The 922,746-nt window shown below is 48.7% G+C and carries 769 protein-coding genes, 6 tRNA genes, 3 rRNA genes, 1 other RNA gene and 17 pseudogenes (2 of these 796 running past the window's edge); 454 read left to right on the top strand and 342 right to left on the bottom strand.

Annotation, left to right across the window (positions count from 1 at the left end; translation table 11 throughout):
- Window positions 1-1,783, bottom strand: the 5' portion of a protein-coding gene (locus MJO57_RS24030) for an AAA family ATPase (RefSeq protein WP_252019302.1). Its footprint begins 1,697 nt before the window's first position; the window shows 1,783 of its 3,480 coding nt (coding positions 1-1,783); it begins with the start codon at window positions 1,781-1,783; the stop codon falls past the left edge of the window.
- A 166-nt stretch (window positions 1,784-1,949) separates the two neighbouring features.
- Between MJO57_RS24030 and MJO57_RS24025 the strand changes: the two genes are divergently transcribed.
- The 7 genes from MJO57_RS24025 to waaA all read left to right on the top strand — a co-directional run bounded on the left by MJO57_RS24025 (window position 1,950) and on the right by waaA (window position 5,788).
- Window positions 1,950-2,204, top strand: coding sequence for a hypothetical protein (locus MJO57_RS24025; protein WP_252019300.1), 255 nt, complete (start codon window positions 1,950-1,952; stop codon window positions 2,202-2,204).
- A gap of 198 nt (window positions 2,205-2,402) precedes the next feature.
- On the top strand, window positions 2,403-2,891 hold the full coding sequence (locus MJO57_RS24020) for a transposase (protein WP_252018121.1): 489 nt from the start codon (window positions 2,403-2,405) through the stop codon (window positions 2,889-2,891).
- A complete protein-coding gene (locus tag MJO57_RS24015) occupies window positions 2,860-3,342 on the top strand; it encodes an IS1595 family transposase (protein ID WP_252026893.1) in 483 nt (160 codons plus the stop codon). The genes MJO57_RS24020 and MJO57_RS24015 overlap by 32 nt, the downstream gene beginning before the upstream one ends.
- Before the next feature lie 198 nt (window positions 3,343-3,540).
- Window positions 3,541-3,617: transfer RNA gene (locus MJO57_RS24010), tRNA-Met, on the top strand.
- A 30-nt stretch (window positions 3,618-3,647) separates the two neighbouring features.
- Window positions 3,648-3,722, top strand: a tRNA-Gln gene (locus MJO57_RS24005).
- A gap of 334 nt (window positions 3,723-4,056) precedes the next feature.
- Window positions 4,057-4,377, top strand: a complete 321-nt coding sequence (locus MJO57_RS24000) for a hypothetical protein (protein WP_252019298.1) — start codon at window positions 4,057-4,059, stop codon at window positions 4,375-4,377.
- A 121-nt stretch (window positions 4,378-4,498) separates the two neighbouring features.
- Window positions 4,499-5,788, top strand: coding sequence for a lipid IV(A) 3-deoxy-D-manno-octulosonic acid transferase (gene waaA, locus MJO57_RS23995; protein ID WP_256492147.1), 1,290 nt, complete (start codon window positions 4,499-4,501; stop codon window positions 5,786-5,788).
- A gap of 6 nt (window positions 5,789-5,794) precedes the next feature.
- On the opposite strand, the gene MJO57_RS23990 is transcribed toward waaA, so the two are convergent.
- Together MJO57_RS23990 and MJO57_RS23985 are read right to left on the bottom strand one after the other, a co-directional pair.
- Window positions 5,795-6,085, bottom strand: a complete 291-nt coding sequence (locus MJO57_RS23990; protein WP_252019294.1) for a hypothetical protein — start codon at window positions 6,083-6,085, stop codon at window positions 5,795-5,797.
- 124 nt (window positions 6,086-6,209) lie between these two features.
- Complete coding sequence (locus tag MJO57_RS23985) at window positions 6,210-7,544, bottom strand: TolC family outer membrane protein (RefSeq protein ID WP_252019293.1); 1,335 nt, start codon at window positions 7,542-7,544, stop codon at window positions 6,210-6,212.
- 258 nt (window positions 7,545-7,802) lie between these two features.
- Here MJO57_RS23985 and MJO57_RS33445 point away from each other — a divergent pair, with 258 nt between their 5' ends.
- From MJO57_RS33445 to maiA, 6 genes are all read left to right on the top strand, one after another.
- Window positions 7,803-8,321, top strand: a complete 519-nt coding sequence (locus tag MJO57_RS33445) for a DUF1249 domain-containing protein (RefSeq protein WP_371924678.1) — start codon at window positions 7,803-7,805, stop codon at window positions 8,319-8,321.
- Window positions 8,224-9,054: a 3',5'-cyclic-AMP phosphodiesterase gene (gene cpdA / locus MJO57_RS23980; RefSeq protein ID WP_256493373.1), complete on the top strand. Its 831-nt coding sequence runs from the start codon at window positions 8,224-8,226 to the stop codon at window positions 9,052-9,054. The genes MJO57_RS33445 and cpdA overlap by 98 nt, the downstream gene beginning before the upstream one ends.
- 255 nt (window positions 9,055-9,309) lie before the next feature.
- Window positions 9,310-9,534: a hypothetical protein gene (locus tag MJO57_RS23975; RefSeq protein ID WP_252019290.1), complete on the top strand. Its 225-nt coding sequence runs from the start codon at window positions 9,310-9,312 to the stop codon at window positions 9,532-9,534.
- Between the two features lie 442 nt (window positions 9,535-9,976).
- Window positions 9,977-11,275 (top strand): homogentisate 1,2-dioxygenase, encoded by a 1,299-nt coding sequence (gene hmgA / locus MJO57_RS23970; RefSeq protein ID WP_252019289.1) that lies wholly within the window; start codon window positions 9,977-9,979, stop codon window positions 11,273-11,275.
- Window positions 11,276-11,334: 59 nt separating this feature from the next.
- Entirely contained in the window at window positions 11,335-12,681 is a 1,347-nt protein-coding gene (gene fahA / locus MJO57_RS23965; protein WP_252019288.1) for a fumarylacetoacetase, read from the top strand.
- 5 nt (window positions 12,682-12,686) lie between these two features.
- Window positions 12,687-13,313, top strand: a complete 627-nt coding sequence (maiA, locus tag MJO57_RS23960) for a maleylacetoacetate isomerase (protein WP_252019287.1) — start codon at window positions 12,687-12,689, stop codon at window positions 13,311-13,313.
- Between the two features lie 258 nt (window positions 13,314-13,571).
- On the opposite strand, the gene MJO57_RS23955 is transcribed toward maiA, so the two are convergent.
- Window positions 13,572-14,336 (bottom strand): alpha/beta fold hydrolase, encoded by a 765-nt coding sequence (locus MJO57_RS23955; RefSeq protein ID WP_252019286.1) that lies wholly within the window; start codon window positions 14,334-14,336, stop codon window positions 13,572-13,574.
- A gap of 208 nt (window positions 14,337-14,544) precedes the next feature.
- Between MJO57_RS23955 and MJO57_RS23950 the strand changes: the two genes are divergently transcribed.
- From MJO57_RS23950 to MJO57_RS23940, 3 genes are all read left to right on the top strand, one after another.
- Window positions 14,545-15,744, top strand: a complete 1,200-nt coding sequence (locus tag MJO57_RS23950) for a M20 family metallopeptidase (protein WP_252019285.1) — start codon at window positions 14,545-14,547, stop codon at window positions 15,742-15,744.
- A gap of 233 nt (window positions 15,745-15,977) precedes the next feature.
- Window positions 15,978-16,904: a hypothetical protein gene (locus MJO57_RS23945; protein WP_252019284.1), complete on the top strand. Its 927-nt coding sequence runs from the start codon at window positions 15,978-15,980 to the stop codon at window positions 16,902-16,904.
- 79 nt (window positions 16,905-16,983) lie between these two features.
- On the top strand, window positions 16,984-17,265 hold the full coding sequence (locus MJO57_RS23940; RefSeq protein ID WP_252019283.1) for a hypothetical protein: 282 nt from the start codon (window positions 16,984-16,986) through the stop codon (window positions 17,263-17,265).
- A gap of 3 nt (window positions 17,266-17,268) precedes the next feature.
- Here MJO57_RS23940 and MJO57_RS23935 read toward each other — a convergent pair whose 3' ends face one another.
- The gene (locus MJO57_RS23935; RefSeq protein WP_252019282.1) at window positions 17,269-17,748 is read right to left on the bottom strand and encodes a hypothetical protein; all 480 of its coding nucleotides are present in this window, start codon (window positions 17,746-17,748) and stop codon (window positions 17,269-17,271) included.
- On the opposite strand from MJO57_RS23935, the gene MJO57_RS23930 reads away from it, so the two are divergent.
- From MJO57_RS23930 to MJO57_RS23915, 4 genes are all read left to right on the top strand, one after another.
- Window positions 17,704-19,128: an autotransporter outer membrane beta-barrel domain-containing protein gene (locus MJO57_RS23930; RefSeq protein ID WP_252019281.1), complete on the top strand. Its 1,425-nt coding sequence runs from the start codon at window positions 17,704-17,706 to the stop codon at window positions 19,126-19,128. The genes MJO57_RS23935 and MJO57_RS23930 overlap by 45 nt on opposite strands.
- Window positions 19,129-19,202: 74 nt before the next feature.
- On the top strand, window positions 19,203-22,313 hold the full coding sequence (locus MJO57_RS23925; RefSeq protein WP_252019280.1) for a chondroitinase family polysaccharide lyase: 3,111 nt from the start codon (window positions 19,203-19,205) through the stop codon (window positions 22,311-22,313).
- A gap of 15 nt (window positions 22,314-22,328) precedes the next feature.
- Window positions 22,329-22,577: a hypothetical protein gene (locus tag MJO57_RS23920; protein ID WP_252019279.1), complete on the top strand. Its 249-nt coding sequence runs from the start codon at window positions 22,329-22,331 to the stop codon at window positions 22,575-22,577.
- A 218-nt stretch (window positions 22,578-22,795) separates the two neighbouring features.
- Window positions 22,796-22,981 carry a transposase gene (locus tag MJO57_RS23915; RefSeq protein WP_252019278.1) on the top strand — a complete coding sequence of 62 codons (186 nt, stop codon included), beginning with the start codon at window positions 22,796-22,798 and terminating at the stop codon, window positions 22,979-22,981.
- A gap of 41 nt (window positions 22,982-23,022) precedes the next feature.
- Here the strand turns inward: MJO57_RS23915 and MJO57_RS23910 are convergent, their stop codons facing one another.
- A complete protein-coding gene (locus tag MJO57_RS23910; RefSeq protein WP_371924677.1) occupies window positions 23,023-24,444 on the bottom strand; it encodes an ankyrin repeat domain-containing protein in 1,422 nt (473 codons plus the stop codon).
- Window positions 24,445-24,737: 293 nt separating this feature from the next.
- On the opposite strand from MJO57_RS23910, the pseudogene MJO57_RS33440 reads away from it, so the two are divergent.
- A pseudogene (locus tag MJO57_RS33440) lies at window positions 24,738-24,947 on the top strand (hypothetical protein); the annotation flags it as partial.
- A gap of 30 nt (window positions 24,948-24,977) precedes the next feature.
- Here the strand turns inward: MJO57_RS33440 and yccS are convergent.
- Window positions 24,978-27,143 carry a YccS family putative transporter gene (yccS, locus tag MJO57_RS23905; RefSeq protein WP_252019276.1) on the bottom strand — a complete coding sequence of 722 codons (2,166 nt, stop codon included), beginning with the start codon at window positions 27,141-27,143 and terminating at the stop codon, window positions 24,978-24,980.
- A 393-nt stretch (window positions 27,144-27,536) separates the two neighbouring features.
- Between yccS and MJO57_RS23900 the strand changes: the two genes are divergently transcribed.
- The 3 genes from MJO57_RS23900 (at window position 27,537) to MJO57_RS23890 (ending at window position 30,218) form a co-directional block, all read left to right on the top strand.
- Window positions 27,537-27,785 carry a hypothetical protein gene (locus MJO57_RS23900; protein WP_252019275.1) on the top strand — a complete coding sequence of 83 codons (249 nt, stop codon included), beginning with the start codon at window positions 27,537-27,539 and terminating at the stop codon, window positions 27,783-27,785.
- Window positions 27,786-28,153: 368 nt separating this feature from the next.
- Window positions 28,154-29,056, top strand: a complete 903-nt coding sequence (rimK, locus tag MJO57_RS23895; protein WP_252019274.1) for a 30S ribosomal protein S6--L-glutamate ligase — start codon at window positions 28,154-28,156, stop codon at window positions 29,054-29,056.
- A gap of 106 nt (window positions 29,057-29,162) precedes the next feature.
- Complete coding sequence (locus MJO57_RS23890; RefSeq protein WP_252019273.1) at window positions 29,163-30,218, top strand: succinylglutamate desuccinylase/aspartoacylase family protein; 1,056 nt, start codon at window positions 29,163-29,165, stop codon at window positions 30,216-30,218.
- A 135-nt stretch (window positions 30,219-30,353) separates the two neighbouring features.
- On the opposite strand, the gene MJO57_RS23885 is transcribed toward MJO57_RS23890, so the two are convergent.
- From MJO57_RS23885 to MJO57_RS23875, 3 genes are all read right to left on the bottom strand, one after another.
- Window positions 30,354-31,187, bottom strand: a complete 834-nt coding sequence (locus tag MJO57_RS23885) for a thymidylate synthase (protein ID WP_252019272.1) — start codon at window positions 31,185-31,187, stop codon at window positions 30,354-30,356.
- A complete protein-coding gene (lgt, locus tag MJO57_RS23880; protein WP_371924676.1) occupies window positions 31,184-32,116 on the bottom strand; it encodes a prolipoprotein diacylglyceryl transferase in 933 nt (310 codons plus the stop codon). The genes MJO57_RS23885 and lgt overlap by 4 nt, the downstream gene beginning before the upstream one ends.
- A gap of 127 nt (window positions 32,117-32,243) precedes the next feature.
- Window positions 32,244-33,530 carry a hypothetical protein gene (locus tag MJO57_RS23875; protein WP_252019271.1) on the bottom strand — a complete coding sequence of 429 codons (1,287 nt, stop codon included), beginning with the start codon at window positions 33,528-33,530 and terminating at the stop codon, window positions 32,244-32,246.
- Window positions 33,531-33,973: 443 nt separating this feature from the next.
- On the opposite strand from MJO57_RS23875, the gene MJO57_RS23870 reads away from it, so the two are divergent.
- Together MJO57_RS23870 and MJO57_RS23865 are read left to right on the top strand one after the other, a co-directional pair.
- Window positions 33,974-34,393 carry a hypothetical protein gene (locus MJO57_RS23870; protein WP_252019269.1) on the top strand — a complete coding sequence of 140 codons (420 nt, stop codon included), beginning with the start codon at window positions 33,974-33,976 and terminating at the stop codon, window positions 34,391-34,393.
- Window positions 34,394-34,577: 184 nt separating this feature from the next.
- Complete coding sequence (locus tag MJO57_RS23865; protein WP_252019267.1) at window positions 34,578-35,369, top strand: sporulation protein; 792 nt, start codon at window positions 34,578-34,580, stop codon at window positions 35,367-35,369.
- A gap of 23 nt (window positions 35,370-35,392) precedes the next feature.
- Here the strand turns inward: MJO57_RS23865 and MJO57_RS23860 are convergent, their stop codons facing one another.
- From MJO57_RS23860 to mglB, 4 genes are all read right to left on the bottom strand, one after another.
- A complete protein-coding gene (locus tag MJO57_RS23860; protein WP_252019265.1) occupies window positions 35,393-36,262 on the bottom strand; it encodes a hypothetical protein in 870 nt (289 codons plus the stop codon).
- A gap of 163 nt (window positions 36,263-36,425) precedes the next feature.
- Window positions 36,426-37,454: a galactose/methyl galactoside ABC transporter permease MglC gene (gene mglC, locus MJO57_RS23855; protein WP_252019263.1), complete on the bottom strand. Its 1,029-nt coding sequence runs from the start codon at window positions 37,452-37,454 to the stop codon at window positions 36,426-36,428.
- A 38-nt stretch (window positions 37,455-37,492) separates the two neighbouring features.
- A complete protein-coding gene (mglA, locus tag MJO57_RS23850; protein ID WP_252019262.1) occupies window positions 37,493-39,016 on the bottom strand; it encodes a galactose/methyl galactoside ABC transporter ATP-binding protein MglA in 1,524 nt (507 codons plus the stop codon).
- 162 nt (window positions 39,017-39,178) lie between these two features.
- The gene (gene mglB, locus MJO57_RS23845) at window positions 39,179-40,165 is read right to left on the bottom strand and encodes a galactose/glucose ABC transporter substrate-binding protein MglB (RefSeq protein ID WP_252019260.1); all 987 of its coding nucleotides are present in this window, start codon (window positions 40,163-40,165) and stop codon (window positions 39,179-39,181) included.
- 237 nt (window positions 40,166-40,402) lie between these two features.
- On the opposite strand from mglB, the gene MJO57_RS23840 reads away from it, so the two are divergent.
- Together MJO57_RS23840 and MJO57_RS23835 are read left to right on the top strand one after the other, a co-directional pair.
- Window positions 40,403-41,158 (top strand): response regulator, encoded by a 756-nt coding sequence (locus tag MJO57_RS23840; RefSeq protein ID WP_252027102.1) that lies wholly within the window; start codon window positions 40,403-40,405, stop codon window positions 41,156-41,158.
- Complete coding sequence (locus MJO57_RS23835) at window positions 41,155-42,714, top strand: ATP-binding protein (protein ID WP_252019258.1); 1,560 nt, start codon at window positions 41,155-41,157, stop codon at window positions 42,712-42,714. Before MJO57_RS23840 ends, MJO57_RS23835 begins: the two co-directional genes overlap by 4 nt.
- Window positions 42,715-42,907: 193 nt before the next feature.
- Here MJO57_RS23835 and MJO57_RS23830 read toward each other — a convergent pair whose 3' ends face one another.
- The 5 genes and pseudogenes from MJO57_RS23830 to MJO57_RS23810 all read right to left on the bottom strand — a co-directional run bounded on the left by MJO57_RS23830 (window position 42,908) and on the right by MJO57_RS23810 (window position 49,300).
- The gene (locus MJO57_RS23830) at window positions 42,908-44,656 is read right to left on the bottom strand and encodes a hypothetical protein (RefSeq protein ID WP_252019256.1); all 1,749 of its coding nucleotides are present in this window, start codon (window positions 44,654-44,656) and stop codon (window positions 42,908-42,910) included.
- A gap of 182 nt (window positions 44,657-44,838) precedes the next feature.
- Entirely contained in the window at window positions 44,839-46,200 is a 1,362-nt protein-coding gene (locus tag MJO57_RS23825) for an ISNCY family transposase (protein ID WP_252017318.1), read from the bottom strand.
- A gap of 109 nt (window positions 46,201-46,309) precedes the next feature.
- Window positions 46,310-46,873: a hypothetical protein gene (locus tag MJO57_RS23820; protein WP_252019254.1), complete on the bottom strand. Its 564-nt coding sequence runs from the start codon at window positions 46,871-46,873 to the stop codon at window positions 46,310-46,312.
- A gap of 621 nt (window positions 46,874-47,494) precedes the next feature.
- Window positions 47,495-47,652 (bottom strand): annotated as a pseudogene (locus tag MJO57_RS33435) (IS110 family transposase); the annotation flags it as partial.
- A 133-nt stretch (window positions 47,653-47,785) separates the two neighbouring features.
- Entirely contained in the window at window positions 47,786-49,300 is a 1,515-nt protein-coding gene (locus MJO57_RS23810; protein WP_252017330.1) for an IS66 family transposase, read from the bottom strand.
- Here MJO57_RS23810 and MJO57_RS23805 point away from each other — a divergent pair.
- Window positions 49,299-49,490 (top strand): hypothetical protein, encoded by a 192-nt coding sequence (locus tag MJO57_RS23805; protein ID WP_252019252.1) that lies wholly within the window; start codon window positions 49,299-49,301, stop codon window positions 49,488-49,490. The two genes, MJO57_RS23810 and MJO57_RS23805, sit on opposite strands and share 2 nt — an antisense overlap.
- A 195-nt stretch (window positions 49,491-49,685) precedes the next feature.
- Here the strand turns inward: MJO57_RS23805 and MJO57_RS23800 are convergent, their stop codons facing one another.
- Window positions 49,686-50,252: an IS630 family transposase gene (locus tag MJO57_RS23800; RefSeq protein WP_252019250.1), complete on the bottom strand. Its 567-nt coding sequence runs from the start codon at window positions 50,250-50,252 to the stop codon at window positions 49,686-49,688.
- Here MJO57_RS23800 and MJO57_RS23795 point away from each other — a divergent pair.
- The 4 genes from MJO57_RS23795 to MJO57_RS23780 all read left to right on the top strand — a co-directional run bounded on the left by MJO57_RS23795 (window position 50,247) and on the right by MJO57_RS23780 (window position 53,335).
- Window positions 50,247-51,287 carry an IS1595 family transposase gene (locus MJO57_RS23795; protein WP_252017335.1) on the top strand — a complete coding sequence of 347 codons (1,041 nt, stop codon included), beginning with the start codon at window positions 50,247-50,249 and terminating at the stop codon, window positions 51,285-51,287. The genes MJO57_RS23800 and MJO57_RS23795 overlap by 6 nt on opposite strands.
- Complete coding sequence (locus MJO57_RS23790; RefSeq protein WP_252019248.1) at window positions 51,260-51,607, top strand: hypothetical protein; 348 nt, start codon at window positions 51,260-51,262, stop codon at window positions 51,605-51,607. Before MJO57_RS23795 ends, MJO57_RS23790 begins: the two co-directional genes overlap by 28 nt.
- Before the next feature lie 212 nt (window positions 51,608-51,819).
- Window positions 51,820-52,164, top strand: coding sequence for a DUF6444 domain-containing protein (locus tag MJO57_RS23785; protein ID WP_252019247.1), 345 nt, complete (start codon window positions 51,820-51,822; stop codon window positions 52,162-52,164).
- Window positions 52,112-53,335, top strand: a complete 1,224-nt coding sequence (locus MJO57_RS23780) for an IS66 family transposase (RefSeq protein ID WP_252019246.1) — start codon at window positions 52,112-52,114, stop codon at window positions 53,333-53,335. Before MJO57_RS23785 ends, MJO57_RS23780 begins: the two co-directional genes overlap by 53 nt.
- Here MJO57_RS23780 and MJO57_RS23775 read toward each other — a convergent pair.
- A complete protein-coding gene (locus tag MJO57_RS23775; RefSeq protein ID WP_252019245.1) occupies window positions 53,302-53,652 on the bottom strand; it encodes a helix-turn-helix domain-containing protein in 351 nt (116 codons plus the stop codon). The genes MJO57_RS23780 and MJO57_RS23775 overlap by 34 nt on opposite strands.
- Window positions 53,653-54,038: 386 nt before the next feature.
- Window positions 54,039-56,222, bottom strand: a complete 2,184-nt coding sequence (locus MJO57_RS23770; protein ID WP_252019244.1) for a hypothetical protein — start codon at window positions 56,220-56,222, stop codon at window positions 54,039-54,041.
- Between the two features lie 605 nt (window positions 56,223-56,827).
- Between MJO57_RS23770 and MJO57_RS23765 the strand changes: the two genes are divergently transcribed.
- The 3 genes from MJO57_RS23765 to MJO57_RS23755 all read left to right on the top strand — a co-directional run bounded on the left by MJO57_RS23765 (window position 56,828) and on the right by MJO57_RS23755 (window position 58,883).
- Complete coding sequence (locus MJO57_RS23765; RefSeq protein ID WP_252019243.1) at window positions 56,828-57,259, top strand: helix-turn-helix domain-containing protein; 432 nt, start codon at window positions 56,828-56,830, stop codon at window positions 57,257-57,259.
- 263 nt (window positions 57,260-57,522) lie between these two features.
- Window positions 57,523-58,176: a hypothetical protein gene (locus MJO57_RS23760; RefSeq protein ID WP_252019242.1), complete on the top strand. Its 654-nt coding sequence runs from the start codon at window positions 57,523-57,525 to the stop codon at window positions 58,174-58,176.
- Window positions 58,173-58,883 carry a transposase gene (locus MJO57_RS23755; RefSeq protein ID WP_252019241.1) on the top strand — a complete coding sequence of 237 codons (711 nt, stop codon included), beginning with the start codon at window positions 58,173-58,175 and terminating at the stop codon, window positions 58,881-58,883. The genes MJO57_RS23760 and MJO57_RS23755 overlap by 4 nt, the downstream gene beginning before the upstream one ends.
- Before the next feature lie 137 nt (window positions 58,884-59,020).
- On the opposite strand, the gene MJO57_RS23750 is transcribed toward MJO57_RS23755, so the two are convergent.
- Window positions 59,021-59,530 (bottom strand): IS110 family transposase, encoded by a 510-nt coding sequence (locus MJO57_RS23750; protein ID WP_252019240.1) that lies wholly within the window; start codon window positions 59,528-59,530, stop codon window positions 59,021-59,023.
- A 223-nt stretch (window positions 59,531-59,753) separates the two neighbouring features.
- Between MJO57_RS23750 and MJO57_RS23745 the strand changes: the two genes are divergently transcribed.
- Both MJO57_RS23745 and MJO57_RS23740 read left to right on the top strand, forming a co-directional pair.
- Window positions 59,754-60,242, top strand: a complete 489-nt coding sequence (locus MJO57_RS23745; RefSeq protein ID WP_252018121.1) for a transposase — start codon at window positions 59,754-59,756, stop codon at window positions 60,240-60,242.
- The gene (locus MJO57_RS23740) at window positions 60,211-60,693 is read left to right on the top strand and encodes an IS1595 family transposase (protein ID WP_252026893.1); all 483 of its coding nucleotides are present in this window, start codon (window positions 60,211-60,213) and stop codon (window positions 60,691-60,693) included. The genes MJO57_RS23745 and MJO57_RS23740 overlap by 32 nt, the downstream gene beginning before the upstream one ends.
- Window positions 60,694-60,737: 44 nt before the next feature.
- Here the strand turns inward: MJO57_RS23740 and MJO57_RS23735 are convergent, their stop codons facing one another.
- A complete protein-coding gene (locus tag MJO57_RS23735) occupies window positions 60,738-62,921 on the bottom strand; it encodes a hypothetical protein (protein ID WP_252019239.1) in 2,184 nt (727 codons plus the stop codon).
- Window positions 62,922-64,136: 1,215 nt separating this feature from the next.
- Here MJO57_RS23735 and MJO57_RS23730 point away from each other — a divergent pair.
- A complete protein-coding gene (locus MJO57_RS23730) occupies window positions 64,137-64,637 on the top strand; it encodes a reverse transcriptase domain-containing protein (RefSeq protein ID WP_252019237.1) in 501 nt (166 codons plus the stop codon).
- Window positions 64,634-65,398 (top strand): group II intron maturase-specific domain-containing protein, encoded by a 765-nt coding sequence (locus MJO57_RS23725; RefSeq protein WP_371924908.1) that lies wholly within the window; start codon window positions 64,634-64,636, stop codon window positions 65,396-65,398. The genes MJO57_RS23730 and MJO57_RS23725 overlap by 4 nt, the downstream gene beginning before the upstream one ends.
- A 362-nt stretch (window positions 65,399-65,760) precedes the next feature.
- Here the strand turns inward: MJO57_RS23725 and MJO57_RS23720 are convergent, their stop codons facing one another.
- The 5 genes and pseudogenes from MJO57_RS23720 to MJO57_RS23700 form a co-directional block, all read right to left on the bottom strand.
- A complete protein-coding gene (locus MJO57_RS23720; protein ID WP_252019233.1) occupies window positions 65,761-67,830 on the bottom strand; it encodes a hypothetical protein in 2,070 nt (689 codons plus the stop codon).
- A 760-nt stretch (window positions 67,831-68,590) separates the two neighbouring features.
- A pseudogene (locus tag MJO57_RS23715) lies at window positions 68,591-69,643 on the bottom strand (IS110 family transposase).
- 301 nt (window positions 69,644-69,944) lie between these two features.
- Window positions 69,945-72,698, bottom strand: coding sequence for a hypothetical protein (locus tag MJO57_RS23710; RefSeq protein WP_252019231.1), 2,754 nt, complete (start codon window positions 72,696-72,698; stop codon window positions 69,945-69,947).
- 712 nt (window positions 72,699-73,410) lie between these two features.
- Window positions 73,411-74,151, bottom strand: a complete 741-nt coding sequence (locus MJO57_RS23705) for a hypothetical protein (RefSeq protein ID WP_252019229.1) — start codon at window positions 74,149-74,151, stop codon at window positions 73,411-73,413.
- An 87-nt stretch (window positions 74,152-74,238) separates the two neighbouring features.
- Window positions 74,239-74,661, bottom strand: a complete 423-nt coding sequence (locus MJO57_RS23700; RefSeq protein WP_252019227.1) for a hypothetical protein — start codon at window positions 74,659-74,661, stop codon at window positions 74,239-74,241.
- 127 nt (window positions 74,662-74,788) lie between these two features.
- On the opposite strand from MJO57_RS23700, the gene MJO57_RS23695 reads away from it, so the two are divergent.
- Window positions 74,789-76,066 carry an IS4 family transposase gene (locus MJO57_RS23695; protein ID WP_256491761.1) on the top strand — a complete coding sequence of 426 codons (1,278 nt, stop codon included), beginning with the start codon at window positions 74,789-74,791 and terminating at the stop codon, window positions 76,064-76,066.
- A gap of 242 nt (window positions 76,067-76,308) precedes the next feature.
- On the opposite strand, the gene MJO57_RS32885 is transcribed toward MJO57_RS23695, so the two are convergent.
- The gene (locus MJO57_RS32885; RefSeq protein ID WP_256492097.1) at window positions 76,309-76,434 is read right to left on the bottom strand and encodes a hypothetical protein; all 126 of its coding nucleotides are present in this window, start codon (window positions 76,432-76,434) and stop codon (window positions 76,309-76,311) included.
- On the opposite strand from MJO57_RS32885, the gene MJO57_RS23690 reads away from it, so the two are divergent.
- A complete protein-coding gene (locus MJO57_RS23690; protein WP_252017330.1) occupies window positions 76,433-77,947 on the top strand; it encodes an IS66 family transposase in 1,515 nt (504 codons plus the stop codon). The genes MJO57_RS32885 and MJO57_RS23690 overlap by 2 nt on opposite strands.
- Before the next feature lie 490 nt (window positions 77,948-78,437).
- On the opposite strand, the gene MJO57_RS23685 is transcribed toward MJO57_RS23690, so the two are convergent.
- From MJO57_RS23685 to MJO57_RS23675, 4 genes and pseudogenes are all read right to left on the bottom strand, one after another.
- Complete coding sequence (locus MJO57_RS23685) at window positions 78,438-79,325, bottom strand: ankyrin repeat domain-containing protein (RefSeq protein WP_252019225.1); 888 nt, start codon at window positions 79,323-79,325, stop codon at window positions 78,438-78,440.
- Between the two features lie 9 nt (window positions 79,326-79,334).
- A pseudogene (locus MJO57_RS33430) lies at window positions 79,335-79,628 on the bottom strand (hypothetical protein); the annotation flags it as partial.
- A gap of 283 nt (window positions 79,629-79,911) precedes the next feature.
- Window positions 79,912-82,170 (bottom strand): heavy metal translocating P-type ATPase, encoded by a 2,259-nt coding sequence (locus tag MJO57_RS23680; RefSeq protein ID WP_252019223.1) that lies wholly within the window; start codon window positions 82,168-82,170, stop codon window positions 79,912-79,914.
- A 52-nt stretch (window positions 82,171-82,222) separates the two neighbouring features.
- Entirely contained in the window at window positions 82,223-83,569 is a 1,347-nt protein-coding gene (locus tag MJO57_RS23675; protein ID WP_252019221.1) for a glutamine synthetase family protein, read from the bottom strand.
- A gap of 362 nt (window positions 83,570-83,931) precedes the next feature.
- On the opposite strand from MJO57_RS23675, the gene MJO57_RS23670 reads away from it, so the two are divergent.
- Complete coding sequence (locus tag MJO57_RS23670) at window positions 83,932-85,230, top strand: FAD-binding oxidoreductase (protein ID WP_252019219.1); 1,299 nt, start codon at window positions 83,932-83,934, stop codon at window positions 85,228-85,230.
- Between the two features lie 189 nt (window positions 85,231-85,419).
- Here the strand turns inward: MJO57_RS23670 and cutA are convergent, their stop codons facing one another.
- The 3 genes from cutA to MJO57_RS23655 form a co-directional block, all read right to left on the bottom strand.
- Window positions 85,420-85,758, bottom strand: coding sequence for a divalent-cation tolerance protein CutA (gene cutA / locus MJO57_RS23665; protein WP_252019218.1), 339 nt, complete (start codon window positions 85,756-85,758; stop codon window positions 85,420-85,422).
- A gap of 110 nt (window positions 85,759-85,868) precedes the next feature.
- Window positions 85,869-86,927 carry a methyltransferase domain-containing protein gene (locus MJO57_RS23660; protein WP_252019216.1) on the bottom strand — a complete coding sequence of 353 codons (1,059 nt, stop codon included), beginning with the start codon at window positions 86,925-86,927 and terminating at the stop codon, window positions 85,869-85,871.
- On the bottom strand, window positions 86,920-87,822 hold the full coding sequence (locus MJO57_RS23655) for an MIP/aquaporin family protein (protein WP_252019214.1): 903 nt from the start codon (window positions 87,820-87,822) through the stop codon (window positions 86,920-86,922). The genes MJO57_RS23660 and MJO57_RS23655 overlap by 8 nt, the downstream gene beginning before the upstream one ends.
- Before the next feature lie 1,115 nt (window positions 87,823-88,937).
- Between MJO57_RS23655 and MJO57_RS23650 the strand changes: the two genes are divergently transcribed.
- Window positions 88,938-90,323 carry a DEAD/DEAH box helicase gene (locus MJO57_RS23650; protein ID WP_252019213.1) on the top strand — a complete coding sequence of 462 codons (1,386 nt, stop codon included), beginning with the start codon at window positions 88,938-88,940 and terminating at the stop codon, window positions 90,321-90,323.
- 75 nt (window positions 90,324-90,398) lie between these two features.
- Here the strand turns inward: MJO57_RS23650 and MJO57_RS23645 are convergent, their stop codons facing one another.
- The 5 genes from MJO57_RS23645 to MJO57_RS23625 all read right to left on the bottom strand — a co-directional run bounded on the left by MJO57_RS23645 (window position 90,399) and on the right by MJO57_RS23625 (window position 94,239).
- Window positions 90,399-91,145, bottom strand: coding sequence for an NYN domain-containing protein (locus MJO57_RS23645; protein WP_252019211.1), 747 nt, complete (start codon window positions 91,143-91,145; stop codon window positions 90,399-90,401).
- Between the two features lie 85 nt (window positions 91,146-91,230).
- Window positions 91,231-91,809, bottom strand: a complete 579-nt coding sequence (locus tag MJO57_RS23640; protein ID WP_252019209.1) for a lysophospholipid acyltransferase family protein — start codon at window positions 91,807-91,809, stop codon at window positions 91,231-91,233.
- Window positions 91,810-91,908: 99 nt separating this feature from the next.
- Window positions 91,909-92,946 carry a 2,3,4,5-tetrahydropyridine-2,6-dicarboxylate N-succinyltransferase gene (gene dapD / locus MJO57_RS23635; protein ID WP_252019207.1) on the bottom strand — a complete coding sequence of 346 codons (1,038 nt, stop codon included), beginning with the start codon at window positions 92,944-92,946 and terminating at the stop codon, window positions 91,909-91,911.
- Between the two features lie 26 nt (window positions 92,947-92,972).
- Window positions 92,973-93,320 (bottom strand): ArsC family reductase, encoded by a 348-nt coding sequence (locus MJO57_RS23630; protein WP_252019206.1) that lies wholly within the window; start codon window positions 93,318-93,320, stop codon window positions 92,973-92,975.
- A 478-nt stretch (window positions 93,321-93,798) separates the two neighbouring features.
- A complete protein-coding gene (locus MJO57_RS23625) occupies window positions 93,799-94,239 on the bottom strand; it encodes a DUF1499 domain-containing protein (protein ID WP_252019204.1) in 441 nt (146 codons plus the stop codon).
- A 259-nt stretch (window positions 94,240-94,498) separates the two neighbouring features.
- On the opposite strand from MJO57_RS23625, the gene MJO57_RS23620 reads away from it, so the two are divergent.
- On the top strand, window positions 94,499-95,467 hold the full coding sequence (locus MJO57_RS23620; protein WP_252027101.1) for a pentapeptide repeat-containing protein: 969 nt from the start codon (window positions 94,499-94,501) through the stop codon (window positions 95,465-95,467).
- A gap of 6 nt (window positions 95,468-95,473) precedes the next feature.
- Here the strand turns inward: MJO57_RS23620 and MJO57_RS23615 are convergent, their stop codons facing one another.
- The 8 genes from MJO57_RS23615 to gatC form a co-directional block, all read right to left on the bottom strand.
- The gene (locus MJO57_RS23615) at window positions 95,474-95,974 is read right to left on the bottom strand and encodes an aminoacyl-tRNA deacylase (protein ID WP_252019202.1); all 501 of its coding nucleotides are present in this window, start codon (window positions 95,972-95,974) and stop codon (window positions 95,474-95,476) included.
- A 205-nt stretch (window positions 95,975-96,179) separates the two neighbouring features.
- Complete coding sequence (locus MJO57_RS23610; protein ID WP_252019200.1) at window positions 96,180-96,779, bottom strand: acyloxyacyl hydrolase; 600 nt, start codon at window positions 96,777-96,779, stop codon at window positions 96,180-96,182.
- Between the two features lie 192 nt (window positions 96,780-96,971).
- The gene (locus MJO57_RS23605; RefSeq protein ID WP_252019198.1) at window positions 96,972-98,087 is read right to left on the bottom strand and encodes a hypothetical protein; all 1,116 of its coding nucleotides are present in this window, start codon (window positions 98,085-98,087) and stop codon (window positions 96,972-96,974) included.
- Window positions 98,084-98,542: a CesT family type III secretion system chaperone gene (locus tag MJO57_RS23600; protein ID WP_252019196.1), complete on the bottom strand. Its 459-nt coding sequence runs from the start codon at window positions 98,540-98,542 to the stop codon at window positions 98,084-98,086. Before MJO57_RS23600 ends, MJO57_RS23605 begins: the two co-directional genes overlap by 4 nt.
- A gap of 37 nt (window positions 98,543-98,579) precedes the next feature.
- Complete coding sequence (locus tag MJO57_RS23595; RefSeq protein WP_252019194.1) at window positions 98,580-99,761, bottom strand: hypothetical protein; 1,182 nt, start codon at window positions 99,759-99,761, stop codon at window positions 98,580-98,582.
- A 412-nt stretch (window positions 99,762-100,173) separates the two neighbouring features.
- Complete coding sequence (gene gatB / locus MJO57_RS23590) at window positions 100,174-101,649, bottom strand: Asp-tRNA(Asn)/Glu-tRNA(Gln) amidotransferase subunit GatB (RefSeq protein WP_256493372.1); 1,476 nt, start codon at window positions 101,647-101,649, stop codon at window positions 100,174-100,176.
- Window positions 101,650-101,670: 21 nt separating this feature from the next.
- Window positions 101,671-103,122, bottom strand: a complete 1,452-nt coding sequence (gatA, locus tag MJO57_RS23585) for an Asp-tRNA(Asn)/Glu-tRNA(Gln) amidotransferase subunit GatA (RefSeq protein WP_252019190.1) — start codon at window positions 103,120-103,122, stop codon at window positions 101,671-101,673.
- 107 nt (window positions 103,123-103,229) lie between these two features.
- Window positions 103,230-103,517: an Asp-tRNA(Asn)/Glu-tRNA(Gln) amidotransferase subunit GatC gene (gene gatC / locus MJO57_RS23580; protein WP_252019189.1), complete on the bottom strand. Its 288-nt coding sequence runs from the start codon at window positions 103,515-103,517 to the stop codon at window positions 103,230-103,232.
- A gap of 602 nt (window positions 103,518-104,119) precedes the next feature.
- On the opposite strand from gatC, the gene MJO57_RS23575 reads away from it, so the two are divergent.
- The 3 genes from MJO57_RS23575 to mreD all read left to right on the top strand — a co-directional run bounded on the left by MJO57_RS23575 (window position 104,120) and on the right by mreD (window position 106,692).
- Complete coding sequence (locus MJO57_RS23575; protein WP_252019187.1) at window positions 104,120-105,157, top strand: rod shape-determining protein; 1,038 nt, start codon at window positions 104,120-104,122, stop codon at window positions 105,155-105,157.
- A 120-nt stretch (window positions 105,158-105,277) separates the two neighbouring features.
- Window positions 105,278-106,207 carry a rod shape-determining protein MreC gene (mreC, locus tag MJO57_RS23570; RefSeq protein WP_371924907.1) on the top strand — a complete coding sequence of 310 codons (930 nt, stop codon included), beginning with the start codon at window positions 105,278-105,280 and terminating at the stop codon, window positions 106,205-106,207.
- Window positions 106,207-106,692: a rod shape-determining protein MreD gene (gene mreD, locus MJO57_RS23565; protein ID WP_252019183.1), complete on the top strand. Its 486-nt coding sequence runs from the start codon at window positions 106,207-106,209 to the stop codon at window positions 106,690-106,692. Before mreC ends, mreD begins: the two co-directional genes overlap by 1 nt.
- Here the strand turns inward: mreD and MJO57_RS23560 are convergent.
- Together MJO57_RS23560 and MJO57_RS23555 are read right to left on the bottom strand one after the other, a co-directional pair.
- On the bottom strand, window positions 106,667-107,944 hold the full coding sequence (locus tag MJO57_RS23560; RefSeq protein ID WP_252019181.1) for a hypothetical protein: 1,278 nt from the start codon (window positions 107,942-107,944) through the stop codon (window positions 106,667-106,669). The genes mreD and MJO57_RS23560 overlap by 26 nt on opposite strands.
- A gap of 580 nt (window positions 107,945-108,524) precedes the next feature.
- Window positions 108,525-110,078: a hypothetical protein gene (locus tag MJO57_RS23555; protein ID WP_252019179.1), complete on the bottom strand. Its 1,554-nt coding sequence runs from the start codon at window positions 110,076-110,078 to the stop codon at window positions 108,525-108,527.
- A gap of 141 nt (window positions 110,079-110,219) precedes the next feature.
- On the opposite strand from MJO57_RS23555, the gene MJO57_RS23550 reads away from it, so the two are divergent.
- From MJO57_RS23550 to MJO57_RS23535, 4 genes are all read left to right on the top strand, one after another.
- The gene (locus MJO57_RS23550) at window positions 110,220-110,807 is read left to right on the top strand and encodes a nucleoside triphosphate pyrophosphatase (RefSeq protein WP_305881895.1); all 588 of its coding nucleotides are present in this window, start codon (window positions 110,220-110,222) and stop codon (window positions 110,805-110,807) included.
- A gap of 476 nt (window positions 110,808-111,283) precedes the next feature.
- The gene (gene rng / locus MJO57_RS23545; RefSeq protein WP_252019177.1) at window positions 111,284-112,777 is read left to right on the top strand and encodes a ribonuclease G; all 1,494 of its coding nucleotides are present in this window, start codon (window positions 111,284-111,286) and stop codon (window positions 112,775-112,777) included.
- A gap of 291 nt (window positions 112,778-113,068) precedes the next feature.
- Entirely contained in the window at window positions 113,069-116,995 is a 3,927-nt protein-coding gene (locus MJO57_RS23540) for a YhdP family protein (RefSeq protein ID WP_256493370.1), read from the top strand.
- 206 nt (window positions 116,996-117,201) lie between these two features.
- Entirely contained in the window at window positions 117,202-117,993 is a 792-nt protein-coding gene (locus MJO57_RS23535) for a hypothetical protein (protein ID WP_252019173.1), read from the top strand.
- A gap of 47 nt (window positions 117,994-118,040) precedes the next feature.
- Here the strand turns inward: MJO57_RS23535 and MJO57_RS23530 are convergent, their stop codons facing one another.
- Together MJO57_RS23530 and MJO57_RS23525 are read right to left on the bottom strand one after the other, a co-directional pair.
- Window positions 118,041-119,423 (bottom strand): glutathione synthetase, encoded by a 1,383-nt coding sequence (locus tag MJO57_RS23530; RefSeq protein ID WP_256493369.1) that lies wholly within the window; start codon window positions 119,421-119,423, stop codon window positions 118,041-118,043.
- Window positions 119,420-120,376: an IS66 family transposase gene (locus MJO57_RS23525; RefSeq protein WP_252019171.1), complete on the bottom strand. Its 957-nt coding sequence runs from the start codon at window positions 120,374-120,376 to the stop codon at window positions 119,420-119,422. The genes MJO57_RS23530 and MJO57_RS23525 overlap by 4 nt, the downstream gene beginning before the upstream one ends.
- Between MJO57_RS23525 and MJO57_RS23520 the strand changes: the two genes are divergently transcribed.
- A complete protein-coding gene (locus tag MJO57_RS23520; RefSeq protein WP_252018052.1) occupies window positions 120,375-121,049 on the top strand; it encodes a DUF6444 domain-containing protein in 675 nt (224 codons plus the stop codon). The genes MJO57_RS23525 and MJO57_RS23520 overlap by 2 nt on opposite strands.
- On the opposite strand, the gene MJO57_RS23515 is transcribed toward MJO57_RS23520, so the two are convergent.
- Window positions 121,036-122,550: an IS66 family transposase gene (locus MJO57_RS23515; protein ID WP_252017330.1), complete on the bottom strand. Its 1,515-nt coding sequence runs from the start codon at window positions 122,548-122,550 to the stop codon at window positions 121,036-121,038. The two genes, MJO57_RS23520 and MJO57_RS23515, sit on opposite strands and share 14 nt — an antisense overlap.
- 74 nt (window positions 122,551-122,624) lie before the next feature.
- On the opposite strand from MJO57_RS23515, the gene MJO57_RS23510 reads away from it, so the two are divergent.
- Window positions 122,625-122,876: a hypothetical protein gene (locus MJO57_RS23510; protein WP_252019169.1), complete on the top strand. Its 252-nt coding sequence runs from the start codon at window positions 122,625-122,627 to the stop codon at window positions 122,874-122,876.
- Window positions 122,877-122,998: 122 nt separating this feature from the next.
- The gene (locus MJO57_RS23505) at window positions 122,999-123,625 is read left to right on the top strand and encodes an ankyrin repeat domain-containing protein (protein ID WP_252019168.1); all 627 of its coding nucleotides are present in this window, start codon (window positions 122,999-123,001) and stop codon (window positions 123,623-123,625) included.
- A 243-nt stretch (window positions 123,626-123,868) separates the two neighbouring features.
- Here the strand turns inward: MJO57_RS23505 and MJO57_RS23500 are convergent, their stop codons facing one another.
- The 3 genes from MJO57_RS23500 to MJO57_RS23490 all read right to left on the bottom strand — a co-directional run bounded on the left by MJO57_RS23500 (window position 123,869) and on the right by MJO57_RS23490 (window position 129,757).
- Window positions 123,869-125,230 carry an ISNCY family transposase gene (locus MJO57_RS23500; RefSeq protein WP_252017318.1) on the bottom strand — a complete coding sequence of 454 codons (1,362 nt, stop codon included), beginning with the start codon at window positions 125,228-125,230 and terminating at the stop codon, window positions 123,869-123,871.
- A gap of 363 nt (window positions 125,231-125,593) precedes the next feature.
- Complete coding sequence (locus MJO57_RS23495) at window positions 125,594-128,650, bottom strand: efflux RND transporter permease subunit (protein WP_252019166.1); 3,057 nt, start codon at window positions 128,648-128,650, stop codon at window positions 125,594-125,596.
- A 3-nt stretch (window positions 128,651-128,653) separates the two neighbouring features.
- The gene (locus MJO57_RS23490) at window positions 128,654-129,757 is read right to left on the bottom strand and encodes an efflux RND transporter periplasmic adaptor subunit (protein ID WP_252019164.1); all 1,104 of its coding nucleotides are present in this window, start codon (window positions 129,755-129,757) and stop codon (window positions 128,654-128,656) included.
- Window positions 129,758-129,946: 189 nt separating this feature from the next.
- On the opposite strand from MJO57_RS23490, the gene MJO57_RS23485 reads away from it, so the two are divergent.
- The gene (locus tag MJO57_RS23485) at window positions 129,947-130,543 is read left to right on the top strand and encodes a TetR/AcrR family transcriptional regulator (protein WP_252019163.1); all 597 of its coding nucleotides are present in this window, start codon (window positions 129,947-129,949) and stop codon (window positions 130,541-130,543) included.
- Window positions 130,544-130,672: 129 nt separating this feature from the next.
- Window positions 130,673-132,112 carry a metalloprotease TldD gene (gene tldD, locus MJO57_RS23480; RefSeq protein WP_252019162.1) on the top strand — a complete coding sequence of 480 codons (1,440 nt, stop codon included), beginning with the start codon at window positions 130,673-130,675 and terminating at the stop codon, window positions 132,110-132,112.
- A gap of 14 nt (window positions 132,113-132,126) precedes the next feature.
- Here the strand turns inward: tldD and MJO57_RS23475 are convergent, their stop codons facing one another.
- From MJO57_RS23475 to MJO57_RS23440, 8 genes and pseudogenes are all read right to left on the bottom strand, one after another.
- Window positions 132,127-133,077, bottom strand: coding sequence for a hypothetical protein (locus tag MJO57_RS23475; protein WP_252019161.1), 951 nt, complete (start codon window positions 133,075-133,077; stop codon window positions 132,127-132,129).
- A 126-nt stretch (window positions 133,078-133,203) separates the two neighbouring features.
- Entirely contained in the window at window positions 133,204-133,854 is a 651-nt protein-coding gene (locus tag MJO57_RS23470; RefSeq protein WP_252019160.1) for an NUDIX hydrolase, read from the bottom strand.
- 15 nt (window positions 133,855-133,869) lie between these two features.
- Window positions 133,870-134,943 (bottom strand): annotated as a pseudogene (locus MJO57_RS23465) (AI-2E family transporter).
- A gap of 107 nt (window positions 134,944-135,050) precedes the next feature.
- On the bottom strand, window positions 135,051-136,247 hold the full coding sequence (locus tag MJO57_RS23460; RefSeq protein WP_252019159.1) for a carboxypeptidase M32: 1,197 nt from the start codon (window positions 136,245-136,247) through the stop codon (window positions 135,051-135,053).
- Window positions 136,183-136,557, bottom strand: coding sequence for a hypothetical protein (locus MJO57_RS23455; protein ID WP_252019158.1), 375 nt, complete (start codon window positions 136,555-136,557; stop codon window positions 136,183-136,185). The genes MJO57_RS23460 and MJO57_RS23455 overlap by 65 nt, the downstream gene beginning before the upstream one ends.
- A 48-nt stretch (window positions 136,558-136,605) precedes the next feature.
- On the bottom strand, window positions 136,606-138,957 hold the full coding sequence (locus MJO57_RS23450) for a hypothetical protein (RefSeq protein WP_252019157.1): 2,352 nt from the start codon (window positions 138,955-138,957) through the stop codon (window positions 136,606-136,608).
- Between the two features lie 154 nt (window positions 138,958-139,111).
- Window positions 139,112-142,240: an efflux RND transporter permease subunit gene (locus MJO57_RS23445; protein WP_252019156.1), complete on the bottom strand. Its 3,129-nt coding sequence runs from the start codon at window positions 142,238-142,240 to the stop codon at window positions 139,112-139,114.
- Between the two features lies 1 nt (window position 142,241).
- Window positions 142,242-143,489: an efflux RND transporter periplasmic adaptor subunit gene (locus MJO57_RS23440; protein ID WP_252019155.1), complete on the bottom strand. Its 1,248-nt coding sequence runs from the start codon at window positions 143,487-143,489 to the stop codon at window positions 142,242-142,244.
- Between the two features lie 823 nt (window positions 143,490-144,312).
- Between MJO57_RS23440 and MJO57_RS23435 the strand changes: the two genes are divergently transcribed.
- From MJO57_RS23435 to MJO57_RS23420, 4 genes are all read left to right on the top strand, one after another.
- Window positions 144,313-145,035 carry a response regulator gene (locus MJO57_RS23435; protein WP_371924673.1) on the top strand — a complete coding sequence of 241 codons (723 nt, stop codon included), beginning with the start codon at window positions 144,313-144,315 and terminating at the stop codon, window positions 145,033-145,035.
- Entirely contained in the window at window positions 145,035-146,438 is a 1,404-nt protein-coding gene (locus tag MJO57_RS23430; protein ID WP_252019154.1) for an ATP-binding protein, read from the top strand. Before MJO57_RS23435 ends, MJO57_RS23430 begins: the two co-directional genes overlap by 1 nt.
- A complete protein-coding gene (gene nfi / locus MJO57_RS23425; RefSeq protein WP_256492056.1) occupies window positions 146,431-147,129 on the top strand; it encodes a deoxyribonuclease V in 699 nt (232 codons plus the stop codon). Before MJO57_RS23430 ends, nfi begins: the two co-directional genes overlap by 8 nt.
- 515 nt (window positions 147,130-147,644) lie before the next feature.
- Window positions 147,645-148,451, top strand: a complete 807-nt coding sequence (locus MJO57_RS23420) for a transposase (RefSeq protein WP_252019153.1) — start codon at window positions 147,645-147,647, stop codon at window positions 148,449-148,451.
- Between the two features lie 93 nt (window positions 148,452-148,544).
- Here MJO57_RS23420 and MJO57_RS23415 read toward each other — a convergent pair whose 3' ends face one another.
- The 5 genes from MJO57_RS23415 to MJO57_RS23395 form a co-directional block, all read right to left on the bottom strand.
- The gene (locus MJO57_RS23415) at window positions 148,545-149,882 is read right to left on the bottom strand and encodes a transposase (protein WP_252017304.1); all 1,338 of its coding nucleotides are present in this window, start codon (window positions 149,880-149,882) and stop codon (window positions 148,545-148,547) included.
- Window positions 149,883-149,954: 72 nt separating this feature from the next.
- The gene (locus tag MJO57_RS23410; RefSeq protein WP_252017304.1) at window positions 149,955-151,292 is read right to left on the bottom strand and encodes a transposase; all 1,338 of its coding nucleotides are present in this window, start codon (window positions 151,290-151,292) and stop codon (window positions 149,955-149,957) included.
- Window positions 151,293-151,640: 348 nt separating this feature from the next.
- Window positions 151,641-151,862 (bottom strand): hypothetical protein, encoded by a 222-nt coding sequence (locus MJO57_RS23405; protein WP_252019152.1) that lies wholly within the window; start codon window positions 151,860-151,862, stop codon window positions 151,641-151,643.
- 208 nt (window positions 151,863-152,070) lie between these two features.
- Window positions 152,071-152,988, bottom strand: a complete 918-nt coding sequence (locus MJO57_RS23400; RefSeq protein WP_252019150.1) for an IS1595 family transposase — start codon at window positions 152,986-152,988, stop codon at window positions 152,071-152,073.
- A 37-nt stretch (window positions 152,989-153,025) separates the two neighbouring features.
- Window positions 153,026-154,036 (bottom strand): flavin-dependent monooxygenase, encoded by a 1,011-nt coding sequence (locus MJO57_RS23395; protein ID WP_252019148.1) that lies wholly within the window; start codon window positions 154,034-154,036, stop codon window positions 153,026-153,028.
- 332 nt (window positions 154,037-154,368) lie between these two features.
- On the opposite strand from MJO57_RS23395, the gene MJO57_RS23390 reads away from it, so the two are divergent.
- Window positions 154,369-155,625 carry a BTB/POZ domain-containing protein gene (locus tag MJO57_RS23390; RefSeq protein WP_252019147.1) on the top strand — a complete coding sequence of 419 codons (1,257 nt, stop codon included), beginning with the start codon at window positions 154,369-154,371 and terminating at the stop codon, window positions 155,623-155,625.
- Between the two features lie 121 nt (window positions 155,626-155,746).
- On the top strand, window positions 155,747-156,181 hold the full coding sequence (locus MJO57_RS23385; protein ID WP_252019145.1) for a flavin reductase family protein: 435 nt from the start codon (window positions 155,747-155,749) through the stop codon (window positions 156,179-156,181).
- Window positions 156,182-156,216: 35 nt separating this feature from the next.
- On the opposite strand, the gene MJO57_RS33425 is transcribed toward MJO57_RS23385, so the two are convergent.
- Window positions 156,217-156,462, bottom strand: coding sequence for a transposase (locus tag MJO57_RS33425; protein WP_371924905.1), 246 nt, complete (start codon window positions 156,460-156,462; stop codon window positions 156,217-156,219).
- Between the two features lie 78 nt (window positions 156,463-156,540).
- Here MJO57_RS33425 and MJO57_RS23380 point away from each other — a divergent pair, with 78 nt between their 5' ends.
- Window positions 156,541-157,428 carry an ISAs1 family transposase gene (locus MJO57_RS23380; RefSeq protein ID WP_252019143.1) on the top strand — a complete coding sequence of 296 codons (888 nt, stop codon included), beginning with the start codon at window positions 156,541-156,543 and terminating at the stop codon, window positions 157,426-157,428.
- Window positions 157,429-157,476: 48 nt separating this feature from the next.
- The gene (locus MJO57_RS23375) at window positions 157,477-158,991 is read left to right on the top strand and encodes an IS66 family transposase (RefSeq protein ID WP_252017330.1); all 1,515 of its coding nucleotides are present in this window, start codon (window positions 157,477-157,479) and stop codon (window positions 158,989-158,991) included.
- 97 nt (window positions 158,992-159,088) lie between these two features.
- Here the strand turns inward: MJO57_RS23375 and dcuC are convergent, their stop codons facing one another.
- The 3 genes from dcuC to iadA form a co-directional block, all read right to left on the bottom strand.
- Window positions 159,089-159,769: a C4-dicarboxylate transporter DcuC gene (dcuC, locus tag MJO57_RS23370; RefSeq protein ID WP_252027096.1), complete on the bottom strand. Its 681-nt coding sequence runs from the start codon at window positions 159,767-159,769 to the stop codon at window positions 159,089-159,091.
- The gene (locus MJO57_RS23365) at window positions 159,696-160,190 is read right to left on the bottom strand and encodes a hypothetical protein (protein WP_252019141.1); all 495 of its coding nucleotides are present in this window, start codon (window positions 160,188-160,190) and stop codon (window positions 159,696-159,698) included. Before MJO57_RS23365 ends, dcuC begins: the two co-directional genes overlap by 74 nt.
- Window positions 160,191-160,270: 80 nt before the next feature.
- Window positions 160,271-161,335 carry a beta-aspartyl-peptidase gene (gene iadA / locus MJO57_RS23360; protein ID WP_252019140.1) on the bottom strand — a complete coding sequence of 355 codons (1,065 nt, stop codon included), beginning with the start codon at window positions 161,333-161,335 and terminating at the stop codon, window positions 160,271-160,273.
- A 219-nt stretch (window positions 161,336-161,554) separates the two neighbouring features.
- Between iadA and MJO57_RS23355 the strand changes: the two genes are divergently transcribed.
- Window positions 161,555-162,193, top strand: coding sequence for a LysR family transcriptional regulator (locus MJO57_RS23355; RefSeq protein ID WP_252019138.1), 639 nt, complete (start codon window positions 161,555-161,557; stop codon window positions 162,191-162,193).
- Between the two features lie 895 nt (window positions 162,194-163,088).
- On the opposite strand, the pseudogene MJO57_RS23350 reads toward MJO57_RS23355, so the two are convergent.
- A pseudogene (locus MJO57_RS23350) lies at window positions 163,089-164,526 on the bottom strand (IS4 family transposase).
- 95 nt (window positions 164,527-164,621) lie between these two features.
- Between MJO57_RS23350 and MJO57_RS23345 the strand changes: the two are divergent.
- Both MJO57_RS23345 and MJO57_RS23340 read left to right on the top strand, forming a co-directional pair.
- The gene (locus tag MJO57_RS23345; RefSeq protein WP_252019136.1) at window positions 164,622-165,515 is read left to right on the top strand and encodes a DUF6444 domain-containing protein; all 894 of its coding nucleotides are present in this window, start codon (window positions 164,622-164,624) and stop codon (window positions 165,513-165,515) included.
- On the top strand, window positions 165,398-166,135 hold the full coding sequence (locus tag MJO57_RS23340; RefSeq protein ID WP_252022361.1) for a transposase: 738 nt from the start codon (window positions 165,398-165,400) through the stop codon (window positions 166,133-166,135). Before MJO57_RS23345 ends, MJO57_RS23340 begins: the two co-directional genes overlap by 118 nt.
- Here MJO57_RS23340 and MJO57_RS23335 read toward each other — a convergent pair whose 3' ends face one another.
- Window positions 166,136-166,327: a DUF6444 domain-containing protein gene (locus tag MJO57_RS23335; protein WP_371924672.1), complete on the bottom strand. Its 192-nt coding sequence runs from the start codon at window positions 166,325-166,327 to the stop codon at window positions 166,136-166,138.
- A 74-nt stretch (window positions 166,328-166,401) separates the two neighbouring features.
- On the opposite strand from MJO57_RS23335, the gene MJO57_RS23330 reads away from it, so the two are divergent.
- Window positions 166,402-166,875 carry an HNH endonuclease gene (locus tag MJO57_RS23330; protein ID WP_252019134.1) on the top strand — a complete coding sequence of 158 codons (474 nt, stop codon included), beginning with the start codon at window positions 166,402-166,404 and terminating at the stop codon, window positions 166,873-166,875.
- Window positions 166,876-166,990: 115 nt separating this feature from the next.
- Here MJO57_RS23330 and MJO57_RS23325 read toward each other — a convergent pair whose 3' ends face one another.
- Genes MJO57_RS23325 through MJO57_RS23315 form a run of 3 tightly spaced genes read right to left on the bottom strand, consistent with a single transcriptional unit; the run spans window position 166,991 to window position 170,935 of the window.
- On the bottom strand, window positions 166,991-168,031 hold the full coding sequence (locus MJO57_RS23325) for an IS1595 family transposase (protein WP_252017335.1): 1,041 nt from the start codon (window positions 168,029-168,031) through the stop codon (window positions 166,991-166,993).
- Between the two features lie 49 nt (window positions 168,032-168,080).
- The gene (locus MJO57_RS23320; protein WP_252019132.1) at window positions 168,081-169,130 is read right to left on the bottom strand and encodes a PD-(D/E)XK nuclease family protein; all 1,050 of its coding nucleotides are present in this window, start codon (window positions 169,128-169,130) and stop codon (window positions 168,081-168,083) included.
- Window positions 169,130-170,935: an ATP-binding protein gene (locus MJO57_RS23315; protein WP_252019130.1), complete on the bottom strand. Its 1,806-nt coding sequence runs from the start codon at window positions 170,933-170,935 to the stop codon at window positions 169,130-169,132. The genes MJO57_RS23320 and MJO57_RS23315 overlap by 1 nt, the downstream gene beginning before the upstream one ends.
- A 717-nt stretch (window positions 170,936-171,652) precedes the next feature.
- On the opposite strand from MJO57_RS23315, the gene ltrA (MJO57_RS23310) reads away from it, so the two are divergent.
- Window positions 171,653-172,915, top strand: a complete 1,263-nt coding sequence (gene ltrA / locus MJO57_RS23310; RefSeq protein WP_252017357.1) for a group II intron reverse transcriptase/maturase — start codon at window positions 171,653-171,655, stop codon at window positions 172,913-172,915.
- A gap of 60 nt (window positions 172,916-172,975) precedes the next feature.
- On the opposite strand, the gene MJO57_RS23305 is transcribed toward ltrA (MJO57_RS23310), so the two are convergent.
- The 6 genes from MJO57_RS23305 to MJO57_RS23280 all read right to left on the bottom strand — a co-directional run bounded on the left by MJO57_RS23305 (window position 172,976) and on the right by MJO57_RS23280 (window position 180,067).
- Window positions 172,976-173,956, bottom strand: a complete 981-nt coding sequence (locus MJO57_RS23305) for an SIR2 family protein (RefSeq protein WP_252019128.1) — start codon at window positions 173,954-173,956, stop codon at window positions 172,976-172,978.
- Between the two features lie 13 nt (window positions 173,957-173,969).
- A complete protein-coding gene (locus MJO57_RS23300; protein WP_252019126.1) occupies window positions 173,970-175,199 on the bottom strand; it encodes a restriction endonuclease subunit S in 1,230 nt (409 codons plus the stop codon).
- Entirely contained in the window at window positions 175,189-176,712 is a 1,524-nt protein-coding gene (locus MJO57_RS23295; RefSeq protein ID WP_252019124.1) for a type I restriction-modification system subunit M, read from the bottom strand. Before MJO57_RS23295 ends, MJO57_RS23300 begins: the two co-directional genes overlap by 11 nt.
- 256 nt (window positions 176,713-176,968) lie before the next feature.
- Window positions 176,969-177,808 (bottom strand): hypothetical protein, encoded by an 840-nt coding sequence (locus MJO57_RS23290; RefSeq protein WP_252019122.1) that lies wholly within the window; start codon window positions 177,806-177,808, stop codon window positions 176,969-176,971.
- Window positions 177,762-179,633 (bottom strand): TnsD family Tn7-like transposition protein, encoded by a 1,872-nt coding sequence (locus MJO57_RS23285; protein WP_252019120.1) that lies wholly within the window; start codon window positions 179,631-179,633, stop codon window positions 177,762-177,764. The genes MJO57_RS23290 and MJO57_RS23285 overlap by 47 nt, the downstream gene beginning before the upstream one ends.
- Before the next feature lie 104 nt (window positions 179,634-179,737).
- Window positions 179,738-180,067 carry a hypothetical protein gene (locus tag MJO57_RS23280; protein ID WP_252019118.1) on the bottom strand — a complete coding sequence of 110 codons (330 nt, stop codon included), beginning with the start codon at window positions 180,065-180,067 and terminating at the stop codon, window positions 179,738-179,740.
- Window positions 180,068-180,334: 267 nt separating this feature from the next.
- Between MJO57_RS23280 and MJO57_RS23275 the strand changes: the two genes are divergently transcribed.
- A complete protein-coding gene (locus tag MJO57_RS23275) occupies window positions 180,335-181,849 on the top strand; it encodes an IS66 family transposase (RefSeq protein ID WP_252017330.1) in 1,515 nt (504 codons plus the stop codon).
- On the opposite strand, the gene MJO57_RS23270 is transcribed toward MJO57_RS23275, so the two are convergent.
- Both MJO57_RS23270 and MJO57_RS23265 read right to left on the bottom strand, forming a co-directional pair.
- Entirely contained in the window at window positions 181,816-183,243 is a 1,428-nt protein-coding gene (locus MJO57_RS23270) for a TniB family NTP-binding protein (RefSeq protein WP_252019116.1), read from the bottom strand. The genes MJO57_RS23275 and MJO57_RS23270 overlap by 34 nt on opposite strands.
- Window positions 183,236-185,335: a hypothetical protein gene (locus MJO57_RS23265; protein WP_252019114.1), complete on the bottom strand. Its 2,100-nt coding sequence runs from the start codon at window positions 185,333-185,335 to the stop codon at window positions 183,236-183,238. Before MJO57_RS23265 ends, MJO57_RS23270 begins: the two co-directional genes overlap by 8 nt.
- 580 nt (window positions 185,336-185,915) lie before the next feature.
- Between MJO57_RS23265 and ltrA (MJO57_RS23260) the strand changes: the two genes are divergently transcribed.
- Window positions 185,916-187,178 carry a group II intron reverse transcriptase/maturase gene (ltrA, locus tag MJO57_RS23260; protein WP_252017357.1) on the top strand — a complete coding sequence of 421 codons (1,263 nt, stop codon included), beginning with the start codon at window positions 185,916-185,918 and terminating at the stop codon, window positions 187,176-187,178.
- Here the strand turns inward: ltrA (MJO57_RS23260) and MJO57_RS23255 are convergent.
- The 4 genes from MJO57_RS23255 to MJO57_RS23245 all read right to left on the bottom strand — a co-directional run bounded on the left by MJO57_RS23255 (window position 187,156) and on the right by MJO57_RS23245 (window position 189,629).
- Entirely contained in the window at window positions 187,156-187,557 is a 402-nt protein-coding gene (locus MJO57_RS23255; protein WP_252019112.1) for a hypothetical protein, read from the bottom strand. The two genes, ltrA (MJO57_RS23260) and MJO57_RS23255, sit on opposite strands and share 23 nt — an antisense overlap.
- 151 nt (window positions 187,558-187,708) lie before the next feature.
- On the bottom strand, window positions 187,709-189,046 hold the full coding sequence (locus MJO57_RS23250; RefSeq protein ID WP_252017304.1) for a transposase: 1,338 nt from the start codon (window positions 189,044-189,046) through the stop codon (window positions 187,709-187,711).
- Window positions 189,047-189,093: 47 nt separating this feature from the next.
- The gene (locus MJO57_RS33420; protein WP_371924671.1) at window positions 189,094-189,522 is read right to left on the bottom strand and encodes a TnsA endonuclease C-terminal domain-containing protein; all 429 of its coding nucleotides are present in this window, start codon (window positions 189,520-189,522) and stop codon (window positions 189,094-189,096) included.
- Window positions 189,474-189,629, bottom strand: a complete 156-nt coding sequence (locus MJO57_RS23245; protein ID WP_252019110.1) for a hypothetical protein — start codon at window positions 189,627-189,629, stop codon at window positions 189,474-189,476. Before MJO57_RS23245 ends, MJO57_RS33420 begins: the two co-directional genes overlap by 49 nt.
- Between MJO57_RS23245 and MJO57_RS23240 the strand changes: the two genes are divergently transcribed.
- The 3 genes from MJO57_RS23240 (at window position 189,628) to MJO57_RS23230 (ending at window position 193,073) form a co-directional block, all read left to right on the top strand.
- A complete protein-coding gene (locus MJO57_RS23240; RefSeq protein ID WP_252017356.1) occupies window positions 189,628-189,837 on the top strand; it encodes a DUF6444 domain-containing protein in 210 nt (69 codons plus the stop codon). The two genes, MJO57_RS23245 and MJO57_RS23240, sit on opposite strands and share 2 nt — an antisense overlap.
- Before the next feature lie 565 nt (window positions 189,838-190,402).
- The gene (ltrA, locus tag MJO57_RS23235) at window positions 190,403-191,665 is read left to right on the top strand and encodes a group II intron reverse transcriptase/maturase (RefSeq protein WP_252017357.1); all 1,263 of its coding nucleotides are present in this window, start codon (window positions 190,403-190,405) and stop codon (window positions 191,663-191,665) included.
- Entirely contained in the window at window positions 191,655-193,073 is a 1,419-nt protein-coding gene (locus MJO57_RS23230) for an IS66 family transposase (protein ID WP_371924904.1), read from the top strand. Before ltrA (MJO57_RS23235) ends, MJO57_RS23230 begins: the two co-directional genes overlap by 11 nt.
- Here the strand turns inward: MJO57_RS23230 and MJO57_RS23225 are convergent.
- Both MJO57_RS23225 and sodB read right to left on the bottom strand, forming a co-directional pair.
- Complete coding sequence (locus MJO57_RS23225; protein ID WP_252019108.1) at window positions 193,040-193,492, bottom strand: TnsA endonuclease N-terminal domain-containing protein; 453 nt, start codon at window positions 193,490-193,492, stop codon at window positions 193,040-193,042. The two genes, MJO57_RS23230 and MJO57_RS23225, sit on opposite strands and share 34 nt — an antisense overlap.
- Window positions 193,493-193,651: 159 nt before the next feature.
- Complete coding sequence (gene sodB / locus MJO57_RS23220; protein ID WP_252019106.1) at window positions 193,652-194,230, bottom strand: superoxide dismutase [Fe]; 579 nt, start codon at window positions 194,228-194,230, stop codon at window positions 193,652-193,654.
- 347 nt (window positions 194,231-194,577) lie between these two features.
- Here sodB and MJO57_RS23215 point away from each other — a divergent pair, with 347 nt between their 5' ends.
- From MJO57_RS23215 to MJO57_RS23185, 7 genes are all read left to right on the top strand, one after another.
- Window positions 194,578-195,384, top strand: a complete 807-nt coding sequence (locus MJO57_RS23215; RefSeq protein WP_252019105.1) for a hypothetical protein — start codon at window positions 194,578-194,580, stop codon at window positions 195,382-195,384.
- 415 nt (window positions 195,385-195,799) lie between these two features.
- Window positions 195,800-199,441, top strand: coding sequence for a hypothetical protein (locus MJO57_RS23210; RefSeq protein ID WP_252019103.1), 3,642 nt, complete (start codon window positions 195,800-195,802; stop codon window positions 199,439-199,441).
- Between the two features lie 95 nt (window positions 199,442-199,536).
- Window positions 199,537-199,908, top strand: coding sequence for a hypothetical protein (locus MJO57_RS23205; protein WP_252019101.1), 372 nt, complete (start codon window positions 199,537-199,539; stop codon window positions 199,906-199,908).
- A 26-nt stretch (window positions 199,909-199,934) separates the two neighbouring features.
- Entirely contained in the window at window positions 199,935-200,228 is a 294-nt protein-coding gene (locus MJO57_RS23200; protein ID WP_252019099.1) for a hypothetical protein, read from the top strand.
- A complete protein-coding gene (locus MJO57_RS23195; protein WP_252019098.1) occupies window positions 200,215-203,049 on the top strand; it encodes a hypothetical protein in 2,835 nt (944 codons plus the stop codon). The genes MJO57_RS23200 and MJO57_RS23195 overlap by 14 nt, the downstream gene beginning before the upstream one ends.
- A 123-nt stretch (window positions 203,050-203,172) precedes the next feature.
- Complete coding sequence (locus tag MJO57_RS23190; protein ID WP_252019096.1) at window positions 203,173-203,544, top strand: PilZ domain-containing protein; 372 nt, start codon at window positions 203,173-203,175, stop codon at window positions 203,542-203,544.
- 51 nt (window positions 203,545-203,595) lie between these two features.
- On the top strand, window positions 203,596-204,219 hold the full coding sequence (locus MJO57_RS23185; RefSeq protein ID WP_252019094.1) for a YigZ family protein: 624 nt from the start codon (window positions 203,596-203,598) through the stop codon (window positions 204,217-204,219).
- Between the two features lie 69 nt (window positions 204,220-204,288).
- On the opposite strand, the gene MJO57_RS23180 is transcribed toward MJO57_RS23185, so the two are convergent.
- Window positions 204,289-204,519: a hypothetical protein gene (locus tag MJO57_RS23180; RefSeq protein WP_252019093.1), complete on the bottom strand. Its 231-nt coding sequence runs from the start codon at window positions 204,517-204,519 to the stop codon at window positions 204,289-204,291.
- Between the two features lie 178 nt (window positions 204,520-204,697).
- Here MJO57_RS23180 and sbcB point away from each other — a divergent pair, with 178 nt between their 5' ends.
- Window positions 204,698-206,149, top strand: coding sequence for an exodeoxyribonuclease I (gene sbcB, locus MJO57_RS23175; protein ID WP_252019091.1), 1,452 nt, complete (start codon window positions 204,698-204,700; stop codon window positions 206,147-206,149).
- A gap of 21 nt (window positions 206,150-206,170) precedes the next feature.
- Here sbcB and MJO57_RS23170 read toward each other — a convergent pair whose 3' ends face one another.
- The 3 genes from MJO57_RS23170 to MJO57_RS23160 are packed head-to-tail and all read right to left on the bottom strand — an operon-like array spanning window position 206,171 to window position 207,987.
- Window positions 206,171-206,482, bottom strand: coding sequence for a transposase (locus MJO57_RS23170; RefSeq protein ID WP_252019089.1), 312 nt, complete (start codon window positions 206,480-206,482; stop codon window positions 206,171-206,173).
- Window positions 206,472-207,071: a transposase gene (locus MJO57_RS23165; RefSeq protein ID WP_252019087.1), complete on the bottom strand. Its 600-nt coding sequence runs from the start codon at window positions 207,069-207,071 to the stop codon at window positions 206,472-206,474. The genes MJO57_RS23170 and MJO57_RS23165 overlap by 11 nt, the downstream gene beginning before the upstream one ends.
- A complete protein-coding gene (locus MJO57_RS23160; RefSeq protein ID WP_252019085.1) occupies window positions 206,983-207,987 on the bottom strand; it encodes a transposase in 1,005 nt (334 codons plus the stop codon). Before MJO57_RS23160 ends, MJO57_RS23165 begins: the two co-directional genes overlap by 89 nt.
- On the opposite strand from MJO57_RS23160, the gene MJO57_RS23155 reads away from it, so the two are divergent.
- Complete coding sequence (locus tag MJO57_RS23155) at window positions 207,986-208,177, top strand: hypothetical protein (protein ID WP_252019083.1); 192 nt, start codon at window positions 207,986-207,988, stop codon at window positions 208,175-208,177. The genes MJO57_RS23160 and MJO57_RS23155 overlap by 2 nt on opposite strands.
- On the opposite strand, the gene MJO57_RS33415 is transcribed toward MJO57_RS23155, so the two are convergent.
- The 3 genes and pseudogenes from MJO57_RS33415 to MJO57_RS23145 all read right to left on the bottom strand — a co-directional run.
- On the bottom strand, window positions 208,083-208,376 hold the full coding sequence (locus MJO57_RS33415; protein WP_371924903.1) for a response regulator: 294 nt from the start codon (window positions 208,374-208,376) through the stop codon (window positions 208,083-208,085). The two genes, MJO57_RS23155 and MJO57_RS33415, sit on opposite strands and share 95 nt — an antisense overlap.
- A gap of 700 nt (window positions 208,377-209,076) precedes the next feature.
- Entirely contained in the window at window positions 209,077-209,715 is a 639-nt protein-coding gene (locus MJO57_RS23150) for a response regulator transcription factor (RefSeq protein WP_252019081.1), read from the bottom strand.
- Window positions 209,716-210,305: 590 nt separating this feature from the next.
- A pseudogene (locus tag MJO57_RS23145) lies at window positions 210,306-210,947 on the bottom strand (lyase family protein); the annotation flags it as partial.
- A gap of 48 nt (window positions 210,948-210,995) precedes the next feature.
- Here MJO57_RS23145 and MJO57_RS23140 point away from each other — a divergent pair.
- Window positions 210,996-212,054: a transposase gene (locus tag MJO57_RS23140; protein ID WP_252017920.1), complete on the top strand. Its 1,059-nt coding sequence runs from the start codon at window positions 210,996-210,998 to the stop codon at window positions 212,052-212,054.
- 13 nt (window positions 212,055-212,067) lie between these two features.
- On the opposite strand, the gene MJO57_RS23135 is transcribed toward MJO57_RS23140, so the two are convergent.
- Together MJO57_RS23135 and MJO57_RS23130 are read right to left on the bottom strand one after the other, a co-directional pair.
- Window positions 212,068-213,582: an IS66 family transposase gene (locus tag MJO57_RS23135; protein ID WP_252017330.1), complete on the bottom strand. Its 1,515-nt coding sequence runs from the start codon at window positions 213,580-213,582 to the stop codon at window positions 212,068-212,070.
- 48 nt (window positions 213,583-213,630) lie between these two features.
- Window positions 213,631-214,461: a lyase family protein gene (locus tag MJO57_RS23130; RefSeq protein ID WP_371924670.1), complete on the bottom strand. Its 831-nt coding sequence runs from the start codon at window positions 214,459-214,461 to the stop codon at window positions 213,631-213,633.
- Between the two features lie 126 nt (window positions 214,462-214,587).
- Here MJO57_RS23130 and MJO57_RS23125 point away from each other — a divergent pair, with 126 nt between their 5' ends.
- Window positions 214,588-215,646, top strand: coding sequence for a transposase (locus tag MJO57_RS23125; protein ID WP_252017920.1), 1,059 nt, complete (start codon window positions 214,588-214,590; stop codon window positions 215,644-215,646).
- A 433-nt stretch (window positions 215,647-216,079) separates the two neighbouring features.
- On the opposite strand, the gene MJO57_RS23120 is transcribed toward MJO57_RS23125, so the two are convergent.
- Window positions 216,080-217,738, bottom strand: a complete 1,659-nt coding sequence (locus MJO57_RS23120; protein ID WP_252017470.1) for a transposase — start codon at window positions 217,736-217,738, stop codon at window positions 216,080-216,082.
- Between the two features lie 333 nt (window positions 217,739-218,071).
- On the opposite strand from MJO57_RS23120, the gene MJO57_RS23115 reads away from it, so the two are divergent.
- The 3 genes from MJO57_RS23115 to MJO57_RS23105 all read left to right on the top strand — a co-directional run bounded on the left by MJO57_RS23115 (window position 218,072) and on the right by MJO57_RS23105 (window position 220,615).
- Window positions 218,072-218,602, top strand: a complete 531-nt coding sequence (locus MJO57_RS23115) for a Dyp-type peroxidase (protein ID WP_252019080.1) — start codon at window positions 218,072-218,074, stop codon at window positions 218,600-218,602.
- Window positions 218,603-218,738: 136 nt separating this feature from the next.
- A complete protein-coding gene (locus tag MJO57_RS23110; protein WP_252017318.1) occupies window positions 218,739-220,100 on the top strand; it encodes an ISNCY family transposase in 1,362 nt (453 codons plus the stop codon).
- Window positions 220,037-220,615: a Dyp-type peroxidase domain-containing protein gene (locus tag MJO57_RS23105; RefSeq protein ID WP_252019078.1), complete on the top strand. Its 579-nt coding sequence runs from the start codon at window positions 220,037-220,039 to the stop codon at window positions 220,613-220,615. The genes MJO57_RS23110 and MJO57_RS23105 overlap by 64 nt, the downstream gene beginning before the upstream one ends.
- On the opposite strand, the gene MJO57_RS23100 is transcribed toward MJO57_RS23105, so the two are convergent.
- Window positions 220,612-221,652, bottom strand: coding sequence for an IS1595 family transposase (locus MJO57_RS23100; RefSeq protein WP_252017335.1), 1,041 nt, complete (start codon window positions 221,650-221,652; stop codon window positions 220,612-220,614). The genes MJO57_RS23105 and MJO57_RS23100 overlap by 4 nt on opposite strands.
- Window positions 221,653-222,100: 448 nt before the next feature.
- On the opposite strand from MJO57_RS23100, the gene MJO57_RS23095 reads away from it, so the two are divergent.
- On the top strand, window positions 222,101-222,358 hold the full coding sequence (locus MJO57_RS23095; protein WP_252019076.1) for a hypothetical protein: 258 nt from the start codon (window positions 222,101-222,103) through the stop codon (window positions 222,356-222,358).
- Here MJO57_RS23095 and MJO57_RS23090 read toward each other — a convergent pair.
- Together MJO57_RS23090 and MJO57_RS23085 are read right to left on the bottom strand one after the other, a co-directional pair.
- On the bottom strand, window positions 222,345-222,722 hold the full coding sequence (locus MJO57_RS23090; RefSeq protein WP_252019074.1) for a transposase: 378 nt from the start codon (window positions 222,720-222,722) through the stop codon (window positions 222,345-222,347). The genes MJO57_RS23095 and MJO57_RS23090 overlap by 14 nt on opposite strands.
- Window positions 222,655-223,857: an IS66 family transposase gene (locus MJO57_RS23085; RefSeq protein WP_252019072.1), complete on the bottom strand. Its 1,203-nt coding sequence runs from the start codon at window positions 223,855-223,857 to the stop codon at window positions 222,655-222,657. Before MJO57_RS23085 ends, MJO57_RS23090 begins: the two co-directional genes overlap by 68 nt.
- A gap of 74 nt (window positions 223,858-223,931) precedes the next feature.
- Here MJO57_RS23085 and MJO57_RS23080 point away from each other — a divergent pair, with 74 nt between their 5' ends.
- From MJO57_RS23080 to MJO57_RS23015, 14 genes are all read left to right on the top strand, one after another.
- Entirely contained in the window at window positions 223,932-224,228 is a 297-nt protein-coding gene (locus MJO57_RS23080; protein ID WP_252019070.1) for a hypothetical protein, read from the top strand.
- A gap of 465 nt (window positions 224,229-224,693) precedes the next feature.
- Entirely contained in the window at window positions 224,694-226,166 is a 1,473-nt protein-coding gene (gene ccoN, locus MJO57_RS23075) for a cytochrome-c oxidase, cbb3-type subunit I (RefSeq protein ID WP_252019068.1), read from the top strand.
- A 5-nt stretch (window positions 226,167-226,171) separates the two neighbouring features.
- Window positions 226,172-226,786, top strand: coding sequence for a cytochrome-c oxidase, cbb3-type subunit II (gene ccoO / locus MJO57_RS23070; protein ID WP_252019066.1), 615 nt, complete (start codon window positions 226,172-226,174; stop codon window positions 226,784-226,786).
- Window positions 226,786-227,004: a cbb3-type cytochrome c oxidase subunit 3 gene (locus MJO57_RS23065; RefSeq protein WP_252019064.1), complete on the top strand. Its 219-nt coding sequence runs from the start codon at window positions 226,786-226,788 to the stop codon at window positions 227,002-227,004. Before ccoO ends, MJO57_RS23065 begins: the two co-directional genes overlap by 1 nt.
- Window positions 227,005-227,006: 2 nt before the next feature.
- A complete protein-coding gene (ccoP, locus tag MJO57_RS23060) occupies window positions 227,007-227,903 on the top strand; it encodes a cytochrome-c oxidase, cbb3-type subunit III (RefSeq protein WP_252019062.1) in 897 nt (298 codons plus the stop codon).
- Window positions 227,904-228,208: 305 nt separating this feature from the next.
- Complete coding sequence (ccoG, locus tag MJO57_RS23055) at window positions 228,209-229,600, top strand: cytochrome c oxidase accessory protein CcoG (protein WP_252019060.1); 1,392 nt, start codon at window positions 228,209-228,211, stop codon at window positions 229,598-229,600.
- Between the two features lie 15 nt (window positions 229,601-229,615).
- Window positions 229,616-230,242 carry a FixH family protein gene (locus tag MJO57_RS23050; RefSeq protein WP_252019058.1) on the top strand — a complete coding sequence of 209 codons (627 nt, stop codon included), beginning with the start codon at window positions 229,616-229,618 and terminating at the stop codon, window positions 230,240-230,242.
- The gene (locus MJO57_RS23045) at window positions 230,242-232,788 is read left to right on the top strand and encodes a heavy metal translocating P-type ATPase (protein ID WP_252019057.1); all 2,547 of its coding nucleotides are present in this window, start codon (window positions 230,242-230,244) and stop codon (window positions 232,786-232,788) included. Before MJO57_RS23050 ends, MJO57_RS23045 begins: the two co-directional genes overlap by 1 nt.
- A 2-nt stretch (window positions 232,789-232,790) precedes the next feature.
- Complete coding sequence (gene ccoS / locus MJO57_RS23040) at window positions 232,791-232,979, top strand: cbb3-type cytochrome oxidase assembly protein CcoS (protein ID WP_252019055.1); 189 nt, start codon at window positions 232,791-232,793, stop codon at window positions 232,977-232,979.
- A gap of 126 nt (window positions 232,980-233,105) precedes the next feature.
- A complete protein-coding gene (locus MJO57_RS23035) occupies window positions 233,106-233,813 on the top strand; it encodes a sulfite exporter TauE/SafE family protein (RefSeq protein WP_252019053.1) in 708 nt (235 codons plus the stop codon).
- Window positions 233,814-234,124: 311 nt separating this feature from the next.
- Window positions 234,125-235,522: an oxygen-independent coproporphyrinogen III oxidase gene (gene hemN, locus MJO57_RS23030; RefSeq protein ID WP_252019051.1), complete on the top strand. Its 1,398-nt coding sequence runs from the start codon at window positions 234,125-234,127 to the stop codon at window positions 235,520-235,522.
- 454 nt (window positions 235,523-235,976) lie between these two features.
- Window positions 235,977-236,735 carry a fumarate/nitrate reduction transcriptional regulator Fnr gene (gene fnr / locus MJO57_RS23025; protein WP_252019049.1) on the top strand — a complete coding sequence of 253 codons (759 nt, stop codon included), beginning with the start codon at window positions 235,977-235,979 and terminating at the stop codon, window positions 236,733-236,735.
- Between the two features lie 79 nt (window positions 236,736-236,814).
- A complete protein-coding gene (locus MJO57_RS23020; RefSeq protein WP_252019047.1) occupies window positions 236,815-237,372 on the top strand; it encodes an adenine phosphoribosyltransferase in 558 nt (185 codons plus the stop codon).
- A gap of 84 nt (window positions 237,373-237,456) precedes the next feature.
- Window positions 237,457-238,059: a hypothetical protein gene (locus MJO57_RS23015; protein WP_252019045.1), complete on the top strand. Its 603-nt coding sequence runs from the start codon at window positions 237,457-237,459 to the stop codon at window positions 238,057-238,059.
- A 56-nt stretch (window positions 238,060-238,115) separates the two neighbouring features.
- Here the strand turns inward: MJO57_RS23015 and MJO57_RS23010 are convergent, their stop codons facing one another.
- Window positions 238,116-238,445, bottom strand: a complete 330-nt coding sequence (locus MJO57_RS23010) for a TraR/DksA family transcriptional regulator (protein ID WP_252019043.1) — start codon at window positions 238,443-238,445, stop codon at window positions 238,116-238,118.
- A 234-nt stretch (window positions 238,446-238,679) separates the two neighbouring features.
- Here MJO57_RS23010 and ttcA point away from each other — a divergent pair, with 234 nt between their 5' ends.
- Together ttcA and MJO57_RS23000 are read left to right on the top strand one after the other, a co-directional pair.
- Entirely contained in the window at window positions 238,680-239,594 is a 915-nt protein-coding gene (gene ttcA / locus MJO57_RS23005) for a tRNA 2-thiocytidine(32) synthetase TtcA (protein WP_252019041.1), read from the top strand.
- A 275-nt stretch (window positions 239,595-239,869) separates the two neighbouring features.
- The gene (locus MJO57_RS23000; protein ID WP_252019039.1) at window positions 239,870-240,274 is read left to right on the top strand and encodes a DUF6444 domain-containing protein; all 405 of its coding nucleotides are present in this window, start codon (window positions 239,870-239,872) and stop codon (window positions 240,272-240,274) included.
- 112 nt (window positions 240,275-240,386) lie between these two features.
- Here MJO57_RS23000 and MJO57_RS22995 read toward each other — a convergent pair whose 3' ends face one another.
- The gene (locus MJO57_RS22995) at window positions 240,387-241,724 is read right to left on the bottom strand and encodes a transposase (RefSeq protein WP_252017304.1); all 1,338 of its coding nucleotides are present in this window, start codon (window positions 241,722-241,724) and stop codon (window positions 240,387-240,389) included.
- 104 nt (window positions 241,725-241,828) lie between these two features.
- Here MJO57_RS22995 and MJO57_RS22990 point away from each other — a divergent pair, with 104 nt between their 5' ends.
- Complete coding sequence (locus tag MJO57_RS22990; RefSeq protein ID WP_252019037.1) at window positions 241,829-242,284, top strand: transposase; 456 nt, start codon at window positions 241,829-241,831, stop codon at window positions 242,282-242,284.
- On the opposite strand, the gene MJO57_RS22985 is transcribed toward MJO57_RS22990, so the two are convergent.
- The 4 genes from MJO57_RS22985 to MJO57_RS22970 all read right to left on the bottom strand — a co-directional run bounded on the left by MJO57_RS22985 (window position 242,251) and on the right by MJO57_RS22970 (window position 246,453).
- Window positions 242,251-243,765 carry an IS66 family transposase gene (locus MJO57_RS22985; RefSeq protein WP_252017330.1) on the bottom strand — a complete coding sequence of 505 codons (1,515 nt, stop codon included), beginning with the start codon at window positions 243,763-243,765 and terminating at the stop codon, window positions 242,251-242,253. The two genes, MJO57_RS22990 and MJO57_RS22985, sit on opposite strands and share 34 nt — an antisense overlap.
- Window positions 243,766-243,813: 48 nt before the next feature.
- A complete protein-coding gene (locus tag MJO57_RS22980) occupies window positions 243,814-244,575 on the bottom strand; it encodes a DUF547 domain-containing protein (RefSeq protein ID WP_252019036.1) in 762 nt (253 codons plus the stop codon).
- Window positions 244,576-244,732: 157 nt separating this feature from the next.
- Window positions 244,733-245,596: a DUF547 domain-containing protein gene (locus tag MJO57_RS22975; RefSeq protein WP_252019034.1), complete on the bottom strand. Its 864-nt coding sequence runs from the start codon at window positions 245,594-245,596 to the stop codon at window positions 244,733-244,735.
- A gap of 47 nt (window positions 245,597-245,643) precedes the next feature.
- Window positions 245,644-246,453 (bottom strand): glucosaminidase domain-containing protein, encoded by an 810-nt coding sequence (locus MJO57_RS22970; protein ID WP_252019032.1) that lies wholly within the window; start codon window positions 246,451-246,453, stop codon window positions 245,644-245,646.
- Between the two features lie 279 nt (window positions 246,454-246,732).
- Between MJO57_RS22970 and MJO57_RS22965 the strand changes: the two genes are divergently transcribed.
- The gene (locus MJO57_RS22965) at window positions 246,733-247,344 is read left to right on the top strand and encodes a Yip1 family protein (RefSeq protein WP_252019030.1); all 612 of its coding nucleotides are present in this window, start codon (window positions 246,733-246,735) and stop codon (window positions 247,342-247,344) included.
- Between the two features lie 609 nt (window positions 247,345-247,953).
- Here MJO57_RS22965 and MJO57_RS22960 read toward each other — a convergent pair.
- Window positions 247,954-249,315, bottom strand: coding sequence for an ISNCY family transposase (locus MJO57_RS22960; RefSeq protein ID WP_252017318.1), 1,362 nt, complete (start codon window positions 249,313-249,315; stop codon window positions 247,954-247,956).
- A 276-nt stretch (window positions 249,316-249,591) separates the two neighbouring features.
- Between MJO57_RS22960 and MJO57_RS22955 the strand changes: the two genes are divergently transcribed.
- Together MJO57_RS22955 and MJO57_RS22950 are read left to right on the top strand one after the other, a co-directional pair.
- Entirely contained in the window at window positions 249,592-252,858 is a 3,267-nt protein-coding gene (locus MJO57_RS22955) for a PAS domain-containing sensor histidine kinase (protein ID WP_252019028.1), read from the top strand.
- Between the two features lie 81 nt (window positions 252,859-252,939).
- Window positions 252,940-253,479: a SprT family zinc-dependent metalloprotease gene (locus MJO57_RS22950; RefSeq protein ID WP_252019026.1), complete on the top strand. Its 540-nt coding sequence runs from the start codon at window positions 252,940-252,942 to the stop codon at window positions 253,477-253,479.
- On the opposite strand, the gene recQ is transcribed toward MJO57_RS22950, so the two are convergent.
- Window positions 253,425-255,227 (bottom strand): DNA helicase RecQ, encoded by a 1,803-nt coding sequence (gene recQ / locus MJO57_RS22945; RefSeq protein WP_252019024.1) that lies wholly within the window; start codon window positions 255,225-255,227, stop codon window positions 253,425-253,427. The genes MJO57_RS22950 and recQ overlap by 55 nt on opposite strands.
- A gap of 211 nt (window positions 255,228-255,438) precedes the next feature.
- Here recQ and MJO57_RS22940 point away from each other — a divergent pair, with 211 nt between their 5' ends.
- On the top strand, window positions 255,439-256,038 hold the full coding sequence (locus tag MJO57_RS22940; RefSeq protein WP_252019023.1) for a YecA family protein: 600 nt from the start codon (window positions 255,439-255,441) through the stop codon (window positions 256,036-256,038).
- A 195-nt stretch (window positions 256,039-256,233) separates the two neighbouring features.
- On the opposite strand, the gene MJO57_RS22935 is transcribed toward MJO57_RS22940, so the two are convergent.
- Entirely contained in the window at window positions 256,234-256,962 is a 729-nt protein-coding gene (locus tag MJO57_RS22935) for a hypothetical protein (protein WP_252019021.1), read from the bottom strand.
- Window positions 256,963-257,977: 1,015 nt separating this feature from the next.
- Between MJO57_RS22935 and ovoA the strand changes: the two genes are divergently transcribed.
- Window positions 257,978-260,164, top strand: a complete 2,187-nt coding sequence (gene ovoA, locus MJO57_RS22930) for a 5-histidylcysteine sulfoxide synthase (protein WP_252019019.1) — start codon at window positions 257,978-257,980, stop codon at window positions 260,162-260,164.
- Between the two features lie 177 nt (window positions 260,165-260,341).
- Entirely contained in the window at window positions 260,342-261,484 is a 1,143-nt protein-coding gene (locus MJO57_RS22925; protein ID WP_252019017.1) for a hypothetical protein, read from the top strand.
- A 149-nt stretch (window positions 261,485-261,633) separates the two neighbouring features.
- On the opposite strand, the gene MJO57_RS32880 is transcribed toward MJO57_RS22925, so the two are convergent.
- The 4 genes from MJO57_RS32880 to MJO57_RS22915 all read right to left on the bottom strand — a co-directional run bounded on the left by MJO57_RS32880 (window position 261,634) and on the right by MJO57_RS22915 (window position 264,256).
- Window positions 261,634-261,756, bottom strand: coding sequence for a hypothetical protein (locus MJO57_RS32880; protein WP_256492007.1), 123 nt, complete (start codon window positions 261,754-261,756; stop codon window positions 261,634-261,636).
- A gap of 254 nt (window positions 261,757-262,010) precedes the next feature.
- On the bottom strand, window positions 262,011-262,967 hold the full coding sequence (locus tag MJO57_RS22920; RefSeq protein ID WP_252017306.1) for an IS1595 family transposase: 957 nt from the start codon (window positions 262,965-262,967) through the stop codon (window positions 262,011-262,013).
- A 51-nt stretch (window positions 262,968-263,018) separates the two neighbouring features.
- A complete protein-coding gene (locus MJO57_RS32875; protein ID WP_256492004.1) occupies window positions 263,019-263,141 on the bottom strand; it encodes a hypothetical protein in 123 nt (40 codons plus the stop codon).
- Between the two features lie 98 nt (window positions 263,142-263,239).
- Window positions 263,240-264,256 (bottom strand): hypothetical protein, encoded by a 1,017-nt coding sequence (locus tag MJO57_RS22915; RefSeq protein ID WP_252019016.1) that lies wholly within the window; start codon window positions 264,254-264,256, stop codon window positions 263,240-263,242.
- A 304-nt stretch (window positions 264,257-264,560) separates the two neighbouring features.
- Here MJO57_RS22915 and MJO57_RS22910 point away from each other — a divergent pair, with 304 nt between their 5' ends.
- Window positions 264,561-264,776 carry a transposase gene (locus tag MJO57_RS22910; RefSeq protein WP_252019014.1) on the top strand — a complete coding sequence of 72 codons (216 nt, stop codon included), beginning with the start codon at window positions 264,561-264,563 and terminating at the stop codon, window positions 264,774-264,776.
- A gap of 175 nt (window positions 264,777-264,951) precedes the next feature.
- Here MJO57_RS22910 and tusA read toward each other — a convergent pair whose 3' ends face one another.
- The 4 genes from tusA to MJO57_RS22890 form a co-directional block, all read right to left on the bottom strand.
- A complete protein-coding gene (gene tusA / locus MJO57_RS22905; RefSeq protein ID WP_252019012.1) occupies window positions 264,952-265,227 on the bottom strand; it encodes a sulfurtransferase TusA in 276 nt (91 codons plus the stop codon).
- A gap of 32 nt (window positions 265,228-265,259) precedes the next feature.
- The gene (locus MJO57_RS22900; protein WP_252019010.1) at window positions 265,260-266,600 is read right to left on the bottom strand and encodes an MATE family efflux transporter; all 1,341 of its coding nucleotides are present in this window, start codon (window positions 266,598-266,600) and stop codon (window positions 265,260-265,262) included.
- 185 nt (window positions 266,601-266,785) lie between these two features.
- The gene (locus MJO57_RS22895; protein WP_252020294.1) at window positions 266,786-267,637 is read right to left on the bottom strand and encodes a transposase; all 852 of its coding nucleotides are present in this window, start codon (window positions 267,635-267,637) and stop codon (window positions 266,786-266,788) included.
- Window positions 267,634-268,122 carry a transposase gene (locus MJO57_RS22890; protein WP_252019008.1) on the bottom strand — a complete coding sequence of 163 codons (489 nt, stop codon included), beginning with the start codon at window positions 268,120-268,122 and terminating at the stop codon, window positions 267,634-267,636. The genes MJO57_RS22895 and MJO57_RS22890 overlap by 4 nt, the downstream gene beginning before the upstream one ends.
- A 283-nt stretch (window positions 268,123-268,405) precedes the next feature.
- Between MJO57_RS22890 and MJO57_RS22885 the strand changes: the two genes are divergently transcribed.
- The 12 genes and pseudogenes from MJO57_RS22885 (at window position 268,406) to MJO57_RS22830 (ending at window position 276,119) form a co-directional block, all read left to right on the top strand.
- On the top strand, window positions 268,406-269,395 hold the full coding sequence (locus tag MJO57_RS22885; protein ID WP_252019006.1) for a VOC family protein: 990 nt from the start codon (window positions 268,406-268,408) through the stop codon (window positions 269,393-269,395).
- Window positions 269,396-269,443: 48 nt separating this feature from the next.
- A complete protein-coding gene (locus MJO57_RS22880) occupies window positions 269,444-270,094 on the top strand; it encodes a CoA transferase subunit A (RefSeq protein ID WP_252019004.1) in 651 nt (216 codons plus the stop codon).
- A 19-nt stretch (window positions 270,095-270,113) separates the two neighbouring features.
- Window positions 270,114-270,665 carry a hypothetical protein gene (locus MJO57_RS22875; protein ID WP_252019003.1) on the top strand — a complete coding sequence of 184 codons (552 nt, stop codon included), beginning with the start codon at window positions 270,114-270,116 and terminating at the stop codon, window positions 270,663-270,665.
- On the top strand, window positions 270,628-271,176 hold the full coding sequence (locus MJO57_RS22870) for an enoyl-CoA hydratase-related protein (protein ID WP_252019001.1): 549 nt from the start codon (window positions 270,628-270,630) through the stop codon (window positions 271,174-271,176). Before MJO57_RS22875 ends, MJO57_RS22870 begins: the two co-directional genes overlap by 38 nt.
- A gap of 73 nt (window positions 271,177-271,249) precedes the next feature.
- A complete protein-coding gene (locus MJO57_RS22865; protein WP_252018999.1) occupies window positions 271,250-271,429 on the top strand; it encodes a nitronate monooxygenase in 180 nt (59 codons plus the stop codon).
- Window positions 271,407-272,276 carry a nitronate monooxygenase family protein gene (locus MJO57_RS22860; RefSeq protein ID WP_252018997.1) on the top strand — a complete coding sequence of 290 codons (870 nt, stop codon included), beginning with the start codon at window positions 271,407-271,409 and terminating at the stop codon, window positions 272,274-272,276. The genes MJO57_RS22865 and MJO57_RS22860 overlap by 23 nt, the downstream gene beginning before the upstream one ends.
- Window positions 272,277-272,359: 83 nt before the next feature.
- The gene (locus MJO57_RS22855) at window positions 272,360-272,578 is read left to right on the top strand and encodes a hypothetical protein (RefSeq protein WP_252018995.1); all 219 of its coding nucleotides are present in this window, start codon (window positions 272,360-272,362) and stop codon (window positions 272,576-272,578) included.
- Between the two features lie 62 nt (window positions 272,579-272,640).
- Window positions 272,641-273,787: pseudogene (locus MJO57_RS22850) on the top strand (acetyl-CoA C-acetyltransferase).
- Between the two features lie 26 nt (window positions 273,788-273,813).
- Complete coding sequence (locus tag MJO57_RS22845) at window positions 273,814-273,951, top strand: SDR family NAD(P)-dependent oxidoreductase (protein ID WP_252018993.1); 138 nt, start codon at window positions 273,814-273,816, stop codon at window positions 273,949-273,951.
- Window positions 273,952-273,972: 21 nt separating this feature from the next.
- The gene (locus MJO57_RS22840) at window positions 273,973-275,031 is read left to right on the top strand and encodes a transposase (RefSeq protein WP_252017920.1); all 1,059 of its coding nucleotides are present in this window, start codon (window positions 273,973-273,975) and stop codon (window positions 275,029-275,031) included.
- Window positions 274,926-275,804, top strand: a complete 879-nt coding sequence (locus MJO57_RS22835) for an SDR family oxidoreductase (protein WP_371924902.1) — start codon at window positions 274,926-274,928, stop codon at window positions 275,802-275,804. The genes MJO57_RS22840 and MJO57_RS22835 overlap by 106 nt, the downstream gene beginning before the upstream one ends.
- A gap of 123 nt (window positions 275,805-275,927) precedes the next feature.
- Window positions 275,928-276,119, top strand: a complete 192-nt coding sequence (locus MJO57_RS22830) for a hypothetical protein (protein ID WP_252018990.1) — start codon at window positions 275,928-275,930, stop codon at window positions 276,117-276,119.
- Between the two features lie 44 nt (window positions 276,120-276,163).
- On the opposite strand, the gene MJO57_RS22825 is transcribed toward MJO57_RS22830, so the two are convergent.
- Window positions 276,164-278,542 (bottom strand): hypothetical protein, encoded by a 2,379-nt coding sequence (locus tag MJO57_RS22825; RefSeq protein WP_252018989.1) that lies wholly within the window; start codon window positions 278,540-278,542, stop codon window positions 276,164-276,166.
- An 87-nt stretch (window positions 278,543-278,629) separates the two neighbouring features.
- Entirely contained in the window at window positions 278,630-279,220 is a 591-nt protein-coding gene (gene smrA, locus MJO57_RS22820) for a DNA endonuclease SmrA (protein WP_252018988.1), read from the bottom strand.
- Window positions 279,221-279,480: 260 nt separating this feature from the next.
- Here smrA and pheS point away from each other — a divergent pair, with 260 nt between their 5' ends.
- The 4 genes from pheS to MJO57_RS22800 all read left to right on the top strand — a co-directional run bounded on the left by pheS (window position 279,481) and on the right by MJO57_RS22800 (window position 283,719).
- A complete protein-coding gene (gene pheS, locus MJO57_RS22815) occupies window positions 279,481-280,509 on the top strand; it encodes a phenylalanine--tRNA ligase subunit alpha (RefSeq protein ID WP_252018987.1) in 1,029 nt (342 codons plus the stop codon).
- 66 nt (window positions 280,510-280,575) lie between these two features.
- Window positions 280,576-282,966 carry a phenylalanine--tRNA ligase subunit beta gene (pheT, locus tag MJO57_RS22810; RefSeq protein ID WP_252018986.1) on the top strand — a complete coding sequence of 797 codons (2,391 nt, stop codon included), beginning with the start codon at window positions 280,576-280,578 and terminating at the stop codon, window positions 282,964-282,966.
- Between the two features lie 116 nt (window positions 282,967-283,082).
- Complete coding sequence (gene ihfA, locus MJO57_RS22805) at window positions 283,083-283,394, top strand: integration host factor subunit alpha (RefSeq protein ID WP_252018985.1); 312 nt, start codon at window positions 283,083-283,085, stop codon at window positions 283,392-283,394.
- Window positions 283,375-283,719, top strand: coding sequence for a MerR family transcriptional regulator (locus tag MJO57_RS22800; RefSeq protein ID WP_252018984.1), 345 nt, complete (start codon window positions 283,375-283,377; stop codon window positions 283,717-283,719). Before ihfA ends, MJO57_RS22800 begins: the two co-directional genes overlap by 20 nt.
- 145 nt (window positions 283,720-283,864) lie before the next feature.
- Here MJO57_RS22800 and MJO57_RS22795 read toward each other — a convergent pair whose 3' ends face one another.
- Entirely contained in the window at window positions 283,865-284,938 is a 1,074-nt protein-coding gene (locus MJO57_RS22795) for an ankyrin repeat domain-containing protein (protein ID WP_252018983.1), read from the bottom strand.
- A 252-nt stretch (window positions 284,939-285,190) separates the two neighbouring features.
- Complete coding sequence (locus MJO57_RS22790) at window positions 285,191-285,673, bottom strand: transposase (RefSeq protein ID WP_252018982.1); 483 nt, start codon at window positions 285,671-285,673, stop codon at window positions 285,191-285,193.
- A gap of 80 nt (window positions 285,674-285,753) precedes the next feature.
- Between MJO57_RS22790 and MJO57_RS22785 the strand changes: the two genes are divergently transcribed.
- Window positions 285,754-286,794 (top strand): IS1595 family transposase, encoded by a 1,041-nt coding sequence (locus MJO57_RS22785; RefSeq protein ID WP_252017335.1) that lies wholly within the window; start codon window positions 285,754-285,756, stop codon window positions 286,792-286,794.
- On the opposite strand, the gene MJO57_RS22780 is transcribed toward MJO57_RS22785, so the two are convergent.
- Window positions 286,780-287,373 (bottom strand): helix-turn-helix domain-containing protein, encoded by a 594-nt coding sequence (locus MJO57_RS22780; protein ID WP_252018980.1) that lies wholly within the window; start codon window positions 287,371-287,373, stop codon window positions 286,780-286,782. The genes MJO57_RS22785 and MJO57_RS22780 overlap by 15 nt on opposite strands.
- Before the next feature lie 83 nt (window positions 287,374-287,456).
- Here MJO57_RS22780 and MJO57_RS22775 point away from each other — a divergent pair, with 83 nt between their 5' ends.
- The 3 genes from MJO57_RS22775 (at window position 287,457) to MJO57_RS22765 (ending at window position 290,229) form a co-directional block, all read left to right on the top strand.
- Window positions 287,457-288,860: an FAD-binding oxidoreductase gene (locus MJO57_RS22775; protein ID WP_252018978.1), complete on the top strand. Its 1,404-nt coding sequence runs from the start codon at window positions 287,457-287,459 to the stop codon at window positions 288,858-288,860.
- Window positions 288,861-289,140: 280 nt separating this feature from the next.
- Window positions 289,141-289,770, top strand: coding sequence for a glutathione S-transferase N-terminal domain-containing protein (locus tag MJO57_RS22770; RefSeq protein ID WP_252018977.1), 630 nt, complete (start codon window positions 289,141-289,143; stop codon window positions 289,768-289,770).
- A 42-nt stretch (window positions 289,771-289,812) separates the two neighbouring features.
- Window positions 289,813-290,229: a ClpXP protease specificity-enhancing factor gene (locus MJO57_RS22765; RefSeq protein WP_252027095.1), complete on the top strand. Its 417-nt coding sequence runs from the start codon at window positions 289,813-289,815 to the stop codon at window positions 290,227-290,229.
- A gap of 66 nt (window positions 290,230-290,295) precedes the next feature.
- On the opposite strand, the gene MJO57_RS22760 is transcribed toward MJO57_RS22765, so the two are convergent.
- The 4 genes from MJO57_RS22760 to MJO57_RS22745 all read right to left on the bottom strand — a co-directional run bounded on the left by MJO57_RS22760 (window position 290,296) and on the right by MJO57_RS22745 (window position 299,340).
- On the bottom strand, window positions 290,296-295,767 hold the full coding sequence (locus tag MJO57_RS22760; protein WP_252018975.1) for a hypothetical protein: 5,472 nt from the start codon (window positions 295,765-295,767) through the stop codon (window positions 290,296-290,298).
- A gap of 129 nt (window positions 295,768-295,896) precedes the next feature.
- Window positions 295,897-296,667, bottom strand: a complete 771-nt coding sequence (locus tag MJO57_RS22755) for a hypothetical protein (protein ID WP_252018973.1) — start codon at window positions 296,665-296,667, stop codon at window positions 295,897-295,899.
- A 291-nt stretch (window positions 296,668-296,958) separates the two neighbouring features.
- Window positions 296,959-297,591 (bottom strand): hypothetical protein, encoded by a 633-nt coding sequence (locus tag MJO57_RS22750; protein ID WP_252018971.1) that lies wholly within the window; start codon window positions 297,589-297,591, stop codon window positions 296,959-296,961.
- Between the two features lie 90 nt (window positions 297,592-297,681).
- On the bottom strand, window positions 297,682-299,340 hold the full coding sequence (locus tag MJO57_RS22745; RefSeq protein WP_252017470.1) for a transposase: 1,659 nt from the start codon (window positions 299,338-299,340) through the stop codon (window positions 297,682-297,684).
- Between the two features lie 363 nt (window positions 299,341-299,703).
- Here MJO57_RS22745 and MJO57_RS22740 point away from each other — a divergent pair, with 363 nt between their 5' ends.
- The 3 genes from MJO57_RS22740 to MJO57_RS22730 all read left to right on the top strand — a co-directional run bounded on the left by MJO57_RS22740 (window position 299,704) and on the right by MJO57_RS22730 (window position 304,697).
- Window positions 299,704-303,066: a glycosyltransferase family protein gene (locus tag MJO57_RS22740; RefSeq protein WP_252018969.1), complete on the top strand. Its 3,363-nt coding sequence runs from the start codon at window positions 299,704-299,706 to the stop codon at window positions 303,064-303,066.
- Window positions 303,063-303,974, top strand: coding sequence for a phytanoyl-CoA dioxygenase family protein (locus MJO57_RS22735; protein WP_252018967.1), 912 nt, complete (start codon window positions 303,063-303,065; stop codon window positions 303,972-303,974). The genes MJO57_RS22740 and MJO57_RS22735 overlap by 4 nt, the downstream gene beginning before the upstream one ends.
- Before the next feature lie 120 nt (window positions 303,975-304,094).
- Complete coding sequence (locus tag MJO57_RS22730) at window positions 304,095-304,697, top strand: NADPH-dependent FMN reductase (RefSeq protein WP_252018966.1); 603 nt, start codon at window positions 304,095-304,097, stop codon at window positions 304,695-304,697.
- A 60-nt stretch (window positions 304,698-304,757) separates the two neighbouring features.
- On the opposite strand, the gene MJO57_RS22725 is transcribed toward MJO57_RS22730, so the two are convergent.
- Together MJO57_RS22725 and MJO57_RS33410 are read right to left on the bottom strand one after the other, a co-directional pair.
- A complete protein-coding gene (locus MJO57_RS22725; protein WP_252018964.1) occupies window positions 304,758-305,012 on the bottom strand; it encodes a hypothetical protein in 255 nt (84 codons plus the stop codon).
- Complete coding sequence (locus tag MJO57_RS33410; protein ID WP_252018962.1) at window positions 304,894-305,385, bottom strand: hypothetical protein; 492 nt, start codon at window positions 305,383-305,385, stop codon at window positions 304,894-304,896. Before MJO57_RS33410 ends, MJO57_RS22725 begins: the two co-directional genes overlap by 119 nt.
- Here MJO57_RS33410 and MJO57_RS22715 point away from each other — a divergent pair.
- Complete coding sequence (locus tag MJO57_RS22715) at window positions 305,331-305,498, top strand: hypothetical protein (RefSeq protein ID WP_252027161.1); 168 nt, start codon at window positions 305,331-305,333, stop codon at window positions 305,496-305,498. The two genes, MJO57_RS33410 and MJO57_RS22715, sit on opposite strands and share 55 nt — an antisense overlap.
- Here MJO57_RS22715 and MJO57_RS22710 read toward each other — a convergent pair whose 3' ends face one another.
- A complete protein-coding gene (locus tag MJO57_RS22710; protein WP_252017330.1) occupies window positions 305,499-307,013 on the bottom strand; it encodes an IS66 family transposase in 1,515 nt (504 codons plus the stop codon).
- A 74-nt stretch (window positions 307,014-307,087) separates the two neighbouring features.
- Here MJO57_RS22710 and MJO57_RS22705 point away from each other — a divergent pair, with 74 nt between their 5' ends.
- The 3 genes from MJO57_RS22705 to MJO57_RS22695 are packed head-to-tail and all read left to right on the top strand — an operon-like array spanning window position 307,088 to window position 309,482.
- Window positions 307,088-307,351 carry a hypothetical protein gene (locus MJO57_RS22705; protein WP_252018960.1) on the top strand — a complete coding sequence of 88 codons (264 nt, stop codon included), beginning with the start codon at window positions 307,088-307,090 and terminating at the stop codon, window positions 307,349-307,351.
- Window positions 307,348-309,156, top strand: a complete 1,809-nt coding sequence (gene edd, locus MJO57_RS22700) for a phosphogluconate dehydratase (protein ID WP_252018958.1) — start codon at window positions 307,348-307,350, stop codon at window positions 309,154-309,156. The genes MJO57_RS22705 and edd overlap by 4 nt, the downstream gene beginning before the upstream one ends.
- Entirely contained in the window at window positions 309,153-309,482 is a 330-nt protein-coding gene (locus MJO57_RS22695; RefSeq protein WP_252018956.1) for a hypothetical protein, read from the top strand. Before edd ends, MJO57_RS22695 begins: the two co-directional genes overlap by 4 nt.
- 99 nt (window positions 309,483-309,581) lie before the next feature.
- Here MJO57_RS22695 and MJO57_RS33405 read toward each other — a convergent pair whose 3' ends face one another.
- From MJO57_RS33405 to grcA, 3 genes are all read right to left on the bottom strand, one after another.
- Window positions 309,582-310,067 carry a substrate-binding domain-containing protein gene (locus tag MJO57_RS33405; protein ID WP_371924666.1) on the bottom strand — a complete coding sequence of 162 codons (486 nt, stop codon included), beginning with the start codon at window positions 310,065-310,067 and terminating at the stop codon, window positions 309,582-309,584.
- Window positions 310,064-310,582, bottom strand: a complete 519-nt coding sequence (locus MJO57_RS33400; protein ID WP_371924665.1) for a LacI family DNA-binding transcriptional regulator — start codon at window positions 310,580-310,582, stop codon at window positions 310,064-310,066. Before MJO57_RS33400 ends, MJO57_RS33405 begins: the two co-directional genes overlap by 4 nt.
- Before the next feature lie 234 nt (window positions 310,583-310,816).
- A complete protein-coding gene (gene grcA / locus MJO57_RS22685; protein WP_371924664.1) occupies window positions 310,817-311,269 on the bottom strand; it encodes an autonomous glycyl radical cofactor GrcA in 453 nt (150 codons plus the stop codon).
- Window positions 311,270-311,695: 426 nt separating this feature from the next.
- Here grcA and MJO57_RS22680 point away from each other — a divergent pair, with 426 nt between their 5' ends.
- Window positions 311,696-313,120 (top strand): hypothetical protein, encoded by a 1,425-nt coding sequence (locus MJO57_RS22680; protein ID WP_252018954.1) that lies wholly within the window; start codon window positions 311,696-311,698, stop codon window positions 313,118-313,120.
- A 166-nt stretch (window positions 313,121-313,286) separates the two neighbouring features.
- Here MJO57_RS22680 and MJO57_RS22675 read toward each other — a convergent pair whose 3' ends face one another.
- The 4 genes from MJO57_RS22675 to MJO57_RS22660 all read right to left on the bottom strand — a co-directional run bounded on the left by MJO57_RS22675 (window position 313,287) and on the right by MJO57_RS22660 (window position 316,978).
- The gene (locus MJO57_RS22675) at window positions 313,287-313,982 is read right to left on the bottom strand and encodes a BON domain-containing protein (protein ID WP_252018952.1); all 696 of its coding nucleotides are present in this window, start codon (window positions 313,980-313,982) and stop codon (window positions 313,287-313,289) included.
- Complete coding sequence (locus tag MJO57_RS22670; protein WP_252018950.1) at window positions 313,957-314,541, bottom strand: phosphoheptose isomerase; 585 nt, start codon at window positions 314,539-314,541, stop codon at window positions 313,957-313,959. Before MJO57_RS22670 ends, MJO57_RS22675 begins: the two co-directional genes overlap by 26 nt.
- Before the next feature lie 105 nt (window positions 314,542-314,646).
- On the bottom strand, window positions 314,647-315,021 hold the full coding sequence (locus tag MJO57_RS22665; RefSeq protein WP_252018948.1) for a YraN family protein: 375 nt from the start codon (window positions 315,019-315,021) through the stop codon (window positions 314,647-314,649).
- Window positions 314,996-316,978 carry a penicillin-binding protein activator gene (locus MJO57_RS22660; protein WP_252018947.1) on the bottom strand — a complete coding sequence of 661 codons (1,983 nt, stop codon included), beginning with the start codon at window positions 316,976-316,978 and terminating at the stop codon, window positions 314,996-314,998. The genes MJO57_RS22665 and MJO57_RS22660 overlap by 26 nt, the downstream gene beginning before the upstream one ends.
- Window positions 316,979-317,276: 298 nt before the next feature.
- Here MJO57_RS22660 and MJO57_RS22655 point away from each other — a divergent pair, with 298 nt between their 5' ends.
- The 3 genes from MJO57_RS22655 to rnpB all read left to right on the top strand — a co-directional run bounded on the left by MJO57_RS22655 (window position 317,277) and on the right by rnpB (window position 319,578).
- Complete coding sequence (locus tag MJO57_RS22655; protein WP_252018945.1) at window positions 317,277-318,167, top strand: hypothetical protein; 891 nt, start codon at window positions 317,277-317,279, stop codon at window positions 318,165-318,167.
- Window positions 318,168-318,221: 54 nt separating this feature from the next.
- The gene (rsmI, locus tag MJO57_RS22650; protein WP_252018943.1) at window positions 318,222-319,067 is read left to right on the top strand and encodes a 16S rRNA (cytidine(1402)-2'-O)-methyltransferase; all 846 of its coding nucleotides are present in this window, start codon (window positions 318,222-318,224) and stop codon (window positions 319,065-319,067) included.
- Window positions 319,068-319,176: 109 nt separating this feature from the next.
- Window positions 319,177-319,578: RNase P RNA component class A (gene rnpB / locus MJO57_RS22645), an RNA gene on the top strand.
- 438 nt (window positions 319,579-320,016) lie between these two features.
- On the opposite strand, the gene MJO57_RS22640 is transcribed toward rnpB, so the two are convergent.
- The gene (locus MJO57_RS22640; RefSeq protein WP_252017304.1) at window positions 320,017-321,354 is read right to left on the bottom strand and encodes a transposase; all 1,338 of its coding nucleotides are present in this window, start codon (window positions 321,352-321,354) and stop codon (window positions 320,017-320,019) included.
- 77 nt (window positions 321,355-321,431) lie between these two features.
- On the opposite strand from MJO57_RS22640, the pseudogene MJO57_RS22635 reads away from it, so the two are divergent.
- From MJO57_RS22635 to MJO57_RS22525, 23 genes and pseudogenes are all read left to right on the top strand, one after another.
- Window positions 321,432-322,307, top strand: a pseudogene (locus tag MJO57_RS22635) (IS66 family transposase); the annotation flags it as partial.
- A 275-nt stretch (window positions 322,308-322,582) separates the two neighbouring features.
- A complete protein-coding gene (mraZ, locus tag MJO57_RS22630; protein WP_252018939.1) occupies window positions 322,583-323,038 on the top strand; it encodes a division/cell wall cluster transcriptional repressor MraZ in 456 nt (151 codons plus the stop codon).
- A gap of 47 nt (window positions 323,039-323,085) precedes the next feature.
- Window positions 323,086-324,072, top strand: a complete 987-nt coding sequence (rsmH, locus tag MJO57_RS22625) for a 16S rRNA (cytosine(1402)-N(4))-methyltransferase RsmH (protein ID WP_252018937.1) — start codon at window positions 323,086-323,088, stop codon at window positions 324,070-324,072.
- Complete coding sequence (gene ftsL, locus MJO57_RS22620) at window positions 324,072-324,374, top strand: cell division protein FtsL (protein ID WP_252018935.1); 303 nt, start codon at window positions 324,072-324,074, stop codon at window positions 324,372-324,374. Before rsmH ends, ftsL begins: the two co-directional genes overlap by 1 nt.
- A complete protein-coding gene (locus MJO57_RS22615; RefSeq protein WP_252018933.1) occupies window positions 324,371-326,227 on the top strand; it encodes a penicillin-binding protein 2 in 1,857 nt (618 codons plus the stop codon). Before ftsL ends, MJO57_RS22615 begins: the two co-directional genes overlap by 4 nt.
- Window positions 326,228-326,238: 11 nt before the next feature.
- Entirely contained in the window at window positions 326,239-327,825 is a 1,587-nt protein-coding gene (locus MJO57_RS22610; protein WP_252018931.1) for a UDP-N-acetylmuramoyl-L-alanyl-D-glutamate--2,6-diaminopimelate ligase, read from the top strand.
- Window positions 327,822-329,249 carry a UDP-N-acetylmuramoyl-tripeptide--D-alanyl-D-alanine ligase gene (gene murF, locus MJO57_RS22605; protein WP_252018929.1) on the top strand — a complete coding sequence of 476 codons (1,428 nt, stop codon included), beginning with the start codon at window positions 327,822-327,824 and terminating at the stop codon, window positions 329,247-329,249. The genes MJO57_RS22610 and murF overlap by 4 nt, the downstream gene beginning before the upstream one ends.
- Window positions 329,249-330,331, top strand: coding sequence for a phospho-N-acetylmuramoyl-pentapeptide-transferase (gene mraY / locus MJO57_RS22600; protein WP_252018927.1), 1,083 nt, complete (start codon window positions 329,249-329,251; stop codon window positions 330,329-330,331). Before murF ends, mraY begins: the two co-directional genes overlap by 1 nt.
- 8 nt (window positions 330,332-330,339) lie before the next feature.
- Window positions 330,340-331,794 carry a UDP-N-acetylmuramoyl-L-alanine--D-glutamate ligase gene (gene murD, locus MJO57_RS22595; RefSeq protein ID WP_252018925.1) on the top strand — a complete coding sequence of 485 codons (1,455 nt, stop codon included), beginning with the start codon at window positions 330,340-330,342 and terminating at the stop codon, window positions 331,792-331,794.
- Window positions 331,795-331,850: 56 nt separating this feature from the next.
- Complete coding sequence (gene ftsW / locus MJO57_RS22590) at window positions 331,851-333,032, top strand: putative lipid II flippase FtsW (protein WP_252018924.1); 1,182 nt, start codon at window positions 331,851-331,853, stop codon at window positions 333,030-333,032.
- Complete coding sequence (murG, locus tag MJO57_RS22585; protein ID WP_252018923.1) at window positions 333,025-334,146, top strand: undecaprenyldiphospho-muramoylpentapeptide beta-N-acetylglucosaminyltransferase; 1,122 nt, start codon at window positions 333,025-333,027, stop codon at window positions 334,144-334,146. The genes ftsW and murG overlap by 8 nt, the downstream gene beginning before the upstream one ends.
- On the top strand, window positions 334,139-335,620 hold the full coding sequence (gene murC / locus MJO57_RS22580; protein WP_252018922.1) for a UDP-N-acetylmuramate--L-alanine ligase: 1,482 nt from the start codon (window positions 334,139-334,141) through the stop codon (window positions 335,618-335,620). Before murG ends, murC begins: the two co-directional genes overlap by 8 nt.
- Before the next feature lie 36 nt (window positions 335,621-335,656).
- On the top strand, window positions 335,657-336,592 hold the full coding sequence (locus MJO57_RS22575; RefSeq protein ID WP_252018921.1) for a D-alanine--D-alanine ligase: 936 nt from the start codon (window positions 335,657-335,659) through the stop codon (window positions 336,590-336,592).
- 40 nt (window positions 336,593-336,632) lie between these two features.
- Window positions 336,633-337,391: a cell division protein FtsQ/DivIB gene (locus tag MJO57_RS22570; protein WP_252018920.1), complete on the top strand. Its 759-nt coding sequence runs from the start codon at window positions 336,633-336,635 to the stop codon at window positions 337,389-337,391.
- A 77-nt stretch (window positions 337,392-337,468) separates the two neighbouring features.
- Window positions 337,469-338,704, top strand: a complete 1,236-nt coding sequence (gene ftsA, locus MJO57_RS22565; RefSeq protein WP_252018919.1) for a cell division protein FtsA — start codon at window positions 337,469-337,471, stop codon at window positions 338,702-338,704.
- A gap of 84 nt (window positions 338,705-338,788) precedes the next feature.
- Window positions 338,789-339,976 (top strand): cell division protein FtsZ, encoded by a 1,188-nt coding sequence (gene ftsZ / locus MJO57_RS22560; RefSeq protein ID WP_252018918.1) that lies wholly within the window; start codon window positions 338,789-338,791, stop codon window positions 339,974-339,976.
- Window positions 339,977-340,162: 186 nt separating this feature from the next.
- Window positions 340,163-341,077 carry a UDP-3-O-acyl-N-acetylglucosamine deacetylase gene (gene lpxC, locus MJO57_RS22555; protein WP_252018917.1) on the top strand — a complete coding sequence of 305 codons (915 nt, stop codon included), beginning with the start codon at window positions 340,163-340,165 and terminating at the stop codon, window positions 341,075-341,077.
- A 370-nt stretch (window positions 341,078-341,447) separates the two neighbouring features.
- Window positions 341,448-342,380, top strand: a complete 933-nt coding sequence (locus MJO57_RS22550; RefSeq protein WP_252018916.1) for a M23 family metallopeptidase — start codon at window positions 341,448-341,450, stop codon at window positions 342,378-342,380.
- 116 nt (window positions 342,381-342,496) lie between these two features.
- The gene (locus tag MJO57_RS22545; protein ID WP_252018914.1) at window positions 342,497-343,840 is read left to right on the top strand and encodes a transposase; all 1,344 of its coding nucleotides are present in this window, start codon (window positions 342,497-342,499) and stop codon (window positions 343,838-343,840) included.
- Between the two features lie 238 nt (window positions 343,841-344,078).
- Window positions 344,079-346,814: a preprotein translocase subunit SecA gene (gene secA, locus MJO57_RS22540; protein WP_252018913.1), complete on the top strand. Its 2,736-nt coding sequence runs from the start codon at window positions 344,079-344,081 to the stop codon at window positions 346,812-346,814.
- A gap of 96 nt (window positions 346,815-346,910) precedes the next feature.
- Complete coding sequence (gene argJ, locus MJO57_RS22535; RefSeq protein WP_252018911.1) at window positions 346,911-348,128, top strand: bifunctional glutamate N-acetyltransferase/amino-acid acetyltransferase ArgJ; 1,218 nt, start codon at window positions 346,911-346,913, stop codon at window positions 348,126-348,128.
- Window positions 348,109-349,095, top strand: coding sequence for a Nudix family hydrolase (locus MJO57_RS22530; RefSeq protein WP_305881893.1), 987 nt, complete (start codon window positions 348,109-348,111; stop codon window positions 349,093-349,095). The genes argJ and MJO57_RS22530 overlap by 20 nt, the downstream gene beginning before the upstream one ends.
- 206 nt (window positions 349,096-349,301) lie before the next feature.
- Entirely contained in the window at window positions 349,302-350,633 is a 1,332-nt protein-coding gene (locus MJO57_RS22525) for a hypothetical protein (protein ID WP_252018909.1), read from the top strand.
- A 130-nt stretch (window positions 350,634-350,763) separates the two neighbouring features.
- On the opposite strand, the gene yacG is transcribed toward MJO57_RS22525, so the two are convergent.
- Window positions 350,764-350,964 carry a DNA gyrase inhibitor YacG gene (gene yacG, locus MJO57_RS22520; protein WP_252018907.1) on the bottom strand — a complete coding sequence of 67 codons (201 nt, stop codon included), beginning with the start codon at window positions 350,962-350,964 and terminating at the stop codon, window positions 350,764-350,766.
- Window positions 350,965-351,106: 142 nt separating this feature from the next.
- Window positions 351,107-352,042 carry an outer membrane protein assembly factor BamD gene (locus MJO57_RS22515; protein ID WP_252018905.1) on the bottom strand — a complete coding sequence of 312 codons (936 nt, stop codon included), beginning with the start codon at window positions 352,040-352,042 and terminating at the stop codon, window positions 351,107-351,109.
- A 350-nt stretch (window positions 352,043-352,392) separates the two neighbouring features.
- Between MJO57_RS22515 and rluD the strand changes: the two genes are divergently transcribed.
- On the top strand, window positions 352,393-353,409 hold the full coding sequence (gene rluD, locus MJO57_RS22510; protein WP_371924663.1) for a 23S rRNA pseudouridine(1911/1915/1917) synthase RluD: 1,017 nt from the start codon (window positions 352,393-352,395) through the stop codon (window positions 353,407-353,409).
- Entirely contained in the window at window positions 353,406-354,158 is a 753-nt protein-coding gene (pgeF, locus tag MJO57_RS22505) for a peptidoglycan editing factor PgeF (protein ID WP_252018903.1), read from the top strand. Before rluD ends, pgeF begins: the two co-directional genes overlap by 4 nt.
- Before the next feature lie 944 nt (window positions 354,159-355,102).
- On the opposite strand, the gene MJO57_RS22500 is transcribed toward pgeF, so the two are convergent.
- The gene (locus tag MJO57_RS22500; protein WP_252017318.1) at window positions 355,103-356,464 is read right to left on the bottom strand and encodes an ISNCY family transposase; all 1,362 of its coding nucleotides are present in this window, start codon (window positions 356,462-356,464) and stop codon (window positions 355,103-355,105) included.
- Between the two features lie 187 nt (window positions 356,465-356,651).
- On the opposite strand from MJO57_RS22500, the gene clpB reads away from it, so the two are divergent.
- The 3 genes from clpB to MJO57_RS22485 all read left to right on the top strand — a co-directional run bounded on the left by clpB (window position 356,652) and on the right by MJO57_RS22485 (window position 360,841).
- Entirely contained in the window at window positions 356,652-359,234 is a 2,583-nt protein-coding gene (clpB, locus tag MJO57_RS22495) for an ATP-dependent chaperone ClpB (RefSeq protein ID WP_252018901.1), read from the top strand.
- A 220-nt stretch (window positions 359,235-359,454) separates the two neighbouring features.
- Entirely contained in the window at window positions 359,455-360,258 is an 804-nt protein-coding gene (locus MJO57_RS22490; protein WP_252018899.1) for a Cof-type HAD-IIB family hydrolase, read from the top strand.
- Window positions 360,259-360,286: 28 nt separating this feature from the next.
- Complete coding sequence (locus MJO57_RS22485) at window positions 360,287-360,841, top strand: methylated-DNA--[protein]-cysteine S-methyltransferase (protein WP_371924662.1); 555 nt, start codon at window positions 360,287-360,289, stop codon at window positions 360,839-360,841.
- A gap of 47 nt (window positions 360,842-360,888) precedes the next feature.
- Here MJO57_RS22485 and rnt read toward each other — a convergent pair whose 3' ends face one another.
- Together rnt and pyrC are read right to left on the bottom strand one after the other, a co-directional pair.
- Entirely contained in the window at window positions 360,889-361,488 is a 600-nt protein-coding gene (rnt, locus tag MJO57_RS22480; protein WP_252018897.1) for a ribonuclease T, read from the bottom strand.
- Between the two features lie 277 nt (window positions 361,489-361,765).
- Window positions 361,766-362,803, bottom strand: a complete 1,038-nt coding sequence (pyrC, locus tag MJO57_RS22475) for a dihydroorotase (protein WP_252018895.1) — start codon at window positions 362,801-362,803, stop codon at window positions 361,766-361,768.
- Between the two features lie 297 nt (window positions 362,804-363,100).
- Between pyrC and MJO57_RS22470 the strand changes: the two genes are divergently transcribed.
- Window positions 363,101-364,315: an argininosuccinate synthase gene (locus MJO57_RS22470; protein ID WP_252018893.1), complete on the top strand. Its 1,215-nt coding sequence runs from the start codon at window positions 363,101-363,103 to the stop codon at window positions 364,313-364,315.
- 290 nt (window positions 364,316-364,605) lie between these two features.
- On the opposite strand, the gene MJO57_RS22465 is transcribed toward MJO57_RS22470, so the two are convergent.
- Both MJO57_RS22465 and MJO57_RS22460 read right to left on the bottom strand, forming a co-directional pair.
- A complete protein-coding gene (locus tag MJO57_RS22465; RefSeq protein ID WP_252018892.1) occupies window positions 364,606-365,313 on the bottom strand; it encodes a hypothetical protein in 708 nt (235 codons plus the stop codon).
- Window positions 365,314-365,525: 212 nt separating this feature from the next.
- Window positions 365,526-367,325, bottom strand: a complete 1,800-nt coding sequence (locus MJO57_RS22460) for a hypothetical protein (protein ID WP_252018890.1) — start codon at window positions 367,323-367,325, stop codon at window positions 365,526-365,528.
- Window positions 367,326-367,520: 195 nt separating this feature from the next.
- Here MJO57_RS22460 and MJO57_RS22455 point away from each other — a divergent pair, with 195 nt between their 5' ends.
- The 49 genes from MJO57_RS22455 (at window position 367,521) to MJO57_RS22225 (ending at window position 431,631) form a co-directional block, all read left to right on the top strand.
- Window positions 367,521-368,858: a transposase gene (locus tag MJO57_RS22455; RefSeq protein WP_252017304.1), complete on the top strand. Its 1,338-nt coding sequence runs from the start codon at window positions 367,521-367,523 to the stop codon at window positions 368,856-368,858.
- 310 nt (window positions 368,859-369,168) lie between these two features.
- Window positions 369,169-370,125 carry an IS1595 family transposase gene (locus MJO57_RS22450; protein WP_252017306.1) on the top strand — a complete coding sequence of 319 codons (957 nt, stop codon included), beginning with the start codon at window positions 369,169-369,171 and terminating at the stop codon, window positions 370,123-370,125.
- Window positions 370,126-370,475: 350 nt separating this feature from the next.
- Entirely contained in the window at window positions 370,476-373,688 is a 3,213-nt protein-coding gene (locus MJO57_RS22445) for an SET domain-containing protein-lysine N-methyltransferase (RefSeq protein WP_252018888.1), read from the top strand.
- Window positions 373,689-373,800: 112 nt separating this feature from the next.
- On the top strand, window positions 373,801-374,442 hold the full coding sequence (locus MJO57_RS22440; RefSeq protein ID WP_252018887.1) for a hypothetical protein: 642 nt from the start codon (window positions 373,801-373,803) through the stop codon (window positions 374,440-374,442).
- 5 nt (window positions 374,443-374,447) lie between these two features.
- Window positions 374,448-374,744: a hypothetical protein gene (locus MJO57_RS22435; RefSeq protein ID WP_252018885.1), complete on the top strand. Its 297-nt coding sequence runs from the start codon at window positions 374,448-374,450 to the stop codon at window positions 374,742-374,744.
- Window positions 374,737-375,009: a hypothetical protein gene (locus MJO57_RS22430; protein WP_252018883.1), complete on the top strand. Its 273-nt coding sequence runs from the start codon at window positions 374,737-374,739 to the stop codon at window positions 375,007-375,009. Before MJO57_RS22435 ends, MJO57_RS22430 begins: the two co-directional genes overlap by 8 nt.
- Before the next feature lie 90 nt (window positions 375,010-375,099).
- Entirely contained in the window at window positions 375,100-375,288 is a 189-nt protein-coding gene (locus tag MJO57_RS22425) for a hypothetical protein (protein WP_252018881.1), read from the top strand.
- On the top strand, window positions 375,245-375,556 hold the full coding sequence (locus tag MJO57_RS22420) for a hypothetical protein (protein ID WP_252018879.1): 312 nt from the start codon (window positions 375,245-375,247) through the stop codon (window positions 375,554-375,556). The genes MJO57_RS22425 and MJO57_RS22420 overlap by 44 nt, the downstream gene beginning before the upstream one ends.
- Window positions 375,522-376,181 carry a hypothetical protein gene (locus tag MJO57_RS22415; protein WP_252018878.1) on the top strand — a complete coding sequence of 220 codons (660 nt, stop codon included), beginning with the start codon at window positions 375,522-375,524 and terminating at the stop codon, window positions 376,179-376,181. The genes MJO57_RS22420 and MJO57_RS22415 overlap by 35 nt, the downstream gene beginning before the upstream one ends.
- Entirely contained in the window at window positions 376,099-377,043 is a 945-nt protein-coding gene (locus tag MJO57_RS22410) for an SET domain-containing protein-lysine N-methyltransferase (protein ID WP_252018876.1), read from the top strand. The genes MJO57_RS22415 and MJO57_RS22410 overlap by 83 nt, the downstream gene beginning before the upstream one ends.
- Window positions 377,044-377,275: 232 nt before the next feature.
- On the top strand, window positions 377,276-377,521 hold the full coding sequence (locus tag MJO57_RS22405) for a hypothetical protein (RefSeq protein WP_252018874.1): 246 nt from the start codon (window positions 377,276-377,278) through the stop codon (window positions 377,519-377,521).
- Between the two features lie 339 nt (window positions 377,522-377,860).
- Window positions 377,861-378,466: a hypothetical protein gene (locus MJO57_RS22400; protein WP_252018873.1), complete on the top strand. Its 606-nt coding sequence runs from the start codon at window positions 377,861-377,863 to the stop codon at window positions 378,464-378,466.
- Window positions 378,467-379,075: 609 nt separating this feature from the next.
- Window positions 379,076-379,954 carry a hypothetical protein gene (locus MJO57_RS22395; protein ID WP_252018871.1) on the top strand — a complete coding sequence of 293 codons (879 nt, stop codon included), beginning with the start codon at window positions 379,076-379,078 and terminating at the stop codon, window positions 379,952-379,954.
- Entirely contained in the window at window positions 379,899-380,513 is a 615-nt protein-coding gene (locus tag MJO57_RS22390) for an SET domain-containing protein-lysine N-methyltransferase (protein ID WP_252018869.1), read from the top strand. Before MJO57_RS22395 ends, MJO57_RS22390 begins: the two co-directional genes overlap by 56 nt.
- A 214-nt stretch (window positions 380,514-380,727) precedes the next feature.
- A complete protein-coding gene (locus tag MJO57_RS22385; RefSeq protein ID WP_252018867.1) occupies window positions 380,728-382,635 on the top strand; it encodes a hypothetical protein in 1,908 nt (635 codons plus the stop codon).
- Window positions 382,571-383,398, top strand: a complete 828-nt coding sequence (locus tag MJO57_RS22380) for a hypothetical protein (protein WP_252018866.1) — start codon at window positions 382,571-382,573, stop codon at window positions 383,396-383,398. The genes MJO57_RS22385 and MJO57_RS22380 overlap by 65 nt, the downstream gene beginning before the upstream one ends.
- A gap of 246 nt (window positions 383,399-383,644) precedes the next feature.
- Window positions 383,645-383,836 (top strand): hypothetical protein, encoded by a 192-nt coding sequence (locus MJO57_RS22375; RefSeq protein WP_252018864.1) that lies wholly within the window; start codon window positions 383,645-383,647, stop codon window positions 383,834-383,836.
- Window positions 383,833-384,150, top strand: a complete 318-nt coding sequence (locus MJO57_RS22370; RefSeq protein ID WP_252018862.1) for a hypothetical protein — start codon at window positions 383,833-383,835, stop codon at window positions 384,148-384,150. Before MJO57_RS22375 ends, MJO57_RS22370 begins: the two co-directional genes overlap by 4 nt.
- Window positions 384,151-384,391: 241 nt before the next feature.
- Window positions 384,392-384,766: a hypothetical protein gene (locus MJO57_RS22365; RefSeq protein WP_252018860.1), complete on the top strand. Its 375-nt coding sequence runs from the start codon at window positions 384,392-384,394 to the stop codon at window positions 384,764-384,766.
- Between the two features lie 80 nt (window positions 384,767-384,846).
- The gene (locus MJO57_RS22360; RefSeq protein ID WP_252018858.1) at window positions 384,847-388,068 is read left to right on the top strand and encodes a hypothetical protein; all 3,222 of its coding nucleotides are present in this window, start codon (window positions 384,847-384,849) and stop codon (window positions 388,066-388,068) included.
- Window positions 388,069-388,180: 112 nt separating this feature from the next.
- Entirely contained in the window at window positions 388,181-390,862 is a 2,682-nt protein-coding gene (locus MJO57_RS22355) for a hypothetical protein (protein WP_252018856.1), read from the top strand.
- Between the two features lie 111 nt (window positions 390,863-390,973).
- The gene (locus MJO57_RS22350; RefSeq protein WP_252018854.1) at window positions 390,974-391,159 is read left to right on the top strand and encodes a hypothetical protein; all 186 of its coding nucleotides are present in this window, start codon (window positions 390,974-390,976) and stop codon (window positions 391,157-391,159) included.
- Window positions 391,160-391,491: 332 nt separating this feature from the next.
- Entirely contained in the window at window positions 391,492-391,728 is a 237-nt protein-coding gene (locus MJO57_RS22345) for a hypothetical protein (RefSeq protein ID WP_252018852.1), read from the top strand.
- Between the two features lie 368 nt (window positions 391,729-392,096).
- Window positions 392,097-394,598 (top strand): hypothetical protein, encoded by a 2,502-nt coding sequence (locus MJO57_RS22340; protein ID WP_252018850.1) that lies wholly within the window; start codon window positions 392,097-392,099, stop codon window positions 394,596-394,598.
- A complete protein-coding gene (locus MJO57_RS22335; RefSeq protein ID WP_252018848.1) occupies window positions 394,565-395,335 on the top strand; it encodes a hypothetical protein in 771 nt (256 codons plus the stop codon). Before MJO57_RS22340 ends, MJO57_RS22335 begins: the two co-directional genes overlap by 34 nt.
- Window positions 395,284-395,514, top strand: coding sequence for a hypothetical protein (locus tag MJO57_RS22330; protein ID WP_252018846.1), 231 nt, complete (start codon window positions 395,284-395,286; stop codon window positions 395,512-395,514). Before MJO57_RS22335 ends, MJO57_RS22330 begins: the two co-directional genes overlap by 52 nt.
- Before the next feature lie 70 nt (window positions 395,515-395,584).
- On the top strand, window positions 395,585-396,229 hold the full coding sequence (locus MJO57_RS22325) for an SET domain-containing protein-lysine N-methyltransferase (protein ID WP_252018844.1): 645 nt from the start codon (window positions 395,585-395,587) through the stop codon (window positions 396,227-396,229).
- Between the two features lie 509 nt (window positions 396,230-396,738).
- Window positions 396,739-399,903 carry a hypothetical protein gene (locus MJO57_RS22320; RefSeq protein WP_252018842.1) on the top strand — a complete coding sequence of 1,055 codons (3,165 nt, stop codon included), beginning with the start codon at window positions 396,739-396,741 and terminating at the stop codon, window positions 399,901-399,903.
- A gap of 713 nt (window positions 399,904-400,616) precedes the next feature.
- Complete coding sequence (locus MJO57_RS22315) at window positions 400,617-400,976, top strand: hypothetical protein (RefSeq protein ID WP_252018840.1); 360 nt, start codon at window positions 400,617-400,619, stop codon at window positions 400,974-400,976.
- The gene (locus MJO57_RS22310) at window positions 400,882-401,253 is read left to right on the top strand and encodes a hypothetical protein (protein ID WP_252018838.1); all 372 of its coding nucleotides are present in this window, start codon (window positions 400,882-400,884) and stop codon (window positions 401,251-401,253) included. Before MJO57_RS22315 ends, MJO57_RS22310 begins: the two co-directional genes overlap by 95 nt.
- Window positions 401,254-401,263: 10 nt before the next feature.
- On the top strand, window positions 401,264-402,832 hold the full coding sequence (locus MJO57_RS22305) for an SET domain-containing protein-lysine N-methyltransferase (RefSeq protein WP_252018836.1): 1,569 nt from the start codon (window positions 401,264-401,266) through the stop codon (window positions 402,830-402,832).
- A gap of 310 nt (window positions 402,833-403,142) precedes the next feature.
- Window positions 403,143-406,094 carry a hypothetical protein gene (locus MJO57_RS22300; RefSeq protein ID WP_252018834.1) on the top strand — a complete coding sequence of 984 codons (2,952 nt, stop codon included), beginning with the start codon at window positions 403,143-403,145 and terminating at the stop codon, window positions 406,092-406,094.
- Between the two features lie 64 nt (window positions 406,095-406,158).
- A complete protein-coding gene (locus MJO57_RS22295) occupies window positions 406,159-406,845 on the top strand; it encodes an SET domain-containing protein-lysine N-methyltransferase (RefSeq protein ID WP_252018833.1) in 687 nt (228 codons plus the stop codon).
- A 209-nt stretch (window positions 406,846-407,054) separates the two neighbouring features.
- On the top strand, window positions 407,055-408,140 hold the full coding sequence (locus MJO57_RS22290) for a hypothetical protein (protein ID WP_252018831.1): 1,086 nt from the start codon (window positions 407,055-407,057) through the stop codon (window positions 408,138-408,140).
- A gap of 36 nt (window positions 408,141-408,176) precedes the next feature.
- Window positions 408,177-408,512 carry a hypothetical protein gene (locus MJO57_RS22285; RefSeq protein ID WP_252018830.1) on the top strand — a complete coding sequence of 112 codons (336 nt, stop codon included), beginning with the start codon at window positions 408,177-408,179 and terminating at the stop codon, window positions 408,510-408,512.
- Entirely contained in the window at window positions 408,505-408,657 is a 153-nt protein-coding gene (locus MJO57_RS22280) for a hypothetical protein (RefSeq protein WP_252018828.1), read from the top strand. Before MJO57_RS22285 ends, MJO57_RS22280 begins: the two co-directional genes overlap by 8 nt.
- A 161-nt stretch (window positions 408,658-408,818) precedes the next feature.
- Complete coding sequence (locus MJO57_RS22275) at window positions 408,819-409,448, top strand: hypothetical protein (RefSeq protein WP_252018826.1); 630 nt, start codon at window positions 408,819-408,821, stop codon at window positions 409,446-409,448.
- A complete protein-coding gene (locus tag MJO57_RS22270; protein ID WP_252018824.1) occupies window positions 409,366-409,869 on the top strand; it encodes a hypothetical protein in 504 nt (167 codons plus the stop codon). The genes MJO57_RS22275 and MJO57_RS22270 overlap by 83 nt, the downstream gene beginning before the upstream one ends.
- A 209-nt stretch (window positions 409,870-410,078) precedes the next feature.
- On the top strand, window positions 410,079-410,303 hold the full coding sequence (locus MJO57_RS22265; RefSeq protein WP_252018823.1) for a hypothetical protein: 225 nt from the start codon (window positions 410,079-410,081) through the stop codon (window positions 410,301-410,303).
- Between the two features lie 450 nt (window positions 410,304-410,753).
- Window positions 410,754-412,172: a hypothetical protein gene (locus MJO57_RS33395; protein WP_371924661.1), complete on the top strand. Its 1,419-nt coding sequence runs from the start codon at window positions 410,754-410,756 to the stop codon at window positions 412,170-412,172.
- Window positions 412,121-413,500: an SET domain-containing protein-lysine N-methyltransferase gene (locus MJO57_RS22260; protein ID WP_371924900.1), complete on the top strand. Its 1,380-nt coding sequence runs from the start codon at window positions 412,121-412,123 to the stop codon at window positions 413,498-413,500. Before MJO57_RS33395 ends, MJO57_RS22260 begins: the two co-directional genes overlap by 52 nt.
- Before the next feature lie 213 nt (window positions 413,501-413,713).
- Entirely contained in the window at window positions 413,714-416,956 is a 3,243-nt protein-coding gene (locus MJO57_RS22255) for a hypothetical protein (RefSeq protein ID WP_252018821.1), read from the top strand.
- Window positions 416,957-417,100: 144 nt separating this feature from the next.
- A complete protein-coding gene (locus MJO57_RS22250) occupies window positions 417,101-418,339 on the top strand; it encodes a hypothetical protein (RefSeq protein ID WP_252018820.1) in 1,239 nt (412 codons plus the stop codon).
- Between the two features lie 81 nt (window positions 418,340-418,420).
- Window positions 418,421-418,891, top strand: coding sequence for a hypothetical protein (locus MJO57_RS33390; RefSeq protein WP_371924660.1), 471 nt, complete (start codon window positions 418,421-418,423; stop codon window positions 418,889-418,891).
- On the top strand, window positions 418,852-420,807 hold the full coding sequence (locus MJO57_RS22245; protein WP_371924899.1) for an SET domain-containing protein-lysine N-methyltransferase: 1,956 nt from the start codon (window positions 418,852-418,854) through the stop codon (window positions 420,805-420,807). Before MJO57_RS33390 ends, MJO57_RS22245 begins: the two co-directional genes overlap by 40 nt.
- Window positions 420,808-421,020: 213 nt before the next feature.
- The gene (locus MJO57_RS22240) at window positions 421,021-425,157 is read left to right on the top strand and encodes a hypothetical protein (protein WP_252018818.1); all 4,137 of its coding nucleotides are present in this window, start codon (window positions 421,021-421,023) and stop codon (window positions 425,155-425,157) included.
- A gap of 112 nt (window positions 425,158-425,269) precedes the next feature.
- Window positions 425,270-426,889 (top strand): hypothetical protein, encoded by a 1,620-nt coding sequence (locus MJO57_RS22235; protein ID WP_252018817.1) that lies wholly within the window; start codon window positions 425,270-425,272, stop codon window positions 426,887-426,889.
- Window positions 426,834-428,552 (top strand): SET domain-containing protein-lysine N-methyltransferase, encoded by a 1,719-nt coding sequence (locus tag MJO57_RS22230; protein WP_252018816.1) that lies wholly within the window; start codon window positions 426,834-426,836, stop codon window positions 428,550-428,552. Before MJO57_RS22235 ends, MJO57_RS22230 begins: the two co-directional genes overlap by 56 nt.
- Before the next feature lie 208 nt (window positions 428,553-428,760).
- On the top strand, window positions 428,761-431,631 hold the full coding sequence (locus tag MJO57_RS22225) for a hypothetical protein (RefSeq protein ID WP_252018815.1): 2,871 nt from the start codon (window positions 428,761-428,763) through the stop codon (window positions 431,629-431,631).
- Here the strand turns inward: MJO57_RS22225 and MJO57_RS22220 are convergent.
- On the bottom strand, window positions 431,621-432,655 hold the full coding sequence (locus MJO57_RS22220; RefSeq protein ID WP_252026884.1) for a transposase: 1,035 nt from the start codon (window positions 432,653-432,655) through the stop codon (window positions 431,621-431,623). The two genes, MJO57_RS22225 and MJO57_RS22220, sit on opposite strands and share 11 nt — an antisense overlap.
- Window positions 432,656-432,799: 144 nt before the next feature.
- Between MJO57_RS22220 and MJO57_RS22215 the strand changes: the two genes are divergently transcribed.
- Window positions 432,800-433,444 (top strand): SET domain-containing protein-lysine N-methyltransferase, encoded by a 645-nt coding sequence (locus tag MJO57_RS22215; protein ID WP_252018814.1) that lies wholly within the window; start codon window positions 432,800-432,802, stop codon window positions 433,442-433,444.
- A 252-nt stretch (window positions 433,445-433,696) separates the two neighbouring features.
- On the opposite strand, the gene MJO57_RS22210 is transcribed toward MJO57_RS22215, so the two are convergent.
- Complete coding sequence (locus MJO57_RS22210) at window positions 433,697-433,930, bottom strand: hypothetical protein (RefSeq protein WP_252018813.1); 234 nt, start codon at window positions 433,928-433,930, stop codon at window positions 433,697-433,699.
- Window positions 433,931-434,035: 105 nt separating this feature from the next.
- On the opposite strand from MJO57_RS22210, the gene MJO57_RS22205 reads away from it, so the two are divergent.
- Entirely contained in the window at window positions 434,036-435,379 is a 1,344-nt protein-coding gene (locus tag MJO57_RS22205; protein ID WP_252018811.1) for a hypothetical protein, read from the top strand.
- On the opposite strand, the gene MJO57_RS22200 is transcribed toward MJO57_RS22205, so the two are convergent.
- Complete coding sequence (locus MJO57_RS22200; RefSeq protein ID WP_256491761.1) at window positions 435,270-436,547, bottom strand: IS4 family transposase; 1,278 nt, start codon at window positions 436,545-436,547, stop codon at window positions 435,270-435,272. The two genes, MJO57_RS22205 and MJO57_RS22200, sit on opposite strands and share 110 nt — an antisense overlap.
- 127 nt (window positions 436,548-436,674) lie before the next feature.
- Here MJO57_RS22200 and MJO57_RS22195 point away from each other — a divergent pair, with 127 nt between their 5' ends.
- From MJO57_RS22195 to MJO57_RS22160, 8 genes are all read left to right on the top strand, one after another.
- Entirely contained in the window at window positions 436,675-437,820 is a 1,146-nt protein-coding gene (locus MJO57_RS22195; RefSeq protein WP_252018809.1) for a hypothetical protein, read from the top strand.
- Between the two features lie 56 nt (window positions 437,821-437,876).
- Complete coding sequence (locus MJO57_RS22190; RefSeq protein ID WP_252017470.1) at window positions 437,877-439,535, top strand: transposase; 1,659 nt, start codon at window positions 437,877-437,879, stop codon at window positions 439,533-439,535.
- 392 nt (window positions 439,536-439,927) lie between these two features.
- Window positions 439,928-442,963: a hypothetical protein gene (locus tag MJO57_RS22185; protein WP_252018808.1), complete on the top strand. Its 3,036-nt coding sequence runs from the start codon at window positions 439,928-439,930 to the stop codon at window positions 442,961-442,963.
- A 153-nt stretch (window positions 442,964-443,116) separates the two neighbouring features.
- A complete protein-coding gene (locus MJO57_RS22180; RefSeq protein ID WP_252018806.1) occupies window positions 443,117-443,581 on the top strand; it encodes an SET domain-containing protein-lysine N-methyltransferase in 465 nt (154 codons plus the stop codon).
- Window positions 443,582-444,004: 423 nt separating this feature from the next.
- The gene (locus MJO57_RS22175; protein ID WP_252018804.1) at window positions 444,005-447,256 is read left to right on the top strand and encodes a hypothetical protein; all 3,252 of its coding nucleotides are present in this window, start codon (window positions 444,005-444,007) and stop codon (window positions 447,254-447,256) included.
- Entirely contained in the window at window positions 447,177-447,701 is a 525-nt protein-coding gene (locus tag MJO57_RS22170) for a hypothetical protein (protein ID WP_252018802.1), read from the top strand. Before MJO57_RS22175 ends, MJO57_RS22170 begins: the two co-directional genes overlap by 80 nt.
- A 215-nt stretch (window positions 447,702-447,916) precedes the next feature.
- Window positions 447,917-449,512: an IS1182 family transposase gene (locus MJO57_RS22165; protein WP_252018800.1), complete on the top strand. Its 1,596-nt coding sequence runs from the start codon at window positions 447,917-447,919 to the stop codon at window positions 449,510-449,512.
- A gap of 210 nt (window positions 449,513-449,722) precedes the next feature.
- A complete protein-coding gene (locus MJO57_RS22160; protein ID WP_252018798.1) occupies window positions 449,723-450,781 on the top strand; it encodes a hypothetical protein in 1,059 nt (352 codons plus the stop codon).
- 112 nt (window positions 450,782-450,893) lie between these two features.
- Here the strand turns inward: MJO57_RS22160 and MJO57_RS22155 are convergent, their stop codons facing one another.
- Complete coding sequence (locus MJO57_RS22155; RefSeq protein ID WP_252017304.1) at window positions 450,894-452,231, bottom strand: transposase; 1,338 nt, start codon at window positions 452,229-452,231, stop codon at window positions 450,894-450,896.
- Between the two features lie 25 nt (window positions 452,232-452,256).
- On the opposite strand from MJO57_RS22155, the gene MJO57_RS22150 reads away from it, so the two are divergent.
- From MJO57_RS22150 to MJO57_RS22140, 3 genes are all read left to right on the top strand, one after another.
- Window positions 452,257-454,968 (top strand): SET domain-containing protein-lysine N-methyltransferase, encoded by a 2,712-nt coding sequence (locus tag MJO57_RS22150; RefSeq protein ID WP_252018797.1) that lies wholly within the window; start codon window positions 452,257-452,259, stop codon window positions 454,966-454,968.
- A 214-nt stretch (window positions 454,969-455,182) separates the two neighbouring features.
- Window positions 455,183-458,620 (top strand): hypothetical protein, encoded by a 3,438-nt coding sequence (locus tag MJO57_RS22145; RefSeq protein WP_252018795.1) that lies wholly within the window; start codon window positions 455,183-455,185, stop codon window positions 458,618-458,620.
- Entirely contained in the window at window positions 458,583-458,999 is a 417-nt protein-coding gene (locus MJO57_RS22140) for a hypothetical protein (protein ID WP_371924898.1), read from the top strand. The genes MJO57_RS22145 and MJO57_RS22140 overlap by 38 nt, the downstream gene beginning before the upstream one ends.
- 189 nt (window positions 459,000-459,188) lie before the next feature.
- Here the strand turns inward: MJO57_RS22140 and MJO57_RS22135 are convergent, their stop codons facing one another.
- Both MJO57_RS22135 and MJO57_RS22130 read right to left on the bottom strand, forming a co-directional pair.
- On the bottom strand, window positions 459,189-462,689 hold the full coding sequence (locus MJO57_RS22135; protein ID WP_252018791.1) for a hypothetical protein: 3,501 nt from the start codon (window positions 462,687-462,689) through the stop codon (window positions 459,189-459,191).
- Window positions 462,690-463,001: 312 nt separating this feature from the next.
- Entirely contained in the window at window positions 463,002-464,015 is a 1,014-nt protein-coding gene (locus tag MJO57_RS22130) for an NAD(P)-dependent alcohol dehydrogenase (RefSeq protein WP_252018789.1), read from the bottom strand.
- Between the two features lie 247 nt (window positions 464,016-464,262).
- On the opposite strand from MJO57_RS22130, the gene MJO57_RS22125 reads away from it, so the two are divergent.
- A complete protein-coding gene (locus MJO57_RS22125; RefSeq protein WP_252018787.1) occupies window positions 464,263-466,509 on the top strand; it encodes an ATP-dependent RecD-like DNA helicase in 2,247 nt (748 codons plus the stop codon).
- Window positions 466,510-466,535: 26 nt separating this feature from the next.
- Here MJO57_RS22125 and MJO57_RS22120 read toward each other — a convergent pair whose 3' ends face one another.
- Window positions 466,536-466,919: a hypothetical protein gene (locus tag MJO57_RS22120; RefSeq protein WP_252018786.1), complete on the bottom strand. Its 384-nt coding sequence runs from the start codon at window positions 466,917-466,919 to the stop codon at window positions 466,536-466,538.
- Window positions 466,920-467,109: 190 nt separating this feature from the next.
- Here MJO57_RS22120 and MJO57_RS22115 point away from each other — a divergent pair, with 190 nt between their 5' ends.
- The 4 genes from MJO57_RS22115 to MJO57_RS22100 all read left to right on the top strand — a co-directional run bounded on the left by MJO57_RS22115 (window position 467,110) and on the right by MJO57_RS22100 (window position 473,718).
- Window positions 467,110-468,774, top strand: coding sequence for a hypothetical protein (locus MJO57_RS22115; protein WP_252018784.1), 1,665 nt, complete (start codon window positions 467,110-467,112; stop codon window positions 468,772-468,774).
- Window positions 468,775-468,864: 90 nt separating this feature from the next.
- On the top strand, window positions 468,865-470,472 hold the full coding sequence (locus MJO57_RS22110) for an FAD-binding oxidoreductase (protein WP_252018782.1): 1,608 nt from the start codon (window positions 468,865-468,867) through the stop codon (window positions 470,470-470,472).
- Between the two features lie 36 nt (window positions 470,473-470,508).
- A complete protein-coding gene (locus MJO57_RS22105) occupies window positions 470,509-472,107 on the top strand; it encodes a glycerol-3-phosphate dehydrogenase/oxidase (protein ID WP_252018780.1) in 1,599 nt (532 codons plus the stop codon).
- A gap of 48 nt (window positions 472,108-472,155) precedes the next feature.
- Window positions 472,156-473,718, top strand: a complete 1,563-nt coding sequence (locus MJO57_RS22100) for an FGGY-family carbohydrate kinase (protein ID WP_252018778.1) — start codon at window positions 472,156-472,158, stop codon at window positions 473,716-473,718.
- A 179-nt stretch (window positions 473,719-473,897) separates the two neighbouring features.
- On the opposite strand, the gene MJO57_RS22095 is transcribed toward MJO57_RS22100, so the two are convergent.
- The gene (locus MJO57_RS22095; RefSeq protein WP_252018777.1) at window positions 473,898-474,656 is read right to left on the bottom strand and encodes a GNAT family N-acetyltransferase; all 759 of its coding nucleotides are present in this window, start codon (window positions 474,654-474,656) and stop codon (window positions 473,898-473,900) included.
- A 273-nt stretch (window positions 474,657-474,929) separates the two neighbouring features.
- Here MJO57_RS22095 and MJO57_RS22090 point away from each other — a divergent pair, with 273 nt between their 5' ends.
- The 4 genes from MJO57_RS22090 to MJO57_RS22075 all read left to right on the top strand — a co-directional run bounded on the left by MJO57_RS22090 (window position 474,930) and on the right by MJO57_RS22075 (window position 477,125).
- Window positions 474,930-475,784 (top strand): bile acid:sodium symporter family protein, encoded by an 855-nt coding sequence (locus MJO57_RS22090; RefSeq protein WP_252018776.1) that lies wholly within the window; start codon window positions 474,930-474,932, stop codon window positions 475,782-475,784.
- Window positions 475,785-476,087: 303 nt separating this feature from the next.
- The gene (locus MJO57_RS22085; protein ID WP_252018775.1) at window positions 476,088-476,318 is read left to right on the top strand and encodes a hypothetical protein; all 231 of its coding nucleotides are present in this window, start codon (window positions 476,088-476,090) and stop codon (window positions 476,316-476,318) included.
- Window positions 476,319-476,472: 154 nt separating this feature from the next.
- Window positions 476,473-476,910, top strand: coding sequence for a hypothetical protein (locus MJO57_RS22080; protein WP_252018774.1), 438 nt, complete (start codon window positions 476,473-476,475; stop codon window positions 476,908-476,910).
- A gap of 138 nt (window positions 476,911-477,048) precedes the next feature.
- Window positions 477,049-477,125 (top strand) — tRNA-Pro (locus tag MJO57_RS22075).
- 116 nt (window positions 477,126-477,241) lie between these two features.
- Here MJO57_RS22075 and MJO57_RS22070 read toward each other — a convergent pair.
- Window positions 477,242-478,102, bottom strand: a complete 861-nt coding sequence (locus MJO57_RS22070) for an aldo/keto reductase (protein ID WP_252018773.1) — start codon at window positions 478,100-478,102, stop codon at window positions 477,242-477,244.
- Between the two features lie 196 nt (window positions 478,103-478,298).
- Between MJO57_RS22070 and MJO57_RS22065 the strand changes: the two genes are divergently transcribed.
- The gene (locus MJO57_RS22065) at window positions 478,299-479,177 is read left to right on the top strand and encodes a patatin-like phospholipase family protein (RefSeq protein WP_256491847.1); all 879 of its coding nucleotides are present in this window, start codon (window positions 478,299-478,301) and stop codon (window positions 479,175-479,177) included.
- On the opposite strand, the gene dgt is transcribed toward MJO57_RS22065, so the two are convergent.
- The 6 genes from dgt to MJO57_RS22035 form a co-directional block, all read right to left on the bottom strand.
- The gene (dgt, locus tag MJO57_RS22060; protein ID WP_252018771.1) at window positions 479,146-480,615 is read right to left on the bottom strand and encodes a dGTPase; all 1,470 of its coding nucleotides are present in this window, start codon (window positions 480,613-480,615) and stop codon (window positions 479,146-479,148) included. The genes MJO57_RS22065 and dgt overlap by 32 nt on opposite strands.
- A 159-nt stretch (window positions 480,616-480,774) precedes the next feature.
- Entirely contained in the window at window positions 480,775-481,998 is a 1,224-nt protein-coding gene (locus MJO57_RS22055; RefSeq protein WP_252018770.1) for a hypothetical protein, read from the bottom strand.
- A 333-nt stretch (window positions 481,999-482,331) separates the two neighbouring features.
- Entirely contained in the window at window positions 482,332-482,580 is a 249-nt protein-coding gene (gene hdeA, locus MJO57_RS22050; protein ID WP_252018769.1) for an acid-activated periplasmic chaperone HdeA, read from the bottom strand.
- Entirely contained in the window at window positions 482,553-483,593 is a 1,041-nt protein-coding gene (locus MJO57_RS22045; protein ID WP_252017335.1) for an IS1595 family transposase, read from the bottom strand. The genes hdeA and MJO57_RS22045 overlap by 28 nt, the downstream gene beginning before the upstream one ends.
- A 60-nt stretch (window positions 483,594-483,653) precedes the next feature.
- Window positions 483,654-483,791: a hypothetical protein gene (locus MJO57_RS22040; protein ID WP_252018767.1), complete on the bottom strand. Its 138-nt coding sequence runs from the start codon at window positions 483,789-483,791 to the stop codon at window positions 483,654-483,656.
- A gap of 37 nt (window positions 483,792-483,828) precedes the next feature.
- A complete protein-coding gene (locus MJO57_RS22035) occupies window positions 483,829-485,106 on the bottom strand; it encodes an IS4 family transposase (RefSeq protein WP_256491593.1) in 1,278 nt (425 codons plus the stop codon).
- Window positions 485,107-485,489: 383 nt separating this feature from the next.
- On the opposite strand from MJO57_RS22035, the gene MJO57_RS22030 reads away from it, so the two are divergent.
- Together MJO57_RS22030 and MJO57_RS22025 are read left to right on the top strand one after the other, a co-directional pair.
- Entirely contained in the window at window positions 485,490-486,746 is a 1,257-nt protein-coding gene (locus MJO57_RS22030; protein ID WP_252018765.1) for an SPFH domain-containing protein, read from the top strand.
- Window positions 486,747-486,831: 85 nt separating this feature from the next.
- Window positions 486,832-488,787: a DNA topoisomerase III gene (locus MJO57_RS22025; protein WP_252018763.1), complete on the top strand. Its 1,956-nt coding sequence runs from the start codon at window positions 486,832-486,834 to the stop codon at window positions 488,785-488,787.
- A gap of 122 nt (window positions 488,788-488,909) precedes the next feature.
- On the opposite strand, the gene MJO57_RS22020 is transcribed toward MJO57_RS22025, so the two are convergent.
- The 4 genes from MJO57_RS22020 to MJO57_RS22005 form a co-directional block, all read right to left on the bottom strand.
- Window positions 488,910-489,524, bottom strand: a complete 615-nt coding sequence (locus tag MJO57_RS22020; RefSeq protein WP_252018761.1) for a hypothetical protein — start codon at window positions 489,522-489,524, stop codon at window positions 488,910-488,912.
- A 551-nt stretch (window positions 489,525-490,075) separates the two neighbouring features.
- The gene (locus MJO57_RS22015) at window positions 490,076-491,116 is read right to left on the bottom strand and encodes an IS1595 family transposase (protein WP_252018759.1); all 1,041 of its coding nucleotides are present in this window, start codon (window positions 491,114-491,116) and stop codon (window positions 490,076-490,078) included.
- A 296-nt stretch (window positions 491,117-491,412) separates the two neighbouring features.
- The gene (locus tag MJO57_RS22010) at window positions 491,413-492,474 is read right to left on the bottom strand and encodes a hypothetical protein (RefSeq protein WP_252018757.1); all 1,062 of its coding nucleotides are present in this window, start codon (window positions 492,472-492,474) and stop codon (window positions 491,413-491,415) included.
- A gap of 190 nt (window positions 492,475-492,664) precedes the next feature.
- Window positions 492,665-494,683 carry an NADPH-dependent 2,4-dienoyl-CoA reductase gene (locus MJO57_RS22005; RefSeq protein ID WP_252018755.1) on the bottom strand — a complete coding sequence of 673 codons (2,019 nt, stop codon included), beginning with the start codon at window positions 494,681-494,683 and terminating at the stop codon, window positions 492,665-492,667.
- A gap of 148 nt (window positions 494,684-494,831) precedes the next feature.
- Here MJO57_RS22005 and MJO57_RS22000 point away from each other — a divergent pair, with 148 nt between their 5' ends.
- Complete coding sequence (locus tag MJO57_RS22000; protein WP_256491840.1) at window positions 494,832-495,455, top strand: TetR/AcrR family transcriptional regulator; 624 nt, start codon at window positions 494,832-494,834, stop codon at window positions 495,453-495,455.
- Window positions 495,456-495,500: 45 nt separating this feature from the next.
- Here MJO57_RS22000 and MJO57_RS21995 read toward each other — a convergent pair whose 3' ends face one another.
- Both MJO57_RS21995 and MJO57_RS21990 read right to left on the bottom strand, forming a co-directional pair.
- Window positions 495,501-496,394: a D-hexose-6-phosphate mutarotase gene (locus MJO57_RS21995; protein WP_252018751.1), complete on the bottom strand. Its 894-nt coding sequence runs from the start codon at window positions 496,392-496,394 to the stop codon at window positions 495,501-495,503.
- Window positions 496,395-496,529: 135 nt separating this feature from the next.
- Window positions 496,530-499,529 (bottom strand): hypothetical protein, encoded by a 3,000-nt coding sequence (locus tag MJO57_RS21990; protein WP_252018750.1) that lies wholly within the window; start codon window positions 499,527-499,529, stop codon window positions 496,530-496,532.
- A gap of 552 nt (window positions 499,530-500,081) precedes the next feature.
- Between MJO57_RS21990 and MJO57_RS21985 the strand changes: the two genes are divergently transcribed.
- The gene (locus tag MJO57_RS21985) at window positions 500,082-501,590 is read left to right on the top strand and encodes an NTP/NDP exchange transporter (RefSeq protein ID WP_252018748.1); all 1,509 of its coding nucleotides are present in this window, start codon (window positions 500,082-500,084) and stop codon (window positions 501,588-501,590) included.
- 187 nt (window positions 501,591-501,777) lie between these two features.
- A complete protein-coding gene (locus tag MJO57_RS21980) occupies window positions 501,778-503,166 on the top strand; it encodes an OprD family outer membrane porin (protein WP_252018746.1) in 1,389 nt (462 codons plus the stop codon).
- An 11-nt stretch (window positions 503,167-503,177) separates the two neighbouring features.
- On the opposite strand, the gene MJO57_RS21975 is transcribed toward MJO57_RS21980, so the two are convergent.
- From MJO57_RS21975 to MJO57_RS21950, 6 genes are all read right to left on the bottom strand, one after another.
- Complete coding sequence (locus MJO57_RS21975; protein ID WP_252018744.1) at window positions 503,178-504,353, bottom strand: HD domain-containing protein; 1,176 nt, start codon at window positions 504,351-504,353, stop codon at window positions 503,178-503,180.
- Between the two features lie 270 nt (window positions 504,354-504,623).
- Window positions 504,624-505,094, bottom strand: coding sequence for an ABC transporter permease subunit (locus MJO57_RS21970; protein ID WP_256491833.1), 471 nt, complete (start codon window positions 505,092-505,094; stop codon window positions 504,624-504,626).
- Window positions 505,095-505,099: 5 nt separating this feature from the next.
- A complete protein-coding gene (locus MJO57_RS21965; RefSeq protein WP_252026884.1) occupies window positions 505,100-506,134 on the bottom strand; it encodes a transposase in 1,035 nt (344 codons plus the stop codon).
- A gap of 68 nt (window positions 506,135-506,202) precedes the next feature.
- Window positions 506,203-506,409: a hypothetical protein gene (locus tag MJO57_RS21960; RefSeq protein WP_252018740.1), complete on the bottom strand. Its 207-nt coding sequence runs from the start codon at window positions 506,407-506,409 to the stop codon at window positions 506,203-506,205.
- Window positions 506,406-507,125, bottom strand: a complete 720-nt coding sequence (artQ, locus tag MJO57_RS21955) for an arginine ABC transporter permease ArtQ (RefSeq protein WP_252018738.1) — start codon at window positions 507,123-507,125, stop codon at window positions 506,406-506,408. Before artQ ends, MJO57_RS21960 begins: the two co-directional genes overlap by 4 nt.
- 2 nt (window positions 507,126-507,127) lie before the next feature.
- A complete protein-coding gene (locus MJO57_RS21950) occupies window positions 507,128-507,904 on the bottom strand; it encodes a transporter substrate-binding domain-containing protein (RefSeq protein ID WP_252018736.1) in 777 nt (258 codons plus the stop codon).
- A 214-nt stretch (window positions 507,905-508,118) separates the two neighbouring features.
- Here MJO57_RS21950 and MJO57_RS21945 point away from each other — a divergent pair, with 214 nt between their 5' ends.
- Window positions 508,119-509,702 carry an IS1634 family transposase gene (locus tag MJO57_RS21945; protein ID WP_252018734.1) on the top strand — a complete coding sequence of 528 codons (1,584 nt, stop codon included), beginning with the start codon at window positions 508,119-508,121 and terminating at the stop codon, window positions 509,700-509,702.
- A 60-nt stretch (window positions 509,703-509,762) separates the two neighbouring features.
- Here the strand turns inward: MJO57_RS21945 and ltrA (MJO57_RS21940) are convergent, their stop codons facing one another.
- The gene (gene ltrA, locus MJO57_RS21940) at window positions 509,763-511,025 is read right to left on the bottom strand and encodes a group II intron reverse transcriptase/maturase (protein ID WP_252017357.1); all 1,263 of its coding nucleotides are present in this window, start codon (window positions 511,023-511,025) and stop codon (window positions 509,763-509,765) included.
- A 618-nt stretch (window positions 511,026-511,643) separates the two neighbouring features.
- Window positions 511,644-512,510, bottom strand: a complete 867-nt coding sequence (locus MJO57_RS21935; protein ID WP_256491829.1) for an ATP-binding cassette domain-containing protein — start codon at window positions 512,508-512,510, stop codon at window positions 511,644-511,646.
- 64 nt (window positions 512,511-512,574) lie between these two features.
- Between MJO57_RS21935 and argR the strand changes: the two genes are divergently transcribed.
- Window positions 512,575-513,033 carry a transcriptional regulator ArgR gene (gene argR / locus MJO57_RS21930; RefSeq protein WP_252018731.1) on the top strand — a complete coding sequence of 153 codons (459 nt, stop codon included), beginning with the start codon at window positions 512,575-512,577 and terminating at the stop codon, window positions 513,031-513,033.
- A 46-nt stretch (window positions 513,034-513,079) separates the two neighbouring features.
- On the opposite strand, the gene MJO57_RS21925 is transcribed toward argR, so the two are convergent.
- Window positions 513,080-514,222: a hypothetical protein gene (locus MJO57_RS21925; RefSeq protein ID WP_252018729.1), complete on the bottom strand. Its 1,143-nt coding sequence runs from the start codon at window positions 514,220-514,222 to the stop codon at window positions 513,080-513,082.
- A gap of 411 nt (window positions 514,223-514,633) precedes the next feature.
- Between MJO57_RS21925 and MJO57_RS21920 the strand changes: the two genes are divergently transcribed.
- The 4 genes from MJO57_RS21920 to MJO57_RS21905 are packed head-to-tail and all read left to right on the top strand — an operon-like array spanning window position 514,634 to window position 518,227.
- Entirely contained in the window at window positions 514,634-515,761 is a 1,128-nt protein-coding gene (locus tag MJO57_RS21920) for an ABC transporter permease (protein WP_252018727.1), read from the top strand.
- Between the two features lie 2 nt (window positions 515,762-515,763).
- Complete coding sequence (locus MJO57_RS21915; RefSeq protein ID WP_252018725.1) at window positions 515,764-516,573, top strand: ABC transporter ATP-binding protein; 810 nt, start codon at window positions 515,764-515,766, stop codon at window positions 516,571-516,573.
- A 38-nt stretch (window positions 516,574-516,611) separates the two neighbouring features.
- Window positions 516,612-517,565: an MlaD family protein gene (locus MJO57_RS21910; RefSeq protein WP_252018723.1), complete on the top strand. Its 954-nt coding sequence runs from the start codon at window positions 516,612-516,614 to the stop codon at window positions 517,563-517,565.
- Window positions 517,566-517,582: 17 nt separating this feature from the next.
- Window positions 517,583-518,227, top strand: coding sequence for a membrane integrity-associated transporter subunit PqiC (locus MJO57_RS21905; RefSeq protein ID WP_252018721.1), 645 nt, complete (start codon window positions 517,583-517,585; stop codon window positions 518,225-518,227).
- 36 nt (window positions 518,228-518,263) lie between these two features.
- On the opposite strand, the gene MJO57_RS21900 is transcribed toward MJO57_RS21905, so the two are convergent.
- The 3 genes from MJO57_RS21900 to MJO57_RS21890 all read right to left on the bottom strand — a co-directional run bounded on the left by MJO57_RS21900 (window position 518,264) and on the right by MJO57_RS21890 (window position 520,965).
- Window positions 518,264-519,181, bottom strand: a complete 918-nt coding sequence (locus MJO57_RS21900) for a hypothetical protein (protein ID WP_252018719.1) — start codon at window positions 519,179-519,181, stop codon at window positions 518,264-518,266.
- Between the two features lie 96 nt (window positions 519,182-519,277).
- Window positions 519,278-520,045, bottom strand: coding sequence for a uridine phosphorylase (gene udp / locus MJO57_RS21895; RefSeq protein WP_252018717.1), 768 nt, complete (start codon window positions 520,043-520,045; stop codon window positions 519,278-519,280).
- Window positions 520,046-520,323: 278 nt separating this feature from the next.
- Window positions 520,324-520,965: a hypothetical protein gene (locus MJO57_RS21890; RefSeq protein WP_252018715.1), complete on the bottom strand. Its 642-nt coding sequence runs from the start codon at window positions 520,963-520,965 to the stop codon at window positions 520,324-520,326.
- Between the two features lie 116 nt (window positions 520,966-521,081).
- Between MJO57_RS21890 and MJO57_RS21885 the strand changes: the two genes are divergently transcribed.
- Complete coding sequence (locus MJO57_RS21885) at window positions 521,082-522,116, top strand: transposase (RefSeq protein WP_252026884.1); 1,035 nt, start codon at window positions 521,082-521,084, stop codon at window positions 522,114-522,116.
- A 3-nt stretch (window positions 522,117-522,119) separates the two neighbouring features.
- On the opposite strand, the gene MJO57_RS21880 is transcribed toward MJO57_RS21885, so the two are convergent.
- Window positions 522,120-522,779: a transposase gene (locus MJO57_RS21880; RefSeq protein WP_252018713.1), complete on the bottom strand. Its 660-nt coding sequence runs from the start codon at window positions 522,777-522,779 to the stop codon at window positions 522,120-522,122.
- Window positions 522,780-522,934: 155 nt separating this feature from the next.
- Here MJO57_RS21880 and MJO57_RS21875 point away from each other — a divergent pair, with 155 nt between their 5' ends.
- Window positions 522,935-524,278 carry a sodium-dependent transporter gene (locus MJO57_RS21875; protein ID WP_252018711.1) on the top strand — a complete coding sequence of 448 codons (1,344 nt, stop codon included), beginning with the start codon at window positions 522,935-522,937 and terminating at the stop codon, window positions 524,276-524,278.
- 7 nt (window positions 524,279-524,285) lie between these two features.
- Here the strand turns inward: MJO57_RS21875 and MJO57_RS21870 are convergent, their stop codons facing one another.
- From MJO57_RS21870 to MJO57_RS21855, 4 genes are all read right to left on the bottom strand, one after another.
- Window positions 524,286-524,459 carry a hypothetical protein gene (locus tag MJO57_RS21870; RefSeq protein ID WP_252018710.1) on the bottom strand — a complete coding sequence of 58 codons (174 nt, stop codon included), beginning with the start codon at window positions 524,457-524,459 and terminating at the stop codon, window positions 524,286-524,288.
- Between the two features lie 61 nt (window positions 524,460-524,520).
- Complete coding sequence (gene fkpA / locus MJO57_RS21865; protein WP_252018709.1) at window positions 524,521-525,291, bottom strand: FKBP-type peptidyl-prolyl cis-trans isomerase; 771 nt, start codon at window positions 525,289-525,291, stop codon at window positions 524,521-524,523.
- Between the two features lie 217 nt (window positions 525,292-525,508).
- Window positions 525,509-526,264: a LysM peptidoglycan-binding domain-containing protein gene (locus MJO57_RS21860; protein ID WP_252018708.1), complete on the bottom strand. Its 756-nt coding sequence runs from the start codon at window positions 526,262-526,264 to the stop codon at window positions 525,509-525,511.
- Window positions 526,265-526,303: 39 nt separating this feature from the next.
- Complete coding sequence (locus MJO57_RS21855) at window positions 526,304-527,641, bottom strand: transposase (protein WP_252017304.1); 1,338 nt, start codon at window positions 527,639-527,641, stop codon at window positions 526,304-526,306.
- A 261-nt stretch (window positions 527,642-527,902) separates the two neighbouring features.
- Here MJO57_RS21855 and MJO57_RS21850 point away from each other — a divergent pair, with 261 nt between their 5' ends.
- Both MJO57_RS21850 and MJO57_RS21845 read left to right on the top strand, forming a co-directional pair.
- Window positions 527,903-528,967: an IS630 family transposase gene (locus MJO57_RS21850; protein ID WP_252018707.1), complete on the top strand. Its 1,065-nt coding sequence runs from the start codon at window positions 527,903-527,905 to the stop codon at window positions 528,965-528,967.
- 84 nt (window positions 528,968-529,051) lie between these two features.
- A complete protein-coding gene (locus MJO57_RS21845) occupies window positions 529,052-530,566 on the top strand; it encodes an IS66 family transposase (protein WP_252017330.1) in 1,515 nt (504 codons plus the stop codon).
- Window positions 530,567-530,839: 273 nt separating this feature from the next.
- On the opposite strand, the gene arsJ is transcribed toward MJO57_RS21845, so the two are convergent.
- The 5 genes from arsJ to gadC all read right to left on the bottom strand — a co-directional run bounded on the left by arsJ (window position 530,840) and on the right by gadC (window position 536,081).
- Entirely contained in the window at window positions 530,840-532,081 is a 1,242-nt protein-coding gene (gene arsJ / locus MJO57_RS21840) for an organoarsenical effux MFS transporter ArsJ (protein ID WP_252018706.1), read from the bottom strand.
- Window positions 532,081-533,088 carry an ArsJ-associated glyceraldehyde-3-phosphate dehydrogenase gene (locus tag MJO57_RS21835; RefSeq protein ID WP_252018705.1) on the bottom strand — a complete coding sequence of 336 codons (1,008 nt, stop codon included), beginning with the start codon at window positions 533,086-533,088 and terminating at the stop codon, window positions 532,081-532,083. The genes arsJ and MJO57_RS21835 overlap by 1 nt, the downstream gene beginning before the upstream one ends.
- A 10-nt stretch (window positions 533,089-533,098) precedes the next feature.
- Window positions 533,099-533,410: a metalloregulator ArsR/SmtB family transcription factor gene (locus MJO57_RS21830; RefSeq protein WP_256493366.1), complete on the bottom strand. Its 312-nt coding sequence runs from the start codon at window positions 533,408-533,410 to the stop codon at window positions 533,099-533,101.
- Window positions 533,411-533,625: 215 nt separating this feature from the next.
- The gene (gene glsA / locus MJO57_RS21825; protein ID WP_252018704.1) at window positions 533,626-534,564 is read right to left on the bottom strand and encodes a glutaminase A; all 939 of its coding nucleotides are present in this window, start codon (window positions 534,562-534,564) and stop codon (window positions 533,626-533,628) included.
- Window positions 534,561-536,081: a putative glutamine/gamma-aminobutyrate antiporter GadC gene (gadC, locus tag MJO57_RS21820; RefSeq protein WP_252027090.1), complete on the bottom strand. Its 1,521-nt coding sequence runs from the start codon at window positions 536,079-536,081 to the stop codon at window positions 534,561-534,563. The genes glsA and gadC overlap by 4 nt, the downstream gene beginning before the upstream one ends.
- A gap of 112 nt (window positions 536,082-536,193) precedes the next feature.
- On the opposite strand from gadC, the gene MJO57_RS21815 reads away from it, so the two are divergent.
- Window positions 536,194-537,513, top strand: coding sequence for an ISNCY family transposase (locus MJO57_RS21815; RefSeq protein ID WP_252018703.1), 1,320 nt, complete (start codon window positions 536,194-536,196; stop codon window positions 537,511-537,513).
- Between the two features lie 629 nt (window positions 537,514-538,142).
- Here the strand turns inward: MJO57_RS21815 and MJO57_RS21810 are convergent.
- The 3 genes from MJO57_RS21810 to MJO57_RS21800 form a co-directional block, all read right to left on the bottom strand.
- The gene (locus MJO57_RS21810; protein ID WP_252018702.1) at window positions 538,143-538,343 is read right to left on the bottom strand and encodes a hypothetical protein; all 201 of its coding nucleotides are present in this window, start codon (window positions 538,341-538,343) and stop codon (window positions 538,143-538,145) included.
- A 138-nt stretch (window positions 538,344-538,481) separates the two neighbouring features.
- Window positions 538,482-540,032 carry an AbgT family transporter gene (locus MJO57_RS21805; RefSeq protein ID WP_252018700.1) on the bottom strand — a complete coding sequence of 517 codons (1,551 nt, stop codon included), beginning with the start codon at window positions 540,030-540,032 and terminating at the stop codon, window positions 538,482-538,484.
- Between the two features lie 10 nt (window positions 540,033-540,042).
- Window positions 540,043-540,207 carry a hypothetical protein gene (locus MJO57_RS21800; protein WP_252018699.1) on the bottom strand — a complete coding sequence of 55 codons (165 nt, stop codon included), beginning with the start codon at window positions 540,205-540,207 and terminating at the stop codon, window positions 540,043-540,045.
- On the opposite strand from MJO57_RS21800, the gene MJO57_RS21795 reads away from it, so the two are divergent.
- Window positions 540,206-541,720, top strand: coding sequence for an IS66 family transposase (locus MJO57_RS21795; RefSeq protein ID WP_252017330.1), 1,515 nt, complete (start codon window positions 540,206-540,208; stop codon window positions 541,718-541,720). The two genes, MJO57_RS21800 and MJO57_RS21795, sit on opposite strands and share 2 nt — an antisense overlap.
- A gap of 317 nt (window positions 541,721-542,037) precedes the next feature.
- On the opposite strand, the gene MJO57_RS21790 is transcribed toward MJO57_RS21795, so the two are convergent.
- A protein-coding gene (locus tag MJO57_RS21790; protein WP_252017319.1) for an IS3 family transposase occupies window positions 542,038-543,608 on the bottom strand; the annotation gives its coding sequence in 2 pieces (ribosomal slippage) (window positions 542,038-543,134 and window positions 543,134-543,608; 1,572 coding nt in all).
- A gap of 208 nt (window positions 543,609-543,816) precedes the next feature.
- Here MJO57_RS21790 and MJO57_RS21785 point away from each other — a divergent pair.
- Complete coding sequence (locus MJO57_RS21785) at window positions 543,817-544,110, top strand: hypothetical protein (protein WP_252018697.1); 294 nt, start codon at window positions 543,817-543,819, stop codon at window positions 544,108-544,110.
- 174 nt (window positions 544,111-544,284) lie between these two features.
- On the opposite strand, the gene MJO57_RS21780 is transcribed toward MJO57_RS21785, so the two are convergent.
- Complete coding sequence (locus tag MJO57_RS21780; protein ID WP_252017330.1) at window positions 544,285-545,799, bottom strand: IS66 family transposase; 1,515 nt, start codon at window positions 545,797-545,799, stop codon at window positions 544,285-544,287.
- Between MJO57_RS21780 and MJO57_RS21775 the strand changes: the two genes are divergently transcribed.
- Window positions 545,798-547,135: an IS4 family transposase gene (locus MJO57_RS21775; protein WP_252018695.1), complete on the top strand. Its 1,338-nt coding sequence runs from the start codon at window positions 545,798-545,800 to the stop codon at window positions 547,133-547,135. The two genes, MJO57_RS21780 and MJO57_RS21775, sit on opposite strands and share 2 nt — an antisense overlap.
- 530 nt (window positions 547,136-547,665) lie before the next feature.
- On the opposite strand, the gene MJO57_RS21770 is transcribed toward MJO57_RS21775, so the two are convergent.
- Window positions 547,666-549,027, bottom strand: a complete 1,362-nt coding sequence (locus MJO57_RS21770; protein ID WP_252017318.1) for an ISNCY family transposase — start codon at window positions 549,025-549,027, stop codon at window positions 547,666-547,668.
- A gap of 259 nt (window positions 549,028-549,286) precedes the next feature.
- Here MJO57_RS21770 and MJO57_RS21765 point away from each other — a divergent pair, with 259 nt between their 5' ends.
- From MJO57_RS21765 to rrf, 4 genes are all read left to right on the top strand, one after another.
- Entirely contained in the window at window positions 549,287-549,649 is a 363-nt protein-coding gene (locus MJO57_RS21765; protein WP_252018693.1) for a hypothetical protein, read from the top strand.
- A 558-nt stretch (window positions 549,650-550,207) separates the two neighbouring features.
- A 16S ribosomal RNA gene (locus MJO57_RS21760) occupies window positions 550,208-551,769 on the top strand.
- 346 nt (window positions 551,770-552,115) lie between these two features.
- A 23S ribosomal RNA gene (locus MJO57_RS21755) occupies window positions 552,116-555,877 on the top strand.
- Between the two features lie 155 nt (window positions 555,878-556,032).
- Window positions 556,033-556,148, top strand: a 5S ribosomal RNA gene (rrf, locus tag MJO57_RS21750).
- The 16S, 23S and 5S rRNA genes sit together here, the layout of an rRNA operon.
- 72 nt (window positions 556,149-556,220) lie before the next feature.
- Here rrf and MJO57_RS21745 read toward each other — a convergent pair.
- The 6 genes from MJO57_RS21745 to MJO57_RS21720 form a co-directional block, all read right to left on the bottom strand.
- Complete coding sequence (locus MJO57_RS21745; RefSeq protein ID WP_174783933.1) at window positions 556,221-556,481, bottom strand: AlpA family transcriptional regulator; 261 nt, start codon at window positions 556,479-556,481, stop codon at window positions 556,221-556,223.
- A gap of 117 nt (window positions 556,482-556,598) precedes the next feature.
- Window positions 556,599-557,849, bottom strand: coding sequence for a hypothetical protein (locus tag MJO57_RS21740; protein WP_252018691.1), 1,251 nt, complete (start codon window positions 557,847-557,849; stop codon window positions 556,599-556,601).
- 22 nt (window positions 557,850-557,871) lie between these two features.
- Window positions 557,872-558,207 carry a hypothetical protein gene (locus MJO57_RS21735; RefSeq protein ID WP_252018689.1) on the bottom strand — a complete coding sequence of 112 codons (336 nt, stop codon included), beginning with the start codon at window positions 558,205-558,207 and terminating at the stop codon, window positions 557,872-557,874.
- Between the two features lie 14 nt (window positions 558,208-558,221).
- The gene (locus MJO57_RS21730) at window positions 558,222-558,713 is read right to left on the bottom strand and encodes a single-stranded DNA-binding protein (RefSeq protein WP_252018687.1); all 492 of its coding nucleotides are present in this window, start codon (window positions 558,711-558,713) and stop codon (window positions 558,222-558,224) included.
- Window positions 558,713-559,609: a hypothetical protein gene (locus MJO57_RS21725; protein ID WP_252018686.1), complete on the bottom strand. Its 897-nt coding sequence runs from the start codon at window positions 559,607-559,609 to the stop codon at window positions 558,713-558,715. Before MJO57_RS21725 ends, MJO57_RS21730 begins: the two co-directional genes overlap by 1 nt.
- A gap of 9 nt (window positions 559,610-559,618) precedes the next feature.
- A complete protein-coding gene (locus tag MJO57_RS21720) occupies window positions 559,619-561,133 on the bottom strand; it encodes an IS66 family transposase (RefSeq protein WP_252017330.1) in 1,515 nt (504 codons plus the stop codon).
- Here MJO57_RS21720 and MJO57_RS32870 point away from each other — a divergent pair.
- Window positions 561,132-561,260: a hypothetical protein gene (locus tag MJO57_RS32870; RefSeq protein WP_256491819.1), complete on the top strand. Its 129-nt coding sequence runs from the start codon at window positions 561,132-561,134 to the stop codon at window positions 561,258-561,260. The genes MJO57_RS21720 and MJO57_RS32870 overlap by 2 nt on opposite strands.
- A gap of 32 nt (window positions 561,261-561,292) precedes the next feature.
- Here the strand turns inward: MJO57_RS32870 and MJO57_RS33385 are convergent.
- A pseudogene (locus MJO57_RS33385) lies at window positions 561,293-561,484 on the bottom strand (helix-turn-helix domain-containing protein); the annotation flags it as partial.
- A 268-nt stretch (window positions 561,485-561,752) separates the two neighbouring features.
- Between MJO57_RS33385 and MJO57_RS21715 the strand changes: the two are divergent.
- The 6 genes from MJO57_RS21715 to MJO57_RS21690 all read left to right on the top strand — a co-directional run bounded on the left by MJO57_RS21715 (window position 561,753) and on the right by MJO57_RS21690 (window position 567,308).
- Window positions 561,753-562,070 (top strand): hypothetical protein, encoded by a 318-nt coding sequence (locus MJO57_RS21715; protein ID WP_252018684.1) that lies wholly within the window; start codon window positions 561,753-561,755, stop codon window positions 562,068-562,070.
- Window positions 562,067-563,269 (top strand): hypothetical protein, encoded by a 1,203-nt coding sequence (locus tag MJO57_RS21710; protein WP_252018682.1) that lies wholly within the window; start codon window positions 562,067-562,069, stop codon window positions 563,267-563,269. Before MJO57_RS21715 ends, MJO57_RS21710 begins: the two co-directional genes overlap by 4 nt.
- Window positions 563,220-563,780 carry a hypothetical protein gene (locus MJO57_RS21705; protein WP_252018680.1) on the top strand — a complete coding sequence of 187 codons (561 nt, stop codon included), beginning with the start codon at window positions 563,220-563,222 and terminating at the stop codon, window positions 563,778-563,780. Before MJO57_RS21710 ends, MJO57_RS21705 begins: the two co-directional genes overlap by 50 nt.
- A 19-nt stretch (window positions 563,781-563,799) precedes the next feature.
- The gene (locus MJO57_RS21700) at window positions 563,800-564,348 is read left to right on the top strand and encodes a DUF1367 family protein (protein ID WP_252018678.1); all 549 of its coding nucleotides are present in this window, start codon (window positions 563,800-563,802) and stop codon (window positions 564,346-564,348) included.
- A 15-nt stretch (window positions 564,349-564,363) separates the two neighbouring features.
- Entirely contained in the window at window positions 564,364-565,719 is a 1,356-nt protein-coding gene (locus MJO57_RS21695; RefSeq protein WP_252018676.1) for a DNA cytosine methyltransferase, read from the top strand.
- Window positions 565,720-565,790: 71 nt separating this feature from the next.
- Window positions 565,791-567,308 carry an IS1182 family transposase gene (locus MJO57_RS21690; RefSeq protein WP_252017502.1) on the top strand — a complete coding sequence of 506 codons (1,518 nt, stop codon included), beginning with the start codon at window positions 565,791-565,793 and terminating at the stop codon, window positions 567,306-567,308.
- A 311-nt stretch (window positions 567,309-567,619) separates the two neighbouring features.
- Here MJO57_RS21690 and MJO57_RS21685 read toward each other — a convergent pair whose 3' ends face one another.
- The 4 genes and pseudogenes from MJO57_RS21685 to MJO57_RS21670 form a co-directional block, all read right to left on the bottom strand.
- On the bottom strand, window positions 567,620-568,330 hold the full coding sequence (locus tag MJO57_RS21685) for a transposase (RefSeq protein WP_252018674.1): 711 nt from the start codon (window positions 568,328-568,330) through the stop codon (window positions 567,620-567,622).
- Window positions 568,331-568,751: 421 nt separating this feature from the next.
- Window positions 568,752-569,411: an IS1595 family transposase gene (locus MJO57_RS21680; RefSeq protein ID WP_252026952.1), complete on the bottom strand. Its 660-nt coding sequence runs from the start codon at window positions 569,409-569,411 to the stop codon at window positions 568,752-568,754.
- 12 nt (window positions 569,412-569,423) lie between these two features.
- Window positions 569,424-570,938: an IS66 family transposase gene (locus MJO57_RS21675; protein ID WP_252018670.1), complete on the bottom strand. Its 1,515-nt coding sequence runs from the start codon at window positions 570,936-570,938 to the stop codon at window positions 569,424-569,426.
- An 83-nt stretch (window positions 570,939-571,021) separates the two neighbouring features.
- Window positions 571,022-571,324: pseudogene (locus MJO57_RS21670) on the bottom strand (transposase); the annotation flags it as partial.
- Between the two features lie 67 nt (window positions 571,325-571,391).
- Between MJO57_RS21670 and MJO57_RS21665 the strand changes: the two are divergent.
- The 7 genes from MJO57_RS21665 to MJO57_RS21635 all read left to right on the top strand — a co-directional run bounded on the left by MJO57_RS21665 (window position 571,392) and on the right by MJO57_RS21635 (window position 575,876).
- Window positions 571,392-571,904, top strand: a complete 513-nt coding sequence (locus MJO57_RS21665) for a TonB-dependent receptor domain-containing protein (RefSeq protein WP_252018668.1) — start codon at window positions 571,392-571,394, stop codon at window positions 571,902-571,904.
- A 22-nt stretch (window positions 571,905-571,926) separates the two neighbouring features.
- Window positions 571,927-572,415: a transposase gene (locus MJO57_RS21660; RefSeq protein ID WP_252018121.1), complete on the top strand. Its 489-nt coding sequence runs from the start codon at window positions 571,927-571,929 to the stop codon at window positions 572,413-572,415.
- Window positions 572,384-572,866 (top strand): IS1595 family transposase, encoded by a 483-nt coding sequence (locus MJO57_RS21655; RefSeq protein ID WP_252026893.1) that lies wholly within the window; start codon window positions 572,384-572,386, stop codon window positions 572,864-572,866. The genes MJO57_RS21660 and MJO57_RS21655 overlap by 32 nt, the downstream gene beginning before the upstream one ends.
- A 63-nt stretch (window positions 572,867-572,929) precedes the next feature.
- A complete protein-coding gene (locus MJO57_RS21650) occupies window positions 572,930-573,307 on the top strand; it encodes a TonB-dependent receptor (RefSeq protein WP_252018666.1) in 378 nt (125 codons plus the stop codon).
- 159 nt (window positions 573,308-573,466) lie between these two features.
- The gene (locus MJO57_RS21645) at window positions 573,467-574,267 is read left to right on the top strand and encodes a DUF3450 domain-containing protein (protein WP_252018664.1); all 801 of its coding nucleotides are present in this window, start codon (window positions 573,467-573,469) and stop codon (window positions 574,265-574,267) included.
- Window positions 574,267-575,694 (top strand): MotA/TolQ/ExbB proton channel family protein, encoded by a 1,428-nt coding sequence (locus MJO57_RS21640; RefSeq protein ID WP_252018663.1) that lies wholly within the window; start codon window positions 574,267-574,269, stop codon window positions 575,692-575,694. Before MJO57_RS21645 ends, MJO57_RS21640 begins: the two co-directional genes overlap by 1 nt.
- 11 nt (window positions 575,695-575,705) lie before the next feature.
- Window positions 575,706-575,876 carry a hypothetical protein gene (locus MJO57_RS21635; protein ID WP_252018661.1) on the top strand — a complete coding sequence of 57 codons (171 nt, stop codon included), beginning with the start codon at window positions 575,706-575,708 and terminating at the stop codon, window positions 575,874-575,876.
- On the opposite strand, the gene MJO57_RS21630 is transcribed toward MJO57_RS21635, so the two are convergent.
- Window positions 575,843-577,357: an IS66 family transposase gene (locus tag MJO57_RS21630; protein WP_252017330.1), complete on the bottom strand. Its 1,515-nt coding sequence runs from the start codon at window positions 577,355-577,357 to the stop codon at window positions 575,843-575,845. The two genes, MJO57_RS21635 and MJO57_RS21630, sit on opposite strands and share 34 nt — an antisense overlap.
- Before the next feature lie 114 nt (window positions 577,358-577,471).
- Here MJO57_RS21630 and MJO57_RS21625 point away from each other — a divergent pair, with 114 nt between their 5' ends.
- The 7 genes from MJO57_RS21625 (at window position 577,472) to MJO57_RS21595 (ending at window position 583,361) form a co-directional block, all read left to right on the top strand.
- Entirely contained in the window at window positions 577,472-577,843 is a 372-nt protein-coding gene (locus MJO57_RS21625; RefSeq protein WP_252018659.1) for a MotA/TolQ/ExbB proton channel family protein, read from the top strand.
- A gap of 73 nt (window positions 577,844-577,916) precedes the next feature.
- On the top strand, window positions 577,917-578,321 hold the full coding sequence (locus tag MJO57_RS21620; protein ID WP_252018658.1) for a biopolymer transporter ExbD: 405 nt from the start codon (window positions 577,917-577,919) through the stop codon (window positions 578,319-578,321).
- Window positions 578,322-578,351: 30 nt separating this feature from the next.
- Window positions 578,352-578,963 carry an energy transducer TonB gene (locus MJO57_RS21615; RefSeq protein ID WP_252018656.1) on the top strand — a complete coding sequence of 204 codons (612 nt, stop codon included), beginning with the start codon at window positions 578,352-578,354 and terminating at the stop codon, window positions 578,961-578,963.
- A 15-nt stretch (window positions 578,964-578,978) separates the two neighbouring features.
- Window positions 578,979-580,211 (top strand): tetratricopeptide repeat protein, encoded by a 1,233-nt coding sequence (locus MJO57_RS21610; RefSeq protein WP_252018654.1) that lies wholly within the window; start codon window positions 578,979-578,981, stop codon window positions 580,209-580,211.
- Between the two features lie 686 nt (window positions 580,212-580,897).
- Window positions 580,898-581,059, top strand: a complete 162-nt coding sequence (locus tag MJO57_RS21605; RefSeq protein ID WP_252018652.1) for a hypothetical protein — start codon at window positions 580,898-580,900, stop codon at window positions 581,057-581,059.
- 1 nt (window position 581,060) lies between these two features.
- On the top strand, window positions 581,061-581,222 hold the full coding sequence (locus tag MJO57_RS21600) for a GNAT family N-acetyltransferase (RefSeq protein WP_252018650.1): 162 nt from the start codon (window positions 581,061-581,063) through the stop codon (window positions 581,220-581,222).
- 126 nt (window positions 581,223-581,348) lie between these two features.
- Window positions 581,349-583,361: an efflux RND transporter permease subunit gene (locus MJO57_RS21595; protein ID WP_252018648.1), complete on the top strand. Its 2,013-nt coding sequence runs from the start codon at window positions 581,349-581,351 to the stop codon at window positions 583,359-583,361.
- On the opposite strand, the gene MJO57_RS21590 is transcribed toward MJO57_RS21595, so the two are convergent.
- Complete coding sequence (locus MJO57_RS21590; RefSeq protein ID WP_252017676.1) at window positions 583,362-584,789, bottom strand: IS4 family transposase; 1,428 nt, start codon at window positions 584,787-584,789, stop codon at window positions 583,362-583,364.
- 98 nt (window positions 584,790-584,887) lie between these two features.
- Here MJO57_RS21590 and MJO57_RS21585 point away from each other — a divergent pair, with 98 nt between their 5' ends.
- From MJO57_RS21585 to MJO57_RS21570, 4 genes are all read left to right on the top strand, one after another.
- Entirely contained in the window at window positions 584,888-585,922 is a 1,035-nt protein-coding gene (locus tag MJO57_RS21585) for a transposase (RefSeq protein ID WP_252026884.1), read from the top strand.
- Window positions 585,923-585,946: 24 nt separating this feature from the next.
- Window positions 585,947-587,026 (top strand): efflux RND transporter permease subunit, encoded by a 1,080-nt coding sequence (locus tag MJO57_RS21580; protein ID WP_371924897.1) that lies wholly within the window; start codon window positions 585,947-585,949, stop codon window positions 587,024-587,026.
- Window positions 587,023-588,117, top strand: coding sequence for an efflux RND transporter periplasmic adaptor subunit (locus tag MJO57_RS21575; RefSeq protein WP_252018644.1), 1,095 nt, complete (start codon window positions 587,023-587,025; stop codon window positions 588,115-588,117). The genes MJO57_RS21580 and MJO57_RS21575 overlap by 4 nt, the downstream gene beginning before the upstream one ends.
- Before the next feature lie 234 nt (window positions 588,118-588,351).
- The gene (locus MJO57_RS21570) at window positions 588,352-589,713 is read left to right on the top strand and encodes an ISNCY family transposase (RefSeq protein ID WP_252017318.1); all 1,362 of its coding nucleotides are present in this window, start codon (window positions 588,352-588,354) and stop codon (window positions 589,711-589,713) included.
- A gap of 208 nt (window positions 589,714-589,921) precedes the next feature.
- Here MJO57_RS21570 and MJO57_RS32865 read toward each other — a convergent pair whose 3' ends face one another.
- Window positions 589,922-590,056 (bottom strand): hypothetical protein, encoded by a 135-nt coding sequence (locus tag MJO57_RS32865; RefSeq protein WP_256491812.1) that lies wholly within the window; start codon window positions 590,054-590,056, stop codon window positions 589,922-589,924.
- Between MJO57_RS32865 and MJO57_RS21565 the strand changes: the two genes are divergently transcribed.
- Both MJO57_RS21565 and MJO57_RS21560 read left to right on the top strand, forming a co-directional pair.
- Entirely contained in the window at window positions 590,055-590,696 is a 642-nt protein-coding gene (locus MJO57_RS21565; RefSeq protein WP_252018642.1) for a DUF6444 domain-containing protein, read from the top strand. The genes MJO57_RS32865 and MJO57_RS21565 overlap by 2 nt on opposite strands.
- Window positions 590,663-591,556, top strand: coding sequence for an IS66 family transposase (locus MJO57_RS21560; RefSeq protein ID WP_252018640.1), 894 nt, complete (start codon window positions 590,663-590,665; stop codon window positions 591,554-591,556). Before MJO57_RS21565 ends, MJO57_RS21560 begins: the two co-directional genes overlap by 34 nt.
- Before the next feature lie 47 nt (window positions 591,557-591,603).
- Here the strand turns inward: MJO57_RS21560 and MJO57_RS21555 are convergent, their stop codons facing one another.
- Both MJO57_RS21555 and MJO57_RS21550 read right to left on the bottom strand, forming a co-directional pair.
- Window positions 591,604-592,968, bottom strand: coding sequence for a class II 3-deoxy-7-phosphoheptulonate synthase (locus MJO57_RS21555; RefSeq protein WP_252018638.1), 1,365 nt, complete (start codon window positions 592,966-592,968; stop codon window positions 591,604-591,606).
- A 62-nt stretch (window positions 592,969-593,030) separates the two neighbouring features.
- Entirely contained in the window at window positions 593,031-594,545 is a 1,515-nt protein-coding gene (locus MJO57_RS21550) for an IS66 family transposase (RefSeq protein WP_252017330.1), read from the bottom strand.
- Between MJO57_RS21550 and MJO57_RS21545 the strand changes: the two genes are divergently transcribed.
- Complete coding sequence (locus tag MJO57_RS21545) at window positions 594,544-594,702, top strand: hypothetical protein (protein ID WP_252018636.1); 159 nt, start codon at window positions 594,544-594,546, stop codon at window positions 594,700-594,702. The genes MJO57_RS21550 and MJO57_RS21545 overlap by 2 nt on opposite strands.
- A 25-nt stretch (window positions 594,703-594,727) precedes the next feature.
- On the opposite strand, the gene MJO57_RS21540 is transcribed toward MJO57_RS21545, so the two are convergent.
- The 6 genes from MJO57_RS21540 to MJO57_RS21515 form a co-directional block, all read right to left on the bottom strand.
- A complete protein-coding gene (locus MJO57_RS21540) occupies window positions 594,728-595,576 on the bottom strand; it encodes a sulfurtransferase (protein WP_252018634.1) in 849 nt (282 codons plus the stop codon).
- Window positions 595,577-595,895: 319 nt separating this feature from the next.
- The gene (locus MJO57_RS21535; protein WP_252018632.1) at window positions 595,896-596,216 is read right to left on the bottom strand and encodes a hypothetical protein; all 321 of its coding nucleotides are present in this window, start codon (window positions 596,214-596,216) and stop codon (window positions 595,896-595,898) included.
- Between the two features lie 152 nt (window positions 596,217-596,368).
- A complete protein-coding gene (locus MJO57_RS21530) occupies window positions 596,369-596,776 on the bottom strand; it encodes a glycine zipper 2TM domain-containing protein (RefSeq protein ID WP_252018630.1) in 408 nt (135 codons plus the stop codon).
- A gap of 96 nt (window positions 596,777-596,872) precedes the next feature.
- Complete coding sequence (purL, locus tag MJO57_RS21525) at window positions 596,873-600,805, bottom strand: phosphoribosylformylglycinamidine synthase (protein ID WP_252018628.1); 3,933 nt, start codon at window positions 600,803-600,805, stop codon at window positions 596,873-596,875.
- Between the two features lie 220 nt (window positions 600,806-601,025).
- Complete coding sequence (gene tadA, locus MJO57_RS21520) at window positions 601,026-601,517, bottom strand: tRNA adenosine(34) deaminase TadA (RefSeq protein WP_305881933.1); 492 nt, start codon at window positions 601,515-601,517, stop codon at window positions 601,026-601,028.
- Window positions 601,518-601,640: 123 nt separating this feature from the next.
- Window positions 601,641-602,699, bottom strand: coding sequence for a transposase (locus MJO57_RS21515; RefSeq protein ID WP_252017920.1), 1,059 nt, complete (start codon window positions 602,697-602,699; stop codon window positions 601,641-601,643).
- 387 nt (window positions 602,700-603,086) lie between these two features.
- Here MJO57_RS21515 and MJO57_RS21510 point away from each other — a divergent pair, with 387 nt between their 5' ends.
- The 9 genes from MJO57_RS21510 to sctU all read left to right on the top strand — a co-directional run bounded on the left by MJO57_RS21510 (window position 603,087) and on the right by sctU (window position 610,354).
- Window positions 603,087-603,593, top strand: coding sequence for a type III secretion system chaperone (locus MJO57_RS21510; protein ID WP_252018624.1), 507 nt, complete (start codon window positions 603,087-603,089; stop codon window positions 603,591-603,593).
- Between the two features lie 321 nt (window positions 603,594-603,914).
- Window positions 603,915-605,258, top strand: coding sequence for a type III secretion system ATPase SctN (gene sctN, locus MJO57_RS21505; RefSeq protein WP_252018622.1), 1,344 nt, complete (start codon window positions 603,915-603,917; stop codon window positions 605,256-605,258).
- Window positions 605,259-605,262: 4 nt separating this feature from the next.
- Entirely contained in the window at window positions 605,263-605,766 is a 504-nt protein-coding gene (locus MJO57_RS21500; protein ID WP_252018621.1) for a YscO family type III secretion system apparatus protein, read from the top strand.
- Between the two features lie 12 nt (window positions 605,767-605,778).
- Window positions 605,779-606,525: a type III secretion HpaP family protein gene (locus MJO57_RS21495; protein WP_252018619.1), complete on the top strand. Its 747-nt coding sequence runs from the start codon at window positions 605,779-605,781 to the stop codon at window positions 606,523-606,525.
- An 8-nt stretch (window positions 606,526-606,533) separates the two neighbouring features.
- Complete coding sequence (sctQ, locus tag MJO57_RS21490; protein WP_252018617.1) at window positions 606,534-607,505, top strand: type III secretion system cytoplasmic ring protein SctQ; 972 nt, start codon at window positions 606,534-606,536, stop codon at window positions 607,503-607,505.
- A gap of 63 nt (window positions 607,506-607,568) precedes the next feature.
- Window positions 607,569-608,237 carry a type III secretion system export apparatus subunit SctR gene (sctR, locus tag MJO57_RS21485; protein ID WP_252018615.1) on the top strand — a complete coding sequence of 223 codons (669 nt, stop codon included), beginning with the start codon at window positions 607,569-607,571 and terminating at the stop codon, window positions 608,235-608,237.
- Window positions 608,230-608,493, top strand: coding sequence for a type III secretion system export apparatus subunit SctS (sctS, locus tag MJO57_RS21480; RefSeq protein WP_252018613.1), 264 nt, complete (start codon window positions 608,230-608,232; stop codon window positions 608,491-608,493). The genes sctR and sctS overlap by 8 nt, the downstream gene beginning before the upstream one ends.
- A 2-nt stretch (window positions 608,494-608,495) precedes the next feature.
- The gene (sctT, locus tag MJO57_RS21475; protein WP_252018611.1) at window positions 608,496-609,287 is read left to right on the top strand and encodes a type III secretion system export apparatus subunit SctT; all 792 of its coding nucleotides are present in this window, start codon (window positions 608,496-608,498) and stop codon (window positions 609,285-609,287) included.
- A complete protein-coding gene (gene sctU, locus MJO57_RS21470) occupies window positions 609,284-610,354 on the top strand; it encodes a type III secretion system export apparatus subunit SctU (protein ID WP_252018609.1) in 1,071 nt (356 codons plus the stop codon). Before sctT ends, sctU begins: the two co-directional genes overlap by 4 nt.
- A 51-nt stretch (window positions 610,355-610,405) precedes the next feature.
- Here sctU and dmpG read toward each other — a convergent pair whose 3' ends face one another.
- Both dmpG and MJO57_RS21460 read right to left on the bottom strand, forming a co-directional pair.
- A complete protein-coding gene (gene dmpG, locus MJO57_RS21465; protein ID WP_252018607.1) occupies window positions 610,406-611,434 on the bottom strand; it encodes a 4-hydroxy-2-oxovalerate aldolase in 1,029 nt (342 codons plus the stop codon).
- 27 nt (window positions 611,435-611,461) lie between these two features.
- On the bottom strand, window positions 611,462-612,649 hold the full coding sequence (locus MJO57_RS21460; RefSeq protein WP_252018605.1) for an IS66 family transposase: 1,188 nt from the start codon (window positions 612,647-612,649) through the stop codon (window positions 611,462-611,464).
- Between the two features lie 44 nt (window positions 612,650-612,693).
- Between MJO57_RS21460 and MJO57_RS21455 the strand changes: the two genes are divergently transcribed.
- Window positions 612,694-614,121, top strand: coding sequence for an IS4 family transposase (locus MJO57_RS21455; RefSeq protein WP_252017676.1), 1,428 nt, complete (start codon window positions 612,694-612,696; stop codon window positions 614,119-614,121).
- A gap of 140 nt (window positions 614,122-614,261) precedes the next feature.
- Here MJO57_RS21455 and MJO57_RS32860 read toward each other — a convergent pair.
- Both MJO57_RS32860 and MJO57_RS21445 read right to left on the bottom strand, forming a co-directional pair.
- Window positions 614,262-614,459: pseudogene (locus MJO57_RS32860) on the bottom strand (DUF6444 domain-containing protein); the annotation flags it as partial.
- A 72-nt stretch (window positions 614,460-614,531) separates the two neighbouring features.
- On the bottom strand, window positions 614,532-615,851 hold the full coding sequence (locus MJO57_RS21445; protein ID WP_252018603.1) for an IS1634 family transposase: 1,320 nt from the start codon (window positions 615,849-615,851) through the stop codon (window positions 614,532-614,534).
- 242 nt (window positions 615,852-616,093) lie between these two features.
- Here MJO57_RS21445 and MJO57_RS21440 point away from each other — a divergent pair, with 242 nt between their 5' ends.
- On the top strand, window positions 616,094-617,371 hold the full coding sequence (locus tag MJO57_RS21440) for an IS4 family transposase (protein ID WP_256491761.1): 1,278 nt from the start codon (window positions 616,094-616,096) through the stop codon (window positions 617,369-617,371).
- A gap of 95 nt (window positions 617,372-617,466) precedes the next feature.
- The gene (locus MJO57_RS21435; protein ID WP_252018601.1) at window positions 617,467-617,955 is read left to right on the top strand and encodes an SRPBCC family protein; all 489 of its coding nucleotides are present in this window, start codon (window positions 617,467-617,469) and stop codon (window positions 617,953-617,955) included.
- 28 nt (window positions 617,956-617,983) lie between these two features.
- Here the strand turns inward: MJO57_RS21435 and MJO57_RS21430 are convergent, their stop codons facing one another.
- From MJO57_RS21430 to MJO57_RS21410, 5 genes are all read right to left on the bottom strand, one after another.
- Window positions 617,984-619,186, bottom strand: coding sequence for an acetyl-CoA C-acyltransferase (locus MJO57_RS21430; RefSeq protein ID WP_252018599.1), 1,203 nt, complete (start codon window positions 619,184-619,186; stop codon window positions 617,984-617,986).
- A gap of 65 nt (window positions 619,187-619,251) precedes the next feature.
- Entirely contained in the window at window positions 619,252-619,725 is a 474-nt protein-coding gene (locus MJO57_RS21425) for a MaoC family dehydratase (RefSeq protein ID WP_252018598.1), read from the bottom strand.
- A gap of 5 nt (window positions 619,726-619,730) precedes the next feature.
- Window positions 619,731-620,513 carry an SDR family oxidoreductase gene (locus MJO57_RS21420; RefSeq protein ID WP_252018596.1) on the bottom strand — a complete coding sequence of 261 codons (783 nt, stop codon included), beginning with the start codon at window positions 620,511-620,513 and terminating at the stop codon, window positions 619,731-619,733.
- A gap of 133 nt (window positions 620,514-620,646) precedes the next feature.
- Window positions 620,647-620,871 carry an acyl-CoA dehydrogenase family protein gene (locus MJO57_RS21415; protein ID WP_256493364.1) on the bottom strand — a complete coding sequence of 75 codons (225 nt, stop codon included), beginning with the start codon at window positions 620,869-620,871 and terminating at the stop codon, window positions 620,647-620,649.
- A gap of 42 nt (window positions 620,872-620,913) precedes the next feature.
- Window positions 620,914-622,161 carry an acyl-CoA dehydrogenase family protein gene (locus MJO57_RS21410; RefSeq protein WP_252018592.1) on the bottom strand — a complete coding sequence of 416 codons (1,248 nt, stop codon included), beginning with the start codon at window positions 622,159-622,161 and terminating at the stop codon, window positions 620,914-620,916.
- Between the two features lie 156 nt (window positions 622,162-622,317).
- On the opposite strand from MJO57_RS21410, the gene MJO57_RS21405 reads away from it, so the two are divergent.
- On the top strand, window positions 622,318-623,025 hold the full coding sequence (locus tag MJO57_RS21405; RefSeq protein WP_252018590.1) for a hypothetical protein: 708 nt from the start codon (window positions 622,318-622,320) through the stop codon (window positions 623,023-623,025).
- A 59-nt stretch (window positions 623,026-623,084) separates the two neighbouring features.
- Here MJO57_RS21405 and MJO57_RS21400 read toward each other — a convergent pair whose 3' ends face one another.
- A complete protein-coding gene (locus tag MJO57_RS21400) occupies window positions 623,085-624,059 on the bottom strand; it encodes an AMP-binding protein (RefSeq protein ID WP_371924896.1) in 975 nt (324 codons plus the stop codon).
- The gene (locus tag MJO57_RS21395) at window positions 624,046-625,053 is read right to left on the bottom strand and encodes an IS4 family transposase (protein ID WP_252018588.1); all 1,008 of its coding nucleotides are present in this window, start codon (window positions 625,051-625,053) and stop codon (window positions 624,046-624,048) included. The genes MJO57_RS21400 and MJO57_RS21395 overlap by 14 nt, the downstream gene beginning before the upstream one ends.
- 117 nt (window positions 625,054-625,170) lie before the next feature.
- Between MJO57_RS21395 and MJO57_RS21390 the strand changes: the two genes are divergently transcribed.
- Both MJO57_RS21390 and MJO57_RS21385 read left to right on the top strand, forming a co-directional pair.
- Window positions 625,171-625,908: a hypothetical protein gene (locus MJO57_RS21390; protein WP_252018586.1), complete on the top strand. Its 738-nt coding sequence runs from the start codon at window positions 625,171-625,173 to the stop codon at window positions 625,906-625,908.
- A 25-nt stretch (window positions 625,909-625,933) separates the two neighbouring features.
- Window positions 625,934-626,533, top strand: a complete 600-nt coding sequence (locus MJO57_RS21385) for a transposase (protein WP_252021031.1) — start codon at window positions 625,934-625,936, stop codon at window positions 626,531-626,533.
- A 165-nt stretch (window positions 626,534-626,698) separates the two neighbouring features.
- On the opposite strand, the gene MJO57_RS21380 is transcribed toward MJO57_RS21385, so the two are convergent.
- The 6 genes from MJO57_RS21380 to MJO57_RS21355 all read right to left on the bottom strand — a co-directional run bounded on the left by MJO57_RS21380 (window position 626,699) and on the right by MJO57_RS21355 (window position 632,030).
- Window positions 626,699-627,181, bottom strand: a complete 483-nt coding sequence (locus MJO57_RS21380) for a transposase DNA-binding-containing protein (protein ID WP_252018584.1) — start codon at window positions 627,179-627,181, stop codon at window positions 626,699-626,701.
- A 48-nt stretch (window positions 627,182-627,229) separates the two neighbouring features.
- A complete protein-coding gene (locus MJO57_RS21375; RefSeq protein WP_252018582.1) occupies window positions 627,230-627,880 on the bottom strand; it encodes an AMP-binding protein in 651 nt (216 codons plus the stop codon).
- A gap of 24 nt (window positions 627,881-627,904) precedes the next feature.
- Window positions 627,905-629,014: a ferredoxin--NADP reductase gene (locus MJO57_RS21370; RefSeq protein ID WP_252018580.1), complete on the bottom strand. Its 1,110-nt coding sequence runs from the start codon at window positions 629,012-629,014 to the stop codon at window positions 627,905-627,907.
- A 49-nt stretch (window positions 629,015-629,063) separates the two neighbouring features.
- Complete coding sequence (locus MJO57_RS21365; protein ID WP_252018579.1) at window positions 629,064-630,710, bottom strand: FAD-binding protein; 1,647 nt, start codon at window positions 630,708-630,710, stop codon at window positions 629,064-629,066.
- Between the two features lie 406 nt (window positions 630,711-631,116).
- Entirely contained in the window at window positions 631,117-631,551 is a 435-nt protein-coding gene (locus tag MJO57_RS21360) for an IS630 family transposase (RefSeq protein ID WP_256493363.1), read from the bottom strand.
- A gap of 26 nt (window positions 631,552-631,577) precedes the next feature.
- The gene (locus tag MJO57_RS21355; protein ID WP_256491809.1) at window positions 631,578-632,030 is read right to left on the bottom strand and encodes a winged helix-turn-helix domain-containing protein; all 453 of its coding nucleotides are present in this window, start codon (window positions 632,028-632,030) and stop codon (window positions 631,578-631,580) included.
- Window positions 632,031-632,097: 67 nt separating this feature from the next.
- Between MJO57_RS21355 and MJO57_RS21350 the strand changes: the two are divergent.
- Together MJO57_RS21350 and MJO57_RS21345 are read left to right on the top strand one after the other, a co-directional pair.
- Window positions 632,098-632,406: pseudogene (locus tag MJO57_RS21350) on the top strand (transposase); the annotation flags it as partial.
- Window positions 632,407-632,579: 173 nt separating this feature from the next.
- Window positions 632,580-632,744 (top strand): hypothetical protein, encoded by a 165-nt coding sequence (locus MJO57_RS21345; RefSeq protein WP_252018575.1) that lies wholly within the window; start codon window positions 632,580-632,582, stop codon window positions 632,742-632,744.
- 96 nt (window positions 632,745-632,840) lie between these two features.
- Here the strand turns inward: MJO57_RS21345 and MJO57_RS21340 are convergent, their stop codons facing one another.
- Window positions 632,841-633,800: an ISL3 family transposase gene (locus tag MJO57_RS21340; RefSeq protein WP_252018574.1), complete on the bottom strand. Its 960-nt coding sequence runs from the start codon at window positions 633,798-633,800 to the stop codon at window positions 632,841-632,843.
- Between the two features lie 547 nt (window positions 633,801-634,347).
- Window positions 634,348-634,518, bottom strand: coding sequence for a hypothetical protein (locus MJO57_RS21335; protein WP_252018572.1), 171 nt, complete (start codon window positions 634,516-634,518; stop codon window positions 634,348-634,350).
- 50 nt (window positions 634,519-634,568) lie between these two features.
- Between MJO57_RS21335 and MJO57_RS21330 the strand changes: the two genes are divergently transcribed.
- Entirely contained in the window at window positions 634,569-634,781 is a 213-nt protein-coding gene (locus MJO57_RS21330; protein ID WP_252018570.1) for a hypothetical protein, read from the top strand.
- A gap of 452 nt (window positions 634,782-635,233) precedes the next feature.
- Entirely contained in the window at window positions 635,234-635,563 is a 330-nt protein-coding gene (locus MJO57_RS21325) for a hypothetical protein (protein ID WP_252018568.1), read from the top strand.
- 7 nt (window positions 635,564-635,570) lie between these two features.
- On the opposite strand, the gene MJO57_RS21320 is transcribed toward MJO57_RS21325, so the two are convergent.
- Entirely contained in the window at window positions 635,571-636,998 is a 1,428-nt protein-coding gene (locus MJO57_RS21320; RefSeq protein ID WP_252018566.1) for an IS4 family transposase, read from the bottom strand.
- 75 nt (window positions 636,999-637,073) lie between these two features.
- Here MJO57_RS21320 and MJO57_RS21315 point away from each other — a divergent pair, with 75 nt between their 5' ends.
- Window positions 637,074-637,850, top strand: coding sequence for a hypothetical protein (locus MJO57_RS21315; RefSeq protein ID WP_252018565.1), 777 nt, complete (start codon window positions 637,074-637,076; stop codon window positions 637,848-637,850).
- Here the strand turns inward: MJO57_RS21315 and MJO57_RS21310 are convergent.
- Together MJO57_RS21310 and MJO57_RS21305 are read right to left on the bottom strand one after the other, a co-directional pair.
- Window positions 637,851-638,968, bottom strand: a protein-coding gene (locus MJO57_RS21310) for an IS3 family transposase (protein WP_252027047.1) whose coding sequence is annotated in 2 segments (ribosomal slippage) — window positions 637,851-638,737 and window positions 638,737-638,968 — 1,119 coding nt in all. Because the reading frame shifts where the segments join, the coding sequence is not laid out codon by codon here.
- Between the two features lie 388 nt (window positions 638,969-639,356).
- Window positions 639,357-640,871, bottom strand: a complete 1,515-nt coding sequence (locus MJO57_RS21305; protein ID WP_252017330.1) for an IS66 family transposase — start codon at window positions 640,869-640,871, stop codon at window positions 639,357-639,359.
- On the opposite strand from MJO57_RS21305, the gene MJO57_RS21300 reads away from it, so the two are divergent.
- The 9 genes and pseudogenes from MJO57_RS21300 to MJO57_RS21260 form a co-directional block, all read left to right on the top strand.
- Window positions 640,870-641,025, top strand: a complete 156-nt coding sequence (locus MJO57_RS21300) for a hypothetical protein (protein WP_252018563.1) — start codon at window positions 640,870-640,872, stop codon at window positions 641,023-641,025. The two genes, MJO57_RS21305 and MJO57_RS21300, sit on opposite strands and share 2 nt — an antisense overlap.
- A complete protein-coding gene (locus MJO57_RS21295; RefSeq protein ID WP_252017470.1) occupies window positions 640,991-642,649 on the top strand; it encodes a transposase in 1,659 nt (552 codons plus the stop codon). The genes MJO57_RS21300 and MJO57_RS21295 overlap by 35 nt, the downstream gene beginning before the upstream one ends.
- Before the next feature lie 217 nt (window positions 642,650-642,866).
- Window positions 642,867-643,556, top strand: coding sequence for a transposase (locus tag MJO57_RS21290; RefSeq protein ID WP_252018561.1), 690 nt, complete (start codon window positions 642,867-642,869; stop codon window positions 643,554-643,556).
- Window positions 643,528-644,190, top strand: a complete 663-nt coding sequence (locus MJO57_RS21285; RefSeq protein ID WP_252018559.1) for a hypothetical protein — start codon at window positions 643,528-643,530, stop codon at window positions 644,188-644,190. Before MJO57_RS21290 ends, MJO57_RS21285 begins: the two co-directional genes overlap by 29 nt.
- Before the next feature lie 224 nt (window positions 644,191-644,414).
- Window positions 644,415-644,828, top strand: coding sequence for a transposase (locus MJO57_RS21280; protein ID WP_371924659.1), 414 nt, complete (start codon window positions 644,415-644,417; stop codon window positions 644,826-644,828).
- Window positions 644,829-645,083: 255 nt separating this feature from the next.
- Window positions 645,084-646,613 carry an IS21 family transposase gene (gene istA / locus MJO57_RS21275; protein ID WP_252018557.1) on the top strand — a complete coding sequence of 510 codons (1,530 nt, stop codon included), beginning with the start codon at window positions 645,084-645,086 and terminating at the stop codon, window positions 646,611-646,613.
- Between the two features lie 11 nt (window positions 646,614-646,624).
- Window positions 646,625-647,374: an IS21-like element helper ATPase IstB gene (gene istB / locus MJO57_RS21270; protein WP_252018556.1), complete on the top strand. Its 750-nt coding sequence runs from the start codon at window positions 646,625-646,627 to the stop codon at window positions 647,372-647,374.
- Window positions 647,375-647,442: 68 nt separating this feature from the next.
- A complete protein-coding gene (locus MJO57_RS21265) occupies window positions 647,443-648,336 on the top strand; it encodes an ISAs1 family transposase (protein WP_252018555.1) in 894 nt (297 codons plus the stop codon).
- Window positions 648,330-648,629, top strand: a pseudogene (locus tag MJO57_RS21260) (ISAs1 family transposase); the annotation flags it as partial. The gene MJO57_RS21265 and the pseudogene MJO57_RS21260, both read left to right, overlap by 7 nt.
- Before the next feature lie 554 nt (window positions 648,630-649,183).
- Here MJO57_RS21260 and hrpA read toward each other — a convergent pair.
- On the bottom strand, window positions 649,184-653,080 hold the full coding sequence (gene hrpA / locus MJO57_RS21255) for an ATP-dependent RNA helicase HrpA (RefSeq protein ID WP_252018553.1): 3,897 nt from the start codon (window positions 653,078-653,080) through the stop codon (window positions 649,184-649,186).
- A gap of 201 nt (window positions 653,081-653,281) precedes the next feature.
- Window positions 653,282-654,964: an AMP-binding protein gene (locus MJO57_RS21250; RefSeq protein ID WP_252018552.1), complete on the bottom strand. Its 1,683-nt coding sequence runs from the start codon at window positions 654,962-654,964 to the stop codon at window positions 653,282-653,284.
- Between the two features lie 248 nt (window positions 654,965-655,212).
- Here MJO57_RS21250 and MJO57_RS21245 point away from each other — a divergent pair, with 248 nt between their 5' ends.
- From MJO57_RS21245 to MJO57_RS21225, 5 genes are all read left to right on the top strand, one after another.
- Window positions 655,213-656,157: an alpha/beta hydrolase gene (locus MJO57_RS21245; protein WP_252018551.1), complete on the top strand. Its 945-nt coding sequence runs from the start codon at window positions 655,213-655,215 to the stop codon at window positions 656,155-656,157.
- A gap of 51 nt (window positions 656,158-656,208) precedes the next feature.
- Entirely contained in the window at window positions 656,209-658,038 is a 1,830-nt protein-coding gene (locus MJO57_RS21240) for a hypothetical protein (RefSeq protein WP_252018550.1), read from the top strand.
- A 170-nt stretch (window positions 658,039-658,208) separates the two neighbouring features.
- Window positions 658,209-658,691: a MaoC family dehydratase gene (locus tag MJO57_RS21235; protein ID WP_252018549.1), complete on the top strand. Its 483-nt coding sequence runs from the start codon at window positions 658,209-658,211 to the stop codon at window positions 658,689-658,691.
- A 155-nt stretch (window positions 658,692-658,846) separates the two neighbouring features.
- Window positions 658,847-660,022: an alanine--glyoxylate aminotransferase family protein gene (locus tag MJO57_RS21230; protein ID WP_252018548.1), complete on the top strand. Its 1,176-nt coding sequence runs from the start codon at window positions 658,847-658,849 to the stop codon at window positions 660,020-660,022.
- A gap of 105 nt (window positions 660,023-660,127) precedes the next feature.
- A complete protein-coding gene (locus MJO57_RS21225; RefSeq protein ID WP_252018546.1) occupies window positions 660,128-661,633 on the top strand; it encodes a CoA-acylating methylmalonate-semialdehyde dehydrogenase in 1,506 nt (501 codons plus the stop codon).
- Between the two features lie 89 nt (window positions 661,634-661,722).
- Here the strand turns inward: MJO57_RS21225 and MJO57_RS21220 are convergent, their stop codons facing one another.
- Complete coding sequence (locus tag MJO57_RS21220) at window positions 661,723-661,884, bottom strand: hypothetical protein (RefSeq protein ID WP_252018544.1); 162 nt, start codon at window positions 661,882-661,884, stop codon at window positions 661,723-661,725.
- A 75-nt stretch (window positions 661,885-661,959) separates the two neighbouring features.
- Here MJO57_RS21220 and MJO57_RS21215 point away from each other — a divergent pair, with 75 nt between their 5' ends.
- From MJO57_RS21215 to MJO57_RS21180, 8 genes are all read left to right on the top strand, one after another.
- On the top strand, window positions 661,960-662,373 hold the full coding sequence (locus MJO57_RS21215) for a MerR family DNA-binding transcriptional regulator (protein WP_371924658.1): 414 nt from the start codon (window positions 661,960-661,962) through the stop codon (window positions 662,371-662,373).
- Between the two features lie 44 nt (window positions 662,374-662,417).
- Window positions 662,418-663,587, top strand: coding sequence for an isovaleryl-CoA dehydrogenase (locus MJO57_RS21210; RefSeq protein ID WP_252018542.1), 1,170 nt, complete (start codon window positions 662,418-662,420; stop codon window positions 663,585-663,587).
- A 71-nt stretch (window positions 663,588-663,658) separates the two neighbouring features.
- Window positions 663,659-665,278, top strand: coding sequence for a carboxyl transferase domain-containing protein (locus MJO57_RS21205; RefSeq protein WP_252018540.1), 1,620 nt, complete (start codon window positions 663,659-663,661; stop codon window positions 665,276-665,278).
- Window positions 665,279-665,299: 21 nt separating this feature from the next.
- Entirely contained in the window at window positions 665,300-666,199 is a 900-nt protein-coding gene (locus tag MJO57_RS21200; protein ID WP_252018538.1) for an enoyl-CoA hydratase-related protein, read from the top strand.
- Window positions 666,192-666,659 (top strand): biotin carboxylase N-terminal domain-containing protein, encoded by a 468-nt coding sequence (locus MJO57_RS21195; protein ID WP_252018536.1) that lies wholly within the window; start codon window positions 666,192-666,194, stop codon window positions 666,657-666,659. Before MJO57_RS21200 ends, MJO57_RS21195 begins: the two co-directional genes overlap by 8 nt.
- Window positions 666,641-668,167 carry a biotin/lipoyl-containing protein gene (locus MJO57_RS21190; protein ID WP_252018534.1) on the top strand — a complete coding sequence of 509 codons (1,527 nt, stop codon included), beginning with the start codon at window positions 666,641-666,643 and terminating at the stop codon, window positions 668,165-668,167. Before MJO57_RS21195 ends, MJO57_RS21190 begins: the two co-directional genes overlap by 19 nt.
- A gap of 47 nt (window positions 668,168-668,214) precedes the next feature.
- Window positions 668,215-669,153, top strand: coding sequence for a hydroxymethylglutaryl-CoA lyase (locus tag MJO57_RS21185; RefSeq protein ID WP_252018532.1), 939 nt, complete (start codon window positions 668,215-668,217; stop codon window positions 669,151-669,153).
- Window positions 669,154-669,221: 68 nt separating this feature from the next.
- The gene (locus MJO57_RS21180; protein WP_252018530.1) at window positions 669,222-671,165 is read left to right on the top strand and encodes an acetoacetate--CoA ligase; all 1,944 of its coding nucleotides are present in this window, start codon (window positions 669,222-669,224) and stop codon (window positions 671,163-671,165) included.
- Window positions 671,166-671,775: 610 nt separating this feature from the next.
- Here MJO57_RS21180 and MJO57_RS21175 read toward each other — a convergent pair.
- Together MJO57_RS21175 and MJO57_RS21170 are read right to left on the bottom strand one after the other, a co-directional pair.
- On the bottom strand, window positions 671,776-672,612 hold the full coding sequence (locus MJO57_RS21175) for a sulfite exporter TauE/SafE family protein (protein WP_252018528.1): 837 nt from the start codon (window positions 672,610-672,612) through the stop codon (window positions 671,776-671,778).
- The gene (locus MJO57_RS21170; protein WP_252018526.1) at window positions 672,588-672,725 is read right to left on the bottom strand and encodes a hypothetical protein; all 138 of its coding nucleotides are present in this window, start codon (window positions 672,723-672,725) and stop codon (window positions 672,588-672,590) included. The genes MJO57_RS21175 and MJO57_RS21170 overlap by 25 nt, the downstream gene beginning before the upstream one ends.
- Here MJO57_RS21170 and MJO57_RS21165 point away from each other — a divergent pair.
- From MJO57_RS21165 to MJO57_RS21130, 6 genes and pseudogenes are all read left to right on the top strand, one after another.
- Window positions 672,724-674,238, top strand: coding sequence for an IS66 family transposase (locus MJO57_RS21165; protein WP_252017330.1), 1,515 nt, complete (start codon window positions 672,724-672,726; stop codon window positions 674,236-674,238). The two genes, MJO57_RS21170 and MJO57_RS21165, sit on opposite strands and share 2 nt — an antisense overlap.
- A gap of 106 nt (window positions 674,239-674,344) precedes the next feature.
- Window positions 674,345-674,833, top strand: coding sequence for a transposase (locus MJO57_RS21160; protein WP_252018524.1), 489 nt, complete (start codon window positions 674,345-674,347; stop codon window positions 674,831-674,833).
- The gene (locus tag MJO57_RS21155; RefSeq protein ID WP_252026893.1) at window positions 674,802-675,284 is read left to right on the top strand and encodes an IS1595 family transposase; all 483 of its coding nucleotides are present in this window, start codon (window positions 674,802-674,804) and stop codon (window positions 675,282-675,284) included. The genes MJO57_RS21160 and MJO57_RS21155 overlap by 32 nt, the downstream gene beginning before the upstream one ends.
- 304 nt (window positions 675,285-675,588) lie before the next feature.
- A pseudogene (locus tag MJO57_RS33380) lies at window positions 675,589-677,393 on the top strand (IS1634 family transposase).
- Between the two features lie 68 nt (window positions 677,394-677,461).
- Window positions 677,462-677,538, top strand: a tRNA-Pro gene (locus MJO57_RS21135).
- 85 nt (window positions 677,539-677,623) lie between these two features.
- Window positions 677,624-677,700 (top strand) — tRNA-Pro (locus MJO57_RS21130).
- Between the two features lie 105 nt (window positions 677,701-677,805).
- Here MJO57_RS21130 and MJO57_RS21125 read toward each other — a convergent pair.
- From MJO57_RS21125 to MJO57_RS21065, 13 genes are all read right to left on the bottom strand, one after another.
- Window positions 677,806-678,837: a hypothetical protein gene (locus MJO57_RS21125; RefSeq protein WP_252018519.1), complete on the bottom strand. Its 1,032-nt coding sequence runs from the start codon at window positions 678,835-678,837 to the stop codon at window positions 677,806-677,808.
- A complete protein-coding gene (locus MJO57_RS21120) occupies window positions 678,834-679,046 on the bottom strand; it encodes a hypothetical protein (RefSeq protein ID WP_252018517.1) in 213 nt (70 codons plus the stop codon). Before MJO57_RS21120 ends, MJO57_RS21125 begins: the two co-directional genes overlap by 4 nt.
- A gap of 22 nt (window positions 679,047-679,068) precedes the next feature.
- Window positions 679,069-680,364 carry a DNA cytosine methyltransferase gene (locus MJO57_RS21115; RefSeq protein WP_252018515.1) on the bottom strand — a complete coding sequence of 432 codons (1,296 nt, stop codon included), beginning with the start codon at window positions 680,362-680,364 and terminating at the stop codon, window positions 679,069-679,071.
- 346 nt (window positions 680,365-680,710) lie between these two features.
- A complete protein-coding gene (locus MJO57_RS21110; protein WP_252018513.1) occupies window positions 680,711-680,941 on the bottom strand; it encodes a hypothetical protein in 231 nt (76 codons plus the stop codon).
- A gap of 2 nt (window positions 680,942-680,943) precedes the next feature.
- Window positions 680,944-681,177 (bottom strand): hypothetical protein, encoded by a 234-nt coding sequence (locus MJO57_RS21105; RefSeq protein ID WP_252018512.1) that lies wholly within the window; start codon window positions 681,175-681,177, stop codon window positions 680,944-680,946.
- Between the two features lie 34 nt (window positions 681,178-681,211).
- Window positions 681,212-681,442, bottom strand: a complete 231-nt coding sequence (locus MJO57_RS21100) for a hypothetical protein (protein ID WP_252018510.1) — start codon at window positions 681,440-681,442, stop codon at window positions 681,212-681,214.
- Window positions 681,423-681,608 (bottom strand): hypothetical protein, encoded by a 186-nt coding sequence (locus MJO57_RS21095; RefSeq protein WP_252018508.1) that lies wholly within the window; start codon window positions 681,606-681,608, stop codon window positions 681,423-681,425. The genes MJO57_RS21100 and MJO57_RS21095 overlap by 20 nt, the downstream gene beginning before the upstream one ends.
- A 12-nt stretch (window positions 681,609-681,620) precedes the next feature.
- Window positions 681,621-683,417 (bottom strand): DEAD/DEAH box helicase, encoded by a 1,797-nt coding sequence (locus MJO57_RS21090; protein ID WP_252018506.1) that lies wholly within the window; start codon window positions 683,415-683,417, stop codon window positions 681,621-681,623.
- Between the two features lie 189 nt (window positions 683,418-683,606).
- Window positions 683,607-684,254: an Nmad5 family putative nucleotide modification protein gene (locus tag MJO57_RS21085; RefSeq protein ID WP_252018504.1), complete on the bottom strand. Its 648-nt coding sequence runs from the start codon at window positions 684,252-684,254 to the stop codon at window positions 683,607-683,609.
- 28 nt (window positions 684,255-684,282) lie between these two features.
- Window positions 684,283-685,326, bottom strand: a complete 1,044-nt coding sequence (locus tag MJO57_RS21080; protein WP_252018502.1) for a PD-(D/E)XK nuclease family protein — start codon at window positions 685,324-685,326, stop codon at window positions 684,283-684,285.
- A 97-nt stretch (window positions 685,327-685,423) separates the two neighbouring features.
- Window positions 685,424-686,023, bottom strand: coding sequence for a DUF669 domain-containing protein (locus tag MJO57_RS21075; protein ID WP_252018500.1), 600 nt, complete (start codon window positions 686,021-686,023; stop codon window positions 685,424-685,426).
- A 2-nt stretch (window positions 686,024-686,025) separates the two neighbouring features.
- Window positions 686,026-686,796, bottom strand: coding sequence for an ATP-binding protein (locus MJO57_RS21070; RefSeq protein WP_252018498.1), 771 nt, complete (start codon window positions 686,794-686,796; stop codon window positions 686,026-686,028).
- Window positions 686,796-687,086 (bottom strand): hypothetical protein, encoded by a 291-nt coding sequence (locus MJO57_RS21065; RefSeq protein WP_252018496.1) that lies wholly within the window; start codon window positions 687,084-687,086, stop codon window positions 686,796-686,798. Before MJO57_RS21065 ends, MJO57_RS21070 begins: the two co-directional genes overlap by 1 nt.
- 64 nt (window positions 687,087-687,150) lie before the next feature.
- On the opposite strand from MJO57_RS21065, the gene MJO57_RS21060 reads away from it, so the two are divergent.
- The gene (locus MJO57_RS21060) at window positions 687,151-688,578 is read left to right on the top strand and encodes an IS4 family transposase (RefSeq protein WP_252017676.1); all 1,428 of its coding nucleotides are present in this window, start codon (window positions 687,151-687,153) and stop codon (window positions 688,576-688,578) included.
- Window positions 688,575-688,757, top strand: a complete 183-nt coding sequence (locus tag MJO57_RS21055; protein WP_252018494.1) for a hypothetical protein — start codon at window positions 688,575-688,577, stop codon at window positions 688,755-688,757. The genes MJO57_RS21060 and MJO57_RS21055 overlap by 4 nt, the downstream gene beginning before the upstream one ends.
- Before the next feature lie 45 nt (window positions 688,758-688,802).
- On the opposite strand, the gene MJO57_RS21050 is transcribed toward MJO57_RS21055, so the two are convergent.
- Both MJO57_RS21050 and MJO57_RS21045 read right to left on the bottom strand, forming a co-directional pair.
- On the bottom strand, window positions 688,803-689,630 hold the full coding sequence (locus tag MJO57_RS21050; protein WP_252018493.1) for a DNA translocase FtsK: 828 nt from the start codon (window positions 689,628-689,630) through the stop codon (window positions 688,803-688,805).
- A gap of 52 nt (window positions 689,631-689,682) precedes the next feature.
- Complete coding sequence (locus MJO57_RS21045; RefSeq protein ID WP_252018491.1) at window positions 689,683-690,150, bottom strand: hypothetical protein; 468 nt, start codon at window positions 690,148-690,150, stop codon at window positions 689,683-689,685.
- 161 nt (window positions 690,151-690,311) lie between these two features.
- Between MJO57_RS21045 and MJO57_RS21040 the strand changes: the two genes are divergently transcribed.
- On the top strand, window positions 690,312-690,731 hold the full coding sequence (locus MJO57_RS21040; RefSeq protein ID WP_252018489.1) for a helix-turn-helix domain-containing protein: 420 nt from the start codon (window positions 690,312-690,314) through the stop codon (window positions 690,729-690,731).
- On the opposite strand, the gene MJO57_RS21035 is transcribed toward MJO57_RS21040, so the two are convergent.
- Window positions 690,728-691,399: a LexA family transcriptional regulator gene (locus tag MJO57_RS21035; protein WP_252018487.1), complete on the bottom strand. Its 672-nt coding sequence runs from the start codon at window positions 691,397-691,399 to the stop codon at window positions 690,728-690,730. The genes MJO57_RS21040 and MJO57_RS21035 overlap by 4 nt on opposite strands.
- A 241-nt stretch (window positions 691,400-691,640) precedes the next feature.
- Here MJO57_RS21035 and MJO57_RS21030 point away from each other — a divergent pair, with 241 nt between their 5' ends.
- From MJO57_RS21030 to MJO57_RS20980, 11 genes are all read left to right on the top strand, one after another.
- The gene (locus MJO57_RS21030) at window positions 691,641-691,850 is read left to right on the top strand and encodes a YdaS family helix-turn-helix protein (protein WP_252018486.1); all 210 of its coding nucleotides are present in this window, start codon (window positions 691,641-691,643) and stop codon (window positions 691,848-691,850) included.
- Between the two features lie 103 nt (window positions 691,851-691,953).
- Window positions 691,954-693,954: an AAA family ATPase gene (locus MJO57_RS21025; protein ID WP_252018484.1), complete on the top strand. Its 2,001-nt coding sequence runs from the start codon at window positions 691,954-691,956 to the stop codon at window positions 693,952-693,954.
- A 1-nt stretch (window position 693,955) separates the two neighbouring features.
- Window positions 693,956-694,300, top strand: a complete 345-nt coding sequence (locus MJO57_RS21020; RefSeq protein ID WP_252018482.1) for a hypothetical protein — start codon at window positions 693,956-693,958, stop codon at window positions 694,298-694,300.
- Window positions 694,297-694,701: a RusA family crossover junction endodeoxyribonuclease gene (locus MJO57_RS21015; protein WP_252018480.1), complete on the top strand. Its 405-nt coding sequence runs from the start codon at window positions 694,297-694,299 to the stop codon at window positions 694,699-694,701. The genes MJO57_RS21020 and MJO57_RS21015 overlap by 4 nt, the downstream gene beginning before the upstream one ends.
- Entirely contained in the window at window positions 694,688-694,906 is a 219-nt protein-coding gene (locus tag MJO57_RS21010) for a helix-turn-helix domain-containing protein (protein WP_252018479.1), read from the top strand. The genes MJO57_RS21015 and MJO57_RS21010 overlap by 14 nt, the downstream gene beginning before the upstream one ends.
- Window positions 694,903-695,619, top strand: a complete 717-nt coding sequence (locus tag MJO57_RS21005; protein WP_252018477.1) for a hypothetical protein — start codon at window positions 694,903-694,905, stop codon at window positions 695,617-695,619. Before MJO57_RS21010 ends, MJO57_RS21005 begins: the two co-directional genes overlap by 4 nt.
- Before the next feature lie 129 nt (window positions 695,620-695,748).
- Complete coding sequence (locus MJO57_RS21000; RefSeq protein ID WP_252018475.1) at window positions 695,749-696,204, top strand: terminase small subunit; 456 nt, start codon at window positions 695,749-695,751, stop codon at window positions 696,202-696,204.
- Window positions 696,170-698,068, top strand: coding sequence for a phage terminase large subunit family protein (locus tag MJO57_RS20995; RefSeq protein WP_252018473.1), 1,899 nt, complete (start codon window positions 696,170-696,172; stop codon window positions 698,066-698,068). Before MJO57_RS21000 ends, MJO57_RS20995 begins: the two co-directional genes overlap by 35 nt.
- Window positions 698,053-698,262 carry a phage head-tail joining protein gene (locus tag MJO57_RS20990; RefSeq protein WP_252018471.1) on the top strand — a complete coding sequence of 70 codons (210 nt, stop codon included), beginning with the start codon at window positions 698,053-698,055 and terminating at the stop codon, window positions 698,260-698,262. Before MJO57_RS20995 ends, MJO57_RS20990 begins: the two co-directional genes overlap by 16 nt.
- Window positions 698,262-699,761 (top strand): phage portal protein, encoded by a 1,500-nt coding sequence (locus tag MJO57_RS20985; protein WP_252018470.1) that lies wholly within the window; start codon window positions 698,262-698,264, stop codon window positions 699,759-699,761. Before MJO57_RS20990 ends, MJO57_RS20985 begins: the two co-directional genes overlap by 1 nt.
- A gap of 154 nt (window positions 699,762-699,915) precedes the next feature.
- Window positions 699,916-700,950, top strand: coding sequence for a transposase (locus MJO57_RS20980; RefSeq protein ID WP_252026884.1), 1,035 nt, complete (start codon window positions 699,916-699,918; stop codon window positions 700,948-700,950).
- Here MJO57_RS20980 and MJO57_RS20975 read toward each other — a convergent pair.
- On the bottom strand, window positions 700,911-701,255 hold the full coding sequence (locus MJO57_RS20975; RefSeq protein WP_252018468.1) for a hypothetical protein: 345 nt from the start codon (window positions 701,253-701,255) through the stop codon (window positions 700,911-700,913). The genes MJO57_RS20980 and MJO57_RS20975 overlap by 40 nt on opposite strands.
- A 158-nt stretch (window positions 701,256-701,413) precedes the next feature.
- Here MJO57_RS20975 and MJO57_RS20970 point away from each other — a divergent pair, with 158 nt between their 5' ends.
- Entirely contained in the window at window positions 701,414-702,454 is a 1,041-nt protein-coding gene (locus tag MJO57_RS20970; RefSeq protein ID WP_252017335.1) for an IS1595 family transposase, read from the top strand.
- Here MJO57_RS20970 and MJO57_RS20965 read toward each other — a convergent pair.
- The 5 genes and pseudogenes from MJO57_RS20965 to MJO57_RS20945 form a co-directional block, all read right to left on the bottom strand.
- Window positions 702,440-702,763 carry a hypothetical protein gene (locus MJO57_RS20965; RefSeq protein WP_252018466.1) on the bottom strand — a complete coding sequence of 108 codons (324 nt, stop codon included), beginning with the start codon at window positions 702,761-702,763 and terminating at the stop codon, window positions 702,440-702,442. The two genes, MJO57_RS20970 and MJO57_RS20965, sit on opposite strands and share 15 nt — an antisense overlap.
- 6 nt (window positions 702,764-702,769) lie before the next feature.
- The gene (locus MJO57_RS20960) at window positions 702,770-703,267 is read right to left on the bottom strand and encodes a Pycsar system effector family protein (protein WP_252018464.1); all 498 of its coding nucleotides are present in this window, start codon (window positions 703,265-703,267) and stop codon (window positions 702,770-702,772) included.
- A gap of 220 nt (window positions 703,268-703,487) precedes the next feature.
- On the bottom strand, window positions 703,488-703,688 hold the full coding sequence (locus tag MJO57_RS20955) for a hypothetical protein (RefSeq protein ID WP_252018463.1): 201 nt from the start codon (window positions 703,686-703,688) through the stop codon (window positions 703,488-703,490).
- 7 nt (window positions 703,689-703,695) lie between these two features.
- Window positions 703,696-704,133: a hypothetical protein gene (locus MJO57_RS20950; RefSeq protein WP_252018462.1), complete on the bottom strand. Its 438-nt coding sequence runs from the start codon at window positions 704,131-704,133 to the stop codon at window positions 703,696-703,698.
- A gap of 14 nt (window positions 704,134-704,147) precedes the next feature.
- Window positions 704,148-705,574 (bottom strand): annotated as a pseudogene (locus MJO57_RS20945) (IS4 family transposase).
- Window positions 705,575-705,668: 94 nt separating this feature from the next.
- On the opposite strand from MJO57_RS20945, the gene MJO57_RS20940 reads away from it, so the two are divergent.
- The 6 genes from MJO57_RS20940 to MJO57_RS20915 all read left to right on the top strand — a co-directional run bounded on the left by MJO57_RS20940 (window position 705,669) and on the right by MJO57_RS20915 (window position 731,921).
- The gene (locus tag MJO57_RS20940; protein ID WP_252018461.1) at window positions 705,669-706,640 is read left to right on the top strand and encodes a replication initiation factor domain-containing protein; all 972 of its coding nucleotides are present in this window, start codon (window positions 705,669-705,671) and stop codon (window positions 706,638-706,640) included.
- Window positions 706,641-707,062: 422 nt separating this feature from the next.
- Entirely contained in the window at window positions 707,063-707,641 is a 579-nt protein-coding gene (locus tag MJO57_RS20935; protein WP_252018460.1) for a recombinase family protein, read from the top strand.
- Window positions 707,642-708,721: 1,080 nt separating this feature from the next.
- On the top strand, window positions 708,722-716,275 hold the full coding sequence (locus tag MJO57_RS20930; RefSeq protein WP_252018459.1) for an AAA family ATPase: 7,554 nt from the start codon (window positions 708,722-708,724) through the stop codon (window positions 716,273-716,275).
- A 307-nt stretch (window positions 716,276-716,582) separates the two neighbouring features.
- Window positions 716,583-724,487, top strand: coding sequence for an AAA family ATPase (locus MJO57_RS20925; RefSeq protein ID WP_252018458.1), 7,905 nt, complete (start codon window positions 716,583-716,585; stop codon window positions 724,485-724,487).
- 215 nt (window positions 724,488-724,702) lie between these two features.
- Entirely contained in the window at window positions 724,703-731,161 is a 6,459-nt protein-coding gene (locus MJO57_RS20920) for an AAA family ATPase (RefSeq protein ID WP_252018457.1), read from the top strand.
- Window positions 731,162-731,246: 85 nt separating this feature from the next.
- The gene (locus MJO57_RS20915) at window positions 731,247-731,921 is read left to right on the top strand and encodes a DUF6444 domain-containing protein (RefSeq protein ID WP_252018052.1); all 675 of its coding nucleotides are present in this window, start codon (window positions 731,247-731,249) and stop codon (window positions 731,919-731,921) included.
- On the opposite strand, the gene MJO57_RS20910 is transcribed toward MJO57_RS20915, so the two are convergent.
- Window positions 731,908-733,422 (bottom strand): IS66 family transposase, encoded by a 1,515-nt coding sequence (locus tag MJO57_RS20910; protein WP_252017330.1) that lies wholly within the window; start codon window positions 733,420-733,422, stop codon window positions 731,908-731,910. The two genes, MJO57_RS20915 and MJO57_RS20910, sit on opposite strands and share 14 nt — an antisense overlap.
- 74 nt (window positions 733,423-733,496) lie before the next feature.
- On the opposite strand from MJO57_RS20910, the gene MJO57_RS20905 reads away from it, so the two are divergent.
- Window positions 733,497-734,807, top strand: coding sequence for a hypothetical protein (locus tag MJO57_RS20905; protein ID WP_252018456.1), 1,311 nt, complete (start codon window positions 733,497-733,499; stop codon window positions 734,805-734,807).
- A 67-nt stretch (window positions 734,808-734,874) separates the two neighbouring features.
- Here the strand turns inward: MJO57_RS20905 and ffh are convergent, their stop codons facing one another.
- Window positions 734,875-736,290: a signal recognition particle protein gene (gene ffh / locus MJO57_RS20900; protein WP_252018455.1), complete on the bottom strand. Its 1,416-nt coding sequence runs from the start codon at window positions 736,288-736,290 to the stop codon at window positions 734,875-734,877.
- A 234-nt stretch (window positions 736,291-736,524) separates the two neighbouring features.
- On the opposite strand from ffh, the gene MJO57_RS20895 reads away from it, so the two are divergent.
- Both MJO57_RS20895 and MJO57_RS20890 read left to right on the top strand, forming a co-directional pair.
- Complete coding sequence (locus MJO57_RS20895) at window positions 736,525-737,325, top strand: inner membrane protein YpjD (protein WP_252018454.1); 801 nt, start codon at window positions 736,525-736,527, stop codon at window positions 737,323-737,325.
- Between the two features lie 476 nt (window positions 737,326-737,801).
- A complete protein-coding gene (locus tag MJO57_RS20890) occupies window positions 737,802-740,270 on the top strand; it encodes a hypothetical protein (RefSeq protein ID WP_252018453.1) in 2,469 nt (822 codons plus the stop codon).
- Between the two features lie 90 nt (window positions 740,271-740,360).
- Here the strand turns inward: MJO57_RS20890 and ung are convergent, their stop codons facing one another.
- Window positions 740,361-741,047 (bottom strand): uracil-DNA glycosylase, encoded by a 687-nt coding sequence (ung, locus tag MJO57_RS20885; protein ID WP_252018451.1) that lies wholly within the window; start codon window positions 741,045-741,047, stop codon window positions 740,361-740,363.
- Window positions 741,048-741,212: 165 nt separating this feature from the next.
- Between ung and MJO57_RS20880 the strand changes: the two genes are divergently transcribed.
- Together MJO57_RS20880 and MJO57_RS20875 are read left to right on the top strand one after the other, a co-directional pair.
- A complete protein-coding gene (locus MJO57_RS20880) occupies window positions 741,213-742,214 on the top strand; it encodes a hypothetical protein (protein ID WP_252018449.1) in 1,002 nt (333 codons plus the stop codon).
- A gap of 64 nt (window positions 742,215-742,278) precedes the next feature.
- The gene (locus MJO57_RS20875) at window positions 742,279-742,494 is read left to right on the top strand and encodes a hypothetical protein (RefSeq protein WP_252018448.1); all 216 of its coding nucleotides are present in this window, start codon (window positions 742,279-742,281) and stop codon (window positions 742,492-742,494) included.
- Between the two features lie 39 nt (window positions 742,495-742,533).
- Here MJO57_RS20875 and MJO57_RS20870 read toward each other — a convergent pair whose 3' ends face one another.
- The 4 genes from MJO57_RS20870 to prfB all read right to left on the bottom strand — a co-directional run bounded on the left by MJO57_RS20870 (window position 742,534) and on the right by prfB (window position 746,351).
- Window positions 742,534-743,256: a TetR/AcrR family transcriptional regulator gene (locus MJO57_RS20870; protein ID WP_252018446.1), complete on the bottom strand. Its 723-nt coding sequence runs from the start codon at window positions 743,254-743,256 to the stop codon at window positions 742,534-742,536.
- 24 nt (window positions 743,257-743,280) lie between these two features.
- Window positions 743,281-743,505 carry a hypothetical protein gene (locus MJO57_RS20865; protein WP_252018444.1) on the bottom strand — a complete coding sequence of 75 codons (225 nt, stop codon included), beginning with the start codon at window positions 743,503-743,505 and terminating at the stop codon, window positions 743,281-743,283.
- A gap of 211 nt (window positions 743,506-743,716) precedes the next feature.
- Window positions 743,717-745,237 (bottom strand): lysine--tRNA ligase, encoded by a 1,521-nt coding sequence (lysS, locus tag MJO57_RS20860; protein WP_252018442.1) that lies wholly within the window; start codon window positions 745,235-745,237, stop codon window positions 743,717-743,719.
- 15 nt (window positions 745,238-745,252) lie between these two features.
- Window positions 745,253-746,351 (bottom strand): peptide chain release factor 2 gene (prfB, locus tag MJO57_RS20855; RefSeq protein WP_252018440.1). Its coding sequence is split into 2 segments (ribosomal slippage): window positions 745,253-746,275 and window positions 746,277-746,351, totalling 1,098 coding nucleotides; the frame shifts between segments, so codons are not numbered across the junction.
- A 505-nt stretch (window positions 746,352-746,856) separates the two neighbouring features.
- Between prfB and glk the strand changes: the two genes are divergently transcribed.
- From glk to MJO57_RS20835, 4 genes are all read left to right on the top strand, one after another.
- A complete protein-coding gene (glk, locus tag MJO57_RS20850) occupies window positions 746,857-747,822 on the top strand; it encodes a glucokinase (protein WP_252018439.1) in 966 nt (321 codons plus the stop codon).
- A 290-nt stretch (window positions 747,823-748,112) separates the two neighbouring features.
- A complete protein-coding gene (locus MJO57_RS20845) occupies window positions 748,113-749,264 on the top strand; it encodes an ankyrin repeat domain-containing protein (protein WP_252018437.1) in 1,152 nt (383 codons plus the stop codon).
- Between the two features lie 715 nt (window positions 749,265-749,979).
- Entirely contained in the window at window positions 749,980-750,321 is a 342-nt protein-coding gene (locus tag MJO57_RS20840; RefSeq protein WP_252018435.1) for an ankyrin repeat domain-containing protein, read from the top strand.
- A gap of 29 nt (window positions 750,322-750,350) precedes the next feature.
- Complete coding sequence (locus MJO57_RS20835; RefSeq protein WP_252018433.1) at window positions 750,351-750,500, top strand: hypothetical protein; 150 nt, start codon at window positions 750,351-750,353, stop codon at window positions 750,498-750,500.
- A 20-nt stretch (window positions 750,501-750,520) separates the two neighbouring features.
- On the opposite strand, the gene MJO57_RS20830 is transcribed toward MJO57_RS20835, so the two are convergent.
- Together MJO57_RS20830 and MJO57_RS20825 are read right to left on the bottom strand one after the other, a co-directional pair.
- Complete coding sequence (locus tag MJO57_RS20830; protein WP_252018431.1) at window positions 750,521-751,495, bottom strand: hypothetical protein; 975 nt, start codon at window positions 751,493-751,495, stop codon at window positions 750,521-750,523.
- Window positions 751,496-751,614: 119 nt separating this feature from the next.
- Window positions 751,615-751,953 (bottom strand): hypothetical protein, encoded by a 339-nt coding sequence (locus MJO57_RS20825; RefSeq protein ID WP_252018407.1) that lies wholly within the window; start codon window positions 751,951-751,953, stop codon window positions 751,615-751,617.
- Window positions 751,954-752,217: 264 nt separating this feature from the next.
- On the opposite strand from MJO57_RS20825, the gene MJO57_RS20820 reads away from it, so the two are divergent.
- The 3 genes from MJO57_RS20820 (at window position 752,218) to MJO57_RS20810 (ending at window position 756,066) form a co-directional block, all read left to right on the top strand.
- The gene (locus tag MJO57_RS20820; protein ID WP_252018405.1) at window positions 752,218-752,913 is read left to right on the top strand and encodes a hypothetical protein; all 696 of its coding nucleotides are present in this window, start codon (window positions 752,218-752,220) and stop codon (window positions 752,911-752,913) included.
- A gap of 717 nt (window positions 752,914-753,630) precedes the next feature.
- Window positions 753,631-754,782: an ankyrin repeat domain-containing protein gene (locus tag MJO57_RS20815; RefSeq protein WP_252018403.1), complete on the top strand. Its 1,152-nt coding sequence runs from the start codon at window positions 753,631-753,633 to the stop codon at window positions 754,780-754,782.
- Window positions 754,783-755,229: 447 nt separating this feature from the next.
- Window positions 755,230-756,066 (top strand): ankyrin repeat domain-containing protein, encoded by an 837-nt coding sequence (locus MJO57_RS20810; protein ID WP_252018401.1) that lies wholly within the window; start codon window positions 755,230-755,232, stop codon window positions 756,064-756,066.
- A 137-nt stretch (window positions 756,067-756,203) separates the two neighbouring features.
- Here MJO57_RS20810 and dinG read toward each other — a convergent pair whose 3' ends face one another.
- Entirely contained in the window at window positions 756,204-758,369 is a 2,166-nt protein-coding gene (gene dinG, locus MJO57_RS20805; protein ID WP_252018399.1) for an ATP-dependent DNA helicase DinG, read from the bottom strand.
- An 828-nt stretch (window positions 758,370-759,197) separates the two neighbouring features.
- Here dinG and MJO57_RS20800 point away from each other — a divergent pair.
- Both MJO57_RS20800 and MJO57_RS20795 read left to right on the top strand, forming a co-directional pair.
- On the top strand, window positions 759,198-760,157 hold the full coding sequence (locus MJO57_RS20800) for a TAXI family TRAP transporter solute-binding subunit (RefSeq protein ID WP_256493362.1): 960 nt from the start codon (window positions 759,198-759,200) through the stop codon (window positions 760,155-760,157).
- A gap of 264 nt (window positions 760,158-760,421) precedes the next feature.
- A complete protein-coding gene (locus tag MJO57_RS20795) occupies window positions 760,422-763,022 on the top strand; it encodes a TRAP transporter permease (protein ID WP_252018397.1) in 2,601 nt (866 codons plus the stop codon).
- A gap of 73 nt (window positions 763,023-763,095) precedes the next feature.
- Here MJO57_RS20795 and MJO57_RS20790 read toward each other — a convergent pair whose 3' ends face one another.
- The 3 genes from MJO57_RS20790 to MJO57_RS20780 form a co-directional block, all read right to left on the bottom strand.
- Window positions 763,096-766,404, bottom strand: a complete 3,309-nt coding sequence (locus MJO57_RS20790; RefSeq protein WP_252018395.1) for an ATP-binding protein — start codon at window positions 766,402-766,404, stop codon at window positions 763,096-763,098.
- Between the two features lie 68 nt (window positions 766,405-766,472).
- Window positions 766,473-767,084, bottom strand: coding sequence for an SOS response-associated peptidase (locus MJO57_RS20785; protein WP_252018393.1), 612 nt, complete (start codon window positions 767,082-767,084; stop codon window positions 766,473-766,475).
- A gap of 22 nt (window positions 767,085-767,106) precedes the next feature.
- Window positions 767,107-767,661, bottom strand: coding sequence for a tetratricopeptide repeat protein (locus MJO57_RS20780; protein WP_252018391.1), 555 nt, complete (start codon window positions 767,659-767,661; stop codon window positions 767,107-767,109).
- 302 nt (window positions 767,662-767,963) lie between these two features.
- Here MJO57_RS20780 and MJO57_RS20775 point away from each other — a divergent pair, with 302 nt between their 5' ends.
- The 4 genes from MJO57_RS20775 (at window position 767,964) to MJO57_RS20760 (ending at window position 770,929) form a co-directional block, all read left to right on the top strand.
- Window positions 767,964-768,134: a hypothetical protein gene (locus MJO57_RS20775; protein WP_252018389.1), complete on the top strand. Its 171-nt coding sequence runs from the start codon at window positions 767,964-767,966 to the stop codon at window positions 768,132-768,134.
- A gap of 66 nt (window positions 768,135-768,200) precedes the next feature.
- A complete protein-coding gene (locus MJO57_RS20770) occupies window positions 768,201-769,382 on the top strand; it encodes a 1-acyl-sn-glycerol-3-phosphate acyltransferase (RefSeq protein ID WP_252018388.1) in 1,182 nt (393 codons plus the stop codon).
- Window positions 769,379-770,464 (top strand): acyltransferase, encoded by a 1,086-nt coding sequence (locus MJO57_RS20765; protein ID WP_252018386.1) that lies wholly within the window; start codon window positions 769,379-769,381, stop codon window positions 770,462-770,464. Before MJO57_RS20770 ends, MJO57_RS20765 begins: the two co-directional genes overlap by 4 nt.
- 159 nt (window positions 770,465-770,623) lie before the next feature.
- Window positions 770,624-770,929 (top strand): hypothetical protein, encoded by a 306-nt coding sequence (locus tag MJO57_RS20760; RefSeq protein WP_371924657.1) that lies wholly within the window; start codon window positions 770,624-770,626, stop codon window positions 770,927-770,929.
- Here MJO57_RS20760 and MJO57_RS20755 read toward each other — a convergent pair.
- A complete protein-coding gene (locus tag MJO57_RS20755) occupies window positions 770,904-771,464 on the bottom strand; it encodes an NUDIX hydrolase (protein WP_252027083.1) in 561 nt (186 codons plus the stop codon). The two genes, MJO57_RS20760 and MJO57_RS20755, sit on opposite strands and share 26 nt — an antisense overlap.
- A gap of 135 nt (window positions 771,465-771,599) precedes the next feature.
- Here MJO57_RS20755 and MJO57_RS20750 point away from each other — a divergent pair, with 135 nt between their 5' ends.
- The gene (locus MJO57_RS20750; protein ID WP_252018384.1) at window positions 771,600-772,229 is read left to right on the top strand and encodes a CoA pyrophosphatase; all 630 of its coding nucleotides are present in this window, start codon (window positions 771,600-771,602) and stop codon (window positions 772,227-772,229) included.
- 72 nt (window positions 772,230-772,301) lie between these two features.
- Here MJO57_RS20750 and MJO57_RS20745 read toward each other — a convergent pair whose 3' ends face one another.
- From MJO57_RS20745 to MJO57_RS20735, 3 genes are all read right to left on the bottom strand, one after another.
- Window positions 772,302-773,729, bottom strand: coding sequence for an IS4 family transposase (locus MJO57_RS20745; RefSeq protein WP_252017676.1), 1,428 nt, complete (start codon window positions 773,727-773,729; stop codon window positions 772,302-772,304).
- A 189-nt stretch (window positions 773,730-773,918) separates the two neighbouring features.
- Window positions 773,919-775,760: a hypothetical protein gene (locus tag MJO57_RS20740; protein ID WP_252018382.1), complete on the bottom strand. Its 1,842-nt coding sequence runs from the start codon at window positions 775,758-775,760 to the stop codon at window positions 773,919-773,921.
- On the bottom strand, window positions 775,747-778,248 hold the full coding sequence (locus MJO57_RS20735) for a hypothetical protein (RefSeq protein ID WP_252018380.1): 2,502 nt from the start codon (window positions 778,246-778,248) through the stop codon (window positions 775,747-775,749). The genes MJO57_RS20740 and MJO57_RS20735 overlap by 14 nt, the downstream gene beginning before the upstream one ends.
- Window positions 778,249-778,941: 693 nt before the next feature.
- On the opposite strand from MJO57_RS20735, the gene MJO57_RS20730 reads away from it, so the two are divergent.
- The 10 genes from MJO57_RS20730 (at window position 778,942) to MJO57_RS20685 (ending at window position 807,502) form a co-directional block, all read left to right on the top strand.
- On the top strand, window positions 778,942-782,484 hold the full coding sequence (locus MJO57_RS20730; protein WP_252018378.1) for a hypothetical protein: 3,543 nt from the start codon (window positions 778,942-778,944) through the stop codon (window positions 782,482-782,484).
- A 220-nt stretch (window positions 782,485-782,704) separates the two neighbouring features.
- Entirely contained in the window at window positions 782,705-785,596 is a 2,892-nt protein-coding gene (locus MJO57_RS20725; RefSeq protein WP_252018376.1) for a hypothetical protein, read from the top strand.
- A 39-nt stretch (window positions 785,597-785,635) separates the two neighbouring features.
- The gene (locus MJO57_RS20720; RefSeq protein WP_252018375.1) at window positions 785,636-789,640 is read left to right on the top strand and encodes a hypothetical protein; all 4,005 of its coding nucleotides are present in this window, start codon (window positions 785,636-785,638) and stop codon (window positions 789,638-789,640) included.
- A gap of 563 nt (window positions 789,641-790,203) precedes the next feature.
- A complete protein-coding gene (locus tag MJO57_RS20715; RefSeq protein WP_252018373.1) occupies window positions 790,204-793,335 on the top strand; it encodes a hypothetical protein in 3,132 nt (1,043 codons plus the stop codon).
- A gap of 358 nt (window positions 793,336-793,693) precedes the next feature.
- Window positions 793,694-797,239, top strand: a complete 3,546-nt coding sequence (locus MJO57_RS20710; protein WP_252018371.1) for a hypothetical protein — start codon at window positions 793,694-793,696, stop codon at window positions 797,237-797,239.
- A gap of 142 nt (window positions 797,240-797,381) precedes the next feature.
- Entirely contained in the window at window positions 797,382-800,444 is a 3,063-nt protein-coding gene (locus tag MJO57_RS20705; RefSeq protein WP_252018369.1) for a hypothetical protein, read from the top strand.
- A gap of 202 nt (window positions 800,445-800,646) precedes the next feature.
- Window positions 800,647-800,808 (top strand): hypothetical protein, encoded by a 162-nt coding sequence (locus tag MJO57_RS20700; protein WP_252018367.1) that lies wholly within the window; start codon window positions 800,647-800,649, stop codon window positions 800,806-800,808.
- A 429-nt stretch (window positions 800,809-801,237) separates the two neighbouring features.
- Entirely contained in the window at window positions 801,238-802,326 is a 1,089-nt protein-coding gene (locus tag MJO57_RS20695; RefSeq protein ID WP_252018366.1) for a hypothetical protein, read from the top strand.
- Between the two features lie 11 nt (window positions 802,327-802,337).
- Window positions 802,338-804,386 (top strand): Pur family transcription activator, encoded by a 2,049-nt coding sequence (locus tag MJO57_RS20690; protein WP_252018364.1) that lies wholly within the window; start codon window positions 802,338-802,340, stop codon window positions 804,384-804,386.
- 482 nt (window positions 804,387-804,868) lie between these two features.
- A complete protein-coding gene (locus tag MJO57_RS20685) occupies window positions 804,869-807,502 on the top strand; it encodes a hypothetical protein (protein ID WP_252018362.1) in 2,634 nt (877 codons plus the stop codon).
- Between the two features lie 61 nt (window positions 807,503-807,563).
- Here MJO57_RS20685 and gloA read toward each other — a convergent pair whose 3' ends face one another.
- From gloA to purM, 4 genes are all read right to left on the bottom strand, one after another.
- On the bottom strand, window positions 807,564-807,971 hold the full coding sequence (gene gloA / locus MJO57_RS20680; protein ID WP_252018360.1) for a lactoylglutathione lyase: 408 nt from the start codon (window positions 807,969-807,971) through the stop codon (window positions 807,564-807,566).
- Window positions 807,972-807,999: 28 nt separating this feature from the next.
- Complete coding sequence (locus tag MJO57_RS20675) at window positions 808,000-808,938, bottom strand: DUF3108 domain-containing protein (protein ID WP_252018358.1); 939 nt, start codon at window positions 808,936-808,938, stop codon at window positions 808,000-808,002.
- Entirely contained in the window at window positions 808,935-809,615 is a 681-nt protein-coding gene (gene purN / locus MJO57_RS20670) for a phosphoribosylglycinamide formyltransferase (RefSeq protein ID WP_252018356.1), read from the bottom strand. The genes MJO57_RS20675 and purN overlap by 4 nt, the downstream gene beginning before the upstream one ends.
- A 108-nt stretch (window positions 809,616-809,723) precedes the next feature.
- Entirely contained in the window at window positions 809,724-810,770 is a 1,047-nt protein-coding gene (gene purM, locus MJO57_RS20665; protein WP_252018354.1) for a phosphoribosylformylglycinamidine cyclo-ligase, read from the bottom strand.
- 273 nt (window positions 810,771-811,043) lie between these two features.
- On the opposite strand from purM, the gene MJO57_RS20660 reads away from it, so the two are divergent.
- From MJO57_RS20660 to MJO57_RS20640, 5 genes are all read left to right on the top strand, one after another.
- Window positions 811,044-812,198: a DUF2066 domain-containing protein gene (locus MJO57_RS20660; RefSeq protein ID WP_252018353.1), complete on the top strand. Its 1,155-nt coding sequence runs from the start codon at window positions 811,044-811,046 to the stop codon at window positions 812,196-812,198.
- A gap of 68 nt (window positions 812,199-812,266) precedes the next feature.
- The gene (locus MJO57_RS20655; protein WP_252018351.1) at window positions 812,267-813,739 is read left to right on the top strand and encodes an ankyrin repeat domain-containing protein; all 1,473 of its coding nucleotides are present in this window, start codon (window positions 812,267-812,269) and stop codon (window positions 813,737-813,739) included.
- 176 nt (window positions 813,740-813,915) lie between these two features.
- Entirely contained in the window at window positions 813,916-814,992 is a 1,077-nt protein-coding gene (locus tag MJO57_RS20650) for an AI-2E family transporter (RefSeq protein WP_252018349.1), read from the top strand.
- 259 nt (window positions 814,993-815,251) lie between these two features.
- A complete protein-coding gene (gene hda, locus MJO57_RS20645; protein WP_252018347.1) occupies window positions 815,252-815,968 on the top strand; it encodes a DnaA regulatory inactivator Hda in 717 nt (238 codons plus the stop codon).
- Between the two features lie 41 nt (window positions 815,969-816,009).
- The gene (locus MJO57_RS20640) at window positions 816,010-818,073 is read left to right on the top strand and encodes a hypothetical protein (RefSeq protein ID WP_252018345.1); all 2,064 of its coding nucleotides are present in this window, start codon (window positions 816,010-816,012) and stop codon (window positions 818,071-818,073) included.
- Here the strand turns inward: MJO57_RS20640 and MJO57_RS20635 are convergent.
- A complete protein-coding gene (locus MJO57_RS20635; RefSeq protein ID WP_252018343.1) occupies window positions 818,059-818,433 on the bottom strand; it encodes a DUF2069 domain-containing protein in 375 nt (124 codons plus the stop codon). The two genes, MJO57_RS20640 and MJO57_RS20635, sit on opposite strands and share 15 nt — an antisense overlap.
- Before the next feature lie 2 nt (window positions 818,434-818,435).
- Entirely contained in the window at window positions 818,436-818,783 is a 348-nt protein-coding gene (gene arsC, locus MJO57_RS20630; RefSeq protein ID WP_252018341.1) for an arsenate reductase (glutaredoxin), read from the bottom strand.
- 197 nt (window positions 818,784-818,980) lie between these two features.
- Between arsC and MJO57_RS20625 the strand changes: the two genes are divergently transcribed.
- The 4 genes from MJO57_RS20625 (at window position 818,981) to MJO57_RS20610 (ending at window position 822,567) form a co-directional block, all read left to right on the top strand.
- Window positions 818,981-819,562, top strand: coding sequence for a DUF4136 domain-containing protein (locus MJO57_RS20625; RefSeq protein WP_252018339.1), 582 nt, complete (start codon window positions 818,981-818,983; stop codon window positions 819,560-819,562).
- 58 nt (window positions 819,563-819,620) lie between these two features.
- Window positions 819,621-820,676 carry a glycosyltransferase family 2 protein gene (locus MJO57_RS20620; RefSeq protein ID WP_252018338.1) on the top strand — a complete coding sequence of 352 codons (1,056 nt, stop codon included), beginning with the start codon at window positions 819,621-819,623 and terminating at the stop codon, window positions 820,674-820,676.
- Between the two features lie 119 nt (window positions 820,677-820,795).
- On the top strand, window positions 820,796-822,133 hold the full coding sequence (locus MJO57_RS20615) for a glycosyltransferase family 39 protein (RefSeq protein WP_252018337.1): 1,338 nt from the start codon (window positions 820,796-820,798) through the stop codon (window positions 822,131-822,133).
- Complete coding sequence (locus tag MJO57_RS20610; protein ID WP_252018336.1) at window positions 822,130-822,567, top strand: GtrA family protein; 438 nt, start codon at window positions 822,130-822,132, stop codon at window positions 822,565-822,567. The genes MJO57_RS20615 and MJO57_RS20610 overlap by 4 nt, the downstream gene beginning before the upstream one ends.
- On the opposite strand, the gene MJO57_RS20605 is transcribed toward MJO57_RS20610, so the two are convergent.
- Complete coding sequence (locus MJO57_RS20605) at window positions 822,557-822,808, bottom strand: helix-turn-helix domain-containing protein (protein WP_252018335.1); 252 nt, start codon at window positions 822,806-822,808, stop codon at window positions 822,557-822,559. The two genes, MJO57_RS20610 and MJO57_RS20605, sit on opposite strands and share 11 nt — an antisense overlap.
- A 182-nt stretch (window positions 822,809-822,990) precedes the next feature.
- Between MJO57_RS20605 and MJO57_RS20600 the strand changes: the two genes are divergently transcribed.
- Complete coding sequence (locus MJO57_RS20600) at window positions 822,991-824,226, top strand: YihY family inner membrane protein (protein WP_252018334.1); 1,236 nt, start codon at window positions 822,991-822,993, stop codon at window positions 824,224-824,226.
- A gap of 65 nt (window positions 824,227-824,291) precedes the next feature.
- On the opposite strand, the gene MJO57_RS20595 is transcribed toward MJO57_RS20600, so the two are convergent.
- Window positions 824,292-824,435, bottom strand: coding sequence for a hypothetical protein (locus MJO57_RS20595; protein ID WP_252027160.1), 144 nt, complete (start codon window positions 824,433-824,435; stop codon window positions 824,292-824,294).
- Here MJO57_RS20595 and MJO57_RS20590 point away from each other — a divergent pair.
- Both MJO57_RS20590 and MJO57_RS20585 read left to right on the top strand, forming a co-directional pair.
- On the top strand, window positions 824,386-825,594 hold the full coding sequence (locus tag MJO57_RS20590; RefSeq protein WP_252027082.1) for an HlyC/CorC family transporter: 1,209 nt from the start codon (window positions 824,386-824,388) through the stop codon (window positions 825,592-825,594). The two genes, MJO57_RS20595 and MJO57_RS20590, sit on opposite strands and share 50 nt — an antisense overlap.
- A 241-nt stretch (window positions 825,595-825,835) precedes the next feature.
- Window positions 825,836-826,240, top strand: coding sequence for a chalcone isomerase family protein (locus MJO57_RS20585; RefSeq protein WP_252018333.1), 405 nt, complete (start codon window positions 825,836-825,838; stop codon window positions 826,238-826,240).
- Window positions 826,241-826,323: 83 nt separating this feature from the next.
- Here the strand turns inward: MJO57_RS20585 and MJO57_RS20580 are convergent, their stop codons facing one another.
- The gene (locus MJO57_RS20580; protein ID WP_252018332.1) at window positions 826,324-827,094 is read right to left on the bottom strand and encodes a hypothetical protein; all 771 of its coding nucleotides are present in this window, start codon (window positions 827,092-827,094) and stop codon (window positions 826,324-826,326) included.
- Window positions 827,095-827,490: 396 nt separating this feature from the next.
- Here MJO57_RS20580 and MJO57_RS20575 point away from each other — a divergent pair, with 396 nt between their 5' ends.
- The 3 genes from MJO57_RS20575 to MJO57_RS20565 all read left to right on the top strand — a co-directional run bounded on the left by MJO57_RS20575 (window position 827,491) and on the right by MJO57_RS20565 (window position 829,770).
- A complete protein-coding gene (locus tag MJO57_RS20575; RefSeq protein ID WP_252018331.1) occupies window positions 827,491-828,720 on the top strand; it encodes a hypothetical protein in 1,230 nt (409 codons plus the stop codon).
- A gap of 350 nt (window positions 828,721-829,070) precedes the next feature.
- Window positions 829,071-829,505: a TlpA disulfide reductase family protein gene (locus tag MJO57_RS20570; RefSeq protein WP_252018330.1), complete on the top strand. Its 435-nt coding sequence runs from the start codon at window positions 829,071-829,073 to the stop codon at window positions 829,503-829,505.
- Window positions 829,498-829,770 (top strand): acylphosphatase, encoded by a 273-nt coding sequence (locus tag MJO57_RS20565; RefSeq protein ID WP_252018329.1) that lies wholly within the window; start codon window positions 829,498-829,500, stop codon window positions 829,768-829,770. The genes MJO57_RS20570 and MJO57_RS20565 overlap by 8 nt, the downstream gene beginning before the upstream one ends.
- Here MJO57_RS20565 and MJO57_RS20560 read toward each other — a convergent pair.
- Together MJO57_RS20560 and MJO57_RS20555 are read right to left on the bottom strand one after the other, a co-directional pair.
- On the bottom strand, window positions 829,767-830,396 hold the full coding sequence (locus MJO57_RS20560; protein WP_252018328.1) for a lytic transglycosylase domain-containing protein: 630 nt from the start codon (window positions 830,394-830,396) through the stop codon (window positions 829,767-829,769). The two genes, MJO57_RS20565 and MJO57_RS20560, sit on opposite strands and share 4 nt — an antisense overlap.
- Window positions 830,397-830,406: 10 nt before the next feature.
- Window positions 830,407-832,125 carry a proline--tRNA ligase gene (locus MJO57_RS20555; RefSeq protein ID WP_252018327.1) on the bottom strand — a complete coding sequence of 573 codons (1,719 nt, stop codon included), beginning with the start codon at window positions 832,123-832,125 and terminating at the stop codon, window positions 830,407-830,409.
- A 235-nt stretch (window positions 832,126-832,360) separates the two neighbouring features.
- Here MJO57_RS20555 and MJO57_RS20550 point away from each other — a divergent pair, with 235 nt between their 5' ends.
- The 3 genes from MJO57_RS20550 to MJO57_RS20540 all read left to right on the top strand — a co-directional run bounded on the left by MJO57_RS20550 (window position 832,361) and on the right by MJO57_RS20540 (window position 834,239).
- On the top strand, window positions 832,361-833,401 hold the full coding sequence (locus MJO57_RS20550; RefSeq protein WP_252017335.1) for an IS1595 family transposase: 1,041 nt from the start codon (window positions 832,361-832,363) through the stop codon (window positions 833,399-833,401).
- Between the two features lie 47 nt (window positions 833,402-833,448).
- Complete coding sequence (locus MJO57_RS20545) at window positions 833,449-833,904, top strand: HIT domain-containing protein (RefSeq protein WP_252027081.1); 456 nt, start codon at window positions 833,449-833,451, stop codon at window positions 833,902-833,904.
- Between the two features lie 134 nt (window positions 833,905-834,038).
- Entirely contained in the window at window positions 834,039-834,239 is a 201-nt protein-coding gene (locus MJO57_RS20540) for a SlyX family protein (protein ID WP_252018324.1), read from the top strand.
- 68 nt (window positions 834,240-834,307) lie between these two features.
- Here MJO57_RS20540 and MJO57_RS20535 read toward each other — a convergent pair whose 3' ends face one another.
- The 13 genes from MJO57_RS20535 to MJO57_RS20480 all read right to left on the bottom strand — a co-directional run bounded on the left by MJO57_RS20535 (window position 834,308) and on the right by MJO57_RS20480 (window position 847,637).
- Entirely contained in the window at window positions 834,308-834,538 is a 231-nt protein-coding gene (locus tag MJO57_RS20535; RefSeq protein WP_252027080.1) for a cold-shock protein, read from the bottom strand.
- Between the two features lie 694 nt (window positions 834,539-835,232).
- A complete protein-coding gene (locus tag MJO57_RS20530) occupies window positions 835,233-836,747 on the bottom strand; it encodes an IS66 family transposase (RefSeq protein ID WP_252017330.1) in 1,515 nt (504 codons plus the stop codon).
- Between the two features lie 280 nt (window positions 836,748-837,027).
- Entirely contained in the window at window positions 837,028-837,774 is a 747-nt protein-coding gene (locus MJO57_RS20525) for a YebC/PmpR family DNA-binding transcriptional regulator (protein ID WP_252018322.1), read from the bottom strand.
- Between the two features lie 61 nt (window positions 837,775-837,835).
- Window positions 837,836-839,620: an aspartate--tRNA ligase gene (aspS, locus tag MJO57_RS20520; RefSeq protein ID WP_252018320.1), complete on the bottom strand. Its 1,785-nt coding sequence runs from the start codon at window positions 839,618-839,620 to the stop codon at window positions 837,836-837,838.
- A gap of 67 nt (window positions 839,621-839,687) precedes the next feature.
- Window positions 839,688-839,960, bottom strand: a complete 273-nt coding sequence (locus tag MJO57_RS20515; protein WP_252018318.1) for an FmdB family zinc ribbon protein — start codon at window positions 839,958-839,960, stop codon at window positions 839,688-839,690.
- 214 nt (window positions 839,961-840,174) lie between these two features.
- Window positions 840,175-841,671: a hypothetical protein gene (locus MJO57_RS20510; protein WP_252018316.1), complete on the bottom strand. Its 1,497-nt coding sequence runs from the start codon at window positions 841,669-841,671 to the stop codon at window positions 840,175-840,177.
- Between the two features lie 88 nt (window positions 841,672-841,759).
- Window positions 841,760-842,236 carry a hypothetical protein gene (locus tag MJO57_RS20505; protein ID WP_252018314.1) on the bottom strand — a complete coding sequence of 159 codons (477 nt, stop codon included), beginning with the start codon at window positions 842,234-842,236 and terminating at the stop codon, window positions 841,760-841,762.
- Between the two features lie 233 nt (window positions 842,237-842,469).
- Window positions 842,470-843,795, bottom strand: coding sequence for an OprD family outer membrane porin (locus MJO57_RS20500; protein ID WP_252018312.1), 1,326 nt, complete (start codon window positions 843,793-843,795; stop codon window positions 842,470-842,472).
- Between the two features lie 191 nt (window positions 843,796-843,986).
- The gene (locus tag MJO57_RS20495) at window positions 843,987-844,328 is read right to left on the bottom strand and encodes an HU family DNA-binding protein (protein ID WP_252018310.1); all 342 of its coding nucleotides are present in this window, start codon (window positions 844,326-844,328) and stop codon (window positions 843,987-843,989) included.
- A 572-nt stretch (window positions 844,329-844,900) separates the two neighbouring features.
- Window positions 844,901-845,584 carry an IS630 family transposase gene (locus tag MJO57_RS20490; protein ID WP_252018308.1) on the bottom strand — a complete coding sequence of 228 codons (684 nt, stop codon included), beginning with the start codon at window positions 845,582-845,584 and terminating at the stop codon, window positions 844,901-844,903.
- Window positions 845,502-845,864, bottom strand: coding sequence for a winged helix-turn-helix domain-containing protein (locus tag MJO57_RS33375; RefSeq protein ID WP_371924653.1), 363 nt, complete (start codon window positions 845,862-845,864; stop codon window positions 845,502-845,504). The genes MJO57_RS20490 and MJO57_RS33375 overlap by 83 nt, the downstream gene beginning before the upstream one ends.
- Window positions 845,854-847,368, bottom strand: a complete 1,515-nt coding sequence (locus MJO57_RS20485) for an IS66 family transposase (RefSeq protein ID WP_252017330.1) — start codon at window positions 847,366-847,368, stop codon at window positions 845,854-845,856. The genes MJO57_RS33375 and MJO57_RS20485 overlap by 11 nt, the downstream gene beginning before the upstream one ends.
- Window positions 847,365-847,637: a hypothetical protein gene (locus tag MJO57_RS20480; protein WP_252018307.1), complete on the bottom strand. Its 273-nt coding sequence runs from the start codon at window positions 847,635-847,637 to the stop codon at window positions 847,365-847,367. Before MJO57_RS20480 ends, MJO57_RS20485 begins: the two co-directional genes overlap by 4 nt.
- 104 nt (window positions 847,638-847,741) lie before the next feature.
- Here MJO57_RS20480 and MJO57_RS20475 point away from each other — a divergent pair, with 104 nt between their 5' ends.
- On the top strand, window positions 847,742-849,079 hold the full coding sequence (locus tag MJO57_RS20475) for a transposase (RefSeq protein WP_252017304.1): 1,338 nt from the start codon (window positions 847,742-847,744) through the stop codon (window positions 849,077-849,079).
- A 112-nt stretch (window positions 849,080-849,191) separates the two neighbouring features.
- On the opposite strand, the gene MJO57_RS20470 is transcribed toward MJO57_RS20475, so the two are convergent.
- Window positions 849,192-849,605, bottom strand: a complete 414-nt coding sequence (locus tag MJO57_RS20470; protein WP_252017959.1) for a DUF6444 domain-containing protein — start codon at window positions 849,603-849,605, stop codon at window positions 849,192-849,194.
- Here MJO57_RS20470 and MJO57_RS20465 point away from each other — a divergent pair.
- Window positions 849,604-849,741 carry a hypothetical protein gene (locus MJO57_RS20465; protein WP_252018305.1) on the top strand — a complete coding sequence of 46 codons (138 nt, stop codon included), beginning with the start codon at window positions 849,604-849,606 and terminating at the stop codon, window positions 849,739-849,741. The genes MJO57_RS20470 and MJO57_RS20465 overlap by 2 nt on opposite strands.
- A gap of 125 nt (window positions 849,742-849,866) precedes the next feature.
- Here MJO57_RS20465 and MJO57_RS20460 read toward each other — a convergent pair whose 3' ends face one another.
- Entirely contained in the window at window positions 849,867-850,823 is a 957-nt protein-coding gene (locus MJO57_RS20460) for an IS1595 family transposase (RefSeq protein WP_252017306.1), read from the bottom strand.
- Between the two features lie 431 nt (window positions 850,824-851,254).
- Between MJO57_RS20460 and ruvC the strand changes: the two genes are divergently transcribed.
- From ruvC to nadA, 15 genes are all read left to right on the top strand, one after another.
- The gene (gene ruvC / locus MJO57_RS20455; RefSeq protein WP_252018304.1) at window positions 851,255-851,779 is read left to right on the top strand and encodes a crossover junction endodeoxyribonuclease RuvC; all 525 of its coding nucleotides are present in this window, start codon (window positions 851,255-851,257) and stop codon (window positions 851,777-851,779) included.
- A 14-nt stretch (window positions 851,780-851,793) separates the two neighbouring features.
- Window positions 851,794-852,411: a Holliday junction branch migration protein RuvA gene (ruvA, locus tag MJO57_RS20450; protein WP_252018302.1), complete on the top strand. Its 618-nt coding sequence runs from the start codon at window positions 851,794-851,796 to the stop codon at window positions 852,409-852,411.
- Between the two features lie 166 nt (window positions 852,412-852,577).
- Window positions 852,578-853,579 (top strand): Holliday junction branch migration DNA helicase RuvB, encoded by a 1,002-nt coding sequence (gene ruvB, locus MJO57_RS20445; protein WP_252027079.1) that lies wholly within the window; start codon window positions 852,578-852,580, stop codon window positions 853,577-853,579.
- A 232-nt stretch (window positions 853,580-853,811) separates the two neighbouring features.
- Window positions 853,812-857,714, top strand: coding sequence for a hypothetical protein (locus tag MJO57_RS20440; RefSeq protein ID WP_252018301.1), 3,903 nt, complete (start codon window positions 853,812-853,814; stop codon window positions 857,712-857,714).
- Window positions 857,715-857,794: 80 nt separating this feature from the next.
- Window positions 857,795-861,154: an ATP-binding protein gene (locus MJO57_RS20435; RefSeq protein WP_252018300.1), complete on the top strand. Its 3,360-nt coding sequence runs from the start codon at window positions 857,795-857,797 to the stop codon at window positions 861,152-861,154.
- Between the two features lie 130 nt (window positions 861,155-861,284).
- Window positions 861,285-861,965, top strand: coding sequence for a protein TolQ (gene tolQ, locus MJO57_RS20430; protein WP_252018299.1), 681 nt, complete (start codon window positions 861,285-861,287; stop codon window positions 861,963-861,965).
- 24 nt (window positions 861,966-861,989) lie between these two features.
- A complete protein-coding gene (gene tolR, locus MJO57_RS20425; protein WP_371924652.1) occupies window positions 861,990-862,442 on the top strand; it encodes a protein TolR in 453 nt (150 codons plus the stop codon).
- Window positions 862,443-862,538: 96 nt separating this feature from the next.
- Window positions 862,539-863,309: a cell envelope integrity protein TolA gene (locus MJO57_RS20420; protein ID WP_252018297.1), complete on the top strand. Its 771-nt coding sequence runs from the start codon at window positions 862,539-862,541 to the stop codon at window positions 863,307-863,309.
- On the top strand, window positions 863,306-864,640 hold the full coding sequence (gene tolB / locus MJO57_RS20415) for a Tol-Pal system beta propeller repeat protein TolB (protein WP_252018296.1): 1,335 nt from the start codon (window positions 863,306-863,308) through the stop codon (window positions 864,638-864,640). Before MJO57_RS20420 ends, tolB begins: the two co-directional genes overlap by 4 nt.
- A 476-nt stretch (window positions 864,641-865,116) precedes the next feature.
- On the top strand, window positions 865,117-865,677 hold the full coding sequence (locus tag MJO57_RS20410; RefSeq protein ID WP_252018295.1) for an OmpA family protein: 561 nt from the start codon (window positions 865,117-865,119) through the stop codon (window positions 865,675-865,677).
- Between the two features lie 114 nt (window positions 865,678-865,791).
- Window positions 865,792-866,652, top strand: a complete 861-nt coding sequence (gene ybgF, locus MJO57_RS20405) for a tol-pal system protein YbgF (protein ID WP_252018294.1) — start codon at window positions 865,792-865,794, stop codon at window positions 866,650-866,652.
- A gap of 286 nt (window positions 866,653-866,938) precedes the next feature.
- The gene (gene queE, locus MJO57_RS20400) at window positions 866,939-867,577 is read left to right on the top strand and encodes a 7-carboxy-7-deazaguanine synthase QueE (RefSeq protein WP_252018292.1); all 639 of its coding nucleotides are present in this window, start codon (window positions 866,939-866,941) and stop codon (window positions 867,575-867,577) included.
- Window positions 867,578-867,649: 72 nt separating this feature from the next.
- Window positions 867,650-868,345, top strand: coding sequence for a 7-cyano-7-deazaguanine synthase QueC (queC, locus tag MJO57_RS20395; protein ID WP_252018290.1), 696 nt, complete (start codon window positions 867,650-867,652; stop codon window positions 868,343-868,345).
- Between the two features lie 48 nt (window positions 868,346-868,393).
- Window positions 868,394-868,469: transfer RNA gene (locus tag MJO57_RS20390), tRNA-Lys, on the top strand.
- Between the two features lie 267 nt (window positions 868,470-868,736).
- Window positions 868,737-869,774: a quinolinate synthase NadA gene (gene nadA, locus MJO57_RS20385; RefSeq protein ID WP_252027078.1), complete on the top strand. Its 1,038-nt coding sequence runs from the start codon at window positions 868,737-868,739 to the stop codon at window positions 869,772-869,774.
- A 243-nt stretch (window positions 869,775-870,017) separates the two neighbouring features.
- On the opposite strand, the gene MJO57_RS20380 is transcribed toward nadA, so the two are convergent.
- The gene (locus tag MJO57_RS20380; RefSeq protein ID WP_252018288.1) at window positions 870,018-872,402 is read right to left on the bottom strand and encodes a hypothetical protein; all 2,385 of its coding nucleotides are present in this window, start codon (window positions 872,400-872,402) and stop codon (window positions 870,018-870,020) included.
- A 239-nt stretch (window positions 872,403-872,641) separates the two neighbouring features.
- Here MJO57_RS20380 and putP point away from each other — a divergent pair, with 239 nt between their 5' ends.
- A complete protein-coding gene (putP, locus tag MJO57_RS20375; RefSeq protein WP_252018286.1) occupies window positions 872,642-874,177 on the top strand; it encodes a sodium/proline symporter PutP in 1,536 nt (511 codons plus the stop codon).
- Here putP and MJO57_RS20370 read toward each other — a convergent pair.
- Entirely contained in the window at window positions 874,146-874,694 is a 549-nt protein-coding gene (locus MJO57_RS20370) for a hypothetical protein (RefSeq protein ID WP_252018284.1), read from the bottom strand. The genes putP and MJO57_RS20370 overlap by 32 nt on opposite strands.
- A gap of 163 nt (window positions 874,695-874,857) precedes the next feature.
- On the opposite strand from MJO57_RS20370, the gene MJO57_RS20365 reads away from it, so the two are divergent.
- On the top strand, window positions 874,858-875,082 hold the full coding sequence (locus MJO57_RS20365) for a hypothetical protein (RefSeq protein WP_252018282.1): 225 nt from the start codon (window positions 874,858-874,860) through the stop codon (window positions 875,080-875,082).
- A 74-nt stretch (window positions 875,083-875,156) separates the two neighbouring features.
- Here the strand turns inward: MJO57_RS20365 and MJO57_RS20360 are convergent, their stop codons facing one another.
- The 4 genes from MJO57_RS20360 to MJO57_RS20345 form a co-directional block, all read right to left on the bottom strand.
- Entirely contained in the window at window positions 875,157-875,501 is a 345-nt protein-coding gene (locus tag MJO57_RS20360; protein WP_252018280.1) for a hypothetical protein, read from the bottom strand.
- Between the two features lie 256 nt (window positions 875,502-875,757).
- Window positions 875,758-876,240, bottom strand: a complete 483-nt coding sequence (locus MJO57_RS20355) for an IS1595 family transposase (RefSeq protein ID WP_252027077.1) — start codon at window positions 876,238-876,240, stop codon at window positions 875,758-875,760.
- Window positions 876,209-876,697 (bottom strand): transposase, encoded by a 489-nt coding sequence (locus MJO57_RS20350; protein ID WP_252018278.1) that lies wholly within the window; start codon window positions 876,695-876,697, stop codon window positions 876,209-876,211. Before MJO57_RS20350 ends, MJO57_RS20355 begins: the two co-directional genes overlap by 32 nt.
- 42 nt (window positions 876,698-876,739) lie before the next feature.
- Window positions 876,740-877,168, bottom strand: a complete 429-nt coding sequence (locus MJO57_RS20345) for a hypothetical protein (RefSeq protein ID WP_252018277.1) — start codon at window positions 877,166-877,168, stop codon at window positions 876,740-876,742.
- A 336-nt stretch (window positions 877,169-877,504) separates the two neighbouring features.
- Here MJO57_RS20345 and MJO57_RS20340 point away from each other — a divergent pair, with 336 nt between their 5' ends.
- Together MJO57_RS20340 and MJO57_RS20335 are read left to right on the top strand one after the other, a co-directional pair.
- Complete coding sequence (locus tag MJO57_RS20340; RefSeq protein ID WP_252018275.1) at window positions 877,505-878,686, top strand: hypothetical protein; 1,182 nt, start codon at window positions 877,505-877,507, stop codon at window positions 878,684-878,686.
- A 14-nt stretch (window positions 878,687-878,700) separates the two neighbouring features.
- Window positions 878,701-883,182 (top strand): hypothetical protein, encoded by a 4,482-nt coding sequence (locus MJO57_RS20335; protein ID WP_252018273.1) that lies wholly within the window; start codon window positions 878,701-878,703, stop codon window positions 883,180-883,182.
- A gap of 79 nt (window positions 883,183-883,261) precedes the next feature.
- Here the strand turns inward: MJO57_RS20335 and MJO57_RS20330 are convergent, their stop codons facing one another.
- The 6 genes from MJO57_RS20330 to MJO57_RS32855 all read right to left on the bottom strand — a co-directional run bounded on the left by MJO57_RS20330 (window position 883,262) and on the right by MJO57_RS32855 (window position 887,647).
- On the bottom strand, window positions 883,262-884,338 hold the full coding sequence (locus MJO57_RS20330) for a hypothetical protein (protein ID WP_252018270.1): 1,077 nt from the start codon (window positions 884,336-884,338) through the stop codon (window positions 883,262-883,264).
- Between the two features lie 59 nt (window positions 884,339-884,397).
- Window positions 884,398-885,495: an HBL/NHE enterotoxin family protein gene (locus MJO57_RS20325; RefSeq protein ID WP_252018268.1), complete on the bottom strand. Its 1,098-nt coding sequence runs from the start codon at window positions 885,493-885,495 to the stop codon at window positions 884,398-884,400.
- A gap of 13 nt (window positions 885,496-885,508) precedes the next feature.
- Window positions 885,509-886,375 (bottom strand): hypothetical protein, encoded by an 867-nt coding sequence (locus tag MJO57_RS20320; RefSeq protein WP_252018266.1) that lies wholly within the window; start codon window positions 886,373-886,375, stop codon window positions 885,509-885,511.
- A 220-nt stretch (window positions 886,376-886,595) separates the two neighbouring features.
- On the bottom strand, window positions 886,596-886,991 hold the full coding sequence (locus tag MJO57_RS20315; RefSeq protein WP_252018265.1) for a hypothetical protein: 396 nt from the start codon (window positions 886,989-886,991) through the stop codon (window positions 886,596-886,598).
- Between the two features lie 40 nt (window positions 886,992-887,031).
- Window positions 887,032-887,415, bottom strand: a complete 384-nt coding sequence (locus MJO57_RS20310; protein ID WP_252018263.1) for a hypothetical protein — start codon at window positions 887,413-887,415, stop codon at window positions 887,032-887,034.
- Between the two features lie 109 nt (window positions 887,416-887,524).
- Window positions 887,525-887,647, bottom strand: coding sequence for a hypothetical protein (locus tag MJO57_RS32855; protein ID WP_256491774.1), 123 nt, complete (start codon window positions 887,645-887,647; stop codon window positions 887,525-887,527).
- On the opposite strand from MJO57_RS32855, the gene MJO57_RS20305 reads away from it, so the two are divergent.
- The 4 genes from MJO57_RS20305 (at window position 887,646) to MJO57_RS20290 (ending at window position 892,246) form a co-directional block, all read left to right on the top strand.
- Window positions 887,646-889,160, top strand: coding sequence for an IS66 family transposase (locus tag MJO57_RS20305; RefSeq protein ID WP_252017330.1), 1,515 nt, complete (start codon window positions 887,646-887,648; stop codon window positions 889,158-889,160). The genes MJO57_RS32855 and MJO57_RS20305 overlap by 2 nt on opposite strands.
- A gap of 70 nt (window positions 889,161-889,230) precedes the next feature.
- Window positions 889,231-890,001: a glycoside hydrolase family 25 protein gene (locus MJO57_RS20300; RefSeq protein WP_252018261.1), complete on the top strand. Its 771-nt coding sequence runs from the start codon at window positions 889,231-889,233 to the stop codon at window positions 889,999-890,001.
- Complete coding sequence (locus tag MJO57_RS20295) at window positions 889,998-890,921, top strand: hypothetical protein (protein WP_252018258.1); 924 nt, start codon at window positions 889,998-890,000, stop codon at window positions 890,919-890,921. The genes MJO57_RS20300 and MJO57_RS20295 overlap by 4 nt, the downstream gene beginning before the upstream one ends.
- A 266-nt stretch (window positions 890,922-891,187) precedes the next feature.
- Complete coding sequence (locus MJO57_RS20290) at window positions 891,188-892,246, top strand: transposase (RefSeq protein WP_252018255.1); 1,059 nt, start codon at window positions 891,188-891,190, stop codon at window positions 892,244-892,246.
- Window positions 892,247-892,444: 198 nt separating this feature from the next.
- Here MJO57_RS20290 and MJO57_RS20285 read toward each other — a convergent pair whose 3' ends face one another.
- Window positions 892,445-893,215 (bottom strand): transposase, encoded by a 771-nt coding sequence (locus MJO57_RS20285; RefSeq protein WP_252018253.1) that lies wholly within the window; start codon window positions 893,213-893,215, stop codon window positions 892,445-892,447.
- 315 nt (window positions 893,216-893,530) lie between these two features.
- Here MJO57_RS20285 and MJO57_RS20280 point away from each other — a divergent pair, with 315 nt between their 5' ends.
- The 3 genes and pseudogenes from MJO57_RS20280 (at window position 893,531) to MJO57_RS20270 (ending at window position 895,792) form a co-directional block, all read left to right on the top strand.
- Entirely contained in the window at window positions 893,531-893,920 is a 390-nt protein-coding gene (locus tag MJO57_RS20280; protein WP_252018251.1) for a hypothetical protein, read from the top strand.
- Window positions 893,848-894,900 (top strand): annotated as a pseudogene (locus MJO57_RS20275) (ISNCY family transposase); the annotation flags it as partial. The gene MJO57_RS20280 and the pseudogene MJO57_RS20275, both read left to right, overlap by 73 nt.
- A gap of 406 nt (window positions 894,901-895,306) precedes the next feature.
- Window positions 895,307-895,792, top strand: a complete 486-nt coding sequence (locus MJO57_RS20270; protein WP_252018248.1) for a type I-F CRISPR-associated protein Cas7f/Csy3 — start codon at window positions 895,307-895,309, stop codon at window positions 895,790-895,792.
- 39 nt (window positions 895,793-895,831) lie between these two features.
- Here MJO57_RS20270 and MJO57_RS20265 read toward each other — a convergent pair whose 3' ends face one another.
- Together MJO57_RS20265 and MJO57_RS20260 are read right to left on the bottom strand one after the other, a co-directional pair.
- Entirely contained in the window at window positions 895,832-896,188 is a 357-nt protein-coding gene (locus MJO57_RS20265) for a transposase (protein WP_252018246.1), read from the bottom strand.
- A 41-nt stretch (window positions 896,189-896,229) separates the two neighbouring features.
- Window positions 896,230-896,895: an IS630 family transposase gene (locus tag MJO57_RS20260; RefSeq protein ID WP_252018244.1), complete on the bottom strand. Its 666-nt coding sequence runs from the start codon at window positions 896,893-896,895 to the stop codon at window positions 896,230-896,232.
- Window positions 896,896-896,982: 87 nt separating this feature from the next.
- On the opposite strand from MJO57_RS20260, the gene MJO57_RS20255 reads away from it, so the two are divergent.
- Together MJO57_RS20255 and MJO57_RS20250 are read left to right on the top strand one after the other, a co-directional pair.
- On the top strand, window positions 896,983-897,534 hold the full coding sequence (locus MJO57_RS20255) for a type I-F CRISPR-associated protein Cas7f/Csy3 (RefSeq protein WP_252018242.1): 552 nt from the start codon (window positions 896,983-896,985) through the stop codon (window positions 897,532-897,534).
- A 259-nt stretch (window positions 897,535-897,793) separates the two neighbouring features.
- Window positions 897,794-898,828, top strand: coding sequence for an IS630 family transposase (locus tag MJO57_RS20250; RefSeq protein WP_252018240.1), 1,035 nt, complete (start codon window positions 897,794-897,796; stop codon window positions 898,826-898,828).
- A gap of 405 nt (window positions 898,829-899,233) precedes the next feature.
- Here MJO57_RS20250 and MJO57_RS20245 read toward each other — a convergent pair whose 3' ends face one another.
- Both MJO57_RS20245 and MJO57_RS20240 read right to left on the bottom strand, forming a co-directional pair.
- Window positions 899,234-899,716: an IS1595 family transposase gene (locus MJO57_RS20245; RefSeq protein WP_252026893.1), complete on the bottom strand. Its 483-nt coding sequence runs from the start codon at window positions 899,714-899,716 to the stop codon at window positions 899,234-899,236.
- Between the two features lie 5 nt (window positions 899,717-899,721).
- Window positions 899,722-900,171, bottom strand: a complete 450-nt coding sequence (locus tag MJO57_RS20240) for a transposase (RefSeq protein ID WP_252018238.1) — start codon at window positions 900,169-900,171, stop codon at window positions 899,722-899,724.
- Between the two features lie 103 nt (window positions 900,172-900,274).
- Between MJO57_RS20240 and MJO57_RS20235 the strand changes: the two genes are divergently transcribed.
- Genes MJO57_RS20235 through menE form a run of 6 tightly spaced genes read left to right on the top strand, consistent with a single transcriptional unit; the run spans window position 900,275 to window position 907,578 of the window.
- Window positions 900,275-901,684, top strand: coding sequence for an isochorismate synthase MenF (locus MJO57_RS20235; protein ID WP_252018236.1), 1,410 nt, complete (start codon window positions 900,275-900,277; stop codon window positions 901,682-901,684).
- An 8-nt stretch (window positions 901,685-901,692) separates the two neighbouring features.
- The gene (gene menD / locus MJO57_RS20230; protein ID WP_252018234.1) at window positions 901,693-903,453 is read left to right on the top strand and encodes a 2-succinyl-5-enolpyruvyl-6-hydroxy-3-cyclohexene-1-carboxylic-acid synthase; all 1,761 of its coding nucleotides are present in this window, start codon (window positions 901,693-901,695) and stop codon (window positions 903,451-903,453) included.
- A complete protein-coding gene (gene menH / locus MJO57_RS20225; RefSeq protein ID WP_252018232.1) occupies window positions 903,450-904,277 on the top strand; it encodes a 2-succinyl-6-hydroxy-2,4-cyclohexadiene-1-carboxylate synthase in 828 nt (275 codons plus the stop codon). The genes menD and menH overlap by 4 nt, the downstream gene beginning before the upstream one ends.
- Window positions 904,278-904,297: 20 nt before the next feature.
- Window positions 904,298-905,137, top strand: a complete 840-nt coding sequence (gene menB / locus MJO57_RS20220) for a 1,4-dihydroxy-2-naphthoyl-CoA synthase (RefSeq protein ID WP_252018230.1) — start codon at window positions 904,298-904,300, stop codon at window positions 905,135-905,137.
- 21 nt (window positions 905,138-905,158) lie between these two features.
- Window positions 905,159-906,214, top strand: a complete 1,056-nt coding sequence (gene menC / locus MJO57_RS20215) for an o-succinylbenzoate synthase (protein ID WP_252018228.1) — start codon at window positions 905,159-905,161, stop codon at window positions 906,212-906,214.
- Window positions 906,211-907,578, top strand: a complete 1,368-nt coding sequence (menE, locus tag MJO57_RS20210; protein ID WP_252018226.1) for an o-succinylbenzoate--CoA ligase — start codon at window positions 906,211-906,213, stop codon at window positions 907,576-907,578. The genes menC and menE overlap by 4 nt, the downstream gene beginning before the upstream one ends.
- A gap of 137 nt (window positions 907,579-907,715) precedes the next feature.
- Here the strand turns inward: menE and MJO57_RS20205 are convergent, their stop codons facing one another.
- On the bottom strand, window positions 907,716-909,077 hold the full coding sequence (locus tag MJO57_RS20205; RefSeq protein ID WP_252017318.1) for an ISNCY family transposase: 1,362 nt from the start codon (window positions 909,075-909,077) through the stop codon (window positions 907,716-907,718).
- A gap of 364 nt (window positions 909,078-909,441) precedes the next feature.
- Between MJO57_RS20205 and thpR the strand changes: the two genes are divergently transcribed.
- Entirely contained in the window at window positions 909,442-910,083 is a 642-nt protein-coding gene (gene thpR, locus MJO57_RS20200) for an RNA 2',3'-cyclic phosphodiesterase (protein WP_252018224.1), read from the top strand.
- A gap of 63 nt (window positions 910,084-910,146) precedes the next feature.
- Here the strand turns inward: thpR and MJO57_RS20195 are convergent, their stop codons facing one another.
- Window positions 910,147-911,226 (bottom strand): DUF3080 family protein, encoded by a 1,080-nt coding sequence (locus MJO57_RS20195; RefSeq protein WP_252018222.1) that lies wholly within the window; start codon window positions 911,224-911,226, stop codon window positions 910,147-910,149.
- Window positions 911,227-911,367: 141 nt separating this feature from the next.
- On the opposite strand from MJO57_RS20195, the gene pdxB reads away from it, so the two are divergent.
- Window positions 911,368-912,534 carry a 4-phosphoerythronate dehydrogenase PdxB gene (gene pdxB, locus MJO57_RS20190; RefSeq protein ID WP_252018220.1) on the top strand — a complete coding sequence of 389 codons (1,167 nt, stop codon included), beginning with the start codon at window positions 911,368-911,370 and terminating at the stop codon, window positions 912,532-912,534.
- A 17-nt stretch (window positions 912,535-912,551) separates the two neighbouring features.
- Here the strand turns inward: pdxB and MJO57_RS20185 are convergent, their stop codons facing one another.
- Window positions 912,552-912,917, bottom strand: coding sequence for a YacL family protein (locus tag MJO57_RS20185; protein ID WP_256491770.1), 366 nt, complete (start codon window positions 912,915-912,917; stop codon window positions 912,552-912,554).
- A 263-nt stretch (window positions 912,918-913,180) separates the two neighbouring features.
- Entirely contained in the window at window positions 913,181-913,339 is a 159-nt protein-coding gene (locus tag MJO57_RS20180) for a hypothetical protein (protein ID WP_252018216.1), read from the bottom strand.
- On the opposite strand from MJO57_RS20180, the gene MJO57_RS20175 reads away from it, so the two are divergent.
- Window positions 913,338-914,852 (top strand): IS66 family transposase, encoded by a 1,515-nt coding sequence (locus MJO57_RS20175; protein ID WP_252017330.1) that lies wholly within the window; start codon window positions 913,338-913,340, stop codon window positions 914,850-914,852. The two genes, MJO57_RS20180 and MJO57_RS20175, sit on opposite strands and share 2 nt — an antisense overlap.
- A complete protein-coding gene (locus MJO57_RS20170) occupies window positions 914,842-915,582 on the top strand; it encodes a hypothetical protein (RefSeq protein WP_252018214.1) in 741 nt (246 codons plus the stop codon). Before MJO57_RS20175 ends, MJO57_RS20170 begins: the two co-directional genes overlap by 11 nt.
- A 71-nt stretch (window positions 915,583-915,653) precedes the next feature.
- Here the strand turns inward: MJO57_RS20170 and MJO57_RS20165 are convergent, their stop codons facing one another.
- The 4 genes from MJO57_RS20165 to ddpX (MJO57_RS20150) form a co-directional block, all read right to left on the bottom strand.
- Window positions 915,654-916,547, bottom strand: a complete 894-nt coding sequence (locus tag MJO57_RS20165; protein WP_252018212.1) for a cation transporter — start codon at window positions 916,545-916,547, stop codon at window positions 915,654-915,656.
- A 269-nt stretch (window positions 916,548-916,816) separates the two neighbouring features.
- Window positions 916,817-917,299 carry an IS1595 family transposase gene (locus tag MJO57_RS20160; protein WP_252026893.1) on the bottom strand — a complete coding sequence of 161 codons (483 nt, stop codon included), beginning with the start codon at window positions 917,297-917,299 and terminating at the stop codon, window positions 916,817-916,819.
- Window positions 917,268-917,756 carry a transposase gene (locus MJO57_RS20155; protein ID WP_252018121.1) on the bottom strand — a complete coding sequence of 163 codons (489 nt, stop codon included), beginning with the start codon at window positions 917,754-917,756 and terminating at the stop codon, window positions 917,268-917,270. Before MJO57_RS20155 ends, MJO57_RS20160 begins: the two co-directional genes overlap by 32 nt.
- Window positions 917,757-917,892: 136 nt before the next feature.
- Window positions 917,893-918,465 (bottom strand): D-alanyl-D-alanine dipeptidase, encoded by a 573-nt coding sequence (ddpX, locus tag MJO57_RS20150; protein ID WP_252018210.1) that lies wholly within the window; start codon window positions 918,463-918,465, stop codon window positions 917,893-917,895.
- A gap of 371 nt (window positions 918,466-918,836) precedes the next feature.
- Between ddpX (MJO57_RS20150) and MJO57_RS20145 the strand changes: the two genes are divergently transcribed.
- The gene (locus MJO57_RS20145; protein ID WP_252018208.1) at window positions 918,837-919,766 is read left to right on the top strand and encodes a hypothetical protein; all 930 of its coding nucleotides are present in this window, start codon (window positions 918,837-918,839) and stop codon (window positions 919,764-919,766) included.
- 115 nt (window positions 919,767-919,881) lie between these two features.
- Here the strand turns inward: MJO57_RS20145 and ddpX (MJO57_RS20140) are convergent, their stop codons facing one another.
- The 3 genes from ddpX (MJO57_RS20140) to MJO57_RS20130 all read right to left on the bottom strand — a co-directional run.
- A complete protein-coding gene (ddpX, locus tag MJO57_RS20140) occupies window positions 919,882-920,511 on the bottom strand; it encodes a D-alanyl-D-alanine dipeptidase (RefSeq protein WP_252018207.1) in 630 nt (209 codons plus the stop codon).
- Between the two features lie 214 nt (window positions 920,512-920,725).
- On the bottom strand, window positions 920,726-922,030 hold the full coding sequence (gltA, locus tag MJO57_RS20135) for a citrate synthase (RefSeq protein ID WP_252018205.1): 1,305 nt from the start codon (window positions 922,028-922,030) through the stop codon (window positions 920,726-920,728).
- A 284-nt stretch (window positions 922,031-922,314) separates the two neighbouring features.
- Window positions 922,315-922,746, bottom strand: partial view of an IS4 family transposase gene (locus MJO57_RS20130; RefSeq protein WP_256491693.1) — the end only. Its footprint extends 846 nt past the window's final position; 432 of the gene's 1,278 nt are visible here — the last part of the coding sequence; its start codon lies beyond the right edge, outside the window; its stop codon occupies window positions 922,315-922,317.

Here is a 922,746-nt window from a genome sequence, read left to right as displayed (position 1 = left end):
TAAACAGGTAGGGGTTGGGCAATAACAGGGTTTCCAGGTTTGCCGACAACCTTGGGTTGTGTTCCAGGCCACTGAGAATAAGCGGTGTGCCATTCACCAGCGCTTGCATCAGCGTCGTGTTGGTTAATGAAAACGTCATGTTGTTCTGACTGGTCAGATTGACCTGTTGCAAAAGCTCTATGGTGTCTGTCGGGCTGATTTCATAGGACAAAACAGTGCCTGGAATGGCATTTACACATTGCTGATAACCATCATCTGCCAATTGCCAACGCCTACCTTCTGACGGCAGTAAGACATCGGTTGTCAGCGCTCGGTTTTTACGATTAGCGGTTGGCTCTAATTTTGCCCGTTTCTGTGGTGTCGGATCAGTATCTGAGCTATCAATCAATGGCCTTTTTTGAGGTTGAACTGTATTTCCACTGTTAGCGGAAACAGAGCCGTTAGCGGAAAGAGAGCCGTTAGCCACGCTGGTAAACAGTAATGGGCGTTGCCCATCCGGCAACTGCTGCAGTTCAGTCAGTAGCCATAACCACTGTTTTTCATCCAGCTCTGAGGTAATCACCAGTTGACTACTGCCTTTGAGCAGATTGGCCAGCATATTTGCAGGGACCACCGAAGTGCCTTCAACCCTGATACGATGCTTGAGACTGTCGATGGAGTGTGCATTAATGCAAGCAAATGGCCTTTCAGGACGGAAGGCTTCACATTCCCTGATGGTCTGCTTTTTCCAGGCATTGAGTTCCGTGTCAGTAATTTCCTCTCTGGAGAAACTTATCTGGGTTGGCAAACTGACCCATTGCCGGTTGGCTTCAAACCCGCCCTTTCGCAGAGCCGTAGCCAGCGCTTCTTGAAAACCCGGATTTTTCCACGGCGCATTTTTAAAGACCAGATGGGTGTCATCCTCCAGCCGGGCCAATGCACCTTCAGAAAAAAACAGCTGACCCTGTTCATCCAGGCCGATACTGCCAAACAGGCATGGATACCAGTCGCCGGTCGTGGCGAAATCAATGGTAACCACGGTTTTATTCTCCACAACGGACGCTGTGGTATGTTGAGCCAGCAACGTCTCATCCATGACGGAGTCAGCGACATGATCGGTTTTTGCAACCCGCTTCTCGGGCATTTGCCCTAATCGGCGCCACAGATCGGGGTTGGCGGCCTGGCTACCCTTCAGCATCCCGTCATTAACCAGAAATACCCGCCTGACCTGATCCCCCAGCGGTTTATCATTGCATTGTGGATGGACCTGGAGAATATCGTTAAAGCTGGCGATGTCACCGGGGGACATGGTGGTCAAATCAAAGACCAGGGTAATCGGCTGGTCAGCAAAAAGGCGTCCTTTTGCTTGATGCAACTGGCCGTTTTCTAACCAGAATTGCCTGATAAGGCCATGTTTTTCAAGATCGTCCAGTGAACGGATACAATATATTGAGGGCTGTTCAAGGGCTAATTGATCAATAATCTGCTGTTTGGCTAGAGGGTCATTGGCAAAATAGAACTCTCCGGAGCTTTTGCTTTGATGATCTGAGGTTTTGCTTGTTGAGTCGACTGGAGAGCGTTCGAAATCAGTAGAGAAGGTGGCTTTTGAAGCAATTGGTGATCTTTCGATCAAGGCAACATCTGGAGTCTGTTTTGATTCAGGCAGCTGTTTGTCGAGGGCGGCTTGTGTTGCCGTCCGGTTCAGGTAATTCCGTTTTCCCCCATCAGTAGCAGTGGTAAATTCAGGTTGCTGGGAGTCAGTTGTTTGCTGATTATTGTTATCAATCCTTGTCATTTTACTCATTCCTTAGAGACTGTATGAAAATTACTGAACACTCACTCAGTACTTATTTAGTTCATCCAGTGAAGGAAAAGTTCCCGTTTTATATTTTTTTGCAAGAAGCTACCATTGTCTTTTATTGCCTGATTCGCTGCATTCAAGCAGAAATGACTTCAAAGGAGAGCTTGCTATGGACCGTATTCATCTGGCACAGGTGCCCCGAAATAGCCGGGGACAGATCAGTTACTCATCCATACCCTCTATGGTCGTGCGCGTGATGGTGGCTGAGGAGGAACTGTTGGTTCTTCAGCGACGGGTGAAACGTCACCATGATGTTCGTGATCGTTTACACATTCCTGAAGAGGAGTTGGCCGGACTGGAAGAGCATATTATGGAACTGGAAGCGAACTTACTGGAGTGGCGGGCGTTGTTGGCGGAGGTGTGAAAGGGGCGTGCCCGGCCTGTAGAGTGCCCGGCCAGTAGAAAGTATCAACTGGTTTTTTGGAACCATCACTGAACATTTGAAGTTCATCAGTAATATCAAATCGGGTATGAGAGGACCATAATAAATTAAGGCTCTTTTCGAATTCCGAACTGCTGAACTATCCTTGGTGGATATAATTAGCCATCGCCAGCATTGACCATGAATATAGGCCGAATCTCAGATCTCATCAGTAATGACACCTGCTTTGAGATGATCCGTGAGAACCGCTGGCCAGATGGCACTGTTCTCTGTCCGCACTGTGATTCTGAGAATGTCAAAAAGAATGGACACGACAATGTGCAGGTAGAGTGCCAGCACTATTACTGTAAGTCCTGTAAGCGCTACTTCGATGACCTGACAAATACGGTTTTCGCAGGACACCACCGACCACTCAAAGTCTGGATTGCCTGTCTCTATTTAATGGGGCTGAACGTCTCCAACAGCCAGATAGCTCAGGAACTTGATCTGTGTGTCAGTGATGCACACCATATGACCACAGTCTTACGAAATGGTGTTGTTGACCGAAAGCCTGAAGTGATTCTTGATGGCGAAGTTGAATTCGACGAGGTCTACATTGTAGCTGGTCACAAGGGACACCCTGAAGCATTAAAAAAATCTGGATCGTCCACCGAGAAAAAGAAGGCTTAAAGGCGCTCCGGGCCGTGGGACTCTTGAAAAAGACAAACCGCCGGTATTGGGAATGATTCAAAGGGGAGGTCAGGTCATTATCAACATGCTGTCGAACGTTAAGAAGGCGACAATCGAACCATTTATCAAGAAACACGTAGCCCCACAGAGCCAGATTTATACCGATGAATACAACATCTATGATGACCTTGAAAGCTGGGGCTTCAGACATAAAACGGTCTGTCACGGCAAAGGTGAGTATGCTCGTGATGATGACAAAGACGGTATTTACGAGGTGCATGTTAATACTATGGAGGGGTTTTGGTCACTTCTACGCTCGTGGCTAAGGCCTCACAGGGGAATATCCCAAGAGGCTTTACCCCTTTACCTTGGCTTTTTTGAGTTTTTGCATAATATTGGCCGAAGAGGCAAAAGTCTTCTTCAGCCCTTAGTCAACTTGCTGGTTACATAGCAGTCTGGAATTGGAAAAGAGCCTAAATTAAAATAACTATTGCAAAACCTTACGGAAACATTATTATTCACCGCGTTCAGATTTGAGTCACTTTTTGTTCTGCGTGTAACGTCGTCAGGACATTGCCTTCAGGGTTTACCATTGTTGAAGGACGATGGCTCAGATCTTATGTTGAGATCAACAGTGAACATATTAAGTGGCTAGGTAGCTCAGTTGGTTAGAGCACAGCACTCATAATGCTGGGGTCGGCAGTTCGAATCTGCCCCTAGCTACCACTAATTTGGATAGTATCTTGCCTATTTTACTGGGGTGTCGCCAAGCGGTAAGGCATCAGGTTTTGATCCTGACATGCGGGGGTTCGAATCCCTCCACCCCAGCCATATTAAAACTTCTGAAACATTAGTGAATTCTGCTGCAACTTTGTTTTTCTTCTGATGGATAGATCATTAGAAATCTCCTGAACGTTCTCACCCATCTTTTTGATTTCCTTTTCAGAGATCTCTTTTTTCATCACCAATGCTTTCAAAAAAGCCAGCTTGGACACATTCAGGCTGACTTTTGGGATGACGTTTTTCAGGTGGACTTACTAAAGGTTGGCCATTACAGGCATGATTCTATAGGGGTACTTGCGCTTTTTTGCACTATTGGAAGAACTTCTAATAGATTAAGGAGTCCATACAAATGAACCTGATGCAACCTTGAGTCAGAGATTTTATGGAGACCAGTCCAGCCACTAAAATATTAACACCACAATGGACGGGTTCTCCCACAGATTCCGAAAAAACCATGATAACCCTTCCATCCTATGACTCTGATCGGATAGCTTATTCCCTGGCAATGAAAGCGTATATTCTGGCTGATTACCAACTGTATAATCTGTCTAAAGGAAAACCTGTAGGGGATGTTGATATCTCCAGAATTGATTTCAGTGATCTTGTAGGTAAAAAATCATTGAATCTTTCAGGTATTCATAAATTGAGAGAAGGTTGGATATGTGAATTAAATAGGCATATATCCTCCGGGCATAGGTCATGATTGACATGCCGCTGGTAATCAGTATTTTGCCGGTTTCTTCCCGCAACTCCCAGTCAGTACGCAGGCAGGTAAGAATTTTGTTAACATTCAGCTCCTTGTACCTTTCAACCTGTGTTATCTCATGAGCCGTTTCTTTTATTCGATGCTGTTGTACCTGATATCCCCCCTGATAATGGTTCGCCTCTACCTGCGTTCCAAAAAGGCACCAGAGTATTGGCAGAGAAAGAGGGAACGGTTTGGCTTCTTCAATCTTCCCGCCTCGGATAAGCCGATTATCTGGGTGCACTCGGTATCCATGGGGGAGACGATTGCCAGTGGTCCGCTGGTAAAGCAACTTCAGAAGAGCTACCCAGACTATCGTATTTTAATTACCACCATGACGCCTACCGGCTCAGCCCAGGTTCGTAAAATTCATGGGGACAGTGTGGATCATGTCTACGCCAGCTATGATCTTCCCGGCGCTGTCAGACGCTTTTTGGACAAAGTAAAACCGGTCATGACCATCGTTATCGATACCGAGCTGTGGCCCAATACCATCGCAGCCTGCCACAAACGTTCGATTCCGGTGTTGGTTGCCAATGCCCGACTCTCTGAACGCTCCGCCAAAGGTTATGAGCGTTTCAGTTATCTCACCCGCCCAATGCTGGAACACATTGCAATGGTTGCCGCCCAGAACAGTGAGACGGGGCGGCGATTTCTGGCGCTTGGCCTGCCGAACAAACAACTCGAGGTGACTGGCAGTATCAAGTTTGATCTGGATGTGTCTTCAGAAATCATAACCACAGGTCAGGCACTCCGGCAGACGTGGCAGCAGGGTATGGGCAGTGACATTCGTATTCTGGTGGCTGCCAGTACCCATGAAGGGGAGGATCAGCAGGTACTGGATGCGTTCAAAACCATTCTGGCAGAGTCACCTGAAGTAAGACTGCTGTTAGTACCCAGACACCCTGAGCGATTTGATAGTGTCCACCAGCTGATTCGGGACAACCAGTTCCCGGTGGTCCGTCACAGCCGGGGAACTCAGCCTTCTGAAAAGACCCGGGTTATTCTCGGGGATACCATGGGCGAAATGATGAAACTGTTTGCCGCATCGGATATAGCCTTTGTGGGTGGCAGCCTGGTACCAACGGGTGGACATAATATGTTGGAACCAGCCGCATTAAACCTGCCGGTTTTGTCCGGGCCTCACGTCTTTAATTTTGCAGAGATCAGCGAATCTCTGGTTCAGGCTGGAGGCTTGAAAATTATCAACGATAGTGGAACGTTGGCCCAGAGCATCATCAGACTGGTGCAGGATAAAGCGGAGTATGAAAGCATGAGTCGGCATGCCGGAGCGTTTGTGCGTGATAACCGGGGAGCTTTGAAAAAGACATTAATGCTGGTTGATCATCTATTGCCATCCAGCACATAACAATGGCTACAGTCCAGGGCGTAAATTGGTATTGGAAGACTTGGTTGCCAGCATTGAATCGACAACAGGATCAATATTCAAACGGCTGCCATCCACAAAGTAATAATCGTTTCCGGATTGCAGTCCCTGAATGGACAATTTGCCAAGAATCCGATTCATAACCCTTTTCTGTTCTTGCAGATTTTCATAGGCAAAAGTTTTCAGAAAGGCTTCAGCCAGAGAGCACCCATCATCAACATAAGTTTTCATACGGGTTTCACAGCTCTTGATATGCTCATCCATGACATCATCATCCATAATCGGGTATCTGTTCAGTATAGAAGAGAGGGTTCAGCGTCAGCGGCCACTTTTCTTCTTTCTACACCTATAAAAATGGCTCCTTCAGGAGCCATTTTTACAGAAACATTATGATTATTAGCCATTAACCACGGCATTCATCGGGTACTGAAAGCTCGTCACTGGCATTCGTCATCCACTGGTTCAGCGCTTCCAGATCCGCCGGGCTGAGCGTACCGGCAACCTGCTTAAGCTTCAGCGTATTGACAATAAAGTCATAACGGGTGTTCTGATAGTTACTGATGGAAGAGTAGAGTTGCTGCTGAGCGTCCAGGACATCAGTGATACTGCGGGTACCTACCTCATAGCCACTCTGAGTCGCTTTCAGTGCACTTTCTGACGAGAGGATCACCTGACAGCTGGCATGAACCCGGTCCACATCAGAAGTCGCGGTTCTCAGCAGGCTACGGGTATTGGCATTGGTGTCACGAAGTTGCTGGTCGTAATTTTTCTGGGCTTCTTCCAGTTGATAGCCTGCCTGACGGGTAACCGCTGTGGTGGAACCACCAGAGAAGATCGGTAGGTCAAACTGAACGCCAACGACTGTCTGGTTTCCATCGCCGGAATATGGTGCCTCCCTGGAGGTAACTGAATTGCTGGAGCTGTAGTTATAGCTGGCAAATGCATTAACCGTTGGAGCATAACCGGACTTGCTGACTTTTACTTTGGACTCGGAAGCCGTTAACCCTTCCCGGGTCGCTTTCAACTCCAGGTTGTTGGCCAGTGCCGTATTTACCCACTCTTCAGGGTTCTCAGGAGTTGGGGCAACCACCGGCATCGCCTTTTCCAGGTGAGCAATATCAGTTACATCCTGGTTTACAATGGTACGCAGCTGTTCATAGCTGATAAATACTTGGTTCTCTGCCTGAATACGGGCAACACGGGCATTATCATAAGCTGCCCGGGCATCCAGAACATCGGTTTCGGCAATCAGGCCAACATTGTAACGTTCCTGGGCCTGGTCCATCTGTTGCTTCAATGCTCTTTCCTGGGCTTTGGCCGTCATCAGGCTATCTTCAGATCTGAGCACATTAAAATAAGAGTCGGCCACACGCAGGATCAACTGCTGCTGGGCATTGGCAAATACGACAGATGCCTGATCACCGACAGACTTGGCCTGCTCATAAGTAAACCAGCTGTTCATATTGAACAGGGGTTGAGTCAATGTGGCACCCCAACCGTGTGAGTTGTAATTATCTTTATATTCCCCCCCGCTAACGTAATCACGACCCACTTTGTTGTATTGCGTATTAGCTGACAGTCCAAGCGTTGGCAGCAATGAAGCACGGCTCTGATTAACAGTCTCCTGAGTCGCTTTCATGGATGCCCGGGCAGCCGCCAACTGGGCATCGTTTTTCAGCGCCATATTGTAGACATCAAGCAGGTTGTACTGAGTTGGTGCAGCCTGTACATTCAACACGGTACCCGCCAGGGCGGCAAGCAGAAACCCTCTACGACAATTTCGTGACATAATCTTGTGATCCTTGGAAAGTTCGCCAGTCCTACTTAACCGGTCAACGGTTGCCAGACTGATCCCTGGATGGGAATAAAATCGCTGTATCAATCTCAGATCAAGGAAATCTACACTAATTTACGCAAAAAATGCAGTAGTATGATGAAGTCCTCTATGGATATTGCTTCTTTAGGCTGAAGAGCACAGGGCACTATAATAGACACTATGAAGAGACATTCGCTGAAACCTGATTATTGTGTCAACCTGATTCGCCTGCAACAGGTTTGTGAGGAAAACTATTTGCGTCTTGTGCATCTGCTGCCTGAGTTATCAGGGCAGGAACACTTTCACTTGCCGGTTAAGCACAGAAACAGCCTGGATAACAGCATGGGATGGCTGGTCATTGACGTCCTGGAGCGGGCTCCATTTACCACCTTGTTAAGGTTGCAAATGAATGCTGACTGGGGACCATTATTTAAGATGCCGGAGGCCGAGGTGCGACTTTACCATGACGTTAGGATGGCCGAAATGGTCTCTCGGAGAACAAGCCGGATAATCCAGCCGCGATACGATTATCCCAATACTAAAATGTATCAGCCTGATGAAAAAGAGCAGCATAATCAGTTTCTGGCTCAGTGGCTTGATTATGCAATGCTTGCCTGTCGAACTTATACAGAAAAAACAGACGATGAATACCGCCAGATTTCGAGTCCTGCAGATCACGGACCCCCACCTCTTTGCTAATTCCGGTTCTACACTGATGGGGATTAATACCTCTGTGACCCTGGATGAGGTACTTGCAAAAATACAGAAAGACTACCAGGAACTTGACTGTCTTTTGGTAACAGGAGACCTGACCCACGATGACAGTGAAGCGTCCTATCGACACCTGAAAGAAAAACTGATGGCAATCGATGCTCCCAACTACTGGTTGCCAGGCAATCATGATCAGCCCCATCTTATGGAGGCGATAAACCCATCGGCGATGCAAAAGCAGATTATTCTGGGTAACTGGCAAATAGTTCTGCTGAACACTCAGGTGGCAGGTAAAATACACGGATATCTCAGTGAAACTGAGTTGGAACTGCTGGATAGCTGTTTGCAGCAGAATCCGGACAGACACACACTTCTGGCCTTCCATCATCACCCGGCTCCTATCAATAGTCGCTGGATGGATCAGATCATGCTGGAAAACCCGGATGATCTTGCCCGGATCATCTTCCGTCACAACAATATTCGGGGCATCATTCACGGCCATGTGCATCAGGCCAGGCAGTATCGATTCTGCGATCTTCCCGTGATGGCAACCCCCTCAACCTGTGTCCAGTTTGCTCCCGGGGCTGATGAGTTTCTTGCTGATACCAGACAACCCGGTTTCCGTGTACTTGACTTTTTTCCGAATGGTCAGCTAGAGAGCCACGTTGTAAGAGTCCGTCAGGAACCAATGAACGTTGATAGTAAATCAAACGGATACTGACAGACTGAGTATGTCCACATTAAAGGTCGTCGGTCAGTGTTCTGAAGGGAGGGATCAGCAATTTTCGTTGTAAAACGGCCTGTTCAGTATCTGCTCCTCATCTTTTAACCGGTATAAGGCTTTCTAAGAAACCTTTCAGAATTATCTGTTTACCAATATATGACTATTTATTATTAAACAGCCCCTTATCCTTTTCTAAATTTATCATTAAGAGCAGTAAACATAAGGAAGTATGTTATGACCAGGATAAGGTCCATGCAACAGGATGAATGGGACGATACCTTTTGGAACAGCAATCATGAACACAAAAAAGCCAAAGCACGGAAAGCAAGGCACAAGGGGTTAAAGTCATCAGCCATCCGTGAGGGAATAGAAGACTACTTTGAAAAGAGTAAGTTGAGAAAAGGCATATCAGAACAATATCAAGAACCAGATTTTTATGAAGATTTAGATAACTCCGACTATCAGCCCCGAATCTGAATCATTCTTTCAAACAAGAATGCCACTATTTATAATGTGGCATTCACTATCGATGAAATGACCAGGAAAATTCACACTTACCCTATCTGCATGGAGCTATGGATAGCTCCGTTTCCGGATGGTTATCGATTTCAATCATTAGCAGTGATAAATCCACCGGAAGGCTATTGAGCTTGAAATAGCAGCTACACTCTCATTGCAATTGGCTACTTAGGAGCTGTCCTGAAATAATTTCCACATTTCTGAATATCAAATTCTCACACAGAACTCATTAATTGTTATTATTCAGCAGTGGCTGGCCACTCCTTGGCCATGAGGTTAACTGAATCTGGCTGCAGTAGCCGTGTCATTGGACATAGCCGGTAGAAATAGTTCATAAATAAGACATAACAATAATAAAACCAGTGTCAGAAAGCGATTTTATGATAATGGGTAACGACGAATGACCACACCTCCTGAACTCCAATACCTCCATGGCTTTGGTAACGAACATGAAACCGAAGCCCTGGAAGGCGCACTCCCCATCGGACAGTTCAATCCGCAGCGAGCACCTTTGGGACTCTATGCGGAGCAGTTCTCCACCACCGCGTTCACAGCACCCAGACATCAGAACAGAAGGACCTGGATGTACCGGATTCGCCCTTCAGCAGCCCAGGGCAACTATGAACCCATGGCATCGAACCTGCTCCGCTCTGGTCCGGTTACCGAGGTAACCGCTCCGCCAGACAGGCTGCGTTGGGACGCCCTTGACCTCCCGACAGAACAAACCGATTTTGTCGATGGTCTGGTCACAATGGCGGCCAATGGTGACCTCCACACACAGACCGGCTCTGCTGTGCACATGTACCTGGCCAACCGGGATATGAATGACCGCTTCTTTTACAACGCCGATGGCGAGCTGCTGATCGTCCCTCAGCAGGGCGCTATTCTGGCACGCACCGAGCTGGGCAACCTGCATGTACCTCCCGGCGAGATACTGGTGATTCCCCGGGGCATCAAATTTCAGATTCAGCTACCCAATGGCACGGCCAGAGGCTATATCTGTGAAAATTACGGTGCACCATTTATTCTTCCCGAGCGCGGACCGGTAGGAGCCAATGGTTATGCCAATGACCGGGACTTCCATTACCCACTCGCCTGTTTTGAAGATATCGACGGAGAGTTTGAACTGGTGGCCAAGTTCGGTGGAAATCTGTTCAGCTGCACTCTGGATCACTCGCCCCTGGATGTTGTCGCCTGGGTGGGTACTTCTGCCCCCTATAAATATGACCTGTCCCGTTTCAATGTGATCAACACCGTCAGCTTCGACCACCCTGACCCCTCCATCTTCACCGTATTGACCTCCCAGAGTGATACCCCCGGGGTCGCCAATATCGATTTCGTTATCTTCCCGCCCCGCTGGATGGTGGCTGAAAACACGTTCCGCCCTCCCTGGTATCACCGAAATATCATGAGTGAATTTATGGGCCTGATCCACGGTGTTTATGATGCCAAGGAAAAAGGATTTGTTCCCGGTGGTGCCAGCCTCCATAACTGCATGAGCCCCCACGGCCCCGAGGCGGAAGTGTTTGAAAAAGCCAGTGCTGCAACGTTAGAACCGGTGCGATACCAGGACACAATGGCCTTTATGTTTGAGTCCCGCTTTATCTTTGCGCCAACCCGGTTTGCGCTGGAAAGTAATGCCCGCCAAACCGACTATAGTGATTGCTGGAAAGGACTCAGGAAGCACTTCAGCCGATAAGAATACCAATAAAAAAACTGATCATTTTTCTAACTTACCCCGGAGACATAGAGTCCATCATGCTGACACTTAATGAAACACATGATGTAAGCCTGACCAGCTGGGTTACATCGGCTAATAGCAAAAACACTGATTTCCCTATTCAAAACCTGCCTTTTGCCATTTTCAGACGTAAAGACAATAATGAGTCTTTTCGAGCAGGTGTCGCCATTGGCAACCAGGTTCTCGACCTTGCCGGCGTTTCCCATACCACCATTGCCTCAGGAAGATCCAGAGAGGCTCTGGAAACCTTGTGTGATGACACACTGAACCGATTTATGGGGCTGGGTTTTGAGCACTGGTCGTCCTTGCGACAAGCTTTGTCCAAAGCCCTGCGTTCAGGTGCTCCGGAAGAAGCGGAGCTGTCGGGTTGCCTGATTGCCATGGACGATGTGGAATACCAGCTCCCTTGCCAGATAGGCGATTACACCGACTTTTATACATCCATCTACCATGCCACCAGCATCGGTTCAATGTTCAGACCCGATAATCCATTGCCACCCAACTACAAGTGGATACCCATTGGCTACCATGGCCGGGCATCATCTGTTGCTGTATCTGGCCAGAATTTCCACCGCCCCTGCGGCCAGACCAAAGCACCTGATGCTGACACTCCCTCTTTCGGTCCCTGTAATCGACTGGATTATGAACTGGAAATGGGCATTTTCATTGGCCCCGGCAACGCCTTGGGTGAACCGATTACGCTGGATCAGGCCGATCAACACGTATTCGGTCTCTGCCTGTTTAATGACTGGTCCGCCCGGGATATTCAAGCCTGGGAGTACCAGCCACTGGGGCCATTTTTAGCCAAAAGTTTTGCTTCCACCGTTTCCCCCTGGATTGTCACCCTGGAAGCACTGATACCTTACCTGACCAGCTTTGAACGCCCTCCCGGTGATCCGCAGCCACTGCCTTACCTTGACTCCCGGAAAAACCGCCAGCAGGGCTCCATTGATATACAACTCTCTGCGCATCTGCTGACCAGACAGATGGACCAGGAAGGAAGCTCACCGGCAAAACTGTCACAATCCAGCTTTCGCCATTCTTACTGGACCATTAACCAGATGGTGGCTCACCATACGGTTAATGGCTGCAATCTGAAGCCCGGAGATCTATTTGGTAGTGGTACTCAATCAGGCCCCGAGCCGGAGGCAGCGGGCTCACTGATGGAGCTCTCCCGGGGTGGTAAAAAACCGCTGTCTCTGCCCAACGGTGAAACCAGAACATTCCTCGAAGATGGAGACACGGTCATTTTCAAAGGCTGGTGTGAAAAAGCCGGCCATGCCCGTATCGGCTTTGGCGAAGTGTTGGCGACAATATTACCGGCTCAAACGGTTCTGCCTGCCCGGACGGATATTGGAGAATAAACACCATGAAACTATACGACTACTTCCGCTCATCGGCTGCCTATCGGGTAAGGATCGCCCTGAACCTGAAGGAACTTGATTACCAGCAATCCGCTGTCAACCTTCTGAAGGGAGAGCAGGGCTCGGAGGATTACAAAACAATCAATCCCCAGGAACTGGTCCCCACTTTAACCACCGATCAAGGCGAACTCACCCAATCCCTGGCCATTATTGAGTGGCTGGAAGAGGCCTTCCCGGAGCGCTCAATTATTCCCGGAGATCCCTGGAAAAAGGCCCGGCTGCGCAGTCTCGCTTACCTGGTCAGCTGTGATATCCACCCGATCAATAACCTCAGGGTGCTGAAATACTTGCAACAGAAACTGGCAGTGAGTGATGATGCCAAAACACAGTGGTACAAGCACTGGATTCACACTGGTTTTACCGCACTGGAAGCACAACTGGATGACCAGCCGTTCTGCTGCTCTGAACAACCCTCTATAGCCGATATTTGCCTGGTACCACAGGTATTTAATGCCCTGCGCTTTAAGGTGGAAATGTCAGATTTCTCGAAAATCCAAGAAATCTACAAGCACTGCAATACGCAACCGGCATTTATCGATGCGGCACCGGAAAACCAGCCGGACGCTGTGTAAAGGACCAGTGCAGAAAAACTCTGATACCCATGCAACCTATTCTCGTTCACAGGCTCCGGAGGGTGTCGCAAAACCCTCCGGATACCTCGTTCCCACGCTCCGCGTGGGAATGCATACCGGAGCGTGCTGCATATGAAACAGTCTATTTATGCCCGGAATCATGTGAGTTTGATGAGGCTACATTTGTACAGAGGTTCGGTATGCATTCCCACGGAGGACCGTGGGAACGAGGAACACTCACCAGCGGATCTCGATAACTCACCCAAGAAAGCGCAACAGTGTGCGAGTCACCAGCTCTGGTTTCTGGGCGTGAACCCAGTGCCCCGCTCCCGGTATCACCCGTACAGATGCTGATGGGAAGAGCTCAAGCACCCGCTCTCGATGCTCCGGCAAAATATAGTCCGACTCTCCTCCCTTTATAAACAGGGCGTCCTTGGCAAAACCAATATCAGACTGCTGTCCGACAAGGATCTCCATGTAATGTGTTATGATCGCAGGCAGGTTCATCCGCCAGCGATAGTTACCCTGGTCATCACGATAGAGGTTTTTCAGCAGGAACTGACGCACACCTTGCTCTGGTTCATAGGTTTCCAGAAAACCATCTGCTTCGCTTCGACTTTTCAGCGTATTCAACGGCATCAACGATAACCCCTCAAGAATACTGTCGTGCCGCCTTTCCTGGTAAGTCACCGGTGCAATATCGATCACCGCCAGACGGGTGACACGCTCCGGAGCCATCAGGGCAACCGTCATCGCCACCTTACCGCCCATGGAATGGCCAACCAAATGCACTTTCTCAAGCTGGTTGTCATCCATATATTCCAGAACATCGTCGGCCATGGCCGTATAGTTCATGGCTTCATCATGGGAAGAGCGTCCATGATTTCGCAGATCCAGCCCATGAACACGAAATGATTCAGCAAGACCACGGTTGATCATACCCAGATTCTCCTGAGAGCCAAACAGACCATGCAAGCTGATCACATCAGCCCCTTGCCCCTGCTGCCTTGCGTACAATTTCATCTCTTCACTGCTTCTCTGTAGGTTGCTGACAAACGGTAATTACTGATCAGGAATTTTACCTAAACGTCAGTACAACCGTCTCTGCATTTGGTACAAAGATCATAAATTGAGCATTACCAGAAAAGCCAGCGGCTATTCATGATAATCATCACCGCTGTACCTGTTCCGGTAAGCAGCCTAACCCCAGGGCCTGTTGACGTTTCGTTGCGTGCTCAGCGCAACGAAACGTCAACAGGCCCTACAACAGCAGGAAAAGTTAACCATCATGTGTGATCAACACTTCGATCTGGATCAATATCTGGAAGAACTGAAGCCACTGATTAACGTCGATTGTGGTACCTGGACCCCCGCTGGTGTCAGCAAGGTTGCTGATATCATGACGGAGAAATATCTGGGCATAGGCTGGCAGGTTACCCGTCATACCTTTGATGAGAAAGTAGGCCCGGGCCTGCTGGCGACCAATAAGCCGGAAGCCGAAGCATACGACATCATGCTGATCGGACATCTGGACACCGTTTTCCCGGAAGGCACCGTGGCCGAATGGTCTCTGACCCACGATGGCGAAAAAGCCTATGGCCCGGGGGTTGCTGATATGAAATCCGGCCAGCTCAATATGTTCAGGGCCATCAGCCAGCTGCCAGATGATGTCGCTGATCGCCTGAGCATCTGTGTCTGCATGAATCCGGATGAAGAGATCGGCTCAATCTACTCCGGCGACTGGCTCAAAAGCATCGCCAGCAAGAGCCGTTATGTGCTGGTGGCTGAAGCAGCCCGTGCGGATGGTTCACTGGTTAAAGCCCGTAAAGGCATGGCATCTTACCAGGTCGAGTTCAGAGGCAAGGCAGCTCATGCTGGCAACGAACCTGAAAAAGGTATTTCTGCCATTACCGAACTGGCACACTGGATCACCACACTGAACCGGGAAACCAACGTTGACATTGGTACCACCCTGAACTTCGGTGTTGTTACGGGTGGCTCTGCCGGTAATGTAGTACCTGACTATGCGTCCACTGTCCTGGATATCCGCTTCTGGGATAACGATGACTATGAACGCCTGGAAAAAAAGATCCAGCAGATGCAGGAAGCCCCTTCACTGTGTGGCATTGAAATCAAGCTGACCCGCGAAGCCCACAAACCGGCCTTTACCCCGAATGAAGGCAGTGAAAAACTGATGGCCCTGATTGAAAGGACCGGTCAGGATATGGGACTGAATATTACCTGGCAGGCCGTCGGTGGCGGTTCTGATGCCAACCTGACAGGCTCGCTGGGTGTGCCCACGATTGATGGACTGGGCCCTATTGGCGGTGCCATGCACAGCCGTAACGAGTTTCTGCTACTGGACTCTATCGAGCCCCGGCTGACACTGCTGCGCAATGTGCTGATCAACCTGGCAGAAACCATTGACTGAATAAAAGCAAGATAATGAAACCAGGGCTCATCAATAACCGGTGAGCTCACAAAATAAATAATAAAAAAGCTTTCATATAGGAAGCACATAAAAACAAAACCCTTCAACTCGCTCTCTTTTTAAACATATTCCTTTACTCATCTTGACGCAAATCAACATAAAAAAAGGATTCGTAAGTATTATGGGCTGCGAAATATTTTCAATTTATAACAGGCCATCAAAATAGCATGAAAATGAAATCTGTAATTCAGTCTATTGGTTACAGCGTTCTCGCTGGACTGACTGCCATGACTATGGCCTCCAGTGCCAGTGCTGCCAACGTCAGCTTGAACACCAGCTATGAGGTAGGTGACTACGGTAGCGGAGACCCTTATAACTATGCCGGGCCTCGTATTGATTTAACCCTGAATCCGGACGGCTCCAACTGGTATTTTGACCTGGGGGTGCTTAAGCGTAATCACGACAGTGGCCAGACCTACAGCCGAACCGATCTGGGAGCCAGTTACCGCTACCGTTTTGCCAATGGCTGGGTACAGACTGGCGTTAAAGTACGCCGTGACGAGACACTCTACAATGCTGCTTCTGCCGGTCGTCTGCTCAATGACCAGTACGGTATTGATTTGAACCATATCCTGGCCTTGGGGGGCAATTGGGGCTTATGGGGGGACTGGTCTTTCAGTATGACCAAAGAGACCAACGAGTCAGCAAAAGGCGGCAAACTGGAAACCATGCGCAGCGACGGTTATGGCTGGGAAATTGAGCAGGGTGTTCGTTATTACCTCTCAAACTTCGCTCATATGACCGTATCTCTCTATGACACGGGGGTTCTTCAGGATAAGGGGGAAATGTGGGGTACCGGTGGCAGTAGAGGCAGTACCCAGATCCGTGGTTACTACAGCCATCGTTTTGCTAATGGCCTGATTATTCAACCTTACGTTCGCATACCGGTGGGGTATGGTCACCGGGATAAATGGTATGAAAGCGCAGCAGACCAGGAAAGCAAAACCACCCGTTATGCCCTGCAGATGAACTACCCGATCACCGATGCCATTCGCGTCAACGGTGAGTACTACATCGAACACAGCAAATACACCCCGGAGTCCAAGAAAGACGATGGCCACAGCCAGTACTTCCGCCTTGGCCTGAACTTCATTTTCTGACGCTCCGCAAAGGACCGGTTTAAACACATTTAAAGATTGGGAAATTATTATGTCGTCCAATGCTGTCTTTACGAAAAGTTTGCTGGCTGTTGCAGTAGCCATGGGGTCTACAGTTTTTTCTGCAGGAGCCATCGCCGTTGAAGTTTGTCCGGAAGGAACGGTTTGCTCAACGATCACACCAGGAACCGGAAATTTAACTAACACGAACAATATTCTGGTTGCCAACGGTAATGGCATCACTTATCAAGGCGTGACATCTGGTCATTTATACAGCCGTGGAGATATTACCGTTTCTGGTGCCGGGTCTTACGGCATCTATCTTGCCGCAGACGCCACCACCGGCAACCTGAATATAGAGTAAGGCTCAAGCATCATCAGCGAAGATGATACGGCTATCAAAATTGATGGAAAGTTTGCACACACCAGCGAAACAAACAACAACTACGGCGTATTTATCAAAGACGGAAGTATCGTCAGTGGCAAAGTGAATGCAATCGACTTTGAAAATGCACTCAACGCTGTTCGTATTGATGTCAATGGTACTGTTAAAGGAAATATCATCGGCAATAGCGATAAAGTCCAAGGCGGTAAAATCAACTTCGCTTATGGCGGTGATAAAACCGCCACCTTTGATGGCTACCTCATCAGTAATGCCGGTGCCATTGAGAACCATGGCGAGTTGAGCATTGTCGGTAAAGACAGCACCACTCAATTTATCGTTGGCGACAACACCAACCTTAACGGCCCCCTGCTGGATATCGACGGTAAAGCAACCTTTGGAACAAACAGCACCGTAGGCATGCGCTACACCGGCACGGATATCAACAATATTATTGGCAAGCAAATCACATTGCTGGAAGCCAATGAAATTGCCAATCCAAATAATGTCAACATTGACAAAAAGTTCCAGGAATCCCTGTTCCCCTTACTGAGAAGCGATAGCTGGATCTCTTCCACAACCGGCGTAAATGGTGGCGTTGAGGGCAACAGCATCGTTGTTGAAGTAGGCGTAACCACCGATTCCGAAGCCAGCACAGCTGCCTTTATGGATCAGGTACGCCAAGGCGGCGGCAGCGCACAAGACCAGGCCGCTTCTGAATATATTGTCTCGACAGCTCTCGATAATTACAGTGGCAGCGCACAGGCTGACCAGGCGATGCGGACCAGCGCATCATCGGCAACAGCGGGCCAGCTGGTCGCTCTGCTGGCCAGTACCGGTACTGATGCCCAACTATCAGCCGCACTGAGCGATGAACTCACCCCGGATGCCGAAGGTGGCGAAATCCGCTCTGCCCTGGCCATGGTTCAGCAAATGGAACGCAATCTGGATGTCCGCACGAACTACTTGCGTAACCAAAGCTACCTGCGCAACAGCCATGACGGCTGGAACCTGTGGTTAAACGGTATCTACAGCGATGCCCAGCTGAAAAACGCAGCGGAAAGCAACGGCTATGACCTGAGCATGATGGGTACCTCCGTAGGTCTGGACCGGGTATTTGATGACAACAAGCTGTTCGGTGTTTCCGGTGCTATCGCCTATTCCGATGTAGAAATTGCTGGCAGCAAAAACACCAAGGATGTTCAGTCTTACCAGTTCATGAGCTACGCCGGCTGGTTTAACGACCGGTTCTTTGTGGACGGTAACTTTAATGTGGGCTTCCACAATAACAGCAGTACCCGTTATGTGGGTGCCAGCACCGGCTATCAGGGTAACCAGAAGGCAGAAGCTGACTATAGCAGCCACCAGATCGGCTACCGCATTACTGCCGGTACCAGAATGGACTTCAATAAGGTCATGATTCAGCCGCAGGTGTCCTATGGCTACCAGTGGATCCGCGTGGAGGACTATGCAGAAAACGGTTCTCCGGCAGCACTTAAGTACGACCGGAAGACTTATGTTGCCAATGAGTTCGGTATCGGTGCCATTGCCTCCCAGAGCTTACGCACTGAACACGGCACTTTAACACCATCCCTGACCATGATGGCCTATCGCGATCTCAGTAATGATGAAGTCATTCAGGAAAGTGCCGGCCTGGTGAGCGATACCCTGGATGGACGTTTCATTATGACCGGTGACAGTGTCGGTGATAACAGCTTCTTTACACGACTGGGTGCGGATATGGAGCTGCTCAATGGCGTTAACGTCGGCGGTGGTCTGGCCTTCTACAGCCGTGGCGACTACGAAGACATCGCCCTGTCTGCCAATGCCAACTGGCGCTTCTGATACTTCCGATACCACCTGCCAGCCCGAACCTTTCCGGGCTGGCCCTCCGACAGAATAATTGGCGTACGACATCAATGAAAACACCAGGAAAACTGAAACAACTTTCAGTTGCTGTAGCCATGGTGCTGGGGGTCAGTGCAGTCCATGCACTGGAAATCGCCAGGCCCGTTCCAGAAACTGAAAAAGCGGCACCGTTTAATGTTATGCAATCAAAGATCATCGCGTTTACCGATGATCAGGTTCCTGACTATGTACACGCCGGCTCCGGCTCTGCATTGTCCATCAGTGACAAACGTTATGTGATTGGCGATCAATCCCTGCGCTGGGACTGGAAGAGCGGTTCCACCATGACCGTTATTGACCCGATCCGGCTGGTGACCGATAATGAGGCCTGGAAAACCTGGGGACGCCGGGCAACCCAGGTGCTCTCCTTCTGGGTCTACAATGAAAAACCCGTAGACGATGTGATGATTGTTGACCTGGGCCGTGGCCTGAACGGCCATATGCCCGCCGATGCCGGTTTTGAGGTGAATATGAACTTCTCCGGCTGGCGTACTGTGGGTGTCTCCCTGCAGAACGATATCCAGGGTCGGGAGATGGAAGGTCTGGGCATCATCGACCGGGGTGATGACGAAGGCCTGGGATTGATCTCTCAGCCCGGCGGTATCAAGCCCGATATGGACAGCATTCGCTTCACCGCCCCCAGCGGTGTGGATGCGGGTACGTTCTATATTGACCGAATCATGCTCTCGGTAGACGACGCCCGTTACCAATGGTCTGACGACCATGTAAAAACACGAATTACGGTGCCAGAAATTGATTTCGCACTGCCGGATCAGCTTCCTGAACCGACGGCAGAGGAGCTTGCCGGGGTCAGGGCGATACACCAGGCGCTGACGCAGGTTTTTGCCAGCGAAGCCAATGAAACCGGACTGAAAAAAGTCAACGACCAGGATCAGCTGCGTCAGATGTTTGCCGACCTGAACATTGAAAAAGACGAGGATGGCACACTGCGTGGCCGGCACATTCTCAGCGCCTTCCAGCGTGTTATTTATCAGCAGGAACATCTGACGCCTGACGATAAGGCGCTGGTGGATGAATACGTTCTTCTCGCCGATTATTCGTCGTTGATGCTCAATATTGCCAGACAATGGAATAGCCTTGAGCCCGGGGTAGAGAAGGATGAATTCAAGGCCATGTATCTGAGCATGGTCGAGCATTTAATGGACCAGGGATTTGCTGACGGCAGTGGCCTGGTCACAACGCACCACTGGGGATACGGCTCCCGCTGGTGGTACATCTCGGCCATGATGATGTCGGATATTCTGGAAGAAGCGGGCTATCGCAAGGCGATATACGATGCGCTGGTCTGGTACTCCCGTGAATTTGCTGCCAGCTTCAGTATGGATACCGGCAAAGAAAGCTCCAACCTGGACTACTACAACACACTGGCTCGCCAGCACCTGGCTCTGTTGCTTCTCAACCCTGATCCGGTGGAACGCGTTGCCTTGATGAAAAAATTCGGCAACTTCTTTAACCTGTCGCTGGCACAGACCCCTCCGGGTTATTACGATGGTTTACGTCCGGACGGTACTGCCTGGCGTCATGATGGCAACTACCCTGGCTACTCCTTCCCTGCCTTTAACGGTGCTGCCCAGGTGGTTTACATGCTGAAGGACTCACCGTTTGCCGTCAGCGCTGACGGACGGGCTAACCTGAAGCGGGCCATGATGGCCGCATGGAACTACTCAAACCCATCGATTGGCCTGGGCCTGGCCGGGCGTCATCCGTTCCGTCCATACGGCGTGAAGGATTTCAGCGAATCCTTCAAGTGGCTGGCATTGACCGGGAACCCTGAAACCGGTGACACCCTGGATGAAGAGCTGGCATCGACCTACCTGCAGGTCACTGGTCGTGCAGCTGCAGAAAGCCAGGCTATTTTTGGCAGACAGCTTGAGCCAATGCCATTGCCAGAAGGCCACTGGACTTATAACGGCGGCGCCTTTGGTATTCACCGTTACAACGACAAGATGGTGACGCTGAAGGCTTATAACAAAGATGTCTGGTCTTCCGAAATCTATTACCGGGATAACCGCTACGGTCGTTATCAGAGCCATGGTGCGGTCCAGATCAAACCCTTCGGTGATCAGACTGAGTACGGTTTTGCCCAGGAAGGCTGGGACTGGAATCGTAACCCGGGCGCTACTACTATTCACCTGCCACTGGATCAGTTAAATAGCCCGATTACCCACACCTTAATGCTGCGTGGCAGTGAATCCTTCAGCGGCAGCTCGAACCTGGAAGGCCAGTACGGCCTGTTTGCCTTCAAACACAAGGCACCAGGTCATCTGGATCGGTTCGATGGTTCATTTGTGGCCAGGAAATCGACTATGGCCATTGACAACCGGTTGATTATGCTAGGCAGCGATATCAGCAACCGGACCTCTAAGTACCCGACAGAAACCACGTTGTTCCAACACGGTATCGCAGAGAAATCCGCAGATCTCTGGGTCAATGGCAAAAAAGTTGAGCAGTTACCGTTCTCAGCCACCCTGAAGGCTGGCGACTGGCTGATTGATGGCCATGACAATGGTTACTATGTCATCAAGGGTGATGAGGTGAACGTACGACGTCAGCATCAGACATCCCGTCATGACAAAACCATGAAACCGACAGAAGGCGATTTCTCCGTTGCCTGGATTGACCATGGCAAGGCACCCGGTGATGCCGGTTATGAGTACCTGGTACTGATGGATACCACACCGGAAGCGATGGCCAGACTGGCTGACGATATGAAAGCTGGCAAGAAACCTTACGACGTGCTGCGTAAAGATGCCAATGCCCATGTCATTAAAGACAATGCCACCCAGGTAACCGGCTATGTTGCCTTTAGTGGAGGAAGCTTTAACGAGGGTGTGGTCAGCAGCATCAGCCGTGAGGCCATGGTCATGACTCGTCCGATTTCTGATACGGAAATGACCATCAGTGCGGTCACTACTGACCTTGGACTGACCAAGGAAACCATGCCAGCAACCCTGGATATTGCAGTGACCATCAAAGGTGCCTGGAAGGCGGCTGAAATGAACGACAAGGTGAAGGTTGCCACCAGCGGTGACAGCACCAGCCTGGTCTTCAGCAGTTACTTTGGTATTCCTGCAGAGGTCAAACTGATCAAAGTCCGGTAAGGCTCGGTAAGAAAAGTGAACACAAGTGCTGTCTGTGACTATTTTACCGACAGCATTGTAAAAACACTGACCAATATCAATACCTTTTCGCAAGTTTTGATCAATGATTACACTATATTCGAAAGTTGGAATTACGAAATGAAACAGGCACTTGTTATTTTCTTTGCTGGTATGCTGACCCTGCTGACTGGTTGCGCAAGCAATAGCGGTACTGTCGATCAATCAGTCATCTTGCACGATGACGGTATGATGAGCAGCGATTAACCCATATAATGGCATCAGAGAACTTCTCTGGTGTCATAACTCCCCTCCTTTCTGTTCACACGCCATAAAAACCTCACCTGATTGCACGACGACTGCATTGGTCAGAAAACCCCGGCTATCATAGCATCGCTTCTGGAAGAGCAGGATTGGTCAGAGTTTGCAGCACTTTACAAGAACACTGGTCGCGCCCGCCCTATGCACCTCGCTGCAGGGTCGGATTGATTCTCTATGGCATTATGCAGGGCACTACCTCTTTGCGGGCAATGGAGCGGCTGGCACGAATGGATCTCGGCTGCATGTGGGTCAGCGGTGGAATATTCCCCGACCATGCTAATGTCGGCCGCTTTATTAACCGCCACGCCGAGCAACTGACTGGCTCTTTCTTCCTGATAATGAGGCTTTAGCGACAACCTCGGAACCGTGGGAACGAGGTAATATTACCACGCTATGACTCGCGGGCGGTAACGTAGGTGAGGCCCGCCCCGGCGTCGATCAGGGCTTTCAGGCACTCAGTGTTACCGTTACAGGCAGCGATGTACACCGGGGTGGCGCCGGAAGTCCGGGCGGCGTTGGGGTTTGCCTTGGCGTCGATCAGGACTTTCAGGCACTCAGTGCGACCCTCCTGGGCAGCGATGTACATCGGGGTGGCGCCGGAAGTCCGGGCGGCGTTGGGGTCCGCCCCGGCGTCGATCAGGGCTTTCAGGCACTCAGTGTGACCGTTACAGGCAGCGATGAACGCCGGGGTGGTGCCGTCGGAAGTCAGGGCTGCGTTGAGGTCCGCCTTGGCCTCGATCAGAGCTTTCAGGCACTCAGTGTGACCCTCTTGGGCAGCGATGTACACCGGGGTGGCGCCGTCGGAAGTCCGGGCGGCGTTGGGGTCCGCCTTGGCGTCGATCAGGACTTTCAGGCACTCAGTGTAACCCATCTGGACAGCGATGAACACCGGGGTGGCGCCGTCGGAAGTCAGGGCGGCGTTGGGGTCCGCCTTGGCGTCGATCAGGACTTTCAGGCACTCAGGGTGACCGTTCTGGGTAGCGATGAACGCCGGGGTGATGCCGTCGAAAGGTAGGGCGGCGTTGGGGTCCGCCCCGGCGTCAATCAGGGCTTTCAGGCACTCAGGGTGACCGTTCTGGGCAGCGATGAACGTCGGGGTGCCGCCGTCGGAAGTCTGGGCGGCGTTGGGGTCCGCCCCGGCGTCGAGCAGGACTCTCAGGCACTCAGTGTGACCGTTCTCGGCAGCGATGAGCGCCGGGGTGGCGCCGTCGGAAGTCAGGGCGGCGTTGGGGTCCGCCTTGGCGTCGATCAGGGCTTTCAGGCACTCAGTGTGACCCTCCCGGGCAGCGATGAACGCCGGGGTGGCGCCGTCGGAAGTCAGGGCGGCGTTGGGGTCCGCCCCGGCGTGGATCAGGGCTTTCAGGAACTCGGTGTGACCGTTCTGGACAGCGATGAGCAAAAGATGAGTATGCTCGCCGGACACGGCAGACCGGAACGTCTGGTGGACAATCCCTGGATCAAGTACCAACAATCTCTGCAATGCCTTGAGATCACCTGTACGGGCGGCCTGCAAAGGCAAGGGTTCACAGTAAGGGGAATCTTCATAGAGGCGAGCACCCGTCTCACGTACCAGAGGCAACGCCTCTTGCCGACATAACGCACAACTCCGTGTGGCGACACCCTTCTTTTGCTGTTCGTCGAACCACCTGGAAACACAGCTAAGATCGTAGCGATGGCCGCAGTGGGTTTTGACAACCGTGGGTGCCACAGTACGATCATGAAAAGCCTCAAAACAAATAACACAGGTATTATGCTCTTTAGGCGCATTCGTATCTGCAGGAATGTGAAAAGGTGATCCGCAAACAGTATCCATACTCAAAAAACCAGTATTAATAAATTAGTAATACAGATTGGACTGAAAAAAGGAACAATAGTTCAATAAAACTAACCACCTTCTTCTATGCCGTAACGGGTGGCATCTTCTGTGCAGAAATGATGAACGGCCATACGCACCTCTTACTCATTGAAGTGATCTACTCTTGGGTGGTATGGCAGGCGGCGAGTATTTCCGCTTTTCGGTGATCAGCCTGGGAGCCTGTCGGACTTAAGCGTCCGTAGCGAGGATTGCGAGAAATTGAGGATAAAAATTTCTGATGTCCGGCAGGTCAACAGCCAAGGCTACTCAATAAGCCCGGGAACCCCGAGCGGCCAAGGGCACAATGGGTTTACGGTGGAGCGCCTTGTGATCACTGTTCCCTTCGAAGCCAATGCACAACCAGTAAGACTGGCTGTCGAATCAGGCGTTTCAAAGTAGACGACGCAAGGGGTGCGTTGAAAACAGTCATGGAACATATTGAAAAAGGCTTACGCCAATAAGATCATAAAACGCCATTACCAGTGGCTGAGTCACTGCCGGTCTGGCTTACTTAATTGATGATAAATTTCAGCGGCCAGAAGGTGCATTTCCGGCATGATTTGCAACATCAGCTGTAACTGTTGCAGTAGCAAACGACATTCAGGCCGCTCCTCCTCCAGCCACTCATCGATGGTATCCGGTCCAGAAAGGCTCCCATGAGGCTGGACATTGCTCGCCATCAACTGCTGCTCCAACAACCGTAAATGTTGATCGATAGCTTGATATTGTGCCAGCAGCTCTTCCTGAAAAGCGTTGCCATCCAACAGCATCCGGTGTGCACCCAATGTTGAGATATAACTCAGCAATGCATGGGAAAGGGTCAGGAAACGAAAGCTTTCCTCTTTTGCCCGCTGATAACGGCCAGGCTCAGTCAGCATATTCATAATGGCGGAATTAAGCCGGGCATCCATATCGTGCGCATGGCGACGGGACAAACGATAAGCCAGGGTATCCCGTTTACCCGTCTGATACTGCTCCATGACCTGGGCCAGGTACGCTCTGTGCCTGGCTATGGACAACGCCATAATCCGGTTCAGACGCCTGGATTCCCAGTCAGGCAGAATAAACATAACCGCAGTGACGGCCAGCAGGCAGCCAAGGAGAGTATCCGCCAGGCGGGGCATCATCACAGCAAAGCCCAATCCCTGCTGATTAAAACAAAACAACACCAGCAAGGTGATAAAGGCTGTTGCCAGATCATAGCGTACCGTGCGAAATGCAAAAAACAGAATGCCACTGATCACCATCAGGACCAGTTGACCTTCTTGTCCCGGAAAAAGGTACAAAAGCGGTATGCCGGTCAGAAGGCCGGCAAGGGTTCCAACGACCCGCTGGGTCAGTTTCTGCCTTGTTGCGCTGTAGCTGGGCTGGCAGACAAACAGGATGGTCAGCAGAACCCAGTAACCGGGCTGAAGATTGAACAACAGAATCAGCCCATAGCCCAGTGTTAGTGATGTTGCCAGACGAAGACCATGTCGGAATAAAGGACTATCCAGACGACACTCATTCCAGATACAGAGCAGGTGAGCCTTGATTCCCCTGGGGTTGGAATCAGCCAATACGCTTTCGTCTTCTGATATTGCTGAGCCCGGCTTTCCTACAGATGATATTTGAAAGTCTACTGTCGTCAGGTTTTTCAGCAGATATTCCAGCTGAACCAACAAAGATCGCCACCGAGGATTGCCCTGTTGCTGCAGATATTCCAGCGACTGCCGGAGCTCATCAAGAACCGCTTCATTGTCGCTATCGTGCAGATAATCCCGCCCCGAGGCCAGGGAGTGGGCTATGGCACGGCATGCTCTGGCCTGAACTCGCAACACTTTCTGAAAGCGAAAAAGAATATCACTGCGGGAAAAGTGATCTGCCAGATCCTGATACCGATAATGTGAGGAACTCACCCGCTCATGGATATCCTGGGCAAGAAAGTATATTTTCAGGAAAGGCTGCTCCCTTACACTGACCTGTCGGCGAACTCTCCGGAGCAAAGAGGCCTTGGCCTGGTTCAGGGCATTAACGACACTGGCGTTTTTTTTGGCCACCGCCAAACGCAGAGGCTGAGGGTTCATATTGGCGACGGGATCAAACAACTGACTTTTACTGTCAAGATAACCTGCCAGCTCTTTGAATACATTGGCCAGGGATTGCTGCACCGGCCGGTCAGGCCAGAGGATATGCCAGAGCAGGGACAGCACACCATACCAGAGCGCACCACCGAGAAGCAGCACCGGCTGTGTCCAGAGGCTGGGGCTGTTCCCCGCACCAAGCATGGTGTAAACCGCCAGCAACAGTGAGGCAAAGGCCATACTGCTATACCTTGGCCCCATGGCACCGAGCATGGTAAATCCAAAGGTTGAACAGAAAAGCCCGGCAGCAAAAAGTAATGGATAACCAAATAGCAGCTCAATGGACAGTGATGCCAGCAGAAAACAGGCAAGCATCATGATCAGCGCTTTAATTCTTCCCCAGAGATTGTCATCCACTTCAGCCAGGGCAGCGGCAATAATGCCCAGCACCATGGGCGTAATGTCATCAGGAGATCCCCGGTACCAGGCGGGCAGGGTAACGCCCGCCAGGGCAAAAAAGACTTTGACACTGTAATTAATTCGGTCGTTTGCCCAGTAATTGCGAAATGGTTGAAAAATATCAGGAGAGAGCATGATGGAGAGCTGATTGCCGGGCTAATGGTCTAAAAGCTTATGAGCATACCCGAAAAAAGCGGAGAGACTAAGTGGCGATGGACGCAATTCCAGAGGAACCACTTCCTGAAACCGGTTTAATGGCACTTCATTGACCCGGCATTAAAGAAAAAAACGGGAAAAACCACTCAGCGCCCCAGTCAAAAAAAAGATAAAACACCAAATACAAATCAAAAAAACAAACATAATAGTGGAATAAGCCATCCATTTGCAGACGAATGAAATAACTAATTAGCAAAAAAAAGAAATTAACCCTATTTTGCTATAGCTCTATGTTTTTTTATTGACTGTACCGTGGTTTTACCAGAAATTAGCGCTGCAACGCCAGTTCCGTGCTCTTGTAGACCAGCCCCTGTGAACGATGGTTTGCAGATGGAGGAACGGTTGTTTGCTATTTGTCTTGACCGGCATTCAGAGCAGGCAGAGATGGAAGAGTATCCAGAATTCGAAGAAGAGTTTGAAAAATCGGCCAGAGCTAAAAAGCGTTATCGCACCCGCCAGGCTGACTATGAAAAAAAACGGTCGAAAGCGGAGCTTCACCTTGAACGCAAACGGCTGCGGGAATTACTCGGAGACGAGCACCTGGTCTTTGACCACTGGTAAAATGACTCCCGTTACTGATCAGGATCCCTCTCTACCCAAGGGCTGCAGTTTGTCAGCCCGCTTTGATTTACAGTGCTGTTTACAGCCGATTACCCGGATCCCTTTTGTGACGATAGAATAAGCAGCCATGAGCAGAAAATCTCGCTCATCGCAGACCATAAAATGGCTACAACACCAGAAATAGCCGTATGCTCATAGCAAAAGACGAGTACTACTTTTTAACACGGTTTTACGAATCAGCCGATCTCCGTATATTCAGTAAAAATCGCTCTGGTAAGCCATACTTTTTCTCAGCTTTTTATTATTAATCAGTAATGAACCAGGTTTTCAGCCAGGGCGCAGAATGACCTTTTATCAGGAATCCCCCAATGCGAATTGCGCTACTTTCACGTAACGAGCGGTTGTACTCATCCCGCCGCATTATTGAGGCTGCAGAAGCCAGAGGTCATACGATCGATGTTATTGATATTTTGAGTTGCTATATGAATATCAATGACAAACACCCCAGTATTCATATGAAAGGGGTTGAGCTGCCTAACTATGATGCGGTGATTCCGCGCATTGGTGCCTCCAATACCTTTTACGGAACAGCGGTTCTTCGCCAGTTTGAAATGATGAACTGTTACTCACTGAATGAGTCCCTGGCCATTGCCCGCTCCCGCGACAAGCTACGCTCCATGCAACTGTTATCCCGTAAAGGGGTTGGCTTGCCGGTTACCGGTTTTGCCAGTGGTCCGGGCGATATTCCTGACCTGATCGATATGGTTGGTGGTGCTCCTTTGGTGATCAAATTGCTGGAAGGCACCCAAGGAATTGGTGTCGTCCTGGCAGAAACCCGGAAAGCGGCAGAAAGTGTTCTGGAAGCTTTTATGGGCCTGAAAGCCAATATTATGGTTCAGGAATACATCAAAGAGGCCGGGGGGGCCGACATTCGCTGTTTTGTTATCGGCGACAAAGTCATCGCCGCAATGAAACGTCAGGCACCTGAAGGGGAATTCCGCTCCAACATTCACCGTGGTGGCAGCGCCAGCCTGGTGAAACTGACGAAAGATGAACGTGCTACCGCGGTAAAAGCCGCAAAAGCCATGGGTCTGAGGCTGGCAGGGGTGGATATTCTTCGCTCCAACCGCGGCCCGTTGGTAATGGAGGTCAACTCATCTCCCGGACTGGAAGGTATTGAGCGGGCAACGGCCAACGATGTCGCTAACTGCATTATCGAATACATTGAGAATCACTATCACCGCACCCGTAACACGCGGATTACCGGATAACATCATTTCACCAACCCACCATCACTCTGATTAAAAAAACACCCGAGTGATGCTTTCAATCCCGGCCACTTCCTTTCAGGCTTGATGGTCGGGGCTGGAGTTCTCCATGGAAAGAGCACAACCCCTAGAGCTATTTGGCCATACCATCCAGCCGGGTACACGACAGAAAGTTAATATACCGGTGGTCAAACTCTACACCGATACGCCCATTGATCTTCGTATGGAGGTTATTCACGGTCGCAAAAAAGGCCCATGTCTTTTAGTGACGGCGGCCATTCATGGTGATGAGCTCAATGGCGTAGAAATCTGCCGCCAGATCCTCGGCCATAAAAACCTGTCCAGAATCCATGGCACCCTGATTGTCATTCCTGTTGTTAACCAGCTCGGATTCATCCAGCAAATCCGCTACCTGCCGGATCGCAGGGACCTGAACCGTTGTTTCCCGGGGTCCAGCAAAGGATCTCTCGGCGGAAGGCTTGCCAACCTGATTACGACGGGGGTTTTTCCACACGTTGACTATGCCCTGGACCTCCACACCGGAGCCATTCACAGAACCAACCTGCCACAGCTGAGAACGGACCTGACCAACGAGAAATGTATTGCCCTGGCCAGGGCATTTGGTGCGCCGGTGATCCTCCACTCATCCCTGAGAGATGGTTCCTTCCGTTATGCCGCCAATGAGTACGACATTCCGGCACTGGTTTATGAAGCGGGCGAAGCGTTACGACTGGAACAGGCTTCCATCAAGCTGGGCCTGAAAGGCGTCATGCGGGTAATGCGTCACCTGAATATGCTGCCCAGGAAACCCCTGAAAACACCGGCTATTCAGCCATGGGAGTGCAACCAGAGCCAATGGCTGAGAAGTTCAAGGGACGGGTTGGTGTTACTTCATATCAAACAGGGTCATCTGGTAAAAGAAGGAAACACAATGATGACCATTGTGAACCCGTTTGACGCCAGTGACAGTGAAAGCATCACCGCACCGTTTGATGGTGTTGTTATCGGCCTTAGCCAGCTGCCACTGGCCAACGAAGGCGATGCACTGGTCCATCTTGCCAAAGTCAGCAGTACCCTGGCAGATACCGAGTATGATCAGGAAGTGATTGAAGAAGTGCTTGATCTGGGCGTTGCCCAGCTGCCAGTGCCTGAAAATCAAGATTAACGGTGAACGACCAGGGAGTGTCAATTGTCAACGCTCTCTGGTGCCGCTTCACTTTGATTCGAGTTAACTCTCATTGAGTCTGTTTATCCGCAGGTTGCCCGACGGATAGACATGCAAAGGGTAAAAGGCTCCCGGTTAAACGGATACCGCCGCTTTTATATGTGGGTGGGCTTGATAATCCACCAGCTCAAAATCATCACCGGTAAATGCAAACAGATCACGAATTGCCGGGTTTAACTTCATCTGAGGCCGCTGATAAGGTGTTCGGCTTAACTGCTCTTCTGCCTGTTCAAGATGATTGGCGTACAAGTGTGCATCGCCAAAGGTATGAACAAAGTCACCGGGTTCCAGGTCGCAGACCTGGGCAATCATCAAGGTCAACAACGCATAGGAAGCAATATTAAAAGGTACCCCCAGGAAAATATCGGCGCTGCGTTGATACAGCTGGCAGGACAACTTGCCATCCAGTACATAGAACTGAAAGAGGCAGTGACAGGGTGGTAACGCCTGACGCCCCATAGCGGCATTTTCCTTTGGCGAGTGGGCAACATCCGGAAGTACCGATGGATTCCAGGCGCTGATGACCATTCGTCTTGAGTCCGGGTTGGTTTTGATCTCATTCAAAAGCCACTGAATCTGGTCCACCACTTCACCATTGGCTCCCTCCCAGCTGCGCCACTGTTTGCCATAAACCGGGCCAAGATCACCGTCGTCGGTTGCCCACTCATTCCAGATCCGGACACCATTTTCCTGCAGGTAGCCGATATTGGTATCCCCTTTGAGAAACCACAATAATTCATGAATGATGGAACGCAGGTGACACTTTTTGGTGGTCACCAGTGGAAAGCCTTCACAAAGAGCAAAGCGCATCTGATAGCCAAATACACTGTAGGTACCCGTGCCGGTCCGATCCGCTTTGAAAGTGCCATGGTCTTTCACATGCCGCAGGAGGTCCAGATATTCTTTCATCGTTTTTTCGATCCACGCTTTGTCTGCTTCTGCTTCTGCTTCTGCTTCTGCTTCTGCTTCTGCTCTGTGCTGTTCTTCAGCTCTTGGCAGTTTACTCTGGCCTTTGCCAGCCAGGCAGCATCATCACTGTTCATACCACTAACCAATGGATGGTGACGATATCCCCAAACCATAAACACGATACCCATAACAACCATAGGCAACGATAACAACTGCCCCATGGTTAGCCAGTCAAAGGCAATAAAGCCAAGCTGGGCATCCGGCTCCCGCACAAACTCAACAGAGAATCTTGCCAGCCCATAGATCAGCAGGAACAGTCCGGAAACAGACATTCTCGGTCTGGGCTTTGATGAAAACCACCAAAGCAGGCCAAACAGCACAAGCCCTTCCAGAAAGAACTGATAAAGCTGGGAAGGGTGTCTTGCCATCTGGCCGGGATCGGTGGGAAAAACCATGGCCCATGGCACATCGGAGGCCCTGCCCCAAAGCTCGCCACCAATAAAGTTACCTATTCGACCAAGGCCCAGCCCCAATGGCACCAGCGGGGCAAGAAAGTCGGTTATCTGAAAGAAGCTTTTGCCCTGAGAACGGCCATAAAGCCACATGGCCAACAGAACTCCAAGAAGGCCACCGTGAAAGGACATGCCGCCATCCCACACTTTGAATAACCAGAGCGGGTCTCTGACAAAATAGTCAAAGTGATAGAAGAGGACATATCCGACTCGTCCACCCAGGATAACCCCGATAGCACCATAAAAAATCAGGTCACTGACCTGTTCCGGACGCCATAATCCACCGGATCTCCGGGCGCGAATACCACCAAGCCAGAGTGCCAGGGCAAAGCCAATAAGGTACATCAGGCCATACCAGTGCACACTTAAGGGGCCAAGGCTAAAAGCCACAGGATCTATCTCGGGATACGCAATCACAAAACACTTCCGATCAGTATAATACTGGCCAAGTGTACCAAGGTAGCTGGCTATTGAGCCAGCCAGAAGCAGAATAAATTAAAGCCAAAATAGCTGATAGCAGGCAGCGGTTCGTAGTCTGTTCGTATCACCAATCTGTATCTTGGGTAACCGGTCTTTCTGGTAGCTTTCTATTAAATGAGAGCAGTTCTTCTTTTTTTGCCAAGAGGTTTTTAGCTTCCTGTTTAACATCCTCCGTACCGTGTTTCAGCGCATAATCAAGACGCTCCCATGAATCCTTCAGTGTGTAGTAACTCAATTTGTATTCTCTATCTTCAGAAAAATCGGCTTTGAAACGCTCTACGGCTGCTTTCGACTTTTTCTGAAAATGCTTTCCAAGGTTACTGCGGAGTTCAACGACTTGCTGTTTAAGATCCTCGCTTCCAAGCTGTTCTGCAATATTCAGATGCTTGTTTGCCTCGCGCAGCAAAAAGGGGTCAATGGTATCCTTTTTATAAGTCTTTTTAGCTAAAAAATAGTGGCACTCAGCAAGGAATGGCTGGCCGCTTTGATTTTCCAGTTCCGTTGCTTTTTTCAAGTAATGCAATGCATCATGAATACTGCCGGTAAATCTGCTACCTTGCGGAGGTAGAGCCTTATGCTTATTAAGCAAACCTTGCCCCAATGCTAAATACAAGGATGACTGGGCCTGTTTGACAAATTCATCTTTCCATTCTGACTCAGGTATTGAATCCAGCACACTGAAACAGGTTTTTTGTGAAGAAGGTGCCAGGGTTATTTTATTAGCGAGCATTTCTATAAAGGGCTCACGCGCAGCTGTGATACCTGTTTTACAAGCGATGAATAACGATGCGAAGGTCTGCTCAAAATGATGGTCGTGATGACCGGTTAAATGAGTTTTCAAGTTTAACCCCAGTAAGCAGTGTACTTCACCACGAAGCGTTCTGAATTCCGCAGTTGGATTTTGCCGTTTTTTGTCCAGCAAAACCGCTAACTGTTGCAGTTCAGTGATTTTTTCACCTGGCACAATACCATCTGTGGAGCATTGAAGAATGTCCTGAAATCGCCTTTGTAGTGATGACAGTGTTGATTTCTCATCCTGGTAACCGGCTAGCTGCCTGACGGTTTGTAATTGTGATGCTTCTGGTATCGCGGTTACGTTGCATTTGGAACAGGAAAATGCAGAGTTTTCGTTAATATTTTCGACAATACATTGGGGATGGAACAGGTGTTTTTCATTACAAATATTGACGGATACCCCCCGGTATTGAAAACGGAAATTCTCCCTGGGAACCGGAGGCGGGTCTGTCAAATCACCATTGCACAATCCGCAGATGTCATGATCAGCAAGTTGTTCGATGCTTGCTTCAGAGAATGTAACTGTTGTTGGCAACTTGCTTAATGAAGCATCCATGAAAAAAACACCTATGGGCCTGTCTGAAAAGCCACCATAAACTCTGATTAAATGAACTCTGATTAAGAGAGTGATTGAGAGAGTTATGCCCCTGCAATTAGATTGACTTTGACTAAAAAAGTTCAGTGGTATGTTATGTATCCAAACTTTACTGTCAAAATGGTGCAACTATCCTCTCTGATATCTCTCTGATTCCTGGATCAGATTGCTGTGATCCTTGTGCCCATCTTTATTTTGGCCATTTTTATGGCCATCTATAGTCAGCCCAATTTTTCACAATGGGTTACATCGTCTATGCTCGAAACGCCCACGGGAGAACAACAGAACCTGGCGAACTGGACAGGATCGCCATGAATATTTGCTTCGCACCGAGGTTACATATTTTTGCTACCACACAGTATTGATGGGAGATAGATATGCCCGGGTTGAAACTTGATTGTATCGTGACCCCAGCAGGTAATAAGGTTACCGTAGCCAAGCAGAGCATTTGTGACAAAGAGCTTATGAAGGTGCTGTCAGCCAAGGCAGCCTGCTCAGAGTGTAGTATTTATTTTTTGCGGGGTGCAAAAGTTACCACTTGCGGTCATCGGGTTTGCGGCCTGTGCTGGATTAATAATGAGGAACGTTGTCCCAATCGCCGGTGTGGCGATGACAAGAAACTGGAATACTACGATATTTCCGGCATTGATGAGATCGGAAGATTGTTGGTGAACTGTCCGAAGAGAGGCTGTGCTGAAATACTCCCCTATGTAGAAACTGATTCACATATAGCGTCTCATTACGTACCAGAACCCGTTCAGGAAAATATACCGGTGTCTGATGAATTTCTGGACTATCAATTTCTGGACTATCTGTTGGCGTGATCTTGATGACAAGCGTCCCTGACACTGTTGACTTTATGGCCAATCGGCTTGCCAGGGTCTCTATTTATCGAGCCGGGATACTCGCGGTCTGGCTGAGTCAATGAAGGGAGTTTGACGGGCAGGAAATCAGGTTTATCATGTGCAGTTTCGAATATTTTTTCTGTTCTTTGCTTGTTGTATATCTATGTCATTACTGAAAAAAGCAATGGCGTCGCTGTCCATCGGCGCCGCAAAAGTGGATGCCGTGCTTGAGCAGCCAGAGCTGATTCCCGGCAAACGGGTCGATTTTACCATTCGGGTGAAAGGGGGTGCTGCTGAACAGCAGATTGATAACATCTACCTCAATATCTGCTGTCAGTACTTTGCAGAGCTGGAAAAGCGCAAGGGGGGAGATGAAGGTACCGTCACTGAAAAGGTCAAGCAGACCTGCTCACTGAGCCAGTGGTCATTACCAGAAACCTTTATGATTGCGCCGGATGAAGAGCGAATATTCAATGCCAGTTTTATTTTGCCCTATAACACGCCCATCAGTCTGGGAGAGGGTAAGGTATGGCTGGAAACCGGGCTGGATATTCAGTTTGCCATTGATCCGTCGGATACGGATTTGCTGGTGGTCAGGCCCGATGCTTTGATGGCCGGTCTGTTTGATGGTCTCACCAAAGCAGGTTTGCAGCTGCGTCAGGCTGAGTGTGAAGCAGCCAGGGGCTTTGCACTGCCTTTTGTTCAGGAGTTTGAATTTGTTCCGGTATCAGGGCCGTTTCTTGGGCGCTGGCGGGAGCTGGAAATCGTTGCCTGGCGTGATGAGCAACAGCTTAAGCTCTGGTTTGAAGTCGACCGTCAACAACGGGGTTTAAGCGGCATGCTCTCCGGGCTGCTGGGCAGAGGGGAGTTGAAGCGGCATCTTGAAATTGCAGCAGATTCTGCACCGGAGTCAGTGGTTGAACAAGTGCTGACTTTTCTTGATCAAACGACCTGACGAGATTGATATTCCCCTGCCAGCTACAATGCTTGTCGGCAATTGCTATAGGGAGAGTTCAGGTGAAATTTGATCAGAGCCTGTATGTCACTGTTTTCAGGGTGTTCATTAAACAGCCTCATCAGGTCTTGTGTGAAGTCGGCGCACTGCTTCTGAACGATGCTGGTTTCGCCCAGACGGGATGAATAAATATACAGCGGTAGTATGATGCCTCCGATGATGCCAGACAGATAGGAACTATTGTGCATATAAGCTACTGTCCAAAAGGTGCTGCCTGACACTAAATAAGTCAACCCACCAGTCACCAGGGCAACTGCGAGGTTTGTGCCCAGCATGGTTGCGACCGGGTAGACAAGGTCATGCCAGGTCATTTTCGGGGCATCGGAGCTGATTCTGGCCGACAGGGCGGAAAGTCCTCCGATCGGCAGGCCTACCCACCATGTGGCGATAGTGCCCCACAGCAGAGCATAGAGAACACGTGACTCTGAGTGGTATACCGATGGAAAATACCGGAGGGTGTATGCTCCATGATGCGTAAGGTTCAGATCAGAAAAATAGGCAAAATTGATCTGGGTGGTGATTAGATCATGGATTACCCCATATAAAATCGCAGCGATGACACCCATTCCTACTATTTTCCCGATTTCAATAAGTTCATCACCGGTTGTAAATGCGCTTTCACCTCTTTTCTTGTCTGAGAACGCAATAAACGCCTGGTAATGATTTTGCATGCTGGCCAGAGTCTCAGGGTCAACATACATTGCTTTATCAATAAGTTGTGCCAGTGACGCAGAATCCTGAGCCTTGCTTTCATCAGACCATCCTGCTGAAAGGAGAACAACAAATGAGGCACAACAAGCTCGCAAAAGGTAGCGAAAAGTGTTCATCTTCATGACATACAGACTTTTAATGGGACTCTGATATCAGACAGGAAAAAACAGGATTAGTTCAGAAGAACAAGGTCAGGAAGGCAGTATGAGAAGGGAAATGCAGGAAAGCGTCGCACTGACTGCTGACAGCACGACGCTATTGAATTGATCTGGGCAGATCAGTGAATTACTTTTTATCCGCGTACTTCATGGAGTCGAGGGCTACAGCAAAGATAATAATTCCCCCCTTGATAATAAACTGCCAGTAAGGGTTGATGCCGATATAGGTCATACCGTAGTTGATGATGGTGAAGATCAATACGCCGGTGACCACGCCCATGATACTGCCGACACCACCGGCAAAAGAGACGCCGCCAACCACGCAGGCGGCAATGGCATCCAGCTCGTACAAAAAGCCCAGGTTATTGGTCGCAGAACCAATGCGTCCGGCTTCCAGAAGACCGGCAAAGGCATAAAACACGCCGGAAAGCGCATACACCTTCAGCAGGGTAAGGGGTACGTTGACGCCTGAGACTTTGGCGGCTTCCGGGTTACCACCGATGGCAAAGATGTTTTTGCCAAAGACCGTTTTATTCCAGAGCACCCAGCTCAAAATAATGGCAACTACCGCATAGAAGGTGATGTAAGACAGGCGGAAGTCTCCCAGCCGGATAAACCCCTGGGTAAACTCCGAAAACTGAGTGGCAAAACCGGCAACCGGAGACGCACCGACAAAGTCATAATAGAGCGAGTTTACCCCGTAAACGATGATCATCGTGCCCATTGTCGCGATGAAAGGGGTGACTTTCAGGTAGGCAATCACCAGGCCGTTCACCAGGCCGATCAATGCGCCAATGGCACAGACAATCACAATAACGGCAGGGATTGGCATTGGCCCCATTTCCGGGAAGACTTTGTTTACATTCTCCAGGGCTTGCAGCAGCGTTGCAGAGATTACCGCTGCCAGACCAACCTGACGACCGGCAGAAAGATCCGTCCCCTGGGTGACAATCAGACTGGCGACCCCCAGGGCAATAATGATCCTGACCGATGATTGGGTCAGGATATTGCTGAGGTTTCTCAAGCTTACAAACGACGGTTCCTGGATAATGATGATGGCCAGAAGAATCAGCAGTACCGCATAGATACCACCCTCTTTAACCAAGCGCAGAACGCTGAATTGTTTTCCCGCTGTCAGACTGCTGGCAACACTCATGGCAGTCACTCCCCCTGGTTTGTGTAAATAATAATGCGTTATAGATAGCACGCGGCCAGTTCAAGAATTTCGTTTTGAGTGGTTTCCCGGGTATTGACAATGCCAGCGACCCGGCCATTGCTCATCACCATGATGCGGTCGGTGACACCCAGTAGCTCAGGCATTTCTGATGAAATCATAATGATGCCTTTATCCTTTTTGGCCAGATCCAGGATCAGCTGGTAGATTTCAAATTTGGCACCCACATCAATGCCACGGGTCGGTTCATCCAGCATCAGGATTTCCGGCTGGGTCAACAGCCATCGTCCAATCACCACTTTCTGTTGATTGCCGCCAGAGAGTGAGCCGATTCGGGTCTTGTGGCCGGGTGTTTTCACTTTCATGGAGTCAATCACCCACTGGGTATCAGCGCCCATGGTTCGGTCACTTAATAAGCCAAACCGCTCTTTGTACTTTTCCATATTGGCAATCAGAGAGTTAAAGGTGATATCCAGTGTGGAATAGATCCCCGTGGCACGGCGCTCTTCGGTGACCAGAGAAAAGCCATTCTGAATAGCCTGGTAAGCGTCTTTATTGTCCAGTGTCTTGCCGTGCAGTTTGATCACACCCGCATTTTTATCCCGAATGCCAAAAATGGTTTCCACCACATCAGTACGACGGGCACCCACCAGGCCAGCTATACCGAGAATTTCACCTTTACGAAGTTCAAAGCTGACGTCCTGTATGGAGGGCTGGTTTTTGGCCGTCAGATTTTCTACCTGAAGGATGACTTCTTTTGGTTGATGATCCCGCTGAGGGAATCGCTGGGTCAGCTCCCGTCCCACCATCAGGCTGATGATCTGGTCCATATCCAGGCCTTCCAGTGGGCGGGTGGTTACCCATTGGCCATCCCGCAATATGGTGATGTCATCGCAGATGGAAAAAATTTCTTCCATCTTATGGGAGATATAAACAATTCCGCAGCCACGCTCTTTTAATTTTTTAATGATGGTAAACAGGTGGCGGACTTCTTTTTCCGAAAGGGAGGACGTGGGTTCATCCATAATGACAATTTTGGCGTTGTAGGAAAATGCCTTGGCAATTTCTACCATCTGTCGTTTGGAAACGGAGAGATCTGCGACCTTATCTTTTGGATCAACATCAATATCCAGTTCTTCAAAGATCTTTTTGGTGTCGTCATACATGGTTTTATGATCAACAAAACCGTTTTTTTTCGGATAACGACCCAGCCAGACATTGTCCATAACGTTGGACTGCAAGACCTGGTTTAGTTCCTGATGCACCATGGACACGCCGTGTGTCAGTGCTTCCTTTGATGATGTGAATTCAGTGGGCTGGCCCTGAAAATAAATACTGCCTTCGTCTTTTTCATAAATACCAAAAAGGCATTTTAATAATGTTGATTTGCCTGCACCATTTTCTCCCATCAGGGCATGGACGGAGTGAGGGCGCACTTTTAGATTAACCCGGTCCAGGGCTTTTACTCCGGGAAATGATTTGCTGATCTCGGTCATTTCCAGAAGCCATTCACTGTCGTTGTTAAAATGGTTGCTGGTATCCATAGCATTCTGACTTTTCAGAGATAAAGAGCACCTGGCAAGGAAATTGGAAATACCTCGCTAACTACTCTTTTTAATATGAAACGAAATTGAAAGAACCTTTGTCCTTTCATCCCCTCGTTCCCACGGGGACTGTGGGAACGAGGGTTCAGTCTGACCTGGCTGTTACAGGTCGCCTTTATCGACACCAACGTAAGGCACGCGGACGATTTTATTTTCGATATTCCAGCGGGTGCCTTCACCTGCCGCTTTGCCATTGGCCAGGTTATTGGCCAGCTCAAAAGCAGCCTTGGCCTGGTTATTGGCATCGTTCAGTACGGTTCCCTGCATCTGGCCATCTTTGATCAGTGCCAGTGCTTCGGTCAGGGCATCAACGCCAAACACGGGAATCGAGGATTTATCAGCGGCTTTCAGAGACTCGATAGCGCCCATTGCCATGGCATCATTGTTGGCAATAACCACCTCAATCTTGTCGGCATTAGGGCCAGAGATCCAGGCATCAACCTTGTCTTTAGCCATGGCGGTATCCCACAGGGCGGTATCCATATGGAGTTCTTCGGTGGGATAGCCTTTGTCGTTCAGGGTAGAGACCGAATAAGCGGATCTTGCTTCCGCATCCGGGTGACCGGGCTCACCTTTTAGTAACACATACTGAATCTTGCCATCACCGTTCAGGTCCCAGGCCGGATTTTTGGCCCAGTGCTCAGCAATCAGTTCACCCTGGATAATGCCGGATTCCTTGGAGTCAGTGCCTACATAGTAAGCATGTTCATAGCTGGCCAGGGCTTCAGCGGTGGGTTCTTTATTGTAGAAGACAATAGGAACGTCATCATACTTGGCTTTTTGAATGATGACGGGAGCAGCGGCAGGGTCAACCAGATTAATCGCCAGCGCATCCACCCCTCTGGCCAGCATAACGTCAACCTGATCATTCTGCTTGGACTGGTCGTTCTGTGAGTCGTTCATCAGCAGCCGAACACCGTCCACCTTATCGGCTTCTGCTTCGATAGCCCGGCGGACGGTAGCCATAAAGTTATCGTCGTATTTGTAAACGGTAACACCCAGGGTCGTGCTGGCCTGAGCAGCACTGCCAATGGTCATGGCTGCCATGATGGCAGCTGCTCCGGAAAAAAAGGTGGTGACTTTTTTCATGGTTGTCCTTCTGTGCACGTTATTAATGTTTTGTGTGTTTGGATGATATCAAATGGTTTTCGCTGTTAGGGTAAGACAGCTCAACGAAATGTAACAAAGTCTTAATGTTGGCTGAACACAACGGTAAAAAATAATACGTCGATCGACGCTCATATTGTCAGGAATCAATAGTTTTGCTTAACACGGGTTGCGATAATCCTGCCAGACGGTTTGGTCATGACACGATTAGGGGGAAGGATGGGGGCATCGCAACGGATTTTTGTGGTGGATGATGATGACGGGATTCGTCAGTTACTTGCTGAGTACCTGACCAGGCATGGCTTTTCCGTTGCAACGTCAACCGACGGTGAATCTTTTCTGGAACGGTTTCATTCACTGCCGGAGGACGAAACCCGGCATGCGCTGGTGGTGCTTGATATCATGATGCCGGGTCTTGATGGTTTTGATGTCTGCCGGGAGTTGAGAGCTGTTTCCAAAGTACCGGTAATCATGCTCACGGCAGTATCCGATGAAATGGATCGTATTGTCGGTCTGGAAATCGGGGCAGATGATTACCTTGCCAAACCCTTTAACCCAAGGGAGCTACTGGCTCGAATAAAAGCCATTTTCCGGCGAAGTGACCAGGCCGGTGAGGTGCGACAGCCTTCGCGGTTTTGCTGTTTTCATGGCCTTCGTCTGGATACTGTGACCCGTTCATTGTCTGATACGAATGGGGAACTCCTGCCGCTCTCCGGTGCTGACTATAACCTGTTGATGCTCTTTATTAACAACGCTGGCAGGGTGTTAAGTCGTGAGTATATTGCGGGCGAAACCCGGAAACGCAGCTCAGATCCATTGGACCGCTTTATCGATGTCCATATCAGCCGTCTTCGCCAATGTCTGGGTGATGATGCCAAGTCACCGGACATCATAAAAACCGTGCGTGGTGCGGGATACCTGATGGCGACTGAGGTTTGTTTTACTCATAATATCCCTGAGCCGGTCCGGTTGTGAGCACAAGGATGACAGGCGCTATAAAAGAGTACGGGTTGATTTTCAAACATCAGATTCATGAGTACTCACCAAGGACACTGGCTGGTCGTTTCCTGATGGTGATGTTTGCCCTGGTACTCACTTCCCAGCTTCTGGTGAATCATCTCTGGGAGCGGGAAACGGAGAGTGAGCGGCAAGAAGCGCTGGCCAAGGTATCAACCAATGTGGCGCTTCGTATGTCTGCCACGGTTGAGTATTTTGTCAATCTGCCTGCAGCCATCCGCAAAGCTACCATCAATAAGTTGCGTTACATGGGCGGTGCCCGTTACTTCATTACCCTGAATACGGAGTTTATCAAACTGGCACCTTACCAGAACTCACTGGCCCACCAAACGGTAGTCAATGTCTTTAAGGCCGTACTCAGCAATTCTGACGGTAATGCTGACCATATCAGTGGGCAGGTAGAGGTGGCTTTTTCCAGACCGGAGACGCTAAAGGTGCTGGATAATCAGACATTGCTACAGGAGCTGCCGGATAACTGGGGCCAGGAAACCTTAATGGTTGAGCCGCTGGATCTTCCGGTTCTGGTGATACAGGTTGAACTGGAAAACAGTGAGTGGTTATACCTGGCAACGTTGATGCCGGATTCATCCATGCTATCGGAAGACTATTTATCAGCCGATGGCTTCCACCCGGCACCTTTGCAGACCTCCTATTTAATCTGGATGCTGGTATTGCTGGCATTTGCGACCCTGGCTATCTATTTTATGGTCCGTCCTTTTGAGGCGTTATCCAAAGCAGCAAAAGAGTTCGGGCGGGATCTGGAACCGGTGGCTATTCCTGAATGGGGTTGTCTGGAGTATGAACGAACGGCTCAGGCTTTTAACCAGATGCAGAAGAATATCCGCCATTATATGAACGACCGGAAACAGTTGTTCTCAGGAATATCCCATGACCTGAAAACGCCCATTACCCGACTGCGGCTGCGAGCTGAAATGCTGGATAATGATACCCAGCGGGAAGCGTTTATCAGTGATCTGGAACACCTGGAAATTATGGTCAAGTCGGCGCTTCAGGTGGTCAGCAATACCGATATTCACGAAAATCCCCGGGTGGTTGATCTGGAAAGGATGCTGAATGATATTACGCTGGCTGCCCAATCGGTTGGGCAGAGGGCCTGGCTGCATACGCCGTTCCTGAATCATCGTGAGCATGAAGGACTTTATGAAATCACTGGCAAACCGCTGGCACTCAAACGGTGCCTGGAGAACCTGATTGGCAATGCCATTGTTTATGGTGCTCCGGCCAATATTTATATTGAGAGGGTTAAAGATCAGATTATCATTACGATTCGTGATAATGGACCGGGTATTCCAGAGGGGATGGAAGAAACGATTTTTAAACCGTACTTCAGGTTGGAATACGGTTGCCAGAAGAATCCGGATGGTAATGGTCTTGGTCTGGCAACCGCTCGCCACCTGGCACAGATTCATGGTGGCAGCCTCAGGTTAAGAAATCATCCGGAAGGGGGATTAGTGGTTACCCTTATTCTGCAAACAACTGAATTCGTATCATAAACATGGTGTTGAGTTGGTTGAGGGTTACGCGATGAAGGATCATATCCTCATGTTGCTCATGATTCCTCCGAAATACAGTGTTGCCAATACCATTGGGTTCTTAATGGATTGCGCTTTACGCCCATGACTTTTTACCTTGATCCGGGTTGCTTCGTTTATCCAATCTCCCGTCTTAAATGATTTTTGATAAGAGTCAGATTATTTCATCTAATGAAAGTGACTCCCAAAAGTTTTCATCGATAACAAAATTCTCTGATGAAAGGAGTTCATCAATATATTCTGGTAGTTCCAGATTCTTGAGACCTATAGATTCTATAATTCGTGAAACTAAATTCTCGTTCGGAAAGCCTTTACCATTACAGATGGCAGAAATGGATCTCAGCAGTTGCCGGTCAAGCTGGCCATCCTTCTGGAGGCTCGGTAGCTTCAGCAGCGTGTCCACGTCCCCGGCTTTGGGAAAGCCCCGGCCATTCATCATGGAAGAAATGGAGCTCAGCAGTTGCCGGTCAAGCTGGCCATCCTTCTGGAGGTCTGGTAGCTTCAGCAGCGTGTTTATATCCCCGGCTTTGGGAAAGCCCCGGCTTTTCATCATGGAAGAAATGGAGCTCAGCAGTTGCCGGTCAAGCTGGCCACCCTTCTGGAGGCCCGGTATCTTCAGCAGCGTGTTCACGTCCCCGGCTTTGGGAAAGCCTTTACCATGACAGATGGAAGAAATGGATCTCAGCAGTTGCCGGTCAGGCTGGCCATCCTTCCGAAGGCTCGGTAGCTTCAGCAGCGTATCAACATCCCCGGCTTTGGGAAAGCCCCGGCTACTCATCATGGAAGAAATGGAGCTCAGCAGTTGCCAGTCAAGCTGGCCATCCTTCCGGAGGCTCGGTAGCTTCAGCAGCATGACCACGTCCCCGGCTTTGGGAAGGCCCCGGCTACTCATCATGGAAGAAATGGAGTTCAACAGTTGCCGGTCAAGCTGGCCTTCCTTCCGGAGGCTCGGTAGCCTCAGCAGTGTGTCCACGTCCCCGGCTTTGGGAAAGCCCCGGCTACTCATCATGGAAGAAATGGAGCTCAGTAGTTGCCGGTCAAGCTGGCCATCCTTTTGGAGGCTCGGTAGCTTCAGAAGCGTGTCCACGTCCCCGGCTTTGGGAAAGCCCCTACTACTCATCATGCAAGAAATGGAGCTCAGCACTTGCCGGTCAAGCTGGCCATCCTTCTGGAGGCTCGGTAGCTTCAGCAGCGTGTTCACGTCCACGGCTTTGGGAAAGCCTTTACCATGACAGATGGAAGAAATGGAGCTCAGCAGTTGCCGGTCAAGCTGGCTATCCTTCTGGAGGCCCGGTATCTTCAGCAGCGTGTCCACGTCCCCGGCTTTGGGAAATCCTTTACCATTACAGATGGAAGAAATGGAGCGCAGCAGTTGCCGGTCAAGCTGGCCATCCTTCTGGAGGCTCGGTAGCTTCAGCAGCGCGTCCACGTCTCCGGCTTTGGGAATGCCTTTACCATTACAGATAGAAGAAATGGAACTCAGCAGTTGCTGGTCAAGCTGGCCATCCTTCTGGAGGCTCGGCAGCTTCAGCAGCGTGTCCACGTCCCCGGCTTTGGGAAAGCCCCGGCTACTCATCATGGAAGAAATGGAGCTCAGCAGTTGCCGGTCAAGCTGGCCATCCTTCTGGAGGCTCGGTAGCTTCAGCAGCGTGTCCACGTCTCCGGCTTTGGGAAAGCCTTTACCATGACAGATGGAAGAAATGGAACTCAGCAGTTGCCGGTCGAGTTGGCCATCCTTCTGGATACTCGGTAGCTTCAGCAGCGTGTCCACGTCCCCGGCTTTGGGAAAGCCTTTACCATTACAGATGGAAGAAATGGATGTAATAAATGGATAACATGCTATTGCTTGTACATCACGGTCTTCAATACTCAGAAACTCGTTAGTTCTCGTCCAAAAACGCATCAGGCAATCATAATTAGATTGTACGTGCGTTTTGATATTTCCTGAAATTCCAGAGAGCCGCAAAAACTCTTCCCTTTTTTTCTCTAATCTGGGACGGATATTGGAGAAAAACGCGAAAAGCAGGCAGAAAACATCCTCCCACCATGCTGGAAAGGTACTTTCATGTAGCGTGGAGGTGGCTATCAGGATGGTGCCGGGTGTCTGGCCAGAATCACCAGGTTGTAACAGACCACCGATAACCAGCAATGAGAATCAAAACGCTCAGAACCCTTGCAGTGGCAACGTGATAGCCCAAAACATCTCTTTAGCCACGAAATTCCCGCTTCAATACCTGCCCGGAAGCGAAAGAGCGTTTTATACACATACTGACTTTTAGTCATCTCTTCGACTTCAAGTCCGCGCTTCTTATTAAAAGCTACATCGCTGATTCCCATGGCCTTGGCTTTTTCCAAATTAGCGCGACACGCGTATCCGCCGTCACCGCTTGTCTGGCGAGGTACACGACCATAAATTTCTTTTTGTCTTTCCATCATCGGAATGAATTGGTCCGAATCCGCTGGGTTACCTTCCTCAATAACCAGGTCCAGGATCAATCGACTTTTTCCCTGAACCAGGTTCAGTTTATGGCCATACTGTACTTGCCGCCTGTCTTTTACGATGATATCCGTATGGGGTTCATACAGGCTAACCACTTTTTCCTGGGCTGGCACCTTTTCACCCTTAAAGACCCTGCGCTCTGTCTGGGAGACTATTGCATCCACCAGGGGTAACAGGTGATCCACATCGGCCTGCCACTTGTCGGCATCATCAGCCAGGAGACACTGCCCCTGCTGACGGGCGTTTGCTAGCGTGACAGTAGCTTCGATAAGTACCTTCCGGGATTTTCGGGTCAACTGCAGCAGTTTTTTATAATGCTGATGCCGCTCTTCTTTGCCAGCGTAGATGCATTTTCTGGCCGCATCTTTTACGGCTCGGTTGTGATGGGTATATTCATAAAGCGGTGTCGCTGTCAGTGTTTGTCCCCGTTCCAGCAGCCGACAAATTTCTTTAACGGAACTGGCTAAAAGATCACTGTCGCAAGGAGGTTTGATATCCGATTCGGTGACTGTGCTGTCAATAGCCACAGTGCGCCCTTTTTCAATACCCTGATCTTTAGCGGTCATTAGCTGACAGTTATTAATCCGTTCCCATGTAGATGCAGTAAGAAGGCTGATGAGCCCATGCAAACTGGAGCGACTGGGGCGCTGGTTTGGTTCGAGGCGACAAAAGTCTCGAAAGAGCATGGAGTCCATCAAAACAAACGACAAGTAGTCATAATCACAATTCAAATACTGTTTCAGGAGTGCCGCACGAAGAACGGATTCTGCTGATAGTCCGTTCCGCCCAGTGTTCTGTTTATCACCAGAACTTAAGTCCTCATAAATCCAGTCATTGAACTGTGGATGGGCGTCAAGCCATTGCGAGATACCGGAAAGCTGGGAGCAGATTTCATGAGGTACGTAATGGAGTTCCATACTACACTGCGGGTTGCGTTTTTTGCGCATTTGGAGTCCTCTGTTTTTGGCAATCCCTTATGTTTCTTGCTCTTGGGAAGTTTAGTCGCCAGATAGCAGTAGGGCTCCACTTAATTTTTCAGGATAAAATCTACAGTTTTCAATTGGTTGTGTTTTTGGACGAGAACTCGTTAATGTTTTTCTTTGTTCTTGAGTTTCCTTCGCCCTTGCAGAGCATGCTGGTAATCGTACTCGTGTTTTTAACGGTTCTTTCCACACTACTAAAATAAATACCAAGCTTGGATACCAGTTGGACTCTCGACTCTTTCGGGCACGAATTAACCAGCTTATCCAGCGTTGGTTTGACGGTGATTTTGCGTTCCTGGCAAAGGCCTTTTAATTGATCTAAAGTCGCTATCAATGAATCTTGTTGATACTCATTTTCACGATCCGGTCGTTTTCTTTTTAATTTTTCATCCTGTACTGCATCTTCAATGTGAGAAACATTTCTTTTTAAAGATATTTTTTCTTTAGGGGACTCATAATTATCTATGGTTGGGAGGCTGTTCCCAATGGGTTCTTGTCTTGATACGTGCCGACCTGAATAGAAAGAGCTTGATGGTTTGGATGGTCTGGATGGTGTTGTGTGATCACTACCAGAAGGTAATCCTGTGGAATTCGCTCTCCCCGTCGCCAGACCTGATTCATTATAGAGTGGGATCATTATGTATAAACTTTATTCATTAAACCGTGCCAGCTCAGACACAGGTAACAGCCTTTTAGTTCATTAATGATCGAATTACCGTCACAACTCAGGCCATGACGGTAGCGATGGTCAGGTTTTATCGGGCAGCGACTCCCGACAAATACACGTCAGAAGACCTAACCTGACAACCGGTGTATTCATAATTTCTGATGACGTAAAAAGGCCGCAGCTTGCGCTGCTATGGGAAATAACTAGTATGTACTCAAAAAGTCGTACTTTTCAGTACAAACTGGTGGGGGCATATATGGTCCGCCCTGCATTGTAAGGAAAAGTTTTCCATCATGACTAAAGAGTAATGCTTCCATATATCCAGCCTTAAGGGGGAGGTCTCAATGCCTCTGACACTGATGGAATCCGCTCACTCCCACCTCATCAGGTCTTCGGCCTCTATGGGCCCTGACTCCAGTCAGGTTCAAGGGAGTGCAGGTCTTACCTTTTATGCCATCATTTGAACTTTATCCGCGCAACTCGTTGCAGGCTTCTTACACTGATTAACCGCTTTTGCTTTTCTTATCTAACGACAAATGTTTAATAGTTTGATGCCGATGTACATGCTGATGCCTTGTACGGTTCTTGGCTGCGTATTCTGTGCAGGCTCTGAATATCCTGCTGCTCAGTCGTTTTGGTTGGCATAAAGTGCGTGCTGGCCGTTGCATTGCTTCACAGATAGCCTCAGCATCAGCAGCATCATTCTTGTTTGACTTTACGTAAGGTTTTACGAACTGGGGAGCCATAAGTAGCTAACCATATGAAATCATATATCCTGACTCCTTGTGTCGGCACTCTCGGCAACTGCTCCTGCGTTGCTCTAGCTCCTGCATCCATACAGTCGTGCTTCGTTACAACTCCGGTCACATAGCTACGACGTAACTATTCAGCACTGAGCAAAGGCATATTACAGTAATTCCGAACAGCTCTATGAAGTGATTGATATATGTCCATTCCCTGTTTTCTGGCAGACGACAAATAGCTGCGAATCCGTGCAAACATAGAACCACCGTCTGCACTCCTGAAGCAGCCTGAGATTTTCTGCTTTAACTTGGCCATTCGAACATCCCGCTCACTGCCATTGTTATCGAAGGGAATGGTAAAATCTGACATGAAGCGCAGTGTCTCAGCCTTGAACTCAGTGAGTCGTTTGAAGAGATTGTAAGCTTTAGTATTCTTGACTTTCTTGCGCTTAAGCTCCTCTCGTTGCTTCTCCATATAGACGACTTCTTTCATTAGAGCCCGCTGAAGCAACCGGTCATAAATCTTCTCGATTCGTTCACAGACAACACTTGGCATCTGTAGCATACCTATGGTCTTAAAGCCCTTGCAGTAATGCCAGGAAAGCCTCAGTAGCTTCATCAATCGCAACGCCAGTTGATTGCTGTCCCTATCAACAACACCCAAAAGCTCCCTCAGGTGATGGGCATTGCAAAGTACGTGAGTTGCCGCATATGCAAAATAGGATTTCCAATGATCATGAACCAGAACGCCTGCAAATGTTAGCAGTATGCCCATCGTGTCCATGGCCTCACGACCTCGCTTTTCAGACAAGTAGTAGAGCGTCCATTGTTCATCCCGCATAACGTGTAGCCAGTGCAAAGAGCCCTCGGCCCGCATACCCGTTTCATCGGCTCCGGCAACAGACGATTCCCGCAAGGCGTCACGAATAACCTCTTCAGTAGAAGCCAGATTTTCATAGGTTCTGGCCACAAAATTGGCGACAGTGCCTGCACTTACACTCATTTTATAGAGAGTATTAAAATACTCTGACACGCGCTTAAAAGGCAGGAAATGGTATTGGTTAAGATAGACGGCCATAGCCTGTGTGGCTGAGCCATATTGTGCGGCAGCGGTAACACCTTCCGGGAATTCAGCCTGATTCCGACAACCACAAGTGCAGATTTTTACTTCAGCTCTATGGGCCGTTACTTCAAATTCACCCGGTCTCCCTGGTTCAAACACCTGTCGTTCAATATATTTGACCGGCTCACTATCAAGAAGAGACGCCTGACATTTATTGCATTCTTTAACCGGAAGGTACTCAATATAGTCAGGGATATCGACCTGTTTAAGACAAGTGCCCTGATGCCCTTTCTTTCCACCGGCTTTATTACCAGAAGACTGTCTCAGACTTTTAGGATTGGGTTTTTCATCCGATGGATCGGTACCTTTATCTGCGGAAAGGTCGTCAGAATGATCTGGAGAATTACTGTTTTTACAAGGTTTTTGATAACCATCAGACGATGGCGGCTTGCTGCTGTTTTGACTGTTCTTGCCAACCTTTTCTTCCAATTCTCGACATCGCTCTTCCAGACAGGCAACTCTCATCCGCAGCTCTGCATTCTCTTTCAAGAGAATCTCAGCCGACATAGTTGCGGGTAGTTCTGGAATCATGCTGGCGAATATTGTGGAAAAATGGTGCTTAAGAGGATGGTATAAAAATCAGAAAATTCCAGATTTATGTGGGGGTGCTGAACAGTTACGCTACGACTATGCTCCCTCCATTGTGCCTCGCATAGTACCAGCCCACTGGAAACTCTTTTTGCTCAGATCAATTCCGAGAAAAGCAACCTGGCCTTTTTGATTAGTTCCTGATTTGTCAATCTTGCCCATGGATGGTTCGCTCCGTTTCTTGTTTTGAATGATGTCCTACCAAACTCATTCTATTTTGGCTCATTTGAAGCCGTTTTGGGAGCGGGGCAGACCATTCCATTAGGTCTTTCCTTTTGAAAGTCATTAAGTAGTTGATAATTTGCTTTCGGATAAATTGACTGAACGATTATTTAGTATTTGCAAACGAAATCATATGACTCTCTCCAAATGAAGCGAACACTCGTTCAACTTCCTTTTCAAATTCCGTGAAACTCTTGATTGACAATAGATTGAGCCATTCATACTTTACTTTCCTCCACAGGATCTCAATCAGATTGAGTTCAGGTGAATATGTTGGAAGAAAGCAGATCAGTAACTTTTTCTCAAGAGTCCAGTCAGCGATTCTGTCACGAAACTTTTTGCTGGTATGAATACTGGCATTGTCCACCATAACTACGGTGTAGCGGTCATTTGAACTGTATTTTTCATCCTCCATTTTCTCTGCGAAGTCGTCAAAGGCTGCAATCACTGTATCACTATTCACAGAGCCCACAACAGGGTAATGAAACAGCTCACAGCTCCGATTCATAAAGCCCAGCACGTTGATGCGCTTACTTTTGACTGATGGAATTCTGAGCTGCTTTCCTTTTTCCTGCCAGCCATATGGCACACAAGGTTCTTGGGCTAAGTTACCGTTAATGGTTGAATCAGCTAAACTCCCATAAAATCTACGTTGTAGGGGAGTGATATGCAATCTGAACTCTTCCAGAATTTTATTGATTCCATTTCAACATTAACCAGTGAACAGCGAGACATTCTTAACAACTCGCTCCTTAGTACTCAAATAGAGGTTACCGAGGTAGTAGAAACCACTGACTCTGAACCTGTTTACAGTGAATCTATACCCAATAACGATAATGCAACACCTGACGTAGAAAAGAGCATACTTGCCCAATTTGCCGAAAACCCCAGGTGCCCCAAATGCAAAAGCCATAGCGTTGGTCGCTGGGGCATACGAAATGGCCGACAGCGCTACCACTGCAAGACTTGCGACTCAACGTTTAACGCCTTTAGTGGAACGCCTTTGGCAAGGCTCAGGCACCCTGAAAAATGGAACAAGTACCTCGCAGGTATGACTCACTCTATGGTCTTGCGACCAGCTGCTGCTGAGAATGCCATTGACTTGAAAACTGCGTTCCGCTGGCGTCACCGCTTTCTTGAAGTGATTAATAATGATCAAGCAGAAGAGCTTTGTGGCATTACTGAGCTTGATGAAACATTTTTCCGTGAATCCTTCAAAGGGCAAAGAGAAGGCCTTCCACGGCCAACCCGAAAGCGGGGTAATGATCCCAACAAAGCCCGAAAAGTCCCGGTAATGGTGGCTCGGGACCGTAATCGAAATACCGTTGACGGTGTATTAGAAAACGAAAGTGCTAATGAATTGTGCAGGCATTTAAATGGCCGCATATCGATACAGGCCACGGTCTGTGCGGATGCACACCTCGCTCACGAAAAACTTGCTGACAAGCTTGGATTTGTCTTCAAGGAGCTGGTGACATCAGCAGGTCAACATGTTGTTGAAGGCATCTACCACATCCAGACTGTAAATTCTTATCACAGTCATTTAAAACGCTGGATTGGCGGCGTATTCCAAGGGGTTGCAACTCGTTACCTTCCCCATTATCTGGCCTGGAGGCGAGAACTGACGGCAGCAAAAAAATTAACTGTTGGCCGGTTGATCAGCAGAATTACTGAACATTGGTGCTTCCAACCATTAACGGTAACTTAGCCAGGTTCTTGAGTAAATCCGGACTCATCAAAATAAAACAAGTGGCTCTTTTCGTATTGCAGACTGCTGATTTCATAAATCAGGCTGGAATCCTCCTGTGGCAGGGCTTGGCAATATTTAGCCAGCAGTTTCCTGAAGGCATTGTATATCAAGGCCTTTGGCCAATTTTCATTGCAGAGCAGTCTGTAACCCGAAAAGAGCCAAACAAGTTTATTAACCCTTTGCGCTCAGCTTCCTGGGCGTCTTTCAGTGCAGTTTTACAACGCTGGAAATGCTCTTCGTCCCGTTTATGTTTGCACGATTTACGGAGTCTTTTGTAAACCAGTCCTAACTTTTTTACGATGTTGGCCAGAGTAAGTTTTGATGAGGATTTACCGGTCTCATCCTCAATTTTGGATTTTACATACGATAAACGACGAGGCTCTTCTGCTACTAACTCTTTTGTAACTGTTCAGCACCCCCACATAAATCTGGAATTTTCTGATTTTTATACCATCCTCTTAAGCACCATTTTTCCACAATATTCGCCAGCATGATTCCAGAACTACCCGCAACTATGTCGGCTGAGATTCTCTTGAAAGAGAATGCAGAGCTGCGGATGAGAGTTGCCTGTCTGGAAGAGCGATGTCGAGAATTGGAAGAAAAGGTTGGCAAGAACAGTCAAAACAGCAGCAAGCCGCCATCGTCTGATGGTTATCAAAAACCTTGTAAAAACAGTAATTCTCCAGATCATTCTGACGACCTTTCCGCAGATAAAGGTACCGATCCATCGGATGAAAAACCCAATCCTAAAAGTCTGAGACAGTCTTCTGGTAATAAAGCCGGTGGAAAGAAAGGGCATCAGGGCACTTGTCTTAAACAGGGTCGATATCCCTGACTATATTGAGTACCTTCCGGTTAAAGAATGCAATAAATGTCAGGCGTCTCTTCTTGATAGTGAGCCGGTCAAATATATTGAACGACAGGTGTTTGAACCAGGGAGACCGGGTGAATTTGAAGTAACGGCCCATAGAGCTGAAGTAAAAATCTGCACTTGTGGTTGTCGGAATCAGGCTGAATTCCCGGAAGGTGTTACCGCTGCCGCACAATATGGCTCAGCCACACAGGCTATGGCCGTCTATCTTAACCAATACCATTTCCTGCCTTTTAAGCGCGTGTCAGAGTATTTTAATACTCTCTATAAAATGAGTGTAAGTGCAGGCACTGTCGCCAATTTTGTGGCCAGAACCTATGAAAATCTGCTTCTACTGAAGAGGTTATTCGTGACGCCTTGCGGGAATCGTCTGTTGCCGGAGCCGATGAAACGGGTATGGCGGGCCGAGGGCTCTTTGCACTGGCTACACGTTATGCGGGATGAACAATGGACGCTCTACTACTTGTCTGAAAAGCGAGGTCGTGAGGCCATGGACACGATGGGCATACTGCTAACATTTGCAGGCGTTCTGGTTCATGATCATTGGAAATCCTATTTTGCATATGCGGCAACTCACGTACTTTGCAATGCCCATCACCTGAGGGAGCTTTTGGGTGTTGTTGATAGGGACAGCAATCAACTGGCGTTGCGATTGATGAAGCTACTGAGGCTTTCCTGGCATTACTGCAAGGGCTTTAAGACCATAGGTATGCTACAGATGCCAAGTGTTGTCTGTGAACGAATCGAGAAGATTTATGACCGGTTGCTTCAGCGGGCTCTAATGAAAGAAGTCGTCTATATGGAGAAGCAACGAGAGGAGCTTAAGCGCAAGAAAGTCAAGAATACTAAAGCTTACAATCTCTTCAAACGACTCACTGAGTTCAAGGCTGAGACACTGCGCTTCATGTCAGATTTTACCATTCCCTTCGATAACAATGGCAGTGAGCGGGATGTTCGAATGGCCAAGTTAAAGCAGAAAATCTCAGGCTGCTTCAGGAGTGCAGACGGTGGTTCTATGTTTGCACGGATTCGCAGCTATTTGTCGTCTGCCAGAAAACAGGGAATGGACATATATCAATCACTTCATAGAGCTGTTCGGAATTACTGTAATATGCCTTTGCTCAGTGCTGAATAGTTACACTCTTTTATGCGTTGCACTTCAGATTCATCATATATGCAAGATCTTCCACCACCATGTTTCTTATACAATGCACGAATACCATAGTCCTCCCAATCATCAATCCATTGGGAAACGGTCTGATATTTAATCTCAAGGATTTCTGCAATTTGCTCAAGGGTAAAGCCTCGATTACTCAATAGAAGACCATGAGCTCTTTCCCTGATACACCTCAGAGGGCCGTAGTGCTTGGCGTATTTCAAAGTTAATACAACAGCTTCATCAGTGATATTGACATACTTCATAGGTTGGGGACGTTTTAGTTCAAGACCCACTTATAATAGATTAAGGATCTCTTTCTTTGTCTGCCTGATAGTACGATCAAAATATCCATAAGCAAACTTTTAACTACTTAGACGTTTGAAATTTCATCTGGAGAATCAGGAATTCTTACGTTAAGTCTTGAACCTTGAAATCAACGCCAAAGATCAAGACCTGTCTTGGGCCATGAATCTTGCATATTCAAAAAGAAAGACTTGACCCCAGCTTTTGACCCCAGCTTTGGTGACCCCAGCTTTGGACCCCAGCTTTGTGACCCCAGCTTTGCCAGCTTTTGACCGCAGCTTTGTGTGACCCCAGCTTTGTGACCCCAGCTTCGGACCCCAGCTTCCGGGTTGCTTCGTTTATCCAATCTCCCGTCTTAAATGATTTTTGATAAGAGTCAGATTATTTCATCTATTGAAAGTGACTCCCAAAAGTTTTCATTGAAATCAAGATTCTCTGATGAAAGTAGTTCATCAATATATTCTGGTACTTCCAGATTGTTGAGACCTATAGATTCTATAATTCGTGAAACTAAATTCTCGTTCGGAAAGCCTTTACCATGACAGATGGAAGAAATGGATCTCAGCAGTTGCCGGTCAAGCTGGCCATCCTTCTGGAGGCTCGGTAGCTTCAGCAGCGTGTCCACGTCCCCGGCTTTGGGAAAGCCCCGGCTTCTCATCATGGAAGAAATGGAGCGCAGCAGTTGCCGGTCAAGCTGGCCATCCTTCTGGAGGTCTGGTAGCTTCAGCAGCGTGTTTATATCCCCGGCTTTGGGAAAGCCCCGGCCACTCATCATGGAAGAAATGGAGCTCAGCAGTTGCCGGTCAAGCTGGCCATCCTTCTGGAGGTCTGGTAGCTTCAGCAGCGTGTCCACGTCTCCGGCTTTGGGAAAGCCTTTACCATGACAGATGGAAGAAATGGAACTCAGCAGTTGCCGGTCGAGCTGGCCATCCCTCCGGAGGCTCGGTAGCTTCAGCAGCGTGTCCACGTCCCCGGCTTTGGGAAAGCCCCGGCCACTCATCATGGAAGAAATGGAGATTAGCAGTTGCCGGTCAAGCTGGCCATCCTTCTGGAGGCTCGGTAGCTTCAGCAGCGTGTCCACGTCCCCGGCTTTGGGAAAGCCCCGGCTTCTCATCATGGAAGAAATGGAGCTCAGCAGTTGCCGGTCAAGCTGGCCATCCTTCTGGAGGCTCGGTAACTTCAGCAGCGTGTCCACGTCCCCGGCTTTGGGAAAGCCCCGGCTACTCATCATGCAAGAAATGGAGCTCAGCACTTGCCGGTCAAGCTGGCCATCCTTCTGGAGGCTTGGTTGCTTCAGCAGCGTGTCCACGTCCTCAGCTTTGGGAAAGCCTTTACCATTACAGATGGAAGAAATGGAGCGCAGCAGTTGCCGGTCAAGCTGGCCATCCTTCTGGAGGCTCGGTAGCTTCAGCAGCGTGTCCACGTCCCGGGCTTTGGGAAAGCCATTAGTATGACAGATAGAAGAAATAGAGCTCAGCAGTTGCCGGTCAAGCCGGCCCTCCTTCTGGAGGCTCGGTAGCTTCAGCAGCGTGTCCACGTCCCTGGCTTTGGGAAAGCCTTTACCATGACAGATGGAAGAAATGGAGCTCAGCAGTTGCCGGTCAAGCTGACCATCCCTCTGGAGGCTCGGTAGCTTCAGCAGCGTGTCCACGTCCCCGGCTTTGGGAAAGCCCCGGCCACTCATCATGGAAGAAATGGAACTCAGCAGTCTCCGGTCAAGCTGGCCATCCTTCCGGAGGCTCGGTAGCTTCAGCAGCGTGTCCACGTCCCCGGCTTTGGGAAAGCCTTTTCCATTACAGATGGAAGAAATGGAGCTCAGCAGCTGCCGGTCAAGCCGACCATCCTTCCGGAGACTCGGTAGCTTAAGCAGCGTGTCCACGTCCCCGGCTTTGGGAAAGCCCCGGCCACTCATCATGGAAGAAATGGAGCTCAGCAGTTGCCGGTCAAGCTGGCCATCCTTCTGGAGGCTCGGTAGCTTCAGCAGCGTGTCCACGTCCCCGGCTTTGGGAAAGCCTTTTCCATGACAGATGGAAGAAATGGAACTCAGCAGTTGCCGGTCAAGCTGGCCATCCTTCCGGAGGCTCGGTAGCTTCAGCAGCGTGTCCACGTCCCCGGCTTTGGGAAAGCCTTTTCCATTACAGATGGAAGAAATGGAGCTCAGCAGTTGCCGGTCAAGCTGGCCATCCTTCCGGAGGCTCGGTAGCTTCAGCAGCGTGTCCACGTCCCCGGCTTTGGGAAAGCCTTTACCATTACAGATGGAAGAAATGGATGTAATAAATGGATAACATGCTATTGCTTGTACATCACGGTCTTCAATACTCAGAAAGTCGTTAATGTTTTTCTTTGTTATTGAGCTTCCTTCGCCCTGCAAGAGCATGCTGGTAATCGTACCCGTGTTTTTAACGGTTCTTTCCACACTACTAAAATAAATACCAAGCTTGGATATCAGTTGGACTTTCGACTCATTAGGGCAAGAATTAACCAGCTTATCCAGCGTTGGTTTAACGGTGATTATGCGTTCCTGGCAAAGGCCTTTTAATTGATCTAAAGTCGCTATCAATGAATCTTGTTGATACTCATTTTCACGATCCGGTCGTTTTCTTTTTAATTTTTCATCCTGTACTGCATCTTCAATGTGGGAAACATTTCTCTTTAAAGATATTTTTTCTTTAGGGGACTCATAATTATCTATGGTTGGGAGGCTGTTCCCAATGGGTTCTTGTCTTGATACGTGCCGACCTGAATAGAAAGAGCTTGATGGTTTGGATGGTCTGGATGGTGTTGTGTGATCACTACCAGAAGGTAATCCTGTGGAATTCGCTCTCCCCGTCGCCAGACCTGATTCATTATAGAGTGGGATCATTATGTATAAACTTTATTCATTAAACCGTGCCAGCTCAGACACAGGTAACAGCCTTTTAGTTCATTAATGATCGAATTACCGTCACAACTCAGGCCATGACGTTAGCGATGGTCAGGTTTTTTCGGGCAGCGACTCCCGACGAATACACGTCAGAAGACCTAACCTGACAACCGGTGTATTCATAATTTCTGATGACGTAAAAAACTGGTGGGGTCAAACTGGTGGGGTCATATTGATATGTGCCAAAGCCTCCCACAACAAAGTTGAGTAGACTGTCGCCTCTTTCAGGGGGGCGGCAGTTTATGAGTAGAGTTGATGGACGCAAGCTAAGCCACACTGTTCGCGAGTCTATTCGCATAGAGGCTATTCAAAAGTGGTTGGATGGTGCTGATGTCAAAGAAATTTCAGAGATATACAGTACAGATCACACCTGCGTATATGACTGGATCAACCGTTATAAAGAAGGTGGGTTTGAGGCATTAAAGACCAGACCATTTGGGGGCAGACCTCCCAAACTGTCGGATCTGCAAAGGGCAGAGCTTGCTGAGATACTTCTGATCAAAAATCCTACCGACTTCGGATTCTACAAGGCAATGTGGACTCGTGACATTGTTGCCGCCATCATCAAAAGTGAGTTTGGTATCACCATGCATCCGGCTGCTGTTGGCAAGATGCTTAAGAGGAATGGGCTTTTCTCCTCAGCGTCCGGTACGCAAGGCATGGCAACAATGTAAAAAAAAGTCCATGACTGGCTGACAACTCGTTACCCTGAGCTTCGTAAAATTGCAGAAGAAAATAATGCGCTTATCTACTTTGCTGATGAGAGCAGCGCACGTTCTGACTACCACAGCGGTTACCTAGTTCTCGTCCAAAAACACAACCAATTGAAAACTGTAGATTTTATCCTGAAAAATTAAGTGGAGCCCTACTGCTATCTGGCGACTAAACTTCCCAAGAGCAAGAAACATAAGGGATTGCCAAAAACAGAGGACTCCAAATGCGCAAAAAACGCAACCCGCAGTGTAGTATGGAACTCCATTACGTACCTCATGAAATCTGCTCCCAGCTTTCCGGTATCTCGCAATGGCTTGACGCCCATCCACAGTTCAATGACTGGATTTATGAGGACTTAAGTTCTGGTGATAAACAGAACACTGGGCGGAACGGACTATCAGCAGAATCCGTTCTTCGTGCGGCACTCCTGAAACAGTATTTGAATTGTGATTATGACTACTTGTCGTTTGTTTTGATGGACTCCATGCTCTTTCGAGACTTTTGTCGCCTCGAACCAAACCAGCGCCCCAGTCGCTCCAGTTTGCATGGGCTCATCAGCCTTCTTACTGCATCTACATGGGAACGGATTAATAACTGTCAGCTAATGACCGCTAAAGATCAGGGTATTGAAAAAGGGCGCACTGTGGCTATTGACAGCACAGTCACCGAATCGGATATCAAACCTCCTTGCGACAGTGATCTTTTAGCCAGTTCCGTTAAAGAAATTTGTCGGCTGCTGGAACGGGGACAAACACTGACAGCGACACCGCTTTATGAATATACCCATCACAACCGAGCCGTAAAAGATGCGGCCAGAAATGCATCTACGCTGGCAAAGAAGAGCGGCATCAGCATTATAAAAAACTGCTGCAGTTGACCCGAAAATCCCGGAAGGTACTTATCGAAGCTACTGTCACGCTAGCAAACGCCCGTCAGCAGGGGCAGTGTCTCCTGGCTGATGATGCCGACAAGTGGCAGGCCGATGTGGATCACCTGTTACCCCTGGTGGATGCAATAGTCTCCCAGACAGAGCGCAGGGTCTTTAAGGGTGAAAAGGTGCCAGCCCAGGAAAAAGTGGTTAGCCTGTATGAACCCCATACGGATATCATCGTAAAAGACAGGCGGCAAGTACAGTATGGCCATAAACTGAACCTGGTTCAGGGAAAAAGTCGATTGATCCTGGACCTGGTTATTGAGGAAGGTAACCCAGCGGATTCGGACCAATTCATTCCGATGATGGAAAGACAAAAAGAAATTTATGGTCGTGTACCTCGCCAGACAAGCGGTGACGGCGGATACGCGTGTCGCGCTAATTTGGAAAAAGCCAAGGCCATGGGAATCAGCGATGTAGCTTTTAATAAGAAGCGCGGACTTGAAGTCGAAGAGATGACTAAAAGTCAGTATGTGTATAAAACGCTCTTTCGCTTCCGGGCAGGTATTGAAGCGGGAATTTCGTGGCTAAAGAGATGTTTTGGGCTATCACGTTGCCACTGCAAGGGTTCTGAGCGTTTTGATTCTCATTGCTGGTTATCGGTGGTCTGTTACAACCTGGTGATTCTGGCCAGACACCCGGCACCATCCTGATAGCCACCTCCACGCTACATGAAAGTACCTTTCCAGCATGGTGGGAGGATGTTTTCTGCCTGCTTTTCGCGTTTTTCTCCAATATCCGTCCCAGATTAGAGAAAAAAAGGGAAGAGTTTTTGCGGCTCTCTGGAATTTCAGGAAATATCAAAACGCACGTACAATCTAATTATGATTGCCTGATGCGTTTTTGGACGAGAACTACCTAACGCTGTTCTTCTGGCCACTGCCTGGCTGCGTATTCTATGCAGGCTCTGGATATCCTGCTGCTCAATAGTTTTGGTTGGTACAAACCGCATGCTGGGGCGTTGCATTGCTTCACAGATTGCTTCAGCATCAGCAGCGTCATTCTTGTTTGACTTGACGTATGGCTTCACGAACTGGGGAGCCATAATGTTAACGTCATGCCCCAGCTCGGTAAACTTACGACACCAGTAGTGCGAACCGCCGCAGACTTCAATGCCGACAGCACATTCAGGTAAGTTAGCAATAAAAGGTAAAAGCGCCTTACGGTTAAGTTTCTTTTTGATGACCACATTGCCTTTGGCATCAACGCAGTGCAGCTGGAAACTTTTTTTGCTCAGATCAATTCCGAGAAAAACAACTTGACCTTTCTGGCTCACTCCTGATTTGTTATGCTTGCTCATGGTTCGCTCCGTTTCTTATTCTGAATGATGTTCCGCAAAACTCATTCTATCTTGGCTCATTTGAAGCCGTTTTGGGAGCGGGGCGGACCATTCCATTAGGTCTTTCCTTTTGAAAGTCATTAGACGTTTGAAATTTCAGCTGGATAATCAGGAAGGCTCTTTTCGAATTCCGAACTGCTGAACTATCCTTGGTGGATATAATTAGCCATCGCCAGCATTGACCATGAATATAGGCCGAATCTCAGATCTCATCAGTAATGACACCTGCTTTGAGATGATCCGTGAGAACCGCTGGCCAGATGGCACTGTTCTCTGTCCGCACTGTGATTCTGAGAATGTCAAAAAGAATGGACACGACAATGTGCAGGTAGAGTGCCAGCACTATTACTGTAAGTCCTGTAAGCGCTACTTCGATGACCTGACAAATACGGTTTTCGCAGGACACCACCGACCACTCAAAGTCTGGATTGCCTGTCTCTATTTAATGGGGCTGAACGTCTCCAACAGCCAGATAGCTCAGGAACTTGATCTGTGTGTCAGTGATGCACACCATATGACCACAGTCTTACGAAATGGTGTTGTTGACCGAAAGCCTGAAGTGATTCTTGATGGCGAAGTTGAATTCGACGAGGTCTACATTGTAGCTGGTCACAAGGGACACCCTGAAGCATTAAAAAAATCTGGATCGTCCACCGAGAAAAAGAAGGCTTAAAGGCGCTCCGGGCCGTGGGACTCTTGAAAAAGACAAACCGCCGGTATTGGGAATGATTCAAAGGGGAGGTCAGGTCATTATCAACATGCTGTCGAACGTTAAGAAGGCGACAATCGAACCATTTATCAAGAAACACGTAGCCCCACAGAGCCAGATTTATACCGATGAATACAACATCTATGATGACCTTGAAAGCTGGGGCTTCAGACATAAAACGGTCTGTCACGGCAAAGGTGAGTATGCTCGTGATGATGACAAAGACGGTATTTACGAGGTGCATGTTAATACTATGGAGGGGTTTTGGTCACTTCTACGCTCGTGGCTAAGGCCTCACAGGGGAATATCCCAAGAGGCTTTACCCCTTTACCTTGGCTTTTTTGAGTTTTTGCATAATATTGGCCGAAGAGGCAAAAGTCTTCTTCAGCCCTTAGTCAACTTGCTGGTTACATAGCAGTCTGGAATTGGAAAAGAGCCATAAATGATTTTTGATAAGAATCAGATTATTTCATCTAATGAAAGTGACTCCCAAAAGTTTTCATCGATAACAAAATTCTCTGATGAAAGGAGTTCATCAATATATTCTGGTAGTTCCAGATTCTTGAGACCTATAGATTCTATAATTCGTGAAATTAAATTCTCGTTCGGAAAGCCTTTATCATGACAGATGGAAGAAATGGATCTCAGCAGTTGCCGGTCAAGCTGGCCATCCTTCTGGAGGCTCGGTAGCTTCAGCAGCGTGTCCACGTCCCCGGCTTTGGGAAAGCCCCGGCGACTCATCATGGAAGAAATGGATCTCAGCAGTTGCCGGTCAAGCTGGCCATCCTTCTGGAGGTCTGGTAGCTTCAGCAGCGTGTTTATATCCTCGGCTTTGGGAAAGCCCCGGCCATTCATCATGGAAGAAATGGAGCTCAGCAGTTGCCGGTCAAGCTGGCCATCCTTCTGGAGGCTCGGTAGCTTCAGCAGCGTGTCCACGTCCCCGGCTTTGGGAAAGCCCCTGCGACCCATCATGGAAGAAATGGAGCTCAGCAGTTGCCGGTCAAGCTGGCCATCCTTCTGGAGGCCCGGTATCTTCAGCAGCGTGTTCACGTCTCCGGCTTTGGGAAAGCCTTTACCATGACAGATGGAAGAAATGGATCTCAGCAGTTGCCGGTCAAGCTGGCCATCCTTCTGGAGGTCTGGTAGCTTCAGCAGCGTGTTTATATCCTCGGCTTTGGGAAAGCCCCGGCCATTCATCATGGAAGAAATGGAGCTCAGCAGTTGCCGGTCAAGCTGGCCATCCTTCTGGAGGCTCGGTAGCTTCAGCAGCGTGTCCACATCCCCGGCTTTGGGAAAGCCCCGGCTACTCATCATGGAAGAAATGGAACTCAGCAGTTGCTGGTCAAGCTGGCCATTCTTCTGGAGGCTCGGTAGCTTCAGCAGCGTGTCCAGGTCCCCGGCTTTGGGAAAGCCCCGGCTACTCATCATGCAAGAAATGGAGCTCAGCACTTGCCGGTCAAGCTGGCCATCCTTCTGGAGGCTTGGTTGCTTCAGCAGCGTGTCCACGTCCTCAGCTTTGGGAAAGCCTTTACCATTACAGATGGAAGAAATGGAGCTCAGCAGTTTCCGGTCAAGCTGGCCATCCTTCTGGAGGCTCGGTAGCTTCAGCAGCGTGTCCAAGTCCCCGGCTTTGGGAAAGCCTTTACCATGACAGATGGAAGAAATGGAGCTCAGCAGTTGCCGGTCAAGCTGGCCATCCTTCTGGAGGCTCGGTAGCTTCAGCAGCGTGTCCACGTCCCCGGCTTTGGGAAAGCCTTTACCATTACAGATGGAAGAAATGGAACTCAGCAGTTGCCGGTCAAGCTGGCCATCCTTCTGGAGGCTCGGTAGCTTCAGCAGCGTGTCCACGTCCCCGGCTTTGGGAAAGCCTTTACCATTACAGATGGAAGAAATGGAGCTCAGCAGTTGCCGGTCAAGCTGGCCATCCTTCCGGAGGCTCGGTAGCTTCAGCAGCGCGTCCACGTCCCCGGTTTTGGGAATGCCTTTACCATTACAGATAGAAGAAATGGAACTCAGCAGTTGCCGGTCAAGCTGGCTATCCTTCTGGAGGCTCGGTAGCTTCAGCAGCGTGTCCACGTCCCCGGCTTTGGGAAAGCCCCGGCTTCTCATCATGGAAGAAATGGAGCTCAGCAGTTGCCGGTCAAGTTGGCCATCCTTCTGGAGACTCGGTAACTTCAGCAGCGTGTCCACGTCCCCGGCTTTGGGAAAGCCTTTACCATTACAGATGGAAGAAATGGAGCTCAGCAGTTGCCGGTCAAGTTGACCATCCTTCTGGAGACTCGGTAGCTTCAGCAGCGTGTCCACGTCCCCGGCTTTGGGAAAGCCTTTACCATTACAGATGGAAGAAATGGAGGTAATAAATGGATAACATGCTATTGCTTGTACATCACGGTCTTCAATACTCAGAAACTCGTTAATGTTTTTCTTTGTTCTTGAGTTTCCTTCACCCTTGCAGAGCATGCTGGTAATCGTACCCGTGTTTTTAACAGTTCTTTCCACACTACTAAAATAAATACCAAGCTTGGATACCAGTTGGACTCTCGACTCTTTCGGGCAAGAATTAACCAGTTTATCTAACGTTGGTTTGACGGTGATTTTGCGTTCCTGGCAAAGGCCTTTTAATTGATCTAAAGTCGCTATCAATGAATCTTGTTGATACTCATTTTCACGATCCGGTCGTTTTCTTTTTAATTTTTCATCCTGTACTGCATCTTCAATGTGAGAAACATTTCTCTTTAAAGATATTTTTTCTTTAGGGGACTCATAATTATCTATGGTTGGGAGGCTGTTCCCAATGGGTTCTTGTCTTGATACGTACCGACCTGAATAGAAAGAGCTTGATGGTTTGGATGGTCTGGATGGTGTTGTGTGATCACTACCAGAAGGTAATCCTGTGGAATTCGCACTCCCCGTCGCCAGACTTGATTCATTATAGAGTGGGATCATTATGTATAAACTTTATTCATTAAACCGTGCCAGCTCAGACACAGGAAACAGCCTTTTAGTTCATTAATTATCGAATTACCGTCACAACTCAGGCCATGACGGTAGCGATGGTCAGGTTTTTCGGGCAGCGCTGCGGGCAGCGCTGGTGGGGTCAGGTCTTTCCTTTTGAAAGTCATTAGACGTTTGAAATTTCAGCTGGATAATCAGGAATTCTTACGTTAAGTCTTGAACCTTGAAATCAACGCCAAAGATCAAGACCTGTCTTGTGCCATGAATCTTGCATATTCAAAAAGAAAGACTTGACCCCAGCTTGGTACGCCCGGCATGGGCATGAACTGATGGGGTGAAAGTCCCCTGTGGGAGAACCTACATCTGACTGGCGGTAAAGACGCCTGCTGATGACAACCACTAGCTTAAGGCAAGTGCAGTCCCGCGAGGGGCTGTGCGGAGGCAGTCTGAGTGCAAAGGTGCGAGCCGACGTACAGAAATCGCATATAAGGCTGAGTCTCTGGGCGAGTGAGCCAAGGATCACAAAGCCCTATGGTTCGTGAGACACGGTAAATGCGGCGGTTGTGCACTGAAAGTTCATGTCCTTATCCGGGGAGATCTGTTCAACATGCGATTGGTAATTCCCAGTTCTCAGCCACTGGTTACAACAGGCTCGGCGAACAGGTCTCATCATCCTGTTCGAGCAAACCCGATGGCAACCAATAGCGCCAGCAGAGGTAACTCCGCGTGGTGATTGGACAGAAGTCAGCAGAGGCCATAGTAGCTGTACGACAGAAGCCATTAACGGATGGGAAGTCGTTAGCGAAGGGCCGAACATCGACGACAAAGAGGAGACTGATTCCCTCAAGGCGATGCAGCCGTCCGGCGACTCACCGTACTTGGCGACAGAATCTTTAACCAGCTTTGAACCATGATCTACTAAATTGCGTACTTGAACCGGCTAATCTGGCAAGTGCATGGAAACAGGTCAAAAGCAACAAGGGTGCTCCGGGTATTGATGGAGTCACTATTGAAGCTTATCCAGACTTTGCCAAACAGCATTGGCCTTCAGTGCGTCAAGCCTTATTGGACGGAACCTACCAGCCATCACCCGTGCGCCGACATGTTATAGAAAAGCCGGACGGCGGTGAGCGTTTGCTGGGAATCCCTACCGTGATGGATAGGGTCATACAGCAGGCCATTGTGCAGGTGCTGACCCCTGTCTTTGATCCGGGTTTCTCTCCAAACAGCTTCGGCTACCGACCGGGACGGTCAGCACACGACGGAGTCCGTCAGGTTAAGCAGTTGATCAACCGGGGGCTTCATTACGCTGTTGACGTTGATCTGAGTAAATTCTTTGATACGGTTAATCACGACGTTTTGATGTCGAGGGTCTCCGTAAGGTCCGCGACAAACGCCTTCTGAAACTGATTGGTAGCTACCTGCGCTCCGGTGTCATGATTGAGGGCAATGTCTACCCGACCAGGGTTGGCATGCCACAGGGTGGGCCTTTATCACCCTTGCTGTCTAATGTGGTCCTCGACGAACTCGACAAGGAGCTTGAATATCGGGGTCATTGCTTTGCAAGATACTGTGATGATTTTGTGATTCTCGTCAAAAGTCAGCGTGCAGGGGATCGGGTGATGCACAGCATTACCCAATTCATTGAACGCAAATTGAAACTGAAGATTAACTCCCGGAAAAGTAAAGTTGTGAAAGCAACAGAAAGCGAATTCCTGAGTTTCACCTTCACAGGGAAGAAAGTTCGCTGGGCCCAGAAGTGTCTGGACCGATTCAAATACCGGATACTCAAGTTGACCAGTCGTCGCTGGGGTGTCTCAATGCAACATCGGTTACGCAAATTGGCACAATATATCCGGGGTTGGATGGGGTATTTCCGGTTATCGGAATATCACCGACCAATTCCCCTGCTGGATCAATGGATACGTCGGCGAATCCGTTGCTGCTTTCTGAAGCAATGGCGCAAGCCGAAAACCCGTTTTAAGAATCTGGTCAGGTTAGGCGTTGATAAAATTAACGCCGCCAAGATCGCAGCCAGCAGCAAAGGGTATTACCGTCTGAGTAAAACCTATGCGGTACAACAGGCACTGAATAACAGTTACCTCGCGAAAATTGGGCTTGTTTCATTGAAAGACTTATGGATCAGGTTTCACCATCATCGTTGAACCGCCCGGTGCGGACCCGCATGCCGGGTGCTGTGGGGAGGGCTGGAGAAAGACCGGCCCTTACCCGATTGACCCCAGCTTGTGCCAGCTTTGTTGACCCCAGCTTTGTTGACCCCAGCTTTGTTGACCCCAGCTTTGTTGACCCCAGCTTTGTGACCCCAGCTTTGTTGACCCCAGCTTTGTTGACCCCAGCTTTGTGACCCCAGCTTTGGACCCCAGCTTTGCCAGCTTTTGACCCCAGCTTTGTGACCCCAGCTTTGGACCCCAGCTTTGGACCCCAGCTTTGGACCCCAGCTTCGGACCCCAGCTTCCGGGTTGCTTCGTTTATCCAATCTCCCGTCTTAAATGATTTTTGATAAGAGTCAGATTATTTCATCTAATGAAAGTGACTCCCAAAAGTTTTCATCGAAAACAAAATTCTCTGATGAAAGGAGTTCATCAATATATTCTGGTAGTTCCAGATTATTGAGACCTATAGATTCTATAATTCGTGAAATTAAATTCTCGTTCGGAAAGCCTTTACCATTACAGATGGAAGAAATGGAGCTCAGCAGTTGCCGGTCAAGTTGGCCATCCTTCTGGAGGCTCGGTAGCTTGAGCAGCGTGTCCACGTCCCCGGCTTTGGGAAAGCCCCGTCTACTCTTCATGGAAGAAATGGAGCTCAGCAGTTGCCGGTCAAGCTGGCCATCCTTCTGGAGGTCTGGTAGCTTCAACAGCGTGTTTATATCCCTGGCTTTGGGAAAGCCCCGGCCACTCATCATGGAAGAAATGGAGCTCAGCAGTTGCCGGTCAAGCTGGCCATCCTTCTGGAGGTCTGGTAGCTTCAGCAGCGTGTTTATATCCCCGGCTTTGGGAAAGCCCCGGCCACTCATCATGGAAGAAATGGAGCTCAGCAGTTGCCGGTCAAGCTGGCCATCCTTCTGGAGGTCTGGTAGCTTCAGCAGCGTGATCACGTCCCCGGCTTTGGGAAAGCCTTTACCATTACAGATGGAAGAAATGTAGCTCAGCAGTTGCCGGTCAAGCTGGCCATCCTTCTGGAGGTCTGGTAGCTTCAGCAGCGTGTTCACGTCCCCGGCTTTGGGAAAGCCTTTACCATTACAGATGGAAGAAATGGAGCTCAGCAGTTTCCGGTCAAGCTGGCAATCCTTCTGGAGGCTCGGTAGCTTCAGCAGCGTGTTCACGTCCCCGGCTTTGGGAAAGCCCCGGCCACTCATCATGGAAGAAATGGAGCTCAGCAGTTGCCGGTCAAGCTGGCCATCCTTCTGGAGGCTTGGTAGCTTCAGCAGCGTGTCCACGTCTCCGGCTTTGGGAAAGCCCCGGCTACTCATCATGGAAGAAATGGAGCTCAGCAGTTGCCGGTCAGGCTGGCCATCCTTCTGGAGGCTTGGTAGTTTCAGCAGCGTGTCCACGTCCCCGGCTTTGGGAAAGCCTTTACCATTACAGATGGAAGAAATGGAGCTCAGCAGTTTCCGGTCAAGCTGGCCATCCTTCTGGAGGCTCGGTAGCTTCAGCAGCGTGTCCACGTCCCCGGCTTTGGGAAAGCCCCGGCTACGCATCATGGAAGAAATGGAGCTCAGCAGTTGCCGGTCAGGCTGGCCATCCTTCTGGAGGCTCGGTAACTTCAGCAGCGTGTCCACGTACCCGGCTTTGGGAAAGCCCCGGCTACTCATCATGGAAGAAATGGAGCTCAGCAGTCGCCGGTCAAGCTGGCCATCCTTCTGGATGCTCGGTAGCTTCAGCAGCGCGTCCACGTCCCCGGCTTTGGGAATGCCTTTACCATTACAGATAGAAGAAATGGAACTCAGCAGTTGCCAGTCAAGCTGGCCATCCTTCTGGAGGCTTGGTAGCTTCAGCAGCGTGTCCACGTCCCCGGCTTTGGGAAAGCCCCGACTACTCATCATGGAAGAAATGGAGCTCAGCAGTTGCCGGTCAAGCTGGCCACCCTTCTGGAGGCTCGGTAGTTTCAGCAGCGTATCCACGTCCCCTGCTTTGGGAAAGCCTTTACCATGACAGATGGAAGAAATGGAGCTCAGCAGTTGCCGGTCAGGCTGGCCATCCTTCTGGAGGCCCGGTAGCTTCAGCAGCGTGTTCACGTCCCCGGCTTTGGGAAAGCCTTTACCATTGCAGATGGAAGAAATGGATGTAATAAATGGATAGCATGCTATTGCTTGTACATCACGGTCTTCAATACTCAGAAACTCGTTAATGTTTTTCTTTGTTCTTGAGCTTCCTTCGCCCTTCAAGAGCATGCTGGTAATCGTAGACGTGTTCTTAACTGTTCTTTCCACACTACTAAAATAAATGCCAAGCTTGGATACCAGTTGGACTTTCGACTCATTCGGGCAAGAATTAACTAGCTTATCCAGCGTTGGTTTGACGGTGATTTTGCGTTCCTGGCAAAGGCCCTTTAATTGATCTAAAGTCGCTATCAATGAATCTTGTTGATACCTATTTTCACGATCCGGTCGTTTTCTTTTTAATTTTTCATCCTGTACTGCATCTTCAATGTGAGAAACATTTCTCTTTAAAGATATTTTTTCTTTAGGGGACTCATAATTATCGATGGTTGGGAGGCTGTTCCCAATGGGTTTTTGTCTTGATACGTGCCGACCTGAATAGAAAGAGCTTGATGGTCTGGATGGTGTTGTGTGATCACTACCAGAAGGTAATCCTGTGGAATTCGTACTCCCCGTCGCCAGACTTGATTCATTATAGAGTGGGATCATTATTTATAAACTTTATTCATTAAACCGTGGCAGCTCAGACACAGGAAACAGCCTTTTAGTTCATTAATGATCGAATTACCGTCACAACTCAGGCCATGACGGTAGCGATGGTCAGGTTTTTTCGGGCAGTGACTCCCGACCGAACTGGTGGGGTCATATATGGTCCGCCCCGCATTGCAAGGAAAAGTTTTCCATCATGACGTTAAAGAGTAATGCTTCCATATATCCGGCCTTTGGGGTGAGGTCTCAATGCCTCTGGCCCTGATGGAATCCGCTCACTCCCGCCTCATCAGGTCTTCGGCCTCTATGGGCCCTGACCCCAGTCAGGTTCAAGGGAGTGCAGGTCTTACCTTTTATGCCATCATTTGAACTTTATCTACGCAACTCGTTGCAGGCTTCTTGCACTGATTAACCGCTTTTGCTTTTCCTGTCTAACGACAGATGTTTAATAGTTTAATGGCTATGCTTATGCTGCTGCCTTGTATGGCTCTTTTTTGGTTAACACAGCCCAGGCAATGCGAGCATTTTTATTGGCAACAGCCACCGCTGATATATTCTAGCCCCTGCGCTGGTCAAGCTCTTTAATCCAATTATTACGTCGATCGTCGTGTTTATCGGCTACCCTGACAACGGTTCTGCCTCCGTGTATCAGCAGGGTTCGCAAATAGGTATCGCCCCGTTTACTGATCCCCAGTAAGGTAGGCACTCCACCAGTAGACGCCTGCTTGGGCACTAGTCCCAGCCAGGCCGCCATTTCACGGCCATTTTTAAATGCTGATATATCACCAATCGCAGCAAAAAGCGCCGTAGCACTGAGCAACCCAATGCCGGGTATGGTTAGCAAAAGTTTGCAAGCTTCATTATTGGCTGCAATGGTTTCGAGCTTTTGCTCAAGCTTTCCAATTCGCTTATCCAGATGTGCCATTTCTTCATACAGTTCATTGAGGAGTTCACGAAACAGTACTGTTAAACCGTTTTCAGCATCTTCCAGAACCAGTGGGATCTGTTTACGGATATAGGATATTCCCTTTGGAATAATGACTCCGTACTCCATTAATAAACCCCTGATCTGGTTACCCAACGCTATTCTTCTGGCCACTGCCTGGCTGCGTATTCTATGCAGGCTCTGGATATCCTGCTGCTCAATAGTTTTGGTTGGTACAAACCGCATGCTGGGGCGTTGCATTGCCTCACAGATTGCTTCAGCATCAGCAGCGTCATTCTTGTTTCACTTGACGTATGGCTTCACGAACTGGGGAGCCATAATGTTAACGTCATGCCCCAGCTCGGTAAACTCACGACACCAGTAGTGCGAACCGCCGCAGGCTTCAATGCCGACAGCACATTCAGGTAAGTTAGCAATAAAAGGTAAAAGCGCCTTACGGTTAAGTTTCTTTTTGATGACCACATTGCCTTTGGCATCAACGCCGTGCAGCTGGAAACTTTTTTTGCTCAGATCAATTCCGAGAAAAACAACTTGACCTTTCTGGCTCACTCCTGATTTGTTATGCTTGCTCATGGTTCGCTCCGTTTCTTATTCTGAATGATGTTCCGCAAAACTCATTCTATCTTGGCTCATTTGAAGCCGTTTTGGGAGCGGGGCGGACCATTCCATTAGGTCTTTCCTTTTGAAAGTCATTAGACGTTTGAAATTTCAGCTGGACAATCAGGAATTCTTACGTTGAGTCTTGAACCTTGAAATCAACGCCAAAGATCAAGACCTGTCTTGGGCCATGAATCTTGCATATTCAAAAAGAAAGACTTAATGGACCCAGCTTCCTGACCCCAGCTTCCTATAAATAAATGATTTTTGATAAGAGTCAGATTATTTCATCTAATGAAAGTGACTCCCAAAAGTTTTCATCGATAACAAAATTCTCTGATGAAAGGAGTTCATCAATATATTCTGGTAGTTCCAGATTATTGAGACCTATAGATTCTATAATTCGTGAAATTAAATTCTCGTTCGGAAAGCCTTTACTATAACAGATGGAAGAAATGGATCTCAGCAGTTGCCGGTCAAGCTGGCCATCCTTCTGGAGGCTCGGTAGCTTCAGCAGCGTGTCCACGTCCCCGGCTTCGGGAAAGCCTTTACCATGACAGATGGAAGAAATAGAGCTCAGCAGTTGCCGGTCAAGCTGACCATCCCTCTGGAGGCTCGGTAGCTTCAGCAGCGTGTCCACGTCCCCGGCTTTGGGAAAGCCCCGGCTACTCATCATGGAAGAAATGGAACTCAGCAGTTGCCGGTCAAGCTCGCCATCCTTCTGGAGGCTCGGTAGCTTCAGCAGCGTGTCCACGTCCCCGGCTTTGGGAAAGCCCCGGCTACTCATCATGGAAGAAATGGAGCTCAGCAGTTGCCGGTCAAGCTGGCCATCCTTCTGGAGGCTCGGTAGCTTCAGCAGCGTGTCCACGTCCTCAGCTTTGGGAAAGCCTTTACCATGACAGATGGAAGAAATGGAGCTCAGCAGTTGCCGGTCAAGCTGACCATCCCTCTGGAGGCTCGGTAGCTTCAGCAGCGTGTCCACTTCCCCGGCTTTGGGAAAGCCCCGGCTACTCATCATGGAAGAAATGGAGCTCAGCAATTGCCGGTCAAGCTGGCCATCCTTCCGGAGGCTCGGTAGCTTCAGCAGCGTGTCCACGTCCCCGGCTTTGGGAAAGCCCCGGCTATTCATCATGGAAGAAATGGAGCTCAGCAGTTGCCGGTCAAGCTGGCCATCCTTCTGGAGGCTCGGTAGCTTCAGCAGCGTGTCCACGTCCTCAGCTTTGGGAAAGCCTTTACCATGACAGATGGAAGAAATGGATCTCAGCAGTTGCCGGTCAAGCTGGCCATCCTTCTGGAGGTTCGGTAGCTTCAGCAGCGTATCCACGTCCCCGGCTTTGGGAAAGCCCCGGTAACTCATCATGGAAGAAATGGAGCTCAGCAATTGCCGGTCAAGCTGCCCATCCTTCCGGAGGCTCGATAGCTTCAGCAGCGTGTTCACGTCCCCGGCTTTGGGAAAACCTTTACCATTACAGATGGAAGAAATGGAGCTCAGCAGTTGCCGGTCAAGCTGGCCATCCTTCTGGAGGCTTGGTAGCTTCAGCAGCGTATCCACGTCCCCGGCTTTGGGAAAGCCCCGGCCACTCATCATGCAAGAAATGGAGCTCAGCAGTTGCCAGTCAAGCTGGCCATTCTTCTGGAGGCTCGGTAGCTTCAGCAGCGTGTCCACGTCCCCGGCTTTGGGAAAGCCCCGGCTACTCATCATGGAAGAAATGGAACTCAGCAGTTGCCGGTCAATCTGGCCATCCTTCTGGAGGCTCGGTAGCTTCAGCAGCGTGTCCACGTCCCCGGCTTTGGGAAAGCCTTTACCATTACAGATGGAAGAAATGGATCTCAGCAGTTGCCGGTCAAGCTGCCCATCCTTCCGGAGGCTCGATAGCTTCAGCAGCGTGTCCACGTCCCCGGCTTTGGGAAAGCCTTTACCATGACAGATGGAAGAAATGGAGCTCAGCAGTTGCCGGTCAAGCTGGCCATCCTTCTGGAGGCTCGGTAGCTTCAGCAGCGTGTCCACGTCCCCGACTTTGGGAAAGCCTTTACCATTACAGATGGAAGAAATGGAACTCAGCAGTTGCCGGTCAGGCTGGCCATCCTTCTGGAGGCTAGGTAGCTTCAGCAGCGTGTCCACGTCCCCGGCTTTGGGAAAGCCTTTACCATTACAGATGGAAGAAATGGAGCTCAGCAGTTGCCGGTCAAGCTGGCCATCCTTCTGGAGGCTCAGTAGCTTCAGCAGCGTGTCCACGTCCCCGGCTTTGGGAAAGCCTTTACCATTACAGATAGAAGAAATGGAACTCAGTAGTTGCCGGTCAAGCTGACCATCCTTCTGGAGGCTCGGTAGCTTCAGCAGCGTGTCCACGTCCCCGGCTTTGGGAAAGCCCCGTCTACTCATCATGGAAGAAATGGAGCTCAGCAGTTGCCGGTCAAGCTGGCCATCCTTCTGGAGGCTTGGTAGCTTCAGCAGCGTGTCCACGTCCCCGGCTTTGGGAAAACCTTTACCATTACAGATGGAAGAAATGGAGCTCAGCAGTTGCCGGTCAGGCTGGCCATCCTTCTGGAGGCTCGGTAGCTTCAGTAGCGCGTCCACGTCCCCGGCTTTGGGAAAGCCCCGGCTACTCATCATGGAAGAAATGGAGCTCAGCAGTTGCCGGTCAGGCTGGCCATCCTTCTGGAGGCTCGGTAGCTTCAGCAGCGTGTCCACGTCCCCGGCTTTTGGGAAGCCTTTACCATTACAGATGGAAGAAATGGATGTAATAAATGGATAACATGCTATTGCTTGTACATCACGGTCTTCAATACTCAGAAACTCGTTAATGTTTTTCTTTGTTCTTGAGCTTCCTTCGCCCTTCAAGAGCATGCTGGTAATCGTACCCGTGTTTTTAACGGTTCTTTCCACACTACTAAAATAAATGCCAAGTTTGGATACCAGTTGGACTTTCGACTCATTCGGGCAAGAATTAACCAGCTTATCCAGCGTTGGTTTGACGGTGATTTTGCGTTCCTGGCAAAGGCCCTTTAATTGATCTAAAGTCGCTATCAATGAATCTTGTTGATACCTATTTTCACGATCCGGTCGTTTTCTTTTTAATTTTTCATCCTGTACTGCATCTTCAATGTGAGAAACATTTCTCTTTAAAGATATTTTTTCTTTAGGGGGCTCATAATTATCGATGGTTGGGAGGCTGCTCCCAATGGGTTCTTGTCTTGATACGTACCGACCTGAATAGAAAGAGCTTGATGGTCTGGATGGTCTGGATGGTGTTGTGTGATCACTACCAGAAGGTAATCCTGTGGAATTCGCTCTCCCCGTCGCCAGACCTGATTCATTATAGAGTGGGATCATTATGTATAAACTTTATTCATTAAACCGTGCCAGCTCAGACACAGGTAACAGCCTTTTAGTTCATTAATGATCGAATTACCGTCACAACTCAGGCCATGACGTTAGCGATGGTCAGGTTTTTTCGGGCAGCGACTCCCGACGAATACACGTCAGAAGATCTAACCTGACAACCGGTGTATTCATAATTTCTGATGACGAACTGGTGGGGTCTTTCCTTTTGAAAGTCATTAGACGTTTGAAATTTCAGCTGGACAATCAGGAATTCTTACGTTGAGTCTTGAACCTTGAAATCAACGCCAAAGATCAAAACCTGTCTTGTGCCATGAATCTTGCATATTCAAAAAGAAAGACTTAATGGACCCAGCTTCCTGACCCCAGCTTCCTATAAATAAATGATTTTTGATAAGAGTCAGATTATTTCATCTAATGAAAGTGACTCCCAGAAGTTTTCATCGATAACAAAATTCTCCGATGAAAGGAGTTCATCAATATATTCTGGTAGTTCCAGATTCTTGAGACCTATAGATTCTATAATTCGTGAAATTAAATTCTCGTTCGGAAAGCCTTTACTATAACAGATGGAAGAAATGGAGCTCAGCAGTTGCCGGTCAAGCTGGCCATCCTTCTGGAGGCTCGGTAGCTTCAGCAGCGTGTCCACGTCCCCGGCTTTGGGAAAGCCCCGGCCATTCATCATGGAAGAAATGGAGCTCAGCAGTTGCCGGTCAAGCTGGCCATCCTTCCGGAGGTCTGGTAGCTTCAGCAGCGTGTTTATATCCCCGGTTTTGGGAAAGCCCCGGCTTCTCATCATGGAAGAAATGGAGCTCAGCAGTTGCCGGTCAAGCTGGCCATCCTTCTGGAGGCTTGGTAGCTTCAGCAGCGTGTCCACGTCCCCGGCTTTGGGAAAGCCCCAGCCATTCATCATGGAAGAAATGGAGCTCAGCACTTGCCGGTCAAGCTGGCCATCCTTCTGGAGGCTTGGTAGCTTCAGCAGCGTGTCCACGTCCCCGGCTTTGGGAAAGCCCCGGCTACTCATCATGGAAGAAATGGAGCTCAACAGTTGCCGGTCAAGCTGGCCATCCTTCCGGAGGCTCGGTAGCTTCATCAGCGTGGCCACGTCCCCGGCTTTGGGAAAGCCCTGGCTACTCATCATGGAAGAAATGGAGCTCAGCAGTTGCCGGTCAAGCTGGTCGTCCTTTTGGAGGCTCGGTAGCTTCAGCAGCGTGACTACGTCCCCGGCTTAGGGAAAGCCTTTTCCATTACAGATGGAAGAAATGGAGCTCAGCAGTTGCCGGTCAAGCTGGCCATCCTTCTGGAGGCTCGATAGCTTCAGCAGCGTGTCCACGTCCCCGGTTTTGGGAAAGCCTTTAGTATGACAGATAGAAGAAATAGAGCTCAGCAGTTGCCGGTCAAGCCGGCCCTCCTTCTGGAGGCTCGGTAGCTTCAGCAGCGTGTCCACGTCCCCGGCTTTGGGAAAGCCTTTACCATTACAGATGGCAGAAATGGATGTAATAAATGGATAACATGCTACTGCTTGTACATCACGGTCTTCAATACTCAGAAACTCGTTAATGTTTTTCTTTGTTCTTGAGCTTCCTTCGCCCTTCAAGAGCATGCTGGTAATCGTACCCGTGTTTTTAACGGTTCTTCTTAGGGTAGACATTAAGCTCAAAAAAGGTTCGTTTCCGGCGGCAGAACCCACCTTGAACAGCCACAATAAAGCTTCGAAACCATTATCAATGGCTGAACAAGATGAGTACTGCAAATAGTAGATTAGTTGAAAAAAACTGTTGACCTGTTTCGACCGGTCAGAACTCCTAAGTATGGCGGAACAGCTTGGTTTTACTATACGACAGCGAGATATCCGTCCTTTGGATTTTATCCTCTCACTGATCGATGCCCTCGCTGGTGATGGAAACTGCGATACCCAGGCGGATCTACACCGTAAATTTAACGAGTTGACGGGGCTGAATGTCTCTTATCGTTCTTGGGCAAATCAAGCTAAAAAGGACGCGCTGCCTACTCTTATCCTGTGGCTATGGGTGCAGTGTCTGGAAATATTTTCCCGCAAAGTCATGGCGTTTGATGAAGACAGTCCATTTTCAGAGTTTGAGCACATTCTGATTCAGGACGGTTCGTCACAAGCTGTCTATGATGCCCTGAAAGAAGCATTTCCCGGCAGGTTCTCAACGGTCAGTCCTGCTGCCGTCGAGCTTCATACGACAATGGATCTTCTCACCAACAACCTGGTGCGGGTGCAGCTGACTGAAGATACCCGTTCAGAAAGAGACTGTCTGCCACCACTGCCAACATCCATGGCCTATATCCTGATGCTAATGGATGCCGGTTATTTTGAGCTGGAACTCTTTGCCGCTATTGATGACAGGGAGGGTTCTTTTATCTGCAAGGCACCTCAGAGTATCAACCCGACGATACTCAGCGCGGTACGGGAGGATGGCAAGAATCTCAATCGCTACAAAGGACAAAAACTGAAGGATGTACTGTCTGGCTTCCCCAAAGACCAGTGCCTCGACCTGGATGTAGAATGGCCGGGATTCAAAGCCTGGCCATTCCGCTTGGTTGTCCGCTGGAATGACAAAAAACAGAAGTGGGTTTTCGTTGTGACCAACCTGAACCGGGTGGAGTTCACCTTGAGTGATGTGCTCCAGGCCTATCGTCTACGGTGGCAGATAGAGCTGATTTTCAAAGAGATCAAATCCTATTCAGGGTGGCATCGTTTTAACACCAAATCAGCGACACTGGTGTTTAGCCTGATTCTGATGTCCTTTGTGGTTGTGACGTTGAAAAGGTACCTTGCCCATGCTGCACAGGCGAACCTCTGTGAAAGTGGGAGCATTGAGGAAATCTCGACGCACAAGGTGATGAAAAGTGGGACTCACCTGTTTGGTAATGTGATTTCATCGTTGATGAATGCAGGAAAGTCATTGGTCTCATGCATTAAAAAGCTACTGGACTTCTGGGGAAATAATGCGAAACGAGAACACCCTGCACGGGATGGTTGTTCAGGGCGTACAAGATTAGGCTTCTGTGCAGTGGGTGGAGCTTAATGTCTACCTTAAGAACGGTTCTTTCCACGCTACTAAAATAAATGCCAAGCTTGGATATCAGTTGGACTTTCGACTCATTCGGGCAAGAATTAACCAGTTGATCCAGCGTTGGTTTGACGGTGATTTTGCGTTCTTGGCAAAGGCCCTTTAATTGATCTAAAGTCGCTATCGATGAATCTTGTTGATACTCATTTTCACGATCCGGTCGTTTTCTTTTTAATTTTTCATTCTGTACTGCATCTTCAATGTGAGAAACATTTCTCTTTAAAGATATTTTGTAACTGTTCAGCACCCCCACATAAATCTGGAATTTTCTGATTTTTATACCATCCTCTTAAGCACCATTTTTCCACAATATTCGCCAGCATGATTCCAGAACTACCCGCAACTATGTCGGCTGAGATTCTCTTGAAAGAGAATGCAGAGCTGCGGATGAGAGTTGCCTGTCTGGAAGAGCGATGTCGAGAATTGGAAGAAAAGGTTGGCAAGAACAGTCAAAACAGCAGCAAGCCGCCATCGTCTGATGGTTATCAAAAACCTTGTAAAAACAGTAATTCTCCAGATCATTCTGACGACCTTTCCGCAGATAAAGGTACCGATCCATCGGATGAAAAACCCAATCCTAAAAGTCTGAGACAGTCTTCTGGTAATAAAGCCGGTGGAAAGAAAGGGCATCAGGGCACTTGTCTTAAACAGGTCGATATCCCTGACTATATTGAGTACCTTCCGGTTAAAGAATGCAATAAATGTCAGGCGTCTCTTCTTGATAGTGAGCCGGTCAAATATATTGAACGACAGGTGTTTGAACCAGGGAGACCGGGTGAATTTGAAGTAACGGCCCATAGAGCTGAAGTAAAAATCTGCACTTGTGGTTGTCGGAATCAGGCTGAATTCCCGGAAGGTGTTACCGCTGCCGCACAATATGGCTCAGCCACACAGGCTATGGCCGTCTATCTTAACCAATACCATTTCCTGCCTTTTAAGCGCGTGTCAGAGTATTTTAATACTCTCTATAAAATGAGTGTAAGTGCAGGCACTGTCGCCAATTTTGTGGCCAGAACCTATGAAAATCTGGCTTCTACTGAAGAGGTTATTCGTGACGCCTTGCGGGAATCGTCTGTTGCCGGAGCCGATGAAACGGGTATGCGGGCCGAGGGCTCTTTGCACTGGCTACACGTTATGCGGGATGAACAATGGACGCTCTACTACTTGTCTGAAAAGCGAGGTCGTGAGGCCATGGACACGATGGGCATACTGCTAACATTTGCAGGCGTTCTGGTTCATGATCATTGGAAATCCTATTTTGCATATGCGGCAACTCACGTACTTTGCAATGCCCATCACCTGAGGGAGCTTTTGGGTGTTGTTGATAGGGACAGCAATCAACTGGCGTTGCGATTGATGAAGCTACTGAGGCTTTCCTGGCATTACTGCAAGGGCTTTAAGACCATAGGTATGCTACAGATGCCAAGTGTTGTCTGTGAACGAATCGAGAAGATTTATGACCGGTTGCTTCAGCGGGCTCTAATGAAAGAAGTCGTCTATATGGAGAAGCAACGAGAGGAGCTTAAGCGCAAGAAAGTCAAGAATACTAAAGCTTACAATCTCTTCAAACGACTCACTGAGTTCAAGGCTGAGACACTGCGCTTCATGTCAGATTTTACCATTCCCTTCGATAACAATGGCAGTGAGCGGGATGTTCGAATGGCCAAGTTAAAGCAGAAAATCTCAGGCTGCTTCAGGAGTGCAGACGGTGGTTCTATGTTTGCACGGATTCGCAGCTATTTGTCGTCTGCCAGAAAACAGGGAATGGACATATATCAATCACTTCATAGAGCTGTTCGGAATTACTGTAATATGCCTTTGCTCAGTGCTGAATAGTTACGATATTTTTTTTTAGGGGGCTCATAATTATCGATGGTTGGGAGGCTGTTCCCAATGGGGTCTTGTCTTGATGCGCGCCGACCTGAATAGAAAGAGCTTGATGGTCTTGATGGTGTTGTGTGATCACTACCAGAAGGTAACCCTGTGGAATTCGCACTCCCCGTCGCCAGACTTGATTCATTATAGAGTGGGATCATAATTTATAGATTGTACTCATTAAATAGTGTCAGCTCAGACACAGGAAACAGCCTTTTAGTTCATTAATGATCAAATTACCTTCACAACTCAGGCGATGACGGTAGCGATGGTCAGGTTTTATCAGGCAGCGACCCCCGACGAATACACGTCAGAAGACCTAACCTGACAACCGGTGTATTCATAATTTCTGATCAACCCATTTTTTTGCCCTCATTTTTAATGCAGCAGTCATCACAGCGGCAGGTTCCCGAATAAAAGCGACCAGTTCCATTTGATATGAGTTTGTCGCTCAGACAGCGCATTCGGCATACCGTGCAGGCCCTTCGACTATCTGCCTGGTTATCCTGATCACTTGTGCAAATCGCAGTGCTGCCGCCGGGCAATAGTGGGTCAAGAAAACATGCGCTTTGGCCTCCTGAAGGTAGACCAAAATACTTTTGTTGTGCTCACTCTCATACTCAATATCAGCGCCCAGGTGCAACAGATCTTTTACCACACCTTCGAGCCCTTCGGTGATATTGCTGGCATAAACAAGCTCATTCCACCCTCTTGAGCAGGTCTGGCCAACCCTGATTTCATATTGATCCAACAGAAAACGGGCCACATCACTATGATCATGCTCACAGGCCAGCATAAGTGCTGTTTTTTCATAAGGATTCTGTTGTGAGTTGATGTCTGCCCCGTACTGAAGCAGTAATCGAACCATATCCTGATGGCCGTAATACGCTGACAACGCCAGGGGAGTGTGGCGTCTTAACAAAGGAGGTTCCGGGGTACTGTTCGGGTTTACGCCCTGTTCCAGCAAGTAGTTAACAATGTTGAAGTGTCCGCCTCTTATGGACTCAAGTAGCGGCGTATTTACACTCGTCGTGTTATCAACAGTGGCGCCCTTGTTTCTGAGTTTTTTTACACACGCCAGATCTCCGATTCGGCAGGCAGCTATCATGGCAGTTTCCGAGAATGTATCAGCATTCACATCAATGACATCTGCCAGAAAGTCAACAATGGTGGGCAGACGACACTCCTCAATAGCCTGGATCAACAGGGTGCTGGTTGACTTTGGTTGCAGCGGTGCATAATCATGGAATCCCTTGATGTTGTTTGCTATCAGTTCAGAACCTTCCCGGGAGAATTCAAGGGCATCGCTGGCTGTCGCAGGTATTGGTTGTGAATCCATGGGGCATGCGATAGCTCTGCTGCCGGGGCGGAAGTCAAGCAATTGTAGATAACACGGTTCACACAACGAGTGACGACAGGAGCGAATCAGCATTTGTTTCTGGTGGACATCGTGACAAACAATGCACTCATTATGAGATAATCTGTCAATAAACAGTTGTTGAGGTTTGTTTCGCGGCACAAGATGGCAGGTTCTTCCCGTTGTGGTGACATAATCGATAGCAGGGTGATTGTGTATCTCCCGCTCAAAACCTACTCCGGTTATATCGGCAATGGCAGATAGTTTTGGTGGTGATAATTGCATTGAGATCATTGGTATTGCAACTCACATGTGTATGTGTCTGTACCCGGAAATATTGAGTGTTTTGGAACAATAATATCGAACGACTTTAGCCATGTTCTTAATAATCATCCTCTTCTAAGACAAGCTTTTTCCGGTTTGGTTTAGTTGCTGTCCGGTTTTCTGGCCTTTCATTTGCCAATGGTGGTTATTGGATACCGGCCAAAGAGAAGTGGCCAGCAAGCCGTTATTAAGGCGATCCTGTGTGGCTCAAAATCAGCGGCAGACAATGCGCTGAAGGCGGCGGTCAAAGTGCGGGGTGACCGAAATATCGGTCATGAGCATTTGTGGGTTGGAACCATCGAAGCCTGTTGGCATTGGAAACGACTGTAACGGATGATAGCGCCATGGCACCACCGGCAATGACCGGATTCAGTAGCATGCCGGTCAATGGAAACAGAATACCCGCAGCGATGGGTATTCCCAATGAGTTGTAGATAAAGGCGCCAAACAGGTTCTGCTTGATGTTTCTCAGTGTTGCCTTCGATAGCTCAATGGCATCCACCACGCCATGAAGGGAAGCGCTCATCAGGGTTACATCAGCGGACTCAATGGCAACATCAGTGCCTGTGCCGATGGCAAAGCCAACATCGGACTGGGCCAGGGCCGGTGCATCATTGATGCCATCACCTGCCATGGCCACTTTATGTCCATCCTGTTGCAGCTTTTTTACCTGTCCGGCTTTATCTTCAGGCAGAACTTCCGCATGGAACTCATCGATGCCAGCCTGTCTGGCAATGGCCTGTGCGGTTAACCGGTTATCACCGGTCAGCATAATTACCCTGATACCCAGCTTATGAAGCCGCTTGATAGCTGCCTTTGAATCGGAACGGATTGGGTCTGAAACCGAGATGATGCCTGCAAGATGATGGTCAATAGCCATAAACATCGGGGTTTGCCCCTGTTCTGCCAGTTGTTTCGCTCTACTGGCAAGACGGTCAATGTTGAGGCCATTGCCTGTCATCAGCTTTTCATTGCCCAGCAGCAACGCATGACCATCGACTGTGCCAGATACACCGTGACCGGGAATGGCCTGAAAACCCTCAACGGATTTAAGCGCTATCTGTTTTGACTTACCGGATTCCACAATTGCTTCAGCAAGGGGATGCTCTGAGCCTTGCTCCAGGCTGGCCGCCAGCATTAAGAGTTTGGCTTCTGTATACGGCTCAAGACTGATAATCGCGGTAACGGTGGGACGACCTTCAGTGATGGTTCCCGTTTTATCCAGAACCAGTGTCGTCAGCTTGCTGGCCTGCTGCAAGGCGTCACCTTTACGGATCAAAATACCCAGTTCTGCGGCTTTACCTACTCCCACCATCACTGACATGGGGGTGGCAAGGCCCAGTGCGCAGGGGCAGGCGATGATCAATACTGTGGTGGTGACCACCAGTATGTGAGCCACCTTCGGCTCAGGTCCAACAAAAAACCAGACAGCGGCAGCCAGCAGGGCAATCAGAATAACGGCAGGTACAAAGATGCTTGAGATGTTATCGGCTAATCGAGCGATCGGCATCTTTGTACTCTGGGCTTTTTTTACCAGGGCAATGATCCGGGCGAGAGCCGTTTCGCTGCCCACTTTTTCTGCGACAAACAGCAGTGCACCATTTTTATTCAGTGTACCGGCAGTAATGGTATCACCCACACTTTTTGCGACAGGAACAGGTTCTCCCGTCAGCATGGATTCATCCACAAAACTGTTACCATCCACAATGTTGCCATCCACCGGTATCTTCTCTCCGGGACGTACCCGCAGGGTGTCGCCTTTATGTACCTGTTGCACAGGAATATCCAGCTCTTTCCCGTCACGAATCACACGTGCGGTTTTGGCCTGGAGCCCCAGCAATCGTTTGACTGCTTCGCTGGTTTTACCTCTGGCTCTGAGTTCAAGCGCATGGCCCAGGTTGATCAGGCCGATGATCATTGCAGACGCTTCAAAATAGACATGTCGGGCACTGGCCGGCAGCCACTGTGGAAACAGCACAACAACCATCGAAAACAGCCAGGCAGCGCCAGTGCCCAGTGCCACCAGCGTATCCATATTGGCATTGCGATGCTTCAGGGATTGCCACATACCCGTGAAAAAATGTCCACCGGAAACATACAGAATCAGCCCGGTAAGAACGCCAACCACACCCCAGGCAATCTGCTCCTGAGTGTTGTTGACCCCCATCTCTCCGGTGACCATGCCCCAGATCATCAGGGGGATACCAAGGCACAGGGCGATGGCAGTATGTCTCAGCAGATAGCGATAACGTCGTCTGTCTTCTGCTTCCTGCTGCTCCTGTTGCTTTTCAAATGAGGCAAGTTCAGCGCCAAAACCAACGTTTTCTATAGCGTTGACTAACTCTTCCGAAGAAGCGGTTCCGGCAACCCGTACGGTGCGCTCGGCAAGATTAACACTGGCTTCAGTAACGCCGGCAACCGCAAGCAGTGCCTTTTCTACCTTGCCAACACAGCCGGCACAGCGAAGACCACTCAATCGCAGCTCGGTTTCTCTGGCACTCATGGGTTTTGCTCCTGTGGCCACTCTGCCACTGACTGATTCATTATCCGGGCAATCACACCGTCATCTGCAGGTATTCACGCTCCCAGGAGCTGATAATCTCTTTGAAGTTCTGGTATTCGGCACGCTTCACTTCAACATAGGAACGAACAAACTGGGTTCCCAGAGTCTCTTTAAGTATTACACTCTGTTCCATCAGCTCAAGGGCTTCCTCAAGGTTAAGGGGAAGTCTCTTGTCGTTAGAATCTTCAGAGGCATTTCCGGCGACTGCTGCCGTTGGCTCAGCTTCATTAATCATACCGAGGTAACCACAGAGCAGGGAGGCAGCAAAAGCCAGGTAAGGGTTGGCATCTGCTCCGGCGAGCCGGTTTTCAACGCGGCGGCCTGCTGCCGATGAGTCGGGAATTCTCAGACTTACGGTGCGATTATCGATGCCCCAGGCAAGGTTAACCGGCGCTGAGGTATCCCTGAGAAAACGACGGTAGGAGTTTACATTGGGAGCAAAAAGCGGCATGGCTTCAGAGACATACTGTTGAAGTCCACCAATGTAGTGGTAGATCATCTTGCTGGCTGTGCCATCTTCGTTGCTGAAGATGTTCTTCCCCTTGTTATCCAGAACGTTCTGGTGCAGGTGCATTGAGCTACCAGGCTCGCCACTGATGGGCTTTGCCATAAAGGTGGCATTAATATCATGCTTTAATGCTGCTTCGCGGACGGTTCTTTTGAATACAAATACCTGATCTGCTAAAGACAGTGCGCCACCGTGACGGAAATTGATCTCCATCTGGGCTGCACCTTCCTCATGAATCAGAGTATCTATATCCAGCCCCTGTTCTTCACACCAGTCATAGACGTCCTCAAAGAGTGGGTCATATTCATTGGCGGCATCAATACTGTAAGACTGTCGACCGGATTCAGGGCGACCCGAACGGCCTACGGGAGGCTGAAGGGGATGGTCGGGATTGGCCGTCCTCCTGGTCAGATAAAATTCAAGCTCCGGCGCAACAACCGGCGTCCAGCCTCTGGCTTCATATAGCGCCAGAACATTTTTGAGCACAGTCCTGGGAGCGATGCTGATCAGATTGCCCTGTTTGTCATAGCAGTCATGAATAACCAGTGCGGTTGGCTCCAGTGCCCAGGGCACCATATGGACAGCGGACTCATCCGGCTTGAGAATCATATCGATCTCTGCCGGGCTCATCAGTTCGTTATAAATCTCATCGTCGACGTAATCGCCGGTGACCCCCTGAATCAGCACACTTTCCGGAAGGCGTATCCCTTTCTCAGCAATAAATTTGTTGCTGGGCATGATCTTGCCACGGGCGATGCCGGTAAAGTCAGAGATAACGGCTTCAACTTCGGTGATTTTTCGCTCTTTTAACCAGCTGGCCAGCTTTTTCATAATCGCATTTTTTATCGTTCTGATTGATGACGATGTCACTATCGGTCATGTCTTGTTCGACAGGCTGAGGCAATATTCGTGGTCTTGTGGCCTTATATGGACAATTGCTGTGGGCGTGCTTCGACATATCCCTTACCTTTATTTTTTCGCGCACAGTATTGCAAATAGTGTGCACAATATTTCAAACAATCTGTATTGAATCAAGTACTGCATTTCGTTAATGTGCATTTGGTTCCAACCACCCACCCACCCCCCTGCAAAATAAGAACAGGAGCCGTTATGACGACCTTCTGAAGCCTTCACAGAAGTACACCTGGATTGCACTGGATTAAACCGATAAGCCTCTGAACAGGGTATGGACTATGAAACTCAAAGCACCGGTGCATACCGACGCTCACGCTGACTCCTACTACGCCGCTTCACTGAACTTTGCAACCGATTACCCGGAACTGGAAGGTAACCTGTCCGTCGATATCTGTGTGGTTGGCGGTGGTTTTTCTGGCGTCGCTACAGCCCTGGAGCTGGCTGAACGAGGCTATCGTGTTGCGGTTCTGGAAGCCCGTAAAATCGGTTGGGGGGCGACAGGGCGAAATGGTGGTCAGCTGATTCGCGGGATTGGTACAGAGCCAGAGCAGTTTAGCAGCCAGATCGGCACTGATGGGGTGGAGGCAATCCATCAGATGGGGTTTGAAGCTGTTGAGCTGGTGCGCGAGCGGGTCCGGAAATACGACATTCAGTGTGACTTGAAAATGGGGTATGTCGATGCGGCGATCAAGGCAAAACAGATGGATCACATTACCGAAGATTATCAGTCCCTGAAAAAACGCCATTATGCCCATGAGCTTCGACTGCTGTCGCAGGATGATATCAAACAGTATGTAAATTCTGACCGGTATATGGGCGGCATGCTGGATTCGGGCAGTGGTCACCTGCACCCATTGAATCTTTGTCTGGGTGAGGCGCGTGTTGCAGAAGGGTTAGGGGTTCAGTTTTTTGAAAATTCGCCGGTTGTGAAAATTCACAAGGGCAACCTGCCCGGGGTTGCAACGGCAAAAGGTTCGGTAACCTGTCAGTTTCTGGTGTTGGCAGGAAATGCCTATCTGGGGAACCTGGAGCCAACGATTGGTGGGAAGGTGTTACCGGCGGGCAGTTATATCATTGCTACTGAAAAACTGCAGGAAAAGGTCTGGCAAAACCTGATACCCAACGACTCAGCTATCTGTGATGTCAGTATTGCTCTGGATTACTTCCGTTTATCTGCTGATAAACGACTGTTGTTTGGTGGTATGTGCAATTACTCCGGGCGCGATCCAAACGATATTGTCGCATCACTTCGCCCGAAAATGTTGCGGGTCTTTCCTCAGCTGGAAAACACAACTATTGAGTACCAGTGGGGGGGTATGATCGGGATTGGTGCCAACCGAATGCCGCAGATTGGTCGATTGGGATCAAACATTTACTTTGCCCAGGCTTATTCCGGCCATGGGGTCAATGCCACCCATATGGCGGGGAGGGTGCTGGCAGAGGCTATTTCCGGCCAGGCAGAACGGTTTGATGTGTTTGCCAATATTCGCCATATGACCTTTCCTGGTGGGCGTTATTTCCGTTCGCCGCTATTGGCTCTGGGGATGCTGTGGTATCGGCTGAAAGAGGCTGTTTAGCCTGGGTTTAACTGATATTCATAACGTTGAAAGACTACGTTGGACGATCTTTTCTCAATGATGCCATTGAGTCATGCCAGAACTCAGGCAAGGTGAACGTCCAAGTCAATGAACTATAGTCAATAACACCCTTATACAGCGCACAAGGTCGGTGGCTTCACCATAGAAGTGGTATCCGACCATTTGTTACTATCTGTTGACCGCTGTTTCTTCCCTTACCCAGTCAAGATACTCTGGCAGGCCATTTTCTATTGATATCTGAATAATCTGAGGCACATCATAGCTGTGTTCAGCTTTCAGGTATTGCTCCAGTGCTTGATAACGCTCACCGGTGGTTTTAATACGAAGCAGTACCTCCGGGTCTGATTGAACTTCACCTGCCCACCGGTAATAGCTGTGAATCGGACTGCTCTGAACACAGGCTCCCAGACGTTTTTCGATAATGGCCCTGGCATGGGTATCAGCTTCCTGTTGATTGGGGCAGGTGGTCAGTACCATGCAGAACCCGGTAGATGGTTTTATGGGCATTTGGCAACCGGTCAACAACATTACTAATAGCGGACAGAAAACAGTGTAAGTAACACACTTACCAGCCTGGTAATCTATCAGTTTCATGGAGCGGTGGGTAGGGCTTGCCCTTAACAGCAACCGCCAGTGGTGCGATCAGACCCATTATCACCGGCTGCTGGCAGACAGTTAAAAGGGCCATAATGGGTTTTCCGGTCGCCATGCACGGTAAAGTGTCTGCCATAGCGAGTATTCTGCACCATGGCCGCGGTATTGCCACAGACCAGCATCGGTTTGCCATTGATAAACCGGTGATGGTCGTCCAGTTGGAAAAAGTGAGGCTGTTCCGATACGGTACCGTGGTAAATGGCCACCTGCCCATAGTCTTCACAGATATCTTCAAGGTTATCCAGCTTGAACATCCGAACGGTCAGGGATTGAAAATCGATATTGCCAATTTTCTGCTCAATTTGCCGGTTGGCAATGGTGATCGGGCTGGCAGAGAGCAACCGGTAGTCCGGGTAACCCAGCCCGGTTAACAGGCGACGGAAATCTTCAATATAAAGAGCACCGCTGAGGCATTCCCCCATCAGTACCGGGTCGTCTTTTAACGGGGCTGGTATTCGCTGACCGGCAAACACATCACTGAAAAGCAGTTCGCCACCGGGTTTCAGTACCCGGAAAATTTCCCTGAACACATCTTCCTTATGGGGCGAGAGGTTGATCACGCAGTTGGAAATGACCACATCAATGGAGTTATCTTCAATCCCCGGGGTTTGCAGATCTTCAATATAGCCCTGCCGGAAGTCAATATTTGGTTGCCGGAAACCAAACTTTTCCATCATGGTGGGTACATGCTCGGTGGCTACCGCTAATTGTTCATCAGTCATATCGATACCGATAACATAGCCCTGTTCTCCCACCAGACTGGCAAGAATATAGCTGTCCCTGCCGGTACCGCAGCCAAGATCCAGCACCTTACACCCTTCCGGGGCGGATGGAATCGGTGATCCACAGCCATAAAACCGGTCAGTAATGGCCGGGTCGATCTGGTTCAGAATAGCGCGGATGTGGGCTGGCATGGTAAAGGGATCGGAACAGCAGGCGTTGGTTTTCAGATCCTTTGTTCCGCCAAGAATCTGGCCATAGTACTCTTTAAGGGTCTGATGATTACCGCAGTGGCTACTCATGGTTGTCACCTTGTTTACTATAAACGATAGGGTTGTTATTGGTCCGGGGCTGTTGTTCTGTCGCTGTTGTTCCGTCGCTTATGTCCTGTTCCTCAACATCCGTGATCTTCATCAATGGCTCAACAATACCCATGAAACATAAAGCGGCCATAATCCCTCCGGTAATCGGACCCACAACGTACACCGTTAAAAACCCATAATGCTGATCGGGAAACGCGGCACTCGCCCAGCCGAACAGTGAGGCCAGCAGTCGGGGTGATAAATCTCTGGCCGGGTTGAGTCCTGCCTGGGTCAGTGGTGCAATAATGGAGATAATGGCAACAACGGTTAAACCGATAAACAGGGGGGCCAGGGCCTGGTCCGGTCGCCCGGTATTGCAGCTTTCGGTCAGGACGAGAATCATAAATACCAGGGCAAAGGTACCGGTACATTCAGCAAAAAAGGCATTGACTGTGGAAACGGAAGCGACCTGTCCGGCCATCGGGTTGGGGTAATACTCACCAAACATCATGGCACTGGCAATGGATGATTCGGTACCACGGACAATGTCATGGGTTAATTCATACTGCAGGATTGAGCCGGCGAAGAGCTGGTAAAGCACAGCAGCTGCCACAAAGGCGCCGGCAAACTGGGCAACCAGATAGCAGGGCAACAATGTCATGGACATCCGGCGACTGATCACCATGGCAATGCTCACTGCCGGATTCAGGTGGGCACAGGAAAGACGTCGGGTAGCGTAAATCGCCAGTGTGACTGCCAGCCCCCAGACCATGGCCACCTGAAAGAGCCCGGCATGGGCAGAAAATAACACCGTGACAGCCACTGAACCGCAGCCAAATAACACAAGAATAAACGTGCCTATAAACTCTCCGACAAAACCCTTCAGATAATTCATTCCGGTTATCCTCCAGATGGTTTATGTCTGGTCGCCCGATACGCGGGCAAAAAGGTTCCGTATTTCTGAACCAATCTGCCGAACGCTGTCATTAGCAAAAGAGCCGACCAAAGAGTCAGCAGAACGGGGGGCTGAATGAAAGCAGTGAATTGTTGCATTTGGTCAGTACATACAAACGATCGTATTACTCAAAGAATTCCGAGCATTGCTCATCTGCTTCAATCGGATGTGCATCATGCTAGTTTACTTATTGTCTATCGGGATGATTGATTTGAAATAAAAGACAAAGGTAGAGCTCTTCCAAAAACACAATCAATTGAAAATCATGGGGATTTATCTTGAAAATAATTGAAGAGCTCAACTGCGTAACTTGAGTGGAATAAGTCTGATGACCGCTTTTAATGATGCCACGTATGATCCGGATTGTACGCAGGTGGAGCTTCGGCAATCTCGGAGTATGCTGGTGGTGGTGTATCGGGGTATGGCGGTAGGCATGGAATTTCTGTTTTCCCTGAATATCTCTCTCGTTCCGATTCTAAATAGCAACGTACACTAGAACCTGATTGTCCGTCGTTATAAATACGATATTCACTATTAAGATTGCTATGCATATTTTGGGACGGAGACATTTCACCGGGTTGGATCGTCACGGGAGCATTCTCATTACCGGAAGCTCTGCCCGATGAATCCGGGTCAGGGGCAAGGGCTATTTCACGATCGACGATACGGGGGACGGGGATGGCGCAAGCAGAAACACATAAACCGAACAGACAACCGGCCCCGGCCCCGGCCCCGATTGACCATAGACCCGGGCCAGAGCAATTCGTACAAGAATGATAAAGATACGGGCCAGAGGCTCCGACAATAGTTGATAAACCAATGGTAGTAATGCAATCACACGATGGATTGAAGAGATAGCTATTTGAAGCCGAACAGTTCAATGGATTCATCATAATTCCTCCTTTATTCCTTTATATACTCATCGTTCGACTAGGAAATTTGAAATGAGTTCCACTAGCAAAACAATTTTGCCCTGTAATCTGACAGCCTGTATGCTACAAACCCCTCCAGTCAGGCCATTGTTTTAATCGTGTGGCCCTTAATGAGACATTTACATGACCTTCGCCAACCTCGGTCTTTCCCTGCCGATTCTGCAAGCCATTACTGAACAGGGCTATAAGCAGCCTTCTCCCATTCAGGCGGAAGCAATACCGGCTGTTCTGTCAGGGCAGGATGTCATGGCAGCGGCTCAGACAGGCACAGGCAAAACAGCCGGTTTTACGTTGCCGATACTGGAGTTGCTCAGTCGTGGCGAGAGGGCAAGGCCCAACCAGGTTCGTGCGCTGGTTCTGACACCGACCCGTGAGCTGGCAGCCCAGGTGGCAGACAGTGTTGCCACCTACGGTCGGCACTTGCCAATACGTTCCTCTGTGGTTTTTGGCGGCGTCAAAATCAACCCGCAAATGATGAATCTGAGACGGGGTGCTGACATTCTTGTCGCCACCCCCGGACGACTCCTGGATCTCTACAATCAGAATGCGGTGAAGTTCAAACACCTGGAAGTGCTGGTTCTGGATGAAGCAGACCGTATGCTTGACATGGGATTTATTCACGATATTCGTCGTATTCTGGCGTTGTTGCCCGGGCGAAGACAGAACCTGATGTTTTCGGCAACGTTTTCTGATGAGATTCGGCAGCTGGCTAAAACCATTGTTCAACATCCGGTAGAAATCGATGTTTCTCCCCGAAATACCACGGCCAGAACGGTCAGGCAATGTATTTATCCGGTGGATAAAAGTAAAAAGCCGGCACTGCTGACCCGGTTGATTAAAGAGCATAACTGGCAGCAGGTGTTGGTTTTTACCCGAACCAAACACGGTGCCAACCGGCTAACCCGTCATCTGGAAGGGAAAGGGATTCTGGCGGCAGCAATTCATGGCAATAAGAGTCAGGGAGCCCGTACCAGGGCGCTGGCTGATTTCAAAAACAATGAAATTACGGCGCTGGTGGCAACGGATATCGCTGCCCGGGGGCTTGATATTGACCAGTTGCCTCAGGTGGTGAACTTCGACCTGCCTAATGTACCGGAAGATTATGTGCATCGTATCGGGCGAACAGGGCGTGCAGGGGCGGATGGCCACGCTGTTTCACTGGTCTGTGCTGATGAGAGTAAGCAGCTTCGGGACATTGAACGGTTGATTAATCAGCAGCTGCCCAGAGAGATAATCGTGGGGTTTGAACCGGTTAATGAGATTCCGGTGACTCAGCTATCTGATAAGCCACTGAAGCCCGGAAAGCCGAAGAAGCCAAAGGCTTATGACCGGCCTGTGCAAGCGAATGGAAGAAAAGGCAAGACACCTGAAGGTAAGCAGCAGAGGGGGCAGAGTAATGCAGTGAAGCGATCCGGGAAAATAAGCTCAAGCCGTGTGTTTACAGAAAAAAACAGCAGGCCCCGAAGGCGCAAGACGACCAACCCTCAAGGCACTTCTGCTGCTGTATAAGTCAATCTGAGGTTTTGTTCATTTTCCAGCAGGGGCTAAGTAGCCAGAAATATTCGATTCCATATGGCCAGCTACTTAATGACCACCATTCTGGATATGGTTACCGCGTCGTTTATCACGAACGCACATCTGATTATTATCCATGACCTGAGTTTCAAACAGATCCACAGCCCTGATCAGGTCACCCAGTTTTTTATAACCGTAATTTCTTGGGTCAAAGGAAGTCTGGTTAGCGATAACTGCACCGATGCTGCCAAGATATGCCCAGCCATCATCGTCCTGCTCTGTATCGATGGCATTGCGGATCAGGTTCATCAACCGGGTATCCGCTTTCAATTCATGGCCAGTTTTCTTACTGTTTGAGGTGATTATCTCCGGATCATGTTCGGGTTCATCAAGGTAGAGAAAGCGAGAGCAGGCATTAACGAAAGGCGATGGGGCTTTTCGTTCGCCAAAGCCATAAACCACTTTACCTTCTGACAGAAGGCGCATAATAAGCGGGGTGAAATCACTGTCAGAAGAGACAATGCAGAAAGCGTCCATGTTCTTGGTGTAGAGTGTATCCATGGCATCGATGGTCATGGCCATGTCGGTGGCGTTTTTACCTTTGGTCAAATCAAACTGCTGGATTGGCTGGATCGCGTATTCATGCAGTTGCTCCTCCCACCCTTTGATTGTGTGACTCTTCCAGTTGCCATAGGCTCTTCGGATACTGACGACACCATACTTGGCCATTTCCGAGAGAATTTTCTCAATTTTTCTGGCGGGAGCATTATCGGCATCAATAAAGAGAGCAATCTTCTGCTGGTTGTACTCTGCCATTGGCATTCCCTGTTAGTTATTTTCTTATCTTTTGATAAACCAGTGATCAACCATGTAAAAAGCCAGAGTTACTATAATGCCTGAATCAGGCAAACTGCTGGGGATTTTTACCCGTCACAGCTTGATAAAATGCCTGTATTTTTTTCAGGTCTGACTCATAGTTTCCGCTGGTAAAGAACATGGGGCCAAAGCCACCAACCTTCTTTTTAAAATCCAGAAAACCCAGTGCAATGGGAACCCCGGCACCGTGAGCAACGTAGTAAAAGCCACTTTTCCATTGGCGAACCTTGCTACGTGTGCCTTCAGGGGGAATGGCGACAGCCAGTTCTGTGCAGTTGTGGAAGGTGTCGACCATTTGCTGAACCAGGCCATTGGCCTTGCTGCGGTCTACCGGAATTCCACCAAGCCATTTCATGATGCCGCCAAACGGTCCTTTGAACAGGGTGCTTTTTCCCATCCAGAAGAATTTCATGCGAAAACAGAAGGCAAAGGCAATGGTCAGAACAAAGTCCCAGTTACTGGTATGGGGTGCCGCGATGATAACGTACTTCCGGGCGTTGGGGCGCTGGCCTTGCAGTTTCCAGCCGAACAGCTTCAGACCAAGGCGGGATAAGAAGCGAAAACCGCTGTTAACGATAGGCGTATCAAAAATCGTACGACGCATTATTATTATTTAAACCTGATCTTTATGATAGCTCCGGTATTATGCACCGGGGCTATCAGGATACGCTACCCTTTCTTCAGTGTGCGTTGTTTCAATACCTTAGTTGTGGGAGTGCAGCTCATCATTCAGCTCAATGGCTGATTTGTTGGTGAGACATTCCAGGGCACCGGTCAGGGAGTTTCTGCGGAATAGCAGATCGGATTTGCCTGCCAGGTCTCCCGCTTTAACCACGTTAACGACGTTTTTCTGATCATCAAGCACCTGAACCTTACTGGCAGCCGTCAGATAAAGACCGGCTTCGATAATGCAGCGGTCGCCCAACGGAATGCCCAGACCGGCATTGGCACCGATCAGACAGTTTTCACCGACGGAGATAACGGTGTTATTGCCGCCGGAAAGGGTGCCCATGGTGCTGCATCCACCACCAAGATCAGAGCCTTCGCCAACCATGACACCGGCGGAAACACGACCTTCAATCATGCTCTTGCCTTCGGTACCGGCATTGAAGTTGATAAAGCCTTCGTGCATGACGGTAGTGCCTGCACCAACATAAGCCCCCAGGCGAACCCTGGCAGTATGGGCGATACGGACACCTGCAGGCACAACGTAGTCAGTCATTTTCGGGAATTTATCCACGGAGTTGACACTCAGCACCCGGCCTTCTGTACGGGCTTTGAGCTGGTGTGCTGGCAGTTCTTCCAGGTCAATGGCGCCTTCACTGGTCCAGGCTACGTTAGGCAGCAGTGGGAAAATGCCCTGAAGGTTGGTGTCGTGTGGTTTTACCAGACGATGTGACAGGAGATGCAGTTTGAGATAAGCCTCGGGGGTGCTGGCAGGCGCCTCATCGGTCTCCAGAATGGTGATCACACGGGGTTGTTTACTCTCTTCCAGGCTTCGTGTGATGGTGGCCAGTTCAGTCTGCTCGATATCAACAAACAGATCTTCCAATGCATGCAGGGTTTTGCTGTCCAGCTCAATAAACTCATTACCCCCAGTGTAGTTAACCAGTTTGGTAATACTTTCCAGCAGTTCTGGCGCTGGATTAAGGATAGGCTTTGGATAGAATACTTCCAGCCACTGGTCTTTCCGGTTTTTGCTGCCAACACCAATGGCCAGACTGAAATGCGGCTTACTCATGAACGTTCCTTCAGTTTGATCGTCTGCTATGAAAATAAATTGCGGTATTGTTGCTCAGAAAAGCCCAACAACTTCTGGCTGCCCGTATCCAGCAAGGGACGTTTAATCATGGCGGGTTGCTCCAGCATCAGGGTAATCGCCCGCTCTGCATTAATCGCTGATTTTTCTTCTTCAGGAAGTTTCCGCCAGGTGGTTCCACGGCGATTTAACAGTGCCTCCCAGCCCAGGTCATCCGCCCACTGTTCCAGCAGGTCTTTCGGCAGGCCATCTTTCCTGTAGTCATGAAAACGGTACTCAACACCCGCACCTTCCAGCCAGCGGCGTGCTTTCTTTATGGTGTCGCAGTTTGGTATGCCATATAAGGTGATGGACACTGTGCCTCCTGTGGTAAAGTAAGCCCTGGTTCAAAAGCAATGACTATGCGTTGCGCAAACTGAGGCTAAAGCGCTCAGCAGTGGCTGCAAAAAGTGAGCAAAGCATACACGCATCCGGAGCTGTTTGCCTAGGCGGTTGTTCGGGAATTAGCTATTGAAAAACTCTCTGGCCCATGGACTAAAATGAAAAATTAGCAATGCAGCCTGAAAGTCAAGACTCGTTTCAGTCTCAGCATCGTTGGTTCTTACCAATAGGTGATCAATGGGTATATTCGGGTGATCGCTACCCAGATAAGCCCAGCATTTATGATCCAGACAAGGGGCGTGTCATCATGCTCCCGGTGGAGTGGCAGAACGACAAACCCATTATCAAATGGCAAGAAACCTGGTTTTTAAAAACCAGGTAGTCCTACCTTCTAACACTGACGCTTTCGGAAAGCCTCCAGCGCTGATGGGTTAATTCAATGGGTACAGAGTCTTATTTTGACCCTGTATAAATTTTGTTTTCATCACCAAGTGCTGTTCTTAATCGTTCGATACGACGGCGATTGGTACCGAAATCATAATAGCCAACACGAGAGGAGGAGCGGACATCGACAGTGCTGTTCGGTCGGATAATTAGTATCAGGTCGTCCTTGAATTTCAGCCAGGGGGTGGTGAACACCGTAATAATGATCTGGTCATTGCTGCTGAGGATCTCTGCATTGGGCCAGCTCTGTAAAGTGCCTATCAGTTTTTCCTTGATCTGTGAGGTATCCGATTGATGAAAGGTGAGGGGGGCAATATTTTGTTTGCCGTAAGCGAGGCTGCTGACGCAGTTCGGGCTTTTTGGGCAGGTGAGTTCCGGGATCTCAGCATGTCCCCAAACGCTGGACAGTAATAAAAATAGTGGCAGGATGCAGTGCGCGGATTTATTCACTGTTCTTGGTTCCTTGCAAAAAATGGTGGTGATTTATTTATCACTAAACAAGAAGGACACAACGTTTTCCAGTTGTATTGCCACCTTTTTGCTGTTGCTGAATCCCTATTCATGGAAGCATCCTCTTTGGGCCGGGGTTGTTCAGTGTGTTGAAAAGTGAGCGATCTGTAAAGCCGTTGACAAGGTAAATCCCGTCATAAGCAAGCCGATATATCAAGCAGAATGCGGTGAAAAATACAGGGTTTATGGTTTGAATCAGGTGCAGGGATCAGAGCATCATTGCTCTTTTTTGGGAAAATATGGTCGTTGCCAGGATACGGCGGAGCCAGGAAGCCGGTTTTGCTTCTGGCATGACCCTGATGTGGATAAAACCGGTGATGAGGTAAAAGCCCGGCTGGAAACGAGGGCAGAAACGGGGCGGCCCATGGAGGGGTTCATTCTTCGTAAGGCTAACCTGGATAACATCGACCTGGTGAACCATAGTGGTGGCAACCCCTACCAATTGGTTAATTGTGATTTGAGCAGGGCCAGTCTGTGTAATGGGCATTTTTATCGTGTGGATCTGTCAGGTTCCCGACTGTTAAAAGCAAATCTTGCCAATGCCAACCTGCACAGGGCAAATCTTGAGGGTTGCAATCTGCTGGGTGTGAATCTGAAGAACAGTCTGCTGGACCATGTTCACTGGGGCGATAAGCTTTACCAGGAAAGAGAAGCTGCTGCCAATCCTGACAATGCCGGGGCATTGTTCGAAGAAGCGGAGGAATCCGCCAGAAATATTCGCCGCCATTGTGAAAACCTTGGAATGATGAGGGTAGCCGGTCGTTTTTACTATCAGGAAAGGGTCTTTCACCGGTTGCAGATGCCTAAATACTCACGGCAACGAATGCTTTCCTATCTGGTTGATAAAATCAGTGGTTATGGTGAATCGCCTTTGCGCGTGGTGTTTTTTTCCATGGCTTTAATTCTTTTCTGCTCTTTCATTTATCTGTTCACCGGGATTCAGGATGGCGACAGTGTGGTTCGATTCAGCCAAAATCTTGAGCTGGTACAGAACCTCCGGTATTGGCTTGATTGTCTTTATTTCAGCGTGGTGACATTTACTACCCTGGGCTACGGTGATCTGACCCCATTGGGGCTGTCCCGAATGGTCGCTGCCTGTGAAGCATTCACTGGCAGTTTTTCTCTGGCACTTTTTGTCGTACTGTTCGTCAAGAAGACGATTCGCTAAACGGGTTTAGTTGTTTGTTGAATACGCCTCCGCTTCCTCCGGGTCACAGCTGATGGCAGCATGTGGCTGGCCCTGAAGCAGCTTTTTAAAATGCTCTCTCTGGATATGCACCAGCTCCCGGTGATTACCTCCCTGAAAGTAAAGGTCCTGAACGGCGTTGAGCTCATCATCCCAGCAGGTTTTCATACCATAGGCAATGCCCATGGCAGGCACTGCTCCCATCTCGCAGTCCGGGAAAAGCTCCTCAAGGCGGTGTTCGCTGGCAAGGTGAAGCTGTCGATTCAGTTTTGCGTTTATCCATCGCGGCATTAATTTGTTCATGGAGGGAACGATGGCCATAACGTAACCTTCCTCATCTTCAAGAACGACGGCTTTGGCCATGTTTTTAACAGGAACACAGGCGACATGGGCAATGTTGAGCGCGCGGTCGGAATAAGGGTGACTGACCACTTCATAATCTACCTGGTTATGATTTAAAAAAGCCTGAAGTTTTGGAGCGATAGACATCAGACACACCCTCAAAAATCATTCGCAGAAATATTGAACAGCTGTTTTATAAAGTCTATACGCAAAGTTGTTGAAATATTGTTCAATATGCAGCGGTTTTTAAGCTAAAAAAGTATTAATAACTTTGTTTTAATATCGTTATTTGCCATTCTCGGAATAGACCGTAAAATGAACACCTTCCAGTGGTTATTGATAACACTGACTGTTAAAATAGATACGTCATCTGCAGGGTTTGAAAATCAAGCCCCTCGTTAGCATCATTCAGGTAGGCATTGGAGTAGTGCATCCAGCCATAGCTGACTTCAAATGGCTTACTCTCCCCAAGGTTCAGCCCAACCATTGCCCGGGTTTCAAACTGCCAGTGTCCCCCCATATTGATGCCGGACGGATGTTGCTGCTCAATATCCTCTTTGCTCTGATAACTGACGCTAACACCAAGATCCAGAAAAGGTGAGGTTTCAGCAAATAAAGGGCTGGTGCTGGTGAAGCGAAAAACAGGGCTCAGGCTTATTTGTTTTACCCTGTCAGCGCCAATTCCAGGGATATCGTCAGTGGGATTTAAGCGGCTTCTCCATTGGCTTAAAGCCAGTTCAACATAACTTTGTATAAGAACGTTGTGAGTAGACCAGAGTTCATCCGAAAGTTCCCAGGCCAGACCCAGCCGGTATTGATCGATTTCTGCATGCCGGTTGGTAAAAGGTGAAAAAAACTGCCCATAGGCGAAGCTGGCTCTGTCCGGTAGCAGGGCGGCATGAGTCAATAGTGGCAAGGTTGGGATTACTGCAAGAAGAAATATCTTTTTCATCCGGAAATCCTTTTTAGCAGGTGGTGGCTAAACGCACTAGCGGAACCGCCTGCTGATCGTTTTTATTCTGATTAATGTCTCCTGATTTATATCACGAATTAACAAAATCCTCATCCTGTCTTAAGTCCCGCTTTACGAATTGAACAAGAAAGGCTGAAGGGATTGAAAGCAACGTAATCGCGGTTGCCCCACCTACTGTTTTAGAGGTTTGGTAGATGAAGTGACAAAGTTATTGATGTGACGGGTGAACTTGTCGTGCCGATCTAAAGGGCTATTCCAGCTGTGCTCGGCAGGCAGTGTAGTCACCTTGCCGATATGGCCGAGACCATGGGCTACCCTGCCTATGTTTGGAACAATATCTCCCTGAATGTTGTAATGGGTGATATATCTGGCAGCCTGTGCTTTGGTCTTTTCTGGTATCGAATCTCGCATCTCTTTGCCCAGCTCTGCGCTGGAAAAGCAAATGGCCTTCACCGGTTTATCCAAAGACAGAGCGGCGTAAGCTGCTTCCCCTCCGCCTTTGGAGTGCCCTGAAACTGTGAAGGTAAAACCATTATAAACGGGGTCGCTGGCCACCATCATTTGCACATTTTGGGTTAACTGTCTCGCCTGCTCATAGCTATCAGGGGTTTTTCCTAATACGGCATTTTTAGCATTGGCAATCCACTGATTAAGAGAGAAGATGCCATTCAGTAAAGCGCGCTTGCCGAGTCCTCCAGTACTCTCCCCTGAGGTTGTGCCACCAAATACCAGACGAACCTCTTTTGTTACCGGGTTATGAAGAATATAAGCGGTTAAGCCGGATTTTTTATCATGAATCAGGCCTTCTGAACCTTTCACAGAGAGTCCGGTTACTTTGGCAGCATCTAACGCCAGAGGCCGAGCCGTGTCCCACTGTCCAAAGTTCAGATGTTTTGCTACTTCTGGATCAATACCGGGCTGTGATTTAACCATTTCTGTGGCACTAGCCACTTTCTCCAGTGATCGATGGTAGGGAAAGGCTGCTATTTGAGCATCAATCGCCAGTTGAAATTTTTTTTCTGCACTAACTGGAGGTTCAGATTTAACGGCATAAGATTTAGATGATTTTGCAATCAGAGTCTCCACGGTTTCAGGAGGCTTACCAAAAAGAGATTGAAAGAACCCCCGGACTCTCCCGGGTTGAGCATGAGTTCCTGGTTGAAACTTTCTGAAGCTATCACTTTTTCCACTCTCTACTACATTGCTGTTATCTTTAGGAGATAACCCTGCCGCCGCTGATTGAAACTTTGGTGCCGAGCCTGGTGCCCCATCTACACCGAAACTCATATTGGCACCCCCGGGTGATTTGGTGAAACCTTGGCAAGTTCCTGTTCCTCATCAGCCAGTTCTGATGCCAGAGTATCAGCCAAATGAATAAAATTCATTAAAAGGCTTTCAAACCCATTGGTACTGAGATTATCAATCGGATGACCGGTCATCAGGTAGATACCATAGCCTTCCGGATCAATAGAAAACCAGGCTCCCTGAAGCTTGTCCGGGACTCCATTGAGCGTCAGTAATTGCAATGCTCTGCCGTTTCGGGTCTCTGGGTCGGATGGGAGTCTGGCGACAAGTCTATGAAATAACAACAGGTCGCTGCTTTCTGGCAGCTCAACCACCGCCGCAATCTCATTCTTTTCATTAAACAGCGTACAGGCACTATCTATCATGGGGAACTTCTGACCAGAAAGGTCATTAAGATGTTGTATCAGCAGCTCGAAGTGCTCATGTGAATCTGACATTAGCTTAAACCTGTAAAAACCTACTAAACGGTCGTTTTCAATAGCCCTGTGAAATGTAGTCAGTATAAAGTGATGGCCACGACGTTAACTGATGCCGTTCTGGCAGACTTAACGCTTTCAACCGTTTATGGATCTTCATCACAAAGGCACTGGTTTCTACCATATGCCTTTTTTTCTGTTCATCCTGAAGAAAAGCGTCAACATCACGTTTTATTCTGCTCCACTGTTTTTCGTTTCCTGGCACCGGGGTAGAGATATTGAGCAGATCTTGCAGATCTTGCAGATCTTGCCGAAGGGATTGAGGTCGACCCAGTATCTTCCGGGTGTGTTTTATTCCGGAAATGCCCTGATCCAGAACCCACTGCATTCTGGCCTCCTCTGCCTCCCTGACCGCAGCCGGATTTAATTGGGCAAGCGCATTAATGGGCGATTTGTGCTTAAGGCTTTCCTTAACGAAGGGCCTGATAATAGACCCTTTCAGGTGAAAGATAACGTTATCCTCGGATTTTAGCGGCTTGAGTAATTGAATATCCTCAGCGGAAAAACAACAGTTTGAGTAAAAGTAATCAAGTTGCAAATCACGCGTGAGCTCTTTATTTAAGATGGGTACTCTTCCGGCTTCCGCGATTCTGGAACCGAGATGGTCAATATCATCTTTCAGAGAGGCCAAAACGGCATTAGTCGCATCAGCGTCATGCCCCGAACTGCGGTTGAACTGTTCAATCAGATGCCGGCTCTCAGGTCTGATGAGATCATCTTGATGTTTAACAATCTTTGCAATCAATGGCGATATTGATTCCATGATGTTTTTTTGCCGCCCTATATCCTTCTCAGAGCGTAAAAGAGTAAGTTTTTCCTGCAAGCCATGCAGCTGATTATACAATTCAAGCTCCTGAATAACCCCGGCCAGATCCTTGTTCAGCCAGGACACAAAATCCTCATAAACTATTTTTCCTTTGCGAAGTTCATGAATTTTTGTAATAACCATCGGGGAGCTCTCCCCGGTCTCAGGAACACGCTTGATATTCTCCCGAGCGTTTGGTAATTCTGGTATTCTCCTTGCTCTCTTCAGCTTTTTTTCAATCGTTTGCCCGAGCGTATGCCAATGCCTGAATACCCCTGTGGCAAAAGACGAGGACTCTTTTTTTTCAGAGCAATCATCGGGCTTCGTTACGGAAACAGGCTTTTGACCTGTCCCATCGGACGGTTTTATTGGCATAATTATCCCTGATATATGCCCCTGATGCCGAAGAAAATTCACCATATAAGATCCTTTGCTGATGCTTATATAGTAGGTGGTAAACCGGTCATTGATTACCGAGGCTAAAGGTCTGCTAACGTGCCATCACAAAATCAGTGGGTTGAAACATCAACAGCCCCGGGGGCGTTTTCAACTGTATCGGACAGGGAACCTGTTTTTTTATGGTTTTCTGCAACCTGATGCTCACCTGTCGACAACGCAAAGAGCTTATCGGTACAGCTGAGGGGGCTCAGCTGTCACTTCATAAGCATCAGCGACTTCTCACAGAAACGCTTCTGCTACCACCGCCAATGCACTGTAAAAGCCGCTCTGATCAGCCTCAGCCAACAGTTGCATATTCTGGCCGACCGTGGACACCACACGTTAATGCTTAGCCATCCAACTTCTGTTTCAGAATGTGATTGACCATGCCGGGGTTGGCTTTACCTTTAGACGCTTTCATACACTGACCCACAAAGAAGCCGATCATTTTACCGCGTTTGTCCTCTGGAGCCACACGATAATTCTCAACCTGCTGGGCATTGTTGGCCAGCACTTCATCGATCATGGCTTCAATGGCACCGGTATCGGTTACCTGCTTAAGGCCTTTTTTCTCGATCACTTCATCGGCAGTGCTGCACTCACCTTGCCAGAGCACTTCAAAGACCTCTTTGGCGATCTTGCCGGAGATGGTGTTGTCTTTGATGCGCCTGATCAGGCCGCCGAGCCTGTCGGCAGTCACCGGACTGTCGCTGATGGCCATGCTGTGCTGATTCAGGGATCTGGACAGTTCACCCATGATCCAGTTAGCAGACAGTTTAGCATCATCACTGGCATGGACAGTGGCTTCAAAGTAGATGGCAGTCGCCTGGTCAGCGGAAAGTATTTCGGCATCGTAATCACTCAGGCCAAAATCAGCGATAAATCGTGCTTTTTTGGCATCGGGCATTTCCGGCATTTCAGCCTTCAGTTTTTCAAGACGACTGTCGTCAATAACAACCGGCAGCAGGTCAGGGCAGGGGAAGTAGCGGTAATCGTTTGCTTCTTCTTTGCTGCGCATAGAGCGGGCTTCGCCGGTATCACCGTTATAGAGACGGGTCTCCTGGATAACGGTTCCGCCATCTTCAATCAAGTCGATCTGGCGTTCTACCTCTTTGAGGATGGCGGCCTCCATAAACTTGAAGGAGTTCAGGTTTTTGGTTTCCGTGCGGGTGCCGAACTCTTTTTGTCCTTTCGGACGAACGGAGACGTTAACATCAAACCGCATGGAACCCTGGGACATATCGCCATCGCAGATGCCCAGTGTAGTCACAATAGAATGCAGCTTTTTGGCAAAGGCAACCGCTTCCTCTGCATTGCGGATATCAGGTTCTGTGACAATCTCAATCAGGGGAGTGCCAGCGCGGTTCAGGTCAATCCCTGACATGCCATGCTCTCCATTAAAAGAACCTTCGTGCAGGCTTTTGCCCGCATCTTCCTCAAGGTGAGCGTGGTGGATGCGAATGCTTTTAGTGGAGCCATCCGCCAATGTGATATCCACATGACCAGCGCCCACTATTGGCTTTTCCAGCTGGGTGGTCTGATAGCCTTTAGGCAGATCCGGGTAGAAGTAGTTTTTACGCTCGAAAACATTCACCTTGTTTATTTCGGCATCGATGCACAGGCCAAACTTAATGGCCATATTGATGGCTTCTTCGTTAACCACGGGCAGGATGCCAGGCAGGCCAAGGTCTACCGCACAGGCCTGGGTGTTGGGTGCGGCACCAAAGGCGGTGGATGCACCGGAGAATATCTTGGTTTTAGTGGCGAGCTGGACGTGAATCTCCAGCCCGATAACAGTTTCCCATTGCATATTACTGTGTCCTATACCTTGTCCTGGAGCAGTGACCTAAACCAATGCCGGAGATTTCTGGTGCCAGTCGGTCGCCTGCTGGAAGCGGTGGCCAATATTCAACAGACGGGCTTCGTCAAAGTGCTGGCCAATGATCTGCAGGCCGACAGGGCGCTGGTTTGCCATACCTGCGGGAACGGATAATCCGGGCAGGCCTGCCAGGTTAACCGACAGTGTATAGATATCCGAGAGGTACATGGCGACCGGATCATTGCTCATGGAGCCAATGTCAAAGGCGGATGTCGGGGCGTTAGGGCCCATGATGACATCACACTCTTTGAAGGCGTTGAGGAAGTCATCACGGATCAGGCGACGGATCTGCTGGGCCTTGCGGTAATAAGCGTCGTAGTAACCTGCAGAGAGGGCGTAGGTGCCCACAATAATACGACGTTTGACTTCTTCACCAAAACCTTCGCTGCGACTGCGAATATAGAGATCCATCAAATCCTTTGGATCTTTGCAGCGATAGCCGAAACGGACTCCATCAAAGCGGGACAGGTTAGAAGACGCTTCGGCCGGTGCAATAACGTAATAGGCCGGAATGCACAGTTCGGCATTAGGCAGGCTGATGTCCTTAACCTTTGCCCCCAGCTTTTCGTATTCGGCAATGGCATGTCGAATCTGTTGTTCCACTTCACTGTCCAGACCGGCGGTGAAGTACTCTTTTGGCAAACCGATGGTCAGGCTATCCAGTGAGTCGTTCAGCGTTGCGGTATAGTCTGGAACGTCGTGGTTCAGACAGGTGGAATCGCGTTCGTCAAAGCCGGCCATGGTGTTCAGCATCATGGCGGCATCTTCAGCAGAACGGGCCATCGGGCCAGCCTGGTCAAGGCTGGATGCATAGGCGACCATACCCCAGCGAGAAACCCTGCCATAGGTCGGCTTAAGTCCGGTAATACCGCAGTGCGAGGCTGGCTGGCGAATGGAGCCGCCGGTATCTGTGCCGGTGGCACCAGCTGCCAGCAAGGCTGCTACGGCTGCTGCTGAACCGCCGGAGGAGCCGCCGGGAATTGCAGATTTGTCCCATGGGTTTTTGACCGGGCCATAATGGCTGTTTTCATTGGAAGAGCCCATGGCAAACTCGTCCATATTGGTTTTGCCCAGCATAACGGCACCAGCATCCCTGAATTTGCCAGTGACCGTGGACTCATAAGGCGCAACAAAGTTGTCCAGCATTTTTGAGCCGCAGGAGGTCTTGACGCCCTCTGTGCAGAACAGGTCTTTATGGGCAACGGGAATGCCGGTCATGGCATTGGCATTGCCAGCAGCACGGCGTTTATCGGCGGCGGCTGCCTGTGCCAGGGCCAATGCTTCAGTTACCGTGATAAAGCTGTTGATGTCGCCATCAAATTGCCTGATTCGGTCAAGGTAGGTTTGGGTCAATTCGACACTGGATATTTCGCCGCTGGCTAATGCCCGGCTCTGTTCTGCAATGGTTTTCTTGTACATGGGATTCGGTCGGTTGGATGACGTAGTTCGTAGGGCGGTTCCCGATCAGGGGAGTCGACCACCTGGTTGTTTCGGGTGTCGGCTCGCATGCGAACCGAACGGCTTCCTTACTCAATAACACGGGGAACCAGGAAGAGGCCTTCTTCAACGGCAGGCGCACAGCTCTGTAACGTCTCCCGCTGGTTTTCTTCGGTGACTTCGTCAGGGCGCAGGCGCTGGATGGCATCCAGTGGGTGGGCCAGGGGTTCCACACCTTGTGTATCAACGGCCTGCATCCGATCGACCAGTTCCAGTATGCTGCTGATGGTGGCAGCGGTTGCTTCAACTGTATCTTCGTCAATGGACAGACGAGCAAGTTTTGCAACCTTTTTGACTCCAGAGGCGTCGATGGCCATTGGTAGGGGTTCTCCGTAAATGAATAACAGTGAGCGAGATGCTCGCCCAATAGGAGGCTGTCTATGAAAATGACGGAAATAGACTGACAGGAGCATTTTCACAATAAATTAGGCTCTTGTAGGATTTCAGACTGCTACTGGGTTGAACATTGCTGAAGCCCTTTATCTACAAAGGTTGTCAGCATATTGTCCGGTAATGTTGCCCAATCCTTGTTTTTCGTGACCTACAGTCAGTTTTCACTGTAGAGCAGTTCGTAATCAAAATAGAGCCTAAATTAAATAAGACGCTAATGTATGGGCTGCCTGCTTATTTCTCAAGGGTTTGTCGGGTGATCCATGGGATGTTTACCTGAAATATCTCTGCAGGAATGGTAAATGGGGTGTCGGTTAGGGTAAAAATACCGTAATGTCGTTTTATAAACACAAGGATCTTCACCTGTTTTTTTGGCAAATCCCGGGATAACAACCACCGTTTGAATTCGTTTCCTGACGCAAAAGTTCAGGCGCAGTTCCCTCATTGCACAATTGCTGCTTGCCCTCTGGTGGCAGCATTGTTAGAGTTTCTGGAATTATCCAAGCCTTGAATCAAGGTACACCATAACATGCTGAAAAGGTTACGTGGCCTGTTTTCCAGCGATCTCTCGATCGACCTTGGAACAGCCAATACTCTGGTCTATGTCCGCGAAAAGGGCATAGTGTTAAATGAACCCTCTGTGGTTGCTATCCGCAATCTCGGCAATCAGAAGAGCGTAGTGGCTGTTGGTGCCGATGCCAAGCGGATGCTGGGCCGAACCCCCGGCAATATTACCGCTATTCGTCCCATGAAGGATGGTGTGATAGCAGATTTTGATGTCTGCGAGCGTATGCTGCAGCACTTTATTAACAAAGTGCATGAGAACAGTTTTATTCAGCCCAGTCCCCGTGTGCTGGTCTGCGTACCCTGCAAATCAACCAAGGTTGAAAAGCGGGCGATCCGTGAATCGGTGCTGGGTGCCGGTGCCCGGGAAGTTTATTTGATCGAAGAGCCTATGGCAGCGGCTATTGGTGCCGGACTTCCGGTTGAAGAAGCCAGCGGTTCCATGGTGGTGGATATCGGTGGTGGTACCACGGAGATTGCCATTATCTCCCTCAGTGGTGTTGTCTACTCTGAATCCGTGCGCATTGGCGGTGACCGTTTTGACGATGCAATTGTCACTTATGTCCGCCGCAACTACGGCAGCCTGATCGGTGATGCTACGGCTGAACGCATCAAGCAGGAAATTGCCATTGCCTATCCAAGTGATGAGCTACTGGAAATTGATGTGCGCGGGCGTAACCTGGCAGAAGGTATTCCCCGGAGCTTTACCCTGAACAGTGGCGAGATTCTGGAAGCGCTTCAGGAGTCGCTGACAGCCATTGTCCAAGCCGTCAAGAGTGCTCTGGAACAATCTCCGCCAGAACTGGCTTCTGATATTGCCGAGCGTGGTCTGGTTCTGACCGGTGGTGGAGCACTGCTGCGGGATCTGGATAAACTGATCAGTGAAGAAACCGGCTTACCGGTTCTGGTCGCGGAAGATCCGCTCACCTGTGTGGCTCGTGGCGGTGGCAGGGCCATCGAGATGATGGATAAGCACCGTATGGATCTTTTGTCCACGGATTAACGCCCGGCGTCTCTGTTAGCCAAGCATCTGTTTTGGAATATGATCAGCAATATTTCTCCTGGAAGTATTGCTGATTCGCTATTTTGGTTTCTGATGTGGCATTTTCAAGACAAATAAGTTCTGAGGCCTGGTAAGGAGCAGGTTATTAAACCGATTTTCAGTCAACGCCAGTCACTGGTCACACGCTTTGTTTTGCTGATCATCCTGTCATTGGCGATGTTGTATTTTGATCATAGCTATCGAGCCTTGTCACAAGTTCGCCAGTGGCTGACTGTTGCTGCTACGCCTGTTCTGTTTCTTGCTGACCTTCCCGGGCGTATCTGGGGAACCGCTTCACAGGTGGTGATGTCGCATAACGACTTGTTAAAGGAAAACGCTCGTCTCAAAGCACGCAACCTGATCCTTGAACAGAAAGTCCAGAAGCTTGCCTCATTAACTGCCCAGAATATTCGTCTGCGGGAGTTGCTGAACTCTTCTGAACTGGTGGATGAGCAAGTGCTGGTTGCAGAGGTGGTTGGCATTGACCCTGATCCTTTCCGGCACAGGGTGATCATTAATAAGGGAGCTATTGATAAGGTCTATGAAGGCCAGGCCATTCTTGATGCTCATGGCGTCATGGGGCAGGTTATTGAAGTCAGTCCCGTTAGCAGTCGGGTGTTGATGCTGACCGATATGGCGGCACGAATTCCTGTGCAAAATCACCGAACCAAATATCGAGCTATTGCTGCAGGGACTGGTCGTTCGGATCGTCTTGATCTGCTGCATATTCCTGTTACTGAAGATTTTCAGGAGGGTGATCTGCTGACCAGTTCGGGGCTGGGGGGAACCTATCCTGAAGGATACCCGGTGGGGGTGGTTACCGGGGTTATGCATAATCCCGGCGATGCCTTTGCTTCCATTGCAGTGCAGCCGCTTGCTGAAGTGAATAGAAGCCGGGTTGTGTTGTTGGTTTTTCGGGAGGTCAGCAGCCTGATTGTGCCAACAGATGCTACAGAGGCAGATCCTTCGGAGACAGGAGCGGGAAAGAAGACAGATGAGGTACAGCAATAATGGTGCAGCAGTCTAATGCTCACTGGGTGGTGTGGATGACCCTGCTGGTGGGGGCGGTATTCAGTATTATGCCATTGCCTGAGTGGTTATCACTGGTTCGCCCTGCCTGGCTGCCGCTGGTGGTTATATATTGGGTTCTGGCATTGCCGGAGCGGTTTGGTCTGTTTTTTGCCTTCATCGCCGGTTTGCTTCTGGATGTGTTTCAGGGAAGTCTGTTTGGTCTGAACTCCCTGGGTATGCTGGTGGTCGTTTTTATTGTACTCAGCCTGCATCGGCGACTGAGGTTATTTCCTGTCTGGCAACAGGCTTTCATGGTGTTCCTGATGATTGGTTTTTATCAGCTGTTGCTGCTATGGGCTCGCAGTGCGGTAGGGGGCACAATTCCCTCTGTCTGGTATTTGCTGCCGTCAATATCCAGTGCACTGGTCTGGCCCTGGATGATGTCCGGACTACGGTTTCTCAGGCGCTATTTCCGGGTGGTTTAGCCCCTTGGCGAAGGTATCTTTCGGTAAGGCGATCAACAAGGTCTTTCCACTTACCTGGCAAGAAGATTGCAGCGGCATTAAATTGAACAAAAACAACTTGCTCAATATAATCCTTCAATGTTTTTCTCTCCTCTTCAGTTGTAAGCCGCTTTTTCACAGGAAGCTGATCGTATTGATCGTACTTGTCTGAGAAATCAAATGGAAATGCGCGAGCCTCATAATCAGCTGGACCTCCTGAGTGGAATTGAGTGCCTTTACCGACAAGAATGGCATTGAGGGAATCACCCAGTGTGGAAACGCCATTATCAATGAGGGTTCGGATATCCTTAACCAGTGGGTTTAAGACTTCATCCCAGTGCTCAAGACTGAATGGGTTCTGATCTGCTGGTAACACTTTCTTGTTATTCAGTCGTTCGACAGTCTCACGGTAATTTTTGCGGTCCAATACGAAAGCATTTTGATTCGCGTATGCGCTGAATGATGGCGCAATGTAGGTTGCTATTGTGTATGTGACGCCCTCAAATTTCCATCCAATAACAGCGGGTTTGATTTCATTGGTAGGAATACCCAGTTTTTCCAGGTATCTAAGCATCATTAACTCATCATAGAATTGGTGTGGGGCCTGAATCAACGCCAGAGCCTGGCCATTGCCGATATCGTAGAATGTCTTTGAACCACCGCCTCCCAGCTCTTCCAGGAGTTTTATTGTTGTGACGGAATCTGGAGTGATTAACTCCATGGGAATATCACCACCTCTTGCCTTTTCCAATTGTCGATATGCTTCCTTTGGGATCTCCTCCGGGTGATGTAAGGCGTTATCTGCCAAAAAACGATCGTAACGTTCCATTGTAGTTCTGACATCATCATCATGGATGTATCTTTGCCATTGTACTTTGGCTTCTGGAATAACCGGGAGATTTGTAGCCGGGATTCGTAGACCGCTACTTGGCAACTGGTTTTGAACAGGGGTTTGAGCACCGTTCCCTGGTATCTGGTTTTGAGTCATGGTTTGAGGTTTGGCAATTTTTCTGTCGTGGAGGGGCTTGATTGCATATGCAGGATCAACAGCCAGTGAAGGAGGAAGGATAGCATCAGAAACCACAGCGGAAGCAGCATGCCCAAAAAAGGGGGATGTTTGTCTGGCAACAGTATCAGGAATTTTGTTAAACCCGCTCACACAGGTCCATTCACTATTCTGTGTATTATGTTGGGAATCCGTCACTCCACTAATATCAACAGTCGGTCCGATCATAAAAAACTTCCTCTGTTTCTGATTCCATTATTCAGTAGAAATTAAATGCTGGTATGTGATTAATACTCTTCTTTAAAAATTTTGACCGCTATCTAATGAATAAGTTCCAACGCTCAAAAAAGTGTTGCAATACAGGTTGAATATGATCTATGTGGCTTCCCAATCCCCGCAGCTGTTACAACAAATTGGTATCTCCTTTCATAAACTGGTCTGTGCGATTGATGAAGCCCTATGGAATTGTCCCGAAATAATTTCCACATTTTGAACTCGATTTCCGTTCATCCTGAGCTTGTCGAAGGGTGATTGGCACAATACATGAGGCCGGAGTTCACGCCCTTCGACAGGCTCAGGACGAACGTAGTTTTGATATTCAGAAATGTGGATATTATTTCAGGAAAGCTCCTATGTGGTTTTTAATGATCAGTCTGGTCAGTTATTGATCATTATATTGCCTCCGGAGAGCCCACCGATAAAGCCGGTGCCTAAGGTATCCGGAGTTATGGTTGGGTTTTGGTTGTCAGTGTTTCTGGCAGCTATTCAGGCGTTTTCTGACAGACACTGATTAATATGCAGGATAATGCTAAAACTGCACGATGACATCAAACTCACCCAGTGCAATTTCCCGCCGTATATGGATATTGTGCTCTTTCGATTGTTCATAATCTAATTGTGAATGGACAAAACCTTTCTCTTGGAGGTATGGAATTAGGCATTCATCAATATAAGAAAAATAAGTTCTAATATAGTCTACCGTTCTTCTTTTTTGTGGACGAGACATATTCAGTCTCCATTCCCGACCATGAACAGCACTGCTCCAGTCTCCTTCTTTTTTACTCACTTCATCATTTATGGCTGAAATAATTTTTCTGACAATTTTATTATTAGGTGGGATAATCTCAGCAATTTTTTTATCAGTTGATTGTCTTAACTCATCAGTTTTTTTTAAAATATCTTCGACAATTGACTGAGGTATTGCGGGGGTTCCTGAAACAACTCCATTTCTACTGTGGAATATTTCAATATCTCGCTCCCTATCCATAATCTTGTGTGCCTTATTGACGCAACGGTTTAATGCTTCCTCAATGCATTCAATCTCATTTGCAGGTAAAAAAGTACGGACTATTCCTGCAATTTTATCTGCATATCTGGGGAAATAATTCAATAATCCGTAAGCAGGCTCACCTGGCTGTTGTTCACACCCGAGAATGCCCTCAGCAAATTGTCTGTCAGGAAAAACCTCCAGGTCCACAAGGGCAAAACATATCTCTGATGTTTCTGGATCGTACATCAGTGGCAGATTTTGTGGCTTAATATCAGACAGTTTTGTCATGCAGATAAATTTAGCCATTTGCTCAATGGCACTTTCCAGTTTCACCTCATGATTGGCATAATGCCGTAATAATTCGGTAGAGGTACCGTTCAGAATTGGTAACATGTCTTCAATAATAACAGGTACACAGTCTTTACCAATTGATAACGATACAACTCTTGATTCAGGAATTATCAATCGGTTGAAATGATTTTCCCGAGTCAGGTGGGCTGCGTTATTTTGCGATTGACTGCGACACTCCAGTTGCTTTTGATTGTCAGGAATTTTAATGATGATGCTGGGGAAATCAGGAATTGTTATCACGCAAAAACTACCCATTGGGCTCATGTACTTTACACATTCTCCTGCAGATCGTTGCAACACTTCATTCAACGTGGTTTTTTCACTTAAATATGACGAAATTGCCTCCGCATATAACTTGGCTTCCGGGATAATTGGAAGATTTGGGGGCTGGGTTTGTGAACCGCTATCTGGTATCTGAGTTTGTGATCCGCTCCCTGGCGCCTGATTTTGAACCTGGGTTTGTGAACCGATCCCGGGTGTCTGGTTTTGAACCATAGTTTGAGGTTTGATAATTTTTCTGTTATCCAGGCTCTGGGCTGCACAGACCATATTAACAGTCTGTGAAGTAAAAGAGGCAAATACAGAAACCACAGCGGCGACAGCGCGCCCAAAAAAACGGGATGTTTTACTGGCAATAGCATCAGAAAGTTCTTTAAACCAGCTCACGCAGGTCCATTCAGAATTCTGTGCATTACGGGGGGAATCCGTCGTTCGGCTTATATCAACAGTCGGTCCGATCATAAAAACTTCCTCTGTTTCTTATGTTATTATTTTGTAAAAATTAAATGCTGGTATGTAATTAATATCCTTCTGTAAAATTTTGACCTCATATCTAATGAATAAGTTCCAACTCTCAAAAAAGTGTTGCAATACAGGTTGAATATGATCTATCTGGCTTCCCAGTCCCCGCGTCGAGCTGAGCTGTTACGGCAAATTGGTGTTTCCTTTCATAAACTGGTCTGTGCAATTGATGAAACCCCTTTTTCCGGTGAGGCTCCCGCTGATTATGTGCTTCGAATGGCCCGGGAAAAAGCCACGGCAGGCTGGCAGGAATTATTAGCCAGGGGTTATCCCGAAATGCCGTTGTTGGCTGCCGATACAACGGTGGTTTGTAACGATCAAATTCTTGGCAAACCGCTGAATTCAGACGATGCTCGTCGTATGCTAGCCATGCTGTCCGGAAATATTCATCAGGTTATGACCGCTGTTGCTATCACGAACGGTAGAGAGCTTCAGGCTGAGTTGTCAGTCACGGATGTGGTTTTTAATGACCTGTCTGATCAGTTAATTAATCATTATATTGCCTCCGGAGAGCCCGCTGATAAAGCCGGTGCCTACGGTATCCAGGGTTATGGTGCGGTGTTGGTTGCCAGTATCTCTGGCAGCTATTCAGGGGTAGTAGGGTTGCCGCTTATGGAGACATCACGGCTGCTGACACGTTTTAATGTGCCATTTTGGGAAGCGTGCTGATCTGTGGATTTTACGGGACTACGAATAAGGTAAGGTGTCTCACTCAAGAGACCTGTATTTCCCTGCTGGGCACAGGTATTGCTCAGTTCTTCCATGGTGTTCAACCGTGTCCGAAATAAAACTATTTTTTTATTTGGATCAACTATCGGGATTTTTCCTTTGGAAAGCACCTTCAGGATAGCGTTTCTTTAGATAATCCGGCGCCCTTTCCCCGGGGATAACTTAATCACACTCTAAAAGCATCATGGAACGGTTTTTGGTATAAAGTTTGTCAGGAAGCAAAAACTGAATGCAAATTACTGGTATGATCGATCTTCTTTGCTTCTACCAGTAGGGCAGCTGTTCTCAGACAGCCTCCAATGGAATGGTGGAAAGTGTATTGACCTGTGGTGCCTGAGGTGGCTCTGTAACTGATCTGCAGTAGCGGTATAAAGAGGTACCACAGGTCAATGCATTAAAGGAATTGAGGGACTGGGATGAGTGAAGAAATTCTCATGAATATCACGCCCATGGAATCACGAGTGGCTCTGGTTGAAAATGGGGTACTTCAGGAGATCTATGTAGAGCGTGCCCGAAGTCGCGGAATTGTTGGCAATATATACAAAGGAAAAGTGGTTCGTGTGTTGCCGGGAATGCAGGCCGCTTTTGTTGATATCGGTCTTGAGCGGGCGGCATTTATTCATGCCAGTGAAATTACCCCAAGGCAGGACGGCCGTCATGAAAAAAACAGTGAAGAGACACAGGAACGTCCCATTTATGAGCTGGTATATGAAGGCCAGTCCCTGGTTGTTCAGGTAACGAAAGATCCTCTGGGCACCAAAGGTGCTCGCCTGACCACCCATATCTCCATCCCGGCCCGTTACCTGGTCCATATGCCAAAAAACAACCATGTGGGTATCTCGCTTCGCATCGAAGATGTTGAGGAGCGGGATCGTCTGCGGCAGTTGGTTGAGTCCTGTCTTGGCGGCGATGGTTCATCTGCCGATTCCGGAGCCGGTGGGTTTATCCTGAGGACCGCTGCAGAAGGTATCGGGGAAGATGAGGTGCGTGCAGATATTCTGTTCCTACGCAGACTTTGGGAAACCATCGAAGAAAATATCAGGGAAAGTAAGGCGCCGGCCAATGTATATGAAGACTTGCCACTTCATTTGAGAACCATGCGCGATCTGGTCAATCCCAACATTGAAAAGATCCGCATTGATTCCCGGGAAACCTTTGAAAAAGTGTCCAAATTCGTTAAGAAGCTGGTACCTGAGATTGATGGCCGGGTTGAATATTACCCCGGTGAACGCCCGATTTTTGATCTGTTTGGTGTTGAGGATGAGATCAACAAGGCGCTTGGCCGTAAAGTTCAACTTAAGTCCGGTGGCTATCTGATTATTGATCAGACCGAAGCGATGACCACCATCGATGTCAACACCGGTGCATTTGTTGGTCATCGTAATCTTGAAGAGACTATCTTTAAAACGAACCTCGAAGCGGCCGTTGCCATTGCCCGCCAGCTCCGTTTACGGAATCTGGGAGGGATTATCATTATCGACTTTATTGATATGGAAGATCCGGAGCATCAGCGGCAGGTCCAGCGTGCTTTTGATAAGGCGATGGAACAGGATCATGCCAAGACCAATTTTACCGGAGTCAGTGAGCTGGGCCTGGTAGAAATGACCCGCAAGCGAACCCGTGAGTCACTGGAGAATGTTCTGTGTGAACCCTGCCCTACCTGTGAAGGTCGTGGCATGCTGAAAACGGCAGAGACGGTCTGCTATGAGATTTTTCGGGAAATCCTTCGTGCTGTTCGGGCATACGACGGTGACAGTTACATGGTGCTGGCATCTGAGGCCGTGATAGACCGCCTGCTGGATGAGGAGTCCAATAATGTTGCTGATCTGGAAGAGTTTATCCAGAAGCCTATTCGTTTTCAGGTAGAGCCGATCTATACCCAGGAACAGTTTGATGTTGTTCTGGTTTAATCGGTTTTTTTGCTGCTTATGTCGATGCAGTTTTTCATTTGATCATGAGAAACTGCATTGCCATTTTCGATATGCCATTCATTTTGCAACAACCTTTTCCGGAACGGGTATTTCATTGATCATCACGTTGGTTGTGCTTCGGTTCTATTATGAACTGGCTACTGTTTTGTCAGGGCGGGAATACGGTTGTTGAAGCGGATTGTAAGCAGCCTCAAGCGGAGAGCTCCGTGCATTCAGGGTAGCAATGGTAAAAAAGTACCATCTGGCAGTTTCTGTCTGTTGAATCGGTTGATGAAATGGAGTTGGCGGCTTCTGCTTACCGGGTTAATCCTTCTGGTCATTCTGATGGGGCTCGGGCGGCTGATGTTCAGTGCCTTACCGGTTCTGCAGCCTGAACTTTCCCGTGTTCTCAGCGATCAACTGAATGCTGACCTGCAAATTGAGTCCATGTCGGCCAAATGGAATGGTGGCGAGCCATGGTTATCCCTGCGGGGGTTGACGCTTAAAGGTAAAGATGCCGATGTGACCGGGTTCAGTATCACACAACTGGATATGGAGCTGAGCCTGAGGGGGTCATTATTGCACTGGACGCCAGTATTTTCCTCGTTGGAAATCCATGGTGTGAATGTTGACCTGGTTCAGGGAGATGGTGCCCAGTGGGCACTGGCCGGTATTCAGCAGGTGGCCGGGTCATCATTACCGGCAACTGAATATCGCAAGGGGGCTGCACTGGAATGGCTGGCCCTGCAAAAGATGGTCGATATTCGTAACATCCGCCTGAATATGCAAAAAGCCAATGGAGAGAGCAGCGATATTAATGGCCAGCAATTGACCGTCGTGACGGATGGCGGCCATAAAGACCTCTCAGCCCGTCTTGAGGTTGGCACTGGCTATCTTGAAATTGATGGATCCGGAGTTGTTAGCCGTGGTCAGTTTTCCCAGTGGCAGGGAGCAGCCGTAGCCAGTGAGCTGAATGCCGAGCAACTCTGTGCCCTGTGGTCTGGCTGTTATGATGCTGTGCAGACAGCCGAGATACAATTGGATACCCGTTGGCGTTATGACCGTGGGTTTTGGCAGGTGGAGGGAGAGGTTGCTTCTCCCGATGTGACGTATCTGGATAACGCTGGCGCATTGAACCATCTTTCCGGGCAGACCCGGTTGTTTATCCAGGGCGAGCAGAACTTCCGTTGGCAAGTCTGGCTGAATGGACTCAAGCTGAAAAACCGCTTGCATAATGGGATAACCTATCAATGGGAAAATAGCTGGTATCTGACCGGTGGTCATACCGAAGGCTCTATTGAAGGCTCTACTGAAGAGTATACGGTAACCGTGGCTACCGAAAACCTCGATCTGGATCAGTTTAAACGGTGGTTACTGGATACGGATGCACTCCCGGAGTCGGTAGCTGATCTGGTTAATACCTTGAACCCCATTGGCCAGCTGCATGACCTGGCCATCCGATTTTACCCATCCCGCAAACCGTTTGATTTCGACTTGACTGCCCGGCTTGACAATGTGTCTGTGGATGCCTGGCAAGGGGCGCCTTCAGGGGGTAATGTCAGTGGCCAGTTAAGGATGAACCTTCTGCGGGGTTATTTTGATCTGGATACCCGGAATTTCCAGCTGGGTTTTCCCAAACTGTTCCGGGAAACCTGGACATTTGATACTGCCAAGGCACGCCTTTACTGGGACGTAATCGATGACTTTTATATTTTGAAGTCGGATGACCTTGCCCTGACCGGGCCTGAAGGTGACCTGAAAGGCAAGCTGAGGCTCGATATCCCATTGCAATGGCATGAAGGTGATACCCTCGACATGGCATTGACGGTTGGGATGAGCAATGGTGATGCCCGATATACGGGTAAGTACCTGCCAGCCTTTATGCCGATGGACAGCGACCTGGTTCACTGGCTGGACACCGCTATTCGCAAAGCGGATATTTCGGCGGGTGGGTTTTTGTATAACGGTGCTCTTGTTGGTAATGAGGAAGGCGACATTGGTCCCCGGGATTCCCGCTGGGGACTGTTTTTTGATATCCACAATGGCGAGCTGGACTATGCACCTGACTGGCCGGCGATTACCAGCCTGGCCGGGCAGGTTTATGTTAACGACGACCGGGTGGAAGTCCTTGGGCAAAGCGCAGAGTCAGCGGGTGGCAAGCTGGATGATATTGTGGCGCAAGTACCGCTGGAAGGGGAGTCAATACTCAGGATCAGTAGTCACCTGAATGCCAGTGGCGGGACTCTGAAGCACTTTCTTACCCGGACACCCATTAATGGCTGGATGAAGGGTGAAGCAAAACAATGGACGTTACAGGGGGCGTTGGATGCCGGACTTCATTTGACACTTCCGCTTGATGATCTGGATCGTTCTGAAGTGGATATCCGTGGGGCTGTGCAATCGTTTACGTTCGCGATTCCCAAGGTGGGGGTTGCAGTAAACGGCATTGCCGGTGACCTCTCATACAGCACTGACCGTGGGCTTGTTGCACGACAGTTATCGGGTCAACTGTTTGGTCAACCGGCTCATTTTCGGATACGTTCGACGGTGCAGAATCAACAACCCGTTGCCACCAATATTGACTGGTCAGGCCGAATCTCTGTGACTTCACTGCAGGACTGGCTGAAGCTGGATTGGCTCAGTTTACTCGAGGGGGAAACGGATTATCGCGCCAGTTTATCTCTGGACCTGTTGGAAAATAACACGGAGCTCAGGGTGGGCAGCGAACTGCTCGGCATGGACATTGAGCTGCCAGCGCCCCTCGGTAAAGCAGCGGATACACCGTTACCAATGGAGCTTTCTCTGCAGATAAAAGAAACCCACGAACTACTGCGGGTGACGCTGGCAAAAGTGGGGCGGCTGGACATGAGAATGACACCAGCCTTTGCCCCTGAGTCTGGCCGGATTTCGCTGGGGTTTGATGCTTCCCGCCCGGAGACATTCTCTGCTGTGTGGCCTTCAGGAAATCAGTTTGTCGTGACCGGTACTTTACCGGCGCTTGATCTTGGTCCATGGCAGGCGCGCTTTGAAGGGCAGCCCGGTAAGCCAGGTGAGCGGCAGTTGGCCTCACGCATAGAACTTGACAATGTTCGTTTCGGTTCTCTGAAGTATGGGGATTATATCTGGCCGGATATCGCTATTTCTCTTCAGCAGGCTGTTCGGAAGCAGGGGGCAGCGTCTGACAGAAAAGGGATGGAGCTGGTGGTTGATGGGCGGACACTGAAAGGTAATCTATGGATTCCTGAGCGACGAACGGCGCCATGGGCGCTGAATATTGACCATGCCCATCTGCCAGAGCCTGCTGCTGAAGCATCTTCTAAACACCGTCGTTTAGACGTTGAAGACAGTCTGGCGGATATCAATCCGGCAACGTTGCCTAATGTTGATGTGAACATCAATCATATTCAGGTTGGTAGCCGACCCCCGGGCAGCATCGGTTTTAAACTTCGTCATGCGCCCGATGGCGTCAAAATCGATCATATAACCGGTGAGCTGTCGGGTATGTCGTTACATGGTCTGGCAGACTGGGTGCAGGTGGACACAGAGCAGCGTAGCTGGGTTCAGGGAGAGCTTAAGGGAACGGGAATCAGCGAGTTGCAGGCAGCCCTGGGTTTTTCCGGTTTCCTGGAGGCCAGGGAAAGCCGTTTTGATGCCAGTCTGAACTGGGATGGAACGCCGCTTTGTGGTTCGATTGCAACGATGAAAGGCCGGATTGATTTGCTGCTGAAGAAGGGGCGGTTACGCAAAGTCGATCATGGTTCGTCGGAAGCGCTCAAGTTATTGGGTGTTTTTAATACAGAAGCGCTGGCGAGAAGAATGAAACTGGACTTTTCAGATCTCTACTCATCAGGTATCAGTTTTGATCAAATCAAGGGCAGCCTGAACTTTAACCGGGGACTGATTACGTTCAATTCGCCAATGGTGATTGAAGGGCCTTCTTCCGACTTCAAGCTGGATGGCACTATTGATACCAACACCGAACAGCTGGATCTGAGTCTGGTGGTTACCCTGCCTGTGTCATCCAATCTGCCGATTCTCAGCGTGCTATTGGGAACCGCTCCTCAGGTGGCGGGCATTATTTATATAGCGGATAAGCTGGTGGGCAAACAGGTGGATCAACTGGCCAGCATTCGTTATCGCATTCAGGGCTCATTTGATGATCCGAAAATGACGCTGGACAAGCTGTTTGCCAATAAGCCCAGAAAAACTCGGGGTTAATCAGGTTTATTTGAGGAACTATTTTTAAACACCTTGGTCTTAATAAAGTGAAACAAAAAATTAAGAATGGAGTTTGAAAAAGAGCAATGGATGGTATTCATAATATCGTACCCAGAAATACTCCCTTGATCGCTTGTGAGCCCGGGTTTCCCAGTCAGGATGGGCCTCAGTGCAAGGTGTACGCATTGGCTGTAGTTCACCATATCTTGTGTGCCTGTGGAGAATTCCCACTTTATAAAAATGGTAATGACAAAGTCATTAGTGCCCGAAAAGTAGCAAAATCCTGTGGTTCTCAGGTCGGGGAAATTACCTCCCCCAAATTGTTGGAGACTGTTGCCAGTCAGATGGGGTTGGTGGCTCAGACCATGCCGTTTACTGACTTTTCCTCCATGGTTTCGTTAGTCAGGAAAGCCTTTGATGCAAAATGCTCCGTTATTTTTTTTGTTCAAATGGACAAAAATGACGCCTTTCAACCGGGTTCTGATAACTGTGACGAACAATGGCTTGAGCATGCCCTGCTTGCATCCGGTTGGAGTCCCTTTACCAATAGAATGCTAGGCACATCGTCAGGAAGCCAGGCAGGGCATCTGGATAACGATGTGTTGAGTGTTCTTTGCTTTAATGAGGAGGGGCAGCAGGTAATATTTCAACTTAAACAGATTTTTGAAAGTTCCTGCCGGGTTGCCAAACAAAGGAAAAAAGAGCGTTTTTTCAAGCACCATTCTGTAACCAGTGAAGGTATGATGGCGGCGGGTGAAAACAAGTCACAGTTAACTGTTTGCGAGCATAAAAAATGCCGGTGGCACGATTACGATCAATGGAATCAGCCTTTACTTGAGCGCAAGGCTGCTATGTCTCCCCGGTTTCAAACTTATAATCCGGATTTATTATTCCAGAACATTCAGGCAAAAAAAATTCCCTCTATAACGGCAAGAGAGTCCAGTGCTGAGAATCACAGTTTCCACAAAAAATTGGTGATTGTTCGTCTCGGCAGTTAGGCAACCTCCCCGGAAGGCATCTGAACTTTACTCTACCGTGGCAAATATCAGCGTCCTGACTGGTTTATGCAAGCCAGTGAATCCACTGCCCCCTGACCGCTATGGACTCCACCTTCAGAGGCTGTGGCAGGTTTGCTGCGAATCAGATAACCGGCATATCCCATATCACTGGTCAGGGAGTGGCCATCCAGATGCAGCGTGAACATGCCGATCTCACTGATCAGATTATCCACCGGGGTTGCTTCTCCGTCACGAACCACCAGCGCCTCACGGGTACGGTGTCGTGGGTACAGACGACGCATCAGTGACCAGGCCGAATAAGCCTCGGGTTGCAGGCTGTTCAGGCGTGGCAGGATACCATGGCCAAAAACACAGTGTCCGCCACCTTCCCCCTGGTTTTTGAGTACCCAGTCGTTCGGGTTCTGTTTGGTGAACCAGAGGGCGGACTGATCATCCACCGGTCGCATCTCTCCCAGGAATGGTTTTATCCGGTGTGCCTCTTCCAGGGTCAGGCCAAACCGGCTGAGTTGCTCTTCGTTCATGGCAGAGAGCAGCATTTGCACCCGCTTACTGGAGGCCAGCTGCTGGCTGACAGTAGCATTCACTGCAACCCTGTGTTGCTCTATCAGAGTACGGACCTTGCCCAGTTCGGAGCAGCAGCGGACATCATCCAGGTCATGGGCAACATAATCGTCGTGTTGATAACCCGCTCGCAGGTAGATGGCATCGACACCACCAAGTCCTTCCAGTAGCAAGCGATCTTCATCCCCGGAAGAGAGCTGGTCATAGAGCTGACGGAATGTACGACGAACGGTTTTTACCCCCTCTTTTTGGATGGCTTCTTCCAGCAAGTGTTGGTCATAGACGTTGTCTTCATCAGGCTGCACCACCATTAGAAACAGCGGCTGGCCCTGTTCAGTGGATTGTGAACGTACCATCGTTGCAGCACCGGCAATACCTTTGGCCAGGTTTTCGACACCATGGTTTGGCATCAGTTCAAGCTCATCCGCCTCAGACCAGTATTGAAAAGCCGCAGGCCACTGGTACTGCAGATAATGATGCAGCTCATGGGCCCGTTGGCCAAAAGGTCCCATACCGGCGGCGATGCCATTAAACTCGATGAGTTTCGGGCCAAACTCGGCATCATCCATAAAGTCGGTGCGCATCAGCAGCATGGGAAGACGTCTGGCGGGTGCAGCACTGTTGTGGATGCTCTGATGAAGTTCCAGAAGGCTGGCAAAAAAGGCGTCACCGCTGCACAGCGGTTCAATAGCCTCGATGAGAAACTCATGATCTTCTGAGACTCCGTGAATCAGTTTGCCCATCAGCGGCACAATGGATTTCAGCAGTTCAAAGCGTTCGCGTCGGATCAGGGTGGGGGCAAAACTGAAGGCACAGTGCCGGGCAGAATCTTTTGTGGTTGTAACTATTCAGCACTGAGCAAAGGCATATTACAGTAATTCCGAACAGCTCTATGAAGTGATTGATATATGTCCATTCCCTGTTTTCTGGCAGACGACAAATAGCTGCGAATCCGTGCAAACATAGAACCACCGTCTGCACTCCTGAAGCAGCCTGAGATTTTCTGCTTTAACTTGGCCATTCGAACATCCCGTTCACTGCCATTGTTATCGAAGGGAATGGTAAAATCTGACATGAAGCGCAGTGTCTCAGCCTTGAACTCAGTGAGTCGTTTGAAGAGATTGTAAGCTTTAGTATTCTTGACTTTCTTGCGCTTAAGCTCCTCTCGTTGCTTCTCCATATAGACGACTTCTTTCATTAGAGCCCGCTGAAGCAACCGGTCATAAATCTTCTCGATTCGTTCACAGACAACACTTGGCATCTGTAGCATACCTATGGTCTTAAAGCCCTTGCAGTAATGCCAGGAAAGCCTCAGTAGCTTCATCAATCGCAACGCCAGTTGATTGCTGTCCCTATCAACAACACCCAAAAGCTCCCTCAGGTGATGGGCATTGCAAAGTACGTGAGTTGCCGCATATGCAAAATAGGATTTCCAATGATCATGAACCAGAACGCCTGCAAATGTTAGCAGTATGCCCATCGTGTCCATGGCCTCACGACCTCGCTTTTCAGACAAGTAGTAGAGCGTCCATTGTTCATCCCGCATAACGTGTAGCCAGTGCAAAGAGCCCTCGGCCCGCATACCCGTTTCATCGGCTCCGGCAACAGACGATTCCCGCAAGGCGTCACGAATAACCTCTTCAGTAGAAGCCAGATTTTCATAGGTTCTGGCCACAAAATTGGCGACAGTGCCTGCACTTACACTCATTTGTAACTGTTCAGCACCCCCACATAAATCTGGAATTTTCTGATTTTTATACCATCCTCTTAAGCACCATTTTTCCACAATATTCGCCAGCATGATTCCAGAACTACCCGCAACTATGTCGGCTGAGATTCTCTTGAAAGAGAATGCAGAGCTGCGGATGAGAGTTGCCTGTCTGGAAGAGCGATGTCGAGAATTGGAAGAAAAGGTTGGCAAGAACAGTCAAAACAGCAGCAAGCCGCCATCGTCTGATGGTTATCAAAAACCTTGTAAAAACAGTAATTCTCCAGATCATTCTGACGACCTTTCCGCAGATAAAGGTACCGATCCATCGGATGAAAAACCCAATCCTAAAAGTCTGAGACAGTCTTCTGGTAATAAAGCCGGTGGAAAGAAAGGGCATCAGGGCACTTGTCTTAAACAGGTCGATATCCCTGACTATATTGAGTACCTTCCGGTTAAAGAATGCAATAAATGTCAGGCGTCTCTTCTTGATAGTGAGCCGGTCAAATATATTGAACGACAGGTGTTTGAACCAGGGAGACCGGGTGAATTTGAAGTAACGGCCCATAGAGCTGAAGTAAAAATCTGCACTTGTGGTTGTCGGAATCAGGCTGAATTCCCGGAAGGTGTTACCGCTGCCGCACAATATGGCTCAGCCACACAGGCTATGGCCGTCTATCTTAACCAATACCATTTCCTGCCTTTTAAGCGCGTGTCAGAGTATTTTAATACTCTCTATAAAATGAGTGTAACTATTCAGCACTGAGCAAAGGCATATTACAGTAATTCCGAACAGCTCTATGAAGTGATTGATATATGTCCATTCCCTGTTTTCTGGCAGACGACAAATAGCTGCGAATCCGTGCAAACATAGAACCACCGTCTGCACTCCTGAAGCAGCCTGAGATTTTCTGCTTTAACTTGGCCATTCGAACATCCCGCTCACTGCCATTGTTATCGAAGGGAATGGTAAAATCTGACATGAAGCGCAGTGTCTCAGCCTTGAACTCAGTGAGTCGTTTGAAGAGATTGTAAGCTTTAGTATTCTTGACTTTCTTGCGCTTAAGCTCCTCTCGTTGCTTCTCCATATAGACGACTTCTTTCATTAGAGCCCGCTGAAGCAACCGGTCATAAATCTTCTCGATTCGTTCACAGACAACACTTGGCATCTGTAGCATACCTATGGTCTTAAAGCCCTTGCAGTAATGCCAGGAAAGCCTCAGTAGCTTCATCAATCGCAACGCCAGTTGATTGCTGTCCCTATCAACAACACCCAAAAGCTCCCTCAGGTGATGGGCATTGCAAAGTACGTGAGTTGCCGCATATGCAAAATAGGATTTCCAATGATCATGAACCAGAACGCCTGCAAATGTTAGCAGTATGCCCATCGTGTCCATGGCCTCACGACCTCGCTTTTCAGACAAGTAGTAGAGCGTCCATTGTTCATCCCGCATAACGTGTAGCCAGTGCAAAGAGCCCTCGGCCCGCATACCCGTTTCATCGGCTCCGGCAACAGACGATTCCCGCAAGGCGTCACGAATAACCTCTTCAGTAGAAGCCAGATTTTCATAGGTTCTGGCCACAAAATTGGCGACAGTGCCTGCACTTACACTCATTTTATAGAGAGTATTAAAATACTCTGACACGCGCTTAAAAGGCAGGAAATGGTATTGGTTAAGATAGACGGCCATAGCCTGTGTGGCTGAGCCATATTGTGCGGCAGCGGTAACACCTTCCGGGAATTCAGCCTGATTCCGACAACCACAAGTGCAGATTTTTACTTCAGCTCTATGGGCCGTTACTTCAAATTCACCCGGTCTCCCTGGTTCAAACACCTGTCGTTCAATATATTTGACCGGCTCACTATCAAGAAGAGACGCCTGACATTTATTGCATTCTTTAACCGGAAGGTACTCAATATAGTCAGGGATATCGACCTGTTTAAGACAAGTGCCCTGATGCCCTTTCTTTCCACCGGCTTTATTACCAGAAGACTGTCTCAGACTTTTAGGATTGGGTTTTTCATCCGATGGATCGGTACCTTTATCTGCGGAAAGGTCGTCAGAATGATCTGGAGAATTACTGTTTTTACAAGGTTTTTGATAACCATCAGACGATGGCGGCTTGCTGCTGTTTTGACTGTTCTTGCCAACCTTTTCTTCCAATTCTCGACATCGCTCTTCCAGACAGGCAACTCTCATCCGCAGCTCTGCATTCTCTTTCAAGAGAATCTCAGCCGACATAGTTGCGGGTAGTTCTGGAATCATGCTGGCGAATATTGTGGAAAAATGGTGCTTAAGAGGATGGTATAAAAATCAGAAAATTCCAGATTTATGTGGGGGTGCTGAACAGTTACGATAAATCAATGGTACTTTTACCGGAAAAATGGATCGATTTAACAGGTCTGGAATCAGCACAAATAATAGAACCTATCGATCTTCGTGAATCGATTCTTGACCAGGTGCGTCTGGCATTATCGACACAGATAGGTTTACCAAAATCTGTAGAGGAGAGGTTGAAGGAGGTGGAAGTCTCGCAGCAAATGTTCAATAAATCGTTGCAGAACCTCTGGTGTAGTCATTGCCTGAGATGATTGCCCGTTGGCACCGTTTACTGGTGATGTCTCGACATAGCTCAAGGGAATGGCGCGGGGTGAGGAACTTTCCAGCAAATACACAGTCACAAAGGAACGTTACGAGAGCAAAAGTTTATGAAATGAATGACTCTTTGGCTGAGATGGCCCTTGCGGCTGCCACATACAACTACGTGAAGGTCAACGCCCTACTGGACAACGGTGACCACCCTGACCTTCCATGGTTTGGTTGCTCTGCCCTTAACTTTGCTGCTCAGAATGATGATGCCAAGATGGTCAATACACTGCTGGCTGCCGGGGCTGACCCCGATGGGACTTCACTCATGGTGGGCAAAACTCCGTTGCTTCTGGCCGTTGCCTTCCACAACACCGGAATGATGAACAGCCTGCTGGCCAACGGAGCCCAGCCCAATATCCCTGACATATTTGGTACAACCCCACTGAAATATGCGGCTGCCCAGGGCTATCATGGCATCCTCAAGACCCTGCTGGACTTTGGTGCCCGACCCAGTCAGTCTGATCTGGCGGTCGCAGGTGCCAAGGGCCACCTTGATATCCTCAATACCCTGACCAACCATATCCCTCCACCGCAGCAACCCAGCTCCCTGCTGGGCTTGTGCCGGGCCAGCATCCGTCACCGACTGGTCGAGCTTCTGACTGAGCGGAGGCAACCTCTGAAGTCGGCAGTTGAGTCGTTACCGCTACCTGACTCGATTAAGTCGTATGTGTACCACCCGCTGTCTCTGTAGATCAGGCTGAGCTGCCGGGAACTTCCCTGTTGGTTTAGTTAGTTCTCGTCCAAAAACGCATCAGGCAATCATAATTAGATTGTACGTTCGTTTTGATATTTCCTGAAATTCCAGAGAGCCGCAAAAACTCTTCCCTTTTTTTCTCTAATCTGGGACGGATATTGGAGAAAAACGCGAAAAGCAGGCAGAAAACATCCTCCCACCATGCTGGAAAGGTACTTTCATGTAGCGTGGAGGTGGCTATCAGGATGGTGCCGGGTGTCTGGCCAGAATCACCAGGTTGTAACAGACCACCGATAACCAGCAATGAGAATCAAAACGCTCAGAACCCTTGCAGTGGCAACGTGATAGCCCAAAACATCTCTTTAGCCACGAAATTCCCGCTTCAATACCTGCCCGGAAGCGAAAGAGCGTTTTATACACATACTGACTTTTAGTCATCTCTTCGACTTCAAGTCCGCGCTTCTTATTAAAAGCTACATCGCTGATTCCCATGGCCTTGGCTTTTTCCAAATTAGCGCGACACGCGTATCCGCCGTCACCGCTTGTCTGGCGAGGTACACGACCATAAATTTCTTTTTGTCTTTCCATCATCGGAATGAATTGGTCCGAATCCGCTGGGTTACCTTCCTCAATAACCAGGTCCAGGATCAATCGACTTTTTCCCTGAACCAGGTTCAGTTTATGGCCATACTGTACTTGCCGCCTGTCTTTTACGATGATATCCGTATGGGGTTCATACAGGCTAACCACTTTTTCCTGGGCTGGCACCTTTTCACCCTTAAAGACCCTGCGCTCTGTCTGGGAGACTATTGCATCCACCAGGGGTAACAGGTGATCCACATCGGCCTGCCACTTGTCGGCATCATCAGCCAGGAGACACTGCCCCTGCTGACGGGCGTTTGCTAGCGTGACAGTAGCTTCGATAAGTACCTTCCGGGATTTTCGGGTCAACTGCAGCAGTTTTTTATAATGCTGATGCCGCTCTTCTTTGCCAGCGTAGATGCATTTTCTGGCCGCATCTTTTACGGCTCGGTTGTGATGGGTATATTCATAAAGCGGTGTCGCTGTCAGTGTTTGTCCCCGTTCCAGCAGCCGACAAATTTCTTTAACGGAACTGGCTAAAAGATCACTGTCGCAAGGAGGTTTGATATCCGATTCGGTGACTGTGCTGTCAATAGCCACAGTGCGCCCTTTTTCAATACCCTGATCTTTAGCGGTCATTAGCTGACAGTTATTAATCCGTTCCCATGTAGATGCAGTAAGAAGGCTGATGAGCCCATGCAAACTGGAGCGACTGGGGCGCTGGTTTGGTTCGAGGCGACAAAAGTCTCGAAAGAGCATGGAGTCCATCAAAACAAACGACAAGTAGTCATAATCACAATTCAAATACTGTTTCAGGAGTGCCGCACGAAGAACGGATTCTGCTGATAGTCCGTTCCGCCCAGTGTTCTGTTTATCACCAGAACTTAAGTCCTCATAAATCCAGTCATTGAACTGTGGATGGGCGTCAAGCCATTGCGAGATACCGGAAAGCTGGGAGCAGATTTCATGAGGTACGTAATGGAGTTCCATACTACACTGCGGGTTGCGTTTTTTGCGCATTTGGAGTCCTCTGTTTTTGGCAATCCCTTATGTTTCTTGCTCTTGGGAAGTTTAGTCGCCAGATAGCAGTAGGGCTCCACTTAATTTTTCAGGATAAAATCTACAGTTTTCAATTGGTTGTGTTTTTGGACGAGAACTAGTTAGTTCTCGTCCAAAAACTCTGCAGCCTATGCGTGCCAAGGCTTAGAGGGAAAAAATCAAGTTTTGTTTTGACGCCTTTTTCAACCAGTTTTCGGGGGCTACAGCGGAGTTGATGTGATTTTCCTGTAAATTCAGAGCACGTCAAATCTCTGTAGGCTACGTGGCCCAAGGGCTATAGTTTTTGGATGGGAACTAGTTAAGGTTATTGCCGGTTTTGCATCCTTATTCCATTGTGTCAGCTGCCTGCACGCGGAAGAACACTGCATAAAACAGTGGAATAACCACCAGGGTTAGAATGGTGGCAAACAGCAGGCCAAACATAATGGTCACCGCCATGCTCTTGAAGAACGGGTCAACCAGCAACGGAGCTACGCCCAGTATGGTGGTCAGAGCACCCAGCAACACCGGACGGGCACGGCTGAGGGCGGCATCAATAATGGCATGATAGGCCGGTTTGCCTCCCCTGATTTCCACATCCGCCTGGTCCACCAGGACAATCGCATTCTTCACCATCATGCCAATCAGACTTAAAAAGCCCAGTATCGCCATAAATTCGAAAGGCGTCTGGAAGACTACCAGTCCGATGGTGACGCCCACCAGGGCTAACGGTGCGGTCAGCCAGATGACCAGAGGCTGGCGCAGCGCATTGAACATAAAGATGACCGACAGGATCATGGCGGCAAAACCATAAGGCGCTGAAATCACCAGTCCTTCATTGGCGTCATTTGAAGCCTTGTATTCACCATACCAGATCAGCTCATAGCCGGGAGGTAATTCAATCGCTTCTATTTTACTGCGGATATTGCTGAATGCATCCGCGGTAAAGACACCGGGTGCCGGGTCTGCCTGCACAAGAATGGTGGGCACACGGTCGATACGACGTAAGATCGCATCCTGATAAACGACATCGATCGACTCTATCAACTGACTTACCGGAATAAAGCGCTGTGCCGTCGGGCTGAACACTTCGGTATTTTCGATGGCCCGTTGATGGTTGCGTTCGCTCTCCGGAGAGCGGACCGCGATAGGGATCAGTTCATCACCCTCCCGGTATACCCCGACGTTTCGTCCAGTCAGTGTCTGGACAATGGCCTGATTGATCTCCGGTGTGGTCAGGCCATAACGTTGAGCCTCTTCAGCAGCATATACAGGGCGGAGGACAGGTACCTGTTGACGCCAGTCGTCCTGAACGGCAATCAGGTTGTTATCGTTGAGCATGATCGCCTTGGCCTGCTCAGCCAGCTGACGCAACACCTGACTGTCCGGACCTTTGAAACCGGCTTCGATTTTCTTGCCCCCACCGCGGCCCAGCATAAATTTCCAGACTTTTATGGAGGCGTCAGGGTACCTGGCGTCCAGCTCTGTTTGCAGTTCACTCAATAGCGGCGCAATTCGGGTGTAATCATCAATATCAATCAGCAGCTGACCATAGCTTGGATTTCGTGCTTCTGGCGAATAGGTCAGCATAAAGCGCAGCCCTCCGCCACCGATAAAGCTGGTGATATTGGTGATGCCTTCTTTCGCTTTTACATCCTGCTCGATTTTGGCAACCATTGCCTCGGTACGGGTGATATCAGAACCCTGTGGCAGGTAGACGTCCACAACAAACTGTGGGCGCTGTGAGTCAGGCATAAAGCCGGGAGGTACAAACTGAACACCCCATATAGCTGCCGCTAATGTGCCCAGCAGCAGTGCTGAACTTACCAGACGATGTTTCAGTACCCATACCAGCAGGGCTTTATAGGCCGTAACCATGCGCCCGGGCTTCTGGTCGGCTGTGTTGGCTTTTACTTTCAGGAAGTCATGACAGAGCATTGGGGTAACCGTGACCGCAAATACCCAGCTGAGGAACATGGAGTACAGTATTACCCAGAACAGTGAGCCTGCGTACTCCCCCATATCCGACGGTGACAGACCAATCGCGCTGAAGGCACAGATGCCCACTACGGTTCCGCCCAGCAGTGGCCACTGGGTAGACTTGACGATCTCTGACGCCAGTGCACCGCGGTCTTCCTGAGGGTTTTGCTGCAGCCGTACCAGGATGCCGTCAGTAACCACGATGGCGTTATCCACCAGCATACCCAGCGCGATAATCAGGGCACCCAGTGAGATACGCTGCATGGCGATATCTTCAATCAGCATGATGCACAGCGTACCGGCGACGGTAAGCAGCAGTACAAAACCGATAATGATGCCGGAACGGACACCCATAAACAGCAGCAGGACCACGAAAACGATGGCAACCGCAGCGATCAGGTTATCGATAAAGTTGGCCACTGAGTCACGCACTGAATCGGATTGCATGGAAATTATATGCAGTTCCATACCCAGTGGTCGCTGGTTTTCCAGTTCGGCAATTCGTGCCTTGACTGCATCGCCCATATCCACCACATTGCCACCGGTGACATTGGAGATACCAAACCCGATGGCCCGTTCACCGTTATAGCGCATCAGCATGGATGCCGGTTCCTGGTATCCGCGGATAATATCGGCAATGTCTCCCAGACGGAGTACGGTGTTGTTGTCACCAACGCCCACCTGCAGATTTTTCAGATCAGCAAATGAGTTAACGCCGGGGGCGGGAATGACCGGAATGCGCATGGCGTCAGTTTCAATACTGCCGGCAACGGCAACCAGGTTCTGTTTTTGCAATACCTGGAAGACATTCTCCGCAGACAGACCATACTCGGCCATCCGTTCACTGGATATTTCGATGAAAATCGTTTCCTGCTGTTCCGCCAGCGTGGCTGTTTTGGCAACGCCGGGTACCAGCACCAGCTCACGACGCAGGGTGTCTACGTAATCCTGCAGTTGCCGGTCACTGAACCCTTCACCGGTGACGGCAAAGAAGAGGGCGTATACATCTGAGAAATCATCGTTAACGATGGATGGGCCGGCACCGGGCGGGAGCTGTCGTTGAACGTCACTGATTTTTCGGCGAAGTTTGTCCCAGACCTGCTGTAAATCCGCAGCGCTTTTGGCAAATTCCAGCTGCATTTCAACGGTCACTTCGGACATGCCCTGTTTGGAGACGGACTTGACTTCCTTCAACTCCTGCAGGGATTGAACCGCACCTTCGATAAGATCCGTTACCTCATCAGATACTTCCTGGGCAGTGGCGCCGTTATAAGGCGTATTAATAACCGCCTGGCGAATAACGAATTCCGGGTCTTCGAAGCGACCCAGTTTCAGGTAACTGATATAACCGCCGATCAGGGTCAGGGCGATAATCACCCAGACACTGGTGCGTTTTGCGATGGTATAACGTGCGATATCCATGCATCAGGCTCCAGTGCTTTTCCGGGTGGCTTTTCCAGCGGCGCTATCGGTATAGGGGCGAACCTCCATACCCTCTTTAAGGCTGGAAACACCGGCGATGATCACCTGTTCACCCGTTGTCAGGTGTTGTTTAATCACGATGCGGTTTTTGTTCAGGTTTCCTACTTCGACAAAACGCTTTTCCACTTTATTGTCACTGCCAACTACCCAGACAAACTGGTTACCCTGGTTGTCGGGAACCACCGCTGTCAGCGGGATGGTGATGGTTGCCAGAGCGTCCTCCCCCCGGGCGCTGGATGCTGTGACTTTGACGGCCATGCCCGGAAGCACGCGGAAGCCCTTAAGGTCATCAAATCCCAGTACCACCGGGTAAGTCTGGGATACCGGGTCCGCTTCTGTTGCCCAGGTGCGAAAAACCAGTGGGAATAACTGACCGGGTATGGCAGACAATTCAGCATTGGCTGTTGCCTGATTCTGTCCGGAGAGCATCACTTGATAGGGGAGCTGGATCACCACTTCCAGGTCACTCAGGTCATGGAGCACAAGCACCGGACTGTTGGCCTGAATCTGGATATGGTTGTCCACCAGCTTACGGCCGATGATGCCGTCAAAAGGTGCTCTCAGTTCGGTGTACTCAAACTGTCGTTTTGCTTCTTCAACCTGGTTTTTAGCCAGATTGTATCGAGTGGTGATGGCATCCAGGTCACTTCTGGAAATCGCCCGGCTTTTCTCAAAAATTGCCTTGGCACGGGTATAGTCATCCTCTGCACTTTGCCGCTCAAGTTCGGCGGACTCAAGGGCTGTTTTGGCATCCCGGGCATCCAGTCTGGCCAGCAGGTCCCCCTGTTTGACGTGATCACCCTCTTTTACACGGATCTCTGTCAGCAACCCTCCCACGCGGAAGGCAAGATTGGCTCGTTCAGCGGAACGGACTACGCCGTTAAAGCTGAGTTCATCACTGACATTGCTGCTTACTATTTCTGTCAGGGCCGGTTGGATAAGGACAGTTTTGGTTTGAGTAACGTCTTCTTTACCACACCCGCCAAGCAGGAGTGATGCCAGTGCAATACCAGCGGCCAGTCTGGTGACTTTTATTGATGCCAACATAAATGATCTGTCTCTAAAAAATACTAATCCGATGTGATCAGGGAGAAGAAGGATTTCTGTAAGTCCTTTCTGAGAGGTCAGTTGCTCAAAAGTAAACTTGTGAGTTTATTTTATGCTTGCGCTCATAAAATGTAAACTCTATAGTGTACTTTGTGTGCAAGGCGAGGCGAAAAAAAAGGAGAGAAGGCAGTGACACGCTCTGAGCAAAAACATCGGGCAATCATCGAAGCGGCCAAAGAAGAGTTTATCCAATACGGTTTCCTTGCTGCCAATATGGATAGGATCTGCACGGTAGCCGGGGTTTCCAAGCGCACACTTTATCGTCACTTTGAAAGTAAGGAGCTGTTGTTTGAGTCAGTGCTGACTATTATCCAGGCGTCAGCGTATGAGGCGGTGCGATATCCCCTTGATCCAGAACTCAGCCTTCATGCCCAGTTGACATCCATTAGCTTTAAAGAAGCCGACATCCTCTATCAAACCTATGGTATTCCACTGGCACGCACCATCGTGATGGAGTTTCTCCGCCAACCTGACATGGCACAAAATCTCATCAATACGCTGTACAGCACCAAAGCCGTGACCCAGTGGTTCAGGGAGGCCATGGAAGCTGGTAAGTTGAACGAAACCGATCTCAGCGTGATAACCAATATCTATCTCAGTCTTTTTCAGGGAATGTTATTCTGGCCACAGGTTGTCGGGGGAGAACCGGTGCCTGAAGGGGAAGCGCTGGAGGCGAAAATTGAGATTGTTGTTTCAACGGTGTTAGGTGCCTGTAAAAAGCTATGAATTCCTTTTTAGAAATTTCAAACTACCCTTGAGTTATCCCGCTCTCAGGGAGTACGCTTGCAATAAGAATAAATCAGTGTGACGCTCAGGAGGCTGACACACACTGCTGACAAAAGTGGTGAAAAATCTATGACCGATATTATTTCAACAGCCCGTGACCAACTGCTGACCCCGGCCAATATCGGCGACAGCGAACTCAGCCGGATTCTGGATACCATTCTGGGTCACCATGTGGATGCTGCAGACCTCTATTTTCAATCCATGCGCCATGAGTCCTGGGTGCTGGAAGATGGCATCGTCAAGGAAGGCAGTTTTAATGTCGACAGTGGTGTGGGTGTTCGCGCCATGAGTGGCGAGAAGACCGGTTTTGCCTACTCCAACGAAATTATTCTCCCGGCACTGGAACAGGCTGCCGGAGCAGCCCGGAGTATTGCCCGGGCAGGCCAGCAGAAGCAGGTTAAGGCATGGCAGCGCAGCCAGCCACTCTCCCTCTATGGAACTGCCAATCCCCTGGACTCCTTAACCAGTGAAGATAAGGTTGACCTGCTGAAAAAACTGGACCAGGAAGCCCGCAAGGCAGACCCAGGCATTAAGCAGGTGACAGTGAGTCTGTCCGGTGTGCATGAGGTGGTGCTGGTTGCTGCCTCCGATGGCACGTTGGCGGCTGATATTCGTCCGCTGGTTCGTCTGAATGTCAGTGTCATCGCTGAAAAGGAAGGACGTATTGAGCGCGGATCTGCCGGTGGTGGTGGTCGGGGTGACTACCTTCAGTTCCTGCTGAACGATACCGGCCTGGAATACGCCCGAAAGGCGGTTCGTCAGGCCATGACCAATCTTGAAGCGGTTGCGGCTCCGGCAGGCACCATGCCGGTGGTATTAAGCGCTGGCTGGTCTGGTGTGCTTCTGCACGAAGCGGTAGGTCATGGACTGGAAGGTGACTTTAACCGTAAAGGCTCGTCCGCCTATGCTGGCCGGATTGGTGAACGGGTTGCTTCGCCGCACTGCACCATTGTTGATGACGGTACGCTGGGTGGTCGTCGTGGCTCCATGAATATGGATGATGAGGGCGTGCCCACAGAGAGTACCGTTTTGATTGAGAACGGTATTCTCAAAGGCTATATGCAGGATAAACTGAACGCTCGTTTAATGGGCGTTGCACCCACCGGAAATGGACGTCGTGAGTCGTATTCTCATCTACCCATGCCAAGAATGACCAATACCTATATGCTCGCTGGCAAACATGACCCTGAGGAGATCATCAGTACCGTTAAAAAAGGCATCTATGTGGAAAATATGGGTGGTGGCCAGGTGGATATCACCTCCGGTAAGTTTGTCTTCTCTACCAGTGAGGCCTGGTTGATCGAAAATGGCAAGAAGACGGTGCCAGTCAAGGGGGCAACCCTGATTGGTAACGGCCCTGATGTGATGAACAAGGTATCCATGGTCGGTAACGACCTGGAACTCGATCCTGGTGTGGGTGTCTGTGGTAAAGATGGCCAGTCTGTTCCCGTGGGCGTAGGTCAGCCGACATTGAAGATTGATGAAATTACCGTGGGTGGTACGGCTTAATACTTTCTGCCGGTCTAACTTTCATCCATTGCTACGGAAGACTGTGGAAGCGAGGTGGAATCGCTTCCAGTCAACTCATTCCTGCGTTGGAAAAAAATGACACCGTCAATGATGGCGGCATTAATACCCCGTTCATCATTGGGCAGTTTGAATGAACTGTCCAGATAGAGAACGTCTTTTGCACTGCGTGTTCTTGCCCTGTCGATCAGTTGACCTTCATCAAGGCTGACAACTCCGTGTGTTTTTTGCTGGCAGGCTGGCGTGTGTGCTCTTACCGCAGGGTCATGAATGGTCATTTCATCATTGCCATTACATCCTGCCAGTGTCACCCAATGCCCGGATTTTCGTGTGTATTCACCGGCCTTCTCATCGTAAACGTAAAATCCGATGTTAAGCCAGGCGCCGTCTGATCTCCGGATATTTTCGAATATTAGCTGTTGACTTGGCGGCTGTTTGGACTGTATGTGGTTGAATGATGATTTGGGACAAGCATACTCAGCGCGCCAGCCATAGTAGCGGATCTCTGGCACCTGCTGATCCATTTTTTCCATAAACGAACGCACACCGGCCATCAGTTCTATAGGCCCGGTGCCGTATTCAACCTCCTCATCAATACCACACTCTTCAGCCAGTCCAATGACCAGGGCATGCTGATCTTCAGGGCTGGTCATTCCCAGCAATGGTGCCAGTGTATTGGCAATCGCGGTAGGGCCACAGATATGTTTGGACTGGAAGTTGTTCCCGTCAGTATTGATGTCATTTTGACAGAGATTGGCAGGCAGGCTGGGAAAGTTTACCGTCGTTTTCGCTGATCTAAGGGTGATGGGGGTTTCAGGGCATACTGTATTGTCAGTTTTACGGACAATGTGGTTATTGCTTTTACTGCCAACCACTCCTGAACTGGCCTTTTCCGGAGTAAAATCCGGTTTTGTGTAAGATCCGTCAGTGACGTTTAAACTATTCATTAACAGCACTCCCTTCAGATTGTAGAGATCCATTTGGTACTTAAATTATCTGACCCGACAATCACTCAATAGTTCCCTTCACCTCCCAGAGGCCATGAAATACTCACCGTTTTAGTCAAAGCCTTTTTAGTCAAAAACGGTGGGTATTTCGCAGTTGTTCTTGTGTTCAAGTAATAGCCGGATATCTTCCGGTAATGTTCTTCCTCTGGAAAGCTCTGGCAGATTATCAACATCAAAAAAGCCGATATCTGAAATTTCAATATTCTCTTTAGGGGCTCCCCCTGTCAGCTCGCAGAGAAAAATCAGTTTGTAAATATGGTATGGGCTTTGTGGGCAGTATGGATGACGCCGGGCATCCCGAAGTGCCACCAGTTTTAAGGCTTTAGCAGTATATCCGGACTCTTCCATGACTTCGCGCTCAACGCCGTAGGCGGGGGGCTCACCAACATCTCCCCAGCCGCCGGGCAGAGCCCAGCCACCATCAGAACGCTCTTTGACCAGCAGGATTTTATCATCAAGGAATACGCCGCCACGAAGGTCGATCTTTGGAGTGGCATAGCCGTGGTCAGGGAGAAAATAATGATCAACTCTCTCGGTGGGAGCTCCGGTCAGCAGTGCCGTCATTTCGTGGGCAATCGCCTGCAACTGATGGTATCGCTCAAGATCGAATTCACCCCCGGAGAAGGCGAGTCCGTTCTGGGCAATGGCTCGAATCTTTTCTGTCCAGCCGATCCATGGATTTTTATCCTGGTCATCTATATCAGGTTTATCAATCATCTCTGGTTCCATCTTTCAGTTATATTCATTTGATGTTCCTTTACTGGTGTTGCTCTGTTTTGTTTTGTCATCAGGCCCTAACAGAATAGCCACATTTCGCCAGCGTTTTGAAGATTCCATCATGATCTTGATAAACATGGTGAGTGGCACAGAGAGAATCATTCCTACCGGTCCCAACAGCCAGCCCCAGAAAATCAACGACAGAAAAACAACGAGGGGCGAGAGCCCAAGCCCATGTCCCATCACGTTGGGTTCAATCACATTACCAATAGTGACGTTGATTGCCATATAGCCGGCCATCATCATCAGGGCATCGGCATAGCCAAACTGCAGAAGGGTCAGTAATACGCCGGGGATCGCCGCAACAATGGAGCCAACATTGGGGATGAAGTTGAACATAAAAGCTACCAGCCCCCAAAGCACATAAAAGTGCACCCCTTTCGCCCAGAGCATGACGCCAACCAGAATACCGGTGACCATACTGATCAGGGTTTTCAGGGCCACATAGCGGTTAAAAGACCGGAGAAAGCGGCGAATGCTTTGTAATTCATGGTCCGGGGATGAGAGTGCTATGCGCAGTTTTCCCGGCAGCAGGGGAGCTTCCAGCAGCATAAAGATGGTGGCGATTAAAATTAGCAGGGCAAAGCTCATGGTACTGCCGAGTTTGCCAATCATGTTGGTCAGCAGGCTGACCAGTGCCGAAGGGTCAAAAGAATCCATCAGCGTTTTCAGGTCAATATGGATATTTTTCTGTGCCAGGTAGATCTGTGCGCTTTTAAACGTTTCTGTCAGCTGTTCACGTTAGCCTGGCAGTGCGGCGGTGAACTCCTGAACTGTGCTGGCAACATTGCTCAGGAAAAACAGGGCAAAGATGACAAAGGCCGTTAATGTGCAGACAATCCCGATAATTCGCGGAATCCTGAACCGCGCCAGAAAATCAACCACAGGATTGGCCAGCAAGGCAAGCAGTGCTGAAAGCAGCAGGGGAATGACCAGTGTGCTGCCCAGCTTGATGCCCGTCATGATGATAATCAGTGCTGCCAGCCCCTGAACAATATGACGGACATGTGTCGTTTTGATGCCCCGCATCCAATTAACCTCGATGGAAAGAAGAAAAAATGTCGGCCAGAAGCGTGGATTTCATCATAGATAACCTGAGGCTGCCATGGATATAAATGCTATTTATTAATGACTGTTCAGCCAAGATATCGTTTTTTCAGGTGCTGTTGGAAATAACTGGCCGATAATGGCTCTCCGGTCGCTCTGGTCAGTAGTTCGGCTGTGGAATACTGTCGTCCCTGTGACCAGATGTTGCTTTTCAGCCAGTCAAAAATGGGTGAAAGATGGCCATGTTGAATCAGCTCTTCAATATCAGGCATTGCTTTTTTCTGCGCGGCAAACAGCTGTGCTGCAACCATGGCACCGAGCGTGTAGCTTGGGAAATAACCGAACGAACCCATCGGCCAGTGAATATCCTGCATGCAGCCATTCCTGTGATCACCCGCTACATCCAGACCCAGGTAGTCTTGCATTTTCTGCTGCCATAGCTCGGGAATATCATCTACCTCAATGTTTCCCTCAACCAGGTCACGCTCGATTTCATAGCGCAGAATAATATGAGCCGGGTAGGTGATCTCATCAGCATCAACCCGGATAAAGCCGGGGCGAACCCGGGTGTAGATTTTTTCCAGATTCGCCAGGGCCATGGCGGGCTGTGACGTGCCATTGCAGAGGTGTTTGACGATCAACGGCTGTATCAATGACAGGAATGGTGCACTGCGGCCCAGCTGCATTTCAAAGAACAGGCTCTGCCCTTCATGGATTCCCATGGAGCGATAAAAGGCAATGGGAAGTTCACGGTTCTGCTCTGGCAGATTTTGCTGATAGCGGGCATGGCCGGTCTCATGGATGATCCCCATCAGTGCTTCAACGAAATTACTGTCTTTATAGCGGGTGGTCAGCCGGGTATCTTCGCTGACACCACCACAAAAGGGATGAGTGCTGACATCCAGCCGGCCATGGTCAAAATCAAAGCCAAGCAGTTGCATCACATCCACTCCCAGTGCTTTTTGTTTTTCTGTCGGGAAGGGGCCTTCAGGCTCAATGATGCTGACTGACGACTGGTGGTCCAGGGCATCCTGTATATAGTCTGGCAACCAGGTTTTCAGGTCACCAAAGAGCTGATCAAGCTCTTGGGTGAAGACTCCGGGTTCATATAGTTGCAAAAGGGCATTGTAAGGAGAGATATTACTTTTTTCCGCCCGAACCGTCGCTTCCTGACGACAGAGGTTAACCACTTCTTTCAGGTTTTTGGAGAAACCCTGCCAGTCATTCTCGGGGCGCTGGCTCGGGGCGCTGGCTACGCCAGGCATGTTCGCAGTGGGTGGAGGCAATGGTTTTGGCTTTCACCAGGTCATCAGGCATGGCACTGGCATGGCGCCATTCAACCGCCATCTCTGCAATGGAGCGGATGGTATCCGGGTTGGTTTCCAGACTCTGTGCTTCCTGCAGCCAGGATTCCACTTCAGGTGCCGTCAGCAACTTATGTACCAGGGTGTTCAATTCGGCCAGTGCGGCACCACGGGCCTGATTTCCTCCGGCAGGCATCATGGCAGCCTGGTCCCAGCCAGCGATCGCTCCGAGATGCTGAAGGTGATACATCTGCCGGAATCGGTTAACCAGGTTTTCGTAAGCACTATTCATAGAACCACCAGAGGCAATTGGATCGATGAAAAATGATATCAGACTTTGTTATGGTTTTTGAAAGTGCCTTCTTTGATACCGTAAAATCTCCGACGTTACTGACGGGTCTTCCGGTCGTTTATACCTGGCTTGTTTCGGAACAACCACTTCTTCCCCTTGCTGGCGAAGTGAATCCGGAATGCCTCCGAGCCTTTCAGCTCTTTGAGCCTGCCATTGTGCTTCTGTTGTTGGGAAGTTCCTGAAGTCATCGATCACCATTTGCCGGGTAATATTATTTGCGCCTTTGAGTCCTTCCCGTTCAAGGCGTTTATGTATCCGTTCCCAGCGGATACGATCCAGGGTACCAATGGGTGTGTTGCTTGCGGTATCAATTAAGCGATACATGTTGCCAATGGACACAACGGTGACGCGCTCATGGCCCCGCTGGGTCACCAGGTGATTCTTCTCCGTCAGCTGCCAGCTATTGTTTGCCATGGTTTTCCGGTGTTCTTCTGTTAACGGTTTACCGCCTAACAGCGTAATAATGAGTTGAAAATCCTCATCACTCATATCCAGAAGATGGTTGGTGTCAATGGAAGGGTCTTGCAATGTGTTTATTAATTTGAGGCGTTCCTGAATTTTTTGTGACGTTTCCGTGGCTATTACTCTGTGACCTTTTCTGGAAGCCTCCTCCATTTCAGCTATCTGATGGGGATATTGATGCCCGGACTTAAGACGTTCATAACGATAAATGATCGTACGAAAAAGGGCTATGATTCTATCCAGCTCTTTTGTTATTTTAATGATGTTGGCTTTGGTCTGCTCTCTTTCCTGATCACTGAGTTCGGCCATATTAACGATGAGTGCCTGGCTTTCGAGATCCTGCTTTCGCTGTTGAAACAGAAAGTAAAGTGGCAAATCATCACCGGGGCGTACCTGGTTGGGCATGATTGGTTGATCTGACTGGAGCCACTCCCTTACTCTAAGAAAGTTTTCTCTCGACTGGCTTCTATTGAGCGCATCAGTGAGTTGGTTCCAGATATATTGGCATAAACGATGGGTTTCCTGATCAAAAAAGAGTTCTATCTCGTCAATTGCCGATTCGATTTGAGCTTGCAGCTGCTGAAGCCCTGAAAGGGTTGCCGATCCTTCTGTTGCCAGTGCGTTCATTGCTGCAGAGTGCCAATGTTGAATTTGATGCTTTATTTCCGGGCCATAGTGGCGGTGAAAGGTTTCACTTTTCTGCTTTATCTGTTCATTAAGTCTCTGCAGCTCACTTTCGAGCTTCCTGTATTTTTCCCGGCCATCAGCAGCGTGCTGGTCAATTTTTCCTAAAGAGTTGGCCACGATGCTGCTTGCTTTCATTAGCCTTTCTGTCTCTTGATACAGCGCTTCCCGGGAGGGCCGGTTTGAGATATCGATGCCTCCAATGGCTCCTTGTAGTATGGGTTGTGGTATGGATTGTGGTGTGGATGCAGGAGGAACCTCCGGTCTTTGTGTTAACCGGTGAGGCATGGAGTGGGGTAATTGCCTTGGTTGCAATTCGCTTTGTATCGCGCTGATGGCTTCTCGCCATTTGGTTAAAACCCGGTTGTTTGGATCCAGCTGAATAAGCTCTGCCATTAACCGCTGACATCGCTTTTCGGGGTTTCTATCTGAATGGAGTGTTGTTAAAAGGTTGTAGCATTTTTTGGCAAAACATATTCCCCTGAGAAGGTAAGACAGGTTTCTCAGGTCTTCAGCTGCTGGCATTTGTGGGTTGTTTTGCCAGATTGCATCAGCACGTTGTATCAAGTCATTCAACTGGAGTACATCTTCCTGAGAAATACCACCGCTGCGCAGTAATGAGAATTGGTAGATGCTCCGGTAGGTGATGGATAGAGGGTCTTGACCATTCGTATTGTTTGGCAGGTGTTGAAACAGTCTATAGAGGGCATTATTTAAATTGGGTTGGAATTCACGCCAGTCAGGTAATGCAACTATGGTCTGTTGCGGCAGTCTGAGCCTGAGCGTTGGCTGTGAAGCTGGTCCTGGTAATACTTGAGTAATGGTACTGCTGGCGGGAGAATGCCCTGTCTGTCCTGACACCGGGAAAGCCCATAAATTGGTCAGAGTTGGAGAAGGTGAGAAAAAATCCCAGCTGAATAGATTAGACAGGCAATGTTCGCTCTTAATCCGATATTTGGATAATTTATTCTCTGGTAAACCGGTATCTGAAACTGGTTTTTGGCATTTATGCCCATTTGTACTTAAATTTGCACTACTCGATGCTATTGAGGAGTGGGTTAGGGTATGACTTCCTAACCTTGGGGCGTTGTGTGTTTGCTGACAAAGTTCAGCAAGATGCTGGTTTCCTGTCTCCGGAGGTCGCATGGCACTAGGGGCTGCGGGTAAAAACGAAGGAGGGTTTATTTCTGCCATGGTACATCCAATCCATTTAGTCTTAAGTAAAATTCAAGCCTTTTTTTGATGCTCTGGCTTGGAACGTTTTAGTATTAGACGGTTGAGGCTCTGGATTGGTTCCCTTCATTTAAAAGGCCTCCACTGGGGAGGCCTTGAGCAAGGGCTGGCTTAATTAACAGTTAGCCTTATTGGGATCAAAGTATTCGCGCAGCCGTTGCAGCAGCAGGTAGAACACCGGAATCAGCAGAGTACCGAAGAAGGTGGCGGCAATCATGCCGGAAACCACGGTAATACCGATGATCTGACGACTGGCAGCGCCGGCACCGGTAGCCAGTACCAGCGGCATTACGCCCAGGATAAATGACAGCGCAGTCATCAGAACGGCACGGAAACGCAGACCGGCAGCATTGACCGCAGAATCAAAAATGCTGTGGCCGGCACGGCGCTGATCCATGGCAAACTCGACAATAAGTATCGCGGTTTTTGCTGCAATACCGATCAGCAGTACCATCCCGATCTGGGCATAGATGTCGTTAGCCAGGGCCGGGTACCACTCGCGCATGATATTAATACCGGAAATGGCACCGAAGGCGGCAATGGGCACGGCACTGATAATCGCCAGTGGCATGGTCCAGCTTTCATACTGTGCCACCAGGAACAGGTAGGCAAACAGGAAGCACATGGCAAACAGGATCGGAGCCAGATTGCCTGCTTCAATTTCCTGTAGTGACTGGCCGGACCAGGCATAGGTGTATCCTGAGGGCAGATTGTTGCCCAGCCGGTCCATGGCCTCAATGGCATCACCGGAGCTGAAACCGGAGGCGGCCTGGCCACTGATATTAGCGGATTGGTACAGGTTGTAGTGGTTAATACTGCTGGGGCCAAGCGCTGGTGTCAGGGTAGCGACGGTGTTCAGTGGCACCATTTCATTCTGGCTGTTGCGAATATAGAATTTGCTCAAGTCCGCCGGTTCAGCCCGATCCTGACTCTCTGCCTGCAGGTTTACCTGGTAGTTCTGGCCCAGCAGGGTAAAGTCATTGATGTAGAGGGAACCAAGCTGAGTTTGCAGCGTGTTAAAAATATCGGTCAGTGAAATATCCTGAGCCTTGGCCTTGTTCCGGTCCACATTCAGAAAGTACTGGGGCACATTAGCCTGCCAGGTGGAGAAAACCTGGCTTAGCTCCGGCTGCTGGTTCGCCTGATAGATCAATCCGTTTAATACTTGAGCCAGCTCCTGTGGTGAGCGACCCATGGTGTCCTGCAGACGGAAGTCAAAACCACCGGAACTGCCAAGGCCGGGAATAGGCGGGAAGGCAAAGGCCATAATCTGGGCTTCCTGTACACTCCACATTTTGGCCTGGATTCGCTGCAGAATGGCGTCCTGATGGAGCTCTGGTGTCTGGCGTTCTGACCATGGATCAAGAACGACAATGGCCAGTGCCGCATTACTGCTTGCGCCGCTGAAAATACTGAAGCCGGAGACGGTATTCACAATATCGACCCCATCTTCCGAGAGGATCATATCAGTGATTTCATTCATCAGAGCCTCGGTCCTGTTGAGAGATGCGGCATCTGGCAGCTGGATATTGACGGCAAAAAATCCCTGGTCCTCGTTGGGCACAAAACCGCCCGGAGTGGTGGTAAACAGATAGCCGGCACTGGCAAGCATCACCAACAGTAAACCAACGGCGATCACGGAACGGCGCAGCAACGCTTTTACCCAGCCCTCATAACCACCGGTCAGCTTCTGGATAAAGGTGTCTACCGGCTTCAGCCAGTTGATCTGGCCAAGAGAACCCTGCTTGAGCAGAACGACGCAAAGCGCCGGGCTGAGGGTCAGGGCGTTGATGGAGGATATCAACACAGCCACAGAGATAGTCACTGCGAACTGGGTATACAGCCCGCCAGTGATGCCGGGCATAAAGGCAACCGGGATAAATACTGCCAGCAATACCAGGGTGGTGGCAACGATTGGACCTGATACTTCCTGCATCGCCTTGCTGGTGGCTTCTTTGGGGGACAGTCCCTCTTTGGTGATGAGACGTTCCACGTTCTCAATAACCACGATGGCATCGTCTACCACAATACCGATAGCCAGCACCAGGCCGAACAGGCTGATGGTGTTGATGGAGAAGCCCAGGACTTTCATCACCGCAAAGGTACCGATCAGGGAGACCGGGATGGCGATGGAGGGGATCAGTGTTGCCCGCCAGTTCTGCAGGAACAGGAAGACCACCAGGATAACCAGCAATACCGCTTCAAACAGCGTTTGCACGACCTCGTTGATGGATTCATCGATAAATTCGGTGGTGTCGAATTTGATGGTGTATTCCATGTCCTCCGGGAAGTTTTTCTCCAGCTCTTCCATCAGCGCCTTGACATCTTTGGCTACATTCATGGCGTTGGCATCGGGTTGCTGATAAATGACCAGGAAAGTGGTCGCTGCGTTGTCCAGTTTGGCGACACCACCATAACTCTGCGCGCCCAGTTCCACCCGGGCAACATCCCGAATGCGGATAAAGGAACCGTCCGGATTGGCACGGACGATGATATTACCAAAGGCTTCTGCCGAGTCCAGCTGTCCCTGGGTCCGGATAGTGTAGGTGAACTGCTGGTCGACCTGGTTGGGTGCCTGTCCAAGCTGACCGGCAGCGACAATAGCGTTTTGCTCATTGATCGCACTGGAAATGTCTGTGGTGGTCACCCCCAGTGATGCCATACGGGTGGGATTGAGCCAGACCCGCATGCTATAGGTCATTGCACCCATAACTTCGGCTTTGGCAACCCCGTTAATACGGGTCATTGGGTCAGCCAGATAATTGCTGGCGTAATTACTCAGATAGATGCCATCAAACGTCTTGTCCGGTGAGAGCAGGTTAACACCCAATAGCATATTGGACGACTGTTTACGTACATTGATCCCAAGACGACGCACCTGCTCCGGCAGACTGGGTTCAGCGGCGGAAACCCGGTTCTGTACGTTGACCATGGCTATGTCCTGATCAACACCGGACTCAAAGGTAACGGTAATGGAGACACTGCCATTGTTATAGGCGGTGGAGTCCATGTAGATCATGCCTTCCACCCCGTTGACCTGCTCCTCTATGGGGCGCATGACGGAGGTTTCCAGCGTCTCTGAGTCCGCCCCCGGATAGGAAGCACTGATGGTGATCTGAGGTGGCGTTATCTCCGGGAACATGCTGACGGGCAATGTGTTCAGTGCGATAAGGCCCACAAGGGTAATCACAATCGAGATGACGAATGCGAACTTGGGCCGGTTGATAAAAAACTGGCTGATCATCTCAGTGGCCCTGCTCCTGTTTGGCGCTTTCGGCTGGTGTCGAAGCTTTAGTGGTAATCGTGCCGGTGGTGGTGTTCACATCCACCAGTGTGGGGGCGACTTTGCCGCCGGCACGGACCTTCTGCAGTCCCTGGACAATAATGTGTTCACCTTGCTTGAGGCCTGACTTCACCACCCACATGGCATTGATACGACGGCCCAGTTCCACTGGCCGGCTTTCTACCGTGTTATCAGGCGTGACCACCAGGACAAAATGGCCAGACTGGTCTTGCTGGACGGATGCCTGTGGAATCAATGGCAGCAGGGTTTTGTCAGTACTTTCGGCCTGCAGTGTGACGTACAGGCCAGGCAGGATAATACCCTGTGGGTTCGGGAAGGTGGCTCGCAGGGTCAGGGTGCCCATGGTTTCATCCACCTGGGTGTCAGCAAAACTGAACGTGCCGGGCTGGTCGTATTCAGTACCGTTTGGAAGTTTGAGAGACAGCTTGAACATGCCTTTTTCTTCCAGCGGGGATTCTTCAACGCTGGTCTGCTGGGTAGTTCTGGCTCCCGGGTGTTCTGCCAGATGGCTGATCAGCTGTCGTTCATCCACCTGAAAAGTAACATAGATAGGATCCATGCTGGTCAGCGTCGCCAGAGCTTGGCTTGAGGGCCCCACCAGGTTGCCAACACTGTAGGTTGACTTGCCAATTTCACCCTTGAATGGTGCAGAAATCCGGGTGTAGCCAAGATTCAGCTTAGCCGTTTCCAGGTTGGCTTCTGCTGATTCAACAGCAGCGGCTGCCTGGGCTTCTGAGCTGGTTTGATTATCGAAGTCAGCCTGACTGATCGCTCCCTGTTTTACCAGGTCCCGACTACGCTCCAGGTTTTTCCGGGCATTAATAAGAGCAGCTTTGCTACTGGCCAGCTGGGCCTCGGCACCTTTAAGGGTCGCTTCAAATGGCGCTCTGTCAATTTCGTACAACAGCTGCCCTTTTTCAACCATGCCGCCTTCAGTAAAGTTTCTTTTCACCAGAAAGCCCTCTACACGGGCACGGACGTCTACCTCATGAATGGCTTCTGAGCGGCCAACGTATTCATAATAGTCGCCTACTTCCTGATCGATCACGTTAAAAACCGATACTCCGGGGGGGGGCATCTGATGTGTCGGTTTGTCATCTGAACAACCGGCCAGAAGAACAATAGAAGTGGCTAAAGCGCTAATCGGAAGCCATTTTCCGAGTTTACGATCAGTGATATTAGCGATCATTGATAGCTCCGTAAGGGGGCAGATTCATACAGGACCCGCAAAAGCAGTTTGATGTGCCTGACCTCAGTTTAAGCACATCCCTATACTGGTGGCTGCCAATACCGCTATTAAAGACAGCCTCTTTATACCATTCGCTCAAGACCTTTTTGAGCAAGACATTTGGGATAGATACTTTGACCCGGTACTGCTTGCATCCGGTAGAATGCATTCGGCTTATATCTCTGTAAACGTCATACCCTTTATTCAGGGAGAAGGTTTGAGAGGTATAGTGTATTTCCCTGAATGGTTTTGTGGTGACAGCGTACGTCTTTGGCTTTTTATAGGGATATGCTTCGTAGAAAATATCGGACATCATACAGGGTTATGGGTTGCGACGGATAGTATGCGTTTTATCTATCTATAGCCATATGAAAAACCGAAGTTGGCAGATCATTTACTATTTAAAATGGAATAAGTAAGAGCTTTACACTGCTTTTACCGGATCTATTGACCCGATTGAGATGTAAGTCAATAGACTCGATCCAAGATTTAGCCTGCTGGAGGCCGAAGTGATGTCTGGCAGCGGTTAAACGCTGCCGTTGAACACAGTATTTCTGATTGATGAATGATATGATGTCACGCGCCTCGGGCAAGCTCTGGCCTGCTGCAAAGATGAATTGCCAGATTCAGATTAGCTAATTATTGGCAAGCCTCATTAAAATGAATGAACAGAGGCAGTCAGAAACCCGGGCGGGGGGAATGGCCTAACCATCAGTTATCCCATGAGCTGTACCTTTAACCCCGCTTCCCCCAAGGCGGGGTATTTTTTTTTGGAGCATATTCTATGAGTCCCTCTGTAAGTATGGGCAAAACCAGTGCCAGATTGTTGCTGATTGATGATGATATCGAACTCTGTGAATTGCTGGTGGAATACCTGGCAACGGAGGGATTTACCGTTTCTGCGGTTCATGACGGAGTAGCAGGGGTTGATGCGGCTCTGTCCGGGGTGCATGACCTGGTGCTGTTGGATGTAACCCTGCCTAAACTGAACGGTTTTGATGCACTGAAGCAGATTCGTCAGCAATCGGACATTCCCGTTTTGATGCTGACTGCCCGTGGCGACGATGTCGATCGAATTATCGGGTTGGAAATTGGTGCGGATGACTATTTGCCCAAGCCCTATAACCATCGGGAGCTGGTGGCCAGAATCAAGGCTATTCTGCGTCGTGGCCGTACACCATTGATTCCTGAAGGGACCAGCCGGACCCTGCAGATTGATGATATTGCACTGAATCTGGCTAATCGTGAAGCCGCTATTTCCGGTGAGCCACTGGAGTTGACGGCAACTGAGTTTCTGGTGCTGAAAACCCTGATTGAAAAGGCCGGTGAACTGATTTCCCGGGATGACCTGACCCAGATAGCCCTGAATCGTAAGCTGACACTTTATGACCGTGCCATAGATATGCACGTGAGTAATGTTCGCAAGAAGATCGGTACACGGCCAGATGGCAGTCCGAGAATTAAAACCGTTCGCGGGTCCGGTTACTTTTATATCCTTCCGGGCTGATGGGGTTGCCAGTGCGATTTAAAATTCCCCGCCTGGTGGTCTGGCCATGGCACAGCGTCTTCTGGAAGATTTTTCTGTGGTTCTGGCTGACCATGATTGCCATGCTGGTTACGCTGTTTCTGGCCTTTGCCGTTACCGTAGACCCGTCTGACTTTCTGTCAGAGCGGCGGGCGCTGTTTCGTGAGCTGGAAATAGCGGCCCGTAAAATGGAGCTGCTCTCCCGTACTTCTGTGCATTTACCCATTCCGAGGTTTCCGGGCAGTGGTTACTACCTGTTTGATACCGAGGGAAATATTCTGGGCAGCGCATCGATCTCTGAAGAATTGATTTCTGCCTATAACAAAACCCGCAATCGCAGCGATCCGACCATAACCTTTCGAAGAGGCGTGGTAGTGGTCGGCCCACAGCGAATTACCCTGAACGATGCGCCCTATGAACTGTACCTCACCAAAGAGATGCCGGTACTGGTGCATTGGCGGGTTAAACAGATTATTGCACGGCAGTGGCACCTTATTATTCTGGCCCTGGGTGTCAGCTTCTTTCTCTGTGTTGTTCTGGCCCGCTATCTGGTTGGCCCGATACGAAACTTGCAGCGAGCATCCAGAAAACTGGCACGGGGAGACTTGAGTGCCCGCGTGGATGGCAAGGTGGCCAGGCGTCGGGATGAACTGGGTGAGCTGGCCAGGGATTTTGACCATATGGCCGAGCAGGTAGGGTCTTTGGTGTTCAGTAAGGAACGATTGCTGCGGGATGTATCCCACGAATTAAGATCGCCACTGACCCGACTGCAGATCTCTCTGGCACTGGCCAGACGGAAAACGCCTGATGCTGAGGCAGAGCATGCCCGAATAGAGAGAGAGATAGAACGTCTGGATCAATTGATCGGGCAAATCATCCACTTTTCCCGTATTCAGCATAATATTGCCAACATGGGCTGCGAGAAAATATCGCTGGAAGGTGTGCTGAAAAAACTGGTGGATGACGGCAACTTTGAAGCACAGGCCAAAGATAAGGCGGTGGTGTTCAAGGAAACTGCTAACATTGAGCTGGTGGCCGTTCCCGAGTTCCTCTCCAGTGCGGTGGAAAACATCATCAGAAACGCGATCCGTTTTACCCCGGAAGGTTCAGAAGTTGAGGTAAGATTGTTTCGTGAAAATGATGCCGCGTTTATTCGTATCCGGGATTACGGTCCAGGTGTGCCCGAAGAAGCGTTGGAAGATCTGTTTGAACCCTTCTTTCGGGTGGATGAAACCCGGGGTAAGGAAAATGATGGAACCGGCCTTGGAATGGCCATTGCCAGCACTGCGGTTGCCCAGCATAGCGGTTCCATTGTTGCCCGCAATGCCCATCCGGGCCTTGAGGTTACTATTCGTCTTCCGTTAAGGAATGGGCTGAGTGTCTGAGTTTGGCAACCTTCACTGGGATCTGTCGTTTGCTGAGGCCAAAGCCATGCAAACGACACTGGCCAGTCGGGTGGTTCGAAGGGATGATCTGCCGGAAATCCGGCGAGTTGCCGGTATTGATGTCGGCTTTGAGGATAAGGGCAGGGTGACCCGTGCTGCTGCTGTGCTGGCTTTTCCCGGTCTTGAACTGCTGGATTACACCATTGCCAAAATACCCACGCAAATGCCATATATCCCCGGATTGCTCTCGTTTCGGGAGTGTCCGGCGATTCTGGCAGCCCTCAGCCAGTTGCGGGTAGAGCCTGATCTGCTGCTGTGCGATGGCCAGGGAATTGCCCATCCAAGGCGGTTTGGCGTTGCCTGTCATCTTGGGGTTATCACGGGTCTGCCAGCTATTGGCGTTGCCAAGAGCAGACTTTGTGGCAAGAGCGATACTCTATCAGAAGAGAAAGGTGCCAGGGCTGAACTCCGGGATCATCATGAAGTGATTGGCTGTGTGGTACGCACCCGGACCGCAACCCGCCCCCTGTACATCAGTATTGGTCATAGAATATCGTTGAACACGGCCGTGTATTATGTCGAAGCATGTCTTACACACTACCGGCTGCCAGAAACCACTCGATGGGCAGATGCACTGGCTTCAAACCGGGGTCAGGCTGTTGCCAGGGCCAATCGAATTCTGGCTCGTTGACTTTTTCTGCGATTAAATGATGGTAAATGAATTTTTTCTCTCACCACCGATTCGCAGTCTGGATATACTGCCAGTCATGGTAGTGCTCCTTTGGACACTTCCCGGATTTTTATCCGGGGATGGCAGGATTATTGTGATGGCTATTTCAGCAAAGTAATGTGGGGTAGCTATTTAGCAGTTTCCCTGGTAGTTCATGGTAGATAACATAATTGTTCTGCAGCTGCCTGCTCTTTTCAGGATCAATGCCGGATTCTCCATCATCAAGCTGACTGAATGCCTTGACAATTAGGGTATACGCCTTGATCAGCAGATACAGATTGTCTGTCTTAACTTTCTGAGTCTCTTCGTTTTCCCGGCAAACAATTCTCTGATTTCCGGGCGTTTCTTCTGCGCAATCCCCGGAACGGTTGTTTATTGCTCGTGAGTATTTTTGCAGGTGAGTCTTCATCCTCGACTTTAGAGTTTTAAGAGCACAATAGTTCCGGCGCATAATCTGCTAAAAGCAACCATCCCCAATGACGAAATTCGAGATGGTTGCCATGCTCACTTCAGATCATCAAGTAATCCTCAGGGAGCTCGCTTCATATACAACCTTTCTTGCTGGAGCGCTATCATCAACTGCAGTACCAACGTTCTGCGAACTGCTGTTCGGTTGCATGCTTTCAGCCGACGGCTTTGTTACACAGGCGTTGTTAACAATTGATTTTCATTGTGTGTGGAGCAGCTACCACCACTGGCTATCTCAGGGCAAGTGGCAATGGAAGAACTTGGCACGCCACTTGATCCGTCTGGTCTGCTCCAAAGCTCCTGAGAATCAACCTGTGGTCCTGGGGCTTGATGACTGGGTAATCGAACGGTTTTCCGACAAAGCCCCTGCTTGTCGTACACATCATCAACACAGCAAGAAACGCAATCGGCCGACGTACATCTGGGGGCAGTGTTGGGTTTCCCTGGCCATCATATTTGAGCGGGCTGCAGATGAAGTATTTACCGCCATACCGGTGATCTCATTTCCGACACCAGCTTCAGGTAACACCAGCAAACTGAAAATTGCCGTGGCCATGCTCAGGGTGGTACGCAATGAAGTGAAGGATCGAGTGCTACGCCTGCTAACCGATTGCTGGTATATGAACTGGACACTGATAAAGCCAGCTCTGGAAATGAACATAGAAGTTGTTGGTCAGATACCTTCAAATCGGGCCCTCTATGCTTTGCCGCCAGCACCCACCGTAAAGAAGCGAGGGCGCCCAAAAAAGTACGGCATCAAGATGACGACAGAACAGGTTAAGAAACTCGACTTTAGAGTCTGTATAAAACGATAATTCGGTCAGCTTTTTATAGTGAAGCAAGCCGAAATCAGTGAACTGTTTTTCCAAGTTCGTTATTACTTCCGTTTTTTGCCTAAAAGCCTTTAGTTATGCTGCTTCTGAATTATCCGGTATTAACTGGTCGATCAGATCGCGAAAATTGAACTCATATTTTTGCTTATATCTGTTCCAGCCCTTGCGAATAGAGAACCTCGGAATAATTCCTGAAAGAGCAATTTTCATCATGCCTGCAGTGGTTGTATCCGGGCTTCTCCAGGGTATCCGAGAAATATTCAGACATGCCTGATTTTTACAAACGGTTAATAACTGCAATAATGCATAGCCTGCCATTTTCAAATGCATCCATCGAAGCAGTGTTCGCAATTTCTGCTGCCATAAATGGCAACAGCCAAAAGCATGTTTGAGTTGGTGAAACATTGGCTCTACCGGCCATCTCCGGGAATAGGCACGAAGCACCTCCAGTCCCTCAAGTTCCGGATTGGTCGAGATGAATATTCTGCTTTCGGTCAGACCTTTGTCATTTTCAAAGCGACTCCAGACGACGCGTACTTCACGACCTTTAAGGAATCTGGCGCGACAGATCAGGGTACGATAACGTATTTTGCGAAATTTGCCGTACATCCATACTGTTGCTTTTTCTTCCGGCAGTTTCTTAACCTGTTCTGTCGTCATCTTGATGCCGTACTTTTTTGGGCGCCCTCGCTTCTTTACGGTGGGTGCTGGCGGCAAAGCATAGAGGGCCCGATTTGAAGGTATCTGACCAACAACTTCTATGTTCATTTCCAGAGCTGGCTTTATCAGTGTCCAGTTCATATACCAGCAATCGGTTAGCAGGCGTAGCACTCGATCCTTCACTTCATTGCGTACCACCCTGAGCATGGCCACGGCAATTTTCAGTTTGCTGGTGTTACCTGAAGCTGGTGTCGGAAATGAGATCACCGGTATGGCGGTAAATACTTCATCTGCAGCCCGCTCAAATATGATGGCCAGGGAAACCCAACACTGCCCCCAGATGTACGTCGGCCGATTGCGTTTCTTGCTGTGTTGATGATGTGTACGACAAGCAGGGGCTTTGTCGGAAAACCGTTCGATTACCCAGTCATCAAGCCCCAGGACCACAGGTTGATTCTCAGGAGCTTTGGAGCAGACCAGACGGATCAAGTGGCGTGCCAAGTTCTTCCATTGCCACTTGCCCTGAGATAGCCAGTGGTGGTAGCTGCTCCACACACAATGAAAATCAATTGTTAACAACGCCTGTGTAACAAAGCCGTCGGCTGAAAGCATGCAACCGAACAGCAGTTCGCAGAACGTTGGTACTGCAGTTGATGATAGCGCTCCAGCAAGAAAGGTTGTATATGAAGCGAGCTCCCTGAGGATTACTTGATGATCTGAAGTGAGCATGGCAACCATCTCGAATTTCGTCATTGGGGATGGTTGCTTTTAGCAGATTATGCGCCGGAACTATTGTGCTCTTAAAACTCTAAAGTCGAGCTTTAGTTATGCTGCTTCTGAATTATCCGGTATTAACTGGTCGATCAGATCGCGAAAATTGAACTCATATTTTTGCTTATATCTGTTCCAGCCCTTGCGAATAGAGAACCTCGGAATAATTCCTGAAAGAGCAATTTTCATCATGCCTGCAGTGGTTGTATCCGGGCTTCTCCAGGGTATCCGAGAAATATTCAGACATGCCTGATTTTTACAAACGGTTAATAACTGCAATAATGCATAGCCTGCCATTTTCAAATGCATCCATCGAAGCAGTGTTCGCAATTTCTGCTGCCATAAATGGCAACAGCCAAAAGCATGTTTGAGTTGGTGAAACATTGGCTCTACCGGCCATCTCCGGGAATAGGCACGAAGCACCTCCAGTCCCTCAAGTTCCGGATTGGTCGAGATGAATATTCTGCTTTCGGTCAGACCTTTGTCATTTTCAAAGCGACTCCAGACGACGCGTACTTCACGACCTTTAAGGAATCTGGCGCGACAGATCAGGGTACGATAACGTATTTTGCGAAATTTGCCGTACATCCATACTGTTGCTTTTTCTTCCGGCAGTTTCTTAACCTGTTCTGTCGTCATCTTGATGCCGTACTTTTTTGGGCGCCCTCGCTTCTTTACGGTGGGTGCTGGCGGCAAAGCATAGAGGGCCCGATTTGAAGGTATCTGACCAACAACTTCTATGTTCATTTCCAGAGCTGGCTTTATCAGTGTCCAGTTCATATACCAGCAATCGGTTAGCAGGCGTAGCACTCGATCCTTCACTTCATTGCGTACCACCCTGAGCATGGCCACGGCAATTTTCAGTTTGCTGGTGTTACCTGAAGCTGGTGTCGGAAATGAGATCACCGGTATGGCGGTAAATACTTCATCTGCAGCCCGCTCAAATATGATGGCCAGGGAAACCCAACACTGCCCCCAGATGTACGTCGGCCGATTGCGTTTCTTGCTGTGTTGATGATGTGTACGACAAGCAGGGGCTTTGTCGGAAAACCGTTCGATTACCCAGTCATCAAGCCCCAGGACCACAGGTTGATTCTCAGGAGCTTTGGAGCAGACCAGACGGATCAAGTGGCGTGCCAAGTTCTTCCATTGCCACTTGCCCTGAGATAGCCAGTGGTGGTAGCTGCTCCACACACAATGAAAATCAATTGTTAACAACGCCTGTGTAACAAAGCCGTCGGCTGAAAGCATGCAACCGAACAGCAGTTCGCAGAACGTTGGTACTGCAGTTGATGATAGCGCTCCAGCAAGAAAGGTTGTATATGAAGCGAGCTCCCTGAGGATTACTTGATGATCTGAAGTGAGCATGGCAACCATCTCGAATTTCGTCATTGGGGATGGTTGCTTTTAGCAGATTATGCGCCGGAACTATTGTGCTCTTAAAACTCTAAAGTCGAGGAATCTTTACAGCTCTATTAAAAGAAGTTGCCGGAATCGGAAAGGCCTCCACTAGCTCTGGTATTAAGGCTGAAAAATAGCCGTTTTCACTCTTTACACTACGTAAGCTGTACATATAGCAGTAACTCCTTTTTAACTATTTTTATAATTTTGTGGCTTCCTGATTGGTTGGATCTAAAATAGCCGACGTAGTTATCTAGAGTTTTTTTTAGGTAAAAAGTTCCATTTAATTAAACGCTCTCGGCTTAAAGGGTTACCACAGGTAACCCTTTAAGCTTGTTTTTACAGGAAAAAATCAGTCGTCTCACGGCCCATGATGACACCACCAAAGTTACGTGCATATTTAGCAGGTTGGTTTGCGACGTGAGTCCGACCGGTTTGAATATCACGAAAGACTTGATTCACCTTGTGAGTATTGAAAACACCGGCTGATCCGCAATGCAGGTAGAGTTCGGTAATGGCATCCGCACAGCGTGTAGCCACAATGGCAGAGTCATAACGCATTTCCTGATTACCACTGATCGTACGTCATGACACAGGGAAAGATAATTTAAGAATATACGTGCAGCTTTTCATTCTTTATGTCTATAACCCGGTAAAGAAATAAGGCTCTTTTCGTATTGCAGACTGCTGATTTCATAAATCAGGCTGGAATCCTCCTGTGGCAGGGCTTGGCAATATTTAGCCAGCAGTTTCCTGAAGGCATTGTATATCAAGGCCTTTGGCCAATTTTCATTGCAGAGCAGTCTGTAACCCGAAAAGAGCCTGAAGGCATATCAAAACGCCGGTTAAACCGATAGTTGAACTCTGATAGATAACGGCCCAGATGCTTGGGGTCGAGCTTATGGTAAGTACCGGTAATCGCTGTTTTCACGTTTCCCAGCATGGTATTTACCCAGGTGAACAACTCATTCTCCATGGATGCATGCCCACCACCGGTAATGATGGCTGTGTGCTGGCATCCGGCATCTTCAATACCCCGGAAACAGGACAAGCCATCGCTGACGGCCCGGACACCCTTTTTCAGGGCATGTTCTGCCCACTCCTGAATGGTTTTTCGCCGGAAGTTATCAACGGCATTGAACTTCATGTAGATAGGGTGGTTATCAGCATCTGTCTGAACTGCGGCCACGAAGGGGGCTTTGTTCTCTGAGCCTCTGCCCCGGCGGCCTCCGTGGCGCTCTCCGCCCCAATAGGCGTCATCAATCTGAACAAAACCACTCAACTGCCAGCTGTTATCTCTTTCCATCATGACCTGCATGAGTTTGTGTTTCATGCGCAATGCGGCATTGTAGGAAATGCCAAGTTGTCGATGAAGCGTCAGGCAAGAAATCCCCGCTTTATTCTGGGTGACGAGATAGATACCCAGAAACCAGGTAGCTAGAGGCAGCTTTGTTGAGTCAAAGATAGTGTTACTGGTAAGCGAGGTTTGGCAACGGCAGCAATTGCACTGGAATTCAGCTTTCCGGTGAAGCTTGCAGAAACTGCGGGAGCCACACTTCGGGCATTGGAAGCCATCTGGCCAGCGCCAAGAGGACAGCGCGTTCTCACACTGCTCTTCACTGCCGTAATTAGCCAGAAATTGCATAATGCCAAGGCCTTTTTGGAACTGAATGGTGTTTTTACACATCAGTTTTACCTCCAAAACACATGACTATCGACGTTTATTATAGCAGCTGGCTCACGACGTAGGGTCGGTGGTAATCAGGACGCATTTTGACCCGCTCTTCGATGGCCAGAGGTTCACACCGTTCAGCTCGCTCAGTGAGGATATCAAAATTGTTGAACAGGATGGCTTTCAGATCGCTGACCACCAACATGGCATTGGCAGCAGCAGCCTGGGCACCCGGATCTTCAACCACTGCCTTGCCGTCATGCAGGGCAATACGCTTACGATTGAATTCGACAAAATCATCTACGGCTCCTTTCAGGGCACCGATGGCGGCAGATGATACAGCACGAACAAAAATCTGACCGAAAGGCAATCTGAACAGCGGCGCAGTGTTCACGGCGTTGCCCGGGCTGTTCTGCATAAAGCCGTCCAGGGCGCGGTGTGTGCGATACTCTGGCACAAATTTGTCTTTTACGACGATATCATGGGAGCCGGTAGCCTGCAGACCCATGGTGTCCCAGTTGTGGACGATTTCGTAATCTTCCCGTGGTACCAGAAATGTGCGGTAGTCGGGTGCCTCACCTTCATTTCCGGGGGGAACAATTGCGCCCAGGAATGCCCAATCACAGTGCCCGGAACCGGAAGAGAAGCCCCATTTACCGCTAAGCCTGTAACCCCCTTCAACATGCTCCACTTTACCAACAGGCATATAAGAAGAGGAGATCAGCACACGGGTGTCTTCACCCCAGACATCCTGTGCGGCGCGATCATCAAACAGGGCCAGTTGCCAGTTGTGGATAGCAACGACACCCAGAACCCAGGCTGCAGACATGCAGCCTTCAGCCAGTGTCATCTGGATGTCGAAAAAGTCATGAGGTTTCAGCTCATAGCCGCCCCATCTTGCAGGCTGGAGCATTCGGAAAAAGCCCGCTTGGTGAAAGTCTGCCATGGTTTCGTCGTGCAGTCTGCCCTGCCGATTGGCTGCAACGGTACGCTCTTTCAGCACTGGTACCAGCTCCCGGGCGCGTTCATTGAGTCTTTGACGAATCTGATCTTGATTATTCATTATTATTATCTCCAGTTGTCAATGCTTTGGACGAGGTCTTGCCTGAATTAAATCAGGCTCCTGGCAGTGTTGGCTGGTACCGGGTTAATTCCTGGCAGAGACCAAAGTACTCCGACTTCCCGAAAGCACGCTCCGGTTGGGTTATTAACTGTGAATTGAAACAGTCTGACGGGCTATCCACATACTCTAAATGGACCATCTTATGTTCAGGCATGGGAACTTATAGGGATGATTATTGACTAACTGCTTCAAATACTTTTGGTAGCTTACTGAAAAGAGTCGGTTTTACCTCTGATCAGATGGCTTATCATCAGTTGATTAGTTAACAGGTCTTGAAGATTGGTCTTACAAATTACTGGCATGAGCATAGCCGTGACGGAGTTTTTGATATGATGATAAATGATATGATGATAAACATTGAACTCCCAGTGTTCGAGTATTTTCTACCCCCTCCAGAGAGTTATAAGCAATGCGAGGAATTTGACGTTTCCCCTGCTGTTCAAGATGCACTGCTTAAGAAGGAATATAAAGAAATTATTCAGGATGAAAGCTTGTTTTGGCAAGCGTTCTGTTTGTCTTATTGTGCTTCTGTAGGGAACAGTTTTCAGTCTGAAGATGATCCAAGTTTTTTTCTTAAACTGAGTGATGATAAAAAGAAACTGACGTGTAAGGGGTACAGGCCAGTAATCCAAAGTGTTAAATCTATTGCAGAACAATTTAGATTGTTTTCAATGAATCTTGTGAGTGGAAGAGATGAGGTTGTTAAAGTTTTATACAAAGAAATAGCAAGTCATGTTCATTTTAGAGTTGAGGGCGGAGAAGATTGTATTTTTAAAAACTGGTTGTCAGATCGATCAATTAAAATACATAAAACCTGGTTTAATGATTATGTCCTTCCAAATATACCTTTCTTATTTGACTCTATAGGGCTGGCCTGTACTCAGGGTCAGCAGAGTTCGGAGGTTTTCAGAGAAAACTACGAAGACAGGAACGGTTCTAATTTAAAGCTTGTTGATCTCGATGTACTTACCATTACAATTCCGGATTTTCAACAGTATCCGATTCCTCCATTGATATTTCCAGACAGGGAAAAAAGCAAACTGTTGGATTTTTTTCAATCTCAATACAAAACAAAGAAAGACGGGGATATTGAGTTGCAAACTAAGGGTGGGGGGGTGTTAAAATGTCATACTGCGGTTATTTCTGCTTATGGTGGTGTGTTTCGTGAGATGCTGGATGCTGGCATGAAGGAATCCCAAAGTAAAATAATTAACCTTGACCATTTTTCAGAAAAAACCGTAATGGCTTGTCTTGATTTTCTATACTTTGGTAAGCAAGGTTTGTTGTATGCTTCTGTCATCGAAAATCAAGTTGATCTGCTTGAGTTGTTTTCCATGGCTCATACTTATCAGATTGAAGATTTAATTACATACTGTGGCAACTTAATCACTCGTTGTTATGGTCAGGATTCCAAAGAATGCATCAAGTCTATGGCTGACCTGTATTCAAATAGACATTTGCAGGATTTCTATACATATCTTTGTGCAATGAACAGTCATTCAGCTGATTCTGGCATGCTGGCAGTTTAAGATTCGGTTCGATTGCTTAGTCTTCCTGGACAATGATGCTCTCTGGTCACAGCGACACAATTGAGTTAGCGCTGTTGTAAGTGCTAGTCAATCATTCCCAGCATTGATCCAGGAGCGGATAATGAATAATTCCAAACAGTGCCAGGGGTCGCTGCCTGAAATATTAAAAGCAAAGATGCTTCAGTCCATGCGCCGTCTGGCCAGTTCCGTGACGGTGATTTCATCCGCTAATGGTGAGCAGCGCCATGCGATGGCCGCTACAGCAGTCACCTCTTTGTCTGTTGAACCCCCTTCAGTGCTGGTTTGTGTCAACCAGTCCACGGCCATGCATGCACTTCTGGAAGAGGGTGTGGATTTCTGTGTCAATGTTCTCAGTCGTGAACAGGAGCAAGTTTCTGCCATGTGCGGTGGTAGGGCTCAAGGAGAGGCTCGTTTTCAGACAGGCAACTGGACAAGCAGTGATGAAGGACTTCCTTATTTGAGTGATGCTCAGTCAGTGCTGATCTGTGAGCAGGACGGCAAGTACAGTTATGGTACACATACGATTTATAAGTAGTTGATAATTTGCTTTCGGATAAATTGACTGAACGATTATTTAGTATTTGCAAACGAAATCATATGACTCTCTCCAAATGAAGCGAACACTCGTTCAACTTCCTTTTCAAATTCCGTGAAACTCTTGATTGACAATAGATTGAGCCATTCATACTTTACTTTCCTCCACAGGATCTCAATCAGATTGAGTTCAGGTGAATATGTTGGAAGAAAGCAGATCAGTAACTTTTTCTCAAGAGTCCAGTCAGCGATTCTGTCACGAAACTTTTTGCTGGTATGAATACCACGGCAAAAACATGAGCATTATTTGAACAGACAAACAGGCTAAAAAAGGACAAAATACTCATTTTCTATCAGCCTATGCCTTCAAAAGCCTTATTCTCAAAATTCAGTACACTCACCGATCCTCGTGACCCAAAGAAAACTACTCACATTTTGGCGGAGATTATGTTCATCTCTGTTTGCGCCATCCTTTGTGGTGCCGATGACTGGAACGCCATAAGACTGTTTGCCAAAACCAAAGAACGCTGGTTCCGACAGCATCTGACTTTGCCCGGTGGAATTCCTGTCGCTATCACATTTAATCGAGTCTTTGCCGCGATCGATCCTGATGAGTTTCGCCAGATCTTTATCCAATGGATCCGGGATGTGCTTTCAGGTTTGCAACTTTCTGATAGCAGAATCGTGGCAATCGATGGAAAAACCATCAAAGGTTCTGCCTGGAACAAAGGTAAAGATGCCATTCACATGGTTAATGCCTGGTGCACCAAGGCCGGGCTGTCCCTTGGTCAATATAAGGTAGATGCCAAGTCTAATGAAATTACTGCTATTCCTGAACTGCTCAAACTGCTTGAGTTGGCAGGTAGCCTGGTCACCATCGATGCAATGGGCTGCCAGAAGAAAATCGCCACAGCCATCCTGAAAAAAGAAGCGGACTATCTGCTTGCTGTGAAGGGTAACCAGAAAAAACTTTATGGTGAACTTACTCGCGCTTTTGAACAGCTGTGGCAAGAAAATCCGGAAGATGGTCCATGCCCTGAGTTTGCTGAGCAGGAAGGTAAATCTCATGGTCGTCGTGAACATCGTAGATGCTGGGTAATCAACGATATCGCGGAAGGTTCCAACGCGTCAGGCTGGCAGGCCAAAACGATAGCAGCCGTCCAGTTAGACAGCCAGAAAAAAGGCAAAGGGAGCACATTAATCCGTTGTAACTGTTCAGCACCCCCACATAAATCTGGAATTTTCTGATTTTTATACCATCCTCTTAAGCACCATTTTTCCACAATATTCGCCAGCATGATTCCAGAACTACCCGCAACTATGTCGGCTGAGATTCTCTTGAAAGAGAATGCAGAGCTGCGGATGAGAGTTGCCTGTCTGGAAGAGCGATGTCGAGAATTGGAAGAAAAGGTTGGCAAGAACAGTCAAAACAGCAGCAAGCCGCCATCGTCTGATGGTTATCAAAAACCTTGTAAAAACAGTAATTCTCCAGATCATTCTGACGACCTTTCCGCAGATAAAGGTACCGATCCATCGGATGAAAAACCCAATCCTAAAAGTCTGAGACAGTCTTCTGGTAATAAAGCCGGTGGAAAGAAAGGGCATCAGGGCACTTGTCTTAAACAGGTCGATATCCCTGACTATATTGAGTACCTTCCGGTTAAAGAATGCAATAAATGTCAGGCGTCTCTTCTTGATAGTGAGCCGGTCAAATATATTGAACGACAGGTGTTTGAACCAGGGAGACCGGGTGAATTTGAAGTAACGGCCCATAGAGCTGAAGTAAAAATCTGCACTTGTGGTTGTCGGAATCAGGCTGAATTCCCGGAAGGTGTTACCGCTGCCGCACAATATGGCTCAGCCACACAGGCTATGGCCGTCTATCTTAACCAATACCATTTCCTGCCTTTTAAGCGCGTGTCAGAGTATTTTAATACTCTCTATAAAATGAGTGTAAGTGCAGGCACTGTCGCCAATTTTGTGGCCAGAACCTATGAAAATCTGGCTTCTACTGAAGAGGTTATTCGTGACGCCTTGCGGGAATCGTCTGTTGCCGGAGCCGATGAAACGGGTATGCGGGCCGAGGGCTCTTTGCACTGGCTACACGTTATGCGGGATGAACAATGGACGCTCTACTACTTGTCTGAAAAGCGAGGTCGTGAGGCCATGGACACGATGGGCATACTGCTAACATTTGCAGGCGTTCTGGTTCATGATCATTGGAAATCCTATTTTGCATATGCGGCAACTCACGTACTTTGCAATGCCCATCACCTGAGGGAGCTTTTGGGTGTTGTTGATAGGGACAGCAATCAACTGGCGTTGCGATTGATGAAGCTACTGAGGCTTTCCTGGCATTACTGCAAGGGCTTTAAGACCATAGGTATGCTACAGATGCCAAGTGTTGTCTGTGAACGAATCGAGAAGATTTATGACCGGTTGCTTCAGCGGGCTCTAATGAAAGAAGTCGTCTATATGGAGAAGCAACGAGAGGAGCTTAAGCGCAAGAAAGTCAAGAATACTAAAGCTTACAATCTCTTCAAACGACTCACTGAGTTCAAGGCTGAGACACTGCGCTTCATGTCAGATTTTACCATTCCCTTCGATAACAATGGCAGTGAGCGGGATGTTCGAATGGCCAAGTTAAAGCAGAAAATCTCAGGCTGCTTCAGGAGTGCAGACGGTGGTTCTATGTTTGCACGGATTCGCAGCTATTTGTCGTCTGCCAGAAAACAGGGAATGGACATATATCAATCACTTCATAGAGCTGTTCGGAATTACTGTAATATGCCTTTGCTCAGTGCTGAATAGTTACGTCAAGTCTATGGCGCTGGCCGGATTGCCCTGAGGCAGATGGAATGGAGCGTATTCCGCTACCGCAATTTCCGTGTCTGGTCTGTTGCGCAATTCATCCCGCCGTGCTGAGTTGAACAGTCTTTTTGCGCCTGACTATCATAACGACGGCAACCAATGTGCACACTACCACCAGGAACGGTAGAACTTCCATAAGCTGACCACTGGCGGTGAAGGTAATAACCAACATCAGCAACCAGCCGCTGATCATCGGAATCAGGGTTCTGCGCACGATATCAAAAGGCGACAGACCGGCAATACCCGCTACGGCAATAATAACGCCGGCAATGGGTGAGATTGTGCGCCCCATCCCGGCAGAGAGCTGGATAGGCAGCATCATCTCGGCAACATTCGCCCCGATCCTATGGGCAATATCGGGAACCATGGGAGCGAAAGAGAAGAAAGCCGCATTCCCGGACCCCATCAGGGCTGAGATGGTGAATGTCAGAATGGCCATAAACAGCACAATAATACTGGCCGAGAATCCTGCCTGACTGCCAGCATGCAACAGAGCATCAACAGCACCAATCGACTTGAGGCCCATGGCAAAGGTTTCACCGGCAATAATGAGGGTAACTACCGTGGCAAACACCTTGCCCATATTGTCGAATAGGTCCTGCAGTTTGCTGAACACAATCCTGATATCACGATGTCGAAGATACTCAAAAGTCAGACTGATAAATGCGCTGACCAGGATAGCCGTTGGCAGACCTACCCGGATGGTGCCTACCCCCATTTTGCTGAAGGTCAGCATCAGAAACAGTGGCACTGGAAATAAACAATGACAGTGCCTGTCCCAGTATAAAGGCCATGGTCAGCATCACATAGGGTGAATTAAGTTGCATCAGGGGCCTGGCCGTGATCCGGACCATGACCTGGCTGGCACCAATGGCGGACATTAAAACTGCAAAGCCACCAATCAGCATAATCTGCAGGCCAAGCCCGCCAGCGCGATTGGCAAATGTTTTGCTGATGTATTCAAAAACGTCAAAGCCCACCCAACCCGTTGACGGACTGACAAAGGTGGGGTGGCTGGTCACCATGGCGATGGCCATCATGGCGATGCCGGTTAAAAACAGGACCCCTTGGGGGTTGTAGTTCTTAAGAATCAGACGACCAGCAAACAGCAATCCGATCACTGCAATAATTAAACTCATGTCCATTCCTTACTCGAAATTGCCCGCGATCAGCAGTTCATGGTTCTGCATTAATGACTTCCCACCGGCGATCACGCCATTCAGCGTAAAATCATCATTAAATACACAGATATCGGCATCCTGACCCACCTCAATTCGTCCTTTGTTGATCCCAGTGAGCTGGCCACATTGGCTGTCATCATGGCTATCGCCTGTTCCGGGCAGATGCCCTGATCAATGATCAACGGCAATAAAAGCAGATTGCTGTCCACTGAAGCTGCGCTCAGTCCAATGGTTTCTCCCCGATCATTGAACTTCGGGATACTGCCATTACCGTCTGAACTGATGGTGATTCGGGAAGCCGGCACATCAGATTCCAGGGCCAGTTTGACCACTTGTTCCGGTGGCATAAAACGACTGCCGCCGGAGGTAATATCGATAAATCCGCCTTTGTGAGCAAACCTGATCGCATCGGCAAAAAGCGGCTCTGTACGGGCAACGTGAGTGGGTGAGATGTGCTGGACCGGTATTCCCATGGCCAGCAACTCATCAACCTGGTCAAAAGGCCGTGGTAATCCACCCATATGGATATGAAGCACACCTTTTTTACCGGCCAGCAGGCTGGCAATACGAATATCCGACACAATTCTTGCCAGTTCCTGAGTCGTTGGAAACGAGCTTCGATGGTCAGCCAGGGCTATCTTGACGCCGAGAATGGCCGGAATAAACGTCAGGTCATCACGGATGGAACCGGTAATTGTACGGGTTGGCACCTCGTAAGAGCCGGTATGCATGTAGGCAGTGATGCCCTCGGCAGTCAATGCAGCAGCCTTGGCGTACAGATCTTTGGGTGAGCGTGAAATGCCATCCGTGCCCAGAACACCAATAGCCGTTGTCGTGCCAGCCTTGATCAGGCTGGAAAGCGTTACCTGAGGTGTACGACTGTTGAAGCCTGCCTCACCACCGCCACCGGTAAGATGTAAATGCTGATCAATAAGGCCGGGAGTTACCGTTTTCCCATGGCAGTCAATGACGCTTACATCATTCAGGCCGCTGACATTCAATCCCGTTTCAATTGCCAGAATTTTTCCCTGACCAAGCAGAATATCTGCCTTACCGACATATTCTGGCTTGTATAAATTGGTATTTTTAAGAATGGTAAACATAACGTTTCTCAGCTTAATAAAGTGCCGGCACCACGATTGTTATGCAAAAGTAGAGAGGGAAATTAAAGGTCAAATAAATAACGGGATTGAGCATACCCAGTGCTAGAATAAAAGTATTTTGTTTTCCATTGCTAATTATGAATAATGTTATTCATTGGAAACATAGCAGTAACTGATAGCGGTAACTGATAGCGGTAACTGATAGGCGTAACGGGTCGAATGTCTTCTCTGGAATTTAAATGGCTTGATGATTTCATAAGCCTTAAGGATCTCGGTAACTTCTCAGCGGCAGCCGCTGCAAGGCATGTCACCCAATCGGCTTTCAGTCGACGTATACAGGCCCTGGAGTTCTGGGTAGGGGTACCGTTATTTGACCGAACTTCCTACCCAATAAAATTGACAGAAGATGGCAAAAAATTTGTGCCCTATGTGGAAAAAATGCTTCAGCTCATCCGGGAAACCGCTGATGATTTTTCCCAGGCATCCCTGCGGACTGATAACACCGTTCGGATCGTTTGCCTTCACTCTTTTGCATTAAACCTTCTACCTGAACTGTTCAGCAAGGCAGGAAAGAGACTGGAAGGGCTTAACTTTTCACTCACCCCCTCAATACAGGGGATCGACAACCACTTCCAGGCATTGCTGGACAACGCCTGTGACATTATTTTTGTCTATGACACCCAGGGTATGCGCCCCTCATTTCTGCTGGAGGATAAGGTAGAGCGCATGCTTGTTGCCACTACCCGTATTATCCCGGTCATCGCCCCGCAACTGCTTGACAGCCTTACCGATCAACAGCCCCTGCCCTATCTTGCTTATTCAAAGCAGACCTTCTTGGTACGCCCGGCATGGGCATGAACTGATGGGGTGAAAGTCCCCTGTGGGAGAACCTACATCTGACTGGCGGTAAAGACGCCTGCTGATGACAACCACTAGCTTAAGGCAAGTGCAGTCCCGCGAGGGGCTGTGCGGAGGCAGTCTGAGTGCAAAGGTGCGAGCCGACGTACAGAAATCGCATATAAGGCTGAGTCTCTGGGCGAGTGAGCCAAGGATCACAAAGCCCTATGGTTCGTGAGACACGGTAAATGCGGCGGTTGTGCACTGAAAGTTCATGTCCTTATCCGGGGAGATCTGTTCAACATGCGATTGGTAATTCCCAGTTCTCAGCCACTGGTTACAACAGGCTCGGCGAACAGGTCTCATCATCCTGTTCGAGCAAACCCGATGGCAACCAATAGCGCCAGCAGAGGTAACTCCGCGTGGTGATTGGACAGAAGTCAGCAGAGGCCATAGTAGCTGTACGACAGAAGCCATTAACGGATGGGAAGTCGTTAGCGAAGGGCCGAACATCGACGACAAAGAGGAGACTGATTCCCTCAAGGCGATGCAGCCGTCCGGCGACTCACCGTACTTGGCGACAGAATCTTTAACCAGCTTTGAACCATGATCTACTAAATTGCGTACTTGAACCGGCTAATCTGGCAAGTGCATGGAAACAGGTCAAAAGCAACAAGGGTGCTCCGGGTATTGATGGAGTCACTATTGAAGCTTATCCAGACTTTGCCAAACAGCATTGGCCTTCAGTGCGTCAAGCCTTATTGGACGGAACCTACCAGCCATCATCCGTGCGCCGACATGTTATAGAAAAGCCGGACGGCGGTGAGCGTTTGCTGGGAATCCCTACCGTGATGGATAGGGTCATACAGCAGGCCATTGTGCAGGTGCTGACCCCTGTCTTTGATCTGACTCTTGATCACATCTCTCCAGCGCTGAACTGCCGGGCTATCTGCCAGGTTTTTACCCGATCCTGCAATTTCGCCCAGCCTTCCCATACCACTAACCAGCCGGGCTGCCCTGTATGCTTTGAATCACCCCAACCACCAAGCCGAGCAATCGTTTGAAGCAGCCAAGTGACTGTTGGCGGCTTATCGGGCAACGCTTTTTTTTCATAGGTTAGCCAGAGAACCTGCCATTCATCATCACTGACCACCTCATTCGCGAGTGTTTTTTCACTCCAAAGCTTTCTGTCTTTGTGCTGCCTGTCATTCGGTAACATTAATGCTTCACGGATTTGCATTAGTCTGACAGCGACAAACATTAATATGACCGCAAGTCGTTCAATGTTATCCGGAGATTGCAGACGAAGCCTTTCTACTCCTGCTCCCGATTTCCAAGCCTTATGGAACTCTTCTATTCGCCATCGGAGCTCGTAAAATCGAATGATAGAGCGACAGTCTTCGAATGTTTCAATATCTTCAGTTGTCAATAGTACCCAGTGCAAACGGTCTTCGGAGTCATTGCCAATCTCTTCAGCCGACACAATATTCATAGTTACCGGTTCCGGCCTGCCGCCTGGCCTTTGCGGCGCCTGTATTGTCATCTTCTTTCTTTTGACCTGCAGCGTTGCCTTTCGCTTCTTTCTACCTCCTTTTTGAGGAACCACTATCGTATATTTCCCCAACACTTCAGTCTGAGCTAAGGAATCAAATAATAAGAGTTCGCCATCCACCAGGATTCTGTTTTGTGTAGCTCTTACAACAAACCGCTGTCGGTTATCCAGTTTGTAGTGCATATATTCGTATATATCCGCCTCCCGGTCGCAAACACTGATGATGTCAGGCATTTTACCCCCCATCCTTTGTTCTGTGTTTTCAGAGGCTCTTTGCCACTTAAAGCTTTCCTTTCCCTCGTAAGGTAGCTGACGACGTTGGTTCTTTTTCCCCCGCTGAACGTCCTCTCTAACCCATCGTTCTTGATCAATAAGCCCAATGCTTCGCTCTGTATCCGCATCAACCAAGAAGACAGAGTGGACGTGGAATCCTCTGGTTTTAGAGCCTTCAGGACCTCCAAGATCACCAAGCTCGGATCTGACAGCATGTTTATAACCCAGGGTTGTTGTATCTTCGAGAGCCAGAAGTAGGCGAGACTGTCTCGCTATTTTGGCCTATTTTGGCAGTTGCCTGAAAGCCTGCCTCAGCTATTGCTTCAGGCTTTACGGCCTCATTCTCAATCAGCCGGTAAGCTCCAGTTACCAGTGCGGTATAACCTTCGCATGAAGATGACAAAGAATTACCGGTATGAGCTGAAAGCTCGGCAGCAACTTTGACAAGTCGTTTTGTACGTCGAGTATCGCCCAAATCAGCACATCCAAAAGTTAGTTCTGACCATGGTTTAGGAGAAAGTGGAAGCATGACCTGTTTTATCAGTGAGAAATGATAGAACAAGGTAGCTATTTGTGATCAAGAGACAGCCTCTTAAGCACCATTTTTCCACAATATTCGCCAGCATGATTCCAGAACTACCCGCAACTATGTCGGCTGAGATTCTCTTGAAAGAGAATGCAGAGCTGCGGATGAGAGTTGCCTGTCTGGAAGAGCGATGTCGAGAATTGGAAGAAAAGGTTGGCAAGAACAGTCAAAACAGCAGCAAGCCGCCATCGTCTGATGGTTATCAAAAACCTTGTAAAAACAGTAATTCTCCAGATCATTCTGACGACCTTTCCGCAGATAAAGGTACCGATCCATCGGATGAAAAACCCAATCCTAAAAGTCTGAGACAGTCTTCTGGTAATAAAGCCGGTGGAAAGAAAGGGCATCAGGGCACTTGTCTTAAACAGGTCGATATCCCTGACTATATTGAGTACCTTCCGGTTAAAGAATGCAATAAATGTCAGGCGTCTCTTCTTGATAGTGAGCCGGTCAAATATATTGAACGACAGGTGTTTGAACCAGGGAGACCGGGTGAATTTGAAGTAACGGCCCATAGAGCTGAAGTAAAAATCTGCACTTGTGGTTGTCGGAATCAGGCTGAATTCCCGGAAGGTGTTACCGCTGCCGCACAATATGGCTCAGCCACACAGGCTATGGCCGTCTATCTTAACCAATACCATTTCCTGCCTTTTAAGCGCGTGTCAGAGTATTTTAATACTCTCTATAAAATGAGTGTAAGTGCAGGCACTGTCGCCAATTTTGTGGCCAGAACCTATGAAAATCTGGTTCTACTGAAGAGGTTATTCGTGACGCCTTGCGGGAATCGTCTGTTGCCGGAGCCGATGAAACGGGTATGCGGGCCGAGGGCTCTTTGCACTGGCTACACGTTATGCGGGATGAACAATGGACGCTCTACTACTTGTCTGAAAAGCGAGGTCGTGAGGCCATGGACACGATGGGCATACTGCTAACATTTGCAGGCGTTCTGGTTCATGATCATTGGAAATCCTATTTTGCATATGCGGCAACTCACGTACTTTGCAATGCCCATCACCTGAGGGAGCTTTTGGGTGTTGTTGATAGGGACAGCAATCAACTGGCGTTGCGATTGATGAAGCTACTGAGGCTTTCCTGGCATTACTGCAAGGGCTTTAAGACCATAGGTATGCTACAGATGCCAAGTGTTGTCTGTGAACGAATCGAGAAGATTTATGACCGGTTGCTTCAGCGGGCTCTAATGAAAGAAGTCGTCTATATGGAGAAGCAACGAGAGGAGCTTAAGCGCAAGAAAGTCAAGAATACTAAAGCTTACAATCTCTTCAAACGACTCACTGAGTTCAAGGCTGAGACACTGCGCTTCATGTCAGATTTTACCATTCCCTTCGATAACAATGGCAGTGAGCGGGATGTTCGAATGGCCAAGTTAAAGCAGAAAATCTCAGGCTGCTTCAGGAGTGCAGACGGTGGTTCTATGTTTGCACGGATTCGCAGCTATTTGTCGTCTGCCAGAAAACAGGGAATGGACATATATCAATCACTTCATAGAGCTGTTCGGAATTACTGTAATATGCCTTTGCTCAGTGCTGAATAGTTACTTACTGTTTTTACAAGGTTTTTGATAACCATCAGACGATGGCGGCTTGCTGCTGTTTTGACTGTTCTTGCCAACCTTTTCTTCCAATTCTCGACATCGCTCTTCCAGACAGGCAACTCTCATCCGCAGCTCTGCATTCTCTTTCAAGAGAATCTCAGCCGACATAGTTGCGGGTAGTTCTGGAATCATGCTGGCGAATATTGTGGAAAAATGGTGCTTAAGAGGATGGTATAAAAATCAGAAAATTCCAGATTTATGTGGGGGTGCTGAACAGTTACGAGAAGTTAATTAAATTATCTGATGGAACTGCCTCTAAGCCCAGAACACAGGCTGGCGGATGGAGTTATGTGGAACAACTTCCCGATTGGATTGAGCTACAAAGGTCTGCTCTCCACGAAAAGGTTGAAGAAGATCTGGCGGTTTTGGTGGCCAAGTCATGTAACGATGACCCGGAAAAAAGGGCTGAACGCTTGAAGGTAGCGCCGAAACGACCTGAGAAAGTTCAAACGACTTCTGTAAGTTATTTACGTAACCCTGACGCTATTGCTGAAGTATTAAAAAGAGCCAATGGGAAATGTGAAGATTGTCGTCAAGATGCACCCTTTATAAGGAGAAAAGATAATACTCCATATTTGGAAGTCCATCATAAGAAAAGGCTGGCAGATGATGGTGAGGACTCCGTGGAAAATGCGATGGCATTGTGTCCGAATTGCCATAGGAAAGCCCATTACGGCTGATTACGCCAAAGACTCTTCTGAGCTGTTCAAAATTCCAGCTCAGAAGATGGTGTGGTTATATTTTCAATTTCGATAGAGCTTCTGATAAAGGGCCTCTAATAACATTAGCTTTCGGCTAAGTTACCGTTAATGGTTGGAAGCACCAATGTTCAGTAATTCTGCTGATCAACCGGCCAACAGTTAATTTTTTTGCTGCCGTCAGTTCTCGCCTCCAGGCCAGATAATGGGGAAGGTAACGAGTTGCAACCCCTTGGAATACGCCGCCAATCCAGCGTTTTAAATGACTGTGATAAGAATTTACAGTCTGGATGTGGTAGATGCCTTCAACAACATGTTGACCTGCTGATGTCACCAGCTCCTTGAAGACAAATCCAAGCTTGTCAGCAAGTTTTTCGTGAGCGAGGTGTGCATCCGCACAGACCGTGGCCTGTATCGATATGCGGCCATTTAAATGCCTGCACAATTCATTAGCACTTTCGTTTTCTAATACACCGTCAACGGTATTTCGATTACGGTCCCGAGCCACCATTACCGGGACTTTTCGGGCTTTGTTGGGATCATTACCCCGCTTTCGGGTTGGCCGTGGAAGGCCTTCTCTTTGCCCTTTGAAGGATTCACGGAAAAATGTTTCATCAAGCTCAGTAATGCCACAAAGCTCTTCTGCTTGATCATTATTAATCACTTCAAGAAAGCGGTGACGCCAGCGGAACGCAGTTTTCAAGTCAATGGCATTCTCAGCAGCAGCTGGTCGCAAGACCATAGAGTGAGTCATACCTGCGAGGTACTTGTTCCATTTTTCAGGGTGCCTGAGCCTTGCCAAAGGCGTTCCACTAAAGGCGTTAAACGTTGAGTCGCAAGTCTTGCAGTGGTAGCGCTGTCGGCCATTTCGTATGCCCCAGCGACCAACGCTATGGCTTTTGCATTTGGGGCACCTGGGGTTTTCGGCAAATTGGGCAAGTATGCTCTTTTCTACGTCAGGTGTTGCATTATCGTTATTGGGTATAGATTCACTGTAAACAGGTTCAGAGTCAGTGGTTTCTACTACCTCGGTAACCTCTATTTGAGTACTAAGGAGCGAGTTGTTAAGAATGTCTCGCTGTTCACTGGTTAATGTTGAAATGGAATCAATAAAATTCTGGAAGAGTTCAGATTGCATATCACTCCCCTACAACGTAGATTTTATGGGAGTTTAGCTGATTCAACCATTAACGGTAACTTAGCCTTAGCTTTCCTTTTACAGCGTTAAACATTTCTTCTTTTCTGTAAGATGGTAATGTTGATGTGAAGCATGCAGTAGTGTTAGAACGCTCGAACCAGACTTTAATACAGTCGTTGGATTTGAGCAGTTCTTGTGCAATATTGCGCTGCTCGTCATTTTTTAACCTATGAGCGTAATACTGCAACAGATATTGCTCCCCCTTGCGGCCATTCAAGAACAATACAGCACGGGCAAAGCCTTCCCATTTTTGAAGAGAAAGGCTGATAGCAGGAAAGCCTTCCCAATCCTCAATTTTGGCAACAACATCACTATCCTCAAAATACGGCTGAAGATACCTCAGGCTTTCATCACGCAGGGCAGTAATAACCTGATTTTTGAGATTTTGTGTACGATGGATGTCGTCAAGATGTTCCAGCACAAAATCAGTTACAGCCTCTGGAACTACAGGATTATTCATTAGCGCCTCCAAGTGCAAAATAAACTCTCTCAGCAGAATGACCCATTTGTTCAAGGGCTGAGACATGAAAGTTTCGGCTAGCTTGCCGGAGAGTTTGGATAGCAGATTACTGTAACTTACGCCTGTCCAGCCGCTTGGAGATTGGCCTGAAGGCGACAGTACTATAAACAAGCGAGTATCTTTTTCACCGTAGCGTTGCTTTATGCAGTCTTCGTAGTCATCAAAGGGGTTGTTCTGATCGTGAAAAATTTTATTTTCTATCACCATTACCCAATTTTGAGACTCTAGCAGGATGTCAATCCGATTCCCTTTGTCTGTTGGAATTTCTCGTAAAGGTTCACCTTTTAAGAAAAAGTCACTGACTTGTTGTTCTTCAGGAATGCATTCGGCCAGCGCAGCTAGCGCAAGCTCACCTAACTGATGCGCACCAGCGGGGTTGAGAAAAAAAGCCAGCAGATCTGATGTGGGGTTTTCAAAATGCCCACGGGCACCAACGGTGAAAAGATTTGCTTCAGGAGGTGCGGCAAAGGGGATTTCTTTGACCATTTTGAGTAGATTTTGAAGTTCTTCTATTTCCATCAGACAGATACCTCAGCGGAGCTTTCATTGATGTTGACCCTGTGCTGTTCTGTTTTTGATGTTATATGCTTTCTTCTTTGACTTCTCATGTTTTCAACCGCCAGAGCAAAGTCAGTATTCGTTACATCCTCTTGCCACCGACTCCAGAAGTCGATGGTGGCACTCAGCGGTTTTTCTTCTGGAGGAGTAATTTTAATTCTGCTGGGTAACAAAACTGAGTCACCGACAACCATTGCCTCACCAACATCCATGATGGGTAATGCTTCAAGAAGGCTTTCAAGGCTTTCTGGTAGCAGTTTTCGAACAGTGTTCTGGTCATCTGCATTGGTCAGGCGTAGAGAAATAATGTTATTGCACTGGCTTAATATGGTTGAGCTGACATCAGATGGACGCTGGCTTACGATCATCAGGGCAACACCGTATTTACGGCCTTCTTTAGCAATTTTTTCGAAAGCCTCTACTGCCCTTCGCTCAACAGGATTGCCTTCTTTTTTCGGCAGATAAAGATGGGCCTCGTCACAGATAAAGGCGATTGGTCTGCGATTCTCAGTACTAGTCCAGAACTGAACCTGATATATGATTCGGGCAACCAGACCAATGATCACGGGTAAAATATCAGCGGGCACCTCTGAAAAATCGATAACTTTGATGCTTTTTTTATCCTTGCCATATCCCATCAACTTTTCGGCAATTGCTGCCAAGGAGTCATATTGGTTGTAGGAGTCGGGACTATTGAACAAAAATCCGTATCGTTTGTCGTTTGAGCGGCTAGCCATTCGAACCAATAGCCGTGAGAATTCCCCGTTAAATGGACCATTCTTTAACCCACTTTTGGCACCGGGTACTTTTTCTTCATTCAAAAATTTGAGTTTCTCGATAACTTTATCAAGGGAGAAAGGAATAGGGCTGTCTAAGGTAAATGATTGTAGCAATTCAGGTTTGCTCTCTTGCTCAAGGAATGCCTTTTTCTGCTCAGTAATCGCATTTTGCACGACAACAACCTGATTGTGAGCACTAAACTCGCTGCGATCTACAAACAGAGACTGAATTTCCTCAGAGTTCAGGAGCCAGTAAGGTAAAAATAGTAGCGAATCATCTTTCGAATCCACCTCATCAGGACCGGGGATGCGTAGCTGCTTTGCATAACTGAGATTTTTGTATTCACCATGAAGATCAAATACGACAAGACTCGCTGATGGTAGCTGTGCACTTCGCTCTAAGATAGATGCAACTGTCCATGACTTTCCCGCCCCCGTGCTTCCCAATAACGCTGCATGTCTTTGAAACAGCTTGTTTCCATCGATAAAGGCTTTAGCGCTATCGTCCAGTTTGTAAGTTCCCAGCGGCAACGAGTGTTTGCTTTCACCTCCTTCGGAAATCACAAGCATGAATGACTCAAGGCAGGTGTCCTTTAACACATAGCAAGAAGAATCTATTTCTGGAACATGGTCTAGCGAGCGAGAAAATTTATACTTTTTATCCATGGCATGCCATTTTACCGACCCCATAAGGGTCAGTTTAACGGTGTTTACAACGGACTCTTCCACGAATTCGCCAATCTCTTCCTGTTCCTCATCATAAGAATCAGCAAGAGGTTCCTGAGTAACCACGGCCTTGATCACTTTATCAATCATGCCGATCAGCCAGCATTCGCTTGCACCACTCAAGCGAATGGTGACTAACTGACCTACTCTGGCCTTCCTGAGGTCACGGTCAGTATTAACGAGAATTGAAACCTTTCGTGTATCCACTTCACGCACTTTACCGAGTAGAGAATTAGCGTCATCAAATTCAAATAGTGCCATATCAACCTCCAAGAAATTCTACAGTGAACTGGTCGAAACGCCACAGCTCCTTGTCGTCAAGCTGAAGCCATTCGTTAAATCTTGCGTTGTAAACTCGCGTTTTGTCACAATTGTCTTGGTACGCCCGGCATGGGCATGAACTGATGGGGTGAAAGTCCCCTGTGGGAGAACCTACATCTGACTGGCGGTAAAGACGCCTGCTGATGACAACCACTAGCTTAAGGCAAGTGCAGTCCCGCGAGGGGCTGTGCGGAGGCAGTCTGAGTGCAAAGGTGCGAGCCGACGTACAGAAATCGCATATAAGGCTGAGTCTCTGGGCGAGTGAGCCAAGGATCACAAAGCCCTATGGTTCGTGAGACACGGTAAATGCGGCGGTTGTGCACTGAAAGTTCATGTCCTTATCCGGGGAGATCTGTTCAACATGCGATTGGTAATTCCCAGTTCTCAGCCACTGGTTACAACAGGCTCGGCGAACAGGTCTCATCATCCTGTTCGAGCAAACCCGATGGCAACCAATAGCGCCAGCAGAGGTAACTCCGCGTGGTGATTGGACAGAAGTCAGCAGAGGCCATAGTAGCTGTACGACAGAAGCCATTAACGGATGGGAAGTCGTTAGCGAAGGGCCGAACATCGACGACAAAGAGGAGACTGATTCCCTCAAGGCGATGCAGCCGTCCGGCGACTCACCGTACTTGGCGACAGAATCTTTAACCAGCTTTGAACCATGATCTACTAAATTGCGTACTTGAACCGGCTAATCTGGCAAGTGCATGGAAACAGGTCAAAAGCAACAAGGGTGCTCCGGGTATTGATGGAGTCACTATTGAAGCTTATCCAGACTTTGCCAAACAGCATTGGCCTTCAGTGCGTCAAGCCTTATTGGACGGAACCTACCAGCCATCACCCGTGCGCCGACATGTTATAGAAAAGCCGGACGGCGGTGAGCGTTTGCTGGGAATCCCTACCGTGATGGATAGGGTCATACAGCAGGCCATTGTGCAGGTGCTGACCCCTGTCTTTGATCCGGGTTTCTCTCCAAACAGCTTCGGCTACCGACCGGGACGGTCAGCACACGACGGAGTCCGTCAGGTTAAGCAGTTGATCAACCGGGGGCTTCATTACGCTGTTGACGTTGATCTGAGTAAATTCTTTGATACGGTTAATCACGACGTTTTGATGTCGAGGGTCTCCCGTAAGGTCCGCGACAAACGCCTTCTGAAACTGATTGGTAGCTACCTGCGCTCCGGTGTCATGATTGAGGGCAATGTCTACCCGACCAGGGTTGGCATGCCACAGGGTGGGCCTTTATCACCCTTGCTGTCTAATGTGGTCCTCGACGAACTCGACAAGGAGCTTGAATATCGGGGTCATTGCTTTGCAAGATACTGTGATGATTTTGTGATTCTCGTCAAAAGTCAGCGTGCAGGGGATCGGGTGATGCACAGCATTACCCAATTCATTGAACGCAAATTGAAACTGAAGATTAACTCCCGGAAAAGTAAAGTTGTGAAAGCAACAGAAAGCGAATTCCTGAGTTTCACCTTCACAGGGAAGAAAGTTCGCTGGGCCCAGAAGTGTCTGGACCGATTCAAATACCGGATACTCAAGTTGACCAGTCGTCGCTGGGGTGTCTCAATGCAACATCGGTTACGCAAATTGGCACAATATATCCGGGGTTGGATGGGGTATTTCCGGTTATCGGAATATCACCGACCAATTCCCCTGCTGGATCAATGGATACGTCGGCGAATCCGTTGCTGCTTTCTGAAGCAATGGCGCAAGCCGAAAACCCGTTTTAAGAATCTGGTCAGGTTAGGCGTTGATAAAATTAACGCCGCCAAGATCGCAGCCAGCAGCAAAGGGTATTACCGTCTGAGTAAAACCTATGCGGTACAACAGGCACTGAATAACAGTTACCTCGCGAAAATTGGGCTTGTTTCATTGAAAGACTTATGGATCAGGTTTCACCATCATCGTTGAACCGCCCGGTGCGGACCCGCATGCCGGGTGCTGTGGGGAGGGCTGGAGAAAGACCGGCCCTTACCCGATTTTGCAAATCAGCCACATGTTTGGGCAGCGGCTCAGCCACTCAGTTAATCGCTTATTGGTATCACGAGTGATGACAAGGGCATGACAGTGATCATGTTCAAGTTTCTGTTTGAAGGTGTTATTGACCAGTTGAGAATCATTAAATCCAAATCCAAGGAATAAGAACCGTGAATGATTCTGAACAGCTCGATCATAGTCCCCCAGCTGTGTTCTATCATCATGCAGGCGCTGGTACTTTGATGTTCCGGGGGTAATCATTGAGCGCAAAACGCCAACCGGCGGGTCTTTGATCCATGCATCACACTCGACGACTCTATCACCAATCACAAAGGTATTAAGTGATCCATGAGGTTTATAGAGCCTGATGTGCTTCCGCTCTCGTAAAACGGGTTTTACCCGCTTCCGCGAAGGTGATCGCTCAAGGTATTTTACTGATTTTGAGCATTCATCCCAGTTATATGATTTGCAATAACCCCCATGGAACCCAGTCAGGTATGGCTGTCGTTCGAAGATAAATGAATATTCTGCTAACAAGTCGTAGTTCGGGGTGGCAACATGTAGTTGGCGGTCGGTTTCAGGTAGCGTGTCCACAAGTTTTTTGAAAAGCTTGCCAGCAGGCCAAACGGTAGAGCCAGAGATAATCTGGTGAGAATAATTATGATCATGCTGGGCAACAAAGCTGGCTGTTAACGCAACGATCTTATTGGTCAGCTCATCATCCTTGATAAAATTCATTGCTGACTCAAAGTCGTGTGTTTTTTCAGCCAGAGCGCCAACCACTTGTTGCCACTGCTTGGCCTGCTCCTCATTTAGCCCGGTCGATAGCCTGTCCCTGAGGTGTTTCTCTAATGCAGGCATGCCAAAGTTGAGATCCAGTGCGCAGGATGTACCGGTGGCAAACAATACAAATGGCGTCTCAACGCTAAAAAAATCCGATATGGCCTTGTAGGCAATCTCTCGTGTTAGTTCCAAACCAACCTCCATGTTAGTTAACTTTGACTCGGCGCTTACCCGTCAAAAGCTGCTGCATCAGGGCTTTCTTTTCTTGTTTTAGTGCTGAGAGTTTCTGCTGTAGCTCTTTAATACTCTCAGTTGCGGCATGAAGTACATCTGCGATTTTCTCTTGCTCTTCAAGGGATGGAACTGGAACTTTGGTTGTCATGAACTCTGAGGGCTTGATGTTTAGAAGGCCATTGTTGCGAACGCCGGTATTCACTAGCCTGCCCAGTTGTGGTTTTAAGTAATCAGCCTCAAAGAGGTACTTGAAGTATCGGTGGCTCATTCCTTTCTTCAGCTTAAAACATACATATACATGTGGAACCAGCCCACTATCATAGGTCTCAAGATCAAATATGCAGCCAAATTCGTATGTTTTGGAGTTACCTTTGTTGTAGGCAAACTCACCTTTTTCTAAAAGAATGTAGTTTTTGACACTTTCACCAGCCATGTAGCGGCTGTAGCGTTCATCTTGCCTGACGAAGCCACTTAGCGATGAAATGGTAAGTATTGGGTGCTCATTCCCATCTGATTTTCTTTGGATGCGGTTAGCAACCTCATTGATAGTTTTGAAAATCCACTCATTATTGAATCCACAAAAGCGCTTTTTACTAGAAAATAGCTTCTGCGTCAGAGCTTTTTTTTGCTTCTTGCTATTGGTCAGCAACTGTTCAATTGTAGTTATAGCTTCATCCCAAGTTGTCAGGATTTTTGCTATCTCTGCTTGTTCATTGTAGGGAGGTAGTGCAATTTTGAGTTTTTTAAAGTATGGAATACCAATGGTTTTAATAGTCGAACCCACAGCTTGACGCTCAAACTCTTTTTTATGGAGCTGAAGCCAGTTGTATAAAAACCAGCTATTAGTAGATACTCTGTTATCGCATTTCCATGCAATAAAGTGCTGGCTAACTGCCATTGGTTCCGCCATTACTCCACTTTTTCCAACACTTGCATCTCTTGCTAAAACAACAGTTTCGGACGGATGAATTTCAGCCGAGCTATTCTTTATGCCCTCTAATGAGATCTCTTTATCAGTTTCACGTACATAGCCTTTGTCCAATTTGTTAGCATCTGTAAGTGAAATCCACTTAATTCCTCCGTCCCAGTATTGAGGAAATGATTTACTGGGTGTGTGTCCGCTACAACGCTTGGCAAACTTATCTAGACAGTCGTATTGCCAGCCAGAAGGGATTTCAGTGGGCTTAAGTTCACGCACCATAACCCAACTCCTCCAAATACTTCGCCATCTTATCTTCTAATACTTCCAGTTGGGTCTTGAGCTGCTGCCGTTCAGCCCGAACAGCCATCAAGTCTATCTCTTCCTCCTCTTGGAAAGTGTCTACATAACGGGGAATATTCAGGTTGTAATCGTTCTCACGGATCTCGTCTAGGCTGGCAACATAGGCGTACTTATCCACATCGCCCTGTACCTGATAGGTTTTTACAATCTTGCGAATATTGTCTTCTGTCAGCAGGTTCTGGTTTTTACCGGCCTTGTACTCACGGCTGGCATCAATAAACAGTACATGGTCATCGGCTTTTTGTTTCTTGAAGATCAGAATTGCAGCAGGTATACCGGTTCCGTAAAACAGCTTTTCTGGCAGGCCAATGACCGCATCCAATAGATTTTCTTCAATCAGCTTCTGGCGGATTTTGCCCTCGCTGGAACCTCGGAACAACACGCCATGGGGGACAACAACGCCCATACGTCCGTTCTTGGGAGAAAGGGTCTCAATCATATGAAGGATGAATGCGAAATCACCTTTGGTTGCGGGCGGTATGCCCCGGCGGAAGCGACTGAATTTATCGTGCTCTGCTTCATCGTGACCCCATTTGCTTAACGAAAATGGCGGATTCGCAGTCACGATATCGAACAGTTGTAAATTACCGTTTTTATCCAACAGTTTTGGGTTACGAATGGTGTCGCCCCACTCAATCTTGTGGTTATCTTCACCATGCAAAAACATATTCATTTTTGCCAATGACCAAGTGGAGCCAATGGCTTCTTGCCCATACAGCGCATATTGCTTACTGCTATGGTTACTCACTACTTTGCGACCGCATTTCATCAGCAGAGAACCGGAGCCACAGGCTGGATCACAAATGGTATCGCCCGGTTGTGGATCAAGCAGGTCGGCAATCAGATCAGAGACTTCTGGTGGAGTATAAAATTCACCGGCCTTCTGACCACCACTGGCGGCAAAGTTCTTGATCAGATATTCATAGCCATTACCAATTACATCCAGTGAACCAACACGGCTGGGCTTGAGGTTGAGTTGAGGCTTGGCAAAATCTTCTAGCAAGTGTCGTAAAATTGTGTTTTTCTGTTTCTCTTCGCCGAGGCGGTCTGTATTGAAAGAGATATCTTGGAATACGCTTTTTCCAGAGTCTTTCAGTTTGGTGCCATTAGCCTCTTCGATGGCATGAAGTGACTGATCTATACGCTCGCCATTACCCGGTTCGTGACGACGCTCCCAGAGCGTATAAAAACTGGCCTGTTTGGGCAGGACAAAACGCTCATTTTTCATCATCTCTTCGATCAGCTCTGGCTCATCACCGTATTGAGCGACATAACCTTCATAATGATCCTGCCAGACATCACTGATGTATTTCAGGAACAACATGGTGAGTATGAAGTCTTTGTAGGTATCTGCACTGATTGTACCCCTGAAGGTATCACAGGCAGACCATAGCGCTTTGTTGATGGTGTCCTGATTGATTGTTTCTGTCATGAATTGGTTCCTTGCCCATCGTCATTGCTAATGGCACATCATTATCAATCAATAAATATTATGGCTTTGACGATGATGGTGTAGGGTGCAGTCAGTCGTAGCTGCCATCGGAAATATCTGGATGTTTAGTGGCTTTGTCTGAGCCATAGTGATCCGGACGCAATAAATAAAGCTGTTCAGCACCAAGGTTTCAGGCAGTTTACCCGCTTCAATAGAGCGAGGGTAGTGGTGACTGCCGCAGTCATGGGGGAACACATCAAAGAGTGAAGGTTTGCGCTTTTCTTTTCCCGTGAACGTGAAATGTAAGATGGGTGTAGGGCATTGGTAAGTTAGGTCTGGCTGAGAATACCCGGTAGTAAGGTGCATAGCCCGGTGATTCAGTAACGGTGTAGTCTACCTTTAATTTGAATTGGGGCAGTGGACACCTCCACGGCTTTCCCTCCGGGGATGCCAGTGCCTCCCCAGCATACATAGCCAATGAACGATGCCAGCTCCGGTAATATTCATCACTGGCCAGCCATGCTAACTGGCGTGCTGTTGCTGTGAATTTTGGAATATTGAAGAGCTTGTCCAGCTCAATGTGCAGATGCGTCCCCTCTGTCAAAACATGTAGAAATAAAATGGATTGGGCGCACAACTCAAGAGCGATTTTTGTGAACTCGGCAGCAGGACAAAGGGTTTTCAGCAACAGGTCAGGCAGTAAAATCTGTTTGTTTCGAACACTGATGCTGAGTTGTTGCTGATATCCTCCCTGCAATTTCTCAATTTCACTGTGCCAGAACTTACGTTTTAAAGGCTGGGTGCTGTTTGCTGCGCTGATTAGAACTTTGTAGTGTACCGGAGCTGTACAAGTCATGGTCAGGTAGCCTCGGTCAAAACAGCTACCCAAATGAAATAAAGGGATAATTTCTAAAGGAAGCAGCAACTCACAAAGTTGCTTGTCTTCACCGCAAAACAAACACCAGATATGGGGCTTATTGAGGTAGGTGAGTAAATTGCCATAGGCAATCAGGAAGTGTTTCTGAGGTGGAGAGGTTGGCAGAGAAAGCTTAAGAGGGTGGTTGTTGGAGAGGAGGTAGCTGGAAGGTGTCGTCATTTCCTGCCTCGATCAATTTTTTTAAGGTGGCTTCATGTTCTGGGGATGGAGTATAGCGAATACATGCTTTTCGGATGATGTTGTTGCGAGTGATAGAGTGACCTTTTTTCCTGAGTTCATGTACAGCCCACTCAAAGACACGAGGGACGTATACCTCTCGGCGACAGATTTCTTCGAGATACGCCATGGTTACTGGGATCTTGTCAGGTATCTTGGTAAAGATATTATTTTGCCCCAGAATTTTGCTGATTTTACTGGGGTTGATTGGTTGGGGCTTTCCGGGGCTACTGGCCAGTTCGGCGACAATAGTTTTAACTTGTTGCAGATATTCTTGATCTCGTTTTTTCCAGTCAATACGTTGAGATTCTGATGCTTTTCCTTTTTTGGCAGGGCGATTGTTATCCAGCCAGCCTCTCTCGTAGCGGTATAGAAACTTGATGGTGCTGTTGATTTTTTCTTTTAGTTCTGTGATAGAGAGTTCAGGGTACTTTTTACGGGCTTCTAGGTAGACCTTTTTATGCTTTTTTACTCTACTTTCCATAATATGGCTATTTGGTTTTATTTTAACCTGATTAAGCCAGACAGGGGTTAGATTCAACTCGACTGCTTTTTTCTTGATCACTGGCCTTGTGACCGACATGAGCTGCTCTAATTTGTGGATCGAGTATCCTGCTTGAACGTATTCGGTGAACTTCTGATCCCATGTTTCACCATACTGGAGAACATTGCTTGTATAGACGGGTTGTTGCTCGGTATTACAGGAATACTTAAAACCGCAAGCACAACGAATGATCGCATACAAAGGGCTGGATTTGCTGTGCTTATAAGTTTCTTCGATCACAGGAGAGTTTTCCCCCGTTTGGTTACAGAATGGGTTGGGGCAATCAGGGGGAATGAACTCGTGGTGGCCAACTGGATCTTGGCATAGGGTCGGCTGTTCCTTCAGAAAAACTCGCAGGAGAATATGCTGAATAGGGTGAGCCTGTAGACCGAGTTTTTTTCTTCTGGTCATAAACCTCAGCCAACTGTGTTCGCTACTGAAGTTATGTGGGACTCCAAGTTGCTCAAGCAGGGACTTCGACCAAAAGGATGAGAACGCTTCACTGAGCTTTATTTGATCAATTAGCGTACCTTTACCATAGCCAGCTTGAAGCAGCGATTTTCTATAGTTTGTTGAGGTAATAGGATTTCGATACCGGGTGAGGAGTTGAGCACTTTTGACGGCAATTATTTTGAGCTGTTCATCAGGAACAATCTTTTTTTGAATGAGATTGGGCTCGGCGTGCTTTTCAGCACTGGCAAATAAATTCGCTGGAAGATTCTGCTTATCCACAAGCGAATTCAGTGTAGGTACAAAATGATCAGGGCAGACTAACACCCCCGGTAGTTGGTGGCTACGATGCCAGTAGGAAACACCATACGTTTCTTTATCTTTCTGTAGACACTCCGGGCAATACCTCAGGTATCTGAATTCGCTGATCGTCGATGCCAGCATCCCCAGCAAGCCCTGCGTTCCTTTATTGAAATCATCAAGCATTTTTTGCTTGGCAATTTTGATTTTGTTTTTTGAAAACACAGAAGAGTAGTAAGGCAGGGGCGTGTGGAACTGTATGATATCTTCTGGATTGTATTTGATCAGGGGGAGAAGCTGAGCACAAAAACGTTTCAGTCCTGTGGGCAGGCCAGAAATGGCACAGCCGTGGTGGCAATCAAAAATGGTTCTTACTGTAACCAGAGGGTAGTGGTTAGCTGACTGGTCGTGGTAACGAGCCACCCAGCTATAGAAAGTCTCGTCTGGCAGTGGGCGAGGAAATTTCAAAATCATTTCAGTCCTTTGAATACTTGTTTTAGTTATCGGTTGTTAGTCCTTTTGATTTCACTATTTGTGGATTTTAATTTATAAAGATTGAGGGTTTTCAGTAGTCAGGGTTATAACTCCACATCTCTTTCATAATCAAATCCAAATCCATATTTCTTGAGTAGTTCTGGAACATGGTTTGGGTCATCATTCTGGTTCTGCTCTTCAATAAAATTATTCATAGGTTCCAATTTTTCTATGTCGAGAGTAATATCAGCTCTTGGTATTTCAGGGGATAACTGTATAGGCTTGTCAGGATTTTCTTGCAGTTTTTTCACATATTCGATAGCTTTGCTGAGAAGATCCAGCTTTGGTTGGCGTGTATACTCATTCATGGTCATATCCGTTGCTTTTTTTGCTAAAGCTTCTTCTACTCCTGACTCAATAAGTGAGTTTTTCAACCACTCAGGGATTTCAATTCTTACTTCATATTTTCTGTTTGCATCAATTACATCAGTTTCGGAATCAAAGTTTTTTAGAGATTGGCTGATTCTGAAATTTCCAAAATTAACATCAGGTAGGGTTTGAAGTCGGCGGATGTCACCTGTTCTAATAGCATCTAGGTAGGTTTGACTGATTGTAACTGTTCAGCACCCCCACATAAATCTGGAATTTTCTGATTTTTATACCATCCTCTTAAGCACCATTTTTCCACAATATTCGCCAGCATGATTCCAGAACTACCCGCAACTATGTCGGCTGAGATTCTCTTGAAAGAGAATGCAGAGCTGCGGATGAGAGTTGCCTGTCTGGAAGAGCGATGTCGAGAATTGGAAGAAAAGGTTGGCAAGAACAGTCAAAACAGCAGCAAGCCGCCATCGTCTGATGGTTATCAAAAACCTTGTAAAAACAGTAATTCTCCAGATCATTCTGACGACCTTTCCGCAGATAAAGGTACCGATCCATCGGATGAAAAACCCAATCCTAAAAGTCTGAGACAGTCTTCTGGTAATAAAGCCGGTGGAAAGAAAGGGCATCAGGGCACTTGTCTTAAACAGGTCGATATCCCTGACTATATTGAGTACCTTCCGGTTAAAGAATGCAATAAATGTCAGGCGTCTCTTCTTGATAGTGAGCCGGTCAAATATATTGAACGACAGGTGTTTGAACCAGGGAGACCGGGTGAATTTGAAGTAACGGCCCATAGAGCTGAAGTAAAAATCTGCACTTGTGGTTGTCGGAATCAGGCTGAATTCCCGGAAGGTGTTACCGCTGCCGCACAATATGGCTCAGCCACACAGGCTATGGCCGTCTATCTTAACCAATACCATTTCCTGCCTTTTAAGCGCGTGTCAGAGTATTTTAATACTCTCTATAAAATGAGTGTAAGTGCAGGCACTGTCGCCAATTTTGTGGCCAGAACCTATGAAAATCTGGCTTCTACTGAAGAGGTTATTCGTGACGCCTTGCGGGAATCGTCTGTTGCCGGAGCCGATGAAACGGGTATGCGGGCCGAGGGCTCTTTGCACTGGCTACACGTTATGCGGGATGAACAATGGACGCTCTACTACTTGTCTGAAAAGCGAGGTCGTGAGGCCATGGACACGATGGGCATACTGCTAACATTTGCAGGCGTTCTGGTTCATGATCATTGGAAATCCTATTTTGCATATGCGGCAACTCACGTACTTTGCAATGCCCATCACCTGAGGGAGCTTTTGGGTGTTGTTGATAGGGACAGCAATCAACTGGCGTTGCGATTGATGAAGCTACTGAGGCTTTCCTGGCATTACTGCAAGGGCTTTAAGACCATAGGTATGCTACAGATGCCAAGTGTTGTCTGTGAACGAATCGAGAAGATTTATGACCGGTTGCTTCAGCGGGCTCTAATGAAAGAAGTCGTCTATATGGAGAAGCAACGAGAGGAGCTTAAGCGCAAGAAAGTCAAGAATACTAAAGCTTACAATCTCTTCAAACGACTCACTGAGTTCAAGGCTGAGACACTGCGCTTCATGTCAGATTTTACCATTCCCTTCGATAACAATGGCAGTGAGCGGGATGTTCGAATGGCCAAGTTAAAGCAGAAAATCTCAGGCTGCTTCAGGAGTGCAGACGGTGGTTCTATGTTTGCACGGATTCGCAGCTATTTGTCGTCTGCCAGAAAACAGGGAATGGACATATATCAATCACTTCATAGAGCTGTTCGGAATTACTGTAATATGCCTTTGCTCAGTGCTGAATAGTTACGACTGATTTTAAAATTCTTTTTTGCAAGTTTTGAAATTAGTTTTGGAGAGATTCTAGAGATAGACGAAGATGATTTAATGTCTTTTTTGCTTTTTTCTTCATAAAAAACCTTTAGTTCATCTTCAATAATATACTTTTGAATAGCAATAAATAGTAATATTGTGTACTGCGTAATACCTGCTGTTTCGTAATAAAATTGTTCTATTATCGAAAGTTTTATTTGAATGCTTTCTTTTTTTACGTTTTTTTTGGTAGTCGAATAGTGTTTTTTCAACTCTCCTTCTGTTAATGTTTCTTTTGTTGATTGGTATCTTTCGAAAAGAAATGTGATTAGGTCTTCATACTCTTTTGGGGCGCGATTATCATTGTCCTCTAGATTTTTATTGCCTTTGTTGTTGGTAGGGTTTGGGGGGAATGGTTCAAAATATATGTCACCATGTTTGGTGAATTTAGATTTAAATGAAAAGGATAAATGTTTAAAGGCATTAATAACTTCGAGTGTTCCTACTAGGCAAATTGGAACTTCAAGCTCTTGAATTAATTCAACAAGGAAATTAGCAATCTGTTTTCTGTTTTTTTTATCCTTTTGTGCCAATAATTGAATGTCATCAATGACTAATATTCCAAGGTGTATCTCTCGTATTACTTGTTTAACCCTTCCGATATAAGTCTTTAGGTCGATTTCGGTGTTTCGTCCTAATGATTGTTTGAAGTTTTCTTCATAATTTGATCCAAGTAGATCGTCCACTTTTGCTAGGATATTGTTACAAAGACTCATTTGACCACCTTCTGAAGGGCAAACAACTGATAACCATGTAACCTGAAGTAAATTTTCATGTATCGGTGAAGCAGCTTTTTCGAATTTTTTGGATTGAGATGTGTGAGCAATAATTTGTGGATAATATGAAAGTGCCATGTTGACTGCTGAGGTTTTTCCCTGAGAACTGATTCCGTAGATAGTCATTCCACCTACAGAGTTTCCTGTTTCTCCAGCGTGCATTTTATCGGAATAGCTACTTCTTATCATTTCACTAATATCCCTAAAAACTGTTAATGATGCTGTTGTTACACGATAAAGTTTTTGTATTGATGTTGTTCTGGCGTACTTTAGATGGGAAGGTAATGCTCTATCAGCATCAGTTATTCTTTTAGGGAAGAAGTTGGCAAAAGTTAAAAAATCAGATTCGCTCAAATATGGGGGGAGGGCTTGAGCAAGCTTTGCTCTCAAATAAGGCTCAATGTCAGAGTAATCTGTATATTGAGCTATAGGCACCATTCTTCCTGAGCGTGTTTGAATGTATTCTGGGCTCTCAATTAGACTGTTTTTAATAGCCTTTTTGAATACGGTTTGGTTTTCCCTCAGGGTTTCGAAATGTTGATTTCTATTCATGGTAGTCATCTTCATCATCTTCGAGATTTGCAGATTGTTTGATCAAATTAACATATGAGTGTTCTTCATATGAGTTGGGTTCAACTGGTGTATTGTTAGGTGTTATTTCATCTAACTGACTTGCATAAGCTGATTTAATATCGTTGGCTTCTTCTTGCAAATGTTCTTCATGGATCTGTTTCTTACGTTCATTTGCACCTTTCAGGAATTGATTTTGAGACATATCACCTGTTTCATTATTGGTTTTCTTTGCGGCCTCCTTTTTTCTTTCGCTCATTCGTTTGTCGATTTCTTGCTGAAGTTCGGCACTTTCTTTTTTTAGCTCTTCGCTTTTTTTGTGGTATTCATCTTTATAGTCGTCGTATTCGATCCAGCTTAGCCCTTCCAGTGAAATTCTGGAAAATGTATCGATGCCTTCAGACAAGTCGGCTTGAACTGCAAGTTTACTTTTAGGGAGTAAAGCACATTCAATAGGAGTATTTGAAGAATCTAATGGTAAGTAGATGGCATCTATTATAGATTCGTGTTCAAGAATAGTGATTCTATTATTTTGTACAGTTTTTTGATATTGTGTTTTTATTGAGGATGATAACAGTTCATCAGCGTGTTCCGTCAGTGGCTGATAAAGAAGTCCTTTATATTTTATTCCCTCTTCAGTTATTGTGGCAGTACCCGGTTTTAAAAAGTGTCTCCTGATATGTCCTTCGCTACAAGCAAAAATACTGCCCCCCACTTGTTCAATTCCATGCTGGAATAAATCATATGGGCGTGTGGCAATATTTTCTTCTAGGGATAGATTGGTATGTATACGAGGGTTTCTTATTGTGGAGTGGTTATGCAATAATATTAGATCCAAAAAATCATGATACAGTTCTTTAAAGGTTTTAATAGCGTTTTTTCTTATGTCTGGATCACCATAGCGCTTTTTGGGCATATTCCCATATGAAGGGTCGTATATTTTTTCCCAGCTTTGTAGAGTGTTAAACCTCCTTTCAACTGTTCCTTTCCAATCCGGTCTTTTTGATGCTGTTGTTTCAATGTGTATGTTGAATGTTTTCTGGATGTGCTCTGGTATGTAACCTCTTAACTCACCTTGATCAATGATCAGTTTTTTTGGTATGCCTCCTATGTTAAAGCTTAATTTACCCTTGGTGTATTCTGGCTCTATGTAATTAAGCTTTTTTAGTAAGGTTTTTTTGTCTGTTGCCATATTCACGAGTGCTGCAAGAGCAGTTGTGCCTGATGGTTTTCCTAATGCCATATGCCAACCAATGATAAATCTAGAATATACGTCTATGACTACATAAAAAGTAGGTTGACCTATTAAATTGAATGGTTCTCTGTGAGATTTTATATAGAAGTCTAATATTGTTGCATCTATTTCAAAAGCATGACCCGGATATAGAGCCACTTGAGAACCAGTTTTTGGTGTTCGTGATAGAGTAGTTTGCTGTTCACCTATTCTATTTCTTTCTCTTTCCTCGCGAGTGTAATTCTTGTAGTAAAAATTCTTGAATTGTGCATAGGAAGGTTTATAGTCATCTCTAAGCTCTTTTTTTCTCGTCTCTTTAGCTTTGGTTATGTCATTAATAAATGTTTCGATTGCAATATTTCCATTGCTGTCAAATTCATATTTGTAATAGTTTGATGCTATTAATGCGTCGTAAGATTTTTGAAGGCTTTTTTTGTTATTTAGCTTTTCATGTACTATGAATTTCTTGAAAATGTCTTTGTCTTTCTCTGTTAATGCAATGCCTTTGTTTGGATTCTCTTTGTACTTTCTCCCACGTTTCTTTCCGGGTTTGTCTTTTGGTATTGGCGTTGTCCCGCAGTTACTGTAATCTGGGTAAAGGGAAAATTCGCTTTTTCCTCGCTTCCAATAAATTTTTAGTATTTTTAAGAAAAACTTTGCTGAAAATTTCTCTGTATTATCTTTTGTCTCTACAAATACATGTCGATAACTGTTGTTGTTTCTTGATTTTCTTGTTTCTTCTTTGTATAGACTTGATCTTCCTTCTCTTGTGAATATGCTTGGCTCGTCGTGAACATAATCACAAATCATTCTCCATCTTGGTACGCCCGGCATGGGCATGAACTGATGGGGTGAAAGTCCCCTGTGGGAGAACCTACATCTGACTGGCGGTAAAGACGCCTGCTGATGACAACCACTAGCTTAAGGCAAGTGCAGTCCCGCGAGGGGCTGTGCGGAGGCAGTCTGAGTGCAAAGGTGCGAGCCGACGTACAGAAATCGCATATAAGGCTGAGTCTCTGGGCGAGTGAGCCAAGGATCACAAAGCCCTATGGTTCGTGAGACACGGTAAATGCGGCGGTTGTGCACTGAAAGTTCATGTCCTTATCCGGGGAGATCTGTTCAACATGCGATTGGTAATTCCCAGTTCTCAGCCACTGGTTACAACAGGCTCGGCGAACAGGTCTCATCATCCTGTTCGAGCAAACCCGATGGCAACCAATAGCGCCAGCAGAGGTAACTCCGCGTGGTGATTGGACAGAAGTCAGCAGAGGCCATAGTAGCTGTACGACAGAAGCCATTAACGGATGGGAAGTCGTTAGCGAAGGGCCGAACATCGACGACAAAGAGGAGACTGATTCCCTCAAGGCGATGCAGCCGTCCGGCGACTCACCGTACTTGGCGACAGAATCTTTAACCAGCTTTGAACCATGATCTACTAAATTGCGTACTTGAACCGGCTAATCTGGCAAGTGCATGGAAACAGGTCAAAAGCAACAAGGGTGCTCCGGGTATTGATGGAGTCACTATTGAAGCTTATCCAGACTTTGCCAAACAGCATTGGCCTTCAGTGCGTCAAGCCTTATTGGACGGAACCTACCAGCCATCACCCGTGCGCCGACATGTTATAGAAAAGCCGGACGGCGGTGAGCGTTTGCTGGGAATCCCTACCGTGATGGATAGGGTCATACAGCAGGCCATTGTGCAGGTGCTGACCCCTGTCTTTGATCCGGGTTTCTCTCCAAACAGCTTCGGCTACCGACCGGGACGGTCAGCACACGACGGAGTCCGTCAGGTTAAGCAGTTGATCAACCGGGGGCTTCATTACGCTGTTGACGTTGATCTGAGTAAATTCTTTGATACGGTTAATCACGACGTTTTGATGTCGAGGGTCTCCCGTAAGGTCCGCGACAAACGCCTTCTGAAACTGATTGGTAGCTACCTGCGCTCCGGTGTCATGATTGAGGGCAATGTCTACCCGACCAGGGTTGGCATGCCACAGGGTGGGCCTTTATCACCCTTGCTGTCTAATGTGGTCCTCGACGAACTCGACAAGGAGCTTGAATATCGGGGTCATTGCTTTGCAAGATACTGTGATGATTTTGTGATTCTCGTCAAAAGTCAGCGTGCAGGGGATCGGGTGATGCACAGCATTACCCAATTCATTGAACGCAAATTGAAACTGAAGATTAACTCCCGGAAAAGTAAAGTTGTGAAAGCAACAGAAAGCGAATTCCTGAGTTTCACCTTCACAGGGAAGAAAGTTCGCTGGGCCCAGAAGTGTCTGGACCGATTCAAATACCGGATACTCAAGTTGACCAGTCGTCGCTGGGGTGTCTCAATGCAACATCGGTTACGCAAATTGGCACAATATATCCGGGGTTGGATGGGGTATTTCCGGTTATCGGAATATCACCGACCAATTCCCCTGCTGGATCAATGGATACGTCGGCGAATCCGTTGCTGCTTTCTGAAGCAATGGCGCAAGCCGAAAACCCGTTTTAAGAATCTGGTCAGGTTAGGCGTTGATAAAATTAACGCCGCCAAGATCGCAGCCAGCAGCAAAGGGTATTACCGTCTGAGTAAAACCTATGCGGTACAACAGGCACTGAATAACAGTTACCTCGCGAAAATTGGGCTTGTTTCATTGAAAGACTTATGGATCAGGTTTCACCATCATCGTTGAACCGCCCGGTGCGGACCCGCATGCCGGGTGCTGTGGGGAGGGCTGGAGAAAGACCGGCCCTTACCCGATTATTTTTCTCGAACTCAATCTTCTCTTTCTTCTTGGCAACTTTTACAGTGTCATCAGGGTATATTTGAGTGTCAATAAAGGATGAGAAAGGGTCTTCATCAAGAAAAATTGAGTAAATATTGTTATTAATTTTCTGCTGAATATCTAATAAACTTTTTTCCTCAGGCAGGGCGTCATTGAATATGTGTATCCAGAAAAGAGTATCTTCTCGTGGATTTATATGGAGTACTCTGTACAAGTCAAGGGATTTAACTGCTATCAAATCGACTTCGCTTGTATTTGCCAGTATTAAGGAGTTTTCGTAAATCATTTTTCATTAATAGTGTTAGTTAATGTATCTCGACTTTAGAGTCTGTATAAAACGATAATTCGGTCAGCTTTTTATAGTGAAGCAAGCCGAAATCAGTGAACTGTTTTTCCAAGTTCGTTATTACTTCCGTTTTTTGCCTAAAAGCCTTTAGTTATGCTGCTTCTGAATTATCCGGTATTAACTGGTCGATCAGATCGCGAAAATTGAACTCATATTTTTGCTTATATCTGTTCCAGCCCTTGCGAATAGAGAACCTCGGAATAATTCCTGAAAGAGCAATTTTCATCATGCCTGCAGTGGTTGTATCCGGGCTTCTCCAGGGTATCCGAGAAATATTCAGACATGCCTGATTTTTACAAACGGTTAATAACTGCAATAATGCATAGCCTGCCATTTTCAAATGCATCCATCGAAGCAGTGTTCGCAATTTCTGCTGCCATAAATGGCAACAGCCAAAAGCATGTTTGAGTTGGTGAAACATTGGCTCTACCGGCCATCTCCGGGAATAGGCACGAAGCACCTCCAGTCCCTCAAGTTCCGGATTGGTCGAGATGAATATTCTGCTTTCGGTCAGACCTTTGTCATTTTCAAAGCGACTCCAGACGACGCGTACTTCACGACCTTTAAGGAATCTGGCGCGACAGATCAGGGTACGATAACGTATTTTGCGAAATTTGCCGTACATCCATACTGTTGCTTTTTCTTCCGGCAGTTTCTTAACCTGTTCTGTCGTCATCTTGATGCCGTACTTTTTTGGGCGCCCTCGCTTCTTTACGGTGGGTGCTGGCGGCAAAGCATAGAGGGCCCGATTTGAAGGTATCTGACCAACAACTTCTATGTTCATTTCCAGAGCTGGCTTTATCAGTGTCCAGTTCATATACCAGCAATCGGTTAGCAGGCGTAGCACTCGATCCTTCACTTCATTGCGTACCACCCTGAGCATGGCCACGGCAATTTTCAGTTTGCTGGTGTTACCTGAAGCTGGTGTCGGAAATGAGATCACCGGTATGGCGGTAAATACTTCATCTGCAGCCCGCTCAAATATGATGGCCAGGGAAACCCAACACTGCCCCCAGATGTACGTCGGCCGATTGCGTTTCTTGCTGTGTTGATGATGTGTACGACAAGCAGGGGCTTTGTCGGAAAACCGTTCGATTACCCAGTCATCAAGCCCCAGGACCACAGGTTGATTCTCAGGAGCTTTGGAGCAGACCAGACGGATCAAGTGGCGTGCCAAGTTCTTCCATTGCCACTTGCCCTGAGATAGCCAGTGGTGGTAGCTGCTCCACACACAATGAAAATCAATTGTTAACAACGCCTGTGTAACAAAGCCGTCGGCTGAAAGCATGCAACCGAACAGCAGTTCGCAGAACGTTGGTACTGCAGTTGATGATAGCGCTCCAGCAAGAAAGGTTGTATATGAAGCGAGCTCCCTGAGGATTACTTGATGATCTGAAGTGAGCATGGCAACCATCTCGAATTTCGTCATTGGGGATGGTTGCTTTTAGCAGATTATGCGCCGGAACTATTGTGCTCTTAAAACTCTAAAGTCGAGAATGTATGTTTTCTTAGTTGTGTTGAGTGCGTTATTGGGCCTATGGAAAAATTTCTGAGATCAACGTCGATTTCTCTTATTGCGATCATTTGATAGAACATATTTAGAGACTCGCCTTTATTTAGTTGCATCTTGTCATCAATTTCTCTACAGAGTTCATTAATCTTCCCATCTTTGATGTTTATGGATTGAATAATCATATGTTTAATTTTCTCTGAATGGCTATCAGTCAAATTTATACGAGCGTGGCCTATCACAAATTCAAGGTTATTTATAATATTTTTTGGGAGGCATCTATCTGTTATTATCATAAATTTTATTCCTTTTAATAACCAGTATGCTTGTTCAATGCGTATTTTTTCTAGAGTTCTATCTTTGAGTTGGTTTGCTGGTTTGATATGAATCGCCAATTGCTTTTCTTTCTTAGTAACTGTTCAGCACCCCCACATAAATCTGGAATTTTCTGATTTTTATACCATCCTCTTAAGCACCATTTTTCCACAATATTCGCCAGCATGATTCCAGAACTACCCGCAACTATGTCGGCTGAGATTCTCTTGAAAGAGAATGCAGAGCTGCGGATGAGAGTTGCCTGTCTGGAAGAGCGATGTCGAGAATTGGAAGAAAAGGTTGGCAAGAACAGTCAAAACAGCAGCAAGCCGCCATCGTCTGATGGTTATCAAAAACCTTGGTACGCCCGGCATGGGCATGAACTGATGGGGTGAAAGTCCCCTGTGGGAGAACCTACATCTGACTGGCGGTAAAGACGCCTGCTGATGACAACCACTAGCTTAAGGCAAGTGCAGTCCCGCGAGGGGCTGTGCGGAGGCAGTCTGAGTGCAAAGGTGCGAGCCGACGTACAGAAATCGCATATAAGGCTGAGTCTCTGGGCGAGTGAGCCAAGGATCACAAAGCCCTATGGTTCGTGAGACACGGTAAATGCGGCGGTTGTGCACTGAAAGTTCATGTCCTTATCCGGGGAGATCTGTTCAACATGCGATTGGTAATTCCCAGTTCTCAGCCACTGGTTACAACAGGCTCGGCGAACAGGTCTCATCATCCTGTTCGAGCAAACCCGATGGCAACCAATAGCGCCAGCAGAGGTAACTCCGCGTGGTGATTGGACAGAAGTCAGCAGAGGCCATAGTAGCTGTACGACAGAAGCCATTAACGGATGGGAAGTCGTTAGCGAAGGGCCGAACATCGACGACAAAGAGGAGACTGATTCCCTCAAGGCGATGCAGCCGTCCGGCGACTCACCGTACTTGGCGACAGAATCTTTAACCAGCTTTGAACCATGATCTACTAAATTGCGTACTTGAACCGGCTAATCTGGCAAGTGCATGGAAACAGGTCAAAAGCAACAAGGGTGCTCCGGGTATTGATGGAGTCACTATTGAAGCTTATCCAGACTTTGCCAAACAGCATTGGCCTTCAGTGCGTCAAGCCTTATTGGACGGAACCTACCAGCCATCACCCGTGCGCCGACATGTTATAGAAAAGCCGGACGGCGGTGAGCGTTTGCTGGGAATCCCTACCGTGATGGATAGGGTCATACAGCAGGCCATTGTGCAGGTGCTGACCCCTGTCTTTGATCCGGGTTTCTCTCCAAACAGCTTCGGCTACCGACCGGGACGGTCAGCACACGACGGAGTCCGTCAGGTTAAGCAGTTGATCAACCGGGGGCTTCATTACGCTGTTGACGTTGATCTGAGTAAATTCTTTGATACGGTTAATCACGACGTTTTGATGTCGAGGGTCTCCCGTAAGGTCCGCGACAAACGCCTTCTGAAACTGATTGGTAGCTACCTGCGCTCCGGTGTCATGATTGAGGGCAATGTCTACCCGACCAGGGTTGGCATGCCACAGGGTGGGCCTTTATCACCCTTGCTGTCTAATGTGGTCCTCGACGAACTCGACAAGGAGCTTGAATATCGGGGTCATTGCTTTGCAAGATACTGTGATGATTTTGTGATTCTCGTCAAAAGTCAGCGTGCAGGGGATCGGGTGATGCACAGCATTACCCAATTCATTGAACGCAAATTGAAACTGAAGATTAACTCCCGGAAAAGTAAAGTTGTGAAAGCAACAGAAAGCGAATTCCTGAGTTTCACCTTCACAGGGAAGAAAGTTCGCTGGGCCCAGAAGTGTCTGGACCGATTCAAATACCGGATACTCAAGTTGACCAGTCGTCGCTGGGGTGTCTCAATGCAACATCGGTTACGCAAATTGGCACAATATATCCGGGGTTGGATGGGGTATTTCCGGTTATCGGAATATCACCGACCAATTCCCCTGCTGGATCAATGGATACGTCGGCGAATCCGTTGCTGCTTTCTGAAGCAATGGCGCAAGCCGAAAACCCGTTTTAAGAATCTGGTCAGGTTAGGCGTTGATAAAATTAACGCCGCCAAGATCGCAGCCAGCAGCAAAGGGTATTACCGTCTGAGTAAAACCTATGCGGTACAACAGGCACTGAATAACAGTTACCTCGCGAAAATTGGGCTTGTTTCATTGAAAGACTTATGGATCAGGTTTCACCATCATCGTTGAACCGCCCGGTGCGGACCCGCATGCCGGGTGCTGTGGGGAGGGCTGGAGAAAGACCGGCCCTTACCCGATTAAAAACAGTAATTCTCCAGATCATTCTGACGACCTTTCCGCAGATAAAGGTACCGATCCATCGGATGAAAAACCCAATCCTAAAAGTCTGAGACAGTCTTCTGGTAATAAAGCCGGTGGAAAGAAAGGGCATCAGGGCACTTGTCTTAAACAGGTCGATATCCCTGACTATATTGAGTACCTTCCGGTTAAAGAATGCAATAAATGTCAGGCGTCTCTTCTTGATAGTGAGCCGGTCAAATATATTGAACGACAGGTGTTTGAACCAGGGAGACCGGGTGAATTTGAAGTAACGGCCCATAGAGCTGAAGTAAAAATCTGCACTTGTGGTTGTCGGAATCAGGCTGAATTCCCGGAAGGTGTTACCGCTGCCGCACAATATGGCTCAGCCACACAGGCTATGGCCGTCTATCTTAACCAATACCATTTCCTGCCTTTTAAGCGCGTGTCAGAGTATTTTAATACTCTCTATAAAATGAGTGTAAGTGCAGGCACTGTCGCCAATTTTGTGGCCAGAACCTATGAAAATCTGGCTTCTACTGAAGAGGTTATTCGTGACGCCTTGCGGGAATCGTCTGTTGCCGGAGCCGATGAAACGGGTATGCGGGCCGAGGGCTCTTTGCACTGGCTACACGTTATGCGGGATGAACAATGGACGCTCTACTACTTGTCTGAAAAGCGAGGTCGTGAGGCCATGGACACGATGGGCATACTGCTAACATTTGCAGGCGTTCTGGTTCATGATCATTGGAAATCCTATTTTGCATATGCGGCAACTCACGTACTTTGCAATGCCCATCACCTGAGGGAGCTTTTGGGTGTTGTTGATAGGGACAGCAATCAACTGGCGTTGCGATTGATGAAGCTACTGAGGCTTTCCTGGCATTACTGCAAGGGCTTTAAGACCATAGGTATGCTACAGATGCCAAGTGTTGTCTGTGAACGAATCGAGAAGATTTATGACCGGTTGCTTCAGCGGGCTCTAATGAAAGAAGTCGTCTATATGGAGAAGCAACGAGAGGAGCTTAAGCGCAAGAAAGTCAAGAATACTAAAGCTTACAATCTCTTCAAACGACTCACTGAGTTCAAGGCTGAGACACTGCGCTTCATGTCAGATTTTACCATTCCCTTCGATAACAATGGCAGTGAGCGGGATGTTCGAATGGCCAAGTTAAAGCAGAAAATCTCAGGCTGCTTCAGGAGTGCAGACGGTGGTTCTATGTTTGCACGGATTCGCAGCTATTTGTCGTCTGCCAGAAAACAGGGAATGGACATATATCAATCACTTCATAGAGCTGTTCGGAATTACTGTAATATGCCTTTGCTCAGTGCTGAATAGTTACCTTTCTTATCTTCATCTACATAATCAATGAGAAGGTCTGTTGTCATTCTTATAGCCATTGGTAGCCCTGTATGTGCGTCTATACCTTTAGGGTGTCCAATACCTAGCTTCTCAGCTATAGCAAGCGTAATACTTCTATCCAGTGGAAATTGTTCTCTTATATCTTTTACATTCTTTGAAAGGTCAAAGAACAAAAAAGTATCCCTTTCTAGGTTTGACATCAGTTGGATAAGTCGTCCTGATTTGATACCGGGTATCTTATGTTTCTTATTACCTTTAGATGAAGGCACTCTGATGACATCAAGGCCAGACTTATATTCCACCCCTGAGCCAGCTCCAGCACCTTCTTTATCTTGCTTCTTATAGAGATTCTCAGAAACGGAATAAATGGAACTACTGTTATTCTTTTTTGGCATAGATCTATACTGCCTGTTTAACAATCATACAGCCAGTATAGATCTATTTTTTGGATTGTTACCCAATTAATTGGCTTGTTTTCCAACTAATTGGGCTTGTTTGCCAACTTAATTAGACTGTTTCCCAACTTAATTGGCTATCGGACAATTGAATGTTGCTTAAGCGAAGTTAGCAGCAACGAACTCCCAGTTCACCAGAGCCCAGAAACCTTTCAGGTAGTCTGGACGCAGGTTACGGTAATCGATGTAGTAGGCGTGCTCCCACAGGTCGCAGGTCAGCAATGGCTTCTGGTCGCCAGTGATTGGAGTACCAGCGTTGCTGGTGTTTACAATCTCCAGGGAACCGTCAGTGTTTTTCACCAGCCAGGTCCAGGAAGAACCAAAGTTGTTGACGGCCATGTCAGAGAACTTGGCAACGAACTCATCAAAAGAGCCAAAGGATTTGTCGATAGCAGCTGCCAGCTCATCGGAAGGCTTGCCGCCGCCATCGGGACTCAGGCAGTTCCAGTAGAAGGTGTGGTTCCATACCTGGGCCGCGTTGTTGAAGATGCCACCTTCAGATGTTTTGATGATCTCTTCCAGGCTCTGGTTTTCCAGCTCGGTGCCTTCAACCAGACCGTTCAGTTTGACAACGTAAGTGTTGTGATGTTTGCCGTAATGGTAATCCAGGGTTTCCCTGGAGATATGGGGTTCCAGGGCGTCGCGCTCGTAAGGCAACTCAGGCAGTTGAAAAGCCATTTGTGTTCTCCCGCTGTGGTTGGAATATTATTGGTTTCGCTCAGAGACCTGATTTTTCGCAAAGTGATAGTAGCACTGTGACTACTACGAATCCATGTGGGCTGTATCTTGAGGTTTGTCACAGAAATTTCAAGTCCAATATGATCCTATACGTTGAATAAAAGGTTGGGGGTTGAATTTCTTTCTTCTACAATGTTCCCTCATTTATTTTTGTGAACAGCCAAGGGCTGGGAACACTGCTTCTTACTTAGCCTTAAGATAGTAGCCTTAAGATAGTGGCCTTAAGGTAGTAGCCGAAAGGGTACATAGCTGAAGCGAAGTGGTGTTTTTGATTAAAAGCAGTGTCTATGCAAGAGGATAAAAAGATTCATCAGTCAAATCAGGACCTGTCCATAACCGCTGAACAGCGGCCTTCCAGGCACCGTACAACAGGCACTGGGCCGAAAAGTGTCAGTAAGCCTGCTGCCACCACTAAACGTGGTGGTGCGGGTCACCTGGTTTCCGGTGTCTTGTTTGTGCTGCTGGCCGGAATTAGTGCCGGTGGTTACTGGCAGGTGACTGAGCTGCAAAAGGAGCTCAAGGATACCCGGCAGGAACTTCAGGCAACCCGGGATCAACTGGGTCTGGTGACAGGGCAGGTTTCTCAAACCGGCGAAACCATTAACCAGAGTGACTCCATTTTCCGTTCAGAACTAAAAGTGGTGAACTCCGAAATTCGCAAACTCTGGGATGTTTCTAACAAAAGAAACCGTCAGTGGATTAATGAGAATAAAGAGAAGATTGAACAGGGTGCAAAGACCGTAGACCTTGCTGTCAAACAGTCTGATGCTGCCAAAAGATCTTCAGAGCAGGCGGTCTCAAAGCTGGATGAACTGGACCAGATGATGAAGGCAATAACCACTGAGCAGCTGGTTGCGAATTCGGGTATGATCAACCGTGTTGAAGCACTTAAAGCTGAAGTTGATGGTTTAAAGAACACTTTATCAACACAACAGAGTGTTCAGCAGCAAATTAAGTCATCTGCTCAAACTCAGGAGGAACTCAGCAAAAAGCTGAGTGCTTTCCAGAGTCAGGTCTCCCTGCGGTTGCAGCAGTTGGAAAACACCATGCGGGATCTTGGAAATCCTGAAGACAAAGGGCTGACCATTCAGTAGCCGTTAATGTTTTGGAAAGGAAGCGGCCGGTGGAAATAATTATTTTGGTTTGCCGGTCATGCTGCTTCCCATCGTATCTCTGTAAATCCTGTTTATTTAATTGTTTGATTTTATTGCTTAATTAATGATTGGTTCTAAACAGGTATATTTTGTTGGGCGAGTCAAAAAAACGTCCTGAATAGGATGTTAAAAAATATTGATGTTTGGTTTTGGGGGGAAATTGTTCAGTCTGATTGGTTTTATTGCTAACTAACCTGAGTTTTATCTTAATGGCTTAATAAGGAGCTCAATTCTGCTAGCCTGAAATTAATAGGCGTAATCATGAATTAATCAGGCTCCAGTAGTTTGGTCTGATGTTGTTTCTTCAATTGATTGCCTGCTGATAGTTAAGGACAATAAATAGTCAGGACTGGTTATGAGTAATATCGACGGGCCAAGAGGAAACAGCTTTTCAACACCACCAGAGTTTCCCAGGGGTGAGCTGGAAACCTCTAAGGGTAAAGGTGGTATAAGTTCTAAACGTTACACGCATGTCCAAACGCCTCGGGGTAATTCACACCAAGTTCCCGGGAAACCATTTCATACCAGAAGTATTCGCCCTGTTCCTGTTCTTGATACACAAATCAGTGGATTGCTAAAGTCTAAACATTTTCGTGATATAGAAAATGCATTAAAGAGTGATGGAGATATTAAGGCTAATAATCAAAGCCTACAGTCAGATCAAAATGAAGTTGAGATTATTTTAAGAGATATTCAAGCCAAGGCAGAAAAAACAGAAATAGATCAGACTAATGATTTCTCAAAAAAATTCCAAAATCACTTGGGTGCTATCAAAACAATTGATTTAACTAGTCCAAAAGAACTCGCACAAATTATTGTTTCGACGATGAATGAACTCAGGGAGCTGCACTTTTATGAAGGTTATGACAAAACATTAATCACAGGCAAACAACTTATTAATTATGTGGAAAAGCTTGGAAAGATACTCGACAACTACAGCGTTGGACGTTCGGGAGTAACGGCACAAGAAGTCATCATTCCAGTCAGGGATGAAGATGAGGAATCTGGTTATGGGTCGCGCCCTGTGACTCCCTCTTCAGCGGATGACCAGAGAACACCAGCCGTGCCCGATGACACCACCGTGACTTCGCCGGAAGGGCCGAGAACTCCAGTATCTGATGACACTACCGCAATCACGCCAGACAGGCAGAGAACGCAAGTCGTCCCCGATCACAACACCGAGACCATGCTGAATAGCCAGAGAATGTCTGGAGTGAACGATAGGTCGACACAGACCACGCCAATAAATAGCTTTGATGAGGCAACTTCAGCAGACCCGCAGAGAACTCCGGTTGTGCCCGATAGCAGCAGTCTGACTTCACCGTTTGCTGATAACTCAACAAGTTCGATGCCGGGGGTGATGGTCGCCGATCGTGGAACCAATTTGATTCCTGAGGTGACCGAAGACAGCAATAGTCCAAAACCAATAGCATCAGGCGTGACTGGTGGTAATAGTCTAACGCCAGCAGTGCCAGAAGTGACTGGTGACAACAGCTCAACACTCGTAGCACCAGTAGTGATCGATGGTATAGGTGAAAATACTCAACCATTAGAAGTTGTCGACGATAATGGCCTGACAACCGTGGTGCCAGAAGAGGGTAAGCTTGATTCTCAAGGATTAAGCAATCCGGGTGGATTAGAAAGGCGGGACTCAGGTATCGGATCGTTACCCACAACACCAACTTCATCCCCATCCGCAATGGAATCAACAGGGTTCCCGAAAGTGACCTGGCCTTCAGTACTTACGGAAAGTCATTCGGTACCATCTTCTGATGAAGACATCAGGGAATTGGAGCTGTGGTTAAACAATGTCCCGGTAAATAATGATGACGTCAGTGTTTCCAGGGTGCATCGGAACATGGCAGCCCTCCAGGAAGATGTAAACGGTATGGCTGCTCGGGTGGATGAGTTTAATAAGTGGAAAGAAGCAGAGAAAATAAAAGCAGACACACTTCCCTGGGTAGATGAAAGGACGCTTGAGCCCAGTCATATTGGATTACGAAATGCGATTAAAGGGAAAATTACAACCCTTGCGAGCGAAATAGATAAGACCGTTGAGCTTTTCGAAAATAAATATCCGAAACAGAGTGCAGAAATTGCTGAACTGAAAAGAATAGCCAATGTATATAAAGAGGATCTTAATAATCAGGTATCAAGTATTGAACGATCAAACGCAGTAATCAGTAGTGGCGAGGCGGTTAAGGAGTGGTTTGAAAATCTTCATAAGATCAGTGACAACTATCCCGATACTGATGAATTTATGGCAGAGGTATTTCCATATTTAGCTCGAGAAATTACCTTGAATAGTGGTGAGGGGTGCAGTTATCTTGCTGGGCAAATCATTGATCGAGTCGCTGGGGAATTAGTGAGGAGATGTGCAGAGGAAGTTAAAGCAACTACTGATCATGGTGAGCGTCAATTGCTTTATATGCAGTACGCCCAGAGATTAAAACAGCTCGATCCACAGAGAATCCCTGCCCGTGTTCATCAGGGTAAATTGAGCAGTAGAGGTAAGCAGTTTGCCTCGGAAGCTATCAAGCAGCATGAGTTAGCACTTAATCAGTTATTCGAAGGTAATAAAGAACAACCGGTAGTGGAATTATCTGATAGTCAAAAACAGGCCGCCCGGATGGTAGAAGATGATAACATCAGGCCGATGTTGCTCGCACTGATTAACAGTTTAAAGGAAGATCATGAGGGCATTGTAAATAGAGCAGTACAAGGAAAAGAGAAAGTAAAAGCCGCTTTTATTACCGGACTTCTCGACATCAGGGATCAATTTGATCTTTATCCTGTGCCGAATATGGAAGATGTGCTGAAGGTATGCACAGATGATCTTGCCAAGACCAATTCCAAACTGGCTGTCGAATCTGCCCATCAGCACGGGGACAAGTTACAGGCAAAGGGAACCAAAGATCCAGCAACCGGGCAATACCAGTATGATGGCGAGTATCGATATTTGAAACTGCAAAAACGCTGTGAAAGTCTTCAGAAGAGACTGGAACTGGGTCATGAAGACAAGTTTCCTGAAGCACGTGGTCTTACCGATAAATTTATGAGTGCATTTCATGGTTCAAAAGATATTCTTGATATCGAGACCCTGGAAAACTTTGAAGGCAAAAGAGAGCTGTCTTACACAAAAACAAAGATCAGGGGAGGAAATGGTCCTCTGAATCAGTTTTTTGAAGGGATTTCCGGTGCTTATTACTGCAAATCGGATGAAGGTGCTGAAAGTGTTGTGGTAGAAAGGGGAAATCCGGCAGGCGTTGTCTTTGAAAAAAACAGGAATGGTGAATGGCATGGCATGCTGGGCAACAGGCATTATACTATACACCCTCGCTTTATGTACCAGTTCCCGAACTCTCAACCTGCTTTTGTCGGCAACTGGTTGCCAGTCAGGGCCGATGATGGCAAGACGGGTATTCTGGTGTTGCAAAGAGCAGGAGAGGGGAGCAGATATTTCTTATACGAGCCTGATGGTAAGGGAGATTTAAAGCCAAAGCCGATAGCGGCTACCAATCAGGAAGAAGTGTTTGAAGAAACAGTTGATGCTGAGTTTTTTCTGAGGGCAGCAAGAGGTCCTGGTTTAGTTGATACGAGCCAATACAGTGATGTTAAAGAGGGCTCCAGGGAAAGCGACAAGGCAGAAAAGCTTCTCGGCGCAGTTAGCTGGGTTCGTGATAAATGGAACTCGAAGGGTACCCATCAAGAGTTGGCTGCATTGTATAGCCAAACAGCGCATGATATTGCCACACGTTCGGAGAATCAGCGCCTGGATAAATTGATTAAAACCGAGAAGCAACATCATCTCTTGCAAAACGCGTTCGTGAAGAATAGCCAATACAGTGAGACTCAAAACGTAAAAGAAAACAAGGGCAAAACTGGTACAGCCCTGGGCAGATGCACGATTGGAACCAGAGCTTCAGCGTTACCAAAGACTTTCTATGGATGCCGGTTTCGATTCAGTTGGCAGCAGCTATTTCAAACAATGTCGTGAGCAGTTTGGCAGTAATGAGTTGATCAAGCTTGGTGAGAAGGATCTTGAAGTCTTTAAAGACGATGCCTTTAAAAACATGTCGGTATTTGCCGGCTGTGAAATTAAACCTGAGGCCAAAAAAATGGACTGAAGGCTCTATTCAGCAAGTTGAGTTAAATTTTGCAAAAGTGATCAAAGTGAATCGTGATCGTCAGCTTCGTTTACATATGGGCGCGAATGACCTGACTCGAACACTGGGAGCTGAATTAAGAGGTCATCACCCTCAACCGGAGAAACTGGATATTTACCGGGATGATGAGCTGGTTGATTATGCTATTACGCAGTTTAAAAATGGAAGGCTGCCGGACTGGGTTACTGTGAATGGTGACTCGTTTTGTGAAGAGCTGGTGCAACTGATGCTGGTGAAAAATGAGAGAGACTTTTGCATCAGCATGGGACGGCGTATGGGGGCTCTGAAAACAGGCTGACAACGGTTAGAAGTGAAAGTCAGTTGATGAAAAAAGAAGAGTTTACAGGCGCTTGTCAGGTGTTGAATCTGGATATGGCGCTATTGGCCGGAGAACAGAAAGAGGCCAGTGATCGGATTAAAGACCACTATAGCAAGGCTCTGGATGAACAAAACCGGGTAATGTTGTCATTTGAGCAGGGTGGGCTAATGTTGCGTGGCACCCAGCCCGAGATGGCCGAAAAGGTATTTGATTTTGTCAATGACATGAGGCAGGAAGGGAAAGGTGCCAACAGTCATAGCCTGGTTTTCAAACTGGGTACCGGCTATGGGGAAAAGTAAAACAATTATCCCTCTTGCAGCTGATCAGGCCTACAGAAAAGGGCATCCCGTCCGAATCATTGCGCCACCGAGTAACCAGGCTGAACTGGACCATTCACTTTATCATTATTTTGCGGAACAGGGCATTGAGTACAGAAGACTGAATATTTTTGAAAAATATGTACCTCCAATGGAAGGGGGTGCTCCCGGGAAATGGTGGACAGAAGAAAACCTGAATGAGATTCTGGAAATGGTTCAGCAAAATGAGCCTCTGGGTATTTCAACAAAAGATGTTCAGCTACTGAAAATACTGAAAGAAAAGTTAAATACCAAATTGAAGTCGAAGATGGATGAGTTAAAAACAACCCACCTATCAGGAGACGATAAAGCTAAACTGGAAGAAGAAGTAAATCAGCTAAGAAGAGAAGTCGCCATATCGGAAAAAATAGTGGACTTATTGCAATACAGTGGCCTGAATATTTTTGATGAATACGGCCCTTCAGTTATGCCTGGCAGAATAGATGAGCTGCATGAGCCAGCGACTGAAATGGGATGGGCGTTGAAACCTCTGAATACTCAGCCAACAACTACCAGAGAAATAGTGGAAGTACAGTCCGCTTTTTTGAGTGCCAGCAAGAATAAAATCTGCCTCTCAGCAACCATGGGAACCGGCTTTGCCATGGCCGCATTGACGCAATCAGCGACGGTGGCCGAAGCTGCAGCTAAATGTGTGTCGGATCCGAAGACAACCGATGCCAGATTCTTAAACTGGCTTGCCAAGGCAAGGCCTATTTTATCCAGAGGCACATCAAAGCCAGAAGATAGAATTCGTATTATTGGTCAGGCAATGGAAGGGGCAGGAAAGGATAAACAGATCATTCTGTTTGATGGCAATGATGATGGAAAAAACAGGTTTGAGAACGTCAAGAGTGACCATGAGAATTTAAAAAAGGCCAGAGGGGGAGTGGCGCGCGGTCTGTTGTATTATAACGACCAGAAAAACCTCTGTTTATACCATCCGCAAGATAAAAAATATCAGGGCGAAAATGCCACGGTTACCCCTGAAATGGAGACTTTGATTCGTAACCACCCTGAAGATTATGACGTTCGGTTGGATAGTACACAGGGTGTTGGGACGGATTGTCCTCAAAGCGCTGAAAGTATGGGTATTCATTTTGGCTTTCTTGAAGACGCCAGCGGGCGTAGCAGTGTAACACTGCAGCAGGTGGGGCGTTCCATGCGCAAGTCAGGCAGTCTCAAAATGCAGAATTTGTTTATGGTGATGGATCCATCGACTGATCCGGATAAGGCTTGTGTCAGTGAGGATGTCCGGGAAAAGCACAAGGGTCTGGTTACTGCTTATGAGAGAGCACAGGCTGATAGGGATAAAGCCTGGAAACAGCTTGCATCTGCTCTCAATATTGAATCTGCAGGTGAACTGAGTCTTGAACAGCGACGCGTGATCCATTCAGTACTCCATGTTACGCCACCTGATAAAGACGGTAGCTATGAGGATAATCTTGCCCATGATTTGGACGCTTATATTAATTCATGGGAATGTGATGTCTTTCCTAAAGATAGGCCCATAGTAAAAGCGTTGAAAGATTTTAAAAGCGCCCAGAGACTTGAGCAAGATAGATATCTTGACATGGTCGGGGGAGTCATGGCGCTTCGTGAAAAATCCGAACCAGTCAAAGCACGTGAAGAGGACATTGCCAGTGGCGTTAAGCGCTCAGAAGCCGAAGGCATTTTATTTGGTGCCCATGCCTGGCGTGAGGAAGAGGCAAGGACTGTGCTTGAAAGGGTTAGGCTTGATTCTGTACTTACTCCGGGTGCTGTTCATTCCAGAGCGCAAGAGTACGATCATGACGTGTACGTGGACGAATTTGAAAAACAATTAAGAGCAGCGGTTCACAAAGAGTTAAAAGAAATTGAGAGAGAAAGGTTTGAGGACTTTGATAAAGACGTACCTCTTGAAACATTTGCTAACAGTTCACATATGGATAGTGAAATTAAAGCGTGCATTAGTCGGTTGCAGGAAAGAGGGATTACTCCAGATTCACAGGTTAAAAAGACTGAAATTCCTCCTGAGCTGATGAACTATTGTAACGAATTAAAAAAGACGGCAGATGATGTGTATGAAAATCTTGGGACTCTTTGCAATTATGGTAAGCAGTCAGAAAAAGTAACCAAGTCTGATGGAACACTTGTACTCTCTAAATCCAAAGACTGGAAAAAGATAAAAAAGCTACATGAAGATTTAAATAAAAAGTTCACTGATCTTCAGGCTGGGGATTTGCAAGCTCTGACGGAGTTTTGTAGGGAGAGAGACAGTGCGCTGGAGATTTTCTATCATGGTCTGGCCACTCAACTGTCTGGTATCGAATTTAAATCGGGCAAACTTAATAGCAATGGCCCAAAATTTGGTAAGATGTGTGAAATTTTAGAAAAAGGAATGGGTGGGTTAAACTCCAGAAATTTTGTCAACACTCGAGACAGAATCAACAGATTATATCCATCACCGAATAACAACCCTACTCGAATCAACTTGGTTAAGTCTGGAAAGGCAAATGGTTGGAACTGGAGAATTAATGCTTCTGGGCCAGATGGTCAAGCCAAGGTGGAGTATGATTCCCTTGATAAGATGAGAAATGAGAACAGCGCCAGGCAAATGGCCATAACAGCATTGGGGAATGGGAAAGACCCTCTATTGGTGGCCAGTCTCGAACATATTAAGGGTGAACTTTTAAAGGACAATAGAAAATATAGAGACGATCTGACTGACCTTGCCATTCAGTCTCAGGATAGAATAGATAGAAGGGAAAAAATCAAATTACAATAAATTTTTCCTGTTGACTTTTACAGAAAAACTGAAAGGTTTGGCTTGAAGTATTGAGACTCTGAATTAAAAGTACTCATAAGATGGTGTCTGGTTATCTATGTTTAAGCAAACAAGGCGTGATATATGTCATTAATACCCAGTGGCAAGGAACGCCGCTCGATTAAACGTCATCAGTTGCAGGATTATCTTAAAATTTATAATCGCAATACCATGAGGGGGATGGGGGGTATTGGCAACATCAGTTGTAATGGCTTAATGCTGATCAGTTCTGTCCCTGTTTTGATCGGTGCTGTGTATAATATGCGCATTATTCTTCCCGATGATGACATAGGAGAGCAGTATCTGGATTTTGATGCACGGTGCCATTGGTGCAAGCCTGATGTGGGGCCGGAATATTTTGACTCAGGCTACAGTATCGTAAATGCTGGTCATGATATTATTGATCTGGTTGAAACACTGAAAAATTATTTTACCTTTGCAGAGGTCGCAGACTGACGTTTTCAGGTAGAATTATACGCTACCAAGTGTTTGATGTTCCTGGTCGTCATGTCTGTTGATTACGTTGTCCCTGCAAAAGTTATAACGGTTGAAACCGAAGTCAAAAAAAGCCGTTTTATTACCTCTATTGCTCCGGCCCACTCCCGCCAGGAAGCACTGGCGTTTGTCGAAGCAAAACGTATCGAATACCCGGATGCCACTCATCACTGTTCAGCCTTTGTCGCAGGCGCACCGGATGGCGGTGCAGTGGTTGGTTTTGATGACGATGGAGAACCTTCCGGTACCGCTGGTCGTCCGATGTTGAATGTGCTTCAGCACAAGCGCGTTGGTGATATCGTGGCTGTGGTTGTACGCTACTTTGGTGGAGTGAAACTGGGTGCTGGTGGCCTGGTCAGGGCTTACAGTGCTTCCGTTCAGCAGGCCTGTGAAATCTTGCCTCTGGAGCGGCGGGTTACATTAAGAAGTGGTGTTCTCGTCTGCGACTATGCTCATGAGCAGATGGTTCGCCATCACCTTGACCAGTTTCGTGGAAGTCTTGAACGTTGTGACTATGATCAGTCAGTCCGGATGACGGTTTCAATGCCAGAAACCGGAAGCGACGAGCTTGCCTGCCATTTGTACGATACAAGCCGCGGAAAAATTATTATTCAGTGGCAGGATGATGATGTTTGAGCCTTTCTGTCTCAATAGCGGACGTTTAAACCATCAGCCCGGTGAATAAAAGGGGGCTAGTGCCCCCCTCTAATTATTGCCATCAAACTCAATGGCATCTTCGTAGACCCAGTACCTCTGGTCTTGCAGATGTTTGTTGTCAGTCATGGCCATAAACAGTCCGGTGCCAAGTGGAGGCATGGTGCTATCCCCCATGTATTGCCACTCGATTCTCAGTCCTGCTATCGCTTGCAGACACAGTGGGTAATTTCCCTTGAAAACCGGGTTAAAAGTACCATGGCGCTTATCTCCTTCTTTCATTTTCTCCCTCCTCTTCTCAAAGTGTGATATCGGCAAGGCGATTGCTGACCGAAAGTGTTTTTATTAATTGAGTGAGGGCATCGGTTAAAAGCTCTCTGGCTTCTTTGGCCTGGGCCAGCGATACTGTAATGTCTCAGGACAGAATCAATGAGTAATGCACACCATTGAAGGCTATTAAATGATCTCTTTTTATTTTCACGACTATGAGACTTTCGGTACTGATCCTGCGCTTGACTGGCCAGCCCAGTTTGCGGGTATCCGTACCGATGCAGAGTTGAATGAGGTGGGGGAACCGCTGAATATTTTCTGTAAGTTACCGGAGGATCATCTGCCTAATCCCATGGCCTGCCTGGTAACCGGCTTGACGCCTCAGAAGGTTAATGAGCAGGGAGTAGCGGAACCTGAGTTTATTCATAGCATTCATACTGAGTTAATGGTTCCGGGCACTTGTGCGCTGGGCTATAACACCATTCGTTTTGATGATGAAGTGACCCGGAATATCCTCTACCGTAATTTTTATGATCCCTATGCCCGGGAGTGGCAGAACGGCAACAGTCGCTGGGATTTAATTGACCTGGTCAGGTTGACTGCTGCTTTGAGGCCTGAAGGCATTGAGTGGCCGCTGCGTGAAGATGGTTGCAAAAGCTTCAGGCTGGAAGAGATCACGGCTGCAAATGGTGTGGATCATGGGGCTGCTCATGATGCACTGAGCGATGTGCGGGCAACAATTGCACTGGCAAGATTGATTCGGCAACAGCAGCCCAGAGTCTTCCAGTTCTATCTTTCTCACCGTGGTAAACGTGAAGTATCCGGGCTGTTAAATCTGGTCAGTCAGCAAATGGTCGTACATGTTTCCGGTATGTTTGGAGCACGACGGAATAATCTTGCTGTCGTGATGCCGCTGATTGATCATCCGGTAAATCGCAATGGTGTGGTTGTTTACGATCTATCAGTCGATCCATTACCCTTATTGCATTTATCTGTGGAAGATATACGGCGGAGGCTTTTTACCCCGGTTGATCAATTGGGAGATGGTGAAGACCGAATCCCACTAAAGACCGTCCATATTAATAAATGCCCTGCAGTTGCTCCACTGGGGGTGTTGAGGGCAGAAGATCAGGATCGTCTTGAATTAGACCTTGCCAGGTGTGAAGCACACCGAAACCAGCTGATGGCTGATAACAAACTCGCAGCAAAGCTCAGACAGGTGTTTTCAGAGTCTCCATCTATAAAGGCTACAGACCCGGATCAGATGATTTATTCTGGTGGCTTTTTCTCGCCTGCCGACAGGAATGAAATGAGCCGGATAGTCACATCGAATCCTTCACACCTGTCGCAGCTTGGCCTCTCGTTTTCAGATAAACGACTGGAGGAAATGTTGTTTCGATATCGTGGTCGGCATTATTTTGAAACCATGGATCAAGAGGAACGGTTGCTTTGGAAGCAATATTGCCGGGATCGATTGTCAGGGCAGTTGCACCCGGAAAATAATCAACTTTTAACGTTTGATCATTTCTGGAACGAGTTTAGAGAGGCTCAGGCAATCGCTGAGGGAGATTTGGAAAAGCAACATCTACTGGCACAATTGTCTGATTACGTACAGGGGTGTGTGAAAATCCTGTCTAATTAGATTTTTATTTTTTAGTTGTAACTATTCAGCACTGAGCAAAGGCATATTACAGTAATTCCGAACAGCTCTATGAAGTGATTGATATATGTCCATTCCCTGTTTTCTGGCAGACGACAAATAGCTGCGAATCCGTGCAAACATAGAACCACCGTCTGCACTCCTGAAGCAGCCTGAGATTTTCTGCTTTAACTTGGCCATTCGAACATCCCGCTCACTGCCATTGTTATCGAAGGGAATGGTAAAATCTGACATGAAGCGCAGTGTCTCAGCCTTGAACTCAGTGAGTCGTTTGAAGAGATTGTAAGCTTTAGTATTCTTGTAACTATTCAGCACTGAGCAAAGGCATATTACAGTAATTCCGAACAGCTCTATGAAGTGATTGATATATGTCCATTCCCTGTTTTCTGGCAGACGACAAATAGCTGCGAATCCGTGCAAACATAGAACCACCGTCTGCACTCCTGAAGCAGCCTGAGATTTTCTGCTTTAACTTGGCCATTCGAAACATCCCGCTCACTGCATTGTTATCGAAGGGAATGGTAAAATCTGACATGAAGCGCAGTGTCTCAGCCTTGAACTCAGTGAGTCGTTTGAAGAGATTGTAAGCTTTAGTATTCTTGACTTTCTTGCGCTTAAGCTCCTCTCGTTGCTTCTCCATATAGACGACTTCTTTCATTAGAGCCCGCTGAAGCAACCGGTCATAAATCTTCTCGATTCGTTCACAGACAACACTTGGCATCTGTAGCATACCTATGGTCTTAAAGCCCTTGCAGTAATGCCAGGAAAGCCTCAGTAGCTTCATCAATCGCAACGCCAGTTGATTGCTGTCCCTATCAACAACACCCAAAAGCTCCCTCAGGTGATGGGCATTGCAAAGTACGTGAGTTTGCCGCATATGCAAAATAGGATTTCCAATGATCATGAACCAGAACGCCTGCAAATGTTAGCAGTATGCCCATCGTGTCCATGGCCTCACGACCTCGCTTTTCAGACAAGTAGTAGAGCGTCCATTGTTCATCCCGCATAACGTGTAGCCAGTGCAAAGAGCCCTCGGCCCGCATACCCGTTTCATCGGCTCCGGCAACAGACGATTCCCGCAAGGCGTCACGAATAACCTCTTCAGTAGAAGCCAGATTTTCATAGGTTCTGGCCACAAAATTGGCGACAGTGCCTGCACTTACACTCATTTTATAGAGAGTATTAAAATACTCTGACACGCGCTTAAAAGGCAGGAAATGGTATTGGTTAAGATAGACGGCCATAGCCTGTGTGGCTGAGCCATATTGTGCGGCAGCGGTAACACCTTCCGGGAATTCAGCCTGATTCCGACAACCACAAGTGCAGATTTTTACTTCAGCTCTATGGGCCGTTACTTCAAATTCACCCGGTCTCCCTGGTTCAAACACCTGTCGTTCAATATATTTGACCGGCTCACTATCAAGAAGAGACGCCTGACATTTATTGCATTCTTTAACCGGAAGGTACTCAATATAGTCAGGGATATCGACCTGTTTAAGACAAGTGCCCTGATGCCCTTTCTTTCCACCGGCTTTATTACCAGAAGACTGTCTCAGACTTTTAGGATTGGGTTTTTCATCCGATGGATCGGTACCTTTATCTGCGGAAAGGTCGTCAGAATGATCTGGAGAATTACTGTTTTTACAAGGTTTTTGATAACCATCAGACGATGGCGGCTTGCTGCTGTTTTGACTGTTCTTGCCAACCTTTTCTTCCAATTCTCGACATCGCTCTTCCAGACAGGCAACTCTCATCCGCAGCTCTGCATTCTCTTTCAAGAGAATCTCAGCCGACATAGTTGCGGGTAGTTCTGGAATCATGCTGGCGAATATTGTGGAAAAATGGTGCTTAAGAGGATGGTATAAAAATCAGAAAATTCCAGATTTATGTGGGGGTGCTGAACAGTTACTTTTAGTTATTGAAATGAATGTTTTACGACCAGGTTTAGCTGTTCTGCAAGCCGACCGTATATGGTTGGTTTTTCAATATAATCGACCGCGCCTGCTTTAATGGCTGCAACAGCACTGGAGACATCGTTGTGATGGCCAAGGATGATAACCGGAACCTGGTGATTGCCAGTGGCCAGATCCTGCATTAGACTCAAAGCTTGCCCATGAGGCTGGTCATTAGCAGCAATGATACAGGACGGTTTGTCTGCTTTAAGTGCATTTAGCAGTTCAAAGAGTGAACTAAAACAGATAAGCTCCATGGATTTTTCATGGCATAGGCTGCGGATAGTCTCGGTAGTGCCGGAATCCTGTTCCAATAAGTAGACTGAGCAGTGGGTAGCGAGATTCATAAAGGCAACCTTGCGGTATAAAAGAAACCTGTCGTTTGCAATGTAAGTTGCAATGAAACAGCTGTAAGTCTACTGCTATCGATAACTAGTGGGCATGTTATGCATGCAAATGAACATACACATTATTCCGTCGTTAACAGCAGCTCAAGAAGTAACCTTGAAAATATGAAATACGCACTGATCAAATTAAACCCAAACTGATTGGAAAGTATTTCATCTTCTCTTCTTGCCATTGTCTAATGGTACGACTTCAGTTTAGGTTTAGCTGGCTTATTCCTGAATGGAGGGATGTACTTGACGTTATTCGGCGAGTACCTAAGTATATGACTGTTCGTTCGTTCAACTATTGTATTATTCGTTTAGACCATTTTTTTTGAATTAAACAGAAATGATAATGGGTCATAATTTGGTCAACCCCGTAATGACTTTGGGGTAATTCCATTTTAACACCAGTAAATACTTTTCGTTCCATCAATCACTGTATTGAAACTTTATATCAAGGTTCAAGCTGTCTGTTTCAATAGCCAAAATATGATGAGTCGGTTTGGCTTAAGCAGAGGAGGCTCCGCAACCTTGTATTGATAAGGCATGCGGAGCGAGCAGGAACAGCTTAGATTTTGAAGTTAAATTCGCCATCCAGGTGATCTTTTACCTGCATAACCTGGCGCACGAGATGTGCAAGGGACTTGGTACCCATTTTTTCCATAACACGGGACCTATGGATTTCCACCGTACGCTGGCTCAGGTTGATATCTGCAGCAATGACTTTATTGGCCTTACCCTCAACCACGTGGTGCAGCACTTCACGCTCACGATCAGTGAGCGTGGACAGCCGACGCAGAATCTCTTTGTGCTCCAGTAGTTCTTTTCTCTGCTGGGTGTCCAGTTTCAGGGCATCGTTGATCAAGTCCAAAAGCTCCTGGTCGCGGAAAGGCTTCTGGATAAAGTTCATGGCACCATCTTTGATCGCCTGAACCGCCATAGGCACATCACCGTGACCAGTAATGAAGATGATGGGAAGGATGCAGTGCATCTCATTTAGCTTGTTCTGGAGCTCAAGGCCGCTCATGCCGGGCATACGGATATCCAGCACGATACAGCCAGGGCGGTTTTCGTCGTATACTTCAAGGAACTCAGCAGGTGAAGAAAAAGCTTCTACAGTCTGACCTACCGATCTCATCAACATTTTCAGCGAGTCACGGACTGCCTCGTCATCATCGATGATAAATACGGTTGGTTCTTGCTTCATGTCCTGTTGCTGCATAATGACTCCACTGTGAGAAATTTGCCGTATAATTTGATGTTTTCGCCATCAGGCTGGAAAGAGGTGATGCGGGAAAGCCGTTGTTAACGCTTTTTGAGCATCAACTGTATAAACTGTGTAATCCGGAAGTTCGCCGGAGATAACGCAGGTTGAAAAAGAATGCTTAAGGGCCGTGGAATTCACTCTACATTTTAGCGTCTCTTGGCAAAAAAGTTTAGCAGAGTATGATACTGTTGCTTTATCAGGCAAGCAAAAAAAACAATACTGACTTTTACTGGAAAGCATGATTATTTTGCAGTTTATGCAGAGTAATACTTCCCACAGGCATCGGCTTTTTCTGATTTTGTCGGTCACTCCCGTTGACTGCACAAGCTCACGGGGATGTAACGCAAATAAACGTAAACCTGAGTAGGGCTAATTATATTAGATGATATTTCCTGTATTGTTATCAGGGATAATACGGTTGGTGTTGTGGTTTTGTGCTTATCGGGGATTGTTTGTGAGTTTCCGGGTTAAAGAAAAAGGCCGGTATTTCTACAGGCCTTTAGTCTCAGGTCAGTGAACTGTTAAAACATTCAGTGTGCTGATTGGCTCAGGTTCAAAGGTGCAATCATGTTTTCTGGCTTGAGAATTTCCTTCAGCTGTTCTTCAGTCAGAAGACCTTCTTCGAGGACCAGGTCCACTACACGACGACCACTCTTCAGAGCCGTTTTTGCAATACGGCTGGAGTTTTCGTAGCCCAGATATGGATTCAGTGCCGTTACCAGACCAACACTGTTGTCTACATAGCGCTGGCAAACATCACGGTTTGCGGTAATGCCTTTGATGCACTTCTCTGTCAGCATGTTCATGCCGCTGGCCAATTGCTGGATAGACTCAAGAATCTTGTACACCAGAACAGGCTCAGCGTAGTTCAGCTGAAGCTGAGCGGCTTCAGACGCCAGAGTGACCACATGATCGTTACCAATGACGTGGAAAGCGATCTGGTTCATGGCTTCAGGAATAACCGGGTTTACCTTGCCTGGCATAATGGAAGAACCAGGCTGCATTTCTGGCAGGTTGATTTCATTGAATCCACACAGGGGACCACTGGATAGTAACCGCAGGTCGTTACTGATCTTGGACAGCTTAACAGCCAGGCGCTTCAGGGCGCTGGAGAAAATAACGAAAGCACCCATGTCCGAAGTGGCTTCAACCAGGTCGCCGGCAAGAATCATTGTAACTCAAGTTACGCACCTTGCTGAAAATCAGCCATTATTGGTGGCATGAAAAATGATCTCATAGAACTTTATTCTGACTACCTGTTGTCGTCGTCTGGGAAGACCACTGCAACGGGAGTGTCAGAGCTTTTGGATAATGTCTACAGTCATGACCAATTCACCCGATTGCTTTCAAACAATGAGTTTACCAGTCGTGACTTATGGCTTTACGTTAAACCCGTCGTGCGACAGGTTGAGTGCAGTGATGGGGTTTTGATCTTTGACGATACGATTCAGGAAAAGCAGTTCAGCAAAGAGAATGCCCTGAACACCTGGCATTTTGATCATACAAAAAATCGCACCGTGAAAGGTATAAATCTGCTCAATGCACACTACCATGCCGGAGATGCGTCGATTCCTGTCGCCTATAAATTGATCGAGAAAACCATCCTGTACACCGACTTGAAGACAAAAAAGGTAAGACGATATGCAGAGCAAACCAAAAATGAAATGATGCGGGAGATGCTGATGATTTGCTGCCATAACCAGCTTATGTTCCGCTATGTCCTTGCAGATAGCTGGTTTTGCTCAAACGACAATATGATGTTTATTCGACACGACTGTAATAAACATTTCCTGATGGCGATGAAGTCAAACCGCAAGGTATCCCTCAGTCTGGACGACAAATTACAAGGCCGTTCACAGCGTATAGATACTGTTGATTTTTCAGAAGATAAGCCTGTACAAGGGTGGATAGCAGGTGTCGATTTCCCTGTTCTGCTATACCGTCAGGTCTTTAAAAACAAAGACGGAAGCACAGGCATTCTCTATCTGGTTTGCAGCGATCTTGACTGTGATGCCGAGACTCTCAAGGCAATCTACGAGAAACGGTGGAAAGTCGAGGTCTTCCATAAAACGCTGAAATCGAATGCGTCAATGGCCAAGTCACCGGCGCATACTGTGAGAACACAGAGTAATCATATCTTTCTTTCAATTTACTCAGCCTTCAGGTTGGAAGTATTGTCATTGAAAGTAAATCTGAATCACTTTCAGCTCAGAGCCAAAATCTATATGGCAGGGCTGAAAGCTTCGTTGGGGCAGCTGAGAGAGCTGTTAGCTGCGTAACTTCAGATTGTAACTATTCAGCACTGAGCAAAGGCATATTACAGTAATTCCGAACAGCTCTATGAAGTGATTGATATATGTCCATTCCCTGTTTTCTGGCAGACGACAAATAGCTGCGAATCCGTGCAAACATAGAACCACCGTCTGCACTCCTGAAGCAGCCTGAGATTTTCTGCTTTAACTTGGCCATTCGAACATCCCGCTCACTGCCATTGTTATCGAAGGGAATGGTAAAATCTGACATGAAGCGCAGTGTCTCAGCCTTGAACTCAGTGAGTCGTTTGAAGAGATTGTAAGCTTTAGTATTCTTGACTTTCTTGCGCTTAAGCTCCTCTCGTTGCTTCTCCATATAGACGACTTCTTTCATTAGAGCCCGCTGAAGCAACCGGTCATAAATCTTCTCGATTCGTTCACAGACAACACTTGGCATCTGTAGCATACCTATGGTCTTAAAGCCCTTGCAGTAATGCCAGGAAAGCCTCAGTAGCTTCATCAATCGCAACGCCAGTTGATTGCTGTCCCTATCAACAACACCCAAAAGCTCCCTCAGGTGATGGGCATTGCAAAGTACGTGAGTTGCCGCATATGCAAAATAGGATTTCCAATGATCATGAACCAGAACGCCTGCAAATGTTAGCAGTATGCCCATCGTGTCCATGGCCTCACGACCTCGCTTTTCAGACAAGTAGTAGAGCGTCCATTGTTCATCCCGCATAACGTGTAGCCAGTGCAAAGAGCCCTCGGCCCGCATACCCGTTTCATCGGCTCCGGCAACAGACGATTCCCGCAAGGCGTCACGAATAACCTCTTCAGTAGAAGCCAGATTTTCATAGGTTCTGGCCACAAAATTGGCGACAGTGCCTGCACTTACACTCATTTTATAGAGAGTATTAAAATACTCTGACACGCGCTTAAAAGGCAGGAAATGGTATTGGTTAAGATAGACGGCCATAGCCTGTGTGGCTGAGCCATATTGTGCGGCAGCGGTAACACCTTCCGGGAATTCAGCCTGATTCCGACAACCACAAGTGCAGATTTTTACTTCAGCTCTATGGGCCGTTACTTCAAATTCACCCGGTCTCCCTGGTTCAAACACCTGTCGTTCAATATATTTGACCGGCTCACTATCAAGAAGAGACGCCTGACATTTATTGCATTCTTTAACCGGAAGGTACTCAATATAGTCAGGGATATCGACCTGTTTAAGACAAGTGCCCTGATGCCCTTTCTTTCCACCGGCTTTATTACCAGAAGACTGTCTCAGACTTTTAGGATTGGGTTTTTCATCCGATGGATCGGTACCTTTATCTGCGGAAAGGTCGTCAGAATGATCTGGAGAATTACTGTTTTTACAAGGTTTTTGATAACCATCAGACGATGGCGGCTTGCTGCTGTTTTGACTGTTCTTGCCAACCTTTTCTTCCAATTCTCGACATCGCTCTTCCAGACAGGCAACTCTCATCCGCAGCTCTGCATTCTCTTTCAAGAGAATCTCAGCCGACATAGTTGCGGGTAGTTCTGGAATCATGCTGGCGAATATTGTGGAAAAATGGTGCTTAAGAGGATGGTATAAAAATCAGAAAATTCCAGATTTATGTGGGGGTGCTGAACAGTTACGAATCATTTCTTGTCCTGAAATTTCAGTCAGGTACTTAATGGCCAGTGGCGCATAGCGGCTGTCAGCAGTGATGCCGGTGCCGATTGCTGTACCACCAAGGTTTACTTCGCGTAGCAGGGCAGCCATTTCGCTGATGCGTTGAACATCTTCGCCGATGGTGGTGCTGAATGCACGGAATTCCTGGCCCAGAGTCATAGGTACAGCGTCCTGCAGCTGGGTACGGCCCATCTTCAGTATGTCCTTGAACTCGTTGGCTTTGACGTCCAGGGCATTTTTCAGGGTTTTGATGGCCACCAGCAGGGTCTTGTGTTTGAGTACCATGGCCAGGCGCATAGCGGTTGGGTATACGTCGTTGGTAGACTGTGCCATGTTGACGTGGGTGTTCGGGTGCAGGTACTGGTACTCACCACGACGGTGTCCCATCAGCTCCAGAGCACGGTTACAGATGACTTCGTTGGCGTTCATGTTGGTAGAGGTTCCGGCCCCTCCCTGGATCATGTCAACAACAAACTGATCGTGCAGACGGCCTGCGATGATCTCATCACAGGCATCAGCAATCGCTTCCGCTTTCTGCTCGTCCAGCATGCCCAGATCACGGTTAGCCAATGCACAGGCTTTCTTTACCATCGCCAGAGCGCGTGGCAGGTTGGGATAATGGTTCAGCTGAACACCACTGATCTGAAAGTTTTCAACGGCACGCTGGGTCTGGATGCCGAAATAAACATTTTCCGGAACTGGAGCTTCACCCAGCAGGTCGTGCTCAATTCGGTATTGGGTAAGGTCTGTCATTTTATTGGCCTAAGGTAGCGCCCTACTTGCGCACTGGAAGAAAGTCATATCAGCCTGTGAGATAAGCTTTTTCAGCTTGGTAACTCAAGTTACGCACCTTGCTGAAAATCAGCCATTATTGGTGGCATGAAAAATGATCTCATAGAACTTTATTCTGACTACCTGTTGTCGTCGTCTGGGAAGACCACTGCAACGGGAGTGTCAGAGCTTTTGGATAATGTCTACAGTCATGACCAATTCACCCGATTGCTTTCAAACAATGAGTTTACCAGTCGTGACTTATGGCTTTACGTTAAACCCGTCGTGCGACAGGTTGAGTGCAGTGATGGGGTTTTGATCTTTGACGATACGATTCAGGAAAAGCAGTTCAGCAAAGAGAATGCCCTGAACACCTGGCATTTTGATCATACAAAAAATCGCACCGTGAAAGGTATAAATCTGCTCAATGCACACTACCATGCCGGAGATGCGTCGATTCCTGTCGCCTATAAATTGATCGAGAAAACCATCCTGTACACCGACTTGAAGACAAAAAAGGTAAGACGATATGCAGAGCAAACCAAAAATGAAATGATGCGGGAGATGCTGATGATTTGCTGCCATAACCAGCTTATGTTCCGCTATGTCCTTGCAGATAGCTGGTTTTGCTCAAACGACAATATGATGTTTATTCGACACGACTGTAATAAACATTTCCTGATGGCGATGAAGTCAAACCGCAAGGTATCCCTCAGTCTGGACGACAAATTACAAGGCCGTTCACAGCGTATAGATACTGTTGATTTTTCAGAAGATAAGCCTGTACAAGGGTGGATAGCAGGTGTCGATTTCCCTGTTCTGCTATACCGTCAGGTCTTTAAAAACAAAGACGGAAGCACAGGCATTCTCTATCTGGTTTGCAGCGATCTTGACTGTGATGCCGAGACTCTCAAGGCAATCTACGAGAAACGGTGGAAAGTCGAGGTCTTCCATAAAACGCTGAAATCGAATGCGTCAATGGCCAAGTCACCGGCGCATACTGTGAGAACACAGAGTAATCATATCTTTCTTTCAATTTACTCAGCCTTCAGGTTGGAAGTATTGTCATTGAAAGTAAATCTGAATCACTTTCAGCTCAGAGCCAAAATCTATATGGCAGGGCTGAAAGCTTCGTTGGGGCAGCTGAGAGAGCTGTTAGCTGCGTAACTTCAGTTGGTAATTGCAGGCTGGCTAGGTTTAGTCTGTGCCTGCAAATAATTATTAGCAATAAGTGGTACTACCTAAGGAAACAAAAGTTATCAAAAAAATAAAAAAAGGTGTGATCTGTATCAATATTGATCAGTCCTTCAAAAACCAGGTTCTAAAGTCGATGGACGTTACTTGAGAGATGCATTGCTGATCAGGAAAAGACTGCATTGATCTCTGACAGTAATAAAGATTTGGCAGTGGTAGTATAATGGTAATGGCTCTATTTGATTTCCGAACTGCTCTGCAGTGAAAATTGGATGTGGACCACGCAATGTAAGGCTTGAGGGCAAGCAAATTGCCGAGCAAAGCTCTGAGAGCCTTTAATGATAAGTGCTTCAGCCAGGTTCAATCTGGGAACAGTCTGTAATCCAATAAGAGCCATGGTAATTTCTCAAAAACTGCTGGCAGCACCACACGGAAGATGACGTGAAGCCTCCTCAATCAGGTTACTCAATCTCGGAAATAACCCATCGCCCATTAGTCGGCTTTTCAGATAATCCCAAAAAGAGAGACCATACAGGCGACACGTTTTTTTCAGGCTGGCAAAGGTGTCGCGACATTGCCGCCCCAAATCGCTTCGCGTCCCACTACTGATCTTTCGTCGTTTAACATATTCTCGTATCTGACTCTCGCTCAGGTTGTTGTGCAGCGGTAAGCTCGGGTCATCCAGAACCAGTAATAGCTCTTCCTTGATTACAGCCAACCCTGACAGAGCATCCTGAAGAAGCCCACTGCACGTTTGGGTTTGGATCAGCGCCTGGAACCCCTGTCGTACTTTTATTGCCTTTTTTTCAGTTGGCTCTGTCTTGAAGTCTTTAAGGTCATCGTAAATGGCCCAGAACCATGTCCGAAGCCATTTCTGAGCCATGGCCTGCTGATCATTGACCGGATGAACTTTTGCCAGCCCTCGCTCTGCATGTATCCAGCACTGGCTGTGTTTGAAAACGTCGAACTGCCTTGCCCCATCACTGAAGGTGGTAAGATGTCCTGCTCCATGCTGTATCAGGCTGCCATAAATCATGGCTTCACTGGCCTGCTGGCGCCGTCTACCAGTTAGTCTCAGGTCTTTCATACATTCTTCCCAGGCTTCATGGCTCAGGAAGGTGACGCCTCTGTATGGATTAAGAACGCGTAGCCACTTTTTGGGGTAATCCAGTTTTTCCAGATAGATCAAGGCATCGTCGGTGAACGTGTAAGTTGACCATGGGCGGTGCAGTAGGCTTACGAAATTTTCCCGGCTTTTGCTGTCTGTGCTCTCGAACCAGGCAAAGGACTCGTTATTGATGATGGTGCAGTAACCGTTCTTCCCCTTATGCCTTGTTCCCGTGTCGTCTGTCTGGATATAACTTGAACAGCGAATACCTGTAGTCAACAGCTCATCTTTCTCAGCATGGAACTGCTCGTGTCCTTTCGTCAGAAGCTGGCTGAGTTCCCCGCTGGAAATAGAGATTCCAATGTCCCATAGCCAGTCCAGCAGTTCTGGCTGGGTAACGGAGCAACCATGATACTGGTGCAGAACGTAGGCCTGCAGCATTGGCCCGTAATGATGTCCATGAAGGCTGGCTGGCGGTTTGGCCGTAATGGTTTGTCCATCGGGTGTCACCCATTGCTCTAAAAGATATTCAATACTGGATGTTTGTATTGTCAGTTCCTGAACATGAAAAGGGGTGGTTCCATTCCTGATTGATCCCTCCGGAACATCAGTGGCAGCAATGGGTATGGATTTTTCCGCCGATGGCTTTCGGGGCTGTTTACGCTGCTTTCTGGTTTTCTCGTTGGGCTTCTTAACCTTCTGCTTTGACGAGGTGTCTGGGCTGGCTCCATCGTTACCCTCAGGAGCGGATGGATCTCCATCAGGGCTGCCGGTGTCATCATCGGGAGGTTTGGTGTTTGGTTTGATGTCAGGCTTTGCGGGCAGTTTTTTTAGACGACGAATCTCTGCTTCAAGCAATTCTATCTGCTCTTTGAGCTGAATGATCTGCTCTTGCTGCTGAGTGATGAATCTCAGTAGATCTTCAGGTTGTAACTGCTGGTGTTCTAGAAAAGCCATGGTGAGAGGATAGACGACTGACCGAAATTATCCTGCTTCCAGCACTTTTTGAGAAATTACGTATAATGATCAATCCATCGAAACCGGTGAAGGCTCATCTGGGCCAGCCAGAATTCCCAGAGCGCCAATGTTATTCGCTATTAGACAGGTGAGCTCTCACTGAATACTCACCGGCTTTATTTGATGCATTGCCCTGCCACCCCTGCAGCGCAAGGTTGAGAGGCAGTCTACAGATGCAATCATACGCTGGGAAGCTGGCTTAACAACAAAACGGCCATAACGCTCACAAATGTGACGGACAACTCAAATCATAGACTTTCAAGGTTTAAGATCATGCCAACGCCTCAGTCCGGCATTACTCCGGATGCCAATACCGACGCCCAATTTCTGGTAATGACGATTCAAGATAATACCAGCGGCAGTCTGTCGCAGATTCGCCAGACACTATCGGGTATTCCTGAATTAACCCAAAGCCTGTCCAGCCAGTACCCGGACGCACGACTGTGTTCTACCATCAGTATTGGCAGTGATGCCTGGGAACAGCTTTATTCTGGTGCAAAGCCTGCTTTACTGCGTCCTTTTATGGCGGTAAAAGAGGGAGACCGTGCAGCACCGGCAACCGCTGGTGACCTGCTGCTACACATTCGTTCTGACCGTAAGGATGTCAATTACATTCTGATGAGTCAGGTGCTTTGCCAACTGGGCAATATTGTTCACGTCCAGGAAGACGTCAGTGGCTTCCGGTATCTCGATAGCCGTGACCTGACCGGATTTGTGGATGGCACTGAAAATCCGGAAGGAGATAACCGCGCTGCAGTTGCGTTGGTTGGTGAAGAGGATCATCCGTTTACTGGCGGTAGCTAGTTCTCGTCCAAAAACACAACCAATTGAAAACTGTAGATTTTATCCTGAAAAATTAAGTGGAGCCCTACTGCTATCTGGCGACTAAACTTCCCAAGAGCAAGAAACATAAGGGATTGCCAAAAACAGAGGACTCCAAATGCGCAAAAAACGCAACCCGCAGTGTAGTATGGAACTCCATTACGTACCTCATGAAATCTGCTCCCAGCTTTCCGGTATCTCGCAATGGCTTGACGCCCATCCACAGTTCAATGACTGGATTTATGAGGACTTAAGTTCTGGTGATAAACAGAACACTGGGCGGAACGGACTATCAGCAGAATCCGTTCTTCGTGCGGCACTCCTGAAACAGTATTTGAATTGTGATTATGACTACTTGTCGTTTGTTTTGATGGACTCCATGCTCTTTCGAGACTTTTGTCGCCTCGAACCAAACCAGCGCCCCAGTCGCTCCAGTTTGCATGGGCTCATCAGCCTTCTTACTGCATCTACATGGGAACGGATTAATAACTGTCAGCTAATGACCGCTAAAGATCAGGGTATTGAAAAAGGGCGCACTGTGGCTATTGACAGCACAGTCACCGAATCGGATATCAAACCTCCTTGCGACAGTGATCTTTTAGCCAGTTCCGTTAAAGAAATTTGTCGGCTGCTGGAACGGGGACAAACACTGACAGCGACACCGCTTTATGAATATACCCATCACAACCGAGCCGTAAAAGATGCGGCCAGAAAATGCATCTACGCTGGCAAAGAAGAGCGGCATCAGCATTATAAAAAACTGCTGCAGTTGACCCGAAAATCCCGGAAGGTACTTATCGAAGCTACTGTCACGCTAGCAAACGCCCGTCAGCAGGGGCAGTGTCTCCTGGCTGATGATGCCGACAAGTGGCAGGCCGATGTGGATCACCTGTTACCCCTGGTGGATGCAATAGTCTCCCAGACAGAGCGCAGGGTCTTTAAGGGTGAAAAGGTGCCAGCCCAGGAAAAAGTGGTTAGCCTGTATGAACCCCATACGGATATCATCGTAAAAGACAGGCGGCAAGTACAGTATGGCCATAAACTGAACCTGGTTCAGGGAAAAAGTCGATTGATCCTGGACCTGGTTATTGAGGAAGGTAACCCAGCGGATTCGGACCAATTCATTCCGATGATGGAAAGACAAAAAGAAATTTATGGTCGTGTACCTCGCCAGACAAGCGGTGACGGCGGATACGCGTGTCGCGCTAATTTGGAAAAAGCCAAGGCCATGGGAATCAGCGATGTAGCTTTTAATAAGAAGCGCGGACTTGAAGTCGAAGAGATGACTAAAAGTCAGTATGTGTATAAAACGCTCTTTCGCTTCCGGGCAGGTATTGAAGCGGGAATTTCGTGGCTAAAGAGATGTTTTGGGCTATCACGTTGCCACTGCAAGGGTTCTGAGCGTTTTGATTCTCATTGCTGGTTATCGGTGGTCTGTTACAACCTGGTGATTCTGGCCAGACACCCGGCACCATCCTGATAGCCACCTCCACGCTACATGAAAGTACCTTTCCAGCATGGTGGGAGGATGTTTTCTGCCTGCTTTTCGCGTTTTTCTCCAATATCCGTCCCAGATTAGAGAAAAAAAGGGAAGAGTTTTTGCGGCTCTCTGGAATTTCAGGAAATATCAAAACGAACGTACAATCTAATTATGATTGCCTGATGCGTTTTTGGACGAGAACTAGCTATATCCACACCCAACGCTATGTGCATCATTTGAAAGAGTGGGAACAGTGTTCGCTGCAGGATCAGGAGACCATTATGGGCCGCACCAAGGAGGACAATATTGAGTTCAGTGCTGAACAGAAGGCACCCGTAGCCCATATCAAACGGGTCAATCTCAAAGACGAGCAGGGCAAAAGCATGGAGATCCTCCGCCACAGCATGCCCTATGGGGACGCCAGGGAATCAGGCCTGTTCTTTATTGCCTATGGAAAAACACCGGAACATTTTAATCGGATGCTGCAGGCGATGATTAAAGCGGATGCTGGCTAAGTTACCGTTAATGGTTGGAAGCACCAATGTTCAGTAATTCTGCTGATCAACCGGCCAACAGTTAATTTTTTTGCTGCCGTCAGTTCTCGCCTCCAGGCCAGATAATGGGGAAGGTAACGAGTTGCAACCCCTTGGAATACGCCGCCAATCCAGCGTTTTAAATGACTGTGATAAGAATTTACAGTCTGGATGTGGTAGATGCCTTCAACAACATGTTGACCTGCTGATGTCACCAGCTCCTTGAAGACAAATCCAAGCTTGTCAGCAAGTTTTTCGTGAGCGAGGTGTGCATCCGCACAGACCGTGGCCTGTATCGATATGCGGCCATTTAAATGCCTGCACAATTCATTAGCACTTTCGTTTTCTAATACACCGTCAACGGTATTTCGATTACGGTCCCGAGCCACCATTACCGGGACTTTTCGGGCTTTGTTGGGATCATTACCCCGCTTTCGGGTTGGCCGTGGAAGGCCTTCTCTTTGCCCTTTGAAGGATTCACGGAAAAATGTTTCATCAAGCTCAGTAATGCCACAAAGCTCTTCTGCTTGATCATTATTAATCACTTCAAGAAAGCGGTGACGCCAGCGGAACGCAGTTTTCAAGTCAATGGCATTCTCAGCAGCAGCTGGTCGCAAGACCATAGAGTGAGTCATACCTGCGAGGTACTTGTTCCATTTTTCAGGGTGCCTGAGCCTTGCCAAAGGCGTTCCACTAAAGGCGTTAAACGTTGAGTCGCAAGTCTTGCAGTGGTAGCGCTGTCGGCCATTTCGTATGCCCCAGCGACCAACGCTATGGCTTTTGCATTTGGGGCACCTGGGGTTTTCGGCAAATTGGGCAAGTATGCTCTTTTCTACGTCAGGTGTTGCATTATCGTTATTGGGTATAGATTCACTGTAAACAGGTTCAGAGTCAGTGGTTTCTACTACCTCGGTAACCTCTATTTGAGTACTAAGGAGCGAGTTGTTAAGAATGTCTCGCTGTTCACTGGTTAATGTTGAAATGGAATCAATAAAATTCTGGAAGAGTTCAGATTGCATATCACTCCCCTACAACGTAGATTTTATGGGAGTTTAGCTGATTCAACCATTAACGGTAACTTAGCCGCGGATGCTCATGGACATTATGATCATCTGATGAACTTTTCAACGGCGGTCACAGGCTGTGCTTTCTTTGCGCCCTCTGTTGAGTTTCTGGCATTGAATATTTGACATCAAATTCCCGGGCAAAACTCAATAACCACGGGCAGCACCTCTTATGAGGTGCATTCTGAGAAGCTTTTGCAACTATCTCTTGCTGTAACCCACCTGAACAACCCGCATGACGTATGAAACTAATTCGGCAGGTCAATGGTCTGAGTAGTGTTCAGATTGCCGCATGCCGCAGCGCAGGCAGATGAACATAAAAACCAACTGATTTATACCCAGAACATTGCCAGTTTTGACAATCAGTCATTAACAACAAAACTGCTATGAAACAGGTGTTTTCATGAATATTGATCCTGCAAACGTTCAGCTTCCCCCATCACCCGAACCCTCTGCAAAAAAACATACGACCACCGAAGTGCAATCCGTGACTCAGTTTACCGCTGAAAGCTTCAACAATCTGCCGGGAGCCGATGAGCTGGCAACCCGATTGAATGAACTCAACAAGAATATGCCAGCCAGCCTTGGCACTGAAGATATTGCCCAAATGTGCCAAAACTTCACCAGTGCCTTTAATCTGGATGTAACTATTCAGCACTGAGCAAAGGCATATTACAGTAATTCCGAACAGCTCTATGAAGTGATTGATATATGTCCATTCCCTGTTTTCTGGCAGACGACAAATAGCTGCGAATCCGTGCAAACATAGAACCACCGTCTGCACTCCTGAAGCAGCCTGAGATTTTCTGCTTTAACTTGGCCATTCGAACATCCCGCTCACTGCCATTGTTATCGAAGGGAATGGTAAAATCTGACATGAAGCGCAGTGTCTCAGCCTTGAACTCAGTGAGTCGTTTGAAGAGATTGTAAGCTTTAGTATTCTTGACTTTCTTGCGCTTAAGCTCCTCTCGTTGCTTCTCCATATAGACGACTTCTTTCATTAGAGCCCGGAAGCAACCGGTCATAAATCTTCTCGATTCGTTCACAGACAACACTTGGCATCTGTAGCATACCTATGGTCTTAAAGCCCTTGCAGTAATGCCAGGAAAGCCTCAGTAGCTTCATCAATCGCAACGCCAGTTGATTGCTGTCCCTATCAACAACACCCAAAAGCTCCCTCAGGTGATGGGCATTGCAAAGTACGTGAGTTGCCGCATATGCAAAATAGGATTTCCAATGATCATGAACCAGAACGCCTGCAAATGTTAGCAGTATGCCCATCGTGTCCATGGCCTCACGACCTCGCTTTTCAGACAAGTAGTAGAGCGTCCATTGTTCATCCCGCATAACGTGTAGCCAGTGCAAAGAGCCCTCGGCCCGCATACCCGTTTCATCGGCTCCGGCAACAGACGATTCCCGCAAGGCGTCACGAATAACCTCTTCAGTAGAAGCCAGATTTTCATAGGTTCTGGCCACAAAATTGGCGACAGTGCCTGCACTTACACTCATTTTATAGAGAGTATTAAAATACTCTGACACGCGCTTAAAAGGCAGGAAATGGTATTGGTTAAGATAGACGGCCATAGCCTGTGTGGCTGAGCCATATTGTGCGGCAGCGGTAACACCTTCCGGGAATTCAGCCTGATTCCGACAACCACAAGTGCAGATTTTTACTTCAGCTCTATGGGCCGTTACTTCAAATTCACCCGGTCTCCCTGGTTCAAACACCTGTCGTTCAATATATTTGACCGGCTCACTATCAAGAAGAGACGCCTGACATTTATTGCATTCTTTAACCGGAAGGTACTCAATATAGTCAGGGATATCGACCTGTTTAAGACAAGTGCCCTGATGCCCTTTCTTTCCACCGGCTTTATTACCAGAAGACTGTCTCAGACTTTTAGGATTGGGTTTTTCATCCGATGGATCGGTACCTTTATCTGCGGAAAGGTCGTCAGAATGATCTGGAGAATTACTGTTTTTACAAGGTTTTTGATAACCATCAGACGATGGCGGCTTGCTGCTGTTTTGACTGTTCTTGCCAACCTTTTCTTCCAATTCTCGACATCGCTCTTCCAGACAGGCAACTCTCATCCGCAGCTCTGCATTCTCTTTCAAGAGAATCTCAGCCGACATAGTTGCGGGTAGTTCTGGAATCATGCTGGCGAATATTGTGGAAAAATGGTGCTTAAGAGGATGGTATAAAAATCAGAAAATTCCAGATTTATGTGGGGGTGCTGAACAGTTACCTGGTTTCATTTGCCTCAAGAGAGCCCAATTTGGCAGGCACATTTACCCAACTTGGTATCAATCCCGAGAACCTTACCCATTTAGCCAAAGGACACAGCATACTGAACCATGCCCGGGCCAGTGAAAACAAACAGCTCACCAATGAAATTGCCGCTGACGGCCTGCAAAAAAGTGATGAATTCACCAGAACGTTTTTCAGTAGCCAGACTGCCAGGAAACCAACTTACAAGGATGAGCCAACGTCTGTCAAAATTGCCTTATGGCTGGTGAAGCCCGATTAATCAGGCTTAACCTGTCGTTTATGGATCAGATAGAGAAACTGACCGGCCTGGTTACTCTGACCCGGTAGCAAGTGCCCGATAAAAAGTGCCTTTATATAGGCAATCTTCGGTATCATAAGCCATCACAAAGACCAAGATAACCAATCAGTAAATGCCGAAAAATTATTAGCAGCAACTCTTATATTCCTGTATGATTGCCGCGGGTCAACGGAGCATTGCGATATATGCTCCCGATAACCAGATGAGGACATAAGAAGTCAGGACCGTTGGTGCACCTTAGTTGTTGCAATCAGGAACTGATTATCTCTAACCGCCAAGCGGCTGAGACTGCAAGAAGTCTGCCCAAAGCTGGAGCAACTGGCTCATTTTTTGATCGTATATTGATCCGTATCAATACAACCCCATTTCGGTTTGCCCACAATAACCATCAAATCTCATAAGTATAATCCGAAGGTAGCATGGAGCATGAGCACTGCAACGTTACAGCCGAGCTATAGCGACAAGCTATACAACTACAAAGTAGTTCGGCAGTTTGCCATCATGGCCGTGGTCTGGGGAGTTGTTGGTATGGCGGTAGGCCTGCTGATTGCCTCTCAGATGGTCTTTCCCGAACTCAACCTGGGCTTGCCCTGGACCAGCTTTGGACGCTTGCGGCCACTGCACACCAATGCGGTGATTTTTGCTTTTGGTGGCTGTGTTCTGTTCGCAACGTCCTACTACATTGTCCAGCGAACCTGTCAGGCGACACTGGCCATGCCGGGGCTCGCCGCCTTTACCTTCTGGGGGTGGCAACTGGTGATTGTCGCTGCGGCCATTACGCTCCCCATGGGCATTACCTCATCCAAAGAGTATGCCGAGCTTGAGTGGCCCATTGATATTCTGATCGCCGTTGTCTGGGTCAGTTACGCCCTGGTCTTCTTTGGCACCATCATGAAGCGCAAGAGCAAGCACATCTATGTAGCTAACTGGTTCTTTGGTGCGTTCATTATTACGGTTGCCGTGCTCCATATCGTTAACAGCGCTTCTCTGCCCGTCAGCCTGACCAAGTCCTACTCGGCCTACGCTGGTGCCATGGATGCCATGATCCAGTGGTGGTATGGTCACAACGCGGTAGGCTTCTTCCTCACCGCTGGCTTCCTGGGCATGATGTATTACTTTGTTCCCAAACAGGCAGAGCGTCCGGTTTACTCTTATCGTCTGTCCATCGTGCATTTCTGGGCACTGGTTGCCATCTACATCTGGGCCGGCCCGCACCATCTCCACTACACCGCACTGCCGGACTGGGCCCAGAGTCTGGGCATGGTCATGTCGCTGGTGCTGCTGGCACCGTCCTGGGGTGGCATGATCAACGGTATCATGACCCTATCCGGTGCCTGGCATAAGCTGCGGACCGACCCGATCCTGCGCTTCCTGGTGGTTTCCCTTTCCTTCTATGGCATGTCCACCTTTGAAGGACCGATGATGGCCATCAAGACCGTTAATGCCCTGTCCCACTACACGGACTGGACCATTGGTCATGTTCACTCCGGTGCCCTGGGTTGGGTAGCCATGGTGTCATTCGGTTCCCTGTATCACCTGATTCCAAGACTGTACGGCAAAGAGCAGATGTTCAGCGTTAGCCTGATCAATGCGCACTTTTGGCTGGCTACCATCGGCACCGTGCTTTACATCGTTGCCATGTGGGTGAACGGTATCACCCAGGGCCTGATGTGGCGTGCAGTCAACGAAGACGGCACGTTAACCTACAGCTTCATTGAATCCGTAGAAGCCAGCGGCTTCGGCTACATTGTCCGCGCTATTGGTGGTGCCTTCTTTGTACTTGGCATGCTGATCATGGCTTACAACGTATACCGCACGGCCAGTGAATCAAAGGAGCAATCTACACAGAAAAAATCCCTCGAACTCCACCCGACCACTGCGCCGGTTGAAGGGAGATAATAATAATGGCTAGCAAGCACGATATTGTTGAAAAGAACCTTGGCCTGATGGTGATACTGGTGGTGGTTGCCATCAGCTTTGGCTCCCTGGTTGAGATCGTCCCGCTCTTTTTCCAGAAAGAGACCACTCAGCCCGTTGACGGTCTGAAGCCTTACACAGCGATGCAGCTGGAAGGCCGTGATATCTACATCCGTGAGGGCTGCGCAGGCTGCCACTCCCAGATGATCCGTCCGCTTCGTGCCGAGGTTGAGCGCTATGGTCACTATTCGGTCGCTGGCGAGTCCGTTTATGACTATCCATTCCTCTGGGGCTCCAAACGTACCGGTCCGGACCTTGCCAGGGTTGGTGGTCGTTACTCTGATGACTGGCACCGTGCTCACCTGATTAACCCACGTGACCTGGTGCCTCAGTCCATCATGCCCGCTTACCCATTCCTGGCTGACAACCAACTGGATGGCAAGCTGACCGCAAGAAAGATGGAAGCATTACGGACCCTGGGAGTTCCTTACACCGATGAAGATATTGCCAGCGCCAGGGATGCCGTGAAAGGTCAAACCGAGCTGGACGCCTTGGTGGCTTATCTCCAGGGACTGGGCACCGTTATTTCGAGTAAGCGCTGATGGATATCAATACGATTCGAGGACTGGCGACACTGGTCGCCCTGATCGCATTTCTATCGGTGGTCTTCTGGGCATACAGCAGCAGTCGTAAAGGCGATTTTGAAGAAGCCGCTTCCCTGCCATTTGCTGATGACCAGCAAGAGGATGCTGTCAATACCGATGCCACAGGCAGCCACCGGGAAACCCATAAGAACTCCCGAAAAAGAGGAGTAGCATAACGATGAGTAATTTCTGGCACTGGTGGATCGTGTTACTGACCACCGCCTGCCTTGTACTGGTCACCTGGGTTCTGTTTTCAACACGTAAGGCCCAGCGCAAGGAAATGACGGAAGAGACCACCGGTCATGCCTATGATGGTATCGAAGAGTACGATAACCCTCTGCCCCACTGGTGGTTTATCATGTTTGTGGCCACCCTGGTATTTACCGTGGGTTATTTGATTCTTTACCCGGGCATGGGTAAGTTGAAAGGCGTCCTTGGCTGGACTCAGGTTAACGAGCTGGAACAGGATCAGCTGAAGCATGACCGCAAATATGCGCCAGAATTTGCCCGTTATGCCGCCACCCCCATTGACGAACTGATTAAAAACCCCAGGGCTCTGAAAATGGGTGAGCGGGTATTTATCAACAATTGCGCCCTCTGTCACGGTATGGATGCCGGCGGTAACTTCGGCTTCCCAAATCTTACTGACGGTGACTGGCTTTACGGTGGTACGTCTGATGCTATCAAGGCCAGTATTGCCCACGGCCGTCAGGGGCAGATGCCGGCATGGGGTGCCGTGATCGGTGATATAGGCGTGAAGCAGGTTGCCAGCTATACCCGTGAACTGTCCGGCATCGCTACCGGTGCCAGCGAAGCGGACCTGGATGCGGGCAAAACGATTTTCAGTACGACGTGCGCCGTCTGTCATAACGCCGATGGCACAGGAAACCTTGCCCTGGGCGCGCCAAACCTGACCAACAATATCTGGCTGTATGGCTCCAGTCAGGTCCAGGTGGAATACACCATCCGTCAGGGACGAAATGGCGTTATGCTACCATGGAACGATATTCTTGGTGAAGAGAAGGTTCACCTGGTGACGGCTTACGTTTACAGCCTGACTCATATGGCTGAATGATCTGCTCACCACGCCGGAGGCGCAGAGACACGGAGAGTGCGGAGAGAGAGTGCAGAGAGAGTGCGGAGAAATCCTCTGGTGGCCTCGTTCCCACGCTCCGCGTGGGAATGCATACCGGATTTGCAGAATTAGGAAAAACCTGTATTGCCCGAAATCCAGGGTGCCTGATGGGCATTTTGCATTGGCGGCGAGTTCAGGTATGCATTCCCACGGAGGACCGTGGGAACGAGTCAAAGGGTTTCGAGTGCCCCTCGGGACCGTGGGAGTGAAAATCCATAAAAACCTTACCGGTATATTCGGGCTCTATGAATAAAGACAATGCCAACCAGGAACCGGAACTGATCGACCTCTATCAGAAGCCTGAGAAGATCTATACCAGGAGCTTCTCCGGACACTTTCGAACGCTTCGTCTGGCTGGCGGAACATTCCTTTTCTTACTTTTTTTTGGTACCTGCTGGATCAACCTTGATGGCCGTCAGGCGGTACTTTTTGACCTTCCTGCCCGTCAGTTTCATATTTTCGGCACCACCTTCTGGCCACAGGACTTTATCCTGCTCTCCTGGCTACTGATTATCTGTGCCTTTGGCCTGTTTGCATTAACGGTAGTTGCCGGACGAATCTGGTGTGGCTACACCTGTCCCCAAAGTGTTTTTACCTGGGTGTTCATGTGGGCCGAACGAATCACTGAAGGTGAACGCAACCGCAGAATGAAAATGGACAAAGAGCCCATGTCCATCGGAAAATTTCTGCGCAAAAGTGCTAAACATATCCTCTGGCTCAGTATCGCCTTTGCTACAGCACTCACCTTTGTCGGTTATTTTATTCCCGTCCGACAACTGGTTATGGACATAGCCACCGTCGATGTGGCGCCCTGGGGTGCTTTCTGGCTCGGCTTCTTCACCCTGGCAACCTACGGTAATGCCGGTTACCTGCGAGAGCAGGTTTGCATTTACATGTGTCCCTACGCTCGTTTCCAGAGCGTTATGTTTGATAACGATACCCTGGTGGTTGCTTACGACGAACATCGCGGTGAGCAACGTGGCCCACGCAGGAAAAGCGCTGATCACAAAAGCATGGGGCTGGGAGACTGCGTGGACTGCAGTGTCTGCGTACAGGTCTGTCCTACGGGTATCGACATCCGTGATGGACTTCAATACCAGTGTATAGGCTGTGCCGCCTGTATCGATGCCTGTGACACCATCATGGACAAAATGGGCTATGACAAGGGCCTGATTCGCTACACCACCGACAATGAACTTTCCGGCAAGAAAACCCATTGGCTGCGCCCCCGCCTGATCGGGTATTGTTCAGCATTATTAATCATGATCTGCCTGTTTATCTTCAGCCTTGGCCATCGAATTCCGTTGGAACTGGAAGTACTCAGGGATAGAAATGTTCTTTACCGGGTTATAAATGATGACCAGGTAGAGAATATCTTCACATTGAAAATCGCTAACAAAGACCAGCACCCCCACAACATCAAAATACAGGTGGCTGGTATTGAGAATCTGAAAATAGCGGGCAAAACCGCCATAGTGGTAGAACCAGGCAGTGTGGAACAGGAAATCATCAGAGTTATCGCTCCGTTGATTGATGGCACCCCTGTCACCCAGCCAATTCGCTTCAGTATCAGTTCCAGTCAGCCCGGGCTGGAAGCCATTACCGCTGAAAGCCGATTTATGGTGCCCGGACGATAGAGGAAAACCTGTACCATGACGCAGTCAATAACCGGCAGGGACAACCTGCCAGCCAACCAGCCTTCGACCAACAGGGAACCATTTACCCCCTGGTACCGGGAACCCTGGGCCTGGTACATCGTCGGTATTCTGATGGTCACCTTTGCCTGGGGAGGTTTTCAGGTCTACACTGCCTTCACCCATCAGGACAGTGTTGTGATTGATGACTATTACAAGAACGGCAAAACCATCAACCAGGACATGACCCGGATTGACAATGCCCGAAGCCTGGCCGTTGCAGGCATACTGACCATTGATGAGCTGATCGGTGAAGTCAGGGTGAAGATGCAGGGAAGCCCGGATGCGTGGCCTGAGCAACTTAAACTCAGTTTTCTGTCTCCGGTGTTTAAAGACAAAGATAAGGCCATTACGCTGACCCGCTCCTTCGGCATATCGTCTATAGCCTCTGGCACTGCACAACCAGGGCAAAACCCGGTCTATGTCGGTCAGCTGGAAGCGCTGATTGACGGTCGTTACTACCTGCAACTGGAAACACTGGATGAGCTGATTCCGGAAGTAGGCTATGAGACCGGCTGGAAGATCACCCTGGAGGCAGTCGTCTCACCGGGAACACCCATTACCTTGAAAAACCCGGATGCCTGATGACCGATACCCGTTGCTTTCATTGCACACTGCCGGTCAGCGAGCCGGTGGTATTTTTTGCAGACGTTGAAGGAATACCACAGCCCATGTGCTGCCCGGGCTGCAAGGCAGTGACCGAGGCCATTGTTGCCGGCGGTCTGGAGAATTATTACCGGCACCGGACCGAAAGCGCCAACCAGGTCACGGATCTGACTCAGCGACTGCAGGAAGAGCTGCAGATCTATGACCGTGCAGAGGTGCAGGAGGATTTTGTCAGACCCGCAGGACCAGCTACTTATAGCCAGGAACGGGACAGCCAGGACAACCGCTTAACTGCCAGCCTGTTGATTGACGGCATTACCTGCGCTGCCTGTATCTGGTTACTGGAAAACCATCTGGAAGCACTGGCGGGTGTTGCCCGGGTCAGTGTCAATCTCAGCACCCATGAGGCACAGATCACCTGGGATAACAGCGAGATCCCCTTAAGCACCATTCTGCTGGAAATTCACAAAATCGGTTACAAAGCGTTCCCCTGGCGTGCCGACCAGCAGGAAGCCCTGCTGAAAAATGAAAACCGAATCTTTATACGACGGCTTGCCGTTGCCGGTATTGGTGCCATGCAGGTGATGATGTATGCCATCGCCCTCTATTCCGGTGCGATCAGTGACGATATGCCGGACATTTACCGGGACCTGATCCGGATCTTCAGTGCCGTGATTGCTACGCCTGTGGTTTTGTATTCTGCCGCCCCCTTCTTCAAGGCGGCCTGGCGGGATATCAAAATACGACACCTCGGTATGGATGTTCCGGTATCCATTGCTATTGGCGGCGCCTACCTGGCCAGCCTGTGGGCAACCTTCTCTGTTTACTTCCTTGCGACAGGTTCAAGCGGTGAAGTCTACTACGACTCCGTCTCCATGTTCACCTTCTTCCTGTTGACTGGCCGCTACCTTGAGCTTCGTGCCCGCCATGCAACCGCCAGGGCTGCACGGGCGCTGACCAATCTGCTGCCGCCCAGCTGCCTGAAAGAAGTCAACGGTCAGTATCAGCGTGTCCCGGTGGCCGACTTGCAACCAGACGACAAAGTTAGAATTCTTCCCGGTGATGCCATTCCCGCAGATGGCATTCTGATCAGTGGCTCCACCAGCGTGAATGAAGCCATGTTGACCGGAGAGTACCTGCCCATCGAAAAGCAGCCCGGTGATACACTGCTGTGCAGCAGTATCAACGTGGATCACCCGATTGAGCTGAAGGTAAGCAAAGTGGGCGAAGAGACCCGGGTAGCCGGCATTATCCAGCTGCTGCAGCGGGCACAGCAGGATAAACCCGCCATCGCCAAAATTGCCGATAAGGTGGCCGGCTGGTTTGTTGCCTGTGTTTTGTTGGTTGCCATTGTCGTTTACTGGGGCTGGTCTGGCATTGCTCCGGAAGACGCGTTCTGGATTACCCTTTCAGTTCTGGTGGTGACCTGCCCCTGCGCTCTGTCCCTGGCCACCCCTGCCGCCCTGACTGCGGCTACCGGTTATCTGCACCGTCTGGGTCTGCTGGTGACCCGTGGTCATGTTCTGGAGGGCCTGAAAACCATCGACCATGTGATCTTTGATAAGACCGGCACCCTGACCAAAGGAGAACTCTCTTTAAGCCGGGTCGTTCCTCTTGATAACGGCAACTGCTCAAAAGAGGTGTTGCTGCAACGGGCGGCGGCCCTGGAAGCTCACTCGGAACACCCTATCGCCAAAGCCTTTTTCTACACGGTTGAGTCACTGCATGAGCAGGCTCACGATGTTAAAAACCACCCGGGCCAGGGGATAGAAGGCACCATTGGCAACCGCTTTTATCGTATCGGACGACCAGACTTTGCCTGCCCCTGCGACAACATGGCAACACCAGAACAGGATGGACAGTGGCTGCTGATGTCAGAAAGTACTGACCAGGAACTCTGGCAACCGCTCTGCTGGTTCAGGATTACCGACAGCCTGCGCCCTGAGGCCGCCCACACAATCCAACGGCTGCAACAGATGGGCAAAACCGTAACCTTGCTCAGTGGTGATGCCGAGCTGGTGGTGGCGGCAACCGCTGAATCTCTTGGTATACGACAATGGAAGTCTGAAAGCAGTCCGGATGACAAGCTGCACTATATACAGACGCTGCAGAGTCAGGGCCACAAAGTCTTGATGGTCGGTGATGGCATCAATGATGTTCCTGTTCTGGCAGGGGCGGATATCTCCATGGCCATGGGTAATGCCTCTGACCTGGCACGCACCAGTGCAGATGCGGTATTGATTTGTGGCAACCTTGAGCGACTGGCCGATGCCTTTAACCTGACCATAAGAACCCGGAAAATCATCCGGCAAAACCTGGCATGGTCCCTTGGCTACAACCTGGCCGCACTGCCCCTGGCCGCTGCTGGCATGATTGCTCCCTGGATGGCGGCTACCGGTATGGCGCTCAGCTCCCTGATTGTGGTGGCCAATGCCCTGCGACTGAATCGCCCGGGGAAACCGGTTAATGAACCAGACCGATCAGAAGAAGTATACGCCCACCTTGAACCCGGAGAAGCTGCCTGATTATGGAAAGCCTGATTATCCTGATTCCTCTGGCCCTGATCCTGATCGGTGTAGCGATCAAAGTGTTCTTCTGGGCTGTAGACAATGGACAGTTTGACGACCTTGAAGGGCCGGCACACAGCATTCTTTTTGATGAGCCTCAACGCACACAGATACCAAAGGCTAATTCACAAAAGGATGATAAACCCTGAGCATCATGGAACTTAGAGAGAGTTTGATATGCATGCCCACGGGGGACCGTGGGAACGAGTCCATCTTTTTTGCTCGGAATCCACCACCAGTATTGCGTCAGCAAGGGAAAAACAAGGCAGTAGTGTATGACCATTAATGAAGTCCCCACTTTACTTTCCGCATTAACCCTGGGAATCCTGGGCAGTGCCCACTGCATTGGAATGTGTGGCGGCATTACTTCCGCCCTCAGTCTCTCCCTGGCAGGCAGGTCCCGTGCACAAATCTTCTGGCTGATGCTGGCCTATCATCTTGGACGGATTACCAGCTACAGCATCGCTGCTTTCCTGCTGGGCAGCATTGGCTGGTACCTGGGAGGTATCAGCCCGGAAGTAAAAATGGGACTCCGATATTTTGCAGCTATTATGCTAATCGCCATGGGGCTTTATCTGACCGGTTGGTGGCGGGGTCTGACACATCTGGAAAAGATCGGACATAAACTCTGGCAACATATCCAACCCAAAGCCAAAGCTCTGCTGCCAATAAAAAACGTTGCCAATGCCCTTGCCGTTGGCATGCTCTGGGGGTGGTTACCCTGCGGCCTGGTCTACAGCACACTGGCCTGGAGCGCCACCCAGGGAAACCCTGTACAGGGTGCGCTGTTAATGGCCTCATTCGGTATGGGCACCATACCCTCAGTGTTCCTGCTCGGCGCCTTCTCAAGACAGCTCAGCGGTATCATTCAGGCCCGCATTACCCGTAATCTGGCTGGTTTGCTGATCATCCTGTTCGGGCTATGGTCTATGCCAGGCGCTCACCAGAAGTGGCTGATGTCCGCGCTGCATCATCATATGTGATAAAAAGAAGGCACCGGCCTGTTCAGAATAAAACCACCTGGCGCATTAATTGCTCGATTAATAACCAAAAGGCAGATAAGATCCCTGCCTTTTAAAATTTCACGTCACCTGCGATACAGTCCTCAGGCATAACGGGTTCGGTTCTTACTTATTGACACCAATCAAAGAACGGAACTGAAAATCTTTTTAAACTACCAAAAAGCATCATGACGTAATACAGACTGTTTTGCCTTAAGCTTTCCGGCACCGAAAAAGAGATCTGAAGGCCAAAACATTGACTGACAAGACATGAAGATTACCGTTCGAGAGCAATGATGAATAGTGCACCAGTTTGGGATAAAGACCTGATTCACCGTTACAACCACTCAGGCCCGCGTTATACCTCCTATCCCACAGCGGTGCAGTTTGATGGCAGCTTTGATATTCACAAATATCACGAAAATGCCCAGTCCAGTGCCAGCAGTATCAAACCGCTTTCGCTCTACTTTCACATTCCGTTCTGCTCTCATGTTTGCTATTACTGCGCCTGCAATAAAATTGTGACCAAGCATCGTGAGCGTGCCAATATCTATCTGGAATACCTGTTCCGTGAGATCGAGATGCAATCAGCACTCTATAGCAATGAACAGCGGGTTGAACAGCTCCACTTTGGCGGCGGCACTCCGACCTTTCTGAGCAGAGATCAGATGACTGACCTGATGGGTCATATCAGCCAGCACTTCCAGCTGACCCACAGCGATGGTGCAGACTATTCCATTGAACTGGATCCCAGGGAAGTTGACTGGCCCATGATGGGCACCCTGAGGGACCTCGGGTTCAACCGAATCAGCATCGGTGTTCAGGACCTCAATCCCAGAGTGCAGGAAGCCGTTAACCGGGTACAGCCGGAAAGTATGATTCAATCTGTGCTTGATGCTTCCCGAGTCATGGCATTCCGGTCCGTACATATGGACCTGATTTACGGCCTGCCTTTCCAGAGCGCCAGCAGTTTTATGGAAACCATTGATCGTGTGGTCGATATGGCACCGGACAGGTTATCCCTGTTTAACTACGCCCACCTGCCACACCGCTTTAAGCCACAGCGCCGAATCAATGAACAGGATCTGCCAGTGCCTGAGATGAAGCTGGAAATTCTGCACAAGGCCACGGAAAAGCTGCTGGATCAGGGGTATATCTACATTGGTATGGATCACTTTGCCCTGCCTGACGATGAGCTGGCCGTTGCCCGGGAAGAAGGTACTCTGCACCGGAATTTTCAGGGTTATACCACCCATGGCCACTGCGACCTGATCGGCATGGGTGTGTCTGCCATCAGCCAGGTAGGCGACACCTATATTCAGAACAGCACGGATGAAGCCCAGTATTACGCAATGATCAATGAACAGCAGTTGCCGATGGTACGCGGCCTGAAGATGACAGATGATGACAAAGTCCGCCAGACAGTGATTACCCAGCTGATCTGCCACTTCAAACTGAACTTCAGCGATATTGAAGCGCAGTTTGGCATTCAATTCAGAGATTACTTCCGTGATGAGCTGGCAAGGCTTGAGCCTATGAGGGAAGACGGCCTTGTCAGTTACAATAGTGATGGCTTGCTGGAAGTGTTGCCTAAAGGAACCCTGCTGATCCGTAACATCTGTATGCAGTTCGACCACTATCTCCATCAACCGGAGATGAAAGAAAAGCCGCTCTACTCAAAGGTTATCTGATAAGCAGGCCGCAAGTCGGTTCGCACGCGAACCGACTTGCGGCCTGCTTATCAGAAGAAAACCGAAACTGACTACTCTTTATCACCACTCTCACATTGATTTACTTGAAACATAAGTGCAAAATCTGCCGGGTCAGTCAAACACCACGAACGGAAATTCAATCCTGTGACGCAAGACAACGTCGGATGGACTTTTCCGGGGACAAAGACACACAACCACCAGGTGCAATGACCGGTACTATTATCGATGTCAGCCCTGAGCTGGATAGACGACACAGCAGAGAAATCTCATCGGAACATCGTTTATGACGCCTTACTGAAGCAGTACTAAACTACTTCTTTAGATCTGTCCGGCTGCGTATATACCTGATTTACACTCCGGTAATATTTTTCATAAACTTGGCTTTCCGATAAAACAGTGTCGAATTTCGCAAATACGACTTTGAGGCCTCTCAATGACGTCAAAGCCCAACGTCCGACAGCCGAGCCATGTGGCCTGCAGAGACTGCAGCCTCAGCTCACTGTGCCTGCCACTGGCACTAAGCATTAAGGATATTGATCAGCTGGATCACATTATCAAGCGTGGACGTCCTTTGAAAAAAGGCGAACACCTGTTTCTGGAAGGCGACCCCTTCACCAGTGTCTTTGCTGTTCGCTCCGGGGCTATCAAAACGTACACGGCGACCAATGAAGGTGAGGAACAAATCACCGGATTTTACCTGCCCAGTGAAATTCTTGGCCTGAGTGGCATGGATACGGATACCTACCCGGTTTCTGCCCAGGCTATGGAAACCACCATGATCTGCGAAATTCCTTTCGAGCAGCTGGAAACCCTTTCAGATCAGTTTCCGGAGCTTCGCCGCCATTTGATGCGACTGATGAGCAAGCGCATCCGCGAAGATCAGCAAATGATGATGCTGCTCTCCAAGAAAAACGCAGATGAACGCATTGCCACGTTCCTGATCAATCTGGCCAGCCGTTTTCGTCGCCGTGGTTTTTCTTCCCAGTCGTTCCGACTGTCCATGTCGAGAAATGAGATGGGGAACTACCTGGGCCTGGCGGTAGAAACCGTAAGTCGTGTATTTACCCGATTCCAGAAAAATGGCCTGATCTCAGCGGTGGGCAAGGAAATCGAAATTCGCAACTCTGTTGAGCTATGCACACTGGCCGGCGGAAAAACGCTGGAACCAAACCCGATTGTCACCGGCGCATGACTTTATTCGCTGATGAAGCTACCCTTTGAGGTGGCTTCTTCCATTTGTTCTATTGACTGATAGCGGCATGCTCTCTCCCATGCATACAAACGAAAGCTCATCCGTTCAGGTATATCTGCGATCCCAAATCAGAACCATACCGAACTGGCCTCATGAAGGTATCCTGTTCAGGGATATCACCACGCTGTTTGAAAACCCGGAAGCATGGCGCAAGACCGTAGATGTCATGGTTCAGCGTTATGAGCGTCAGGCTTTTGATCGTATTGGCGCTTTGGATGCCCGTGGTTTCCTGCTTGGCTCGACACTGGCCTATATCCTGAACAAGCCACTGGTACTGTTTCGTAAGAAAGGTAAACTACCCGGTAAAACCCTCTGTGTTGAGTATGACCTTGAGTATGGAAAAGCCGTGCTGGAAATGCATGAAGACACCGTTAAGGCTGGTGAAAAAATCCTGTTGATGGATGATCTTATCGCCACCGGCGGCACTTTGCTGGCAGCAGATCAGTTGATCCGAAATGCCGGGGCCAGCATTCTGGAGGCCGCTGCCATTATCAACCTGCCCGACCTCAAAGGTGCTGATAAACTCAATGCGGCCGGCATTCCAACCTACACCCTGTGCAGTTTTGAAGGCGAATAAGACCATCATCAGTTCAGAATTTCAGGGATGATACGATATCTCTCATAGGGCCGGTGCCAGTATTCCTGAGTCGGCTCCAGAATCTTGTCCGGCAGGCGTGGAAGCATTCAGCCGGAAGGTACTTCCCCGGAAAAAAGGACTTTTCATATGGGAATTTGTGCCAAGGAATTGCGACACTATGTGGTTCGCCCAGCACTTAAGCATCTGGGCATGTGGAGCCCAACCGCTGAAAATCTGCTGCTTGGTACTGCTGCCAGAGAGTCAGGACTCGGCTTTCACCTGAAACTGGCCAATCATCAGGCCCTTGGTATTTATCAAATATCACCGCGTATGCACAGAAATATCTGGGATTTATTTCTTGCTCCAAACCCTGATCTCTCCAGCAAGGTTCGTGGGTTGGCCAGTCAGCGAGAGTTTCTTTCCCATCCCCATCATGAGCTTGCCACCAATCTGGTTTACGCCACGGCCATTGCATGGCTTATCTATCATCGATCGGGCCTGAAAATAGAGAACATCGATCAGGACGATATCGCCGCTTTGGGCAAGTTATGGCAAAAGCAGTTTCACAGCAGAAATCCGGGAACCATCAAGAGTTTCTGTGAAAGCTATCAACAGATGATTATTGAATCAGGTAGCTCCACAGAGGAGTCCGCGTACTTTAACCGGGCTGCAGCCAAGCCCGCCTGAGACTGTTATTCAGCCTCCTGGCGGCACTGATCGTATGCTTCGTGATCTCACACCCACTATAGGCCGCGGGCTTCTGCGCATTTAACGCACAGGTCAGCATAAGGCATAACTTCCAGACGCTGAACCGGAATGTCCTTGCCGCAGGATAAACAAAATCCGTAATCTCCTTCGTTCATGCGATCAAGAGCCCGGTTAATTTTACCGAGCTCAATAACCGCCTCATTCCCAAGCGCATCAATAACTTCATCATTCTCCCGTTCCTGGGCCTGTTCAGACCAGTCTGCGCTGTTTTTACGGGAGGCATCTTTTTTAATTTTGCCCAGACGCGTATTCAGCTCATCCCTGCGAGCCAGCAACCATTTTTGCAACTTATCATGATCTGTCATTTTGCTACCCCTGCACAAAGATACTGGAGAACCTTGCTTTTATTCTTTTCAGAAATTCCGAACTCAAATAGTAGATCATTGCTACCGTCAGCGTAATATTCTCTATCAAGAAAATAGATCTTTTCTGTCCGGCTGTCCTTTGCCACTACAGACTTTCCGTGAAACACTGACTTGGTTGAATGGTAACCGGTAGATATAATCAGTCGATTTACAATGACGGTTAGCACAGCCCCTATGACGACGACCAACCTGACTGGTTCTGAAAAATACAGTTTCAATAAACTACAGAAAAAACTCAGACGCCTGACCGGAAAAGCCATCGAAGACTTTAATATGATCGAAGATGGCGATCGGGTTATGGTTTGCCTGTCGGGTGGTAAAGACAGCTACACCATGCTGCATATCCTCATGAGCCTGCAAAAAAGTGCGCCAATCCATTTTGAACTTATTGCCGTTAATCTGGATCAGAAGCAGCCCGGTTTTCCGGAGCATGTCCTGCCTGACTACCTTGACGGGCTGGGGATACCGTATCACATCATCAATCGGGACACTTATTCGGTCGTCAGGGAAAAAGTGCCTGAGGGTAAAACAACCTGCGGCCTTTGCTCACGCCTGAGAAGGGGGACTCTGTATGCTTTTGCAGAAGATATTGGGGCGACCAGAATTGCCCTTGGTCATCACAAGGATGACATCGTAGAAACCATGTTCCTGAATATGTTTTATGGTTCAAGATTGTCTGCCATGCCGCCAAAGCTGCGCTCTGATGATGGTCGCAACATCTTGATTCGTCCTTTGGCGTATTGTCGCGAAAAAGATATAACCCGCTTCTCAGAGCAGCTGGAGTTCCCGATTATTCCCTGTAACCTGTGTGGCTCCCAGGAAAACCTGCAACGACAAAACATCAAGGCCATGCTGGCTGAATGGGAAAGAAAGCACCCCAGTCGCATTGAGTCCATTTTTACGGCAATGCAGAATATTGCGCCCTCACAAATGGCCGATACAGAACTGTTTGATTTCAAACATCTGGAGCTTGACCGCAATGGCAAGCGAAAGGATTATGAGCATGCTGATAATCAGACCGTCTTCTCAGGCAATATCAATATTCTTGAGAAGGGTAATGGTGTTCAGGTGATCAATTTCGAGCCTTGATCCTCTAACAAGGCTGCCTCAGTGCAGCCTGATGAAGCTTTATTCAGTACTTTTTTTCAGCCTGTATACGATCTGAATTATGGCCTGTACTCATTCAGCTTCCAATTATACCGGTAACTGATACGACCATTGTAGTTCTCTAATTTACGTTTTAACTCATCGCTGGCAAATAACGTTATCTCTTTTGTAACTGTTCAGCACCCCCACATAAATCTGGAATTTTCTGATTTTTATACCATCCTCTTAAGCACCATTTTTCCACAATATTCGCCAGCATGATTCCAGAACTACCCGCAACTATGTCGGCTGAGATTCTCTTGAAAGAGAATGCAGAGCTGCGGATGAGAGTTGCCTGTCTGGAAGAGCGATGTCGAGAATTGGAAGAAAAGGTTGGCAAGAACAGTCAAAACAGCAGCAAGCCGCCATCGTCTGATGGTTATCAAAAACCTTGTAAAAACAGTAATTCTCCAGATCATTCTGACGACCTTTCCGCAGATAAAGGTACCGATCCATCGGATGAAAAACCCAATCCTAAAAGTCTGAGACAGTCTTCTGGTAATAAAGCCGGTGGAAAGAAAGGGCATCAGGGCACTTGTCTTAAACAGGTCGATATCCCTGACTATATTGAGTACCTTCCGGTTAAAGAATGCAATAAATGTCAGGCGTCTCCTCGACTTTAGAGTCTGTATAAAACGATAATTCGGTCAGCTTTTTATAGTGAAGCAAGCCGAAATCAGTGAACTGTTTTTCCAAGTTCGTTATTACTTCCGTTTTTTGCCTAAAAGCCTTTAGTTATGCTGCTTCTGAATTATCCGGTATTAACTGGTCGATCAGATCGCGAAAATTGAACTCATATTTTTGCTTATATCTGTTCCAGCCCTTGCGAATAGAGAACCTCGGAATAATTCCTGAAAGAGCAATTTTCATCATGCCTGCAGTGGTTGTATCCGGGCTTCTCCAGGGTATCCGAGAAATATTCAGACATGCCTGATTTTTACAAACGGTTAATAACTGCAATAATGCATAGCCTGCCATTTTCAAATGCATCCATCGAAGCAGTGTTCGCAATTTCTGCTGCCATAAATGGCAACAGCCAAAAGCATGTTTGAGTTGGTGAAACATTGGCTCTACCGGCCATCTCCGGGAATAGGCACGAAGCACCTCCAGTCCCTCAAGTTCCGGATTGGTCGAGATGAATATTCTGCTTTCGGTCAGACCTTTGTCATTTTCAAAGCGACTCCAGACGACGCGTACTTCACGACCTTTAAGGAATCTGGCGCGACAGATCAGGGTACGATAACGTATTTTGCGAAATTTGCCGTACATCCATACTGTTGCTTTTTCTTCCGGCAGTTTCTTAACCTGTTCTGTCGTCATCTTGATGCCGTACTTTTTTGGGCGCCCTCGCTTCTTTACGGTGGGTGCTGGCGGCAAAGCATAGAGGGCCCGATTTGAAGGTATCTGACCAACAACTTCTATGTTCATTTCCAGAGCTGGCTTTATCAGTGTCCAGTTCATATACCAGCAATCGGTTAGCAGGCGTAGCACTCGATCCTTCACTTCATTGCGTACCACCCTGAGCATGGCCACGGCAATTTTCAGTTTGCTGGTGTTACCTGAAGCTGGTGTCGGAAATGAGATCACCGGTATGGCGGTAAATACTTCATCTGCAGCCCGCTCAAATATGATGGCCAGGGAAACCCAACACTGCCCCCAGATGTACGTCGGCCGATTGCGTTTCTTGCTGTGTTGATGATGTGTACGACAAGCAGGGGCTTTGTCGGAAAACCGTTCGATTACCCAGTCATCAAGCCCCAGGACCACAGGTTGATTCTCAGGAGCTTTGGAGCAGACCAGACGGATCAAGTGGCGTGCCAAGTTCTTCCATTGCCACTTGCCCTGAGATAGCCAGTGGTGGTAGCTGCTCCACACACAATGAAAATCAATTGTTAACAACGCCTGTGTAACAAAGCCGTCGGCTGAAAGCATGCAACCGAACAGCAGTTCGCAGAACGTTGGTACTGCAGTTGATGATAGCGCTCCAGCAAGAAAGGTTGTATATGAAGCGAGCTCCCTGAGGATTACTTGATGATCTGAAGTGAGCATGGCAACCATCTCGAATTTCGTCATTGGGGATGGTTGCTTTTAGCAGATTATGCGCCGGAACTATTGTGCTCTTAAAACTCTAAAGTCGAGTTCTTGATAGTGAGCCGGTCAAATATATTGAACGACAGGTGTTTGAACCAGGGAGACCGGGTGAATTTGAAGTAACGGCCCATAGAGCTGAAGTAAAAATCTGCACTTGTGGTTGTCGGAATCAGGCTGAATTCCCGGAAGGTGTTACCGCTGCCGCACAATATGGCTCAGCCACACAGGCTATGGCCGTCTATCTTAACCAATACCATTTCCTGCCTTTTAAGCGCGTGTCAGAGTATTTTAATACTCTCTATAAAATGAGTGTAAGTGCAGGCACTGTCGCCAATTTTGTGGCCAGAACCTATGAAAATCTGGCTTCTACTGAAGAGGTTATTCGTGACGCCTTGCGGGAATCGTCTGTTGCCGGAGCCGATGAAACGGGTATGCGGGCCGAGGGCTCTTTGCACTGGCTACACGTTATGCGGGATGAACAATGGACGCTCTACTACTTGTCTGGTAACTATTCAGCACTGAGCAAAGGCATATTACAGTAATTCCGAACAGCTCTATGAAGTGATTGATATATGTCCATTCCCTGTTTTCTGGCAGACGACAAATAGCTGCGAATCCGTGCAAACATAGAACCACCGTCTGCACTCCTGAAGCAGCCTGAGATTTTCTGCTTTAACTTGGCCATTCGAACATCCCGCTCACTGCCATTGTTATCGAAGGGAATGGTAAAATCTGACATGAAGCGCAGTGTCTCAGCCTTGAACTCAGTGAGTCGTTTGAAGAGATTGTAAGCTTTAGTATTCTTGACTTTCTTGCGCTTAAGCTCCTCTCGTTGCTTCTCCATATAGACGACTTCTTTCATTAGAGCCCGCTGAAGCAACCGGTCATAAATCTTCTCGATTCGTTCACAGACAACACTTGGCATCTGTAGCATACCTATGGTCTTAAAGCCCTTGCAGTAATGCCAGGAAAGCCTCAGTAGCTTCATCAATCGCAACGCCAGTTGATTGCTGTCCCTATCAACAACACCCAAAAGCTCCCTCAGGTGATGGGCATTGCAAAGTACGTGAGTTGCCGCATATGCAAAATAGGATTTCCAATGATCATGAACCAGAACGCCTGCAAATGTTAGCAGTATGCCCATCGTGTCCATGGCCTCACGACCTCGCTTTTCAGACAAGTAGTAGAGCGTCCATTGTTCATCCCGCATAACGTGTAGCCAGTGCAAAGAGCCCTCGGCCCGCATACCCGTTTCATCGGCTCCGGCAACAGACGATTCCCGCAAGGCGTCACGAATAACCTCTTCAGTAGAAGCCAGATTTTCATAGGTTCTGGCCACAAAATTGGCGACAGTGCCTGCACTTACACTCATTTTATAGAGAGTATTAAAATACTCTGACACGCGCTTAAAAGGCAGGAAATGGTATTGGTTAAGATAGACGGCCATAGCCTGTGTGGCTGAGCCATATTGTGCGGCAGCGGTAACACCTTCCGGGAATTCAGCCTGATTCCGACAACCACAAGTGCAGATTTTTACTTCAGCTCTATGGGCCGTTACTTCAAATTCACCCGGTCTCCCTGGTTCAAACACCTGTCGTTCAATATATTTGACCGGCTCACTATCAAGAAGAGACGCCTGACATTTATTGCATTCTTTAACCGGAAGGTACTCAATATAGTCAGGGATATCGACCTGTTTAAGACAAGTGCCCTGATGCCCTTTCTTTCCACCGGCTTTATTACCAGAAGACTGTCTCAGACTTTTAGGATTGGGTTTTTCATCCGATGGATCGGTACCTTTATCTGCGGAAAGGTCGTCAGAATGATCTGGAGAATTACTGTTTTTACAAGGTTTTTGATAACCATCAGACGATGGCGGCTTGCTGCTGTTTTGACTGTTCTTGCCAACCTTTTCTTCCAATTCTCGACATCGCTCTTCCAGACAGGCAACTCTCATCCGCAGCTCTGCATTCTCTTTCAAGAGAATCTCAGCCGACATAGTTGCGGGTAGTTCTGGAATCATGCTGGCGAATATTGTGGAAAAATGGTGCTTAAGAGGATGGTATAAAAATCAGAAAATTCCAGATTTATGTGGGGGTGCTGAACAGTTACTCTCTTTTAAAACACCATCCTCATCAATAAAGTCATCTTCATACCAATCAAAAATGCTGGAAAGCACAAGACGGCCATTGACAAAAGCAGCTCCTTTTTTCTGATTGATAAACCGCCTGGCAGCGTCTGCCAACTGATCGTCAATCCTTCTCCCCTGAAACGGATCTGGCAATAAATCAGGGCAACCAATACTGGCGCAGTTTAAGGCATAGTGAATTCGGGGATTGTTCCAGATAGGGCGGAGAATCCGATGTTCAATGTCATGCAGGGAGATATTTTGACCGGCAATCTTAATAAGTTCATCCTTCCATGGCCCCATACGGAACCATCCTTTTCCCAGCCGGGTTATGGATTTTACCGGGTAGTAATCAAGGATCAGATCAACGGTTAACGCATTATAGAGGTTTATCCAATAGGCCTGCTGCTCATTGCGGTTAAGCGTTCTGGGGTCCTGTTGCGCTATAGCGTGGAGATAAGTATCTAATCGTTCCTTGTCTGTTTTTGTAACACGACCATACTCAACCATGAACATTCCGGTTGATTCAGAGAGCTTCACATAGCGATCAAGAAATTTTTGCCATTCTGAGTGATCGACAACCTTCTCACTGTTTTTGTCAACCTTATCCCAATATGACCAGCGATCCGGGGATGGAACCGCCTGAACAGCAACGCTGAACAAACTGAACAATAAGAGCAGGGCAGAAACGACGCATCTGGCCATACATGGCACCTTCCTGGCGTTATTTAAGAGCCATCCATTAATAATGCTTCGGGTGCCTCCCGGATTGGTTATCGGTACGATCCGTTAAATCCAACAGGCTCCTGGGCCACTTAAGTCCATTGGACTGATCAAGAAAGGTGATCGGCAGAGAAACTGACTACTTCAGCTCATTCAATCCCCAGTCATACTGATACTGAATAATACCTGTGTATTTTTTGAGTCGTATGGCGTTACTCCGGGAAGCAAACCTGAGCAGGTGTAAAACAACCCCCTCCTGATCAACAAAATCCTTTTCATACCATTCATAGATACGGGATAGTGTCAGCCTGCCATCTACCCAGCTCATGCCTTTTTCCTGTCGGATAAAGCGGCTGGCAAGTTCATCAAGCAAGTGATCGGTATTGGCAGCTGTAAAGACCGTTGCCGACAAATCCGGACAACCCATGCTGGCACAGTTCACCGCATAATGAATCCGGCTATCTTCCCATAGTGGCCTGAGAATCCTGTGCTCAATATCGTTCAAAGTCAGCTGTTGGCCTGCTACACGGGTGACATCCATATCCCACGGACCAAAGCGATACCACGGGCCAATTTTGGTAATGGATTTAACCGGGTAGTGTTCGAGCACCAGATCAACCGTTAATGCGTTGTAGAGATTGATCCAATAAGCTTTCTGCTCTGCCTTTGCGTACGTCCTTGGATCCAGAGAGGATATTTCCATAAGGTATTGCTTGAGCTTGTCACGATCTTCCTGACTGACAGCCCTGTAGCGAAAGCGGTTTCCATCCGGACGAAGTACCAGATAAGCATCCAGTATCTCCTGCCAGAGGTGGTGGTTGATCACCAGGGAAGAATCCGGGTTGCTGTTGTCCCAGATTGCCCAGTACCTGCTGGCAGGGGCTGCCATGGCCAGGTCCGGAACGATGAGTAAGAAGCCAAAAAGCGTAAATGCTTTTACTTGCCTCCATAAATTTGCAAAGCCAAAATGAAGCGAATCAGAATTGATATAAGTTAGGGTCATGGGAATGCCTTCTCCCTGGTTATTATTTTTCACCCACAGTTCACATGCTAACCTGGATCATTTACATCATACTGCAGTAGTTTATTACTGTTGATCATGGAAAGCAGTTCCTCAATATATGCTTTACCCCTTATGGAATATGCCTGCAAACCATGGGCCAGATCAGCTCCGGTGACCGACTCCTGACTGATTCTCCTCTGCTCACGAATCTGTCGCATCGCCTGGTACTGATGATTGGTATTCAGGTTGTGCATATAAGCACGGACCGAAGCCGCAACATCCTCAAACATCTGAACTTCATAGGTTTCTCCTGCTGGGCGAGCCGCTGGCACAATGCCGCAGCCCGGGGTAAAACACCACTGACCAAAGAAGTTATTACCTTGGCGGGCAAACCTTGAAGTCCCCCACGCGCTTTCATTGGCCGACTGAGCCAGGGCAAGCGAAGCAGGAATCGTATCAACACGGCTCAGCAACGCCGCAAAAAACCTTGCATCAAAGGTTGCAATATCAGGTAACCGGTATTTTCTGCCCATATCAGCCAGCCATGACTGGTCTTGTTCCGTCAGCGCTGACAGGGAGGATAACGCAATAATCCTCTGACGATGTTGTAAAATCGTATCATTCTCTTGTTGGACTATGGGCAACAAGAAGCCAAAAAAAGCACGTTTTTTGGCTTTGACATCAACCATGCTGGCAAAATCCGGTATAGCCAAAACAGACAACGTTTCTACCTCGGCAACCGCCACAGGTTCAGATGCTACTGCAGCTTCATCCGCATCCTGGTAATGAATTCCCAACGACACCAGAGGTAATGCCAGCAAAACTCCCAGCATCACTTTATCAATCTTATTGAGCATAAGTTCCTCAGTAAAGCATCCCGGTTAACAGCAGGATAAAGGCTAACCGCCGGAAATGGCAGAATATCCTCAAAATAATGCCCAACTTCTTTACAATTCAGGCGAAATATGACAACACTGGATGTGCGGCTTAACGCGGTTCTGCGGTGGAAACCCCCTGCAGAGAGCCAATAATAATAACAAAGGTTAACCGCCGGTCAGTATCAGTATCCACCACTGCTCATGTCATTTCAGCGGAAGAAACGGCCCGGCTCCGGCAGAATACATGGAGGCACTGTTATGATCCTAAGCCATTTCTGGGGCTTGCTCACTGAGCCCGACAACGAATGGATCAGCATTCGGAAGAATCCGCCCGGGCTGATCCAGCTTTACCTTGGTCAAATCATCTGGCTGGCAGCCTTACCCGCTTTCTGCACTTACATGGGTACGACGCTGGTTGGCTGGAGCCTTCCCGGAAGTATCAATGTGGTCAGACTCACACCGGAAAGTGCCCTGTGGATGGCCATCCTGGCCTGGATGGCAATGATTTGCGGGGTTGCCGTCATGAGCTGGTTTATCCACTGGATGAGTAGTAACTTCAACAGTGATCCTTCACTGACCGATTGCACGGCATTTACCTGCTATACTGCCTACCCACTCTTTCTGATCGGTATCTGCGGCCTCTATCCATCGCTTTGGCTGGCTATTATTGCCGGTACTGTTGCTGTCTCTGCCACAGCCTATCTTCTGTACAGTGGTCTCCATATTTTTATGAAAATTCCTCAAGAGCAGGGCTTTATCTATGCCAGTTCGGTTCTCTGTATTGGATTGGTCGTTCTGGTGTCCATCATGATCACTACCGTTATTTTCTGGGGTATGGGCATTGGGCCTGAATATGTCCAGAGTTATTAAGGCTTCTGCAGCGCCGGGTTAGTTCACGGTATCAATGTGATGAACTCATTCGTACTAAAGGAAGCGAAGTGCGCTGTCAGCATCTATTAGTCTGAGTCAGCGCACCGTCGAAATTCACCGATTTCGTATCATGGATTAAGAGAGGTACACAGTCACTTGCTCAGCTGGAACGTCAGGTCATGCGTATGACAGTCTCAAAGAACAAGTTGCCAAATGCAGCCTGCGCAGGTGAACTTAACACAAGCATTACCAGGCTATCATGGCAACCTCCTGATTCAGCACCTCAGGAATAACAGCGGTTCCATTGGTTCAAATAGTGCTTCCGCCCGAAGATGATATGAGGTTTTCCAGTTCCTGCGACATCCTGCCCATCGGTTTTCTGCACAGCAACTCTCGATTTTTAGCTAGTTCTCGTCCAAAAACGCATCAGGCAATCATAATTAGATTGTACGTGCGTTTTGATATTTCCTGAAATTCCAGAGAGCCGCAAAAACTCTTCCCTTTTTTTCTCTAATCTGGGACGGATATTGGAGAAAAACGCGAAAAGCAGGCAGAAAACATCCTCCCACCATGCTGGAAAGGTACTTTCATGTAGCGTGGAGGTGGCTATCAGGATGGTGCCGGGTGTCTGGCCAGAATCACCAGGTTGTAACAGACCACCGATAACCAGCAATGAGAATCAAAACGCTCAGAACCCTTGCAGTGGCAACGTGATAGCCCAAAACATCTCTTTAGCCACGAAATTCCCGCTTCAATACCTGCCCGGAAGCGAAAGAGCGTTTTATACACATACTGACTTTTAGTCATCTCTTCGACTTCAAGTCCGCGCTTCTTATTAAAAGCTACATCGCTGATTCCCATGGCCTTGGCTTTTTCCAAATTAGCGCGACACGCGTATCCGCCGTCACCGCTTGTCTGGCGAGGTACACGACCATAAATTTCTTTTTGTCTTTCCATCATCGGAATGAATTGGTCCGAATCCGCTGGGTTACCTTCCTCAATAACCAGGTCCAGGATCAATCGACTTTTTCCCTGAACCAGGTTCAGTTTATGGCCATACTGTACTTGCCGCCTGTCTTTTACGATGATATCCGTATGGGGTTCATACAGGCTAACCACTTTTTCCTGGGCTGGCACCTTTTCACCCTTAAAGACCCTGCGCTCTGTCTGGGAGACTATTGCATCCACCAGGGGTAACAGGTGATCCACATCGGCCTGCCACTTGTCGGCATCATCAGCCAGGAGACACTGCCCCTGCTGACGGGCGTTTGCTAGCGTGACAGTAGCTTCGATAAGTACCTTCCGGGATTTTCGGGTCAACTGCAGCAGTTTTTTATAATGCTGATGCCGCTCTTCTTTGCCAGCGTAGATGCATTTTCTGGCCGCATCTTTTACGGCTCGGTTGTGATGGGTATATTCATAAAGCGGTGTCGCTGTCAGTGTTTGTCCCCGTTCCAGCAGCCGACAAATTTCTTTAACGGAACTGGCTAAAAGATCACTGTCGCAAGGAGGTTTGATATCCGATTCGGTGACTGTGCTGTCAATAGCCACAGTGCGCCCTTTTTCAATACCCTGATCTTTAGCGGTCATTAGCTGACAGTTATTAATCCGTTCCCATGTAGATGCAGTAAGAAGGCTGATGAGCCCATGCAAACTGGAGCGACTGGGGCGCTGGTTTGGTTCGAGGCGACAAAAGTCTCGAAAGAGCATGGAGTCCATCAAAACAAACGACAAGTAGTCATAATCACAATTCAAATACTGTTTCAGGAGTGCCGCACGAAGAACGGATTCTGCTGATAGTCCGTTCCGCCCAGTGTTCTGTTTATCACCAGAACTTAAGTCCTCATAAATCCAGTCATTGAACTGTGGATGGGCGTCAAGCCATTGCGAGATACCGGAAAGCTGGGAGCAGATTTCATGAGGTACGTAATGGAGTTCCATACTACACTGCGGGTTGCGTTTTTTGCGCATTTGGAGTCCTCTGTTTTTGGCAATCCCTTATGTTTCTTGCTCTTGGGAAGTTTAGTCGCCAGATAGCAGTAGGGCTCCACTTAATTTTTCAGGATAAAATCTACAGTTTTCAATTGGTTGTGTTTTTGGACGAGAACTAGCTATATCCAATCAAACAGGCATCAGATATTGTTCAGAATAATTCAGGCTGCCGCCTACAAAGTGCCCAGGCAGTTCGGCACAGGATTGTGACCAATATGCCTGCCGTTTATGATTTTGGTCATCCAGAGCCTGCCCGTGTACCTGTCTATTCGAAAAAAAATATTCCTGCTTGCTGTAGTCCCCGCTGCACTGTTCTATAACCTGCTTTTTGTCCTGTTGCAGACGTACGATTTCAACCGTGAACAGAGCTACCTGGAGCACAATCTGGAGATAGCCACTACACAGGTTGTTCGCCAGATCAACACCCATTTTTCCCTCGCCAGGCAACAGGGAGAAAAAGTCAGCCAACAATTGCAGGTACTGGCCTCTGAACCGGGGATATCACCGGCAGAACAACCCTCGGCTACGCTAGCACAACAGGCTCTCAACATTCTGTCCGATCAGCAGGCCCTGCAACCGGGAACGGCCATTATTATCCAGCAGGCCGACCATTCCCTTCAGTGGATTGCCAATAGCAGCGAGGCTGTTCTCTGGCCACCGATGTCTGCCGATTATCGCCAGGATTTGCAGCAGTGGCTGGGCACGGGCATCCGCCAGGGCCATCATAGCGGCATTTATCCTCTCCCCCTGATGCAGGCTGGCCAGCTCTCTGGTGAGCAAGGATTCTTCTACGTCCGCTACACAACTATTGACCATCACCGGGTGGCGGTGCTGAGCTTTGTATCCATGGTAGATTTCCTCAGGGAGCGAGCGGTCCTGATGGGCATGAACGCTTATTTATTCCTGCTCGATAGCGCTCGCGAACCACTGTTTGAACTGGATAGCCTTCAGATCCCTGAAGATCTCAGGCAACAGTATGATGACGCCAGCCACTGCCTGCTCCGGAGTAACAGTAATTCCAATAGCTGCAACAGTAATGGCAGCATGTTCAATGGCAGCACCTTTTTACACATTCACCAACCGTTTGGCGAGGGGGGGCTGGGCTTGTCGTTGCTGCTATCCACCTCCGGCCTTCATGGATTGCTGCCAAAAATTATTACCTTTATTGTTGTACAGTTGCTGGCTGCCATGCTGATCTGGCTAATGGCCGGCCAGCTCAGCAAGCTGTTCAGTTCCATTGGGCAATCACTGGAGAGTATCGCCAGTGGTGAGTCATCCATCGCCGACCCATTGGGCTGCCAGCACGATCTGTTCCATATACGCCAGTTTATCGCCCGCATAACTCACCGACTGCAGCAGCGACAGGAACAGCAATGGGCAGAGCGGGTTTCATCCTTTGACCGCCTGCTTGGAAAGCTGGGTCAGGGTATCTATTACTTCACCCACGACCGGGACGGGTATATGACCCACCTCAGTCCGTGGATGAGGACAGCAGCGGGCATGACTGCCCCCATCGAAACGTACCATTACAGCTGGCTGTACTCCGATGCCCCCGGCAACCAACAGGCACTTGAGGAGACCAGGCGAGTACTGGACAGTGCCGAAACCAGTGTCTACGAGCTGGAAACCTCCGACGAAAACGGCAACCGGTTCCACTTCGAAATCATCAAAATACCGATTTACGATGCCCGGGGCCAGATTATTGGTGCCGAAGGGGTGGGCCGCAACATTACCCGCTGGGTCACTGATGCGGCGCATTTCCGGGGATTGCTGCAGTTTGCTCCTGATGCCATGGTTATTACCAATTGCCGTGGCGTGATAGTGATGGTTAACGCCCGGGCGGAGCTTCTGACTGGCTACCGGGGTAACATGGTGCTGGGTAAACAATTGTGCACACTTATCGGCGATGAGCACCACAATCAGCTCTTCACCGGAGAAAAACTGTCAGCGGTACGCACCAGCCAATCCGAAGTGGAAATCAATATTGTCACCCGGTCCGGGGAACTGGTGCCGGTAGAGTTGACCATGAACGCCATTGAAACACCGGATGGCCTGCACTACTCAATGCTTATGCGTGACATCCGCAAACGCCGGGCAGCAGAAGAGGCACTGTACGCCAGTGAACAACGTTTACGACGCACCATCGATGCGCTGCAACATGAGTACATATTCTATTCTCAACACCTGGACGGCTCTTTTATCAATGTGACTTCGTCGGTTCAGACGATACTTGGCTACAATCTGGAATATTTCATGGCGCACTGGCGACAGTTGTTGCACAGGAACAGTGACCGTACGATGGCAGCAAAGGTATTCAAAATATTGTGCCAGGGTGGGAGCCATCCCAGTTACCAGCTGGAGATCGTCAAGGCCGACGGTACCATTGCCACACTGGAAATCTATGAATCCGCAGCCATGAATGATCAGGGTGAAGTGGTGGCCATTCAGGGACTGGCCCATGACCGGACCCGTGAACGGCGGGCCGCTTCCGCCCTCGCCGATGCCAGGGACAAGGCCCAGGCCGCCAACGATGCCAAGACCCAGTTCCTGTCCAATATGAGCCATGAGCTGCGCACCCCACTAAACGGCATACTTGGCTATGCACAATTGCTGATGACCCAGCCCAATTTTACCCCGGAACAACAGGACCAGCTACAGGGTATTCAGGCCTGTGGCCAGCATCTGCTCACCCTGATCAATGACATTCTTGATTTGAGCAAAGCTGAATCCGGACACCTTATGATTGTTGCCCGGCCATTCAACCTGATGGAGCTGATTGACTCCATTCACCGAATGGTTGCCCAGCAGGCAAAAGCCAAAAAGCTGAACTTCAAGGTGACCGTGGGTCGCGAGGTACCGGCGTTTTTGATTGGTGATGAGACCAAAATACAGCAGATCCTTATTAATCTGCTGAGTAATGCCATCAAGTTTACCGATGCCGGTAGCATTAGCCTGGAAGTTAGTCGTCAGCAGCAGCTGATATTTGTAGTTCAGGATTCCGGTTCAGGGATTGCCGGGGATCAGCTTCAGGCAATATTTTCACCTTTCCGACAGGGTACTTCCGGACTGAAGAAAGGGGGTACGGGACTGGGGCTGGCCATCTGCCAGCGAATTACGACGGCCATGCATGGCACGCTATCAGTTAGCAGTGAACTGAACGTCGGAAGCCGTTTTGTACTGACACTTCCTGTAGCCAGTGCCACAGAGCCTGTCGACTGGTCTGGCCCTGCCGGACTTTCATTGCCACTGGCAGAAGAAGACGGGTGGATCGAAAGCCCTGTCCGACCCGGACTGCCTGTGGTTCAGACTGAGATTCTGGAACGTCAGCTGACTGCCTTTATCGAGATCGGTGATATCGAAGCCATTCGCCATGCTGTGGCCCATTTGTACGACCATGAGTTTGCCCATTGCCATGATACCCAGCTTTGGCTCGACCAATTAATGAGGTGTTGTGATGAGCTTGATATCGATGCCCTGTCGAAACTGGTAGCGAACCTGTCGGGTCAGGATGAATCAGCTTAGCTCAATTGAAGCATTTACGGATTTCACAATTCCGGTCAATCCACTATGCTTCCTGCACAAACACAGGGAGCAGACAAACCATTGCAGAACGACCTTCACCAAATTGAACAGCGGATTCTTGAGCTGTACCAGGAAGCGGAAAGCTTTTTTCAAAAGCCGTTCAGGAAACCTTATATCCGGCTGGATCTAACCGGAGAGACAGCAGGTCAGGCGTGGATCGAAAAACATCAGCTTCGCTTTAATAAGGTACTGCTTCAGGAAAACCGTGAGCACTTTATCCGGCAAACTGTCGCTCATGAGGTGGCACATCTTCTGGCCTATGAACTGTTTGGCCCGAAAATCCGTGCCCACGGGAAAGAATGGCATGGGATAATGGCCAGGGTATTCAGACTTCCCGCGGATCGTTGTCATCGATATGACACGGGAAGAAGCAGCCGGAAGCAGTGGCTGTATCAATGCCATTGCCATGGCAAGACGATTCACCTGAGCACGGTACGTCACAACCGCTCCCAGCGGGGAACGGTTTATCTGTGCACAGCCTGTAAAGGGCCATTAAAATTTCTCGGTCAGCCTCCTAGCACTTCTAACAAGTCGTCACCGTATTTCTCCAGCTTAAATTGACCTATTCCGGTTATTCTTGACAATTCAAGACGGGATTGGGGACGATGCTTTATCAGCTCCATCAGCGTCTTGTCGTTCAGGATGACATAAGCGGGGACATTCTGTTCTTCAGCATGCGTACGTCTCCATTGGCGTAAAGCTTCCCACAACTGCTGGTCATGCTCTTCCACAACCACACGACCGACCTCACGATACTCGCTCTCATACTTTCTCGATGGCTCATAGCGGTCACGACGCAACTGAATGCTTTCATCCCCTTTTAGCAGTGAACGGCAACGCTCGTTCAATTTAAGGGCACCATGACTGTCATGATCCACATTCACGTACCCCCTGGCCACCAGCTGGCGAAAGACCGACCGCCAGGTGCTCTGATCCAGCTCGGTGCCGATGCCGAAGGTGCTAAGACGGTCATGACCAAAGCGGCGGGTTTTATGGGTACTTTTCCCCAGTAGAATATCCACAAGATGGGCCACCCCAAAGCTCTGCCCACTCCGGTAAATACAGGACAACGCCTTGCGGGCAACTTCGGTTCCATCCCATATTTCCGGTGGCTCAAGACACAAGTCACAATAGCCGCAAGGTTTATCCAGAGGCTCATCAAAGTAATTCAACAACACCTGTCGTCTGCATCCGGTCACCTCACAAAGCGCCAGCATGGCTTCCAGCTTTTGCTGCTCTATCTGTTGAATATGCACACTGGCGCTGGAGCGAGCATGCAGCTGCTTGAGTAGCACCACATCCTGCAGGCCATAAACCATCCAGGCGGTAGCGGGCAGACCATCCCGGCCTGCACGTCCGGTCTCCTGATAATAGGCTTCAATACTTCTTGGCAGGTCGAGGTGGGCAACAAACCGGACATCCGGTTTATCAATCCCCATTCCAAAGGCAATGGTTGCGACAATGATGATCCCTTCTTCGACGATAAACCGGTGCTGGTTGGCCCGCCGTTCTTCCGGTGAAAGCCCGGCATGGTAGGGCAGCGCCTTTCGCCCTGACTGCGCCAACCACTGGGCAGTCTGCTCCACTTTCTTACGGGAAAGGCAATAAACAATTCCGGAATCTTCGGGATGCTCTTTATTAAGAAAGTTCAGTAACTGCTGTTTACCCTGCTTCTTCTGGCTGATCCGGTAGAAAATATTGGGCCGGTTAAAGCTGTCCGTAAATACCCGGGCGGTTCCAAGCCCCAGTCGTTCACAGATTTCCCGGCGGGTTCTCTGATCAGCAGTCGCTGTCAGGGCAATTCTGGGAACCCCGGGAAACCGAGTTTGCAAACAGGAGAGCTGCAGGTATTCCGGCCGGAAATCGTGCCCCCACTGAGAAACACAGTGCGCCTCATCAATAGCAAACAAAGCCACCTGAATCTGATCCAGCAGCCGCTGCATAGACTCAGTCAGCAGCCTTTCGGGTGCTACATACAATAAATCAAGGTCACCGATCAGCAGTTCCCGCTCAACCTGAAGCCGGTCTTCCGGAATCATGGCAGAGTGCAGGCAATCAGCACGAATACCCAGTTCCCGGAGGCTGTTGATCTGATCATCCATTAATGCGATCAACGGTGAAACGACAACTGCCGTACCACCTCTTAATAACGCGGGTATCTGGTAACAGAGCGATTTCCCTCCCCCTGTAGGCATCAATACCAGGGCATCACGACCAGCAACGATTTCATGAATCACTTCTTGCTGGAATCCTCGAAAGGATGGGTAACCAAATGTATTTTTTAAAATATCCAGGGCAGGATCAGACATCTAAAGACAAAGTTTCAGGCAAAATTTCGGGTAAAGTGACAGTATAAGGAGTCCGATCATCAATTTCATCATGAGCCCGATACTTTATCCGGGTTTTCACAGCACTGTGCCGGCATGGCACTCACACATCGGTAAAACACCTGAAATTGACGGCTTTTATACCCGGCAAAGCCAGAGTAAAATCCCATTTCACATTTTCAGGATACTCTCTATGTCCAATACCCGTGCTTCTGTGGAAGCGCTGTTACAGCCTTTCACTGAATCTGATGATGGCAGCGAAACCGGAACTCTTGACTACCATGGTCTCCACGGTTTCCTGACAGCCCTGACCATCTGCCCCATAGACCTGACCGAGCAGGTACGGAACGAGAGTATTTTTGATGGTGAGGTTGAGCTTCCGGCAGCCAGTGCCAATGAGTTGAATGAACTTATTGCCAGAATGCAAACGACCATCGACCGGGGATTTAACGACGAAGATGAGGGTTTTTTCCTCTCCTGCGAATCCGAAGAGCTGGAAGACCACGACGATGAAGCCCTTGCCAACTGGTGCACCGGTTTTATGGTGGCTCACTTCCTCGATGAAGACGTCTGGTTCGGAACCAGTGAACAGGAGGTCTGTGAACTCCTGCTGCCGATCATGCTGGCCTCAGGCCTGTTTGATGATGAACAGGAGTTTCAGGATATTCGCAGGGACAGCAAGCTCACAGAGGATATGTGCAGCCAGATTCCCGAAGTGTTGATGGAACTTTACCTGATCTTCAACGCACCGGAAGAGAAAAAGCCCCACCCATCCGGAAAACGCCGTTCATAGTTGGGTCTGGCTGGCAACCGGGAATGCTTCTGGTTGCACCTGGCAACTTCAAGCTGAGTTGCCCGGACTTCTTTCCTGCCATCCCGAATCTGTGAGAGTCTGCCGACTGCTACTTTCCTGGCATTGCGGGGGATCGGTATTGTTCTGTTTCTGACCGTGGTTTGCAATGGATGATGTACGGTGCCGTGATCACTCTTATACGACTGATTCTTTTTCGGAGCCATCACGCATTTTTCTTTTAAGAAAGGCAGCCTGGTCTTCAGAAAGGCCTGAGTGCCCGGGAAGTTTACTATGGTACCACGATAAATGGCTTTCTTTTGCCGCAGCATTGGCAAACATTTCGTACATCCGGGATCCCTTGCGAATCGTATGATCGCTTTCCCGTGAGAGAATGATTGTGTTCACCTTGTGGTATTCCACCAACTGTTTCATGGGGGTGGCTGCGTCAATGTGAGCACCACACAACCAACCCAGGGTGTCGGCAAATTCGGGGAATTGTGGAATGACGACTCTTGAAGTGGTGCTGTAGGAGTCATGGTTAACCAGGGTAAGGCGTTTTTTGGTTCGTATTGCCTCATCTTCACCCAGATTACTGAGATAGCGTTCCAGGGCAACTGTGGCAACGCCGCCACCCAATGAACTTCCCATCAGTGTGATGTTGTCAATGCCGGGTTGGTTCAGTGCCGTGTGCAGGACGGCCATGGCATCCTTGATTACTGTTTCGCCAGTGGCCGCAGGAGCGTAGCGTAAAAGTCCCGCCCTTTTGTTGATTCCGGTGCCCGTGTAATCGTAAAGAAGAACTGGACAGCCCAGAATCCGCTGAATATTGCCCGGTGTTTCTGTCGGTTGGCCATCAGGCAGTCCATGGGATGTGCTGGCAAGTCTGTCTTTGTCAAAGAAGTTTGAGATGGTTGTACCATTCATATTGTTAAAAATGATCAGGTCTGACGATGGTGTGGACTGTCGCCCTGCGGGATAGCAAATGACTGCGCAAAGGGTTGTAGCGTCATGGGAGATGGTAATTTTTTCTGTTCTGAAACCGTCTTCATGGGTGGCGTTACAGGCAGAATCTATAATCGCCTGACTCTTTGCGGGGAAGTGGGCTTTAGCAGAAAACAGGTGGCAGTATTGTGCTGAAATAAGGCGGCAACCCAACAGTCTGGATAGGCCAAGCCGGTTTTCAATCATCCACCCGGCAACTGATGCGCATTGGGATATCGCATAGCTGGACAATGGTGGGGAGGTCGGTTCAGCAGGTGTCAGGTGTCCACTTAAGTTGGGGCTACTCACTAAATGTGATGCCACAGGGCGGTTGCCAACGTGTGCATTCGTGGTGGGTTGTTTTTCTGGCATCTGCCAGCTTGCGGGAAATGGGGGACTGACTGCTTTACTGGTGGATTGTCCGACGGTATTCATCTGGGTGCCTGCAATATTGTAAGTAGTTGATAGTTTGCTCCCATATATTCTGACCATATAATCAGTAGATAGTTCAATCCCTTGTTATCCTGGGCTTTAAACTGACTACATCTTCATGATTTGTTATAAAAAACATCTAAAACAAACTTCCATCTTCTTAATAGATTACTGAAACCCCCTACCCAATGATACTTTGCCGGGGTTACATCCATGACCAGAAAAGAATCAGATGCTCTGTGATAAAGAGATATGACCACCGGGCGACCGACCGAAAACCTCACAGGCATAGTGGATAATGATGCCCCTGCCGGGCTTGAGCTGTTGGCTGCTTGAGGGAGTAGCCAGACAAATTCAGGAAATTTGATCACCTATTGCATTTGCACCGTACACTACCGTCTGATAGCAATAAGTCATGGATGTGTCGTTTCTCTATAATGAAGCACACCATAACCTTTAATGCTGGTTCTGCTGACGGCCTACTGATTGCTCAAAGCCCCACACACCAACACTCAGGAGAGGAAACGTGGCTGAGAATACTGCGAGTCAGATAGACTACAGTGTCACCCCAGACGCTCATCCGAAAACAGTAACCCGAACTCCGGTTCTGAACGAAGGCAACCCTGAGAAAAAACGACAGGAGCTGCTGAATTATTTTCACCAGACGTTTGATCAGTATGAACTGCTGTTTGAAACCCTGGCGCGCGAAGACGCCTGGTATGAAAAAGCCATCCCCCTCCGTCACCCTCTGATCTTCTATTACGGGCACACTGCTGCTTTTTATATCAACAAACTGATCACCGCAAAACTGATCACGGAACGAGTAGACCCTTATATCGAGTCCACCGTTGCCATTGGTGTGGATGAAATGTCCTGGGATGATCTGGACGACAGCAACTACCAATGGCCAACCGTTCAACAGGTTCGTGACTACCGCAACAAGGTCAGGGCACTGGTTTCCGGTTTCATACAAAACATGCCGCTGGAGATACCCATCAACTGGGAAAGTCAGGCCTGGATCATTCTAATGGGGATTGAACATGAACGCATTCATCTTGAAACCTCATCGGTACTGATTCGCCAGCTGCCAATCGCCTGCGTCCGGCCGCACAATTACTGGCAACACTGTATCGAAACAGGGTCAGCACCGGAAAACCGTCTGATTGAGGTGAATGGCCAATCACTTCGCCTGGGCAAAGATAACGACAATTCGCTCTATGGCTGGGACAACGAATATGGACACCTGGACGTTGAGGTCGCTCCATTCAAAGCCAGCGAATACCTGGTCAGCAATCAGGAGTTTAAAACCTTTATTGATGCCGGTGGTTATGACAATGAACGCTGGTGGACGGATGAAGGCTGGGCCTGGACAACGTTCAGCAACCCCCATGGTAAAGCACGCCATCCCAAATTCTGGATCCCCGATGGGGATAGTTATCGCTATCGCACCATGCTGGCAGAGATCGATATGCCCTGGAACTGGCCGGTTGACGTGAATTGTCATGAAGCCCAGGCCTTTTGCCGCTGGAAGTCAGAAGTGACTGGCAAACAGATCCAGCTCCCCAGCGAAGCTGAGTGGTATTGCCTGAGGGAAGCCATTGATACTGACCAGCCCTGGTGGGATAAAGCCCCCGGTAATATCAATCTCGAATACTGGTCCTCATCCTGCCCGGTTGACCACTTCAGAACCGGAGCGCTGTGTGACATTATTGGCAATGCCTGGCAATGGACCAGCACTCCCATTGACGGGTACGAAGGATTCCGGGTTCACCCCTGCTACGATGATTTCTCTACCCCAACCTTTGACGGACGCCACAACCTGATTAAAGGGGGCAGCTGGATCTCAACGGGCAACTACGCCATTAAAGATTCACGCTACGCCTTCCGTCGCCACTTCTTTCAGCATGCCGGTTTTCGTTATGTAGAGTCCAGTGCCATGACCAATACCTCCAACAGTCCTGATGTCGGCAACCCTTATGAAAGCGATGCCCTGGTTGCCCAATACCTGGGGTTCCATTTTGGGGAGTCTTACTTTGATGTACCCAACTACCCTGAAGCCTGTGCCCGCCTCTGTTTCGAGGTCAGTGGTGATACACCCCGAACACGTGCTCTGGACCTGGGCTGTTCAGTTGGGCGTACCAGCTTTGAACTGGCCCGCTGGTTCCAGCATGTGGATGGCATCGACTTCTCTGCCCGATTTATTTCAGCGGCGGCCGAGCTGCAGGAACGGGGAAAAATACGCTACCACCTGCCCACTGAAGGAGAGCTGGGTGATTACTTTATTGCCGATACCGCTGAAATGGGTTTGGATGATACCAATACCAGTCGAATCCGCTTTACTCAGGGCGATGCCTGCAACCTGAAACCCATGTTCAATGACTATGACCTGATCTTTGCCGGTAACCTGATTGACCGCCTCAATAACCCGGGGCAATTCCTGGGGATGATCCATGAGCGCATACGCCCTGGCGGCATCCTCGTGATCACCTCGCCCTATACCTGGCTGGAAGAGTATACGCCCAGGGAGAACTGGCTCGGTGGCGTCCGTGAAAATGGCGAAGCCCTCGACACCTATACCGGACTGCAAAGAGCGTTGAGCAAACATTTTGAGGAGTTACGCTCCCCCTTGAATATTCCATTTGTGATCAGGGAAACCGCGCGGAAATTCCAACATACGGTTGCCCATTGCACGGTATGGCAGCATAAAGCTTAGCTATCAGTCCCCTCTTCAGCCCCTCTTGTATGTTCACCTCACTGAAAGCCAATTGGGTAAAGTGATGGTGAACCTTATTTTATCCTTGACAAATCCTTGAATGATCATCGGTGGAACTAATCAGTGTTTGTTTGGTCGTATATAAGACATTGCTATTAATTTCAAGGAGAGCCAACGATGATTCCATCTTCCACCCAACTCCCACCATCAGCAGAACCCATTTCGCCACCTGTAAGCACCGCAGGAAATGGTCATACTGAAAAAGTCACTGAAAACCCGGAACTTCAAAAACTCCAGGATTCTTTTTCAACCCGGTTAGAACAGGCAAAAAGTGAGTTATCTCAAAATCCTGAGGCGAGAGAAGCGCTCAGTGATGCACTGGTTAATAATTTCTGCCTGTTTCAGGACAATGAAAACAATGACAGCAACATTGAAAATAAAAATAATTTTCTGGCGCTTGCACTGGCTCAATGTAATCTTGCCAACCGGGAGGACATTGATAAACTTCAACAGGTTATTAAAATCCAGGATGACATCATACAAAGAAGAGAAACAGAAGAAGCAGAGCTGCAAAGCAATGAAATGGACCTGAAAGCACTGGAGGGAGAACTGGGAGCAACATCCAGACAGGATAATGCCAACAAGTCCGGATCCTATAGCATGGTTACTGAACGACAGGGCTTTGTAGAAAAGCAGGTTGAATCCTGGTTTCAGGAAGACACAAGGCAACCCGTCAAAGATGCGCTGATGCTGTTAAAGAATCAGATAACATCCGGTGCCGATATAGGCTCTCTCCCGAAAAGCATTACGACGCTGAAGTTTGGAAAAGCAGAGGATTTGGCCAACTTTTCTGCTAATTTCAGATATCCTAATCCTGATATCTTTAGTCAGGCAAGGCATGAACTTCTAAGTAAATCTTCTGAATTAGAGCAACATTTTGCCAATGCCAAAGACTTGGTCAGTGTTTTACAAGGCAAAGTATCTGAAGATAAATTAGGGCAAGTAATACAGGCGTTATCCCGCCCTGTTTCCGAAATGGGCACTGAAGCACTGGTACTGGCAGCCATACTCACGCCGTTCACAGAGAGCGACCTGAAGTCATACCTGAAAGCTGCCCAGATTTTATTACTAAAAACAGAAGCGCAAAAAGAAAACCCCGAACTCGCAGATAACACCGCTATTGCAATCGGACTGGAGCGGAGTGATGCAATGGTTAGAGAGCATTATAAAGCCGATCCAAAACACGCCGCCAGCAGTGCCGCTAACGCGCTGGTTAAAAGTCAGAACCCATTACCCGGAAACTTAACAGCAATCGCTTAACCCGGATATTTTATAAACCAGAGAAAAGGGCTATTTTTTGCAGTACATGTGAAAAATAGCCATTCCCGCTACTAATCTGAACTTCCTGAACGATTGATTTGATTGTTTTCGGCCACGACACGACTGGCGGATCAGTTCGATAAGCCGTTTCAGAACAGCTGCATTTTCTTTACCGGTTGGGTCTTGCCGGGTCGGAGAATAGCGGTGATCAGCTTGCCACTGAGACCGCTCTCCCGTAACAGCAGAACGCCAAAATCAGACCTGATTACCACTGATCGTACGTCATGACACAGGGAAAGATAATTTAAGAATATACGTGCAGCTTTTCATTCTTTATGTCTATAACCCGGTAAAGAAATAATAGAACCTCTCCAGTATTACCGGTGGAGCAGGCATCATGACGGCTTGTTCTCCAGATTATCAACTAAATTCGGTTTCATAACCGCTCCGAACAAGCAAAGACCCACATCATCATTCGAAATAATGATATTAATACGTCAACTGACTTTCAATTATCGGTTGATGGCTAACCCGGTTTCCACTGGACGTCTGGCAGTTTGAGAAGTCGATCCGGCATCGGTGCTGTATTGACTGCAGCCCGACCTAGCCTTGAGATCATTGAAGGCATATCAAAACGCCGGTTAAACCGATAGTTGAACTCTGATAGATAACGGCCCAGATGCTTGGGGTCGAGCTTATGGTAAGTACCGGTAATCGCTGTTTTCACGTTTCCCAGCATGGTATTTACCCAGGTGAACAACTCATTCTCCATGGATGCATGCCCACCACCGGTAATGATGGCTGTGTGCTGGCATCCGGCATCTTCAATACCCCGGAAACAGGACAAGCCATCGCTGACGGCCCGGACACCCTTTTTCAGGGCATGTTCTGCCCACTCCTGAATGGTTTTTCGCCGGAAGTTATCAACGGCATTGAACTTCATGTAGATAGGGTGGTTATCAGCATCTGTCTGAACTGCGGCCACGAAGGGGGCTTTGTTCTCTGAGCCTCTGCCCCGGCGGCCTCCGTGGCGCTCTCCGCCCCAATAGGCGTCATCAATCTGAACAAAACCACTCAACTGCCAGCTGTTATCTCTTTCCATCATGACCTGCATGAGTTTGTGTTTCATGCGCAATGCGGCATTGTAGGAAATGCCAAGTTGTCGATGAAGCGTCAGGCAAGAAATCCCCGCTTTATTCTGGGTGACGAGATAGATACCCAGAAACCAGGTAGCTAGAGGCAGCTTTGTTGAGTCAAAGATAGTGTTACTGGTAAGCGAGGTTTGGCAACGGCAGCAATTGCACTGGAATTCAGCTTTCCGGTGAAGCTTGCAGAAACTGCGGGAGCCACACTTCGGGCATTGGAAGCCATCTGGCCAGCGCCAAGAGGACAGCGCGTTCTCACACTGCTCTTCACTGCCGTAATTAGCCAGAAATTGCATAATGCCAAGGCCTTTTTGGAACTGAATGGTGTTTTTACACATCAGTTTTACCTCCAAAACACATGACTATCGACGTTTATTATAGCAGCTGGCTCACGACGTAGGGTCGGTGGTAATCAGGAAATCAGAAGATAGCTCACCGGCATTGAAATCGGCACGAATAGTTTTTCCTTTTGAAGGATGAAAACACAGTGGTTTTTGTGTAAATTCAGCCATGGCCAGTTACGGTTTGCTTCTTCCGAAGCGTTTTTTTCGCCGACCCAATCATACCAAGTGATTGGGCGGAACTTACCTCCTTTCATGAAATATTCGGGCTAGGAAATAATACACTCCTCCTGTGAACGGGATCTTACTTGATATTCACGCTGTTTAACGTGTTGACGAGATTGTGGATTGTCTCTTATTTGCTTCCATTCCTCATAAATGTCTGCTTGATTTGGAGTTGATATTAACACTGCTGATCCAATATCTTTTCCTATACAAATACTTTCGATTAAATCTAAGTCCTTATGGATAACGAACATTTCGACGAATTGCTCAAGTTTTATAGCTGCTTCCGATCCTTTAAATTCGCCATTCAAAAATTGCTCAACATTTGACTTATTTTGTTCTGTATTGTACCAGTTTAAGACTGGGTTAACTTGTTTAGGAAGCCATGATCCATAACCTCGATATGCACCACTACCATATAATATGCTATCAAGTTGGATAGCAAAACGATTAAAAACTTCTTTACCCATCAGTTTTTCCAGCTGACCATAAGCAGCCCTTTGCTGCTTTGTAGTTAATTCAGTAGATTGAATTTCAGTCCGTTTTTGCAAAGCATCCTCGTAATTTAATTGATGTGCATTTAAGTAAGCATCATAAATGGCTGTTTTTCCAAAGTATTGAATTCGAGGCATTCCAGTATTGTCAATTACTAATCCTCTAATATGGTCACTGTATGATGTTTTCTCTGGCATTATTTTCCAGCCATCCGGGAGAGAAATATCAGCCGACACCTTTGACTTCATTTCTTTGGCAATACCCATGACGATAGCTTCTGATTCAGAATCAAAGCTGGTTGTTTCTGATTCAGCCCCTAAAGATGAATATGACGTAGATGGTGACAAAGAAGCTGAATCGTTTGGTTCAGGATCGTGAGCAACCTTAGGCTCAACAACAGTAATTGTCTCGTGCTCGGCTAGAGTTTTTTGTGTATTTCCACCTAATCTTTCAGGTGAGCTGCTATTAATGTATTTATCTGTCAGGCTATTATTACCTGAATACTCTTCAGCCATTGAATAATTAGTTGACTGAGATAAGTTTGTTGGGGAATTTGCTGGCTGCATAATATAATCTCATAAATTTTCAGTTAATTTACAGGACAACCACTCTTTTTCCGCCTCGAAGATAATAATCCTTGTAGATCAAGAGTATCAGTAATATTCAGATTATTATTAAGAAGTGGTAAACCAGTAGCTTTGTTTGATAATCAAGTCAGCGATAAGTTCAATTTTAAGGTTCATTTGAATTTTGAGTGGGTAAGAGTATATTTACCAATCACAATTTCACCCTGTTAATCCTTGCCGTGGGCAACCTCACCTGAACGATCTTTTTCAAAATGAAGACTTCAGCGACCTGCATACCATTGGCATGGATGAAACCTCATCGGCGTGTGGGTACGATTACATAACCCTGTTCGTTGATCTTGAGGAAAAGCGCACCGTGCTTGTCACGGATGGCAAAGGCAGCGAAACGGTAAAGGCATTTACCGCTGAACTGGAGGAACGCAACGGGAAAACTGAAAATATGAAAGGCTCTTTTCGGGTTACAGACTGCTCTGCAATGAAAATTGGCCAAAGGCCTTGATATACAATGCCTTCAGGAAACTGCTGGCTAAATATTGCCAAGCCCTGCCACAGGAGGATTCCAGCCTGATTTATGAAATCAGCAGTCTGCAATACGAAAAGAGCCATATGAAATATCCGGGTTAACCTTGTCCCATGCTGCGCCCCCTTTGATGTCTTGAAGGGGTGGCCCTCCCTTACCCATTACCACCCCTTTTTCTAATCCAGTAAAAAAAAACAACATCTGTCTCCTGGTGCTCAAGAAGCTGGTGCTCCAGAAAATTACAGAACTTTGGAATATCACGTTTAGTGGAGGGGTCAGTAGCCAATACCCGAACCACTTCACCCGGTGCCATATCCCTGATTTTATTGTGCAGCATCATCACCGGTTCCGGGCAGAACAGACCACAGGTATCCAGCTCATGCTGCACTTCAATAGAGGCAACGCTCTCTTCAGGCAACCTATCTGACATCAAACGTAAACCTGTCTTTCAAAACCAGCTCCTCATAAAAGGTCATGTCGGGCCGCAAACCAGACATCATTCTTGCTAAAATGGCGATAAACCCAGATCAGCCCAAGACCCCGGGTAGCCATAAAAGCAGTGTAAGCAAGCCACAAGCCCTGATTTCCCATATCACGAAATAAGAACCAGACTGGAAGAAAAACCAGAACAGTGGCAATCAACATGGTGTTCTGCATCATATCGGTTCTGACTGCGCCAATAAAGACACCATCCAGCCAGAAACACCAGACTGCAATCAAAGGCATAGCTACCAGCCACGGCAGGTAAACTGACGCTTGTTCTGCAACTTCCGGGATATTGGTCAACCAGCCCAACAAAGGGTTCCCGCCAAGGCTGAGAAACAGGCTGAACAGCCCACCACAAACCAGGGAACACCAGCCGGTCACCCTGACCACCTGATGAAACTGTCGGCGGTCGCCTTTGCCAATCGACTCACCGGTCAACGCTTCAGCTGCGTGCGCGAATCCATCCAGGCCATTGGAAATCAACACCATTAAATTCAGCAGCAAGGCATTGGCAGCCAGAACTTCATCACCCAGCCGGGCACCCCGGGCGGTAAAAAATGCCTGGACCGATAACAAACATAATGTACGGACAAACAGGTGGCGATTCAGCATGATCAATCGACGAAACGCGGCAATATCGAACACCATTTCACGACTGAACTGACTGCCATCACAGGCCAAAATGCGCCTTACCATCAACAACCCGGCAGCCAGCGCCAGATAATCGGCAATCACCGTGGCCATAGCGGCACCCCGGGTTGCCCAACCCAAGCCGAGAACAAACAGTAAATCCAGTACAATATTGACCGAATTACCCAGAACCAGGATGAGCAGAGGCCCCTTCGGCTTTTGCATACCGATCAGCCAACCGATCAGCGCATAATTAACCAGTACGGCTGGCGCCGAAAATATCCGGGTCTGAAAATAGATTTCAGTCTGCCTTGCTACAACATCACTGGCGTCAAAAAAGGGCCACGCAAAACGCAAAATCAAAGGAGAACAGAGTATCAGGAGCATGCCAGTTACAGCTGCAAAAACCACAGACTGTAACAGCCACTTTCTCAGAGCATAACGGTCATTGCGGCCTTTTGCCTGGGCAACAAGCCCGGTGGTTCCCATCCGGAGAAAACCAAAAGCCCAAAAGATCATGCTAAACAGGGTTGCAGCGACAGCGACACCGCCCAGATATTCCGGTGAAGAGAGATGCCCCAGCACAGCGGCATCCACCAGCCCCAGTAGCGGTACAGAAATATTGGAAATAATGGCCGGCCAGGCAAAATGCCATACACGCCGATAGGTCGCCGAAACCGCTAGCAAAGGATCAACTCCTGTTGTGCCTTAACCCGGATATATGAAATATCCGGGTTAAGCAAAATAAGCTCGACTTTAGAGTCTGTATAAAACGATAATTCGGTCAGCTTTTTATAGTGAAGCAAGCCGAAATCAGTGAACTGTTTTTCCAAGTTCGTTATTACTTCCGTTTTTTGCCTAAAAGCCTTTAGTTATGCTGCTTCTGAATTATCCGGTATTAACTGGTCGATCAGATCGCGAAAATTGAACTCATATTTTTGCTTATATCTGTTCCAGCCCTTGCGAATAGAGAACCTCGGAATAATTCCTGAAAGAGCAATTTTCATCATGCCTGCAGTGGTTGTATCCGGGCTTCTCCAGGGTATCCGAGAAATATTCAGACATGCCTGATTTTTACAAACGGTTAATAACTGCAATAATGCATAGCCTGCCATTTTCAAATGCATCCATCGAAGCAGTGTTCGCAATTTCTGCTGCCATAAATGGCAACAGCCAAAAGCATGTTTGAGTTGGTGAAACATTGGCTCTACCGGCCATCTCCGGGAATAGGCACGAAGCACCTCCAGTCCCTCAAGTTCCGGATTGGTCGAGATGAATATTCTGCTTTCGGTCAGACCTTTGTCATTTTCAAAGCGACTCCAGACGACGCGTACTTCACGACCTTTAAGGAATCTGGCGCGACAGATCAGGGTACGATAACGTATTTTGCGAAATTTGCCGTACATCCATACTGTTGCTTTTTCTTCCGGCAGTTTCTTAACCTGTTCTGTCGTCATCTTGATGCCGTACTTTTTTGGGCGCCCTCGCTTCTTTACGGTGGGTGCTGGCGGCAAAGCATAGAGGGCCCGATTTGAAGGTATCTGACCAACAACTTCTATGTTCATTTCCAGAGCTGGCTTTATCAGTGTCCAGTTCATATACCAGCAATCGGTTAGCAGGCGTAGCACTCGATCCTTCACTTCATTGCGTACCACCCTGAGCATGGCCACGGCAATTTTCAGTTTGCTGGTGTTACCTGAAGCTGGTGTCGGAAATGAGATCACCGGTATGGCGGTAAATACTTCATCTGCAGCCCGCTCAAATATGATGGCCAGGGAAACCCAACACTGCCCCAGATGTACGTCGGCCGATTGCGTTTCTTGCTGTGTTGATGATGTGTACGACAAGCAGGGGCTTTGTCGGAAAACCGTTCGATTACCCAGTCATCAAGCCCCAGGACCACAGGTTGATTCTCAGGAGCTTTGGAGCAGACCAGACGGATCAAGTGGCGTGCCAAGTTCTTCCATTGCCACTTGCCCTGAGATAGCCAGTGGTGGTAGCTGCTCCACACACAATGAAAATCAATTGTTAACAACGCCTGTGTAACAAAGCCGTCGGCTGAAAGCATGCAACCGAACAGCAGTTCGCAGAACGTTGGTACTGCAGTTGATGATAGCGCTCCAGCAAGAAAGGTTGTATATGAAGCGAGCTCCCTGAGGATTACTTGATGATCTGAAGTGAGCATGGCAACCATCTCGAATTTCGTCATTGGGGATGGTTGCTTTTAGCAGATTATGCGCCGGAACTATTGTGCTCTTAAAACTCTAAAGTCGAGCAAAATAAGGAGAATTGTATAAAGCATTTCTATTGGCAAAAATAAGTAATCATGCGCGCCAAATCATGTTCAACAGCAGCAATAACACCGGTTAAGTCGTGGGAAAGAGCCCTGTTTTTCATGTTTTTTCCTTCTTTGGGTTAGTCCCATCGGACGATGATTCCCCTTCCCCCAATGGCTTTAATCTGTGGCAGTAACAGTCAGGCCTGAACGCCTGGTGAATAGCAATCAAACAATAAGTAAAAAGCCGTTTAACGTAACTTACCATGAGGCAACCGGCACAAACGGCATTTTTTTCAAGGCAGGTGTTATGGATATTCGCGGGCTTGGCTATGTCACCGCAGAGTCGACTGATCTGGATCAGTGGCGCCAGTATGGAACTCAGGTATTGGGGATGATGCTGACTGAGGATTCTGATGACAATACGCTTTATCTGAAAATGGATGACCGACACTATCGAATGCTTGTGGAAAAGTCTGATCAGGATCGATATGGCGTCAGTGGCTGGGAAGTCGCCGGTCCTGAAGCCTTCCTGAAAGCCATTGATGATCTGAAAAAAGCCGATGTGCAGGTGGTTCATGGCACGTCGAAGGAAGCTAGAGCCCGAAAAGTCCAGGCGCTGATTAAATTTTCTGACCCGGATGGCAACCGTCACGAAATTTTCTGGGGACCTCAACAGGACTTTGTCCGCTTTATTTCTCCTGTTGGGGTAAAAGCGTTTGTTTCTGATGGTCTGGGTCTGGGGCATACCGTGCTGCCGACCCCCTCTTTTGACAAGTGTCGTTCTTTTTATACTGATGTCCTCGGTTTTTGTCTCTCCGATCTGATGACCGTTCGCTTTACCGATGACCCAAATGAGCCGGAAAAGTGCCTGCACTTCATGCACTGTAATAATAAACGTCACCATTCTCTGGCAATTTTGGAAGCCCCGGTCCCTTCTGGCTGTGTACATATGATGCTGGAAGTCGGTGATATGGATGAAGTGGGCCGGGCGATGGACCGTATGGTTGCCAATGGTGTGAAGCTAACCGCAACACTGGGTCGTCATACCAATGATGACATGACCTCTTTCTATATGAAGACGCCTTCCGGCTTTGACATGGAGTATGGCTGCGGTGGCCGTGTTATGGACTGGGATAAGCACACAGCCTTTGAAAGCACTGCTGTCAGCCACTGGGGACACGACTTCAGCGTGGGCTTTAAATAATATCTGAAAACCAGACGGCCAGAATAAATACAACAAAAGGTGTACTTCATGGACAAACGCATGACCGCTGCAGATATTGTTGCCGAACTGCAGGATGGTATGACCATTGGAATCGGGGGCTGGGGACCACGACGTAAGCCAATGGCACTGATTCGCGAGATTCTCCGGTCAGAACTTAAATATTTGACAATAGTCGTATATTATGGCGCAGACGTTAGTATGCTCTGTGCTGCGGGTAAGGTGAAGAAAGTTGTGTTTGCCTTCGTTTCGCTCGATTTAAAGCTGGATGTTTCCCTGCTGCATGTTGACCGTGCTGATCAACGTGGCGTATGCCAGATCAAGGGCTCCGATCAATATATGGACGACTGGTTCGCGCGAGCAGCAAAGAAAACCTTCGTAACCTGTGATGAGCTGGTGGATGCCAATTACTTCAATAATCCCGCGGAGTCCCGCTATGTATTCTGGGAACGCGCCATGACCAGTGGTGTATGCCTGCAGCCAGGTGGTGCTCATCCAACGTCGTGTGCACCGTTGTATGGTTTTGATGTTCCCCACTTCAAGGAGTACAACGCTTCAGCCAAAGAGGATGGATTCGAACCCTACTTTGCCAAGTTTATCAAAAACAGCAGTGAAGAAGAGTACCAGAGCAAAGTGGGTGGTCTGAAAGCGATCAGGCAACTGCCACTGCCGGTTTATTGATTGAGGTGGAGTGTACATTATGACAAATCCGGAGCATGCAGACCCGGTAAAAGAAAGTCCAGCGGCAGCAGAATATTCTCTTGCTGAACTGATGATTTGTGCAGGTGCAGAAGCTTTTCGCAACGACGGTGAAGTGCTGGCAACAGGCATTGGTTTGATTCCCCGTCTGGCTGCCAGCCTGGCCATGAACACAGTTAATCCTGATCTGATGATGACCGACTCGGAGGCCTGGCTGCTTTCTGAGCCAAACCCGGTTGGGCAGCGTGAAGAGGGCTTCGTCCAGAAGAATGAAACCTGGATGGGATTCTCCAGAATTTTTGACAATGTCTGGAGCAGTAAACGTCATGCAATGGTAGGCCCAAGCCAGATTGACCGTTATGGTCAGGCCAACATCTCAGCACTGGGTGTCAACTATGACCAACCGAAAATACAGATGCTGGGGGTTCGTGGCTTTCCCGGTAACTCCATCAGTCACGCCAACAGTTTTTTTGTGCCCAGTCACAACCAGCGTGTCTTTGTAAAAGGTGAATGTTTTGGCCGGTGCTGGCAAGCACTTTTCCGCCGGTCATGATATCGGCACTCCCGACCGGGACGTGGATAAGACATTTGATCGTGCCAGCCTCTGGTACGACCACACCAACAAGGTCGGTGGTGAATTTCTCTATGCCCGTGAGCACGAAGTATACCTGGGCATGTGCCGACGCTGGCGTGAGATTCCCAAGCCGACCATTGCCATGGAGTTTCTCTTCCTGGGTGAAAGGATGTCTGCACAGCGGGCCTATCAGATGGGCATGCTTAACAGGGTAGTCAGTCGGGAAGCGCTGCAAGAAGAAACACTGGCAATCGCCGGCCGCATTGCCAAAATGCCTCGTCTGGGACTGCAGCTCACCAAACAGGCCATCAACAACGCAGAAGACCTGATGGGCAAGCGAACGACCATGGATATGGTATTCGGCCTTCACCACTTCGCCCATGCTCACAATGACCTGGTTTCCGGTGATCGCCTGGCAGGATTTGATGGCAGATCCATGGCGGCATCCCAGCGTGAAACGTCAACCGATAAAAAGAAGGCGCAGGCTTAATGGAGACCCGTCTGACGAAACTACTGGGCTGCCAGTATCCGGTTGTTCAGACTGCCAGGTTGTTCAGACTGCCATGGGCTGGGTTGCTGACCCCAGGCTGGTGGCAGCAACCTGTAATGCCGGGGGTTTTGGTTTTCTGGCCGGCGCCACGATCCCCCCCGAAGCCATGGAAGCAGCCATTCTGGAAACCCGAAGGCTGACGGATAAGCCTTTTGGTGTGAAATTTTCATATGTATCAGGCCAATGCGTCTGAGATTGTCGATATGGTGGTTTATCACGGCGTCAGAGCGGTCAGCTACAGTCGTTCACCCGGCAAAAAAATGGTGACCCGGCTAAAAGATGCTGGTGTCGTCTGTATTCCGACCGTTGGAGCGCTCAAACATGCTATCAAGGCGGCAGCGATGGGGGCTGATGCAGTCACCGTTCAGGGTGGTGAAGGTGGTGGTCACATGGGATCGGTAGCAACCTCTATTCTGTTGCCTCAGGTGATTGATGCTCTGGATGTTCCGGTAGTTGCGGCAGGTGGCTTCAAGGATGGAAAAGGCTTGATTTCAGCCCTTGCCTACGGGGCAGAAGGTATTGCCATGGGTACCCGCTTCCTGATGACCAAAGACTGCCCTGTGCCGACAGCCACGCTGGATCGCTATGTGAAAACCAACAATCCGGCCAGCATCATGGTGAGCAAAGCCATTGATGGTATGCCCCAGCGGATGATCACTAATGAGTTTCTGGTTGAGCTGGAAAAGGCCGGGTCTCTGAAGCAATTGATTTTGGCCATCAAAAACGGTCTGGCTTTCAGAAAATACACAGGCATGTCCATGGCCAGCCTGTTGAAAACTGCCCTGCAAATGAGCGGGGAAGGACAGATGACCGCAGCGCAGACCATCATGGCTGCCAATGCGCCTATGGTGATTCAGAAAGCCATGGTGGATGGACTGCCAAGTGAAGGCGTATTACCGGCCGGGCAAGTGGCCAGGATTATTGACAGTCTGGTCAGCTGTGACGAACTGATTCAGGAAATCATGCAGGAGGCCCGGCAGCAAATAGCCAGGTTGAACAGCCTGAAAATGGGAGATAAGAATAATGAGCAAACCATTTAATGTATCCATCGGCCAGGGAGTTGCCGAACTCATTTTTGATCACCCACCGGTCAATGCATTTACCAGTCAGGGCTGGGCTGATATTGCTGCTGAGATACAGGCACTGGGTAAAAAACGACGAAGTTCGTGCGATTATCATTGCTGCCATGGGCTATACCTGGGAAGTCGATCTGCAGATCTTTATGAAGCGGGCCTGGGCGCTGGCTTCTTCTTACGGAACGCAAGGTTTCCATAAGCAGCGTATCAAGCAGTTTATTCTGGCTGACGAAGCTCAGCTGGGTGCCGGCAGCACATTTATGTAATATCAGAGGCAGGTCCACTCCCGGGGAATCGACCTGCAGGTAGGCTTAAAGGAAGAATAACAATGGCAGAAGCATACATTGTAGACGCAGTACGCTCTCCGACGGGTCGGCGCAACGGTGGCCTGGCTCATGTGCACGCAGCGGATCTTGGAGCCCATGTAATAAAGGCCATCGTTGATCGTAATGGCATCGCGGATCATGAATACGACGATGTTATTTTTGGTTGTGTCGATGCCATTGGTCCTCTGGCGGGTGATATCGCCCGCACCGCCTGGTTGGCTGCCGGCCTTTCTGAAGAGGTTCCCGGAACCACTATTGACCGCCAGTGTGGCTCTTCTCAGCAGGCAGTTCACTTTGCTGCCCAGGCCATTATGAGTGGTACGCAGGATGTGGTGATTGCCGGCGGCGTTCAGACCATGACCCGGATTCCCATCTCATCGACGATGATGGCAGCGGAACCCCTTGGGTTTACTGACCCTTTCTCCGGTTCGAAAGGCTGGGTGGAGCGCTATGGCGCTGAGCCACCCACACAGTTCAAGTCTGCCCAGATGATTGCTGACCATTGGGGGTTCACAAGGGAAGATCTGGAGCGTTTCTCTCTGGAATCCCATCGACGTGCACTTCAGGCGATTGATGAAGGCCGCTTTGACCGGGAGATCATTCCCCTGGAAGGTGTGTCTGTGGATGAAACTCCACGACAGTCCAGCCTGGAAAAAATGGCTGAGCTGGATTATCTGTTTGGTTGTGAAAAAGTGACCGCCGCTGTCTCCAGTCAGACCAGTGATGGCTCTTCTGCCGTTCTGATGGTTTCGGAAGCTGCCTTGAAGATATAACCTCACGCCAAGAGCCCGGATTCACCATATGAGTGTACGCGCGGCTGATCCAATATGGATGCTGACAGCGCCGATTACGGCGACAGGGCACGCTCTGAAAAAGGCAGGGATGACGCTGGACCAGATTGACCTGGTTGAAATTAATGAAGCCTTTGCCTCTGTAGCCATGGCCTGGTTGAAAGAGACCGGGTATGCCCATGAAAAGACCAACGTCAATGGCGGTGCAATAGCCCTGGGGCATCCACTGGGGGCAACGGGGACCAAACTGATGACAACACTGCTGCATGAGCTGGAACGTAGCGGTGGACGATACGGGTTGCAGACCATGTGTGAAGGTGGTGGTCAGGCCAATGTTACTGTTCTTGAGCGGTTGTAAAAATAATCATCACAGGGGATCAGGTTATGGGCATTTGTGAAAACCGTGTTGTGATTGTTACCGGTGCCGGTGGTGGCCTGGGCAGGGCCTATGCATTGGGGTTTGCTGCAGAAGGTGCCAACGTTATTGTTAATGATATTAACTCAAGTTACGCACCTTGCTGAAAATCAGCCATTATTGGTGGCATGAAAAATGATCTCATAGAACTTTATTCTGACTACCTGTTGTCGTCGTCTGGGAAGACCACTGCAACGGGAGTGTCAGAGCTTTTGGATAATGTCTACAGTCATGACCAATTCACCCGATTGCTTTCAAACAATGAGTTTACCAGTCGTGACTTATGGCTTTACGTTAAACCCGTCGTGCGACAGGTTGAGTGCAGTGATGGGGTTTTGATCTTTGACGATACGATTCAGGAAAAGCAGTTCAGCAAAGAGAATGCCCTGAACACCTGGCATTTTGATCATACAAAAAATCGCACCGTGAAAGGTATAAATCTGCTCAATGCACACTACCATGCCGGAGATGCGTCGATTCCTGTCGCCTATAAATTGATCGAGAAAACCATCCTGTACACCGACTTGAAGACAAAAAAGGTAAGACGATATGCAGAGCAAACCAAAAATGAAATGATGCGGGAGATGCTGATGATTTGCTGCCATAACCAGCTTATGTTCCGCTATGTCCTTGCAGATAGCTGGTTTTGCTCAAACGACAATATGATGTTTATTCGACACGACTGTAATAAACATTTCCTGATGGCGATGAAGTCAAACCGCAAGGTATCCCTCAGTCTGGACGACAAATTACAAGGCCGTTCACAGCGTATAGATACTGTTGATTTTTCAGAAGATAAGCCTGTACAAGGGTGGATAGCAGGTGTCGATTTCCCTGTTCTGCTATACCGTCAGGTCTTTAAAAACAAAGACGGAAGCACAGGCATTCTCTATCTGGTTTGCAGCGATCTTGACTGTGATGCCGAGACTCTCAAGGCAATCTACGAGAAACGGTGGAAAGTCGAGGTCTTCCATAAAACGCTGAAATCGAATGCGTCAATGGCCAAGTCACCGGCGCATACTGTGAGAACACAGAGTAATCATATCTTTCTTTCAATTTACTCAGCCTTCAGGTTGGAAGTATTGTCATTGAAAGTAAATCTGAATCACTTTCAGCTCAGAGCCAAAATCTATATGGCAGGGCTGAAAGCTTCGTTGGGGCAGCTGAGAGAGCTGTTAGCTGCGTAACTTCAGATATTAATGAAAAAGCGGCATTGGATGTCGTAGAGACTATCAAGGAATCCGGCGGCAATGCGATAGTTAATACCAATGACATCACCGACTATGAGGAGTCTGCCCTGATTGTTAAACAGGCCATTGATGGGTTTGCTGACCTCCATGTGCTGGTTAACAATGCCGGCATTTGCCGTGACCGCATGTTTGCCAGTTTGTCCGAATCCGACTGGGATGCGGTGATGGCAGTTCACCTGAAGGGGCACTTCTGTATCGCCAGTCATGCAGTTAAATACTGGCGTGAGCAGTCAAAAGGCGGCAAAGCCGTCAGTGCCCGGATAATAAATACCAGCTCCGGTGCCGGTCTGCAGGGTTCCATTGGCCAGTCGAACTATGCCGCAGCAAAAGGCGGTATTGCCTCCCTGACTCTGGTTCAGGCGGCTGAACTGGCCCGTTATGGAATTACCTCAAATGGTCTGACTCCGGCTGCCCGTACCGGGATGACTGAGGACGTTTTTGCTGAGGTGATGAAACAGCCGGAGGATGGCTTTGACTTCTTTGCCCCGGAAAATGTCGCTCCCCTGGTGGTCTGGCTGGGATCAGAACAGAGTGCCAATGTGACCGGCAGGCTTTTTGAAGTAGCAGGCGGCAAGATTTCAATTGCCGATGGCTGGCGTCACGGCCCGGAAAAAGACAAGGGAGCACGTTGGGAACCATCGGAAGTTGGCAGTGCAGTTGCTGAGTTACTGGCTGAAGCGTTGCCAGCAAGGAAGGTGTATGGTACCTGATGGTAGAGTAGCCTGTATTCAGCAGGCATCTTAAAATGCAGGCTGTTCCAGAGTGCAGGTATCGCACAGGATGTATTGGTCTGTCTGCAATAATTTTTAACACTATGGACTATGGATGGTACTATGAAAAAAATATCTCTCTGCGCGTTAGGCGTTACCCTGTCTGTGATGGCTGGTGTTGCTTCAGCAACTGGTGGGATTCCATCAGCAGTCTGTTATGTGGAAGGCAAGATGGTGTCTTCCAATATGCCGGTCAATATCTGCCAGTCAGTATTAAAAGGCGATCCTCAGAAAGCGCAATCCTATAAGCGCTGATCCGGGATAAGGAATCCTTAATTATCCGGTATCACTCTTGCCGGTTATCTGGCAAGAGTCACTTGACGGTAATATTGTTCTCTACTTTCCATATGGCCTTTGGGTTCAGGTTTATAGCCGGGATCAAATGCTGTCTTAGCCTGGAAATACATAAAGGCCAGTTTTTCCAGTTCACTTCTTTTGGTTTCCTCCTGGATAAATCGAAATATATGGCCAAGTCCACTGCCTGCACGACACCGGATATTGTGTCGCATATACTGTTGTAATTGTTGATCGCCGCCAAAGTTGTCAATGTTATCAAGCCATTCACATAGGGCTTCAATGCGTTCGCTAACACGCTGCGTATCGAATACGATCCCAGGTTGTTTAACTGTGTGTTGCAGACAGATGATCATCAACTGCTTTGCCAAATTCAGAGCAGCTAGCCGCTCTTTTTGAGTTGATCTGAAACCACCGCTGTGCGGATCTTCAATACAATGAAGAAGAGTCCATGTCGCTTCTTCGAGCAGGCGTTCGAACTGTAACATGAACATAAATTTCTGGTTTTTGAGAATGTCATAACATCTGACTTCCTCTTCAAGATTATTGAAAACTCTACAGATATGAATATGGCGAAGCAGCTTGTTGATGACAGGGTTGCGGTTTTCAGGCTTCATTGCTTCAAAAGGGGTCAGTTTTTTATCATGACATCCAATGACCGTAAATTCTCTAACCGCTTCACTATTGAAGGAGGTTACATCATGTTGATATTGATATTTCTTAATGAGCGCTTCTGCCAGTGACATCACTGACGACAGATCAGTTAACGGACTTTCTTTCGTCCTTTCTTTCTTCTGTATGGCAGATGAACCTGAAGGTTCGGCTGCAATTAATTCATCCCCCTCTTTTTTTTCAGGATGATTGGTCGGCAATGTATAATTTCTCCCGGATGCTATTTTGTTTTCTTCCTCCAACAATAAAAACTGATTAACCTTTGCATTGCATTGCAGCCATAAAGACCGTTCTGCCTCATGGATTTTTAATTCTGATGTCACTAATAAAGATTTGATGGTTGCAAGTTTTTCAGGACCGGGTGATTGACAATGCTCAAGATAAAACAAAGCCAGATCAAAATTCATCATCTCATCTCTGTTTGCAGCCTCAGTTAATAACTGTTCACACTTCTCTGAGTCAAACTGATGATTAAGAGCAATCGTGGCTTGCAACCAAATAATCATGGGATTTTGGCTATCTAAAGCACAGACTGCTTCTATATTTCCGTCAAGGTAAGCCATCAGAGCGTCAGAAACATCCGATGTCGTGTTTTTTGTTATATGTTGCCTTATTTGCTCTTCACCGCCAAAATCAACCAGACCGTGAAAGTTGACGATATATTTTAAAAATAAAAACCGGTTTTCCTTTGTTGGTGCCATTTCAATAAGATCGGAAATAATCTCCATGGTTTTATTGGATGGAAGGTGAATACCGGACGGGTTTAGTGATTTTAAGTGTATGGTCAGCAACTGTTTTCGCAAGGTAACAAATGCTGGAGTTTTTGAAATTTCAGTATTTTCAAAACGCTCACACAGCAATTTGATTACCGTTGTCAGTCGTGCTCTTGTGTCTCTGGCAACCGATTGATTTATGGAGAGTGTATAAAGTTTTTCCAATGTTTTGGCAAGAAGAACATAAGGTATAAGATCGGGATCGGCTAATTGTCTATTGATCATTATCTGAAAAACATGCAGTGTTTCACCAGCAACTGCCTGGATTATACTATCAGAAGGCTGCTCAATGTCGTTTATTTTGAGCATGCAATGCATGATTGCCCGGAACCAGATGTGAAAGTCATTCTTATCGATTTGGGTAAGGGATTTTTTGCTTTTTCTCTGTAATGTATCTGATAATTCAAGTGCTATTGATTTTAGCGTTTTTAATTGAGCAGACAGTGGCTGGCCTTTTATCTGCTGCAGCTGCTGGTGTATTTTGGGCTTTCCAGGACACTGATTACTTTTTTCTATAACCTTGTCAACGCTATCGGTAATCTCAGTATAAGAACCGCAGATTCCGGAAAATTTATTCAAGTCATCCCTCCGGCCCTCCAGAATCAGCTTCTGTAATTTCTGCAATCCTTCCATCTCAGCCATAAACTGCGGCCGCTGTTCCGGAGGAAGAAGAATCGCTTCTGCTTCCCAATACTTTCTGAGTATTTGCTTTTGAATATGCGCCATAGAGCTGGGGTTCCTGGCAAAGAGAGCACTTGCAACCTTGCTTTTATCTGAGGTAACGGGATGGGGGGGAGTGCTTCTGGCAGGTGGCTTTTGTTTCTTAAGCTTGCGACGAGTTCCTCCGTGTGATCGAGGTTTGGGCTGCATGGGGGTGGCATTATTTTGCTGGCTGGGTGAAGCACCTTGAGCAGCTGAAGCTGACTGATTAACGTCCATTTTTTTAACCTCTCCGAGTCATTCTGTTTATAGGGAGTAGACTCAGATTTGGTATAATAGTTCCATTATTTGCCTGTTTCAGGCGATTTATTTTGAGCGTTTTGCATGCCGCTCACGGTTTTCAAGCTTTTCCCGCTCACTTTTCCTGATCATCACATAAAGTGCTCCAGCGCCGCCATGGACTTGCAAAGCAGTGTGAAAGGCCAATACCGCTTCCATCTGGGGTAGCCAGGTATACAGATAGCTTTTCAACATGGCAGGAGGGTTGCTCTTCTCACCACGTCCATGGGCAATCAATACGGTACGCAGCTCGAGTTCCCGGCAATCATTGATAAACTGAAAAACGCTTTCCCGTGCTTGCCGGGCAGTTTTGTGGTGGAGGTCAAGGCGTGCCTCAATGTCATATTTGCCCAGACGGAGTTTTTTGAAGACGCCTTCCTGCACGCCATCCCGTTTCCAGACCAGAAAATCGTGGGGTTTGACCATTTTCGGATTAAGCAGGGAAAGAAAATTCGGGTCGGTAAACGTATCTTCCGCCGCTGCCTTGCGAATCGCCTGGCCCGGTGTCACCCGCTGGACTTTCTGAATATCAGCGGTTGCTTTCTTTTTTAATGGGTTAACCCCTTCCATCTCGCTCAGAAAAGCGGAGATGTCATCATTGTCTGTTGAGTTGCTCATAGCCGGATATCTGACCAGGTGGACGGAGATAATAGCAGTTTTTACGGCTTTTTGATGCCTGTAATACTGCTGTCCGGTACAAAGTTCAAAGCTCGCAGCGGTTGCCTGTTGTTAACCAAGGATCCGGAGCCGGTTTGATGCGCAAAAAAACCATAGTGGCCATCTTATTCATTATTGGCGGATACAGCCCTACCCAAGGCAGGGTTCAGCCGTTAGAATTGACCGTTTCTTTTCTGTAGCTCATCTGTTTTGGAAACCCCATGGAGAATCTGGATAACACGCTTGATAAGCTAGTGGCCAGCGCACTCAGTGCCGTTGAAGCCGTTGCTGACGCCTCAGGTCTGGACGAGATCCGCGTTCAGTTCCTTGGTAAAAAAGGCGAGCTAACCTCTTTGCTCAAGGCCCTTGGCCAGCTCTCCCCACAAGAGCGACCCAAAGCGGGTGGGCTGATTAACAAGGGTAAGCAGCAGGTTCAGGACGCAATCAACCATAAGAAAGCGTTGCTGGATCAACAGGCCCTGGATGCCAGACTGGCCACTGAAACCATTGATGTATCTCTGGCCGGACGTGGTCAGGCGTTGGGTACTATTCATCCGATCACCCGTACCATGGAACGGATCACTGACTACTTCGGCCGTATCGGCTTTACCGTCGAGCAAGGACCTGAAATCGAAGATGATTACCACAACTTCGAAGCCCTGAATATTCCCGGTCACCATCCGGCCCGTGCCATGCACGATACCTTCTATTTCGACGATACTACCGTACTGAGAACTCATACCTCACCGGTTCAGGTTCGTACCATGGAGCGTTTCGTCAGAAATAATGAAAATCCACCTATCGCTATTGTCTGCCCGGGTAAGGTGTATCGCTGTGACTCTGACCAGACGCACAGCCCGATGTTCCATCAGGTGGAGGGTCTGTATGTTGCCGAGAAAGTCAGCTTTGCGGACCTGAAGAGCGTTCTCATTGACTTCCTGAGAGTCTTCTTTGAGCGGGACGACCTGCAGGTTCGTTTCCGTCCATCCTACTTTCCGTTCACCGAGCCTTCTGCCGAGGTAGACATTGAGTGGGGGCGTAATGACGACGGCTCGGTCAAATGGCTGGAAGTGCTTGGCTGTGGCATGGTGCACCCTGAAGTATTCCGCTACTCCGGCATTGATCCTGAAAAGTACACCGGTTTTGCCTTTGGTATGGGGGTTGAGCGTTTTGCCATGCTGCGTTATGGCGTCAATGACCTGCGCCAGTTCTTTGAGAACGACTTGCGCTTCTTGGATCAGTTCCGTTGAGAAGCGGATGGGACAGCGTCATTTTCAAACGTTTAGGAACGGTTTTAGCAGGATTGAGTAAGTAATATGAAATTCAGTGAAAAGTGGTTGCGGCAGTGGGTCAATATTGAGGTCGATACCCGGGAGCTGGTGGACAAAATCACCATGGCCGGACTGGAAGTTGACGAGGTTGAAGCGGTTGCCGGTGAGTTTACCGGTGTCATCATTGGTAAAATTATTGCCTGTGAGCAACACCCGGACGCCGATAAGCTGCGAGTGACCCAGGTCAGTACCGGCAGTGAGTCTTTCCAGGTGGTGTGTGGTGCCCCCAATGCCCGGGTCGGTATCAAGGTGCCCTTTGCCACTGTTGGTGCTGTATTGCCCGGCAACTTCAAAATCAAAAAGGCAAAATTGCGCGGTGTCGAGTCATTCGGCATGCTGTGTGCCGAAGAAGAGCTCGGCATGGCCGAGTCTTCCGATGGTTTGATGGAGCTGCCTCTGGATGCTCCGGTTGGCCAGAATATTCGTGAATACCTGTCTCTGGACGACAAGATCATCGATGTGGATCTGACCCCTAACCGGGGTGACTGTCTGAGCATCGCCGGTCTGGCCCGTGAAGTCAGCGCAAACTTTCTGGCGGATGTGACGGAAGAACAGATAGTGGAAGTGGCACCCGCCATTGATGATACCTTCCCGGTTCATATTGATGCTCCACAGGGCTGCCCGCGCTATGTTGGCCGGGTTATTCGTAACGTGGACGTTTCCCGTTCTGCGCCATTGTGGCTGACTGAGCATCTGCGTCGTTCCGGTATCCGTTCCATTGACCCGGTGGTGGATGTGACCAATTATGTCATGCTGGAACTGGGTCAGCCGATGCACGGCTTTGATCTGGATACCCTTTCCGGCAGCATTCATGTCCGTATGGCCAAGGCTGAAGAACAACTGACACTACTGGATGGCCAGGAAGTGACGCTGAACGACAATACACTGGTGATTGCCGATGAACAGAAGGTTTTGGCCATTGCCGGGGTTATGGGAGGAGAAGGTTCCGGAGTCAGTGACAAGACCCGTCATATCTTCCTGGAAAGCGCGTTCTTTGATCCGATTACTATTGCGGGCAAGGCCCGCTCCTACGGATTGCATACGGACTCTTCTCACCGTTTTGAGCGGGGTGTGGATTTCCAGCTGCAGAAAAAAGCGGTTGAGCGTGCAACTGCACTGATTGTTGAGATCTGTGGTGGCGAACCGGGCCCGGTTACCGAAGTGGCCAGTGAAGCGCATCTGCCGGCACTGCGTGAAGTGACACTCCGTTCAGAAAAAGTGACTTCACTGCTGGGTATGGCCATTGACAACAGCCATATTGAAGCGCTGCTGTCTCGTCTGGGATTGGGCTTGGTCACTGATGGTGATGGTTGCTGGAAAGTAGCAGTCCCCAGCTGGCGCTTTGATATTTCCATCGAAGAAGACCTGGTGGAAGAGCTTGGCCGTATTTACGGTTATAACAACCTGCCTGAGAGCACGCCGACGGCTCTGTTAAAGATGAAGCAGGTGGACGAATCCCTGATTCAGGAGTCAGAGATTCGTCGTACACTGACGGCCCGTGGTTATCAGGAAGCGGTGTGCTTCAGCTTTATCGCTCCGGAACTGCACCAGCTGTTTGATCCTCAGCATGAGCCCGTTGCCCTGTCGAACCCGATCGCCAGTGATCTGTCCGTCATGCGCACAACACTGCTGCCAGGACTGGTTAAAACCGCCGGCTACAACCTGAATCGTCAGCAAAGCCGTGTTCGTCTGTTTGAAACCGGTCTGACCTTTATTAGAGAAAAAGGCAAAGACGGTGACGAGCTTAAGCAAGAGCCAATGCTGGCCGCACTGATTACCGGCAGCCGTCATCCCGAGAGCTGGCAGGGTAAGGCGGAAGCTGTTGACTTCTTTGACCTGAAAGGTGATTTCGAAGCGCTCTTGGCACTGGGTCAGGCGGGTAATGAATTTGTCTTCCGCAAGGGTGAGCACTCTGCCATGCACCCTGGTCAGTGTGCCGAGATTGTTCGTGCCGGCAAAGTCGTTGGCCATATGGGCGCATTGCACCCATCGCTGGCCAGGACGATGGATATGCCAACAGCGGTTTATCTGGTTGAACTCAGCCTGAAAGCGTTGACTGAAGGCAATGTCACCCGTTTTGTTGCTCTGTCGAAGTATCCTGAAGTTCGCCGTGATCTGGCGCTGGTGGTTAACGCTGCCATTGCCGCTGGTGATATTGAGCAGGCGATTACCATGGAAGCCGGTAAACTACTGCGCCGGGTCAATACTTTTGATGTTTATGTCGGTCAGGGTATTGAAGATGGCTGCAAGAGCCTGGCCATGGGCTTGACCTTACAGCATCCTTCCCGCACTCTAAAGGATGACGAAGTTAATGAGCTGGTTGATCGTGTTGTTGCCCGATTAAAACAGGATTTCAATGCCAGCTTGCGTCAGTAAACGCCAGTCAATGGCCTGAGAGTGAATAATAAGATCATGGTAATAGCCTGTTATCTTTCTTCCGGAAAACCCGATACAGCTATTACCATGGAAAGAACAAAAAAGGGGATTGGTTCATGGGAGCCCTGACGAAAGCTGACATGGCCGAGCGATTGAACGAAGAACTTGGTCTTAACAAGCGTGAAGCCAAAGAGATGGTCGAACTGTTTTTTGAGCAAATTCGCCTGTCTCTCGAAAAAAATCAATCAGTGAAGCTGTCCGGCTTTGGTAACTTTGATTTACGAGATAAAAACCAAAGGCCCGGCCGGAACCCTAAAACGGGAGAGGAAATCCCGATCACCCCACGTCGTGTGGTGACCTTCAAACCCGGTCAGAAACTCAAGGCGAGAGTGGAAACGTATGCAGGACATGGAACTCAGGACGAGTGATCTGCCAGCCATCCCTGGCAAACGTTATTTTACCATTGGCGAGGTAAGCGAACTCTGTTTGGTAAAGTCTCATGTATTACGCTACTGGGAGCAGGAGTTCCCGCAACTGTCACCCGTTCGTCGAGGTAATAGGCGCTATTACCGACATGAAGATGTACATATAGTTAGGCAGATCCGCAGTCTGCTATACGATCAGCGCTTTACGATTGATGGAGCACGTACTCAGCTAAAGCAGAATACAGTTAAACGACAAACGTTTGATTATCGTACTGAAATAGCGCAGGCAATATCGGAATTAGAAGCGGTCGTTGATATTTTGTCCTGAGCTAAATCCTTAACAATTGGCTGCGATTTGCACCAGTACAAAACCGAAGCTTATCGAAGAGCAAATTTTCACGTCCTGTGATACTCCATGGCAATCCATTCTGCCTGCCCAGAAAATACTTCGGAACAGGTAGTAACTAATCACATCATACAAGGGTGCATTGTTGCCACGGCGGAATCCAGGATATAGGCTCCATTAGACCAGTAATGTTTTGCAAGTAGTAACGTTGCCAGGGATTACTGCTGTCACTAAAACGTACTTGCTCTACAAGTTTGGGATTGTCATGTAATTGCTGAACATAGAGCAGACCAACTTTGATTGCGGCAAGATCCTCGGGTGTTTTGCCATTGCTATCTTTATCAGCCATCGTTGTTCTCGGGAGCATCCGGAGCTGGTTATCCTGATCATTCGCCGAACCTGCGATCATTTCTCGGGTTGCGGACATTTGCCGTTCTTGCAGATAGTTGAAAACTTCCGGAACATCCTGATCTACGGCACAATGAAGCAAGGTTCTCTGGTGTTCTGATGTGTGAAACAAATACTCTCGGTAATTTTCACTCGCCTCGAAATGACTGCAAAGCTCACGAACGACCTCAAGACTGCTGTGACTTGCCGCCAGACTGAACAGGCTTTCGCCTTTGTCGTTTATAGTGTTTTTCATTTTATCCTGAACATCAAGCTCTTCAATAAGCGCTAATGCTCCTTTGTCCCAGCCGGTCAGCAGAGCAAAATGCAAAGCCGTGTCGTGATTCGTGGCAATTGGCTGTTGATCACCAACTTCGTTATTGCCCTTTGGTGATGCACTAGCCACATTGGCAGTAGCTTCAATTGCAGTAGCTTCAGTTGCAGAAGCGCCATCATCATTTGCGGTAGCGCCATCAGCAGTAGCCGATGTTTGTTGATCAATGTACTCCCGGCAAAAATCATCCGCAATAGCGAGTCTTAACAGTTCCATATCACCAGCAAGAGAGGCAATATGCAATGGGGTTAAGTTACAAGGGAAATCCCAGTCGTTTAATTCACCGTCAGGATCTTTTAATTGCCCGGCAACCGTCTTAGCCGTTTCGACCAGCGTTCTGGTGTCTGTCAACTTCGGGAAGACTTTAGCCGTTTCACTGCAGGACGGCTCTTTTGCTGGTATGGCTTCCACTCCTTCATGTTTCGTCTCCTGGACTGGTGAAGCCGGAATATGCGGTTGAATTTGAGAAGTGACATTCATAACAAGGTGACCTCGGAAATGGACCTGCTCTGTTTGAACACCTGATCGGGACAAAGTTCCTGACTAAAACCAAAGAAAAACTTTTCATCACCCATTCACCCTGCCTGTAACAAACTGCCATCAGCGCCCCCCACTGAGCTTGGAAATACCAACATCTGTACTACGATACATTCATAACAAATCATCCAGTCACCCGATAAAAATCACTAATAAGTAGTTGATAATTTGCTTTCGGATAAATTGACTGAACGATTATTTAGTATTTGCAAACGAAATCATATGACTCTCTCCAAATGAAGCGAACACTCGTTCAACTTCCTTTTCAAATTCCGTGAAACTCTTGATTGACAATAGATTGAGCCATTCATACTTTACTTTCCTCCACAGGATCTCAATCAGATTGAGTTCAGGTGAATATGTTGGAAGAAAGCAGATCAGTAACTTTTTCTCAAGAGTCCAGTCAGCGATTCTGTCACGAAACTTTTTGCTGGTATGAATACTGGCATTGTCCACCATAACTACGGTGTAGCGGTCATTTGAACTGTATTTTTCATCCTCCATTTTCTCTGCGAAGTCGTCAAAGGCTGCAATCACTGTATCACTATTCACAGAGCCCACAACAGGGTAATGAAACAGCTCACAGCTCCGATTCATAAAGCCCAGCACGTTGATGCGCTTACTTTTGACTGATGGAATTCTGAGCTGCTTTCCTTTTTCCTGCCAGCCATATGGCACACAAGGTTCTTGAGGGCTAAGTTACCGTTAATGGTTGAATCAGCTAAACTCCCATAAAATCTACGTTGTAGGGGAGTGATATGCAATCTGAACTCTTCCAGAATTTTATTGATTCCATTTCAACATTAACCAGTGAACAGCGAGACATTCTTAACAACTCGCTCCTTAGTACTCAAATAGAGGTTACCGAGGTAGTAGAAACCACTGACTCTGAACCTGTTTACAGTGAATCTATACCCAATAACGATAATGCAACACCTGACGTAGAAAAGAGCATACTTGCCCAATTTGCCGAAAACCCCAGGTGCCCCAAATGCAAAAGCCATAGCGTTGGTCGCTGGGGCATACGAAATGGCCGACAGCGCTACCACTGCAAGACTTGCGACTCAACGTTTAACGCCTTTAGTGGAACGCCTTTGGCAAGGCTCAGGCACCCTGAAAAATGGAACAAGTACCTCGCAGGTATGACTCACTCTATGGTCTTGCGACCAGCTGCTGCTGAGAATGCCATTGACTTGAAAACTGCGTTCCGCTGGCGTCACCGCTTTCTTGAAGTGATTAATAATGATCAAGCAGAAGAGCTTTGTGGCATTACTGAGCTTGATGAAACATTTTTCCGTGAATCCTTCAAAGGGCAAAGAGAAGGCCTTCCACGGCCAACCCGAAAGCGGGGTAATGATCCCAACAAAGCCCGAAAAGTCCCGGTAATGGTGGCTCGGGACCGTAATCGAAATACCGTTGACGGTGTATTAGAAAACGAAAGTGCTAATGAATTGTGCAGGCATTTAAATGGCCGCATATCGATACAGGCCACGGTCTGTGCGGATGCACACCTCGCTCACGAAAAACTTGCTGACAAGCTTGGATTTGTCTTCAAGGAGCTGGTGACATCAGCAGGTCAACATGTTGTTGAAGGCATCTACCACATCCAGACTGTAAATTCTTATCACAGTCATTTAAAACGCTGGATTGGCGGCGTATTCCAAGGGGTTGCAACTCGTTACCTTCCCCATTATCTGGCCTGGAGGCGAGAACTGACGGCAGCAAAAAAATTAACTGTTGGCCGGTTGATCAGCAGAATTACTGAACATTGGTGCTTCCAACCATTAACGGTAACTTAGCCGTTCTTGAGTAAATCCGGACTCATCAAAATAAAACAAGTTTATTAACCCTTTGCGCTCAGCTTCCTGGGCGTCTTTCAGTGCAGTTTTACAACGCTGGAAATGCTCTTCGTCCCGTTTATGTTTGCACGATTTACGGAGTCTTTTGTAAACCAGTCCTAACTTTTTTACGATGTTGGCCAGAGTAAGTTTTGATGAGGATTTACCGGTCTCATCCTCAATTTTGGATTTTACATACGATAAACGACGAGGCTCTTCTGCTACTAACTCTTTTATGCGTTGCACTTCAGATTCATCATATATGCAAGATCTTCCACCACCATGTTTCTTATACAATGCACGAATACCATAGTCCTCCCAATCATCAATCCATTGGGAAACGGTCTGATATTTAATCTCAAGGATTTCTGCAATTTGCTCAAGGGTAAAGCCTCGATTACTCAATAGAAGACCATGAGCTCTTTCCCTGATACACCTCAGAGGGCCGTAGTGCTTGGCGTATTTCAAAGTTAATACAACAGCTTCATCAGTGATATTGACATACTTCATAGGTTGGGGACGTTTTAGTTCAAGACCCACTTATAATAGATTAAGGATCTCTTTCTTTGTCTGCCTGATAGTACGATCAAAATATCCATAAGCAAACTTTTAACTACTTAAATATGCAGGAAGCAAGAGCGATTCTTTCCACTGGTTTAACTCTGTTTTTGTTGATACTGACGGGCAAACTATTTGCAAATGAATTTCCAGATAGCCTGGTTTACGAAACCGTCTCTATTCATACCGATGCTGGCGGTATCAATACCTGCAACAATATCAATGAGTTTTTTCCCGAGTCACGACAACAACTTGTCAAACTGGTAAAGCACGCAAAGCAATCAGGCAAAAAAATAATTCTGACCGGTGCAAAACACAGTATGGCAGGGCAGGTAACCTGTCATAAAGGAGACCAGGATAAGCAGTACCTCCTTCTTTCTCTTGAAAAAATGCCGGTCAAATCGTCACTGGATGGACAGTATCTTACTGTATCAGCCCAGGTGACCTGGGATGAGTTAATCAATATTCTGAAACAGGATAATTCCGGTCCTGCGCTGGCACCCGGCGTTATGCAGGATTTCAGCGTTTTTACGATCGGCGGCAGCATGTCTGCCAATGCCATGGGGCGTGACCCCAGGTTTGGTCCCATGATCGACTCAATAAAGTCATTTACCCTGCTGAAGGCAGATGGTGAAGTGATGGAGTGCTCCAGAACACACAATAGCCGATGCTTTGAAGCGGTTATTGGTGGCCACGGGGCCTTTGGGGTTATTCTTGAAGCCACTATTTTGCTGGTTCCGGATGTTGCCATTCAGTTAAGAAATTACCAGCACAGCAACAGTGAGTATGCTGTTTACTTGAAAACACAGGTCAGCCAATCAAAAGAACTGGATAAACACTACGGGCTTTTAGAGTTTGGTACTGGAGAGCTATTGGTTAATATCCATGAGTATTATGAAGTGGCTGACAAAGGGCAGCCTCTCCAGCCGTCCCGAGCCAATAAAACAAAGAATTCTGCTGTTGCTGACCAGACAACAAGACGTGAGTATCTTCACCATCATCGGTTTTCATTTAAATGGGGCGGTCCGAATCAGTCAAGCCAGCTACTGAGCGTGGCAGTTCCACTGCATCACTATGAAGAATTTTCTGAAGCTATACCTGATCTGGTGACTGGCTCTTCAGGATTAAAGTTTCACGAAATCACCACAAAATATATACAGAATCAACAGGCAAAAAATATGCTTCAGTTGATTACTCAGGATTCTATCGTTTTTGTTTTTGTGATTGAGAATCGAAAAGCAATCCAGTCAGACCTTGATTTGTTTAAAAAACGGTTGTATCGGTTGACTCAGAGCGTAGGAGGAAAACCTTACCTGGCATTTGACCTGCCAAAAGATACTGACTGGTTAATTGACGCCTATCCAAGGGCTAAAGAGTGGTTAGCCCTGAAGCAGGAATTTGATCCAAATATGACTTTCTACAGTCAGTTCTTCCATAATTTCAAGCGGCAAATATCACCAGGGGGCTGATTCTGGATGTCTGTGAGCGCCACCGGACTCCTGTTGACACGCTCAGATTCAAGTTGCGGATCTCTCAGGCTGCTGTAAATTTCCGGTATCTTATTGTTGTAGAGTGTATTTGCGTTGTTGGGGCTGTTATGGAAGGTGCAAAGTTTGCTATGATAGTGCGTTATTTCGCGGGCGGCTGTTTTACCCGTTATGCAGTAGCCTGTGGTTATCCTCTGGCTGCTGTCATGACCGGGATTGTTGCCGAACTCTCTCATCCTTTGCATGAAGGCGGGGGTACTTCATGGCTGTAGTTGCCAAAAAGTCATCCATGATTTTTTTCTCGGATCCAGCTGACCATTACTGTCACCGGGTTCGTATTGTACTGGCAGAAAAGGGCGTTGCTGTTGATGTTCAGAATGTTAATCCGGAGAACCTGCCCAGGGAGCTTTCCGATCTGAACCCCTACAACAACGTGCCTACGCTGGTTGACCGGGAACTGGTTCTTTATGAGCCAAACGTCATGATGGAATATCTGGACGAACGTTTTCCTCATCCACCGCTGCTGCCTGTCTATCCTGTCAGCCGCGCCCAGAGCCGACTGATGATACACCGTATTCAGAAAGACTGGTGTGCCCTGGTGGATACCATTCTGGATCCCAGAACCAAGGAGACGCCAGCGGCTCGTGCCCGTAAAGAGCTACGTGAGAGCTTGCTGGCTGTTGAACCGATTTTTTCTGAAATGCCGTTCTTTATGAGTGAAGAGTTCACTCTGGTGGACTGCTGTGTTGCACCAATCCTATGGCGTCTACCGGTGCTGGGCGTTGAACTGCCCAAGCAGGGTAAGTCTATTCTGGACTATGCTGAGCGTTTATTTGAGCGTGAGTCGTTCCAGGAGAGTCTTTCTGAAATCGAAAAGGAAATGCGTGAGTAACCTGGCTGGCGGCGTGGAGTGTTTCCGGAGGCTGTTATGACGATGACCAGTAGCCGTTCGTATATTGCCAGAGCATTGTATGAATGGATTCTTGATAACGATTGCACCCCCTATATTCTGGTGGATGCCCATCGCCGTGGCGTTGAGGTTCCACAAGCGTACGTTAAGGATGGTCAGATTGTTCTGAACATCTCGCCAACAGCGGTACGGGCACTGAATATTGGTAATGATTACATCATGTTTGATGGTCGTTTTGGTGGTCGCGCCCTGACGATTACTGTGCCTGTTCCTGCATTGATGGCTATTTATGCTCAGGAGAATGGTCAGGGAATGGTTTTTGAGGTGGAGCCACTTGATGGACAGGAAGAGGTGGAAGATACTCAGGCAGAAGTGCCGGATGAAGAGCCTCCTCAGCCACCCAAGAAACCGGGTCGTCCTCATTTGAAAGTGGTTAAGTAGCCCGTTCACAGGCAGGCTACTTTTGAGAAAGAGCCGCTATGCGGCTCTTTCTCAAAGTGCTTCTTTTCAAGGTGCTTCGATTAGCCTCTGTACAAAACTGCTCTGCTGCGGCCCGAGCAGGAGCGCTTGGAAATTTTCCATCGCCTGGGCCAGCGTTTTCATCTTTCTGCGGATTTCTGTTTCGGACAGGGCTTCTTCCGGGACTGGATCAAGATTGCTTTTCGTGCCCGATGGTCTGTTTTTCGAGGCAAAAACTCCGGCAGCGGGCAAACAGGACTGACCTGAAATTGATTTTCTGGCAGTTACTTCCCGGATAAGCGCCAGCAGTTGCCTTCGGCAGTCAAGGATTTTTATCATATTTTCACTGGCTGTTTTTATATTCGCTACAAAGCATGAAATACGATCTTGTTCACTCATGATCAGTTCAAGGTCATATTTGATCTCAGATAAATCCTGTGTTTCCTGATCGCCGTCCATGGCGAATAATTGCAGTACATTGATGATCTCTTTTTGCAGCGTAAAAGCATCCTGCAGTATGTGTTGATGTGTTGAGAATGATGTTGCCAGTTCAAAAACTTTATCGCTTAGATTACGTATCTGCTGTTTTTGTAGCGTGATTCGTGTGTTTTTGTCCGATTTTGACAGCTCTTTTTGTTTGCATAGATCAGATTTCATTTTTTTCAGATAATTACTGGAACAAATAGAAATACCCCGGCTCCTCTGCATACCCTGAAGAACCCGATCAAAGAATTGTTTAAACAGTATCTCGGCGCGTAACGATTTTATCTCAACAATCAATAGCGAGTCGTCCGGCGGGTTTTTTAACAGCCCCAATACTATGGTATCTGCCTTTGATAACTGACCATTCCCATAATATTGCCAGGCCATTTTCAGTGAGTCATTAGCTGTCTTCGAAGAAGCGATATCGTTGAGGTCACCAGAATGATCACTGCTGACACTGCAGGGTGGTTGATGAGGTTCCACTGAGGTGGATTCTTCGCTGTCCGATTCAGCGTCATCCTCAGTGTAATGGTTATTTTGCTCAGAGGTTATTGTTGACAGTTTGCCATTGATAATGGATTCAAATTTTTTCTGTTCTCTGGCATTATTCTCCTGCTCTTCCCGGATCAAAATGTCCCAATATTTTTCTGCTTCGGCACTTTTAAGCGCCATCTCCTGATTGGTCATCTTGTAAAGTCGTTCACACTGGGGTGTCCAGATGGACTGGTAAAATTTGATCTGTTCGGTTGAATCGAATTTTCCCAGTATTTTTTCAACGCTTTGATAGAGAATGAGCTGGTCTTCTTTATCAGAATTATCGTCTTGTTTTGCGGTTAAGTACTGAATTTTCAGTAATATTGTATCAATAAGCGGGTTAAATTGTGTATGGAATTCATGGTCACTAAAGCCAAGGGTAATAATCAGCTCCAGTGTCTCCATCAGATTGATTTCATTGTTACAATTAGCGATCCATTGTTTGATAAGCGATGCTATTGAAACAACATTTTTATCGCTTATACAGTTCGAAACAAGGCGTTTACAAGAAACCAGAATCAATACCATGCTTTTCAAGAACGGTTCAGAGCGATCGTTGTATTGCAATGGGTCCAGCAATTCAATGAAGTGGGCTACCCGTTTATCCAACTTTTGCTGGTGTTTCTCAGCGATGGATTCTATTGACTCTTTACTAAGCAGTGTATTGTGAAATAGTATTAATTTTTCCACCAACTCCTGTTTAAACAGGAGATCTTCTTTGATATGCGATAGCGCGGCAAAGCCATATAGTGTGTTGAGCATTAATACTGCTTTTTGCATTTTGGTTTTCTCCAGAACATAGGTTTTTAAACTGTCTCTGGATCCGCTTTCATATTCGCGGGTAATGATGGGGATATCCTGGGTTGCCAGTGCAATGCTTTGGTCAAATAACTCAATGGCTCGGGTATAAATATTGGCTGCGTTTCTTGTTTTATTGGGATTGGCATCCTTGTATAAGTGCAAAAAGTCATTTGATAAACTTTCAACACGCTCTTTCAGGATTTTAACATTCTCTATCGCTTTTCTGTTTTGTTTTTTGGGTGTCTGTTTCTCGCTAATTTTGTACTTTGCCAGCAATACCGGATCGGCTTGCCATTTTTGCTTGCCATTAGCAGAGCTGGCAAGTGTGTATTCCTTGCTGTTGCTGATGGTGAGTGCTGTTGTGGCTATCGTATCGGATTTTTTCCCGGCGGAGCAGGGTGGGGGTGGGGGTTCCTCGACGGGGCTGCCATGATCAAACAGGAATGTTATCTCCTGATCCAGTAAGGACTTGAATGTCTCAAAAGACTCAGGCAATGCATACCCGAGCAGTGTTGCTGTTTTGCTGTAGGCGTAGGTAAACAAGCTGTGAGCCCAGAGTGTTTCAGTCGTTCGTTGAGCCTTGATTGCGTAGAGCAATGTTTTCAGGCTGGCCGTTTCAAGGCGATGTCGGATAAGGTTAATATGAGGCATCCAGCTATGAAGAAAAGGTGCTTCTGACTGCAGGTCGCACTGTGGATCAATACAGGGGATCAGGCGAATCGTCATATAAATAGCTGATAGTCCTGCTGCCTCTTCATAATGACTGATATCTGTCCCGTTATCGGTTGCCATAACGTAGGCAATGGCTGCTTTTAAAAATAACGTCAGGGCGCGTGCCGTGTCACCCCTGTGCAGGGATATATTGCCCTTGTACACACAATGCAGCATGGCCGAGCGCATTGTGGTGATGTCTGTTGTACCGGATTCCGATGTACCTGATTCCCGTGTATCACTGATTAATAGTGTTGGTGTTAATAACGCGTTGAGCTCTTTATCAACAGGGAAATACAGATCTACCTCTTGCCAATCGGGTGCGGAGAAAACCTTTTTTTCTATAAAATACACAACACTATAAATCAGATAGGGATTCATGGTCCGGTAATCAGGATAGAGTGCGTCGAATTCGGCAGGAAGAGTAAAGCTCAGATCATGATATTTCTGCTGGTTGTAGGTCGGAGTACACGGTTGCACAGCAAGATTGAATGCTTCAGGAGATCCGGTTCGGGCAGCCAGTATGGTCAGCACAACCGGGGCTTTAATGTGCTTTGCACGATTGACGGTCCGTAAGTCCCTGAGTATTTCAGTCATGAGCATCGGGTTGTTAACGTCACTGAGATGAATGATCTGGTAAAGTGCCAGAATCAGTATTGATTCTATGTGATTTAACTGCTTTCCTGTTTCCAGTGCTAACAGCGTGGTATCCGAAAGGGCTCTCATGTCAACGGTTATCCGGTCCGTCTGGCCGGGTTCCTGAATAACCTTTAATACCTCATTAAATAAACTATCGCCAAGTTTATGCTTCTTATCCTCACTGAGGCTGTGACAGGTTTCCGGATTGGATATCATGGCTAACACAATTTGAGTTTTTTTCTTAATGAGCGCCTCCCGGTCTACCTCTTTAGTCGTTGTCGGATTGGCTGGCTCAACAACGGTATCTTCTGATGATTTTTTTTTTCCTGTAACGAGGCATCCTGGACTTTCCAGGGCGTGATTTTGGGTTTTCTGTTCGACAGTGTCCGGGCTTTTGTTTGGGGGGGGGAGTGGACTGCCGGATGATGCTATGGTGATTGCCTGCTGATGAACCGGTGGTTGACCAGAGCGATGTTGTGCCTGTTTAAACTGATGTTCTTCAGATTGGGCCGGTGCCATGAGATAACGTTCAGCAAGAATGTAGGGTTTGAAAACGTTAATCAGTCTTGGCGATGGGGAGGCCGCATAATAATGGTCCCCTCCGGAGTGAGCAATAAATAATAAACTGGCTAGTCGTGTATCACCTACAGCGCAATTAAACAGCGCGGGCTGTTTAATTTTTAATGTTTTGATCAGATTCGGCGTTAATTGATTTGCTTCATGAATGCTGTGCTTATGTTTCTCAATGTTTTGTTCCTTGGGGTTTACTTTCAGTAAAATAATGGTTGTGCCAGTGATGATCGCCACTATGTGCAGTAGAGAGCTCCATCCATAGTGAGCGGTATCATTCGGATTACCTGCCGGGTTAGCAATCGTTCGGTTCTCCAGCAGGTCATTAATGGTTTTGCCAGACTCCGGAAGGATCAACGTATTCAGTTCCTCGTATTCAGAAGCACTCAGTCCGGCGGTGTATGCACAGGCTATCCAGTGATGGACTGTGTACCTAATCATTTCAGAACTGATGACCATGTTTTTATTCGCAGGGTTATGTAGTGAGATGCCGCGCAGAAAGTTATGCGTTTTCAGGAAATTGATTGCTGCTGTTCTGTTTTTATTCAGTCCGCTGGCAAGGGATTCGTAAAAGCAATTCCCATCTTTTGCCGTATTTTCCAGATCAAAATCATTTCTCAGCAAAATCATCAGATCATGGAACGAATAGGCAGGTTCATGCCTGAATTTGTCAGATGACAGGATGTTTATTAACGCCCTTTTTTCAGGGGATGGGGAATGTTTTAGTTGATAGGGTGAAGAAAAAAAACAGTGGTATAATCGTTCAACAGGACAAATGTTCCTTATTAAAGCAATGGTTTCATGAAACTGTCTGTTCAGTGCTTTAAATAGTTCTGAGTCGTAAAACGATGGATTGGTTTGCTGACAGTACAGCGTGATAAAATGTTTATCAATTTTTGAAAGGGCAACTGCACTATTGAGGACTCCTGTCAGTTTCTGGTTATTATTTTCATTGACAATCAGCTTCTCATTATTTTTTTTTAAGGAAAAAATATCAAGAGCCAGATAACCATTTGGCGACAAAACAGGAAGGGTACCTCCATACTGTGCTTTTATGTAGATGGGGATTCTGTTGACATAATGATCATGGGTGAAGTCCAGTTCTTTCATCCATGTGGTTTTAACCGAACATTCAATTTTGATCCAGGGTTTTCCTGTAAGAAACAGGGTTAACTGCCCTGATAAAGGTGATGCTTCAAAATTATCTGGATGACTGCCAACAAGGCGCATGTTTGGGCTACAGTCTTTCAACGGGAACGCTTCGGCAAACACAATATGTTGCAGTTTTCGATTGAGATTAATAATCAGTTTGTTGGCAGTTTCTTCATCATTCAACAGGATATCAATATCATTCACATTTTCATTAATACGGGCGTAGAGCAGGTCAACACCACAGGAACCAAAAATAACCAATTGCCCCGGATAGTAATGGTTAAAGTGCATGATGTCAGTGAGTACTTCATAGAAAATAACTCGTTTGAATGCTGGCAGGGAGGGTTCTGTTTTTATCGGAGCGCTGACTGATGGTAGATCTTTTTGAGCTGTTTCCGGGTTTATGAACGATGCAGTGCCTTGCTCGAAAGTCGATTTAATGGGTGATGCAGGACTCCTTTTCTCGATTTTATAGCGAATTAGCGGTTTTTCTTGTGAAGTATTCAATGGCGTAACTTGACGATTCAGCTGTGTATCAAAAGTATCGGTGCGAACAACACCACTGGTGTTGACCTCAGTTAATAATGCTGCTGAAGGTGCTACGTTATATGTATCACTGGATACCTGCATGGTGAGACCTTATCAATTTTATTCATGTGGAAGTCCAAACTGTTTAATCATAGCAGCGCAGGAAGCGGTAATGATGAGGCTGGTCGTTGATACGATAAGGTAATGAAATTAAATCTGTTGCTCCTTCATTTATAATATTATCCCATCATTCTGAGCATTTTTGGATCGCTGTTTCAGGAAGGCTTCCACTTTTCTCTTCTCCGGTAAGCCTTTGCTGGCCGACATGGAGGAAACTCGGTTGACCACTGCCCGATCTAGCGGCTGGTCCTTAACGGCCTCATCAATGCCCTGCCATCCCTTTTTCAAACAGGCCAGCTTCAGGAAGGCTTCCACTTTCGCCTTTTCCGGTAAGCCTCTGCCATTACACATGGTGGAAATGTGGTTGACCAGTTTCTGGTCGAGCGGCTTGCCCCTAACGGCTTCATCGTCACCCTGCCATCCTTTTTTCAGGCAGCCCATCTTCAGGAAGGCTTCCACTTTTGCCTTTTCCGGTAAGCCTTTACCATTACACATGGAGGAGATGCGGGTGATCAGGTCCCGGTCGAGCGGCTGGTCCTTAACGGCCTCGTCGATGCCCTGCCACCCCTGTTTCAGACAGCCGAGCTTCAGGAAAGCTTCCACTTTCGCCTTTTCCGGTATGCCTTTGCTATGACACATCGAGGAAATGTGGGTGGCCAGGGTCCAGTCGAGCGGCTTGTCCTTGACGGCCTCATCAATGCCCTGCCATCCCTCTTTCAGGCAATCAAGTTTCAGGAAGGCTTCTACTTTCGCCTTTTCCGGTAAGCCTTTGCCAGATGACATGGAGGAAATCTGTCTTAACAGGGGGGTGGCTGCAATTGATGCTATATCCCCATCTTCCATGTTCATAAACCAGGTCACAGTGTCCTTGCTCTTTAGCATGCTGGTTAAACAGCCAGTGTTGTTTATTATGTTGCTCGCAGCCGAAAAAAACACATTGGCTTTTTGAAAATACCTTGAACACGCTTGATGTTCTGTAACGATATTGAATCGCTCAAGTTTTGAAAAGAGAGTAGGCCGGGGAGGGGTGCCTCTGCTCATGGATAATTCAATAGGCTCTTGTAGGATTTCAGACTGCTACTGGGTTGAACATTGCTGAAGCCCTTTATCTACAAAGGTTGTCAGCATATTGTCCGGTAATGTTGCTCAATCCTTGTTTTTCGTGACCTACAGTCAGTTTTCACTGTAGAGCAGTTCGTAATCAAAATAGAGCCATTCAATAAACCTCTCATCAAGCGTTTTCAGAAGTGTGCTGGCGCTGGACAGTAGGGTTAAGACGCCCGGATGACTCAGGTATGCCGTTATTTGATGTTGATGTAAGGCGGTGAACTTTGTGATGATTTCCTTGTGATCTGGCTCCCGATCAACACTTAACGATTCACGTTGCTCTGTCGGGTATTTAGCAGTAAAGAAGGAAGTGTGGTCTTCACCCGGATCAAAATTTATTGGTTGTGGATAGACGATAACCGAGGGACGCGAGGTACTGATTTCATGCACTGGCAATGGTAAAGTTGTAGTCCTCTCGGTAGATGTTTGTGTACCAATCTCTCCTTTATTATTAACAAATTGCCAACACCTCCGTTTTTTTCTGGGTTGTTTCGATTCCCAATACTGTTCACTGGAATCCTCTTGAGTTTTCCTGTTTTCCCCATCAACGAGTTGAACCCTGTGTCCGGAGAAGTAGCGCTTTCTGTTGTTGGCATCCGGTAATGGTTCAGTAGTAGCAACGGTAGCGGAAGAAAGGATGGAAGCATGCTGAGGGTAATTTGATACGGGAGTTGACATAGGGGGTGCAATTACTTTCATTTGATCGACCATTTTACACCTTTATGGCACATCAATAATGACCAGATAAATCCGCCATAGTTCAATTGGTAGCGGCAACTACGTAATTTCTCAAAAACTGCTGGCAGCACCACACGGAAGATGACGTGAAGCCTCCTCAATCAGGTTACTCAATCTCGGAAATAACCCATCGCCCATTAGTCGGCTTTTCAGATAATCCCAAAAAGAGAGACCATACAGGCGACACGTTTTTTTCAGGCTGGCAAAGGTGTCGCGACATTGCCGCCCCAAATCGCTTCGCGTCCCACTACTGATCTTTCGTCGTTTAACATATTCTCGTATCTGACTCTCGCTCAGGTTGTTGTGCAGCGGTAAGCTCGGGTCATCCAGAACCAGTAATAGCTCTTCCTTGATTACAGCCAACCCTGACAGAGCATCCTGAAGAAGCCCACTGCACGTTTGGGTTTGGATCAGCGCCTGGAACCCCTGTCGTACTTTTATTGCCTTTTTTTCAGTTGGCTCTGTCTTGAAGTCTTTAAGGTCATCGTAAATGGCCCAGAACCATGTCCGAAGCCATTTCTGAGCCATGGCCTGCTGATCATTGACCGGATGAACTTTTGCCAGCCCTCGCTCTGCATGTATCCAGCACTGGCTGTGTTTGAAAACGTCGAACTGCCTTGCCCCATCACTGAAGGTGGTAAGATGTCCTGCTCCATGCTGTATCAGGCTGCCATAAATCATGGCTTCACTGGCCTGCTGGCGCCGTCTACCAGTTAGTCTCAGGTCTTTCATACATTCTTCCCAGGCTTCATGGCTCAGGAAGGTGACGCCTCTGTATGGATTAAGAACGCGTAGCCACTTTTTGGGGTAATCCAGTTTTTCCAGATAGATCAAGGCATCGTCGGTGAACGTGTAAGTTGACCATGGGCGGTGCAGTAGGCTTACGAAATTTTCCCGGCTTTTGCTGTCTGTGCTCTCGAACCAGGCAAAGGACTCGTTATTGATGATGGTGCAGTAACCGTTCTTCCCCTTATGCCTTGTTCCCGTGTCGTCTGTCTGGATATAACTTGAACAGCGAATACCTGTAGTCAACAGCTCATCTTTCTCAGCATGGAACTGCTCGTGTCCTTTCGTCAGAAGCTGGCTGAGTTCCCCGCTGGAAATAGAGATTCCAATGTCCCATAGCCAGTCCAGCAGTTCTGGCTGGGTAACGGAGCAACCATGATACTGGTGCAGAACGTAGGCCTGCAGCATTGGCCCGTAATGATGTCCATGAAGGCTGGCTGGCGGTTTGGCCGTAATGGTTTGTCCATCGGGTGTCACCCATTGCTCTAAAAGATATTCAATACTGGATGTTTGTATTGTCAGTTCCTGAACATGAAAAGGGGTGGTTCCATTCCTGATTGATCCCTCCGGAACATCAGTGGCAGCAATGGGTATGGATTTTTCCGCCGATGGCTTTCGGGGCTGTTTACGCTGCTTTCTGGTTTTCTCGTTGGGCTTCTTAACCTTCTGCTTTGACGAGGTGTCTGGGCTGGCTCCATCGTTACCCTCAGGAGCGGATGGATCTCCATCAGGGCTGCCGGTGTCATCATCGGGAGGTTTGGTGTTTGGTTTGATGTCAGGCTTTGCGGGCAGTTTTTTTAGACGACGAATCTCTGCTTCAAGCAATTCTATCTGCTCTTTGAGCTGAATGATCTGCTCTTGCTGCTGAGTGATGAATCTCAGTAGATCTTCAGGTTGTAACTGCTGGTGTTCTAGAAAAGCCATGGTGAGAGGATAGACGACTGACCGAAATTATCCTGCTTCCAGCACTTTTTGAGAAATTACGCAACTACGGGTTCATATATATACTTTCGCACAAATAAAAGACTATGAACTTTCTCGTTATCAGACGGTCCAACGAAACAACATTCAAGGCAGATTTTACCCAACAATTCCAAGACCTTTTGCTTCATTGTGAATCTTTTGGCAATTCCGGGTTGCCTCCCAATCAAGCAATAAACGATGAACCCACTACCACCCAATTTACCCGAATTTTCCGAAGGGGTAAGGAGAGGAGTCCTACGCAACGCCCATGGCCATTGCCAGGGTCCTGTCAATACAGCGCCTGGTGGCAGCACTCAAGGCAAGTTGTCCGTTTCATGGCATATCGGACAACAGCACCGTCTCGATTTTACCTCCACCGGAGACATATCACTGACCCAGCGGGATATTCAACACCTGTCAGCCCATTTGCCCGGATTTATGCCGCAACCTGGCGGCAGTGATCAGACCCTGGTCGCCGTGGAGCACATTCAGACCACCAGCCACCCGGTCGTTCTGCAAGATGCCGGAGTCGTTCAGGTTATGGCTCCCGATCACGACATCATGCCAGATACCCTTCCCCACCTTCTTTACGGGGCCTGCCGGGTTGAGTGGTTACGAAGAAAACTGTTCCCGGTCCATGCGGCCTGCATCGCTGATGCCGGAGGGGGGTACCTGCTTGCCGGTCCCTCAGGTTCTGGCAAAACCACACTGGTACTTGAGCATGCAAGGCAGCACCGCAAACTGCCAGAACGGAAAATCATTTCTGCAGACAAAACCCTTGTCAGGTTTACCGATGACGGGCAAATCAAAGCCATAGCGGGCACTAAAACCATTTCGGTGCGTAATCAGGATATGCCCCAATGGGAGCCAGTGATCAGGGCCGGCGTTGCCGGGCCGGGAAAGTCCGGTCAGTCCATCACCAGCGCAGGCGACCGAACACATTTCCAGTTGGCACCAGATTACTATGGTGACCCGGAATCGGAAGTTCCGATACGGGGCATTTTGCTGGTCAGGTTAAACGACCATTTTGTGGAAAAAAAACTGAGCACTGAAGGTGCAAGACATCAACTGTTTCCCCTGTTCCTCGACAAGCAGCGTGAGGATGTTTTGATTGGTGATCACGATGCTGTCCTTGATGGAACCCTGCCCGTGGAGGTCAAGCGCTACTTGGGGAAGAAACTTCGGGAATATCTTGGCAAGGCCGGGCAGACTCGACAGGTCAGTGGGCCGCTGCAGGCGGTTTACCAGTCCATAATGCCCACACTGTCCATAGCGGTGTTGCCACCACCTAAGGGCAAAAAAATAGTGTTTGGCATCTGTGGCATTGGCAATGGCCATTTGAATCGTCAGTTGCCCTGCCTCAATTACCTCAGGGACAGAGATCATCAGATCGTCCTGTTTACGTACGGACAGGCTCTGGAGTATTTCCGCAACCATCAGGCGGCGTATCCGGGGATTCGTGTCTGTGAAGTTAACAACCCGTACATTGTTGGCTGTCCGTCCGGTCTGGATTTTGAGGCCACCAGTGAGCTGCCACAAAACAACAGCTCGAACTTCAACCGCATCAATTTCCAGGCCATGGCAGTAGCGGATCAACAATTGGGTACTCCGGATCTGGTGATCAGTGATTACGAGCAGGTCTCCGCCCAATATGCTTACAGCAAACAGGCTCCGCTGGTCACCAGTGACCAACAAAGCAAGTTTTTAACCGGCGCCTTTATGCCTGATCTGGCAGGTACGTCATTCCGGGATGAACAGGAGCGGCTGTCACTTTTCTTTCCCCGTGCCGACAAGCGCCTGGCCACCTCTTTCTTCTCTGTTCAACCGAATGTCCGATCGCAGCGTGGAGAAACTGCCAATGTGATGCTGCTGCCACCGGTTATTCGTCCGGAAATCATTGCTGCAAAAGCACAATGCCATGGCACAACGGCTTCATTACTGATGTACATTACCGCCCAGTCATGGACCTGTCTGCCTATTGAGCAATGGATACAGGCCGTCCGGGAGAATGTGCCTGACGGTATCACCGTGCATGTATTTTTACCCAAACAGTGTCCGCTTTCTGCTGATAGTGAGCCTATGCGCTTTTATCACCATGGCGACACCCGGTTTGTTTCATTACTGGCGGCCTGTGGCGGGGTCATCTCCACCGCAGGGCACACGCTGCTGTCAGAGGCCATGTACCTGAACAAGCCCGTTTATGCCATGCCCCTGAAAAATCTGTATGAACAGCAGATCAATGCCAAAGTGATTGGTGACAACCAGTTTGGGGTGAGCTCGGGGGAACTGAGTGCTGAAAAACTGAAAACCTTTATTGCCAACCTGGCTTTTTATGCCGACAACATCGGCAAAGATAACACCGTACTTCTGCGAGGCAATGGTAAAGACCAGGTTATCCGGATCATTGAACAGACGCTGCAGGAAAACCATCGTCCTGTTCAGGAGCCCTCCCCTTGCCACGAGATCAAATCTTCCGGCACGGATTCAGGGGCAGAAAAAAAGATACTGTTTAATGCGGAACCCTTCGGTTTTGGCCCTTCTGCTGCCATTGGGGAAATATTTCCTTATGTGCGCCAACACGCGAAGTACCTCTCCTATATCGGAGAAAAGCATACCCTCGATATTCAGTCCGGGTACCCATACAACCACATAATTGACTGCACCCTGACGGAACAGGACCCGGGCACTGAGCGCAAAGAAAAGTACCTCCGCCACCTGCGTGAACACGACCTGTTCATTACCGCCTGTGATCTGGAGGTTGCCGGGTGGGCCAAAGAAGCGGGCCTTGAAGTCATTGTCTATGATCCACTGTCCTGGTACTGGAAAGAGGTGTCTCCAGCCATTACCCATGCCGATCTCTATCTGGTACAGAACTTTCTCACCGTGCAGGAGCGGTTACAGGAAAACAGGAATAAACTGCCGGAAACCATCGTTGTACCGTCCATTGTGTCCGGCCTGCACCGTCAACAGGATAAAAACGCACAAACCCATGCGGCAAGTCTTTTGCTGGTCAATACCGGTGGGCTGATGAATCCGCTGGTTAATTCTTCCATCATGGTGAACTACGCGAAAATCATCATGAATTGCATTAACCAGACCCTTGGCAGTCATTATGACCAGCTCCGTTTTCTCGGCAGCCGAACCCTGGCAGAGGCTACACGGAACCAGTTTGAGGTCAAGACATTGGCACCTGACCAGGTGCAGGATGTTTTGCAACAGTCAACAGTGGCCCTGATGACTCCCGGACTGGGTAACATCTTTGAGGCGGCTGCCCTGGGCAAAAAAATCATCTGGCTGCCTCCGGCCAATGACAGCCAGGGCCAGCAGTTAACACTACTGAAGCAAAACCACATGGTGGATGCCAGCATTGATTGGCATGAGATCTTTCCGGATGCCCCGCCCATTGACTATTTCAAAAGCCAGAGAGAGGTGATGGAAGTCATCACTCATCGTATAGAAAGGTTAACGACAGAACCTGCGGCAATCACAACACTCAGTCATCTCATGACCCTGGCTCACCAGCAATTGACCCATGTCCAGGAGCCATCACTCAGTGAGCTTGACAGACGCTTTTCCCATGGCGGAGGGAAAGTTATTGCTGATGCGATACTGCAGAGACTAAACAAACAACACCAACACCAACACCAACTCGAACAACAAACACTGAAGGAGACAGTAAAACAATGAACCCACTGGCACACCCCGGTTGCAGTGACAATACCTTTATGGATATACGCTATACCCATCACCGCGTTCATGATGGGAAGCTGGCTGACCCGAAAGACCTCAAAAAAGCATTTGTAGAACAGGGTTATATCGTCGTCGGGAATGTGTCCACTGCAACCGATCGAGACAATGCGGTCAGCCTGTTGCAACGTCAGGTCAAGCAATATCCAGAAGCCAGTATCAATGGTTTTTTTGAACTCTACCATGATGATGTCCTGGCCCAGCTAAGGCAGAACCCAACCATGGTCAAGCTATTTGAAGCCCTTTGGGATACCAGGAAATTATGGGTGGTTTTTGACCGTTGTATTTATATGCGTCCAGAAACAGACCAGAACGGTAAACTCCCCCTTCATGTGGATCAAAATCCACATACCCAGCCCGGTTTCAGTTCAGTTCAAGGCTTACTGGCGCTCAGGGATTGTGATAAAACCACCGGAATGCTGGGTATTATTCCCGGCTCCCATCATGACTTCGCGCAATATAAATCGTGGTCAGATGATCAACAGGGCTGGATTGAATATCAGGGCGATGATGTGCCAACCCGATGGCAGGCACTCAGGGCGGTACACCTGAAAGAAGGGGAAATAGTGGTCTGGGACTCCCGCCTGACCCACTCACGATTTAATGCAGATCCTGGCTGCACCGAAAAATGGAACGAACGTATGTTGGCGATGATCAGCTTTCTGCCCGCTTCTGCCAATGAGACGCTGAGGGCAAGAAGGGTGCATGCCATTGAAAGTGGCACTGGCCAATACGATCATCAAGCAGGATTGCGGAAAACGGCAGGCTCTCACATGCCATCATTACGGGTAACCCCGGAAAACCTGACGAAAACAGGCAAGCAAATTTATGGCATTGAACCCTGGTGATGTTTTCCTGACGACTGTGCTTTAATGGCGATTTTGTAAAGTGGCAAAAAATAAACCCGGTGGTGAGCACTCTCTGTTAAAGTTGGGAACAGAATTGTCCAGGGCAGAACAGGAAGAAAAATGAAGCTTGCAATTATCAGTGGCAGTCATCGACTGGAATCCCAGAGTGAGCGGATCAGCCGCGCTTTGGCGGATCGTGTGCTTGAGCTTTCCTTATTTGACTCGGTTGAGATTTTATCGCTGGCGGGTAATCCGCTTCCCCATTGGGATGAGTCCATCTGGAGTGGTGTCGAGGAGTGGAAGGCCAGGTTGGCACCCTGGAAGCAGAAACTCAAAGAGGCAGATGCACTGATTGTCGTGGCACCTGAGTGGAATGGCATGGTGCCGGCAGGGTTGAAAAACTTCTTCCTCTTATTTGGTACGGCTGAGCTGGGCCATAAGCCCGCATTGATTACAGCTATTTCTGCCGGGCAGGGCGGTGCGTATCCTGTGGTGGAGCTTCGTACCAGTAGCTATAAGAACTGCAGAATCTGCTACCTGCCGGATCATTTGATTGTTCGCCATGTTGGCCAGGTCTTAACGGCTGAAGACCCTGAGGGGGATAAGCACTTGCAGGAAAGAGTGGACTATTGTCTCAAGCTACTGAAGGAGTACTCAACAGGGTTAAAGTTGGTCAGGGAGAGTGGCGTGATTGACCACAAAAAGTTCCGCAATGGTATGTGATAGGTTGGCTTAGTGCAAAAAAGCTCCGGCATTTGCCGGAGCTTTTTTTTTGGGGATAACTTAGATAAACAAGCTGAAGATCACAGCCACCGCAGCACCGGTGGTTCCGATGATGGTCTCCATGACCGTCCAGGTTTGCAGGGTTTGCTTTTCGTTCAGTCCAAGGTAGCGGTTGGCCAGCCAGAAGCCAGAGTCGTTAACGTGAGAAAGAACGATCGCACCACCGCCGATGGCAACGGTCACTGCAGCCAGTTGTGCACCAGACAGAGCCAGGGGCTCCAGCATTGGCAGGATCAGGCCGCAGGCAGTCAGCATGGCTACTTTCAGAGCCCTGAATAACACGAACGGCAGCGGCCAGGATGAAGGCCAGGATTACAATGGGGAGGCCTGTGCCAGCCAGCATGTTGCCAAGGGCCTGGCCAACACCGGGATCCACCAGAATCTGCTTGAACATACCGCCGGCACCGGTTACCAGGATGATGACGCCTGCTGGCTGCAGAGCGGATCCGCAGATGTTCATCACTTCATCCTTGGTGTAGCCGCGTTTGATACCCAGCAGGTAGCAGGCAGCAAGACAGGCAACCATGATGGCAGTGAATGGGTGGCCAATAAATGTCAGCCAGCCGTGGACCGTTGAGCCGGCCTCAACAAAACGGGAACCCACTGAATGACGACGATCGTCAGCCATGGCTGGAAAGAATCCGTGATGTCTGCTTCAGTGTGCAGGCAAAAAATGAAACGGCTGTTGTTGTTTGTTCTGCCCTGAAAAAACAGTATCGCGATATTATTCGTGAAGGGTAACTATTCAGCACTGAGCAAAGGCATATTACAGTAATTCCGAACAGCTCTATGAAGTGATTGATATATGTCCATTCCCTGTTTTCTGGCAGACGACAAATAGCTGCGAATCCGTGCAAACATAGAACCACCGTCTGCACTCCTGAAGCAGCCTGAGATTTTCTGCTTTAACTTGGCCATTCGAACATCCCGCTCACTGCCATTGTTATCGAAGGGAATGGTAAAATCTGACATGAAGCGCAGTGTCTCAGCCTTGAACTCAGTGAGTCGTTTGAAGAGATTGTAAGCTTTAGTATTCTTGACTTTCTTGCGCTTAAGCTCCTCTCGTTGCTTCTCCATATAGACGACTTCTTTCATTAGAGCCCGCTGAAGCAACCGGTCATAAATCTTCTCGATTCGTTCACAGACAACACTTGGCATCTGTAGCATACCTATGGTCTTAAAGCCCTTGCAGTAATGCCAGGAAAGCCTCAGTAGCTTCATCAATCGCAACGCCAGTTGATTGCTGTCCCTATCAACAACACCCAAAAGCTCCCTCAGGTGATGGGCATTGCAAAGTACGTGAGTTGCCGCATATGCAAAATAGGATTTCCAATGATCATGAACCAGAACGCCTGCAAATGTTAGCAGTATGCCCATCGTGTCCATGGCCTCACGACCTCGCTTTTCAGACAAGTAGTAGAGCGTCCATTGTTCATCCCGCATAACGTGTAGCCAGTGCAAAGAGCCCTCGGCCCGCATACCCGTTTCATCGGCTCCGGCAACAGACGATTCCCGCAAGGCGTCACGAATAACCTCTTCAGTAGAAGCCAGATTTTCATAGGTTCTGGCCACAAAATTGGCGACAGTGCCTGCACTTACACTCATTTTATAGAGAGTATTAAAATACTCTGACACGCGCTTAAAAGGCAGGAAATGGTATTGGTTAAGATAGACGGCCATAGCCTGTGTGGCTGAGCCATATTGTGCGGCAGCGGTAACACCTTCCGGGAATTCAGCCTGATTCCGACAACCACAAGTGCAGATTTTTACTTCAGCTCTATGGGCCGTTACTTCAAATTCACCCGGTCTCCCTGGTTCAAACACCTGTCGTTCAATATATTTGACCGGCTCACTATCAAGAAGAGACGCCTGACATTTATTGCATTCTTTAACCGGAAGGTACTCAATATAGTCAGGGATATCGACCTGTTTAAGACAAGTGCCCTGATGCCCTTTCTTTCCACCGGCTTTATTACCAGAAGACTGTCTCAGACTTTTAGGATTGGGTTTTTCATCCGATGGATCGGTACCTTTATCTGCGGAAAGGTCGTCAGAATGATCTGGAGAATTACTGTTTTTACAAGGTTTTTGATAACCATCAGACGATGGCGGCTTGCTGCTGTTTTGACTGTTCTTGCCAACCTTTTCTTCCAATTCTCGACATCGCTCTTCCAGACAGGCAACTCTCATCCGCAGCTCTGCATTCTCTTTCAAGAGAATCTCAGCCGACATAGTTGCGGGTAGTTCTGGAATCATGCTGGCGAATATTGTGGAAAAATGGTGCTTAAGAGGATGGTATAAAAATCAGAAAATTCCAGATTTATGTGGGGGTGCTGAACAGTTACCGTGAAGGTAATGATCAGGTCTATTTTATCTTCCTGGATGGCAGTTATGATCTGATCCTTGAAAGAATGAAGGCTCGCCAGGGACACTTTATGAAAGAGACCATGCTGCAGAGCCAGTTTAATACCCTTGAAGTACCCGGCGCTAATGAAATGGGTGTCGCCCGTGTCGATATCGCCAGTGATATTGACCAGGTGGTGGCCAGAGCCGTAGAAGCTTCTGCCAGTTTTACCCAAGAGGTTGCGGCATGAACCCTATTGTGCTTGAGGTGACGCAGAGGATTGCGGAGCGCAGCGCGTCACTTCGTCAGAACTATCTTGACCGCATGGAGCACCAGGCCAGTACCGGCAAAATCCGCAAGTCCCTCAGTTGTGGCAATCTTGCCCATGCCGTGGCGGCCTGTGGTACCCCACAGAAAGACACTATTCTTGATTTTACCCGGGCCAATGTGGCGATTATCTCGGCATACAACGATATGCTGAGTGCTCACCAACCCTACCAGGATTACCCGTTTACCATTAAGGAAACGCTGGCCCGACAGGGGCACAGTGCCCAGGTAGCCGGTTGCGTGCCAGCCATGTGTGATGGTGTAACCCAGGGGCAGGCGGGGATGGATATGTCCCTGTACTCCCGGGATGTCATTGCCCAGAGCGTTGCCATCAGTCTTAGCCATAACACCTTTGATGCAACATTGTTGCTGGGTGTGTGCGACAAGATTGCCCCTGGCCAGCTTATTGGTGCACTGTCGTTTGGTCATCTGCCGACGGCTTTTGTTCCCTCCGGCCCAATGCCTACCGGTATCACCAATGATGAAAAAGTAAAGGTCCGTCAGCAGTATGTAGCCGGTGAAGTGGGTAAAGATGTGCTGCTCACCATGGAGTGCAGTGCTTACCATGCGCCCGGTACCTGTACTTTCTATGGTACGGCCAATACCAATCAGCTGGTATTTGAAGCCATGGGGCTTATGCTGCCAGGCTCCGCCTTTATTCCTCCGGGTACAGAGCTGCGCGATGCGTTGACTCAGGAAATTTCAGCGGATATCGCCAGCAAAATTCACGGTGCGCCTGCTTATCGTCCGCTCTATAAAGTGCTGGACGAAAAGAGCCTGGTCAATGGCCTTGTGGCTTTATTGGCCTCAGGTGGCAGTACCAACCATTCTATCCATATGATTGCTGTAGCCCGTGCCGCCGGTTTTATCCTGACCTGGGATGACTTTGATGCCCTGTCACAGGCGGTACCGCTGCTGACGCGTGTCTATCCCAATGGCCCTGCAGATATTAATCAGTTTCATGCTGCCGGTGGTGTTCCTGTTCTGTTGGCAGCCCTGGCAGAGCGTGGCCTGCTGCATATGGATGCCGTGCCCTGTTATGGCACCATGGCTGACTATCTGAAAATGCCGGAACTGGACAATGGCCAGCTGGTCTGGAATGCCATGTCTGGAACGCTGAATCCGGAAGTGATTGCTGACTCCGGGCAGGTCTTTGCCGTTACCGGGGGGCTGAAAGTGCTTTCCGGAAACCTCGGGCGCGCAGTCATCAAGGTGAGTGCGGTGGCAGAAGAGCATTTTTCGACGACGGCACCGGCTTTGGTCTTTAATTCCCAGTATGAAGTGGAAGCGGCTTATAAAGCGGGCAGGCTGAATCAGGATGCGATCATTGTTGTTCGTTTCAATGGTCCTGCCGCCAATGGTATGCCAGAGCTTCATATGTTGATGCCAATCCTGGGTAATCTGCAGAAAGCAGGCCATAAGGTAGCCCTGTTAACAGACGGACGTCTTTCCGGCGCATCCGGAAAGGTGCCTGCTGCTATTCACGTTACCCCGGAAGCGCAAATGGGTGGTCCCCTGGCTTACTTGCTGGATGGTGACCAGGTGACAGTAAATGCGGTAACGGGTGAAATTGCTGTGCATGCCGATCTCTCTGCCCGGGAAGCGCACTGTCCGGATCTCTCTGATCTGCACCATGGATACGGTCGTGAATTATTCAATGGTTGTCGCCAGTCTGTTTCCAGCGCGGAAGAAGGTGCATCCATCCTGTTTTGTCGAGGTGAAAAATGAGTCAGCGTTCAGCGCCATTGATTCCCGGCTGTGCAACGCCTTCTGAAGTGATGCAGGCACTTTCTCATGGTTACGACCACCTGAAATTCTTTCCTGCTGAGATAAACGGCGGTGTAAAGGCACTTAAGGCAATTTCTGCACCGTTGCCTCAGGTACGTTTCTGTCCAACCGGTGGAATTGGTTCTGACAATATCAGGGATTATCTGGCGCTGAGCTGTGTGGCAACGATCGGTGGCTCCTGGATGTTGCCTGCGGATCTGGTTGCCTCCCGCAATTGGGCGGAGATCTCCCGCCTGGCTGCTGAAGCGGTTGCCATGGCATCCTGATTTTCCGGGCTTTACAGCTTTAAAGGCACTGGTGACACTGAGGTTGATTTTTCTCAGTGCTGCCAGTGCCTTTTTGGTGATTTGGGTTTTGCGAAAGAGCTAAATGCTTTCGCCTTCAAACAGTGTAAAGCCCAGGTCTACAACGGGGTGCTCGGGTGAATTACCTGACAGCTTGTCTAAAAGCATTCTTGCCGCAAGACTGCCAATCTCCCATCTCGGGGTGTCGACACTGGCCAGTTTTGGCGTAATCGACCTGCCAATATCCAATGCATTAAATCCGGCTATCGCCATTTGCCCCGGTATTGCAATCCCTCTTCTCTGGCACTCCATGATGGCGCCGATAGCCAGGTCATCATTACAGCAGAAAACACCATCCAGTTCAGGATGGTTGTCCAGGGCCTCCGCCATCAACTCTGCACCAAGGGTGAATGATGAATTGGCGGGCGTGGAGAGGATAATGGGGGCACAATTGATACTCTTCATCGTGTTGTGATAACCCTGCAGGCGTTGTCTCACCCGGATGTCCATTCGGGCGGCAATGAAAGCGATCTTTTTCTTACCGTTCTTCAGCATACGCCTGATCATGGCCTCACTGGCAGCCCTGTGATCCAGGCCGACAGCAAGATCAATGGGGGGAGGCGGGAGTCCATTACTTCTACCACCGGTATGCCGGCATTTTCAATCATGCGCAGTGATTTTTCGGTATGTTCGCATTCAGAAAGAATCAAACCATCCACCTGATAGGAGAGCATGGATTCGATGCGCTTTTCTTCAACATTTTTGTCGTAACCATAATGGGCGATCATGGTCTGATAACCCGATGGCTCGGTAACGCTTTCGATTCCCTGGATAACTGCGGCGAAGACCTGGTTGGAAATAGAAGGGATCAAAATGCCGATGGCTTTGCTGGTGGCATTGGAGAGGATGTCGGGAACACGGCTGGCAACATAACCAACTTCGTCAATGACGGCGTGAATTTTCTCGCCGGTTGCTTTTGAAACCTGTGTCGGATCCTTGAGGTAACCGCTGACCGTCATTTTGGTAACACCGACCCTGTCGGCGATATCCTGAAGCGCAAGGCGCTTGTTCTTCGGTTTCATTAATGCTTCATTCCAACAATCATCTGGCTCAGCAACATCAGATTCAACAGGTTGGCAATCTGGCGCTGGCAGATGAATTATACGCTCTGCTCCAGGCTGGTGTCTTTAGCTGATTGTGGTTCAGGCAGTATTGAAGGGGGAGAGGAGGCAGGCCGTGATGTTGATGAAAAGTCACGGCCACTGATCGGGTGTTTGATCTGATGATGTTACATTGCTGCGTCAGGCAGCAGGGTATTAAAGATCCTGAGTGAAGGTACGAGTGATCACGTCATGCTGCTGTTCTGGCGTCAGGGAGTTTAAGCGAACTGCGTAGCCGGAAACACGGATGGTCAGCGATGGGTACTTCTCCGGGTTAGCCGCAGCGTCTTCCAGCATCTCGCGGGAGAGAACGTTGACGTTCAGATGCTGACCGCCTTCACGGACGGTGCTTTCCTGAACTTCCAGATCCAGTTCGCGGCATTCGAACTGACCCAGTTTTTCCAGAGCAACCACTTCATCCTGCTGGAATTCATCAGTTTTGGCGCAGATCAGGCGAGCTTCGCCGACAGCTTCGTCCATCAACCAGATTGAGTTAACCAGAGCGTTGTTTTTGCTGGCAGTAATCTGAATGCCTTTCATTTTATTGATCCCTTGATACTCAAGTTCAAACGGTTTTGAGGGCTTACCGGATCGGAATGCGCCGCTCACCTGTCACCATGAATTCTGGAATAATCATACATGGTTCGGACATCCTACCAGTTATGAGAATTTCAATATCTAGGTATTGGCCGAGATCAATAAAGTAAGTGTTTTTTTGTGAAACTATTGATCTGCAGCAATGATTTCCTTAAGTCAGTTAACCCAAGCATCAGAGCCAGATATCAATCAGAGCCAGACATCAGGGCAACTGAGTCTGGAGCGGATATTTATGCTAAACCAAGCATTTTTTTCCAATACTATTATTTCTTTTTATTATGGAACTATATTGGTCAACTTGTAGTCAACTAATCCGGTTAAGGGTTGGTTGACTGTTGCCGTTGTTTTCCGCTTTCTTGCCAAAGCATCCAAGGCCGATCATCAGGCCCTTTACCTGTCAATACCACATATCAATTAATCAGTTTAAGAGGTGCTCAAATGACTATTGGCGGTACTTCCCTGGCTCCCTTGTCCAATGCCTCATTGTCCAATGCCTCATTTCCTGCGAATGATACGGTATCGAGATCATCGGACGTTAAAAAATTTCACTCTAAGTCGGTCGATTCAATCGACTCGAACTTGCGGCTGACGTCAGGGGATGTGGGTAAAGCGAAGCTTTTATCTGAGATAGCAAAAGATGGTGGTAAATCGGTACACGACAGGTTGCTGCAAAAGCTCAACCAGAATGCCACAGGCCCTATGAGAGACCCGGTAGGCGGGCATGGTCACCGCGCTAATGCTGACCAACCGGATGACTCAAGCAAGTATACTTCAGTTCCTGTCATTATTGATTCGCAGCGGCTCATGGGGCCTGAAGACCTTATCGCGGGTGAGTTTATGCGGATAGGTGGCAGTCATAATCCGGATAGCCTAAAGATTAGAACCGGACGGGATAACGAGGTTACATTTCGCATGAGCCATAAAGGCAATACCGCAGCATTTGCAGATAACGATGTTGGTGTCACCCCTTGTGTTGTTAGAAGGGATTGGAACGAACCTGCTAATTCTGATCTGGCCAAAGCCAGGGGGGTATTCCATGATGAATCTTTTGACTGCAGTGATATTACAAGATCATACGGTAAGCTGTCCATTAGGGTGCAAACCGGTGGTGGACCCGTGGAGGGAACGCTTTTTTCACTGGATGAAACGGTTGATTCCAGGCTTTACAAAAGCGCTGGTGACCACCTGTCGCACCTGACACCGGATGCGTCAGTGGCAACCTATGAAGCACTGAAAGCAGAAGGGGTGGCATGGGAAACCGAGAGTGTACCCCTTATCGCCCTGAGGGTGATGAATCATGACGGTAAAAACTACCTGACGCTGCAGGCTGCCGCTTACTACGGTATGTTTAACGATGGTAATAAGGCGTGCATGCCCGCATTTGCAGGAGCGGCAACCCCGCTCAATCAAGCGACATGTTGTGATGGCGTTCAGGATGGTAAGTATATTGCTGTGATGCCTCTGCCCGGGGGGTGGTTCGATATCAAGTATGCAGTTGGAAAGGGTGATTTTGCATCTTCCGGGGCAGCCCGTAAAGGGGATGTGACACTGTGGGTGAACGATGGGTCAAAAGCAAATACCTTTGAGCTAAAAGGAGAAGCCTATGGTCATGTGGGTAATAATAACCATTTTCTTTTTGGTGGCGGTAAACTGCAGCCCAAATTTGGATTATTTGATGTTTCGGCAGACAGGTTGACGGCCAAATTTAAAAGCGCATCGTTTTCTGACTACGCTGATGTTAGTTCGAAGCATGGTGGTCCCAGTGATCCCCGTTATCAACACGTCCAGGGCGAATGTGGCAAACAAGAATCCCGTTATAACTCCAAAAATCCATACAGTTGGTTGAAAAACTGGGAAGGTTGACGTCTGACTTGTTATAAAAAAACTGCATATGATGGTTGGCTCGCAGCTACCCCTCCCCCCTGTTGCAGTCAGGCCTGAATATACCTGAGCAGTTCCTCGTTCCCATGTGGAGCGAGGCTGTTCAAACAGCCAATCTCCAACAACCTCATGGCCAGTGAAATTATCTTTAGTGAATGTACTCAAACACCTTAACGACTCTTGAAACTCCGTAGGTATTGGCGGCGATCGATACGGCTTCCTGTGCCATTCCGGGAGTAATGAGTCCCATAAGATAAACCGTTCCCTGTTCCGTATTGATTTTGATTCTGTCAGCGATCACCGCTTCATTGGTCACCATTGAGGCTTTGATTTTTGAGGTTAACCAACTGTCGTTACTTTGCGCGAGAATATCGGCGTTTGGACCAATTTCCAGCTCATTGTAAACCTGGCGAACCTTTTCCACATTCTGTGCCGTCTGGCCTGCCACTCTTTTCATGTGTTCATTGGGAACCTGGCCAATAAGTAAGACAATACCGTTAAAGCTGATAACCTTGACTCTTGACTCTCTCAGGGCCGGATCTGCCTTGTTAATGTTGACGGCAGTGACGGTTTCAATGGTCTGGTCATCCATCCAGGAGCCCCAGGTCCGTTTGCTGTTATCAATGTTGACAGGCTCTTCGTTAACGGAGTCAACCAGCGCTGCGCAACCACTTAGCAGGGTTAGTAATCCGGTGAGCAGGCAGGTAGACAGTGCAATGCCGATAGGTTTCATGGTTCCCTCCCCCTGAGGTAATGTATCTTGAAAAAACAAGACTTGAAAGGTTAAGGTTTGATGGATACCGGGGCAAGATTCCGGCTTATTCGGCAGAAAACAGGAACTCATCAATCAGATCGCAAAGGCAATGAATGACCAGAGTGTGTACTTCCTGTATGCGCTGAGGGCTGATGTCCGGTACCCTGATTTCGACATCTTCCGGGTGGAGCAGACGCGCCATGTCACCCCCGTCTTTGCCTGTCAGGGCGATCACCGGTATGTTCCTGTCATGGGCGGCCTGTATGGCCTGAACCATATTGGGACAGTTGCCATGGGCTGAAATGGCCAACAGTATGTCACCTTCCTGACCCAGTGCCCGTATTTGTTTGGAGAACACTTCGTTGTAACTGGAATCGTTGGCGATGGAGCTCATGGTCAGGCTGTCTGCGCACAGTGACAGGGCTGGCAGAGCAGGACGTTCACGATCAAACCGATTAAGCAGTTCAGATACAAAGTGCTGTGCGTCGCCGGCTGCACCGCCATTGCCACAGGCCATGATTTTTCCCTCGTTGAGCAGGGATTGGACCATCAGCTCAGCTGCATCGGCAATAAGTGGCGGGAGGGCATCTGCCGATCGAATTTTGGCATCAATGCTGTCGGAAAAATGTTGCGTTATACGTTCATGCATGCCTGAAACCTTGCAATGAAAACCATCTGGTTTTCATTCTTCCTTCTTCTGAAGTCGCTCTTCTGAACAGCGATCAGAAGATTTCTCTGCTGATAAGAATATTTCTTAAAAAGCACTTTTCATCCATTGTAAGCTGTTTTGCCCTGTGGCGTCTTGATTGTCAATGGATATTGCGTCAAATCGACAAATTCTGTGGCTGTGTTGACGGTATTTTTGCAAATAAACGGCTGCCGTCTTGCGAATTTTATGCTGCTTGCTTCTGTCAATCGAGCTGGCTGCATTACCGCATTGAGATGGGCCTCGGTAGCGCACTTCGACAAAAACCAGTGTGGAATGATCCAGCATGATCAGGTCAACTTCACCGGTTTTGCAGGCAAAATTTCTCTGTAAAAGCGTCAGTCCCTGTTGCTGCAGAAACAACAGGGCACTGTTTTCTGCTTCGGCACCTTTTCCGTTAGTCAGGCTGAGTTTCCAGGGCATAGAGTGCGGAAGTATCGGTAGTTAGTGGTTTGATAGCTCTGTTTTGCAGAGAGAGCTCATTTTCGGGCGTTTTCGGCTTCACAATGGGCAGCGGAGTCAGTTGACCATTCCTGAATAGTTGCCATGATAGTTCACGATGGACTTTGCCGTCTGGTGCAATACTCAGTGATCCGGTCATTCCCTGCAGTTGGCTGCCTTGCAGGCTTGAGAGTTGCTGCAGCCTTGGGTAGAGCTTGTAGGCATCGGCGCCCAGTGCGTAAAGCGCTCCCAGCTGGCCTCTGGATTGTTGCCACAGGGTATTGATCTGTTGTTCCAGTGGGCTGGGTGCGCCGGGAATTAACCACGGCATGACAGGAACCCGAATACCATCCCTATCCTGATCCTGAGTGGTATTGGTGATCCCGGAAAAAGCGCTGGATGTTGCGTAAACCGGAACACTGCCCGCGTATTGATAGGCCAGGGCGGGTTTGATTTGCCTGGCGTCCTGAGGGTTGGCACCAATAAATACCATATCAACGTCTTGACGACGGCGGGCCTGGAATCCGAGTTTTTCGCCCAGAACCCGGTTAAGCTGTTTTGCTCTTGCTTCGCTTTGATCGGTGTGTAACAGCCAGCCAGCCAGGCTACTGAACTGTGTTTTGGTATCAAATTCTCCGGAGCCAGCGATTTCACCGCCGAGCTCTTCCCATCTGGCTTTAAAAGTGGTGTTGATTTTCTTTCCCCACTCGGTGTTGGGCGTAATGATGATTGCCGTCCTGTGACCATCCAGCCTGCCGCGTTCAGCTGCCATAATGGCCTCATCTTCTGCTGAGAGTCCAAATTGGTAGAGACCGCCACGATAACTGGTCGGAGTTGCCGGTAATTCATTCACTGGCAGCGGTTTGGCAGCATCATCAATATAGTTCAAAGCCAGAACCGGGATGCGGTGGATGGTATCCGTGTTTAACGCTTTTACCCGGCTTTTGTTCAGGGGGCCTATAATCAGCTGGGCTCCCTCCTCAATAGCCTGAGTGGCCAGATCGTTTATATTGGTGCTCTGGGTATTATAAAACTGAAGTTCCGGGAGAGGTTCCCCTTTGCTCATGGCTTCATAGTGGGAGGCCAGCATGCCATCTCTAACGGCTTCACCGACCTTGCTCAATCTTCCTGATAGCGGGAGTAGTACAGCGATTTTGTCAGGACGCCTGGTTGAGCTGCTCTTTAGTGTTTCGAAGTCCACGGGCAGATATTTGTGTGCCGGATGGTATAACCAGTCCCGCTTCCACTGTTCCAGTCCTGTCAGTTGCTGATCCAGGCTGCGGCCACTTTGATAGATTAATGCCAGGGCCAGCCAGCCTTTCAGTTTTTGTGACTTTTCCTGATTATACAGGCTGTCCAGACGCTCGGCGGGGACATGAAGGAGCGTCTGCCAGAAACTGTCGTAATGGGGTTCGCGCTCTGCTTCTGTGAGGTAGGGGCCAGCCAGCAGCCACTCATCCAGGGACGCCTGATATTCGCCATATCTGGCGTAGGCCAGTGCCTTCAGAATGTGTGCCCGGGAGTTAATGTAGCTGCTGTTACTGATAATAACCGCCTCTCGATCAAGCCAGTCAAAGACTGCCCAGTCCTGATTGTTGATCTGGGCAATCTGAGCCTGCTGAACGGCCAGTTCGGCCTGAATCTGCCTGGGCAGTTGCTCGTAGGGCATCTGATCAAGAATTTTCTGTGTGCGGGCTGGTTCTTTACTGATCAATTCCCTGGTGAGTTCAAGTATCAGGCTGGCTCGTTTCGGGTAACTGAATCTTTCTGCATCGGCCAGCTGCTGGTCGATACTTTTGACGGGTTTTACGATTGGCGCAGGTGTCGGCTTTGGCTGTGATGAGCAGGCAGTAATGAGTACAGGCATAAGTCCAGCCAGGGTGATGGCTGCCAGTTGCCGGGGCAAGGTGTTACGCAGAGCGGTTGTATGGGTCATCATTTGCGGTCGTGGGCCAGCTCTTCTGGAGTGTCTTTGTTAGTACTTTGATTGTACACAGGGCTAAGAATGGACACTATAGGCTATCGCTATGGTATTTTCGAGTATTGCACCCATCGACAGGTTTTAGCTGGAGTGTGTTGGAGTGTGTTGTGGGCAGGCGATTGTTTCGATGTGTCTGATGATGGCGCCCGTCAGTGGTGCTTGCTACCCGGTTATGCCTTAGGTTCTCTCTATCATATAGGATTTACGATCAAGCCCACCGGGAGTTGGGCATTTTTGGCAGTTCAGGGAAGAAAATATGGGCGTTGCTATCAGAGATGGATATGTGCAGTTTTCCGCGCTTGATGCGGTATCTCATTTATACACCACCGGGAAAGGGTTAGGCAGGTTTAAAGGGGTTGCCTATTGGTTATTCTGCTGGAAGGTGACCATCCCCGAATCTGCTTTGATTAAACAGATCTGGTCTTATCGTGATGCCAAGTTTAACAAGTCTTACTTGAAAAGCAGAAGTGTAGCAGTGGTTGGCTCAGACCGTTTTGCTGCCTTGCCAATGCAACAATATAAAAATAGCTGTGCTGCACGATGCCTGCAGCAGGCTGCATATGAACTGGGAGTAAAAAAAATACCCAACAATCAACTCTATGGATTTAATGGTCAATCCATTAGGTACAGAAGTACCGAAGCAGCGATTTATGGAGTCACAGGCAGCCTTCTCTGTGGTAGTGGAGGGTTGAAGCAGAACCTTCGGGGGGATCTGAATAATGGTAGTTATTCCAGTCCGGTTGGTATCAAGAATGCGGCCAGGCTTCTTGGGCTTGATAGTCGCTTTTATTGCTCTTCGCGGGTTACCGATTGGTATTTTGGGCAGAGCGATCCTCATGGCTGGAAAGAGATTAAAAGAAGTTGTCCGGTGCATCGAACGTCACCGCCAGAGCTGTGCCGGAATGAGCGGCTACTTTTGCATGTTTGTAACTACTCAATGTTCGGGTTTGATGATCAATGTCTGAGTGTCAGGCGGGATCATTTTATTATGCAGCGGCCTGATGGAAGTTGTTATGATCCACACAAGGGAATCAACTACCCTTCTGTGCAAGATTACGCTAAAAAAACGGGAATCAAACCAAGTGGCGTTAGTATGCTGATCAGTAGCAAGGATGCCTATGCAAAATTGCCGTTTTTGCGGTCGTGAAGTTATCAAACTGTTAGAATGCCGCCTGAAAAATCACATCGGTTCTTTACAGTCATGTCTGACTCGCTTCTTTATATAGTTTCTACACCCATTGGTAACCTGGGTGATATGACGCCCAGAGCCATAGAGGTGCTTCGTCAGGTCGACGTTATTGCGGCAGAGGATACCCGGCACAGTAAGCGCTTGATGAATCACTTTGGTATTGATACTCCACTGGTTCCCTGTCACGACCACAATGAACGTCATCAGGCCGGGATGATTGTTCAACGCATGAAAGCAGGTGAAACGGTTGCCTTGATCAGTGATGCCGGTACGCCGTTAATTTCTGACCCGGGCTTTTATCTGGTGCGGTTGGTGAGAGATGCTGGATTTCGGGTGGTTCCCATACCCGGGGCCTGCGCATTTGTCGCCGCGCTGTCCGTCAGTGGTTTGCCAACGGACCGTTTTTATTTTGAGGGTTTTCTGCCCGCTAAAGGAGCGGGACGGCGCAAGCGAATAGAAGCGCTGGCGGTTTTTTCCAGTACCTGGGGGGTTTATGAGTCGCCACATCGTATTATGGAACTTCTGGACGATCTGGGAGCTGTGCTCGGTGGTGATCGATATATTGCCCTGGCCCGGGAAATCACTAAAACCTTTGAAACCGTAATGGCCGGGACGGTTGCTGAGATTCAGGTTGCTTTACAGTCGGATGTCAATCAGCAGCGTGGAGAGTTTGTTGTGTTGGTCGAGGGCTACAAGGAGCCAGAGCATGCTGAAATTAGCCCGGAAATTGAAAAAATGCTGCAACGCTTATTGCAGGATTTGCCTATTAAAAAAGCGGCCGCAATAGTCGCTGATCTGACCGGACTCAGGAAAAAAGACCTCTATGATTTGGGTTTGGGGATGAAGAACGGGGAGTAGGGCTGTTTGGGAAAATAACAACACGACACGTTTTTTTACTCGCCCTGAAACCGCGTGGGCTGTTATTACGGTTGATTGTTGAAGGCTTCACAGGTAGTATTCGCCGTCGCGAGCTGGCTGGGCAGTCGCTGTTCATTCTGGTTGTTTGATCAGAGTGGAGGGAGGAAAGTCCGGGCTCCAGAGGGTAGGGCGCCAGGTAATGCCTGGGGGGCGAAAGCCTACGGAAAGTGCAGCAGAGAGTAGACCGCCTAAGCCAGTGTTCTTTTCTTGAAAAAGAAATTGGCCGGTAAGGGTGAAAGGGTGCGGTAAGAGCGCACCGCATGGCTGGTAACAGTCCATGGCACGGTAAACCCCGCCTGGAGCAAGACCAAATAGGAATCCTGTAGGTGTGACCCGCACTGGATTCGGGTAGGTTGCTTGAGGTGTCTGGTGACAGGCATCCCAGATGAATGATTGCCCAGGCCTGCTTTGTCAGGCTGGACAGAACCCGGCTTACAGGCCGGCTCGTTTCTTTTTCCGCTTGAACTTTGACTTTTCCTGATTTTTTTTGTGGCTCTTATGGCGGTTATTGCCACAAGATTTTTCACAAGATCGGTTTCTGGCTTTGTCTGCTTATTTGTGCCATCGATAACTGAAATGCCGTTATCTTGTTGGCGCCGTCTTTGTCATATAAGCGTTTTGTATTCGCTATAGCTGTCTCTTAATACACTGACATGTGGTTCATTAATTCCTCTCTGGATTCGGTTTTGGTGTTGTATACCGGCGTTCGATCGTAACTGTTCAGCACCCCCACATAAATCTGGAATTTTCTGATTTTTATACCATCCTCGACTTTAGAGTCTGTATAAAACGATAATTCGGTCAGCTTTTTATAGTGAAGCAAGCCGAAATCAGTGAACTGTTTTTCCAAGTTCGTTATTACTTCCGTTTTTTGCCTAAAAGCCTTTAGTTATGCTGCTTCTGAATTATCCGGTATTAACTGGTCGATCAGATCGCGAAAATTGAACTCATATTTTTGCTTATATCTGTTCCAGCCCTTGCGAATAGAGAACCTCGGAATAATTCCTGAAAGAGCAATTTTCATCATGCCTGCAGTGGTTGTATCCGGGCTTCTCCAGGGTATCCGAGAAATATTCAGACATGCCTGATTTTTACAAACGGTTAATAACTGCAATAATGCATAGCCTGCCATTTTCAAATGCATCCATCGAAGCAGTGTTCGCAATTTCTGCTGCCATAAATGGCAACAGCCAAAAGCATGTTTGAGTTGGTGAAACATTGGCTCTACCGGCCATCTCCGGGAATAGGCACGAAGCACCTCCAGTCCCTCAAGTTCCGGATTGGTCGAGATGAATATTCTGCTTTCGGTCAGACCTTTGTCATTTTCAAAGCGACTCCAGACGACGCGTACTTCACGACCTTTAAGGAATCTGGCGCGACAGATCAGGGTACGATAACGTATTTTGCGAAATTTGCCGTACATCCATACTGTTGCTTTTTCTTCCGGCAGTTTCTTAACCTGTTCTGTCGTCATCTTGATGCCGTACTTTTTTGGGCGCCCTCGCTTCTTTACGGTGGGTGCTGGCGGCAAAGCATAGAGGGCCCGATTTGAAGGTATCTGACCAACAACTTCTATGTTCATTTCCAGAGCTGGCTTTATCAGTGTCCAGTTCATATACCAGCAATCGGTTAGCAGGCGTAGCACTCGATCCTTCACTTCATTGCGTACCACCCTGAGCATGGCCACGGCAATTTTCAGTTTGCTGGTGTTACCTGAAGCTGGTGTCGGAAATGAGATCACCGGTATGGCGGTAAATACTTCATCTGCAGCCCGCTCAAATATGATGGCCAGGGAAACCCAACACTGCCCCCAGATGTACGTCGGCCGATTGCGTTTCTTGCTGTGTTGATGATGTGTACGACAAGCAGGGGCTTTGTCGGAAAACCGTTCGATTACCCAGTCATCAAGCCCCAGGACCACAGGTTGATTCTCAGGAGCTTTGGAGCAGACCAGACGGATCAAGTGGCGTGCCAAGTTCTTCCATTGCCACTTGCCCTGAGATAGCCAGTGGTGGTAGCTGCTCCACACACAATGAAAATCAATTGTTAACAACGCCTGTGTAACAAAGCCGTCGGCTGAAAGCATGCAACCGAACAGCAGTTCGCAGAACGTTGGTACTGCAGTTGATGATAGCGCTCCAGCAAGAAAGGTTGTATATGAAGCGAGCTCCCTGAGGATTACTTGATGATCTGAAGTGAGCATGGCAACCATCTCGAATTTCGTCATTGGGGATGGTTGCTTTTAGCAGATTATGCGCCGGAACTATTGTGCTCTTAAAACTCTAAAGTCGAGAGTATTTTAATACTCTCTATAAAATGAGTGTAAGTGCAGGCACTGTCGCCAATTTTGTGGCCAGAACCTATGAAAATCTGGCTTCTACTGAAGAGGTTATTCGTGACGCCTTGCGGGAATCGTCTGTTGCCGGAGCCGATGAAACGGGTATGCGGGCCGAGGGCTCTTTGCACTGGCTACACGTTATGCGGGATGAACAATGGACGCTCTACTACTTGTCTGAAAAGCGAGGTCGTGAGGCCATGGACACGATGGGCATACTGCTAACATTTGCAGGCGTTCTGGTTCATGATCATTGGAAATCCTATTTTGCATATGCGGCAACTCACGTACTTTGCAATGCCCATCACCTGAGGGAGCTTTTGGGTGTTGTTGATAGGGACAGCAATCAACTGGCGTTGCGATTGATGAAGCTACTGAGGCTTTCCTGGCATTACTGCAAGGGCTTTAAGACCATAGGTATGCTACAGATGCCAAGTGTTGTCTGTGAACGAATCGAGAAGATTTATGACCGGTTGCTTCAGCGGGCTCTAATGAAAGAAGTCGTCTATATGGAGAAGCAACGAGAGGAGCTTAAGCGCAAGAAAGTCAAGAATACTAAAGCTTACAATCTCTTCAAACGACTCACTGAGTTCAAGGCTGAGACACTGCGCTTCATGTCAGATTTTACCATTCCCTTCGATAACAATGGCAGTGAGCGGGATGTTCGAATGGCCAAGTTAAAGCAGAAAATCTCAGGCTGCTTCAGGAGTGCAGACGGTGGTTCTATGTTTGCACGGATTCGCAGCTATTTGTCGTCTGCCAGAAAACAGGGAATGGACATATATCAATCACTTCATAGAGCTGTTCGGAATTACTGTAATATGCCTTTGCTCAGTGCTGAATAGTTACGTTCGATCTTAACTTTTCAAACGATAATTTTGTTGGGTTGTCCGATATTGAACGGGCAGAGGTAGAACCCCTGCTTGACGTCGGTTTTGCAGATTTCTATAGTGTGCTTTAGTGGTGTAAAGTGGACTATTGTGGGAGTATTATTAGTCAAGTATGGGGCGAGATGGGTGGCTGAATGGCGTTGGCTCTCATTGATGGCTCTCATTGATGATTTTTATGAGTGACAGGTGCCGTAAGGTTTCCAGGACATAGGGGCCAAGGGGAAGGTAGTGTGTTTCGCGGTGTAAATGCCATTAATCTGGATGCCAAAGGGCGTCTTGCTATACCAGTCCGATATCGGCAGGTATTGCGGGATCGCTGTGATGGTGCCCTGGTGGCAACGATTGATACTGACGAACCGTGTTTGCTGATTTATCCTCTGGATGAGTGGGAGCTGATTCAGCAGAAAATTGAATCACTCCCCAGCTTTCATCCAATGACCCGCCGGATTCAGAGGCTCTTGATTGGGCACGCCACCGATGTTGAGCTGGATGGTAATGGTCGTATTCTTATCCCTCCGCTGTTGCGTGAATACGCAGGTCTTGAAAAACGCAGTATTTTGCTGGGTCAGGGCAAGAAGTTCGAACTTTGGGATGAACGTTGCTGGAACGAACGCCGTGACCAATACCTGAAAGAAGCCAGTGAGTCAGAAGCGATTCCGATGGAATTGCAGTCGCTCTCTTTGTAAATCGCTTCTTCGGTATTTTTTAGTTAAGAAAGCTTTGTGAAAGGTTTATGAAATCGTCAGATCGTGTTGGTAGCCAGACCGGTGGCAACAAAATAGCAGCTCCCGAAAATGAGGTGGTAAACCATGTACATAAAACCGTGCTGCTGCATGAAGCTGTCGATGCGTTGCTGACTGATCCTTCCGGGGTATATGTTGATGGTACTTTTGGCAGGGGAGGACACAGTCGCCTGATTTTGAGTTCCCTGACCGAACAGGGTCGGCTGATTGGTATTGACAAAGATCCGGCGGCCATTGCCGCTGGTATCGAACTGAATCGTGAAGATGCACGGTTTTCCATTCATCATGGCTCTTTTACTGATGTTGATTCAGTGACCGATGACCAGTTGGTCGATGGGATTTTGCTGGATCTTGGTGTTTCTTCGCCCCAGCTGGATGATGCTGAAAGAGGTTTCAGTTTCTTGAATGAGGGGCCCCTGGATATGCGAATGAATCACCAGGATGGCGAAAGTGCCGCGGACTGGCTGGCACGGGCAGAAGAACAGGAGATCAGCCGGGTGATCTGGGAATACGGCGAAGATCGCTTTTCCCGGAGGATGGCCAGAGCCATTATCAGGGAAAGGGAAATTGAACCGATTCTGACTACCCGACGACTTGCCGATATTATTGCTGCGGCCTGCCCGACCAGAGAGAAGGGTAAGCATCCGGCTACCCGCGCGTTTCAGGCCATCAGAATCCACATCAACCATGAACTTGATGATCTGGTACTTTGCCTGGATCGGGCTCTGGAAAAATTGCAGCCGGGTGGTCGGCTTGTGGTTATCAGCTTTCACTCATTGGAAGACAGAATTGTAAAACGCTTTATCCGCAAGCATCAAAAGGGTGATGAGCTGCCAAGCTGGTTGCCGGTGACAGAAGATCAATTGAATCGGCGGATGAAAAGTCTGGGCAAGGCAATCAAACCTTCCAGACAGGAAGTGCAGGAAAATCCCAGGGCGCGAAGTGCCGTCATGCGCGTGGCAGAAAAACTGGTCTGATGATGGTGAATAGGCTTCTGGTGCGTATGCATCTCATTCGCTCACATGGGGCAGCCCTTTTGCTGTTGATATTGGTGGTATTGTCGGGACTGTCTGTGGGTTATGTTTCCTACGAGAATCGTCTTCTGCATAACCAGATACAGCAGGAACTTGAGAACAGAAACAGTGCGCAGGTTGAGTGGGGAAAGTTGTTGCTGGAACACAGCACACTGACATCTCCGGGGAAAATTGAAAAGGTTGCCAGGGAGAAACTGGGTATGGATGTGCCAAAGACCAGCCAGATAGAGATGGTTCTGCCATGATTCAGGGGCGGACTCGGGGGCAGAAGGTATCACAGCGAAACCGGCTGGCTGCAGAGAGTAAAGTGGGCAAGGGACGTGTGTTGATTGGCAGTGCTGTTAATCGTCTGATCCGGAAGTGGCGGTTGAAAATGCTGCAATCGGTTCTGCTGATCGCGGGTCTTGCCCTTGGTTACCGAATTATCGATTTGCAATTGCTGGATCGACAGTTTCTGCAAAATGAAGGTGATAAACGCTCAGTTCGCTATGAGTCGATTGCTGCACACAGGGGTGTGATTTTTGACCGGAATGGCGATCCGCTGGCTGTCAGCACCCCTGTCGTGACTATTTGGGCTGACCCTGAAGTGCTGCACCAGGCCAGTGATCGCTGGCAGATGCTGGCCCGGGAGCTGGGGGTTTCATATAAGTGGTTGTCCGATCGGGTGCAAGCTGCCAGGACCAGGGATTTTATCTACCTCAAGCGGCAGCTGACGCCGGAGCAGGGGGCAAAGGTCATGGCATTAAGAGTGCCGGGTGTCCGGGCCATTAATGAGCATCGGCGCTATTACCCTGCTGCCGAGGTGACCGCCCATCTGGTTGGTTTTACCAATATCGATGAGTCTGGTCAGGAAGGTCTGGAGTTGGCCTACAATGAGTGGTTGTCCGGTGAGCCCGGTCAGCGACGAGTGCTTAAGGACCGTAAGGGGCAGCTTGCCCGGCAGGCTGAGCTGATGAAAAGCGCCAGCCCCGGCAAGGAACTGATGCTCAGTATTGATCTGAGGCTTCAGTATATGGCTTACCGTGAGCTGAAAAAGGCGGTTGAGCTAAACAAGGCCAAGGCCGGGTCGTTGATTATGCTCGATGTCAAGACCGGTGAAGTGCTGGCGATGGTGAACCAGCCTGCCTACAACCCGAATAACCGGGCTGATATGCAAGCGCATAAAATGCGCAACCGGGTGGTGACGGATATGGTTGAGCCGGGGTCAACACTGAAACCTTTTGCGGTAGCTGCTGCCCTGGAGTCTGGTCAGTTTCACAAAGGCTCGGTGATTAATACCGCTCCCGGTTATCTGCGACTCGGCAGGGATCAGGTAAAGGATATCCGCAATTATGGCGCTATTGATGTAACCACTGTGCTGAGAAAATCCAGCAATGTCGGGGTATCAAAAATGGCTCTGGCGATTGGTCCGGATAAGGTGCTGGATTTGCTCCAGAGAGTTGGCCTTGGTCAAAGCACTGGAACCGGTTTTCCCGGGGAGAACCCGGGCTATTTACCTTTTCGGGATCGTTGGAGTGATATTGAGATTGCCACATTGTCGTTCGGTTATGGTTTGACGGTGACACCTTTGCAACTGGCTCAGGCTTATACCGTACTTGGTTCAGGTGGCATAATGCGCCCTGTCTCACTGATCAAGAGGGACGTTGTGCCCGATGGTATCCGGGTAATGGATCAGCAGGTTGCAGATGATCTGAGAAAAATGCTTCGTGAGGTCGTTCATGGTGGCACCGGTGGCCGGGCAATGATCGACGCGTTTGAGGTCGGGGGAAAAACCGGAACGGCCAGAAAGGTTGGGCCAAACGGATATATGAAGGATCGCTACACGGGCATGTTTGCCGGTTTGGCGCCGATTGATAATCCGCAGCTGGCGATGGTTGTTATTATTGATGACCCCACTGGAGAGCACTATTACGGCGGTTTGACTGCAGCACCGGTTTTTTCCAGAGTGGCGGCCGGGGCCCTTCGGTTGTTGGGGGTTGAACCGGCTGAGTCGGGAAATCCGGGTTCAGATCAGCGTATGGCATTTATTCCCTATGTGCCGGATCTGGATGATAAAAATTTGGATTCAGGTGGTTCCACACCGATGAATGAAGGTTAAAGCGAAAAGCAATGACTGCTGAGCAAGAGAATACTCTCAATGGCGTGCTTACCGAACTGCAGTTACCTGCTGTAGCGGTGGACAGGAAGCTGAATCATATGACCCTCGATAGTCGCAAGATTACCGGGGGTGAGTTATTTATTGCGATTCCCGGTATTCAGTCTGATGGCCGCAAATACATCGCCGAGGCACTGGAAAAAGGTGCTGCGGCGGTGCTGGTGGATGATAGCGAAGGGTACGATGTCTCTGCAGTAGCAGAGTATGAGTCTGTTTTTATTGTTCCGGGACTCAGTGCAAAAGTTGGGTTCCTTGCTCATCATTTTTATCGGCAACCTTCTGAGCTACTGAACATCATGGGTGTGACCGGAACCAATGGCAAAACCTCCTGTTGCTGGTTTATCGCTGAAATTCTCAGGCAGCTGGGAAAACCCTGTGCAGTGATGGGCACTGTGGGGCGGGGGTTGCCCGGACAGATGAAGGCTTCATTAAATACCACCAGTGACGTTGTTTCCCTGCAACAGTACCTGGGGCAGCTGGTTACTGATGGCGTGCAGGCGCTGGCTATGGAGGTTTCATCCCATGGGCTTGACCAGGGGCGGGTGTCAGGGGTCGCTTTTGAAGTGGCGCTGTTTACCCATATCAGCCGTGATCATCTTGATTATCACGGTTCCCTGGAGAACTACGCTGGGGCCAAGGCCAGATTGTTTTCGGAATGTAATTATCGTTATGCCGTTATTGGTAAAGATGATGCGTTTTCACCATTGATGCTTTCATCCTGTCCTGCGAGTGCCAATGTCACGACCTGGTCTCTGGAAGATGCTTCGGCAGATGTATATCTCAGTAGTATTGAGACGCTGCCACAGGGCTTCCGGGCAACCATTCATACGCCCTGGGGAGTTGGCAAGTTGAATACTTCATTACTGGGACGTTTTAACCTGGAAAATCTGTTGGCGATTGTTGCTGTGCTGGGGGTTCAGGGATATTCACTTGATCGCCTTCTGGCAGCCATTCCTGAGATTTCTGCCCCCCCCGGCAGGATGCAGCAGTTTGGTGGTGGTAACCAGCCTCTGGTGCTGGTTGATTATGCCCACACGCCGGATGCCATTGAGAGTGTGCTTTCTTCATTGCGTGAGCACCGTTCACAAATAAAGACAGAAATTAAGGGGTTTGTAAAAGATAGCGAACAAGGCGTCGGCAATATTGTCTGTATATATGGCTGTGGCGGTGACCGGGACAGGGGCAAGCGACCGTTGATGACGGCAGCCGCCCTGAAGGGGGCGGATAGGGCAGTGTTGACCAGTGATAACCCCAGAACAGAAGACCCCCTCAAGATCATCGCTGATGCGTTGGAAGATATTACCCCGGATGATCGTCGGCGTATTCAGGTTATTGCTGACCGGTCTGAAGCGATCCGTTCCACAATGGCTTCAGCCAGTGCGGGTGACATTATCGTGATCGCTGGCAAAGGGCATGAAGACTATCAGGAAATTCATGGTGTTCGACATCACTTCGATGATGCAGAGCAGGTACAGCTGGTATTCCAGTCTCAAGTCAGAAGCGTTCCTTTGCAGAATGTTCAAGGGGATGGGCGGGCATGATTAAATCGATGACCCTTTCTATGGTTGCCGGGATTGTTAAAGTCCAGTTAACTGATCATCCAAATGATGAGCTGCCAATCACCGGTGTTAGCATTGATACCCGAACGTTGCGAGCGGGTGATCTTTTTGTTGCCATTAAAGGTCCGCGTTTCGATGGGCACAATTACCTGAATCAGGCTCGGGCGGCGGGAGCGGTGGCTGCCCTGACTGAGCGATATATCAGTGGTGCCGCCCTGACTCAGATTGTGGTTGCAAACTCTGAACAAGCGCTTGGCCTGCTTGGAGCAGCGAACCGTAATCTCTTTAATGGATGTCTTGTCGGTGTTACCGGCTCGTGCGGCAAAACATCCGTTAAAGAGATGTTGCTGGCCATTTTCTCAGAAGCAGGTTCAACGCTGGCAACGGAAGGTAACCTCAATAATGCGCTGGGTACTCCATTAACACTGTTAAGAATCAACGAATCCCACCAGTTTGCGGTGGTTGAGATGGGCACCAGTTCGCCCGGCGAGATTGAATACATTGCTAATATGGGACGCCCTGACGTATCCGTAATCGTCAATGCTGCTGAAACCCATCTGGCTGATTTGAAAAGTGTTGAAGGGGTAGCCCGGGAAAAGGGTGTTATCCTGGATGCGCTGGCGGATGATGGCATTGCTGTCCTGAATATGGATGATCAGTTTTACGGCCAGTGGTGTGAACGGGTTCTGCAAAAGTCCGGTCGACGGATGATCAGCTTCAGTGCCCGGAATCCTGATGCGAACTGTTTTGCCAGTGATATCACGCCAAATGCTGAAGGCACTCGATTTACCTTGCATATTCGCAGGCAGAGTCAGCAGCAAGAGCAACGCTCGCTGCAGCTCTCATTCTGGGGGCGCTATCAGGTGGCTAATGCCTGTTGCGCTGCAGCGGTTGCACTCGCCTGTGGGTTGTCGCTGGACATTATTGCCCGGGGGCTGGAAAATGCCCGGCCTTATCAGCGGCGGGGACAGCGATTTGTTCACTCGTCCGGTGCGATTCTGATTGATGAAACGTACAATGCCAACCCGAAAGCAACGCTGGCAGCGGTGGAGCAGCTGGCAGATTGTGGTGGCAGAACCATCATGGTGCTGGGGGATATGCTGGATCTGGGTGATATATCCGATGAACGTCATCGGGACATTGGCCGCTATGCAAAAGCACTGGGTATTCAGCAGTTTTTGAGTTTCGGGCCTTCTGCACGCCTGGCCAGTGAAGCCTTTGGCAGCGGTCAGCACTTCGAGGATAAGAACGAGTTGATTGGCTTTCTGAATGAGCAGCTTCACGACGGTTATAACAGCGGTGTTAATAGTGAAAATACCGCTGTCATGGTGAAAGGATCAAGAGGGATGAAGATGTTGGACATTATCCAGGCTCTGATTGGGTCTGATTACAAGGGAGATGCCTGATGCTGGTTTGGCTGGCCGATTACTTAGCCCAGTATTACCATGGATTTCTGGTGTTCAAGTACCTCACGTTAAGAGGTATTTTCGGGGTCCTCACGGCTCTGGCCATGAGCTTATGGGTTGGGCCTCACTTTATTCGCAAGTTGAGTTTTTACCAGATTGGCCAGGCTGTCCGTGATGATGGTCCGCAAAGCCATTTAAGCAAGGCTGGCACTCCTACGATGGGTGGTGCCCTGATCCTTATCTGTATCGCCATCAGTACCTTGCTCTGGGCAGATTTGAGCAATCGCTATGTCTGGGTTGTGCTGATCGTTACCGGTATTTTCGGTGCTGTTGGCTGGGTGGATGATTACCGGAAAGTGGTAGAAAAGAACTCCCGGGGGCTGCCGGCCCGCTGGAAAATGTTCTGGCAATCGGTTGCGGGCCTGGGGGCAGCGCTTTTCCTGTTTTTTACCGCGCCATCGGCAACAGAAACAACCCTGATCATTCCCTTCTTCAAAAACGCAACGCTGCAGCTTGGGCCATTTTTTGTGGTTCTGGCCTACCTGACCATTGTCGGTTCCAGTAATGCCGTCAATCTGACGGATGGCCTGGATGGTCTTGCTATTCTGCCCACCGTTATGGTGGCTTCAGCCCTGGCGGTTTTTGCTTATCTGAGTGGTCATGCAACGTTTGCCCAGTACCTGCTGATTCCTGCCGTGCCGGGCGCCGGAGAGCTGATGGTATTTTGTGCGGCCATCGCCGGGGCAGGCCTTGGATTCCTCTGGTTTAACACCTACCCGGCCCAGGTATTTATGGGTGATGTGGGCGCACTTGCGCTGGGTGCTGCCATCGGGGTCGTCGCGGTGATCGTCCGCCAGGAAATCGTGTTGATCATTATGGGCGGCGTTTTTGTTATGGAAACGGTCTCGGTCATTCTGCAGGTGGGCTCCTACAAGCTTACCGGTCGTCGTATATTTCGCATGGCACCATTGCACCATCACTTTGAGTTGAAAGGGTGGCCTGAGCCCCGGGTCATTGTGCGTTTCTGGATTATTACCATTGTGCTGGTTCTGATTGGGCTGGCGTCTTTGAAAATTCGCTAACGGGTTTTATGGGTAACGGGATTGTGACAAGAAGCACTCTTGTTAAGAAAACAGCAGCGGAGTCAGCAGGCAACGAGCCATCAGGGCTGATTGGCTCGAGCTGTCATCGGGTGATTATCGGTCTTGGTAAGACCGGGTTGTCCTGTGCCCGTTATCTTTATCGCCAGGGTTTACCGTTCAGAATTGTTGATACCCGGGAAAAGCCACCGGGTGAAGCTGAGTGCCGCCAGCTGTTTCCGGACATCCCCCTTCATACCGGTGGCTTTAATGAACCGTGGTTAATGGCTGCCGATGAGTTGGTGGTCAGTCCGGGTATCGCTCTGTCCGAGCCGACGATTGCCAGGGCAATTGACAATGGCGCTATTGCCATTGGTGATATTGAACTGTTTTGTCGGGCGGTCAATGCTTCCCCGGCTTTCTCGCAAAAAAAGAAACCACTCGTTGCCATCACCGGCTCCAATGGCAAAAGCACAGTGACCACGCTGGTTGGTGAAATGGTCAGCTATTCAGGGCTTAACCCAGGCGTAGGGGGCAATATCGGAACGCCAGCACTTGATTTGCTGGATGACGACAGTATTGATGTTTACGTTCTGGAGCTTTCCAGCTTCCAGTTGGAAACAACACATAGCCTCAGGGCAACGGCAGCGACGGTTCTGAATCTGAGTCCGGACCATATGGATCGTTACCCGACGCTGGTTGAATACCATCAGGCCAAGCAGCGTATTTACAAAGGGTGTGGAACCGCCGTATTTAACCGGGATGATCCTCTTACTTCACCCCTGCTGCCGGTCACGGCCGGAGCTGTGACATTTACCGGCGGGTCTCCGGATCTTGGACAGATGGGGCTCCTTTCTGACGATGATGGCGTCTGGCTGAGCAAAGGGCTGGAAAAGCTGATAAATACCCGGCAGATGAAACTCAAGGGACGTCACAATTACTTGAATGCCCTCGCAGCTTTGGCCCTGGGTGAGGCGATAGGCCTTGATGCCAGTGCCATGTTCGAAGCGCTGATGGCATTTCCCGGGTTGAAACACCGTTGCCAATGGCTGGGTGAGCAGAATGGCGTTGCCTGGTTTAATGACTCCAAAGCGACCAATGTCGGAGCCTCCGTTGCCGCTATTGAAGGTCTGGGTGAAGGGCTTGAAGGCAAGGTCATTCTGATTGCCGGCGGTGATGGTAAAGGTGCCGATTTCTCGGGCTTGAAGCCGGCGGTCGAGCGTTACGTCCGCCACCTGATTTTGATTGGACGTGATGGGCCTGCCATTGAGCAGGCAATGAAAGAGGGAGTAGACATTTGCAAGGCTGCCAGTCTGGAGGATGCCGTCAGTCTTTCAGCGGCGTTGGCCAAACAAGGCGATGCGGTGCTGCTGGCACCAGCCTGTGCCAGTTTTGATATGTTCAACAGCTTTGAGCATCGCGGTGATCGATTTGCAGAGCTGGTCAATGGTTTGATTTTATGCTGAAACGGGTTCGACACAGCTTTCTCACAGAGAAAGAGTCTTTGGAACAGGATGCGCCAATGTCCGCGAATGTCGACATGGTTCTGTTCGCAGCTGTGCTTGCTCTGCTGGCCATCGGTCTGGTGATGGTGGGTTCAGCCTCCATGGATGTTTCCAGTGCTACCTTTGGGGATCCACTGAGAGTTGTCTTTAAGCAGTTGCTGTTTATGGTGGTGGGGCTGATTGCCATGGGCACCATGATGCTTGTGCCTGTCAGCCGGATTGAGCAGATGAGCTGGGTGGGTTTGCTGGTTGCCTTTTTTCTGCTGGTACTGGTTCTGATTGTGGGGCGGGAAATTAATGGCAGTGTCCGCTGGATTCCTCTTGGCTTCTTTAACCTGCAAGCCTCAGAGGTCGCCAAGCTCTGTGTGGTGATTTATCTGGCGGGATACCTGGTGAGGCATCTTGATGAAGTACGTACGCGCTGGAGTGGTTTTATCAAGCCCATGTTATTGATGGTCGGGCTGGCTTTGCTCCTGTTGGCGGAGCCCGATCTGGGTGCGCTGGTGGTGCTGACTGTGGCGGTGATGGGGATGATCTTCATGGCGGGTGCCCGTTTCCACCAGTTTCTGGTGATGATTGCTACAGTGGTTATCCTGATTGGCCTGATGATCTGGATGGAGCCTTATCGTATGGCTCGTATCACCTCTTATATGGACCCATGGGCCCATGCTTTTGGCAGTGGTTATCAGTTAACTCAGGCATTGATCGCTTTTGGTCGCGGTGCCTGGTTTGGTGAAGGGCTGGGCAATAGTATCCAGAAGCTGTTTTACCTGCCAGAGGCGCACACGGATTTTGTCTTTGCCGTATTGGCAGAAGAATTTGGCGTCATTGGATCGTTGCTGCTGCTTGGGCTGTTCCTGTTTGTTGCATGGCGATCACTGCAGCTGGGCTCAAGAGCAGAATCCAAAGGTATGCTATTCCATGGTTTTGTTGCTTATGGTATTGCGTTGCTTTTTGCCAGTCAGGCCCTGATTAATATTGGTGTGAATACCGGTTTGCTGCCTACTAAAGGGCTGGCCTTACCCATGATCAGCTATGGCGGCAGCAGTTTAATCGTTAACTGTCTGGCATTTGGTATTTTGTTGCGAATTGATTTTGAACGTCGACTGACTAAAGCCATAGAGGCTAAGCCTGTTGCCGGGCGAAAGGCTAAAGAGCGAAAGGCGTGTGAAGCCGCTGGAGGTAATAACTATGGCTGAGCAGGAACCTCTGGTGATCATTATGGCAGGCGGTACCGGTGGGCATATCTTTCCTGGACTTGCCACAGCCAGAGGGCTGATTAAGCAGGGTTATCGTGTTCACTGGTTAGGAACACCCGGCAGTATGGAAGCGGAACTGGTACCCGGACATGGTATTGATATCAGCTTTATTCCAGTCACTGGCTTGCGGGGAAAAGGGTTGAGTTTTCTGTTGCAAGCCCCCTGGCGTCTGGCCGTTTCATTATTCAAAGCGGTTCGGGTTCTGAGAGAATATCGACCGGTTTGTGTTGTTGGCATGGGTGGCTATGTAACAGGACCGGGTGGTGTGGCTGCCAGGTTGCTGGGAATTCCGTTGGTGATTCATGAACAAAATGCTGTTGCCGGTTTTACCAATAAACTGCTGGCCAGGATTGCTACCCGTGTGCTTGAAGCGTTTCCGGGAACCTTTGCAGGTCTTTCTTCAGGTATTAACAGGAAAATTAACAGGGAAATTAACAGGAAAGTTGTGCTGACCGGGAATCCGGTGCGCCCGGAGATTGTAGCCGTTCCTGCTAATTTACCTCACAATCCCTTACGGCTGCTGGTTGTGGGGGGGAGCCGGGGAGCTCTGGCGATCAACCAGATGATCCCTCAGGTCCTGCAAAACTGTGGTGATCAGATTGAGGTCTGGCACCAGACCGGTAAGGGAACCTTTGAGCAGTGCCGGGAAGATTACCGGCAACTCGGCGTTTCCGGCCGGGTAGAGCCGTTTATTGATGATATGGCTCAGGCTTATGAGTGGGCGGATCTGGTACTCTGCCGTTCCGGCGCACTAACCATCGCAGAACTGGCAGCGGCCGGAAAACCGGGAATTCTGGTGCCTTTCCCCTATGCGGTGGATGATCATCAGACAGTTAATGGGCGCTACCTTGTCGATAGAGGTGCAGCCCTGATGGTTCAGCAAAACGATTTGGACGTGGACGGTTTGACAACAATGATTCTGGAGCTGGCAGATAATCCTGAACAGCTTGAACAAATGGCTTCATCAGCAAGAACCGCCAGTTTGCCACAGGCGACTGATGACGTGGTCAGGCTCTGTCTTGAGGCAGCTGGTAAGGAGGTCTCTTATGCCTGATGTAAAGAGTCGAATTCCCGTTGTGGCGGTACCGGAGATGAGACGTATCCGCAAAATCCATTTTGTGGGTATTGGTGGTTCTGGCATGTGCGGTATTGCCGAGGTGCTTCTGAATCAGGGTTATGAAATCTCTGGTTCAGATATCCGTGCATCATCTGTTACTGAACGTCTTGAGGGGCTGGGCATAGAGGTATTTATTGGTCATCGTGCCGGGAATGTGGCCAATGCAGATGTCATTGTTACCTCAACGGCGGTTGCCGGTGATAACCCTGAAGTGACTGAGGCAGAGCGTCGTCGGCTGCCCATCGTTCCCCGTGCCCAGATGCTGGCTGAGTTAATGCGCTATCGACACGGTATTGCGGTGGCTGGCACTCATGGTAAGACCACGACGACCAGTTTACTGGCTTCGGTTCTGGGATTCAGTGGCATGGATCCGAACTTTGTGATTGGTGGCAGACTCAATTCAGCTGGCACCAATGCAAAGTTGGGCGGAAGCCGCTACCTGGTTGCTGAAGCGGATGAGTCCGATGCCTCTTTTCTTCATTTACAGCCGATGGTTTCCATTGTCACCAATATTGATGCTGACCACATGTCTACCTACGACGGTGACTTTGGCAAGCTGAAAAAGACGTTTATCGATTTCCTGCACAATTTGCCTTTTTACGGCGTGGCTATTGTCTGTATCGACTGTCCAGTGGTCAGGGAACTGCTGCCGGAAATCAAGCGACAGGTGATTACTTATGGTTTCAGTGAAGATGCGGATTACCGGGCAGTGAATGTCCATCAGCGGGGAATGACAACCACGTTTGACCTGATTCGTCGCAGTAATCCAGAAGAAGTCAATCCAGTAGAACCCAATGCTGAAGAACCCCCTGTGACCATTGAACTTGGGATTCCGGGGCGACATAACGTACTCAACGCTCTTGCCACTTTTGCAACGGCTTCTGATGAAGGCATTCCCGATCAGGTGATAGCAGAAGGCCTGAGTCGTTTCGACGGTGTTGATCGGCGTTTCCAGGTGCTCGGGAAGTTGCATACCCGGGTTGGTGAAGTGATGCTGGTTGATGACTATGGCCACCACCCGACCGAAGTGGATGCGACGATCAAAGCGGTCCGTGATGGCTGGGATGACAAGCGACTGGTGATGATTTACCAGCCACATCGTTTCTCACGAACCCGTGACCTGTATGAAGATTTTGTCGATGTGCTTTCCAGGGTTGATGTTCTTCTGTTAATGGAAGTGTATCCTGCCGGAGAAGAGTCCATTGCGGGGGCGGATAGTCGCTCATTGTGCCGGAGTATCCGGCAACGTGGATTGGTTGATCCGATATTTATTGCCCGTCCTGAGGAAGTTGAGTCAGTGTTGGCTGGTGTGCTTCAGGATGGTGACTTGCTGTTGGCTCAGGGAGCCGGGGATATCGGCGCACTGGCTCTCAGGCTGGCCAGTGGCGAGCTGATGCAGTCAGCAGAATAGTAAAGTTACGAATTGAATAGAAAAGGGACACAGTGCATGAAGTACGACCGGAGTTGTGATCAATTGGATCCAAAGGCTTTTGGCAGGGTTGCTGTACTTTTTGGTGGTAACTCCGCAGAAAGGGAAGTGAGCTTAACCAGTGGTGAGCGTATTTATGCCGCCTTAAACCGGCAGGGTGTGAAATGCCAGCTAATAGATGCCTGTGAGAATGTTGTTGAGCAGCTCCAGCAATATGCTCCTGACTATGCCTTTATTGCGTTGCATGGTGGGAAAGGAGAAGACGGGACGATACAGGGGTTGCTGGAAACCATGGGCATTCCTTACCCGGGTAGTGGTGTCATGGCCTCCGCTTTGGCAATGGATAAATACCGTTGCAAACTGCTATGGCAATCCATTGGGCTGCCAACACCTGAGTTTGCCCTGGTTATGGGTGTTGATCATCTTGGCCATGCGGAGTCTCTATTGCCGGCTTTTGTTAAGCCAAGTATGGAAGGCTCCAGTGTTGGAGTGACCCGGGTTGAACGCAGAGAAGATCTGGAAGCTGCCTGCGAGCGTGCAGGGCAGCACAAAGGTCCTGTCCTGGTGGAAACGTTTATTGATGGGCCAGAGTTTACCGTTGGCATTCTTAATGGGCAGGCGCTTCCGGCGATCAGAATTGAGGCAGAGGGTGAATTTTATGATTACCAGGCCAAGTATCTGTCGGATAATACCCGATACTCAATTCCCTGTGGCCTGACTCCGGTTAAGGAACAGGAACTCCAGGCAGTCGCTCTCACTGCCTTTGAGGCTCTGGGATGTTCTGGCTGGGGACGTGTTGATTTTATGCAGGATCAGCAGGGGCGATTCTGGTTGCTGGAGGTGAATACCATTCCGGGGATGACAGATCATAGTTTGCTGCCTATGGCTGCAGCTGATGCCGGGATATCTTTCGATGAACTGGTTATTGAGATATTGAAAACAGCGGATGTCTGATAGAACAAGGTTTTCTGTTTCAGCCAGGCGACCGGAGGAGGTGCGTGGCGCGTCCCGATGGGATGTACGACAAGGTGCTGGCAGGAGAAAGAAAACGCTGTCGTGGAAGAAAACTCTGCCGTGGAAAAGGGTGCTACAGGTGTTAGTCTCTCTTTCTCTGTTGACAGGGTTGGTGGTCTCGACCCCATGGTTGATGAGCTGGTTGAATCAGCCGATAGCACGAGTGGAAGTACATGCAGGCTTTGAGTATCTATCCAGGGAGCAGGTAGAGAAACTATTGCATACTCATTTACAGGAGCGTTTTTTTGCCCTGGATTTGAGCCGGATACAACAGGTTTTGATGGAAATGCCCTGGGTTAAGGGTGCCTCGGTTCGACGACACTGGCCTGATAGTATTCAGGTAAGCCTGGAAGAGCAGCAGCCGGTGGCAAGGTGGGGTAGCAACTACCTGATCAGTAATGAAGGTGAGGTGTTTGCTCCAGACGATATTACCGCTTTTGCCGCAATGCCGGTTCTGGATGGTCCTGACGAGATGGCGGTTGAGGTGATGCAGCAGTACCTGGCGATCAGTCAGTTGCTCAGGCCCATGGGGCTTAAGCTGACGAAACTGAAGCGCAGTAATAGTGGCTCATGGCGCTTTACCGTTGGGCATGTTGAGGTCAATATTGGTCGTGACAGAGGGAATGGAAAGGCTACAGCGTTTTGTCCGGCTTTATCATGCCAAGCTGGAGTCTCGCTGGAATCAGGTAAGGCGCGTGGATTTGCGCTATTTGAACGGTGCTTCGGTTGCCTGGGGTGAGACTCTTGTTAAAGCGAGGTCTAGGTAAGTCAGGCTCAGATTGATGATGGATAGAGAAGTTTGGGAAGATTGATGCCATGACAGCGGCAGATAATGGAAGATTGATCGTCGGGTTGGATATAGGTACCTCAAAAGTGGTGGCTATTGTCGGAGAACTCAACGCTGAGGGTGACATTGAGGTCATCGGCATTGGCTCGCATGTTTCCCGTGGGCTTAAGCGTGGTGTCGTGGTTAATATTGACTCTACGGTTCATGCCATTAAGAGAGCGGTTGAAGAAGCTGAGCTGATGGCGGGCTGCCAGATTCATTCGGTTTATGCGGGTATTGCCGGAAATCATATCAAGAGCCTTAATTCTCACGGCATTGTGGCAATACGTGAGCGTGAAGTGACTGGTGCCGATATCGACCGGGTTATTGATGCCGCTCAGGCGGTTGCGATCCCTGCAGATCAGCGGATTTTGCATATTCTTCCACAGGAGTATGCCATCGATAACCAGGAGGGCGTTAAAGAGCCTCAGGGTATGTCTGGTGTCCGGTTGGAGGCCAAGGTGCATCTGGTGACTTGTGCAGTGAATGCGGCCCAGAATATTGAGAACTGCATCCGTCGCTGCGGCCTGGAAGTCGACGATATTATTCTTGAGCAGCTGGCTTCAAGTTATTCGGTGCTTTCAGAAGATGAGAAAGAGCTGGGTGTTTGTCTGGTGGATATCGGTGGTGGCACTACCGACATTGCCATCTTTACCGATGGTGCCATTCGCCATACGGCGGTGATTCCCATTGCGGGAGATCAGGTCACCAATGATATTGCCATGGCCTTGCGCACACCGACGCAAAACGCAGAGGACATAAAGATTAAATATGCCTGTGCTCTGGCTCAGCTGGCTGGAGCCGATGAAACCATTAAAGTTCCCAGTGTTGGCGATCGGCCGCCCAGGGAGCTTTCCAGGCAGGCATTGGCAGAAGTGGTAGAACCCCGTTATGACGAGTTATTTACGTTAATTAATGCCGAGATCAGGCGCAGTGGTTTCGAGGACCTGATACCCGCAGGCATAGTATTGACGGGTGGCACTTCCAAGATTGAGGGTGCTATTGAGCTGGCAGAAGAGATTTTCCACATGCCGGTCAGACTGGGTGTGCCGCAGTTAGTAAAAGGGTTGAGTGACGTGGTCAGTAATCCTGTTTATTCAACAGGTGTTGGATTATTGCACTATGGTCAAAAAATGCAGAAAGACGGGTTGAAAAAATCGATCGCCAGTAAGCCTCAGGATGCTGGATTGATTGACAAGATGAAGCGTTGGTTTCAGAACTTCTAATAACCGGTTTTGTGGCAGCGCAGGTTTTCGGTAATGGTATTGGTAAGCATTTGTTAGGTTAAGGGTGATAAAAAGGAGATGGCCATGTTTGAATTGGTGGATAGCGTACCGCAGGAAGCGGTCATAAAAGTTATCGGTGTCGGCGGTGGTGGTGGTAATGCGGTGTGCCACATGCTGAAAAGTCAGCTGGAAGGAGTTGAGTTTGTCTGTGCAAATACCGATGCCCAGGCACTGAAAAAGCAGCATATGCAGGCGCATACGCACCTGCAGCTGGGCGCCTCTATCACACGAGGGCTTGGTGCGGGTGCAAACCCGAATGTCGGGCGTGAGGCGGCTATGGAAGACCGGGAGCGTATTGCAGAGCTCCTTAAAGGTGCAGATATGGTCTTTATCGCTGCGGGCATGGGTGGTGGTACCGGGACCGGCGCCGCTCCGGTGGTTGCTCAGGTGGCCCGTGAGCTTGGCGCTTTAACCGTGGCCGTGGTCACGAAGCCATTCGGTTTTGAAGGCAAGCGCAGAATGTCGATTGCTGAAGAAGGTCTTAAAGAGCTTCAGGAGCATGTGGACTCCCTGATTACTATTCCCAATGAAAAGTTATTACCAGTGCTTGGTAGCGATGTCAGTCTGCTGAATGCGTTTGGTGCAGCTAATGATGTTCTGCTGGGTGCGGTGCAGGGTATTTCTGAACTGATTACCCGTGATGGTCTCATTAACGTTGACTTTGCTGATGTCCGTACTGTGATGTCAGAGATGGGTATGGCGATGATGGGTACCGGGGTTGCAACGGGGAGTGGCCGTGCAGCAGAAGCTGCTGAGAAAGCGATCCGTAGCCCGCTGCTGGAAGACGTGGATCTGCAGGGAGCCAAAGGTGTTCTGGTTAACATTACTGCGGGTCTTGACTTTACCGTTGGCGAGTATAATCAGGTAGGCGATGTTGTCAGTCAGTTTGCTTCTAATGATGCAACCGTCGTTATCGGTACTGTAATTGACTCAGAATTGACGGATGAACTGCGGGTTACGGTCGTCGCAACCGGTATTGGTGCTGGTGGATTTACCAGGGAGCAGTTGAAGGTGGTTGAAAAAGCACCGCCCAAAAACAAAGACGGTACGCCTGACTATGGCAGACTGGATATTTCTCCACTGTTGCGTGATAGAAAGAAAGAGGAAGGGGAAACGGGTCAGCATGAAGAAGGTAAGCGAGCAGCGGTGGCTACCGGAGATAGTGTCGATTACCTCGATATACCGGCATTCCTGAGGCGTCAGGCGGATTAATCAGGGCGTATAAATGCGAACTTGTCTCAATTGTTACTTTTGTTACAATGTGAAGTTGCATTCAAACAGCCTTGAGCGGGAAATGCGGCTCACCCCCCCGAACTATGAGAATTATTACAGGGCTTGGAAGAGCCGCATTTTCATAGTAAACAATAGGGACCTTACAGGTCGCGGAACAGCGTTATCATGATCAGACAGCGTACACTGAAAAATATTATTCGTGCTACGGGTGTGGGCCTTCACTCTGGTGAAAAGGTTTACCTCACTCTTAAGCCTGCTCCCGTAGATACCGGCATCATTTTCTGTAGAACAGATCTTGACCCTGTCGTAGATATTCCAGCGCATGCCCTGAATGTCGGGCAGACGACGCTTTGCACATCTTTGCTAAAAAACGGCACCCGGATTGACACTGTTGAACACCTGCTCTCTGCCCTGGCCGGGTTGGGTATTGATAATGCCTATGTCGAGGTCAGTGCCCACGAAGTACCTATTATGGATGGCAGTGCTGGTCCATTTGTATTCCTGTTACAGTCCGCAGGTATTCAGGAGCAGAATGCACCGAAAAAGTTTATTCGCATCAAAGAAGATGTGACGGTCACTGATGGGGATAAAACGGCAACCTTCAAACCATACGACGGTTTTAAAGTAAGTTTTACCATTGATTTTGATCACCCTGTCTTCACAAGTCGCTCCCAAACAGCGTCGATTGACTTCTCCAGTACCTCTTTTGTGAAGGAAGTCAGCAGAGCCCGTACTTTCGGTTTTATGCGAGATGTTGAGTACCTCCGTTCTCAGAATCTGGCTCTGGGGGGGAGTGTGGACAATGTCGTTGTTGTCGATGATTACCGGATTCTCAATGAAGATGGTCTCCGGTACCATGATGAGTTTGTTAAGCATAAAATGCTGGACGCGATTGGTGACCTTTATTTGTTGGGGCATAGCCTGATCGGTCAGTTTATTGGTCATAAATCCGGACATGAACTTAACAATAAGCTGGTTAGAACTCTGCTTGCTAACGAGAAATTATGGGAGATCGTGACTTTCGAAGATGCTGAGGTTTCCCCGATTTCTTATCAGAAGCCTGTTGCCGTCACGGCTTAATAGCTGTTTTTGATGCTGATCTGATCTGTGATTTCTTGCGAGGCTGCCGGTTTTTAGTCTTGAATCAGGCCACTTTAAGAGTGGTCTTTTTTCTTTTGGGTGTCTGTGAAAAGCTACTATCAAGCCGCTATTAAGCCGATATGTCGAACTGTATTCTGCTGTTTTTTTGACGTTCAGCAGGACGGGCTAACAGCATTAAAAAATTGGGTTCTGCAACGATAAAAACCTGTATCAGGTGCCTCTTTATTACGGATTGTGGGTAGATGAGTGTAACTGAAAAATGGGGAGTCCATCCTTTGGTTCTGTATTATGGAGACTCCTGAAATATAATAGCGTAGTTGTGCTGTTGGTTTGGCATTAAGGGCTGCTGATGAAAATTATTATTGTTAATCAGGATCATTCTCGAACCCGAACTTATTCAGGAAGTGGGAAGTGGGTGGGGATTTTGTTTTGCTGTGCCTTTATGCTGTCCATGGCCGCTGGTGGTGCAATGTATGCCTGGCTAACCAATGATCAGGAGCATATGTTAACCAGTGAAGGCGTAAAAAACTGGAAACGGGTTCTGGATACTCAGCAGCAGGATCTTGGTCTTGTTCGTCAGCAGGCGCAAAACCAGCTGGATGCCCTGATGCTCAGGCTTGCTGAGCTTCAGGGGCGTATGACCCGGCTTGATGCGCTTGGAGAGCGCCTCACGAGCAAGGCCAAGCTGGATGATGGTGAGTTTGACTTCAGTGAAGCACCTGCGTTGGGCGGACCTCAGGAGTTTGCTGAAGCAGAAGCGGCTTACAGCAAGGTAAGTCTGATTGATGCCATTGATCAACTGGCGGATCAGATCGATAACCGTGAGAAACAGCTGGATCTTCTGGATAATCTTATTTCCAACAGAACCCTTCATGACGATTCATTCCTGGCAGGCTTGCCCATAAGAAAAGGCTGGCTATCTTCGCGTTACGGTCGTCGTACTGACCCGTTTACTGGTAAGGCAGCCTGGCATAATGGCGTGGATTTTGCCGGTAAGCGCGGTTCAGAGATTATTTCAGTTGCTGCAGGTGTTGTTGTCTGGTCGGGCACCCGCTCAGGCTTTGGGCTTCTGGTGGAGGTCAATCATGGCAATGGCTATCTGACCCGTTATGCGCACAATGAAGAAAATCTGGTCAAAGTTGGCGATATAGTTGCCAGGGGGCAAGTCATCGCAACAATGGGTAGTTCCGGGCGTTCAACAGGACCACATGTGCACTTTGAGGTTTTGAAAAACGGCAAGCCTCAGGATCCTTCGCGATATATCTATCGAGCAAGTAATTAGCATTTAGGGCTGATTTTTTCTTCTTTTGTAACTGTTCAGCACCCCCACATAAATCTGGAATTTTCTGATTTTTATACCATCCTCTTAAGCACCATTTTTCCACAATATTCGCCAGCATGATTCCAGAACTACCCGCAACTATGTCGGCTGAGATTCTCTTGAAAGAGAATGCAGAGCTGCGGATGAGAGTTGCCTGTCTGGAAGAGCGATGTCGAGAATTGGAAGAAAAGGTTGGCAAGAACAGTCAAAACAGCAGCAAGCCGCCATCGTCTGATGGTTATCAAAAACCTTGTAAAAACAGTAATTCTCCAGATCATTCTGACGACCTTTCCGCAGATAAAGGTACCGATCCATCGGATGAAAAACCCAATCCTAAAAGTCTGAGACAGTCTTCTGGTAATAAAGCCGGTGGAAAGAAAGGGCATCAGGGCACTTGTCTTAAACAGGTCGATATCCCTGACTATATTGAGTACCTTCCGGTTAAAGAATGCAATAAATGTCAGGCGTCTCTTCTTGATAGTGAGCCGGTCAAATATATTGAACGACAGGTGTTTGAACCAGGGAGACCGGGTGAATTTGAAGTAACGGCCCATAGAGCTGAAGTAAAAATCTGCACTTGTGGTTGTCGGAATCAGGCTGAATTCCCGGAAGGTGTTACCGCTGCCGCACAATATGGCTCAGCCACACAGGCTATGGCCGTCTATCTTAACCAATACCATTTCCTGCCTTTTAAGCGCGTGTCGCACTGGCTACACGTTATGCGGGATGAACAATGGACGCTCTACTACTTGTCTGAAAAGCGAGGTCGTGAGGCCATGGACACGATGGGCATACTGCTAACATTTGCAGGCGTTCTGGTTCATGATCATTGGAAATCCTATTTTGCATATGCGGCAACTCACGTACTTTGCAATGCCCATCACCTGAGGGAGCTTTTGGGTGTTGTTGATAGGGACAGCAATCAACTGGCGTTGCGATTGATGAAGCTACTGAGGCTTTCCTGGCATTACTGCAAGGGCTTTAAGACCATAGGTATGCTACAGATGCCAAGTGTTGTCTGTGAACGAATCGAGAAGATTTATGACCGGTTGCTTCAGCGGGCTCTAATGAAAGAAGTCGTCTATATGGAGAAGCAACGAGAGGAGCTTAAGCGCAAGAAAGTCAAGAATACTAAAGCTTACAATCTCTTCAAACGACTCACTGAGTTCAAGGCTGAGACACTGCGCTTCATGTCAGATTTTACCATTCCCTTCGATAACAATGGCAGTGAGCGGGATGTTCGAATGGCCAAGTTAAAGCAGAAAATCTCAGGCTGCTTCAGGAGTGCAGACGGTGGTTCTATGTTTGCACGGATTCGCAGCTATTTGTCGTCTGCCAGAAAACAGGGAATGGACATATATCAATCACTTCATAGAGCTGTTCGGAATTACTGTAATATGCCTTTGCTCAGTGCTGAATAGTTACCTTCTTTTTTTAGTTTCGAGTGATTGATTTATTCATGGTTGAGAATGCCTCTGAGGGCCTTGAATCTTATTTCCCGACTCAGCTCAATTGACAGTAAAGAAACACGGCTAATATAGATGAGAATTTTCTGTGATTATCATAGAATGTCGGGCTATTGTGCGCTTGTCTGCTCCAGCCCGGATTTGTCGGTAGGAGGACAGCTCCGGAAACAGAGTGTGAGACTGTTAACAACTTATGTTTGCTTCTTTAGTTAAGAAAGTTATTGGTAGCCGGAATGACCGCCAGCTGAAACGGATGGGCAAGATTGTCAAATCAATCAATGCTCTGGAAGAAAGCGTGGCTGTTCTGGGCGATGATGAGCTGAAAGCCAAAACAGGAGAGTTTCGCGAGCGCTTCAACCGGGGTGAAACCCTTGATGACCTGTTGCCAGAGGCGTTTGCTGTTGTTCGCGAGGCAGGCAAGCGCGTGATGGGCATGCGTCATTTTGACGTCCAGCTTATTGGTGGTATGACCTTGCATGAAGGGCGCATTGCCGAGATGCGAACCGGTGAAGGTAAGACCCTGGTGGCAACACTGCCTGCTTACTTGAATGCTATTCCCGGCAAGGGCGTTCATGTTGTTACCGTGAATGATTACCTGGCCCGTCGTGATGCCAACTGGATGCGTCCACTCTATGAATTTCTGGGGATGAGCGTGGGCATTGTTGTCCCGCAGCAGGACCCGGAAGAGAAACGTCAGGCTTATCAGGCAGATATCACCTACGGTACGAATAACGAATTTGGTTTCGACTACCTCCGTGACAATATGGCCTTCAGAAAGGAGGATCGTTACCAGCGTGATCTGTTCTTCTCTATTGTTGATGAGGTGGACTCGATTCTGATTGATGAGGCCAGAACGCCTCTGATCATTTCGGGGCCGGCCGAAGACTCATCTGAGCTTTATAAAAAGATGAACCAGCTGGTTCCCAGGCTGCAACGACAGGAACCCATTCCTGAAGACCAGGATCCCAATACGGTTGAGCTTACCGGTCATTACTCTGTTGATGAGAAGACCCGTCAGGTTGAGTTGAATGAACTGGGTCATCAGTTTATTGAAGAGCTCCTGCAACAAGAAGGTTTGTTGCCGGAAGGTGAAAGCCTTTATGCCTCCAACAACCTGAATTTGCTGCACCATGTGAACTCGGCCCTGAAAGCGCATGTGCTGTTCCACCGTAATGTCGAATACATTGTTCAGAATAATGAAGTTCTGCTGGTGGATGAGCATACTGGCCGTACCATGCCGGGTCGTCGCCTCTCAGAAGGCCTGCATCAGGCGATTGAAGCGAAAGAAGGGCTTCGTATTCAGGCTGAGAGCCAGACGCTGGCTTCCACGACGTTCCAGAATTATTTCCGTAATTATGACACGCTGTCCGGTATGACCGGTACTGCCGATACGGAAGCGTTCGAGTTTCGTCAGATTTATGGCCTGGACGTTATTGTCATTCCCACGCACAAAGAGATGGTTCGTCAGGATGGTAATGATCTCGTTTATCTGACGATTGCGGAAAAATACGACGCCATCATTGACGATATCAAAGAGACGGTGAAAGCCGAACGCCCGGTTCTGGTGGGTACGGCTTCTATCGACTCTTCCGAGCATCTGTCCAAGGCTCTGGATAAGGCGGGCATTCCTCACCAGGTACTGAATGCCAAATTCCACGAAAAAGAAGCAGATATCATCGCCCAGGCTGGTCGTCCCGGTGCGGTAACCATCGCCACCAACATGGCGGGTCGTGGTACCGATATCATGCTGGGGGGGAACTGGAAGGCAGAAGTCGCTGAGCTGAATGAGCCCTCTCAGGAGCAAATCGATCAAATCAAGGCGGATTGGCAGAAGCGGCATATGGCGGTGCTGGAGGCCGGTGGTCTTCATATTATTGGTACCGAGCGTCACGAGTCACGACGTATTGATAACCAGTTAAGAGGTCGTTCCGGTCGTCAGGGGGACCCGGGCTCTTCCCGTTTCTACTTGTCTCTGGAAGATAGCCTGATGCGGATTTTCGCCTCCGAGCGGGTCAAGAACTTCATGAAAGCGCTGGGTATGGAAAAGGGTGAAGCCATTGAACACCGTATGGTGACCAATGCCATCGAAAAAGCCCAGCGCAAAGTAGAAGGCCGCAACTTTGATATTCGTAAGCAGCTGCTGGAATACGATGATGTTGCCAATGATCAGCGTAAGGTTATTTATAATCAGCGTGATGAGCTGCTCAATGCGGATGATGTCTCTTCAAGTATTGAAGCGCTGCGTGAAGACGTAGTCAGTGGCCTGGTCAGTCAGCACATTCCGCCGCAGAGCCTTGAAGAGCAGTGGGACGTTAAAGGTCTGGAAGAGAAGCTGGCCAGCGAACTGAATGAGCGTATGCCGGTTCAGCAGTGGTTAGACGCAGATGATCGTCTGGATGAAGAAGCGCTGCGTGAGCGCATTTTGCAGGGCGTTATTGATTCCTACCGTAACAAGGAAGCGCTGGCCGGTGCAGACGTTCTGCGCAACTTTGAAAAGCATATTCTGCTGCGGATTCTGGATGATAAATGGAAAGAGCATCTGGCTACCATGGATCACCTGAGACAGGGTATTCATCTTCGCGGTTATGCTCAGAAAAATCCCAAGCAGGAATACAAACGCGAGGCGTTTGAGCTGTTCCAGCAGATGCTTGAGGATATCAAGTACGACACCATTCGTATTATTTCCCATGTACAGGTGCAGGAAGATGATCGAACGGCTGAGATGGAGCGGCAGCGTCGTGAGGAGATGGCACGTAGAATGCAGTTTGAGCACGCCCAGGCTCAGGGTGTAGAGGCTGAAGTAACAGGGCAGGAAGAGCCGGAAGCTCACCAGCCATTCGTTCGGGAGGGTCGTAAGGTGGGGCGTAATGATCCGTGTCCATGCGGTTCTGGTAAGAAGTACAAGCAGTGCCATGGTAAAATTGCCTGAGCACAGCCGGTAACGTAAACTGCGGGTCAGCCACAACAGGCTGGCCCTTTTTTTTGTGGTCAAGAATAAGCAGCGATATTTCTGATGGAGTCGATAATGGCAACGGGTTCTGGGGAGTGGGCGGCAGTCAAACCAGTCAGGGGCTTCCGCCTGGGCGTTGCGATGGCGGGTATCAGAAAACCCGGCCGCCGTGATCTTGTGGTTATGAACTGGGATAAGGGAAGCTCAGTGGCTGGAGTTTTTACTCTTAATCGCTTCTGTGCAGCGCCGGTTTATTTAAGTCGGCAGCGCTTGGCCGGTGATCCCCGTTACTTTCTGATTAACACTGGCAATGCCAATGCGGGAACCGGTGAGCAGGGAGTGGCAGCGGCCCGGCAGACTTCATCCAAACTGGCGACCCTGGCGGGTGTTGATGAGATGCAGGTGCTGCCGTTTTCAACCGGAGTGATTGGCGAGCAGCTGCCGGTTAATACCCTGTGCGATGCAATACCGGCAGCGCTGTCTGATATGAAAGAAGATAACTGGTTTCATGCTGCTGAAGGCATCATGACTACGGATACGCGCCCAAAAGGTAGCAGCCGACAATTTGCACATGAGGGAACCACCTATACGATCTCCGGAATCAGTAAAGGTGCCGGAATGATCAAACCCAATATGGCTACCATGCTGGCTTATATCGCAACGGATGCGGCTATTGAACCATCGTTTTTACAAAACCTGCTGCTGGACATTACACACCAATCATTTAACCGGATTACCATTGATGGTGATACGTCAACCAATGACAGCTTTATGGTGGTTGCCACCGGGGCTGCAGGCAATGATGCCATTACTTCCCGTGATTCAGCATTGGCCGAGCAACTGATAGACAACCTTCGGGCGGTGTCTGTTGAGCTTGCTCAGGCGATTGTCAGGGATGGTGAGGGGGCAACCAGGTTTGTCACCGTACAAGTGGAAGAGGCCGCCTCGCAACAGGATGCGCTGGAAGTCGCTTATACCGTAGCCCACTCACCGCTGGTGAAAACGGCCCTGTTCGCCTGTGACCCGAACTGGGGACGTATTCTGGCAGCGGTTGGTCGGGCCGATATTCCTGAGCTCATCATCGATCGTGTGTCTATCTGGCTTGATACTATTGCCATTGTTGACAGAGGCCAACCGGCAGCGGGTTATACCGAACAAGCGGGCCAGCAGGTGATGAATCAGGAAGAAATCCTGATAAAAATCTCGCTGGGGGCGGGCAGTGCCGCTGAAGAGATCTGGACGACCGATTTATCCCATGAGTATGTGAAGATCAATGCTGAGTATCGCACCTGAATTGGTTGATAAAACGATGGTCGAAAAAAGAAAAGTAGTTCATGTGGTGGTTGCCGTGATCCTTGGGGACGATGGCCGGGTCTTGTTGGCCAGGCGTCCTGACGATAAACACATGGGGGGGGTATGGGAGTTTCCCGGTGGTAAAGTTGAGCCCGGGGAAGATATCAGGCAGGCCTTGAACCGGGAGCTCCGTGAAGAACTGGATATTGGAGTTGCAACATTTTTACCGTTGATCAAAATTCGCCATGACTATCCTGACAAATCCGTACTGCTTGATACCTGGGTGGTCAGTGGCGTACAGGGCGACCCAAAAGGCAATGAAGGCCAGTTGATTCGGTGGGTTGAAAAAGAGCGCCTTAATGATTATGAATTTCCTGAAGCCAATAAAATCATTCTCCGGGCGCTGCAACTCCCTGATCGTTATATGATTACTGGTCATTTTGTGGAAAAAGAAACACTCTTCAATAACGTGTCGGCGGCGCTGGATAACGGTATTGACCTGATTCAATTTCGGGCTCACTGGCTTGAGCAGGGTGAATATCTTCGACTGGCACAAGAGCTGTCGGGTTTCGTTCAGGCGGCAGGTGGGCGGTTGATGGTCAAAGGGGATTTCTCCCTTCTATCTGAGTCATGGTGCCATGGCCTTCATTTGACCTCCCGTCAGCTGGGTTTTCTGGTTAAACCTGAGAAGCGGCATATCAGCCAGTTACTGGTTGCCTCATGTCACGATAGAGAGCAGATAAAAGCGGCCGAGGCAATGTTAGTGGACTTTATTACCCTATCACCGGTCAAACGAAGCACTTCGCATCCTGAGACCATCCCCCTGGGACTGGGCCAGGCTGAAATGCTGACCGGAGTGGCGAAAGTCCCTGTGTTCTGGCTTGGGGGCATGAGTCAGGGGGATACGGATCTTGCCCGGCAGCTGGGTGCCCAGGGAATTGCAGCTATTCAGGCGTTCCGGGGCTGACTGCCCTGGTTTCTGAATGCCAACTCAACGGTATGTTGATGACTAATTATTGTCCTGTTGGGCTCTTATTATTCGTTTTATAGATATATGATAAGTATATAATTTCTAAATAATATAATTGACTATTGAACCAATTAATTACTTTCCTATCTAAAACATCAGTATCAACTGAATAAATACTCAAACAACAAATAGAGGAAGTTATTATGCCTATTCCTGTTGGCGTCTCAGCTGCGCCTCAAGTAACCGTCGTGGAACCCCACAAAAGGGATTGGACTATTGTCAGATGGTGCCACAAAGTGGCCGACAGTGTTTCCAGGCAATTTGATCAAGAAAGTACTCTAGGGAAATGGCTTGGTCGTGTCGTTGCTGTAGCCTTCGTGCCTTTCGGAATTCTCCCTTCATTGGTTGGTGATGCCTACCATGGTTCCAAAAGCATTTATGACAGGTGTGTTGCAAAAAAAGAAGCGGTTGAAAAGAAAATTCCAACCAAAGCGGAATTTGACGCGCTGAATGCGGAGAAAGAAGCGCTGAAAGCAGAGAATGAGGCTCTGCTTAAGAGGCTTTCTGCTGCCCAGGCTGATGCCAGAAATGCAAAGCTTGAAAATGCAGATCTTATCAATCGTGCTGAACGTCAAATGGATGCTCTGCTTCGTAATGCTCATGAAGAACAGGTCGTGTTCAGGCAGCATGTGGAATTGGAGAAGGAAGCCCTGGCCAGGAAGGCACAGGATGCATTCAATAAAGAACGCGAATCAAAAATTCGTTGTATTGGCAGGCTGCATAACGAACTTGAGGCAAAAGTTGCCGAATCAGCAGCTAAGTCCAGTAAAATCAGTGCGCTTCAGTGTGCATTGGATGATCACGTTGCTAAAGTGCTTGCGCTAGAGGAGTCTCGGCATAACTTAAGTGATGGAGCCATTCAGCATATGCACAACGCTCGCCACGAAGAAGCAAGAGCGGATTTTCTGAGGGGCGAGTTGAATAAAGAACTTGGCAGACCCTGGCAGGACAAATATGTGGCAGCGGCTCTGAAGGACATTGATGATTCTTCTGCGGTAAACTCTGTTTCAAGCTTTACAAACAGCAACGGTCAGAATGAATCAAGTGTTGCGTATCACTTTAACATTCCAGGTGCTGAACCAAGAATGGCCAGGCTAACTCCGAGTCAGGTTCCTGCTTTCAGGGAACGCCTGGAGCAGCTTGATAATGAAAGGAGGCAGTTGGCAGAAGATGTTCACCGTCTTGCTAAGTTACCGGCGCTGCTAAGGTCACTGGATGCGGTCATGAACGACTTTGATGTGGCCAGTGAATACAGTTCAGCTGAAACTGATTCTGTTATGACCGGTAGCAGTGGCGTTACTTCGGAATCTTCAGATGACGGCCTTTCAGATGATGACCTGACGTATGATCTCTTTGATTCCCGTGTACCATTTACTGACTCCGAGGTTACCATGGGTCACCCTCTTCCGGATGACATAACGCCTCCGAATGGTTGGACTTTTGTGGAACAAGACGATGGAGAAGCTATCGTTTGATATCAGGCTGACGTTGACCTGAGAATGGCAATATGGCTTGAAAAAACGGTTACATAAACCGGGGAGATAACCCCGGTTTTTATGTTGTAGGCCTTCATGCTGTCCTGAGAATTTACTCCGGAACAGTTCCTCAATGTCGGGTCGGTAAGTCATCAAGCTCCTGTGACATAAGGTCATCAAAAGCCGGATCACCCGGAATGGTATGCTCTTCTTTTGCCCAGGCACCGAAGTCAATCAGCTTGCAGCGCTCTGAGCAGAAAGGGCGGTACTTGCTTTCGGGCACCCACTTTACTGCCTTTGAGCACTGTGGGCATTTAACTGTCTTGGTCATGCTTTAAACCCGGTCGCTGTGAAGCTGTGAAAGAGTTATAACCATCGCCATTTTGGGCAGAACTGGCTAAATGATTTCAAATGGCCAGCTGACGTCAATTGAAACAATCCTGAGTTTACGGGTACCACTAAAATACCCCTGGTCAGTTCACCATAGGTGGCTGTGGGGGAGGCGCATTCCTGACCTTGGGTTTGGAACTGCCGATCAAACCGAAGGTAAGCGTACTCCAGATCGATGGATCCACGTCTTCAAACACCTTGTAGCCAACAAAATTACCGTTCTTGTCCAGTGCCGGGTGGTTCGGGTAGTTCAGCCTCAAGACCTCCAGAGCCTCACTGGCGGGTTTTGGCAGCTCCAGATGCTGATAGCCTTCTACCATAATGGCCAGGGCTTCGGGAACGGCGGGAGTCTGCTGCATGTTTTCGACAACATAGCGCCCACGGTTCACTGCAGCGACATAGGCCTTGCGCTTGAGATAATAGTTGGCAGCATGAATTTCATATTCTGCCAGCCGGTTGCGGAGAGCTACCATGCGCTGGCGAGCATCGGGTACGTATTTGCTTTCAGGGTAACGGCTCAGCAATTCAGAAAATTCGTTAAACGATACCCTGGCCTGACCCGGGTCACGGCGGGTCAAATCCATCGGCAGGTATCGTTCCAGCAGCCCCATGGAAGCGGTGTTGGATGCCAGTCCTTTCATGTAATAGGCATAGTCTGCATCAGGGTGTTGTGGGTGCAGGCGGATAAAACGGTCAGCTGCCGCTTTGGAGGCTTCAGGCTCGGCATTTTTGAAATAGGCGTAAATGATATCCAGCTGTGCCTGTTCAGCAAACGCTCCGAAAGGGTAGCGGGACTCGAGTGTTCTCAAAGATTTAATGGCTTCCGAGTAGCGACCGTCATCAATGGCTTTGCTGGACAGTTGGTAAAGCTCTGCCTCGGACAGGGATTCCGGCAGTTGCTCTTGATCTTCGGTTGTTGATGCACAGCCCGCCAGGATGATGGCTGCAAACACCATCAAAAGGGTTCTCGTCACAAACGAGGGAAGTAACCGGGTCAATTTTTCAGTCAGGATTGTCATGGTGTTGATTGGTTTCCGTACTCTTTCCGTGCTCTTTAGCACATCAGAGGCTGCCGAAGAATCAAGTGATTGAAACTGGCCATGAACGATGGGACTTATCACAGTGTCAGGATACTGGGATGAAGGGACATCATTCGTTGTTGCTCTCGACAACCACTCAGGCCTCAGAGACTTCTTGTGATAAACTCTTCGAACCGATAAAAAGGCTTGTTTAAACCTGCATTTAAACTGGCATTTAAACATAGTATGCCTGAAAACGAAAAGACAAGATTTTCCGGCGCCTTTGTTACCGTCATTTGCTGTTTAAGTTGTCGGTAGTGAAAGTAGATTTCTGAACTGAGTGTTGTTGCATGGGTGAAATTGTTAAACCTTTAATTAACGATCAGATTAACAATACCATTAAAGAGAGTGTCACGGTGCCTGATGATCAAGGTGGTCGTCGATTTGATCAGATCGCTGCGGCCTGTTTTCCGGCGTTTTCCAGGGCCCGGCTTCAGGACTGGATTCGTGATGGTTCTCTGGTGGTGGATGGCGAGACCCGTAAACCAAAAGAGAAACTCTATGGCGGAGAAAAGCTGTCTCTGTCTGTTGAGGTTCAGCCAGAAGGTCAGTGGGAGCCGGAAAATATCCCACTTGACGTTGTTTATGAAGATAACGATCTCATTGTGATCAATAAGCCTGCCAATCTGGTCGTGCATCCCGCTGCGGGAAACTATACCGGTACTCTGTTGAATGCCCTGCTTTATCACTACCCCGATAATGCCGCTTTGCCACGGGCTGGCATTGTGCACCGGCTGGACAAGGATACCACTGGCCTTATGGTCGTTGCCCGTTCCCTGGCCGCGCACAGCGATCTTGTTGCACAGCTGCAGGATCGTACGGTTCACCGCGAATATGAGGCCGTTGTGCGAGGCGTAATGACGGGTGGCGGTGTGGTTGATGCGCCGATAGGTCGACACCCGCAAAACCGTCTGAAGATGGCGGTTGTTCGCAGTGGCAAGCCTTCTGTTACCCATTATCGGGTAGTGAAGCGTTATAAAGCTCATACGCATATCCGGCTTAACCTGCAAACGGGCAGAACCCATCAGATTCGTGTGCACATGAGCCACCAGCATTTCCCCCTGGTTGGTGATGACCTTTACGGTGGCGGGCTTAAGTTGCCCAAGTCATGTCCGGCTGCTTTGGAAAAAGTTCTCAGAGCCTTCAGGCGCCAGGCCCTTCATGCCCGTCAGCTCGGTTTGATCCATCCAGCGACGGGCGAATATATGGAGTGGGAGGTGCCTTTGACCGACGATATCCAGAGGTTGTTGGACAGTCTGGCTGAAAATGAGCCCCTTTCTGACGGAGACAGAGGGGAATGTGAGTGAGCAATGAGCGCTATATCTGGGCTGGCTGGCCTGCGCCGAATGGTGTTAACGCGTTAGTGACTACCCGCAAGGGTGGGCTGAGTGAGGCTGGCTTTTCCAGCTTCAACCTTGGGCTTTACTCGGGTGATGATCAGGAAACGGTTCGGGCAAACCGACAGCTGCTTAATCAAGACCTTGACCTGGCCAGATCCCCGTTGTGGCTAAAACAGGTACATGGTGTTGAGGTTGCCGATGCGGATACTGATAATCAGGAGACTGAAGCAGACGCGTCTGTTTCCCGCACAACAGGATCAGCCTGTGCGGTGTTAACGGCAGACTGTTTGCCGGTTCTGTTCTGTAACCTGGATGGAACGGTGGTTGCTGCGGCTCACGCTGGTTGGAAAGGCTTAGTGGCCGGGATTCTTGAAGCGACGGTTCACTCCATGGGAGTGCCTCCGGAAACCGTCATGGCCTGGTTGGGGCCTGCAATCGGTCAGCATAATTTTGAGATTGGACCGGAAGTCAGGGCGCAGTTTCTGGCAGAAGACAGTGGGTGCTTCGGAGCTTTTAACCCCGGCAGGGAGGATCGTTGGTTTGCCAATCTTAATACACTGGCGCGCAGACGGCTGAACCGACTTGGTGTTAATCGGGTGTACGGTGGTGAGTTTTGTTCTTATGACCAGTCTGATCTCTTCTATTCTTACCGCCGTGATGGAAAATCGTCGGGTAGGATGGCTTCCCTGATCTGGCGGGTACCAACTATGCCCTGATGCAGGCATCCCTTGAGTCTTTTGCCATACCCGCTTACATAGCTCCTATGCCAGCTGCTGGGAGGTGAAAGGTTCCTCAGGAATGGTGGGGAGTGGACGGTTATATGGGTAGCCAGAAGTTCGAAGACGAAGATGGCTGTGGGATTCTGATTCTTGTTTTTTATCACTGCCGGGGTTGATTAGGCAATGGTTGCCTTCCGGGTCACTTTTATTGGTTGGATTAGCAGCCGGGTGGAACGTGCTCAGACAGATCGTAACCGGCACAGGTTCTATTTTCCGGAGAGCGACTTCGACCCACTGGCTTTCCGGGGGTATTCGCACAGTGGACATTTTTCTTTCGCAGTCTGCAGGCAGGCTATTGAAGCTCGGGATATACCGGTTGGGGGGGCTTATGGTTCTTATTTTTGCTATTTGTCCGTTTTTACAGTCGGGATTGGTGCCTTGAGGTGTTTTTTGGTAGGCATCCGATGGGGTAGCAACCTTTTGAGAGTGTTGCCGGTTGGAACTTAACCGACTGATTCCAGCTAAACAGTTCATTCAGTCAATCCTCATAATGGTTGGCTCAATAATTGGCCCAATCACTGATTCAATAAAAAGGAGACTGGCAATATAGTGATTGGTTCCTGTTGATAAAACAAAAAGACGCCTTCGCGGTTATGATTTACCGTTCATCCTTGAAATGCCCCACACCAGCACTATATAGATAGCTAACCATGTGAAATCGCAGATTTCTGGCTACTTAGTTCTCGTCCAAAAACGCATCAGGCAATCATAATTAGATTGTACGTTCGTTTTGATATTTCCTGAAATTCCAGAGAGCCGCAAAAACTCTTCCCTTTTTTTCTCTAATCTGGGACGGATATTGGAGAAAAACGCGAAAAGCAGGCAGAAAACATCCTCCCACCATGCTGGAAAGGTACTTTCATGTAGCGTGGAGGTGGCTATCAGGATGGTGCCGGGTGTCTGGCCAGAATCACCAGGTTGTAACAGACCACCGATAACCAGCAATGAGAATCAAAACGCTCAGAACCCTTGCAGTGGCAACGTGATAGCCCAAAACATCTCTTTAGCCACGAAATTCCCGCTTCAATACCTGCCCGGAAGCGAAAGAGCGTTTTATACACATACTGACTTTTAGTCATCTCTTCGACTTCAAGTCCGCGCTTCTTATTAAAAGCTACATCGCTGATTCCCATGGCCTTGGCTTTTTCCAAATTAGCGCGACACGCGTATCCGCCGTCACCGCTTGTCTGGCGAGGTACACGACCATAAATTTCTTTTTGTCTTTCCATCATCGGAATGAATTGGTCCGAATCCGCTGGGTTACCTTCCTCAATAACCAGGTCCAGGATCAATCGACTTTTTCCCTGAACCAGGTTCAGTTTATGGCCATACTGTACTTGCCGCCTGTCTTTTACGATGATATCCGTATGGGGTTCATACAGGCTAACCACTTTTTCCTGGGCTGGCACCTTTTCACCCTTAAAGACCCTGCGCTCTGTCTGGGAGACTATTGCATCCACCAGGGGTAACAGGTGATCCACATCGGCCTGCCACTTGTCGGCATCATCAGCCAGGAGACACTGCCCCTGCTGACGGGCGTTTGCTAGCGTGACAGTAGCTTCGATAAGTACCTTCCGGGATTTTCGGGTCAACTGCAGCAGTTTTTTATAATGCTGATGCCGCTCTTCTTTGCCAGCGTAGATGCATTTTCTGGCCGCATCTTTTACGGCTCGGTTGTGATGGGTATATTCATAAAGCGGTGTCGCTGTCAGTGTTTGTCCCCGTTCCAGCAGCCGACAAATTTCTTTAACGGAACTGGCTAAAAGATCACTGTCGCAAGGAGGTTTGATATCCGATTCGGTGACTGTGCTGTCAATAGCCACAGTGCGCCCTTTTTCAATACCCTGATCTTTAGCGGTCATTAGCTGACAGTTATTAATCCGTTCCCATGTAGATGCAGTAAGAAGGCTGATGAGCCCATGCAAACTGGAGCGACTGGGGCGCTGGTTTGGTTCGAGGCGACAAAAGTCTCGAAAGAGCATGGAGTCCATCAAAACAAACGACAAGTAGTCATAATCACAATTCAAATACTGTTTCAGGAGTGCCGCACGAAGAACGGATTCTGCTGATAGTCCGTTCCGCCCAGTGTTCTGTTTATCACCAGAACTTAAGTCCTCATAAATCCAGTCATTGAACTGTGGATGGGCGTCAAGCCATTGCGAGATACCGGAAAGCTGGGAGCAGATTTCATGAGGTACGTAATGGAGTTCCATACTACACTGCGGGTTGCGTTTTTTGCGCATTTGGAGTCCTCTGTTTTTGGCAATCCCTTATGTTTCTTGCTCTTGGGAAGTTTAGTCGCCAGATAGCAGTAGGGCTCCACTTAATTTTTCAGGATAAAATCTACAGTTTTCAATTGGTTGTGTTTTTGGACGAGAACTACTTAACAGTAAAAACCGAATTAGAGATTATAGGTAGGAGAAGGTCATTATGAGAATGGATCGACTGACCAGCAAACTCCAGTCAGCTCTGGCTGATGCCCAGTCTATGGCTATCGGCAAAGACAACAGTCAGATTGAGCCCGTACATCTTTTGCTTGCCCTTATCGACCAGAAGGGAGGCTCGGTCAAGCCTCTGCTGATGCAGGTAGGCTTTGATGTGAGCACCCTTCGTGGTGAGTTGGCAGGCATGCTCGAACAGCTGCCCCAGGTATCATCGCCGACCGGTGATATCCAGACGTCCCAGGCACTCTATCGAATGTTGAACCTTGCTGACAAAAAAGCGCAGCAGACCGGGGATCAGTTTATTTCCAGTGAAACCATGCTGCTGGTCATGATGGAAGACAGCGGTCCGCTTGGTAAATTACTGGGCAGTCAGGGCGTTAGTCAGAAAGCACTGGAAAATGCCATTAAAAATATTCGAGGTGGCGCGTCTATTGACGACCCGAATGCAGAAGACTCGCGTAACTCCCTGGGTAAATACACCATTGATCTGACTGAGCGTGCCGAAGAGGGCAAGCTGGATCCGGTCATCGGTCGCGATGATGAAATACGGCGGACGGTTCAGGTTCTGCAGCGAAGAACCAAAAATAACCCGGTGATTATCGGTGAACCGGGTGTTGGTAAAACGGCAATTGTTGAAGGTCTGGCCCAGCGTATTGTCAATGGGGAAGTGCCGGAAGGTCTGAAAGGCAAAAGGCTGCTGTCGCTGGATATGGGGGCATTGATTGCTGGTGCCAAGTTCCGGGGCGAGTTTGAAGAACGATTGAAATCGGTTTTGAATGACCTGGCCAAGCAGGAAGGTCAGATCATCCTGTTTATTGATGAAATTCATACCATGGTGGGCGCCGGTAAGGCCGAAGGTGCCATGGACGCCGGGAATATGCTGAAGCCTGCGTTGGCCAGGGGGGAGCTGCATTGTGTTGGTGCCACCACGCTTGATGAATACCGGCAGTATATTGAGAAAGATGCGGCCCTTGAAAGGCGCTTCCAGAAGGTGCTGGTGGATGAGCCAACGGAAGAAGATGCCATTGCTATTCTCCGTGGTCTGAAAGAACGTTATGAGGCCCATCATGGTGTTGATATTACTGATCCGGCGATTATAGCCGCAGTCAAACTTTCCCAGCGTTATATCACGGATCGGCAACTGCCCGATAAGGCCATTGACCTGATTGATGAGGCTGCAAGTCGTATTCGAATGGAAATGGATTCCAAGCCGGAGGCCATGGATCGACTGGAACGCCGTCTGATTCAACTCAAAATAGAACAGGAAGCGCTGAAGAAAGAAGATGATGATGCGTCCAGGGAGCGCCTGGCCAAACTGAATGAGCAAGTCGGTGAGCTGGAACGCGAGTATTCCGACATGGAAGATGTCTGGAAAGCGGAAAAAGCCCAGTTGCAAGGGGGGCAGAAACTCCGGGAAGAAAAAGAGAAACTGCTGATTGAGCTGGAAGCCGCCAGACGGGCAGGTGATTTGACCAAAATGTCCGAAATTCAGTACGGGACCTTGCCTGAGCTTGACAAACAGCTGGCCCAGGCGGATGCCCTGGAAACCGGGGAGCATCAACTGCTGCGAAATCGGGTAACAGAAGAAGAGATTGCTGAAGTGGTGTCGAAATGGACGGGTATTCCTGTTGCCAAGATGCTGGAGGGAGAGAAAGAGAAGTTGCTGCGTATGGAGGAGGCACTCCATAAACGGGTCGTGGGCCAGGATGAGGCAGTGGTTGCGGTTGCCAATGCAGTACGCCGTTCGCGGGCCGGGTTGGCCGATCCCAATCGTCCCAACGGCTCATTCATGTTCCTGGGCCCAACCGGGGTCGGTAAGACTGAGCTGTGTAAGGCCCTGGCTGAGTTTCTGTTTGATACGGAAGATGCCATTGTCCGCATCGACATGTCAGAGTTTATGGAGAAACACTCGGTTTCCCGTCTGCTAGGTGCGCCTCCGGGGTATGTAGGTTATGAGGAAGGTGGCTATCTGACCGAAGCCGTGCGTCGTAAGCCATATTCCCTGGTGTTGATGGATGAGGTGGAGAAGGCTCATCCGGATGTTTTTAATATTCTGCTTCAGGTGTTAGAAGATGGTCGTCTGACTGATGGCCAGGGGAGAACGGTTGACTTTAAAAATACCGTTATTGTCATGACGTCAAACCTGGGGTCTGACCTTATTCAGACCTTCCGGAACAAAGAGACCGGTGAAACTGATTTTGAAGAGTTGAAGAGTACCCTGATCGAAGTGGTAGGAACGCACTTCCGGCCAGAGTTTGTTAACCGGATTGATGAGGTGGTGGTATTCCATCCACTGGGTGCCAGCCAGATTAAATCCATTGCCAGCATACAATTGGCTAACCTGGATCGTCGGCTGGCGGACAATCATCTACGGCTGGAGCTTTCTGATGAGGCCATGGATCAGCTGGTAACCGTCGGTTTTGATCCGGTTTATGGTGCACGACCATTGAAGCGGGCTATTCAACGGCGCATTGAAAATCCGCTGGCCGAAGCCATTCTGTCTGGCCGATACAAACCTGGTGATACCATCAAGGTGGTGGCGCACGATGGAGAGTTGGCATTCTCCTGATAAACCAAAGCCTTTATCAGGATAATGGCCTTTATTAGGATAATGGATAGAGGCTTGGCAAATCCGCTATTGAGAAAATTACTGATTGAATGATTTTTCTCCAAGCTTTAGGTTAATCGGTATTTTTTCAAGGGAAGATATGGATTGTCTGCATCCTGTTGCTTCAGGGTGCTCTTCCTCCGCTTTATAAAATCTGCAATAGGATTTGCAAGAGGTCATTATGTATCCAGTGGTTGTATCCGATCTTGATGGGACTTTGCTTACCAAACAGCATGAGCTTTCTCCCAGAACCCGTGAAGTCATTCAGCACCTGAGCGAGAAAGGTATCAAATTTATTTTTGCTACAGGCCGCCACTTTCAGGATGTTGAAAGAATTAGGGAACAGCTTGGCGTTGATATGTACCTGATCACCAGCAATGGTGCCAGAGTCCATAATCCGAACGGGGAAATGATTGTTCAGCACGATATTAATCCCGGGTTGGTGCATTCATTATTGTCCCTTCGGAAATTCTATGAAGACCGGGTTCATAGCAACGTTTATCAAGGTGAGCAATGGCTGGTAGAGGTTGAGCATGAAGATCTTCATGCATTCAGTAAGGAGAGCGGATTTACCTATCACCTTGCCGACTTTGATGCTGTTGAAACTGCTGCTATCCAGAAAATCTTTTTTGTTGCGAAATCGCACGCTGACTTATTGCCATTGTCCGACCGGTTCCGTGAACTATACGGTGAACAGCTTTACATGACCTACTCCCTGCCTGAGTGCTTTGAAATCATGGCATCGGGTGTTTGCAAAGGGACGGCATTGGCAGAGGTGTTGAAGCTGAAAGGTTACGGCCTGCAGGATGCCATTACTTTTGGTGATGGGATGAATGACGTTGAAATGCTGTCCAGTGTAGGAAAAGGGGTAGTCATGGGAAATGCTGACCCGTCGCTGGTCAACAGCCTGCCCGGATTTGAGCGCATTGGTCATTGTGATGATCATTCGGTTGCTGAGTATCTGGCAAGGCTTTATGCGCTGTAAAGTTTACTCATCAACTGTGAGGTAAGTTATGGGCGCTATGATTTATTTTTTTGAACAATCGATTCCGTTAGGGCGAGCGTTAATCAACTCACCTGTCGGTATGCTGCAGCTATCAGCATCTGTAGAGGGTATTTGCTCAGTAATGTTGATAGAAAATAAGCCTGAAGCGCCTAATCAACTCGCAAACAGTGACGACATGACTGCTACCGTCAGAAAAGCTATCGATAGTCACCTGAAGCAGTCGAAAAAGGAGCTGGAAGCCTATTTTCGAGGAGAACTCACCCGGTTTACGGTGGCACTGGATCTTCGTGGTACTGACTTTCAGCAGCAGGTATGGCGAGCGTTGCAACAGATTGGCTATGGGCAGCGCTGCTCTTACCAGGATATTGCCAGCAGTATCCACCGACCTAAGGCGGTCAGGGCAGTGGGCGCCGCTAATGGTGCCAACCCGGTAGCCATCATTGTGCCCTGTCACCGGGTGATTGGGAAAAATGGCAAATTAACCGGTTATGCCCATGGGGTGGAGATGAAGCAATATCTGCTGGATCTTGAGCAGGGCAATAGAATCAGGAAGTATGGCTGACTTTTCATGGTTAAGAAAAAAGCCAGCCAGCAAGGGGGTAATGGCTATTACAGCCAGCCGCCCAGATCTTTCCAGCGATTGACAATGGTACAGAACAGTTCAGCGGTTTTTTCCGTATCGTAACGGGCAGAATGAGCCTCTGACTTATTAAAATCAATATCCGCTTCGATACAGGCTTTGGCCAGCACCGTTTGTCCATAGGCCAAGCCGGCCAGGGTCGCGGTGTCAAAGCAGGAAAACGGATGAAACGGGTTTCGTTTCATATCACAGCGCTCAGCGGCAGCCATGACAAATCCCAGATCGAACGCCGCATTGTGGCCAACCAGTACGGCTCGGTTACACCCCTGGCTTTTGACTGCCTTACGAACTAAACGGAAAATTTTGTTGATGGCATCCTCTTCCGCCGTGGCAATCCGCAGCGGGTGGAAGGGGTTAATACCAATAAAATCGATAGCGGCCTGCTCAATATTGGCGCCTTCGAATGGCTTGATATGGTATGACTCCGATGGACCCGGATGGATAAAGCCGTGCTCATCCATTTCAATAACGGTCGCTGCAATTTCCAGCAGGGCATCAGTAGTGGCATTAAAGCCGCCGGTTTCCACATCGATTACCACGGGCAGAAAGCCGCGGAATCTGTTGGCCATGGAGTGGCTGTCATCGGCCCTCAAAGGCTTCTCCTTACTCTTTACTGTAAAAAATACCGCTGGTTGCAACCATTTTCATGGGGACAGTAGAAGCGGAATTTTTCCTCCGCTCACTGCTGTTATTGCTCATGGCTGTTATCGCTCATGGCTGTTATCGCTCATGGCTGTTATCGCTCATGGCTGTTATCGCTCATGGCTGTTATCGCTCATGGCTGTTATCGCTCATGGCTGTTATCGCTCATGGCTGTTATCGCTCATGGCTGTTATCAGCTCATGGCTATGGTTTGAGGCGCCAGGATACGGTTTCACCGGCTCTCAGTGGTTTCACCCGGTTGTCACCGAATGCAATGGATTCTGGCATGGTCCAGTCTTCTTTCACCAGGGTAATGCGGTCCTGGTTCCTGGGCAGGCCATAAAAATCAGGGCCATTGAAGCTGGCAAAGGCTTCCAGTTTATCCAGGGCACCCATCATCTCAAAGGCTTCTGCATAAAGTTCAATGGCCGCTGGTGCCGTATAGCAGCCTGCACAACCACAGGAGGACTCTTTGGCACCAATGGCATGGGGAGCAGAGTCAGTTCCCAGGAAAAAGCGATGATTGCCGCTGACTGCTGCTTCAAGCAGTGCCTGCTGATGCCGGTTTCTCTTGAGAATCGGCAGACAATAATAATGGGGCTTGATACCACCAACCAGCATATGGTTGCGATTATACAACAAATGATGGGCGGTGATGGTAGCCCCAAGTTTTTCTCCCCCTTCGCTGACGAACTGAGCTGCATCAGCTGTGGTAATGTGCTCCATGATGATCTTCAGGGTGGGGAAGCGATCGACCAGTTTAATCAGGTGGCGGTCAATAAAGGTCTTTTCCCGGTCAAAGATATCGATCTCTGCATCGGTAACCTCGCCATGCACCAGCAGTGGGAGACCACACTCGGCCATGGCCTCCAACGCGTCGTAAATATTGTCGAGATGGGTTACGCCGGAATCAGAATGGGTGGTTGCACCGGCAGGATAGAGTTTGAGTGCGACCACAGCACCACGGCTGTGGGCATCCAGGACGGTGTCACGTGAGGTTTTATCCGTCAGGTACAGCGTCATCAAGGGTTGAAAAGCGGAATTAGCCGGTACTTGTGCGAGAATGCGCGCTTGGTATTGGCTGGCCAGATCAGCATCCGTTACCGGTGGTACCAGGTTGGGCATAATGATTGCCCGGCCAAAGGTTCTGGCGCTCGCTGCAACCGTTGCACTCAGAACATTGCCATCACGAAGGTGTAGATGCCAGTCATCGGGGCGGGTAATGGTCAGTAATTGGCTCATTTTGGCAGGTACCTGTTCCGGTTATAGATGATCGAACCGGATGGGCATCCTAGCGAAAAAAAGGAAATTTTGATAGTGGGGGCCAGAGAAAAGATGCATAAAATGGCTAGGTATAACCCGTATATTTTTCCTTTTGATGATATGATTTCCATGCTTTATCTACAGTGACCTCAGGTTAGGCAAAATATTGATAAAGACATCTTGGCGAAACCTGAATCATGAATTATTATTCATAAAAAAGAATATATATCCGTTTTTATTCGGGTTCCTGTTGCGCTACGTCGTTGGAGTTAAACAATGAAAAAGATCAAAAAAGTCGTTCTGGCCTATTCCGGCGGCCTGGATACCTCAGTGATTGCCAAATGGCTGGAAGATACGTATGCGTGTGAAGTCGTCACCTTTACGGCGGATCTGGGGCAGGGGGAAGAGGTAGAACCAGCCCGGGCCAAGGCGGAAGCCCTTGGGATTAAAGAGATCTACATTGATGATCTGCGCGAAGAGTTTGTCCGTGACTTTGTCTTTCCCATGTTCCGTGCCAATACCATTTACGAGGGCGAATACCTGCTGGGCACCTCCATTGCCCGACCGCTTATTTCCAGGCGTCTGATTGAAATTGCCAATGAAACCGGTGCCGATGCCATCGCTCACGGTGCGACCGGAAAAGGGAATGACCAGGTGCGCTTCGAGCTGGGTGCTTATGCATTGAAGCCGGGGGTTCAGGTGATTGCGCCCTGGCGTGAGTGGGATCTGAATTCGCGGGAAAAGCTGTTGGCATACTGCGATGAGCACGGCATTGAGGTGGAGCGGAAGAAAGGTAAATCGCCTTATTCCATGGATGCCAATCTGCTGCATATCTCCTATGAGGGGGGCATTCTGGAAGACCCATGGGCGGAGCCGGAAGAAGACATGTGGCGCTGGTCGGTTGCTCCGGAATCAGCCCCGGATGTACCGACCTATCTGAATCTGACCTATCGCAAAGGGGATATTGTTGCTATAGATGGGGAAGAGATGACGCCAGCCCGGGTACTGGCCTGCCTGAACCGGATTGGTGGTGAAAATGGCATTGGTCGTCTGGATATTGTTGAGAACCGCTACGTCGGCATGAAGTCCCGGGGCTGCTATGAAACCCCCGGAGGCACCATTATGCTCAAAGCACACCGAGCCATAGAATCTATCACTCTGGATCGGGAAGTGGCCCATTTGAAAGATGAGCTGATGCCGCGCTATGCCAGGCTGATCTACAACGGTTACTGGTGGTCACCGGAGCGGGAGATGCTTCAGAAGATGATTGATGAAAGCCAGGAACCGGTGAATGGTGAGGTTCGTCTCAAGTTGTATAAGGGAAATGTTACCGTGGTTGGCAGACGTTCTGATGACTCTCTGTTCGATGAAACGATGGCGACCTTTGAAGACGATGCCGGTGCCTATAACCAGGGTGATGCAGAAGGGTTTATTAAATTGAATGCACTACGGTTAAGGATTGCAGCGAATAAGGGCCGTAAGCTGAACTAAGAAGATTCAGGCCTCTGTTCAATTCAGAGGTCTGATCTGGATATTGCATGTTGATGAAGTATCTGATCCCGAATCAGGTATCTAAGTAGCTAACCATATGAAATCATATATTTCTGACTCCTTGTGCCGGCACTCTGCTTCGTTACAACTCCGGTCACATAGCTACGGCTATGCTCCCTCCGTTGTGCCTCGCATAGCACCAGCCCAAGTAGCCAGAAATATTCGATTCCATATGGCCAGCTACTTATATCACGTTCAGTGAAATTCGTTCTTTCTCAGACACACGATTACTATAATCGGTGGATTCCAAGACGACGCCTGGCATCGAGCAACTGAGTATCACGCATTGTCACTCCAGTGAGAGATTTCCATTCCTTATAGATATTTGGTTGGCGAATATCTTTAGCTTTACAAAGGGTTGTAATGAATTCTAAGTCATCGTGGATAACAAACATTTCAATGAATTGATTGAGTCTGATAGCTGCTTCCGACTCTTTAAATTCACCATTTAAAAATTGGTCAACGCTTGATTCGTTTTGTTCTGTATTATACCAGTCTAAAATTTGATTGACTTGTCTGGGGAGCGTTGAGCCCCAACCTGCAGGAGTGCCATATAAAATTCTTGCAATATTGATCGTAAAACGATCAAAAACTTCAACGCCCATCATAGTTTCCAGCTGATCATAAGCAGCCTGTTCACTGGTTAATTTAGTAGATTGAAACTCCAACTCAGTGCATTCAGTACATAAAGATGAACAGGACGTGGATTGTGACAGGGAATTTGGATCGTATGGTACATGCCCAATACCAACGTTTGTCTTAGCAAAAGTAGTGGTACCATACTTGGGTAGCGTTTTTTGTGTATTATCACCAGAGCAGCCGGATGAACTGTTATTAATGTACTTTGTATTTGAACTGGCGCTGACTGAATGTTCTTTAGTTAATGAAAGGCTAGATTGTGAATAAGCCAGGTTTATATGGCCATTTACTGGATCCATGATGGTAACCTCATTAAGTTTAAGTAATTTTTGTCGTCTGTTGAGTGAGCAGAGCCATTTTCTATCTACCCACTGATTAGTTAAACATTTACTTTTAATTAAAGAAATAACGGGTTAGTCAGTAATGGTAACACCTTGTTCCAAAGAATAGGGAGGGATATTTGTGTACAGAAAATCTGTCTGCATCAAAGGTAGTCACACTTTTACTGGTTTTATTCAAACGGAATAAACTCTGCCTTAATTTCAATCTCATCATTAGCTATATAAATAGGTTTGTTTGGGTCCGTTTGATCGGATTGAAGCTTCATGAATGGAAAGAATTCTGCATATTTAGTCTCTGCTTTAAATCGTGATTCAGCATCGTCTCTTACTACTCTGTTTTTCCGGTTCACCGTTATAACCGTTGATATATCCTGTTGATCATTCGGGTTTTCGAAGATACGTCGGTCCCGTAGTGAAACGTATATTTGTCCGGATACCGGCCAGGGCAGTGTATTGTCATACTTGCCTGGCATAAGCCGAGCATAAACCAATGCCCTTGTATAATTTGATTCGGAATGACCGTGAGTGTCCAGGAATAATTTGAAACAGTATCCGTTATCGGAAGTATAAAAAGATGGACTTACTGCTTCAAATGTTTTGTATGCAAGGCTTTCGCGTCTTTCTCTATACTTCCGGATTGGCCAGCATACCAGTCCGCTACCTTCAAGCACATCATATGGCGAGTTAATGTCTGCTGGTTTGATCTGAGCTGCTGACACTACATATATCGTTGTTTCACTATTAGAATCCAAATAGCAAGATTGATACTGATTGCTCGGTGCTTTTAAATCGGACACTCTGCAAAATTTTTTAAAGCCTACGAGTGGAAGTAGACTCTCACCCGGGAATCTTCGACATTCGTCGGGAGCTGTTGATAGATGCAGTGTCTTGGTAATGTCAGTTTTGTTTTTACTATTATCTTTTATAACCAATGTTATGGATTCATTTATGGGCCATATGGCTTTTGCATCATTGACTCCATTGATCACACGAATATACAAACCGAAGTATTCACCATGATAGACTAACGCCAGCTGAAAGGTATGGTTATTGATACTAAATGGTTCACTTTTCTGTATTACATCAGCGTGGTCAGCACCATTTAAATGTTTAGTATGATCAAATTTCCATGAATAGAGAATTTGTCCTGCTCCACCTGTTGCTGAGGCTGAGGCTGAGGGTGGTGTGACAGCTTTTGGGGAAGCCTTCGATGCATAATTCGCTGGGGCTTTTAAGGCCTTGGATTTCGTTTTGGTATTGGGTGTGTGGCCAGTATGGCCGGAAGCCTGGGCCGGTTGTTGTTCACTAAGGATTGAGATGACCTCTGACAATGAGGAATTCTCACTTTGAGCATTTTTCAGTTTATCCTCAAGTGCCTTAATTCCCTGTTGTTGTGATGAGATCTTCTCTTTCAGTTGCTGATTTTCCTGAGTCGTATATTCCAGTTTCTTTTTTATGACTTCTGAATCTGTATCACTTTTATGCAGTATCTTTGTGTTGTGTTCATATCGTTCATTTAAATAAGCAATTTTTTCTTTAAGATATGTCGTTGATTGAGCGCAGTCGTAGACATGAACCTCCTTATAATGTTGGAATGCTCCTTGCCAGTCACATTTTGGTACCAGACATTTGACAACGATAGAATTAATCTCTCTTGAATTAAAGAGGTCTTTGAAAATGCCCTGTTTATCGGTACGGTGTTTACATTCAGCTAGCGGACAGATGATAATTTCTCTTTCTTTAAAATTTTTATCTATGTTGTTATCTGCGCATGGCTGACAAATCAGATGTCCACATGACAGCTGATGGGGATTGGTGAGGATGTGTGGCTTTGGGTTTGAGTCTGCACAAATAAATCTTTTTTGTGTTGAATCATCTTGATTTTTAATCAGGTTGGCTGAAAAAGGATAGACCCTTTCAAATTCAGGCATCAGTGTATTGGGTTGTGGTTTTCCTAATAATGTGTTCATGTTGGTATACCTGAATTCAATTTCAAAGGGTCTGTTTATCCCTGTAGTGGTTTAAGCAGTTGATCGTCCGATTATGTATCCTTAGACTATGGACCCGTTTTTTTTAATTAAGTTCCCTTTATTTTATTTCTCGACTTTAGAGTTTTAAGAGCACAATAGTTCCGGCGCATAATCTGCTAAAAGCAACCATCCCCAATGACGAAATTCGAGATGGTTGCCATGCTCACTTCAGATCATCAAGTAATCCTCAGGGAGCTCGCTTCATATACAACCTTTCTTGCTGGAGCGCTATCATCAACTGCAGTACCAACGTTCTGCGAACTGCTGTTCGGTTGCATGCTTTCAGCCGACGGCTTTGTTACACAGGCGTTGTTAACAATTGATTTTCATTGTGTGTGGAGCAGCTACCACCACTGGCTATCTCAGGGCAAGTGGCAATGGAAGAACTTGGCACGCCACTTGATCCGTCTGGTCTGCTCCAAAGCTCCTGAGAATCAACCTGTGGTCCTGGGGCTTGATGACTGGGTAATCGAACGGTTTTCCGACAAAGCCCCTGCTTGTCGTACACATCATCAACACAGCAAGAAACGCAATCGGCCGACGTACATCTGGGGGCAGTGTTGGGTTTCCCTGGCCATCATATTTGAGCGGGCTGCAGATGAAGTATTTACCGCCATACCGGTGATCTCATTTCCGACACCAGCTTCAGGTAACACCAGCAAACTGAAAATTGCCGTGGCCATGCTCAGGGTGGTACGCAATGAAGTGAAGGATCGAGTGCTACGCCTGCTAACCGATTGCTGGTATATGAACTGGACACTGATAAAGCCAGCTCTGGAAATGAACATAGAAGTTGTTGGTCAGATACCTTCAAATCGGGCCCTCTATGCTTTGCCGCCAGCACCCACCGTAAAGAAGCGAGGGCGCCCAAAAAAGTACGGCATCAAGATGACGACAGAACAGGTTAAGAAACTGCCGGAAGAAAAAGCAACAGTATGGATGTACGGCAAATTTCGCAAAATACGTTATCGTACCCTGATCTGTCGCGCCAGATTCCTTAAAGGTCGTGAAGTACGCGTCGTCTGGAGTCGCTTTGAAAATGACAAAGGTCTGACCGAAAGCAGAATATTCATCTCGACCAATCCGGAACTTGAGGGACTGGAGGTGCTTCGTGCCTATTCCCGGAGATGGCCGGTAGAGCCAATGTTTCACCAACTCAAACATGCTTTTGGCTGTTGCCATTTATGGCAGCAGAAATTGCGAACACTGCTTCGATGGATGCATTTGAAAATGGCAGGCTATGCATTATTGCAGTTATTAACCGTTTGTAAAAATCAGGCATGTCTGAATATTTCTCGGATACCCTGGAGAAGCCCGGATACAACCACTGCAGGCATGATGAAAATTGCTCTTTCAGGAATTATTCCGAGGTTCTCTATTCGCAAGGGCTGGAACAGATATAAGCAAAAATATGAGTTCAATTTTCGCGATCTGATCGACCAGTTAATACCGGATAATTCAGAAGCAGCATAACTAAAGGCTTTTAGGCAAAAAACGGAAGTAATAACGAACTTGGAAAAACAGTTCACTGATTTCGGCTTGCTTCACTATAAAAAGCTGACCGAATTATCGTTTTATACAGACTCTAAAGTCGAGTTAATCATTTGAAATCATATAAAACTGTCCTGTACACGCTGAGGCAGATGGCCAGGAACCTTGGCATGCTCTTTAAACGAGTCAGGCGTTCTTGCAGTCATTGAACTACCTGATTACCACCGACCCTACGTCGTGAGCCAGCTGCTATAATAAACGTCGATAGTCATGTGTTTTGGAGGTAAAACTGATGTGTAAAAACACCATTCAGTTCCAAAAAGGCCTTGGCATTATGCAATTTCTGGCTAATTACGGCAGTGAAGAGCAGTGTGAGAACGCGCTGTCCTCTTGGCGCTGGCCAGATGGCTTCCAATGCCCGAAGTGTGGCTCCCGCAGTTTCTGCAAGCTTCACCGGAAAGCTGAATTCCAGTGCAATTGCTGCCGTTGCCAAACCTCGCTTACCAGTAACACTATCTTTGACTCAACAAAGCTGCCTCTAGCTACCTGGTTTCTGGGTATCTATCTCGTCACCCAGAATAAAGCGGGGATTTCTTGCCTGACGCTTCATCGACAACTTGGCATTTCCTACAATGCCGCATTGCGCATGAAACACAAACTCATGCAGGTCATGATGGAAAGAGATAACAGCTGGCAGTTGAGTGGTTTTGTTCAGATTGATGACGCCTATTGGGGCGGAGAGCGCCACGGAGGCCGCCGGGGCAGAGGCTCAGAGAACAAAGCCCCCTTCGTGGCCGCAGTTCAGACAGATGCTGATAACCACCCTATCTACATGAAGTTCAATGCCGTTGATAACTTCCGGCGAAAAACCATTCAGGAGTGGGCAGAACATGCCCTGAAAAAGGGTGTCCGGGCCGTCAGCGATGGCTTGTCCTGTTTCCGGGGTATTGAAGATGCCGGATGCCAGCACACAGCCATCATTACCGGTGGTGGGCATGCATCCATGGAGAATGAGTTGTTCACCTGGGTAAATACCATGCTGGGAAACGTGAAAACAGCGATTACCGGTACTTACCATAAGCTCGACCCCAAGCATCTGGGCCGTTATCTATCAGAGTTCAACTATCGGTTTAACCGGCGTTTTGATATGCCTTCAATGATCTCAAGGCTAGGTCGGGCTGCAGTCAATACAGCACCGATGCCGGATCGACTTCTCAAACTGCCAGACGTCCAGTGGAAACCGGGTTAGCCATCAACCGATAATTGAAAGTCAGTTGACGTATTAATATCATTATTTCGAATGATGATGTGGGTCTTTGCTTGTTCGGAGCGGTTATGAAACCGAATTTAGTTGATAATCTGGAGAACAAGCCGTCATGATGCCTGCTCCACCGGTAATACTGGAGAGGTTCTATTATTTCTTTACCGGGTTATAGACATAAAGAATGAAAAGCTGCACGTATATTCTTAAATTATCTTTCCCTGTGTCATGACGTACGATCAGTGGTAATCAGGTTGAACTATGGCGGGTTTATCTGGTCATTAGCAACGTGCTATCAAGGCATAAACTGACCGGTCAAATAAAAATTGTATCCCCCTATGTCAACACCCGTATCAAATGACCCTGTTTTCACCACTTCCACTGCTACCGTTGCTGCTGTTGAACCATTACCGGATGACAACAACAGAAAGCGCTATTTCTCGGGACATAGGGTTCAACCCGTTGATAAAAAAAGGCCAGCTCAAGAGGCTTTCAGGCTCGGGTTTTACGAATCCAAACAGCCTCCGAAAAAACGCAGGTGTCGGCAACGTGTAGATACTGGAAAGAATGGCACATCAGCATCAACTGGGCGGGACTCAACGTTACCAATGATGGGACATGAAGTCAGTGCCTCACGTTCGGTGGTTATTGTCCACCCACAGCCAGTAGAGATTGATCCGGGTAAAGTTCACTCTGCCTTATTTTCTGTTGAACACCCGACAGAGCCACCACCAGAATCGTCAAGTGTCGACCGGGAGCCGGATTATTGCGAAATCATCGCAAAGTTGAGTGTCACTCATCAACATCAAATGATGCCATACCTGAGTCACCCGGGCGTCAAAACGGTACTTTCCAGCATCAGCACACTACTGAAAACGCTAGAGCAAAGGTGTATCCAGCTATCCATGAATAGAGGCAACCCTCCCCTGCCTACTCTCTTTGCAAAACTTAAGCTATTCAATATGGTTACCGAACATCAAACGTGTTCAGGGTATTTTCAAAAAGCCAATGTGTTTTTTTCGGCAGTGGGCAAAACAGTGAACAACACTGGTAGTTTAACCAGCATGCTACATACCAAGAACAGTGTAACACTGCTCACACACATGGACGATGGGGATGTAGCAGCCATTGCTGCCAGCCCGTTTTTAAAGCAGATTTCCTCCATGTGTAATGGCAAAGGCTTACCAGAAAAGGAGAAAGTGGCAGCCTTCCTGGAACTGGGCTGCCTGAAAGTGGGATGGCAGGGTATTGATGAGGCCGTTAAGGACCAGCCGCTCGACCGGGCACTGGTCACTAATATTTCCTCCATGTGTAGTGGCAAAGGCTTACCGGAAAAGGCAAAAGTGGAAGCTTTTCTGAAGCTGGGCTGCCTGAAAGAGGGATGGCAGGGCGTTGATGAGGCCGTTAAGGACAGGCCACTCGACCGGCCACTGGTTACTCACATTTCCTCCATATGTAATAGCCAAGGCTTACCGGAAAAGGCGAAAGTGGAAGCTTTTCTGAAGCTGGGCTGCCTGAAAGAGGGATGGCAGGGCATTGATGAGGCTGTTAAGGACAAGCCGCTCAACCGGGCACTGGTCACCAATATTTCCTCCATGTCTTCTGGTAGAGGCTTACCAGAAAAGGCAAAAGTGGAAGCCTTCCTGAAGCTGTCCTGTCTGAAGCAGGGATGGCAGGGCATGGATGAGGCCGTTAAGGACCAGCCGGTCGACCGGGCACTGGTCACCAACATTTCCTCCATGTGTCATAGCAAAGGCTTACCGGAAAAGGCGAAAGTGGTAGCCTTCCTGACGCTGGAGTGCCTGAAAAAGGGGTGGCAGGGCAGTGATACGGCCGTTAGGGACCAGCCGCTCGACCGGGTACTGGTCACCCACATTGCCTCCATGTGCCATGGCAAAGGCTTACCGGAAAAGGCGAGAGTGGAAGCCTTCCTGACGCTGGGCTGCCTGAGACAGGGATGGCAGGGTATTGATGAGGCCGTTGAGGACCAGCCGCTTGATCGGGCGCTGGTCACCAACATATCCTCTATGTGTCATGGTCAAGGCTTGCCGGAAAAGGCGAAAGTGGAAGCCTTTCTGACGCTGGGCTGCCTGAAAGAGGGATGGCAGGGCAGTGATGAGGCCGTTAAGGACAAGCCGCTCGACCGAACACTGGTCACCCACATTTCCTCCATGTGTAATGGTAAAGGCTTACCGGAAAAGGCAAAAGTCGTGGCCTTCCTGAAGCTGGGCTGCCTGAAAGAGTGGTGGCAGGGTATTGATGAGGCCGTTAAGGACAAGCCGCTCGACCGGGCACTGATCACCCACATTTCCTCCATGTGTCATGGCAAAGGCTTACCGGACAAGGCGAAAGTGAAAGCCTTCCTGAGGCAGGGCTGCCTGAAAGAGGGTTGGCAGGGTATTGATGATGCTGTTAAGGATAAATCACTCGATCGGGTACTGATCACTCACATTTCCTCCATGTGCAATGGTAAAGGCTTACCGGAAAAGGCGAAAGTGGAAGCCTTCCTGAATCTGGGTTGCCTGAAAGAGGGATGGCAGGGCATGGATGAGGCTGTTAAGGACAGGCCGCTTGATCGGGCACTGGTGACCTACATTTCTTCTATGTGTCATAGCAAAGGCCTGCCGGAAAAGGCAAAAGTGGAAGCCTTTCTGAAGCTGGACTGCTTGAAAGAGGGATGGCAGGGCATTGATGAGGCCGTTAAGGACAAGCCGCTGAACCGGGCATTGGTCACCAACATTTCCTCTATGTTTCATGGCAAAGGCTTACCGGAAAAGGCGAAAGTTAAAGCCATCCTGAAGCAGTGGTCCGAAAACACTCAGGACAATGAGATAATTGTTATAAAAGAAGAGGCAACTGATTTAATCTCGTTACCTCATCGTATTAATGACCTGGCTCCATTATGGGTGGCAGAACCGTCCGTCAAAAGGGAAGTTGGTGACAGCAGGCAAAGACAAACAACCTTCTTCAGTCAGATCGACATACCAAACGATAGATCGATCAGAAAAAGCATTCATGAGTCCATAGCAAAGTATCAAGCTCTGGATGACGAGCAAAGAGCGCAGTATTTACAAGAGCGAATGTCCGTTCAAAAACACGATGGATCGATCTTTAGTGAGTTAAAAGGTCAGGAAGAGGTTGTCGCCAGGAGAGATATTTCGCAATGGGAGCTGCTGGGTCATTATGCAGGTAAGCAATACCATGACAACACATACCAACAGGGAGCACGTGTGATGGGTGCTGCATTGGCAAATATTGACTGCTATAGCTTCGCTCCTGTTCATGGTGTTTTCATCTCAGGGTACAGACAGGGAAATATAACGTCGTTGATCAATGCTTTTAGTACTTACTCTGATAAGGAAAAAAATTCCCCGGAACAAAATGTTTCGTTCCTGAGGCACAGGAATCAGCAAGGTCAGTGGATGGTGTTTATTATCGCGATAAAACCCATACCCGCTAATGAAAGCCTGTGGATTGATTATGGGGAACAATACTGGCAGGCAGCGCGAGAGCCCATAGCAATCTCTGACGATAACTCTGAAGCTTTATAAGTAGTTGACCATGCCCATGAAGTTCGTTGAACTATCTCGTGTTTATCTGGTCATTATCAACGTGCTATGAAGGCATAAACTGACCGATCAGATAAAAATAATTATACCTCCTATGTCAACACCCGCATCAAACCACTCTGTTGCCTCCACTTCCACTGCTACCGTTGCTGCTACTGAACCATTGCCGGACGGTAACAACAGAAAGCGCTATTTCTCGGGACATAGGGTTCAACCCGTTGATAGGGAAAACGGGCCAACTAAAGAGGCTTTCAGACCCCGGTTTTGCGAAACGAAACAGCCTGCAAAAAAACGCAGGTGTCGGCAACGTGTAGATACCGGAAAAAATGGCACATCAGCATCAACTGGGCGGGATTCAACGTTACCAATGATGGGCCATGGAGTCAGTGCCTCGCGCCCTGCGGTTATTGTTCACCTACAGCCGATGGACATTGACCCGGATTACCGCGAAATCATCGCAAGGTTTAGCATTACTCATCAACATCAAATCATGCCATACCTGAGTCACCCGGGCGTCAAAACCGTACTTTCCAACGTCAGTACACTACTGAAAACGCTTGAGCAAAGGGGTATTCAGCTATCCATGAATAGAGACACCCCTCCCCTGCCTACGCTCTTTGCAAAACTTAAGCGATTCAAATGGTTACTGATCATCAGGTTTGTTCAGGGTATTTTCAAAAAGCCGATGTGTTTTTTTCAGCGGTGGGTAAAACAATTAACAACACTGGCTGTTTAACCAGCATGCTGGGAGCAAGGCAGTGTAAACCTGTTTACTGCCATGAAAGATGGGGAGGTAGCATCCATTGCTGCCAAGCCGTTTTTAAAACAGATTTCCTCCATGTCTTCTGGCAAAGGCATACCGAAAAGGCGAAAGTGGTCGCCTTCCTGAAGCTGGGCTGCCTGAAAGAGGGATGGCAGGGTATTGATGAGGCCGTTAAGGACCACTCGACCGCACTGGTCACAACATTTCCTCCATGTGTATGGCAAAGGCTTACCGGAAAAGGCAAAGTGGAAGCCTTCCTGAAGCTGGGTGCCTGAAAGAGGGATGGCAGGGTATGATGAGGCCGTTAAGGACCAGCCGCTCGACCGGGCACTGGTCACCACATTTCCTCCATGTGCCATGGCAAAGGCTTACCGGAAAAGCGAAAGTGGAAGCTTTCCTGAAGCTGGGCTGCCTGAAAGAGGGATGGCAGGGCATGATGAGGCCGTTAAGGACCAGCCGCTCGACCGGGACTGGTCACCCACATTTCCTCTATGTCATGGCAAAGGCTTACCGAAAAGGCGAAAGTGGAAGCCTTCCTGAAGCTGGGCTGCCTGAAAGCGGGATGGCAGGGCATTGATGAGGCCGTTAAGGACCGCCGATTGACCGGACTGGTCACCACATTTCCTCCATGTGTATGGCAAAGGCTTACCGGAAAAGGGCAAGTGGAAGCCTTTCCTGAAGCTGGGCTGCCTGAAAGAGGGATGGCAGGGCATTGATGAGGCCGTTAAGGACAGCCGCTCGACCGGCACTGGTCACCACATTTCCTCCATGTGTAATGGCAAAGGCTTACCGGAAAAGGCGAAAGTGGAAGCTTTCTGACGCTGGGCTGCCTGAAAAGGGATGGCAGGGCATTGATGAGGCCGTTAGGGACAAGCCCCGACCGGGCACTGGTCACCACATTTCTCCATGTGTAATGGCAAAGGCTTACCGGAAAGGCAAAGTGGAAGCTTTTCTGAAGCTGGGCTGCCTGAAACAGGGATGGCAGGGCGTTGATGAGGCCGTTAAGGACAAGCCCTCGACCGGGCACTGGTCACCAATATTTCCTCCATGTTTTGTGGCAAAGGCTTACCGGAAAAGGCAAAAGTGAAGCCTTCCTGAAGCTGGATTGCCTGAAAAAGGGGAGGCAGGGGATTGGTAAGGCCGCTAAGGGCCAGGTGCTCAACCGGGCACTGGTTACCCGCATTTCCTCCATGTTTAATGGTAAAGGCTTACCGGGAAAGACGAAATTGGAAGCCTTCCTGAAGCTGGACTGCCTGAAAGAGGGATGGCAGGGCATTGATGAGGCCGTTAAGGATAAGCCGCTGGATTGGGCACTGGTCACCCACATTTCTTCCATGTGTCATGGCAAAGGCCTACCGGAAAAGACGACACTAGAAGCCTTCCTGAAGCTGGACTGCTTAAAAGAGGGATGGCAGGGCATTGATGGGTCCGTTAAGGATAAGCCGATTGACCGGGGACTGGTCACCAGCATATCCTCCTTTTGTAATGGCAGAGGCTTGCCGGAAAAGGCGAAAGTGGAAGCCTTCCTGAAGCTGGACTGCCTGAAAGAGGGATGGCTGGGCGATGACCGGGCCGTTCAGGACCAGCCGCTTAACCGGGCACTGATTACCAGCATATCCTCCATGTGTAATGGCAAAGGCTTTCCGGAAAAAGGCGAAAATGGAAGCCTTTTTGAAGCTGGGCTGCCTGAAAGAGGGATGGCAGGGCGATGACGAGGCCGTTCAGGACCAGCCGCTTAACCGGGCACTGATCACCAGCATATCCTCCATGTGTAATGGCAAAGGCTTACCGGAAAAGGCAAAAGTTAAAGCCATCCTGAAGCAGCGATCCGAAAGTACTCAGGACGATGAGATAATTGTTATAAAAGAAGAGGCAACTGATTTAATCTCATTACCTCATCGTATTAATGACCAGGCGCCATTATGGGTGGCAGAACCGTCCGTCAAAAGGGAAGTTGGTGACAGCAGGCAAAGACAAACAACCTTCTTTAGTCAGAGCGACATCCCAAACGATAGAACGATCAGAAAAAGCATTCATGAGTCTATAGCAAAGTATCAAGCTCTGGATAACGAGCAAAGACAGCAGTATTTACAAGAGCGAATGTCCGTTCAAAAACACGATGGATCGATCTTCAGTGAATTAAAAGGTCAGGAAGAGGTGGTCGCCAGCAGGGATATTTCGCAATGGGAGCTGCTGGGTCATTATGCAGGTAAGCAATACCATGACAACACATACCAACAGGGAGCACGTGTCATGGGTGCTGCATTGGCCAATATTGACAGCTATAGCTTTGCTCCTGCCCATGGTGTTTTCATCTCAGGGTACAGACAGGGAAATATAACGTCGTTGATCAATGCTTTTAGTACTTACTCTGATAAGGAAAAAAATTCCCCGGAACAAAATGTTTCGTTCCTGAGGCACAGGAATCAGCAAGGGCAGTGGATGGTGTTTATTATCGCGATAAAACCCATACCCGCTAATGAAATTCTTTGGATTGATTATGGGGAGCAATACTGGCAGGCAGCACGAGCGCCTATAGCAATCTCTGACGATAACTCTGAAGCTTTTGAGTAGTTGACCCGTTGAAAGGATATAAACTATCAGGTCGACCTGATCTATAAATCCATACCGGCAGGGACTGTATTATGTACTACTGTTTCCTTATATTTCAGCTTGCTGAATGCCCATGAAGTTCGTTGAACTATCTCGGGTTTATCTGGTCATTATCAACGTGCAATGAAGGCATAAACTGACCGATCAAATAAAAAAATCGTATCCCTATGTCAACACCCGCATCAACCACCTGTTGTCACCACGTCCACTGCTACCGTTGCTGCTACTGAACCATTGCCGGGCAACAACAGAAAGCGCTATTTCTCGGGACATAGGGTTCAACCCGTTGGCAGGGAAAACAGGCGAACTCAAGAGGGATTCAGACCCCGGTTATGTGAAACGAAACAGCCTGCAAAAAAACGCAGGTGTCGGGCAACGTGTGGATGCCGGAAAAATGTCACATCAGCATCAACTGGGCGGGACGCAACGTTACCAATGATGGGACATGAAGTCAGTGCCTCGCGCCCTGCGGTTATTGTTCAACCACAGCCGATGGACATTCACCCGATTACAGCGAATAATCGCAAAGTTTAGTGTTATTCATCAACATCAAATCATGCCATCCGAGTCACCCGGGCGTGAAAACCGTACTTTCCAACGTCAGCACACTACTGAAAACGCTTGAGCAAAGGGGTATTCAGGTATCCATGAGCAGAGGGATCCCTCCCCTACCCACTCTCTTTGCAAAACTTAAGCGATTCAATATGGTTACGAACATCAAACTTGTTCGAGGTATTTTCAAAAAGCCAATGTGTTCTTTTCGGCAGTGGGCAAAGCAGTGAACAACACTGGCAGTTTAACCAGCATGGTGTATAACAAGGACAAGGTAACCCTGTTACTGCACATGGAAGATGGGGAGGTAGCATTTGCTGCCAGCCCGTTTTTAAAGCAGATTTCCTCCATGTGTAATGGCAAAGGCTTACCGGAAAAGGCGAAAGTGGAAGCTTTTCTGAAGCTGGGCTGCCTGAAAGAGGGATGGCAGGGCATTGATGAGGCCGTTAAGGACAAGCCGCTCGACCAGGTACTGTTGACTCACATTTCCTCCATGTGTCACAGCAAAGGCTTACCGGAAAAGGCAACAGTGGAAACCTTCCTGACACTGGGCTGCCTGAAAAAGGGATGGCAGGGCAATGATAAGGCCGTTAAGGATCAGCCGCTCGACCTGGTACTGATCACCAACATTTCCTCCATGTGTAATAGCAAAGGCTTGCCGAAAAAGGCGAAAGTGGAAGCCTTCCTGAAGCTGGGCAGTCTGAAACAGGGATGGCAGGGCATTGATGAGGCCGTTAAGGACCAGCCGCTCGACCGGGCACTGGTTACTCACATTTCCTCCATGTGTCTGGCAAAGGCTTACCGGAAAAGGCGAAAGTGGAAGCTTTTCTGACGTGGGCTGCCTGAAAAAGGGATGGCAGGGCATTGATGAGGCTGTTAAGGACAAGCCCTCGACCGGGCACTGGTCACCAATATTTCCTCTATGTCTTCTGTAAAGGCTTACCGGAAAAGGCGAACGTAGAAGCCTTCCTGAAGCTGGGCTGCCTGAAAGAGGGATGGCAAGGCATTGATGAGGCCAGTAAGGACAAGCCGCTCAACCGGGCACTGATCACCAATATTTCCTCCATATTTTCTGGTAGAGGCATACCAGCAAAGGCAAAAGTAGAAGCCTTCCTGAAGCTAGGGTGTTTGAAGGAGGGATGGCAGGGCATTGATGAGGCCGTTAAGAGAAAGCCGCTCGACCGGGTACTGGTCACCAGTATTTCCTCCATGTGTCATGGCAAAGGCTTACCGGAGAAGGCAAAAGTAGAAGCTTTTCTGAAGCTGGGCTGCCTGAAAGAGGGATGGCGGGGCATTGATGAGGTTGTTAAGGACAAGCCGATTGACCGGATACTGGTCACCAGCATTTCCTCCATGTGTCATGGCAAAGGCTTACCGGAAAAGGCGAAAATTGAAGCCTTCCTGAAGTTGAGTTGCTTGAAAGAGGAATGGCAGGGCATTGATGGGGCCGTTAAGGACCAGCCGCTCGACCGGGCATTGGTCAGCCACATTTCCTCCATGTCTTCTGGTAAAGGCTTACCGGAAAAGGCAAAAGTGGAAGCTTTTCCTGAAGCTGGGCTGTCTGAAACAGGGATGGCAGGGCATTGATGAGGCCGTTAAGGACAAGCCGCTCAACCGGGCGCTGATCACCAATATTTCCTCCATGTCTTCTGGTAGAGGCATACCAGAAAAGGCAAAAGTAGAAGCCTTCCTGAAGCTGGGCTGCCTGAAAGAGGGATGGCAGGGCATTGATGAGGCCGTTAAAGACAAGCCGCTCGACCGGGTATTGGTCACCAGGATTTCCTCCATTTTACATGGCAAAGGCTTACCGGAAAAGGCGAAAATGGAAGCCTTCCTGACGCTGGGCTGCCTGAAAAAGGGATGGCAGGGCAATGATGAGGCCGTTAGGGATAAGCCGATCGATCGGGCTCTGGTTACCAATATTTTCTCTATGATGTCTGGCAAAGGCTTACCGGAAAAGGCAAAAGTGGAAGCTTTCCTGAACCTGGGCTGCTTGAGAGAGGGATGGCAGGGCATTGATGAGGACGTCAAGGGCAAGCTGCTTAACCGGACACTGATCACCAGCATTTCCTCCTTTTATAATGGTAAAGGTATACCGAAAAAAACGACAGTAGAAGCATTTCTGAAGCAGCGATCCGCAAACACTCAGGATGATGAGATAATTGTTATAAAAGAAGAGGCAACTGATGTAATCTCGTTACCTCATCGTATTAATGACCTGGCTCCATTATGGTTGGCAGAACCGTCCGTCAAAAGGGAAGTCGGTGACAGCAGGCAAAAAACAAGCAACCTTCTTCAGTCAGATCGACATACCAAATGATAGATCGATCAGAAAAAGCATTAATGAGTCCATAGCCAGGTATCAAGATCTGGATGACGAGCAAAGAGCGCAGTATTTACAAGAGCGAATGTCCGTTCAAAAACACGATGGATCGATCTTTAGTGAGTTAAAAGGCCAGGAAGAGGTCGTTGCCAGCAGGGATATTTCGCAATGGGAGCTGCTGGGTCATTATGCAGGTAAGCAATACCATGATAACACATACCAACAGGGAGCATGTGTTATGGGTGCTGCATTGGCCAATATTGACCGCTATAGCTTCGCTCCTGTTCATGGTGTTTTCATCTCAGGGTACAGACAGGGAAATATAACGTCGTTGATCAATGCTTTTAGTACTTACTCTGATAAGGAAAAAAATTCCCCGGAACAAAATGTTTCGTTCCTGAGGCACAGGAATAAGCAAGGTCAGTGGATGGTGTTTATTATCGCGATAAAACCCATACCCGCGAATGAAAGCCTGTGGATTGATTATGGGGAACAATACTGGCAGGCAGCGCGAGAGCCTATAGCAATCTCTGACGATAACTCTGAAGCTTTATAAGCAGTTGACCATTTGAAACTATATACACTGTCTGATCGACTTGATCTATAAATCCATATCGGCAGGGACTGTATTTTGTACTACTGTTTCCTTATATTTTCAGCTTGCTGAATGCCCGTGAAGTTCGTTGAACTATCTCGTGTTTATCTGGTCATTATCAACGTGCTATGAAGGCATAAACTGACCGATCAGATAAAAATAATTATACCTTCCTATGTCAACACCCGCATCAAACCACTCTCTTGCCTCCACTTCCACTGCTACCGTTGCTGCTACTGAACCATTGCCGGGCGGTAACAACAGAAAGCGCTATTTCTCGGGACATAGGGTTCAACCCGTTGGCAGGGAAAACAGGCGAACTCAAGAGGGATTCAGACCCCGGTTATGTGAAACGAAACAGCCTGCAAAAAAACGCAGGTGTCGGCAACGTGTGGATGCCGGAAAAAATGTCACATCAGCATCAACTGGGCGGGACGCAACGTTACCAATGATGGGACATGAAGTCAGTGCCTCGCGCCCTGCGGTTATTGTTCAACCACAGCCGATGGACATTCACCCAGATTACAGCGAAATCATCGCAAAGTTTAGTGTTATTCATCAACATCAAATCATGCCATACCGGAGTCACCCGGGCGTCAAAACCGTACTTTCCAACGTCAGCACACTACTGAAAACGCTTGAGCAAAGGGGTATTCAGCTATCCATGAGCAGAGGGATCCCTCCCCTACCCACTCTCTTTGCAAAACTTGAGCGATTCAATATGGTTATCGAACATCAAACTTGTTCGAGGTATTTTCAAAAAGCCAATGTGTTCTTTTCGGCAGTGGGCAAAGCAGTGAACAACACTGGCAGTTTAACCAGCATGGTGAATAACAAGGACAAGGTAACCCTGTTTACTGCCATGGAAGATGGGGAGGTAGCATTTATTGCTGCCAGCCCGTTTTTAAAGCAGATTTCCTCCATGTGTAATGGCAAAGGCTTACCGGAAAAGGCGAGAGTGGAAGCCTTCCTGACGCTGGGCTGCCTGAAAGCGGGATGGCAGGGTGTCGATGGGGCCGTTAAGGAGCAGCCACTCGACCGGTCACTGGTCGCTAACATTTCCTCTATGTGTCATGGCAAAGGCTTACCGGAAAAGGCAACAGTGGAAGCCTTCCTGACGCTGGGGTGCCTGAAAGAGGGATGGCATGGCAATGATGGGGCCGTTAAGGGCAAACCCCTTGACAGGGCCCTGCTCAACAACATTTCCTCCATGTATTCTTGCAAAGGCTTACCGGAAAAGGCAAAAATAGAAGCTTTCCTGACGCTGGGCTGCCTGAAAGAGGGATGGCAGGGCAATGATAAGGCTGTTAAGAACCAGCCGCTAGACCGGACTCTGGTCACCCACATTTCCTCCATGTCTTCTGGCAAAAGTTTTCCGGAAAAGGCAAAAGTGGAAGCCTTCCTCACGCTGGGCTGCCTGAAACAGGGATGGCAGGGGAGTGATGAGGCCGTTAAGAACCAGCCGCTCGACTGGGCTCTGATCACCAATATTTCCTCTATGTGTTCTGGTAAAGGCTTTCCGGAAAAGGCGAAAGTGGAAGCCTTCCTGAACCTGGGCTGCCTGAAACAGGGATGGCAGGGTATTGATGAGGCCGTTAAGGACCAGCCGCTCGACCGGGCACTGGTCACCCACATTTCCTCCATGTGTAATGGCAAAGGCTTACCCGAAAAGGCGAAAGTGGAAGCTTTCCTGAGGCTTGTCTGCCTGAAAGTGGGATGGCAGGGCATTGATGAGGTCGTTATGGACCAGCCGCTCGACCGGACACTGGTCACCAGCATTTCCTCCATGTGTCATGGCAAAGGCTTACCGAAAAAGGAGAAAATGGCAGCCTTCCTGAAGCTGGAGTGCCTGAAAAAGGGATGGCAGGGCATTGATGAGGCCGTCAGGGACCAGCCGCTCGACCGGGTACTGGTCACCCACATTTCCTCCATGTGTCATGGCAAAGGCTTACCGGAAAAGGCGAGAGTGGAAGCCTTTCTGACGCTGGGCTGCTTGAAACAGGAGTGGCAGGGCATTGATGAGGCGGTTAAGCACAAACCGCTCGACCGGGGCACTGGTCACTCACATTTCCTCCATGTGTAATGGCAAAGGCTTACCGGAAAAGGTGAAAGTGGAAGCTTTCCTGACGCTGGGCTGTCTGAAAAAAGGATGGCAGGGCATTGATGAAGCCGTTAGGGACAAGCCGATCGACCGGGCTCTGGTTACCAATATTTCCTCCATATTTTCTGGCAAAGGCATTCCGGAAAAGGCGAAAGTGGAAGCCTTCCTGAAGCTGGGCTGCCTGAAAGAGGGATGGCAGGGCATTGATGAGGCCGTTAAGGACCAGCCCCTCAACCAGGCACTGGTCACCCACATTTCCTCCATGTGTAATAGCAAAGGCTTACCGGAAGGGGCGAAAGTGACAGCCTTCCTGAAGCTGGTCTGCCTGAAAGAGGGATGGCAGGGCATCGATGAGGCTGTTAGGGACAGGCCGCTTGATCGGGCACTGGTTACCAATATTTCTTCCATATGTCATGGCAAAGGCTTACCGGAAAAGGCGAAAGTGGAAGCCTTTCTGAAGCTGGACTGCTTGAAAGAGGGATGGCAGGGCATTGATGAGGCTGTTAAGGACAGGCCGCTTGATCGGGCACTGGTTACCCACATTTCTTCCATGTGTCATGGCAAAGGCCTACCGGAAAAGGCAAAAGTTGAAGCCTTTCTAAAGCTGGACTGCTTGAAAGAGGGATGGCAGGGCATTGATGAGGCCGTCAAGGGCAAGCCACTTAACCGGGCGCTGATCACCAGCATATCCTCCATGTGTAATGGCAAAGGCTTTCCGGAAAAGGCGACAGTTAAGCCATCCTGAAGCAGCGATCCGAAAATACCCGGGACGATGAGATAATTTTTATTAAAGAAGAGACAACAGATTTAACGTCATTACCTCATCGTATCAACGACCAGGCGCCATTATGGATGGCAGAACCGTCCGTCAAAAGGGAAGTTGGTGACAGCAGGCAAAGACACACAACCTTCTTCAGTCAGATCGACATCCCAAACGATAGATCGATCAGAAAAAACATTAATGAGTCCATAGCAAAGTATCAAGCGCTGGATGACGAGCAAAGAGCGCAGTATTTTACAAGAGCGAATGTCCGTTCAAAAACACGATGGATCGATCTTTAGTGAGTTAAAAGGTCAGGAAGAGGTTGTCGCCAGGAGAGATATTTCGCAATGGGAGCTGCTGGGTCATTATGCAGGTAAGCAATACCATGACAACACATACCAACAGGGAGCACGTGTTTGAGTGCTGCATTGGCAAATATTGACCGCTATAGCTTCGCTCCTGTTCATGGTGTTTTCATCTCAGGGTACAGACAGGGAAATATAACGTCGTTGATCAATGCTTTTAGTACTTACTCTGATAAGGAAAAAAATTCCCCGGAACAAAATGTTTCGTTCCTGAGGCACAGGAATCAGCAAGGTCAGTGGATGGTGTTTATTATCGCGATAAAACCCATACCCGCTAATGAAAGCCTGTGGATTGATTATGGGGAACAATACTGGCAGGCAGCGCGAGAGCCCATAGCAATCTCTGACGATAACTCTGAAGCTTTATAAGTAGTTGACCATTTGAAACTATATACACTGTCTGATCGACTTGATCTATAAATCCATACCGGCAGGGACTGTATTTTGTACTACTGTTTCCTTATATTTTCAGCCTGCTGAATGCCCATGAAGTTCGTGGAACTATGTCGGGTTTATCTGGTCATTATCAACGTGCTATGAAGGCATAAACTGACCGATCAGATAAAAATAATTGTATCCCTTATGTCAACACCCGCATCAAACCACTCTGTTGTCACCACGTCGACTGTTACCGTTGCTGTTACTGAACCATTACCGGGCGGCAACAACAGAAAGCGCTATTTCTCGGGACATAGGATTCAACCCGTTGATAAAAACAGGCGAACTCAAGAGGTTTCAGACCCGGTTATGTGAAACGAAACAGCCTGCAAAAAAACGCAGGTGTCGGCAACGTGTGGATACCGGAAAAAATGGCACATCAGCATCAACTGGGCGGGACTCAACGTTACCAATGATGGGCCATGAAGTCAGTGCCTCGCGCCCTGCGGTTATTGTTCACCCACAGCCGATGGACATTGACCCGGATTACCGAGAAATCATCGCAAAGTTTAGCGTCACTCATCAACATCAAATCCTGCCTCCCTGAGTCACCCGGGCGTCAAAACCGTACTTTCCAACGTCAGCACACTGCTGAAAACGCTGGAGCAAAGGGGGATTCAGCTATCCATGAATAGAGGCAACCCTCCCCTACCGACCCTTTTTTCAAAACTTGAGCGATTCAATGTGGTTACCGAACATCAAACGTGTTCAGGGTATTTTCAAAAAGCCAACGTATTCTTTTCGGCAGTGGGCAAAACGGTGAACAACACTGGTAGTTTAACCAGCATGCTACATAGCAAGAAAGGTGTAACCCTGTTAACACACATGGACGATGGGGAGGTAGCAGCCATTGCTGCCAGCCCGTTTTTAAAGCAGATTTCCTCCATGTGCAATGGCAAAGGCTTACCGGAAAAGGCGAAAGTGGCAGCCTTCCTGAAGCTGGGTTGCCTGAAAGTGGGATGGCAGGGCATTGATGAGGCCGTTAAGGACCAGCCGCTCGACCGGGCGCTGGTTGCTCACATTTCCTCCATGTGTAATGGCAAAGGCTTACCGGAAAGGGCGAAAGTGGAAGCTTTTCTGAGGCTTGGCTGCCTGAAAGAGGGGTGGCAGGGCGTTGATGAGGCCGTTAAGGACAAGCCCCTCGACCGGGCGCTGGTCATCCACATTTCTTCCATGTGTAATGGCAAAGGCTTACCGGAAAAGGCGAACGTGGAAGCTTTTCTGAAACTGGGCTGTCTGAAAGAGGGATGGCAGGGCATTGATGAGGCCGTTAAGGACAAGCCGCTCAACCGGGCACTGGTCACCAATATTTCCTCTATGTCTTCTGGTAGAGGCTTACCAGAAAAGGCGAACGTGGAAGCCTTCCTGAAGCTTGGCTGCCTGAAAGAGGGATGGCAGGGTATTGATGAGGCCGTTAAGGACCAGCCGCTCGACCGGGCGCTGGTTGCTCACATTTCCTCCATGTGTAATGGCAAAGGCTTACCGGAAAGGGCGAAAGTGGAAGCTTTTCTGAGGCTTGGCTGCCTGAAAGAGGGGTGGCAGGGCGTTGATGAGGCCGTTAAGGACAAGCCCCTCGACCGGGCGCTGGTCATCCACATTTCTTCCATGTGTAATGGCAAAGGCTTACCGGAAAAGGCGAACGTGGAAGCTTTTCTGAAACTGGGCTGTCTGAAAGAGGGATGGCAGGGCATTGATGAGGCCGTTAAGGACAAGCCGCTCAACCGGGCACTGGTCACCAATATTTCCTCTATGTCTTCTGGTAGAGGCTTACCAGAAAAGGCGAAAGTGGAAGCCTTCCTGAAGCTTGGCTGCCTGAAAGAGGGATGGCAGGGTATTGATGAGGCCGTTAAGGACCAGCCGCTCGACCGGGCACTGGTCACCAACATTTCCTCCATGTGCCATGCCAAAGGCTTACCGGAAAAAGCGAAAGTGGAATCTTTCCTGAAGCTCAGCTGTCTGAAAGCTGGATGGCAGGGCGTTGATGAGGCCGTTAAGGACAAGCCCCTCGACCGGGTACTGGTCACCCACATTTCCTCCATGTGTACTGGCAGAGGCTTACCGGAAAAGGCGAACGTGGAAGCCTTCCTGAAGCAGGGCTGCCTGAAACGGGGATGGCAGGGCAGTGATGAGGCCGTTAAGGATCAGCCGCTTGACCGGACACTGGTCACCCACATTTCCTCCATGTGTAATGGCAAAGGCTTACCGGAAAAGGCGAAAGTGGCAGCCTTCCTGAAGCTGGGTTGCCTGAAAGTGGGATGGCTGGGCATTGATGAGGCCGTTAAGGACCAGCCGCTCGACCGGGTACTGATTACTCACATTTCCTCCATGTCTTCTGGTAAAGGCTTACCGGAAAAGGCAAAAGTGGAAGCGTTCCTGAAGCTGGGCTGCTTGAGAGAGGGATGGCCGGGCATTGATGAGGCCGTTAAGGACAAGCCGCTCGATCCGGCACTGGTCAGCAATATTTCCTCCATGTGTCATGGCAAAGGCTTACCGGAAAAGGTGAAAGTGGAAGCCTTCCTGAAGCTGGGCTGCCTGAAACAGGGATGGCAGGGCAGTGATGAGGCTGTTAAGGGCAAGCCGCTCCATCGGGCACTGGTCACCAGCATTTCCTCTATGTGTTCTGGCAAAGGTTTACCGGAAAAGGCGATAATAGAAGCCTTCCTGAAGCTGGGCTGCCTGAAAAAGGGATGGAAGGGCAATGATGAGGCCGTTAAGGATAAGCCGATCGATCGGGCTCTGGTCACCAATATTTCCTCTATGACGTCTGGCAAAGGCTTACCGGAAAAGGCGAAAGTGGAAGCCTTCATGAAGTTAGGCTGCCTGAAAGAGGGATGGCAGGGCGACTACGAGGCCGTTAAGGACAAGCCGATCGACCGGGCACTGGTTACCCACATTTCCTCCATGTGTCATGGCAAAGGCTTTCCGGAAAAGGCAAAAGTGGAAGCCTTCCTGAAGCTGGGCTGCCTGAAAGAGGGATGGCAGGGCGATGACGAGGCCGTTCAGGACCAGCCGCTTAACTGGGCACTGATCACTAGCATTTCCTCCTTTTATAATGGTAAAGGTATACCGGAAAATACGACAGTAGAAGTATTTCTGAACCAGCGATCCGCAAACACTCGTGACGATGAGATAATTGTTATAAAAGAAGAGGCAACTGATTTAATCTCATTACCTCATCGTATTAATGACCAGGCGCCATTATGGGTGGCAGAACCGTCCGTCAAAAGGGAAGTCGGTGAAAGCAGGCAAAGACAAACAACCTTCTTTAGTCAGATCGACATACCAAATGACAGATCGATCAGAAAAAGCATTAATGAGTCCATAGCAAAGTATCAAGCTCTGGATGACGAGCAAAGAGAGCAGTATTTACAAGAGCGAATGTCCGTTCAAAAACATGATGGATCGATCTTTAGTGAGTTAAAAGGTCAGGATGAGGTCGTCGCCAACAGGGATATTTCACAATGGGAGCTGCTGGGTCATTACGCAGGTAAGCAATACCATGACAACACATACCAACAGGGAGCACGTGTCATGGGTGCTGCATTGGCCAATATTGACAGCTATAGCTTCGCTCCTGCTCATGGTGTTTTCCTCTCAGGGTACCGACAGGGAAATATAACGTCGTTGATCAATGCTTTTAGTACTTACTCTGATAAGGAAAAAAATTCCCCGGAACAAAATGTTTCGTTCCTGAGGCACAGGAATCAGCAAGGTCAGTGGATGGTGTTTATTATCGCGATAAAACCCATACCCGCTAATGAAATTCTTTGGATTGATTATGGAGAACAATACTGGCAGGCGGCACGAACGCCTATAGCAATCTCTGACGATAACTCTGAAGCTTTATAAGTAGTTGACCATGCCCATGAAGTTCGTTGAACTATCTCGGGTTTATCCGGTCATTATCAACGTGCTATGAAGGCATAAACCGACCGATCAGATAAAAATAATTGTATCCCCTATGTCAACACCCGCATCAAACCACTCTGTTGTCACAACGTCCACTGCTACCGTTGCTGCTACTGAACCATTACCGGGCGGCAACAACAGAAAGCGCTATTTTTCGGGACATAGGATTCAACCCGTTGATAAAAACAGGCGAACTCAAGAGGTTTTCAGACCCCGGTTATGTGAAACGAAACAGCCTGCAAAAAAACGCAGGTGTCGGCAACGTGTGGATACCGGACAGAATGGTACATCAGCATCAACAGGGCGGGACTCAACGTTACCAATGATGGAACATAAAGTCAGTGCCTCGCGCCCTGTGGTTATTGTTCATCCACAGCCGATGGACATTGAACCGGATTACCTCGAAATCATCGCAAAGTTTAGCGTCACTCATCAACATCAAATCATGCCGTACCGGAGTCACCCGGGCGTCAAAACCGTACTTTTCAACGTCAGTACACTGCTGAAAACGCTTGAGCAAAGGGGTATTCAGCTATCCATGAGCAGAGGGATCCCTCCCCTACCCACTCTCTTTGCAAAACTTGAGCGATTCAATATGGTTATCGAGCATCAGGTTTGTTCAGGGTATTTTCAAAAAGCCAATGTGTTTTTTTCGGCGGTGGGCAAAACAGTGAACAACACTGGTAGTTTAACCAGCATGCTACATAGCAAGAAAAGTTTCACCCTGTTAACGCACATGGACGATGGGGATGTAGCAGCCATTGCTGCCAGCCCGTTTTTAAAGCAGATTTCCTCCATGTGTAATGGCAAAGGCTTACCGGAAAAGGCGAAAGTGGAAGCATTTCTGAAGCTGGGCTGCCTGAAAGAGGGATGGCAGGGCATTGATGAGGCCGTTAAGGACCAGCCGCTCAACCGGGCACTGGTCATCAATATTTCTTCTATGTCTTCTGGTAGAGGCTTACCAGAAAAGGCGAACGTGGAAGCCTTCCTGAAGCTGGGGTGCCTGAAAGAGGGATGGCAGGGTATGGATGAGGCTGTTAAGGACCAGCCGCTCGACCGGGCACTGGTTACTCACATTTCCTCCATGTGTCATGGCAAAGGCTTACCGGAAAATGCGAAAGTGGAGGCTTTCCTGAAACTGGGCTGCCTGAAAGAGGGATGGCAGGGCACTGATGAGGACATTAAGGACAAGCCGCTCAATCGGGCGCTGATCGCTAATATTTCCTCTATGTCTGCTGGTAGAGGCTTACCAGAAAAGGCGAAAGTGGAAGCCTTCCTGAAGCTGGGCTGCCTGAAAGAGGGATGGCAGGGCATTGATGAGGCCGTTAAGGAAAAGCCGCTCGACCGGGTACTGGTCACCAGGATTTCCTCCATGTTTCATGGCAAAGGCTTACCGGAGAAGGCAAAAGTAGAGGCCTTTCTGAAGCTGGGCTGCCTGAAAGAGGGATGGCGGGGCGTTGATGAGGTTGTTAAGGACAAGCCGATTGACCGGATACTGGTCACCAGCATTTCCTCTATGTGCCATGGCAAAGGCTTACCGGAAAAGGCGAAAATTGAAGCCTTCCTGAAGTTGAGTTGCTTGAAAGAGGGATGGCACGGCATTGATGGGGCCGTTAAGGACCAGCCTCTCGACCGGGCATTGGTCAGCCACATTTCCTCCATGTCTTCTGGTAAAGGCTTACCGGAGAAGGCAAAAGTGGAAACTTTCCTGAAGCTGTGCTGCTTGAGAGAGGGGTGGCCGGGCATTGATGAGGCCATTAGGGACAAGCCGCTCGATCCGGCACTGGTCAGCAATATTTCCTCCATGTGTCATAGCAAAGGCTTACCGGAAAAGGCCAAAGTGACAGCCTTCCTGAAGCTGGGTTGCCTGAAAGTGGGATGGCAGGGCATTGATGAGGCCGTTAAGGACCAGCCGCTCGACCGGGCACTGGTTACTCACATTTCCTCCATGTCTTCTGGTAAAGGCTTACCGGAAAAGGCAAAAGTGGAAGCTTTCCTGAAGCTGTGCTGCTTGAGAGAGGGATGGCAGGGCATTGATGAGGCCGTTAAGGACATGCCGCTCGATCCGGCACTGGTCAGCAATATTTCTTCCATGTGTCATGGCAAAGGCTTACCGGAAAAGGCGAAAGTAGTAGCCTTTCTGAAGTTAGGCTGCCTGAAAGTGGGATGGCAAGGCATTGATGAGGCCGTTAAGGACCAGCCGCTCGACCGGACACTGGTCACCAAGGTTTCCTCCATGTGTCATGGCAAAGGCTTACCGGAGAAGGCAAAAGTAGAAGCCTTTGTGAAGCTGGGCTGCTTGAAAGAGGGATGGCAGGGCATTGATGAGGCCGTTAAGGACCAGCCACTCGACCGGGCATTGGTTAGCCACATTTCCTCCATGTTTTCTGGTAAAGGCTTTCCGGAAAAGGCGAAAATGGAAGCCTTCCTGAAGCTGGGCTGCCTGAAAGAGGGATGGCAGGGCATTGATGAGGCCGTTAAGGACCAGCCGCTCGACCGGACACTGGTCGCCCACATTTCCTCCATGTGTCATGGCAAAGGCTTACCGGAAAAGGCAAAAATGGAAGCCTTCCTGAAACTGGGCTGCCTGAAAAAGGGATGGCAGGGCAATGATGAGACCGTTAAGGATAAGCCGATTGATCGGGCTCTGGTCACCAATATTTCCTCTATGAGGTCTGGCAAAGGCTTACCGGAAAAGGCGAAAGTGGAAAACTTCCTGAAGCTGGGTGCCTGAAAGAGGGATGGCAGGGCGACTACGAGGTCGTTAAGGACCAGCCGCTCGACGGGCACTAGTCACCCACATTTCCTCCATGTGTCATGGTAAAGGTTTACCGGAAAAGGCAAAGTGGAAGCTTTCCTGAGCCTGGGTTGCTTGAGAGATGGATGGCAGGGCATTGATGAGGCAGTCAAGGGCAAGCCGCTTAACCGGGCACTGATCACCAGCATTTCCTCCTTTTATAATGGTAAGGGTATACCGGAAAAAAACGACAGTAGAAGCCTTTCTGAAGCAGCGATCCGCAAACACTCGTGACGATGAGATAATTGTTATAAAAGAAGAGGCAACTGATTTAATCTCGTTACCTCATCGTATTAATGACCTGGCGCCATTATGGACGGCAGAACCGTCTGTCAAAAGGGAAGTTGGTGACAGCAGGCAAAGACAAACAACCTTCTTCAGTCAGATCGACATCCCAAACGATAGATCGATCAGAAAAAGTATTCATGAGTCTATAGCCAAGTATCAAGATCTGGATAACGAGCAAAGACAGCAGTATTTACAGAGCGAATGTCCGTTCAAAAACACGATGGATCGATCTTCAGTGAGTTAAAAGGTCAGGAAGAAGTTGTCGCCAGCAGGGATATTTGCAATGGGAGCTGCTGGGTCATTATGCAGGTAAGCAATACCATGACAACACATACCAACAGGGAGCACGTGTCATGGGTGCTGCATTGGCCAATATTGACAGCTATAGCTTCGCTCCTGCCCATGGTGTTTTCATCTCAGGGTACAGACAGGGAAATATAACGTCGTTGATCAATGCTTTTAGTACTTACTCTGATAAGGAAAAAAATTCCCCGGAACAAAATGTTCGTTCCTGAGGCACAGGAATCAGCAAGGTCAGTGGATGGTGTTTATTATCGCGATAAAACCCATACCCGCGAATGAAAGCCTGTGGATTGATTATGGGGAACAATACTGGCAGGCAGCACGAGCGCCTATAGCAATCTCTGACGATAACTCTGAAGCTTTATAAGTAGTTGACCATTTGAAACTATATACACTGTCTGATCGACTTGATCTATAAATCCATACCGGCAGGGACTGTATTTTGTACTACAGTTTCCTTATATTTTCAGCCTGCTGAATGCCCATGAAGTTCGTTGAACTATCTCGGGTTTATCCGGTCATTATCAATGTGCTACGAAGGCATAAACTGACCGATCAGATAAAAATAATTGTATCTCTTATGTCAACACCCGCATCAAACCACTCTGTTGTCACCACTTCCACTGCTACCGTTGCTGCTATGGAATCATTACCGGACAACAACAGAAAGCGTTATTTCTCGGGGCATAGGGCCCAGCCCGTTGATAAAAACAGGCCAGCTCAAGAGGCTTTCAGGCTCGGGTTTTGCGAATCCAAACAGCCTCCGAAAAAACGCAGGTGTCGGCAACGTGTGGATACCGGACAAAATGGTACATCAGCATCAACTGGGCGGGACTCAACGTTACCAATGATGGGCCATGAAGTCAGTGCCTCACGCCCTGCGGTTATTGTTCACCCACAGCCGATGGACATTGACCCGGATTACAGTGAAATAATCGCAAAGTTTAGTGTTATTCATCAACATCAAATCATGCCATCCCTGAGTCACCCGGGCGTCAAAACCGTACTTTCCAACGTCAGCACACTACTGAAAACGCTGGAGCAAAGGGGTATTCAGCTATCCATGAATAGAGGCAACCCTCCCCTGCCGACTCTCTTTGCAAAACTTAAGCCATTCAATATGGTTACCGAACATCAAACTTGTTCAGGGTATTTTCAAAAAGCCAACGTATTCTTTTCGGCAGTGGGCAAAACGGTGAACAACACTGGTAGTTTAACCACCATGCTACATAGCAAGAAAGGTGTAACCCTGTTAACACACATGGACGATGGGGAGGTAGCAGCCATTGCTGCCAGCCCGTTTTTAAAGCAGATTTCCTCCATGTGCAATGGCAAAGGCTTACCGGAAAAGGCGAAAGTGGCAGCCTTCCTGAAGCTGGGTTGCCTGAAAGTGGGATGGCAGGGCATTGATGAGGCCGTTAAGGACCAGCCGCTCGACCGGGCGCTGGTTGCTCACATTTCCTCCATGTGTAATGGCAAAGGCTTACCGGAAAGGGCGAAAGTGGAAGCTTTTCTGAGGCTTGGCTGCCTGAAAGAGGGATGGCAGGGCGTTGATGAGGCCGTTAAGGACAGGTCCCTCGACCGGGCGCTGGTCATCCACATTTCTTCCATGTGTAATGGCAAAGGCTTACCGGAAAAGGCGAACGTGGAAGCTTTTCTGAAACTGGGCTGTCTGAAAGAGGGATGGCAGGGCATTGATGAGGCCGTTAAGGACAAGCCGCTCAACCGGGCACTGGTCACCAATATTTCCTCTATGTCTTCTGGTAGAGGCTTACCAGAAAAGGCGAACGTGGAAGCCTTCCTGAAGCTTGGCTGCCTGAAAGAGGGATGGCAGGGTATTGATGAGGCCGTTAAGGACCAGCCGCTCGACCGGGCACTGGTCACCAACATTTCCTCCATGTGCCATGCCAAAGGCTTACCGGAAAAAGCGAAAGTGGAATCTTTCCTGAAGCTCAGCTGTCTGAAAGCTGGATGGCAGGGCGTTGATGAGGCCGTTAAGGACAAGCCCCTCGACCGGGTACTGGTCACCTGCATTTCCTCCATGGTGTCTGGCAAAGGCTTACCGGAAAAGGCAACAGTGGAAGCCTTCCTGAAGCTGGGGTGCCTGAAAGAGGGATGGCAGGGCAATGATGGGGCCGTTAAGGACAAACCCCTTGACAGGGCCCTGCTCAACAACATTTCCTCCATGTATTCTTGCAAAGGCTTACCGGAAAAGGCGAAAGTGGAAACCTTCCTGAAGCTGTGGTGCTTAAGAGAGGGATGGCAGGGCAATGATAAGGCTGTTAGGAACCAGCCGCTAGACCGGACTCTGGTCACCCACATTTCCTCCATGTCTTCTGGCAAAAGTTTTCCGGAAAAGGCAAAAGTGGAAGCCTTCCTCACGCTGGGCTGCCTGAAACAGGGATGGCAGGGGAGTGATGAGGCCGTTAAGAACCAGCCACTCGACCGGACACTGGTCACTAATATTTCCTCCATGTGCCATGGCAGAGGCTTTCCGGAAAAGGCGAAAGTGGAAGCTTTCCTGAACCTGGGCTGCCTGAAACAGGGATGGCAGGGTATTGATGAGGCCGTTAAGGACCAGCCGCTCGACCGGACACTGGTCACCCACATTTCCTCCATGTGTAATGGCAAAGGCTTACCCGAAAAGGCGAAAGTGGAAGCTTTCCTGAGGCTTGTCTGCCTGAAAGTGGGATGGCAGGGCATTGATGAGGTCGTTATGGACCAGCCGATCGACCGGACACTGGTCACCAGCATTTCCTCAATGTGTCATGGCAAAGGCTTGCCGGAAAAGGAGAAAATGGTAGCCTTCCTGAAGCTGGAGTGCCTGAAAAAGGGATGGCAGGGCATTGATGAGGCCGTCAGGGACCAGCCGCTCGACCGGGTACTGGTCACCCACATTTCCTCCATGTGTCATGGCAAAGGCTTACCGGAAAAGGCGAGAGTGGAAGCCTTTCTGACGCTGGGCTGCTTGAAACAGGAGTGGCAGGGCATTGATGAGGCGGTTAAGCAAAACCGCTCGACCGGGCACTGGTCACTCACATTTCCTCCATGTGTAATGGCAAAGGCTTACCGGAAAAGGTGAAAGTGGAAGCTTTCCTGACGTTGGGCTGTCTGAAAAAAGGATGGCAGGGCATTGATGAAGCCGTCAGGGACAAGCCGATCGACCGGGCACTGGTCACTCACATTTCCTCCATGTGTAATGGCAAAGGCTTACCGGAAAAGGTGAAAGTGGAAGCTTTCCTGACGCTGGGCTGTCTGAAAAAAGGATGGCAGGGCATTGATGAAGCCGTTAGGGACAAGCCGATCGACCGGGCTCTGGTTACCAATATTTCCTCCATATTTTCTGGCAAAGGCATTCCGGAAAAGGCGAAAGTGGAAGCCTTCCTGAAGCTGGGCTGCCTGAAAGAGGGATGGCAGGGCATTGATGAGGCCGTTAAGGACCAGCCCCTCAACCAGGCACTGGTCACCCACATTTCCTCCATGTGTAATAGCAAAGGCTTACCGGAAGGGGCGAAAGTGACAGCCTTCCTGAAGCTGGCCTGCCTGAAAGAGGGATGGCAGGGCATCGATGAGGCTGTTAGGGACAGGCCGCTTGATCGGGCACTGGTTACCAATATTTCTTCCATATGTCATGGCAAAGGCTTACCGGAAAAGGCGAAAGTGGAAGCCTTTCTGAAGCTGGACTGCTTGAAAGAGGGATGGCAGGGCATTGATGAGGCTGTTAAGGACAGGCCGCTTGATCGGGCACTGGTTACCACATTTCTTCCATGTGTCATGGCAAAGGCCTACCGGAAAAGGCAAAAGTTGAAGCCTTTCTAAAGCTGGACTGCTTGAAAGAGGGATGGCAGGGCATTGATGAGGCCGTCAAGGGCAAGCCACTTAACCGGGCGCTGATCACCAGCATATCCTCCATGTGTAATGGCAAAGGCTTTCCGGAAAAGGCGACAGTTAAAGCCATCCTGAAGCAGCGATCCGAAAATACCGGGACGATGAGATAATTTTTATTAAAGAAGAGACAACAGATTTAACGTCATTACCTCATCGTTCAACGACCAGGCGCCATTATGGATGGCAGAACCGTCCGTCAAAAGGGAAGTTGGTGACAGCAGGCAAAGACACACAACCTTCTTCAGTCAGATCGACATCCCAAACGATAGATCGATCAGAAAAAACATTAATGAGTCCATAGCAAAGTATCAAGCGCTGGATGACGAGCAAAGAGCGCAGTATTTACAAGAGCGAATGTCCGTTCAAAAACACGATGGATCGATCTTTAGTGAGTTAAAAGGTCAGGAAGAGGTTGTCGCCAGGAGAGATATTTCGCAATGGGAGCTGCTGGGTCATTATGCAGGTAAGCAATACCATGACAACACATACCAACAGGGAGCACGTGTTATGAGTGCTGCATTGGCAAATATTGACCGCTATAGCTTCGCTCCTGTTCATGGTGTTTTCATCTCAGGGTACAGACAGGGAAATATAACGTCGTTGATCAATGCTTTTAGTACTTACTCTGATAAGGAAAAAAATTCCCCGGAACAAAATGTTTCGTTCCTGAGGCACAGGAATCAGCAAGGTCAGTGGATGGTGTTTATTATCGCGATAAAACCCATACCCGCTAATGAAAGCCTGTGGATTGATTATGGGGAACAATACTGGCAGGCAGCGCGAGAGCCCATAGCAATCTCTGACGATAACTCTGAAGCTTTATAAGTAGTTGACCATGCCCATGAAGTTCGTTGAACTATCTCGGGTTTATCCGGTCATTATCAACGTGCTATGAAGGCATAAACTGACCGATCAGATAAAAATAATTGTACCTCCTATGTCAACACCCGTATCAAACCACTCTGTTGTCACCACTTCCACTGCTACCGTTGCTGCAACTGAACCATTGCCGGACGGTAACAACAGAAAGCGCTATTTCTCGGGACATAGGGTTCAACCCGTTGATAGGGAAAACGGGCCAACTAAAGAGGCTTTCAGACCCCGGTTTTGCGAAACGAAACAGCCTGCAAAAAAAACGCAGGTGTCGGCAACGTGTAGATACCGGAAAAAATGGCACATCAGCATCAACTGGGCGGGATTCAACGTTACCAATGATGGGCCATGGAGTCAGTGCCTCGCGCCCTGCGGTTATTGTTCACCTACAGCCGATGGACATTGACCCGGATTACCGCGAAATCATCGCAAGGTTTAGCATTACTCATCAACATCAAATCATGCCATACCTGAGTCACCCGGGCGTCAAAACCGTACTTTCCAACGTCAGCACACTACTGAAAACGCTTGAGCAAAGGGGTATTCAGCTATCCATGAATAGAGACAGCCCTCCCCTGCCTACGCTCTTTGCAATACTTAAGCGATTCAATATGGTTAATGATCATCAGGTTTGTTCAGGGTATTTTCAAAAAGCCGATGTGTTTTTTTCAGCGGTGGGTAAAACAATTAACAACACTGGCTGTTTAACCAGCATGCTGGCGAGCAAGAGCAGTGTAAACCTGTTTACTGCCATGAAAGATCGGGAGGTAGCATCCATCGCTGCCAAGCCGTTTTTAAAACAGATTTCCTCCATGTCTTCTGGCAAAGGCATACCGAAAAAGGCGAAAGTGGTCGCCTTCCTGAAGCTGCCCTGCCTGAAAGAGGGATGGCAGGGTATTGATGAGGCCGTTGAGGACCAGCCGCTTGATCGGGCGCTGCTCACAAACATATCCTCTATGTGTAACGGCAAAGGCTTACCGGAAAAGGCAAAAGTGGAAGCTTTTCTGAAGTTGAGCTGCCTGAAAGCGGGATGGCAGGGTATTGATGAGGCCGTTAAGGGGATGCCACTCGACCGGACACTGGTCACTAATATTTCCTCCATGTGCCATGGCAGAGGCTTACCGGAAAAGGCGAAAGTGGAAGCCTTCCTGAATCTGGGTTGCCTGAAAGAGGGATGGCAGGGCATGGATGAGGCCGTTAAGGACCGGCCGGTCGACCGGGCTCTGGTCACCCACATTTCCTCTATGTGTCATGGCAAAGGCTTACCGGAAGCAGCGAAAGTGGAAGCTTTCCTGAAGCTGGGCTGCCTGAAAGCGGGATGGCAGGGCATTGATGAGCCGTTAAGGGCCAGCCGCTTGATCAGGACTGGTCACCACATTTCCATGTGTCATGGCAAAGGCTTACCGGAAAAGGCGCAAGTGGAAGCCTTCCTGAAGCTGGGCTGCCTGAAAGAGGGATGGCAGGGTATTGATGAGGCCGTCAAGGACGAGCCGCTTGACCGGGCACTGGTCACCCGAATTTCTTCCATGTGTAATGGCAAAGGCTTACCGGAAAAGGCGAAAGTGGAAGCCTTTCTGACGCTGGGCTGCCTGAAAAAGGGATGGCAGGGCATTGATGAGTCCGTTAGGGACAAGCCACTCGACCGGTCACTGGTCACCAACATTTCCTCCATGTGTAATGGCAAAGGCTTACCGGAAAGGGCGAAAGTGGAAGCTTTTCTGAGGCTTGTCTGCCTGAAAGAGGGATGGCAGGGTATTGATGAGGCCGTTGAGGACAAGCCCCTCGACCGGGCGCTGGTCACTCACATTTCTTCCATGTTTAATGGCAAAGGCTTACCGGACAAGGCAAAAGTGGAAGCTTTTCTGAAGCTGGGCTGTCTGAAACAGGGATGGCAGGGTATTGATGAGGCCGTTAAGGGGATGCCACTCGACCGGACACTGGTCACCAACATTTCCTCCATGTGCCATGCCAAAGGCTTACCGGAAAAGGCGAAAGTGGAAGCTTTCCTGAAGCTGAGCTGTCTGAAAGCGGGATGGCAAGGTGTTGATAGGGCCGTTAAGGACAAGCCCCTCGACCGGGCACTGGTCACCAATATTTCCTCCATGTTTTGTGGCAAAGGCTTACCGGAAAAGGCAAAAGTGGAAGCCTTCCTGAAACTGGATTGCCTGAAAAAGGGGTGGCAGGGGATTGGTAAGGCCGCTAAGGACCGGGTGCTCAACCGGGCACTGGTTACCCGCATTTCCTCCATGTTTAATGGTAAAGGCTTACCGGGAAAGACGAAATTGGAAGCTTTCTTGAAGCTGGACTGCCTGAAAGAGGGATGGCAGGGCATTGATGAGGCCGTTAAGGATAAGCCGCTGGATTGGGCACTGGTCACCCACATTTCTTCCATGTGTCATGGCAAAGGCCTACCGGAAAAGGCGACATTAGAAGCCTTCCTGAAGCTGGACTGCTTGAAAGAGGGATGGCAGGGCATTGATGGGGCAGTTAAGGATAAGCCGATTGACCGGGGACTGGTCACCAGCATATCCTCCTTGTGTAATGGCAGAGGCTTGCCGGAAAAGGCGAAAGTGGAAGCCTTCCTGAAGCTGGACTGCCTGAAAGAGGGATGGCTGGGCGATGACAAGGCCGTTCAGGACCAGCCGCTTAACCGGGCACTGATTACCAGCATATCCTCCATGTGTAATGGCAAAGGCTTTCCGGAAAAGGCGAAAGTGGAAGCTTTTCTGAAGCTGGGCTGCCTGAAAGAGGGATGGCAGGGCGATGACAAGGCCGTTCAGGACCAGCCGCTTAACCGGACACTGATCACCAGCATATCCTCCATGTTTAATGGCAAAGGCTTCCCGGAAAAGGCAAAAGTTAAAGCCATCCTGAAGCAGCGGTCCGAAATCACCCAGGACGATGAGATAATTGTTATAAAAGAAGAGACAACTGATTTAATCTCGTTACCTCATCGTATTAATGACCAGGCGCCATTATGGGTGGCAGAACCGTCCGTCAAAAGGGAAGTTGGTGACAGCAGGCAAAGACAAGCAACCTTCTTTAGTCAGATCGACATACCAAATGACAGGTCGATCAGAAAAAGCATTCATGAGTCCATAGCAAAGTATCAAGCTCTGGATGACGAGCAAAGAGAGCAGTATTTACAAGAGCGAATGTCCGTTCAAAAACACGATGGATCAATCTTCAGTGAGTTAAAAGGTCAGGAAGAAGTTGTCGCCAGCAGGGATATTTTACAATGGGAGCTGCTGGGTCATTATGCAGGTAAGCAATACCATGACAACACATACCAGCAGGGAGCTCGTGTTATGGGTGCTGCATTAGCCAATATTGACAGCTATAGCTTCGCTCCTGCTCATGGTGTTTTCATCTCAGCGTACAGACAGGGAAATATAACGTCATTGATCAATGCTTTTAGTACTTACTCTGATAAGGAAAAAAATTCCCCGGAACAAAATGTTTCGTTTCTAAGACACAAGAATCAGCAAGGTCAGTGGATGGTGTTTATTATCGCGATAAAACCCATACCTGCTAATGAATGCCTGTGGATTGATTATGGGGAACAATACTGGCAAGCAATACGAGCGCCTATAGCAATCTCTGACGATAACTCTGAAACTTTATAAGTAGTTGACCATTCCCCATTTAAAATCATATAAACAGCCTGATCGACTTAATATATAAATCCATACCTGCACGGACTGTATTTTATACTACTGTTTCCTTATATTTTCAGCCTGCTGAATGCCCGTGAAGTTAGTTGAACTATCTCGGGTTTACCTAGCCATTATCAACATCAACGTGCTATGAAGTCATAAACTGACCGATCAGATAAAAATAATCGTATCTCCCTATGTCAACACCCGTATCAAAGCACTTTGTTTTCACCGCTTCCACTGCTACCGGTGCTGCTATGGAACCATTACCGGACAACAACAGAAAGCGTTATTTCTCGGGGCATAGGGTTCAACCCGTTGACAGGGAAAACAGGGCAGCTCAAGAGGCTTTCAGGCTTGGGTTTTGCGAATCCAAACAGCCTCCGAAAAAACGGAGGTGTCGGCAACGTGTTAATACCAGAAAAAATGGCACATCAGCATCAACTGGGCGGGATTCAACGTTACCAATGATGGGCCATGGAGTCAGTGCCTCGCGCCCTGCGGTTATTGTTCACCTACCGCCGATGGACATTGACCCGGATTACAGCGAAATCATCGCAAGGTTTAGCATTACTCATCAACATCAAATCATGCCATACCTGAGTCACCCGGGCGTCAAAACCGTACTTTCCAACGTCAGCACACTACTGAAAACGCTTGAGCAAAGGGGTATTCAGCTATCCATGAGCAGAGGGGCCGGTCCTCTACCGACTCTCTTTGCAAAACTTAAGCGATTCAATATTGCTACTGAACATCAAACTTGTTCGGGGTATTTTCAAAAAGCTAATGTGTTCTTTTCGGCAGTGGGTAAAACAGTGAACAACACTGGCAATTTAACCAGCATGGTGAATAACAAGGACAATGTAACCCTGTTTACTGCCATGGAAGATGCAGATGTAGCATCTATTGCTGCCAGCCCGTTTTTAAAGCAGATTTCCTCCATGTGTAATGGCAAAGGCTTACCGGAAAAGGCGAAAAGTAGAAGCCTTCCTGACGCTGGGCTGCCTGAAAGCGGGATGGCAGGGAATCGATGGGACCGTTAAGGATCAGCCACTCGACCGGTCACTGGTCGCCAACATTTCCTCTATGTGTCATGGCAAAGGCTTACCGGAAAAGGCAACAGTAGAAGCCTTTCTGACGCTGGGGTGCCTGAAAGAGGGATGGCAGGGCAATGATGGGGCCGTCAAGGGCAAACCCCTCGACAGGGCCCTGGTCAACAACATTTCCTCCATGTCTTCTGGCAAAGGCTTACCGGAAAAGGCGAAAGTGGAAGCTTTCCTGAGGGCTTGTCTGCCTGAAAGTGGGATGGCAGGGCATTGATGAGGTCGTTATGGACCAGCCGATCGACCGGACACTGGTCACCAGCATTTCCTCAATGTGTCATGGCAAAGGCTTGCCGGAAAAGGAGAAAATGGTAGCCTTCCTGAAGCTGGAGTGCCTGAAAAAGGGATGGCAGGGCGTTGATGAGGCCGTCAGGGACCAGCCGCTCGACCGGGTACTGATCACCCACATTTCCTCCATGTGTCATGGCAAAGGCTTACCGGAAAAGGCAAAAGTGGAAGCTTTCCTGACGCTGACCTGCCTGAAAAAGGGATGGCAGGGCATTGATGAGGCCGTCAAGGACCAGCCGATTGACCAGAGACTGGTTACTCACATTTCTTCCATGTGTAATGGCAAAGGCTTACCGGAAAAGGCGAAAGTGGAAGCCTTCCTGAAGCTGGGGTGCTTGAAAGAGGGATGGCAGGGCAATGATGAGGCTGTTAAGGATAAGCCGATCGATCGGGCATTGGTCACCAATATGTCCTCTATGTCTTCTGGTAGAGGCTTACCAGAAAAGGCGAAAGTGGAAGCCTTCCTGAAGCTGGCCTGCCTGAAAGTGGGATGGCAGGGCATCGATGAGGCTGTTAAGGACAAGCCGCTTGACCGGACACTAGTCAGCCATATTTCCTCCATGTGTTCTGGCAAAGGCCTGCCGGAAAAGGTGAAAGTGGAGGCCTTCCTGAATCTATGCTGCCTGAAAGAGGGATGGCAGGGTATTGATGAGGCCGTTAAGGACCAGCCGCTCGACCGGGCACTGGTTAGCAATATTTCCTATATATTTCATTGCAAAGGCTTACCGGAAAAGGCGAAAGTTAAAGCCGCCCTGAAGCAGCGATCCGAAAATACCTGGGACGATGAGATAATTTTTATTAAAGAAGAGACAACAGATTTAACGTCATTACCTCATCGTATCAACGACCAGGCGCCATTATGGACGGCAGAACCGTCCGTCAAAAGGGAAGTTGGTGACAGCAGGCAAAGACAAACAACTTTCTTCAGTCAGATCGACATCCCAAACGATAGATCGATCAGAAAAAGCATTAATGAGTCCATAGCAAAGTATCAAGCGCTGGATGACGTACAGAGAGAGCAGTATTTACAAGAGCGGATGTCCGTTCAAAAACACGATGGATCGATCTTTAGTGAGTTAAAAGGTCAGGAAGAGGTTGTCGCCAGGAGAGATATTTCGCAATGGGAGCTGCTGGGTCATTATGCAGGTAAGCAATACCATGACAACACATACCAACAGGGAGCACGTGTTATGGGTGCTGCATTGGCAAATATTGACCGCTATAGCTTCGCTCCTGTTCATGGTGTTTTCATCTCAGGGTACAGACAGGGAAATATAACGTCGTTGATAAATGCTTTTAGTACTTACTCTGATAAGGAAAAAAATTCCCCGGAACAAAATGTTTCGTTCCTGAGGCACAGGAATCAGCAAGGTCAGTGGATGGTGTTTATTATCGCGATAAAACCCATACCCGCTAATGAAAGCCTGTGGATTGATTATGGGGAACAATACTGGCAGGCAGCACAAGCGCCTATAGCAATCTCTGACGATAACTCTGAAGCTTTATAGGTAGTTCCCATCCAAAAACTATAGCCCTTGGGCCACGTAGCCTACAGAGATTTGACGTGCTCTGAATTTACAGGAAAATCACATCAACTCCGCTGTAGCCCCCGAAAACTGGTTTGAAAAAGGCGTCAAAACAAAACTTGATTTTTTCCCTCTAAGCCTTGGCACGCATAGGCTGCAGAGTTTTTGGACGAGAACTAGGTAGTTGACCATGCCCATGAAGTTAGTTGAACTATCTCGGGTTTATCTGGTCATTATCAACGTGCTATGAAGGCATAAACTGACCGATCAAATAAAAATAATTGTACCTCCTATGTCAACACCCGTATCAAACCACTCTGTTGCCACCACTTCCACTACTACCGTTGCTGCTGAACCATTACCTGGCGGCAACAACAGAAAGCGCTATTTCTCGGGACACAGGATTCAACCCGTTGATAAAAACAGGCCAGCTCAAGAGGCTGTCAGGCTCGGGGTTTGCCAATCGAAACAGCCTGCAAAAAAACGCAGGTGTCGGCAACGTGTGGATACCGAAAAAAATGGCTCATCAGCATCAACCGGGCGGGATTCAACGTTACCAATGATGGGGCATGAAGTCAGTGCCTCACGCCCTGCGGTTATTGTTCACCCACAGCCGATGGACATTGACCCGGATTACCGCGAAATCATCGCAAAGTTTAGCGTTACTCATCAACATCAAATCATGCCATACCGGAGTCACCCGGGCGTCAAAACCGTACTTTCCAACGTCAGCACACTACTGAAAACGCTTGAGCAAAGGGGTATTCAGCTATCCATGAATAGAGGCAACCCACCCCTACCGACGCTCTTTGCAAAACTTGAGCGATTCAATATTGCTACCGAACATCAAACTTGTTCGGGGTATTTTCAAAAAGCCAATGTGTTTTTTTCAGCTGTGAGCAAAACAATAAACAACACTGGAAGTTTAACCAGTATGATGAATAGCAAGGACAATGTAACCCTGTTTACTGCCATGGAAGATGCAGATGTAGCATCTATTGCTGCCAGCCCGTTTTTAAAGCAGATTTCCTCCATGTGTAATGGCAAAGGCTTACCGGAAAAGGCGAAAGTAGAAGCCTTCCTGAAGCTGGACTGCCTGAAAGCGGGATGGCAGGGCATCGATGAGGCCGTTAAGGACCAGTTGCTCGACCGGACACTGGTCGCCCACATTTCCTCCATGTGCCATGGCAAAGGCTTGCCGGAAAAGGCGAAAGTGAAAGCCTTCCTGAAATTGGGCTGTCTGAAAGAGGGATGGCAGGGCATTGATGAGGCCGTTAAGGACAGGCCGCTCGATCGGGCACTGGTCGCCAGCATTTCCTCTATGATGTCAGGCAAAGGGTTTCCGGAAAAGGCGAAATTGGAAGCCTTCCTGAAACTGGACTGCCTGAAAGCGGGTTGGCAGGGCGATGACGAGGCTGTTAAGGACCAGCCGCTCGACCGGGTATTGGTCACCAGTATTTCCTCCATGATGTCTTGCAAAGGCTTACCGGAAAAAGCGAAAGTGGAAGCTTTCCTGAAGCTGGACTGCCTGAAAGAGGGATGGCTGGGCGATGACCAGGCCGTTAAGGATCAGCCGCTCAACCGGGCACTGCTCACCCATATTTCTTCTATGTGTCATGGCAAAGGCTTACCGGAAAAGGCGAAAGTGGAAGCTTTCCTGACGCTGGGCTGTCTGAAAAAGGGATGGCAGGGCATTGATGAGGCCGTTAAGGACCAGCCGCTCGACCGGGCGCTGATCACCCACATTTCCTCCATGTGTAATAGCAAAGGTTTACCGGAACAGGCGAAAGTAGAAGCTTTTCTCAAGCTGGGCTGCCTGAAAGAGGGATGGCAGGGCATTGATGAGGCCGTTAAGGACCAGCCCCTCAATCAGGCACTGGTCACCCACATTTCCTCCATGTGTAACTGCAAAGGCTTACCGGAAAAGGCGAAAGTGGAAGCCTTCCTGACGCTGGGCTGCCTGAAAGCGGGATGGCAGGGCATCGATGAGGCCGTTAAGGATCAGCCACTCGACCGGTCACTGGTCGCCAACATTTCCTCCATGTGTCATGGCAAAGGCTTTCCGGAAAAGGCAACAGTGGAAACCTTCCTGAAGCTGGGCTGCCTGAAAAAGGGATGGCAGGGCAATGATAAAGCCGTTAAGGACAAACCGCTCGACTGGGCACTGGTCACTCACATTTCTTCCATGTGTAATGGCAAAGGCTTACCGGAAAAGGCGAAAGTGGAAGCTTTCCTGAAGCTGGGCTGTCTGAAAGAGGGATGGCAGGGCATTGATGAGGCCGTTAAGGACAGGCCGCTCGATCGGGCACTGGTCACCAACATTTCTTCCATGTCTTCTGGTAAAGGCTTACCGGAAAAGGTGAAAGTGGAAGCTTTCCTGAAGCTGGGCTGCCTGAAAGTGGGATGGCAGGGCATTGATGAGGTCGTTAAGGACCAGCCGATTGATCGGGTGCTGATCACCCACATTTCCTCCATGTGTAATGGCAAAGGTTTACCGGAAAAGGCAAAAGTTGATGCTTTTCTCAAGCTGGGCTGCCTGAAACAGGGATGGCAGGGCAGTGATGAGGGCGTTAAGGATCAGCCGCTTGATCGGGCACTGGTCACCCACATTTCCTCCATGTGTAATGGTAAAGGCTTACCGGAAAAGGCGAAAGTGGAAGCCTTCCTGAAGTTGGGCTGCCTGAAAAAGGGATGGCAGGGCATTGATGAGGACGTTAAGGAGATGACGCTCGACCAGACACTGATCGCCAGCATTTCCTCTATGATGTCAGGCAAAGGGTTTCCGGAAAAGGCGAAATTGGAAGCCTTCCTGAAACTGGACTGCCTGAAAGCGGGTTGGCAGGGCGATGACGAGGCTGTTAAGGACCAGCCGCTCGACCGGGTATTGGTCACCAGTATTTCCTCCATGATGTCTTGCAAAGGCTTACCGGAAAAAGCGAAAGTGGAAGCTTTCCTGAAGCTGGACTGCCTGAAAGAGGGATGGCTGGGCGATGACCAGGCCGTTAAGGACCAGCCGCTCAACCGGGCACTGCTCACCCACATTTCTTCTATGTGTCATGGCAAAGGCTTACCGGAAAAGGCGAAAGTGGAAGCCTTCCTGAAGCTGGACTGCCTGAAAGAGGGATGGCAGGGCGATGACCAGGCCGTCAGGACCAGCCGCTTAACCGGGCACTGCTCACCCACATTTCTTCTATGTTTCATGGCAAAGGCTTACCGGAAAAGGCGAAAGTTAAAGCCATCCTGAAGCAGCGATCAGGAAACACCGGGACGATGAGATAATTTTTATAAAAGAAGAGGCAACAGATTTAATGTCATTACCTCATCGTATCAACGACCAGGCGCCATTATGGATGGCAGAACCGTCCGTCAAAAGGGAAGTTGGTGACAGCAGGCAAAGACAAACAACCTTCTTCAGTCAGATCGACATACCAAACGACAGATCAATCAGAAAAAGCATTAATGAGTCCATAGCCAGGTATCAAGCTCTGGATGACAAGCAAAGAGCGCAGTATTTACAAGAGCGAATGTCCGTTCAAAAACACGATGGATCGATCTTTAGTGAGTTAAAAGGTCAGGAAGAGGTTGTCGCCAGCAGGGATATTTTGCAATGGGAGCTGCTAGGTCATTATGCAGGTAAGCAATACCATGATAACACATACCAACAGAGAGCACGTGTCATGGGTGCTGCATTGGCCAATATTGACAGCTATAGCTTCGCTCCTGCTCATGGTGTTTTCATCTCAGCGTACAGACAGGGGAATATAACGTCATTGATCAATGCTTTTAGTACTTACTCTGATAAGGAAAAAAATTCCCCGGAACAAAATGTTTCGTTCCTGAGGCACAGGAATCAGCAAGGCCAGTGGATGGTGTTTATTATCGCGATAAAATCCATACCCGCGAATGAAAGCCTGTGGATTGATTATGGGGAACAATACTGGCAGGCAGCACGAGCACCTATAGAAATCTCTGATGATAACTCTGAAGCTTTATAAGTAATTGACCATTTGAAATTATATAAACTGTCTGATCGACTTGATAAATCCATACCTGCAGGAACTGTATTTTGTACTACTGTTTCCTTATATTTTCAGCTTGCTGAATGCCCATGAAGTTCGTTGAACTATCTCGGGTTTATCTGGTCATTATCAACGTGCTATGAAGGCATAAACTGGCCGATCAAACAAAAATAATTGTACCTCCTATGTCAACACCCGCATCAAACCACTCTGTTGCCACCACTTCCACTGCTACCGTTGCTGCAACTGAACCATTACCGGGCGGCAACAACAGAAAGCGCTATTTCTCGGGACATAGGGTTCAACCCGTTGACAGGGAAAACAGGCGAACTCAAGAGGTTTTCAGACCCCGGTTATGTGAAACGAAACAGCCTGCAAAAAAACGCAGGTGTGGGCAACGTGTGGATACCGGACAGAATGGTACATCAGCATCAACCGGGCGGGACTCAACGTTTCCAATGATGGGACATGAAGTCAGTGCCTCACGCCCTGTGGTTATCGTCCACCCACAGCCGATGGACATTGACCCGGATTACAGTGAAATAATCGCAAAGTTTAGTGTCACTCATCAACATCAAATCATGCCATCCCTGAGTCACCCGGGCGTCAAAACCGTACTTTCCAACGTCAGCACACTACTGAAAACGCTGGAGCAAAGGGGTATTCAGCTATCCATGAATAGAGGCAACCCTCCCCTGCCGACTCTCTTTGCAAAACTTAAGCCATTCAATATGGTTACCGAACATCAAACTTGTTCAGGGTATTTTCAAAAAGCCAATGTGTTCTTTTCGGCAGTGGGCAAAACAGTGAACAACACTGGTAGTTTAACCAGCACGCTACATAGCAAGAACAGCGTAACCCTGTTAACGAACATGGACGATGGAGATGTAGCAGCCATTGCTGCCAGTCCGTTTTTAAAGCAGATTTCCTCCATGTGTCATTGCAAAGGCTTACCGGAAAAGTCAAAAATAGAAGCCTTCCTGGAGATGGGCTGCCTGAAAGTGGGATGGCAGGGCATCGATGGGGCCGTTAAGGATCAGCCACTCGACCGGTCACTGGTCGCCAACATTTCCTCCATGTGTCATGGCAAAGGCTTACCGGAGAAGGCAAAAGTAGAAGCCTTTCTGAAGCTGGGCTGCTTGAAAGAGGGATGGCAGGGCATTGATGAGGCCGTTAAGGACCAGCCGATCGACCGGGCATTGGTCAGCCATATTTCCTCCATGTTTTTTGGTAAAGGCTTACCGGAAAAGGCGAAAATGGAAGCTTCCTGAAGCTGGGCTGCCTGAAAGAGGGATGGCAGGGCATTGATGAGGCCGTTAAGGACAGCCGCTCGACCGGCACTGGTCACACATTTCCTCCATGTCTGGCAAAGGCTTACCGGAAAAGGCAAAATGGAAGCCTTCCTGAAGCTGGGCTGCCTGAAAGAGGGATGGCAGGGCGTTGATGAGGCCGTTAAGGACCAGCCCCTCGACCGGGCACTGCTCATCCATATTTCTTCCATGTGTAATGGCAAAGGCTTACCGGAAAAGCGAAAGTGGAAGCTTCCTGAAGCTGGGCTGCTGAAAGCGGATGGCAGGGCATTGATGAGGCCGTCAAGGACCAGCCGTCGACCGGGACTGGTACTCACATTTCTCCATGTGTAATGGCAAAGGCTTACCGGAAAAGGCGAAAGTGGAAGCCTTCCTGAAGCTGGGGTGCTTGAAAGAGGGATGGCAGGGCAATGATGAGGCGTTAAGGATAAGCCGTCGATCGGGCATTGGTCACAATATTCCTCATGTCTTCTGGTAAGGCTTACCAGAAAAGGCGAAAGTGGAAGCCTTCCTGAAGCTGGCTGCCTGAAAGTGGGATGGCAGGGCATTGATGAGGCCGTTAAGGACCAGCCGCTCGACCGGCACTGGTCACCATATTTCCTCCATGTCTTCTGGTAAGGCTTACCGGAAAAGGCAAAAGTGGAAGCCTTCCTGAAGCTGGCCTGCCTGAAGAAGGGATGGCAGGGTATTGATGAGGCCGTTAAAGACAAGGCCCTCGACCGGGCACTGGTCACCAACATTTCCTCCATGCGTCATGGCAAAGGCTTACCGGAAAAGGCGAAAGTTGAAGTCTTCCTGAAGCTGGGCTGCCTGAAAGAGGGATGGCAGGGCATTGATGAGGCCGTTAAAGACAAGCCGCTCGACCGGGCACTGGTCACTCACATTTCCTCTATGTGCCATTGCAAAGGCTTACCAGAAAAGGTGAAAGTGGAAGCCTTCCTGAAGCTGGGCTGCCTGAAAAAAGGATGGCAGGGCAATGATGAGGCCGTTAAGGATAAGCTGATCGATCGGGCTCTGGTTACCAATATTTCCTCTATGATGTCTGGCAAAGGCTTACCGGAAAAGGCGAAAGTGGAAGCCTTCATGAAGTTAGGCTGCCTGAAAGAGGGATGGCAGGGCGACTACGAGGCTGTTAAGGACAAGCCGATCGACCGGGCACTGGTTACCCACATTTCCTCCATGTGTCATGGCAAAGGCTTTCCGGAAAAGGCAAAAGTGGAAGCCTTTCCTGAAGCTGGGCTGCCTGAAAGAGGGATGGCAGGGCGATGACGAGGCCGTTCAGGACCAGCCGCTTAACTGGGCACTGATCACTAGCATTTCCTCCTTTTATAATGGTAAAGGTATACCGAAAAAAACGACAGTAGAAGCATTTCTGAAGCAGCGATCCGCAAACACTCAGGACGATGAGATAATTGTTATAAAAGAAGAGGCAACTGATTTAATCTCGTTACCTCATCGTATTAATGACCTGGCTCCATTATGGGTGGCAGAACCGTCCGTCAAAAGGGAAGTCGGTGACAGCAGGCAAAAACAAGCAACCTTCTTCAGTCAGATCGACATACCAAATGATAGATCGATCAGAAAAAGCATTAATGAGTCCATAGCCAGGTATCAAGATCTGGATGACGAGCAAAGAGCAGTATTTACAAGAGCGAATGTCCGTTCAAAAACACGATGGATCGATCTTTAGTGAGTTAAAAGGTCAGGAGAGGTGTTCGCCAGCAGGGATATTTCGCAATGGGAGCTGCTGGGGCATTACGCAGGTAAGCAATACCATGACAACACATACCAACAGGGAGCACGTGTCATGGGTGCTGGATTGGCAAATATTGACCGCTATAGCTTCACTCCTGCTCATGGTGTTTTCATCAGGGTACCAGACAGGGAAATATAACGTCGTTGATCAATGCTTTTAGTACTTACTCTGATAAGGAAAAAAATTCCCCGGAACAAAATGTTTCATTCCTGAGGCACAGGAATCAGCAAGGTCAGTGGATGGTGTTTATTATCGCGATAAAACCCATACCCGCTAATGAAAGCCTTTGGATTGATTATGGGGAGCAATACTGGCAGGCAGCACGAACGCCTATAGCAATCTCTGACGATAACTCTGAAGCTTTATAAGTAGTTGACCATTTGAAGCTATATACACTGTCTGATCGACTTGATCTATAAATCCATACCGGCAGGGACTGTATTTTGTACTACTGTTTCCTTATATTTTCAGCCTGCTGAATGCCCATGAAGTTCGTTGAACTATGTCGGTTTTATCTGGTCATTATCAACGTGCTATGAAGGCATAAACTGACCGATCAAATAAAAATAATTGTATCCCTTATGTCAACACCCGCATCAAACCACTCTGTTGTTATTACTTCCACTGCTACCGTTGCTGCTATGGAACCATTACCGGACAACAACAGAAAGCGCTACTTCTCGGGGCATAGGGTTCAACCCGTTGACAGGGAAAACAGGCGAACTCAAGAGGCTTTCAGACCCTGGTTATGTGAAACGAAACAGCCTGCAAAAAAACGCAGGTGTCGGCAACGTTTGGATACCGGACAGAATGGTACATTGGCATCAACTGGGCGGGACTCAACGTTACCAATGATGGGGCATGAAGTCAGTGCCTCACGCCCTGCGGTTATTGTGCACCCACAGCCGATGGACATTGACCCGGATTACAGCGAAATCATCGCAAAGTTTAGTGTTATTCATCAACATCAAATCATGCCATACCGGAGTCACCCGGGCGTCAAAACCGTACTTTCCAACGTCAGCACACTACTGAAAACGCTTGAGCAAAGGGGTATTCAGCTATCCATGAATAGAGGCAACCCACCCCTACCGACTCTCTTTTCAAAACTTGAGCGATTCAATATGGTTACCGAACATCAAACGTGTTCGGGGTATTTTCAAAAAGCCAATGTGTTTTTTTCAGCTGTGAGCACAACAATGAACAACTCTGGCTGTTTAACCAGCATGCTACATGGCAAGAACAGTGTAACCCTGTTAACGCACATGGACGATGGGGATGTAGCAGCCATTGCTGCCAGCCCGTTTTTAAAGCAGATTTCCTCCATGTGTAATGGCAAAGGCTTACCGGAAAAGGCGAAAGTGGAAGCTTTTCTGAAGCTGGGCTGCCTGAAAGAGGGATGGCAGGGTATTGATGAGGCCGTTAAGGACCAGCCGCTCGACCGGGCACTAGTCACTCACATTTCCTCCATGTGTAATGGTAGAGGCTTACCAGAAAAGGCGGACGTGGAAGCCTTCCTGAAGCTGGGCTGCCTGAAAGAGGGATGGCAGGGTATGGATGAGGCCGTTAAGGACCAGCCGCTCGACCGGGCACTGGTTACTCACATTTCCTCCATGTGTCATGGCAAAGGCTTACCGGAAAATGCGAAAGTGGAGGCTTTCCTGAAGCTGGGCTGCCTGAAAGAGGGATGGCAGGGGATTGATGAGGCCGTTAAGGACAAGCCGCTCAACCGGGTACTGGTCACTCATATTTCCTCTATGTCTGCTGGTAGAGGCTTACCAGAAAAGGCGAAAGTGGAAGCCTTCCTGAAGCTGGGTTGCCTGAAAGAGGGATGGCAGGGTATTGATGAGGCCGTTAAGGACCAGCCGCTCGACTGGGCGCTGGTCACTCACATTTCCTCCATGTGTAATGGCAAAGGCTTACCGGAAAGGGCGAAAGTGGAAGCTTTTCTGAGGCTTGTCTGCCTGAAAGAGGGATGGAGGGCATTGATGAGGCCGTTAAGGACCGCGCTCGACCGGGCGCTGGTCACTCACATTTCTTCCATGTGTAACGGCAAAGGCTTACCGGAAAAGGCGAAAGTGGAAACCTTCCTGAAGCTGTGCTGCTTAAGAGAGGGTGGCAGGGCATTGATGAGGCCGTTAGGGACCAGCCGCTCGACCGGGTACTGGTCACCCACATATCCTCCATGTGTCATGGCAAAGGCTTACCGGAAAAGGCGAAAATGGAAGCCTTTCTGAAGTTGGGTTGCTTGAAAGAGGAATGGCAGGGCATTGATGAGGCCGTTAGGGACCAGCCGCTCGACCGGGCGCTGGTCACCCACATTTCCTCCATGTGGCATAGCAAAGGCTTACCGGAAAAGGCGAAAGTGGAAGCCTTCCTGAAGCTGGGCTGCCTGAAACGGGGATGGCAGGGTATTGATGAGGCAGTCAGGGACCAGCCGCTTGATTGGTCACTGGTCACCAGCATTTCCTCCATGTGTAATGGCAAAGGCTTACCGGAAAAGGCGAAAGTGGAAGCCTTCCTGAAGCTGGGCTGCCTGAAAGACGGATGGCAGGGCATTGATGAGGCCGTCAAGGACCAGCCGATTGACCGGAGACTGGTTACTCACATTTCTTCCATGTGTAATGGCAAAGGCTTACCGGCAAAGGCGAAAGTGGAAGCCTTTCTGAAGCTGGGCTGCCTGAAAGAGGGATGGCAGGGCATTGATGAGGCTGTCAAGGGCAAGCCGCTTAACCGGGTACTGATTTCCAGCATATCCTCCATGTGTCATGGCAAAGGCTTACCGGAAAAGGCGAAAGTTAAAGCCATCCTGAAGCGGATGTCCGAAAACACTCAGGACGATGAGATAATTGTTATAAAAGAAGAGGCAACTGATGTCATCTCGTTACCTCATCGTATTAATGACCTGGCTCCATTATGGGTGGCAGAACCGTCCGTCAAGAGGGAAGTCGGTGACAGCAGGCAAAGACAAACAACCTTCTTCAGTCAGAGCGACATCCCAAACGATAGAACGATCAGAAAAAGCATTCATGAGTCTATAGCCAGGTATCAAGATCTGGATGACAAGCAAAGAGCGCAGTATTTACAAGAGCGAATGTCCGTTCAAAAACACGATGGATCGATCTTTAGTGAGTTAAAAGGTCAGGAAGAGGTTGTCGCCAGCAGAGATATTTTGCAATGGGAGCTGCTGGGTCATTATGCAGGTAAGCAATACCATGATAACACATACCAACAGAGAGCACGTGTCATGGGTGCTGCATTGGCCAATATTGACAGCTATAGCTTCGCTCCTGCTCATGGTGTTTTCATCTCAGCGTACAGACAGGGGAATATAACGTCATTGATCAATGCTTTTAGTACTTACTCTGATAAGGAAAAAAATTCCCCGGAACAAAATGTTTCGTTCCTGAGGCACAGGAATCAGCAAGGCCAGTGGATGGTGTTTATTATCGCGATAAAATCCATACCCGCTAATGAAATTCTTTGGATTGATTATGGAGAACAATACTGGCAGGCAGCACGAGCGCCTATAGCAATCTCTGACGATAACTCTGAAGCTTTATAAGTAGTTGACCATTTGAAACTATATACACTGTCTGATCGACTTGATCTATAAATCCATACCGGCAGGGACTGTATTTTGTACTACTGTTTCCTTATATTTTCAGCCTGCTGAATGCCCATGAAGTTCGTGGAACTATGTCGGGTTTATCTGGTCATTATCAACGTGCTATGAAGGCATAAACTGACCGATCAGATAAAAATAATTGTATCCCTTATGTCAACACCCGCATCAAACCACTCTGTTGTCACCACGTCGACTGTTACCGTTGCTGTTACTGAACCATTACCGGGCGGCAACAACAGAAAGCGCTATTTCTCGGGACATAGGATTCAACCCGTTGATAAAAACAGGCGAACTCAAGAGGTTTTCAGACCCCGGTTATGTGAAACGAAACAGCCTGCAAAAAAACGCAGGTGTCGGCAACGTGTGGATACCGGAAAAAATGGCACATCAGCATCAACTGGGCGGGACTCAACGTTACCAATGATGGGCCATGAAGTCAGTGCCTCGCGCCCTGCGGTTATTGTTCACCCACAGCCGATGGACATTGACCCGGATTACCGAGAAATCATCGCAAAGTTTAGCGTCACTCATCAACATCAAATCCTGCCTTCCCTGAGTCACCCGGGCGTCAAAACCGTACTTTCCAACGTCAGCACACTGCTGAAAACGCTGGAGCAAAGGGGGATTCAGCTATCCATGAATAGAGGCAACCCTCCCCTACCGACTCTTTTTTCAAAACTTGAGCGATTCAATGTGGTTACCGAACATCAAACGTGTTCAGGGTATTTTCAAAAAGCCAACGTATTCTTTTCGGCAGTGGGCAAAACGGTGAACAACACTGGTAGTTTAACCAGCATGCTACATAGCAAGAAAGGTGTAACCCTGTTAACACACATGGACGATGGGGAGGTAGCAGCCATTGCTGCCAGCCCGTTTTTAAAGCAGATTTCCTCCATGTGCAATGGCAAAGGCTTACCGGAAAAGGCGAAAGTGGCAGCCTTCCTGAAGCTGGGTTGCCTGAAAGTGGGATGGCAGGGCATTGATGAGGCCGTTAAGGACCAGCCGCTCGACCGGGCGCTGGTTGCTCACATTTCCTCCATGTGTAATGGCAAAGGCTTACCGGAAAGGGCGAAAGTGGAAGCTTTTCTGAGGCTTGGCTGCCTGAAAGAGGGGTGGCAGGGCGTTGATGAGGCCGTTAAGGACAAGCCCCTCGACCGGGCGCTGGTCATCCACATTTCTTCCATGTGTAATGGCAAAGGCTTACCGGAAAAGGCGAACGTGGAAGCTTTTCTGAAACTGGGCTGTCTGAAAGAGGGATGGCAGGGCATTGATGAGGCCGTTAAGGACAAGCCGCTCAACCGGGCACTGGTCACCAATATTTCCTCTATGTCTTCTGGTAGAGGCTTACCAGAAAAGGCGAACGTGGAAGCCTTCCTGAAGCTTGGCTGCCTGAAAGAGGGATGGCAGGGTATTGATGAGGCCGTTAAGGACCAGCCGCTCGACCGGGCACTGGTCACCAACATTTCCTCCATGTGCCATGCCAAAGGCTTACCGGAAAAAGCGAAAGTGGAATCTTTCCTGAAGCTCAGCTGTCTGAAAGCTGGATGGCAGGGCGTTGATGAGGCCGTTAAGGACAAGCCCCTCGACCGGGTACTGGTCACCTGCATTTCCTCCATGGTGTCTGGCAGAGGCTTACCGGAAAAGGCGAACGTGGAAGCCTTCCTGAAGCAGGGCTGCCTGAAACGGGGATGGCAGGGCAGTGATGAGGCCGTTAAGGATCAGCCGCTTGACCGGACACTGGTCACCCACATTTCCTCCATGTGTAATGGCAAAGGCTTACCGGAAAAGGCGAAAGTGGCAGCCTTCCTGAAGCTGGGTTGCCTGAAAGTGGGATGGCTGGGCATTGATGAGGCCGTTAAGGACCAGCCGCTCGACCGGGTACTGATTACTCACATTTCCTCCATGTCTTCTGGTAAAGGCTTACCGGAAAAGGCAAAAGTGGAAGCGTTCCTGAAGCTGGGCTGCTTGAGAGAGGGATGGCCGGGCATTGATGAGGCCGTTAAGGACAAGCCGCTCGATCCGGCACTGGTCAGCAATATTTCCTCCATGTGTCATGGCAAAGGCTTACCGGAAAAGGTGAAAGTGGAAGCCTTCCTGAAGCTGGGCTGCCTGAAACAGGGATGGCAGGGCAGTGATGAGGCTGTTAAGGGCAAGCCGCTCCATCGGGCACTGGTCACCAGCATTTCCTCTATGTGTTCTGGCAAAGGTTTACCGGAAAAGGCGATAATAGAAGCCTTCCTGAAGCTGGGCTGCCTGAAAAAGGGATGGAAGGGCAATGATGAGGCCGTTAAGGATAAGCCGATCGATCGGGCTCTGGTCACCAATATTTCCTCTATGACGTCTGGCAAAGGCTTACCGGAAAAGGCGAAAGTGGAAGCCTTCATGAAGTTAGGCTGCCTGAAAGAGGGATGGCAGGGCGACTACGAGGCCGTTAAGGACAAGCCGATCGACCGGGCACTGGTTACCCACATTTCCTCCATGTGTCATGGCAAAGGCTTTCCGGAAAAGGCAAAAGTGGAAGCCTTCCTGAAGCTGGGCTGCCTGAAAGAGGGATGGCAGGGCGATGACGAGGCCGTTCAGGACCAGCCGCTTAACTGGGCACTGATCACTAGCATTTCCTCCTTTTATAATGGTAAAGGTATACCGGAAAATACGACAGTAGAAGTATTTCTGAACCAGCGATCCGCAAACACTCGTGACGATGAGATAATTGTTATAAAAGAAGAGGCAACTGATTTAATCTCATTACCTCATCGTATTAATGACCAGGCGCCATTATGGGTGGCAGAACCGTCCGTCAAAAGGGAAGTCGGTGAAAGCAGGCAAAGACAAACAACCTTCTTTAGTCAGATCGACATACCAAATGACAGATCGATCAGAAAAAGCATTAATGAGTCCATAGCAAAGTATCAAGCTCTGGATGACGAGCAAAGAGAGCAGTATTTACAAGAGCGAATGTCCGTTCAAAAACATGATGGATCGATCTTTAGTGAGTTAAAAGGTCAGGATGAGGTCGTCGCCAACAGGGATATTTCACAATGGGAGCTGCTGGGTCATTACGCAGGTAAGCAATACCATGACAACACATACCAACAGGGAGCACGTGTCATGGGTGCTGCATTGGCCAATATTGACAGCTATAGCTTCGCTCCTGCTCATGGTGTTTTCCTCTCAGGGTACCGACAGGGAAATATAACGTCGTTGATCAATGCTTTTAGTACTTACTCTGATAAGGAAAAAAATTCCCCGGAACAAAATGTTTCGTTCCTGAGGCACAGGAATCAGCAAGGTCAGTGGATGGTGTTTATTATCGCGATAAAACCCATACCCGCTAATGAAATTCTTTGGATTGATTATGGGAACAATACTGGCAGGCGGCACGAACGCCTATAGCAATCTCTGACGATAACTCTGAAGCTTTATAAGTAGTTGACCATGCCCATGAAGTTCGTTGAACTATCTCGGGTTTATCCGGTCATTATCAACGTGCTATGAAGGCATAAACCGACCGATCAGATAAAAATAATTGTATCCCCTATGTCAACACCCGCATCAAACCACTCTGTTGTCACAACGTCCACTGCTACCGTTGCTGCTACTGAACCATTACCGGGCGGCAACAACAGAAAGCGCTATTTTTCGGGACATAGGATTCAACCCGTTGATAAAAACAGGCGAACTCAAGAGGTTTTCAGACCCCGGTTATGTGAAACGAAACAGCCTGCAAAAAAACGCAGGTGTCGGCAACGTGTGGATACCGGACAGAATGGTACATCAGCATCAACAGGGCGGGACTCAACGTTACCAATGATGGAACATAAAGTCAGTGCCTCGCGCCCTGTGGTTATTGTTCATCCACAGCCGATGGACATTGAACCGGATTACCTCGAAATCATCGCAAAGTTTAGCGTCACTCATCAACATCAAATCATGCCGTACCGGAGTCACCCGGGCGTCAAAACCGTACTTTTCAACGTCAGTACACTGCTGAAAACGCTTGAGCAAAGGGGTATTCAGCTATCCATGAGCAGAGGGATCCCTCCCCTACCCACTCTCTTTGCAAAACTTGAGCGATTCAATATGGTTATCGAGCATCAGGTTTGTTCAGGGTATTTTCAAAAAGCCAATGTGTTTTTTTCGGCGGTGGGCAAAACAGTGAACAACACTGGTAGTTTAACCAGCATGCTACATAGCAAGAAAAGTTTCACCCTGTTAACGCACATGGACGATGGGGATGTAGCAGCCATTGCTGCCAGCCCGTTTTTAAAGCAGATTTCCTCCATGTGTAATGGCAAAGGCTTACCGGAAAAGGCGAAAGTGGAAGCATTTCTGAAGCTGGGCTGCCTGAAAGAGGGATGGCAGGGCATTGATGAGGCCGTTAAGGACCAGCCGCTCAACCGGGCACTGGTCATCAATATTTCTTCTATGTCTTCTGGTAGAGGCTTACCAGAAAAGGCGAACGTGGAAGCCTTCCTGAAGCTGGGGTGCCTGAAAGAGGGATGGCAGGGTATGGATGAGGCTGTTAAGGACCAGCCGCTCGACCGGGCACTGGTTACTCACATTTCCTCCATGTGTCATGGCAAAGGCTTACCGGAAAATGCGAAAGTGGAGGCTTTCCTGAAACTGGGCTGCCTGAAAGAGGGATGGCAGGGCACTGATGAGGACATTAAGGACAAGCCGCTCAATCGGGCGCTGATCGCTAATATTTCCTCTATGTCTGCTGGTAGAGGCTTACCAGAAAAGGCGAAAGTGGAAGCCTTCCTGAAGCTGGGCTGACTGAAAGAGGGATGGCAGGGCATTGATGAGGCCGTTAAGGAAAAGCCGCTCGACCGGGTACTGGTCACCAGGATTTCCTCCATGTTTCATGGCAAAGGCTTACCGGAGAAGGCAAAAGTAGAGGCCTTTCTGAAGCTGGGCTGCCTGAAAGAGGGATGGCGGGGCGTTGATGAGGTTGTTAAGGACAAGCCGATTGACCGGATACTGGTCACCAGCATTTCCTCTATGTGCCATGGCAAAGGCTTACCGGAAAAGGCGAAAATTGAAGCCTTCCTGAAGTTGAGTTGCTTGAAAGAGGGATGGCACGGCATTGATGGGGCCGTTAAGGACCAGCCTCTCGACCGGGCATTGGTCAGCCACATTTCCTCCATGTCTTCTGGTAAAGGCTTACCGGAGAAGGCAAAAGTGGAAACTTTCCTGAAGCTGTGCTGCTTGAGAGAGGGTGGCCGGGCATTGATGAGGCCATTAGGGACAAGCCGCTCGATCCGGCACTGGTCAGCAATATTTCCTCCATGTGTCATAGCAAAGGCTTACCGGAAAAGGCCAAAGTGACAGCCTTCCTGAAGCTGGGTTGCCTGAAAGTGGGATGGCAGGGCATTGATGAGGCCGTTAAGGACCAGCCGCTCGACCGGGCACTGGTTACTCACATTTCCTCCATGTCTTCTGGTAAAGGCTTACCGGAAAAGGCAAAAGTGGAAGCTTTCCTGAAGCTGTGCTGCTTGAGAGAGGGATGGCAGGGCATTGATGAGGCCGTTAAGGACATGCCGCTCGATCCGGCACTGGTCAGCAATATTTCTTCCATGTGTCATGGCAAAGGCTTACCGGAAAAGGCGAAAGTAGTAGCCTTTCTGAAGTTAGGCTGCCTGAAAGTGGGATGGCAAGGCATTGATGAGGCCGTTAAGGACCAGCCGCTCGACCGGACACTGGTCACCAAGGTTTCCTCCATGTGTCATGGCAAAGGCTTACCGGAGAAGGCAAAAGTAGAAGCCTTTGTGAAGCTGGGCTGCTTGAAAGAGGGATGGCAGGGCATTGATGAGGCCGTTAAGGACCAGCCACTCGACCGGGCATTGGTTAGCCACATTTCCTCCATGTTTTCTGGTAAAGGCTTTCCGGAAAAGGCGAAAATGGAAGCCTTCCTGAAGCTGGGCTGCCTGAAAGAGGGATGGCAGGGCATTGATGAGGCCGTTAAGGACCAGCCGCTCGACCGGACACTGGTCGCCCACATTTCCTCCATGTGTCATGGCAAAGGCTTACCGGAAAAGGCAAAAATGGAAGCCTTCCTGAAACTGGGCTGCCTGAAAAAGGGATGGCAGGGCAATGATGAGACCGTTAAGGATAAGCCGATTGATCGGGCTCTGGTCACCAATATTTCCTCTATGAGGTCTGGCAAAGGCTTACCGGAAAAGGCGAAAGTGGAAACCTTCCTGAAGCTGGGGTGCCTGAAAGAGGGATGGCAGGGCGACTACGAGGTCGTTAAGGACCAGCCGCTCGACCGGGCACTAGTCACCCACATTTCCTCCATGTGTCATGGTAAAGGTTTACCGGAAAAGGCAAAAGTGGAAGCTTTCCTGAGCCTGGGTTGCTTGAGAGATGGATGGCAGGGCATTGATGAGGCAGTCAAGGGCAAGCCGCTTAACCGGGCACTGATCACCAGCATTTCCTCCTTTTATAATGGTAAGGGTATACCGGAAAAAACGACAGTAGAAGCCTTTCTGAAGCAGCGATCCGCAAACACTCGTGACGATGAGATAATTGTTATAAAAGAAGAGGCAACTGATTTAATCTCGTTACCTCATCGTATTAATGACCTGGCGCCATTATGGACGGCAGAACCGTCTGTCAAAAGGGAAGTTGGTGACAGCAGGCAAAGACAAACAACCTTCTTCAGTCAGATCGACATCCCAAACGATAGATCGATCAGAAAAAGTATTCATGAGTCTATAGCCAAGTATCAAGATCTGGATAACGAGCAAAGACAGCAGTATTTACAAGAGCGAATGTCCGTTCAAAAACACGATGGATCGATCTTCAGTGAGTTAAAAGGTCAGGAAGAAGTTGTCGCCAGCAGGGATATTTTGCAATGGGAGCTGCTGGGTCATTATGCAGGTAAGCAATACCATGACAACACATACCAACAGGGAGCACGTGTCATGGGTGCTGCATTGGCCAATATTGACAGCTATAGCTTCGCTCCTGCCCATGGTGTTTTCATCTCAGGGTACAGACAGGGAAATATAACGTCGTTGATCAATGCTTTTAGTACTTACTCTGATAAGGAAAAAAATTCCCCGGAACAAAATGTTTCGTTCCTGAGGCACAGGAATCAGCAAGGTCAGTGGATGGTGTTTATTATCGCGATAAAACCCATACCCGCGAATGAAAGCCTGTGGATTGATTATGGGGAACAATACTGGCAGGCAGCACGAGCGCCTATAGCAATCTCTGACGATAACTCTGAAGCTTTATAAGTAGTTGACCATTTGAAACTATATACACTGTCTGATCGACTTGATCTATAAATCCATACCGGCAGGGACTGTATTTTGTACTACAGTTTCCTTATATTTTCAGCCTGCTGAATGCCCATGAAGTTCGTTGAACTATCTCGGGTTTATCCGGTCATTATCAATGTGCTACGAAGGCATAAACTGACCGATCAGATAAAAATAATTGTATCTCTTATGTCAACACCCGCATCAAACCACTCTGTTGTCACCACTTCCACTGCTACCGTTGCTGCTATGGAATCATTACCGGACAACAACAGAAAGCGTTATTTCTCGGGGCATAGGGCCCAGCCCGTTGATAAAAACAGGCCAGCTCAAGAGGCTTTCAGGCTCGGGTTTTGCGAATCCAAACAGCCTCCGAAAAAACGCAGGTGTCGGCAACGTGTGGATACCGGACAAAATGGTACATCAGCATCAACTGGGCGGGACTCAACGTTACCAATGATGGGCCATGAAGTCAGTGCCTCACGCCCTGCGGTTATTGTTCACCCACAGCCGATGGACATTGACCCGGATTACAGTGAAATAATCGCAAAGTTTAGTGTTATTCATCAACATCAAATCATGCCATCCCTGAGTCACCCGGGCGTCAAAACCGTACTTTCCAACGTCAGCACACTACTGAAAACGCTGGAGCAAAGGGGTATTCAGCTATCCATGAATAGAGGCAACCCTCCCCTGCCGACTCTCTTTGCAAAACTTAAGCCATTCAATATGGTTACCGAACATCAAACTTGTTCAGGGTATTTTCAAAAAGCCAACGTATTCTTTTCGGCAGTGGGCAAAACGGTGAACAACACTGGTAGTTTAACCACCATGCTACATAGCAAGAAAGGTGTAACCCTGTTAACACACATGGACGATGGGGAGGTAGCAGCCATTGCTGCCAGCCCGTTTTTAAAGCAGATTTCCTCCATGTGCAATGGCAAAGGCTTACCGGAAAAGGCGAAAGTGGCAGCCTTCCTGAAGCTGGGTTGCCTGAAAGTGGGATGGCAGGGCATTGATGAGGCCGTTAAGGACCAGCCGCTCGACCGGGCGCTGGTTGCTCACATTTCCTCCATGTGTAATGGCAAAGGCTTACCGGAAAGGGCGAAAGTGGAAGCTTTTCTGAGGCTTGGCTGCCTGAAAGAGGGATGGCAGGGCGTTGATGAGGCCGTTAAGGACAGGTCCCTCGACCGGGCGCTGGTCATCCACATTTCTTCCATGTGTAATGGCAAAGGCTTACCGGAAAAGGCGAACGTGGAAGCTTTTCTGAAACTGGGCTGTCTGAAAGAGGGATGGCAGGGCATTGATGAGGCCGTTAAGGACAAGCCGCTCAACCGGGCACTGGTCACCAATATTTCCTCTATGTCTTCTGGTAGAGGCTTACCAGAAAAGGCGAACGTGGAAGCCTTCCTGAAGCTTGGCTGCCTGAAAGAGGGATGGCAGGGTATTGATGAGGCCGTTAAGGACCAGCCGCTCGACCGGGCACTGGTCACCAACATTTCCTCCATGTGCCATGCCAAAGGCTTACCGGAAAAAGCGAAAGTGGAATCTTTCCTGAAGCTCAGCTGTCTGAAAGCTGGATGGCAGGGCGTTGATGAGGCCGTTAAGGACAAGCCCCTCGACCGGGTACTGGTCACCTGCATTTCCTCCATGGTGTCTGGCAAAGGCTTACCGGAAAAGGCAACAGTGGAAGCCTTCCTGAAGCTGGGGTGCCTGAAAGAGGGATGGCAGGGCAATGATGGGGCCGTTAAGGACAAACCCCTTGACAGGGCCCTGCTCAACAACATTTCCTCCATGTATTCTTGCAAAGGCTTACCGGAAAAGGCGAAAGTGGAAACCTTCCTGAAGCTGTGGTGCTTAAGAGAGGGATGGCAGGGCAATGATAAGGCTGTTAGGAACCAGCCGCTAGACCGGACTCTGGTCACCCACATTTCCTCCATGTCTTCTGGCAAAAGTTTTCCGGAAAAGGCAAAAGTGGAAGCCTTCCTCACGCTGGGCTGCCTGAAACAGGGATGGCAGGGGAGTGATGAGGCCGTTAAGAACCAGCCACTCGACCGGACACTGGTCACTAATATTTCCTCCATGTGCCATGGCAGAGGCTTTCCGGAAAAGGCGAAAGTGGAAGCTTTCCTGAACCTGGGCTGCCTGAAACAGGGATGGCAGGGTATTGATGAGGCCGTTAAGGACCAGCCGCTCGACCGGACACTGGTCACCCACATTTCCTCCATGTGTAATGGCAAAGGCTTACCCGAAAAGGCGAAAGTGGAAGCTTTCCTGAGGCTTGTCTGCCTGAAAGTGGGATGGCAGGGCATTGATGAGGTCGTTATGGACCAGCCGATCGACCGGACACTGGTCACCAGCATTTCCTCAATGTGTCATGGCAAAGGCTTGCCGGAAAAGGAGAAAATGGTAGCCTTCCTGAAGCTGGAGTGCCTGAAAAAGGGATGGCAGGGCATTGATGAGGCCGTCAGGGACCAGCCGCTCGACCGGGTACTGGTCACCCACATTTCCTCCATGTGTCATGGCAAAGGCTTACCGGAAAAGGCGAGAGTGGAAGCCTTTCTGACGCTGGGCTGCTTGAAACAGGAGTGGCAGGGCATTGATGAGGCGGTTAAGCACAAACCGCTCGACCGGGCACTGGTCACTCACATTTCCTCCATGTGTAATGGCAAAGGCTTACCGGAAAAGGTGAAAGTGGAAGCTTTCCTGACGTTGGGCTGTCTGAAAAAAGGATGGCAGGGCATTGATGAAGCCGTCAGGGACAAGCCGATCGACCGGGCACTGGTCACTCACATTTCCTCCATGTGTAATGGCAAAGGCTTACCGGAAAAGGTGAAAGTGGAAGCTTTCCTGACGCTGGGCTGTCTGAAAAAAGGATGGCAGGGCATTGATGAAGCCGTTAGGGACAAGCCGATCGACCGGGCTCTGGTTACCAATATTTCCTCCATATTTTCTGGCAAAGGCATTCCGGAAAAGGCGAAAGTGGAAGCCTTCCTGAAGCTGGGCTGCCTGAAAGAGGGATGGCAGGGCATTGATGAGGCCGTTAAGGACCAGCCCCTCAACCAGGCACTGGTCACCCACATTTCCTCCATGTGTAATAGCAAAGGCTTACCGGAAGGGGCGAAAGTGACAGCCTTCCTGAAGCTGGCCTGCCTGAAAGAGGGATGGCAGGGCATCGATGAGGCTGTTAGGGACAGGCCGCTTGATCGGGCACTGGTTACCAATATTTCTTCCATATGTCATGGCAAAGGCTTACCGGAAAAGGCGAAAGTGGAAGCCTTTCTGAAGCTGGACTGCTTGAAAGAGGGATGGCAGGGCATTGATGAGGCTGTTAAGGACAGGCCGCTTGATCGGGCACTGGTTACCCACATTTCTTCCATGTGTCATGGCAAAGGCCTACCGGAAAAGGCAAAAGTTGAAGCCTTTCTAAAGCTGGACTGCTTGAAAGAGGGATGGCAGGGCATTGATGAGGCCGTCAAGGGCAAGCCACTTAACCGGGCGCTGATCACCAGCATATCCTCCATGTGTAATGGCAAAGGCTTTCCGGAAAAGGCGACAGTTAAAGCCATCCTGAAGCAGCGATCCGAAAATACCCGGGACGATGAGATAATTTTTATTAAAGAAGAGACAACAGATTTAACGTCATTACCTCATCGTATCAACGACCAGGCGCCATTATGGATGGCAGAACCGTCCGTCAAAAGGGAAGTTGGTGACAGCAGGCAAAGACACACAACCTTCTTCAGTCAGATCGACATCCCAAACGATAGATCGATCAGAAAAAACATTAATGAGTCCATAGCAAAGTATCAAGCGCTGGATGACGAGCAAAGAGCGCAGTATTTACAAGAGCGAATGTCCGTTCAAAAACACGATGGATCGATCTTTAGTGAGTTAAAAGGTCAGGAAGAGGTTGTCGCCAGGAGAGATATTTCGCAATGGGAGCTGCTGGGTCATTATGCAGGTAAGCAATACCATGACAACACATACCAACAGGGAGCACGTGTTATGAGTGCTGCATTGGCAAATATTGACCGCTATAGCTTCGCTCCTGTTCATGGTGTTTTCATCTCAGGGTACAGACAGGGAAATATAACGTCGTTGATCAATGCTTTTAGTACTTACTCTGATAAGGAAAAAAATTCCCCGGAACAAAATGTTTCGTTCCTGAGGCACAGGAATCAGCAAGGCCAGTGGATGGTGTTTATTATCGCGATAAAATCCATACCCGCTAATGAAATTCTTTGGATTGATTATGGAGAACAATACTGGCAGGCAGCACGAGCGCCTATAGCAATCTCTGACGATAACTCTGAAGCTTTATAAGTAGTTGACCATGCCCATGAAGTTCGTTGAACTATCTCGGGTTTATCCGGTCATTATCAACGTGCTATGAAGGCATAAACTGACCGATCAGATAAAAATAATTGTACCTCCTATGTCAACACCCGTATCAAACCACTCTGTTGTCACCACTTCCACTGCTACCGTTGCTGCAACTGAACCATTGCCGGACGGTAACAACAGAAAGCGCTATTTCTCGGGACATAGGGTTCAACCCGTTGATAGGGAAAACGGGCCAACTAAAGAGGCTTTCAGACCCCGGTTTTGCGAAACGAAACAGCCTGCAAAAAAACGCAGGTGTCGGCAACGTGTAGATACCGGAAAAAATGGCACATCAGCATCAACTGGGCGGGATTCAACGTTACCAATGATGGGCCATGGAGTCAGTGCCTCGCGCCCTGCGGTTATTGTTCACCTACAGCCGATGGACATTGACCCGGATTACCGCGAAATCATCGCAAGGTTTAGCATTACTCATCAACATCAAATCATGCCATACCTGAGTCACCCGGGCGTCAAAACCGTACTTTCCAACGTCAGTACACTACTGAAAACGCTTGAGCAAAGGGGTATTCAGCTATCCATGAATAGAGACACCCCTCCCCTGCCTACGCTCTTTGCAAAACTTAAGCGATTCAATATGGTTACTGATCATCAGGTTTGTTCAGGGTATTTTCAAAAAGCCGATGTGTTTTTTTCAGCGGTGGGTAAAACAATTAACAACACTGGCTGTTTAACCAGCATGCTGGGGAGCAAGGGCAGTGTAAACCTGTTTACTGCCATGAAAGATGGGGAGGTAGCATCCATTGCTGCCAAGCCGTTTTTAAAACAGATTTCCTCCATGTCTTCTGGCAAAGGCATACCGAAAAAGGCGAAAGTGGTCGCCTTCCTGAAGCTGGCTTGTCTGAAAGAGGGATGGCAGGGTATTGATGAGGCCGTTAAGGGGATGCCACTCGACCGGACACTGGTCATCAACATTTCCTCCATGTGCCATGGCAAAGGCTTACCGGAAAAGGCGAAAGTGGAAGCCTTCCTGAATCTGGGTTGCCTGAAAGAGGGATGGCAGGGCATGGATGAGGCCGTTAAGGACCAGCCGGTCGACCGGGCACTGGTCACCCACATTTCCTCTATGTGTCATGGCAAAGGCTTACCGGACGCAGCGAAAGTGGCAGCTTTCCTGAAGCTGGGCTGCCTGAAAGCGGGATGGCAGGGCATTGATGAAGCCGTTAAGGGCCAGCCGCTTGATCAGGGACTGGTCACCCACATTTCCTCCATGTGTCATGGCAAAGGCTTACCGGAAAAGGCGCAAGTGGAAGCCTTCCTGAAGCTGGGCTGCCTGAAAGACGGATGGCAGGGCAGGGATGAGGCCGTCAAGGACCAGCCGATTGACCGGAGACTGGTTACTCACATTTCTTCCATGTGTAATGGCAAAGGCTTACCGGAAAAGGTGAAAGTGGAAGCCTTTCTGACGCTGGGCTGCCTGAAAAAGGGATGGCAGGGCATTGATGAGTCCGTTAGGGACAAGCCACTCGACCGGTCACTGGTCACCAACATTTCCTCCATGTGTAATGGCAAAGGCTTACCGGAAAGGGCGAAAGTGGAAGCTTTTCTGAGGCTTGTCTGCCTGAAAGAGGGATGGCAGGGCATTGATGAGGCCGTTGAGGACAAGCCCCTCGACCGGGGCGCTGGTCACTCACATTTCTTCCATGTGTAATGGCAAAGGCTTACCGGACAAGGCAAAAGTGGAAGCTTTTCTGAAGCTGGGCTGCCTGAAACAGGGATGGCAGGGCGTTGATGAGGCCGTTAAGGACAAGCCCCTCGACCGGGCACTGGTCACCAATATTTCCTCCATGTTTTGTGGCAAAGGCTTACCGGAAAAGGCAAAAGTGGAAGCCTTCCTGAAACTGGATTGCCTGAAAAAGGGGAGGCAGGGGATTGGTAAGGCCGCTAAGGGCCAGGTGCTCAACCGGGCACTGGTTACCCGCATTTCCTCCATGTTTAATGGTAAAGGCTTACCGGGAAAGACGAAATTGGAAGCCTTCCTGAAGCTGGACTGCCTGAAAGAGGGATGGCAGGGCATTGATGAGGCCGTTAAGGATAAGCCGCTGGATTGGGCACTGGTCACCCACATTTCTTCCATGTGTCATGGCAAAGGCCTACCGGAAAAGACGACACTAGAAGCCTTCCTGAAGCTGGACTGCTTAAAAGAGGGATGGCAGGGCATTGATGGGTCCGTTAAGGATAAGCCGATTGACCGGGGACTGGTCACCAGCATATCCTCCTTTTGTAATGGCAGAGGCTTGCCGGAAAAGGCGAAAGTGGAAGCCTTCCTGAAGCTGGACTGCCTGAAAGAGGGATGGCTGGGCGATGACCGGGCCGTTCAGGACCAGCCGCTTAACCGGGCACTGATTACCAGCATATCCTCCATGTGTAATGGCAAAGGCTTTCCGGAAAAGGCGAAAATGGAAGCCTTTTTGAAGCTGGGCTGCCTGAAAGAGGGATGGCAGGGCGATGACGAGGCCGTTCAGGACCAGCCGCTTAACCGGGCACTGATCACCAGCATATCCTCCATGTGTAATGGCAAAGGCTTACCGGAAAAGGCAAAAGTTAAAGCCATCCTGAAGCAGCGATCCGAAAGTACTCAGGACGATGAGATAATTGTTATAAAAGAAGAGGCAACTGATTTAATCTCATTACCTCATCGTATTAATGACCAGGCGCCATTATGGGTGGCAGAACCGTCCGTCAAAAGGGAAGTTGGTGACAGCAGGCAAAGACAAACAACCTTCTTTAGTCAGAGCGACATCCCAAACGATAGAACGATCAGAAAAAGCATTCATGAGTCTATAGCAAAGTATCAAGCTCTGGATAACGAGCAAAGACAGCAGTATTTACAAGAGCGAATGTCCGTTCAAAAACACGATGGATCGATCTTCAGTGAATTAAAAGGTCAGGAAGAGGTGGTCGCCAGCAGGGATATTTCGCAATGGGAGCTGCTGGGTCATTATGCAGGTAAGCAATACCATGACAACACATACCAACAGGGAGCACGTGTCATGGGTGCTGCATTGGCCAATATTGACAGCTATAGCTTTGCTCCTGCCCATGGTGTTTTCATCTCAGGGTACAGACAGGGAAATATAACGTCGTTGATCAATGCTTTTAGTACTTACTCTGATAAGGAAAAAAATTCCCCGGAACAAAATGTTTCGTTCCTGAGGCACAGGAATCAGCAAGGGCAGTGGATGGTGTTTATTATCGCGATAAAACCCATACCCGCTAATGAAATTCTTTGGATTGATTATGGGGAGCAATACTGGCAGGCAGCACGAGCGCCTATAGCAATCTCTGACGATAACTCTGAAGCTTTTGAGTAGTTGACCCGTTGAAAGGATATAAACTATCAGGTCGACCTGATCTATAAATCCATACCGGCAGGGACTGTATTATGTACTACTGTTTCCTTATATTTTCAGCTTGCTGAATGCCCATGAAGTTCGTTGAACTATCTCGGGTTTATCTGGTCATTATCAACGTGCAATGAAGGCATAAACTGACCGATCAAATAAAAAAATCGTATCCCCTATGTCAACACCCGCATCAAACCACGCTGTTGTCACCACGTCCACTGCTACCGTTGCTGCTACTGAACCATTGCCGGGCGGTAACAACAGAAAGCGCTATTTCTCGGGACATAGGGTTCAACCCGTTGGCAGGGAAAACAGGCGAACTCAAGAGGGATTCAGACCCCGGTTATGTGAAACGAAACAGCCTGCAAAAAAACGCAGGTGTCGGCAACGTGTGGATGCCGGAAAAAATGTCACATCAGCATCAACTGGGCGGGACGCAACGTTACCAATGATGGGACATGAAGTCAGTGCCTCGCGCCCTGCGGTTATTGTTCAACCACAGCCGATGGACATTCACCCAGATTACAGCGAAATCATCGCAAAGTTTAGTGTTATTCATCAACATCAAATCATGCCATACCGGAGTCACCCGGGCGTCAAAACCGTACTTTCCAACGTCAGCACACTACTGAAAACGCTTGAGCAAAGGGGTATTCAGCTATCCATGAGCAGAGGGATCCCTCCCCTACCCACTCTCTTTGCAAAACTTGAGCGATTCAATATGGTTATCGAACATCAAACTTGTTCGAGGTATTTTCAAAAAGCCAATGTGTTCTTTTCGGCAGTGGGCAAAGCAGTGAACAACACTGGCAGTTTAACCAGCATGGTGAATAACAAGGACAAGGTAACCCTGTTTACTGCCATGGAAGATGGGGAGGTAGCATTTATTGCTGCCAGCCCGTTTTTAAAGCAGATTTCCTCCATGTGTAATGGCAAAGGCTTACCGGAAAAGGCGAGAGTGGAAGCCTTCCTGACGCTGGGCTGCCTGAAAGCGGGATGGCAGGGTGTCGATGGGGCCGTTAAGGAGCAGCCACTCGACCGGTCACTGGTCGCTAACATTTCCTCTATGTGTCATGGCAAAGGCTTACCGGAAAAGGCAACAGTGGAAGCCTTCCTGACGCTGGGGTGCCTGAAAGAGGGATGGCATGGCAATGATGGGGCCGTTAAGGGCAAACCCCTTGACAGGGCCCTGCTCAACAACATTTCCTCCATGTATTCTTGCAAAGGCTTACCGGAAAAGGCAAAAATAGAAGCTTTCCTGACGCTGGGCTGCCTGAAAGAGGGATGGCAGGGCATTGATGAGGCCGTTAAGGAAAAGCCGCTCGACCGGGCTCTGGTCACCCACATTTCCTCCATGTCTTCTGGCAAAGGCTTTCCGGAAAAGGCAAAAGTAGAAGCCTTCCTGACGCTAGGCTGCCTGAAAAAGGGATGGCAGGGCATTGATGAGGCTGTTAAGGACCAGCCGCTCGACCGGGCTCTGGTCACTCACATTTCCTCCATGTCTTCTGGCAAAGGCTTACCGGAAAAGGCGAAAATTGAAGCCTTTTTGAAGTTGAGTTGCTTAAAAGAGGAATGGCAAGGCATTGACGAGGCCGTTAAGGACAAGCCGCTTAACCGGTCACTGGTCAGCCATATTTCCTCTATGTGTCATTTCAAAGGCTTACCAGAAAAGGCGAAAGTGGAAGCTTTTCTCAAGCTGGGCTGCCTGAAAAAGGGATGGCAGGGCGTTGATGAGGCCGTTAAGGAGATGCCGATCGACCAGGCACTGGTCACCAACATTTCCTCCATGTGTAATGGCAAAGGCTTACCGGAAAAGGTGAAAGTGGAAGCCTTCCTGAAGCTGGGGTGCCTGAAAGAGGGATGGCAGGGCATCGATGGGGCCGTTGAGTACCAGCCGCTTGATCGGGCGCTGGTCACCAACATATCCTCTATGTGTAACGGCAAAGGCTTGCCGGACAAGGCAAAAGTGGAAGCTTTTCTGAAGCTGAGCTGCCTGAAAGCGGGATGGCAGGGTATTGATGAGGCCGTTAAGGGGATGCCACTCGACCGGACACTGGTCACCAACATTTCCTCCATGTGCCATGCCAAAGGCTTACCGGAAAAGGCGAAAGTGGAAGCTTTCCTGAAGCTGTGCTGTCTGAAAGCGGGATGGCAGGGTATTGATGAGGCCGTTAAGGATAAATCACTCGATCGGGTGCTGATCACTCACATTTCCTCCATGTGCAATAGCAAAGGCTTACCGGAAAAGGCGAAAGTGGAAGCCTTCCTGAAACTGGATTGCCTGAAAAAGGGGTGGCAGGGGATTGGTAAGGCCGCTAAGGACCAGCCGCTCAACCGGGCACTGGTTACCCGCATTTCCTCCATGTTTAATGGTAAAGGTTTACCGGGAAAGACGAAATTGGAAGTCTTCCTGAAGCTGGACTGCCTGAAAGAGGGATGGCAGGGCATTGATGAGGCCGTTAAGGACAAGCCGCTTGATTGGGCACTGGTCACCCACATTTCTTCCATGTGTCATGGCAAAGGCCCACCGGAAAAGACGACATTAGAAGCCTTTCTGAAGCTGGACTGCTTGAAAGAGGGATGGCAGGGCATTGATGGATCCGTTAAGGATAAGCCGATTGATCGGGGACTGGTCACCAGCATATCCTCCTTGTGTAATGGCAGAGGCTTGCCGGAAAAGGCGAAAGTGGAAGCCTTCCTGAAGCTGGACTGCCTGAAAGAGGGATGGCTGGGCGATGACAAGGCCGTTCAGGACCAGCCGCTTAACCGGGCACTGATCACCAGCATATCCTCCATGTGTAATGGCAAAGGCTTGCCGGAAAAGGCGAAAGTGGAAGCCTTTCTGAAGCTGGGCTGCCTGAAAGAGGGATGGCAGGGCGATGACAAGGCCGTTCAGGACCAGCCGCTTAACCGGACACTGATCACCTGCATATCCTCCATGTTTAATGGCAAAGGCTTCCCGGAAAAGGCAAAAGTTAAAGCCATCCTGAAGCAGCGGTCCGAAATCACTCAAGACGATGAGATAATTGTAGGACTTACGCATTGATGACACCGATAAATTTTGGTAGGAGGTGATCCTTCCCCTTTGCAAAACTCTCAATGAAAGCGCCTATTGTCTCTTTAAACAGCCCCCGTTGGTGCTGATAAATATTCGTAAACTCCTGCTCTATCTGCATTTTCTGGAGATAAACAAAAGCTAAAATTGCAGCAAATATATGGTTTCTGACGGGTCGTTCGCTGCGAACCTGAAAGTGCTCAATATGGCAAACCTGCTTGATCGCCCTGTGAAACTGTTCGATCTGCCAGTGCTGGTCATGGATCTGCTTGAAGTCATTGCGTTCAAAAGGGACTTCCTCTGGCAAGTAAACCACGTAGTGGCGACGCTGGTCTTTTAGCATCGTCCTGAACAACCGGATCTTACCGAAGTCTTTGAGCCATACATCCAGACCATTGTCGGGGATGTCGAGGTGTTGAACCTGCTGCCATTTACCTTTTTCCAGTGATACTGTCCTGTTTTTCTCAACGGCAAACATAAACCCAGTCTGATGGTTTTTAATCGTCTTCAGGTTAGTCGTGCAGCTGTACCAGGAGTCACCGGTAACGAACGCTGGCTTCAGCCCCCATACCAGCACTTCAATCAACATTTCACGGAAGTAGTCGTTTTTTGTCTTGTCTTCCGATTTGTCGTATATCCTGTAATTCACCGGCATATGGCGCCCGGATACGTCGGTGTAATAAAGGGTGATGAGGTTAACTCCCTTAACCACTCGGTGATGTTTACCCGACCAAAAGTGGCCAACCAGTGCCACGGAGTAGCTATAAGGTTTGTCGAGCACGCTGTCATCAACGCTCAGGGTGCCGCCAATAGGGTTTAAACTTTTGACTGCTTCATCGTACATATCTTTGGGCTGATAGTTTTCACGCTTAAGAAAGCGGTTTGCGCTATCGTGAGAAAAGTCGGTAACCTCGGCCAGTCTTGTGCATGTTGATGATTTTGGCTCACTAATCAAAAAGCCAATGTATTTTGCAAGAGTGCATCGTGCAGTGGTCGGTCGAGTGGTAGTTCTCACTTTCATCCCTGAAGACATCTGTTTTTTGGCATTATCAAATTTTAGAGCCTGTTGTCAATGCGTAAGTCCTAAATTGTTATAAAAGAAGAGGCAACTGATTTAATCTCATTACCTCATCGTATTAATGACCAGGCGCCATTATGGGTGGCAGAACCGTCCGTCAAAAGGGAAGTTGGTGACAGCAGGCAAAGACAAGCAACCTTCTTTAGTCAGATCGACATACCAAATGACAGGTCGATCAGAAAAAGCATTCATGAGTCCATAGCAAAGTATCAAGCTCTGGATAACGAGCAAAGAGAGCAGTATTTACAAGAGCGAATGTTCGTTCAAAAACACGATGGATCGATCTTCAGTGAGTTAAAAGGTCAGGAAGAAGTTGTCGCCAGCAGGGATATTTCGCAATGGGAGCTGCTGGGTCATTATGCAGGTAAGCAATACCATGACAACACATACCAACAGGGAGCACGTGTCATGGGTGCTGCATTGGCCAATATTGATAGCTATAGCTTCGCTCCTGCCCATGGTGTTTTCATCTCAGGGTACAGACAGGGAAATATAACGTCGTTGATCAATGCTTTTAGTACTTACTCTGATAAGGAAAAAAATTCCCCGGAACAAAATGTTTCGTTCCTGAGGCACAGGAATCAGCAAGGTCAGTGGATGGTGTTTATTATCGCGATAAAACCCATACCCGCGAATGAAAGCCTGTGGATTGATTATGGGGAACAATACTGGCAGGCAGCACGAGCGCCTATAGCAATCTCTGACGATAACTCTGAAGCTTTATAAGTAGTTGACCATGCCCATGAAGTTAGTTGAACTATCTCGGGTTTATCTGGTCATTATCAACGTGCTATGAAGGCATAAACTGACCGATCAAATAAAAATAATTGTACCTCCTATGTCAACACCCGTATCAAACCACTCTGTTGCCACCACTTCCACTACTACCGTTGCTGCTGAACCATTACCTAGCGGCAACAACAGAAAGCGCTATTTCTCGGGACACAGGATTCAACCCGTTGATAAAAACAGGCCAGCTCAAGAGGCTGTCAGGCTCGGGGTTTGCCAATCGAAACAGCCTGCAAAAAAACGCAGGTGTCGGCAACGTGTGGATACCGGAAAAAATGTCACATCAGCATCAACTGGGCGGGACTCAACGTTACCAATGATGGGCCATGAAGTGCCTTGCGCCCTGCGGTTATTGTTCACCCACAGCCGATGGACATTGACCCGGATTACCGAGAAATCATCGCAAAGTTTAGCGTCACTCATCAACATCAAATCCTGCCATACCGGAGTCACCCGGGCGTCAAAACCGTACTTTCCAACGTCAGCACACTACTGAAAACGCTTGAGCAAAGGGGTATTCAGCTATCCATGAATAGAGGCAACCCACCCCTACCGACTCTCTTTTCAAAACTTGAGCGATTCAATATGGTTACCGAACATCAAACGTGTTCGGGGTATTTTCAAAAAGCCAATGTGTTTTTTTCAGCTGTGAGCACAACAATGAACAACTCTGGCTGTTTAACCAGCATGCTACATGGCAAGAACAGTGTAACCCTGTTAACGCACATGGACGATGGGGATGTAGCAGCCATTGCTGCCAGCCCGTTTTTAAAGCAGATTTCCTCCATGTGTAATGGCAAAGGCTTACCGGAAAAGGCGAAAGTGGAAGCTTTTCTGAAGCTGGGCTGCCTGAAAGAGGGATGGCAGGGTATTGATGAGGCCGTTAAGGACCAGCCGCTCGACCGGGCACTGGTCACTCACATTTCCTCCATGTGTAATGGTAGAGGCTTACCAGAAAAGGCGGACGTGGAAGCCTTCCTGAAGCTGGGCTGCCTGAAAGAGGGATGGCAGGGTATGGATGAGGCCGTTAAGGACCAGCCGCTCGACCGGGCACTGGTTACTCACATTTCCTCCATGTGTCATGGCAAAGGCTTACCGGAAAATGCGAAAGTGGAGGCTTTCCTGAAGCTGGGCTGCCTGAAAGAGGGATGGCAGGGGATTGATGAGGCCGTTAAGGACAAGCCGCTCAACCGGGTACTGGTCACTCATATTTCCTCTATGTCTGCTGGTAGAGGCTTACCAGAAAAGGCGAAAGTGGAAGCCTTCCTGAAGCTGGGTTGCCTGAAAGAGGGATGGCAGGGTATTGATGAGGCCGTTAAGGACCAGCCGCTCGACTGGGCGCTGGTCACTCACATTTCCTCCATGTGTAATGGCAAAGGCTTACCGGAAAGGGCGAAAGTGGAAGCTTTTCTGAGGCTTGTCTGCCTGAAAGAGGGATGGCAGGGCATTGATGAGGCCGTTAAGGACCAGCCGCTCGACCGGGCGCTGGTCACTCACATTTCTTCCATGTGTAACGGCAAAGGCTTACCGGAAAAGGCGAAAGTGGAAACCTTCCTGAAGCTGTGCTGCTTAAGAGAGGGGTGGCAGGGCATTGATGAGGCCGTTAGGGACCAGCCGCTCGACCGGGTACTGGTCACCCATATATCCTCCATGTGTCATGGCAAAGGCTTACCGGAAAAGGCGAAAATTGAAGCCTTTCTGAAGTTGGGTTGTTTGAAAGAGGAATGGCAGGGCATTGATGAGGCCGTTCTTAAGGTAGACATTAAGCTCCACCCACTGCACAGAAGCCTAATCTTGTACGCCCTGAACAACCATCCCGTGCAGGGTGTTCTCGTTTCGCATTATTTCCCCAGAAGTCCAGTAGCTTTTTAATGCATGAGACCAATGACTTTCCTGCATTCATCAACGATGAAATCACATTACCAAACAGGTGAGTCCCACTTTTCATCACCTTGTGCGTCGAGATTTCCTCAATGCTCCCACTTTCACAGAGGTTCGCCTGTGCAGCATGGGCAAGGTACCTTTTCAACGTCACAACCACAAAGGACATCAGAATCAGGCTAAACACCAGTGTCGCTGATTTGGTGTTAAAACGATGCCACCCTGAATAGGATTTGATCTCTTTGAAAATCAGCTCTATCTGCCACCGTAGACGATAGGCCTGGAGCACATCACTCAAGGTGAACTCCACCCGGTTCAGGTTGGTCACAACGAAAACCCACTTCTGTTTTTTGTCATTCCAGCGGACAACCAAGCGGAATGGCCAGGCTTTGAATCCCGGCCATTCTACATCCAGGTCGAGGCACTGGTCTTTGGGGAAGCCAGACAGTACATCCTTCAGTTTTTGTCCTTTGTAGCGATTGAGATTCTTGCCATCCTCCCGTACCGCGCTGAGTATCGTCGGGTTGATACTCTGAGGTGCCTTGCAGATAAAAGAACCCTCCCTGTCATCAATAGCGGCAAAGAGTTCCAGCTCAAAATAACCGGCATCCATTAGCATCAGGATATAGGCCATGGATGTTGGCAGTGGTGGCAGACAGTCTCTTTCTGAACGGGTATCTTCAGTCAGCTGCACCCGCACCAGGTTGTTGGTGAGAAGATCCATTGTCGTATGAAGCTCGACGGCAGCAGGACTGACCGTTGAGAACCTGCCGGGAAATGCTTCTTTCAGGGCATCATAGACAGCTTGTGACGAACCGTCCTGAATCAGAATGTGCTCAAACTCTGAAAATGGACTGTCTTCATCAAACGCCATGACTTTGCGGGAAAATATTTCCAGACACTGCACCCATAGCCACAGGATAAGAGTAGGCAGCGCGTCCTTTTTAGCTTGATTTGCCCAAGAACGATAAGAGACATTCAGCCCCGTCAACTCGTTAAATTTACGGTGTAGATCCGCCTGGGTATCGCAGTTTCCATCACCAGCGAGGGCATCGATCAGTGAGAGGATAAAATCCAAAGGACGGATATCTCGCTGTCGTATAGTAAAACCAAGCTGTTCCGCCATACTTAGGAGTTCTGACCGGTCGAAACAGGTCAACAGTTTTTTTCAACTAATCTACTATTTGCAGTACTCATCTTGTTCAGCCATTGATAATGGTTTCGAAGCTTTATTGTGGCTGTTCAAGGTGGGTTCTGCCGCCGGAAACGAACCTTTTTTGAGCTTAATGTCTACCCTAAGTGAGGCCGTTAGGAACCAGCCCCTCGACCGGGCTTTGGTTGCCCACATTTCCTCCATGTGGCATAGCAAAGGCTTACCGGAAAAGGCGAAAGTGGAAGCCTTCCTGAAGCTGGGCTGCCTGAAACGGGGATGGCAGGGCGTTGATGAGGCAGTCAGGGACCAGCCGCTTGACCGGTCACTGGTCACCAGCATTTCCTCCATGTGTAATGGCAAAGGCTTACCGGAAAAGGCGAAAGTGGAAGCCTTCCTTAAGCTGGGCTGCCTGAAAGACGGATGGCAGGGCATTGATGAGGCCGTCAAGGACCATCCGATTGACCGGAGACTGGTTAGTCACATTTCTTCCATGTGTAATGGCAAAGGCTTACCGGAAAAGGCAAAAGTGGAAGCCTTTCTGAAGCTGGGCTGCCTGAAAGAGGGATGGCAGGGCATTGATGAGGCTGTCAAGGGCAAGCCGCTTAACCGGGCACTGATTACCAGCATATCCTCCGTGTGTCATGGCAAAGGCTTACCGGAAAAGGCGAAAGTTAAAGCCATCCTGAAGCGGAGGTCCGAAAACACTCAGGACGATGCGATAATTGTTATAAAAGAAGAGGCAACTGATGTCATCTCGTTACCTCATCGCATTAATGACCTGGCTCCATTATGGGTGGCAGAACCGTCCGTCAAGAGGGAAGTCGGTGACAGCAGGCAAAGACAAACAACCTTCTTCAGTCAGAGCGACATCCCAAACGATAGAACGATCAGAAAAAGCATTCATGAGTCCATAGCCAGGTATCAAGATCTGGATGACAAGCAAAGAGAGCAGTATTTACAAGAGCGAATGTCCGTGCAAAAACACGATGGATCGATCTTTAGTGAGTTAAAAGGCCAGGAAGAGGTTGTGGCCAGCAGGGATATTTTACAATGGGAGCTGCTGGGTCATTATGCAGGTAAGCAATACCATGACAACACATACCAGCAGGGAGCTCGTGTTATGGGTGCTGCATTGGCCAATATTGACAGCTATAGCTTCGCTCCTGCTCATGGTGTTTTCATCTCAGCGTACAGACAGGGGAATATAACGTCATTGATCAATGCTTTTAGTACTTACTCTGATAAGGAAAAAAATTCCCCGGAACAAAATGTTTCGTAATTTCTCAAAAAGTGCTGGAAGCAGGATAATTTCGGTCAGTCGTCTATCCTCTCACCATGGCTTTTCTAGAACACCAGCAGTTACAACCTGAAGATCTACTGAGATTCATCACTCAGCAGCAAGAGCAGATCATTCAGCTCAAAGAGCAGATAGAATTGCTTGAAGCAGAGATTCGTCGTCTAAAAAAACTGCCCGCAAAGCCTGACATCAAACCAAACACCAAACCTCCCGATGATGACACCGGCAGCCCTGATGGAGATCCATCCGCTCCTGAGGGTAACGATGGAGCCAGCCCAGACACCTCGTCAAAGCAGAAGGTTAAGAAGCCCAACGAGAAAACCAGAAAGCAGCGTAAACAGCCCCGAAAGCCATCGGCGGAAAAATCCATACCCATTGCTGCCACTGATGTTCCGGAGGGATCAATCAGGAATGGAACCACCCCTTTTCATGTTCAGGAACTGACAATACAAACATCCAGTATTGAATATCTTTTAGAGCAATGGGTGACACCCGATGGACAAACCATTACGGCCAAACCGCCAGCCAGCCTTCATGGACATCATTACGGGCCAATGCTGCAGGCCTACGTTCTGCACCAGTATCATGGTTGCTCCGTTACCCAGCCAGAACTGCTGGACTGGCTATGGGACATTGGAATCTCTATTTCCAGCGGGGAACTCAGCCAGCTTCTGACGAAAGGACACGAGCAGTTCCATGCTGAGAAAGATGAGCTGTTGACTACAGGTATTCGCTGTTCAAGTTATATCCAGACAGACGACACGGGAACAAGGCATAAGGGGAAGAACGGTTACTGCACCATCATCAATAACGAGTCCTTTGCCTGGTTCGAGAGCACAGACAGCAAAAGCCGGGAAAATTTCGTAAGCCTACTGCACCGCCCATGGTCAACTTACACGTTCACCGACGATGCCTTGATCTATCTGGAAAAACTGGATTACCCCAAAAAGTGGCTACGCGTTCTTAATCCATACAGAGGCGTCACCTTCCTGAGCCATGAAGCCTGGGAAGAATGTATGAAAGACCTGAGACTAACTGGTAGACGGCGCCAGCAGGCCAGTGAAGCCATGATTTATGGCAGCCTGATACAGCATGGAGCAGGACATCTTACCACCTTCAGTGATGGGGCAAGGCAGTTCGACGTTTTCAAACACAGCCAGTGCTGGATACATGCAGAGCGAGGGCTGGCAAAAGTTCATCCGGTCAATGATCAGCAGGCCATGGCTCAGAAATGGCTTCGGACATGGTTCTGGGCCATTTACGATGACCTTAAAGACTTCAAGACAGAGCCAACTGAAAAAAAGGCAATAAAAGTACGACAGGGGTTCCAGGCGCTGATCCAAACCCAAACGTGCAGTGGGCTTCTTCAGGATGCTCTGTCAGGGTTGGCTGTAATCAAGGAAGAGCTATTACTGGTTCTGGATGACCCGAGCTTACCGCTGCACAACAACCTGAGCGAGAGTCAGATACGAGAATATGTTAAACGACGAAAGATCAGTAGTGGGACGCGAAGCGATTTGGGGCGGCAATGTCGCGACACCTTTGCCAGCCTGAAAAAAACGTGTCGCCTGTATGGTCTCTCTTTTTGGGATTATCTGAAAAGCCGACTAATGGGCGATGGGTTATTTCCGAGATTGAGTAACCTGATTGAGGAGGCTTCACGTCATCTTCCGTGTGGTGCTGCCAGCAGTTTTTGAGAAATTACAATGTTTCATTCCTGAGGCACAGGAATCAGCAAGGGCAGTGGATGGTGTTTATCATCGCGATAAAACCGATACTCGCTCATGAAATTCTTTGGATTGATTATGGGGAACAATACTGGCAGGCAGCACGAGCGCCTATAGCAATCTCTGACGATAACTCTGAAGCTTTATAAGTAGTTGACCATTTGAAACTATATACACTGTCTGATCGACTTGATCTATAAATCCATACCTGCAGGGACTGTATTTTGTACTACTGTTTCCTTATATTTTCAGCCTGCTGAATGCCCATGAAGTTCGTTGAACTATGTCGGGTTTATCTGGTCATTATCAACGTGCTATGAAGGCATAAACTGACCGATCAGATAAAAATAATTGTACCTCCTATGTCAACACCCGCATCAAACCACTCTGTTGTCACCACGTCCGCTGCTACCGTTGCTGCAACTGAACCATTACCGGGCGGCAACAACAGAAAGCGCTATTTCTCGGGACATAGGGTTCAACCCGTTGACAGGGAAAACAGGCGAACTCAAGAGGTATTCAGACCCCGGTTATTTGAAACGAAACAGCCTGCAAAAAAACGCAGGTGTCGGCAACGTGTGGATACCGGACAGAATGGCACATCAGCATTAACTGGGCGGTATTCAACGTTACCAATGATGGGACAGGGACATGAAGTAAGTGCCTCATGCCCAGTGGTTATTATCCACCCACAGCCAATGGATATTGACCCGGGTGAAGATCCCTCTTCCTTATTTTCTGCTGAACCCCCGACAGAGCCACCATCAGAATCGTCAAGTGTCGAACGGGAGCTGGATTACAGCGAAATAATCGCAAAGTTTAGCGCCACTCATCAACAACAAATATTGTCATATCTGAGTCATCCGGGCGTCAAAACTGTACTTTCCAACGTAAGCGCACTGCTGACAACGCTTGAACAGAGGGGTATTCAGTTATCCATGAGTAGAGGCACCCCTCCCCTGCCTACGCTCTTTGCAAAACTTAAGCGATTTAATATTGTTACCGAACATCAGGTTTGTTCAGGGTATTTCCAAAAAGCCAATGTGTTTTTTTCGGCAGTGGGCAAAACCGTGAACAACACTGGCAGTTTAACCAGCATGGTGAATAGCAAGAACAGTGTAACCCTGTTGACGGGCATGAAAGATGGGGAGGTGGCATCCATTGCTGCCAGCCCGTTTTTAAAGCAGATTTCCTCAATGTGTAATGGTAACGGCTTGCCGGAAAAGGCGAAAGTGGCAGCCTTCACGAGGCTGGCCTGCCTGAAAGTGGGATGGCAGGGCATTGATGAGGCCGTTGAGGACCAGCCGCTCGACTGGGCACTGATTACTCACATTTCCTCCATGTGTAATGGCAAAGGCTTACCGGAAAGGGCAAAATTGGAAGCTTTTCTTAGGCTTGTCTGCCTGAAAGAGGGATGGCAGGGCCTTGATGAGGCCGTTAAGGAAAAGCCGCTCGACCGGGTACTGGTCACCCACATTTCCTCCATGTGTCATGGCAAAGGCTTACCGGAGAAGGCACAAGTAGAAGCCTTTCTGAAGCTGGGCTGCCTGAAAGAGGGATGGCGGGGCGTTGATGAGGTTGTTAAGGACAAGCCGATTGACCGGATACTGGTTACCAGCATTTCCTCCATGTGTCATGGCAAAGGCTTACCGGAAAAGGCGAAAATTGAAGCTTTCCTGAAGTTGAGTTGCTTGAAAGAGGGATGGCACGTCATTGATGGGGCCGTTAAGGACCAGCCGCTGGACCGGGCATTGGTCAGCCACATTTCCTCCATGTCTTCTGGTAAAGGCTTACCGGAAAAGGCAAAAGTGGAAGCTTTCCTGAAGCTGGGCTGCCTGAAAGCGGGATGGCAGGGCATTGATGAGGCTGTTAAGGACAAGCCGCTCGATCCGGCACTGGTCAGCAATATTTCCTCCATGTGTCATGGCAAAGGCTTACCGGAAAAGGCAAAAGTGGAAGCTTTCCTGAAGCTGTGCTGCTTGAGAGAGGGATGGCAGGGCATTGATGAGGCCGTTAAGGATAAGCCGATCGATCCGGCACTGGTCAGCAATATTTCCTCCATGTGTCATGGCAAAGGCTTACCGGAAAAGGCAAAAGTGGCAGCCTTCCTGAAGTTGGGCTGCCTGAAAGTGGGATGGCAGGGCATTGATGAGGCCGTTAAGGACCAGCCGCTCGACCGGGTACTGGTTACTCACATTTCCTCTATGTGTAATGGCAAAGGCTTACCGGAAAAGGCGAAAATGGAAGCCTTTCTAAAGCTGGGCTGCCTGAAAGAGGGATGGCAGGGCATTGATGAGGCCGTTAAGGACAAGCCGCTCGACCGGGTACTGGTCACCAGGATTTCCTCCATGTTTCATGGCAAAGGCTTTCCGGAAAAGGCGAAAATGGAAGCCTTTCTAAAGCTGGGCTGCCTGAAAAAGGGATGGCAGGGCATTGATGAGGCCGTTAAGGACCAGCCGCTTGACCGGACACTGGTCGCCCGCATTTCCTCCATGTGCCATGGCAAAGGCTTACCGGAAAAGGCGAAAATGGAAGCCTTCCTGAAGCTGGGCTGCCTGAAAAAGGGATGGCAGGGCAATGATGAGACCGTTAAGGATAAGCCGCTCGATCGGGCTCTGGTCACCAATATTTCCTCTATGACGTCGGGCAAAGGCTTACCGGAAAAGGCAAAAGTGGAAGCCTTCATGAAATTAGGCTGCCTGAAAGAGGGATGGCAGTGCGACTACGAGGTCGTTAAGGACCAGCCGCTCGACCGGGCACTGGTCACCCACATTTCCTCTATGTGTCATGGCAAAGGCTTACCGGAAGCAGTGAAAGTGGAAGCTTTCCTGAAGCTGGGCTGCCTGAAAGAGGGATGGCAGGGTGTTGATGAGGCCGTTAAGAGCAAGCAGCTCGACCGGGCACTGGTCACCAACATTTCCTCCATGTGCCATACCAAAGGCTTACCGGAAAAGGCGAAATTGGAATCTTTCCTGAAGCTCAGCTGCCTGAAAGAGGGGTGGCAGGGCATTGATGAGGCTGTTAAGGGTAAGTCGCTCGATCGGGTACTGGTCACCAGCATTTTCTCTATGTGTTCTGGCAAAGGTTTACCGGAAAAGGCAAAAGTGGAAGCTTTCCTGAGCCTGGGTTGCTTGAGAGATGGATGGCAGGGCATTGATGAAGCCGTCAAGGGCAAGCCGCTTAACCGGGCACTGATCACCAGCATTTCCTCCTTTTATAATGGTAAAGGTATACCGGAAAAAACGACAGTAGAAGCCTTTCTGAAGCAGCGATCCGCAAATACTCGTGACGATGAGATAATTGTTATAAAAGAAGAGGCAACTGATTTAATCTCATTACCTCATCGTATTAATGACCAGGCGCCATTATGGGTGGCAGAACCGTCCGTCAAAAGGTAAGTCGGTGAAAGCAGGCAAAGACAGACAACCTTCTTTAGTCAGATCGACATACCAAATGACAGATCGATCAGAAAAAGCATTAATGAGTCCATAGCCAGGTATCAAGCTCTGGATGACGAGCAAAGAGAGCAGTATTTACAAGAGCGAATGTCCGTGCAAAAACACGATGGATCGATCTTTAGTGAGTTAAAAGGTCAGGATGAGGTCGTCGCCAACAGGGATATTTCACAATGGGAGCTGCTGGGTCATTACGCAGGTAAGCAATACCATGACAACACATACCAACAGGGAGCACGTGTCATGGGTGCTGCATTGGCCAATATTGACAGCTATAGCTTCGCTCCTGCTCATGGTGTTTTCATCTCAGGGTACAGACAGGGAAATATAACGTCGTTGATCAATGCTTTTAGTACTTACTCTGATAAGGAAAAAAATTCCCCGGAACAAAATGTTTCGTTCCTGAGGCACAGAAATCAGCAAGGTCAGTGGATGGTGTTTATTATCGCGATAAAACCCATACCAGCTAATGAAAGCCTTTGGATTGATTATGGGGAGCAATACTGGCAGGCAGCACGAACGCCTATAGCAATCTCTGACGATAACTCTGAAGCTTTATAAGCAGTTGACCATTTGAAACTATATACACTGTCTGATCGACTTGATCTATAAATCCATACCGGCAGGGACTGTATTTTGTACTACTGTTTCCTTATATTTTCAGCCTGCTGAATGCCCATGAAGTTCGTTGAACTATCTCGGGTTTATCTGGTCATTATCAACGTGCTATGAAGGCATAAACCGACCGATCAGATAAAAATAATTGTATCCCCTATGTCAACACCCGTATCAAACCACTCTGTTGTCACCACTTCCACTGCTACCGTTGCTGCTATGGAATCATTACCGGACAACAACAGAAAGCGTTATTTCTCGGGGCATAGGGTTCAACCCGTTGATAAAAACAGGCCAGCTCAAGAGGCTTTCAGGCTCGGGTTTTGCGAATCCAAACAGCCTCCGAAAAAACGCAGGTGTCGGCAATGTGTGGATACCGGACAGAATGGTACATTAGCATCAACTGGGCGGGACTCAACGTTGCCAATGATGGGCCATGAAGTCAGTGCCTCGCGCCCTGCGGTTATTGTTCACCCACAGCCGATGGACATTGACCCGGATTACCGCGAAAGCATCGCAAAGTTTAGCGTCACTCATCAACATCAAATCCTGCCATACCAGAGTCACCCGGGCGTCAAAACCGTACTTTCCAACGTCAGCACACTACTGAAAACGCTTGAGCAAAGGGGTATTCAGCTATCCATGAATAGAGGCCACCCTCCCCTACCGACTCTATTTTCAAAACTTAAGCAATTCAACATGGTGACCGAACATCAAACCTGTTCAGGGTATTTTCAAAAAGCCAATGTGTTCTTTTCGGTAGTGGGCAAAACAGTGAACAACACTGGTAGTTTAACCAGCATGCTATATAGCAAGAGCAGTGTAACCCTGTTAACGCACATGGACGATGGGGACGTAGCAGCCATTGCTGCCAGTCCGTTTATAAAGCAGCTTTCCTCCATGTGTCATGGCAAAGGCTTACCGGAAAAGGCGAAAGTGGCAGCCTTCCTGGAGCTGGATTGCCTGAAAGCGGGATGGCAGGGTATTGATGAGGCCGTTAAGGACCAGCCGCTCGACCGGGCTCTGGTCACTCACATTTCCTCCATGTGTAATGGCAAAGGTTTACCGGAAAAGGCGAAAGTGGAAGCTTTTCTGAGGCTTGTCTGCCTGAAAGAGGGATGGCAGGGTATTGATGAGGCCGTTAAGGACCAGCCGCTCGACCGGGCGCTGGTCACTCACATTTCCTCCATGTGTAATGGCAAAGGCTTACCGGAAAAGGCAAAAGTGGAAGCTTTTCTGAAGCTGGGCTGCCTGAAAGAGGGATGGCAGGGCATTGATGAGGCTGTTAAGGACAAGCCCCTCAACCGGGCACTGGTCACCAATATTTCCTCCATGTCTTCTGGTAGAGGCTTACCAGAAAAGGCGAACGTGGAAGCCTTCCTGAAGCTGGGCTGCCTGAAAGAGGGATGGCAGGGTATTGATGAGGCCGTTAAGGATCAGCCGCTCGACCTGGCACTGATCACTCACATTTCCTCCATGTGTAATGGCAAAGGCTTACCGGAAAGTGCGAAAGTGGAAGCTTTTATGAGGCTTTTCTGCCTGAAAGAGGGATGGCAGGGCATTGATGAGGCCGTTAAGGACCAGCCCCTCGACCGGGCGTTGGTCCCTCACATTTCTTCCATGTGTAATGGCAAAGGCTTGCCGGAAAAGGCAAAAGTGGAAGCCTTCCTGAAGCTGGGCTGCCTGAAACAGGGATGGCAGGGCATTGATGAGGCCGTTATGGGCATGCCGCTCGACCGGACACTGGTCACCTGCATTTCCTCCATGGTGTCTGGTAAAGGCTTACCGGAAAAGGCGAAAGTGGAAGCCTTCCTGAAGCTTGGCTGCCTGAAAGCGGGATGGCAGGGCGTTGATGAGGCCGTTAAGGACCAGCCGCTCGACCGGGTACTAGTCACCAGCATTTCCTCCATGTGTCATGGCAAAGGCTTACCGGAAAAGGCGAAAGTGGAAGCCTTCCTGAAGCTGTGCTGCTTAAGAGAGGGGTGGTGGCAGGGCATTGATGAGGCCGTTAGGGACCAGCCGCTCGACCGGGTACTGGTCACCCATATTTCCTCGATGTGTCATGGCAAAGGCTTACCGGAAAAGGCGAAAATTGAAGCCTTTCTGAAGTTGAGTTGCTTGAAAGAGGAATGGCAGGGCATTGATGAGGCCGTTAGGGACCAGCCGCTCGACCGGGTACTGGTCACCCATATTTCCTCCATGTGTCACGGCAAAGGCTTACCGGAAAAGGTGAAAATTGAAGCCTTTCTGAAGTTAAGTTGCTTGAAAGAGGAATGGCAGGGCATTGATGAGGCCGTTAAGGACAAACCGCTCGACCGGGCACTGGTCACCCACATTTCCTCCATGTGTAATGGCAAAGGCTTACCGGAAAAGGTGAAAGTGGAAGCCTTCCTGCAGCTGGACTGCCTGAAAGAGGGATGGCAGGGCATTGATGGGGCCGTTAAGGACCAGCCCCTCGACCGGTCACTGGTTACCAACGTTTCCTCAATGTGTAACGGCAGAGGCTTACCGGACAAGGCAAAAGTGGAAGCTTTTCTGAAGCTGAGTTGCCTGAAAGCGGGATGGCAGGGTATTGATGAGGCCGTTAAGGGGATGCCACTCGACCGTACACTGGTCACCAACATTTCCTCCATGTGCCATGGCAAAGGCTTACCGGAAAAGGCGAAAGTGGAAGCCTTTCTGACGCTGGGTTGCCTGAAAAAGGGATGGCAGGGCGTTGATGAGGCCGTTAAGGACAAGCCCCTCGACCGGGGACTGGTCACCAATATTTCCTCCATGTTTTCTGGCAAAGGCTTACCGGAAAAGGCGAAAGTGGAAGCCTTCCTGAAACTGGATTGCCTGAAAAAGGGGTGGCAGGGGATTGATGAGGCCGCTAAGGACCAGCCACTCAACCGGACACTGGTTACCCGCATTTCCTCCATGTTTAATGGTAAAGGCTTACCGAGAAAGACGAAATTGGAAGCCTTCCTGAGGCTGGACTGCCTGAAAGAGGGATGGCAGGGCATTGATGAGGCCGTTAAGGATAAGCCGCTTGATTGGGCACTGGTCGCCCACATTTCTTCCATGTGTCATGGTAAAGGCCTACCGGAAAAGGCGACATTGGAAGCCTTCCTGAAGCTGGACTGCCTGAAAGAGGGATGGCAGGGCATTGATGGGTACGTTAAGGATAAGCCGATTGACCGGGGACTGGTCACCAGCATATCCTCCTTGTGTAATTGCAGAGGCTTGCCGGAAAAGGCGAAAGTGGAAGCCTTTCTGAAGCTGGGCTGCCTGAAAGAGGGATGGCTGGGCATTGATGAGGCAGTCAAGGGCAAGCCGCTTAACCGGGCACTGATCACCAGCATTTCCTCCTTTTATAATGGTAAGGGTATACCGGGAAAAACGACAGTAGAAGCCTTTCTGAAGCAGCGGTCCGAAAACACTCAGGACGATGAGATAATTTTTATAAAAGAAGAGGTAACTGATTTAATCTCGTTACCTCACCGTATTAATGACCAGGCGCCATTATGGACGGCAGAACAGTCTGTCAAAAGGGAAGTTGGTGACAGCAGGCAAAGACAATCAACTTTCTTCAGTCAGATCGACATCCCAAACGACAGATCAATCAGAAAAAAGCATTAATGAGTCCATAGCCAGGTATCAAGCTCTGGATGACAAGCAAAGAGCGCAGTATTTACACGAGCGAATGTCCGTTCAAAAACACGATGGATCGATCTTTAGCGAGTTAAAAGGCCAGGAAGAGGTTGTTGCCAGCAGGGATATTTCGCAATGGGAGCTGCTGGGGCATTATGCAGGTAAGCAATACCATGACAACACATACCAACAGGGAGCACGTGTCATGGGTGCTGCATTGGCCAATATTGACAGCTATAGCTTCGCTCCTGCTCATGGTGTTTTCATCTCAGCGTACAGACAGGGGAATATAACGTCGTTGATCAATGCTTTTACTACTTACTCTGATAAGGAAAACAATTCCCCCGGAACAAAATGTTTCGTTCCTGAGGCACAGGAATCAGCAAGGGCAGTGGATGGTGTTTATTATCGCGATAAAACCCATACCCGCTAAAGAAAGCCTTTGGATTGATTATGGGGAACAATACTGGCAGGCAGCACGAGCGCCTATAGCAATCTCTGACGATAACTCTGAAGCTTTATAAGCAGTTGACCATTTGAAATTATATAAACTGTCTGATCGACTTGATCTATAAATCCATACCGAGGCTGTCGCGAAACCCTCAAGCAGGTACAATACAGAAATTGCCTGCTTGTACCTCTGACACAATGACGACAAAACAAAAAGTACACATTGATCGAACGCCCCAATTCGATATTTTTGCGCCCATCACCCAGAGTGAAGTGGAAAGTAAACCGGTAAATCCTTCGCATTCATCGCAAAGGTGCTTTATTTCTCCTGATGCTGAAACTATTTACCTGGGTAATACATCGCTCAAAAACTATCTTGAGCTGGCTGGTCAGAAAACCCCGGCTATCATAGCATCGCTTTTGGAAGAGCAGGATTGGTCAGAGTTTGAAGCACTTTACAAGAACACTGGTCGCCCACCCTATGCACCTCGCTGCATGGTCGGATTGATTCTCTATGGCATTATGCAGGGCACTACCTCTTTGCGGGCACTGGAGCGGCTGGCACGAATGGATCTCGGCTGCATGTGGGTCAGCGGTGGAATATTCCCCGACCATGCTAATATTGGCCGCTTTATTAACCGCCACGCCGAGCACCTGACCGGCTCTTTCTTTGAGTCCATAGTAAAAACAGTACTCAGGAGAACGCATTCAAAAGGTGATCGTCTTGCCGGTGATGGTACTGTAGTTGAGGCTGCTTGCTCCCATTACCACCTGATCAGGGAAGAAGCAGTAAAAACCGCTCTGGAAGAAGCTCAACAGCAGTTAGAAAAAGCACCGGAAGACCCCATCAAAAAGGCCGATGTCGAAAAAAAGACAGATGTCTTTAACAAGCTACAGGAGCGTCAAGCACTACGAAAGCGGGCAGGTAGCAAGCCAGAAGATATTCGTATTAGCCCCGTTGAGCCCGAGGCTGTCGTTCAGAAAATGAAGCGGGGACGGGGGCATGCCGCATCGTATAAGCCATCAGTATTGGTCAATGAGCAAAGGGTGGTGTTAGCACAGGCTGTGGATCCAAGTAACGAGGCGGCGGTTATCCCCGAGATGCTTGATCAGGCTGGCCGTATCACAGGCTCCCAGCCCGATGAATTATTGCTGGATGCAGGCTACTGTTGTGAGTCAGTCATTACCACCACGTTGGAGCGGGATATCAGTCTTTTGTGCCCTGAGGGCCGTCAACCTGGAGAATTGAAAAAGAGTAAACAATTCCAGAAAGGGCACTTCAGGTATGATGAAGTCACAGACAGTTACCAATGTCCGGCAGGTCAACAGCTAAGGCTACTCTATAAGCCCGGGAACCCCGATCGGCCAAGGGCGCAATGGGTTTATGGTGGAGCGCCTTGTGATCACTGCCCCCTTCGAAGCCAATGCACAACCAGTAAGACTGGCCGTCGAATCAGGCGTTTCAAAGTAGACGACGCAAGGGATGCGTTGAAAACAGCCATGGAACATCCGGCAGCAAAGGCGGTGTTCAAAAAACGACAGGCAATGGTTGAGCCTGTGTTTGGTTATCTGAGAACGGTGCAGGGCTTAAATCGGTTTCGTCGTCGGGGACTGAAGGCTGTCAGACTGGAATTTAGTCTCCACTTGCTGGCTTATAACCTGAGCCGGGTAGCAGCGGCTTATTTCACAGCTATTTTGTGGCCTATTGGACGCAGCATAAGGGCACTTAGGCTATATACAAAAAATAATGCAGCGACGTTACAGATATACAATGATGGCAGTATAACCAAATAAAGGTACTCATAGCCTGCCAGATGGCTGATAATGAGGCTTTAGCGACAACCTCTACCGGCAGGGACTGTATTTTGTACTACTGTTTCCTTATATTTTCAGCCTGCTGAATGCCCATGAAGTTCGTTGAACTATCTCGGGTTTATCCGGTCATTATCAACGTGCTATGAAGGCATAAACTGACCGATCAGATAAAAATAATCGTAACTCCCTATGTCAACACCCGTATCAAAGCACTCTGTTTTCACCACTCCCACTGCTACCGTTGCTGCTACTGCACCATTACCGGGCGGCAACAATCGAAAGCGCTATTTCTCGGGACACAGGGTTCAACCCGTTGACAGGGAAAACAGTCGAACTCAAGAAGTATTCAGACCCCGGTTATGTGAAACGAAACAGCCTGCAAAAAAACGCAGTTGTCGGCAACGTGTGAATACCGGACAAAATTGCACATCAACATCAACTGGGCGGGACTCAACGTTACCAATGATGGGACATGAAGTCAGTGCCTCACGCCCGGTGGTTACTGTCCACCCACAGCCGATGGACATTGACCCGGATTACAGCGAAATCATCGCAAAGTTTAGCGTTACTCATCAACATCAAATCATGCCATCCCTGAGTCACCCGGGCGTCAAAACCGTACTTTCCAATGTCAGCACACTACTGAAAACGCTTGAGCAAAGGGGTATTCAGCTATCCATGAGCAGAGGGGCCTCTCCTCTACCGACTCTCTTTGCAAAACTTAAGCGATTTAATATGGTTACCGAACATCAGGTTTGTTCAAGGTATTTTCAAAAAGCCAATGTGTTTTTTTCGGCAGTGGGCAAAACAGTGAACAACACTGGCTGTTTAACCAGCATGGTGAGTAGCAAGAACAGTATAACCCTCTTTACGGGCATGGACGATGGGGAGGTAGCATCCATTGCTGCCAGTCCGTTTTTAAAGCAGATTTCCTCCATGTGTAATGGTAAAGGCTTGCCGGAAAAGGCGAAAGTGGAGGCTTTCCTGAAGCTTGGCTGCCTGAAAGAGGGCTGGCAGGGCATTGATGAGGCCGTTAAGGACCAGCCGCTCGACCGGGCACTGGTTATGCACATTTCCTCCATGTGTAATGGCAAAGGCTTACCGGAAAAGGCGAAAGTGGAGGCTTTCCTGAAGCTGGGCTGCCTGAAAGAGGGTTGGCAAGGCATTGATGAGGCCGTTAAGGACAAGCCGCTCAACCGGGCGCTGATCACCAATATTTCCTCCATGTCTTCTGGTACTCGACTTTAGAGTCTGTATAAAACGATAATTCGGTCAGCTTTTTATAGTGAAGCAAGCCGAAATCAGTGAACTGTTTTTCCAAGTTCGTTATTACTTCCGTTTTTTGCCTAAAAGCCTTTAGTTATGCTGCTTCTGAATTATCCGGTATTAACTGGTCGATCAGATCGCGAAAATTGAACTCATATTTTTGCTTATATCTGTTCCAGCCCTTGCGAATAGAGAACCTCGGAATAATTCCTGAAAGAGCAATTTTCATCATGCCTGCAGTGGTTGTATCCGGGCTTCTCCAGGGTATCCGAGAAATATTCAGACATGCCTGATTTTTACAAACGGTTAATAACTGCAATAATGCATAGCCTGCCATTTTCAAATGCATCCATCGAAGCAGTGTTCGCAATTTCTGCTGCCATAAATGGCAACAGCCAAAAGCATGTTTGAGTTGGTGAAACATTGGCTCTACCGGCCATCTCCGGGAATAGGCACGAAGCACCTCCAGTCCCTCAAGTTCCGGATTGGTCGAGATGAATATTCTGCTTTCGGTCAGACCTTTGTCATTTTCAAAGCGACTCCAGACGACGCGTACTTCACGACCTTTAAGGAATCTGGCGCGACAGATCAGGGTACGATAACGTATTTTGCGAAATTTGCCGTACATCCATACTGTTGCTTTTTCTTCCGGCAGTTTCTTAACCTGTTCTGTCGTCATCTTGATGCCGTACTTTTTTGGGCGCCCTCGCTTCTTTACGGTGGGTGCTGGCGGCAAAGCATAGAGGGCCCGATTTGAAGGTATCTGACCAACAACTTCTATGTTCATTTCCAGAGCTGGCTTTATCAGTGTCCAGTTCATATACCAGCAATCGGTTAGCAGGCGTAGCACTCGATCCTTCACTTCATTGCGTACCACCCTGAGCATGGCCACGGCAATTTTCAGTTTGCTGGTGTTACCTGAAGCTGGTGTCGGAAATGAGATCACCGGTATGGCGGTAAATACTTCATCTGCAGCCCGCTCAAATATGATGGCCAGGGAAACCCAACACTGCCCCCAGATGTACGTCGGCCGATTGCGTTTCTTGCTGTGTTGATGATGTGTACGACAAGCAGGGGCTTTGTCGGAAAACCGTTCGATTACCCAGTCATCAAGCCCCAGGACCACAGGTTGATTCTCAGGAGCTTTGGAGCAGACCAGACGGATCAAGTGGCGTGCCAAGTTCTTCCATTGCCACTTGCCCTGAGATAGCCAGTGGTGGTAGCTGCTCCACACACAATGAAAATCAATTGTTAACAACGCCTGTGTAACAAAGCCGTCGGCTGAAAGCATGCAACCGAACAGCAGTTCGCAGAACGTTGGTACTGCAGTTGATGATAGCGCTCCAGCAAGAAAGGTTGTATATGAAGCGAGCTCCCTGAGGATTACTTGATGATCTGAAGTGAGCATGGCAACCATCTCGAATTTCGTCATTGGGGATGGTTGCTTTTAGCAGATTATGCGCCGGAACTATTGTGCTCTTAAAACTCTAAAGTCGAGTTCTGGTAGACGCTTACCAGAAAAGGCGAAAGTAGAAGCCTTCCTGAAGCTGGGCTGTTTGAAAGAGGGATGGCAGGGCAATGATAAGGCCGTTAAGGAAAAGCCGCTCGACCGGGTACTGGTCACCAGGATTTCCTCCATGTGTCATGGCAAAGGCTTACCGGAGAAGGCAAAAGTAGAAGCCTTTCTGAAGCTGGGCTGCCTGAAAGAGGGATGGCGGGGCATTGATAAGGCCGTTAAGGACAAGCCGATTGACCGGATACTGGTCACCAGCATTTCCTCCATGTGTCATGGCAAAGGCTTACCAGAAAAGGCGAAAATTGAAGCCTTCCTGAAGTTGAGTTGCTTGAAAGGGGCATGGCCGGGCATTGATGAGGCCGTTAAGGACAAGCCGCTCGATCTGGCACTGGTCAGCAATATTTCCTCTATGTGTAATGGCAAAGGCTTACCGGAAAAGTCGAAAGTGGCGGCCTTCCTGAAGTTGGGCTGCCTGAAAGTGGGATGGCAGGGCATTGATGAGGCCGTTAAGGACCAGCCGCTCGACCGGGCACTGGTCACCAACATTTCCTCCATGTGTAATGGCAAAGGCTTACCGGAAAAGGCGAAAATAGAGGCTTTCCTGAAGCTGGGTTGCCTGAAAGAGGGATGTCAGGGCATTGATGAGGCCGTTAAGGAAAAACCGCTCGACCGGGTACTGGTCACCAGGATTTCCTCCATGTGTCATGGCAAAGGCTTACCGGAGAAGGCAAAAGTAGAAGCCTTTCTGAAGCTGGGCTGCCTGAAACAGGGATGGCAGGGTATTGATGAGGCCGTTAAGGACCAGCCGCTCGACCGTACACTGGTCGCCCACATTTCCTCCATGTGTCATGGCAAAGGCTTACCGGAAAAGGCGAAAATGGAAGCCTTCCTGAAGCTGGGCTGTCTGAAAAAGGGATGGCAGGGCAATGATGATGCCGTTAAGGATAAGCCGCTCGATCGGGCTCTGGTCACCAATATTTCCTCTATGGCGTCTGGCAAAGGCTTACCAGAAAAGGCGAAAGTGGAAGCCTTCCTGAAGTTAGGCTGCCTGAAAGAGGGATGGCAGGGCAATGATAAGGCCGTTAAGGACCAGGCGCTCGACCGGGCACTGGTCACCCACATTTCCTCCATGTGTCAGGGCAAAGGCTTTCCGGAAAAGTCGAAAGTAAAAGCTTTCCTGAAGCTGGACTGCCTGAAACAGGGATGGCAGGGCATTGATGAAGCCGTTAAGGACCAGCCACTCGACCGGACACTGGTCGCCCACATTTCCTCCATGTGTCATGGCAAAGGCTTACCGGAAAAAGCGAAAATGGAAGCCTTCCTCAAGCTGGGCTGCCTGAAAGAGGGATGGCAGGGTAATGATGAGGCCGTTAAGGATAAGCCGCTCAATCAGGCTCTGGTCACCAATATTTCCTCTATGACGTCTGGCAAAGGCTTTCCGGAAAAGTCGAAAGTAGAAGCTTTCCTAAAGCTGGACTGCCTGAAACAGGGATGGCAGGGCATTGATGAGGCCGTTAAGGAGCAGCCGCTCGACCGGGCACTGGTCACCCACATTTCCTCCATGTGTCATGGCAAAGGCTTACCGGGAAAGGCGAAAATGGAAGCCTTCCTGAAGCTGGGCTGCCTGAAAAAGGGATGGCAGGGCAATGATGAGGTTGTTAAGGATAAGCCGATCGATCGGGCTCTGGTCACCAATATTTCCTCTATGATGTCTGGCAGAGGCTTACCGGAAAAGGCGAAAGTTGAAGCCTTTCTGAAACTGGGCTGCCTGAAAGAGGGATGGCAGGGCAATGATGAGGCCGTTAAGGGCAAGCCGATGGACCGGGGACTGGTCACCAGCATATCCTGCATGTGTAATGGCAAAGGCTTACCGGAAAAGGCGAAAGTTAAAGCCATCCTGAAGCAGCGGTCCGAAAACACTCAGGACGATGAGATACTTGTTATAAAAGAAGAGGCAACTGATTTAATCTCGTTACCTCATCGTATTAATGACCTGGCTCCATTATGGGTGGCAGAACAGTCTGTCAAAAGGGAAGTCGTTGACAGCAGGCAAAAACAAACAACCTTCTTCAGTCAGATCGACATACCAAATGACAGATCGATCAGAAAAAGCATTCATGAGTCCATAGCAAAGTATCAAGCGCTGGATGACGAGCAAAGAGAGCAGTATTTACAAGAGCGAATGTCCGTTCAAAAACACGATGGAGCAATCTTTAGTGAGTTAAAAGGTCAGGAAGAGGTCGTTGCCAGCAGGGATATTTCGCAATGGGAGCTGTTGGGGCATTACGCAGGTAAGCAATACCATGACAACACATACCAACAGGGAGCACGTGTCATGGGTGCTGCATTGGCCAATATTGACCGCTATAGCTTCGCTCCTGCTCATGGTGTTTTCATCTCAGGGTACAGACAGGGAAATATAACGTCGTTGATCAATGCTTTTAGTACTTACTCTGATAAGGAAAAAAATTCCCCGGAACAAAATGTTTCGTTTCTGAGGCACAGGAATCAGCAAGGGCAGTGGATGGTGTTTATCATCGCGATAAAACCCATACCCGCTAAAGAAAGCCTTTGGATTGATTATGGGGAACAATACTGGCAGGCAGCACGAGCGCCTATAGCAATCTCTGACGATAACTCTGAAGCTTTATAAGCAGTTGACCATTTGAAATTATATAAACGGTCTGATCGACTTGATCTATAAATCCACACCGGCAGGGACTGTATTTTGTACTACTGTTTCCTTATATTTTCAGCCTGCTGAATGCCCATGAAGTTCGTTGAACTATCTCGGGTTTATCCGGTCATTATCAACGTGCTATGAAGGCATAAACTGACCGATCAGATAAAAATAATCGTAACTCCCTATGTCAACATCCATATCAAAGCACTCTGTTTTCACCACTCCCACTGCTACCGTTGCTGCTACTGCACCATTACCGGGCGGCAACAATCGAAAGCGCTATTTCTCGGGACACAGGGTTCAACCCGTTGACAGGGAAAACAGTCAAACTCAAGAAGTATGCAGACCCCGGTTATGTGAAACGAAACAGCCTGCAAAAAAACGCAGTTGTCGGCAACGCGTGAATACCGCAGAGACTGGCACATTGACATCCATTGAGCGGGCTTCAGCTTTTTCAATGATGGGGCATGAAGTCAGTACCTCACGCTCTCCTGTGGTTATCGTCCATCCAGAGCCAATGGACATTGATTCTGGTGAAGTTCACTCTTCCTTATTTTCCGTTGAACACCCGATAGAGCCATCACCTGAATCGTCAAGTGTTGACCGGGAGCTGAATTACAGAGAAATCATCGCGAAGTTTAGTGTTACTCATCAACATCAAATAATGCCATACCTCAGTCAACCGGGCGTCAAAACATTACTTTCCAACGTCAGTATACTACTGAAAACGCTGGAGCAAAGGGGTATTCAGCTATCCATGAGCAGAGGGGCCTCTCCTCTACCGACTCTCTTTGCAAAACTTAAGCGATTTAATATGGTTACCGAACATCAGGTTTGTTCAGGGTATTTTCAAAAAGCCAATGTGTTTTTTTCGGCAGTGGGCAAAACAGTGAACAACACTGGCAGTTTAACCAGCATGTTACATAGCAAGAACAGTGTAACCCTCTTTACGGGCATGGACGATGGGGATGTAGCAGCCATTGCTGCCAGCCCGTTTTTAAAGCAAATTTCCTCCATGTGTAATGGCAAAGGCGTACCGGAAAGGGTGAAAATGGAAGCCTTCCTTAAGCTGGGCTGCCTGAAACAGGGATGGCAGGGTATTGATGAGGCCGTTAAGGATAAGCCCCTCGACCGGGCATTGGTTACCAACATTTCCTCCATGTGTAATGGTAAAGGCTTACCGGAAAAGGCGAAAGTGGTAGCTTTCCTGAAGCTGTGCTGTTTGAAAAAGGGATGGCAGGGCCTTGATAAGGCCGTTAAGAATCAGCCGTTCGACCGGGTATTGCTCAGCCATATTTCCTCCATGTCTTCTGGCAGAGGCTTACCTGAAAAGGCAAAAGTGGAAGCCTTCCTGAGCCTGGGTTGCCTGAAAGAGGGATGGCAGGGCATGGATGAGGCCGTTAAGGACCAGCCGCTCGACCGGATACTGATCGCCCATATTTCCTCCATGTGTCATCGCAAAGGCTTACCGGAAAAGGCAAAAGTGGAAGCTTTTCTGAAGCTGGGCTGCCTGAAAGAGGGATGGAATGGCAATGACGGGGTCGTTAAGGATAAGCCGATCGATCGGGCTCTGGTCACCAATATTTCCTCTATGACGTCTGGCAAAGGCTTACCGGAAAAGGCGAAAGTGGAAGCCTTCCTGACGCTGGGCTGTCTGAAAGAGGGATGGCAGGGTATTGATGAGGCTGTTAACGACATGGCGCTTGACCGGACACTGGTTACCCATATTTCCTCCATGTGTCATTGCAAAGGCTTACCGGAAAAGGCAAAAGTGGAAGCTTTTCTGAAGCTGGGCTGCCTGAGAGAGGGATGGCAGGGCATTGATGGGGCCGTTAAGAACAGGCGGCTTGATCGGGTCCTGGTCAGTCACATTTCCTCCATGTGTAATGGCAAGGGCTTACCGGAAAAGGCGAAAGTGGAAGCTTTTCTGAAGCTGGGCTGCCTGAAAAAGGGATGGCAGGGCGATGACGAGGCCGTTAAGGACCAGCCGCTCGATCGGGCCCTGGTCAGCCACATTTCCTCCATGTGTAATGGCAAGGGCTTACCGGAAAAGGCGAAAGTGGAAGCCTTTCTGAAGCTGGACTGCCTGAGAGAGGGATGGCAGGGCATTGATGAGGTCGTTAAGGACAAGCCGCTCAACCGGGCACTGGTCACCAACCTTTCCTCTATGTTTCATGGCAAAGGCTTACCGGAAAAGGTGAAAGTAGAAGCTTTCCTGAAGCTGGGCTGTCTGAAAGAGGGATGGCAGGGCATTGATGAGGCCGTTAAGGACAAACCGCTTAACCGGCCGCTGATCACCAATATTTCTTCCATGTCTTCTGGTAAAGGCTTACCAGAAAAGGCGAAAGTGGAAGCTTTCCTGAAGCTGGACTGTTTGAAAGAGGGATGGCAGGGCATTGATGAGGCTGTTAACGACGTGGCGCTTGACCGGACACTGGTCACCCATATTTCCTCCATGTGTCATGGCAAAGGCTTACCGGAAAAGGCAAGAGTGGAAGCCTTCCTGACGCTGGGCTGCCTGAAAGAGGGATGGCAGGGCATTGATGAGGTCGTTAAGGACAAGCCGCTCAACCGGGCACTGGTCAGCAACATTTCCTCTATTTTTCATGGCAAAGGCTTACCGGAAAAGGCGAAAGTAGAGGCTTTCCTGAAGCTGGGCTGCCTGAAAAAGGGATGGAAGGGCAATGATGGGGCCGTTAAGGGCAAGCCTCTCGACAGGGTCCTGGTCAACAACATTTCCTCCATGTCTTCTGGCAGAGGCTTGCCGGAAAAGGCGAAAGTGGAAGCTTTCCTGAAACTGGGCTGCCTGAAAGAGGGGTGGCAGGGCATTGATGAGGCCGTGAAGGATAAGCCCCTCGACCGGAGGCTTGTCACCAGCATATCCTCCATGTGTAATGGCAAAGGTTTACCGGAAAAGGCGAAAGTGGAAGCCTTTCTGAAGCTGGGCTGCCTGAAAGAGGGTTGGCAGGGCGATGACGAGGCCGTTAACGACATGGCGCTTGACCGGACACTGGTCACCCATATTTCCTCCATGTGTCATGGCAAAGGCTTACCGGAAAAAGCAAGAGTGGAAGCCTTCCTGACGCTGGGCTGCCTGAAAGAGGGATGGCAGGGCAATGATGAGGTCGTTAAGGACAAGCCGCTCAACCAGGCACTGGTCACCAACATTTCCTCTATGTTTCATGGCAAAGGCTTACCGGAAAAGGTGACAGTTAAAGCCATCCTGAAGCAACGGTGCGAAAACACTCAGGGCGATGAGATAATGGTTATAAAAGAAGAGGCAACTGATTTAATCTCGTTACCTCATCGTATTAATGACCTGGCTCCATTATGGGTGGCAGAACAGTCTGTCAAAAGGGAAGTCGTTGACAGCAGGCAAAAACAAACAACCTTCTTCAGTCAGATCGACATACCAAATGACAGATCAATTAGAAAGAGCATTAATGAGTCTATAGCCAAGTATCAAGCGCTGGGTGACGAACAAAGAGAGCAGTATTTAAAAGAGCGGATGTCCGTTCAAAAACACGATGGATCGATCTTTAGTGAGTTAAAAGGCCCAGGAAGAGGTTGTTGCCAGCAGGGATATTTCGCAATGGGAGCTGCTGGGGCATTACGCGGGTAAGCAATACCGCGATAACTCCTACCAACAGGGAGCACGTGTCATGGGTGCTGCATTGGCAAATATTGATCGCTATAGCTTCGCTCCTGCCCATGGTGTTTTCATCTCAGCTTACAGAGAAGGCAATATAACGTCGTTGATCAATGCTTTTAGTACCTACTCCGATAAGGAAAAAAACTCCCCGGAACAAAATGTTTCGTTTCTGAGGCACAGGAATCAGCAAGGTCAGTGGATGGTGTTTATTATCGCGATAAAACCCATACCCGCTAATGAAAGCTTGTGGATTGATTATGGGGAGCAATACTGGCAGGCAGCACGAGCGCCTATAGAAATTTTCGATGATAATTTTGAAGCAGGTATACCTGTTGGTGATGATTTTTAAAGTTCAATATACGTACGGTGCTTACATTCAGCTTATCCAAGGGGTTATCAATCACCTGTTTCGACGGAACAGGGTAAAGAATATCTGGCACTGTTTAGAACTCAGACTGATCTTAAACCCGATGGTTCACTCAACAGTGAACCATCGGGTCAGCCAATCGTTACAACATTTACAGTATGCCTTCATTATTTACAATATAAGCGGTAATTCCGGGGCATCAGGATTAATCTTTTGATTTTCTACCCAACTCATCAGGTCAGCACCGTTCTTAACACCTTCTATTCCTGATGAAACGGTACGAACACAAAGAATACCGACTTTGGTAACACATATCTCTGTAGCACGGTGACCATTGTTAGCCGCTCTGTAATGACTTACCTTATCAAGGGCAACCGGGTTAATACCGCTGGATGGGCAATCGGCCACATCACCATCACAGGAAAGTCGTTCAAACCTCCCTATGGCACTTTTACCCTCTGCCTTACCAGTACCATCGGTTTGCTCGTGTCCGCACTTTTGGTTCTGGGCAATTAACTGATTGAGTGCCTCGATAGATTGTTGCCTGAGTTCAAATCCGAAGGGAATACCATATCCAGCTTTAATCGATGAAGCGGTTTTAGCATCAGCACCCAGCTCCATCAGGAGTTGCTTCATTTGACTAAAGCCAATATCTTGCTTGTGACTGGCGCGTTTATCTCCTGGACCATGTGCAAACTTGACATAATCCTTCAGGGACAAGTCATTGTGCAGAGCCCATGAAGACAAGTAAAACTCAGCGTTTCTTTGCAACCCTTCGGGCATCAGTACATCAGCCTCCATGGGATAATAATTTTTTCCATCCCTGTTGCTTTTGTATATATCCCTCACATGAGGGACCATTGTCGTTTCCAAGGTCAGATTGAAACTTGCTCCATCAAAATCTGCACTCTTATCAGCAAACACATACGCTTGCACCACGGAAACTTTTTCAGGTACCTTTCCGAGACAAGCATTAATTATTCTTGTTTGTACACTACGGGGTAGTGTGCTTAGAGGAATATCTGTACTGATAACCACTGGTTTTAATTTATCTGAAGATAGTTTCAGCCCTATATCGGCGCTTGAAAAGTTATTTCTGAATACCTCAGCTTTAGACACCAGATTACTGGCCATGGATGTCAATCCGGGGGCAGAAGCAGCCCTGACCGGCTGAAGCTCCAGGCGCTCAGGAGCATGCTGTTTTACTGGGGGAGTCTGTCTCGCTCCCTGAGCACCAGCAACTGACCTTACCGGGGCTGGATCAGGGGCATCCAACTCACTGAGAAGCCTGGCCATATTTTGTTTTGCTGTCCTAAATCCCGATTTCTGTAAGTCGCCATTATTGACATAAGCCCCCATCTGGCGCCCAAATTCATTAACTCCCTGTTGAAGAAGCTTATCTGAATCCTGCGCGGACTTCGCCTGTCCTTGAATTTTACCGGTCTCAATAACATCTGATCTCTGAGTCAAGCTGGTAAGTCTTGCGTTTAACTCTGCCCGCTCTGGCTTGGAGGCCTGATCTGTTAGCTTGCTGAGTATTTGCGTTGCCTTTTCAAGATTACTTCTGGCTTGCGTGCGAAGGGCATCCTGGCTAGCACTGTTGGGATTACTTGCTAGTGCATCAAGTACTGCTTCCGCAGCATTCAGGGCATCTCTGATTTTATCAACTGATGTTTCGTTCTGATCGGCATTTTCAGGAAGGGGGGGGGCTGTGGAGGGTTTTACAATATTGCTTGTTTGTCCCGGGAAACTGTTTAACCTGGAAAGCAAGCCGGCATATTCTTTTTGCAGCCGATCTCGCTGAGCTTCCAGGTCAGAGCCCTCCATTTTGGCTATATGGTCTAGAGCTTGCGTCAGGGAAGCTTGAACTTCTCCCAGGTGTCTGGGGTTATGACTCCCCGGGGCTGCTTTCTCAGCGTTCTCTGATGTACTTAATCGAGCTTCTGCTGTTTTAAGCAACGTTTCAACCTTTTCTACCAATTCCTCAGCTTGCCCTTGGGCAGCTGACTGCATTTTTTCTGCTGATGTCTGTGTATTTTTTTTAAATTCCCCAACCCGGACATTGAAAAGACGCAATTGTTCCAGATTTTCCTGGCTGGCTCCCCCCCTTTGTTGCTCCAGCAGTGAACTGACAGCTTGCAATGTGATTTCAGCTTTTTCCAGAAGGCGCTGTTTGTCGTGCTCATCCCGACAACCTGGCAATAAATTGATTTTGCTCTGGATTTCAGTGAATCCATCCTTGATTTGCTGCGTTCTTGCCTCATCCTGAATGCCCGCGAACGTTTTTTCAAGCTTGCTTGCTTGACTTAATAAATCGGTACGATGTTTTCCTGTCGGCAGATGAGGAATTAACGCCATTAATTCATCCATTCGTTTTGAAAATGATGCAATCGATTCAGGAGATTTTCTAAATTGAAAATCAGCAAGCTCATGATTCAGGTTTGCCAGTGAGTCAGTAGCGGTAACACCAGCCCTCAACGCACCAATGTCATTTTTTATTACCGCCTTAATGGTAGTCTGTAAGTTTTGTCTTTCTTCTTCTGAGTTGATAACTCCAGCCTTCCTCAACAAAGATTTAAACTGGTTCTCAAGATCATTTATTTGATCGATATTGGTGTTTTCTAAATCAACGCCAGATATCGAAGAACGTAATTCTTGTAATTCTTTCTGGAATTTACCCAGTTTATAGGTATCTAAATGAGGTTGAGCTTCAGCATATTCCGTTTTTAAACTATTAAACTCAAAGGGTAACTGTAAACCACAGCTTTCAAGCTGTTGAATTACTTGATTGATTCGAACAAATTCTGCCTCAAAAAATTCAATTTCACCCTGTTGTTCTGCGCTCCCCTGCAGGCATTGTACGAGACGCGAAGCTATATGACTTAACTTAGCCCTTTCCTCCTGAATTTTTTGTGCATTCTGACTGTCCAGGTACTGGGGAGGGGCTGTAGCAATTGCGGCTGGTTGAGCGAAAGGCTGCTTTCCATCAAAATACGGGGCATGAACAGTTTCGGGCCTTATGTCTCGTTCAGATATTGCAGGGTCTCTGTGCAACTCACGCTCTGTTCCAACACCTGGACTACTGGTATGCGATGGGTCCGGGGCAGGCATTGTTGCTTTAGCTTTATTCATCTCTTCAAACAATACTTGCTGTCCTCCGGTAAAAACACTTGTTGTGTCCTTGATCCAGGCAAGGAACCTTTCCCCTAAAGAACGTTTGGAAGCATCAGCGGACTTTCCATTGTTGGTTTCGTTCATCAAGCCTAACATCAAGTTAAAAACTGCTCTATCTTTATCATGTTCTAAACCACTATGATCCGCACGATTCATCGGTAATTCATATTTTGCAAATTCCTTTTCAAGTGTTTTCATTTTCCAATCACCTTTTCGGACTTCCTTTGCTTTCTTGCCCATCTTCCTGGTTAGCTTCAGAACTTCGTCATATCTCTTAGGCGCAAGGAATTCACCAATGTCTTTTTCGCTAACATTACGGCTGCAAAAAATTGGTGCTTCAGTACTTTTAAGTCCATCCTTCTGGTCAGTGGTACCGGGGAACGATTGATGAGCTGTAGCAGGGGTTTGCTGGGAAACATACGACATAGACATATTACGTGCTCCTGATCTATTGGATAATAATATTTTGGTATTTTGCGAATTAGATTTTTTGGTCAATCAAAAGTTCAGTTCTTTACTTACATATTTTTTTATTTCTATTATCTCTAAAGAATAAAGAAACGGGGTTGGAGCTTTGATCATTTTCGTATCAAAGTACTAAATTGGGATTATCAAGAAACTGAGTTTGAAAAACATGAAAGCGATGAGGTGATGGTAGATCCACTGAAGTCCGCTATTGGAAGCTTGCTTTAACTATCTCACAAGGCTGCTATTATTCTGCGAGGCGGTCGTGAGCGATCAGGAAAAGTCAGGCTTGACCTGCGAAGTGGTTTCAATGGATATACCATCCAGCTCAGCGTTCACTCGATATCATTTCAGCGATTGATTAACATCCAATACGATACGATATCTGGCCTTACCACTCTCTAAATGTTCAAACGCGTCATTGATCCTGGCCAAATCAAAATGTTCAGTCACTGGCAGGATGTGATGTCTGGCAGCAAACTCCATCATTGCACTCAAGGTCGCAGGTGATCCGACGGGTGAACCCGACAAGAAGAGCTGATGAAAAATAAAAGGCATGATGGAGACAGTAAATGGCGCGGTGACTGCGCCAAGAATATGTAGGCGTCCCTTTGGTTTCAGTGTTGCGATAACCTCATTCCAGTCCATCTCAACGTTAACGGTGGACATGACCAGATCGAATGTTCCTGCCATGGTCTGAATGGCACCGGGATCTCTGGAATTAATGCAGTGGTGCGCCCCCATGTGGCGGGCCTCATCCATTTTGGCTTCGCTGGTCAATGCCGTCACTTCACAGCCCCAGGCGCTGGCAAATTGCAACGCCAGATGGCCCAGGCCACCTATACCTATCACGCCGATATGCGCAGTTGGTTTGATATTAAATTGAACCAGTGGATTAAATACGGTGATGCCACCACACAGGAGCGGGCCAACTTCACCAAGCGCCAGAGCGTTGGGGATTTGGATGACACTGGTTTGTTGAGCTCTGACTTTATTAGCAAAGCCGCCAAAATGATCGATGATGGAAGCGGTGGATTGAGTGCAAAGATTATGGTCGCCACTCAAACATTGAAAGCAGTGGTTGCAGTACCCGCTGTGCCAACCCAGTCCGACCCTGTCGCCTATGTTCAGATGAGCCACTTGTTCACCTCGAGCGGAAATGGTTCCTGCGACTTCATGGCCACCCACAAAAGGAAAAGTACTGATTCCCCATTCATTTCGCCACACGGATAAATCGCTGTGGCATATTCCACAACCATGGACGTCTATCTCGACTTCATCCGGGGCCAGCTCGCCAGGATCGTATTCAAAGGGCTGCAAAGCAGTACCGGCTGATGTGGCTGCGTAAGCCTGGATCATGATTCATTCCTCCGGTTTTACTCGATGGTTTGATCATTTCATCGTAGGCGCTGGATGGCATCCATTCCACATGCTCTGCTATTTCTTTGCCGGGATACTCTTTTGCTTCGTCGATACCGTGAAAAAACATGAGATTGAATCTTTGTCGTTTGAATAAATCAGCTTTGGTAATATGCTGCTATTGGCTTCTGCTTTCTGCCCTTTTTGTTGCTTTCTTATTTTCTGGCTAATAAACGACAGCTTATTAATGGAAACTGCCTCTCATTATCAACGCTACACTGACCATCAGCCACTGGTCCATCTGCAGGGATCGGTCGAGCGGGTTACCTTCCACAGCGAAGCCAGTGGTTTTTTTGTGATTCGGGTCAAGTGCAAGGGGCAGCGTGAGTTGGTGACCATGACCGGCAATACGCCGTCGGTGACACCCGGTGAGTTTGTCGATGCCACCGGCATCTGGTTTAACGATCATAAGCATGGGGTGCAGTTCAAGGTCAAGCAGATCAAAACCATAACACCCAATACCCTGGAAGGAATCGAAAAGTATCTGGGCTCTGGCATGGTGAAGGGCATTGGCCCGCATTTTGCCAAACGGCTGGTGAAAGCCTTTGGTGAACAGGTGTTCGATATTATTGAGGAGAACCCGGAGCGGCTGATGGAGCTGGAGGGCATCGGCAGGAAGCGGCGGGAGAAGATTACCTCGGCCTGGTCGGAGCAGAAGGTGATTCGGGAGATTATGGTGTTTCTGCAATCTCATGGTGTTGGTACAGCCCGGGCGGTGCGTATTTATAAGACTTACGGCGATGAGTCCGTGGCAAAAGTGCAGGAAAACCCGTACCGGCTGGCACTGGATATCCACGGGATTGGCTTTAAAACGGCGGATAACCTGGCCATGCAACTGGGGATCGATCGTGTGTCGTTAATTCGGGCTCAGGCCGGGGTGCGCCATGTGTTGCAGGAGTGCTCCGGGGAAGGACATTGCGCCCGTCCGTTCGAGGCGCTGGTGAGCGATGCAGTCACGTTGCTGGACATACCGGAAGCCACCATTAAGGAAGCGATCCAATGCGAGATTGATGAGGAGCGGCTGACACCTGAGCACATTGATGAGGTGCCCTGCCTGTTTCTGACCCCGCTCTATCGTGCCGAGCAGGGTGTTGCCAACCATGTGATCCGCCTGCTTCAAGGGCGTTCCTGCTGGTCTGGCATTGCCATGGACAAGGCCATTCCCTGGGTGGAGGAGAAGAACAAAATTCGACTGTCCAATTCCCAGAAAAGGGCGATTGAGCTGGCGGTTCTGAATAAGTTCTGCATCATTACCGGTGGCCCTGGTGTGGGTAAGACGACGGTGGTGAATAGCATTCTGAAGATAATCCGGGCCAAGCAGGTTGAGGTGACGCTGTGTGCGCCAACGGGGCGTGCGGCCAAGCGATTGTCTGAATCGACAGGGCAGGCTGCCACTACCATTCACCGGTTGCTGGATTTTGACCCATCCGCTTTTGATTTCAAACGCAATGCCGAGAACCCTCTGGCAACCGATCTGCTGGTGGTGGATGAGTGCTCCATGGTGGATGTGGTGCTGATGAATCAGCTGCTGCGGGCAGTGCCGGATTGTGCAGCGGTATTGCTGGTGGGTGATGTGGATCAATTGCCCTCGGTAGGGCCCGGGTCGGTACTCAGTGATTTGATTAAGTCCGGCAGGGTGCCAGTGGCACGATTGACGGAAATCTTCCGGCAGGCGGCAACCTCACAGATTATTACCGGCTCCCACGCCATTAACCGTGGACAGGCGCCCACAGTGACGAAGAAAGGGGAGGAGACGGACTTCTTCTATTTAACGGCGGAAGAGCCCGAGGCGCTGTTTGCCAAGTTGATGTTGGTGGTCACCCGTCGGTTGCCGGAGACGTTCGGTTTTGATCCGGTCAATGATATCCAGGTGCTGGCCCCGATGAACCGGGGCGGACTGGGTGCCCGCAGCCTGAATGTGGCCCTGCAGGAAGTCCTGAATCCCGATGCTCACCCCCGGGTTACCCGGTATGGCTGGACCTATGCGCCGGGTGACAAGGTGATTCAAACCGTCAATAACTACGACAAGGAGGTGTTCAACGGTGATATTGGCCGGGTAAAAACCATCGACATTGAAGAGGGCGAACTGGTGATTGAGTTCGACGATCGGGAGATCCTTTACCCGGTCAGTGAGCTGGACGAAGTGTCGCTGGCCTACGCTACTACCATCCACAAAAGCCAGGGCTCGGAATACCCGTGTGTGGTGATTCCCATGGCCATGCAGCACTATACTTTGCTGGAACGCAATCTGCTCTACACGGGTGTTACCAGGGGCAAAAAGATGGTAGTGCTGGTGGGACAGCCCAAGGCGGTGGGCATGGCCGCTCGAACTCGCAAGTCGAATCGCCGGTTGACCAATCTGCAGGCCCGCTTGGCCAGACCAGAAACCAGACCAGAAACCAGACCAGAAAGAAGTACAGAAAGCTCCCGGTGATCATCGTACCCAAAAAGCGATCCTCTTCAGTAACCTTCAGACCCTGGCAATAAGCCAATGCCAAGACTAATCAATATATAAAGCCCGATACCAACACCATTGGCCACAATATCGCCAATACTGAAACGGTGGTAACGAGTCAGCTGCTGACAAAGTTCGATAAACACCCCAAAGGCCATCAGCCCCGTCGCTTTCCACCCGATCGTACCTGCTGCTGGAAACGCCAGGTCAATCAGCAAAAAAAGCACCATAAAGGTGAGCGCATGCTTCACCTTATCATTGATAAAGCGAGTGGGATCCCATTTGCCCGGTATCAGCGCCATAATCAGGGCAAAGGTCAGGCCACTGAAAAACAGAATTCGCCAGGTGGAGGGAAGGATTGCCTGGAGTGTGGCTATCAGCTCGTTCATTGCTTGACTCTGTGTTTTGATTCTAAAAAGTCATCGGCCAATAGTCCCCACTGTTAATTATCAAAAGTTAAAATTGAACCTTTGTACCTTTGAACAACTCTAACGAGTGGTGGATGGTGATAAAAATCAATGGAATTCAATATATTAACAATTTAAGTAATTATTCATGTTCCCAAAGAGCACGACAGATATGTCATTAAGGCTGCCCTATTTCGGGGAGCACAATACTGGCAAGAGCGCAAGTAAACGAAAAGAAGCAAGGAGCAGATCGTCTCAATATTTTGGTGGTTACCCTGTCAGTATTATTGATTCAGAGCTGACGAATGCTTTGGTTATTGAACGAAAACATCATATTTGTACGTTTTGTAACGGGGTTCTGCGTTCCGCAGTTCAACTGATACCCTGCGGTCACCGATCTTGTAAGAACTGTCACGACTTGCGTATTTTGATCAGTAAAGAAAAAGTGAAAAACCCGGAAGAGACGTTTTGTCGATCATGCCTTGAACTGGATAAGGCAACCCAACAATTGAAACCAGAGAATAGCAAAAGATGTCTATTTACTTACTCCTATGAAGAAAGGTTTTTTGAAAAACATGAAGCCAGAGAGATTTTCATCAAACATTGTCCCGTAGACAAATGTAAAACATGGACCGGCCGAACTCTGCAGGCTTTATACAAACACGAAAAAGACAACCATGGTGATCTTGAACAGCAGACTTCCCCGCTCTCTGATGCCGATATCCACCAGTTTCCGCTCAACTTTAAAGCTCTGAATTTATTGAGTGAAACGGCACATAGCAGCAAGAAAAAAAGAAAGAAACACAAGAAACCCAAAAACCTTTCTGACCAGCTGATGGTGGATAGCAAAGCGACAAGGCAAGAGGCGGCACTGGCCACAGCAACGACTGAAGCAAAAAGAAATGAAACTGCCAATCAACCAGCAGGCCCTGCAGCCGCCTGTTCAAGCGCCTTATCATTCATACAAAGCCTGGCCATGGGACACAGGCCTTACCATGTGCCTCCTGAAATATTGCAACTTCGCACACATTTTCGGAGTGAGATTACTGATGCTGTCAAACACCAGCCTGAACCAGTGATATTCATAGGTAGTATGGCCTTTCATATGCACGTCAAATACCTCTGGGGTGAGGATGCATTAACCCATATAACACCGGAAACCATGCCGGACGGGATAAGTGAAGAGTTAATTAAACTGTCCCTGGAGCCCAGGGATATCGACCTTTCAGTTCCCCACTTCATTTCACTGGAAGCCGCTAAGGACCGGGCGGTTAAATGGATGATGCAAGCAGTCAGCAAGCATCCATACCCGCAAGCAAAGGTCTTGAAAACTGAGAACCTGCAACTTCATTCACCCGATCATTTCACTACAGCCAGCATCCTCTACCTCAAAGATGGAATACCACGGCCTCAAAATATTCTATTCGCCATAGATATTACGCAAAAAACCGAGTCAACGGATAATGCGCCACAAGATGCGCCACAGGATGCGCCAGAGATGACAAAAAAAATTGCGCAACCTATGGCTAAAGAGATTGAGCCGCATATCTATGCAAAGTGTCTTAGTCACATCATTACCGATGAGACAAGGTGCATTACCAGTTTATGCGGAGGCCAGACTCGGGCACTGAAAGCGGTTATTCGCCTATGCAGCCTTGCCATTTTGGACACCATGCAGCCCGGGCTTGATATGCCGACCAGGGCTTTGCTCGCCGATGCTCTCCGTCAGATACCGGGTCAGGATCAATGCATTTTCCAACTCACCAATAAGCTCAGTGAGAGCAACGGTGATCAATTCCAATTCCTCCCTGCCTTTCTTGAAGCCACTGATTCATGACTTAACTGTCGAAAATACTGAATAGCCTTTCTCTGGCTCTCCACAGCGGTTATATTGGCATTAGAAGTAGAAAAAGAATCGAGGTAGACCATGCGCCGTTGGAATGGCTGGGGTGATGAGCGTTACGTTAAGGAAGTATCCGACCATGGAGGTGCATTGATTGACCGTATTCTCGGCGAACCGACGCCCTTGAAAGATGCCAACCTTGAAAGTGTTCTGGCAAAAGTACCGGCATCATGCCTGCCCCGACATCCACTGATTGTGACTTCAGCAGAAGACCGTGTCCGCCATGCCCGTGGCCAGAGCTTCCCTGACTGGCTGGCCATGCGCAGTGGTGACTTTGGGGTTTTCCCTGACGGTGTCGCTTATCCGGAAACCAGTACACAGGTTCGTGAACTGCTTGCGTTGGCGGTCCAACACGACTTTATTGTGATTCCCTATGGCGGCGGGACATCCGTTGCCGGACATATCACACCTCAGGCAAGTGCAAAAGCCATTTTAACCATCGATATGGGGCACATGAACCAGTTGATGGATCTGAATGAAGAGAGCCAGATTGCCACCTTTGGTGCAGGAACTCCCGGACCACAGATTGAAGCACAGTTACAGGCACGGGGTTATACCCTTGGGCACTATCCCCAGTCCTGGGAACTGTCCACCATCGGTGGCTGGATCGCCTCCCGATCTTCAGGTCAACAGTCACTTCGCTACGGCCGCATTGAGCAGATGTTTGCCGGTGGTCGTATGGAAACCCTTCAGGGCACTCTGGATATTCCGTCAATTCCCGCCTCTTCTGCAGGGCCGGACATTCGAGAACTCACCATGGGCACTGAAGGTCGCCTGGGGATCTTGACGGAAGTAAAGGTACGCGTACAACGTGTAGCAGAAGAGGAGAAGTTTATGGTCTGCTTTATGCCCGACTGGCAGGCAGGCAAAGCCGCCGCCCGGGAAGTTGTCCAGCAGAAGGTCCCGCTGTCCATGATGCGTGTCAGCAACGCGAAAGAGGCGCGAGCCCACGCTCACCTTGGCACCTCGCTGACACAGTTCAAACTGCTGGATGGTTATCTTCGGTTTCGCGGACTGGACGACAATCGATGCATGCTGACCTTCGCTGTTACCGGCTCTGAATACCAAAATAAAGTGGCCCTGAAACAGTTGGGAAAGATTCTGAAACAGTATGGCGGCGTTGGCGGTCCACTGGCCAACATCATGGGTACCATCTGGGCCCATGGCCGGTTCAAGTTTCCCTATCTGCGCGAATCCCTCTGGTCCCGGGGCATCGCGGTTGATACGCTGGAAACCGCTACCGACTGGGGAAATGTGGATGACTTAATGCACCAGATGGAAACGAGCCTGGAAAATGCCTTAAAAGACGAAGGTGAACAGGTCATGGTGTTTACCCACCTTTCCCATATCTATGGTCAGGGATCGAGTATCTATACCACCTGTTTTTTTCGGTGTGCTGGCAGTTACCAAGCCACTCTGGAACGCTGGAAAAAGCTGAAGATAAAAACCTCTGAAGTGATTGCCCAGGGCTATGCCACTATTTCACACCAACACGGCACCGGTCGTGATCATGCCCCTTATATGGCGGCAGAAAAAGGAAAGCTGGGGATGCGGATGATTGACGCCCTGGTGCATGAGTTTGACCCGGACAAACGCCTGAACCCCGGCGTATTACTCCGGGACAACGAATAACTGGTCACTCCATTGAATCAATCAGGCATCCAACCTATGTGGCAACAATCCTGGCAGGCAGGCAACCGGAAACCGTTACTGCAAGCATTAACAAACAATCCGGACGTGGAATGGGATGTCGTTGTGGCCGGCGGCGGCATCACCGGTGCGGGTATTGCCCGCGAAGCAGCACGCCGGGGCTTGAAGGTGCTGCTGGTCGAGCGTCAGGATTTTGCCTGGGGAACGTCCAGCCGGTCATCAAAAATGGTTCATGGCGGTCTTCGCTATATCGCTTCCGGCGATATCAAAACCACGATGCACTCAGTCTCCGAACGGGAACGCCTGATGCGAGAAGCTCCCGGGCTGGTTGATCCGATGGGGTATCTGATGGCTCATTACAAGGGGGCATTTCCCGGGCCGCTGGTCTTTAATCTTCTGCTGCGTATTTATGATTTTTTTGCCGGTAAGCGTTACCGCAAGGTTCATCAATCACACGACATTGCAAACCTGAGCCCTCTCATTAATGATCACAACCTGCTCGGTGCCACCCAGTTTGCCGACGCCATTACCGATGACTCACGTCTGGTTATCCGGGTGTTGCGGGAGGCCCGGAAAGAGGGTGCTACGGTAATGAATTATGTCGGTGTCGATGCTCTGATTAAAAACCATGGTCGAGTGACAGGTGCTGAACTGAAGGATGCAGAAACCGGCCAGGTGATCCCGGTTAAAGCAAAAGTAGTGATTAATGCCACAGGCGCCTGGGGGGATGAACTTCGGGGTGAGATGACCTCAGAGCAGCGTATTCGCCCTGCCCGTGGCAGCCATATTGTCGTGCCCGGTTGGCGACTGCCTGTGGCCCAGGCATACACCGTAATGCACCCGGATGATCAACGACCCGTTTTTATTTTCCCCTGGGAAGGCCGAACCGTTGTCGGAACAACCGATCTGGACAACGGCACTATCGGTAATCATGAAGTGGCCATGACCCGTGAAGAACTGGAATACCTGATGAAAGCCGTTTGCTTCCAGTTCCCGAAAGCCGGGTTAACCGAACAGGATATTATTGCTTCCTGGGCAGGTGTACGCCCGCTGGTCAGCTCAGGGGCACTGAACCCGTCGAAAGAAAAACGTGACCACAGCATCTGGAACGATAACGGACTGGTGACCGTCAGTGGCGGCAAGCTGACCACCTTCCGGTTAATTGCCCTGGATGTATTAAAGGCTGCTGAAGCGTATCTGCCCGGCGTTGATTTCAGTGATACCGGCGCAGATATGTTTACTCAATATGAGCCTGCCAGTGGGCTGTTTAAAAAGCTGCCGGACTATTTACAGAAACGCATCCGGGGCCATTACGGTATGGACGCTGATCATTTGCTGGCACAGATCCGGCCCGGAGAACAGGATGTGATTCCCGGTGCCCGGGCCCTGTGGGCAGAGTTGCGCTGGTCGGCCGGAAATGAAGCCGTTGTACATCTGGATGACCTCCTGCTGCGTCGGACCCGGCTGGGGTTACTGCTGGAGCAGGGCGGCCTGATTTTTGCCGACAGAATCGAGGCCATCTGCCGTGAAGAACTGGGTTGGAGCGAGCAGAAGTGGCAACAGGAAGTTGCCCGTTATCAGTCCATCTGGAATACCTTTTACAGCATCCCGAAATAATGCAATAACGCGGATACTCGACAATAAGAATCAAGAAGTGAGTGCCTAGTGAGTAATTCAGACTATGTGCTGGCCATCGACAATGGCACACAGAGCATTCGTGCCTTAGTGTTTGACAGCGCCGGTAATGAGATCGCCAAAAGCAAAGTTGAGCTGGAGGCCTATTTTTCACAACACCCCGGCTGGGCAGAACAACATCCTGACTACTATTGGCAGCAGCTTGGGCAAGCCTGCAAAGCGTTATGGACCCGGGGCATGGTAACGCCCGGACAGATCAAAGGCGTGGCACTGACGACGCAGCGCTACACCATGATTAACCTGGATGAAGATAAAAAGCCGTTGAGACCGGCCATTGTCTGGATGGATCAGCGTAAAGCCGAGCCAGAAAAGCCGGTTGGTGGCGTCCGGGGGCTGTTGATCAAGACCATAGGCCTGGCCAGTCTTATCGACAATCTGCGGGCCAAAGCCCGTGATAACTGGATTATGCAGCATCAACCGGATATCTGGCAGAAAACGCGTTATTACGTCAATTTATCCGGTTACCTGACCTATCAACTGACTGGCGAAATGAGAGACGCCTGCGGTGCAGTGGCTGGTTACCTGCCCTATGACTATCGCCGCCAGCAATGGGCTGGCCAGCATGACCTGAAATGGCAGCTGTTGGCCGTCAGACGACCTATGTTGCCGGAACTGGTACAACCCGGAGCGTTGTTAGGCCATATTACCGCTGAAGCTGCAGAGCATACCGGTCTGCCTCCGGGTTTACCGATGATTGCAGCCTCATCGGACAAAGCCTGTGAAGTACTGGGTGCTGGCGGCATTGCCCCCCATATTGGCTGCTTGAGTTTTGGCACCACCGCCACCATCAGTACCACAACATCCCGCTACCTTGAAACCATACCTTTTATTCCACCCTACACAGCAGCGATGCCAAAACGTTACAACACCGAAGTGATGATTTATCGTGGTTTCTGGATGGTGAGCTGGTTTAAAAATGAACTGGCCCAGGTTGAGCAGCGGAAGGCGAAGGAGCTGGGTATAGAACCGGAACAATTGTTCGATACCCTGCTCAATCAGGTGCCACCGGGCTCCATGGGTTTGATGATGCAGCCTTACTGGTCACCCGGCGTACGTCAACCCGGGCCGGAAGGCAAAGGCGCTTTTATCGGCTTTGGTGATGTGCATAAGCGGGCACATATTTATCGGGCGATTCTGGAAGGGCTGGCTTATGAATTGCGTTCCGGTAAAGAGCTGATCGAAAAACGCAGTGGCACACCAATTACCCGGTTACGAGTCTCTGGCGGCGGCTCCCAAAGCGATGCTGCGATGCAATTGACGGCAAATATTTTTGGTATGGCGGCAGAGCGACCACACACCTCCGAAGCATCCGGCCTTGGAGCCGCCATCAACTGCTGTGTTGGCCTTGGCATTCACAACGACTACAGCGAAGCCAGTGCTAAAATGACCCGGGTTGGCGATGTGTTTGAGTCGGACTTGCCAACCATGCAGCTGTATGACCGTTTGTACAACGAGGTATATAAAAAAATCTACAAACGTATGCAGCCGCTCTATAAATCCATTCGGGACATTACCGGGTATCCGAAGCATTAATTTTTGGCTCTATTTTGATTACGAACTGCTCTACAGTGAAAACTGACTGTAGGTCACGAAAAACAAGGATTGAGCAACATTACCGGACAATATGCTGACAACCTTTGTAGATAAAGGGCTTCAGCAATGTTCAACCCAGTAGCAGTCTGAAATCCTACAAGAGCCTAATTTTTTATTATTTATACTTTCAAAGCAAAGAATGCCCGCACGCCACCAGTACGATTGTTAAGATTTTCCATGACATTTTTACATTCGAAACCCAGCCCGGTTAATAGTCTGACAGAGGCACTGTTGTCAGGAGCAGCTGTGGCTGTAACCCAATTCAGGGGCAATAATTTAAAGGTCTTTTTTGCAGGAAATAATTTACAGATCCTTTCTTCAGAAAAAATGGTGTTCACTCTATAGCCTTTTTGTTGATACTCTGGTATAGCTTTGCTGATGAGTGCAGCAGCAGCCTGTCTGGCATAACCTGCATTGCGATAACGCTTATGCTCAAGCCCGGCCATTTCAGAATATCCCTCATATTTTCCCGGCTCTCCATACCACATACACTCCCCTGAACCAGCAATAATGTGCCCTATAAAAGGTTCATCCTGACAGGTTGAATCTGGCGTTTTTTTAAAAACAGCCAAAGCACTGAAGGGGTTACCTGACTGCCATCTGGCTACCCAGTCGTTTACTCGTTTTTCCACCTCTGCCCTCTCGGTTGGTTTACCTGAAGCGTAATTTTTAACCGTCTCCTCATCACCCATTAGGGCACAATAGTTATCGATATCACAGGCTTGCACAGATCGCAGGTAAAGATCTTCAGTGTACATGTGGACAATAATTCCATTTGTTCCACTGCTACAGGCTTGATCCTCTGAGGCTTGTTCAATGCTTATTTCAATCGGTCCGTCATAGGCCTTGCCAACAGGAAAGTTTGTTATGGGTAACATGCACGCAAATCTCTATCGGATCAGACATCGCGTTAGAATCAGAAAAGTTGAAATGGTTCCGTACTGACGAATTATCGCAGCGTAGTAACTATCATAGTGCTTGCGGACTGATTTCAATACCTATGTGAAACGTCATCAACCCTTGGTCAGGTGAACTCAACATTGTGTTATCGGATTGTGTTATCGGATTGTGTTATTGGATTGTGTTGTTGGTGTAAATTCTGCAAAATCATCGGACAAAAATAACAATAAACAAGCACAAGGATTTCATCCATGTATCAGGCTCTCGTCGGGATAGGCCTTCCTGTTGCGCTCATTCTCATCATGATCGGTGTTGGACTAAGCCTTACCGTTAACGATTTTACCCAGGTGTTTATGCAGCCCAGAGCTTTTCTGGTGGGCATCACCTGTCAGATGCTGCTGTTGCCTATTATCGCAATATTGATTATTGATCTGACCGGACTGAGTGGCGAGCTGGCCATTGGTCTTTTCATACTGGCACTTTGCCCCGGGGGAACCACGTCCAATCTTTACAGCCTTTTGGCTAAGGCTGATGTCGGACTGTCCATTTCATTAACGACCATTGCCGGGTTCATCACCACCTTTACGATACCTCTGCTGGGTAACTGGGCTATTGACCACTACGCGGGCGAAAGCGCCCGGTTTGAATTACCGGTGCTGATAACCTGGGTCAAGTTGATGGCCATTACCGTTATTCCGACATTGATCGGTATGGGAATCCGCATGCAATGGCAGGGCTTTGCCGGAAAAGCAGAGCCCTACGTCAGCAAACTGTCCATTGGCATACTGACATTGATGATTATCAGTATTGCTCTGGAACTGGGTGGGAAAGTATTGACTTATCTGCTGCAGACAGGCTTTGCTGCCTTGGCTCTGAATGTACTGACCATGTTAATGGGCTATCTGGTGGGCAAATGGCTGGTGGATAATGAACAGCAGGCCAGAACCATCTGTCTGGAGGTGGGGTTGCAGAATGGAACACTGGCTCTGCTGGTGACCGTTACCATTCTGGACAGTACCACCATGTCCATTGGTCCCAGTGTTTATAGTCTCCTGATGTTTGTCACCGCATCGCTGTTCACGATGATGATGTTAAGGAAGGGGTAGGAAAATTTTTTCGGGAGATGGGGTGGAGAGGGGTGGAGAGGGGTAGAGAGAGGGTGGAGAGAGGTTCCTTGTCAGGCTTGTGCATATTGCGGTCGACACGGTATTGATAAACAGGGTGCTAAGTATTGATACGTATCAATGTGCATGTTGATGATTTATTTAATAATTATGCGGTTGATTGGCCATTGACGGTCATGAATATGTCATCCCTTAACCGTTAGGTTGTCCAAGTAGATAGCCTTAACAATACGAACAAAAGTGATCGTGTACAGTCAGAATAAAGAACGGAAACTATCATCCGCAATGTTGAAAATTGAGAAATATTCACTCAGAGATGGGCAGGCAGGCTGGCAGGCGCATCTGGTAAAACCTGATTGCTCCAGAATACACGAGACTCGTCGTTTCAGTTATTCAGACTATGGCGACCTTGCATTTCAGAAAGCATTGGACTGGCTTGAGAGTCAGTACTATCAGCCCGCTGCAAATGACACTGATGGCCAATGCCCGGTGATGGCCATGAGCGATAATCACTGAGTTTTGTTTTTTCAGGTGGGGCGTTTTCTTTTGCTAAGGAGGCACCCTGTTGTTTGCCGTTCAGTAAGGTGCATTGCTTATTTTTGCCATTTGGATAGAGTGGTAACTGAGGATAAGCAAATACACATTGCCTGAAAATAAAGGGGGTTGCCAAATGTCCCGGACAATAAAAGGCTTGATGTCAGCAATGATGGCAACAGTATCGCTGAGCGGTACTGCTGCTGCAGCCCAAAATGATAACCATGTTTATGCCGGGCTGGGCTGGACGGTGAAACAGGGGTGGATACCCTCGGCGATCATTGGCGTTCGCAATGTTGATGTGGATAGCGTCAGCGATGTAACCGGCGTTGATCTTTCCCTTTCTTACCACTTCACTGACGGTTTTGATAAGTTGCTGTTAAAAGGTGTCAGAGGGGAAATTGACTGGCAGGCTGAGCTGGGTGGTGGTTATGACTTTCTGGACCAGTCGTTGCTCCTGACCGGTGGTGTGCAGGGACGTCTGGTTAATTTTTCCATGAACGCCAGCCTGGAGGGCAAGGTTGATGGTGGCCTGGCACTCAATAGCATCGATAAATATGGCTGGCAGCCATAGATACCCATGTCTCATGTTCGGGGCAAGTTTGTTGCGCTAACGTTTAATTGGCTGTTGACGGCGTTAGAAAAATGAGCATAATACGCCATCACTGGTTCGGCACAACATATATTTGCAGTGTTTGTTCCAGTGAGTTAACGGGGTATAGCGCAGTCTGGTAGCGCGCCTGCTTTGGGAGCAGGATGTCGGGAGTTCGAATCTCTCTACCCCGACCAGATTTTTTTTATTAGCCAGCATTATGCTGGCTTTTTTTTTGTGTGCATGGATGTACGGTATGCTGGCAATGCAGAGGTCGTTGTCAGAGCTGTAGCTTAACTCTGGAAATAGTATTTCAAGCCATCAATTGCTCTATTAAAGCAACTTCATCATCCGTCAGTGGCGTCTGCAGACAATTCAGGTCTTGTTGCATGTGTTGCGCATCGCTGGTCCCTGTTAATACGATCATTCCCATTTTTAATGCGGCCTGAAAAATGACCTGTGGTCCGGTCAATCCGGTTCTGGCCATAATGGCCTGAAATTCAGGCTTTTCGAACAACGGACTGTTGGCAGTCAGTAAAGAGAACCCCTGGTAATGAATGTTATGTCGATGGCATAGCTCCCGTATAGTGGCGTCCCATCCGGTGCTGGCAAAACAACGGTTCTGCACCAGCATGGGTTTGATGGCTGCATGGTGACTCAGGTACTCCAGCTGGTCGTGATTGACATTGCTGACACCCAGAAGTTTGACCTGGCCAGATCGGTAGAAGTTTTCCATGGCTTCCCAGACGGCAAAGTCCCGGTCACTGAGTCCATGAATCTGTGAGGGGCCATGCAGCAGGTAAGCATCCAGGTAGTCCGTTTTTAAATGCTCCAGAGACGAAAGAAAGGATTGCTCTACCTGGGTTTTGGTCTCAGCCCCGGGGCTATAAGGTAGACGGTTGTCCTGTCCTTCGAGGTAGGTGAATTTAGTCTGTAAAAACAAGTCATCACGGGTTTTTCCGCTGGTCTGATAAAAGTTTTGCAATGCTTCCCCAACCCCTTCTTCAAAATAATGTTTGCGCTGGTTGGCGGTGTCTATTGCCGTAAAGCCGTTATTCAGGGCTTTCAGTGTCAGCTCAGAGGTAGCCTGTTCTTTCCAGGCGGTACCGTAGATAAAGCGGGGAACCCTGGTATCGTGAAGATAGAATGGATCTGTTTCAGGCACTTCGGTCATCTCCTTACCTCCATTTGATATTATTGAGCGTGGTAATAGTAAAGACGTTATGATCAGGTCGGGCGCTATTGAGATTTACTTTAGTGCAGAGCCGGGCTCATGACATAATGTCGGCATTGGCAAAGACTTTCCGAAGGCATTCCGGCTTTAGGTTTTTTCAATAAATGTTGTTTTCCAAAGATAGTGTTTTTGATCAATGAGCATCTTTACGTCAGAGCTGTTTAAGAGCAAACCGTACCGTTTAGGTCTCACCCTGTCCGGAGGTGGAGCAAAATGCATGGCTCATATTGGGTTGCTGCAATATCTGAAAGAGCAGGGAGTTGAGCCGGATATTATTTCCGGTGCCAGTGGTGGTGCGATGGTGGGTGCGCTGCACAGTGCCGGATATGCACCGGAAGAGATTCTCGATTTCTTCGTTTCTACCAAAATGTTCAGTTTAAAAAACCTGTCTTTCAATGCCCTTGGATTGATTGATTCGGCCAAAATAGCGAAAAATTTTCAGCCCTATTTTCCTGAGGATAGCTTTGAGTCATTGAAAAAGCCGCTTTATGTGGTGGCCACGGACTTGAACAAAGCGCAACAGACGGTATTTAATAGCGGTTCATTGATTAATGCATTGACGGCGTCGTCCGCATACCCGGCAATGTTCACACCGGTTAAGTGGCAGGGAACCGTCTATGCGGATGGCGGGATTATTAATAACTACCCTTCAGACCTGATTCATGACCTGTGCCGTCACCATATCGGCATGTACCTTGCCCCGATCATGTCCAGGCCCAGTGAACATTTCGCGAATACATTTGATGTGCTCGATAGAGTATTCCAAATCTACAGCTCTGCCCGGCAGTTTGCCAATATCAACTTGCCTGAGGTGTCATTGGCGCCAGAAGGTATCGAGGACTGCAGCGCTTTTATGGTGAAGCCGGATCAGCTGAAGTCTATTTATGAAATGGGTTATAACTCCTGCAGAAAATACTTTGAGAGCGAAGGTGCCCAGTGGTTGAGCACCATCAAGGGAGGAAATCCTAAACGTACATCCTGGTTCAAATTGCCGATAGGCTCTGATACTCAGTAAGTACGAAGTGGTCAGTCATGCCACTCATATAGTCCAGAATCAGTCTGGTCCGGAAATACCATTCAAGATCGTTCGCTTCAGCCGGAGAATGCTTTTCCTGGCGGATCTGATGCACTGCCCGCAAGTAAGTGGCTTTGTATTTTCGAGACAAGCGGTGATTGAGTCGATGCTCGATAAAATGTTCGCTGTCATCAAGGTTTTCCAGGTTTGAAAATGTGGCCCCGGGCAGTTCAAGAATTGGCCGATAGATGTCGAGTAAGCCCATCAGCGCCGCATACCCCCGAAGTTCAGGCGTTTCTTTTTCCTGACTACTGAACACATGGCGTATGGCGACCGTTTTCAGTGTTTCCAGCGCCAGGTGCTGGTCTGAGCCACCATCAATTAATGGCTCATCCAGCGTGCCGAAAAAAACTTCAGTGTGTTTTTGCAGGTATCGGTTAGCGGCATAGCTGACCAGGTCGCGGACCAGTTGCGAGCGTAAATGGCGAATAAAGTTCTGTGGGTTATCCTTGGCAGCATGTTCTGCGGTTTTAATGATATCCGGCAGGTATCGGCTCTTTTCGCCGGTGAACTCCCTCCACACTTCTTTCAGCCAGAAACTCAGGCCCCTGAATGACAGAATGCCCTTATCGATAGCATCTTCCAGGTCGGCAATGCAGTAGGAAATATCGTCGGCTGCTTCCATGATGTAGACCAGTGGAAAACGACAATGCTCTTGTATATCAAGATGTTTCCAGATGTCTTGCACCAGGCGATGTTCTGAGTAGTAGAAGCCGGGCTTCTTCTGACGGTATTCAAACCCGGCTCTCTTGTTCTGATCCGGTGACCGGGTGTATTTGATGGTGGCAGCCAGCTGTGACCAGGTCAGGTTGAGCGCCTGCAGGCTGTGAATGATGCGTAGACCCTGGGCGTTGCCTTCAAATACTGCTAAATCGGGTAGCAATACGTTATAGAAAAGTTCTGAGTGGCCGGTTTGGCCATGGGTAGCCGATTGTCTTGCCATTGCCTTCTGATGACAGGCTTCGCCATGATCCTGAATCCAGCGACTAAACGCGGCTTCGCCAAAATGGCCAAAAGGTGGGTTACCCACGTCGTGTAGCAGGCAGGACATTTCGACCAGATTGGTAAAGGCCGTTTCGATGCCTTCCAGGCCCAGCTTTGCCAGCTCCCCATTGTGTTTTAACCGATCCAGAATGGTTCTGGCCAGGTAACGGCCGGTTTGCTGGACTTCCAGTGAATGGGTAAGGCGGCTGCGGACGGCGGCATTGGTTTCCAGTGGGTAGACCTGGGTTTTCTGCTGAAGTCGCCGTAAGGCAGCTGACTGAATAATGCGACCCCGGTTACTCTCGGTCTCGGTAATCAGATCCCTTGGCTGGGCATCGGTTCTTGGTTCAGGGCGATCGCAGGTCAGTTTCTTGAGGTAATCCAGAGATGCCATAGGTTTGGTAACCGGGAGGTTTGATGAGTGTTCAGGTTACCATATCTTTCGGCTGATCGGTGAGTGGCATGATTAGCTGGATTGATTATGAACAGATACTGAGAACGCCTGCTTGCGAAAGCCGGTGTTATGGAGTGAATATCCGGATTCAATATTGAATCAATCAATTGCGTTACTTAAATTATTAAGACCCAGTGAATAAATCGCATCAATGGTTTCTTTGCTTAAACAGCCAAACTTAATCAAGCCAGTCAGGATTTTTGTTACTGGTTGACAGCGGGTTCTACAGATCGCGAGCGAAGACTCCAGCAAATCTTTTCCACTGTTGAGGTCTTCTTCACCAAAGTCAAATTTCAAATCAAGAATATCGGGGCTTGACTTAAAAGCAGTGTACAGCACCTGTGGAGTAAGGTCGCTGTCTTCTGATAATAGCCATTCAATTTTTTCAATAATCTCTTCATCCCGTGGCATGAAATATTCGCCATCTTCTTGATAGACTGCCATTTGCCAGGTTAACCAATCTGACTCCGTTACCCTGGTGGGATTATTTCCGAATTGCTCAGGATTAATACCCATGACACTGATTTCACATTGGTAAGTTTCATTTAGAATGGAAGTAAACCGACGCATTAGTTGCATTCTATCGGCATGCGTCTCATAGCCTTGGGCAGTCGCCATTGTGAAGAACTCTCCCGCCAGTTTACGGGCTGTATTGACCTCAAGTTCACTGAAAGAAGCTCTGTAGTCTGGCAGCTGGCTATTCGATGCTCCGGGTGTGCATGAACTTGCTGGATTCTTGCAGGCTTTAGCGTATATCTTGTTAGCAAGCCCTTCGTCCACCAGTCCTTTCGAGATGGCTGCCACAATAAAGTCTTTCGCAGGTATACAGTGGACTCGGAATATGCCAGACACCGCCTCAAAAGGGCGATCACTTAAAATACAATCTATAGAAGCATGATCAAAACGCTTTTGAACAATTTTGGGTAAAAAATCAAGCAGAAACTTTCGTGTATCATCCGGTCTGATCATTTCTCCAATTTCTTCAATGGCTTCATATCCTTTATCGCGTCCATAAAGGTTGACATTGCGTTGCCACTGTTCCCAATCCCACCGGTTATAATCGGTTGGATTTGTGAGTACGCTCAGTTCAATTGGGAGTATGAAAGGTTCAGGGATGCGTTCATTTAATTGCTTAATCACTCTGGCAAAGAGTGATTTTCGGCACTGCTTAATATCCAGTCGGTTGGATTCACAGATTGTTTCAGTGTTGATAATAAATTTTTTTGCCAGATCTTCTATTGAATGATCACTCTTGCCGATCGCTTCCTGGTAAGTGGGTGGAGGATCTGTTGGATATACGGGAGCAGAATTGTTCAGGTTCATGGACTATCTCTGTAATTGCAGTAAAGACAAATAATGTGAAAAAAGTATTGGTTATTATTTCTGATCTATTTAATAGAGAAAAGTTCCATTCACTCTCGATTGATAGGGGACTGCTGGATATTGATAATAATGTTGCAGGTCAAGATAGTCGTTCGTGGTAGATCTTGGCCGACCGCATCCTGGCCGGCCGCATCCTAGCCGGCCGCGTAAGACCGGCTATTGGTGTCAGTGCTGAACACCTGTTGTCCATGAACCTCACTGCGGATGATTTGAAAATAGCGGATCGGTGGAATCAGGGATAGATACCGTTCCCCAACCGCTTACATTGAAGGACTACATGTGCTTTTTAAACTCAGCTTTTACCTTGTCCCATAATGAAGCCTGAGGATTCCGGTTGCAGAACTCAAACAGTGTGGGCCGGATGGTTTCAATGCCCTGTACATCGAAAACGGAATCTTCGGGCTTGCCGGCTTTACTGTATGCGGTGGCCCAGCCAACCGCATAGGGCTGGTAGTCTTCCTGAAGTGCAAGGTAATCCGCACAGGTCCATTCGGCTAAGTTACCGTTAATGGTTGGAAGCACCAATGTTCAGTAATTCTGCTGATCAACCGGCCAACAGTTAATTTTTTTGCTGCCGTCAGTTCTCGCCTCCAGGCCAGATAATGGGGAAGGTAACGAGTTGCAACCCCTTGGAATACGCCGCCAATCCAGCGTTTTAAATGACTGTGATAAGAATTTACAGTCTGGATGTGGTAGATGCCTTCAACAACATGTTGACCTGCTGATGTCACCAGCTCCTTGAAGACAAATCCAAGCTTGTCAGCAAGTTTTTCGTGAGCGAGGTGTGCATCCGCACAGACCGTGGCCTGTATCGATATGCGGCCATTTAAATGCCTGCACAATTCATTAGCACTTTCGTTTTCTAATACACCGTCAACGGTATTTCGATTACGGTCCCGAGCCACCATTACCGGGACTTTTCGGGCTTTGTTGGGATCATTACCCCGCTTTCGGGTTGGCCGTGGAAGGCCTTCTCTTTGCCCTTTGAAGGATTCACGGAAAAATGTTTCATCAAGCTCAGTAATGCCACAAAGCTCTTCTGCTTGATCATTATTAATCACTTCAAGAAAGCGGTGACGCCAGCGGAACGCAGTTTTCAAGTCAATGGCATTCTCAGCAGCAGCTGGTCGCAAGACCATAGAGTGAGTCATACCTGCGAGGTACTTGTTCCATTTTTCAGGGTGCCTGAGCCTTGCCAAAGGCGTTCCACTAAAGGCGTTAAACGTTGAGTCGCAAGTCTTGCAGTGGTAGCGCTGTCGGCCATTTCGTATGCCCCAGCGACCAACGCTATGGCTTTTGCATTTGGGGCACCTGGGGTTTTCGGCAAATTGGGCAAGTATGCTCTTTTCTACGTCAGGTGTTGCATTATCGTTATTGGGTATAGATTCACTGTAAACAGGTTCAGAGTCAGTGGTTTCTACTACCTCGGTAACCTCTATTTGAGTACTAAGGAGCGAGTTGTTAAGAATGTCTCGCTGTTCACTGGTTAATGTTGAAATGGAATCAATAAAATTCTGGAAGAGTTCAGATTGCATATCACTCCCCTACAACGTAGATTTTATGGGAGTTTAGCTGATTCAACCATTAACGGTAACTTAGCCGGTCCATTCGGTGATGGGTTTGGCGGGTTTGGGGCTGTTGGTAGGGGTTTTACTCTTGTCAGAGCTTGCAGCAACGGCGGTCAGGGATGCGGCGGTCAGAGCCGTGGCCAGACCGATAACTTTCATTTCCATCGTGATCACCCTTTAACGGTTGTACTTAAGGTAGACATTAAGCTCCACCCACTGCACAGAAGCCTAATCTTGTACGCCCTGAACAACCATCCCGTGCAGGGTGTTCTCGTTTCGCATTATTTCCCCAGAAGTCCAGTAGCTTTTTAATGCATGAGACCAATGACTTTCCTGCATTTATCAACGATGAAATCACATTACCAAACAGGTGAGTCCCACTTTTCATCACCTTGTGCGTCGAGATTTCCTCAATGCTCCCACTTTCACAGAGGTTCGCCTGTGCAGCATGGGCAAGGTACCTTTTCAACGTCACAACCACAAAGGACATCAGAATCAGGCTAAACACCAGTGTCGCTGATTTGGTGTTAAAACGATGCCACCCTGAATAGGATTTGATCTCTTTGAAAATCAGCTCTATCTGCCACCGTAGACGATAGGCCTGGAGCACATCACTCAAGGTGAACTCCACCCGGTTCAGGTTGGTCACAACGAAAACCCACTTCTGTTTTTTGTCATTCCAGCGGACAACCAAGCGGAATGGCCAGGCTTTGAATCCCGGCCATTCTACATCCAGGTCGAGGCACTGGTCTTTGGGGAAGCCAGACAGTACATCCTTCAGTTTTTGTCCTTTGTAGCGATTGAGATTCTTGCCATCCTCCCGTACCGCGCTGAGTATCGTCGGGTTGATACTCTGAGGTGCCTTGCAGATAAAAGAACCCTCCCTGTCATCAATAGCGGCAAAGAGTTCCAGCTCAAAATAACCGGCATCCATTAGCATCAGGATATAGGCCATGGATGTTGGCAGTGGTGGCAGACAGTCTCTTTCTGAACGGGTATCTTCAGTCAGCTGCACCCGCACCAGGTTGTTGGTGAGAAGATCCATTGTCGTATGAAGCTCGACGGCAGCAGGACTGACCGTTGAGAACCTGCCGGGAAATGCTTCTTTCAGGGCATCATAGACAGCTTGTGACGAACCGTCCTGAATCAGAATGTGCTCAAACTCTGAAAATGGACTGTCTTCATCAAACGCCATGACTTTGCGGGAAAATATTTCCAGACACTGCACCCATAGCCACAGGATAAGAGTAGGCAGCGCGTCCTTTTTAGCTTGATTTGCCCAAGAACGATAAGAGACATTCAGCCCCGTCAACTCGTTAAATTTACGGTGTAGATCCGCCTGGGTATCGCAGTTTCCATCACCAGCGAGGGCATCGATCAGTGAGAGGATAAAATCCAAAGGACGGATATCTCGCTGTCGTATAGTAAAACCAAGCTGTTCCGCCATACTTAGGAGTTCTGACCGGTCGAAACAGGTCAACAGTTTTTTTCAACTAATCTACTATTTGCAGTACTCATCTTGTTCAGCCATTGATAATGGTTTCGAAGCTTTATTGTGGCTGTTCAAGGTGGGTTCTGCCGCCGGAAACGAACCTTTTTTGAGCTTAATGTCTACCCTAAGAACGGTTGTAAGCCTGAAAAATTTTAGTTCAAGGGGGATGTTCCGCCAGAAAAGAATGCTGGAAAGGCGGGTGGCCCGTCATTAATGAAGCATTTTAGCGGGGCAGGATTAAAGGATTTGACGTCCACTGCATCAATAGGATTCAGCGCTTTTCTTTTTGTTTTTGATTTGCGGTTGACGGTTTATGGCTTTGCTATAAGTACTTCACCAGATAAATCATTTAAAAAACGTGGAGTTAAATTGTGGGAAAAAAACTAATGATAATGTTGTTAGTGTTTCTTCCGTTCTTGCCATTTTTTATTGAAGAAACGGGAGCCTCAGATTTCTACACTTATATGCCTTTTTTATACAGGATTCCCGAGGGAAGCGCGGGTGTATTCAAAAATGGAAATCAATTTTATGATGATGTCTACCCTGCAGGCGTTTATCTGACCTGGCCTTTCGATGAAGGGTTTGTTGTCAGCATTATGCCGGAGAAGGCAGCTGTTACTGACATTCCCTGCACGACTGCCGAGGGGATAAAAATAACCTTCCCCCGAATCACCGTTCGTTATCAGGTACATGAGCAAGGCATATTGGGCCTGATTAAAGGGTATGGACTTGATTTTGTGAAACCCTTAATAAAAAATCCGTTGCAACAGGGGGTTGCTCATTTATGTGGAACGATGACCGCTGAAGCGGTTTACCTTGATGGGTTGGCAATGTTAAAGGAGCGTTTGGGGAAATATCTGGCAGAGGAGCAGAGGGATAAAGATGTCGGAATATCCATTTGTAATCTTGAAATTCAATCACCCCCGGTACCGGATGCCATCATTGACAATCACCCTGACCATAATCCAGAGCATGAGTTCCAAAATTCAGTAATGTGCGAACAGCCTTATGAGATTTTCTATACATTGGAAAATGAGCAAGAGGCCATAAACCGTCTCTGTGGCTCTGGTGGTCAGCCGGATAAACCTTATCAGGATTCTGTTCCGGAAGAGGATACAGTAATGGTTTTGGAGCCCGCTGCTTCAGTTGTTGACAGCGAGTTTGCCGATGGGCCCGGCCCGGTTTTAGAAGCAAACGCAGGGCATAGTCAGCGAACCGGTTATGAGGCACCTCAGGAAGAGCAATCCATTGAGTGGGCCGTGGATTCGGTTATTGACGGCCAGGACTCTGGCGGTGAAGATGCCGGGCCATCAGAAAGTCGTTCGGACTCCACTTCGAAACCCATCGGGGAAATGAACGCAAATACCAATACTGAGCCGGTACACCGTTCTGATACCTTAACAGAGATTAATCAGGATCTGCTTACAGGTCCGGTTGATACGTGTCCAGATCAGGTGTCGGATCAGGTGCCGAGTCAGGTACTGAGTCAGGAAAGTAGTCAGGACAGTAGTCAGGAAAGTAGTCAGGACAGTAGTCAGGACAGTAGTCAGGAAAAGCTTTATCGACAGATGCAAGACTCGAAAGGCCTTTGGAAGAACAGCAGTAGCCAGCTGTACCTGGGCTGGTAAGAAAACCGATGAGTGCTCGCCAAACGATGAATTATGCTGTATAAAAAAACAGTATTTCAGTCATTGTGAACCGGATTATTTTTGAATGCGGTTATTTATTGCCGAAAAGCCCAGTCTGGGGCGAGCCATTGCGGATGTTTTGAAAAAGCCCCTGAAAAAACAGGAAGGGTATATTGAGTCTGCCTCGGGAGATGTGGTGACCTGGTGTATAGGTCACCTGCTTGAGCAGGAGGAGCCGGATGCCTATGACCCGGCCTTCAAGGCATGGAAGCTTGAACATCTGCCTATCGTGCCCATGCAATGGAAGCTAAGGCCCCGAAAGGGCGGGCGTGCGCAGCTATCAGTCATCAGTAAGCTGCTCAAACGGGCCGATATTATCGTCAATGCTGGTGACCCGGATCGTGAAGGCCAGTTGCTGGTGGATGAAGTGCTGGACTATCTGAAGCTCTCTGCTCAACGTAAAAAGGATGTTCGCCGTTTACTGATCAGCGACCTGAACCCTTCTGCCGTTTTACAGGCGCTGGGACGGATGCGATCCAACCAGGAGTTTGTCCCGCTGGCCGTCTCTGCGCTGGCTCGTTCCCGGGCAGACTGGCTTTACGGTATTAACCTGACTCGCGCCTGCACATTGCTTGGCCGCAGGGTTGGCTTTAATGGTTTGCTCTCCATCGGCCGGGTTCAGACGCCGATATTGGGCCTGGTCGCCCGGCGTGATACAGAAATTGAGTACTTTCAGCCCAAGCCTTACTTTGAGGTTTTTGCCATATTGTTAACGGCAAAGGAGGAAACCTTCAAAGCTAAATGGATGCCGAGCGAAGCCTGCCAGAACTGGATGGATGAAGAAGGGCGGTTACTGGATCGGCGTCTGGCGCAGAACGTGGTGGATCGGATCACCGGCAAGCAGGGTGCGGTAAAACGTGTTGAAGATAAGCGCGGAAAAGAAACTCCGCCTTTACCCTACTCGTTGTCGGCACTGCAGATAGATGCTGCCCGTCAGCTGCGCATGGATGCAAAGTCGGTACTTGATGGTTGTCAGCGCCTTTATGAGCAGAAACTGATTACTTACCCCCGTTCAGATTGTCGTTATCTTCCTGAAGAGCATTTCTCTCAGGCGCCTGAAGTGCTGGCCACTATCCGGCATAATGTATTTTCACTGGGTAAGGCGGTAGATCAGGCATTGCCAGAAAGGAAAACCAGTGCCTGGAATGATAAAAAAGTTGGGGCACATCATGCGATTATTCCTACCTCGCTGAGAATGGACCTTGAACGATTGTCTGAATCGGATCGCAAGTTGTATGGATTAATTGCCAGACAGTATGTTGCGCAGTTTTATCCTGATCATACGTTCAGAAAAAGAGTCGTCGATATTGAAATAGAAAAAGGTCTTTTTCGGGCCGGGAGCCGCCAGACGATAGAGGATGGTTGGAAGGTTCTGATCAATACGGGAAAAAAACCTCAGCGTGCCGTCGGTGATAAGAGCGATGATGATCATGAAGAGAGTGCTTTTTTACCCGAGCTGGCCAAAGGTGATGTTCTCGATTGTTCTGAAGCTGAGCTTAAGGAAAAAATGACACAGCCCCCCAAACCATTTAATGATGCAACACTCCTCTCTGCCATGACGGGCATAGCCCGATTTGTTCAGGATAAAGAGGTCCGAAAGATTCTCCGGGAAACCGACGGTCTGGGCACAGAAGCAACCCGGGCCAGTATTATTGAGCTGCTGTTCAAGCGCCAGTTTCTGGAGCGCAAGGGACGCAGTATTCATGCATCGGCAACCGGCAGAGCCCTGATCAAGGCACTGCCGGAAAGAGTAACGACCCCTGACATGACTGCACGCTGGGAGGCTTCCCTGAATGATATTGTCCAGCGAAAAGGCAGTTATGGGGCGTTTATGGGCGGGCTTGATCAGGAACTGAGAGCATTGTTGATGCAAACTATGAACGATGGTTTGCCTTCTGTTGCCGGCTTGCCTGCATCTTCAAACCAGCCGTTTAAAAGAAAAGGCAGGGGCAAGAGTACCGGAAGCCGCCGGAAAAAGTGAACCCCTGTCCGGGGTTCGATTTAAACCACAAAGACACTGAGTTACAAAAAAGAGCCAATGAATCAAAGCTCTCTGTAAATATAGATGTTTCTTTTTTCGTTAATGTGCTTCAAACGTCATACTCAGAAGAACAGCTTTACAAAAAGCTGGGTCGTGTATTGGTCAGAATTGCCACGATAGTTCAGGCCAAAACCCCACTCCTTGTCGACTTGATATTCTGCCCCGGCAGTGAAAAAGCCGTTATGGTCATCTTCACTCCGGTCGTAGTATTGCAGCATATAACCAGTATTCAGCCAGAGGCCTCGCTCCAGGTGATAACGGGCAGCCATTGATGCTGAGTAGGCAGTCACTTTATCCTTCGCTGTATCGTCATCTACACGGAAGCCATTGCTAAGTCGGCCACTGGTGACCGATGGAATAACATGTAACCTGTCCGTTGGCTTCAACAACAGGCTGGCACCGGCAAAGTAAGCGTTGCTACCAATCTCGACATTGCTGGCCACTTCGTCTTTATCAATACGTCCGTAGGCGAATCCTGCGTTAAGGATGACCGGTATTGAAGGAATTTTATAGGCACCGTTTACAAACCAGGTGGTTCCATCAATATTTTGTGTACTTTGATTCTGGTTGTTATAGCCAACGCCGGTATTAATAAATGTATAGTTATAATCATTACCTGCGAAAGCTATTACTGCATTAGAAAGCAGCAAGGGAAGTAGTAATGGGCGCAAGGTCATTGGTTGTATCCTTTGTTTTTTTGAGAGTCAGTAGTGGGGGATGTTGTAATGGTCGTACCAACAACTAGTGCGGCCAAGCGTTGTTATAATACACAAGCACCTCGTTCTTACGGTCCCACGGTTGTCGCAAAACCCTGCGGACACTCCGGACATCTCGTTCCCACGCTCTGCGTGGGAATGCATACCGATCCCGCCACAAATACCATACTCGCATGGAGCCCCCGAAAACCCTACCAAGCAGTGGTTCTTTCTCATGCTGCCAGATCCGTATGCATTCCCACGCAGAGCATGGGTACGAGGGGACTGGCTGTATGGGTATTAGCGCTTTTCTGCACTAAGAGGCTGACCGAGAATAGTCTGCCCTGCACGGCAACTGCTCCTGCGTTGCTCTAGCTCTTGCATCCATGCGGTGATAGAAATAAAAACCCACTTTTATTCGTCAGATAGCACGTTATTCTCCTCACAAAACCGAATTTTTATCCTCAATTTTCTGCCATCCTCGCTACGGGGTCGCCTGGACGGGCGCTATTCTCGGTCAGCTTCCCAGACGGCTAAGTTACCGTTAATGGTTGGAAGCACCAATGTTCAGTAATTCTGCTGATCAACCGGCCAACAGTTAATTTTTTTGCTGCCGTCAGTTCTCGCCTCCAGGCCAGATAATGGGGAAGGTAACGAGTTGCAACCCCTTGGAATACGCCGCCAATCCAGCGTTTTAAATGACTGTGATAAGAATTTACAGTCTGGATGTGGTAGATGCCTTCAACAACATGTTGACCTGCTGATGTCACCAGCTCCTTGAAGACAAATCCAAGCTTGTCAGCAAGTTTTTCGTGAGCGAGGTGTGCATCCGCACAGACCGTGGCCTGTATCGATATGCGGCCATTTAAATGCCTGCACAATTCATTAGCACTTTCGTTTTCTAATACACCGTCAACGGTATTTCGATTACGGTCCCGAGCCACCATTACCGGGACTTTTCGGGCTTTGTTGGGATCATTACCCCGCTTTCGGGTTGGCCGTGGAAGGCCTTCTCTTTGCCCTTTGAAGGATTCACGGAAAAATGTTTCATCAAGCTCAGTAATGCCACAAAGCTCTTCTGCTTGATCATTATTAATCACTTCAAGAAAGCGGTGACGCCAGCGGAACGCAGTTTTCAAGTCAATGGCATTCTCAGCAGCAGCTGGTCGCAAGACCATAGAGTGAGTCATACCTGCGAGGTACTTGTTCCATTTTTCAGGGTGCCTGAGCCTTGCCAAAGGCGTTCCACTAAAGGCGTTAAACGTTGAGTCGCAAGTCTTGCAGTGGTAGCGCTGTCGGCCATTTCGTATGCCCCAGCGACCAACGCTATGGCTTTTGCATTTGGGGCACCTGGGGTTTTCGGCAAATTGGGCAAGTATGCTCTTTTCTACGTCAGGTGTTGCATTATCGTTATTGGGTATAGATTCACTGTAAACAGGTTCAGAGTCAGTGGTTTCTACTACCTCGGTAACCTCTATTTGAGTACTAAGGAGCGAGTTGTTAAGAATGTCTCGCTGTTCACTGGTTAATGTTGAAATGGAATCAATAAAATTCTTGAAGAGTTCAGATTGCATATCACTCCCCTACAACGTAGATTTTATGGGAGTTTAGCTGATTCAACCATTAACGGTAACTTAGCCTTCCCAGACCCTTACTTTGAGATTGTTGTTTTTTCAAAAAGTTCCCATGGGTGGCATTGTTTTAAGACGCTTCAATCATCCAGGGCTAATTGGGAAAGAACAGGAAAGGGGCCCTCTTAAATGGTTAATTCCTTGCTTTGAGAGCTTTACAGTCGGGATTTGTTGATGGTTTGTGTTTAATAACGGAATGATGACGTAAGTAATTCGAATTAACATTTAAATTTGGTGTTTTACACTCCGGTAATTGAACTCCTTGTACCCGGTATTTGCTCTTCTGGGAACTCATAAACTTTTATGTGAATGGGTATTTTTTCTACATGGTTAGCCTGAAACTGGTGGTTTCTAAACGCATTGTTGGGCTGGCAGTCAATGTACTGTCTGAGTTTCTTTCCGTTAATCTGAAGCTTTCCTCTAACCTGTTTTCCCATTTCCATGAAACTCAAGCTGCCTGTTTTTTGAAACGCTTTGTTAATAGTACTTCTACCTGCCGAAAATCGGGACTTGATGAATAGCCCGGAATCATTTAACACAGCGACACCCCTTTTGAAATCTCTGCAAACATAGATGATTCTGGCTTCAGTGGTATTCCCTTGCAGTAATTCCAGAATTTCCAGAACCCTGTTTTTATCGGACATTCCCTCTCCGATCGTGATAGCGCCAAAGGGCATTGCCATGCTGGTTCCGTGTAAATGTGTTGTGGCGCTATTGCTATTGTCGGGCTCACTGCGAACCGGCCTTGCGTAGGGAGAGTATCGGACTGGTTGATGGCTGGTTGCTGAGCTGTTCTTTGGTATATCGTTCTGTCTTCTGCGAACCGGAGGGTAGAAGGGTCTGCTGGTGTCCTCCCGGTTCGGATAACATAAATCATACAGTTCAGCCTCTGAGAGTTCCCGGGTCGAACAGTCAGACCGTTGGGGGTAAAGCTCCGGCGAAGTGTCGGTTGGGTCTTTAATTCCGGAGTGAGGTGCAAGCGGATTACCGGGGTAATTGAGAGATTGATTCAACATCAAGTTTGGCTGCGTAGCAGGTAATGCTGTTGTATTGTAGATAGAGAGTGGTTGTGGTTCTGGTTGTGGTCCTGGTTGTAGTTGAGGGTGTGATTGTGGATGTGCGTTAAGGGTTTCCTCTGAAGCAGAAGAGGGATATGGCACCATTTGGCTCACGTGGCTGGTGGCATTTACCGGCCAACCCTGCCAGAGGGCGGGATGAGAAAGATTTTCAGCACTGCCCGGCGTAGCTAAATTAGTTCCGTAATTGTACGTTGCCATGGGCAGTAAGGTATTCGTGTTCATTATGCAGGAACTACTTTACGTTTGGTGACCATCTTTCAATAAAGATGAAAATGGCAATATGTCAAAATTTTTGCCTGATCATCGGTACTGAAAAAGACCCACTCACTTTCATGCTCTGCCCCGGTTGATGGTGGCAGAGCATGATTGTTATGGTGTGGGGTGACCGTGACAGCGGTCATGAACATGTGTGCTAGATGTCTGCAGCCAGTCGGCAGCCCTGATTGATTGCTCGCTTGGCATCCAGCTCCGCAGCGACATCGGCACCGCCAATCAGGTGAACGGTCTTGCCGGTGATACTATCAGCCAGTTCACGCATGGGCTCCTGGCCTGCACAGATGATAACGGTATCCACATCAAGTACCTGAGGCTCACCGGCAATGGACAGATGCAGGCCTTGATCATCAACCTTGTGGTACTCACAGGCTGATACCATACGAACGCCTCGGTTAGTCAGTGATGAGCGGTGTATCCAGCCAGTGGTTTTGCCAAGGTTCTTACCGGGCTTGCTCTTTTTCCGCTGCAGCAGAAAGACTTCCTTCGAAGATTTGGGGTGTTCACTTTCGGGCAGCAGGCCGCTACGGTTTTCCAGTGTCATATCCACGCCCCACTCTTTCATAAAGGCGGGGATATCAAGGCTGCTGGACGAACCTTCCTGAGTAATCAGTTCACACAAATCAAAACCAATACCGCCGGCACCGATGACGGCTACCTTGTTGCCAACAGGCGCTCCCTTGAATACATCCAGATAGCTCAGGACCTTGGCGTGATCAATACCTTCCAACTCCAGCTTTCTGGGGGTGATACCGGTGGCAATGATAACCTGGTCAAAATCGCTGTTTTCCAGCTCTTCTGCCGTGACTTTGTGGTTTAGTTTCAGTGCAACGCCGGTGAGCTCGATCTGTCGTTTGAAGTAGCGCAGGGTCTCTTCGAACTCTTCCTTGCCCGGCACGGTTTTGGCGATATTGAACTGTCCGCCGATTCTGTCTGCCGCATCAAAGAGTGTGACGTTGTGGCCACGATAGGCCGCTGTAGTGGCAAATGCCATCCCGGCTGGACCTGCTCCCACAACAGCAAGCTTTTTGGGTGCACTGGTGGGCAGGTAATTCAGCTCGGTTTCATGGCATGCCCTGGGATTGACCAGACAGCTGACGGGTTGCAGATAAAAGACATGGTCAAGGCAGGCCTGGTTACAGCCAATGCAGGTATTGATTTCATCGGCTCTGCCTTCAGCCGCTTTGTTCACCCACTGGGCATCGGCCAGCATCGGGCGAGCCATGGACACCATGTCTGCATCACCACGGGCCAGGACTTGTTCTGCGGTTTCCGGCATGTTGATCCGGTTGGAAGTAATGACCGGAATATTGATTTCATGGCGAATTTTTGCCGTAACCCAGGTAAAGGCAGCCCTTGGCACCATTGTTGCGATAGTAGGGATTCGGGCTTCGTGCCAGCCAATACCGGTATTGATAATGGTGGCACCCGCCTGCTCAATGGCTTTGGCCAGTTGAACGATCTCATCCCAGCTACTGCCACCTTCAACCAGATCCAGCATGGAGAGACGATAAATAATGATGAAGTCCGGGCCAACCCTGTCCCGGGTTTGTTTGACCATCGCTACCGGCAGACGAATTCGCTGGCTGTATTCTCCACCCCAGTCGTCCTTTCGCTGGTTGGTACGTTCAACAATGAACTGATTGATGAAGTAACCTTCAGAGCCCATGATTTCAACGCCATCGTAACCTGCTTGTTTTGCCAGCGCGGCGGATTGCACAAAGCTCTCGATCTGCCCGTCGATCTCATCAGAGGTCAGCTCCCTGGGCTTGAACGGATTGATGGGAGCCTGAATGGCACTGGGGGCAATGCTTTTCGGATGATAGGCATAACGACCGGTATGGAGAATCTGCATACAGATTTTACCGCCAGCTCGATGTACGGCGTCGGTAACGATCTGATGGTGTCTCACATCATCCATGGTTTCCATGGTAGCGGCACCGGGCATACCACCACTCTCTTCGTTAGGGGCGATACCCCCTGTCACAATCAGTCCCACACCACCGGCAGCACGCTCGGCAAAATAAGTCGCCAGTCGTTCAAAGCCGTTTGGTTGTTCTTCCAGGTTGGTGTGCATGGAGCCCATCAAGACCCGGTTTTTCAGCGTAGTGAAACCCAGATCAAGCGGTGCCAGTAGATGTGGGTAGGGAGTGGTCATTTTATAATCCTTATAGTGATTCGATGCCTCATCTAGACGCTGTCAAGATAAAATGCTATTTTGACACTGTCAAGATAAATTGCATTGGTCTTCGACTTCACCGTTTTGTTGCAGCAGATAATAGATAGCAGAGGGCTTTAAACGACTTATGACGGTCAGAAAACCGTACCATCATGGCAACCTTCAACAGAAGCTGCTTGAAGAGGCAACCCGGATGATTGGCGAACAGGGGGTGGACGGTATTTCCATGCGCAGCCTGGCCGAGCGGGTAGGGGTTTCCAGAACGGCAGCCTATCACCACTTTAAAGATAAAAACGCATTGCTCTGTGCCATCGCCGAGCAGGGCTTTGAGAAGTGGCAGAGACATTTTGCGCAACTGATGCGTGAACAGTCCGGGGATATGAACGGCTGGTTAAAGGCCTTTGTCCGTTCCTATCTGGATCTTTCCTGGCAGTATCCGGAGGAGTATGACCTGATGTTTGGTCGTCCGGTCTGGAAAAATGGTGCGCCAACAGAGAGTTTGAAAGAAGCCTCTTTTGCCTGTTTTCAGGACTATGTCAACCTTATCCGGCGGTTAAGACAAGCATTGGAAGGAGGGCAGGACAGGGGTAAGTTAAAAGATGTTGATTGTCTGCGCCTTGCCCAGGTGAGTTGGAGCATGCTGCATGGAATGAGTCGTTTATTAAATGATGGGATCTACCTGGATAGAAACGCCATTGATGCGATGTCCGACAGCGCCGTGGAAATGATTCTGGCCGCAGCAACCCGATGATAAGAGTACACTCCCATGGGTCCCGGGGAGTGTATTCAGGGTAGGTTATGCTAAAGAAGTAACGCTGATTTCCGTGCTTAATGCATTGTTTTCACCAGGCATCAACAGCGCACCTGATGCAAGGTCTTTTGCATATTGGTTGGCTTCAACGCAAACCATTGTCTCGTAACCGTCGTCACTCATATCGCCCATGCTTCTGCTCAGCTCTTTCCATGGGTTCCAGATAACGGCTGTGTTATGCCCTTCATTTCGGACATGGATAATGCGCTGATTACCCTGATCATGGATGTCGATGGTTTCATCCGGGGCAGTATAAACCCGGTCAATAGGCTGATTGATGATCAGGGCTTCGGATGTTTCGCAGAACAAATTATTTTGTCGGTTGTCGATGTAGGTAGTACCTGCACCGGTAATCCAGGTTTCGGTTGCTTCAGCAATATTGAAGTAGGTGTGCAGAGCACCACTCCATTGCCAGGAGCTCTCGCCAGTGTTGGTCATTTCCAGATTGATGCGCAGCGTTTCTCCCATGGTAAAGGTGAGAACTGCACTGAAATCATGGGGCCAGAGAGTCTGCGTCTGTTTACTGGCACTGAGTTTCAGACGAATGGTAACTAGCTGTTCATTGTCGGTAAGGTCCAGCAACTGCCATTGACTGATTCGTGCAAAACCGTGTGAAGGGCTGCTAACTGGCCCAAACCAGGGCCAGCAGACCGGGACGCCACCACGTATGGCTTTTTCTGCTGAGAAGATGGCTTTGTTGCTGAGCCAGATAACATCCTGATGCCCAGCCGGTTTGAACTGAATCAGCTGGCCACCGTGAAGGGATATTGCCGCGTCGCATGTTGGGCTCTGAATTTTCACAATGGTCAGGCCATTCAGGCTGTGTCTGCTAATGGAAGGGCTCAGGGTTGCTTCGAAAGACAGGTGACTGGTGAACATTGGGTGAACCATCATTTGAGTAAACGTACCGAATATGGCGAGCCCTCAGGGGGAAAAAAACGGGGCTCATAGAAAAGACAAGTGCCTGTTCGCAGGGGCTTTTGCAGAAAAGTGCAGAAAAGTGCAGAAAAGGCGTTATTCAGGGACAGTATCCGAGAAGGTACTCTCTTGAGGCGACTGAAGCCAGTTATCGATAATCAACATTGCCTTATTCATACAATCTTCTATCAGACTCTTGTCGTCAACTGCCAGAGAGTCAAGGGCTGTTTTTATTTTGGCGATGATGGGCTCACGCATGGGAGGCAGCTCATCCCTGATGGGCAGTGACAGTATGCTGATCGATTGCAGGATATACAGGTCATCGGCGGCCAGATCCGGTGCAAACAGAACCAGCCGGAGAACGGTGAGAGCCAGCAAGTTTTCCACATTATTCAGCGTTCCCCGATCGATCACATCATCGCTCTGGCGGTCAGCATCAATCTGGATGATTGCCTGATAATAACCGTTGGCAATAGCAGTGATAATCTGGATCAATTGTGTCCGCATATCCAGTTCCGGTTTGCCAAAATAGAATTTCTGGCGGCGAAATGAGTCGGTCATTTCCGTATTGGCAAAATTGACACCGATCATTTCTTCCTCCGGGTAGAAGGAGACGACATTGAGCATTTTCAACCGGGACCAGGCGTAAATCTTCTTCCTTAGTGAATCAGTAGTTCCGTATTCAAAAATATTGACAAAGAAATTGGCCATTGACCGGCTGATCACTTCATTGCCATGGACGAGTGCTTTTACCATGGCCTGGGTGGAAAATCCTACTGCTCCCAGCAGGTAATCACCATAGGAGGCCCAGGTATCCAGTACGTCCTGTGATTCGGCCAACGTCTGTATTTCAAGGTTAAGGCCCCAGCTTTTCAGTATTTTCAGGTAAATATTTCTGATGTCCTGTTTGGCTAACGAGGGATCCAGAGCTTTCAGGGCTGCAAAAACCTGCCGGGTGAAGTTCTGAATTTCACCCTGCTCCCTGAGTAGGTCAAAGCCTGACTTCAGTCTTGCCACTGCCAGGGTTTTCATTACCAGGTTGTCTTCAGTAAATTCGGCGTGAAAATAACGCTGGGTGTAGGCAGCCAGGGCCAACATGGCAGCAGCCTGGGACTGCGGGTACTGTTCAACGTGAGCCAACAGATGACTGGACAGGCTCCAGTAGCGGGTTAGCAGGGCTTCCAGTGTCGCACGGTATGATCGGCTGGTCTGGGCTTCAATACTGAGCTTCCGGTTGAGAACATTGACTTTATTGGCCAGTTCGTCCTGAATTTGTTTGTCCTCTGGTGACAGAATACCCGTGGTGCTGCCAATCCCGTTTTTGATCACCGTTTGCAGGTGCACAATTGCCGGTTCACCCAGGGAGCGCAGGCCAAAATCGAACATGGAGGCTAACAGGTAGTAGGACGCCAGATGCCAGTATGATGGCTGGCCAGCCATTAGCCGCTCGATAGTCAGGGGTTCAAGGATGGCGACCAGTATTGAATAGCTCAGGGCAGTACCGTGGATGGTCATCGTGGATATGGTTTCCTTGTCCGGAAGGTAGCTCTGATACCAGCTGGCAGAGCTGGCCGGGTTTTGGTTCCCGGGAGGCAGCAGAGGAACCTGACTGATCCAGGGTATATCGGGGAAATCAGGCAGATCCTGTTCCGGGCTATCCGGTGACGAAAGTCTGTGCCAGGCTGCCAGTTGTTGCTGATACCACTGCCTCACCTTTTGTTTGGTTTTGTATTCAGGTTCGAGAATTTTCAGGGCCTCAATGACCTCAGGGATCAATTCCTGATTATGCAGTGGCCGATAGGCCAGCAGGGTTGAACGGATCAGACTGTCATCATGGGTGACTTCAACGTTTTCCCGGTAATTCTGCACCAGCGCTGCGGCCAGAAGATCAGCGCTGGCCGGATTATCATTGACCCGCTGCAGGCTGAAGGCTTCTGCCAGATTAACGACCAGGGCCTCCAGGGCACGCTGGGCATTGGAGCGGGCAAAGTTGGGCTGTTCGGCGAGAATGGCGGTGGCATTTTTTTGCAGGGTATTAAAATAATGGTTGGCAAATTCCCCGGTCGGAGATGATGAACTCCCTTTGCCGGTATCAATGGCACCCCAGTTTTCAAGACTTCGGCGGGTATTGGAGGAGAGCCGTTCAATGGTTGATTTGGTGGTTGCCATGCCGGTTACCTTGGCAAAATGGTCAACTACCGTGTAGATAACCGGCGACTCCTTTTTGTTCAGGAAATAGAGAATTACTGCCGGGACCGAAACCCCCATAATGAAAATGGAATTTCTGATATGTTGCTCAGGAATACCTTTGAGGGCGGACTGGATGATCCCTGGTTCTGTCTCCTTTTCGGCCATGATGGCCATGCCCTCCAGCTCCGCTATGGCACCCTTTTCATAGGGGCTGCAGTCCTGATAACTGATCTGCCACTGATTCAGGAGATCGCAGTAACGCAGGTTAATCAATGTTGAACGTCTGACCAGTGGGTCCATGCTTTGCAGATGGCGCTGGAGATCGGTTCGAAATTCCGGCATCCCGGACCAGTCAATACGATAATTGAAGTGGGTTTTGATACTGTCAGCCCCGTCACTGGCCCTGGCTTCGGGATGAATGTAAACCATGGTCTGTGCGGCAAGGGCAAGCATTGCACTGGCCTGGTCATGATCACCATCAATCAGGGCGAGTCTGGCGGTGGAGGCGATATTGTCAAGAATGTCCTGCAGGCGGAAATAGGTTTTTCTCGCTTTCTGGGCATTCATGCTAAGAATGGAAAAAGTAAACAGGGAACGGAACAGAAGGTCGGTTTGCAGATCATCGGTCTGCTTTTTCAGGTGTTCGTCCGAAAGCGTTTTGTAACTGAAGCTTTCCAGCCGGGCGCTGAGATTATCGGTCAGATGCTGGCTGGTTGATCGCCGGATATTACTGCCGTGGATGGCGAGTAAGCTTAATAGAAAGGCATAACGATTCCGTTTTAAATAATCCTTGCTGATGTTCAGGGCGATTTCCGAACTTAATGGAACCAGGCCCCAGGCAACCGCTGTTTTCAGCGTGTTCACCAGACGACTGATCCCTTCGTTTCTATCAGGCTGCGCTTGCATTGGCCATTCAGCTTCAGCCCGATGGGCTGTTGCCGCGACCCCTGAAACTGAATACAGAAGCGAGCCAGTAATTGAGATGCATAAAAACAGAATAATACGAATACAACAATAACTTGTTTTCATTGAGATAAAAACCGGAGTGATAAATGTCTAACCATTCAAAGTAGGCTGTAATGAGCATGTTGGTGATAAATATTTATTCTTTATATTTTTAGTTTTCTTATGAAAATGAATGATGATTTATTTGGAGTTTTTTTACCTGAATTTAATGCTTTGATGATTTGTTTGTCCGAATGAAACAGCGTATAAAGTTTTTTATTTTGTTTTTTTTTTGCCGCTGGTAATTGATTGGAATAACCATTATTTTAACTGTTCTTTCAAGGTTGAATAGAGGGGTCAGGGAGTGTTTTTCTCCGGTAACCTCCTCCGGTGATGGGCTGAACATGGCTCATCAACAGGTTTCCAAATTGATAGTGGACTTCCGGGTTTGTTTATCTGCGGTCTCTTTTTGACCGTTAAAGGGGAGACGTTATTTGTTTTGGAGGTTTCTGAATGAGTTCTGATCCTGAGTTTGGCAAATGGCGGGAGCGGTTCTGGCCGGTTCACAGTCATGAGTTGAAAAAGCTTATTCCGATGATTTTGATGTTTTACCTGATTCTTTTTAATTATACGATTCTCAGGGATACTAAAGATACCCTGGTCGTCACCGGTGCCGGTTCCGGTGCCGAAATTATTCCATTTCTGAAACTCTGGGTTAATGTTCCTTTTGCCATCGGGTTTACCCTGATTTATTCGCGAATGAGTAACCTGGTCAGGAGGAATACCCTTTTTTACCTGGTTATAGCCACATTTATCCTTTTCTTTGTTTTTTTTGCCCTCTGGCTCTACCCCAACCGGGATAGTCTTCATTTTCATGCCTCATCGGATTACCTGCAAAGTGTTTTACCACCGGGGTTCAAGGGCCTGATTGCGGTGATGCGTAACTGGACCTTCTCCCTGTTTTATGTTATGTCGGAGTTATGGGGCAGTGTCTGCCTGTCCATGCTGTTCTGGGGATTTGCCAATCATATCAACACCATTGCCGAGTCAAAACGGTTTTATGCCTTGTTTGGCATGATGGGGAATCTGGCGCTTCCCACCGCAGGCTATTTTGTCTACGTGGCCTCCGGAGTCAGGGAGAACCTGCCCGAAGGGGTGGATTGCTGGGGTTATTCCCTTAATCTGATGACCGGTGTGCTGACGTTGGGTGGGGTTTTGATTATTTTGATTTACTGGTGGATGAATCGTTACGTCCTGAGTGACCCCGGCTTATACCATCAGCTGGGCAGCCATGAGCCAGCCAATGAAAAACTGAGCCTGTCCCTGCGTGACAGCTTCAAAATGATTATTCATTCCAGATATCTCTTGTGCATTGCCCTGCTGGTGATCAGTTATGGGGTGTGCATCAACATGGTGGAGGTTACCTGGAAAAATCAGCTCCGCATGCAGTTTCCTGACCCGAACAATTACAATCAGTTTATGGGACTGTTTTCAACCTGCACCGGGTTGGTGACGATCTTGATGATGCTGTTTCTTACAAACAATGTGATCCGCTATTTTGGCTGGACATTCGCGGCACTGTGTACACCGGTAATATTATTGATCACCGGGTCTCTGTTTTTCTGTTTTGTCCTGTTCCGGGACTGGTTGCCTGAAAGCCTGATGCTTACCCTGGGGGTGGCACCACTAATGCTGACAGTTATTTTGGGGGCAATACAAAATATTTTGAGTAAATCGACCAAATACGCGTTGTTCGATCCCACCAAGGAGATGAGTTATATCCCCCTGACGCCGGAACAAAAGGTAAAGGGTAAGGCTGCCGTGGATATTATTGGTAATCCCACCGGGAAATCAACGGGCTCACTGATACAGCAGGTATTGATGGTGATGTTGGGGTCACTGTCTGCCATTGCACCCTACGTTGCGGTGATTGTCCTCTGCTTCTTCGCGGTCTGGATTGCATCTGCCCGGTCGTTGGGCAGGCGATTTTCGGAAATCACAGATAAGAAGCATATGGAATGAGCAGCGCTGTTCTGCAATAAACCCTGCCCGCTCCCCGCGCCGGCTGCATGAACATGCCGGTTCCGTTTCCCGGGTAACGGGCAGGTAACGACATCGGGGAGTGGGGTTTTCATGCAGATCTGTGTATTGCCCACACGACTCCTGACGACTTTTAACCTGATTCTTCTGGCAGTGTCGGTAGCTTTGTATGAGACTCTATCCATGCGTTGTGGCCTGGTTTTTATCCCTCTCCCTGTTCAATTTTTCTGCCCATGGGGATGCCGCAGCGACTGATGCGCAGCTACTGGAGCTTGACGGAAAGCTGCGAACGGTTTTCTACAATGTGGACAATCTGGAGACTAATAAGCGTACCGGAGCATGGACGACAGCGCTTTGGCTCGATGGCCAGATCACTCCATTAACTGACGATCTTGTCCTGGGAGCCGGTTTTTTTAGCGTTGCCCGGTTGGAATTGGCTGATTCAGATGGCTGTTCCAGCCGATGCTCTTACCAGTTGCTGAACGATGCCAATGAAGGTTTTGCCAAGCTGGGGCAGGCTTATGTCCGGTTGCAGGTGCCTTTATCCGAGAGTGACAAGGACCTTGTCAGTTTGACGATTGGCCGGCAAATTTTGAAAACGGGATTGATTTCCGGCTCCAGTTCAAGAAGTGTACCCAGTAGCTGGCAGGGCTATAACCTGAAAATGGCAGCGGGCAATCTGCAGCTTGGGCTCGCTCTGGTGAATCGCATGTCGTTGCGGAATCAGGCGGGTTTTCACCGGCTGACCAATTTCCCGGAACAGAATCCGGAACAGAATCAGGTAATCGATTATATTATCGGTGGCGAAGTTTTTTATCGGATGCCCGTGCTGGCAGACAGTGAATTATTTCTGGCATATCGAAATGGCTTTGCCAAAGACTATCTTCAGGCCCACAATCTGGATGTTCTGCTGACGACATTTTTGGATTCTGGCCGGGATCTTTCCCTCGGTGTCCGTTATTTCCACACTGAAAAAGACGGTGACTTATGGCAGGGGACCGGCTGGGGAGGCAGTCCTCTGTTCGATGATTATGCCAGTGTGATCAATGTACATGGTCGTCTGAGTATGCCCTCAGGCTGGTCTTTTGACGCTGCCATCAGTCACTATAATGCCCGTTCTTCTGTTTTAAAGTACGGTATAAGCGGTTATGCCCCGCCGGGTTCGTACTATTACGATCTGGGAGCCAATACCCATGGTTTCTGGAATATCCACACCAATGGTATAGCAGAAGATATGATGTACGACGGTGAAACAGTTATGAAAGCGGGGATCACTTATGACTTTTCATCTTTCGGAATCAAGGGCCTGAACGCAGGGTATGCTTTCCATTATGGTAGCGGCATGAGAGTAACCACAAGTGAGCAGCGACAGGTAAGAGTTTCAGAGTATGAACATGATGTCTTTATGGTCTGGTATTTACCGGAGCCTCTGCCGAAAGGGTTAACCTTCAAACTGAAATTCGGACTGTACCATAATGACCCGGCCTTACGTCAGGCCATTAATAAAGAGGAGAATGACTTGCGTATCTGGCTTGACTATGATTTTGCTGCCTTTTGATGATGGCTCAATCATGGCTCAATCTCCGCATAGAAAAGCTGGCATCGTTTCAGTTCGGTAAGATAACGGTCCCTGAATGCCGGGTCGATATCTGAAACACGCAGCCAGCCAGTCACCCGGTTGCCACAACGGGTGGTTACCACTCTTGGGTCAACAATACGACAGCGGACATTTTCAAAGGTGATGGTATTTGCCCCCGGTTGGGTGACCTCATGTACCTTATGCCAGGCTGTCAGCATCTGCGCAGCTAATATCCGCACAGCGGGCAAGGTGCTTTGGTGTATTTTTTGCCAGACCTGATCGTCACCCATGGTAAAAAAAAGATCATCGGGCTGCAGTTCTCCTGTCATAACCAGCTGTTTCAGGGCCTCGGCTGTCCAGAGATAGAGAACCCGTCCCCAGGCGGTAACAAAAATATGCCTGTTCAGCTCAATGCTGGCATCGGCAGTTAGCCGTGCGGATTCCTGACTTCTGAAATACCAGTGTTTCGATAGCGGGTCAAAGAAAAGATCGGCCAGAATAGTGCCTACCTGTTGATCGGTAAGCTTTTTTCGTCTGGCTGCCCCCTGCACAATATAATCAAGCCGGTCAGCGGCAAGGTCTGGCAGTGGCCGTTCCAGCCGGGTAAACGAGGGATTATTTTTCGGGTCTATCATTTCAGGTGACAGGCGGTATCTGTTCAGAATGGGGGCAATGTTGTAGCTATTCACAAATTGGATGAACTGTGAATCGTGATAATCCGGGTTGCCTGCTGAACTGTCGGAAAACAGGTAGTCTGAAACATGACTGAAGGTGCTGTGGGGCAGGTCATGGAGCAGGCCACTGACCTGTTCAGGGAATGATGCACCGAAACGGTTAAGCAAATAGAAGACGCCCAGGGAGTGGTCATAACGGGAGTAGGGTTCATTGTTATTGTTCTGTGAATCCACCATCTGGATGGGGCCATACTGGTTAATATGTTTCAGCCTGTTGAACGCCGGGTTGACCAGAAGGGATGAAAGCAGCTGTGATTGATCATGTTCCATTGCCGCAAGCGATATTGTCCCGTAAAACGTATCGACGCTTTCAATAGCGCTTTCTATAGCACTTTCAATGTCCCCCCCAGTGTCAGCATGACTTTTGTCGGCCAACAGCTCATAGCTGATGATAACGAAAAATGGTACCACACAACTCACTAGTTTGATCATTGCTGAAATATGTACCCGATGTGCCTGACTGTTTTATCCGTGGAAGGTGTCAGCCAGGCTTTTCGACGTTTCCATGATGTTGTTCTATGGGTTTCCAGAAAACAATGACCCGGATGACCACCGACAATTGTAGTCAGCAGTCAGGTATCTGTAAAAAACCGGTCTGTGATCCAGATAGCCAGGATCGGAATGAGCGGTTCATTGCGATGCAAAGATACAGGCTCCCGGGGAACTGGAAAAAGCCGCATTCTCATCAGTCGCCAATACAGGTCAACGGTTGAATGCCAGAACTTTGTGTTCCATAAAGCGGATCAATACTGTCATAACACCCGTCATGGCCAGGTAAATCAGGCCGGCCATGGTGAACACAGTTAATGTGTCGTAAGTTTGTGCATTCAGTCTGGCTGCATAGCCCATCAAATCCATCAACGTAATGGTACTGGCCAGTGATGAACCTTTCATAACCAGGATAATTTCGTTGCCATAGGCTGGGAGTGCCCGGCGCGCGGCATGGGGCAGGATAACCCGCAGCAGTGCCTGTCTGTGTGTCATGCCCAGTGCCATACAGGCTTCCCAGTCGCTTTTTGGCACGGCATCAATGGCTCCCTTGAACAGCAAGGTGGAATAGGCGGCTGAGTTCAGGGCGAGGGCCAGCATGGCGCAGAACCAGGGTTGGCTTAACCAGGGCCACAGAACGCTGTTTTTGATGACAGCAAATTGAGCCGGGCCGTAATAAATCATAGGACTTACGCATTGATGACACCGATAAATTTTGGTAGGAGGTGATCCTTCCCCTTTGCAAAACTCTCAATGAAAGCGCCTATTGTCTCTTTAAACAGCCCCCGTTGGTGCTGATAAATATTCGTAAACTCCTGCTCTATCTGCATTTTCTGGAGATAAACAAAAGCTAAAATTGCAGCAAATATATGGTTTCTGACGGGTCGTTCGCTGCGAACCTGAAAGTGCTCAATATGGCAAACCTGCTTGATCGCCCTGTGAAACTGTTCGATCTGCCAGTGCTGGTCATGGATCTGCTTGAAGTCATTGCGTTCAAAAGGGACTTCCTCTGGCAAGTAAACCACGTAGTGGCGACGCTGGTCTTTTAGCATCGTCCTGAACAACCGGATCTTACCGAAGTCTTTGAGCCATACATCCAGACCATTGTCGGGGATGTCGAGGTGTTGAACCTGCTGCCATTTACCTTTTTCCAGTGATACTGTCCTGTTTTTCTCAACGGCAAACATAAACCCAGTCTGATGGTTTTTAATCGTCTTCAGGTTAGTCGTGCAGCTGTACCAGGAGTCACCGGTAACGAACGCTGGCTTCAGCCCCCATACCAGCACTTCAATCAACATTTCACGGAAGTAGTCGTTTTTTGTCTTGTCTTCCGATTTGTCGTATATCCTGTAATTCACCGGCATATGGCGCCCGGATACGTCGGTGTAATAAAGGGTGATGAGGTTAACTCCCTTAACCACTCGGTGATGTTTACCCGACCAAAAGTGGCCAACCAGTGCCACGGAGTAGCTATAAGGTTTGTCGAGCACGCTGTCATCAACGCTCAGGGTGCCGCCAATAGGGTTTAAACTTTTGACTGCTTCATCGTACATATCTTTGGGCTGATAGTTTTCACGCTTAAGAAAGCGGTTTGCGCTATCGTGAGAAAAGTCGGTAACCTCGGCCAGTCTTGTGCATGTTGATGATTTTGGCTCACTAATCAAAAAGCCAATGTATTTTGCAAGAGTGCATCGTGCAGTGGTCGGTCGAGTGGTAGTTCTCACTTTCATCCCTGAAGACATCTGTTTTTTGGCATTATCAAATTTTAGAGCCTGTTGTCAATGCGTAAGTCCTAAATCAGAAATATCTGGATCAGCAGTGGCGTGCCGGTAAAGAGTAAAATCTGAAGTTTGACCAGCCAGGTCAGAGCCCTTACTTTCAGGGAAAGTACAGTGGTGAACAGGATAGCCAGCACGAGCCCGGTAAACAGGCTGGCCAGCGTGAGTTCCATTGTGGTTCCAAGACCTTTCAGCAGCTCCGGTAAATAGTCCATATTCATGGGGTAGCCTCACTGGGGCTTACTGCTTTTTCAACCGATATTTCAGCAGTGTTGTGACTGGAAGTCAGGTGTCGATTAGCGCGTGATTTCATCCGCTCCAGTACGCTTTGGCTGATCAGGGTAATTGCCAGGTAAATCAAGGCAGCAACACCATACCAGGTAAATGGCTCATAGGTGCTGGCAGCGGTCATCCTGGCCTGGAGCAATAGGTCATGGACACCAATCAGGGCGACCAGCGCAGTATCTTTCAGAAGAACCAGCCATTGGTTACCCAAACCGGGCAGAGCATGACGCCAGGTCTGCGGCAGGATGATGCGGAAAAAACAGTGGCTGCGACTGATCCCCAGTGCCACTGCCGCTTCGGTTTGCCCTTTGGGGATAGCCATAAAAGCGCCACGAAGCGTTTGTGAGGCGTAGGCCGAATAAATTAACGACAGGGCAATAGTACCCGCAACAAATGGGCTGATCTCAACAAACTCATCGGTCACCAGAAATAGCGCATGAGTTGAGCCAAAATAGATGAAAAAGACCACCAGAATTTCCGGAAGCCCGCGCATTACCGCAACCACAGTGCTGGCAGCCAGCGCAAGGGGTTTGTAACGGCTGAGTTCTGCAAGCGAAAACGCCATGGCCATTAACAGGCCAAGGGCCAGTGATGACAGGGCCAGCCCCAGGGTCATCACGGTCGCTTGGGCGAAGAGAGCGGTCAGGCTCACAGTTACCTCACTTCTGCAGAGTTGAAATACTTGGCATGCAGCTGCTGGTAAAGACCACTCTCTTTTACCCCGGCCAGTGCGGTATTGAGTTTTTCGACCAGAAGGTCACCCTTACGGGCAGCGATACCCATACCAATACCGAAGTAGTTGGCATCCTTTACTTCTTCACCAACTGTCTGGTATTGCCCTTTGCTCTGCTGAACCAGCCACTCACGGGCAACCGCCGTATCGGCAAAAACTGCGTCAACCCGGCCATTGGTCATATCCAGCAGGGCATTCTGATAACTGTCGTATGGACGGGTTTTTACGCCTTGCTTTTCCAGTTTGTCGATCAGGTAGGCCTGGTGGGTACTGCCATTTTGTACGCCGACAGTTTTACCAATCAGATCCTTGGCTTCTTTAAAGTCATTTTTGCTGGCAGCAACAAAAATGGCTGAGTTTTCATAGTAGGGCTGGGTAAAGGCGACCTGTTCCATCCGTTTTGGTGTGATATCCATACCGGAAATGACCGCGTCAAACCGGCGGAACTTAAGCCCGGGGATCAGGCTGTCAAACGGTTGGTTGCTGAACTCACAGGTGGTATCCAGTTCAGCACAGATGGCGGTGGCCAGTTCAACGTCAAAGCCCGTCAGCTCATTCTTTTCATTAAAGAACTCGAAAGGCGGGTAGGTCGCTTCCATGCCAAAGCGAATGGTGTCCTGAGCCTGGCCTGGCGCGGAAAACGATAGGGAGGTGATGGCAGCACCGGCCAGGGCAACAGCGGCAACTAGTTTTTTCATCGGGCTTTCCTTACTGACAGCTGGTTTTTGCTTGTGGTTGAATTAATGTTGAAGGTAACGTTGAAAAGCATGGGTTCTTGGAGCGGTAAATCGTTCGGCAGTCCCTTCCTCGACAATTTCCCCGTTTTCCAGATAGACCCGTCATTCAGCACTCAATCTGAGAATTTCCCTACACCGGCTAAAATGTAAAAAATTCTCAGAATGAACATGTCCAATGCATCCTCATCAGTTCCACATTCAACGTATCGATCATATGGGTTTGGTTGCCGGTATGTGCAAAGAACTCGGTATCTCTAATCATCTGGATTCCCTGGTTCCTAACCAATCTGAACACCGGAATATTTCCTTTGGCGAAACCGTAGTATCAATGCTGCTTAACGGCCTTGGGTTCACTGCCCGCACGCTTCATATGTTCCCGGAGTTTCATGCTGATAAACCGCTGGATAAACTCATCAGGCCCGGTATTAAACCCGAACACATTAACGACAGTGTACTCGGCAGAGCCCTGGATCAGCTTTTTGAACTGGATGTAAGTGAGGTCTATTTATCGCTGGCTGTCAAGGCAGTGAATGTCTTAAAACTGCCGTGCAAGGCTCTGAACCTTGACTCAACAAGCTTGCATGTGGACGGCGTTTATAACAGCGAATCTGACGTCGACGAAGAAGATATGCACTGTATCAAACTCTGTCGTGGATACAGCAGGGATCATCGACCCGAGCTCAACCAGGCAATACTGCTGATGATGACGGAAAATCAGGCCGGTATTCCCGTTTTTATGAAAGCGTCCAGTGGCAACGTAAACGACAATAAAAACTTTAAAAAAGTCATCAGCAGCCATTTGAAATCCTACCGGGAAGCCCTGAATAATCGCTACCTGATTGGTGATGCAGCACTTTATACAACAGATAACGTACAGATACTTCATCAGCAGGGCCAGCAATTTATCACCCGGGTTCCGTCAAAAATCAAAGAAGCCAGAGAACTGATTGACAGTGTCGCTTCTTGTGAAATGACACCAGTGGAGGGTGCTGAGGGCTATGAGAGTCATGAAATGCTGTCAGATCATGCGGGTGTCTCCCAGCGCTGGATTCTGGTCCGCAGCGAGCAGGCTCGAAAGAGCGAACAAAAAACACTGCTGAAAAAAATGCTAAAGAAGTCTGAGAAAGAAGCAGAAGCGCTGACCAGTAAACTGGCCAAAAAAGCCTTCAAGTGTGAAACCGACGCATTGCGTGCGTTCGATGAATGGCAGTCAAAAACTATTTATTGTCAGGCGGAACCTGTCATTACTGAGAAACCCTGCTATACCAAGGTAGGTCGTCCGGAGAAAGGCTCTAAACCGGACAGTATTGAATATTATGTGAGCGGATATCCTTGGGTATCCGTTGACTGTCGCAAAGATGCAGAGTGTTCTCTGGGTTGCTTTGTGCTGGCGACGAATGATCTGGACGACAGTCGGCTGAGTACAGCAGAAGTGCTAAGTACTTACAAATCACAACAGTCAGTAGAGCGTGGCTTTCGGTTTTTGAAGAGCCCGGAGTTTCTGGTTTCTTCGCTGTTTTTAAAGAAACCGGAACGAATAGAAGCCTTGCTGATGGTGATGACGCTGTGTCTGTTAGTGTATGCGGCGATTCAGCATCGAATTAGGCATGAGCTAAAACGACAGAGTCGGTTTTTCCCGGACATGAAGCGGAAACCCTGCCAAAACCCGACAGCGCGTTGGGTGTTTTTCTGCTTTCAGGGTATCAACGTGCTATTGGTCGATGGACATGAAAAGCATGTGGTTGGATTAATCGGGTAAGGGCCGGTCTTTCTCCAGCCCTCCCCACAGCACCCGGCATGCGGGTCCGCACCGGGCGGTTCAACGATGATGGTGAAACCTGATCCATAAGTCTTTCAATGAAACAAGCCCAATTTTCGCGAGGTAACTGTTATTCAGTGCCTGTTGTACCGCATAGGTTTTACTCAGACGGTAATACCCTTTGCTGCTGGCTGCGATCTTGGCGGCGTTAATTTTATCAACGCCTAACCTGACCAGATTCTTAAAACGGGTTTTCGGCTTGCGCCATTGCTTCAGAAAGCAGCAACGGATTCGCCGACGTATCCATTGATCCAGCAGGGGAATTGGTCGGTGATATTCCGATAACCGGAAATACCCCATCCAACCCCGGATATATTGTGCCAATTTGCGTAACCGATGTTGCATTGAGACACCCCAGCGACGACTGGTCAACTTGAGTATCCGGTATTTGAATCGGTCCAGACACTTCTGGGCCCAGCGAACTTTCTTCCCTGTGAAGGTGAAACTCAGGAATTCGCTTTCTGTTGCTTTCACAACTTTACTTTTCCGGGAGTTAATCTTCAGTTTCAATTTGCGTTCAATGAATTGGGTAATGCTGTGCATCACCCGATCCCCTGCACGCTGACTTTTGACGAGAATCACAAAATCATCACAGTATCTTGCAAAGCAATGACCCCGATATTCAAGCTCCTTGTCGAGTTCGTCGAGGACCACATTAGACAGCAAGGGTGATAAAGGCCCACCCTGTGGCATGCCAACCCTGGTCGGGTAGACATTGCCCTCAATCATGACACCGGAGCGCAGGTAGCTACCAATCAGTTTCAGAAGGCGTTTGTCGCGGACCTTACGGGAGACCCTCGACATCAAAACGTCGTGATTAACCGTATCAAAGAATTTACTCAGATCAACGTCAACAGCGTAATGAAGCCCCCGGTTGATCAACTGCTTAACCTGACGGACTCCGTCGTGTGCTGACCGTCCCGGTCGGTAGCCGAAGCTGTTTGGAGAGAAACCCGGATCAAAGACAGGGGTCAGCACCTGCACAATGGCCTGCTGTATGACCCTATCCATCACGGTAGGGATTCCCAGCAAACGCTCACCGCCGTCCGGCTTTTCTATAACATGTCGGCGCACGGGTGATGGCTGGTAGGTTCCGTCCAATAAGGCTTGACGCACTGAAGGCCAATGCTGTTTGGCAAAGTCTGGATAAGCTTCAATAGTGACTCCATCAATACCCGGAGCACCCTTGTTGCTTTTGACCTGTTTCCATGCACTTGCCAGATTAGCCGGTTCAAGTACGCAATTTAGTAGATCATGGTTCAAAGCTGGTTAAAGATTCTGTCGCCAAGTACGGTGAGTCGCCGGACGGCTGCATCGCCTTGAGGGAATCAGTCTCCTCTTTGTCGTCGATGTTCGGCCCTTCGCTAACGACTTCCCATCCGTTAATGGCTTCTGTCGTACAGCTACTATGGCCTCTGCTGACTTCTGTCCAATCACCACGCGGAGTTACCTCTGCTGGCGCTATTGGTTGCCATCGGGTTTGCTCGAACAGGATGATGAGACCTGTTCGCCGAGCCTGTTGTAACCAGTGGCTGAGAACTGGGAATTACCAATCGCATGTTGAACAGATCTCCCCGGATAAGGACATGAACTTTCAGTGCACAACCGCCGCATTTACCGTGTCTCACGAACCATAGGGCTTTGTGATCCTTGGCTCACTCGCCCAGAGACTCAGCCTTATATGCGATTTCTGTACGTCGGCTCGCACCTTTGCACTCAGACTGCCTCCGCACAGCCCCTCGCGGGACTGCACTTGCCTTAAGCTAGTGGTTGTCATCAGCAGGCGTCTTTACCGCCAGTCAGATGTAGGTTCTCCCACAGGGGACTTTCACCCCATCAGTTCATGCCCATGCCGGGCGTACCAAGAAAGGCAGTTGACTATTATTTCAATTCTTGGGCGACCGTATCAGGAAATTTATTCCTGATACGGGTGCTGAATGACGGATAGACAACGCGGCTGGCGATTTTCCGGGCAAACTCGACTTCGTGGGTTACCACGACCATGGTAATGCCAGAGGCCTGCAATTCGTTGATGATTTCCACCACCTGGTTGGTAATCGCCGGGTCCAGCGCAGCGGTTGGTTCGTCAAATAGCAACACTTCCGGAGAGAGCATTAACGCCCGGGCAATGGCTACCCGCTGCTGCTGGCCACCGGAAAGGGAAGAGGGCCATGCATTGGCTTTATCCGGCAGTCCCATTCTTGCCAGTAGTCCTATCGCCTTTTCTCTGGCCTCTGTTTTGGACATACCCTGTTGTATGGGCGCTTCCATGAGGTTCGCCAGAACCGTCATATGTGGCCAAAGGTGATATTGCTGGAAGACCATGCCGACTTTGCGTCTCAGCTGACAGGCATTTGCAGATCGCTTTGTAGAAGGTGTCTCCTGTGGGAAGCTGAACGCCATGTCAGCTATGTTAAGAGTGCCTTGATCCGGGCTCTCAAGAAGGTTTAGCATGCGTAACAGCGTACTTTTGCCCGCACCACTGGAGCCCAGTAATACGGTTGTTTCACCTTTGTTGATGCTGAAGCTGATATCCCTCAGTACCTGGTGGTCACCAAAGGACTTGCTTAGGCTTTGTACTGCGATACCCATTGCCTGAATCTTTTTTGCCTGTTGAGATTTAGGCTGGATTGTCTGGTATGAACTGGATAAAATCAACAAAAAAGTGAATAAAAATTCATTTTTATATGATCGTACTCTATAATTGTCACATATTTCAGAACTGTTTATAAGAAAATGTTTTATCACTGAAGGCTTTTAGCCTATTGAATAATCAGTAGACTGCATTTTTATCAAAGGTTATTTGACGACGATGACTAGCCAAAAACAGGATGCCCTGGTTCGCTCTTTCCGCCAGCTACTAAAAGAGGAACGCTGCGGGTCCCAGAGCCATATTGTTACCCTTCTGCAGGCGCAGGGATTTGATAATATCAGCCAGTCCAAAGTGTCCCGCATGCTCAGCCGTTTTGGTGCGGTCCGGGCGCGCAATGCACTGAATGAGCTGGTCTACTGCCTGCCTCCTGAATTGGGCAAGATGGATTCCAGTATTGCGGTAAAAGACCTGGTGGAAGAAGTTGCTCATAATGAGTCCATGATTGTGATCAAGACCAGCCCGGGCGCTGCCCAGATGATCGCCAGACTGCTGGATTCCATTGGTGTTAAAGCTGGGGTTATGGGGTGTGTGGCAGGGGATGATACGATTCTGGTAGTACCGGTCAGTGTTCAGGAGATTGAAACAATTACCTTAAGTATTTCAGAGATGTTCAACTGACCTCTGTATTGGGATGATCTTGGCCTGTATACCGTGAGCGGATTCGTCAACGGGCTCTCCTGTCTTGAAAATACAACGATATGCTACTGGAAGGAAAAAAAATTTTGTTTGCATATGGAAGCGTTCCGGGACGTGATGGATGAAGTAAAGTTGAATTATTTACTATTTGAGAGAATAACCATTTTGGGTCGTATTTCAAATTGCCAAGAATTTTACCGTATTTCAGGTAGACGGATGAATCTATTCCCAAGGGTATTTGTGCAGGATGGATTTTGAAACTGATAAACAGCAATTGGCCCGTTCTGAGATAAAAACAGGTCTGCCCCTTTAAAGGGGTTTTCGGTTTTGGTTTATTTTTCAGGCTGACAATGTCGGTATTGAGTTGTCTGTTAAAAAGCGACGTCATTGTATCATAAATTTCCTGCTGCCCTTTAGTTAAGGGAGGGTGGTTTATTAAATGATGTCTCATTGGTTCTTTTTTCGAAATTTTTATACTGCCTCGTGCAAGATGAATCGGGTTGACAGAAGCAGGTTGCCAGGACTCTTTCACAAAGCACCAGGCAGGTATCGAGGTAACCCTCTTTACCATAGCATCATCATCAAATGATAAATTACCTGATATTTCGTACTGTTGTTGAAGCATTTGTGCCGGTATTCCCTGAGGGGTTAAATCTTTTTTGAATGATATCTGGATGCACAGTTTACTCCCCTTGGGAGCAAAACTGGCAAAACCTGCGCTAAGGTTTCCATGGATAAAGTCAAAGTTGGCGGTTACCTCTTGTCCCCTCAGTGCTCTTAGCGTGCTTATAATGGCAGAGTGGTTGACAAAGGATATATCAGGTGTTGCTGAAGATGTTTTGGCTTTATTTGCCTGATCAACAGTTGCCTGTTCAAGAACGGTAATATCAGATCTCAAGTACTCCTCTTGATCAGAGGAATCGGTTTCCATCGGTGAACTGTCTGGTTTGTCAGGCTCGCTGTTGTCGTTGATGATGGGATTTTCAAAGATGGGTATTCCCCCCAAAGTACTTGGAGCAAGTGGTTCCACTGTATCTGGTTGTGCAAGATATTTTTTGCCTGTCACAATTTGGAGTACAGCCTCACATAGTGGGTTTTCTTCAAACCTGGGCTTGGGCCCGGGGTTGTGGTTGGTGGCAATCAGCGTGTTGTACAAGGCAGCAGTGCCCATTTTTTCCAGCTCTGATGAGGTAGGGGTCCATACGGATGAAGTGCGCGTGGGCTTAGATACAGTGGTAACAGGACATTCTCTGGTTTTGATTGGATTGACACTCTCTGTCTCCCGTCCCAGCCATATCGGGCGTTCCGCCTGGGGGATTGACTTAAAACATGGCGGGCTGCATGAGTGAATCACTCTTAATGTTTGATCCATAATTGCGAGCATTACCTGATCGAAGCTTATTTGGATATTGTATGAACTAATTAAGAAAACATAGGCAGCAAATAGTTCCCGTTCGATAAGAGACAGTACGAGATGATGCCATAGAGTAAAACAAGAACTGTGCAGGGAGTGATTGGCAGGCTTGCCTACTAATCGCTTCTTCCTGTTATTATTGGGCCTTTTTCAAGGCATTAAAAAAGCATGAACCAGGCGACACTGACCGTTGATAAGGTGTCTGAACCAAATGTTGCGAATGTTGTGATAACCTTGCAGGGAAGCTGGGCAGCCAGTGGTGTTTTACCAGCTCTGGATCAGGTTGCCGCTTTGCTCGATTTTGGTCAATTAAAGACAGTTGCCTTTGTAACCGGTGATGATTTTTCATGGGACTCCAGATTGCTGGCGTGGCTATTGGCCTGCCAGCGAATGCTTGAGTCTTCCCATTGTCAGTTTGACCTCAGTGGTCTGCCTGAGGATGTCGGCGATTTGTTCAGGCTTGCTAATACCGTCCCCCCCAACAAGGCGCTACCGGCAAGACATCCATCCCTGTATCATCACCTGGTCAATCGGGTTGCCCGTCTGGGTGATGAGGCAATGGAACTGCTGGTTTTTACCGGCGAGCTGGCACTTACCCTGTTCCGCTGGTTTTCACGAAAAGGCTCGGCACGCTGGTCAGATATCATTAACTTTTGTTATCAATCCGGACCTTCAGCTTTGCCGATTATTACACTACAAAGTGTCCTGATCGGGATGATTCTTGCCTATCTGGGCATGGTTCAACTCCGGCAGTTTGGAGCCGAGGTGTATGTTTCCAATCTGGTAGGGGTTGGCATGGTTCGTGAAATGGGGGCATTGATGACGGCGGTGATTATGTCGGGTCGAACCGGTGCCGCCTATGCCGCTCAGCTGGGTACCATGCAGGTGAATGAAGAGATTGATGCCTTGACGACACTGGGCATAAAACCCATGGATTATCTGGTGTTACCCAGAACGCTGGCGCTGATCCTGACCATTCCTCTGCTCTGCCTGTACAGTAATATCCTGGGCATGTTTGGCGGGGGGCTGGTGGCTACCAGTATGGAGGTTACCTGGCTGATGTACCTTTACCAGCTCAGGGACGCGATCTCCATTGGTGATATCATGACTGGCGTTTTCAAAAGCTTTGTTTTTGCTGTATTGATCGCCATGGCTGGATGTCGTGCCGGTTTGGCTTGTGGTCGCTCATCCGCTGCAGTCGGTCAGGCCACCACCAATGCGGTAGTGACGGCCATTATCTATCTGGTGGTGGCAGACGCCGGGCTGAATATTCTTTTTTATCACCTGGGAGTCTGAGCATGATTCAGTCGGGACAGGAGCGTCAGGGGGTAATGATTGAGGCCCGTGGGTTGACCATGAGGTATGGTAGCAACCTGATTCAGTCCAACCTGCATTTTCAAATCAGCAAGGGTGATGTGTTTGTCATTATGGGAGGCAGTGGTTGCGGTAAGAGCACGCTCCTGAAGCATATGATTGGGCTCTATCAGCCGGCTGAGGGTGAAATCCTGTTTGCTGGACAGAACTATTTTTCTGCATCCCCTGTGCAGCAGCTGTCAATGCGTAAACGCTGGGGGGTGACGTATCAGGGGGGGGCGTTGTTCAGTGATAAAACACTAGCAGAAAATGTTGCCCTGCCACTGGAACAGTACACGACACTGACGAATAACGATGTTCTGGATATGGTGCGTTATAAACTGGCGCTGGTGGGGTTGGCCGGTTTTGAAGACTTTTACCCATCCCAGATCAGTGGCGGTATGTGTAAGCGTGCCGGACTGGCCAGAGCCATTGCCCTGGATCCGGATATCCTGTTTTTTGATGAACCTTCGGCCGGACTGGATCCCCTCAGCGCCAGACGACTGGATGATCTGATTTTGCAGCTAAGGGACTCAACCGGTGCCACGGTGGTTATTGTCACCCATGAGCTGGCCAGTATTTTTGCCATTGGCAGCAATGGGGTTTTCCTCGATGCCAACACCAAAACCCAGCTGGATACCGGGTCTCCTGAATATATGCTTAATCACAGTAAACACGACGTGGTCAGAGAGTTTCTTTCCAGAGGTGTCCGAGAGAAGAGTGCAGATGAAGGAATGTATAAAGCGACTCAATAAATTAAGGTTAGTGAGGCTCGCTTTTCTGAGAGAAGTCTATGAATAGAAAATCCTTGTCGGTATCCGTCGGTCTGTTTGTCATTCTGATCCTTGCCATGACGGTTGTACTGGTGTTGTTTCTGAATGCGGATGGTTTTTCCCGGAAGGATGTCCAGCGTTATCAAATACTGTTTGACAGCTCAATAAAGGGCCTGAACGTTGGCGCACCGGTAACCCTGCGTGGTGTGAAAATTGGTGAAGTGATCAGTATCAAGACCAGACTGTATCACAATCACCAGAAGGTCTTGAATGTGGTTACCATTGATATGTACCCGGATGCCATCAGTGAGCAGGGGAAAAGCAGTGATCATAATGTGCTGGGACAGTTGATGAAGCAGGGACTCAGTGCCCAGATTGGATTGCAGAGTGTATTGACCGGGTTGCTGTATATCGAGGTGGACTTCTTTGACTCTCTCCCGAAAATGCAGCCGGTGGCTAGCGAATACCCACAGATTCCTACAGTGCCCAATAATCTGGAAGAGTTTATTGAGCGGTTTGAGAGCATTAACATGGCGGAAATGGCCAGTAGTTTAACGGAAGTTCTGGATAATCTGGCCAGACTGACCGGTGATGATCGCCTGGACAAACTGATCGATGATGTTGGTAAGGCATTTGTCAGTATGGAAACCATGTCCAATGAGATGAGCTCCAGTATGGCGGGTATTCGTCGGGAGTTTGCCTCCATGTCGCAAGATGCCGGGGAAGTGACCGCATTGTTGAAAACCCGGCTGCCAGCAGCTACACAGCAACTGAATGAAACCATGCTTCAACTGCAGGAGACCCTGTCAACAGCGGAAGAGACTCTGGCTCCTGAATCACCGTTGATGTACCAGCTGACGCAGAGTGCAAAAGACATCAGTCGTGCTTCCAGGGCGGTGGACGATCTGGCTGACCTGCTGCAACGTCAACCCGATTCGATTATTTTTGGTAGACAGTCAGGAGAGTCCCGGTGAGGAGTTACCTTGATATATTGAACCTTGTCAGGCGTCAGAGTGCGGCCGCTAAACAGGCGTTCTGCCTGATCCTGTTGCTGGGTCTGATGGCGGGCTGCTCAGTCAATAATTCGGTTTATCATGATTATACGCTGGTGGCAGCAACGGTTTCTCAAGAGCAGAGCGTGCTTTCAGACCTACCCCCAACGCTGGGGGTTTTTCCGGTGAGTGTTGCCGGTTGGCTGGATAAGAAAAATATTACCTGGAGTGATGGTGGTGTTCGTTTACAGTCCTCTGTTAACAATCACTGGGGGGAGCCCTTACCCGAGCTGCTGACACAAGCTATGATAGAAAATCTGCGTCAAAGGGTTCACTCCGGTAGTTGGGTTAGTTCAGGCCCATGGGTTCAGGATAAACGCCCGGAGGTGGTCGCGTTTATTAATGTTCAGTCGATAGCGGTGGTGAAACGGCAGTTGCAAATGAACGTGGCCTGGTCTCTGGAAGGACCTAATCGGCAGATTATTGTCCAGCGGAACAAGGTTTATACTCTGTCGCTTGAGCACGATGATTCTACACAAAATTATGTGCAAACATTAAGTCAGGTCTGGGGGGCGGTGGCAGATGATATGCTTCAGGCTTATACCAAGTTTCGCCAACATGGGCGAAGTTTAGAAGACCTGTAATCAGGAGGCTATTCGAGAATAGTGCCTTCGGCCAGCCTACCCTATCCGGACCTGAGGGATAGGGTGGTACTCACGTTTTCTGCAGCCTCTGAAATGATTGTTGTTCACGTGCTCGAGTAGTACAAAATTCCCAAGAGAGTTTAAATCAAGGTTTTTCAGCTGATTGTCAATGATGGGAACGTAGAAACCCCGGGTATCAACAACATTCATAATGCTACCAGAGTCATTGACGGTAATGATTGGCTTCTGTAAGACTCTGGCGACAAGAGGGACTATTACTGTATACATCCACACGCCATCACGTTTGATTGCTTCCAAACCTGTTATGGTATTGTGCTCGGAATTATTCGTTAAATAGGTGTAAAGGTCTTCTTCCGCCACAGGATTTTGCCAGCTTTCGCATTCATGGCGACTTAAAAAAAGATTGGTTTCGTATTCATATAGCCATTGTCTTGCTTCTTCATGTACCTGCTGACGTAAGGTGTGAGCATTCCAGCCAGGGCCTTGCTCACTTTGCACAAGAGCCGCATGGAAAAAACAATTGCCATCGCCCGGAACATCAACAACTTCGTACCCTTGGCTGTACACAATGCTGGATGTGCTTTCAGGCTGGTGGCTGAGTATTTCACTTGGTATATCGATCACATGGGACAATGTTGAAGGCGTGGTAGGTGTAAGAGGAGGAGCATAAGAAGGAGGGGGACCGTGGTGTGATAAGGGAGCGAAGGTCCTGGTTGTAGAAAGCACAGTAATAGTTCCAAAGACCGCTGCTGTGGTGAATAATCCTGCAAAGACCGCGCTCAATGCAAAGGCGGCAGACACGGTGGCGACCACCTTTGGCAGGATACGGACCGCCCAGCGCTTCCAGGTTGTCTGCGGTTGATCTGAAGGAGGAGTATCACCGGCTTGATCTACAGAATAGATGGATGAAGGTATCGGTAACGTCTGTATCAAAAGGGACTCCAGAACATTATATTATTGCCAGTCTTATCCCCGATACTCATCCGGGCACCTGATTCATTAGTAAGTCAGTAATACCCGGGTTTTCGGTCAGTGCATCAAAAGGCGCCTTGCAGCTCCGATCACGGTGGTAATCGCATTGGGTTCAACACTGGCCAGATTTTCGGTGTTCGGGGTTTCATTGCTGGTGCGGTTCACGATGACCCCGGCCACACAACCGGCTTTCAGTCCCATGGCCGCACACATGGTCAGGAGGGTTGCGGACTCCATTTCATAGTTAAGCACCCCCATCGATTGCCATTCTTCCAGAGAGCCCTGTAGCTCTTTTCTAACCCGCTGGGTGAAGGTGTCATAACGTTCCTGACCAGGGTAGAAGGTATCACTGGAAGCAGTAATACCAGTCCAGTAGTTAAGCCCATTTTGCTCGGCTGCATCCACCAGGGCGCGGGTGCACTGGAAGTTGGCAACGGCAGGATAGCTGATGGGGGCAAAATGTCGGCTGGCGCCATCCAGGCGAATGGAACCGGTAGTAATAATAACATCACCCACGGTGATATGGGGCTGGATTGCGCCGGTGGTGCCAACTCTCAGAAACGTACGGATGCCCAGTTGTGCCAGCTCTTCTACAGCGATAGATGTAGAAGGTCCGCCGATACCGGTTGAGCAAACCACTACGGACTCTCCCTCCAGCTCCCCCCGCCATGTGGTGAATTCCCTCAGGCTGGCCAGTTTTTCCGGGTTATCCATCCGTTCAGCAATTCGTTCGACCCGTTCCGGATCACCAGGGACAATGGCCAGTCTGGCGCCATTGAGTGCCTTGCGGGTCAGGCCGAGATGAAAAACGTCGCTGCTGCTCATATATGCCTCCGGGAGCGCTCTTTGGCTCATTGAACTTTATGCCATGAAGTCCATCATAGCCCCATCCATTAAGGGTGTTTATCGATCTGAATCAATATTTGCTCCACCCCAGGCCCTGCGCCCACTCTGGAATACTTCAGAGTCTATCCGATGATCTCGACTTTAGAGTCTGTATAAAACGATAATTCGGTCAGCTTTTTATAGTGAAGCAAGCCGAAATCAGTGAACTGTTTTTCCAAGTTCGTTATTACTTCCGTTTTTTGCCTAAAAGCCTTTAGTTATGCTGCTTCTGAATTATCCGGTATTAACTGGTCGATCAGATCGCGAAAATTGAACTCATATTTTTGCTTATATCTGTTCCAGCCCTTGCGAATAGAGAACCTCGGAATAATTCCTGAAAGAGCAATTTTCATCATGCCTGCAGTGGTTGTATCCGGGCTTCTCCAGGGTATCCGAGAAATATTCAGACATGCCTGATTTTTACAAACGGTTAATAACTGCAATAATGCATAGCCTGCCATTTTCAAATGCATCCATCGAAGCAGTGTTCGCAATTTCTGCTGCCATAAATGGCAACAGCCAAAAGCATGTTTGAGTTGGTGAAACATTGGCTCTACCGGCCATCTCCGGGAATAGGCACGAAGCACCTCCAGTCCCTCAAGTTCCGGATTGGTCGAGATGAATATTCTGCTTTCGGTCAGACCTTTGTCATTTTCAAAGCGACTCCAGACGACGCGTACTTCACGACCTTTAAGGAATCTGGCGCGACAGATCAGGGTACGATAACGTATTTTGCGAAATTTGCCGTACATCCATACTGTTGCTTTTTCTTCCGGCAGTTTCTTAACCTGTTCTGTCGTCATCTTGATGCCGTACTTTTTTGGGCGCCCTCGCTTCTTTACGGTGGGTGCTGGCGGCAAAGCATAGAGGGCCCGATTTGAAGGTATCTGACCAACAACTTCTATTAGGACTTACGCATTGACAACAGGCTCTAAAATTTGATAATGCCAAAAAACAGATGTCTTCAGGGATGAAAGTGAGAACTACCACTCGACCGACCACTGCACGATGCACTCTTGCAAAATACATTGGCTTTTTGATTAGTGAGCCAAAATCATCAACATGCACAAGACTGGCCGAGGTTACCGACTTTTCTCACGATAGCGCAAACCGCTTTCTTAAGCGTGAAAACTATCAGCCCAAAGATATGTACGATGAAGCAGTCAAAAGTTTAAACCCTATTGGCGGCACCCTGAGCGTTGATGACAGCGTGCTCGACAAACCTTATAGCTACTCCGTGGCACTGGTTGGCCACTTTTGGTCGGGTAAACATCACCGAGTGGTTAAGGGAGTTAACCTCATCACCCTTTATTACACCGACGTATCCGGGCGCCATATGCCGGTGAATTACAGGATATACGACAAATCGGAAGACAAGACAAAAAACGACTACTTCCGTGAAATGTTGATTGAAGTGCTGGTATGGGGGCTGAAGCCAGCGTTCGTTACCGGTGACTCCTGGTACAGCTGCACGACTAACCTGAAGACGATTAAAAACCATCAGACTGGGTTTATGTTTGCCGTTGAGAAAAACAGGACAGTATCACTGGAAAAAGGTAAATGGCAGCAGGTTCAACACCTCGACATCCCCGACAATGGTCTGGATGTATGGCTCAAAGACTTCGGTAAGATCCGGTTGTTCAGGACGATGCTAAAAGACCAGCGTCGCCACTACGTGGTTTACTTGCCAGAGGAAGTCCCTTTTGAACGCAATGACTTCAAGCAGATCCATGACCAGCACTGGCAGATCGAACAGTTTCACAGGGCGATCAAGCAGGTTTGCCATATTGAGCACTTTCAGGTTCGCAGCGAACGACCCGTCAGAAACCATATATTTGCTGCAATTTTAGCTTTTGTTTATCTCCAGAAAATGCAGATAGAGCAGGAGTTTACGAATATTTATCAGCACCAACGGGGGCTGTTTAAAGAGACAATAGGCGCTTTCATTGAGAGTTTTGCAAAGGGGAAGGATCACCTCCTACCAAAATTTATCGGTGTCATCAATGCGTAAGTCCTATTCTATGTTCATTTCCAGAGCTGGCTTTATCAGTGTCCAGTTCATATACCAGCAATCGGTTAGCAGGCGTAGCACTCGATCCTTCACTTCATTGCGTACCACCCTGAGCATGGCCACGGCAATTTTCAGTTTGCTGGTGTTACCTGAAGCTGGTGTCGGAAATGAGATCACCGGTATGGCGGTAAATACTTCATCTGCAGCCCGCTCAAATATGATGGCCAGGGAAACCCAACACTGCCCCCAGATGTACGTCGGCCGATTGCGTTTCTTGCTGTGTTGATGATGTGTACGACAAGCAGGGGCTTTGTCGGAAAACCGTTCGATTACCCAGTCATCAAGCCCCAGGACCACAGGTTGATTCTCAGGAGCTTTGGAGCAGACCAGACGGATCAAGTGGCGTGCCAAGTTCTTCCATTGCCACTTGCCCTGAGATAGCCAGTGGTGGTAGCTGCTCCACACACAATGAAAATCAATTGTTAACAACGCCTGTGTAACAAAGCCGTCGGCTGAAAGCATGCAACCGAACAGCAGTTCGCAGAACGTTGGTACTGCAGTTGATGATAGCGCTCCAGCAAGAAAGGTTGTATATGAAGCGAGCTCCCTGAGGATTACTTGATGATCTGAAGTGAGCATGGCAACCATCTCGAATTTCGTCATTGGGGATGGTTGCTTTTAGCAGATTATGCGCCGGAACTATTGTGCTCTTAAAACTCTAAAGTCGAGTCCGATGATATAAGCACAAGTTTACGTCTATGCTGATAATGATCTGCTGGTCAGTACCATTCAGCATACCAATAGAAAATGGACAATCCATGCAGCCTGAAAACAGAATTACTTCCAATCGTGCGTTTATTTTTGCCATCGCCGGGGCTGCCATCGGCTTGGGAAATATCTGGCGTTTCCCTTATGTGGCCGGTGAAAACGGAGGAAGCCTTTTTTTCCTTCTGTATATCATTTTTGTCGTGTTGCTGGGGCTGCCGGTGATGATTGCCGAGATTGTTGTTGGGCGGGCAGGGCGTGCTTCACCTGCCAGCAGTTTGCGGCAGCTGGCTGTCAGTGCTGGCCACACCAGGCACTGGGGTAAGCTGGCCTGGCTGGGAACACTGGCTGCCACGATGATCCTTTCTTTCTACAGTGTGGTGTCCGGCTGGGTACTGCATTTCTTTTTTCAGTCGCTGTCAGGGGGGCTTGCTGCAAATAACATTCAAGCGACAGCGATGCATTTTCAACAGCTTCTGGAATCACCCTGGCAGGTTGTTGGGTACCACGGTCTGTTCATTCTGATGACGGTTGCCATCAGTGGTCGAACCATTTCAAAAGGTATAGAGCAGTTGAATAACTGGCTGATGCCGCTGATGTATCTGATTCTGGTGGTTCTACTACTATATACCAGCCAGTTCAGTGGCTTTGCGCTGGCCCTTGACTATCTGTTTGCCTTCAGGTTTGAAGAGGTCAGCGGAGGTGTGGTGCTGGAGGCGATGGGCCATGCTTTTTTCACCCTTGCCATCGGGGCCTGCTGTTTAATGGCTTATGGAGCTTATATGCCGGAAAGACAGTCGGTGATTAAGGCGGTACTGGTTGTCGCCTTGCTTGATGTCCTGGTGGCTGTGCTGGTGGGTGTTGCAACCTTTGCCGTGGTGTTCAGTGAAGGGCTTTCAGTCGCAGAAGGTCCCGGGCTGATGTTCATCACACTTCCGGTTGCATTGGCTCAAATGCCTTTTGGTTCTCTGGTTCTTCCCTTATTCTTTCTGCTGTTGGTAATGGCTGTCTGGACCTCAGCAGTCAATCTGGCTGAACCACTGGTGGTGATGATGAGTCGCCTGTTTTCAGGCTTCCGCGCAGCAGGAGCCGCAATAGCCGGTGTTATTATCTTTCTGGTTGGATTAATACCCGGTCTCTCATTCACTTTCTGGAAGCATGTTTCTGTTGATGGCAAAACGCTTTTTGACCTTTATACCGCTTTTGCTACCCAGGTTATGCTTCCGACTGTCGGATTTCTGGTGCTTTATTTTTGTGGCTATATCATGGAAAAGAAAGTGCTGATTGAGCAGTTGGGGATGCAAGGCAAACCCCTGAAAACCTGGCAGCTGCTGATCCGTTGGGTCAGTCCTGCATTGCTGTTGATGGTCATTATTGGTGAGCTGTTTCAGTTTTGATCTGAAGTTACATCAGGTTTTTGATCAGTGCCGCAACCAGCATGACAAAAATTAATACCATGGCGATTTTGGAAAGCTTGCTTTGTTGCTCATAAGTGAGCGGTTTGCCATGGCGCTCCGTCAGTTTGACCACAACAAACAGTGTGATGAACAAAAGTACTAAAATTGAGATCAGGTTCATAATTCACCAATAAATAACGGGCAGTAGTCGTACTGCCCGTTATGGTATCCAGCCTGAAAAATTATTGCTTGGCTTGCTTGCTGTCAGCTGATTCATTGCTCTCTTGCTTGTCTTCAATGCTGATCAGTTCAACATCGAACACCAGAACAGAGCCTGCTGGAATGGTGCCAACGTCTTGGTCGCCGTAAGCCAGTTCAGCGGGGATCGTCAGGCGATATTCAGAGCCAACAGGCATCAGGGCAACGCCTTCAGTCCAGCCCTTGATAACGTTTGCCAGAGGGAAGGTCGCTGGCTGACCTCTCTGCTTGCTGCTGTCGAAGACCGTACCGTCAGTCAGTGTGCCCGTGTAATGGACGGTAACCGTATCAGCCGCAGTTGGTTGTGGACCCTCTCCCTGTTTGATGACTTCATATTGAAGGCCGGACTCGGTAACTGAGACACCTTCTTTGCTGGCGTTATCTTCCAGGTACTTGGCGCCGGTTTTACGGGTCTCCTCACGTTTCTCCCTGGCTTTCTCCTGAACAACGGTGTTCATCTTCTGCTCATGGGATCGCAGGGTTGCGCCCATCTCCTCATCGTTCATTTTGACTTGATCAGCGAGGGCGTCCAGTAATCCCTGCTGAACCAGCGCACGGTCAAGCACAACACCGAGCTCATCCTGTTGTTTAAGTGTCTGACTGGCAAAGTTACCGACAGAGGCGCCGATGGCATAGGCAGCTTTCTGGTCATCAGTGTTTAACTCAACTTCAGGAGCCTGGGTAGTCTTTTCCTGACAGCCTGCCGCCAAGAGTACAGCTGCTGCCAGAGCAGAAATTTTAATAACCTTCTTCATATCTGTTTCCGTTGTTTTTGGCCAGAAAAGCCATGATGGCCAAGACGATCTTGCCTGTATCGGGATTAAAGTTAAGAAAAACCCTATCAATAATGGCACAGCCTTTACGTCAGTTGAACTAAATAGCAAAAATTTTTCAAAAAAATCACATTATTACCTTACGGTATATCATTACCGGTTTATAAAAAATCGATTCTTTTTGAATTGACCTGGTTGCTTAATCATAGATGGAGTGGTAAGGGCTACTGTGTGAGATGGTGGGTAAGTATATTGTGAATCCTGCAAAAATTTTGTTCGGATCTTTAATCAAAAGTGCGTTGTTTTTCCAAATGGCTTTCCAGTGACGGCTTGAACCGTATGTATTTTTGGCAATAGATGTTAACGTATCACCTCGCTTGATTAAATATGGATCACCGTTTTTGTTTTGAATGAATTTCTCGGCTGGCTCTGGGAGTGTTAATGTTATTCCTTCTTTGATTATGTTTTCGGAGTCAACTTTTTCAGGGTTTGAATCCTTGATGGCTCTCCATTGTTCATAATCACCGTATACTTCGAAAGCGATTTTCATCAGAGAGTCATTTTTATGGACGGTGTAATCGCCATGACTGTATGAAAGGTTATTGAATTCTGAGTACGATGTAGAAAAATTTGATGGGTTATAAGTGACAGGTCCGTTATTTTTCCTGTTTGATTCCTTTTTTGATTCCTTGGTTGTATCAGTATTTGAGAGTGAGTATTTTCCTTTTGTTTTTATGTTGGTTACTTTTTCAGGGTTCTCAGATAATGGTAATAACCCACTGTCTCTGTTAACTGTGGCTTCTTTTTGTTTTGAATCAGAGCAGGCAGTCAGGCCAAATAGCAGTCCGATTATCAATAATCTATTCATATACTCGACTTTAGAGTCTGTATAAAACGATAATTCGGTCAGCTTTTTATAGTGAAGCAAGCCGAAATCAGTGAACTGTTTTTCCAAGTTCGTTATTACTTCCGTTTTTTGCCTAAAAGCCTTTAGTTATGCTGCTTCTGAATTATCCGGTATTAACTGGTCGATCAGATCGCGAAAATTGAACTCATATTTTTGCTTATATCTGTTCCAGCCCTTGCGAATAGAGAACCTCGGAATAATTCCTGAAAGAGCAATTTTCATCATGCCTGCAGTGGTTGTATCCGGGCTTCTCCAGGGTATCCGAGAAATATTCAGACATGCCTGATTTTTACAAACGGTTAATAACTGCAATAATGCATAGCCTGCCATTTTCAAATGCATCCATCGAAGCAGTGTTCGCAATTTCTGCTGCCATAAATGGCAACAGCCAAAAGCATGTTTGAGTTGGTGAAACATTGGCTCTACCGGCCATCTCCGGGAATAGGCACGAAGCACCTCCAGTCCCTCAAGTTCCGGATTGGTCGAGATGAATATTCTGCTTTCGGTCAGACCTTTGTCATTTTCAAAGCGACTCCAGACGACGCGTACTTCACGACCTTTAAGGAATCTGGCGCGACAGATCAGGGTACGATAACGTATTTTGCGAAATTTGCCGTACATCCATACTGTTGCTTTTTCTTCCGGCAGTTTCTTAACCTGTTCTGTCGTCATCTTGATGCCGTACTTTTTTGGGCGCCCTCGCTTCTTTACGGTGGGTGCTGGCGGCAAAGCATAGAGGGCCCGATTTGAAGGTATCTGACCAACAACTTCTATGTTCATTTCCAGAGCTGGCTTTATCAGTGTCCAGTTCATATACCAGCAATCGGTTAGCAGGCGTAGCACTCGATCCTTCACTTCATTGCGTACCACCCTGAGCATGGCCACGGCAATTTTCAGTTTGCTGGTGTTACCTGAAGCTGGTGTCGGAAATGAGATCACCGGTATGGCGGTAAATACTTCATCTGCAGCCCGCTCAAATATGATGGCCAGGGAAACCCAACACTGCCCCCAGATGTACGTCGGCCGATTGCGTTTCTTGCTGTGTTGATGATGTGTACGACAAGCAGGGGCTTTGTCGGAAAACCGTTCGATTACCCAGTCATCAAGCCCCAGGACCACAGGTTGATTCTCAGGAGCTTTGGAGCAGACCAGACGGATCAAGTGGCGTGCCAAGTTCTTCCATTGCCACTTGCCCTGAGATAGCCAGTGGTGGTAGCTGCTCCACACACAATGAAAATCAATTGTTAACAACGCCTGTGTAACAAAGCCGTCGGCTGAAAGCATGCAACCGAACAGCAGTTCGCAGAACGTTGGTACTGCAGTTGATGATAGCGCTCCAGCAAGAAAGGTTGTATATGAAGCGAGCTCCCTGAGGATTACTTGATGATCTGAAGTGAGCATGGCAACCATCTCGAATTTCGTCATTGGGGATGGTTGCTTTTAGCAGATTATGCGCCGGAACTATTGTGCTCTTAAAACTCTAAAGTCGAGTTCATATATACACCCGGCTAGAATATTTTTGAATCAAGTGGTTTTATTGTTGGTGAGAAAAATAAATAAAGTAACTGTTCAGCACCCCCACATAAATCTGGAATTTTCTGATTTTTAAGTAGTTAAAAGTTTGCTTATGGATATTTTGATCGTACTATCAGGCAGACAAAGAAAGAGATCCTTAATCTATTATAAGTGGGTCTTGAACTAAAACGTCCCCAACCTATGAAGTATGTCAATATCACTGATGAAGCTGTTGTATTAACTTTGAAATACGCCAAGCACTACGGCCCTCTGAGGTGTATCAGGGAAAGAGCTCATGGTCTTCTATTGAGTAATCGAGGCTTTACCCTTGAGCAAATTGCAGAAATCCTTGAGATTAAATATCAGACCGTTTCCCAATGGATTGATGATTGGGAGGACTATGGTATTCGTGCATTGTATAAGAAACATGGTGGTGGAAGATCTTGCATATATGATGAATCTGAAGTGCAACGCATAAAAGAGTTAGTAGCAGAAGAGCCTCGTCGTTTATCGTATGTAAAATCCAAAATTGAGGATGAGACCGGTAAATCCTCATCAAAACTTACTCTGGCCAACATCGTAAAAAAGTTAGGACTGGTTTACAAAAGACTCCGTAAATCGTGCAAACATAAACGGGACGAAGAGCATTTCCAGCGTTGTAAAACTGCACTGAAAGACGCCCAGGAAGCTGAGCGCAAAGGGTTAATAAACTTGTTTTATTTTGATGAGTCCGGATTTACTCAAGAACCTTGTGTGCCATATGGCTGGCAGGAAAAAGGAAAGCAGCTCAGAATTCCATCAGTCAAAAGTAAGCGCATCAACGTGCTGGGCTTTATGAATCGGAGCTGTGAGCTGTTTCATTACCCTGTTGTGGGCTCTGTGAATAGTGATACAGTGATTGCAGCCTTTGACGACTTCGCAGAGAAAATGGAGGATGAAAAATACAGTTCAAATGACCGCTACACCGTAGTTATGGTGGACAATGCCAGTATTCATACCAGCAAAAAGTTTCGTGACAGAATCGCTGACTGGACTCTTGAGAAAAAGTTACTGATCTGCTTTCTTCCAACATATTCACCTGAACTCAATCTGATTGAGATCCTGTGGAGGAAAGTAAAGTATGAATGGCTCAATCTATTGTCAATCAAGAGTTTCACGGAATTTGAAAAGGAAGTTGAACGAGTGTTCGCTTCATTTGGAGAGAGTCATATGATTTCGTTTGCAAATACTAAATAATCGTTCAGTCAATTTATCCGAAAGCAAATTATCAACTACTTATACCATCCTCTTAAGCACCATTTTTCCACAATATTCGCCAGCATGATTCCAGAACTACCCGCAACTATGTCGGCTGAGATTCTCTTGAAAGAGAATGCAGAGCTGCGGATGAGAGTTGCCTGTCTGGAAGAGCGATGTCGAGAATTGGAAGAAAAGGTTGGCAAGAACAGTCAAAACAGCAGCAAGCCGCCATCGTCTGATGGTTATCAAAAACCTTGTAAAAACAGTAATTCTCCAGATCATTCTGACGACCTTTCCGCAGATAAAGGTACCGATCCATCGGATGAAAAACCCAATCCTAAAAGTCTGAGACAGTCTTCTGGTAATAAAGCCGGTGGAAAGAAAGGGCATCAGGGCACTTGTCTTAAACAGGTCGATATCCCTGACTATATTGAGTACCTTCCGGTTAAAGAATGCAATAAATGTCAGGCGTCTCTTCTTGATAGTGAGCCGGTCAAATATATTGAACGACAGGTGTTTGAACCAGGGAGACCGGGTGAATTTGAAGTAACGGCCCATAGAGCTGAAGTAAAAATCTGCACTTGTGGTTGTCGGAATCAGGCTGAATTCCCGGAAGGTGTTACCGCTGCCGCACAATATGGCTCAGCCACACAGGCTATGGCCGTCTATCTTAACCAATACCATTTCCTGCCTTTTAAGCGCGTGTCAGAGTATTTTAATACTCTCTATAAAATGAGTGTAAGTGCAGGCACTGTCGCCAATTTTGTGGCCAGAACCTATGAAAATCTGGCTTCTACTGAAGAGGTTATTCGTGACGCCTTGCGGGAATCGTCTGTTGCCGGAGCCGATGAAACGGGTATGCGGGCCGAGGGCTCTTTGCACTGGCTACACGTTATGCGGGATGAACAATGGACGCTCTACTACTTGTCTGAAAAGCGAGGTCGTGAGGCCATGGACACGATGGGCATACTGCTAACATTTGCAGGCGTTCTGGTTCATGATCATTGGAAATCCTATTTTGCATATGCGGCAACTCACGTACTTTGCAATGCCCATCACCTGAGGGAGCTTTTGGGTGTTGTTGATAGGGACAGCAATCAACTGGCGTTGCGATTGATGAAGCTACTGAGGCTTTCCTGGCATTACTGCAAGGGCTTTAAGACCATAGGTATGCTACAGATGCCAAGTGTTGTCTGTGAACGAATCGAGAAGATTTATGACCGGTTGCTTCAGCGGGCTCTAATGAAAGAAGTCGTCTATATGGAGAAGCAACGAGAGGAGCTTAAGCGCAAGAAAGTCAAGAATACTAAAGCTTACAATCTCTTCAAACGACTCACTGAGTTCAAGGCTGAGACACTGCGCTTCATGTCAGATTTTACCATTCCCTTCGATAACAATGGCAGTGAGCGGGATGTTCGAATGGCCAAGTTAAAGCAGAAAATCTCAGGCTGCTTCAGGAGTGCAGACGGTGGTTCTATGTTTGCACGGATTCGCAGCTATTTGTCGTCTGCCAGAAAACAGGGAATGGACATATATCAATCACTTCATAGAGCTGTTCGGAATTACTGTAATATGCCTTTGCTCAGTGCTGAATAGTTACTAAATAAATAAAGGTTGCCCGGTTTATTTGGCTTGCTATGTGTTAAATATTATCAATTAATAAAGGAAGGTATGCTTTATTGACAGCAACACCGGTTATCGGTCATTAGAGCTGGTTAATCCCGTGTCCTCTCCCGCAGTTAATTTATCTGGATATGGCTGAATTATTGTTACTGTTCTCAGTGACAACAAAGGGAGATGGGGCTGGTCTCATTACTAACTGAGAGCAGCCGTTTGTTTAAAGTTGTGGCTAACGGTAGGAGTTACCGACTATGAATCTGGCATCGCCAATGAAATGATAGCGGTGAGCATGATAAAGAGAGAGGATATCCACAGGCAGGCTTGCAGTCCCCCCCATTGAAAAGCCCATCCGGAAAGCACAGTGCCGGTTAAGCGCCCCATGGCATTGGCCATGTAATAGAAGCCAACATCCATGGATGCACCTTCTTCCCTGGCAAACGATACAATCAGGTAAGAGTGCAGTGATGAGTTGATAGCAAATATCCCGCCAAAAATCAGCAGTCCTATAATCAGGCTCGACTGTGGATACCACTGGAATGTGATAGCCAGTGCCAGCAGGACAGACACCAGCAGTAGCGTTGCGGACCACAATGCAAGAGGTGCGCGGCTTTGGGTATGATGACTCTCAGCGCCGGTGATTTTTGGAGCAATACCCTGGACCAGACCATAACCAATCACCCATAAAGCCATAAAACTCCCCGTTTCCATATGGCTCCAGCCAAAAACGGAACTCAGGGAGACAGGCAGGGCAATAACAAACCATACGTCCCGTGAAGCAAAGAGAAATAGACGGGCAGCAGAGAGAATGTTGATTGCCTTACTCTTGGAGAATATCTGGGTAAATTTGGGCTTACTGCGGGCTTTGCCCAGGTCTTTTTGCAGCCAAATCAGACTGCCCGCCAGTACCAGGGCTAGCATAATAGCCATGATAAGCAGGGCACTTTGAAAACCAACCAGGCTCAGCAGAGCTCCACCGAGAAAGAAACCAGCTCCTTTCAGGGCATTTTTTGAACCCGTCAAAATGGCTATCCAGCGATACAGTCTTCCAGATTGCTGGCTACTGACCAGGCTTTTTATGGAGGTTTTTGCGCTCATTTTATTCAGGTCCTTGGCAATACCTGAAATAGCCTGGGCAAACATCACCAGAGGTATGGAAAGGAAGCCTGAAGGGGCGGACAGCATCAGCAAGGCGATGATCTGCATGAACAGGCCGATATTCATGGTTCTGTTCAGGCCGATGCGGGCGCCCAGCCAGCCGCCAATCAGGTTAGTGACTACCCCGAAGAACTCGTAAAAGAGAAACAGCATGGCAATTTCCAGGCCGGAATAGCCCAGCGAATAGAAGTGGAGAACCACCAGCATGCGCAAGGCGCCATCGGTCAGGGTGAAGTTCCAGTAGTTGAACGTGACAAGCGCGTAATGTCTTATCTGCTGCTGCCGGAGTTCTTTACTGTTTGCAACCCGGGTTTCAACAGGGGTAGTCTCAGTCATCAGGCGTTCTCTCTGCCAACTTTGAGCGCCAGCTCGGCAGTACGACAGGCATAGCCCATTTCATTATCGTACCAGGCATAAATTTTGACCATACGCTGGTCAACCACCATGGTGGACAGTGCATCAATAATGGAAGAACGCTGGTCGCCACGGTAATCGATGGAAACCAGCGGCCTCTCCTCATAACCAAGAATGCCGTTCAATGAGCCCCCGGCGGCTGATTTCAATAGTTGATTAACTTCTTTTACGGAAGTATCCCGGGCCACGTCAAACACCATATCAGTGATTGAGGCATTCGCCAGGGGAACCCGGATAGCGTGCCCATTTAACCGATCTTCCAGATCAGGAAAAATCTGGGTGATGGCTGTAGCGGAACCCGTTGTTGTGGGGATCAGGGACATGCCACAGGCACGGGCTCTTCTCAGGTCCTTATGGGGAGCATCGAGAATGGTCTGGGTATTGGTCAGGTCATGAACCGTGGTGATAGTACCCCGGGTAATGCCAAGGTTTTCGTGAATGACCTTAACGACAGGGGCTATGCAGTTGGTCGTGCAGGATGCTGCGGTGACGATACGGTGCTGGCTGGCATCATAGAGGCCGTCATTAACACCCATAACCACATTCAGAACACCTTCTTCCTTAACGGGAGCCGTGACGACGACTCGTTTGACGCCCTGCTCAAGGTATTGGTTGAGTTTGGCTGTTGCCCTGTGAACGCCCGTGGCATCAATAACCACATCACAGTCTGACCAGTCGATGGCACTGATCTCTTTTTCCTGAGTGCATTTGATGCTCTGGCCATTGATGAAAATATGCTGGTCGTCGGATGAAATGGTTTCCTGCCAGGTTCCCTGTACAGAGTCAAATTGCAGCAGGTGAGCCAGTGTTGCACTGCTCCCGGCCACGTCATTGATCTTTACAAATTCAATGTCCGGCCAGTGCCAGGATGCTCTGAGAGCAAGTCTGCCAATACGGCCAAAGCCATTGATACCTACTTTGATAGTCATTTTTTACTCCTTAATAAGACGGCCGGTTGGACATTGATTCCAGCCGGTTGGTATCCTGCTGGTACTCACTCTTCAGACACTTTGAGTGGCGCAGGCCATCAACGATTTTGTTCATCCAGCCGGGCAGATCTTTGGCTATAGAATAGAATATCCATTGATCTTTACGACGAGTGTTTAACAAACCGTGGTTTCTCATTTGTGCCAGGTGTCGGGATATTTTCGGTTGAGGCTCATTAAGGGCAGACACCAGTTCACAGACACTCAGCTCACCCTGGCGGGCTATGAGAAGCAGACAGCGGAGCCGGATTTCATCCGACATCATTTTGAAAAACTCATGGGGTAACATAAAAATCGCCCATACATATGAATATGCGCATATTCGCATATAAAAAATAAAATGCAATGCGTAGTTGTTTTTTTGAGTGAAGCAGTGGCAGGAGGGTTGTTCAGCGAACAGTACAGGCTATTTGGTAAGCTGCGGGCTTTTCTGCGATGAGGAGGGGACAGGTCGGCACCTGCCCACTGCAATGGTTAAAGCTAAGAAGGTTGGTAAACGCTGAGATTAAGGTTGTTGGCAATGTGGCGAATCATTTTCATGGCTCTGGCACTGTTTCCAGCCTCGTCCAGCGGTGGTGAGAAGCCGGCAATGGCCATCTTCCCCGGAACGACGGCGACAACGCCACCGCCAACGCCACTCTTACCCGGCAAACCCACCAGGAATGCCCAGTCTCCCGAGTAATCGTACATGCCTTCCATGGTCATTTCGGCAAGAATGGGCGCAATGTTTTCAGGATTGATGACCTTTTCTTTAGTGACCGGGTTTACACCGCCATTAGCCAATGTTCCGCCAAGGGTTGCCAGGTCATCACAACTGATGAGGGTTGAACATTGTCGTGTATAAACTTCGCAGGCGTCCATCGGATCACTGAAGCAGTTACCCGCCGCATACAGTAGCCAGGCAATGGCTCGATTATGGAAGTTGGTCTCCTGTTCGGACGTGTTTACGTCATCCGAAAGCCGCACGTTTTGGGACATCATTTTCCTCTGGAAGTCGAGGATCATCTGCCAGCGTGACTCTTTATCGGGAGCCTCCAGAAAGCTGACGGTGGACATGGCACCCGCATTGACCAGAGGCGTCAGCGGTTTGTCTTGATGTACTGTCAGCGCCATCACCGAGTTGAATGGGAGCCCTGTTGGTTCAGCCCCGATTTTTTCCCTGACCTGCTCTGCGCCTTTTTGCTGCATGGCCAGCGACATTGAGCACACTTTACTGATGGATTCCAGGGCAAAACCATAGTCGTAATCGCCACTGTGAATAATGTTTCCGTTACAACAGGAAATGGATACGGCACATAAATCGGAAGGCACACTGGCCAGAAACGGAATGTAGTCTGCATTTGCCCCTTCGTTACAGGCCTTGCCGAGTTTCAGGGCTTCATCCGCAAGGTGTTGCAGTTCAGTGGTGTTAAAGCTCATGACTGCGCTCCTTTATGTTCAGACTTCTTTTTGTGCAACCAGTGAAAATGTTTCTCTGTCAGGTGTGGAGTATGGGTATCAGAGTCATTGGGCAACCCGGGGTGAGTGTTTTCCAGTTCCCAGGTAAAGGGCGCAAAGTCAGAATCTTCGTCCTTCCAGTGGGGTTTCCGGTTGGCATAAATAATGAACGGAAGAATAACAAAGAAGATGGTCAGTGCGATCAGAATCAGAACATAAGCGGTTGGGCTTCCCACCGCAATCTGGCCGGGGGGAATAAAACTGAAGATAAAGGCAATCAACGATCCGATAAAGCCGATGCCTGCGACCAGGAACATACCGCCTCTGCCACCGGGGATACTATAGGGTCTTGGACGATTGGGTTGGGAAAAGCGCAGATAGATGGCCGCAGCAAACATCAGGAGATACATCACCAGATAAAGAATAACGGTGAGCTGACTGAGAATTTGATAGGTCGCCTGAACCGAAGGCATGACCACAAACAATATGGACAGAACGGTCACGATACCCGCTTGCAGAAACATGATATGGGTTGCCATATCGTGCTTGTTGGTATACTGCCAGAACCGCGGAAGATACCCTGCCTTGGCAACAGTCAACAGCCCGGACGAAGGGCCTGCAACCCAGGTGACAATACCGGCCAGAACGCCAATGGCCAGACAAATGGCCATAATAGGCGCAAGAAATCCGATGCCGGCCCAGTGAAATATATCGTAATAGGCGACAAGTAATGACTGAGTCAGATTGATATCGGCTTGTGGAATAACAAAACCGATAGCCAGAGTGCCGAGAATAAAAATGGCTACCGTTCCGATGGATGCCACAGCGATCGCCATTGGATAAGATTTGGACGCATTATCCAGCTCTTTCACATGGATTGCATTCATTTCCATGCCAGCATAGAAAAGGAAAATGCTGGCGGCGAGGACAATATTGCTGAAGTTGGTGAAGTCTGGAATGACATCAGCCCACTTGAGCTCAATGTGTACGGGCTCACCACTGCCAAGGTAGCTGAACCCGAGAACAATCAAAATGATAGCCGGTATTATCGTACCAATCATACCGCCCCATTTGGAGACTTTTGAGAAGGCACCCACTCCTCGAAAGGCAATAAAAGTGGCCAGCCAGTAAATGGCCAGAACAATGGCGAGGACAAAAAACTTATTTGCAGAGAGAGCCTGGTCCCAGGTTTGATCCGGTCCAATAAAGGCCAGGGAAACGGCACCAAATGTCAGGGCTGTAGGAAACCAGACACTAACCTCGGTAAACAACATAAACATGGCCAGAAAAGCCCATTGAGGACCAAAGGCTTCTCCAACCCAGCGAAATACACCCCCTTTTTCGGGCCAGCCGGTAGCCAGCTCGGCGGCAACAAGCGATACAGGTATTAAAAAGAATACGGCAGCAAAGATATAGTAGAAAACCGAACTGAGCCCATACTCAGCTTCCGCAGGTAAGCCTCGAAGGCTAACTAGTTCTCGTCCAAAAACACAACCAATTGAAAACTGTAGATTTTATCCTGAAAAATTAAGTGGAGCCCTACTGCTATCTGGCGACTAAACTTCCCAAGAGCAAGAAACATAAGGGATTGCCAAAAACAGAGGACTCCAAATGCGCAAAAAACGCAACCCGCAGTGTAGTATGGAACTCCATTACGTACCTCATGAAATCTGCTCCCAGCTTTCCGGTATCTCGCAATGGCTTGACGCCCATCCACAGTTCAATGACTGGATTTATGAGGACTTAAGTTCTGGTGATAAACAGAACACTGGGCGGAACGGACTATCAGCAGAATCCGTTCTTCGTGCGGCACTCCTGAAACAGTATTTGAATTGTGATTATGACTACTTGTCGTTTGTTTTGATGGACTCCATGCTCTTTCGAGACTTTTGTCGCCTCGAACCAAACCAGCGCCCCAGTCGCTCCAGTTTGCATGGGCTCATCAGCCTTCTTACTGCATCTACATGGGAACGGATTAATAACTGTCAGCTAATGACCGCTAAAGATCAGGGTATTGAAAAAGGGCGCACTGTGGCTATTGACAGCACAGTCACCGAATCGGATATCAAACCTCCTTGCGACAGTGATCTTTTAGCCAGTTCCGTTAAAGAAATTTGTCGGCTGCTGGAACGGGGACAAACACTGACAGCGACACCGCTTTATGAATATACCCATCACAACCGAGCCGTAAAAGATGCGGCCAGAAAATGCATCTACGCTGGCAAAGAAGAGCGGCATCAGCATTATAAAAAACTGCTGCAGTTGACCCGAAAATCCCGGAAGGTACTTATCGAAGCTACTGTCACGCTAGCAAACGCCCGTCAGCAGGGGCAGTGTCTCCTGGCTGATGATGCCGACAAGTGGCAGGCCGATGTGGATCACCTGTTACCCCTGGTGGATGCAATAGTCTCCCAGACAGAGCGCAGGGTCTTTAAGGGTGAAAAGGTGCCAGCCCAGGAAAAAGTGGTTAGCCTGTATGAACCCCATACGGATATCATCGTAAAAGACAGGCGGCAAGTACAGTATGGCCATAAACTGAACCTGGTTCAGGGAAAAAGTCGATTGATCCTGGACCTGGTTATTGAGGAAGGTAACCCAGCGGATTCGGACCAATTCATTCCGATGATGGAAAGACAAAAAGAAATTTATGGTCGTGTACCTCACCAGACAAGCGGTGACAGCGGATACGCGTGTCGCGCTAATTTGGAAAAAGCCAAGGCCATGGGAATCAGCGATGTAGCTTTTAATAAGAAGCGCGGACTTGAAGTCGAAGAGATGACTAAAAGTCAGTATGTGTATAAAACGCTCTTTCGCTTCCGGGCAGGTATTGAAGCGGGAATTTCGTGGCTAAAGAGATGTTTTGGGCTATCACGTTGCCACTGCAAGGGTTCTGAGCGTTTTGATTCTCATTGCTGGTTATCGGTGGTCTAGTACCTTTCCAGCATGGTGGGAGGATGTTTTCTGCCTGCTTTTCGCGTTTTTCTCCAATATCCGTCCCAGATTAGAGAAAAAAAGGGAAGAGTTTTTGCGGCTCTCTGGAATTTCAGGAAATATCAAAACGAACGTACAATCTAATTATGATTGCCTGATGCGTTTTTGGACGAGAACTAACTACCGCGACGATGTTCATGATGGCCAACGTAAAAACCGTAAGTTTAGTTGCGCTGGCTTTAGTAGGGGAAGTGTTAGCCATAGATGCTTACCTCATTCCATGCAGTGATTTTCGGGGGAGCCGATGAGGGAGAAAGTTAAGCTATCTCAATGAGATGGTAGTGATAGGACCCATAAAGTTTGGTTAGAGAATGAGGACTTTTCAAATACGAATGAACATAAATTTATTATGGCTCTTATTGGATTACAGACTGTTCCCAGATTGAACCTGGCTGAAGCACTTATCATTAAAGGCTCTCAGAGCTTTGCTCGGCAATTTGCCCTCAAGCCTTACATTGCGTGGTCCACATCCAATTTTCACTGCAGAGCAGTTCGGAAATCAAATAGAGCCTTTATTATTTACCTGAAGGCACCTGATTATGCTGGCGGCAGAGGAGAGTGGATTGGGCTTACATAAAATAAAGCATGGCCATAAAGACAAAGCCAGGCAGGAAAAATCCAACCAGTGCCCCGGACTCTCTGTCGCCCCAACGCTTCTCGGTCACCTTGCCCGCGCAGTGAATAATAATGATCCATGAAAACACACAGATAGCGGCAATAATCCAGCTGGTGGGGGTCATTCCATCAATGATTTTCATCAGGTTGAACACGAAGGGTAGTCCTCTACAGCACTTAATTAACTGGCTATAGAAGCATAGACTCTTTTTTAACAAATACGTTCCGTGGGAGAGAGCGATAACTCAGGGTACAAAAAAGGGGCCGAAGCCCCTTAACAAGTGAGTAGGAAATTACATGGCCGGATAGGTGTAAGAAGCCTGGATACCCAGAGGTAAGCCCAGTGCCCAGTAAGCCAGCAGGAAGATGGTCCAGCCGATCAGCATGGCGATGGAGTATGGCATCATCATGGAAGCCAGAGAGCCGATACCAGAATTCTTCACATAACGCTGGCAATAAACGACCACCAGAGGGAAGTAAACCATCAACGGAGAAATGATGTTGGAAACAGAATCACCAACACGATAAGCCGCCTGCGACAGTTCCGGAGAGATACCCACCGCCATCAGCATCGGGACCAGGATTGGACCAATCAGTGCCCATTTGGCAGAAGAAGAGCCAATGACCAGGTTAACAGTGGCGGTCAGCAGGATCATACCAATGACCGTAATTTCACCAGGCAGGTTCATGGCCTGCAGAACTTCCGCACCGCTCAGGGCCAATACAGTACCCAGATTGGACTGTGAAAATGCGTACAGGAACTGGGCACAGAAGAAAGCCATAACCAGGTAAGAGCCCATGGTGGACATGGTGCTGTTCATGGCAACCACGGTGTCTTTAGACGTCTTGAAAGTGCCAGAGACTTTACCATATACGATGCCCGGAATAATAAACAGGATGAAAATCAGAGGCACGATAGACTGCATCAACGGTGCTGAGAATGCAGTGATTTCACCGTTCGCAGAGCGCAATGGAGAAGTTTCAGGAATAACACAGGCAACCAGCAGCGCAATACCGGCCAGCATGGCCAGACCGGCCGCATTGAATGCTTTACTTTCTTCTGGCGTAAAGGAGCTCAGGTCAGGTGCTTTCTCCGCATCTTCATCCAGAGTGGTGCTTGCCTGCAGACGTGGCTCAACAATTTTGTCCGTTACATACCAGCCAATGGCGATGATGACAATACTGGACGCGCCAGTGAAGAACAGGTTGGCCAGTGGATTCATCTGGAAAGATGGGTCCAGAATCTGTGCAGCAGACTGGGTAAAGCCCTGCAGCAGAGGGTCGATACCGGACGGGATAAAGTTGGCCGAGAAACCACCGGATACACCGGCAAATGCTGCAGCGATACCTGCTATCGGATGACGGCCTGCCGCGTGGAAGATAATACCACCCAGGGGAATAACCAGAACATAACCAGCATCAGCTGCTGTATGGCTGATAATAGCAACCAGGATCAGCATTGGGGTTAACAGTTTTAACGGGGTTACACCCAACATTTTCTTTAGGCCGGTAGTGATGAACCCGGATTTTTCAGCAACACCGATGCCCAGCATGGCGACCAGTACGATACCCATGGGTGCAAAGCCGGCAAAATTCTTAACCATACTGGCAAGAAAGTCAGCAAGAGCGGAGCCTGTCAGCAGGTTTTTTACCACTACAGCTTGACCGGTTGCCGGATGCGTCATGTCCAGGCTCAACTGAGACATTAAGGCAGACAAAACCCAGACAATGACCAGGCCATAAAGAAACAGCAGTGTCGGATCCGGCAGTTTGTTACCTGCCTTTTCAACCGCGTTCAGGAAGCGATTCATCAACTTGGAATCGCCAGATTTCACCTCCGGCATTGGAGGGGCTTCAGTTACACTCATGGATGACTCTTTTTTGTACTGCTATTTGAAATGATGTTTGTGTAAAGACTTTAAAAAATCGTAACTGTTCAGCACCCCCACATAAATCTGGAATTTTCTGATTTTTATACCATCCTCTTAAGCACCATTTTTCCACAATATTCGCCAGCATGATTCCAGAACTACCCGCAACTATGTCGGCTGAGATTCTCTTGAAAGAGAATGCAGAGCTGCGGATGAGAGTTGCCTGTCTGGAAGAGCGATGTCGAGAATTGGAAGAAAAGGTTGGCAAGAACAGTCAAAACAGCAGCAAGCCGCCATCGTCTGATGGTTATCAAAAACCTTGTAAAAACAGTAATTCTCCAGATCATTCTGACGACCTTTCCGCAGATAAAGGTACCGATCCATCGGATGAAAAACCCAATCCTAAAAGTCTGAGACAGTCTTCTGGTAATAAAGCCGGTGGAAAGAAAGGGCATCAGGGCACTTGTCTTAAACAGGTCGATATCCCTGACTATATTGAGTACCTTCCGGTTAAAGAATGCAATAAATGTCAGGCGTCTCTTCTTGATAGTGAGCCGGTCAAATATATTGAACGACAGGTGTTTGAACCAGGGAGACCGGGTGAATTTGAAGTAACGGCCCATAGAGCTGAAGTAAAAATCTGCACTTGTGGTTGTCGGAATCAGGCTGAATTCCCGGAAGGTGTTACCGCTGCCGCACAATATGGCTCAGCCACACAGGCTATGGCCGTCTATCTTAACCAATACCATTTCCTGCCTTTTAAGCGCGTGTCAGAGTATTTTAATACTCTCTATAAAATGAGTGTAAGTGCAGGCACTGTCGCCAATTTTGTGGCCAGAACCTATGAAAATCTGGCTTCTACTGAAGAGGTTATTCGTGACGCCTTGCGGGAATCGTCTGTTGCCGGAGCCGATGAAACGGGTATGCGGGCCGAGGGCTCTTTGCACTGGCTACACGTTATGCGGGATGAACAATGGACGCTCTACTACTTGTCTGAAAAGCGAGGTCGTGAGGCCATGGACACGATGGGCATACTGCTAACATTTGCAGGCGTTCTGGTTCATGATCATTGGAAATCCTATTTTGCATATGCGGCAACTCACGTACTTTGCAATGCCCATCACCTGAGGGAGCTTTTGGGTGTTGTTGATAGGGACAGCAATCAACTGGCGTTGCGATTGATGAAGCTACTGAGGCTTTCCTGGCATTACTGCAAGGGCTTTAAGACCATAGGTATGCTACAGATGCCAAGTGTTGTCTGTGAACGAATCGAGAAGATTTATGACCGGTTGCTTCAGCGGGCTCTAATGAAAGAAGTCGTCTATATGGAGAAGCAACGAGAGGAGCTTAAGCGCAAGAAAGTCAAGAATACTAAAGCTTACAATCTCTTCAAACGACTCACTGAGTTCAAGGCTGAGACACTGCGCTTCATGTCAGATTTTACCATTCCCTTCGATAACAATGGCAGTGAGCGGGATGTTCGAATGGCCAAGTTAAAGCAGAAAATCTCAGGCTGCTTCAGGAGTGCAGACGGTGGTTCTATGTTTGCACGGATTCGCAGCTATTTGTCGTCTGCCAGAAAACAGGGAATGGACATATATCAATCACTTCATAGAGCTGTTCGGAATTACTGTAATATGCCTTTGCTCAGTGCTGAATAGTTACAAAAAATCAAAGCTGAGATGCGAATGATCCAGATCAATTAAATATATTAAAGGAAAGTGGAAGGGTAATATTCAGAGATATTTTCTGGTGTTTTGGGTGGATTGCGAGAAATATTACTGGCCTATATCATATTGCGCCTTCGTTGTTCGAAGTTGAAACTTATCCATTTGTAAAGACTGCCGTTTAACACTCCGTCCGCATAACCAGATGCCTGCTGTCTGATTATTTTCTCTGAAATTTGGTTCACGGGTAAGTACAGGCAAACTCATTAGCTGCAGCGATCGGTGTTTGTCAACATAGTTGTCGCCTCAACTTAAGCGGCTTTGCTTAGTTGATCATCAGCAGGTCTGTCGGGATTCAACCAGACTTCATCAGCCAGATCCCAGTTCCTTGTTGACCTCTTTCCCCAGCGCTCTGGGTGACGTTCTTTGGCTTGTTCATAAACCTTTCTGCGGTTAGCCATAAGCACCTTGGTTTCACCACGATGCCTTTGCCCGGGTGTCAGAAATTTCAGCCCACTGTGCTTGTGCTCTTCGTTGTACCATTGGGCAAAACCATGCACCCAGCTACGTGCTGCTTCAAGATCAGCAAATGGCGTGCGCGGATAACCAGGGCGGTATTTCAGGGTTCTGAATATGGCCTCGGAAAAGGGGTTATCATCACTGACCCGGGGACGACTGAATGAGCTCACGACCCCAAGACGCTGCAGTGTTGACAGCATAGTGCCACCCTTCATGGGACTACCATTATCTGAGTGCAGAACCAGTGGCCACTCCAAGGCTGCAATTCCCTGTTTGATACAGGCTTTAGTGATCATTTCTGATGCATGCTCAGCTGATTCGGTTTCATGAATTTCCCATGTAACAATCATACGACTAAAGATGTCTATCACCAGGTACAGGTAATAAAACTGCCCCCGTATCGGAGAGCGCAGATAGGTAATATCCCAGGACCAGACCTGGTTGGGTCCGGTAGCACACCAGGACGTTGGCTTATACCTGTTTGGCTTGGCAGCACTGCCCCGATGATGCTGTTGCCCTGTTTCCTCCAACACCCGGTAAAATGTCCTTTCAGACCCCATATAGAGACCTTCATCTAACAATGTGGGCACAATCTGGCTGGGCGGAAGGCTTTTGAACCGCTCGCTGTTACAGACGTCAACAATCGCCTGTCGCTCAGCTTCAGAAAACTTGTTAACCGGTTCTGGCCTGTCAGCATTTTTGCGATTATCTGCGCGCACGTCATCACCCTGCATCCAGCGTTGTACAGTTCTTTCTGTAAGACCAAGGGCTTTGCAGGCTTTTGACTGACGAGCCCCATCTTTAACTGCCTGTTTAATCAGGCTAACAGCATTTTGTCGATCCGGGAGAGAGACTAATCGTCCTCTGGCGCCCCCCAGATCTCTTGGGCCTTTTTTGTGAGTACCAGCAAGGCAGCAGTTTCTGCTAACGCCTTGTCCTTGCGATTGAGTTCACGCTCAAGCTTTTTGATGGTTTTCTTATCTTTTTTGTGTTCGTCAGACAGCGCCTTACGCTGTTTTGACTGACTTTCAGGCTGGACAGAAACACTGTTAATAAAGGCAGCCTTCCACTGCTGAATTTGTTCAGCAAACAGACCTTTTTTACGACAGTATTCAGCCATTTCTGCTTCATTTAACGCAGCCGTTTCAATGATTACGGCTAACTTGTTTTCAGTTGTCCATTGATCTGGATTCTTTCCGTCGCCCGGCACAGGCACTCCTTTAGATACTGCTTTCTTTCGCCAAGTGTACAGGGTCACATCAGAGATACCAGTCTCACGTACCAACTGCGAAACTGGCACATTATTGGGTGGCATCATCTTCTGAATGATGGACTCTTTGAACTCTTCTGAATAGCGGGCCATTGATTACTCATAGACCGCCCCCTGTTGAGATTTCTAATTTCAGGAGAGGCGACAACTATGCTGACACAGGGGGCGATGTAAAAATCGAAGGGTGAAAGCTCAACGGGTATTTGCTTGTCCTTTGTTATTATGGCTTTCTTATCAATCTCTTTGGGTGTAAAGAGGGTGAGCAATTTTACGATCACAGAAATCAGGTCCAGTATGTTGTATGGGTATTGACATTCGTCATTTGAAGGATGGCTGTAAAATAGAAGACAGTAATAGCTTTCGCTCGGCACGCATCGACAGCGAAGGATATTGGTGCACGTTCAGGGATGGAGCATCGTTCTATCGCCGTTGTATGGATGGCTCAATAGTGTTGGGCGCAGAGGCAAAGCTACTGCCTGATAATGAGATGGAAAAAGTGCTTGAGGAGTATCAGGGGTGGATCAGAGATATTGATGCTGGAGATAAAGTCATCAGGGCCAGCCAGCAGTTAACCAATAACGATTACTTAGGGTAGACATTAAGCTCAAAAAAGGTTCGTTTCCGGCGGCAGAACCCACCTTGAACAGCCACAATAAAGCTTCGAAACCATTATCAATGGCTGAACAAGATGAGTACTGCAAATAGTAGATTAGTTGAAAAAAACTGTTGACCTGTTTCGACCGGTCAGAACTCCTAAGTATGGCGGTAACTATTCAGCACTGAGCAAAGGCATATTACAGTAATTCCGAACAGCTCTATGAAGTGATTGATATATGTCCATTCCCTGTTTTCTGGCAGACGACAAATAGCTGCGAATCCGTGCAAACATAGAACCACCGTCTGCACTCCTGAAGCAGCCTGAGATTTTCTGCTTTAACTTGGCCATTCGAACATCCCGCTCACTGCCATTGTTATCGAAGGGAATGGTAAAATCTGACATGAAGCGCAGTGTCTCAGCCTTGAACTCAGTGAGTCGTTTGAAGAGATTGTAAGCTTTAGTATTCTTGACTTTCTTGCGCTTAAGCTCCTCTCGTTGCTTCTCCATATAGACGACTTCTTTCATTAGAGCCCGCTGAAGCAACCGGTCATAAATCTTCTCGATTCGTTCACAGACAACACTTGGCATCTGTAGCATACCTATGGTCTTAAAGCCCTTGCAGTAATGCCAGGAAAGCCTCAGTAGCTTCATCAATCGCAACGCCAGTTGATTGCTGTCCCTATCAACAACACCCAAAAGCTCCCTCAGGTGATGGGCATTGCAAAGTACGTGAGTTGCCGCATATGCAAAATAGGATTTCCAATGATCATGAACCAGAACGCCTGCAAATGTTAGCAGTATGCCCATCGTGTCCATGGCCTCACGACCTCGCTTTTCAGACAAGTAGTAGAGCGTCCATTGTTCATCCCGCATAACGTGTAGCCAGTGCAAAGAGCCCTCGGCCCGCATACCCGTTTCATCGGCTCCGGCAACAGACGATTCCCGCAAGGCGTCACGAATAACCTCTTCAGTAGAAGCCAGATTTTCATAGGTTCTGGCCACAAAATTGGCGACAGTGCCTGCACTTACACTCATTTTATAGAGAGTATTAAAATACTCTGACACGCGCTTAAAAGGCAGGAAATGGTATTGGTTAAGATAGACGGCCATAGCCTGTGTGGCTGAGCCATATTGTGCGGCAGCGGTAACACCTTCCGGGAATTCAGCCTGATTCCGACAACCACAAGTGCAGATTTTTACTTCAGCTCTATGGGCCGTTACTTCAAATTCACCCGGTCTCCCTGGTTCAAACACCTGTCGTTCAATATATTTGACCGGCTCACTATCAAGAAGAGACGCCTGACATTTATTGCATTCTTTAACCGGAAGGTACTCAATATAGTCAGGGATATCGACCTGTTTAAGACAAGTGCCCTGATGCCCTTTCTTTCCACCGGCTTTATTACCAGAAGACTGTCTCAGACTTTTAGGATTGGGTTTTTCATCCGATGGATCGGTACCTTTATCTGCGGAAAGGTCGTCAGAATGATCTGGAGAATTACTGTTTTTACAAGGTTTTTGATAACCATCAGACGATGGCGGCTTGCTGCTGTTTTGACTGTTCTTGCCAACCTTTTCTTCCAATTCTCGACATCGCTCTTCCAGACAGGCAACTCTCATCCGCAGCTCTGCATTCTCTTTCAAGAGAATCTCAGCCGACATAGTTGCGGGTAGTTCTGGAATCATGCTGGCGAATATTGTGGAAAAATGGTGCTTAAGAGGATGGTATAAAAATCAGAAAATTCCAGATTTATGTGGGGGTGCTGAACAGTTACGTATGGCGGAACAGCTTGGTTTTACTATACGACAGCGAGATATCCGTCCTTTGGATTTTATCCTCTCACTGATCGATGCCCTCGCTGGTGATGGAAACTGCGATACCCAGGCGGATCTACACCGTAAATTTAACGAGTTGACGGGGCTGAATGTCTCTTATCGTTCTTGGGCAAATCAAGCTAAAAAGGACGCGCTGCCTACTCTTATCCTGTGGCTATGGGTGCAGTGTCTGGAAATATTTTCCCGCAAAGTCATGGCGTTTGATGAAGACAGTCCATTTTCAGAGTTTGAGCACATTCTGATTCAGGACGGTTCGTCACAAGCTGTCTATGATGCCCTGAAAGAAGCATTTCCCGGCAGGTTCTCAACGGTCAGTCCTGCTGCCGTCGAGCTTCATACGACAATGGATCTTCTCACCAACAACCTGGTGCGGGTGCAGCTGACTGAAGATACCCGTTCAGAAAGAGACTGTCTGCCACCACTGCCAACATCCATGGCCTATATCCTGATGCTAATGGATGCCGGTTATTTTGAGCTGGAACTCTTTGCCGCTATTGATGACAGGGAGGGTTCTTTTATCTGCAAGGCACCTCAGAGTATCAACCCGACGATACTCAGCGCGGTACGGGAGGATGGCAAGAATCCCAATCGCTACAAAGGACAAAAACTGAAGGATGTACTGTCTGGCTTCCCCAAAGACCAGTGCCTCGACCTGGATGTAGAATGGCCGGGATTCAAAGCCTGGCCATTCCGCTTGGTTGTCCGCTGGAATGACAAAAAACAGAAGTGGGTTTTCGTTGTGACCAACCTGAACCGGGTGGAGTTCACCTTGAGTGATGTGCTCCAGGCCTATCGTCTACGGTGGCAGATAGAGCTGATTTTCAAAGAGATCAAATCCTATTCAGGGTGGCATCGTTTTAACACCAAATCAGCGACACTGGTGTTTAGCCTGATTCTGATGTCCTTTGTGGTTGTGACGTTGAAAAGGTACCTTGCCCATGCTGCACAGGCGAACCTCTGTGAAAGTGGGAGCATTGAGGAAATCTCGACGCACAAGGTGATGAAAAGTGGGACTCACCTGTTTGGTAATGTGATTTCATCGTTGATAAATGCAGGAAAGTCATTGGTCTCATGCATTAAAAAGCTACTGGACTTCTGGGGAAATAATGCGAAACGAGAACACCCTGCACGGGATGGTTGTTCAGGGCGTACAAGATTAGGCTTCTGTGCAGTGGGTGGAGCTTAATGTCTACCTTAAGATAACGATTATAAAAGCATTGCTGACCTCTATCGTGGAGTCTATCCCGAAGAAGTCACCATTCTCCCGCCAGATCGTTATGGTGATATTGTTATTATGCCGGCAATAGGTTGTCCCAACAGGCAGTGTACGTTCTGCGCCTTCTATAAAGATAAGCCTTATAAGGTCCTAAATGAACAGATGTTTACTCGGCATCTTTCTGATGTGAAAAAGCTGTATGGCTCAAAGGTACATTCCTCTCCTGGTGTATTTCTTGGGTCGGCGAATGCCATGGCCCTGTCCCAGAGGCGGCTGATGAGTTGTTTGGTGTTAATTAGTTCTCGTCCAAAAACGCATCAGGCAATCATAATTAGATTGTACGTGCGTTTTGATATTTCCTGAAATTCCAGAGAGCCGCAAAAACTCTTCCCTTTTTTTCTCTAATCTGGGACGGATATTGGAGAAAAACGCGAAAAGCAGGCAGAAAACATCCTCCCACCATGCTGGAAAGGTACTTTCATGTAGCGTGGAGGTGGCTATCAGGATGGTGCCGGGTGTCTGGCCAGAATCACCAGGTTGTAACAGACCACCGATAACCAGCAATGAGAATCAAAACGCTCAGAACCCTTGCAGTGGCAACGTGATAGCCCAAAACATCTCTTTAGCCACGAAATTCCCGCTTCAATACCTGCCCGGAAGCGAAAGAGCGTTTTATACACATACTGACTTTTAGTCATCTCTTCGACTTCAAGTCCGCGCTTCTTATTAAAAGCTACATCGCTGATTCCCATGGCCTTGGCTTTTTCCAAATTAGCGCGACACGCGTATCCGCCGTCACCGCTTGTCTGGCGAGGTACACGACCATAAATTTCTTTTTGTCTTTCCATCATCGGAATGAATTGGTCCGAATCCGCTGGGTTACCTTCCTCAATAACCAGGTCCAGGATCAATCGACTTTTTCCCTGAACCAGGTTCAGTTTATGGCCATACTGTACTTGCCGCCTGTCTTTTACGATGATATCCGTATGGGGTTCATACAGGCTAACCACTTTTTCCTGGGCTGGCACCTTTTCACCCTTAAAGACCCTGCGCTCTGTCTGGGAGACTATTGCATCCACCAGGGGTAACAGGTGATCCACATCGGCCTGCCACTTGTCGGCATCATCAGCCAGGAGACACTGCCCCTGCTGACGGGCGTTTGCTAGCGTGACAGTAGCTTCGATAAGTACCTTCCGGGATTTTCGGGTCAACTGCAGCAGTTTTTTATAATGCTGATGCCGCTCTTCTTTGCCAGCGTAGATGCATTTTCTGGCCGCATCTTTTACGGCTCGGTTGTGATGGGTATATTCATAAAGCGGTGTCGCTGTCAGTGTTTGTCCCCGTTCCAGCAGCCGACAAATTTCTTTAACGGAACTGGCTAAAAGATCACTGTCGCAAGGAGGTTTGATATCCGATTCGGTGACTGTGCTGTCAATAGCCACAGTGCGCCCTTTTTCAATACCCTGATCTTTAGCGGTCATTAGCTGACAGTTATTAATCCGTTCCCATGTAGATGCAGTAAGAAGGCTGATGAGCCCATGCAAACTGGAGCGACTGGGGCGCTGGTTTGGTTCGAGGCGACAAAAGTCTCGAAAGAGCATGGAGTCCATCAAAACAAACGACAAGTAGTCATAATCACAATTCAAATACTGTTTCAGGAGTGCCGCACGAAGAACGGATTCTGCTGATAGTCCGTTCCGCCCAGTGTTCTGTTTATCACCAGAACTTAAGTCCTCATAAATCCAGTCATTGAACTGTGGATGGGCGTCAAGCCATTGCGAGATACCGGAAAGCTGGGAGCAGATTTCATGAGGTACGTAATGGAGTTCCATACTACACTGCGGGTTGCGTTTTTTGCGCATTTGGAGTCCTCTGTTTTTGGCAATCCCTTATGTTTCTTGCTCTTGGGAAGTTTAGTCGCCAGATAGCAGTAGGGCTCCACTTAATTTTTCAGGATAAAATCTACAGTTTTCAATTGGTTGTGTTTTTGGACGAGAACTAATTAAGGAAAAGCTTGGCACTTTCAAAAGAGAGGTTGGTGCATTCGCTGATCCTGATTTCAGTGCAAAACGTACCGAAGTACAGTGGTGTGAGCTGCGTGAGAGTGGTCTATGCCAATTGGTGATAGGTCTGGAAACAGGTTGGGGGGCGTTAAGAGCTAAGCTGGGGAAGTCAGGCGACTTTAATAAATGTATAAACATGATTAACTGTGCAAAGCACGCTGGAATCAATATTGGTTTGACGCTGCTAACCGGTGCGGCACCAAGGGAGTTAAGGAAAGAAAATCTGAAACAAACGTTGATTACCCTTGAAAGCCTGGAGCTTTCCAGTAGGGATCTTATATACCTGTCACCGCTCAGCAAAAATGACTTTGTAGACGATGCTGCTTTAGAAGAACAAAGCGAAATGAAAGCAGTGATGATCACGATGACTGATGCGAAAGTGGTGCCGTATCAAATGCAGCGATTTCACTATTTCATGTGAATCGAAGATGGTCGCCTTTGAATTTATATTGGGTGTTGGCATCATTAGCGAGCTGTGTAGAGTTCGCTGATCTTCCATGGATGCTCTCTAAAAGCAAGTCAGGATGGCTGATGAGTATTCATCGCTGACCGGGAGGTGTGGTTTGAAAACAGGTTGTTTGCATTGAATGAAAAACAACCGGTTGACAAATCAAACTGGCGCGGTAAGATGCGCCTCCGCTGACAGGGCTTGAGAGCAGCGTTAGCGGGTTGGAAAGCTTCTTTCTTCTACGGAAAAACGAATGCTTGACAACGAAAACCGCCACGGTAAGATAGGCGGCCTTGCTGATCGGCATTGACTGCTGAATCGGCGATTAAATCACCACGATTTAATCAGTTCTTTAACAAGATATCAGACAATTCGTGTGGGCGCTTGTGCGATGGCATCGGTAACAAAGCTTCGGCTTTGAACACTTTAAGATGCTTAATTGATCAAGCGAACATACCTGTAAATTCATGTACGTTTAATTGTGACATTGAGCCGTTGTTTTGTTCTTCGGAATAAAACGACAAACGATTTAAACTGAAGAGTTTGATCATGGCTCAGATTGAACGCTGGCGGCAGGCCTAACACATGCAAGTCGAGCGGTAGCGGGAAGAGCTTGCTCTTTGCCGACGAGCGGCGGACGGGTGCGTAACACGTAGGAATCTGCCTGGTAGTGGGGGATAGCCCGGAGAAATCCGGATTAATACCGCATACGCACTAGCTCTTCAAGAGCGGTGGAAAGGAGGGGATCTTCGGACCTTTCGCTATCAGATGAGCCTGCGTCGGATTAGCTGGTTGGTGGGGTAAAGGCCTACCAAGGCGACGATCCGTAGCTGGTCTGAGAGGATGATCAGCCACACTGGGACTGAGACACGGCCCAGACTCCTACGGGAGGCAGCAGTGGGGAATATTGCACAATGGGCGAAAGCCTGATGCAGCCATGCCGCGTGTGTGAAGAAGGCCCTAGGGTTGTAAAGCACTTTCAGTGGGGAGGAAAGGCTGAAGGTTAATACCCTTCAGCTGTGACGTTACCCACAGAAGAAGCACCGGCTAACTCCGTGCCAGCAGCCGCGGTAATACGGAGGGTGCGAGCGTTAATCGGAATTACTGGGCGTAAAGCGTGCGTAGGCGGCTACCTAAGTTGGATGTGAAAGCCCCGGGCTCAACCTGGGAACTGCATCCAAAACTGGGTGGCTAGAGTACGGGAGAGGAGTGTGGAATTTCCTGTGTAGCGGTGAAATGCGTAGATATAGGAAGGAACACCAGTGGCGAAGGCGACACTCTGGCCTGATACTGACGCTGAGGTACGAAAGCGTGGGGAGCAAACAGGATTAGATACCCTGGTAGTCCACGCCGTAAACGATGTCTACTAGTTGTCGGTTGTCTTGTACGACTGGTAACGCAGCTAACGCGATAAGTAGACCGCCTGGGGAGTACGGCCGCAAGGTTAAAACTCAAATGAATTGACGGGGGCCCGCACAAGCGGTGGAGCATGTGGTTTAATTCGAAGCAACGCGAAGAACCTTACCTGGCCTTGACATCCTGCGAACTTTCTAGAGATAGATTGGTGCCTTCGGGAACGCAGAGACAGGTGCTGCATGGCTGTCGTCAGCTCGTGTCGTGAGATGTTGGGTTAAGTCCCGCAACGAGCGCAACCCTTGTCCTCAGTTACCAGCACGTGATGGTGGGCACTCTGGGGAGACTGCCGGTGACAAACCGGAGGAAGGTGGGGACGACGTCAAGTCATCATGGCCCTTAAGGCCAGGGCTACACACGTGCTACAATGGTGCATACAGACGGTTGCCAAGCCGCGAGGTGGAGCTAATCTGAGAAAGTGCATCGTAGTCCGGATTGGAGTCTGCAACTCGACTCCATGAAGTCGGAATCGCTAGTAATCGTGAATCAGAATGTCACGGTGAATACGTTCCCGGGCCTTGTACACACCGCCCGTCACACCATGGGAGTGGGTTGCTCCAGAAGTAGTTAGTCTAACCCTTTTCGGGATAGGGAGGACGATTACCACGGAGTGATTCATGACTGGGGTGAAGTCGTAACAAGGTAGCCCTAGGGGAACCTGGGGCTGGATCACCTCCTTAATTGATACTAACCAACCGCCGTCCATAAGCGTTCACACGAATTGTTTGATAATAAAACTGCATTCGCAGTTTTATAAGTCATTGTTCTTTAAAAATGTGGAATCCAAATTAAGCTGAATTGATTTAAAAGACGTGCGTCTTTTAAAGAAAATTCTTGCTGAGACACTCTCAAGTTAATTACCGAAAGGTAATAGCTAATGTGTATGGCGTTCAGTTGTCAGTGGTCAGTTAACAGTGACCAGTTGATGACTGAAGATCGTTAAGGTAGTTATTTACCATTGCTTTTACGGGCCGCAGGTAGCGGGTGGCGGGAAGCGGACCTGAAACAGATTGCTTCGGGTTATATGGTCAAGTGACTAAGCGTGCACGGTGGATGCCTTGGCAGTCAGAGGCGATGAAGGACGTGGTAATCTGCGATAAGTCTTGGGGAGCTGATAAACAAGCTGTGATCCAGGAATTTCCGAATGGGGAAACCCAACGGCATAAGCCGTTATTCCTTAGCTGAATACATAGGCTTTGGAAGGCGAACCCGGGGAACTGAAACATCTAAGTACCCGGAGGAAAAGAAATCAATTGAGATTCCCCCAGTAGCGGCGAGCGAACGGGGACCAGCCCTTAAGCAATTTTTGGTTTAGTGGAAGACTCTGGAAAGTGTCGCCATAGTGGGTGATAGCCCCGTACACGAAAGGCCAATCATTGTGAAATCGAGTAGGACGGGACACGTGAAATCCTGTTTGAACATGGGGGGACCATCCTCCAAGGCTAAATACTCCTGACTGACCGATAGTGAACCAGTACCGTGAGGGAAAGGCGAAAAGAACCCCGTTGAGGGGAGTGAAATAGAACCTGAATCCGTGTACGTACAAGCAGTGGGAGTCGGTGGACAGTTGACAGTGGACAGTAGACAGTTAATGTGCAAAAGCACGGTTGACTGCAAGGCTGAAACACCGTCGCTGGATGATAGAACGTCGGAATGGAACAGGGAGCCAGAAACAGGCACTTCCTGAACCGTTCACCGTCTACTGTCAACTGTCCACTGATGACTGCGTACCTTTTGTATAATGGGTCAGCGACTTACTTTCAGTGGCAAGGTTAACCGCATAGGGGAGCCGTAGGGAAACCGAGTCTTAATAGGGCGTGTTCTTCGGAACAACAGTCGCTGGGAGTAGACCCGAAACCGGGCGATCTATCCATGGGCAGGTTGAAGGTTGAGTAACATCAACTGGAGGACCGAACCGACTATCGTTGAAAAGCTAGCGGATGACCTGTGGATAGGAGTGAAAGGCTAATCAAGCCCGGAGATAGCTGGTTCTCCTCGAAAGCTATTTAGGTAGCGCCTCGTGTCTCACCATCGGGGGTAGAGCACTGTTTGGGCTAGGGGGTCATCCCGACTTACCAACCCCATGCAAACTCCGAATACCGATGAGTGCAATCACGGGAGACACACGGCGGGTGCTAACGTCCGTCGTGGAAAGGGAAACAACCCAGACCGTCAGCTAAGGTCCCAAAGTAACAGTTAAGTGGGAAACGATGTGAGAAGGCCCAGACAGCCAGGAGGTTGGCTTAGAAGCAGCCACCCTTTAAAGAAAGCGTAATAGCTCACTGGTCGAGTCGGCTCGCGCGGAAGATTTAACGGGGCTCAAACTGTTCACCGAAGCTACGGGGTTCAGTGGGCAGTTGACAGTGGACAGTACACAGTTTGTTGAGTAAGTCATGCAAGGTTTTGAGCAATTGGAAGTTTTCAAAAAAGCGTATCGGACTTCACTTGAAGTTCATAAGCTAACATTTGACTTTCCAAAGCATGAACAAGTGCGTGGGCTTGCTGATCAAATGCGCAGAGCCAGTAAAGGCATATGCGCAAATGTTGCTGAAGGCTATGGCAAAATGAGTATTTCAAAAGCTGAATTTCGAAGGTTCTTATTAATGGCCATCGGATCAGCCGACGAAATGCGAGTATGGATCAGATACTCACTGGATCTCGGATACATCGAGAAAAATCAGTGGGAACACCTGAAAACTGAATACCAGACAATTGCCAAAATGCTAACGAATTTGCACAAAAGTCACCAATGACTCAAGGCAAAACCGTCCACCGTCTACTGTCAACTGTCTACTGAACCGGTAGAGGAGCGTTCTGTAAGCCGTTGAAGGTGCATCGGGAGGTGTGCTGGAGGTATCAGAAGTGCGAATGCTGACATGAGTAACGACAAGGGGAGTGAGAAGCTCCCCCGCCGGAAGACCAAGGGTTCCTGCGCAACGCTAATCGGCGCAGGGTGAGTCGGCCCCTAAGGTGAGGTCGAAAGACGTAATCGATGGGAAACAGGTCAATATTCCTGTACCCCTTCTGACTGCGACGGAGTGACGGAGAAGGCTAGGTCAGCGCAGCGTTGGTTGTCTGCGTTTAAGATAGTAGGCAAGGGATCCAGGCAAATCCGGATCGCTCTCTTAATTGAGAATGCCGAGAATTGATGACGAGGTTCTACGGAACTGAAGTGATTGATGCCATGCTTCCAGGAAAAACTTCTAAGCATCAGGTCAGAAGGGACCGTACCCCAAACCGACACAGGTGGTCAGGTAGAGAATACCAAGGCGCTTGAGAGAACTCGGGTGAAGGAACTAGGCAAAATGGCACCGTAACTTCGGGAGAAGGTGCGCCGGCTTTGGTGATCGGACTTGCTCCGTAAGCTGAGGCTGGTCGAAGATACCAGGTGGCTGCGACTGTTTATTAAAAACACAGCACTGTGCCAACACGAAAGTGGACGTATACGGTGTGACGCCTGCCCGGTGCCGGAAGGTTAATTGATGGGGTTACCTGACCACTTAATCGCTTTATGTATTATGTATATGTTTTAAAGGCTAAAGATAATGGCGACTATTATGTTGGCTATTCGTCTGATTTGCGCCGTCGTCTGGCGGAACATAAATCAGGACAGAGCCGATTCGGTATACAGCATAAAGATATAGAGTTGGTTTACTACGAGGCTTATCAGAGTGAAGCAATCGCAAGAAAGCGAGAAGCCAAGCTGAAAAGTCATAGGCGAGTGAAGCAACTGCTGATAGAGCGATTAAGTGGTCAGGGAAGCTCTTGATCGAAGCCCCGGTAAACGGCGGCCGTAACTATAACGGTCCTAAGGTAGCGAAATTCCTTGTCGGGTAAGTTCCGACCTGCACGAATGGCGTAACGATGGCCACGCTGTCTCCACCCGAGACTCAGTGAAATTGAAATCGCTGTTAAGATGCAGCGTATCCGCGGCTAGACGGAAAGACCCCGTGAACCTTTACTACAGCTTCACAGTGGATCTTGATGTTGCTTGTGTAGGATAGGTGGGAGGCTTTGAAGCGGTGACGCCAGTCATCGTGGAGCCAACCTTGAAATACCACCCTGGCAATATTGAGGTTCTAACCCAGGTCCTGAAACGGGATCGGGGACATTGTGTGGTGGGTAGTTTGACTGGGGCGGTCTCCTCCCAAAGAGTAACGGAGGAGCACGAAGGTTGGCTAAGTACGGTCGGACATCGTACGGTTAGTGTAATGGCACAAGCCAGCTTGACTGCGAGAGGTACATCTCGAGCAGGTACGAAAGTAGGTCATAGTGATCCGGTGGTTCTGCATGGAAGGGCCATCGCTCAACGGATAAAAGGTACTCCGGGGATAACAGGCTGATACCGCCCAAGAGTTCACATCGACGGCGGTGTTTGGCACCTCGATGTCGGCTCATCACATCCTGGGGCTGAAGCCGGTCCCAAGGGTATGGCTGTTCGCCATTTAAAGTGGTACGCGAGCTGGGTTTAGAACGTCGTGAGACAGTTCGGTCCCTATCTGCCGTGGACGTTGGAAGTTTGAGAAGAGCTGCTCCTAGTACGAGAGGACCGGAGTGGACGGACCACTGGTGTTCGGGTTGTGTCGCCAGACGCATTGCCCGGTAGCTATGTTCGGACGGGATAACCGCTGAAAGCATCTAAGCGGGAAGCCCCCTTCAAGATGAGACTTCCCTGGGCACTAGATGCCCCTGAAGAGCCGTTAAAGACTATGACGTTGATAGGTTGGGTGTGTAAGTGCTGTGAGGCATTGAGCTAACCAATACTAATGACTCGTGCGGCTTGACCATATAACGCCAAAGCGATTTGCGAATCAGTTGACAGTGGTCAGTGACCAGTTGTCAGTTGGAGCCATACGCATAGAGTGTGAAGCAAGAAAGCAGCTTATTACCGGATTCCAGCTAGTGTCTTGAAACTTGTTTCTTGACACAAGCAACCAGCTTAGCCTGGCGACCATAGAAAGTTAGAACCACCTGATCCCATCCCGAACTCAGCAGTGAAATGACTTATCGCCGATGGTAGTGTGGGGTCTCCCCATGTGAGAGTAGGACATCGCCAGGCACCCAATTTAAAGTGTAGAAAAAACAAAGGCTTCCTTATGGAAGCCTTTTGTGTATATGGTCAGGTTCGGAATCAGTTCGGATTCTGGCCGAACTTTTTCTCTGCTTCAGCTTCTGCCAGATTCTCATAGGTTTGCTGGTGATCCACCCAGGCTTTCAGATCTTCTACCCGGTAACGAATTGATCGGCCCAGTTTTATAAACGGGGGCGGTGTCTGGCCAAACAGCTCTCCCGATACCCTCGACTTGTCCAGTGCACTTTTACAAACACCAATAAACATTGCCGCTTCACGGGTTGAGTAATTGATGCATTCAATGGGGGCTTTCACTTCCATGCCACTTGCTCCTTTTTTGAGGGGAAAGATTTTCGATTAGTTTTAGTTGTTCTACAGTTCATAGGAATGTCTAATTTCCATCGAAGCTGGTTCTTATGAAGTTGGCCATAGGCTTGGTTAAAAAAATTTCAGAATGTCATAACCCAGTACCGGCTGGGCATTACTGGTGGTCAACCGCTTACTGTTTCGGTTGTGGAACGAGGTTTCCGTTGGATCGTACATCAGGCCATATTGCCAACCACGGTCGGTAAGCAGGTATTTGCCTTTTTTGCCCTGACCGGTCCATTTGATGATTCGTAGTTTTTCCAACACCTCGACTACATGTTGGCGGCTCCGGCCAATAAACTCGCCCAGTTCTACCAGAGAGAAGAAATCATCCAGCTCGTAGCGATTGCGTTTGCGCCTTTGTTTTCTCTGGATAGGCTCTTCATCGGTTTCAGAACCAACCTCCGCAGGATCAGCATAGCGGTCATCCTGATTGATCGATTCAGTTTTGGATTCATTGGGGAGAGTAGATTGCAAACGGTTCAGCACGGTTTGATACCACTTCACCTGTTTCACTGGCGTACCGCTATTATGGGCTTTTCCGGTATCAAGGATTTCACACAGAGGCTGACCCTGATCGGTAGGTACCCACTGACTATCAATTTTGATCTGGAGTCCTGCCGCTTCCAGTAATTTATTTACCTGGCGGGGATCCTGCGGCGGTGTCATCATTTGGCCAAGCTGGGTAGGCGTAAACGTCATGGCCTGAACCGGGGCCGCAAGTTGTTTCTGCCCCATGGCTTCCAGTGGCGAGAAACCGATCTGGCTTTTCAGCAACCGGTCAGCAGAGAGTAATTTCTGGTTTCCGGTAAAGCCCAGTGCCTCGGCAAAAGCAATGGCTTTCAGGGAGGTGGCCATGTTCATTTCCAGCAAAACCTGGGATGTGGGGGGCTTCGGCTCTTCAGGTTGAACGCTTCCTTTTAAGTGCGCCATGGGGATCGCTCTGCCGGATTCCAGGTTATCCCATCGCAATACCAGATCGGCGCAATAATTTCCGTCAATGGAAGCCATGGCAGTGATGCTGTCGAGGCGGTCCAGTAACAGATGTTCCACAAACTGTCCTGAAACCCCCTGTTTTGGCCTCTCCTCAATTTGAGGAGAGGCAATTGCACCCTCTTTAACCAGCCTTTCGATGGTTCGTTTAACATTGTCTGACCGTTTGCCAGCCACATTGGCTATCTCGATATGGGACATTTTCAGTTCGATGGTACCTGAAAGCATCTGGCTTTTGGTGTTCTCTGGGGCTGTAAGAATTTTAACGTCCATAGTCAACTTTCCTTTTTGTGCGATGTTGTGGATAACTTCAGTGTTCAGTTTTTCCACAGGTGTTATTGGTAATTACTATTCAGTGAATCTTGACGCTTGCATGCACGACGGGGTTCTGTTCATTTTCACGGATTCGTTGCAGGATCAGCCCAGTCAACAGCATAGCCTGATCCCGTGCCTGGGGGCTGTTAATACCCACGGTGATGGCAACAATCAGCGTCGTCATTTCAATCAGTAAGGTTTCTGCATTTAACAGTCGGCCTTCCATTTCTTCACCGATCCGGTCTGCCAGCATGACTTTTCTTGCCAGTTCCTTATCCTCCTTTTTCGAGCTGAGGCCAGCGGTCTGCTTTTGTTTAATCTCTATGGCCAGGGCCAGGTCATCTGGTGTAAGTGGGCTCATTCCAGCTTTCATGAAAGCAAGCTCCTTTAAAATGGGATGGAGTCGTCGTAGGAGTCATACTGTTGTGTTTGCATGGGCTGGGGAGCATGACCGCCATCCCGGGCATTGGCGTACTGGCTTTGATGCGTACCTGGTTGTGACTGATAGTTCTGAGGCTGAGCCTGCTGAGCATTGGGGTTCTTTTCCAGAAACAGCAGCTTGCCGTTGTACCCGCTGTACACGACTTCGGTCTGATAGCGATCCTGACCATTCTGGTCCTGCCATTTACGGGTCTGGAGTTGACCTTCGATCATGACTCTGTGGCCTTTGGCCAGATACTGAGCGGCCAGTTCAGCAGGTTTGCCGTACAGTACTACCCGGTGCCATTCGGTGCGGGTCTGTTTCTGGCCATCTTTTTTCCAGCTCTCTTCCGTGGCGATGGAGAGAATGGTGACGGCATTGCCGTTGGCGGTGGCTTTGCCGTCCGGATCTTTGCCCAGTCTGCCAATAAGGGTGACACGGTTCATGGATGCGGCCATCAGGCGATCTCCTTTTGTTCTTGTCGTGAAGGTTGTTGAGCTGGAGTGATCATTCCGGCACGACGGATGACCAGTTCGATGCGGTATTCGTTGCCGTAATTGTCAAAGCGGTAACAGTCCAGTGAGCCTTTGCCGAGCCACTTTTCCATGCTGTGGATATCGTCGGTCAGAATCTCTTCGGTGACTTCACCATCGGTGTAAAGCAGGTCGGGTTGGTCTTCGGCTTTCTCTGTTTCAGGCTCCGAGTTAATTGTGCAAGCTTTAGTCTGGTTTTCCTGGTGCAGCCGCAGTTCAATAATGGCCATCAGGTCGGTTTGCTCTTTATGAAGAAGCACATCCAGATCCGGAAACAGGTAGTCCTTATCAACTGCCATTTTCCGGTACACAGCCAGATTATTTTTTATGTCCTGTGCCTGCTGCTTCTGTTCGATCCGTGCCTGTGCCAGGCGATCATTTACCGCAGACTGCATGCTGGATACGTTCTTTTTGCCCTTGATCACCTCCTGAAAATCAGCAGGTGTAACCACTGCAGCGATCCAGCCGGGAGTAAGTTCGGTATTAATCACCTGACGTTCTTTTTCCAGGGTGGTGACGGCTTTCAGTACGATGCTGTCTTTGATGTGCTGCTTCTGATGCTTGACCTGCTTATCCAGAGACTTACGTCTGGTAGCCATGGCTTCGGTCAGGTGGTCGATACGGGTGAAGAGTCGGGCGATGTCCGGTACCTGGGCAAGCGCAGTCTCTTTGCCGTCCTTCAACTTCGTTTCTGTCTTTTTGAAAAACTTCACCGCCGATTCGGCATCAGCAAAATCCTGATCGGTCACCAGTGCTGATTTGACGGAATCAATGCGTTTGAAGATCTGTTCTTCCAGCAGGTGCAGGTTGGAATCAATCACGGATCGTAACTATTCAGCACTGAGCAAAGGCATATTACAGTAATTCCGAACAGCTCTATGAAGTGATTGATATATGTCCATTCCCTGTTTTCTGGCAGACGACAAATAGCTGCGAATCCGTGCAAACATAGAACCACCGTCTGCACTCCTGAAGCAGCCTGAGATTTTCTGCTTTAACTTGGCCATTCGAACATCCCGCTCACTGCCATTGTTATCGAAGGGAATGGTAAAATCTGACATGAAGCGCAGTGTCTCAGCCTTGAACTCAGTGAGTCGTTTGAAGAGATTGTAAGCTTTAGTATTCTTGACTTTCTTGCGCTTAAGCTCCTCTCGTTGCTTCTCCATATAGACGACTTCTTTCATTAGAGCCCGCTGAAGCAACCGGTCATAAATCTTCTCGATTCGTTCACAGACAACACTTGGCATCTGTAGCATACCTATGGTCTTAAAGCCCTTGCAGTAATGCCAGGAAAGCCTCAGTAGCTTCATCAATCGCAACGCCAGTTGATTGCTGTCCCTATCAACAACACCCAAAAGCTCCCTCAGGTGATGGGCATTGCAAAGTACGTGAGTTGCCGCATATGCAAAATAGGATTTCCAATGATCATGAACCAGAACGCCTGCAAATGTTAGCAGTATGCCCATCGTGTCCATGGCCTCACGACCTCGCTTTTCAGACAAGTAGTAGAGCGTCCATTGTTCATCCCGCATAACGTGTAGCCAGTGCAAAGAGCCCTCGGCCCGCATACCCGTTTCATCGGCTCCGGCAACAGACGATTCCCGCAAGGCGTCACGAATAACCTCTTCAGTAGAAGCCAGATTTTCATAGGTTCTGGCCACAAAATTGGCGACAGTGCCTGCACTTACACTCATTTTATAGAGAGTATTAAAATACTCTGACACGCGCTTAAAAGGCAGGAAATGGTATTGGTTAAGATAGACGGCCATAGCCTGTGTGGCTGAGCCATATTGTGCGGCAGCGGTAACACCTTCCGGGAATTCAGCCTGATTCCGACAACCACAAGTGCAGATTTTTACTTCAGCTCTATGGGCCGTTACTTCAAATTCACCCGGTCTCCCTGGTTCAAACACCTGTCGTTCAATATATTTGACCGGCTCACTATCAAGAAGAGACGCCTGACATTTATTGCATTCTTTAACCGGAAGGTACTCAATATAGTCAGGGATATCGACCTGTTTAAGACAAGTGCCCTGATGCCCTTTCTTTCCACCGGCTTTATTACCAGAAGACTGTCTCAGACTTTTAGGATTGGGTTTTTCATCCGATGGATCGGTACCTTTATCTGCGGAAAGGTCGTCAGAATGATCTGGAGAATTACTGTTTTTACAAGGTTTTTGATAACCATCAGACGATGGCGGCTTGCTGCTGTTTTGACTGTTCTTGCCAACCTTTTCTTCCAATTCTCGACATCGCTCTTCCAGACAGGCAACTCTCATCCGCAGCTCTGCATTCTCTTTCAAGAGAATCTCAGCCGACATAGTTGCGGGTAGTTCTGGAATCATGCTGGCGAATATTGTGGAAAAATGGTGCTTAAGAGGATGGTATAAAAATCAGAAAATTCCAGATTTATGTGGGGGTGCTGAACAGTTACCATCAAAGAAAGCGATCGCCTCATCCAGGCTGATGTAGGGTAGGGTTTTCGGATCTGGCAGCTCTTCGCCGGTCTCCAACCAGTCAATGGAAACGCCAAGAAACTTAGCGATGGCGATTTTGTTATTCAGCTTCGGATTCCGGGCACCACTCATCCACAAACTGAATGTCCCTTCCGTACAACCCACGGCGCGGGCGATATCGACATTTTTCAGATTTTGTTCTTTCGCTTTGCTTTTGACCCGATCTGTCCAGTTCGTCACGTTCTTTTCCAATCGCTGTTATTCCATTATCCATAAGCAAAATAGTACACAGCTGGAAGCCATTAATTAAGGGCGAGTGTTCGCTTTAGATGAGGTTGGCTATTTACAAGTAATCTAAAAGCAACGTATTCTTTCGATTGTCTTTGCAAAAGCAATGGTCTAACGATAAAAACTAATTCTCAAGGAAAGAACTGATGAGTCAATCCCAACCTCGTGCTCAGTCCAGAGCACCAGCCAACCTCTTCGTTCGCCCCGCAGGAGGTACCCAATGATCCATACCGACGAGCTGGGCATCCCCGACCAGCCGCAATGCTGGCAGGACATTCTGTGGCCACTGGCAGGACAGCCCGCCATGCCAACCTCGGCAACACTCTATGAAGAGTTGTGTTGGGAAAATCCGGATATCGATGTGGGCGAACAGTTGTTGAAAGCGTTTCACTACATGATCGATCGCTGGGACCAGCCGGGTGAGGCCAAAAATGTGGTGATCTTTCTTAAAAAGTGGATGAGCCTGAATCAGAAGAATGCCCAGCAGGCGGCAAGGTATTTTCCAAAAGAAGCGCCAAAGCCTGGAGGTGGTCAGTGAAAACGTTTGGGAAAATCGAGAGCCAGTTCTGGGACACCATGCGTCATGAGGAACTCAGTGATCAGGGCAAGTTATTGGCTGCCTACCTGCTGACCTGCAAGCACGGGAATATGATCGGCATTTTCAGCTTACCCCGCGCTTATATTATGGGTGACCTGAAGTGGGATGCAGAGACCGTTGAAATAACCGTTAGCGAACTGTTAGCGAACCGGTTTCTGAGTGTGTCGACGAAAACGGATTTTATCTGCATCAATAAATTCATGGCGCATAACCGGGCCGAGAATGTCAAACAGATGGAGGCAAGGCTTCGGTTACTGCTGAATCTGCCGGAAAGCCTGTCAAATGATCTCCCTATGTTCACTAATCTGGTTAGTGGTGAACTGCTGAAGGCCAGTAGTTTCAACGGGGGCAGTGAAACTCGCCGTTTGATAGAACAGGTTCGGAGTAAGTTCACTAAGCGTTCGGAACCGGTTAGCGAACCATTAGCGAACAGTGAGGAAAAAGTTCGCCCAGAGAATAAGAGAAATAGAGAAGAAGAGAATAAGAGAAATATTTACAAGACACATGTCCGATCTGACGATCGCACGACCCCCAGGACGGGGGAAGTGCCACCAAGTGCCGGGAGCACGACTGGTGCGACCCCCAGGACGGGGGAAGTGCCACCAAGTGCCGGGAGCACGACTGGTGCGACTGCGGCAAAAGCCAAATCGGGCAAGGTTGATTTCTCTGAATCCTTCGAAGAGTGGTGGAGCCAGTACCCGAAACGTGAAGGTGACAAGGGCAGCAAGACCAAAACCTTTGGCCATTACAAAACCCGGCTACGGGAAGGGCACTCCTCTGACGACCTGTTGGCCAACATCCTGAACTACGCCCGTTACTGCGACGAAACCGGAGCAACGGGTACCCAGTACGTGAAGACCACCACGACCTACCTGAACAACCCCGATAACGCCAGTAATCCATGGATGGTGAACTATGAAGCCCGGCAGCGAAATTCTGGAAAACTCAGCCTGGTTGAACAGGTCGAACAGGCCAACGCCCATATCCTCCAACCGGAAAGAACAGGAGCCTTCAGCGGGATGGAAGCCTTCAGCGGAGGGAATATCTACGACGTTGAGCCGGAAAGATCTGGTGACTCTGTTTTCGATCATGACGGCCCTGTTCGGCCAGAAGTGGACCAGTGCCTACGGTCTGGCTGATCGCAACGGCGAGTGGCAGAAAACGCTGAACGGGTTACACCCTGCTCAGCTGGAAATTGGTCTCAACCGTGTACGACTGGCCGGTGGCGAATGGCCTCCGACAGCGCCGGAGTTTCGCAAGCTCTGCCTGCCACTGCCGGAAGAGTTGGGTTTGCCAGCGCTGGCGAAAGCCTGGCAGGAAGCCAATGAGTATTCTGGACAACCGAGTCATCACGGCTGGAGCCACCGGGCGGTTTATCTCGCCGGGCGTGAGGCGGGTTGGCATGAGCTGAGAACCGCAGGGAATGCAGAGGAGTGCCGGAACGTGAAGCGCAAGTTTGGAGCGGCCTATCAAGAACTGGTTAACCGTGAATGCCAAGGGCTTCCGTTGGAAGATCAGCTTGCCATCGAACACCAGTTTGATCCGGCCATCCACTCGAATCAGCTGGTCCGGGAAAGCATGGCTGAACAGGGCATTGACCCGCTGGATGGGCAGGCCGCTCGGCAGAGACTGATGGGCATGTTCCCATGAACAGGCTCAGGGATGGTGTTTGGCTGGCGATGGTCTGGGTTGTGCTGGTGATGGTGCTCTGCTGGCACTTTGTGGAGGCGATCTGATGGCGGAGCTGGCGTTGCAGAAAGTCTCGGCGCAGGTGCTGGTGCCGGTATCCGACGATGACCAGCGATTCGTTCAGCAGCTGAAGACCGGGCAGGTGATTCGGGCAGAGTTTCGTAAAGCCCGTAACCCGCATTTTCACCGCAAGTTCTTTGCCCTGCTGAAGCTGGGCTTTGATTACTTTGAACCGCAGCCATACCGGATGGAAGGAACGGATCATTGGTTCACGCCAGAGAAAAACTTCGATGAGTTTCGCCGCTGGGTGACCGTGAAAGCCGGATTCTATGACGTGATTGGTTACCCGGATGGAGGTGTACGGGTTCGTGCCAGAAGCCTGAAGTTTGCCAGCATGAGTCAGGAGAATTTTGAACTGTTGTACTCCACAGCGGTGGATGTGTTGCTCCAGTATGTGCTTTATCCGGGGCGGGGCTGGAGTCGGCACAAGGTGGAAGCCTTGGTGGAAAGGTTGATCAACTTTGCGTAGGGAGGAAGGGAATTCATGAGATACCTGTCGTTATTTTCGGGGATTGAAGCGGCGACGGTTGCCTGGCACCCGTTGGGGTGGATGCCAGTGGGTTTTGCTGAAATCGAACCGTTCCCCTGTGCCGTACTGGAACACCACTACCCCGATGTACCCAACCTTGGCTGCGTGACGGATATCACGGAAGCCATGATCAAGCAACTCGGCCCTATCGATCTGGTAGTGTTTGGCAGCCCCTGCCAGGACTTATCGGTAGCCGGAAAACGAAAAGGATTTGACGGTGAGCGATCAGGACTCTTCTTCGCAGCAATACAGATTATTCGGTGGGCACGAAAACACGGCAACTGCCGCTTCGCTCTGTGGGAAAACGTACCCGGCGCCTTCAGCAGTAACCAGGGCAAGGACTTTGCTGAAGTACTGCGATTACTTACTGGCACTGACCAGTCATGCCCCGAGCAGCCTGGCCAAAAAAAGTGGCGGTACGCTGGAGTTTCATTCGGTAAGGAAGGGCTTGTTGAATGGCGGGTGTGTGATGCTCAATTTTATGGAGTACCCCAACGTCGTCGAAGGGTCTTTGCTCTGGCAGATTTTGGAGACTGGACCCGTCGGGAGCCGATTCTATTTGAGTCCGAGAGCCTGCTCCGGGATTCTGAACCGGGCGCAGAAGCGTGGGAAGAGTCTGCCCCTGAAGCTGGAACAAGCATTGAGGCAGGTGGCCTCACGGGAAACCTGAGTGCTTACGATATGACGGCCTTTGGTCAGTATGGCCCTGGCAAAACATCCTCGACGTTAAAACAACGGGATTACAAGGATGCCACGGATTTGGTGGTGTTTGAGCCCGGTGCCATGTCACGGTTGGGTGGCCACTGGTCATCCGATTTATCACCCTGCCTCCGTGCCCATATGGGCGATAACCATCCGACCATTGCCTTCAATCCGAAAGACGATCCAGTTCATTCCAACACCGTCGCAATGACCTTGCAGGCGCAGGGCAATGGGTTAAGTGCCGCAGTTGCGATACCGATTCATGATCAGGCCACCCGCCATTCCGGTAAGCGCGGCGAACATCAGGACGGAAAAGGAAATGGTCTGGGTATCGGACAGCCTGGTGACCCGATGAACACATTAACCGCCGGTGATAAACACGCAGTTGCCAGTACCTCCAGCGGTGAAGCCGAGTTAGCTATACGTCGATTAACTCCCGTCGAATGCGAACGTTTGCAGGGTTTCCCTGATGGGTACAGCGCTATTCCCTGGAAAAATAAACCGGCTGAAGAGTGTCCTGATGGTCCGAGGTATAAGGCTCTTGGTAACTCCATGGCCGTTCCGGTAATGCGCTGGATCGGAAATCGTATCCAGACCGCACTGAGCTAGGAGGCTGTCCGAGAATAGCCTGATTAAGTATAATCAGGCATCTTCTGCCCACTTTGTTGTTGCCGAAACGGATGTCATCAATCAAATTCAAAGATAACCCTGCTGATTTTGACCAGCACCTGATGTTCCCATCGAACATCTTCGACCTGCTGCCACCAGATCATGATTGCTTCGTTTTTGAAGATATCTTCAAGCATATCGACACCTCTGAAGTGGAAAAGCAGTATCACCATCTTGGCCAGAATGCCTACCACCCACGACTGATTATATCGATCCTGATCTATGCCTATAGCCATGGTGTGTTCAGCTCCAGGGAGATTGAACGGCGCTGCAATCAGGACTTGGCTTTCATGTATATCGCCAAACAGCACTGCCCAAATTTCCGGGTGCTCAGTGACTTTCGTAAAAACCAGGCCACCTTTTTTAAAAGCAGTTTCAAACAGAGCGTGCTGCTCGCCCGGGAACTACAGATGGCCTCGCTGGGCCACATCGCTCTTGATGGTTCCAAATTCAAAGCCGACTCATCAAAGCATAAGGCCATGAGCTACGCACGACTTAAGGCCAAAGAAGCTGAATTAATGGCTGAAGTTGAGGCCCTGATTAAAAAAGCCGAAACCAGTGACAGTGAAGAGGACGATGCTTATCAGCAGGAGACTGGCTACAGCATTCCTGAAGACTTGCAATTCAAGCAGGAACGGTTAGAGAAAATCCAGGAGGCCAAAAAAGCGCTTGAAGAACGGGAACAGGCCCTGAATCCCGATAAGCCGATAGACGACAAAAAGCAAATCAGCTTTGCTGATCATGATGCCAGGATCATGGGTAAAAAAGGCAGTGGCTATCAGTACAGTTATAACGCCCAGATCAGCGTCGACAGCGATAATGGTATCATTGTTGGCCAGCACATCAGCCAGCATGCCAATGACAAGCAGGAAGTAAAGCCTGCACTTGAAGCCATTGCAGAAGCAACAGATAACGCGTCCATTGGCAAAATGAGTGAGGATAATGGCTATTACTCAGGGCCCAACCTGCAAGCGTTTGATGATGCGAACATTGACGCTTACATGGCTACGGATCGACAGGAGAAGCCTGCAACAGAGGGACTGGAAGACTCTGACAGAAAGTTTGTCAAAGCGGATTTTATTTACCATGAAGCAGACGACAGCTTTACCTGCCCTGCCGGTGAGAAGCTGATTTATAACACGGCTAGCAAAGCAAAACACAAAAGCTACCGCGTCAGTAAAGATATCTGCCGGGATTGCCCGTTACGTAAAAGGTGCAGTGGTGACAACAAAGACCCGGGGAAAGTGATTCGCACAGACCGCCACGAAGCCATACGCCAGGCGATGAACCGCAAAATGGAAACCAAAGAGGCCAAAGCGGTTTATGAGCGTCGCAAGGTGATTGCGGAACCGCCTTTTGGCCAAATCAAGAACTCAGGATTCAGAGGGTTCAGTGTCCGGGGTAAGGAAAAAGTGGCTGGAGAATTTTCACTGGTCTGCAGTGCTTATAATTTCAAAAAAATTGTCAAATCGGTTTCAACGGGATCAATCCGTCTTGAAGAAGCAAAAAGGCTTAAAATGGCAGCATAAAGGCAAGCAAAAGGGTAAAAAACGCAATTTTTACCCCAAAACAGGCTAAATTTAGGTCAATATTTGATCAGCCAAGAAAATGCTGAAGCTTTCGTTTTTTCAATAGCTAGTTCTCGTCCAAAAACGCATCAGGCAATCATAATTAGATTGTACGTGCGTTTTGATATTTCCTGAAATTCCAGAGAGCCGCAAAAACTCTTCCCTTTTTTTCTCTAATCTGGGACGGATATTGGAGAAAAACGCGAAAAGCAGGCAGAAAACATCCTCCCACCATGCTGGAAAGGTACTTTCATGTAGCGTGGAGGTGGCTATCAGGATGGTGCCGGGTGTCTGGCCAGAATCACCAGGTTGTAACAGACCACCGATAACCAGCAATGAGAATCAAAACGCTCAGAACCCTTGCAGTGGCAACGTGATAGCCCAAAACATCTCTTTAGCCACGAAATTCCCGCTTCAATACCTGCCCGGAAGCGAAAGAGCGTTTTATACACATACTGACTTTTAGTCATCTCTTCGACTTCAAGTCCGCGCTTCTTATTAAAAGCTACATCGCTGATTCCCATGGCCTTGGCTTTTTCCAAATTAGCGCGACACGCGTATCCGCTGTCACCGCTTGTCTGGTGAGGTACACGACCATAAATTTCTTTTTGTCTTTCCATCATCGGAATGAATTGGTCCGAATCCGCTGGGTTACCTTCCTCAATAACCAGGTCCAGGATCAATCGACTTTTTCCCTGAACCAGGTTCAGTTTATGGCCATACTGTACTTGCCGCCTGTCTTTTACGATGATATCCGTATGGGGTTCATACAGGCTAACCACTTTTTCCTGGGCTGGCACCTTTTCACCCTTAAAGACCCTGCGCTCTGTCTGGGAGACTATTGCATCCACCAGGGGTAACAGGTGATCCACATCGGCCTGCCACTTGTCGGCATCATCAGCCAGGAGACACTGCCCCTGCTGACGGGCGTTTGCTAGCGTGACAGTAGCTTCGATAAGTACCTTCCGGGATTTTCGGGTCAACTGCAGCAGTTTTTTATAATGCTGATGCCGCTCTTCTTTGCCAGCGTAGATGCATTTTCTGGCCGCATCTTTTACGGCTCGGTTGTGATGGGTATATTCATAAAGCGGTGTCGCTGTCAGTGTTTGTCCCCGTTCCAGCAGCCGACAAATTTCTTCCTGATTACCACTGATCGTACGTCATGACACAGGGAAAGATAATTTAAGAATATACGTGCAGCTTTTCATTCTTTATGTCTATAACCCGGTAAAGAAATAATAGAACCTCTCCAGTATTACCGGTGGAGCAGGCATCATGACGGCTTGTTCTCCAGATTATCAACTAAATTCGGTTTCATAACCGCTCCGAACAAGCAAAGACCCACATCATCATTCGAAATAATGATATTAATACGTCAACTGACTTTCAATTATCGGTTGATGGCTAACCCGGTTTCCACTGGACGTCTGGCAGTTTGAGAAGTCGATCCGGCATCGGTGCTGTATTGACTGCAGCCCGACCTAGCCTTGAGATCATTGAAGGCATATCAAAACGCCGGTTAAACCGATAGTTGAACTCTGATAGATAACGGCCCAGATGCTTGGGGTCGAGCTTATGGTAAGTACCGGTAATCGCTGTTTTCACGTTTCCCAGCATGGTATTTACCCAGGTGAACAACTCATTCTCCATGGATGCATGCCCACCACCGGTAATGATGGCTGTGTGCTGGCATCCGGCATCTTCAATACCCCGGAAACAGGACAAGCCATCGCTGACGGCCCGGACACCCTTTTTCAGGGCATGTTCTGCCCACTCCTGAATGGTTTTTCGCCGGAAGTTATCAACGGCATTGAACTTCATGTAGATAGGGTGGTTATCAGCATCTGTCTGAACTGCGGCCACGAAGGGGGCTTTGTTCTCTGAGCCTCTGCCCCGGCGGCCTCCGTGGCGCTCTCCGCCCCAATAGGCGTCATCAATCTGAACAAAACCACTCAACTGCCAGCTGTTATCTCTTTCCATCATGACCTGCATGAGTTTGTGTTTCATGCGCAATGCGGCATTGTAGGAAATGCCAAGTTGTCGATGAAGCGTCAGGCAAGAAATCCCCGCTTGTAACTATTCAGCACTGAGCAAAGGCATATTACAGTAATTCCGAACAGCTCTATGAAGTGATTGATATATGTCCATTCCCTGTTTTCTGGCAGACGACAAATAGCTGCGAATCCGTGCAAACATAGAACCACCGTCTGCACTCCTGAAGCAGCCTGAGATTTTCTGCTTTAACTTGGCCATTCGAACATCCCGCTCACTGCCATTGTTATCGAAGGGAATGGTAAAATCTGACATGAAGCGCAGTGTCTCAGCCTTGAACTCAGTGAGTCGTTTGAAGAGATTGTAAGCTTTAGTATTCTTGACTTTCTTGCGCTTAAGCTCCTCTCGTTGCTTCTCCATATAGACGACTTCTTTCATTAGAGCCCGCTGAAGCAACCGGTCATAAATCTTCTCGATTCGTTCACAGACAACACTTGGCATCTGTAGCATACCTATGGTCTTAAAGCCCTTGCAGTAATGCCAGGAAAGCCTCAGTAGCTTCATCAATCGCAACGCCAGTTGATTGCTGTCCCTATCAACAACACCCAAAAGCTCCCTCAGGTGATGGGCATTGCAAAGTACGTGAGTTGCCGCATATGCAAAATAGGATTTCCAATGATCATGAACCAGAACGCCTGCAAATGTTAGCAGTATGCCCATCGTGTCCATGGCCTCACGACCTCGCTTTTCAGACAAGTAGTAGAGCGTCCATTGTTCATCCCGCATAACGTGTAGCCAGTGCAAAGAGCCCTCGGCCCGCATACTCGTTTCATCGGCTCCGGCAACAGACGATTCCCGCAAGGCGTCACGAATAACCTCTTCAGTAGAAGCCAGATTTTCATAGGTTCTGGCCACAAAATTGGCGACAGTGCCTGCACTTACACTCATTTTATAGAGAGTATTAAAATACTCTGACACGCGCTTAAAAGGCAGGAAATGGTATTGGTTAAGATAGACGGCCATAGCCTGTGTGGCTGAGCCATATTGTGCGGCAGCGGTAACACCTTCCGGGAATTCAGCCTGATTCCGACAACCACAAGTGCAGATTTTTACTTCAGCTCTATGGGCCGTTACTTCAAATTCACCCGGTCTCCCTGGTTCAAACACCTGTCGTTCAATATATTTGACCGGCTCACTATCAAGAAGAGACGCCTGACATTTATTGCATTCTTTAACCGGAAGGTACTCAATATAGTCAGGGATATCGACCTGTTTAAGACAAGTGCCCTGATGCCCTTTCTTTCCACCGGCTTTATTACCAGAAGACTGTCTCAGACTTTTAGGATTGGGTTTTTCATCCGATGGATCGGTATCTTTATCTGCGGAAAGGTCGTCAGAATGATCTGGAGAATTACTGTTTTTACAAGGTTTTTGATAACCATCAGACGATGGCGGCTTGCTGCTGTTTTGACTGTTCTTGCCAACCTTTTCTTCCAATTCTCGACATCGCTCTTCCAGACAGGCAACTCTCATCCGCAGCTCTGCATTCTCTTTCAAGAGAATCTCAGCCGACATAGTTGCGGGTAGTTCTGGAATCATGCTGGCGAATATTGTGGAAAAATGGTGCTTAAGAGGATGGTATAAAAATCAGAAAATTCCAGATTTATGTGGGGGTGCTGAACAGTTACCCCCGCTTTATTCTGGGTGACGAGATAGATACCCAGAAACCAGGTAGCTAGAGGCAGCTTTGTTGAGTCAAAGATAGTGTTACTGGTAAGCGAGGTTTGGCAACGGCAGCAATTGCACTGGAATTCAGCTTTCCGGTGAAGCTTGCAGAAACTGCGGGAGCCACACTTCGGGCATTGGAAGCCATCTGGCCAGCGCCAAGAGGACAGCGCGTTCTCACACTGCTCTTCACTGCCGTAATTAGCCAGAAATTGCATAATGCCAAGGCCTTTTTGGAACTGAATGGTGTTTTTACACATCAGTTTTACCTCCAAAACACATGACTATCGACGTTTATTATAGCAGCTGGCTCACGACGTAGGGTCGGTGGTAATCAGGAAAGGCTTTAACAGCTCTTCTGATCCTACCTACTGTGAAGCAACGAAATCTTCTGGTGGTACGCCCGCTGAGATAGCGGAGGCTTGCGGTACTCAATATTTTGATACTGAAGTCGGTGCGAATAAGGAACTTGAGGAAGAAAAAGGGACAAACTACTCCTTCGGTCTTGTTTGGGAGGCTATGGATGATCTGACGGTAACGGCTGATTGGTACAAAGTTAAGTTGACTGATCTGGTTGTTACGCCTGATCTGGGGCGCATTATTGCTGATCCGAGCCGCTATGCAGGTACCCAGGTAATCCGTAAAGGTGATGGTACCATTGATAAAGTGATCTATGGTCCTGTCAATCAAGCGGGTGAAAATGTTGAAGGAATTGACCTCAGTGTTCGGTACCAGTTCCCTGAAACAAGTTTTGGTTTGTTCTCAACAGAGTTTGCCACTACCTATTTAATTAGGCTCTTTTCGAATTCCGAACTGCTGAACTATCCTTGGTGGATATAATTAGCCATCGCCAGCATTGACCATGAATATAGGCCGAATCTCAGATCTCATCAGTAATGACACCTGCTTTGAGATGATCCGTGAGAACCGCTGGCCAGATGGCACTGTTCTCTGTCCGCACTGTGATTCTGAGAATGTCAAAAAGAATGGACACGACAATGTGCAGGTAGAGTGCCAGCACTATTACTGTAAGTCCTGTAAGCGCTACTTCGATGACCTGACAAATACGGTTTTCGCAGGACACCACCGACCACTCAAAGTCTGGATTGCCTGTCTCTATTTAATGGGGCTGAACGTCTCCAACAGCCAGATAGCTCAGGAACTTGATCTGTGTGTCAGTGATGCACACCATATGACCACAGTCTTACGAAATGGTGTTGTTGACCGAAAGCCTGAAGTGATTCTTGATGGCGAAGTTGAATTCGACGAGGTCTACATTGTAGCTGGTCACAAGGGACACCCTGAAGCATTAAAAAAATCTGGATCGTCCACCGAGAAAAAGAAGGCTTAAAGGCGCTCCGGGCCGTGGGACTCTTGAAAAAGACAAACCGCCGGTATTGGGAATGATTCAAAGGGGAGGTCAGGTCATTATCAACATGCTGTCGAACGTTAAGAAGGCGACAATCGAACCATTTATCAAGAAACACGTAGCCCCACAGAGCCAGATTTATACCGATGAATACAACATCTATGATGACCTTGAAAGCTGGGGCTTCAGACATAAAACGGTCTGTCACGGCAAAGGTGAGTATGCTCGTGATGATGACAAAGACGGTATTTACGAGGTGCATGTTAATACTATGGAGGGGTTTTGGTCACTTCTACGCTCGTGGCTAAGGCCTCACAGGGGAATATCCCAAGAGGCTTTACCCCTTTACCTTGGCTTTTTTGAGTTTTTGCATAATATTGGCCGAAGAGGCAAAAGTCTTCTTCAGCCCTTAGTCAACTTGCTGGTTACATAGCAGTCTGGAATTGGAAAAGAGCCTTTAATTAAACGTGAAACTCAAACATCTGATACTGATCCAATGAAAGATGTCACAGACCATGAGCCGGGAATTCAGGCATCGGTTAATTTGGGTTGGGAGTATGACAAGCTGTCTTCGAATCTCTTTGTGAAGTACCGCGACTCTTATTGCACAGAGTTTGCTAATGATTATTACTTTACTGACTGTGAAGCAGCAGAGTCGGCTGGTTATGAAACCAAAGTGAGTAGTATGACTACATTCAATCTGTCGGCTAAGTATCGTGTTAATGAGCAGGTGGTGGTTGGTATGGGTATTACCAACCTGTTTGATAAGACACCGCCAGCTGACCCTCTGGATGACTTCTCGCCATATTACGCGGAAACTTATGATAATCCAGTAGGTAGGGCATACTACCTTGAGGCCAGTTACAAATTCTGACCTCGTTCCCACGCTCCGCGTGGGAATGCATACCTGAACCCGAAATGGATTCCCCGACACGGCAAGGACGCCAACACTCTCGCTCATATTTTCCTGTGGGAAGCTAAACGCTTCCCACAGGAAAATAAATAACAACAACATCATGGGAAATGGCAGTCCATGTACAAGAAAAACAAAACCCACAAGGTGAAGAGCCTGTGCAGTACGCTGGCACTCAGCACAGCGTTGTCCGCCTCAATAATGATTCCCAATGCCTTCGCTCAGGACCCGTTGAGCAGTGCATTAACGACACAACAGAAGACCGATAAAGCCTCCCAGCGCTCCCAGGCAAAGGTCAATAACCTGTCTGATCAGACGCAGGAGCTGCTGGGAGAGTACAAAAGCGTTATCCGTCAGGTAGAAGCCCTGACTGTCTATAACGGTCAACTGCAACGGGTGGTCAATGCCCAGCAGACGGAAATTGAATCCATGCAGGCCCAGATCGAAACCCTGGACCAGACCAATATCGAAATCACGCCATTGATGCTCAAAATGGTGGATAGCCTTGAGCAGTTTATCGAGCTGGATGTGCCCTTTCAGCTGAAAGAGCGTCAGGAGCGTGTCGCCCGTCTGCGCGCCACCATGGACAGCCCGAACGTTACCACTTCCGAGAAATACCGCAAAATCCTCGAAGCCTATCAGATCGAAAACGACTTTGGTCGTACCATTGAGGCCTATGAGGCCAGCCTGGGTGAGGGCGACCAGACCCGCACCTATAACTTCCTCCGTATCGGTCGCCTGGCGCTGCTCTATCAGTCACTGGACGGCGCAGAGACTGGTCAGTGGAACAGTGATACCCGCAGCTGGGAAGTACTCCCGGAGAATTATCGTGCCGGTGTTAACCAGGGCCTGAAAATTGCCCGCAAACAGGCACCCCATAATCTGATCAAACTGCCGGTTCGCGCTGCGGAGGATGCATAATGAAGTACGCCATTAAATCAGCCGTTAAGCCGCTGCTGTTTTCCCTGGGTCTGGGCATGGCCTTTTCTGCCAGTGCCAATGAAGGCACTGCAGCCCTGCAGGACCTGCTGAATAAGATCAAGGCAGACAGCATTACTGAAAGCCGGGAAAACCGTGCCCGGGAAGCCCGTTTCCTGGAAGATAAAAATGCCCGGCAGCGTCTGCTGGCCGAAGCCAGGGCTGAGCTGAAAGCCCAGGAGCGGCGTAGCGACCAGCTGTTAAAGCAGTCCGATAGCAATGAAAAAACCTTGAAAGAGACCCAGAACACCCTGGATCTTCGCTCCGGCGAATTGAAGGAACTGTTCGGTGTCGTACGTCAGTTTGCCGGTGATAATAAAGGCATTTTCGCAGCCTCCATGGTTACCGCCCAGTTCCCGGAGCGCACCGCCTTTATGACGGAGATGGCCGAGAGCAAAAAGCTACCAACCACCGGCAAGCTTGAGCAGTTCTGGCATGAGATTCTCCGGGAAATGGTGGAAACCGGTCGTGTGGTTGAAATGCCGGCCACTGTTGTCTATGGCGAAGGTGATGAAGCGCAAAAAAATATTATCCGTGTGGGCAGCTTCAACGCAATTTCCGACGGTAAGTATCTGACTTACTCCCCGGCAGTGGGCAAGTTCCAGGAGCTTTCCCGGCAACCGGAATCCTCGGTGCTGTCTGCGGTCGCTGAGCTGGAACAGTCCCAGGATGGCTACACCCCGTTTTATGTAGACCCGTCAAGAGGCCAGATTCTCTCCCTGCTGGTGCAAAGCCCCAGTATTTCCGAGCGGATTGACCAGGGTGGTGTGGTCGGTTATGTGATTCTTGGCCTGGGTGCCCTGGGTGTACTGATCGCCCTGGCCTGCTATCTGAACCTGGTCCGCATTGGTGCCGGTGTGCGCAAGCAGCAGAAAACCGAACAGGTTATCAAGGGTAATCCCCTGGGTGAGATTATGCAGGCTTACCAGGATAACCGGGATGCCGACCTGGAAACCCTGGAACTTAAGCTGGATGAAATCATTATGCGTTCAGCGCCCTCTATTGAGCGTGGCGTAGGTTCCATCAAACTGATTGCTTCGGTAGCACCACTGTTGGGTCTGCTGGGTACCGTAGTCGGTATGATCGCCACCTTCCAGGCTATCACGCTGTTTGGTACCGGTGATCCCAAGCTGATGGCCAATGGTATTTCCGAGGCATTGGTGACCACCATGCTGGGTCTGGTTGTGGCCATTCCAACCCTGTTTGCCCACAGCATTGTCAACAGCAAGAGCCGTCGTTTGATTCAGGTGCTGGAAGAGCAGAGTGCCGGTTTTATTGCCCGTCATCAGGAGCAGGATCTGAATACCGGTGCCCGTAACACCCGCGCCACCTTAACCACAGATTCCGCTGCAACAGCGCAGCCTGCGTAAGGAGAGACCTTATGCTCTCGTTACTGGAAGAGCTGGAATCCATTCGCCGCTTTCTGGGCATGGGTGGCGATGTGCTGATGATGCTGTTTGTCCTCACCCTGCTGCTCTGGGTGCTGGTGATTGAGCGTTATCTGTTCTTTTTTCGTAACTATTCAGCACTGAGCAAAGGCATATTACAGTAATTCCGAACAGCTCTATGAAGTGATTGATATATGTCCATTCCCTGTTTTCTGGCAGACGACAAATAGCTGCGAATCCGTGCAAACATAGAACCACCGTCTGCACTCCTGAAGCAGCCTGAGATTTTCTGCTTTAACTTGGCCATTCGAACATCCCGCTCACTGCCATTGTTATCGAAGGGAATGGTAAAATCTGACATGAAGCGCAGTGTCTCAGCCTTGAACTCAGTGAGTCGTTTGAAGAGATTGTAAGCTTTAGTATTCTTGACTTTCTTGCGCTTAAGCTCCTCTCGTTGCTTCTCCATATAGACGACTTCTTTCATTAGAGCCCGCTGAAGCAACCGGTCATAAATCTTCTCGATTCGTTCACAGACAACACTTGGCATCTGTAGCATACCTATGGTCTTAAAGCCCTTGCAGTAATGCCAGGAAAGCCTCAGTAGCTTCATCAATCGCAACGCCAGTTGATTGCTGTCCCTATCAACAACACCCAAAAGCTCCCTCAGGTGATGGGCATTGCAAAGTACGTGAGTTGCCGCATATGCAAAATAGGATTTCCAATGATCATGAACCAGAACGCCTGCAAATGTTAGCAGTATGCCCATCGTGTCCATGGCCTCACGACCTCGCTTTTCAGACAAGTAGTAGAGCGTCCATTGTTCATCCCGCATAACGTGTAGCCAGTGCAAAGAGCCCTCGGCCCGCATACCCGTTTCATCGGCTCCGGCAACAGACGATTCCCGCAAGGCGTCACGAATAACCTCTTCAGTAGAAGCCAGATTTTCATAGGTTCTGGCCACAAAATTGGCGACAGTGCCTGCACTTACACTCATTTTATAGAGAGTATTAAAATACTCTGACACGCGCTTAAAAGGCAGGAAATGGTATTGGTTAAGATAGACGGCCATAGCCTGTGTGGCTGAGCCATATTGTGCGGCAGCGGTAACACCTTCCGGGAATTCAGCCTGATTCCGACAACCACAAGTGCAGATTTTTACTTCAGCTCTATGGGCCGTTACTTCAAATTCACCCGGTCTCCCTGGTTCAAACACCTGTCGTTCAATATATTTGACCGGCTCACTATCAAGAAGAGACGCCTGACATTTATTGCATTCTTTAACCGGAAGGTACTCAATATAGTCAGGGATATCGACCTGTTTAAGACAAGTGCCCTGATGCCCTTTCTTTCCACCGGCTTTATTACCAGAAGACTGTCTCAGACTTTTAGGATTGGGTTTTTCATCCGATGGATCGGTACCTTTATCTGCGGAAAGGTCGTCAGAATGATCTGGAGAATTACTGTTTTTACAAGGTTTTTGATAACCATCAGACGATGGCGGCTTGCTGCTGTTTTGACTGTTCTTGCCAACCTTTTCTTCCAATTCTCGACATCGCTCTTCCAGACAGGCAACTCTCATCCGCAGCTCTGCATTCTCTTTCAAGAGAATCTCAGCCGACATAGTTGCGGGTAGTTCTGGAATCATGCTGGCGAATATTGTGGAAAAATGGTGCTTAAGAGGATGGTATAAAAATCAGAAAATTCCAGATTTATGTGGGGGTGCTGAACAGTTACCTTTTTTCTTGAGTGCCCAAAGCTGGTGAAAAGCACTATTGGCCAATGGCAGGATCGCCCGGATAAGTTATCCAGCCGAGCCCGGCATATCCGCATTGCGATGATTTCGGAGGTATCGCTGGATGTGAAGCGCAACCTGCCCATGATCAAAACATTAATTGCCCTCTGCCCTCTATTGGGCTTACTGGGAACGGTAGTAGGCATGGTGCAGGTATTTGATGTGCTGGCGGTAACCGGGACCGGTAGCCCCAGGGCCATGGCCTCCGGTATCTCCAAGGCGACCATTCCCACCATGGCGGGCATGGTGGCGGCGCTGTCCGGACTTTACTTCAGCGCACTGCTGGAAAAGCGGGCGGACCGGGTAACCCATAAAGTGGCTGACTCAATGCAGCATTGAGTTTATCGGACACCGAATAAAATTATCTCATTCCCTGTCGTCTGTTGTACCGGCAGGGTGGGAGGAAGGAACAATGAGAAGACGCTATAGCAACGGCGCCCAGGAAGATGCCGACATAGATATGACCCCGATGCTGGACATCGTGTTTATCATGCTGATCTTCTTTATAGTAACTACGTCGTTTATTAAGGAAGCCGGAATTGATGTGAACCGGCCGACAGCCAACTCCGCCCAGGTGGTCAAGAAAGGCAATATTATGATTGCCGTCAGCGATACCGGCGCGGTCTGGATTGACAAGCGCCGTGTTGAGGTGGGGGCGGTTCGTGCCAATGTCGAGCGACTGAAGGCAGAAAACCCCGAAGGCGCGGTGGTGATTCAGGCGGATAAAGAGTCCAAGTCTGGCATTGTCGTTGAAGTGATGGATCAGGTCAGGCTGGCGGGTGTTTACAGTATCTCCGTGTCGGCCAGAGAGCCCTGAAACCTGGTAAGAGAGGTGCTTATGCGGTATTTGGCAGCGCTCGGCCTGGGTTTTGCGGTGGCACTGGGGTTGTTCGCCATTATGAACGCCCTGGTGAACAATAATCGCCATGAACTGGTGCAGGCTGATGATAACCGGATTAGCGAATTTATTCGTATGCAGCGTCCGGAAACGGTGAAAGAGAAAAAGCGGGAAATCCCCAGGCCCCAGCCTAAACGGCCACCGCCACCGCCGGAGATGAAAATCTCCCAGCAGGTGGATAAACCGGTGATTGAGCAGGTGAAGATGGAAGTGCCACAGATGGATGTGGACCTGGATCTGGCCGTGGGCGATGGTGCGGGCATGTATGCATCCAGTGGTGTATCTGCCAGTGGCGGGCCGGTGCCATTGAATAAGTTCAGCCCGATGTATCCAAGAAAAGCCCTGCAGAGCGGTGTGGGTGGCTCGGTGGTTTTCCAGTATACGGTAAATACAGATGGTCGTGTAATGGATGTGAAAATCGTTAAGGAGAAACCCCGGGGTAAAGGGTTTGGCAAGGCCATTAAAAAGGCTGCGATAAAGTGGAAATTCAAGCCGGCCATGGAGGATGGTGTTGCCATTGCCAGAACCCAGCAGCAGGAATATGAATTTGTCCTGAATTAGGGCGTGGAGTAAGCCATGAACAGAATAAAAAAGACGGCACTGGTCTCTGTTCTGCTGGCGGGCATTAGCTCTGCTCCGCTGGCATTGGCGGCTCCGGACAAAGCTCCGGAGCTGCGACAGATTACCTATAAATACATTCTTAAGGCTCAGGAGCAGATGGCAGACGATGATCTGGCGGCTGCCCGCGCGAGTCTCGAGCATGTACTTGCCAAGGTAAAAAACAGTAAGTATGACAAAGCAGCGGTCAATCAGATGCTTGGTGTGGTCTTTGCCAACCAGGAAAAATACCAGGACGCCACCCGCTACTTTAAGGCAGCATTGGCAGATGACGCTCTGCATAAACCGGCTGCCCAGCAGGTGCGCTATAATCTGGCGCAATTGTTGATGATGGAGGGTGAGTTCCGGGAAGGGATCAGGCAGCTGAAAACCTGGATGTCCAACCTGGACGACAAGGTTGAAGTGCCTGCCAGTGCCTGGATTATGCTGGCCAACGGTTATTCCCGGATGCAGGACTGGAAAAATGTGGTAGACCCGGCGAAGCAGGCGATTGCGGCTTCGGATGCGCCACCGGAATCCTGGTATACCCTGTTGCTGGCAGCCCATTATGAGCTTAAGGAAATTCCGCAAGCCATTGATGTGCTGGAAATCCTGGTGACCATGGCGCCGCAGAAGAAGCAGTACTGGTTGCAGCTGTCGGGCATGAATATGTCCATCAAGCGGGATGCCGAGGCGTTGGCTGCATTGCGGGCCGCCTATCGTAATGGCCTGTTTGATAAGGAAACGGAGTACACACGGCTGGCCAACTTCCTGACCTATCAACAGGTACCTTATCAGGCCGGTGTTGTTTATTCAGACGGTATGGAGCAAGGAATTGTTGCGGGCAGTTTCGACAATTATAAAAAGCTGGCGAACTTCTGGTCCCATGCCCGGGAGAATGACAGGGCCATTGACGCTTTTAACCAGGCCCTGGGCCTGCAACAGGACCCTGATCTGCAGTTAAAGCTGGCAAGAATGCTGGCGCGTTCAGAGCGTTACCAGGAACTGCTCAGGCTGGTAAGCAGCCCATTCGAGGGCATAACAGAAAAGCAGCAGGGTGAGTTGCTGTTTCTTACCGGTATGGCGCACTACCAGCTGGGCGACTCCCGGCAATCACTGGAATATATGCAAAAAGCGGCTGCCATCAAAAGCAGCCGTGGGCAGGCCAACTCGTGGATTGGTTTTCTTCAGCAGGATCTGAATAACGGCTAGTGCAGCTAAGTGCTGATAGCCATACAACCGTTGTCCTCGCTAAGGAGGTTGTTGCAAAAGGGAAAAATCGTCCCGACCGTGATCCTCGCGAATGCAGGGGCCAGGGCTCGCAATGGATTCTCGCCTTCGCGGCAATGACGGTGGTGGCATAAACGGGCATTTAAGGCCTTTTGCGACACCCTCTTTCGAGGGTGTCGCAAAACCCTCGTTCCCACGCTCCGCGTGGGAATGCATACGGATCTGTCAGCATGAGAAAGAGCCACTGCCTGGTAGGGTTTTCGGGGGCTCCATGCGAGTATGGTATTTGTAGCAGGATCGGTATGCATTCCCACGCGGAGCGTGGGAACGAGGTGTCCGGAGGGTTTTGCGACAACCTCCGGAGCATGGGAACGAGTTCGGAGAGTTTTGCGACAGCCTTGCACTGGTTTGATGGAATCCTGAAAAGGATAGCCCCCTTCTCTACTGCCATACGGTTTAACCGGGGGGAGGGGGCTTTTTTATCACGCAATTATAAATACAAAAAAAATGAGCATATTTCTGAGCCTGGGATGGTTTTTTAAACAACACTGGTTGCGTTATCTGGCCTGTTTTGTCTGCCTTATCCTGGTGTCATTAACCGAGTTGCTGCCACGCTGGCCATTGCCCATCGTCTGGCCACGGTTGAAGATGCCGACGTAATCCTGGTAATGGATCAAGGGCGGATTGTGCAGCGGGGTACGCACCGGTCACTGATTCAGGAGCCAGGCCTGTACCTGGATATGTTCAGATCACAGCAGGGGAGCATCAGTAATGATTTCGATCAGGCCGGCAGTGGCAGGGAATGCCCGGAACCTGTTGTCTCTTTATAAGATGCTGGATGCAGAAACTGCCTTACTGACAGTAATGGAGCACAATACAGCAGGGATCAAACTTTATGAAAAGTCGGGATTTGCAAAAGAAGGAATAAAGAAAGACTCCCTGCTGGTCAATGGAGATTTCGTGACTGAATTTTTAATGGCAAAACTGATTTAATCCAGGAATAACAATGACCGCATCTATTGAAACTGATAACACCATCCCGGTATGGGATAACTCCCATATCTCCCATATCTACAGTAGTCCGGAAGACCGGCATATTGATACCGACTGTAAAATTTTATGAATTTAACCCGTTTCTCAATTCACAACCCGGCGGTGGTGGCTATTGCTGTCGCCCTGGTCTTTTTATTTGGTGCCCTTAGTATACGACAGCTACCGGTTCAGCTGTTTCCGGATATTGACCGGCCACACCTTTCTGTGGAGGTGTTCTGGCGGGCGGCAGCCCCTGAGGAAATGGAGTCGGAAATTACCGATCCACTGGAACCGGCACTGAAAGGTTTGCCCGGGTTGAAGGGGATGGAGAGTGATTCCGGTAATGGCCGGGTCGAAATCGACCTTGAGTTTGCCATGAACACCGATATGCAGGAGACCCTGCTGGAAGTCATTAATCGACTGAACCGGGTATCCGGCTTACCGGACAATATCCGGGGGCCTTTTGTTGAGAAAAGTGGCACCAATGACAGCCTGACCTGGTTTTTCCTGCAACAGATGCCCGGTAATAACCGGAATATCAGGGAATACCAGGGATTGATTGATACCCGGGTAAAACCGGTACTTGAGCGTATTCCCGGTGTTGCCGGGGTCGCCGTCCGGGGGGAAGGTGAGCGACAGCTTGATGTGGTGTTTGACCCATGGCGTGCTGCTGAGTTGGGCGTTACGATTCCTGAGCTGGCGGCACGGGTTGCCTCGGGATTTGATGTGTCCGGTGGCACGCTCAATATTGGCCGCCGGGAATATAAGCTGCGGTTGGCGGGTAAGTATGAAATCGACCAGCTTGGCAACCTGGTGGTGGCATGGCGGGACGGTCGCCCGGTTTATCTGCGGGATCTGGCAGAGGTGTCCATCAGCCGGGGCAAGGAGCGCACGCTCAGGGTACAAAATGGCAATCCTGCCATTGGCATGCAGGTGTTTAAAGAGTCCGGGGCCAATGCCCTGGAAGCACTGCTGGCCATCAAAAAGGAAGTCAACATTCTGAATGAGACGGTGCTGCAAAAGGAAGGTGTGTTGATGGTGCAATCCTTTGATGCCTCGGTATTTATTCAGCGCGCCCTGAATATGGTGGGCACTAACCTGTTATTTGGTATTTTGCTGGCAATCGCCGTGTTGTGGTGTTTCCTGCGGCGCTGGCGGGCAACGCTGATGATTGCCATGGCTATCCCGGTCAGCCTGATGATGACTCTGTCACTGTTGTTTATCAGTGGTCGTACCCTCAATATTATTTCCCTGGCCGGGCTGGCTTTTTCTGTGGGCATGGTGCTGGATGCGGCCATCGTTATGCTGGAAAGTATTGTCCGGCAACGGGAACGGGGGGAAACCGATAAAGCCAAAGCGGCGGAAGTGGCATCATCACGGGTATGGAGTGCGTTGCTGGCCTCAACATTGACCACCATTGCCATTTTCCTCCCGGTGATGTTGCTGAACGATGTGGAAGGGCAACTGTTTGCTGACCTGGCACTGACCATTGCCGTTTCTGTCGCTGTATCCCTGGTGATCGCCATGACGGTGCTGCCCACTGCCGCCGCACGATGGTTACCGGAACATCAGTTTACCGATCACTACCGTAAACTCTGGCAGTGGCTGACCGGTAAAATACTCTGGCTTACCGGCAACAATCGCCGTCGTCTGATAGTTATTGTCCTGTTGATGGGGTTACCGGTGGTACTTACCCGCGTAGCGGTACCGAAGATGGATTACCTGCCGGAAGTGAAACGGGATGCCATTGACGTATGGTTTAATTTTTCCCCGGGCACCAGTGTGGCGTCGGTTAAGGAGGAAGTGGTACCGCTTCTTATTGATCGCCTTCAGCCCTATATGGGTGGCGAACAGGAGCCCAAGTTAAAGAATTATTACTTTATCCTCTGGCCTGGCGGTGCTTCGATGGGCGTCAGGGCGCAAGACCAGTCTCAGGTCAAGATGCTGGAGCGTCTGGTCCGGGAGCAGATTGTCAGTGATATTCCCGATACCACCGCTTTTGCCCGGCAGGGCAATCTGTTCGGACGCTTTGGTAACGATAACGGGGTAAATCTTGACCTACAGTCGGAAGATCTGCCAGCCCTGTACCCTGACTCTTGATCACATCTCTCCAGCGCTGAACTGCCGGGCTATCTGCCAGGTTTTTACCCGATCCTGCAATTTCGCCCAGCCTTCCCATACCACTAACCAGCCGGGCTGCCCTGTATGCTTTGAATCACCCCAACCACCAAGCCGAGCAATCGTTTGAAGCAGCCAAGTGACTGTTGGCGGCTTATCGGGCAACGCTTTTTTTTCATAGGTTAGCCAGAGAACCTGCCATTCATCATCACTGACCACCTCATTCGCGAGTGTTTTTTCACTCCAAAGCTTTCTGTCTTTGTGCTGCCTGTCATTCGGTAACATTAATGCTTCACGGATTTGCATTAGTCTGACAGCGACAAACATTAATATGACCGCAAGTCGTTCAATGTTATCCGGAGATTGCAGACGAAGCCTTTCTACTCCTGCTCCCGATTTCCAAGCCTTATGGAACTCTTCTATTCGCCATCGGAGCTCGTAAAATCGAATGATAGAGCGACAGTCTTCGAATGTTTCAATATCTTCAGTTGTCAATAGTACCCAGTGCAAACGGTCTTCGGAGTCATTGCCAATCTCTTCAGCCGACACAATATTCATAGTTACCGGTTCCGGCCTGCCGCCTGGCCTTTGCGGCGCCTGTATTGTCATCTTCTTTCTTTTGACCTGCAGCGTTGCCTTTCGCTTCTTTCTACCTCCTTTTTGAGGAACCACTATCGTATATTTCCCCAACACTTCAGTCTGAGCTAAGGAATCAAATAATAAGAGTTCGCCATCCACCAGGATTCTGTTTTGTGTAGCTCTTACAACAAACCGCTGTCGGTTATCCAGTTTGTAGTGCATATATTCGTATATATCCGCCTCCCGGTCGCAAACACTGATGATGTCAGGCATTTTACCCCCCATCCTTTGTTCTGTGTTTTCAGAGGCTCTTTGCCACTTAAAGCTTTCCTTTCCCTCGTAAGGTAGCTGACGACGTTGGTTCTTTTTCCCCCGCTGAACGTCCTCTCTAACCCATCGTTCTTGATCAATAAGCCCAATGCTTCGCTCTGTATCCGCATCAACCAAGAAGACAGAGTGGACGTGGAATCCTCTGGTTTTAGAGCCTTCAGGACCTCCAAGATCACCAAGCTCGGATCTGACAGCATGTTTATAACCCAGGGTTGTTGTATCTTCGAGAGCCAGAAGTAGGCGAGACTGTCTCGCTATTTTGGCAGTTGCCTGAAAGCCTGCCTCAGCTATTGCTTCAGGCTTTACGGCCTCATTCTCAATCAGCCGGTAAGCTCCAGTTACCAGTGCGGTATAACCTTCGCATGAAGATGACAAAGAATTACCGGTATGAGCTGAAAGCTCGGCAGCAACTTTGACAAGTCGTTTTGTACGTCGAGTATCGCCCAAATCAGCACATCCAAAAGTTAGTTCTGACCATGGTTTAGGAGAAAGTGGAAGCATGACCTGTTTTATCAGTGAGAAATGATATAGGACTTACGCATTGACAACAGGCTCTAAAATTTGATAATGCCAAAAAACAGATGTCTTCAGGGATGAAAGTGAGAACTACCACTCGACCGACCACTGCACGATGCACTCTTGCAAAATACATTGGCTTTTTGATTAGTGAGCCAAAATCATCAACATGCACAAGACTGGCCGAGGTTACCGACTTTTCTCACGATAGCGCAAACCGCTTTCTTAAGCGTGAAAACTATCAGCCCAAAGATATGTACGATGAAGCAGTCAAAAGTTTAAACCCTATTGGCGGCACCCTGAGCGTTGATGACAGCGTGCTCGACAAACCTTATAGCTACTCCGTGGCACTGGTTGGCCACTTTTGGTCGGGTAAACATCACCGAGTGGTTAAGGGAGTTAACCTCATCACCCTTTATTACACCGACGTATCCGGGCGCCATATGCCGGTGAATTACAGGATATACGACAAATCGGAAGACAAGACAAAAAACGACTACTTCCGTGAAATGTTGATTGAAGTGCTGGTATGGGGGCTGAAGCCAGCGTTCGTTACCGGTGACTCCTGGTACAGCTGCACGACTAACCTGAAGACGATTAAAAACCATCAGACTGGGTTTATGTTTGCCGTTGAGAAAAACAGGACAGTATCACTGGAAAAAGGTAAATGGCAGCAGGTTCAACACCTCGACATCCCCGACAATGGTCTGGATGTATGGCTCAAAGACTTCGGTAAGATCCGGTTGTTCAGGACGATGCTAAAAGACCAGCGTCGCCACTACGTGGTTTACTTGCCAGAGGAAGTCCCTTTTGAACGCAATGACTTCAAGCAGATCCATGACCAGCACTGGCAGATCGAACAGTTTCACAGGGCGATCAAGCAGGTTTGCCATATTGAGCACTTTCAGGTTCGCAGCGAACGACCCGTCAGAAACCATATATTTGCTGCAATTTTAGCTTTTGTTTATCTCCAGAAAATGCAGATAGAGCAGGAGTTTACGAATATTTATCAGCACCAACGGGGGCTGTTTAAAGAGACAATAGGCGCTTTCATTGAGAGTTTTGCAAAGGGGAAGGATCACCTCCTACCAAAATTTATCGGTGTCATCAATGCGTAAGTCCTATGATAGAACAAGGTAGCTATTTGTGATCAAGAGACAGCCCTGTACCAGGTGGCAAGCCAGACCATGGATCTTATTGCTGAACAATTGCCCGGTGCGCAGGTATACCCATCCCCGGGGCTGGAATTTACCGCACCGGAGTTGCGTTTGATTCCTGATGATCGTCGTTTATCCGAAGTGGGTTGGTATCGTGGCAGTTTGCCGTCTATTGTCCAGAGCCTGGGGGAAGGGGTTCAGCTGGGAGAATATTTCGACGGTCAGGAGAGTCTCAATATCATTATGCGGGGTGGTGAAATCCGTTCGCCCCAGGTGCTGGAGATGACCCCGCTGATGACCCCCGGCGGTTTTGTGGTGCCACTGGGCGAACTGATGTCAGTGGAACCCCGGCTGGGACCTGAAAGCATTCGCCGTGTTGATCAGCGCCGGACACTGACCTTATCCATCTCACCGGCTGACGGCATGACCTTGGAGGAAACCTTGCTGGTCATCGAGGAAAAGGTGATTCCCCAAGTGACCCAATGGTTGCCGCCGGGCGCTCAATTGAAGATTTCCGGTAATGCCGACAGCCTGAAGCAGGCCCTTGGCAACCTGCTGGGCATTTTCCTGTTTGCCCTGTTGATTCTGACAATTTTACTGTGGGGATTATTCCGTTCTTTCCGGGATGCCCTGCTGGTTATTCTGACATTGCCCCTGGCCACCGTGGGTGGCTTGCTGGCCGTACACTGGCTCAATGGTGTGGCTGCCCAGCCGGTGGACCTGTTGACTATGATCGGGTTTGTTATTTTACTGGGTCTGGTGGTCAATAACGCCATTTTGCTGGTGCACCAGGCCCGCACCGGTGAAGCGGCAGGCCTGCATCGTCTGGCTGCCGTGGAACAGGCATTGCTGACCCGGATGCGCCCTATTTTTATGACCACACTGACCAGTATTTTTGGCATGTTCCCCCTGTTGCTAAGCCCCGCAACCGGCAGCGAAATCTACCGGGGGCTGGCGGCAGTCATTATTGGTGGTATGACCATCAGCACGCTTTTCACCCTTATCCTGTTGCCGGCACTGCTACGGATGGGAGAAGGACACAATCTTGAGCAGGCGACGGAATGAGCCGAACGGGAAACGAAGCAAGGGAAATTATCATGATCTATAAACGACTTATGACCGGCGTCGCTGCCCTGATTTTATTGTCGGTAGCAACCGTCTCACAGGCTGCCAGCGCTGTTTCTACTTCGGTTGTTGAAGCCGATCATTCGGCCCCGGTCAGCTGGCTCAATGGTTCAGTGATCAGTAAAAAAAACGCGATGATCAGTTCAGAGGTCAATGGTCGAATTGAGTGGCTGGCTGAATTCGGGGCACCACTGAAAGCGGGTGATCTGCTGGCAAAAATTGATGATGCCCAGTTGCAGCTTGAGTGGCAGACAAGGCAGCTGGAAATGCAGAAAGCAGAACAGCAGCTTGATTATCTGAAGAAAGAGCTGGATAGGCTGGCAGCCCTGCATCGCAAAAAAAGCGTTTCACGAACCGAGCTTGATGAAGCGCAACATCAGTTTAACCTTGCCGAACTGGCCTGGCGGTTGGCCAAAGTCAATAGCCGAAAAATTAACGACAGATTGCAAAAGTCTGAAATCAAAGCGCCTTTTAATGGAGTCGTGAATCAGCGAATGGTGGCGCCGGGAGAATATGTGTCAGAAGGTGAGGCTTTGATTGAACTGGTAAACACCAGTGAAGTAGAGGTGCAGTTACAGGTGCCGATTCAGCTGGTCTCTTTTTTATCTGCCGGGGCCTCTTTGCAGGTCAGCAATGGTGAGAGGGTGTTATTTTCTTCCCTGGCTCGCCGCGCTGGCAGTGCCGATTCACGCTCCCGGCTGATGGAGGTACGCCTGCAACCGCAAGGGGAGTCATGGTTGCCGGGCACTCCAGTCAAGGTTGCCGTTCCTTTGAGTGAGCCGGCCAACGCTTTGCGCGTTCCGAGGGATGCGGTGGTTATGGATGAGGCTGGCTACAAGGTCTATAAAGTGGTGGATGACAAAGAAGAAAGCAGTCGGGTGTCTTCTGTGCCCGTTGAGATTTTATCCGGTGATGATCACAGTGTATCCATCAGGGGCAACCTTAAAGCGGGCGACGATGTGGTAGTGAGAGGGGCAAATGGTTTACAACAGAATGACCGGGTGATGGTGATTGAAGCGGCGTCTGGATAATATTGATGTGGTAATATCGGTAAATGTTGATCATGAAAACGATTGGATTGATTGGCGGGATGAGTTGGGAGTCAGCTCTGAGCTACTCTCTTAGCTAGTTCTCGTCCAAAAACACAACCAATTGAAAACTGTAGATTTTATCCTGAAAAATTAAGTGGAGCCCTACTGCTATCTGGCGACTAAACTTCCCAAGAGCAAGAAACATAAGGGATTGCCAAAAACAGAGGACTCCAAATGCGCAAAAAACGCAACCCGCAGTGTAGTATGGAACTCCATTACGTACCTCATGAAATCTGCTCCCAGCTTTCCGGTATCTCGCAATGGCTTGACGCCCATCCACAGTTCAATGACTGGATTTATGAGGACTTAAGTTCTGGTGATAAACAGAACACTGGGCGGAACGGACTATCAGCAGAATCCGTTCTTCGTGCGGCACTCCTGAAACAGTATTTGAATTGTGATTATGACTACTTGTCGTTTGTTTTGATGGACTCCATGCTCTTTCGAGACTTTTGTCGCCTCGAACCAAACCAGCGCCCCAGTCGCTCCAGTTTGCATGGGCTCATCAGCCTTCTTACTGCATCTACATGGGAACGGATTAATAACTGTCAGCTAATGACCGCTAAAGATCAGGGTATTGAAAAAGGGCGCACTGTGGCTATTGACAGCACAGTCACCGAATCGGATATCAAACCTCCTTGCGACAGTGATCTTTTAGCCAGTTCCGTTAAAGAAATTTGTCGGCTGCTGGAACGGGGACAAACACTGACAGCGACACCGCTTTATGAATATACCCATCACAACCGAGCCGTAAAAGATGCGGCCAGAAAATGCATCTACGCTGGCAAAGAAGAGCGGCATCAGCATTATAAAAAACTGCTGCAGTTGACCCGAAAATCCCGGAAGGTACTTATCGAAGCTACTGTCACGCTAGCAAACGCCCGTCAGCAGGGGCAGTGTCTCCTGGCTGATGATGCCGACAAGTGGCAGGCCGATGTGGATCACCTGTTACCCCTGGTGGATGCAATAGTCTCCCAGACAGAGCGCAGGGTCTTTAAGGGTGAAAAGGTGCCAGCCCAGGAAAAAGTGGTTAGCCTGTATGAACCCCATACGGATATCATCGTAAAAGACAGGCGGCAAGTACAGTATGGCCATAAACTGAACCTGGTTCAGGGAAAAAGTCGATTGATCCTGGACCTGGTTATTGAGGAAGGTAACCCAGCGGATTCGGACCAATTCATTCCGATGATGGAAAGACAAAAAGAAATTTATGGTCGTGTACCTCGCCAGACAAGCGGTGACGGCGGATACGCGTGTCGCGCTAATTTGGAAAAAGCCAAGGCCATGGGAATCAGCGATGTAGCTTTTAATAAGAAGCGCGGACTTGAAGTCGAAGAGATGACTAAAAGTCAGTATGTGTATAAAACGCTCTTTCGCTTCCGGGCAGGTATTGAAGCGGGAATTTCGTGGCTAAAGAGATGTTTTGGGCTATCACGTTGCCACTGCAAGGGTTCTGAGCGTTTTGATTCTCATTGCTGGTTATCGGTGGTCTGTTACAACCTGGTGATTCTGGCCAGACACCCGGCACCATCCTGATAGCCACCTCCACGCTACATGAAAGTACCTTTCCAGCATGGTGGGAGGATGTTTTCTGCCTGCTTTTCGCGTTTTTCTCCAATATCCGTCCCAGATTAGAGAAAAAAAGGGAAGAGTTTTTGCGGCTCTCTGGAATTTCAGGAAATATAAAAACGAACGTACAATCTAATTATGATTGCCTGATGCGTTTTTGGACGAGAACTAGCTACTACAAGGGAATTAATAAAGGCGTTAAGAAATCTCTCGGCGGTTGTAACTGTTCAGCACCCCCACATAAATCTGGAATTTTCTGATTTTTATACCATCCTCTTAAGCACCATTTTTCCACAATATTCGCCAGCATGATTCCAGAACTACCCGCAACTATGTCGGCTGAGATTCTCTTGAAAGAGAATGCAGAGCTGCGGATGAGAGTTGCCTGTCTGGAAGAGCGATGTCGAGAATTGGAAGAAAAGGTTGGCAAGAACAGTCAAAACAGCAGCAAGCCGCCATCGTCTGATGGTTATCAAAAACCTTGTAAAAACAGTAATTCTCCAGATCATTCTGACGACCTTTCCGCAGATAAAGGTACCGATCCATCGGATGAAAAACCCAATCCTAAAAGTCTGAGACAGTCTTCTGGTAATAAAGCCGGTGGAAAGAAAGGGCATCAGGGCACTTGTCTTAAACAGGTCGATATCCCTGACTATATTGAGTACCTTCCGGTTAAAGAATGCAATAAATGTCAGGCGTCTCTTCTTGATAGTGAGCCGGTCAAATATATTGAACGACAGGTGTTTGAACCAGGGAGACCGGGTGAATTTGAAGTAACGGCCCATAGAGCTGAAGTAAAAATCTGCACTTGTGGTTGTCGGAATCAGGCTGAATTCCCGGAAGGTGTTACCGCTGCCGCACAATATGGCTCAGCCACACAGGCTATGGCCAATACCATTTCCTGCCTTTTAAGCGCGTGTCAGAGTATTTTAATACTCTCTATAAAATGAGTGTAAGTGCAGGCACTGTCGCCAATTTTGTGGCCAGAACCTATGAAAATCTGGCTTCTACTGAAGAGGTTATTCGTGACGCCTTGCGGGAATCGTCTGTTGCCGGAGCCGATGAAACGGGTATGCGGGCCGAGGGCTCTTTGCACTGGCTACACGTTATGCGGGATGAACAATGGACGCTCTACTACTTGTCTGAAAAGCGAGGTCGTGAGGCCATGGACACGATGGGCATACTGCTAACATTTGCAGGCGTTCTGGTTCATGATCATTGGAAATCCTATTTTGCATATGCGGCAACTCACGTACTTTGCAATGCCCATCACCTGAGGGAGCTTTTGGGTGTTGTTGATAGGGACAGCAATCAACTGGCGTTGCGATTGATGAAGCTACTGAGGCTTTCCTGGCATTACTGCAAGGGCTTTAAGACCATAGGTATGCTACAGATGCCAAGTGTTGTCTGTGAACGAATCGAGAAGATTTATGACCGGTTGCTTCAGCGGGCTCTAATGAAAGAAGTCGTCTATATGGAGAAGCAACGAGAGGAGCTTAAGCGCAAGAAAGTCAAGAATACTAAAGCTTACAATCTCTTCAAACGACTCACTGAGTTCAAGGCTGAGACACTGCGCTTCATGTCAGATTTTACCATTCCCTTCGATAACAATGGCAGTGAGCGGGATGTTCGAATGGCCAAGTTAAAGCAGAAAATCTCAGGCTGCTTCAGGAGTGCAGACGGTGGTTCTATGTTTGCACGGATTCGCAGCTATTTGTCGTCTGCCAGAAAACAGGGAATGGACATATATCAATCACTTCATAGAGCTGTTCGGAATTACTGTAATATGCCTTTGCTCAGTGCTGAATAGTTACGGCCAAATGAGATTGTCCCAAGTCCTACATGATTGAGCCTTGACTATTTTATCTCTCTTAACTTTCGGCATTTATTCAACGTATCAGCAATCAGAAATGCCAGTTCCAGTGCCTGATCGGCGTTCAGGCGAGGGTCACAGTGGGTATGATAGCGATTGCCCAGATGATCTTCAGTCACGGCATTGGCACCACCTACACACTCTGTCACATTCTGACCGGTCATTTCAAAATGGACACCACCAGCATAGGTTCCCTCGGCCCGGTGGACCGCAAAGAACTGCTCGACTTCTGTAAGAATTTGCGACACTTCACGGGTTTTATAGCCGTTGCCAGCCTTATAGGTATTCCCGTGCATTGGATCACAGCTCCAGAGCACATTGCGCCCTTCACGCTGAACAGCTCTCAACAACGGCGGCAGGCCTGTTTCTACCTTGTCAGCCCCCATACGAACAATGATGTTGAGCTTGCCAGGCATATTCTCCGGGTTGATCAGGTCAATCAGTCGAATCAGGTCATCCGGTGACAGGGATGGGCCCGCTTTCAAACCAATCGGATTTTGAATACCACGAACAAACTCAACATGACCACCATCTACCTGACGGGTACGGTCACCGACCCAGAGCATATGGGCTGAGCAGTCATACCAGTCACCAGACAGGCTGTCACGGCGGCTCAGTGCCTGTTCGTAGGGCAATAGCAGCGCTTCATGAGAGGTATAAAATGCGGTTTCCCGAATGGTGGATGAATGCTCTGCAGTAATCCCACAGGCTTTCATGAAGTTCAGTGATTCATCAATTCGGTCAGCCATGTAGCGGTACTGATCAGAGTGAGGGCTGTTTGAAACAAAGTCCAGGTTCCAGGAATGCACTTGCTCCAGAGAAGCGAGGCCACCCTGGGCAAAGGCTCGCAGCAGGTTCAACGTAGACGCTGCCTGGTGATAGGCTTTCAGCATCCTCTGGGGATCCGGGTCACGGGCAGCCCGCGTAAACTCGGTGCCGTTAATGATGTCGCCGCGATAGATCGGCAACTCAACACCATTGATGATTTCAGTACCGGACGTTCTTGGCTTGGCAAACTGTCCGGCTAAACGTCCTACTTTAATTACCGGACAGGCAGCACCAAAGGTGAGCACCACGGCCATCTGCATCATGACTTTAAACGTGTCACGGATGTTATTGGCCGAGAATTCCAGAAAGCTCTCTGCACAATCACCACCTTGCAACAGAAAGGCTTTGCCTTCTGTGGCTTCAGCCAGTCGGTTGGTCAATTCATTCACTTCACCCGCAAAAACCAGTGGCGGCATTGCAGCAAGTTCTTGCTCAACCCGGCTCAACTTTTCCTGATCGGGATATTCTGGCAGCTGGAGCAATGGCATATGTCTCCAGCTATCAACAGTCCATGAATTCATTAAGTCACCAGCTCTTCACACCCACTAAAAACATCCATTCTACCTGAATAAAATCATCGTAACTATTCAGCACTGAGCAAAGGCATATTACAGTAATTCCGAACAGCTCTATGAAGTGATTGATATATGTCCATTCCCTGTTTTCTGGCAGACGACAAATAGCTGCGAATCCGTGCAAACATAGAACCACCGTCTGCACTCCTGAAGCAGCCTGAGATTTTCTGCTTTAACTTGGCCATTCGAACATCCCGCTCACTGCCATTGTTATCGAAGGGAATGGTAAAATCTGACATGAAGCGCAGTGTCTCAGCCTTGAACTCAGTGAGTCGTTTGAAGAGATTGTAAGCTTTAGTATTCTTGACTTTCTTGCGCTTAAGCTCCTCTCGTTGCTTCTCCATATAGACGACTTCTTTCATTAGAGCCCGCTGAAGCAACCGGTCATAAATCTTCTCGATTCGTTCACAGACAACACTTGGCATCTGTAGCATACCTATGGTCTTAAAGCCCTTGCAGTAATGCCAGGAAAGCCTCAGTAGCTTCATCAATCGCAACGCCAGTTGATTGCTGTCCCTATCAACAACACCCAAAAGCTCCCTCAGGTGATGGGCATTGCAAAGTACGTGAGTTGCCGCATATGCAAAATAGGATTTCCAATGATCATGAACCAGAACGCCTGCAAATGTTAGCAGTATGCCCATCGTGTCCATGGCCTCACGACCTCGCTTTTCAGACAAGTAGTAGAGCGTCCATTGTTCATCCCGCATAACGTGTAGCCAGTGCAAAGAGCCCTCGGCCCGCATACCCGTTTCATCGGCTCCGGCAACAGACGATTCCCGCAAGGCGTCACGAATAACCTCTTCAGTAGAAGCCAGATTTTCATAGGTTCTGGCCACAAAATTGGCGACAGTGCCTGCACTTACACTCATTTTATAGAGAGTATTAAAATACTCTGACACGCGCTTAAAAGGCAGGAAATGGTATTGGTTAAGATAGACGGCCATAGCCTGTGTGGCTGAGCCATATTGTGCGGCAGCGGTAACACCTTCCGGGAATTCAGCCTGATTCCGACAACCACAAGTGCAGATTTTTACTTCAGCTCTATGGGCCGTTACTTCAAATTCACCCGGTCTCCCTGGTTCAAACACCTGTCGTTCAATATATTTGACCGGCTCACTATCAAGAAGAGACGCCTGACATTTATTGCATTCTTTAACCGGAAGGTACTCAATATAGTCAGGGATATCGACCTGTTTAAGACAAGTGCCCTGATGCCCTTTCTTTCCACCGGCTTTATTACCAGAAGACTGTCTCAGACTTTTAGGATTGGGTTTTTCATCCGATGGATCGGTACCTTTATCTGCGGAAAGGTCGTCAGAATGATCTGGAGAATTACTGTTTTTACAAGGTTTTTGATAACCATCAGACGATGGCGGCTTGCTGCTGTTTTGACTGTTCTTGCCAACCTTTTCTTCCAATTCTCGACATCGCTCTTCCAGACAGGCAACTCTCATCCGCAGCTCTGCATTCTCTTTCAAGAGAATCTCAGCCGACATAGTTGCGGGTAGTTCTGGAATCATGCTGGCGAATATTGTGGAAAAATGGTGCTTAAGAGGATGGTATAAAAATCAGAAAATTCCAGATTTATGTGGGGGTGCTGAACAGTTACAAATCATCAAGGCTCTGGGGTTTTCACATGATTCATTATGGAAGATGATATCAGGATATTATCGCTGATTAGCCGAACTCTGAATGACGGCTATTAGCCCCTGGCAACAGGACGCCGGGAGTCTGTTATCCACTCGCTCCATGAGCCGGGATACAATGTTGCACCCGACAAACCAGCAAGCTCCATGGCAAAAATATTGTGGCAGGCAGTAACCCCGGAACCACAGTAGAAGACTGGCCGGGAATCATCACCAACCAGTGACGAAAAGATTTCTCGCAAGCGATTCACTGAAAGAAAGCGGCCCTCTTCATCCAGATTGTCAACAAACGGATGACATACGGCCCCGGGAATATGTCCAGCCTGCGAATCCATGGTTTCTTCTTCTCCACGAAATCGTTCATAAGCCCTGGCATCAATCAGCTTATGCCCAGGCCTACCTGCTTCAGTCTCTATCTGCGCCATGAGATCCAACGCTGAAACCGTTGGCATATGACCCATGGTAAAATCACCCTGACTTTCTGTCATCTCAGACACATCGATGGTCACAGGATAACGACCTGCCAGCCAGGCTTTCATGCCGCCGTGCAGAATCATAGCCTGAGATATACCGGCCCAGCGTAGCAACCACCAGGCCCTTGCCGCCATGGCATGACCTCCATCATCATAGACAACAACCCGGGTATGCTTATCAATCCCCCAACGCCGCAGCGTTGCCTGCCAGTCTGCCTGATCAGGCAGTGGATGCCTGCCGGTTTGACCAGGAATAATCAAACCGGAGAGATCCGCTTCAAGATCAGCATAGAGAGCTCCCGGAATATGTCCCTGGTTATACATCACCCGCCCCTGTTCCGGGTCAGCAAGGCTGAATCGAGTATCCAGAACAACCAGACATTGATCTTTCAAGAGAGTGGCCAGCATCTCCGGCTCAATTAATAAAGGCATCTACTTACCTCGGTCTGGCTGCTCCCCGTTAGCCCTTATACAAGACCTGCGGTTGCAGCTAATACTCCACCATAAAACACTTATGACAGTTTAATTTTCTTTTCACACGGTAAAAAAATGATGGGAGCTTTGCAAGACGTCCTGATAATCGGAGTACAAAAGAAAGGTTCTGTAGGTAAGTAAAAAAAACCACCAGCAGAACTGGTGGGTTCACATCCATGTGATTAGTGCATCCATGCAAGATTTACACTATCAATACACTTGCTTTGGCAATAGCAGTGATTACGCGGAAAAATGTGAGACATATCTCACATTTTAATCATTGACCGGTTTTAGACTTGTCCACTATCTTGCCGTCACGAAGCACTTTTTCCGAAAGCAGGTCACTCAGCTCTCCGTTATCAGGCTCAACCAGAATGATCCGGGTTTCTTCTGATAACTCGTCAAATTCCATATCTGTAGAGTCGGCACGATCTTCCATCGGCGTTTGTAATACGTCCTGCTGTATTGTAATGACATCCGTCACAGGTAGCTCTTCAGGTCCGTCATTTTTGCTCAGAAAAAACCAACCTGCCGCACCAAGCAGGAGAAGAACCGCTACTATTGCCATTATCTTGTTGCTCATAACCATCTCACCCATGCTCCTGAGACTCACAAGCGCAGCGCCCCTGAACCGCAGATTTAATTAAAGCAGAGCCGCCCCGTCTTCGACGACCTTTATCCACCAGTGGGTCAGATCTGTATCTCGAAAGAGGGGTTTCAAGAACGGAAACAAAGCCCCGTTCCATCGATTTATCGGACTCGAACAACTCGAGTTGTGTTCCCCCGGGTCAGAATTTTAACACTATCACCAACCTGCAAGGGTGCTTTTGGGTCAACCTCCTGAACCACTGAAATATATTTACCACTGTCAAGCCTTATGGTCATTTCAATGCCCTGCTGTGTGGTCAACTCTTTCTCAGCCATATTTCCCAATACACCACCAGCAACTCCGCCCAGAATAGCGGCAATATCACTGCCTCTGCCGCCGCCAACGCTTGAACCCGCAATACCACCAATCGCCGCACCAGCAACAGTCCCTACCGCACCCTCAGTACCTTGCAGTTTTACGTACTGGAGTTCGGAAATAGTACCAAAGCTGACCTGTTGAATTCGACGGGCTTCACTGCTTGAGTAGGTTGTCCCCGTACTGTCCGTCATGCAGCCTGACAATAGAATGACAAAAGTGATGGGCAATACGAACCAATAGCTTCTCAAATTCATGACTTCAACTCCTTACACCTGAAGTACTTCCTGTTAGCCTACCCAGACCCGTGCGTTCCGGAACATCCTCATCAGCGGAGCATCTTCACCCCAGTGATGTGGATGCCAGCTGTTTTGAACCGTTCGGAATACCCGCTCAGGATGGGGCATCATAATGGTTACACGACCATCAGCAGAGGTCAGGCCTGTCACTCCCTGGGCCGAACCATTGGGATTATAGGGATAGCGTATGGTGGGCTGACCCTGATTATCCACAAACTTCAAAGACACCTGACCACTGATGGCCAGCCGCTCGAGATGAGCCGGATCGGCAAATTCGGCATGCCCTTCTCCGTGGGCAACAGCGATTGGCATACGGGCACCGTCCATCCCCTGGAAGAAAATTGAGCGGCTCTTCTGAACCTCAACCATCGCCACCCGCGCTTCAAACTGCTCTGATTGGTTGCGGACAAAGTGTGGCCAGTATTCAGCACCGGGAATCAAATCATGCAGATTGGAAAGCATCTGACAGCCATTGCACACACCCAGGGCAAAACTGTCGCGACGATCAAAGAATCGGGCAAACTGGTCACGGGCCTGTTCATTAAAGAGAATGGACTTGGCCCAACCTTCTCCAGCCCCCAGGACATCACCATAAGAGAAACCACCACAGGCCACCAGACCGTTGAACCGATCTAAAGTCCGACGGCCGGACAGGATGTCACCCATGTGCACATCCACCGTTTGGAAACCAGTCCGGTCAAATGCGGCGGCCATCTCTACCTGACCATTGACCCCCTGCTCCCGCAAAATGGCCATGGCTGGACGGACACCGGTGTTGATGTAGGGAGCAGCCACATCCAGGGAGATATCGAAGGGCAATGAGGTGTGGAGACCGTCATCACGGTCATCCAGCAGGTTATCGTATTCCTGTCGTGCACATTCCGGGTTGTCCCGCAGCGCCTGAATACGATAACTGGTTTCTGCCCACCAGCGCTGGAACTTGATCCGGCTTTCACTCACCAGTTCGGAACCATTAAAGCGGAAAGATACCCGCTGATCAGCGGCCAGAGTACCAATGGTGTGGGAACAGGCGGCCAGCCCGTGCTGAGCCAGTATATCCTTGGCAACCCCTTTATCACGATGACGCACCTGGATAACCGCACCAAGCTCTTCACTGAACAGCGCAGGCAAAACCATGGACTGGTTGCCTGCCAGCTTATCCAGATCCACAGCAATACCCGTATGACCGGCAAAAGCCATTTCAATCAGGGTGGTAAACAGACCGCCATCAGAGCGGTCGTGATAGGCCAGCAAGAGATCTTTCTCCATCAGCTCCTGAATGGCATTAAAGAAACCTTTCAGGTCTTCCGGAGAGTTAACATCCGGCGCAGAGTCGCCTACCTGACCATACACCTGAGCCAGTGCCGAACCACCCAGTCGGTTATGGTCACGACCAAGATCAATTAATAGCAGGTCGGTATCACCCTGATCCGTCCTTAGTTGTGGCGTCACGGTCTTGCGAATATCCTGAACCGGGGCAAAGGCCGAGATAACCAACGACAATGGCGAGGTAACGCTTTTTTCTTCACCCTTTTCCTGCCACCGGGTTCTCATGGACATGGAGTCTTTACCCACCGGAATAGCAATCCCTAGTGCCGGACAAAACTCAATACCGACGGCTTTGACGGTATCAAACAGGTTTTCATCTTCACCCGGATGGCCTGCTGCTGCCATCCAGTTGGCCGACAGTTTGATGTCTCCCATTTTCCCGATTCGGGCAGCGGCAATATTAGTGATTGCCTCACCAATCGCCATACGACCGGAAGCGGGTGCGTTGATCAGTGCGAGCGGCGTACGTTCACCCATCGACATGGCTTCACCGGTATACCCCTGAAAAGCCGTTGCGGTAACTGCACAATCAGCCACAGGTACCTGCCAGGGGCCCACCATCTGATCACGATTGACCAGACCGGTAATCGTTCTGTCGCCAATAGTGATCAGGAAACTTTTGCTGGCGACAGAGGGCAATTTCAAAACCCGTTCCATCGCCTCAAGCAGTTTGACGCCGGTCAATTCCAGGGGATCACGTTCAAACGACTGACGTTGAACCTGACGATGCATCCTGGGGGGTTTACCCAGCAGTACCTCCAGCGGCATATCGACCGGACGGTTCCTGAAATGACTGTCATCCAGCACCAGTCGCTGTTCTTCTGTTGCTTCACCGACCACCGCATAAGGACAACGCTCCTGCTGACAGATCTCCTCAAATCGGGAAAGGTTTTCTGCGGCCACTGCCATGACATAGCGCTCCTGGGATTCATTACACCAGAGCGCCAGCGGCGACATGCCCGGCTCATCATTATGAATGGCACGCAGTTGAAAGTGCCCTCCCCGGCCACCATCACTGACCAGCTCAGGAAGTGCGTTTGACAGACCACCGGCCCCAACATCGTGGATAAATTCGATGGGATTTCTGTCCCCCTGTTGCCAGCAACGGTCAATCACTTCCTGACAGCGACGTTCCATTTCCGGGTTGTCACGCTGTACGCTGGCAAAGTCCAGATCTTCCTGTCCTTCACCCGATGTCATGGAAGAGGCTGCTCCACCCCCCAGGCCTATCTGCATGGCAGGACCACCCAGAACAATCAGCTTGGCACCGACCGGGATTTCTCCTTTTTCAACGTGTTCTGCTTTTATATTGCCAAGACCACCGGCCAGCATGATCGGTTTGTGATACCCACGAACCTCATAACCAGCTGCACCTTTTACGCTGGCTTCAAAGGTACGGAAATAGCCACAGAGGTTTGGGCGACCAAACTCGTTATTAAAGCCAGCACCGCCCAATGGGCCATCAATCATGATCCCCAGTGGTGAGACAATACGGTCAGGCTTACCATAATCCAGTTCCCAGGGCTGTTCATAGCCCGGAATGTTCAGGTTAGACACGGTAAATCCGGTAAGACCAGCCTTGGGCCTGGATCCCTTTCCCGTGGCTCCTTCATCGCGAATTTCACCACCAGAACCGGTTGCTGCTCCTGCCCATGGTGCAATGGCGGTGGGGTGGTTGTGAGTTTCTACCTTCATGAGGATATGAATGTCTTCCTCATTGAAACCATATTCACGGCTCTCAGGTTCCGGATAAAAACGCTTTGAATGGAAGCCTTCAATGACCGAAGCATTATCTTTGTAGGCCGATAACACCCCTTCACTGTGCAAGGCGTGGGTATTTCGGATCATCTTGAACAGGGAAAGATCCTGCTCTTCACCATCAATACTCCAGGACGCATTAAAAATTTTATGACGACAGTGTTCTGAGTTCGCCTGGGCAAACATCATCAATTCAACATCAGTAGGATCCCGTTCGAGCTTTTGGTAGCTCTCCACCAGATAGTCGATTTCATCATCTGCCAATGCCAGACCGAGGGACTGATTGGCCTCAGCCAATGCTTCTATGCCGCACTCCAGAACGGACACCGCCGTCATTGGAGCAGGCTCGGACTCAGCAAACAGTTTTGGGATTTCACCCTCATCACGAAAAACTGCCTGAGTCATCCGGTCGTGCAGCAGGTCTGCAATCAGCGCTTCCTGCACAGTGGAGAGTTGAACGCCCGAAAACACCAAAAACCGAACGCCTCGCTCGATTCGCTGGACCATACCAAGGCCACAATTGTGAGCAATATCGGATGCTTTACTGGACCAGGGGGAAATCGTGCCCGGACGGGGAACCACCAGAAATTCTATCTGAAAGGCAGCACTTTCTGATTCTTGCGCTGCCGGGTGAATCTTTGGACCGTATGTCAAAAGTCTGGCCAGAATATCCGCCTGCCTTTCACTTAGCCCTTTTTCACCGGATGACTGGATTTTGACATAATGCTGGAATTCAGCAACAACACAGGAGATCTCTGGCACTCTACTCTGTAAATGACTAAGCAGCTTTTGACTGCGGAACTGGGAAAGTGCAGGGGCGCCACGCAGTATCAGCATGTTCTGGTCTGTCCTCGGGCCAATTAACAGCGATGAGGAGCCACAGTCTGGACAAGCTAATAATAATGAGCATCAGCAAGCCGCACGAATGGCCACTTCCTGATGGGATTACAAGCCAGTCCTTATGCTATAGCCTCTCAACTCAGGGGGATGATCAAAGGCCGACTATGATAATCGAAACCCGCCTGCGGAAACCAGCAGTCCCAGGGCATTTCTTACGCTATTTATCAACAAAAAGCTGGTTTCTTCTCGCTTCACGGATCTGTTGGCGCCGAAAACGGAAAAAATCACTGATCATTTCACTGCATTCCGCCTGCAGGACTCCAGCGGTAACCTCTACCCGGTGGTTCATCTGAGACTGCTCAAGAACCCTCGCAGCGCTGGCAACGGCTCCAGCCTTCGGTTCTGCTGCACCGTAAATCAGGCGGCGAATCCGACTGTGGACAATGGCACCCGCACACATGGTACAGGGTTCCAGCGTGACATAGAGGTCGCAATCCAGTAACCGGTAATTACCAATGGCAGCTGCAGCTGACTGAAGTACCAGAATCTCAGCATGGGCAACCGGGTTGCAGGATGAAATGGGTTGATTACAGGCCCTGGCGATAATCTGACCCCCCTTAACCACCACAGCACCGACAGGAACCTCGCCCATAATACGACCTTTGTCCGCTTCTCGCAGGGCTTCTTTCATCCAGATGGCGTCATCAATCACAAATTATCTACCAAACAACATTAGGCTCTGTTGATCCGGGGCTCGTTACTCAGCGTGAACCCGCCGATAGAATTGACCCGGGAGGCAGTCCGGGAATACCGGCGGCATTATTAACTGAAGTTACGCAGCTAACAGCTCTCTCAGCTGCCCCAACGAAGCTTTCAGCCCTGCCATATAGATTTTGGCTCTGAGCTGAAAGTGATTCAGATTTACTTTCAATGACAATACTTCCAACCTGAAGGCTGAGTAAATTGAAAGAAAGATATGATTACTCTGTGTTCTCACAGTATGCGCCGGTGACTTGGCCATTGACGCATTCGATTTCAGCGTTTTATGGAAGACCTCGACTTTCCACCGTTTCTCGTAGATTGCCTTGAGAGTCTCGGCATCACAGTCAAGATCGCTGCAAACCAGATAGAGAATGCCTGTGCTTCCGTCTTTGTTTTTAAAGACCTGACGGTATAGCAGAACAGGGAAATCGACACCTGCTATCCACCCTTGTACAGGCTTATCTTCTGAAAAATCAACAGTATCTATACGCTGTGAACGGCCTTGTAATTTGTCGTCCAGACTGAGGGATACCTTGCGGTTTGACTTCATCGCCATCAGGAAATGTTTATTACAGTCGTGTCGAATAAACATCATATTGTCGTTTGAGCAAAACCAGCTATCTGCAAGGACATAGCGGAACATAAGCTGGTTATGGCAGCAAATCATCAGCATCTCCCGCATCATTTCATTTTTGGTTTGCTCTGCATATCGTCTTACCTTTTTTGTCTTCAAGTCGGTGTACAGGATGGTTTTCTCGATCAATTTATAGGCGACAGGAATCGACGCATCTCCGGCATGGTAGTGTGCATTGAGCAGATTTATACCTTTCACGGTGCGATTTTTTGTATGATCAAAATGCCAGGTGTTCAGGGCATTCTCTTTGCTGAACTGCTTTTCCTGAATCGTATCGTCAAAGATCAAAACCCCATCACTGCACTCAACCTGTCGCACGACGGGTTTAACGTAAAGCCATAAGTCACGACTGGTAAACTCATTGTTTGAAAGCAATCGGGTGAATTGGTCATGACTGTAGACATTATCCAAAAGCTCTGACACTCCCGTTGCAGTGGTCTTCCCAGACGACGACAACAGGTAGTCAGAATAAAGTTCTATGAGATCATTTTTCATGCCACCAATAATGGCTGATTTTCAGCAAGGTGCGTAACTTGAGTTATTAAGGCAACTTAAAGATAAAAGTGTTCCGGTTTTCCAACTGCTGAACAGAAGCGTACTGTGCTTTTACCGAGTAGAAAACCTGTATCAACAGATCCTGATAACCTTCAGTGATGTCGTATCATGAAGGAAATCGGCAGTCTTTTCATCCCTTGATTTGAGCATTTCTTTTAAGCTTTTTATGAAATGTGACAATCAGCCGATTAAATCTATGGATTTTTTCCCCATGAGGAATGTCTGAGCTATATATAGTGTCTAAGCTATAAATAGATTATCAACAATAAATTGCTCAACTATGAAAAATAAATCGGTGAAAAATAAATCAGTGGAGGGAAGGGCCTGATGTCTTTCAAGCAGAATGTAGAACAACATCTACAACACTTTGCCCAGAGCATCGGCCTGGGAGAACTCAAATTAAACGAACACGATGCCTGTGGGCTGTGTTTTGACGATACCTTAATCGTTAATATGGAGTATCTGGAAGATGATGAAGCACTGGTATTTGTTGCTTCTGTTCGACCAATGATTACCCATGACAGCCCGGAAAAAACTGCATTGCTGGAAAAAATGTGTTCACTGAACCTCCAGCACCATAGTATGCAGGGTGCCTTCCTGGCATTAAATCATGACAAAACTGAAGTACTGTTGATTCGTTCTCTTCAGGCTTCCTGTGATTACGGTTTGTTTGAGTCAACATTGGAAAAGTTCGTTAACACTCTGGAATGGTGTGTCAATGAGCTGGATGATTCCAAGCAGGATCAGGCCGCTTCAACCTCGACACCTCCCCGCCCCCAAAGCGGTCCCGGAGGAGCGCCCGGAGGACCGGGTGATATGGGAATGATGGTGTAACTCCCAGAATATTCAGCACAAAGAAGGGTTTTCGTAACCCTTCTTTTTTTTCTGCCCCCTCTACCTACATCTATTTTTCAGCATTATTTCAGCTCGAAACCATCAGGCCGAAAAGAGAAGTAGAAGCCTGTAATGGATTCGGGAATCCTTTATCCAGTTTTCAGCCACGTATTGAGTAGAAGAACTATACTCTGCCGCATCTGGATAATGACTTCATAGCCTCAGGGCGGGTAATACTGGACTCTTGAAGTATCGGCATATAGATCAGAAGGATCTCGATAGCGTCACATCCATAGAAAGAAAAACAATGGAGGCATCACGTTGGCTCAAACTTTTAACTACCTCACCAGCGCACTGCAAAATACCGTTGAAAGCGGCAGGCTGATTGATATCCGTGGTCGTGTTACTGAAGTTCAGGGCATGATCATCAAAGCGGCTGTGCCCGGTGTCAAAATTGGCGAGCTTTGTCAGCTGGTATCCCCCAATAATCCTGATGACGGCGACCGGAATTCATACGCTGAAGTGGTAGGCTTCCAGGGACATGAAACTGTGCTATCCCCCCTGGGTGAAATTATGGGGATCTCCTCCACCACTGAAGTTATCCCAACGGGCAAAGTACATCACGTAGCCGTTGGCCCTCACCTGTTAGGGCATGTGCTGGACGGTATGGGCAATCCATTAAACCCAGACGCATTTGATGGTATTGAACCCGAAGCTCATTATCCGGTTTATACCGATGCTCCCGACCCCATGAGCCGGAGAATCATTGATCATCCTATTCCTCTGGGCGTTAAAGCCATTGATGGTGTTCTGACCTGCGGTGAAGGTCAGAGAATGGGCATCTTTGCTGCTGCTGGTGGTGGTAAGAGTACCCTTTTGTCCATGCTGGTTAAGGGAGCTGAAGTCGATGTCACCGTGCTTGCCCTGATCGGTGAACGGGGACGGGAACTGCGGGAGTTCATCGAGCACGACCTTGGGCCTGAAGGGGTCAAGAAGTCCGTTATTATTGTGGCGACCTCTGACAAGTCCTCTATGGAGCGTTCCAAAGCCGCGTACACAGCGACAGCCGTTGCTGAGTTTTTCCGGGATAAAGGTAAACGGGTTCTGCTGCTGATGGACTCTGTCACCCGTTTTGCCCGTGCTCAGCGTGAAATCGGATTAGCCGCTGGAGAACCACCGACCCGCCGGGGTTTTCCGCCTTCAGTGTTTGCCACCCTCCCCAAGCTGATGGAGCGGACAGGAATGTCCGATGTAGGCTCCATTACGGCACTCTATACCGTGCTGGTTGAAGGAGATGACATGACTGAGCCGGTCGCGGATGAAACCCGCTCGATTCTTGATGGTCATATTATTCTTTCCCGAAAGCTTGCCGCATCCGGCCACTACCCGGCGATTGATGTGCTTGCCAGTGCCAGCCGTGTCATGAATGCCATTACTACCGAAGAACATCGTGCAGCGGTCAATAAAGCGAGAGCCTTGATGTCAAAATACGAAGATATTGAGTTGCTGGTAAAAGTAGGCGAATACAAACAGGGGGCTGACCCACTGGCTGACGAAGCAATCCAGAAAATTGAAATCATTCGGTCTTTTCTCAAACAGAGAACGGATGAACTGATGCCACTCGATCAGACGATTGCCCAACTACAGCAAATCGTAGGTTACTGAAAAGATGCTGCATGATCTGCTGAAGGTTAAAAATATACGTGAGCAGTCTGCTGAACGTGAGGTCAAACGCTGTCAGCATGAGCTGGATCTCGCCCATCAGGAGGTCGAACGACGAAAGCAGGAAGTAGTTCAGCGTCAACAGGAGCTGGAAGAATATATTGTATGGCGCAGTCAAGAAGAACAGCGGCTATACGATAACATTATGAACACCAGTATTCAGCAGCATGATCTGGATCGACTGAAGCAGAAAGTTGCCATGCTACGAGAGAAAGATGCCTCTCTGGAACAGGCCATTGCCGATGCAGAACATCGGGTGGTAGAAGCACAACAGCAGGTAACCGAGGCAGAACAGGTACTGGAAGCAGCAAAACAGGCTCACTATAAGGCCAAGTTGGCTGTTGAAAAGTTTGAGGAGTTCTGCAAGGTGCAGGATGAAGAGGCTGAAAAAGAGGCCAAACGTCTTGAAGACCTGGAAATGGAAGAATTTACCGTTAAATCCAAGGAATAGGAGTTAATTATCATGTCAACAGGCGTGAATCCAACTGGCAACACTCAGCCAACTCCACCCCCTCAGCAGAATAATGCTAATCAGCAAAACAGCAAAGTATCCGAAAAGCAGGCTAACGACTTTGCTGATCGCATGACAAAAGAGAGTCGGGACAAAGCGAAAAAGACAGGAGGCGATAAGGAGCAAAGCCTGGAAAGCTTGCTGGCCGAGCAGAACAAAAGCTCTAAAGAGGCTATCAAGGGGCGCCAGGAAAAAGGCTCTCGTGAAGAGAGTGGTGAGAATATGTTCCAGAATGCGCGCGATGGCTCTGAGCATGCAATGATCAATAACGCTCAGAACCCGATTAAAGCCGATGTCCAGCTTCGTGAGATCCAACAGGCCAATAGCGTAAAAGAAATTGATGCTGCACTTCAGAAGCTGGCCGACCAGATACAGGTTTCTGCCAAGGATGCGGTGAATGGCGCAGAGGTGCGCATCTCCCTGAAGGACAATGTGCTTCCGGGCACCGAGATCAGAATCCAGAGACACGGTGGCGAGTTGACCGTCACCATGAATACCACATCAGCAGAAGCCGGAAATTTTCTGGCCCAGCATGAAGCCAATTTGCAGAAAATGCTGGCGGAGCGATTCTCTAACGACAAGGTTCAGGTAAATATCAATATGTCAGGTGGCGATAATCAGAACAGTGATGGTCGCTCCCGTAACCAGTACGTGGCTGAAGATAACGACCAGAACTCTTCCAAAAACGACCAGGCATAGGTTAAACCATGGCAGCAGAAACTCTTGATCTACCCTCTGTCTCACCGTCGCAGCTGCTGCTTAGCCAAATTCTCAGCAACCGCCAGACAGAGCTTGCACTGCCGGTTAATGAGGACCGGTGGGATATTTCACTAAACAGTATTGCGGCAGAGAACGTGCCCGCTATCTGCATGCAGCTGGAGATTAATCACCAGCCGGTTTCCCTGTATACCGGCAGCGCATTCATTGACCTCATCATGCCGGACAGCCTGAACAGCCAGATACTGCTCAAACTCCCGAAAGAATTGATGCTGGCTGCCCTGGAAAACAGCATGCAGAGTCTGCTGGAGCAGCTGATGCAGGGACTTGGGATTGCCATCAAGTTCTCTGACATGATAGCCAATCCAGATAAATCAAAGCGTGCGGAACTGGCGATGAATATCCAGATAGCCGGTACGCAGTACCCCATCTATCTGGAAAGCAATCCCATTGTTTTTGAGCTTCTCAAACTACTGCCCACTCATATCCAGGAACAATCCACCGATATACCTATCTGGGCAGGCCTTGAACTTGGACAGGCAAAACTGTCCAAAGAGGAAACCAGCGCACTGGGTGTCGGTGACATTGTATTTTTTCATTACCACGTCACCGGTCAGCAGCTGATTATCAGAGTTAGCCCGGATGTTGCTTTCGTCGGGGAAGCAGAAGATTCTCAAATAACCATCAAACACAGGATGGACTCAATGGAAGACGATCAAATGCATCATGAACAGGAGCCTGTCGACCTGTCAGATATTGAGGTTGACCTTTTATTCGAAGTGGGGCGACAGCAATTCAGCGCACAGGAGGTTCTGTCTCTTCAGCCTGGCCATGTGTTTGAGCTGGATCGTCCCATTGAACAACCGGTTAAGGTTCGCGCCGGTGGCAAATTGATTGCCGAGTGCCAGCTTGTACAAGTAAATAATCGACTGGGTGCACGTATTACCAGAATTGTCGACTGATTACCTTAAGACCACCCAAACGTAAAGTCTCTTGTACATACTCTGAGACTGGAAAAGGCGACTATGGAAAGCGGAGCAATTACTCTCACCAGTCCATTTTATTTGATGATCCCACTGGCGCTAATGGCGCTGGTGCCGTTTCTTGCGGTTATGGGTACGTCCTTTCTGAAATTGGTTGTAGTATTTTCCATTCTCAGAAACGCTACCGGTCTGCAGCAGATTCCTCCCAATATCGCCATGAATGCCCTGGCTATTATCCTGACGCTTTACATCATGGCACCGGTAGGTTTTGAGGCCTGGGATATCGCTCAAGAGGGGAATATCAGCTTTCAGACCGAAGACAGCAAAGAACTGATGGATAATATTGAACTGCTGGTCACCCCCTATCGCGACTTTCTAAGGAAGAATACCAATGAAAGGGAAAGAAATTTCTTTCTCAAAACAGCAAGAATACTCTGGCCTAAAGCCTACCAGGCCCAACTCTCCGCTGATGATCTGATTGTACTGATGCCCTCTTACTGCATCACTGAACTAACCAAAGCCTTTGAAATCGGCTTTCTACTTTACCTGCCGTTTATCATTATTGACTTGATTGTCTCTAATATACTGCTGGCCATGGGTATGATGATGGTGTCACCCATGACCATATCACTGCCCTTCAAGCTCTTGCTGTTTGTACTGCTGGATGGCTGGACTCGTCTCATTCACGGACTGGTGCTGAGTTATGCATGACCCGCATATACTGACACTCACAGCCCAGGCACTCTGGCTGACCCTGCTGCTTTCCATGCCCCCTATCATCGCTGCATCAGTCGTTGGCCTGCTGATCAGTTTGATTCAGGCACTGACACAGATTCAGGAGCAGACCCTGCCTTTTGCGTTCAAACTGGTAGCGGTCATCATCAGTATTTTTCTGACTTCACGATGGATAGGCATCGAAATCTATAACTACTCGATTGCCATCATGGACATGTTCCAAAGGCTCTGACCATGATTCTGCCTGTCGACGATTTGAAAGAGTGGTTTTATATCCTTTCAATGGGGATGCCCCGTATCGTTACCATGTTTACTGTTCTGCCGATGCTGCATAAGAGGAACCTTGGCGGGGCCATGATACGTAACGGCATCTGTATGAGCCTGGTGCTGTTCATGCATCCAATGTTATCGGAGACAAAACCGGATGAGGCACTGTCAATCTATGACACCGGTGGCATTGTAATTAAGGAAGCCTTTATCGGTGCACTTATGGGATTCGTCTTGGCAATACCCTTCTGGGCCTTGGAAGCTGCCGGTTTTTTTATTGATAACCAGCGAGGTGCTTCCATGGCCAGTACCTTGAATCCATTTTCGGGAGCGGAAACATCCCCTATGGGTATCCTGTTCAGCCAGGCGATGATTGCCCTGGTCATGACCAGTGGGCTCTTTCTATTGATGCTGGAAAGTCTGATGTACACCTATAAAGTCTGGCCGGTTTTCAGCTATTTTCCAAACATCAATCAGGAAGCGGTAACGTTTTTCCTTGGCCAGTTTGACCTGATCATACAACTTGCCATGTGGCTCTCTGCTCCGGTCATTATCTGTATGTTTATTACCGAATTTGGCATTGCCCTGATCAGCCGGGCTGCTCCACAGCTGAACGTCTTCATTCTGGCCATGCCCATTAAATCAGGTGTTGCCTGTGCCATTCTGGTGGTTTACATAGCAACGATTCTGGAGCTGACACGCACATACATGATGGGAATCCCTGAGCTGTTTGAGTCCTTGGGAGTACTCTGGAAATGAGTGCAGAAAAAACCGAACAACCCACCCCCAAAAAACTCCGTGATGCCCGTCAAAAAGGGCAGGTAGCGAAGAGTAAGGAAGTCTCCGGCACCTTCGGATTGATTGCCGTGTTAGCGCTGATCTGGGTAATGAGTGATGATTATATCAGTGGCATTATAGAGATGGTCATCCTGCCCTCAACGGTCTACAACGAACCTTTTGAAGAATCCTTTAAGATTGTTGCCCATGGAATTCTGGAAAAAACCATGGGGTTACTGCTGCCTCTTATAGCAGTATCCGCTGTTTCAGCAATCATTGGCAATGTCATGCAATTTGGTATGTTATTTGCCCCTGAAGGTATCAAACCAGACATTAATAAAATCAGTCCGGTTGGCGGATTAAAGAAAATATTCGCACTGAAAAATCTTATAGAATTTTTTAAATCCATCATAAAAATCATTTTTCTTTCGTTTGTTGTTTACTATGTAATCTACTCAAGCCTCGGTGACATGATCAATATACCCTATTGTGGCAGCGATTGTATTTTGCCGGTCACCAGTCATTTATTGAAAAAGCTATTGCTCTATGCAGTGGTTGCTTTCGTGATTATTGCCGTTCTCGACTATATGTTCGAGCGCTACAACTTTATGAAACAAAACCGGATGAGCAAGGATGAAGTGAAGCGGGAGCATAAAGAGAGTGAAGGTAGCCCGGAAATCAAAGGTAAGCGTAAGGAGATCCATCAGGAGATACTGAACCAGGCTGAAAACACCGGCAAATCTGATGTTGTCATTAAAAACCCGACTCATCTGGCCATTGGTTTGCAGTACCGTCAAGGTAAAACACCACTGCCCATGGTCACGGTTAAAGGTCGTGGTGGCCATGCCCGGTTTATTATCAAAATTGCCGAAAAAGAAGGTATTCCGGTTCTTGAAAACGTGCCTCTGGCTCATGCCCTGTTTCATTTGAACATTGCCGATTTTATTCCCGGCGAACTGATCGAGCCCGTTGCAGAAGTATTCCGTTGGGTACAGGAAATTAAAGAACAGGAACAGGATAATGGATCACCTGCCGAAGATCCTTCTTAAGCCACAGAGATAACAAAAAGCACCATGTCTTTGTGGCGTAAAGAACAATAGTTAAATCAGACCCTGTTTTTTGGCCATGGTCAGGGCGAGATCTTCAATCATATCTTCCTGCCCCCCTACCGTCCCACGCTCCCCCAGTTCCACCAGAATATCCCGGGCCTGAACGCCATACTTGGCTTCAGCACGCTTGGCAAACAGCAGGAAGGACGAGTACACCCCCGCATAACCCAGCGTCAGCGCATCACGGTCAATCCGGATCGGCTGATCCATCAGCGGTACGACCAGGTCTTCAGCCACATCACTGATCTTGTAAAGATCAACGCCACTCTCAACACCCATGCGATCAAGCACCGCAACAAAGACTTCCAGTGGCGTATTGCCTGCACCGGCACCAAGCCCTGCCACCGAGCCGTCTATTCGGGTAGCACCCGCCTCAATGGCGGCCAGTGAGTTGGCAATTCCCATGGCCAGGTTATGGTGACCGTGGAAGCCGATTTCGGTTTCAGGGTTAAGCTCAGCATGTAACAGGCCCAGCTTTTCTGTCACTTCGTCCGGTAGCATATAACCGGCAGAGTCCGTGCAGTAAATGCAGTTGGCACCGTAACTTTCCATCAATTTGGCCTGCTCCAGAATTTTTTCAGCACTGACCCTATGCGCCATCATCAGAAAGCCAACGGTATCCATCCCCATCCCGGCAGACATGCCAATATGCTGCTCCGATAAATCGGCTTCGGTACAGTGCGTCGCTACGCGAATGGTGGCAACCCCCAGATCTTTCGCCATTCTCAGGTGATCCAGGGTACCGATGCCGGGTAACAGCAATGCCGACACCTTGGCATTTTTCATCTTGGGAATAACGGCATCTAGGTACTCTTCATCGCTGTGTGCCGCAAAACCATAGTTAACGGATGCGCCACCCAGCCCGTCACCATGGGTGACTTCAATCAAGGGAATGCCGGCTTCGTCCATGGCCGTTGCAATGCTCACCATGTCATCCAGGGAGATCTGATGACGCTTGGCATGCATACCATCACGCAGACACATGTCATGGAGAGTGACTTTTTTACCTTTCAGATTCATTGCTTATTCCCCATGTGGCGTTGGTAACTATTCAGCACTGAGCAAAGGCATATTACAGTAATTCCGAACAGCTCTATGAAGTGATTGATATATGTCCATTCCCTGTTTTCTGGCAGACGACAAATAGCTGCGAATCCGTGCAAACATAGAACCACCGTCTGCACTCCTGAAGCAGCCTGAGATTTTCTGCTTTAACTTGGCCATTCGAACATCCCGCTCACTGCCATTGTTATCGAAGGGAATGGTAAAATCTGACATGAAGCGCAGTGTCTCAGCCTTGAACTCAGTGAGTCGTTTGAAGAGATTGTAAGCTTTAGTATTCTTGACTTTCTTGCGCTTAAGCTCCTCTCGTTGCTTCTCCATATAGACGACTTCTTTCATTAGAGCCCGCTGAAGCAACCGGTCATAAATCTTCTCGATTCGTTCACAGACAACACTTGGCATCTGTAGCATACCTATGGTCTTAAAGCCCTTGCAGTAATGCCAGGAAAGCCTCAGTAGCTTCATCAATCGCAACGCCAGTTGATTGCTGTCCCTATCAACAACACCCAAAAGCTCCCTCAGGTGATGGGCATTGCAAAGTACGTGAGTTGCCGCATATGCAAAATAGGATTTCCAATGATCATGAACCAGAACGCCTGCAAATGTTAGCAGTATGCCCATCGTGTCCATGGCCTCACGACCTCGCTTTTCAGACAAGTAGTAGAGCGTCCATTGTTCATCCCGCATAACGTGTAGCCAGTGCAAAGAGCCCTCGGCCCGCATACCCGTTTCATCGGCTCCGGCAACAGACGATTCCCGCAAGGCGTCACGAATAACCTCTTCAGTAGAAGCCAGATTTTCATAGGTTCTGGCCACAAAATTGGCGACAGTGCCTGCACTTACACTCATTTTATAGAGAGTATTAAAATACTCTGACACGCGCTTAAAAGGCAGGAAATGGTATTGGTTAAGATAGACGGCCATAGCCTGTGTGGCTGAGCCATATTGTGCGGCAGCGGTAACACCTTCCGGGAATTCAGCCTGATTCCGACAACCACAAGTGCAGATTTTTACTTCAGCTCTATGGGCCGTTACTTCAAATTCACCCGGTCTCCCTGGTTCAAACACCTGTCGTTCAATATATTTGACCGGCTCACTATCAAGAAGAGACGCCTGACATTTATTGCATTCTTTAACTGGAAGGTACTCAATATAGTCCTGTCTCTTGATCACAAATAGCTACCTTGTTCTATCATTTCTCACTGATAAAACAGGTCATGCTTCCACTTTCTCCTAAACCATGGTCAGAACTAACTTTTGGATGTGCTGATTTGGGCGATACTCGACGTACAAAACGACTTGTCAAAGTTGCTGCCGAGCTTTCAGCTCATACCGGTAATTCTTTGTCATCTTCATGCGAAGGTTATACCGCACTGGTAACTGGAGCTTACCGGCTGATTGAGAATGAGGCCGTAAAGCCTGAAGCAATAGCTGAGGCAGGCTTTCAGGCAACTGCCAAAATAGCGAGACAGTCTCGCCTACTTCTGGCTCTCGAAGATACAACAACCCTGGGTTATAAACATGCTGTCAGATCCGAGCTTGGTGATCTTGGAGGTCCTGAAGGCTCTAAAACCAGAGGATTCCACGTCCACTCTGTCTTCTTGGTTGATGCGGATACAGAGCGAAGCATTGGGCTTATTGATCAAGAACGATGGGTTAGAGAGGACGTTCAGCGGGGGAAAAAGAACCAACGTCGTCAGCTACCTTACGAGGGAAAGGAAAGCTTTAAGTGGCAAAGAGCCTCTGAAAACACAGAACAAAGGATGGGGGGTAAAATGCCTGACATCATCAGTGTTTGCGACCGGGAGGCGGATATATACGAATATATGCACTACAAACTGGATAACCGACAGCGGTTTGTTGTAAGAGCTACACAAAACAGAATCCTGGTGGATGGCGAACTCTTATTATTTGATTCCTTAGCTCAGACTGAAGTGTTGGGGAAATATACGATAGTGGTTCCTCAAAAAGGAGGTAGAAAGAAGCGAAAGGCAACGCTGCAGGTCAAAAGAAAGAAGATGACAATACAGGCGCCGCAAAGGCCAGGCGGCAGGCCGGAACCGGTAACTATGAATATTGTGTCGGCTGAAGAGATTGGCAATGACTCCGAAGACCGTTTGCACTGGGTACTATTGACAACTGAAGATATTGAAACATTCGAAGACTGTCGCTCTATCATTCGATTTTACGAGCTCCGATGGCGAATAGAAGAGTTCCATAAGGCTTGGAAATCGGGAGCAGGAGTAGAAAGGCTTCGTCTGCAATCTCCGGATAACATTGAACGACTTGCGGTCATATTAATGTTTGTCGCTGTCAGACTAATGCAAATCCGTGAAGCATTAATGTTACCGAATGACAGGCAGCACAAAGACAGAAAGCTTTGGAGTGAAAAAACACTCGCGAATGAGGTGGTCAGTGATGATGAATGGCAGGTTCTCTGGCTAACCTATGAAAAAAAAGCGTTGCCCGATAAGCCGCCAACAGTCACTTGGCTGCTTCAAACGATTGCTCGGCTTGGTGGTTGGGGTGATTCAAAGCATACAGGGCAGCCCGGCTGGTTAGTGGTATGGGAAGGCTGGGCGAAATTGCAGGATCGGGTAAAAACCTGGCAGATAGCCCGGCAGTTCAGCGCTGGAGAGATGTGATCAAGAGTCAGAATATAGTCAGGGATATCGACCTGTTTAAGACAAGTGCCCTGATGCCCTTTCTTTCCACCGGCTTTATTACCAGAAGACTGTCTCAGACTTTTAGGATTGGGTTTTTCATCCGATGGATCGGTACCTTTATCTGCGGAAAGGTCGTCAGAATGATCTGGAGAATTACTGTTTTTACAAGGTTTTTGATAACCATCAGACGATGGCGGCTTGCTGCTGTTTTGACTGTTCTTGCCAACCTTTTCTTCCAATTCTCGACATCGCTCTTCCAGACAGGCAACTCTCATCCGCAGCTCTGCATTCTCTTTCAAGAGAATCTCAGCCGACATAGTTGCGGGTAGTTCTGGAATCATGCTGGCGAATATTGTGGAAAAATGGTGCTTAAGAGGATGGTATAAAAATCAGAAAATTCCAGATTTATGTGGGGGTGCTGAACAGTTACGTGATTTGTAAGTACTTAGCACTTCTGCTGTACTCAGCCGACTGTCGTCCAGATCATTCGTCGCCAGCACAAAGCAACCCAGAGAACACTCTGCATCTTTGCGACAGTCAACGGATACCCAAGGATATCCGCTCACATAATATTCAATACTGTCCGGTTTAGAGCCTTTCTCCGGACGACCTACCTTGGTATAGCAGGGTTTCTCAGTAATGACAGGTTCCGCCTGACAATAAATAGTTTTTGACTGCCATTCATCGAACGCACGCAATGCGTCGGTTTCACACTTGAAGGCTTTTTTGGCCAGTTTACTGGTCAGCGCTTCTGCTTCTTTCTCAGACTTCTTTAGCATTTTTTTCAGCAGTGTTTTTTGTTCGCTCTTTCGAGCCTGCTCGCTGCGGACCAGAATCCAGCGCTGGGAGACACCCGCATGATCTGACAGCATTTCATGACTCTCATAGCCCTCAGCACCCTCCACTGGTGTCATTTCACAAGAAGCGACACTGTCAATCAGTTCTCTGGCTTCTTTGATTTTTGACGGAACCCGGGTGATAAATTGCTGGCCCTGCTGATGAAGTATCTGTACGTTATCTGTTGTATAAAGTGCTGCATCACCAATCAGGTAGCGATTATTCAGGGCTTCCCGGTAGGATTTCAAATGGCTGCTGATGACTTTTTTAAAGTTTTTATTGTCGTTTACGTTGCCACTGGACGCTTTCATAAAAACGGGAATACCGGCCTGATTTTCCGTCATCATCAGCAGTATTGCCTGGTTGAGCTCGGGTCGATGATCCCTGCTGTATCCACGACAGAGTTTGATACAGTGCATATCTTCTTCGTCGACGTCAGATTCGCTGTTATAAACGCCGTCCACATGCAAGCTTGTTGAGTCAAGGTTCAGAGCCTTGCACGGCAGTTTTAAGACATTCACTGCCTTGACAGCCAGCGATAAATAGACCTCACTTACATCCAGTTCAAAAAGCTGATCCAGGGCTCTGCCGAGTACACTGTCGTTAATGTGTTCGGGTTTAATACCGGGCCTGATGAGTTTATCCAGCGGTTTATCAGCATGAAACTCCGGGAACATATGAAGCGTGCGGGCAGTGAACCCAAGGCCGTTAAGCAGCATTGATACTACGGTTTCGCCAAAGGAAATATTCCGGTGTTCAGATTGGTTAGGAACCAGGGAATCCAGATGATTAGAGATACCGAGTTCTTTGCACATACCGGCAACCAAACCCATATGATCGATACGTTGAATGTGGAACTGATGAGGATGCATTGGACATGTTCATTCTGAGAATTTTTTACATTTTAGCCGGTGTAGGGAAATTCTCAGATTGAGTGCTGAATGACGGTTACAGTGTGTAATTATTAAGTACTCTTAGGGTAGACATTAAGCTCAAAAAAGGTTCGTTTCCGGCGGCAGAACCCACCTTGAACAGCCACAATAAAGCTTCGAAACCATTATCAATGGCTGAACAAGATGAGTACTGCAAATAGTAGATTAGTTGAAAAAAACTGTTGACCTGTTTCGACCGGTCAGAACTCCTAAGTATGGCGGAACAGCTTGGTTTTACTATACGACAGCGAGATATCCGTCCTTTGGATTTTATCCTCTCACTGATCGATGCCCTCGCTGGTGATGGAAACTGCGATACCCAGGCGGATCTACACCGTAAATTTAACGAGTTGACGGGGCTGAATGTCTCTTATCGTTCTTGGGCAAATCAAGCTAAAAAGGACGCGCTGCCTACTCTTATCCTGTGGCTATGGGTGCAGTGTCTGGAAATATTTTCCCGCAAAGTCATGGCGTTTGATGAAGACAGTCCATTTTCAGAGTTTGAGCACATTCTGATTCAGGACGGTTCGTCACAAGCTGTCTATGATGCCCTGAAAGAAGCATTTCCCGGCAGGTTCTCAACGGTCAGTCCTGCTGCCGTCGAGCTTCATACGACAATGGATCTTCTCACCAACAACCTGGTGCGGGTGCAGCTGACTGAAGATACCCGTTCAGAAAGAGACTGTCTGCCACCACTGCCAACATCCATGGCCTATATCCTGATGCTAATGGATGCCGGTTATTTTGAGCTGGAACTCTTTGCCGCTATTGATGACAGGGAGGGTTCTTTTATCTGCAAGGCACCTCAGAGTATCAACCCGACGATACTCAGCGCGGTACGGGAGGATGGCAAGAATCTCAATCGCTACAAAGGACAAAAACTGAAGGATGTACTGTCTGGCTTCCCCAAAGACCAGTGCCTCGACCTGGATGTAGAATGGCCGGGATTCAAAGCCTGGCCATTCCGCTTGGTTGTCCGCTGGAATGACAAAAAACAGAAGTGGGTTTTCGTTGTGACCAACCTGAACCGGGTGGAGTTCACCTTGAGTGATGTGCTCCAGGCCTATCGTCTACGGTGGCAGATAGAGCTGATTTTCAAAGAGATCAAATCCTATTCAGGGTGGCATCGTTTTAACACCAAATCAGCGACACTGGTGTTTAGCCTGATTCTGATGTCCTTTGTGGTTGTGACGTTGAAAAGGTACCTTGCCCATGCTGCACAGGCGAACCTCTGTGAAAGTGGGAGCATTGAGGAAATCTCGACGCACAAGGTGATGAAAAGTGGGACTCACCTGTTTGGTAATGTGATTTCATCGTTGATGAATGCAGGAAAGTCATTGGTCTCATGCATTAAAAAGCTACTGGACTTCTGGGGAAATAATGCGAAACGAGAACACCCTGCACGGGATGGTTGTTCAGGGCGTACAAGATTAGGCTTCTGTGCAGTGGGTGGAGCTTAATGTCTACCTTAAGAACAAATGTTAACAGTCGCTGAAAATCCAACCGGTATTTTCGTATAATCCATGAACGCTTTTGGTGATGAAGGATAATAACAATGGCTACCGAAGCAACCAGCACCATCGATATTGACCTCCCACTGGAGAAATCCTGGGAAATCCTTCGTGACTTTACCCAGGCCGTCAATTACGTCCCAAACCTCACCGGTTGTGAATTGCACCCCGGGCCTGTGGCAGGAAAAGGCGCCAGTCGTCGGGTCTTCCGGAAAAATGGCAAGTTTCTGGACGAAACGGTTACTCACTGGCAGGAAAAACAGGGCTTTGTGATTCGACTCCATGAGGGTAATGGCCTTGCACCAGCTCCCTTTCAGGAGGCCTGCTTTATTTACAAAATCAAGCCAAAAGGTGAGAAGACCCAGCTAACCACCACCATGAGCTACACCGTCCGTTTTGGTTTCCTGGGGCAACTGCTGGACAAGCTGTTGGTCAAAAAAGCACTGGATGGGGCTGTTAACGACATTGCCCGTAATATGAAAAGCTATTATGAGACCGGTGTTCCCAGCAATAAAACCATTACTGGGAAATAGAATCTTCACTTATCGTTTGAGGTAAAAATCAGGCCACTTCAAACAAACCCGCAGCGCCCATACCACCACCAATACACATGGTGACGACCACATATTTGGCCCCCCGACGTTTACCTTCAATCAGGGAGTGTCCCACCATACGGGCACCGGACATGCCAAACGGGTGACCAATAGCGATAGCGCCACCATTAACATTCAGGTTTTCATTGGGAATACCCAGCTGGTCACGGCAGTAAATGACTTGACAGGCAAAGGCTTCATTCAGCTCCCACAGATCGATATCGTCCATTTTCAGACCATGACGCTTCAGCAACCCGGGAACGGCAAACACCGGACCGATCCCCATTTCATCGGATGCACAGCCAGCAACCGCAAGACCACGATAAATCCCCAAAGGCTCAAGACCTTTTTGTTCCGCCAGTTTACTGCTCATCAAAACGGAGGCTGATGCTCCATCGGACAGCTGTGAAGCATTGCCCGCCGTAATAAAGTTGCCTTCTTTTACCCAGTGGCCATCTTTCCAGACTGGCTGCAGAGCGGCCAGACTTTCCAGTGTGGTGCTGGCACGATTACACTCATCCCGGGCCAGAGTCACCTCATCGTAAGTCACCTCTTTGGTGTCCTTATTGAAGATGCTCATGGTTGTGGTCATGGGGACAATTTCATTCACAAAAAGTCCTGCCTCCTGGGCTGCAGCGGTTCTCATCTGGCTTTGCAGACTATAGGCATCCTGCGCTTCCCGGGAAATCCCATAACGCTCAGAAACAATTTCTGCCGTTTCAATCATTGCAATATAAGCCGCCGGATCCATGGCCATTGCTGCCCTGGAGAGGTTGCGATAAGTATTCTTGTGCTTGTTTTGTACCAGGGAGACAGACTCAAGACCACCCGCTACCGCAACATCGATTTCATCGCACATAATGCTTTTGGCTGCCGTTGCGATGGTCATCAGGCCAGAAGAGCACTGACGCTCCATGGCCATACCGGAAACGGTTTCTGGCAGACCACCAGCGATGGCACATAAACGACCAAGATTATACGACTGCGTCCCCTGCTGGGCAGCTGCACCAATCAGCACATCATCGACTTCACCGGCTTCGATGCCAGCACGCTTAACTGCTTCACGTACAACATGACCACCCATTGCCGGGGCTTCAGTATCATTAAATGCGCCGCGAAACGCTTTGCCAATGGCCGTACGGGCGGTTGAAACAATAACAGCATCTTTCATTGTTGTTATTCCTTGTTCGGGCTTTCTGGAAAGTTTCAGCCTGGCTTTTTAACCGGACTGACTTCTTATTCCGGGTAGTAACGGGAAATCGTATCCACCACACAGGCAGGACGATCTTCACCTTCAATTTCTACCGTCACCCGAACGGTGGATTGAATACTGCCTTTCACTTTTTCCACTTTAATCAGCTCGCCCACACCCCGAATACGGGCTCCGGCTTTCACCGAGTTTGGAAAGCGTACTTTATCTGTGCCGTAATTGACGCCCATACTGACTCCCTGAACGTCCATTATCTCTGGCAGAAACAGGCTGACCAGAGAGAGCGTAAGGTAACCATGAGCAATACAGGCGCCAAAAGGGCCATCTTTGGCGCGTTCAGGGTTAACATGAATCCACTGGTGGTCACCAGTTGCTTCGGCAAAACGGTTGATCCTTTCCTGGTCGATGATCAGCCACTGACTTTCTCCCAGCACTGAGCCAACCTTATCCTGAAGTTCGTGAGGAGTGTTGAATACCGTTGTCGCATGCTTTTCACTCATAATAGTCAGGCCCTCTGACTGCTGGCAGAAACGATTTCACCGGTCATATACGAGCTGTAGCCACTGGCCAGGAACATCATGATATTGGCAATCTCCCAGACCTCGGCAGCGCGACCAAATGCTTCTCTGCAAGCCAGCTGCTGCAAAAGCGCCCGGGGCGCCGATTTACGCAGGAAATCATGGAGGGCAATGCTCGGGCTCACCGCATTGATGCGTATGCCATGCTCAGCTGCTTCCAGCGCCGAGCAACGGGTCAGCGCCATCACGCCAGCCTTTGCAGCGGCATAATGTGCCTGCTCTTTTTGTGCGCGCCAGCCAAGTACGGAGGCATTATTAACAATCACTCCGGACTTGCGCTCCATCATTTTCGGCAGAATTGCCCGGGTCATTCGCATGGTGCCGGTCAGGGTGACATCCAGTACCCGGTTCCACTCGGCATCTTCCATTTCAACCAGCAGTTTAGAGCCTCCCAGCCCGGCATTGTTGATCAATACATCAACACCGCCGAGCTTTTCTTCAGCCGCAGCCACCAGAGTCTGAACCTGCTCTTCATCGGTGACATTACAAACCCGGGGATAAATGGCCTCCAGCCCCGTTGCCACTTTGATTTTTTCTGCCGCTTCAAACAGGCGACCTTCGTGAATATCACTGATCATCAGGGCACGACAGCCTTCTTCTGCTGCGCGAAGTGCTGCAGAAAAACCAATACCGGCACCGGCTGCTGCAGTAATCAGAACAGACTTACCGTCCAATAGCTGATGACCCTGTATATATTCCGGGTTCAACATCGCCTTTCTCCCGTTAATTTTTATTGCCTTTAAAAGCCTTCAACACAAGGGCACCAAGACACAAACCAAGACACAAACCAAGACAGAAAGAGTTACCCTTTTTTGTGTCTCCATCTCTTTGTGGTTAACAATATTAACGTGCCTGCCTCGGCTCTTTTGGCATTGCCAGTGCCCGTTCAGCGATAATGTTCCGCTGGATCTCATTACTGCCACCGTAGATAGTGTCAGAACGGGTAAAGAGATACATGGACTGCAGACGGGTCAGTTCATAAGGCCCTTGTTCCAGCAGTTCAGATTCAGGCCCCAGGACATCCATTGCCAACTTGCCAAGATTGGCATGCCAGGTAGCCCAGTGCAGCTAACTGTTCATCTTCAGGAGTGAAACTGATCTTCATAATATTTACCCCTTCACCGGCCCTGAATCATCCAACAATTGACGGGCAATACGCTCCCGATGCAAACCGCCATCCCCCAGGAACGTTTCACTGGACTTCGCCCGTTTAAAATAGAGGTGTGGGTCATATTCCCAGGTAAAACCGACACCACCATGAAGCTGAATGGATTCAGCCGCACAGTGAAAAAAGGCATCCGAGCAATACGCCTTGGCCAGTGCCGCAGCTTCCGGCAACTGGTCTTTGACTTCTGAGGCTTGTTCTGATGAGGCTTGTTCTGATGAAGCCTGCTCTGAGCAAGAGAGTGATTTGAACACCTCATCGGCCACGCAGGCCGCGTAATACACGGCAGATTTGGCACACTCAACCTGCAGCATCATATCCGCAGCCCGGTGCTTGATTGCCTGAAAGCTGGCAATGGGACGGCCAAACTGAACCCGTTCACGGGTGTAATCGATGGTCAACTCCATTACCTGCCGGGCACCACCGGCCTGTTCTGCAGCAATGGCTATCGATGCCAGTTGCAGAACCTGCTCAAGGGCAGACCAGTCTGATGTCCCTTCACCACCCAGGCAGCAGTCAGCTGAGACAAACAGACTTTCAATCTCGATCTTTGCCTGTTTGCGGGTCTGATCCATGGTGGGGGTCCAGCCACATTTTACACCTTCGTTATTGGCAGACACGGCAAAAAGGCGTACCCCATCTTCCCCTTTGCTACCGTCTTCACGGGCAGCAAGAATCAGCAGTCCCACCGTATGTCCATCCGGTACATAATACCAGGAACCTGAAAGCACATAGCCATCGCCTTCTTTTCTGGCCAAAGCCTGAACACTGCTGGCATCCCAACGGCGGTTGTCACGATGCTGTTGACTGGATAGCAATCCCAGTGTGGCAGTCAGACTGCCTTGTGCTATCTGCGGTAACCACTGCCGTTTCTGTGCTTCATTGCCAGCAATCAGAAGCGCATTGACCCCCATGGCAACGGTTGCCAGGAAAGGCGAGCAGAACAGCCTTCGCCCCATCTCTTCAAACAGTATTGCCAGCTCCACATAACCCAGACCAAGACCACCATACTCCTCGGGAATATGCAGGGCCTGCCAGTACATTTCCTGACACAGCCGCTCCCAGAGCTCAGGATCAAAACCCCGATCAGTAGCCATGGCTGTACGAACGGCCTCCGATGTTGAGACATCCTGCAGGAAGCGTTCGGCGGACTCACGAATCATTGCTTGTTCAGCGGTAAAAGCGAACTCCATGACCAGCGCCTCTTATGATTATTCTCAATTCCTGTTGCTGCCTACTCTCGCCTGAATCCTTAACAGCGTAATCGTTCGAATGGACGATATCTCTATCTGCAGAAACCGTCATTACTGACTATCTTGTGTCCATACCGGTTTGGTCAGGAGATGCAAATGTCCAGAGTTATTCAACCACTTCTCATTGGGATGATCACTGCATTGGTCACTATACAGTCATGTCTTGGTGAGTCTAAAATCGAGTCTTATGAAAAAAAAACAGAACCGACAGAAATAACTTTGTCGATGCCTGCCCTGGATGCAGCACTATCTGAAGTTGATAAAGAAGAACTGAAAGTCACTATCCTTGATATGATTCGAAACTTGAATATCTTTGACTTTGATAAGTTTGCCAGCTTCTTTGCAGAAGACTCATTAAAACTGTTAAAGCATCAGGTGCAACGCTATCACTCCAGCCACCTGTTTGAGATTATCTTTCCTGAAGGACGGGCTAAGGCAAATGAACTAACCCCGCAGGATTTTTTTGTGCGAATCATTGCCAAATCAAAATTTAATGTTGGTATTTCCCGAGCTTACGAAATTAATTTAACCCCTAAGTTTCGTATGCGGGCAGATGATGATGGAGAAATTGTCACTGTATTAACCACCTTTCCGGAGTCATATTCCGGCTATCAAACCCGCAGCGAGGTGTTCACCTTCAGGAAAGTGGAGAACAAATGGGTTCCTGAAGTTCCAGACTTTATTCTCAGCGACTTCAAATATGACCTGACCAGAAATTTTGTCCGCCAGCGCACTTTCTATCCCCTCTACCCGCTAACGGATACGTTCAACATTATGATGGGCTCCTTCAGGCATTTACATTAGCGGTCGGATCAGCTCACAACAGGCGACTGAAAAGCCTTGCAACAACAAGGCTTTTTTGGTTACACCCGTTTTTTGGCTTGCTCTTTTAACTCAAACTTCAGCACCTTGCCTGATGCATTGGTTGGCAGGCTATTAACGATACTGACATGTCTTGGCACCTTATAGTTTGCCATCGCCTGTCGGCACCAGTTCACTACGTCCTCCTTGTTCAGACGCTCTCCGGCAACCGGAATGACATAAGCCATCGCCACCTCCCCCATTCTCTCATCGGGAACCCCCACCACGGCAACCTGGGCGATCGCTTTATGGCTACTCATCAGCTTTTCGATTTCTGCCGGATAAACATTGAACCCACCCGTAATAAACATATCCTTCATACGATCGGTAATTTTCAGATACCCCCGTTCATCCAGTACCCCGATATCACCGGTATGCAGCCAGCCATCAGAATCGATGATTTCTGCTGTAGCCACCGGGTTTTCAAAGTACCCCTGCATCAGGTTATAACCCCGGATCACCACTTCACCGGGAGAGCCAGCCGTCACGTCTTTTCCTTCGCCATCCACACAACGGACCTCGATGCCCGGCATGGCACGACCGGAAGTATTGGCAATCAATCCAGGGTCATCACCGGCACGACAGAGGGTGGCAAAGCCACAGACTTCTGTCAGACCATAGGCTGTAATAATGGTATCGAAACCAAGCTCATCCCGCATTTGCTGGATCATGGACACAGGAATGGCTGCTGCGCCGGTGACCGCAACCCGTAATGAGGAAGTATCAAAGGTATTCAGCTCAGGATGAGCCAGAATCGATTGATAAAGCGTTGGCGGCCCCGGCAGGACCGAAATCTTTTCCTCGGATACCATCCGCAGAATAGTGGGCACATCAAACACCGGAAGCGGAAAAATAGTACAGCCCCTCATAAAAGCGGCCATCCAGCCTGCTTTGTAGCCAAACGAGTGGAAGAAAGGATTAACAATCAGATAACGATCCCCCTCCTGTAACCCTGACTCTTGATCACATCTCTCCAGCGCTGAACTGCCGGGCTATCTGCCAGGTTTTTACCCGATCCTGCAATTTCGCCCAGCCTTCCCATACCACTAACCAGCCGGGCTGCCCTGTATGCTTTGAATCACCCCAACCACCAAGCCGAGCAATCGTTTGAAGCAGCCAAGTGACTGTTGGCGGCTTATCGGGCAACGCTTTTTTTTCATAGGTTAGCCAGAGAACCTGCCATTCATCATCACTGACCACCTCATTCGCGAGTGTTTTTTCACTCCAAAGCTTTCTGTCTTTGTGCTGCCTGTCATTCGGTAACATTAATGCTTCACGGATTTGCATTAGTCTGACAGCGACAAACATTAATATGACCGCAAGTCGTTCAATGTTATCCGGAGATTGCAGACGAAGCCTTTCTACTCCTGCTCCCGATTTCCAAGCCTTGTGGAACTCTTCTATTCGCCATCGGAGCTCGTAAAATCGAATGATAGAGCGACAGTCTTCGAATGTTTCAATATCTTCAGTTGTCAATAGTACCCAGTGCAAACGGTCTTCGGAGTCATTGCCAATCTCTTCAGCCGACACAATATTCATAGTTACCGGTTCCGGCCTGCCGCCTGGCCTTTGCGGCGCCTGTATTGTCATCTTCTTTCTTTTGACCTGCAGCGTTGCCTTTCGCTTCTTTCTACCTCCTTTTTGAGGAACCACTATCGTATATTTCCCCAACACTTCAGTCTGAGCTAAGGAATCAAATAATAAGAGTTCGCCATCTACCAGGATTCTGTTTTGTGTAGCTCTTACAACAAACCGCTGTCGGTTATCCAGTTTGTAGTGCATATATTCGTATATATCCGCCTCCCGGTCGCAAACACTGATGATGTCAGGCATTTTACCCCCCATCCTTTGTTCTGTGTTTTCAGAGGCTCTTTGCCACTTAAAGCTTTCCTTTCCCTCGTAAGGTAGCTGACGACGTTGGTTCTTTTTCCCCCGCTGAACGTCCTCTCTAGTTCTCGTCCAAAAACACAACCAATTGAAAACTGTAGATTTTATCCTGAAAAATTAAGTGGAGCCCTACTGCTATCTGGCGACTAAACTTCCCAAGAGCAAGAAACATAAGGGATTGCCAAAAACAGAGGACTCCAAATGCGCAAAAAACGCAACCCGCAGTGTAGTATGGAACTCCATTACGTACCTCATGAAATCTGCTCCCAGCTTTCCGGTATCTCGCAATGGCTTGACGCCCATCCACAGTTCAATGACTGGATTTATGAGGACTTAAGTTCTGGTGATAAACAGAACACTGGGCGGAACGGACTATCAGCAGAATCCGTTCTTCGTGCGGCACTCCTGAAACAGTATTTGAATTGTGATTATGACTACTTGTCGTTTGTTTTGATGGACTCCATGCTCTTTCGAGACTTTTGTCGCCTCGAACCAAACCAGCGCCCCAGTCGCTCCAGTTTGCATGGGCTCATCAGCCTTCTTACTGCATCTACATGGGAACGGATTAATAACTGTCAGCTAATGACCGCTAAAGATCAGGGTATTGAAAAAGGGCGCACTGTGGCTATTGACAGCACAGTCACCGAATCGGATATCAAACCTCCTTGCGACAGTGATCTTTTAGCCAGTTCCGTTAAAGAAATTTGTCGGCTGCTGGAACGGGGACAAACACTGACAGCGACACCGCTTTATGAATATACCCATCACAACCGAGCCGTAAAAGATGCGGCCAGAAAATGCATCTACGCTGGCAAAGAAGAGCGGCATCAGCATTATAAAAAAACTGCTGCAGTTGACCCGAAAATCCCGGAAGGTACTTATCGAAGCTACTGTCACGCTAGCAAACGCCCGTCAGCAGGGGCAGTGTCTCCTGGCTGATGATGCCGACAAGTGGCAGGCCGATGTGGATCACCTGTTACCCCTGGTGGATGCAATAGTCTCCCAGACAGAGCGCAGGGTCTTTAAGGGTGAAAAGGTGCCAGCCCAGGAAAAAGTGGTTAGCCTGTATGAACCCCATACGGATATCATCGTAAAAGACAGGCGGCAAGTACAGTATGGCCATAAACTGAACCTGGTTCAGGGAAAAAGTCGATTGATCCTGGACCTGGTTATTGAGGAAGGTAACCCAGCGGATTCGGACCAATTCATTCCGATGATGGAAAGACAAAAAGAAATTTATGGTCGTGTACCTCGCCAGACAAGCGGTGACGGCGGATACGCGTGTCGCGCTAATTTGGAAAAAGCCAAGGCCATGGGAATCAGCGATGTAGCTTTTAATAAGAAGCGCGGACTTGAAGTCGAAGAGATGACTAAAAGTCAGTATGTGTATAAAACGCTCTTTCGCTTCCGGGCAGGTATTGAAGCGGGAATTTCGTGGCTAAAGAGATGTTTTGGGCTATCACGTTGCCACTGCAAGGGTTCTGAGCGTTTTGATTCTCATTGCTGGTTATCGGTGGTCTGTTACAACCTGGTGATTCTGGCCAGACACCCGGCACCATCCTGATAGCCACCTCCACGCTACATGAAAGTACCTTTCCAGCATGGTGGGAGGATGTTTTCTGCCTGCTTTTCGCGTTTTTCTCCAATATCCGTCCCAGATTAGAGAAAAAAAGGGAAGAGTTTTTGCGGCTCTCTGGAATTTCAGGAAATATCAAAACGAACGTACAATCTAATTATGATTGCCTGATGCGTTTTTGGACGAGAACTCTCTAACCCATCGTTCTTGATCAATAAGCCCAATGCTTCGCTCTGTATCCGCATCAACCAAGAAGACAGAGTGGACGTGGAATCCTCTGGTTTTAGAGCCTTCAGGACCTCCAAGATCACCAAGCTCGGATCTGACAGCATGTTTATAACCCAGGGTTGTTGTATCTTCGAGAGCCAGAAGTAGGCGAGACTGTCTCGCTATTTTGGCAGTTGCCTGAAAGCCTGCCTCAGCTATTGCTTCAGGCTTTACGGCCTCATTCTCAATCAGCCGGTAAGCTCCAGTTACCAGTGCGGTATAACCTTCGCATGAAGATGACAAAGAATTACCGGTATGAGCTGAAAGCTCGGCAGCAACTTTGACAAGTCGTTTTGTACGTCGAGTATCGCCCAAATCAGCACATCCAAAAGTTAGTTCTGACCATGGTTTAGGAGAAAGTGGAAGCATGACCTGTTTTATCAGTGAGAAATGATAGAACAAGGTAGCTATTTGTGATCAAGAGACAGCCTGTAACCCAACAACCCTACTCCAGTCCTCAACCACCTGCAGGTTCTGACCATGACAGGTCATCACCCCTTTGGGCTTGCCCGTAGTACCTGAGGTAAACAGCAGGTCAGACAGGGAATCAGACGCTACTTGTTGCTGACGTAACCGTATGTGTTGGTAAGGCGTATTGTCTGATTTTTGCAGAAACTCATCCCAGGAAATACCGTACTCAGATCCCTGCCCACGGAAGATTACGATAGCCTCCAGCCCGGGCAACGATTCGCCCTCAAGCATGGCCGGATATTGGCAGTTCAGGAACTGATCCATACAGAACAACAATTTCGCACCACTGGTACGGAGAATATAACCCGCTTCCGGGCCTTTCATCCGGGTATTGAGCGGAACCAGTACGGCACCAACAGTCTGCAACGCTGTTGCAGCCACAATCCACTCATGGATATTCGGTGCCCAGACAGCAACCCGGTCACCCTGCTCAACGCCCATGGCCAGCAGTGAAACCCCTGCTCGCAACCTTAATTCATTGAGCTGGTAATAACTCAGCGTGATCTTGTCATCCTCAACCGCAGACCGGCTACCATAGGCATCAGCGGCGGCATCCATCAGATCAGGAATGGTGTTTACTGCTTGCAGATCAATCATAACCGGCGATTCTTAGTTATTATTTTAATCAGGAAACTTGACCTTAACATCATTGGTCAATGGACGACTTTGACAGGCTAATGTCCACCCTTCAGCCAGTTCAGCTGCTGAAAGGACCTCATTCAAGCCGAGTTGAGTCTCACCGCTTGCTACCCTACACATACAGGCACCACACATGCCTTCTTCACAGGATGCCGGCGCATCAAGGTCTGCCTTCTGCATGGACTGAAGCAGGGTATCGCCTTTTTCATAAGCGACTTCATGTACCTCTCCATCCAGCTCAACCACAAACTGAGTAGCGGTCGACCCTTGTGCAGCAGCTCTGGCTTCCTCAGCCGCCGCTTCTGACTCGTCCGGGTCCGGTGGCGATACAAAACGTTCAGTGTGAATCCGCGCCCCCGGCTCACCCAGTGCGACCAGAGCAGACTCAATCGTATCCATGAACGGTCCGGGGCCACAGATAAAGTATTCACCATGCTCATGACCTTGCACCAGCTGCCTTACCATGGGCTGAGTCAGGAAACCGTGAACAGAATCAAGGATATGAACCACTTCAAGGCGATCAATGTACTCAGCCGCAATGGCTTTTATTTCATCCCTGAAAATCACTGACTGATCATTGCGGTTAGCGTAGATCAGCTTGACCTTGCGATCGGTCGTTTTCAGTGCAGACTTGAGAATGGAGAACACTGGCGTTATCCCGGAACCACCACCAAACAGGACAATATCACCTGCCGGTGTGTTGTCAGTGAGATGAAACAGCCCGGCGGGAGCCATGACCTCAATCTCGTCACCGGCCTTAACGACATCATTAATCCAGTTAGAAATACGGCCGCCGTCAACCCGCTTGACAGTTACCTTATGTTCCGGATCCACATGGGGTGAGCTGGCCAGAGAGTAACAGCGAGTCAGCTGCTTGTCTCCATAAGGCACCTTCAGCGTCAGAAACTGCCCCGGCAGATAGTCAAACTGATCCCTCGTCTCTTCAGGAATACTGAATACCACGGACTTGCTATCGTGGGTCTCTTCGATGACAGCAGCGACTTCCAGACGATGGAAGCGTTGCTTTGGTGCACGTTCCAATCCCCCCCCCTGCGCAACTTCCTGCACCGCTATAGCTTCTGAACCAGTCATCTGTTAACTCCTGATCTGTGCCTGAATCGCTGATTCCATCTGGGCAATATCAATTTTCATTTACTCTGGCAACGCTGCTGCCAGCCCGACGGCCAGAGAAGATACAATCCGCTATCGAAAGACCACTGACGTACAAATTTGAAGCGACACCGATGGCATTTCTGCCGGCAGAGTAAAGTCCGGAAATCGCTTCTCCCTGCTGATTCAGCACCTGACCAGTCTCCTCATTCACTTTGAGCCCCCCCAGGGTAATCATTGGACACGGGAAAACAGCGTTGTTAAAAGAGACATCAATGGCATACCAGGGCCCCTTGTCCAGTGGAGCAAGGAATCCGGGGGACTTGCCGAGTTCATCTTCTGACAGCCCGTTGGCTGCATCGGTATAACGTTGAATGGTTCCAGCCAATGCGGCTTCAGGCACGTTGATTTTTCTGGCCAGCTCAGCAATGGTTTTTACTTTCTTGCTGTTCAGGTACATGCTCATCAAGGCAGGAGCTGTCTGAAAGAACCAAACTTTACCAGGCAGGACCTGGTTGAATGCCTGCCTGAAAAGCGTTTTATTGAGGATCAATGTTGCGCGGCCATTGTGATGCTCCACCATTTCATAACCGAGCCTGGCACCATAGACTTCCTCATTGCAGTAGCGTTCGCCCTGACCGTTAACAACAATACCCCGGGCCCAGGCCAGTGGCGGGTTAATAAAACGCCAGGCACTCAGCTTATCCATTCGGTCAACGGCGGCACCGGCCCCCATACCCATCTGAATACCACTGCCGTCACACCCCGTAGTGCCCAGCGGCAAGCCTTCACGATATTTGGGACCATATTGCTCAACCATTTCCCGGTTAAAAATAAAACCACCGGCGGTCAGAATCACCCCTTTGCGGGCGCGGATGTATTGCAGAACCGCCGCCTCTTCCTCCAGGGCCTTAACCTTATCACGAATCTTGAACGCTATTCCGGGAGAGTAATTGTGAAGGGTGGTCGCCAGCTGAGACAAACGTTTGTGCTTAAGCGCTGCAGGCGTACCCGGTATTAAACGACGGACTTCAACACCCAGCACGGCTCCGGATTCATCACACACCAGACGACGAACATCACTTTGCACCCGTAGCTCGACACCTCTGGCCAGTGCAGAGGCTTTTAATGGTGCATACAAAGAGGCACCCGACAACCCGGGACCTTTCGCCCGATGCCCACGGGGGGCTGGTTTTGCGTACTTTGCATAACTGCCTACAGTCTCATTGCCGGAATAGTAGAGATAGTATTGATCACTGGGATAAGACGTTTTAACCGGGGGAACATTACCTGAAAACTCAACATTATGACTTTGCAGCCAACGAAGATTCATTGCACTTTGTTCACAAAAGCGCCTTAGTGTCTCTTCTTTTACCGCATCACCGGCTTCCTGGCGAAGATAGTTGAACATCTCTTGTGGAGTATCTTCAAAACCCTCCGATTTTTGCCACTCGGTACCACCACCCGAGTAAACGACACCGCCACTACGGGCCGTCGCCCCCCCCCCGAAAAAACGATCAACCGCCAACACAGAGAGCCGATGATGACGAGCCTCAAGAGCGGCCGCCACACCCGAGCCACCAAAACCAACCACTACCACATCCCGTTCATCATGCCACTGGATTTGGTCTGCACTCCCTACTTTTAACGCATTTCGATCTATGGATGGATGACTCATACGCTCCCTCTATGAAAATGCCATCGGGTCTTTCCTGATTTTCAGACTATGGAGAAAGCATTTTCATTATTATTGTTATTGGCAAGCTGACAACTCTTGAAACATCTCTTGAAACATCTGCAAATTAAACGACAACTTCTACTGATATGGTTGTATAACGGCCATCCACATAAATCAGTGGGTTGATCTCTTCACTGTTGTGAATCTGTTTGATACGGCCTATAAGTAGTTAAAAGTTTGCTTATGGATATTTTGATCGTACTATTGATATGCGCCCATCCTACCCAAATCTTTGTATACATGCATAGGCGGTCTCTTCAGCCCTGAAAAAGCCCAGAATTTTATCCGGTTGTTTCTGGAGTGACCTGAGTCCTTTTTTAACTGCATTCAAAAAGGCTTCCTTGGTTCACAGTATCAGTCTTCCCAAGTGACCTGATTTCAAATAGCTCCAGACGTATTCATCGGGATTCAGCTCTGGTGAATAAGCGGGCAAGATATGGATGCCCAATAAACGAGGTTCCTGCTGCAGAAATTTTAGAACCTTTTTCGCCTTATGGGCAGAGTGCCCGTCAGCCACAACCAATACCGGCCGGTCATGAGTGCGCACCAGCTGTTTCAGGAAACGAATAAACTGATCAGCATTGAAGCGACCATTGATGGTCATGTAGCGCATGGTGCCTTCGCCACTGACAGCAGAAATCAGATTGATACCGAACCGCGCCCCTGTTGCTTCTACGACAGGTGTTCGGCCTTTCTTTCCCCAGGTTGTGCCGCTGTGGTAGTCAGAACGTGCGCTGCTCTCATCAGCAAAGTAGATAAGCGCATTATTTTCTTCTGCAATTTTACGAAGCTCAGGGTAACGAGTTGTCAGCCAGTCATGGACTTTTTTTTACACTGTTGCCATGCCTTGCGTACCGGACGCTGAGGAGAAAAGCCCATTCTCTTAAGCATCTTGCCAACAGCAGCCGGATGCATGGTGATACCAAACTCACTTTTGATGATGGCGGCAACAATGTCACGAGTCCACATTGCCTTGTAGAATCCGAAGTCGGTAGGATTTTTGATCAGAAGTATCTCAGCAAGCTCTGCCCTTTGCAGATCCGACAGTTTGGGAGGTCTGCCCCCAAATGGTCTGGTCTTTAATGCCTCAAACCCACCTTCTTTATAACGGTTGATCCAGTCATATACGCAGGTGTGATCTGTACTGTATATCTCTGAAATTTCTTTGACATCAGCACCATCCAACCACTTTTGAATAGCCTCTATGCGAATAGACTCGCGAACAGTGTGGCTTAGCTTGCGTCCATCAACTCTACTCATAAACTGCCGCCCCCCTGAAAGAGGCGACAGTCTACTCAACTTTGTTGTGGGAGGCTTTGGCACATATCAATATGCACTGAACCAATGGCCGAAACTCGTCGTTTACTGTGAGAGTGGCCACCTGGACATCAGTAATGCCGCAGCGGAAAACAGCATCCGCCCCTTCGCTATTGGCCGCAAGAACTGGATGTTTGCCGATACCCCAAAAGGAGCCCGGGCCAGCGCCCTGTTCTACAGCCTGATTGAAAGCGCCAAGGCCAATAACCTGGAGCCTTTTGATTACCTGAACCGTATTTTAAAAGAGCTTCCTTATGCGGACACCGTTGAGAAACTGGAGCAGCTTCTGCCCTGGGCCGTGAAGGAGGCTCAAGAATAAGCCGATTCACTGGGGTTGGCTATGACGTTGGTTAAATTGGCGCTTACGGAACAAAAGAGTTGCTTGAACTGTTTGAACCACCCAACAAAGACCCCATTGTCGTAAACTAGCAGAAGTGGAGTTACAAGGGAAAGGTGCTGAAGCGATATGAAACCATGTATGGATGTGTGCCTATGGAACGTTCTGTTTATCAGGGGGTCAGAGGTGGTGTTACGCTGGCGCCTCTTGATCTTCGCACCGGTATTGTCGGCTCAGCTACCCCCAAGTTTGCCAAAACACTCGCTTGGAAATACGGGGCTTTTACAGGTTGGCTGATCATTTCAGAGCCTCCTGTCTAATTTTCAAATATAGGTAGTTCCCATCCAAAAACTATAGCCCTTGGGCCACGTAGCCTACAGAGATTTGACGTGCTCTGAATTTACAGGAAAATCACATCAACTCCGCTGTAGCCCCCGAAAACTGGTTGAAAAAGGCGTCAAAACAAAACTTGATTTTTTCCCTCTAAGCCTTGGCACGCATAGGCTGCAGAGTTTTTGGACGAGAACTAGGTAATCAAGGTCATTGTAACCGCATGCTTTATAGATGATCCGTTTGATAACCCCATTGAAGGCTTCGATTTTCGCGCTGGTTATACGATGCTGGCAGTATGACAGTAACCCTTCTCTAGCTCTGTCTAACCCCTTGGCGAACTTCTTTAACTCGGATATCCCTGTTTCTTTGGCAAGTGCTATCCAGTTGTCCAGGCACTTTCTGGCACAGGCTTTATATTTGTACGTCCATAGCTGTTTTAGCATATCTTTCAGGATATATGCCTGATTGAGATCCTCATTCATGGCTAACAACTCCTTCAGATTACTTTGCCCTTTTGGTGTTAAATTCTCAGGATTTCTGAACAGGTTAAAGCGTTGCCCTTTGATAAACGGCTTGTCCTCTTCTTCTGCCTGTCGCCACTCCCTGCGCCTGATTTGGTCAATCACATCGTTGTAATTGGCAATAATATGAAACTTGTCGTATACAATATCGGCGTTTGGCAGATGCTCTCTCACTGAAGCCTGATAGCTTCCACCACGGTCAATACCAACGCATTCAATGCTTGCTTTTTGTTCTTCTGTCAGACTGGAAAGGAACCGATCCAGAACTTCTTTCTTTTTTCCTTCACCAAGGAACAGCGTTTCACCGGTATCAGCATTTAGAGCAACGGTTAAAAAATGATGCCCCTTACCAATGGATTTTTCATCGATAAGAAGAGCGCGAATACCATCCCGCTTGGGTGCAGGCAGCATCTTCATGAGCATCTCTTTATCCCAGCGACGAGCGGTGCCGCCAGAGATAGCAATGAATTCAGGAACCTTGTCACATGGCATATGGCATATAGCGGCATAGATGGCTGACATGCCTTTTAAGTCGCTCTGTTGCTTGAGCTTTAGGTGCAAGCCCCGGAGGCGTGACTGTTTCTATATTACCGCAACGAGAGCAACGCCCTTGAAATGCAGTGAAGAGAAGATTTACCTGAAGAGTCCCCAGTGGCAGATCCTGAACGCTTCGATCGTTTGTCTTCATCTGCCCCATAGGTGTTTCGCACTTACTACATCTGACGTGTTGTATACGGCCATCCCGACGGAGATGGACAAAGGCATGTTTGATATTCCAGTCAATATCAATTCACTCGATTACCCAGCCAGGAAATGCGAACATAGGACGAAGTGATGGGGTTGCAGACATGTCTGATCCTTCAGAAGTTTTGATCCTTACAAATCAATCTTCCTCTGAAGGCTATTTCTGTTGCAACCCCTCACTTTTCATCCGCCAACCTGTAAAAGCCCCGGAAATACAGTCAGATGCCCGCTCCTGCTGTTAAAGAAGACTCTGCAACCAACCATCAAAGAACTCTGTCTAACTCGTATATCAAGCATCAAGCATTTATCCGACAGGGTAGGTGCATTAATTGAAGACCAGAAAGACATCGAATATGACTTGCCGCTCCTGCCAGAACCCGTCGAAACCATTGCCATAGGTCTGGATGGCACCTGCATGTTGCTCTGTGAACACGGCTGGAGAGAAGCGATGTGTGGAACCCTGAGTCTTTACTCGGCCAATGGTGATCGATTGCACACTATTTATACCGCCAGCTCACCTGAATATGATATGGCAAGCAAAGCTTTATGGGCAAACTGGACGAAGAGATTGCAAAACTAAAACGCCTTTATCCACAAGCGACTTATGTGGGGGTCGCTGATGGGGCTAAAGAAAACTGGCGCTATCTGATGAAGCATACCTCTGCTCAGATACTCGATTTTTATCATGCCTCGGAATACTTGGCCGGGGCAGCAGAAGCATTATTTCCGGACAGTAAAGCCAGGAGAAGGTCTGGTTAGAAGATAGGCTCCATAACTTGAAACACACATGCGGTGCGGCCAGGAAAATACTGAAGGAAATTGAATCAGCGGAACTCCCGAAAAAGACGACGGCACTGATAGAAAAGCGTTACAAGGCAGTGACCTACTTTACCAACAATCATCACTTAATGAAGTACCAAGAGGCTCTGGAGCACAACTGGCCGATCGGTTCCGGAGTCACAGAAGCAGCATGTAAGACCATGTAAGACATTGGTCAAACAACGGCTATGCAGTTCAGGAATGAGGTGGAAATTAGCCGGGGCAGAAGTACTGCTGGAAACAAGGTCTCTTATTCATAGCCTTAAGTCCCGCTTAATGATTTGAAAATGAAAGGCTGTGTCGGCTGGAAGGAGCGCCCTCTGTGCTGTTCAGGTAAAATATCTGTGCAAACAACGAAGCACCTGCGAGGTGCAACACAGGGACGCAGTACGATGATAATTCCCAAGCCTGAAAAAATCGAGATCGAATTCACTGACGCTAAACTAACCGGTATGGCTGGGGCTCTTTTTATCGCCCGCCTTGCCCGTCGTTTCAAATTACCTGAGCAGTTATCAACCCATATCCAGCTCAAAAAACGTAACCGAGGTTGTGATGATAAAGACAGCCTGCTGGGACTGATTTACAACTTTTGTGCGGGTAACGGACACCTTTCTGATATGGATATTCTGCAAAAAGACAGGCCAACCGTCAGTCTGCTTGGCCTCGAAGATGTCAGAGGCTCAAGGCGAATGGGAGAGTATCTTTCCCGGTTCAAGGCCTGACTCTTGATCACATCTCTCCAGCGCTGAACTGCCGGGCTATCTGCCAGGTTTTTACCCGATCCTGCAATTTCGCCCAGCCTTCCCATACCACTAACCAGCCGGGCTGCCCTGTATGCTTTGAATCACCCCAACCACCAAGCCGAGCAATCGTTTGAAGCAGCCAAGTGACTGTTGGCGGCTTATCGGGCAACGCTTTTTTTTCATAGGTTAGCCAGAGAACCTGCCATTCATCATCACTGACCACCTCATTCGCGAGTGTTTTTTCACTCCAAAGCTTTCTGTCTTTGTGCTGCCTGTCATTCGGTAACATTAATGCTTCACGGATTTGCATTAGTCTGACAGCGACAAACATTAATATGACCGCAAGTCGTTCAATGTTATCCGGAGATTGCAGACGAAGCCTTTCTACTCCTGCTCCCGATTTCCAAGCCTTATGGAACTCTTCTATTCGCCATCGGAGCTCGTAAAATCGAATGATAGAGCGACAGTCTTCGAATGTTTCAATATCTTCAGTTGTCAATAGTACCCAGTGCAAACGGTCTTCGGAGTCATTGCCAATCTCTTCAGCCGACACAATATTCATAGTTACCGGTTCCGGCCTGCCGCCTGGCCTTTGCGGCGCCTGTATTGTCATCTTCTTTCTTTTGACCTGCAGCGTTGCCTTTCGCTTCTTTCTACCTCCTTTTTGAGGAACCACTATCGTATATTTCCCCAACACTTCAGCCTGAGCTAAGGAATCAAATAATAAGAGTTCGCCATCCACCAGGATTCTGTTTTGTGTAGCTCTTACAACAAACCGCTGTCGGTTATCCAGTTTGTAGTGCATATATTCGTATATATCCGCCTCCCGGTCGCAAACACTGATGATGTCAGGCATTTTACCCCCCATCCTTTGTTCTGTGTTTTCAGAGGCTCTTTGCCACTTAAAGCTTTCCTTTCCCTCGTAAGGTAGCTGACGACGTTGGTTCTTTTTCCCCCGCTGAACGTCCTCTCTAACCCATCGTTCTTGATCAATAAGCCCAATGCTTCGCTCTGTATCCGCATCAACCAAGAAGACAGAGTGGACGTGGAATCCTCTGGTTTTAGAGCCTTCAGGACCTCCAAGATCACCAAGCTCGGATCTGACAGCATGTTTATAACCCAGGGTTGTTGTATCTTCGAGAGCCAGAAGTAGGCGAGACTGTCTCGCTATTTTGGCAGTTGCCTGAAAGCCTGCCTCAGCTATTGCTTCAGGCTTTACGGCCTCATTCTCAATCAGCCGGTAAGCTCCAGTTACCAGTGCGGTATAACCTTCGCATGAAGATGACAAAGAATTACCGGTATGAGCTGAAAGCTCGGCAGCAACTTTGACAAGTCGTTTTGTACGTCGAGTATCGCCCAAATCAGCACATCCAAAAGTTAGTTCTGACCATGGTTTAGGAGAAAGTGGAAGCATGACCTGTTTTATCAGTGAGAAATGATAGAACAAGGTAGCTATTTGTGATCAAGAGACAGGTTCAAGGCCGATTCTGTGAAGGCGTTGTACGGCGTTATTCGTGATCTCTGCCGACAGGTAGCCCCCGATGTTATTGAACACGTCGTTAAGGAGAAAAGTTACCTTCCGATCTTTCTTGATGGAACGGAGATTGAGGTGGATGGCCATCTGTTTCAGGAAGCTAAAGTCGGCTACAGCGGCAGTCGGCAGTACTGGCTCCACAGTATTTTTATCGGGCACCTGTGGGCCAGTGCCCGCCTCAACCCAGGGGCTTCTGACGTTTGTTATGGCTGGCAAGAGCAGCTTGAGAATGATGTCGTGCCTTTGGTGAGTGACGACATCCCCGTTTGGGCCAGAATGGACAATGCCTACTACAGAAAACAGGTTGTGGAATGGTTTGAAGCCCGTCCGTGGGACTTCTCTATCAGCGTCACCAATGACAACTACTGCCGTCCAGTACTCGATTGTATTGAGGGTTTACCCAAAAGTGCCTGGACGCCTATCCGCAGTGACAACACAGAAGAGGCGATCCTGTCTTATCACCAGCCTGCCGGGTGGAACCGTCAGCAGACGTATGTCGTGACCCGCCGCTGGCATGACGGAAAACAGTGGCTGGCAGTGCCCCGCTACTCAGTGATACTGGTCAGCCGCTCTGATCTGCCGTTGGCAGAACTGGTGCGTCGCCACCGGGAGAAGCAGGGGCAGGAGAATGCCCAGAAAGGTCCACTGATTGATCTGGATTTGCACCATCCACCCTGTCGCTCATTTCACGCCAATCAGGCTTGTAGTGGTCAAGTAAAAATGGACACCTGATTAAGCCGCTTTCCTGAGTTCTTGTTGTTCAAAGTCCACAGGGCTCATGTAACCAAGATAAGAGTGAAGTCTGCGGTTGTTGTAGAACAAAATATAATCAACAACTGTCGCCTCAACATCTGCCCTTGTTTCGAAAATATAATGGTCAGTCCTTTCTCGTTTCATACTGCCAAAAAATCGCTCCGTTACCGCATTATCCCAGCAATTTCCCTTACGACTCATACTGCATATCATGCCGTATTCCCTGAGCTGAGCCTGATAGTCCAGCGAGGCGTACTGGCTTCCCTGATCTGAGTGGTGAAGCACTCCCGAACCAGGCTTACGACTCCACCACGCCATTCTCAAGGCTTCCAGCGGCAGCTCTGTGGTCATACGCTTGTCCATTGACCAGCCTACTATCTTCCGGGAATAGAGATCCATAACCACTGCCAGATACAGCCAGCCTTCGCGAGTCCATAGATAAGTGATATCAGTCGTATAGACCCTGTTTGCCTCTGTGACAGCAAACTCCCTGTTCAGAAGATTTTCTGCTACCGGAAGCTTATGCTTGCTATTCGTCGTCACCTTGAATTTTTTTGCATACTTCACAACCAGTCCCAAGCGCTTCATCAGTGTTGCTGCTTGATAGCGGCCAATATTGTAACCCTTGCCTTGCAGGGCTTTTGCCATTCTCCGGCTGCCATATGAGCGATCGGAGTCGATAAAAATTTGTTGTGCATCAGACTCCAGGCGGAACTGCTTGGCCAGAGAGTCCTTCTGATGTTCCTGTTGATTCTGCCAGCGATAAAAGCCACTGCGCCCAACCTGCATTACTTTACAGAGCACCTGCACCGGATAGGCCTCCTTCTCCTGTTGTATAAATGCAAATCTTACAACAGGTCTTTCGCGAAGAAGGCCGTCGCCTTTTTTAATATTTCCTGTTCCATTTTCAACTGGCGGTTTTCAGCTTCCAGCTCTTTTATTCGCTGCTGATCAGGCGTCAAAGCTTGCTGCCCTTTGCCTGGAAAAGACATTTCCTTTTTTTCATCCTGTTCCCGTATCCAGCGTCTCAGGTTGCCATCATTGATACCAAGACTTCTGGCAACCTCTGTTACAGCCTGCTTCTGCTCCACTACCATGGCAATGGCTTTACGCTTGAATTCCGGAGAATAATTTTTACGCTGCTTTGTCACTTTCTACCTCGTCACTAACTGCACTATTGTGCTTAACGAGGTGTCCTAAGTCATTAAACCACTTCACAGCTTTTCGGTTGGGGAGGCGTTTTATTGGATCAGCTGAAGGAGGTTGAGGGTTCGGTGCGCCTGGTGTCAGCTAAATCGTTATGTTTTTTGACATAAAGCCATGGCGGGACGCAATATCAATGCAGAAAAATACGCTGCTACGATTTGGCAGGCCATGTTTGTTCAAAAAAACATCAGCCGTTCGAGTTGTAGCAGCGTTTATGAAACATTCGGGTTAGTTGACCGAAAAAAATTAATTTCTTTCAGAAATATAAACATTTCGTAACTATTCAGCACTGAGCAAAGGCATATTACAGTAATTCCGAACAGCTCTATGAAGTGATTGATATATGTCCATTCCCTGTTTTCTGGCAGACGACAAATAGCTGCGAATCCGTGCAAACATAGAACCACCGTCTGCACTCCTGAAGCAGCCTGAGATTTTCTGCTTTAACTTGGCCATTCGAACATCCCGCTCACTGCCATTGTTATCGAAGGGAATGGTAAAATCTGACATGAAGCGCAGTGTCTCAGCCTTGAACTCAGTGAGTCGTTTGAAGAGATTGTAAGCTTTAGTATTCTTGACTTTCTTGCGCTTAAGCTCCTCTCGTTGCTTCTCCATATAGACGACTTCTTTCATTAGAGCCCGCTGAAGCAACCGGTCATAAATCTTCTCGATTCGTTCACAGACAACACTTGGCATCTGTAGCATACCTATGGTCTTAAAGCCCTTGCAGTAATGCCAGGAAAGCCTCAGTAGCTTCATCAATCGCAACGCCAGTTGATTGCTGTCCCTATCAACAACACCCAAAAGCTCCCTCAGGTGATGGGCATTGCAAAGTACGTGAGTTGCCGCATATGCAAAATAGGATTTCCAATGATCATGAACCAGAACGCCTGCAAATGTTAGCAGTATGCCCATCGTGTCCATGGCCTCACGACCTCGCTTTTCAGACAAGTAGTAGAGCGTCCATTGTTCATCCCGCATAACGTGTAGCCAGTGCAAAGAGCCCTCGGCCCGCATACCCGTTTCATCGGCTCCGGCAACAGACGATTCCCGCAAGGCGTCACGAATAACCTCTTCAGTAGAAGCCAGATTTTCATAGGTTCTGGCCACAAAATTGGCGACAGTGCCTGCACTTACACTCATTTTATAGAGAGTATTAAAATACTCTGACACGCGCTTAAAAGGCAGGAAATGGTATTGGTTAAGATAGACGGCCATAGCCTGTGTGGCTGAGCCATATTGTGCGGCAGCGGTAACACCTTCCGGGAATTCAGCCTGATTCCGACAACCACAAGTGCAGATTTTTACTTCAGCTCTATGGGCCGTTACTTCAAATTCACCCGGTCTCCCTGGTTCAAACACCTGTCGTTCAATATATTTGACCGGCTCACTATCAAGAAGAGACGCCTGACATTTATTGCATTCTTTAACCGGAAGGTACTCAATATAGTCAGGGATATCGACCTGTTTAAGACAAGTGCCCTGATGCCCTTTCTTTCCACCGGCTTTATTACCAGAAGACTGTCTCAGACTTTTAGGATTGGGTTTTTCATCCGATGGATCGGTACCTTTATCTGCGGAAAGGTCGTCAGAATGATCTGGAGAATTACTGTTTTTACAAGGTTTTTGATAACCATCAGACGATGGCGGCTTGCTGCTGTTTTGACTGTTCTTGCCAACCTTTTCTTCCAATTCTCGACATCGCTCTTCCAGACAGGCAACTCTCATCCGCAGCTCTGCATTCTCTTTCAAGAGAATCTCAGCCGACATAGTTGCGGGTAGTTCTGGAATCATGCTGGCGAATATTGTGGAAAAATGGTGCTTAAGAGGATGGTATAAAAATCAGAAAATTCGTAATTTCTCAAAAAGTGCTGGAAGCAGGATAATTTCGGTCAGTCGTCTATCCTCTCACCATGGCTTTTCTAGAACACCAGCAGTTACAACCTGAAGATCTACTGAGATTCATCACTCAGCAGCAAGAGCAGATCATTCAGCTCAAAGAGCAGATAGAATTGCTTGAAGCAGAGATTCGTCGTCTAAAAAAACTGCCCGCAAAGCCTGACATCAAACCAAACACCAAACCTCCCGATGATGACACCGGCAGCCCTGATGGAGATCCATCCGCTCCTGAGGGTAACGATGGAGCCAGCCCAGACACCTCGTCAAAGCAGAAGGTTAAGAAGCCCAACGAGAAAACCAGAAAGCAGCGTAAACAGCCCCGAAAGCCATCGGCGGAAAAATCCATACCCATTGCTGCCACTGATGTTCCGGAGGGATCAATCAGGAATGGAACCACCCCTTTTCATGTTCAGGAACTGACAATACAAACATCCAGTATTGAATATCTTTTAGAGCAATGGGTGACACCCGATGGACAAACCATTACGGCCAAACCGCCAGCCAGCCTTCATGGACATCATTACGGGCCAATGCTGCAGGCCTACGTTCTGCACCAGTATCATGGTTGCTCCGTTACCCAGCCAGAACTGCTGGACTGGCTATGGGACATTGGAATCTCTATTTCCAGCGGGGAACTCAGCCAGCTTCTGACGAAAGGACACGAGCAGTTCCATGCTGAGAAAGATGAGCTGTTGACTACAGGTATTCGCTGTTCAAGTTATATCCAGACAGACGACACGGGAACAAGGCATAAGGGGAAGAACGGTTACTGCACCATCATCAATAACGAGTCCTTTGCCTGGTTCGAGAGCACAGACAGCAAAAGCCGGGAAAATTTCGTAAGCCTACTGCACCGCCCATGGTCAACTTACACGTTCACCGACGATGCCTTGATCTATCTGGAAAAACTGGATTACCCCAAAAAGTGGCTACGCGTTCTTAATCCATACAGAGGCGTCACCTTCCTGAGCCATGAAGCCTGGGAAGAATGTATGAAAGACCTGAGACTAACTGGTAGACGGCGCCAGCAGGCCAGTGAAGCCATGATTTATGGCAGCCTGATACAGCATGGAGCAGGACATCTTACCACCTTCAGTGATGGGGCAAGGCAGTTCGACGTTTTCAAACACAGCCAGTGCTGGATACATGCAGAGCGAGGGCTGGCAAAAGTTCATCCGGTCAATGATCAGCAGGCCATGGCTCAGAAATGGCTTCGGACATGGTTCTGGGCCATTTACGATGACCTTAAAGACTTCAAGACAGAGCCAACTGAAAAAAAGGCAATAAAAGTACGACAGGGGTTCCAGGCGCTGATCCAAACCCAAACGTGCAGTGGGCTTCTTCAGGATGCTCTGTCAGGGTTGGCTGTAATCAAGGAAGAGCTATTACTGGTTCTGGATGACCCGAGCTTACCGCTGCACAACAACCTGAGCGAGAGTCAGATACGAGAATATGTTAAACGACGAAAGATCAGTAGTGGGACGCGAAGCGATTTGGGGCGGCAATGTCGCGACACCTTTGCCAGCCTGAAAAAAACGTGTCGCCTGTATGGTCTCTCTTTTTGGGATTATCTGAAAAGCCGACTAATGGGCGATGGGTTATTTCCGAGATTGAGTAACCTGATTGAGGAGGCTTCACGTCATCTTCCGTGTGGTGCTGCCAGCAGTTTTTGAGAAATTACGAAAATTCCAGATTTATGTGGGGGTGCTGAACAGTTACAACATTTCTTATCTCAATCTCCCGGTTTTTTACTAGCCACCTTAAGTCCCGCTTAATGATTTGAAAATGAAAGGCTGTGTCGGCTGGAAGGAGCGCCCTCTGTGCTATTCAGGTAAAATACCTGTGCAAATAACGAAGCACCTGCGAGGTGCAACACAGGGACGCAGTACGATGATAATTCCCAAGCCTGAAAAAATCGAGATCGAATTCACTGACGCTAAACTAACCGGTATGGCTGGGGCTCTTTTTATCGCCCGCCTTGCCCGTCGTTTCAAATTGCCTGAGCAGTTATCAACCCATATCCAGCTCAAAAAACGTAACCGAGGTTGTGATGATAAAGACAGCATGCTGGGACTGATTTACAACTTCTGTGCGGGTAACGGACACCTTTCTGATATGGATATTCTGCAAAAAGACAGGCCAACCGTCAGTCTGCTTGGTCTCGAAGATGTCAGAGGCTCAAGGCGAATGGGAGAGTATCTTTCCCGGTTCAAGGCCGATTCTGTGAAGGCGTTGTACGGCGTTATTCGTGATCTCTGCCGACAGGTAGCCCCCGATGTTATTGAACACGTCGTTAAGGAGAAAAGTTACCTTCCGATCTTTCTTGATGGAACGGAGATTGAGGTGGATGGCCATCTGTTTCAGGAAGCTAAAGTCGGCTACAGCGGCAGTCGGCAGTACTGGCTCCACAGTATTTTTATCGGGCACCTGTGGGCCAGTGCCCGCCTCAACCCGGGGGCTTCTGACGTTTGTTATGGCTGGCAAGAGCAGCTTGAGAATGATGTCGTGCCTTTGGTGAGTGACGACATCCCCGTTTGGGCCAGAATGGACAATGCCTACTACAGAAAACAGATTGTGTGAATGGTTTGAAGCCCGTCCGTGGGACTTCTCTATCAGCGTCACCAATGACAACTACTGCCGTCCAGTACTCGATTGTATTGAGGGTTTACCCAAAAGTGCCTGGACGCCTATCCGCAGTGACAACACAGAAGAGGCGATCCTGTCTTATCACCAGCCTGCCGGGTGGAACCGTCAGCAGACGTATGTCGTGACCCGCCGCTGGCATGACGGAAAACAGTGGCTGGCAGTGCCCCGCTACTCAGTGATACTGGTCAGCCGCTCTGATCTGCCGTTGGCAGAACTGGTGCGTCGCCACCGGGAGAAGCAGGGGCAGGAGAATGCCCAGAAAGGTCCACTGATTGATCTGGATTTGCACCATCCACCCTGTCGCTCATTTCACGCCAATCAGGCTTTTTACGCCTGTGGTCAAATGGCACAGATTTTACTGAGAGCTTTGCAGTACAAGGCTTTGCCAGAGAAAGAGAGAAGACATGGTATTCGCCCGCTGATCAGGAAAGTGATCCGGTCAGTGGGCCGGTTAACCTATAGCGGTAAAAAGTGGACATTGTGGTTCGTCAAAACGGCTGCAGATCTTGGATGGCTGTTGGAGATCAGCAACAGGCTGGACATGAAGCCTCCGCCGATTTGCAGCTGATCAGTCCAAGATTGCCGACTTGACGAATAACACAGAGTGCTGTGGAGCCCTGCTTTACCTAAAGGGTGATAATTGAACGCAAAACACACAGGTTGCACCATGAATACGAGCTGATTTGGATAGCATTTTATCGACCCTGTATGAAAACTGTACAAATTTGCTTCTGGTACAGAGTATCTGATCAGCTATCCATTCTTAAGCGGGAATTAAGGGCAGGAATGGATGTGGTAACAGGCAAGATTATTCCTCTGGTAAGAGATACGCGGACGGAACAGGATTTTGCAGACTGGCTTGATAGCATGCTGATGAGTGATCCTGCTGCAGCAGGTTGGCATTTTGTCATGGATCGTCTGAATACCCATATGTCAGAGGCTGCGGTCAAGGCTGTCGCCAGGATTGAAGGTACAGCGGAAAAAGAGCTGGGAGTGAAAGGCAAATCCGGCATTCTCAAGAGCATGAAAACACGGGCTGCTTACCTGAGTGATGTGTCACACAAGATTGTGTTCCACTATACCCCGAAGCACGCATCATGGCTGAACCAGATAGAGATCTGGTTTTCGATTCTGGTAAGGCGCTTTCTGAAACGAAACAGTTTTACATCGACTGAAGACCTGAAGGCATATTCTGGCCCATCGTGAACACCGATTCTGGCCAACCGTGAACACTCATTCTGGCCGAGCGTGAACACCCATTCTGGTTTTACCGTGAACACTTTTTGGAATTTTCCAGAATCACTGTTCACACCCTCCAGAATCGGTGTTCACAGTGCCAGAATGAATTGTAAAACCATACGAAAAACCTCTCTTAGGCATTGATTTTACTCACATTGTGCCGCTTGCACTAATCCATGAAAAAAAGGATTCAGCGGCATGAAAAAGAAAAAGGGGTTATCAATGCGTAAATTACGGGAGATCTTTCGACTCCGGTTTGAGTGCCAGCTCAGCACCCGGCAAATATCCAGAAGCACTCGCGTCAGTGTCGGGGCGGTTAACAAATACCTTAACCGGTTTGAGGCTGTCGGCTTGTCCTGGCCACTGCCTGAGAGCATGGACGACACGGCTCTGATCAACAAACTGGCTCCAGCACCGGTTGCCAGCCCTGAGCAGAATATGGTCGACCCCGACTGGCAAGAGGTTCATAAGGAGCTGAAGTCTAAGGGGATGACCAAGCAGCTGGTTTGGGAGGAGTACTGTGAGGCCTACCCACACAATGCCTACAGTTACTCTCAGTTCTGTCACCGTTACCGGCAGTGGAATAACAAACAAAAGCGTTCCATGCGCCAGCATCACCGGGCCGGTGAGAAGCTGTTTGTTGATTACGCTGGCCTGACCGTGCCTGTGGTGAACAAGACAACCGGAGAAACCGCGCCCGCACAGATCTTCGTTGCCGTCCTGGGTGCCTCCAATTACACCTTTGCCGAGGCTTCCTGGACCCAGGGCTCTGCCGACTTTATCAGCTCCCAGGTGCGTGCCTTCAAGTTCTTTGGCGGCGTCCCTGAAATGCTGGTGCCGGATAACCTGCGCAGTGCTGTGACCAAAGCCTGCCGATACGACCCGGACATCAACCAAAGCTACCTGCACATGGCTGAACACTTTGGTTGCTCGATTATGCCGGCAAGGCCTTATAAACCCAAGGATAAGGCCAAGGTAGAAGTCGGCGTCCAACTGGTGGAGCGCTGGATCCTGATGCGCCTGCGTCACCACAGGTTCTTCTCCCTGTCAGAGCTGAACTGGGAAATAGGACGGTTGCTGGAAGACTTGAATAACCGCCCATTCCGGCAGCAAAAAGGCTGTCGGCGCAGTCTGTTTGATGAGCTGGACAGACCGGCCCTGATGTCATTACCCAGACAGGCCTTTGAGCACCTGGAGTTCAAGGTGGCCAGGGTCAGCATTGATTACCATATCCGGTTCAGCGACCACTTCTACTCCGTACCAAACCAGCTGGTAAAAGAAGAGGTGGAAATCAGGGCCAGTCACCACACGGTCCAGATACTCTACAAAGGCAAACCGGTCACCAGCCACGTACGGCAGTATAACAGCGGTGGCTTTACCACCCGGCCTGAACACATGCCAACCCGTCACCAGAAACAGCAACAGTGGACACCCGGTCGGCTTAAGAACTGGGCACAGAAAATCGGGCCTGATGTGCTCGGATTTACCCAGCAACTGTTGGATAGCAAGCAACACCCGGAACAGGCTTACCGGGCCTGTCTCGGGCTTCTGAACATGGAGCGGGAATACGGTACCCAGCGTCTGAATGCTGCCTGCCATCGGGCCATTGCCTGTGGCGGACGACGGGTTGCCAATGTGCGTTCAATCCTGCAGTCCGGACTGGACAAGGTTCCGTTAACACCGGCGAAAGAACAGGAAACCCGTGTCACCGTCAGCCACGAGAACATTCGTGGCGCTGACTTCTTTCAATGAGGGTTAAGGGCATGATCAATCAAACCATGACCCGTTTACGTGCCCTCAGACTCAGCGGTATGGCCGATGCCCTGCAGCTTCAGCAGGAGCAGCCAGGCACCTATGAGGGGCTCAGCTTCGAAGAACGACTTGCCCTGCTGGTTGACCAGGAAGATGCCGACCGCAACAACAAGCGGTTGGCAAGGTTGCTCAGGGCTGCACGCTTTAAGTTAGCGGCCACCCTGGAAGACATTGACTACGAGCAGCCACGGGGCATCAGCAAATCGAAAATAGCGACACTGGTCACCTGTGACTGGCTGCGCCGCAAACAGAACCTGCTGCTGACCGGCCCCTGTGGTACGGGTAAAAGCTGGTTGAGCTGTGCCTTCGGGCACGGTGCCTGTCTGCGTGGTTACAGCGTTCGCTACTTCCGCACCTCCCGGTTGCTGGAAGCCATGACCTTAGCACACGGCGATGGCAGTTATACGAAACAGCTCAGGCAACTGGCCAGGGTTGACCTGCTGATACTTGATGACTGGGGCCTTGAGCCCCTGAGTCAGAGCCAGCGCAACGACCTGCTGGAAATCATGGATGACCGGCACAACCAGAGTTCAACCATCGTCACCAGCCAGCTGCCGGTGTCGAAATGGCACAGCAGCATAGGCGATGCCACCCTGGCCGATGCGATTCTGGATCGGTTGACCCACAACGCCCACCGGATAGAACTCAAGGGAGAATCCATGAGAAAAACGAAAGCAAAACTGGCGGACCGTGAACACTAAAGCTAGAAATTAAAGGAGGCGATGCTTAAGGGAGTGAAGGTGTTCACGATACACCAGAATGAGCGTTCATGTTCGCCAGAATACGCAACGCCATAAGACTGTTTGCCAAAACCAAAGAACGCTGGTTCCGACAGCATCTGACTTTGCCCGGTGGAATTCCTGTCGCTATCACATTTAATCGAGTCTTTGCCGCGATCGATCCTGATGAGTTTCGCCAGATCTTTATCCAATGGATCCGGGATGTGCTTTCAGGTTTGCAACTTTCTGATAGCAGAATCGTGGCAATCGATGGAAAAACCATCAAAGGTTCTGCCTGGAACAAAGGTAAAGATGCCATTCACATGGTTAATGCCTGGTGCACCGAGGCCGGGCTGTCCCTTGGTCAATATAAGGTAGATGCCAAGTCTAATGAAATTACTGCTATTCCTGAACTGCTCAAACTGCTTGAGTTGGCAGGTAGCCTGGTCACCATCGATGCAATGGGCTGCCAGAAGAAAATCGCCACAGCCATCCTGAAAAAAGAAGCGGACTATCTGCTTGCTGTGAAGGGTAACCAGAAAAAACTTTATGATGAACTTACTCGCGCTTTTGAACAGCTGTGGCAAGAAAATCCGGAAGATGGTCCATGCCCTGAGTTTGCTGAGCAGGAAGGTAAATCTCATGGTCGTCGTGAACATCGTAGATGCTGGGTAATCAACGATATCGCGGAAGGTTCCAACGCGTCAGGCTGGCAGGCCAAAACGATAGCAGCCGTCCAGTTAGACAGCCAGAAAAAAGGCAAGGCTCTTTTCGTATTGCAGACTGCTGATTTCATAAATCAGGCTGGAATCCTCCTGTGGCAGGGCTTGGCAATATTTAGCCAGCAGTTTCCTGAAGGCATTGTATATCAAGGCCTTTGGCCAATTTTCATTGCAGAGCAGTCTGTAACCCGAAAAGAGCCAAAGGCAAAGGGAGCACATTAATCCGTTACTTTATATCGAGCCGCAAGTTGTCAGCAGGAGAGGTACTTGAGGCGACAAGGAAACACTGGTTGATTGAAAACCAGCTACATTGGGTTCTAGACGTTGCTTTTGATGAAGATCGTTGCAGATCACGAGAAGGTTATGCAGCAGAAAATCTTGCAGTTGCACGACAGATAACACTCAATCTTCTAAAGCTGGATACATCCGAAAAAGCAGGCATCAAAAACAAACGTCACAAATGTGGTTGGGACGAAGAGTATATGATGAACGTGCTTGGGCTGATCAATATATGATCATGTTTTTGCCGTGCTTTATATACCAAGATCTGTAGCCGGTTTTCATAGCCGAGCAGTCTGCAACCCGAAAAGAGCCTTGCAGAAAATAACTCCATAACCCACTGTATTAAATAGAAAATTTTTTGTTTCCCAACAAATTAGACAATAATTAAAATCCTGCCCCCATTTGTTTCCCAACTTATTTGGTCATTTGAAAATAAAACATATGTTTTAAATTCTTATTTATCAAATAGTTATACACCTATTCGTTTCCCAACTTAATTGGCTATCTGACACAATTGACGGATACCCTGTTAAGGTGGCAAATATTTCCGAAACAGGGTCCACACTGCCTGGCAAGCATGCTTGACAGGCGATTTCCAACATGCCAAAGGTTGAGGTGCCTTCCCAACCACGCTGAAACCCCGATATACCAGCCACTCCGACATCCATTACTGTATAGCGGAAGAAGAACTCTCACCTTTTCAGACAGGTTAACGTTAAATTAACCTGTTATTTCAACCCAGCCTCCCTTCAGAACAACCGGGTTATGAAGGGAAAGCACTGATGATTTAAATGTCTTCCACTGCTTCCCACAACTTGCGCAGACGTTTATCCGATACCGGAAAACGAGTTCCCAATTGCTGGGCAAACAATGAAACCCGATACTCTTCAACCATCCAATAGAACTGCTGAAGATTGGGATCAACTACCTTGTGTTGACGATGAGTCTCCCGACGCTTTTCATATTTCTGCTGCAGCAAGGTCAACTCCTCCGTCCAGGCACGATCACGGTTTACCTGGGTCGGCAATTTCTCCAGCCTGACCTCAATTGCCCTGAAGTATCGGGGATAATGGCTTAACCACTCCATACCCGCTGAAGTCATAAATCCGGGCTGTAACAGTCTTTGCACATGCTGTTTGATATCAGCCAGCGCCAGTGCCCGATCAAAACTGATCTTACCTTTCAGCTGTCGGCTAACCCCCTGAGCAATACGAAAGATCTCATTAAGAATGGGGTCAATCTTCTCCGCAAAAGGCACAATGTCTCCTTTATACTTCTCTAGCAGCATGAGGAATGACTCCCGGTTTCCGGGCAACTCGTTATGATCATTCAGATAGACGCCGCTAATAATCAAACCCTGCAAATCATCCTCCAGTTGACTCTGGTTCACCAGATTGGTAGCCAATAATTTGGTTTCTTTCAATCTGACCATTTTGCTCAAAGCAAACTTAAGCTGGGTGGATAACCTGATCCTGAGCAGTCGGGTCAACCCTTTGCGGTTTTCAACGTCAGCCATCGCCGGACTTTCAAACAGTTGAACGGCCACTGAATCGCGCTGATCAACCAGCGCCGGGTAGGACTTTAATATCAGTCCTCCGGCTTTGCGGGTTATCTCATGAGGCAGCTCTCCACAGGTCCAGTCCAGCAAACCTTCCTGTTCCAGATGGCTTTTTGCCAGCTTGCGAATCGTATCCTGAACATGTTCAGAGAATTGTTGCCTGAGCTGATTCACGTCACGTCCCTGCCCAATCACCTCACCATCCTCATTCACCACCCGGATATTCATCAGCAAATGCGCATCCAGGCTTTCTGTATTCCAATGCTCTTCGAGGATACGCACACCCGACATACGGGTAAGCTGACGTCCAAGCATCTCTGTCAGCGGCTCATCACAGGCGGAAAGGGAATCCAGGGCGCCGTTGACAAAATCAGGTACGGGGACAAAGTTCTTGCGCACCGGTTTCGGCATGGATCGAACCAGTGCTACGCACTTGTCGAACAGCATACCGGGCACCAGCCATTCAAGACGATGCCTGGGCAGCAACCTTAATGCCTCGACAGGCACGGTCAGGGTTACACCATCATCAGGCTCACCCGGATTAAAGTGATAACTGAGGGGTAGCTCCAAACCGTCCCAGCGAAAGCGATCCGGGTATCGGTTGACCGTTACGTGTTCTGCATCGTGCTGCATCAGATAATCTTTGCTGAGGTGGAGCAAATCAGGCTGCTGTCGCTCGGCCACCTTACGCCACTTCTCAAAGCCAGCGCCATTGCAGATATCCGCAGGAATCAACGCATCATAAAAGTGATAGAGCGTTTCACTGTCCACAAGAATATCCCGGCGGCGGGACTTTGCCTCCAGTTCATCCACCTCTTCAATCAATGCCAGATTATGCTTCTGAAACGCGCCTTTGGAATCAAAGTGCCCTTCCACCAGGGCTTCGCGGATAAAGATCTCCCGGGCAACGACCGGATCTATCAGGCCATAATTGATCCGACGACGACCGACTACAATCAATCCATACAGAGTAACCTGCTCAAACGCTACCACCTGGGCACGCTTTTTCTCCCAATGCGGCTCAAAATAATTCCGCTTAACCAGGTGAGTGGCCAGCGGCTCAATCCATTGAGGCTCCAACCGGCCATTGGTTCGGGCAAACAGCCTGGAGGTTTCCACCAGCTCTGCAGCCATGACCCATTTTGGTTTTCGCTTATACAGTGTCGAAGCCGGAAACAGATAAAAGCGCCGGTTCCTGGCACCCATATAATCCGCTTCATCATCTTTGCTGCCCAGCTGCGACAAAAGGCCGGATAGCAGTGACTTATGAACATCGCCATAGCTGGCAGGGCTGTCATTCAACCGGAATTGCAGGTCTTTACAGGCCAGTGTCAGCTGTCGGTGGAGGTCACGCCACTCCCGCATACGCATAAAAGACAGGAACTGCTTATTGCAGTATTTCCGCAGCTGATTCTGTGACAGTGCCTGCCGCTGCTCTTCATAGGCTTCCCATAGATTCACATAGGTCATGAAGTCCGAGTCATCGTGATAAAACTCCCGATGCCTCTGATCTGCAGCCTGTTGTTTATCCTGCGGGCGCTCCCTCGGGTCCTGCACCGCCAGGGCACTGACAATAATCAATACTTCATGCAGGGCATGATTGTTATGTGCTTCAATCAGCATGCGCCCAAGGCGTGGATCGACAGGCAGCTGCCCCAGTTGACGACCAACCGGGGTAATGCGCCGGTCCTTGCCCACTGCCACCAGCTCCTGAAGCAATTTAAAGCCATCATTAATGGCCTTGCTATCTGGTGGATCGACAAACGGAAACGCGGCAATGTCGCCCAGCCCCATGCGCAACATCTGCAAGATAACCGCAGCAAGGTTGGTTCTGAGAATCTCCGGGTCGGTAAACTCTGGCCGGGAAAGAAAATCCTCCTCAGAGTAGAGGCGAATACAGATACCTTCTGCAACACGACCACAGCGACCTTTACGCTGATTGGCCGATGCCTGCGACACGGCTTCGACCGGCAGCCGCTGGACTTTTGACCGGACACTGTATCGGCTGATACGCGCAGTACCCGGATCAATCACATAGCGAATACCCGGAACAGTTAACGAGGTTTCTGCGACATTGGTCGACAGAATCACACGACGACCGGAATGTTCCTGAAAAATGCGGTTTTGCTCTGCGGCAGAAAGACGGGCATACAGCGGCAGAATATCAGTATGCGGCAGTTTTGCATCCCGAAGGAACTGGTGGGTTTCCCGAATATCCCGTTCGCCACTGAGAAAAACCAGTACATCACCCAGTCGTTTACCCTTGCCTGCCCGCTCAAGGCCGTCAATCTCTTCCAGTGACGCAAGAATCCCCTGCTGTAATCGCTGATCCGCATCACGCCCTTCCAGCTCAAGATCCTCAAGGGGACGATAGACAGTCTCTACCGGATAGGTTCTGCCAGAGACTTCGATCACGGGCGCATGATCAAAGTGCCTGGAAAACCGTTCGACATCAATGGTGGCAGAAGTGATGATCACCTTTAGATCTGGTCGTTTAGGCAGAATCAGCTTTATATAGCCCAGCAGAAAATCAATATTCAGGCTGCGCTCATGGGCTTCATCAATGATCAGGGTGTCATAACGATTGAGAAAACGGTCATTCTGAATCTCAGCCAGCAGAATACCGTCCGTCATCAACTTGATCAGCGTGTTTTCTGTGGAGTGATCGGTGAAACGTACCTGATAACCAACCTGCTCCCCAAGCGCTCCCCCTAGCTCTTCAGCAATGCGATTGGCCACGGCACGGGCTGCCAGTCGGCGAGGCTGAGTATGAGCAATCATGCCAAAAATGCCGCGACCCGCTTCAAGACAGATTTTAGGCAACTGGGTTGTCTTACCTGATCCGGTTTCACCGGCGATCACCACCACCTGATGATCACGGATAGCGTTGGCGATATCCGCTTTCCGGTCAATAACCGGTAGCGCCTGCTGATAACGGATCTCCGGAACAGAGGCTTGTCTCTGCTCTACCAGCGACAGTGATGACGCTATTTTTTTCTGGACTCGGTCCAGACCTGCCTTATCATCCCGTTTAAGCCGACACAGTTGCCCCCGTAAGCGGTAACGGTCACGTATCATGCATTGATTAATGGACTGGCGCAGTTGCTTATCGGAAAAGCCGGACACCCAGGTACTCCCGTTTATATGGAATCAGAAATGATTATATCAGGGCCTGTTGGTGTTTCGTTACCGGCCCTGAGTTAGAAAAGCGGCCTGAGAACAGGTGGTTCCACATCCTGCAGGTCCGGTATGCGTTTCCACGCAGGCCCCGCAGGGCCTGAAAGCATGGGAACGAGGATATGCACTGGGGGTAAGCACTTTTCTGGGCTAGTCGCTGCTGCGGGCAGCCAGCTCTTCATCACGCAAATGGCGGCGGAGAATCTTACCGACATTGGTTGTGGGCAGCTCCTCTCTGAACTCAACCAGCTTGGGCACTTTATAGCCGGTCAGGTTCTGCCGGTAAAAGTGAATCACTTCTTCTTTGGTCAGCCCCGGATTACTGGACACCACAAACACCTTGATCGCCTCTCCGGAGCGTTTATCGGGAACACCGATCGCGGCACATTGAGTAACATCCGGATGGGCACAGAGCACTTCTTCCAGTTCATTGGGGTAAACATTGAAACCGGAAATACAGATCATATCCTTTTTGCGATCGACAATGGTGACATAACCTTCCTCGTCTATTCGGGCAATATCACCGGTTCGCAGCCAGCCATCCAGCATGGCTTCTTCCGTAGCCTGCTCACTCTGCCAGTAGCCCTTCATCACTTGAGGGCCTTTGATGCAGAGTTCACCCACCTCACCAATGGGCAGGTCTTTATCGTCATTATCAACCACTTTCAGTTCACAGGATGGCACTGGCAGACCAATGGTACCCAGTTTGATCTTACCCAGTGGGTTAATGGTTACCACCGGCGACGTTTCCGTCATACCATAACCCTCACAGATACGACTGCCGGTCAGGTTCTCCCATCGCTCCGCTGTATCCAGTTGCAGCGCCATTCCCCCGGAAATGGTGTTCTTCAGATAGGAGAAATCAAGACGGCGGAAGGCTTCCTGATTCATCAGGCCAACAAACAGGGTATTCAAGCCAATAAACATGCTGAAGGGTTTACCGGTCAGGTCCTTGATAAAGGTTTTCATATCCCGTGGATTGGTAATGAGCATGTTGTGCTCACCCAACAGGATAGCCACCATGCAATGCACGGTAAAAGCAAAGATATGATAAAGCGGCAATGGTGCAATAATCAGCTCTTCACCTTCCCGCAGGTTACCACCGACCAGGGCCTTAACCTGGAACATATTACTGAGAATGTTCCGATGCGTCAGCATGGCACCTTTAGCAACACCCGTTGTGCCGCCGGTATATTGCAGGATGGCGACATCGTCATTTTCCCTGCGGACATCCGTGCAATGGTGCAGGGCACCTCGACTGAGAACCGTGGTAAACGATACTGCTGACGGTAACGAATACTCAGGCACCATTTTTCTGGCGTGTTTAACGACGAAATTTACCAGAGTGCGCTTGAATGTCGGCAGCATATCACCGACCTGAGTGACCACAACATGCCTGATCGCTGTTCTGGGAATCACCTTCTCGGCCATATGGGCCATGTTGGCCAGCACCACCAGCGCCCTGGCTCCGGAGTCACGAAATTGATGCTCCATTTCACGCTCGGTGTAGAGCGGATTAGTGTTCACCACAATCAGTCCGGCACGCAGTGCACCAAACACCGCCACAGGAAACTGCATGACGTTCGGCAGCATAATGGCTATCCGGTCCCCGGGGCGCAAGTCGGTGTAAGTCTGCAGGTAACTGCAGAAGTGGCCACTGAGCTCATAAAGACGGGAGTAACTCAGCTCATGCCCCATGTTGCTGAATGCTGGTTTGCTGGCAAACTTGCGGGTACTGTATTCCAGTACATCAATGATTGAGCGATACTGCCCAACATCAATCGTTACAGGAATGCCTTCCGGGTACTTGTCTTTCCAGAAACCGGTGGTCATGGGGTAAGCCTCCCGCATCCATGTTGAAGCTGTAAAGAATAAAAACTGGCTCGCAAACTGTTTAACCTGTCGTGCAAACTGTCGCATTGGAAAATTTTCCGAGACTATCAGTTTTCTGCTGTTCCTGATAGACGACTTACGGTAAATACTTCTGACCTTGTTTTCAACGAAGATATGATTCTGTGATTAGCAATGGTAAACCCTTAACAACACAATAAATTGCATCGAATACTCTATTTAGGACGTTTATGACATACCCTGAGTCTACGCCATCACTGGTAACGATCACCACCCCGGCAGGTAACCACCGTATTCCGGTTTACCAATGGCTGGCTGAAAACAATCAAAAAGCAGTGGTACATATCAGTCATGGTATGGCTGAGCACGGTGCCCGTTATCAGGAGCTGGCGGAACAACTAGCCATGAGGGGATTTCATGTCTATGCCCATGATCACCGGGGGCATGGTGCGACCATCAAAAAAGATAAAACTGCTAAACAGGGACATTTTGGTGATCATGATGGGTGGAATCATGTGGTTCAGGACCTGAAGCTTGTTGTTGACCATATTATTGCTCAGCACGCTTCTTTACCCTGCTTTCTTCTGGGTCACAGCATGGGCAGCTATATACTCCAAAGTTATCTGGGAAGATATAACCCGCCGATATCCGGTGCCATTCTCTCAGGGTCTAACTATGTGACAAAACCATTGCTGATGCTGGCCAGGCTGGTCTGCAAAATCGAAATCCTTCGCCAGGGAGTAATGGGGCACAGTCCCGTCATCCATCAACTGACGTTTGCCGGATACAACAACCGCTTTAAACCCAATACCACGGAGTTTGACTGGCTAAGTCGCAATCCCGAATCAGTTGAACGATATATCAGAGACCCGCTATGCGGTTTTCGCTGCAGCAACCAGCTCTGGTACGATCTGTTTGGGGGCTTGCAGGAAATAAGCACTAAAAACACGTTAAAGAAGATTAATAATCAACTGCCAATACTGATCATAGGAGGAGACCAGGACCCCGTCAGCGCACCGGATGGCTTGAAAGACCTGCAACAGGCTTTTATCAGCTCTGGCCACGGCAATACCACATTGACGCTGTACCCGGAGGCAAGACACGAATTATTTCATGAAACCAACCATCAGGAAGTTATTACTCAACTGTGCAACTGGCTTGACAAGCATCGTTAAAAAAGCTGCCCTGTTTGTTAACAATACCGATAAACCGCCGATTTCTGAAATATGGACAGACCTTCAGGTGTTGGCGGATCGGGACAGAGCCAGTTGATTTCCACTCTGAAAACCCCTGATACCTCAAACAACAGGCAGACTATTACTCAAACTCAGGGTTTGAGGGATAAAACTGTCAATGAGGTTCCCTGCAAAGACCTTCATCAGCGTTCAGTTGTACCCAAAGAGCCAACCTCCTACCTTGGCTGGTTAGCCACTCCAGCCAAAGAGGTTGCCAGAGTAACCGCTTTATTTTCTTACGATCTTGCCAACACAACCTATCAGACATTGACTGCAGGCTGGTCTTCCATCGGTCAGGGAGTATCTGAAGTGGCAAAGCTTGGTCTTGGAACCATGGGGTTTGCAGCCTCTTTGGCTCAGGCCGGCCTTGCCGCAGCAGGGGAACTGGCAGATTCACAAGGCTTGGCCATAGCCGACAGCAACGTTGATATGCTTGGCTGGGCCCTGGCCAAAGCTGGCATCAAAACGGTTGGAATACCAAAATCAGAGTTGCGGGCACTTGGCCTGTCCCTTGCCAGACTTCATATGGGCCAACAGCAGGACATCCATATTATCGATGGAAAGCTGGAACTTTCCTCACATAACGATAGCCTGCAAGATCTGATATCGCCTCAGAGTCCCAGCAGTAACACCGCTCCAGCATCACCATATACGGCTTCAGATAAGAACAACGCAGAAAATATTGACTCCGTTATACAGATCGGAAATATACATCTCGAAGGTATACAGCCCGGTGTCGTCAAACCTCAAGGGACTGACAGGCAAGGCAATGCGCTGGAAAGCCTGACGATCAGGGCTGACAAACTGGCTTTTGACGTTGAATATTGGCCGTCTGATTCAGCAGAAGCCCCCCGGGAAGCACCTGTAACGCTATCTATTGAAATAAACCAGCCAGAGCTTGTTGGGGAAAGCAACCTCCTGTCATTAATCGCCACGTCAATCAATCGCTACTGCTCAGGATTAAAGCATCACCTGCCGGGAGCCATTGTTACTGATCAGGATGACTCCCCGGCATTATCTTCATTCTGGAATCAGGAAGGCACCTTTGCCCAGCTAAAGTCACCGATCGCACATATCGAGGTCAAAAACCTGAAAAGCCTTGCTCCGGGCATGTCCAGATACATTCCCGAAGTAACCAGCCTCTCACTGATTGATCTGGATACAGGTCTTCACAGCAACCTGGTAGGGGATCAGGCATCGAAGCCAACTATCTTTTTTGAAAGCCTTGAGTTCAATGACAATAATGCCGGCCCATTGCATATACGGACGGGTCAAATGTCATTAGATGAAGATATGAGTGGCTCGCTGGCGATTCTGGTACAGACGCCTTTCTCCAGGTTAGAGGAATTCATGCCTCAAATTCCTGATGCCGCAAAGAAAAAACTCACCAGAAATGAAGCCGGTGAAAATCAGCTATCGATAAGAATTAATTTGGATATTACTAAGGGTGATATAGACTTAAACACGCTCACTGCACTCGGGGTGAGTGAAAAGAAATTGCCGCTGCTTCAGAAGCAAATTGAGAAAGCAGCTCTCAGGGCACTGAACTCAAGCCACACCCGATTCAGAAACCTGCCATCAGGTAAGAACAATGATAAAGAGCTGAAGATCGACTCTCTTGCCATTGCAGACGACACACCCGGTTTTATTAAAAAGAAGCTGCATGGCATAACCACAAAATCAGCATCCGGCTACTACGATATTGGCGACCAGCCGTACATCAAAACAGGTCCGAACAGTAGAGGAATAATATCGCTTACCGAATTATCAGGACTGGAGGTGCAGCCCGGCTCAAACCCTCCCCCCGCTTCTGACGGGTAACGCCACCAACTTCTGATTCAGTAACTTCAGCCAAAGTGTTAACCTTTCCATCAAGACGCAGGCAGTGGTCTGAAAAACCATTACGGCAGTCCTCCAGTCAACAGGTACGACAATCATCACCGATGAACATACACTGCCCATACCTTAACAAAACAATTGAGCCTTACCTTATGCGCAAGCTGGAAAACATCCCATTTGAAGAGTTAACCATTGGCGCCAGGGCCACTCTGACCCGTACGCTGACAGAAGAAGATCTCCTGCTGTTTGCCAAGGTATCCGGTGACACCAACCCCGTTCATCTGGATGAGGCATTTGCCGCAACGACCCAGTTTGCAGGTCGCATTGCCCACGGCATGTGGACAGCCTCACTGATTTCATGTGCACTGGCCACAAAACTGCCGGGACCCGGTGGTATCTATCTGGGTCAGGAGCTAAAATTCATGCGCCCTGTAAAAGTCGGTGATACGGTAACCGTCGAGCTGGAAATTCTTGAGATCAACGAACAGCGCAAGCGTGCAACAGTTTCAACCAATGTCGTCAACCAGGCCGGTAAAACCGTTGTCAAAGGCAAGGCTGAAATTATGCCGTCCTCTGGCAAGGTCGTTGTTGATGAATACCCTCTGCCCGAGGTGGTATTGAAGCCAGCTGAATAAATCGACTGAAGAAAGCGCCCTTGCCTGACAGCCCCTATACTGTCAGGTTTCCCTATAATAAGACCGGCATTCGCGCTACAACAGCAATGCCCATAAGTGGAGAATAACAGGCCGTTATGACAACCACCTCATTTCATCCCCCAAAGCGTACCCTGATGGGTCCCGGCCCCTCCGATGTTCACCCGAGAATTACCGAAGCCCTGGCCCGACCAACCATAGGGCATCTTGACCCTGAGTTCATCCGAATGATGGATGAATTGAAGTCACTGATTCAATATGCCTTCAAGACCAGCAACCGACTGACACTCCCCGTTTCCGCTCCGGGTTCGGCCGGGATGGAAGCCTGTTTTGCCAACCTGGTTGAAGCAGGCGACAAGGTCATCGTATGCATAAACGGTGTCTTTGGAGGTCGGATGAAAGAAAACGTCATACGCATGGGTGGTACTGCAGTTACCGTCAATTCAGACTGGGGGCGAGCAGTGGACCCGGAAGCCGTTGAAGCAACACTGAACGCTCACCCGGACGCTAAAGTTCTCGCTTTCGTCCATGCCGAGACCTCAACCGGTGCACGTTCTGATGCAAAAACACTGTGTGAGCTGGCAAGAAAGCATCACTGCCTGACGATTGTCGACACCGTAACCTCTCTGGCCGGCTCAGAGCTGGAAGTGGATGAATGGGGAGTAGATGCCGTTTATTCCGGTTCCCAGAAGTGCCTGTCCTGCGTCCCCGGTTTGTCACCGGTCAGCTTCAGCGAAGCAGCTGTCGAGAAAATCCAGGCCAGAAAGACGCCGGTACGCAGCTGGTTTCTCGATATGAATCTGATCATGGGCTATTGGTTTCAGGGTGGGCGAGGTGATGGAAAAGGTGATGGAAAAAGAACCTATCATCATACGGCTCCGGTGAACCAATTATACGCCCTGCACGAATCACTTTGCCTTTTGCAGGAAGAGGGACTGGAAAACAGCTGGACACGACACAAGTGGCATCATCAGGCGCTGGTTGCCGGACTGGCAGCCATGGGCCTGGAAATGCTGGTTCCTGAGCAGGAACGACTTGCCCAACTGAATGCCGTGGTCATCCCGGAAGGTGTCGATGACCTTGCTGTTCGACAACAGTTGCTGACGGAATATAACCTGGAGATTGGCGCGGGTCTCGGCGCATTTACCGGAAAAGTCTGGCGGATCGGCTTGATGGGGTATGCCGCTAATCAAACCAATGTATTGAACTGTCTCTGTGCTCTGGAGTCTGCACTGCTGAGACAAGGCCATGCGTTCACACCCGGCGAAGCAGTAAAAGCTGCTGCCTCTTGCTATCACTCTTGCTATCAATAGTTGTTTATCGATAGAAATAAAGGCTCAAAGGGCAGCTACATTAAGCACTATTGAGCCCTGTTGAGCCCTATTAAGCCCTCCCAATAAAATAAGACAGGTCGTCCCATGCCCAATAGAATCCCCCTTTTTATCGATGGCGAATTCATCGTCAGTGCAAGCTCACAGTTTATTCCTGTCACCAACCCTGCTACCCAGGAAATACTGGCAGAACTGCCCTATGCCACTGAGGCCGAAATGGAAAAGGCCGTAGCAAGTGCCAAGGCGGCCTTTAAGCAGTGGCGAGACGTCCCGGTATCTGACCGGGCTCGTCTGATGATGCGCTATGCTGCACTGCTGAAAGAGCACCACGACGCCCTTGCTGAACTGGTTTCCCGGGATACCGGCAAAACCTTTGCTGATGCCAGGGGCGATGTATGGCGAGGCATTGAAGTGGTCGAACAGGCGGCCAATATTCCTTCAGCGATGATGGGTGAAACGGTTGAGAATGTTGCCAACCATATCGACACCTACAGTTACAGCCAGCCACTGGGTGTTTGCGTTGGTATCAGCCCATTCAACTTTCCGGCAATGATTCCACTGTGGATGTATCCACTGGCGATTGCTGCAGGCAACACATTCATTCTAAAGCCCTCTGAGCAGGTCCCTCTCACGGTAATGCGCCTGATTGAACTGTTTGTTGCAGCGGGTGCTCCGAAGGGCGTACTACAGGCCGTTCATGGTGGTAAGGAACAAGTTGACTATCTGTTAAACCATCCGGACACCAAAGCTGTGTCGTTTGTAGGTTCTGTACCTGTCGGCAAGTACATTTACAAGACCGCAACCGACAACATGAAGCGTGCCCAATGTATGGCGGGAGCTAAAAACCACATGGTTATTATGCCCGACGCAAGCAAAGACCGGGTATTGAATAGCCTTGTCGGCGCATCGGTCGGAGCAGCAGGCCAACGCTGTATGGCGATAAGCGTGGCGGTTTTTGTTGGCGACAGTAAAAACTGGATTGATGAGTTAAAACAGCAGCTTTCCGTTGTCAGGCCGGGGGCCTGGGACGATCCCAAAGCCGGCTATGGTCCGCTTATTTCCAGGGCCGCTAAAGAGCGTGTACTGGGGTTAATTGCCCAAGGCAAAGAAGAAGGCGCAACCTGCCTTCTGGATGGCAGTGACTGCACCGTTGAAGGGCTTCCCGATGGTAACTGGGTCGGTCCAACACTATTTACGGATGTCACCACGGATATGGCCATTTATCAGGAGGAGATCTTTGGTCCGGTTCTCTGTTGCATTACCGTAGATACGCTTGCTGAAGCCATCGAATTGATCAATGCCAGCCCATACGGCAATGGCACATCAATCTTCACCGGGTCTGGTGCTGCTGCCCGTAAATACCAGCGTGAAATTGAAGTCGGCCAGGTCGGTATTAATACCCCCATTCCTGTACCGCTCCCCTTCTTCTCATTTACCGGCTGGAAAGGCTCATTCATGGGAGATCTCCATCCCTATGGCAAGCAGGCGGTTCGCTTCTATACAGAAACCAAAACGGTCACCTCCCGCTGGAATTATGATGAAGAAGCCTTTAAACAAAGCGATCAGCCAAACCTGACGATCAATCTGAAGTAACCGGCTTTGGCCAGCAATCTGAACCGCATATCTCAGGGTTTAAGCGATCTGATCCAGGTCACAAAAAGTCCGGAGCAATAACTGCAAAATTAAGGGGTGATAGAGGAAAGAGGAAAGAGGAAAGAGGAAAGAGGAAAGAGGAAAGAGGGGCAAAGATAACCGATAACGACTTTGGCTGCTTTCCCTTCCACTTCCACTTTCTTCTCAAGATGCTGATGAATGTCATTCGTCTCTTTGGCGAACCAGGACAAACAACTTTACGTTTACGTAAAGGGAACTTATACTCAAATCACTATAAAAAAGAAGCGTCCGTTGACAGACTTCTAATGAGCAAGCCCAGAGCAATGTCCAGAAAAATGTCCGAGACCACGTTCACCATTTCACAACTCGCCCGGGAGTTCGACCTCACCCCCAGGGCCATTCGCTTTTATGAAGATCAAGGGCTGCTCAGCCCAAAGCGAAACGGGCTGCAACGTGTATACAGCAAAAAGGACCGTGTACACCTCAAGCTTATTGCCCGGGGCAAGCGTCTTGGCTTAAGCCTTGCCGAATCAAAAGATCTGATAGCACTGTATGACCCTCAATCCCGTAACAAAAAACAATTACAAGCCATGCTTGATGCCATTGACACATCCAGTATGCGCCTCGAACAACAGCTTAACGATATCCGGATAATGAAGGGTGAACTTGCAGAAGCCAGAAAGCGATGCCTTGAAGCCCTGCAGGAAAGGAAGCGTTAAATAACACTCATACAGCAATAACAATAAAAAATGAGGAATCCCGAATGAGCCAATACTCAGAGCTGAATTTCAACCTGGGAGAAACCAACGACATGCTCAGAGAGCAGGTCAGGCTGTTTGCTGAAAAGGAGATTGCACCAAGGGCAACGGAAATTGATCAGGCGAATCAGTTTCCCATGGATCTCTGGCAGAAAATGGGTGATATGGGCTTGCTGGGCATCACCGTATCTGAACCGTATGGCGGCTCAGCAATGGGATACCTTGCCCATGTCATCGCCATGGAAGAAATCAGCAGGGCTTCTGCTTCCGTCGGGCTCAGCTATGGTGCCCACTCCAATCTTTGTGTAAACCAGATTTTTCGGATGGGTTCCGATGCCCAAAAGGAACAATATCTGCCGGACCTTATCAGCGGTCAGGCCGTTGGAGCGCTGGCCATGAGTGAGCCTGGAGCAGGTTCCGATGTGGTCAGTATGAAGCTTAAAGCCGAAAAAAAAGGCGACAGTTATATACTGAATGGCAATAAAATGTGGATCACTAATGGTCCTGATGCATCTACTTACGTGATCTATGCCAAGACGGAACCCGAAAAAAAATCCCGTGGCATCACCGCCTTTATTGTCGAAAGGGATTTCCCGGGGTTTTCCAGAGCACAGAAGCTGGACAAACTGGGCATGCGAGGCTCAAACACCTGTGAGCTCGTCTTTGAAGATTGTGAAGTACCTGCACAGAACATTCTGGGCAATCTGAATGGCGGCGTTGAAGTACTGATGAGTGGACTGGACTACGAGCGGGTGGTGCTGTCAGGAGGCCCCACCGGCATCATGCAAGCCTGCATGGATATCGTTATCCCCTACATCCACGACCGTAAACAGTTTGGCCAGTCCATCGGTGAATTTCAGCTGATTCAGGGCAAGGTGGCCGACATGTACACCCGGATGAACGCCTGTAAAGCTTACCTCTATGCTGTTGCTGCCGCCTGTGACCGTGGCGAAACCACCCGTAAGGATGCGGCAGGCGTCATTCTCTACTGCGCCGAAAAGGCGACCGCACTGGCACTGGATGCCATTCAGATACTCGGCGGCAATGGCTATATCAATGACTACCCGACCGGGCGCCTGTTAAGAGACGCAAAACTGTATGAGATCGGTGCCGGCACGTCTGAAATCCGTCGCATGCTGATTGGTCGTGAGCTGTTTCAGGAAACTGGATTTTAACTTAAGAAATTTCCCCCCTCGTTCCCATGCTCCACGTGGGAATGAGAGGTTACACTGAGGTAAATTTGTCAATGGTTGCACTTACCACAACAATAGCCATAGACAGTGCAAAATTTAATGACAACCGTCGTCAAATGGAGGCACTGGTTGACGAGTTACAACTGAAGTCTGATCGTTTGAAACAGGGCGGCTCTGAACGGGCTCGGGTAAAACACATCAGCAAGGGGAAGCTTCTGGCCAGGGATAGAATCGCCATGCTGCTGGACCCCGGCTCCCCCTTTCTGGAAGTCGGACTGTTTGCGGCAGAGAACGTTTATAGCGAAGCAGTACCCTGTGCAGGTGTGGTTGCCGGGATTGGTCAGGTTTCAGGCCGCGAGTGCATGATTATCGCTAACGATGCCACGGTCAAAGGCGGTAGCTACTTTCCACTCACCGTTAAAAAACATTTAAGAGCCCAGGCCATCGCAGAGCAAAACCATCTTCCCTGTATCTATTTGGTGGACTCCGGTGGCGCCAACTTGCCCAGACAGGATGACGTGTTTCCCGATCGGGAACACTTTGGCCGGATTTTCTTTAATCAGGCCAATATGTCGGCCAGGGGCATTCCGCAGATTGCCGCAGTAATGGGCTCCTGCACCGCTGGCGGTGCCTATGTCCCTGCCATGGCCGATGAAAGCATTATTGTCCGCCGTCAGGGCACCATTTTCCTTGCCGGCCCTCCCCTGGTAAAAGCTGCCACCGGTGAAGAGATTACCGCCGAGGCTCTGGGCGGTGCGGACGTGCATTGTCGTCAATCTGGCGTGGCCGACCATTATGCCAATGATGATGCCCATGCCATCAGCCTGATTCGACAATCAATATCCCGACTGAATGCTGTTAAACGTTCTATGGAAAAGCGTCAGTACGACCTCCAGCCAGGTATTGAGCCATTGTATGACATCAAAGAGCTCTATGGGGTTGTCCCTTCCGACTTGAGACAGCCTTATGACGTCAGGGAAGTCATAGCCCGCATTGTTGATGGCTCCGATTTTGATGAATTCAAGGCACTGTTTGGTGAAACGCTGGTGTGTGGTTTTGCCCGTATTCATGGTCATCCGGTGGGGATTCTTGCCAACAATGGCATACTCTTTTCCGAGTCTGCCCAGAAAGGTGCGCACTTCATCGAATTGTGCTGTCAGCGCTTCATTCCCCTGCTATTCCTCCAGAATACCACCGGTTATATGGTGGGGTCTCAGGCAGAGTCCGGTGGTATTGCCCGCCATGGCGCCAAAATGGTCAACGCCGTTGCCTGTGCCAGAGTCCCCAAGTTTACCGTGATTATCGGTGGCAGCTTTGGTGCCGGAAATTATGGCATGTGCGGAAGAGCCTACGATCCCCGCTTTCTCTGGAGCTGGCCTAATGCACGTATTTCAGTGATGGGCGCAGAGCAGGCCGCCAATGTACTGGTACAGGTCAAACGTGACGCTTTGGAGAAACAGGGTCAGGTACTAAGTGAAGAGGAAGCCCTGGCCATTCGCCAGCCCATTCTGGAGAGCTACGAGCACCAGGGCAATCCTTACTATGCCAGTGCACGACTCTGGGATGATGGAGTGATTGATCCGGCAGATACCCGCACAGTTCTCGGGCTTGGTCTTTCTGCAGCCATGAACGCACCCATTGAAGATACGCGCTTTGGCATATTCAGGATGTAAGTCAGAAGAGTACTCATCACAATGAACTACAAAAACCTGATACTCGATATAGAAACACTCGATGAACAATCCAGTAAGATCGTTACGCTCTGTCTCAACCGGCCTGAAAGCGGTAACGCCTTGAATGAGGAGCTGATTGCAGAAATGCACCAGGTGTTTGATCAGATTGAACAGACCCCCACCCGCCTTTTGCTGCTCAAAGCCAATGGTAAACACTTCTGTACCGGTGCCGACCTCCACTGGATGCAACAGTCGAAAGCACTGGGAAAAGCAGAAAATCATCAGGATGCCCAACAGCTGGCCAGCCTGATGCAACGGCTGGACCAGTTCCCGCCCCCTACCATAGCGGTGGTCCGGGGCGCAGCATTTGGTGGTGCTCTGGGACTGATCACTGCCTGTGATATTGCCATCGCCAGTCAATCGGCGAAGTTCTGCCTGAGTGAAGTCAAACTCGGGCTAATTCCTGCGGTCATCAGCCCCTACGTTGTCCGCGCCATGGGAGCACGCCAGGCAAGACGCTACTTTCTCAGTGCAGAAATCATCTCATCCAAACAGGCTCGTCGCCTGAACCTGATTCATGAACGGTGCAAAGAGCCGGATTTACCGTCGACGGTCGAAACACTTTGCCAACAAATTATCCAGAACGCCCCGATAGCGATAACTGAGGCCAAACGAGTAATCGAAGACGTCAGCAATCAATCCATTGATGAAAACCTGATTGACCTGACCTGCGACCGAATCGCCGGCATTCGCGTTTCCCCGGAAGGACAGGAAGGATTAAGCGCCTTTCTGGAAAAGCGGAGTCCCGGATGGAGAAAGCCATTAGCGGATAAAAAGCCATTAGCGGATAAAAAGCCATTAGCGGATAAAAAGCCTTCAGCCAATAAAAAGCCATCAGCAGGGGAGGGACAACATGATTAAACGCCTGCTGATAGCCAATCGTGGCGAAATCGCCTGTCGTATCATAAAAACAGCCCATGCCATGGGTTTGGAAACCATTGCCCTCTATTCCGATGCAGACCATCGGGCACTCCATACGACCATGGCCACAAAAGCTGTTTATGCCGGCCCAAGCCCTGCGCTTGAGAGCTATCTGGATATTGCAAAAATATTATCCATCGCAGAACAGGAAAAGGCGGATGCCATTCATCCGGGTTATGGCTTCCTGTCAGAAAATGCTGCCTTTGCCGACGCCTGTCAGCAAAAAGGCATTATCTTCGTTGGGCCTCCGGCTTCAGCCATCGATGCCATGGGATCGAAAAGTGAAGCCAAAAAAATCATGGCAGAGGCCGGAGTACCGCTGGTTCCCGGATACCACGGCAAGAGCCAGAGTAATGAAAAGCTGATGGCCGAAGCCGAAAAGTGGGTTACCCACTGCTGATCAAGGCTGCTTTTGGTGGTGGCGGTAAAGGGATGCGTGTTGTTGACAGTTCAGAGAACCTGCAACAGCAACTGGAGTCGGCAAGGCGTGAAGCAGAAAAAGCCTTCGGTAATAACCAGCTGCTCCTGGAACGCTTTGTCACTAATGCACGGCATGTTGAAGTTCAGATTTTCTTTGACCAACAGGGAAATGGTGTTTTTCTGTTTGACAGAGACTGCTCACTGCAACGACGTCATCAAAAAGTGATCGAAGAAGCGCCGGCACCCGGACTGACTCCCGGGCTGCGTGAAGCCATGGGCAATGCAGCAGTAGCCGCTGGCAAAGCCATCGGCTATCAAGGGGCTGGGACCGTCGAGTTTCTGCTTGATGATGAGCAATTCTATTTTATGGAGATGAACACCCGCCTTCAGGTAGAGCACCCGGTAACGGAGATGGTGACCGATCTTGATCTGGTTGAGTGGCAGCTAACCGTCGCGTCCGGAAAGCCACTCCCATTGAATCAGGCGTCAGTCCACTGCCATGGCCATGCCATTGAAGCCCGGTTGTATGCAGAAAATCCGAGACAGGATTTCCTGCCCACCTCTGGACGAATTTTGGCATTGGAGTGGCCAGAAACCCATGGCAACCTGCGTATTGATACCGGCATTCAGGCCGGTGACAGCATCACCGCCTGGTATGACCCCATGATGGCCAAAATAATTGCCAGAGGCTCCAGTCGAAAAGCGGCAATAGCACAGCTACAGGCGGCACTGGCCCGGTATTATCAGGCCGGGATCTGCGATAACCGGGACTTCCTGACCCACCTGCTGGCAACCCGGGATTTTATCGATGCCAAACTCAGTACTGACTTTATTGATCACCATCCGTTTCCTGCCTTATCACCGGAACAGCAATACCAGCTGTTAGCTGTTGCCGCTATTTATCAGTTTGAACATGGAAGCCTGGCCAGATCCGATGAGTTACTGACAACCTCATGTGACTCTTCTTTCAGCACAGAATCCCTGATTCAACTTTATCTGGATGAACAGTGCTGGCTGGTTCGGGTCGATAAACAATCGAACCGTTATCTGCTTCGTTTTCCAGGGATGTCTCTGGCCATAACCGCAAATATTAATCCCGAAACCTGCGGTGCATCCGTGAGCGTCAGTTTTGATCTCACAGATGCAGAGCAATTACGACCAATAACTGGTCGTATAATTCCCCAGCCGGGGCAACTATTGAAAGTCATTCTTCCGGATATAAGCCATGACGTTGCACTTCCCGGCCATCCCATGGAACATGAAGACGATCGGGATAATGTGCCTCTTGCCCCCATGAGTGGTTCCATCACCTGCGTGATGGTAAACGAGGGTCAGCCTGTAGAGCAGGGAACCCCGTTGCTAATGATGGAAGCCATGAAGATGGAGCACTGCATCACTGCCAAAGCGTCCGGAACCGTTGAGCGAATACTTTACAGGGCAGGAGACCAGGTAGCTGCCGGGTCGCCCTTGCTGACGTTTATCGAATAAGCCATAAGAACCATAAATAACAATAATAAAATGAATGGAGCAACGGGATGTCCAGTGATACAGCCAATGCACAGCGACTGCCAGACAGGGTGACGGTGGTTGAGATGGGTGCCAGAGATGGCCTGCAAAACCAGCCGGAGGTACTCTCCGCCGGGATTCGCTCAGAGCTGATCAACCGCCTTGCTAAAACCGGGTTGCAGCGCATTGAAGCAGGCAGTTTTGTGTCACCAAAAGCCGTTCCGCAAATGGTGGACTCCGATAAAGTATTCGACCGTCTGCACCGACAGACCGGCGTCATCTATGGCGCCCTGATTCCCAACATGAAAGGTTTTGAGGCAGCCCTGGCCGCTGGCGCCGATGAAGTGGCGGTATTTGCTTCCGCCTCGGAAGGGTTCAGTCAGAAAAATATCAACTGCTCAATTGCCGAAAGCCTGCAGCGTTTTCAACCGGTTATAGAAGCAGCAAAAAAACACGGCCTGAAAGTCAGAGGCTATGTCTCCTGTGTGATGGGATGCCCCTATGATGGTGATGTCTCCCCTTCCGCCGTTGCCGGTGTTGCCGGACAACTCTGGCAGATGGGCTGCTATGAAATATCTCTGGGCGATACCATTGGCGTTGGTACGCCTCTCAAGGCCAAAAAGGTTCTGGAACACACTGCCAGAAATATTCCCGTCTCATCGCTGGCTGCACACTTTCACAACACTTATGGCCAGGCGCTTGCCAATGTTTTAGCCCTGCTCGAAGAAGGGCTTTCGGTGATTGATAGCTCTGTTGCCGGCCTGGGAGGATGCCCTTATGCTCCCGGCGCATCAGGCAACCTGGCCACAGAAGATGTGGTCTATATGCTGCACGGGATGGGCATTAAAACCGGGGTAAATATGGAGGAACTGCTAAAAGCAGCTACATTCATTTGTGACCAACTGGGCATAACCTCAAGATCAAATGCCGGGTTTGCCCTGAGCAGGTTAATTCATCCCTCAGGATGAATGCTAACGCACTAATCAAGAAGTCATTTCATAACAGAATTCATAAGAGAACCCATAAGAGAGAGCCAATGACAGCACTGTGGATACCGGATCAAACAACAATAACATCATCCAATCTTCAGGCATTCATCAACCGCGTAAAAGACGTCACAGGGTTGCCACTGGAGAATTATTCAGATCTTTACCAATGGAGCATTGACGATCGCCCCGGCTTCTGGCAACTGCTTGCAGAATTCTACCAGATACAATTTCACACCCCACCCTCTGCTGCGTTAATAAACGACAGTATGCCGGGTGCTCAGTGGTTTCCCGGTGCAACACTGAACTATGCAGAACACCTCCTGCAACGAAAAGACCGTAAATCAGCCTTGATATTCAACGGTGAAAATGGCTGTCGCAGAACCCTGAGCTACAAGGAGCTCTATCACTCCGTAGCCGCTGCCCAGAAGGGGTTGATTGAAGCCGGTATCAAAAAAGGGGATCGTGTTGCGGCCTTTATGCCCAACTGCCCGGAAACCATTATCCTGATGTTGGCCACCACCGCGCTTGGTGCAATCTGGTCGTCCTGTTCTCCCGATTTTGGTATTCAGGGTGTTCTGGACCGTTTCGGACAGATTGAGCCCAGGCTCCTGCTTGCCGTTGACCGTTACTTTTATGGTGGAAAAACCATTAACTGTTTGGCAAAGATAGGGCAAATACAGCAAAAAATCCCTTCTCTGGAAACCACAGTCATTGTGCCTTTTGCCAATCCGGAACCGGATATCGGGCTGCTCAACAATGCGAAGCTCTGGGCTGACTTCTGTGAACCATCGAATGAGCCGGTCAGCATTGTGCCTGTCGAGTTTAATCATCCGCTGTTCATTATGTACTCTTCAGGCACCACTGGTGTTCCCAAGTGTATTGTTCATGGTCATGGTGGAACGCTGCTGCAACATTTGAAAGAGCTGGGCCTTCATACCGATCTGAAAGAGCAGGATACGATTTTCTTCTTTACCACCTGTGGCTGGATGATGTGGAACTGGCTGGTTTCGTCACTGGCCCTTGGAGCCACTGTCGTTTTGTTCGATGGTTCCCCTTTTTATCCCCAACCTGCAACCCTGATGGATATGGCAGAGGCAGAGAACGTTGCTATTTTTGGCACCAGTGCCAAGTACATTGCCGCCCTTCAGAAAGCCGGCGTCAAGCCTGCCAGCAGCCATAACCTGCAGCATCTCAAAACGATTCTATCGACAGGCTCCCCGTTGCTGCACGAAAGCTATGATTACGTCTTTCAGAATGTAAAACCGGATGTGCGCCTTTCGTCCATATCCGGTGGAACCGACATCATCTCCTGCTTTGCCCTGGGCTGTCCGATATTGCCGGTCTATCGTGGTGAACTGCAGTGCCGGGGCCTGGGTATGGATGTTCACTTTGTCGATACGACAGGCACTCCGCTGATCGAAGAGAAGGGAGAGCTGGTCTGCCGGTCCAGCTTCCCATCCATGCCCGTTGGCTTCTGGAATGACCCCGATGGCACCAAATACCACAATGCCTACTTCAACGAGTTTGCAGGGCTATGGGCCCATGGGGACTACGGCGAACTGACCGGGCACGATGGCATCATCATTCATGGCCGGGCAGATGCCGTATTGAACCCCGGAGGCGTTCGCATTGGTACTGCCGAGATTTATCGCCAGGTTGAAAAGGTAGAGGAGGTTCTTGATAGCATCGCCGTAGGGCAGGATTGGGAAGACGACATACGAATTATATTATTTGTACAGCTCCGTGATGGTGTGTCACTGGATGATGAACTGGTCAAAAAAATCACTCAGACTATCCGTAGCAACACAACACCTCGTCACGTTCCCGCCAAGGTTCTGCAGGTAACCGATATTCCAAGAACCATAAGCGGTAAAATAGTCGAGCTGGCAGTGCGTGAAGTCATTCATGACCGGCCGGTAAAAAATACCGATGCTCTGGCTAACCCGGATGCACTGGATCTGTTCAGAAACCGTCAGGAACTTTTTTCCTGACGAGCTCGCCAAAAGTAATTATTTGGTGTTCAGTGCAACCGGATTTTCTGTCAGCTCATAAATATTAAGGCTTATATAACACCCATCACCTTATGGCTTTTTATGGCTTATGGCTAGGGCCTGTTGACGTTTCGTTGCGAGCTCAGCGGGACGCGCAGTTTGGCTCAGAAAAGCGTCATATGCGCGAAAGACTTGCGCAGCGCGTAGTTATTCTACGTCAAGCAAGTCTGACAAAGCAGATGGCGCTTTTCTGAGCCACCCTTCGGGCGTATCAGGGCGCCCCTATGACTTCGTTGCGACATTTTGAAAGGCAACCAGCCTTCCTGCAATGCCGCGCCTCATCATAGGAGCGCCCTGATACGCTGAGCACGCAACGAAACGTCAACAGGCCCTATGCAGCACCAGCATGATATCAAAGCATAAAGCTGATCAGGTTGGTTGATCGTTTTATTTCGAATTATCATATTACTTGATCAATAGTGAGCGAATTCTGACACAGATCAATTAATCAGGTGTTGCATCCATCACAATGCATGGCTCACCAGAACCGACGAATGCCTGTTCAGGCAAGCGACACACCATCACCTCAACGCTTTTGGCGATCACGCGCTCAAGCCAATGAACTGGAGAGCATCATCAATGCACTGACAGCAATCAAACCCAGTGTAATTCGATGCAATAAGGTGTCAGAAAGTACCTTTACCAGCTTTCCGGCAATGGGCACACCAATCATAGAGCCGGCAATCAGGACAATGGCCGTGGTCATATCCGCCTGACCACCATCAGCATAATTGAGAGCGGACAGGCCAGAGAGCAATAGGGCAATGACAATAGAAGATCCCACGGCCTGTTTGATGTTTACCTGTAACAGTACGGTCAGAATCGGCAGCAACAGTACACCACCACCTACGCCAGTTGCACCAATCACAACACCTGATCCAACGCCGGCCAGCAGCGGCCGCCAGGGAGCTATATTGCCCATGGGAATCATTTCTTCGGTTGTCTCTGCTACTGTCACTTCCGGCTTTTTCCTGCTTTTCAAATCTTTCAGATCTTTATAAACCATACTGACCAGGGACAACACAATCGCGGCAATAACCATCAGGTCCACGGTGCCATTGATAAAGCTTGCAGTCTCGGGATTCTGCGACAGTCGAACAATATATTGTGTGGTCAAAAATGTAGCGGGGATAGCTCCGGCCAGCATCAGGCCGCTTTTCCGCCAGCTGATATTGCCCATACGGATATGAATCGCTGCCGCATTGATTTTCATCAAAAAGGCACACAGGCTGGCGGTACCAACGGCCAGTACCGGATTCATACCGAATACACCTCTTAATATAGGGATCATTAAGACACCGCCCCCGACGCCGGTCATTCCCAAGGCAAGGCCGATCAGGCAGCCAATCAGCAGAGTAAAGCTCAGCTCACTGATACTGAGAGCCATAATTGATTCCACAGGAATCCAGGTAACTGTTCAGCACCCCCACATAAATCTGGAATTTTCTGATTTTTATACCATCCTCTTAAGCACCATTTTTCCACAATATTCGCCAGCATGATTCCAGAACTACCCGCAACTATGTCGGCTGAGATTCTCTTGAAAGAGAATGCAGAGCTGCGGATGAGAGTTGCCTGTCTGGAAGAGCGATGTCGAGAATTGGAAGAAAAGGTTGGCAAGAACAGTCAAAACAGCAGCAAGCCGCCATCGTCTGATGGTTATCAAAAACCTTGTAAAAACAGTAATTCTCCAGATCATTCTGACGACCTTTCCGCAGATAAAGGTACCGATCCATCGGATGAAAAACCCAATCCTAAAAGTCTGAGACAGTCTTCTGGTAATAAAGCCGGTGGAAAGAAAGGGCATCAGGGCACTTGTCTTAAACAGGTCGATATCCCTGACTATATTGAGTACCTTCCGGTTAAAGAATGCAATAAATGTCAGGCGTCTCTTCTTGATAGTGAGCCGGTCAAATATATTGAACGACAGGTGTTTGAACCAGGGAGACCGGGTGAATTTGAAGTAACGGCCCATAGAGCTGAAGTAAAAATCTGCACTTGTGGTTGTCGGAATCAGGCTGAATTCCCGGAAGGTGTTACCGCTGCCGCACAATATGGCTCAGCCACACAGGCTATGGCCGTCTATCTTAACCAATACCATTTCCTGCCTTTTAAGCGCGTGTCAGAGTATTTTAATACTCTCTATAAAATGAGTGTAAGTGCAGGCACTGTCGCCAATTTTGTGGCCAGAACCTATGAAAATCTGGCTTCTACTGAAGAGGTTATTCGTGACGCCTTGCGGGAATCGTCTGTTGCCGGAGCCGATGAAACGGGTATGCGGGCCGAGGGCTCTTTGCACTGGCTACACGTTATGCGGGATGAACAATGGACGCTCTACTACTTGTCTGAAAAGCGAGGTCGTGAGGCCATGGACACGATGGGCATACTGCTAACATTTGCAGGCGTTCTGGTTCATGATCATTGGAAATCCTATTTTGCATATGCGGCAACTCACGTACTTTGCAATGCCCATCACCTGAGGGAGCTTTTGGGTGTTGTTGATAGGGACAGCAATCAACTGGCGTTGCGATTGATGAAGCTACTGAGGCTTTCCTGGCATTACTGCAAGGGCTTTAAGACCATAGGTATGCTACAGATGCCAAGTGTTGTCTGTGAACGAATCGAGAAGATTTATGACCGGTTGCTTCAGCGGGCTCTAATGAAAGAAGTCGTCTATATGGAGAAGCAACGAGAGGAGCTTAAGCGCAAGAAAGTCAAGAATACTAAAGCTTACAATCTCTTCAAACGACTCACTGAGTTCAAGGCTGAGACACTGCGCTTCATGTCAGATTTTACCATTCCCTTCGATAACAATGGCAGTGAGCGGGATGTTCGAATGGCCAAGTTAAAGCAGAAAATCTCAGGCTGCTTCAGGAGTGCAGACGGTGGTTCTATGTTTGCACGGATTCGCAGCTATTTGTCGTCTGCCAGAAAACAGGGAATGGACATATATCAATCACTTCATAGAGCTGTTCGGAATTACTGTAATATGCCTTTGCTCAGTGCTGAATAGTTACATTTGGCCTAAAGCAAAACTCGCAATAAAATAAGGCTCTTTTCGAATTCCGAACTGCTGAACTATCCTTGGTGGATATAATTAGCCATCGCCAGCATTGACCATGAATATAGGCCGAATCTCAGATATCATCAGTAATGACACCTGCTTTGAGATGATCCGTGAGAACCGCTGGCCAGATGGCACTGTTCTCTGTCCGCACTGTGATTCTGAGAATGTCAAAAAGAATGGACACGACAATGTGCAGGTAGAGTGCCAGCACTATTACTGTAAGTCCTGTAAGCGCTACTTCGATGACCTGACAAATACGGTTTTCGCAGGACACCACCGACCACTCAAAGTCTGGATTGCCTGTCTCTATTTAATGGGGCTGAACGTCTCCAACAGCCAGATAGCTCAGGAACTTGATCTGTGTGTCAGTGATGCACACCATATGACCACAGTCTTACGAAATGGTGTTGTTGACCGAAAGCCTGAAGTGATTCTTGATGGCGAAGTTGAATTCGACGAGGTCTACATTGTAGCTGGTCACAAGGGACACCCTGAAGCATTAAAAAAATCTGGATCGTCCACCGAGAAAAAGAAGGCTTAAAGGCGCTCCGGGCCGTGGGACTCTTGAAAAAGACAAACCGCCGGTATTGGGAATGATTCAAAGGGGAGGTCAGGTCATTATCAACATGCTGTCGAACGTTAAGAAGGCGACAATCGAACCATTTATCAAGAAACACGTAGCCCCACAGAGCCAGATTTATACCGATGAATACAACATCTATGATGACCTTGAAAGCTGGGGCTTCAGACATAAAACGGTCTGTCACGGCAAAGGTGAGTATGCTCGTGATGATGACAAAGACGGTATTTACGAGGTGCATGTTAATACTATGGAGGGGTTTTGGTCACTTCTACGCTCGTGGCTAAGGCCTCACAGGGGAATATCCCAAGAGGCTTTACCCCTTTACCTTGGCTTTTTTGAGTTTTTGCATAATATTGGCCGAAGAGGCAAAAGTCTTCTTCAGCCCTTAGTCAACTTGCTGGTTACATAGCAGTCTGGAATTGGAAAAGAGCCTAAAATAATCCGGCATCCTGCAATCACCCTTTGTTGGATGCTACTGATGTTTCTGAACCTATTCGCAAGTTTGACCGAAGTTCGAGCCGATAACCATCGTTATCCTTTGGCGCACCCCGTGTAGTGATAAGTATTTGGAGCTGCTTTTACAGAGAGCAAATCTGATTGCAGCCAAATGAGCTTGCCCTGACATTTTTACTTCTATCCGTCATTCAGCACTCAATCTGAGAATTTCCCTACACCGGCTAAAATGTAAAAAATTCTCAGAATGAACATGTCCAATGCATCCTCATCAGTTCCACATTCAACGTATCGATCATATGGGTTTGGTTGCCGGTATGTGCAAAGAACTCGGTATCTCTAATCATCTGGATTCCCTGGTTCCTAACCAATCTGAACACCGGAATATTTCCTTTGGCGAAACCGTAGTATCAATGCTGCTTAACGGCCTTGGGTTCACTGCCCGCACGCTTCATATGTTCCCGGAGTTTCATGCTGATAAACCGCTGGATAAACTCATCAGGCCCGGTATTAAACCCGAACACATTAACGACAGTGTACTCGGCAGAGCCTGGATCAGCTTTTTGAACTGGATGTAAGTGAGGTCTATTTATCGCTGGCTGTCAAGGCAGTGAATGTCTTAAAACTGCCGTGCAAGGCTCTGAACCTTGACTCAACAAGCTTGCATGTGGACGGCGTTTATAACAGCGAATCTGACGTCGACGAAGAAGATATGCACTATATCAAACTCTGTCGTGGATACAGCAGGGATCATCGACCCGAGCTCAACCAGGCAATACTGCTGATGATGACGGAAAATCAGGCCGGTATTCCCGTTTTTATGAAAGCGTCCAGTGGCAACGTAAACGACAATAAAAACTTTAAAAAAGTCATCAGCAGCCATTTGAAATCCTACCGGGAAGCCCTGAATAATCGCTACCTGATTGGTGATGCAGCACTTTATACAACAGATAACGTACAGATACTTCATCAGCAGGGCCAGCAATTTATCACCCGGGTTCCGTCAAAAATCAAAGAAGCCAGAGAACTGATTGACAGTGTCGCTTCTTGTGAAATGACACCAGTGGAGGGTGCTGAGGGCTATGAGAGTCATGAAATGCTGTCAGATCATGCGGGTGTCTCCCAGCGCTGGATTCTGGTCCGCAGCGAGCAGGCTCGAAAGAGCGAACAAAAAACACTGCTGAAAAAAATGCTAAAGAAGTCTGAGAAAGAAGCAGAATCGCTGACCAGTAAACTGGCCAAAAAAGCCTTCAAGTGTGAAACCGACGCATTGCGTGCGTTCGATGAATGGCAGTCAAAAACTATTTAGGCTCTATTTGATTTCCGAACTGCTCTGCAGTGAAAATTGGATGTGGACCACGCAATGTAAGGCTTGAGGGCAAATTGCCGAGCAAAGCTCTGAGAGCCTTTAATGATAAGTGCTTCAGCCAGGTTCAATCTGGGAACAGTCTGTAATCCAATAAGAGCCACTATTTATTGTCAGGCGGAACCTGTCATTACTGAGAAACCCTGCTATACCAAGGTAGGTCGTCCGGAGAAAGGCTCTAAACCGGACAGTATTGAATATTATGTGAGCGGATATCCTTGGGTATCCGTTGACTGTCGCAAAGATGCAGAGTGTTCTCTGGGTTGCTTTGTGCTGGCGACGAATGATCTGGACGACAGTCGGCTGAGTACAGCAGAAGTGCTAAGTACTTACAAATCACAACAGTCAGTAGAGCGTGGCTTTCGGTTTTTGAAGAGCCCGGAGTTTCTGGTTTCTTCGCTGTTTTTAAAGAAACCGGAACGAATAGAAGCCTTGCTGATGGTGATGACGCTGTGTCTGTTAGTGTATGCGGCGATTCAGCATCGAATTAGGCATGAGCTAAAACGACAGAGTCGGTTTTTCCCGGACATGAAGCGGAAACCCTGCCAAAACCCGACAGCGCGTTGGGTGTTTTTCTGCTTTCAGGGTATCAACGTGCTATTGGTCGATGGACATGAAAAGCATGTGGTTGGATTACAAGAAAGGCAGTTGACTATTATTTCAATTCTTGGGCGACCGTATCAGGAAATTTATTCCTGATACGGGTGCTGAATGACGGTTCTATCTGTTGACTTATCTTTAAAAAACAATATGATGAGTTCATCTAACGGGGTATAGCGCAGTCTGGTAGCGCGCCTGCTTTGGGAGCAGGATGTCGGGAGTTCGAATCTCTCTACCCCGACCAATCTTTTTTCCCTTCTTGAAGTGTTATCTAATTCTTTCTCGTCACATTGACAGGTTTTTCTGTGTGTTTAAAATAGCAATTACTTCGGCGTGTAGCGCAGCCTGGTAGCGCATTTCGTTCGGGACGAAAGGGTCGGAGGTTCGAATCCTCTCACGCCGACCAAGGAAATCAAGGGCTTACGAGAATCACATATAAATAATTATTTAAATGAAACCCTTTTGAGAACAAAATTGAGAACAAAACAATTGTTTAGAAAACCTGTGTTGTTTACTTGGAACCTTTGATTTTTGGTGCCTTTCGGATGTAAATCTTCCTGCCTGTTTCGGTTCTGTGGCCTGAGTATTGGCCTTCATGATCGGACACACCTTTTGCTTTCATATCGTGAAAAGTGAACCTTTCTTCTGGTGTAATCTTTCCTGCAGCGACACGGCGACGCATACAGTCTTTGAATCGGCAGGCAAACCGTTGAGGCTCTATTGGTGAGCCGTCAGGTTCATGAAAAAGATACTCGCTGTGTTTGTTGGTGCAGATGGATTTAACCATGGCTACCGCTGTTCTGAGTCTGCGGTTCCAGAGCGTGATTTCGGAAATACTGCCTTTGGCTCTTTTGAGATAAATGCCCTCTTTGAGCAGGTCGTTATAGGTCAGAGCAAAGATTTCAATTTCTCTTGCCCGACACTGGTAGGCTATTTCCATGGCAGCCCGATAGAAGGGTTTCATGGTGCGCCTGACTTTCCGGTATAGCTCATCCGTGATGTAGAACGTTCTGGACTCTTCTTCAAAATTGGGTACTTCTTTGGCAGGGTTCTGCCTGGGGATATCTTCATGCTCCAGTATTCCCCAGGACCAGGCTGCACTGATAAAAGTCTTTATCTGGTTTCGGGTCGGGTTTCCCTCAAAGGTTTTCAGCAGGCGCAGGAGCATGGCCGGGGTAATGTTGTTAAGTAAAAGGTCACCAAACCGGGTACCGTTATTTGGACCACGACGCTCAATAATTTTGGGATAGTAGACTTCTTTACGGTTGTGCCGGGTGGACTTGCTTAACTTTTTGAACTTTTCACTTTCCATATAGGCAGACAGCAACCATTCAACGGTTTTTCTGCGAGTCTCTTTCACCTGATCCAGCAGCTGGTAAATTTTACCTTCTGGTAAATCCGACGGCCCGAGAATAACGCGCTTACCCCGTTTGCCTTTGCCGTTAAAGCAGCCAAGATACGGCCAGTAGACTAACTGGCCGCGATACAGGAAAACGTCTTTTGGCAGCTTTCTTTTCTTTTTTGCCATTTCAATACTTCTCAAAAAAAGTCCTGCGAATCATCTTTGCCAACTTTCAGTGGAGCATTAACCGCCTGGATCGTGGTCATTACAGAACCACCACGACCTCGAAAGTAGGTGATGCCATTGGCTCTCAGGAAGTCCAACAGGTCTTTGGTACGGCTATATTGCGTCCATGTCTTGAGCTGCTCTTCCGTAACAAGGTGGGTTGACTCTTTATTGGATGTCTCCATGGTACAAAAGTTCCTTTTTGTCTCAGGCAACTTGTCTGGCCAGTCTGGTGAGATTTGCCCGCACCAGTGCTTCGGAAAACTGGGGTGGTACTGCGTTGCCGCAGCGGGCGACCTGGTTGGTTTTAGTGAGACGCTTTCCGCTGGCACCGTGGTCGATGATGTAATCAGCGGGAAAGCCGTTGGCGGTGTAGAGCTCGCGGGGTGAGAGCATTCTCATGCCGATATCGACGATGGAATAGGGTTCGCCTGCCACAGTGACCAGACCGAAGCGGTCACGGCTGGTAATGGTGTGGCAGGGTTCGGTAATACTCTGACCATCACCTGCTCCGTAATACTTCACCAGAAACGCATGGACTTTTTCAGAATGGCTATTTCGCTTCTGCAGTTGTGCGGTCACCAGTGCGTTATGGTCTTTGCTGGTGATGGTGTGTAGTGGCTCTTTCATGGAAGAGCCGGTAACGCCGGTGTAATGCTTGGCTATGAATGCAGTAACCAGTGAAAACGAACCTCCCTTTGGATAAGCGGTAATGGTGCGCAATGGTTGCTCAATGGATTGAGCCAGATCCCGACCGTTGTAATGGGCGATAGGCACAATAAACGGCTTCGGGCTATCCACCACAAACTTCTCAATGCCTTTGGCAATCCGGCGCAGTGTGTTTTCTGCCAGTGGTTTCTTACGCTCAAAAATGCTGGGGCAGGGTATTGACCAGTCAATACAATCGGCGGCTGTCTTATAAGGAGTCAGTCCCGGTCCGTGGGTTTCTGATGGCCAAACAATCGGCTGACCATCACAACGGGCGATCAGGAACAGACGTTTTCTGATGGTGGGTGCTCCATAGTCGCAGGCTCTCAGCTCTTTCCATTGAACCTGGTAACCATAGGATTCCAACTGACCAACAAACTGCCGGAAGGTATCACCCTTACGTGCAGGGCAAGCCGAACCATCCTCCAGCAGTGGCCCCCAGTCCTGAAACTCTTCGACATTCTCCAGCATGATTACCCGAGGGCGAACGCGCTTGGCCCAGCGCACCGCTACCCAGGCAAGTCCACGAATCTTTTTACTTTTTGATTTCCCCCCTTTGGCTTTGGAGAAATGTTTGCAGTCTGGAGAGAACCAGGCCAATGCTACCGGGCGACCATTGCAGGCTTCAACCGGATCCACTTTCCAAACCGATTCGCAGTAATGCTTGGTATGAGGGTGGTTGATGGTGTGCATGGCAATCGCTTCAGGATCATGGTTGATGGCAATATCCACCGGTCTGCCCATCGCCATTTCAATGCCGGTACTGGCACCGCCACCGCCGGCAAAATTATCCACGATCAATTCCCCCGAGAAATTAAGACCCATCTGTGGTGGGATTCGATAGTTATGACTTTCCTTTTTCATGGCGCAAAAGATCCCCGTCCGATTATTGCCGGATTTTTAATAGTGGTCAGATTATTTTTTGGTTTATTTGTTTAAATTGGCCGAGTGGATATTCACCTTGGAGTCAGGTTTTTCATCTTCTGGTTCATACCAATAAAATCCAGTTATCCAAAAATCCTTATGGCCGCACTCTTTGCACTCGGTTTCAGTTTCAAATAAATGCATGCCATCTTCATAACTGGGTTTATGGAATTGATTGCTGCCTCCACACTTTCGGCATTTGTTCGGATTGTCGTATTTACTCATGGCTGTTTATTCCAAGTGATCGCATCGCATCAGCGACAATGTCACAATGCTGTTCTTCTGGAGAAAGCAGCTGGTCGTCCTCTCCACCACGGAGGCCACATTCAATAACGTATGTTCTTAACATCTCTTCCAGCTGCTCAATGTGATCAACAATCTCCTGAGCTTTGGAATTGTTTTTCACCGTAGCCAGGTGCTCTAACCACTGGCGGGTTGATTGATTCATTTCTAATCTCTATTCGGTAACAAAACATAAATCCCATCAGCCACTCTGAATTGAAACTTGTAGCTGTTGTTCTGCGCTTTCAAAAAATCGACAAACTTAAAAAACGCTTTTGAATCAAATTGAATCTCTTTTCCGGATTCAATTATCTCCAATTGAGATTTAAAGAACTGCCGCTCCTTGTTTCGAATCTCTGAATTGGCGATCTCTTTTTCCCAGGTTGCTTTGCTAAACATCATTCACTCTCCCGTCAGCAACTTATTTGGCACTTTTCTAGCCATTATTGCTCCGTAAATTTTTCATAATCTCCAGAATCCAGGTATCCGCAATGGTGGCGGCATTACGTCTGGCCATCTGCACCCGTGGCTGCTCCAGCTGCTGGTATTGGCTGAAGGTAATCTGACCCGGTTGCCAGGGGCGACGGTTGTCGCTTTTGATGGAGCGGCTTGCCCCTTCCATGGCGACAATGTCCAGAGCCAGCCGGTTAAGATGTTTTCTTTCCATGATCCTGCTCCTGTTCTGACGTAATGAATGGCGTGGTGGCATCCAGCTCCGCCAGTGCCTCTTCCATCTCTTTTGCCACCTGCAGACGATCCGGCAGGTGAGCCGATGGCATCAGTACCATGGCTCGTCCCAGCTGCAAGGCCTGTTTGATTTTCCTAATATTCACTGTGCTCTCCCGCTAAAAAGGAATGGTGTCGTCTTCAAAGGTTTCCCCGGGCTGGTCCCATACGGTGTCCAGCGCATCGCCCCAGCTGTCCAGCTCATCGTTAATGGCGCTGAAGTCATCACTGCCCGGTGGTTTTAATGTTTCCTGCCGTGGTCGTGCTGTCGGGTTGTCGTTCCATTCGCTGGGTGTGCCAGGTAGCGGGCTCATGTCGTAGTTCAGGATCCGTTGGAAACGTCCCTCCGGTTTCACCTGGATACGGCTGGGTACCACAAACGAAATCTGCTGCTCCTTTATCCGGTCCAGGGCATCGGCCACGGTTCTTGGGCATGGGGCATGGAACCCGGCACGTTTGAACCACCACATCTGGGCCTTGTTCTGGGCAAAGCCGGTATGCTCAAAGCAGATCCACTCGGAATAGGCATCAAAACCACAGCGATAGGTCACTTTCAGTGAGGGTGGCTTGTCCTTTTTTTCGTGCAGGTCGTAATGAACGTCATCCACGTTGTGCCACTCGGCCTCGACCTGGCTGGCCAGTACGGCAGCACCGCTGGCACTCTCCTCATGCTGTGGCTTTTCTGGCCATTGGTAGGCGCAGTCCGGGCACTCGCGGGTGAAGGCCAGTACAAAGGTCTGGCACTGGGGGCACTCTTTCATGGGAGCTTCACCCGTCACGCCTTTTTTCTTGCGACGGATACTGTCTACATTGATCCGGTCAATGGGGCCATGGCGCTCCACATTGCCGCCGTAGTCCAGCACCAGGCAATCGGTCTTGCCGGTCTGGGGGCTGATGCGCAGGCCACGGCCAAGGATCTGCACATAAAGCCCCGGTGATTTGGTGGGGCGCAGCAGGGCGATCAGGTCGGTCCGTGGCGCATCGAAACCGGTGGTCAATACCCCCTGGCTGGTGAGTGCCTGAATTCTGCCGGCCTTGTAGTCACTGAGGATCTGTTCCCGCTCAGCTGCCGGGGTGCCACCGTGTACGCAGGCCGTGGTAATCCCTTCATACTCCAGCAGTTCTTTGACTTCCTCCGCATGGGCGACACTGACACAGAATATCAGCCAGGCTTTACGGTCTTTGCCGTAGTGGATGATCTCGTTCACCGCCTTGTCGGTAACATCGTTGCGGTGTACTGCTTCTTCCAGGTCTTTGGTCATGAACTCGCCGGTACGGGTACGGACGCCAGCCATATCAATCTTCTCTTTACCGCCCTTGCTGATCAGCGGGGAAAGAAAGTCTTCATCAATTAACCGCTGGATATCGGTCTCATAGACCACTTCATCAAACAGGGCGTTATCACCCTCGGTCAGCAGCCCGGACTTCATACGGTAGGGCGTGGCACTGAAGCCAATCACCTTCACCCTGGGGTTCATCAGCTTCAGGTTATGAAAGAAGCCGGTGTACATGGTGTCGTCTTTCTCGGCATTGATCAGATGACACTCGTCCACAATCACCAGGTCAAAGGCACCCAGGTCAAAGGCCTTGTTATGAACCGACTGGATACCGGCAAACAGGATGGCGGAATCGGTGTCCCGACGGTTCAGGCCTGCGGAATAAACGCCGGCCGGTGCCAGTGGCCAGATGGCGGTGATCTTGTCGAAGTTCTGTTCCAGGATCTCCTTCACATGGGCCAGCACCAGAATCCGCTGATCTGGCCAGGCCTCCATCACCTGCTGGATAAAGGCGGCAATAATGACCGACTTGCCGCCGCCGGTGCTGACACAGACCAGGGGGTTGCCCTGGGCCCGGCCAAAATACTCATAAATAGCGGTGATGGCTTCTGACTGGTACCAGCGCAGGTCAAAGGCCATGGTTCAGCCTACTTGCTTTTTGTTTTGCCCGGTACTCATGGCAATGCTCTGCACTGCAGAAGCAGTTGTTATGGGTGTGCAGCCTGCCGCACTTCAGGCAGGGTCTTGGTTGTTTCCGGTGTCGCCTGATCTTCCGGCCACTGGCAGTGGTGGGTGTAACCAGAGAGGACAGCATGGTTAATATTTGCATCAGCATGCTTCCTCCTGAGCGGTCCCAAACACAATTTCATTCAGGTTGTGTACAGCGATGGGCAGGTTGGCAGTGACCTCTTTTTTCGGAATGACCAGAACCCTTTTCTCAATACCTTCCGGCCAGGCATCCATAAGATGCTTGTCAGTGGTGCACGACTGCAGCAGTTGATTCAGTTCCCAGCGGGTTTTCTTGATACGTTCCAGCAACTCATCCACTTTTTGTTCATGAGCTTCCAGTCGCTTGAGCTTGGCCGGGTGTGTCTTCAGCAGTGTGTCCAGATGGAAGACAACCTTGCGACTGTCGTAGTAGTGATAGGGGACGGCATAAGCCAGTGCGACAGACTCTTCTGCCAGCTTGTCCAGGTTGCCGGTGAACTGGAGTTTGCGATAACCGGAATCAGCAAACCGCAACCGCAATTTGCGGGAATAGGACTTTTCATTGAGCTTCTGCAGATAAGCCGAACTGGACAGGGAGAACAAGCGTTTTTCCACGTCACGCCAGGGGCCAAGCTCCTTTTCATACAGTGGCAGCAGCGGTTCAACCAGTTTGGTCAACTTGCTGTTCAGCTTGTCCATCTCCTTGCCAAATAGGGTTTCAAGGGCATTGACCAGCATGTCACTTTTCATGGCTTTGCTGAGTTTCATAATGTGCGCTTCCTTCTTTTCTTATTGGTTAAATCAACGTGGCCTGAAACGACTGGCGGATGGTCTGCACATTGGGATCGGTTAACAGCTCCTTTTGATCCACGGCGCGGATCTCGGAGGACTTCAGTTGCTCCGGTGCTTCGCCAGTCACAAACAGCTGACCATTGCTTTTCAGCCGGTATTGAATCCAGTACTCCCCGGAGTCCACTGGTTCGGCAAAACCAAACAACAGGTCCGGCAGATAAAGGTGGGACTGGCAACCCTTGCGCTGCTGCTCCGTGGGAATCAGGCAGTCATAACGGGCGCAGTGCCATTCACCGTTTTCAATGGCGGTGCTGTGCAGGCAGGTGCGACAGTTGACGACAGGAGCCTGCTGGCCATGGCAGACGGCGGCATGGTCACAGAACTTGCACTGGTACCAGCTGGGATCCTGGTGGATCTTCTCCGGTGGTGTGTCGCTGGCGATAATAGCGGCTGCCTTGTTGACCAGTGCGGTTGCCTTGGTTTTGTCGTATTTCACCCGCTCGCCATAGAGCGCATCGGTATTCTTGTTTACAGCCAGGTAGTAGGCCCGTTTCAGTGGGCCGTTTTCTGCCAAATGCATATAGACTTGCATCTGGGCAAAGTGACGGGGCTTGGACTCCTCAACCCCTTTGTTCACCAGCTCTTTGAACGACTTCTCCGAGTGGGTTTTCATCTCGATGACGTGCCAGGTCTTGGGGGCTTCCACAAACCCGAGGCCAACCCCATCCATGGAGCCGCCAAAATGACCATCACAGGCAGTGACCCGGAACTGCTGGCCTGTTTGCGGATCCTCTTCATAGACCTGAACACCGGCGGTCCGCAGGTTGTCCGCAAACCGGGCTTCTGCCAGCTGGCCGGTTTCAAACAGTCGCAGCATACGGCCGTCAAAACCGGCAGCGGTGCACCAGTGGAAGCTATACCAGAGGGAGCGGCTGCAGGGTTCACCAATAAGGGAGGCGCCCAGGTGTGGCCGAAAACCGTTGTCCGCCTGTGTCTCGTAATGACGGTAAATCCGCTGGATGGTGCTGTCCGCTTCCGGGATCTTCATGGTGGATACCTCTTTTTGCTGCGTTGCTGGTTGACGACGGTTGTTCTACGATGATGCCTGACCGGGCTTCCGATGAAGGAAGCCCGTTACCCGGTTATTAATTCCAGGGTGGCGCCTTGCTGCCCGGTACCTGGGGGGCCTGGGCAGGCTGTGGCACTGGAGCCTGTTGCTGGGGTGCCGGCGGTGCCGCTACCGTCGCCGGAGCGGGTGCAGGCGCTGTTGCCGCTGGCGCCACTCCCGGCGCTGGCGCTGCTGGAGTTGCTGCAGGCTGGGGCGCTGGCTGGGCGTGAGTGGGAAATGTGGCTTGGCCGATAGCCTCCCATTTCTTGATCTCATTGGACGGGTCTCGCCCGGCTTCCTGCTTGATCTTTACGGTGATCCGGCAGGGAATATTGACCAGCTCTTCGGTAGTGCTGGCCGCAGGACGACCAATAGCGTGGGCAATGGCGCTGATCTCTTCCCGGGCGATTTTCTGCGCCGTTTCATTGGGGTTGATGATGTTGTGGTTGCTCCACACCTTTCGACTGGCGTACTGGCCGTCCATCACCGTCCAGGTGAGTTTCAGGAACTGGCCGGTGCCGGCCCTGGTGTTCTTCATTTCTGCTTCGGTGATCATGGCCACATAGTCACCGTTGGGCAGTGGTTCAAAACCCTGGGCCGGGTTGTATTCGTTAGCGTTAAATCCGAGACCTGCCATGGTTAGGCTCCTTGCTGGTTGCTGTTATTGGCGGATGAGTTCAGTGCCTGGCTGAATGCGTCCCAACTCATGGGCAGTTCAGCAGGCAGTGAGTAACGGTTTTTGGCTACAAAGGCCGGGCGGGCTTCGGTGTACAACACCCGTTGTCCGGTGGCGATGCCCTTGGCTTTGGTTTTGCCAAAACCGGATTCTTCTTTTTTGATCACCGTCTTGTAGTTGGCGAACAGGACACAATCCATGCTCTCCTGCACCAGTTCCGAGGCTCGCTTGTGGAGCTTGATCTGGTAGCGGTCGTAGCTGTCCACTTCCGGTGATTCAAAGCGCTTGATCTCGGCATGGGCGATCAGGATGATGGTCATGCCTTTCTCATTGCGCAGGGCATTCAGCCACTGCATCAGGTTGCGCCAGTGGGACAGGGCCTCCACATACCCCTTGCCGTAGCCAAAGTCCTCGATGGAGTTTTTGTCATGCTCAGCGCAGACTTGGGCCCAGATCAGTGGCTCCAGGTGGTCAAGGCTGTCCAGCACCACCGTCTTGTAGTCGTGCTCTTCGTGGTACAGGGCAGACAGTGCCTCAATCAGCTGGCTGTACTGGCTTAGCATGGGAAAGGCGTCCACAGTCAGGGTGCCCAGACCGTCCTCAGTGCAGAGAAAGATCGGTCTATCTGCACCGGCCGCCAGCGTGGTTTTTCCCACACCGGCATCGCTGTAGATCAGCAGACGGGGTGCAGTAAAACCCGCCGCCTGGCTGATGGAGTTGAGAGAAAAAGCCATCAGTTGCCAGCCTCCAGTCGTTCAATTTTTACCGATGACTTGCGGGGTTTGCTGGTGACCGCCTGTGCCACAATGGCGTACTGTTGCGGGTTCAGCGCCTTCAGGGCCTTGAACTGGCGGGTATCCAGTTCCGGCTTCAGGCGCACCACGTTCTGCACCACCTCGTTGGGCAGCTGGCCGTTGATCTCGGCCCACTTCTTACCGTTCAGGGTGCGGGTCATACCGCCGGTGGTGGTGACCTTGTAGAAGTCACTTTTCACCGTGGCGCTGCCTTCCTCCTTAACCCCCACATGGGCTGTCTCTTGATCACAAATAGCTACCTTGTTCTATCATTTCTCACTGATAAAACAGGTCATGCTTCCACTTTCTCCTAAACCATGGTCAGAACTAACTTTTGGATGTGCTGATTTGGGTGATACTCGACGTACAAAACGACTTGTCAAAGTTGCTGCCGAGCTTTCAGCTCATACCGGTAATTCTTTGTCATCTTCATGCGAAGGTTATACCGCACTGGTAACTGGAGCTTACCGGCTGATTGAGAATGAGGCCGTAAAGCCTGAAGCAATAGCTGAGGCAGGCTTTCAGGCAACTGCCAAAATAGCGAGACAGTCTCGCCTACTTCTGGCTCTCGAAGATACAACAACCCTGGGTTATAAACATGCTGTCAGATCCGAGCTTGGTGATCTTGGAGGTCCTGAAGGCTCTAAAACCAGAGGATTCCACGTCCACTCTGTCTTCTTGGTTGATGCGGATACAGAGCGAAGCATTGGGCTTATTGATCAAGAACGATGGGTTAGAGAGGACGTTCAGCGGGGGAAAAAGAACCAACGTCGTCAGCTACCTTACGAGGGAAAGGAAAGCTTTAAGTGGCAAAGAGCCTCTGAAAACACAGAACAAAGGATGGGGGGTAAAATGCCTGACATCATCAGTGTTTGCGACCGGGAGGCGGATATATACGAATATATGCACTACAAACTGGATAACCGACAGCGGTTTGTTGTAAGAGCTACACAAAACAGAATCCTGGTGGATGGCGAACTCTTATTATTTGATTCCTTAGCTCAGACTGAAGTGTTGGGGAAATATACGATAGTGGTTCCTCAAAAAGGAGGTAGAAAGAAGCGAAAGGCAACGCTGCAGGTCAAAAGAAAGAAGATGACAATACAGGCGCCGCAAAGGCCAGGCGGCAGGCCGGAACCGGTAACTATGAATATTGTGTCGGCTGAAGAGATTGGCAATGACTCCGAAGACCGTTTGCACTGGGTACTATTGACAACTGAAGATATTGAAACATTCGAAGACTGTCGCTCTATCATTCGATTTTACGAGCTCCGATGGCGAATAGAAGAGTTCCATAAGGCTTGGAAATCGGGAGCAGGAGTAGAAAGGCTTCGTCTGCAATCTCCGGATAACATTGAACGACTTGCGGTCATATTAATGTTTGTCGCTGTCAGACTAATGCAAATCCGTGAAGCATTAATGTTACCGAATGACAGGCAGCACAAAGACAGAAAGCTTTGGAGTGAAAAAACACTCGCGAATGAGGTGGTCAGTGATGATGAATGGCAGGTTCTCTGGCTAACCTATGAAAAAAAAGCGTTGCCCGATAAGCCGCCAACAGTCACTTGGCTGCTTCAAACGATTGCTCGGCTTGGTGGTTGGGGTGATTCAAAGCATACAGGGCAGCCCGGCTGGTTAGTGGTATGGGAAGGCTGGGCGAAATTGCAGGATCGGGTAAAAACCTGGCAGATAGCCCGGCAGTTCAGCGCTGGAGAGATGTGATCAAGAGTCAGCACATGGGTGAGGATCTGTTCCTCAATGGCAACACGGGCATTGCGGGCCTCGGCCTCTTTGCGCTTGGCCTCTTCCAGCTCATAAGCCAGCCGGTCCAACAGGCCGGGCTCATTCAGTGGGCTTTGTGCCGTGGCGGTCTGGTTCTCGTTCATGGTCTACGCTCCTGACGTTATTGTTGTTGTGTCGTTTTTATGGCGTTACGGGTTCTGCTGTTAATGGAACTGGCTGGTGTCTTCCTCGTCGGTCATCGGTGTGTTCGGGCAGTCGATGGCGTGATGACTGGCGACCATCGCCTCCAGTGCTTCCGGATCCTCGCAGCTTTCTGTCCAGTTGCAGTGTGGGCAGTTATAGGAACTGGCCGGTTCTGCGCTGGTTGCTATGCCCGGTTCTGGCAGTGGTTGTGGATTGACGGTGCGCTTGCCATGGTCGTCCGGTTTGCTGATCACTCCAGAGGCCTCCATGGTGTCGATCATCCGGGCGGCTCGGTTGTATCCCACTTTCAACTGACGCTGCAGATTGGAGATGGAGGGATGGGTCATGGCCAGTACCAGGTCAACCGCTTCCTGGTAGAGCGGATCGTCCTCACTCTCAAAGGCAAGGGTGGGCTGGTCGAGATCCGCCTCAGGGTGTTCACCGCCCATATAGGCTGCGGTATCGGGAATCACGATCAGTACCGTTTCCCCTTCGGCGTCTGCCAGGTCATGACGGCCCGGGGTATTGCCCGGCATTTTCAGCACGGCTTTTACGCCATCCTTAAAGGTCACGGTGTCCACCGCTGCGGTCAGGGTGACCCGGTCACCGGAAGCCATCAGCCGAACGGCCTGGGCGACGGCAGAAGTACACCGTTGTTTGATGCGGAACAGCACCTCTTCCTGCTGCAGTTGCGGCAGCTTCTGCCACACATCGGGCATGGCTTTCAGCTCATCCCGCACCAGTGACATCAGATCACCCAGCAGGGTGCTGGCAGAGAGGATCATTGCCTCATCGTCTTTCAGCTGGCCGAGCGAATCCGCCAGACTTAAATCGTCTGTTTTTTCCATGGTTGTTTACCTGGTTAGGGTTGGTGGGTGTTACAACTGTCTGGTTGCGGATCTAGCGTTCCGGGTCCAGTACGTCCAGAAGTCGTTCGATAGCGGTGAGGGAGTCACCTTCTGCCTGAAGCTGATAGTTCTCCAGGGCAACGGTCATTACTGCCCACGCTTTGGAGGAGAGACCTTCAAAGGGGCTGGCCAGTTGTTCCAGTTCAGTGACGCAGACATCGCTTTCGTCTTCGGCATCGCCATTGATTTCGATCAGGATGTTGCCCAGAAGCATCGTTTCTGGCAGCTGCTGCTGGTTGTAGAGGGTTTGTACTTCTTCAGCGCATGAATCATTTGAGGAGAGTCTTTTCCACAGCTCAGTATGATATTGATTGTGGATAGAGAGGAGCTGCGAACGGTGAGTTTTCCCCTGACTCACCAGTTCTCTGGTTTGTGCCTGCAGATTGCACAGCTTTTGCCGTGTAATCAGTTCGTCTTTTGCGAGACTGCAGATCTGGCTGAGTGCCTGTTCCTTGTTCATGTTGTTATCTCTCTTGGAATACAGTTTTTAGCTGTTGAGACATTTATACAAGTAAAAACTGTTATAGACAACAGTTATTTTATTATTTTTTTGAATTTGTCATTTTTGGTTGTTTTTTATCGTCAACTGATAGTTGATTTTTCTTTTGGAATGATTCAGGGATGAATAGCAAACAACTGTTTTCCCATCGCCTCTCCCAAGCTCTCACGCACTATGGTGTGCCTGAAAAGGGGCGTGGAAGGGCCAACCAGATCGCCTCCATGTTCGGGGTGACCGCTAATGCCGTGCGTAAATGGCTTGAAGCGGAATCGCTTCCGGAAACCTGGCGGATTATTGATATTGCCAACGTGCTTGGAGTGCGGACCGAATGGCTGTTGAGCGGGCAGGGCAGAATGTTGCCAGATGGCAGCGAACCGCTGGGTGAAATGGTTCAGCCGATGCTCTCATTGTTGGCCAGTAGTAGCGAAGAAGCCCGGAAACTGTTTTTTCTTGTAGCGGAGAAAGAGCGAAGGGGGGAGCTTAACGGACGGCATATTACCGCCGTCGTTAATCTGATCGAGAAGTTTACGGAAGCGCCTTAAAAGACCAGGCTCATATACTGTCCAACCACCACGCCGCAGATTGTGGTGCCTACCTGTATTTCCTGTATCGGGTACTGAGGGTTTAAGGGCTTGAGGTACTTTTTGCCGGAATCTTCCACGTAAAGCTTGAAAGTGCACTCATCGGAACCGGGCAGTCTGGCGATTACCGGCACACCACTTCGGGCTTCCTTTTCCGGATCCACGTAAATATTCGTACCTTCCGGAAAACTGAGACCACCCGGACTCTGGCTGGTCATGGAGTCACCCCGTACCCGCAGAGCGTAAGCTCTATTACTGACCTTTTCCGGGCAGGGTAAAAAATCTTCGGGATCCTGAAGATAACGCACGTCTGATACCTCGCAAAACTGGCCTGCGCTTACCCAGGATATTAAAGGCACCATTCTCATGCTGTAAATGCTGGTTGGGTCTGACACATTTGGATCAATGCCAAACCGGAGATAGCTTTCGGTAACCCCCAGCACCCTGGCAAAATCTGCCATGTGTCGTGGGTTTTTGGTCTGGTTGTTCTCGATCTGACCGATGCTTTGCTGGGTGATTTTCCTGCCGGTGGCCATTTCGATTTCATCTGACAATCGTCCCTGACTCCAGCCTTTCTCTTTTCTTAACTGTGCTATGCGCTCACCAATACTCATGTGCTTTGCTGCCAATTATTCATCAATGTTCCATCGTTAGATTGCATAAGAGTTTCAAACAACTCTTGAACCGGCTTTTGATCAACCGGTCATTATCCATGTTTATGTTTGCAAGGTTACAGACAACCTAAAGAGCTAACAATATAAGGCTGTGATTGCTGACCCGACCTGTATGGAAGTTATAGACCAAAACTTTGCTTGAATACAGTTTTAAACTGTGGGAATCTAGCGAAAAACAAATAATACCGGTGGAGCTATGCAGGCATTAAAGAGAGCGATCGAAATTTGCGGTGGACAGCGAAAGCTGGGGGAAAAGCTCACGCCACCCGTGAAGCAGCAGTCTATCAGTGACTGGATCGAAAGAGGAAATATTCCCCCAAAGCGGGTTCGTCAGATTGAAGCGGCTACGGATGGTCAGGTAACCCGGCATGAACTGGATCCGGAACTTTACCCTGAAGAGTCATAAAACAGAACGTAAAAGCAAAGAAAAACCCCGCACTGCGCCAACAGGATACGGGGTTTTCAAGGAAGAGAGTTGATCATGACATATTTATTTTTCAGGGGGAAGCATGGCCATACTTTTCGGGGCATCGCCTGACTTTGCCCGGCAGTTCGCCCATGCAATGAACGACGCCGGCCTTAGTGGTCCCGAGCTTCCTGTTGCCGATGGCAAAATCCAGCGTTTCCATGTGGAGGGCGATAAACCCGGCAAGAAGAACGGCTGGTATGTACTTTATGGTGGCCGTTATCCCGCAGGCTCGTTCGGTAGCTGGAAAACCGGGGAGAAGCACGTCTGGTCACTGCACGACCATCGTGAGCTGTCGGCGGAAGAGTTCCAGGAACAGGAACGGATCATGGCCATGGTTCGGGCTGAGCGGGAGCGTGAACAGCAAAAGGTCTGGGCCGATGTGGCCAGGGCATCACAGGATGAGTGGGAGCAGGCCCGGGTCGCCGATCCGGAACATCCCTATCTGGTCAGTAAAAGCGTGGGTGTCCACGGTATCCGCCAGCGGGAACAAACCCTGTTGATTCCGGTGCACGATGAGCAGGACGCGATCTGCTCTCTGCAGTACATCTGGCAGGATGAGCAGGGGCTGTTTCAGAAGCGTTACAAAACCGGCGGAAAGAAAGCCGGTGGTCTGCATCTGATTGGTGAGCTTACCGATACGCTCTATCAGGCCGAAGGGTATTCCACAGCGGCGACCATTTATGAAGAGACCGGTTGTGGTGCTGTGGTCTCCTTTGATTCCGGTAACCTGGAAGCGGTTGCCCGTCGACTTCAGCCGGTTGCACGACAACGGATCATTGCCGCCGATAATGACAGCGCTACGCCCAATAATCCGGGGCTGACAGCGGCCATCGGCGCGGCACAGGCAACCGGTGCGACCGTGGTATTCCCCCAGTTCCCCCCGGGCAGTGCCGGTACCGATTTCAACGACCTGAAACAGGTCGCCCCGGAATTGATGCTTGAGCAGTTAAAAGCCCCCTCCCGTTTAATGTCCTCCAGTTTTAGCCTGGTCTCTGTGGGCGATATGGTCAGTGAGCCCCGTCCCATCAGCTGGCTGATCAAAGGGTTTCTGGAGACCGACTCACTGGCGTTGATGTTTGGTGAGCCCGGCTGTGGCAAGTCCTTTGTGGCCATCGATATGGCCTGCTGCATTGCCACCGGTACCCCGTGGCACGGCGCGGATATTAAACGACCGGGACCGGTTATCTATCTGGCCGGTGAAGGTTTGAACGGGCTCTCCCGACGGTTCAAGGCCTGGGAGATAGCCAACGGTCAGAGTCTTGCGGGCGCTCCCCTGTTTGTCAGTAAGTGTGCCGCCAGCCTTTACGATGCCGCCAGTGCAGCGCAGGTCTGTCAGGCGGTGGAGATCATGGTGGAACAGAATGGCGGACAGCCCCCCTCAACTGTGGTCGTCGATACTCTGGCTCGTAACTTTGGCGGGGCGGATGAAAACAGCACCCAGGATATGAACCAGTTTGTCCGGCATTTGGATGATTTCTTTCGGCGCAAGTATGGCTGTTGTGTGTTGATCGTCCATCACACGGGCGTAGGGAGTCAGGATCGGGCCCGAGGGAACTCGGCATTGAAGGCGGCACTGGATGCGGAGTATGCCGTTCGCAAGACCGACGACACGGTCAAGATTACCTCCAAGAAGATGAAAGATGCCGATGAGCCGGATCCCCGTGAATTCAACCTGAAAGTTGTGGAACTCCCCTGGCAGGATGAGGACGGGGAGGTTCAGACCAGTTGTGTGCTGGAGGATCTGGAGGCACCTGCCGTGCAGAATCTTGTTCGGCAGGCCAAGACCATGGGCAAGACCAAAAAGGCCGCGATTGCAGTGCTGGGTGAGCTCTACGAGTCCCACAGGCAGCGTTTACAGGAAGGTGGTCGTATGGATTCCGAGGCTCGTGTCAGCTTTGTGGACTGGCGTGATGCCTGCCTTGAAAGTAACCCGCCGGTTTATACCCACCGCAACAATTTCAACCGGGATAAAAAGTTTTTCGAAGACTCAAAAATCATTCGAATTGATGGCCCTTATGTGTACCTGGTGGAGGGGTGCTGAGATGGATTTTCTGACCAGAATCGACCGCGAAAAATCATGGTTAACCTGCTTTCTGTTTTCTGGGTTTGTTCAAAAAACAGGCAAAAGCGACATCAAAGTGACATCAAACTGGCCGGTTTCGCTTGATGTCGCTCAAAAAACGCACAGCAAAACGACATCAAACGACATCAAAAGCGACATCAAACCGACATCAAATGACATCAAACGGTCTAGCCGGGCGACATCAATCAGCATACCCCCCTTTAGGGGGGTAGCTGATGTCGTCTGCGACCCGGATTTTTTGACCGGGTTTCGGGGAATTATTTCAGGAATATTTTCAGCGGTTTTTTCCGGAGGTCTGGCATGAGAATTTCGTTACCCCTGCCACCGACGGTAAACCATGTCTGGAAGCACCGGGTCATTCGCAAAGGGCGTAAGCATATCCCGTCGGTGTACATGACCGAGGCAGGCAAAGAATACCGTCGTCGTGTTCAGGTGGCCTGCTCGGAACAGGGTTTTCAGAACCGCAAGCTGGCAGGCTCCCTGCGGGTGATTGTCCGTCTGCACTTTCCCACCAATCACCGCTCCGATATCGACAACCGCATGAAGGCGTTGCTGGATGGCCTGACCCATGCGGGTGTCTGGATCGACGACAGCCAGATTGATCAACTGGTGGTGATGCGGGGGCAGAAGTTGCCTCCGGAAGGCATTGCCCTGGTGGAAGTTATGCCCATGACCTCAGGAGACCCACGCCATGCAGAGCGATAATCACAAGGACTACCTCGACAAGATCTGGCTCAATACCGATGAGCTCTTTGAATACCTGGATCAGCAGTTCAGCAAAGGCACCTTGCGGAACTGGCGAACCCAGAAGAAAGGGCCCAGGCATTCTCGCATTGAGGGCAAGGTGCTCTATGCCCGTGGCGATGTGGACCAGTGGTTGAATCAACAGGTAAGAGGAGCAGGCCAATGAGTGTTGAGGTGGATCTGTTTCTGGATATCGAGGGGCTGACCCGTCAGCTGGATCAGTTCCGAAGACGGCAGGTGCCCTTTGCTACGGCGCTGGCCATGACCCGTCTGGGTGGTATTGCCAAGGGGGAAGTGGAAGAGGAAATGCAGCGGGTCTTTGACCGTCCAACCCGTTACACCATGAACTCACTGTTTCTCCGGCCAGCCCAAAAGCGGGATGCCAATCCCAAAGCGGTGGTCTGGTTTCGTGACTGGTCCCCCATGGGAACGGCAGCCACCAAGTATCTGACGCCGGAAGTCCATGGTGGTGAACGGAATACCAAGCGTTCGGAATCACTGCTTCGTCGTCGTGGCCTGCTGGGGTCGGAGGAGTTTCTGGTACCATCACGCACCGCCAAGCTGGATCGCTATGGCAACATCAGCCGTGGACAGGTGGTGAAGATGCTCTCCAATGTCCGTGCCCAGTTTGATACCAGTCAGAACACCACCAGTTCCCGAAAAACCCAGTACTTCGTCGGTCGTCCCGGAGGCAAGGCAAAAGGTGTCTGGATGCGGCGGGGAAGGAAGGTACAGCCTTTCATGATGATCACCCGACAACCCAGGTACCGTCGTCGTCTGGACTTCCATGGCGTGTCAGAACGGTCAATCCGTCAGAATTACAACAAAGAGTTCGGAAAGGCACTCGCTTATGCCATCGCTACTGCAAACCGCGGGTAGGGCAGGGGGGAGCCCGTTGGGTCCTTCCCCGGCGATTTTTGGCGCGGGTAGTTCGAACCCCGGTGAAAGACGACATTTTGAGAATTTCTAAGGGCAACAACATAACAGGGAGCCGGAACGATGCCGCTGTTGAGTACCAACAAGCTCCATGAGCTGACAGGCAAAACCCACCGAACCATCAAGGCTCGGCTGGAAACTATCGAACCGGTGATTGAAGGTCGCAGCCACCTGTACGAGAGCAAGACCGTTTTGCCTTTGCTCTACGATGCGGACAAAACCGCCGGTGACTATGACCTGGAACAGGAACGAGCACGACTGGCCAAGGAGCAGGCCGATGGTAAGGCGCTGGACAATGCCCGAAAACGGAAAGAGCAGCTGGACGTACCCACCATGGTGGAGCTGGTGGCCGGTGAATACGCTTTCGTCCGTGCCAACCTGATTGCCATTCCCGGCAAATACTCACGACGGCTGGCGTTGATGGATTCCCCAACGGAAGTGCAGGAGCTGCTGATGGAAGTTGTCACCGAAGCGTTAAAGGAGCTGACCGCCGATGAGCCAGGCAGTATTAAATCCCGATGCGATTGACTTCGCCCGGCAGCTGCTGGCCAGGGCTCGGCGGGAAAACCTGAAGCCACCACCCAACATGGGACTGGTGGAGTGGGCCGATACCTATCGCTACCTGTCAGCGGAGTCATCGTCCGAGCCGGGCAAATGGAAAACCGGCAATGTGGAGGTGTGCCGTGGCCCCATGGAGGCTTATTGTGACCCAGCGGTGAAGGTGGTGACGGTGATGTGCTGCACCCAGCTGATGAAAACCGAGCTGATCAACAACATCGTCGGCTATCACATTGACCTCGACCCAGCCCCCATGATCGTGATGCAGCCCAATGAAAAGCTGGGTGAAGCCTGGTCAAAAGACCGGTTCAGTACCATGTTGCGTGATTCACCCACCCTGAAGGGGCGAATCCGGGGCGATAAGATTCTCCATAAAACCTTTGCCGGTGGTCATGTATCCATCATCGGCAGTAATGCCCCGGGGGATCTTTCCATGCGTCCGGTTCGTGTGGTGCTCTGTGATGAGGTGGACAAGTACCCGGCCTCTGCCGGTGATGAAGGGGACCCGATCTCCCTGATTGCAGAACGGCAGGCGGTGTTCTGGAATGCCAAGCGGGTGCATGTCTGCAGTCCCACCATTGAGGGGAAAAGCCGGATAGCCCGTGAATACAAATTGTCGGATCGGCGGGTGTTTGAAGTGCCCTGTCCGTCCTGCGGTCATCGTGAAGAGATGGTCTGGGCCAATGTGGTGATTCCCAAAGACGACAACGGCAAAAAACTGCCGGAGCAGTCTCACTATCGTTGCCCGCACTGTGAAACCGCCTGGACGGAACCCCAGCGACAGCAGGCCATTACCCAGGGAAGCTGGCGGGCAACCCGCCCCTTTACCGGTCATGCCGGGTTCAATGTCTCGAAACTGGCCAGCCCGTGGGAGAGCATTCCCCAGCTGGCAGAAAAGTGGATCAATGCCCAGGGCAATACCCAGCTGTTGAAAACCTTTATCAATACCCAGCTGGCCCAGACCTGGAAGCAGAAAGGCGATGCACCGGAGTGGAAACGACTTTATGACCGTCGGGATGATTACCTCATTGGCAGGGTGCCCGAAGGGGGACTGTTCCTGACCGGAGCGGCGGATATACAGAAAAACCGGATTGAGATCGAGATTGTCAGCTGGGGGCGAGGTAAACGGTCATGGTCTGTGGATTACATCGTGATCGAGGGAGGCATTGAAACTCAGGAAGTACAGGACCAGCTCAGCCGATTGATCAACGGCACCTGGAAACACGCTAACGGTGTGGAAATGTCCCTGCTGCGTTTTGCCATCGACACCGGCTACAACGCCCAGGTGGTTTACAACTGGGTGCGTAAACATCCGGGGCTGGTGATGGCGATCAAGGGGATGCCTCCAGGCCCCTACCCTATCCTCTGTCGTCCATCCTATGTGGATCTCAATTTTGAAGGTCAGCATGTGCAGAAAGGGGTGCAGCTCTGGGGCATTGGCACCGATGCTGCCAAGACAGAACTCTACTCCTGGCTGCAGCTGGATTTCACAAAAGACAATGATTCGTCATCACAGCCGCCCGCTGGCTATTGCCGCTTTCCCCAATACAACGAAGACTATTTCAAGATGCTGACTGCCGAGCATCTGGTGGAAAAGCAGACCAAACGGGGGATGCAATACGGCTGGGAGAAGTTCCGGGAGCGCAACGAAGCCCTGGACTGCCGGGTCTATAACCGTGCTGCGGCTGCCGCCGTAGGTATCGACCGGTTTGAAGAAGAGCACTGGCGGGAGCTGGAACAGGCGCTGGGGCAACCCTCCACATCGTCGTCTGCTACCTCATCACCAGCGGCAGAACAGCAACGTACCCGCAAAGGAAGATGGATAAAACGCTAATGGCCTTTACACAACAGCAACTCACTGCACTGGAAGATGCCATCGCCATGGGTACCCTGGAGGTGGAGTATGGCGACAAGAAAGTCCGCTATCGCAGCCTGACCGAAATGATGCGGATCCGGGACATGATGCGCCGGGATATTGAGAAGCCCCAGCACGCCAGGGTGGTTTCATTCAGCAAGGGATTACAATAATGGCCAGAAAAACGGGTGAGGAGATGGGACTTTACGAGCGGTTATTGATCAACGTCGCTCCCCGTTTTTACATGCGACGGCTGCAGGCCATGAGCGCGGCCAATGTGTTCAAACGCCGGTATGAAGGGGCGGCCAAAGGACGCCGGACGGAGGGCTGGGTCGCCCATGGCAGTTCTGCCAATACCGAAATCGGCAAAGACTTTCAGACGTTGATGTTCCGCAGCCGGGATCTGCTACGGAATAATGCCTGGGCACGGCAGGCACAGCGGGTAATCCGGAACAATGTGGTCCGTTATGGCATTGTCGCCGAGCTGAAAGGGCAGAACCAGAAAGCCCTGAAAAAGCGTCAGAAGCTTTGGCGTAGCTGGGCTGAGTCCACCCAGATAGACGCCGATGGCCAGAGAAATATCTACGCCCTGCAGGCACTGGCCATGAACACCATTTTTGAGTCTGGTTCGGTACTGATTCGTCGTCGTCGCCGTCGGGCCAGCGATAACCTGGCCGTTCCCCTGCAGATCCAGGTACTCGAACCGGACTGGATTGATACCGGCAAAACCCAGACACTGGATAACGGTCACAAGATCGTCCAGGGCAAAGAGTTCAATGGCATTGGTCAACTGGTGGCATACTGGTTGTTTGATCAGCACCCTGGTGACTATCACCACTTCCGCCACTATAACGTCCAGTCCCGTCGGGTGGATGCCTCGGAAATTCTCCATGTGTTCGACTCGGACCGGCCGGAACAGATTCATGGCGTGCCCTGGCTTGCTGCCTCCATGCTCAGGCTTCGGGATTTTGATGAGCTGCAGGATGCCAAGCTGATGCAGCAGAAAATTGCCAGCTGTTTTGCTGTGCTGGTAAAGGGTACCGATGCCAACAGTGTCTCACTGCCCAAGAAAAGCAACGGTGACCCGACGCTGCCAGTGGACTCTATTGAGCCGGGCATGGTGGAGTATGTAGGGCATAACGACATCACCACCGTGACACCGCCCGATGCGGACAACGGCACCGACTATACCCGCACCCTGTTGCGTGAAATTGCCATGTCGTTTGGTATCACCGCCGAACAGCTAACCGGTGATTACTCCCAGGTAAACTTTTCCAGCGCCCGAATGGGGCGATTGGAGTTTGTAGCCAATGTGGAGCACTGGCAGTGGAATATGCTGATTCCCGGTTTCTGTGAACAGGTCTATGGCTGGTTTGATGAAGCGGCCCGATTGATTGGTGAGTACGAACCGGTCACTGCCGAATGGACGCCACCGGCAGTGCCTGCCCTGGATATGGAGAAAGAGGGCAAGGCAATCCGGGAGTATATCCGTGATGGCCTGATGACCCAGTCGGAAGGCGTCCGTCGTTTGGGTTATGATCCGGTGAAATTCTTTGAAGAGTATCAGGGTGATCTTAAGCGGTTGGATAAGATGGGGATTGTGTTGGATACGGACCCCCGGAAAACCGCTCGCGGGGGGACGTTGCAGCCTCAAACTCAGCAGGATGAATGACTTTAACCGATAAGAAAGTCTCTTAATGGGTTTTGAGGCTTTTCTTTCTCTTTTTGCTCATTTAGCCAGGTATCTATTGTAACTAGGACTTACGCATTGACAACAGGCTCTAAAATTTGATAATGCCAAAAAACAGATGTCTTCAGGGATGAAAGTGAGAACTACCACTCGACCGACCACTGCACGATGCACTCTTGCAAAATACATTGGCTTTTTGATTAGTGAGCCAAAATCATCAACATGCACAAGACTGGCCGAGGTTACCGACTTTTCTCACGATAGCGCAAACCGCTTTCTTAAGCGTGAAAACTATCAGCCCAAAGATATGTACGATGAAGCAGTCAAAAGTTTAAACCCTATTGGCGGCACCCTGAGCGTTGATGACAGCGTGCTCGACAAACCTTATAGCTACTCCGTGGCACTGGTTGGCCACTTTTGGTCGGGTAAACATCACCGAGTGGTTAAGGGAGTTAACCTCATCACCCTTTATTACACCGACGTATCCGGGCGCCATATGCCGGTGAATTACAGGATATACGACAAATCGGAAGACAAGACAAAAAACGACTACTTCCGTGAAATGTTGATTGAAGTGCTGGTATGGGGGCTGAAGCCAGCGTTCGTTACCGGTGACTCCTGGTACAGCTGCACGACTAACCTGAAGACGATTAAAAACCATCAGACTGGGTTTATGTTTGCCGTTGAGAAAAACAGGACAGTATCACTGGAAAAAGGTAAATGGCAGCAGGTTCAACACCTCGACATCCCCGACAATGGTCTGGATGTATGGCTCAAAGACTTCGGTAAGATCCGGTTGTTCAGGACGATGCTAAAAGACCAGCGTCGCCACTACGTGGTTTACTTGCCAGAGGAAGTCCCTTTTGAACGCAATGACTTCAAGCAGATCCATGACCAGCACTGGCAGATCGAACAGTTTCACAGGGCGATCAAGCAGGTTTGCCATATTGAGCACTTTCAGGTTCGCAGCGAACGACCCGTCAGAAACCATATATTTGCTGCAATTTTAGCTTTTGTTTATCTCCAGAAAATGCAGATAGAGCAGGAGTTTACGAATATTTATCAGCACCAACGGGGGCTGTTTAAAGAGACAATAGGCGCTTTCATTGAGAGTTTTGCAAAGGGGAAGGATCACCTCCTACCAAAATTTATCGGTGTCATCAATGCGTAAGTCCTAGTAACGTTAACCAGATTCCCCTCATAGCGGTCTCCGAATAGGACTGAGTAAAATAGGTCTTGATTTTCTTTCTTCAGGTTTTGATAAATGACAGGAGAGATTTGTATCTCTTTATTTGAGTCTTTATTACCTTTAGAACAAAGAGCGGATGCTTGATTAACGACATCACCCATCCATACCACATCGTTAATGCCACTACCGTTGTATCCAGCTTTAATCATCAATGCTCTGCCGTAATCAATACCTATCCCAACGTCTATTGATGCATAGCCCTTCTTTTGGAAACGCCAATTCATCACGTCTATAACCGAGCTGACCCTGGCAGCAGCGCTGATTAGTTTATCAATATCATCTTTCTGAGGTGTATCGAAAACTCCCCAGACACAGTCACGGCTAAGTTACCGTTAATGGTTGAATCAGCTAAACTCCCATAAAATCTACGTTGTAGGGGAGTGATATGCAATCTGAACTCTTCCAGAATTTTATTGATTCCATTTCAACATTAACCAGTGAACAGCGAGACATTCTTAACAACTCGCTCCTTAGTACTCAAATAGAGGTTACCGAGGTAGTAGAAACCACTGACTCTGAACCTGTTTACAGTGAATCTATACCCAATAACGATAATGCAACACCTGACGTAGAAAAGAGCATACTTGCCCAATTTGCCGAAAACCCCAGGTGCCCCAAATGCAAAAGCCATAGCGTTGGTCGCTGGGGCATACGAAATGGCCGACAGCGCTACCACTGCAAGACTTGCGACTCAACGTTTAACGCCTTTAGTGGAACGCCTTTGGCAAGGCTCAGGCACCCTGAAAAATGGAACAAGTACCTCGCAGGTATGACTCACTCTATGGTCTTGCGACCAGCTGCTGCTGAGAATGCCATTGACTTGAAAACTGCGTTCCGCTGGCGTCACCGCTTTCTTGAAGTGATTAATAATGATCAAGCAGAAGAGCTTTGTGGCATTACTGAGCTTGATGAAACATTTTTCCGTGAATCCTTCAAAGGGCAAAGAGAAGGCCTTCCACGGCCAACCCGAAAGCGGGGTAATGATCCCAACAAAGCCCGAAAAGTCCCGGTAATGGTGGCTCGGGACCGTAATCGAAATACCGTTGACGGTGTATTAGAAAACGAAAGTGCTAATGAATTGTGCAGGCATTTAAATGGCCGCATATCGATACAGGCCACGGTCTGTGCGGATGCACACCTCGCTCACGAAAAACTTGCTGACAAGCTTGGATTTGTCTTCAAGGAGCTGGTGACATCAGCAGGTCAACATGTTGTTGAAGGCATCTACCACATCCAGACTGTAAATTCTTATCACAGTCATTTAAAACGCTGGATTGGCGGCGTATTCCAAGGGGTTGCAACTCGTTACCTTCCCCATTATCTGGCCTGGAGGCGAGAACTGACGGCAGCAAAAAAATTAACTGTTGGCCGGTTGATCAGCAGAATTACTGAACATTGGTGCTTCCAACCATTAACGGTAACTTAGCCCACAGTCACCTTGAATATTAATCTCGCTGACTTTTGGGTGACCTTTCATAACAGCAACCAGCTCAGAAATATAGGCGCGATAGATCTTGGCTAATGTTGGTCTTCTATGTTTTTCGGTAAGCTCTTTTGAGCCTCGGATATCAACAAACATAGCACTGCACTTAACGTAAAAACCATTCGTATATGTCAGGCTGTCCCGTGAGGGAATAGAGCCCTTTTCTTCAAAATTGTTGTCAGAAGAGTTCAGGATCTCTTTGATCCGATCAACACTGTCCAGATATTTGAATTCTGAGTGACTGGCTTTCATATCCGTTTATACCAGAGTGAGAGTGAACAAAATCCATGGAACCAGCGAGGATACGAAGCCGCGCATGGAGTAGGTGACATTTTTATACTTTCTGTCTGCGATTTTTGAGTTGATATAGATCTGTCTGGACAGCTCTTTTTCGACAGTCTCAGGTGTCACAAAACTGTTGTTGAAGTGGCTCTGGTAAGAGTCTGCAGTGGCAAAATTAGCGATGGCACCAAAGTAGACAGGCGATGGTGTGCCAGTAACGTTTAGCCTTGGGTTAATGCAGATGAACGCAAAAAACAGTGAAATAACATTCAACAGCAAGCCTGAAATAGCCAGTGCTTTGGTGAGTCCAGAGGTGTCAATAGAGCCATCAAAGGCTTTGTACAGCAGGCCAATAAAGACCCCTTGAACGGCAAGAAGTGTGTAGGCCTTGGTATCCGAATAACGAATCCATTCATTGACCATCCCATAGGTCTTCCAGAGTCGGTCTTCTATCCGTTGAGCTGTGTTGTCCATTGACTACTTTTCACTATAAGTTTTTGGATGTTTATTCTATTCGTTAGATTAAAAGTTTTCACTCGTTACATACCGTGATCCCATACTCTCAGATTCATATGAATCTCTGGACGACGAATGTGAACCGGTCAAAATGAGAAAATACAGGCTTTCTGTTCCGACAGCGGTTGTGAAGAAAGTAGAGGCAGCCGGACAATAGGCCGGCTGAGAAGGGCAGAGGTTATTTTTTCAAACGTTCAGGGGGGGGGTCTATGAGCTGAAAGTCAACATCTCTTGTCTCCCTGAACTCTATCTGAACAACACCACCGCGATCCTTGGTTCGATAGAATGTGAAATAACCATCCTCACCAAAACATATCGGATCCTTAGGGTTGAAGAGTTGCAGCTGCTTAATTAGCTCACCAACAGTAATTTCTGGCATAGTTCAATCAGCCCCCGCAGGTTTCGCTGACATTGGCTGATACCAAGGTAGGAGAGCCATAAAGCTCAATTTCTTCTCCCCTGAGATTGTTATGATGCTTGCACAACGGAATGATGTACCAGTCATTGTCATAGGAAGAAATTTTCTGAACATGTGCACCAACAGTTGCTTCATTAGTGCATGATTCCTCAACACATAGTGATGCCTTTTCTTTGCTGAACAGTTCCCAATGTTTCAACCAGCTTCCACAGCGACAATCATGATCGCTGGTGCCATTAATATTTCTAACTCTCACAACGTTACTCCTTGGTTGGAAGTGCCAGACTATAAAAAAACGACATGCCATGACTACAACAGAAAAATATTGTGCTGAGGAATACTGACTTGTGACAAAAAATGCCTCCGCCTGAACTACCACTACTCCCAACCCCTTCCCCCCCTGCATACCCTGACTCTTGATCACATCTCTCCAGCGCTGAACTGCCGGGCTATCTGCCAGGTTTTTACCCGATCCTGCAATTTCGCCCAGCCTTCCCATACCACTAACCAGCCGGGCTGCCCTGTATGCTTTGAATCACCCCAACCACCAAGCCGAGCAATCGTTTGAAGCAGCCAAGTGACTGTTGGCGGCTTATCGGGCAACGCTTTTTTTTCATAGGTTAGCCAGAGAACCTGCCATTCATCATCACTGACCACCTCATTCGCGAGTGTTTTTTCACTCCAAAGCTTTCTGTCTTTGTGCTGCCTGTCATTCGGTAACATTAATGCTTCACGGATTTGCATTAGTCTGACAGCGACAAACATTAATATGACCGCAAGTCGTTCAATGTTATCCGGAGATTGCAGACGAAGCCTTTCTACTCCTGCTCCCGATTTCCAAGCCTTATGGAACTCTTCTATTCGCCATCGGAGCTCGTAAATCGAATGATAGAGCGACAGTCTTCGAATGTTTCAATATCTTCAGTTGTCAATAGTACCCAGTGCAAACGGTCTTCGGAGTCATTGCCAATCTCTTCAGCCGACACAATATTCATAGTTACCGGTTCCGGCCTGCCGCCTGGCCTTTGCGGCGCCTGTATTGTCATCTTCTTTCTTTTGACCTGCAGCGTTGCCTTTCGCTTCTTTCTACCTCCTTTTTGAGGAACCACTATCGTATATTTCCCCAACACTTCAGTCTGAGCTAAGGAATCAAATAATAAGAGTTCGCCATCCACCAGGATTCTGTTTTGTGTAGCTCTTACAACAAACCGCTGTCGGTTATCCAGTTTGTAGTGCATATATTCGTATATATCCGCCTCCCGGTCGCAAACACTGATGATGTCAGGCATTTTACCCCCCATCCTTTGTTCTGTGTTTTCAGAGGCTCTTTGCCACTTAAAGCTTTCCTTTCCCTCGTAAGGTAGCTGACGACGTTGGTTCTTTTTCCCCCGCTGAACGTCCTCTCTAACCCATCGTTCTTGATCAATAAGCCCAATGCTTCGCTCTGTATCCGCATCAACCAAGAAGACAGAGTGGACGTGGAATCCTCTGGTTTTAGAGCCTTCAGGACCTCCAAGATCACCAAGCTCGGATCTGACAGCATGTTTATAACCCAGGGTTGTTGTATCTTCGAGAGCCAGAAGTAGGCGAGACTGTCTCGCTATTTTGGCAGTTGCCTGAAAGCCTGCCTCAGCTATTGCTTCAGGCTTTACGGCCTCATTCTCAATCAGCCGGTAAGCTCCAGTTACCAGTGCGGTATAACCTTCGCATGAAGATGACAAAGAATTACCGGTATGAGCTGAAAGCTCGGCAGCAACTTTGACAAGTCGTTTTGTACGTCGAGTATCGCCCAAATCAGCACATCCAAAAGTTAGTTCTGACCATGGTTTAGGAGAAAGTGGAAGCATGACCTGTTTTATCAGTGAGAAATGATAGAACAAGGTAGCTATTTGTGATCAAGAGACAGCTAACAGGGGGGTAAATAAGACCGTCCTCGACTTTGTGACGTGCTCTATACCCGCCTATTCCGTGTTCCGGGGTATTGACCATATTGAAAGCAAGTTTCGCCCGGAAGAACTGAAGCCTGGCTATGAAGCGCACATTAAACACATTGCCGATACAGTGCTGGGAATGAAGCTCGCCGCCTTCCGTAGCGAGTGCCGGAATATGTACCGCTATCATGTGCCATTATGCACACAGCGGGGAGAATACCTGTCAGGCTCATTCATTGCCTATGGGGGCAATGGCGGGCTGTGTATCTCACTGTCAGGGGTTGGTTGCCAATATCTGTTTCAGCAACCGGGAGCCGCTTACCGGCTGCATGCTTATCTGGAATTGATGAAAGGCCGGTTGAGTCGGGTCGATGTGGCGCTGGATGGCTTTCAAGGAGAGTTTACTCCTGTCGGCGCTTATGACCTGTATAAGTCAGAACCCTGTCAATTCACCGCAGGCGGCCGTGGTCGTAGACCGGAAACGGTAGAAAGCCATTCCAACTGTAAAACCGAGATAATGACCGGCTTTATCGTTGGCTCTAAACACAGTGCCAAGATGCTACGGGTCTACCGTAAAGGAGAGCAGATAGATAAACACTCCAATAGTCTATGGTGTCGGGCTGAAGTGCAATTCAGGAACCGGGGGCGATTTATCCCGCTGGATATTCTGATCAATCCTGATGCGTATTTTGCCGGGGCGTACCTGTATACCCACAGTTTGCTCAATGATGTGATGGCAAAACAGGGAGAAGCCAAGACCACAGCCCAACGGATCGCCACCCGATCCATTAGTGAGTTCGCCTTGCTCTACCAGTCAGCCAAGCGACATTTAAAAAAACAGTATGGAAAACTCATTAATGTGATGGTGACTATGGGGCAGACCGCAGAAGAGATTGTTAACGGGATTATTCGTGATGGCGTACCGGGCAGGATGAAAGATCAATACATGGTGCTTAATGGGGTGGTGACTGCCTGCCCGTAATAGAAGCCCTCACCCTGACACAGAGCCGTACTTTGAGACACGCAGACAACGTTTCGGGATAACTGAAAGGGCGGGCTACTTATGAGCATAGTGCAGGTTTTTAGACGGGCAATGTTGACTGGTGTCTTGGTCGTTTCGGATGAAGACGCTTCGCGGTGGCCTTCTCATTGACACCCGGAACCCTGCTATCAATGTAACAACCGGGGCAATGGAGCCGAAACGACCACCATACTTTACCATTAGATACCGGGCAACATAAAGCCAGCCGTTACCGTGTAACAATAGATAGTACCTTGGCTCAAAAACAACCGTTTTACGAGCCTACTTATAACCCCTTAATATATGGCTCATAAAAATAGGGTTTACATTGCGAGCCAGTTAAATATAATGAGCCAACATTAAATGAGCCAAGGATTTTATAAATGGGTCGTACATTCGCCTATTGCCGTGTATCTACGCTTGAACAAACTGTAGAGAACCAGAAGATCGCTATTGAGACTGCTGGTTTCCAAGTACCAGAAAATAGGGTTATCTCTGAAACTATCAGTGGTAGTTGCCAAGCCATGCAAAGACAAGGCTTCCAACAACTCATAGAACACAAGATGGAGTCAGGCGATACACTGGTTATCCTGAAGTTAGACCGCCTTGGTAGAGACATGATTGATGTTATGGAGACTTTGCACCAACTCAGTGATAAAGGGATAAGCCTTATCAGTCTTGATCTTGGAGCAATTGACCTGACTTCCCCAGCCGGAAAGCTGCAAGTGCAAGTTATGGCAGCCGTTGCAGAGTTTGAAAGAAACCGTATCCGGGAGAGAACAAAGGAAGGTTTAACCAGAGCCAAGGCAGAAGGGAAAAAGCTTGGCAGGCCAAAAGCAGACGCAGAGAAAATAGAAGCGGTAAAGGATTGCAGGCAGAACCAAGGGCTATCCATTGCACAGACAGCCGAGAAGCTGGGAATATCTGTAGCCACAGTAAAGCGATTGCAAAAGGCTGCATAAGCAGCCTATTCAAATCCACTGTTAACCTTCAAACCATCAGCCCCTTTGATCGAAAAAAGTGGGGGTAAATAGAAATATCATGATGACATATTTTTATAGATTTTTTGTTTTATATAGTCGGCAGCTATCAAAAAACATAGGGGTATCAGTGGGGGTATCGTTTTTTCTGGATTTCTGAAAGCCTCTGGTAGCAGTGGCTTGAGAGGTGTATTCAAATCCTCTCACGGACCAGAAGCCTTTCCCTCACCTGTAAGGTTTCGGTGAACCCATATAGAGTTCCCATTTTTCAAGGGTTGTAGCGATATGGTTATGTCGTACTAAAAATAACATTCCTTGATTCCCAAGGGTTTGCGAGCGCCACCAATGAGTTTACCGAAACCTTACCGTCACCTTCCTTTAAAGTCCACAACCCCTTGATTTTACTGGCTTACAGCCTATCTGTACTTCCGTGGCCGTTTGCTGAAAACCGCCGGTATCCTTAAAATTTTGGGGTACGGATGGGGGTATTTTCAAGACTTAAAAAATCGATACCACCAATCCTCATTTTCGATACCTCCATATTCTCTAAACCCCCTGCAAACCGTGGGCTGTAGATGGTGGTGTTACATCACCTTGGTTGTCTATGCGATACCGCAAAGGTCACTGTACACGACAATTTTCATGAGGCTTCTCCCACCTGACTTCAAATAGCAGTTCCACTGCTCCGCATATAACGGCGAAACGTGCGGCAATATCTGACCAGTCCAGCTCGTTAAGAAAATCATCGATTAATGATCGAAGCTTTCTGGGCAGGCTGCTCCAAGAGTTTATTTTTTACTGGTAAGCCAACCATATTTTGGCATTTCAGAAGGACGTGAAAAAGCACCGAAAAAATCAAGCGTCTTCATGGTTATGGATGCCTATCCAAATGGAACTTTCGTAAAAACTTCAGGTCACATTAATAAAGGAACTTCGGCTCAGGGTTTCAGTATTGATAGGAAATTGGAGTGAATTATGGACGTTCAGATTGGCGGAGACTCAGCTAAATCTTTATTTAACCCGTCGGAAAAAAAGATACGGCCAGATCATCAGCCAAAGCCAGTGGCTATCGGCGCTGAAATCGTTAAAGTGGATTTACCTTCATCTCAGGTTCCGGTGTCTGGCAAAAAAAGGACCGTATGCTCGACGGGTTCATTACAGTCAAAGCCCACCCGCTCCTTTGATTTTCGTTTTGTTACCAATGATAACCAGGTTCGATCGCTTTTATCAGCACGGACCCACGATGAAAATCGGGATGTGGTGATTATTTCCCATCCCGATGACCTGTTACAGGCCAATCTGGTGAGCCGGTTGAGCATTTCCGGCGATGGCTGTCATTCTTTGCAACCGGGCAAGCTGTTTGTCGCTGACCGGCCATTGACCCTCGTTATTGATATCCGCACCCTCACCAGTGAGGAACTGCCCAGGTTTAATGATTTGCTGGACCCGGACAACCCGTGTCTGTATGACCGGGTGAGCCAGAAGAAACGCCCCCTGGGGGGCCATATTGCTCTGCTGGTGGTGGCAGACCCTGAACAGTTGGCAGCCGTTGGCAAGAGTGACGAAGCACCGGGCGCTGATTTCTGGCGGCGCATTAATCGACCGGGGAATACCTGGCAGTTTGACTCACTGGCCGGTAATGGCCAATCCATGGAGAGCGGCGATGTACCTCTGGTCGATGTACCTCCGGTACTGGCTGAATTCCCCGATGCTATGGGTGCTTCCGATGACGCTTCCGATGACGATAGTATTGTCGTTATTGACTGTCATTTGCACGGCAGCTGGCGACAGCTGCTGTTCGGTGGCCCCGGAGTGGATCAGCAGGGGCGAATCCAGCATATTCCGGGCAAGCTTGAGCAGTTGCAGGCCGGGCAACGGGTGATTCTCAAAGGCGCCAACTGGCAGGATCTGGCATTTGAACAGACGATGCGCCAGCTGCTGGCGCACAAGCACTACGAGAGCAACGGGATTCTCTGTCATTTGCCGGACGATGTTCAGTTTTACCAGATGCCGTTAGGGGATGATGAGCTTTACTCGCTGTTCCGGACCGTGACTCAGGGGGAGGAGAAGCGTGAGAAGGGGCTTTTCCGTAACCCGCCAGGCAACCCGTTAATCATTAACCAAGGCAATATTACCGAATGGTTGAACCCCATTGCCATCGCCCGGGAAGGCTATGCCGTACCGAACACCCGTCTGTTGGAACGGATTCAGGCCGGTGATGTGGTGACGGTGACGTCTCCCCTCAGTGAGGCGTTATGGTTCCGTTTGCTGGGTGCACTTCAGACTATCCGCCAAACCACAGGTGTAGAGCCCTGCCTTCAGGTTGCCTGTACCAGGCAACAGCCGAAGGCTCTCCGGTTGGTAGAAGAAAATGAGGAGCAGCTTCTGCCCATTAACCTTCACCAGGCGGATAAGTGTGGCGATCATACCCTCTTTAGTGCGGTCACTTACCAGCAACAGGCTCAGGCTACTCACTGGATAAACAGCCAGCAGCAAGCCCCCCTGGTGATTCAGGTCCATGAGCAGACCAGCTTCAGCCAGCTGTTTGACAACATCCATATGACCTCGGAGAAGAATGGCTATTTTGGTCGCCGTCAAAGTGGCTTACAAGCGGCCCTGACCGCTGGCAGGCCCGTGGTATTCCGGGGTCTGGAGAGCAGCCCAAGGCTCCAGCAGCTGCTGGAACCTATGATGTGCGGGCAACCGTTGCTGGTTCATGGCCAGTTACAGGCTTACCCACAAGCCCGTGTCACACTGCTCTGGCCTGAGGGTGCGCAAAGCCCATCCCCGGTGTGGCGTTCGATGATCGCTGCCGGTGAACCCTGTCCTGAGCTGGATATCTGGGATATCACGGCAGTAAATCATGGTATTCCCCGGGCTGAGTTGCCAGAGCAGGTGCTTGACCAACTCTGCGCAGCCTTCGCCACCGTACCTGCCAACCTTTGTAACCCGCTGCCGGCAATCACACAGGGGTTGCTGAACAACCTGGTACTGGCTGCCCGGCGGGCGCAGCAGGTTGATCGTGCCCCGCAGCTGCAACCCTGCCACTGGCGCAAGGCCATCGATAGCGTATTCACCCATGGCACCCGGCAGAATCGGTCAGTGCGTGATTTTATGAAGGTGGCTTGCTGGCAGTTATTGCCGGATGCAGAAGATACTGCCTGGGTAGATCTCCATGGTTTTAACACTGTGATTAACAGTGCCCGGCGTCTGGACCGGGATTTTGTTGAGCAGAATGTGTGGCAACTGGCCAGAGCCTTTGGCCCGGCGGCATTTGCCGATACCGAACTTAAACAGCTGAACCTGTACTATCCACGTCCATTTAACCTCGGGATCTTTGTTGAGTTTTTAGACATGATCTGTGCCTTGAAGTTAGACCCACAGGAGCCCGAGCAAGATGAATCGTTATCCTTCAGGCCCTGCCGTCAGATTAAACGACTGGAAGATGCCCTGGCTTCTGGCTGGCAGTTACGCCCGTCATCCTTCAGGACCCGGCGTGATGCCATTCATGCCCTGGCCGCTGACTGTTTTGACATCAGCACAGGAACGTGGGAAACAGCAAATCACGAAACAGAATGCATTGGACGTATAGCACAGCGCCTGTCTCAATCACTTGATTGGAAAGGTTCCGCTGATCCGCCATGGTCGTTGCTGGCCCGTGATCTTTATTATGGTTCGATGAACCAGAAGGACCGGGAGCATCGTCGTTTATCCAGGCTCCATGACCGGCTTGTGGACTCCCCCGTCATTTTTTTGCAGGGGGAGACAGGGGCCGGTAAAAGTTATTTTGCCGCCAGGATGGCCGGGGCATCCGGAGGGGCTTCGGTGATGTCTCTCGGACCTTCCGACAGCGAACAGACCCTGATGAAACGCTGGCAATGGCAAGAGCAAGCTGATGGCGACCGTTGTATGGCGCAGCAACATCGGGCACTGATGGAATGGGCCCATACTCAGCCCGACAAAGACGGACGGTATGTCACCCTGGTGCTGGATGAAGCTAACCTGGCGAACGCCGGGTTGTTGGCTTCTCTGAATGGTTTATGGGAACCGGAACCTTGTATCTATGTTAACGGTCACCCGGTCAGGGTGAGCACCCGGCACCGGGTGATCCTGACCGGTAACCCGGATCATTATGCCGGGCGCCAGTTAGATCCGGCACTGAAAGAAAAACTGCCCGGGGCCTACTACCCGCCGTTAGACATGGCTTTTCTCAGGGACCGGGTGGTTGAGCCTGCCCTGCTGCGGCAGTTACAACGGCATTTGCCAGAACAGCAAGCAGGTGACATTGCGCATCGCGCCACCGACAGTGTGATGGCCCTTTGGCAGTATTATCCGGAATGTCTGCCGGAGCATGCGTTTACCCCCAGGGACCTGACGGATATCTGTAGCTGGGTGGGTTGGTATCTGGACCGTGGGTTACCGGGTATGTACGGCCCTGTCACCCCGGAGCAAATGAACGGCCTGGTCTTGCAGAGCTTTCGGGATGTCCTGGGGGCGGAAGTGATGGATGAGAATCAGGCGTTCAGGACGGCACTGGAACTGTGGTTTTCTGCCCGTTACCCGGTGGACAGCACCTTGAGTGACCGCGTTCATAATCAGACCTTGGTGGATATACAGCGAGCGTTTATGCAGGTGACTGCACAAACCCGGCCTGAGTTTGATACCTCCGGTTCAGCGGTCAGTGAGCTGGTGCGTCGGCTTGGGCAGGATGTCAGCCGGTGTCAGCAGGCGCATCATCTCGGCAGGCCACATGGCGGCCGTCAGGCGACCTTGATTGAAGGCCCGGCCGGGCGGGGCAAGGATGTTACCCTGAACCTGTTGCTTGACAGTGTCAAACAGCAGGCTGAGCAACGGGGCGAATCCATGCCGGAGATATTTACCCTGAATGCCTGCGACTGCTCCTGGGACCAATTATGCGCAGCCATTGCGCATGCAAAAGTCAATGGCGGCATCGTGGTCATTTCTGAAATGAATCTGATCGATAGCCAGCATCTGGAAGGGGAACTCAACGATATTCTGGCCGGTGATGCCCATCCCGGCTTCCACCTGTTTGCCACCACCAATCCCCCTGAGTACAGCGGCCGAAAGCCACTGTCACCGGCGTTGAAAGGGCGTTTCAGGCATGTGCCTATCCGGCAATATAATCCGGCTGAACTGCAGACCATTGTGGCAAAAGTATTGCCACAAACGCCTCAGGGCAAGTCCGTGGCTGAACAGTTGACACACTGGCACTGTCGATTGCGGTGTTGTTTACAACGGCAAAAACGGCCGTTGCAGCCCACCAGTCTTGACCTGCAAAATGTGGCCAGGGCCGTCATTAACGGTGGGGATTTTACCGGGCATGGGGTGCGTCAATGCATCCATCATCACTATCAGCTGTATCTGATGGCGGCCAAAACATCCCTGGACGAACTGCCGGAATTACCGGCTACGTCGATGGGCAAAAGCGTGGTTGATCATACATTGTGCGATTGGCTCAACCGAACCGTTTCTGCCATTGACCGCCCCTGGTTGATACGTCGCAATGATGTCAACTGTCTCAATGAAAAACGCCATGTGATTGATGTTAAAGCGCATCTGAGTCAAGCAGAAGCGCGAACGGAAATGATCAGGATGGTGGCTCAGGCCCGGTGGCAGGCATCGGGACTTCCCCTCATGCCGGATTCCAGTGATGTGCTGATCCAGGGGCTTTATCGACACTGGCAGCGTCATTGGTTCAATCAAGAGTTTGGACAGACCGGAGTGGACGCCAATACGGTTTTTGCGCTGACCAATCAACAGGAACAAACGCTGAAAATGCAGGCTAACCAACCGCATCTGAAGGAGGCTGACAAGCAATTAAGTACATGGGATTCCAGCGATGTTTTTCTGTGGCCTGCTTTTTGGAGTAAATTGTCCCGGATTTTTTACGCGGCTCCTTATGACCGTTCCAAGTCAACTGTCTATAAGCTGGATTTTGACACCGATTATCAGCAGCAAGAGAAACCCCGGAAAGAATGCAGAAAGTATTTTAATGATGATACTGCTCCCTGTATGTATCGCTTGCGTGTCGATGATATGGACGTGGATAGTCAGGGTAATATTTTATTTCGTGTTCTGGAACACGGGGAGTATGGTCTTGAAACGGTGTTTCCCTCCATACTACCAGAAGGAGAACTCGTCCTGGACGAAGGACAGTGTCTTGGACGGATTGATCACCTCGATGTGCATGAGAATAAGTATTACCTCCTCCCGGGCCTGAACCCTGATGAAACGATCCCTGCTTTGCGAATAACACCATCCATGGATTTTCAGTTGAGCAAAGACCGTTACACCGGCCTTCACGCGGTGTATTTTTCCGATACTATTGATCACCAGCAGATTTCCATTGATTTTGTTGTAGAAAAGAGAAGTGTAAAATCATCGGTCGAAGCGTTGGACCTGTTTCAACAAGCGGGCGATGCAAGGCCAGATGGCACTGTTTCCGGACCCATGAAATTACAATTAACCAGGTTTTTTGACGGCTTTGAAGCATCCACTATGCCGGAGAATCAAAAGGAGCAGATTCGTCTCATTCAGCGGGCAGAGACTCTGGATGATCGTATTACAGCAATAGCAAGATATTGCAGTGATTTTAAGGGCATAGAAAAGTATAAACACAATGGTGATGATGGCGGTTTTTTTCATTTTCTGCTCTGGCGCAGACAGGGACGCTGTGTGCACATAGCGCCCATATTTGTGGCGCTCTGCCGCTATTTCGGAATTCCTGCCCGTATGGTATCAAATCAAGTCCACACATATTCAGAGTATTCCCAGGATGGCGGTATCAGCTGGCAGTCAAAGGACCTTGGAGGCGCTCCGGTACATCAAACATTAATCAAGCCTGTCTTTCAGCCTTGCAAGCGAGGCAGTTATTCCAGTACTGAGTCAGGGAAGATAAAGGATTTCCTGAAAGACGCTACTTTGGAACAACATCAGAGTCGGGCCAAAGCGTATAATCTGAGTCTTGAGCTGCTGCATGAAATCGTTGATGCAGGGTATACGACAGACATGTTTTTAGATACCCAATGGGTGGTATTGCATCTTTGGAGAAAAAAAAACCTGGCCGGTTTGTCTGCAAGTGTCGCCATACTCGAGGCAAAAGCGACATTGAGCCGGGAAGATAAGGCGTTGATTGGTGACGTGGGTGGTGACGGTGGTAATACCTATAAACCATTGTCGGATGCTGTAAGAACAATATTGTTCAACAGCGATGAAGACCAGGTGACCCAACATCTCAGGGCGCTCCATTCAAAAATGGTGGTTCATGGTGGCGCAAGCTCTCTTGACTGGTTGGGTTCAATCGTGGATATACTCAGCGGCAGTAATTTAGCACGCCCTTCGGTTATTCATTTTGCCCATGAAGCCTTGGAATCGGGTTGGTTAGATCCGCAGCCAACCGGCGATAGCCCGACTACCAGTATGCATCTTCACCTGTTGCTGGTATTGGTGTGCCTTGAGGGTGTCGATGGTCTGAAGACTAAGGCTGGCTGTTGCCTGAAAAATTGGTATCAGGAACTATTTTCCATAGAAAAAAATAGCCAGATATGGCAGCGTGCTTATAAAAACTATCAACAGAATCAGAGCGATCCCTTTGTCGTAACCCACTGTTGTGGTGGGATTTCACCCTTCCTTGAAACAAAAATTGCCAGCACCTCTTTACAATCCATATGGACTAATGAACCTGAGGGTGTGCCAGACATCGAACGACTGTTGGTGCATGATCCCGCATTTTCCCGGTTTTCCTCGGGCAAGGCTAACCAGCGTCCGGTGCTTATCGTGGGGCACCCTTTTTGGTACAGAACAGATGTTCGTGAAAAGGCCAAAGCCCTGCTTCAACAAAAAATTGAGAACAATTCAGCATTAAAGGAGCTAGCAGAAAAACAGAATAAATGTGACGAAATGGTAGAACAACGCAACGGTGAGCTGAGAGCATTGCAGAAGCGCTATGATCAAAAAGGTTCTAAAGCGTATAGGAAATGTTACGAAAAAATGCTAGAACAATGCAACGGTGAGTTGATAGCATTGGAGAATCTTTATGATCAAAAAGCTTCTAAAGCTAAATATCAGAGTGTTTTTGAAGAGCAGTCAAGCACTAGTCAACTGGAACGAGTAGATCAAACTGCGTTTGAGAAATATGAGTATGAGAAAGAACGCCAGGATATCATTAGTCGATACCAACCAGTTCTGGACTCCCTTATTGTCCCAATAAGCGAAACTGCAATTTTCCGTGAATTAGACGATAAATACCAGCAAGCAATTCAGCAGGCCTTCAGTCATTACCTCTATGGAATGACACATTCGAATGGTGGCCGTTTAACGTATTGCTGGGGTGATGCTCGCTTCCGATTTGCTGTTAATGATAAGGAAAATAACTATGGTGCTCATTCTCCATCCTCACCAGAAGAGCTGTATGCCATGATGGCTCAAATCAAAAGTGACGTCTTTTTTCAGAATTCTGTCAATGATACTTACTTGCGGCAGGTACACAACGCCAGTAATGCTCTGGTGCTCAAATCCGATGAGCTGACAAAAATTGCTGAAGAGTTTGTGAATAGTGTGGATTTGAGTTCGATTTATGACTCACTGGATACGTGATAACTCCTCAACAGGCCAAAGGTGCCATTGTTTAACCACCGTTGCCCATGAACCTCTCTGTTAATGTTAATAATTTGAAAATAGTGGATTAGCGGAATTTGCAGTAGATGCAGTTCCCCAACTGCTGACTCCAATTGGAACTTTCGTAAAAACTTCAGGTCACATTAATAAAGGAACTTCGGCTCAGGGTTTCAGTATTGATAGGAAATTGGAGTGAATTATGGACGTTCAGATTGGCGGAGACTCAGCTAAATCTTTATTTAACCCGTCGGAAAAAAAGATACGGCCAGATCATCAGCCAAAGCCAGTGGCTATCGGCGCTGAAATCGTTAAAGTGGATTTACCTTCATCTCAGGTTCCGGTGTCTGGCAAAAAAAGGACCGTATGCTCGACGGGTTCATTACAGTCAAAGCCCACCCGCTCCTTCGATTTTCGTTTTGTTACCAATGATAACCAGGTTCGATCGCTTTTATCAGCACGGACCCACGATGAAAATCGGGATGTGGTGATTATTTCCCATCCCGATGACCTGTTACAGGCCAATCTGGTGAGCCGGTTGAGCATTTCCGGCGATGGCTGTCATTCTTTGCAACCGGGCAAGCTGTTTGTCGCTGACCGGCCATTGACCCTCGTTATTGATATCCGAACCCTCACCAGTGAGGAACTGCCCAGGTTTAATGATTTACTGGACCCGGACAACCCGTGTCTGTATGACCGGGTGAGCCAGAAGAAACGCCCCCCGGGGGACCATATTGCTCTGCTGGTGGTGGCAGACCCTGAACAGTTGGCAGCCGTTGGCAAGAGTGACGAAGCACCGGGGGCTGATTTCTGGCGGCGCATTAATCGACCGGGGAATACCTGGCAGTTTGACTCACTGGCCGGTAATGGCCAATCCATGGAGAGCGGCGATGTACCTCTGGTCGATGTACCTCCGGTACTGGCTGAATTCCCCGATGCTATGGGTGCTTCCGATGACGCTTCCGATGACGCTTCCGATGACGCTTCCGATGACGATAGTATTGTCGTTATTGACTGTCATTTGCACGGCAGCTGGCGACAGCTGCTGTTCGGTGGCCCCGGAGTGGATCAGCAGGGGCGAATCCAGCATATTCCGGGCAAGCTTGAGCAGTTGCAGGCCGGGCAACGGGTGATTCTCAAAGGCGCCAACTGGCAGGATCTGGCATTTGAACAGACGATGCGCCAGCTGCTGGCGCACAAGCACTACGAGAGCAACGGGATTCTCTGTCATTTGCCGGACGATGTTCAGTTTTACCAGATGCCGTCAGGGGTTGATGAGCTTTACTCGCTGTTCCGGACCGTGACTCAGGGGGAGGAGAAGCGTGAGAAGGGGCTTTCCCGTAATCCGCCAGGCAACCCGTTAATCATTAACCAAGGCAATATTACCGAATGGTTGAACCCCATTGCCATCGCCCGGGAAGGCTATGCCGTACCGAACACCCGTCTGTTGGAACGGATTCAGGCCGGTGATGTGGTGACGGTGACGTCTCCCCTCAGTGAGGCGTTATGGTTCCGTTTGCTGGGTGCACTTCAGACTATCCGCCAAACCACAGGTGTAGAGCCCTGCCTTCAGGTTGCCTGTACCAGGCAACAGCCGAAGGCTCTCCGGTTGGTAGAAAATGAGGAGCAGCTTCTGCCCATTAACCTTCACCAGGCGGATAAGTGTGGCGATCATACCCTCTTTAGTGCGGTCACTTACCAGCAACAGGCTCAGGCTACTCACTGGATAAACAGCCAGCAGCAAGCCCCCCTGGTGATTCAGGTCCATGAGCAGACCAGCTTCAGCCAGCTGTTTGACAACATCCATATGACCTCGGAGAAGAGTGGCTATTTTGGTCGCCGTCAAAGTGGCTTACAAGCGGCCCTGACCGCTGGCAGGCCCGTGGTATTCCGGGGTCTGGAGAGCAGCCCAAGGCTCCAGCAGCTGCTGGAACCTATGATGTGCGGGCAACCGTTGCTGGTTCATGGCCAGTTACAGGCTTACCCACAAGCCCGTGTCACACTGCTCTGGCCTGAGGGTGCGCAAAGCCCATCCCCGGTGTGGCGTTCGATGATCGCTGCCGGTGAACCCTGTCCTGAGCTGGATATCTGGGATATCACGGCAGTAAATCATGGTATTCCCCGGGCTGAGTTGCCAGAGCAGGTGCTTGACCAACTCTGCGCAGCCTTCGCCACCGTACCTGCCAACCTTTGTAACCCGCTGCCGGCAATCACACAGGGGTTGCTGAACAACCTGGTACTGGCTGCCCGGCGGGCGCAGCAGGTTGATCGTGCCCCGCAGCTGCAACCCTGCCACTGGCGCAAGGCCATCGATAGCGTATTCACCCATGGCACCCGGCAGAATCGGTCAGTGCGTGATTTTATGAAGGTGGCTTGTTGGCAGTTATTGCCGGATGCAGAAGATACTGCCTGGGTAGATCCCGATGGTTTGCACGCTGTGATTAACAGTGCCCGGCGTCTGGACCGGGATTTTGTTGAGCAGAATGTGTGGCAATTGGCCAGAGCCTTTGGTCCGGCGGTATTTGCCAATACTGAATTTAAACAGCTGAACCTGTGCTATCCACATCCATTTAACCTCGGGATCTGTGTTGAGTTTTTAGACAGTCTGTGTGCCTTGATTGTGGCCTGGGTACCTCCGGCACAACGACATTCTGTGGCTTGTCGGCTTAAGATAGACCCACAGAAGTCCGGGCAATATCAATCGTTATCCGTCAGGCCCTGCCATCAGATGAAACGGCTGGAAGATGCCCTGGCTTCTGGCTGGCAGTTACGCCCGTCATCCGCCAGGACCCGACATGATGCCATTCATGCCCTGGCCGCTGACTGTTTTGACATCAGCACAGGAACGTGGGTAACAGCAAATCACGAAACAGAGTGCATTGGACGTATAGCACAGCGCCTGTCTCAATCACTTGATTGGAAAGGTTCCGCTGATCCGCCATGGTCGTTGCTGGCCCGTGATCTTTATTATGGTTCGATGAACCAGAAGGACCGGGAGCATCGTCGTTTATCCAGGCTCCATGACCGGCTTGTGGACTCCCCCGTCATTTTTTTGCAGGGGGAGACAGGGGCCGGTAAAAGTTATTTTGCCGCCAGGATGGCCGGGGCATCCGGAGGGGCTTCGGTGATGTCTCTCGGACCTTCCGACAGCGAACAGACCCTGATGAAACGCTGGCAATGGCAAGAGCAAGCTGATGGCGACCGTTGTATGGCGCAGCAACATCGGGCACTGATGGAATGGGCCCATACTCAGCCCGACAAAGACGGACGGTATGTCACCCTGGTGCTGGATGAAGCTAACCTGGCGAACGCCGGGTTGTTGGCTTCTCTGAATGGTTTATGGGAACCGGAACCTTGTATCTATGTTAACGGTCACCCGGTCAGGGTGAGCACCCGGCACCGGGTGATCCTGACCGGTAACCCGGATCATTATGCCGGGCGCCAGTTAGATCCGGCACTGAAAGAAAAACTGCCCGGGGCCTACTACCCGCCGTTAGACATGGCTTTTCTCAGGGACCGGGTGGTTGAGCCTGCCCTGCTGCGGCAGTTACAACGGCATTTGCCAGAACAGCAAGCAGGTGACATTGCGCATCGCGCCACCGACAGTGTGATGGCCCTTTGGCAGTATTATCCGGAATGTCTGCCGGAGCATGCGTTTACCCCCAGGGACCTGACGGATATTTGTAGCTGGGTGGGTTGGTATCTGGACCGTGGGTTACCGGGTATGTACGGCCCTGTCACCCCGGAGCAAATGAACGGCCTGGTCTTGCAGAGCTTTCGGGATGTCCTGGGGGCGGAAGTGATGGATGAGAATCAGGCGTTCAGGACGGCACTGGAACTGTGGTTTTCTGCCCGTTACCCGGTGGACAGCACCTTGAGTGACCGCGTTCATAATCAGACCTTGGTGGATATACAGCGAGCGTTTATGCAGGTGACTGCACAAACCCGGCCTGAGTTTGATACCTCCGGTTCAGCGGTCAGTGAGCTGGTGCGTCGGCTTGGGCAGGATGTCAGCCGGTGTCAGCAGGCGCATCATCTCGGCAGGCCACATGGCGGCCGTCAGGCGACCTTGATTGAAGGCCCGGCCGGGCGGGGCAAGGATGTTACCCTGAACCTGTTGCTTGACAGTGTCAAACAGCAGGCTGAGCAACGGGGCGAATCCATGCCGGAGATATTTACCCTGAATGCCTGCGACTGCTCCTGGGACCAATTATGCGCAGCCATTGCGCATGCAAAAGTCAATGGCGGCATCGTGGTCATTTCTGAAATGAATCTGATCGATAGCCAGCATCTGGAAGGGGAACTCAACGATATTCTGGCCGGTGATGCCCATCCCGGCTTCCACCTGTTTGCCACCACCAATCCCCCTGAGTACAGCGGCCGAAAGCCACTGTCACCGGCGTTGAAAGGGCGTTTCAGGCATGTGCCTATCCGGCAATATAATCCGGCTGAACTGCAGACCATTGTGGCAAAAGTATTGCCACAAACGCCTCAGGGCAAGTCCGTGGCTGAACAGTTAACACGCTGGCACTGTCGATTGCGGTGTTGTTTACAACGGCAAAAACGGCCGTTGCAGCCCACCAGTCTTGACCTGCAAAATGTGGCCAGGGCCGTCATTAACGGTGGGGATTTTACCGAGCATGGGGTGCGTCAATGCATCCATCATCACTATCAGCTGTATCTGATGGCGGCCAAAAGATCCCTGGACGAACTGCCGGAATTACCGGCTACGTCGATGGGCAAAAGCGTGGTTGATCATACATTGTGCGATTGGCTCAACCGAACCGTTTCTGCTATTGACCGCCCCTGGTTGATACGTCGCAATGATGTCAACTGTCTCAATGAAAAACGCCATGTGATTGATGTTAAAGCGCATCTGAGTCAAGCAGAAGCGCGAACGGAAATGATCAGGATGGTGGCTCAGGCCCGGTGGCAGGCATCGGGACTTCCCCTCATGCCGGATTCCAGTGATGTGCTGATCCAGGGGCTTTATCGACACTGGCAGCGTCATTGGTTCAATCAAGAGTTTGGACAGACCGGAGTGGACGCCAATACGGTTTTTGCGCTGACCAATCAACAGGAACAAACGCTGAAAATGCAGGCTAACCAACCGCATCTGAAGGAGGCTGACAAGCAATTAAGTACATGGGATTCCAGCGATGTTTTTCTGTGGCCTGCTTTTTGGAGTAAATTGTCCCGGATAGCACTACATCCCATCAGTCAACATGCCCGGAACCGAAATGAGCAGGATACTCGCAAGAGTCCGGCCTGTGATGAGGTGGATTCCGGGAACACAGCGGGTAAGAAGCGCACTGGTCGTTTGAAAAAAATACTTGGGGGTCTTGTTTGTGGCCTTGGTGGTTCCAGTGCTGGTTCTGATTTCGAGGCAGTCCCTTATGACCGTTCCAGGTCGACTGTTTATAGGCTGGATTTTGACACCGATTATCAGCAGCAAGAGAAACCCCAGATAGAATGCAGAAAGTATTTTAATGATGATACTGCTCCCTGTATGTATCGCTTGTGTGTCGATGATATGGACGTGGATAGTCAGGGTAATATTTTATTTCGTGTTCTGGAACACGGGGAGTATGGTCTTGAAACGGTGTTTCCCTCCATGCTACCAGAAGGAGAACTCGTCCTGGACGAAGGACAGTGTCTTGGACGTGTTGACCACCTCGATGTGCGTGAGAATAAGTATTACCTCCTCCCGGGCCTGAACCCTGATGAAACGATCCCTGCTTTGCGAATAACACCATCCATGGATTTTCAGTTGAGCAAAGACCGTTACACCGGCCTTCACGCGTTGTATTTTTCCGATACTATTGATCACCAGCAGATTTCCATTGATTTTGTTGTAGAAAAGAGAAATGTAAAATCATCGGTCGAAGCGTTGGACTTGTTTCAACAAGCGGGCGATGCAAGGCCAGATGGCACTGTTTCCGGACCCATGAAATTACAATTAACCAGGTTTTTTGACGGCTTTGAAGCATCCACTATGCCGGAGAATCAAAAGAAGCAGATTCGTCTCATTCAGCGGGCAGAGACTCTGGACGATCGTATTACAGCAATAGCAAGATATTGCAGTGATTTTAAGGGCATAGAAAAGTATAAACACAATGGTGATGATGGCGGTTTTTTTCATTTTCTGCTCTGGCGCAGACAGGGACGCTGTGTGCACAGAGCGCCCATATTTGTGGCGCTCTGCCGCTATTTCGGAATTCCCGCCCGTATGGTAACAAGTCCAGGCCACAGATATCCGGAGTATTCTGCGGATGGCGGTATTAACTGGCAGTCAAAGGACCTTGGAGGCGCTCCGGTAAATGAAACACTAATCGAGCCTGTCTTTCAGCCTTGCAAGCGAGGCAGTTATTCCAGCACTGAGTCAGGGAAGATAAAGGATTTCCTGAAAGACGCTACTTTGGAACAACAGCAGAGTCTGGCCAAAGCGTGCAATCTGAGTCTTGAGCGGCTGCAAGAAATCGTTGATGCAGGGTATACGACAGAAATACTTCTAGATACCAAACGGGTGGTATTGAATCTTTGGAGAGAAAGCAGCCTGGCCGGTTTGTCTGTAAGTGTCGCCATGCTGGAGGCAAAAGCGACATTGAGCCGGGAAGAGAAGGCGTTGATTGGTGATGTGGGTGTTGACGTTGGTAAAATGCTGAAGGCAAAAGCGACATTTAGCCGGGAAGAAGTGGAGCGGTTGATTAGTGACATGAATGTTGACTTGAGCAGGGAAGAAGTGAAGCGGTTGATTCGTAACCTGAATGTTGATTTGAGCTCGAAAAAAGTGAAGCGGTTGATTCGTGACCTGAGTGTTTACGGTCGTAATACCGTTAAGCCGTTGTCGGATGCTGTAAGAACAATATTGCTCAACAGCGATGAAGACCAGGTGACCCAACTTCTCAGGGCGCTCCATTCAAAAATGTTGGTTCATGGTGGCGCAAGCTCTCTTGACTGGCTGGGTTCAATCGTGGGTATACTCAGCGGCAGTGATTTTGCACGCCCTTCGGTTATTCACTTTGCCCATGAAGCCTTGGAATCGGGTTGGTTAGATCCACAGCCAACCGGCGATAGCCCGATTACCAGTGAGCATTCTGGCGTGTTGCGGGTATTGGTGTGCCTTGAGGGTGTCGATGGTCTGAAGACTAAGGCTGGCAGTTGCCTGAAAAAGTGGTATGAAAGACTATTTTCCATAGAAAAAAATAGCAAGATATGGCAGCGTGCTTATAAGGACTATCAACAGGATCAGAGCGATCCCTTTGTCGTGACCCACTGTCATGGTGGGGCTTCCTCCTTCCTTGAAACAAAAATTGCCAGCACCGCTTTACAGGCTACATGGACTAATGAACCTGAGGGTGTGCCAGTCATCGAACGATTGTTGATGCATGATCCCGCCTTTCCCCGGTTTTTCTTGGGCAAGGCTAACCAGCGTCCGGTGATTATCGTGGGGCAACCTTCTTGGTCCAGAACAGATGCAGATGAAAAGGTCAAAGCCCTGCTTCAACAAACAATTGAGAACAATTCAGCATTAAAGGAGCTAGCAGAAAAACAGAATAAATATGACGAAATGTTAGAAAAACGCAACGGTGAGCTGAAAGCATTGCAGAAGCACTATGATCAAAAAGGTTCTAAAGAGCATGCGAGCGATGATGATTATGAGGAAGAACGCCAAGATATCATTAGTCGATACCAGCCAGCTCTGGAATCCCTTGATGTGCCATACATCGAAACTCGAATTTTCCCTATATTAAAAGATAAATATTGGCAAGCGATTCAGCAGGCCTTCAGTCATTACCTCTATCGAATGACACATTCGAATGATGGTCGTTTAACGTATTGCTGGGGTGATGCTCGCTTCCGATCTGCTGATCTGGAAAATAACTATGGAGCACATTCTCCATCCTCACCAGAAGAGCTGCATGCCATGATGACTGAAATCGAAAGTGACGTCTGTTTTACGAGTTTTGCCAATGATACTTACCTGCGGGAGGTGTTCAACGCCAGTAATGCTCTGGTGCTCAAATCCAATGAGCTGACAAAAATTGCTGAAGAGTTTGTGAATAGTGTGGATTTGAGTTCGATTTATGACTCACGGGAATACGTGATAACTCCTCAACAGGCCAAAGGTGCCATTGTTGAACCACCGTTGCCCATGAACCTCTCTGTTACTGATTTGAAAATAGTGGATTAGCGGAATTTGCAGTAGATGCAGTTCCCCAACTGCTGACTCCAATTGGAACTTTCGTAAAAACTTCAGGTCACATTGATAAAGGAACTTCGACTCAGGGGTTCAGTATTAATAGGAAATTGGAGTGAATTATGGACGTTCAGATTGGCGGAGACTCAGCTAAACCTTCATTTAACCCGTCGGAAAAAAAGATACAGCCAGATCATCAGCCAAAGCCAGTGGCTATCGGCGCTGAAATCGTTAAAGTGGATTTACCTTCATCTCAGGTTCCGGTGTCTGGCAAAAAAAGGACCGTATGCTCGGCGGGTTCATTACAGTCAAAGCCCACTCGCTCCTTCGATTTTCGTTTTGTTACCAATGATAACCAGGTTCGATCGCTTTTATCAGCACGGACCCATGATGAAAATCGGGATGTGGTGATTATTTCCCATCCCGATGACCTGTTACAGGCCAATCTGGTGAGCCGGTTGAGCATTTCCGGCGATGGCGGTCATTCTTTGCAACCGGGCAAGCTGTTTGCCGCTGACCGGCCATTAACCCTTGTTATTGATATCCGAACCCTCACCAGTGAGGAACTGCCCAGGTTTAATGATTTACTGGACCCGGACAACCCGTGTCTGTATGACCGGGTGAGCCAGACGAAACGCCCCCTGGGGGACCATATTGCTCTGCTGGTGGTGGCAGACCCTGAACAGTTGGCAGCAGTTGGCAAGAGTGACGAAGCACCGGGGGCTGATTTCTGGCGGCGCATTAATCGACCGGGGAATACCTGGCAGTTTGACTCACTGGCCGGTAATGGGCAATCCATGGAGAGCGGCGATGTACCTCTGGTCGATGTGCCTCCGGTACTGGCTGCATTCCCCGATGCTATGGGTGCTTCCGATGACGCTTCCGATGACGATAGTATTGTCGTTATTGACTGTCATTTGCACGGCAGCTGGCGACAGCTGCTGTTCGGTGGCCCCGGAGTGGATCAGCAGGGGCGAATCCGGCATATTCCGGGCAAGCTTGAGCAATTGCAGGCCGGGCAACGGGTGATTCTCAAAAGCGCCAACTGGCAGGATCTGGCATTTGAACAGACCATGCGCCAGCTGCTGGCGCACAAGCACTACGAGAGCAACGGGTTTCTCTGTCATTTGCCGGACGATGTTCAGTTTTTCCAGATGCCGTCAGGGGATGATGAGCTTTACTCGCTGTTCCGGACCGTGACTCAGGGGGAGGAGAAGCGTGAGAAGGGGCTTTCCCGTAACCCGCCAGGCAACCCGTTAATCATTAACCAAAGCAATATTACCGAATGGTTGAACCCCATTGCCATTGCCCGGGAAGGCTATGCTGTACCGAACACCCGCCTGTTGGAACGGATTCAGGCCGGTGATGTGGTGACGGTGACCTCTCCCCTCAGTGAGGCGTTATGGTTCCGCTTGCTGGGTGCACTTCAGACTATCCGCCAAACCACAGGTGTAGAGCCCTGCCTTCAGGTTGCCTGTACCAGGCAACAGCCAAAGGCTCTCCGGTTGGTAGAAAATGAGGAGCAGCTTCTGCCCATTAACCTTCACCAGGCGGATAAGTGTGGCGATCATACCCTCTTTAGTGCGGTGACTTACCAGCAACAGGCTCAGGCTACTCACTGGATAAACAGCCAGCAGCAAGCCCCCCTGGTGATTCAGGTCCATGAGCAGACCAGCTTCAGCCAGCTGTTTGACAACATCCATATGACCTCGGAGAAGAGTGGCTATTTTGGTCGCCGTCAAAGTGGCTTACAAGCGGCCCTGACCGCTGGCAGGCCCGTGGTATTCCGGGGTCTGGAGAGCAGCCCAAGGCTCCAGCAGCTGCTGGAACCTATGATGTGCGGGCAACCGTTGCTGGTTCATGGCCAGTTACAGGCTTACCCACAAGCCCGTGTCACACTGCTCTGGCCTGAGGGTGCGCAAAGCCCATCCCCGGTGTGGCGTTCGATGATCGCTGCCGGTGAACCCTGTCCTGAGCTGGATATCTGGGATATCACGGCAGTAAATCATGGTATTCCCCGGGCTGAGTTGCCAGAGCAGGTGCTTGACCAACTCTGCGCAGCCTTCGCCACCGTACCTGCCAACCTTTGTAACCCGCTGCCGGCAATCACACAGGGGTTGCTGAACAACCTGGTACTGGCTGCCCGGCGGGCGCAGCAGGTTGATCGTGCCCCGCAGCTGCAACCCTGCCACTGGCGCAAGGCCATCGATAGCGTATTCACCCATGGCACCCGGCAGAATCGGTCAGTGCGTGATTTTATGAAGGTGGCTTGTTGGCAGTTATTGCCGGATGCAGAAGATACTGCCTGGGTAGATCCCGATGGTTTGAACGCTGTGATTAACAGTGCCCGGCGTCTGGACCGGGATTTTGTCAAGCAGAATGTGTGGCAACTGGCCAGAGCCTTTGGCCCGGCGGTATTTGCCAATACTGAATTTAAACAGCTGAACCTGTGCTATCCACATCCATTTAACCTCGGGATCTGTGTTGAGTTTTTAGACAGTCTGTGTGCCTTGATTGTGGCCCGGGTACCTCCGGCACAACGACATGCTGTGGCTTGTCGGCTTAAGGTAGACCCACAGAAGTCCGGGCAGTATCAATCGTTATCCGTCAGGCCCTGCCATCAGATGAAACGACTGGAAGATGCCCTGGCTTCTGGCTGGCAGTTACGCCCGTCATCCGCCAGGACCCGGCATGATGCCATTCATGCCCTGGCCGCTGACTGTTTTGACATCAGCACAGGAACGTGGGTAACAGCAAATCACGAAACAGAGTGCATTGGACGTATAGCACAGCGCCTGTCTCAATCACTTGATTGGAAAGGTTCCGCTGATCCGCCATGGTCGTTGCTGGCCCGTGATCTTTATTATGGTTCGATGAACCAGAAGGACCGGGAGCATCGTCGTTTATCCAGGCTCCATGACCGGCTTGTGGACTCCCCCGTCATTTTTTTGCAGGGGGAGACAGGGGCCGGTAAAAGTTATTTTGCCGCCAGGATGGCCGGGGCATCCGGAGGGGCTTCGGTGATGTCTCTCGGACCTTCCGACAGCGAACAGACCCTGATGAAACGCTGGCAATGGCAAGAGCAAGCTGATGGCGACCGTTGTATGGCGCAGCAACATCGGGCACTGATGGAATGGGCCCATACTCAGCCCGACAAAGACGGACGGTATGTCACCCTGGTGCTGGATGAAGCCAACCTGGCGAACGCCGGGTTGCTGGCTTCTCTGAATGGTTTATGGGAACCGGAACCTTGTATCTATGTTAACGGTCACCCGGTCAGGGTGAGCACCCGGCACCGGGTGGTCTTGACCGGTAACCCGGATCATTATGCCGGGCGCCAGTTAGATCCGGCACTGAAAGAAAAACTGCCCGGGGCCTACTACCCGCCGTTAGACATGGCTTTTCTCAGGGACCGGGTGGTTGAGCCTGCCCTGCTGCGGCAGTTACAACGGCATTTGCCAGAACAGCAGGCAGGTGACATTGCGCATCGCGCCACCGACAGTGTGATGGCCCTTTGGCAGTATTATCCGGAATGTCTGCCGGAGCATGCGTTTACCCCCAGGGACCTGACGGATATCTGTAGCTGGGTGGGTTGGTATCTGGACCGTGGGTTACCGGGTATGCACGGCCCTGTCACCCCGGAGCAAATGAACGGCCTGGTCTTGCAGAGCTTCCGGGATGTCCTGGGGGCGGAAGTGATGGATGAGAATCAGGAGACCATGATCGCACTGGAACTGTGGTTTTCTGCCCGTTACCCGGTGGACAGCACCTTGAGTGACCGCGTTCATAATCAGGCCCTGATGGATATACAGCGAGCGTTTATGCAGGTGACTGCACAAACCCGGCCTGAGTTTGATACCTCCGGTTCAGCGGTCAGTGAGCTGGTGCGTCGGCTTGGGCAGGATGTCAGCCGGTGTCAGCAGGCGTATCATCTCGGCAGGCCACATGGCGGCCGTCAGGCAACCTTGATTGAAGGCCCGGCCGGGCGGGGCAAGGATGTTACCCTGAACCTGTTGCTTGACAGCGTCAAACAACAGGCTGAACAACGGGGCGAGTCCATGCCGGAGGTATTTACCCTGAATGCCTGCGACTGCTCCTGGGACCAATTATGCGCAGCCATTGCGCATGCAAAAGTCAATGGCGGCATCGTAGTCATTTCTGAAATGAATCTGATCGATAGCCAGCATCTGGAAGGGGAACTCAACGATATTCTGGCCGGTGATGCCCATCCCGGCTTCCACCTGTTTGCCACCACCAATCCACCGGAATACAGCGGCCGAAAGCCACTGTCACCGGCGTTGAAAGGGCGTTTCAGGCATGTGCCTATCCGGCAATATAATCCGGCTGAACTGCAGACCATTGTGGCAAAAGTATTGCCACAAACGCCTCAGGGCAAGTCCGTGGCTGAACAGTTGACACACTGGCACTGTCGATTGCGGTCTTGTTTACAATGGCAAAAACGGCCGTTGCAGCCCACCAGTCTTGACCTGCAAAATGTGGCCAGAGGCGTCATTAACGGTGGGGATTTTACCGGGCATGGGGTGCGTCAATGCATCCATCATCACTATCAGCTGTATCTGATGGCAGCCAAAACATCCCTGGACGAACTGCCGGAATTACCGGCTACGTCGATGGGCAAAAGCGTGGTTGATCATACATTGTGCGATTGGCTCAACCGAACCGTTTCTGCCATTGACCGCCCCTGGTTGATACGTCGCAATGCTGTCAACAGTATTGATGAAAAACACCATGTGATTGATGTTAAAGCGCATCTGAGTCAAGCAGAAGCGCGAACGGAAATGATCAGGATGGTGGCTCAGGCCCGATGGCAGGCATCGGGACTTCCCCTCATGCCGGATTCCAGTGATGTGCTGATCCAGGCGCTTTATCGACACTCGCAGCAACATTGGTTCAATCAAGAGTTTGGACAGACCGGAGTGGACGCCAATACGGTTTTTCCTCTGACCAATCAACAGGAATCAGTGCTGAAAATGCAGGCTAACCAACCGCATCTGAAGGAAGCTGACAAGCAGCTAAGTTCATTTTGGAGTAAACCGTCCCGGAGAGGATTAAACCCTGTCAGTCAACCTGCCCGGAATCGAAATGAGCAGGATACCGGGAACAGCCTGGCTGGTGAGGAAGTGATTTTTGGAAACTCAGGGAGTCAGAAGCACACTGGTTATTTGAAAAAATTATTGAGTGGTCTTCTTTGTGGCCTTGGTGGTTCCAGTGCTGGTTCTGATTCCGAGGCAGTCCTTTATGACCGTTCCGGGGCAACTGTTGATTATGTGGATTTTAATACCGCTTCTGATCATAAAAAGGTACCACAGCAACAATGCAAAAAGACCTACCGGGCCGTGGGTAATCAGGGCGGCCCTTCCCGGACAACTGTAGATGATCTGGATTTTAATACCGCTTATGAACATAAAACAGTGCAACAGATGCAATGCAAAAAGACCTTTAATGATAATACCAAGCCCTGGATGTATCGTTTGGAGGTCTATGATGTGGCCGTGAATAATCAAGGTAACATTATAGAGCGTTGTTTGGGCGGGGAATATGGTTTTGAAATAGTGTTTCCCGCAATGCTGCCTGAGGGAGAATTAACCTTGGCCAAGGAGCAGAGTCTTGGTGTTGAGTGCTGCTATGTGAATAAGGATAAGTACGTTTACCTGCCGGGTCTTAACCCTGATGAAACAATCCCTGCTTTGCGAATAACACCATCCATGGATTTTCAGTTGAGCAAAGACCGTTACACCGGCCTTCACAGGGTGCATTTGCCAGATGCCAATGATCATGAGCCAATAACCGTTGCTTACCTTGTAGAAAACAGAGCTAAAGAACGTTCAGGTGAAAAAAACTCAGCCGACGCGTTGAGTCTCTTGCAGCAACCTGGTGATGCAAGGCCAGACTGCACTATGTCTGAACCCATGAAAGTACAATTAAGTGAGTTTTTTAAAGGCTTTGAAACATCCACTATGTCAGGCCATCAAAAAGAGCAGATTCGTCGCATTCAGTCGGCAGAGACTCTGGATGACCGTATTGATGCGATAGCAAGATATTGTCATGGTTTCAGGGGAACGAAAAAGTATAAACATCATGATGGTGGTTTTTTTGGTTTTCTGCTGAGGCACCGACAGGGGGCCTGTCGGCACAGAACGCCCATATTTGTGGCGCTCTGCCGCCATTTTGGTATTCCTGCTCGTACCGTAAAGAGTGAAGTCCATGCCTATCCAGAGTATTCACTGAATGGCGGTATTAGCTGGCAGTCAACGAATCTTGGCGGCGCTCCGGCAGAGCTAACCGTTATCAAGCCTGCCTTTCAGCCCTGCAAGCGTGTCCATTGTTCCATCACTGAATCAAAGAGAATAAAGGATTTCCTGAAAGACGCTACTGTGGAACAACAGCAGAGACTGGCCAAAGCGTTAGGGCTGGGGCTTGAGGCGTTGAAAACCCTTGAGGCCGGCTGTGTATTGCCAGATCTAAATATCAAAGAGTTGTTAAAGAAGCTTTTGCAAGCAAGAGACTTAACCGGTTTGGCTATGAGTATCGCAATGCTGAAGGCGCAAGCGGCGTACGGGGAAGAGAGTTTTTTAATTTATGATGTGTTTTATAACAGATTCTCAGGTGACTCCACACCGTTATCGGAGACAGTAAAAAAAATGTAACTGTTCAGCACCCCCACATAAATCTGGAATTTTCTGATTTTTATACCATCCTCTTAAGCACCATTTTTCCACAATATTCGCCAGCATGATTCCAGAACTACCCGCAACTATGTCGGCTGAGATTCTCTTGAAAGAGAATGCAGAGCTGCGGATGAGAGTTGCCTGTCTGGAAGAGCGATGTCGAGAATTGGAAGAAAAGGTTGGCAAGAACAGTCAAAACAGCAGCAAGCCGCCATCGTCTGATGGTTATCAAAAACCTTGTAAAAACAGTAATTCTCCAGATCATTCTGACGACCTTTCCGCAGATAAAGGTACCGATCCATCGGATGAAAAACCCAATCCTAAAAGTCTGAGACAGTCTTCTGGTAATAAAGCCGGTGGAAAGAAAGGGCATCAGGGCACTTGTCTTAAACAGGTCGATATCCCTGACTATATTGAGTACCTTCCGGTTAAAGAATGCAATAAATGTCAGGCGTCTCTTCTTGATAGTGAGCCGGTCAAATATATTGAACGACAGGTGTTTGAACCAGGGAGACCGGGTGAATTTGAAGTAACGGCCCATAGAGCTGAAGTAAAAATCTGCACTTGTGGTTGTCGGAATCAGGCTGAATTCCCGGAAGGTGTTACCGCTGCCGCACAATATGGCTCAGCCACACAGGCTATGGCCGTCTATCTTAACCAATACCATTTCCTGCCTTTTAAGCGCGTGTCAGAGTATTTTAATACTCTCTATAAAATGAGTGTAACTATTCAGCACTGAGCAAAGGCATATTACAGTAATTCCGAACAGCTCTATGAAGTGATTGATATATGTCCATTCCCTGTTTTCTGGCAGACGACAAATAGCTGCGAATCCGTGCAAACATAGAACCACCGTCTGCACTCCTGAAGCAGCCTGAGATTTTCTGCTTTAACTTGGCCATTCGAACATCCCGCTCACTGCCATTGTTATCGAAGGGAATGGTAAAATCTGACATGAAGCGCAGTGTCTCAGCCTTGAACTCAGTGAGTCGTTTGAAGAGATTGTAAGCTTTAGTATTCTTGACTTTCTTGCGCTTAAGCTCCTCTCGTTGCTTCTCCATATAGACGACTTCTTTCATTAGAGCCCGCTGAAGCAACCGGTCATAAATCTTCTCGATTCGTTCACAGACAACACTTGGCATCTGTAGCATACCTATGGTCTTAAAGCCCTTGCAGTAATGCCAGGAAAGCCTCAGTAGCTTCATCAATCGCAACGCCAGTTGATTGCTGTCCCTATCAACAACACCCAAAAGCTCCCTCAGGTGATGGGCATTGCAAAGTACGTGAGTTGCCGCATATGCAAAATAGGATTTCCAATGATCATGAACCAGAACGCCTGCAAATGTTAGCAGTATGCCCATCGTGTCCATGGCCTCACGACCTCGCTTTTCAGACAAGTAGTAGAGCGTCCATTGTTCATCCCGCATAACGTGTAGCCAGTGCAAAGAGCCCTCGGCCCGCATACCCGTTTCATCGGCTCCGGCAACAGACGATTCCCGCAAGGCGTCACGAATAACCTCTTCAGTAGAAGCCAGATTTTCATAGGTTCTGGCCACAAAATTGGCGACAGTGCCTGCACTTACACTCATTTTATAGAGAGTATTAAAATACTCTGACACGCGCTTAAAAGGCAGGAAATGGTATTGGTTAAGATAGACGGCCATAGCCTGTGTGGCTGAGCCATATTGTGCGGCAGCGGTAACACCTTCCGGGAATTCAGCCTGATTCCGACAACCACAAGTGCAGATTTTTACTTCAGCTCTATGGGCCGTTACTTCAAATTCACCCGGTCTCCCTGGTTCAAACACCTGTCGTTCAATATATTTGACCGGCTCACTATCAAGAAGAGACGCCTGACATTTATTGCATTCTTTAACCGGAAGGTACTCAATATAGTCAGGGATATCGACCTGTTTAAGACAAGTGCCCTGATGCCCTTTCTTTCCACCGGCTTTATTACCAGAAGACTGTCTCAGACTTTTAGGATTGGGTTTTTCATCCGATGGATCGGTACCTTTATCTGCGGAAAGGTCGTCAGAATGATCTGGAGAATTACTGTTTTTACAAGGTTTTTGATAACCATCAGACGATGGCGGCTTGCTGCTGTTTTGACTGTTCTTGCCAACCTTTTCTTCCAATTCTCGACATCGCTCTTCCAGACAGGCAACTCTCATCCGCAGCTCTGCATTCTCTTTCAAGAGAATCTCAGCCGACATAGTTGCGGGTAGTTCTGGAATCATGCTGGCGAATATTGTGGAAAAATGGTGCTTAAGAGGATGGTATAAAAATCAGAAAATTCCAGATTTATGTGGGGGTGCTGAACAGTTACAAAAAAATATTGTCCAATAGCGATGAAGATCAGGTGACCCAGCAACTCAAGAAGCTCCATTCAAAAACGGTTATACCAGGAAGAGAAAGCTCTGGCCAGTGGGTGGGTTCAATAGTAGATATAATGAAAGACAGTGATTTAGCCCATTTTCCGGTTATTCATTTCGCCCATAAAGCCTTCGAATCGGGTTGGTTAGAGCCACCGTCGACCGATGATAGCGATATCTATCTTATGGAAGCTCGTAACCATCATGACCTGTTGGTGCGCTTCGGGGGTGTCGATGAACTGAAGACCAAAGCTGCCAGTTGCCTGAAGCAGTGGTATCAGGAACTATTATCCAGGGAAAAAAATAGCCAGTATTGGCAGTATGCTTATGAGTGCCATCAAAAAAATCAGAAGCATCCCTTTTTCGTGACCCACTGTCATGGTGGGGCTTCCTACTTCCTTGAAGAAAAAATTGCCAGCACATCTTTACAGACCTCATGGACGGACGAACCCGATGGCGTTCCGGACATCGAACGAATGTTGGTGCATAATCCCGCCTTTCCCCAGTTTTTCTCTGGCAAGGGTAACCATCGTCCGGTGATTATCGTGGGGCAACCTTCCTGGTGCAGCCCGGTTTTTAACGAAAAGGTTGAAGTCCTGTTACAACGAAAAATTGAGAACAATTCAGAACTAAAAAAAATATTTTATATAATGAATATACATAATGAAGTGTCTGCGCAACGGCAATTTGAGTTGAAAAAATTACATAAACAATATTACCCCGATGGTTCTGAAGAAATTAGGTCGCCTGGCAACCCATGCATTCAATTGGATGGCCAACCTAAAAAAGCAGTGGAAAAGGCGTTTGAGGAAAAAAAACAAGAGATCAATAGGAAGTATTGGAGAAATACCCTCCCTGATGTGACATTTAGGGAGAGAGAGTCTATCAGTGATTTAGAAACACAATGTAAGCGAGCGATTCAGCAGGCCTTCAGTCATTACCTCTATCGAGTGACACACTCGAAGGGTGGTTGTTTGACGTATTGTTGGGTTGATGCTTCTTTTAAGTCCGTCAGGGGCGAGAGTACGCAGAACTATGGTACTCATGAACCATCCTCACCAGAAGAGCTGTATGCAATGATGTCTCAAATTGATAGCCCTTCCTGGTGTGAAAAATCTGTCAACGATACCTACTTACGGCAGGTACACAATGCAAGTAATGCTCTGGTGCTTAAACCCGATGACCTGACAAAAATTACTGAAGAGTTTTCCAATAGCGTGAATTTGGGGCTGCTTTATGACTCATTGTAGATATTGATTCGTCTGATCATCATTCAAACTGCCAGCTCTGTTTTTGGAGCTGGCAATTGATGAGTGGTTAAAACGGAAACTTTTTGCCACCACCGGGAGGCATCATGCCGCCCATGCCGCCCATGCCGCCGGGAAGCTGCCCTTTCATGGCCGACATGCCGCGCATCAGTTTGCTCATGCCGCCTTTTTTAGTGACTTTTTTCATCATTTTACTCATCTGCTTATGTTGCTTGATGAGTCGGTTGATGTCCTGGATCTGGGTGCCGGAACCGGCAGCGATACGCTTTTTGCGCGATCCGTTCATGATGTCCGGGTTGGCTCGCTCAGCAGGGGTCATGGAGTTGATGATGGCTTCCATCTGGACAAAGATTTTATTGTCCATCTGGCCCTGAAGCTGGGGCGCCATGCCACCCATACCGGGCAGTTTGTCCATCATGCCAGTGAGGCCGCCCATCTTCTTCATTTGCAGGAGCTGGTCGCGGAAATCTTCCAGATCAAAACCTTTGCCTTTTTTCAGTTTGCTGGCCAGCTTGTCGGCCTTACTGCGGTCCAGCTTGCGTTCGGCTTCCTCAATCAGAGAGAGGATGTCACCCATGCCGAGGATCCGGGAGGCGATACGATCCGGATAGAAAGGCTCCAGGGCATCGGTCTTCTCACCCATACCGATAAACTTGATGGGTTTGCCAGTGATCTGGCGAACCGACAGTGCTGCACCACCACGGGCATCACCATCCGCCTTGGTCAGGATGACACCGGTCAATGGCAGGGCATCACCAAACGCCCTGGCGGTGTTGGCGGCATCCTGACCCGTCATGGCATCCACCACAAAGAGGGTTTCGATAGGGTTGATGGCGCTGTGCAGTTGCTGAATTTCAGTCATCATGTCGTGATCGATATGAAGACGACCGGCGGTGTCGACAATCAGGACATCAGCGTGCTTGATACGGGCTTCATGAACCGCACCGTTAACAATGTCTACAGGCTTCTGGTCCGCAGTAGAGGGGAAAAAGTTAAGGCCGGTTTCCCGGGCCAGTGTTTCCAGCTGTTTGATCGCTGCCGGACGGTATACGTCGGCACTGACCACCATGACTGATTTCTTCTGGCGCTCTTTCAGCCATTTACCCAGCTTGGCAACCGAGGTGGTTTTACCGGCCCCCTGAAGACCGGCCATCAGGATGACGGCTGGTGGCTGGGTAGCCAGGTTCAATTCGTCATTGGACGAACCCATCACCTCAATCAGTTCATTCTGGACAATTTTGACAAACGCCTGGCCCGGACTGAGGCTGGACTGAACCTCCTGTCCGATGGCGCGTTCCTTGATCCGGTTGATGAACTCCCGAACCACCGGCAGGGCAACGTCCGCTTCCAGCAGGGCCATGCGGACTTCACGCAGGGTGTCCTTGATATTGTCTTCGGTTAGCTTGGCCTTTCCGGTGACGGTTTTCAGTGTACGGGAGAGGCGTTCGGTTAAATTTTCGAACATTCTGGGAATTACCCTGATCTAAGGTGTTTAAGCAGTTGAAGGCACAGAATGACGATTATTATATAGGAATCGAAACTAAAGCGGCATTCATTTCAGTGGATCGGTTTAACGGTTGTTTGTCTAGCGGCATTTAATATGACAAACTGCCAGAGCTGCTTTTCGTAGAAGCCAATGGACAAAAAGGGCTTCCTGCTTTCTATTTTTTTGCTGCTTTGGGGATAATAGGCTTCGCTAATGGGTGTCATTTTCGTCAGTATGGGTGCGCTTGGTTGCTATCTGGCAGGCACGGTTGGGCAGGGGTTGCGAAACGGCGGGCGTGAAGTGCCCAAATTGCCGGTGCTGTTGATTACCGCCCTTGGCCTGATTTTCCACGTTATTGCGTTATACACCTCCATCCATACTGATCGGGGCATCAACCTTGGCGTGTTCACCATGGGGTCGCTGACCGCCATGATGGTGACCATGATGGTGTTACTGAGCAGTTTGAAAAAACCATCGGAAAGCCTGCTGGTCATGATTCTTCCGGTCAGCATGTTGGCCATTGTGCTGGCCCTGTTGGCACCGGTTGAACATATTGTCTGGAATCCGGCATCATCGATGGTTTCCCATGTGCTTTTCTCGGTGATGGCTTATGGCATCCTGATGGTCGCTGCATTTCAGGCCATTTTGCTCTCCTATCAGGAGCACAAGCTGCGTACTCACCGACATACCATCAGAACCTTGCCGCCGTTGCAGACCATGGAACGGCTGCTGTTTGAGTTTCTGAGTCTTGGCGTTATTCTGCTGACTTTCTCACTGGGTAGCGGTTTTCTTTTCCTGGAAGATATGTTTGCCCAGAAACTGGTGCATAAAACCGTATTGTCCCTCACCGCCTGGTGTCTGTTTGCGGCCCTGTTGGTTGGTCACTGGCGTTTTGGCTGGCGGGGGCAAACAGCCGTTCGCTGGACATTGGCGGGCTTCGTGATTCTTATACTCGCTTATTTCGGCACCAGGCTGGTCCTTGACTGCGTGATTTCCGGGCAGCACTGCTTTTAACCGGCGTAATTAAAACCCTGAACGATAGAGCCGCCTGGCCAGTATGGCACTGGCAAACATTGCCCGGTTATATGCCTTTGAAACTTTTCGGCTTTATGATTGAACTGTGGCGGGTTTATCGGGTCAGTATCAGTGTTTCATTAATTCATTATCTGGCTGATTGAATAAAAATGAACACCCCCCCTATGGCAACTCCCGCATCAAACCACTCTGCTTTCACCACTTCTCCAGCTACTGCTGCTAGTGAGCCGTTAATGGACGGCAGCAACAGAAAACGCTATTTCTCCGGACAGAGGGTTCAACCCGTTGATAGCGAAAACAGGCACAATCAAGAGGATTTCAGATCGCTGTTTTGCGAACAGGAACAGCCTTCGAAAAAACAACGGGTGAATACCGGAGGGACTGGCATCTCAACATCGACTGCGCGGGCTCCAGTTCTACCACTGGTGAGGTATGATGTCAGTGCCTCTCGATCTGTGGCTGTCGTCTACCCACAGCCAATGGACATTGACCCGGGTGAAGATCCCTCTTCTTTATTGTCTGCTGAATTGTCTGCGGAACAACCGACAGAGCAATCGGTATCATTAAGTGTTGACCGGGAGCCGGATCACAGCGAAATCATTGCAAAGTTTACCGCCGCCCATCAACATCAACTCAGGCTATATTTGCGCCGTCCGGGCGTCAAAACTTTACTGTCTAACGCCAGCACACTACTGAAGACTCTTGAGGAGAAAGGGATTCAGTTATCCATGAATAGAGGTACCCCCCCCCTACCGACTCTCTTTTCAACACTTAAGCTATTCAATATTGATACGGAATATCAGGTTTGTTCAGGGTATTTTCAAAAAGCCGGTGTTTTTTTTTCGGCTGTGGGCAATACAATGAACAACACTGGTTGTTTAACCAGCATGCTGTATAGCAAGGGCAGTGTGATTCTGTTTACGAGGATGGCAGATGAGGATGTAGCCTCCATTGCTGCCAGTCCATTTTTAAAGCAAATTTCCTCCATGTGTAATCGCAAAGGCTTACCGGCCAGGACGAAAGTGGAAGCTTTCCTGACGATGGGCTGCCTGAAATCGGGTTGGCAGGGTATTGATGAGGCGGTTAAGGACAAGCCCCTCGATCGGGCACTGCTCATCAACATTTCCTCCATATGTCATAGCAAAGGCTTACCGGAGAAGGCGAAATTGGAAGCCTTCCTGAAACTGGCTTGCCTGAAAAAAGGATGGCAGGGCGACAACGAGGCTGTTAAGAACCGGCCACTCGACCGGGCACTGCTCAGCAACATTTCCTCCATGTGTCAGGCCAAAGGCTTACCGGAAAAGGCCAAAGTGGAAGCCTTCCTGAAGTTGGCCTGCCTGAATGAAGGATGGCAGGGTGACGATGAGGCCGTTAAGGGCAAGCCCCTCAATCGGGCACTGCTTAGCAATATTTCCTCCATGTGTCATGGCAGAGGCTTACCGGAAAAGACGAAAGTGGAAGCCTTCCTGAAGTTGGCCTGCCTGAAAGAAGGGTGGCAGGGTGATGACGAGGCCGTTAAGGACAGGCCGCTCCACCGGGCGCTGGTCACCAACATTGCCGCCATGTCTTCTTGCAAAGGCTTACCGGAAAAGGGAAAAGTGGAAGCCTTCCTGAAGCTGGGCTGCCTGAAACAGGGATGGCAGGGCGATGACGAGGCCGTCAAGAACAAGCCCCTCGACCAGGCGCTGCTCAGCAACATTTCCTCCATGTGCCATTTCAAAGGCTTTCCGGAAAAGGTGGAAGTGGAAGCCTTCTTAAAGCAGGCTTGCCTGAAAGCGGAATGGCAGGGCGATGACGAGGCCGTCAAGAACAAGCCCCTCGACCGGGCGCTGCTCAGCAACATTTCCTCCATGTCATCTGGCAAAGGCTTACCGGAAAAGGCGAAAGTGGAAGCCTTCCTGAAGCTGGCCTGCCTGAAAGAAGGATGGCAGGGTGACGATGAGGCCGTTAAGGGCAGGCCGCTCGACTGGGCGCTGGTCACCAACATTGCCTCCATGTTTTCTCGCAAAGGCTTACCGGAAAAGGGAAAAGTGGAAGCCTTCCTGAAGTTGGCCTGCCTGAAAGAAGGGTGGCAGGGTGACGACGAGGCCGTTAAGGACAGGCCGCTCCACCGGGCGCTGGTTACCCACATTTCCTCCATGTATCATGGCAAAGGCTTACCGGAAAAGGCAAAATTGGAAGCCTTCCTGAAGTTGGCCTGCCTGAAAGAAGGGTGGCAGGGTGACGACGAGGCCGTTAAGGACAGGCCGCTCCACCGGCCGCTGGTCACCCACATTTCCCCCATGTATCATGGCAAAGGCTTACCGGAAAAGGCAAAATTGGAAGCCTTCCTGAAGTTGGCCTGCCTGAAAGAAGGGTGGCAGGGTGACGACGAGGCTGTTAAGGGCAGGCCGTTCCACCGGGCGCTGGTCACCCACATTTCCTCCATATGTAATGGTAAAGGCTTACCGGAAAAAGCAGAAGTGGAAGCCTTCCTGAAGCTGGGCTGTTTGAAAGAAGGATGGCGAGGTGACGACGAGGCCGTTAAGAACAAGCCGCTTGACTTGCTACTGATTTCCAATCTTTCCCTCATGTGTCATAGCAAAGGCTTACCGGAAACAGCGCAAGTGGAAGCCTTCCTGAAGCTGGGCTGCCTGAAAGAAGGATGGCAGGGCAATGACAAGGCCGTTAAGGGTAAGCCGCTTGACCGGGCGATGGTCTCCAATATTTCCTCCATGTGTCATGCCAGAGGCTTACCGGAAACAGCCCAAGTGGAAGCCTTCCTGAAGCTGGGTTGCCTGAAAGAGGGATGGCAGGGCATTGATGAGGCCGTTAAGGATAAGCCGCTTGACCGGGCACTGGTCACCAATATTTGCTTCATACATCATGGCAAAGGCTTACCTGAAAATGCAAAGTTGGAAGCCTTCCTGAGGCTGCGCTCTTAACACTCTCAGGTAATGAGATAATCGTTATATAAAGAAGAGGCAGCACAGTCCGTCAAATTGAACGCAATCCATAGAACAAAACATCATCAGTCAATTCACTGGTGGCAGTTGCCAGTCTACAGGCGGTATTCCATGACTGGACAGATAATCATTGCTCTTTGAAAAAGGTCTGCTGCCAAAAAAACCTCGATAGGCTGATAGTGGCGAAGGGTGAACCGATTTCAGAACCAGGTGTTTTTGGGCATCGATAAATCGTCCTTTTTTCTGTGCGTAACTGCCCCACAGAATAAAAACAATATGCTCTCGCTGCTCATTCAAAGCCGCAACGATGCGGTCAGTGAATGCCTCCCAACCTCTGCCCTGGTGAGAAGCGGCCTGCTTGTGCTCGACAGTCAACACACTGTTAAGCAGTAACACCCCCTGTTGGGCCCAGTGTTCGAGAAAACCATGATGGGCTGGCGGAATTCCCAAATCTGACTCCAGTTCTTTGTACATGTTAACCAGCGATGGAGGAATGGCAATTTCCGGACGTACTGAAAAACTCAACCCATGAGCCTGACCCGGCCCGTGATAAGGGTCCTGTCCAAGGATCACTACTTTGACCTGTTCAAAGGGTGTCAGGTCCATGGCCCGGAAGTATTCTCCCCCTTTGGGGTAAATCATTTTTCCCAGCGCCTTTTCAGCTTGCAGAAAGCGGCGAAGGGTCTGCATATACTCTTTGGTAAATTCATCCTGAAGCCTGGCTTTCCAGGAAGGCTCCAATTTGATCTCTGGCATCACCCTACCTCTGACCTATTGTCCACATGATATTGACAAATAACTTACCTTCAAACGCGTTAGAGACAACTACACTCCTTTTCGGCTTACGCACTTTAGCACAGCATCATTTTTACTAATAACAACCACGGCATTGAGCCTTTGTTATGGATAGCCTTCAGTACAATGCAACTCTTAAATAAAGTAACCATTGGCGTTTTTTCTGCTTTAGTCCTTCTTTTTACTTGCCAACCGGCCACAGCAAAACTCGAACGCAGGATGGCCATTGAAATTCATGCCAACACTATCCAGTTCGCCATTGCAGACGTAAACGGGAAGACTGACAAAATCTACCGTCATCTTGATTACGGTTCACTGGAAGCCGGTTTCTACGATGATCTGTCATCCAGTGACAACCGGTTATTCAGCAACGATATGCTGAAAAAGGCTCAGAGGCTCTTTGAAAAACTGCGCACCCGGCAGGAACACTTTAAGGTTGTAAAAGTAAGGGCCGTTGCCATGGATATTTTCAGGGAGGCACATAACGCCGAAGAGCTGGTAGAGCAAGTGCGGCGCACAACAGGCATCGATATCCGGATTCTGTCCCCTGATGAGGCGGATCGAATGGACTTTTTCTCTGCTTTCACGGCAACAGACAACTCTGAAACCCCTGTTGTCTGGGATATTGGAAAAGAGAGTTTCCAGTTGATTATCTCGGATTCTGAAACAGGCCCATTTGTCCACAAAAGTGATTTTGGTTTTGTTTCCTTCATGAATTATCTGAAGGAAGTTGTCCAGAATAGACCAATGCATTTTCCAGGTTCACTATCCCCCGTATCAACTAAAGAACTCGAGGCAGGTATCCGCTTTGCGCGATATCTTGCCCGCAGAACTCCGGACGTTATTCGTAAAGAATTGAAAAAAGATAAGGTAAAAATAACCGGTATTGGCCCGGTATTTCAGGAAGGTTTCGCAGAAGATATCGCCGGGCACATAATGTCATTGGACAAGGGCAAGCTTGAGCAGTTTATCCTGGATCAGGCCTCCTCCGGCGATACGAATGAGGCAAGTCTTTCAAGTGCAATTTTAGTTTTTGGCTTCATGGAAGAGCTGGATATTACACAGCTGTTCATCTCCGACCACAACAGCACCGTCGGTATGCTTGAATTCCCAATCCTCTGGCATTAAAAAAACGAGATCGCATGCAGGAAAGAGGGAATGTCCGATATTTTAATATCTATCAACAACACAAATGCAGCGATATACAAGAGGACGAGAAAGAAAGCTTTCTTTGTGTTTTTCTAACAAAAACAGCTATTTTCAAATGGGTGAAAGCCTGATATTGACTGGTACTTTTTCAGGGCAGACGAAGTTAGTTGCTTTGGGCTACCCCATGGATGAAAAAACCAGAAAAATAGTCAGTATGAGACTTTCACCTTCAGAAAAGACAGGCGATCTATTTGTCTGATGGGTATTATCACAACCGCCTGGATGCAAATAAAGACAGCTAATTATATATACCGAGCATCAGCTCTATCTGACGTTTGAGCATTATCCTGAGCCTGCCAGCTGTTCTTTCGTCTTCAAAACCGGCAACTAATCCCTGATACTCAACGTGAAGGATAATACTGGCAAACAATTCAGCATCAATATCAGGATGGTTAGAGCCGATTCTTGAAAAGAACGTTTCGAGACTATCAAGAAAGAATTTCTGGTGACTGAAAGCGATAGGTCTCAGGTTTTCGTTACGCAGGCATTCCTGCTGGAAAGCACGCTCTGCAATCAGATAGTCACGGTGCTCTTTAAGCTGAATCAGAACATACTCTATGGCGAGGTTGCTGATCCGATCAGCAAATACCTGACGACTTGTCCTATCGGATGGCTCAAGCTCTTTCATGGCCATTTTCAGCATACTGTCAGACTCTTCCCAATAGGCCTTGAATTTCTGTGCCCCCATCTCAACAAACAAAGTAAAGGTATCGGTAATCAGATCGGTAATATCTTTGAAATAATAGGTGGTTGCAGAAAGCGGTACATTGGCTTCCTTGGCGACAGCGCGATGACGAACCCCCCTGACTCCGTCTCTGACTACGATTCTTAGTGCCGCCTCAAGTATTGTACGACGGCGCTGTTCACTATTGGCTCGACTGGTTTTACGCCCCTGATATTTCAACTCCATACCAGTGACGTGCTTACCAGAGCTTTTCTTGCCTTCTGATGAGGAATCCATTGTTGAAACCATAATAAGACTGCCTTACAGTTGCCTGATTGTTTTATAGCGTTCGTCCAGTACCATCGCTTGAACATGCATCTTAGTACAGAAATCAACCATATGTCTGAAACCGGCCCTGTAACTATTCAGGATGATCAGGCTGCCATACCTGGCAGCATTGCCCATATATCCATATACAGGCCGATTAGCGACTGGTAACTTCCTGGCTTCACCAGCAAAGCGCATCAACTCAAATTCAGGTTCCACTCCTCAGATACTACATGAGCAGGCCTGGCCTGCTCATGTCATAGATTCTGAAATATCAGCATCCCGGAAAGTCATTGAGACCAGTATGTAATTGCGAATACAGTAATCCGACGGTAGATAATCAGAAACCAGTGTAAACGGTAACCTACATCGCCGATTCAAACATTTGGCCAGTACAAACTTGATACACAATAACCCCCGGCATCTATATCTACTGAGGACGCATATGCGGGAACAATAATACATCCCTGATCGACGGCGCATCCGTAAACAGCATCACCAGCCGGTCAATACCAATACCTTCCCCGGCTGTTGGAGGCAGACCGTATTCAAGTGCATTGATGTAGTCTGCATCATAATGCATTGCCTCAATATCCCCGGCATCCTTTTCAGCTACCTGCTGTCTGAAACGCTCAGCCTGGTCTTCTGAGTCATTCAGCTCAGAGAAGCCATTAGCGATTTCACGACCCCCGACAAAGAACTCAAAGCGCTCGGTAACAAAGGGGTTGTCGTCATTTTTACGGGACAGAGGTGAAACTTCGGTCGGATAATCTGTGATAAAAGTAGGGTTAAGCAAGTGATGCTCCACCGTTTCATCAAAAATTTCCGTCTGAACCTTGCCAAGCCCCCAGATCGGCTTCACATCAATGCCCAGTTTCCCGGCAACCTGTATTGCTGATTCCAGATTGTCAATATCCGAGGCATCAAGATCCGGGTTGAAATGCAAGATAGACTCAAATACCGACATCCGCACAAACGGCTTGCCAAAATCGATCATCTGCCCCTGGTACTCGAACTCAGTTTTACCCAGAACATCCTGAGCCAGCTGCTTCAACATGGCTTCAGTATGATCCATCATATCGGTGTAATCCGCATAAGCCTGATAGAATTCAATCATCGTGAATTCCGGGTTATGTCTAGTAGACAGTCCCTCATTGCGGAAGTTCCGGTTAATCTCAAATACCCGTTCAAAACCACCAACGACCACGCGCTTCAGATACAGTTCCGGAGCGATACGAAGATACATATCGATATCCAGTGCGTTGTGATGGGTCACAAATGGCCTGGCCGTCGCACCGCCCGGAATCACTTGCAGCATTGGCGTCTCGACTTCCATAAAGTCCTGCCCCAGGAAGTAGTTACGAATACCCTGAATAATTCTGGAACGAATCCGGAAGGTTTCCCGGGACTGTTCGCTGGTAATCAGGTCAACATAACGCTGACGGTATCGCTGCTCGGTATCGGTGAGGCCTTTATGCTTTTCTGGCAATGGACGCAGAGACTTGGTCAATAGCTGAACAGCAGTCATGTCAACATAAAGGTCGCCTTTACCTGAACGTTGAACAATACCTTCTACACCGATAATGTCACCCAGGTCCCAGGTCTTGATTGCATCCAGAGTCTCTTTCGGTAACTGCTTGCGGTTCACATAAAGCTGAATACGGCCAGACATGTCCTGCAGTTCCATGAACGCGCCACGGTTCAGCATAATGCGGCCAGCTACTTTAACGTGGAGGTTCAGGCCTTCCAGAGCAGCCTTATCATGATCTTTGAACCGCTCCTGAAGATCGCCAGCCAATGAATCACGACGGAATTTATTCGGGAATGCCACTCCTTTTTCACGAATGGCCGCCAGTTTTTCCCGACGCAGGGCAACCAGGCGATTATCTTCCCGGGCTTCAGCAGCCTTTTCATCCAGCAGCTGTTCTGACAAAAAATGTTCTTCAGACATAAGATATTCTTCCAGTTACAGACCTTTTTTCAGGCTCGCTTCAATGAACTTGTTCAGATCTCCATCCAACACGGACTGGGTATTCCGGGTTTCAACGCCGGTACGCAGATCCTTGATACGGGAGTCATCAAGGACATAGGAGCGAATCTGACTACCCCAGCCGATGTCTGATTTGGAATCTTCCATCGCCTGAGACTCCGCCGTTCGCTTTTGCATCTCCATTTCATAAAGCTTGGCCTTCAGCTGTTGCATCGCCTTATCTTTATTCTGATGTTGGGAACGCTGATTCTGACACTGTACAACAATTCCGGTTGGCGCGTGGGTAATACGAACAGCGGAGTCGGTGGTGTTTACGTGCTGTCCACCGGCGCCACTGGAACGGTAGGTATCAACACGCAGATCTGCCGGGTTGATTTCGATATCGATATTGTCATCAATCTCAGGAGAAACGAAGACAGAAGCAAATGAGGTATGGCGACGATTACCGGAGTCAAACGGTGATTTGCGAACCAGGCGATGAACGCCAATTTCAGTTCTCAACCAGCCGAACGCATAATCCCCGATAAACTGAACCGTTGCCGATTTGATACCGGCCACTTCACCGGCAGAAACTTCAATGATGTCCGTTTTAAAACCGTTGGCCTCGCCCCAGCGCAGGTACATTCTCAACAGCATATTGGCCCAGTCCTGGGCCTCAGTACCCCCGGAGCCGGCCTGAATATCAAGAAAGGCATTGTTAGGATCCATGTCACCGGAGAACATACGACGGAACTCAAGCACTTCCAGTTTCTGGGCCAGCTCATCAAGTTCATCCACAACGCCCCGGACACCCTCTTCGTCTTCTTCTTCTACCGACATTTCCAGCAGTTCTTCTGAATCGCCCAGACCGTCGGTCAGCTCATCAATGGTCGATACAATCGTTTCCAGGGTGGAGCGTTCTTTACCCAGCTTCTGGGCGTACTCCGGATCATTCCAGACATTCGGGTCTTCCAGCTCCCGTTCTACTTCCTGTAACCGCTCACTTTTGTGAGCGTAGTCAAAGATACCCCCTAAGCACGTCAGTACGCGCTGTCAGGTCCTTGATACGCTCCTTAATGGGATTGACTTCAAACATTGCCCTATATCACTCACTTTTGTCAGGTGCACACGGCACCTGCATTCGAATATTGCATAGCCCCATCAAGAGCTGACCAATACTGACGGCTCTGAAAATACAATGGGAGTGGAGATGGCAGCACATGGCTGCCGATGAAATACCGCTCATGAAAAACGGCTGGTCGACCTATGCAAGGCCATTACCAGAACCTGTAATACAACTAAACGATACTACAACAATAGGCTTTAGGTTGGAATGATTGTAACCTGGTCCACCAACAACAAATGTCCATTTGAGATTAGTCGGGATTTATCGGAGAGTAAAAGGGTCAGTAAAAGAAGGTGATTCCGGGAGGTGATATTCAGCCAGTCATATTAAGTCATCCTGTGACTGTTGGAATATCCACTGGTGCCCTGATCACTTAAAGTAATGCCGGCCAAAGCAGGCTACGATTCCACTGGCTCTTCAGTTAACATGCACCATTGCTCAAATGCCCTCATTTATATACAGAGACAACTGCACAATGCCTACCCCAAACTCTTCATTAGCACTGGTAGCTGACATTGGAGGTACCAATGCCCGTTTTGCACTCTCCCTCCACGGCCAATTGCAAACCCGTTCTGTGTCAGTACTGGCCTGTAACGACTTTGAAAATCTGGATCACGCCGTCCAGCATTACCTGAAACTCCAGCACGTTGAAGTGGATGATGCCTGCATGGCATTTGCCTGCCCAGTCAATGGTCAGCAGATAAAAATGACCAATAACCACTGGGCCTTTGACAAGTTTGCAATGAAAGCGACGCTAAGGCTGAGATCATTCAAGGTCATTAATGATTTCACTGCCCAGGCACTGGCTCTTCCGGCACTGCCCGAAGACTCGCTGATCAAGGTTGGCAGCGGGGAAGCCATTGACGGTGCGACCAAACTGATTATTGGTCCGGGTACCGGTCTTGGCGTTGCCGCATTAAAACAGGTAGGCGACCACTGGCTGCCGTTACCCGGTGAGGGCGGACATGCTGCACTTTCTCCCGTATCATCAATGGACAATGAGATTCACCGTATTCTTCAGCAGAAACTGGGCTATGTATCCTGGGAATCGGTACTCTGCGGTTCGGGCATTGAACTGCTCTATGAAGCCCATAGTGAGTTGTCCGGCCAAACACAGCAACTCAGAAATCATGAAATTACCGCGCAGGCCCTCAATGGAGAGTCACTCTGTAAACAGACATTGCTGCATTTCTGTGAGCTGCTGGGCAGAGCTGCCAGCAATGCGGCACTGACTACCGGAGCGCAGGGCGGTGTCTATATTGCCGGTGGTATCATTCCCCGATTTCCTGATTTTTTCGCTCAATCAGATTTCAGAACATCATTTGATGTTAATGATAAGATGGCCAGCTATCTGGCCGCTATTCCAACCAGCCTGATTATTCACGACAACCCTGGCCTGACCGGTGCTTGCGAAGCATTAGGCAACCCGCTAATTCATTGATTTTCCGGGCTGGCCCTGCAGGGGCCGGCCTTCTTTAACCAACCGGAAAAGTCTTGCCATATCAGTTGAGTCGGATCATTCATGGGTTTTCTGACAGACACTAATTAACACCAAATTTGAACTTTTAAATGAGAAATCAGTGTCAATTGTAGAAAACAGGCCTTTCCTTTTAGGTGCTTAGTCCACTCTGAGCCAAAAAAATAACATGATTAAAGTATTATGCGATGCCAGTTTCCTGGTCATATGGAGGTCGGCCTGTAATCATCAAACTTACTGTTAGGGAATAGACGATGAATATTGAACGCAGCGCTACTGTTACTAGTACCACAAATGCCGGTGTATCCGGCGATCAACCAACAACCGATGAACAAAGTCAAATGGTGGCTATGGGGCGGCGTTGCTCCTCCTGGCAACATGCAATCAACCGGGTAACCTTGCATACAAAAGGCTGGAAATCAGCTTTGATAAGAGCAGCAAAGACTGGTGATGTAGAAGTGATTACTCATATAGCGAATTTTATTTCTCCAAATACTGAAATACGAAGTAAGTCAAAAAATCAAACCCCTTTAATGAAAGCCCTCAAACATAATCAACCACAAGCATTAGAAGCGTTGTTAAATTTTGGAGCAAGTACAGATGATATATGTCACTTTGTTCATCCGAATCGCTTTAGCTTCTCTAAAGGAAAATTTAGACTAATTTCTGAGCTCCCAATTGGTTACTGTACTGAACAAACGCTGAAAATATTACTTCACTTCGAAAAAATAGATCCAAATGAAGATTTATTTCTACCCAACGCCAAATATTCTAGTAATATGACACTCGTAGAATATAGAAATATGGAAGCGAGGTCATCTAGTGAAAGGTCAGAAATGTGTTTGATGTTAATCAAAGACCGTAGAGCTAACGTCAATATGTCTACTTATTTTGATTTTAATTGTAGTGTGAAAGCCATGGATTCTTATCCTTCAGTATTATCCCACCGGATGGCAACTGAGACATTTGAGGATCGGAATCGAATAATCAGGATTAGTCTCCTTGGTCAGGCCATTTTGTTTAACAATAAGGCTTTGATAGAACATCTTCTTAGTGACCATCGCCTGGATCCCGGCGCCCCCGGCAGTGATGAAGCTGAAAACCTGTTGACCATTGTTTGTAACAAGCTATCACAAGGTCTTGCTAACACTTTTAAAGAAACTCTGCTGGAAAAGATTTGTGAATCTGAATTGTTTTGTCAGCATCTGCGGCAATCCGAAAACTCAGCATTTAAAGAGAATTTTCTCAGCCTTTATTACTCTGTCAACAGTTGGATTGCCGAGAGACCTCATTATCATGGACCAGATGATATTGATGCCCTGAACGATAAAGTTGAAGAAGTCATCTTCAGGGTGTCAACTGGCGCTCCCCCAAGTTACGAGGAAGTGTTAGCAAGTAGAACGTAACACTTACACGCCCACAGTCAGCCAAAAATCAAGGGGCTGCAGCACAGAAGATAGCTTTTGACACGTCTTGATTTAGCAAGATAGTCAGAACTTTTCAGGGTAGTGATAGTTGTTTCCCATAACAGGGCAAGCTGCGGCCTTTTTACGTTATCAGAATTTATGTATACACCGGTTTTCAGGTTAGGCCTTCTGACGTGTATTCGTCGGGAGTTACTGGGAGGCGACTGGCATGAGTGAGCTGTTTTGTTTTCAAAAAAATTGTCAGTGCCTGTTGAGGCGGATTATTCATGGGTTTTCTGACAAACACTGATTAACACCAAATTTGAACTTTTAAATGAGAAATAAGTCTTAATCGTAAGAAACAGGCCTTTCCTTTTAGGCGTATAGTGCAACCAAGCGTTGTTATACGTACACAAACAACTCGTTCCCACGGTCCCCCGAGGGAATCATACTGGGCCTCTGAGGAAATGTGGGTCTTCATTAAACTCTCATGATTCCGGGCATAAATAGATTGTTATGCATCTGGCTGGCTCCGGTATGCATTCCCACGCAGAGCATGGGAACGAGGGGTCTGATTGTATGGATATTAGCGCTTTTCTGTAATAGTGCACTCTGAGCCAAAAAAACAACATGATTAAATAATTATGTGATGTCAGTTTCTTAGTCATATGGAGGTCGGCCTGTAACCATCAAACTTACTGTTGGGGAATAGACGATGAATATTGAACGCAGCGCTACTGTAACCAGTACCTCAAACGCTGGTGCATCCGGCGGTCAACCAGCAACTGATGAACAAAGTCAATTGGTGGCTATGGGACGCAGCTGCTCCTCCTGGCAACATGCAATCAACCTTGTAACCCTGCATACAAAAGGCTGCGAATCAGCTTTGATAAGAGCATCAAAGACGGGTGATGTAGAATTGATTAATCGTATAGTGAATTTTATTTCTCCAAATACTGAAATACGGAGTAAGTCAAGAAATCAAACCCCTTTAATGAAAGCCCTCAAACATAATCAACCGAGGCTCTTTTCGTATTGCAGACTGCTGATTTCATAAATCAGGCTGGAATCCTCCTGTGGCAGGGCTTGGCAATATTTAGCCAGCAGTTTCCTGAAGGCATTGTATATCAAGGCCTTTGGCCAATTTTCATTGCAGAGCAGTCTGTAACCCGAAAAGAGCCTCAACCGAAAGCATTAGAGGCATTGCTAAATCTTGGAGCAAATACAGATGGGTGAAAGTCTCATATTGATGAGTACTAACGTTCAATATTACCCTTCCCTGATGAAAATGGAATCACATTATCACTGACCATATTTACCTTGGCCCGGTACGTTACCGACAGCAGCATCCAGCCACAGTCGAACCAACCACTTTGAATTAGTGACCTGAGTGTCAGAATGCCTTGCCCCCCGGGACACCGCCAACGCATTCCCGAACACTTCATTCGCTGTGTAACCAGCGTTTTACAGGACGCCTCAATGACCCCTGAGCCTATGGGCAGGTTGCGCGACAGGTGTTCTGCATAATTCATCCGTAACCGGTTTTTTCTGAAGTACTTTAACTCTGTCTTTAATTTCGATCGGCGGGGATGCTTGCTATGCTGGTAAGCCAGTGCCTTGATTATTTTTTCAACCCCACCCGGCTCCTCCTTCAGGATATGTCGGTAGGTGCTGAATTTCTCTTTGGACTTCGCGCTATTTTCACCGTAAGCCAGGTCAAATGCCTTCTTCAGGTGTTCTGCCGCATGGTAATAATCAACAATTTCTTCTCCCTCCGGTAGCTCTTTGGTGAAGTATGTCCAATTGTCCCGGGCTCCATCTGCCACTTTGACCAGAGTCAGATTTGGCTTTTGCTGAAGCACCTTATCCAGAAGGTTTGAAAGGGATTTTTTCAATGTCGCTTTCTTGCTTTCAGGCATTCGTCCCATCCTGATCGTAGAGAGGCGATCTCCCTGGTCATCGTAAAACGACAGTGTTCCACAACTGGCCTCCTGACAACCTGCTGGCCCTCGGGTACGTTTGCCATCAGCAACACTCTTTTCACGTTTCTCCTGACGCTTGCCGTCTTTCATTGGTAGCATCACACCGTCAAGGGAAGCAGCTACCGTCACCGCGTCAGGCGGTACTGTGAGATTCTCCGCGAGAAGGGTCTCGAAAGGGTCAAGGTGCTGCTCCCATTGTTCGTTGAGTTTTTTGGGAAGACGTGCCAGAGAGCTGGTTGAGGGTGACATATTCCCCATTAGATCGAGTAAGCTTTTTACGTCCGCGGGCGGCAACTGGGCAACCATCCATGCTGCTTGCTTCGCAGCCTTTGGTAACCAGTAGCCTTCTACAACGCCAGCCTTGAGCTCTAAAGGGACAATGCACTTATCCCCGCATTGCGGTAGAGGCTGCGCAATACCCGGACAGGTCCTGCTGCTGACTGGTAGGTTTGATAGCTGCGTAATGCCTGGTGATACACGACCCCATTCACTTCGATAGAAGCTTTATTGATGTCTAATTTTTGCAGTTCTTCTGCCAGTATTTCTCGCTCCGCCTGAATAAAGAGGGAGTGAATCTCGTTTTCATGATCCTCAAAATGCTGGATTGGATTATTGGACTGACGAAGGAGGGTCAGTTTTTGCTGCAGTTGGTCAATAGCAGGACAGGAATCATTGGCGACTTTGGTTAGTGGCTGACATACTTCCATCGGAGCGGCCTCTCACAGTTGACTCTTTGTTTGCTGTTAGAATCATAGCTGTGTTTGGCTGCTCTCCATTCAGGTTGAAAAATTTGGTGTTACGTCTGTTTGCTGTAGCTCAAGGCCTGTGGGTGTGATCAATATGAGACTTTCACCCATACAGATGAGATCACCAGTCTTGTTGATCCGAATCGCTCTAGCTTCTCTAAAGGAAAATTTAGACTAATTTCTGCAACCCCAATTGGTTACTGTACTGAACAAACACTGAAAATATTGCTTCAATTTGAAAAAATAAATCCTAATGAAACATTAGATTATTACACAATTAAATATTTTCAAAAAGCGACATACCTGGAGTTTTTAAATTTAGAAGCGAGGTCAATTAGTGAAGCATCAGAAATGTGTTTGCTGTTAGTAAAAGACCGCAGAACTGACGTCAATATGAAAACTGATTTTGATTTTAATTGTAGTATAAAAGTTAAGGATGTTTTTCCTTCAGTATTATCCCACCGGATGGTAACTGAGACATTTGAGGATCGGAATCAAACAATCAGTGTTAGCCTCCTTGGTCAGGCCATTTTGTTTAACAATAAGGCTTTGACTGAACATCTTCTTAGTGACTATCGCCTGGATCCCGGCGCCCCCGGCAGTGATGAAGCTGAAAACCTGTTGACCATTGTTTGTAAGAAGCTATCACAAGGTCTTGCTAATACTTTTAAAGCAACTCTGCTGGAAAAGATGTGCAAATCTGAATTGTTTTGTCAGCATCTGCGGCAATCCGAAAACTCAGCATTTAAAGAGAATTTTCTCAGCCTTTATTACTCTGTCAACAGTTGGATTGCCGAGAGACCTCATTATAATGGACCAGATGATATTGATACCCTTAACGATAAAGTTGAAGAAGTCATCTTCAGGGTGACAACTGGCGCTCCCCCAAGTTACCAGGAAGTGTTAGCAAGTAGAACGTAACACTTACACGCCCACAGCCAGCCAAAAATCAAGGGGCTGCAGCACAGAAGATAGCTTTTGACACATCTTGATTTAGCAAGATAGTCAGAACTTTTCAGGGTAGTGATAGTTGTTTCCTATAACAGGGCAAGCTGTGGCCTTTTTACGTTATCAGAATTTATGTATACACCGGTTTTCGGGTTAGGCCTTATGACGTGTATTCGTCGGGAGTCACTGGGAGGCAGCTGGTACGATCGACCTGTTTTGTTTTCAAAAAAATTGTCAGTGCCTGTTGAGTCGGATTATTCATGGGTTTTCTGACAGACACTGATTAACACCAAATTTGAACTTTTAAATGAGAAATAAGTCTTAATCGTAAGAAACAGGCCTTTCCTTTTAGGCATATAGTGCAGCCAAGCGTTGTTATACGTACACAAGCAACTCGTTCCCACGGTCCACCGTGGAAATGCATACTGAGCCTCTGAGGAACTGTGGTTCTCCATTAAATTCTCATGATTCCGGGCATAAATAGATTGTTTTGCATCTGGCTGGCTCCGGTATGCATTCCCACGCAGAGCATGGGAACGAGGGGTCTGGTTGTATGGATATTAGCGCTTTTCTGTAATAGTGCACTCTGAGCCAAAAAAAACAACATGATTAAATAATTATGTGATGTCAGTTTCTTAGTCATATGGAGGTCGGCCTGTAACCATCAAACTTACTGTTGGGGAATAGACGATGAATATTGAACGCAGCGCTACTGTAACCAGTACCTCAAACGCTGGTGCATCCGGCGGTCAACCAACAACTGATGAACAAAGTCAATTGGTGGCTATGGGACGCAGCTGCTCCTCCTGGCAACATGCAATCAACCTTGTAACCTTGCATACAAAGGGCTGCGAATCAGCTTTGATAAGAGCATCAAAGACGGGTGATGTAGAATTGATTAATCGTATAGTGAATTTTATTTCTCCAAATACTGAAATACGGAGTAAGTCAAGAAATCAAACCCCTTTAATGAAAGCCCTCAAACATAATCAGCCGAAAGCGTTAGAGGCGTTGCTAAAACTTGGGGCAAATGCAGATGATATCTCTAGCTATGTTGATTCAAATCGCTATAGCTTCTTTAAAAGAAAATTTGCAATAATCTCTGAGCTCCCAATTCTTTACTGTACTGAACAAGCACTGAAAATATTACTTCACTTTGAAAAAATAAATCCTAATGAAATAGTTAGTTTTTACAATGTTAAATATTTAAAAAAAACGACATATTTAGAACTTTTAAATATAGATGCGAGGTCATTTAATGATGTGTCAGAAATGTGTTTGCTGTTAGTAAAAGACCGTAGAACTGATGTCAATATGAAAACTGATTTTGATTTTAATTGTAGTATAGAAGTTAAGGATCTTTTTCCCTCGGTATTATCCCACCGGATGGTAACTGAGACATTTGAGGATCGGAATCGAATGATCAGTATTAGTCTCCTTGGTCAGGCCATTTTGTTTAACAATCAGGCTTTAATAGAACATCTTCTTAGTGACCATCGCCTGGATCCCGGCGCCCCCGGCAGTGATGAAGCTGAAAACCTGTTGACCATTGTTTGTAAGAAGCTATCACAAGGTCTTGCTAATACTTTTAAAGCAACTCTGCTGGAAAAGATGTGCAAATCTGAATTGTTTTGTCAGCATCTGCGGCAATCCGAAAACTCAGCATTTAAAGAGAATTTTCTCAGCCTTTATTACTCTGTCAACAGTTGGATTGCCGAGAGACCTCATCATAATGGACCAGATGATATTGATGCCTTGAACGATAAAGTTGAAGAAGTCATCTTCAGAGTGACAACTGGCGCTCCCCCAAGTTATGAGGAAGTGTTAGCAAGTAGAGCGTAACACATACACGCCCACAGCCAGCCAAAAAATCAAGGGGCTGCAGCACAGAAGGTAGCTTTTGACACGTCTTGATTTAGCAAGATAGTCAGAACTTTTCAGGGTAGTGATAGTTGTTTCCTATAACAGGGCAAGCTGAGGCCTTTTTACGTTATCAGAATTTATGTATACACCGGTTTTCGGGTTAGGCCTTATGACGTGTATTCGTCGGGAGTCACTGGGAGGCAGCTGGTACGATCGACCTGTTTTGTTTTCAATAAAAAATTTCAGTGCCTGTTGAGTCGGATTATTTATGGGTTTTCTGACGGGCACTATATAAGATCTTTGATACTTATAAAAAATTTCCATTGCTGGCCCGTCACGGTATCAGCAGACCCTTTTTAGATTGAACTAAGGTTTATTTTTTTACTCTAACCAATCGACACATTAACCAATTAAGGATATTTTGCTGTGGATACCACTACCCTTTCCTCTTCCCCCCATTACCATGGAAGCGGACCTGTCAACACAGGAAGTCGATTTTGTCTCATTTGTTTACATGATTTCGCTGGCCGTGATGTAGTGCCTACGGTTGTTAAAACCCAATGTGGTCATCGCTTTGATCTGGAGTGTCTTTCGGAGCATTTCGCTGGACAGTCCCTCGGTTCACGCGACTGTGTGGTGTGCCGTCAAAACCCTATGCCTTTATTGGTTGAGAGTATGGGCGAGTTTTATCCGGGCGGATCTATCCCTGATACTGCGTTATTCCGTGCTTGCCATGATGGTGATCTGATCGCCCTCAAGCAGCTGATTGACAGAGGTGCAGACGTCAATGCCCGGGATCTGAATGGCTTCACTGCCCTGATGTTTGCATCTATGCAAGATCGCAGGGAGCTCGTCGCGTTCCTTATCGAAAGGGGCGCTGACATCAATGCTGTCTTGTGCAATGGCGATAATCTGAATGGCTGCACTGCCCTGATGTTGGCATCCATGAACGGTCACAGGGAGGTTATTAAGCTCTTGATCGACGGGGATGCTGACGTCAATGCCTGCATGGAAAATGGCATCACTGCGCTGATATTGGCATCCGTGAACGGTCACAGTGAGGTCATTGAGCTCCTGATCGACAGGGGCGTGAACATCAGTGCCGCTGTGGTCAGTAATGCCGCGATGTTGGCATCCAAGAATGGGCATGACAAGGTGGTCGAGTTGCTACTAACGAAGCTCCTAACGAAGTTAAGTGGGCTACTTCTTGAAGCACAAGACTTACTTCTTGAAGCACAAGACTCAGGAGTTGTCTGGAAATAACTTCCCTGTTTTCATTGTCTGACTCCGTTCGGACTGAAGCTTGTCGAAGTTCGGTGGCACGACCTTTCGACAAGCTTCAGGGTGAACGGAAATCGGGAACTTATTAAAAGACAGTTGCTTAGTTCAGCCGATTGATCTCAGGCCCGCTCAATCACCCGGTTAAACGGCGGCAGAGAGTTCATGATCATCTGGCCATATCGGGCAGTGACCAGCCGTCGGTCCATAATCGTTATACGGCCACGATCCTGCTCTGTCCGCAATAAACGACCGCAGGCCTGTATAAGACGGATCGCCGCATCCGGTACGGTAATTTCCATAAACGGATTGCGCCCCTGGGCTTCCAGCCACTCTGAAAGTGCAGCTTCTACCGGATCATCAGGTACCGCAAAAGGAATCTTGGCAATCATCACGTGTTCACAGTAGTGGCCGGGCAGGTCAATCCCTTCTGCCAGACTGGCAAGACCAAACAGGATGCTGACCTTGCCATCATCAATCTGCTGACGATGCTTTTTCAACAGTTCCTGTCGTGAATAATCATCTTGCAGCAGAATCTTCTCCTGCCAACTGGCATCCAGACCAAAATGGACATCCTTCATCTGTCGGCGAGAAGAAAACAGGACCAGCATTCCCCTTGGACGATCATCACCGGCAAGCAACTCTGGCAATCGTTCGATAATCTCACCGGTATGCGCTTCCGCATTCCGTGGATCTGACACCATGGCCGGAATCACCAGGGACGCTGCCTCGCCATGCAGAAATGGACTGGGTACTACGACACAGCGTGACTCCGCTGGCACGCCGGAACGCATTTGGAACCGGCCAAAACTGCCCAGGGCTGCCAGCGTAGCCGAAGTGACAATGGCGGCATGGGCAGGGTTCCATAGGGTCTGCCATAACGTCATGGAGGACATGATCGGGCTGCTGAATATCTCCAGCTCTTCACCAAAAGAGCCTTCGCTCCATTTCAACCAGCGGGCACTGGGAGGTTCGCCCTCAGGATCTTTCATGGTGTAGGTCAGCCAGAGTTGAAAATGACTCTCCATTCGTGACAGCATGCCACCGATTTCAGGGTAGAGCTGCTCCGCCTGCCACCGATCTATACCGGGGACATCGCCGTCCATCGCATCGTCCAGGGCTTTGGCCATCTTTTCCAGTATACCGCTGCATTTGCTGAAACCGGCTTTCAATCGCTCAGCCTGCTGCCGTAAGGGTTCAGGCACAACACCTTCCGGAAAGCGGTAGTAGGCAACCTGACTTTCACCCTGAGGAGTAAATTGCGTCTTTGGCTCAAACCGGGCAATGCTGTGCAGCATCTCCCGGGCATGCCCCAGGGCATTCACCAGGGAGTCAAACTCAGGCTGAATCCGCTCCAGCAATTCACCGAGCTCTCCGGGCAGCGTCTGCTGGGTCAGTGTTTTCTGCAGATGTCGTCCGGCTTTTTCCAGCCAGCTCGCCGTTCCCTTGACTCTGGACTGACAGGTAAAGTGATCAATGGCTTTGTCTGGCAGGTGGTGGCCTTCATCAAACACGTAGATAGCGTCCTTGGGCTCCGGAAGAATCGCACCGCCACCCAATGCCAGATCGGCCAGCACAAGATCGTGGTTGGCAACCACAACATCGGCGTGCTCCAGGTCACCCCGTGCTTTATAGAATGGGCACTGTCGAAAATAACCACAGCGACGCCCGCTGCATTGGGCATGATCGGTGGTGATGGTTCGCCACTGTTGATCTTCCAGGGCATCAGGCCAGCTATCCCGGTCTCCTTCCCATTTGGAGGCAGCAAACGCCTCCAGCATGCTCTGGTATAACGCCTGGGAGGACTGGTCGTTTTCCAGGGTATAGCCATCGTAGGCGAACATATCCATTAATGAGGCGGTTGCTTCCTCTTCCTGAAGCAGCCGGTCCAGTTTACTCAGACAGGCATAGCGCCCACGGCCTTTGGCAAGGGTATACGAGAACTTTAATCCGGTTTTTAACATGATGTCCGGCAGATCTTTATTGATGACCTGCTCCTGCAGGGTCACGGTGGCCGTGGCAATGATCAGGCGCTTTTTCGCTGCCTGCGCCATAACGACGGCAGGCAGCACATAACCCACCGTTTTTCCGGTGCCCGTGCCGGCTTCAATAACCGTAACGGAAGGGTCGGAAATTCTGCGACCTTCGTTGTCGGTTTTGATCTCACCAAGTGCCCGGGCAATCTCGGCAATCATCTGCTTTTGCCCCGGTCGGGCCTTTAGTTTTTTACTCTCCAGAAAAGCGCTGTACGCTTTCTGGATGGCTCTCTTCTGGGGTTCGTCAAGCACAATGCCAATCGCTCTGGAGGAGTTGCCGTAAAATCAGTAACTCAAAAATAGATGTTCTGACGGGATTTTATCGAATTTACTCAGGCTTCACAGCGGTAGTTGCCACTAAGCGCTTTGATTTCACGGTCACAACTCAACAATACTGCTTCCTTCACTGGCTGGGCTACCATTCCCGAATGGTCACTGTATTTACGTAGCCTATTGGTTGTGACGCAAAAGCAACCCGATGTTGCTCTAAAGTTCAGCTTTCCTGAAGTCTCCAAAAAAAGCAGTTCATCAATTACCGATATTGCCTTGGTAATGCCGTAAGTAATTGCCGTGATTGAATAAATGAAAGTCATGGAAACGCGTCGCCAATAATAGTACTATCAATCATCTTCGGCGGATTGTTACTTGCGGATATTTTAATCTGACAGGCAAGTCCTGTGCTGATCCATCAACCGTAAGTAGCACAAATCAATCGGGGGGACGGGTACCATGGGAATGCTGCCCGGACTGATCATAACAACAGCCAGGAAAGAGACGTTCGGTTAAGAAACCATCAGTGCTGTTCGGGCAACAAACCCAAGATCTATCAGAACTGATGTTCAACACCTGCTGCTGATTTCCAAGGTAAAAAAGCTCATATCAAGGGGACTGACAATGACCATTTTTAAAAAGGCTCTATTTTGATTACGAACTGCTCTACAGTGAAAACTGACTGTAGGTCACGAAAAACAAGGATTGAGCAACATTACCGGACAATATGCTGACAACCTTTGTAGATAAAGGGCTTCAGCAATGTTCAACCCAGTAGCAGTCTGAAATCCTACAAGAGCCTTTAAAAAACTGGGCCTTGCCATTCTGGGGGCCGGTTTTGCTGCCATCACCTCCACCGCCAGTGCCACCACCAACCAGCAATTTGTCACCATTGGAACCGGCGGTGTTACCGGTGTTTACTACCCGACCGGTGGTGCTATCTGCCGCCTGGTCAATAAGGGGCGCAAAGAGCACGGTATCCGCTGTTCTGTAAAAAGTACGGGGGGGTCTATTTACAACCTGAACACTATCCGGGCCAGTGAACTCGATATGGGCATCGTCCAGTCTGACTGGCAGTTTCATGCCTACCGGGGTACCAGCGCCTTTGAACAACAAGGGGCCAACAAAAACCTGCGGGCTATTTTCTCTGTACACCCGGAAGCCTTCACCATTCTGGCCAGAGCCGATGCCGGCATCAGCAAATTTGAAGACCTGAAAGGGAAGCGGGTTAACATCGGTAATCCGGGCTCCGGTCAGCGTGGTACTATGGAACAGCTGATGAAAGTGTATGGTTGGACCCACGACAGCTTCTCCCTGGTTTCTGAGTTGAAAGCAGCCGAGCACGCCAAAGCCCTCTGTGATAACAAGATTGATGCCTTTGTCTATACCGTTGGCCATCCATCCGGATCTTTCAAAGAAGCGACCACCTCCTGTGATACCGTACTGGTGACCGTTGCCGGTGACAAAGTGAATAAGCTGATCGAAGACAACCCATACTACCGCTCAGCGACCATCCCCGGTGGCATGTACAAGGGCAACGATCAGGATGTCCAGACCTTTGGTGTAGCAGCGACCTTCGTATCCTCCACGGCAGCCAGCGAAGAAGCCGTTTACCAGGTTACCAAAGCTGTATTTGAAGATCTGTCCACTTTCAAAAAGCTGCATCAGGCTTTTAGCACACTGAAGAAAGAAGAGATGGTGTCTGATGGCCTCAGCATACCGCTTCATGAAGGCGCCAAGCGTTACTATCAGGAAGCAGGACTTCTCTAAATCTTTTCTCCTGACCGGAAAGGTGTAGAGCATCTTTCCATAGGCCTTTGTCATCATCCAGAGTGCTGCCTGAACTTCGCATGATGACTTTTACCGCCCCCGCTCGACACGGACCCGGGGGCTGAACGGGGAAGCACTGTCGTTTTCTGTTACCTCATGGGCTTCATATTTTGCTTCCCCTCATTTACTTAAGCTCTGAGCCATCGGATGAAGGATGCCACATCCAAGGGAATAACGCATAATTTCAATGACAACAGGTTCATTATGGAAGCAGTCAACAGCGCAAAGCTGAACAACTCAACGGATGCCCGGAGCACACAACAAGCCGACTCCGCCAGCTCTGCTGAACAACTGGTTAACCAGTCTGAACAGGGTGGCCGCCAACCAATAGGCAGGTCCAGACTGGTATTACTGGGTACTGCCCTCAGCTGGTCGTTATTCCAACTGTGGAATGCATCACCACTGCCGTATATTTTCAAATTCGGTATTTTTAATGATGGGCAGGCTCGTGCAATTCATCTTGCCTTTGCCATTTTTCTTGCGTTTATAGCCTTCCCGGCACGAAAAAAATCTTTCTCCAACCAGATCCCCATTACCGACTGGCTCTTTGCCCTGACCGGGAGCTTCTGTGCCGCTTATCTTTATATTTTCCATCAGGAACTCGCCACCCGTGCCGGTGCTCCCGTTCCCCTGGATCTGGTTACAGCAGGGGCAGGCATGCTGCTTTTGCTGGAAGCGACACGCCGGGCACTCGGGCCACCATTGATGGTGGTTGCGACTGTCTTTATCATCTATGCCTTTGCCGGCCCTTACATGCCAGACGTTATTGCCCACAAAGGCGCCAGTCTCAACAAGGCGCTTTCCCACTTCTGGATCACTACTGAAGGTGTCTTTGGTGTTGCGCTGGGTGTCTCCACCAGCTTTGTTTTCCTGTTTGTTCTTTTCGGTTCACTGCTGGAAAAAGCCGGTGCCGGCAATTACTTCATCCAGGTGGCATTCTCTCTGCTGGGTCATCTCAAAGGCGGACCTGCCAAGGCTGCCGTGGTATCGTCTGGCCTGAGCGGCGTGGTTTCCGGTTCTTCCATCGCTAACGTAGTCACCACCGGAACATTTACCATTCCCCTGATGAAGCGAGTCGGTTTTCCCGCCCACAAGGCCGGCGCTATTGAAGTTGCCGCCTCAACCAATGGACAACTGACACCACCGATTATGGGGGCGGCAGCGTTCCTGATGGTCGAATACGTGGGTATCTCTTACCTTGATGTGATTCGCCATGCACTCTTACCGGCGGCCATTTCCTACATAGCCCTGTTTTACATTGTCCACCTGGAAGCATTGAAAGCAGGCATGCAGGGGCTGCCAAGAAGTGTCACTCGCACAAAGACCCGGGCATTGATGTCGTTCACCGGCTCGTTTGCCGGACTTTGCCTGCTCGGTGCCAGCGTCTACTACGGTATTGGCTGGACCAGGCAGTACATGGGCGAGTACGCCCTGTGGATTATCACACTCGCATTGCTGGGCAGTTATCTGATACTTCTGAAAATTGCGGCCAAACAGCCGGATCTGATTAACAACATTGAAGATGAGATACGCAGTACCCCGGTGCCTGGCCCAACCATCAAGCGTGGTCTCTACTATTTGCTGCCACTGGTGGTGTTGCTCTGGTGCCTGACCGTTGAACGCTTCTCGCCCGGTCTCTCTGCCTTCTGGGCAACCCTGGTCATGGTTTTCATCACGCTGACCCATAAAACACTTATTGACAGGTTCCGGAAGGAACAAACGACCACTCATCTGACAGAGGGCTTTCTGGACCTGATTGATGGAATGACTACCGGTGCCCGCAACATGATCGGCATTGGTGTTGCCACTGCCACCGCCGGTATTGTTGTGGGCGCCGTCACGCTGACCGGGGTAGGGCTGGTAATGACCGAGTTTGTTGAGTGGATCTCTGCCGGCAGTATCATTCTTATGTTGCTGTTCACCGCAATCATCTGTCTGGTCCTCGGTATGGGGCTGCCAACTACGGCAAACTACATTGTCGTGTCCACCCTGATGGCTCCGGTTATCGTTACACTTGGGGCACAGCATGGACTGATCGTACCGTTGATTGCTGTCCATCTGTTTGTGTTCTACTTCGGTATTCTGGCTGATGATACCCCGCCCGTGGGGCTGGCTGCTTTTGCCGCTGCGGCTATCGCACAGTCTGACCCGATCAAGACGGGTATTCAGGGCTTCACCTACGATATCCGAACTGCCGTTCTGCCATTTATGTTTATCTTCAATACGGAGTTACTGCTGATCGGCGTCGACAGCGTTGCACAACTGGCCATTGTCGTCTTTGGCGCCATTGCTGCCATGCTGGTCTTTGCTACGGCGACCCAGGGCCACTGGTTAGTCAAAAACCGCTGGTATGAGACATTGGCCATGCTGCTCATTGCTTTTACCCTGTTCCGGCCAGACTTCTGGTGGGATAAGGTTTACCCGCCCTATGAAACTTATGAAGGCAGTAACATTGTTGCCCAGGTTGAAGCGCTGCCGGACCGGGCCGATGCGCGCCTCTGGGTTGCCGGTGAAACCCTGGAGGGTAAACCGGTGAATCAGATGGTTATTCTACCAGCCGGCAATCGAGCCAGTGCTGAAGACCGGTTTCGTAATATGGGGCTCGACGTTCTGGTTGATGGGGATGACCTGATCATCGATATGGTGGATTTCAACAGCGAGGCTCAGAAGGTCGGTATTGATTTTGACTGGCAAATTCATCGTATGGAAGTACCGGCCGATCGCCTGCCAAAACAGCTGGCATGGATACCCGCGTTTATCCTGTTACTGTTTATTTTTCTCGGACAAAGACGCAGACAGGGTTAGTTTTGATGATGGTTTATCAGCCAGCAAAGCTGGCTGATAACAGCTCAGACGCTTGCTGAGAACAGACCGTTTCTCAGGGTTTCGTGTCAAAATTTTCTACCAACTGACCAATGAAGTTTTCAAGTCTTGCAATATCCATGTCCGCCGTCAGCATGAGCAGGAAGCCAACGACATCTGTCAGTTCAGGGACATGCTCAAAGGAGTGTAGCGCCTGCTCCAGACACTCCAGATCACCCTGTTCAAAAGCAGAAATCATGGTGTGGACAAAAGTATCCATATGCATTGCTTTGAGACGTTGCAACAAAACGTCTTCATTCCATTCCGGCTTTGGCGACGCAGTGACATACTCAACACCCAGCAAATACCGGATTTTATCAAACATCAGCCCGGCATCGAATGGCTTGCCAATGTATTCATCAAACCCCTGAATCAGCAACCGTTCCCTGGCCTCATGACTGACGCTTGCAGTCACAGCAACTGCCTTGATGAATCCTTTTCCGGGAAGTTCACGAATCTTCCTGATAGCTGATACGCCATCCATCACGGGCATGGTGATATCCATCAGAATCAAGTCAAAATCGACCTGTTTCACTGCTTCAACCGCCTGAAGGCCGTTCCCGGCGGTATCAACCCTGAAACCGGCTGAGTCAAGCAAGCCGGCGATCATATCCCGATTACTTTCAACATCATCCACGACCAGAACCCGAATCCCCTGAAAGCGCTCATCCAAATGAACATAAATGGAGCCCGGCAAAAGGCGTTGATGTTCTTTCAGCGCTTCAAAACTTCCCGGAACCAGTGGCAGGACAAAAATAAAGCGACTCCCCTTACCGGGCTCGCTGATCACATCCAGCTCCCCGCCCATGGCCGAGACCAACCGTCGGCTGATGGCAAGTCCCAGGCCAGTGCCCCCGATTTGTAAACCGGAATGAACCTGTCGAAAAGGTTCAAAAACCCTCTCCAGATCTTCATGGGCAATACCGACGCCAGTGTCACGGACTTCAAAGACAATCTCGTTTCCCTCCACTGAAACCCGGCATTCAACCCACCCCTTAACGGTGTATTTAACGCCATTGCTGAGCAGATTCAGCAGCACCTGACGAACCTTGATTTCATCCAGCATAACAATGTCCGGTAGCGTACCAATGGGTAACAGGCGTAACTCCAGCCCCTTGCTGGTTGCTCTTTCCATCAGAATGTTACGCACCCCGCGCAGCAGTTCCATCAACCTGACCGCAGCAGGGTGCAACTCAATCTTGCTGGACTCAATTTTGGTCAAATCAAGAATGTCGTTAATCAGTGACAGCAAGTGCTGCCCACTGGCCTCAATCGTATTCAGGCTTTTGCGCTGGGCAGAGGTTAACGAGAGGTTTCTTAACAAGAGCTGAGCATTACCAAGTACACCATTGAGCGGTGTTCTCAACTCGTGACTCATATTGGAGAGGAACAGTCCCTTGGCCAGGTTGGCCCGCTCTGCCTCCTCTTTGGCCCGCATCAGCTCATGTTCAATGCGTTTACGCTCAGTAATGTCACGAACCACCATGGAAATCAGCAGCCCATCATCCGTTTTCAAGGGGTTGCTGGTGATTTCTACCGGGAAAACCCGGCCTTTATGATCGATACCTCTGGATTCATAACCCACCAGGCATAATTGTTCCCAACTGGCCTTTTCCAGATCACCCAGCAGCGGGTGTCCCAACCGGTTTTCCAGCGGGGTCAGCAGGCTTAAGGGCATATTGACCAGGTCTTCCCGATGAAAGCCAAACAGGTCTTCCGTCCTGCTGTTGGCCATGCCGATAATACCCTCGGGGGTCGCGATGATGGTGGCATCAGGTGCGCTGTCGAGTAATAGCTTGAATTTCTTGGTATCGCTTACCCGATCAGTAATATCATTAGCCAGCCCTTCAACAAGATACTGCCTGCCTTCCAGATCCCCCATATCACTCCAGAAGATTTCCAGCCGACGGATACTGCCATTCAGATGCCGGATATCCAGTTCAAAGGTATCCCCCCACCGTCTCTGCCTGGCTTCACGAAACTGATCACGAAAGCGAAATTTGCTGTCCGGGGTAGCAAGATAACCGATAAATGGTCGAAGAAATTCGCTTGGTGTGTAGCCCAGAATGGCTTCTATTGAAGGACTGACATGGGTAACACAACCATCCCGGTTGAGGTTGAAATAGAAATAGTTTCCCCGCAGCCGCTCCAGCAAATGACCAATATTGCTCGTTCTGGCCTGATGAAGCGCTTTCTCCCGGTCAACCAGCCTGGTCACCAGTTGCTGGAAGCTTTCCGTCAAACTGCCAATTTCATCCCGGCTGATATGGGTGATGGCCGGCTTTACCCGTCGATAGGTAAAGTCATCCACGGCCCGCTTTAACCGGATAATCGGACGGGTAATCCTGACAGACACCAGGCTCGCACAGGTAAATATCAGTGTCAGGGAGAGGATCATCAGCAGCGCATTAATTTGCGCCTGATCAATAACCGGTGCCAGTACGGTTTCTCTCGGGGCATAACTGATCATCCACCAGGAAGCCGACTTAATCGGTGCGCCCATCAGCCAGTATTCATTCTGCCGAACCGGCACCCACTTGTGTCTGAAAGCTGGCTCACCTCTTGCGATCAGCTCTTCCAGGTCATGCCACAAGCCCGGTGAACCGTAATAAAACTGACTTTGGTGTATGCTGTTTAGCTGATATCGCCTGGGCGTTTCACTATCCGTCTGCAGGTATTCTCCTGCACCATTGACAATGGAAAAACTGGCATTTCCCGTCGTGTTTTCCACCAGTTGATGGCGCAGATCAGCAAGGCTGATATCCATCCAGAAATAGCCATAAAGTGTGTCCGCTGAAAAAATCGGTACGATATAGCTGACGATCCACCCTTTATCTGCAGATCCTCTGGGGGAGGTCCAGAATCCCTCTTTCTGCTGCCCCTGGTTGGCCCACCAGAACTGGGCAGGAAACAGGCCGGTATCAAGGGTTTCATCCAGCTTGACCGCGCCCTCATCCATGTAGGCATGAAAGACATCCCAGTGCTGCAGGTTGCTGCCGAGCTTCATATAAGTAAAGCCCCGAACCAGGGCGTTCCTTTCCACCAGATCACTGAGAAAGTGTTTTATCATGGCATGATCGTTCACCGGCATTCGGCCCAGAATATCTGCCATAAAGGAGGTCGTGGTCATCAACTGCCGGGTATGACTGTCAATCTTGTCGGCATTATGCCAGACCTGTTCAATCAATCCTTTGGCTACTGCATCCGTGGCCTGTTTGAGTGAGAAGTAGAGGTGGATACCAAAGATCAGGTTGTACAGCAGCGTGACCGGCACGACAGTAAAAAAAATGATTTTTTTTCTGATGGAGAATTGCACAGAGTTCACTGCATGCGGCCACAATGAACGCTAATGATAGACCAGCATCTCAGCAGTGAATGGAGATTATTATGAACTCAGATTCTGCCCTTCAGGATATTCTGGCTCTGGAAAGGAAAGCTGACAAGAGAGGCAGAAAAACGATCAATATCAAAAGGCGCTCCTGATAGCCAGCTGCCGGCATGAGCAGCAGTCAGCAGCGCAGGCATTCTGTCAGCGATTGACATTAACGGCCGCATGGCCGGCATGGTTAGCACAGCGCAGGAATCAAAAGAGAGGGTGCTGTCGACCGTGAACCGCTCCCATAATCCGGCCATCAGTATCAGCGAACCACCCCTGGCACCTATACGCCATAGCTGACGCCGGTTACCCGGAGCCATATGCCATTGGAAGTAGCTATCCGCCAGTATCAGGCAGCGTCTGTCCTGCCAGGCTTTTCTGAACATTCTTGATTCAGATGCCGTCTCTACACGGGCATTGATTTGAGCACGGGATAAATCCTGCAGCCAGGTAGGCGCAAGCCCCCATTTGGCCTGGGCCAGCTCAGGGGTGCCCTGTTCATCATAGCGAACCAGCCACACCTGTTGCCCCGGCACCACCTGTTGAACGGGTTTCTGCGATAAAATATCGTCGATACCGAGGAAGCCAAGGTCAACACTGGGCAGGTTGAATGAGTAACGGCTGCACATGAATTACGCCACCTCTTCCCGATTATTTCAGATAAAAGGTTTTCAACTGATCGACCAACTGTTTGGCTTTTTCCAGTTGAATCGTATTAAGCATGTTGGCCAGTCTGGCTTTCTGCGCTTCTGCAGAAGCTGATATTTTTGATGGGGTATGCAGACTGAGTGCTGTCCACATATAGGCCGCGATCAGATTGCGGTCAGTGCCTTCACCATTCAGGTAGGCCCGGCCAAGCTCATACTGTGCTTCGGGATTCAGCCCTTCACGCCCGGCAGCCCGCTGGAAATAATCAAAGGCCATGCCAATATCCTTACCGGTTCCGGCCAGCCCATCACGATAAGCTCTTCCCAGCCAGAGCATGGCTTCAGCCCGGGCCTGCTGATCGCCCTGACTGGCAATACGCTGTAAATTTTTAATGGCTTCAACCGGGTTTGCTGGCTGGCCTGAGAGAAGAATTTCAATGGCCTCGCTCAGTTGCCCCTGAGCTACAGTACCGCTAACAGGGGGGGTAGCCCAGACAGGGACTGTCGCCATGGCCAGCAATACCGACAAACTGACAACACACTTAAACTGTCTCAACATGAACAACCCCTGCCTGGCTTTTTATAAATGGTCAGATTCCCGGAACCTGAAACCAGGATTATATGATGTTCAGGAACCGTTTTGCAGGTATTCCTCACAGCAATTCTTTTGTACGCAATAGTAAGCGAGAAAAGTACTCATCAACAGAATCACCCTTAGGTGGTGTTCTCAATTTGTCATGCTTCCTGGTTATCACGTCAATCACTTAAATACTTGGGTTTTGCAAAAAACCTCTGGTTTGCATCCTTTATACGGCTCAGTTACATTACGCGACAGTGTCTATACAGACCAGCTGTCAATCAATGAAGGCTCTTTTCGTATTGCAGACTGCTGATTTCATAAATCAGGCTGGAATCCTCCTGTGGCAGGGCTTGGCAATATTTAGCCAGCAGTTTCCTGAAGGCATTGTATATCAAGGCCTTTGGCCAATTTTCATTGCAGAGCAGTCTGTAACCCGAAAAGAGCCTCAATGAAATACAATAACTCATCGACCAATAACGATTTTTTTCTTGTTTACTGACCTCAAAGCACTGGCACCAATGGAAGCTTTTGACGATATTCGCCCATACCATGACCATGAGGTCCGGCCTACACTTGAACGCCTGTTAAATGATAATGACCTGCTTAATGTGATGGCAAAGCACCGTTACCCCGGCTTAACCCGACAATTTTCCGGGGTCATGACCTGGATGATGGCTCTGGCGTTAAAATACAAAACACGGAATATTCATAACGTCCGGGATTTTCAGGCTATCATTGAGCCCTATCTGACCCGGGTGATCAAAACCACCACGAGCAAGGTTTCTTTTTCCGGGCTTGATTTACTGAAAAATGAGCACCAGAAAAAGGACAAGGCTTATCTGTTTCTATCAAATCACCGGGACATTGTCCTGGATCCGGCCCTGGTCAACTACGCGCTCTACCTTAACGATATGGAAACCTGCCAGATCGCCATTGGTGACAATTTGGTCAAGCGCCCTTTTGTCAGCGATCTGATGCGTCTCAACAAAAGCTTTATCGTCAAACGCTCACTGTCCGGGCGACGGGAAAAGCTGCTCGCCTTCCAGAACCTGTCGGCCTACATTCATCATTGTATTGACTCTGGCCAGCCGGTCTGGATTGCCCAGAGTGAAGGCCGCGCAAAAGATGGTAACGACCAGACCGACCCGGCCATTATCAAGATGTTTAACCTGAGCCGTCGCAACAAGCAGAGCATTTTTGCTGACAATATTCGTTCACTGAATATTGTGCCAGTGTCCATCTCTTACGAGTTTGACCCCTGTGACTGTGACAAGGCCCGTGAACTGTATGAAAAACAACAGACCGGTCAGTATCAGAAAGCCGACGATGAAGACCTGAAAAGTATTGTAACCGGTATACAGGGCTACAAAGGTCATGTGCATGTTGCCTTCGGTAAACCGCTGACACAGGATTTCGAAGATGCAGCCTCGGTCGTTAAAGAGGTCAATCACCAGATCCACCATAACTATGAACTTCAGCCATCCAATCTGTTTGCCTGGGAAGCGATCAGCAGTGAGATAAACCAGTATGAGCCGGTCATTCAGATACCGGAACTCAGCCAGTTATTTCCCAATATTGACCTGCAACAAAAGCGCAATGAATTTACCCGACACCTGCAGCGCTGCCCTGAGCTGTATCGCACGCAGTTCTTAAAGATGTATGCCCAGCCAGTAATTAATCGTTTCCGGTATGGCTCATGACAAGTGGTACTTCTACTGCAAACACCGATGCTGGGTTGGTATTGAGAGATAGTCCCGTATCCGGACGACAGAACTATTTTTTTATCGAGTTGTTGCGTTGTGTCGCGGCCATTGCTGTAGTGGTGATCCATGTGCTGGGGCCATACCGTAACCTTGATGTAGGCAGTGGTAACTGGCTGGTGGCTATTGGCTTCAATGTAATCAGTCGGTGGGCGGTTCCGGTGTTTATAATGGTGACCGGTGCTCTGATGCTGGCAGATACTCGTCCGTTTAATCTGCGTTACTATCTTACCCATCGGTGTAGCAAGGTGCTGGTGCCCTTTGCGGTCTGGTCGCTAGGATATGCATTGTTGGCAGGTATAAATCTCTCCCATGACTTTGCTTTCACCTACGATTTTTCTGAAACCCAAACCCTGTTGGGCGGGGTACTGGAAGACCCGACCTGGTACCACCTCGGTTTCTATTACTATTTTTTGCCCCTTTATCTGGTGATCCCTTTTCTGACGCCGGTGGCGCAAAAACTGTCTGACGCCCAGTTGTGGATGCTGGTGTTCGGTTGGTTGATATTGACCCTGCTCTACTTTTTCAGGGTTGACTCGGTATGGATGACCGGGGTGATTATGTATGGTGGCTATCTGGTATTTGGTTACGCGCTGCGCCGTGCACCGCTCGATAGGCTTCAGTGTTTTGTGTTGGTGGGTCTTGGGGTGAGTGCCCTGGTGTCCGCAGTGGTCGGTATCTGGATGCTCTCCACCGATGCGGGTGCATACGCACCCGGGCGTTTTACCTCGTACAAAACCATTAATACCGTGTTGGTAGCGGGGGCGTTCTTTGCGCTGGCCTGTCGCTATGCGGATGTGGTATCCGGCAAGGGGCGGCAGCTGGTTTCGTTAATCAGCCGTTATAGCCTGGGGCTCTACCTGATTCACCCGCTGCTGCTCTGGCCATTACGAGAGTTCGATTTTTACCCAACCCCCTCGATACTGGCGATTCCCCTGATCACTGCGGTAGTAACCTTACTGTCACTGATTCTGGTCCGGTTGCTGGCCCGCTGCCATTTAACAGCCTGGCTGGTGCCCTGATGTGGGTTTTGTAGGGTTTTGTAGGGGTTTGTAGAAAGCGGGGTTTGCGGGTATAACTGATAGGGAACAAAAATGAAGATATCGTCTACTCAACCGGCAACGTTCTTCACGGAAACTCCGAATAACCCACCAGAAAAACGGATTTACAAAATCTCTGTAATGATTCCCAGCGCCTGGCTGGCAACGGTGAAAAAAGCGATGTTCTCTGCCGGTGCCGGTCGTTATGGAGCCTATGATTGCTGTTGCTGGCAAACCGCCGGGACTGGTCAGTTTCGACCATTACCGGGAAGCCAGCCCTTCTGCGGACAGCCCAATGAAATCCATACAGAAGAGACCTGGAAGGTAGAAATGATTTGTGAGCAGCCGTTTTTAAAAGCGGCAATTGCAGCCCTCCAGCAGGCACACCCTTATGAAATGCCTGCATTCGATTACCACCCGGTCAGTCTCGTCGTTCCGGAGGAGTGACATACTCCAGCCTCATGGGAAACACGCCCTCCTGTCGGTCAGAAAAGTAATGACGCAACGTTCGGCCAATGGTGGAAAAGGCCAGCTGATCCCAGGGAATTTTATCTTCAGAAAAAAGTGCAACGTCCAGACTCTCCTCACCCGGCGCAAAATCAGGGTTTTCCAGTCTGGCCAGAAAGAAAGCCGACAACTGACCAACATGTACCACATTATACAGCATGTAGAGTGATTCAATGGTAACATCTGCACAGGCTTCTTCGCGGGTTTCCCGTGCCGCCCCCTCCTCAATGGTTTCCCCTAACTCCATAAAGCCGCCCGGCAATGTCCAGAATCCCTTTCTGGGTTCAATGGCCCGCTTACACATCAACACTTTGTTCTGGTATACGGGCAGGCATCCCGTTACCACCCTCGGATTCTGGTAATGAATGGTTTGGCAGTGATCACACACATCCCGGAGACGATGATCTCCCTCAGGGACTTTCTTTTGAGTCTCATGACCGCAATGATTACAGTAATGGGTTGAGGATCCTGTTATCAACCTTCACTCCTTGTTTCCGGCAGACAGCTAAAGAGCAACTATACCAGAGTAACAAACCCTCAGGGATGAACAAACCGTTTTACCACTGGATAAATCCTGTTGAGCTACTTATGATAAATTCAAGTTCCCTGCATGGATGCCACTGAAGTTGCCATGATGTTAAACCAGGTTGAAGAAAGGCTGAAAGACTACCAGCCAAGAAAAATCGATACTCAACTGCCAGAAGCTGCTGTTCTGATTCCCATCACCAATACACCAGAACCAGAGTTGGTCTTTACCCGACGGGCAACCCATATGAGCACCCATAGTGGCGAGGTAGCGTTTCCCGGGGGAAAACGGGATCCATCGGATAGCGATCTGATCCATACCGCATTACGGGAATCCCTCGAAGAGATTAACCTGCCTCCGGAAAACGTCAGGATTATCGGCCAAACCGGTTCGGTCATCTCCCGTTTTGGTCTGGAAGTTACCCCGGTTGTCGGGATTATGGAAGCTCACTCGCCACTCCGACCCAATATGGCGGAGCTCGATCGTATATTCAGGGTCCCCTTAAGTTACTTCCTGGAGAAGGAGAACCTGACATTCAATCACTGGAAAATGCGCAATCAGGACTACAAGATGCCGTCTTTTTACTATGGAGAGTATTTGATCTGGGGTCTGACTGCCGTGATGCTGGTTGAATTCCTGAACATTACTCTGGATGCAGGTATCCCACTGAATGCCCCTCATTTCAACCGTCATTTCACCCTGCAGAAGGCATGATAAAAAGCATCAGTCAAGTACAGTTACCTGAAAAAAGTCACCAGGATACCGGCCGCCCGTCCTGACTCTTGATCACATCTCTCCAGCGCTGAACTGCCGGGCTATCTGCCAGGTTTTTACCCGATCCTGCAATTTCGCCCAGCCTTCCCATACCACTAACCAGCCGGGCTGCCCTGTATGCTTTGAATCACCCCAACCACCAAGCCGAGCAATCGTTTGAAGCAGCCAAGTGACTGTTGGCGGCTTATCGGGCAACGCTTTTTTTTCATAGGTTAGCCAGAGAACCTGCCATTCATCATCACTGACCACCTCATTCGCGAGTGTTTTTTCACTCCAAAGCTTTCTGTCTTTGTGCTGCCTGTCATTCGGTAACATTAATGCTTCACGGATTTGCATTAGTCTGACAGCGACAAACATTAATATGACCGCAAGTCGTTCAATGTTATCCGGAGATTGCAGACGAAGCCTTTCTACTCCTGCTCCCGATTTCCAAGCCTTATGGAACTCTTCTATTCGCCATCGGAGCTCGTAAAATCGAATGATAGAGCGACAGTCTTCGAATGTTTCAATATCTTCAGTTGTCAATAGTACCCAGTGCAAACGGTCTTCGGAGTCATTGCCAATCTCTTCAGCCGACACAATATTCATAGTTACCGGTTCCGGCCTGCCGCCTGGCCTTTGCGGCGCCTGTATTGTCATCTTCTTTCTTTTGACCTGCAGCGTTGCCTTTCGCTTCTTTCTACCTCCTTTTTGAGGAACCACTATCGTATATTTCCCCAACACTTCAGTCTGAGCTAAGGAATCAAATAATAAGAGTTCGCCATCCACCAGGATTCTGTTTTGTGTAGCTCTTACAACAAACCGCTGTCGGTTATCCAGTTTGTAGTGCATATATTCGTATATATCCGCCTCCCGGTCGCAAACACTGATGATGTCAGGCATTTTACCCCCCATCCTTTGTTCTGTGTTTTCAGAGGCTCTTTGCCACTTAAAGCTTTCCTTTCCCTCGTAAGGTAGCTGACGACGTTGGTTCTTTTTCCCCCGCTGAACGTCCTCTCTAACCCATCGTTCTTGATCAATAAGCCCAATGCTTCGCTCTGTATCCGCATCAACCAAGAAGACAGAGTGGACGTGGAATCCTCTGGTTTTAGAGCCTTCAGGACCTCCAAGATCACCAAGCTCGGATCTGACAGCATGTTTATAACCCAGGGTTGTTGTATCTTCGAGAGCCAGAAGTAGGCGAGACTGTCTCGCTATTTTGGCAGTTGCCTGAAAGCCTGCCTCAGCTATTGCTTCAGGCTTTACGGCCTCATTCTCAATCAGCCGGTAAGCTCCAGTTACCAGTGCGGTATAACCTTCGCATGAAGATGACAAAGAATTACCGGTATGAGCTGAAAGCTCGGCAGCAACTTTGACAAGTCGTTTTGTACGTCGAGTATCGCCCAAATCAGCACATCCAAAAGTTAGTTCTGACCATGGTTTAGGAGAAAGTGGAAGCATGACCTGTTTTATCAGTGAGAAATGATAGAACAAGGTAGCTATTTGTGATCAAGAGACAGGCCGCCCGTCAAGGAGCATACAATAACTTAACCGAATAAATCCTTTCTCAGAAATCAGATAAGAGCCTTCTGCGGTACAATAGATAAGATATCGTATCGAAACCGACATAATTATGTTCAGGTTATGATTTCAAGCTGAATTACTCTCAAATAGAGTGAGTAGTCTATCCAGTAAACTTTCAATACTCCGGCTGACGCAAGGCTCAGATGTTTCTAACGACAATGACTGAGCACCCAGTACCGGTATCTGCCTCTGGTCACCATAGGCATCAAAGGGTGCTGCATGAAAATCCAGAAGCTCATCATGGGAGTGGGGATAGAGAATAATCATGGCTTTGACCAGGCCGCCATTCACCGATACTGAATCTGCATCGGTAATGCCATGAACATATTTCATGGTACATTCTGGCAGATACTGGCTGAATGCCTGTTCCCGGGTGGTGAATTTGGCATCCAGAACCAGCAAGCCGATAAGTTGTCCATTACGCCTTACTTCCAGGGTAATATCGGGCTTGCGTTGGGCAAATTCCCACTCCCTGGTTCGCCCGGGGTAATTATTTCTGGCTTCGCTAACCGAACGGTTTTCAGTATTGATGATGTTTCCGGCTTTTGAGTTACCGACCATCCAGAATACCGGCTCATAGTGCAAACTGATAGCCAGATTGTTTTCTCTGGTGCATAGAAGGTGCGGCTTGCCAATGCCCGGATTTTCTTGCAGTCCTTTTGCCAAAAACCACCGTCTTATCCGGATAAAAGCGTAGTACTCAAATAAACCCGGCATGGAATTGATGGCAAGAAACTGTTGCTGGGGTGTTTTTCCTTCCAGTCCCAGATGTTGATACCAGTCAATGACCATTCTGAATAACGTCAGGTAATGTTGGCTGCCCCGGACTTTTGCCGTTATTCTTGGCAAAGCCCTGACACTTTTGCGCACCGGCAGCCGTTTCATAAACTGCTGTCGGAGTGAGAGAATCTGTTCCTGACAAGCCTTGAGAGCAACCAGCTGTTGGCTATTTACCTGATGAATCCACGCCTCCATACAGGCAAAAAAGCTGACATAGCCTTCATGGGCATTCTGCAATCGGCTCAATTCCGTGGGGGCATAATGCTTGAGCAAATCGGCAATGACGCTGAGTAAACTGTCCAGATACCCGCTCAACACACGATTTTCATAAACATCCGTATGCTCCCGAATCACGGGTGCTAATAGTTCCGTTGCCCAGTACATTCGCCCATCTACATGAAGGTGAGACTGACTTTTGTCGTCTGTTTCCTCCAGTACTGACAGATTATACATCAACCAGGCCAGACTCTGATCTCCCGGGGCATAAACGTCAGCACCACGCTGCAGGGCCATATCCGTAGTCAGTGTCCGTATGGGTTTGATAAAAATCTGAGCAGCCAGTCCTTCCAGTTTGCTGGCATTATTCAATATACGCTCCACCAGCAGATTCAGCTGTTCTCTGTGACTGGCAGCGCCTTGAAACCGGGTGGTACCCCCTTCATCGTTCAAATCACTGTCGGTTTCAGCCAGAATAAAGTTCACCATATGACCGGCCTGTTTAGCCGTTCGGTTTCTGGCCAACACCTCCACAGGTCCTGTATCCAAACTCTCGACACTTCCTTCAGATTCCAGCTTTAGCGTAAATTTTGCCACCCCGAAATAGTTATAAAACAACGCATCCCTTGCGCCGTTTTCCCGATAAGGTGGATACCACTCAAACTCCAGGGCATGACTATTACGCCCCTGAGTAAACGTCAATACACGTTCACCCAGAATCAGGGACAACCGGTCACAGGCGCGATCCATCCTGACAAAAAGTGCCAGGGCTTCTGTTTCCAGCACATAGGGCATGGATGTGGTTGCCCTGTGAACCTCATATGCTAACGGCAGGTTAAAGCGCATTCCCTGCCTTGCCCCATTTAATACTTCAACCTCAAATTGCATACCGGCTCCGTCAGAAAAATGCATAGGATCCGGCATAGTGATCACCACTGGCCAATATATCTTCTAATAAAAGGGCCGTTCTGGTCAGGCTGTTTTGCAGTGCATGGTCACGAAGTAACTCCAGCCGCTTCTGAAAGTTTTTGCCATGCCCATTAATCAGCGGAATAGCGTGCTGGGAAAGGGCAAAGTCCGCTGCATCTTTTCGATCAAGATAACGGCAGGCCACTTCGTAATAGGCGAGCATGGCATTACGCTTGCGCTGGCTAATCAATATCGGGTTACCATATTGATGATCACGCAATTCAAGAATGTCGTAACATCCGGATAGTACTGGTGGAGCATCTTCGGTGAACTCCTGAGGCAAACCGAAGCAGTTTTCCAATTGGTGCATCGGAATCGCACCATCCAGTACCAGTGAGCCAAATTCCCGGGTAGTTGGTATATGAGGGATGTCCATAGAAACGACGGGTACCCGATCACACAATCTGGGCGACAAAGGCTCTGTCGTATGATCATTGTTAATCGTCGCAATAAACCTGAGGTTAGTGGTAGCTGCAAGAAAACGGTCATCACCGGGTATGCCGGTATCCAGGCTGCGATAACGACATTCATAATCGCACATCGCCAAAAAGTCGGACCAATAATGTTCCATCGGGCTAAGATTAGCTTCATCCAACAACACCAGCCTTAGCATTTCTGCTGCCTGCTCATCTTCTCCATAACGGAGAAACTGGTATAAACCGGTTTTAGCCGGTTGATACATACCTTTCAGGCTGTTGTAAAATCCCATCAGGTCGCGACCGGAAACCCAGCCACGGCTGACCGGAATATTCAAGAAATTTCCACTGCCACTGTCGTTTTCTGACAGATGATAAGCCTCCGCCAATCGAATGGCCGTTGATGTCTTGCCAGAGCCTGGTAACCCCTTGAATACGGTCAGGAACGACTGTTGTACTGTGATTAACAGGTTTGCCATCTCCTCAAAAGAGAACGGTCGCCCACTCTGATCGAACACGTCAACCAGTGATTGAATAATCTGTGCTCCATTCTCCGGTTGGATCGTCGCCATTTTGGGCGGCCGGGATTTTAACTTGCGGATCTCTGTTTCGTAGGAATGTCCCCGGAGCAAGTCGAGCATGACTTTCATCTCGGCCAGTTCTTTAGGCAAATCCGGGCTTTTCAGTTTCGCTTCCAGCGATTTTACGGCATCCTCCAGCCCCCTTTCCCGACGCTCAAGGAATTTCACTTCCGAATTTAATTCTTCAATGTCATCGATTATGCGCAGCTTATCAAGGGCAGCTGCCGTTTTGTCAGACAGTGACTCCAACTCCTGCTGCCTTTCTTCAATGTTGCTTTCCAGCGTTTGCAGCAATCGGTTTCGTTCTTCCTGAACCTCATGAATGTTTTTCGTACGAATATCTTCAATAGCCTTTAAGGCCTTGGCTTTTTCCCGGGCAATAGACGTCTCTATCTCCTGTTCTTTTCTCTGCTTTCTTGACTGAAGATCACGAATTTCAATTTCCAACTGCTCTTTTTTGGCATTCAGGTCCGGCAGGTAGTGACTGGCAATACCCGGGTTGTCTGATAGATAGGCTGTCAGGAATAACTTACCTTCAGCACTTTTTAAATACTGATCGATAATTTCTTCACCAACACTGCTGCCACTGAGGTATTTATCAAATATCAGCTTTAGCCGGTTAATGCGCTCATTATTGGCTGCCAGTTTCTCTTTTTTCTGGTAGTCAGCAATGACTGACTTCACGCTCTCCGCCACTTTACGACTGATGGGGGGCGCATTCTTACCGAACTTCCCTTTGGCAAAAAAGGTGATAAGCTGGGCATCCGGAATATAATCCAGCGCCTGCCAATCAGCCTTCAGGGCCTGGCCAAAATGAGCCAGTGAGGAAATAAATCCGTCGTAAGCAAGATGAGTTATCTTGCTGTCCGGTGTCAGATAAACCGCTTTATCAGTGGCCGTCAATAAGTCTACCCGGGCAATAAAGTGGTTGGATATATTCAGGCCCACATGGCTGTAAGGTGTACAGATCACTTCCCCATCCACAAAGTCCGCAGTGAATGGTCCGTAGATAGAAGTATTCTGTCTGATAAAGAAAGGCACCCGTGGGAAGTCCCGGTTTAAATGAATACGCCCTGAGCTGATATCCGGTAAATTCATCTCTATTACCGGCATCATCTGATTAACATCCATAGGCCTGGTGGCAACCGCAGTTGACCAGTGATCATGGTGATCTGGTGAATATCCTATATCCTCCAGACTCTGGGGACTGTAATTATCCAGGATAAACAACTCCCCCTCCCTGTACTTCTGGTCTATCTCCTCATAGCCTTTACTGATCCATATGCCACCGGTAGAAAATGTTAAATGGTCTGGCTTACTGACCGTTCCATCCAGCGTATTTCTGGTAAATATAACTCTGACGACGCCCTTATCGGTGCTACCCAGAGCAGAGCCCTTGATAACGAACAGTTCGGGTTTATGAGTGTCGTACATTGTGAAATCTCAGATAGGTGACTCTTAACAGGCTGAATCGTTGTTACTTTCGCCAGCCGGCCATACTCAAAAGTTATCAGGGGTTATGGTGCGTGGATTTTATTACCAACCGGATTTATGGAGGTAGTCGTTTCTGTACTTAATGCACGGAATTCAGAGAAATTCTGTTGTGTCAATACACGCCATGAGTGGCTACCCGGTCGCGCCCGTGTACGACAAAAACCGGCCATGGCAGCGTTGAAAAGTGTCCGGAAAATCTTTGCCATATCAGTTTAATTGGGTTTTCCCCTGACACACCCCAAATGGAACCTAATAATCATTTTGCGGTCCAACTGCAGCGTTTACAGTCATAGTCCAGGCGAACAGGGTATTATTCTGAAAGCAACAGCATCAACCTGCTCCCCCCCGGAGCCTGCCCGCCAGTTTGGTCAGCAAGCCGGTTCAAACGGGATTCCTGAGCGCTCCAGAATTGCATATAACGGCAGAAGCATTGCAAATCGTCGGCCTGATAGAGGAGATAGAGGAGATAGAGGAGACAGAGGAGATAGAGGTGCATGCTCCACCTTGGATGATGGCAAACGCACTGAAGATGCATTTTGGAAAAAAACACCATTACAAGGACGCAAAATCATCCCGGCTGATGTGCTTACAGCCTATGGAAGTGACAGATCCTCGCTCAGAAGTGGCTTCTTTTTGCAAAAGCTCTGCCTGGAGAACATTCCACATGATAATAAAAAAATCACCCCGGATCAGGTAATTCAAGAATTCAACAGAAAGCCAGACCGAAACAACAAGTGCCAATTAGCGATAGCGCGCTTCAAAGAGGAGTGTTGCCTGAGAGGCCTGGTGTTGAATGGCCAGCAGGTCACACCGGATGAGGTGGTTAAAGACTTCCCGGATAGTCTGGAAGGCAAACTGGGGATAGCGCGTTTCAAAGTGGAATGGTGCCTCAGGGGGCTGGCGTTGAATGGCCTGCAGGTGACACCGGATGCTGTGGTTAAGGATTTTCCGGATAGTCCGAAAGGCAAGCTGGGGAAGGCTCGCTTCAAAGCGGAATGTTGCCTGAGAGGCCTGTCGTTGGATGGCCAGCAGGTCCTTCCGGATGCGGTGGTTAAGGATTTTCCGGATAGCTCGGAAGGCAAGCTCGGGATGGCACGCTTCAAAGCGGAATGTTGCCTGAGGGGCTTGGCGTTGAATGGCCAGCAGGTCACACCGGATGCGGTGGTTAAAGATTATCAGGCAGCCAGGGCCATTCTGGAGCAGGCGCGCTTCAAAGCGGAATGTTGCCTGAGGAAACTGCTGTTGAATGGCCAGCAGGTCACACCGGATGAGGTGGTTAAGGGTTATCAGGCAGCCAAAGCAATACTGGAGCTGGCGCGCTTTAAGGAACATTGTTGCCTGATGGAACTGCCATTGAACGGCCAGCAGGTTACACCGGATGCGGTGGTTAAGGATTTTCCGGAAAGTCCGGAGGGCAAACGGGGGAAAGCTCGCTTCAAAGCGGAATGTTGCCTGAGGAGCTTGCCGTTGAATGGCCAGCAGGTCACACCCGATGCGGTGGTTAAGGATTATCAGGCAGCTAAAGCGATACTGGAGCTAGCGCGCTTCAAAGCGGAATGTTGTCTGAGGGGCCTGGCGTTGAATGGCCTGCAGGTGACACCGGATGCTGTGGTTAAGGATTTTCCGGATAGTCCGAAAGGCAAGCTGGGGAAGGCTCGCTTCAAAGCGGAATGTTGCCTGAGAGGCCTGTCGTTGAATGGCCAGCAGGTCCTTCCGGATGCGGTGGTTAAGGATTTCCCGGATAGCTCGGAAGGCAAGCTCGGGATGGCACGCTTCAAAGCGGAATGTTGCCTGAGGGGCTTGGCGTTGAATGGCCAGCAGGTCACACCGGATGCGGTGGTCAAGGATTATCAGGCAACCAATGCAACACTGGGACTGGCGCGCTTCAAAGCAGAGTGTTGCCTGAGAGGCCTGGTGCTGAATGGCCAGCAGGTCACGCCGGATGAGGTGGTTAAGGATTTTCCGGAGAGTCCGGAAGGCAAATTGGGGATAGCGCACTTTCAGGATCAGTGTTGCCTGAGGGGGTTGGCGTTGAATGGCCAGCAGATCACAACGGATGCAGTGGTTAAGGATTTCCCGGATAGTCCGGAAGGCAAACTGGGTATAGCCCGCTTCAAAGCGGAATGTTGTCTGAGGGGTTTGGCGTTGAATGGCCAGCAGATCACAACGGATGCAGTGGTCAAGGGTTACCCGGAGAGCCCGGAAGGCAGACTGTGGATAGCGCGCTTTAGGCAACGATGTTGTCTGAGAGGTTTGGCGTTGAATGGCCAGCGGGTCACAACGGATGCAGTGGTCAAGGGTTACCCGCAGAGCCCGGAAGGCAAACTGGGGATAGCGCACTTTAAGGAACGATGTTGCCTGAGGGGCCTGGCGTTGAATGGTCAGCAGGTCACACCGGATGCAGTGGTTAAGGATTATCAGGCTGCCAGGGCAGCACTGGACCTGGCCCGCTTTAAAGAACAGTGTTGTCTAAGGGGATTGCTGTTGCATGGCCGGCAGATCATACCGGATGCGGTGGTTAAGGATTATGAGCGCGGTGGCTGGTGGCTCGAAAAGGCTATTTTTTATTCTCAGCTGGTATTGAATGCAAGAGCATTGAATAGCGGCTATCTGGATAATCAGAAAGTATTGGCAGCATTTAATGATGTCCCCGGGGACCATTCTTCAAGACAGGCTGAATACCTGATGCAAAGGTTAAAGCAACCTCAGCGGTACGATGAAACTGACGACGCTCGGGATATTATCCAACAGGCCTGGCGAATCTTAAACAGCGTATCGATCAAAAATGATGAGCAGCGTCGACTGCAATGTATATTGAAATTCATGGCGATGCAGTATCAGTTGCCAATTGATCATCAGAGCGTGTCAGCGGAAGCGGTATGGCAATCGATCACAACACTCAGGCGTTCATTTAAAAATTCACGCTTACCGTTCTTTTTCCTGGCACGATGTTATATCACGAACCAGTCTGTTGATGGACGACCAATCCATAAGAACGAGGTTCTGGAGTGCCTTCAGAGTTTCCCTGAAGGAAGCAAATTGCGTCATGCTTTAAGCCGCTGGTTTGAACAATGCAGCGCCCAGTCCAATATAATGGATCAGTTACTGTTTAAACCGGATAATACCGTTCCGGGGCGGGGCAATGATAGAAGCAATAGCCATTCAGTCCATTCAGTCAATAGCGTAAAAGAAAAAGCAGAGAGCGCGTCCGTCACCAGGGCAGCTACCGTCAATGCGGCCCAAAACCTGACGCAAGCGTTAAAACCAACGTTGCAAACAAACACTGCGTTTTCCCCTGACCAGCTGGTTCCGCAGTTCAATACCCTAACGCTGAAAGCACTGGACATTATTCAGGAAATCAATGGCGGTTATACTGATCCACCCATTGTGATTACCGGTTCATACGCGCGGTTTTTACAGCACCGCTGCTCATCATTCAATGATATTGACATTATTTGCGCAACAGAGGTCTCTGCCAGAACACTCCTTGACAGGCTGCGGGCACTTAATACCGACGAGGATGCAGAAATCCCCAAACGTATCCTCATCTGGCCAATGCACGGATGTCAGGAGATCAAATTACCCAAAGCATACAATATTGTTCTCAGAGAGGGTGATTTTGGAACGAAAGCAATGGGTCTTCAGGTCAGTGTTGACATCAGAGTAACGCATGGAAATTTAGCACGGCTGTTAGTTCACGTTCCCGGCGTTGAGAGGTTGGTATGCTGTTTGCCGTTTGCTGAAGAAACCAGATTACTGAACGACACGTTGAAACACCTGGCTGATAACTTTGTTTTGCTGACTGAGCAATTAAAACAAGGCAGGGTGTTGAACATACCACGAACCATTATTTTCAACCTCCCCAATACAACTGAGGAGCGTATTTATGGCTTGTTTATACGCTCTCTGCTTACCCTGAATAAAGCCAGGCAGTTTATTGATCTTTACTCTGAAGGGAATCCTGACGACCAGCCTGATCAGCTCCGGGAAGAACAACAGCAACGTCTTTATGCACTGACTGAGGAACTTCAATGGACATTGCGTAGCCATGCATACCGTGATGGTTTTGAGCAGAGCGTTAACCGCTGGCTAACGACAACCGCGCATGTGAATGATTACGAGATCAAGAGGAAGGACTTTATCAAGGCACTGCTGGCGATGATACATCCTGAATAAGATGAAATAGTTACCTGATTACTGCCCAATATCTGACCGCATCATAAATTGAGTGAACCTAATAATCATTTTGAGGTCAAACAGCAGTATTTTTGGTCACAGTCCAAGCGGACAGGGCATTATTCTGAAAGCAACAGCATCAACCTCTTCCCACAGAAGGCCTCCTGTCAGGGATGGCCGACAAGCCGGTTCAGGCGGGTTTTCCAACCGTTCCGACAGTGTGTTTAACGGTATACCAGTCTCAACCCATCAATCTCATGCTCATAGGGGTAGAGACACCACCCCGGATGAAGGTAGATGTTTTGAAGATGCCTTTTGGAAAAAAAAAATATTACGAGGGCGTCAAATCACCCCGGCTGATGTCCTTACCGCTTATGGACATGACAGTAACTCGCTTAGATGTGCCTTCTTTTTACAAAAGCTCTGCTTTCAGAACATTCCCCATGACAATAGAAAAATTACCCCGGATCAGGTCATTCAGGAATTCAACCGGGCTCCGGATCGAAGAAGAAAGTACCAGTTAGCGATAGCACGCTTTATGGACCAATGTTGCCTGAAGGGGCTGGTGCTGAATGGCCAGCAGGTCTCACCGGGCGCGGTGGTTAAGGCTTTTCCGGATACTCCGGATGGCAAGCTGGGGATTGCTCGCTTTAAAGCAGAATGTTGCCTGAGGGGCCTGCCGTTAAATGGTCAGCAGGTCACAACAGATGCCGTGGTTAAGGATTATCGGGCAGCCAGAGCAACACTGGAGCTGGCGCGGTTTATGGCGCAATGTTGCCTGAGGGGCCTGCCATTGCATGGCCGACAGATCAGACCGGATGAGGTGATTAACAGTTTCCCGGATAGTCCGGCAGGTAAACTCGGGATAGCGTGCTTTAAGGAACACTGTTGCCTGAGGGGCCTGGCGTTGGAAGGGCGCCAGGTCACGCCGGATGCAGTGGTTAAGGATTTCCCTGAGAGTGCAGAAGGTAAACTGGGGATAGCGCGCTTCAAAGCGGAATGTTGCCTGAGGGGCCTGGCGCTGAATGGCCAGCAGATCACACCGGATGTGGTGATTAAGGATTTTCAGGTAGCCAGAGCAACACTGGATCTGGCGCGCTTTAAGCAACAGTGTTGCCTGAGAGGCCTGGCGTTGGATGGCCAGCAGGTTACACCGGATGTCGTGGTTGCGGATTATCAGGCAGCCAAGGCCACACTGGAACAGGTGCGCTTCAAGGCAGAATGTTGCCTGAGGGGCCTGCTGTTGAATGGTCAGCAGGTCACATCAGATACGGTGGTTAAGGAGTATGAACGCGGTGGCTGGTTGCTCGAAAAGGCTATTTTTTATTCTCAGCTGGCATTGAATGCAAGAGAATTGGGTAGCGGCTATCTAGATAACCAGAAAGTATTGGAAGCATTTAATGAGGTACCGGGATGTCACTCTTCAAGGCAAGTTGAATACCTGATGCAAAGATTGAAACAACCTCAGTGGTACGACGAAACTAACGAGGCTCAGGAGATCATTCAACAGACCTGGGAAATCCTGAAACGCATATTGAGTAAAGACGATGAACAACGTCGACAGCAATGCATATTGAAATTTATGGCGATGCAGTATCGGTTGCCAATTGATCATCAGAGTGTGTCAGCAGAAGAGATCTTGCAAAACATCTCAACACTCAGGGGTTCATTTCAGAATTTGCGCTTACAGTTCTTTTTCCTGGCACAATGTTATATCTCGGGGCAGCCGGTTGATGGACGACCAATCCATAAGGCCCGGGTCTTGGAGTGCCTTCAGAGTTTCCCTGAAGGAAGCAAGCTGCGCCATGCTTTAAGCTGCTGGTTTGATCAATTCAGCGGCAACGCCAACATAATGGATGAGTTACTGTTTAAACGAGATAATGCCTTTCCGGAGTGGGTCAGTGATAGAAGAAATAGTTATTCGGCCAATTGTGTAAATAACACCAGGTATGAACATCGAGATATCCTCGATGAGGTAATCCCCGATACAGAAAGTTCTTGCCAGAGAGCAGAATCAGAAGAAAAACCTGTTGCCCTTCTTGACCAGGGGGCGCTGTTTCTTTGCAGGGAGAGGGCGTGCGGGGATGAAACAGAAAAAGCAGAGCATGGATCCGTCGCCCGGTCAGCCACCGTCGCTGCGGCTCAAAACCTGCAGCAAACGTTAAAACAGGCGTTAAAAATAGGCACGCAGTTTTTCCCGGACCAGCAGTTTTCGCAGCTAAATACGCTAACGTTAAAAGCACTGGAGATTATTCAGGAAATCAACGGTTTTTATAGTGATCCACCCATTGTGATTACCGGTTCATACGCGCGTTTTTTACAGAACCTCTGTTCATCATTTAATGATATTAACATTATCTGCACGACAGAGGTGCCTGCCAGAACACTGTTTGACAAGCTGCGGGCACTTAACGCTGACAGAGGTTCAGAAATCCCCAAACACATCCTTATCTGGCCAATTCGCGGATGTCAGGAGATCAAATTACCCAAAGCATACAATATTGTTCTCAGAGAGGGCGATTTTGGTACGAAAACAACGGGGCTTCAGGTCAGTGTCGACACCAGAGTAATACATGGAAATTCAGAACTGTTTTCAGTTCATGTTCCCGGCGTTGAGAAACCGGTATGCTGTTTGTCGTTTGCTGGAGAAACCAGGTTATTGAATAACAAGCTGAAATACCTGGCTGATAACCTGCTTCTGTTAACCGGGCGATTGCAAAAAGGCGAGGTATTTGACATACCACGAACCATTCTTTTCAGCCTTCCCAACACAACGGAGGAGCGTATTTATGGCTTGCTTATGCGCTCCCTGCTTACCCTGAATAAAGCCAGGCAGTTTATCGCTCTGTACTCTGAAGGAGAACCTGACGACTGGCCTGATCAGCTTCAAGAAGAACAGCAACGCCTTCATGCACTGACTGAGAAACTTCAATTGACACTGCTTAACCATGCTTATCGTAATGGTTTTGAGCAAAGCGTTAACCGCTGGTTATCAACCACTCGGCATGTGAATGATTACGAGATCAAGAGGAAGGACTTGATCAAAGGACTGCTTGCGATGATGGACTCTGAACAAAATTGGGTAAGCCCAAAAAACACCCGTTTAAGTTGACTTCCCCTGACACACGATAAATGGAACCTGATAATCATATTGAGGTCCAACGGTGGTGTTTATAGTCCAAGTGAGCAGGGATTCATTCTGAAAGCAACGGCATCAACCTACTCCCGCCCGGGGCCTCCTGGCAGAGGTGGCCTACAAACCCGACAAACGGGATCAAGTCGGCTGCCTGATCATCCCGGAAGTGCATTTAACGGTAAACGAATCTCAAGCCATCAATCTCATAGAGTTACAGCCGCCGCCACGGATAATGGTAAACGGTTTGAAGACGCCTTCTGGGAAAAAAATCTATTACAAGGACGTCAAATCACCCCGGCTGATGTGCTTGCAGCCTATGGCAATGACAGAAACTCACTCAGACGTGGCTTCTTTTTGCAAAGACTCTGTTTACAGAACATTCCACATGGCAATAGAAAAATTACCCCGGACCAGGTCATTCAGGAATTCAACCGGGCTCCGGATCGAAACAGTAGGTGCCAGTTAGCGATAGCACGCTTTAAGGAAGAATGTTGCCTGAAGGGCCTGGCATTGAATGGTGAGCGGGTCACACCGGATATGGTGGTTCAGGATTTTCAGGCTGCTAAAGCAACACTGGAGCTGGCGCGCTTCACAGAACAATGCTGCCTTAGACGCCTGCCATTGAATGGCCAGCAGGTCACACCGGATGCGGTGGTTAAATCTTTTCCGAATAGTCCGGAAGGCAAACTGGGGTTGGCGCGCTTTAAAGTACACTGTTGCCTGAAGAGCCTGCCGTTGAATGGCCGACAGGTCACACCGGATGAGGTGGTTGAGAATTTCCCGGAGAGTCCGGAAGGTAAACTGGGGATAGCACGCTTTAAGGAACACTGTTGCCTGAATGGCCTGCCGTTGAATGGCCTGCAGGTCACACCGGATGCGGTGGTTAAGGATTATCAGGCAGTCAGGGCAACGCTGGAGCTAGCACGCTTTAAAGCGGAATGTTGCCTGAGGGGGCTGCTATTGAATGGCCAGCAGGTCACACCGGAAGCGGTGGTCAAATCTTTCCCGGATAGCCGGGAAGGCAGACTGGGGATAGTGCGCTTTAAGGAACGTTGTTGCCTGATGGACCTGACATTGAAGGGGCAGCAAGTGACACCGGATGAAGTGGTTAAGGATTATCAGGCAGACAGAGCAACCTTGGAGGTGGCGCATTTTAAGCAACAATGTTTCCTGAATGGTTGCCTGAATGACCCACCGTTGAATAGCCGGCAGTTCACACCGGATGCGGTGGTTAAGGCTTTTCAGGCAGCCAGGGCAGCACTGGAGCAGGCTCGCTTTAAGGAGCACTGTTACCTGAGGGGGCTGCCATTGAATGGCAGGCAGGTCACACCGGATGAGGTGGTTAAGGATTTCCCGGAAAGCCAGGAAGGCAAACTGGGATTAGCACGCTTTAAGGAAAAATGTTGCCTGCGGGGCCTGTCGTTGAATGACCAGAAGGTTACACCGGTTGCGGTGGTTAAGGATTATCAGGCAGTCAAAGCCCCACTGGAGTTGGCTCGTTTCAAAGCGGAATGTTGCCTGAGGGGCCTGGCGTTGGATGGCCAGCAGGTCATACCGGATGCAGTGGTCAAGGATTATCAGGCAGCCAGGGCCACACTGGAGCTGGCACGCTTCAAAGCGGCCTGTTGCCTTAGGGGCCTGGTGTTGAATGGTCAGCAGGTCACACCGGATGCGGTGGTCAAGGATTTTCCGGATAGTTCGGAAGGCAAACTGGGGGTAGCGCGCTTCAAAGCGGAGTGTTGCCTGAAGGGGCTGGCATTGAATGGCCAGCAGGTTACACCGGATGCCGTGGTTAATGATTATCAGGCAGCCAGAATAACATTGGAGCTGGCGCGCTTTAAGCAACAATGTTGCCTGATAGGCCTGCCGTTGAATGGCCAGCAGGTCATACCGGATGCGGTGGTCAAGGATTTTCCGGATAGTCCGGAAGGCAAACTGGGGATAGCGCGCTTTAAGGAACAATGTTGCCTGAGAGGCCTGATGTTGAATGGCCGGCAGGTCACACCGGATGCCGTGGTTAAGGATTTTCCGGACAGTCCGGCAGGCAAACTGGGGAGAGTGCGCTTCAAAGCAGAATGTTGCCTGAGGGGCCTGAAGTTGAATGGCCAGCGGGTTTTACCGGGTGCCGTGGTTGAGGATTATCAGGCAGCCAGAGCAATAATAGAGCTGGCGCGCTTTAAGGAACATTGTTGCCTGAGGGGCCTGCTGTTGAACGGTCAGCAGGTCACTACGGATGCGGTGGTTAAGGATTATCAGGTAGCCAGAGCAGGGCTGGATCTGGTCCGTTTCAAAGAACAATGTTGCCTGAAGGGCCTGCCATTGAATGGTCGGCAGGTCATACCGGATGCAGTGGTTAAGGATTATGAACGCGGAGGCTGGTTACTCGAAAAGGCAATTTTTTATTCTCAGCTGGCATTGAATGCAAAAGAATTGAATAGCGGTTATCTGGATAACCAGAAAGTATTGGCAGCATTTAATGACGTACCCGGGGATCATTCTTCACGACAGGCTGAATACCTGATGCAAAGGTTAAAGCAACCTCAGTGGTACGATGAAACCGACGATGCTCGGGATATTATCCAACAGGCCTGGCAAATCTTAAACAACGTATCGATCAAAAATGATGAGCTGCGTCGACTGCAATGTATATTGAAATTCATTGCTATGCAGTATCAGTTGCCAATTGATCATCAGAGCGTGTCAGCAGAAGCGGTATGGCAAATCATCACAACACTCAGGAACTCATTTCAAAATTTACGCTTACAGTTCTTTTTCCTGGCACAATGTTATATCACGAACCAGTCTGTTGATGGACGACAGATCGATAAGGGCCAGGTTATGAAGTGCCTTCAGAGTTTCCCTGAAGCAAGCAATCTGCGTCATGCTTTAAGCCGCTGGTTTGATCAATGCAGTGCCGAAGCCAATATAATGGATGAGTTACTGTTTAAACGGGATCGGGATAATGTTGTTCCGGGGCGTGGCAATGATAGACGAAATAGCCATGCAGTCCATTCAGTCAATAGCGTAAAAGAAAAAGCAGAGAACACGTCCGTCGCCCGGGCAGCTACCGTAGGCTGGGCTCAAAACCTGACGCGAGCATTAAAATCAGCGTTAAAAATAGGCACACCGTTTTGCCCGGACCAGCCGGTTCCGCAGTTACATGCACTGACGCTAAAAGCACTGGAGATTATTCCGGAAATCAATGGCGACTATACCGTTCCACCCATTGTGATTACCGGTTCATACGCGCGGTTTTTGCAGAACCGCTGCTCATCATTCAATGATATTGACATTATTTGCGCAACAGAGGTGGCTGCCAGAACCCTCTTTGACAAGCTGAGGGCACTTAATACTGACGGGGATTCAGCAATCCCAAGACGCATCCTCATCTTGCCAATGCGCGGATGTCAGGAGATCAAATTACCCAATGGATACAATATTGTTCTTGGAGAGGGTGATTTTGGTACGAAAGTAATGGGTCTTCAGGTCAGTGTTGACGCCAGAGTAATACATGGAAATGCAGAACGGCTATCCGTTCACGTTCCCGGCGTTGAGAAGCCGGTATGCTGTTTGTCGTTTGCTGAAGAAACCAGATTATTGAATGACACACTGAAATACCTGGCTGATAACCTTGTTCTGTTGACTGAGCTTTTGCAAAAAGGCAGGGTACCGAACATACCTCGCACCATTATATTCAACTTTCCCAATACAATGGAGGAGCGTATTTATGGCTTGCTTATACGCTCTCTGCTTAGCCTGAATAAAGCCAGGCAGTTTATTGCTCTGTACTCTGAAGGAAAACCTGACGACCAGCCTGACCTGCTCCGGGAACAACAGCAACACCTTTATGCACTTGCTGAGGAACTTCAATGGAAATTGCGTAGCCATGTTTACCGTGATGGTTTTGAGCAAAGCGTTAATCGCTGGCTATCGACCACTCAGCAGGTGAATGATTACGAGATCAAGAAGAAGGAGTTTATCAGTGTACTGTTGGCGATGATGCGCCCTGAAACACGATAAATGGAACCTGAAAATCATTTTGAGGTCAAACGGTCGCGTTCATAGTTCAAGTCAGCCGGGGTTCATTCTGAAAGCAGCAGCATCAACCTACTCCCGCCCCGGGCACTCCTGCCCGGGGCCTCCTGCCAGAGGTGGCCTGCAAGCCCGACAAACCGGCTCAAGTCGGCTCCCCAACCATTCCGGAAGTGTATTTAACGGTAAACGAGTCTCAAGTCATCAATCTCATAGAGGCACAGCTACCACCCTGGATGATGGCGCACGGTTAGAAGATGCCTTTTGGGAAAAAAAAATGTTACATGGACGGCAAATCGCCCCGGCTGATGTGTTGAACGCCTATGGAAATGACAGAACTTCACTCAGACGTGGCTTCTTTTTGGCAAAACTCTGTATACAGAACATTCCTCAAGGCCATAGAAAAATCACCCCGGACCAGGTCATTCAGGAATTTAAACGGGTTCCGGGTCGAACCGGTAAGTGCAGGTTGGCAATAGCACGCTTTAAGGAACAATGTTGCCTGAGAGAATTGCTATTGAATGGCCAGAAAGTTACGCCGGATTTGGTGGTTGAGGATTATCAGGCAATCAAAAGCCACACTGGAGCTGGCGCGCTTCAAAAAGGAATGTTGCCTGAGGGGCCTGGCGCTGAATGGCCGGCAGATCAGACCGGATGAGGTGGTCAAGGATTGTCAGGCAGCTAAAGCAACGCTGGAACTGGCGCATTTCAAAGCGGAATGTTGCCTGAGGGGCCTGGTGCTGAATGGCCAGCAGGTCACACCGGATGCGGTGATTAAGGATTTTCCGGACAGTCCGGCAAGCAAATTGGGGATAGCGCGCTTCAAGCAACAATGTTGCCTGATGGGTCTGCCGTTGCATGGCCAGCAGGTCACACCGGATGAGGTGGCCAGGGATTATCAGGCAGTCAAGGCAAGACTGGAGCTGGCACGCTTTAAGGAACAATGTTGCCTGGGGGGATTGCTATTGAATGGTCAGCCGGTCACACCGGATGCGGTGGTTAAATCTTTTCCGGATAGTCCGGAAGGCAAATTGGGGTTAGCGCGCTTTAAAGAACAATGTTGCCTGAAGAACCTGTTGCTGAATGGCCGACAGGTCACACCGGATGCCGTGGTTGAGGATTTCCCGGAGAGTGCGGAAGGTAAACTGGGAATAGCGCGCTTTAAGCAAGAATGTTGCCTGAGGGGCCTGGTATTGAATGGTCAGCAGGTCAAACCGGATGCGGTGGTCAAGGATTTTTCGGACAGTCCGGCAGGTAAATTGGGTGTAGCGCGCTTCAAAGCGGAATGTTGCCTGAGGGGCCTGACGTTGAATGACCAGCAGGTCACACCGGAAGCGGTAGTTAAGGATTATCAGGCAGCCAGAGTAACACTGGAGTTAGCGCGCTTTAAGCAAGAATGTTGCCTGATAGGCCTGCCGTTAAATGGCCAGCAGGTCATACCGGATGCGGTGGTTAAGGCTTTTCCGGATAGTCCGGAAGGCAAACTGGGGATAGCGCGCTTTAAGCAAGAATGTTGCCTGATAGGTCTGCTGTTGAATGGCCGACAGGTCACACCGGATGCCGTGGTTAAGGACTTTCCGGACAGTCCGGAAGGCAAACTGGGGATAGCACGCTTCAAAGTGGAATGTTGCCTGAGGGGACTGACGTTGAATGGCCGGCAGGTCACACCGGATGCTGTGGTTGAGGATTTCCCGAAGAGTGCAGAAGGTAAACTGGGAATAGCGCGCTTTAAGCAAGAGTGTTGCCTGAGAGGCTTGGCGTTGAATGGCCAGCAGGTTGTGCCGGGTGCCGTGGTTGAAGATTTTCAGGCAGTCAGCGCAATACTGGAGCTGGCGTATTTTAAGCAACAATGCTGCCTGAGGGGCCTGCTGTTGAATGGTCAGCAGGTCACACCGGAAGCGGTGGTCAACGACTATCAGGCAGCCAGAGCAGCACTGGAATTGGCGTGCTTTAAAGAACTGTGTTGCCTGAGGGGCCTGGTGTTGAATGGTCGGCAGGTCATATCGGATGCCGTGGTTAAGGACTATGAACGCGGTGGCTGGTTGCTCGAAAAGGCTATTTTTTATTCTCAGTTGGTATTGAATGCAAGAGCATTAAATAGCGGCTATCTGGATAATCAGAAAGTATTGGCAGCATTTAATGATGTACCGGGGGATCATTCTTCAAGGCAAGCTGAATACCTGATTCAAAGGTTAAAACAACCTCAGCGGTACGATGAAGCCGATGACGCTCAGGATACCATTCAACAGGCCTGGCAAATCTTAAACAGCGTATCGATCAAAAATGACGAGCAGCGTCGATTACAATGTATATTGAAATTCATGGCGATGCAGTATCAGCTACTCATTGATCATCAGAGCGTGTCAGCAGAAGTGGTATGGCAAACCATCACAACACTCAGAAGTTCATTTCAGAATTCACGCTTACAGTTCTTCTTCCTGGCACAATGTTATATCACGAGCCAGTCTGTTGATGGACGACAAATCCATAAGAGCGAGGTTCTGAAGTCCCTTCAGCGTTTCCCTGAAGGAAGCAGGCTGCGTCATGCTTTAAGCCGCTGGTTGGAACGATGCAGCGACGAAGCCAATATAATGGATGAGTTACTGTTTAAACGGGATAATGCTGTTCCGGGGTGGGACAACGATAGAAGAAATAGTCATGCAGTCCATTCAGTCAATAGCAGCGTAAAAGAGAAAGCACAGAACGCCTCCGCAGTCCAGGCAGCTACTGTCAGTGAGGCTCAAAACCTGACGCAAGCATTAAAACAAATGTTGAAAATAGGCATGCCGTTTTTCCCGGGCCAGCAGGTTGCGCAGTTCAATACGCTAACGCTAAAAGCACTGGAAATTCTTCAGGAAATCAATGGCGGTTATACTGATCCACCCATTGTGATTACCGGTTCATACGCGCGGTTTTTACAGAACCGTTGTTCATCATTCAATGATATTGACATTATTTGCGCGACAGAGGGGGTTGCCAGAACACTCCTTGACAGGCTGCGGTTACTCAATACCGACAGGGATGCAGAAATCCCCAAACGTATCCTGATCTGGCCAATGCACGGATGTCAGGAGATCAAATTACCAAAAGCATACAATATTGTTCTCAGAGAGGGGGATTTTGATGCGAAAGCAATGGGGTTTCAGGTCAGTGTTGACACCAGATTAATGCACGGAAATGTACAACGTCTGTCAGTTTGCGTTCCCGGCGTTGAGCAGCCGGTATGCTGTTTGCCGTTTGCTGAAGAAACCGGGTTATTGAATGACACGCTTGAATACCTGGCTGATAATCTTGTTGCGCTGACCGATCAATTGCAAAAAGGCGAGCAGATACCCAACATACCACGAACCATTCTTTTCAACCTCCCGAAAACAACGGAGGAGCGCATTTATGGCTTGCTTATGCGCTCTTTGCTTACCCTGAATAAAGCCAGGCAGTTTATCGATCTTTACTCTGAAGGTAATCCTGACGATCAGCCGGATCAGCTCCGGCAAGAACAGCAACGCCTTTATGCACTTACCGGGAAACTTCAATGGACATTGCGTAGCCATGCATACCGTGATGGTTTTGAGCAAAGCGTTAACCGCTGGCTATCGACAACCGCGCATGTGACTGATTACGAGATCAAGAGGAAAGACTTTATCAACGTACTGCTTGCGATGATACGCCCTGACGCAGGATAAATGGAACCTGACAATCATTTTGAGGTCAAATGTTCGCGTTTATAGTCCAAGTGAGCAGGGTTTCATTCTGAAAGCAACAGCATCGACCTACTCCCACCCAAGGCATCCTGTCAGGGATGGCCGACAAGCCGAACAAACCGGCTCAAGGGGACCCTCCAACCGTTCCGGAAGTGTCTTTAACGGTAAACGAGTCTCAAACCATCCGTCTCATAGAGGTAAAGTTACCACCCCGGATGAAGGTAAATGTTTTGAAGATGCCTTTTGGAAAAAAAATATATTTAAAGGACGTATAGTCACCACGGCTGATGTGCTTATAGCCTATGGAAACGACAGAAATTCACTCAGACGTGGCTACTTTTTGCAAAAACTCTGTTTACAGAACATTCCACATGACAATAGAAAAATTACCCCGGAACAGGTCATTCAGGAATTCAACCGGGTTCCGGATCGAAACAGCAAGTACCAGTTAGCAATAGCACACTTTAAGGAAAAATGTTTCCTGACGGGTCTGTCGTTGAATGGCTGGCAGATCACACCGGATGAGGTGCTTCAGGGTTTCCCGGATAGTCCGGCAGGTAAACTGGGGATAGCGCGTTTTAAGGAACAGTGTTGCCTGAGGGGCCTGGCGTTGAATGGCCAGCAGGTCACGCCGGATTTGGTGGTTAAGGATTTCCAGGCAGCCAGGGCCACTCTGGAGCTGGCGCGCTTCAAAACAGAATGTTGCCTGAGGGGTTTGGCGCTGAATGGCCAGCAGGTCACACCGGATGAGGTGGTCAAGGATTGTCAGGCAGCCAAAGCAACATTGGAACTGGTACGCTTCAAAACGGATTGTTGTCTGAGGGGCCTGCCGCTAAATGGCCAGCAGGTCACACCGGATGAGGTGGTCAGGGATTGTCAGGCAGCCGGGGCAATACTGGAGCTGGCGCGCTTTAAGGAACAATGTTGCCTGAGGGGCCTGCTGTTGAATGGTCAGCAGGTCACACCGGATGAGGTGGTCAAGGATTTTCAGTCAGCCAACGCAACACTGGAGCTGGCGCGCTTTAAGGAACAATGTTGCCTGAGGGGGCTGCCATTGAGTGGTCAGCAGGTCGCTCCGGATGAGGTGCTCAAGGATTATCAGGTAGCCAACGCAACACTGGAGCTGTTGCGCTTTAAAGCGGAATGTTGTCTGAGGGGGCTGCCGTTGAATGGCCGGGAGGTCATACCGGATTTGGTGGTCAGGGATTGCCGGGCGGCCAGGGCAGCCCTGGAGCTGGCGCGCTTTAAGGAACAATGTTGCCTGAAGGGGATGCTGTTGAGTGGCCAGCAGGTCACACCGGATGCGGTGGTTAAGGATTATCAGGCAGTCAGGGCAACACTGGAGCTAGCGCGCTTCAGAGCGGAATGCTGCCTGCGGGGGCTGTTGTTGAATGGCCAGCAGGTCACAGCGGATGAGGTGGTTACGGTTTATCAGGCAGCCAGAGCAATACCAGAGCTGGCGTACTTCAAATCAGAATGTTGCTTGAGGGGCTTGCTGTTGAACGGCCAGCAGGTCACACCGGATGCGGTGGTTAAGGAGTTCCCGTTCAGTCTGGAAGGCAAACTGAAGTTAGCACACTTCAAGGAACGATGTTGCCTGATGGGGCTGCTATTGAATGGTCAGCAGGTCACACCGGATGAGGTGGTTAAGGCGTTTCAGGCAGTCAAGGCAACACTGGATCTGGCTCGCTTCAAAGCAGAATGTTGCCAGAGGGGACTGCTGTTGAATGGCCGACAGATCACCCCGGATGCGGTGGTTAAGGATTATCAGGCAGCCAAAGCAATCCTGGAGCTGGCGCGCTTTAAGCAAGAATGTTGCCTGAGGGGTCTGGCGTTGAATGGCTGGCAGGTCACACCGGATGCGGTGGTTGAGGATTTTCCGGACGGTCCGGTAGGTAAACTGGGGATAGCACGCTTCAAAGCGGAATGTTGTCTGAGGGGCCTGGCGTTGCATGGCCAGCAGGTTGCGCCGGGTGCCGTGGTTGAGGATTATCAGGCAATCAGAGCAATACTGGAGCTGGCGCGCTTTAAAGAACAATGTTGCCTGAGGGGCCTGGCGTTGCATGGTCAGCAGGTCACACCGGATGCAGTGATTAAGGATTATCAGGCAGCCAGGGCAGTACTGGAGCAGGCCCGCTTTAAAGAAGAATGTTGCCTAAGGGGGTTGCCGTTGAATGGTCGGCAGGTCATACCGGATGCCGTGGTTAAGGATTATGAACACGGTGGCTGGTTGCTTGAAAAGGCTATTTTTTATTCTCGGCTGGCATTGCATGCAAGAGCATTGAATAGCGGCTATCTGGATAACCAAAAAGTATTGGCAGCATTTAATGGCGTATCCGGGGATCACTCTTCAAGGCAGGCTGAATTCCTGATGCAAAGGTTAAATCAACCCCAGCTGTTCGATGAAACCGATGACGCTCAGGATACCATTCAACAGGCCTGGCAAATCTTAAACAGCGTATCGATCAAAAATGATGAGCAGCGTCGACTGCAATGTATATTGAAATTCATGGCGATGCAGTATCAGTTACTCATTGATCATCAGAGCGTGTCAGCAGAAGCGGTATGGCAAATCATCACAACACTCAGGCGTTCATTTAAAAATTCACGCTTACCGTTCTTTTTCCTGGCACGATGTTATATCACGAACCAGTCTGTTGATGGACGACCAATCCATAAGAGCGAGGTTCTGGAGTGCCTTCAGAGTTTCCCTGAAGGAAGCAAATTGCGTTATGCTTTAAGCCGCTGGTTTGAACAAGGCAACATCCAGGCCAATATAATCGATAATTTACTGTTTAAACGAGATAATACCGATCCGGGGTGGAGCAATGATAGAAGCGATGGCCATTCAGTCCATTCAGTCAATAGTGTAAAAGAAAAAGCAGAGAGCGCGTCCGTCACCAGAGCAGCTACCGTCAATGCGGCCCAAAACCGGAAGCAAGCGTTAAAACCAACGTTGCAAACAAGCACTGCGTTTTCTCCGGAGCAGCAGGTTCTGCAGTTCAATACCCTAACGCTGAAAGCACTGGACATTATTCAGGAAATCAATGGCAGTTATACTGATCCACCCATTGTGATTACCGGTTCATACGCGCGGTTTTTACAGCACCGCTGCTCATCATTCCATGATATTGACATTATTTGTGCGACAGAGGTGGCTGCCAGAACACTCCTTGACAGGCTGCGGGCACTTAATACCGACGAAGATGCAGACATCCCCAAACGTATCCTCATCTGGCCAATGCATGGATGTCAGGAGATCAAATTACCTGAAGCATACAATATTGTTCTCAGAGAGGGTGATTTTGCTACGAAAGCAATGGAGCTTCAGGTCAGTGTTGACTCCAGAGTAACACATGGCAATGCCGAACGGCTGTCAGTCCACGTCCCTGGCGTTGAGAAGCCGGTATGCTGTTTGCCGTTTGCTGAAGAAACCGGGTTATTGAATGACACGCTGAAACACTTGGTTGATAACCTTGTTCTGCTAACCGAGCAGTTGCGAAAAGGCAGGGTATTCAACATACCACGAACCATTCTTTTCAACCTCCCCAAGACAACGGAGGAGTGTATTTTTGGCTTGCTTATGCGTTCTCTGCTTACCCTGCATAAAGCCAAACAATTTATCGCTCTGTTCTCTGAAGAAAAACCTGACGACCGGCCCGACGAGCTCCTGGAAGAACAACAGCAACGCCTTTATGCACTGACTGAGGAACTTCAATGGAAATTGCGTAGCCATACTTACCGGGATGGTTTTGAGCAAACCGTTAACCGCTGGCTAACGACAACCGCGCATGTGAATGATTACGAGATCAAGAGGAAAGACTTTATCAACGTACTGCTGGCGATGATGCGCCCTGAACATGATCGGGTAAAATTAATACAATGAACTGTTGATCACCGATCACCCATTCAGAATTGTGGTTCATGCCTTTTCTATATGGGTAACTTTCAGCGATGCATAACCGTCCAAAAAATGCCTGTTTAATTTGACTTGTCTGATACACCCGCGATGGAACCTGATCATCATTTTGAGGTCAAACGATGGCGTGTACAGTCCAAGTGAGCAGGGGGGCATTCTGAAGGCAACAGCATCAACTAACTCCCACTCAAGACCTGCTGTCAGTGGAGGGCGACAAGCTCAACAAACCGGTTCAAGCGGGCGTTCAAGTGTATTTAACGGTAAACGAGTCTCAAGTCATCAATCCCATAGAGCTACAGCCACCACCCCGGATGAAGGTAAATGTTTTGAAGATGCCTTTTGGGGAAAAAAAATATTACAAAGACGTCAAATCACCCCGGCTGATGTACTTACAGCCTATGGAAATGACAGAACCTCGCTCAGAAGTGGCTTCTTTTTGCAAAAGCTCTACCTGGAGAACATTCCACATGATAATAAAAAAATCACCCCGGATCAGGTAGTTCAAGAATTCAACAGAAAGCCAGACCGAAACAACAAGTGCCAATTAGCGATAGCGCGCTTCAAAGCGGAATGTTGTCTGAGGGGCCTGCTGTTGAATGGCCAGCAGGTCACACCGGATGCGGTGGTTAAAGACTTCCCGGATAGTCCGGAAGGCAAACTGGGGATAGCGCGTTTCAAAGCGGAATGTTGCCTGAGGGGGCTGCCGTTGAACGGCCAGCAGATCAGACCGGCTGCAGTGGTTAAGGCTTTCCCGGGTAGCCCGCATGGCAAACTGGGGATAGCGCGCTTCAAAGCGGAGTGTTGCCTGAGGGGCCAGGCGCTGAATGGCCAGCAGGTCACACCGGATGCGGTGGTTAAGGATTTTCCGGAAAGTCCGGAGGGCAAACGGGGGAAAGCACGCTTCAAAGCGGAATGTTGTCTGAGGGGCCTGCTGTTGAATGGCCAGCAGGTTACACCGGATACAGTGGTTAAGGATTATCAGGCAGCCAGGGCAATACTGGAGCTGGCGCGCTTCAAAGCGGAATGTTGCCTGAGAGGCCTGTTGCTGAATAGCCAGCAGGTCCTCCCGGATGCCGTGGTTAAGGATTTTCCGGATAGTCCGGAAGGCAAGCTGGGGTTGGCTCGCTTCAAAGCGGAATGTTGCCCGAGAGGTCTGTCGTTGAATGGCCAGCAGGTCACACCGGATGCCGTGGTTAAGGATTATCAGGCAGCCGGGGCAGCACTGGAGCTGGCCCGCTTTAAAGAACTATGTTGCCTGAGGGGCTTGGCGTTTAATGGCCGACAGGTCACACCGGATGCAGTGGTCAAGGATTTTCCGGATAGTTCGGAAGGCAAACTGGCGATAGCACGTTTCAAAGCGGAATGTTGCCTGAAGGGTCTGGTGTTGAATGGCCAGCAGGTCACACCGGATGCCGTGGTTAAAGATTATCAGGCAGCCGGGGCAGCACTGGAGCTGGCCCGCTTTAAAGAACTATGTTGCCTGAGGGGCTTGGCGTTGAATGGCCGACAGGTCACACCGGATGCCGTGGTTAAGGATTATCAGGCAGCCGGGGCAGCACTGGAGCTGGCCCGCTTTAAAGAACTATGTTGCCTGAAGGGCCTGGCGTTGAATGGCCGACAGGTCACACCGGATGCAGTGGTCAAGGATTTTCCGGATAGTTCGGAAGGCAAACTGGCGATGGCACGTTTCAAAGCGGAATGTTGCCTTAAGGGTCTGGTGTTGAATGGCCAGCAGGTCACACCGGATGCCGTGGTTAAGGATTATCAGGCAGCCGGGGCAGCACTGGAGCTGGCCCGCTTTAAAGCACTATGTTGCCTGAGGGGCTTGGCGTTGAATGGCCGACAGGTCATACCGGATGCAGTGGTTGAGGATTATGAACGCGGTGGCTGGTTGCTCGAAAAGGCTATTTTTTATTCTCAGCTGGCATTGCATGCAAAAGAATTGAATAGCGCCTGTCTGGATACCCAAAAAGTATTGGCAGCATTTAATGACGTACCCGGGGATCACTCTTCAAGGCAAGCTGAATACCTGATGCAAAGGTTAAAGCAACCTCAGCGGTACGATGAAACCGACGACACTCAGGATACCATTCAACAGGCTTGGCAAATCTTGAACAGCGTATCGATCAAAAATGATGAGCAGCGTCGACTGCAATGTATATTGAAATTCATGGCGATGCAGTATCAGTTACTCATTGATCATCAGTGCGTGTCAGCAGAAGCGGTATGGCAAACCATCACAACACTCAGACGTTCATTTCAGAATTCACGCTTACGGTTCTTTTTCCTGGCACGATGTTATATCACGAACCAGCCTGTTGATGGACGACCAATCCATAAGAACGAGGTTCTGGAGTGCCTTCAGAGTTTCCCTGAAGGAAGCAAATTGGGTCATGCTTTAAGCCGGTGGTTTGAACAATGCAGCGCCCGGGCCAATATAATGGATCAGTTACTGTTTAAACCAGATAATACTGTTCCGGAGCGGAGCAATGATCGAAGCAATAACCATTCAGTCAATAGCGTAAAAGAAAAAGCAGAGAGCGCGTCCGTCACCAGAGCCGCTACCGTCAATGCGGCCCAAAACCGGGAGCAAGCGTTAAAACAAACGTTGCAAACAGGCACTGCGCTTTCCCCGGTACAGCAGGCCCGGCAGTTCAATACCCTAACGCTGAAAGCACTGGAAATTATTCAGGAAATCAATGGCGGTTATACTGATCCACCCATTGTGATTACCGGCTCATACGCGCGGTTTTTACAGCACCGCTGCTCATCATTCAATGATATTGACATTATTTGCGCAACAGAGGTGGCTGCCAGAACACTCCTTGACAGGCTGCGGGCACTTAATACCGACGAGGATGCAGACATCCCCAAACGTATCCTCATCTGGCCAATGCACGGATGTCAGGAGATCAAATTACCCAAAGCATACAATATTGTTCTCAGAGAGGGTGATTTTAGAACGAAAGCAATGGGGCTTCAGGTCAATGTTGACACCAGATTAATGTATGGAAATGTACAACGTCTGTCAGTTTGCGTTCCCGGCGTTGAGAAGTCGGTATGCTGCTTGCCGTTTGCTGAAGAAACCGGGTTATTGAATGACACGCTGAAACACTTGGTTGATAACCTTGTTCTGCTAACTGAGCAATTGCGAAAAAGTAGGGTAGGTTGAACATACCACGAACCATTTTTTTCACCTCCCCAAGACAACTGAGGAGTGTATTTATGGCTTGTTTATGCGTTCTCTTGCTTACCCTGCATAAAGCCAGGACATTTATGACTCTTACTCTGAAAAAACTGACGACCGGCCCGACCAGCTCCTGGAAGAACAACAGCAACGCCTTTATGCACTGACTGAGGAACTTCAATGGAAATTGCGTAGCCATACTTACCGAGATGGTTTTGAGCAAACCGTTAACCGCTGGCTATCGACAACGGCGCATGTGAATGATTACGAGATTAAGAGGAAAGACTTTATCAACGTACTGCTGGCGATGATGCGCCCTGAACATGATCGGGTAAACTCAATACAATGAACTGTTGATCACCGATCACCCATTCAGAATTGCGGTTCATGCATTTTCTATATGGTAACTTTCAGCGATGCATAACCGTCCAAAAAATGCCCGTTTAATTTGACTTGTCTGACACACCCGCGATGGAACCTGATCATCATTTTGAGGTCAAACGATGGCGTGTACAATCCATGTGAGCAGGGGGGCATTCTGAAGGCAACAGCATCAACTAACTCCCACTCAAGACCTGCTGTCAGTGGGGGGCGACAAGCTCAACAAACCGGCTCAAGCGGGATTTCCAACCATTCCGGAAGTGTATTTAGCGGTAAACGAGTCTCAAGTCATCAATCACATAGAGGTACAGCTCCCCCCCTGGATGAAGGTAAATGTTTTGAAGATGCTTTTTGGAAAAAAAATATTTTAAAAGGACGTCAAATCACCTCGGCTGATGTGCTCACAGCCTATGGAAATGACAGAACCTCGCTCAGACGTGGTTTCTTTTTGCAAAAACTTTGTTTACAGAACATTCCCCATGACAATAGAAAAATCACCCCGGAGCGGGTCATTCAGGAGTTCAACCGGGCTCCAGGTCAAGGCAGTAAGTGCCAGTTAGCGATAGCACGCTTTAAAGAAGAATGTTGCCTGAGGGGCTGGGCATTGAATGGTCAGTGGGTCACACCGGATACGGTGGCCAAGGATTTACAGGCAGTTGAAGCAACACTGGAGTTGGCGCGCTTCAAAGCAGAATGTTGCCTGAGGGGCCTGGCGTTGAATGGTCGGCAGGTCACACCGGATGCGGTGGTCAAGGATTTTCCGAATAGTCCGGCAGGCAAACTGGGGTTAGCGCGATTTAAAGAAAACTGTTGCCTGAAGAGCCTGTCGTTGAATGGTCAGCAGGTCACACCGGATGCGGTGGTCAAGGATTATCAGTTAGTCAAAGCCTCTCTGGAGCTGGCGCGCTTCAAAGCGACATGTTGCCTGAGGGGCATGGTGTTGAATGGTCAGCAGGTCTCACCGGATGCGGTGGTCAAGGATTTTCCGGATAGTTCGGCAGGCAAACTGGGGATAGTGCGCTTCAAAGCGGAATGTTGCCTGAAGGGTCTGGCGTTGAATGGCCAGCAGGTCACACCGGATACAGTGGTTAAGGATTATCAGGCAGCCAGGGCAATACTGGAGCTGGCGCGCTTCAAAGCAGAATGTTGCCTGAGGGGTCTGGCGTTGAATGGTCGGCAGGTCACACCGGATGAGGTGGTCAGGGATTTTCCGGATAGTCCGGAAGGCAAGCTGGGGTTAGCGCACTTCAAAGCGGAATGTTGTCAGAGGGGCCTTGTGTTGAGTGGTTGGCAGGTCACACCGGATACGGTGGTTAAGGATTTTCAGGCAGCCAATGCAACACTGGCACTAGGGCGCTTCAAAGAGGAATGTTGCCTGAGGGGCCTGGCGTTGAATGGTCAGCAGGTTGTGCCGGGTGCCGTGGTTGAGGATTATCAGGCAGCCAGAGCAATACTGGAGCTGGCGCGATTTAAGGAACAATGTTGAGGGGCCTGCTGTTGAATGGTCAGCAGGTCACACCGGAAGCAGTGGTTAAGGATTACCCGGACAGCCCGGAAGGCAAACTGGGGATAGCGCGCTTCAAAGCGGAATGTTGCCTGAAGGGCCTGGCGTTGAATGGTCAGCAGGTCATACCGGATGCCGTGGTTAAGGATTTCCCGGAGAGCCTGGAAGGCAAACTGGGGATGGCGCGCTTTAAGGAATTATGTTGCCTGAGGGGCCTGGCGTTGCATGGTCAGCAGGTCACACCGGATGCCGTGGTTAAGGATTATCAGGCAGCCAGGTCAGTACTGGACCTCGCCCGCTTTAAAGAACAGTGTTGTCTAAGAGGGTTGCCGTTGCATGGCCGGCAGATCATACCGGATGCGGTGGTTAAGGATTATGAACGCGGTGGCTGGTTGCTCGAAAAGGCTATTTTTTATTCTCGGCTGGCATTGAATGCAAGAGAATTGAATAGCGGCTATCTGGATAACCAAAAAGTATTGGAAGCATTTAATGACGTGCCCGGGGATCATTCTTCTAGACAGGCTGAATACCTGATGGAAAGGTTAAAGCAACCTCAGCGGTACGATGAGACCGACGACACTCAGGATACCATTCAACAGACCTGGCAAATCTTAAACAGCGTATCGATCAAAAATGATGAGCAACGTCGACTGCAATGTATATTGAAATTCATGGCGATGCAGTATCAGTTACTCATTGATCATCAGAGCGTGTCAGCAGAAGCAGTATGGCAAACCATCACAACACTCAGAAGTTCATTTCAGAATGTACGCTTACAGTTCTTCTTCCTGACACAATGTTATATCACGAACCGCTCTGTTGATGGACGACAAATCCATAAGAGCCAGATCCTGAAGTGCCTTCAGAGTTTCCCGGAAGGAAGCAAGCTGCGTTATGCTTTAAGCCGCTGGTTTGATCGGTGCAGCGCCGAAGCCAATATAATGGATGAGTTACTGTTTAAACGAGCTAATGCCGTTCCGGGGCGCGACAATGATAGAAGCAATAGCCATGCAGTCTATTCAGTCAATAGCGAAAAAGAAAAAGCAGTGAGCGCGTCCATCCCTTGGGCAACTACCATCAGTCCAGCTCAAAACCTGACGCGAGTTTTGAAACAAGCATTAAAAATAGGCACGCCGTTTTTTCCGGATCAGCAGGTTACGCAATGCAATGCGCTAACGCTAAAAACACTGGAGATTATTCAGGAAATTAATGGTTGTTATACCGGTCCACCCATTGTGATTACCGGTTCATATGCGCGCTTTTTACAGAACCGCTGCCCATCATTCAATGATATTAACATTATTTGCGCAACAGAGGTTGCTGCCAGAACACTCTTTGACAGGCTGCGGGCACTTAATACCGACGGGGATGCAGACATCCCCAAACGTATCCTCATCTGGCCAATGCATGGATGTCAGGAGATCAAATTACCCAAAGCATACAATGTTGTTCTCAGAGAGGGTGATTTTGCTACGAAAGCAATGGAGCTTCAGGTCAGTGTTGACAGCAGAGTAATACATGGAAATGTAGAACGGCTGTCAGTTCACGTCCCCGGCGTTGAGAAGTCGGTATGCTGTTTGTCGTTTGCTGAAGAAACCAGGTTATTGAATGACACGCTGAAACATCTGGTTGATAACCTTGTTCTGCTAACTAAGCAATTGCAAAAAGGCAGGGTATTGAACATACCACAAACGATTCTTTTCAACCTCCCCAGCACAACGGAGGAGTGTATTTATGGCTTGCTTATGCGTTCTCTGCTTACCCTGCATAAAGCCAAACAATTTATTGCTCTGTACTCTGAAGAAAAACCTGACGATTGGCCTGACCAGCTCCGGGAACAACGACACCTTTATGCACTTACCGAGGAACTTCAATGGACATTGCGTAGCCATGCATACCGTGATGGTTTTGAGCAAAGCGTTAACCGCTGGCTATCGACAACCGCGCATGTGAATGATTACGAGATCAAGAGGAAAGGCTTTATCAAGGTACTGCTGGCGATGATGTGCCCTGAACAAGGTTGGGTAAACTCAACCCAATGAACTGTTGATCACCTGCCGCCCATTCAGCATTGTGGTTCATGCCTTTTCTGTATGGGCAGGTTTTATTGATGTATAACCGTACAAAAAAACACCCGTTTAACTTGACTTCCCTGACACACCTTCGATGGAACCTGATCATCATTTTGAGGTCAAATGGTAGCGTTTACAGTCCAAGTGAGCAGGGGGTCATTCTGAAGGCAACAGCATCAACCTGCCTCCACCCAGGGTCACCTGTCAGGGGGGGGCGACAAACTCAACAAACCGGTTCAAGCGGGATTTCCAACCATCCCGGAAGTGTATTTAACGGTAAACGAGTCTCAAGTCATCACTCGCATAGAGGTACAGCTCCCCCCCTGGATGAAGGTAAATGTTTTGAAGATGCTTTTTGGAAAAAAAATATTTTAAAAGGACGTCAAATCACCTCGGCTGATGTGCTCACAGCGTATGTAAATGACAGAACCTCGCTCAGACGTGGTTTCTTTTTGCAAAAGCTCTGTTTACAGAACATTCTGCATGACAATAGAAAAATCACCCCGGACCGGGTCATTCAGGAATTCAACCGGGCTCCAGGTCGAAGCAGTAAGTGCCAGTTAGCGATAGCACGCTTTAGAGGAGAGTGTTGCCTGAGGGGCTGGGCATTGAATGGTCAGTGGGTCACACCGGATACGGTGGCTAAGGATTTACAGGCAGTTGAAGCAACACTGGAGCTGGCGCGCTTCAAAGCAGAATGTTGCCTGAGGGGCCTGGTGTTGAATGGCCGGCAGGTCACACCGGATGCGGTGGTCAAGGATTTTCAGTCAGCCAACGCAACACTGGAGCTGGCACGCTTTAAGGAACAATGTTGCCTGAAGGGGCTGCCGTTGAGTGGTCAGCAGGTCACACCGGATACGGTGGTTAAGGATTTTCAGGCAGCCAATGCAACACTGGCGCTAGGGCGCTTCAAAGAGGAGTGTTGCCTGAGGGGCCTGGCGTTGAATGGTCAGCAGGTTGCGCCGGGTGACGTGGTTCAGGTTTACCGGGCAGTCAGAGCAATACTGGAGCTGGCGCGATTTAAGGAACAATGTTGCCTGAGGGGACTGCTGTTGAATGGTCAGCAGGTCACACCGGAAGCAGTGGTTAAGGATTTCCCGGACAGCCCGGAAGGCAAACTGGGGATAGCACGCTTCAAAGCGGAATGTTGCCTGAATGGCTTGGCGTTGCATGGTCAGCAGGTCATACCGGATGCCGTGGTTAAGGATTTCCCGGAGAACCCGGAAGGCAGACTGGGGATGGCGCGCTTTAAGGAACGATGTTGCCTGAGGGGCCTGGCGTTGTATGGACAACAGGTCACACCGGATGCCGTGGTTAAGGATTATCAGGCAGCCAGGGCAGCACTGGAGCTGGCCCGCTTTAAAGAACAATGTTGCCTAAGGGGGTTGCCGTTGAATGGCCGGCAGGTCATACCGAATGCCGTGGTTAAGGATTATGAACACGGTGGCTGGTGGCTCGAAAAGGCTATTTTTTATTCTCAGCTGGCATTGCATGCAAGAGAATTGAATAGCTCCTGTCTGGATAACCAAAAAGTATTGGAAGCATTTAATGACGTACCCGGGGATCACTCTTCAAGGCAAGCTGAATTCCTGATGCAAAGGTTAAATCAACCCCAGCTGTACGATGAAATCGATGACGCTCAGGATACCATTCAACAGGCCTGGCAAATCTTAAACAGCGTATCGATCAAAAATGATGAGCAGCGTCGGCTGCAATGTATATTGAAATTCATGGCGATGCAGTATCAGTTACTCATTGATCATCAGAGCGTGTCAGCAGAAGCGGTATGGCAAATCATCACAACACTCAGGCGTTCATTTAAAAATTCACGCTTACCGTTCTTTTTCCTGACACGATGTTATATTACGAACCAGTCTGTTGATGGACGACCAATCCATAAGAGTGAGGTCCTGAAGTGCCTTCAGAGTTTCCCTGAAGGAAGCAAATTGCGTCATGCTTTACGCTGCTGGTTTGAACAATGCAGCGCCCATGCCAATATAATGGATCAGTTACTGTTTAAACCGGATAATATCGTTCCGGGGCGGGGCAATGATAGAAGCAATGGCCATTCAGTCCATTCAGTCAATAGCGTAAAAGAAAAAGCAGAGAGCGCGTCCGTCACCAGAGCAGCTACCGTCAATGCGGCCCAAAACCGGAAGCAAGCGTTAAAACCAACGTTGCAAACAAGCACTGCGTTTTCTCCGAACCAGCAGGTTCTGCAGTTCAATGCCTTAACGCTGAAAGCACTGGATATTATTCAGGAAATCAATGGCGGTTATACTGATCCACCTATTGTGATTACCGGTTCATACGCGCGTTTTTTACAGCACCGCTGCCCATCATTCAATGATATTGACATTATTTGCGCGACAGAGGTGGCCGCCAGAACACTCCTTGACAGGCTGCGGGCACTTAATACCGACGAGGATTCAGACATCCCCAAACGTATCCTCATCTGGCCAATGCATGGATGTCAGGAGATCAAATTACCCGAAGCATACAATATTGTTCTCAGAGAGGGTGATTTTGCTACGAAAGCAATGGGGCTTCAGGTCAGTGTTGACACCAGAGTAACACATGGCAATGCAGAACGGCTGTCAGTTCACGTCCCTGGCGTTGAGAAGCCGGTGTGCTGTTTGCCGTTTGCTGAAGAAACCAGGTTATTGAATGACACGCTGAAACATGTGGCTGATAACCTTATTCTGCTAACTGAGCAATTGCGAAAAGGCAGGGTATTCGACATACCACGAACCATTCTTTTCAATCTCCCCAAGACAACGGAGGAGTGTATTTTTGGCTTGCTTATGCGTTCTCTGCTTACCCTGCATAAAGCCAAACAATTCATCGCTCTGTACTCTGAAGAAAAACCTGACGACCGGCCTGACCAGCTCCGGGAACAACAACACCTTTATGCACTTACTGAGAAACTTCAATGGCAATTACGTAGCCATGCATACCGTGATGGTTTTGAGCAAAGTGTTAACCACTGGCTATTGACCACCAGACATGTGAGTGATTACGAGATCAGGAAGAAGGACTTTATCAAAGCACTGCTTGCGATGATGCAATCTGAATCAGTTCTGTGAAAACCTGGGCAGATTCACAGAACTGATTCACTGCTGTGCTTAATCAGGAAGAAAGTCAGGATTAGCCATTAAGCCCTTCAGAAGCGGCCCTGGATTGAATCAGCTCGATTTTGTAACCATCCGGGTCTTCTACAAAGGCAATTTCAGTGGTCCCCCCGAGAACCGGACCGGGCTCACGGGTGATCTTTCCACCGGCCTTACGGATAGCGTCACAGGTGGCATAAATATCATCAGCGCCCAGGGCAACATGACCAAAGGCATTACCCAGGTCATAGTGTTCGGTTCCCCAGTTGTAGGTCAGCTCAATCACGGCCTGCTCAGACTCATCGGCATAGCCAACAAACGCCAGGGTATATTGATACTGTTCGTTGTCGTGTTTTCTCAGCAGTTTCATACCGAGAATTTCAGTATAAAAGTGGATGGATCGATCCAGGTTACCAACACGCAGCATGGTGTGAAGAAATCGCATTTCAGGCTCCTTCAGTTGTTTACATTGATTAGGGGTGTTCAGCTTGTTCAGGCAGTGTTGTGGTCTGCTTCTTCTTCAATGGTTTACCATCAATGGAAGCCTCTTTGATCTCAATGGTGTAGGCGGTGCCTTTTTCTTCCTGCAGCAGCTTGACGAGAAAATAATCATGGTTTTTGGCAAACCAGATCCAGGTTGCCCGTTGATCACTGTCTCTGAGTATATTGACTCTGACGGTTTTCAGGTTGCCAAGGTCAGTCTTTAATATCTCTTCACCTTCGATGATGAATTTGCGTTGATAAATTCTATTATCATCAGCAATGTCATATCTCAGCGGTTGGCCATTGGCCGATGCCAGATCCATACGCAGTTTCAGCTGATAACTCAGGTTGTCCAGCGTTGCCGGTTTCAGGTTCATCGACCACTGCTTGTCACCCTGTTGCCAGTTAACCCGGTTGCCGGACCAATCGAAGGCGGCATATTCCGTTGGTTTTTTGCCAAGGCCTGTTCTTTGTTGAACGTACTGGCTGGAGATCAGCTGTGAACCTTTACGGGTAAAATGACTGGTCTGTTTGATGCCAAAGAAAGCGGCATCGGCACTGAACTCAAGCGTCCAGGTGCCGTCTGCATTTTTGGTCAGGGATCGTTCTCCGGAACCACCAAAGGGGACACCTTTGATGGTTGCCTTGTAGGTTGCAGAATAGGGTTTGAGGGTGAAAGGCGGAGCGGTCACTTTTTCGGGTTGTTGTGTCGGGTTTGTGCTGGTGGCGGCAAAACTCGTATTTCCCTCAGTCAATAACGTCAGGACCAGTGCTACTGGCAAAAAGAGCAGGCTGTACTGGTCGTAGTTCGTTGTTATTGAGTTTTTCATGCTCACCATGCTCACTTTGTAGTGATGAAAACGGTGGTGATAAAAACAGTGGCGATGAAAACGATGACGATGAAAAAATGATTGAACCTGATTGATCATGCCAGTTCCAGGGCGTTTTCCTGCAGTTGGTAGCCCAGCGGGTCAACAGGGTGGTCATCCAGTAACGCTTTATCACCGGTCAGCTGCAGTCGTCCGGAAGTGATCAGGTGCACAGCAAGGGGATAAATCCGGTGCTCCATGGCCTGCACTCGCTGTTTCAGGCTATCTTCATTATCGTTGGGTCCGATACTCAGTGACGCCTGAATGATATGGGTACCACTGTCCAGTTCGGGGGTTACAAAGTGAACCGTGCAGCCATGTTGGGTTTTTTTATCAGCCAGTACCCGACGGTAGGTGCCAAGGCCTTTGTATTCCGGTAACAGGGATGGGTGAACATTGATCAGTCTGCCAGCGAATTTCTCCACAAATTCGGGGCTTAGAATTTTCATATAACCGGCCAGTACCACAAGGTCCGGCTCAAAGCGGTTAACCTCTTCAACCAGTCGCTGATCAAAGGCGCCCCGGGATGAAAAGACTTTGTAGTCCAGGCCGAGTGCGGCAACCTTGTGTTGTCTGGCCCTTTCCAGCCCATAAGCCTCTGGTACGTTGCTGATGACCCCGACAACGTGATAACTGTAGTTATGTTCCTGGTCCAGAAGTGCCTGAAGATTACTGCCGTTTCCTGATAGCAGAACGACAACTCGCTTTTTTGGGCTTGCGGCTGGCTTCTCGCTCACTGCTGTTTCCTGAATGCTTTCGATGATTTCGTAACTGGAATCCGGTAGGCCTGAGTGAAATGGCACCGAGGCCTGATATTGGTTAGAAAGTACGTTTAACCGTCCCGGTTATTGCAAAACGACAGGATCGGTATCGCTGTCAGCCGATTCAATATGGCCGATAATGACGCTTTCTTCCCCCAATGCCTCCAGATGTTTGATTGCTTGCTCCCGATGGCTCTCGGGAATACAGAGCACCATACCAATACCACAGTTGAAGGTACGATACAGTTCAAAGGCGTCAATATTGCCCTTTTCCTGCAGGAAACGGAAGATAGCCGGGATTTCCCAGCTCTGTGTGTTGATCAGCGCACGACAGCCACGGGGAATCACCCTGGGCAGATTTTCAGGCAGGCCGCCCCCGGTGATATGAGCCATGGCATGGATAGGCAGCTCTTTTTGCAGCTGCAGCAATAATTTGACGTAAATACGTGTTGGCGCCATCAAATGCTCGGCCAGTGGTCGGCCTTCCAGCGGGGCATTGAGGTCTGATCCGGCCACGTCGAGTACCTTGCGGATCAGTGAGTAACCATTGGAGTGTGGCCCGCTGGATTTCAAGCCGATCAACACATCACCAGCAGAGACTTTGCTGCCATCAATGATTGCAGATTTTTCCACAACGCCGACGCAGAAGCCGGCCAGGTCATAATCGTCACCCTGGTACATGCCGGGCATTTCCGCCGTTTCACCCCCGATCAGGGCACAGCCAGACTGTTTACAGCCTTTGCCAATACCGGTGACCACTCGCTCTGCCACATCCACATTTAATTTGCCGGTGGCGTAATAGTCCAGAAAGAACAGCGGTTCGGCACCACAAACCAGCAGGTCATTGACGCACATGGCCACCAGATCGATGCCGATATGGTCATGCATATCCAGGTCCATGGCCAGCTTCAGTTTGGTACCAACGCCGTCCGTACCGGAAACCAGAACCGGTTCCCGGTACCCGGTTGGCAGCTGGCAAAGCGCTCCGAAACCGCCCAGACCACCCATCACCTCAGGGCGGGAAGTGGCCTTTGCCACCTGTTTGATCCGCTCAACCAGAGCGTTTCCAGCGTCGATATCGACACCGGCATCCTTGTAACTCAGGGAGGTTCTGGAATCCGATTTGTTCATTGCTATGAATCCGCTTGTTGCCAGAGCTGGTTACCACCGGCAGTGCCGGAGGTGTTTTAATCTGGACTGTTCACTGACCTGAGACGGTGCTCAGTCCAATATGGTTTGGGTGGATGAAGGCGGCTATTCTAGGAGGCTGTGCTATTTATCGCAATGCTGTTACCAAATTGTCGCTTATGGCAGAATGACATTTATTTGATTTTTACGAACAGGATTTTATTGATGCCTGTGGCTATGCGATGCAAAGCTTGCTATCAACACTTGATCAGCCCATTGACTTTTTTATTTGCTCATCAGGTTCGTTCCGCCGTTAAGGTGGTCTGCCTGGTATTGGGTCTTGTGGTGCTGTCCACATCGCCTGACCATGCCCGTGCTGCCACGGTCAAAGGACTATACAGTCAGGAAGTGCCTGTGTCCGGACAGGGCTACCAGGAGCGGACCGAGGCCATGAGTCAGGCGTTGGCAAATGTGCTGGTGAAAGTGGCCGGGCAGCGTGAGGTACTGGCCAACCCGGTGGTAAGCCGTGCGCTGGCCAGGCCGGAAACTTACATTAGTAAGTTTGGTTTTCGCAGCGCTTCCTCTAATCAGGACGCCTCTCTCAACCAACAGCAGTATTTTCAAGCGGTGTTTGATGAGCAGGCAATAAATCGCCTGCTACGCAGTGCTGGTGTAGCCATATGGAGCGCAAGCAGACCGTCAACGCTGGTATGGCTGGCGGTGGAAGATGGCGGGCAACGCTCAATCGTCAATGCCTCAGGTAACTTTCCGGCGGTGTTTGCTGAGAGCTTCCGGGGGCGGGGCTTGCCTCTGCTCTTTCCATTGATGGACTTTGAAGATGCTGCAGCGATTTCCACCGTCGATGTATGGGGCGGTTTTACTCGCAAATTGCAGGACGCTTCGCGGCGTTATGGTTCTGAATCGATTCTGACCGGACGTTTATCACGCTCTCTATCACTAGGCTCTCCATCACCGGGCTCTCCATCACCGGGCTCTCTATCACCAAAGAATGAACTCTTTTATGGTCGGCTGAGTCTGATATTCAGAGGGGGGAATCAGTCTGTGGCGGTTAATGGCCTTGATGCGGTTGCGGTTACTCAGTTGGCGGCTGATCTGGTGGGGACAACATTGTCCCGTCATTATGCCATTGATGCCTCTGATGCCAGTGGCAAGACTCTGCTGGTGGTTGAGAATATTTCCAGTCTGGAAGATTATGCCGCCCTTAATAAATACCTTGAGCGGATGACGGCCATTCGTGAGGTGTCTGTGCATCGAGTGACCGGTTCAACGGTTGAGTTGGCGCTGGTTATTGATGGTTCTGAAAGCCAGTTAGCCGATGCCCTGGCCCTGGGGCGACACCTCAGACCAGCTTCACCGGGTGCGCAGTCTGACGCTGCAGCTGCAACCATATACTACCGCTGGTCCAACTGACGGGCTTTTACCATGGGGCTGTTCGTTTAGCTATCGACTGATTCGTTGTTCAAGAGATACATTATTCGGTGGCCTATGTGAAAAGTAATGACCATTCTTACCCGACAGGTTGGAGTTACCTGCATCGTCAAGACAGTGTCGGGGAAGCAGATTTTGCAGCCCCTGTAGCCAGAAAAAGAATCAAGGCATTATCCTGTTTTAACCGGTCGCTTTGGTCTCTGGAAAAGACCTCTGGCAGTCTTGGCTTGAATAATACCTTTGCAGAGATCAGTCAGCCTGTCAGAAGATCGGTATCATTACCCGATTTTACGTCTTGCTCCTGCGCATCCATTGTGCCCTCAGGGTGTGACAAAAAGATGATGACTGGTATTTTTCCGCTGTGGGAAGCAAAACAACAGAGCTGGGAAACTGATTCAAATAGTGAACAGAGCTGGAAGTCTGATGTAACCAGTGAAGGAGATATTGTTGCCGGATATCTCCTGTCCGCTATCGAAAGTAATGATGTTGAAGCGGTCCAATCGTTAATCAACGAGCCCTTGCTGGATATAAATATGGAGATAACCGGCAACGCTTTCCGGAATCGGTACACGCCTTTAATGCTGGCGATTGAAAATAATTTCCTGGAGCTGGCCCGGATTATACTCACGGTTGAAGGGGTTGAGATTAATAAAGTCTTCGGTTTGAATGCCTTGCACATAGCGGTACAAAAAGGCTATGTCGATGCTGCTGATCTGCTGTTGCGTTCAGGGGCAAACGTTGATGCCCCGGATGTGAATGGCTGGACGAGCTTGATGAAGGCTTGCAAGATAAAGAATGAGGATCTCATCCGATTGTTGCTTGGTTATCAGGCCGATGTGAAATTGGTTAATCGGTTAGGTTTGTCAGCCCTCAATATACTGGTCAGTGATGAGGGTACTGAAAGGCCCGATCTCCTGGCGTTGCTGCTTGAACATGGCGCTCCTGTTGATCAATGTGACAGGAATTACTGGTTTCCGCTTATAGTTGCCATCAAGAATAAGTTCTCTGAGTATATTCGAATTTTGCTTGATGAAGGCTGGGAAAAAGCGACCTGTCAAAATGAAGGGCTGGTTTTTTTGCTTGCAGCTACGCGTGGGAATGAATCCGTACTCAGGTGTTTGTACGACAAAATGCCGAAGAAGTATTTATCCTTCAGGGACATCAATCAATGTTATGTACTAACGGGTGTTCCTGTTTCTCAAGAAAAGACGGTATTACGATTGTTAAAAGACAGATTTGGGGGATTTTTATCTCCGGAACTATCTGATGCTTTTTTTTCTCTGAAAAGTCAATGTCGCCGGGTCATTCAACAACAGATGTCGGATTGTGATTATAATCGGCTGCCCCTGCCTGAATGTTTGAAAAACTATTGCGCCAGGTTTCAGTTACCCATACTTCTGGACAACGAGGACGAGTTTCTGGCCTTTAATGAACCTGAATATTCTGAAGGTCTTATCTGGACAAGTGACAGCCGGTCCCGGGTTGATTCGGGTGATGGTTTTCATGAAACTGGCTGGGAATAGGCAGACATACCCATGGCCTTTGAAGTGACAGTTTTAGCGTTGGCTGCCCCTTGCTCCCTGGGTCGCCAGCCCGGTCACCTGTTACAGGCTGCCGGAGATTCGCTCGTTTGCCGCCGGGGACAGCTCCAAATCTTTTGGGTATAAATTGCACGGTGTTGCTACATAAGGACTTTACGATGAATCTTACGCTTCATCAGCGTTATATGGTTGCCGCTGTCGCGCTGGCAGCTTTTCTGGTCGTTCATTTTCTTGGGCCGGTACTGACGCCCTTTGTCGTCAGTATGGTGCTGGCTTATCTTGGTGACCCATTGACTGACTGGCTTGAATCAAAAGGGCTGTCCAGAACCCTGTCGGTAGTCTGCGTCTTTTTGCTGATCTTTGGCATAGTGATTACGGCGTTATTGGTGGTGATTCCAACCCTGGTCCATCAGATCAAAACGGTCATTCATTTGCTGCCGGTGTGGGAAGCCTGGATTGAGACAAATGTAATTCCATACATTCAGAAATATATTGAGATTGATTCCTCCCTATTTGATTTTGCTGAAATCTCCAAACGGCTGGCTGGGCAATGGCAGAAGGCCGGTGGGCTGCTGGCCAGTTTTGGTATTTCTGTGTCCAGGTCCTCCATTGCGTTGATTGGGTTTGTGGCCAATCTGCTGCTTATTCCCGTGGTGACGTTTTATCTGTTGCGTGACTGGGACAAGATGATGGCTAACCTGAAAATGATGTTGCCCCGCAATGTCGAGCCTGTGGCTGTTACTCTGGTAAATGAGTGCGATGAAGTACTGGGCGCCTTTCTCAAGGGCCAACTGATGGTCATGCTGGCACTTGGGGTCATTTACAGTCTGGGACTGACCATGATCGGCCTGCAGTTCGCTATCCTGATTGGCATGCTGGCCGGTCTGGCCAGCATTATCCCTTATATGGGATTTGTTCTGGGGTTTGCTGCGGCGCTGGTTGTGGCACTTTTTCAGTTTGACGGTTATATGGGAATGGGGCTGGTTGTTGTTGTCTTCATGGTGGGGCAGGCATTGGAAGGCTGGGTACTGACGCCACTGCTGGTGGGGGACAAAATTGGCTTGCACCCGGTGGCGGTGATTTTTGCCTTGATGGCCGGAGGTCAGCTGTTTGGCTTTGTCGGCATGCTCATCGCCCTGCCCATGGCCGCCATAATTATGGTACTCTTGCGCCACCTGCATAGAAACTATAAGGCCAGTGACCTTTATCGTGCCGGGGCTGAAGAGAAAGAGTGATGCACATTTGCTGTAATATTCTTTTTCTTTTAAATAACAGTCCATATATGGTACAAGCAGTTGCAAAACAGGACTGCAGCCGATTTATTGACTGATCCATTGATATCAGTCAATACCGGTTGATAATTGAACGGTTTTATTGTGTTCCTGTCTTTTGTAACGTTGCAGTTTCTGCTGTCAGTATCAGAGCTGTTGATTGACAGTAACGACGTGACCAGAAAAGAGAACTCACACACTATTTACAGAGTCTACGGATTCCATGTCCATTATGAGTTTGCCGGTGCAGCTACCGCTCAGTGTCCAGTTAAGAGACGATGCTACGTTCGCCAACTTCTACAGTGGGCGCAATGAAACGCTGGTCAATCTTCTGGATATGGATAGATCGGTTCCCGGCATCGAATCCGAGCAGTTTATTTTTCTCTATGGACCCAAAGGCGTCGGCTGCAGCCATCTGCTTCAGGCTGCTTGTCATCAGGTGGACCGTCGCAGCGGCAGAAGCATTTATCTGCCGATGAAAGAGCTGGTTCACTACTCTCCGAAGCTTTTGGAAGGCATTGAGCGTCTGCAGCTGGTTTGTCTTGACGATATTGGCGAAGTAGCCGGTATCGATGAGTGGGAAGAGGCGCTGTTTGACCTGTTTAATCGTCTCAGAGACTCCAGAACCCGTTTTCTGGTAGCGGCCGATAATCCTCCCAGAGCGCTGGGTATTCAACTTCAGGATCTGGTGTCCCGCCTTGGCTGGGGATTGGTCTTTCAGGTGCACCCTCTGGATGATCAGGACAAAGTTTCAGCGCTCAAACTCCGGGCTCATTACCGTGGCTTTGACCTGAGTGATGACGTTGCCCGTTTTATTATTCATCGTGGCTCCCGGGATATGGGCAACCTGTTTGCCTTATTGCAGAAACTGGACAGTGCATCCCTGCGTGCCAAACGCAAGCTCACTATTCCCTTTGTTAAGGAAGTCATGAGATGGTGAGCCCGGGGTAAAGGAATGGTCATCAGGTTCGGAACTGCTCCATGTCGTTGAGAAAAATGGGTCGTATTCAGTCCGTTGCGCTTGCCGGGCTTGCTCTTCTGGGCATCCTTGGTATTTCTGGTTGGCTGTGGCTTGCCCAGGTATCTGATCGGGTTCTGAACAGCCTGAACCAGCAGACCGGGCAACGCTTTCTCGATAAAGACGTTGTTTTTGATCCGTGGCAGCGAACACTCTCGGTTAATAATGTTGAGTTTGAGCTACAGGGTGTTCAGATCAGTGCAGAGCGATTGCGTTTTGTTTTGAAATATCAACACTGGTGGGAACCCTGGCTGGGAGAAAACAGCGAATTACTCAGTGCGATTGAACTTGATCGTGCCAATATCGCTATTGATCCGGAACGGCTTGTCTCTGCTTTGCCAGGCTGGTTCCGGGTGTTGACGGTTAACCGTGGCAGCCTTTCATTTACCGGAATCGATCAGTCGCTGGGCTTTGATCAACTGACTGTTGCACAAGCCGATGGTAGCAGACTAACGATTCAGCTGGATAACCAGAATGCTGACAACTGGAGCTTCTCCGGTTCTTATCAGGTCAGTGAAGGATTACTCAATGGTGAGGTCAGGTTAGTCAAACTGTCTTTGTTGACGCTGGTTAAGGCCGTTTTACCTGAAGTATTGCCAACGCTTAACAATGAGCTTTTTCCCAATGATGGTCTTGGGACCATGAATGGGACATTATCGCTGTCCTGGGATAAGCAGGCAGGCTTAACCTTGAAAGGCAATGCGCAAGGGCAAAGTGGGCAGCTGTTATTGTCAGGAAAATTGCCGGGAATATCTGCCGAATGGCAACGGTGGCAACTGAGTAACGTGCAATTTTATGGCGATGATCCTGCACAATCTACCGCAGAATTGTCCATTTCAGGTCTTGATGTGAGGGTGCCCGAAACACTGACAGGAGAAGTTTTTCCGATTCAATCAATACACACCATTTTTGCGGTTATTACTTCACTCTCTATCAACGACAGTCGTCTGGAATTTGGCAGTAGTCATTCACACTGGATATTTGAACACGTGAATGGGCGCCTGTTTACCGATGCCGGTTCGAAAAAAGGTAAAGAAAAAGATTCCCGAACCTATCAGGCCAGAGGGGTGCTGGCCAATGTCGGGGATTTTCAGTTGAGTGGTCAATTATCCGGCTCGGCTAATGATTATGCCTTTCAGCTTAACAGTGCCCGTCTGGCAGGGCCTTTGACTGACTATTCAGTCTTCGCCGGTTACAATTGGCGGGGTACTCAATTTGATCTGAGTTACCATAGCCAATGCCATACCGGTCAGGTTGATATTTCAAACTGGCAGACAAAAAAGGTGGCAAATGCCTTACCGGTTTCATCCATCCATTCATTAGCAGCACTGATAACGGATAAATCGGGTAAAGCGGCGATCCCTTTTGCCATTAAGCCCGGTCAATCCAATACATCATTACCGGAGCGTATCCATCTGGCGGTTGAGCAACGTTTGATGGCAATGGCCAGGACACCCTTTGACTACCTTTTCCATGCCACCGGGCATGTGCTTGAACCCGTGCTTCATCATGAAGCCGGTAAAACGGCATTAACGAAGCGATCCCGGGCAAACCTGGAAAGTCTTGTCAACGTGCTCTCCCAGAGACCTCAGTTACGCGTGCTGATTGAAGTGGGGGTTTCTGAATCCAGAGATTGGCCAGAACTGTCCCGTCATGAGCTGGAAGAGGCGTTGCTGGAGTTATACTCAGCGACCCGTTCAGCGGAACCCGCTGACGTGATGACGATTCCGCCCGGGAAGCGGGCGTCACTTCTGGAGCAAATGTATCTGGCTACGCGCTGGCATCAGAAAATTCCTGAAGTGGGTGGGCAGTCGCACGAGCAGAGAGTTGAGGAAGCCGAAACCTGGTTGCTGAAAAACTGGCCAAAGACGCCTGATCAAATAGCGAATCTGCAAAAAGCCAGATACGACTACCTGAAACATGAAATTAGCCGGACTGGAATGGTTTCCGGACATATTGAGTTGACGTTATCATCAGACTCTGACCGAAAAGGGAGTGCGCCTGAGTCGGTCCTAACTCTCCGCTAAGGATCTGTTCACCTGAGCCTGCCAGCGTATGAACATCATGGAACCAATGAATAACAGTACGCTGAATCCGGTGATCAGCCAGCCCTGAGGTTGTTCAGGCCTGAACCAGGCATCAAGAACGCCACTGATAAAATAAAAGCAAAGAATAAAGCAGAGCCAGGATGCAGCTCTCAGACCACGCTTCAGAAGGCCGGGAAGCGGCAGTAGTAAAGGCAGTAGCTGCAGGGCGGAGATGCCAACGATCGAACCTTGTGGAGGATTCAACCACCAGGTTTCTGCCAGCAGAGAGAGAATCAGTCCGGCATAGAGTGCCAGGCAGACTTGGTAGATCCGGTTAGCCTGGTTGATTTTTTGGGGCATGGTCAGAGAATCTCAAGCACGGACTCAGGGGGGCGGCCAATTCTGGCTTTTTCACCATTGACCACAATGGGGCGCTCAATCAACCTGGGAAACTCGCACATAAAGTTGATCAGTTGCTCTTCCGTCAGGGATGGATCGCTGAGGTTATTATCCTTGAACTCCTGTTCACCCTTACGCAGCAGGTCACGGGCATTGATGCCCAGTTTGCCCAGAATGGTTTTCAGCTGACCTGCATCCGGTGGGGTTTCCAGATACAAAACCACCTCAGGAGTGATTCCCTGTTCTTCCAGAATGGTCAGGGTTTGCCGGGATTTTGAACAGCGTGGGTTATGAAAGATAGTAGCGCTCATGGTGACCTTGCCTGGTACGTTTCAAGAACTATAGATATTTTCCGCAAAGCCTACCAATCTCTGTGGATTCTCTGCAAATCATTTGTAATAGGTGTCGGATATAAAGTCAGTCAATGGCATGATGCTATTGGCGACAAGCCTGATCGAATGGTGGCAAAAGTCCTGAAAATACTGAATAAAGGCTCAGGAGAGAGTGTATGTCTATGGTAAGAAAAATACCCGGCACTGTTGTAGTGCTTTTGACCGTTATTTTGGCAGGGTGTGCATCCCGGAACGTAGATTGGGACTACGATACTGAGCGTTCACTGACAGGAATGACCGTTTACCGCTGGATTGAGCCTGCACTTGATGACAGAGTGAAATCCCAAAAACCGGGATATCACGTTGAAGCCCTGATGGATCAGCGAGTGCACAATGCCGTGAATAGTATACTGGCTACCCGGGGGTTCCAACGTGTTGACTCAGATAAAACGGACGTCGATTTTCTGGTCAATTACATTACCAGCCGGAAAACCCGGAGAGAAGAACGACAAGTGACCACTTCTTTCGGTTATGGCTTCAGTCCTTGGGGGCTTGGTTTCAGTACTGATAGTCGGGTTCAGGAATACGAAGAAGGCTCTCTGATTATTGACATTATTGATCCGGAAACCAGGCAGGTGATCTGGCGTGGGCGCTCCAGGGCCAGAATTCAGGAAAATCTCTCTCCGGAACAGCGAACGGTGCGGATTAACGAGGCGGTGGCCAGTATTCTTGAGGGGTTTCCAAGGCCGGAAAAGTGAGTGAATTTCACTCAGTCGGGACTATCCTTATCACCAGATAGTCACCAGTTGATCAATCATGGGTCAGTATTCCGGGCTGAGTCCTTCTTCAGAAAGTTCTGCCAGAACCAGTACCAGACAAAGCGGCATTGCGCTTTCTGTTATCATTCCCTTTTATAACGAAGAGGCGGTGCTTTCAGAATTTCATCGTCGTTTGGTACCTGTTCTTGAAACGCTGAATGAAACGCTGGATATAGTGTCGGAAATTCTCTATATCGATGATGGCAGCTGTGACCGCAGCTTCGATATTATCCAGTCATTTTCTCCTACCGTCTGTGATGTGTTGTGTATTCGCCTGAGTCGTAATTTTGGTAAAGAAGCGGCGATGTCGGCAGGTCTGGAGCATTCGAGCGGTGCGGCTGTCGTGCTTCTTGATGCGGATCTTCAGGACCCGCCGGAACTGATTCCATCCATGCTGGATACCTGGCGCCGGGGCTTTGATGTGGTCAATATGCAACGGCGAAAACGGCAGGGGGAAAGGTGGCTCAAACGATTTTCTGCAGCGGTTTATTACCGATTGCTGAACGCGATGGCCCACTCGGATATACCGGAAAATGTTGGTGATTTCCGTCTGCTGGATCGACAGGTAGTGGACCATATCAATCAGATGCCGGAAAAAAACCGCTATATGAAAGGGATTTTTTCCTGGCCTGGCTATCGTCAGACCAACGTTCTCTTCGATCGTGATCCCCGTTTCTGTGGTGAAACCAAATGGAACTTTTTCAAGCTACTGGGACTGGCTGCTGATGGCATTACTTCTTTTTCCATCAGGCCGCTGCGGCTGGCCACGGTGCTGGGTACTCTGATTGCTCTGAGTGCCTTTTTTTATGGTTCTGCTGTTATTGTCAAAACCCTGCTTTTCGGCGAGGTAGTGACGGGGTATCCCTCCCTGATGGTGGTACAGCTTGGGCTTGGCGGTATTCAGCTGCTCAGTGTCGGTCTGTTGGGGGAGTACATTGGCCGTATTTTTATTGAAACCAAAGGGCGGCCACTCTACTTGACGCAGGATGTGACAAAAAAAACGGCAGTTGTGAAAAGATCAGCACTCAGGTCTGTGGCCAGGCATGTGGCATGAATCAAACAACGATGCTGATTCGGTGGTTGAATCCGTGGCGGCTTTTGTGGCGGCCTGTATGGATAACTTTGCTGGCAGCCCCGGGCATTCGCCTGTTCTCACTGGGTACAATTCCTTTGATGGATACGACGGAAGCTCGCTACAGTGAAATGGCCCGATTAATGGTGGAGACGGGTAACTGGCTGACACCGCAGTTTGATTATGGCGTGCCATTCTGGGGCAAGCCGCCGCTATTCACCTGGATGAGTGCTGCGGGCATTGAGCTGTTTGGTGTCACGGAGTTTGCGGTACGTTTTCCACACTGGCTTGCTGCACTGCTGGTCATTCTGCTGATGGCTTCATTTGCCCGAAAGCTGGGCTTCAGTGGACTGAAAACCAGTGTGCTGATAACGACTTCCGGTATTTTTCTGTGGTCAACCGGTGCGGTGATGACCGATATGGTACTCACCCTGGGAATGGTATTGGCGATGACGGGATTTTATCGCTGCTGGCAGGGGGAGCTGGCATGGGGTTATATTGGATTTATTGGGCTGTCAGTGGGGTTACTTGCAAAAGGACCGTTGATTATCGTCTTGGCGGGATTGGCAGTTGTTCCCTGGCTTGTTCTTCAACACGGTATAAAGAAGTCATTGGTCGTTTTATGGCTGCGCTTTCCAATCGTGTCCGGCGTACTGCTAATGCTGGTGATTGCCCTGCCATGGTATCTGATGGCAGAACAGGCAACGCCGGGATTTCTCAGCTACTTTATTATTGGCGAGCATTTCAACCGGTTTATGGTCAGTGACTGGGCCGGTGATCTCTACGGTGATGCCCATGAACACACCCGGGGGATGATCTGGTTTTTCTGGCTGCTGGCAGGACTTCCCTGGTCTGTAGTACTGCTTGTGTTGTTCTGGTACAGACGACATTGGTTTAGGCATCCTGAACGGTATGTACTTCGGGAGAAGGATGGTCCGATTATCAGTTTTCTGCTGTTATGGATGCTTGCACCTCTGATGCTCTTCTCGTTTGCGGGCAATATTCTGCCAACCTATGTTCTGCCCGGTGTCCCGGCAATGGCCCAGCTGGTGGTGATTTTGTTACCCGGGGGCTTTGCACGGTCGCTCTGGGTGCCTGCCCTTGCGAGTATCGTACCGGTGCTTATTCTTGCCTGTCACCTGGTTCTGCTGGGTGATAGGAGCGAACGTTGGAGCGATAAGGTGCTTATCGAAAAAACAAACGACAAAGATCCTGTTTACTACCTGGGCAGTCGGCCTTTTTCAGGGCGATTTTATAGCCATGGGCGGGCCGGTATTCTGGCTGATGCCCGCTCTGCCACCAACGTTGCGGGTAGCTTTCAACTAATCGGGCGTGGTGCTCAGGTTACGCAGCTGATTACCCATGAAAACCTGCACTGTCAGTTGCAATACATGGCACAAAGCGGTCGTGCTCTTTATCACTGTGGTTATGGGTTGTGAGGCAACTCCGGTTGCTGTGGAAATGGGGCAAAGCCCGGTCGGGTCTGGTTAAATTTGCCTGTGTCGGCGCTCTTGGTTTTCTGTTTGATCTGCTGGTTTTTATTGCAGGATTGAGGGTATTTCACCTGAATGCCATGGAAGCCAGGGGGCTGGCATTTCTGGTAGCGGCGACGGTGACCTGGGTCGGTAACCGAACTTTTACTTTTGATGACTGTTCTTTTGATGGATATTCCAGGGGAAACTGGTTATGCCAGTGGGGTCGGCACATGGCGTCTGCGTGCCTTTCGGCCATTCCCAACCTGTTGGCCTTCCAGCTGGTGCTGGTGCTGGCCGGTACAGGCTGGTTAATGGTCTATGTGGCCCTGTTCGTTGGCATGCTGGCTGGTACGCTGAGTAACTATTGCCTGAGTTCCCACTGGGTGTTTAGCCATTGAGTTCGTTCTGGCGGCAGAGAAGTCTGAATTGCCTGGGTGACAGCTGTGTATGACGGCGGAAAAATCTGGTCATATTGGTTGCCTTATTAAAGCCGTTTTCATCCGTGTTGGACTGGGCAAAGGCATAGGCAGTTTCCAGCATCGTGTCGTGCATTTCAGCAGGCAGATGACCGGAGTTGACCTCCACGTCCACTACTTTCCTGTAGTGATTTTTGCTGAAGTAGGGGTTGTGGGCCAGCATGAACGTGCGTGAAGCTTCTTTGGCATGTGGCTGATTGAACGGGTGTTTACTGGCAAAGTTATCATGCCCTTTGTTGAGGTTTTGGTGAACGGTTCAGGTAATATCCGGTTTGCAGCGGCTAAAAGAGGCTTTTGATCGGGTGATCAGGTAAGATGGGTAATCCTCATGGCAGGGGTTTCTCTATGACCACAGATCTGCAATTCTGGACACCGTTCCGGAACTTTGTCACAGGGGTTATTAAACGCTTTCTGGATAACCACTGCATTGAAAATGCAGCCGCACTGACCTATACGACGCTGTTTGCTGTCGTGCCATTGATGACGGTGACCTACAGCATCCTTTCAGCGGTGCCCAGTCTTCAGGATGTTGGAGATACCATTCAGAACTTTATTTTTGAGAGTTTTGTTCCTTCTACGGGGGAGATGGTTCAATCCTATCTGAACGATTTTTCCAAGCAGGCAAGAAAATTAACCGGTATTGGTATCGCTTTCCTGCTGGTCACTTCCTTTCTGATGCTGAGAACCATTGATAAGGCGTTGAATAATATCTGGCAGGTGACGCATGTGCGCCGTGGCATGTCCGGCTTTCTGCTGTATTGGGCCATACTCAGTCTGGGGCCTGTTCTACTCAGTGTCGGCTTTCTTGCGACTTCCTATCTGGCTTCCGTCAAGCTGGTTTCTGATACCACAGCCATTCTGGGGGGAGAGCAGTGGCTTTTGCGCCTTATGCCCGTTTTTCTCAGTACATTAGTGCTTACCTTGCTGTATATGGCTGTTCCTAACAGGAAGGTGTCGCTTCGACATGCGCTGGCCGGTGCAGTCTTTGTTGCCATTCTGGTTGAGTTGGCCAAGGTTGGCTTTACCTTATTTATTACATTGTCGCCTACCTATCATCTTATTTACGGTGCTTTTGCCGCTGTGCCTCTGTTTCTGCTCTGGGTGTATCTGAGCTGGCTGATGGTACTGCTGGGCGCAGTATTGGTTCGATCCCTGGATCTTTATGGCAAACAAGCCCGGGGTGAACGTCCGCACCCGTTAATTTCGATCTTGTTAATCCTTAAGCACTTGCAGGAAAAGTTCGTGGAGGGGCAGGGGTTGCATTACGCCGATCTGCAGAAGCGTGATTTACCGGTTTCTCTTGATGATTGGGAGTGTCATACCGCCCGGCTAATGGCCATGGGGTTGATCAGCAAGAATGATGGCGGAGAATGGATTCTTGCCAGGGATCTTCGACGGGTCAGCCTGTTTGCGTTCTGTGAGCAGTTGCCCTGGTCGATGCCTCAGGATGAGCAGCTCCGGAATATTCTTATTGCTGATGACCCGAACTGGTTATCTGACTTGATTAAGCGGCTGCAGGCAGCCAACAGCGCCCGGCAGGAAGCGCTGGATTGTTCGCTGGATCAATTACTGTCCAGATGACCATTAACAGGCTTTTATCAGTGCCAGACAACCGGGCTTGGGACTTCGCTCTGAAGCGAGTAAAATCAGACAGATTTACTTGCATTTTTTCTGACAAAAGGCGACAAATCGTTGAGTGAAGCACCTTTAAGCGCATTAATTGGCGCACTCGTTTTCCTCCTGCTGTTCTCTGCATTTTTTTCCAGTTCTGAAACCGGGATGATGGCCATTAACCGCTATCGCCTGAGGCATCTCGCCCGAAAAGGTAACCGGGCAGCAAAAAGAACCAGTAGCCTGCTGGACAGGCCGGATCGGTTGATCGGGGTCATTCTGATCGGCAATAATTTTGTCAACATTCTGGCCTCTGCCCTGGCAACCATTATTGCGGTTCGTCTCTGGGGTGACAGTGGTATTGCTATTGCCACACTGGGTTTGACCTTTGTTGTGCTGATTTTTGGCGAAGTAACACCAAAGACGATAGCTGCCTTGTATCCGGAAAAGGTGGCCTTTCCCGCATCCGTGGTGCTGGTTCCTCTGTTGAAGGTTCTTTATCCGGTGGTTGTGCTGGTTAACTGGATCTGTTCGCTATTGATGAGGCCTTTTGGTATACGGCCGGGTGAGGATGGTGAGGATCAGTTGACCAGTGAAGAGTTGCGAACGCTGGTGAATGAGTCCGGGCTACGTCTGCCGAAGAAGCGTCGTGGCATGTTGCTGGGCATACTTGACCTGGAGAAAGTGCGTGTTGATGACATAATGGTGCCGAGAAATGATGTCTACGGTATCGACATTGAGGACGATATCAAAGCGATCATTCATCAGTTAAGAGACTGTCAGCATACCCGCATGCCGGTTTATCGCGGTGATATCAACAATATTGTCGGTATGCTTCATATGCGCAAGATAGCCCGTCTGCTGACTCTGGAAGAGGTCAACAAGGCGACACTGTTGCAGGAAACGGCTGAGCCTTATTACATCCCCGAATCCACGCCTCTGCATACTCAGCTGTTTAATTTCCAGAAGGCCAAGGAGAGAACAGCCCTGGTTGTGGATGAATACGGTGACATTATGGGGCTGGTCACTCTGGAAGATATTCTTGAAGAGATTGTGGGCGACTTTACCACCGACGTCTCTGACAGTAGCCAGGATATCACGCCCCAGGGGGATGGCAGCTATATCATTGATGGTTCGGCTTCCATTCGTGATGTAAACAAAGCGCTGGGCTGGGATCTGCCAACCGACGATGCCCGTACCATTAATGGTCTGATCACGGAAGAGATGGAAGCGATTCCTGAGGCCAGTGTGTGCTGGAAAATCAATAACTGCCGCTTTGAGATACTTCAGGTAAAAGATAATCGGATCAAGAGCGTCCGGATGTTTATGGCAAAATAATTTTCAAGGATCCTTTTGGTGGATTTGGTCGTATAATCGGTGGAAATTATTATAACAAGGCACAGGATTCGCCATGCATCAAAATGGAGTTCGCTTCTTAGTTAACTGTCTTTTGGAACTTTCAGTTCTATTAGCTCTTGTGGTGCCCCTGTTTTTTGTACAGTGTCTTGCCCAGAACGTAGCTCATGATAAAAATGATTATCCTGTCTGGACCGGGTGGAAGACTGTCGGGTATTCAACGTTGAAATGGGGTTTTTGGGATATTTATGATGCCCAGTTGAAAACGCCTTCCGGCTTCTATGACACTGATAAGCCTCATGCCACGGGCACAGCGCTGCTCATAGACTATCGGCGAAAGATCAGTAAGAAACGATTGCTCTCGGCAACAGATGAGCAGTTTGCCCATCTGGGGGTTTCCCGTAAAACCAGAAAACGTTGGATTCAGGAGTTAGGCAGAATATGGAAGGGGGTTCGAGAGGGTGATCGTCTGGTTTTTGTCCTGACGGGGGCTGGTGGGCGCTTCTATTTTGGTAATGATTTTCTGGGCCAGACGAAGGATATGCAGCTGGCCAGAACCTTCCTGGATATCTGGCTTTCAGACAATACCGCCTATCCGGAACTCCGGCAACAGCTTATTGGGGAATAGCCTGGAGTGAAATAGATGAACACAGGGCTATTGATGCTTGAATAATGGTTTTAGCGAGGTTGCTAACGAGGCACTCCAAGCCATTAGACTATTTCATCTCGTGCGAGGGCGGAAGCGCGTTTACCAGCGACTTTAGCTTGTTCTCTATCACCAGTCGTTTTATAAACTTCTCGGTAAGCTCTCTGATAAGCTCTCCCTTTTTTGGATTGTGCGTAAGCCCTTTGTTGAGCCTTCCCTTTCTCGGACTGTGCGTAAGCCTTCTGACAAGCCCTCCTTTTCTCGGACTGTTTGTAAGCCTGCCGTTTCTCGGACTGTTCGTAAGCTCGTTTTAAAGCCTTCCGTTTCTCAGACTGCTCATACGCTCGTTTTGAAGCCTTTCGTTTCTCGCACTGTGCGTAAGCCTTATGGTAAGCCTTCGCTTTTTCGGACCGTGCGTAAGCCTTTCGGTAAGCCTTCCCTTTCTCGGACTGTGCCCAGGCTCGTCTGGAAGCCTTACGTTTTTCGGCTTTTACGTAATCCGTCTGATAATTCTTACCATGGGAGATGGTCAGATATTCACCCGAGCTGCAAGCAGAAACTTTAACATTCAGCTCATTGTCTGCAGGAGGTGTATTTTGTTGATGCAGTTCACCATTTAGTTGAGTGGTAACAGTAGCAATTGATACCGTTGGCTGCTGAAGAAAGTGTTTAGTCGTTTTATCAGTACGCATAGCGCATAGAATATTAGCTACTTCCACAACGTCACGGGAGAAGGCCTGACATGATGTGGCAGATTGAGAAAAAGCAGGATCTTGAAAATATGAAAGCTGATTGGTAGCTGTATCAAAACAAGCAGAACAGGTAGGTTTATCCATTGAAATATTGAAATATTGAAATATTGAAATATTGAAATATTTAATTTCAGCTTGAGACCACCCATTTTAATAAAGGTTCCTCCGAACACTGAAGTGGTTTAATAACTCAATGCACCTTGTTAAGCACAATTGTACAGTTTATGTCGAGGTAGAAAGTAACAGCGCAGCGTGAACATTATTCTCCTGAATTTAAACGTAAAGCCATGGATTGCCGGCTTTCAGGTTGATTTCTGTGTTGTGAACTCTCAGGTTCAGGAACTCGTGAGGAACTTTTATAGATAAAGAGCAGTCCTAACTCATAATTCAATTATTCAATAATTCAGTTATTCAATGATATATCCGAATATTAATGCAGATTCCTTGTGTTCTGAGTTTCACAAAGCGTATGAATCTTTTATGTCGAACAATCGATCAGCTTCGAGGGGCTGGCCACAGCAAAGTGCTTTAGCATTCGGACTGCAAGTGGAAGAAATTCCACCAAGCAATTATTTAAACACCTTGGTTTCATCTGATGGAAGCTTTGATAACTCATTCAGTGATTTTCATTTTAAATTTAAAAAAGTGCCAGCTAGTATTATTTCTTCTCACGCTTCGGAACAAAGTGAGCCGTTAGACTTATCACATGAATTCAGGCTATACCAACAAGCCGACCAACATATCGAAATCCTTACCGGGCAATCAGAGTTAAGAATTGGTCAGGTTTGGAGTATGGCTGGTGAATTGAGTTCTGACTCATACTCTATAAATGATCAACATCCTGCAATTATTTCAACATTGCAAGACACCTCTGGAAACTGTCTTTCAGGTTTAACGACATTAACCGCACAAAGCTTGTCAGTTGCTGATATTCATTACAAACCTTGTGGAATCGCTAATCCGTTGTTTAATAATCAAAACCCTGTTGATCCCTGTTCCACCTCAGTGGTGAGGCTTTCTCTTGTTAACCCTCAATTAAATAGTGAGTGCCTTCGACGGAATACGCCTCCTGCAGGCAATGAGTGGGATTTTAAAGCTTCTGCTAACGGCTCTGGTGAATCTCTGACCCTATCTCATGAAAAGACTTGCCTTAAGGCTTACGTACGGCCCGAAAAACAGGAGGTTTCCAAACGAACCCGGGAACAAATCGAGAAAAGAAAGGCTTACGAACTGTCTGAGAAACGGAAGGCTTATAAGAAGGAATACCAGAGGGTTTACCGTCAGACCGAAAAAGGGAAGGCCTGCCGGAAGGCTCACCAGAAGGCTTACCGTGAGTCCGAAAAAGGGAAGGCTTGGTGGAAGTCTTACGCAAAGTCCGAGAAAAGAAGGGCATACCAGAAGGCTTACCGTGAGTCCGAAAAAGGGAAGGCTTGGTGGAAATCTTACGAACAGTCCGAGAAAAGAAGGGCTTCCCAGAAGGCTTATCGTTCGTCCGAAAAAGGGCGGGCTTACCAGAAGGCTTACGAACAGCGTGAGGAACGGAAAGCTTACCAGAAGGCTTACCAGAGGGCTTACAAGGCAGTTTTTAAGAATACCGGTAATAGAGAACAAGCAAGAATCGCTGGAAAGCAAGCTGTCCTGCTTGTAAGAGAACCGAATAAAGTAAAAAACAATGAGCGTGAATCAACCCCTGTATCTCTAATCCCCTGATTTTTGAATTTACTGTTTTTGGTAATCTTGATCAGTCGCTCTCTGTGGCTAATACTGAATCGTGAAAGTTTGGTAAACCGGAACTTCATGGGGTGGAGATGGAGAATAAGGGGGGGGGCTGGCTACTACGAGTCCATTGACCTGACTCGTCATATAGTCGGAGAATTAGCTGGTAAAGTCGTTTAGCAACGTTAGTCAGGCTGTGGTCTTTATGAATGTGGCCGGTATGAAGTCGGTATGAAGCACTATTTGAAATAATGCAGCCTGTTCAATGAGTATTTATGGAGGCATCGGTGAGGATAAAAAGAACATGGGAATGCTTTCTGGTTGCTGTACTGTTGGTGGTCCTTGTGGCCTGTAGCAAACCAGTTACTTTTACCGATGTAAACGGGGATCCTGTTTCCCTTGCCAGTGATGATGATCAATGGCTGGCGTTGAATTTCTGGGCAGAATGGTGTGATCCCTGCCGGGAGGAAGTTCCGGAGCTGAATGACTTGGCCAGTGATGGCCGGGTCAGAGTGCTCGGCGTTGATTTTGACAGTAGCCGAGGGGACTCATTAATCCGTAAGGTAAAAGCATTGGATATCCGATTCCCGGTACTTCAGGAGTCACCTTTGACCGTGTTGAACGAGCCGCCTCCCCGGGTATTGCCCGCTACTTATATTATTTCACCGGAAGGTAAAGTAGTGACCAAACTGTTTGGACCACAGACCCGGAAAAGCCTTGAAAAGCAGATTCAACGGTTAAGTGTACATCAACGACAGGAAACCTCATCAAATGGCTGATGTGTGCAAAAGAGCCTTTGTCGAAGGCAGAGTACAGGGTGTCTGGTTTCGAGGCTCAACCCAGGAGAGGGCTCGCCGTTTAGGTATCGGTGGCTGGGCCAGAAACCTGCCGGATGGCAGGGTTGAAGTATTGATGTGTGGATCGGAAGGAGCGGTAGCCAAGTTGGAAGAGTGGCTTCATAAAGGACCACCTCTGGCCAGGGTGGTTAATATTTCCATTGCAGAAGAATCTTTGCAGGTTTTTGACTCGTTTACCACGAATTAATTCACAATCCAGTGACGCTCCCAATTGGTTAATACCCGCTCCGGGTACCAGGTTTTACCCAGGCTGCCATTGTATCTGGCCAGTGCCCTGGTCAGGTTGCCGTTCTCCTTCTCCAGGTAGTAACTGAGAATGGTGCAGCCATAGCGCAGGTTGGTCTCGATGGTGATGAGGTTATCCTTATCCCGGCCAATAACATCTTTCCAAAACGGCATAATCTGCATCAAACCCTGGGCACCGGCCGAAGAAACAGCGTATTGGTCAAAGGCAGATTCTGTCTGGATCAGTGCCAGCACCAGTTCCGGTTGCAAATCAACTTTGGATGCTTCGAAGTGAATCATTTTGAGCACTTTGAGCCGCAGGGCAGGATCTTTGATAAACCTGGATAAACGGGTCGACATATCAACCAGCCAGACCTCGGCTTCAAAGGGATCATCGAAGCTGCTGGGTTGATCCAGCGAACGTGACAGTACTTCCTGTAATATCGGGTCGTGCCATTCAGCATGACTGGCTATTGGTAGCGCAAGCGGTATGCCAAGAACGACCGCAAGCCCCAAAGCCCGTATCGGGGCTTTGGAGGTGGCGGCTTTCAGCAAGTTACTGAGCGAGAGTAAAGAGCTATCGGTCAATAAAGTACCGTTAGCGATTGGTGCGCTTTTTAAGTAAGTCGATGATTTCACTGAGCTGTATATCTTCTTTGTCGTTTGCCGTCCGATGCTTGTATTCCACCATGCCATCGGCCAGACCCCGGTCACTGAGTACCACGCGGTGTGGAATACCGATAAGCTCCATGTCGGCAAACTTAACACCGGGACTGGCTTTTCTGTCGTCCATCAGAACTTCAAAGCCTTCAGCCGTCAGTTCCTGGTAAAGTTTGTCGGCTGCTTCGCGGACGACTTCGGATTTTTCGATCTTCAGAGGGACCAGGGCAATCTGGAAAGGTGCAATGGCTTCCGGCCAGATAATTCCACGGTCATCGTAGTTCTGCTCAATGGCGGCAGCAGCGGTTCTGGACACCCCGATACCATAGCAGCCCATAGCCAGAGGAATGCTCTTGCCATTCTCGCTGAGAACCGTAGCGTTCATGGATTCGCTGTATTTGGTACCCAGCTGGAAAATATGGCCAACTTCGATACCACGTTTGATAAACAGCTGTCCTTTACCGCATGGGCTTGGGTCACCTTCCTGAATATTACGCAGGTCTTCTACCCGGCTAAAGGTGCAGTCACGTTCCCAGTTGATACCAAAGTAGTGCTTGCCTTCGATGTTGGCACCCGCACCGAAGTCGGCCATTTTCTCTACGGTGCGATCAACAATCAGCGGGATTGGGCAGTTAACCGGGCCGAGGGAGCCAGGGCCAGCGCCCATGATGTGCCTGACTTCTTCTTCGGTGGCAAAGCGCAGGGGAGAAGCGACCTCTGCGAGGTTTTCAGCCTTGACTTCGTTGAGCTCGTGATCGCCACGGATCAGCAGGGCAATGAAGTCACTTTCAGCGTCTTCTGCTGCAGCCACAATCAGCGTCTTGATGGTTTTTTCAACAGGCAGGTTGAACTGTTCTATCAGCTGATCGATGGTCTTGGCATCCGGAGTGTCAACCAGTGTCATCGCTTCGGAGGGTGCTGGGCGGTCACCTTCAGGGGCAATTGCTTCTGCTTTCTCAATATTGGCCGCGTAATCGCTCTGGTCACTGAATACGATGGCGTCTTCACCGGACTCGGCAAGAACATGGAACTCCTGGGAACCGCTGCCGCCAATTGCGCCACTGTCAGCCTGAACGGCACGGAACTCAAGACCCAGACGGTCAAAGATACGGCAGTAGGTGGCGTGCATATTCTGATATTCTGTTTGCAGACACGCTTCAGTTGCATGGAATGAGTAAGCATCTTTCATCAGAAACTCACGACCACGCATCAGGCCAAAACGTGGGCGACGCTCATCACGGAACTTGGTCTGGATCTGGTACAGGTTGATCGGCAGCTGTTTGTAACTGTTCAGGTCATTACGGGCGATGTCTGTGATGACTTCTTCATGGGTTGGGCCAATGACAAAATCACGACCATGGCGATCCTGAAAACGCAGCAGCTCAGCTCCAAACTGATCCCAGCGCCCGGTTTCCTGCCAGAGCTCTGCCGGTTGAACCGCGGGCATCAGGGTTTCCAATGCGCCAGAGCGATTCATCTCTTCACGAACAATATTTTCTACTTTTTGCAGAACTCTCAGACCCAGAGGCAGCCAGGTATAGAGGCCGGATGCCAGTTTGCGGATCATGCCTGCGCGCAGCATCAGCTGATGGCTGATGACCACGGCATCGGCAGGAGTCTCCTTGAGGGTTGGAATCAGATACTGACTGGTTCTCATGTGCTCATTTACCAGGCTATTCAAAAAAAGCTTGTCAAAATTTGACGTTAATTAATGCGCCATTTTAAGGCCAATCGGTTATTATACCAACCGCTGTTTCAAAATCCCCTGTTGTTGATCATTGGTTCTGAATAATCCCTTTTGTACCGTGTACAACAGGCTGGAACAAGGCTAAGTTACCGTTAATGGTTGAATCAGCTAAACTCCCATAAAATCTACGTTGTAGGGGAGTGATATGCAATCTGAACTCTTCCAGAATTTTATTGATTCCATTTCAACATTAACCAGTGAACAGCGAGACATTCTTAACAACTCGCTCCTTAGTACTCAAATAGAGGTTACCGAGGTAGTAGAAACCACTGACTCTGAACCTGTTTACAGTGAATCTATACCCAATAACGATAATGCAACACCTGACGTAGAAAAGAGCATACTTGCCCAATTTGCCGAAAACCCCAGGTGCCCCAAATGCAAAAGCCATAGCGTTGGTCGCTGGGGCATACGAAATGGCCGACAGCGCTACCACTGCAAGACTTGCGACTCAACGTTTAACGCCTTTAGTGGAACGCCTTTGGCAAGGCTCAGGCACCCTGAAAAATGGAACAAGTACCTCGCAGGTATGACTCACTCTATGGTCTTGCGACCAGCTGCTGCTGAGAATGCCATTGACTTGAAAACTGCGTTCCGCTGGCGTCACCGCTTTCTTGAAGTGATTAATAATGATCAAGCAGAAGAGCTTTGTGGCATTACTGAGCTTGATGAAACATTTTTCCGTGAATCCTTCAAAGGGCAAAGAGAAGGCCTTCCACGGCCAACCCGAAAGCGGGGTAATGATCCCAACAAAGCCCGAAAAGTCCCGGTAATGGTGGCTCGGGACCGTAATCGAAATACCGTTGACGGTGTATTAGAAAACGAAAGTGCTAATGAATTGTGCAGGCATTTAAATGGCCGCATATCGATACAGGCCACGGTCTGTGCGGATGCACACCTCGCTCACGAAAAACTTGCTGACAAGCTTGGATTTGTCTTCAAGGAGCTGGTGACATCAGCAGGTCAACATGTTGTTGAAGGCATCTACCACATCCAGACTGTAAATTCTTATCACAGTCATTTAAAACGCTGGATTGGCGGCGTATTCCAAGGGGTTGCAACTCGTTACCTTCCCCATTATCTGGCCTGGAGGCGAGAACTGACGGCAGCAAAAAAATTAACTGTTGGCCGGTTGATCAGCAGAATTACTGAACATTGGTGCTTCCAACCATTAACGGTAACTTAGCCCTGGAACAAGATGAAAAACGCTTTCTCTATTCTATTTTTTACTGGATGGGTCGTGTTGTGAGTAGCTTTGAACTGGATCCCCGGCTGGCAGGAGATTGTGTTGTTGTCGGTGATTTTCCTGTTTGTCGCCTTTTACTGATGAATGACAGCCAGTATCCCTGGTTTATTCTGGTGCCCCGTATTCAGGGAGTGGAAGAGATTTATCAATTGGATGACGCTGCTCAACAACAACTGCTTGTTGAATCCTGTTATCTTGCGGAAATGCTGCAGGTGCTTTTCTCGGCGGAAAAGATCAATGTAGCAGCACTGGGTAATGTGGTTCGACAGCTGCATGTACATCATGTTGTCCGTTACAGCACTGATCCTGCCTGGCCAGCGCCAGTATGGGGCAGGCATCCCACGAGACCTTATACTGATGAAGCGCTTTCAGAGGTTATGCAAAAGCTGAAAAAAAGCATTGCGGATATGCCTTCTTTTCAGTGGGCTGAAACGGACAGGTAAGGTAAATTTGGAACGCTGAGGCGCAAGGAGTAGACTGCGCACCTTATTCCACTTTCAGTTGCTGTGTAATTGATCTTTTATGCTGGTTTATGGCCGAAAGTGGTTTGGCTGGCTGCCTGTGGGAGTAACAAACTATGCTTGATGAACTGCTTGAGCTGCAAACCCAGTTGAGTTATCAGGAGGATACGATTGCTCAATTGAATGAAGTGGTTACCCGGCAGCAGAAAGATATTGACCGGTTGACCGAAGCCATGACTCAACTGAAAAAGCAATTTGAAGAGATGGTTGCGGAACAGTTGGAAAGTCAGGAAGAGTTACCTCCTCCCCATTATTGATATTGATTAGACTATTTCCGGGTTCTTTTGGCTGGAATTCACCTATCCAGCCAAAAGACGGAAACTAGCTATCTTCCCTTGGGTGCGGCAATGACATCTTCTGCCTGAAGACCTTTGTCTTTCTCAACCACAATGAATTCAACCCGCTGTCCCTCGCTGAGGGTTCGGTGCCCTTCGCCGCGTATAGCGCGGTAATGCACAAAGACATCTTCACCCATGTCACGGGTAATAAAACCAAATCCTTTAGTGACATTGAACCATTTGACAGAGCCGGTTTCCCGGCCAGAGAGGTCAGGCAGTTCAGTCTGTGAGCCGGGAAGGCGGTTCAGGTTAGCGATGACATGAAACAAGGTACCCGTGCTGATAGAAAATAACGTAACCTGGTCAAGCGTAATGGCAGAAATCATCAGGGTGTTGTTAAAGGCGAAGACAATAGCCGCACCAAGTGCTGCTAACAGCAGGATGGAACCGGTTATCTGCAGCCACCTTTGGTAGCTGTTGCGGCTGTTCAGGTAGGCTCCTGTCATCAAATTTACTGAAGCAGCCATCAGCAATAATGCGATTATCGGGTTCGCTGGATTGGCTGCTGCTGGTGATGGTTGGTACAGGTTGGTCATGATGGCAATGACGAAAAAAAATGCCAAAAGGCCCGTAAAAAGATGAAGCGTTTTTAAATGTTTCAAGGCATGTTCCCTTTATTTGTTATCAGTATCAGTGCAACTTATTCTGATGGAACACATGGTTTCCCATATCAGTCGTTAATGTACCTTTATGATGTTTTTTTCTCAAATATTGACGAGCCTGATGAACACTTATTGATATGTGCCAAAGCCTCCCACAACAAAGTTGAGTAGACTGTCGCCTCTTTCAGGGGGGCGGCAGTTTATGAGTAGAGTTGATGGACGCAAGCTAAGCCACACTGTTCGCGAGTCTATTCGCATAGAGGCTATTCAAAAGTGGTTGGATGGTGCTGATGTCAAAGAAATTTCGTAACTATTCAGCACTGAGCAAAGGCATATTACAGTAATTCCGAACAGCTCTATGAAGTGATTGATATATGTCCATTCCCTGTTTTCTGGCAGACGACAAATAGCTGCGAATCCGTGCAAACATAGAACCACCGTCTGCACTCCTGAAGCAGCCTGAGATTTTCTGCTTTAACTTGGCCATTCGAACATCCCGCTCACTGCCATTGTTATCGAAGGGAATGGTAAAATCTGACATGAAGCGCAGTGTCTCAGCCTTGAACTCAGTGAGTCGTTTGAAGAGATTGTAAGCTTTAGTATTCTTGACTTTCTTGCGCTTAAGCTCCTCTCGTTGCTTCTCCATATAGACGACTTCTTTCATTAGAGCCCGCTGAAGCAACCGGTCATAAATCTTCTCGATTCGTTCACAGACAACACTTGGCATCTGTAGCATACCTATGGTCTTAAAGCCCTTGCAGTAATGCCAGGAAAGCCTCAGTAGCTTCATCAATCGCAACGCCAGTTGATTGCTGTCCCTATCAACAACACCCAAAAGCTCCCTCAGGTGATGGGCATTGCAAAGTACGTGAGTTGCCGCATATGCAAAATAGGATTTCCAATGATCATGAACCAGAACGCCTGCAAATGTTAGCAGTATGCCCATCGTGTCCATGGCCTCACGACCTCGCTTTTCAGACAAGTAGTAGAGCGTCCATTGTTCATCCCGCATAACGTGTAGCCAGTGCAAAGAGCCCTCGGCCCGCATACCCGTTTCATCGGCTCCGGCAACAGACGATTCCCGCAAGGCGTCACGAATAACCTCTTCAGTAGAAGCCAGATTTTCATAGGTTCTGGCCACAAAATTGGCGACAGTGCCTGCACTTACACTCATTTTATAGAGAGTATTAAAATACTCTGACACGCGCTTAAAAGGCAGGAAATGGTATTGGTTAAGATAGACGGCCATAGCCTGTGTGGCTGAGCCATATTGTGCGGCAGCGGTAACACCTTCCGGGAATTCAGCCTGATTCCGACAACCACAAGTGCAGATTTTTACTTCAGCTCTATGGGCCGTTACTTCAAATTCACCCGGTCTCCCTGGTTCAAACACCTGTCGTTCAATATATTTGACCGGCTCACTATCAAGAAGAGACGCCTGACATTTATTGCATTCTTTAACCGGAAGGTACTCAATATAGTCAGGGATATCGACCTGTTTAAGACAAGTGCCCTGATGCCCTTTCTTTCCACCGGCTTTATTACCAGAAGACTGTCTCAGACTTTTAGGATTGGGTTTTTCATCCGATGGATCGGTACCTTTATCTGCGGAAAGGTCGTCAGAATGATCTGGAGAATTACTGTTTTTACAAGGTTTTTGATAACCATCAGACGATGGCGGCTTGCTGCTGTTTTGACTGTTCTTGCCAACCTTTTCTTCCAATTCTCGACATCGCTCTTCCAGACAGGCAACTCTCATCCGCAGCTCTGCATTCTCTTTCAAGAGAATCTCAGCCGACATAGTTGCGGGTAGTTCTGGAATCATGCTGGCGAATATTGTGGAAAAATGGTGCTTAAGAGGATGGTATAAAAATCAGAAAATTCCAGATTTATGTGGGGGTGCTGAACAGTTACATTATTTCTTTACCGGGTTATAGACATAAAGAATGAAAAGCTGCACGTATATTCTTAAATTATCTTTCCCTGTGTCATGACGTACGATCAGTGGTAATCAGGAAACGTTTTCGGTAAAACTTTTTCGGTAAAACTTTTTCGGTAAAACTTTTTCGGTAAAACTTTTTCGGTAAAACAAAGCAGACCACTACTCAGGCAAGCTGCTCCATTATCCCCGCAGGGATATCGGCATTCGTGTAGACATTCTGAACATCATCCAGATCTTCCAGGCGATCAATCAGCTTCATGATTTTTTCGGCACCAGCCAGATCAAGCTCTGTTTGGGTGGAGGCGATCATGGCAACTTCACCACCTGCTGGTTTAAGCCCTGCGACTTCCAGTGCGTCCTTGACAGCCATGAACTCCGTCCATTCAGTCAGTACTTCTGCAGAACCATCATCATTTGTGACAACATCTTCAGCACCGGCTTCCAAAGCGGCGTCCATGAGTTGCTCTTCATTAACACCTTCTTCAAAGAAGATCTGGCCCTTGCGCTCGAAGAGATAAGCAACCGAGCCATCGGTTCCGAGGTTACCGCCATGCTTGGAAAAAGCATGACGAACTTCAGCCACTGTCCGGTTGCGGTTATCTGTCAGGCACTCAACCAGAACCGCGATACCACCAGCCCCGTAGCCTTCATAGGTGACTTCTTCCATATTGGAATCATCTTCACCACCGGCACCACGGGCAATAGCGCGGTTAATGGTATCCCGGGTCATATTGGCAGCCAGGGCTTTATCAACGATCGCTCTCAGCTTCGGGTTATCCTCAACATTACCGCCGCCCAGCTTCGCGGCAACGGTCAGTTCACGGATGATTTTGGTAAAGACCTTGCCCCGCTTGGCATCCTGCGCGGCCTTACGGTGTTTGATGTTGGCCCATTTACTATGACCTGCCATAGAAACCTCTATTTAAGACGCTTTGCTGGCAATCGCTCAACAGGGCGACTGCCATGATTATTCAGTGACTGGTTGCAGATGCCGGATCGCGACGAATGCGCAGATTCAGATCACGGAGCTGCTGAGTTTCCACTTCACCCGGAGCCTGAGTCAGCAAACAGGAAGCCGACTGGGTTTTCGGGAAAGCAATCACTTCACGAATATTAGTTGTACCGCACAACAGCATAACCAGACGATCAAGGCCAAATGCCAGACCACCATGAGGAGGCGCACCGTACTTCAGGGCATCCAGCAGGAAGCCAAACTTCTCACGCTGTTCTTCTTCCTGAATGTCCAGTACCCGGAACACGGCCTGCTGCATTTCCTGACGGTGAATACGAACAGAGCCGCCACCCACTTCATAGCCATTGAGAACCATATCATAAGCCCGGGACAATGCCTGAGATGGATTCGCTTCCAGCGCTTCCGGAGTGCAAGTTGGCGCGGTGAATGGATGATGCAGGGCAGTCAGGGCACCATTATCGGTCTCTTCAAACATCGGGAAGTCAACGACCCACAGTGGCGCCCAGTCACAGGTATAAAGACTCAGATCTTCACCCACTTTGCAACGCAGGGCTCCCAGTGCTTCATTCACAATCGTCTCTTTATCCGCACCGAAGAAGACGATGTCACCATTGGCTGCACCAATACGGGACATGATGTTCATGGTGACATCATCACCCAGGAACTTGATGATTGGCGACTGAAGCCCTTCAACCCCTTTCTCCAGCTCATTCACCTTGATCCAGGCCAAGCCTTTGGCACCGTAGATACTGACAAACTTCGTGTAGTCGTCAATCTGCTTACGGCTCAGCTCGGCACCGCCGGTCACTTTCAGTGCGGCAACACGGCCTTTAGGATCTTCTGCTGGCCCTTTGAACACTTTGAAGTCAACACCGGCCATCAGGTCAGCCACGTCCACCAGCTCCAGGGGAATACGCAGGTCTGGTTTGTCAGAACCATAACGGCTCATGGCTTCGGCATAGGTCATCCTTGGGAATTCAGCCCCCAGATCCACGCCCTTCACTTCCATGAACAGTGTTTTAATCAAGGACTCGGTAATTCCCATGATCTGAGCTTCATCCAGGAAGGATGTCTCAATATCGATCTGGGTAAATTCAGGCTGACGATCAGCGCGCAGGTCTTCATCACGGAAACACTTCACAATCTGATAGTAGCGATCAAAGCCAGACACCATCAGCATCTGCTTGAACAGCTGTGGAGATTGAGGCAGTGCGTAAAAGTGCCCCGGATGCACACGGCTGGGCACCAGGTAGTCACGGGCACCCTCTGGCGTTGCACGGGTCAGCATGGGGGTTTCGATATCCAGAAAACCCTGTTCTTCCATAAAGCGACGAACTACAGCGGTCGCTTTACTGCGAATAATCAGTTTCTCCTGCATCTCAGGACGACGCAGGTCAATGACCCGGTTACGCAGACGAACATCTTCACCAACCTCAGTGTAACCTTCGATCTGGAAGGGAGGAGTCTGGGCCTGGTTAAGGATTTCCACCTGTTTACCCAGCACCTCAATCTCACCGGTGGACATATTGCTATTAACGGTGCCTTCTGGACGAGGACGCACAATGCCTGCGATTTTCAGGACATACTCGCTACGCACCTTATCAGCGAGAGCAAATGCTTCTTCAGTATCAGGATCTACCACCACCTGAGCCAGGCCTTCGCGATCGCGCAGGTCCAGAAAAATCACGCCACCGTGATCACGACGGCGATGTACCCAACCGCAGAGGGTGACCTCCTGCCCATCATGGGAAAGGTTCAGTTCGCCGCAATAATGGCTGCGCATAATATACCTCAAATCAGGAATTCAACTGGATTTCATCCATACAGCCGCCGGGCTGACAGGAAGTTGATCAATTACTGGTTGCAGGACAACCGGCACAACTACTCTTGCTATCCTTGGCTGGACAGTGGTTATCACTGGAAGACAGGTTTTTCTTACTGCCTCCTTTAAAGTCGGTTTCATACCAACCAGCACCTTTCAGCCTGAAGGACGGTGCACTTAACAGCTTTTTCAGGGCTGCCTGACCACAGGCAGGGCAATCACTCAACGGTTCATCACTGAACTTTTGAATCGCTTCAATCACTTCGGAGCATTGCTCACACTGATACTCATAGATCGGCATTTAAGCTGGCCTACCCTTTTAATCACAACAGTAAGCACCATCAATACCGCATGGAATATTTACTGATTCGCAGAAAAACGGGCATTATACCCCAAAGACAGGCAGAGTCAGCCGCTGTCAAACAAAAAAAACGCACGGGTTACCAGAATGGAAAAAGCCCACTGCCCACTCGGCTTTGTTGTTCAGTGGTCGGCTCTGCCTTCGATATTGCTTCTCAAACCGGATGGGACTTGGGAATAGCCGCCTCATAACGTTCCCGATCCCTGTCAGCCTCCATAACCATGACATTGACCGCTCGTTCTGTTTCGAGCAGTTGGGCAATCTGGCTGTCTCCAACAGAATCAATAAGGACCCCATCAGCATTCGTGCCCAGCGCCTCTTGCATATCAGACATCCGGTCTTTTAAAAGAAGCAGTGCAAAAGCCTGTGGATTATTAGCCCCCTCAAAACTGAGACTATCACCCAAATAGGGCTGATCGACGGGATTTTCTTCACCGGCTGTTTCCCCTGGCTTGGCAATAAAACCGGGCGAATCAACGGGATCTTTTTCACTGACTTTTCCCTGTGGCTCTGGGAGAAAATCAGCCGGATCGACGGGGTTTTCCTTACTGACTGCTTCCCGTGGCTCTGGAAGAAAATTAGGCTGATCGACGGGATTTTCTTCACTGGCTATTATCTGTGACTCTGCAAGCATTACCAAGGCCAGACTTTCAGCAGCATCAGTTAACTGTTGCTCAGACGGGGCGGTCTGGTTTCTTATTGAGGCCAGTGTAGAGGCATCCGTAGCTGAAAAGAGACTGAACAGGTTATCAACAAATTCCGGGCTTATCAGCGATGTTAATTCCTCAGAAAAATCCTGCTGGTGACCACTTTCAAAGTAACCATCAGATTCCCGAACGGTCTTCTTGTTGTACTCGGCGACAATAAGGCCAGCCAGCCTGGAGCGAACCTCGTCACTGGCAAAACGCTTGTCTATTACCTGTAATTCCTGTTTCAAGTCATCCAGCCGCTCTTCACCGGATTCCAGTGATTCCGGACTGATAGCCTTTACCAGGGGGACCGACAAAGCACTGACGGCATTATCCTCAGTACCATGAAATCCTAACAATGTCTCTTTGGCAGACAGTCGAACCTGCCTGGACAAGTTTGTGGCTTCTAATGAGGCTATTTCATTTTGCAGGGTTTGTTTCTGATAATCAGATGCCCCTTCCAGTTGCGACCGCTTGCTGTTGATTAAACCCTGCGTATCTGCGACCGATTTTTTTAAACCATTAATGTCTGATGGAAGGGAAATCCGTGTCTGCCGGTCTAAAGACCGTAATTCAATCGTTGTAACACTATTAAGTACCATAAGATCATTAATCATCCCCCTTAAGGACAACAGCAGGTTCCGGGTATCAGAAAGATCAAGCCCCTCTGGCGTCAGCGCATTATTTTGGGCAATAGTGGCACGAAACGAATCAAGCTTTGTCTGCAACGCTTGCGCCAGAAAATCAACACCACCAGCACCGCTATTATCTGCAGGAGCATCCAGAGAGACACCCGCTTGACTTCCGTCTGAACTGGAACCCGCAGCTTGCGAGACAGAGTTTGCTGCACTGTAACCACTACTTACCGCACTCCCGGAATCTGCCGAAACATTGCCCGACGCCCCCGGAGCAGCAGCACTTCCTGCCTGAACACTACCTGATTCTCCAACTGAACTCGACATAATAACCCCCTCCATGAACTGCGCTATCCCTGAAAATCAACCTGATTCCGTCTACTTTCCCCGGTAACAAACAATCCTGAAAACATCTTCACTGCAACTTGCCAGCGACAAAACAGGTCAATTTCTTTGCCTGCTGAAGCTCATCTTTCCAACGGGCAGAATGGCTCGCTCTTACTACCGTCTCTGATATAGCTTTCTGAGCCAGAGACCAGCGTTTAATCCCAATAAAGGATTTAGCCATCATCAGTGAAGCCCTTGGATCATTCTGATCAAGCTTTTCCGCATGAGCCAGGGTTGCCGCAGCCTGAGCAAAAAGGGAAAGTTCATACTGTGATAATCCCAAGCCAAGAAAATAGCAATAGCGGGTATGATCAAGCAGACAAAGATGTCGGAAGACCTTTAATGCATCGGTAAAATGCCCGGAGTTAAACTGGGCAAAAGCCACCTTGTACATGGCATCAAGTTGATTTTGATCCATATTACGAAGTTCTTTCATGGTGCCGCCTTTAGCCAGATAAGCGAGCCAAAGTGACGCCGTGGATGGCTGATTAGCCTTATTATCCATAACCCTCGAAAGCCTCATCCCTGATAAAATGATTTAAGGTATTATTCAATTATAACCAGTTTATACTTATACCCACGCTTCATTAGGAGTCAAAAGATTAATATTCTTTAAAGCAGTATTAAAAAACAGATAGTTACACAAATCGCCTCGTAACTTGTTTTCGCCCAGCTATTATCTTCTAAACAAAAAAAGAGGGCGTCAGCCCTCTGTTTTCAACTTAAGCTATTATCTGTTTAGAATGCAGCAACAGAGTAAGTAAGGTACAGACGATTAACGTCTTCATCGTACAGAGTACCCAGCCTGAACTCATCATTAGAGTCATCTACGCTGCCATCTGCACGATAGTTAACATATAACCACGCAAGGGACAGACCCTCTAGAGAACCATCAAATGCGTAAGAGATATAGCTGCCATACTCTCTACGCTTGAAATTATTAATTTCTTTAGCATCAGTACCCTTGGCAAACCAGACATCCCAGCTCAGGCCTTCAAGTCCCTGATCGGAAAAGTTATAGCCGCCATTAACCAGATAAGCCTTTTCACCTGCCAGAGAGTAATCTTCCCACTGAGCTAGGCTGGAATTGAAGCTGTCATTATTACCATCTACATACCGGTCAATGTAATCACCATCTTTGGTCTTGTTGTAACCGACGCCAACATAAGCATTGCCATAACTATATGTAGCATTCAGGTTGTAATACTGGGCTTCGTAGTCAGCCCCAATTTCGGGCTCATTAGAAGAAGCCAAATCACCATTAGCTTCTGACTTACCATAACGGGCATCCAGATCTATAGAGCTCACACCATCAAGCTCAAAGCTGTAAGCTGCTTTCAGGAAAAGCTGCTGAATGAGTTCTTTGGATTCACCGTACTCAGCAGCAAGATCCAAGTCTTCATAGCTGTAGTTACTACCAAAGATTCGAACATTTTCGACCTTATTGCCGTAACCATCACTCAGATCATTGCTGAAAGAAGAATCATTACGTCCGCTAAAACCGGTAATTTCAGTAAAATACAGACTAGCGCCTTCAAAGCTAACAGAAAGATCATAACCTGTAGAACTTGCACCCAGGATACGAGAACCAGAATCAGCGTAAGTTTCTGTACTACGCTTTTTAACACCGACAGTACCGGCCAGATCAACACCGCTGAATGTATGCTTTGCTTTCAAGTAAGCCTGCTGAAAACCTGAAATGGAATGAGAGTCGACTAACGTATCGTTATCTCCATCCAGATCATCATCAATATATGAGCCAGCAACATTTGAAGCTGAGTAGTTAAATCCTTCTTTAATTTTCAAAGGCCCCGCATAACCAGCCGTAACAACTGCACCGACAAGATCGTTTACATAACCACTGTCAAAGTCAGCTACCAAACCATGAGCCCACTCATTACGATCATAGCCATTGTCATCTTTGGCTGTTTCTTTCCAGTAGTAGTTCTTGTAGGTAAAGGTAAGGCTAGGATCAACGGTTACTGCTTCAGAAGCCTGAACAGAGGCAGCGGCAACAGCCGCAGAAACAGCTACACCCAGTGCGCTTTTAGCAAGGGTTTTCATAATTGGAATTGCTCCCTGTGTACTTTGTATTGTGTTTATTATTGCGACCATCACCAACTGACATAAGCAGTTCCCCTTGGTGATATACGTCCTTTTCGCAACGCGAGTTATTTTTCTACAACACTGATCAAATTGCAACCATAAAAAAGGAGCTGTTAAGCCCCTTTGTTTTTGCAGCTAGTATGAGCAGCCTATGATGTTGCAAATTCTTTCAACTTCTTCAAAGGCCTTACCTTTACCTGTATAGAAGCAGGCTTGGCTGGCACATCCATTAGTTCGCCGGGTTTGAAAGGATTAGGGACGCCTTTTTTGGCTTTTTGAGCAGGCTTCTTCTTGGTAATAATTTTCAATAGACCAGGCAATGTAAATTCACCACAACCCCGCTTTTTTATATGTCGTTCGACCAATTCCCCCAGCTCATCCATTACCGCACTGACCTGCTTTCTGCTAAGCCCGGTATTTTCTGCTATCTCTGCCAGCATCTGGGTTTTGCTGTATTTTTCCTTGATTGCGGGTGCTTTTTTCCCAGCCATCGTCATACTCTCCTGATGAAAATTCCTTTTCAGCCATCCCTTTAGGCTTTCCCTTTAAAAGAGGGCATTGGGCACTTACCAATATTTTGCTGCTGTCTGGAGTAAAGCAATTTGCTTTCACCAGCTAACTGCAACGATCAGCTATTGCATTATCTGCCACTGCACCAGGCGGATTTCGTACCTCCATTCTCAACAAGGCGTTCTCGAAAAAGGCCTTATCACTCCGTGAGTACAACGCTATCTATCTATACATAACCAACAACCACTGAACATTTTCGGAGACAGCGCAGAATGAAATAGAAGGTGGCAGCAGTAGATATTCAAGGTACTGAATACCACTATAATATCGGCATTTTTCCACGTCGAGCACTTTTTATCAAAAGATTCACACCCAAATAACAGAGTCAATCACGCATTCCAACAAACAACCAGAATGTTCACAGCACTATTAATAAATCCTTCCCATTATAAATCCTTCCCGTTATAGATCCTTCCCGCTTGTTATAAATCCTTTCCGCTTGCGCGGCTCGTCCATGAAAGCTCCCTCTTCCAGTTATTGATATGCGCCCATCCTACCCAAATCTTTGTATACATACATAGGCGGTCTCTTCAGCCCTGAAAAAGCCCAGAATTTTATCCGGTTGTTTCTGGAGTGACCTGAGTCCTTTTTTAAATGCATTCAAAAAGGCTTCCTTGGTTCGCAGTATCAGTCTTCCCAAGTGACCTGATTTCAAATAGCTCCAGACGTATTCATCGGGATTCAGCTCTGGTGAATAAGCGGGCAAGATATGGATGCCCAATAAACGAGGTTCCTGCTGCAGAAATTTTAGAACCTTTTTCGCCTTATGGGCAGAGTGCCCGTCAGCCACAACCAATACCGGCCGGTCATGAGTGCGCACCAGCTGTTTCAGGAAACGAATAAACTGATCAGCATTGAAGCGACCATTGATGGTCATGTAGCGCATGGTGCCTTCGCCACTGACAGCAGAAATCAGATTGATACCGAACCGCGCCCCTGTTGCTTCTACGACAGGTGTTCGGACTTTCTTTCCCCAGGTTGTGCCGCTGTGGTAGTCAGAACGTGCGCTGCTCTCATCAGCAAAGTAGATAAGCGCATTATTTTCATTTTCTTCTGCAATTTTACGAAGCTCAGGGTAACGAGTTGTCAGCCAGTCATGGACTTTTTTTACACTGTTGCCATGCCTTGCGTACCGGACGCTGAGGAGAAAAGCCCATTCTCTTAAGCATCTTGCCAACAGCAGCCGGATGCATGGTGATACCAAACTCACTTTTGATGATGGCGGCAACAATGTCACGAGTCCACATTGCCTTGTAGAATCCGAAGTCGGTAGGATTTTTGATCAGAAGTATCTCAGCAAGCTCTGCCCTTTGCAGATCCGACAGTTTGGGAGGTCTGCCCCCAAATGGTCTGGTCTTTAATGCCTCAAACCCACCTTCTTTATAACGGTTGATCCAGTCATATACGCAGGCGTGATCTGTACTGTATATCTCTGAAATTTCGTAACTATTCAGCACTGAGCAAAGGCATATTACAGTAATTCCGAACAGCTCTATGAAGTGATTGATATATGTCCATTCCCTGTTTTCTGGCAGACGACAAATAGCTGCGAATCCGTGCAAACATAGAACCACCGTCTGCACTCCTGAAGCAGCCTGAGATTTTCTGCTTTAACTTGGCCATTCGAACATCCCGTTCACTGCCATTGTTATCGAAGGGAATGGTAAAATCTGACATGAAGCGCAGTGTCTCAGCCTTGAACTCAGTGAGTCGTTTGAAGAGATTGTAAGCTTTAGTATTCTTGACTTTCTTGCGCTTAAGCTCCTCTCGTTGCTTCTCCATATAGACGACTTCTTTCATTAGAGCCCGCTGAAGCAACCGGTCATAAATCTTCTCGATTCGTTCACAGACAACACTTGGCATCTGTAGCATACCTATGGTCTTAAAGCCCTTGCAGTAATGCCAGGAAAGCCTCAGTAGCTTCATCAATCGCAACGCCAGTTGATTGCTGTCCCTATCAACAACACCCAAAAGCTCCCTCAGGTGATGGGCATTGCAAAGTACGTGAGTTGCCGCATATGCAAAATAGGATTTCCAATGATCATGAACCAGAACGCCTGCAAATGTTAGCAGTATGCCCATCGTGTCCATGGCCTCACGACCTCGCTTTTCAGACAAGTAGTAGAGCGTCCATTGTTCATCCCGCATAACGTGTAGCCAGTGCAAAGAGCCCTCGGCCCGCATACCCGTTTCATCGGCTCCGGCAACAGACGATTCCCGCAAGGCGTCACGAATAACCTCTTCAGTAGAAGCCAGATTTTCATAGGTTCTGGCCACAAAATTGGCGACAGTGCCTGCACTTACACTCATTTTATAGAGAGTATTAAAATACTCTGACACGCGCTTAAAAGGCAGGAAATGGTATTGGTTAAGATAGACGGCCATAGCCTGTGTGGCTGAGCCATATTGTGCGGCAGCGGTAACACCTTCCGGGAATTCAGCCTGATTCCGACAACCACAAGTGCAGATTTTTACTTCAGCTCTATGGGCCGTTACTTCAAATTCACCCGGTCTCCCTGGTTCAAACACCTGTCGTTCAATATATTTGACCGGCTCACTATCAAGAAGAGACGCCTGACATTTATTGCATTCTTTAACCGGAAGGTACTCAATATAGTCAGGGATATCGACCTGTTTAAGACAAGTGCCCTGATGCCCTTTCTTTCCACCGGCTTTATTACCAGAAGACTGTCTCAGACTTTTAGGATTGGGTTTTTCATCCGATGGATCGGTACCTTTATCTGCGGAAAGGTCGTCAGAATGATCTGGAGAATTACTGTTTTTACAAGGTTTTTGATAACCATCAGACGATGGCGGCTTGCTGCTGTTTTGACTGTTCTTGCCAACCTTTTCTTCCAATTCTCGACATCGCTCTTCCAGACAGGCAACTCTCATCCGCAGCTCTGCATTCTCTTTCAAGAGAATCTCAGCCGACATAGTTGCGGGTAGTTCTGGAATCATGCTGGCGAATATTGTGGAAAAATGGTGCTTAAGAGGATGGTATAAAAATCAGAAAATTCCAGATTTATGTGGGGGTGCTGAACAGTTACAGGCAGGAAATGGTATTGGTTAAGATAGACGGCCATAGCCTGTGTGGCTGAGCCATATTGTGCGGCAGCGGTAACACCTTCCGGGAATTCAGCCTGATTCCGACAACCACAAGTGCAGATTTTTACTTCAGCTCTATGGGCCGTTACTTCAAATTCACCCGGTCTCCCTGGTTCAAACACCTGTCGTTCAATATATTTGACCGGCTCACTATCAAGAACTCGACTTTAGAGTTTTAAGAGCACAATAGTTCCGGCGCATAATCTGCTAAAAGCAACCATCCCCAATGACGAAATTCGAGATGGTTGCCATGCTCACTTCAGATCATCAAGTAATCCTCAGGGAGCTCGCTTCATATACAACCTTTCTTGCTGGAGCGCTATCATCAACTGCAGTACCAACGTTCTGCGAACTGCTGTTCGGTTGCATGCTTTCAGCCGACGGCTTTGTTACACAGGCGTTGTTAACAATTGATTTTCATTGTGTGTGGAGCAGCTACCACCACTGGCTATCTCAGGGCAAGTGGCAATGGAAGAACTTGGCACGCCACTTGATCCGTCTGGTCTGCTCCAAAGCTCCTGAGAATCAACCTGTGGTCCTGGGGCTTGATGACTGGGTAATCGAACGGTTTTCCGACAAAGCCCCTGCTTGTCGTACACATCATCAACACAGCAAGAAACGCAATCGGCCGACGTACATCTGGGGGCAGTGTTGGGTTTCCCTGGCCATCATATTTGAGCGGGCTGCAGATGAAGTATTTACCGCCATACCGGTGATCTCATTTCCGACACCAGCTTCAGGTAACACCAGCAAACTGAAAATTGCCGTGGCCATGCTCAGGGTGGTACGCAATGAAGTGAAGGATCGAGTGCTACGCCTGCTAACCGATTGCTGGTATATGAACTGGACACTGATAAAGCCAGCTCTGGAAATGAACATAGAAGTTGTTGGTCAGATACCTTCAAATCGGGCCCTCTATGCTTTGCCGCCAGCACCCACCGTAAAGAAGCGAGGGCGCCCAAAAAAGTACGGCATCAAGATGACGACAGAACAGGTTAAGAAACTGCCGGAAGAAAAAGCAACAGTATGGATGTACGGCAAATTTCGCAAAATACGTTATCGTACCCTGATCTGTCGCGCCAGATTCCTTAAAGGTCGTGAAGTACGCGTCGTCTGGAGTCGCTTTGAAAATGACAAAGGTCTGACCGAAAGCAGAATATTCATCTCGACCAATCCGGAACTTGAGGGACTGGAGGTGCTTCGTGCCTATTCCCGGAGATGGCCGGTAGAGCCAATGTTTCACCAACTCAAACATGCTTTTGGCTGTTGCCATTTATGGCAGCAGAAATTGCGAACACTGCTTCGATGGATGCATTTGAAAATGGCAGGCTATGCATTATTGCAGTTATTAACCGTTTGTAAAAATCAGGCATGTCTGAATATTTCTCGGATACCCTGGAGAAGCCCGGATACAACCACTGCAGGCATGATGAAAATTGCTCTTTCAGGAATTATTCCGAGGTTCTCTATTCGCAAGGGCTGGAACAGATATAAGCAAAAATATGAGTTCAATTTTCGCGATCTGATCGACCAGTTAATACCGGATAATTCAGAAGCAGCATAACTAAAGGCTTTTAGGCAAAAAACGGAAGTAATAACGAACTTGGAAAAACAGTTCACTGATTTCGGCTTGCTTCACTATAAAAAGCTGACCGAATTATCGTTTTATACAGACTCTAAAGTCGAGTATCAAGAAGAGACGCCTGACATTTATTGCATTCTTTAACCGGAAGGTACTCAATATAGTCAGGGATATCGACCTGTTTAAGACAAGTGCCCTGATGCCCTTTCTTTCCACCGGCTTTATTACCAGAAGACTGTCTCAGACTTTTAGGATTGGGTTTTTCATCCGATGGATCGGTACCTTTATCTGCGGAAAGGTCGTCAGAATGATCTGGAGAATTACTGTTTTTACAAGGTTTTTGATAACCATCAGACGATGGCGGCTTGCTGCTGTTTTGACTGTTCTTGCCAACCTTTTCTTCCAATTCTCGACATCGCTCTTCCAGACAGGCAACTCTCATCCGCAGCTCTGCATTCTCTTTCAAGAGAATCTCAGCCGACATAGTTGCGGGTAGTTCTGGAATCATGCTGGCGAATATTGTGGAAAAATGGTGCTTAAGAGGATGGTATAAAAATCAGAAAATTCCAGATTTATGTGGGGGTGCTGAACAGTTACGAAATAATAGAACCTCTCCAGTATTACCGGTGGAGCAGGCATCATGACGGCTTGTTCTCCAGATTATCAACTAAATTCGGTTTCATAACCGCTCCGAACAAGCAAAGACCCACATCATCATTCGAAATAATGATATTAATACGTCAAATGACTTTCAATTATCGGTTGATGGCTAACCCGGTTTCCACTGGACGTCTGGCAGTTTGAGAAGTCGATCCGGCATCGGTGCTGTATTGACTGCAGCCCGACCTAGCCTTGAGATCATTGAAGGCATATCAAAACGCCGGTTAAACCGATAGTTGAACTCTGATAGATAACGGCCCAGATGCTTGGGGTCGAGCTTATGGTAAGTACCGGTAATCGCTGTTTTCACGTTTCCCAGCATGGTATTTACCCAGGTGAACAACTCATTCTCCATGGATGCATGCCCACCACCGGTAATGATGGCTGTGTGCTGGCATCCGGCATCTTCAATACCCCGGAAACAGGACAAGCCATCGCTGACGGCCCGGACACCCTTTTTCAGGGCATGTTCTGCCCACTCCTGAATGGTTTTTCGCCGGAAGTTATCAACGGCATTGAACTTCATGTAGATAGGGTGGTTATCAGCATCTGTCTGAACTGCGGCCACGAAGGGGGCTTTGTTCTCTGAGCCTCTGCCCCGGCGGCCTCCGTGGCGCTCTCCGCCCCAATAGGCGTCATCAATCTGAACAAAACCACTCAACTGCCAGCTGTTATCTCTTTCCATCATGACCTGCATGAGTTTGTGTTTCATGCGCAATGCGGCATTGTAGGAAATGCCAAGTTGTCGATGAAGCGTCAGGCAAGAAATCCCCGCTTTATTCTGGGTGACGAGATAGATACCCAGAAACCAGGTAGCTAGAGGCAGCTTTGTTGAGTCAAAGATAGTGTTACTGGTAAGCGAGGTTTGGCAACGGCAGCAATTGCACTGGAATTCAGCTTTCCGGTGAAGCTTGCAGAAACTGCGGGAGCCACACTTCGGGCATTGGAAGCCATCTGGCCAGCGCCAAGAGGACAGCGCGTTCTCACACTGCTCTTCACTGCCGTAATTAGCCAGAAATTGCATAATGCCAAGGCCTTTTTGGAACTGAATGGTGTTTTTACACATCAGTTTTACCTCCAAAACACATGACTATCGACGTTTATTATAGCAGCTGGCTCACGACGTAGGGTCGGTGGTAATCAGGAAACGTTTTATCGAAAGCCCGGATGACTCCGGGTTTTTTTATATCTACATAAAGGCGCAGAAACTGAACCACAGGAGTTAATATAAGTGTCTGTTATCTCCGGGGTTCCTTTAAAGGTTAAAAACAAGTGTAATCAGAAAGAGTACCAAGGTAACACTGGCAATGGTCAGTAATGTTTTTACTTGATTGTTCATCTGGCAAGCTGACTCCCCAAAACTCACGTTCAAGAGTAAGTCGCAACCGTTTAGTTTCGTAGCGTATTTTGGTAATGCCGTGTTTTAAAATTGTAATGCTGGAAACGTGTATGTATATACAGTATTCTGTTTGACGATACGTTTGGAAAAGAAATGGAATGGCCTTATTGTTGGGGATTGATCCCGGGTCCAGGATTACCGGGTATGGAATCATTGAGGAAATAGGCTCCCAATGTAAATACGTGGCGTCTGGCTGTATCCGAATCCAGGAGGGGCCGCTACCAGAAAGACTTGCCCAGATTTTTCAGGGTATCAATACCGTTATTGAAATGTACAGTCCACAATCTGTCGGTATCGAGCAAGTATTTATGGCACGCAATGCCGACTCTGCCCTGAAGCTGGGGCAGGCTCGCGGAGCAGCTATTGTTGCAGCTGTGAATCATGGTCTTGAAGTTTCTGAATACTCGGCCCGGCAGGTGAAACAAGCTGTGGTGGGCAAAGGGTCTGCTGAAAAGTCGCAGGTTCAGCATATGATTACCTCAATCCTGAAACTGGATAAAACACCCCAGGCAGACGCGGCCGATGCACTGGCAGTGGCATTGTGTCACGCCCACACGCGGGCAAGCCTGGTTCGAATGGCGGGTGCGACGGGCAGAAGAAATCGCCGGTTATTAAGTCGTTAGAAGAGATACTGAAAATGATAGGCAGACTTCGTGGAATTGTGCTGGAGAAAAAAGCGCCCTATCTACTCATTGAGGCCGGCGGGGTGGGCTATGAAGTTGAAGCACCGATGTCGGTGTTTTATCGCCTGCCAGAGGTCGGCGCTGAAGCAACGCTTTATACGCATTTTGTTGTTAGAGAAGATGCGCAGCTACTTTATGGTTTCAGTGACGCCCGGGAGCGAGAGCTTTTCCGTACCCTGATTAAAGTGAATGGGGTTGGTCCAAAACTGGGTTTAACATTGCTTTCCGGAATAGAATCGTCTGATTTTGTGCGGTGTGTCCATGATGGTGATAGTTCCACCCTGGTGAAACTACCCGGCGTTGGCAAGAAAACAGCGGAACGCCTCATCGTTGAGTTAAAAGATAAACTGTCAAAATGGGATAGTTCAGCTGCACAGTTTGATGGTTTGATGGGAACACCGTTGGGACAGGCTATCGAAAAGCAGGCGCTTGATACTGAGCAGGAAGCCGTCAGTGCTCTGGTTGCCCTGGGCTATAAGCCCCAGGAAGCCAGTAAGGTTATTGGTCGGATTAAAGTCGACGGTCTGTCCAGTGAAGAACTCATAAGACAGGCTCTGAGAAGTATGATTTAGATGTACGTTGATATAAGGTTTGCGGAGGTAACGGCTGGTGTGTGGATGATTCTAATGGATTTAGGTAGTAGACAGAATAACCTGCAAGAATGGCAACCCTTGGATTTCCATCCGCACCGAGCATAAGAATTGTTAGCCTGGTTTAAGAGAATTCCCGGAAAAAATGATGATTGAAGCAGATCGCTTAATTTCGGCCAGTGAGCGCCCGAACGAAGAGGTTCAGGATCGTGCCATACGACCGGTCAGGTTGAGTGAGTATACAGGGCAGTCAAAGGTCAGGGAGCAGATGGAGATATTTATCCAGGCGGCCCGAAAGCGCGGCGATGCTCTGGATCATACGTTGATATTTGGTCCACCCGGTCTGGGTAAGACGACACTTTCGCATATTCTTGCCAATGAAATGGGCAGCAATATCCGTTCGACTTCCGGGCCGGTTATTGAGAAAGCCGGAGACCTTGCGGCCCTTCTCACTAATCTTGAGCCTAATGACATTCTGTTTATTGATGAAATCCATCGTCTTAGCCCAGCGGTTGAAGAAGTGCTTTATCCGGCGATGGAAGATTATCAGTTGGATATCATGATTGGTGAAGGTCCTGCGGCACGTTCGATCAAACTGGACCTACCACCTTTTACGCTGATAGGAGCGACCACACGTGCTGGGCTATTGACGTCACCGTTAAGGGATCGTTTCGGTATCGTACAGCGGCTTGAGTTCTACAATGTGGCGGACCTGAGTTCAATAGTTCTCCGTTCTGCCCGTATCCTCGGGGTGCAAATGAACAGTGAGGCGGCCAATGAAGTGGCTCGCCGTTCAAGAGGAACCCCCCGTATAGCCAATCGGTTGCTGAGAAGAGTCAGGGATTATGCGGAAGTAAAAGGTGATGGTACGGTGACCCGCGAACTGGCTGATGCTGCCCTGAATATGCTGGATGTCGATGTCAGTGGCTTTGATCATATGGATCGTCGCCTGTTGTTGGCCATGATTGAAAAGTTTGATGGTGGCCCTGTGGGGGTTGACAGTCTCGCGGCGGCCATCAGTGAAGAGAGGGATACTATTGAAGATGTCCTTGAGCCCTACTTGATTCAGCAAGGGTATATTATGAGAACACCGAGAGGTCGGATATTAACTAAGCACGCTTATCTGCATTTTGGCTATGATTACCCCTAGTATCTGTTGAGGTTAAGATGAGCAAGACGGCACGTCATGCCCGAAGGGGGTATCAACCTCCTATGTTTTCATTGCGGTATTATGATAGGTGACTCGCCTTTTGCTGTAATATCGCGTCATGATATTCCTTACGTGAATTGCCACAGAAGCGTCTTGATACACCGGGCATGCAAGAAAACCTCAACTGGCCCTGGTCAAATGACGGTAAGATTTAAAAAACAGGATGTAAACGATGGACCCATCCGGACAGCCTGGAACTCCCTACGGGATGCAGGTGCGCTCTAAAAACGAATTACGAGGGCCAAAGTTTCCATCAGGGGAAATACGGGTTTCTGGCACCAAAAGGCGTGTGACTCCTTTTTCAGGACAGGAACCAATGTTTTTCAGTGAGAGCTTAAATCCCGGGAGGAATAATAACAAGAGGGTGGGGGAAGTAGCAGGGGTAGAAGGCAGGAGATGCCGTGTGGTTAAGTATCCTGAGTTAAATAAATGTTTACCGGTTGGAGTTGTTGAAAGTCGTGTGTCAGCCTCTGATATAGTGTGGTCTTATGGTGGGATCAAGAAGCAGAAAACAGAGTACAGTACTCTCAGTCAACTTGAAGACCTTGCCGTGTTGATGGGTTTTGCGAAAAGTTTAGGATTTGCCAGTAATATAGGTCAGTGTAATAGTGAGCCATTTTCCCACGATCTTCACCCTGTTATGGAGAAATTTGTTGCTTTGTTTGATAGTGAAAATCTTGCGCTGAATTCTTTTTATGAGGTAAGGTTTTACGCAAGAAATGATGTAGATAAACTGTATTTACATATAAAACATACCTGTGCTGTTACACGGTTAACCCCCGATATTGTTTGCTATCAACTCAACCCCTTTGATTACCTGGATTCTGATCAGGCTACCCATCCAATTCCAATGCTTACTCCTAATGGTATCTATATTGAGTTGGCTGGTTTTGAGGGTGATAGAGCGTTTTCAGGACTGCTTGATCGAGTAAGAACGCTTGATCCATTTGATGATGAATCTGACATGAAGTTCCTGATTCGATTTCGTGAAAAGATGCCTGATGATCAAATTGTTTCTAAAATTGCAGGCTATCGATTGGTGACTGGACGAACTGACAGGAATCAACTTTATTTTTCATGTAGTGTGCCTGTAACAACTCCAAAAAAAGTTAATCTGTTTATTGAGTTGCAAACCCCATTTCTTAACTGTCCTGATCCGAATCTTGATGAGATATTTGATGTCGATAAGGAATTTAAATCTACGAGAGATAAACTGGAAAGAAATCCGGATGGAAGTATAAATAATCGAACAAACAGGGATCTTCTACATCAGAAGTCTATACCGATTGTAAGAAATAAAAAACAGACTGCGCCCGAAAAAAATGCATTTGTCGGTGAATATCTTGGTTCAGGAATTGCGCAACGGGTATTTACACATGCAGAGTTTAATAAATTAGCGGCAAAAGAAATCATGCGGCGCATGAATCTCTCAACTTCTGGAACAACGATCAGGACATTGGGTAGTACACAAATAATATGCTCGTGTGTGATGACAGAACCTAAACTGGGAAAAAATGGAGAAATTCAATTCGTACTGAGCCCTATAGAATATATAGCGGTGCCGTATCGGGATCACGCTATTGATAATGAGCCAATCCATGAGTTTGGTTGTTCTGGAAAAAAAGTTTCCAATGGTGCTGTTTGCGGTGGTGAGTCTGAGCTGGGCAGAAAGAAAAGAAATAGTCCATCAGAGTCCGATGCTTTCAATAATGTTGACATCGTACCCGTTCCGATCAGAGCTGAGGATGACGAGCCAGTGATGCCTGACTATCGTAATAGAACAGAAAAAATGCCAACTAATGGCAGTCAGGTTGAATCGGAATCATATGAAGAGTGCCGTATATCGGTATTAGGATTGCAGAGAAAATACGACCAGGGAGAGATGGTTGAATATATATTGAAAGATCCCAATGAAAAACCTGAGGTTAAATTTGAAATCATTAAAGGTATTCTGGATTTGATAGACCGGTGTGATCGCTTTAATAAGATAATCGGGGAAAAAGGCAATGGCTGGGTGATAAAATGTGTTATTGATGGAAATTTTTCAAATTTTGCCTATGATCGAAAGAAACATCAGTTGATTTACCTTGATGTAGCCCCTGCAACCATTACCATCGATGGCCAGATTTTGCCAGGAAATCAATTTATGATGGACTGGTTTCCTGAGCGACATGACTTTATTTCAAAAATGTCTGAAGACCCACAGATGTCAAAATTGTTTGTAATGGTAATGATGACCAATGATCTTCGTCAACTTGAAAAAACACAATCCAGGCTTGCTGCAGAATCGGTTAGTCATGATTCACATAAAGAGGAAACTTCATCATTGCGCGATGTGGTCAGTAAAGTGTCTTCTTTATTGGCTGAAGATGGTCGATTTTTATCCTGGTGTGCTGTACATTTTTTTACAGGCTTTGAAGACCTTGAGAAAGCTATCGACTGTAAAAAAGATGATCCATTAAGTATAGAATTTTCTGAATTTGTATCAGATTATTTTGGTAACTTTATAAGGAATCCTTGGATCGATTTTGATAAATGTACAACTCCTCAGGCTAAATTGTGTGATTTGAAAATCAAGTCGTTACCCTTATCAAAAAGAATGGATTTACTTCGACGGTTGTCTGATGTGGTTTTTGGTCACATGAGACGAATAAAAGATAGTTTGGCAGATGTTTTGTCGAAAGAAATGAACGAGAATGTCTCTGCTCATAATGAAGCAGATGAAAGTGTTCTGCTAGATGTTGAATCCAAAGTAATGATTAAAATGGTAACTAAAGGTGATGTTATCCATTTCTTACCAAATGGTTGCAATACAAAAGAAACCTTTAGTGATGCTGCTTTTCGTTGGCTGAAATATTGGGAAGATTTTTATGGCTATAAGCCTGTAAAGGGTAATAGTATCGACAGCACCCTTGAATTAGATTATCAGTTGCTAGCAGATGCTAAGGATGTTAACAGTGAATCTCCATTGATTACCATACCTTGCTTTCAAAGAGTGATCAGAAAAACTTATGACAAAAAAATTAATGTTCTCCTGATTGAGCCTTTTCATGGGCATGATAAGGTATTTCGAACGGCTTTATATCAGTGGAGGCCTGTGTCACAAGATGCCTGTTTTCGTATGGAAGAATGCTCTGGTGTTGAGGCATTTCATGAGGTTGTTGAGAATATGACAATGGATACTATGGTACTTGTTAATCATCAGCCGGAGAACTCCTATCTGATTGGTGATGTTAGTGTAAACCCATGGTCCAGTATCTTTATCAAGAAGAAAGGAGAGCAGACCAGTAAACTGCAATGCTCATTACCAGTGAAATATATGCCGTGTCAGGACAGTTATGCAAAATTATTTTTTGAAAATGTCCTTCAAGGGCTGAAAAGTCTCTACGAAGCCAGAAAGGAAATAAGCTCTGGAAGTGAAAAAAGTGAAAAGCTTTCTGATGCGGATTTTCTAAAGAAGCTCGTGGTATGGGTTCCGGGAAGCTGTGCAGAAACCTTGGAGAATGAGCCGGGTAATGAGTGTGTCTCTATTAAAATTAATTTGTCGTCTAGCATCATGACTCGATTAAAGCCATGGCTCCGTGGTTATGTAGATATGATACAAGATGAATTTGGTAGGGAACGTTCTCCCAGAGTGTATCTTATCATGCTATCGCCTTCACCATATACCAGAATGTATGCTCGATGGATGTTACGTCTCACAAAGGATAGAAATGGCAATGATATCTCCTTCATGAACTTTAATAGTGGGCTTACCATGAATACGCTTCAGGAAAAGATTAAAAAAAGTATCAAAGAAACGTCATCATCCAAACCGGATTTTATGTTTATAGAAGGGGGATATGGATATAGATCGGGTAGTTTTCTACTGCATGATACTCCGGTAGTCAGAGTATGCAGCGGTTATGATGAGGACTTTTTCCAGAAAATAGATGGTGATGGTTGTGTGGATCCATCCCTCGAGTCAGCCGTTGACGGTGGGTCATATACGTCCTGTATGGACTTGGACACGGATAGTATGAGTTCTCTGGAGTGTGAGCTTGAAGTCAATGAGAAATTCTATAGAGATCAATAATGCGTGTCATTTTGGATGATGATTTTCTGATAAGCGCAGTTGCAGTTAATATGAAGTTTTTATGGAAGTAATTTGCTGTTATGGCCACATCCATCCGTCAGAAAATTACCCTGTTTAATTTGCTTCCCGCTGTATTTTGTTACTGTATTATTACTTTTCTCTTTTTGTATTTTACCTTTCGTACGGCTTCTGAGGAAATTGGGAGAAGACATCTTAATGAAACCATGCGATATGCGGCGAACGTAGATGCGAGAATCAGTAAAGTTATCCTGGCTGGCAGGGCATTATCCTTATCCGCTACTGAGATCTCTTATTATGGCCTTTCCGCTAAATTTCTTTCAATTTTCAGTGATATGCCCTATGTGAGATCAATATCAATTGTCGATTTTGAAAAAAAAAGTAAAGAGGCTGTTCATTTCGATAAGATGACTAAAAATCTTGTTTCCGAAGATCAAGGTTCAGGTTACTCCATTCCGGATCAAGTCTATTTGGCGATAAAAAATAATTATGAGTATGACTGGTATGTTAATACTGAATTAACCGGGGCCATATTTTATACCAGCTTTCTGTTCAGAGTGTCTGATGATAGCCAACGGATTCGTTTTTTAAGGATTGATTTGGATGCCGCTAAACTGGTTAATATGCCCATAAATCAGGATTTTCGGGTTCGCCTGATTATTGCAGACCCATCCGGCAATATTGTCTACGCAAATGGCATATCGCTACTGAAGTACAGAACTATTGAAAAATTCTCAAGACTGGGACCTTGTGAGGGCAGTGGTGAACTGAATTTTCCATCCGAGAACGGGGGGTCATTCAAGCATTTACTTTATAGTCCAATTAAACCTTCCGGGCCTGATGAGCCCTGTGGATTTATGAAAGAGGTTTTGCAGAATGTTGTCGAGGAGAGCAGACTGGTCAGTGTTCGTATTTTAACCAGAGGTAGTTACAAATGGTCAGCAGCTGTTCCTATTAAATCCACTGGCTGGTTTTTCAGTTATAGCATAATGGAAACAGACATCATGAAGCCAGTCTATAAACAGGCCTCCTTGAGTGCAAGCCTGATTGGTCTGGCTATGATTTTATCAATTATATGTTTATGGGGAGTATCAGGAAGGATTACGCGTCCTCTGAATGAATTAAAGCGGCAGATGAACACGTTTGGTTTTTTGCCCGTTGACTCGAGTGAAAACATCCGGGATTCAAAAGATGAGGCTGTTAGTCTGAGCAGGAGCTTCATCAGATTAAAGGAACGACTTTTAAATAGAGAAGAAGCTTTGCAAAAAGCTCGAGCTCAAAATATGGCGAGTCTTGTTCAGCAGCTGAGGGGAGGGTATTTCTATTTTCATCTGGCCAGTTCAGGCGATATTACCTATGTTAGCCCATCAATTACTTCCGTCCTGGGTTTCACCGTTGAGGAGTTTTCTGGAAAAATACAAGGTTATTTAACAGGTTCAGCAATGAACGACACATTTAGAAGCCTCTTAAAGCAACTGCCAGAAGGAGTTTGGCATGAAACATTTGAACTGGAAATTTTTCATAAAGAGGGTTCAGTACGCTGTATAGAATTAAGTTGTGCAGGACAAGCCAATAAAAGTTCCCTGACACAGAAAAACGTCGCTGAACATTTGAACAGTATTGAGTGTATGGGTAACGATATTACCCATCTTGTCCGTGATACGGAAAAATTCAAGGCACTGATAGCGGGTTCACCTGATGCTATTTTTATCACGGATATTACCGGTGTTATTAACCTTGTGAATCCCAGGGTTGAAGACCTCTTTCGTTATCATGAGGGCGATCTGCTGGGACTTCCCCTGGCGCTGTTAATTGATCCTGAGTACCGGTCAGATCTCATGCTTCTCAGGAAACTGGACTCAGATGATATTAGCAGTCATTGTCTGGATGCCAAGCTCTCCAGGGGGGTTGATAAGTATGGTCATGGATTTCCAGTTGAGATATCCAGTAATGTTCTGACCACCGCCGATGGTTTGCTTATATCCATCGTCGTTCGTGACATTACCCAAAGAAAACAGATTGAAGGCGAGCTGCTCAAGGCTAAAGAAACTGCAGAAAAGGCAAGTCAGGCAAAATCTTTATTCCTTTCACATATCAGTCATGAGTTGAGAACCCCGCTTAATGGTGTCCTTGGTTACGCGCAGCTGCTGTTAGCGGATAGTGATGTTCCTGAGAAATACAGAGAAAGCCTGTCATCTCTTGAAGCCTGTGGTTTACACCTTCTGACGATGATTAATGACATTTTGGATATCACCAAGATTGAAAGCGGTACGGTGAGCAGTCAGATGGTGCCTTTTAATCTCAAGGTGACTTTGGACATGGTATTTGCCAATTTTCTAGAAGCTGCGAAGGTTAAAGGTCTGGATTTACTATTTGATATTCATCCACATGTGCAATTGGAGATAATTGGCGATAACGTCAAGCTGCGCCAGGTGTTGATCAATTTGATTGGGAATGCGGTAAAATTTACTGATAATGGAGATGTCCATTTAAAGGTTTTTGCAAAAGGTGAAAAGCTTCAATTTGAAGTACTTGATAGTGGTGTGGGAATTTTATCATCAGATTTGGCGCAGCTGTTCCAGCCATTTACACAGCTAAAGAGAGGGCAGGAATTTGGAGGAGCTGGTTTGGGACTGTCTATCAGTCAACGTCTGGTGGAAGCAATGGGGGGGGAGCTTCAGGTTGAGAGTGAGCATGGAAAAGGAAGTCGTTTCTACTTCAGTATTCCATACCAGATTATCCATAAGGAGCCTGGAAACGTTTTGGCTGGTACAGCTTCCAAAACAACGGAGTCTGATATAAAACCGGAATTCGTTAGTAAACGACAAATTCTGGTAGTTGATGATAGTGTTAATAATAGAGATATGTTGGTGAAGGCACTTAAGTCCAAATCTTTTCATGTTGAAGCTGCAGAGGGCGGGCTTGAAGCAGTAGAGAAATGCAAAACGACTCGCTACGATCTTATTTTGATGGATCTTAGAATGCCGGGTCTGGATGGCTTTGATGCTGCCAGGGCGATTCACAGTATCAGTAGTCAGCGATCAATCAAGATTATGGCAATCTCTGCCAGTGTGTCAGAACAGACAAGAGCAAAAATTGCTGAATCAGGATTTTGTGGATTCATTGCAAAACCTGTGCGTTTTGATGAACTGTTTAATTGTATTTATAAACATTTGGAAAACGATTATTGTTTGTCTGCTGATTTGCCACTCTCTGAGCCTTGCAAGAAAGAGATGGTTGCCGCTCTGAAGCTATCGCTGGATATAGGTGATCTGAACACACTTGAAGATAAGGCAGAAGCGTGGTCTTCGAAGCCGGGCTATGGCAACTTCCCTGAAAAAATTATCGAGTTGTGTAAACTACTTGATGTTATGGGGCTGGAGACACTACATAACGTTTTGCTGAATGATCCTGACCCGTAGCTTCTGTGTAAACTGTGCAAATCTCCTGACTTTTATTCATCTTTATAAGTAGTTCTGATCCTTATTCTGGTTTATGGTGTTATGAACAGTCTATTTTCGACTTGATGATTGATGGATAGAGAGGTTGTCAGTGGCAGAAAGTATGTCCCTATGGGCTCTGATTGGTAATGCCAGTTGGATCGTATTGCTGGTGTTGTTGTTGCTGGTCGCTGCATCGGTTGTTTCATGGATGATGATTATCCAGCGGGGAGTCCTGCTTAGCAATGCACAGCAGGCCATGATTGCTTTTGAAGACCGTTTCTGGTCGGGAATGGATCTGATTTTGCTGTACAAGGAAGTGCAACAAAATGAACATTCTGGCTCAGGCCTGGAGCACATCTTTAAAGCCGGTTTTGCCGAGTTTACCCGCCTTCGTAACCAGGGGACTGCTGATCCTGATGCGGTTATGGAGGGTACTCAGCGGGCCATGAGGGTAGCCATTTCCAGAGAGCAGGAGCGTCTCGAAGCGAACCTTCCCTTTCTTGCCAGCGTAGGATCTACCTGTCCTTACCTGGGTCTTTTTGGAACAGTTGTCGGTATTATGAACTCTTTTCGGGGGTTGGCTGTTGTGCAGCAGCCAACGCTTGCTTCTGTTGCACCGGGCATTGCCGAGGCTTTGTTGACAACTGCCGTTGGCCTGGTGGCCGCTATTCCTGCAGTTGTCGCCTACAACCGATATGCTTCAAGGGTAGAAGCCCTGTTGTCCAATTACGAGACATTTGCGGATGAGTTTTCGAGTATCCTCCACCGCAAAGTTTATAGCCGGGCATAAAGGGATCATACTGAAATGTCGCCGATGAGAAGTGGGGCAAGGATAAGAAATCGCCGTAAACCGATGTCTGAAATAAACATGGTGCCGTTTATCGATATCATGATGGTGCTACTGGTGGCCTTCATGATCAGTGCTCCCATGATGACTCAGGGAGTGAAAGTTGAGCTGCCCAAAACCAGTAGTGACAATATCGCTCTGCCCGACGATAAAGAGGTCCTGGTCGTCTCTATTAAGGCCGATGGCAGTTATTATATGGACATCGGATCTGATCATGACAAAGCGGTTAACCTTCCTTCTCTGACAGAGAAAGTCAGTAAGCTGGTGAGTGTCAGACCAAACATCCAGGTGTTGATTCAGGGAGACACTAATGTTGCTTATGGTTCGGTAGTACAATTAATGGCTGGCCTGCAAAACTCAGGTATCAGTCATGTAGGGCTGGTCACTGATCCGGTGGCGGTTGGCATGGAAGAGCGGTAGATGAAGAGATGGTTTAATATTGCTTTTCCAGCTTTTTTAACAAGGGGGGAAGAAGGGTATGGCTTTGCTATAGCCCTCTCTCTGGTTCTTCATCTTATGATGTTTGGCGTGCTGCTGGTCAACTGGAGTACAGACTCCAATCCTGAAATAGTGCCGCCGATGCCAATCAGTGCCGCTTTGGTAGAGCTGCCTAAACCTGCGGCAAAACCTCAAACGGTGAGGCAGCCTTCACAGACTCAGGCAGAACAAAAGCGCAAAGAAGAAGCAAGAAAGCGGGCAGAAGCAAAAAAAATAGCAGAGGAAAAGCGCAAAAAGGCTGAACAGCAACGAAAGGAGCAGGAACGGCAGAAAGCTTTGGCTTTGAAGCGGGAAAAGGAAAGAAAGCAGGAAGAGGAAAGAAAGAAAGAAGCGCTTCGTAAAAAGGAGGAAGCTGCCCGAGAGCTTCAGGAACAAGCGAGGCGTCAGCGGGAAAAGGAACAAAAGCACAAAGAGCAGCAATTACGCGAGCAAGCCTTGGCAATGGAGCGGCAGGCTCTGGAAGCTGCCCAGCAGCTTGAGCACGACCAGCTCCAGCAAGCAAAATACTCAGCGCTGATTAAAAGTCTGACCTCACAGTATTGGAATAGGCCTCCCAGTGCACGCAATAACATGGTGGCAGAAATTCGAATCAGCCTTTCTCCCTTTGGGGATGTGCTGGATATTGTGATGGTAAAGTCCAGTGGAAATGATGAGTTTGATCGCTCAGTGATTCAGGCCATACGCCGGGCGTCGCCTTTTTCAGAGTTGAAAGATCTTGATCGGCGAATTTTCGATCAATACTTCCGACGAATTACTTTCCGATTCAGACCCGAGGATCTGGTTAAATGAGGCACTTATTCAAAACCGTTTTATTATTTTGCTGTCTGTATTGGGGCATTGCTGCTCAGGCAGAGCTCATTATTGAGGTAACCCGGGGAAATGATAAAGCTGTGTCCATGGCGGTTTCACCCTTCAGTTGGCAAGGGGAGAAGATACTGCCAGAAGACCCAGCGGCCATTATTGATAACGATTTGAAACTCAGTGGTCTGTTCAAGGCGCTGCCAAGGGCTGGTATGCTCAGTTTTCCGGCCAGTGAGTCAGAGGTTTATTATCGTGACTGGAGGGTGCTGGGGGCTTCTTACCTGGTAACCGGGCAGGTGGCTCTTAAGGATAATGCTTACACCATGAACTATCAGCTTTATGATGTTATCAGGGGAAAGCGTATTGCCAAGGGGGGATTTACCGGAAACAGTGTCCAGCTTCGGGAAATGGCTCATCGCATCAGCGATGCTGTCTATGAAAAGATTACTGGCCTGACAGGCGATTTTTCAACCCGGATCTTATACGTAACAGCACAGCGGCATGACGCCAGGAGGACGGACTATCAGCTTAATTATGCCGATGCAGATGGTAAGCGCAACAGGAAGGTTTTCAGCTCCAGTGAGCCTATTTTATCGCCCAGCTGGTCGCCAGACGGAACCAGGGTTACCTATGTATCCTTCGAACAGGGGCGTCCTGCCATCTATATGCAGGAGCTGGCAACGGGAATCCGCAAAAAACTGACTGGTTTTAAAGGGCTGAATAGCTCTCCGGTATGGGCTCCAAATGGTGAATCCATTGCCATGGTGCTTTCCAAGGATGGCAATCCAGATGTTTATATTCTTGATCTGGCAACGAACAAAGTCAGTAATGTAACGACTCATTACGCGATAGATACTGAACCAGACTGGATGCCAGATGGTAACAGTATTGTTTTTACCTCAAATCGAGGTGGGAGTCCTCAGGTCTATCAGCAGGAGATCAGTCGTAAAAGTAATGGTGAATATAGTTCAAAAGGTAAGCCTCGTCGTCTAACCTTTGAAGGGCGGTTCAATGCCCGGGCCAAGGTCTTTCCCGATGGTAAGTCGCTGGCTCTGGTGCATAAAGGGCAGGGAGCTGCCGACTATAACATCGCGGTTCTTGATCTGGATACAGATAGACTGAGGCTGCTGACGTCATCCAAACTGGAGGATTCTCCCAGTATTGCTCCGGGTGGCCGCAGACTGATCTATTCTGTCCAGGGTGGCAAGAACGGTGAGTTGGGCATTGTTTCTGCAGATGGTCGTGTGAAGCAGCGATTGCCTTCTGCTGAGGGCGATGTTAGGGAGCCTGCATGGGGTCCGAGTATTGAACTCAGGTAACCCGAAGGCAGAGTCAATTGTTCCTTTAAGCCGACAGAAGATAGATGTATTCGCCCTGCCGATTTTCCGACTTGCTGCTATGCTCGTTTAACCTGCTCATGTGAATGAGCTGCCTAAAGCTTACAGCAGGGAGTTAATGGATAGGCTGATCGATAACAGCCTCAAACTGAGTAAGGGGAGGCAATGGCGGAGGTTGTTGGATGGAAAGGTTGTCTTTTCTCGTACTTTCCACCGGTGGAATACTGCATGATTGGCTGTCAATCGGACTTTTGTCTGCCTTCTGGGATATACCGGGGTGGTTAAAATGACTCCGTCATCCTTTTTCTCCACTCTTTTCAAACCTGTCTTTTTTTGGGTAGCTCTTTATCTGAGGAAATCTTATCATCCCTTGGTACTCGGGCTAGTCGGGTGACCTCAGTTCTGTTAGTGTACTGCACAAATTTTTGCAACCCCGTAGAGAATGATTGGAGTAGAAAATGCAAATCGCCAATGTTGTTAAAGCAGCTCTTATGGCTGTCGCTGCTATCTGGCTGGCCGGATGTGCTTCCAAGAAGGAGCCGACCCCTGCTGAAACCCCGCCACCGGTTGTTACTGTTGAAGAGGAAGTGCTGGTTGAAGTTCAGCCCGTTCTGGATCCAGCAGTTCAGGCCGTCGTAGATAGTGGCAAGATTAATGAGTCTGTGGAAGAGATTCAGGCGCTCCTTGAGAAGAATACCTATTTCTTCCCATTTGACAGCTCCAAGCTGGGTGATGAAGCATACAAGTCTCTGGATGTGCATGCTGCGTACCTGACTTCTGATCTGGGCTACATGAAAAATATCGTCATTCAAGGTCATACGGATGAGCGTGGTACCCGTACTTACAACCTGGCGTTAGGTGAGCGTCGCGCCATGGCCGTGAAAGATTACCTTGTCGCTAAAGGTGTAGCGGCCAGCCGTATTGAAGTGGTCAGCTTTGGCTTTGAGAAGCCTCTGGATCCTGAGCACAATGAAACGGCGTGGGCTTTAAACCGTCGTGCGGTAATTGTTACCGAGTAATCGATGATGCCAGCCATATTTTTGATATGCTCCTTTTAAGGACTTCCTGCAAATTAGTCCGATGAAAAAAGAAGTTCAGAATGTGGCTGGTATCCTTATTTGTCTGGGGGATGAATGCGTAGAGGAAAAACTAACCCAACGCTGGTTTTAAGGATGCTGGCTTTTCCAGTATTGCTTGCTGGTGTTCTGAGTGGAGTGGCAACTGCTGCAGCTCCCGTTGAAGAGCCCAGACCACTGGGTTTTTCAGCTGAATCTCACGCTGTTATCAATAAGATCTCAGATGAACCGATTATGATTTCATCCTCATCTGATACCGATGATGATTACAATGATACGGCGCACCTGCTTAATACGATTGATCAGCTTCGACAGGAAATGATGGAGATGCGAGGGCTGCTGGAAGAGCACGCTTTTCGCATTGGCCAACTGCAGCAGGAAGGCCGGGATAGGTATCTTGATCTTGATGAGCGAGTCTCTCGTTTGAATGGTCAAATTGGGGAAGCTGCTGATCAGGCTCCAGTTGCTAACTTAAAGCCGCGGATGGTTAACGCTCCCGTGGCAGCGGCTGCAGAAAAAAAAGATCAATCGGCGTTGAAAGCTGAGGAAGCCGCTTACCAGTCGGCATTTGGCTTTATTCGCTCCAGACAGTTTGATGAAGCGAAAAAAGCACTTCAGGAGCAGCTGAAAACATACCCTGAAGGCCGTTATGCAGACAATGCTCATTATTGGTTGGGTGAGGTCGATATGGCTCAGGGAGATTATGATGCAGCCAAAGTGTCCTTCCAGGTCATTCTGAATGAGTTTCCTAAAAGTCCTAAAGTTGCCGATGCAAGCTATAAACTCGGACGAGTTCACGACTTGCTCGGCAATCAACAAGAAGCAAAGAAGCTCCTTGAGTCGGTTATTCAGCAATATCCTGATAGTTCTGCTGCAAAGCTTTCCGAAACTTATTTGAGAGCCATGGGCGGTTCCTGATATCCGATGGCTGGTATGGGGGTGCTTGTACCAGCTTGACTCTTCTTTGATTTTTCCTCTCTTTGTCAATTTCTATTTATCGAATACACGGTGCAAGTGCTATCTCTTTGCTACACTAGTTCTTGGTCGTAATTTTCTTACAGGTTGCAGCTGAGGTTCCGATAGGCAGCTCATGCTGCTCTCGTCTTATCAATAGCCACAGGATCTACGTAGTACAAATATCAACGGCCGTCAGAACTCTATACCCTCATCTGATTTGAATGTTTGATGCTGACAGGCATATTACATGCTAAGAATTACTGAGATATTTTACTCATTGCAGGGAGAGACCAGAACAACCGGGCTGCCTACGGTGTTTGTACGTTTAACTGGATGTCCCCTGCGTTGCCGCTGGTGTGATACGGAGTATGCCTTCAAGGGTGGGGATTTATTATCTATTGACGTCATCCTGGGCAAGGTATCGGAATATAAACCCAGATACGTGACGGTGACCGGGGGAGAGCCTCTGGCACAAAAGGAATGTTATGGATTGCTAACCAGTCTGGCTGACCAGGGTTATGAGGTTTCATTGGAAACCAGTGGAGCGATCAGTCTTTCTGAAGTGGACTCCAGGGTGGTCAGGGTGATGGATTTGAAGCCTCCAGCTTCAGGCGAGTCGCATCGGAATGTATACGAAAATATCGGTTTTCTTGAAAAAAAAGACCAGTTGAAATTTGTGATTGCCGATCGTGGGGATTATGAATGGTCTGTTTCTAAAATAATCCAATATGACTTGGTGAACAGGGTATCCGATGTTCTATTTTCGCCAGTGAGTGGTGAAATGCCTGCCGAAGAACTGGCGGGCTGGATCCTTGAGGACAGGCTGCCTGTGAGGTTTCAATTACAGCTGCACCGGATGATTTGGGGAGATCTGCCGGGTGTTTAGGGTTTTTGTTCTTTTGTTGCGTGTTCAGCAGCAATAAGCCCCATGATTTTTGTTGAATAAAGGGTGTTGCCTATGAACAGAGCTGTTGTCCTTTTATCCGGAGGATTGGATTCGGCCACTGTTCTGGCAATGGCTTTAGAGCAGGGGTTCGAATGTTACTCGGTCAGTTTTGATTATGGGCAGCGCCATCGTTCCGAACTTAAGGCTTCCCGTAAGGTGGCTGAGGCTCTGGGGGTGAATGAACACAAGGTTTTAACGCTGGGTTTAACTGATATAGGCGGTTCGGCACTGACGGATGATCGTGTTGCTGTTCCGGCTTTCAGTGATCCCCTCAAGGAGGCTCAGAGCCAGATTCCGCTAACTTATGTTCCGGCAAGGAATACGGTTTTTCTCTCTATTGCCCTTGGTTGGGCAGAGGTGCTGGGGGCTCGTGACATTTTCATCGGTGCCAATATTGTTGATTACTCAAATTATCCGGACTGTCGCCCTGAGTATCTGAGGGCATTTGAAAATATGGCAAATCTTGCCACACGAGCCGGTGTTGAGGGTCATCTTTTTCGTATCAGGGCGCCCCTTCTGAATTTAACCAAGTCTGAAATAATTACTGAGGGTGTGAAGCTGGGTGTTGATTATGGTGCGACCGTCTCCTGCTATCAGGCTGATGAATACGGAGCAGCTTGCGGTGTCTGTGATAGTTGCAGTTACCGGCGAAAGGGATTTCTTGAAGCAGGGGTTATTGATCCTACGCATTATCGTATTACGGTATAATTCAATTCGTTTGTAAAACGAATACAGGCGCGTATAATTCGTGCAATTGGGTCGTTAGCTCAGTTGGTAGAGCAGTTGGCTTTTAACCAATTGGTCGTAGGTTCGAATCCTACACGACCCACCATCTCCTCTCCAGCCTTCCATATTATCTCTTCACCAAAATTATTATTAGTGCTGATGCTGTGTTAGACTTGCTGCCACTTTTTCCTAAATAGGGTGGCATGAAAATAGTGCGGCGCTGAATTTCTTTCCATTTTGTGGATGGACGTGATGCATTATTTTCGGCTTATAGCTGATTGATAGAGGAAACTGCAGACGCTTGCCTGTCTTTTATATGAAATCATTCATTAATGAGATTAAAGGGTAAAGTGTTTTGCTGGATGCAAGCTTTATGAATGCAGTGATTGACAGACAGCTCGTTCAGGGCCATTTGCAGAAGGCTTCATTACCGGAGGATCCGGTTGATAAGGAAGCCAGTAAAAGCAGAATAAAACAGCTCCTGGATGAGAGGGTGGCGGTTCTGGTCGCTCACTATTATACAGATCCCGTCGTTCAGGAACTGGCTGATGAGACTGGTGGCCTTATTGCGGACTCATTGGAAATGGCTCGCTTTGGTGCCCGGAGTGATGCCGAAACACTTATAGTGGCTGGCGTTCGTTTTATGGGGGAAACGGCCAAAATTCTCAGCCCTGAAAAGCGGGTGCTGATGCCAACGCTTGAAGCCGAGTGTTCACTTGACCTGGGCTGCCCAGTAGAAGAGTTTTCCGCATTTTGTGATCTGCACCCTGATCGGGAAGTTGTTGTCTACGCTAATACATCAGCGGCTGTAAAAGCACGGGCAGACTGGGTGGTTACATCCAGCTGTGCGCTTGATATCGTTGAAGAACTTGATGCTCAGGGGAAAGCTATTATCTGGGGGCCGGATAAATACCTTGGCAGCTATATTCAAAAAAATACCGGTGCAGATATGCTGCTTTGGGACAGTAGCTGTATTGTTCATGAGGAGTTTAAAGCGAAAGGCATTGAGGATCTGAAGCGTGTTTATCCTGATGCGGTCGTGCTGGTTCACCCGGAATCGCCTGACTCAGTGGTCGAGATTGCTGATGTAGTGGGCTCGACGAGCCAGTTGTTGAAAGCTTCCCGGGAAATGCCGAACGGTACATTCATTGTCGCTACAGATCGGGGTATTTTCTATAAAATGCAGCAGGCTTCACCTGAGAAGCGGTTTTTAGAGGCTCCAACCGCAGGCCATGGCGCTACCTGTCGCAGTTGTGCGCATTGCCCATGGATGGCAATGAATACCCTTAATGCCCTTTTAGCGTGTCTGGAAAGTCCAAATGACCTGAATGTTATAGAAATCAGTGATGAGTTGCGAAACAAGGCATTAAAGCCTTTACAACGCATGTTGGACTTTACGGCGACGAGTTAATATTTCCCTGCTTTTTCGGTGGTACTGGTTAGGTTTAACTTGTCATTTATTTCATACCAAATAATTCAATGGGTTATCTCTGTTGATAATCCCCTGGCCACACACTGTCTTTTAGTTACATCTCCACACCTATTGTCGTTCGATAGGTGTGGGGTGATCTTGTGGTTTTTCCTGGCTTCCCATATGACTGGTTAGTTCGGAATCTCGTACGTTTTAAGAGATAGTAGAAACAACAGAATTTTATCACAGCTTTGTTGATTCTCCGGGATCTTGTGGAAGTCTTGATAGTATCACTCGATCAAGTTCCATATACAGATCATCTATATCAATATGACTGAACTTTCCCTGAACAAGTTGTTCACAGAGTTTGGCAAATTCAGCATAAGTTTCTTCGTAATTTAGGTACTGCCCATGAAGTTCTTGATTAAGCCAGGACAGAAAGTGACTGCCTAAATGGTTAATTTCCCCGGCATAGTCAGGATGCTTTTCTTGAGTTTCTTTAATAATATCATTTTTAAAAAACTCTTGAGTATCCCTGGGGGTCGGATTTTTGTTCAAAGTGAGATAATCCTGAGGGGCTGGATCTTTATTCGAAGCGAGATAATCCTGAGGGGCTGGATCTTTATTCGAAGCGAGATAATCCTCAGGGGCCGGATCTTTGTTCAAAGTGCGATCATCCTCATCCCATTCATCATCATCATCATCATCATCATCATCATAATCGTCATCAGGTTGATTCACTTGTTCAACATGTGCATCAACTTGCCAGGTTTGATTGCTTGATGATAATTCTGAGGTATCACTATTCGAATGATCTGTCCCTATCCCTGCCATTAGTTTGGATTTTGGCCATGTCTTTGCGTGGTCAGATGTTACACTGCGTTGACCATTTAAACCCTGTACAGCAACCAGATCTGGTAGCGGCAGCGGTGCCTTTTTGTCGAATCTCAACGCTTGCGCTTCTTTTAACTGATTCAGGGTTATATCACCTTTATTTTGCTGGGCCAGATCACTTGCAATTTGAGCTAGAACCAGTTGGTCATAGGCATAGAAAATATCAGAGTGTTGATTGCCGGAGGCTGTGTTCAGTTTGGAGGTTTCTGATTGAACCTGTTTAACCAGCGATTGAAGCTCGTTTATCTGGTCTTCGTTTAGCCCGCCTGGTTGCTCTGGTGCAGGATTACGAAAGTGATTATGAATGCATGATTCATTGAAGGACTGCAAACCCAGTGCATAGTTAAACTCTCCTGTCACAGTCGCCGTGTCCATATTATGGAGGGCTTGCAATGGTGCAGTTACTTTCCCACCCCTGGCAGCCGCTAAGACTTCCTCTGGATGTGGGTTGACGTCTTCACCCGGAGGCAGACCGTCATAAATGGCATTGACGCATGTGAATTGTTGCAGTCTTTGAACTAGTTCACCATAGATATGAATATAGTTAATTTGTTTCGCCTGAAATTCTTCGCGCATTTTTTTAGCACGTTTTTCACTTTTAGCAATTTGTTTTTTTGTGTTTTCTATTTCATGCCCAACCCATGGCTTTTTGATTTTCCAGGCTTTTTCACGTTTCGCTTCCTGTTCGGTTTTTTTTGTCTCAAGTTTATTTTTTTCTAGAATATAACCCGCCTCTGCTCTGATGTGCTCAGAGGCTCCTCTCAACTCATTATTCAGACGACTTACCAGGTTAGGGATAATCTTGCGTTGATTTTCTAATTCACTTAACGCTGCTTCTTTACTGGCTTCAATTTTATGGCTGTCCTTTTCAGAGTGGGAGGAAACCTGTTTAAAAAATGGTTTAATATCCCCGCATAAGCTATTAATGTCTTTTGATAATTGTAGGTTCTCTCTCAGGTTATCCCGTGCAAGGCATAATTTTTTTACTTCTTTTACATCCCGTGAGAATGTATCAATCATCATGTCTCTGAATTCTTCTCTATGCATCTTGCCTAGATTTTCATCAATTTTTACAGCAGAATTAAACAGATTTATAACAGCATTGCACTTTTTCCTGGTCATAAGAAAGTCTTTTTCTGGATCTCCATCGTATGGAATGCTTTTCAGGTGTTTCGGCATTGCCTTAACAAGAATTGCCATTTGGTTCTTTATTTTTTTGTTCAGTGAATCTATTGCTGTGATGGGTAGCTTATTATTTTCTTTAAGCCTGTTGACTTCTTTTTTTAACTCAACAAGGCTTTCCCCTGACTTGCAACGCTTGATTTCATAAGAGAGATATATTTCTGTATCGGATTGGACAAGCCTCTCGAACTGATCCTTGTCAACATAGGTGCATGCAGATGGTATTTCGTCAGGGAGCTTTAGAATACTGTCGACGTAATCTGATCTGTCTTTATCATCTTGTACATCTTTTGTTAATAATGCGACACGCCTTTTGGTCATGTCTTTTTGAAATTGATGCATTCTTGATTTTTCAGCAGATTTTTCTTTATCAATAGTTACTTTATCAAGATGACGCTCAATATTCCGTCCCAATTTAGAAACCAGTTTGCCATGGCTATTCAGAATTTTGGTTTCTTTATTGTCTTCGATACCCGAGTATTTTGCCTTTTCTGGTTCGTCTAGTTTGATCAGTTCAGGGTTGATAGGTGTGGTAATGTTATAGCTATGCATGTCTTGGTCCAAATTAGAGCTTTGTCTAAAAATAGTAGCGTAAATTATCTAGAAAAATACGATATCCATTGTCCGTTAAGGTAATCTTTCTGATTAATTAAGCAGTGTCATGTTTTTGGCAGATTTTATTTGTGAAATAACAAGTTACCACAGTAAGTATGCCCAATTGAAGCTAATCAAAAATATAAGCTACTGTTGAAAATAGGTATTTCAAGAGTTAATCCTTCGTGGAAAACTAAATGCAAATTATAATAACCTTCTTAATTTATTTTATTGTCATGCTGGGTGTTGGCTACATTGCCTGGCAGAGAACTCAAAACTCTTCTGACTATTTTCTTGCCGGGCGCTCACTGGGACCCTGGTCAGCAGCATTAAGTGCCGGTGCTTCTGATATGAGTGGCTGGTTGTTGCTCGGTCTGCCCGGGTATGCATTTGCTGCCGGATTTGAAGCGATCTGGCTCGGGCTGGGGCTACTGGGAGGAACCTGGTTGAACTGGCTCCTGGTGGCCCGTCGATTAAGAATATACAGTGTAGTCGCGAACGATTCTTTGACGCTTCCCGAATTTTTTTCCAATAGATTCTCCGACCTAAAGTATGTCCTGCAACCGGTCAGTGCTGGATTTATCCTGATTTTCTTTCTTTTTTACACCAGTTCAGGTTTGGTTGCCGGTGGCAAGCTCTTTGAATCGGTTTTTGGCGTTGACTATGAGCTGGCGGTAATCCTTGGAATGCTGAGTGTGGTTTCCTACACTCTGTTTGGTGGTTTCCTGGCGGTATGTTGGACCGATCTGGTGCAAGGCCTACTGATGTCGGCCGCGTTACTGATTGTTCCGGTGACGGTACTGGAAGTCACCGGTGGCTCCGAGCAGGTACTGGCCGAGATTACACAATTGAACCCCCATCTGACCAACATGTTCACTGATGTTCGGGGGGAACCCCTTTCTTTGCTTGTTATTTTGTCATTACTGGGCTGGGGGCTGGGGTACTTTGGCCAACCGCATATTATGGCACGTTTTAAAGCAGTGCGGTCCAGCAATCAGCTAACGCTGGCGCGGCGTATTGCGGTTTCATGGACCGGAATCTGTATGGTGGGGGCTTTGCTGGTTGGTTTGACCGGAATCATTTATACCCAGCGGCAGGGGCTGGTGCTGGATGACCCCGAAGCTATTTTTATGTTGATGGTCAATTTCCTTTTTCACCCGATCATAGCCGGCATTCTGTTGGCTGCAATTCTGGCCGCCATTATGAGTACAGCAGATTCTCAGCTGCTGGTTTGTTCTACTGCGGTAGCGGAGGATTTTTATCGAAATATGCTGCGTCGCAATGCTTCTCAGGGTGAGATGCTGATGGTTGGCCGTATTGCTGTTGTTGGTATTGCTTTACTGGCTACGGTGCTGGCATTAAATCCGGGTAGTTCTGTACTTGAGATGGTTGCTTATGCTTGGGCAGGATTCGGTGCGGCTTTTGGTCCTGCACTGCTGTTTTCACTGTACTGGAAGAGAATGAGCGGGTTGGGGGCGCTTGCCGGTATTATTGTAGGTGGTGTTACTGTCGTGTTATGGCGCTCGCTCAGTGGAGGGATTTTTGAAATTTACGAGATTATCCCCGGCTTTATCGCTGCTTCAATGGCAATCGTGGTGTTTAGCCTGATTGGGAAGGCACCTTCTGATGAGGAGTCAGGGACTTTTCAGAAGGTGCAGTCGCTTGTGAAATCGTCATCGGGTGACGGTCAGGATGAGCCTCCTAGTTATGGCGCGGATAATGCCAGAAGTTAGGGCTAAAAGGCAGTGTCAGTGTGGTATCCTCACCGGCAAGACAGGCTTCAGGATGGTATCTGCTCAGGTGGTAGCGTACACGTTGCTCCTGATGTTTAGAAACATCCACCATAATCAGGTGTTTGCCTTTTATCAGATCATCATGGAATCGTGCCGTTTTGTAATTTTCACGGGTGACACCTGCCAATCCACCGCTCCAGGCACCAAACATCGTGAATACACCAGCAACTACCAGAAGGGCGGGTAGCGGTATATCTATTCCAATCGGGTTCCACCACTCAATCAGTGTGGCTGCCAGCAGACCGACAGCACCGCCAATGAGGGCCCCCAGCTCTCCTGAATGAAGTACATCGTTTTCCTGCAGCATGTTGGCACTGTGTACTTGTTTATGATACAGGCCAGCTTCATTTCGGCTCAAAACATGGAGGTGCCAGTCGGTGATGCCATCCTGGTGCAGGTCTTGAGTAATGTTGGTTACACTGTCGAGTGAGTCAGTCAGGTAGTAGAGACGTTTCATAATTAACTCCTGCTTTACTGCGCGCAGAATCAATGAAAAGAGTATAGATTATTCAAGGTACTGCCCTGAGAATAGATTGCCCTGCAGTTATTCGCTACCCTCGCTAGCTGGGCTATTCTGAGGTAGCCTACCTGAGTCCCACATTGTTTTAGGTGAATTGACGATGAAACAAATAAAAGTTGCAGTCAGAAAGAAGGGGTCCAAAAGTGCTCAGGAATTCAGTGAAGCAGACAACGAGCTGAAGCAGACGTTGGAGCGATTGGCTAAAAAGGGACTGAATCCTATGCAGATGTGCCAGAAATTGATTGAACATGAGGTGAAGCATCCCGGCAGTGGTGACTGGACGTATGACCGGGTCGTTGAGGAATGTGAGCGGTTGAAAGTGTGATGCCCCGACATCCGGCCGATGAGGTTGTCTCTTCACTGAGCGTATGTAGAGTAACCTCGCCATTGACCTGATGATTATTGTTTTGTGGCCTTCAGCAGATTCTGAAAGCGGCGATGTTTCTCTTCCTGAGTCAGCTGAGGGACAGGTTCCGATGGCTCCTGAATGAGCGGACTGTAATCCAGTACTGATGCTTCCATTGTTGCCTCCTTTGATGCAGTACGTTCCTGAAGCCAGACATCCATTACATCAAGGGCCTCTAGCAATCCTTGATGTTCATCCGACACATTCTGGTTATCAGCATCCGTCATCTGGTTTATTTTTTTTACCAGGTTACTGCGTATCTGGAGAATTCGCTCTTCAGAGATCTGCTCCCTGTTCTCTTCCAGCCATTTTCTGGCTGACTCTCCATTGGTGGCCATGGTGAATAGTTGCCCGTACTGATGAAACTGATCAAGGGTTCAGTTTTGTTTGAAAGGTATGAATTTCAGCGTTGAAAGCAGGATAATTATAAAAAGTTAAGTAGAAAAATTCATCTACTATTACACTCAGTTGTCTATCTCCTTAGAGATCGCATGGCTTTCTCGGTAAATACGATCCAGATACCGGTGGCGAATCTACGTACAATTACTTTATCTTACGACGTTTTATTTTTGGCTCTTTTCCAATTCCAGACTGCTATGTAACCAGCAAGTTGACTAAGGGCTGAAGAAGACTTCTGCCTCTTCGGCCAATATTATGCAAAAACTCAAAAAAGCCAAGGTAAAGGGGTAAAGCCTCTTGGGATATTCCCCTGTGAGGCCTTAGCCACGAGCGTAGAAGTGACCAAAACCCCTCCATAGTATTAACATGCACCTCGTAAATACCGTCTTTGTCATCATCACGAGCATACTCACCTTTGCCGTGACAGACCGTTTTATGTCTGAAGCCCCAGCTTTCAAGGTCATCATAGATGTTGTATTCATCGGTATAAATCTGGCTCTGTGGGGCTACGTGTTTCTTGATAAATGGTTCGATTGTCGCCTTCTTAACGTTCGACAGCATGTTGATAATGACCTGACCTCCCCTTTGAATCATTCCCAATACCGGCGGTTTGTCTTTTTCAAGAGTCCCACGGCCCGGAGCGCCTTTAAGCCTTCTTTTTCTCGGTGGACGATCCAGATTTTTTTAATGCTTCAGGGTGTCCCTTGTGACCAGCTACAATGTAGACCTCGTCGAATTCAACTTCGCCATCAAGAATCACTTCAGGCTTTCGGTCAACAACACCATTTCGTAAGACTGTGGTCATATGGTGTGCATCACTGACACACAGATCAAGTTCCTGAGCTATCTGGCTGTTGGAGACGTTCAGCCCCATTAAATAGAGACAGGCAATCCAGACTTTGAGTGGTCGGTGGTGTCCTGCGAAAACCGTATTTGTCAGGTCATCGAAGTAGCGCTTACAGGACTTACAGTAATAGTGCTGGCACTCTACCTGCACATTGTCGTGTCCATTCTTTTTGACATTCTCAGAATCACAGTGCGGACAGAGAACAGTGCCATCTGGCCAGCGGTTCTCACGGATCATCTCAAAGCAGGTTTCATTACTGATGAGATCTGAGATTCGGCCTATATTCATGGTCAATGCTGGCGATGGCTAATTATATCCACCAAGGATAGTTCAGCAGTTCGTAATTCGAAAAGAGCCTTTCAGGATAAAATCTACAGTTTTCAATTGGTTGTGTTTTTGGACGAGAACTAGCTGACAGTTATTAATCCGTTCCCATGTAGATGCAGTAAGAAGGCTGATAAGCCCATGCAAACTGGAGCGACTGGGGCGCTGGTTTGGTTCGAGGCGACAAAAGTCTCGAAAGAGCATGGAGTCCATCAAAACAAACGACAGGTAGTCAAAATCACAATTCAAATACTGTTTCAGGAGTGCCGCACGAAGAACGGATTCTGCTGATAGTCCGTTCCGCCCAGTGTTCTGTTTATCACCAGAACTTAAGTCCTCATAAATCCAGTCATTGAACTGTGGATGGGCATCAAGCCATTGCGAGATACCGGAAAGCTGGGAGCAGATTTCATGAGGTACGTAATGGAGTTCCATACTACACTACGGGTTGCGTTTTTTGCGCATTTGGAGTCCTCTGTTTTTGGCAATCCCTTATGTTTCTTGGTCTTGGGAAGTTTAGTTGCCAGATAGCAGTAGGGCTCCACTTAATTTTTCAGGATAAAATCTACAGTTTTCAATTGGTTGTGTTTTTGGACGAGAACTAGACTAACTTATTACAAACGCAGCAGGTCAGCCTTAAGTCAAACAGGCTTCCAGGTCCTTAAGTATTTTTCCACCCCACGGTTTTTAACCGGTCAGCAGTGAGCATGGATCATCGCAATGGCATACTCTCACATTCGTTTTATCCCCTATCACACCCCCACAATTTACATGAGCACCGGCGTACAGCATGAGCTACCTGCTGGCTTACTGCTTGATTATCGGGAACAGCAAACGATTTTTCGACAGTTTCCCGATATGAAGGTAGCGGCAGGTCTTGTTGACAGGGATAAGGTGCTGGCACAGAAGCCACCCATCTATACTGTAAAACTGTCCGGTCAGCCTGAAAACCTGAAAATGGTGAAAGGTGATGCGGATGTTTTCGCCCGCGTTCAACGCACCCTTACCGCCCTTGAACTGGCTGTCACGACGCTGGAATACCGGAAAGATCTGAAGAAAGATGGCGTCCTTAATATTTTTGCCATGCCGGAGTTTTTCTTTCGTCCCCCGGAAGAACCACGCTCCTATCCGGCTGACATGTATAAGGCCATCTCTGATGTATTAACCCAGACGATTGCCACCAAAAAAGCACTGAAACACTGGCTGGTGATTCCCGGCACCATTATGTGGACCAGAGAGGAACCTCACCCGGCAGGCCTTGATGAAAAGGTTTTGGTGGACAATAATACGGCACTGGTCATCAATGGCGGCATTGAGCTAGGCGGCGGCGTCAAGGTCGATAAGCTTCGGCCAATCAAAACTGATGGTATGCCGTCCTACCGAATGTCTGCCGACGAAAAGTCCAAACCCAAAGGTATAAAATACGACGGCGAGTGGTTAAATCAGGCTGAATATTTCAAGCGTTCGGGTATGTGGCCCAATGTTTCTGAACATATCATCGATTTTCGCAACGTAAGAATGGGCATGGAGATCTGCGCCGATCATAACACCCTGAAAGCCTATCCTTTTGTCACCAAAGATATCGTTGCGCAGCTTCTGGTCTCATGCGGCAAGCGGTTAATTAAAAAGTATGTTGTCACTACGGAAAATGGCATTTTCATGCGGGTCGACGGGCATCACGGCTCAGGCGTTCGCTGGGAATTAAGAGTGGTCAAAGGCTACAGGAACACTAACAGCACCCTCACTGATTTTGATCGCTGGCACGACACCAGCTACCCAGATCTGGTGCCAACTGACATGGAGGCCATGACGGAGCCAAACCCGTTTGTGGAACACGAGATTCCCTTTACAGAGGGACACCCCCTGTACTGGGTTCCCCCAAAAGATGCGAATATGAAGGACTGGGCTTATTACAAACAAGGCATCACATTTTATGAACCTCGTGAAATTTAAGAGAAGTATGGGTTATGGATTTCAACACATTATCTCAGTTGTTTGGCATACAGAACCAGGCGCTCAAGCACAAAACCCTCTCGTTAAAAAGCAACGACCTGCCTGACTCACTCAATTCGTTTTTCACCCGGGGTTACGAAAATCGTGCGATCAACCTGAACAGCATTGAACTCGTTGAGTATGATGAAGACAAACAGTCCATTCGAATTAAAGGCAAAAGCGCTTATCTGAACGTTCCCAATGTCGAAACGGAGCTGATCAGCTGGATAGACGACGATGTAAATGTCCAGATGGTCACTTACTATAAACTGCTCGATGAAAACCCTGGTCCCAACGATTGGCGATTTTCAAAGAGCTTCCCTCAGCTGCCTAAGACCGCAGATGAAAATGAATTCCTGCTGTTCAATCGCCAGACCGGCGAGAGCTGGCAGCCTGAACGTGTTCCTCTCGATGATTTTAGCTTTTTCAATGCTTCTTTTGTTGTTAGCAGCGGCAACCTGATCGATCCTCGTGACCAACGCCAGCTAAATACTGGCATAAACTTTATTGGCATGGTTCGCCCTGAAGGCCCTGTGGCTATAGCCGCCAACGCCTTTCAGGTCACCACCGCACTAACCGTCTCCGGAACCATCCGGCCACCGGTTCAAGGAGAAACACCCACTGATCTGAAAGCCCGTTTCCAGCAAGATGGCAGCAACTTCCTGTTTCCCTGGCATGTGGCTAATCAGATGGAAGGTACTGTACCGGGCATACTGCTGACCATTGAGGTGGGGATCAACAGCGTTTTTGGTCAGAAAGTCATTCAAATAAAAGGCGATAGCCTTATCGTCTACACACCCATCAGTGATGAGTGGGTTCTGACTGATACTAATCCGGCATTTCGACCAGTTCAGGCGTTTAACGGGTCTGTAGCCCTTCCCAATGCTGGCATCCAGACAATCCTCAGTATGCCGTACGAACCCGGTATCAATGAGTGGTATGGCATTGCCGAATGCGAAGGGCTATCTCTAACCAATCTTTCATCCATGGCCGGCATCAGTGGCAGCGACAATGGTTTTATTGATCACCTTCCAAACGAACTACAAAAACTAGTAAAGGGGCTTGGAAAGTTGGAACTGACTGGTTTCAGTCTGCTGGTCAATTATGCCCGATTGAGCGACATCTACGTCAAAGATGCTACCGTTGTCGTCGGCATGCCCGAACTGGACTGGGAAATATGGCCCGACCTCTTCACCTTAAGCAGCATTGCCTGTACCTTCAAGGTTCGCAACCCATTCTCTAACAAGGATCGACGAACAACCACCAAACTCACTGCAAGGATGAATATCGGGAGTGTGGGATGTAGCGTGACCGCTGATTCTTCCGATGGTTTTGCGCTGTACGCCACAATGGACAGCGGGGAAAGTATTCCGCTTGGACAACTGCTGAACAAATACGCCCCGGAAATCCCGCTGCCGGCTGACATGACTATCAGCACGCTCAGGCTTGGCGTAGAACCTGGTCGATCATACAGTATGGCTATGACCATGTATGGTGAGGATGGCTCTTTTTCTATTCCCGTCGGCCCCACCACTCTGGAAGTTGATGATGTTTCCATGTACATCGCATACCAGCAGAGTCAGGGTTTCCGCGGCTCGGTCAGTGGTAAGATGATGCTTAACAAGAATGAGCTCCGGCTGACCTACAGCACCCCCGGTGATGTGCTGATCTACAGCTATATCCCGAAAACTTCCCTCAGCGAGATACTGGCAACGTTGACCGCTGGAGAGCTGTCTTTACCAAAATCCTTTGATCTGGATTTTGTGGAGAACACCATTCAATTGCACAAAACCGGTTCTGACTACAGTTTTCTGCTGGCCACTGAAGTGAATGACATAGGTACGCTGGCTTTACATATTGGTAAACAGTCTGGCCAATGGGGTTCAGCATTTGGTCTGGTTTTGAACGAGCCTGAACTCTCAAAGCTACCGGGTCTTAAAGCGCTCAGGGTCATCGACGACAAACTCACCCTGAGCCAGTTGACCCTGTTGGTTTCCAGTTTTGACAGCCCCGGTTTTACCTTTCCGGAACTGGCGTCTTTCAGCAACCCATCCCTGAATGCCTCCTCGATTCCAACGCCAACCAGTGGCGGCGTGGTAAAAGGCTTTAACGGGCACGCGACTCTGACACTGGATACCAAAGCCAAAGACATGAAACTACTAAAACAGGTGCTTGGGCTTGATCCGTCTTTGCAGGTAACCTTGCAGGTCGCCACCAACCCATCGGATGCAACACGAGTGTTCACCTCCATCAATACCAGTCTGCTGGGTAAACACCCGCTATCCGCCCAGTTTGGTTTTCTGACAGAAAAAGGACAAGTGTCGCTTTATCTGACAGGTCAGCTGACCGTTAAGATTCAGAAACAACAGGTCAACTTTAATATGGCCATGAGCCTGCTACCGGGGGGGATTTACTTTGCCGGTTCAGCACTGGGCAGCCTTCATTTCGGCAATATAAAACTGAGTAATATGGGGCTGGCAATGGGCATCAATTGGGGAGGCATTCCCAGTCTGGGCATCGCCGCTCAGATCGATACCAAACGGTTCAGTTCGTCCATCGCGGTTATTGCCGATTCAACCGATCCGTCAAAAAGTGTTTTGGCGGGTTCCATCAGCCAGCTGAGCCTCGCGGATATTACTGAGGAATTTGCCAAAGTAGCCCATCTGCCCAAAGAGGTTAATCAGGCCTTCAAATCGATCAAACTCCGCTCAGTCCGAACCTTTTCCATTGCCGCCAATACCGTATCGGCACTGGACAGCAAAGATCACGAGGCGGTATCCAATGCCTTCAGTCATGAAGGCGTCGTTATTCCCGCCAGTGCGGAAATGTTGCTGATTGTCGTAAGAAAGCAAGGACGCATCTGGAGTTTGACGGATATGTCTGAGGGAATGCGCCACTATACCGTGACGCTGAAAGATAAGATGCTGGAGGTGGCTGTAACACCACAGGTGTATATTGCCCCGATTGGCGCACGTATGGGCGAACTGACGTTTACCCAGGGTTATTACCTGTCTGGGTGCCTGCAAATTCTTGGCGAACGCTGGGCCACACAAGTGGAAATCAGTGACCGCAAAGGTATTGCTGCAACGTCGTATATAACCAAACCCATCCAGATTGCTAGCAAGGATTTTTTCCGGTTCAGCGACTATGACGACAAGAAAGGCCCGATGATCAGTCTTTCTTCCTTCAAGCAGCCCAAACATGAGATCAAGGCGCTGAGAAATCCGCATATAGCACTCAGTGGCAGACTGAGACTACTGGGGCAGGAGTCCGCGACCCTGGCCAATATTACTGCTAAAGGTGTAGTCATTATTGTCGAGTCTGATACTTCCATCACCCTCAAAGAGAACTTTATTCAAGGCCGTTATGATTTGGACTGGAAGATTGAAGGTTCCCTGGGTTCGCTGACGGATATGTTCCTAAGCGGCGCTATCCATTTCCTGCTGAATGGCAAATTTGAGCTGGCCAGGCTACTGAATGTAAAAGCCAATCTGGGTAAGCTGAAGATTAAAACATCAGCCAGTACCGATCTGGAAATGGGCTACCAGAATAATAAAGCCTATATCGAGCTGGATGGTCGGTTCACTTTTGCTGGAGAACACTTTTCTTTCAATATCGAAGCTTCAGCCAAAAATGCCCAGTTGGATAAACTGGGCAAACTGGTGCTGAATGAAATCAAGACCATAGTGGCTGATTTATACGACACTGCTGAAGAGTGGCTCAATGCATTGGATGACGGTGTTATAGAAATATCAAAAGCGGCTGGCTCGGTGGGCAAAGCCCTGAAGTCTGGCTATAAACAGACCTCGAAAGATACCACCCGGTTGCTGAACAAAAGTGGCAGAACAGCGGAGCAGATTGGCAATGAGCTGAAACACGGTTTCAATACCAGCGCCCAGGGCGCAGCTAAGCTGTTGAAGGATGTTGGGCATGACGCAGACAGCGTCACCCGGATGCTGCAAAAGAGTTTCGGCTGCGGGGCCAAGGATATTACCAAAACTTTGAAAGACATCGGCCACAGCGCCAATACCGTGGCAAAATCGCTTAGAAAAGTGACCCGCGCCTCGCCTTCGGTTATCGCCAAAGAGATGAAGGCGGCAGGTGTTAATGGCCATGATATAGGAAACGCTTTGAAGAATATCGGAGAAAGTGATGAAGCGGTGGGCAAACTGCTCAAAGGTGCCGGATTTGCCGTCAAGGACGTCTCCAAAGTGCTGAAAAACACCTTGCGTGTTGATTCCGAAAAGGCGGCTAAATACCTGCGAAGTGCCGGTTTTGGTTCCAAAGATATCGCCAAAATGCTCAAGGCCGGGGATCTGTGGAACAAAGGACATAAGAGTGTTGCAAAAGCCATGAAAAAAGCCGGGTTTGGCAAGGGGACGGTCAAAAGCGCCATGAAAGCCGCAGGGTTTGCCAAAAAGAAAGTAGAGGAGGCGTTTAGCTGGCTGAAATTCTAATCGGCAGGTACACAGGGAACAACCCTGTGTACCTCACTATATGGAATTGCGTCCTTGACCTGGTATTCGTGTCTGACAATTACTCCACCATCACACTGGAAACTGAAGGGCTGGCCTGAGACAAAGTCCGGGCCGTTTCAAGAATATCCTGCCATTCATTAAAGGCCGCTTCGAACCAGACCTTCTCCAGAATCAGTTGCTCTGCTGTTGTGGCCGCCGATAGTTTATCGGCGACGCCATTCGCCTCCTGTTTAATGCTGCCTAACGTTGTCTGAAGCGTCTCAAGCGCATTAGTGATACAGGTGCAATCATTGATGACTGTACCAACACTTAACAAAAGCGCTTTCAGGGAGACTACCTGCTTCTGGTCATCGGACAGTTCTGCCTGATCGGATGCTATTTTTGCCTGACTCTTTTTAATAGAGTTCTCAAGATCCGATACCGCCTGCTCCGCCTCAACAATAGAGCTGACACCAATGCCCGCCAGAATTAACGACAGGCCACCGGTAACTGGCGCAAGGACAACACCAAAGACCGTCTCGAAGATGCCTTTCTTCTCTGCTGATTTCGCTTTACTGATCGCTTCCCGTGCTGTGTTAATCTGTTTTTCCATATCGGCGATTTGCTCATTAGCCAGGGCAATGTCCGCCTGCAGCTGCGATTCCTGTGCCTGTATCTCGCTGATGATCTGATTCAGATTCTGTTGCGCATCTGCTACCTGCTTTGCCCAGTCGTTTAGCGCCGTATTGTATCCCAGGGCGCTCTGCTCAAGGGTATTAACATGGCTTGCAATGCCATTGACCAAGGCAATCAGATTATTTTGAATGTCGGTATCAATATCATTGCCGAGCTGGGCAAAGTACTGATCTGCCAGTGGTTTAGCCTGTACAAACTCATTAGCAGTGGTAATCACAGCATCCAATAGCGTTTGGTTAAAATAGAGGTTACCACTGAGCCGCCAGTCTCTTACCAGTTTCTGTAGGGCATCCAGCCCTGATTGCACCTTGTCATACCATTGTTCATTAGACTGACCAGTCCCGGAAGCTTGGGAAATCCAAGTCTCAACAACGGCCTGACAAGAAGAGTTTAACAACACCATGGCACTGAGTGAGTTAGAAACCCGAGACGAAATGGTTTCACTGGCACTGTCTGACATAATGAAAGCCTGCTGGAAAAAAGAAAAGCGACTCCTGATCTACAGAAGCCGCCCTATCATCACGCTGCTGCCGGGGTTACTTCCTTGGTTTCCACAGCCACCGTGGCGCCAGCCAACTGCTTGGCCAGCTCAACTGCAGCAACCCACTCGTTTTTGGCTGCATCGGTCATCACTTTCTCCATAATAATGGATGACATATCCGCACCGGAATCCAGCTTGTCGATCACGCCCTGCAATTCATCACCAAACAGTTTCCATGTAGTTTCAAAGTCCGATAGCGTGCTGGTCGACAGCTCGATAGCACTGACGACCGCGCTACTGGCATTGGACAGGCCCTGAAGAGCGATGATCTGTTGCTGGTCTGCCGATTTTTGCTTTTGCTCTTGGGCTATCTTGTCGTAATCGTCGTTGATTTGTCCTTGAATGACACCCCAGGTGACCGCACCGCCAATAATGGAAGCTGCGCCCATTGCTGCAATGCCACCGGAAACAACCGCTGCCGTTCCAGCCGTGGCAACCGTTAGGGCCACACCGGCGACCAGCATAAAGACACCGACACCCACCGCTACCTGGGCATAGACCAGGTCTTTGTTAAGTTTTTCAATAGCGGCCCGGTTATTGGCAATGGCGTTATCCATATTTTCAATATCGGTTTTCAAATCAATGATGGTCTGCTGAATATTACTGGCACCCGTGACCAGGTCATCATGGGCTGACTGCATCTGGCTACCCCAGGCCGTCAGCTTGGCCTGCATCTCCGTGACTACGGCTTGCTTTTTCCCAACCTCGGTGGACAGGTTCTGCATAATGGCCTTGGCCTGTACGACAGTTGCATTATCGCTGCCGCTGGCGCCAGGGTCCTGGCCATACAACTCGTGTATCGCCGTCACAGAGGCATTAAAGGTGGCGCTATAATCAATAATCTGCGCAGGAATAGATGCAGACACTTCCGGAGCAAGATTATCAACCCAGTCTTTTGCCACGGACTTGGCGGTATCCAGTTTGGTATTCAGGTCGTCAAACCATTCTGGCTTAACACTTGGTGGCGTGAACTGGGTATTTAGAATGGCGTGACATTGGGCAGTAATGACATGAACCGCCAGAAAAGCTGACTGTGTTGACTGTTGTGTGCTGTTCAGTTGTGTGTTGTTTGACATGGTGAAGTCCTTTTTATTCGTGATTCATTAGGGAAATAGTCTTATCTTCACAGTTTACCAGTATACTATTGCCCACCTGGGGAGCCTGATGTAACTGGTTTGCAAAGTCGGTGATGGTTTGCCAGGAAGCGGCGGCGATTTCTGCTGTCTGTAAATCAAACAACAGTGATGGGTCAGAGCCAGCGTTAATAGCATTTATAGCTGAGCTGAGTTTATCAATCTCATTCTGCCATAGCAGCGATAAAGCGGGCAGAGAACTGTCCAGACTGAGAAAGGATTTCTCAAGGGTGTTCAGCTGTTGCAACACCGCCTTGGTGATCGCTGTGGCTTGGGCGGCCTGGGTTGCCTGATTTTGCAGCTGAGTCAGTTTATCGAGTTGAGTTTGAACATCTGAAGCATTTTTCAGGGTGTTATATACGCCTTCGCCAATACTCAGCAAACCCGTGGCTATGGTCAGGTAGGGCACCGAAGAAGCGGTTTCCATCACGACGCTGTAAGCCATTTTCACCAGACTCTGGACATAGGTCTTTCCTGCCCGAAGATCTGCGGAATTCACTTCAGCACCAAGGCTGGCAATGGAGTTGGTCAGTTCACCAATCGCCTCGGCAATCCGGGTCATTTCCGCCTCTTCACCGGACAACGCCTGCCAGCCCTGGCTGATACTATCATCCAGCAGAAACGCCCGGTCACTGACATTCTTATAGGCATCTGAAAACCCGGCATTGGCATTATTAGTGGTATTCATGCTGGCCGTGGCAGTACTCTTGAGACTTTCGAGCATACTTAGCCAGTCGTCAGTGCTACTTAACTGCTTGTACTGGGTGGCAAAGGCAGCAAACAGAGTCTGATAATCTACGAATGAGACAATAATGCTTGCCATAATATCCGGCTTCTGACGCATAAAGGCATTCATTACGCCCCGGAGAGCTTCAGAACGGCTACGGGCCGAAACCAACCAATCAGGGTCGGAGGCTACATGGCCGATCACAAAGCTGTTGCAGGTATTGGCGAAGTTTGAAACGCCTCGGATATCGTTATAAACTTCTGTCAGCATATTGATGGCAGTGTCAACATGAGGATTTAACATAACCGGTACCCCTTCAGGATCTGATATCCAGATAAGGATCAAAGGTCATGCTTTTGCCATCTATCACCAGTACCGTGGCATATTGCTGGATACCCGTGGTGCCTCGGGCCTCTACCCTGGCTTCCCAGTAAATGTCTCCCTCTATGCCCTGTCTCTTAGGTACACATACGCTGTCATTGATCATCTGGCCGGTAAAGTTGCTGATGCTGACCTCATTATCCTGAGAGATAGGCACTACCCTCCAGCAGATCAGCTGCCCATCTTGACAGGCAGTTTTCAGTTCCGCCTGTCCTTCATTTCCAGATCCCATGTATTTATTGGTATCCACCAGGTAGACATTACTTTGCAAGTCATTGCTGGCTAATGCGGCAGAAGCGTCTACCACGATCAATACTTGAATGGTTTTCATAGGTTCCTTCTTTTTTGTTTATAAGAATGATGACCAAGCACTACTCAACATCAAGATACGGGGAAAAACTGAACGTTTGCCCGTTCACATTGATAGAAATCTGATAAAGATAACGACCAGAGCCGCCATTGGTTTCTATCCGGCCTTCCCAGGCTTCATCACCTGACGGTTGCGGAACGCAAACTGACTGGCTAACCATATCACCGGAAAAGGCTGTGATAGTGACCTGACTGTCAGAGGAAATCCCGGTCGCGCACCAGCTGATTAGCTGCCCATCTTCTGCCACTGTTTGGAGCTGGCAAGTCCCTTCCTGCCAAGAGCCAAGCCACCGGTTGGAATCAATCATGTAAACATTGTTTTCAATGGCAGCCGAACTTAACGCCCCGGAAGAGTCAATGACAACGAGGATTTTTATTTTCTTCATAATCTGTACCAATGTTTTGCGGCCATGATTACACAACTGGTTTTGCATTAAAAGAGCGTTTTTTGTGCAAAAATAATATTTTTATACTAAAAGCCTATTGTCGTATTAATCAAATAACTTTTCTGAATGTCTTTATTGATTGTAACTGTTCAGCACCCCCACATAAATCTGGAATTTTCTGATTTTTATACCATCCTCTTAAGCACCATTTTTCCACAATATTCGCCAGCATGATTCCAGAACTACCCGCAACTATGTCGGCTGAGATTCTCTTGAAAGAGAATGCAGAGCTGCGGATGAGAGTTGCCTGTCTGGAAGAGCGATGTCGAGAATTGGAAGAAAAGGTTGGCAAGAACAGTCAAAACAGCAGCAAGCCGCCATCGTCTGATGGTTATCAAAAACCTTGTAAAAACAGTAATTCTCCAGATCATTCTGACGACCTTTCCGCAGATAAAGGTACCGATCCATCGGATGAAAAACCCAATCCTAAAAGTCTGAGACAGTCTTCTGGTAATAAAGCCGGTGGAAAGAAAGGGCATCAGGGCACTTGTCTTAAACAGGTCGATATCCCTGACTATATTGAGTACCTTCCGGTTAAAGAATGCAATAAATGTCAGGCGTCTCTTCTTGATAGTGAGCCGGTCAAATATATTGAACGACAGGTGTTTGAACCAGGGAGACCGGGTGAATTTGAAGTAACGGCCCATAGAGCTGAAGTAAAAATCTGCACTTGTGGTTGTCGGAATCAGGCTGAATTCCCGGAAGGTGTTACCGCTGCCGCACAATATGGCTCAGCCACACAGGCTATGGCCGTCTATCTTAACCAATACCATTTCCTGCCTTTTAAGCGCGTGTCAGAGTATTTTAATACTCTCTATAAAATGAGTGTAAGTGCAGGCACTGTCGCCAATTTTGTGGCCAGAACCTATGAAAATCTGGCTTCTACTGAAGAGGTTATTCGTGACGCCTTGCGGGAATCGTCTGTTGCCGGAGCCGATGAAACGGGTATGCGGGCCGAGGGCTCTTTGCACTGGCTACACGTTATGCGGGATGAACAATGGACGCTCTACTACTTGTCTGAAAAGCGAGGTCGTGAGGCCATGGACACGATGGGCATACTGCTAACATTTGCAGGCGTTCTGGTTCATGATCATTGGAAATCCTATTTTGCATATGCGGCAACTCACGTACTTTGCAATGCCCATCACCTGAGGGAGCTTTTGGGTGTTGTTGATAGGGACAGCAATCAACTGGCGTTGCGATTGATGAAGCTACTGAGGCTTTCCTGGCATTACTGCAAGGGCTTTAAGACCATAGGTATGCTACAGATGCCAAGTGTTGTCTGTGAACGAATCGAGAAGATTTATGACCGGTTGCTTCAGCGGGCTCTAATGAAAGAAGTCGTCTATATGGAGAAGCAACGAGAGGAGCTTAAGCGCAAGAAAGTCAAGAATACTAAAGCTTACAATCTCTTCAAACGACTCACTGAGTTCAAGGCTGAGACACTGCGCTTCATGTCAGATTTTACCATTCCCTTCGATAACAATGGCAGTGAGCGGGATGTTCGAATGGCCAAGTTAAAGCAGAAAATCTCAGGCTGCTTCAGGAGTGCAGACGGTGGTTCTATGTTTGCACGGATTCGCAGCTATTTGTCGTCTGCCAGAAAACAGGGAATGGACATATATCAATCACTTCATAGAGCTGTTCGGAATTACTGTAATATGCCTTTGCTCAGTGCTGAATAGTTACTATTGATTTTTCCCGATGACTAAGGGATAGTCCACCAACAAATAATTTATGCAATAAGGTACGGCTATGGATCAGGTTTTCAAACCAAAGTTTAAGCTATGGTTTTATGTTTTCGATACCATGATTGGTATTGCCATTATTGTGCTTGTTTATGCAAGTTATCACCGCATAATTGCCACCACACAAAGTAGTTCTTCTGTTCAGAGTAGTCAGCCATTAACGACAGATGTTGCCAGCGAGCATCTTCACGGTATAGATGTTTCCCACTATCAGGGTAGTGTAGACTGGCAAGGCGTATCAGAAAAATTTCACTTTGCCTTTATCAAAGCGACGGAAGGCAAACATTACGTTGATCCTCAACTACGCAATAATATTAATGAAATAAAAGATACTTCAATGAATTTCAGTGTTTATCACTTTTATACACGTGATACAGACCCAGTTGAACAGGCCAGACATTTCTTAGAGCACACCAGCGCATATGATTTTACACTGCCTCCTGTTTTAGATATTGAAGTCCATCCGGGCAAAGACCTGGCTGGGTTTCATGATGATATCCAACAGTGGTTGGATAAAGTGAGTGAAAGCACCGGCTGTACGCCCATTATTTATACCAACAAGTCGTTCTGGAATAAATATCTGAAAATGCGTTTTTCCGACTACCCCCTCTGGATCAGCGATTACACTTCTGACCAAGGTAAAATTGCAGGTATTCCATGGAGCTTCTGGCAATACTCAGACAATAGTATTGTTCATGGTATTGGTGGCCATGTTGACCAGAGCCTTTATCGCGGAAACGAACAATCTATGCGAGAACTGGGGAGTTGCAGGGTATGAACAGCACACAACACTTACCGGTCAATCACCTGCATAATGGTTTCAAATACGTTGTACTCGCCGCTCTGTGCATTCTGCTAGCTGTCACCTGGTGGCTGGCAGGCAATGGTCAGCTCCAGCATCTGGACCACTTGTTAATGGGGAACCTGATAAGGGAGAACACTGGCTTCCTTGAGGATGCTGAAAGACGGGCCAGGTCCATAACGCTGTTATTGGCTGAGCTGCACGCCGGATTAATGGTATTACAAAGTAGTGAATTTGGTATCAGCTTTTTTGTGAATGCCAATATCCAGTTGGGGAATATTATTTCCCAACTGACCGATATGGTGGCTTATGGCAGGAACTTTGCCCTTTTTAACCTGGTAGCACTGCATAGCATTGATACACTGCTCACCATGATTCAGTGGCTAACACCATGGCTGGTGCTGGTGGCTGAAGTGGGCATGATTGCCATCGTTGCAACGGATACCTGGCTACCCACTCGCAGTCGCTTGCATATGTCACTGATACGCTTTGGTGAAGGTGTGCTGATTATTGTAGTTTTGCTGGCTTTCATCTTTCCACTATCTGTCAATGCTGTCAGCAAAACCAGTCAGGCAGTTACCGAAGCGCTGTTTCATGATAGCTATCATGCTATCAGAGATACACGACACCATATCTTGAAAGGAGACAGTTACAAGTCCATTAAAGACGACGCCAGTTCTTCACTAGAACAATTTAGCAATATCAAGGTTAAGCTGTCTGAAAAAACCAGCCACCTTGCTACCAATATGACTCGCTACGTGGCAATCACTCTACTCGAGGTATTTATCCTGCCCATCCTCTTCACTTTACTAATGCTCTGGTGTTTTCGCGCATTACTGCGCAGGCACAGTTACTGGAGAAGTGGACTGTTACCTGACTTTCACCGCCACAATTGATATTTCTTTGAATCCTGTTGTCAAAGGGTTAAAACAGACATCAGGAATAGCAAAATGCCACCAGTACGCGAAGGCCGACTTTTGGTAGCTTCTCAAAAACTGCTGGTAAACCAAAGTGCCAGAATTCTGGGAGCTTTGGTATCCGGAAAATTAGTACTAACGTTTATCATGGATTTTCGGCATTCCCAGCACTTATTGAGAAGCTACGACTTTTGCTTATTGACTCAAGTTACGCACCTTGCTGAAAATCAGCCATTATTGGTGGCATGAAAAATAATCTCATAGAACTTTACTCTGACTATCTGTTGTCGTCTTCTGGCAAGACTACTGCAACGGGCGTGTCAGAGCTTTTGGGTAATGTCTACAGCCACGACCAGTTCACCCGTTTGCTTTCAAACAATGAGTTCACCAGTCGTGACTTGTGGCTTTACGTCAAACCCATCGTGCGACAGGTTGAGTGCAGTGATGGGGTTTTGATCTTTGACGATACGATTCAGGAAAAGCAGTTCAGCAAAGAGAATGCCCTGAACACCTGGCATTTTGATCATACAAAAAATCGCACCGTCAAAGGTATAAATCTGCTCAATGCACATTACCATGCCGGAGATGCGTCCATTCCTGTCGCCTATAAATTGATCGAAAAAACCATCCTGTACACCGACTTGAAGACAAAAAAGGTAAGACGATATGCAGAGCAAACCAAAAATGAAATGATGCGGGAGATGCTGATGATTTGCTGTCATAACCAGCTTATGTTCCGCTATGTCCTTGCAGATAGCTGGTTTTGCTCAAACGACAATATGATGTTTATTCGACACGACTGTAATAAACATTTCCTGATGGCGATGAAGTCAAACCGCAAGGTATCCCTCAGTCTGGACGACAAATTACAAGGCCGTTCACAGCGTATAGATACTGTTGATTTTTCAGAAGATAAGCCTGTTCAAGGGTGGATAGCAGGTGTCGATTTCCCTGTTCTGCTATACCGTCAGGTCTTTAAAAACAAAGACGGAAGCACAGGCATTCTCTATCTGGTTTGCAGCGATCTTGACTGTGATGCCGAGACTCTCAAGGCAATCTACGAGAAACGGTGGAAAGTCGAGGTCTTCCATAAAACGCTGAAATCGAATGCGTCAATGGCCAAGTCACCGGCGCATACTGTGAGAACACAGAGTAATCATATCTTTCTTTCAATTTACTCAGCCTTCAGGTTGGAAGTATTGTCATTGAAAGTAAATCTGAATCACTTTCAGCTCAGAGCCAAAATCTATATGGCAGGGCTGAAAGCTTCGTTGGGGCAGCTGAGAGAGTTGTTAGCTGCGTAACTTCAGTTATTGACAACAAACACGTCAACTCCAGAAATAGTCGGTCTTCGCATAGGTGTATCAATTGGCTAGGAGGCTGACCGAGAACTAAGCAGGAAAGCAACCAGAAGAAAGACAAAAATTTAAATTGCTTAAAAAACAGGCAGAATTTAAGCTTGATTAGCCATTTTTGAGCAGTTTTTAGACTTGTTAAAGCCTTTATGTTGCTTCTTTAACCTTTTTTACATCGTCAAGACGGATTGACCCCGTTGTCGCCGCTTTCACAAATTTTTTGATGTTATGCGCCGTGCAAACCAGTGAAAACTCTGCTGCCACTTTCTCTTTTCCGCGAAGGCTGAATCCCCGAAATCCCGAATTTTTGATCTGCCCAAACGGTGGCTCTGCAATAACTTTACGACGTTCGTAAACTGATTTGGCTTCGGTGCTTTCCATTTTCTTATTCATGGCTTGTCGTACAGATTCAAACCGGTCGGTGCGGATAACCCGGCCAGGCTCTTTTTTTGCACCACTGCATCTCGAGCCATATGGACACTCACTGCAAACCTCTTTGCTGGCCCGGTAGCTCTTTCTTTTAGCCTTGCTCAAGGGGTTCGTGATCAGCCGTTCATTGGCTGGACAAACAAACACATCGGCTTCAGCATCATAGGCAAAATCGGCTTTGACAAATTTTCGATCCGAATTTTCAAGTGCTTCTTCCGCTGGTTTTTCACCTCTATCCGTTGCGATATAGCCATCAATGTTTCGCTGTTCCAGCGCATGCAGATTGGGTCCGGAAAAATAACCATTGTCCATGCTCATTTTATCGACCGTCACGCCACCGGTTGCTTCGGACAGGGCATTCAATGCAGGCTCTACTTCCTGGATATCATTAGCTTGCTGGCTGACGTGCTGACCAACGATAATCTGATGATCCCCATCTACGCTGATCTGGGCATTGTAACTGTATTCGCAATACCCTTTTTTGCTCATGATTCGCGCATCATGGTCGGCAAAACTGATCTGCTTTTTGTCGTCAATCGGCTCATCAGGATTCAGGGCTTTTTCCCGTTTCTCCAGTGCTTCTTTTGCCGCTTTTATCTTTTTCAGACGTTCCTGTTTAAACTGTAAGTCCTCGGGAATGCTGTAACCATTGGCCTCTTTGTAACTAGTTCTCGTCCAAAAACACAACCAATTGAAAACTGTAGATTTTATCCTGAAAAATTAAGTGGAGCCCTACTGCTATCTGGCAACTAAACTTCCCAAGACCAAGAAACATAAGGGATTGCCAAAAACAGAGGACTCCAAATGCGCAAAAAACGCAACCCGCAGTGTAGTATGGAACTCCATTACGTACCTCATGAAATCTGCTCCCAGCTTTCCGGTATCTCGCAATGGCTTGATGCCCATCCACAGTTCAATGACTGGATTTATGAGGACTTAAGTTCTGGTGATAAACAGAACACTGGGCGGAACGGACTATCAGCAGAATCCGTTCTTCGTGCGGCACTCCTGAAACAGTATTTGAATTGTGATTATGACTACCTGTCGTTTGTTTTGATGGACTCCATGACTCCTCCACCTTTCGAGACTTTTGTCGCCTCGAACCAAACCAGCGCCCCAGTCGCTCCAGTTTGCATGGGCTTATCAGCCTTCTTACTGCATCTACATGGGAACGGATTAATAACTGTCAGCTAATGACCGCTAAAGATCAGGGTATTGAAAAAGGGCGCACTGTGGCTATTGACAGCACAGTCACCGAATCGGATATCAAACCTCCTTGCGACAGTGATCTTTTAGCCAGTTCCGTTAAAGAAATTTGTCGGCTGCTGGAACGGGGACAAACACTGACAGCGACACCGCTTTATGAATATACCCATCACAACCGAGCCGTAAAAGATGCGGCCAGAAAATGCATCTACGCTGGCAAAGAAGAGCGGCATCAGCATTATAAAAAACTGCTGCAGTTGACCCGAAAATCCCGGAAGGTACTTATCGAAGCTACTGTCACGCTAGCAAACGCCCGTCAGCAGGGGCAGTGTCTCCTGGCTGATGATGCCGACAAGTGGCAGGCCGATGTGGATCACCTGTTACCCCTGGTGGATGCAATAGTCTCCCAGACAGAGCGCAGGGTCTTTAAGGGTGAAAAGGTGCCAGCCCAGGAAAAAGTGGTTAGCCTGTATGAACCCCATACGGATATCATCGTAAAAGACAGGCGGCAAGTACAGTATGGCCATAAACTGAACCTGGTTCAGGGAAAAAGTCGATTGATCCTGGACCTGGTTATTGAGGAAGGTAACCCAGCGGATTCGGACCAATTCATTCCGATGATGGAAAGACAAAAAGAAATTTATGGTCGTGTACCTCGCCAGACAAGCGGTGACGGCGGATACGCGTGTCGCGCTAATTTGGAAAAAGCCAAGGCCATGGGAATCAGCGATGTAGCTTTTAATAAGAAGCGCGGACTTGAAGTCGAAGAGATGACTAAAAGTCAGTATGTGTATAAAACGCTCTTTCGCTTCCGGGCAGGTATTGAAGCGGGAATTTCGTGGCTAAAGAGATGTTTTGGGCTATCACGTTGCCACTGCAAGGGTTCTGAGCGTTTTGACTCTCATTGCTGGTTATCGGTGGTCTGTTACAACCTGGTGATTCTGGCCAGGCACCCGGCACCATCCTGATAGCCACCTCCACGCTACATGAAAGTACCTTTCCAGCATGGTGGGAGTATGTTTTCTGCCTGCTTTTTGCGTTTTTCTCCAATATCCGTCCCAGATTAGAGAAAAAAGGGAAGAGTTTTTGCGGCTCTCTGGAATTTCAGGAAATATTAAAACGTACGTTTATTTTGATTATGATTAGCTGATGCGTTTTTGGACGAGAACTACCTACTTACACCGGAAAAATACACGACAGAAATTACTGCATGGGTTTGCTGAACCTGTCATCGGGTTGGGCCGTTTATTTAATGCAGCCTCATCAGCCGAAATTCTTGGCAAAGAAGATCATCTTTTTTGGAAACCAAATCCTGAGAGAGAATTCTTGGTTTCTGGATCGGTGTAGATAGTGTCAAACTGGAACGGTTGATCAATGTTTAATCCTAACCAATTAAGTACGGACCGATCCTTTGAAGTCGGAGACGGTGAAATGAGCAATAAAAGCTCCATGTCTGGCAAGGAGTTTGTGTTGCATGTTGAGAGACTAACTTTTAAAGGATCACCTAGGGATTCTGCATCGCTTCGAGGTAGTAATGATCAAAATTTGGATACACCTAATCTCTATCAGTCTGAGTTTGTTACGAATGAACCGGGAGATATACTGGTCGTTGAGTTTGAGGGATATATTTTAAACAACGCCTTTCGTCCAAATACACCTGAGGCCGACGCGAGAGCAAAATTTATCCACTTTCTTGAACTTTACCGCGATAAGGGAGGTTTTAAGTATCAGGCAGAGGCTACTTTTCAAAACATTCTTAACTTCCGTTGGTTACGACAGAATAACAGAACATATCAGCGAAGCAGATGCATCACATTCACAACGGAAGAGTTTGAATACCACTTCACACTTCCTGCATAAGTAGTTGATAATTTGCTTTCGGATAAATTGACTGAACGATTATTTAGTATTTGCAAACGAAATCATATGACTCTCTCCAAATGAAGCGAACACTCGTTCAACTTCCTTTTCAAATTCCGTGAAACTCTTGATTGACAATAGATTGAGCCATTCATACTTTACTTTCCTCCACAGGATCTCAATCAGATTGAGTTCAGGTGAATATGTTGGAAGAAAGCAGATCAGTAACTTTTTCTCAAGAGTCCAGTCAGCGATTCTGTCACGAAACTTTTTGCTGGTATGAATACTGGCATTGTCCACCATAACTACGGTGTAGCGGTCATTTGAACTGTATTTTTCATCCTCCATTTTCTCTGCGAAGTCGTCAAAGGCTGCAATCACTGTATCACTATTCACAGAGCCCACAACAGGGTAATGAAACAGCTCACAGCTCCGATTCATAAAGCCAGCACGTTGATGCGCTTACTTTTGACTGATGGAATTCTGAGCTGCTTTCCTTTTTCCTGCCAGCCATATGGCACACAAGGTTCTTGAGTAAATCCGGACTCATCAAAATAAAACAAGTTTATTAACCCTTTGCGCTCAGCTTCCTGGGCGTCTTTCAGTGCAGTTTTACAACGCTGGAAATGCTCTTCGTCCCGTTTATGTTTGCACGATTTACGGAGTCTTTTGTAAACCAGTCCTAACTTTTTTACGATGTTGGCCAGAGTAAGTTTTGATGAGGATTTACCGGTCTCATCCTCAATTTTGGATTTTACATACGATAAACGACGAGGCTCTTCTGCTACTAACTCTTTTATGCGTTGCACTTCAGATTCATCATATATGCAAGATCTTCCACCACCATGTTTCTTATACAATGCACGAATACCATAGTCCTCCCAATCATCAATCCATTGGGAAACGGTCTGATATTTAATCTCAAGGATTTCTGCAATTTGCTCAAGGGTAAAGCCTCGATTACTCAATAGAAGACCATGAGCTCTTTCCCTGATACACCTCAGAGGGCCGTAGTGCTTGGCGTATTTCAAAGTTAATACAACAGCTTCATCAGTGATATTGACATACTTCATAGGTTGGGGACGTTTTAGTTCAAGACCCACTTATAATAGATTAAGGATCTCTTTCTTTGTCTGCCTGATAGTACGATCAAAATATCCATAAGCAAACTTTTAACTACTTATAAAGAATTGCCGGCACTGGATGAGATCGAATCTGATGATCCTGAAGCATTGACTCGTTGTATTAACTTTATTGAAAGTCGATTACACCAAAAGGATGTTCCCCGGTGGTTCAAGGTTAACGTAGAAATGCTGGTTGGCAGAGGGCTGAATATTTTTCCCGCTCAGGAGGTGAATGTTGAGGAAAAAAGTGAAGCTGATAATAAAAGCAAAAAGAACCGGCAAGGGAGAGCCTTTAAAAAAGGTACTGATGAAAATACAGGGCGTAAAGACATTCCCCTCATTGAAAAACGACATATTCTGTATGCCTTGTTTACCTCTGATGCCTCTTATGTCGACAAGGAGGTATCCGCCCCCATCAACACCAACCCATCTGGCTTTGTTTACGATGAAGGGAAGCATTACCGTGACTACACAGAAGGCAATAGCCTGTATAACTATCAGGAGCAGCTTGATGAGCTAATCAAAGAGCTGGAGAAGGTGGATTCAGCACAAAAGATACCAGAGCATATTCATTATCTGGTGACCAACTATATTAAAGGCGGTTTTTTTGGCGATTAAGAACGAGTAATCCCTTAAACGGAGAAAATAGCATTGGAGACCTACTACATAGAGCTTTACCAGCCTGAATCACATGACGAGTTGCAGTCGTTTCATGAGGATATTCTTAGCCTCATTCATGACCACTCAGAGCCTTATGATGACCCTCTAAGTAGATAATAGTTTGGTTATGGATATTTTGATCGTACGGTCTGACAGTTAAATGCAATGACTCTTGATCTATTATTAATCGGTAATTGATCCATAAATGCCTTCAACCATGAAGTATGTCAATATCACTGATGAAGCTGTTGTATTAACTTTGAAATACGCCAAGCATTATGGCCCTCTGAGGTGTGTCAGAGAAAGGGCGCATGGTCTTCTATTAAGTCATCGTGGCTTTAGCCTTGAGCAAATTGCCGAAATCCTTGAGATCAAATATCAGACTGCTTCCCAATGGATTGATGATTGGGAAGACTATGGTATTCGTGCATTGTATAAGAAACATGGCGGAGGAAGATCCTGCATATACAATGAATCCGAAGTACAACGCATTAAAGAGCTGGTAGCTGAAGAACCTCGTCGTTTATCTTATGTTAAATCCAAAATTGAGGACGAGACAGGTAAATCCTCATCGAAGCTCACTCTGGCAAACATCGTAAAAAAATTAGGGCTGGTTTACAAAAGACTCCGTAAATCTTGCAAGCATAAACGGGATGAGGAGCATTTTCAGTGCTGTAAAGCAGCACTGGAAGACGCTCAGGAAGCAGAGCGCAAAGGATTAATCAATTTGTTTTATTTTGATGAGTCGGGATTTACTCAAGAACCTTGTGTGCCGTACGGCTGGCAGGAAAAAGGAAAGCAACTCCGAATCCCAGCAGTCAAAAGTAAGCGCATCAACGTATTGGGCTTTATGAATCGTTCCTGTGAGTTGTTTCATTATCCGATTGTGGGCTCTGTGAATAGCGATACGGTGATTGCGGCCTTTGACAATTTTGCAGAGCACATGGCGGATGAAAAATACAGCTCAAATGACCGCTACACCGTTGTGATGGTGGATAATGCCAGTATTCATACCTGCAAAAAGTTTCGTGCGAGGATTGCTGACTGGATTCTTGAGAAGAAGTTACTGGTCTGCTTTCTGCCAACCTATTCACCTGAACTTAATCTGATTGAAATTCTGTGGAGAAAAATAAAGTATGAATGGCTCAATCTGTTGTCAATCAAGAGCTTTGCGGAATTTGAAAAAGAAGTTGAACGGGTCCTTTCCTCATTTGGGGAGGGATATTTGATCTCTTTTGCAGATATTGACTGATCGTTATGTCAATTTATCCGAAAGCAAACTATTACCTACTTAAGCCAGGCCAGTTATCGTTCATGGGTTGGGCTGTCCTATCCCAAGTTTGGCCGATTGGATCAGTACTTTGCTTTGGAGGAGTGTAACGATCCTGAGATGATGCTTGATTTTGCAATCAAGCATCCGGGAAGGTTCGTGGGAGATACAGTTCATTGCGTATCAATAAAAAGAGAAGGCTCTTATTGGATTACAGACTGTTCCCAGATTGAACCTGGCTGAAGCACTTATCATTAAAGGCTCTCAGAGCTTTGCTCGGCAATTTGCCCTCAAGCCTTACATTGCGTGGTCCACATCCAATTTTCACTGCAGAGCAGTTCGGAAATCAAATAGAGCCATTTCTGGCTCTTTTCCAATTCCAGACTGCTATGTAACCAGCAAGTTGACTAAGGGCTGAAGAAGACTTTTGCCTCTTCGGCCAATATTATGCAAAAACTCAAAAAAGCCAAGGTAAAGGGGTAAAGCCTCTTGGGATATTCCCCTGTGAGGCCTTAGCCACGAGCGTAGAAGTGACCAAAACCCCTCCATAGTATTAACATGCACCTCGTAAATACCGTCTTTGTCATCATCACGAGCATACTCACCTTTGCCGTGACAGACCGTTTTATGTCTGAAGCCCCAGCTTTCAAGGTCATCATAGATGTTGTATTCATCGGTATAAATCTGGCTCTGTGGGGCTACGTGTTTCTTGATAAATGGTTCGATTGTCGCCTTCTTAACGTTCGACAGCATGTTGATAATGACCTGACCTCCCCTTTGAATCATTCCCAATACCGGCGGTTTGTCTTTTTCAAGAGTCCCACGGCCCGGAGCGCCTTTAAGCCTTCTTTTTCTCGGTGGACGATCCAGATTTTTTAATGCTTCAGGGTTCCCTTGTGACCAGCTACAATGTAGACCTCGTCGAATTCAACTTCGCCATCAAGAATCACTTCAGGCTTTCGGTCAACAACACCATTTCGTAAGACTGTGGTCATATGGTGTGCATCACTGACACACAGATCAAGTTCCTGAGCTATCTGGCTGTTGGAGACGTTCAGCCCCATTAAATAGAGACAGGCAATCCAGACTTTGAGTGGTCGGTGGTGTCCTGCGAAAACCGTATTTGTCAGGTCATCGAAGTAGCGCTTACAGGACTTACAGTAATAGTGCTGACACTCTACCTGCACATTGTCGTGTCCATTCTTTTTGACATTCTCAGAATCACAGTGCGGACAGAGAACAGTGCCATCTGGCCAGCGGTTCTCACGGATCATCTCAAAGCAGGTGTCATTACTGATGAGATCTGAGATTCGGCCTATATTCATGGTCAATGCTGGCGATGGCTAATTATATCCACCAAGGATAGTTCAGCAGTTCGGAATTCGAAAAGAGCCTTATTTTTTACCGAATTTTTATTGGCAGGATCTCTTGATCAGTGTAATTCAGGCTCAGTTTGTGTTTATGGTGGAGCAGTTGGAAAAGCTGTTATCTCAGCCTGTGCCTGAAAAGCTCATGGTCAGAATTGAATGCCCTTTGCCTGCCATTCACCTGCAGGGGTTTCTGGCTGCACAGGACTGCTCTGAAAAAGCCTTCTGGAGAGACCGGGAAGGTGATTATGCTATAGCGGCTATTGGTTATAGCTGGTCAGAAAAACTATTCAGTCGCCAGGATCTGACTTCTGCTTTTACCAGTGCCCGCAAACTCCTGAGTCATTTGCCAGAGCATGCCAGTAATCACTGCCTTTGCTACCTCTCGTTTGCGGACGATGAATCTTCAATATGGCCTGCTTTTGGTTATGGAATGGTCATCTTGCCACTGCTGGAATTGTCACAGACTCGCAGGGGCGTGGTTTTGGGGGTGAACCTTAGATCTGACAATATCCTGGAGTACCAGAGCAGTATTCGTAAGGCTTTGGCGTTTATCACGGCACTGAACTACAGCCCGCAGTTGTTTCAGACCAGCTTTACTTTTCAGCTTGAAAGTTATCAGCCAGATGCAAACGTCTGGTATCAACTTCTTGGCAAGGCCAGGCATGCCTTTGTTTCAGGAGCGCTGGATAAGGTGGTGTTGTCGCGGGAAACCTGTCTGAAACTTGAGGGACAGCTTTCCCCATTATCATTGCTTTACACCTGGCAGCAGGAAAACCCGCATTCATATCAGTTCTTATTTCAGGGACAGGGACAAACTTTCTTTGGCTGTTCTCCTGAGCGACTGGTCAAACGACTGGAAAATATTATTTCTACCGAGGCCCTGGCAGGCACCATTGTTCGTGGTCAGAACTTGCTTGAAGATTCCCGGTTGGAAAGCCTGCTGTTGAGCGATCGTAAAAATATCCATGAAAATCGTCTGGTTCTGGATGATATCTGTCATCAGCTGCAACCTCTCTGTCAGTCGCTGGAAGCGGATCGCAGCCACTCTGTTGTGAAACTTCGTCATATTCAGCATTTGCGTTATCAGGTTCGTGGAGTACTGAACCATGATGTGTGTGATGAGCAGTTACTGGATGTCCTGCATCCTACCCCTGCAGTGGGGGGAACACCAAGAGAGGAAGCATTGTCGTTTATTGAAACAAACGAACCCTACGCCCGCGGGTTGTACGCCGGTGTGTGTGGAATTGTTGGTGTTCGAAAGAGCGATTTTTGTGTGGCTATTCGCAGTGCCCGTTTGGCTGATAACTCCCTGATGTTGTACTCCGGAGCAGGCATTGTGAAAGACTCGGTGGCCGACGAGGAGTGGTTCGAACTGGATAATAAAATTGCGACGGTATTGGATGTTCTTGATCGTCAACAGAGCAAAGACTGTAATTCTTCATTGATGGCCGCCTGCCCGGGCCGGTGAGTTTGTTCATGACATTTAAAAGCAACTATGGAAATATCAACGGCATTTGGTCTGCAGTACTGATTGAAGAGCTATGGCGATTGGGTGTCCGGCACTGTTGCATTGCCCCGGGGTCTCGCTCGGCACCATTGACATTTGCCGTTGCAAACCATGAAGGTATGACCCGTCATGTTCATTTTGATGAGCGGGGGCTCGGTTTTTTTGCCCTGGGTCTGGCTAAAGCCACTGGCGAACCGGTGGCTTTGATCACGACTTCAGGCACCGCTGTTGCTAATCTATATCCGGCTATCATAGAGGCTCACCAATCAGGTATACCCCTGGTCGTTCTGACGGCTGATCGCCCTCCCGAATTGATTGATTGCGGTGCCAATCAGGCGATCGATCAGCTGAATATCTTTGGTAACTACACCGGAGCGAGGTTGGATTTGCCAACGCCGGACAGATCCATTTCTCTTCGTTGGTTGCTGGGCAGTATTGATCAGGCCTATGCCCGCTCATCGGCACAGGGGCTGCCATTGCATATCAACTGCAGGTTTCGGGAACCGCTTTACCCCCATCAGGTGGAAGAAAACGTTCCTACAGAAAATGATGTTTATCTTGCCAGTATTCAACAATGGGTTGCATCTCTAACGCCTTATACTGAGTACTTTGTGTCGGCTTTACCCCGGCTTCCTGATATTGGTCGATGGCAGCATTTTATCGATGGCAAAGGTTTGATTGTTGCTGGGCGGGTGATGCCGGGGACTGATGTTAATGTAATTGTGCAGTTATCAGAGCGCTTGGGCTGGCCGTTGATTGCGGATGTTCAATCGCAGCTGCACGGTCACCCAAAAGCTATCAGGCATGCTGACCTTTTATTGGCCAGTTCTGCCGGTGCAGGCATATTCAATGAAGTGGATCGTGTGCTGCAGATTGGCGGTTACCTGACGTCCAAACGGCTGGATCAGTTTATTGGTCGGCACCATTGGGCGGAGTATTGGATGCTCGATCCTGCTCCCAGGCGAGTCGATACGGGGCAACGGCAGAGTGTACGTCTGGTGGGAGATATTGATTCCATTTGTCATCTGCTGTTGCTCCGCTGTGGAGAGGTACGGGTTAATAGAGCTAATATCGGATGGAGCCTGGCATTGACGACGCAGGCAGAGAAGCTTGGTGAGGTGTTGAAAAGTCAACCGACAGACCGGCTTAATGAGCAATGGCTCGGTGCTTCGCTGGGGGGGCTGTTACCTCCCGGAAGCAGTTTGTTTCTTGGCAACAGTCTGCCCATTCGCATGGTGGATATTTTCTCGATACACCATTTGCCACGGGTTTATGCCAGTCGTGGCGTCAGTGGTATTGATGGACTCATTGCCACCGCAGCAGGGTGTGCCGCAGGAAATCAGGAACCATTGGTTTTACTGATTGGGGACATCGCTTTCCTCCATGATCTCAATTCCTTGCAACTGGCTGCTCAGTGTAAAACGACACTGGTGATTGTGCTGGTCAATAACGACGGTGGTGGTATTTTCTATGTAACCACCAGAGGGTGTAGCCATGATGCTGCTCAGGTAGCTAATGATTATTTTGTCACCCCCCATGGCCTTTCAGCACAGCATGCCGCAGAGCTATTCAATATTGACTACTCGGCGCCACCATCAATTGATGACTTTATAGCGCAGTTTAATGAAGCATGTTCTAAAACCGGATGTACCATTATTGAAGTCTTTACTGAGTCAGGTTTGGGGGCAAAAAGTATTGAGCAGGCCATCAGTATGGCTAAAACACTGTGAGCCTGTCCTACTATTGCTCCGGTAATGTCAACGCACCCGTGCTGGTGTTACTGCATGGATTTCTGGGCAGTGCAAGTGACTGGTGCTCCCTGCTGGCATTGCTGAAAGAAGACTATTATCTGATTACTGTTGACCTGCCGGGACATGGCTTAAGTCATTGGGTAGAAGATGATGTGCAGGGAGCTGACTATTTCTGCCATCGTCTGGAACAGACGGTCCAAACTATTGAACAGATGGAAGGCGGTAGCCTGATACGGTTCAACCTGCTGGGCTATTCACTGGGCGGGCGTCTGGCTATGGCCTATACCATTGCTTTCCCGGAGCGAGTTGAGAAGCTGTTACTGGAAGGTGCCCATCCGGGGTTGATCAGTGAGCAGGAAAGAAGCGAGCGATACCAGTCAGACCTTCATTGGGCCGGGCGTTTTCGGAACGAGCCAGTGGCTGATGTTCTTTGGGACTGGTATAAACAGCCGGTTTTTTCAGACCTGGATGATAGCCAGATTCGATCTTTGATTCATGAACGTTCAAAAGGCAGTGGTTTGTTATTAGCCGATGCCTTGATGTCATTCAGTTTATCGAAACAGCCAAACTATTGCCGGGCACTTTCCCGGCTCAAGGCTGAATGTCAACAAAGGACTGGCTCACCACTTTTCCCATCTGTCCACTATTTTTATGGTGAACATGACCGCAAGTTTGGGCAGATTGGACAGCATTTACTGACAGAGCAGGTAATACACAGTATCCATCCAGTGGTTGGGTGTGGACACAATGTTCATCGAGAGCAACCAGACGTTATGGCCCGGTTGCTCAGAGAGCTTTTCTAAAGGGCTATAAGGAGTTGAATATGAGCAAACAGCTGGATTCCGGCGTGATCTGGGAAAACCTCAGCGGTGATTACGAGGATGTTCTGTATCATCGGGCAGAAGGTATGGCCAAGATTACCATTAACCGCCCGGAAAAGCGTAATGCGTTTCGACCACAGACCATAGTAGAAATCCAGAAGGCTCTGGAGTCAGCACGTTTTGATGAGTCGGTGGGGGTGGTGATTCTGACCGGTGCTGGCGATCTGGCATTCTGCTCTGGTGGTGACCAGGGTGTTCGCGGTGATTCTGGCTACAAGGATGATAAGGGGACTCATCATCTCAATGTTCTCGATCTTCAACGCCAGATCAGGACCTGTCCAAAGCCAGTGATTGCCATGGTTGCCGGTTATGCTATTGGTGGTGGTCATGTCCTGCATCTGGTCTGTGATCTGACTATTGCTGCAGATAATGCCCGTTTTGGTCAGACAGGCCCTAAAGTGGGCTCATTCGATGGTGGTTATGGCGCCAGCTATCTGGCACGTGTCGTTGGACAGAAGAAAGCCCGGGAAATCTGGTTCCTCTGTCGTCAGTATGATGCTAAACAGGCGGAAGAAATGGGACTGGTCAATACCGTTGTGCCTTTGGAAGCGCTGGAGCGTACAACCGTAGAATGGTGTCGTGATATTCTGCGGCATTCTCCATTGGCGCTTCGCTGTCTGAAATCAGCCATGAATGCCGACTGTGATGGTCAAACCGGTCTTCAGGAATTGGCTGGTAACGCGACCCTGCTGTTCTACATGAGTGCAGAGGCACAGGAAGGACGTGATGCGTTTCTGGAAAAACGTCAGCCAGATTTCAGCCGCTTTGGTCGTAATCCCTGAAGCCACTATCCTGAAAGATCAATGAAAGAGTGTAAAGCCGATATCCTGAGGTATCGGCTCCCTTTAAAACAGCCGTTATTACTAAAGCATTCCCTGTTGAATGAGCGGGAAGGGCTGGTTTTGCGTTTGCGTAGTGGTGATCGCTATGGTTATGGCGAAGTAGCCCCGCTGCCCGGGTTTAGCCGTGAGAGCCTTTCAGAAGCTGAAGAACAACTTCAGGTATTCTGCCGGGCATTTAATGATCGCAGTGTTAAGCCTTTATCTTTCAATGATTTGGAGAATTGTGCTTTTCTCTCAGATGGACTGCCGTTATTGTCAATGCCGTCGGTGATATTTGGTATTGAATCCGCACTGTGGTGGTTGGAGCAGAATCATTGGTTTGCCCCTCCGGAAATCGGACCACTTTTGCAGGGTACCACCGAACAGATTCTCCACCGGCTGGAACAATGGCAAGGACACTGGCCGAAAGAGTTCAAGTTGAAGATAGGACGCGACTCAATTGAAGACGACTGTGTCAGAATTAGCAACGTTCTGCAGACTTTGCCGAAGTCCGTCAATATCAAGTTGGATGCCAATCAGCAATGGACATTGGATCAAGCCATCCGGGTTGCTGCTTCTATTGATGTAGAGCGAATTACTTTTGTTGAAGAGCCGACTGCTCATGTGGCCGAATTTTCAGAACTCTACGAGCAGACTGGCCTTCGCTTTGCCCTGGATGAAACTGTGCAGAACCCGGAATATCTTCTACGACCCATGCAGGGGCTGGCTGCTGTTGTTATAAAGCTGACACTGGTGGGTGGTTTGGCGCGTTGTCGGCACCTGTTGACAACGGCTAAAAGTCTTGGTGTCAGGACGGTTTTCAGTTCTTCTTACGAGTCAGCCATTGGCTTACATATACTGGGGCAGCTCAGCGCTCAATGGACACCAGAGGAGCCGCCGGGGCTGGACACCTCAGCTGTTTTTATCGATAGCCTGACCTCTGACATGATTATTTCCGGGCAGCCGGTTTCCATTAACCACGCTTTTGTCCGTTCGGGAGAGGCAGAGCTGGAAAGAAGCATGGAAGAAAGCCGATGATGAAGACCATTTTCCCTGAATTGCAATACTGCCCATTACGTCATCGAGCCATTCATCAAGGCAGTTGTACCGCGATTCAGCTGGAGGAGGGCTGTGTCACTTTTCGGTTGCTTGATGAACGGGTGGATGAGTGTTGTCGTGTATACCGGGGTCAGGGGATGAGGGTCGGCAGCCGTCTTCTGTTTGTCACCAGTAAACCACTGGATACTGTGGTTGTTGCATTGGCCTGCCTTCGTTCCCAATGGATTTTCTGCCCGGTAAACCCAGCCTTTCCAGAAGAGCAAAGATCAGGGTATCGTGATCGGATTGGCGCTACGCTGGTAGCAGACAGCTCCGGTATCGGTTTTCATGGTTGCCGGACGGCAAAACGACCACGTTCAGAGAGCGCTCTTCGGCCCATTGAGGTCCTTCCTGACGCAGTTTACGATTTGATCGCAACATCTGGAACGACAGGCGTTCCAAAGGCAGTAGCGCACAGTTATAAAAATCATTATTTCAGTGCCCTGGGCTCGATGCATACGTTGCCATTAACCTATGGCGATACCTGGCTATTATCCTTGCCACTGTTTCATGTAGGTGGACTGGCTATTGTTTTTCGTTGCCTGCTTGCGGGTGTCACAATGGTGCTGTTTGAACGCAAACTGCCTCTGGAAGAAATTCTGGCCAGGAAACGATTGACTCATCTTTCTCTGGTGAATACCCAACTGTACAGGCTGGTTCAGTCCGGGTTGTCACTCTATGATGCGGGAGTACGTTATATTTTGCTGGGAGGAGGTGTTGCTTCCCCCAAGCTGGTGGAGGAGGCAAAAGCACAGGGAGTAACGGTTCTGACCACTTATGGCATGACTGAGATGGCTTCCCAGATCTGTGGAGAACCATTGTTTACCGGTAGTGGTGTTACCTCCGGCGCTGTATTGCCATGGCGAAAGGTTCGACTGACAGAGGAAGGTGAGATTCAGGTGTGTGGCGAAACGCTGGCAATGGGGTATTTTCAAAATGGCGTTATTACTCCATTGTCGGATAATCATGGCTGGTTCTACACCGGTGACAAAGGACGCTGGGTCGGTGAGCAGTTACAGGTATGTGGTCGTATGGATAATATGTTGATTTCAGGAGGTGAAAACATTCATCCGGAAGAGATTGAACAGGCTTTGCTGGCTATTCCGGAAATTGTCCAGGCCGTGGTGGTATCCATGACTGATCCTGAGTATGGGCAGCGCCCTGTTGCTTATGTTCAGACTGTGGACGGCACTCTGAATGAATCATTTACAAAAGAGAGGCTGGCAGGCAAGATAGCTAGTTCTCGTCCAAAAACGCATCAGGCAATCATAATTAGATTGTACGTGCGTTTTGATATTTCCTGAAATTCCAGAGAGCCGCAAAAACTCTTCCCTTTTTTTCTCTAATCTGGGACGGATATTGGAGAAAAACGCGAAAAGCAGGCAGAAAACATCCTCCCACCATGCTGGAAAGGTACTTTCATGTAGCGTGGAGGTGGCTATCAGGATGGTGCCGGGTGTCTGGCCAGAATCACCAGGTTGTAACAGACCACCGATAACCAGCAATGAGAATCAAAACGCTCAGAACCCTTGCAGTGGCAACGTGATAGCCCAAAACATCTCTTTAGCCACGAAATTCCCGCTTCAATACCTGCCCGGAAGCGAAAGAGCGTTTTATACACATACTGACTTTTAGTCATCTCTTCGACTTCAAGTCCGCGCTTCTTATTAAAAGCTACATCGCTGATTCCCATGGCCTTGGCTTTTTCCAAATTAGCGCGACACGCGTATCCGCCGTCACCGCTTGTCTGGCGAGGTACACGACCATAAATTTCTTTTTGTCTTTCCATCATCGGAATGAATTGGTCCGAATCCGCTGGGTTACCTTCCTCAATAACCAGGTCCAGGATCAATCGACTTTTTCCCTGAACCAGGTTCAGTTTATGGCCATACTGTACTTGCCGCCTGTCTTTTACGATGATATCCGTATGGGGTTCATACAGGCTAACCACTTTTTCCTGGGCTGGCACCTTTTCACCCTTAAAGACCCTGCGCTCTGTCTGGGAGACTATTGCATCCACCAGGGGTAACAGGTGATCCACATCGGCCTGCCACTTGTCGGCATCATCAGCCAGGAGACACTGCCCCTGCTGACGGGCGTTTGCTAGCGTGACAGTAGCTTCGATAAGTACCTTCCGGGATTTTCGGGTCAACTGCAGCAGTTTTTTATAATGCTGATGCCGCTCTTCTTTGCCAGCGTAGATGCATTTTCTGGCCGCATCTTTTACGGCTCGGTTGTGATGGGTATATTCATAAAGCGGTGTCGCTGTCAGTGTTTGTCCCCGTTCCAGCAGCCGACAAATTTCTTTAACGGAACTGGCTAAAAGATCACTGTCGCAAGGAGGTTTGATATCCGATTCGGTGACTGTGCTGTCAATAGCCACAGTGCGCCCTTTTTCAATACCCTGATCTTTAGCGGTCATTAGCTGACAGTTATTAATCCGTTCCCATGTAGATGCAGTAAGAAGGCTGATGAGCCCATGCAAACTGGAGCGACTGGGGCGCTGGTTTGGTTCGAGGCGACAAAAGTCTCGAAAGAGCATGGAGTCCATCAAAACAAACGACAAGTAGTCATAATCACAATTCAAATACTGTTTCAGGAGTGCCGCACGAAGAACGGATTCTGCTGATAGTCCGTTCCGCCCAGTGTTCTGTTTATCACCAGAACTTAAGTCCTCATAAATCCAGTCATTGAACTGTGGATGGGCGTCAAGCCATTGCGAGATACCGGAAAGCTGGGAGCAGATTTCATGAGGTACGTAATGGAGTTCCATACTACACTGCGGGTTGCGTTTTTTGCGCATTTGGAGTCCTCTGTTTTTGGCAATCCCTTATGTTTCTTGCTCTTGGGAAGTTTAGTCGCCAGATAGCAGTAGGGCTCCACTTAATTTTTCAGGATAAAATCTACAGTTTTCAATTGGTTGTGTTTTTGGACGAGAACTAGCTAAATTCAAATTACCAAAACATATCCATTTATTTCCTGAGCAGGTTGCAGAATCAGGTATCAAGATTAACCGTCGTTTTTTTCAGGCACTTTTGGAATAATAGTACGATACAGGCAGATTTCTGCCGGCAATGTACTAGACTGGACTCCATAAACTTGGTCAAACTGAGTTGCAAAGTGCATTTGGTTTGAATTTAGCGGTCAGACGTTGAAGTTAGAATAATATGAAAAATAATCACATTAGCTACAACGCTCCCAATGGCCTTACCTCCTTTGATGAGACGCTGTCCCGTAATTCTCTGGTAAGGGCTTTTCTTGCAGTAAGACTTCCCCTTGAACTTGCTGCAACGCTTCATAAGAAGGCCATTCATCGAGCAGGTGAAAGGCATGTTCATGACTTGCGCTGGGTAGCTCCCCAGCAGCAGCATATTACCCTCAAATTTCTTGGAAATAGTTATCCTCAGCAATTACAGCAGTTAGTTGCTGACCTTGAGAATGATCTGGCTGATTACCATACCTTCGACAGTATGACCGGTTGTTTTCGTTTCTTTCCAAATGGACGAACCCCTCGTGTGCTTGCCCTGGAGATGCATTCAGGACAGGAGTTAAAACGGCTTTCTGATATTTGTGAGCAGGCTGCTGTGCAGTCAGGCTTCAGTCCTGAAACCCGAAGTTTTCGCCCCCATGTTACCCTGGGGCGGTTTAAACACCCTGGGCATGTCGCCCATAGTCAGTATTTTAACCTTCCCAGCTTCCGGATGACGGTTGCTGAGGTGGTATTATTGGAAAGTGTGAGTACATCAATTGGAACTCGATATAAAACACTTTACGTTTTTCCATTGCGACCTCTTGCTATCAGCGCTTAAGAAAATCACTTGATAGCTAATCACCCGGAGGGCGTAATTGACTAAGGTGTGAAATAACTTTGTTCATTCTCGCTGATCTGAAACCTCAGGGCTTTTGTTACACTGATCCAGAAATTTTCCCCACGTTGTTGTATGGTGTTTGATACTTTGTTCCAGCTGATACCAGGGACCGGCAGGGTTTGACTCTTGAGTGATCAAACTGAGATAATTCTGGACTTCTTCGTGTGGCGCAGCAGGCAAGTAGGCGAGTAAGCGCCTGATGTCATTCCGGATAATTTTGCCCTCCTGATGGACTCTGGCAAGATAGGGTTGGATCTTTTCTCGATAAAACAGGCGAAAAACATTATGCAGTCTCTCTTTTTCAGCAGGGTTTGATGCGGGGCAAACAGATCCTTTTTTCAGGCGTAGCTCCAGTATATTAGCTGCATTGCTCAGAGTCTGGCTTAAAGCTGCAGCGGAGTAGATGAGTTCCCCCAGGTATCGTGAAGCGGAAACCTGTTGCAAGTGACTCTCCAGATCGCTCAGGGTATAGGGGGCGTCAAGTGTTTGATCGGGGAGTAGCCCGGAAAGATAGTTAAGTGCTTCGCGAGTGCCCTCGAAGCCCGTCTGGCCATCAGCTGGTAACAACCTGCCCTGACTGTTCAACTGTTTGCTGAACTCGGTATTGGCAAATACCAGATTCCACTCAATGGTTGGAAATGTTGCCTGTTTTTTGATGAGTACCTCTTGAAGTTTGGTAATGCCTTCCTGATCTTCATTCGTTTGGCGTAAGGAGCCTATGCACTGTGGAATCAATGATAACAGGGTTTTCTCATAGAAATAGTGTTGAGAGGGAAGCATCTGCTTGCCGAGACTGCTATTCCGATAAGCCACAGCTTGACTGAGTGCTGGACACTTAAGCAAATCCAGTGCTTCCAGTGCTTTTATACGAATGTCTGGAACCGGGTAAGCACGTAGCCTCAATGGCGGCAATGCAGGTATGGATATATCGGGTTCAGGGGGATCGATATCGGTAACCCGGTTAAGGCGATTGGTGTACTCCTCAAGGAAGTAGTCTGGCGAGGAGTGATCCGAGCATCCAGCGAGCATGAGAACAGCGAGTGGTAACAGGGCTGGAAACCGTTTTGCAGTTATCTTGATCACTGGACCCTCGGTCAGGGATGCTGTTTTTGAGGCTTTCATGTTGGTATAACATAACCGGCGTATTATTTTTAGCTTTTTTAGGGTGCTGCGCTGACTGTTAATGAAAACAATTTTTTAAACATTTTTTATGAAACATCTTTTATGAAAATAGTAGCTGATGAAAATATACCTCTGCTGATGGAATGCTTTGGGGCGATGGGGGAGGTGGTTGCATTGCCAGGCCGGAGTATTTCACCGGAGGATGTGCAGGATGCAGATGCCTTGTTGGTACGATCGGTAACTAAAGTCAGCAGGCAACTGGTAGAAAACAGTTCACTTAAATTTGTGGGGACGGCTACGGCAGGCTTTGATCATATAGATCGGGAGTATCTGGCCAGCCAGGGCATTGCTTTCCACCATGCTCCGGGTTGCAATGCCACGGCAGTGGTTGAGTATGTCTTGGCTGCTTTGGATATTCTGGCAGATCGTGACCGTTTTGAACTTTGGGATCGAAAAGTCGGTATCATTGGCAAGGGGGAAGTAGGCGGTCGTCTGTATCAATTGATGGAGAGTCTTGGAGTAGAGGTTTGTGCTTGTGATCCTTTGCTGGAATCGCAAGCGGGTAACGGTGATGATAGTCGCTATGTCAGTGTTGATAAACTGATTGAGTGTTCGGATGTCATTTGCCTTCATACACCGCTGACGCTAGATGGCCCTTATCCAACTCATTATCTGATCGGTGAACAGCAACTGCAGGCGATGAAACCCGGAACGGTTTTGATTAATGCCGGACGTGGCCCTGTGATTGATAATGCTGCCTTGAAGAGGTGTCTGTATGAGCGTGAAGATCTAACAGTTGTGCTGGATGTCTGGGAGCATGAGCCTGATGTGGATCCGGAACTGATGGCTCGGGTAGATATTGCCACTCCCCATATTGCCGGTTATAGCCTGGATGGGAAAATTCGTGGCACGGAGATGGTATACAAAGCGCTATGTCAGCATTTTGGTTTTCCGGCCAGGGTTCGACTACCTGCTATTACGCCGTTGCCGGTGCTGAAACAAATGAAGTTCAATGAGGGAATGACTTTTTCAACAACCTGTTCAAAAGCAATCCGCTCTGTTTACGACATCCGTCGTGATGATGCGGTGATGCGAAAAAGGCTGATGGGGGCTGATAAGTCTCAACGCAAGCTGAAGTTTGATTTACTCCGTAAAGAGTACCCGGAACGTCGGGAGTTCAGTACGCTACGCGTGGAATTGAAAAACTGTACGTCAGAGTTAGTGCATGTTTTTCAGGCATTGCAGTTTAAGATTGGAGATGAACTCTGAATGGAGTTCATTCTTTTCTAGATAGTCAAAAAGTCCTGCCAGCAAACCAGCAGCGTTTTAAAATCATCCAGCCCGCAGTGACTGATGGATTCATTGTCGTAATAGTCCAGCTCTTCCATTTCATCACCGTCCATTTCGGTATCCAGAAGTGCTGCGTGAACCTCCGCGTGACTGCGTGTCAGATGAAGGCAGTAGTCACTTCCATCATCAAAATATTCCCAACGCTGCCCTTTCTCCAGGCTATCGATAACCTGTAACAGATGCTCCAGCTGCTGCCTGTTACTGCCCAGCTCTTCGGTCAGCCAGATGCCCATGGCTTCATGATCCACAGATAACTGGGCTTCAGGTCGCCCAGAATAATTGCGCTGGAAATGATAGTCCATAGTTTGTGATATCAGAGAAACCAATAAAAATCGTGGGCTATTTTAGGGGGCTGGGTAGGTTTGCCAATAAGTAGTTCAATCAAAAATGAATCTAAGTGCACCATTATGATTTGTGTGACTGTGAGCTTGGTCAGAATTGAGCAAACTGGGGGCAAGTGCGGATTTCTGTTTGGCAACGGAGTGTTGAAGTATTTATGCTAACAATGGCCTTTTACAGATGATAGAGTCTTACCCTAATCAGACTTTAGTAGACTTGTTGATAATCATAAAAACAGATTAAAGAACGGACTTTCCTGCGCCTGAGTTGGCATAGGGATAGAATAAAAATGAAGTAACTGTTCAGCACCCCCACATAAATCTGGAATTTTCTGATTTTTATACCATCCTCTTAAGCACCATTTTTCCACAATATTCGCCAGCATGATTCCAGAACTACCCGCAACTATGTCGGCTGAGATTCTCTTGAAAGAGAATGCAGAGCTGCGGATGAGAGTTGCCTGTCTGGAAGAGCGATGTCGAGAATTGGAAGAAAAGGTTGGCAAGAACAGTCAAAACAGCAGCAAGCCGCCATCGTCTGATGGTTATCAAAAACCTTGTAAAAACAGTAATTCTCCAGATCATTCTGACGACCTTTCCGCAGATAAAGGTACCGATCCATCGGATGAAAAACCCAATCCTAAAAGTCTGAGACAGTCTTCTGGTAATAAAGCCGGTGGAAAGAAAGGGCATCAGGGCACTTGTCTTAAACAGGTCGATATCCCTGACTATATTGAGTACCTTCCAGTTAAAGAATGCAATAAATGTCAGGCGTCTCTTCTTGATAGTGAGCCGGTCAAATATATTGAACGACAGGTGTTTGAACCAGGGAGACCGGGTGAATTTGAAGTAACGGCCCATAGAGCTGAAGTAAAAATCTGCACTTGTGGTTGTCGGAATCAGGCTGAATTCCCGGAAGGTGTTACCGCTGCCGCACAATATGGCTCAGCCACACAGGCTATGGCCGTCTATCTTAACCAATACCATTTCCTGCCTTTTAAGCGCGTGTCAGAGTATTTTAATACTCTCTATAAAATGAGTGTAAGTGCAGGCACTGTCGCCAATTTTGTGGCCAGAACCTATGAAAATCTGGCTTCTACTGAAGAGGTTATTCGTGACGCCTTGCGGGAATCGTCTGTTGCCGGAGCCGATGAAACGGGTATGCGGGCCGAGGGCTCTTTGCACTGGCTACACGTTATGCGGGATGAACAATGGACGCTCTACTACTTGTCTGAAAAGCGAGGTCGTGAGGCCATGGACACGATGGGCATACTGCTAACATTTGCAGGCGTTCTGGTTCATGATCATTGGAAATCCTATTTTGCATATGCGGCAACTCACGTACTTTGCAATGCCCATCACCTGAGGGAGCTTTTGGGTGTTGTTGATAGGGACAGCAATCAACTGGCGTTGCGATTGATGAAGCTACTGAGGCTTTCCTGGCATTACTGCAAGGGCTTTAAGACCATAGGTATGCTACAGATGCCAAGTGTTGTCTGTGAACGAATCGAGAAGATTTATGACCGGTTGCTTCAGCGGGCTCTAATGAAAGAAGTCGTCTATATGGAGAAGCAACGAGAGGAGCTTAAGCGCAAGAAAGTCAAGAATACTAAAGCTTACAATCTCTTCAAACGACTCACTGAGTTCAAGGCTGAGACACTGCGCTTCATGTCAGATTTTACCATTCCCTTCGATAACAATGGCAGTGAGCGGGATGTTCGAATGGCCAAGTTAAAGCAGAAAATCTCAGGCTGCTTCAGGAGTGCAGACGGTGGTTCTATGTTTGCACGGATTCGCAGCTATTTGTCGTCTGCCAGAAAACAGGGAATGGACATATATCAATCACTTCATAGAGCTGTTCGGAATTACTGTAATATGCCTTTGCTCAGTGCTGAATAGTTACAAAATGAAGATTTACTTGGAAGCAATCCAGGAAATAAGAGCACTTGTCGAACAGAATGAAATCAGAGATAAGCAGGATATCGAACAATATCTCGATCGCTGTTCAGAGCTTTGCCCTGTTGCAGAGGGTGTTTATGCCACCGTTTATAACCTTCCCGATGAGCCGGATAAGGTGGTTAAGGTGTGCCCTGACAAGAAAGATGGGTATTACCTTTTTGCCAGATGGTGCATGACACCGGAAAATCAGAGTAACCCACACCTTCCGGTTATTCACCGTGAAGATGTTATTACACTATCCTGCGGGATGGTGGTTCGCGTATACGTGGTTGAGCGTCTTTCAGACTTTACCGATGATGGGACGCGGGCAACACAGCCTCAGCATTTTCATGACTATGACTTTGGCCTTTTATGGAGCTGTTTCAAGGCGGTCATGCAGTCTTTTGGAATGGATAACAGTGATTTCCCTGAAAAAATCAAAACTCTGGAAGTGTTTATTGAGAAGATCAAAGGATCAAGTTCTAATCTGGCAAAAAGAGCGGACAACGATATCTCGGATGTTGTTGATGACCGTGTCATTGAGTCCCATCAAGCGTTTCTGGAAACGCTCTTTGATGTATTAACCCAGTTATCAACGGTGGGCTCAATGGATCTTCACGGCGGTAACTTTATGCTTCGTGACGATACGGTTGTGATTACTGACCCGATTGCTCATCAGTATATGGCATGAAATAAAGCGCTTGATTATCAGAGTTTCCTGAGGGCTATAATCAGGGATTATTATTGACTGTATGAGTGACGTCATTTTTCCAGAAAACTAAGACTAAGCTGAAGGCGATAATATCGACATATTGAGCTAATGGTGTTTTCGGCTTTAGTTCTGATTTTCTGCAGTTCGTCCTTATTTGGTAGGGTATTGTTATGGATGGTTATTTCTATATTTATCCATAGCCATCTGCCAAGCCAGATCATGCTAATATCGATATGCCGAGTGTCCCACAGTTCAGAAATTGCATTTCTTGTCGACTCTAAAAGCTCTTGTGTAGCAACGTCTTTTAACAGCAATTGTTTAAAATTTTTTCGCAGTGTCTTCAGCGGTAGCCGGATTAAAAAAAACAGCAGCAATATGGTCAGTAGGGAGTCGATATAAGGGGTGATCGGGTGACAATTCCCCAGATGGTATGCTAATGCAAACGCAGTAGCAGCAGCAGCGCCGACAGCCGCATCGACCAGCCATTCCTGAAATTCAAAATAGATCAGCGGTGATGGTTTTGAGCGATGAAGCAGAAAAAAAAGTGTCGCTGTAGCCCCTCCGATGATTGTTGAAAAAATCTCATAAGCCAGGGCAAGGTCAAACTCTGGTATATAACCTCCCATGAGGAGTTTACCAGTAGAAAAATACAGCAAGGCAAGGCACAGTCCCAGCAAAATGATGCTTTCAAAAAACAGCATTAATGGTTCAAGGGTTGGATAGCCATAAGGGCTTTCAGCCGATGGAGGCAGCTTGACCATCTGGGATATCCGCACATTTGCCATCATGGTCAATGTACAAAGCAAAGAATAACAGCCGTCCAGAAGTACAGCATTTGAACGGCTGTAGAAAGCGACGAGAATACCTGTCATACCAAAAAAAAGTTCAAGTACGACAGAACAGCGCAAAATGTTGAGTTCATTTAGCGGTAGCCACTGGCACATATTTTGCCCATCATAAAACTTTCAGGCGCGTGAGAATGCACTCTTTGCAATCTTCAGAGAAAGAGGTGTTATTGCTGTTCTTTTGAAATTTGGACCTCCAAAGCTGGTAACCTGGTTCTCGATGCCCGAGGAATGACAAGCTGCGTCCTTAAATTGCAAGTCAACAGAGCATCAAGCGTAAGGATGTTCCGTCGCCATTGTGCGACTTGTTCAATGTCATGCCGAAATAGTATGAATCAACTTAAAGGCTCTTTTCCAATTCCAGACTGCTATGTAACCAGCAAGTTGACTAAGGGCTGAAGAAGACTTTTGCCTCTTCGGCCAATATTATGCAAAAACTCAAAAAAGCCAAGGTAAAGGGGTAAAGCCTCTTGGGATATTCCCCTGTGAGGCCTTAGCCACGAGCGTAGAAGTGACCAAAACCCCTCCATAGTATTAACATGCACCTCGTAAATACCGTCTTTGTCATCATCACGAGCATACTCACCTTTGCCGTGACAGACCGTTTTATGTCTGAAGCCCCAGCTTTCAAGGTCATCATAGATGTTGTATTCATCGGTATAAATCTGGCTCTGTGGGGCTACGTGTTTCTTGATAAATGGTTCGATTGTCGCCTTCTTAACGTTCGACAGCATGTTGATAATGACCTGACCTCCCCTTTGAATCATTCCCAATACCGGCGGTTTGTCTTTTTCAAGAGTCCCACGGCCCGGAGCGCCTTTAAGCCTTCTTTTTCTCGGTGGACGATCCAGATTTTTTTAATGCTTCAGGGTGTCCCTTGTGACCAGCTACAATGTAGACCTCGTCGAATTCAACTTCGCCATCAAGAATCACTTCAGGCTTTCGGTCAACAACACCATTTCGTAAGACTGTGGTCATATGGTGTGCATCACTGACACACAGATCAAGTTCCTGAGCTATCTGGCTGTTGGAGACGTTCAGCCCCATTAAATAGAGACAGGCAATCCAGACTTTGAGTGGTCGGTGGTGTCCTGCGAAAACCGTATTTGTCAGGTCATCGAAGTAGCGCTTACAGGACTTACAGTAATAGTGCTGGCACTCTACCTGCACATTGTCGTGTCCATTCTTTTTGACATTCTCAGAATCACAGTGCGGACAGAGAACAGTGCCATCTGGCCAGCGGTTCTCACGGATCATCTCAAAGCAGGTGTCATTACTGATGAGATCTGAGATTCGGCCTATATTCATGGTCAATGCTGGCGATGGCTAATTATATCCACCAAGGATAGTTCAGCAGTTCGGAATTCGAAAAGAGCCTAGTATGAATCAACTTAAATTGCAGTTTAGTATTCAGCGTCCGCTGATGTTAATGGGCTACAGGGGGCTAGATTATTCCCTCAGGTGTCTCCTCTTCAGGGATTAAGGGATAGCTATCCGGGTTGGGTAGCTGGTAGTGCCACCACTTGGTTCTTAGAGGCTTAAAGCCAGCAATGTTCATCACGCCTGCCAGCAGAAGTCGGTTGCGCTGTGCTTCTTCTGAAACCAGATCGTTGCCATGATGAGCCAGCGGGCGAAAGTCATCAAACATACTACCCATTTCCAGTTCCCGGCCGAAATGGTCAGTGATGGTGAGATCTATAGCAACGCCTCTGCAGTGAGGGCATAGGTCGGATTCCGGGTTACCAACATAATCGGAGTCAGGCATATGTTTAAACAGGGTTTTTTGTGCCAATAATGGGCGAAAGGCATCCCGGATTTTGAGTCTTAGATTGAGTGGTTTTAGCAGTTCAACCGCTTTCAACAGGCATGTCAGAGCGTCAGTATGTAAGTAGCAAAGGTTGCTTTTGTAAACAGGTTTACCGGTGAAATTGTTGCTACTGGCGTAGACGATATCAAGTGTTACCGTATGGCGTTTTTCGCTAAGCAGAACCAGATTGCCGATGTTATTTATCATCATTGGAGTCTCCATACCAAGGCAAAAAGCAAGCATAGTCACTATTTCACAGGTTTCCTGTATTTTTAGCGGGGTATGGGGTTCCGTTCATCCTGAGCCTGCCGAAGGGCGAGAAATCCGGCACCTCATATTGTGCCAGCCATCCTTCGACTCCACTTAGATGAACGGAGACCGGTTCATAACGGCGAAATAATTTTGGGAATCTTCTGAGGCATTTGGCGACAACCTCCTTCTCAGGAATGGCCATAGCGTGTTCTTAGCTGCCGCTTTCCTATAGGCAAGCATTTTTGTCACTGCCGGGTAAACCAAACATATGAACTATCAGTGAACAAATCGGTCTTACATACCAAACGCTTTATTCAGTCAGCACGTTTATGGAAAGTCTTCACCAGTCGGTTCCCAGGTGCATACCACTGACTCGTTGCAAGAAGAACTTTGGTTTGCAATTGGGGCCGCAGTGCAAGGTTTACGCCCTGGCCGTTGTGCATCATGTTTTATGTGCCTGCGGTCAGCTTTTGCCCTACAAAAAGGGTGATAGGAATGCATTAAGCGCGCGTAAAATTGCCAAGTTCTGTGGTTCGGCCGTCGGTGAGATTACTTCGCCCGAGCTGTTCCAGAAAGTGGCCAGCAGGATGGGAATGGCCACCAGTTTACGTGCATATAAAGACCCGGTTGAGATGGTGTTGCTGCTCGACCATGCCTTTCGAGCGGGGTGTCACGTCATTGTTTTTGTCCAGATGGACCGGGACACCAGCAGTCGCCCGGCCTCGTCCGACTGCCAGAGTCAGTGGCTTGAGCACGCTATTGTGGTTGTCGGTTGGAGTTCAGGCACTCTGACAACGCTTAAAGCTAAGGGCGATGTTAGTAAAGTGGAATACAAAACGCTCTTCGTGACCTGTTTTGCCCGATCCGGTGGTGCAGAAGACATCAGCCTGTCCGAGATCTACAACAGCTCCTGCCAGGTGGTGGAACAGAGAAAGCCTGAGCGTTTCTACAAACATTTGACTCTTGATCGTCATGTGCCAGATCGTACTGTCAAGGACTCCTGGCTTGGCATCTGCGATCCATGTCTCAAAGGTGGGGATTCTTGCTACTGGCACGATTTTGATTTTCGTTACCAACATTACCTTAAGCTCCATCGCGAAAAGTATCCGGATTTGCACATATCCTGTGACCTGGACGCCTTATTCGATAGGGCTGCAGCCGGGCTTGTTCCTGGAATTGTTACCCGCGAATCGTTTTCGGATAATGGCAGTTTCAGAAAGAAACTGGTCATAGTCTCTTTGAAAACGACAGATGATTAAATTATGAGAGGGTGGATCTGAAAGGTTGGCAAGCTGAAACTTTTTTCTGCCTGATGGGGTTATAGAACGGATACGAAGAGGTGATTCGTTAATTGATGTTAGCCCTTCAGGTAAATCATCCGAGGGGTGAAAAAGTGCGACGAACTCTTTGTGATGAGCTACTTTGTGATGAGCTACTTAGTGTCAGTGGTATTAGCTCCGGTTTAATAATGGGGTAGTTCATGGCTCCAGGCAGTTGATAGTGCCACCATTCAGTATCTAAAGGGTCGAAGCCGGCAATATTCATGACCCCTGCCAGAAGTAAACGGTTACGCTGCGCCTCTGTAGAAATCTGTTCATTGCCATGGTGTGCCAGGGGACGGAAGTCATCAAATGGTGTTCCCATCTCAAGCTCATGGCCGAAATGGTCAACGATGGTGAGGTCAATTGCTATTCCGCGGCAGTGGCTGCACAAGCCAGTGTCCGGGTTGGAAACGTAATCAGGGTCAGGGAAAAACCTGAATAATTCAGCTTGAGCCGTTTTTGGTCTGAAAGCATCCCATATTTTCAATTTCAAATTCAGGGGGCGCAATAACTCTGAAGCTTGTTTGATTCCCTGTGCGGCCGCTGGGTGAAGATAGCAATCCTGGCTTTTATAAACCGGTTGACCGGTAAAATTATTACTGGTTGCATACGCCAATTCGATGTCAATGCCAAACTCTTCTGCAGTAATCAGTGTCAGCTCAGGGGGCATGGTTGCTTTCATTAAAACGGTCTCACGTTTAAAAACAGTAGCATTGGCTGTGACCCAATAGGGAGGGTTATGTTCAGGGCTTCAAGCGCTGACTTGGTACCGCTAAAGCAGATGGCTCTGGCTAATTATTATTTATCTGAGTTTAGACGAAGCATGGAAAGGAAGAATGGGAATAAATCCGGTATCACTTTTGTAAGTGACACCGGGAAAGAAAAAGAGGAGAAGGTTAACTGCGATCAGCTAAGTGTACGTAGTCACGTTTCGCCTCACCGGTGTATAGCTGACGAGGACGCCCGATACGGTAATCACCGCTGATCATCTCATGCCAGTGAGCAATCCAACCCGGAGTGCGACCGGTAGCAAAGATTACGGTAAACATCTCTGTCGGAATGCCCAGTGCTTTGAGAATAATGCCTGAGTAGAAGTCCACATTGGGGTAAAGCTTCTTCTTGATGAAGTACTCATCTTCCAGAGCGATCCTCTCCAGACGCTTGGCAATCTTGAACAGAGGGTCATCTTCAAGGCCCAGTTCCGTCAGGACTTCGTCACAGGTCTGCTTCATTACTTTGGCGCGAGGGTCAAAGTTCTTGTAAACACGGTGTCCAAAGCCCATCAGGCGGAATGGGTCATCCTTGTCTTTTGCTTTGGCAATATACTCATCGATATTGGCTTCATCACCAATCTCGTTCAGCATAACCAACACCGCTTCATTAGCACCGCCATGGGCAGGACCCCAGAGTGCGGCGATACCAGCCGCAATACAGGCAAATGGGTTGGCGCCGGAAGAGCCTGCAAGACGAACGGTTGATGTGGACGCATTTTGTTCGTGGTCAGCGTGCAACAGGAAGATGCGATCCATGGCTTTTGCCAGAACAGGCTTGACCTCATAGTCTTCACAGGGGGTAGCAAACATCATATGAAGGAAGTTGCCGCCGTAGCTCAGGTCATTTCGTGGATAGATAAATGGCTGGCCAATGGAGTATTTGTAAGCCATCGCAGCAAGCGTAGGCATTTTGGAAATCAGGCGGTAGGCACAGATTTCACGATGTACTTCATTGGTGATGTCCAGTGAGTCGTGATAGAACGCAGAGAGAGCCCCGACAACACCACACATGACCGCCATTGGATGGGCATCACGGCGGAATCCGGAGAACAGGTCACTCATTTGTTCATGGATCATGGTGTGACGCATGATGGTGTTTTCAAACTTTTCCTTTTCCTGGCGGTTGGGGAGGTCTCCATAAAGCAACAGGTAACAGGTTTCCAGGTAATCAGACTGCTCAGCCAGTTGTTCTATTGGATAGCCACGATGAAGAAGAATACCGTTGTCACCATCGATGTAAGTGATTTTGGACTCACAGGATGCAGTGGAAACAAACCCCGGATCGTAGGTGAACAGACCGCTGGAAGTCAGCCCCCTGACATCAACAACATCAGGCCCCAGAGAGCCTGAATAAATCGGTAACTCCAGAGCATGGTCGGTGCCGTCGTCCATGCCGGGAATGGAGAGTAGAGCTTTCTTGTCAGCCATTTATGGCCTCCTGTCATGCCGTTTGGTCTCGTTATAGTTACTTTAGATGGATGCTTTTTGAAAAATGAAGCCACTTTATCTCAAATAAAGCTGGGATCTGAATTAAATATTCGAATTAGGTGTTATTTAGCTTCCTTCTACGGTTCGACCACTATAGAGCGATATATTTTTTTGTCAAACGAACTGAATATGGATGTAATCCGTAGCAAGCATACTGTTTCGGTTTGGTGTATTAGTGGTAAATGCTTATCAAGGTGAGCAATTGTAATTACTTAAGGTAGACATTAAGCCCCACCCACCGCACAAAGGCCTAATCTTGTACGCCCTGAACAACCATCCCGTGCAGGGTGTTCTCGTTTCGCATTATTTCCCCAGAAGTCCAGTAGCTTTTTAATGCATGAGACCAATGACTTTCCTGCATTCATCAACGATGAAATCACATTACCAAACAGGTGAGTCCCACTTTTCATCACCTTGTGCGTCGAGATTTCCTCAATGCTCCCACTTTCACAGAGGTTCGCCTGTGCAGCATGGGCAAGGTACCTTTTCAACGTCACAACCACAAAGGACATCAGAATCAGGCTAAACACCAGTGTCGCTGATTTGGTGTTAAAACGATGCCACCCTGAATAGGATTTGATCTCTTTGAAAATCAGCTCTATCTGCCACCGTAGACGATAGGCCTGGAGCACATCACTCAAGGTGAACTCCACCCG

It is taken from the genome of Endozoicomonas sp. SCSIO W0465, from assembly GCF_023716865.1.
Taxonomy (GTDB): domain Bacteria; phylum Pseudomonadota; class Gammaproteobacteria; order Pseudomonadales; family Endozoicomonadaceae; genus Endozoicomonas.
Note: the sequence above shows the minus strand (reverse complement) of the source record. Positions and strands in the feature narration are given on the sequence as shown.

Bases quoted from the DNA above. Each gene is read 5' to 3' on its own strand.
- MJO57_RS24025 (WP_252019300.1), top strand. From the start codon at position 1,950: ATGGACCGTATTCATCTGGCACAGGTGCCCCGAAATAGCCGGGGACAG.
- MJO57_RS24020 (WP_252018121.1), top strand. From the start codon at position 2,403: ATGAATATAGGCCGAATCTCAGATCTCATCAGTAATGACACCTGCTTT.
- MJO57_RS24000 (WP_252019298.1), top strand. From the start codon at position 4,057: ATGGAGACCAGTCCAGCCACTAAAATATTAACACCACAATGGACGGGT.
- waaA (WP_256492147.1), top strand. From the start codon at position 4,499: ATGAGCCGTTTCTTTTATTCGATGCTGTTGTACCTGATATCCCCCCTG.
- MJO57_RS23990 (WP_252019294.1), bottom strand. From the start codon at position 6,085: ATGGATGATGATGTCATGGATGAGCATATCAAGAGCTGTGAAACCCGT.
- MJO57_RS33445 (WP_371924678.1), top strand. From the start codon at position 7,803: ATGAAGAGACATTCGCTGAAACCTGATTATTGTGTCAACCTGATTCGC.
- cpdA (WP_256493373.1), top strand. From the start codon at position 8,224: ATGCAATGCTTGCCTGTCGAACTTATACAGAAAAAACAGACGATGAAT.
- MJO57_RS23975 (WP_252019290.1), top strand. From the start codon at position 9,310: ATGCAACAGGATGAATGGGACGATACCTTTTGGAACAGCAATCATGAA.
- hmgA (WP_252019289.1), top strand. From the start codon at position 9,977: ATGACCACACCTCCTGAACTCCAATACCTCCATGGCTTTGGTAACGAA.
- fahA (WP_252019288.1), top strand. From the start codon at position 11,335: ATGCTGACACTTAATGAAACACATGATGTAAGCCTGACCAGCTGGGTT.
- maiA (WP_252019287.1), top strand. From the start codon at position 12,687: ATGAAACTATACGACTACTTCCGCTCATCGGCTGCCTATCGGGTAAGG.
- MJO57_RS23955 (WP_252019286.1), bottom strand. From the start codon at position 14,336: ATGAAATTGTACGCAAGGCAGCAGGGGCAAGGGGCTGATGTGATCAGC.
- MJO57_RS23945 (WP_252019284.1), top strand. From the start codon at position 15,978: ATGAAATCTGTAATTCAGTCTATTGGTTACAGCGTTCTCGCTGGACTG.
- MJO57_RS23930 (WP_252019281.1), top strand. From the start codon at position 17,704: ATGCGCTACACCGGCACGGATATCAACAATATTATTGGCAAGCAAATC.
- MJO57_RS23925 (WP_252019280.1), top strand. From the start codon at position 19,203: ATGAAAACACCAGGAAAACTGAAACAACTTTCAGTTGCTGTAGCCATG.
- MJO57_RS23910 (WP_371924677.1), bottom strand. From the start codon at position 24,444: ATGGATACTGTTTGCGGATCACCTTTTCACATTCCTGCAGATACGAAT.
- yccS (WP_252019276.1), bottom strand. From the start codon at position 27,143: ATGCTCTCTCCTGATATTTTTCAACCATTTCGCAATTACTGGGCAAAC.
- rimK (WP_252019274.1), top strand. From the start codon at position 28,154: ATGCGAATTGCGCTACTTTCACGTAACGAGCGGTTGTACTCATCCCGC.
- MJO57_RS23890 (WP_252019273.1), top strand. From the start codon at position 29,163: ATGGAAAGAGCACAACCCCTAGAGCTATTTGGCCATACCATCCAGCCG.
- MJO57_RS23885 (WP_252019272.1), bottom strand. From the start codon at position 31,187: ATGAAAGAATATCTGGACCTCCTGCGGCATGTGAAAGACCATGGCACT.
- MJO57_RS23875 (WP_252019271.1), bottom strand. From the start codon at position 33,530: ATGGATGCTTCATTAAGCAAGTTGCCAACAACAGTTACATTCTCTGAA.
- MJO57_RS23865 (WP_252019267.1), top strand. From the start codon at position 34,578: ATGTCATTACTGAAAAAAGCAATGGCGTCGCTGTCCATCGGCGCCGCA.
- MJO57_RS23860 (WP_252019265.1), bottom strand. From the start codon at position 36,262: ATGAAGATGAACACTTTTCGCTACCTTTTGCGAGCTTGTTGTGCCTCA.
- mglC (WP_252019263.1), bottom strand. From the start codon at position 37,454: ATGAGTGTTGCCAGCAGTCTGACAGCGGGAAAACAATTCAGCGTTCTG.
- mglA (WP_252019262.1), bottom strand. From the start codon at position 39,016: ATGGATACCAGCAACCATTTTAACAACGACAGTGAATGGCTTCTGGAA.
- mglB (WP_252019260.1), bottom strand. From the start codon at position 40,165: ATGAAAAAAGTCACCACCTTTTTTTCCGGAGCAGCTGCCATCATGGCA.
- MJO57_RS23840 (WP_252027102.1), top strand. From the start codon at position 40,403: ATGGGGGCATCGCAACGGATTTTTGTGGTGGATGATGATGACGGGATT.
- MJO57_RS23830 (WP_252019256.1), bottom strand. From the start codon at position 44,656: ATGCGTTTTTGGACGAGAACTAACGAGTTTCTGAGTATTGAAGACCGT.
- MJO57_RS23825 (WP_252017318.1), bottom strand. From the start codon at position 46,200: ATGCGCAAAAAACGCAACCCGCAGTGTAGTATGGAACTCCATTACGTA.
- MJO57_RS23820 (WP_252019254.1), bottom strand. From the start codon at position 46,873: ATGATCCCACTCTATAATGAATCAGGTCTGGCGACGGGGAGAGCGAAT.
- MJO57_RS23805 (WP_252019252.1), top strand. From the start codon at position 49,299: ATGCTGGCGAATATTGTGGAAAAATGGTGCTTAAGAGGATGGTATAAA.
- MJO57_RS23810 (WP_252017330.1), bottom strand. From the start codon at position 49,300: ATGATTCCAGAACTACCCGCAACTATGTCGGCTGAGATTCTCTTGAAA.
- MJO57_RS23795 (WP_252017335.1), top strand. From the start codon at position 50,247: ATGCAATCTGAACTCTTCCAGAATTTTATTGATTCCATTTCAACATTA.
- MJO57_RS23785 (WP_252019247.1), top strand. From the start codon at position 51,820: ATGATTCCAGAACTACCCGCAACTATGTCGGCTGAGATTCTCTTGAAA.
- MJO57_RS23765 (WP_252019243.1), top strand. From the start codon at position 56,828: ATGAGTAGAGTTGATGGACGCAAGCTAAGCCACACTGTTCGCGAGTCT.
- MJO57_RS23760 (WP_252019242.1), top strand. From the start codon at position 57,523: ATGCGCAAAAAACGCAACCCGCAGTGTAGTATGGAACTCCATTACGTA.
- MJO57_RS23750 (WP_252019240.1), bottom strand. From the start codon at position 59,530: ATGAGCAAGCATAACAAATCAGGAGTGAGCCAGAAAGGTCAAGTTGTT.
- MJO57_RS23745 (WP_252018121.1), top strand. From the start codon at position 59,754: ATGAATATAGGCCGAATCTCAGATCTCATCAGTAATGACACCTGCTTT.
- MJO57_RS23705 (WP_252019229.1), bottom strand. From the start codon at position 74,151: ATGATGAGTAGCCAGGGCTTTCCCAAAGCCGGGGACGTGGCCACGCTG.
- MJO57_RS23700 (WP_252019227.1), bottom strand. From the start codon at position 74,661: ATGTCTACCCTAAGAAGAACCGTTAAAAACACGGGTACGATTACCAGC.
- MJO57_RS23690 (WP_252017330.1), top strand. From the start codon at position 76,433: ATGATTCCAGAACTACCCGCAACTATGTCGGCTGAGATTCTCTTGAAA.
- MJO57_RS32885 (WP_256492097.1), bottom strand. From the start codon at position 76,434: ATGCTGGCGAATATTGTGGAAAAATGGTGCTTAAGAGGATGGTATAAA.
- MJO57_RS23685 (WP_252019225.1), bottom strand. From the start codon at position 79,325: ATGGATTCACAACCAATACCTGCGACAGCCAGCGATGCCCTTGAATTC.
- MJO57_RS23680 (WP_252019223.1), bottom strand. From the start codon at position 82,170: ATGAGTGCCAGAGAAACCGAGCTGCGATTGAGTGGTCTTCGCTGTGCC.
- MJO57_RS23675 (WP_252019221.1), bottom strand. From the start codon at position 83,569: ATGAAAAAGCTGGCCAGCTGGTTAAAAGAGCGAAAAATCACCGAAGTT.
- MJO57_RS23670 (WP_252019219.1), top strand. From the start codon at position 83,932: ATGAAACTCAAAGCACCGGTGCATACCGACGCTCACGCTGACTCCTAC.
- cutA (WP_252019218.1), bottom strand. From the start codon at position 85,758: ATGCCCATAAAACCATCTACCGGGTTCTGCATGGTACTGACCACCTGC.
- MJO57_RS23660 (WP_252019216.1), bottom strand. From the start codon at position 86,927: ATGAGTAGCCACTGCGGTAATCATCAGACCCTTAAAGAGTACTATGGC.
- MJO57_RS23655 (WP_252019214.1), bottom strand. From the start codon at position 87,822: ATGAATTATCTGAAGGGTTTTGTCGGAGAGTTTATAGGCACGTTTATT.
- MJO57_RS23650 (WP_252019213.1), top strand. From the start codon at position 88,938: ATGACCTTCGCCAACCTCGGTCTTTCCCTGCCGATTCTGCAAGCCATT.
- MJO57_RS23645 (WP_252019211.1), bottom strand. From the start codon at position 91,145: ATGGCAGAGTACAACCAGCAGAAGATTGCTCTCTTTATTGATGCCGAT.
- MJO57_RS23640 (WP_252019209.1), bottom strand. From the start codon at position 91,809: ATGCGTCGTACGATTTTTGATACGCCTATCGTTAACAGCGGTTTTCGC.
- dapD (WP_252019207.1), bottom strand. From the start codon at position 92,946: ATGAGTAAGCCGCATTTCAGTCTGGCCATTGGTGTTGGCAGCAAAAAC.
- MJO57_RS23615 (WP_252019202.1), bottom strand. From the start codon at position 95,974: ATGTCTATCGCTCCAAAACTTCAGGCTTTTTTAAATCATAACCAGGTA.
- MJO57_RS23610 (WP_252019200.1), bottom strand. From the start codon at position 96,779: ATGAAAAAGATATTTCTTCTTGCAGTAATCCCAACCTTGCCACTATTG.
- MJO57_RS23605 (WP_252019198.1), bottom strand. From the start codon at position 98,087: ATGAGTTTCGGTGTAGATGGGGCACCAGGCTCGGCACCAAAGTTTCAA.
- MJO57_RS23600 (WP_252019196.1), bottom strand. From the start codon at position 98,542: ATGTCAGATTCACATGAGCACTTCGAGCTGCTGATACAACATCTTAAT.
- MJO57_RS23595 (WP_252019194.1), bottom strand. From the start codon at position 99,761: ATGCCAATAAAACCGTCCGATGGGACAGGTCAAAAGCCTGTTTCCGTA.
- gatA (WP_252019190.1), bottom strand. From the start codon at position 103,122: ATGTACAAGAAAACCATTGCAGAACAGAGCCGGGCATTAGCCAGCGGC.
- gatC (WP_252019189.1), bottom strand. From the start codon at position 103,517: ATGGCCATCGACGCCTCTGGAGTCAAAAAGGTTGCAAAACTTGCTCGT.
- MJO57_RS23575 (WP_252019187.1), top strand. From the start codon at position 104,120: ATGCTGAAAAGGTTACGTGGCCTGTTTTCCAGCGATCTCTCGATCGAC.
- mreD (WP_252019183.1), top strand. From the start codon at position 106,207: ATGGTGCAGCAGTCTAATGCTCACTGGGTGGTGTGGATGACCCTGCTG.
- MJO57_RS23560 (WP_252019181.1), bottom strand. From the start codon at position 107,944: ATGATCGGACCGACTGTTGATATTAGTGGAGTGACGGATTCCCAACAT.
- MJO57_RS23555 (WP_252019179.1), bottom strand. From the start codon at position 110,078: ATGATCGGACCGACTGTTGATATAAGCCGAACGACGGATTCCCCCCGT.
- MJO57_RS23550 (WP_305881895.1), top strand. From the start codon at position 110,220: ATGATCTATCTGGCTTCCCAGTCCCCGCGTCGAGCTGAGCTGTTACGG.
- rng (WP_252019177.1), top strand. From the start codon at position 111,284: ATGAGTGAAGAAATTCTCATGAATATCACGCCCATGGAATCACGAGTG.
- MJO57_RS23540 (WP_256493370.1), top strand. From the start codon at position 113,069: ATGAAATGGAGTTGGCGGCTTCTGCTTACCGGGTTAATCCTTCTGGTC.
- MJO57_RS23520 (WP_252018052.1), top strand. From the start codon at position 120,375: ATGATTCCAGAACTACCCGCAACTATGTCGGCTGAGATTCTCTTGAAA.
- MJO57_RS23525 (WP_252019171.1), bottom strand. From the start codon at position 120,376: ATGCTGGCGAATATTGTGGAAAAATGGTGCTTAAGAGGATGGTATAAA.
- MJO57_RS23515 (WP_252017330.1), bottom strand. From the start codon at position 122,550: ATGATTCCAGAACTACCCGCAACTATGTCGGCTGAGATTCTCTTGAAA.
- MJO57_RS23505 (WP_252019168.1), top strand. From the start codon at position 122,999: ATGAATGACTCTTTGGCTGAGATGGCCCTTGCGGCTGCCACATACAAC.
- MJO57_RS23500 (WP_252017318.1), bottom strand. From the start codon at position 125,230: ATGCGCAAAAAACGCAACCCGCAGTGTAGTATGGAACTCCATTACGTA.
- MJO57_RS23495 (WP_252019166.1), bottom strand. From the start codon at position 128,650: ATGGATATCGCACGTTATACCATCGCAAAACGCACCAGTGTCTGGGTG.
- MJO57_RS23490 (WP_252019164.1), bottom strand. From the start codon at position 129,757: ATGTTGGCATCAATAAAAGTCACCAGACTGGCCGCTGGTATTGCACTG.
- tldD (WP_252019162.1), top strand. From the start codon at position 130,673: ATGACCGATATTATTTCAACAGCCCGTGACCAACTGCTGACCCCGGCC.
- MJO57_RS23475 (WP_252019161.1), bottom strand. From the start codon at position 133,077: ATGAATAGTTTAAACGTCACTGACGGATCTTACACAAAACCGGATTTT.
- MJO57_RS23470 (WP_252019160.1), bottom strand. From the start codon at position 133,854: ATGATTGATAAACCTGATATAGATGACCAGGATAAAAATCCATGGATC.
- MJO57_RS23455 (WP_252019158.1), bottom strand. From the start codon at position 136,557: ATGAATAGTGCTTACGAAAACCTGGTTAACCGATTCCGGCAGATGTAT.
- MJO57_RS23450 (WP_252019157.1), bottom strand. From the start codon at position 138,957: ATGGCAGAAATAAACCCTCCTTCGTTTTTACCCGCAGCCCCTAGTGCC.
- MJO57_RS23445 (WP_252019156.1), bottom strand. From the start codon at position 142,240: ATGATCAGCCAGTTTTTTATCAACCGGCCCAAGTTCGCATTCGTCATC.
- MJO57_RS23440 (WP_252019155.1), bottom strand. From the start codon at position 143,489: ATGATCGCTAATATCACTGATCGTAAACTCGGAAAATGGCTTCCGATT.
- MJO57_RS23435 (WP_371924673.1), top strand. From the start codon at position 144,313: ATGAGTCCCTCTGTAAGTATGGGCAAAACCAGTGCCAGATTGTTGCTG.
- MJO57_RS23430 (WP_252019154.1), top strand. From the start codon at position 145,035: ATGGGGTTGCCAGTGCGATTTAAAATTCCCCGCCTGGTGGTCTGGCCA.
- MJO57_RS23420 (WP_252019153.1), top strand. From the start codon at position 147,645: ATGACGAAATTCGAGATGGTTGCCATGCTCACTTCAGATCATCAAGTA.
- MJO57_RS23415 (WP_252017304.1), bottom strand. From the start codon at position 149,882: ATGACGAAATTCGAGATGGTTGCCATGCTCACTTCAGATCATCAAGTA.
- MJO57_RS23410 (WP_252017304.1), bottom strand. From the start codon at position 151,292: ATGACGAAATTCGAGATGGTTGCCATGCTCACTTCAGATCATCAAGTA.
- MJO57_RS23405 (WP_252019152.1), bottom strand. From the start codon at position 151,862: ATGCGTTATGACTCTGCCATTGTGGCTACACGCTGTGCGGATGCCATT.
- MJO57_RS23400 (WP_252019150.1), bottom strand. From the start codon at position 152,988: ATGTGTAAAAACACCATTCAGTTCCAAAAAGGCCTTGGCATTATGCAA.
- MJO57_RS23395 (WP_252019148.1), bottom strand. From the start codon at position 154,036: ATGAATAATCAAGATCAGATTCGTCAAAGACTCAATGAACGCGCCCGG.
- MJO57_RS23385 (WP_252019145.1), top strand. From the start codon at position 155,747: ATGAATAATTCCAAACAGTGCCAGGGGTCGCTGCCTGAAATATTAAAA.
- MJO57_RS23380 (WP_252019143.1), top strand. From the start codon at position 156,541: ATGCCTTCAAAAGCCTTATTCTCAAAATTCAGTACACTCACCGATCCT.
- MJO57_RS23375 (WP_252017330.1), top strand. From the start codon at position 157,477: ATGATTCCAGAACTACCCGCAACTATGTCGGCTGAGATTCTCTTGAAA.
- dcuC (WP_252027096.1), bottom strand. From the start codon at position 159,769: ATGGGGGTAGGCACCATCCGGGTAGGTCTGCCAACGGCTATCCTGGTC.
- MJO57_RS23365 (WP_252019141.1), bottom strand. From the start codon at position 160,190: ATGAGTTTAATTATTGCAGTGATCGGATTGCTGTTTGCTGGTCGTCTG.
- iadA (WP_252019140.1), bottom strand. From the start codon at position 161,335: ATGTTTACCATTCTTAAAAATACCAATTTATACAAGCCAGAATATGTC.
- MJO57_RS23355 (WP_252019138.1), top strand. From the start codon at position 161,555: ATGTCTTCTCTGGAATTTAAATGGCTTGATGATTTCATAAGCCTTAAG.
- MJO57_RS23345 (WP_252019136.1), top strand. From the start codon at position 164,622: ATGATTCCAGAACTACCCGCAACTATGTCGGCTGAGATTCTCTTGAAA.
- MJO57_RS23340 (WP_252022361.1), top strand. From the start codon at position 165,398: ATGCGGGCCGAGGGCTCTTTGCACTGGCTACACGTTATGCGGGATGAA.
- MJO57_RS23335 (WP_371924672.1), bottom strand. From the start codon at position 166,327: ATGATTCCAGAACTACCCGCAACTATGTCGGCTGAGATTCTCTTGAAA.
- MJO57_RS23325 (WP_252017335.1), bottom strand. From the start codon at position 168,031: ATGCAATCTGAACTCTTCCAGAATTTTATTGATTCCATTTCAACATTA.
- MJO57_RS23320 (WP_252019132.1), bottom strand. From the start codon at position 169,130: ATGGAAATAGAAGAACTTCAAAATCTACTCAAAATGGTCAAAGAAATC.
- MJO57_RS23315 (WP_252019130.1), bottom strand. From the start codon at position 170,935: ATGGCACTATTTGAATTTGATGACGCTAATTCTCTACTCGGTAAAGTG.
- MJO57_RS23300 (WP_252019126.1), bottom strand. From the start codon at position 175,199: ATGGTGCGTGAACTTAAGCCCACTGAAATCCCTTCTGGCTGGCAATAC.
- MJO57_RS23295 (WP_252019124.1), bottom strand. From the start codon at position 176,712: ATGACAGAAACAATCAATCAGGACACCATCAACAAAGCGCTATGGTCT.
- MJO57_RS23290 (WP_252019122.1), bottom strand. From the start codon at position 177,808: ATGACGACACCTTCCAGCTACCTCCTCTCCAACAACCACCCTCTTAAG.
- MJO57_RS23285 (WP_252019120.1), bottom strand. From the start codon at position 179,633: ATGATTTTGAAATTTCCTCGCCCACTGCCAGACGAGACTTTCTATAGC.
- MJO57_RS23275 (WP_252017330.1), top strand. From the start codon at position 180,335: ATGATTCCAGAACTACCCGCAACTATGTCGGCTGAGATTCTCTTGAAA.
- MJO57_RS23270 (WP_252019116.1), bottom strand. From the start codon at position 183,243: ATGAATAGAAATCAACATTTCGAAACCCTGAGGGAAAACCAAACCGTA.
- MJO57_RS23265 (WP_252019114.1), bottom strand. From the start codon at position 185,335: ATGCCCATGCCGGGCGTACCAAGATGGAGAATGATTTGTGATTATGTT.
- MJO57_RS23255 (WP_252019112.1), bottom strand. From the start codon at position 187,557: ATGATTTACGAAAACTCCTTAATACTGGCAAATACAAGCGAAGTCGAT.
- MJO57_RS23250 (WP_252017304.1), bottom strand. From the start codon at position 189,046: ATGACGAAATTCGAGATGGTTGCCATGCTCACTTCAGATCATCAAGTA.
- MJO57_RS23240 (WP_252017356.1), top strand. From the start codon at position 189,628: ATGATTCCAGAACTACCCGCAACTATGTCGGCTGAGATTCTCTTGAAA.
- MJO57_RS23245 (WP_252019110.1), bottom strand. From the start codon at position 189,629: ATGCTGGCGAATATTGTGGAAAAATGGTGCTTAAGAGGATGGTATAAA.
- MJO57_RS23225 (WP_252019108.1), bottom strand. From the start codon at position 193,492: ATGCCAAAAAAGAATAACAGTAGTTCCATTTATTCCGTTTCTGAGAAT.
- sodB (WP_252019106.1), bottom strand. From the start codon at position 194,230: ATGGCTTTTCAACTGCCTGAGTTGCCTTACGAGCGCGACGCCCTGGAA.
- MJO57_RS23215 (WP_252019105.1), top strand. From the start codon at position 194,578: ATGCAAGAGGATAAAAAGATTCATCAGTCAAATCAGGACCTGTCCATA.
- MJO57_RS23210 (WP_252019103.1), top strand. From the start codon at position 195,800: ATGAGTAATATCGACGGGCCAAGAGGAAACAGCTTTTCAACACCACCA.
- MJO57_RS23200 (WP_252019099.1), top strand. From the start codon at position 199,935: ATGAAAAAAGAAGAGTTTACAGGCGCTTGTCAGGTGTTGAATCTGGAT.
- MJO57_RS23195 (WP_252019098.1), top strand. From the start codon at position 200,215: ATGGGGAAAAGTAAAACAATTATCCCTCTTGCAGCTGATCAGGCCTAC.
- MJO57_RS23190 (WP_252019096.1), top strand. From the start codon at position 203,173: ATGTCATTAATACCCAGTGGCAAGGAACGCCGCTCGATTAAACGTCAT.
- MJO57_RS23185 (WP_252019094.1), top strand. From the start codon at position 203,596: ATGTCTGTTGATTACGTTGTCCCTGCAAAAGTTATAACGGTTGAAACC.
- MJO57_RS23180 (WP_252019093.1), bottom strand. From the start codon at position 204,519: ATGAAAGAAGGAGATAAGCGCCATGGTACTTTTAACCCGGTTTTCAAG.
- sbcB (WP_252019091.1), top strand. From the start codon at position 204,698: ATGATCTCTTTTTATTTTCACGACTATGAGACTTTCGGTACTGATCCT.
- MJO57_RS23165 (WP_252019087.1), bottom strand. From the start codon at position 207,071: ATGATCATTGGAAATCCTATTTTGCATATGCGGCAAACTCACGTACTT.
- MJO57_RS23155 (WP_252019083.1), top strand. From the start codon at position 207,986: ATGCTGGCGAATATTGTGGAAAAATGGTGCTTAAGAGGATGGTATAAA.
- MJO57_RS23160 (WP_252019085.1), bottom strand. From the start codon at position 207,987: ATGATTCCAGAACTACCCGCAACTATGTCGGCTGAGATTCTCTTGAAA.
- MJO57_RS33415 (WP_371924903.1), bottom strand. From the start codon at position 208,376: ATGGAGCTTATCTGTTTTAGTTCACTCTTTGAACTGCTAAATGCACTT.
- MJO57_RS23150 (WP_252019081.1), bottom strand. From the start codon at position 209,715: ATGAAGCAAGAACCAACCGTATTTATCATCGATGATGACGAGGCAGTC.
- MJO57_RS23140 (WP_252017920.1), top strand. From the start codon at position 210,996: ATGAAAAATGATCTCATAGAACTTTATTCTGACTACCTGTTGTCGTCG.
- MJO57_RS23135 (WP_252017330.1), bottom strand. From the start codon at position 213,582: ATGATTCCAGAACTACCCGCAACTATGTCGGCTGAGATTCTCTTGAAA.
- MJO57_RS23130 (WP_371924670.1), bottom strand. From the start codon at position 214,461: ATGACAGACCTTACCCAATACCGAATTGAGCACGACCTGCTGGGTGAA.
- MJO57_RS23125 (WP_252017920.1), top strand. From the start codon at position 214,588: ATGAAAAATGATCTCATAGAACTTTATTCTGACTACCTGTTGTCGTCG.
- MJO57_RS23120 (WP_252017470.1), bottom strand. From the start codon at position 217,738: ATGGCTTTTCTAGAACACCAGCAGTTACAACCTGAAGATCTACTGAGA.
- MJO57_RS23115 (WP_252019080.1), top strand. From the start codon at position 218,072: ATGCCAACGCCTCAGTCCGGCATTACTCCGGATGCCAATACCGACGCC.
- MJO57_RS23110 (WP_252017318.1), top strand. From the start codon at position 218,739: ATGCGCAAAAAACGCAACCCGCAGTGTAGTATGGAACTCCATTACGTA.
- MJO57_RS23100 (WP_252017335.1), bottom strand. From the start codon at position 221,652: ATGCAATCTGAACTCTTCCAGAATTTTATTGATTCCATTTCAACATTA.
- MJO57_RS23095 (WP_252019076.1), top strand. From the start codon at position 222,101: ATGAATATTGATCCTGCAAACGTTCAGCTTCCCCCATCACCCGAACCC.
- MJO57_RS23090 (WP_252019074.1), bottom strand. From the start codon at position 222,722: ATGACCGGTTGCTTCCGGGCTCTAATGAAAGAAGTCGTCTATATGGAG.
- MJO57_RS23085 (WP_252019072.1), bottom strand. From the start codon at position 223,857: ATGATTCCAGAACTACCCGCAACTATGTCGGCTGAGATTCTCTTGAAA.
- ccoN (WP_252019068.1), top strand. From the start codon at position 224,694: ATGAGCACTGCAACGTTACAGCCGAGCTATAGCGACAAGCTATACAAC.
- ccoO (WP_252019066.1), top strand. From the start codon at position 226,172: ATGGCTAGCAAGCACGATATTGTTGAAAAGAACCTTGGCCTGATGGTG.
- MJO57_RS23065 (WP_252019064.1), top strand. From the start codon at position 226,786: ATGGATATCAATACGATTCGAGGACTGGCGACACTGGTCGCCCTGATC.
- ccoP (WP_252019062.1), top strand. From the start codon at position 227,007: ATGAGTAATTTCTGGCACTGGTGGATCGTGTTACTGACCACCGCCTGC.
- ccoG (WP_252019060.1), top strand. From the start codon at position 228,209: ATGAATAAAGACAATGCCAACCAGGAACCGGAACTGATCGACCTCTAT.
- MJO57_RS23050 (WP_252019058.1), top strand. From the start codon at position 229,616: ATGACGCAGTCAATAACCGGCAGGGACAACCTGCCAGCCAACCAGCCT.
- MJO57_RS23045 (WP_252019057.1), top strand. From the start codon at position 230,242: ATGACCGATACCCGTTGCTTTCATTGCACACTGCCGGTCAGCGAGCCG.
- ccoS (WP_252019055.1), top strand. From the start codon at position 232,791: ATGGAAAGCCTGATTATCCTGATTCCTCTGGCCCTGATCCTGATCGGT.
- MJO57_RS23035 (WP_252019053.1), top strand. From the start codon at position 233,106: ATGACCATTAATGAAGTCCCCACTTTACTTTCCGCATTAACCCTGGGA.
- hemN (WP_252019051.1), top strand. From the start codon at position 234,125: ATGATGAATAGTGCACCAGTTTGGGATAAAGACCTGATTCACCGTTAC.
- fnr (WP_252019049.1), top strand. From the start codon at position 235,977: ATGACGTCAAAGCCCAACGTCCGACAGCCGAGCCATGTGGCCTGCAGA.
- MJO57_RS23020 (WP_252019047.1), top strand. From the start codon at position 236,815: ATGCATACAAACGAAAGCTCATCCGTTCAGGTATATCTGCGATCCCAA.
- MJO57_RS23010 (WP_252019043.1), bottom strand. From the start codon at position 238,445: ATGACAGATCATGATAAGTTGCAAAAATGGTTGCTGGCTCGCAGGGAT.
- ttcA (WP_252019041.1), top strand. From the start codon at position 238,680: ATGACGACGACCAACCTGACTGGTTCTGAAAAATACAGTTTCAATAAA.
- MJO57_RS23000 (WP_252019039.1), top strand. From the start codon at position 239,870: ATGATTCCAGAACTACCCGCAACTATGTCGGCTGAGATTCTCTTGAAA.
- MJO57_RS22995 (WP_252017304.1), bottom strand. From the start codon at position 241,724: ATGACGAAATTCGAGATGGTTGCCATGCTCACTTCAGATCATCAAGTA.
- MJO57_RS22985 (WP_252017330.1), bottom strand. From the start codon at position 243,765: ATGATTCCAGAACTACCCGCAACTATGTCGGCTGAGATTCTCTTGAAA.
- MJO57_RS22980 (WP_252019036.1), bottom strand. From the start codon at position 244,575: ATGGCCAGATGCGTCGTTTCTGCCCTGCTCTTATTGTTCAGTTTGTTC.
- MJO57_RS22975 (WP_252019034.1), bottom strand. From the start codon at position 245,596: ATGACCCTAACTTATATCAATTCTGATTCGCTTCATTTTGGCTTTGCA.
- MJO57_RS22970 (WP_252019032.1), bottom strand. From the start codon at position 246,453: ATGCTCAATAAGATTGATAAAGTGATGCTGGGAGTTTTGCTGGCATTA.
- MJO57_RS22965 (WP_252019030.1), top strand. From the start codon at position 246,733: ATGATCCTAAGCCATTTCTGGGGCTTGCTCACTGAGCCCGACAACGAA.
- MJO57_RS22960 (WP_252017318.1), bottom strand. From the start codon at position 249,315: ATGCGCAAAAAACGCAACCCGCAGTGTAGTATGGAACTCCATTACGTA.
- recQ (WP_252019024.1), bottom strand. From the start codon at position 255,227: ATGTCTGATCCTGCCCTGGATATTTTAAAAAATACATTTGGTTACCCA.
- MJO57_RS22940 (WP_252019023.1), top strand. From the start codon at position 255,439: ATGTCCAATACCCGTGCTTCTGTGGAAGCGCTGTTACAGCCTTTCACT.
- MJO57_RS22935 (WP_252019021.1), bottom strand. From the start codon at position 256,962: ATGAATGGTACAACCATCTCAAACTTCTTTGACAAAGACAGACTTGCC.
- MJO57_RS22925 (WP_252019017.1), top strand. From the start codon at position 260,342: ATGATTCCATCTTCCACCCAACTCCCACCATCAGCAGAACCCATTTCG.
- MJO57_RS22920 (WP_252017306.1), bottom strand. From the start codon at position 262,967: ATGTGTAAAAACACCATTCAGTTCCAAAAAGGCCTTGGCATTATGCAA.
- MJO57_RS32875 (WP_256492004.1), bottom strand. From the start codon at position 263,141: ATGGCTGAATTTACACAAAAACCACTGTGTTTTCATCCTTCAAAAGGA.
- MJO57_RS22915 (WP_252019016.1), bottom strand. From the start codon at position 264,256: ATGCAGCCAGCAAATTCCCCAACAAACTTATCTCAGTCAACTAATTAT.
- MJO57_RS22910 (WP_252019014.1), top strand. From the start codon at position 264,561: ATGGATGAAACCTCATCGGCGTGTGGGTACGATTACATAACCCTGTTC.
- tusA (WP_252019012.1), bottom strand. From the start codon at position 265,227: ATGTCAGATAGGTTGCCTGAAGAGAGCGTTGCCTCTATTGAAGTGCAG.
- MJO57_RS22890 (WP_252019008.1), bottom strand. From the start codon at position 268,122: ATGACGAAATTCGAGATGGTTGCCATGCTCACTTCAGATCATCAAGTA.
- MJO57_RS22880 (WP_252019004.1), top strand. From the start codon at position 269,444: ATGGACAAACGCATGACCGCTGCAGATATTGTTGCCGAACTGCAGGAT.
- MJO57_RS22875 (WP_252019003.1), top strand. From the start codon at position 270,114: ATGACAAATCCGGAGCATGCAGACCCGGTAAAAGAAAGTCCAGCGGCA.
- MJO57_RS22865 (WP_252018999.1), top strand. From the start codon at position 271,250: ATGGGCTGGGTTGCTGACCCCAGGCTGGTGGCAGCAACCTGTAATGCC.
- MJO57_RS22860 (WP_252018997.1), top strand. From the start codon at position 271,407: ATGTATCAGGCCAATGCGTCTGAGATTGTCGATATGGTGGTTTATCAC.
- MJO57_RS22845 (WP_252018993.1), top strand. From the start codon at position 273,814: ATGGGCATTTGTGAAAACCGTGTTGTGATTGTTACCGGTGCCGGTGGT.
- MJO57_RS22840 (WP_252017920.1), top strand. From the start codon at position 273,973: ATGAAAAATGATCTCATAGAACTTTATTCTGACTACCTGTTGTCGTCG.
- MJO57_RS22830 (WP_252018990.1), top strand. From the start codon at position 275,928: ATGAAAAAAATATCTCTCTGCGCGTTAGGCGTTACCCTGTCTGTGATG.
- MJO57_RS22825 (WP_252018989.1), bottom strand. From the start codon at position 278,542: ATGGACGTTAATCAGTCAGCTTCAGCTGCTCAAGGTGCTTCACCCAGC.
- smrA (WP_252018988.1), bottom strand. From the start codon at position 279,220: ATGAGCAACTCAACAGACAATGATGACATCTCCGCTTTTCTGAGCGAG.
- pheS (WP_252018987.1), top strand. From the start codon at position 279,481: ATGGAGAATCTGGATAACACGCTTGATAAGCTAGTGGCCAGCGCACTC.
- pheT (WP_252018986.1), top strand. From the start codon at position 280,576: ATGAAATTCAGTGAAAAGTGGTTGCGGCAGTGGGTCAATATTGAGGTC.
- ihfA (WP_252018985.1), top strand. From the start codon at position 283,083: ATGGGAGCCCTGACGAAAGCTGACATGGCCGAGCGATTGAACGAAGAA.
- MJO57_RS22800 (WP_252018984.1), top strand. From the start codon at position 283,375: ATGGAACTCAGGACGAGTGATCTGCCAGCCATCCCTGGCAAACGTTAT.
- MJO57_RS22795 (WP_252018983.1), bottom strand. From the start codon at position 284,938: ATGAATGTCACTTCTCAAATTCAACCGCATATTCCGGCTTCACCAGTC.
- MJO57_RS22785 (WP_252017335.1), top strand. From the start codon at position 285,754: ATGCAATCTGAACTCTTCCAGAATTTTATTGATTCCATTTCAACATTA.
- MJO57_RS22775 (WP_252018978.1), top strand. From the start codon at position 287,457: ATGCAGGAAGCAAGAGCGATTCTTTCCACTGGTTTAACTCTGTTTTTG.
- MJO57_RS22770 (WP_252018977.1), top strand. From the start codon at position 289,141: ATGGCTGTAGTTGCCAAAAAGTCATCCATGATTTTTTTCTCGGATCCA.
- MJO57_RS22765 (WP_252027095.1), top strand. From the start codon at position 289,813: ATGACCAGTAGCCGTTCGTATATTGCCAGAGCATTGTATGAATGGATT.
- MJO57_RS22760 (WP_252018975.1), bottom strand. From the start codon at position 295,767: ATGCAGGTATCCAGTGATACATATAACGTAGCACCTTCAGCAGCATTA.
- MJO57_RS22755 (WP_252018973.1), bottom strand. From the start codon at position 296,667: ATGCTAAAGAGCAAGGACACTGTGACCTGGTTTATGAACATGGAAGAT.
- MJO57_RS22750 (WP_252018971.1), bottom strand. From the start codon at position 297,591: ATGAAAGTAATTGCACCCCCTATGTCAACTCCCGTATCAAATTACCCT.
- MJO57_RS22745 (WP_252017470.1), bottom strand. From the start codon at position 299,340: ATGGCTTTTCTAGAACACCAGCAGTTACAACCTGAAGATCTACTGAGA.
- MJO57_RS22735 (WP_252018967.1), top strand. From the start codon at position 303,063: ATGAACCCACTGGCACACCCCGGTTGCAGTGACAATACCTTTATGGAT.
- MJO57_RS22730 (WP_252018966.1), top strand. From the start codon at position 304,095: ATGAAGCTTGCAATTATCAGTGGCAGTCATCGACTGGAATCCCAGAGT.
- MJO57_RS22725 (WP_252018964.1), bottom strand. From the start codon at position 305,012: ATGCTGACTGCCTGCGGCCTGATCCTGCCAATGCTGGAGCCCCTGGCT.
- MJO57_RS33410 (WP_252018962.1), bottom strand. From the start codon at position 305,385: ATGGCTGACGATCGTCGTCATTCAGTGGGTTCCCGTTTTGTTGAGGCC.
- MJO57_RS22710 (WP_252017330.1), bottom strand. From the start codon at position 307,013: ATGATTCCAGAACTACCCGCAACTATGTCGGCTGAGATTCTCTTGAAA.
- edd (WP_252018958.1), top strand. From the start codon at position 307,348: ATGAACCCTATTGTGCTTGAGGTGACGCAGAGGATTGCGGAGCGCAGC.
- MJO57_RS22695 (WP_252018956.1), top strand. From the start codon at position 309,153: ATGAGTCAGCGTTCAGCGCCATTGATTCCCGGCTGTGCAACGCCTTCT.
- MJO57_RS33405 (WP_371924666.1), bottom strand. From the start codon at position 310,067: ATGATCAGGCGTATGCTGAAGAACGGTAAGAAAAAGATCGCTTTCATT.
- MJO57_RS33400 (WP_371924665.1), bottom strand. From the start codon at position 310,582: ATGAAACCGAAGAACAAGCGCCTTGCGCTTCAGGATATCGCCGACAGG.
- MJO57_RS22680 (WP_252018954.1), top strand. From the start codon at position 311,696: ATGACTATTGGCGGTACTTCCCTGGCTCCCTTGTCCAATGCCTCATTG.
- MJO57_RS22675 (WP_252018952.1), bottom strand. From the start codon at position 313,982: ATGAGTTCCTGTTTTCTGCCGAATAAGCCGGAATCTTGCCCCGGTATC.
- MJO57_RS22670 (WP_252018950.1), bottom strand. From the start codon at position 314,541: ATGCATGAACGTATAACGCAACATTTTTCCGACAGCATTGATGCCAAA.
- MJO57_RS22665 (WP_252018948.1), bottom strand. From the start codon at position 315,021: ATGCCCTGGAAACTCAGCCTGACTAACGGAAAAGGTGCCGAAGCAGAA.
- MJO57_RS22660 (WP_252018947.1), bottom strand. From the start codon at position 316,978: ATGATGACCCATACAACCGCTCTGCGTAACACCTTGCCCCGGCAACTG.
- MJO57_RS22655 (WP_252018945.1), top strand. From the start codon at position 317,277: ATGGGCGTTGCTATCAGAGATGGATATGTGCAGTTTTCCGCGCTTGAT.
- rsmI (WP_252018943.1), top strand. From the start codon at position 318,222: ATGTCTGACTCGCTTCTTTATATAGTTTCTACACCCATTGGTAACCTG.
- MJO57_RS22640 (WP_252017304.1), bottom strand. From the start codon at position 321,354: ATGACGAAATTCGAGATGGTTGCCATGCTCACTTCAGATCATCAAGTA.
- rsmH (WP_252018937.1), top strand. From the start codon at position 323,086: ATGAAATCGTCAGATCGTGTTGGTAGCCAGACCGGTGGCAACAAAATA.
- ftsL (WP_252018935.1), top strand. From the start codon at position 324,072: ATGATGGTGAATAGGCTTCTGGTGCGTATGCATCTCATTCGCTCACAT.
- MJO57_RS22615 (WP_252018933.1), top strand. From the start codon at position 324,371: ATGATTCAGGGGCGGACTCGGGGGCAGAAGGTATCACAGCGAAACCGG.
- MJO57_RS22610 (WP_252018931.1), top strand. From the start codon at position 326,239: ATGACTGCTGAGCAAGAGAATACTCTCAATGGCGTGCTTACCGAACTG.
- murF (WP_252018929.1), top strand. From the start codon at position 327,822: ATGATTAAATCGATGACCCTTTCTATGGTTGCCGGGATTGTTAAAGTC.
- mraY (WP_252018927.1), top strand. From the start codon at position 329,249: ATGCTGGTTTGGCTGGCCGATTACTTAGCCCAGTATTACCATGGATTT.
- murD (WP_252018925.1), top strand. From the start codon at position 330,340: ATGGGTAACGGGATTGTGACAAGAAGCACTCTTGTTAAGAAAACAGCA.
- ftsW (WP_252018924.1), top strand. From the start codon at position 331,851: ATGTCCGCGAATGTCGACATGGTTCTGTTCGCAGCTGTGCTTGCTCTG.
- murG (WP_252018923.1), top strand. From the start codon at position 333,025: ATGGCTGAGCAGGAACCTCTGGTGATCATTATGGCAGGCGGTACCGGT.
- murC (WP_252018922.1), top strand. From the start codon at position 334,139: ATGCCTGATGTAAAGAGTCGAATTCCCGTTGTGGCGGTACCGGAGATG.
- MJO57_RS22575 (WP_252018921.1), top strand. From the start codon at position 335,657: ATGAAGTACGACCGGAGTTGTGATCAATTGGATCCAAAGGCTTTTGGC.
- ftsA (WP_252018919.1), top strand. From the start codon at position 337,469: ATGACAGCGGCAGATAATGGAAGATTGATCGTCGGGTTGGATATAGGT.
- ftsZ (WP_252018918.1), top strand. From the start codon at position 338,789: ATGTTTGAATTGGTGGATAGCGTACCGCAGGAAGCGGTCATAAAAGTT.
- lpxC (WP_252018917.1), top strand. From the start codon at position 340,163: ATGATCAGACAGCGTACACTGAAAAATATTATTCGTGCTACGGGTGTG.
- MJO57_RS22550 (WP_252018916.1), top strand. From the start codon at position 341,448: ATGAAAATTATTATTGTTAATCAGGATCATTCTCGAACCCGAACTTAT.
- MJO57_RS22545 (WP_252018914.1), top strand. From the start codon at position 342,497: ATGATTCCAGAACTACCCGCAACTATGTCGGCTGAGATTCTCTTGAAA.
- secA (WP_252018913.1), top strand. From the start codon at position 344,079: ATGTTTGCTTCTTTAGTTAAGAAAGTTATTGGTAGCCGGAATGACCGC.
- argJ (WP_252018911.1), top strand. From the start codon at position 346,911: ATGGCAACGGGTTCTGGGGAGTGGGCGGCAGTCAAACCAGTCAGGGGC.
- MJO57_RS22530 (WP_305881893.1), top strand. From the start codon at position 348,109: ATGCTGAGTATCGCACCTGAATTGGTTGATAAAACGATGGTCGAAAAA.
- MJO57_RS22525 (WP_252018909.1), top strand. From the start codon at position 349,302: ATGCCTATTCCTGTTGGCGTCTCAGCTGCGCCTCAAGTAACCGTCGTG.
- yacG (WP_252018907.1), bottom strand. From the start codon at position 350,964: ATGACCAAGACAGTTAAATGCCCACAGTGCTCAAAGGCAGTAAAGTGG.
- MJO57_RS22515 (WP_252018905.1), bottom strand. From the start codon at position 352,042: ATGACAATCCTGACTGAAAAATTGACCCGGTTACTTCCCTCGTTTGTG.
- rluD (WP_371924663.1), top strand. From the start codon at position 352,393: ATGGGTGAAATTGTTAAACCTTTAATTAACGATCAGATTAACAATACC.
- MJO57_RS22500 (WP_252017318.1), bottom strand. From the start codon at position 356,464: ATGCGCAAAAAACGCAACCCGCAGTGTAGTATGGAACTCCATTACGTA.
- clpB (WP_252018901.1), top strand. From the start codon at position 356,652: ATGAGAATGGATCGACTGACCAGCAAACTCCAGTCAGCTCTGGCTGAT.
- MJO57_RS22490 (WP_252018899.1), top strand. From the start codon at position 359,455: ATGTATCCAGTGGTTGTATCCGATCTTGATGGGACTTTGCTTACCAAA.
- MJO57_RS22485 (WP_371924662.1), top strand. From the start codon at position 360,287: ATGGGCGCTATGATTTATTTTTTTGAACAATCGATTCCGTTAGGGCGA.
- rnt (WP_252018897.1), bottom strand. From the start codon at position 361,488: ATGGCCAACAGATTCCGCGGCTTTCTGCCCGTGGTAATCGATGTGGAA.
- pyrC (WP_252018895.1), bottom strand. From the start codon at position 362,803: ATGAGCCAATTACTGACCATTACCCGCCCCGATGACTGGCATCTACAC.
- MJO57_RS22470 (WP_252018893.1), top strand. From the start codon at position 363,101: ATGAAAAAGATCAAAAAAGTCGTTCTGGCCTATTCCGGCGGCCTGGAT.
- MJO57_RS22465 (WP_252018892.1), bottom strand. From the start codon at position 365,313: ATGGATCCAGTAAATGGCCATATAAACCTGGCTTATTCACAATCTAGC.
- MJO57_RS22460 (WP_252018890.1), bottom strand. From the start codon at position 367,325: ATGAACACATTATTAGGAAAACCACAACCCAATACACTGATGCCTGAA.
- MJO57_RS22455 (WP_252017304.1), top strand. From the start codon at position 367,521: ATGACGAAATTCGAGATGGTTGCCATGCTCACTTCAGATCATCAAGTA.
- MJO57_RS22450 (WP_252017306.1), top strand. From the start codon at position 369,169: ATGTGTAAAAACACCATTCAGTTCCAAAAAGGCCTTGGCATTATGCAA.
- MJO57_RS22445 (WP_252018888.1), top strand. From the start codon at position 370,476: ATGTCAACACCCGTATCAAATGACCCTGTTTTCACCACTTCCACTGCT.
- MJO57_RS22440 (WP_252018887.1), top strand. From the start codon at position 373,801: ATGTCAACACCCGCATCAAACCACTCTGTTGCCTCCACTTCCACTGCT.
- MJO57_RS22435 (WP_252018885.1), top strand. From the start codon at position 374,448: ATGCTGGGAGCAAGGCAGTGTAAACCTGTTTACTGCCATGAAAGATGG.
- MJO57_RS22420 (WP_252018879.1), top strand. From the start codon at position 375,245: ATGGCAAAGGCTTACCGGAAAAGGCGAAAGTGGAAGCTTTCTGACGCT.
- MJO57_RS22410 (WP_252018876.1), top strand. From the start codon at position 376,099: ATGGCAAAGGCTTTCCGGAAAAAGGCGAAAATGGAAGCCTTTTTGAAG.
- MJO57_RS22395 (WP_252018871.1), top strand. From the start codon at position 379,076: ATGGGGCCGTTAAGGACCAGCCGCTCGACCGGGCATTGGTCAGCCACA.
- MJO57_RS22385 (WP_252018867.1), top strand. From the start codon at position 380,728: ATGTCAACACCCGCATCAAACCACTCTCTTGCCTCCACTTCCACTGCT.
- MJO57_RS22380 (WP_252018866.1), top strand. From the start codon at position 382,571: ATGAGGCGGTTAAGCACAAACCGCTCGACCGGGGCACTGGTCACTCAC.
- MJO57_RS22375 (WP_252018864.1), top strand. From the start codon at position 383,645: ATGACGAGCAAAGAGCGCAGTATTTTACAAGAGCGAATGTCCGTTCAA.
- MJO57_RS22360 (WP_252018858.1), top strand. From the start codon at position 384,847: ATGAATAGAGGCAACCCTCCCCTACCGACCCTTTTTTCAAAACTTGAG.
- MJO57_RS22355 (WP_252018856.1), top strand. From the start codon at position 388,181: ATGTCAACACCCGCATCAAACCACTCTGTTGTCACAACGTCCACTGCT.
- MJO57_RS22340 (WP_252018850.1), top strand. From the start codon at position 392,097: ATGTCAACACCCGCATCAAACCACTCTGTTGTCACCACTTCCACTGCT.
- MJO57_RS22335 (WP_252018848.1), top strand. From the start codon at position 394,565: ATGTGTAATGGCAAAGGCTTACCGGAAAAGGTGAAAGTGGAAGCTTTC.
- MJO57_RS22330 (WP_252018846.1), top strand. From the start codon at position 395,284: ATGTGTCATGGCAAAGGCCTACCGGAAAAGGCAAAAGTTGAAGCCTTT.
- MJO57_RS22325 (WP_252018844.1), top strand. From the start codon at position 395,585: ATGGCAGAACCGTCCGTCAAAAGGGAAGTTGGTGACAGCAGGCAAAGA.
- MJO57_RS22320 (WP_252018842.1), top strand. From the start codon at position 396,739: ATGCCATACCTGAGTCACCCGGGCGTCAAAACCGTACTTTCCAACGTC.
- MJO57_RS22315 (WP_252018840.1), top strand. From the start codon at position 400,617: ATGAGCAGAGGGGCCGGTCCTCTACCGACTCTCTTTGCAAAACTTAAG.
- MJO57_RS22310 (WP_252018838.1), top strand. From the start codon at position 400,882: ATGGCAAAGGCTTACCGGAAAAGGCGAAAAGTAGAAGCCTTCCTGACG.
- MJO57_RS22305 (WP_252018836.1), top strand. From the start codon at position 401,264: ATGGACCAGCCGATCGACCGGACACTGGTCACCAGCATTTCCTCAATG.
- MJO57_RS22300 (WP_252018834.1), top strand. From the start codon at position 403,143: ATGTCAACACCCGTATCAAACCACTCTGTTGCCACCACTTCCACTACT.
- MJO57_RS22295 (WP_252018833.1), top strand. From the start codon at position 406,159: ATGTCATTACCTCATCGTATCAACGACCAGGCGCCATTATGGATGGCA.
- MJO57_RS22290 (WP_252018831.1), top strand. From the start codon at position 407,055: ATGTCAACACCCGCATCAAACCACTCTGTTGCCACCACTTCCACTGCT.
- MJO57_RS22285 (WP_252018830.1), top strand. From the start codon at position 408,177: ATGAGGCCGTTAAGGACAGCCGCTCGACCGGCACTGGTCACACATTTC.
- MJO57_RS22280 (WP_252018828.1), top strand. From the start codon at position 408,505: ATGTGTAATGGCAAAGGCTTACCGGAAAAGGCGAAAGTGGAAGCCTTC.
- MJO57_RS22270 (WP_252018824.1), top strand. From the start codon at position 409,366: ATGGCAAAGGCTTTCCGGAAAAGGCAAAAGTGGAAGCCTTTCCTGAAG.
- MJO57_RS22260 (WP_371924900.1), top strand. From the start codon at position 412,121: ATGTGTCATGGCAAAGGCTTACCGGAAAAGGCGAAAATGGAAGCCTTT.
- MJO57_RS22255 (WP_252018821.1), top strand. From the start codon at position 413,714: ATGTCAACACCCGCATCAAACCACTCTGTTGTCACCACGTCGACTGTT.
- MJO57_RS22250 (WP_252018820.1), top strand. From the start codon at position 417,101: ATGTCAACACCCGCATCAAACCACTCTGTTGTCACAACGTCCACTGCT.
- MJO57_RS33390 (WP_371924660.1), top strand. From the start codon at position 418,421: ATGTTTCATGGCAAAGGCTTACCGGAGAAGGCAAAAGTAGAGGCCTTT.
- MJO57_RS22245 (WP_371924899.1), top strand. From the start codon at position 418,852: ATGTGTCATAGCAAAGGCTTACCGGAAAAGGCCAAAGTGACAGCCTTC.
- MJO57_RS22240 (WP_252018818.1), top strand. From the start codon at position 421,021: ATGTCAACACCCGCATCAAACCACTCTGTTGTCACCACTTCCACTGCT.
- MJO57_RS22235 (WP_252018817.1), top strand. From the start codon at position 425,270: ATGTCAACACCCGTATCAAACCACTCTGTTGTCACCACTTCCACTGCT.
- MJO57_RS22225 (WP_252018815.1), top strand. From the start codon at position 428,761: ATGTCAACACCCGCATCAAACCACGCTGTTGTCACCACGTCCACTGCT.
- MJO57_RS22210 (WP_252018813.1), bottom strand. From the start codon at position 433,930: ATGAGTGACGCTAAACTTTGCGATGATTTCTCGGTAATCCGGGTCAAT.
- MJO57_RS22205 (WP_252018811.1), top strand. From the start codon at position 434,036: ATGAATAGAGGCAACCCACCCCTACCGACTCTCTTTTCAAAACTTGAG.
- MJO57_RS22195 (WP_252018809.1), top strand. From the start codon at position 436,675: ATGTCTACCCTAAGTGAGGCCGTTAGGAACCAGCCCCTCGACCGGGCT.
- MJO57_RS22190 (WP_252017470.1), top strand. From the start codon at position 437,877: ATGGCTTTTCTAGAACACCAGCAGTTACAACCTGAAGATCTACTGAGA.
- MJO57_RS22185 (WP_252018808.1), top strand. From the start codon at position 439,928: ATGTCAACACCCGCATCAAACCACTCTGTTGTCACCACGTCCGCTGCT.
- MJO57_RS22165 (WP_252018800.1), top strand. From the start codon at position 447,917: ATGACGACAAAACAAAAAGTACACATTGATCGAACGCCCCAATTCGAT.
- MJO57_RS22160 (WP_252018798.1), top strand. From the start codon at position 449,723: ATGTCAACACCCGTATCAAAGCACTCTGTTTTCACCACTCCCACTGCT.
- MJO57_RS22155 (WP_252017304.1), bottom strand. From the start codon at position 452,231: ATGACGAAATTCGAGATGGTTGCCATGCTCACTTCAGATCATCAAGTA.
- MJO57_RS22150 (WP_252018797.1), top strand. From the start codon at position 452,257: ATGCGCCGGAACTATTGTGCTCTTAAAACTCTAAAGTCGAGTTCTGGT.
- MJO57_RS22145 (WP_252018795.1), top strand. From the start codon at position 455,183: ATGTCAACATCCATATCAAAGCACTCTGTTTTCACCACTCCCACTGCT.
- MJO57_RS22130 (WP_252018789.1), bottom strand. From the start codon at position 464,015: ATGATCCAGGCTTACGCAGCCACATCAGCCGGTACTGCTTTGCAGCCC.
- MJO57_RS22125 (WP_252018787.1), top strand. From the start codon at position 464,263: ATGGAAACTGCCTCTCATTATCAACGCTACACTGACCATCAGCCACTG.
- MJO57_RS22120 (WP_252018786.1), bottom strand. From the start codon at position 466,919: ATGAACGAGCTGATAGCCACACTCCAGGCAATCCTTCCCTCCACCTGG.
- MJO57_RS22115 (WP_252018784.1), top strand. From the start codon at position 467,110: ATGTCATTAAGGCTGCCCTATTTCGGGGAGCACAATACTGGCAAGAGC.
- MJO57_RS22110 (WP_252018782.1), top strand. From the start codon at position 468,865: ATGCGCCGTTGGAATGGCTGGGGTGATGAGCGTTACGTTAAGGAAGTA.
- MJO57_RS22105 (WP_252018780.1), top strand. From the start codon at position 470,509: ATGTGGCAACAATCCTGGCAGGCAGGCAACCGGAAACCGTTACTGCAA.
- MJO57_RS22095 (WP_252018777.1), bottom strand. From the start codon at position 474,656: ATGTTACCCATAACAAACTTTCCTGTTGGCAAGGCCTATGACGGACCG.
- MJO57_RS22090 (WP_252018776.1), top strand. From the start codon at position 474,930: ATGTATCAGGCTCTCGTCGGGATAGGCCTTCCTGTTGCGCTCATTCTC.
- MJO57_RS22085 (WP_252018775.1), top strand. From the start codon at position 476,088: ATGTTGAAAATTGAGAAATATTCACTCAGAGATGGGCAGGCAGGCTGG.
- MJO57_RS22080 (WP_252018774.1), top strand. From the start codon at position 476,473: ATGTCCCGGACAATAAAAGGCTTGATGTCAGCAATGATGGCAACAGTA.
- MJO57_RS22070 (WP_252018773.1), bottom strand. From the start codon at position 478,102: ATGACCGAAGTGCCTGAAACAGATCCATTCTATCTTCACGATACCAGG.
- MJO57_RS22065 (WP_256491847.1), top strand. From the start codon at position 478,299: ATGAGCATCTTTACGTCAGAGCTGTTTAAGAGCAAACCGTACCGTTTA.
- dgt (WP_252018771.1), bottom strand. From the start codon at position 480,615: ATGGCATCTCTGGATTACCTCAAGAAACTGACCTGCGATCGCCCTGAA.
- MJO57_RS22055 (WP_252018770.1), bottom strand. From the start codon at position 481,998: ATGAACCTGAACAATTCTGCTCCCGTATATCCAACAGATCCTCCACCC.
- MJO57_RS22045 (WP_252017335.1), bottom strand. From the start codon at position 483,593: ATGCAATCTGAACTCTTCCAGAATTTTATTGATTCCATTTCAACATTA.
- MJO57_RS22040 (WP_252018767.1), bottom strand. From the start codon at position 483,791: ATGGAAATGAAAGTTATCGGTCTGGCCACGGCTCTGACCGCCGCATCC.
- MJO57_RS22025 (WP_252018763.1), top strand. From the start codon at position 486,832: ATGCGGTTATTTATTGCCGAAAAGCCCAGTCTGGGGCGAGCCATTGCG.
- MJO57_RS22020 (WP_252018761.1), bottom strand. From the start codon at position 489,524: ATGACCTTGCGCCCATTACTACTTCCCTTGCTGCTTTCTAATGCAGTA.
- MJO57_RS22015 (WP_252018759.1), bottom strand. From the start codon at position 491,116: ATGCAATCTGAACTCTTCAAGAATTTTATTGATTCCATTTCAACATTA.
- MJO57_RS22010 (WP_252018757.1), bottom strand. From the start codon at position 492,474: ATGAACACGAATACCTTACTGCCCATGGCAACGTACAATTACGGAACT.
- MJO57_RS22005 (WP_252018755.1), bottom strand. From the start codon at position 494,683: ATGACCACTCCCTACCCACATCTACTGGCACCGCTTGATCTGGGTTTC.
- MJO57_RS22000 (WP_256491840.1), top strand. From the start codon at position 494,832: ATGACGGTCAGAAAACCGTACCATCATGGCAACCTTCAACAGAAGCTG.
- MJO57_RS21995 (WP_252018751.1), bottom strand. From the start codon at position 496,394: ATGTTCACCAGTCACCTGTCTTTCGAAGCAACCCTGAGCCCTTCCATT.
- MJO57_RS21990 (WP_252018750.1), bottom strand. From the start codon at position 499,529: ATGCAAGCGCAGCCTGATAGAAACGAAGGGATCAGTCGTCTGGTGAAC.
- MJO57_RS21985 (WP_252018748.1), top strand. From the start codon at position 500,082: ATGAGTTCTGATCCTGAGTTTGGCAAATGGCGGGAGCGGTTCTGGCCG.
- MJO57_RS21980 (WP_252018746.1), top strand. From the start codon at position 501,778: ATGAGACTCTATCCATGCGTTGTGGCCTGGTTTTTATCCCTCTCCCTG.
- MJO57_RS21975 (WP_252018744.1), bottom strand. From the start codon at position 504,353: ATGATCAAACTAGTGAGTTGTGTGGTACCATTTTTCGTTATCATCAGC.
- MJO57_RS21970 (WP_256491833.1), bottom strand. From the start codon at position 505,094: ATGATTTATTACGGCCCGGCTCAATTTGCTGTCATCAAAAACAGCGTT.
- MJO57_RS21960 (WP_252018740.1), bottom strand. From the start codon at position 506,409: ATGAATATGGACTATTTACCGGAGCTGCTGAAAGGTCTTGGAACCACA.
- MJO57_RS21950 (WP_252018736.1), bottom strand. From the start codon at position 507,904: ATGAAAAAACTAGTTGCCGCTGTTGCCCTGGCCGGTGCTGCCATCACC.
- MJO57_RS21945 (WP_252018734.1), top strand. From the start codon at position 508,119: ATGCATCCTCATCAGTTCCACATTCAACGTATCGATCATATGGGTTTG.
- argR (WP_252018731.1), top strand. From the start codon at position 512,575: ATGACTAGCCAAAAACAGGATGCCCTGGTTCGCTCTTTCCGCCAGCTA.
- MJO57_RS21925 (WP_252018729.1), bottom strand. From the start codon at position 514,222: ATGGGCACTGCTGCCTTGTACAACACGCTGATTGCCACCAACCACAAC.
- MJO57_RS21920 (WP_252018727.1), top strand. From the start codon at position 514,634: ATGAACCAGGCGACACTGACCGTTGATAAGGTGTCTGAACCAAATGTT.
- MJO57_RS21915 (WP_252018725.1), top strand. From the start codon at position 515,764: ATGATTCAGTCGGGACAGGAGCGTCAGGGGGTAATGATTGAGGCCCGT.
- MJO57_RS21910 (WP_252018723.1), top strand. From the start codon at position 516,612: ATGAATAGAAAATCCTTGTCGGTATCCGTCGGTCTGTTTGTCATTCTG.
- udp (WP_252018717.1), bottom strand. From the start codon at position 520,045: ATGAGCAGCAGCGACGTTTTTCATCTCGGCCTGACCCGCAAGGCACTC.
- MJO57_RS21880 (WP_252018713.1), bottom strand. From the start codon at position 522,779: ATGACGAAATTCGAGATGGTTGCCATGCTCACTTCAGATCATCAAGTA.
- MJO57_RS21875 (WP_252018711.1), top strand. From the start codon at position 522,935: ATGCAGCCTGAAAACAGAATTACTTCCAATCGTGCGTTTATTTTTGCC.
- MJO57_RS21870 (WP_252018710.1), bottom strand. From the start codon at position 524,459: ATGAACCTGATCTCAATTTTAGTACTTTTGTTCATCACACTGTTTGTT.
- fkpA (WP_252018709.1), bottom strand. From the start codon at position 525,291: ATGAAGAAGGTTATTAAAATTTCTGCTCTGGCAGCAGCTGTACTCTTG.
- MJO57_RS21855 (WP_252017304.1), bottom strand. From the start codon at position 527,641: ATGACGAAATTCGAGATGGTTGCCATGCTCACTTCAGATCATCAAGTA.
- MJO57_RS21845 (WP_252017330.1), top strand. From the start codon at position 529,052: ATGATTCCAGAACTACCCGCAACTATGTCGGCTGAGATTCTCTTGAAA.
- arsJ (WP_252018706.1), bottom strand. From the start codon at position 532,081: ATGACTGAGACTACCCCTGTTGAAACCCGGGTTGCAAACAGTAAAGAA.
- MJO57_RS21835 (WP_252018705.1), bottom strand. From the start codon at position 533,088: ATGACTATCAAAGTAGGTATCAATGGCTTTGGCCGTATTGGCAGACTT.
- MJO57_RS21830 (WP_256493366.1), bottom strand. From the start codon at position 533,410: ATGATGTCGGATGAAATCCGGCTCCGCTGTCTGCTTCTCATAGCCCGC.
- glsA (WP_252018704.1), bottom strand. From the start codon at position 534,564: ATGAGCTTTAACACCACTGAACTGCAACACCTTGCGGATGAAGCCCTG.
- MJO57_RS21815 (WP_252018703.1), top strand. From the start codon at position 536,194: ATGCGCAAAAAACGCAACCCGCAGTGTAGTATGGAACTCCATTACGTA.
- MJO57_RS21805 (WP_252018700.1), bottom strand. From the start codon at position 540,032: ATGCCGGAGGTGAAATCTGGCGATTCCAAGTTGATGAATCGCTTCCTG.
- MJO57_RS21795 (WP_252017330.1), top strand. From the start codon at position 540,206: ATGATTCCAGAACTACCCGCAACTATGTCGGCTGAGATTCTCTTGAAA.
- MJO57_RS21800 (WP_252018699.1), bottom strand. From the start codon at position 540,207: ATGCTGGCGAATATTGTGGAAAAATGGTGCTTAAGAGGATGGTATAAA.
- MJO57_RS21785 (WP_252018697.1), top strand. From the start codon at position 543,817: ATGGGTATTGACATTCGTCATTTGAAGGATGGCTGTAAAATAGAAGAC.
- MJO57_RS21775 (WP_252018695.1), top strand. From the start codon at position 545,798: ATGCTGGCGAATATTGTGGAAAAATGGTGCTTAAGAGGATGGTATAAA.
- MJO57_RS21780 (WP_252017330.1), bottom strand. From the start codon at position 545,799: ATGATTCCAGAACTACCCGCAACTATGTCGGCTGAGATTCTCTTGAAA.
- MJO57_RS21770 (WP_252017318.1), bottom strand. From the start codon at position 549,027: ATGCGCAAAAAACGCAACCCGCAGTGTAGTATGGAACTCCATTACGTA.
- MJO57_RS21745 (WP_174783933.1), bottom strand. From the start codon at position 556,481: ATGGAAGTGAAAGCCCCCATTGAATGCATCAATTACTCAACCCGTGAA.
- MJO57_RS21735 (WP_252018689.1), bottom strand. From the start codon at position 558,207: ATGAAAGCTGGAATGAGCCCACTTACACCAGATGACCTGGCCCTGGCC.
- MJO57_RS21730 (WP_252018687.1), bottom strand. From the start codon at position 558,713: ATGGCCGCATCCATGAACCGTGTCACCCTTATTGGCAGACTGGGCAAA.
- MJO57_RS32870 (WP_256491819.1), top strand. From the start codon at position 561,132: ATGCTGGCGAATATTGTGGAAAAATGGTGCTTAAGAGGATGGTATAAA.
- MJO57_RS21720 (WP_252017330.1), bottom strand. From the start codon at position 561,133: ATGATTCCAGAACTACCCGCAACTATGTCGGCTGAGATTCTCTTGAAA.
- MJO57_RS21715 (WP_252018684.1), top strand. From the start codon at position 561,753: ATGATCCATACCGACGAGCTGGGCATCCCCGACCAGCCGCAATGCTGG.
- MJO57_RS21705 (WP_252018680.1), top strand. From the start codon at position 563,220: ATGACGGCCCTGTTCGGCCAGAAGTGGACCAGTGCCTACGGTCTGGCT.
- MJO57_RS21695 (WP_252018676.1), top strand. From the start codon at position 564,364: ATGAGATACCTGTCGTTATTTTCGGGGATTGAAGCGGCGACGGTTGCC.
- MJO57_RS21690 (WP_252017502.1), top strand. From the start codon at position 565,791: ATGTCATCAATCAAATTCAAAGATAACCCTGCTGATTTTGACCAGCAC.
- MJO57_RS21675 (WP_252018670.1), bottom strand. From the start codon at position 570,938: ATGATTCCAGAACTACCCGCAACTATGTCGGCTGAGATTCTCTTGAAA.
- MJO57_RS21660 (WP_252018121.1), top strand. From the start codon at position 571,927: ATGAATATAGGCCGAATCTCAGATCTCATCAGTAATGACACCTGCTTT.
- MJO57_RS21650 (WP_252018666.1), top strand. From the start codon at position 572,930: ATGAAAGATGTCACAGACCATGAGCCGGGAATTCAGGCATCGGTTAAT.
- MJO57_RS21645 (WP_252018664.1), top strand. From the start codon at position 573,467: ATGTACAAGAAAAACAAAACCCACAAGGTGAAGAGCCTGTGCAGTACG.
- MJO57_RS21640 (WP_252018663.1), top strand. From the start codon at position 574,267: ATGAAGTACGCCATTAAATCAGCCGTTAAGCCGCTGCTGTTTTCCCTG.
- MJO57_RS21635 (WP_252018661.1), top strand. From the start codon at position 575,706: ATGCTCTCGTTACTGGAAGAGCTGGAATCCATTCGCCGCTTTCTGGGC.
- MJO57_RS21630 (WP_252017330.1), bottom strand. From the start codon at position 577,357: ATGATTCCAGAACTACCCGCAACTATGTCGGCTGAGATTCTCTTGAAA.
- MJO57_RS21620 (WP_252018658.1), top strand. From the start codon at position 577,917: ATGAGAAGACGCTATAGCAACGGCGCCCAGGAAGATGCCGACATAGAT.
- MJO57_RS21610 (WP_252018654.1), top strand. From the start codon at position 578,979: ATGAACAGAATAAAAAAGACGGCACTGGTCTCTGTTCTGCTGGCGGGC.
- MJO57_RS21605 (WP_252018652.1), top strand. From the start codon at position 580,898: ATGGATCAAGGGCGGATTGTGCAGCGGGGTACGCACCGGTCACTGATT.
- MJO57_RS21600 (WP_252018650.1), top strand. From the start codon at position 581,061: ATGCTGGATGCAGAAACTGCCTTACTGACAGTAATGGAGCACAATACA.
- MJO57_RS21595 (WP_252018648.1), top strand. From the start codon at position 581,349: ATGAATTTAACCCGTTTCTCAATTCACAACCCGGCGGTGGTGGCTATT.
- MJO57_RS21590 (WP_252017676.1), bottom strand. From the start codon at position 584,789: ATGCTTCCACTTTCTCCTAAACCATGGTCAGAACTAACTTTTGGATGT.
- MJO57_RS21575 (WP_252018644.1), top strand. From the start codon at position 587,023: ATGAGCCGAACGGGAAACGAAGCAAGGGAAATTATCATGATCTATAAA.
- MJO57_RS21570 (WP_252017318.1), top strand. From the start codon at position 588,352: ATGCGCAAAAAACGCAACCCGCAGTGTAGTATGGAACTCCATTACGTA.
- MJO57_RS21565 (WP_252018642.1), top strand. From the start codon at position 590,055: ATGATTCCAGAACTACCCGCAACTATGTCGGCTGAGATTCTCTTGAAA.
- MJO57_RS32865 (WP_256491812.1), bottom strand. From the start codon at position 590,056: ATGCTGGCGAATATTGTGGAAAAATGGTGCTTAAGAGGATGGTATAAA.
- MJO57_RS21555 (WP_252018638.1), bottom strand. From the start codon at position 592,968: ATGAATTCATGGACTGTTGATAGCTGGAGACATATGCCATTGCTCCAG.
- MJO57_RS21545 (WP_252018636.1), top strand. From the start codon at position 594,544: ATGCTGGCGAATATTGTGGAAAAATGGTGCTTAAGAGGATGGTATAAA.
- MJO57_RS21550 (WP_252017330.1), bottom strand. From the start codon at position 594,545: ATGATTCCAGAACTACCCGCAACTATGTCGGCTGAGATTCTCTTGAAA.
- MJO57_RS21540 (WP_252018634.1), bottom strand. From the start codon at position 595,576: ATGCCTTTATTAATTGAGCCGGAGATGCTGGCCACTCTCTTGAAAGAT.
- MJO57_RS21535 (WP_252018632.1), bottom strand. From the start codon at position 596,216: ATGGGTGAGATGGTTATGAGCAACAAGATAATGGCAATAGTAGCGGTT.
- MJO57_RS21530 (WP_252018630.1), bottom strand. From the start codon at position 596,776: ATGACGGACAGTACGGGGACAACCTACTCAAGCAGTGAAGCCCGTCGA.
- purL (WP_252018628.1), bottom strand. From the start codon at position 600,805: ATGCTGATACTGCGTGGCGCCCCTGCACTTTCCCAGTTCCGCAGTCAA.
- MJO57_RS21515 (WP_252017920.1), bottom strand. From the start codon at position 602,699: ATGAAAAATGATCTCATAGAACTTTATTCTGACTACCTGTTGTCGTCG.
- MJO57_RS21510 (WP_252018624.1), top strand. From the start codon at position 603,087: ATGTCTTTCAAGCAGAATGTAGAACAACATCTACAACACTTTGCCCAG.
- MJO57_RS21500 (WP_252018621.1), top strand. From the start codon at position 605,263: ATGCTGCATGATCTGCTGAAGGTTAAAAATATACGTGAGCAGTCTGCT.
- MJO57_RS21495 (WP_252018619.1), top strand. From the start codon at position 605,779: ATGTCAACAGGCGTGAATCCAACTGGCAACACTCAGCCAACTCCACCC.
- sctQ (WP_252018617.1), top strand. From the start codon at position 606,534: ATGGCAGCAGAAACTCTTGATCTACCCTCTGTCTCACCGTCGCAGCTG.
- sctR (WP_252018615.1), top strand. From the start codon at position 607,569: ATGGAAAGCGGAGCAATTACTCTCACCAGTCCATTTTATTTGATGATC.
- sctS (WP_252018613.1), top strand. From the start codon at position 608,230: ATGCATGACCCGCATATACTGACACTCACAGCCCAGGCACTCTGGCTG.
- sctT (WP_252018611.1), top strand. From the start codon at position 608,496: ATGATTCTGCCTGTCGACGATTTGAAAGAGTGGTTTTATATCCTTTCA.
- sctU (WP_252018609.1), top strand. From the start codon at position 609,284: ATGAGTGCAGAAAAAACCGAACAACCCACCCCCAAAAAACTCCGTGAT.
- dmpG (WP_252018607.1), bottom strand. From the start codon at position 611,434: ATGAATCTGAAAGGTAAAAAAGTCACTCTCCATGACATGTGTCTGCGT.
- MJO57_RS21455 (WP_252017676.1), top strand. From the start codon at position 612,694: ATGCTTCCACTTTCTCCTAAACCATGGTCAGAACTAACTTTTGGATGT.
- MJO57_RS21445 (WP_252018603.1), bottom strand. From the start codon at position 615,851: ATGCATCCTCATCAGTTCCACATTCAACGTATCGATCATATGGGTTTG.
- MJO57_RS21435 (WP_252018601.1), top strand. From the start codon at position 617,467: ATGGCTACCGAAGCAACCAGCACCATCGATATTGACCTCCCACTGGAG.
- MJO57_RS21430 (WP_252018599.1), bottom strand. From the start codon at position 619,186: ATGAAAGATGCTGTTATTGTTTCAACCGCCCGTACGGCCATTGGCAAA.
- MJO57_RS21425 (WP_252018598.1), bottom strand. From the start codon at position 619,725: ATGAGTGAAAAGCATGCGACAACGGTATTCAACACTCCTCACGAACTT.
- MJO57_RS21420 (WP_252018596.1), bottom strand. From the start codon at position 620,513: ATGTTGAACCCGGAATATATACAGGGTCATCAGCTATTGGACGGTAAG.
- MJO57_RS21410 (WP_252018592.1), bottom strand. From the start codon at position 622,161: ATGGAGTTCGCTTTTACCGCTGAACAAGCAATGATTCGTGAGTCCGCC.
- MJO57_RS21405 (WP_252018590.1), top strand. From the start codon at position 622,318: ATGTCCAGAGTTATTCAACCACTTCTCATTGGGATGATCACTGCATTG.
- MJO57_RS21390 (WP_252018586.1), top strand. From the start codon at position 625,171: ATGCGCAAAAAACGCAACCCGCAGTGTAGTATGGAACTCCATTACGTA.
- MJO57_RS21380 (WP_252018584.1), bottom strand. From the start codon at position 627,181: ATGCTTCCACTTTCTCCTAAACCATGGTCAGAACTAACTTTTGGATGT.
- MJO57_RS21375 (WP_252018582.1), bottom strand. From the start codon at position 627,880: ATGATTGATCTGCAAGCAGTAAACACCATTCCTGATCTGATGGATGCC.
- MJO57_RS21370 (WP_252018580.1), bottom strand. From the start codon at position 629,014: ATGACTGGTTCAGAAGCTATAGCGGTGCAGGAAGTTGCGCAGGGGGGG.
- MJO57_RS21365 (WP_252018579.1), bottom strand. From the start codon at position 630,710: ATGAGTCATCCATCCATAGATCGAAATGCGTTAAAAGTAGGGAGTGCA.
- MJO57_RS21355 (WP_256491809.1), bottom strand. From the start codon at position 632,030: ATGAGTAGAGTTGATGGACGCAAGCTAAGCCACACTGTTCGCGAGTCT.
- MJO57_RS21345 (WP_252018575.1), top strand. From the start codon at position 632,580: ATGGAACGTTCTGTTTATCAGGGGGTCAGAGGTGGTGTTACGCTGGCG.
- MJO57_RS21340 (WP_252018574.1), bottom strand. From the start codon at position 633,800: ATGTCAGCCATCTATGCCGCTATATGCCATATGCCATGTGACAAGGTT.
- MJO57_RS21330 (WP_252018570.1), top strand. From the start codon at position 634,569: ATGGGCAAACTGGACGAAGAGATTGCAAAACTAAAACGCCTTTATCCA.
- MJO57_RS21325 (WP_252018568.1), top strand. From the start codon at position 635,234: ATGATAATTCCCAAGCCTGAAAAAATCGAGATCGAATTCACTGACGCT.
- MJO57_RS21320 (WP_252018566.1), bottom strand. From the start codon at position 636,998: ATGCTTCCACTTTCTCCTAAACCATGGTCAGAACTAACTTTTGGATGT.
- MJO57_RS21300 (WP_252018563.1), top strand. From the start codon at position 640,870: ATGCTGGCGAATATTGTGGAAAAATGGTGCTTAAGAGGATGGTATAAA.
- MJO57_RS21305 (WP_252017330.1), bottom strand. From the start codon at position 640,871: ATGATTCCAGAACTACCCGCAACTATGTCGGCTGAGATTCTCTTGAAA.
- MJO57_RS21295 (WP_252017470.1), top strand. From the start codon at position 640,991: ATGGCTTTTCTAGAACACCAGCAGTTACAACCTGAAGATCTACTGAGA.
- MJO57_RS21290 (WP_252018561.1), top strand. From the start codon at position 642,867: ATGATAATTCCCAAGCCTGAAAAAATCGAGATCGAATTCACTGACGCT.
- MJO57_RS21285 (WP_252018559.1), top strand. From the start codon at position 643,528: ATGCCTACTACAGAAAACAGATTGTGTGAATGGTTTGAAGCCCGTCCG.
- istA (WP_252018557.1), top strand. From the start codon at position 645,084: ATGCGTAAATTACGGGAGATCTTTCGACTCCGGTTTGAGTGCCAGCTC.
- istB (WP_252018556.1), top strand. From the start codon at position 646,625: ATGATCAATCAAACCATGACCCGTTTACGTGCCCTCAGACTCAGCGGT.
- MJO57_RS21265 (WP_252018555.1), top strand. From the start codon at position 647,443: ATGTTCGCCAGAATACGCAACGCCATAAGACTGTTTGCCAAAACCAAA.
- MJO57_RS21250 (WP_252018552.1), bottom strand. From the start codon at position 654,964: ATGACCACCGGTTTCTGGAAAGACAAGTACCCGGAAGGCATTCCTGTA.
- MJO57_RS21245 (WP_252018551.1), top strand. From the start codon at position 655,213: ATGACATACCCTGAGTCTACGCCATCACTGGTAACGATCACCACCCCG.
- MJO57_RS21240 (WP_252018550.1), top strand. From the start codon at position 656,209: ATGGACAGACCTTCAGGTGTTGGCGGATCGGGACAGAGCCAGTTGATT.
- MJO57_RS21235 (WP_252018549.1), top strand. From the start codon at position 658,209: ATGCGCAAGCTGGAAAACATCCCATTTGAAGAGTTAACCATTGGCGCC.
- MJO57_RS21230 (WP_252018548.1), top strand. From the start codon at position 658,847: ATGGGTCCCGGCCCCTCCGATGTTCACCCGAGAATTACCGAAGCCCTG.
- MJO57_RS21225 (WP_252018546.1), top strand. From the start codon at position 660,128: ATGCCCAATAGAATCCCCCTTTTTATCGATGGCGAATTCATCGTCAGT.
- MJO57_RS21215 (WP_371924658.1), top strand. From the start codon at position 661,960: ATGAGCAAGCCCAGAGCAATGTCCAGAAAAATGTCCGAGACCACGTTC.
- MJO57_RS21210 (WP_252018542.1), top strand. From the start codon at position 662,418: ATGAGCCAATACTCAGAGCTGAATTTCAACCTGGGAGAAACCAACGAC.
- MJO57_RS21205 (WP_252018540.1), top strand. From the start codon at position 663,659: ATGGTTGCACTTACCACAACAATAGCCATAGACAGTGCAAAATTTAAT.
- MJO57_RS21200 (WP_252018538.1), top strand. From the start codon at position 665,300: ATGAACTACAAAAACCTGATACTCGATATAGAAACACTCGATGAACAA.
- MJO57_RS21195 (WP_252018536.1), top strand. From the start codon at position 666,192: ATGATTAAACGCCTGCTGATAGCCAATCGTGGCGAAATCGCCTGTCGT.
- MJO57_RS21185 (WP_252018532.1), top strand. From the start codon at position 668,215: ATGTCCAGTGATACAGCCAATGCACAGCGACTGCCAGACAGGGTGACG.
- MJO57_RS21180 (WP_252018530.1), top strand. From the start codon at position 669,222: ATGACAGCACTGTGGATACCGGATCAAACAACAATAACATCATCCAAT.
- MJO57_RS21175 (WP_252018528.1), bottom strand. From the start codon at position 672,612: ATGGCTCTCAGTATCAGTGAGCTGAGCTTTACTCTGCTGATTGGCTGC.
- MJO57_RS21165 (WP_252017330.1), top strand. From the start codon at position 672,724: ATGATTCCAGAACTACCCGCAACTATGTCGGCTGAGATTCTCTTGAAA.
- MJO57_RS21170 (WP_252018526.1), bottom strand. From the start codon at position 672,725: ATGCTGGCGAATATTGTGGAAAAATGGTGCTTAAGAGGATGGTATAAA.
- MJO57_RS21160 (WP_252018524.1), top strand. From the start codon at position 674,345: ATGAATATAGGCCGAATCTCAGATATCATCAGTAATGACACCTGCTTT.
- MJO57_RS21120 (WP_252018517.1), bottom strand. From the start codon at position 679,046: ATGGAGACATCCAATAAAGAGTCAACCCACCTTGTTACGGAAGAGCAG.
- MJO57_RS21110 (WP_252018513.1), bottom strand. From the start codon at position 680,941: ATGAATCAATCAACCCGCCAGTGGTTAGAGCACCTGGCTACGGTGAAA.
- MJO57_RS21105 (WP_252018512.1), bottom strand. From the start codon at position 681,177: ATGATGTTTAGCAAAGCAACCTGGGAAAAAGAGATCGCCAATTCAGAG.
- MJO57_RS21100 (WP_252018510.1), bottom strand. From the start codon at position 681,442: ATGGAAAGAAAACATCTTAACCGGCTGGCTCTGGACATTGTCGCCATG.
- MJO57_RS21090 (WP_252018506.1), bottom strand. From the start codon at position 683,417: ATGGCCTTTGACCTGCGCTGGTACCAGTCAGAAGCCATCACCGCTATT.
- MJO57_RS21085 (WP_252018504.1), bottom strand. From the start codon at position 684,254: ATGAAACTCAGCAAAGCCATGAAAAGTGACATGCTGGTCAATGCCCTT.
- MJO57_RS21080 (WP_252018502.1), bottom strand. From the start codon at position 685,326: ATGAAGATCCCGGAAGCGGACAGCACCATCCAGCGGATTTACCGTCAT.
- MJO57_RS21075 (WP_252018500.1), bottom strand. From the start codon at position 686,023: ATGGCAGGTCTCGGATTTAACGCTAACGAATACAACCCGGCCCAGGGT.
- MJO57_RS21070 (WP_252018498.1), bottom strand. From the start codon at position 686,796: ATGGCTTTTTCTCTCAACTCCATCAGCCAGGCGGCGGGTTTTACTGCA.
- MJO57_RS21060 (WP_252017676.1), top strand. From the start codon at position 687,151: ATGCTTCCACTTTCTCCTAAACCATGGTCAGAACTAACTTTTGGATGT.
- MJO57_RS21050 (WP_252018493.1), bottom strand. From the start codon at position 689,630: ATGGAAAAAACAGACGATTTAAGTCTGGCGGATTCGCTCGGCCAGCTG.
- MJO57_RS21045 (WP_252018491.1), bottom strand. From the start codon at position 690,150: ATGAACAAGGAACAGGCACTCAGCCAGATCTGCAGTCTCGCAAAAGAC.
- MJO57_RS21040 (WP_252018489.1), top strand. From the start codon at position 690,312: ATGAATAGCAAACAACTGTTTTCCCATCGCCTCTCCCAAGCTCTCACG.
- MJO57_RS21030 (WP_252018486.1), top strand. From the start codon at position 691,641: ATGCAGGCATTAAAGAGAGCGATCGAAATTTGCGGTGGACAGCGAAAG.
- MJO57_RS21025 (WP_252018484.1), top strand. From the start codon at position 691,954: ATGGCCATACTTTTCGGGGCATCGCCTGACTTTGCCCGGCAGTTCGCC.
- MJO57_RS21020 (WP_252018482.1), top strand. From the start codon at position 693,956: ATGGATTTTCTGACCAGAATCGACCGCGAAAAATCATGGTTAACCTGC.
- MJO57_RS21015 (WP_252018480.1), top strand. From the start codon at position 694,297: ATGAGAATTTCGTTACCCCTGCCACCGACGGTAAACCATGTCTGGAAG.
- MJO57_RS21010 (WP_252018479.1), top strand. From the start codon at position 694,688: ATGCAGAGCGATAATCACAAGGACTACCTCGACAAGATCTGGCTCAAT.
- MJO57_RS21005 (WP_252018477.1), top strand. From the start codon at position 694,903: ATGAGTGTTGAGGTGGATCTGTTTCTGGATATCGAGGGGCTGACCCGT.
- MJO57_RS20995 (WP_252018473.1), top strand. From the start codon at position 696,170: ATGAGCCAGGCAGTATTAAATCCCGATGCGATTGACTTCGCCCGGCAG.
- MJO57_RS20990 (WP_252018471.1), top strand. From the start codon at position 698,053: ATGGATAAAACGCTAATGGCCTTTACACAACAGCAACTCACTGCACTG.
- MJO57_RS20985 (WP_252018470.1), top strand. From the start codon at position 698,262: ATGGCCAGAAAAACGGGTGAGGAGATGGGACTTTACGAGCGGTTATTG.
- MJO57_RS20970 (WP_252017335.1), top strand. From the start codon at position 701,414: ATGCAATCTGAACTCTTCCAGAATTTTATTGATTCCATTTCAACATTA.
- MJO57_RS20965 (WP_252018466.1), bottom strand. From the start codon at position 702,763: ATGAAAGCCAGTCACTCAGAATTCAAATATCTGGACAGTGTTGATCGG.
- MJO57_RS20960 (WP_252018464.1), bottom strand. From the start codon at position 703,267: ATGGACAACACAGCTCAACGGATAGAAGACCGACTCTGGAAGACCTAT.
- MJO57_RS20955 (WP_252018463.1), bottom strand. From the start codon at position 703,688: ATGCCAGAAATTACTGTTGGTGAGCTAATTAAGCAGCTGCAACTCTTC.
- MJO57_RS20950 (WP_252018462.1), bottom strand. From the start codon at position 704,133: ATGCAGGGGGGGAAGGGGTTGGGAGTAGTGGTAGTTCAGGCGGAGGCA.
- MJO57_RS20935 (WP_252018460.1), top strand. From the start codon at position 707,063: ATGGGTCGTACATTCGCCTATTGCCGTGTATCTACGCTTGAACAAACT.
- MJO57_RS20915 (WP_252018052.1), top strand. From the start codon at position 731,247: ATGATTCCAGAACTACCCGCAACTATGTCGGCTGAGATTCTCTTGAAA.
- MJO57_RS20910 (WP_252017330.1), bottom strand. From the start codon at position 733,422: ATGATTCCAGAACTACCCGCAACTATGTCGGCTGAGATTCTCTTGAAA.
- ffh (WP_252018455.1), bottom strand. From the start codon at position 736,290: ATGTTCGAAAATTTAACCGAACGCCTCTCCCGTACACTGAAAACCGTC.
- MJO57_RS20895 (WP_252018454.1), top strand. From the start codon at position 736,525: ATGGGTGTCATTTTCGTCAGTATGGGTGCGCTTGGTTGCTATCTGGCA.
- ung (WP_252018451.1), bottom strand. From the start codon at position 741,047: ATGCCAGAGATCAAATTGGAGCCTTCCTGGAAAGCCAGGCTTCAGGAT.
- MJO57_RS20880 (WP_252018449.1), top strand. From the start codon at position 741,213: ATGCAACTCTTAAATAAAGTAACCATTGGCGTTTTTTCTGCTTTAGTC.
- MJO57_RS20875 (WP_252018448.1), top strand. From the start codon at position 742,279: ATGCAGCGATATACAAGAGGACGAGAAAGAAAGCTTTCTTTGTGTTTT.
- MJO57_RS20870 (WP_252018446.1), bottom strand. From the start codon at position 743,256: ATGGATTCCTCATCAGAAGGCAAGAAAAGCTCTGGTAAGCACGTCACT.
- lysS (WP_252018442.1), bottom strand. From the start codon at position 745,237: ATGTCTGAAGAACATTTTTTGTCAGAACAGCTGCTGGATGAAAAGGCT.
- glk (WP_252018439.1), top strand. From the start codon at position 746,857: ATGCCTACCCCAAACTCTTCATTAGCACTGGTAGCTGACATTGGAGGT.
- MJO57_RS20845 (WP_252018437.1), top strand. From the start codon at position 748,113: ATGAATATTGAACGCAGCGCTACTGTTACTAGTACCACAAATGCCGGT.
- MJO57_RS20840 (WP_252018435.1), top strand. From the start codon at position 749,980: ATGAATATTGAACGCAGCGCTACTGTAACCAGTACCTCAAACGCTGGT.
- MJO57_RS20830 (WP_252018431.1), bottom strand. From the start codon at position 751,495: ATGTCACCCTCAACCAGCTCTCTGGCACGTCTTCCCAAAAAACTCAAC.
- MJO57_RS20825 (WP_252018407.1), bottom strand. From the start codon at position 751,953: ATGGAAGTATGTCAGCCACTAACCAAAGTCGCCAATGATTCCTGTCCT.
- MJO57_RS20815 (WP_252018403.1), top strand. From the start codon at position 753,631: ATGAATATTGAACGCAGCGCTACTGTAACCAGTACCTCAAACGCTGGT.
- MJO57_RS20795 (WP_252018397.1), top strand. From the start codon at position 760,422: ATGGAAGCAGTCAACAGCGCAAAGCTGAACAACTCAACGGATGCCCGG.
- MJO57_RS20785 (WP_252018393.1), bottom strand. From the start codon at position 767,084: ATGTGCAGCCGTTACTCATTCAACCTGCCCAGTGTTGACCTTGGCTTC.
- MJO57_RS20780 (WP_252018391.1), bottom strand. From the start codon at position 767,661: ATGTTGAGACAGTTTAAGTGTGTTGTCAGTTTGTCGGTATTGCTGGCC.
- MJO57_RS20775 (WP_252018389.1), top strand. From the start codon at position 767,964: ATGAAGGCTCTTTTCGTATTGCAGACTGCTGATTTCATAAATCAGGCT.
- MJO57_RS20770 (WP_252018388.1), top strand. From the start codon at position 768,201: ATGGAAGCTTTTGACGATATTCGCCCATACCATGACCATGAGGTCCGG.
- MJO57_RS20765 (WP_252018386.1), top strand. From the start codon at position 769,379: ATGACAAGTGGTACTTCTACTGCAAACACCGATGCTGGGTTGGTATTG.
- MJO57_RS20760 (WP_371924657.1), top strand. From the start codon at position 770,624: ATGATTCCCAGCGCCTGGCTGGCAACGGTGAAAAAAGCGATGTTCTCT.
- MJO57_RS20750 (WP_252018384.1), top strand. From the start codon at position 771,600: ATGGATGCCACTGAAGTTGCCATGATGTTAAACCAGGTTGAAGAAAGG.
- MJO57_RS20745 (WP_252017676.1), bottom strand. From the start codon at position 773,729: ATGCTTCCACTTTCTCCTAAACCATGGTCAGAACTAACTTTTGGATGT.
- MJO57_RS20740 (WP_252018382.1), bottom strand. From the start codon at position 775,760: ATGCATTTTTCTGACGGAGCCGGTATGCAATTTGAGGTTGAAGTATTA.
- MJO57_RS20735 (WP_252018380.1), bottom strand. From the start codon at position 778,248: ATGTACGACACTCATAAACCCGAACTGTTCGTTATCAAGGGCTCTGCT.
- gloA (WP_252018360.1), bottom strand. From the start codon at position 807,971: ATGCGATTTCTTCACACCATGCTGCGTGTTGGTAACCTGGATCGATCC.
- MJO57_RS20675 (WP_252018358.1), bottom strand. From the start codon at position 808,938: ATGATCAATCAGGTTCAATCATTTTTTCATCGTCATCGTTTTCATCGC.
- purM (WP_252018354.1), bottom strand. From the start codon at position 810,770: ATGAACAAATCGGATTCCAGAACCTCCCTGAGTTACAAGGATGCCGGT.
- MJO57_RS20650 (WP_252018349.1), top strand. From the start codon at position 813,916: ATGAATCTTACGCTTCATCAGCGTTATATGGTTGCCGCTGTCGCGCTG.
- hda (WP_252018347.1), top strand. From the start codon at position 815,252: ATGTCCATTATGAGTTTGCCGGTGCAGCTACCGCTCAGTGTCCAGTTA.
- MJO57_RS20640 (WP_252018345.1), top strand. From the start codon at position 816,010: ATGTCGTTGAGAAAAATGGGTCGTATTCAGTCCGTTGCGCTTGCCGGG.
- MJO57_RS20635 (WP_252018343.1), bottom strand. From the start codon at position 818,433: ATGCCCCAAAAAATCAACCAGGCTAACCGGATCTACCAAGTCTGCCTG.
- arsC (WP_252018341.1), bottom strand. From the start codon at position 818,783: ATGAGCGCTACTATCTTTCATAACCCACGCTGTTCAAAATCCCGGCAA.
- MJO57_RS20625 (WP_252018339.1), top strand. From the start codon at position 818,981: ATGTCTATGGTAAGAAAAATACCCGGCACTGTTGTAGTGCTTTTGACC.
- MJO57_RS20620 (WP_252018338.1), top strand. From the start codon at position 819,621: ATGGGTCAGTATTCCGGGCTGAGTCCTTCTTCAGAAAGTTCTGCCAGA.
- MJO57_RS20615 (WP_252018337.1), top strand. From the start codon at position 820,796: ATGGATACGACGGAAGCTCGCTACAGTGAAATGGCCCGATTAATGGTG.
- MJO57_RS20605 (WP_252018335.1), bottom strand. From the start codon at position 822,808: ATGCTGGCCCACAACCCCTACTTCAGCAAAAATCACTACAGGAAAGTA.
- MJO57_RS20600 (WP_252018334.1), top strand. From the start codon at position 822,991: ATGACCACAGATCTGCAATTCTGGACACCGTTCCGGAACTTTGTCACA.
- MJO57_RS20595 (WP_252027160.1), bottom strand. From the start codon at position 824,435: ATGGCCATCATCCCGGTTTCAGAACTGGAAAAAAATGCAGAGAACAGC.
- MJO57_RS20580 (WP_252018332.1), bottom strand. From the start codon at position 827,094: ATGGATAAACCTACCTGTTCTGCTTGTTTTGATACAGCTACCAATCAG.
- MJO57_RS20575 (WP_252018331.1), top strand. From the start codon at position 827,491: ATGTCGAACAATCGATCAGCTTCGAGGGGCTGGCCACAGCAAAGTGCT.
- MJO57_RS20565 (WP_252018329.1), top strand. From the start codon at position 829,498: ATGGCTGATGTGTGCAAAAGAGCCTTTGTCGAAGGCAGAGTACAGGGT.
- MJO57_RS20555 (WP_252018327.1), bottom strand. From the start codon at position 832,125: ATGAGAACCAGTCAGTATCTGATTCCAACCCTCAAGGAGACTCCTGCC.
- MJO57_RS20550 (WP_252017335.1), top strand. From the start codon at position 832,361: ATGCAATCTGAACTCTTCCAGAATTTTATTGATTCCATTTCAACATTA.
- MJO57_RS20545 (WP_252027081.1), top strand. From the start codon at position 833,449: ATGGGTCGTGTTGTGAGTAGCTTTGAACTGGATCCCCGGCTGGCAGGA.
- MJO57_RS20540 (WP_252018324.1), top strand. From the start codon at position 834,039: ATGCTTGATGAACTGCTTGAGCTGCAAACCCAGTTGAGTTATCAGGAG.
- MJO57_RS20530 (WP_252017330.1), bottom strand. From the start codon at position 836,747: ATGATTCCAGAACTACCCGCAACTATGTCGGCTGAGATTCTCTTGAAA.
- MJO57_RS20525 (WP_252018322.1), bottom strand. From the start codon at position 837,774: ATGGCAGGTCATAGTAAATGGGCCAACATCAAACACCGTAAGGCCGCG.
- aspS (WP_252018320.1), bottom strand. From the start codon at position 839,620: ATGCGCAGCCATTATTGCGGCGAACTGAACCTTTCCCATGATGGGCAG.
- MJO57_RS20515 (WP_252018318.1), bottom strand. From the start codon at position 839,960: ATGCCGATCTATGAGTATCAGTGTGAGCAATGCTCCGAAGTGATTGAA.
- MJO57_RS20510 (WP_252018316.1), bottom strand. From the start codon at position 841,671: ATGTCGAGTTCAGTTGGAGAATCAGGTAGTGTTCAGGCAGGAAGTGCT.
- MJO57_RS20505 (WP_252018314.1), bottom strand. From the start codon at position 842,236: ATGGATAATAAGGCTAATCAGCCATCCACGGCGTCACTTTGGCTCGCT.
- MJO57_RS20500 (WP_252018312.1), bottom strand. From the start codon at position 843,795: ATGAAAACCCTTGCTAAAAGCGCACTGGGTGTAGCTGTTTCTGCGGCT.
- MJO57_RS20495 (WP_252018310.1), bottom strand. From the start codon at position 844,328: ATGGCTGGGAAAAAAGCACCCGCAATCAAGGAAAAATACAGCAAAACC.
- MJO57_RS20485 (WP_252017330.1), bottom strand. From the start codon at position 847,368: ATGATTCCAGAACTACCCGCAACTATGTCGGCTGAGATTCTCTTGAAA.
- MJO57_RS20475 (WP_252017304.1), top strand. From the start codon at position 847,742: ATGACGAAATTCGAGATGGTTGCCATGCTCACTTCAGATCATCAAGTA.
- MJO57_RS20465 (WP_252018305.1), top strand. From the start codon at position 849,604: ATGCTGGCGAATATTGTGGAAAAATGGTGCTTAAGAGGATGGTATAAA.
- MJO57_RS20470 (WP_252017959.1), bottom strand. From the start codon at position 849,605: ATGATTCCAGAACTACCCGCAACTATGTCGGCTGAGATTCTCTTGAAA.
- MJO57_RS20460 (WP_252017306.1), bottom strand. From the start codon at position 850,823: ATGTGTAAAAACACCATTCAGTTCCAAAAAGGCCTTGGCATTATGCAA.
- ruvC (WP_252018304.1), top strand. From the start codon at position 851,255: ATGGCCTTATTGTTGGGGATTGATCCCGGGTCCAGGATTACCGGGTAT.
- ruvA (WP_252018302.1), top strand. From the start codon at position 851,794: ATGATAGGCAGACTTCGTGGAATTGTGCTGGAGAAAAAAGCGCCCTAT.
- ruvB (WP_252027079.1), top strand. From the start codon at position 852,578: ATGATTGAAGCAGATCGCTTAATTTCGGCCAGTGAGCGCCCGAACGAA.
- MJO57_RS20440 (WP_252018301.1), top strand. From the start codon at position 853,812: ATGGACCCATCCGGACAGCCTGGAACTCCCTACGGGATGCAGGTGCGC.
- MJO57_RS20435 (WP_252018300.1), top strand. From the start codon at position 857,795: ATGGCCACATCCATCCGTCAGAAAATTACCCTGTTTAATTTGCTTCCC.
- tolR (WP_371924652.1), top strand. From the start codon at position 861,990: ATGAGAAGTGGGGCAAGGATAAGAAATCGCCGTAAACCGATGTCTGAA.
- MJO57_RS20420 (WP_252018297.1), top strand. From the start codon at position 862,539: ATGATGTTTGGCGTGCTGCTGGTCAACTGGAGTACAGACTCCAATCCT.
- tolB (WP_252018296.1), top strand. From the start codon at position 863,306: ATGAGGCACTTATTCAAAACCGTTTTATTATTTTGCTGTCTGTATTGG.
- MJO57_RS20410 (WP_252018295.1), top strand. From the start codon at position 865,117: ATGCAAATCGCCAATGTTGTTAAAGCAGCTCTTATGGCTGTCGCTGCT.
- ybgF (WP_252018294.1), top strand. From the start codon at position 865,792: ATGCGTAGAGGAAAAACTAACCCAACGCTGGTTTTAAGGATGCTGGCT.
- queE (WP_252018292.1), top strand. From the start codon at position 866,939: ATGCTAAGAATTACTGAGATATTTTACTCATTGCAGGGAGAGACCAGA.
- queC (WP_252018290.1), top strand. From the start codon at position 867,650: ATGAACAGAGCTGTTGTCCTTTTATCCGGAGGATTGGATTCGGCCACT.
- nadA (WP_252027078.1), top strand. From the start codon at position 868,737: ATGAATGCAGTGATTGACAGACAGCTCGTTCAGGGCCATTTGCAGAAG.
- MJO57_RS20380 (WP_252018288.1), bottom strand. From the start codon at position 872,402: ATGCATAGCTATAACATTACCACACCTATCAACCCTGAACTGATCAAA.
- putP (WP_252018286.1), top strand. From the start codon at position 872,642: ATGCAAATTATAATAACCTTCTTAATTTATTTTATTGTCATGCTGGGT.
- MJO57_RS20370 (WP_252018284.1), bottom strand. From the start codon at position 874,694: ATGAAACGTCTCTACTACCTGACTGACTCACTCGACAGTGTAACCAAC.
- MJO57_RS20365 (WP_252018282.1), top strand. From the start codon at position 874,858: ATGAAACAAATAAAAGTTGCAGTCAGAAAGAAGGGGTCCAAAAGTGCT.
- MJO57_RS20360 (WP_252018280.1), bottom strand. From the start codon at position 875,501: ATGGCCACCAATGGAGAGTCAGCCAGAAAATGGCTGGAAGAGAACAGG.
- MJO57_RS20350 (WP_252018278.1), bottom strand. From the start codon at position 876,697: ATGAATATAGGCCGAATCTCAGATCTCATCAGTAATGAAACCTGCTTT.
- MJO57_RS20345 (WP_252018277.1), bottom strand. From the start codon at position 877,168: ATGGAACTCCATTACGTACCTCATGAAATCTGCTCCCAGCTTTCCGGT.
- MJO57_RS20340 (WP_252018275.1), top strand. From the start codon at position 877,505: ATGAGCACCGGCGTACAGCATGAGCTACCTGCTGGCTTACTGCTTGAT.
- MJO57_RS20335 (WP_252018273.1), top strand. From the start codon at position 878,701: ATGGATTTCAACACATTATCTCAGTTGTTTGGCATACAGAACCAGGCG.
- MJO57_RS20330 (WP_252018270.1), bottom strand. From the start codon at position 884,338: ATGTCAGACAGTGCCAGTGAAACCATTTCGTCTCGGGTTTCTAACTCA.
- MJO57_RS20325 (WP_252018268.1), bottom strand. From the start codon at position 885,495: ATGTCAAACAACACACAACTGAACAGCACACAACAGTCAACACAGTCA.
- MJO57_RS20320 (WP_252018266.1), bottom strand. From the start codon at position 886,375: ATGGCAAGCATTATTGTCTCATTCGTAGATTATCAGACTCTGTTTGCT.
- MJO57_RS20315 (WP_252018265.1), bottom strand. From the start codon at position 886,991: ATGAAAACCATTCAAGTATTGATCGTGGTAGACGCTTCTGCCGCATTA.
- MJO57_RS20310 (WP_252018263.1), bottom strand. From the start codon at position 887,415: ATGAAGAAAATAAAAATCCTCGTTGTCATTGACTCTTCCGGGGCGTTA.
- MJO57_RS20305 (WP_252017330.1), top strand. From the start codon at position 887,646: ATGATTCCAGAACTACCCGCAACTATGTCGGCTGAGATTCTCTTGAAA.
- MJO57_RS32855 (WP_256491774.1), bottom strand. From the start codon at position 887,647: ATGCTGGCGAATATTGTGGAAAAATGGTGCTTAAGAGGATGGTATAAA.
- MJO57_RS20300 (WP_252018261.1), top strand. From the start codon at position 889,231: ATGGATCAGGTTTTCAAACCAAAGTTTAAGCTATGGTTTTATGTTTTC.
- MJO57_RS20295 (WP_252018258.1), top strand. From the start codon at position 889,998: ATGAACAGCACACAACACTTACCGGTCAATCACCTGCATAATGGTTTC.
- MJO57_RS20290 (WP_252018255.1), top strand. From the start codon at position 891,188: ATGAAAAATAATCTCATAGAACTTTACTCTGACTATCTGTTGTCGTCT.
- MJO57_RS20285 (WP_252018253.1), bottom strand. From the start codon at position 893,215: ATGAGCAAAAAAGGGTATTGCGAATACAGTTACAATGCCCAGATCAGC.
- MJO57_RS20280 (WP_252018251.1), top strand. From the start codon at position 893,531: ATGCGCAAAAAACGCAACCCGCAGTGTAGTATGGAACTCCATTACGTA.
- MJO57_RS20270 (WP_252018248.1), top strand. From the start codon at position 895,307: ATGTTTAATCCTAACCAATTAAGTACGGACCGATCCTTTGAAGTCGGA.
- MJO57_RS20250 (WP_252018240.1), top strand. From the start codon at position 897,794: ATGAAGTATGTCAATATCACTGATGAAGCTGTTGTATTAACTTTGAAA.
- MJO57_RS20240 (WP_252018238.1), bottom strand. From the start codon at position 900,171: ATGAATATAGGCCGAATCTCAGATCTCATCAGTAATGACACCTGCTTT.
- menD (WP_252018234.1), top strand. From the start codon at position 901,693: ATGACATTTAAAAGCAACTATGGAAATATCAACGGCATTTGGTCTGCA.
- menB (WP_252018230.1), top strand. From the start codon at position 904,298: ATGAGCAAACAGCTGGATTCCGGCGTGATCTGGGAAAACCTCAGCGGT.
- menC (WP_252018228.1), top strand. From the start codon at position 905,159: ATGAAAGAGTGTAAAGCCGATATCCTGAGGTATCGGCTCCCTTTAAAA.
- menE (WP_252018226.1), top strand. From the start codon at position 906,211: ATGATGAAGACCATTTTCCCTGAATTGCAATACTGCCCATTACGTCAT.
- MJO57_RS20205 (WP_252017318.1), bottom strand. From the start codon at position 909,077: ATGCGCAAAAAACGCAACCCGCAGTGTAGTATGGAACTCCATTACGTA.
- thpR (WP_252018224.1), top strand. From the start codon at position 909,442: ATGAAAAATAATCACATTAGCTACAACGCTCCCAATGGCCTTACCTCC.
- pdxB (WP_252018220.1), top strand. From the start codon at position 911,368: ATGAAAATAGTAGCTGATGAAAATATACCTCTGCTGATGGAATGCTTT.
- MJO57_RS20185 (WP_256491770.1), bottom strand. From the start codon at position 912,917: ATGGACTATCATTTCCAGCGCAATTATTCTGGGCGACCTGAAGCCCAG.
- MJO57_RS20175 (WP_252017330.1), top strand. From the start codon at position 913,338: ATGATTCCAGAACTACCCGCAACTATGTCGGCTGAGATTCTCTTGAAA.
- MJO57_RS20180 (WP_252018216.1), bottom strand. From the start codon at position 913,339: ATGCTGGCGAATATTGTGGAAAAATGGTGCTTAAGAGGATGGTATAAA.
- MJO57_RS20165 (WP_252018212.1), bottom strand. From the start codon at position 916,547: ATGTGCCAGTGGCTACCGCTAAATGAACTCAACATTTTGCGCTGTTCT.
- MJO57_RS20155 (WP_252018121.1), bottom strand. From the start codon at position 917,756: ATGAATATAGGCCGAATCTCAGATCTCATCAGTAATGACACCTGCTTT.
- ddpX (WP_252018210.1), bottom strand. From the start codon at position 918,465: ATGATGATAAATAACATCGGCAATCTGGTTCTGCTTAGCGAAAAACGC.
- MJO57_RS20145 (WP_252018208.1), top strand. From the start codon at position 918,837: ATGGAAAGTCTTCACCAGTCGGTTCCCAGGTGCATACCACTGACTCGT.
- ddpX (WP_252018207.1), bottom strand. From the start codon at position 920,511: ATGAAAGCAACCATGCCCCCTGAGCTGACACTGATTACTGCAGAAGAG.
- gltA (WP_252018205.1), bottom strand. From the start codon at position 922,030: ATGGCTGACAAGAAAGCTCTACTCTCCATTCCCGGCATGGACGACGGC.